At 61.0% G+C, this 922746-nt stretch carries 917 protein-coding genes, 12 tRNA genes, 3 rRNA genes, 1 other RNA gene, 13 pseudogenes and 6 riboswitches (2 of these 952 running past the window's edge); of the genes and pseudogenes, 371 read left to right on the plus strand and 575 right to left on the minus strand.

Annotated features, from left to right (window positions below; all coding sequences use genetic code 11):
- The 6 genes from infB to AC2YB9_RS07765 form a co-directional block, all read left to right on the plus strand.
- On the plus strand, positions 1-222 hold the end of the coding sequence (gene infB / locus AC2YB9_RS07740; RefSeq protein ID WP_487268241.1) for a translation initiation factor IF-2. The gene continues 2544 nt to the left of window position 1, outside the view; the window shows 222 of its 2766 coding nt (coding positions 2545-2766); the start codon falls outside the window, past its left edge; its stop codon occupies positions 220-222.
- A 13-nt stretch (positions 223-235) separates the two neighbouring features.
- Positions 236-682, plus strand: a complete 447-nt coding sequence (gene rbfA, locus AC2YB9_RS07745) for a 30S ribosome-binding factor RbfA (protein WP_487268243.1) — start codon at positions 236-238, stop codon at positions 680-682.
- On the plus strand, positions 679-1578 hold the full coding sequence (gene truB, locus AC2YB9_RS07750; RefSeq protein WP_487268245.1) for a tRNA pseudouridine(55) synthase TruB: 900 nt from the start codon (positions 679-681) through the stop codon (positions 1576-1578). Before rbfA ends, truB begins: the two co-directional genes overlap by 4 nt.
- A 3-nt stretch (positions 1579-1581) precedes the next feature.
- Positions 1582-2829, plus strand: a complete 1248-nt coding sequence (locus AC2YB9_RS07755; protein WP_487268247.1) for a phospholipase D-like domain-containing protein — start codon at positions 1582-1584, stop codon at positions 2827-2829.
- Between the two features lie 55 nt (positions 2830-2884).
- Complete coding sequence (locus tag AC2YB9_RS07760; RefSeq protein ID WP_487268248.1) at positions 2885-3352, plus strand: VOC family protein; 468 nt, start codon at positions 2885-2887, stop codon at positions 3350-3352.
- Positions 3353-3438: 86 nt separating this feature from the next.
- Positions 3439-4383, plus strand: a complete 945-nt coding sequence (locus tag AC2YB9_RS07765) for a bifunctional riboflavin kinase/FAD synthetase (RefSeq protein WP_487268578.1) — start codon at positions 3439-3441, stop codon at positions 4381-4383.
- A 21-nt stretch (positions 4384-4404) separates the two neighbouring features.
- On the opposite strand, the gene AC2YB9_RS07770 is transcribed toward AC2YB9_RS07765, so the two are convergent.
- Positions 4405-5310: an SGNH/GDSL hydrolase family protein gene (locus AC2YB9_RS07770; protein WP_487268250.1), complete on the minus strand. Its 906-nt coding sequence runs from the start codon at positions 5308-5310 to the stop codon at positions 4405-4407.
- Positions 5311-5552: 242 nt separating this feature from the next.
- Between AC2YB9_RS07770 and rpsO the strand changes: the two genes are divergently transcribed.
- Both rpsO and AC2YB9_RS07780 read left to right on the plus strand, forming a co-directional pair.
- Positions 5553-5792, plus strand: coding sequence for a 30S ribosomal protein S15 (rpsO, locus tag AC2YB9_RS07775; RefSeq protein WP_487268579.1), 240 nt, complete (start codon positions 5553-5555; stop codon positions 5790-5792).
- 230 nt (positions 5793-6022) lie between these two features.
- Positions 6023-8263 carry a polyribonucleotide nucleotidyltransferase gene (locus AC2YB9_RS07780; RefSeq protein ID WP_487268252.1) on the plus strand — a complete coding sequence of 747 codons (2241 nt, stop codon included), beginning with the start codon at positions 6023-6025 and terminating at the stop codon, positions 8261-8263.
- Between the two features lie 153 nt (positions 8264-8416).
- Here AC2YB9_RS07780 and AC2YB9_RS07785 read toward each other — a convergent pair whose 3' ends face one another.
- Positions 8417-10258, minus strand: a complete 1842-nt coding sequence (locus AC2YB9_RS07785) for a neutral/alkaline non-lysosomal ceramidase N-terminal domain-containing protein (protein ID WP_487268254.1) — start codon at positions 10256-10258, stop codon at positions 8417-8419.
- Between the two features lie 34 nt (positions 10259-10292).
- Between AC2YB9_RS07785 and kynU the strand changes: the two genes are divergently transcribed.
- From kynU to dapB, 4 genes are all read left to right on the plus strand, one after another.
- Positions 10293-11513 (plus strand): kynureninase, encoded by a 1221-nt coding sequence (gene kynU / locus AC2YB9_RS07790; RefSeq protein ID WP_487268256.1) that lies wholly within the window; start codon positions 10293-10295, stop codon positions 11511-11513.
- A gap of 157 nt (positions 11514-11670) precedes the next feature.
- Positions 11671-12522, plus strand: coding sequence for a dimethylargininase (ddaH, locus tag AC2YB9_RS07795; RefSeq protein WP_487268258.1), 852 nt, complete (start codon positions 11671-11673; stop codon positions 12520-12522).
- A complete protein-coding gene (locus AC2YB9_RS07800) occupies positions 12519-13598 on the plus strand; it encodes an ornithine cyclodeaminase (RefSeq protein WP_487268259.1) in 1080 nt (359 codons plus the stop codon). Before ddaH ends, AC2YB9_RS07800 begins: the two co-directional genes overlap by 4 nt.
- Positions 13599-13632: 34 nt before the next feature.
- On the plus strand, positions 13633-14379 hold the full coding sequence (gene dapB, locus AC2YB9_RS07805) for a 4-hydroxy-tetrahydrodipicolinate reductase (RefSeq protein ID WP_487268261.1): 747 nt from the start codon (positions 13633-13635) through the stop codon (positions 14377-14379).
- 43 nt (positions 14380-14422) lie between these two features.
- On the opposite strand, the gene AC2YB9_RS07810 is transcribed toward dapB, so the two are convergent.
- The 4 genes from AC2YB9_RS07810 to AC2YB9_RS07825 all read right to left on the minus strand — a co-directional run bounded on the left by AC2YB9_RS07810 (position 14423) and on the right by AC2YB9_RS07825 (position 16609).
- Positions 14423-14728 carry an AzlD domain-containing protein gene (locus AC2YB9_RS07810; protein ID WP_487268262.1) on the minus strand — a complete coding sequence of 102 codons (306 nt, stop codon included), beginning with the start codon at positions 14726-14728 and terminating at the stop codon, positions 14423-14425.
- Positions 14725-15393: an AzlC family ABC transporter permease gene (locus AC2YB9_RS07815; RefSeq protein WP_487268264.1), complete on the minus strand. Its 669-nt coding sequence runs from the start codon at positions 15391-15393 to the stop codon at positions 14725-14727. Before AC2YB9_RS07815 ends, AC2YB9_RS07810 begins: the two co-directional genes overlap by 4 nt.
- Before the next feature lie 7 nt (positions 15394-15400).
- Positions 15401-15934: an N-acetyltransferase family protein gene (locus AC2YB9_RS07820; protein WP_487268265.1), complete on the minus strand. Its 534-nt coding sequence runs from the start codon at positions 15932-15934 to the stop codon at positions 15401-15403.
- Positions 15935-16108: 174 nt separating this feature from the next.
- A complete protein-coding gene (locus AC2YB9_RS07825) occupies positions 16109-16609 on the minus strand; it encodes a hypothetical protein (RefSeq protein WP_487268266.1) in 501 nt (166 codons plus the stop codon).
- A 51-nt stretch (positions 16610-16660) separates the two neighbouring features.
- Here AC2YB9_RS07825 and AC2YB9_RS07830 point away from each other — a divergent pair, with 51 nt between their 5' ends.
- The 3 genes from AC2YB9_RS07830 to AC2YB9_RS07840 all read left to right on the plus strand — a co-directional run bounded on the left by AC2YB9_RS07830 (position 16661) and on the right by AC2YB9_RS07840 (position 18638).
- Complete coding sequence (locus AC2YB9_RS07830; RefSeq protein WP_487268267.1) at positions 16661-17455, plus strand: thymidylate synthase; 795 nt, start codon at positions 16661-16663, stop codon at positions 17453-17455.
- A gap of 19 nt (positions 17456-17474) precedes the next feature.
- On the plus strand, positions 17475-17981 hold the full coding sequence (locus tag AC2YB9_RS07835; protein ID WP_487268268.1) for a dihydrofolate reductase: 507 nt from the start codon (positions 17475-17477) through the stop codon (positions 17979-17981).
- A gap of 68 nt (positions 17982-18049) precedes the next feature.
- Positions 18050-18164: riboswitch (SAM riboswitch) on the plus strand.
- A gap of 24 nt (positions 18165-18188) precedes the next feature.
- On the plus strand, positions 18189-18638 hold the full coding sequence (locus AC2YB9_RS07840) for a hypothetical protein (RefSeq protein WP_487268270.1): 450 nt from the start codon (positions 18189-18191) through the stop codon (positions 18636-18638).
- A gap of 26 nt (positions 18639-18664) precedes the next feature.
- On the opposite strand, the gene AC2YB9_RS07845 is transcribed toward AC2YB9_RS07840, so the two are convergent.
- Complete coding sequence (locus tag AC2YB9_RS07845) at positions 18665-19447, minus strand: thioesterase family protein (protein ID WP_487268271.1); 783 nt, start codon at positions 19445-19447, stop codon at positions 18665-18667.
- 50 nt (positions 19448-19497) lie between these two features.
- Here AC2YB9_RS07845 and dapA point away from each other — a divergent pair, with 50 nt between their 5' ends.
- The 11 genes from dapA (at position 19498) to AC2YB9_RS07900 (ending at position 29400) form a co-directional block, all read left to right on the plus strand.
- Positions 19498-20412: a 4-hydroxy-tetrahydrodipicolinate synthase gene (gene dapA / locus AC2YB9_RS07850; RefSeq protein ID WP_487268272.1), complete on the plus strand. Its 915-nt coding sequence runs from the start codon at positions 19498-19500 to the stop codon at positions 20410-20412.
- A gap of 88 nt (positions 20413-20500) precedes the next feature.
- Positions 20501-22180: a ribonuclease J gene (locus tag AC2YB9_RS07855; protein ID WP_487268273.1), complete on the plus strand. Its 1680-nt coding sequence runs from the start codon at positions 20501-20503 to the stop codon at positions 22178-22180.
- 143 nt (positions 22181-22323) lie between these two features.
- Positions 22324-24798 carry an FtsK/SpoIIIE family DNA translocase gene (locus AC2YB9_RS07860; RefSeq protein WP_487268274.1) on the plus strand — a complete coding sequence of 825 codons (2475 nt, stop codon included), beginning with the start codon at positions 22324-22326 and terminating at the stop codon, positions 24796-24798.
- A gap of 5 nt (positions 24799-24803) precedes the next feature.
- The gene (locus AC2YB9_RS07865; protein ID WP_487268275.1) at positions 24804-25241 is read left to right on the plus strand and encodes a hypothetical protein; all 438 of its coding nucleotides are present in this window, start codon (positions 24804-24806) and stop codon (positions 25239-25241) included.
- A 48-nt stretch (positions 25242-25289) separates the two neighbouring features.
- Positions 25290-25898: a CDP-diacylglycerol--glycerol-3-phosphate 3-phosphatidyltransferase gene (gene pgsA, locus AC2YB9_RS07870; protein WP_487268277.1), complete on the plus strand. Its 609-nt coding sequence runs from the start codon at positions 25290-25292 to the stop codon at positions 25896-25898.
- Complete coding sequence (locus AC2YB9_RS07875; protein ID WP_487268278.1) at positions 25895-26371, plus strand: CinA family protein; 477 nt, start codon at positions 25895-25897, stop codon at positions 26369-26371. Before pgsA (AC2YB9_RS07870) ends, AC2YB9_RS07875 begins: the two co-directional genes overlap by 4 nt.
- Before the next feature lie 38 nt (positions 26372-26409).
- The gene (locus tag AC2YB9_RS07880) at positions 26410-26712 is read left to right on the plus strand and encodes a helix-turn-helix domain-containing protein (protein ID WP_487268279.1); all 303 of its coding nucleotides are present in this window, start codon (positions 26410-26412) and stop codon (positions 26710-26712) included.
- Between the two features lie 30 nt (positions 26713-26742).
- Positions 26743-26937: a DUF3046 domain-containing protein gene (locus tag AC2YB9_RS07885; protein ID WP_487268280.1), complete on the plus strand. Its 195-nt coding sequence runs from the start codon at positions 26743-26745 to the stop codon at positions 26935-26937.
- A 277-nt stretch (positions 26938-27214) separates the two neighbouring features.
- Positions 27215-28321, plus strand: coding sequence for a recombinase RecA (gene recA / locus AC2YB9_RS07890; protein ID WP_487268281.1), 1107 nt, complete (start codon positions 27215-27217; stop codon positions 28319-28321).
- Between the two features lie 8 nt (positions 28322-28329).
- Complete coding sequence (locus AC2YB9_RS07895; RefSeq protein ID WP_487268282.1) at positions 28330-28845, plus strand: regulatory protein RecX; 516 nt, start codon at positions 28330-28332, stop codon at positions 28843-28845.
- A 21-nt stretch (positions 28846-28866) separates the two neighbouring features.
- A complete protein-coding gene (locus AC2YB9_RS07900; protein ID WP_487268283.1) occupies positions 28867-29400 on the plus strand; it encodes a GNAT family N-acetyltransferase in 534 nt (177 codons plus the stop codon).
- Here AC2YB9_RS07900 and AC2YB9_RS07905 read toward each other — a convergent pair.
- On the minus strand, positions 29397-30458 hold the full coding sequence (locus AC2YB9_RS07905) for a GNAT family N-acetyltransferase (protein WP_487268284.1): 1062 nt from the start codon (positions 30456-30458) through the stop codon (positions 29397-29399). The two genes, AC2YB9_RS07900 and AC2YB9_RS07905, sit on opposite strands and share 4 nt — an antisense overlap.
- Positions 30459-30684: 226 nt before the next feature.
- Between AC2YB9_RS07905 and AC2YB9_RS07910 the strand changes: the two genes are divergently transcribed.
- Positions 30685-31167, plus strand: a complete 483-nt coding sequence (locus AC2YB9_RS07910; protein WP_487268285.1) for a hypothetical protein — start codon at positions 30685-30687, stop codon at positions 31165-31167.
- 43 nt (positions 31168-31210) lie between these two features.
- Entirely contained in the window at positions 31211-31672 is a 462-nt protein-coding gene (locus AC2YB9_RS07915) for a hotdog fold domain-containing protein (RefSeq protein WP_487268287.1), read from the plus strand.
- Positions 31673-31695: 23 nt separating this feature from the next.
- On the opposite strand, the gene AC2YB9_RS07920 is transcribed toward AC2YB9_RS07915, so the two are convergent.
- The 5 genes from AC2YB9_RS07920 to AC2YB9_RS07940 form a co-directional block, all read right to left on the minus strand.
- On the minus strand, positions 31696-32544 hold the full coding sequence (locus AC2YB9_RS07920) for an amino acid ABC transporter permease (protein WP_487268289.1): 849 nt from the start codon (positions 32542-32544) through the stop codon (positions 31696-31698).
- Entirely contained in the window at positions 32544-33188 is a 645-nt protein-coding gene (locus AC2YB9_RS07925; RefSeq protein ID WP_487268290.1) for an amino acid ABC transporter permease, read from the minus strand. Before AC2YB9_RS07925 ends, AC2YB9_RS07920 begins: the two co-directional genes overlap by 1 nt.
- Positions 33189-33267: 79 nt before the next feature.
- Positions 33268-34146, minus strand: a complete 879-nt coding sequence (locus AC2YB9_RS07930; protein ID WP_487268291.1) for a glutamate ABC transporter substrate-binding protein — start codon at positions 34144-34146, stop codon at positions 33268-33270.
- Positions 34147-34161: 15 nt separating this feature from the next.
- Positions 34162-34890 carry an amino acid ABC transporter ATP-binding protein gene (locus AC2YB9_RS07935; RefSeq protein ID WP_487268580.1) on the minus strand — a complete coding sequence of 243 codons (729 nt, stop codon included), beginning with the start codon at positions 34888-34890 and terminating at the stop codon, positions 34162-34164.
- 55 nt (positions 34891-34945) lie between these two features.
- A complete protein-coding gene (locus AC2YB9_RS07940; RefSeq protein WP_487268292.1) occupies positions 34946-35068 on the minus strand; it encodes a hypothetical protein in 123 nt (40 codons plus the stop codon).
- On the opposite strand from AC2YB9_RS07940, the gene miaB reads away from it, so the two are divergent.
- A complete protein-coding gene (gene miaB, locus AC2YB9_RS07945; RefSeq protein ID WP_487268294.1) occupies positions 35067-36539 on the plus strand; it encodes a tRNA (N6-isopentenyl adenosine(37)-C2)-methylthiotransferase MiaB in 1473 nt (490 codons plus the stop codon). The two genes, AC2YB9_RS07940 and miaB, sit on opposite strands and share 2 nt — an antisense overlap.
- 25 nt (positions 36540-36564) lie before the next feature.
- Here the strand turns inward: miaB and AC2YB9_RS07950 are convergent, their stop codons facing one another.
- Positions 36565-37140: a hypothetical protein gene (locus AC2YB9_RS07950; protein ID WP_487268296.1), complete on the minus strand. Its 576-nt coding sequence runs from the start codon at positions 37138-37140 to the stop codon at positions 36565-36567.
- 88 nt (positions 37141-37228) lie between these two features.
- Between AC2YB9_RS07950 and AC2YB9_RS07955 the strand changes: the two genes are divergently transcribed.
- Entirely contained in the window at positions 37229-37891 is a 663-nt protein-coding gene (locus tag AC2YB9_RS07955; RefSeq protein ID WP_487268297.1) for a class III extradiol dioxygenase subunit B-like domain-containing protein, read from the plus strand.
- A 1-nt stretch (position 37892) separates the two neighbouring features.
- Here the strand turns inward: AC2YB9_RS07955 and AC2YB9_RS07960 are convergent, their stop codons facing one another.
- On the minus strand, positions 37893-38105 hold the full coding sequence (locus tag AC2YB9_RS07960; RefSeq protein WP_487268298.1) for an antitoxin: 213 nt from the start codon (positions 38103-38105) through the stop codon (positions 37893-37895).
- Between the two features lie 75 nt (positions 38106-38180).
- On the opposite strand from AC2YB9_RS07960, the gene miaA reads away from it, so the two are divergent.
- From miaA to hflX, 3 genes are all read left to right on the plus strand, one after another.
- Positions 38181-39101, plus strand: a complete 921-nt coding sequence (gene miaA, locus AC2YB9_RS07965; RefSeq protein ID WP_487268299.1) for a tRNA (adenosine(37)-N6)-dimethylallyltransferase MiaA — start codon at positions 38181-38183, stop codon at positions 39099-39101.
- Positions 39102-39220: 119 nt separating this feature from the next.
- On the plus strand, positions 39221-40051 hold the full coding sequence (gene dapF / locus AC2YB9_RS07970) for a diaminopimelate epimerase (protein ID WP_487268300.1): 831 nt from the start codon (positions 39221-39223) through the stop codon (positions 40049-40051).
- Positions 40048-41418, plus strand: a complete 1371-nt coding sequence (gene hflX / locus AC2YB9_RS07975) for a GTPase HflX (protein ID WP_487268301.1) — start codon at positions 40048-40050, stop codon at positions 41416-41418. Before dapF ends, hflX begins: the two co-directional genes overlap by 4 nt.
- Positions 41419-41469: 51 nt before the next feature.
- Here hflX and AC2YB9_RS07980 read toward each other — a convergent pair whose 3' ends face one another.
- Complete coding sequence (locus AC2YB9_RS07980; RefSeq protein ID WP_487268302.1) at positions 41470-41733, minus strand: DUF2249 domain-containing protein; 264 nt, start codon at positions 41731-41733, stop codon at positions 41470-41472.
- 48 nt (positions 41734-41781) lie between these two features.
- On the opposite strand from AC2YB9_RS07980, the gene AC2YB9_RS07985 reads away from it, so the two are divergent.
- The 3 genes from AC2YB9_RS07985 to galE are packed head-to-tail and all read left to right on the plus strand — an operon-like array spanning position 41782 to position 45411.
- Positions 41782-42438 carry a helix-turn-helix transcriptional regulator gene (locus AC2YB9_RS07985; protein WP_487268303.1) on the plus strand — a complete coding sequence of 219 codons (657 nt, stop codon included), beginning with the start codon at positions 41782-41784 and terminating at the stop codon, positions 42436-42438.
- 57 nt (positions 42439-42495) lie between these two features.
- Positions 42496-44448 carry an ATP-dependent DNA helicase gene (locus tag AC2YB9_RS07990; protein WP_487268304.1) on the plus strand — a complete coding sequence of 651 codons (1953 nt, stop codon included), beginning with the start codon at positions 42496-42498 and terminating at the stop codon, positions 44446-44448.
- Between the two features lie 9 nt (positions 44449-44457).
- Positions 44458-45411: a UDP-glucose 4-epimerase GalE gene (gene galE / locus AC2YB9_RS07995; RefSeq protein ID WP_487268305.1), complete on the plus strand. Its 954-nt coding sequence runs from the start codon at positions 44458-44460 to the stop codon at positions 45409-45411.
- 72 nt (positions 45412-45483) lie between these two features.
- On the opposite strand, the gene lexA is transcribed toward galE, so the two are convergent.
- Entirely contained in the window at positions 45484-46206 is a 723-nt protein-coding gene (gene lexA, locus AC2YB9_RS08000; RefSeq protein WP_487268306.1) for a transcriptional repressor LexA, read from the minus strand.
- Between the two features lie 83 nt (positions 46207-46289).
- Here lexA and AC2YB9_RS08005 point away from each other — a divergent pair, with 83 nt between their 5' ends.
- Positions 46290-47126 (plus strand): SDR family oxidoreductase, encoded by an 837-nt coding sequence (locus AC2YB9_RS08005; RefSeq protein WP_487268307.1) that lies wholly within the window; start codon positions 46290-46292, stop codon positions 47124-47126.
- Positions 47123-47431 carry a hypothetical protein gene (locus AC2YB9_RS08010; protein WP_487268308.1) on the plus strand — a complete coding sequence of 103 codons (309 nt, stop codon included), beginning with the start codon at positions 47123-47125 and terminating at the stop codon, positions 47429-47431. The genes AC2YB9_RS08005 and AC2YB9_RS08010 overlap by 4 nt, the downstream gene beginning before the upstream one ends.
- A 12-nt stretch (positions 47432-47443) precedes the next feature.
- On the opposite strand, the gene pip is transcribed toward AC2YB9_RS08010, so the two are convergent.
- Both pip and AC2YB9_RS08020 read right to left on the minus strand, forming a co-directional pair.
- A complete protein-coding gene (pip, locus tag AC2YB9_RS08015) occupies positions 47444-48400 on the minus strand; it encodes a prolyl aminopeptidase (RefSeq protein WP_487268309.1) in 957 nt (318 codons plus the stop codon).
- 9 nt (positions 48401-48409) lie between these two features.
- Positions 48410-49300 (minus strand): YihY/virulence factor BrkB family protein, encoded by an 891-nt coding sequence (locus AC2YB9_RS08020; protein WP_487268310.1) that lies wholly within the window; start codon positions 49298-49300, stop codon positions 48410-48412.
- A gap of 194 nt (positions 49301-49494) precedes the next feature.
- Between AC2YB9_RS08020 and AC2YB9_RS08025 the strand changes: the two genes are divergently transcribed.
- On the plus strand, positions 49495-49911 hold the full coding sequence (locus AC2YB9_RS08025) for a LysM peptidoglycan-binding domain-containing protein (protein ID WP_487268311.1): 417 nt from the start codon (positions 49495-49497) through the stop codon (positions 49909-49911).
- Between the two features lie 13 nt (positions 49912-49924).
- On the opposite strand, the gene AC2YB9_RS08030 is transcribed toward AC2YB9_RS08025, so the two are convergent.
- From AC2YB9_RS08030 to AC2YB9_RS08040, 3 genes are read right to left on the minus strand one after another with little or no spacing between them, the layout of a single operon-like run.
- On the minus strand, positions 49925-50689 hold the full coding sequence (locus AC2YB9_RS08030) for an amino acid ABC transporter ATP-binding protein (RefSeq protein ID WP_487268312.1): 765 nt from the start codon (positions 50687-50689) through the stop codon (positions 49925-49927).
- Entirely contained in the window at positions 50686-51645 is a 960-nt protein-coding gene (locus AC2YB9_RS08035; RefSeq protein ID WP_487268313.1) for an amino acid ABC transporter permease, read from the minus strand. Before AC2YB9_RS08035 ends, AC2YB9_RS08030 begins: the two co-directional genes overlap by 4 nt.
- 36 nt (positions 51646-51681) lie before the next feature.
- A complete protein-coding gene (locus AC2YB9_RS08040; protein ID WP_487268314.1) occupies positions 51682-52602 on the minus strand; it encodes an ABC transporter substrate-binding protein in 921 nt (306 codons plus the stop codon).
- Between the two features lie 110 nt (positions 52603-52712).
- Here AC2YB9_RS08040 and AC2YB9_RS08045 point away from each other — a divergent pair, with 110 nt between their 5' ends.
- Entirely contained in the window at positions 52713-53399 is a 687-nt protein-coding gene (locus AC2YB9_RS08045; protein ID WP_487268315.1) for a type 1 glutamine amidotransferase, read from the plus strand.
- On the opposite strand, the gene AC2YB9_RS08050 is transcribed toward AC2YB9_RS08045, so the two are convergent.
- The 6 genes from AC2YB9_RS08050 to AC2YB9_RS08075 all read right to left on the minus strand — a co-directional run bounded on the left by AC2YB9_RS08050 (position 53387) and on the right by AC2YB9_RS08075 (position 61826).
- Positions 53387-54637: a PucR family transcriptional regulator gene (locus tag AC2YB9_RS08050; protein WP_487268316.1), complete on the minus strand. Its 1251-nt coding sequence runs from the start codon at positions 54635-54637 to the stop codon at positions 53387-53389. The genes AC2YB9_RS08045 and AC2YB9_RS08050 overlap by 13 nt on opposite strands.
- Positions 54638-54663: 26 nt before the next feature.
- On the minus strand, positions 54664-56085 hold the full coding sequence (locus AC2YB9_RS08055; protein ID WP_487268317.1) for a phytoene desaturase family protein: 1422 nt from the start codon (positions 56083-56085) through the stop codon (positions 54664-54666).
- Positions 56082-57965, minus strand: coding sequence for a DUF3556 domain-containing protein (locus tag AC2YB9_RS08060; protein WP_487268318.1), 1884 nt, complete (start codon positions 57963-57965; stop codon positions 56082-56084). The genes AC2YB9_RS08055 and AC2YB9_RS08060 overlap by 4 nt, the downstream gene beginning before the upstream one ends.
- A gap of 294 nt (positions 57966-58259) precedes the next feature.
- Entirely contained in the window at positions 58260-59666 is a 1407-nt protein-coding gene (locus AC2YB9_RS08065) for an IS1380 family transposase (RefSeq protein WP_487267148.1), read from the minus strand.
- Positions 59667-59756: 90 nt separating this feature from the next.
- Positions 59757-61154, minus strand: a complete 1398-nt coding sequence (locus AC2YB9_RS08070) for a class I adenylate-forming enzyme family protein (RefSeq protein ID WP_487268319.1) — start codon at positions 61152-61154, stop codon at positions 59757-59759.
- A 102-nt stretch (positions 61155-61256) separates the two neighbouring features.
- Positions 61257-61826, minus strand: coding sequence for a hypothetical protein (locus tag AC2YB9_RS08075; RefSeq protein ID WP_487268321.1), 570 nt, complete (start codon positions 61824-61826; stop codon positions 61257-61259).
- A gap of 51 nt (positions 61827-61877) precedes the next feature.
- On the opposite strand from AC2YB9_RS08075, the gene AC2YB9_RS08080 reads away from it, so the two are divergent.
- A complete protein-coding gene (locus AC2YB9_RS08080) occupies positions 61878-62036 on the plus strand; it encodes a hypothetical protein (protein ID WP_487268322.1) in 159 nt (52 codons plus the stop codon).
- 4 nt (positions 62037-62040) lie between these two features.
- On the opposite strand, the gene AC2YB9_RS08085 is transcribed toward AC2YB9_RS08080, so the two are convergent.
- Positions 62041-62640, minus strand: coding sequence for a Dps family protein (locus AC2YB9_RS08085; protein ID WP_487268323.1), 600 nt, complete (start codon positions 62638-62640; stop codon positions 62041-62043).
- A 381-nt stretch (positions 62641-63021) separates the two neighbouring features.
- Here AC2YB9_RS08085 and nrdR point away from each other — a divergent pair, with 381 nt between their 5' ends.
- The 7 genes from nrdR to AC2YB9_RS08120 all read left to right on the plus strand — a co-directional run bounded on the left by nrdR (position 63022) and on the right by AC2YB9_RS08120 (position 70546).
- Complete coding sequence (gene nrdR / locus AC2YB9_RS08090; RefSeq protein WP_487268325.1) at positions 63022-63498, plus strand: transcriptional regulator NrdR; 477 nt, start codon at positions 63022-63024, stop codon at positions 63496-63498.
- A 79-nt stretch (positions 63499-63577) separates the two neighbouring features.
- Positions 63578-66472, plus strand: coding sequence for a vitamin B12-dependent ribonucleotide reductase (locus AC2YB9_RS08095; protein ID WP_487268326.1), 2895 nt, complete (start codon positions 63578-63580; stop codon positions 66470-66472).
- Between the two features lie 158 nt (positions 66473-66630).
- Complete coding sequence (locus tag AC2YB9_RS08100) at positions 66631-67125, plus strand: ATP-binding domain-containing protein (protein ID WP_487268327.1); 495 nt, start codon at positions 66631-66633, stop codon at positions 67123-67125.
- A 61-nt stretch (positions 67126-67186) separates the two neighbouring features.
- Positions 67187-67297: riboswitch (SAM riboswitch) on the plus strand.
- Between the two features lie 32 nt (positions 67298-67329).
- On the plus strand, positions 67330-67722 hold the full coding sequence (locus AC2YB9_RS08105; protein ID WP_487268328.1) for a hypothetical protein: 393 nt from the start codon (positions 67330-67332) through the stop codon (positions 67720-67722).
- Between the two features lie 45 nt (positions 67723-67767).
- Positions 67768-68346, plus strand: coding sequence for a hypothetical protein (locus AC2YB9_RS08110; protein ID WP_487268329.1), 579 nt, complete (start codon positions 67768-67770; stop codon positions 68344-68346).
- Positions 68343-69275 (plus strand): NADP-dependent oxidoreductase, encoded by a 933-nt coding sequence (locus tag AC2YB9_RS08115; RefSeq protein WP_487268330.1) that lies wholly within the window; start codon positions 68343-68345, stop codon positions 69273-69275. Before AC2YB9_RS08110 ends, AC2YB9_RS08115 begins: the two co-directional genes overlap by 4 nt.
- A 101-nt stretch (positions 69276-69376) precedes the next feature.
- A complete protein-coding gene (locus tag AC2YB9_RS08120; protein WP_487268331.1) occupies positions 69377-70546 on the plus strand; it encodes an HNH endonuclease signature motif containing protein in 1170 nt (389 codons plus the stop codon).
- A 102-nt stretch (positions 70547-70648) separates the two neighbouring features.
- Here AC2YB9_RS08120 and scpC read toward each other — a convergent pair whose 3' ends face one another.
- Positions 70649-72154, minus strand: coding sequence for a succinyl-CoA:acetate CoA-transferase ScpC (gene scpC, locus AC2YB9_RS08125; RefSeq protein ID WP_487268332.1), 1506 nt, complete (start codon positions 72152-72154; stop codon positions 70649-70651).
- 204 nt (positions 72155-72358) lie between these two features.
- Between scpC and AC2YB9_RS08130 the strand changes: the two genes are divergently transcribed.
- From AC2YB9_RS08130 to AC2YB9_RS08150, 5 genes are all read left to right on the plus strand, one after another.
- Positions 72359-72646 (plus strand): hypothetical protein, encoded by a 288-nt coding sequence (locus AC2YB9_RS08130; RefSeq protein WP_487268333.1) that lies wholly within the window; start codon positions 72359-72361, stop codon positions 72644-72646.
- Positions 72647-72736: 90 nt separating this feature from the next.
- Positions 72737-73195, plus strand: coding sequence for a carboxymuconolactone decarboxylase family protein (locus AC2YB9_RS08135; RefSeq protein WP_487268334.1), 459 nt, complete (start codon positions 72737-72739; stop codon positions 73193-73195).
- A 50-nt stretch (positions 73196-73245) separates the two neighbouring features.
- A complete protein-coding gene (locus tag AC2YB9_RS08140) occupies positions 73246-73659 on the plus strand; it encodes an NUDIX domain-containing protein (protein WP_487268335.1) in 414 nt (137 codons plus the stop codon).
- Positions 73660-73767: 108 nt separating this feature from the next.
- A complete protein-coding gene (locus AC2YB9_RS08145; protein ID WP_487268336.1) occupies positions 73768-75069 on the plus strand; it encodes a hypothetical protein in 1302 nt (433 codons plus the stop codon).
- 39 nt (positions 75070-75108) lie between these two features.
- A complete protein-coding gene (locus tag AC2YB9_RS08150) occupies positions 75109-75288 on the plus strand; it encodes a hypothetical protein (RefSeq protein WP_487268337.1) in 180 nt (59 codons plus the stop codon).
- A 23-nt stretch (positions 75289-75311) separates the two neighbouring features.
- Here the strand turns inward: AC2YB9_RS08150 and AC2YB9_RS08155 are convergent, their stop codons facing one another.
- Complete coding sequence (locus AC2YB9_RS08155) at positions 75312-75632, minus strand: putative quinol monooxygenase (RefSeq protein ID WP_487268339.1); 321 nt, start codon at positions 75630-75632, stop codon at positions 75312-75314.
- Positions 75633-75731: 99 nt separating this feature from the next.
- Between AC2YB9_RS08155 and AC2YB9_RS08160 the strand changes: the two genes are divergently transcribed.
- On the plus strand, positions 75732-76550 hold the full coding sequence (locus AC2YB9_RS08160; RefSeq protein ID WP_487268340.1) for a dioxygenase family protein: 819 nt from the start codon (positions 75732-75734) through the stop codon (positions 76548-76550).
- Between the two features lie 22 nt (positions 76551-76572).
- On the opposite strand, the gene AC2YB9_RS08165 is transcribed toward AC2YB9_RS08160, so the two are convergent.
- Entirely contained in the window at positions 76573-78387 is a 1815-nt protein-coding gene (locus tag AC2YB9_RS08165; RefSeq protein WP_487268341.1) for a flavin-containing monooxygenase, read from the minus strand.
- A 116-nt stretch (positions 78388-78503) separates the two neighbouring features.
- On the opposite strand from AC2YB9_RS08165, the gene AC2YB9_RS08170 reads away from it, so the two are divergent.
- Positions 78504-79790 (plus strand): GAF domain-containing protein, encoded by a 1287-nt coding sequence (locus tag AC2YB9_RS08170; RefSeq protein ID WP_487268342.1) that lies wholly within the window; start codon positions 78504-78506, stop codon positions 79788-79790.
- Between the two features lies 1 nt (position 79791).
- On the opposite strand, the gene AC2YB9_RS08175 is transcribed toward AC2YB9_RS08170, so the two are convergent.
- Positions 79792-80160 carry a thioredoxin family protein gene (locus tag AC2YB9_RS08175; protein WP_487268343.1) on the minus strand — a complete coding sequence of 123 codons (369 nt, stop codon included), beginning with the start codon at positions 80158-80160 and terminating at the stop codon, positions 79792-79794.
- An 89-nt stretch (positions 80161-80249) separates the two neighbouring features.
- Positions 80250-82844 carry a DEAD/DEAH box helicase gene (locus AC2YB9_RS08180; RefSeq protein WP_487268344.1) on the minus strand — a complete coding sequence of 865 codons (2595 nt, stop codon included), beginning with the start codon at positions 82842-82844 and terminating at the stop codon, positions 80250-80252.
- Positions 82845-83006: 162 nt separating this feature from the next.
- On the opposite strand from AC2YB9_RS08180, the pseudogene AC2YB9_RS08185 reads away from it, so the two are divergent.
- The 3 genes and pseudogenes from AC2YB9_RS08185 to AC2YB9_RS08195 all read left to right on the plus strand — a co-directional run.
- Positions 83007-83723: pseudogene (locus AC2YB9_RS08185) on the plus strand (HNH endonuclease family protein); the annotation flags it as partial.
- Between the two features lie 87 nt (positions 83724-83810).
- Positions 83811-83942 carry an excalibur calcium-binding domain-containing protein gene (locus tag AC2YB9_RS08190; RefSeq protein WP_487268581.1) on the plus strand — a complete coding sequence of 44 codons (132 nt, stop codon included), beginning with the start codon at positions 83811-83813 and terminating at the stop codon, positions 83940-83942.
- A 73-nt stretch (positions 83943-84015) separates the two neighbouring features.
- Positions 84016-84192 (plus strand): hypothetical protein, encoded by a 177-nt coding sequence (locus AC2YB9_RS08195; RefSeq protein WP_487268346.1) that lies wholly within the window; start codon positions 84016-84018, stop codon positions 84190-84192.
- 123 nt (positions 84193-84315) lie between these two features.
- On the opposite strand, the gene cspE is transcribed toward AC2YB9_RS08195, so the two are convergent.
- A complete protein-coding gene (gene cspE / locus AC2YB9_RS08200) occupies positions 84316-84519 on the minus strand; it encodes a transcription antiterminator/RNA stability regulator CspE (protein WP_487268347.1) in 204 nt (67 codons plus the stop codon).
- A gap of 474 nt (positions 84520-84993) precedes the next feature.
- Here cspE and AC2YB9_RS08205 point away from each other — a divergent pair, with 474 nt between their 5' ends.
- Positions 84994-87390 carry an immune inhibitor A domain-containing protein gene (locus AC2YB9_RS08205; protein WP_487268348.1) on the plus strand — a complete coding sequence of 799 codons (2397 nt, stop codon included), beginning with the start codon at positions 84994-84996 and terminating at the stop codon, positions 87388-87390.
- Positions 87391-87464: 74 nt separating this feature from the next.
- On the opposite strand, the gene AC2YB9_RS08210 is transcribed toward AC2YB9_RS08205, so the two are convergent.
- Positions 87465-88748: an MFS transporter gene (locus tag AC2YB9_RS08210; RefSeq protein WP_487268349.1), complete on the minus strand. Its 1284-nt coding sequence runs from the start codon at positions 88746-88748 to the stop codon at positions 87465-87467.
- Positions 88745-89164: a MarR family winged helix-turn-helix transcriptional regulator gene (locus AC2YB9_RS08215; RefSeq protein ID WP_487268351.1), complete on the minus strand. Its 420-nt coding sequence runs from the start codon at positions 89162-89164 to the stop codon at positions 88745-88747. The genes AC2YB9_RS08210 and AC2YB9_RS08215 overlap by 4 nt, the downstream gene beginning before the upstream one ends.
- 121 nt (positions 89165-89285) lie before the next feature.
- Between AC2YB9_RS08215 and AC2YB9_RS08220 the strand changes: the two genes are divergently transcribed.
- Positions 89286-89846, plus strand: coding sequence for a hypothetical protein (locus tag AC2YB9_RS08220; protein ID WP_487268353.1), 561 nt, complete (start codon positions 89286-89288; stop codon positions 89844-89846).
- Positions 89847-89852: 6 nt separating this feature from the next.
- Here the strand turns inward: AC2YB9_RS08220 and AC2YB9_RS08225 are convergent, their stop codons facing one another.
- The 4 genes from AC2YB9_RS08225 to AC2YB9_RS08240 all read right to left on the minus strand — a co-directional run bounded on the left by AC2YB9_RS08225 (position 89853) and on the right by AC2YB9_RS08240 (position 93919).
- Positions 89853-90668, minus strand: a complete 816-nt coding sequence (locus AC2YB9_RS08225; protein ID WP_487268355.1) for an exodeoxyribonuclease III — start codon at positions 90666-90668, stop codon at positions 89853-89855.
- An 88-nt stretch (positions 90669-90756) separates the two neighbouring features.
- Entirely contained in the window at positions 90757-91746 is a 990-nt protein-coding gene (locus AC2YB9_RS08230) for a transposase (protein WP_487268357.1), read from the minus strand.
- A gap of 38 nt (positions 91747-91784) precedes the next feature.
- A complete protein-coding gene (locus tag AC2YB9_RS08235) occupies positions 91785-92189 on the minus strand; it encodes a hypothetical protein (protein WP_487268358.1) in 405 nt (134 codons plus the stop codon).
- Between the two features lie 77 nt (positions 92190-92266).
- Complete coding sequence (locus AC2YB9_RS08240; RefSeq protein WP_487268359.1) at positions 92267-93919, minus strand: FAD-binding dehydrogenase; 1653 nt, start codon at positions 93917-93919, stop codon at positions 92267-92269.
- A gap of 144 nt (positions 93920-94063) precedes the next feature.
- Between AC2YB9_RS08240 and AC2YB9_RS08245 the strand changes: the two genes are divergently transcribed.
- Positions 94064-94540 carry a hypothetical protein gene (locus AC2YB9_RS08245; RefSeq protein WP_487268360.1) on the plus strand — a complete coding sequence of 159 codons (477 nt, stop codon included), beginning with the start codon at positions 94064-94066 and terminating at the stop codon, positions 94538-94540.
- A gap of 80 nt (positions 94541-94620) precedes the next feature.
- Here AC2YB9_RS08245 and AC2YB9_RS08250 read toward each other — a convergent pair whose 3' ends face one another.
- Together AC2YB9_RS08250 and AC2YB9_RS08255 are read right to left on the minus strand one after the other, a co-directional pair.
- Positions 94621-95544, minus strand: a complete 924-nt coding sequence (locus tag AC2YB9_RS08250; RefSeq protein WP_487268362.1) for a hypothetical protein — start codon at positions 95542-95544, stop codon at positions 94621-94623.
- 120 nt (positions 95545-95664) lie between these two features.
- On the minus strand, positions 95665-96912 hold the full coding sequence (locus AC2YB9_RS08255; RefSeq protein WP_487268583.1) for a geranylgeranyl reductase family protein: 1248 nt from the start codon (positions 96910-96912) through the stop codon (positions 95665-95667).
- Positions 96913-96964: 52 nt separating this feature from the next.
- Between AC2YB9_RS08255 and AC2YB9_RS08260 the strand changes: the two genes are divergently transcribed.
- Positions 96965-97726 (plus strand): queuosine precursor transporter, encoded by a 762-nt coding sequence (locus AC2YB9_RS08260; protein WP_487268363.1) that lies wholly within the window; start codon positions 96965-96967, stop codon positions 97724-97726.
- Between the two features lie 183 nt (positions 97727-97909).
- On the opposite strand, the gene tgt is transcribed toward AC2YB9_RS08260, so the two are convergent.
- The 11 genes from tgt to AC2YB9_RS08315 all read right to left on the minus strand — a co-directional run bounded on the left by tgt (position 97910) and on the right by AC2YB9_RS08315 (position 108082).
- Positions 97910-99100, minus strand: coding sequence for a tRNA guanosine(34) transglycosylase Tgt (gene tgt / locus AC2YB9_RS08265; protein ID WP_487268364.1), 1191 nt, complete (start codon positions 99098-99100; stop codon positions 97910-97912).
- Positions 99101-99112: 12 nt separating this feature from the next.
- Complete coding sequence (locus AC2YB9_RS08270) at positions 99113-99784, minus strand: M50 family metallopeptidase (protein ID WP_487268584.1); 672 nt, start codon at positions 99782-99784, stop codon at positions 99113-99115.
- Entirely contained in the window at positions 99781-100200 is a 420-nt protein-coding gene (locus tag AC2YB9_RS08275; RefSeq protein WP_487268365.1) for a hypothetical protein, read from the minus strand. Before AC2YB9_RS08275 ends, AC2YB9_RS08270 begins: the two co-directional genes overlap by 4 nt.
- Positions 100201-100245: 45 nt before the next feature.
- The gene (locus tag AC2YB9_RS08280; RefSeq protein WP_487268366.1) at positions 100246-100902 is read right to left on the minus strand and encodes a hypothetical protein; all 657 of its coding nucleotides are present in this window, start codon (positions 100900-100902) and stop codon (positions 100246-100248) included.
- A gap of 26 nt (positions 100903-100928) precedes the next feature.
- Entirely contained in the window at positions 100929-102077 is a 1149-nt protein-coding gene (locus AC2YB9_RS08285; RefSeq protein WP_487268367.1) for a cystathionine gamma-synthase, read from the minus strand.
- Positions 102074-103447: a cystathionine beta-synthase gene (locus tag AC2YB9_RS08290; RefSeq protein WP_487268369.1), complete on the minus strand. Its 1374-nt coding sequence runs from the start codon at positions 103445-103447 to the stop codon at positions 102074-102076. Before AC2YB9_RS08290 ends, AC2YB9_RS08285 begins: the two co-directional genes overlap by 4 nt.
- A 40-nt stretch (positions 103448-103487) precedes the next feature.
- Positions 103488-103991 (minus strand): hypothetical protein, encoded by a 504-nt coding sequence (locus AC2YB9_RS08295; protein WP_487268370.1) that lies wholly within the window; start codon positions 103989-103991, stop codon positions 103488-103490.
- Between the two features lie 224 nt (positions 103992-104215).
- Positions 104216-104707, minus strand: coding sequence for a DUF6318 family protein (locus AC2YB9_RS08300; protein WP_487268371.1), 492 nt, complete (start codon positions 104705-104707; stop codon positions 104216-104218).
- A 192-nt stretch (positions 104708-104899) separates the two neighbouring features.
- Positions 104900-105367: a TM2 domain-containing protein gene (locus AC2YB9_RS08305; protein WP_487268372.1), complete on the minus strand. Its 468-nt coding sequence runs from the start codon at positions 105365-105367 to the stop codon at positions 104900-104902.
- 9 nt (positions 105368-105376) lie between these two features.
- Entirely contained in the window at positions 105377-107686 is a 2310-nt protein-coding gene (secD, locus tag AC2YB9_RS08310; RefSeq protein ID WP_487268373.1) for a protein translocase subunit SecD, read from the minus strand.
- A gap of 54 nt (positions 107687-107740) precedes the next feature.
- Positions 107741-108082, minus strand: a complete 342-nt coding sequence (locus AC2YB9_RS08315) for a hypothetical protein (protein ID WP_487268375.1) — start codon at positions 108080-108082, stop codon at positions 107741-107743.
- Positions 108083-108119: 37 nt separating this feature from the next.
- Here AC2YB9_RS08315 and AC2YB9_RS08320 point away from each other — a divergent pair, with 37 nt between their 5' ends.
- Complete coding sequence (locus AC2YB9_RS08320; protein ID WP_487268377.1) at positions 108120-109100, plus strand: aldo/keto reductase; 981 nt, start codon at positions 108120-108122, stop codon at positions 109098-109100.
- 190 nt (positions 109101-109290) lie between these two features.
- Here the strand turns inward: AC2YB9_RS08320 and AC2YB9_RS08325 are convergent, their stop codons facing one another.
- The 5 genes from AC2YB9_RS08325 to AC2YB9_RS08345 are packed head-to-tail and all read right to left on the minus strand — an operon-like array spanning position 109291 to position 113778.
- Positions 109291-109881 carry a hypothetical protein gene (locus tag AC2YB9_RS08325; protein ID WP_487268378.1) on the minus strand — a complete coding sequence of 197 codons (591 nt, stop codon included), beginning with the start codon at positions 109879-109881 and terminating at the stop codon, positions 109291-109293.
- The gene (locus AC2YB9_RS08330; RefSeq protein WP_487268379.1) at positions 109878-111032 is read right to left on the minus strand and encodes a serine hydrolase domain-containing protein; all 1155 of its coding nucleotides are present in this window, start codon (positions 111030-111032) and stop codon (positions 109878-109880) included. The genes AC2YB9_RS08325 and AC2YB9_RS08330 overlap by 4 nt, the downstream gene beginning before the upstream one ends.
- Before the next feature lie 35 nt (positions 111033-111067).
- Positions 111068-111907, minus strand: coding sequence for an iron uptake transporter permease EfeU (gene efeU / locus AC2YB9_RS08335; RefSeq protein ID WP_487268380.1), 840 nt, complete (start codon positions 111905-111907; stop codon positions 111068-111070).
- A 30-nt stretch (positions 111908-111937) separates the two neighbouring features.
- The gene (locus tag AC2YB9_RS08340) at positions 111938-113203 is read right to left on the minus strand and encodes a ribonuclease D (RefSeq protein WP_487268381.1); all 1266 of its coding nucleotides are present in this window, start codon (positions 113201-113203) and stop codon (positions 111938-111940) included.
- Positions 113200-113778 (minus strand): DUF3000 domain-containing protein, encoded by a 579-nt coding sequence (locus tag AC2YB9_RS08345; RefSeq protein ID WP_487268383.1) that lies wholly within the window; start codon positions 113776-113778, stop codon positions 113200-113202. Before AC2YB9_RS08345 ends, AC2YB9_RS08340 begins: the two co-directional genes overlap by 4 nt.
- A 71-nt stretch (positions 113779-113849) precedes the next feature.
- Here AC2YB9_RS08345 and hemE point away from each other — a divergent pair, with 71 nt between their 5' ends.
- The 3 genes from hemE to hemQ are packed head-to-tail and all read left to right on the plus strand — an operon-like array spanning position 113850 to position 116950.
- Positions 113850-114887, plus strand: coding sequence for a uroporphyrinogen decarboxylase (gene hemE / locus AC2YB9_RS08350; protein ID WP_487268385.1), 1038 nt, complete (start codon positions 113850-113852; stop codon positions 114885-114887).
- 3 nt (positions 114888-114890) lie between these two features.
- Entirely contained in the window at positions 114891-116246 is a 1356-nt protein-coding gene (gene hemG / locus AC2YB9_RS08355; protein WP_487268387.1) for a protoporphyrinogen oxidase, read from the plus strand.
- A complete protein-coding gene (hemQ, locus tag AC2YB9_RS08360; protein WP_487268388.1) occupies positions 116243-116950 on the plus strand; it encodes a hydrogen peroxide-dependent heme synthase in 708 nt (235 codons plus the stop codon). Before hemG ends, hemQ begins: the two co-directional genes overlap by 4 nt.
- Positions 116951-116989: 39 nt before the next feature.
- Here hemQ and msrB read toward each other — a convergent pair whose 3' ends face one another.
- The 3 genes from msrB to AC2YB9_RS08375 are packed head-to-tail and all read right to left on the minus strand — an operon-like array spanning position 116990 to position 118639.
- Positions 116990-117397, minus strand: coding sequence for a peptide-methionine (R)-S-oxide reductase MsrB (gene msrB / locus AC2YB9_RS08365; protein WP_487268389.1), 408 nt, complete (start codon positions 117395-117397; stop codon positions 116990-116992).
- A 9-nt stretch (positions 117398-117406) separates the two neighbouring features.
- The gene (locus AC2YB9_RS08370) at positions 117407-117898 is read right to left on the minus strand and encodes a hypothetical protein (protein WP_487268390.1); all 492 of its coding nucleotides are present in this window, start codon (positions 117896-117898) and stop codon (positions 117407-117409) included.
- Between the two features lie 42 nt (positions 117899-117940).
- Positions 117941-118639, minus strand: a complete 699-nt coding sequence (locus AC2YB9_RS08375) for a pyrimidine reductase family protein (protein WP_487268391.1) — start codon at positions 118637-118639, stop codon at positions 117941-117943.
- A 45-nt stretch (positions 118640-118684) separates the two neighbouring features.
- On the opposite strand from AC2YB9_RS08375, the gene AC2YB9_RS08380 reads away from it, so the two are divergent.
- Positions 118685-119527, plus strand: coding sequence for a PPK2 family polyphosphate kinase (locus AC2YB9_RS08380; protein ID WP_487268393.1), 843 nt, complete (start codon positions 118685-118687; stop codon positions 119525-119527).
- Between the two features lie 10 nt (positions 119528-119537).
- On the opposite strand, the gene AC2YB9_RS08385 is transcribed toward AC2YB9_RS08380, so the two are convergent.
- From AC2YB9_RS08385 to AC2YB9_RS08395, 3 genes are all read right to left on the minus strand, one after another.
- On the minus strand, positions 119538-120296 hold the full coding sequence (locus AC2YB9_RS08385; RefSeq protein ID WP_487268394.1) for a sirohydrochlorin chelatase: 759 nt from the start codon (positions 120294-120296) through the stop codon (positions 119538-119540).
- Between the two features lie 412 nt (positions 120297-120708).
- Positions 120709-121332, minus strand: coding sequence for a hypothetical protein (locus AC2YB9_RS08390; RefSeq protein WP_487268396.1), 624 nt, complete (start codon positions 121330-121332; stop codon positions 120709-120711).
- On the minus strand, positions 121333-122982 hold the full coding sequence (locus tag AC2YB9_RS08395) for an acyl-CoA dehydrogenase family protein (RefSeq protein WP_487268398.1): 1650 nt from the start codon (positions 122980-122982) through the stop codon (positions 121333-121335).
- 17 nt (positions 122983-122999) lie between these two features.
- Between AC2YB9_RS08395 and AC2YB9_RS08400 the strand changes: the two genes are divergently transcribed.
- From AC2YB9_RS08400 to AC2YB9_RS08420, 5 genes are all read left to right on the plus strand, one after another.
- Entirely contained in the window at positions 123000-123941 is a 942-nt protein-coding gene (locus AC2YB9_RS08400; RefSeq protein WP_487268400.1) for a YihY/virulence factor BrkB family protein, read from the plus strand.
- Positions 123941-124318 carry a hypothetical protein gene (locus tag AC2YB9_RS08405; RefSeq protein ID WP_487268402.1) on the plus strand — a complete coding sequence of 126 codons (378 nt, stop codon included), beginning with the start codon at positions 123941-123943 and terminating at the stop codon, positions 124316-124318. Before AC2YB9_RS08400 ends, AC2YB9_RS08405 begins: the two co-directional genes overlap by 1 nt.
- Positions 124319-124491: 173 nt before the next feature.
- Entirely contained in the window at positions 124492-127011 is a 2520-nt protein-coding gene (locus AC2YB9_RS08410; RefSeq protein WP_487268403.1) for a DEAD/DEAH box helicase, read from the plus strand.
- A gap of 321 nt (positions 127012-127332) precedes the next feature.
- A complete protein-coding gene (locus tag AC2YB9_RS08415) occupies positions 127333-129486 on the plus strand; it encodes a DEAD/DEAH box helicase (protein ID WP_487268405.1) in 2154 nt (717 codons plus the stop codon).
- A 47-nt stretch (positions 129487-129533) separates the two neighbouring features.
- On the plus strand, positions 129534-129851 hold the full coding sequence (locus AC2YB9_RS08420; protein WP_487268406.1) for a hypothetical protein: 318 nt from the start codon (positions 129534-129536) through the stop codon (positions 129849-129851).
- A 111-nt stretch (positions 129852-129962) separates the two neighbouring features.
- Here AC2YB9_RS08420 and AC2YB9_RS08425 read toward each other — a convergent pair whose 3' ends face one another.
- The 4 genes from AC2YB9_RS08425 to AC2YB9_RS08440 all read right to left on the minus strand — a co-directional run bounded on the left by AC2YB9_RS08425 (position 129963) and on the right by AC2YB9_RS08440 (position 130643).
- Positions 129963-130112: a hypothetical protein gene (locus AC2YB9_RS08425; RefSeq protein WP_487268408.1), complete on the minus strand. Its 150-nt coding sequence runs from the start codon at positions 130110-130112 to the stop codon at positions 129963-129965.
- 236 nt (positions 130113-130348) lie between these two features.
- Positions 130349-130423, minus strand: a tRNA-Val gene (locus tag AC2YB9_RS08430).
- A 42-nt stretch (positions 130424-130465) separates the two neighbouring features.
- Positions 130466-130536, minus strand: a tRNA-Cys gene (locus AC2YB9_RS08435).
- A gap of 35 nt (positions 130537-130571) precedes the next feature.
- Positions 130572-130643: transfer RNA gene (locus AC2YB9_RS08440), tRNA-Gly, on the minus strand.
- Between the two features lie 108 nt (positions 130644-130751).
- On the opposite strand from AC2YB9_RS08440, the gene AC2YB9_RS08445 reads away from it, so the two are divergent.
- The 3 genes from AC2YB9_RS08445 to AC2YB9_RS08455 all read left to right on the plus strand — a co-directional run bounded on the left by AC2YB9_RS08445 (position 130752) and on the right by AC2YB9_RS08455 (position 132584).
- Entirely contained in the window at positions 130752-131585 is an 834-nt protein-coding gene (locus AC2YB9_RS08445) for an aminotransferase class IV (protein ID WP_487268409.1), read from the plus strand.
- A 62-nt stretch (positions 131586-131647) separates the two neighbouring features.
- Positions 131648-132394 (plus strand): VIT1/CCC1 transporter family protein, encoded by a 747-nt coding sequence (locus AC2YB9_RS08450; RefSeq protein WP_487268411.1) that lies wholly within the window; start codon positions 131648-131650, stop codon positions 132392-132394.
- Between the two features lie 115 nt (positions 132395-132509).
- Positions 132510-132584: transfer RNA gene (locus AC2YB9_RS08455), tRNA-Val, on the plus strand.
- A 71-nt stretch (positions 132585-132655) separates the two neighbouring features.
- Here the strand turns inward: AC2YB9_RS08455 and AC2YB9_RS08460 are convergent.
- Positions 132656-132898, minus strand: a complete 243-nt coding sequence (locus AC2YB9_RS08460) for a hypothetical protein (protein ID WP_487268413.1) — start codon at positions 132896-132898, stop codon at positions 132656-132658.
- Between the two features lie 179 nt (positions 132899-133077).
- Between AC2YB9_RS08460 and AC2YB9_RS08465 the strand changes: the two genes are divergently transcribed.
- The 7 genes from AC2YB9_RS08465 (at position 133078) to AC2YB9_RS08495 (ending at position 140912) form a co-directional block, all read left to right on the plus strand.
- A complete protein-coding gene (locus AC2YB9_RS08465; RefSeq protein ID WP_487268414.1) occupies positions 133078-135159 on the plus strand; it encodes a phage holin family protein in 2082 nt (693 codons plus the stop codon).
- On the plus strand, positions 135156-135935 hold the full coding sequence (locus AC2YB9_RS08470; RefSeq protein WP_487268415.1) for an MBL fold metallo-hydrolase: 780 nt from the start codon (positions 135156-135158) through the stop codon (positions 135933-135935). Before AC2YB9_RS08465 ends, AC2YB9_RS08470 begins: the two co-directional genes overlap by 4 nt.
- The gene (locus tag AC2YB9_RS08475) at positions 135932-136504 is read left to right on the plus strand and encodes a DedA family protein (RefSeq protein ID WP_487268416.1); all 573 of its coding nucleotides are present in this window, start codon (positions 135932-135934) and stop codon (positions 136502-136504) included. Before AC2YB9_RS08470 ends, AC2YB9_RS08475 begins: the two co-directional genes overlap by 4 nt.
- A 170-nt stretch (positions 136505-136674) precedes the next feature.
- A complete protein-coding gene (locus tag AC2YB9_RS08480) occupies positions 136675-137370 on the plus strand; it encodes a SipW-dependent-type signal peptide-containing protein (RefSeq protein ID WP_487268418.1) in 696 nt (231 codons plus the stop codon).
- Positions 137371-137374: 4 nt separating this feature from the next.
- Complete coding sequence (locus AC2YB9_RS08485) at positions 137375-138001, plus strand: signal peptidase I (RefSeq protein WP_487268420.1); 627 nt, start codon at positions 137375-137377, stop codon at positions 137999-138001.
- Positions 137998-138789: a hypothetical protein gene (locus AC2YB9_RS08490; protein ID WP_487268422.1), complete on the plus strand. Its 792-nt coding sequence runs from the start codon at positions 137998-138000 to the stop codon at positions 138787-138789. The genes AC2YB9_RS08485 and AC2YB9_RS08490 overlap by 4 nt, the downstream gene beginning before the upstream one ends.
- The gene (locus AC2YB9_RS08495) at positions 138786-140912 is read left to right on the plus strand and encodes a choice-of-anchor G family protein (RefSeq protein WP_487268423.1); all 2127 of its coding nucleotides are present in this window, start codon (positions 138786-138788) and stop codon (positions 140910-140912) included. Before AC2YB9_RS08490 ends, AC2YB9_RS08495 begins: the two co-directional genes overlap by 4 nt.
- Before the next feature lies 1 nt (position 140913).
- On the opposite strand, the gene AC2YB9_RS08500 is transcribed toward AC2YB9_RS08495, so the two are convergent.
- Genes AC2YB9_RS08500 through AC2YB9_RS08515 form a run of 4 tightly spaced genes read right to left on the minus strand, consistent with a single transcriptional unit; the run spans position 140914 to position 143893 of the window.
- The gene (locus AC2YB9_RS08500; protein ID WP_487268424.1) at positions 140914-141261 is read right to left on the minus strand and encodes a hypothetical protein; all 348 of its coding nucleotides are present in this window, start codon (positions 141259-141261) and stop codon (positions 140914-140916) included.
- 18 nt (positions 141262-141279) lie between these two features.
- Complete coding sequence (locus tag AC2YB9_RS08505; protein ID WP_487268425.1) at positions 141280-141876, minus strand: acetoacetate decarboxylase family protein; 597 nt, start codon at positions 141874-141876, stop codon at positions 141280-141282.
- Positions 141873-143315: a flavin-containing monooxygenase gene (locus AC2YB9_RS08510; protein WP_487268426.1), complete on the minus strand. Its 1443-nt coding sequence runs from the start codon at positions 143313-143315 to the stop codon at positions 141873-141875. Before AC2YB9_RS08510 ends, AC2YB9_RS08505 begins: the two co-directional genes overlap by 4 nt.
- Positions 143312-143893 carry a TetR/AcrR family transcriptional regulator gene (locus AC2YB9_RS08515; protein ID WP_487268428.1) on the minus strand — a complete coding sequence of 194 codons (582 nt, stop codon included), beginning with the start codon at positions 143891-143893 and terminating at the stop codon, positions 143312-143314. The genes AC2YB9_RS08510 and AC2YB9_RS08515 overlap by 4 nt, the downstream gene beginning before the upstream one ends.
- A gap of 57 nt (positions 143894-143950) precedes the next feature.
- On the opposite strand from AC2YB9_RS08515, the gene AC2YB9_RS08520 reads away from it, so the two are divergent.
- A complete protein-coding gene (locus tag AC2YB9_RS08520; RefSeq protein WP_487268430.1) occupies positions 143951-145660 on the plus strand; it encodes a GMC oxidoreductase in 1710 nt (569 codons plus the stop codon).
- Positions 145661-145686: 26 nt separating this feature from the next.
- Here AC2YB9_RS08520 and AC2YB9_RS08525 read toward each other — a convergent pair whose 3' ends face one another.
- Together AC2YB9_RS08525 and AC2YB9_RS08530 are read right to left on the minus strand one after the other, a co-directional pair.
- Complete coding sequence (locus tag AC2YB9_RS08525; RefSeq protein ID WP_487268432.1) at positions 145687-147786, minus strand: S9 family peptidase; 2100 nt, start codon at positions 147784-147786, stop codon at positions 145687-145689.
- Entirely contained in the window at positions 147783-149090 is a 1308-nt protein-coding gene (locus AC2YB9_RS08530) for a DNA polymerase IV (RefSeq protein ID WP_487268434.1), read from the minus strand. The genes AC2YB9_RS08525 and AC2YB9_RS08530 overlap by 4 nt, the downstream gene beginning before the upstream one ends.
- Before the next feature lie 133 nt (positions 149091-149223).
- Here AC2YB9_RS08530 and AC2YB9_RS08535 point away from each other — a divergent pair, with 133 nt between their 5' ends.
- The 3 genes from AC2YB9_RS08535 (at position 149224) to AC2YB9_RS08545 (ending at position 153417) form a co-directional block, all read left to right on the plus strand.
- Positions 149224-150198 (plus strand): DUF4192 domain-containing protein, encoded by a 975-nt coding sequence (locus AC2YB9_RS08535; RefSeq protein ID WP_487268435.1) that lies wholly within the window; start codon positions 149224-149226, stop codon positions 150196-150198.
- Positions 150199-150252: 54 nt separating this feature from the next.
- On the plus strand, positions 150253-151728 hold the full coding sequence (locus tag AC2YB9_RS08540; RefSeq protein ID WP_487268436.1) for a glutamate-cysteine ligase family protein: 1476 nt from the start codon (positions 150253-150255) through the stop codon (positions 151726-151728).
- Positions 151729-151926: 198 nt separating this feature from the next.
- Positions 151927-153417, plus strand: a complete 1491-nt coding sequence (locus AC2YB9_RS08545; protein WP_487268585.1) for an RNA polymerase sigma factor — start codon at positions 151927-151929, stop codon at positions 153415-153417.
- 116 nt (positions 153418-153533) lie between these two features.
- Here the strand turns inward: AC2YB9_RS08545 and AC2YB9_RS08550 are convergent, their stop codons facing one another.
- Positions 153534-153764, minus strand: coding sequence for a DUF7455 domain-containing protein (locus tag AC2YB9_RS08550; RefSeq protein WP_487268437.1), 231 nt, complete (start codon positions 153762-153764; stop codon positions 153534-153536).
- Positions 153765-153993: 229 nt separating this feature from the next.
- On the opposite strand from AC2YB9_RS08550, the gene AC2YB9_RS08555 reads away from it, so the two are divergent.
- Positions 153994-156072 carry a DNA gyrase/topoisomerase IV subunit B gene (locus tag AC2YB9_RS08555; RefSeq protein ID WP_487268438.1) on the plus strand — a complete coding sequence of 693 codons (2079 nt, stop codon included), beginning with the start codon at positions 153994-153996 and terminating at the stop codon, positions 156070-156072.
- Between the two features lie 6 nt (positions 156073-156078).
- Here the strand turns inward: AC2YB9_RS08555 and AC2YB9_RS08560 are convergent, their stop codons facing one another.
- The 4 genes from AC2YB9_RS08560 to AC2YB9_RS08575 are packed head-to-tail and all read right to left on the minus strand — an operon-like array spanning position 156079 to position 161511.
- Positions 156079-156573, minus strand: a complete 495-nt coding sequence (locus tag AC2YB9_RS08560) for a beta-class carbonic anhydrase (RefSeq protein WP_487268439.1) — start codon at positions 156571-156573, stop codon at positions 156079-156081.
- Positions 156574-156582: 9 nt separating this feature from the next.
- Complete coding sequence (locus AC2YB9_RS08565; protein ID WP_487268440.1) at positions 156583-158349, minus strand: MFS transporter; 1767 nt, start codon at positions 158347-158349, stop codon at positions 156583-156585.
- Entirely contained in the window at positions 158346-159038 is a 693-nt protein-coding gene (locus AC2YB9_RS08570; RefSeq protein ID WP_487268442.1) for an LppX_LprAFG lipoprotein, read from the minus strand. The genes AC2YB9_RS08565 and AC2YB9_RS08570 overlap by 4 nt, the downstream gene beginning before the upstream one ends.
- A 4-nt stretch (positions 159039-159042) precedes the next feature.
- Positions 159043-161511, minus strand: coding sequence for a DNA gyrase/topoisomerase IV subunit A (locus AC2YB9_RS08575; RefSeq protein ID WP_487268444.1), 2469 nt, complete (start codon positions 161509-161511; stop codon positions 159043-159045).
- A 116-nt stretch (positions 161512-161627) separates the two neighbouring features.
- Between AC2YB9_RS08575 and AC2YB9_RS08580 the strand changes: the two genes are divergently transcribed.
- The 4 genes from AC2YB9_RS08580 (at position 161628) to AC2YB9_RS08595 (ending at position 166715) form a co-directional block, all read left to right on the plus strand.
- Positions 161628-164318, plus strand: a complete 2691-nt coding sequence (locus tag AC2YB9_RS08580; RefSeq protein WP_487268445.1) for a bifunctional acetate--CoA ligase family protein/GNAT family N-acetyltransferase — start codon at positions 161628-161630, stop codon at positions 164316-164318.
- Positions 164318-164896 carry a DUF5998 family protein gene (locus tag AC2YB9_RS08585; protein WP_487268447.1) on the plus strand — a complete coding sequence of 193 codons (579 nt, stop codon included), beginning with the start codon at positions 164318-164320 and terminating at the stop codon, positions 164894-164896. Before AC2YB9_RS08580 ends, AC2YB9_RS08585 begins: the two co-directional genes overlap by 1 nt.
- 5 nt (positions 164897-164901) lie before the next feature.
- Positions 164902-165999, plus strand: coding sequence for an alkaline phosphatase family protein (locus AC2YB9_RS08590; RefSeq protein ID WP_487268586.1), 1098 nt, complete (start codon positions 164902-164904; stop codon positions 165997-165999).
- 62 nt (positions 166000-166061) lie between these two features.
- The gene (locus AC2YB9_RS08595; RefSeq protein WP_487268449.1) at positions 166062-166715 is read left to right on the plus strand and encodes a thymidine kinase; all 654 of its coding nucleotides are present in this window, start codon (positions 166062-166064) and stop codon (positions 166713-166715) included.
- 19 nt (positions 166716-166734) lie between these two features.
- On the opposite strand, the gene sepH is transcribed toward AC2YB9_RS08595, so the two are convergent.
- The 3 genes from sepH to AC2YB9_RS08610 form a co-directional block, all read right to left on the minus strand.
- Positions 166735-167739, minus strand: a complete 1005-nt coding sequence (sepH, locus tag AC2YB9_RS08600; RefSeq protein WP_487268451.1) for a septation protein SepH — start codon at positions 167737-167739, stop codon at positions 166735-166737.
- 123 nt (positions 167740-167862) lie between these two features.
- Positions 167863-171264, minus strand: coding sequence for a bifunctional proline dehydrogenase/L-glutamate gamma-semialdehyde dehydrogenase (locus AC2YB9_RS08605; RefSeq protein WP_487268453.1), 3402 nt, complete (start codon positions 171262-171264; stop codon positions 167863-167865).
- 35 nt (positions 171265-171299) lie between these two features.
- Entirely contained in the window at positions 171300-172484 is a 1185-nt protein-coding gene (locus tag AC2YB9_RS08610; RefSeq protein WP_487268454.1) for an MFS transporter, read from the minus strand.
- Positions 172485-172541: 57 nt separating this feature from the next.
- Between AC2YB9_RS08610 and AC2YB9_RS08615 the strand changes: the two genes are divergently transcribed.
- The 3 genes from AC2YB9_RS08615 to AC2YB9_RS08625 all read left to right on the plus strand — a co-directional run bounded on the left by AC2YB9_RS08615 (position 172542) and on the right by AC2YB9_RS08625 (position 174739).
- Entirely contained in the window at positions 172542-173582 is a 1041-nt protein-coding gene (locus AC2YB9_RS08615; RefSeq protein WP_487268456.1) for a ferrochelatase, read from the plus strand.
- Positions 173579-174376 (plus strand): inositol monophosphatase family protein, encoded by a 798-nt coding sequence (locus tag AC2YB9_RS08620; RefSeq protein ID WP_487268457.1) that lies wholly within the window; start codon positions 173579-173581, stop codon positions 174374-174376. The genes AC2YB9_RS08615 and AC2YB9_RS08620 overlap by 4 nt, the downstream gene beginning before the upstream one ends.
- A 63-nt stretch (positions 174377-174439) precedes the next feature.
- The gene (locus AC2YB9_RS08625; RefSeq protein WP_487268458.1) at positions 174440-174739 is read left to right on the plus strand and encodes a DUF4193 domain-containing protein; all 300 of its coding nucleotides are present in this window, start codon (positions 174440-174442) and stop codon (positions 174737-174739) included.
- On the opposite strand, the gene AC2YB9_RS08630 is transcribed toward AC2YB9_RS08625, so the two are convergent.
- Entirely contained in the window at positions 174736-175197 is a 462-nt protein-coding gene (locus tag AC2YB9_RS08630; protein WP_487268459.1) for a DUF4235 domain-containing protein, read from the minus strand. The genes AC2YB9_RS08625 and AC2YB9_RS08630 overlap by 4 nt on opposite strands.
- Positions 175178-175672, minus strand: coding sequence for a DUF3093 domain-containing protein (locus AC2YB9_RS08635; RefSeq protein WP_487268460.1), 495 nt, complete (start codon positions 175670-175672; stop codon positions 175178-175180). The genes AC2YB9_RS08630 and AC2YB9_RS08635 overlap by 20 nt, the downstream gene beginning before the upstream one ends.
- Positions 175673-175725: 53 nt before the next feature.
- Here AC2YB9_RS08635 and dut point away from each other — a divergent pair, with 53 nt between their 5' ends.
- The 4 genes from dut to AC2YB9_RS08655 are packed head-to-tail and all read left to right on the plus strand — an operon-like array spanning position 175726 to position 177926.
- The gene (gene dut, locus AC2YB9_RS08640) at positions 175726-176202 is read left to right on the plus strand and encodes a dUTP diphosphatase (RefSeq protein ID WP_487268461.1); all 477 of its coding nucleotides are present in this window, start codon (positions 175726-175728) and stop codon (positions 176200-176202) included.
- Positions 176202-176900 carry a DUF3710 domain-containing protein gene (locus tag AC2YB9_RS08645; RefSeq protein ID WP_487268462.1) on the plus strand — a complete coding sequence of 233 codons (699 nt, stop codon included), beginning with the start codon at positions 176202-176204 and terminating at the stop codon, positions 176898-176900. The genes dut and AC2YB9_RS08645 overlap by 1 nt, the downstream gene beginning before the upstream one ends.
- A gap of 37 nt (positions 176901-176937) precedes the next feature.
- Positions 176938-177291 (plus strand): OB-fold nucleic acid binding domain-containing protein, encoded by a 354-nt coding sequence (locus AC2YB9_RS08650; protein ID WP_487268464.1) that lies wholly within the window; start codon positions 176938-176940, stop codon positions 177289-177291.
- A complete protein-coding gene (locus tag AC2YB9_RS08655; protein ID WP_487268465.1) occupies positions 177288-177926 on the plus strand; it encodes a DUF3159 domain-containing protein in 639 nt (212 codons plus the stop codon). The genes AC2YB9_RS08650 and AC2YB9_RS08655 overlap by 4 nt, the downstream gene beginning before the upstream one ends.
- Positions 177927-177932: 6 nt before the next feature.
- Here AC2YB9_RS08655 and AC2YB9_RS08660 read toward each other — a convergent pair whose 3' ends face one another.
- Entirely contained in the window at positions 177933-178595 is a 663-nt protein-coding gene (locus AC2YB9_RS08660; protein ID WP_487268466.1) for a potassium channel family protein, read from the minus strand.
- Positions 178596-179258: a potassium channel family protein gene (locus AC2YB9_RS08665; protein WP_487268467.1), complete on the minus strand. Its 663-nt coding sequence runs from the start codon at positions 179256-179258 to the stop codon at positions 178596-178598.
- 68 nt (positions 179259-179326) lie between these two features.
- Here AC2YB9_RS08665 and AC2YB9_RS08670 point away from each other — a divergent pair, with 68 nt between their 5' ends.
- The 11 genes from AC2YB9_RS08670 (at position 179327) to AC2YB9_RS08720 (ending at position 194638) form a co-directional block, all read left to right on the plus strand.
- Positions 179327-181333 (plus strand): APC family permease, encoded by a 2007-nt coding sequence (locus AC2YB9_RS08670; RefSeq protein ID WP_487268468.1) that lies wholly within the window; start codon positions 179327-179329, stop codon positions 181331-181333.
- Entirely contained in the window at positions 181330-182538 is a 1209-nt protein-coding gene (locus tag AC2YB9_RS08675; RefSeq protein WP_487268469.1) for a class I SAM-dependent RNA methyltransferase, read from the plus strand. Before AC2YB9_RS08670 ends, AC2YB9_RS08675 begins: the two co-directional genes overlap by 4 nt.
- Before the next feature lie 21 nt (positions 182539-182559).
- Complete coding sequence (locus AC2YB9_RS08680; RefSeq protein ID WP_487268470.1) at positions 182560-185115, plus strand: SCO7613 C-terminal domain-containing membrane protein; 2556 nt, start codon at positions 182560-182562, stop codon at positions 185113-185115.
- A gap of 7 nt (positions 185116-185122) precedes the next feature.
- Complete coding sequence (locus AC2YB9_RS08685) at positions 185123-185806, plus strand: RDD family protein (RefSeq protein ID WP_487268471.1); 684 nt, start codon at positions 185123-185125, stop codon at positions 185804-185806.
- Between the two features lie 163 nt (positions 185807-185969).
- Entirely contained in the window at positions 185970-188672 is a 2703-nt protein-coding gene (acnA, locus tag AC2YB9_RS08690) for an aconitate hydratase AcnA (protein WP_487268472.1), read from the plus strand.
- Between the two features lie 72 nt (positions 188673-188744).
- The gene (locus AC2YB9_RS08695; protein WP_487268473.1) at positions 188745-189254 is read left to right on the plus strand and encodes a flavin reductase family protein; all 510 of its coding nucleotides are present in this window, start codon (positions 188745-188747) and stop codon (positions 189252-189254) included.
- A gap of 90 nt (positions 189255-189344) precedes the next feature.
- Entirely contained in the window at positions 189345-191225 is a 1881-nt protein-coding gene (dxs, locus tag AC2YB9_RS08700; RefSeq protein ID WP_487268475.1) for a 1-deoxy-D-xylulose-5-phosphate synthase, read from the plus strand.
- Between the two features lie 4 nt (positions 191226-191229).
- On the plus strand, positions 191230-192129 hold the full coding sequence (locus AC2YB9_RS08705; protein WP_487268477.1) for a PAC2 family protein: 900 nt from the start codon (positions 191230-191232) through the stop codon (positions 192127-192129).
- Positions 192130-192198: 69 nt separating this feature from the next.
- Positions 192199-193071, plus strand: coding sequence for an acyl-CoA thioesterase (locus AC2YB9_RS08710; RefSeq protein WP_487268478.1), 873 nt, complete (start codon positions 192199-192201; stop codon positions 193069-193071).
- A 134-nt stretch (positions 193072-193205) separates the two neighbouring features.
- Complete coding sequence (locus AC2YB9_RS08715; protein ID WP_487267555.1) at positions 193206-193610, plus strand: hypothetical protein; 405 nt, start codon at positions 193206-193208, stop codon at positions 193608-193610.
- Positions 193611-193648: 38 nt separating this feature from the next.
- Positions 193649-194638, plus strand: coding sequence for a transposase (locus AC2YB9_RS08720; protein ID WP_487268480.1), 990 nt, complete (start codon positions 193649-193651; stop codon positions 194636-194638).
- A 40-nt stretch (positions 194639-194678) separates the two neighbouring features.
- Here AC2YB9_RS08720 and AC2YB9_RS08725 read toward each other — a convergent pair whose 3' ends face one another.
- Together AC2YB9_RS08725 and AC2YB9_RS08730 are read right to left on the minus strand one after the other, a co-directional pair.
- Complete coding sequence (locus tag AC2YB9_RS08725) at positions 194679-195560, minus strand: MaoC family dehydratase (RefSeq protein ID WP_487268481.1); 882 nt, start codon at positions 195558-195560, stop codon at positions 194679-194681.
- A 1-nt stretch (position 195561) separates the two neighbouring features.
- A complete protein-coding gene (locus AC2YB9_RS08730; RefSeq protein ID WP_487268483.1) occupies positions 195562-196908 on the minus strand; it encodes a 3-oxoacyl-ACP reductase in 1347 nt (448 codons plus the stop codon).
- Between the two features lie 150 nt (positions 196909-197058).
- On the opposite strand from AC2YB9_RS08730, the gene AC2YB9_RS08735 reads away from it, so the two are divergent.
- A complete protein-coding gene (locus tag AC2YB9_RS08735; protein WP_487268484.1) occupies positions 197059-198414 on the plus strand; it encodes an acetyl-CoA C-acetyltransferase in 1356 nt (451 codons plus the stop codon).
- A 70-nt stretch (positions 198415-198484) separates the two neighbouring features.
- On the opposite strand, the gene AC2YB9_RS08740 is transcribed toward AC2YB9_RS08735, so the two are convergent.
- Positions 198485-199144, minus strand: coding sequence for a TetR/AcrR family transcriptional regulator (locus AC2YB9_RS08740; RefSeq protein WP_487268485.1), 660 nt, complete (start codon positions 199142-199144; stop codon positions 198485-198487).
- A gap of 51 nt (positions 199145-199195) precedes the next feature.
- Between AC2YB9_RS08740 and uvrB the strand changes: the two genes are divergently transcribed.
- The 3 genes from uvrB (at position 199196) to AC2YB9_RS08755 (ending at position 203802) form a co-directional block, all read left to right on the plus strand.
- Entirely contained in the window at positions 199196-201280 is a 2085-nt protein-coding gene (uvrB, locus tag AC2YB9_RS08745) for an excinuclease ABC subunit UvrB (protein ID WP_487268486.1), read from the plus strand.
- Between the two features lie 185 nt (positions 201281-201465).
- Positions 201466-202461 (plus strand): TerC family protein, encoded by a 996-nt coding sequence (locus AC2YB9_RS08750; RefSeq protein WP_487268487.1) that lies wholly within the window; start codon positions 201466-201468, stop codon positions 202459-202461.
- A gap of 69 nt (positions 202462-202530) precedes the next feature.
- A complete protein-coding gene (locus AC2YB9_RS08755) occupies positions 202531-203802 on the plus strand; it encodes a cytochrome P450 (protein WP_487268488.1) in 1272 nt (423 codons plus the stop codon).
- Positions 203803-203916: 114 nt separating this feature from the next.
- On the opposite strand, the gene AC2YB9_RS08760 is transcribed toward AC2YB9_RS08755, so the two are convergent.
- Complete coding sequence (locus AC2YB9_RS08760; RefSeq protein WP_487268489.1) at positions 203917-204573, minus strand: MBL fold metallo-hydrolase; 657 nt, start codon at positions 204571-204573, stop codon at positions 203917-203919.
- An 87-nt stretch (positions 204574-204660) separates the two neighbouring features.
- Between AC2YB9_RS08760 and uvrA the strand changes: the two genes are divergently transcribed.
- The 11 genes from uvrA (at position 204661) to AC2YB9_RS08815 (ending at position 216671) form a co-directional block, all read left to right on the plus strand.
- Entirely contained in the window at positions 204661-207525 is a 2865-nt protein-coding gene (gene uvrA / locus AC2YB9_RS08765) for an excinuclease ABC subunit UvrA (RefSeq protein ID WP_487268491.1), read from the plus strand.
- A gap of 83 nt (positions 207526-207608) precedes the next feature.
- Positions 207609-208040, plus strand: coding sequence for a Rieske (2Fe-2S) protein (locus tag AC2YB9_RS08770; protein WP_487268493.1), 432 nt, complete (start codon positions 207609-207611; stop codon positions 208038-208040).
- A 44-nt stretch (positions 208041-208084) separates the two neighbouring features.
- On the plus strand, positions 208085-210031 hold the full coding sequence (uvrC, locus tag AC2YB9_RS08775; RefSeq protein ID WP_487268494.1) for an excinuclease ABC subunit UvrC: 1947 nt from the start codon (positions 208085-208087) through the stop codon (positions 210029-210031).
- Complete coding sequence (gene rapZ / locus AC2YB9_RS08780) at positions 210031-210894, plus strand: RNase adapter RapZ (RefSeq protein WP_487268495.1); 864 nt, start codon at positions 210031-210033, stop codon at positions 210892-210894. Before uvrC ends, rapZ begins: the two co-directional genes overlap by 1 nt.
- The gene (locus AC2YB9_RS08785) at positions 210891-211865 is read left to right on the plus strand and encodes a gluconeogenesis factor YvcK family protein (RefSeq protein WP_487268496.1); all 975 of its coding nucleotides are present in this window, start codon (positions 210891-210893) and stop codon (positions 211863-211865) included. Before rapZ ends, AC2YB9_RS08785 begins: the two co-directional genes overlap by 4 nt.
- Positions 211866-211910: 45 nt before the next feature.
- Positions 211911-212894 (plus strand): DNA-binding protein WhiA, encoded by a 984-nt coding sequence (gene whiA, locus AC2YB9_RS08790; protein WP_487268498.1) that lies wholly within the window; start codon positions 211911-211913, stop codon positions 212892-212894.
- A gap of 119 nt (positions 212895-213013) precedes the next feature.
- Positions 213014-214018, plus strand: a complete 1005-nt coding sequence (gap, locus tag AC2YB9_RS08795; protein WP_487268499.1) for a type I glyceraldehyde-3-phosphate dehydrogenase — start codon at positions 213014-213016, stop codon at positions 214016-214018.
- Positions 214019-214020: 2 nt separating this feature from the next.
- Positions 214021-215265, plus strand: a complete 1245-nt coding sequence (locus tag AC2YB9_RS08800; RefSeq protein WP_487268501.1) for a phosphoglycerate kinase — start codon at positions 214021-214023, stop codon at positions 215263-215265.
- Positions 215262-216068 carry a triose-phosphate isomerase gene (gene tpiA, locus AC2YB9_RS08805; protein ID WP_487268503.1) on the plus strand — a complete coding sequence of 269 codons (807 nt, stop codon included), beginning with the start codon at positions 215262-215264 and terminating at the stop codon, positions 216066-216068. The genes AC2YB9_RS08800 and tpiA overlap by 4 nt, the downstream gene beginning before the upstream one ends.
- 12 nt (positions 216069-216080) lie before the next feature.
- Positions 216081-216317 (plus strand): preprotein translocase subunit SecG, encoded by a 237-nt coding sequence (gene secG / locus AC2YB9_RS08810; RefSeq protein ID WP_487268504.1) that lies wholly within the window; start codon positions 216081-216083, stop codon positions 216315-216317.
- On the plus strand, positions 216318-216671 hold the full coding sequence (locus tag AC2YB9_RS08815) for an RNA polymerase-binding protein RbpA (RefSeq protein WP_487268505.1): 354 nt from the start codon (positions 216318-216320) through the stop codon (positions 216669-216671).
- Between the two features lie 19 nt (positions 216672-216690).
- On the opposite strand, the gene pgl is transcribed toward AC2YB9_RS08815, so the two are convergent.
- From pgl to tkt, 6 genes are read right to left on the minus strand one after another with little or no spacing between them, the layout of a single operon-like run.
- Positions 216691-217392, minus strand: a complete 702-nt coding sequence (gene pgl / locus AC2YB9_RS08820) for a 6-phosphogluconolactonase (RefSeq protein WP_487268506.1) — start codon at positions 217390-217392, stop codon at positions 216691-216693.
- Positions 217389-218297, minus strand: a complete 909-nt coding sequence (locus tag AC2YB9_RS08825; RefSeq protein WP_487268507.1) for a glucose-6-phosphate dehydrogenase assembly protein OpcA — start codon at positions 218295-218297, stop codon at positions 217389-217391. The genes pgl and AC2YB9_RS08825 overlap by 4 nt, the downstream gene beginning before the upstream one ends.
- Positions 218298-219815, minus strand: coding sequence for a glucose-6-phosphate dehydrogenase (gene zwf / locus AC2YB9_RS08830; protein WP_487268509.1), 1518 nt, complete (start codon positions 219813-219815; stop codon positions 218298-218300).
- Entirely contained in the window at positions 219812-221392 is a 1581-nt protein-coding gene (locus AC2YB9_RS08835; protein ID WP_487268510.1) for a glucose-6-phosphate isomerase, read from the minus strand. The genes zwf and AC2YB9_RS08835 overlap by 4 nt, the downstream gene beginning before the upstream one ends.
- 3 nt (positions 221393-221395) lie before the next feature.
- Positions 221396-222484 (minus strand): transaldolase, encoded by a 1089-nt coding sequence (gene tal, locus AC2YB9_RS08840; protein WP_487268511.1) that lies wholly within the window; start codon positions 222482-222484, stop codon positions 221396-221398.
- Between the two features lie 39 nt (positions 222485-222523).
- Positions 222524-224722 (minus strand): transketolase, encoded by a 2199-nt coding sequence (tkt, locus tag AC2YB9_RS08845; RefSeq protein WP_487268512.1) that lies wholly within the window; start codon positions 224720-224722, stop codon positions 222524-222526.
- 94 nt (positions 224723-224816) lie between these two features.
- Here tkt and AC2YB9_RS08850 point away from each other — a divergent pair, with 94 nt between their 5' ends.
- Complete coding sequence (locus AC2YB9_RS08850; RefSeq protein WP_487268513.1) at positions 224817-225764, plus strand: heme o synthase; 948 nt, start codon at positions 224817-224819, stop codon at positions 225762-225764.
- 17 nt (positions 225765-225781) lie between these two features.
- Positions 225782-226231 carry a GNAT family N-acetyltransferase gene (locus AC2YB9_RS08855; protein WP_487268514.1) on the plus strand — a complete coding sequence of 150 codons (450 nt, stop codon included), beginning with the start codon at positions 225782-225784 and terminating at the stop codon, positions 226229-226231.
- Between the two features lie 13 nt (positions 226232-226244).
- Here AC2YB9_RS08855 and AC2YB9_RS08860 read toward each other — a convergent pair whose 3' ends face one another.
- The 4 genes from AC2YB9_RS08860 to AC2YB9_RS08875 form a co-directional block, all read right to left on the minus strand.
- Positions 226245-227606, minus strand: coding sequence for a DUF2254 domain-containing protein (locus AC2YB9_RS08860; protein ID WP_487268516.1), 1362 nt, complete (start codon positions 227604-227606; stop codon positions 226245-226247).
- Positions 227607-227681: 75 nt separating this feature from the next.
- Positions 227682-228587 carry a COX15/CtaA family protein gene (locus AC2YB9_RS08865; protein ID WP_487268518.1) on the minus strand — a complete coding sequence of 302 codons (906 nt, stop codon included), beginning with the start codon at positions 228585-228587 and terminating at the stop codon, positions 227682-227684.
- A 2-nt stretch (positions 228588-228589) separates the two neighbouring features.
- Positions 228590-229363: an ABC transporter permease gene (locus tag AC2YB9_RS08870; RefSeq protein ID WP_487268519.1), complete on the minus strand. Its 774-nt coding sequence runs from the start codon at positions 229361-229363 to the stop codon at positions 228590-228592.
- Positions 229360-230280, minus strand: a complete 921-nt coding sequence (locus tag AC2YB9_RS08875; protein WP_487268521.1) for an ABC transporter ATP-binding protein — start codon at positions 230278-230280, stop codon at positions 229360-229362. Before AC2YB9_RS08875 ends, AC2YB9_RS08870 begins: the two co-directional genes overlap by 4 nt.
- A gap of 96 nt (positions 230281-230376) precedes the next feature.
- On the opposite strand from AC2YB9_RS08875, the gene AC2YB9_RS08880 reads away from it, so the two are divergent.
- Positions 230377-231462: an ATP-dependent DNA ligase gene (locus AC2YB9_RS08880; RefSeq protein ID WP_487268522.1), complete on the plus strand. Its 1086-nt coding sequence runs from the start codon at positions 230377-230379 to the stop codon at positions 231460-231462.
- Here the strand turns inward: AC2YB9_RS08880 and AC2YB9_RS08885 are convergent.
- Positions 231459-232256, minus strand: a complete 798-nt coding sequence (locus AC2YB9_RS08885; RefSeq protein ID WP_487268523.1) for a GTP pyrophosphokinase — start codon at positions 232254-232256, stop codon at positions 231459-231461. The genes AC2YB9_RS08880 and AC2YB9_RS08885 overlap by 4 nt on opposite strands.
- A gap of 50 nt (positions 232257-232306) precedes the next feature.
- Positions 232307-233359 carry a DNA polymerase domain-containing protein gene (locus AC2YB9_RS08890; RefSeq protein ID WP_487268525.1) on the minus strand — a complete coding sequence of 351 codons (1053 nt, stop codon included), beginning with the start codon at positions 233357-233359 and terminating at the stop codon, positions 232307-232309.
- Positions 233360-233478: 119 nt separating this feature from the next.
- On the opposite strand from AC2YB9_RS08890, the gene AC2YB9_RS08895 reads away from it, so the two are divergent.
- The 10 genes from AC2YB9_RS08895 (at position 233479) to AC2YB9_RS08940 (ending at position 242644) form a co-directional block, all read left to right on the plus strand.
- On the plus strand, positions 233479-234168 hold the full coding sequence (locus tag AC2YB9_RS08895; RefSeq protein ID WP_487268587.1) for a helix-turn-helix transcriptional regulator: 690 nt from the start codon (positions 233479-233481) through the stop codon (positions 234166-234168).
- Positions 234165-235604, plus strand: coding sequence for a Fe-S cluster assembly protein SufB (gene sufB, locus AC2YB9_RS08900; protein ID WP_487268526.1), 1440 nt, complete (start codon positions 234165-234167; stop codon positions 235602-235604). Before AC2YB9_RS08895 ends, sufB begins: the two co-directional genes overlap by 4 nt.
- An 80-nt stretch (positions 235605-235684) precedes the next feature.
- Entirely contained in the window at positions 235685-236845 is a 1161-nt protein-coding gene (gene sufD / locus AC2YB9_RS08905; protein WP_487268527.1) for a Fe-S cluster assembly protein SufD, read from the plus strand.
- Entirely contained in the window at positions 236842-237189 is a 348-nt protein-coding gene (locus AC2YB9_RS08910; RefSeq protein ID WP_487268528.1) for a non-heme iron oxygenase ferredoxin subunit, read from the plus strand. The genes sufD and AC2YB9_RS08910 overlap by 4 nt, the downstream gene beginning before the upstream one ends.
- Positions 237190-237194: 5 nt before the next feature.
- A complete protein-coding gene (sufC, locus tag AC2YB9_RS08915) occupies positions 237195-237953 on the plus strand; it encodes a Fe-S cluster assembly ATPase SufC (RefSeq protein WP_487268529.1) in 759 nt (252 codons plus the stop codon).
- A 47-nt stretch (positions 237954-238000) separates the two neighbouring features.
- On the plus strand, positions 238001-239221 hold the full coding sequence (locus AC2YB9_RS08920) for a cysteine desulfurase (RefSeq protein WP_487268588.1): 1221 nt from the start codon (positions 238001-238003) through the stop codon (positions 239219-239221).
- Positions 239222-239231: 10 nt separating this feature from the next.
- Positions 239232-239687, plus strand: a complete 456-nt coding sequence (gene sufU / locus AC2YB9_RS08925) for a Fe-S cluster assembly sulfur transfer protein SufU (protein WP_487268530.1) — start codon at positions 239232-239234, stop codon at positions 239685-239687.
- Complete coding sequence (locus AC2YB9_RS08930; RefSeq protein WP_487268532.1) at positions 239684-240052, plus strand: metal-sulfur cluster assembly factor; 369 nt, start codon at positions 239684-239686, stop codon at positions 240050-240052. The genes sufU and AC2YB9_RS08930 overlap by 4 nt, the downstream gene beginning before the upstream one ends.
- A gap of 158 nt (positions 240053-240210) precedes the next feature.
- Positions 240211-241809 carry an ABC-F family ATP-binding cassette domain-containing protein gene (locus tag AC2YB9_RS08935; protein WP_487268533.1) on the plus strand — a complete coding sequence of 533 codons (1599 nt, stop codon included), beginning with the start codon at positions 240211-240213 and terminating at the stop codon, positions 241807-241809.
- A 52-nt stretch (positions 241810-241861) separates the two neighbouring features.
- Positions 241862-242644 (plus strand): enoyl-CoA hydratase/isomerase family protein, encoded by a 783-nt coding sequence (locus AC2YB9_RS08940; protein ID WP_487268534.1) that lies wholly within the window; start codon positions 241862-241864, stop codon positions 242642-242644.
- A gap of 20 nt (positions 242645-242664) precedes the next feature.
- Here the strand turns inward: AC2YB9_RS08940 and AC2YB9_RS08945 are convergent, their stop codons facing one another.
- The 3 genes from AC2YB9_RS08945 to AC2YB9_RS08955 all read right to left on the minus strand — a co-directional run bounded on the left by AC2YB9_RS08945 (position 242665) and on the right by AC2YB9_RS08955 (position 244002).
- Positions 242665-243426, minus strand: coding sequence for an SURF1 family cytochrome oxidase biogenesis protein (locus AC2YB9_RS08945; protein ID WP_487268536.1), 762 nt, complete (start codon positions 243424-243426; stop codon positions 242665-242667).
- 62 nt (positions 243427-243488) lie between these two features.
- Positions 243489-243692, minus strand: a complete 204-nt coding sequence (locus AC2YB9_RS08950) for an acetone carboxylase (RefSeq protein ID WP_487268537.1) — start codon at positions 243690-243692, stop codon at positions 243489-243491.
- Positions 243685-244002: a DUF3099 domain-containing protein gene (locus tag AC2YB9_RS08955; protein ID WP_487268538.1), complete on the minus strand. Its 318-nt coding sequence runs from the start codon at positions 244000-244002 to the stop codon at positions 243685-243687. Before AC2YB9_RS08955 ends, AC2YB9_RS08950 begins: the two co-directional genes overlap by 8 nt.
- Before the next feature lie 43 nt (positions 244003-244045).
- On the opposite strand from AC2YB9_RS08955, the gene AC2YB9_RS08960 reads away from it, so the two are divergent.
- The gene (locus AC2YB9_RS08960; protein ID WP_487268539.1) at positions 244046-244258 is read left to right on the plus strand and encodes a dodecin; all 213 of its coding nucleotides are present in this window, start codon (positions 244046-244048) and stop codon (positions 244256-244258) included.
- A gap of 391 nt (positions 244259-244649) precedes the next feature.
- Entirely contained in the window at positions 244650-244826 is a 177-nt protein-coding gene (locus AC2YB9_RS08965) for a hypothetical protein (protein WP_487268540.1), read from the plus strand.
- A 10-nt stretch (positions 244827-244836) separates the two neighbouring features.
- Here the strand turns inward: AC2YB9_RS08965 and AC2YB9_RS08970 are convergent, their stop codons facing one another.
- Positions 244837-245730, minus strand: coding sequence for an AfsR/SARP family transcriptional regulator (locus tag AC2YB9_RS08970; protein WP_487268541.1), 894 nt, complete (start codon positions 245728-245730; stop codon positions 244837-244839).
- Positions 245731-245793: 63 nt separating this feature from the next.
- Positions 245794-247017, minus strand: coding sequence for a phosphoserine phosphatase SerB (gene serB, locus AC2YB9_RS08975; RefSeq protein ID WP_487268542.1), 1224 nt, complete (start codon positions 247015-247017; stop codon positions 245794-245796).
- Positions 247018-247097: 80 nt separating this feature from the next.
- Here serB and AC2YB9_RS08980 point away from each other — a divergent pair, with 80 nt between their 5' ends.
- Genes AC2YB9_RS08980 through AC2YB9_RS08990 form a run of 3 tightly spaced genes read left to right on the plus strand, consistent with a single transcriptional unit; the run spans position 247098 to position 249448 of the window.
- On the plus strand, positions 247098-247910 hold the full coding sequence (locus AC2YB9_RS08980) for an ABC transporter ATP-binding protein (protein ID WP_487268543.1): 813 nt from the start codon (positions 247098-247100) through the stop codon (positions 247908-247910).
- A gap of 31 nt (positions 247911-247941) precedes the next feature.
- Positions 247942-248403 (plus strand): NfeD family protein, encoded by a 462-nt coding sequence (locus AC2YB9_RS08985; RefSeq protein WP_487268545.1) that lies wholly within the window; start codon positions 247942-247944, stop codon positions 248401-248403.
- Position 248404: 1 nt separating this feature from the next.
- Positions 248405-249448: an SPFH domain-containing protein gene (locus AC2YB9_RS08990; protein ID WP_487268547.1), complete on the plus strand. Its 1044-nt coding sequence runs from the start codon at positions 248405-248407 to the stop codon at positions 249446-249448.
- Here AC2YB9_RS08990 and AC2YB9_RS08995 read toward each other — a convergent pair.
- Entirely contained in the window at positions 249445-249972 is a 528-nt protein-coding gene (locus AC2YB9_RS08995) for a YbhB/YbcL family Raf kinase inhibitor-like protein (protein ID WP_487268548.1), read from the minus strand. The genes AC2YB9_RS08990 and AC2YB9_RS08995 overlap by 4 nt on opposite strands.
- A gap of 17 nt (positions 249973-249989) precedes the next feature.
- On the opposite strand from AC2YB9_RS08995, the gene AC2YB9_RS09000 reads away from it, so the two are divergent.
- Together AC2YB9_RS09000 and AC2YB9_RS09005 are read left to right on the plus strand one after the other, a co-directional pair.
- Positions 249990-250802, plus strand: a complete 813-nt coding sequence (locus AC2YB9_RS09000; RefSeq protein ID WP_487268549.1) for a TrmH family RNA methyltransferase — start codon at positions 249990-249992, stop codon at positions 250800-250802.
- 19 nt (positions 250803-250821) lie between these two features.
- The gene (locus tag AC2YB9_RS09005; protein ID WP_487268550.1) at positions 250822-251085 is read left to right on the plus strand and encodes a hypothetical protein; all 264 of its coding nucleotides are present in this window, start codon (positions 250822-250824) and stop codon (positions 251083-251085) included.
- Between the two features lie 25 nt (positions 251086-251110).
- On the opposite strand, the gene def is transcribed toward AC2YB9_RS09005, so the two are convergent.
- Complete coding sequence (gene def / locus AC2YB9_RS09010; protein WP_487268551.1) at positions 251111-251725, minus strand: peptide deformylase; 615 nt, start codon at positions 251723-251725, stop codon at positions 251111-251113.
- Between the two features lie 176 nt (positions 251726-251901).
- Between def and AC2YB9_RS09015 the strand changes: the two genes are divergently transcribed.
- The 4 genes from AC2YB9_RS09015 to AC2YB9_RS09030 all read left to right on the plus strand — a co-directional run bounded on the left by AC2YB9_RS09015 (position 251902) and on the right by AC2YB9_RS09030 (position 255352).
- On the plus strand, positions 251902-253215 hold the full coding sequence (locus AC2YB9_RS09015; protein ID WP_487265014.1) for an acyl-CoA dehydrogenase family protein: 1314 nt from the start codon (positions 251902-251904) through the stop codon (positions 253213-253215).
- A gap of 21 nt (positions 253216-253236) precedes the next feature.
- Positions 253237-254469: an acyl-CoA dehydrogenase family protein gene (locus tag AC2YB9_RS09020; RefSeq protein ID WP_487265015.1), complete on the plus strand. Its 1233-nt coding sequence runs from the start codon at positions 253237-253239 to the stop codon at positions 254467-254469.
- Between the two features lie 69 nt (positions 254470-254538).
- A complete protein-coding gene (locus AC2YB9_RS09025; protein ID WP_487265016.1) occupies positions 254539-254988 on the plus strand; it encodes a MarR family winged helix-turn-helix transcriptional regulator in 450 nt (149 codons plus the stop codon).
- Position 254989: 1 nt separating this feature from the next.
- Entirely contained in the window at positions 254990-255352 is a 363-nt protein-coding gene (locus AC2YB9_RS09030; RefSeq protein ID WP_487265017.1) for a DUF952 domain-containing protein, read from the plus strand.
- Positions 255353-255409: 57 nt separating this feature from the next.
- Here AC2YB9_RS09030 and AC2YB9_RS09035 read toward each other — a convergent pair whose 3' ends face one another.
- Positions 255410-255769 carry a zinc-binding dehydrogenase gene (locus AC2YB9_RS09035; RefSeq protein WP_487265018.1) on the minus strand — a complete coding sequence of 120 codons (360 nt, stop codon included), beginning with the start codon at positions 255767-255769 and terminating at the stop codon, positions 255410-255412.
- 338 nt (positions 255770-256107) lie between these two features.
- Here AC2YB9_RS09035 and AC2YB9_RS09040 point away from each other — a divergent pair, with 338 nt between their 5' ends.
- A complete protein-coding gene (locus tag AC2YB9_RS09040; protein WP_487268589.1) occupies positions 256108-256470 on the plus strand; it encodes an FKBP-type peptidyl-prolyl cis-trans isomerase in 363 nt (120 codons plus the stop codon).
- Between the two features lie 131 nt (positions 256471-256601).
- Here AC2YB9_RS09040 and hrpA read toward each other — a convergent pair whose 3' ends face one another.
- Genes hrpA through ypfJ form a run of 3 tightly spaced genes read right to left on the minus strand, consistent with a single transcriptional unit; the run spans position 256602 to position 261844 of the window.
- Positions 256602-260189, minus strand: coding sequence for an ATP-dependent RNA helicase HrpA (hrpA, locus tag AC2YB9_RS09045; protein ID WP_487265019.1), 3588 nt, complete (start codon positions 260187-260189; stop codon positions 256602-256604).
- Entirely contained in the window at positions 260186-260941 is a 756-nt protein-coding gene (locus AC2YB9_RS09050) for a CPBP family intramembrane glutamic endopeptidase (RefSeq protein WP_487265020.1), read from the minus strand. The genes hrpA and AC2YB9_RS09050 overlap by 4 nt, the downstream gene beginning before the upstream one ends.
- 3 nt (positions 260942-260944) lie before the next feature.
- Positions 260945-261844 carry a KPN_02809 family neutral zinc metallopeptidase gene (gene ypfJ, locus AC2YB9_RS09055; RefSeq protein ID WP_487265021.1) on the minus strand — a complete coding sequence of 300 codons (900 nt, stop codon included), beginning with the start codon at positions 261842-261844 and terminating at the stop codon, positions 260945-260947.
- Between the two features lie 56 nt (positions 261845-261900).
- Here ypfJ and AC2YB9_RS09060 point away from each other — a divergent pair, with 56 nt between their 5' ends.
- Positions 261901-263175 (plus strand): DUF445 domain-containing protein, encoded by a 1275-nt coding sequence (locus AC2YB9_RS09060; protein ID WP_487268590.1) that lies wholly within the window; start codon positions 261901-261903, stop codon positions 263173-263175.
- A gap of 602 nt (positions 263176-263777) precedes the next feature.
- Here the strand turns inward: AC2YB9_RS09060 and AC2YB9_RS09065 are convergent.
- The 4 genes from AC2YB9_RS09065 to AC2YB9_RS09080 form a co-directional block, all read right to left on the minus strand.
- Positions 263778-264188 carry a PIN domain-containing protein gene (locus AC2YB9_RS09065; RefSeq protein ID WP_487265022.1) on the minus strand — a complete coding sequence of 137 codons (411 nt, stop codon included), beginning with the start codon at positions 264186-264188 and terminating at the stop codon, positions 263778-263780.
- Positions 264185-264520: a hypothetical protein gene (locus tag AC2YB9_RS09070; RefSeq protein WP_487265023.1), complete on the minus strand. Its 336-nt coding sequence runs from the start codon at positions 264518-264520 to the stop codon at positions 264185-264187. The genes AC2YB9_RS09065 and AC2YB9_RS09070 overlap by 4 nt, the downstream gene beginning before the upstream one ends.
- Positions 264521-264997: 477 nt before the next feature.
- Positions 264998-266146, minus strand: a complete 1149-nt coding sequence (locus tag AC2YB9_RS09075; RefSeq protein WP_487265024.1) for a baeRF3 domain-containing protein — start codon at positions 266144-266146, stop codon at positions 264998-265000.
- 99 nt (positions 266147-266245) lie between these two features.
- The gene (locus tag AC2YB9_RS09080; protein ID WP_487265025.1) at positions 266246-266782 is read right to left on the minus strand and encodes a universal stress protein; all 537 of its coding nucleotides are present in this window, start codon (positions 266780-266782) and stop codon (positions 266246-266248) included.
- A gap of 222 nt (positions 266783-267004) precedes the next feature.
- Between AC2YB9_RS09080 and AC2YB9_RS09085 the strand changes: the two genes are divergently transcribed.
- Positions 267005-267091 (plus strand) — tRNA-Leu (locus AC2YB9_RS09085).
- A 668-nt stretch (positions 267092-267759) separates the two neighbouring features.
- On the opposite strand, the gene pcaDC is transcribed toward AC2YB9_RS09085, so the two are convergent.
- Genes pcaDC through pcaH form a run of 4 tightly spaced genes read right to left on the minus strand, consistent with a single transcriptional unit; the run spans position 267760 to position 271517 of the window.
- Positions 267760-268941 carry a bifunctional 3-oxoadipate enol-lactonase/4-carboxymuconolactone decarboxylase PcaDC gene (pcaDC, locus tag AC2YB9_RS09090; RefSeq protein WP_487265026.1) on the minus strand — a complete coding sequence of 394 codons (1182 nt, stop codon included), beginning with the start codon at positions 268939-268941 and terminating at the stop codon, positions 267760-267762.
- Positions 268938-270191, minus strand: coding sequence for a lyase family protein (locus AC2YB9_RS09095; protein ID WP_487265027.1), 1254 nt, complete (start codon positions 270189-270191; stop codon positions 268938-268940). The genes pcaDC and AC2YB9_RS09095 overlap by 4 nt, the downstream gene beginning before the upstream one ends.
- A gap of 16 nt (positions 270192-270207) precedes the next feature.
- Positions 270208-270768, minus strand: coding sequence for a protocatechuate 3,4-dioxygenase subunit alpha (gene pcaG, locus AC2YB9_RS09100; RefSeq protein ID WP_487265028.1), 561 nt, complete (start codon positions 270766-270768; stop codon positions 270208-270210).
- On the minus strand, positions 270765-271517 hold the full coding sequence (gene pcaH, locus AC2YB9_RS09105) for a protocatechuate 3,4-dioxygenase subunit beta (protein WP_487265029.1): 753 nt from the start codon (positions 271515-271517) through the stop codon (positions 270765-270767). The genes pcaG and pcaH overlap by 4 nt, the downstream gene beginning before the upstream one ends.
- Positions 271518-271581: 64 nt before the next feature.
- On the opposite strand from pcaH, the gene AC2YB9_RS09110 reads away from it, so the two are divergent.
- Positions 271582-272352, plus strand: coding sequence for an IclR family transcriptional regulator (locus AC2YB9_RS09110; RefSeq protein ID WP_487265030.1), 771 nt, complete (start codon positions 271582-271584; stop codon positions 272350-272352).
- On the opposite strand, the gene AC2YB9_RS09115 is transcribed toward AC2YB9_RS09110, so the two are convergent.
- The 10 genes from AC2YB9_RS09115 to AC2YB9_RS09160 all read right to left on the minus strand — a co-directional run bounded on the left by AC2YB9_RS09115 (position 272334) and on the right by AC2YB9_RS09160 (position 282701).
- Positions 272334-273806 (minus strand): aldehyde dehydrogenase family protein, encoded by a 1473-nt coding sequence (locus AC2YB9_RS09115; protein WP_487265031.1) that lies wholly within the window; start codon positions 273804-273806, stop codon positions 272334-272336. The genes AC2YB9_RS09110 and AC2YB9_RS09115 overlap by 19 nt on opposite strands.
- 5 nt (positions 273807-273811) lie before the next feature.
- Positions 273812-274480, minus strand: coding sequence for an HD domain-containing protein (locus AC2YB9_RS09120; protein ID WP_487265032.1), 669 nt, complete (start codon positions 274478-274480; stop codon positions 273812-273814).
- Between the two features lie 7 nt (positions 274481-274487).
- The gene (locus AC2YB9_RS09125) at positions 274488-275750 is read right to left on the minus strand and encodes an NAD(P)/FAD-dependent oxidoreductase (RefSeq protein ID WP_487265033.1); all 1263 of its coding nucleotides are present in this window, start codon (positions 275748-275750) and stop codon (positions 274488-274490) included.
- A 3-nt stretch (positions 275751-275753) separates the two neighbouring features.
- Positions 275754-276074: a 2Fe-2S iron-sulfur cluster-binding protein gene (locus tag AC2YB9_RS09130; protein WP_487265034.1), complete on the minus strand. Its 321-nt coding sequence runs from the start codon at positions 276072-276074 to the stop codon at positions 275754-275756.
- Between the two features lie 20 nt (positions 276075-276094).
- Positions 276095-276859 (minus strand): SDR family NAD(P)-dependent oxidoreductase, encoded by a 765-nt coding sequence (locus AC2YB9_RS09135; RefSeq protein ID WP_487265035.1) that lies wholly within the window; start codon positions 276857-276859, stop codon positions 276095-276097.
- A gap of 4 nt (positions 276860-276863) precedes the next feature.
- Positions 276864-278690, minus strand: coding sequence for a PEP-utilizing enzyme (locus tag AC2YB9_RS09140; RefSeq protein ID WP_487265036.1), 1827 nt, complete (start codon positions 278688-278690; stop codon positions 276864-276866).
- A gap of 56 nt (positions 278691-278746) precedes the next feature.
- The gene (locus AC2YB9_RS09145; RefSeq protein WP_487265037.1) at positions 278747-279829 is read right to left on the minus strand and encodes a PEP/pyruvate-binding domain-containing protein; all 1083 of its coding nucleotides are present in this window, start codon (positions 279827-279829) and stop codon (positions 278747-278749) included.
- Between the two features lie 2 nt (positions 279830-279831).
- Complete coding sequence (locus tag AC2YB9_RS09150) at positions 279832-281079, minus strand: cytochrome P450 (RefSeq protein ID WP_487265038.1); 1248 nt, start codon at positions 281077-281079, stop codon at positions 279832-279834.
- Between the two features lie 113 nt (positions 281080-281192).
- The gene (locus tag AC2YB9_RS09155) at positions 281193-281984 is read right to left on the minus strand and encodes an IclR family transcriptional regulator (protein ID WP_487265039.1); all 792 of its coding nucleotides are present in this window, start codon (positions 281982-281984) and stop codon (positions 281193-281195) included.
- Between the two features lie 42 nt (positions 281985-282026).
- Positions 282027-282701: an HD domain-containing protein gene (locus AC2YB9_RS09160; protein WP_487265040.1), complete on the minus strand. Its 675-nt coding sequence runs from the start codon at positions 282699-282701 to the stop codon at positions 282027-282029.
- 102 nt (positions 282702-282803) lie between these two features.
- Here AC2YB9_RS09160 and AC2YB9_RS09165 point away from each other — a divergent pair, with 102 nt between their 5' ends.
- From AC2YB9_RS09165 to AC2YB9_RS09200, 8 genes and pseudogenes are all read left to right on the plus strand, one after another.
- A complete protein-coding gene (locus AC2YB9_RS09165) occupies positions 282804-283979 on the plus strand; it encodes a 4-hydroxybenzoate 3-monooxygenase (protein ID WP_487265041.1) in 1176 nt (391 codons plus the stop codon).
- 64 nt (positions 283980-284043) lie between these two features.
- Positions 284044-285219, plus strand: a complete 1176-nt coding sequence (locus AC2YB9_RS09170; RefSeq protein ID WP_487265042.1) for a thiolase family protein — start codon at positions 284044-284046, stop codon at positions 285217-285219.
- Positions 285216-285908: a 3-oxoacid CoA-transferase subunit A gene (locus AC2YB9_RS09175; protein ID WP_487265043.1), complete on the plus strand. Its 693-nt coding sequence runs from the start codon at positions 285216-285218 to the stop codon at positions 285906-285908. Before AC2YB9_RS09170 ends, AC2YB9_RS09175 begins: the two co-directional genes overlap by 4 nt.
- Complete coding sequence (locus AC2YB9_RS09180) at positions 285905-286558, plus strand: 3-oxoacid CoA-transferase subunit B (RefSeq protein ID WP_487265044.1); 654 nt, start codon at positions 285905-285907, stop codon at positions 286556-286558. The genes AC2YB9_RS09175 and AC2YB9_RS09180 overlap by 4 nt, the downstream gene beginning before the upstream one ends.
- A gap of 314 nt (positions 286559-286872) precedes the next feature.
- Complete coding sequence (locus AC2YB9_RS09185; protein ID WP_487265045.1) at positions 286873-287475, plus strand: nucleotidyl transferase AbiEii/AbiGii toxin family protein; 603 nt, start codon at positions 286873-286875, stop codon at positions 287473-287475.
- Positions 287476-287754: 279 nt separating this feature from the next.
- Positions 287755-289043: pseudogene (locus tag AC2YB9_RS09190) on the plus strand (IS110 family RNA-guided transposase).
- Positions 289044-289220: 177 nt separating this feature from the next.
- The gene (locus tag AC2YB9_RS09195; RefSeq protein ID WP_487265046.1) at positions 289221-289463 is read left to right on the plus strand and encodes a hypothetical protein; all 243 of its coding nucleotides are present in this window, start codon (positions 289221-289223) and stop codon (positions 289461-289463) included.
- Positions 289464-289518: 55 nt separating this feature from the next.
- The gene (locus tag AC2YB9_RS09200; protein WP_487265047.1) at positions 289519-290424 is read left to right on the plus strand and encodes a PD-(D/E)XK nuclease family protein; all 906 of its coding nucleotides are present in this window, start codon (positions 289519-289521) and stop codon (positions 290422-290424) included.
- Here AC2YB9_RS09200 and AC2YB9_RS09205 read toward each other — a convergent pair.
- From AC2YB9_RS09205 to AC2YB9_RS09215, 3 genes are all read right to left on the minus strand, one after another.
- Positions 290397-290777 (minus strand): hypothetical protein, encoded by a 381-nt coding sequence (locus tag AC2YB9_RS09205; protein ID WP_487265048.1) that lies wholly within the window; start codon positions 290775-290777, stop codon positions 290397-290399. The genes AC2YB9_RS09200 and AC2YB9_RS09205 overlap by 28 nt on opposite strands.
- Positions 290778-290873: 96 nt before the next feature.
- Positions 290874-291455, minus strand: coding sequence for a hypothetical protein (locus tag AC2YB9_RS09210; protein ID WP_487265049.1), 582 nt, complete (start codon positions 291453-291455; stop codon positions 290874-290876).
- An 82-nt stretch (positions 291456-291537) separates the two neighbouring features.
- Complete coding sequence (locus tag AC2YB9_RS09215) at positions 291538-291813, minus strand: hypothetical protein (RefSeq protein ID WP_487265050.1); 276 nt, start codon at positions 291811-291813, stop codon at positions 291538-291540.
- A gap of 161 nt (positions 291814-291974) precedes the next feature.
- Between AC2YB9_RS09215 and AC2YB9_RS09220 the strand changes: the two genes are divergently transcribed.
- Positions 291975-292295: a PD-(D/E)XK nuclease family protein gene (locus AC2YB9_RS09220; RefSeq protein WP_487265051.1), complete on the plus strand. Its 321-nt coding sequence runs from the start codon at positions 291975-291977 to the stop codon at positions 292293-292295.
- 62 nt (positions 292296-292357) lie between these two features.
- Here AC2YB9_RS09220 and AC2YB9_RS09225 read toward each other — a convergent pair whose 3' ends face one another.
- On the minus strand, positions 292358-292489 hold the full coding sequence (locus tag AC2YB9_RS09225; RefSeq protein ID WP_487265052.1) for an N-acetyltransferase: 132 nt from the start codon (positions 292487-292489) through the stop codon (positions 292358-292360).
- Between AC2YB9_RS09225 and AC2YB9_RS09230 the strand changes: the two genes are divergently transcribed.
- Genes AC2YB9_RS09230 through AC2YB9_RS09240 form a run of 3 tightly spaced genes read left to right on the plus strand, consistent with a single transcriptional unit; the run spans position 292424 to position 293763 of the window.
- Positions 292424-292765: a hypothetical protein gene (locus AC2YB9_RS09230; RefSeq protein WP_487268661.1), complete on the plus strand. Its 342-nt coding sequence runs from the start codon at positions 292424-292426 to the stop codon at positions 292763-292765. The two genes, AC2YB9_RS09225 and AC2YB9_RS09230, sit on opposite strands and share 66 nt — an antisense overlap.
- On the plus strand, positions 292762-292926 hold the full coding sequence (locus AC2YB9_RS09235) for a hypothetical protein (RefSeq protein WP_487265053.1): 165 nt from the start codon (positions 292762-292764) through the stop codon (positions 292924-292926). The genes AC2YB9_RS09230 and AC2YB9_RS09235 overlap by 4 nt, the downstream gene beginning before the upstream one ends.
- Before the next feature lie 30 nt (positions 292927-292956).
- A complete protein-coding gene (locus AC2YB9_RS09240; protein WP_487265054.1) occupies positions 292957-293763 on the plus strand; it encodes a competence protein CoiA family protein in 807 nt (268 codons plus the stop codon).
- A 548-nt stretch (positions 293764-294311) separates the two neighbouring features.
- Here AC2YB9_RS09240 and AC2YB9_RS09245 read toward each other — a convergent pair.
- The 4 genes from AC2YB9_RS09245 to AC2YB9_RS09260 all read right to left on the minus strand — a co-directional run bounded on the left by AC2YB9_RS09245 (position 294312) and on the right by AC2YB9_RS09260 (position 299436).
- The gene (locus AC2YB9_RS09245; RefSeq protein WP_487265055.1) at positions 294312-295370 is read right to left on the minus strand and encodes a lysylphosphatidylglycerol synthase transmembrane domain-containing protein; all 1059 of its coding nucleotides are present in this window, start codon (positions 295368-295370) and stop codon (positions 294312-294314) included.
- A complete protein-coding gene (gene mgtA, locus AC2YB9_RS09250) occupies positions 295367-298045 on the minus strand; it encodes a magnesium-translocating P-type ATPase (RefSeq protein WP_487265056.1) in 2679 nt (892 codons plus the stop codon). Before mgtA ends, AC2YB9_RS09245 begins: the two co-directional genes overlap by 4 nt.
- A 36-nt stretch (positions 298046-298081) precedes the next feature.
- The gene (locus AC2YB9_RS09255) at positions 298082-299017 is read right to left on the minus strand and encodes a universal stress protein (protein ID WP_487265057.1); all 936 of its coding nucleotides are present in this window, start codon (positions 299015-299017) and stop codon (positions 298082-298084) included.
- Positions 299018-299133: 116 nt separating this feature from the next.
- A complete protein-coding gene (locus AC2YB9_RS09260) occupies positions 299134-299436 on the minus strand; it encodes a hypothetical protein (RefSeq protein ID WP_487265058.1) in 303 nt (100 codons plus the stop codon).
- Positions 299437-299794: 358 nt separating this feature from the next.
- On the opposite strand from AC2YB9_RS09260, the gene AC2YB9_RS09265 reads away from it, so the two are divergent.
- On the plus strand, positions 299795-300136 hold the full coding sequence (locus AC2YB9_RS09265; protein WP_487265059.1) for a hypothetical protein: 342 nt from the start codon (positions 299795-299797) through the stop codon (positions 300134-300136).
- Between the two features lie 56 nt (positions 300137-300192).
- Here the strand turns inward: AC2YB9_RS09265 and AC2YB9_RS09270 are convergent, their stop codons facing one another.
- Together AC2YB9_RS09270 and AC2YB9_RS09275 are read right to left on the minus strand one after the other, a co-directional pair.
- Positions 300193-301161 (minus strand): alpha/beta hydrolase, encoded by a 969-nt coding sequence (locus tag AC2YB9_RS09270; RefSeq protein WP_487265060.1) that lies wholly within the window; start codon positions 301159-301161, stop codon positions 300193-300195.
- Positions 301162-301166: 5 nt separating this feature from the next.
- Positions 301167-301556 (minus strand): hypothetical protein, encoded by a 390-nt coding sequence (locus AC2YB9_RS09275; RefSeq protein WP_487265061.1) that lies wholly within the window; start codon positions 301554-301556, stop codon positions 301167-301169.
- A 71-nt stretch (positions 301557-301627) separates the two neighbouring features.
- Between AC2YB9_RS09275 and AC2YB9_RS09280 the strand changes: the two genes are divergently transcribed.
- From AC2YB9_RS09280 to AC2YB9_RS09300, 5 genes are all read left to right on the plus strand, one after another.
- Positions 301628-302251 carry a TetR/AcrR family transcriptional regulator gene (locus AC2YB9_RS09280; RefSeq protein ID WP_487265062.1) on the plus strand — a complete coding sequence of 208 codons (624 nt, stop codon included), beginning with the start codon at positions 301628-301630 and terminating at the stop codon, positions 302249-302251.
- A gap of 224 nt (positions 302252-302475) precedes the next feature.
- Positions 302476-304632 carry an MMPL family transporter gene (locus AC2YB9_RS09285; protein ID WP_487265063.1) on the plus strand — a complete coding sequence of 719 codons (2157 nt, stop codon included), beginning with the start codon at positions 302476-302478 and terminating at the stop codon, positions 304630-304632.
- 347 nt (positions 304633-304979) lie between these two features.
- Positions 304980-305450 (plus strand): carboxymuconolactone decarboxylase family protein, encoded by a 471-nt coding sequence (locus AC2YB9_RS09290; RefSeq protein WP_487265064.1) that lies wholly within the window; start codon positions 304980-304982, stop codon positions 305448-305450.
- Positions 305378-306967: a molybdopterin-dependent oxidoreductase gene (locus AC2YB9_RS09295; RefSeq protein ID WP_487265065.1), complete on the plus strand. Its 1590-nt coding sequence runs from the start codon at positions 305378-305380 to the stop codon at positions 306965-306967. The genes AC2YB9_RS09290 and AC2YB9_RS09295 overlap by 73 nt, the downstream gene beginning before the upstream one ends.
- Before the next feature lie 3 nt (positions 306968-306970).
- A complete protein-coding gene (locus tag AC2YB9_RS09300; protein ID WP_487265066.1) occupies positions 306971-307219 on the plus strand; it encodes a hypothetical protein in 249 nt (82 codons plus the stop codon).
- 300 nt (positions 307220-307519) lie between these two features.
- On the opposite strand, the pseudogene AC2YB9_RS09305 reads toward AC2YB9_RS09300, so the two are convergent.
- Both AC2YB9_RS09305 and AC2YB9_RS09310 read right to left on the minus strand, forming a co-directional pair.
- Positions 307520-307897 (minus strand): annotated as a pseudogene (locus AC2YB9_RS09305) (zinc-binding dehydrogenase); the annotation flags it as partial.
- Positions 307864-308555, minus strand: a pseudogene (locus tag AC2YB9_RS09310) (alcohol dehydrogenase catalytic domain-containing protein). The pseudogenes AC2YB9_RS09310 and AC2YB9_RS09305, both read right to left, overlap by 34 nt.
- A gap of 84 nt (positions 308556-308639) precedes the next feature.
- Between AC2YB9_RS09310 and AC2YB9_RS09315 the strand changes: the two are divergent.
- Positions 308640-309077, plus strand: coding sequence for a universal stress protein (locus AC2YB9_RS09315; protein ID WP_487265067.1), 438 nt, complete (start codon positions 308640-308642; stop codon positions 309075-309077).
- Positions 309078-309228: 151 nt separating this feature from the next.
- On the opposite strand, the gene AC2YB9_RS09320 is transcribed toward AC2YB9_RS09315, so the two are convergent.
- The 3 genes from AC2YB9_RS09320 to AC2YB9_RS09330 form a co-directional block, all read right to left on the minus strand.
- On the minus strand, positions 309229-309420 hold the full coding sequence (locus AC2YB9_RS09320) for a hypothetical protein (protein ID WP_487265068.1): 192 nt from the start codon (positions 309418-309420) through the stop codon (positions 309229-309231).
- Between the two features lie 498 nt (positions 309421-309918).
- Complete coding sequence (locus tag AC2YB9_RS09325) at positions 309919-310110, minus strand: hypothetical protein (protein ID WP_487265069.1); 192 nt, start codon at positions 310108-310110, stop codon at positions 309919-309921.
- A complete protein-coding gene (locus tag AC2YB9_RS09330) occupies positions 310107-310505 on the minus strand; it encodes a hypothetical protein (protein ID WP_487265070.1) in 399 nt (132 codons plus the stop codon). Before AC2YB9_RS09330 ends, AC2YB9_RS09325 begins: the two co-directional genes overlap by 4 nt.
- A 131-nt stretch (positions 310506-310636) precedes the next feature.
- On the opposite strand from AC2YB9_RS09330, the gene AC2YB9_RS09335 reads away from it, so the two are divergent.
- Positions 310637-310996, plus strand: coding sequence for a hypothetical protein (locus tag AC2YB9_RS09335; protein ID WP_487265071.1), 360 nt, complete (start codon positions 310637-310639; stop codon positions 310994-310996).
- Positions 310997-311578: 582 nt separating this feature from the next.
- On the opposite strand, the gene AC2YB9_RS09340 is transcribed toward AC2YB9_RS09335, so the two are convergent.
- The 5 genes from AC2YB9_RS09340 to AC2YB9_RS09360 all read right to left on the minus strand — a co-directional run bounded on the left by AC2YB9_RS09340 (position 311579) and on the right by AC2YB9_RS09360 (position 314228).
- The gene (locus AC2YB9_RS09340) at positions 311579-312238 is read right to left on the minus strand and encodes a hypothetical protein (protein WP_487265072.1); all 660 of its coding nucleotides are present in this window, start codon (positions 312236-312238) and stop codon (positions 311579-311581) included.
- A 22-nt stretch (positions 312239-312260) separates the two neighbouring features.
- Complete coding sequence (locus tag AC2YB9_RS09345; protein ID WP_487265073.1) at positions 312261-312509, minus strand: hypothetical protein; 249 nt, start codon at positions 312507-312509, stop codon at positions 312261-312263.
- 127 nt (positions 312510-312636) lie between these two features.
- Positions 312637-313122, minus strand: a complete 486-nt coding sequence (locus AC2YB9_RS09350; RefSeq protein WP_487265074.1) for a universal stress protein — start codon at positions 313120-313122, stop codon at positions 312637-312639.
- A 170-nt stretch (positions 313123-313292) separates the two neighbouring features.
- Positions 313293-313496, minus strand: coding sequence for a hypothetical protein (locus AC2YB9_RS09355; protein WP_487265075.1), 204 nt, complete (start codon positions 313494-313496; stop codon positions 313293-313295).
- Between the two features lie 60 nt (positions 313497-313556).
- Positions 313557-314228 carry a BON domain-containing protein gene (locus AC2YB9_RS09360; protein ID WP_487265076.1) on the minus strand — a complete coding sequence of 224 codons (672 nt, stop codon included), beginning with the start codon at positions 314226-314228 and terminating at the stop codon, positions 313557-313559.
- 329 nt (positions 314229-314557) lie between these two features.
- On the opposite strand from AC2YB9_RS09360, the gene AC2YB9_RS09365 reads away from it, so the two are divergent.
- Positions 314558-314980, plus strand: coding sequence for a hypothetical protein (locus AC2YB9_RS09365; protein ID WP_487265077.1), 423 nt, complete (start codon positions 314558-314560; stop codon positions 314978-314980).
- 324 nt (positions 314981-315304) lie between these two features.
- Here AC2YB9_RS09365 and AC2YB9_RS09370 read toward each other — a convergent pair whose 3' ends face one another.
- From AC2YB9_RS09370 to AC2YB9_RS09380, 3 genes are all read right to left on the minus strand, one after another.
- A complete protein-coding gene (locus tag AC2YB9_RS09370) occupies positions 315305-316855 on the minus strand; it encodes a bifunctional aminoglycoside phosphotransferase/ATP-binding protein (RefSeq protein ID WP_487265078.1) in 1551 nt (516 codons plus the stop codon).
- A 915-nt stretch (positions 316856-317770) separates the two neighbouring features.
- Positions 317771-319579 (minus strand): glutaminase A, encoded by a 1809-nt coding sequence (gene glsA / locus AC2YB9_RS09375; protein ID WP_487265079.1) that lies wholly within the window; start codon positions 319577-319579, stop codon positions 317771-317773.
- Between the two features lie 122 nt (positions 319580-319701).
- Positions 319702-320160 (minus strand): hypothetical protein, encoded by a 459-nt coding sequence (locus tag AC2YB9_RS09380; protein ID WP_487265080.1) that lies wholly within the window; start codon positions 320158-320160, stop codon positions 319702-319704.
- Positions 320161-320361: 201 nt separating this feature from the next.
- Here AC2YB9_RS09380 and AC2YB9_RS09385 point away from each other — a divergent pair, with 201 nt between their 5' ends.
- From AC2YB9_RS09385 to AC2YB9_RS09395, 3 genes are all read left to right on the plus strand, one after another.
- Entirely contained in the window at positions 320362-320589 is a 228-nt protein-coding gene (locus tag AC2YB9_RS09385; RefSeq protein WP_487265081.1) for a hypothetical protein, read from the plus strand.
- A gap of 126 nt (positions 320590-320715) precedes the next feature.
- On the plus strand, positions 320716-321162 hold the full coding sequence (locus AC2YB9_RS09390) for a hypothetical protein (RefSeq protein ID WP_487265082.1): 447 nt from the start codon (positions 320716-320718) through the stop codon (positions 321160-321162).
- Entirely contained in the window at positions 321159-321491 is a 333-nt protein-coding gene (locus AC2YB9_RS09395) for a winged helix-turn-helix domain-containing protein (protein ID WP_487265083.1), read from the plus strand. Before AC2YB9_RS09390 ends, AC2YB9_RS09395 begins: the two co-directional genes overlap by 4 nt.
- Before the next feature lie 195 nt (positions 321492-321686).
- Here the strand turns inward: AC2YB9_RS09395 and AC2YB9_RS09400 are convergent, their stop codons facing one another.
- Positions 321687-321950, minus strand: coding sequence for a DUF1905 domain-containing protein (locus AC2YB9_RS09400; protein ID WP_487265084.1), 264 nt, complete (start codon positions 321948-321950; stop codon positions 321687-321689).
- 399 nt (positions 321951-322349) lie between these two features.
- Between AC2YB9_RS09400 and AC2YB9_RS09405 the strand changes: the two genes are divergently transcribed.
- Entirely contained in the window at positions 322350-325163 is a 2814-nt protein-coding gene (locus AC2YB9_RS09405; protein WP_487265085.1) for a cation-translocating P-type ATPase, read from the plus strand.
- Positions 325164-325234: 71 nt separating this feature from the next.
- Here AC2YB9_RS09405 and AC2YB9_RS09410 read toward each other — a convergent pair whose 3' ends face one another.
- From AC2YB9_RS09410 to AC2YB9_RS09435, 6 genes are all read right to left on the minus strand, one after another.
- Positions 325235-325438 carry a DUF6458 family protein gene (locus AC2YB9_RS09410; protein WP_487265086.1) on the minus strand — a complete coding sequence of 68 codons (204 nt, stop codon included), beginning with the start codon at positions 325436-325438 and terminating at the stop codon, positions 325235-325237.
- Positions 325439-325617: 179 nt separating this feature from the next.
- On the minus strand, positions 325618-327495 hold the full coding sequence (locus tag AC2YB9_RS09415) for a heavy metal translocating P-type ATPase (RefSeq protein WP_487265087.1): 1878 nt from the start codon (positions 327493-327495) through the stop codon (positions 325618-325620).
- Positions 327496-327809: 314 nt separating this feature from the next.
- Positions 327810-327953, minus strand: coding sequence for a GntT/GntP/DsdX family permease (locus AC2YB9_RS09420; protein WP_487265088.1), 144 nt, complete (start codon positions 327951-327953; stop codon positions 327810-327812).
- A gap of 8 nt (positions 327954-327961) precedes the next feature.
- Positions 327962-328180, minus strand: coding sequence for a hypothetical protein (locus tag AC2YB9_RS09425; RefSeq protein ID WP_487265089.1), 219 nt, complete (start codon positions 328178-328180; stop codon positions 327962-327964).
- A gap of 11 nt (positions 328181-328191) precedes the next feature.
- Positions 328192-328704 (minus strand): gluconokinase, encoded by a 513-nt coding sequence (locus AC2YB9_RS09430; protein WP_487265090.1) that lies wholly within the window; start codon positions 328702-328704, stop codon positions 328192-328194.
- A gap of 25 nt (positions 328705-328729) precedes the next feature.
- Complete coding sequence (locus AC2YB9_RS09435; protein WP_487265091.1) at positions 328730-329302, minus strand: 1-acyl-sn-glycerol-3-phosphate acyltransferase; 573 nt, start codon at positions 329300-329302, stop codon at positions 328730-328732.
- Between the two features lie 116 nt (positions 329303-329418).
- On the opposite strand from AC2YB9_RS09435, the gene AC2YB9_RS09440 reads away from it, so the two are divergent.
- Positions 329419-330210 carry an RNase H family protein gene (locus tag AC2YB9_RS09440; protein ID WP_487265092.1) on the plus strand — a complete coding sequence of 264 codons (792 nt, stop codon included), beginning with the start codon at positions 329419-329421 and terminating at the stop codon, positions 330208-330210.
- On the opposite strand, the gene AC2YB9_RS09445 is transcribed toward AC2YB9_RS09440, so the two are convergent.
- Together AC2YB9_RS09445 and AC2YB9_RS09450 are read right to left on the minus strand one after the other, a co-directional pair.
- Entirely contained in the window at positions 330179-331000 is an 822-nt protein-coding gene (locus AC2YB9_RS09445) for a slipin family protein (protein ID WP_487265093.1), read from the minus strand. The two genes, AC2YB9_RS09440 and AC2YB9_RS09445, sit on opposite strands and share 32 nt — an antisense overlap.
- 148 nt (positions 331001-331148) lie before the next feature.
- A complete protein-coding gene (locus AC2YB9_RS09450) occupies positions 331149-331499 on the minus strand; it encodes a carboxymuconolactone decarboxylase family protein (protein WP_487265094.1) in 351 nt (116 codons plus the stop codon).
- Between the two features lie 148 nt (positions 331500-331647).
- On the opposite strand from AC2YB9_RS09450, the gene AC2YB9_RS09455 reads away from it, so the two are divergent.
- A complete protein-coding gene (locus AC2YB9_RS09455) occupies positions 331648-332079 on the plus strand; it encodes a pyridoxamine 5'-phosphate oxidase family protein (RefSeq protein ID WP_487265095.1) in 432 nt (143 codons plus the stop codon).
- Positions 332080-332122: 43 nt separating this feature from the next.
- Positions 332123-332809 (plus strand): response regulator, encoded by a 687-nt coding sequence (locus tag AC2YB9_RS09460; protein WP_487265096.1) that lies wholly within the window; start codon positions 332123-332125, stop codon positions 332807-332809.
- An 18-nt stretch (positions 332810-332827) separates the two neighbouring features.
- On the opposite strand, the gene AC2YB9_RS09465 is transcribed toward AC2YB9_RS09460, so the two are convergent.
- Positions 332828-334525 carry a sensor histidine kinase gene (locus AC2YB9_RS09465; RefSeq protein ID WP_487265097.1) on the minus strand — a complete coding sequence of 566 codons (1698 nt, stop codon included), beginning with the start codon at positions 334523-334525 and terminating at the stop codon, positions 332828-332830.
- A 201-nt stretch (positions 334526-334726) separates the two neighbouring features.
- Between AC2YB9_RS09465 and AC2YB9_RS09470 the strand changes: the two genes are divergently transcribed.
- Positions 334727-335275, plus strand: coding sequence for a hypothetical protein (locus AC2YB9_RS09470; RefSeq protein WP_487265098.1), 549 nt, complete (start codon positions 334727-334729; stop codon positions 335273-335275).
- Positions 335276-335349: 74 nt separating this feature from the next.
- On the opposite strand, the gene AC2YB9_RS09475 is transcribed toward AC2YB9_RS09470, so the two are convergent.
- The 3 genes from AC2YB9_RS09475 to AC2YB9_RS09485 form a co-directional block, all read right to left on the minus strand.
- Positions 335350-335544: a hypothetical protein gene (locus tag AC2YB9_RS09475; RefSeq protein ID WP_487265099.1), complete on the minus strand. Its 195-nt coding sequence runs from the start codon at positions 335542-335544 to the stop codon at positions 335350-335352.
- A 72-nt stretch (positions 335545-335616) separates the two neighbouring features.
- Complete coding sequence (locus AC2YB9_RS09480) at positions 335617-337059, minus strand: VWA domain-containing protein (RefSeq protein ID WP_487265100.1); 1443 nt, start codon at positions 337057-337059, stop codon at positions 335617-335619.
- Entirely contained in the window at positions 337056-337937 is an 882-nt protein-coding gene (locus tag AC2YB9_RS09485) for an AAA family ATPase (protein ID WP_487265101.1), read from the minus strand. The genes AC2YB9_RS09480 and AC2YB9_RS09485 overlap by 4 nt, the downstream gene beginning before the upstream one ends.
- Positions 337938-338005: 68 nt before the next feature.
- On the opposite strand from AC2YB9_RS09485, the gene AC2YB9_RS09490 reads away from it, so the two are divergent.
- Positions 338006-338404 (plus strand): SRPBCC family protein, encoded by a 399-nt coding sequence (locus tag AC2YB9_RS09490; RefSeq protein ID WP_487265102.1) that lies wholly within the window; start codon positions 338006-338008, stop codon positions 338402-338404.
- A gap of 41 nt (positions 338405-338445) precedes the next feature.
- On the plus strand, positions 338446-339741 hold the full coding sequence (locus tag AC2YB9_RS09495) for a M20/M25/M40 family metallo-hydrolase (RefSeq protein WP_487265103.1): 1296 nt from the start codon (positions 338446-338448) through the stop codon (positions 339739-339741).
- A 16-nt stretch (positions 339742-339757) separates the two neighbouring features.
- Here the strand turns inward: AC2YB9_RS09495 and AC2YB9_RS09500 are convergent, their stop codons facing one another.
- Genes AC2YB9_RS09500 through AC2YB9_RS09510 form a run of 3 tightly spaced genes read right to left on the minus strand, consistent with a single transcriptional unit; the run spans position 339758 to position 341893 of the window.
- Positions 339758-340729, minus strand: a complete 972-nt coding sequence (locus AC2YB9_RS09500; protein WP_487265104.1) for a patatin-like phospholipase family protein — start codon at positions 340727-340729, stop codon at positions 339758-339760.
- A gap of 28 nt (positions 340730-340757) precedes the next feature.
- On the minus strand, positions 340758-340940 hold the full coding sequence (locus AC2YB9_RS09505) for a DUF5703 family protein (RefSeq protein WP_487265105.1): 183 nt from the start codon (positions 340938-340940) through the stop codon (positions 340758-340760).
- A complete protein-coding gene (locus AC2YB9_RS09510; RefSeq protein ID WP_487265106.1) occupies positions 340940-341893 on the minus strand; it encodes an aldo/keto reductase in 954 nt (317 codons plus the stop codon). Before AC2YB9_RS09510 ends, AC2YB9_RS09505 begins: the two co-directional genes overlap by 1 nt.
- Before the next feature lie 48 nt (positions 341894-341941).
- Between AC2YB9_RS09510 and AC2YB9_RS09515 the strand changes: the two genes are divergently transcribed.
- Positions 341942-342775, plus strand: coding sequence for an undecaprenyl-diphosphate phosphatase (locus tag AC2YB9_RS09515; RefSeq protein ID WP_487265107.1), 834 nt, complete (start codon positions 341942-341944; stop codon positions 342773-342775).
- Positions 342776-342778: 3 nt separating this feature from the next.
- On the opposite strand, the gene corA is transcribed toward AC2YB9_RS09515, so the two are convergent.
- The gene (corA, locus tag AC2YB9_RS09520; protein WP_487265108.1) at positions 342779-343744 is read right to left on the minus strand and encodes a magnesium/cobalt transporter CorA; all 966 of its coding nucleotides are present in this window, start codon (positions 343742-343744) and stop codon (positions 342779-342781) included.
- A 74-nt stretch (positions 343745-343818) separates the two neighbouring features.
- Between corA and mshC the strand changes: the two genes are divergently transcribed.
- On the plus strand, positions 343819-345045 hold the full coding sequence (gene mshC / locus AC2YB9_RS09525; RefSeq protein ID WP_487265109.1) for a cysteine--1-D-myo-inosityl 2-amino-2-deoxy-alpha-D-glucopyranoside ligase: 1227 nt from the start codon (positions 343819-343821) through the stop codon (positions 345043-345045).
- A gap of 23 nt (positions 345046-345068) precedes the next feature.
- Here mshC and AC2YB9_RS09530 read toward each other — a convergent pair whose 3' ends face one another.
- From AC2YB9_RS09530 to metH, 3 genes are all read right to left on the minus strand, one after another.
- On the minus strand, positions 345069-345797 hold the full coding sequence (locus tag AC2YB9_RS09530) for a DUF2786 domain-containing protein (protein ID WP_487265110.1): 729 nt from the start codon (positions 345795-345797) through the stop codon (positions 345069-345071).
- 33 nt (positions 345798-345830) lie between these two features.
- Positions 345831-346685 carry a PAC2 family protein gene (locus AC2YB9_RS09535; RefSeq protein ID WP_487265111.1) on the minus strand — a complete coding sequence of 285 codons (855 nt, stop codon included), beginning with the start codon at positions 346683-346685 and terminating at the stop codon, positions 345831-345833.
- Positions 346686-346746: 61 nt separating this feature from the next.
- Positions 346747-350499 carry a methionine synthase gene (gene metH, locus AC2YB9_RS09540; RefSeq protein WP_487265112.1) on the minus strand — a complete coding sequence of 1251 codons (3753 nt, stop codon included), beginning with the start codon at positions 350497-350499 and terminating at the stop codon, positions 346747-346749.
- A gap of 195 nt (positions 350500-350694) precedes the next feature.
- Between metH and AC2YB9_RS09545 the strand changes: the two genes are divergently transcribed.
- Complete coding sequence (locus tag AC2YB9_RS09545) at positions 350695-351351, plus strand: HAD family hydrolase (RefSeq protein WP_487265113.1); 657 nt, start codon at positions 350695-350697, stop codon at positions 351349-351351.
- Here the strand turns inward: AC2YB9_RS09545 and AC2YB9_RS09550 are convergent.
- Positions 351348-352166 (minus strand): RecB family exonuclease, encoded by an 819-nt coding sequence (locus AC2YB9_RS09550; RefSeq protein ID WP_487265114.1) that lies wholly within the window; start codon positions 352164-352166, stop codon positions 351348-351350. The two genes, AC2YB9_RS09545 and AC2YB9_RS09550, sit on opposite strands and share 4 nt — an antisense overlap.
- Before the next feature lie 72 nt (positions 352167-352238).
- On the opposite strand from AC2YB9_RS09550, the gene AC2YB9_RS09555 reads away from it, so the two are divergent.
- The 16 genes and pseudogenes from AC2YB9_RS09555 (at position 352239) to AC2YB9_RS09630 (ending at position 370144) form a co-directional block, all read left to right on the plus strand.
- On the plus strand, positions 352239-353192 hold the full coding sequence (locus AC2YB9_RS09555) for a site-2 protease family protein (protein WP_487265115.1): 954 nt from the start codon (positions 352239-352241) through the stop codon (positions 353190-353192).
- A complete protein-coding gene (locus tag AC2YB9_RS09560; protein ID WP_487265116.1) occupies positions 353189-354106 on the plus strand; it encodes a tRNA (adenine-N1)-methyltransferase in 918 nt (305 codons plus the stop codon). Before AC2YB9_RS09555 ends, AC2YB9_RS09560 begins: the two co-directional genes overlap by 4 nt.
- Positions 354107-354192: 86 nt before the next feature.
- Positions 354193-355917, plus strand: a complete 1725-nt coding sequence (gene arc, locus AC2YB9_RS09565) for a proteasome ATPase (RefSeq protein WP_487265117.1) — start codon at positions 354193-354195, stop codon at positions 355915-355917.
- A 46-nt stretch (positions 355918-355963) separates the two neighbouring features.
- Positions 355964-357466: a depupylase/deamidase Dop gene (dop, locus tag AC2YB9_RS09570; RefSeq protein ID WP_487265118.1), complete on the plus strand. Its 1503-nt coding sequence runs from the start codon at positions 355964-355966 to the stop codon at positions 357464-357466.
- Between the two features lie 114 nt (positions 357467-357580).
- On the plus strand, positions 357581-357775 hold the full coding sequence (locus AC2YB9_RS09575; RefSeq protein ID WP_487265119.1) for a ubiquitin-like protein Pup: 195 nt from the start codon (positions 357581-357583) through the stop codon (positions 357773-357775).
- Positions 357775-358593 (plus strand): proteasome subunit beta, encoded by an 819-nt coding sequence (gene prcB / locus AC2YB9_RS09580; protein WP_487265120.1) that lies wholly within the window; start codon positions 357775-357777, stop codon positions 358591-358593. The genes AC2YB9_RS09575 and prcB overlap by 1 nt, the downstream gene beginning before the upstream one ends.
- A 10-nt stretch (positions 358594-358603) precedes the next feature.
- Positions 358604-359299 (plus strand): proteasome subunit alpha, encoded by a 696-nt coding sequence (gene prcA / locus AC2YB9_RS09585; RefSeq protein WP_487265121.1) that lies wholly within the window; start codon positions 358604-358606, stop codon positions 359297-359299.
- 355 nt (positions 359300-359654) lie between these two features.
- Positions 359655-360823 (plus strand): annotated as a pseudogene (locus tag AC2YB9_RS09590) (IS256 family transposase); the annotation flags it as partial.
- Positions 360824-361132: 309 nt separating this feature from the next.
- A complete protein-coding gene (gene pafA, locus AC2YB9_RS09595; protein WP_487265122.1) occupies positions 361133-362494 on the plus strand; it encodes a Pup--protein ligase in 1362 nt (453 codons plus the stop codon).
- 80 nt (positions 362495-362574) lie between these two features.
- Positions 362575-363486, plus strand: a complete 912-nt coding sequence (locus tag AC2YB9_RS09600) for an FKBP-type peptidyl-prolyl cis-trans isomerase (protein ID WP_487265123.1) — start codon at positions 362575-362577, stop codon at positions 363484-363486.
- 12 nt (positions 363487-363498) lie between these two features.
- Positions 363499-364461, plus strand: a complete 963-nt coding sequence (locus AC2YB9_RS09605) for a helix-turn-helix transcriptional regulator (RefSeq protein WP_487265124.1) — start codon at positions 363499-363501, stop codon at positions 364459-364461.
- Complete coding sequence (locus AC2YB9_RS09610; protein WP_487265125.1) at positions 364458-365423, plus strand: helix-turn-helix transcriptional regulator; 966 nt, start codon at positions 364458-364460, stop codon at positions 365421-365423. Before AC2YB9_RS09605 ends, AC2YB9_RS09610 begins: the two co-directional genes overlap by 4 nt.
- 8 nt (positions 365424-365431) lie before the next feature.
- Positions 365432-365644 carry a Sec-independent protein translocase subunit TatA gene (tatA, locus tag AC2YB9_RS09615; RefSeq protein ID WP_487265126.1) on the plus strand — a complete coding sequence of 71 codons (213 nt, stop codon included), beginning with the start codon at positions 365432-365434 and terminating at the stop codon, positions 365642-365644.
- Complete coding sequence (gene tatC, locus AC2YB9_RS09620) at positions 365645-366520, plus strand: twin-arginine translocase subunit TatC (RefSeq protein ID WP_487265127.1); 876 nt, start codon at positions 365645-365647, stop codon at positions 366518-366520.
- A gap of 9 nt (positions 366521-366529) precedes the next feature.
- Positions 366530-367399: a diacylglycerol/lipid kinase family protein gene (locus AC2YB9_RS09625; RefSeq protein WP_487265128.1), complete on the plus strand. Its 870-nt coding sequence runs from the start codon at positions 366530-366532 to the stop codon at positions 367397-367399.
- A gap of 30 nt (positions 367400-367429) precedes the next feature.
- The gene (locus tag AC2YB9_RS09630; RefSeq protein ID WP_487265129.1) at positions 367430-370144 is read left to right on the plus strand and encodes a DEAD/DEAH box helicase; all 2715 of its coding nucleotides are present in this window, start codon (positions 367430-367432) and stop codon (positions 370142-370144) included.
- Here the strand turns inward: AC2YB9_RS09630 and AC2YB9_RS09635 are convergent.
- On the minus strand, positions 370134-371042 hold the full coding sequence (locus tag AC2YB9_RS09635) for a 5'-3' exonuclease (RefSeq protein ID WP_487265130.1): 909 nt from the start codon (positions 371040-371042) through the stop codon (positions 370134-370136). The genes AC2YB9_RS09630 and AC2YB9_RS09635 overlap by 11 nt on opposite strands.
- Positions 371043-371085: 43 nt before the next feature.
- Between AC2YB9_RS09635 and AC2YB9_RS09640 the strand changes: the two genes are divergently transcribed.
- On the plus strand, positions 371086-372174 hold the full coding sequence (locus AC2YB9_RS09640; RefSeq protein ID WP_487265131.1) for a M24 family metallopeptidase: 1089 nt from the start codon (positions 371086-371088) through the stop codon (positions 372172-372174).
- A gap of 428 nt (positions 372175-372602) precedes the next feature.
- Positions 372603-373337, plus strand: a complete 735-nt coding sequence (locus tag AC2YB9_RS09645; RefSeq protein ID WP_487265132.1) for a polyprenol monophosphomannose synthase — start codon at positions 372603-372605, stop codon at positions 373335-373337.
- Between the two features lie 13 nt (positions 373338-373350).
- Here the strand turns inward: AC2YB9_RS09645 and AC2YB9_RS09650 are convergent, their stop codons facing one another.
- From AC2YB9_RS09650 to AC2YB9_RS09660, 3 genes are all read right to left on the minus strand, one after another.
- Positions 373351-373743 (minus strand): RNA polymerase-binding protein RbpA, encoded by a 393-nt coding sequence (locus AC2YB9_RS09650; RefSeq protein WP_487265133.1) that lies wholly within the window; start codon positions 373741-373743, stop codon positions 373351-373353.
- Positions 373744-373822: 79 nt separating this feature from the next.
- The gene (locus AC2YB9_RS09655; protein WP_487265134.1) at positions 373823-375193 is read right to left on the minus strand and encodes an MFS transporter; all 1371 of its coding nucleotides are present in this window, start codon (positions 375191-375193) and stop codon (positions 373823-373825) included.
- Positions 375193-375987: a glycerophosphodiester phosphodiesterase family protein gene (locus tag AC2YB9_RS09660; protein ID WP_487265135.1), complete on the minus strand. Its 795-nt coding sequence runs from the start codon at positions 375985-375987 to the stop codon at positions 375193-375195. Before AC2YB9_RS09660 ends, AC2YB9_RS09655 begins: the two co-directional genes overlap by 1 nt.
- 74 nt (positions 375988-376061) lie before the next feature.
- On the opposite strand from AC2YB9_RS09660, the gene AC2YB9_RS09665 reads away from it, so the two are divergent.
- Complete coding sequence (locus AC2YB9_RS09665) at positions 376062-376574, plus strand: hypothetical protein (protein WP_487265136.1); 513 nt, start codon at positions 376062-376064, stop codon at positions 376572-376574.
- Positions 376575-376589: 15 nt separating this feature from the next.
- Here the strand turns inward: AC2YB9_RS09665 and AC2YB9_RS09670 are convergent, their stop codons facing one another.
- Complete coding sequence (locus AC2YB9_RS09670) at positions 376590-378128, minus strand: UDP-N-acetylglucosamine 1-carboxyvinyltransferase (RefSeq protein ID WP_487265137.1); 1539 nt, start codon at positions 378126-378128, stop codon at positions 376590-376592.
- A 226-nt stretch (positions 378129-378354) separates the two neighbouring features.
- Between AC2YB9_RS09670 and AC2YB9_RS09675 the strand changes: the two genes are divergently transcribed.
- The 6 genes from AC2YB9_RS09675 to AC2YB9_RS09700 all read left to right on the plus strand — a co-directional run bounded on the left by AC2YB9_RS09675 (position 378355) and on the right by AC2YB9_RS09700 (position 383956).
- Positions 378355-379476: an ABC transporter substrate-binding protein gene (locus AC2YB9_RS09675; protein WP_487265138.1), complete on the plus strand. Its 1122-nt coding sequence runs from the start codon at positions 378355-378357 to the stop codon at positions 379474-379476.
- 28 nt (positions 379477-379504) lie between these two features.
- Entirely contained in the window at positions 379505-380359 is an 855-nt protein-coding gene (locus AC2YB9_RS09680; protein WP_487265139.1) for an ABC transporter permease, read from the plus strand.
- Positions 380356-381204: an ABC transporter permease gene (locus tag AC2YB9_RS09685; RefSeq protein ID WP_487265140.1), complete on the plus strand. Its 849-nt coding sequence runs from the start codon at positions 380356-380358 to the stop codon at positions 381202-381204. The genes AC2YB9_RS09680 and AC2YB9_RS09685 overlap by 4 nt, the downstream gene beginning before the upstream one ends.
- A gap of 5 nt (positions 381205-381209) precedes the next feature.
- The gene (locus AC2YB9_RS09690; RefSeq protein WP_487265141.1) at positions 381210-382271 is read left to right on the plus strand and encodes an ABC transporter ATP-binding protein; all 1062 of its coding nucleotides are present in this window, start codon (positions 381210-381212) and stop codon (positions 382269-382271) included.
- Between the two features lie 112 nt (positions 382272-382383).
- Positions 382384-382977: a GrpB family protein gene (locus AC2YB9_RS09695; protein ID WP_487265142.1), complete on the plus strand. Its 594-nt coding sequence runs from the start codon at positions 382384-382386 to the stop codon at positions 382975-382977.
- A gap of 37 nt (positions 382978-383014) precedes the next feature.
- On the plus strand, positions 383015-383956 hold the full coding sequence (locus AC2YB9_RS09700) for a GNAT family N-acetyltransferase (RefSeq protein WP_487265143.1): 942 nt from the start codon (positions 383015-383017) through the stop codon (positions 383954-383956).
- A gap of 130 nt (positions 383957-384086) precedes the next feature.
- Here AC2YB9_RS09700 and AC2YB9_RS09705 read toward each other — a convergent pair whose 3' ends face one another.
- Positions 384087-384356 (minus strand): cupin domain-containing protein, encoded by a 270-nt coding sequence (locus tag AC2YB9_RS09705; RefSeq protein WP_487265144.1) that lies wholly within the window; start codon positions 384354-384356, stop codon positions 384087-384089.
- A gap of 381 nt (positions 384357-384737) precedes the next feature.
- Here AC2YB9_RS09705 and AC2YB9_RS09710 point away from each other — a divergent pair, with 381 nt between their 5' ends.
- From AC2YB9_RS09710 to AC2YB9_RS09720, 3 genes are all read left to right on the plus strand, one after another.
- Positions 384738-385445, plus strand: coding sequence for a Type 1 glutamine amidotransferase-like domain-containing protein (locus AC2YB9_RS09710; protein ID WP_487265145.1), 708 nt, complete (start codon positions 384738-384740; stop codon positions 385443-385445).
- Positions 385446-385627: 182 nt separating this feature from the next.
- Positions 385628-385873, plus strand: coding sequence for a type II toxin-antitoxin system Phd/YefM family antitoxin (locus AC2YB9_RS09715; RefSeq protein ID WP_487265146.1), 246 nt, complete (start codon positions 385628-385630; stop codon positions 385871-385873).
- Entirely contained in the window at positions 385870-386127 is a 258-nt protein-coding gene (locus tag AC2YB9_RS09720) for a Txe/YoeB family addiction module toxin (RefSeq protein WP_487265147.1), read from the plus strand. Before AC2YB9_RS09715 ends, AC2YB9_RS09720 begins: the two co-directional genes overlap by 4 nt.
- Positions 386128-386215: 88 nt before the next feature.
- Here AC2YB9_RS09720 and AC2YB9_RS09725 read toward each other — a convergent pair whose 3' ends face one another.
- The gene (locus AC2YB9_RS09725) at positions 386216-386476 is read right to left on the minus strand and encodes a hypothetical protein (protein WP_487265148.1); all 261 of its coding nucleotides are present in this window, start codon (positions 386474-386476) and stop codon (positions 386216-386218) included.
- A 103-nt stretch (positions 386477-386579) separates the two neighbouring features.
- On the opposite strand from AC2YB9_RS09725, the gene AC2YB9_RS09730 reads away from it, so the two are divergent.
- Together AC2YB9_RS09730 and AC2YB9_RS09735 are read left to right on the plus strand one after the other, a co-directional pair.
- Complete coding sequence (locus AC2YB9_RS09730) at positions 386580-387071, plus strand: hypothetical protein (protein ID WP_487265149.1); 492 nt, start codon at positions 386580-386582, stop codon at positions 387069-387071.
- Between the two features lie 189 nt (positions 387072-387260).
- On the plus strand, positions 387261-387674 hold the full coding sequence (locus AC2YB9_RS09735) for a GNAT family N-acetyltransferase (RefSeq protein WP_487265150.1): 414 nt from the start codon (positions 387261-387263) through the stop codon (positions 387672-387674).
- Positions 387675-387705: 31 nt separating this feature from the next.
- Here AC2YB9_RS09735 and AC2YB9_RS09740 read toward each other — a convergent pair whose 3' ends face one another.
- Entirely contained in the window at positions 387706-388119 is a 414-nt protein-coding gene (locus AC2YB9_RS09740) for a DUF3995 domain-containing protein (protein ID WP_487265151.1), read from the minus strand.
- 94 nt (positions 388120-388213) lie between these two features.
- On the opposite strand from AC2YB9_RS09740, the gene AC2YB9_RS09745 reads away from it, so the two are divergent.
- From AC2YB9_RS09745 to AC2YB9_RS09765, 5 genes are all read left to right on the plus strand, one after another.
- Complete coding sequence (locus tag AC2YB9_RS09745; RefSeq protein ID WP_487265152.1) at positions 388214-388891, plus strand: hypothetical protein; 678 nt, start codon at positions 388214-388216, stop codon at positions 388889-388891.
- Positions 388892-388996: 105 nt separating this feature from the next.
- Positions 388997-389953, plus strand: coding sequence for a LysR family transcriptional regulator (locus AC2YB9_RS09750; RefSeq protein ID WP_487265153.1), 957 nt, complete (start codon positions 388997-388999; stop codon positions 389951-389953).
- Between the two features lie 58 nt (positions 389954-390011).
- Positions 390012-391625 (plus strand): M4 family metallopeptidase, encoded by a 1614-nt coding sequence (locus AC2YB9_RS09755; protein ID WP_487265154.1) that lies wholly within the window; start codon positions 390012-390014, stop codon positions 391623-391625.
- 97 nt (positions 391626-391722) lie between these two features.
- Entirely contained in the window at positions 391723-392724 is a 1002-nt protein-coding gene (locus tag AC2YB9_RS09760; protein ID WP_487265155.1) for a M28 family metallopeptidase, read from the plus strand.
- Between the two features lie 349 nt (positions 392725-393073).
- Positions 393074-394219: an MFS transporter gene (locus tag AC2YB9_RS09765; protein WP_487265156.1), complete on the plus strand. Its 1146-nt coding sequence runs from the start codon at positions 393074-393076 to the stop codon at positions 394217-394219.
- A 158-nt stretch (positions 394220-394377) separates the two neighbouring features.
- On the opposite strand, the gene AC2YB9_RS09770 is transcribed toward AC2YB9_RS09765, so the two are convergent.
- Together AC2YB9_RS09770 and AC2YB9_RS09775 are read right to left on the minus strand one after the other, a co-directional pair.
- Positions 394378-394611 (minus strand): VOC family protein, encoded by a 234-nt coding sequence (locus AC2YB9_RS09770; protein ID WP_487268663.1) that lies wholly within the window; start codon positions 394609-394611, stop codon positions 394378-394380.
- A gap of 69 nt (positions 394612-394680) precedes the next feature.
- Positions 394681-395495: pseudogene (locus AC2YB9_RS09775) on the minus strand (methyltransferase); the annotation flags it as partial.
- A gap of 214 nt (positions 395496-395709) precedes the next feature.
- On the opposite strand from AC2YB9_RS09775, the gene AC2YB9_RS09780 reads away from it, so the two are divergent.
- Entirely contained in the window at positions 395710-397263 is a 1554-nt protein-coding gene (locus tag AC2YB9_RS09780) for a M28 family metallopeptidase (RefSeq protein WP_487265157.1), read from the plus strand.
- Positions 397264-397321: 58 nt separating this feature from the next.
- On the opposite strand, the gene AC2YB9_RS09785 is transcribed toward AC2YB9_RS09780, so the two are convergent.
- Complete coding sequence (locus AC2YB9_RS09785; RefSeq protein WP_487265158.1) at positions 397322-398680, minus strand: DUF222 domain-containing protein; 1359 nt, start codon at positions 398678-398680, stop codon at positions 397322-397324.
- Between the two features lie 127 nt (positions 398681-398807).
- Between AC2YB9_RS09785 and AC2YB9_RS09790 the strand changes: the two genes are divergently transcribed.
- Together AC2YB9_RS09790 and AC2YB9_RS09795 are read left to right on the plus strand one after the other, a co-directional pair.
- Positions 398808-399104: a putative quinol monooxygenase gene (locus AC2YB9_RS09790; RefSeq protein WP_487265159.1), complete on the plus strand. Its 297-nt coding sequence runs from the start codon at positions 398808-398810 to the stop codon at positions 399102-399104.
- A 60-nt stretch (positions 399105-399164) separates the two neighbouring features.
- Positions 399165-399521 carry a DUF1801 domain-containing protein gene (locus AC2YB9_RS09795; RefSeq protein WP_487265160.1) on the plus strand — a complete coding sequence of 119 codons (357 nt, stop codon included), beginning with the start codon at positions 399165-399167 and terminating at the stop codon, positions 399519-399521.
- Between the two features lie 16 nt (positions 399522-399537).
- Here the strand turns inward: AC2YB9_RS09795 and AC2YB9_RS09800 are convergent, their stop codons facing one another.
- From AC2YB9_RS09800 to AC2YB9_RS09815, 4 genes are all read right to left on the minus strand, one after another.
- A complete protein-coding gene (locus AC2YB9_RS09800; protein WP_487265161.1) occupies positions 399538-400158 on the minus strand; it encodes an L-threonylcarbamoyladenylate synthase in 621 nt (206 codons plus the stop codon).
- 9 nt (positions 400159-400167) lie between these two features.
- Positions 400168-400644 (minus strand): SRPBCC family protein, encoded by a 477-nt coding sequence (locus AC2YB9_RS09805; RefSeq protein ID WP_487265162.1) that lies wholly within the window; start codon positions 400642-400644, stop codon positions 400168-400170.
- Between the two features lie 86 nt (positions 400645-400730).
- Positions 400731-401117 carry a hypothetical protein gene (locus tag AC2YB9_RS09810; protein ID WP_487265163.1) on the minus strand — a complete coding sequence of 129 codons (387 nt, stop codon included), beginning with the start codon at positions 401115-401117 and terminating at the stop codon, positions 400731-400733.
- Positions 401110-401475, minus strand: a complete 366-nt coding sequence (locus AC2YB9_RS09815; RefSeq protein WP_487265164.1) for a hypothetical protein — start codon at positions 401473-401475, stop codon at positions 401110-401112. The genes AC2YB9_RS09810 and AC2YB9_RS09815 overlap by 8 nt, the downstream gene beginning before the upstream one ends.
- A gap of 156 nt (positions 401476-401631) precedes the next feature.
- Between AC2YB9_RS09815 and AC2YB9_RS09820 the strand changes: the two genes are divergently transcribed.
- Positions 401632-402402 carry an alpha/beta fold hydrolase gene (locus AC2YB9_RS09820; protein ID WP_487265165.1) on the plus strand — a complete coding sequence of 257 codons (771 nt, stop codon included), beginning with the start codon at positions 401632-401634 and terminating at the stop codon, positions 402400-402402.
- A gap of 18 nt (positions 402403-402420) precedes the next feature.
- On the opposite strand, the gene gcvP is transcribed toward AC2YB9_RS09820, so the two are convergent.
- From gcvP to clsA, 10 genes are all read right to left on the minus strand, one after another.
- The gene (gene gcvP / locus AC2YB9_RS09825) at positions 402421-405276 is read right to left on the minus strand and encodes an aminomethyl-transferring glycine dehydrogenase (RefSeq protein ID WP_487265166.1); all 2856 of its coding nucleotides are present in this window, start codon (positions 405274-405276) and stop codon (positions 402421-402423) included.
- A gap of 52 nt (positions 405277-405328) precedes the next feature.
- Positions 405329-405419: riboswitch (glycine riboswitch) on the minus strand.
- Between the two features lie 66 nt (positions 405420-405485).
- Positions 405486-406073, minus strand: coding sequence for a MerR family transcriptional regulator (locus tag AC2YB9_RS09830; protein WP_487265167.1), 588 nt, complete (start codon positions 406071-406073; stop codon positions 405486-405488).
- Positions 406074-406235: 162 nt separating this feature from the next.
- On the minus strand, positions 406236-406700 hold the full coding sequence (locus tag AC2YB9_RS09835; RefSeq protein ID WP_487265168.1) for a bifunctional nuclease family protein: 465 nt from the start codon (positions 406698-406700) through the stop codon (positions 406236-406238).
- A gap of 6 nt (positions 406701-406706) precedes the next feature.
- Positions 406707-407426, minus strand: coding sequence for a transcriptional regulator FtsR (ftsR, locus tag AC2YB9_RS09840; RefSeq protein WP_487265169.1), 720 nt, complete (start codon positions 407424-407426; stop codon positions 406707-406709).
- Positions 407423-407872: an FHA domain-containing protein gene (locus AC2YB9_RS09845; RefSeq protein ID WP_487265170.1), complete on the minus strand. Its 450-nt coding sequence runs from the start codon at positions 407870-407872 to the stop codon at positions 407423-407425. Before AC2YB9_RS09845 ends, ftsR begins: the two co-directional genes overlap by 4 nt.
- Before the next feature lie 102 nt (positions 407873-407974).
- Positions 407975-408352 (minus strand): glycine cleavage system protein GcvH, encoded by a 378-nt coding sequence (gcvH, locus tag AC2YB9_RS09850; RefSeq protein ID WP_487265171.1) that lies wholly within the window; start codon positions 408350-408352, stop codon positions 407975-407977.
- 16 nt (positions 408353-408368) lie between these two features.
- Positions 408369-409073, minus strand: a complete 705-nt coding sequence (locus AC2YB9_RS09855) for a DUF881 domain-containing protein (protein WP_487265172.1) — start codon at positions 409071-409073, stop codon at positions 408369-408371.
- Positions 409066-409398: a small basic family protein gene (locus tag AC2YB9_RS09860; protein WP_487265173.1), complete on the minus strand. Its 333-nt coding sequence runs from the start codon at positions 409396-409398 to the stop codon at positions 409066-409068. Before AC2YB9_RS09860 ends, AC2YB9_RS09855 begins: the two co-directional genes overlap by 8 nt.
- Complete coding sequence (locus tag AC2YB9_RS09865; RefSeq protein ID WP_487265174.1) at positions 409395-410186, minus strand: DUF881 domain-containing protein; 792 nt, start codon at positions 410184-410186, stop codon at positions 409395-409397. The genes AC2YB9_RS09860 and AC2YB9_RS09865 overlap by 4 nt, the downstream gene beginning before the upstream one ends.
- Positions 410187-410189: 3 nt before the next feature.
- The gene (clsA, locus tag AC2YB9_RS09870) at positions 410190-410774 is read right to left on the minus strand and encodes a cardiolipin synthase ClsA (protein ID WP_487265175.1); all 585 of its coding nucleotides are present in this window, start codon (positions 410772-410774) and stop codon (positions 410190-410192) included.
- A 203-nt stretch (positions 410775-410977) separates the two neighbouring features.
- On the opposite strand from clsA, the gene AC2YB9_RS09875 reads away from it, so the two are divergent.
- On the plus strand, positions 410978-411595 hold the full coding sequence (locus AC2YB9_RS09875; protein ID WP_487265176.1) for a superoxide dismutase: 618 nt from the start codon (positions 410978-410980) through the stop codon (positions 411593-411595).
- A gap of 53 nt (positions 411596-411648) precedes the next feature.
- On the opposite strand, the gene AC2YB9_RS09880 is transcribed toward AC2YB9_RS09875, so the two are convergent.
- Genes AC2YB9_RS09880 through bluB form a run of 9 tightly spaced genes read right to left on the minus strand, consistent with a single transcriptional unit; the run spans position 411649 to position 422005 of the window.
- Positions 411649-413625, minus strand: a complete 1977-nt coding sequence (locus AC2YB9_RS09880) for a bifunctional copper resistance protein CopD/cytochrome c oxidase assembly protein (RefSeq protein WP_487265177.1) — start codon at positions 413623-413625, stop codon at positions 411649-411651.
- Complete coding sequence (locus tag AC2YB9_RS09885; protein ID WP_487265178.1) at positions 413622-414134, minus strand: copper resistance CopC family protein; 513 nt, start codon at positions 414132-414134, stop codon at positions 413622-413624. Before AC2YB9_RS09885 ends, AC2YB9_RS09880 begins: the two co-directional genes overlap by 4 nt.
- Positions 414127-414780, minus strand: coding sequence for a YcnI family copper-binding membrane protein (locus tag AC2YB9_RS09890; protein ID WP_487265179.1), 654 nt, complete (start codon positions 414778-414780; stop codon positions 414127-414129). The genes AC2YB9_RS09885 and AC2YB9_RS09890 overlap by 8 nt, the downstream gene beginning before the upstream one ends.
- A 35-nt stretch (positions 414781-414815) precedes the next feature.
- Positions 414816-415361 carry a hypothetical protein gene (locus tag AC2YB9_RS09895; protein ID WP_487265180.1) on the minus strand — a complete coding sequence of 182 codons (546 nt, stop codon included), beginning with the start codon at positions 415359-415361 and terminating at the stop codon, positions 414816-414818.
- Positions 415362-415383: 22 nt separating this feature from the next.
- The gene (locus AC2YB9_RS09900) at positions 415384-416364 is read right to left on the minus strand and encodes a carbohydrate kinase family protein (RefSeq protein WP_487265181.1); all 981 of its coding nucleotides are present in this window, start codon (positions 416362-416364) and stop codon (positions 415384-415386) included.
- Complete coding sequence (locus AC2YB9_RS09905; RefSeq protein ID WP_487265182.1) at positions 416324-419326, minus strand: AAA family ATPase; 3003 nt, start codon at positions 419324-419326, stop codon at positions 416324-416326. The genes AC2YB9_RS09900 and AC2YB9_RS09905 overlap by 41 nt, the downstream gene beginning before the upstream one ends.
- Entirely contained in the window at positions 419326-420519 is a 1194-nt protein-coding gene (locus AC2YB9_RS09910) for an exonuclease SbcCD subunit D (protein ID WP_487265183.1), read from the minus strand. Before AC2YB9_RS09910 ends, AC2YB9_RS09905 begins: the two co-directional genes overlap by 1 nt.
- Positions 420520-420531: 12 nt before the next feature.
- Complete coding sequence (locus AC2YB9_RS09915; RefSeq protein WP_487265184.1) at positions 420532-421353, minus strand: spermidine synthase; 822 nt, start codon at positions 421351-421353, stop codon at positions 420532-420534.
- 10 nt (positions 421354-421363) lie between these two features.
- Entirely contained in the window at positions 421364-422005 is a 642-nt protein-coding gene (gene bluB / locus AC2YB9_RS09920; RefSeq protein WP_487265185.1) for a 5,6-dimethylbenzimidazole synthase, read from the minus strand.
- Between the two features lie 8 nt (positions 422006-422013).
- Positions 422014-422203, minus strand: a riboswitch (cobalamin riboswitch).
- A 39-nt stretch (positions 422204-422242) separates the two neighbouring features.
- Here bluB and AC2YB9_RS09925 point away from each other — a divergent pair.
- Positions 422243-422611: an RNA-binding S4 domain-containing protein gene (locus AC2YB9_RS09925; RefSeq protein ID WP_487265186.1), complete on the plus strand. Its 369-nt coding sequence runs from the start codon at positions 422243-422245 to the stop codon at positions 422609-422611.
- A gap of 27 nt (positions 422612-422638) precedes the next feature.
- Here AC2YB9_RS09925 and AC2YB9_RS09930 read toward each other — a convergent pair whose 3' ends face one another.
- A complete protein-coding gene (locus tag AC2YB9_RS09930) occupies positions 422639-424756 on the minus strand; it encodes a RecQ family ATP-dependent DNA helicase (RefSeq protein ID WP_487265187.1) in 2118 nt (705 codons plus the stop codon).
- Positions 424757-424803: 47 nt separating this feature from the next.
- On the opposite strand from AC2YB9_RS09930, the gene AC2YB9_RS09935 reads away from it, so the two are divergent.
- Positions 424804-425622, plus strand: coding sequence for an ABC transporter ATP-binding protein (locus AC2YB9_RS09935; RefSeq protein ID WP_487265188.1), 819 nt, complete (start codon positions 424804-424806; stop codon positions 425620-425622).
- A gap of 4 nt (positions 425623-425626) precedes the next feature.
- On the opposite strand, the gene AC2YB9_RS09940 is transcribed toward AC2YB9_RS09935, so the two are convergent.
- On the minus strand, positions 425627-426001 hold the full coding sequence (locus tag AC2YB9_RS09940) for an enoyl-CoA hydratase-related protein (protein ID WP_487265189.1): 375 nt from the start codon (positions 425999-426001) through the stop codon (positions 425627-425629).
- Positions 426002-426295: 294 nt separating this feature from the next.
- Complete coding sequence (locus AC2YB9_RS09945; protein WP_487265190.1) at positions 426296-426748, minus strand: hypothetical protein; 453 nt, start codon at positions 426746-426748, stop codon at positions 426296-426298.
- A gap of 279 nt (positions 426749-427027) precedes the next feature.
- On the opposite strand from AC2YB9_RS09945, the gene AC2YB9_RS09950 reads away from it, so the two are divergent.
- The gene (locus AC2YB9_RS09950; RefSeq protein ID WP_487265191.1) at positions 427028-427258 is read left to right on the plus strand and encodes a hypothetical protein; all 231 of its coding nucleotides are present in this window, start codon (positions 427028-427030) and stop codon (positions 427256-427258) included.
- Between the two features lie 104 nt (positions 427259-427362).
- On the opposite strand, the gene AC2YB9_RS09955 is transcribed toward AC2YB9_RS09950, so the two are convergent.
- From AC2YB9_RS09955 to AC2YB9_RS09975, 5 genes are read right to left on the minus strand one after another with little or no spacing between them, the layout of a single operon-like run.
- Positions 427363-428496 (minus strand): DUF6544 family protein, encoded by a 1134-nt coding sequence (locus AC2YB9_RS09955; protein WP_487265192.1) that lies wholly within the window; start codon positions 428494-428496, stop codon positions 427363-427365.
- On the minus strand, positions 428493-429425 hold the full coding sequence (locus AC2YB9_RS09960) for a carbamate kinase (RefSeq protein ID WP_487265193.1): 933 nt from the start codon (positions 429423-429425) through the stop codon (positions 428493-428495). The genes AC2YB9_RS09955 and AC2YB9_RS09960 overlap by 4 nt, the downstream gene beginning before the upstream one ends.
- On the minus strand, positions 429425-430651 hold the full coding sequence (locus tag AC2YB9_RS09965) for an arginine deiminase (protein WP_487265194.1): 1227 nt from the start codon (positions 430649-430651) through the stop codon (positions 429425-429427). Before AC2YB9_RS09965 ends, AC2YB9_RS09960 begins: the two co-directional genes overlap by 1 nt.
- Positions 430648-431223, minus strand: a complete 576-nt coding sequence (locus tag AC2YB9_RS09970; RefSeq protein ID WP_487265195.1) for a flavodoxin domain-containing protein — start codon at positions 431221-431223, stop codon at positions 430648-430650. The genes AC2YB9_RS09965 and AC2YB9_RS09970 overlap by 4 nt, the downstream gene beginning before the upstream one ends.
- Positions 431220-432074 (minus strand): universal stress protein, encoded by an 855-nt coding sequence (locus tag AC2YB9_RS09975; RefSeq protein ID WP_487265196.1) that lies wholly within the window; start codon positions 432072-432074, stop codon positions 431220-431222. Before AC2YB9_RS09975 ends, AC2YB9_RS09970 begins: the two co-directional genes overlap by 4 nt.
- A gap of 158 nt (positions 432075-432232) precedes the next feature.
- Here AC2YB9_RS09975 and AC2YB9_RS09980 point away from each other — a divergent pair, with 158 nt between their 5' ends.
- Positions 432233-433930, plus strand: coding sequence for a sensor histidine kinase (locus tag AC2YB9_RS09980; RefSeq protein ID WP_487265197.1), 1698 nt, complete (start codon positions 432233-432235; stop codon positions 433928-433930).
- Here AC2YB9_RS09980 and AC2YB9_RS09985 read toward each other — a convergent pair.
- From AC2YB9_RS09985 to AC2YB9_RS10015, 7 genes are all read right to left on the minus strand, one after another.
- The gene (locus AC2YB9_RS09985) at positions 433879-434703 is read right to left on the minus strand and encodes a universal stress protein (RefSeq protein WP_487265198.1); all 825 of its coding nucleotides are present in this window, start codon (positions 434701-434703) and stop codon (positions 433879-433881) included. The two genes, AC2YB9_RS09980 and AC2YB9_RS09985, sit on opposite strands and share 52 nt — an antisense overlap.
- Before the next feature lie 96 nt (positions 434704-434799).
- On the minus strand, positions 434800-435651 hold the full coding sequence (locus AC2YB9_RS09990) for a universal stress protein (RefSeq protein ID WP_487265199.1): 852 nt from the start codon (positions 435649-435651) through the stop codon (positions 434800-434802).
- Between the two features lie 104 nt (positions 435652-435755).
- Positions 435756-436472: a DUF4389 domain-containing protein gene (locus AC2YB9_RS09995; protein WP_487265200.1), complete on the minus strand. Its 717-nt coding sequence runs from the start codon at positions 436470-436472 to the stop codon at positions 435756-435758.
- 13 nt (positions 436473-436485) lie between these two features.
- Entirely contained in the window at positions 436486-438006 is a 1521-nt protein-coding gene (locus AC2YB9_RS10000) for a YfcC family protein (RefSeq protein WP_487265201.1), read from the minus strand.
- A 131-nt stretch (positions 438007-438137) separates the two neighbouring features.
- Positions 438138-438599 (minus strand): pyridoxamine 5'-phosphate oxidase family protein, encoded by a 462-nt coding sequence (locus tag AC2YB9_RS10005; RefSeq protein WP_487265202.1) that lies wholly within the window; start codon positions 438597-438599, stop codon positions 438138-438140.
- Between the two features lie 224 nt (positions 438600-438823).
- Positions 438824-439924, minus strand: coding sequence for an acetate/propionate family kinase (locus tag AC2YB9_RS10010; protein ID WP_487265203.1), 1101 nt, complete (start codon positions 439922-439924; stop codon positions 438824-438826).
- Between the two features lie 3 nt (positions 439925-439927).
- Entirely contained in the window at positions 439928-442306 is a 2379-nt protein-coding gene (locus AC2YB9_RS10015; protein ID WP_487265204.1) for a phosphoketolase family protein, read from the minus strand.
- 281 nt (positions 442307-442587) lie between these two features.
- On the opposite strand from AC2YB9_RS10015, the gene AC2YB9_RS10020 reads away from it, so the two are divergent.
- On the plus strand, positions 442588-444510 hold the full coding sequence (locus AC2YB9_RS10020) for a pyridoxal phosphate-dependent decarboxylase family protein (RefSeq protein WP_487265205.1): 1923 nt from the start codon (positions 442588-442590) through the stop codon (positions 444508-444510).
- A 67-nt stretch (positions 444511-444577) separates the two neighbouring features.
- Here AC2YB9_RS10020 and argF (AC2YB9_RS10025) read toward each other — a convergent pair whose 3' ends face one another.
- From argF (AC2YB9_RS10025) to AC2YB9_RS10110, 18 genes are all read right to left on the minus strand, one after another.
- The gene (gene argF / locus AC2YB9_RS10025) at positions 444578-445624 is read right to left on the minus strand and encodes an ornithine carbamoyltransferase (RefSeq protein WP_487265206.1); all 1047 of its coding nucleotides are present in this window, start codon (positions 445622-445624) and stop codon (positions 444578-444580) included.
- 51 nt (positions 445625-445675) lie between these two features.
- On the minus strand, positions 445676-446524 hold the full coding sequence (locus AC2YB9_RS10030; protein ID WP_487265207.1) for a universal stress protein: 849 nt from the start codon (positions 446522-446524) through the stop codon (positions 445676-445678).
- Positions 446525-446659: 135 nt separating this feature from the next.
- Positions 446660-446869: a hypothetical protein gene (locus tag AC2YB9_RS10035; protein ID WP_487265208.1), complete on the minus strand. Its 210-nt coding sequence runs from the start codon at positions 446867-446869 to the stop codon at positions 446660-446662.
- A gap of 13 nt (positions 446870-446882) precedes the next feature.
- A complete protein-coding gene (locus AC2YB9_RS10040) occupies positions 446883-448007 on the minus strand; it encodes an NAD(P)/FAD-dependent oxidoreductase (protein ID WP_487265209.1) in 1125 nt (374 codons plus the stop codon).
- Positions 448008-448034: 27 nt separating this feature from the next.
- Positions 448035-448820, minus strand: coding sequence for an enoyl-CoA hydratase (locus tag AC2YB9_RS10045; protein WP_487265210.1), 786 nt, complete (start codon positions 448818-448820; stop codon positions 448035-448037).
- Between the two features lie 13 nt (positions 448821-448833).
- Complete coding sequence (gene narI / locus AC2YB9_RS10050) at positions 448834-449580, minus strand: respiratory nitrate reductase subunit gamma (protein ID WP_487265211.1); 747 nt, start codon at positions 449578-449580, stop codon at positions 448834-448836.
- On the minus strand, positions 449577-450233 hold the full coding sequence (gene narJ, locus AC2YB9_RS10055; protein WP_487265212.1) for a nitrate reductase molybdenum cofactor assembly chaperone: 657 nt from the start codon (positions 450231-450233) through the stop codon (positions 449577-449579). Before narJ ends, narI begins: the two co-directional genes overlap by 4 nt.
- Positions 450230-451888 carry a nitrate reductase subunit beta gene (narH, locus tag AC2YB9_RS10060; protein ID WP_487265213.1) on the minus strand — a complete coding sequence of 553 codons (1659 nt, stop codon included), beginning with the start codon at positions 451886-451888 and terminating at the stop codon, positions 450230-450232. Before narH ends, narJ begins: the two co-directional genes overlap by 4 nt.
- Positions 451888-455592: a nitrate reductase subunit alpha gene (locus tag AC2YB9_RS10065; RefSeq protein ID WP_487265214.1), complete on the minus strand. Its 3705-nt coding sequence runs from the start codon at positions 455590-455592 to the stop codon at positions 451888-451890. Before AC2YB9_RS10065 ends, narH begins: the two co-directional genes overlap by 1 nt.
- 135 nt (positions 455593-455727) lie before the next feature.
- Positions 455728-455925: a hypothetical protein gene (locus AC2YB9_RS10070; protein WP_487265215.1), complete on the minus strand. Its 198-nt coding sequence runs from the start codon at positions 455923-455925 to the stop codon at positions 455728-455730.
- The gene (locus tag AC2YB9_RS10075; protein ID WP_487265216.1) at positions 455922-456827 is read right to left on the minus strand and encodes an NADP-dependent oxidoreductase; all 906 of its coding nucleotides are present in this window, start codon (positions 456825-456827) and stop codon (positions 455922-455924) included. Before AC2YB9_RS10075 ends, AC2YB9_RS10070 begins: the two co-directional genes overlap by 4 nt.
- The gene (locus AC2YB9_RS10080) at positions 456773-457075 is read right to left on the minus strand and encodes a cupin domain-containing protein (RefSeq protein WP_487265217.1); all 303 of its coding nucleotides are present in this window, start codon (positions 457073-457075) and stop codon (positions 456773-456775) included. Before AC2YB9_RS10080 ends, AC2YB9_RS10075 begins: the two co-directional genes overlap by 55 nt.
- A 27-nt stretch (positions 457076-457102) precedes the next feature.
- Positions 457103-459031 carry a heavy metal translocating P-type ATPase gene (locus AC2YB9_RS10085; protein ID WP_487265218.1) on the minus strand — a complete coding sequence of 643 codons (1929 nt, stop codon included), beginning with the start codon at positions 459029-459031 and terminating at the stop codon, positions 457103-457105.
- Between the two features lie 29 nt (positions 459032-459060).
- Positions 459061-459294 (minus strand): heavy-metal-associated domain-containing protein, encoded by a 234-nt coding sequence (locus AC2YB9_RS10090; protein ID WP_487265219.1) that lies wholly within the window; start codon positions 459292-459294, stop codon positions 459061-459063.
- A 142-nt stretch (positions 459295-459436) separates the two neighbouring features.
- On the minus strand, positions 459437-459820 hold the full coding sequence (locus AC2YB9_RS10095; RefSeq protein WP_487265220.1) for a universal stress protein: 384 nt from the start codon (positions 459818-459820) through the stop codon (positions 459437-459439).
- Positions 459817-462624 (minus strand): aconitate hydratase AcnA, encoded by a 2808-nt coding sequence (acnA, locus tag AC2YB9_RS10100; RefSeq protein WP_487265221.1) that lies wholly within the window; start codon positions 462622-462624, stop codon positions 459817-459819. Before acnA (AC2YB9_RS10100) ends, AC2YB9_RS10095 begins: the two co-directional genes overlap by 4 nt.
- A 134-nt stretch (positions 462625-462758) precedes the next feature.
- Positions 462759-463469, minus strand: coding sequence for a Crp/Fnr family transcriptional regulator (locus tag AC2YB9_RS10105; protein ID WP_487265222.1), 711 nt, complete (start codon positions 463467-463469; stop codon positions 462759-462761).
- A 120-nt stretch (positions 463470-463589) separates the two neighbouring features.
- A complete protein-coding gene (locus AC2YB9_RS10110; protein ID WP_487265223.1) occupies positions 463590-464636 on the minus strand; it encodes a tellurite resistance/C4-dicarboxylate transporter family protein in 1047 nt (348 codons plus the stop codon).
- A 246-nt stretch (positions 464637-464882) separates the two neighbouring features.
- Here AC2YB9_RS10110 and AC2YB9_RS10115 point away from each other — a divergent pair, with 246 nt between their 5' ends.
- The 3 genes from AC2YB9_RS10115 (at position 464883) to AC2YB9_RS10125 (ending at position 467762) form a co-directional block, all read left to right on the plus strand.
- On the plus strand, positions 464883-465215 hold the full coding sequence (locus tag AC2YB9_RS10115; RefSeq protein WP_487265224.1) for a cupin domain-containing protein: 333 nt from the start codon (positions 464883-464885) through the stop codon (positions 465213-465215).
- A gap of 169 nt (positions 465216-465384) precedes the next feature.
- Positions 465385-465927, plus strand: coding sequence for an N-acetyltransferase family protein (locus tag AC2YB9_RS10120; protein ID WP_487265225.1), 543 nt, complete (start codon positions 465385-465387; stop codon positions 465925-465927).
- Positions 465927-467762 (plus strand): AMP-dependent synthetase/ligase, encoded by a 1836-nt coding sequence (locus tag AC2YB9_RS10125; RefSeq protein ID WP_487265226.1) that lies wholly within the window; start codon positions 465927-465929, stop codon positions 467760-467762. Before AC2YB9_RS10120 ends, AC2YB9_RS10125 begins: the two co-directional genes overlap by 1 nt.
- 59 nt (positions 467763-467821) lie before the next feature.
- Here the strand turns inward: AC2YB9_RS10125 and AC2YB9_RS10130 are convergent.
- A pseudogene (locus AC2YB9_RS10130) lies at positions 467822-468160 on the minus strand (hypothetical protein); the annotation flags it as partial.
- A 391-nt stretch (positions 468161-468551) separates the two neighbouring features.
- Here AC2YB9_RS10130 and AC2YB9_RS10135 point away from each other — a divergent pair.
- The 7 genes and pseudogenes from AC2YB9_RS10135 to AC2YB9_RS10165 all read left to right on the plus strand — a co-directional run bounded on the left by AC2YB9_RS10135 (position 468552) and on the right by AC2YB9_RS10165 (position 472974).
- Positions 468552-469280 carry an IclR family transcriptional regulator gene (locus tag AC2YB9_RS10135; RefSeq protein WP_487265227.1) on the plus strand — a complete coding sequence of 243 codons (729 nt, stop codon included), beginning with the start codon at positions 468552-468554 and terminating at the stop codon, positions 469278-469280.
- 74 nt (positions 469281-469354) lie between these two features.
- Positions 469355-470155: a 2-keto-4-pentenoate hydratase gene (locus tag AC2YB9_RS10140; protein ID WP_487265228.1), complete on the plus strand. Its 801-nt coding sequence runs from the start codon at positions 469355-469357 to the stop codon at positions 470153-470155.
- A gap of 11 nt (positions 470156-470166) precedes the next feature.
- Positions 470167-471114 carry an acetaldehyde dehydrogenase (acetylating) gene (locus AC2YB9_RS10145; protein WP_487265229.1) on the plus strand — a complete coding sequence of 316 codons (948 nt, stop codon included), beginning with the start codon at positions 470167-470169 and terminating at the stop codon, positions 471112-471114.
- Entirely contained in the window at positions 471111-472148 is a 1038-nt protein-coding gene (gene dmpG / locus AC2YB9_RS10150; protein WP_487265230.1) for a 4-hydroxy-2-oxovalerate aldolase, read from the plus strand. The genes AC2YB9_RS10145 and dmpG overlap by 4 nt, the downstream gene beginning before the upstream one ends.
- 124 nt (positions 472149-472272) lie before the next feature.
- Entirely contained in the window at positions 472273-472623 is a 351-nt protein-coding gene (locus AC2YB9_RS10155) for a hypothetical protein (protein ID WP_487265231.1), read from the plus strand.
- Positions 472620-472670: pseudogene (locus tag AC2YB9_RS10160) on the plus strand (hypothetical protein); the annotation flags it as partial. The gene AC2YB9_RS10155 and the pseudogene AC2YB9_RS10160, both read left to right, overlap by 4 nt.
- A 58-nt stretch (positions 472671-472728) precedes the next feature.
- Positions 472729-472974, plus strand: coding sequence for an IclR family transcriptional regulator domain-containing protein (locus tag AC2YB9_RS10165; RefSeq protein ID WP_487268591.1), 246 nt, complete (start codon positions 472729-472731; stop codon positions 472972-472974).
- A 155-nt stretch (positions 472975-473129) separates the two neighbouring features.
- Here AC2YB9_RS10165 and AC2YB9_RS10170 read toward each other — a convergent pair whose 3' ends face one another.
- The 4 genes from AC2YB9_RS10170 to AC2YB9_RS10185 all read right to left on the minus strand — a co-directional run bounded on the left by AC2YB9_RS10170 (position 473130) and on the right by AC2YB9_RS10185 (position 477970).
- Complete coding sequence (locus AC2YB9_RS10170; RefSeq protein WP_487265232.1) at positions 473130-474029, minus strand: dioxygenase family protein; 900 nt, start codon at positions 474027-474029, stop codon at positions 473130-473132.
- The gene (locus tag AC2YB9_RS10175; protein ID WP_487265233.1) at positions 474026-475087 is read right to left on the minus strand and encodes a maleylacetate reductase; all 1062 of its coding nucleotides are present in this window, start codon (positions 475085-475087) and stop codon (positions 474026-474028) included. Before AC2YB9_RS10175 ends, AC2YB9_RS10170 begins: the two co-directional genes overlap by 4 nt.
- Positions 475084-476886 (minus strand): FAD-dependent oxidoreductase, encoded by a 1803-nt coding sequence (locus tag AC2YB9_RS10180; protein ID WP_487265234.1) that lies wholly within the window; start codon positions 476884-476886, stop codon positions 475084-475086. The genes AC2YB9_RS10175 and AC2YB9_RS10180 overlap by 4 nt, the downstream gene beginning before the upstream one ends.
- 121 nt (positions 476887-477007) lie before the next feature.
- On the minus strand, positions 477008-477970 hold the full coding sequence (locus tag AC2YB9_RS10185) for a helix-turn-helix transcriptional regulator (protein ID WP_487268592.1): 963 nt from the start codon (positions 477968-477970) through the stop codon (positions 477008-477010).
- Between the two features lie 558 nt (positions 477971-478528).
- Between AC2YB9_RS10185 and AC2YB9_RS10190 the strand changes: the two genes are divergently transcribed.
- Together AC2YB9_RS10190 and AC2YB9_RS10195 are read left to right on the plus strand one after the other, a co-directional pair.
- Complete coding sequence (locus tag AC2YB9_RS10190) at positions 478529-478801, plus strand: integrase core domain-containing protein (protein ID WP_487268594.1); 273 nt, start codon at positions 478529-478531, stop codon at positions 478799-478801.
- A gap of 438 nt (positions 478802-479239) precedes the next feature.
- Complete coding sequence (locus AC2YB9_RS10195) at positions 479240-480085, plus strand: alpha/beta fold hydrolase (RefSeq protein WP_487265235.1); 846 nt, start codon at positions 479240-479242, stop codon at positions 480083-480085.
- A gap of 30 nt (positions 480086-480115) precedes the next feature.
- Here AC2YB9_RS10195 and AC2YB9_RS10200 read toward each other — a convergent pair whose 3' ends face one another.
- Positions 480116-481765, minus strand: coding sequence for a helix-turn-helix domain-containing protein (locus AC2YB9_RS10200; protein WP_487265236.1), 1650 nt, complete (start codon positions 481763-481765; stop codon positions 480116-480118).
- Positions 481766-482041: 276 nt separating this feature from the next.
- Here AC2YB9_RS10200 and AC2YB9_RS10205 point away from each other — a divergent pair, with 276 nt between their 5' ends.
- Genes AC2YB9_RS10205 through AC2YB9_RS10215 form a run of 3 tightly spaced genes read left to right on the plus strand, consistent with a single transcriptional unit; the run spans position 482042 to position 485380 of the window.
- Positions 482042-483667 (plus strand): class I adenylate-forming enzyme family protein, encoded by a 1626-nt coding sequence (locus AC2YB9_RS10205; RefSeq protein ID WP_487265237.1) that lies wholly within the window; start codon positions 482042-482044, stop codon positions 483665-483667.
- Entirely contained in the window at positions 483657-484874 is a 1218-nt protein-coding gene (locus AC2YB9_RS10210; protein WP_487265238.1) for an FAD-dependent monooxygenase, read from the plus strand. Before AC2YB9_RS10205 ends, AC2YB9_RS10210 begins: the two co-directional genes overlap by 11 nt.
- A gap of 41 nt (positions 484875-484915) precedes the next feature.
- Positions 484916-485380, plus strand: coding sequence for a MaoC family dehydratase (locus tag AC2YB9_RS10215; protein ID WP_487265239.1), 465 nt, complete (start codon positions 484916-484918; stop codon positions 485378-485380).
- 71 nt (positions 485381-485451) lie between these two features.
- On the opposite strand, the gene AC2YB9_RS10220 is transcribed toward AC2YB9_RS10215, so the two are convergent.
- From AC2YB9_RS10220 to AC2YB9_RS10255, 8 genes are all read right to left on the minus strand, one after another.
- Positions 485452-486693 carry an NAD(P)/FAD-dependent oxidoreductase gene (locus tag AC2YB9_RS10220; protein WP_487265240.1) on the minus strand — a complete coding sequence of 414 codons (1242 nt, stop codon included), beginning with the start codon at positions 486691-486693 and terminating at the stop codon, positions 485452-485454.
- Positions 486690-487490 (minus strand): 3-(cis-5,6-dihydroxycyclohexa-1,3-dien-1-yl)propanoate dehydrogenase, encoded by an 801-nt coding sequence (gene hcaB, locus AC2YB9_RS10225; RefSeq protein ID WP_487265241.1) that lies wholly within the window; start codon positions 487488-487490, stop codon positions 486690-486692. The genes AC2YB9_RS10220 and hcaB overlap by 4 nt, the downstream gene beginning before the upstream one ends.
- Complete coding sequence (locus tag AC2YB9_RS10230) at positions 487477-487863, minus strand: non-heme iron oxygenase ferredoxin subunit (protein WP_487268596.1); 387 nt, start codon at positions 487861-487863, stop codon at positions 487477-487479. The genes hcaB and AC2YB9_RS10230 overlap by 14 nt, the downstream gene beginning before the upstream one ends.
- The gene (locus AC2YB9_RS10235; RefSeq protein WP_487265242.1) at positions 487863-488429 is read right to left on the minus strand and encodes an aromatic-ring-hydroxylating dioxygenase subunit beta; all 567 of its coding nucleotides are present in this window, start codon (positions 488427-488429) and stop codon (positions 487863-487865) included. Before AC2YB9_RS10235 ends, AC2YB9_RS10230 begins: the two co-directional genes overlap by 1 nt.
- Positions 488422-489756: an aromatic ring-hydroxylating dioxygenase subunit alpha gene (locus AC2YB9_RS10240; protein ID WP_487265243.1), complete on the minus strand. Its 1335-nt coding sequence runs from the start codon at positions 489754-489756 to the stop codon at positions 488422-488424. Before AC2YB9_RS10240 ends, AC2YB9_RS10235 begins: the two co-directional genes overlap by 8 nt.
- Positions 489753-490646, minus strand: a complete 894-nt coding sequence (locus AC2YB9_RS10245) for a VOC family protein (protein ID WP_487265244.1) — start codon at positions 490644-490646, stop codon at positions 489753-489755. Before AC2YB9_RS10245 ends, AC2YB9_RS10240 begins: the two co-directional genes overlap by 4 nt.
- Positions 490647-490760: 114 nt before the next feature.
- Positions 490761-491387 (minus strand): TetR/AcrR family transcriptional regulator, encoded by a 627-nt coding sequence (locus tag AC2YB9_RS10250; protein WP_487265245.1) that lies wholly within the window; start codon positions 491385-491387, stop codon positions 490761-490763.
- Between the two features lie 11 nt (positions 491388-491398).
- A complete protein-coding gene (locus AC2YB9_RS10255; RefSeq protein WP_487265246.1) occupies positions 491399-492169 on the minus strand; it encodes an IclR family transcriptional regulator in 771 nt (256 codons plus the stop codon).
- Positions 492170-492735: 566 nt separating this feature from the next.
- Here AC2YB9_RS10255 and AC2YB9_RS10260 point away from each other — a divergent pair.
- Together AC2YB9_RS10260 and AC2YB9_RS10265 are read left to right on the plus strand one after the other, a co-directional pair.
- A complete protein-coding gene (locus AC2YB9_RS10260; RefSeq protein ID WP_487265247.1) occupies positions 492736-493038 on the plus strand; it encodes a hypothetical protein in 303 nt (100 codons plus the stop codon).
- The gene (locus AC2YB9_RS10265; RefSeq protein ID WP_487265248.1) at positions 493038-494345 is read left to right on the plus strand and encodes a hypothetical protein; all 1308 of its coding nucleotides are present in this window, start codon (positions 493038-493040) and stop codon (positions 494343-494345) included. The genes AC2YB9_RS10260 and AC2YB9_RS10265 overlap by 1 nt, the downstream gene beginning before the upstream one ends.
- Before the next feature lie 17 nt (positions 494346-494362).
- Here AC2YB9_RS10265 and AC2YB9_RS10270 read toward each other — a convergent pair whose 3' ends face one another.
- The 30 genes from AC2YB9_RS10270 to tyrS all read right to left on the minus strand — a co-directional run bounded on the left by AC2YB9_RS10270 (position 494363) and on the right by tyrS (position 523848).
- Positions 494363-495259 (minus strand): nucleotidyl transferase AbiEii/AbiGii toxin family protein, encoded by an 897-nt coding sequence (locus tag AC2YB9_RS10270; protein ID WP_487265249.1) that lies wholly within the window; start codon positions 495257-495259, stop codon positions 494363-494365.
- Positions 495256-495840: a type IV toxin-antitoxin system AbiEi family antitoxin domain-containing protein gene (locus tag AC2YB9_RS10275; protein WP_487265250.1), complete on the minus strand. Its 585-nt coding sequence runs from the start codon at positions 495838-495840 to the stop codon at positions 495256-495258. The genes AC2YB9_RS10270 and AC2YB9_RS10275 overlap by 4 nt, the downstream gene beginning before the upstream one ends.
- A gap of 86 nt (positions 495841-495926) precedes the next feature.
- Positions 495927-497114, minus strand: a complete 1188-nt coding sequence (locus AC2YB9_RS10280) for a tyrosine-type recombinase/integrase (RefSeq protein ID WP_487265251.1) — start codon at positions 497112-497114, stop codon at positions 495927-495929.
- Between the two features lie 4 nt (positions 497115-497118).
- Entirely contained in the window at positions 497119-497346 is a 228-nt protein-coding gene (locus AC2YB9_RS10285) for a helix-turn-helix transcriptional regulator (protein WP_487265252.1), read from the minus strand.
- Between the two features lie 178 nt (positions 497347-497524).
- Positions 497525-497601: transfer RNA gene (locus tag AC2YB9_RS10290), tRNA-Pro, on the minus strand.
- Between the two features lie 157 nt (positions 497602-497758).
- The gene (gene der, locus AC2YB9_RS10295) at positions 497759-499084 is read right to left on the minus strand and encodes a ribosome biogenesis GTPase Der (RefSeq protein WP_487265253.1); all 1326 of its coding nucleotides are present in this window, start codon (positions 499082-499084) and stop codon (positions 497759-497761) included.
- Complete coding sequence (locus AC2YB9_RS10300) at positions 499077-499796, minus strand: lysophospholipid acyltransferase family protein (RefSeq protein WP_487265254.1); 720 nt, start codon at positions 499794-499796, stop codon at positions 499077-499079. The genes der and AC2YB9_RS10300 overlap by 8 nt, the downstream gene beginning before the upstream one ends.
- Complete coding sequence (gene cmk / locus AC2YB9_RS10305) at positions 499793-500455, minus strand: (d)CMP kinase (RefSeq protein WP_487265255.1); 663 nt, start codon at positions 500453-500455, stop codon at positions 499793-499795. Before cmk ends, AC2YB9_RS10300 begins: the two co-directional genes overlap by 4 nt.
- Positions 500456-500465: 10 nt before the next feature.
- Entirely contained in the window at positions 500466-501542 is a 1077-nt protein-coding gene (locus AC2YB9_RS10310; RefSeq protein ID WP_487265256.1) for a prephenate dehydrogenase, read from the minus strand.
- Positions 501539-502273 carry a pseudouridine synthase gene (locus AC2YB9_RS10315; RefSeq protein WP_487265257.1) on the minus strand — a complete coding sequence of 245 codons (735 nt, stop codon included), beginning with the start codon at positions 502271-502273 and terminating at the stop codon, positions 501539-501541. The genes AC2YB9_RS10310 and AC2YB9_RS10315 overlap by 4 nt, the downstream gene beginning before the upstream one ends.
- Positions 502270-502959: an SMC-Scp complex subunit ScpB gene (gene scpB, locus AC2YB9_RS10320; protein ID WP_487265258.1), complete on the minus strand. Its 690-nt coding sequence runs from the start codon at positions 502957-502959 to the stop codon at positions 502270-502272. Before scpB ends, AC2YB9_RS10315 begins: the two co-directional genes overlap by 4 nt.
- Positions 502952-503827, minus strand: a complete 876-nt coding sequence (locus AC2YB9_RS10325) for a segregation and condensation protein A (protein WP_487265259.1) — start codon at positions 503825-503827, stop codon at positions 502952-502954. The genes scpB and AC2YB9_RS10325 overlap by 8 nt, the downstream gene beginning before the upstream one ends.
- On the minus strand, positions 503824-504150 hold the full coding sequence (locus AC2YB9_RS10330; protein ID WP_487265260.1) for a hypothetical protein: 327 nt from the start codon (positions 504148-504150) through the stop codon (positions 503824-503826). The genes AC2YB9_RS10325 and AC2YB9_RS10330 overlap by 4 nt, the downstream gene beginning before the upstream one ends.
- Positions 504135-504983 (minus strand): ParA family protein, encoded by an 849-nt coding sequence (locus AC2YB9_RS10335; RefSeq protein ID WP_487265261.1) that lies wholly within the window; start codon positions 504981-504983, stop codon positions 504135-504137. The genes AC2YB9_RS10330 and AC2YB9_RS10335 overlap by 16 nt, the downstream gene beginning before the upstream one ends.
- A 49-nt stretch (positions 504984-505032) precedes the next feature.
- Entirely contained in the window at positions 505033-505959 is a 927-nt protein-coding gene (gene xerD / locus AC2YB9_RS10340) for a site-specific tyrosine recombinase XerD (protein ID WP_487265263.1), read from the minus strand.
- Positions 505956-506573, minus strand: coding sequence for an NUDIX domain-containing protein (locus AC2YB9_RS10345; protein ID WP_487265264.1), 618 nt, complete (start codon positions 506571-506573; stop codon positions 505956-505958). Before AC2YB9_RS10345 ends, xerD begins: the two co-directional genes overlap by 4 nt.
- Entirely contained in the window at positions 506570-508246 is a 1677-nt protein-coding gene (gene pyrG / locus AC2YB9_RS10350; RefSeq protein ID WP_487265265.1) for a CTP synthase, read from the minus strand. The genes AC2YB9_RS10345 and pyrG overlap by 4 nt, the downstream gene beginning before the upstream one ends.
- 146 nt (positions 508247-508392) lie before the next feature.
- Positions 508393-509277: a copper transporter gene (locus AC2YB9_RS10355; protein WP_487265266.1), complete on the minus strand. Its 885-nt coding sequence runs from the start codon at positions 509275-509277 to the stop codon at positions 508393-508395.
- Positions 509274-510452, minus strand: coding sequence for a putative cytokinetic ring protein SteA (gene steA, locus AC2YB9_RS10360; protein ID WP_487265267.1), 1179 nt, complete (start codon positions 510450-510452; stop codon positions 509274-509276). The genes AC2YB9_RS10355 and steA overlap by 4 nt, the downstream gene beginning before the upstream one ends.
- Before the next feature lie 58 nt (positions 510453-510510).
- Positions 510511-512211 carry a DNA repair protein RecN gene (gene recN / locus AC2YB9_RS10365; RefSeq protein ID WP_487265268.1) on the minus strand — a complete coding sequence of 567 codons (1701 nt, stop codon included), beginning with the start codon at positions 512209-512211 and terminating at the stop codon, positions 510511-510513.
- Positions 512211-513125 (minus strand): NAD kinase, encoded by a 915-nt coding sequence (locus AC2YB9_RS10370; RefSeq protein WP_487265269.1) that lies wholly within the window; start codon positions 513123-513125, stop codon positions 512211-512213. The genes recN and AC2YB9_RS10370 overlap by 1 nt, the downstream gene beginning before the upstream one ends.
- On the minus strand, positions 513122-513934 hold the full coding sequence (locus tag AC2YB9_RS10375) for a TlyA family RNA methyltransferase (protein WP_487265270.1): 813 nt from the start codon (positions 513932-513934) through the stop codon (positions 513122-513124). Before AC2YB9_RS10375 ends, AC2YB9_RS10370 begins: the two co-directional genes overlap by 4 nt.
- Positions 513931-514101, minus strand: a complete 171-nt coding sequence (locus tag AC2YB9_RS10380) for a hypothetical protein (RefSeq protein ID WP_487265271.1) — start codon at positions 514099-514101, stop codon at positions 513931-513933. The genes AC2YB9_RS10375 and AC2YB9_RS10380 overlap by 4 nt, the downstream gene beginning before the upstream one ends.
- Positions 514098-515099 carry an HAD-IIA family hydrolase gene (locus AC2YB9_RS10385; RefSeq protein ID WP_487265272.1) on the minus strand — a complete coding sequence of 334 codons (1002 nt, stop codon included), beginning with the start codon at positions 515097-515099 and terminating at the stop codon, positions 514098-514100. The genes AC2YB9_RS10380 and AC2YB9_RS10385 overlap by 4 nt, the downstream gene beginning before the upstream one ends.
- 35 nt (positions 515100-515134) lie before the next feature.
- Positions 515135-515467, minus strand: coding sequence for a single-stranded DNA-binding protein (locus AC2YB9_RS10390; protein ID WP_487265273.1), 333 nt, complete (start codon positions 515465-515467; stop codon positions 515135-515137).
- A 90-nt stretch (positions 515468-515557) separates the two neighbouring features.
- A complete protein-coding gene (locus AC2YB9_RS10395; protein ID WP_487265274.1) occupies positions 515558-516592 on the minus strand; it encodes a tetratricopeptide repeat protein in 1035 nt (344 codons plus the stop codon).
- A gap of 94 nt (positions 516593-516686) precedes the next feature.
- Positions 516687-516803 (minus strand): 5S ribosomal RNA (gene rrf, locus AC2YB9_RS10400).
- Positions 516804-516915: 112 nt separating this feature from the next.
- Positions 516916-520017: ribosomal RNA gene (locus AC2YB9_RS10405) — 23S ribosomal RNA — on the minus strand.
- Positions 520018-520380: 363 nt separating this feature from the next.
- Positions 520381-521897: ribosomal RNA gene (locus AC2YB9_RS10410) — 16S ribosomal RNA — on the minus strand.
- Together the 16S, 23S and 5S rRNA genes form the textbook arrangement of a ribosomal RNA operon.
- Positions 521898-522585: 688 nt before the next feature.
- Positions 522586-523848, minus strand: a complete 1263-nt coding sequence (tyrS, locus tag AC2YB9_RS10415; RefSeq protein ID WP_487268598.1) for a tyrosine--tRNA ligase — start codon at positions 523846-523848, stop codon at positions 522586-522588.
- 142 nt (positions 523849-523990) lie between these two features.
- On the opposite strand from tyrS, the gene AC2YB9_RS10420 reads away from it, so the two are divergent.
- From AC2YB9_RS10420 to AC2YB9_RS10430, 3 genes are read left to right on the plus strand one after another with little or no spacing between them, the layout of a single operon-like run.
- Positions 523991-524644 (plus strand): DsbA family oxidoreductase, encoded by a 654-nt coding sequence (locus tag AC2YB9_RS10420; protein WP_487265275.1) that lies wholly within the window; start codon positions 523991-523993, stop codon positions 524642-524644.
- Positions 524641-524763, plus strand: coding sequence for a hypothetical protein (locus AC2YB9_RS10425; RefSeq protein WP_487265276.1), 123 nt, complete (start codon positions 524641-524643; stop codon positions 524761-524763). The genes AC2YB9_RS10420 and AC2YB9_RS10425 overlap by 4 nt, the downstream gene beginning before the upstream one ends.
- A complete protein-coding gene (locus tag AC2YB9_RS10430; RefSeq protein ID WP_487265277.1) occupies positions 524741-525724 on the plus strand; it encodes a DUF2804 domain-containing protein in 984 nt (327 codons plus the stop codon). The genes AC2YB9_RS10425 and AC2YB9_RS10430 overlap by 23 nt, the downstream gene beginning before the upstream one ends.
- Positions 525725-525772: 48 nt before the next feature.
- Here the strand turns inward: AC2YB9_RS10430 and AC2YB9_RS10435 are convergent, their stop codons facing one another.
- The 11 genes and pseudogenes from AC2YB9_RS10435 to argG all read right to left on the minus strand — a co-directional run bounded on the left by AC2YB9_RS10435 (position 525773) and on the right by argG (position 535677).
- Positions 525773-526339 carry a DNA-3-methyladenine glycosylase gene (locus AC2YB9_RS10435; protein WP_487265278.1) on the minus strand — a complete coding sequence of 189 codons (567 nt, stop codon included), beginning with the start codon at positions 526337-526339 and terminating at the stop codon, positions 525773-525775.
- Positions 526340-526414: 75 nt separating this feature from the next.
- The gene (locus AC2YB9_RS10440; protein ID WP_487265279.1) at positions 526415-526591 is read right to left on the minus strand and encodes a hypothetical protein; all 177 of its coding nucleotides are present in this window, start codon (positions 526589-526591) and stop codon (positions 526415-526417) included.
- Positions 526525-526878, minus strand: a pseudogene (locus AC2YB9_RS10445) (SCO family protein); the annotation flags it as partial. The gene AC2YB9_RS10440 and the pseudogene AC2YB9_RS10445, both read right to left, overlap by 67 nt.
- A gap of 25 nt (positions 526879-526903) precedes the next feature.
- A complete protein-coding gene (argH, locus tag AC2YB9_RS10450) occupies positions 526904-528310 on the minus strand; it encodes an argininosuccinate lyase (protein ID WP_487265280.1) in 1407 nt (468 codons plus the stop codon).
- On the minus strand, positions 528307-528822 hold the full coding sequence (locus AC2YB9_RS10455; RefSeq protein ID WP_487265281.1) for an arginine repressor: 516 nt from the start codon (positions 528820-528822) through the stop codon (positions 528307-528309). Before AC2YB9_RS10455 ends, argH begins: the two co-directional genes overlap by 4 nt.
- Positions 528819-529754 carry an ornithine carbamoyltransferase gene (gene argF, locus AC2YB9_RS10460; protein ID WP_487265282.1) on the minus strand — a complete coding sequence of 312 codons (936 nt, stop codon included), beginning with the start codon at positions 529752-529754 and terminating at the stop codon, positions 528819-528821. Before argF (AC2YB9_RS10460) ends, AC2YB9_RS10455 begins: the two co-directional genes overlap by 4 nt.
- Positions 529751-530920, minus strand: coding sequence for an acetylornithine transaminase (locus tag AC2YB9_RS10465; protein WP_487265283.1), 1170 nt, complete (start codon positions 530918-530920; stop codon positions 529751-529753). Before AC2YB9_RS10465 ends, argF (AC2YB9_RS10460) begins: the two co-directional genes overlap by 4 nt.
- An 11-nt stretch (positions 530921-530931) precedes the next feature.
- Positions 530932-531909 carry an acetylglutamate kinase gene (gene argB, locus AC2YB9_RS10470; RefSeq protein ID WP_487265284.1) on the minus strand — a complete coding sequence of 326 codons (978 nt, stop codon included), beginning with the start codon at positions 531907-531909 and terminating at the stop codon, positions 530932-530934.
- Between the two features lie 60 nt (positions 531910-531969).
- Positions 531970-533121 (minus strand): bifunctional glutamate N-acetyltransferase/amino-acid acetyltransferase ArgJ, encoded by a 1152-nt coding sequence (gene argJ, locus AC2YB9_RS10475; RefSeq protein ID WP_487265285.1) that lies wholly within the window; start codon positions 533119-533121, stop codon positions 531970-531972.
- A gap of 37 nt (positions 533122-533158) precedes the next feature.
- Entirely contained in the window at positions 533159-534205 is a 1047-nt protein-coding gene (gene argC, locus AC2YB9_RS10480; RefSeq protein WP_487265286.1) for an N-acetyl-gamma-glutamyl-phosphate reductase, read from the minus strand.
- A gap of 38 nt (positions 534206-534243) precedes the next feature.
- Positions 534244-535677, minus strand: coding sequence for an argininosuccinate synthase (gene argG / locus AC2YB9_RS10485; RefSeq protein WP_487265287.1), 1434 nt, complete (start codon positions 535675-535677; stop codon positions 534244-534246).
- A gap of 94 nt (positions 535678-535771) precedes the next feature.
- On the opposite strand from argG, the gene AC2YB9_RS10490 reads away from it, so the two are divergent.
- Positions 535772-537568, plus strand: a complete 1797-nt coding sequence (locus tag AC2YB9_RS10490) for a DUF2207 domain-containing protein (RefSeq protein ID WP_487265288.1) — start codon at positions 535772-535774, stop codon at positions 537566-537568.
- Positions 537569-537607: 39 nt separating this feature from the next.
- Complete coding sequence (locus AC2YB9_RS10495; RefSeq protein ID WP_487265289.1) at positions 537608-538162, plus strand: LemA family protein; 555 nt, start codon at positions 537608-537610, stop codon at positions 538160-538162.
- Between the two features lie 9 nt (positions 538163-538171).
- Here the strand turns inward: AC2YB9_RS10495 and pheT are convergent, their stop codons facing one another.
- The 51 genes from pheT to AC2YB9_RS10750 form a co-directional block, all read right to left on the minus strand.
- Positions 538172-540682 carry a phenylalanine--tRNA ligase subunit beta gene (pheT, locus tag AC2YB9_RS10500; protein ID WP_487265290.1) on the minus strand — a complete coding sequence of 837 codons (2511 nt, stop codon included), beginning with the start codon at positions 540680-540682 and terminating at the stop codon, positions 538172-538174.
- On the minus strand, positions 540682-541785 hold the full coding sequence (gene pheS, locus AC2YB9_RS10505) for a phenylalanine--tRNA ligase subunit alpha (RefSeq protein ID WP_487265291.1): 1104 nt from the start codon (positions 541783-541785) through the stop codon (positions 540682-540684). Before pheS ends, pheT begins: the two co-directional genes overlap by 1 nt.
- Positions 541786-541864: 79 nt before the next feature.
- On the minus strand, positions 541865-542911 hold the full coding sequence (locus AC2YB9_RS10510) for a sensor histidine kinase (RefSeq protein ID WP_487265292.1): 1047 nt from the start codon (positions 542909-542911) through the stop codon (positions 541865-541867).
- A gap of 9 nt (positions 542912-542920) precedes the next feature.
- On the minus strand, positions 542921-543727 hold the full coding sequence (locus AC2YB9_RS10515; RefSeq protein WP_487265293.1) for a TrmH family RNA methyltransferase: 807 nt from the start codon (positions 543725-543727) through the stop codon (positions 542921-542923).
- Positions 543728-543765: 38 nt separating this feature from the next.
- Complete coding sequence (rplT, locus tag AC2YB9_RS10520; protein ID WP_487265294.1) at positions 543766-544158, minus strand: 50S ribosomal protein L20; 393 nt, start codon at positions 544156-544158, stop codon at positions 543766-543768.
- 40 nt (positions 544159-544198) lie between these two features.
- A complete protein-coding gene (rpmI, locus tag AC2YB9_RS10525) occupies positions 544199-544393 on the minus strand; it encodes a 50S ribosomal protein L35 (protein ID WP_487265295.1) in 195 nt (64 codons plus the stop codon).
- Positions 544393-545046 carry a translation initiation factor IF-3 gene (gene infC, locus AC2YB9_RS10530; RefSeq protein ID WP_487265296.1) on the minus strand — a complete coding sequence of 218 codons (654 nt, stop codon included), beginning with the start codon at positions 545044-545046 and terminating at the stop codon, positions 544393-544395. The genes rpmI and infC overlap by 1 nt, the downstream gene beginning before the upstream one ends.
- Positions 545047-545322: 276 nt before the next feature.
- Positions 545323-545802 carry an SseB family protein gene (locus tag AC2YB9_RS10535; RefSeq protein WP_487265297.1) on the minus strand — a complete coding sequence of 160 codons (480 nt, stop codon included), beginning with the start codon at positions 545800-545802 and terminating at the stop codon, positions 545323-545325.
- Entirely contained in the window at positions 545799-546200 is a 402-nt protein-coding gene (locus tag AC2YB9_RS10540) for a PH domain-containing protein (protein WP_487265298.1), read from the minus strand. Before AC2YB9_RS10540 ends, AC2YB9_RS10535 begins: the two co-directional genes overlap by 4 nt.
- Positions 546200-547045, minus strand: coding sequence for an ATP phosphoribosyltransferase (gene hisG, locus AC2YB9_RS10545; RefSeq protein WP_487265299.1), 846 nt, complete (start codon positions 547043-547045; stop codon positions 546200-546202). Before hisG ends, AC2YB9_RS10540 begins: the two co-directional genes overlap by 1 nt.
- A 74-nt stretch (positions 547046-547119) precedes the next feature.
- On the minus strand, positions 547120-547383 hold the full coding sequence (locus tag AC2YB9_RS10550) for a phosphoribosyl-ATP diphosphatase (protein WP_487265300.1): 264 nt from the start codon (positions 547381-547383) through the stop codon (positions 547120-547122).
- Between the two features lie 19 nt (positions 547384-547402).
- Positions 547403-547726, minus strand: a complete 324-nt coding sequence (locus AC2YB9_RS10555; protein ID WP_487265301.1) for a transcriptional regulator — start codon at positions 547724-547726, stop codon at positions 547403-547405.
- Positions 547719-548285, minus strand: coding sequence for a hypothetical protein (locus AC2YB9_RS10560; RefSeq protein WP_487265302.1), 567 nt, complete (start codon positions 548283-548285; stop codon positions 547719-547721). The genes AC2YB9_RS10555 and AC2YB9_RS10560 overlap by 8 nt, the downstream gene beginning before the upstream one ends.
- Before the next feature lie 120 nt (positions 548286-548405).
- A complete protein-coding gene (gene ribH / locus AC2YB9_RS10565; RefSeq protein WP_487265303.1) occupies positions 548406-548879 on the minus strand; it encodes a 6,7-dimethyl-8-ribityllumazine synthase in 474 nt (157 codons plus the stop codon).
- The gene (locus AC2YB9_RS10570) at positions 548876-550111 is read right to left on the minus strand and encodes a bifunctional 3,4-dihydroxy-2-butanone-4-phosphate synthase/GTP cyclohydrolase II (RefSeq protein WP_487265304.1); all 1236 of its coding nucleotides are present in this window, start codon (positions 550109-550111) and stop codon (positions 548876-548878) included. The genes ribH and AC2YB9_RS10570 overlap by 4 nt, the downstream gene beginning before the upstream one ends.
- Complete coding sequence (locus AC2YB9_RS10575; RefSeq protein ID WP_487265305.1) at positions 550108-550734, minus strand: riboflavin synthase; 627 nt, start codon at positions 550732-550734, stop codon at positions 550108-550110. The genes AC2YB9_RS10570 and AC2YB9_RS10575 overlap by 4 nt, the downstream gene beginning before the upstream one ends.
- A complete protein-coding gene (gene ribD, locus AC2YB9_RS10580; protein ID WP_487265306.1) occupies positions 550734-551771 on the minus strand; it encodes a bifunctional diaminohydroxyphosphoribosylaminopyrimidine deaminase/5-amino-6-(5-phosphoribosylamino)uracil reductase RibD in 1038 nt (345 codons plus the stop codon). The genes AC2YB9_RS10575 and ribD overlap by 1 nt, the downstream gene beginning before the upstream one ends.
- A 76-nt stretch (positions 551772-551847) precedes the next feature.
- Positions 551848-551978, minus strand: a riboswitch (FMN riboswitch).
- A gap of 28 nt (positions 551979-552006) precedes the next feature.
- Positions 552007-552675: a ribulose-phosphate 3-epimerase gene (rpe, locus tag AC2YB9_RS10585; RefSeq protein WP_487265307.1), complete on the minus strand. Its 669-nt coding sequence runs from the start codon at positions 552673-552675 to the stop codon at positions 552007-552009.
- Positions 552676-552803: 128 nt separating this feature from the next.
- Entirely contained in the window at positions 552804-554087 is a 1284-nt protein-coding gene (locus AC2YB9_RS10590) for an RsmB/NOP family class I SAM-dependent RNA methyltransferase (protein WP_487265308.1), read from the minus strand.
- Complete coding sequence (fmt, locus tag AC2YB9_RS10595) at positions 554084-555007, minus strand: methionyl-tRNA formyltransferase (protein ID WP_487265309.1); 924 nt, start codon at positions 555005-555007, stop codon at positions 554084-554086. Before fmt ends, AC2YB9_RS10590 begins: the two co-directional genes overlap by 4 nt.
- Before the next feature lie 43 nt (positions 555008-555050).
- The gene (locus tag AC2YB9_RS10600) at positions 555051-557072 is read right to left on the minus strand and encodes a primosomal protein N' (protein ID WP_487265310.1); all 2022 of its coding nucleotides are present in this window, start codon (positions 557070-557072) and stop codon (positions 555051-555053) included.
- A 133-nt stretch (positions 557073-557205) separates the two neighbouring features.
- Positions 557206-558399: a methionine adenosyltransferase gene (gene metK / locus AC2YB9_RS10605; RefSeq protein WP_487265311.1), complete on the minus strand. Its 1194-nt coding sequence runs from the start codon at positions 558397-558399 to the stop codon at positions 557206-557208.
- A gap of 58 nt (positions 558400-558457) precedes the next feature.
- Positions 558458-559660 carry a bifunctional phosphopantothenoylcysteine decarboxylase/phosphopantothenate--cysteine ligase CoaBC gene (coaBC, locus tag AC2YB9_RS10610; RefSeq protein WP_487265312.1) on the minus strand — a complete coding sequence of 401 codons (1203 nt, stop codon included), beginning with the start codon at positions 559658-559660 and terminating at the stop codon, positions 558458-558460.
- A 40-nt stretch (positions 559661-559700) separates the two neighbouring features.
- Positions 559701-559973 carry a DNA-directed RNA polymerase subunit omega gene (gene rpoZ / locus AC2YB9_RS10615; protein WP_487265313.1) on the minus strand — a complete coding sequence of 91 codons (273 nt, stop codon included), beginning with the start codon at positions 559971-559973 and terminating at the stop codon, positions 559701-559703.
- 16 nt (positions 559974-559989) lie between these two features.
- Positions 559990-560586 carry a guanylate kinase gene (gene gmk / locus AC2YB9_RS10620; protein ID WP_487265314.1) on the minus strand — a complete coding sequence of 199 codons (597 nt, stop codon included), beginning with the start codon at positions 560584-560586 and terminating at the stop codon, positions 559990-559992.
- Complete coding sequence (gene mihF / locus AC2YB9_RS10625; RefSeq protein WP_487265315.1) at positions 560579-560899, minus strand: integration host factor, actinobacterial type; 321 nt, start codon at positions 560897-560899, stop codon at positions 560579-560581. The genes gmk and mihF overlap by 8 nt, the downstream gene beginning before the upstream one ends.
- Positions 560900-560931: 32 nt before the next feature.
- Positions 560932-561360, minus strand: coding sequence for a hypothetical protein (locus tag AC2YB9_RS10630; RefSeq protein WP_487265316.1), 429 nt, complete (start codon positions 561358-561360; stop codon positions 560932-560934).
- Positions 561361-561492: 132 nt separating this feature from the next.
- Complete coding sequence (gene pyrF / locus AC2YB9_RS10635; RefSeq protein ID WP_487265317.1) at positions 561493-562302, minus strand: orotidine-5'-phosphate decarboxylase; 810 nt, start codon at positions 562300-562302, stop codon at positions 561493-561495.
- Positions 562299-565616, minus strand: a complete 3318-nt coding sequence (gene carB / locus AC2YB9_RS10640) for a carbamoyl-phosphate synthase large subunit (protein ID WP_487265318.1) — start codon at positions 565614-565616, stop codon at positions 562299-562301. The genes pyrF and carB overlap by 4 nt, the downstream gene beginning before the upstream one ends.
- 4 nt (positions 565617-565620) lie before the next feature.
- A complete protein-coding gene (gene carA / locus AC2YB9_RS10645; protein ID WP_487265319.1) occupies positions 565621-566754 on the minus strand; it encodes a glutamine-hydrolyzing carbamoyl-phosphate synthase small subunit in 1134 nt (377 codons plus the stop codon).
- On the minus strand, positions 566751-568046 hold the full coding sequence (locus AC2YB9_RS10650) for a dihydroorotase (RefSeq protein ID WP_487265320.1): 1296 nt from the start codon (positions 568044-568046) through the stop codon (positions 566751-566753). The genes carA and AC2YB9_RS10650 overlap by 4 nt, the downstream gene beginning before the upstream one ends.
- Positions 568043-569029 carry an aspartate carbamoyltransferase catalytic subunit gene (locus tag AC2YB9_RS10655; RefSeq protein WP_487265321.1) on the minus strand — a complete coding sequence of 329 codons (987 nt, stop codon included), beginning with the start codon at positions 569027-569029 and terminating at the stop codon, positions 568043-568045. The genes AC2YB9_RS10650 and AC2YB9_RS10655 overlap by 4 nt, the downstream gene beginning before the upstream one ends.
- Positions 569026-569625: a bifunctional pyr operon transcriptional regulator/uracil phosphoribosyltransferase PyrR gene (gene pyrR, locus AC2YB9_RS10660; RefSeq protein ID WP_487265322.1), complete on the minus strand. Its 600-nt coding sequence runs from the start codon at positions 569623-569625 to the stop codon at positions 569026-569028. The genes AC2YB9_RS10655 and pyrR overlap by 4 nt, the downstream gene beginning before the upstream one ends.
- Before the next feature lie 196 nt (positions 569626-569821).
- The gene (locus AC2YB9_RS10665; RefSeq protein ID WP_487265323.1) at positions 569822-570796 is read right to left on the minus strand and encodes a glycine betaine ABC transporter substrate-binding protein; all 975 of its coding nucleotides are present in this window, start codon (positions 570794-570796) and stop codon (positions 569822-569824) included.
- A gap of 38 nt (positions 570797-570834) precedes the next feature.
- Entirely contained in the window at positions 570835-571638 is an 804-nt protein-coding gene (locus AC2YB9_RS10670) for an ABC transporter permease (protein WP_487265324.1), read from the minus strand.
- Positions 571635-572627, minus strand: coding sequence for an ABC transporter ATP-binding protein (locus tag AC2YB9_RS10675; protein ID WP_487265325.1), 993 nt, complete (start codon positions 572625-572627; stop codon positions 571635-571637). The genes AC2YB9_RS10670 and AC2YB9_RS10675 overlap by 4 nt, the downstream gene beginning before the upstream one ends.
- Entirely contained in the window at positions 572620-573276 is a 657-nt protein-coding gene (locus tag AC2YB9_RS10680; protein ID WP_487265326.1) for an ABC transporter permease, read from the minus strand. Before AC2YB9_RS10680 ends, AC2YB9_RS10675 begins: the two co-directional genes overlap by 8 nt.
- A 92-nt stretch (positions 573277-573368) precedes the next feature.
- Complete coding sequence (gene nusB / locus AC2YB9_RS10685) at positions 573369-573779, minus strand: transcription antitermination factor NusB (protein WP_487265327.1); 411 nt, start codon at positions 573777-573779, stop codon at positions 573369-573371.
- Complete coding sequence (gene efp, locus AC2YB9_RS10690; protein ID WP_487268599.1) at positions 573779-574345, minus strand: elongation factor P; 567 nt, start codon at positions 574343-574345, stop codon at positions 573779-573781. The genes nusB and efp overlap by 1 nt, the downstream gene beginning before the upstream one ends.
- Positions 574342-575412 (minus strand): M24 family metallopeptidase, encoded by a 1071-nt coding sequence (locus AC2YB9_RS10695; protein WP_487265328.1) that lies wholly within the window; start codon positions 575410-575412, stop codon positions 574342-574344. Before AC2YB9_RS10695 ends, efp begins: the two co-directional genes overlap by 4 nt.
- A gap of 1 nt (position 575413) precedes the next feature.
- A complete protein-coding gene (gene aroB / locus AC2YB9_RS10700; RefSeq protein WP_487265329.1) occupies positions 575414-576508 on the minus strand; it encodes a 3-dehydroquinate synthase in 1095 nt (364 codons plus the stop codon).
- Entirely contained in the window at positions 576505-577014 is a 510-nt protein-coding gene (locus AC2YB9_RS10705; protein ID WP_487265330.1) for a shikimate kinase, read from the minus strand. The genes aroB and AC2YB9_RS10705 overlap by 4 nt, the downstream gene beginning before the upstream one ends.
- Complete coding sequence (aroC, locus tag AC2YB9_RS10710; protein WP_487265331.1) at positions 577011-578189, minus strand: chorismate synthase; 1179 nt, start codon at positions 578187-578189, stop codon at positions 577011-577013. Before aroC ends, AC2YB9_RS10705 begins: the two co-directional genes overlap by 4 nt.
- Before the next feature lie 43 nt (positions 578190-578232).
- The gene (locus AC2YB9_RS10715) at positions 578233-578913 is read right to left on the minus strand and encodes a prepilin peptidase (RefSeq protein ID WP_487265332.1); all 681 of its coding nucleotides are present in this window, start codon (positions 578911-578913) and stop codon (positions 578233-578235) included.
- Complete coding sequence (locus AC2YB9_RS10720; RefSeq protein ID WP_487265333.1) at positions 578907-579731, minus strand: shikimate dehydrogenase; 825 nt, start codon at positions 579729-579731, stop codon at positions 578907-578909. The genes AC2YB9_RS10715 and AC2YB9_RS10720 overlap by 7 nt, the downstream gene beginning before the upstream one ends.
- Positions 579731-580873, minus strand: coding sequence for an endolytic transglycosylase MltG (gene mltG, locus AC2YB9_RS10725; protein WP_487265335.1), 1143 nt, complete (start codon positions 580871-580873; stop codon positions 579731-579733). Before mltG ends, AC2YB9_RS10720 begins: the two co-directional genes overlap by 1 nt.
- Positions 580874-580879: 6 nt before the next feature.
- Entirely contained in the window at positions 580880-581332 is a 453-nt protein-coding gene (ruvX, locus tag AC2YB9_RS10730) for a Holliday junction resolvase RuvX (RefSeq protein WP_487265336.1), read from the minus strand.
- Positions 581329-583986, minus strand: a complete 2658-nt coding sequence (gene alaS / locus AC2YB9_RS10735) for an alanine--tRNA ligase (RefSeq protein WP_487265337.1) — start codon at positions 583984-583986, stop codon at positions 581329-581331. The genes ruvX and alaS overlap by 4 nt, the downstream gene beginning before the upstream one ends.
- Complete coding sequence (locus tag AC2YB9_RS10740) at positions 583986-584270, minus strand: DUF6167 family protein (protein WP_487265338.1); 285 nt, start codon at positions 584268-584270, stop codon at positions 583986-583988. Before AC2YB9_RS10740 ends, alaS begins: the two co-directional genes overlap by 1 nt.
- Positions 584267-584782: a hypothetical protein gene (locus tag AC2YB9_RS10745; RefSeq protein ID WP_487265339.1), complete on the minus strand. Its 516-nt coding sequence runs from the start codon at positions 584780-584782 to the stop codon at positions 584267-584269. Before AC2YB9_RS10745 ends, AC2YB9_RS10740 begins: the two co-directional genes overlap by 4 nt.
- A 17-nt stretch (positions 584783-584799) precedes the next feature.
- Positions 584800-586167: a replication-associated recombination protein A gene (locus AC2YB9_RS10750; RefSeq protein WP_487265340.1), complete on the minus strand. Its 1368-nt coding sequence runs from the start codon at positions 586165-586167 to the stop codon at positions 584800-584802.
- 138 nt (positions 586168-586305) lie between these two features.
- On the opposite strand from AC2YB9_RS10750, the gene AC2YB9_RS10755 reads away from it, so the two are divergent.
- Entirely contained in the window at positions 586306-586674 is a 369-nt protein-coding gene (locus AC2YB9_RS10755; protein WP_487265341.1) for a GNAT family N-acetyltransferase, read from the plus strand.
- Between the two features lie 114 nt (positions 586675-586788).
- Here AC2YB9_RS10755 and aspS read toward each other — a convergent pair whose 3' ends face one another.
- From aspS to AC2YB9_RS10770, 3 genes are read right to left on the minus strand one after another with little or no spacing between them, the layout of a single operon-like run.
- Positions 586789-588570: an aspartate--tRNA ligase gene (gene aspS / locus AC2YB9_RS10760; protein WP_487265342.1), complete on the minus strand. Its 1782-nt coding sequence runs from the start codon at positions 588568-588570 to the stop codon at positions 586789-586791.
- On the minus strand, positions 588567-589889 hold the full coding sequence (gene hisS / locus AC2YB9_RS10765) for a histidine--tRNA ligase (protein ID WP_487265343.1): 1323 nt from the start codon (positions 589887-589889) through the stop codon (positions 588567-588569). The genes aspS and hisS overlap by 4 nt, the downstream gene beginning before the upstream one ends.
- Positions 589886-590581, minus strand: a complete 696-nt coding sequence (locus AC2YB9_RS10770) for an MBL fold metallo-hydrolase (RefSeq protein ID WP_487265344.1) — start codon at positions 590579-590581, stop codon at positions 589886-589888. The genes hisS and AC2YB9_RS10770 overlap by 4 nt, the downstream gene beginning before the upstream one ends.
- A 63-nt stretch (positions 590582-590644) precedes the next feature.
- On the opposite strand from AC2YB9_RS10770, the gene AC2YB9_RS10775 reads away from it, so the two are divergent.
- Positions 590645-591880, plus strand: a complete 1236-nt coding sequence (locus AC2YB9_RS10775; RefSeq protein ID WP_487265345.1) for a DUF349 domain-containing protein — start codon at positions 590645-590647, stop codon at positions 591878-591880.
- Positions 591881-591950: 70 nt separating this feature from the next.
- Here AC2YB9_RS10775 and AC2YB9_RS10780 read toward each other — a convergent pair whose 3' ends face one another.
- The 18 genes from AC2YB9_RS10780 to AC2YB9_RS10865 form a co-directional block, all read right to left on the minus strand.
- Positions 591951-592127, minus strand: a complete 177-nt coding sequence (locus tag AC2YB9_RS10780) for a hypothetical protein (RefSeq protein WP_487265346.1) — start codon at positions 592125-592127, stop codon at positions 591951-591953.
- Between the two features lie 91 nt (positions 592128-592218).
- Positions 592219-594540, minus strand: coding sequence for a RelA/SpoT family protein (locus tag AC2YB9_RS10785; protein ID WP_487265347.1), 2322 nt, complete (start codon positions 594538-594540; stop codon positions 592219-592221).
- Between the two features lie 160 nt (positions 594541-594700).
- Positions 594701-595237 (minus strand): adenine phosphoribosyltransferase, encoded by a 537-nt coding sequence (locus tag AC2YB9_RS10790; RefSeq protein WP_487265348.1) that lies wholly within the window; start codon positions 595235-595237, stop codon positions 594701-594703.
- A gap of 36 nt (positions 595238-595273) precedes the next feature.
- Positions 595274-595678 (minus strand): hypothetical protein, encoded by a 405-nt coding sequence (locus AC2YB9_RS10795; protein WP_487265349.1) that lies wholly within the window; start codon positions 595676-595678, stop codon positions 595274-595276.
- Between the two features lie 49 nt (positions 595679-595727).
- Complete coding sequence (gene secF, locus AC2YB9_RS10800; protein WP_487265350.1) at positions 595728-596840, minus strand: protein translocase subunit SecF; 1113 nt, start codon at positions 596838-596840, stop codon at positions 595728-595730.
- The gene (secD, locus tag AC2YB9_RS10805; protein WP_487265351.1) at positions 596840-598480 is read right to left on the minus strand and encodes a protein translocase subunit SecD; all 1641 of its coding nucleotides are present in this window, start codon (positions 598478-598480) and stop codon (positions 596840-596842) included. The genes secF and secD (AC2YB9_RS10805) overlap by 1 nt, the downstream gene beginning before the upstream one ends.
- A gap of 4 nt (positions 598481-598484) precedes the next feature.
- Positions 598485-598796 carry a preprotein translocase subunit YajC gene (gene yajC / locus AC2YB9_RS10810; RefSeq protein ID WP_487265352.1) on the minus strand — a complete coding sequence of 104 codons (312 nt, stop codon included), beginning with the start codon at positions 598794-598796 and terminating at the stop codon, positions 598485-598487.
- Positions 598797-598898: 102 nt separating this feature from the next.
- On the minus strand, positions 598899-599978 hold the full coding sequence (ruvB, locus tag AC2YB9_RS10815; RefSeq protein WP_487268600.1) for a Holliday junction branch migration DNA helicase RuvB: 1080 nt from the start codon (positions 599976-599978) through the stop codon (positions 598899-598901).
- A gap of 2 nt (positions 599979-599980) precedes the next feature.
- Positions 599981-600574, minus strand: a complete 594-nt coding sequence (ruvA, locus tag AC2YB9_RS10820) for a Holliday junction branch migration protein RuvA (RefSeq protein ID WP_487265353.1) — start codon at positions 600572-600574, stop codon at positions 599981-599983.
- Positions 600571-601119 (minus strand): crossover junction endodeoxyribonuclease RuvC, encoded by a 549-nt coding sequence (gene ruvC / locus AC2YB9_RS10825; RefSeq protein ID WP_487265354.1) that lies wholly within the window; start codon positions 601117-601119, stop codon positions 600571-600573. The genes ruvA and ruvC overlap by 4 nt, the downstream gene beginning before the upstream one ends.
- 132 nt (positions 601120-601251) lie before the next feature.
- Positions 601252-602025: a YebC/PmpR family DNA-binding transcriptional regulator gene (locus AC2YB9_RS10830; RefSeq protein WP_487265355.1), complete on the minus strand. Its 774-nt coding sequence runs from the start codon at positions 602023-602025 to the stop codon at positions 601252-601254.
- Between the two features lie 57 nt (positions 602026-602082).
- Complete coding sequence (gene pdxT / locus AC2YB9_RS10835) at positions 602083-602682, minus strand: pyridoxal 5'-phosphate synthase glutaminase subunit PdxT (protein WP_487268602.1); 600 nt, start codon at positions 602680-602682, stop codon at positions 602083-602085.
- 31 nt (positions 602683-602713) lie between these two features.
- Positions 602714-603103 (minus strand): hypothetical protein, encoded by a 390-nt coding sequence (locus AC2YB9_RS10840; protein WP_487265356.1) that lies wholly within the window; start codon positions 603101-603103, stop codon positions 602714-602716.
- Positions 603104-603599: 496 nt separating this feature from the next.
- Positions 603600-605069 carry a signal peptidase I gene (locus AC2YB9_RS10845; RefSeq protein ID WP_487265357.1) on the minus strand — a complete coding sequence of 490 codons (1470 nt, stop codon included), beginning with the start codon at positions 605067-605069 and terminating at the stop codon, positions 603600-603602.
- A gap of 8 nt (positions 605070-605077) precedes the next feature.
- Positions 605078-605761 (minus strand): SipW-dependent-type signal peptide-containing protein, encoded by a 684-nt coding sequence (locus AC2YB9_RS10850; protein ID WP_487265358.1) that lies wholly within the window; start codon positions 605759-605761, stop codon positions 605078-605080.
- Positions 605754-606413, minus strand: coding sequence for a hypothetical protein (locus tag AC2YB9_RS10855; protein ID WP_487265359.1), 660 nt, complete (start codon positions 606411-606413; stop codon positions 605754-605756). Before AC2YB9_RS10855 ends, AC2YB9_RS10850 begins: the two co-directional genes overlap by 8 nt.
- Positions 606410-606970, minus strand: a complete 561-nt coding sequence (locus AC2YB9_RS10860; RefSeq protein WP_487265360.1) for a signal peptidase I — start codon at positions 606968-606970, stop codon at positions 606410-606412. The genes AC2YB9_RS10855 and AC2YB9_RS10860 overlap by 4 nt, the downstream gene beginning before the upstream one ends.
- Before the next feature lie 69 nt (positions 606971-607039).
- The gene (locus tag AC2YB9_RS10865; RefSeq protein WP_487265361.1) at positions 607040-607618 is read right to left on the minus strand and encodes an alternate-type signal peptide domain-containing protein; all 579 of its coding nucleotides are present in this window, start codon (positions 607616-607618) and stop codon (positions 607040-607042) included.
- A 418-nt stretch (positions 607619-608036) separates the two neighbouring features.
- On the opposite strand from AC2YB9_RS10865, the gene AC2YB9_RS10870 reads away from it, so the two are divergent.
- A complete protein-coding gene (locus AC2YB9_RS10870) occupies positions 608037-609317 on the plus strand; it encodes an HNH endonuclease (RefSeq protein WP_487265362.1) in 1281 nt (426 codons plus the stop codon).
- 40 nt (positions 609318-609357) lie between these two features.
- Here the strand turns inward: AC2YB9_RS10870 and pdxS are convergent, their stop codons facing one another.
- The 10 genes from pdxS to AC2YB9_RS10920 form a co-directional block, all read right to left on the minus strand.
- Complete coding sequence (pdxS, locus tag AC2YB9_RS10875; RefSeq protein WP_487265363.1) at positions 609358-610254, minus strand: pyridoxal 5'-phosphate synthase lyase subunit PdxS; 897 nt, start codon at positions 610252-610254, stop codon at positions 609358-609360.
- A gap of 80 nt (positions 610255-610334) precedes the next feature.
- A complete protein-coding gene (locus AC2YB9_RS10880) occupies positions 610335-612026 on the minus strand; it encodes an FAD-dependent oxidoreductase (RefSeq protein WP_487265364.1) in 1692 nt (563 codons plus the stop codon).
- A gap of 9 nt (positions 612027-612035) precedes the next feature.
- The gene (locus AC2YB9_RS10885; RefSeq protein WP_487265365.1) at positions 612036-613046 is read right to left on the minus strand and encodes an AurF N-oxygenase family protein; all 1011 of its coding nucleotides are present in this window, start codon (positions 613044-613046) and stop codon (positions 612036-612038) included.
- Between the two features lie 96 nt (positions 613047-613142).
- On the minus strand, positions 613143-613757 hold the full coding sequence (gene pgsA / locus AC2YB9_RS10890) for a phosphatidylinositol phosphate synthase (protein WP_487265366.1): 615 nt from the start codon (positions 613755-613757) through the stop codon (positions 613143-613145).
- 2 nt (positions 613758-613759) lie between these two features.
- On the minus strand, positions 613760-614335 hold the full coding sequence (locus tag AC2YB9_RS10895; RefSeq protein ID WP_487265367.1) for an HIT family protein: 576 nt from the start codon (positions 614333-614335) through the stop codon (positions 613760-613762).
- The gene (gene thrS, locus AC2YB9_RS10900; RefSeq protein WP_487265368.1) at positions 614332-616332 is read right to left on the minus strand and encodes a threonine--tRNA ligase; all 2001 of its coding nucleotides are present in this window, start codon (positions 616330-616332) and stop codon (positions 614332-614334) included. The genes AC2YB9_RS10895 and thrS overlap by 4 nt, the downstream gene beginning before the upstream one ends.
- 57 nt (positions 616333-616389) lie before the next feature.
- A complete protein-coding gene (locus AC2YB9_RS10905; RefSeq protein ID WP_487265369.1) occupies positions 616390-617868 on the minus strand; it encodes an outer membrane protein assembly factor BamB family protein in 1479 nt (492 codons plus the stop codon).
- Between the two features lie 37 nt (positions 617869-617905).
- Positions 617906-618736, minus strand: coding sequence for a flavin monoamine oxidase family protein (locus tag AC2YB9_RS10910; RefSeq protein ID WP_487265370.1), 831 nt, complete (start codon positions 618734-618736; stop codon positions 617906-617908).
- A 19-nt stretch (positions 618737-618755) separates the two neighbouring features.
- On the minus strand, positions 618756-620042 hold the full coding sequence (locus AC2YB9_RS10915) for an IS256 family transposase (RefSeq protein WP_487265371.1): 1287 nt from the start codon (positions 620040-620042) through the stop codon (positions 618756-618758).
- A gap of 131 nt (positions 620043-620173) precedes the next feature.
- Positions 620174-620845 (minus strand): flavin monoamine oxidase family protein, encoded by a 672-nt coding sequence (locus AC2YB9_RS10920; RefSeq protein WP_487265372.1) that lies wholly within the window; start codon positions 620843-620845, stop codon positions 620174-620176.
- A 192-nt stretch (positions 620846-621037) separates the two neighbouring features.
- Here AC2YB9_RS10920 and AC2YB9_RS10925 point away from each other — a divergent pair, with 192 nt between their 5' ends.
- Complete coding sequence (locus tag AC2YB9_RS10925; RefSeq protein ID WP_487265373.1) at positions 621038-621979, plus strand: sigma-70 family RNA polymerase sigma factor; 942 nt, start codon at positions 621038-621040, stop codon at positions 621977-621979.
- On the opposite strand, the gene coaE is transcribed toward AC2YB9_RS10925, so the two are convergent.
- On the minus strand, positions 621968-622564 hold the full coding sequence (gene coaE, locus AC2YB9_RS10930; protein WP_487265374.1) for a dephospho-CoA kinase: 597 nt from the start codon (positions 622562-622564) through the stop codon (positions 621968-621970). The genes AC2YB9_RS10925 and coaE overlap by 12 nt on opposite strands.
- Before the next feature lie 38 nt (positions 622565-622602).
- Positions 622603-623466, minus strand: coding sequence for a VldE C-terminal domain-containing protein (locus AC2YB9_RS10935; protein WP_487265375.1), 864 nt, complete (start codon positions 623464-623466; stop codon positions 622603-622605).
- A gap of 158 nt (positions 623467-623624) precedes the next feature.
- On the opposite strand from AC2YB9_RS10935, the gene AC2YB9_RS10940 reads away from it, so the two are divergent.
- A complete protein-coding gene (locus AC2YB9_RS10940) occupies positions 623625-624929 on the plus strand; it encodes a class I adenylate-forming enzyme family protein (protein ID WP_487265376.1) in 1305 nt (434 codons plus the stop codon).
- On the opposite strand, the gene AC2YB9_RS10945 is transcribed toward AC2YB9_RS10940, so the two are convergent.
- Positions 624926-625891: a GlxA family transcriptional regulator gene (locus AC2YB9_RS10945; RefSeq protein ID WP_487265377.1), complete on the minus strand. Its 966-nt coding sequence runs from the start codon at positions 625889-625891 to the stop codon at positions 624926-624928. The two genes, AC2YB9_RS10940 and AC2YB9_RS10945, sit on opposite strands and share 4 nt — an antisense overlap.
- A 93-nt stretch (positions 625892-625984) precedes the next feature.
- Here AC2YB9_RS10945 and AC2YB9_RS10950 point away from each other — a divergent pair, with 93 nt between their 5' ends.
- Positions 625985-626122: a hypothetical protein gene (locus AC2YB9_RS10950; RefSeq protein WP_487265378.1), complete on the plus strand. Its 138-nt coding sequence runs from the start codon at positions 625985-625987 to the stop codon at positions 626120-626122.
- A gap of 75 nt (positions 626123-626197) precedes the next feature.
- Here the strand turns inward: AC2YB9_RS10950 and rpsA are convergent, their stop codons facing one another.
- On the minus strand, positions 626198-627661 hold the full coding sequence (gene rpsA, locus AC2YB9_RS10955) for a 30S ribosomal protein S1 (RefSeq protein ID WP_487265379.1): 1464 nt from the start codon (positions 627659-627661) through the stop codon (positions 626198-626200).
- 204 nt (positions 627662-627865) lie between these two features.
- Here rpsA and AC2YB9_RS10960 point away from each other — a divergent pair, with 204 nt between their 5' ends.
- Entirely contained in the window at positions 627866-629164 is a 1299-nt protein-coding gene (locus AC2YB9_RS10960; RefSeq protein WP_487265380.1) for an MFS transporter, read from the plus strand.
- Positions 629165-629524: 360 nt separating this feature from the next.
- On the opposite strand, the gene AC2YB9_RS10965 is transcribed toward AC2YB9_RS10960, so the two are convergent.
- The 4 genes from AC2YB9_RS10965 to pgfA form a co-directional block, all read right to left on the minus strand.
- Positions 629525-630031, minus strand: a complete 507-nt coding sequence (locus AC2YB9_RS10965) for a hypothetical protein (RefSeq protein WP_487265381.1) — start codon at positions 630029-630031, stop codon at positions 629525-629527.
- 77 nt (positions 630032-630108) lie between these two features.
- Complete coding sequence (locus AC2YB9_RS10970) at positions 630109-631371, minus strand: M18 family aminopeptidase (RefSeq protein WP_487265382.1); 1263 nt, start codon at positions 631369-631371, stop codon at positions 630109-630111.
- 9 nt (positions 631372-631380) lie between these two features.
- Entirely contained in the window at positions 631381-633378 is a 1998-nt protein-coding gene (locus AC2YB9_RS10975) for a CotH kinase family protein (protein ID WP_487265383.1), read from the minus strand.
- Positions 633379-633493: 115 nt separating this feature from the next.
- Positions 633494-634498 carry a cell envelope lipid trafficking protein PgfA gene (gene pgfA, locus AC2YB9_RS10980; protein WP_487265384.1) on the minus strand — a complete coding sequence of 335 codons (1005 nt, stop codon included), beginning with the start codon at positions 634496-634498 and terminating at the stop codon, positions 633494-633496.
- A gap of 155 nt (positions 634499-634653) precedes the next feature.
- On the opposite strand from pgfA, the gene AC2YB9_RS10985 reads away from it, so the two are divergent.
- The gene (locus AC2YB9_RS10985; RefSeq protein WP_487265385.1) at positions 634654-636495 is read left to right on the plus strand and encodes a hypothetical protein; all 1842 of its coding nucleotides are present in this window, start codon (positions 634654-634656) and stop codon (positions 636493-636495) included.
- On the plus strand, positions 636492-637682 hold the full coding sequence (locus tag AC2YB9_RS10990; RefSeq protein ID WP_487265386.1) for an acyltransferase family protein: 1191 nt from the start codon (positions 636492-636494) through the stop codon (positions 637680-637682). The genes AC2YB9_RS10985 and AC2YB9_RS10990 overlap by 4 nt, the downstream gene beginning before the upstream one ends.
- Here the strand turns inward: AC2YB9_RS10990 and AC2YB9_RS10995 are convergent.
- Positions 637583-641677 carry a DUF3367 domain-containing protein gene (locus tag AC2YB9_RS10995; protein ID WP_487265387.1) on the minus strand — a complete coding sequence of 1365 codons (4095 nt, stop codon included), beginning with the start codon at positions 641675-641677 and terminating at the stop codon, positions 637583-637585. The genes AC2YB9_RS10990 and AC2YB9_RS10995 overlap by 100 nt on opposite strands.
- On the minus strand, positions 641644-642378 hold the full coding sequence (locus AC2YB9_RS11000; RefSeq protein WP_487265388.1) for a class I SAM-dependent methyltransferase: 735 nt from the start codon (positions 642376-642378) through the stop codon (positions 641644-641646). Before AC2YB9_RS11000 ends, AC2YB9_RS10995 begins: the two co-directional genes overlap by 34 nt.
- 166 nt (positions 642379-642544) lie before the next feature.
- Between AC2YB9_RS11000 and AC2YB9_RS11005 the strand changes: the two genes are divergently transcribed.
- Together AC2YB9_RS11005 and AC2YB9_RS11010 are read left to right on the plus strand one after the other, a co-directional pair.
- Positions 642545-643690 carry a glycosyltransferase family 4 protein gene (locus tag AC2YB9_RS11005; protein ID WP_487265389.1) on the plus strand — a complete coding sequence of 382 codons (1146 nt, stop codon included), beginning with the start codon at positions 642545-642547 and terminating at the stop codon, positions 643688-643690.
- A 215-nt stretch (positions 643691-643905) separates the two neighbouring features.
- Positions 643906-644790, plus strand: a complete 885-nt coding sequence (locus tag AC2YB9_RS11010; RefSeq protein ID WP_487265390.1) for a decaprenyl-phosphate phosphoribosyltransferase — start codon at positions 643906-643908, stop codon at positions 644788-644790.
- Positions 644791-644841: 51 nt separating this feature from the next.
- Here AC2YB9_RS11010 and AC2YB9_RS11015 read toward each other — a convergent pair whose 3' ends face one another.
- Complete coding sequence (locus AC2YB9_RS11015) at positions 644842-646491, minus strand: MmpA family trehalose lipid delivery protein (protein WP_487265391.1); 1650 nt, start codon at positions 646489-646491, stop codon at positions 644842-644844.
- A 49-nt stretch (positions 646492-646540) separates the two neighbouring features.
- Here AC2YB9_RS11015 and AC2YB9_RS11020 point away from each other — a divergent pair, with 49 nt between their 5' ends.
- On the plus strand, positions 646541-647752 hold the full coding sequence (locus AC2YB9_RS11020) for an MATE family efflux transporter (RefSeq protein WP_487265392.1): 1212 nt from the start codon (positions 646541-646543) through the stop codon (positions 647750-647752).
- 25 nt (positions 647753-647777) lie between these two features.
- On the opposite strand, the gene polA is transcribed toward AC2YB9_RS11020, so the two are convergent.
- Entirely contained in the window at positions 647778-650441 is a 2664-nt protein-coding gene (gene polA / locus AC2YB9_RS11025) for a DNA polymerase I (RefSeq protein ID WP_487265393.1), read from the minus strand.
- Between the two features lie 92 nt (positions 650442-650533).
- Positions 650534-651160, minus strand: a complete 627-nt coding sequence (locus AC2YB9_RS11030; protein WP_487265394.1) for an N-acetyltransferase family protein — start codon at positions 651158-651160, stop codon at positions 650534-650536.
- Between the two features lie 138 nt (positions 651161-651298).
- Here AC2YB9_RS11030 and AC2YB9_RS11035 point away from each other — a divergent pair, with 138 nt between their 5' ends.
- The 5 genes from AC2YB9_RS11035 (at position 651299) to AC2YB9_RS11055 (ending at position 656117) form a co-directional block, all read left to right on the plus strand.
- A complete protein-coding gene (locus AC2YB9_RS11035) occupies positions 651299-652054 on the plus strand; it encodes a DUF554 domain-containing protein (protein ID WP_487265395.1) in 756 nt (251 codons plus the stop codon).
- Between the two features lie 162 nt (positions 652055-652216).
- On the plus strand, positions 652217-653500 hold the full coding sequence (locus AC2YB9_RS11040) for an ABC transporter permease subunit (protein WP_487265396.1): 1284 nt from the start codon (positions 652217-652219) through the stop codon (positions 653498-653500).
- A gap of 13 nt (positions 653501-653513) precedes the next feature.
- Complete coding sequence (locus AC2YB9_RS11045; protein ID WP_487265397.1) at positions 653514-654485, plus strand: branched-chain amino acid ABC transporter permease; 972 nt, start codon at positions 653514-653516, stop codon at positions 654483-654485.
- Positions 654475-655290, plus strand: a complete 816-nt coding sequence (locus AC2YB9_RS11050) for an ABC transporter ATP-binding protein (protein WP_487265398.1) — start codon at positions 654475-654477, stop codon at positions 655288-655290. The genes AC2YB9_RS11045 and AC2YB9_RS11050 overlap by 11 nt, the downstream gene beginning before the upstream one ends.
- Positions 655287-656117, plus strand: coding sequence for an ABC transporter ATP-binding protein (locus AC2YB9_RS11055; protein WP_487265399.1), 831 nt, complete (start codon positions 655287-655289; stop codon positions 656115-656117). Before AC2YB9_RS11050 ends, AC2YB9_RS11055 begins: the two co-directional genes overlap by 4 nt.
- A gap of 94 nt (positions 656118-656211) precedes the next feature.
- Here AC2YB9_RS11055 and AC2YB9_RS11060 read toward each other — a convergent pair whose 3' ends face one another.
- From AC2YB9_RS11060 to AC2YB9_RS11070, 3 genes are all read right to left on the minus strand, one after another.
- Complete coding sequence (locus AC2YB9_RS11060) at positions 656212-657189, minus strand: hypothetical protein (protein WP_487265400.1); 978 nt, start codon at positions 657187-657189, stop codon at positions 656212-656214.
- A 301-nt stretch (positions 657190-657490) separates the two neighbouring features.
- On the minus strand, positions 657491-658807 hold the full coding sequence (locus AC2YB9_RS11065; protein ID WP_487265401.1) for an ABC transporter substrate-binding protein: 1317 nt from the start codon (positions 658805-658807) through the stop codon (positions 657491-657493).
- A gap of 175 nt (positions 658808-658982) precedes the next feature.
- Positions 658983-659612, minus strand: coding sequence for an ANTAR domain-containing response regulator (locus AC2YB9_RS11070; RefSeq protein ID WP_487265402.1), 630 nt, complete (start codon positions 659610-659612; stop codon positions 658983-658985).
- Positions 659613-659696: 84 nt separating this feature from the next.
- Between AC2YB9_RS11070 and AC2YB9_RS11075 the strand changes: the two genes are divergently transcribed.
- Positions 659697-659779: transfer RNA gene (locus AC2YB9_RS11075), tRNA-Leu, on the plus strand.
- A gap of 145 nt (positions 659780-659924) precedes the next feature.
- On the opposite strand, the gene pyk is transcribed toward AC2YB9_RS11075, so the two are convergent.
- The 7 genes from pyk to trpC form a co-directional block, all read right to left on the minus strand.
- Positions 659925-661391, minus strand: a complete 1467-nt coding sequence (pyk, locus tag AC2YB9_RS11080; protein WP_487265403.1) for a pyruvate kinase — start codon at positions 661389-661391, stop codon at positions 659925-659927.
- A 41-nt stretch (positions 661392-661432) separates the two neighbouring features.
- Positions 661433-662899: a glutamate synthase subunit beta gene (locus tag AC2YB9_RS11085; RefSeq protein ID WP_487265404.1), complete on the minus strand. Its 1467-nt coding sequence runs from the start codon at positions 662897-662899 to the stop codon at positions 661433-661435.
- Entirely contained in the window at positions 662892-667421 is a 4530-nt protein-coding gene (gene gltB, locus AC2YB9_RS11090; RefSeq protein WP_487265405.1) for a glutamate synthase large subunit, read from the minus strand. Before gltB ends, AC2YB9_RS11085 begins: the two co-directional genes overlap by 8 nt.
- Positions 667422-667580: 159 nt before the next feature.
- A complete protein-coding gene (gene lgt, locus AC2YB9_RS11095; protein ID WP_487265406.1) occupies positions 667581-668441 on the minus strand; it encodes a prolipoprotein diacylglyceryl transferase in 861 nt (286 codons plus the stop codon).
- A 17-nt stretch (positions 668442-668458) separates the two neighbouring features.
- A complete protein-coding gene (gene trpA, locus AC2YB9_RS11100; RefSeq protein ID WP_487265407.1) occupies positions 668459-669274 on the minus strand; it encodes a tryptophan synthase subunit alpha in 816 nt (271 codons plus the stop codon).
- Entirely contained in the window at positions 669271-670479 is a 1209-nt protein-coding gene (gene trpB / locus AC2YB9_RS11105) for a tryptophan synthase subunit beta (RefSeq protein ID WP_487265408.1), read from the minus strand. Before trpB ends, trpA begins: the two co-directional genes overlap by 4 nt.
- A gap of 60 nt (positions 670480-670539) precedes the next feature.
- Positions 670540-671346 (minus strand): indole-3-glycerol phosphate synthase TrpC, encoded by an 807-nt coding sequence (gene trpC / locus AC2YB9_RS11110; RefSeq protein ID WP_487265409.1) that lies wholly within the window; start codon positions 671344-671346, stop codon positions 670540-670542.
- Positions 671347-671530: 184 nt separating this feature from the next.
- Here trpC and AC2YB9_RS11115 point away from each other — a divergent pair, with 184 nt between their 5' ends.
- Both AC2YB9_RS11115 and AC2YB9_RS11120 read left to right on the plus strand, forming a co-directional pair.
- Complete coding sequence (locus tag AC2YB9_RS11115; protein WP_487265410.1) at positions 671531-672004, plus strand: DUF4190 domain-containing protein; 474 nt, start codon at positions 671531-671533, stop codon at positions 672002-672004.
- Between the two features lie 81 nt (positions 672005-672085).
- The gene (locus tag AC2YB9_RS11120; RefSeq protein ID WP_487265411.1) at positions 672086-672565 is read left to right on the plus strand and encodes a DUF4190 domain-containing protein; all 480 of its coding nucleotides are present in this window, start codon (positions 672086-672088) and stop codon (positions 672563-672565) included.
- A 6-nt stretch (positions 672566-672571) separates the two neighbouring features.
- Here AC2YB9_RS11120 and AC2YB9_RS11125 read toward each other — a convergent pair whose 3' ends face one another.
- The 13 genes from AC2YB9_RS11125 to hisD form a co-directional block, all read right to left on the minus strand.
- The gene (locus AC2YB9_RS11125) at positions 672572-672955 is read right to left on the minus strand and encodes a DUF2752 domain-containing protein (RefSeq protein ID WP_487265412.1); all 384 of its coding nucleotides are present in this window, start codon (positions 672953-672955) and stop codon (positions 672572-672574) included.
- 35 nt (positions 672956-672990) lie between these two features.
- Complete coding sequence (locus tag AC2YB9_RS11130) at positions 672991-673575, minus strand: RDD family protein (protein ID WP_487265413.1); 585 nt, start codon at positions 673573-673575, stop codon at positions 672991-672993.
- A 47-nt stretch (positions 673576-673622) separates the two neighbouring features.
- Positions 673623-673820 carry an HGxxPAAW family protein gene (locus tag AC2YB9_RS11135; RefSeq protein ID WP_487265414.1) on the minus strand — a complete coding sequence of 66 codons (198 nt, stop codon included), beginning with the start codon at positions 673818-673820 and terminating at the stop codon, positions 673623-673625.
- A gap of 40 nt (positions 673821-673860) precedes the next feature.
- Positions 673861-674439: a Trp biosynthesis-associated membrane protein gene (locus AC2YB9_RS11140; protein WP_487265415.1), complete on the minus strand. Its 579-nt coding sequence runs from the start codon at positions 674437-674439 to the stop codon at positions 673861-673863.
- Positions 674436-674774 carry a phosphoribosyl-AMP cyclohydrolase gene (gene hisI / locus AC2YB9_RS11145; RefSeq protein WP_487265416.1) on the minus strand — a complete coding sequence of 113 codons (339 nt, stop codon included), beginning with the start codon at positions 674772-674774 and terminating at the stop codon, positions 674436-674438. Before hisI ends, AC2YB9_RS11140 begins: the two co-directional genes overlap by 4 nt.
- A gap of 42 nt (positions 674775-674816) precedes the next feature.
- Positions 674817-676637, minus strand: a complete 1821-nt coding sequence (locus tag AC2YB9_RS11150; RefSeq protein WP_487265417.1) for an ABC transporter ATP-binding protein — start codon at positions 676635-676637, stop codon at positions 674817-674819.
- On the minus strand, positions 676634-678457 hold the full coding sequence (locus AC2YB9_RS11155) for an ABC transporter ATP-binding protein (protein ID WP_487265418.1): 1824 nt from the start codon (positions 678455-678457) through the stop codon (positions 676634-676636). Before AC2YB9_RS11155 ends, AC2YB9_RS11150 begins: the two co-directional genes overlap by 4 nt.
- A 4-nt stretch (positions 678458-678461) precedes the next feature.
- A complete protein-coding gene (gene hisF / locus AC2YB9_RS11160; RefSeq protein ID WP_487265419.1) occupies positions 678462-679223 on the minus strand; it encodes an imidazole glycerol phosphate synthase subunit HisF in 762 nt (253 codons plus the stop codon).
- Positions 679224-679307: 84 nt separating this feature from the next.
- Positions 679308-680027 carry a bifunctional 1-(5-phosphoribosyl)-5-((5-phosphoribosylamino)methylideneamino)imidazole-4-carboxamide isomerase/phosphoribosylanthranilate isomerase PriA gene (gene priA, locus AC2YB9_RS11165; RefSeq protein WP_487265420.1) on the minus strand — a complete coding sequence of 240 codons (720 nt, stop codon included), beginning with the start codon at positions 680025-680027 and terminating at the stop codon, positions 679308-679310.
- Between the two features lie 20 nt (positions 680028-680047).
- Positions 680048-680680 (minus strand): imidazole glycerol phosphate synthase subunit HisH, encoded by a 633-nt coding sequence (hisH, locus tag AC2YB9_RS11170; protein WP_487265421.1) that lies wholly within the window; start codon positions 680678-680680, stop codon positions 680048-680050.
- Between the two features lie 2 nt (positions 680681-680682).
- Complete coding sequence (hisB, locus tag AC2YB9_RS11175) at positions 680683-681303, minus strand: imidazoleglycerol-phosphate dehydratase HisB (RefSeq protein WP_487265422.1); 621 nt, start codon at positions 681301-681303, stop codon at positions 680683-680685.
- Entirely contained in the window at positions 681303-682379 is a 1077-nt protein-coding gene (locus AC2YB9_RS11180; protein ID WP_487265423.1) for a histidinol-phosphate transaminase, read from the minus strand. The genes hisB and AC2YB9_RS11180 overlap by 1 nt, the downstream gene beginning before the upstream one ends.
- Positions 682379-683704, minus strand: coding sequence for a histidinol dehydrogenase (hisD, locus tag AC2YB9_RS11185; RefSeq protein WP_487265424.1), 1326 nt, complete (start codon positions 683702-683704; stop codon positions 682379-682381). Before hisD ends, AC2YB9_RS11180 begins: the two co-directional genes overlap by 1 nt.
- Positions 683705-683763: 59 nt before the next feature.
- On the opposite strand from hisD, the gene ybaK reads away from it, so the two are divergent.
- Positions 683764-684252: a Cys-tRNA(Pro) deacylase gene (gene ybaK / locus AC2YB9_RS11190; RefSeq protein WP_487265425.1), complete on the plus strand. Its 489-nt coding sequence runs from the start codon at positions 683764-683766 to the stop codon at positions 684250-684252.
- Here the strand turns inward: ybaK and AC2YB9_RS11195 are convergent.
- The 8 genes from AC2YB9_RS11195 to AC2YB9_RS11230 all read right to left on the minus strand — a co-directional run bounded on the left by AC2YB9_RS11195 (position 684193) and on the right by AC2YB9_RS11230 (position 693347).
- Positions 684193-684714, minus strand: a complete 522-nt coding sequence (locus AC2YB9_RS11195; protein ID WP_487265426.1) for a hypothetical protein — start codon at positions 684712-684714, stop codon at positions 684193-684195. The genes ybaK and AC2YB9_RS11195 overlap by 60 nt on opposite strands.
- Complete coding sequence (dnaE, locus tag AC2YB9_RS11200) at positions 684711-688238, minus strand: DNA polymerase III subunit alpha (protein WP_487265427.1); 3528 nt, start codon at positions 688236-688238, stop codon at positions 684711-684713. Before dnaE ends, AC2YB9_RS11195 begins: the two co-directional genes overlap by 4 nt.
- Before the next feature lie 147 nt (positions 688239-688385).
- Positions 688386-689192, minus strand: a complete 807-nt coding sequence (locus AC2YB9_RS11205; RefSeq protein ID WP_487265428.1) for an ABC transporter permease — start codon at positions 689190-689192, stop codon at positions 688386-688388.
- Positions 689189-690163, minus strand: a complete 975-nt coding sequence (locus AC2YB9_RS11210) for an ATP-binding cassette domain-containing protein (RefSeq protein ID WP_487265429.1) — start codon at positions 690161-690163, stop codon at positions 689189-689191. Before AC2YB9_RS11210 ends, AC2YB9_RS11205 begins: the two co-directional genes overlap by 4 nt.
- Before the next feature lie 73 nt (positions 690164-690236).
- The gene (locus tag AC2YB9_RS11215) at positions 690237-691460 is read right to left on the minus strand and encodes a pyridoxal phosphate-dependent aminotransferase (RefSeq protein ID WP_487265430.1); all 1224 of its coding nucleotides are present in this window, start codon (positions 691458-691460) and stop codon (positions 690237-690239) included.
- Between the two features lie 32 nt (positions 691461-691492).
- On the minus strand, positions 691493-692446 hold the full coding sequence (locus AC2YB9_RS11220) for an RluA family pseudouridine synthase (protein WP_487265431.1): 954 nt from the start codon (positions 692444-692446) through the stop codon (positions 691493-691495).
- A complete protein-coding gene (gene lspA / locus AC2YB9_RS11225) occupies positions 692443-692973 on the minus strand; it encodes a signal peptidase II (RefSeq protein WP_487265432.1) in 531 nt (176 codons plus the stop codon). The genes AC2YB9_RS11220 and lspA overlap by 4 nt, the downstream gene beginning before the upstream one ends.
- Positions 692946-693347: a TraR/DksA family transcriptional regulator gene (locus tag AC2YB9_RS11230; protein ID WP_487265433.1), complete on the minus strand. Its 402-nt coding sequence runs from the start codon at positions 693345-693347 to the stop codon at positions 692946-692948. The genes lspA and AC2YB9_RS11230 overlap by 28 nt, the downstream gene beginning before the upstream one ends.
- Positions 693348-693407: 60 nt before the next feature.
- Here AC2YB9_RS11230 and ileS point away from each other — a divergent pair, with 60 nt between their 5' ends.
- Positions 693408-696554, plus strand: a complete 3147-nt coding sequence (gene ileS, locus AC2YB9_RS11235; protein ID WP_487265435.1) for an isoleucine--tRNA ligase — start codon at positions 693408-693410, stop codon at positions 696552-696554.
- Between the two features lie 79 nt (positions 696555-696633).
- On the opposite strand, the gene AC2YB9_RS11240 is transcribed toward ileS, so the two are convergent.
- From AC2YB9_RS11240 to AC2YB9_RS11340, 21 genes are all read right to left on the minus strand, one after another.
- The gene (locus AC2YB9_RS11240; RefSeq protein WP_487265436.1) at positions 696634-697434 is read right to left on the minus strand and encodes a DivIVA domain-containing protein; all 801 of its coding nucleotides are present in this window, start codon (positions 697432-697434) and stop codon (positions 696634-696636) included.
- A 101-nt stretch (positions 697435-697535) separates the two neighbouring features.
- Positions 697536-697826: a YggT family protein gene (locus AC2YB9_RS11245; RefSeq protein WP_487265437.1), complete on the minus strand. Its 291-nt coding sequence runs from the start codon at positions 697824-697826 to the stop codon at positions 697536-697538.
- Between the two features lie 3 nt (positions 697827-697829).
- A complete protein-coding gene (locus AC2YB9_RS11250; RefSeq protein WP_487265438.1) occupies positions 697830-698312 on the minus strand; it encodes a cell division protein SepF in 483 nt (160 codons plus the stop codon).
- Positions 698313-698373: 61 nt separating this feature from the next.
- Positions 698374-699066, minus strand: a complete 693-nt coding sequence (locus AC2YB9_RS11255; protein ID WP_487265439.1) for a YggS family pyridoxal phosphate-dependent enzyme — start codon at positions 699064-699066, stop codon at positions 698374-698376.
- Positions 699063-699857: a purine nucleoside phosphorylase YfiH/LACC1 family protein gene (locus tag AC2YB9_RS11260; protein ID WP_487265440.1), complete on the minus strand. Its 795-nt coding sequence runs from the start codon at positions 699855-699857 to the stop codon at positions 699063-699065. The genes AC2YB9_RS11255 and AC2YB9_RS11260 overlap by 4 nt, the downstream gene beginning before the upstream one ends.
- On the minus strand, positions 699820-700965 hold the full coding sequence (gene ftsZ / locus AC2YB9_RS11265) for a cell division protein FtsZ (RefSeq protein ID WP_487265441.1): 1146 nt from the start codon (positions 700963-700965) through the stop codon (positions 699820-699822). The genes AC2YB9_RS11260 and ftsZ overlap by 38 nt, the downstream gene beginning before the upstream one ends.
- Before the next feature lie 162 nt (positions 700966-701127).
- The gene (locus AC2YB9_RS11270; protein ID WP_487265442.1) at positions 701128-701853 is read right to left on the minus strand and encodes a cell division protein FtsQ/DivIB; all 726 of its coding nucleotides are present in this window, start codon (positions 701851-701853) and stop codon (positions 701128-701130) included.
- Positions 701846-703249 (minus strand): UDP-N-acetylmuramate--L-alanine ligase, encoded by a 1404-nt coding sequence (gene murC, locus AC2YB9_RS11275; protein WP_487265443.1) that lies wholly within the window; start codon positions 703247-703249, stop codon positions 701846-701848. Before murC ends, AC2YB9_RS11270 begins: the two co-directional genes overlap by 8 nt.
- The gene (gene murG, locus AC2YB9_RS11280; protein WP_487265444.1) at positions 703246-704325 is read right to left on the minus strand and encodes an undecaprenyldiphospho-muramoylpentapeptide beta-N-acetylglucosaminyltransferase; all 1080 of its coding nucleotides are present in this window, start codon (positions 704323-704325) and stop codon (positions 703246-703248) included. The genes murC and murG overlap by 4 nt, the downstream gene beginning before the upstream one ends.
- Before the next feature lie 3 nt (positions 704326-704328).
- Positions 704329-705558, minus strand: coding sequence for a putative lipid II flippase FtsW (gene ftsW, locus AC2YB9_RS11285; RefSeq protein ID WP_487265445.1), 1230 nt, complete (start codon positions 705556-705558; stop codon positions 704329-704331).
- Between the two features lie 15 nt (positions 705559-705573).
- Positions 705574-707016, minus strand: a complete 1443-nt coding sequence (murD, locus tag AC2YB9_RS11290; protein ID WP_487265446.1) for a UDP-N-acetylmuramoyl-L-alanine--D-glutamate ligase — start codon at positions 707014-707016, stop codon at positions 705574-705576.
- Complete coding sequence (gene mraY / locus AC2YB9_RS11295; RefSeq protein ID WP_487265447.1) at positions 707013-708077, minus strand: phospho-N-acetylmuramoyl-pentapeptide-transferase; 1065 nt, start codon at positions 708075-708077, stop codon at positions 707013-707015. The genes murD and mraY overlap by 4 nt, the downstream gene beginning before the upstream one ends.
- Before the next feature lie 64 nt (positions 708078-708141).
- On the minus strand, positions 708142-709509 hold the full coding sequence (locus tag AC2YB9_RS11300) for a UDP-N-acetylmuramoyl-tripeptide--D-alanyl-D-alanine ligase (protein ID WP_487265448.1): 1368 nt from the start codon (positions 709507-709509) through the stop codon (positions 708142-708144).
- Positions 709506-711005 carry a UDP-N-acetylmuramoyl-L-alanyl-D-glutamate--2,6-diaminopimelate ligase gene (locus AC2YB9_RS11305; protein WP_487268603.1) on the minus strand — a complete coding sequence of 500 codons (1500 nt, stop codon included), beginning with the start codon at positions 711003-711005 and terminating at the stop codon, positions 709506-709508. The genes AC2YB9_RS11300 and AC2YB9_RS11305 overlap by 4 nt, the downstream gene beginning before the upstream one ends.
- Before the next feature lie 28 nt (positions 711006-711033).
- Complete coding sequence (locus AC2YB9_RS11310) at positions 711034-712785, minus strand: peptidoglycan D,D-transpeptidase FtsI family protein (RefSeq protein WP_487265449.1); 1752 nt, start codon at positions 712783-712785, stop codon at positions 711034-711036.
- Positions 712782-713198, minus strand: a complete 417-nt coding sequence (ftsL, locus tag AC2YB9_RS11315; protein WP_487265450.1) for a cell division protein FtsL — start codon at positions 713196-713198, stop codon at positions 712782-712784. Before ftsL ends, AC2YB9_RS11310 begins: the two co-directional genes overlap by 4 nt.
- Positions 713195-714142 carry a 16S rRNA (cytosine(1402)-N(4))-methyltransferase RsmH gene (rsmH, locus tag AC2YB9_RS11320; RefSeq protein WP_487265451.1) on the minus strand — a complete coding sequence of 316 codons (948 nt, stop codon included), beginning with the start codon at positions 714140-714142 and terminating at the stop codon, positions 713195-713197. Before rsmH ends, ftsL begins: the two co-directional genes overlap by 4 nt.
- The gene (locus AC2YB9_RS11325; RefSeq protein ID WP_487265452.1) at positions 714139-714264 is read right to left on the minus strand and encodes a hypothetical protein; all 126 of its coding nucleotides are present in this window, start codon (positions 714262-714264) and stop codon (positions 714139-714141) included. The genes rsmH and AC2YB9_RS11325 overlap by 4 nt, the downstream gene beginning before the upstream one ends.
- Positions 714265-714381: 117 nt before the next feature.
- Entirely contained in the window at positions 714382-714831 is a 450-nt protein-coding gene (gene mraZ / locus AC2YB9_RS11330) for a division/cell wall cluster transcriptional repressor MraZ (RefSeq protein WP_487265453.1), read from the minus strand.
- Positions 714832-715067: 236 nt separating this feature from the next.
- Complete coding sequence (locus AC2YB9_RS11335) at positions 715068-715457, minus strand: DUF3040 domain-containing protein (RefSeq protein ID WP_487265454.1); 390 nt, start codon at positions 715455-715457, stop codon at positions 715068-715070.
- Positions 715444-716220 (minus strand): methyltransferase, encoded by a 777-nt coding sequence (locus AC2YB9_RS11340; protein ID WP_487265455.1) that lies wholly within the window; start codon positions 716218-716220, stop codon positions 715444-715446. Before AC2YB9_RS11340 ends, AC2YB9_RS11335 begins: the two co-directional genes overlap by 14 nt.
- A gap of 122 nt (positions 716221-716342) precedes the next feature.
- Here AC2YB9_RS11340 and AC2YB9_RS11345 point away from each other — a divergent pair, with 122 nt between their 5' ends.
- On the plus strand, positions 716343-717602 hold the full coding sequence (locus tag AC2YB9_RS11345) for a phytoene desaturase family protein (RefSeq protein WP_487265456.1): 1260 nt from the start codon (positions 716343-716345) through the stop codon (positions 717600-717602).
- 67 nt (positions 717603-717669) lie between these two features.
- On the opposite strand, the gene metF is transcribed toward AC2YB9_RS11345, so the two are convergent.
- Positions 717670-718563: a methylenetetrahydrofolate reductase [NAD(P)H] gene (gene metF, locus AC2YB9_RS11350; protein ID WP_487265457.1), complete on the minus strand. Its 894-nt coding sequence runs from the start codon at positions 718561-718563 to the stop codon at positions 717670-717672.
- Positions 718564-718586: 23 nt separating this feature from the next.
- Between metF and AC2YB9_RS11355 the strand changes: the two genes are divergently transcribed.
- Positions 718587-719648 (plus strand): polyprenyl synthetase family protein, encoded by a 1062-nt coding sequence (locus tag AC2YB9_RS11355; RefSeq protein WP_487265458.1) that lies wholly within the window; start codon positions 718587-718589, stop codon positions 719646-719648.
- A gap of 9 nt (positions 719649-719657) precedes the next feature.
- Here AC2YB9_RS11355 and AC2YB9_RS11360 read toward each other — a convergent pair whose 3' ends face one another.
- Entirely contained in the window at positions 719658-720005 is a 348-nt protein-coding gene (locus AC2YB9_RS11360) for an Rv2175c family DNA-binding protein (RefSeq protein ID WP_487265459.1), read from the minus strand.
- A gap of 121 nt (positions 720006-720126) precedes the next feature.
- Here AC2YB9_RS11360 and pknB point away from each other — a divergent pair, with 121 nt between their 5' ends.
- From pknB to AC2YB9_RS11375, 3 genes are read left to right on the plus strand one after another with little or no spacing between them, the layout of a single operon-like run.
- Positions 720127-722136 (plus strand): Stk1 family PASTA domain-containing Ser/Thr kinase, encoded by a 2010-nt coding sequence (pknB, locus tag AC2YB9_RS11365; protein ID WP_487268604.1) that lies wholly within the window; start codon positions 720127-720129, stop codon positions 722134-722136.
- A complete protein-coding gene (locus AC2YB9_RS11370) occupies positions 722137-723000 on the plus strand; it encodes a DMT family transporter (protein WP_487265460.1) in 864 nt (287 codons plus the stop codon).
- Between the two features lie 5 nt (positions 723001-723005).
- Entirely contained in the window at positions 723006-723533 is a 528-nt protein-coding gene (locus AC2YB9_RS11375) for a carboxymuconolactone decarboxylase family protein (RefSeq protein WP_487265461.1), read from the plus strand.
- Positions 723534-723641: 108 nt separating this feature from the next.
- Here AC2YB9_RS11375 and AC2YB9_RS11380 read toward each other — a convergent pair whose 3' ends face one another.
- The 3 genes from AC2YB9_RS11380 to AC2YB9_RS11390 all read right to left on the minus strand — a co-directional run bounded on the left by AC2YB9_RS11380 (position 723642) and on the right by AC2YB9_RS11390 (position 726894).
- Positions 723642-724979 carry a class II 3-deoxy-7-phosphoheptulonate synthase gene (locus tag AC2YB9_RS11380; RefSeq protein WP_487265462.1) on the minus strand — a complete coding sequence of 446 codons (1338 nt, stop codon included), beginning with the start codon at positions 724977-724979 and terminating at the stop codon, positions 723642-723644.
- 124 nt (positions 724980-725103) lie between these two features.
- On the minus strand, positions 725104-726129 hold the full coding sequence (locus AC2YB9_RS11385; RefSeq protein ID WP_487265463.1) for a 6-phosphofructokinase: 1026 nt from the start codon (positions 726127-726129) through the stop codon (positions 725104-725106).
- Positions 726130-726141: 12 nt separating this feature from the next.
- On the minus strand, positions 726142-726894 hold the full coding sequence (locus tag AC2YB9_RS11390) for a lysophospholipid acyltransferase family protein (RefSeq protein WP_487265464.1): 753 nt from the start codon (positions 726892-726894) through the stop codon (positions 726142-726144).
- 78 nt (positions 726895-726972) lie between these two features.
- On the opposite strand from AC2YB9_RS11390, the gene AC2YB9_RS11395 reads away from it, so the two are divergent.
- Positions 726973-727746 carry an alpha/beta hydrolase gene (locus AC2YB9_RS11395; protein ID WP_487265465.1) on the plus strand — a complete coding sequence of 258 codons (774 nt, stop codon included), beginning with the start codon at positions 726973-726975 and terminating at the stop codon, positions 727744-727746.
- Positions 727739-728158 (plus strand): hypothetical protein, encoded by a 420-nt coding sequence (locus AC2YB9_RS11400; RefSeq protein ID WP_487265466.1) that lies wholly within the window; start codon positions 727739-727741, stop codon positions 728156-728158. The genes AC2YB9_RS11395 and AC2YB9_RS11400 overlap by 8 nt, the downstream gene beginning before the upstream one ends.
- Here AC2YB9_RS11400 and AC2YB9_RS11405 read toward each other — a convergent pair.
- Genes AC2YB9_RS11405 through AC2YB9_RS11420 form a run of 4 tightly spaced genes read right to left on the minus strand, consistent with a single transcriptional unit; the run spans position 728064 to position 730750 of the window.
- Positions 728064-729101 carry an ROK family glucokinase gene (locus AC2YB9_RS11405; RefSeq protein WP_487265467.1) on the minus strand — a complete coding sequence of 346 codons (1038 nt, stop codon included), beginning with the start codon at positions 729099-729101 and terminating at the stop codon, positions 728064-728066. The genes AC2YB9_RS11400 and AC2YB9_RS11405 overlap by 95 nt on opposite strands.
- Positions 729098-730033: an ROK family glucokinase gene (locus AC2YB9_RS11410; protein WP_487265468.1), complete on the minus strand. Its 936-nt coding sequence runs from the start codon at positions 730031-730033 to the stop codon at positions 729098-729100. Before AC2YB9_RS11410 ends, AC2YB9_RS11405 begins: the two co-directional genes overlap by 4 nt.
- Positions 730030-730311, minus strand: coding sequence for a hypothetical protein (locus tag AC2YB9_RS11415; protein WP_487265469.1), 282 nt, complete (start codon positions 730309-730311; stop codon positions 730030-730032). The genes AC2YB9_RS11410 and AC2YB9_RS11415 overlap by 4 nt, the downstream gene beginning before the upstream one ends.
- A complete protein-coding gene (locus AC2YB9_RS11420; RefSeq protein ID WP_487265470.1) occupies positions 730304-730750 on the minus strand; it encodes an SRPBCC family protein in 447 nt (148 codons plus the stop codon). The genes AC2YB9_RS11415 and AC2YB9_RS11420 overlap by 8 nt, the downstream gene beginning before the upstream one ends.
- A gap of 172 nt (positions 730751-730922) precedes the next feature.
- On the opposite strand from AC2YB9_RS11420, the gene AC2YB9_RS11425 reads away from it, so the two are divergent.
- Positions 730923-732644: an AMP-dependent synthetase/ligase gene (locus AC2YB9_RS11425; RefSeq protein ID WP_487265471.1), complete on the plus strand. Its 1722-nt coding sequence runs from the start codon at positions 730923-730925 to the stop codon at positions 732642-732644.
- On the opposite strand, the gene AC2YB9_RS11430 is transcribed toward AC2YB9_RS11425, so the two are convergent.
- The 3 genes from AC2YB9_RS11430 to AC2YB9_RS11440 all read right to left on the minus strand — a co-directional run bounded on the left by AC2YB9_RS11430 (position 732608) and on the right by AC2YB9_RS11440 (position 735276).
- Positions 732608-733867 (minus strand): peptidase MA family metallohydrolase, encoded by a 1260-nt coding sequence (locus AC2YB9_RS11430; RefSeq protein WP_487265472.1) that lies wholly within the window; start codon positions 733865-733867, stop codon positions 732608-732610. The two genes, AC2YB9_RS11425 and AC2YB9_RS11430, sit on opposite strands and share 37 nt — an antisense overlap.
- Positions 733860-734816: a C40 family peptidase gene (locus AC2YB9_RS11435; protein WP_487265473.1), complete on the minus strand. Its 957-nt coding sequence runs from the start codon at positions 734814-734816 to the stop codon at positions 733860-733862. The genes AC2YB9_RS11430 and AC2YB9_RS11435 overlap by 8 nt, the downstream gene beginning before the upstream one ends.
- A gap of 8 nt (positions 734817-734824) precedes the next feature.
- Positions 734825-734983, minus strand: a riboswitch (cyclic di-AMP (ydaO/yuaA leader).
- Positions 734984-735057: 74 nt separating this feature from the next.
- Entirely contained in the window at positions 735058-735276 is a 219-nt protein-coding gene (locus AC2YB9_RS11440) for a hypothetical protein (protein WP_487265474.1), read from the minus strand.
- A gap of 123 nt (positions 735277-735399) precedes the next feature.
- Here AC2YB9_RS11440 and AC2YB9_RS11445 point away from each other — a divergent pair, with 123 nt between their 5' ends.
- Both AC2YB9_RS11445 and AC2YB9_RS11450 read left to right on the plus strand, forming a co-directional pair.
- Entirely contained in the window at positions 735400-737079 is a 1680-nt protein-coding gene (locus tag AC2YB9_RS11445; protein ID WP_487265475.1) for a DEDD exonuclease domain-containing protein, read from the plus strand.
- Between the two features lie 21 nt (positions 737080-737100).
- The gene (locus AC2YB9_RS11450) at positions 737101-737376 is read left to right on the plus strand and encodes an Lrp/AsnC family transcriptional regulator (RefSeq protein ID WP_487265476.1); all 276 of its coding nucleotides are present in this window, start codon (positions 737101-737103) and stop codon (positions 737374-737376) included.
- Positions 737377-737379: 3 nt separating this feature from the next.
- Here AC2YB9_RS11450 and trpD read toward each other — a convergent pair whose 3' ends face one another.
- Both trpD and AC2YB9_RS11460 read right to left on the minus strand, forming a co-directional pair.
- On the minus strand, positions 737380-738435 hold the full coding sequence (gene trpD / locus AC2YB9_RS11455) for an anthranilate phosphoribosyltransferase (protein ID WP_487265477.1): 1056 nt from the start codon (positions 738433-738435) through the stop codon (positions 737380-737382).
- Positions 738436-738448: 13 nt separating this feature from the next.
- Positions 738449-738853 (minus strand): response regulator, encoded by a 405-nt coding sequence (locus tag AC2YB9_RS11460; protein WP_487265478.1) that lies wholly within the window; start codon positions 738851-738853, stop codon positions 738449-738451.
- A gap of 39 nt (positions 738854-738892) precedes the next feature.
- Between AC2YB9_RS11460 and ctaE the strand changes: the two genes are divergently transcribed.
- The 4 genes from ctaE (at position 738893) to qcrB (ending at position 743164) form a co-directional block, all read left to right on the plus strand.
- Positions 738893-739516, plus strand: coding sequence for an aa3-type cytochrome oxidase subunit III (gene ctaE, locus AC2YB9_RS11465; RefSeq protein ID WP_487268606.1), 624 nt, complete (start codon positions 738893-738895; stop codon positions 739514-739516).
- Between the two features lie 74 nt (positions 739517-739590).
- Positions 739591-740418 (plus strand): cytochrome bc1 complex diheme cytochrome c subunit, encoded by an 828-nt coding sequence (gene qcrC / locus AC2YB9_RS11470; protein WP_487268607.1) that lies wholly within the window; start codon positions 739591-739593, stop codon positions 740416-740418.
- Positions 740415-741461, plus strand: a complete 1047-nt coding sequence (gene qcrA / locus AC2YB9_RS11475; protein ID WP_487265479.1) for a cytochrome bc1 complex Rieske iron-sulfur subunit — start codon at positions 740415-740417, stop codon at positions 741459-741461. The genes qcrC and qcrA overlap by 4 nt, the downstream gene beginning before the upstream one ends.
- Positions 741458-743164: a cytochrome bc1 complex cytochrome b subunit gene (qcrB, locus tag AC2YB9_RS11480; RefSeq protein ID WP_487265480.1), complete on the plus strand. Its 1707-nt coding sequence runs from the start codon at positions 741458-741460 to the stop codon at positions 743162-743164. Before qcrA ends, qcrB begins: the two co-directional genes overlap by 4 nt.
- Positions 743165-743408: 244 nt before the next feature.
- Here the strand turns inward: qcrB and AC2YB9_RS11485 are convergent, their stop codons facing one another.
- The 11 genes from AC2YB9_RS11485 to AC2YB9_RS11535 all read right to left on the minus strand — a co-directional run bounded on the left by AC2YB9_RS11485 (position 743409) and on the right by AC2YB9_RS11535 (position 753791).
- A complete protein-coding gene (locus AC2YB9_RS11485; protein ID WP_487265481.1) occupies positions 743409-744575 on the minus strand; it encodes a L,D-transpeptidase in 1167 nt (388 codons plus the stop codon).
- A gap of 45 nt (positions 744576-744620) precedes the next feature.
- Positions 744621-745016: a cytochrome c oxidase subunit 4 gene (locus tag AC2YB9_RS11490; protein ID WP_487265482.1), complete on the minus strand. Its 396-nt coding sequence runs from the start codon at positions 745014-745016 to the stop codon at positions 744621-744623.
- Positions 745013-746740: an aa3-type cytochrome oxidase subunit I gene (gene ctaD / locus AC2YB9_RS11495; RefSeq protein ID WP_487265483.1), complete on the minus strand. Its 1728-nt coding sequence runs from the start codon at positions 746738-746740 to the stop codon at positions 745013-745015. The genes AC2YB9_RS11490 and ctaD overlap by 4 nt, the downstream gene beginning before the upstream one ends.
- Positions 746740-747564, minus strand: a complete 825-nt coding sequence (gene ctaC / locus AC2YB9_RS11500) for an aa3-type cytochrome oxidase subunit II (protein WP_487268608.1) — start codon at positions 747562-747564, stop codon at positions 746740-746742. Before ctaC ends, ctaD begins: the two co-directional genes overlap by 1 nt.
- Positions 747565-747676: 112 nt before the next feature.
- Positions 747677-748663, minus strand: a complete 987-nt coding sequence (locus AC2YB9_RS11505) for a carbohydrate kinase family protein (protein WP_487265484.1) — start codon at positions 748661-748663, stop codon at positions 747677-747679.
- A gap of 85 nt (positions 748664-748748) precedes the next feature.
- Positions 748749-749114: a HesB/IscA family protein gene (locus AC2YB9_RS11510; RefSeq protein WP_487265485.1), complete on the minus strand. Its 366-nt coding sequence runs from the start codon at positions 749112-749114 to the stop codon at positions 748749-748751.
- A gap of 79 nt (positions 749115-749193) precedes the next feature.
- On the minus strand, positions 749194-750297 hold the full coding sequence (locus tag AC2YB9_RS11515) for a glycerate kinase family protein (protein ID WP_487265486.1): 1104 nt from the start codon (positions 750295-750297) through the stop codon (positions 749194-749196).
- The gene (locus AC2YB9_RS11520; RefSeq protein WP_487265487.1) at positions 750298-751575 is read right to left on the minus strand and encodes an aspartate aminotransferase type Ic; all 1278 of its coding nucleotides are present in this window, start codon (positions 751573-751575) and stop codon (positions 750298-750300) included.
- A gap of 19 nt (positions 751576-751594) precedes the next feature.
- Positions 751595-752161, minus strand: a complete 567-nt coding sequence (pspAB, locus tag AC2YB9_RS11525; protein ID WP_487265488.1) for a PspA-associated protein PspAB — start codon at positions 752159-752161, stop codon at positions 751595-751597.
- A gap of 6 nt (positions 752162-752167) precedes the next feature.
- Positions 752168-753067 carry a zinc metalloprotease HtpX gene (htpX, locus tag AC2YB9_RS11530; RefSeq protein WP_487265489.1) on the minus strand — a complete coding sequence of 300 codons (900 nt, stop codon included), beginning with the start codon at positions 753065-753067 and terminating at the stop codon, positions 752168-752170.
- A complete protein-coding gene (locus AC2YB9_RS11535; RefSeq protein ID WP_487265490.1) occupies positions 753042-753791 on the minus strand; it encodes a PspA/IM30 family protein in 750 nt (249 codons plus the stop codon). The genes htpX and AC2YB9_RS11535 overlap by 26 nt, the downstream gene beginning before the upstream one ends.
- A 30-nt stretch (positions 753792-753821) precedes the next feature.
- On the opposite strand from AC2YB9_RS11535, the gene AC2YB9_RS11540 reads away from it, so the two are divergent.
- Positions 753822-754376 (plus strand): DUF3043 domain-containing protein, encoded by a 555-nt coding sequence (locus AC2YB9_RS11540; RefSeq protein WP_487265491.1) that lies wholly within the window; start codon positions 753822-753824, stop codon positions 754374-754376.
- A 51-nt stretch (positions 754377-754427) separates the two neighbouring features.
- Complete coding sequence (locus AC2YB9_RS11545) at positions 754428-755438, plus strand: aldo/keto reductase family protein (RefSeq protein ID WP_487265492.1); 1011 nt, start codon at positions 754428-754430, stop codon at positions 755436-755438.
- Between the two features lie 84 nt (positions 755439-755522).
- On the opposite strand, the gene AC2YB9_RS11550 is transcribed toward AC2YB9_RS11545, so the two are convergent.
- A complete protein-coding gene (locus AC2YB9_RS11550) occupies positions 755523-755717 on the minus strand; it encodes a hypothetical protein (protein ID WP_487265493.1) in 195 nt (64 codons plus the stop codon).
- A 2-nt stretch (positions 755718-755719) separates the two neighbouring features.
- Positions 755720-756820, minus strand: coding sequence for a glycine cleavage system aminomethyltransferase GcvT (gene gcvT / locus AC2YB9_RS11555; protein WP_487265494.1), 1101 nt, complete (start codon positions 756818-756820; stop codon positions 755720-755722).
- 51 nt (positions 756821-756871) lie between these two features.
- Between gcvT and AC2YB9_RS11560 the strand changes: the two genes are divergently transcribed.
- Complete coding sequence (locus tag AC2YB9_RS11560; protein WP_487265495.1) at positions 756872-758317, plus strand: leucyl aminopeptidase; 1446 nt, start codon at positions 756872-756874, stop codon at positions 758315-758317.
- A 7-nt stretch (positions 758318-758324) separates the two neighbouring features.
- Here the strand turns inward: AC2YB9_RS11560 and AC2YB9_RS11565 are convergent, their stop codons facing one another.
- Entirely contained in the window at positions 758325-758900 is a 576-nt protein-coding gene (locus AC2YB9_RS11565) for a hypothetical protein (RefSeq protein WP_487265496.1), read from the minus strand.
- Between the two features lie 128 nt (positions 758901-759028).
- On the opposite strand from AC2YB9_RS11565, the gene lpdA reads away from it, so the two are divergent.
- The 3 genes from lpdA to AC2YB9_RS11580 are packed head-to-tail and all read left to right on the plus strand — an operon-like array spanning position 759029 to position 763127.
- Positions 759029-760408 carry a dihydrolipoyl dehydrogenase gene (gene lpdA / locus AC2YB9_RS11570; RefSeq protein ID WP_487265497.1) on the plus strand — a complete coding sequence of 460 codons (1380 nt, stop codon included), beginning with the start codon at positions 759029-759031 and terminating at the stop codon, positions 760406-760408.
- A 17-nt stretch (positions 760409-760425) separates the two neighbouring features.
- Positions 760426-762234: a 2-oxoglutarate dehydrogenase, E2 component, dihydrolipoamide succinyltransferase gene (gene sucB / locus AC2YB9_RS11575; RefSeq protein ID WP_487265498.1), complete on the plus strand. Its 1809-nt coding sequence runs from the start codon at positions 760426-760428 to the stop codon at positions 762232-762234.
- 2 nt (positions 762235-762236) lie between these two features.
- On the plus strand, positions 762237-763127 hold the full coding sequence (locus tag AC2YB9_RS11580) for a TIGR01777 family oxidoreductase (protein ID WP_487265499.1): 891 nt from the start codon (positions 762237-762239) through the stop codon (positions 763125-763127).
- Here AC2YB9_RS11580 and AC2YB9_RS11585 read toward each other — a convergent pair.
- Positions 763108-763542, minus strand: coding sequence for a hypothetical protein (locus AC2YB9_RS11585; RefSeq protein ID WP_487265500.1), 435 nt, complete (start codon positions 763540-763542; stop codon positions 763108-763110). The genes AC2YB9_RS11580 and AC2YB9_RS11585 overlap by 20 nt on opposite strands.
- 106 nt (positions 763543-763648) lie before the next feature.
- Between AC2YB9_RS11585 and lipB the strand changes: the two genes are divergently transcribed.
- Complete coding sequence (gene lipB, locus AC2YB9_RS11590) at positions 763649-764395, plus strand: lipoyl(octanoyl) transferase LipB (protein WP_487265501.1); 747 nt, start codon at positions 763649-763651, stop codon at positions 764393-764395.
- Here lipB and AC2YB9_RS11595 read toward each other — a convergent pair.
- The gene (locus AC2YB9_RS11595) at positions 764385-765602 is read right to left on the minus strand and encodes an ABC transporter permease (protein WP_487265502.1); all 1218 of its coding nucleotides are present in this window, start codon (positions 765600-765602) and stop codon (positions 764385-764387) included. The genes lipB and AC2YB9_RS11595 overlap by 11 nt on opposite strands.
- Entirely contained in the window at positions 765599-766477 is an 879-nt protein-coding gene (locus AC2YB9_RS11600; protein ID WP_487265503.1) for an ABC transporter ATP-binding protein, read from the minus strand. The genes AC2YB9_RS11595 and AC2YB9_RS11600 overlap by 4 nt, the downstream gene beginning before the upstream one ends.
- 106 nt (positions 766478-766583) lie before the next feature.
- On the opposite strand from AC2YB9_RS11600, the gene lipA reads away from it, so the two are divergent.
- Together lipA and AC2YB9_RS11610 are read left to right on the plus strand one after the other, a co-directional pair.
- On the plus strand, positions 766584-767537 hold the full coding sequence (gene lipA, locus AC2YB9_RS11605) for a lipoyl synthase (protein ID WP_487265504.1): 954 nt from the start codon (positions 766584-766586) through the stop codon (positions 767535-767537).
- A 10-nt stretch (positions 767538-767547) separates the two neighbouring features.
- The gene (locus tag AC2YB9_RS11610) at positions 767548-768267 is read left to right on the plus strand and encodes a DUF4191 domain-containing protein (protein ID WP_487265505.1); all 720 of its coding nucleotides are present in this window, start codon (positions 767548-767550) and stop codon (positions 768265-768267) included.
- Position 768268: 1 nt separating this feature from the next.
- Here AC2YB9_RS11610 and AC2YB9_RS11615 read toward each other — a convergent pair whose 3' ends face one another.
- The gene (locus tag AC2YB9_RS11615) at positions 768269-768628 is read right to left on the minus strand and encodes an RDD family protein (protein ID WP_487265506.1); all 360 of its coding nucleotides are present in this window, start codon (positions 768626-768628) and stop codon (positions 768269-768271) included.
- 177 nt (positions 768629-768805) lie between these two features.
- Between AC2YB9_RS11615 and glnA the strand changes: the two genes are divergently transcribed.
- The gene (gene glnA, locus AC2YB9_RS11620; RefSeq protein WP_487265507.1) at positions 768806-770224 is read left to right on the plus strand and encodes a type I glutamate--ammonia ligase; all 1419 of its coding nucleotides are present in this window, start codon (positions 768806-768808) and stop codon (positions 770222-770224) included.
- A gap of 76 nt (positions 770225-770300) precedes the next feature.
- On the opposite strand, the gene AC2YB9_RS11625 is transcribed toward glnA, so the two are convergent.
- The 6 genes from AC2YB9_RS11625 to AC2YB9_RS11650 form a co-directional block, all read right to left on the minus strand.
- The gene (locus AC2YB9_RS11625; protein WP_487265508.1) at positions 770301-771578 is read right to left on the minus strand and encodes a tyrosine-type recombinase/integrase; all 1278 of its coding nucleotides are present in this window, start codon (positions 771576-771578) and stop codon (positions 770301-770303) included.
- A complete protein-coding gene (locus tag AC2YB9_RS11630) occupies positions 771539-771751 on the minus strand; it encodes a helix-turn-helix transcriptional regulator (RefSeq protein ID WP_487265509.1) in 213 nt (70 codons plus the stop codon). Before AC2YB9_RS11630 ends, AC2YB9_RS11625 begins: the two co-directional genes overlap by 40 nt.
- On the minus strand, positions 771748-772809 hold the full coding sequence (locus AC2YB9_RS11635) for a hypothetical protein (protein WP_487265510.1): 1062 nt from the start codon (positions 772807-772809) through the stop codon (positions 771748-771750). Before AC2YB9_RS11635 ends, AC2YB9_RS11630 begins: the two co-directional genes overlap by 4 nt.
- Before the next feature lie 57 nt (positions 772810-772866).
- Positions 772867-773226, minus strand: a complete 360-nt coding sequence (locus tag AC2YB9_RS11640; RefSeq protein ID WP_487265511.1) for a hypothetical protein — start codon at positions 773224-773226, stop codon at positions 772867-772869.
- Between the two features lie 35 nt (positions 773227-773261).
- Positions 773262-774398 carry a TIR domain-containing protein gene (locus AC2YB9_RS11645; RefSeq protein ID WP_487265512.1) on the minus strand — a complete coding sequence of 379 codons (1137 nt, stop codon included), beginning with the start codon at positions 774396-774398 and terminating at the stop codon, positions 773262-773264.
- Positions 774399-774581: 183 nt separating this feature from the next.
- Positions 774582-774869, minus strand: coding sequence for a hypothetical protein (locus AC2YB9_RS11650; protein ID WP_487265513.1), 288 nt, complete (start codon positions 774867-774869; stop codon positions 774582-774584).
- A gap of 863 nt (positions 774870-775732) precedes the next feature.
- Between AC2YB9_RS11650 and AC2YB9_RS11655 the strand changes: the two genes are divergently transcribed.
- The 4 genes from AC2YB9_RS11655 to AC2YB9_RS11670 all read left to right on the plus strand — a co-directional run bounded on the left by AC2YB9_RS11655 (position 775733) and on the right by AC2YB9_RS11670 (position 779223).
- On the plus strand, positions 775733-776119 hold the full coding sequence (locus AC2YB9_RS11655) for a TA system antitoxin ParD family protein (protein WP_487265514.1): 387 nt from the start codon (positions 775733-775735) through the stop codon (positions 776117-776119).
- Between the two features lie 33 nt (positions 776120-776152).
- Complete coding sequence (locus AC2YB9_RS11660; protein ID WP_487265515.1) at positions 776153-776740, plus strand: ATPase; 588 nt, start codon at positions 776153-776155, stop codon at positions 776738-776740.
- A gap of 259 nt (positions 776741-776999) precedes the next feature.
- Positions 777000-778457, plus strand: coding sequence for a plasmid pRiA4b ORF-3 family protein (locus tag AC2YB9_RS11665; RefSeq protein WP_487265516.1), 1458 nt, complete (start codon positions 777000-777002; stop codon positions 778455-778457).
- Positions 778458-778599: 142 nt separating this feature from the next.
- A complete protein-coding gene (locus AC2YB9_RS11670) occupies positions 778600-779223 on the plus strand; it encodes a class I SAM-dependent methyltransferase (RefSeq protein ID WP_487265517.1) in 624 nt (207 codons plus the stop codon).
- 346 nt (positions 779224-779569) lie between these two features.
- Here the strand turns inward: AC2YB9_RS11670 and AC2YB9_RS11675 are convergent, their stop codons facing one another.
- Complete coding sequence (locus AC2YB9_RS11675) at positions 779570-780073, minus strand: hypothetical protein (RefSeq protein ID WP_487265518.1); 504 nt, start codon at positions 780071-780073, stop codon at positions 779570-779572.
- The gene (locus AC2YB9_RS11680) at positions 780070-780270 is read right to left on the minus strand and encodes a hypothetical protein (protein WP_487265519.1); all 201 of its coding nucleotides are present in this window, start codon (positions 780268-780270) and stop codon (positions 780070-780072) included. The genes AC2YB9_RS11675 and AC2YB9_RS11680 overlap by 4 nt, the downstream gene beginning before the upstream one ends.
- A gap of 43 nt (positions 780271-780313) precedes the next feature.
- Between AC2YB9_RS11680 and AC2YB9_RS11685 the strand changes: the two genes are divergently transcribed.
- Both AC2YB9_RS11685 and AC2YB9_RS11690 read left to right on the plus strand, forming a co-directional pair.
- A complete protein-coding gene (locus AC2YB9_RS11685; RefSeq protein WP_487265520.1) occupies positions 780314-780868 on the plus strand; it encodes a DUF3322 domain-containing protein in 555 nt (184 codons plus the stop codon).
- Positions 780814-781248, plus strand: a complete 435-nt coding sequence (locus AC2YB9_RS11690; RefSeq protein ID WP_487265521.1) for a Wadjet anti-phage system protein JetD domain-containing protein — start codon at positions 780814-780816, stop codon at positions 781246-781248. Before AC2YB9_RS11685 ends, AC2YB9_RS11690 begins: the two co-directional genes overlap by 55 nt.
- A 75-nt stretch (positions 781249-781323) precedes the next feature.
- Here the strand turns inward: AC2YB9_RS11690 and AC2YB9_RS11695 are convergent, their stop codons facing one another.
- The 3 genes from AC2YB9_RS11695 to AC2YB9_RS11705 are packed head-to-tail and all read right to left on the minus strand — an operon-like array spanning position 781324 to position 783982.
- Positions 781324-782442, minus strand: coding sequence for an aromatic ring-hydroxylating oxygenase subunit alpha (locus AC2YB9_RS11695; protein ID WP_487265522.1), 1119 nt, complete (start codon positions 782440-782442; stop codon positions 781324-781326).
- Entirely contained in the window at positions 782439-783635 is a 1197-nt protein-coding gene (locus AC2YB9_RS11700; protein ID WP_487265523.1) for an NAD(P)/FAD-dependent oxidoreductase, read from the minus strand. The genes AC2YB9_RS11695 and AC2YB9_RS11700 overlap by 4 nt, the downstream gene beginning before the upstream one ends.
- A complete protein-coding gene (locus AC2YB9_RS11705; RefSeq protein ID WP_487265524.1) occupies positions 783632-783982 on the minus strand; it encodes a bifunctional 3-phenylpropionate/cinnamic acid dioxygenase ferredoxin subunit in 351 nt (116 codons plus the stop codon). The genes AC2YB9_RS11700 and AC2YB9_RS11705 overlap by 4 nt, the downstream gene beginning before the upstream one ends.
- Before the next feature lie 52 nt (positions 783983-784034).
- Here AC2YB9_RS11705 and AC2YB9_RS11710 point away from each other — a divergent pair, with 52 nt between their 5' ends.
- Positions 784035-784814, plus strand: coding sequence for an IclR family transcriptional regulator (locus AC2YB9_RS11710; protein WP_487265525.1), 780 nt, complete (start codon positions 784035-784037; stop codon positions 784812-784814).
- 22 nt (positions 784815-784836) lie between these two features.
- On the opposite strand, the gene AC2YB9_RS11715 is transcribed toward AC2YB9_RS11710, so the two are convergent.
- The 5 genes from AC2YB9_RS11715 to AC2YB9_RS11735 all read right to left on the minus strand — a co-directional run bounded on the left by AC2YB9_RS11715 (position 784837) and on the right by AC2YB9_RS11735 (position 790443).
- Entirely contained in the window at positions 784837-785520 is a 684-nt protein-coding gene (locus AC2YB9_RS11715; protein ID WP_487265526.1) for a hypothetical protein, read from the minus strand.
- Positions 785520-787835, minus strand: a complete 2316-nt coding sequence (locus tag AC2YB9_RS11720) for a putative bifunctional diguanylate cyclase/phosphodiesterase (RefSeq protein ID WP_487265527.1) — start codon at positions 787833-787835, stop codon at positions 785520-785522. Before AC2YB9_RS11720 ends, AC2YB9_RS11715 begins: the two co-directional genes overlap by 1 nt.
- Positions 787836-787886: 51 nt before the next feature.
- Positions 787887-789107, minus strand: a complete 1221-nt coding sequence (locus AC2YB9_RS11725) for a pyridoxal phosphate-dependent decarboxylase family protein (protein WP_487265528.1) — start codon at positions 789105-789107, stop codon at positions 787887-787889.
- 230 nt (positions 789108-789337) lie between these two features.
- Entirely contained in the window at positions 789338-789973 is a 636-nt protein-coding gene (locus AC2YB9_RS11730) for a heme-binding beta-barrel domain-containing protein (RefSeq protein WP_487265529.1), read from the minus strand.
- Positions 789970-790443, minus strand: coding sequence for a Fur family transcriptional regulator (locus AC2YB9_RS11735; RefSeq protein ID WP_487265530.1), 474 nt, complete (start codon positions 790441-790443; stop codon positions 789970-789972). Before AC2YB9_RS11735 ends, AC2YB9_RS11730 begins: the two co-directional genes overlap by 4 nt.
- Before the next feature lie 348 nt (positions 790444-790791).
- Between AC2YB9_RS11735 and ppdK the strand changes: the two genes are divergently transcribed.
- The 3 genes from ppdK to AC2YB9_RS11750 all read left to right on the plus strand — a co-directional run bounded on the left by ppdK (position 790792) and on the right by AC2YB9_RS11750 (position 794694).
- On the plus strand, positions 790792-793503 hold the full coding sequence (gene ppdK, locus AC2YB9_RS11740) for a pyruvate, phosphate dikinase (protein ID WP_487265531.1): 2712 nt from the start codon (positions 790792-790794) through the stop codon (positions 793501-793503).
- 111 nt (positions 793504-793614) lie between these two features.
- Positions 793615-794019, plus strand: coding sequence for a hypothetical protein (locus AC2YB9_RS11745; protein ID WP_487265532.1), 405 nt, complete (start codon positions 793615-793617; stop codon positions 794017-794019).
- A 60-nt stretch (positions 794020-794079) separates the two neighbouring features.
- The gene (locus AC2YB9_RS11750; RefSeq protein WP_487265533.1) at positions 794080-794694 is read left to right on the plus strand and encodes a GNAT family N-acetyltransferase; all 615 of its coding nucleotides are present in this window, start codon (positions 794080-794082) and stop codon (positions 794692-794694) included.
- Here the strand turns inward: AC2YB9_RS11750 and AC2YB9_RS11755 are convergent.
- Together AC2YB9_RS11755 and AC2YB9_RS11760 are read right to left on the minus strand one after the other, a co-directional pair.
- Entirely contained in the window at positions 794691-795374 is a 684-nt protein-coding gene (locus AC2YB9_RS11755) for a Rossmann-fold NAD(P)-binding domain-containing protein (protein WP_487265534.1), read from the minus strand. The genes AC2YB9_RS11750 and AC2YB9_RS11755 overlap by 4 nt on opposite strands.
- Positions 795347-795616 carry an NAD-dependent epimerase/dehydratase family protein gene (locus AC2YB9_RS11760; protein WP_487265535.1) on the minus strand — a complete coding sequence of 90 codons (270 nt, stop codon included), beginning with the start codon at positions 795614-795616 and terminating at the stop codon, positions 795347-795349. Before AC2YB9_RS11760 ends, AC2YB9_RS11755 begins: the two co-directional genes overlap by 28 nt.
- Positions 795617-795740: 124 nt before the next feature.
- Here AC2YB9_RS11760 and AC2YB9_RS11765 point away from each other — a divergent pair, with 124 nt between their 5' ends.
- Both AC2YB9_RS11765 and AC2YB9_RS11770 read left to right on the plus strand, forming a co-directional pair.
- Complete coding sequence (locus AC2YB9_RS11765; protein ID WP_487265536.1) at positions 795741-796499, plus strand: TetR/AcrR family transcriptional regulator; 759 nt, start codon at positions 795741-795743, stop codon at positions 796497-796499.
- Between the two features lie 66 nt (positions 796500-796565).
- A complete protein-coding gene (locus AC2YB9_RS11770) occupies positions 796566-796991 on the plus strand; it encodes an SRPBCC family protein (protein WP_487265537.1) in 426 nt (141 codons plus the stop codon).
- Between the two features lie 13 nt (positions 796992-797004).
- Here the strand turns inward: AC2YB9_RS11770 and AC2YB9_RS11775 are convergent, their stop codons facing one another.
- The gene (locus AC2YB9_RS11775) at positions 797005-797646 is read right to left on the minus strand and encodes a TetR family transcriptional regulator (RefSeq protein WP_487265538.1); all 642 of its coding nucleotides are present in this window, start codon (positions 797644-797646) and stop codon (positions 797005-797007) included.
- Positions 797647-797806: 160 nt separating this feature from the next.
- Here AC2YB9_RS11775 and AC2YB9_RS11780 point away from each other — a divergent pair, with 160 nt between their 5' ends.
- The 3 genes from AC2YB9_RS11780 to AC2YB9_RS11790 are packed head-to-tail and all read left to right on the plus strand — an operon-like array spanning position 797807 to position 800403.
- Positions 797807-798895: a ferredoxin reductase gene (locus AC2YB9_RS11780; protein WP_487265539.1), complete on the plus strand. Its 1089-nt coding sequence runs from the start codon at positions 797807-797809 to the stop codon at positions 798893-798895.
- A 27-nt stretch (positions 798896-798922) separates the two neighbouring features.
- On the plus strand, positions 798923-800188 hold the full coding sequence (locus AC2YB9_RS11785) for a fatty acid desaturase family protein (RefSeq protein WP_487265540.1): 1266 nt from the start codon (positions 798923-798925) through the stop codon (positions 800186-800188).
- Positions 800189-800202: 14 nt separating this feature from the next.
- On the plus strand, positions 800203-800403 hold the full coding sequence (locus AC2YB9_RS11790; protein ID WP_487265541.1) for a hypothetical protein: 201 nt from the start codon (positions 800203-800205) through the stop codon (positions 800401-800403).
- Here AC2YB9_RS11790 and AC2YB9_RS11795 read toward each other — a convergent pair whose 3' ends face one another.
- The 3 genes from AC2YB9_RS11795 to AC2YB9_RS11805 are packed head-to-tail and all read right to left on the minus strand — an operon-like array spanning position 800404 to position 805886.
- On the minus strand, positions 800404-801555 hold the full coding sequence (locus tag AC2YB9_RS11795; RefSeq protein ID WP_487265542.1) for a DUF3152 domain-containing protein: 1152 nt from the start codon (positions 801553-801555) through the stop codon (positions 800404-800406). It abuts the gene before it with no gap.
- Between the two features lie 35 nt (positions 801556-801590).
- Entirely contained in the window at positions 801591-804527 is a 2937-nt protein-coding gene (locus AC2YB9_RS11800; protein ID WP_487265543.1) for a bifunctional [glutamine synthetase] adenylyltransferase/[glutamine synthetase]-adenylyl-L-tyrosine phosphorylase, read from the minus strand.
- 21 nt (positions 804528-804548) lie between these two features.
- Positions 804549-805886, minus strand: coding sequence for a glutamine synthetase family protein (locus AC2YB9_RS11805; protein WP_487265544.1), 1338 nt, complete (start codon positions 805884-805886; stop codon positions 804549-804551).
- A 65-nt stretch (positions 805887-805951) separates the two neighbouring features.
- Between AC2YB9_RS11805 and AC2YB9_RS11810 the strand changes: the two genes are divergently transcribed.
- From AC2YB9_RS11810 to panB, 4 genes and pseudogenes are all read left to right on the plus strand, one after another.
- Positions 805952-806893, plus strand: a complete 942-nt coding sequence (locus AC2YB9_RS11810) for a 1-aminocyclopropane-1-carboxylate deaminase/D-cysteine desulfhydrase (protein ID WP_487265545.1) — start codon at positions 805952-805954, stop codon at positions 806891-806893.
- 53 nt (positions 806894-806946) lie between these two features.
- Positions 806947-807105: pseudogene (locus AC2YB9_RS11815) on the plus strand (nitrilase-related carbon-nitrogen hydrolase); the annotation flags it as partial.
- A gap of 100 nt (positions 807106-807205) precedes the next feature.
- Entirely contained in the window at positions 807206-808702 is a 1497-nt protein-coding gene (locus AC2YB9_RS11820; protein WP_487265546.1) for an NAD+ synthase, read from the plus strand.
- A 104-nt stretch (positions 808703-808806) separates the two neighbouring features.
- A complete protein-coding gene (panB, locus tag AC2YB9_RS11825) occupies positions 808807-809658 on the plus strand; it encodes a 3-methyl-2-oxobutanoate hydroxymethyltransferase (RefSeq protein ID WP_487265547.1) in 852 nt (283 codons plus the stop codon).
- 19 nt (positions 809659-809677) lie between these two features.
- Here panB and AC2YB9_RS11830 read toward each other — a convergent pair whose 3' ends face one another.
- Together AC2YB9_RS11830 and AC2YB9_RS11835 are read right to left on the minus strand one after the other, a co-directional pair.
- A complete protein-coding gene (locus AC2YB9_RS11830; RefSeq protein WP_487265548.1) occupies positions 809678-809959 on the minus strand; it encodes a hypothetical protein in 282 nt (93 codons plus the stop codon).
- A complete protein-coding gene (locus tag AC2YB9_RS11835) occupies positions 809956-810171 on the minus strand; it encodes a hypothetical protein (RefSeq protein WP_487265549.1) in 216 nt (71 codons plus the stop codon). Before AC2YB9_RS11835 ends, AC2YB9_RS11830 begins: the two co-directional genes overlap by 4 nt.
- A 41-nt stretch (positions 810172-810212) precedes the next feature.
- Between AC2YB9_RS11835 and map the strand changes: the two genes are divergently transcribed.
- Both map and AC2YB9_RS11845 read left to right on the plus strand, forming a co-directional pair.
- The gene (map, locus tag AC2YB9_RS11840; protein WP_487265550.1) at positions 810213-811082 is read left to right on the plus strand and encodes a type I methionyl aminopeptidase; all 870 of its coding nucleotides are present in this window, start codon (positions 810213-810215) and stop codon (positions 811080-811082) included.
- Positions 811079-811627, plus strand: coding sequence for a hypothetical protein (locus AC2YB9_RS11845; protein ID WP_487265551.1), 549 nt, complete (start codon positions 811079-811081; stop codon positions 811625-811627). Before map ends, AC2YB9_RS11845 begins: the two co-directional genes overlap by 4 nt.
- 12 nt (positions 811628-811639) lie before the next feature.
- Here the strand turns inward: AC2YB9_RS11845 and rnpB are convergent.
- Positions 811640-812070: RNase P RNA component class A (rnpB, locus tag AC2YB9_RS11850), an RNA gene on the minus strand.
- A gap of 39 nt (positions 812071-812109) precedes the next feature.
- Here rnpB and AC2YB9_RS11855 point away from each other — a divergent pair.
- Both AC2YB9_RS11855 and AC2YB9_RS11860 read left to right on the plus strand, forming a co-directional pair.
- On the plus strand, positions 812110-813183 hold the full coding sequence (locus AC2YB9_RS11855) for an SLC13 family permease (protein WP_487265552.1): 1074 nt from the start codon (positions 812110-812112) through the stop codon (positions 813181-813183).
- Positions 813184-813199: 16 nt separating this feature from the next.
- On the plus strand, positions 813200-813964 hold the full coding sequence (locus AC2YB9_RS11860) for a YaaA family protein (protein WP_487265553.1): 765 nt from the start codon (positions 813200-813202) through the stop codon (positions 813962-813964).
- A gap of 7 nt (positions 813965-813971) precedes the next feature.
- Here AC2YB9_RS11860 and AC2YB9_RS11865 read toward each other — a convergent pair whose 3' ends face one another.
- From AC2YB9_RS11865 to AC2YB9_RS11880, 4 genes are read right to left on the minus strand one after another with little or no spacing between them, the layout of a single operon-like run.
- Complete coding sequence (locus AC2YB9_RS11865; RefSeq protein WP_487265554.1) at positions 813972-815099, minus strand: bifunctional RNase H/acid phosphatase; 1128 nt, start codon at positions 815097-815099, stop codon at positions 813972-813974.
- On the minus strand, positions 815057-815836 hold the full coding sequence (locus AC2YB9_RS11870) for a zinc ribbon domain-containing protein (RefSeq protein ID WP_487265555.1): 780 nt from the start codon (positions 815834-815836) through the stop codon (positions 815057-815059). Before AC2YB9_RS11870 ends, AC2YB9_RS11865 begins: the two co-directional genes overlap by 43 nt.
- On the minus strand, positions 815794-816945 hold the full coding sequence (locus AC2YB9_RS11875; RefSeq protein ID WP_487265556.1) for a Nif3-like dinuclear metal center hexameric protein: 1152 nt from the start codon (positions 816943-816945) through the stop codon (positions 815794-815796). The genes AC2YB9_RS11870 and AC2YB9_RS11875 overlap by 43 nt, the downstream gene beginning before the upstream one ends.
- A 10-nt stretch (positions 816946-816955) precedes the next feature.
- Positions 816956-817603 (minus strand): TetR/AcrR family transcriptional regulator, encoded by a 648-nt coding sequence (locus AC2YB9_RS11880; RefSeq protein WP_487265557.1) that lies wholly within the window; start codon positions 817601-817603, stop codon positions 816956-816958.
- Positions 817604-817660: 57 nt separating this feature from the next.
- Here AC2YB9_RS11880 and AC2YB9_RS11885 point away from each other — a divergent pair, with 57 nt between their 5' ends.
- Together AC2YB9_RS11885 and AC2YB9_RS11890 are read left to right on the plus strand one after the other, a co-directional pair.
- Positions 817661-820543, plus strand: coding sequence for an MMPL family transporter (locus tag AC2YB9_RS11885; protein ID WP_487265558.1), 2883 nt, complete (start codon positions 817661-817663; stop codon positions 820541-820543).
- The gene (locus AC2YB9_RS11890; protein ID WP_487265559.1) at positions 820543-822495 is read left to right on the plus strand and encodes a YhgE/Pip family protein; all 1953 of its coding nucleotides are present in this window, start codon (positions 820543-820545) and stop codon (positions 822493-822495) included. Before AC2YB9_RS11885 ends, AC2YB9_RS11890 begins: the two co-directional genes overlap by 1 nt.
- Positions 822496-822514: 19 nt before the next feature.
- Here AC2YB9_RS11890 and AC2YB9_RS11895 read toward each other — a convergent pair whose 3' ends face one another.
- The gene (locus AC2YB9_RS11895; protein WP_487265560.1) at positions 822515-823648 is read right to left on the minus strand and encodes a DUF5005 domain-containing protein; all 1134 of its coding nucleotides are present in this window, start codon (positions 823646-823648) and stop codon (positions 822515-822517) included.
- An 80-nt stretch (positions 823649-823728) separates the two neighbouring features.
- On the opposite strand from AC2YB9_RS11895, the gene AC2YB9_RS11900 reads away from it, so the two are divergent.
- The 4 genes from AC2YB9_RS11900 to AC2YB9_RS11915 all read left to right on the plus strand — a co-directional run bounded on the left by AC2YB9_RS11900 (position 823729) and on the right by AC2YB9_RS11915 (position 829345).
- Positions 823729-824694, plus strand: coding sequence for a hypothetical protein (locus tag AC2YB9_RS11900; RefSeq protein WP_487265561.1), 966 nt, complete (start codon positions 823729-823731; stop codon positions 824692-824694).
- Positions 824695-824706: 12 nt separating this feature from the next.
- Complete coding sequence (locus tag AC2YB9_RS11905) at positions 824707-825324, plus strand: DNA-3-methyladenine glycosylase I (protein WP_487265562.1); 618 nt, start codon at positions 824707-824709, stop codon at positions 825322-825324.
- A complete protein-coding gene (locus tag AC2YB9_RS11910; RefSeq protein ID WP_487265563.1) occupies positions 825321-826334 on the plus strand; it encodes a nitronate monooxygenase in 1014 nt (337 codons plus the stop codon). The genes AC2YB9_RS11905 and AC2YB9_RS11910 overlap by 4 nt, the downstream gene beginning before the upstream one ends.
- Positions 826335-826414: 80 nt before the next feature.
- The gene (locus AC2YB9_RS11915; protein ID WP_487265564.1) at positions 826415-829345 is read left to right on the plus strand and encodes an alpha/beta fold hydrolase; all 2931 of its coding nucleotides are present in this window, start codon (positions 826415-826417) and stop codon (positions 829343-829345) included.
- Positions 829346-829366: 21 nt separating this feature from the next.
- Here AC2YB9_RS11915 and AC2YB9_RS11920 read toward each other — a convergent pair whose 3' ends face one another.
- Positions 829367-829834, minus strand: a complete 468-nt coding sequence (locus AC2YB9_RS11920) for a hemerythrin domain-containing protein (RefSeq protein ID WP_487265565.1) — start codon at positions 829832-829834, stop codon at positions 829367-829369.
- 72 nt (positions 829835-829906) lie between these two features.
- On the opposite strand from AC2YB9_RS11920, the gene AC2YB9_RS11925 reads away from it, so the two are divergent.
- Positions 829907-830524, plus strand: a complete 618-nt coding sequence (locus tag AC2YB9_RS11925; protein WP_487265566.1) for a thermonuclease family protein — start codon at positions 829907-829909, stop codon at positions 830522-830524.
- A 299-nt stretch (positions 830525-830823) separates the two neighbouring features.
- Here AC2YB9_RS11925 and AC2YB9_RS11930 read toward each other — a convergent pair whose 3' ends face one another.
- From AC2YB9_RS11930 to AC2YB9_RS11945, 4 genes are read right to left on the minus strand one after another with little or no spacing between them, the layout of a single operon-like run.
- The gene (locus tag AC2YB9_RS11930) at positions 830824-831690 is read right to left on the minus strand and encodes a MurR/RpiR family transcriptional regulator (protein WP_487265567.1); all 867 of its coding nucleotides are present in this window, start codon (positions 831688-831690) and stop codon (positions 830824-830826) included.
- A gap of 38 nt (positions 831691-831728) precedes the next feature.
- Positions 831729-832532, minus strand: coding sequence for a crotonase/enoyl-CoA hydratase family protein (locus tag AC2YB9_RS11935; RefSeq protein ID WP_487265568.1), 804 nt, complete (start codon positions 832530-832532; stop codon positions 831729-831731).
- 8 nt (positions 832533-832540) lie between these two features.
- A complete protein-coding gene (locus AC2YB9_RS11940) occupies positions 832541-834694 on the minus strand; it encodes an acetate--CoA ligase family protein (protein WP_487265569.1) in 2154 nt (717 codons plus the stop codon).
- A 1-nt stretch (position 834695) separates the two neighbouring features.
- Positions 834696-835469 (minus strand): enoyl-CoA hydratase/isomerase family protein, encoded by a 774-nt coding sequence (locus AC2YB9_RS11945; RefSeq protein WP_487265570.1) that lies wholly within the window; start codon positions 835467-835469, stop codon positions 834696-834698.
- 241 nt (positions 835470-835710) lie between these two features.
- Between AC2YB9_RS11945 and AC2YB9_RS11950 the strand changes: the two genes are divergently transcribed.
- From AC2YB9_RS11950 to AC2YB9_RS11975, 6 genes are all read left to right on the plus strand, one after another.
- On the plus strand, positions 835711-836439 hold the full coding sequence (locus AC2YB9_RS11950) for an amino acid ABC transporter ATP-binding protein (protein ID WP_487268610.1): 729 nt from the start codon (positions 835711-835713) through the stop codon (positions 836437-836439).
- Between the two features lie 14 nt (positions 836440-836453).
- Positions 836454-837338: a glutamate ABC transporter substrate-binding protein gene (locus AC2YB9_RS11955; RefSeq protein WP_487265571.1), complete on the plus strand. Its 885-nt coding sequence runs from the start codon at positions 836454-836456 to the stop codon at positions 837336-837338.
- Between the two features lie 91 nt (positions 837339-837429).
- Positions 837430-838074 (plus strand): amino acid ABC transporter permease, encoded by a 645-nt coding sequence (locus tag AC2YB9_RS11960; RefSeq protein WP_487265572.1) that lies wholly within the window; start codon positions 837430-837432, stop codon positions 838072-838074.
- Entirely contained in the window at positions 838074-838949 is an 876-nt protein-coding gene (locus tag AC2YB9_RS11965; RefSeq protein WP_487265573.1) for an amino acid ABC transporter permease, read from the plus strand. Before AC2YB9_RS11960 ends, AC2YB9_RS11965 begins: the two co-directional genes overlap by 1 nt.
- Positions 838950-839518: 569 nt before the next feature.
- Positions 839519-839755 carry a TraM recognition domain-containing protein gene (locus AC2YB9_RS11970; protein WP_487265574.1) on the plus strand — a complete coding sequence of 79 codons (237 nt, stop codon included), beginning with the start codon at positions 839519-839521 and terminating at the stop codon, positions 839753-839755.
- A gap of 547 nt (positions 839756-840302) precedes the next feature.
- Positions 840303-840911: a hypothetical protein gene (locus AC2YB9_RS11975; RefSeq protein ID WP_487265575.1), complete on the plus strand. Its 609-nt coding sequence runs from the start codon at positions 840303-840305 to the stop codon at positions 840909-840911.
- 221 nt (positions 840912-841132) lie between these two features.
- On the opposite strand, the gene AC2YB9_RS11980 is transcribed toward AC2YB9_RS11975, so the two are convergent.
- The 12 genes and pseudogenes from AC2YB9_RS11980 to AC2YB9_RS12035 all read right to left on the minus strand — a co-directional run bounded on the left by AC2YB9_RS11980 (position 841133) and on the right by AC2YB9_RS12035 (position 850571).
- Positions 841133-841450 (minus strand): transcriptional regulator, encoded by a 318-nt coding sequence (locus AC2YB9_RS11980; protein WP_487265576.1) that lies wholly within the window; start codon positions 841448-841450, stop codon positions 841133-841135.
- The gene (locus AC2YB9_RS11985; RefSeq protein WP_487265577.1) at positions 841447-841854 is read right to left on the minus strand and encodes a hypothetical protein; all 408 of its coding nucleotides are present in this window, start codon (positions 841852-841854) and stop codon (positions 841447-841449) included. Before AC2YB9_RS11985 ends, AC2YB9_RS11980 begins: the two co-directional genes overlap by 4 nt.
- A gap of 556 nt (positions 841855-842410) precedes the next feature.
- A protein-coding gene (locus AC2YB9_RS11990) for an IS3 family transposase (protein ID WP_487265578.1) occupies positions 842411-843597 on the minus strand; the annotation gives its coding sequence in 2 pieces (ribosomal slippage) (positions 842411-843316 and positions 843319-843597; 1185 coding nt in all).
- Between the two features lie 385 nt (positions 843598-843982).
- Positions 843983-844204, minus strand: a complete 222-nt coding sequence (locus AC2YB9_RS11995) for a helix-turn-helix domain-containing protein (protein ID WP_487268611.1) — start codon at positions 844202-844204, stop codon at positions 843983-843985.
- Positions 844178-844414, minus strand: a pseudogene (locus AC2YB9_RS12000) (recombinase family protein); the annotation flags it as partial. The gene AC2YB9_RS11995 and the pseudogene AC2YB9_RS12000, both read right to left, overlap by 27 nt.
- 347 nt (positions 844415-844761) lie before the next feature.
- Positions 844762-845397, minus strand: a complete 636-nt coding sequence (locus tag AC2YB9_RS12005; RefSeq protein WP_487265579.1) for a flavin reductase family protein — start codon at positions 845395-845397, stop codon at positions 844762-844764.
- A 36-nt stretch (positions 845398-845433) separates the two neighbouring features.
- Positions 845434-846024: a hypothetical protein gene (locus tag AC2YB9_RS12010; protein ID WP_487265580.1), complete on the minus strand. Its 591-nt coding sequence runs from the start codon at positions 846022-846024 to the stop codon at positions 845434-845436.
- The gene (gene catC / locus AC2YB9_RS12015; RefSeq protein ID WP_487265581.1) at positions 846024-846305 is read right to left on the minus strand and encodes a muconolactone Delta-isomerase; all 282 of its coding nucleotides are present in this window, start codon (positions 846303-846305) and stop codon (positions 846024-846026) included. The genes AC2YB9_RS12010 and catC overlap by 1 nt, the downstream gene beginning before the upstream one ends.
- Positions 846306-846307: 2 nt before the next feature.
- The gene (locus AC2YB9_RS12020) at positions 846308-847459 is read right to left on the minus strand and encodes a muconate/chloromuconate family cycloisomerase (RefSeq protein WP_487265582.1); all 1152 of its coding nucleotides are present in this window, start codon (positions 847457-847459) and stop codon (positions 846308-846310) included.
- A 70-nt stretch (positions 847460-847529) separates the two neighbouring features.
- On the minus strand, positions 847530-848381 hold the full coding sequence (gene catA, locus AC2YB9_RS12025) for a catechol 1,2-dioxygenase (protein ID WP_487265583.1): 852 nt from the start codon (positions 848379-848381) through the stop codon (positions 847530-847532).
- A 24-nt stretch (positions 848382-848405) separates the two neighbouring features.
- On the minus strand, positions 848406-849917 hold the full coding sequence (locus AC2YB9_RS12030; protein ID WP_487265584.1) for a 4-hydroxyphenylacetate 3-hydroxylase family protein: 1512 nt from the start codon (positions 849915-849917) through the stop codon (positions 848406-848408).
- A gap of 93 nt (positions 849918-850010) precedes the next feature.
- Entirely contained in the window at positions 850011-850571 is a 561-nt protein-coding gene (locus AC2YB9_RS12035; protein WP_487265585.1) for a flavin reductase family protein, read from the minus strand.
- Positions 850572-850713: 142 nt separating this feature from the next.
- On the opposite strand from AC2YB9_RS12035, the gene AC2YB9_RS12040 reads away from it, so the two are divergent.
- The gene (locus tag AC2YB9_RS12040) at positions 850714-851541 is read left to right on the plus strand and encodes an IclR family transcriptional regulator domain-containing protein (protein WP_487265586.1); all 828 of its coding nucleotides are present in this window, start codon (positions 850714-850716) and stop codon (positions 851539-851541) included.
- Between the two features lie 29 nt (positions 851542-851570).
- Here the strand turns inward: AC2YB9_RS12040 and AC2YB9_RS12045 are convergent, their stop codons facing one another.
- Positions 851571-852455 carry a LysR substrate-binding domain-containing protein gene (locus AC2YB9_RS12045; protein WP_487265587.1) on the minus strand — a complete coding sequence of 295 codons (885 nt, stop codon included), beginning with the start codon at positions 852453-852455 and terminating at the stop codon, positions 851571-851573.
- Between the two features lie 228 nt (positions 852456-852683).
- Here AC2YB9_RS12045 and AC2YB9_RS12050 point away from each other — a divergent pair, with 228 nt between their 5' ends.
- From AC2YB9_RS12050 to AC2YB9_RS12090, 9 genes are all read left to right on the plus strand, one after another.
- Positions 852684-853898 carry an acetyl-CoA C-acetyltransferase gene (locus AC2YB9_RS12050; RefSeq protein WP_487265588.1) on the plus strand — a complete coding sequence of 405 codons (1215 nt, stop codon included), beginning with the start codon at positions 852684-852686 and terminating at the stop codon, positions 853896-853898.
- Complete coding sequence (gene pcaD, locus AC2YB9_RS12055; RefSeq protein WP_487265589.1) at positions 853895-854671, plus strand: 3-oxoadipate enol-lactonase; 777 nt, start codon at positions 853895-853897, stop codon at positions 854669-854671. The genes AC2YB9_RS12050 and pcaD overlap by 4 nt, the downstream gene beginning before the upstream one ends.
- The gene (locus AC2YB9_RS12060; protein ID WP_487265590.1) at positions 854668-855438 is read left to right on the plus strand and encodes a CoA transferase subunit A; all 771 of its coding nucleotides are present in this window, start codon (positions 854668-854670) and stop codon (positions 855436-855438) included. Before pcaD ends, AC2YB9_RS12060 begins: the two co-directional genes overlap by 4 nt.
- Before the next feature lies 1 nt (position 855439).
- Positions 855440-856108 carry a CoA transferase subunit B gene (locus tag AC2YB9_RS12065; RefSeq protein ID WP_487265591.1) on the plus strand — a complete coding sequence of 223 codons (669 nt, stop codon included), beginning with the start codon at positions 855440-855442 and terminating at the stop codon, positions 856106-856108.
- Positions 856109-856113: 5 nt separating this feature from the next.
- Positions 856114-856611 (plus strand): nuclear transport factor 2 family protein, encoded by a 498-nt coding sequence (locus AC2YB9_RS12070; protein WP_487265592.1) that lies wholly within the window; start codon positions 856114-856116, stop codon positions 856609-856611.
- Between the two features lie 108 nt (positions 856612-856719).
- Positions 856720-856977 (plus strand): hypothetical protein, encoded by a 258-nt coding sequence (locus tag AC2YB9_RS12075; protein WP_487265593.1) that lies wholly within the window; start codon positions 856720-856722, stop codon positions 856975-856977.
- 348 nt (positions 856978-857325) lie between these two features.
- Positions 857326-857691 carry an ArsR/SmtB family transcription factor gene (locus AC2YB9_RS12080; protein ID WP_487265594.1) on the plus strand — a complete coding sequence of 122 codons (366 nt, stop codon included), beginning with the start codon at positions 857326-857328 and terminating at the stop codon, positions 857689-857691.
- A complete protein-coding gene (locus AC2YB9_RS12085) occupies positions 857684-858412 on the plus strand; it encodes a cation efflux transmembrane domain-containing protein (protein WP_487265595.1) in 729 nt (242 codons plus the stop codon). Before AC2YB9_RS12080 ends, AC2YB9_RS12085 begins: the two co-directional genes overlap by 8 nt.
- Positions 858409-858825 (plus strand): hypothetical protein, encoded by a 417-nt coding sequence (locus tag AC2YB9_RS12090; RefSeq protein ID WP_487265596.1) that lies wholly within the window; start codon positions 858409-858411, stop codon positions 858823-858825. Before AC2YB9_RS12085 ends, AC2YB9_RS12090 begins: the two co-directional genes overlap by 4 nt.
- On the opposite strand, the pseudogene AC2YB9_RS12095 reads toward AC2YB9_RS12090, so the two are convergent.
- From AC2YB9_RS12095 to AC2YB9_RS12110, 4 genes and pseudogenes are all read right to left on the minus strand, one after another.
- Positions 858796-858891: pseudogene (locus AC2YB9_RS12095) on the minus strand (hypothetical protein); the annotation flags it as partial. The gene AC2YB9_RS12090 and the pseudogene AC2YB9_RS12095 sit on opposite strands and share 30 nt — an antisense overlap.
- Positions 858861-859259 carry a hypothetical protein gene (locus AC2YB9_RS12100; protein WP_487265597.1) on the minus strand — a complete coding sequence of 133 codons (399 nt, stop codon included), beginning with the start codon at positions 859257-859259 and terminating at the stop codon, positions 858861-858863. The pseudogene AC2YB9_RS12095 and the gene AC2YB9_RS12100, both read right to left, overlap by 31 nt.
- Positions 859259-860281, minus strand: a complete 1023-nt coding sequence (locus AC2YB9_RS12105) for a dihydroxy-acid dehydratase domain-containing protein (RefSeq protein WP_487265598.1) — start codon at positions 860279-860281, stop codon at positions 859259-859261. Before AC2YB9_RS12105 ends, AC2YB9_RS12100 begins: the two co-directional genes overlap by 1 nt.
- 63 nt (positions 860282-860344) lie before the next feature.
- Complete coding sequence (locus tag AC2YB9_RS12110; protein ID WP_487265599.1) at positions 860345-861334, minus strand: bile acid:sodium symporter family protein; 990 nt, start codon at positions 861332-861334, stop codon at positions 860345-860347.
- 431 nt (positions 861335-861765) lie between these two features.
- Here AC2YB9_RS12110 and AC2YB9_RS12115 point away from each other — a divergent pair, with 431 nt between their 5' ends.
- Entirely contained in the window at positions 861766-862143 is a 378-nt protein-coding gene (locus tag AC2YB9_RS12115) for an MmyB family transcriptional regulator (protein WP_487265600.1), read from the plus strand.
- Between the two features lie 382 nt (positions 862144-862525).
- On the opposite strand, the gene AC2YB9_RS12120 is transcribed toward AC2YB9_RS12115, so the two are convergent.
- The 3 genes from AC2YB9_RS12120 to AC2YB9_RS12130 all read right to left on the minus strand — a co-directional run bounded on the left by AC2YB9_RS12120 (position 862526) and on the right by AC2YB9_RS12130 (position 863667).
- Positions 862526-862599, minus strand: a tRNA-Val gene (locus AC2YB9_RS12120).
- Positions 862600-862810: 211 nt separating this feature from the next.
- Positions 862811-863272 (minus strand): peroxiredoxin, encoded by a 462-nt coding sequence (locus AC2YB9_RS12125; RefSeq protein WP_487265601.1) that lies wholly within the window; start codon positions 863270-863272, stop codon positions 862811-862813.
- Between the two features lie 8 nt (positions 863273-863280).
- Complete coding sequence (locus tag AC2YB9_RS12130; RefSeq protein ID WP_487265602.1) at positions 863281-863667, minus strand: DUF3052 domain-containing protein; 387 nt, start codon at positions 863665-863667, stop codon at positions 863281-863283.
- A gap of 169 nt (positions 863668-863836) precedes the next feature.
- Between AC2YB9_RS12130 and aceE the strand changes: the two genes are divergently transcribed.
- The 3 genes from aceE (at position 863837) to AC2YB9_RS12145 (ending at position 868691) form a co-directional block, all read left to right on the plus strand.
- Complete coding sequence (gene aceE, locus AC2YB9_RS12135) at positions 863837-866596, plus strand: pyruvate dehydrogenase (acetyl-transferring), homodimeric type (RefSeq protein WP_487265603.1); 2760 nt, start codon at positions 863837-863839, stop codon at positions 866594-866596.
- 165 nt (positions 866597-866761) lie between these two features.
- Positions 866762-867754, plus strand: a complete 993-nt coding sequence (locus AC2YB9_RS12140) for a phosphatase PAP2 family protein (protein ID WP_487265604.1) — start codon at positions 866762-866764, stop codon at positions 867752-867754.
- An 82-nt stretch (positions 867755-867836) separates the two neighbouring features.
- Positions 867837-868691, plus strand: coding sequence for an acyl carrier protein (locus AC2YB9_RS12145; RefSeq protein WP_487265605.1), 855 nt, complete (start codon positions 867837-867839; stop codon positions 868689-868691).
- A 96-nt stretch (positions 868692-868787) separates the two neighbouring features.
- Here AC2YB9_RS12145 and AC2YB9_RS12150 read toward each other — a convergent pair whose 3' ends face one another.
- The gene (locus AC2YB9_RS12150; protein WP_487265606.1) at positions 868788-869303 is read right to left on the minus strand and encodes a DUF3145 domain-containing protein; all 516 of its coding nucleotides are present in this window, start codon (positions 869301-869303) and stop codon (positions 868788-868790) included.
- 114 nt (positions 869304-869417) lie between these two features.
- On the opposite strand from AC2YB9_RS12150, the gene AC2YB9_RS12155 reads away from it, so the two are divergent.
- A complete protein-coding gene (locus AC2YB9_RS12155; protein ID WP_487265607.1) occupies positions 869418-869729 on the plus strand; it encodes a GNAT family N-acetyltransferase in 312 nt (103 codons plus the stop codon).
- Between the two features lie 213 nt (positions 869730-869942).
- On the opposite strand, the gene AC2YB9_RS12160 is transcribed toward AC2YB9_RS12155, so the two are convergent.
- A tRNA-Met gene (locus AC2YB9_RS12160) sits at positions 869943-870019 on the minus strand.
- A gap of 27 nt (positions 870020-870046) precedes the next feature.
- Here AC2YB9_RS12160 and AC2YB9_RS12165 point away from each other — a divergent pair.
- Entirely contained in the window at positions 870047-870790 is a 744-nt protein-coding gene (locus AC2YB9_RS12165) for a PIG-L deacetylase family protein (protein ID WP_487265608.1), read from the plus strand.
- A gap of 3 nt (positions 870791-870793) precedes the next feature.
- Here AC2YB9_RS12165 and AC2YB9_RS12170 read toward each other — a convergent pair whose 3' ends face one another.
- The 13 genes from AC2YB9_RS12170 to AC2YB9_RS12230 form a co-directional block, all read right to left on the minus strand.
- On the minus strand, positions 870794-871507 hold the full coding sequence (locus AC2YB9_RS12170) for an MgtC/SapB family protein (RefSeq protein WP_487265609.1): 714 nt from the start codon (positions 871505-871507) through the stop codon (positions 870794-870796).
- Positions 871507-871582, minus strand: a tRNA-Asn gene (locus tag AC2YB9_RS12175). Before AC2YB9_RS12175 ends, AC2YB9_RS12170 begins: the two co-directional genes overlap by 1 nt.
- Before the next feature lie 9 nt (positions 871583-871591).
- Complete coding sequence (locus AC2YB9_RS12180; protein WP_487265610.1) at positions 871592-872212, minus strand: sigma-70 family RNA polymerase sigma factor; 621 nt, start codon at positions 872210-872212, stop codon at positions 871592-871594.
- A 53-nt stretch (positions 872213-872265) separates the two neighbouring features.
- Positions 872266-874134, minus strand: a complete 1869-nt coding sequence (gene dnaG / locus AC2YB9_RS12185; RefSeq protein ID WP_487265611.1) for a DNA primase — start codon at positions 874132-874134, stop codon at positions 872266-872268.
- 9 nt (positions 874135-874143) lie between these two features.
- Positions 874144-875373: a deoxyguanosinetriphosphate triphosphohydrolase gene (locus tag AC2YB9_RS12190; protein ID WP_487265612.1), complete on the minus strand. Its 1230-nt coding sequence runs from the start codon at positions 875371-875373 to the stop codon at positions 874144-874146.
- 206 nt (positions 875374-875579) lie between these two features.
- Positions 875580-876428: a bifunctional DNA-formamidopyrimidine glycosylase/DNA-(apurinic or apyrimidinic site) lyase gene (gene mutM / locus AC2YB9_RS12195; protein ID WP_487265613.1), complete on the minus strand. Its 849-nt coding sequence runs from the start codon at positions 876426-876428 to the stop codon at positions 875580-875582.
- Positions 876429-876430: 2 nt separating this feature from the next.
- Complete coding sequence (rnc, locus tag AC2YB9_RS12200; protein WP_487265614.1) at positions 876431-877120, minus strand: ribonuclease III; 690 nt, start codon at positions 877118-877120, stop codon at positions 876431-876433.
- 17 nt (positions 877121-877137) lie between these two features.
- Positions 877138-877323 carry a 50S ribosomal protein L32 gene (rpmF, locus tag AC2YB9_RS12205; protein WP_487265615.1) on the minus strand — a complete coding sequence of 62 codons (186 nt, stop codon included), beginning with the start codon at positions 877321-877323 and terminating at the stop codon, positions 877138-877140.
- Between the two features lie 2 nt (positions 877324-877325).
- Positions 877326-877871 carry a YceD family protein gene (locus AC2YB9_RS12210; protein ID WP_487265616.1) on the minus strand — a complete coding sequence of 182 codons (546 nt, stop codon included), beginning with the start codon at positions 877869-877871 and terminating at the stop codon, positions 877326-877328.
- A 115-nt stretch (positions 877872-877986) separates the two neighbouring features.
- Positions 877987-878463 (minus strand): pantetheine-phosphate adenylyltransferase, encoded by a 477-nt coding sequence (gene coaD, locus AC2YB9_RS12215; protein WP_487265617.1) that lies wholly within the window; start codon positions 878461-878463, stop codon positions 877987-877989.
- Position 878464: 1 nt separating this feature from the next.
- Positions 878465-879016: a 16S rRNA (guanine(966)-N(2))-methyltransferase RsmD gene (rsmD, locus tag AC2YB9_RS12220; RefSeq protein WP_487265618.1), complete on the minus strand. Its 552-nt coding sequence runs from the start codon at positions 879014-879016 to the stop codon at positions 878465-878467.
- Positions 879013-881211 (minus strand): ATP-dependent DNA helicase RecG, encoded by a 2199-nt coding sequence (recG, locus tag AC2YB9_RS12225; RefSeq protein WP_487265619.1) that lies wholly within the window; start codon positions 881209-881211, stop codon positions 879013-879015. The genes rsmD and recG overlap by 4 nt, the downstream gene beginning before the upstream one ends.
- Before the next feature lie 4 nt (positions 881212-881215).
- On the minus strand, positions 881216-882817 hold the full coding sequence (locus AC2YB9_RS12230; protein WP_487265620.1) for a DAK2 domain-containing protein: 1602 nt from the start codon (positions 882815-882817) through the stop codon (positions 881216-881218).
- Between the two features lie 176 nt (positions 882818-882993).
- Between AC2YB9_RS12230 and rpmB the strand changes: the two genes are divergently transcribed.
- A complete protein-coding gene (gene rpmB, locus AC2YB9_RS12235) occupies positions 882994-883179 on the plus strand; it encodes a 50S ribosomal protein L28 (protein ID WP_290515932.1) in 186 nt (61 codons plus the stop codon).
- Positions 883176-884591: an amidase gene (locus AC2YB9_RS12240; protein ID WP_487265621.1), complete on the plus strand. Its 1416-nt coding sequence runs from the start codon at positions 883176-883178 to the stop codon at positions 884589-884591. Before rpmB ends, AC2YB9_RS12240 begins: the two co-directional genes overlap by 4 nt.
- A gap of 92 nt (positions 884592-884683) precedes the next feature.
- Here AC2YB9_RS12240 and AC2YB9_RS12245 read toward each other — a convergent pair whose 3' ends face one another.
- The gene (locus tag AC2YB9_RS12245) at positions 884684-885628 is read right to left on the minus strand and encodes a thiamine-phosphate kinase (RefSeq protein ID WP_487265622.1); all 945 of its coding nucleotides are present in this window, start codon (positions 885626-885628) and stop codon (positions 884684-884686) included.
- 106 nt (positions 885629-885734) lie between these two features.
- On the opposite strand from AC2YB9_RS12245, the gene AC2YB9_RS12250 reads away from it, so the two are divergent.
- Complete coding sequence (locus AC2YB9_RS12250) at positions 885735-885971, plus strand: Lrp/AsnC family transcriptional regulator (protein ID WP_487265623.1); 237 nt, start codon at positions 885735-885737, stop codon at positions 885969-885971.
- A 30-nt stretch (positions 885972-886001) separates the two neighbouring features.
- Positions 886002-886445: a DUF3515 domain-containing protein gene (locus AC2YB9_RS12255; protein ID WP_487265624.1), complete on the plus strand. Its 444-nt coding sequence runs from the start codon at positions 886002-886004 to the stop codon at positions 886443-886445.
- 12 nt (positions 886446-886457) lie between these two features.
- Here AC2YB9_RS12255 and AC2YB9_RS12260 read toward each other — a convergent pair whose 3' ends face one another.
- Positions 886458-887528 (minus strand): D-alanine--D-alanine ligase family protein, encoded by a 1071-nt coding sequence (locus tag AC2YB9_RS12260; protein WP_487265625.1) that lies wholly within the window; start codon positions 887526-887528, stop codon positions 886458-886460.
- Between the two features lie 36 nt (positions 887529-887564).
- Here AC2YB9_RS12260 and AC2YB9_RS12265 point away from each other — a divergent pair, with 36 nt between their 5' ends.
- The gene (locus tag AC2YB9_RS12265; RefSeq protein ID WP_487265626.1) at positions 887565-888632 is read left to right on the plus strand and encodes a trans-sulfuration enzyme family protein; all 1068 of its coding nucleotides are present in this window, start codon (positions 887565-887567) and stop codon (positions 888630-888632) included.
- A 9-nt stretch (positions 888633-888641) separates the two neighbouring features.
- Here the strand turns inward: AC2YB9_RS12265 and AC2YB9_RS12270 are convergent, their stop codons facing one another.
- Both AC2YB9_RS12270 and AC2YB9_RS12275 read right to left on the minus strand, forming a co-directional pair.
- A complete protein-coding gene (locus AC2YB9_RS12270) occupies positions 888642-889643 on the minus strand; it encodes an NAD(P)H-dependent glycerol-3-phosphate dehydrogenase (protein ID WP_487265627.1) in 1002 nt (333 codons plus the stop codon).
- Entirely contained in the window at positions 889643-890380 is a 738-nt protein-coding gene (locus AC2YB9_RS12275) for a lysophospholipid acyltransferase family protein (protein ID WP_487265628.1), read from the minus strand. The genes AC2YB9_RS12270 and AC2YB9_RS12275 overlap by 1 nt, the downstream gene beginning before the upstream one ends.
- 60 nt (positions 890381-890440) lie before the next feature.
- Between AC2YB9_RS12275 and AC2YB9_RS12280 the strand changes: the two genes are divergently transcribed.
- Positions 890441-890629: a hypothetical protein gene (locus tag AC2YB9_RS12280; protein ID WP_487265629.1), complete on the plus strand. Its 189-nt coding sequence runs from the start codon at positions 890441-890443 to the stop codon at positions 890627-890629.
- 120 nt (positions 890630-890749) lie between these two features.
- Here AC2YB9_RS12280 and leuD read toward each other — a convergent pair whose 3' ends face one another.
- Both leuD and leuC read right to left on the minus strand, forming a co-directional pair.
- Positions 890750-891349, minus strand: a complete 600-nt coding sequence (gene leuD, locus AC2YB9_RS12285; RefSeq protein WP_487265630.1) for a 3-isopropylmalate dehydratase small subunit — start codon at positions 891347-891349, stop codon at positions 890750-890752.
- A 1-nt stretch (position 891350) separates the two neighbouring features.
- Positions 891351-892766 (minus strand): 3-isopropylmalate dehydratase large subunit, encoded by a 1416-nt coding sequence (leuC, locus tag AC2YB9_RS12290; RefSeq protein WP_487265631.1) that lies wholly within the window; start codon positions 892764-892766, stop codon positions 891351-891353.
- A gap of 93 nt (positions 892767-892859) precedes the next feature.
- Between leuC and AC2YB9_RS12295 the strand changes: the two genes are divergently transcribed.
- A complete protein-coding gene (locus AC2YB9_RS12295; protein WP_487265632.1) occupies positions 892860-893579 on the plus strand; it encodes an IclR family transcriptional regulator in 720 nt (239 codons plus the stop codon).
- Between the two features lie 59 nt (positions 893580-893638).
- Here the strand turns inward: AC2YB9_RS12295 and AC2YB9_RS12300 are convergent, their stop codons facing one another.
- The 4 genes from AC2YB9_RS12300 to AC2YB9_RS12315 form a co-directional block, all read right to left on the minus strand.
- Complete coding sequence (locus AC2YB9_RS12300) at positions 893639-894325, minus strand: hypothetical protein (protein WP_487265633.1); 687 nt, start codon at positions 894323-894325, stop codon at positions 893639-893641.
- A 283-nt stretch (positions 894326-894608) separates the two neighbouring features.
- The gene (locus AC2YB9_RS12305) at positions 894609-895049 is read right to left on the minus strand and encodes a hypothetical protein (RefSeq protein WP_487265634.1); all 441 of its coding nucleotides are present in this window, start codon (positions 895047-895049) and stop codon (positions 894609-894611) included.
- A gap of 60 nt (positions 895050-895109) precedes the next feature.
- Positions 895110-895571 carry a methylated-DNA--[protein]-cysteine S-methyltransferase gene (locus AC2YB9_RS12310; RefSeq protein WP_487265635.1) on the minus strand — a complete coding sequence of 154 codons (462 nt, stop codon included), beginning with the start codon at positions 895569-895571 and terminating at the stop codon, positions 895110-895112.
- Complete coding sequence (locus AC2YB9_RS12315; RefSeq protein WP_487265636.1) at positions 895568-897013, minus strand: AlkA N-terminal domain-containing protein; 1446 nt, start codon at positions 897011-897013, stop codon at positions 895568-895570. The genes AC2YB9_RS12310 and AC2YB9_RS12315 overlap by 4 nt, the downstream gene beginning before the upstream one ends.
- 246 nt (positions 897014-897259) lie before the next feature.
- Between AC2YB9_RS12315 and AC2YB9_RS12320 the strand changes: the two genes are divergently transcribed.
- Positions 897260-897415 (plus strand): hypothetical protein, encoded by a 156-nt coding sequence (locus AC2YB9_RS12320; RefSeq protein WP_487265637.1) that lies wholly within the window; start codon positions 897260-897262, stop codon positions 897413-897415.
- A 42-nt stretch (positions 897416-897457) separates the two neighbouring features.
- On the opposite strand, the gene AC2YB9_RS12325 is transcribed toward AC2YB9_RS12320, so the two are convergent.
- Both AC2YB9_RS12325 and AC2YB9_RS12330 read right to left on the minus strand, forming a co-directional pair.
- Complete coding sequence (locus AC2YB9_RS12325) at positions 897458-897616, minus strand: zf-HC2 domain-containing protein (protein ID WP_487265638.1); 159 nt, start codon at positions 897614-897616, stop codon at positions 897458-897460.
- A gap of 71 nt (positions 897617-897687) precedes the next feature.
- On the minus strand, positions 897688-898596 hold the full coding sequence (locus tag AC2YB9_RS12330; RefSeq protein WP_487265639.1) for a B12-binding domain-containing protein: 909 nt from the start codon (positions 898594-898596) through the stop codon (positions 897688-897690).
- 210 nt (positions 898597-898806) lie between these two features.
- On the opposite strand from AC2YB9_RS12330, the gene AC2YB9_RS12335 reads away from it, so the two are divergent.
- The 7 genes from AC2YB9_RS12335 (at position 898807) to AC2YB9_RS12365 (ending at position 903245) form a co-directional block, all read left to right on the plus strand.
- Positions 898807-899262: a sigma factor-like helix-turn-helix DNA-binding protein gene (locus AC2YB9_RS12335; RefSeq protein WP_487265640.1), complete on the plus strand. Its 456-nt coding sequence runs from the start codon at positions 898807-898809 to the stop codon at positions 899260-899262.
- Between the two features lie 171 nt (positions 899263-899433).
- The gene (locus AC2YB9_RS12340; protein WP_487265641.1) at positions 899434-899865 is read left to right on the plus strand and encodes a DUF6153 family protein; all 432 of its coding nucleotides are present in this window, start codon (positions 899434-899436) and stop codon (positions 899863-899865) included.
- A 71-nt stretch (positions 899866-899936) separates the two neighbouring features.
- Positions 899937-900494: a DUF305 domain-containing protein gene (locus AC2YB9_RS12345; RefSeq protein ID WP_487265642.1), complete on the plus strand. Its 558-nt coding sequence runs from the start codon at positions 899937-899939 to the stop codon at positions 900492-900494.
- A gap of 100 nt (positions 900495-900594) precedes the next feature.
- The gene (locus AC2YB9_RS12350; RefSeq protein ID WP_487265643.1) at positions 900595-901491 is read left to right on the plus strand and encodes a YibE/F family protein; all 897 of its coding nucleotides are present in this window, start codon (positions 900595-900597) and stop codon (positions 901489-901491) included.
- Between the two features lie 151 nt (positions 901492-901642).
- A complete protein-coding gene (locus AC2YB9_RS12355) occupies positions 901643-902023 on the plus strand; it encodes an ArsR/SmtB family transcription factor (RefSeq protein WP_487265644.1) in 381 nt (126 codons plus the stop codon).
- Between the two features lies 1 nt (position 902024).
- Positions 902025-903059 carry a cation diffusion facilitator family transporter gene (locus AC2YB9_RS12360; RefSeq protein ID WP_487265645.1) on the plus strand — a complete coding sequence of 345 codons (1035 nt, stop codon included), beginning with the start codon at positions 902025-902027 and terminating at the stop codon, positions 903057-903059.
- Positions 903060-903113: 54 nt separating this feature from the next.
- The gene (locus AC2YB9_RS12365) at positions 903114-903245 is read left to right on the plus strand and encodes a hypothetical protein (RefSeq protein WP_487265646.1); all 132 of its coding nucleotides are present in this window, start codon (positions 903114-903116) and stop codon (positions 903243-903245) included.
- Between the two features lie 30 nt (positions 903246-903275).
- Here AC2YB9_RS12365 and AC2YB9_RS12370 read toward each other — a convergent pair whose 3' ends face one another.
- From AC2YB9_RS12370 to AC2YB9_RS12380, 3 genes are all read right to left on the minus strand, one after another.
- On the minus strand, positions 903276-903641 hold the full coding sequence (locus tag AC2YB9_RS12370; protein WP_487265647.1) for a hypothetical protein: 366 nt from the start codon (positions 903639-903641) through the stop codon (positions 903276-903278).
- A gap of 191 nt (positions 903642-903832) precedes the next feature.
- On the minus strand, positions 903833-904234 hold the full coding sequence (locus tag AC2YB9_RS12375) for a DUF302 domain-containing protein (RefSeq protein WP_487265648.1): 402 nt from the start codon (positions 904232-904234) through the stop codon (positions 903833-903835).
- A gap of 100 nt (positions 904235-904334) precedes the next feature.
- Positions 904335-904550, minus strand: coding sequence for an SHOCT domain-containing protein (locus tag AC2YB9_RS12380; RefSeq protein ID WP_487265649.1), 216 nt, complete (start codon positions 904548-904550; stop codon positions 904335-904337).
- Positions 904551-904747: 197 nt separating this feature from the next.
- Between AC2YB9_RS12380 and AC2YB9_RS12385 the strand changes: the two genes are divergently transcribed.
- The 4 genes and pseudogenes from AC2YB9_RS12385 to AC2YB9_RS12400 form a co-directional block, all read left to right on the plus strand.
- The gene (locus tag AC2YB9_RS12385) at positions 904748-905539 is read left to right on the plus strand and encodes a winged helix-turn-helix domain-containing protein (RefSeq protein WP_487265650.1); all 792 of its coding nucleotides are present in this window, start codon (positions 904748-904750) and stop codon (positions 905537-905539) included.
- Positions 905536-906642, plus strand: coding sequence for a sensor histidine kinase (locus tag AC2YB9_RS12390; protein WP_487265651.1), 1107 nt, complete (start codon positions 905536-905538; stop codon positions 906640-906642). The genes AC2YB9_RS12385 and AC2YB9_RS12390 overlap by 4 nt, the downstream gene beginning before the upstream one ends.
- A gap of 157 nt (positions 906643-906799) precedes the next feature.
- Complete coding sequence (locus tag AC2YB9_RS12395) at positions 906800-908284, plus strand: multicopper oxidase family protein (RefSeq protein ID WP_487265652.1); 1485 nt, start codon at positions 906800-906802, stop codon at positions 908282-908284.
- 478 nt (positions 908285-908762) lie between these two features.
- Positions 908763-908966 (plus strand): annotated as a pseudogene (locus tag AC2YB9_RS12400) (tyrosine-type recombinase/integrase); the annotation flags it as partial.
- 212 nt (positions 908967-909178) lie between these two features.
- Here the strand turns inward: AC2YB9_RS12400 and AC2YB9_RS12405 are convergent.
- The 9 genes from AC2YB9_RS12405 to leuA all read right to left on the minus strand — a co-directional run bounded on the left by AC2YB9_RS12405 (position 909179) and on the right by leuA (position 917880).
- A tRNA-Glu gene (locus AC2YB9_RS12405) sits at positions 909179-909254 on the minus strand.
- A gap of 79 nt (positions 909255-909333) precedes the next feature.
- A tRNA-Gln gene (locus tag AC2YB9_RS12410) sits at positions 909334-909405 on the minus strand.
- A gap of 69 nt (positions 909406-909474) precedes the next feature.
- Complete coding sequence (gene gltX / locus AC2YB9_RS12415; RefSeq protein ID WP_487265653.1) at positions 909475-910974, minus strand: glutamate--tRNA ligase; 1500 nt, start codon at positions 910972-910974, stop codon at positions 909475-909477.
- Entirely contained in the window at positions 910967-911746 is a 780-nt protein-coding gene (locus AC2YB9_RS12420) for a fumarylacetoacetate hydrolase family protein (protein ID WP_487265654.1), read from the minus strand. The genes gltX and AC2YB9_RS12420 overlap by 8 nt, the downstream gene beginning before the upstream one ends.
- Before the next feature lie 28 nt (positions 911747-911774).
- Complete coding sequence (locus AC2YB9_RS12425; protein ID WP_487265655.1) at positions 911775-912530, minus strand: isoprenyl transferase; 756 nt, start codon at positions 912528-912530, stop codon at positions 911775-911777.
- Complete coding sequence (gene recO / locus AC2YB9_RS12430; RefSeq protein ID WP_487265656.1) at positions 912527-913255, minus strand: DNA repair protein RecO; 729 nt, start codon at positions 913253-913255, stop codon at positions 912527-912529. Before recO ends, AC2YB9_RS12425 begins: the two co-directional genes overlap by 4 nt.
- Positions 913256-913415: 160 nt before the next feature.
- Positions 913416-914921 carry an L-piperidine-6-carboxylate dehydrogenase gene (gene amaB, locus AC2YB9_RS12435; RefSeq protein ID WP_487265657.1) on the minus strand — a complete coding sequence of 502 codons (1506 nt, stop codon included), beginning with the start codon at positions 914919-914921 and terminating at the stop codon, positions 913416-913418.
- A gap of 4 nt (positions 914922-914925) precedes the next feature.
- The gene (locus AC2YB9_RS12440; protein WP_487265658.1) at positions 914926-916017 is read right to left on the minus strand and encodes a saccharopine dehydrogenase family protein; all 1092 of its coding nucleotides are present in this window, start codon (positions 916015-916017) and stop codon (positions 914926-914928) included.
- 135 nt (positions 916018-916152) lie between these two features.
- Entirely contained in the window at positions 916153-917880 is a 1728-nt protein-coding gene (leuA, locus tag AC2YB9_RS12445) for a 2-isopropylmalate synthase (protein ID WP_487265659.1), read from the minus strand.
- Between the two features lie 157 nt (positions 917881-918037).
- On the opposite strand from leuA, the gene AC2YB9_RS12450 reads away from it, so the two are divergent.
- Positions 918038-919018, plus strand: a complete 981-nt coding sequence (locus AC2YB9_RS12450) for a glutathione S-transferase family protein (protein WP_487265660.1) — start codon at positions 918038-918040, stop codon at positions 919016-919018.
- On the opposite strand, the gene AC2YB9_RS12455 is transcribed toward AC2YB9_RS12450, so the two are convergent.
- The 3 genes in view from AC2YB9_RS12455 to AC2YB9_RS12465 are tightly spaced (at most 28 nt apart) and all read right to left on the minus strand, a layout consistent with a single transcriptional unit that may run on beyond the window.
- On the minus strand, positions 919015-921237 hold the full coding sequence (locus AC2YB9_RS12455; protein WP_487265661.1) for a transglutaminase TgpA family protein: 2223 nt from the start codon (positions 921235-921237) through the stop codon (positions 919015-919017). The genes AC2YB9_RS12450 and AC2YB9_RS12455 overlap by 4 nt on opposite strands.
- The gene (locus AC2YB9_RS12460; protein ID WP_487265662.1) at positions 921224-922468 is read right to left on the minus strand and encodes a DUF58 domain-containing protein; all 1245 of its coding nucleotides are present in this window, start codon (positions 922466-922468) and stop codon (positions 921224-921226) included. Before AC2YB9_RS12460 ends, AC2YB9_RS12455 begins: the two co-directional genes overlap by 14 nt.
- A 28-nt stretch (positions 922469-922496) precedes the next feature.
- On the minus strand, positions 922497-922746 hold the 3' end of the coding sequence (locus tag AC2YB9_RS12465) for an AAA family ATPase (RefSeq protein WP_487265663.1). The gene runs 725 nt beyond the window's last position; only the last 250 of its 975 coding nucleotides appear in the window; its start codon lies off the right edge, out of view — the gene reads right to left on this strand; it ends in the stop codon at positions 922497-922499.

Raw genomic sequence — 922746 nt, forward strand, 5'->3', positions numbered from 1 at the left:
GTCACCGGCGGCACGATCAAACGCAACTCGAAGGCTCGACTGCTCCGAGACGGCACTGTGGTCAAGGACAATCTCGATCTGGGCAGCCTCAAGCGCGAAAAGGACGACGCCTCCGAGGTCCGCGAGGGCTTCGAATGTGGTCTGACGCTCAAGGGCTACAACGACATCAAGATTGGCGATGTCATCGAGACGTTCGAAATGCGCGAGAAGCCGCGCGTCTGATGGAGCATTTCTGATGGCAGGCAAACGAAACCCGAAAGTCGCAGACCGGATCAAGGTCATCGTGGCGGAGATGCTGGAGCGTCGGATCAAAGATCCGCGGCTCGGCTTTCTCACGGTGACCGACGTCCGGCTCACCGGCGACAGCCAGCATGCTTCGGTGTTTTACACCGTGCTGGGTGACCAGATGGCGATCGACTCCACCGCGGCCGCGCTCAGAAGCGCGACTGGGGTGATTCGGTCCGAAGTCGGTAAGCAACTTGGACTGCGACACACTCCTTCAATCGAGTTCTTCCTCGATGCGGTGCCAGAAACTGCACGGCAGATCGAAGACTTGCTATTGAAGGCTCGTGATCAAGATGCTGCAGTGGCGGCGCAAGCCGTTGGTGCCGAGTACGCCGGCGACGCCGATCCGTACAAGAAAACCGATGACGCCGAGGAACTCGAGGACGAGGCGGAGTGACCGAAACGTCGAATCCTGGCTCGCACTCGGGACTCGTGATCGTCGACAAGCCGTCCGATTGGACATCTCACGATGTCGTCGGGCGGCTCCGTCGTCTCGCCGGCACCCGCAAGGTCGGCCACGCGGGCACCCTCGATCCGATGGCAACCGGCGTCCTCGTTCTCGGCATCAATCGGGCCACCCGTCTTCTCGGTCACCTGATGCTGACCGAGAAGGAATATTTCGCCACCATCCGCCTTGGTGTCACGACCGTGACCGACGACAAGGAAGGCGAGGTCATCGCTGAGACCGCCGCCGACCAACTCAGCGATGCTCAGATCCGGGCCGCGGTCGGCCCGTTCCGCGGTGCCATCGAGCAGGTTCCGTCCGCAGTGTCGGCGATCAAGGTCGATGGCAAACGCTCGTATGCGCGCGTACGAGCGGGCGAGGCCGTGGCGCTCAAGGCCCGGCCAGTCCAAGTTAAACAATTTGACGTGATCGGTATCCGTACCGATGGTTCGGTGCGCGATGTCGACGTACGCGTCGTGTGTTCGAGTGGTACCTACATTCGGGCGCTTGCGCGTGATTTGGGTGCAGCGCTCGGCGTCGGTGGCCATTTGACTGCGTTGCGTCGGTCACGCGTTGGTGGCTTCACCCTCGATGATGCGAAAACGCTGGACGAGTTGGCGGCGGACTTCACCTTCATTGACCTTGAACGCGCAGCACGCTCGACCTTCCCGGTATTCGAGGCCGATCCAACACAGGCGACTGACATCGGTTTCGGCCGGGCATTGACCGGCGTTGATCTTGGTGCCGCTGGCCCGGTGGCGGTATTCGCGCCCGATGGACGCTTTCTCGCGATCTACACCGCAACCGACGGTGGAGCCAAAGCAGTCGCCGTCTTCGCTAGTGTCTGAGCCATGAAGATCACTCGCGGAACGCCGTGGCGGCTGGGGCAGCGGGTCATTGTTGTCTGGACGTGCGCGATCGTGGGGGTTGTCCTCGGATTGATGGTGACGAGCAAGGTCCGCAAGGTGCAGCGTGTCAGGAAAGCCGACGACGGATTCCCCATCACGGCGCCGGTGCCCACCGATATTGGCACGGGCAATCAGGCGACCACATTCACCTACGGTGCCGACCTGTTTGATGACATGCTCGCTGCGATCGAAGGCGCCTCGACACGGATCCTGTTGGAGACCTACATCTGGAAGCACGATTCGGTCGGTAAACAGTTCAAAACGGCCCTGATCCGTGCCGCTGATCGTGGCGTGGCCGTCTATGTGATCTATGACGGATTCGCCAATCTGGTCGTGTCGCCGAAATTCCTTCGTATGCCCAAACCGATCAAATCGTTGCGGTATCCAGTTTTCAACCTCGGCATGCTGGTGCCGAGCATCCGCCGCTTTGGCCGCGATCATCGTAAGATCTTGGTCGTAGATGAGGGTGTTGGATATGTCGGCGGCTACAACATCGGCACGGATTATCGTACAAATTGGCGTGACACCCACATCAAGATCGAAGGTCCGGCAGTTTGGGATCTCGACAATGCGTTCGTGGACTTCTGGAACCAGCGGCACCCCGAGGCCGAACACATCAAAGAGGCCGGATCGCCCTCCTGGGAATCGCATATCCGTGCCCATCGCAATGTGCCGCGGCAGATGATCTTCCCCATCCGGGGCATGTATCTGGAAGCGATTGATCGGGCTCAACATCACATCTTCATCACGGCGGCGTACTTCATACCTGATGGCGATATCCTTGCGGCGCTCAAGGCGGCCTGTAAACGGGGAGTGCTGGTTAAAATCGTCATGCCAAAAATCTCCAATCACGTCGTCGCCGATTGGCTGTCGCGCGGCTTCTATTCGGAACTGTTGAACGCCGGCGTCGAGATATTGCTTTACAAGGATTGGATGGTGCACGCCAAGACCGCGACGATCGACGGCAAATGGTCGACGATCGGCACCGCGAACATCGACCGACTGAGCCTTACCGGCAACTACGAGATCAACCTAGAGATCCTTGATGACGGTGTTGCATCCCACATGGAGACCGTTTTCGACAATGACTGCACGAACACGGAGCGGCTGTCGGTTGAGGCTTGGCATGCGCGCAGTTTCGTGGTGCGAGCATGCGAGCTCATCCTCAGACCACTGCGACCTTTGCTCTGAGGACAAAATCCCGTCCACCGCTGTCCACCATGGATTGAAGCGATAAGGAGACAAAATGAGAATGCACCATGTTCAGGTTGCGTGCGCCTTGGGAGCCGAGGACTCCGCACGACGATTCTATTGCGACGGGCTTGGGCTCATCGAGGTGGAAAAGCCCGAAGATTTGAAGTCAAAAGGCGGTGCGTGGTTCCGAGCGTATGACGATTCGGGACTGGTGACCGCCGAGATCCACGTTGGTGTGGAAGAACAATTTGTTCCCGCGCTCAAAGCGCATCCCGCTCTGCAGGTAGCGAGCGTGACTGAACTCGAGAGTGTCGCGACGCGGCTGAGCAACCTCGGGTTCGACGTTGACTGGAGTCAGCGCTACAACTTCCCAGGCAACGAGCGGTGTCATACGGCCGATGGCCAAGGTAACCGAGTCGAGCTGCTTGCGCCGGTCAACGCAAAGTCAACCCGGGATGATGCGGAGGGAGAAGCTGTCGTAGCCGAACTGGTGAACCGATCCTTCGAGCGCCGCCCATAACGGTAGTGCCAAGCTCCGTCGGTGAATTCAGGTTTAGCCGGACTCCTGCTGGTGGCCGATGACGGCTGTGGCACAGTTTTCCCGTGATGATCTGGCGTGAGGTGGACGGAGCGGCGACTGAGCCGGCCGCTGGACCCACCGTTGTCACGATCGGTAATTTCGACGGTGTTCATCGCGGCCATGCTCACGTCCTTGCTCGGGCGCGTGCCCTTGCTGAACGACTGGGCGAGGATGAGCGTCTGCCGGTAATTGCGGTGACCTTCGATCCACACCCGCTAGAAGTCATTGCCCCGGCCCGAGTGCCCTTGCAACTGAGCACCCTCGAACGTCGGATTGCGCTATTGCACGAAGCCGGGGCCGATCAGGTGTATGTCTTGGCCTTCGACGCTGCCATGGCGGCGTTGCCCCCCGAAGAGTTCATCCAACGGGTTCTCATCGATCAACTCCAGGTGGCGGGCGTCGCGATCGGCGTGAATTTCCGCTACGGCCACAAGGCGGCCGGCGACGTCGAATTGCTACGCAACGTTGGTGCTACTGCAGGATTCGTCGTGGACGGACTGAGTCTTGATGGGGGAGCGGTGGCATTCTCCTCGACGCTAGCCCGTTCTCTGGTCGCGGCCGGCGACGTGGCTGCCGCCGCCGAGGTGCTCGGCCACCCGCACAGCGTCACCGGAATTGTCGTCAAGGGCGATCAACGCGGGCGCGAACTGGGCTTCCCGACCGCCAATCTGCCGGTCGACTCGACTGTGGCGGTGCCGTTGGACGGCGTGTATGCCGGTTGGCTCGTGCGCGCCGACGGCGATCGTCTGCCCGCCTCAATCTCGGTCGGCACCAATCCGACGTTTAACGGGATCGAACGCCGGGTTGAGTCGTATGTTCTCGACCGGACTGATCTCGACCTCTATGGCGAGCAGATCCGGGTCGAATTCATTGAGCGGCTGCGCGGAATGGTCACCTACGAAGGTGTCGAGGCGTTGATCGTGCAGATGAACGACGACGTGGATCGCACGCGCGCGGTTCTTAAGCTCTAGGCGTCTTAACCTCGGGGCTGCTTAACCTCTGGGCACCGAACTCAGCACCGCGTTGTTCGGTGCCTTGGGCGGAGATTTCGCCGTTAATTGCCGGTAGATCTGCTGGGCGACGGCATTCATACCGGCACGAAAGGGGTGAAACGCCGCGGCTTTGAACAAATCAGTGTGCAGCCCGTTAACCCATGCTTGCGCTCCTGAGCACATGTCGTGGCCGCTCGAAATGGCATAGGAATCAATGAAGATTGCGTGCTTGGTGCGCGCCGCGGCCGCTAGCGATGCGTTGATCCTTCGCTGGATCGCATCCGCCTGTTTGATCTTGAACTGCGTGACTGGCAAGGCTGGACACGCGTCATTCTTGGGGAGTGCACGCAGATAGCCGACCACAACGATACGGGCATGCGGTGCCCGTTCGTGGATCGCGTCGATGGCCTTCTCAAGATTGGCCTGAATGGCGTCGGCTTGGCGGAGCTTAATGTTGATATTGCCTTCGCCGAGCAGCGCTTTCAGCACGCTCTGGAATAGTCGGAAATCATTGCCGCCGAGGCCGATCGTGACGAGATCGGTCTTTGCGGTGACAGCATCCAACTGCGGCGGCGTTTCAGTGTCACGGTTTTGGGGAAGCCCCATACGAATGCTCTGCGAGGCGTAAAGATCCGCGGTGTCCGCTCCACTGCAGGTGGCGTCGGTCAACGATCGGACTCGGAGATAAGCAGCTAGATAGCCGGCATAATTGGCTTGCGAACGGCCGCAGAGCGCGGGCTGCGGTTCTGCCGTAGGCGCTATCAACGGCCCCGCGGAGTATGAGTCGCCGAGCGCGACATAGTTGATACTTGGGCGAACTGTGGCCTGAGTTGCAGCAGATGGTGAACATGCCGCAAGCAGCGCTAGCGCGCAGGACAATATGGGGATCAGCAAGGCCTTGGGCACAGTCACCTCGTCAACTGGGGAGCGGAACCTAATCGTTCATAGTAGTCCAAGGCCAGATCCGTGCGCACCGATTGGCTTCGACGTGGCTCACGCTGATAACCTGACCATGCCGTATAACGGCCACGGAATCATAGTGCCCGGGTGAACAGGCCCCGGCGCGCCGTGCAACGAATTACCTGAAGGAGAACCGCGTGTCGAAAAAGACTGCGCAGCCCACGGTCGCGGGAGCGTCCACGCAAGACATTATCGCCCAGTACGCCGTCAACAAAGGCGACACCGGATCCCCGGAAGTCCAGATTGCCTTGCGCACCGCGCGCATTGCGCACCTGACTGAGCACCTCAAGGTGCACAAGCACGACCATCACAGCCGTCGTGGCCTGCTCCTACTTGTTGGCCAGCGTCGTCGTCTGCTGAACTACCTGCAGAAGACCGACATCGAGCGTTACCGTTCGCTGATCGAGCGCCTCGGTCTGCGTCGATAGTCCTAAACAAGCGGTCACTCCCTCGGGGTGGCCGCTTGTTGTACAAATAATTTCATACAGTTCGTACGTTCCATGACGGAGCAGCCGCCGGCCGACCAGCTCGGTCCTCGGTAGTGGCATTCGGGTTTTCGACCCGCGTGCCTCGATCGAAGACCGGCACGAAATACCCGCCGCAGCATGCTCCGTCTCTCCAATGAGATGAGCAGGCCAAGCCTGCGGAAGGGATTCCTATGACGGAACCCACAATTCACAGCGTCGAAACCGTTATCGATAACGGCTCCTTCGGCACTCGCAAGGTTCGTTTTGAGACCGGGCTGCTGGCCCGCCAGGCCGCCGGCGCAGTCGCGGCCTACCTCGACGACGACACGATGCTTCTGTCGGCCACGACGGCCGGCAAGCACCCCAAGGATCATTTCGACTTCTTCCCGCTGACTGTCGATGTCGAAGAGCGCATGTATGCCGCCGGTCGCATCCCCGGATCGTTCTTCCGTCGTGAAGGACGTCCCAGCGAAGACGCGATCCTCACCTGCCGTTTGATCGATCGCCCGTTGCGCCCGACCTTCAAGAAGGGGCTGCGCAATGAGGTCCAGGTTGTCATCACGGTCATGGCACTCAACCCCGATCACGCCTACGACGTGCTGGCAATCAACGCGGCCTCGGCGTCGACGCAGATTTCCGGTCTTCCGTTCTCCGGTCCGGTCGGCGCGACTCGGGTTGCATTGATTGACGGACAGTGGGTCGGCTTCCCGACTCATACCCAGCTCGCCAACTCGGTTTTCGACATGGTCGTTGCCGGCCGCGTCGCTCGCCAAGACGATGGCACCGATGACGTCGCGATCATGATGGTTGAGGCCGAGTCGACTCCACAGACCTGGGACCTCGTCCAGTCTGGCGTTCAGGCGCCAACCGAGGCGATTGTTTCCGAGGGCCTCGAAGCTTCCAAGGTATTCATCAAGCAGCTGTGTGAGGCACAGGCCGAACTGGCCAAGGTTGCCGCCAAGCCGGTTCAAGAGTTTCCGATCTTCCTCGACTACCAAGACGATGTCTATGACGCAGTCAAGGCAGTTGCCAGTGAGCGTCTCGCCGAGTCGCAGACGATCGTTAGCAAGTCCGAGCGCGAAGCGCGGGAGTCCGAGATCAAGGCCGATGTGCTCGATGAGATCGGCGCAAAGTTTGAAGGTCGCGAGAAGGAACTCGGCGCCGCGCTGCGGGGGGTCACCAAGTCGATCGTCCGCGAGCGTGTGCTGCGCGACAAGGTCCGAATCGACGGACGCGGCTTGGCCGACATCCGTGAGCTCAGTGCCGAAGTGGGCGTTATCCCGCGCGTGCATGGTTCGGCGCTGTTCCAGCGTGGCGAGACCCAGATCCTGGGCATCACAACGCTGAATATGCTTGGTCTCGAGCAGAAGCTCGACACGCTGTCACCGGTCAAGACTGTCCGCTACATGCACAATTACAACTTCCCGCCGTTCTCGGTTGGCGAAACCGGTCGCGTGGGCTCGCCCAAGCGGCGCGAAATTGGTCACGGTGCCCTCGCTGGCCGTGCCCTGGTCCCGGTCCTGCCGACACGTGAGGAATTCCCTTACGCGATCCGTCAGGTCTCTGAGGCGCTCGGCTCCAACGGTTCCACCTCGATGGGTTCAGTTTGTGCGTCCACGATCGGTCTGCTCAACGCGGGTGTCCCGCTGCGTGCGCCGGTTGCGGGCATTGCCATGGGCCTCATCTCCGGTGAGATCGACGGCAAGACTGAGTACGTTGCGCTGACCGACATCCTCGGCGCCGAAGATGCTTTCGGCGACATGGACTTCAAGGTTGCCGGCACACCGGACTTCGTGACTGCTCTGCAGCTCGATACCAAGCTCGATGGCATTCCTGCCTCGATCTTGGCCGCCGCGCTTCAGCAGGCCCATGACGCTCGCCTCACGATTCTGGATGTCATGGCGCAGGCCATCTCCGAGCCCGATGAGATGAGCCAGTACGCTCCGCGCATCCTGACCATCAAGATCCCGGTCGACAAGATCGGCGAGGTGATTGGCCCCAAGGGCAAGGTCATCAACCAGATCCAGGACGACACGGGCGCGAAGATCTCGTTGGAAGACGATGGCACGGTCTACGTCGGTGCGGACAACGGCGATGCCGCCGAAGCCGCCCGCACGATGATCAACTCGATCGCCAACCCGACGATGCCCGAGGTCGGCGAGCGTTACCTGGGCACCGTCGTCAAGACGGTCGACTTTGGTGCGTTCGTGTCGCTGTCACCGGGCAAGGACGGCCTGCTGCACATCAGCAAGCTGCGTGAGCTCAATGGTGGCCAGCGGGTCAACAATGTCGAGGACGTTGTGAAGGTTGGCGACAAGATTCAGGTCCAGATCGCCGAACTTGGCGACCGTGGCAAGATCTCGCTCGTCCCCGTCACGGCCGATGATGATGCAGCTGATGATGATGCTTCGGCTGAGGATGCCGACGCCTGATCACCGCCTAAAGCAGCAACCGAACGCCCCCGACCGTCCGCGGTTCGGGGGCGTTCGTCTTTGCCCGTCGCTCACGGCATGACTCACGATGAGGGTTCTGGACGGTGGAACAACACGAATCCCTCATCGTTCGTCCGCAGCGGGGATTGGCCGTCAGGTGATGATGATGGGATCGGTGGTCGCGGTCGTGCGGCCGATATAGGTCAATCGATAGGTTCCTGGCGACCCCGTCTGCCACATTGCGGTGGCAGACCAGCGCCAACGACGATCATGCGCCCACTCGATCGTCGTGTCGAGCGAGCTGTCATCGGCGACGGGTTCCCAACCGGCGAGAGTTTCACGCTCCACCAGCAGATAATTTGGGCGGATCGTGGCATTGGGATGATCGGCGGCAAACGTGACGGTGATGGTGGTGCCCGCGGCCGCGGTGCTTGGTGCTGACAACACTGCGATCGGCTGCCGCCGTTCCAGCCGCGGCGACCCGGTCGGGCTGGCAATTCGTACGCGTTGCCGCTGCGGTGGAGTTCCCGCATCAACGCGACGACCCGAAGCCATCGCGCCGGCCAATGCGATCACGATGTCGTTCAGTGCCGCCAACTCATTGCGGCCGAAGATCGTCGAGCCGCCCTCATACAACTGCTCGTCATATTCCTCGGGTGTGGTGAGGTAATGGGCATAACCATTTGCATATCCTTGGATCAGGACGTGATCTAGGTCGGCGGCGAGCGCGGCGGCCGCCGCACGGCGTAACCGCAAGCCAGCAACGACAGTGACCTCGATCGGCAAACAGATCAGGTAGAGACTGCCAATTCGTACGAGCTGGATCGGATAGGTCTCAGCGATCCAGCGCATGGGACCGGCCGGGATTGCATAATCCTTGGGGGCATGGGCGGTTGCCGCACGCGGGAACACCCTGGCCAGCGCCGAGGTGATCTTCTCGAATACCGGATTGTTTTTGCCCTCGTCGAAAAATGCGGCGCCAGGCCCGTCAGTCAGTTTGCCAGCGGCGAAACTTGCGCCGAGAATCGCGCGTCCGGTTGGCCCGGCGGCGGTGAACCGGTGGGCTAGATTCGCGTACGTCATGCGAACCTGAAGCAGGGGAGTGAGCGTCTCGCCTGCCGCGGTTGACAGGGTCGTCGCCGCGGCCAGCTGGCGGCTACCGATGATGCGCGCGTTCTCGCGTGGATCATCGGTTGGCCCGGTCCCGGGTCGCAGACTGAGATTCGGCGAAATATCACCCGCATTGGTCTGGGCAAATGCCGTGACGAGTTCGGCGTGCGGTGTGCGGGGGACCGCTCCCTGGTTCTCCCACAACAGCGCTGCAACACCCTTGTTGTCCGCGCTGATCAGCCGATTGCGGTTGGTCATCGACGTCGCATGGACGGCGAACCAATTGATCGCGCCGACGAGTTGTCCATCCCGCTCGATGCGGAGCAAGCTGCTCATTGGATCCACCGAATTGATGAACGGTTCCCGATCCGCCGCAGGATTGCGATCGAAGGCGGCCTGAGCACGATTGGCACTCGCATCAGTCAGTTCGGTCCGGTTGAGGATCGCGATGCTGGGAGTCAGGTCGTCATGGGCGAGTGAAATCGCCTCGATGACACCGTCGACGACGCGGTCGAAGGTTCGTGCGTGGAATCCCTTGGTGGTGATGTTGTACAGGATGTGGTGGCCGTGGCCGCCAGGCCCGCAATGCGTATGCGTCGCGGTGAGGACGACATTTCGTGCCGTATAGATGCCATTGAAACGACGCTCCAGCCCGGCCAAGATCGCCTCGACGGTCGACTGGAAGAACATGCCGATGTCGGCAACCACAAACACAATTTGTTCGGAACCGTCGTTGAATACGAAGGCCCTTGCGAACTGCCGGCTCAAAATACCTTTGGTCCACTGATCGGGCATGCCGTAGCCCATCATGCCTGCACCCCAAGGTTCGCCGGTTATGTCGGCAACGCCGCGGCCGATCTTCATTCGCATGTCTCGTTCGGTCACGGGTGAACTCTAGCCGTGAGAAGATCGTTCGATCATGGAGATCAATTTTGCGAGCGCCAAAGCGCTTGACTCAGCAGATCCATTGGCAGCATTCCGGGATCGTTTCGTCATCGACGCCGACTTGGTTGCCTACCTAGACGGCAATTCACTCGGGCGATTGCCGAAGGCGACCTCGGCGCGATTGAAGCAGGTCATCGACGAGGATTGGGGCGGCCGGCTTATTCGCGGTTGGTCCGAAAAATGGCTTGAACTGCCCACGTCAGTCGGCGATCTGATCGGCCGTACGCTGCTTGGTGCGGCTGCTGGCCAGACGATCATCGCCGACTCGACGTCGGTCAATCTTTACAAGATTCTGCATGCTGCCGCTGGCGTACGCCCCGGGCGCAACGAAATTGTCGTCGATGACACTAATTTTCCGACCGACCGTTATCTGGTGGAGAGCGTTGCGGCGGCACGTGGACTCACTGTGCGTTGGATCAGTCCAACGCTCGAGGACAGCGTCACGACCGAACTCTTGGCGAGTGTGCTGGGACCAAACACTGCCGTTGTGGTGCTGAGTCATATCGACTTCCGCTCCGGCATACTGCTGGACCTTGCCGCCGTCACCGCACAAGTCCATGATTCTGGCGCCGTCGTGGTGTGGGACTTGTGCCATTCGGTCGGCGTGATCCCGATTGACCTAGATTCGGCTGGCGTGGACTTTGCCGTCGGGTGCACGTACAAGTATGTCAATGCGGGCCCGGGCGCACCGGCCTTCATGTATGTGGCCGAACGTCTTCTGGCCGAGGTGCAGCAGCCCATCATCGGCTGGTGGAGCGCCGCCGACATGTTCGCCATGTCCGCGGAGTACGAGGCTGCGCCGTCGATCCGCAAGCTGCTGAGCGGCACCGCCAACGTTCTGGGCATCGTTGCGGTGGAGGAGGGCGTCAAACTGATCGCCGAGGCGGGAATCGACGCAGTTCGTGCGAAGTCGCTCGCTTTGACTGACTTTCAGATTGCTTTGGTCGACCACTGGGCACCCGATTCGCAGGAGGTCCTCATCACGCCCCGCGAGCACTCCGTCCGGGGTGGGCATGTCACGGTTCGAACGCCAAAAGCGCGCGAAATCACCGCGCATCTGATCGCCAACGGCATCATTCCGGATTTCCGGAATCCCGACATGATTCGAATGGGATTATCGCCGTTGACGACGTCGTTCAGCGAGTTATGGATGGCACACGAGCTGGCTGTTTCATTTGATTATTCAGCGTCCTGAAGCAAGTATCATAAGACTTCAAGCACATATTGAATGATTCGAAACAAAAGCTGCTATTTACGCAATAAAATGTCATTAGATACGCAAGATTTCGAGATTGATTGCGCGATGGTCCTGTCCTACGATTGAAATACCATCAATCGAGGAGCAGAACGACGTGACCGTGTCCGCAATGTCCCGTGGAGCCGCAGGTGCTGCGTCCACTCAAGGTGCGCAGCTGAAGCGCTTCCTCATGTGTAGGCCGACGTTCTTCGATGTCACCTATGCGATCAACCCGTGGATGGACCCGAACAAGCCGGTCGACACCGCCCTCGCAATCATGCAGTGGGAACAGTTGAAGGCCGCATACGAGGGCCTCGGACACACCGTGGACGTCATCGACCAGAGCGATGGATTGCCAGACATGGTCTACGCGGCAAACGGCGGGATCGTGCTCGACGGGCGAGCATTGGCGGCGCGCTTCACCTTCGCCGAACGACAGCCAGAAGGTGAGCTTTACCGCTCCTGGTTCGCCGACGCCGGCTTTGGCCCCGCCCAGCAGGCAATTGAACAAAACGAGGGCGAAGGAGACTTCCTCGTCGTCGGTGAGCTATTCCTCGCCGGCACTGGCTTCCGTACGTCACCGGCCGCGCATCTTGAGGTGCAGCGTTTCTTTGACCGGCCGGTAGTCTCACTTGAACTGGTCGATCCGCGGTTCTATCACCTCGACACTGCGCTCACCGTGCTTGATGACAGCAATGTCGCTTACTATCCGGGTGCCTTCAGCCACGCCAGCAACATGCTGCTGCGCCGGTTGTTCCCGGCCGCAATCATCGCCACCGACGCAGATGCCGAGGTGTTGGGACTCAACGCAATTTCGGACGGAGTTAACGTGATTTTCACTGACAAAGCAGTTGGACTGCATAAGCAATACCGTGATCGCGGTTACAACCCAATCGGAATCGATCTCTCCGAACTGCTCAAGGGCGGCGGCAGCATCAAATGCTGCACGCTGGAGCTTCGGTCATGACCGCGTTATTCGAGACGCTGGCCGTAACCCTGCAGCAGTCAACGCCCAAAGCTTTGGTTCCGTATGTCGATGTGTCCGCGATGGCGCGCTGGATCGGTGATGAAGGTGCCGAGAACATCATCGCTGGGATGATCGAGGCGGTGGAGAATGATTTCCGCCGTTGGCCCGAGTTCGACAAGACCGCTCGTATCGCCGCACACTCCACCGACGGGGTCATCGAACTGATGCCCACGAGCGACGGCCAAACCTACGCGTTCAAGTACGTCAACGGGCATCCCGCCAATCCGGCACGCAGCTTCCAAACTGTGACCGCATTCGGAGTTTTGGCCGATGTGCACAACGGTTATCCGACCTTTGTGTCCGAAATGACGCTTCTGACCGCGCTGCGTACTGCCTCGACGTCTGCGATGGCTGCGCGTTGGTTGGCGCGTCCGGACTCCACGACGATGGGGATGATCGGAGCCGGAACGCAATCGGAATTCCAGGCGCTCGGCTTCCGCGCCGCGCTCGGCATCAACCGCCTCAGGATCTGGGACGTTGATACCCATGCAGTGGAGAAGTTCGTGCGCAACATGACCCCGCTCGGTTTCGAGATTGTGGTCGCCACAAGCGCGGTCGATGCAGTCGACGGCGTTGACGTCATCACGACCTGCACGGCAGACAAAGTCAATGCTGTCGTCCTGACTGACGACATGGTTCAGGCCGGCGTTCACATCAACGCGATCGGCGGCGACTGCCCGGGGAAGACCGAGCTTGATGAGCAGATTCTCCAGCGCGGCGACGTGTTCGTTGAGTTCACCGAACAAACGCGGATCGAGGGCGAGATTCAAAAGCTCGCGCCCGACTTCCCGGTCACAGAGTTGTGGGAAGTCATCAACGGTCAACGTGCGGGCCGTACGTCGAGCGAACAGATCACCGTGTTCGACTCAGTTGGCTTCGCCATCGAAGACTTTGCTGCGCTGTGCTTCGTGCGGGATGCGGTCAAGGGCACCGGCTACTGCTCCACCCTCGAACTCGTGGCTGAGCCGACCGATCCGAAGGATCTGTTTGCGATGATCGCGCCGACGGTCGCCTGATCGGCTGGCTCGGGTCGACCGATACGATCGCGGCATGACGCGTGTGGCGGTTCTGGGTGCAAATGGTCGTATGGGTGCTGAGTCGGTGGCGGCGCTGATCGCTGCCGATGGCATCGAAGTCGTGGCGGAGATCGATCTGGACGATTCACTTGAGGCGTTGACGGCCGCGGGGGTCGAGGTCGTTGTCGACTTCACCAACCCGTCGGTTGTCATGGACAATCTGCGCTGGTGTGTCGACCACGGCATCAATGCGGTCGTTGGCACCTCCGGCTTTTCTGATGAACGTGTCGAAGAGGTGCGAGGTTGGCTGGGGGAGTCACCGTCGGTTGGCGTGCTCGTCGTACCCAATTTCTCGATCGGCGCCGTGCTGATGATGCGTTTCGCCGCGACTGCGGCACGATTCTTTGAATCGGCCGAGATAATCGAGATGCATCATCCGGACAAAGTCGATGCGCCATCGGGCACTGCGACGCGTACCGCAGAACTGATCGCAGCCGCCCGGGCCGAGGCCGGCAAGGGTGCGGTGCCCGATGCGACCACCTCCGATCCCGATGGGGCGCGCGGTGCTTCCATCGCAGGGATCGCAGTTCACGCGGTGCGTGCACGTGGCTTTGTCGCCTCGCAGGAGGTGCTGTTCGGCGGTGTCGGTGAGACGCTCACGATCCGCCACGATTCGATCCACCGCGAGTCGTTCATGCCCGGGGTTGTCGCAGCGGTTCGTGGAATTGTCGGTACGACGGGTGTCACGGTCGGCCTTGAAGGGATCCTCGGGCTTGACTGATCCACGCGCATCGCTGGACCTACGCGTCAGCTCTGCGGACTAGCTAGATCAGGCGCGCTAGGGCAGCTGCCAGCGCCGCACCAAACACCACGACAAGGAACGGTGCGCGCAAGAGCAACAGCCCGGCAGCCACACCGAGACCCAACAGTCGGGCATCGATCACGAGTCTCGTGTCAGTGGCGAACACCTGAACCGCGATCAAGGCACCAAGCAGGCCGACCGGTATGAGATCGGCTGCACGGAGCGTCACTGAATGATTGAGAACGCGTTCGGGCACCGAGAGGCCAGCAAGCTTGAAAGCGTAGCAACCAACTGCGGCCACGAGGATGCCGATCCAGAGCGGACTCATACTGACCGTCTCGGCCACAGCAGCCCAATGCCGACCGCAATGGCACCGCCCACGATGATCGGCATGCCGGCGGGGCTGAAAGGCACCAACCCCAGGGCTGTGGCGGCTGCGATCAGCGCGATCAAGCGCGCTGTTATGGAATTGAGCCGGGGCCATAGCAGCCCCAGGAACGCCGCTCCGACCGCGGCGTCGAGCCCGTATGCTCGCGGGTCGCCCATGGCCTCGCCGGCGAGCGCACCAAGAAGGGTTGTGAGGTTCCAGAGGAAGAAGATCGACCAACCGGTCCAATGGAACCCGAGCCGGGCCTGGTGTGGGGTCTCACGCGTCACCGCCATCGCGGTCGATTCGTCGATGACGATGTGAGCGGTGAGGAGTTTGGCCGGGCCATGAGCCTGCAAACGCGGGGCCAAACTGAGCCCGTAGAACAGGTTGCGACTGCCCAACAGGATCGCGGTGGCCGCACCGGCCAGCGGAGCACCGCCCGCGGCTATAACGCCGATGAACGCGAATTGTGATGCGCCGGTGAAAACCGCGAGCGAGAGGGCGCAGGTCTGGAGCACGCTCAACCCCGAGGTTGTGGCGATTGCCCCGAACGAGATGCCGTACAGGCCGGTGGCGATGCCAACCCCGAGTGAATCGGCGATGACCGAACGATCGGACTTCATACTGTCCTCAGGCGAGCGTCGTGTGCAGACGAACCTGCTTCATCGTTGTGCCGGCCTCGCTCTCGAGTTCACGGTGCGCGCCATCAGCGGCCCAACCGGTGCCGGTCACGAACTCGCGAAGCACGTCATTTTTCGTGCCGACCCACCACAATCCCTGCGTGAATTTATCGGCAACTAGAGTGTCGACGCATGCTTGTAGCAACCGTGAGCCGTGGCCGGCGCGGCGATGCAGAGGATCGATCACGAACTCGGCAACTTCCGCATCACCGATCTCGTCGGTATCGGGATCTTTCGATGGATGAACCAAGGCGAAGCCGCGCACGGTTGCGCGTTCGAGCGCAACCAAAACCCGCATCCGCGCATCTTGGGGCCGCTCAAGCGAGGCCCCCCACGAGGCGGTGAAGTCGGCAACCTTCAGCCCCAGAAGTACCTCAGTTGGCAGCAAATCGGCATAATCTTGACGCCACGCAGCGATCTGGATCTCCGCGATTGCCGCTGCGTCGGCGGGCCAGGCGAGACGCGCGCTGACATCGGCACTCATACGTTCGGGCGATCGATGACGATGGCCGAGCCGTAATGGCATTGGGTCCTATCACACGACATGGGGACAGCCATGATTGCTCCTTCGATACGTACGCCGCGCCTGATCATGAGCCGGGGGGTTCACCGCAGGTAGCTATCAAAATCCCCGTGGGTCGAGCGCATCTCGATTGTGTCATGCACTCCGAAAGTTCTCGACCAGCCGTGACTCGGCACCATTGCCATCCATGATCGCCGCCGCCATCGAGGTGTTGCGCAATGACGGGTAGGTCTCGAACATCTGCAGTGCGATACCCGGGATCGCACTGATCAGGACCGGCCAACCGCCCCACGTTTCGACGAAACACATCAGGACCGCAAACAGCAACGGTGCCTCACTGATCAGCAACCGGCGCATCGTTTGCGACGTGAACGCATCAAGGGCAAGACGTTGGTTCACGTCAGCCGTACGTTCAGGATCAAGCGGCTGCGCGCCGAGCCATACGCGCTCGGAGAAGAATGCGGCAATCCCGATTGTCGCCAAGAGGATCACGAACACCCAGATTGGTGGACGGGCATCCTGCGTGCCGCCGAACGCCCAGAACACGAACAGCAGAAACGCTATCGTGATGACAATTTGGATGATGGCGAACTTACGGATGTCCTTGGCGATCGTCGCCGGCGACTCAGTGGGCATGGAACAGAGTTTTGCATAGATCGTATCCGCACCCTTGGGTAGACTGGCCTCATGCGTGCGTATCTTGACCTGATCCAGCGAATCCTTGACGAGGGCGCCGACAAGGGGGATCGCACCGGCACCGGCACCAAAAGCGTGTTTGGCCATCAGATGCGGTTCGATTTGCAGGCCGGGTTCCCGTTAGTTACGACGAAAAAAATCCACATCAAATCGGTGGTCGCTGAGCTGTTGTGGTTCATCGCCGGCGATACGAACACTGCATATCTGCGCGACAACGGCGTGTCGATCTGGGACGAATGGTCCGATGCCAATGGGGACCTCGGTCCGATCTACGGCTATCAATGGCGCTCCTGGCCGACGCCCGGTGGCGATCACATCGATCAGCTCGCCAACGTCATCGCGGACATTCGGTCCAATCCTGACTCACGCCGACACATTGTTAGTGCTTGGAATGTTGCCGACCTCGAGGCAATGGCGCTAGCGCCGTGTCACGCCTTCTTCCAGTTCTACGTCGCGGACGGCAAACTGTCCTGCCAGCTCTATCAGCGGTCGGCCGATGTCTTCCTCGGCGTGCCATTCAACATTGCCTCCTACGCTTTGCTGACCCATATGGTCGCGCAGCTCACCGGCCTTGAGGTCGGCGATTTCGTACACACGCTCGGTGATGCGCATCTTTACCTCAACCACCTCGATCAGGCCCGAGAGCAACTCACCCGGGAGCCGCGTGCCCTTCCGGAGCTGTGGATTGATCCGACCGTCACGTCGATCGATGACTTCACCCTCAACTCATTTAAGTTCAGCGGCTACGACCCGCATCCGGGTATCAAAGCGCCGATTGCAGTATGAGGCGAATGAGTTCAACACTGTGACCGCCACCATCGTGGTGGCGATGGGAGCGGACGGCGTCATCGGTGTCGATGGTGATATGCCGTGGCATCTGCCGGCCGACCTCGCCCATTTCAAACGCATAACGCTCGGCCATCCGATGGTCATGGGCCGTCGTACGTATGAGTCGATCGGCCGACCGCTGCCGGGACGCACGACAATTGTGGTGACCGGCCAGAACGACTGGAAAGCCGACGGGGTGGAGGTAGAGCATTCCCTCGAAGCGGCGCTCGACCGGGCCTACGAACTCGACGAAGAGGTTTTCATCGTCGGTGGTGCGCAGATCTATCGCCAGGTACTCGCTCTCGGCTTGGTTGACCGACTTGTCGTCACGCACATCGATGCCGCGCCAGCAGGGGACACCTACTTCCCGGACCTGGATTGGGCCGATTGGGCCGAGTACGAGCGCGATCCACATACCGGCTCCCCGGCGTTCGACATCGTGAGCTACTCCCACCGTTCGCAGGCGCAAGCGCGCGGGGAGTAGTCCGAATATGCCGTCGGACTAAAGTGCAGTCACTTTCTGTCAGCGGTCATTGGTAGCGTCATAGTCACGCTCAAGAGCGACAGCGCGAAGGTCCTGGCCTGCTGTCCGGCAACCCCTCACGTGGTGGGTGCCTCCAGATGAGGAGCGGGCCGCGGAGCAACTGCTGTGCGGCAAGCGGAGGGCTACGTGCCCAGGTAGGAGACCATCATGGTCACGTCAAATTCCGGCAGCGCGTATTGCGCGATCTACACACCCGGACACAGCATTCACCGGATCCAAGCCCGCCTCACGTGGCGGGAGCCGAAACTCCATGAGACGGTCAGGATCCACGGTATCGACGAGTTTGGTTTCATTCTCGAGACTGGTGCTGGGCCGGTCCGTTATTTGAACCACGACACGACCGCGTTGGCCCGCTTCGTCGAGCAGGTCGGTCCGGTGGGCGAGCTTGTCGGATATGGAGTCTTGAGACTCCCAACCACCGCCAACGGCGGCATTCCAATGGTGTGTGTGAAGCGGGATGACGGTGACCCATTGGACAGCTGTGTTCACCGCGACGATGTGCCAGAGCTGGCCGGGGATGCTACGCCCGAGCAGATCGCCACACACCTCATTGCCGTGGCCATCGAACAGGGCGGCACGACCGTTTTTTTGAGTTGACAAGGCGCTGTAATCACCCAACCGACTTAGAGCAGGATGGCGAACTGACGCGACTGGGCGACGAGATTGCCCGCCGAATCCCACAGCTCGCAGTCCTCCTCGTGGAAGCCGTTGACGACATGGCGCGTGACGAGCCGGGTGGCGAGCCAGCCGGGAACGGGAAGGCGATGCAAATGCACGGTCAACTGGACCGTCATCGAGCCGAACTCGCCGAGTTCCATGACCGGGGGTGCATAGGCATCGACGAGAAACGCCAACGCCGGGAAGTCGATTTCGCGCCCACCGGCCAATCGCTGCCAAAGCTCGACAGTCGGATCGCCATTCGGCGTACCGTCGGCCCAACCCGGTCGGGTGGCCAAGCGGTAGTCGACGCGGTCGAAGATTCCGCCGCCGGGAATACTGGCCTCGCGCGGATCACCACATGCGTCCGGCGGGGGGAGTTGCGGGGGAGTGCCGAGCTCGACCGTCCGGCCTTCGCCACGCGGACCGAAACTGGCGACAAGGTGCGCTACCGCAGCATCATTCTGGATCAGCGTGGCCTCGGCGGTCTGCACGCGGCGACCCAAACGAAGCGATTTGGTGTGCAATTCGCCCGGACCGGCCGAGGGAGATTTGAGATAGCTGATCGAGGCGACCAAGGGGTCGTCGGCACCGATCTCGTCGCCGAGGCCACGCAGCATGGCGGCCAGAATGTAGCCGCCATTCGGCTTGCCCAACGGCGTGTTCCAACGCTCGGTCAGGGTCAGATCACGGATTCCGTCGCCGCGCGCTGTGGAAGTCGTGTCGATTGCGTAATAGTCCTCGCTCATACCCCTATCCTGCATGGCTCCGTATCGACCCGAAGCGGTAACCTCGAGGTATGACTTCGCCGCTCGCCACCGCTGCCGCGCCGTTCGGGCGCGTTCTGACCGCGATGGTGACGCCGTTCACCGTCGATGGTGAGCTTGATCTGGCTGGGGCGCAGAAGGTTGCGACCTATTTGGTCGATCAGGGCAATGACGGTTTGATCGTCAGCGGCACCACCGGCGAAGCGCCGACGACCACGGTCGAGGAGGACGGCAAGTTACTTGCGGCCGTCGTCGAAGCGGTCGGTGACCGGGCCTCGATCGTCGCGGGCGTCGGCACTAATGACACGCGGCACTCGATCCAGCTTGCGAGCCAGGCGCGCAAGGCTGGCGCGGACGGTTTGCTGATTGTGACGCCCTATTACAGCAAGCCGCCGCAATCGGGCATCGTCAGCCACATCAATACGGTGACCGAAGCTGGCGAGGATCTGCCCGTCATGGTCTACGACATCCCTAGCCGCACCGGGACCCAGATTGCCGAATCCTCCTACGCAATGCTGGCCAAAAACCCATTGATCCTGTCGATCAAAGACGCCGTGGGCGACCTGACGCGCGGCTCATGGCTCATGCGTGAAACCGGCCTTACGCTCTACTCCGGCGACGACGCGCTCAACTTCCCGTGGCTGGCGCTCGGCGCCAGTGGCGTCGTCAGCGTCGTCGGCCATGCGGCGGCCCGCCAGTATGCCGATATGGTCGCCGCGGTCGACGCTGGTGACCTGTCAACGGCGCGCGCAATTCACAACCAACTACTTCCCGCCGTCAAGGCGATGATGACTGTTACGCAAGGAGCAATCACCTCCAAGGTGGCACTGCAGCTCCTCGGCGTGCTTGAGCAACGCACAATGCGTGCACCACTACCCGAAGCAACCGAGGAAGAGGTCGCGATCGTACGCGACGGACTCATCGCTTCGGGCCTACTCGAAAGCTGAACCCCTTGAGCGAGCGCCAGCGAGCGAATCACGATCCACTATTCATGCCGGTATCTTCGTACCGTGCCTTTCTGACGGAGGTTCCGGCATGAGCCATATGCACCTCGAGCTCGATCCGCCCCCCGCGTTGGCAGAGGGTGCCTTGCGCATCATTCCGCTCGGCGGGCTCGGTGAGATCGGCCGCAACATGACCGTCTTCGAATACGACGGCAAACTTCTGATCGTCGACTGTGGCGTGTTGTTCCCCGAAGAGCATCAGCCAGGCGTCGATCTGATCCTTCCCGACTTCTCCGCAATCCGCGATCGCCTTGACGATGTCGTCGCCATTGTCCTGACGCACGGCCATGAGGACCACATCGGCGGCGTGCCATTCCTGCTGCGTGAACGCGGTGACATTCCCGTCGTCGGCTCCAAACTGACACTGGCCTTCCTCGAACCCAAGCTGCGTGAGCACCGGCTCAAAGAAGTGCCACGGCATGTCGTTGCCGAAGATGATGTGCAAACCTTCGGCCCGTTCGAGTGCGAGTTCGTTGCGGTTAACCACTCAATCCCCGATGCGCTGGCGGTTGCGATCAAGACGCCAGCCGGAGTGGTTCTGCATACCGGCGACTTCAAGATGGATCAATTGCCGCTGGACGGCCGGATCACCGATCTGCGCGCGTTTGCCCGGCTCGGTGTAGCCGGAGTCGATCTGTTCCTGACCGATTCGACCAACGCAGAAGTGCCCGGTTTCACCGTCTCCGAGCGCAACATCACGCCGGCGATTGATGCAGTGTTCGCCACCAGTCAGCGGCGCATCATCGTGTCATCCTTTGCCTCGCATGTTCACCGCATACAACAGGTGCTCGACGCCGCCGCCAAACATGGCCGCAAGGTTGTCTATGTCGGTCGCTCGATGGTCCGCAACATGCAAATTGCTCGCGAATTGGGCTACCTCAACGTGCCCGATGGCGTTGTCGTCGACAAGATCGATGCCGCCCCACCGGAGAAGATGGTGTTGGTGGCAACCGGTTCGCAGGGCGAGCCGATGGCCGCGCTCTCGCGAATTGCCAATGGCAGCCACCAGCAGGTTGGTCTTGAGCCCGGTGACACGGTTTTGTTGGCCTCATCGCTGATTCCGGGCAATGAGAATGCGATCTACCGCGTCATCGACGGGCTGACCAAGCTCGGAGCGACCGTTGTGCACAAGGGCAATGCGCTCGTACACGTCTCAGGCCATGCTTCGGCTGGCGAACTGCTGTATTGCTACAACATCGTCAAGCCCAGCAATGTTATGCCTGTGCACGGTGAGATTCGTCATCTGCATGCCAACGGCAAACTCGCGACCGCGACTGGCGTACCCAATGTGATCTTGTGCGAGGACGGCTTCGTCGTTGATCTGATCGACGGGCACGCAAGAATCGTCGGCGCGGTTGACTGCGGATATGTCTATGTCGATGGCTCGTCGGTTGGTGACCTGACCGAGTCCGAACTCAAGGATCGGCGGATCCTCGGCGACGAAGGCTTTATCTCGATCGTCGTTGTGGTCGACTCGACCAATGGCAAAATTGTGACCGGGCCGGAGATCCATGCCCGGGGCATGGCCGAGCCTGATGAGGCGTTCGATGAGATCACGCCCAAGTTGGTGACCGCGATTGAGCAGGCGCTGGCCGATGGCGCCTATGACGAGCGCGAGGTCCAACAGGTGATGCGTCGCACGGTCGGCAGTTTTGTCGGTCGTAAACTCCGCCGCCGCCCGATGATCATCCCGATAGTGCTAGAGGCCTAAGCGCGACGAAAGCCCTGACAGCGCCCAAGATTTGTTCGATTTGTGCCCATCTTTTTGACGTAAAGGGGAGCAAATCGAACAAATCTTGGTGTTTGGGGGTCTGCCTAACGCCAAACACTCAAGTTGTCCTTTAGACTCGGCATATGGCGACCCGAACGTCTTCCCCGCCGCGCAAGCGGCCGTCCGGAAGCCAGGCCCGCAAGAAGCCGGCCGCACGCAGCTCCTCCAAGGGGCGCAAACCTGCAACACGCAGGCCCGCGCAGCGGCGACCGGCTCCAAAATCGGGACCTGGACCACTGACCACTGCCCTGACGGCAATCCTGCGCGCAGTCCGCGCGATCTGGCTCGGCATTGCCGGCCTCATCGGAGCGATTGCGCGCAGCATCGGCCACAGCGCTAAAGAGCTTGAGCCCGAACAGCGCCGTGACGGTATTGGCCTGACCTTGCTGGGTCTTGGGATCGTCGTTGCCGCGGCCGTCTGGTGGCAGCTTCCCGGTTCGGTGGCCAATGGCGTACGCATGACCGTCGCCGGTTCGGTCGGCATTCTCGCCTGGGCCGCGCCGATCGTACTCGTCGTCATTGCCTGGCGCACGATGCGCCATCCCGATGTTGCCAACCCGGGCGGTCGACATCTTTTCGGTTGGCTTGCCCTCGTCGGCGGCATCCTCGGTCTGGTCTCGATCGCTCACGGCGTTCCGCGCCCAAGTGACATGGACGCAGTTCGCGATGCTGGTGGTTCGGTTGGCTTCCTGTTCTCCTCGATCTTGGTCGACTTACTCAAGAGCTCCTACGTCGCGGCGCCGCTGCTGGTGCTCGTCGCCGCATTCGGTTTATTGATCGTCACCAATACGCCGCTGTATGCGGTGCCGTCACGGCTTGCCGAGCTTCGCGACAAGGCACTTGGGCGCAACAAAACTGAAGCTCCGGTTGATGAGTCGACGAAGCGCCGTCACCCGCAGACCAAGCTCGATATCGATGAGCCCTTCGACAATCCACTCGTTGACGGACCCGACGAAGACCGTCAGGTCCCGGTTAAGCCGCGCAAGCGTAAGAATCAGGATGCTGCGCCGGCTGAGGATTCCGATCCCACCGGCCCGATTGCACCGATCGAGCCGATCCCAGACGGCGTCGAACAGCTCGCGCTGTCAGGCGACGGTGTCTACACGCTGCCCGCAACGACAAACCTGCGTGAGGGCACGCCGCCTAAGAAGCGGTCTGCTGCCTCCGATGAGGTGGTCGACCAGCTTACCGAAGTTTTGGAGCAGTTCCAGATCGATGCACATGTCACGGGCTACACACGTGGCCCGACAGTGACCCGCTACGAGGTCGAACTCGGACCCGCTGTCAAGGTCGAGAAGGTCACGGCCCTTTCGAAGAATATTGCCTACGCGGTTGCCTCCAACGAAGTGCGGATCTTGTCACCGATCCCCGGCAAATCTGCCATCGGCGTCGAAATCCCGAACGTCGACAAAGAAATGGTTTCGCTCGGCGATGTGTTGCGCTCCAATAGGGCTCGCAATGACCATCACCCCATGGTCGTCGGGCTTGGCAAGGACGTCGAGGGCGGCTACGTGGTGGCCAATCTGGCCAAAATGCCGCACCTTCTGGTCGCTGGTGCCACCGGTTCGGGCAAGTCGAGCTTCATCAACTCAATGATCACCTCGATCTTGATGCGGGCAACGCCCGAAGAGGTCCGTATGGTCCTAGTCGATCCGAAACGCGTTGAGTTGACCGCATATGAGGGCGTGCCGCACCTGATCACGCCGATCATCACTAATCCGAAGAAGGCCGCCGAAGCGCTGCAGTGGGTCGTACGCGAGATGGATCTGCGCTATGACGATCTGTCCAATTTTGGCTTCCGGCACATCGATGATTTCAACAAAGCTGTTCGGACCGGCAAAATACAGGTCCCGCCGGGCAGCGAGCGCGTCCTGACGGCGTACCCCTATTTGTTGGTTGTCGTCGACGAGCTCGCCGACCTGATGATGGTTGCACCGCGAGATGTCGAGGATTCGATTGTCAGGATCACTCAACTTGCACGCGCTGCTGGCATCCATTTGGTGCTCGCAACTCAGCGGCCGAGTGTCGATGTCGTCACTGGATTGATCAAGGCCAATGTGCCGAGCCGGTTGGCCTTCGCGACCTCCTCGGTGACCGATAGCCGGGTCATCTTGGACCAGCCGGGCGCAGAAAAATTGGTCGGCCAAGGCGATGGTTTGTTCTTGCCGATGGGCGCGAACAAATCGATGCGTATGCAGGGTGCATGGGTGACCGAAGCCGAGATTCATGAGGTCGTCGAACACTGCAAGATTCAACTGAAACCGGTTTATCGCGACGACGTCACTGCGGTCAAGAAGTCCGAACGTGCGCTCGACGACGACATCGGCGGCGACATGGATCTGGTCCTGCAGGCGATCGAATTGTGTGTCACAACCCAATTCGGTTCAACCTCGATGCTGCAACGCAAACTCCGGGTCGGGTTCGCGAAGGCCGGGCGGCTCATGGACATCCTCGAAAGCCGTGGGATCGTCGGTCCTAGCGAAGGCTCGAAGGCACGCGATGTGCTCGTCAATGCCGATGACCTAGATGATGTTCTCGCGAGCATCCAGGCCGGCTGATCAGCATGGATGAAGTGTTCGAGATCCGACGTCGGGCCTCGCTCTATTACGGGATCGGCTTCGTCGCCGCAGTTCTCATGGTGCTGTTCGGCATTCAGGCTTACACGGCGCAGCAGCCACTCCTGTGGATCATTGTGGCGGTCCTCGCGGTGCTCGCCTACCTACATCTCGTGGCAGCCTCGGACTCGGCGACACCGCTGTTCGTGGCCGATCACCACGGCGTACGGCTGCGGGATGGCAATCAGTGGGTCGGATTTCTGTGGCGCGAACTCGGCGACATCAGGGTTGAGCACCGTGATGGCGTGCGCTTCGATCCGCGGATCAAGGTTTTGACCGACGACGGCGGACAAATTTATACCGCTCCGCTCGGCTTCACGACGACGATCTCACCGGGTGGCGCTGAGACTCAGTTGGCGGCGCTTAGGCCGCCTGCTCCATACTGAGACAGTAGGCCACGCATAGCGGCACCGGAAGCGGATCGAAAGGGTTTCATGACAACGGCAGAACAGCCGAGCAACGTCAATGTCCCCAACGCGCTCACCCTCCTTCGCATTGCCGGGGTGCCGCTGTACGGATGGCTGCTGCTGACCCACGGAGGCGAGTCGGAGTCCTTCCGCGTATGGGCGTGGGTTGCTTTCTTCCTGTTGATGGTGACCGACAAGATCGACGGTGACTTGGCCCGCAAGCACAACCTGGTCACTAACTTTGGCAAACTCGCCGATCCGATCGCTGACAAGGCACTGACGGGTATGGCGTTCGTCGGACTCGCGATCATCTTTGACAATCCACTCTTCTGGACCATTACCGTGCTCGTGCTGCTGCGCGAATGGGGCATCACCGTGATGCGTTTCGTGGTCAAGAAGCATGGCGTCATGCCAGCTGGTCGTGGCGGCAAGCTCAAGACGATGTTGCAGGCGATCGCACTTGGCGGCTACACCTTGCCATTCGAACTCTGGGACAACACGGTTTCGGACGTCATGCTGTGGGTCACCCATGTGACGATGGCTGCGGCCGTCATCATCACCGTTGTAACTGGCGCCGATTATGTTCGTCAAGCAATCACGTTGCGGCGCGACAGCAAGGCTTCGAAGGCCGCATGAGCGCCGTGCAGGATGTCATTTCGGGGCTCCGCTCGGAGACTGCCACAGTTGCGACCGCCGAGTCCCTGACCGGCGGGCTTGTGTGTGCTCGGCTCGTCGCGGTTCCTGGTGCTTCTGACGTCGTCGCCGGCGGCATCGTGGCATACACGGCGGAGGCCAAAATCAATGTGCTTGGCGTCGCGGCCGATTTGATTCGTCGCTATGGGACGGTCGACCCACACATCGCGGCCAGTATGGCCAACGCCGTACGCCGACGGTTCGGCTCGACCTACGGTCTGGCGACGACTGGAGTTGCCGGACCTGGCCCGGGCGAGGACAAGCCGGCGGGCACAGTTTTCGTCGCGATTGCGGGTCCAGAAGGCACCGCGACATATGACTTACATCTCGATGGCGACCGTGAGTCGGTCCGAAACACGACGGTGGACGCGCTCCTGTCATACTTTGTGGATAGGGTTAAGGAAGAATCTCGCTAGTTGCGGGGTTATACAGTCAAGATCGAGCGGAGGTGCCCATGACCGTAATGCGACAGTTTGTCGGCGAGGTTCTGCGCGCCCGCAGGATCTCTGAAGGATTGACTCTTCGAGATGTCTCGGCGCGGGCACGCGTGAGCCTTGGCTACATCTCCGAAGTCGAACGCGGACAGAAGGAGCCCAGTTCCGAGCTCCTGGCCGCTCTCGCTGGCGCCCTCGAGGTGCCGTTGTCCAAGGTTCTGCTCGACGTTAGTTCGCTACTTGAAGTTGAAGAAGCTGCTGAAGCGTATCTGGCGAGTGTCTCGTCGATCGCGCGCAATGACGTTGCCGTCTCCGCCGCCTGAGTCGCGCCAGACTTTGTCAGCGACGATCGGATGAAACACAGCGAGTTCTGGCTCCGTATGGAGCGTTATCTCGGTGCTACGTACGCCCGCAGTTGGGCTAACAGCCAGGTGCTGGGAGGCCTCGGCGGCCGGACGGTTGACGAAGCATTGAGCGCGGGGGAGCAGCCCAAAACGGTATGGCGCGCGGTTCACGTCGAACTCCAACTACCCGCCAACGCTCGCTAAGGCGCGGCCGCGCGCAGCGCGGCGAAGCCCGATCCCCGAGATTTGGCCGATATCGTCCCAAATCTTGGCCGCGGATCGAGATAAATGGGCGGATATCGGCCAAATCTTGAAGCTGTTCGGCGTGTCGCATCGTTCGAACAGGTGTTCGGGCTAGAGTCATCCACAGGTTGACGTACGAAGGATGTTGTCCACAGCGGGGTCGATGAGGCCCACAAATGTCTGAGGGTTCTTCTAACGTCGTAGATAACCTGCCACCTGCTAGCTAAGAAGGATCATTATGGCCGCATCGAAGACCACCCAACCTAAGGCTCAACCGGCTAAGCCCGAAGACCGTGACCGCGCACTTGACAATGCGATGGCCATGATCGACCGGGCGCATGGCAAAGGCGCGGTCATGCGTCTTGGCGACAGAGTCCGTGCGCCTATTGAGGTCATCCCGACCGGTGCCACTGCGCTTGATGTCGCGCTCGGAATAGGCGGACTGCCGCGTGGCCGCGTCGTCGAGATATATGGCCCGGAGTCTTCGGGCAAGACGACTGTCGCGCTGCATGCGGTTGCCAATGCGCAAAAGGCCGGTGGCGTGGCGGCCTTCATCGATGCTGAGCATGCGCTTGACCCCGACTACGCCCGTCACCTCGGTGTTGACACCGATGCGCTCCTGATCTCGCAGCCCGATAGCGGCGAGCAGGCGCTCGAGATCGCCGACATGCTGATCCGCTCCGGCGCGCTTGACATCATCGTCATCGACTCGGTGGCAGCGCTCGTCCCACGCGCCGAAATCGACGGTGAGATGGGCGACAGCCATGTTGGCTTGCAGGCCCGTCTCATGAGCCAGGCATTGCGCAAGATGACCGGTGCGATCAACGGCTCCGGCACCACCGCGATCTTCATCAACCAGCTGCGCGAGAAGATCGGCGTGATGTTCGGTTCGCCGGAGACCACAACCGGTGGCAAGGCACTCAAGTTCTATGCGTCGATCCGGCTGGATGTTCGCCGCATCGAGACGCTCAAGGACGGCACCGACATGGTCGGCAACCGCACCCGCGTCAAGGTCGTCAAAAACAAGCTTGCGCCGCCGTTCAAGCAGGCCGAGTTCGACATCATGTACGGCTTGGGCATCAGCCGAGAGGGCAGCCTGATCGATGTGGGCGTCGATGCCGGACTCGTCCGCAAGGCCGGTGCTTGGTACACCTACGAGGGCGATCAGCTTGGCCAAGGCAAAGAAAACTCGCGCCAGTTCCTCAAAGACAATCCTGACCTGGCCAATGAGTTGGAGAAGCGAATCTTCGAGCAGCTCGGCATCGGCGCTCAGGTGGATGATCCGGCCGATGCACGGGCCGGCGGTGACATCGCCGATGTCATTCCCAGCGACGTCGACTTCTAGGCGCCTCGATGCGTCAATCGGTCGAGGAAATGACGCCGGTCGAGCTCGCGAGTTTCGCCCGCGAGATCGTCATGCGTCGCCTCGCCGAGCGAGCTCACAGCCGGCATGATCTCGCTCAGGCACTCGCCAAGCGGCAGGTGCCTGAGGAGGTCATGGAAGCGACGCTCGATAAGTTCGCTGCTGCGGGCCTGATCAATGACGAGGAGTTCGCTCGTTCATGGGTGCAGGGACGCCAGCGGGGCAAGGGTCTTGCCCGCCGGGCGATCGCGACGGAATTGCGCCGCAAAGGCATTGATGATGAGATCGCGTGTGCGGTCCTCGCCGACCTCGACCCAGACGATGAGCGGGCGGCCGCGCACCGTCTGGTGCAGGCAAAGCTACGGTCGATGTCCGGGCTTGAGCAGCAAACGCAGATCCGACGACTCGTAGGCATGTTGGCGCGCAAGGGCTATCCGCCAGGGCTGTCCTTCGACGTCGTTCGGGACGAGCTCAATGCCGAGGTCCAGCCACTCGATTCCTTGTAGCGTGATGGTTAGGATGCCGCCATGGCGTTCGTGTTCCGGTCGATGGCCTTGGCCGATCTGCCCAATCTGGTTGGTTGGCTGGCGGCCCATCACGCACAACCGTGGTTCGGCGACGAGCCACGTACGCTCGAGGCCGCGACCATGCACTACGCCCCGCAACTTGCTGGCACTAGTCCGACACGGATGTGGATTGCCGAATTGGACCGTCGAGACATCGGCTACCTGCAGGATTACCCGGTCCGCGCCTACGACGACTACGCAGTGCGAGTGCAGGACCTAGAGGCGGTCGCTTTCGACTACCTGATCGGTGAGCCCGATGTGGTGGACCGCGGCGTGGGAACCCAAATGATCATGGCGTTCTGTCGAGATGTCTTGTGTCGTGACTATCCAGCGGCGCCCAGATTCGTTGCGAGCCCCGATGCGCGCAACGGACGCTCGATCCGTGTGCTGGAGAAATGTGGGTTCAGCGCAGGCCTGTGGATCCAGCCGGAGTCGGTGCAGTTCCCCGAGATCGTGTGTACTGCGTCGCGTGAACTGTTCGAGCCGTCGCGTTAAGCGTCGATGGAAAAATGTTTGTGCCAGGACTGAGTCGTGTATTTCGGCTCGAAGCCGAGCGCAAGGTAGAGCCCGTCGGCGCCGGTGGGTGAATCGATGTCGACTTCGAGTTCGACATGGTCACGGTCGCGGCCGGCGGCGTCGGCGATGACCGCATTGAGCAGTGCCTTGGCCGCACCATGGCCGCGTGCGGATTGCAGCACGCCCAGATACTCAACATGGGTCCCGTTGGGCGCGTCGCCCGGTGATTCGGCGACGGTACCGATGAGCGTCCCGGCCGGTAGTCGCTCGGCGAGCGGGGTGTGTTCTGCGTCTGCGACGGCAGTCTCGGCGATCCACCAGTGATCCCACCGGTGGCCCGGATCCGAGCGCAGGCGGTTCAAGAATTCGTCGAAGGTCTCATAGTGTGAATTGAAGTGATCGGCGAACGATGCTTCCAACAATTCGTGGACGATTTGTAGATCGAGCTCATTGGGCTGGCCGTCGGGACCGCGTCGCACCCGTCGAACGACAATCTCGTCGCGCGACTCGGGGAGCGCACCGGGAGCGGCTTCGCTGGCATCGACGGGGCGACTCATCTGCCACCAGGATCGTACGTGGGTCAGGCCTGCGGCTGCTGCCCAACGCTGTTGGCGTACATCGTCGGCGAATGCTCCTGAATCGAGGTGGGTTTGGCTGAGTTCGCGTTCGCGGCCGATGTGGATCGTGGCTTCCTCGACCCAGTGGTAAAGCGTGCTGGCGAGCGGATCGGCGAGCGCGTCGGCGAGGTCAGGATCGACTGTCACAGCGCCGAGGGTGCGGCCCGCGGCACGGTCGTGGACGCTACCCCAGCCGCGCACGACGCCAGCCTCATCGCGTGCCATGATGTGTGCGCAAGCGATCTCATTGTTGCCCGAAACATTGCCCTCGACCGATGCCCTCGAGGCCGAAAATTGACCGATTGCTGCAGCCTCGTGGCGTCTGAGCAGGTCGGTCAGATCAGCAATGTCGCCCGAATCAGGGACCGACACAGTCCAGTCGTCTGGCACGTTCAGATCAATGTTCTTGGGCGGGATCATCTGTCTATCTTTGCCGATCCCGGCTCAGGTGGCTATTTCGGGGGTTACCGGCGGCCGCTCAGATCGGTGACGATCTGTGCCTTAGCCGCGTAGTAGGGCCCGCCGAAATTTGTTACGACGTGTACGGAGGTGCTTTGAGCAGCAGAACAATTAGTACGGTGCGCAGCTCGATACAGTGGGTGCGACACATCAAGCCCGACAGGGGCGAACTAAAGGTGGACTACACGTGCCGTACGACCTCGCTGATCCGCTCCGTTTCATCGCGCTCGGGCTGTTGGTGGTGGGCGGCTCGATCTGGCTGGGTGGTTACGTCACGTTGATCATGGTGGCGCGCACCGCGACCGCGACATTGACGCCGGCAGATCGCATCGCGTTCTTTCGTCGTTTCGGTCGGCGCTTCGGCACCCTATCCACAGCCGCTCTGCTGATCGCTCTGGTCGCTGGCGGCGTCCTCCTAGGCGCGCGCACGTGGGACGGCCTGTCGTGGGCCATGGTGTTCGTCGCTGCGGTGCTGCTGATAGCTGTGGCGACCGGGGTTGCACAGGCGCGACGAATGACCCGGTTGCGGCATTCGGCGATCATGGTGCCCAGTGACCCGGGCATACAGCGGCAGATCGCCACGGGCAGCCGGTATGCGGTCTGGCTCCGGGCAGCGCTGGGCGCGATCAGCTTCCTATTGTTGATCCTCGTCCTGCTCAGCGCGGTTTAGCGTCGGCATTATCGGTAAATCGCGGTTACCTTAGGCTTTGGTTATGGCTTCCACATATGACCTGTACAAAAAGATGACCGCATTGCCGCAGGGTAGACGGTTGTTCTCAATTGCCTATGGGCAGAAGGCGCCGTACTTCTCCTCGATCCATCTGCAGGTCAAGGACATGCGACCGCACCGCGGTGAAGTGCTCATTCCCAAACGGCGCTCGGTGCTCAATCACATCGGCACGATCCACGCGATAGCCGCCTGCAATGGTCTGGAGGCAGCGATGGGACTGCTTGCGGAGGCCACCTGCCCCAAGGACAGCCGCTGGCTGCCCAAGGGCATGGACGTGAAGTATGTCGCTAAGTCCGCCGGGCCGTTGACCTGCACGGCCGAATCGAGCCCTGAGGACTGGGCCGAGGGCGGCGACGTGCCAATCACGGTCAAGGCGGCGTTGCCCGATGGGACCGTCACGGTCGAGGGCACGATCCGCCTTTGGGTCACCAAGAAGAAAGCTTAGAAGCCGCCGGTGTCGGTGGCCTGTTAACTGCCGGTCTTACGGTCGGTCAATGCGCCGACTGCTGTGACGTCAATTTTGTGCTCGCCAGCGAATTTTTTCTGGGCAAGCGTGGCAAGCCAAGTGAGTATCAGATTGAGCGCGATGAAGATCGCCGCGATGACAAGTCCGGTCGGTATGACGTTGCGGAACGTTCCGGAGATGATTTTGCCCTGCGAGACGAGGCCAGGCGCCAAGATTGCGTAGCCGAGACTGGTGTCCTTGAGCGCGACAATGGCTTGACTTATGAGCGCTGGCAGCATGATTTTGATGGCTTGCGGGATCAAAATGATGCGCATCACAGCAGATTTGCGCATGCCGATCGCATACGCGGCTTCGGGCTGACCTTTCGGCACGGCATTGATGCCGGCACGGAAGATCTCGGCGAATACCGCGCCGTTATAGAGGATCAGGCCGGTGACCAACGCCCAGTACGCCTTCATGCCAGGTTCGGGGCCGATGTAGAACCACACACCGATGATCAGCATCAACAGTGGAACGGCGCGGAAAAATTCGACCACGATCCACGACGGCCATTGCAGGAGTCGATGCTCGGACAACTTGCCGGCGCCGAAGATGAGCCCGAATACGAAGGCGCCCACGATGGCAACAACCGCGGCCGACAAGGTTTGCCCAAGCGCTATGACCAGCAGGTTGACGATCCTGGGGGTGACGAATGGCTCCCACAGAGCGTAGGCGAACTGGCCTTTCCGATACAGCAACCAGATGACCGCGGCGAGCATTCCAGTCAGCATGATCATCGAAATGACTGCGTAGACGCGATGTCGGGCAACCGTCTTGGGGCCGGGGGCGTCAAAAAGTACTGAGGCGGCCATCAGGCAATCCTCCAACGGCGCTCGAGGAGCATGGCACCGACCGAAATGACTTCGACAATGACGATGTAGCCGAGTGCAATCCCGAAGAAAATCCACCACAACTGTGACGGGTGGTCATTGAGCAGCCCTTTCATCCGCGCAGTTGCATCGAGAAGTCCGAATATCGAAACCAGCGAGGTGTTTTTGGTCAAGGCGATCAGCACGCTGGCAATCGGCGGCACGACCGCACGGAATGATTGAGGCAGGATGATGCTGCGCATTGATTGGGTGAAGGTGAGACCGATCGAACGGGCCGCCTCGGCCTGGCCTAGCGGGATCGAATTGACGCCTGAACGTAGTGCTTCACAAATGAACGGTGAGGTGTACAACGTCAATGCGAGCACATTCAGGTTGAAATAACTTATGTGCACACCGAGTTTGGGCGATCCGTAGATCACGAGGATCAACAACACCAGAAGCGGATTGTTGCGGAAGATCGAAATGTATAGCGTGCCCGCCCGATTGAGGACTCGGATGGGACCCACTCGCATTGCGGCGAGCAGGGTGCCGAGCAGCAACGACAGCACTCCGGCGACGATGAGCAGTTTGATCGTCAGAACAAATGCTTTGAGAATGATGTCCCAGTTGTCGATCAAGACCTGCATCGGTTGTCACCGTCCTTTCTGTCGAGCCGAGTTGTGAACCGGGGCCGCCCGATGAGGACGGACCCGGTTCACCGGTGGATCAGGCGCAGGGGTTCATCGCCGGCGGAGTCGGAGTCTTGACCCCGGACTTGCCTAGTGTTGCTTTGAACGCCTTGGCCCAATCGCCGTCGTCCTCGGCGCCCTTGATGGTGTCGGTGATGAACTGGCACAGCTCGGGCTTGTCCTTGTTGTAGCCGATGCCGTAGTTCTCGGTGGAGAATGGTTCGCCCACCACTTCAAGTTCATCGGGGTTGAGGGCTGCATAGCCGAGCAGGATTGACCCGTCAGTTGTCATGGAGTCAACCTGGCCATCGAGAACCTGATCGCGACACAACGAATAGGTGTCAAGGCCGACCGGCTTTGCACCCTTCTTCTCGACCTGATCGAGGGAAGTAGATCCGGTCACCGAACAGACTTCCTTGCCCTTGATGTCGTCGACACTCTTGATCTTGCTGCCCTTCTTCACCAGGATCTGTTGGCCCGTGACGTAGTAGGGACCAGCTTGACCGACAACTTTCTGGCGGTCATCAGTGATCGAATAGGAGGCGATGACGAAGTCGACGGTGCCCTTCTGGAGGAAGGGCTCACGGTTGTCGGAGATGGTTTCGACCCAGTCGACGTCTGCTGCCTTGATGCCGAGTTTGGCGGCAATCAGTTTGCCCATCTCGACATCGAGGCCTTCGGGGATCTTCGTTCCGGCCTTCAGGAACCCGAGGCCCGGCTGGTCGAACTTGACGCCGATCTTGACTTTGCCCGACTTGGCGATCGCCTGCATCGCCGTGCCGTCCTTGAAATTGCTTGCTGCATTGGAGTCGGCCTTGTTGTCGACTGGATTCGAGTCGGTCTCGCCGGCGCTTCCACATGCCCCCAATATCAGTGCTGCGGTGGCAGCGATGACGGCAAATTGTATGCGTTTCATGTGTGTCCCCTTCACTCAGTGTTTCAAGATCTTTCCCAAGAAGTCCTTGGCGCGATCTGATTGTGGATTGGTAAAAAATTCTTCCGGTGTGTTCTGCTCGATGATCTGGCCATCGGCCATGAAAAGCACGCGGTTGGCGGCCGTACGGGCAAAACCCATCTCGTGGGTGACGACGATCATTGTCATGCCGCCTTCGGCCAGTTCGATCATCGTGTCGAGGACTTCTTTGATCATTTCGGGGTCGAGCGCCGAGGTCGGCTCGTCGAACAGCATGACTTTGGGGTCCATTGCCAGTGCCCGTGCGATCGCGACACGTTGCTGTTGTCCGCCGGACAGTTGGGCCGGGTATTTTTCCGACTGCGTATCGATACCGACCCGGACGAGAAGTTCATGGGCGCGCGCCTCCGCGGCAGTCTTCTTCGCTTTGCGAACCTTGATCGGCCCCAGCGTGACGTTCTCCAGGATCGTCTTGTGGGCGAACAAATTGAATGACTGGAACACCATGCCGACGTCGGCTCGCAGTCGGGCGAGACCCTTGCCCTCTTCGGGGAGTTTGTCGCCGTCGACCAGGATCGTGCCCTCGTCGATCGTCTCGAGTCGGTTGATAGCCCGACACAATGTGGACTTGCCTGACCCCGATGGGCCGATCACGACGACGACTTCGCCGGGAGCGACGTCGAGGTTGATGTCCTTCAGCACATGGAGTTGGCCGAACCATTTCTGCACGCCTTGCATCGAAACCATCGACGTCGAACCGCTTGTGGTCGGGCTCTCGCTTCGTTCAGGCATAGACAGCAATCTAGTAGTGGCGGTCATCACATGGCAAAGCCGGATGTATGCCGTAGCCGAATTGACACAACTCGACAATCTCGCGCAGGTGTCGCATGCCGGGTTCGACCGCCACGTATCCTTGACTGGTCATGACGAAAACCTATGAAGTGCGCACCTACGGCTGCCAGATGAATGTCCACGACTCCGAGCGGCTGAGTGGATTGCTCGAGACCGCCGGCTACGCCCGCAACGCCAGCGCCGAGCCGGCCGATGTTGTCGTGTTCAATACCTGTGCCGTGCGCGAGAACGCCGACAACAAACTCTATGGCAACCTCAGCCAACTCTTCTCGGTCAAGCGGGATCAGAAGCCGGATATGCAGATCGCCGTCGGTGGCTGCCTTGCGCAGAAGGACCGCGACACGATCACCAAGCGCGCCCCGTATGTCGACGTCGTCTTCGGCACCCACAACATCGGTTCGCTGCCGGTGCTGCTGGAGCGTGCCCGCATACAGCAGGAAGCCCAAGTCGAAATCCTCGAATCGCTCGATGTCTTCCCGTCGACGCTGCCGTCCAAACGTGACTCAGTGTTTGCCGCATGGGTGTCAATCAGCGTCGGCTGCAACAACACCTGCACGTTCTGCATCGTCCCGGCGCTGCGCGGCACCGAGAAAGACCGCCGTCCCGGTGACATCCTGGCCGAAATCAAGGCATTGGTCGCCGATGGCGTCGTTGAGGTCACCTTGTTGGGCCAGAACGTCAATTCGTATGGTGTTGAATTCGGCGACAAGCAGGCATTCGGCAAGTTGCTCCGCGCCTGTGGCGAGATCGAAGGGCTCGAACGGGTGCGTTTCACCAGCCCGCACCCCAAGGATTTCACCGACGACGTCATTGCCGCGATGGCGGAGACTGCCAACGTCATGCCGCAACTGCATATGCCCCTGCAATCGGGTTCGGATGTGATTCTCAAGTCGATGCGGCGCTCTTACCGGCAGGCAAAATATCTCGGCATCATCGATCGAGTGCGGACGGCAATGCCCGAGGCGTCGATCACGACCGACATCATTATCGGCTTTCCCGGTGAAACTGAGGAAGACTTTCAGCAGACGATTGATGTCGTCCGCAAAGCGCGGTTTACGAATGCCTTCACCTTCCAGTATTCCAAGCGGCCAGGCACCCCGGCAGCGTCGATGGAACAGCAGGTCCCCAAGGGGATCGTTCAAGACCGCTATGACCGGCTGGTTGCGGTGCTCAACGAGATTTCCTGGGCTGAGAACAAGTTGCTCATCGGCACGACGGTAGAACTCCTTGTGTCCGACCATGAAGGCCGAAAGGACGGCGCGACCCACCGTATGACCGGCCGTGCACGAGACAATCGGTTGGTGCACTTTCAGGTCGGCGATGCTGAGGTTCGTCCCGGCGATATGGTCGAGGTTGCCATCACTCAGGCCGCGCCGCATCACCTCGTCAGTGACGGAGCGCCGAAATCGGTGCGACGTACGACCGCGGGCGATGCATGGGAGCGGCGCGACGGACGGACCGAAGTGATGAGCGTTGGGCTCGGTATGCCGGCCTTCGGTGTGCCGGAACCGCTGACGCCAGTTGACTCGGTCTGCTCGATCTAACGCGAGCAACCAAGCGAGGGCATACTCAGATAGCTTCGCCCGGATCGCGCGGATAAGGGTCAAATAACGACTTCGGGATACGGCAATCGGGCGACGACGCGTAATTCATTCGGTCGATAATTGAGTGGCCGTGTCCGTCGGTGGGTTGTGTCATGGCGGCCGGCGAGCGCATACGGAGCGAGTCGGCATAGTCCGACCGCGCTCTGATCAAACTTTCCCAGTCGTTGGTCCATGCCAACGTTGGCTTATCTGCGCGCAACAGCGCTGGATCGAGCGCGCGCACTTTTTGAACCAGCTGGTCAATCGCCTGATTTTGGGCATTGATCGCGTCCGCCTGCTCGTCGGGCGAACCCTTGATCGGAAAATGGTTCATGGTGGCTCGCAGGTTGGTGCACCCTGATTTGGCCACCCGAAGAATATCGGGATTCTCGATGGAGCCCTTGCGGTCGATGCTGCCGACGACGATGAGAGCAATCAGACCGACCGCCGTGACGATGAAGCCACCGAGCGACAGACCGAGCGCGAGCCAGAACCACCTGCGGCGTATAGGCGGCTGCGGTGGAGGAGGCGGGGGCCGATAATCCGCATACCCAATAGTCACCTGATGATCATTCCATGCGGTGGTCGTTGGGCGGGAACAACTGTGGCGCTGTCAACGTACGGAATTATTCTGTGGCTACCCTCGAAGCATGATCGTTGCCGCCGCCATCTGCCCCCACCCGCCAATGCTCGTTCCGGAAGTTGCACAGGGCGCTGCCGCCGATCTCGATGAGTTGCGCGCGGCCTGCGATGCGGCGATGGAAGAGTTGTTGAGTAAGGACTTGGAGCACATTGCGGTCATCGGGGCGGGCGCGCCCGATCACTTCTGGGACCGGCACGCGGGCGGCAGCTTCAAGCCTTACGGCGTCGACTTACATGTTGGCGGTGCCAGCGATGAGTTACCGCTGGGTCTGACGGTCGGGGCTTGGCTGTTAGAGCGTCATGGCTGGACCGGGTCGCGGGCGTACGTGACCGGTGGAGTCGAGCCGCGCGGCCGTACCGCCCTATTGGTGATGGCGGACGGAAGTGCCAAGCGGACCAGTGAGGCGCCGGGCTATTTCGATGATCGAGCGGAAGCCTTCGACGCATCCATCGCCGCTGCGCTCGCCGTGGGCGATGCCGGGATGCTCGCCAATATTGACCGCGAGCTCGCCGCCGATCTGTGGTGCGGGGGAGCCGCGCCGCTCAAATTGCTCGGTCGAGCGACCACCGACGAAATGCAGAAGGGCGCCTCAATCACCGCGCAATTGCGCTATGATGAGGCGCCCTTCGGCGTCGGCTACTGGGTAGCCAGTTGGTCGGTCGAACGCTGAATCAGGACTTGTCGCCGAGTTTGTCGGCGGCATCCTTCGCTTTGTCGGCGGCCGCATCGATCTTGTCCTCGTATTTGCCCTTGCTGGCTTTGTTGGCCAGGTCGGCGGCCTTTTCCAGGCCGGCATCGATCTTGTCGCTGTTGCTGGCAGCCAGGTCGGCGGCCTTATTCTTCAATTCGTCGGCATGCCCTTTGAACCGGTCGAGGAGTCCCATTAATTCGTCCTTTTCTCGTTGGTGATGAGCGATACCGCCCCCATATGGCATGACATTACCTGCGAGACTGACGTTATGTCCCTTGTCGACCGCATCGTGGCCATCATCGGCCCAACCGCGGCGGGCAAATCTGATCTGGCCGTTGCGCTCGCACAATCGCTGGGGAACGCCGAGATCGTCAACGCTGATTCGATGCAGATTTATCGCAGAATGGACATCGGCACGGCGAAGCTGACCGTCGACGAACGGGCTGGAATTCCGCACCACCTGCTCGATATTCTCGATATCACGGAGCCCGCAACTGTCGCCGAGTTTCAACTCTGGGCACGTGCTGCGATCGCTGATTGTATGCATCGGGGCGTCACGCCGATCTTGGTCGGCGGCTCCGCGCTCTATCTACGGGCGGTGCTCGATCGGTTCGAATTCCCGGGCACCGATCCGGCTATCCGCGCACGGTGGACGGCCGAGCTCGAGTCGCGTGGCGCAGTTGCATTGCATGAGGAGCTCGCGTCGCGCGATCCCGATGCCGCCGCTCACATCTTGTCGACCAACAGGCGGCGCATCGTACGAGCATTGGAGGTCATCGAATTGACCGGCAAGCCGTACGCCGCGACGCTGCCCGCACTTGAATATGCCTACGCCAACGTCACTGTCATCGGCATCGACGTTCCCCGAGAAATCCTCAACGAACGCATTGCGCAACGTGTCGATCACATGTGGGAGCAGGGGCTTGTCGAGGAGGTTCGGGGGCTTCGCGCGGCGGGTCTTGAATCCGGGCTGACCGCAAGTCGGGCGCTCGGCTATTCGCAAGTCCTCGACTTTCTGCGTGGCGACAGCACCGAGGCCGAGGCGCGGGAACTGACGATCATCGGCACCCGCAAGTTCGCCCGTCGACAGGGTCAATGGTTTCGCAAAGATCCCCGCATCCAGTGGATCACCCACGACTCGGCCGACAAACTCAAAGAAACCCTGCAGATCCTAAGACCCGCGATCTGACCCCGCGATCTGAAGCCTTAGGTGGCTTCCCGCAGAGCGTTTGTCCAGGCAAGGCATCAGATCGCGGACGTAAGGCTTCAAATCCTGGGGCCGGGGGCTGGGGCCGGTAGACTTCGGCTATGGGATTTCCTTGGCTCAAGGGGCACGGTACGGAGAATGACTTCGTGCTGCTCCCGGACCATGACGGATCGATCCACGGCGATCTTGATCCGGCCTTTGTCGCAGCGATCTGCCAGCGGCGGCGCGGCATCGGCGCCGATGGCGTAATGCGCGTGATCCGCACCGCCGACCTCCCGGATCCGGCATTTGCGGGTCAGTCGGCTGAATGGTTTATGGATTACCGCAATGCTGACGGATCGATCAGCGAGATGTGTGGCAACGGCATCCGGGTGTTCGCGCTGCACCTCAAGCAGGAGGGCCTCATCGACGCTGATGGTCCGGTTGCGATTGGCAGCCGCGACGGGGTCAAGACCGTTACGTTCCAGGGCGCCGAGATTAGCGTTGACATGGGCGTTCCAGAGATTTTCGACAGCACTAAGATTCAGGTCGCCGAGCGCTTCTTGGAAGCCAAACACATCGAGACCGGCAATCCGCATGCGGTCGCTTTCATCGAGCGTCTTGCCGACGCCGGGACGCTGCTCGATGAGCCGGGCTATGACCGTGAGGCATACCCCAACGGGGTCAACATCGAGTTTGTCGTACGCGCCGGCGAGCGACATGTTGCGATGCGAGTGCATGAGCGTGGCTCCGGTGAGACGCGATCCTGCGGTACGGGTGCCTGTGCGGTTGGTGTGGCGGCGGCGCTTGCCGATTGCGCTGATCGACCGGTGACCTATCGTGTGGACGTCCCCGGCGGCACCGTTCAGGTGACGTGGGCCGAGGACAACCACATGATTCTGACCGGCCCAGCTGAAATCGTCGCACGCGGCGAGATGGAGTGGCTCATATGACCGACGGCAGCACTGAGGGTCTCGAACTCGAAGAACGCCATTCCCTCCGCCGTGTCGCGGGCCTTTCGACCGAACTTCAGGACATCTCCGAGGTCGAGTACCGCCAACTGCGGCTCGAGCGTGTCGTCCTGGTCGGCGTATGGACTAGCGGCAGCGCCGCGGACGCCGAGAACTCGCTGACTGAGCTCAAACTGCTTGCCGAAACTGCAGGTTCGGAAGTTCTGGATGCACTGATCCAACGCCGCCATAAACCGGACCCGGCCACTTACATTGGCAGCGGCAAGGTTGAAGAGCTCCGCGCTGCGGTCGCGGCGACCAATGCCGACACCGTTATTTGCGATGGTGAACTCGCGCCGAGTCAGTTACGCAACCTTGAGGACCGCATCAAGGTCAAGGTCGTCGACCGAACCGCGCTGATTCTCGACATCTTTGCCCAACACGCTAAATCCAAGGAGGGCAAGGCGCAGGTCGAACTTGCCCAATTGCAATACCAAAATCAGCGGCTACGTGGCTGGGGTGGCAATCTGTCTCGTCAGGCCGGTGGCCAGGCTGCTGGCGGCGAGGGCATCGGCGGCCGCGGCCCTGGTGAGACGAAACTCGAGACCGATCGACGCCGTATCCAGTCCAAGATGGCCAAGTTACGCCGCGAACTGAAGGAAATGAAGGTGACGCGCGCGACCAAGAAGACCCAGCGCCGCCGCCATGAAATCCCTGCCGTCGTAATTGCCGGCTACACCAATGCTGGCAAGTCGAGCATCCTCAATCGGATCACCGATGCTGGCGCTTTGGTTGAGAATGCACTGTTCGCAACGCTCGACCCGACCACGCGTCGTAACGAGACCTCTGATGGACGCATCTACACCTTGTCGGACACCGTTGGCTTCGTACGCCACCTGCCGCATCAGATCATCGAGGCATTCCGATCAACACTCGAAGAAGTTGCTGAGGCGGACTTAATTCTGCATGTGGTCGACGGATCACATCACGATCCCGAGGGCCAGATAACCGCCGTACGCGAAGTGTTCGCGGAGATCAACGCGACCGAAATCCCCGAGATCATCGTGATCAACAAGGCCGATCTGGCTGATCCATCGGTCATCGCACGCTTGCTCGCACGGGAGCCACATGCGGTGGTCGTCAGTGCACATACCGGCGAAGGATTCGACGAACTACTCAACGCAATTGAGGCCGATCTACCGACACCGGCTGCGCGTGTTGATGTCGTGCTCCCGTATGCGCGCGGTGATTTGCTCAACCAGATTCACGCGCACGGTGACATTGAATCGATCGAGCACATCGGCGAGGGCACTCATGTCATCGCGCGCGTGAGCGCAGAACTCGCGGGAGCCCTGGCGGCTTACGCCTGAACTCCCGCGCCTGAACTCCCGCGACTGAACTCCCGCGTGTGGCCGTTGCTGTCAGTCGGTCTTGGTGCGGAGAATCTGTAGGTGCCATTCCTCGGGTCCGCGCTGCAGATAGCTGACCTCGAACGTCTCGGGGGAGCGGCGTTCGAGCTGGCCGAGCAGTGGCTGTGGATCGTGCGGAGCGACCAAGACGATGCCGCTTCCGACGCGGACCGAATCGAGCGCGCCGAACACCGCGCCGTGGCGAATCGCGTGCGGAATGGACCGGGCGTCAAGGACCGGGAGGCCCTGTTCGTCGGACAATAGATTGAGCTCCATGCTGTACTCCTCTGGTAAAGTCATCAAAAGTTTATTACGGTAGGTACCGTGATTAAGAGTAGGTCCCACATTAGCTCATCGGTAGCACTTTCCGGGCCCTGCCGACGAGTGCTGGAATGCCTCATTGAGCAAGATGGCCTGTCCCCGATCGGGCAACTCTCCGAGGGTGTCGGCTCGCACCCCAATACGGTTCGTGAACATCTGGCCGTGCTGCTCGAAGCCGGATTGGTCACCCGCGAACGCGCCACGCCGTCGGGCCGAGGACGGCCACCGTGGCATTACCGCGCCACCGCGCTCGCGCTGACCCATGACACTAGTTATGAAGGGTTAGCGGTCGCCCTTGCCGATCAACTGGCGCGTATGAGCGCGGACCCGCGCAGCGCCGCGATCGAGGCTGGCGAACATTGGAGCAGCGGAATCGTTGATCCGAATCTGCCGCCCTCGGCCGACGGCGATGGTGTCCGCCGCCGAGTGTTGTCGATGCTCGATGAGTTGGGATTTGATCCCGATCCAGTGCCGGTCGCAGGCCGGATGCGCCTACGAGCGTGCCCCATGATCGGTGCTGCCGAACGCGAGCCCGATGTGGTTTGCTCGGTTCATCTGGGGCTTGTTCGTGGCATCGTCAAGAACGCTGGCGGCGATCCCGATTCGACCGAATTGCTGCCGTTCTTCGATCCCGACGCGTGCCACCTCGAACTTGGCTAAGTCGGGGTCTGTGGACAACGGTCGGTATGCCATCACCGATGCCGGTAACCTTCGACAGTGAGTGAAAAGCCCGATGTCCGCGCCGTACTGCATGCAGCAGTCTCGGCTGTCGACGGCGATGATCGGCCCGGACAACTCCAAATGGCCGAAGCGGTGGCCAGCGCGCTTGAACAGAAGCGGCATCTGCTCGTCCAAGCCGGCACCGGCACCGGCAAGTCTTTGGCCTATTTGGTGCCCAGTCTGCTCCATCACAACCGTGTCGTCATCGCCACCGCGACACTGAATCTCCAACATCAGCTCGTCGAGCGTGACCTACCTGCGCTCAAGGACGCCGCGCGCGCCACGATGACCTCGGTGCCGCATTATGCCGTCGTCAAGGGCCGTAGCAACTACGCCTGTCTGCATCGCATCCGCGAAGGCGCTCCCGATGATCAGGGCGCTCTGATCGAGGTGCCTGAGGGCTCGCTGGGTGCCGAGGTGCTTGAGCTCCGCACCTGGGCAGAGGAGCAGGCTGAGGGTGGTCACATCGCGGACCGTGATGCCGCGCCGTCACATACCGATCGAGCTTGGCGCCAGGTGAGTGTCAGCGCACGCGAATGCCTTGGCGCCGCAAAATGCCCATACGGCAATGAGTGCTTCGCCGAACTGGCCCGTGAAGACGCCCAGGATGCTCACGTCATCGTCACGAATCATGCGCTGTTGGCGATCGACGCAATTGACGGCGTACCGATGTTGCCCGAATACGACGCCGTCATCGTCGATGAGGCGCACGAGCTCGCGGCCCGGGTCACGCAGGCCTCGACCGATGAACTCAACTCGGTCACGGTCGAACGCGCTGCCCGGCGGGCCCGCAATTGCGTCGACGGCACCGAGGCAGATGATTTGACCGACGCTGCCGATGCGCTTGCCGATGTGTTGTCCCGGACCGAAGAAGGTCGCCTCGACACCCTCGAACAACCGCTGCAACAGGTGCTCGCACTCGTACGGGATGCCGCCCGTGCCTGTTGGTCAGCATTTCCAAAAGAGACCGACAATGCCGAACCAGATGCGGGCCGCCAACAGGCCCGCGGCATGGTCGACGAAGTTCGCAAGATTGCCGAACGCATGGGCAGCAAGGGCGAGACCGAGGTGCTGTGGGTCAGCGATGGCCGCAATGGTCGTCAACTGCACATCGCGCCAATCGATGTGTCGCTGAGTCTGCGCGACAAGCTATTCGGTGAAAAGACTGTCGTGCTGACCAGCGCCACACTCAAATTGGGTGGCGGCTTCGAATCGATTGCACGCAGCCTCGGCCTGCGGCCTGATGATGATGAAGTGCCGTGGGAAGCAATCGATGTCGGCTCGCCATTTGACTATCCGCGCCAGAGCATCCTGTATGTCGCCAAACACCTGCCACCGCCAGCGCGCGACGGTCTGGCCGCCCCGCAGATCGGCGAAATTTGCTCGCTCATCAAGGCGGCTGGTGGTCGTACGCTTGGCCTATTCTCCTCGCGCCGGGCCGCCGAATACGCCGCCGAAGAGGTCCGCAAAATCCTGCCGGACATCGACATCTGGTGTCAGGGTGATGCGCAGCTACCCGAGCTTGCGCGTCGCTTCGCCGACAACCCGACGACCTGCCTGTTCGGCACGTTGAGCCTATGGCAAGGCGTCGATCTGCCCGGTGCAACCTGCCAGCTCGTCATCATCGATCGGATCCCGTTCCCACGGCCCGACGATCCGCTGATGAGCGCCCGCCAAAGGCTCGTCGAGAAACACGGCGGCAATGGCTTCATGACGGTGGCGGCGAGCCATGCGGCGCTGCTGTTGGCGCAGGGGAGTGGCCGACTGATTCGTCGCTCCACCGACAAAGGCGTTGTCGCAGTTCTGGATCCACGGTTGGTGACAGCCCGCTACGGCAGCTTCTTGGCTGGCTCACTGGCGCCGATGTGGCGCACGACGGACAAGGCCATGGTCATTTCGGCCCTACAACGGCTCGACGCTGCGGCGTCGGATCCGTCGCCCACCAAATAGACTCACGACATGTCCTTCCTTGTCACTGGTGGCGCCGGCTATATCGGCGCGCATGTTGTCCATGCTTTTACTGAGGCCGAACTCGATGCGGTCGTCATCGACGACCTCTCGAGTGGACATCGCGAGTTCGTCGGCGACGGTGTGCCCTTTGTCGAAGGCACAATTCTCGATGCCGACCTCGTCCGGCGGACCATCGTCGAGCATGGGGTGACGGGTGTCGTTCATCTTGCTGGCTACAAGTACGCCGGAGTTTCGGTGACACGACCGCTGCATACCTATGAGCAGAATGTGACTGGCACCGCCACGCTTCTGGCGGCTATGGCGGCCGAAGGCGTCGAGCAGTTGGTGTTCTCTTCGAGCGCTGCGGTCTATGGAACCCCCGATGTTGCGCTGGTCACCGAGGCCACGGCGACGAAGCCGGAATCACCCTATGGCGAGAGCAAGTTGATTGGCGAGTGGCTATTACGCGATCAAGCCCGAGCAACCGAACTTCGCCATACCTCGCTGCGCTACTTCAATGTGGTCGGGTCCGGCGTTGACTGGCTCTACGACACCAGCCCGCACAATCTCTTCCCGCTGGTCGTTAAAGCGCTCGACGAGGGACGCATACCGCAAATCAATGGCGATGACTATGACACGCCCGATGGCACCTGCGTGCGCGACTACATCCACGTTGCCGATCTGGCGCGCTCGCACGTCGCAGCGGCAAAGGCACTCCGGGCGGGAACACCGCTAGATCGGATCTACAACCTCGGTAGCGGTGACGGCGTTTCGGTACGGCAGATCATGACCGCGTTTGCCACCGCGACCGGACGAGACTTCGAGCCCACGATTGCGGCCCGCCGGCCCGGTGATCCGGCCCGCATTGTTGCCTCGGGCGCCACTGCCACGCGTGACCTCGACTGGCAGATGAGTTACACGCTCGCCGACATGGTCGAAAGCGCGCTGGCAGCCAAACGCTGAACCGACTTGGCCCCAGACCTTGCGGACATAGACCCTGCGGCCCCAGACCTTACGGACATAGACCCTGCGGACTTAGACCTTCCGCAGGACGGTTGTGACTTTGCCCAGAATCGTGGCGTGGGTGCCGTCGATGGGGGAGTAGTCGGCATTGTGCGGCAGCAGCCACACCTTGCCGTCTTTGCGCTGGAACGTTTTGACCGTTGCTTCGCCATCGAGCATGGCGGCAACAATCTCGCCATTTTCGGCAACTGGCTGCTGGCGGACTACGACATAATCGCCGCTGCAGATCGCGGCATCAAGCATTGAGTCGCCCTGCACCTCAAGCAGGAACAGCGTGCCGTCGCCAACCAATGATTTTGGCAACGGGAAGATGTCTTCGGTGCGTTGTTCGGCAAGGATTGGACCGCCGGCGGCAATGCGTCCGATGAGCGGAACGTAGGCCGCCGCAGGGTGCGAGTTGTCGATATCGGTTTCATCGAAATCGCTCTCGCTGGCCGAGCCATAAGAGCGACGGGCGGCAATCACACCGGGGAGGAATACTTCAAGGGCACGCGGCCGGTTGGGGTCGCGACGAACGAAGCCGAGTCGTTCAAGCGTACGGAGTTGGTGCGCCACGGAGGAAGAACTGGCCAAACCGACTGCGGCACCGATCTCACGCATGCTGGGCGGATAGCCGCGCTTCTCGATCTCGGTCCGCAAGAATTCGAGGACTTTGCGCTGCCGCGGAGTCAACCCGGTTGCATCGGCAGGGCCATCGGGGAGTTCGGTGATATCGGCATTGGTATCGTCGCTCATGACGTCAGGTTAGTCCCAAGACTGATGTTTAATCAAACATATGTTCGATAGGCGTGTCGCGCCCTGATCTCAAGGTTGGCCCAATGAAAAAGTCGCTGAGCACTTCGAAGAACCCGCGTTCAGCCGTCGTGACCGGCGCTGGGCGCGGCATCGGTCGGGCAATTGCCGCCGAGTTGGTAGGTCGTGGCTACGAGGTCATCGTGACTGATCTCGATGCCGAGCAAGCCGAGCGTACGGCTCGTGAGATTGGTGCGGTTGCAGGCCTCGCCCTGGATGTTACTGACGAGGCGGCCAACACGACGATGGCCGCACGGGCATGCACCTACGCGCCGCTCGGCGCCTGGGTATGCAATGCAGGTGTCGGCTTTGACGGCGCGCTGTCGGAGCTCGAAAGTGATCAGATCCGCACCCTCGTGGACGTCAATTTCCTGTCGGTAATGTGGGGCGTGCGGGCTGCTACCTCGGTGTTCCGCACGCAGGCCAACTCGGGTATCAGAGGCGGCGACATCGGCATTGTCGCGTCGCTGAGCGCCCACGGCCCGGTGCCGGGGCTGAGCGTCTACGCCGCGACGAAGGCAGCCGTCCTCAGCCTCACCACGTCGTTGAGCGCGGAGCTGCGGAAGGACCGGATTCGTCCGCACGCGATTTGCCCCGACGGGGTCGACACCAAGATGGTCGCCGATATGCAGGCGGACGGCGATGCCCGCGCGCTCATCGCCGCCGGCACGTTCTATCAACCTGCGGCGGTGGCACGAGCCCTGGTCGATATGTTCGGCAGCCGGCGCGTCTATCGCACGATGCCGGTCTATCGCGGCGTCATGTCCAGGGTGTCGAGCATGGCACCCGGACCGATGATGCGGGTCGAGCCGGCGATTCGATTCATGGGCAGACGCAAACTCAAGAAAAGTATGTCGCGATGAGCTATCTCGTCGTTGGGAAGCGGGCAGCCGGCCAATGGGATCTTGAGATTCAAGGCGTTGGCCAAACGACCGCGGCCGATCAGGCTGGCATTGAGGCTGCTGCGCGTGCGCTGCTGGCGTCGTCCGGACACGCGGATGCTGCCGACGCCGACCTACAGCTATTGATGCCGGACTTCGAGGTCGACCTTTCCGAGACGTTGATGCCGCGTGGCGACCGGGTTCACTGGGAGATCTTGAGCGCAATCCTCGCCTTGCTCGTCGTCATCGGCGCAATTACCCTTATCGTCGTCGCGGTCCGCAACTAGCAGCCACCGGCGTTAGGACGCGAAGCGATCCGTCGCCTCAATGATCGCCGACCGGGTTCCCGGCTCGGAGAACGCATGCCCGGCATCGGGAATCAGCTGGAAGTCGGCTTGTGGCCAGGCCTTATGCAGATCCCAAGCGGTGCAGGCGGGCGTACACATGTCGTAGCGACCTTGGATGATCACGCCGGGTATGTCGGCCAGCTTGCTCGCGTCCCGGATGAGCTGGCCGTCGGTCATCCAGCCGCCGTTCATGAAGTAATGATTCTCGATCCGTGCGAAGGCGACCGCAAAGTCGTCCGTCGTGAAATGATCGACCAACTCGGTGTCGCGCAGCAGCGTGATCGTTGAGGACTCCCAACGCGACCACGCCTTTGCCGCCGCCCGGCAGACCGCTGGATCGGTGTCGTGCAGCAGTCGTGAGTAGGCCTCAATCAGGTGTCCGCGATCCGCCTCTGCGACGGGTGCGAGGAAGTCCTCCCACAGATCGGGGAAGATCGCCGCCGCGCCGCCTTCATAGAACCAGTCGAGTTCGGTGGTGCGTAGCGTGAAAATGCCACGTAGGACAAGTTCGCTGACCCTGGCTGGATGGGCCTGCGCATAGGCCAACGCCAAGGTCGAGCCCCATGATCCGCCGCAGACCAGCCACATCGAGATACCCAGGTGTGCACGCAGTCGTTCGAGGTCGGCGACGAGATGCCACGTGGTGTTGTTGGCTAGATCGGCGTCGGGGCTGCTGACATGGGGTGTCGACTGGCCGCAACCACGCTGGTCGAAGGTGACGATGCGATATTTTTGCGGATCGAACACGCGGCGCTGGTCGGGGCTCGAGGCGCCGCCGGGCCCACCATGCAGGTAGACCGCGGGCTTGCCCTCTGGGTTTCCCGAGATGTCGTAGCGGAGTTCTTGTCCGTCGCCGACGGCAAGCATTCCAGTTTCGTAGGGCTCGATGGTTGGGTAAAAATCTCGCATACGACGAGGCTATCGCTCGCCTGCCTGTTCAGCCGGTGCAGGCGCGCCTGATTCTGATGCGTCTGGTTCCGGTTCGTCTGCTGCTGGTTCGTCTGGCAGTTCCGCGGCAAGTACCTTTTCCAATTCGGCGCCGAACAGGATCGCGTACGCGCTGACCCACAACCACAACAGCAGTGCAACGACGCCGGCCAGAGCGCCGTAGGTCTTCCCGTAGCTGCCGAAGTTGTCGACATAGAGCGAGAATCCTAACGCGGCGGTGAGGAAGATACCTGTCGCTGCGACGACTCCGGTACGTGTGATGGCCTCTCGCTCTCGGTTGGGCGCGACTCGATAAAGCACGGAGATCGTGCCGAGGACGGCTCCCAGCAGTACCACCCACCGCACCGGTTCGAGCAGCAAACGCAATCCGGGAACAATCTCGATCGCGTCAAAGGCGATGGGGGCGACCGCGACTAGCGTGACAAGTATCATCACGAAAAAGATGCCCGCGAGGGTCAATTTGAGCGCCAGCAATTTGCGTTGAATGAATCCGCGGCTCTCTGAGCAGCCGAAGGCTGTGTTGAGCGCCGCTATCAGATTGCCGACGCCGCCCGACGCACTCCACAGAGCGACGAGAACCGCCAGGATCAGACCGAAGCCCAATGAGCCGCTCGTGGTTGCGGTGATCGACGTCATCTGGCCAGCGATGAGCGAAGCCGCATCAGCGGGGAGCGCATCGGCAAGTTTGGCTGACTGCTCGGTGACGGCAGCGGGACTGGCAATGAGGCCGTAGAGCAGGACTCCGGCGATCAGCGCCGGGAAAAGCGACAGGAAGCCATAAAACGCCACGCCGGCAGCAAGCAGCGGAATTTGATCCTTCGAGGCCTGTCGCCACGCGGTCTTGAGGCGGGGAATCACCATGGATCGACCCTAATGGATGGACAGTTCGCCGCTCGAATCGACAGTATTCGAAAATATGTTCGAACAATGCTGGATTCTGTCAGTGGGTTCGAGTATCTTCGTACATGTGTTCGATCGAACGTATGTTCCCCCAGATCGAATGGTCGGTCGGACACGCCAAACGTTAAGAGTCTCACTTCCCCATGGAGGCAATCATGAGCAGCATCGCGATTAGTTACGCACCGGCCATTCACTCACCCGGCGCGCAGCGTCCGCAGCGTCATTTGCATGCTGTGGGTCATCTGCGCGCGGTGGATCCGAGCGGATCGCGCCCAGTCCGGCTGACGCGTCGTGGCCGGCTCACGATCGTCCTCGCGGCGATCGCGGTGCTGCTGCTGCTCGGCGTGACACTCGGTGGCTCGACTGCCGCCACCAATCAATCCGGCACACCGACCGCGACCCAGACGATTACGGTCAAGGCCGGCCAGACGCTGTGGCAGATTGCGGCGGTCGCCAATCCCACCGGCGACATCCGTGACACGGTCGACGACATCATGAAGCTCAACTCGCTGCCCAGCGCTGCCGGCCTCCAAATGGGCCGCGACCTCGCCGTACCGATCTACACCAAGTAACTGGTTGACGGAGTTAGAGCACCGTGGACAGGAATGACTTGGTGCGCTCCTCTTGGGGGTTGGCCAAGATGTCACGGGGGCTACCGGACTCGACGACCACGCCGCCGTCCATGAACACCAGTTTGTCGCCGACCTCGCGGGCAAAGCCCATCTCATGGGTGACGACAACCATCGTCATGCCGGACTTGGCCAATTCACGCATGACGTCAAGGACCTCGCCGACGAGTTCGGGATCGAGGGCGGAGGTCGGCTCGTCGAACAGCATCAGCTTCGGCTCCATAGCCAGTGCGCGAGCAATCGCCACGCGCTGTTGCTGACCGCCGGAGAGCTGTGAGGGGTAGGAGTCGAGCTTGTCGCCCAGACCGACGCGTTCGAGCAGCTCGCGCCCCTTGGCGGTGGCCTGCTTCTTAGATTTCCCGCCAACCCGCATCGGTGCTTCGATGACATTGCCCAGTGCCGTCATATGGGGGAACAAGTTGAAGTGCTGGAACACCATGCCGATCTCGCGGCGCTTGCCCGCAACTTCGCGATCGCGCAGCTCATAGAGCTTGCCTTTGCTCTCGCGGTAGCCGACGAGTTCACCGTCGACGGCTAGCCGACCCGAATTGATCTTCTCAAGATGGTTGATGCAGTACAAGAATGTCGATTTGCCGGAGCCGGACGGTCCCACGATGCACATGACTTCGCCTGGTTGGACTTCGAGATCGATGCCGTTGAGTACCTTTAGCCGTCCGTAGCGTTTGCAGACGCCCTTTGCGGACACCATGGGGGTGGTCATTGGCTCCTGCTTCCCGGGAAGAACATCGGTGCGGCCTTGGGCGTGTCACTAGGGACGAAATGTTGCTTCAACACGAGCCGGCGGATGCGTTGCAGTGGCGTCGGTGGCAGCTCTCGGGATGAGCCCTTGGAGTAATGGCGCTCAACGTAATACTGGCCACCGGTGAGGATGGAAGTGACAAGTAGATACCAAATGCTGGCCGCGAGCAGCACCGGAATTGTTTGATAGGTGCGGGCGTAGATCTGAGTCGAGGCATACAACAAGTCGGGGTAAGCGATAACGTAAACCAGCGAAGTGTTCTTGAGCATCGAGATGGTCTCGTTGCCCGTTGGCGGGATGATCACTCGCATCGCTTGCGGCAGGATGATCCGTCGCATCGTCAACAGTTTGGACATGCCGAGCGATTGCGCGGCTCGGACTTGTCCCTCATCGACCGACTGGATGCCAGCACGGACGATCTCGGCCATGTAGGCCGCCTCATTGAGCGCGAGACCCAGAACCGCGGCCATGAACACTGTGATCAGGTCCTTGGTCTCCCAGCTGCCGAGCGCAGGCCCACCGAACGGCAATCCGACCGTGATCGTTTTGTAGAGCGCGCCGAGGAAACCCCAGAACAGGATCTGAACCAGCAATGGGGTTCCACGGAAGAACCAGATGTAGACCCAACTCACGATCGACACCACCGGATTGGCCGACAATCGCATCACCGCGAGGATGACGCCACCGACGATGCCGATGGCCATACAAATAATCGTTAACTCGATCGTGTGCGTCAGCCCGATCAAAATCGAGCGTGTCGTCAGGGTCTCGCGGACGACACCCCACTGGTAGTTCGGGTTGGTCGTGAGGGACCGTACGAACATGGCGAGCACGAACAGCACGATGACTGTCGACAACCAGCGACCAGGATGCCGAACCGGGATTGCTTTGATATCGGCGGCATCGCCGGCTGACATCGCCGGTCTCTGGTCTCTGGCTGTCAACGGATTTCCTTAACTTTGTGCTGCGTTGATCTCGGACGTGGTGATTGCGCCGCCGTCGGCGGCCCACTTCTTGAGAATCGTTGCGTAGGTACCGTCATCGATAATCTTCTGGATGGCACCCTGAAGTGCCTTGGTGAAGTCACCATCGTCTTTTGGAACTGCGATGCCGTACGGGGCTGTCTCGTATGGCGAACCAACAACTTCAAACTTGTTGTTGGACTTCTCGGCCATGTAACCGGCAACGCCGGAATCGGCGAGCGATGCGTCGATCTGGCCTGAGGCAAGCGCAAGGTTCACCGCGCTCTGGTCAGGGTAGACCTTCGACGTCAATTTCTTCTCGCCATCGGCGGCGCACTTCTTGGCGCGGGCGGCGATGTCATCAGCTTGGATCGTGCCACTCTCGGCCGCAACTGTCATGCCGCACAGCGAAGAATCCTCGGTGGAGAGCTTCTTCGGGTTTCCGGCGGGGACCAAGAGATCGGTACCGGCCTTGAAGTAGGTGACGAAATCGACGACCTTCTCGCGCTCCTTGGTGTCAGTGAAAGACGACATGCCGAGCTCGTATTTGCCCGAAGCGAGGCCCGGGATGATCGCGTCGAAGCTTGAGGCCTTGAAGACGAACTTGACGCCGAGGACATCGCCGAGCGCCTTGCCGAGGTCGGGGTCGACGCCGATGACGGTCTTGCCGTCGGCGTCGACCGACTCCATCGGCGCATAGGTGGCATCAGTGGCGACAATGACCTTGCCGTCCTTCTTGACCGCGTCGGGGACCATCGCGGCGAGCTTGGCATCGACTTTTGCGCTGGTGGCCGGCTTCGTCGTGTCGGACTTGTTATTGTCACTCGAGCTCCCGCAGGCGCCGGTGAGTAGGAGTGCTGAGGCCGCGACAACGACGCCGACGGTCGACAGTAGAGAACGATTTTTGCGCATGTTTTCCTCCAGTAGAAGTTCAGCGTGAACGTACCACGACGAGCGGGTCGATTTGGGTCAAAGAAATCCAATCGCAACCATGATTCTTGTGGGCCTTCTACGATGCCACTATGCGCACGTATGTGGTCTGCGATGACCGGGCTGGCCGCGAGCCGGGATTCGTCGGGGAGCGGCTCGAAACGCGCGGCGCCGACTTGCACCTGGTCGATCGGATGGCGATGCCGACGTTCGACTCGCTTGCAACGCCCGAACTCGTTGTCCTGCTCGGATCGCACCTGAGCGCGCACGAACCGGCGAATGTCGATGTGGTCGCCGCCGAATCCTGCTTCGCGCTTGCTGCACTCGATGCCGGCATCCCCGTGATCGCAATCTGTTATGGCGCCCAGTTGATGGCTCGTGCGCTCGGTGGCACCTCCTATGCCAATGGCAAGCCAGAGTTGGGTTGGAAGATGGTCGACACCGATGACACGGTCCTGTGCCCGCCCGGGCCGTGGGCCCAGTTGCACAAAGATGTGTTCGAGGCTGCGCCCACCTCGACCGTTCTCGCGACCTCGGCGGCCGGCCAACAATGCTTCATCGACACGAGCCGGGCCGGGCGGGTCATCGCGTGGCAGTTTCACCCTGAGGTTCGGCCCGAGGTGTTGAATGGGTGGATCGATCAGGATGCTGCTTATTACGAGTCGTTCGGATCGGACACCGCCGCACTCAAGGACGAAACGCTTACGCGGGAGGCGCTCAGCCGGCTGGCGGGGCATGCCCTCACCGACAATGCGTTGGACTGGCTTCAGAGCACCTGAGCGCCGATGATGTGGCACACCTGCAGGGCCAGCTCGAGGTCGAGTCGGCCGTCGTCGAGTGGTCGCCCGCGTTCTTGCACAGCCTTCTCGACGCGGTACTTCACCGAGTTGCGGTGCAGGTTGAGCAGTGCCGCCGATTCGGTGTAGCTCCGTCCGGTCGACATGAAAGTATGCAGAGTGTCGCGCAATCGTGCCGCGGCTGGGGTGTTGGCAGCGAGCGGGCCAAGCTGTTCGCGGACCCACGCGCGGGTCGAGTCGAGGTCACGCGACAGGGTGGACACGATCGCGACGCCTGGGTCACCGAAAGAGATGGCGTTGTCCATCTCGGTCTTGCATTGGAGCGCCAGACTGCGCGCGGCTAGTGCTTGCACGTGAGTACGCCGAAAGCCCTCGACGCCGTGCTGGGGAAGTCCGAGGGCGATTCGGCCGGGCGCTTGTGCCGCCAAGGCGCGAACCGTGACCATGTCGACGGGATGCTGATTGGTGCCGCGGGCGAACCAAGCCCAGGCGAGATTGTGTTCCAGGGCGATAAAGATCGGCGTGGTGACAGTCCGGCCGATGCGCGATAATTCTTGGGCGAAATGCTCCAGCGACATGACTGCGTCCTGAGCGAGATTGCCCTCGGGCAGCCACAACACCGCACCGATGTGGAACTGGTCGAGTTGGTAACCGGTCTCGGCAGCGAAGGCCTGCTCATTAACCGTTTGGCCGTCCAGCAGCCGGTTGACCAGCGATGACACCATGTTGCCGCCGGCGGCAATGCGGCGTTTCCATTCGGTGTCATAGGCATCGGCGACATACTGGGTGATCCAGTCGATGTAGGCGCTGGCGACGTTCGTCAACTTGTGCAGGACCTGGACTTTGAGCTCGGCGCTGCAGTCGAGTTGTTGAACCTCGGCGAAATAGTCTTCGATCAGTCTTGCCTGGCCAACGTGATAGGCCCGTCGCAATGAGTGGCTTGGCACCCCGCGCTGGGCGAGCCGTATGGCGTACTCGACGGCGGCGGTTGTGGGCTGGAGATGTTCCAACGAGATGTCATTGATCAGGATGTGGAAGATCGTGCTGATATTGCCCTCGACGCTGGCATACAGCAACTCCACGAGGCCGGGATCCTGATCGAGACCATGAACATCAGCGGCCATCATGGTGCTCATCGCATCGACGATGACGCGCTCGCGGGTCTTGAGGCTACGACCGACCTCGGCCACCATCGCGATAACTTCGTCGCTTTCATCCATATGCGGCTCCTCGGTTCGGCCAACTGCTAGCGCGAAAGGCGACTCAACGCCGAGAGCGCAGCGTTGTGGCCACCCATCCCATGGACGCCGCCGCCGGGCGGGGTCGCCGACGAGCACAGATATACGCCATCGACACCGGTCTGATACGGATTCACCGCGATTCGGGGGCGCATTGCGATCTGCAGCGCGGTGTTGGCGCCGGCGCTGATGTCGCCGCCGACATAGTTGGCGTTGTCGGACTCCATCATTGCGACGTTACGGACATGTGTTGCCCTGATGCGTTCGGTGAATCCCGTGGCGAAACGCTCGATCTGTGCTGTGATCGCAGCCGTCGCATCACCGGAATAACCGTGCGGTACGTGCGCATATGCGTAGATCGGGTTGAGCCCGGAATCGCCGCCGGAACGGCTCGGATCGGCGCGATATTGCTGACCGAGCAGAACGAACGGCTGTTCGGGCATCTGCCCGCGAACGGTCTGCGCTTCGATGTCGACCATCTGCTCGAGCGAGCCGCCCAGATGGATCGTGCCAGCGCGACCAACATCGGCATTGTCCCAGGGGATGTCGCCCTCAATCGCGTAGTCGACCTTGTAGGCGGCCGGTCCATAGGAATAACGCCGATAGGCACGACGGACCCGTCGGGGGAGCCGCTCACCCAAGATCCGAGCGGCGGCATCGGGCGCGGTGTCGAGCATGACGATGTCGGCGCCGCCGAGTTGGTCATATGACGTCACCCGTACGCCGGTCTCGATCTGGCCACCGGCCTGTTCAAGTTTGGCGGTGAGCGCCCGGGTGATCGCCGCAGAGCCGCCTTCAGCGACCGGCCAGCCATACGCATGGGCGGCGGCGCCGAGCATGAGACCGACCGAGGTCGAGAGGGGAGTCGTCAGGGTGCCGAACTTGTGCGCCGCGATGCCGCCGAACAGTCCGCGTGCTTCGTCGGTGTGCCAGCGTTTGGCCGTCCACGTCGCCGGGAGCAGCGAGTGAAAACCGAAATGGGCAAGCTTCAACGGATGCTTGGGCACGTGGATGATCGGACGGAACACATCGCCGGCGAGAGCATCAAAGTTGCGGGCGGTCCGACCGAAGAGACGCGACCAAGCCGGGCCGTCATCACCGAGCCCCGCGGCGGTCCGTTCGACGTCGCGCCACAGGAGTCCGGCTCGCCCACCATCGAGCGGATGCGCCAACTCGATCTCGGGCCACAGCCAGCGCAACCCATACTGCTCAAGGTCGAGAGTCTGAAAATAGGGTGATGCGGCTCCGGTCGGATGGAATGCGGAGCAATCATCGTGCAAGAGGCCAGGAACGGTGAGCTCGGACGTGTGGGTGCCGCCGCCAATTCGGTCGGTGGCTTCCAGCACCCGGACCGAGACACCCTGCTCGGCGAGGGTCAGGGCAGCAGCGAGCCCATTGGGTCCGCTGCCGACCACGACTGCATTCGTCACATACCCACCTTGCCATGTTCCTTGGTGTCGAGGTCTCGGAGTACGGGATTGATGATCTCCTGACTTGCTGGCGGGACGTCGGTGTTGGCGTGCCTGCCAGCCGCAACCGGTGAATGCTCTGGCGGCGTATATCCCGGCGCGGTCCAGGTGATCTTGTAAGGGATCGGGCCGTCGGGCAGCCATGGATAGGCATCGGCAGCATCGGCGACGACATATGTTCCGCGTTCGACCACGCCGAGCGCCGCGTCGATTACGCGGTACTCCTGATAGTTGCGGTGAATGGGTTGGGATTCCACATGGACCGAGATGAACTCGCCGGGCTCGAAGTTGCAGCGCTTCTGCATCGCGGCGATGAGCCGCTCGTCCAACAGATGGCCATCACCGAACTGCCAACCGACCATCGTGGACAGCGTGGACTCTGCTTCGCGCAACCGGTAGTTCTCAAAGGAGTCGAGGTGACGCATCATCAACGATAGGAATGCGGGTCCCTGACTGTGCATGGACCGCCATGCGGTCAGCTTTTCCATAAAGATGGCCGCAACCTCGGGGCTGTAAGCGGCCGACAATTGGTCGACCTGGTTCAAGGCCGGCTTGGTGATGAACTGATTGAGTTTGTCCTCACTGTCGCCGCGGAACGCCCACGAGGCCGATGCCCAGTTGCCCGCGTATTGCCGCATTGAGGGTAGGAACGAGACGAGATCTGGTCGAAGGTTGCCCAGCACCGGGAAGAACAGCAGCCCCACCACGACGGCAGCGAGCAGCCAGCCATTGCCGAAGTCACCCACTCCGTATCCATCGCCAGCGGGGAAGTTCCAGAAGAGATAGCTGACGGCGAACATGAAGAAGACGTTCCATTCCAGCGGAACGGCAAGCGGGAAGGTGGACGTGATCACGGCATGGAACAACAACATGCCGATGATGGCGAGCAGCGTCACCGTCCGGTTGGTGGAGAACAGCAGGATCGGTGGCAGAATCAGCTCAACCGCCGAACCGCCGATATGGGTGATCAGACTCGTCATCCGAGACGGGCGAATGTCGTTGGGGAAGTCGCGATAGAGCGCGCGCTTGAAGCGTTTCGAGGTGATCCACGGGGTGTTGCTCAGCATCGGCGCGACGACCAGGGTGGTGTGCCGGCCGTACTTTGAAATGCCCGCACCCATCCAGATGATGACGATGGCTATCTTGGCGCCGACGATCATGTCGGTCAAGCCGAACAGCGCGAAGAACAACAGGGTGGGAAGGTACTGCTCTGCGCGGGAGGCCAGGAACACGATTTTGTCGCGCAAGCCCATGACGACGATCAGCACCAGATAGGTGAGAATCGGGATGGGGTTCATCAGCCCCGCATCGATCCACGAAGGTAGTCCGCCGACGTCTTTGCCGGGCATACCGAGCATGACCAGGATGTTGACCAACAGAGCGGCATACAACGTGACATCCCAGAGGTTGCGGCTGTCGCCGCTGGTCCCGGGAATTTTCGTCGGCCACGGCGCGATGCGGATGGTGCCTGGTCGGAGCCAGTAGAGGCAGCCGCCAATGAGTGGGCCGAATTTGAAGGCGAGCGGGCCCGACGAGGAGGCCAAACCCAAGATTTCGAACAGGATCGTCCAGACCATCAGCTTCTGATAAAACAGCGGCTCGTTCCACCAGGAGCCGAGGTCGAGCAGTCCGCCGAGGCCGGGGGTGGTCGCCCAGGCGATGAGCGCGCCACCGACGACATAGAAGATCATTTTGAAGATGTAGAGCATGTGGAACTCTTTGGGACTGCCGAAGCCGTACTCGCACCAGTGGATGGCGAGCAGTTTCATGCGGTCCAGAAATGGGACGCTGCCGAACTCGGCTGGGTCGACCGGCGGCATGTCGGCTGTTTTGTAGCCCATTGTTTCTCCTTGGCAGTGAGTCTCAGGCGGGTTGGAGCATGGTGCGTATGGTCGGCTTGTCGATCTTGCCCACCGGGTTTTTCGGCAGGGCCTCGACGATGTGGATGCTGACCGGGACCTTGACTCTTGTGAGGTGGGTCCGGCAGTGGCTCAGCCTGAATCCACCGATGCCCATCGTTTGAGTGGTCGGTTCTGATTTTGGTGACGGGGTCGACGTTTGGGCAGGAGGGGCTGGCGGACCTCGTTGTCCGTGTTGTCCACTGGGTTTTCGTGTCGCGCCGGTTGGCTGGATGGTCAGGCAGCGGCCGGTGTTGGCGGTCCGCAGCCGATGGCATTGTGTAGTTCGTTCCAGGCCGTTTCCCACTGCCAACCTTCGGGCAAATGCAGCACGATCCGTCGGGCCGAGGAAGCGATTCGGGCCGGAACCGTGATGAGTTTGCGTCGGATCGTGGCGGTGGTCGCTTTCGCCAGGCCCGGTCCGGTGAGGGTTGCGGATGCGCGGGTGAGGTTGAATGTGATCACGGCCAGGACCAGCCAGGCGCTGTTCGCGGGAAACGATTTTGACGGCAGATGAGCCAGCGACGAGTGTTTCAGATCGGCGTGGACTTGCTCGATGATCGCGTGCTGGCGGTGGGTCTTGTCCGCGTCCACGGTTCCCAGATCGCTGGTGGTGAAGAAGGCGTGGAACCGCCAACTGTCGAACAGCGTGGACTGGCCGTTCTTGGCCTGGGTGTTGAGGGTGGGGGTTCGGCGGACCACGAGCCGCCCGGCAATATGGCGGGCTTTCTTCTGTGACGCGAAAGCGATGAATTCGATTTCGGCGACCTCAGCCCGCGACACCCATTCGCCGGTGTCTTGGTCGAAGACCGGGTGGGTGTATTCGATTTTCTGCCAGTTGGTCTCACCGATGGCCGTGATCGCGGCCTTGACGGCCGGGTCCAGCCTGGCCGTGACCGACACATCGGCGCCGGTTTTGATCGCTGCACTGATTGTCGGATGGCCATAGAATGCTGAATCGGCGCGCAGCAAAACCTTGCCCGGAGTGTCTGCCCTCTGGAGCTTCTTCAGGGTTGACATGGCTTCGGCGACCAACTGGGATGCACCCCGCGCAGAGTTCGCGGCGCCTTTGCGCATGCGTTGGGCGATGATCACAGGTGCGGCCAGTTTCGTCGACACTGTCACGATTGCTGCGTTGAGCCCGCGGACACCGGAATAGCCGTAACCAGAACCCTGCTTGGTATAGCCGTGGACCTCGACGATGGTGTCGTCGATGTCGACCATCACATAGTCGTCGCCATCGTCGAGACCAGCGATCAGCGGCGTCTTCGTGGCGAGTGCCTTCAGGAAGCGGGAGGCAATCGCGTCGAGTTGGCGGACATGACCGAAGGTGAACGTTCGCAGGAACGACCCCAACGTCGACGGCGCATAGACATGCTTGAACAGGCGCCTCATGCCGCCGTGGCGAAGGACACCCATGTCATCGATCGAGTCAGCCCCGGCGACCATCCCCGCAACCAAAGACATGACCTTCAGACCCGCATTTGCGCCCTTGTCGGTGGGAACACTCAGATGTTTGTCAGCCAGATCACGAAGCCCCGCCGATTCGGCCAACCTGACAACCGGGACCAGACCTGCGGCCGACACGAGATTCGGATCATCGAACGAGGCTGAAACAGCGTGGCGTTTATGAGAGAGTTGCATTTACGAGATGTCCTTCGTGTCGCGGAATTTGGAACCTTAAGCAGCTCCAATTTTCCCGCAACACGAGGGCATTCTCGTGTTACGACGCACTCAACCCCAGATCAACATCGGTGGATTCAGGCTCAGAAGTTCTTCGACGGTGACATTTGAGTTGGGGTAGATCGCGACGTAGGCGACCGGGACCTCGCCCATGACCGGATCAGGTTTGCCGACGACGGCCGCTTCGAGCACACCCTCGACCTCATACAGGGTCGACTCGATCTCCTTGGGATAGAGATTTTCGCCACCGCGGATGATCATGTCCTTGATGCGATCGACCAAGGTCAGATAGCCATCCTCGTCGAGGCGCCCGACATCGCCGGTATGCAGCCAACCGTTGACAATCGTTTTGGCCGTTTCCTCGGGCCGATTGAGATAGCCCACCATGACTGTCGGACCGTTGATCAAGACCTCGCCTTCGGCGCCGACGGGCAAATCATTCCCCTCAGGATCAACGACTTTGATGCCTTGGTCGGGCATTGCGGGACCGACCGTACCCAGCTTGCGTACGCCGTCGATCGGATTGCAGGCCGAACAGCAGGTGCCCTCGGTGAGGCCATAGCCCTCGACCATGACGAAACCGAACCGGCTTTCCGATTTGGTGAGGAGTTCCTGTGACACGGGGGCCGCGCCGCAAATCGCGACGCGCAGCGATGACGTGTCGGGTATGACGTCCTCGGGCAGCGCGGCCAACAGGGCGTAGATCGTCGGAACGCCGGAGAAGTAGGTCGGCCGGATCGCTTCGATCAACTGGAGGAAGGGGAGCGGCGCGAATTTGCCCATGACGGTGACGCGCGCATTCGCGAGCATCGGGGTCAGAACGCTGACCAGAATCGCATTGCAGTGGAACAGCGGCAGGATCAGCAGGCAGTGATCGTCCTCGGTGATGTTGACCCGTTGGATCATCTGCTCGGCCATCGCCAATAAGTTGCCGTGGCAAAGCATGACGCCCTTGGGTTTGCCCGTCGATCCACTTGTGTAGACAAGCAGAGCAAGATCGTCTGGCCAGATGTTCGGTGGCGCCAAGGTCGCGTCGGTTGTGGTCGCGAGGTCGGCGAGATGAAGCGTCGGTCGGCCGGCGTTCGGCGACGCGTCATCAAGGTTGATCACGAGTTTCGCGCCGGAGTCGTTGATCTGGAAGTCGGCCTCGGTCGCGGTGAAGGCAGGATTGATCGGCGTGGCCACGGCACCAAGACGCCACGCCGCGAACATCACGAGCACCAACTCGACCCGGTTGGGCAGCATGATCGCGACGACATCGCCGGCGGAGATGGCGTTGTCGGCCAATTGCGCTGCGACGGCCTCAACCCGATCGGTGAACTCGCCGTAGGTCAACTCGCTGTTGTCGTCACTGAAGCATGGCCGGTCCGTCACGGGGGCGGACTTCGTCCAAGGGAGATAGCCGATCTGCATTGACCAGAGCGCCTTTCGAATGATTGTGTGATCCACAACACTATTCGGGCGCGATTGACAATTCTATGGCTGCTGGCGACGAAGTATGGCGCCGTCACTGTGCACCGTGCACAGGTGCCAGCGATCTGCGCCGCCGGATCAGCTGATCGGGTGGCCGTTGGCGCGTTTGAGGGCGCGCGAGCGTTTGACCGCGACGACTATCACGATGCTGAGCGCCACGATGAGCCCTAGAAACGGAATGATTGCGGCCAGCACGCCCTTGAGGATGCCGGCACCGAAGTTGGGGTTGTCGGCGATTCCGAGTTGAAGGTCGGAGCCCACATTGCACTGCAGCAGGTATTTTCCAGGGGCCACTGATTTCGGAACGACCCCGATGCGGTTCCAGGAGTTGTAGGACACGGTAGCGGTCCCACTGGCGACAATGGTCGACGTGCCGGTGTCCATTCCCTTCAGCAAACAGGCCGAATGGTGCGTGGTGCCAAGGCTGGTATCGCTCTGGGCGAAGACGGCCTGTCGGCTGTCGGCGATGGTGATGACGCTGTTGTTCTCGACCGGCGTGATCTCGTACGTCGCGACATTCTTGATCAGGCTGACGATCAGAATCACGGCTGGAATCAGCGTGATCAGGAAGATGCCAGCGGCAATGGCATACCACTTCCGGCCGGGCGTGATGGTCGTGTCCGCTGGGTTCCCCGATGTGCTTGTCATGAATCCAGTGTGTCGGAGTTGCTCTGCGGATGCGATGACCGACATCGATGGATGCCCGCAGTCAATCCGCTGACATACACATTGAATGCGGCGTCGGCGATGGGCGCGACGGCCAAGAACGCGCTTAGCGCTACGCGGCTTTCGCAAGAGCCCGAACTTCAACCGTTACGCGCGCTGATTGGCGCGCGCACGGCTGGCGTTCTTGGCTGAGGTGCTATTTCTTGGCGGCGCGGCCAGCCTTCTTGGCTGCTGTCTTTTCGGTGGTCGCGTCCCCTGTTGATAGCTGGCCGCCAGTGCTTTCCAGATGTGCCCGGACGAACCAGTGGAACAGTTCAAGTTGATGCAGATGCCCGATCAGCATGTCCTCGGTGACCGGGTCCAGATCGCTGGTCGCCTGCTGCGCTTCACGGTGCGACGTGATCAGCCCCTCATACACTTCATTGAGCGCGCCAAGATGTTCATCGGTCGTTGCTCGCCCGAGGCTGTAGTCGTTCCAAGCTCGGTTCTTCACCACCGCACCGGGGGTGCCGATAGGGGAGGAGCCGAGGGTTGCGATCCGTTCGGCGGTTTCGTCGATCATGGCGCGTACTTCGACCACATGCGGATCGATCATCTCGTGTACGCCGATGAAGTGCGGCCCAACCACATTCCAATGGACGTGCTTGAGCGTTAGCGCGAGGTCATTGAGGGCGTTGAGTCGATCTTGCAGGATCTCGGCGACCTTGCCGCCATCTGCCATCGACATCCCGGGAACGGTGTAAGCCCCACGGGTGACACTGGACTTGCCTCTGCTTGTTCTCGATTTGGTAGCCATACGTTCAAACGTACCCATTACGCTCGATCTCAAACAACGAGTGACGGTTGCCAGCCGTCGCTTGCTTCGCTTTGCTGGCTGGCGCGCTCAATCCATCGACTACGACACGCCGGTTTGAGATCGCTCATACGCGCCCTGACCTGCAATGACGGGCCACGAATAAAAATCTGTCAGTGGCTCATGGAATTGTCTTGCGTGTCCCCCGGCGCACGCGTAAGGTAGCACTACATCTAGTAGTTACATAGATGTAGTTATCCACATCTAGTTGCACAGGATGCCGTGGGTAATACACAGAAAAACTGCATTACCCACATGATTTCCACAACTTTTCCCCATCAGCTTTGATCGGGGCCGGCCGCTTCGGTATGAGAGGAGTACGCGATGCATTGTCCATTCTGCAAGCACACCGACACCCGCGTGCTCGACAGCCGAGTTGCCGATGAGGGCGGGGCGATCCGTCGCCGGCGGGTCTGTTCGGCCTGCGAGAAGCGCTTCACCACGATCGAGCAAATGCAGTTGATGGTCATCAAACGCTCGGGCACAACGGAGCCGTTCATCCGCGACAAGGCGATCTCCGGCGTGCGCAAGGCCTGCAAGGGACGCCCGGTGTCCGATGACGATCTGGCCCGCCTCGGCCAGAAGGTCGAGGACATCTTGCGTGAATCGGGTTGTGCAGAAGTTCCGGCCAATGAGGTCGGACTCGCAATTCTCGAACCGCTGAAACATCTCGATCAGGTGGCTTATCTGCGCTTCGCGAGTGTCTATAAGGCGTTCGAATCGGCCGCTGATTTTGCTGACGAGGTGGCCAGTTTGATGGCCGCCAATCTCGACAACGAAACAACCACCAGCTCCGGCTGAGCGGTGTGCCGGGCGGCATACCGAAACATCACGAACTACACACACATCACCAGCACGACCGCATACAAGGAGCACGAGAATGACCGAAACTCAACCCGAAACAGGGTCGACGCGCAAGGCCACCGGGGCCAAGCGCACCGGCAAGGGCATCAACGTCGAGCGCGTCTACACGACCGAAGGCGTTCATCCCTACGACGAGGTGACCTGGGAGCGTCGCGACGTCGTCCAGACCAACTGGAAGACCGGCGAGAATGTCTTCGAGCAGCGCGATGTTGAGTTTCCTGATTTCTGGAGCGTCAATGCCTCCACCATCGTCACGACCAAATACTTCCGCGGTGCGATCGGCAGCGCGGAGCGCGAGTCGGGGCTGAAGCAGCTCCTCGACCGCGTCGTGCTGACTTACGTCAAGGCCGGCAAAGAGCACGGCTACTTCTCCAGTGACGCTGACGCGGAGATCTTCGAGCACGAGCTGACCTACATGCTCCTGCACCAGGTCTTCAGCTTCAACTCGCCGGTGTGGTTCAACGTCGGCACGTCCAGCCCCCAGCAGGTCAGCGCCTGCTTCATCCTTGCCGTCGATGACTCGATGGACTCGATCCTCAACTGGTACAAAGAAGAGGGCCTGATCTTCAAGGGTGGCTCGGGCGCGGGTCTCAACCTGTCGCGCATCCGTTCCTCCAAGGAGCTGCTCCGCTCCTCCGGCGGCACGGCCAGCGGTCCGGTCTCCTTCATGCGTGGTGCCGATGCCTCGGCCGGCACGATCAAGTCCGGCGGCGCGACCCGTCGTGCGGCCAAGATGGTCGTCCTCGACGTCGATCACCCCGACATCGAAGAGTTCATCCACACCAAGGAACGCGAAGAGGACAAGATCCGTGTCCTCCGCGATGCCGGTTATGACATGGACCTCGGTGGCGTCGACATCACGTCGGTGCAATACCAGAACGCCAACAACTCGATCCGCGTCAATGATGAATTCATGCGTGCGGTCGACGAGGGCACCGAGTTTGGGCTCCGTGCTCGTACCAACGGCGAGATCATTGAGTCCGTCGATGCGCGCAGGCTCTGGAAGGACATCGCGCAGGCCGCTTGGGCGTGCGCCGATCCAGGCATCCAGTACGACGGCACGATCAATGACTGGCACACAACGCCGGAGACTGGCCGCATCACCGCGTCCAACCCGTGCTCGGAATACATGCACCTGGACAACTCCAGCTGCAACCTCGCCAGCCTTAACCTGTTGAAGTTCTTGCAGCCCGATGGCTCGTTCGATGTCAAGAAGTTCGTCAAGGCGACCGAGTTCATCATCACCGCGATGGATATCTCGATCTGTTTCGCCGACTTCCCGACCCAGGCGATCGGCGACACGACGCGCGCTTACCGCCAACTCGGCATCGGTTTTGCCAACCTCGGCGCACTGCTGATGGCTTCGGGATTGGCGTATGACTCCGATGGCGGCCGTGCCCTCGCCGGTGCGATCACCAGCCTGATGACTGGCACCTCATACCGCCGCGGCGCTGAGCTTGCTGGCATCGTCGGTGCCTATGACGGTTTCGCTCAGAACGCGGCTCCGCATGAGCGCATTATGCGCAAGCACCAGGCTGCCAATGACGAACTCCGCACGATGCACGCGATCGACATCGCGGTGCACCGTGAGGCGGCCAAGCAGTGGAAGCTCAACCTCGAGATCGGGCAGAAGAACGGTTGGCGCAATGCGCAGGCCTCGGTGCTCGCACCGACCGGCACGATCGGCTTCATGATGGATTGCGACACGACCGGTATTGAGCCGGACTTCTCGCTGGTCAAATTCAAGAAGCTCGTCGGCGGCGGCTCGATGCAGATCGTCAACCAGACGATCCCGGCCGCGCTCAAGAAGCTCGGCTACACCGGCGAGACGATCGAAGCGATTGTCGAATTCATCGCCGACAAGGGTCACATCGTCGATGCGCCCGGGCTCAAGACCGAGCATTACGAGATCTTCGACACCGCGATGGGGCTTCGCTCGATCAAGCCGATGGGCCACGTCCATATGATGGCGGCCTGCCAGCCGTTCCTGTCCGGCGCGATCTCCAAGACGGTCAACCTGCCAGATGACGCCACGGTCGATGAGATCGAGGATGTCTACTACCAGGGTTGGAAGCTCGGCCTCAAGGCGCTCGCGGTCTACCGCGACAACTGCAAGGTCGGTCAGCCGCTTTCTGATGGCAAAGAAGCCAAGGATTCGGGTTCGACCAAGACGGTCGAGACGATCATTGTCGAGAAGCCGATCCGTCGCCGTCTGCCCAAGTCGCGCAAGGCGATCACGACGTCGTTCTCGGTTGGCGGTGCCGAGGGCTACATGACCTCGGGTGCACACGAGGATGGTTCGCTTGGCGAGATCTTCTTGAAACTCGGCAAGCAGGGCTCGACCCTCGCCGGCATGATGGACGCCTTCTCGATTGCGATCTCGATTTCGCTGCAGTATGGCGTTCCGATTGAGACGTTCGTGTCGAAGTTCACCAACATGAAGTTCGAGCCGGCCGGTCTGACCGATGATCCCGATGTCCGGATGAGCCAGTCGATCATGGACTACACGTTCCGTCGTCTGGCGCTGGACTACTTGGACTTCGATACCCGTTCCGCACTGGGGATCTACTCGGCAGGGGAGCGCCAGCGCTACCTCGACACGGGTAGCCACCAGCCGATCAGCGATGGCTCCACCGCCGCCGAACTCATCTCCGATTCGCCGGTTGAGGAGAACCCCGCCGGTCGAGTGCCTGCGAGGGACGAGCAGGTGTATCGAGACCAAGAGGAGCGTATCGAGACCAAGGGAACCCCCGAAACAATGGGCTCCGCGCACACCAGCGCAGAACTCCTCGAGGCCATCAGCGGTTCGGTGATCGACAGCCCACTGTGCATGACCTGCGGCACCAAGATGCGCCCCGCCGGTTCCTGCTACGTCTGCGAAGGTTGCGGCAGCACCAGCGGCTGCAGCTGATCTAAATTCTAGATTCTTTGCCACAGAATCCAGATATAATGTCGCACTGTTTGCGACATTAACCCAGCAAAGAAGCGGCCCCACAACACGAAGTTGTGGGGCCGCTTCTTTGCCGTCCCGTTCGTCAGTCCGTTTGGAATGAGAACGCTGCTTCATCTGTGAGTGCGGCTCTTCGGAACACCAAGCAGATCTCTGAAACGTTCTCGACCATGACGCCGATTCGTATGCGTTCGAGCTCGATCGACGGACCGATGGTTCGGTTCGTTGCCTGCGGTTCGGATGAGGCCCTCAACTGCGCCGATGATCTGATCGATCCGCTCTTGGATGAAGGCTGGTCACCCGCGGACATCGCCATACTGGCCACCGGTTCACGCCATCCCGAACAAACCGCTCGGCAAGCCGGCGGGCAGGACCGCTATTGGGATTCGTTCTGGGACGACGAGCAGGTCTTCTACGGCCACGTCCTCGGGTTCAAAGGCCTTGAACGCAATGTCGTCGTCCTCGCGATCAACAGCACCACTGACATCTCCCGGGCCAAGGAACGACTGTATGTCGGCCTGTCGCGCGCCCGTGAACTCTTGATCGTCTGCGGTGATCCGGCCGATATCGAGGCAGTAGGCGGACCAGCGGTGCTCAGGAAACTCGGCGGTTAGCACCAGCCCGGGATGTATCAGCCGACATTTTGTCGGCGCTCCCCACTATCGTTGGTCGCACGCTCACGAGTGACGGCTTTCAGTACCTGGCTGGCCGTCCAGCAACCCGTTCCGTATGGGTGCTCCAGGGAAAGAGCGGGCCGTTGGCATCCGCTCGCGGCAACCGGCGGGTCGCACGACGACCCAAGCACTGAGGAGGCCCCCGTGGCCCAAAACAACACCCCCGAGAACCAACGTTTCGTGATTCCGCCCTCTGCTGTGGAATGCCGTTTGGAGAGTGCAGGTCATCGACCACACTGGATGCTGATGAAGGTGCATCAACGGGCCACTCATCAAAAGTGCCGGCTGGTGGGCTGCACGGCGGACGTCGTTTTTCTTGAGTGTGAAGACGACATCCGCTACTTCTTCACCCACGACGTCAATCTTGTCGTGACGGCCTTGGCGTGGAACGACGGACACGGCGTTCTTGCAGGTTCGGTCCTGCGGGTCGACAGCACTCCAACTGGCAGTTCGCGCTATCTGTTCAACCTGTTGCCCTTTAAGAGCGGCCCGCTTGGGCCATGCTCCAGTGAGCGAGACGTTGGGCGTCACTGGTGATCTACGCACGTTCATGGCGACCGGGTGCCGGTTACGGTGGAAGTGATGAGTCAACAGGTCTGGTACGTCGCCTTCGGATCCAATACGGTGCCGGCGATGCTCGGTCGGTATGTGCCGGTCACAAACGTCGAGCACCGGGCTGTGACGATCCCACACGAGCTCTACTTCGCCGGCAAGGCATGGGGCGCGGCGCCCGCGTTTGTCGAGCATGTCAGGAACGATGACATCGCGACGCCAGCGCGGGCATACCTGCTGGACGTTGAGCATCTTCCCGCCCTGATGGGTGGCGAGAATCGACACTTCGCGGACGTATGGAATGTCGACGTTGGGGTAATGGAGTCAGGTGACGTCGTCGACTATCCGGTGCCGCTTGCCGACGATGAAGGAGTCGGCAAGTACAACGCGCTGCTCCGGCTCGACGACATCGACGGAATCCCAGCTGTGACGATCACGACGACGCGCCAATTGACCAGGGGCGGCCCGAGCAATGAATACTTGACCGTCATTCGCGAGGGGCTCTCACCCGACCGCGACGTCGCGTTGCTGGAGCAGCATCTTCAAGCCGCGATTGAACGTTCACATCCCACGACCCGTTCAGATTCGACACCAAGGAGCGAACTATGAAGGCAATCATCTATCGCCAGTACGGCGGACCAGAAGTTCTCGAGCTGGCGGAGGTCGATGAACCCAAGGTCGGCCCGGACTGGGTCAAGATCGCGGTCCTTGCCACCTCGGTCAACCCGGTCGACTGGAAGCTGGCCACCGGCGGCCTAGACGGTGCGCTCAATGTTCTCTTCCCCGTCACCCCGGGCTGGGACGTCGCCGGTGTCGTCGAGCAGGTCGGCCCCGCGGTCACCGAGTTGGAAGTGGGCGACGAAGTATTCGGCTACGTGCGCACCGACACCGTTCACGGTGGCACGTGTGCAGAGAAGGTCGGCGCCCCGATCCGTACCGTCGCACGCAAGCCAGCCAACCTCAGCTTTGACGAGGCAGCCGCGATCCCGCTCGCCGGTCTGACCGCCTATCAATCCCTCGTTCACGCCCTCAAAGTGACAGCTGGCGACACCGTGCTCATTCACGCGGCAGCCGGGGGAGTCGGCGGGTTCGCGATCCAGATCGCCATCGCCCAAGGCGCAAAAGTTATCGGCACCGGCTCACCGAATAGCCACGACTACATCCGGGCGCTCGGCGCCGAGCCGGTCAGTTATGGCGATGGGCTGGTCGACCGGGTCAGGTCGGTCGCGCCCGCTGGAGTCGACGCAATCTTCGACACGATCGGCGGCGACACCTTGGCGCTAAGCAACGACCTCTTGGCCAAGGGGGCGGCGGGCCGCGTCGTTTCCATTGCCGACCCAGCGGTCAAGGATCTCGGCGGCACGTATGTGTTCGTCCGCCCGAACGCTGATGACCTCGACGCACTGGCGGCGCTTGCCGAGTCGGGCGCCCTTACCGTCGAGATCGCCCAGACTTATGCACTGGAAGACACCGCGCGTGCTTGGGAGGACAGCATGAAGGGGCATACGCGCGGCAAGATTGTGATTACCGTGCCGTAGACCTACATCTGCCGTTTGAACTGCGATTGTTCGATGTCCGCATGATTTCGGCGAAATCAATGCCTAAGGTGTCTGTCAGTGGTGGCGTCTAGATTGAATGTATGGACACCAACGCGGCCACCGATGCCGAACTCTTGGCACGGCTCGCCTGGGTTGAAGTCGAGCGTGCCCGGTTGGAGGCTTGCTCCTCCAGTCTGATGGTCCAATACGCCGATCGGTGTCGTGAGCGGGCCGCCAAACATGCGGACCTAAAAGTGCGGGAGATCGAGGCGTCGGTGGCCGCAGACGAGTTGGCACTCGTCGTACGTCAGCCCACACGGCTCGTGCAGAACCGACTCTCTGAGGCGAGATTTGCCATCAGCAAGCTTCCCGGGCTGTGGGCGGCACATCAGCGTGGTGAGGTCGACGGTTTCCGTGTCCACCTCATCTGTGAGCAGGCAGCCAAACTGTCCTTCGGCGAGTCCTTAATTCGGCTCGACGAACGCGTCATCTCGTATGCGGCGTCCCACACCTGCGCGCAATTGCGTGCCTGGCTCCGCCGGTTTGTGGCCAAGACCGAGCCTGAAGGCGCCGAACGTCGTAGGCGTCGAGCTCACGCTGACCGCAGTGTTTGGATCCAGCACGACACCGACGGCATCTCTTGGCTACATGCTCAACTCTCAACTACCGACGCCTGGCGCATCGATAGGCTACTAAGCTCGCATGGCGCCGGATTAGCCACCAACAATTCCAATTTGTCGCTCGAACAAGCGCGCTCGGACGTACTAGCGGAGTTATTGCTGCGCTCTGGTGACACACCTTCAAAGTCGACTAGTTCCGGAGCCGTGATCGGTGTGACGATCCCGTTGGTGAGCCTCGCAGGCCACACCAACGATCCCGGCGTCTCGTTCGACGGACAGTTTGCGCTCCCAGCGTCCCTCATACGTGAGCTCGCCTGCGCGCCCGGCACACTCTTTTATCGTCTGCTGACCGACCCACTGGGCCGCATCCTCGACGTGACCGAGCTCGGGAGGTTCCCGTCGCGCAAGTTACGCATCGCGGTACAAGCCCGGGACGGAACGTGCACTTATCCCACCTGCAGTAGACCGGCCATCGACTGCGATCTCGACCACGAGATCCCGCACCCGCGAGGTCCAACCAGCGGCACCAACCTTAAGCCGCGATGTCGACGACATCATCGACAAAAGGGTCATGGACTTTTACCCGACGGCGAGGCGGTTTCAACCGAACAGCTCATCGCTGGTCTGCTGGTCGAATATCAACCGATCTGAAACTAGCCCATCCCGTTCGAACCCGACTGTTCCAACTGTTGGTTGACGATGCTCGGCGGCTCTGCGTGCACGCGGCAAGATCGTCATCACGGTGCCGTAGACCTACATCTGCCCGGTCTCGACATAATTTTGGTGCCAGCTCAACGCCTCATCGAGCAGGTGCGGTGTGTGCCTCGCATGTGGGCGGGCGGCCCGGGCGCGCGCGATATAGGACGTCAGCCGGTCCCGAAAATCTGGATGTGCACAGTTCGCGATGATGCGGTCGGCACGGTCGGTGGGGGAGAGACCACGCAGATCGGCAAGACCCTGTTCGGTGACGATCACTTGGACATCGTGCTCGGTGTGGTCGACGTGGCTGACCATCGGGACGATCGTCGAGATGGCACCGCCCTTGGCCGTGGATGGTGAGAGGAAGAAATTGAGGAAGGCGTTGCGGGTGAAGTCGCCGCTGCCGCCAATGCCGTTCATGATCGCGCTGCCCATGATGTGGGTGGAGTTCACGTTGCCGTAAATATCGGCCTCAATCATGCCGTTCATGGCGATAACGCCCAGCCGGCGGATCAGCTCGGGGTGATTGGAGATCTCCTCGCTGCGCAACAGGATGCGGCCTTTATAATTGTCGATGTTGGCCATGAATCGTTCGACGCCTGCGTTGGAGAGACCGAATGAGGTCGCTGACGCCGCCCGAAGCGTGCCGCTGTCGAGCAAATTGAGCATGCCGTCCTGAATGACCTCGGTGAAGGCGACCAGATGGTTGAACTCACTGCCGTCCAATCCGGCCAAGACAGCGTTGGCGACGTTGCCGACACCGGACTGCAAGGGCAACAGTTCTGGCGGTATGCGTCCCGCCTTGACCTCGTGGCGCAGGAATTCAAGCAGGTGGTCTGCGATTGCTGTCGATGACGTGTCCGGTAGAGAAAAGTCCGAGTTGCGGTCCGGGTGATTGGTTTCGACGACTGCGACGACCTTGTCGACGTCGACATGCAGATATGGCTGGCCGATACGGTCCATCGCATCAGTTAGCTGGATCGGTTTGCGATTTGGGGGCAGTGCGGCACCGTAGTAGAGATCGTGGAAGCCCTCAAGCTCCCGTGGGTGCCAGGAGTTGACCTCAAGGATGACCCGGTCAGCTTGGTCGAGCCAGGTTTTGTTGTTGCCGACCGAACTCGACGGGACGAGGAGGCCGCCAGGCAGGATCGCGGTGACTTCCACAATTGCTACGTCGAGTGGTCCATAGACGCCGAACCACATGTTCTGCGCAGAATGGCTGAGGTGCGTGTCGATGTAGTCGACATCGCCGGAATTGATCAGCGCACGCAAGGTCGGATCGGAGTTGTAGGGCAACCGGCTCGAGATTCCGTTGACGCTAGCCAGTACGCCGTCGGCATCGGGCGCGGTTGAGGCCCCGGTCCATAGCCCGATCCGGAAATCCTCGCCGCGGTCGTGGGCAGTCGTCATCCGTGCAGCCAAGGCGGTCGGTAGTGCTTTGGGATAGCCCGCGCCAGTGAACCCGCTCATTCCAACAGAGTTGCCCGGCTGTACCTGTTCGGCCGCGGCTTCCGCAGACGTGACACGGGTTTGGAGCACTGGGCAGGTGATCCGGGGCATCGGCACATCCTCGGTCGAAAGTGAAAGGGGATCGCCTGATCCTCCTACATCAAGATGATCCCATGCACAGCTGATGTGCGTAATGACGGCCGGAGAATGTCAGTTCACCGGATAACGTGCTGAATATGAGGTCGCCCAGCGCGGGCTCTGACGGAGGAGCGGACGTCGAGCCAAGAAGTCGTGATTGAGCGTGGGGAAACCCGCGTGTGGATAGAAGAGCTGCAGGGCGGCAACGTGCGGATCAGCGGACAGACGCTCAGGGGTGGCTCTGAGTTTGAATATTTCATCACGATCGAGCCCAAGGACTTCGACACAATTCGACAGGACCTGGGTGGTGCCGCGACCGATGGCGTCATCGACTTGATCAAGATGCACCGAGAGCGCGTCTTCAGCGTTGGCGAGACCATCTGGCTGGCATCGTTCGGTATTGAGTACGCCATCGCGAACGATTTCGATAGTGATTTTTTCAGCGGAACGCCGCCGTGGGGTTAGATCGGTCGCTGGAGATCTTCGTGAAGGCTACGAACCCGAACCCAACATTCGACTCACACCGGCTCTTTGCGCGGGCGTTACCGTGGAAGCATGAACGTCCGACTCCAATTCCACGAGGTTTTACCCGATTCCTACAAGCGACTCATCAGCCTGCATCAGCATGTTGAACGCGAGGCAGATAAACATGGTGTGGATCCCAAATTGTTGGAGTTAGTCAGGATTCGTGCCTCGCAGATCAATGGCTGCGCGTTCTGTGTCGACCTTCATGTCAAGGGCGCGAAGGAGCACGGCGAGACCGAACGCCGTTTGAGTCTGCTGCCGGTGTGGCGCGACAGCGGTCAGTTCACGCCGGCGGAATGCGCGGCGCTCGCACTCACCGAAGCAATCACCCATACGACCAGCACTCAGCGCATCGATGCGTCGATCTATGCAGACGCGGCCTCCCAATTCAACGAGGAACAACTTGGCGTGGTCGTCTGGACGGCCGCGGTCATACAGACGTTTAACGCCCTGAACGTCACGAGCGAGAAGAAGTTGCCGGCAGCGTGAAGCGCTGGCCGCCCAAAATGCTAGGGCAGAGCAACGGGCATAATGCGAGAATGTCTCCAGTCAGGCTCGTCGTCGGCGCGCTAATTGTTGATCGGCTGGCTCACCCTCAACGGGTGCTCGCCGCGCGTCGCATCGGTCCACCAGCACTCGCCGGACGATGGGAATTCCCCGGTGGCAAAGTCGAACCGGGTGAACAGCCTGAAGACGCCCTCGAACGAGAGTTGCGTGAAGAACTCTTGATTGACGTGACGCTCGGAGCGGAACTTGTTGCCTCTGACGGTGCTCGATGGCCGATCTCTGCGGGTTTGGAGATGCGGCTCTGGTACGCCACAATCTCGGCAGGCACCCCGACGGCCGGAGACTCACACGACGAAATCCGATGGTTGGATCGAGACAATTTGGGCTCGGTCGACTGGCTCGACTCTGACGGGACTGTGCTGCCATACGTTTTCACCGCCCGATGACCCTCAACTAACCGGCGGAAATCCACAGTTCGGTGTTGCGGCGTGTTATCCACAGGGTGAGTTTGGATGGGTTCCGCAACGGCAAACACCTACCTAGCCTGTTTCGGTATGGACACAATCACTGAGATGCAATCCGACGGCGGCCTCGCCCTCAGACTTCACTGCGAAGACGAATGGATCTGGCGGGCCGAGACGTCAGCCCTAGCCGAACGAAGCATGCCCGACTTCGCAATTACCGACCAACCGTATGAAGTCGATCCCTACTCCGACATTGAGTTTGACGTCGAGGACATGGTCTACGTTCTTGATCAGATCGTTGTCGCTTGGCAAGAGAAGCCAATCCGCGCTGGACATCCGATCGAGGTGAGCGTCAGCGAGGGCTGGAAGATTCTCGTTGATCCGATAGCGGATGACCCGGTTGTTGATGAGCTGGGCTTTACCGGGATTGCGTTGCGTTGGAAGTCGCCGCCAGCGCCGCCGCCAGAACCGATCGACGTGACCGACGAATGGTCGGTCAAGTTGCAGCTGGGAATCATTGAACTCGAGGCACGAACGCCCGATTCGATCGTGATGCAGGGTCTTGAGCGTGAGGATGTGACGTTCGTTCACGACCAGCGTTTCGGTCCGCTGACAGCATGGGTGGTGGCGAACGCCCGCGCGATGCTCGCACTCGAAGACCTTGACATTTTGATAGCCCGTTTTGAGGCGGCGGCAGCGGGCGAGGACCCGAGGGTCGCTGAAGTCGCACTCGCGATGGTCGCTGATTGGTCATTGCGAGAGCAGCCAGCTAGCGCCATCCGTCGATTGTCCCATCACGTTGCGCGTCGAATCTCAGCCCGAACCGATTGGAAAGACGAGGTCAAGCATCGAGCCGAAGAGATTGGTCGGTCGCGCTCATGGGCCCGAGGCTATCTCAACGATTTGCTAGTGGGATTCGTCCGGAACACGCTTGTCGCCTGTGCGTTGCAGGATGTGATGAACGCCAGTCTCACCAGATCGGCGACCGGCGTGTGGCGCTCGATCCTGTCGCCGTCCGAGGACTTCGCCGGTGACATGTGGCGATGTAGCGATGGCACCACGTCAATCCTGAAGGAGTTCTTTGCCGACCTTGACGAGGATCGTCTGGTCGAGGTGATGAGCGCGATTGAGGACCTGCACGACACCGGGGAATCGTGGCAATGCGTCGAATTGATCGGTAGCACGCTGGTGCGCAAATCGGCACCGCCTCCGTTGGCGGAGATTGTCGGTGACGGGCTGCGCGAACTCTTGCAATACCGCTGTGCGCGATCTCTGATGGATCAAGTGGCCAGGCTCATCGCCGGGTTGGCTGAGCCACCCGAATCGATGGATTCCGTTGATATCGCGCGGCTGCGGGACAAACTGAGCGCGACGATCGGGGTGCGATGGTGATAAGTCCTGCATAGGTCGGCTAAGGGCTAGCATGCAAATATGGGTCAGGTCAGTTGGCGAGTCGATGACGAATTGCTCGACCGGGTGCGCCATTTCGCGAAAGCCAACGGGATGAGCGTCAACAAGTACATTTCCCGGGTTCTCTCCCTGGCCACGTCCGAGGACGAAGATGCTTCGGAAGCAGTCCGGATGCGGCAGCGCCTGCGGGCCGCTGGCTGACGCTTGAGTGGCCACCGCCTCAGTCAGGAAACAGCCATTTCGCCCATCTCATTCCAGCCATTTTGGTCGATTTGCTGACTCACGATTCTTGGGGTTTCGACCAAAGCCTGCGGCATGAGCCCTATCGCGGCGGCAAAATGTGCACTGTTGACGTGAGCTTCGGCAGCATCGTCCTCGAACGCCTCTACCAAGACAAACTCGCTTGGATCATCGACGCTGCGTGACCAGTCGAACCAGAGATTGCCGGGCTCATTGCGAGTGGCTTCGGTGAATGAACGGGTGAGCTCCAACCACTGGTCTGTCCATTCGGGCTTTGTCTTGAACTTAACGACGATAAAAATCATGAAGGCCTCTCACAGCGGATGTGCTTTCAGGATGGCAGAAACGCACAAGCGTCGTTTGCGTGATAATCTAGTTGTAAATTCAACTAGATGGAGCGTGCCATGGCGACTTACACACTCAGCGACATCGACGGCCGCCTCACGCCGAGCCCACGTATGCCGGTGCTGTTCGTCGGACACGGCAATCCTATGAACGCGATCAGTGACAATTCGTTCACGCAGACGTGGACCACAGTCGGCGCGACGTTGCCCGAAGCTCAGGCAATTGTCGTCATCAGCGCGCATTGGCTTACTCCCGGCCGCACCCACATCACCGATGCACCCAAGAACCCGATCATCTATGACTTCGGCGGCTTCCCCGACGAGCTCTACCGAGTGCAGTACGACTCATTCGGCGACGAACAGATCGCACGAGTGCTCGCGAAACAACTGATCGAGTATGAGGCCGAACTCGACAAACAATGGGGCCTCGACCACGGCACCTGGAGCGTGCTCAAGTTCTTGGCACCGAAACCCGAGGTTCCGATTTTGCAGATCAGCATCGACTACTCAATGCCGCTGCCGAAGCTCTTCGAACTCTATGGCCGGCTGCGCGCGCTACGCCGTCGCGGCGTAATCTTCATCGGCAGCGGCAATATCGTCCACGCACTCGGCCGCGCCAAATGGGACGGCGGTGGCGCGTGGGACTGGGCGACTCAGTTCGATGCCGACACGGCGATCGCGATCGGCAACCGTGAGATCAACAAGCTCGTTGATCCCTACAAATCGTGGCCCGAAGCGCGGATCGCCGTGCCGACCGATGATCACTACCGGCCGATGATTGCGGCCATGAGCCTGCTCGAAGACGGCGAAGACACCCAATTCTTCAACCCGTCGATCGACATGGGCTCAATCGGCATGCGGTCGTTCATCACGATCTAAGCAGTGCTACCCGCGGCTCACATCAACTCAGGTGATGAACCTCCTGAAGTCCATAGACTGGCGTGGCCAGACCCTCATATCGGGCCTTGAGTTGCAGGGCAAGATAGAGCGAATAGTGGCGTGATTGGTGGAGATTGCCGCCGTGAAACCACAGCTGCTCCTGCTGGGTGGGTTTCCACATGTTGCGTTGCTCGCCCTCCCACGGACCGGGATCCTTGGCTGTCTCTGAACCCAGTCCCCACACTTTGCCGACCGTGTCAGCGACCTCCTGGGAGATCAGATCGGCGGCCCAGCCATTCATTGAGCCGTAGCCGGTGGCATACACGACTAGATCGGCGGGAAGCTCGGTGCCGTCCTCGAGTATCACCGAGTTGGTGGTGAGTTCGCGGACGTTGCCGTGGGCGAGGTGAACATCGCCGTTGGCCACCAGATCGGCTGAACCAACATCAATGTAGTAGCCGGAGCCACGACGTAAATACTTCATGAACAGGCCGGAGCCATCCTCGCCCCAGTCGTGATCGAAGCCGGCAGCCTCGAGCCGGTCATAGAATTCCTTGTCCCGCTCGCGCATTTGGTCGTACAGCGGGATTTGGAACTCGTGCATGATCTTGTATGGCAGCGAGGCGAACACGAGGTCGGCCTTTTCGGTCGTCATACCCGAGTTGACCGCTTCTTCAGAGTAGAGCGCGCCAAGCCCGATCTCCATCAACGAGTCCGACTTGACGATGTGGGTTGAGGAGCGCTGCACCATCGTCACATCCGCGCCCTTCTCCCAGAGCGCACCGCAAATGTCGAAGGCCGAGTTGTTCGAGCCGATGATCACCGTCTTTTTGCCGGCGTAGGCATCCGGACCTGGGTGCTGCGATGAGTGCTGCTGATCGCCGCCGAAGATGTCCATTCCTTTGAAAACCGGGACGTTGGGCTTACCGGACATGCCCGTCGCCAAGATCAACTGCTTTGGCCGAAGCGTGACTGGAGTGCCGTCCCGTTCGATCTCGACGGTCCATTCACCCGAGCTCTCGTCGAACTTTGCGCTCAGGGCTTCGGTATTGCTCCAATAATTGAGTTCCATGACCTTCGTGTAGGACTCGAGCCAATCGGCCACCTTGTCCTTCGATGCGAATACCGGCCAATTTTCGGGGAATTTGATGTAGGGGAGATGGTCATACCAAACCGGGTCGTGCAGGCACAGGCTTTTGTATCGACTGCGCCACTGATCGCCGGGGCGGCCGTACTTGTCAATGATGATCGTCGGTACGCCGAGCTGACGCATACGCGCACCAAGCGCGATTCCGCCCTGGCCGCCACCGATGATCAGTGCATAGGGTTGGGTCTTGTAGCCGAGCTCGAGTGCTTCGCGCTCGCGCTTCTCACCCCACGACTCGCGGCCGCGACGGGCACCATGTTCCGCGCCGCGTGGCCGCGCAGATCCCCGCGGTTCCTCATAGCCCTTGAGCTCTTGCAATGTGGTCAACAACGTCCACGCGCTGTTGCCCTTGAGTCGCAGATGCCCATGACCGCGGCCGGTTGCGGTCTCAAAATCGATCCAGGCCTCGGTGACTCCATCAGCCTCGGTCGGCGGTTCAGCGGTATGAAAACCAGACGGATCGGCCTGCTCGAGGTGCGAGTCCAGCATCGCGGTGATGCCCTCACGGCCCGCGACGGTCTTGATGTTCCAAGTGAACGAGACAAGATCACGCCAATAGCTGTCTACTGCGAATAGGCCAGCGGCACGAGCTGTATCGCGAACCTTGAGCGCAGACTCGAACTCGCTCAGCCACGCATCAACTCGCTGCTGCGCGTCGACATCGGTCAGTGCGTCGAGTGTCTGAGTCATTAAGGAGTCCCTTCGAGGTGGTGTGACTCCCAGCACACTCCTAGGTTGCGGCCGTTGCAATGGGTTGCAAGGGGGTTGCAACCTCGGTGCAACCTTGCCGGGCGCACCCTCAACGTATGAGCGCAGGCAACCCAGAGCGACTTTCCGGCGGTGACGGCCGGGCCTACACACAGACGATGCAGCGGATCCGCCAAGCAGTCCTGTCCGGCCGCCGGCCCGATGCTGCGCCACGTTCGGTGATCGGAGCATCGTGGCGTCGGGTGAGCGCGCGCGGACTGGACCCAGGTGGCGGTCCAGAGATCGCACCGTTGAACGATGCGGATCTGCATCATGCACGCGAATTGAGTGGATTGCGGCCGTTATTGCCGCAACTGCGTTCCCATCTACTGCCGGCAGCTGAATCGGCCGGTCAATTGATGGTCGTCGCCGACACGACCGGTCGGGTGCTGTGGCGGGACGGGACGCGGCCGATCTTGCGGCATGCGGACGGATTGGGCTTCGTAGCCGGATCCGCGTGGACCGAAGGCAATGTTGGTACGAATGCCATTGGCACCTGCATCGTGGCCGGCATTCCGGTGCACATTCACGGCGCCGAGCATTACGCCGAAACTCACACACCGTGGACATGCGCCGCGGCGCCCTTGCACGATCCGCTGTCGGGCAAGCTGCTCGGGGTCGTCGATCTGAGCGGTCCGGCCAACACCGTCCATGTGGGCACGTTGTCACTCGTTCAGGTCGCTGCGCGGTTGGCCGAGTTGGAGATTCGGTCGGCCTACCAGGAGCGATTGGGCTCCTTGCGCGCGATCGCAGCACCGCTGCTCGCGCGGATGGACGGACAAGCGATCGTCGTTGCTCAAGATGGCGCGGTAGCTGCAGTTACCGGGGTCATCGTCCCCGAGCACCTGCAGCTACCCGACAATTTGATCTCAGGTGCTGCGTGGCTGCCCGCACTCGGCCACGTGGTGGTGGAGCCATTAGGCGGTGGCTGGCTGTTACGAATCGGGCAGACCGATGATCTCAGCGGCGAGCGTACATCTCTCGAACTTAACCTCGCCGATGCCCGGCCAGCCGTGCATGTAGCTGGCCCGAGCGGCTCGTGGTCGTTGACACCGTCGCCCAGACACACCGAACTGTTGCTCGCGTTGCTGCAGCAGCCAGCCGGGTGCACGGCAGCCGATCTGGCCGATGAGCTGTTCGCTGATCGAGCGCGCACGGTCACCGTACGAGCTGAGATGTCGCGACTCCGTAGGACCTTTGGATCATTGTTGGAGACCCAGCCCTACCGGGTAGCAACGGGAGTCAACGCCACTGTTGTGCTGCCCACCAATCGGAGTTCGTTGATGGCATCGTCGAACGCGCCGATCGTGACGCGGCTTCGATCAACTACGCCGCAACTGGCCTAATTCAGTTGTTGGCTTCGGCGTCAGCGATTTGACGCTTGACATCTTCCATGTCGACATCGCGCACAGCCTTGATGATCTCTTCGAGACCGGCGGCAGGAAGTGCACCCGCTTCGGAATAGAGCAGGACGCCGTCGCGGAACGCCATCAGTGTCGGGATCGAGCTAATCTGTGCCTGCGCAGCGAGGCTTTCTTCCTCTTCGGTGCTGACGCTGGCGAAGGTGATGTCGCTGTGCTTCTCGCTCGCGGCCTCATAAACGGGCGCGAACTGTTTGCATGGGCCGCACCAAGAAGCCCACCAGTCGACAAAGGTGATGCCATCAGAGGTGACAGCGGTTTCGAACGTATCTGCGGTCAGAGTGACGGTAGTCATGGTTGCCTTTCATTGGGGTCTTCCATATAACCAATCACATGGCCCCAAGATTCCCTCCGTGTGCGTCGTCACGCGCCGACGGCGAAGGTCTAGCCCTTTGAGCGGCGTAGCTTGACCAGCGTGGCGAGTTCGGAGTCGGTGAGTTCGGTGAGCGCTGCCTCGCCGCCATTGATGACTGCATCGGCCAATTCACGCTTCGAGGCGATGAGTTCGGCGATGTTCTCCTCGATCGTGCCTTCGGACAACAGCCGGTGCACCTGGACCGGGCGGGTCTGGCCGATCCGGTAGGCACGGTCGGTGGCCTGATCCTCAACGGCAGGATTCCACCAGCGGTCGAAGTGGATGACGTGATCGGCGCGGGTCAAGTTGAGCCCGACGCCGGCGGCGCGTAGCGACAAGATGAAGACCGGCGTGCCACCGGCTTGAAACTCGTTGACCATGACCTCTCGCTTGGCCACCGGCGTCTGGCCGTGCAGGAACAGGTGCTTGATGCCTTTGTCGCGCAGATGGCGCTCCAGCAGTCGGCCCATCACGACGTACTGCGTGAAGACCAAGATCGCGCCATCCTCGGCGATGATCTCGCTGACGAGTTCGTCAAAGATCGCCAGCTTGCCTGAACGTCCGACAAGTTTGGCCGCCGGTTGGCGTAGGAACTGCGCCGGGTGATTGCAGATCTGCTTGCACTGCGTCAACAGTTTGACGATCAGGCCACGGCGACGGATGCCCTGCGTGTTCTTGATTTCCTCCAGCGCATCACGGACGACCGTCTCATAGAGGACGACCTGCTCGCGGGTCAGATGGACCTGATGGTCAGTCTCGGTCTTTGGCGGCAGCTCCGGAGCGATGCCCGGATCAGACTTGCGTCGACGCAAGACGAATGGACGTATGAGTTGGGCCAACTCAGCGGCGCGCCGAGAGTCTCGACGCGCTTCGATCGGCCGCGACCACGAGCGGCGGAACTCTTCGTGATTGCCCAGCAGTCCCGATGTTGTCCAGTCCAGAATCGACCAAAGTTCAGACAAATTGTTCTCGACCGGCGTACCCGTCATCGCGATGCATGCCTCGGCAGGAATCGTTCGTAGCGCCTGCGCGGTTCTAGCCCGGGGGTTCTTCACGTTTTGGGCTTCGTCGGCGACCACGAGACCCCAAGAGGGCTCGTGCGCGGCAAGTCGTTCGGCGTCGGCGCGCATCGTTCCGTAGGTCGTCAGGACGAAGCCGTCAGTGGCGCCCTCAAGGGTGCGGCTGGTGCCATGGAAGCGGCGGACCGGCACACCGGGAGCGAAACGGTGGATCTCACGTTCCCAGTTGCCGATGACTGATGCCGGACAGATCACCAGGGTCGGCAGCGGGTTGTCGGCACGAGAATGCCGATGTAGGTGAAGCGCGATCAACATGATGGTCTTGCCCAAGCCCATGTCATCGGCGAGACAACCACCGAGCCCCAAGCTGGTGAGTTGAGCCAGCCAGTGCAGCCCCTGCAACTGATAATCGCGCAGCGTGCCGTCGAGTTCAGGTGGTTGGACTGCCGGCTCGATGTCGGCATCCTGCTGGGCGAGGACACGGCGCAGATTGTCCAGCCAGCCGATAGTGTCGATTTCGGTCTTGACCCCGTCGACGTACATCGTCCCGGTGACCGCGGCACGAAGTGCGTCATCGGCCGAAACCGTACGTGTTTCGCGGTCGCGCAGCCGCTCGATTTCGGCCGGGTCGATGTAGATCCATTGATCGCGCAAGCGGATTAAACCATGTTGAGAGGCCACCAACTGGTCGAGTTCGCTGGCGCTGAGTTCCTCACCGCCGAGGGCAACGCTCCAGTCAAAGGCGAACATCTGTTCGGTGCTGAACGCTACCGGCCGGTCCGAACCGGGCGCCTCCAGCCGACGCAACACTGGCTTCGCGGTGATCTCATTGGAATGGTCACGTGGCCAGTAGATCTCAAGCCGGTTGGCAGCGAGTTTTGCCCGCGTGTGGCTTTCACCGAGTAGCACAACTTCATCGGCGTTGAGTTTGACCGCACCCGCGGCAATCTGCTCGCGCAGTCGAGTCGCGGGTGGCCATACCGGTTCGATCTCATTGAGCATGCGCAGCGTCGCGCGGCGGCCCGAGCCACCCATACGATGATGCTCATCGGCCCACAATTCGACGACGTCGACCGCGCCCCATGCGCTATTGGCCTCCTTAAGGCTCAACGTGGCAGTCGCGTCGAATTGTTCACTCAAACCGAATTCGAGCCGGAGCAGGAACGTGTAGGTGGGCTCGGGGCGGCGGAACGTCTGACGCCGTTCCCAGGCGGGCTTCTGCGGCGTGACGGCAGCCGCCGGTGCGGTAGCGGCAAGTGAGCGTAAGAACGCAAAGACCTGCTCTTGCGCTTCTGCAGGGGGCATCGGCAACCCGGCAGCGGCGCTGTGCAGTTGGCTCACATCGGCCTGATCGGGTGATGTGAGGCGGCCTTGCGTCATCAGACGCAAAGCAATCAGGCACGCATTGGCCCAGCCGCGGGTGCTGGCATGGGCCTCGTGATCACGCGTTGCCTTGCTCAGCAGTGCGAGCGCATCAGCTGCAGTAAGGCGGACCGGATCACGCCCACGCGGTGAAAACACGAATCGAGATTCACGCGGATCCGCGCCAGCCTCGAAACTGACCGGATGGCGCAGGAGAAAACGCAGATCCGTGGTTGTGGCCATCGGACCATCTTCTCTCATCAAGGTCGCTTGGGTGAAATCGGCTCCCGTCGGTTCGATCAATTGACCACGAAAAGCCCCGGAACAGGCGAGACTTGGACGGTGAATCACGTGCCGTCTTCGAACGTACTCCGGCTGTTCGTGACCGCGATCGCCGCGCTCGCGATGATGTCCTGTGAGCCGGCGCCGGTGACTCATCCGAGCGGCCCGGTGAGGCCGAGTCAAACGACGTCAACCGTACCGCCGACACCGCAGGCGACGCCGACCGAGGTGCTGGCAAAGTCACCGAAAAAGCCCGCTCCCGAGGCTAAAGCGGGCTCAGCGGCCGCAATGTTGGCCACCCTCATAGTCAAGGGTCGGGCGCCCCAGACCGGCTACACCCGGCGGCAGTTCGGTCAGAGTTGGCGCGACCTTGATCGCAACGGCTGCGATCAACGCAATGACGTCCTCCGCCGTGATCTCAAAAAATTCACACTCAAGGCCGGAACCCACGGGTGCCTTGTGCTGAGCGGCACGCTTGTTTCGCCCTACACCGGCCAAACGATCAACTTCGTACGCGGTGTGCGGACCTCAGGGGCCGTTCAGATTGACCATTTGGTGGCCCTCAGTGACGCGTGGCAGAAAGGTGCGCAGTCGTGGAGCCGGGACAAACGGCAAGCGTTCGCTAACGACTTCTTGGAATTGCGCGCCGTTGACGGGCATTCGAATGCTTCCAAGGGCGCTGGCGATGCTGCCACCTGGCTGCCGCCGCGTAAATCATTTCGTTGTGGCTATGTTGCCCGCCAGATAGCGATCAAGAAAAAATATGGCCTCTGGGCCACATCGGCCGAGCGCGATGCGATGGCACGGGTCTTATCGGCCTGTCCGAAGCAGGGCTTGCCACGTGCTTATCCCATCAAGCTCGGTGGTGGTCCGGAGCGCACCGTTGCTACGACTGCTCCGCGAAAAGCCCGCAAGCCAGCACCGCTGGTGAGTGGGGGAGCGAGCTACTTCAAAAACTGCACCGCCGTGCGTGCAGCCGGGCGGGCACCGATCCGACGCGGGCAGCCAGGCTATTCGCGCCATCTGGATCGCGATGGCGACGGCATCGGTTGCGAATGAACCAGGCAGCGCCAACCAAAACTACTGCCCGGTAAGGGTTTAATGGCGACGAAGGTGAGGATATCCTCAAGTTATGAATGAGACTGCCTTCGACATCGATCCCCATCATCTCGCCGAGGCCGCACGTCGCTTCCCGGCACATCGGCATACGACGCCGCTAGCTCAACCAAGCGCCGATATGAGCTACCTCGCGACGAAAACGAGTTCGGACTTTTGCCGGCACGCCTGGGACGAAAGCGGCCGGCTCTAACCGCATCGCAGCATTCAGCCCGCAGTACTAAATCCCCGTAGTACTAAATCATTGGGGCATGAGAAAGGGCCGGAGGCAATTGCCTCCGGCCCTTCGCAAGTCTGAGATCAGACCAGTCTGAGATCAGACGGGGCGAATGTTCGCTGCCTGCAGACCCTTTTGGCCCTGCTCGACGTCGTATTCGACCTTCTGGTTCTCATCAAGCGAGCGGAAGCCGCTCGACTGGATTGCGGAGAAGTGAGCGAAAACGTCTTCGCTGCCGTCGTCCGGAGCGATGAAGCCGAAGCCCTTGTCAGCGTTAAACCACTTAACGGTACCTGTTGCCATTGTTTCTGTTTCCTTCGATTATTCGAATCATTCGCCCATGTTTTTCATGAGCGACCGTCACGGTGTTAGTCCATACTGCCGATTGGATCGCACACCCCCAGTGACGGGGATCGAGCTGGTCAAACGATGTTAGGCACTGCAACTTCCCCATAAGAGTAGTGCAGGTGAGCCGAATAGCAAGCATTGGCGGCCAACCTATTTTTTCGGTGCGCCGATTCGTTGGTTTGCATAACACGAATGTCGATGACGCGACGGGAAGCCAACGCGCTCAATAGGGTCAAAGTGGTCCAAATGAACTAGTTTTAACTAGTCCTATATATCTATTTTGGTTGCGATACAAGACTGTTTGTTTGCCCGAAATGTCCATAGATTGGTACCCGGTGTGCTGCGCTGATGTCCTACCGGGCGCGTGGTCGACCGGCCGTGCCAACCGTACGGTCTCGAAAACAATCCTCAGGGGGAATTGTGAGACGTGTGACTACTGGCCTTGTTGGCCTCAGTCTCGTCGCAGCATTTGGATTCGCAGCCGCGGGCCCGAGCACTGCTGCCACATCATCGCCGCCAGTAAACGGCGCTGATCATGTGAATAAGAAGCATGACGAACTACCTAATCCGCTCGAAGACAAGCGTCGTTCACTTCGCGAGGCCGGTCTCACAGCCGTACTCAACGGTGATGCCAAAGCGGTGCAGAAGAACGGCAGCTCTGTTGTCAAGCTTGGCAAGAGCTACACCCCAGCGGTCGCCGCGGCTCAGGCCAACGCCGATCACCGTGGTGCACGTGCTGGGCTTGCACCCAAGGCGAAGAAGGCTAAGAAGAAGGATCAGTATGTCGAACTCTCGCAGGAGCGTTCGGACAAGGTCTTTGTGATCCTTGCCGAGTTCGACAACCAGCGCCATCCGGATTTCCCGGACAAGGACACTGATCCGTCGACGCCTGGGCCAACGACTTTCGAGGGCCCGGTCCGCAACGCGATCCCGCAGCCTGACCGCACCAAGGACAACTCGACAATCTGGCAGTCGAACTTCAACCGGAAGCATTATCAAAACCTGTATTTCGGCACCGGCAAGAATGCCGAATCCCTGTCGACCTACTACAAGGCGCAATCGTCTGGCCGCTATTCGGTTGGTGGCGAGGTCTCCGACTGGGTCAAGGTGCCCTACAACGAGGCACGCTATGGCCGCACCGATGAAGGCACCTGGTTTCTCATCAAGGACGCACTCACATCCTGGGTGGCGCAGCAGAAGGCTGCCGGCCAGACCGATGGGCAGATCAAGAAGTCACTGGCCGAGTATGACCAGTACGACCGCTATGACTACGACGGCGACGGCAATTTCAATGAGCCGGATGGCTATCTAGATCACTTCCAGATTGTGCATGCCGGCGGCGACGAAGCCGACGGCGATCCGCAACAGGGTGAGGACGCGATCTGGTCGCACCGTTGGTATGCGTTCGGTACCGATGCCGGAATCACCGGCCCGGCAACGAATCCGCTTGGCGGCACGCAGGTCGGCAACACCGGCTTGTGGGTCGGCGACTACACAGTTCAGCCCGAGAATGGCGGCCTGAGTGTGTTCGTGCACGAATATGGCCACGATCTGGGTCTGCCTGATGCCTATGACACGAGTGGTGGCGGCGACAACAGCAACGAGTATTGGACGCTGATGGCGCAGAGCCGGCTCAGCGCCAAGAACGAGCCGCTCGGCACCCGACCCGGTGACATCGGGGCATGGGAAAAGTTGCAACTTGGCTGGCTCGACTACGAGACGGTGGTCGCGGGACAGAAGAAGTCCCTCGAACTCGGCCCGCAGGAGTACAACACCAAGAAGGCTCAGGGCGCAGTCGTCGTATTGCCGAAGAAGAAGGTCTCATTCGACAACGGTGCGCCAGCGTCGGGGGAGAAGCAGTTCTACTCCGCGCAGGGCGATGATTTGGCCAACTCGATGTCGACCGAGATCGATCTGACCGGTAAGACGAGCGCGGCGGTTGAGGCGAAGGTCCGTTATCAGATCGAGGAGGGCTACGACAACGCCTATTTCCAGGCCTCCACCGATGCTGGCAAGACTTGGACCAACCTTGACGGCACGGTTGACGGCAAAGCCTTCGAGCGGGACGCATCCGGTTCGCCAACGCTGACCGGTGAGCAGAAAGACTGGGGCGACGCGGTCGTCGATCTGGATGCTTACGCCGGCCAGAAGATCACCTTCCGGGCCTATTACAAGACCGACGGTGGGTTGGCGTTGAAGGGTTTGTTCCTCGATGACGTCAACATCACTGCCGACGGCCAAGCGGTGCTGACCGATGGGGCCGAGGATGGTGGTTCGGCATGGACGTTCGACGGGTTCTCGATCGTCGGTGCAACGTCCACATCGCAGTTCGACAATTATTACGTGGCGGGCAACCGCACGTATAAGGGCTACGACAAGTATCTGAAGACCGGCCCGTACAACTTTGGCTTCGCCAACACGAAGCCTGATTGGGTTGAGCACTACTCATACGGTCATGGATTGCTGATCTCGTATTGGGACACGTCACAGAGCGACAACAATGTGTCAGTTCACCCCGGTGAGGGCCGCAATTTGCCGATTGACGCCCATCCGGTGCCGATCATGAATATGCAGGGCCGCGCGTGGCGGGGCCGGATCCAGGTCTACGACGCACCGTTCTCAGCCAAAAAGGCCGGCTCGATGACGTTGCATATCAATGGTCAGCCGAGCTACATCCGTGGACAGGCCGGTCAGCGAGTGTTCAACGACCTGAAGAAATTCTGGTATGCAGAAGCGCCCGACGCGGGGGTCAAACTTCCTGCCGCTGGCGTCAAGATCCGTGTCGTCAAACAGAAAGGAACCTCGATGAAGATCAAGGTCTCCTGACCGGATCTCCAGACGCCTCCGGCCCGCATACGGTTTCTTCCTCACCGTGGCGGGCCGGAGGTCTGTCCGAAGGGTCAGCGCGCGCTGACGACCTCGTCGATCGCACCACTCGCCCCGCCGAACTCATCGGCCACTTCGCCGGTGACGTCGTCACGGCTTGCCACCGAATGGCCACCCTCATCGAGCCCCTGATCGGCGTTCTTGAGCAACTCGTGCCCGGTCGAGAGCACGAGCGCTGCCGCGAGGACGGTGATTGAAGCAATCGCGAATGGGACGTGCAGATTGAAGCGCTTGACGAGTTGGCCTGCCGCGAATGGCGCGAGGCCGCCGCCGATGAAGCGGACGAATCCGTATGCGGCCGATGCGACCGGACGTTCAACCGGTGAAACCATCATGACTGCCTGGGTCATCAAAGTGTTGCTGATGCCGATGAAGATGCCAGCGGCGATAACGCAGCCGACAAGAACGGCCCGCTTGTCGGGATAGATCGCCATCAGGGCGAGGTCGACGGCGAACAATCCGAAGGCGCCATACAAGGACGTCGCGGTCCCGAAGCTACGCTGCAGCCATGGTGCGCCGATCACGGAGAAGAAAGCGACCAGGATTCCCCACACGAAGAACACCCAACCGAGATTGGTGATGCTCAACCGCATGGGGAACGGCGCGTAGCCGAGCATCGTGAAGAAGCCCCAGTTGTAGAGCAGGGCAGCGATGCTCATCGTGAGTAGGCCCCGGTGGGAGAGTGCCCGGATTGGTGCGGAGAGCGATGTGCGGTGTTCGGGTTTGGATGTGGCCGGCAGCATCAATACGGTTGCGACCAGAGCGATTGCCATAAGTACCGCTACGCCGTAGAACGGTCCACGCCAACTGATGTTGCCTAGGACACTGCCCAGCAATGGGCCAGCGGCGATCCCGACGCCGAGCGCTGCTTCGTACAAGATGATTGCGCCAGCAAAACCGCCGCGTGCGCTGGCCACGATCGCGGCGAGCGAGGTCGCAATGAACAATGCGTTGCCCAGACCCCAACCGGCACGAAATGCCACGATGCGGCTGATTGAGCCAGCCGATCCCGCGAGCGCGGAAAACACGACGATGATGATGAGGCCGATGATCAGCGTCTTTTTGGCGCCCAACCGGCTGGAAACCCAGTTGGTCACCAACATGGCCACAGCCGTGACAACCAGATAACTCGTAAAGAGCAATGTCACCTGGCTCTCGGTTGCGTTGAGTTGGGTCTTGAGTGCTGGCAGGATCGGGTCAACCAAACCAATGCCCATGAATGAGATGACGCATGCGAAGGCAACCGCGTACACCGCCTTGGGTTGGCCGAGAAGGCTCGACTTTGCGGGTGCGCTCATGATTTCTCCGTTAGTGCGTTGAGTGCTGGTAGTGCGGCCGTGATGGCGGCAAGTTGGTGTGGCTCGAGGTTTTGCAGGCGTTCGACGAGGGCCAGATTGTATTGGTCACGGCGCTTGTTCAAGGCGGTCCGTCCGTCGGCTGTGATGGCGATCAGGCTGGCGCGCCCGTCGGACGGATCGCGCTGCCGGATCACGAGGTCTGCGGCTTCGAGTCGCTGGACCAACCCGGTCATGGCTGGCTGGGTCACGGCTTCGTCGGCGGCGAGCGTTGTGATCCGTTGGGGACCCTTGATGTCGAGTGATGCAAGAGTTCCGGCGGCGGTGCGGCTGAGGCGTGAAATGGGTTGAGTGCGCGTCGAGACAACGATGAATTCGCGCAAGACATGCGCGGCTTCTTCAAGTTGGGGTTGCTTCATGCAACTAACTATATCGCCACCTTATGTAATAAAATGACGTGGTTTTGCGCACGGTTGGTTCCCTTGTTGGCTTCTGTCCAATAGCCTCGCAAACACACGATTCCTAAAAGGAGCGAAAATAATGACTGAGTCGCCGCTGAACCCGCCCGCCGAAAAGGCCACCACCGAGAAGCCGGTTGCGAAGAAGGCAACGCCCGCGAAGGCTGCGCCGGCTAAGAAGGCCGCCGCGAAGAAAGCGCTGGCTAAGAAAGCGACGCCCGCCGCTAAGAAGTCGCCGCCGGCAACTAAGAAGCCCGCCGCGAAGAAGCCGACGGCTAAGAAGACCACGACTAAGAAGACCGCGCCAGCCGCTAAGAAGGCCGCCGCTAAGAAGGCGACGCCCGCCGCGAAGCCAACCACGAAGCAGCCAGCGCCTGCGAAGACTTTGTCCGATACGGCGCGATCTGCCCTTTCAGACACCGTCGATGCAGTGGGCTCGGCGCGCAACGCAGCGTTCGAACAGATCGAGAAGGTTGTCGCGGCATTTGATGAGCGGACCGCGCAGCTCGAAAGCGAGCTTAAGGATCTGCGCAAGGAAGCTAAGCAGATCCGTAAGTCCTACACCGAGTTGGCGAAGTCGGTGGCCAAGGATGCCCGGAGCAAGATCGAACGGCGCACCAAGAAGTCGAAGCGGAGCAAGTAGACCCGTTCAGATGTCGTAGTCGACAACTAGGGGCGCGTGATCGGACCAGCGCTCGGCCCAGTTGTCGGCTCGATCAACGACGGCCGAAGTGGCCGTCCCGGCGAATGCAGGAGTCGCCATCTGGTAATCAATGCGCCAACCGGTGTCGGTATCGAACGCTTTCCCGCGCATTGACCACCAGGTGTAGGGGCCGTCGACGTCGCCAGCTAGTTGGCGGTGGACGTCGACCCAACCTAGTTCGCCAAAGAAACGGTCGAAATAGGCGCGTTCCTCGGGCAGGAAGCCAGCCTTCTTGGTGTTGCCCTTCCAGTTCTTGATGTCGCGCTCAGTGTGCCCGACGTTGAGGTCGCCGGTGATCACGCCGTGGTTGCCCGAAGCGGTGATTTCGCCGAGGCGGACGATCATTTGGTCGAGGAAACGGTACTTGTCGTCCTGCTTCGGCGTCCCAACATCGCCAGAGTGGACATACGCCGATACGACCGTGAGGATTGAGCCGTCCCCGAGGGTGAAATCTGCTTCAACCCAGCGGCCGGAATCGTCGAAGTAGTCATCGCCGTTGCCGACATGGGTTGCGGTCGGCTTGGCTTTGCTCAAGATGGCGACGCCAGCACGGCCCTTAGCGGCTGCCACCGTGTGCACAACCTCGAAGCTCGATGCTGCGCAGATATCCTGAACGATCTCATCCGGCGCACGCACTTCCTGGAGGGTCACGATGTCGGCGCCGCGGTCGGCGAGCCATTCACCCAGACCACTGCTTTGGCCACGGCTCTTGTTGTAGGCGGCACGGATTCCATTGACGTTTACGGTGGCAAGTCTCAACACGCCCCCGAGCCTACCGTCTCCAAGATTTGGCCGAGATCATCCCCTTTTTTGGGATTTTTCTTTGAGTTTTGGGGTGAAACGGGCGTTGTCAAGCTGCTTGGAGTCGTTGAGGGTCGTCTTTGGGGAGGTTGATGCCAACGGTGTCGGCGGGGGTCGGCGTGCTGGGACGGGTACGGAATCGTTCGGGGTGCGCGTCGTAGTAGGCCTGATGGGCTCGGTCGCGTTGTTGCCAGCGTTCGCGCCAGCTGCCGTCGTGGACCTCGTTGGGTGAGAACAGTGCGATTCCGGAGTGCTTGTGTTGGCTGTTGTACCAGGGCACGTAGGACGTCATGTGAGCTCTGGCGGCCTGCAGGTCAGGAAAGGTGCCCGGATAGTTCGGCCGGTATTTCATGGTGCGGAACTCTGACTCGGAGAACGGGTTATCGTTCGACACCCTGGGCCGGTTGTGGGTCCGATCGATGCCTAGATCGGCCAGCAGGTCCTTGAGGACGTTTGAGCGCATCGCGGGCCCCGAATCGGCGTGCACGGCCCGCGGCAGCCCGTGCTCGCCGAAGGCGTGCTCGAACATGTCGACCGCCAGATCGTCGACCTCGCGTTCCTCGACCCGCCAGCCGACGATCTTGCGCGAATAGATATCGATGATTGAGTAGCCCTTGAACGCGACACCACGCCACGGGCTGCGCAGATCGGTGATGTCCCAGGACCAGACCTGTCCTGGGCCGGTCGCTTCCAGCACCGGCATCTCCCGCGGCGTCTTGCTGCGATGTTTGGTGGGCACGTCGGGCCGTGCTGACTGATCTTCGATGTCGGCCGCGATCCGCCACCATGACCTTCGGGACGCGAGCATCACCCCGGCGTCCCAAGCGGTCGCGAACGCGTGATCGACTGAGTTCCCGACCGCCCACGCAGTGTTGATCCGTTCGACGATCAGGGCACGGTCAGCCGCACTAATGCGGGACCGATAGGCCCGATCCATCTGCGGCACCGGGTCAGCGGTCAGCTCGCGCGGGTTGGCCCGGTAGTGCCACGTCGACCGCGACACACCAGCCAACTCCAACGCCTGACGTTGCGACCCCACCTGACAGGTCAGATCGGCGACGAGCTTGTTCTCAGCGTTCAGGAATCGGATGGATCGTTCATCTGCGGGGTTTCGTCGGGCTCGTGTCCGCTCATCGCGTGCAAGATCCCGATAGCTTTTCCCAACGCATCATTGGTGCCCTCAAGCTCACGAATCCGCTCGTTGAGCTTCACGATCTGGGCCTCGTGCGCTGCGCGTTCAGCAGCCCGCTGCTTCTCCAACGCCGTCCGCTTGGCCGGTGGAATAGTCATAGGACTACCTTCTCGCGGGATCAGCCGCCGGTCCAGATCGCCCTCGAACACCGCCAATCGCCACTTTCGCAGACAGTCATACGAGACACCCTGCGCCGCCAACCAAACAGACTTTTGACCGAACGGCTGCACGTGATACTCATGCACAAACTCCCGGACCTCATCGGCCGTGAACCCCATCCCTGCCGTCACCACCCAGCTCCTTCACCAATCGCGAAACTGACTCACAACCAGCCTGGCAAAGAGGGAAATCCGCCAAATCTTGGGGATTAGGCGGTGGCTGCCGCAGCGGCGCGGCCGGCGGCTCGGCCGGAGAAGATGCAACCGCCGAGGAAGGTGCCCTCGAGTGAGTTGTAGCCGTGTACGCCGCCGCCGCCGAACCCGGCAACCTCGCCGGCCGCATACAGCCCCGGCAAGGTCTCACCCGATGGCATCAGGACCTGTGACTCGAGGTTGGTTTCGAGCCCCCCGAGCGACTTGCGGGTGAGAATATGCAGACGCACGGCGATCAGGGGACCCTTGTCGGGATCAAGGATCTTGTGCGGTTTGGCGACTCGGATGAGTTTGTCGCCGCGATAGGCGCGGGCCTGACGCATCGCTGCGATCTGGAGGTCTTTGGTGAAATCGTTGTCCATCTCGCGATCACGTGCCTCCACCTGACGGCGGATCGCGACGGGATCGAGCGGGGCCTCGGGCATCAGGACGTTCATACCCTCGACGAGCTTTTCCAAGGTGTCAGCGACGATGAAATCCTCGCCCTTGTCCTTGAACGCTTCGACCGGACCGGTGGCGCCCTTGGCGAGCCGTTGCTTGATGAGTTCCTTGACGCTTTTGCCCGTCAGGTCAGGATTCTGCTCTTGACCGGAGAGCGCGAACTCTTTCTCGATGATCGCCTGAGTGAGGATGAACCAACTGTGGTCGTGACCGGTTTTGCGCAGCAGATTGAGGGTGCCGAGGGTGTCGAAACCTGGCAATCCTGGAATCGGCAGCCGTTGACCATTGCCGTCAAACCACAGCGATGACGGCCCGGGCAGCACCCGGATACCGTGCATCGGCCAGACCGGATCCCAGTTCTTGATGCCCTCGACGTAGTGCCACATGCGATCACCATTGATGCTGCTCGCGCCGGCCGTTTCGGCGATGCCGAGCATACGACCGTCGACGTGGGCCGGAACGCCGCTGATCATCGAGGTCGGCGGAGTGCCGAGTCGCTCTGGCCACGCTTTGCGCACGAGGTCATGGTTGCCGCCGATGCCGCCGGTTGTGACGATGACGGCCTGGGCGGAATATTCAAACTCGCTGGCTTGGTCGCGGTTGGTGGGCGCGCCACGTTGGGCGCTGTCGGGGCTCAGAACGGTGCCGCGTATGCCCGTGACTGCACCGTCGCTCACGATCAATTCATCCACCTGATGGCGGAATGCGAAGGTGACGAGCCCTCGCTCGACCCCACTGCGCACGATTTTCTCAAATGGTTCGACGATGCCGGGCCCGGTGCCCCAGGTGATGTGGAAGCGCGGAACTGAGTTGCCATGGCCCTCGGCGAGACCGCCGCCGCGTTCGGCCCACCCGACGACCGGGAAGACGCTGTGACCGCGTTCTTTCAGATAAGCCTGCTTCTCGCCGGCAGCAAAGTGGACATAGGCCTCGGCCCATTGACGCGGCCACCTGTCCTCGGGCCGGTCGAACTGCGCGCTGCCCATCCAGTCCTGCATGGCCAGGTCGACCGAATCCTTGATACCCATACGGCGCTGTTGGGCAGAATTGACGAAGAATAGTCCGCCGAATGACCAATAGGCTTGGCCACCGATTCCCTGCTCGCCCTCCTGATCGACCAGGAGGACTTTACGACCCGCCTCGACGAGTTCGGCAGTGGCCACGAGGCCTGCAAGTCCGGCACCGACGACGATGACATCTGAATCCATGCCGCGATTATGTCGCACATCGGTCGCACTAGCGAAGTAAGACGCCGAGGCCAAAACACTCCATAATTCTCGAGGACTCCCCGAATCACGCCGATGACGCTACCCTCATAGCTCATTCAAACTCATCGTTGGGAGAAAATTCGAATGGCTGTCGACTTCAAGTCACTCAGCAAAAATGATCAGGGTGCGCTTATTGCTGGCGGGCTCACCATCATCTTCTCGTTCTTTACCGCCTATGTCAGCGTGAGCTTTAAGGGCAACAAGGTGTTGAGCGGCATGGACATCTCATCCGGCATCAGCGCGTGGCACAGTTATGCAACGTTGGGCATCTTGTTGATTGTTGCTGGCACGGTGCTGGTTGCGGTGAAGGCATTCGCTAAGGATCAGCTGCCGGCGACTGTGCCGTGGAACCTTGTTGTTCTCGCGGCTGCCGCTCTTGGCACGCTGCTGTTGATCCTTCGTCCATTCACAATCGGTGGTGGCGGATTTGGCGCCAGCGTCGGACCTGGCTGGTCGGCTTGGATCGTGTTCGTCACGGCCATCGCATTCACCGTCTTTGCATTCCTCTCGTTCAAGGAGTCGGGCGAAAAGATCCCCGAAATCAAGAAGAACACTGCTTAGCAGTCCGCCAGGTCAAAGCCGGTTGCCTCCAGTTATGGAGGCAACCGGCTTTTGTTTGCCTAAGCGGTGGGTCAACCGGGTTATGCGACGATCTGGCCGCCGGTCAGTTTGCGGTAACCGAAGGTGTAAATCAGTGCTGCCACCGGTGCGCCGACGAGGATGCCGATGCAGCAGGCAAGGAAGCCGAGGAACGCGGCGAGTGCGGCGAGCAGGTAGAAGATGATCGCCGGACCGACGTTCTTCGTCACGAGATCAATGCTGGCCTTGATCGCGTCGATGGGCTCGAGGTTCTTGTCGACCAGAAAGTACAGGCCGAACGAGAGCAGGACGCCGACGACCAGCGATGCCGCGAGATTGAGGACGTCACCGAAGAACGGGATGAGTCCGAGGACCGCGGACAGAACCGCCGAGATCGTGCCAACGATAAGTGCATAGACGATCGTCTTCGGCGGATTGTGCGGTGTCAGGGCCTGACTTATCTCGGGCTTCTGGCCGTCGGTGATCGCGAGCGTGGCACTCACGAGTCCCGAACTCAGCAGGTAGGCGACCGTGATGACGGGCAACGTGATGATCAGTGTGCCGAAGAAGTTGGCGCCGGCACTGACGCCCTCGCCGCCCATAAGACCGTCTGAGTTGGAGCCATAAATCGCGGCTACGACGATGAGGGTGACGACGGTGGCCGTTGCCGCTACGGCGATAATGATAACCAGTACGGCGACAATTAATGTGGCGGCGTTCTCGGTGAACTTCTTCCACGCCCACGAGAAGGCGGCTCCCGCATCAGCGCCGCCGGACGGTGGCTGACCGCCATATCCGCCACCGGACGGTGGCTGGCTGCCATATCCACCGGGGGGTGGTGGTGGCTGGCTGCCATATCCACCGTTACCGGGCGGTGGTGGCTGGCCGCCATATCCACCGTTACCGGGGGGTGGTGGCTGGGAACCGTACCCACCGTTGCCGGGGGGTGGTGGCTGGTTCGGCGGGGGAGGCTCAATGGGGCTCATGTGGATCTCCTGGTAGGTGGTTAAACGTCCAAACGTAGCGTCTTTGGCGCGCCAGCGGTGGGAAAGACACGGTCAATTGCGAGCGTTCAGGATGGTTGAAACTCGTGCCAGCGAGACCGATCAGACGCGAAAGGGCGGCCGGTCGTCGAGACGGACGGACATCTTGCCGGCCCATCGCCACACACGGGCGGTCATGTCGGCGTCCTCATCGGTGATCAGATTGCCCATCACCCGAAGCGCAATCGTCATCATCGTGTGCGAACGCATACCGATCGGGCCTGCTTTGGGCAGCAGGCCCGGGACAGTGATGAGGCCAGCCAAGCGCCGCGCGATCGAGAACGCCTCGCCGTAGTGATGGGTGAGGAGCGCAGGCCAAGCCCGATCGACATAACGATGCTGGGTAAGGAGTTCAGCGCCCAACCGACCAGTTTCGAGGCCGTAGTCGATGCCTTCACCGTTGAGCGGGTTGACGCAACCAGCCGCGTCGCCGATCAGAATCCAGTTGGGGCCCGCCACGCCCGACACCGCGCCGCCCATCGGCAGTAGCGCCGACGTGGGCATACGCAATTCGGCGCCGAGGTCCCAATCCTTGCGCTGTTGCGACGCATAAAACTCCATGAGCGGGCGGATCTGCACATTGGCCGGCCGTTTGGAGGTGGCGAGAGTGCCAACGCCGAGGTTGACCTCACCATCGGACAGCGGGAAGATCCAGCCGTAGCCGGACAACAGATCGCCTTTTTCGCCGCGTAACTCCAGATGGGACGAAATCCACGGATCATCGGAGCGCCCGGACTTGACGTAGGACCGGCCGGCCACACCGTAGGCGGTTTCGCGATGCCAGGTTCGACCGAGAACCCTGCCCAGCGGCGAACGTACGCCGTCGGCGACGATCAGCCGATCACAGTGCACGGTATGGCGTTCACGATCGGCGCCCAGCTCGAAGACAACGCCGGTGACCTTGCCATAAACGTTACGGACCGCATCGACCGCGCGGGCGCCCTCCATCGGCCGAGCGCCACTGTCGAGCGCGACCGCACGAATCTTGTCATCGAGTTCGGTGCGGGGGACCGCAGAACCGTAGTCGGGCAGTGAGCCGCCGGGCCACGGAAGAATCAGTTCCTGACCGAACCCCGCTGCCCGCAACCCCTTGTTGGTGCCATGGGCGATGATCCAGTCGGTGAGGCCGAGTCGGTTGAGTTCGGCGATGGCACGAGGCGTGAGCCCATCACCGCAAGTCTTATCGCGTGGGAACACTGCGGCGTCGGCCAGGATGGTGTCCATACCGAGCCGGGCCGACCACGCGGCGGCGGACGCTCCGGCGGGGCCAGCGCCGACAACGAGGACGTCGGTGCGGTCGGGCAGGATCATTTGGCTCACCCGCTGATTCTGTCATCTGTATGGGGCGTGATTGGATTTGCCCATGAGTTCCGAAGCATCAACCTCCAAGCAGCATGGCGAGGGACTGCGTGATGATGGCTCGGCAGCCGATCTGCGTATCCATTACGCGTCACGTGGCTCGAGCTACTTCGACGTCATCCTCGCGTTCTTCTGCGCTGTCTTGATCATCTCCAACATCTCCGCGACCAAGAGCCTCGAGTTCGGTTCGTGGCACTACTCGATCGGTCCGATCCAGGTAAGCCCGATCATTGCCGACGGCGGCGCTTTCCTTTTCCCATTGGCCTACATCCTTGGTGACGTCATCTCGGAGGTTTACGGCTTCAAGGCTGCCCGACGAGCCATTTTTACCGGATTTGGCATCGCAATCCTGGCCGCGCTGACGTTCTTGGTCGTCGATCATGTCCCCGGGGCATCGTTCTATGAGGGACAAGCCGGCTTTCATGCCGTTCTCGGCTTCGTGCCGCAGATCGTGCTGGCCAGCGTGTGCGGATACGTCGTCGGCCAGCTCCTCAACTCGTACGTGCTCGTGCGAATGAAGGCCAAGTCGGCTGAACCCAAGCTGTGGCGTCGCCTCGCTGGGTCGACCGGTGTCGGTGAAATGGCTGACACGGCGATCTTCTGCGCGATTGCCGCCAGCGCCATCGGTATCGATCACTTCAGCCAGTACCTCAACTACTTCATCGTCGGGTATGTCTTCAAATGTGTCGTCGAACTCTTGGTCATGCCCATCACGATGCTCGTCATCAAGTGGCTGAAGAATCGGGAAGAGACCTACTGGGTGTAGGCCGTCGCGCCGGTCGGATGCGATGACGGAGCGGTGCGAACAGCTGTCGTCCGACGGCTCCGGGTTTACCACGGTCACCCGGGAAACTAGGTTTGCCTGGTGTCTCCACGCAGCAAACTCCATCCCGACCCGGCAAACCTGCCGTGGTTGGATGAGGTTTGCGTGGGGACCGTGGTAAACCCGTTAACGGTAGTGGCGGGCGAGGAAGTCTTCCTTAAAACTGGAGAAGGTTCCATCGGTGATGGCTTGCCGCATCTGATCGACAAGGCGGACGATGAAGCGCTCGTTGTGGATCGTGCAGAGCGTTGCGCCGATCATCTCGTGGGTCTTGAACAGATGATGTAGATAGGCCTTCGTGTAGTGGCCGCAGGTGTAGCAATCACATTCGGGATCAATCGGATTGAAATCCCGGCGCGATGCCGCGACGTTGAGGTTGTAGTGGCCCGTCATCGCGTAGACCCGCGACGATCGTGCAACGCGGGAGGGCGCAACGCAGTCGAAAGTGTCCGCGCCGTTCTCCACGGCTGTGAACAAATCGTCGGGCTCACCGATGCCGAGCAGGTGGCGGGGCTTGTCGACCGGAAGCTCCTCATTGACCCAGCGCACGATCGTGCCGAGATTCTCCTTCTCGATTGCGCCGCCGATGCCGAAGCCATCAAATCCGAGCGGCGTAAGATCAGCTGCGGCCTTACGGCGCAGATCCTCATACTGGGCACCCTGAACGACGCCGAACAGCGCTTGGTACGGCTTGCTGCTGCGTTCCTCAGTGAGTCGGCGGTGCTCGATGACGCAACGTTCGGCCCAGGCCTGCGTACGGGCGAGGGCTTCCTCCTGATAGCCACGCGTGTTCATCAACGTGGTGAGTTCGTCGAAGGCGAACATGATGTCCGCGCCGAGCTGATGCTGGATCTGCATCGACACCTCGGGGGTGAAGCGATGCTTGGAGCCATCCAGATGTGATTTGAAGGTCACCCCGTCATCGTCGATATGGGCCAACCGCTCCTTGCCCGGGGCGATGACGTCATCGGCTTCAACACCCTTGGAGGCCATCGACAGAGTCTTTTTGAAGCCAGCGCCAAGACTCAACACCTGGAAACCGCCGGAATCGGTGAACGTTGGGCCAGCCCAGTTCATGAACGCTCCGAGCCCGCCTGCGGTGTCAATGATGTCGGCGCCAGGCTGGAGATAGAGGTGATAGGCATTGGCAAGCAGCGCCTGCGCGCCCAATTCCTTCATTGCCTCGGGGAGCACCGATTTGACCGTCGCACGGGTCCCGACCGGGATGAATGCCGGTGTCTGAATCTCGCCGTGGGGGGTGGTGATGGTGCCGGTACGCCCGAGGGCACCGTCAAGCTGCGTTTCGACCGTGAACACCGGACTATCCAATCATTGAAGGCGCCGTACAAACGTGTCGGCTCCCAGCCACCACGCGCCGACGGCGAGTGCGCCGAGGTCGATGACAATGAACGCCGCGACCCAGATGACGGCAGGCAGATGGGTCAGTCTGGCCAGAATGTCTGCGTCAGTGGTGCGCGTACGCCTGCGTCGGCGGTGGGTCCACAGCTCGAACGCCGTACGCGGCGCTGCGAGCAGCAAGAACCAGGCCGCGAGCAGCGCCGCAGCCTGTTGAGTCTTCTCTGGCGCCCACCATACGATCGCAGCGACACCACCACCGGCGACGGTCACGACGAGCAACCCGAACCAGTTGCGGATGTGGAACAACATCAGCGCAAGCGCGCCGAGCGCGATCCACAACGCCCACAGCGTCCGATCGAGCTGGATCAGCCCGGCGATGCCCAGCCCGAAGATCGCCGGAGCCGGATAGCCGGCCGCCGCCGTCGCGATCATGCCCAATCCGGTAGGACGCCCACTCGAAACGGTGAGCCCCGACGTATCCGAATGCAGTGTGATGCTGTTGAGTCGCCGCCCGGTCAGCATCGCGATGAACGCATGCCCTGATTCGTGGACGAGCGTCACCAGATGACGGGTGTAGCCCCAGAGCGGGCCGTACGCGACGAGAACGAGGGCCAGCAGGCACGTGCCCGCTTCGACAATCAGGCGTTCCCGCCGATCGGGGCCGGGTTATCGGTGAGGGCAACCCTCGTGGAGTCGTTCGCAGCGCTGCCCATCGCGCCGGCCATGCGGTGGAACCGCGCGCCTTCGGCATGCCGGTTCTGGCGATCGAGGGCAAGACCGAGCGCGGTATGTGCCCAGGCACTCGTCGGCTCGAGCTCGATCAGCCGGCGAAATGCCATTTCGGCTGGCACGAGTTGGGCAGCCGCGAAATGGGCGCGGCCGAGCAACTCAATAGCGGTCGGATTGCTGGGTTCGGTGGCGAGGACTTTGGCCAGCACTCGTACCGCATCGCGCGGATAGCGAGCCTCGAACAACTCCTCGGCAAGGCGGAACGCATCGAAAATAGTCAATTCTTCGATTCGCTCGTCACTGAGGTTCGGGGTGAGATAGATCGTCATGTCGGCCTCCTGCCTGTGCTCACCTCAACTGCGGATGAGGCCGTTTCATTCCGCCGAGGGCGGGGCGACCGTGCCGGTTGGCACTGTTGGCTCGGTCGGCGTCACTGGCGGTTCCGTCGCAGTATCGGTGGGCTTCGTCGGGATAGTCGTTGTGCTGTCGGTCGGCTGGGTCGGGGGCGTTGTGGGGTCACTGCCCGGGCTGGGTGTTGCCGGTGCGGGTTTGGAGCCTTGGCCGACGGTGTGGCCGATCGTCGTACCGCTCCCACCACCCAGAGTTTGCTTCGTGATCAACTCATAGCCCGTGATGGCGGCCATCGCGAGCGCGAGCACGATAGCCGTTGTTGCAAGGATCGTCTTCCAACTAAACCCGGCTTTGTCGTCGTCGTCGACGAATTCGGCGCCAACGACTTCGCCGCCGGCGTCCTTGGCTTCGTCGATTGCCTCGGACACCTCGCCGGGTTCGACCTGGCGTTCGATGACGGTGCCGTGTTCGGTCTGGACCAGCAGCGTGCGTCCGTGGTGGAGCGTTTTGTTGTAGAACGCGCTGCTGAGCGTGAAAACGAAACTGCCCAGTGCGGCGCCGATCAACGTACCGGCGACGCCGAGCTGAGAAGCAATCCACGCCGCAGTAACTGCAGCCAGCGCACTCGCGAAGACTTGAAACCACGAGATGTCAGCGAACGGACCGCGGCTTTTAAACATGCGACCACACTATTGGGCCATACCAATCAGCCCAATGCCTGCTTCAGATCGGCAATCAGATCAGCACTGTCTTCGATGCCCACCGACAAGCGTACGAGATCATCGGGGACCTCGAGCGCAGATCCCGCGGTGGACGCATGCGTCATAGCGCCGGGGTGTTCGATCAACGATTCGACCCCGCCAAGGCTTTCGGCCAGCGTGAAGATTTTGGTCCCGGCACACAGATTGATTGCCGCGTCACGACCGCCGGCAAGACGCAGCGACACCATGCCACCGAACCGTCGCATCTGCTTGACTGCCGCGGCATGTCCGGGATGGCTCTCGATCCCGGGATAGAGAACACTCGCCACGGCTTTGTGGCCTTGCAGGTAGTCGACGATGGCCTCGGCGTTGTCGCAATGCTTCTCCATCCGGACCGCAAGCGTCTTGGCGCCACGCAGGATCAAGAATGCATCGAATGGTCCGGGAACGCCGCCAGCGCCGTTCTGCAGGAAGGCAAAATCGGCGTCTAACTGCTCATCATTGGTGATCAACGCACCGCCGACGACATCGGAGTGGCCACCGATGTATTTGGTGGTCGAGTGGAGGACCACATCGGCGCCCATCGCCAGCGGCTGCTGCAGATAGGGCGAAGCGAATGTGTTGTCGACGACAAATTTGGCGTCTGCCTCGTGGGCCACGCCCGCAAGAACTTCCAGATCACCGACGTTGAGCAAAGGATTGGTCGGGGTCTCGATCCAGAGCAGTTTGGTCTCCGGGCGCATTGCTGCGCGTACCGCGTCGACATCGACGATCGCGGCCGGCGTGTAGGTGATTCCCCAGTGGGTGAACACCTTGTCAATCAGACGGAACGTTCCTCCATACGCGTCATCGGGGATGACGATGTGGTCACCCGGCCGCAGCATTGCGCGCAATCCGCAGTCGGTTGCCGCCATACCCGAGCTGAAGGCACGGCCGTAGCTGCCCGCCTCAAGCGCGGCGAGGTTGGCTTCAAGAACGCGTCGGGTGGGATTGCCGGTGCGACTGTATTCGAAACCGTCGCGCATACCGCCGACGCCGTCCTGGGCGTAGGTCGACGTCGCATAAATCGGCACGTTGACCGCACCGGTCTGTGCATCGGGCTCGAAGCCGGCGTGGATTGCTCGGGTCGCGAAACCTTGCTCATCGTGATTCATACGTGTGCTCCCAACAGATCGTGACGGGTGAGGACTCCGACCGGCTTGCCGTCCTCGATGACCATGAGTGCGTCGCTCTCGCTGAGCGAGGCCATTGCGGTGGCCAAGTGCTCGCCCGCGCCGATCAGCGGGAGCGGTTTGCCCATGTGCTTGGAGACTGGGTCGGTGAGTTTCGCGCGGCTCTCGAACACTGCGCTGAGCAGATCACGTTCGGAGACGCTGCCGGCAACTTCGCCGATCATTATTGGCGGTTCGGCACCGACGACCGGCATCTGCGAGACCCCATACTCGCGCAGAATCTCGATGGCGTCGCGGATCGTCTCCGAAGGGTGGGTGTGTACGAGGTTGGGCAGTTCGCCGCTCTTGTTGCGCAGGATGTCCCCGACGGTCAATTCGTGTGGACGGCCATCGAGCGGTTCACGCAGGAAGCCGTAGGAGGACATCCAGTTGTCGTTGAAGATTTTTGAGAGGTAGCCACGGCCGCCGTCGGGCAGGAGGACCACGATGACCGCATCGGGGTCGCGTTTGGCGACCTTAAGTGCAGCGACAACGACCATTCCGCAGGAGCCGCCGACTAAGAGGCCCTCTTCGCGCGCCAAGCGACGCGTCATGTCGAAGGAATCGGCATCAGAGACGGCGATGATCTCGTCCGGGATCGCCGGGTCATAAGCATCTGGCCAGAAGTCCTCGCCGACGCCTTCGACCAGATAAGGCCGGCCGGTGCCGCCGGAGTAGACCGAGCCTTCAGGGTCAACGCCAACGACCTTGACTTTGCCGCCGGACATCTCCTTGAGATAGCGGCCAGCGCCTGAGATCGTGCCGCCGGTACCGATGCCTGCGACGAAGTGCGTGATCTTGCCGTCGGTGTCAGCCCAGATCTCCGGGCCAGTGGTTTCGTAATGGGATTGGGGTCCGGCGGGGTTGGAGTACTGGTCCGGCTTCCAGGCGCCCGGCGTCTCACGAACGAGTCGATCGGAGGTGTTGTAGTAACTGTCGGGATGCTCCGGCGGGACGGCGGTCGGGCATACGACGACACGTGCGCCATAGGCCTTCATCGTGTTGCGCTTGTCCTCGCTGACCTTGTCTGGGCAGACGAAGATGCAGTGGTAGCCACGCTGTTGGGCGACGATCGCCAGGCCCACGCCGGTGTTGCCTGAGGTCGGTTCGACGATGGTTCCGCCCGGCTTCAGGGCTCCGGAGGCTTCGGCGGCATCGATCATCTTGACCGCGATGCGGTCTTTCGAGCTGCCACCGGGATTGAGGTATTCGATTTTAGCGGCGACGAGGCCCGATCCGGGGCTGACGACGCGGTTGAGTCGGACCAACGGGGTGTTGCCGATGAGATCAACGACGTGATTGGCGATACGCATGCCGCCATTGTGTCATCTGCTGACGCCTCGGAGATTTGGGTCAGTTGCTGGTCAGAACAGCGCCGGCTTCCTTGACTTGAAGGCTGTTGGTTGGGCCGCTGGCGCGCAGGGTTTGGGTCAGCGTCTGCCACGCGCCGCCGTCGATCCGGTAGCGCACTTGGTAGGTCACATCCACGCTCGGGTGAAGGCTCCTAGCGGGCTTCTTGTAGCGATATGTCACGGCCGTCGACGGGTATGGTGCGCCGGACGTCTGGGTCGTATGGCTGGTGCCGTCGCCGTGCAGCCAGGTGAAGCTGACCGGGGTCGCGGTCAGGTCGATCGCATAGTCGAGCAGGTTGACTGATTTGCTGAACGGCTGCGATCGCGCGTAGAAGATCGTGTCCAGATTGACCAGCGTCGTCGTGCCGGGCTGGATGTTGATTTTGAGGCTGGGGAGGCCAATTTCGCGGATGGCCTGAAGAATCTGGGCGGGAGTGATCGGCTTCTTGTCGGGTGCAACCGCCCCATTGCCGAAACAGTACGTGCTTCCGTCGGCTTCGGTCATACAGCGGAGTTTTCTATGGACTGTTGGGTCGACTTCGCGGTTATCGACGTCGACAGCGCGCGGGTGGGCGGACGGACGCTGATGGTGAGCTGGCCGATGCTTCTTTGCATGAAGGTAAATATTGGGACTGACATCGCTCGGATCCACGGTCACGTCCGCGAATGCGCTCGGAGCAGCAAAGATTACGCTCGCACATAGGGCTGTCATGACAGCTGTGAATAACTTCATTTGTTATCGCCCTTGTATATCTCGCTCACTACGTATGGTGGCGACAGAGGCAGAACGAAACCGATCTTGTAGGTCGTGCGCTGCCCTTTCTCAACTGTTTCGATGGTCGTCGTCACATCGATTGAGTCGCTAAGGATCTGTAGGTCACGCGACTTGAGTTTCCATAACGTGCCCGCAATACGATCGCCGCGATCGTAAATCGTTTTGAAGCGTTTTGAGTACTTAGTGCATGCTTCGCAGTCTTTCGAGAGCGCCAGCAGCGGTGCGGTGTTCCCGGTCGCGGCGGCGAAATTGAATACGTCCACGTAATGACTCACGAATGACGCTGCGCCTTCGGGCGACGCCTCATTCGACTGGGCAGGCATCACCGGAAGCGTGGCTGTCGGCGTCGCAGAGGCTGACTGCTTGGGCACTTTAGGGACAGGATCCGCAGCCCCGCAACCCGCCAAGAGCAACGCAGCTGCCGCCAATAAGCCAATTAATCGCATGATGATCCCCCGATCGTTTCGGCCAACCTATCGACTCGAGCGGGGATTGTCAGTACCTGAACCCAAATCTGTGGACAACGTACAGATGCCCGAGGGGTGGTGACTGAGCCACCGTGTTTAATCGAAACACAGTGGCTCAGCCACCACCCTCAGGTGAGGTTGGGGATGGAGGTGCGGGTGGGACGTTTGTGGTCAGGTGCCGTCACGCAACGGGCGGCCTTGAGCGTCTGTGCCGCCGTTGATGAGGATCAAGATCCCGTCGATCAAACTCCACAGACTGGCCAACCCGCAGGTGAGGAACGTAGCGACCAGTTGCCACACGCCGATTTTGGTATCGCCCATATAGAACCGACCGACGCCAAAGGGCAGGAAGATCTGCAACAGCCCCGCGATCAGCTTGGACTTGTCCGAGAACGGGATCCCTGTGACCGGGTCATAGCCGTATGGCGCGCCCGGATTGGCTCCGAACGGTCCATATGGATAGCCCTGCTGTGGTGGAGCCCAATTCTGCTGCGGACCGGGCTGGCCATACTGCGGTTGACCTGGTGCTTGCCCATACTGCGGCGGCGGTGGTGCCTGAGGACTCGTAGGCGGACCCGGTGGCTGAGTGGGGTCGCCCGGAGTCGGGTCGTTGGGCATTTCAGGTGGCGGCATGCTCATACATCCACCCTAGAGCGTTCCGTCTTCGCGCCGACCAGCTGGCACTTTGGCATACGGATCGACGACCTTGCGCTTGGGCCGATCAGGATCGTTCGGCCACTTCTCTTCGAGCACAACGGCGATTGCCGAGGCTGTGAAGATCGTCGACAAGATGCCGACCGACAGACCGATCAACAACGCCAGGGCGAAGTCAGTGAGCGAGTCGCCACCCAGCACCGCCAGTGCGGCGAGGATGAACATTGCGCCGAGTCCGGTGTTGATGGTTCTTGGAATCGTCGACAAAATTGCTTCGTTGACGACATCTCGGAGCGGCCGTTTTCGATCCTCGGCCCTATGTTCTCGTACTCGGTCGAACACAACGATCGTGTCGTTCACGGCCAGACCGATAATTGACAGGATCGATGCCAAGAACACCCCGTCGATCGGCTTGCCCCACCACGCGAAGATGCCGATGACCGTCAATACAACTGACGACATGGACAAGACAGCGGCAGCGGCATACGTCCAACGGAAGCGCCAGGCCAGATAAGCCATCTGGGCCGCCAGGGCAATCCCGAAGGCGATCAGTGCCTTATTGCGCAACTCCGTGCCAAGGCTCGGCCCGATCAACTCATCGCGCTCCTTGTCAGCCGAACCCGAGACCGAACTGATTGCGTCCTCGACCTTGACCGCTTCCTCATTGGTGATTTGATCCAAACGGACGGTGATGTTGTTCGACCCGTCCTTACCCGAAGATTCCTGGACCACCGCCGACGGGAAGCCAGCATCGCTGACTGCTTCGCGAGCGGTTTCCACATCGATGGTTTTCGCAGTGGAGTACTCCAACAGCCGTCCGCCAGTGAACTCGACACCAAGGTTGAGGCCGCGCACCAAGAGTCCGCCGATCGACAGCACACCAACCGCTAACGTGATCGTTATCCACAGACCTGCGCGCTTGGTCAAGTCGATGCCGCTCTCGTTGAGCCACTTACGGATCCGGCCGGTGCCGGCGACACCTGACAGTTTCGGGTGATTGCGTTGGAAGGAACGTTTTGCGAGCCATTCGGTGAATACCCGCGCGATGATGAGCGCTGACACCATCGAGGCGATGACACCGATCGAAAGCGTGACACCGAAGCCCTTGACCGGGCCGGAGGCGAGGAAGAACAGAAGAACGGCCGCCAACAATGTGGTGACGTTAGAGTCGAGAATGGCTGTCCACGCCTTGTTGTAGCCGGTGTTGAGTGCGACCGAGAGCCCAGCGCTGGGGTTTGCGGCATACTCCTCCCGCGCTCGCTCGAACACGAGCACGTTGGCGTCGATGGCCAAACCGATTGCGAGCACGAAACCAGCAAGACCAGGCAGCGTCAGCGTTGCGCCAAGCCAGACCAGCAAGCCATAGGCAATGAGCGCGTACGTGCCCAATGCGATCGTCGCCATGAAGCCGACGAGACGATAAATGAAGATGATGAAGAGGCCGGTCAGGATGATGCCGATGATGGCTGCCTCAATCGAGGCGTCGATCGCAGATGCGCCCAACGTTGGGCCGACCGTCCTCTGCTCGATGACCTGAACGGGTACGGGCAGTGCGCCGCCCTTGATGAGGACGGCGAGGTCTTTGGCCGAGGCTTGGGTGAAACTGCCGCTGATCGACGTCGAATTGCCGCCGCCCGCAGCACACAGATCGGGCACTACTCCCGGCGAGGAAATGACTTTCTTATCCAGAACGATTGCAACGCGCTGGCCGGCGTCGGGATTGGCGCAGGCTGAGCTGACCAATTCCTTCCACCCTTTCTGTCCCGTCTTATTGAAATCGACGTTGACGACCCATTCGCCCAGACTCTGCTCAGGCGTGGCGGCTTGCGCGTTCTTGACGTCATTGCCGCCGAGGACCACCGGGCCGAGGTTGAGTGGTTGGCCATCCTCGTCCGGTAGGACGATATCGCCGTCGGTCGAGGCGTCATCGGTCTTCGCATCCGGAGCCGCGACACTTTTTACTTCGTGGAACGAGAGTTGTGCGGTCTTACCGATGACCTTCGCTGCTTCACGCGGGTCCTGCAGACCCGGCAACTCGACGATGATTCGTCGCTCGCCGGAACGTGCGAGCGTTGGCTCGGACACTCCGAGCGCATCAACGCGTCCGCGCAGGATTTCGAGGGCGAGATCAGTCGACTCGGCATTTGCCTTGACCCGGTCGGTGTCTTTCGTTTCGAGGACGATTTGCGTACCGCCCTTGAGGTCAAGGCCGAGCTTGGCGGCCGAGGTGAAGGCGAGAGCGAGTGCGATAGCGATTGCCGCAAAGGCGCAGATCGCGCGCCACATGGGGGCTCGGTTGGACATGAAAAATCTTTCATGAGGACGGTCGATGACCGTATGGAATGGGCTGAGGGCGAATCAGATCGCCGGGGGAGCCCGTTCGGAGTTCGTGGAGATTGTGGCGACATACCATGCGGTCCGTGACTTGGTGCGCTCAATTGCACGTTCGACCGCGGTGACCGTTTCGGCGTCCGGGCCGGTCGAGATGAGTTGAACATGTGCGGGTAACTCGTCGAGCGAGGGTGTTGGGTGGATCGCATGGGCATGTGAACTCGACGCCGAAATATGTGCGCCGATGAGGGTTTGACCTTGCGCCGCGCTGACCTGTGATGCGCTTGCGCCGCCGATGACGAACGCAACCGCGAACAACGCACCGACCACGAGGGTCGATAGGCGCTGCAGCGCGATGGTCGAAGGCATCCGCCGAGTGTAGCGGTCGTGCGGATAGCGTGGAGCCATGACTCAGATGATGATGCGTTCGGTTGGCTCCAGCGATATGCAGGTGTCGACGATCGGCGTGGGTTGCAACGCCTTTGGCACCCGTATCGATGCCGCTCAGTCGCAGGAAGTGATCGACGCTGCGATCGATTCGGGGATCACATTCTTCGACACGGCGGATTCATATGGTGCGGGCGCTTCGGAGGAAATCCTCGGTGCCGCGCTGGGTGTCCGTCGCAAAGATGTCGTCATCGCCACAAAGTTCGGCATGGCGATGGAGGGTAAGAACGGATCAGAAGATGCGCGGGCGTCCAAGGCCTACATGCGTCGCGCGATCGAGTCGAGTCTTACGCGGCTTGGTACCGACTACATCGACCTCTATCAACTGCACACACCCGATCGGGTCACGCCGATCGCGGACACTCTGGGGGCCATGAGTGAGCTCATCGATGAGGGGCTTGTGCGGCACATCGGTTGCTCCAATCTTGCTGCGTGGGAGTTGGTTGAAGCCGAATTCATCGCCGAGAAATGGGGTTTCAATAAGTTCATCTCAGCGCAGAATGAGTATTCGCTCTACAACCGGCTAGCCGAGGCCGAACTCATACCGGCGGCCCAACACCTCGGCGTCGGCGTGTTCCCGTACTTCCCGCTTGCGTATGGGCTGTTGACCGGCAAATACCGTCGCGGGCAGAAAGCGCCAACGGGATCTCGGCTCGCCGGTGAAAGCCAGGAGGCGCGCTATAACCTCGCTGACTGGGATCGGATCGAAGCGATCGAGACGTATGCGAAGGATCGCGGCCTGTCGATGCTCGAGGTCGCAATCGGCGGCCTTGCCGCGCAGCCGGCCGTGACCAGCGTTATCGCTGGGGCCACGAAAGCTGAGCAGGTCAGGGCCAATGTCGCGGCGGTCGCCTGGCAGCCGAGCGAGTCCGATCTCGAAGCACTCGCCGATATCGGTCGGCCGAACCGCTCGTACACAACCTTTGCGCCCCGTAGGTGACTCCTCGGCGTACGTGAGTGACTCGTCGGCGTACGGGGGAGGAAGTTATGCGTCGGGCTGGGAAGCGCCTCACGGCGCGTGGCCGCTCGTAGCGGCTAATTTTGGGACCCGGGGCTACCGCAGCCCGACGTGGGATCCAGCGTAACGGACTGCGGCCAGAATTCCAGCACCTTGTGCCCGCAGCCTCGTGTCAGTGCAGTGCGTCGGCTCGATCGAGTTCGGCAGCGTGATGCAATGCCTTGGCCATGTCGACCAAACGTGCTGCACTGTGCGGATCCTCCGACTCCAGATGCGCCCGACCCACGCCCACAATCGTGGCGAAGGCAGCGGCGCGGTCGAGCATCACATCGAAGTCAGTGGTACGAATTCCGCGTATCACGGTGTCGACAAGCTCGATGACCTCATCGGGTCCGGGCGGGTCGACGACTCCGGCCAAAACTTCCGAAACCGGGGCGAACTGGCGCCCGGCTGCGAACTCCAACGCGGCTTGAACCGGTTGCCGATAAACCCAGGTGCGCAGGGCATACAGGCGCCACAGTGCACCCGCAACGGTGTCGGCCGCCGCCGGTGCCCACAGCTCCGCGATGACGGCAAGGCCCTCTTCATCGGCGAGATGCAGGACCCTTTCAGCCATGCCTTCGTCGTCGGTATCGCGCGGTCCGCGAACCAACAGATTGGCGATCCGATGGCCGGCCGCGACTCGCTCGGCTGGATCAGCGCCGCCGGCCTGTGCGGTGAATAGCTCAGCCCCGGGCAATGATGGCTTATGAAACTCGCTCATGAAACGGCTTCGTAGATCGCGGCGATGTAGGCGTCTGAGCGGGAATCGCCGGACGGGCGGGACAGCCGGGTACCTGGGGCGTACTCAAAGATCATGCGGTTCATCGCGTAGGCGATCGTCATATGGTTGTCGAGATCGTTGAGTACGAACGAGCCGCCGAGTCCGCCCCAAAAACACTTGCGTCCCAGCGGGACCGAAGGAATGGTCGTCGGCTCGGGCAGCGCATAACCGATGCCCCAACGCAGGACCACTTCGAGCACCTTGTCCGGGCCGTAGGACTGCTGTTCGAAGATCCGATCAATTGTCGCGGGCGACAGGAGTGTCACTCCGTCGATCGTTCCGCCGTGCGAGATGAGCGATTGGATTCGGGCCAGCGAGCGGGCGTTGCCGTGGCCGTTTGCAGCGGGCACCTCGGCCGTACGCCAACGTTCGGAGCGGGACTCGGAGACCTTGACGAACGGGCCGGTGAAGGTACGGAGTGGAATCCCATCCGGATCGACCGCCGTGACATCTAGATCGAGTGGCCGCGGGGGAGTGACGTTCGAAACTCGCTCGAAATCAGCTGGATCAAGCCCGATATGGAAGTCTGCGCCAAGCGGGCCGGCGATCTCGGTCTCGAGGAACCGGCCCGGCATCTGACCGGAGACCCGGCGGATGACCTCGCCGACGAGATGACCTTGGTTGAGCAGGTGATAACCACTGGCGGTGCCCGGCTCCCACCACGGCGGCTGCGCAGCAAGCATCGCGGTTGATTTATCCCAATCGAAGATGTCATCGACAGTGACCGGTTGGGCCCAGCCGGAGACGCCCGACGTATGACCGAGCAGATGGCGGACCAAGACTGATTCTTTGCCATTGGCGGCGAACTCAGGCCAGTAACTGCTGACCGGTGCGTCGAGGTCGAGAAGTCCGCGCTCGACGAGGACCAGCGCTGCGAGGTTGATCATCGTTTTGGAGATCGACCACACCGGCGTGATTGTGTCGCGTTGCCACGGCTGGGTCTTTTCGCGGTCGGCCCAGCCATCCCAGACATCGAGAATGACTTCGCCGTCCTTGACCACACAAATCGATGCACCGAGTTCTGTTCCGTCAACGACGTTGCGGTGCAGTAGGTCCAGCACAGTTGCGAACGGGTCACCGGCGATCGTCATACGACGACCCTAATCCTTCGGCCCAACCGATGGTGTCAGGCTGCGGCTACCGGCTGTGCGGGCGCGGCGGAGCTGCTCTTGGTGGGCCGGCCGAGATAGAGATACAACACTGGGATGACATAACCAACCCAGGCGATGACCTGAAACCATGAGGGGTCGGGTTGGAAGTTCAATGTGCCCTTGAGCAGGGTGCCGTACCAACTATCTGGCGGGATTGTCGCCGAGATATCGAAGGCACGGTGGGCGAAGCCCGGCAAGACGCTGGCCTCCTGGAGGTCGAAGATTCCGTAGGCGAGCACCCCGGCGGCCACCACGATCAGCAGGGCGCCCGTGACGGTGAAGAATTTGGACAGATTGACCTTGAGCGCGCCACGGTAGATCAGGTAGCCCAAAATCACCGCGATGATGAAGCCGAGAATTGCCCCGATGAATGGGCTTGCGTTGCCCTCACTGCCGACGATTGTTGACCAGAGGATTGCTGCGGTCTCGAGCCCTTCGCGACCAACGGTCAGGAACGCGATCGTGACCAGAGCGCCCGCGCCCAGATCGAGCGCGCTTTCCATTTGGCCCTCGAGTTCGCGTTTCAGCCCGCGCGCGGTCCGGCGCATCCAAAAAATCATCCAGGTGACGAGGACTGCCGCCATGATCGATAGCGTTCCACCAATCGTCTCCTGCCAAAAGAAGGACAATTGGTCGAAGGCAATCGTGATCCCGCCGAACAGGACAACAACGACGGCAATTGCCGAGCCTACGCCGATCCAGATGAAGCGGATTTCGTCGCGGCGATTGACCTTGACCAGATAGGCGATCAAGATGCTGACGATCAGGCTGGCTTCGAGACCTTCACGAAGGCCGATCAAGAGATTGGCTAACACACTAGGAAGTCTAACTTAGGCGTGGCTTACCTATCCAGTGGATTCGTTCGAAATCGGCTCCGCGTCTAGGGCAACCGCCAGTTCGGTGGCGGTCAGGTCAATCTGCCACCGCCGTGCACCCGCACCCAGAAGCGCTTCGTATACGGTTTCGGGCGTGTGGCTGCTCGGCGGCTCCCAAGCGAGTGCGCGAATCGTTGACGGTGTCACGAGGTTCTCAGCTGGCAAATCATTGGTGTCGGCGATCGTGGTTATTACCGTGCGGCAGGCGGCGAGCCGGGCTGCGGCTTCGGGATGCTTGTCCGGCCAAGAACGCTGCGGTGGCGGCCCGTCGAAGCGTTGTCCGATCGTCGGAAGGTCGGCTTCGGCGAGCTGCAAAGCCTGACCGACCGCGTCGTCCCATGTCGTCAGGAAGCGGCGCGGACCGCGGTTACGCATAACCCGCATCGCTTTGAGTTCGTTGACATCTTTGGGCGGATGCTGCGCAATCTCCAGGATGGACCCATCGGGCAGAATCCGTCCGGGGGTGATGTCGCGTTCGATCGCGATCTCATTGCGGGCCTCCCACAGGGATCGGACGATCCCGAGCGCTCGTCGGCCGCGTGCTTTGTGGATGCCGGAGGTACGCCGCCAGGGTTCGTTGCGCGGCGCCGGACCAGTGAATGACAGCAACGCTTCGAATTCTTGATCGGCCCATTCGCGTTTGCCCGTGGCGTCGAGTTGATCGGCGATGGTGGTGCGCAATTCAACCAGCGCTTCAACGTCAAGCGCGGCATAGAACAACCACGGCTCTGGCAGCGGACGGGTCGACCAGTCCGCTGCCGAGTATTCCTTCGCCAGACTGAAACCGAGCTCACTCTCGACCAGCGTTGCAAGGCCGACCTTGGGAAAGTTCAGAAGTCGGCCCGCAAGCTCGGTGTCGAACAGCGCGGTGGGATGCATGCCCACCTCGGCGAGGCAGGGAAGATCCTGCGAGGCTGCGTGCAGGATCCATTCCGCATCGCCGATCGCGTCATCAAGCATGGTGAGGTCAGGGAACGCAATCGGGTCGATCAGCGCGGTGCCGATCCCCTCACGGCGCACTTGAACCAGATAGGCGCGTTGCGAATAGCGGTAGCCCGACGCGCGTTCCGCATCGAGCGCGACCGGGCCGGATGCGTCAGCAAGGCGCTCACAATAATCCTCGAGCGCGGCCTGAGTGTTGATCACTGTCGGAAGCGGGTCACGCAAGTGCAATGGCGGCGCGGCGGGCACAACCTCTTCGGCGGAGACTTCGGGCCGCTCGGTTTCTTCGCTCACCGTTGACCACGGCGGTTCGGCAACGGTATGACACCGGGCGCGAGTGGCGGCAACCCGGCCATCGTGCACAGCAGGTCGGACCAAGCCGCGACATGTTCGCCCTTGGTGGTCTGGGGTGTCCACGATGCGCGAACCTCGAGCTGGGCATCGCCACCGCTATCGGACATTTCGCCGAAAGCCTCACTACGTACAACGGTCACCGAGCCACTCGCCGCGATGTGCTCGGCACCCAGCTTGTCGAGTGCCTCGGACAGCCAGCTCCAGCCAACAGCCGGAAGCATGGGGTCGGCGGCCATTTCAGGGTCGACGTCGGCGCGAGCAAACGTGACACAACGGAACGTCCCCTGCCAGGCGTCGTTGCCGGCCGGGTCGTGCAGCAGGATGAAGCGGCCGGTGCCAAGGTCCTCCTGATCGACCACAACATCGCCGGTCATCGCATATGAATAGGGGGCGATGCGCTTGGGCGCGGGCATCTCGTCAGCGACGACCTCCGGACGCAAGGGCGCTCGTCGAACCTGCTCCACGGCAGCAATGAAGTCTGCGGGAATGCCGTTTTCTACTGTGCGTGCACTCACAATCCGATCGTAGGCCCAATCGGTCATGGCCTAGGGGTTTGACACTCCGGATCACCTGAGAGACTGGTGCTGTGGCAACTACTTTGAACGACAGCGTCTTCCTTCGGGCCTGCCGAGGCGAATCGGTACCGCATGTGCCTGTGTGGTTCATGCGCCAGGCGGGCCGTTCCCTCCCCGAATATCGCAAACTCCGCGAGGGCATTCCGATGCTCGAATCATGTTTCCGACCGGACCTCGTGGTTGAGATCACGATGCAGCCGGTACGCCGACACGGCGTGGATGCGGCGATCTTCTTCTCCGACATCGTCGTTCCGCTCAAAGCAATCGGCGTCGACTTGGACATCGTGCCGGGTGTCGGGCCGGTCATAGCTGAGCCGATTCGTACGGCCGCGCAATTGGACCAACTTCGCGACATTGAACCAGATGACGTCACGGCGATCGTCGAATCGGTCAAGGGTCTCATCAACGAACTCGGCACAACCCCGCTGATCGGATTTGCTGGCGCGCCGTTCACGCTTGCGTCTTATCTGATCGAGGGCGGGCCGTCGAAAGATCATCGGCTGACCAAGCAGTTCATGTATTCCCAGCCCGACCTGTGGCATTCGCTGTTGAGCCGGCTGTCGGTGATCGCGAGCCAGTTTCTGCGGGTGCAGGTAGATGCGGGAGCCTCCGCGGTCCAGTTGTTCGATTCGTGGGCCGGCAATTTGTCGCTCGCGGATTACGACACTTACGTCAAGCCGCATTCGGCCGAGGTTCTCGACGCCGTGGCAGATCTCAATGTTCCGCGCATCCATTTCGGTGTTGGCACTGGTGAACTGCTGCACTCAATGAGCGATGCTGGTGCCGACGTTGTCGGCGTCGATTGGCGAGTGACACTCGAGACGGCGAATCGGCGGATCGGTGGCGACAAGCCGCTTCAAGGCAATCTCGATTCGACTGCGGTGTTCGCGCCGACCGAGGTCATGACGGCCAAGGCCGCGCAGGTCATCGAATCAGGTCGTGCCGCGCCCGGTCACATCTTCAACCTCGGCCACGGTGTACTGCCAGCGACCGATCCCGATGCGCTGACGCGGCTCGTCGACTTCATCCACGGCTACGAACTTCGCTGAGTCATGCGTATCGCGATCGTTGGCGGCGGAATCGCCGGTCTAGCCGCCGCACTGGCGCTTAACGGCTCGGGCCATGAAGTCGTCCTCTTCGAGGGCTCAGATCGCCTCGGCGGCAAGCTTCGACTCGGCACAATTGCCGGCATCACAGTTGATCTTGGCGCCGAGTCGATTCTGGCGCGCCGTCCCGAAGGTCTCGCGCTGATCGCTGCGGTGGGCTTGAACGATCGAGTCGTACATCCGGCCACGACCTCGGCGGGAATCTGGACTCACGGTGCCGTGCGACCCCTGCCGCCGACCGTCATGGGGATCCCTGCCGATCTGGATGCACTCGAGGCCACCGGGATTCTCTCGATCCGGCCGCAGTCAGTTCGGGTGCAGGAGCCAACGGCAGATATATCGGTGGGGGAGTTCGTCGCCGAACGGGTTGGCACGGAGGTTGTCGACCGACTTGTCGAGCCGCTCCTTGGTGGCGTCTATGCCGGTCACGCCGCCAAACTTTCATTGTGGGCGGCGGCGCCACAGATTGCCGCGCTGGGTGATGACCTGCTAACTGGTGCCACTACGGCGAGAGCTTCAGCAACCGCGACCGGACCCATTTTTGCCGGGCTTGCTGGCGGCATTGGCCAACTCTCACAGATAGTCGCTGACAAGAGTGGTGCCGACATTCGTACGAATGCAACGGTGCGACAGCTGCGTAGGGTCGGCGAGCACTGGGAGCTCGTGGTGGGCCCCACGATCGCTGCGGAGACGATCCAGGCCGATGCCGTGATTGTCGCTGTGCCGGCTCCGAGCGCTGCCCGGCTGTTGGCCGAAGTGGCTCCAACCGCGGCGTTTGCTCTGGCCGGCATCGGCTACGCCTCGATGGCAATCATCACGATCGCGATCGCGCGCGATGCGCTACAGAACCTTCCTGCTGGCTCGGGATTTCTCGTGCCGCCAATCGATGGCAAGGCCGTCAAGGCCGCCACGTTCTCGTCGTCAAAATGGCAGTGGGTTGCCGACGCCGCGGGCGCGGACACCTTCGTATTACGTTGCTCGATCGGCCGTGCTGGCGAGGCCGCGCTATTGCAACACCGCGACGCGGAACTGATCGACATTGCGCTTGCCGACCTAAACGAAGCAATCGGTGTCACGGGCGATCCGATCGACGCGGTTGTCACCCGCTGGGGCGGTTCGTTGCCGCAATACGACGTCGGACATCTCGAGAAGATCGAGACGATCGATGCCGATATCGACTCAGTTTCGCGGTTGGAGGTTTGTGGAGCGGCCTATCGAGGCGTTGGCATACCGGCAGTGATTGGCTCTGCGCAGGGTGCGGTGGCTCGGCTTTTGGATGACCTTGGGACAATGAACGTATGAGCGGTATTCCCAATATCGGCAAGCTTGCCAAAGAGATCAACGACACGATGCGCTACCCGATGTGGTCGGTGTTCAAACTCGACCGGGTCCTAGCTGACGGCGATCGCGCCGCCGAGGCCGCCGAGGTCGAAGCGTTATTCGCCAAGCTCGCCGCCGATGATGTGATTGTTCGCGGCACCTACGATTTGAGTGGGCTTAGCGCCACGGCCGATCTGATGATCTGGTGGCACGCAGAGGATCCCGATGCGCTCCAAGCGGCCTACAACGCCTTCCGTCGTACGGCGCTCGGCGCCCGTATGACACCGGTGTGGTCACAGCTGGCATGTCATCGACCGGCCGAGTTCAACAAGTCCCATGTGCCGGCGTTCATGGCCGAGGAGGACGTGCGGAAATATATTTCCGTCTATCCGTTCGTACGGTCCTATGACTGGTATCTCCTGCCCGACGAAGAACGCCGCGACATGCTGCGCGAACACGGCATGCAGGCGCGCGACTATCCCGATGTCAGGGCCAACACGGTGCCAGCATTCGCACTCGGCGACTTTGAATGGATCTTGGCCTTCGAAGCCGATGAACTCCATCGGATCGTGGACCTGATGCGTGAATTGCGGGCCAGCAAAGCCCGGCTGCACGTACGTACTGAGATCCCGTTCTACACCGGGCGCCTACACAGCGTCGCGGAACTCACTGCGCTCTGGCCCTGAGCTGCGGCCGCGCAGATCGAGCGCCTGAGCGGCGCGGGGTCAGGCTTGGTTGGGCTCGAGCTTCAGGCTGATGCCGTTGATGCAGTAGCGCTGATCCGTTGGCGTCTCGAAACCCTCGCCCTTGAACACATGGCCAAGGTGGGAGTCGCAGTTGGCGCAGCGAACCTCGACGCGTTTGCGCAGTAGCGAGTCATCTTCGAGATAGACGACGCGATCCTCGGCCAGCGGCTCGTAGAATGACGGCCACCCGCACTGCGCGTCGAACTTCGTGGCACTTTGAAAAAGTTCGGCACCGCAGGCTCGACACGCATACACACCGACCGTCGAATCGTTCTCATACGAGCTGCTGAACGGACGCTCGGTGCCGGCCTGGCGAAGCACATGAAACTCGGTGGCACTCAACTCAGAGCGCCATTCATCATCTGTTTTTTCGACCTTGGCAACCATGCGGCCAGATTACCTCTGGGCGTCAAACGGTACGTGCTCAAGCAGGTGCAGGGTCGGGACATCCAGCTTGCGGCGTGCTCGTGAACTCCAGTCAAGCCGCAGGAATTCAGCAACGATATGCGACTCCGTGAGGATAATGGCCTCGGCGGCGGCGCTGGATTTCACCAGTTCGGTGAGGGCCGTGATCGGATCATCCTCGGTCAGATGTTCGACCACATTGGCGGTGCGGGCGCGTAGGAGCGCAGCGCTTGCGTCGAGTTCGCCTTGGCCAGCAGTCTTGATCTCACGCTGCACCTCGGCCAGAACATCGGGTTCGGTGGACGGCATGAACTCGCCGGCGCCGAGCGCACTCATCGACGAGGTCAAGATCGCGGTTGAACTCTCGATCGGCAGGAGAAGGTGATAATTCACCGGCTCGTCGAGCCCTTCGTGCAACGCGATGATCTGATCGGCGTCGAGTGCGTTGAGCTCACGCTCAATAAGCAAGACAACGTCATACATGGGCGTATCCCTTCGTCGTTAACCTTCACAATAGACCGACCGTCAGCGGTGGCGGACCCATCGGGTCAACAGGAGGTCGTCGATCGTGATCGAATGGCCGAGCTTCATGGGATGGGTGATTGCGAGCCCGCTCTGGGCGATGCGAGGGGCAGGTCCAGCTGCCATGATCGGCGCAATCGAGAGGCAGAGTTCATCGATGAGATCCAGTTCGACCAGTTGGCCGTGGAGGCTAGGGCCGCCTTCGCACAAGAGCCGATTCAAGCCCCTCGCAGCAAACTGCTCGAAGACCTGAGCCCAGTCGATCTGGCCCGTTCCGACCGCGATCACGTCGACCGTCTCGCGGAGCACATCAAGTTGAGCCTGTGGCGCATCACCCGTGGTGATCACGAATTGGCCGGGAACCAGAAGCCCCGCAGGGATCTTGAGTGATTTCGACACGACCGCGATTGGTGGAATCGGACTCAGTCCAAGCCGTACGCGCAGTTCGCCGTCGACCTCGTCGGCACGGACCGCTTGATAGCCTTCGGCCCGTGCGGTCCCGGCGCCGACGATGATGACATCGGCCAGCGACCTCAGCAGTGCGAACACTTGGGTATCGGCATCGCCGCCAAGGGACCCGGAACGGCCGTCAGCAGCGAACGCTGCGCCGTCGAGAGTGCTGACGAAATTGGTACGCAACCAGGGCCGGTCGGTCGACGGGTAGGCATATGACTCGGTCAGCGCCGCCAGATCCAGATCCATGCCGCGATCCTAGTGGTGAAGCGCATCATCGGGCATACTGCGGCCATGGCAAAGACGCTTGGTGAACTGCTCAAAGCCCCGGCCGGATCAATCGACCTGACTGCATACGATTCACGATCCACGCCGGGGTTTGACGGTTCGAAGAAAGACGCGTCAGCATCGATGGCCGCGACCGGTGAGACGCTCGATGACCTGCAGGAACGGCTGTATGCGCAGGGGCGAAGCGGGTCCACTAACCGCAAGATTTTAGTCGTTCTGCAAGGGATGGACACTTCCGGTAAAGGTGGCATCGTCGCGCATGTAGCCGGCCTGGTGAACCCGTCCGGCGTCAGCATTACATCGTTCAAGAAACCCACGAAAGAGGAATTGACGCACGATTTTCTCTGGCGAATCGAGAAAGCACTACCCGATATCGGCATGATCGGGATCTTTGACCGGTCGCATTACGAAGACGTGCTTATTGGGCGGGTGCGCAAGCTCGTCGATGCTGCCGAGATCGAGCGCCGCTACGACGCGATCAACGACTTCGAGGAAGCATTCGCTGATGGCGGCGGCACCATCATCAAATGCTTCCTCCAAATCACGCCCGAGGACCAGTTGGAGCGACTGGCCGCACGGCTTGACAATCCGACGAAGTATTGGAAGTACAACCCCGGCGACCTCGATGAAAGGGCGCTGTGGAATGACTACCGTTCCGCGTATGAGATCGCGCTAGAACGTTGCTCGACCGACGCTGCTCCGTGGTACATCGTCCCAAGCGGCAGGAAGTGGTACCGAAACTGGGCCATCGCTCAGCTGCTCGAAGAACACCTGAAGGCCATGAAACTGGAATGGCCCGCAGCAACCTTCGATCTCGCGGTCGAAAAGGAACGACTTAAACACGCCTAACGGCACGTGTCTAGGCAAAGAGCGCGTCGAGCGGGACGAGGTCGAGGGAACCGACCGCATAGCGGGCCAAGATGACCCGGGCGACCTCGTCATCGACACCGAGTGGTTCGGCTACCGCGACCGCACCGGCTTCAAGCGCGAGTTCGCTGACCCGATCGTAGAGCACCCCCGGAGCCAGGAACAGCGAGCCGACCGCGATGTGGCGTCGACCATCGGACCGATGTGCTCGTACTGCCTCACCAGCGGCCGGGGGAGCGGCCAAGGCAAAAGCGGCGATAACCGGGAGATGGTGCCGCGCGCCCCAGGCCCTGGCCGCGCGAGCAACCATGGCGTTCGCAAGCGGATCGGTTGAGCCGGTGCCTGCGAGCACAAGAGCATCGAGTTCGCGTACCCGATTCTTCGACAAAGCCTCGCGGAGCCGTTTGTCCAAGACGCTAAGGAATGTTGCCTCAAGGCCGAGAATGTCGGTTGCCGCGATATGCAAGTCGTCATGGCGAGTAGCCGCTGCAGCGACGATTTCGGGGATGTCGAACTTGCGGGAGACGGTTTCAGTTAGCAGGAGCGGTACGACGACGATCTCCGCGTGGCCGTCGGCGACGAGTCGGTCGACGACGGCATCGAAGTTGTGTGCGGATTGGTCGAGAAATGCCGGCACGATTCGAAGGTCGGGACGCATGCATGCGACCAACTCCGTAAGGGCAGTGATGGTGGCGGTCGATCGTGGATCGCGGCTTCCGTGCGCAAGAGCAATGAGGGCTGGTGCGGTCATGTTGCGTGCCTCCTTTCCTAGGGCGTTGCTGATTTGATGACCCGGTGGCCGCCGGATCAGGGAGTTGAATGTGATGGGTGTCGTTGGTACCCAGACGCCGCGACACGACGGGGAGAGCGCGCCTACGCTCCGATGTCGTCGCGGGCCGGACATGTCATGGGAGGCGCGATCAGGGTCGACACAGCATGTTGCGCGCACGGCCGAAGTCGATGTGGATACGGACCACGAGGTGGGTCGTCTGCGCTGCGAACATAAATATGAGTCTGCAACCGTGCGGCGTCAGGCACAAACGAAATTCTCATATTATGAGACTAGCGTCCAATGAGTGAGACGATTTAGAGTTTAAGTCCGGTTCTTCAGCAAAAAATTGACGCCGAATCACGACGATTCTGCTCACCAATCGGTCAGGTGCTCAAACTGTTGGTGAGATCACGCGGGCGGTGTACGTACCGATCACTGCGGCGATCAGGCCCGTAGCGGCGGCGATGAGGGCAATCTTCCAGCTCAACAAGTTGCCGCTGGCCAGACCGAGTACGACTGCAGGATTGAGCGCCGCCGCGAGTATGACCGGCAGCGCTGCGCCAGTCAGGATCGGCGGGATGGCCGAAAATCCTTCGCTGATTTGTAGATCGATCGCAAACAGCAGCCAGGTCGCGACCACACCAAGAACGAGTAAGACCACGACGAGACCGACGATCGACGGTTCAGCCCAAATGAGTGTCTCGCCGAGTTGGTCGGACAACGCACGTGCACCGAGGCCGGCGAGGACTGCACCGACCACCTGAGCTGCGATCAGCGGCAAGATAATCGCTGCGCTGCTGCGACCGACTAGCGTCAATGCGACGGTTGCTGCTGGGTTAGATAGGGCCAGCCCTGAGTCGCCCTCGGTCGAGTGTTGTGCGGCGAACCAGGTGACGAGGACCGTGACACCGGCCACCGCAATCAACGCGACCACGGCGTCAGGTGCGCGCATCGAAAATGCCACGACAAACGTCGTGAGCGCAGCGAAGATCGCTGCGGCGAGGAGCTTGCGCATTCAGGACTCCAGCTGTGGGGTGGTGCGCTCGACAATAGCGGCCATGTCGACTCCGCGTGGCAACGTGCCGAACGTTCCGCCCCAATCACCACCGAGTCGTGATGCGCAGAAGGCGTCGGCCACGGCGGGGTCGCCGATTTTGAGCAAAGCCGAACCCTGCAGGCACGCTGCCATCGTCGCGGCAATGCGCCGGGCCCGATACTCGACCTCGGACAGATCGCTGAGTTCGGTCAGGACACCGTTGATCGCCGCATCGAGCCGCCGATCCTCACCGCGGACCGAGCCAACTTCGGTGATCCACGCCTCAAGTGATTCCGGCTCGCGAGACAGCGCACGGATCACGTCCAAAGCGTTGACGTTGCCGCTTCCCTCCCAGATCGAGTTGAGCGGGGATTCGCGGAACAGCAGCGGCATACCGCTTTCTTCGATGTAGCCGTTGCCGCCCAAACATTCGAGTGCCTCGGCGACCATGAACGGCGTCCGTTTGCACACCCAGAATTTTTCGAGGGCGAGGCCAATTCGGCGCAATGCCTGCTCGTGGGCATCGTGGGGCTTGTCCAAAGCGGCGGCCAATCGCAGTGCGACCGTCGTGGCGGCTTCGCTCTCAACCGCGAGGTCGGCAAGCACATTGATCATCGCCGGCTGTTCGGCCAGCGTTGCGCCGAATGCCGATCGTTGGGAGGCATGCCACGACGCTTCGGCAATTGCCTTACGCATGATCCCGGCTGAACCAAGAATGCAGTCCATGCGGGTCGCGGACACCATGTCGATAATGGTCCGAATGCCGCGCCCCTCGTCGCCGAGCCGCAGTGCGTAGGTGTCGTTGAACTCCACTTCGCTCGACGCATTCGAACGGTTGCCGAGCTTGTCCTTGAGTCGTACGAGCGTGATTGTGTTCCGGCCGCCATCGGGTAGGACCCGCGGCACCACGAAACAGGTCATGCCCTCCGGCGCCTGCGCGAGCACAAGGAACACATCGTTCATCGGCGCCGAGGTGAACCACTTGTGGCCGGTGAGGCGATACTCGCCGTGGACCGAGGTCGGTACGGCGATCGTCGAATTGGTACGCAGATCCGAACCGCCTTGCTTTTCGGTCATGCCCATCCCAGCGAGCAAACCCTTCTTTGTCTCGGGTGCGCGTAGGCCGAAGTCGTAGGTGGTTGAGGCCAGCCCGTCGGTCCATGCCTTGGCGATCGCATCATCGGCCCGCATCGCCGGGACAACGGCATACGTCATCGTGATCGGGCACATATGGCCTTGTTCGACTTGGCCCCAGGTGAAGAAGCCAGCGGCGCGCTGCAGATGGGCGACTGGATTCGATGAGATCCATGGTTCGGCGGTGAGCCCAAAACCAACACCTTTCTCCATCAGCCAATGCCAAGAGGGGTGGAAGTCGACTTCATCGATCCGATTGCCATACCGGTCGGCCGTATGCAGTGTGGGCTCGTTTTCATTCGCCAGATGCCAGTGCTCGCGTGCCTCGGCTGACCCGGCGAGACTGCCGAGCGGGGTCAGCGTGTCCAGCACCGAATCGGCTTCCGGCCCGGCGTATGCGGTGATCGCAGCGGTCAAAGCACGGTCGGCGGTCAGGACGTTGTAACCGACAAGCGGCGTCGATTGGTTCTCTGGTGAACGCTGCAAGGGATCCATGTCGCTACGGTAGTTCCATGACGGCTGAACCGGTACCTCGACCGGCGATGTCTCGATCGCTGACTCAGATCGTTGCGAAAACCGCCAGCAGTTCATTTCGGTTCCGGGTCACGGGCCTCGCTGCCGAGGCCGCCTTCTTCGCAATCTTGTCGTTGCCACCGCTCGTGTTCGGTCTGGCCGGCACGATCGGCTTCATCGCCCAGCGTTTCCAAGTCGCCGAAATTGCGGATCTGCAGGCTCGGGTTCTGGATCTGGCCTCGAAGGCGCTCACGCCCACCACCGTCGATCAGGTGATTGCGCCGACCCTTGACGATGTCCTACACGGCGGCCGCGTCGACGTCATCTCGGTCGGTTTCGTGCTCGCGCTCTGGTCTGGCTCGCGTGCCTTGAACGTTTTTATCGACACGATCACAATCATGTATGGACTGGGCGGCCGGCGCAGCATCGTCAAGACACGGGCCTTGTCGTTCGGAATGTATGTCATCGCGCTACTGATCGGCATCGTGCTTGTCCCGCTCGTGTTGGCTGGCCCAGATGTCGTTCACGACATTGTGCCCGATCGGGTTGCGATTCTGGCTAAGCTCTACTGGCCGACGGTTCTCGTTGCCTCGGTTGGCTTCCTGACCTCGCTTTACCACTTGGCTGTGCCAGTGCGAAAGCCATGGCTCAACGGATTGCCAGGGGCGACCTTCACCCTCGTCATGTGGATGCTCGGCAGCTATCTCGTGCGCTGGGCATTGGGTTTGTCGGCCGGTGGAACTTCAATCTATGGGCCGTTGGCAGCACCAATTGCCATCCTCCTGTGGCTGTATGTCATCTCGATCTCCATACTGATCGGTGCGGCCCTCAACGCGGCCTTCGATCAGGTGTATCCGGATCGCAGCCTTCGGCGGGGGCTCAAGCGCATCATCGCCGGTAACGAAGCTGGGAACGACCAACCTGGAAGTGAGTCTGTTTAGTGAAGATCTCGAATCGGCTGGTTGCCGTCGTAGCGGCAATTCTCGTGATTGTCGCGGTGTTGTTCTTGGTTCGATCGTGTGGCGCGAAGGACAGCTCAGATGCCGGCGTCAAACCGACGCCGTCCGCAACCGCCACAACACCCAAGGTGCCGTCCACCTCGACGGGCTACATCGCGATCAAAATCAAGGAACGACTTGAAGCCGTTGCGAAGCAGTCGCTTAAGATCAAATGTCCCAAGCGAATTGATCTGGTCAAAGGAACAAAGATGACCTGCAAGGTCTTCGCGGCCGACGAACCCGATACACAATTGGCCGCCGCAGAAGTGACAATGACCGATCGGACCGGCAAATTTACCTGGACTTCCAAACAAGTCTGAGCGGGCCTGCACAGATGGTTGGGGCCTTCGCGCAACTGATCCGGTCGACGGCTAGGCTAGTGCGTGAGCCGCGCAGTGGGAACCCCCCCCGATTACCACTGCGCGGCTCTTCATATGCGCTGAGGAGCAAGACGCCTGCAGGCGCGCGTGGCAGTGGCTGGGAGAATGCAGGCATGCGTCTCATTGATCTGTTGCCCAAAGTCACTAGCAACGACGAAGACGCGGTTTATGACGCAATTAATCAATGGGTTGATAGCAGCGGTCTGTCGTTGTATCCGGCGCAGGATGAAGCGATTCTGGAGTGTGTCGCCGGCTCCAACGTGATCTTGTCGACGCCGACCGGCTCGGGGAAGAGCCTCGTTGCGACCGGCGCGATGGCGGCGGCGCTTGCGCGCGGTGAGTGCAGTTTCTACACGGCGCCGATCAAGGCATTGGTGAGCGAGAAGTTCTTCGCTCTGTGCGAGATCTTTGGCGCAGACAACGTCGGCATGATCACCGGCGACGCGGCCGTTAACGCTGATGCGCCGATCATCGCCGCGACCGCCGAGGTTTTAGCGAACCTGTCGCTCCGTGAAGGTGCGGCGGCCGATGTTGGCCTCGTCGTCATGGACGAGTTCCACTTTTATGCCGATCCGGATCGCGGTTGGGCGTGGCAGGTGCCGCTGATTGAAATGCCGCGCGCACAGTTCCTGTTGATGTCGGCGACGTTAGGGGACACCACGCGACTTGAGCAGGATCTGGCGCGTCGTACGGGCCGAACCACCGTGGTCGTCTCCTCGACGGAGCGTCCGGTGCCGCTGGTCTCCGAATATGTCACGAAGCCGGTGCAGGAGACGCTCGAGGAATTGCTCACGACCCATCAGGGGCCGGTATATGTCGTCCACTTCACGCAGGCATCGGCGCTCGAGCGCGCACAAGCGTTAACTAGCATCAAGGTGGCCACGCGTGAGGAACGCGATGAGATCGCCACCCAACTTGGAGACTTCCGCTTCACGTCAGCCTTCGGTAAGACGCTTTCGCGGCTGATTCGGATGGGCATCGGAGTCCACCATGCTGGCATGCTGCCGCGCTATCGGCGTTTGGTCGAGACACTGACGCAGGCAGGACTGCTCAAAGTTGTTTGCGGCACCGACACCCTTGGCGTCGGCATCAATGTCCCGATTCGCACGGTCCTGTTCAGTGGGTTGTCGAAATATGATGGCACCCGTCAACGCCAGCTCCAGGTACGCGAGTTTCAGCAGATCGCGGGCCGGGCGGGCCGAGCCGGGTATGACACGGTCGGCCACGTTATCGCGCTTGCACCCGAACATGAGATTGAAAATCTCAAGGCGGTCACGAAAGCAGGGGATGATCCGAAGAAGCTCCGCAAAATCGTGCGCAAGAAGCCTCAAGAAGGCTTTGTCTCGTGGAACCAAGGCACCTTCGATCGGTTGAGCACCGGAACGCCAGAAGCGCTCGTTTCTCGTATGCGCGTCACGCACGCCATGGTTCTCGACGTCATCTCCCGTCCGGGCGATGCCATGGTGTCGCTCGAACATCTGTTGCGTGAGTGCGACGAAGACGAAGCGACCCAGGACCTCATGTTGCAGAAGGTGCTGGACATCATCGACGCACTCATCGCTGGCGAAGTGGTCGAACGCATAGAACCGGCTGATGATGAGGGCCGCACGCTTCGTCTTACTGTCGATCTGCAGGCCAATTTTGCGCTCAACCAGCCATTGTCGCCGTTCGCAGTTGCCGCCTTCGACCTGCTGGACCGCGATGAGCCAACCTACGCGCTTGACATGGTTTCGATTGTCGAGGCGACGTTGGATGATCCGCGCCCCATTATCTCGGCACAGCGGCATCGTGCTCGCGGCGAAGCGATCGGTGAGATGAAAATGGACGGGATCGAGTATGACGAACGGATGGAACTGCTCGAGGAAATCACTCATCCGAAACCGCTCCGCGAACTGCTCGACGCCGCCTATGAGCACTACAGCAAAGGCCAGCCGTGGGTGGCTGATTACGAGCTGAAGCCCAAATCGGTCGTCCGTGAGATGTGGGAGCGCGCCATGACGTTCTCCGAGTTGATCGGCGACTACGGCCTGGCCCGCTCCGAAGGCATGGTGCTGCGCTATCTCTCTGATGTTTACAAGACATTGGGCCGCACGGTTCCGGAGAAGGCCCGCAATGAAGAACTCACCGATCTGACCGAATGGCTGGGGGAGCTCGTGCGCCAGACCGATTCGAGCCTGCTCGATGAGTGGGAGCAGTTGATTGCTCCCGACACTGATGCCGGCGGGATCAAGCCGATCGCCGACGGCAATGCCGCGCCACGCCCGGTGACTGGAAATGTGCGGGCGTTTCGCGTCCTCGTCCGTAACGCGATGTTCCGACGGGTCGAATTGGCCGCTTTCGGCCGCTGGAGTGAATTGGGCAAACTCGATGCTGGCGACGGCTGGGATGCGACTGCCTGGTCGACGGCAATTGCGGCCTATCGCGAGGAATACGACGAACTCGGCTCCGGTCCGGCAGCCCGGGGCCCGCAGTTGTTCATGGTCGAGGAACGCGAAGACACGTGGATTGTGCGGCAAACATTCGAGGACCCCGAGGGCGATCGGGACTGGGGCATCAGCGCTGAAGTGGATCTGGAAGCCTCCGACGAGGCAGGCGAAGCGGTCCTACGGGTCACGGATGTCGGTCCGCGCTGAGGTCTGCTGCGACCGGCTCGAATGTCCTTTTCGAACCTCGACACTGGTGGCTGAACCGGCGGTAGGGTAGATTTGTAGTGTTCATGCGGAGCTGGTTGCCACATGGCTTCGTAACTCAATGGTCGGCCAAGCGCCGTTGTTGAGGGCCGCATGACACTCCACGTGGAGTTCCCATACTCCGCGCACGCAGCGTTCAACCGGCTCGGATGGTCGTATGGCCACCGGGACTCGAGCGGTTTGATGTCCCATTGTCAGGCTGCACGGCCGGAGGTTTGCTGTACCGCCACGACGATCATGTTGTGCCCTTCCAAGGAGGATTTCTTGGCCAGACGAGGCCAGCGCCAGACCGGCGCTTCGCGCAACCCCACTCGTGGGCAGCGTCGCACCAATCACAAGGACACCGACGGCATCATGCCGGTGCTAGCCCGCGCCGTACGTGAGGTCGAAGCCGCAGTTCAACGAGGTGCCATAACGGCCTCGACACGGACAAAGTTCCAGGTCATTGCGCTCCTTGCGCGTGAAGAACGCGCGCGGGTCAAGGCCGATCAGAGCAACCCCGAAACGCATCGCGCGGAACAACTCAAGCGGCTTGACGGAGTCGCCGTGATCCTCGCCAAGACGGCAACGCTCGAAACATCGCTATTGCAACTCCTGGCCGATGACGTGGTCGTATCTGATGCGGCGAAAGCACTTAAACGAGATATGCAAAAGACGGCCGGATTTGAAGTCGCGGCCCCAGAGCCTGCCCCTATCAGCTCCGCACAGAACTCGACCCAGACCGAACATCAGGTCGTGCCGCAGGCGATTATTTCGCGCAGACTCGCCAACCCATTCCTGACGCCGGAGTTCACCCAGGCCGAACACCAAGAGCCTCAGCCCAAACGACTAGCCAGTTGGGAACTGCTTGACCCGCTGCTGTCGGCCTTCGAACGAGCATCCGGCGGCGCCTCAGCCTGCATGGATCTGCCCGAGCCCGATGAATCACTCATCACGAGTGGGCCTCAGCTGATGCGGCACCAAGCGGAACTTATTGCCGCCGCTGCCGACGGCCATCGGACCTTTCTGTTGGCCGATGAACCCGGTCTGGGCAAGACCGCTCAGGCATTGCTTGCCGCGCAGGCAGCACAGGCATACCCGTTGCTGGTCGTCGTACCGAATGTCGTCAAGACCAACTGGGCCCGTGAGGCGAGCATGTGGACGCCCAAACACAGCGCCACGGTGATCCAAGGCGATGGGCACAATATCGACGGTTTTGCCGACATCGTCATCGTTAACTATGAGGTGCTTGACCGACATGTTGGCTGGCTCGGAGATCTTGGCTTCCGCGGCATGGTGCTCGACGAGGCGCATTTCATCAAGAACAAGTCATCACAGCGTTCACAGAATGTCTTGCAGTTGTCCGATCGGATTCGCTCGCGTACGTCGCGACCCTTGCTGATGGCGCTTACCGGAACCCCGCTGATCAACGACATTGACGACTTTCGCGCGATCTGGCAGTACCTCGGCTGGATTGATGAGAAGAAGCCGTGCGCCGAACTCATGCGATCGCTTGAGGAGACCGGCCTGACGCCGATCAATCCGCAGTTCTATTCAGCAGCCCGAAACAGCGTCATTGACATGGGTATTGTGCGGCGCCGCAAAGTTGATGTCGCTGCCGACATTCCGGCCCGCCGGATCGCCGACATTACCGTTGAGTTGGACGGCGAGGCTGGCCGTTCGATCCGCGCGGTCGAGCGTGAACTTACCCGCCGACTGGTGGCGCGTTATCAACGTGCCCTCGAGACGCGCACGTCCGGCGTGACCGCCCAGGGTATCGATCACGAACTCGTACGCCGGGTCGCTAAGTGGGAGCGTGAAGATGCTTCCAAGAAGTCCGACGAAAATGTGTTCAGCATGATGCGGCGCATCGGTCAGGCCAAGGCAGAATTGGCTTCCGATTACACCGCGCAACTTGCGCGCAGCGTCGGCAAGGTCGTGTTTTTCGCTAAACACATCGACGTGATGGATATTGCGGAGGAGACGTTTAAGCGGCGTGGGATCGGCTATACGTCGATCCGTGGCGATCAGACGTCAAAGGTCCGCCAGAAGAACATTGATGCGTTCGTGAATGATCCCGATGTTTCGATTGCCGTGTGTTCGCTGACCGCCGCGGGGGTTGGGCTCAATCTGCAGATCGCGTCCAATGTTGTGCTTGCCGAGTTGTCGTGGACAGATGCCGAGCAGACCCAAGCGATCGACCGAGTTCACCGCATTGGTCAGGAAGAGCCAGTCACGGCGTGGCGCATTGTTGCCGCGCAGACGATCGACACCAAGATCGTGGAGCTCATCGACAGCAAGGCTGGCCTCGCCGCTCGGGCGCTTGACGGCTCCGACGAAGAACTATCGTCGTCCACGGACCTGCAAGTCGAGGCGCTCATCGGTCTGTTGACCGACGCATTGGAAGCATCGGTGTCGGAGCCATTGTCTAAAGTTTAGGCGCCAATTTCGGTGGCTATTGGTATCCGACCGACTAGGGTCAGGCCATGACAGATCAGGTAGACGTCATCTGGCGTCGATGCTCATGGGCCACGGTAGGGCTCAGCATTCCTGCGCTTATCGCTGCGATTCTGCTCTTCTACGATTCATTTCAGTCAGATTCGGCGCTTTCTCTTGTGGGGATGGCGATTGGGGTCGTATGCGGATTGCCGATAGCCGTCGCGCTGATCTTGGTAGGGGTGTCCTTTGCCGTGCGGCGACGCTCGCCAAATGCGGCACGGGTCTTGTCGGTGATTGCTATCTCGCTTGTCGGTGTTGTCGCCCTACTGGTCTTTGTCATCTTTGTGCCGGGCATCGTGGCCTAATCGACTCGGTGCGTAATCTGCAGCCCGCATAAGTGTCGTGTCTGGGCGGCTAGTCCGAAACCGATACCGATGACGGCAAATACGCCTAGCCACACCCAGTTGTTCGTCTTTTCAGTTCTTGTTGTCGGATTGGTGGACGAAATATGAGCCGGCCAGGAATACGACGGCGATGATGAAAAGCCAGAACGCGCCTTTGATCAAGGCGCCGGCCACACCGGTGACGATCGCGAGAACGATGAGAAGGATGACCAATGCTGGCATGATGTTCCTTTTGTGAGCGACGTGATGAGCTGCATCTGCATGCTACGGGCGGCAGGGTTCACCACCGAAACAAACAACACCGCCCCGCCACAATCGGGGGAAAGTAGCAGGGGCGGTGGCGAGACAAGCTCGCGTCTCCACCATAGGTGAGACGGACAAACGCATATTTGGGGAATGAATTATGGGAACAATTCTCCCAAAAACGCAGAAAACCCCCGGAATTCCGGGGGTTTCTCTGGTGCGCGATACTGGGTTCGAACCAGTGACCTCTTCCGTGTCAGGGAAGCGCGCTACCGCTGCGCCAATCGCGCCTTGATCCGTGAGGATCGGGCATTCAGTTGTGATTACTTTCGAGGTCGAGACGGGATTTGAACCCGTGTAGACGGATTTGCAGTCCGTTGCCTCGCCTCTCGGCCACTCGACCAGATATTACAGGAACAGGTGATTAACCTGCATCCGAGCGGACAACGAGATTCGAACTCGCGACCCTCACCTTGGCAAGGTGATGCTCTACCACTGAGCTATGTCCGCACACTTGGTTTGCATAATCGGCGATCCGATTATGTGTTCCAAGCCGAAACGAAACTTTAGCCGATCACAGGCCATGTTCCCAATCGGGGGTCGCGCTATGGTGCAGTCATGCGCGCCTGGCTGAATGGACATTTACTTGAATCGCCGGAACAACGGGCAATTTCTGTGCTCGATCACGGCTTGGTTGTTGGTGACGGTGTCTTCGAGACGGTTAAAGTCGAGAACGGTGTGCCATTTGCGCTGACCAGACACCTTGAGCGGCTCGTGCGCTCGGCGACTGGTCTCGGCATCGGCACGCCGGATCTGGCATCAATTCGTGCGGGTGTTGACGCCACACTTATCGATCAAGACCTGCCGTTCGGTCGGATACGGATCACTGTGACATCGGGCTCAGGACCGCTCGGCTCGCCCCGTGGGCAGCAGGGGATGACATCAGTCGTTATCGCCGAGCCGTGCTCCAAACCACCAAGTGTGAGCGCGATTGCGACCGTACCGTGGACGCGGAATGAGCGCGGGGCAGTTGCCGGACTCAAGACCACCTCATACGCCGAGAATGCGCTGATGGTCGAGTATGCACTGGCCCGCGGAGCATCAGAGGCGGTTATGCCGAACACCATCGGGCAGCTGTGTGAAGGTACGGGATCGAACATCTTCTACGCGCTCGACGGCCAACTCATCACGCCGACGCTGCGATCGGGATGCCTTGCTGGCGTCACACGGGCGCTGACACTTCAATGGTGTGCTGGCGAACTCGATGTCGTCGAACGCGATGCGCCGATTGACATTCTGCGTGCGGCTGACGAAGTCATCCTGGTGGGCACGACCCGCGACATACAGGCAATCAGCCGGGTCGACGATCGTGAACTGGCAGCGCCCGGCCCGATCACGCAGGCGGCGCAAGCCATCTGGGCCCGGGAAAGAGGCAAGGAAGTTGATCCCTAAATCGAGATTAGGCTTGCCAGACCTTGCTGGAAAACCTGACGAGATAGTGCTTTTCTGGTCACGTGGCAAACACAGGAGAACCAATTCTTGACCGTCCGTCGGCCGACTCGGGACATGATGACGAACCGCATGACACGGGCATCGCTGCTCGACTGAACTGGTTGCGCGCTGGCGTCCTTGGCGCGAACGACGGCATCGTCTCCGTTGCGGCGCTCGTTGTCGGCGTCGCCGCCGCGACCGATGCCACCCGGCCGATCCTGATCGCTGGCGTCGCCTCGCTTGCGGCCGGCGCGATCTCAATGGCACTCGGCGAGTATGTATCGGTCAGCAGCCAGCGCGATTCGGAGCGGGCGCTGATCGAGAAGGAACGCTGGGAGCTAGAAAATTTCCCTGAGGAAGAGTTTCAGGAACTCGTCGACATGTATGCCGCAAAGGGACTGAAGCGGGAAACTGCCCATCAGGTGGCGACCGAGTTAACCGAGAACGACGCGCTGGCCGCGCACCTCGAAGTTGAACTCCATCTGGGTGAAGATGACATCTCAAGTCCATGGCATGCCGCGATCGCTTCGGCAATCTCGTTCACAATCGGCGCGCTGCTTCCGTTGATTGCGATTCTGGCGCCGCCTGCGGGTTGGCGGATACCGACGACCTTCGTCGCGGTGATCGTGGCATTGGTGGTGACCGGCTACATCAGTGCGACCTTGGGGGCGAGTTCTCGGCAGACCGCCATAACCCGAGTTGTTGTTGGTGGCGTGCTCGCCTTGATCGTCACCTACTCAATCGGCGCACTTCTCGGCGTCTCAGTGTGAGCACCCCGTAACGTCATCCCGAACGTCCCCTATGGAGTACGTCCGGGATGACGTCCCGTGGGTGACCGGCTGTGATTTGCTGTCGGTGATGCGTTAGGGTTTCCACGCACCACACGGGCGATTGGCGCAGTGGTAGCGCGCTTCGTTCACACCGAAGAGGTCACTGGTTCGAACCCAGTATCGCCCACCAACATAAGTGCAGGTCAGAGGCGCATTCGCGAGAATGCCCCACCGGATGCGCGAGGACCGAAGCAATCGCATTCAGTTCTCGTCGTCATTAACTCTTTGAGCGATTGCAGCAATGGCAAACTGATAGATCGCAACCGCGCCCGCAATGAAGCCAAAGATGGGCACACCGGTATTCAGGAGCGCAACTGCGAGAACGCTAAGCAGTACGCCCGCTAAAAAGCGTTCAAAAAATGTGGCAGGCTTCCTGGTTTGTGTGTCGTTATCGTCGCCCTGACGTTTACGGCTTCGCGCTTCTTTCCAGTCAAAACCACGCATGCCATCAATTTAACTACATGGCGACAACATTCGGAGGTGCCGCTGTGATTGTGTCCCGCGGCTATGACGATCGCGGACGGGACAACTAGTCACGTCTGAACCACGGATTCGGCTCGGCAACTCGGGGCTGGATAGAGTCCTGATGTGCAAGCAATCGACTTCGGCTGTAAGGCCGCGACGTGAAGCGCCCCGATGCATTGGGGTCGCGTCTGCGCCTGACCTGGCGATTGATGGCGAGGTGGCGCCCTGACCGAAACTGGCGACGTGGGGTTCTGCGCTCATTCGTTGTTTCGTTTCTGGCTTTGGCGGTCATTCTCTGGTTGCTTCCAGGACAGCAGGTCGCGCGCGGTGCAATGTCGGTCGCAACCCTTGCCGTGGTGGCGTTGCTCGTGGGAGCTTTGCTCCGACCGGTGCTGATCCAACTCACCGCAGTTACAGGCACGATCGGGCTGCTCCTAGCCGGGCTTCTCTCGCAGGCGTTGATCCTCGGCGTGGCCCTTCAACTCGTCTCGACCGTCCGCCCGTTCACACTGGGGGAGGTCGTCGTCGCAGCATGGGGCTCGGCAGTAGTCGCTGCCGGCGTGAACTGGCTCTTTGACGCCAGCAGCGATGAGACTTTTTTCCGACAAGTCCTTGGCCAATCGGTGCGGATCACCCGGCGCCATGGCATCGCTAAGCCGGGGCTTCTCGTCGTGCAATTGGACGGTGTCGGTGAAGCGTTGATGCATCAGGCCATCACTGCTGGCGCTATGCCCACGGTTTCGCGGTGGCTCCGGTCCGGTTCGCACGATCTACGCGGTTGGCATACCGGCGTGCCGGCAACAACGCCCGCTGGACAGGCTGTTCTTCTGCATGGCGACGAAACCAGCATTCCGGCATTTCGTTGGTACGACAAGAAGGCCGAACGAATCGTCCAATCGAGCCAACCGGCAGATCTCGCGGAGACTGAGCGTGGCTTCAGCACCGGTCGCGGCCTCCTAGCCGACGGGGGTGTCAGCGTCTCCAACCTGTTTTCCGGTGATGCTCCGTCAAGAATCTTGACGATGAGCGATGCGCGCTGGCCTTCCTCGGTGCCAGGGGCGGCCTCCTTTGCCGTCGCCCGCTCGGGATTTATCCGTTCAGCCGTTCTCTTCGTTGGACAGATGCTCACTGAGCTGCATCAGGGGCGCCGCCAGCGCCGACGTGGAGTTCTGCCGCGAGTCCACAGAGGGGGCATCTTCGTGCTCTTGCGCGGACTCACGACTGTGGTGCTTCGCGACCTGAATGTGTCCATCGTGTCGGAGCACATGGCTCGAAGTGCGCCGGTGATCTTCGTCGACTTCGTGGATTACGACGAAGTTGCGCACCACGCAGGACCGAGCAGGCCCGAGTCCATGCGGACCCTTGAGAGCCTGGACCGGGTCCTTCAGTTCTTCATGGAACTGGCCGAGAATATTCGCGGTGACTTCGAGATCGCCGTCGTTTCCGACCACGGCCAGACTCAAGGAACAACGTTCCGTCAACTGACCGGTCACACGTTGTCAGCCCTCATCCATCAATTGGCTTCGCGGCCGGCCGCCATGCACGACGACGATCGGCCAACCGAACCGTGGGGGCCGGCGAACGTGCTCCTCACCGGCGCGCTGAGATCAGATCGGCTTGCTTTGCGAGCCTTCCGCAGTGTATTCAATCGCTCTCGACGTGCTGATGGTCCCGACAAGGATGCTGCCAGGCAGCAGGTCCCGGATGATCTCGTGATCACCACCTCGGGGAGCCTGGCGCACGTCTACCTGACTGACGAGCCCAGACGTGTGACGCTGGAGACGGTCCACAAGCGCTTTCCTGACTTGATTGACGGGCTAAGGTCGAACCCCTACATCGGGCTGCTTCTCGTGCGCCGCGACGATGGTTCGTTGGTGGCGTTGGGGCGCGACGGATGGCGGGTGTTGGATGGTCCGGGTGCCGGCACGTATGAGGGAACAGATCCGACCACGCCGTATGGCGCGGAGGCATGCAACGACCTGTGCGGGCTCGATCGGCGTGACCACGTCGGAGATGTGATCGTGATGGGTCGATACATCCCCAACCTTGATGAAGTCGTCGCCTTCGAAGAGTTGGTCGGCTCGCACGGCGGACTCGGCGGTGGTCAGACGGACGCGCTCCTTATCCATCCCGTTGAATGGAACATGCCGCACTCGAGTCGACTCAGCGGACCAGAAGTCCATGCAGCACTCATCGGCCGGCTCGAACAACTCGGTCTGCGAACGGCGAACGACCGATGACCGGAGGACTCTCGGTGACATGGTGGGGGCACTCCTCAGCGACTGTCGAGATGGACAACATCCGGATCGGAACAGATCCTTTGTTCGTCGACCGACTTGGACATTTGCGCCGCCGCGGGCCCACCCCGACGGCGCTGGCCGCGGAGCTTGATCTCGTGTTGGTCTCTCATCTTCACGCGGACCATCTGCATGCTGGTTCGTTGGCACGGGTCCGGCCCGAGGCCCCCATCGTTGCCCCACGTGGGGCACGCGCCTATTTGGGCGCGCTTCGCTCACGTGAACTAATCGAGGTCGAACCCGGCGATTCGATCGAGGTCGCGGGAGTCCATATCGAGGTGCTGCCTGCGCACCATGACGGTCGCCGACACAAGCTCGCCCGCACGAAAGCGCAAGCGGTCGGATTTCGAGTAACCGGCGCAGGGCATACGCTCTGGTATCCAGGCGACTCCGGTCTGACGGACCGCATGCCCTCGGTTGAACCCGTCGACCTCGCAATGGTTCCGATTGGGGGCTGGGGACCGACATTGGGCCCCGAGCACATGAACCCCATCGAAGCCGCCTCAGCAGTGCAGGCAGTCGGCGCACGATGGGCGCTGCCAGTGCACTTTGCCACGTTTTGGCCAGTCGGCCTCCAGTTCATCAGCAAGCGAAACTATCAAGAACTGTTCGTGACCCCGGCTGCCCGCTTTATCGCCGCAATGGACGCATCCGACGCTGAAGTGATCTCCGCAGTCCCCGGCACGAGGACCCCGCTCATTGTCGAGGATGGTCGATGAGCGAGGGCCTAGGTCCAGCCGCTCTGCTCGCGGTCTTCGGCATTGTGGCTTTCGGCTCGGTGATCCCCGTGGTTCCCACGGGGGCAGCAGTGAGTGCTGCAGCAGTTCTTGCCCGCGGGACTCATCCGTGGGAACTAGTTCTGGTGATCGCGGCGGGTGCGATAGGTGCCTATGTCGGTGACCTCATCACGTATGGCGCCCTGCGCACGGCCGGTGAACCGCTTGCTCAGCGCATGGGGTGGCTTCAGCGGGACGACCCGGGTGCGGCGCTCAGCAAGTTGCGCGCACGCATCGAGGCCAATGAATTGCGCACGCTGCTGGTTTCGCGACTTGTGCCCGGTGGCCGTGTCCCGGTGCTCGTCGCAGCAGCGCTCGGTGGTTATCCGTGGATTCGGTTCGTCAGCGCTGCGGCACTTGCGACCCTCCTGTGGGCGTGCACGTACGCGCTTATCGGCGTCATCGGCGACTCGCTCTTTCCCGATCCGCGGGTGGCAGTTGTCGCCGCAGTGCTCGGTGCCGTGCTGATCACTGGTCTGATCCAGTTGATTCAACGCCGATCGCAGCGCTGACATGTCCTGAACAGCAGGCCGTTCATTTGCGGAGGTGGTCTGCCGATCGCAGCTTGTGTAAATTCGCGGAATTGTGTCGCCAACATCCTCCGAACTGGCTATGATATGCCGTGGATGAGGGAGCAGATCGAACCATTCGGACTGTCATTCGCTGAGTTAGAGGGAGCAACATGACCATTTCACAGACCGCTGCGCGTACCCGGCGTCGCCGTAAGATCATGGCAATCACCTCGGCGGGAGTTGCTGTGGGTCTTGCCGCCGTCGTGACGTTGGCAGCCTGGAACGACAGCGAATGGGTGTTCGGTGGCACCGGACCCGGCGGTGGCGACGGAGTCGGCACCAGCAGTTTCAATGTCCAACAGGACGCATGGACCACGACTGTGCCCACCGTGGCCAGTACGTTCACCGACCACGAAACCAACCCCGGCAATCCGTTGACCTTCAATGTCGATCCCAGCGGCATGACGCCAGGTGACACGATCTTGGCGCCCGTCGCGCTGACAACGACCTCAGCTTCGGTGGCCGGTGGGCTGACTTTGCAGGCGCCAGTGGCTGCAGCCGGCAAAACTGCCGTCGATACGAGTGGCCTCCTGTGGAACAACCTGACTTACACGGTCAGGGTGACCGACGATGCCGCGGTTGCTGCCAACTGCCGGACTGACTTCGCCACTGCCGGAACCGCGATTGTCACGAACAAACTGTTTACCGACGCGCTGAGTCCGATCGCCACCCAAAACCTTGCGGCCGCCCGGGGCGACGTGCAGTATTACTGCTTCGCCATCACCCTTCCCGACAACGTCACGACACAGGCCCTTGAGGGTCGCACCGTGTTCCCGGCGTGGCGGTTCGCAGCAGTTTCAAGCTAATCGGATGACCGCTTCAGGCGGTTCGGCCACATTCTGCACCCGCCAGGCCGAAGCAGGTGTTGGGGTCGAACCGCGCCCTGCGCACCGTTGGCGGCTGCCACGGCTCGGCGGTGTGCTCAAAGACATCATTCTGACCGTCACCGCGCTGCTCGGCATCTGTGCAGTTGGGTGGTTGATTTACTCCCAGCAGAGTGGGGCGACCGTTATCGTCCTCAAGACCGGTTCGATGGCGCCAACGATTCCGCAGGGTTCGGGCGCGCTCTCGACGCCGGTCGCCGCTGGGAGACTGGCAGTCGGTGACATCGTCACAGTGCGTCTGGATGGCGCTTCGCCGCTGGTGACGCATCGCATCAAGAAGATCGAGCCGGTGGCAGGCGAATCGAATCTGCGCAGCCTGATCCTCCAGGGCGATGCCAACAAGACCCCCGACATGTATCCCTACGAGGTTGCCAAGGCACTTCGGGTCGAGGTCGCGGTGCCGAATGCGGGTTACATCATGGCCGTGCTCAAGACACCAATCTTTCTCGGTGCTGTCGTTCTGATGGTCGGACTGCTGATTCTATGGACCTTTTGGCCGGCACCGCTCGCCGAGATCGAGGCCGAATTACGCGAGAAAGGGCGCCACCGATGACTCGACAACCACGCGCCTTCGCTCGCACATTGGGCTGGCTGCCCGGTGCTCTCACTTTATTCATCGTCGGTCTTGCGCTCACCCTTTCGCAGGCCTACGTCGCGGTGGCCGCAGAACTTCCCGGTGGGCTACCAGGCGTTCGTACGTCTGCATCAAGTGGTGCTGGTGATTTGTCACTGACTGCCGATCCGGCCGGAGCCCAGTTCATGAATCTGGCACCCGGCGACAGCCGATACTGGCGGCTCGATGCAAGCCTCACGGAGGCGTCATCGGGCACGCTGAGCATGCGTGTGTTCGGCGACGGCGCTGCGGTCAACCACCCACGCTACGGAATCACGATCGCAGTAGAAGGCTGCCCAGACCCATACGCTGGCGGCAGCACAACCCAGCGCCCAAACTGTCCGTCGGCACCATCTACGGTCATCACGGCAACATCATTGGCTTCGCTCTCGTCCTCGCCGACGGCTGCAACGGCCGCCGACAGTTGGACGCTTCCTGACATTGACCGCGGCGTTGACCGCCACTTCCTGGTGACACTCGCGCTCCCCCCGGAGGGTGCGAACGATAAGTCGCTGATGGGGCTCACCGGTGAATTCGGTGTCGGCTTGTATGCCTCGGGCGCAACTACCGAGCCCACGCGGCCAACCACTCCGGTCGAATCTGGGACCACCTCGCCATTGCCGAACACCGGTGGTCCGGTGGTTGCCTTGTTGCTGCTTGGCCTTGGCGCGATCGGTCTCGGCCTGGCGTCTAGGCAGGCTGCTGTTCGACAGGCGGAGCGCCGATGACGTTTAAGAATCGGGCCGGCAGAACACCTGCGGGCGGCGTCATCGATCAACTGATGCGCAACTATTTTCGGCTATGCATTCGCTGGGCCGACCGCGTGGGCAGAATGCCGCATTCGCTGGTCGAGGATTTGTCGCGGCGCTATTTCGATTTCTGCACACGATGGACAAACCGGATCGGTGTGATCCTCTACTCGATCTTCCTCTATCCGCTCCGCTCGGCTGCAGCGCGAATGAAAGCGATCCAACGGCTCAACAGCGGGATCTTGTTGACGAGCGTCATCGCCGTGATCGCGTCGTCGCTCCCGGTCATTGTTATGTCGAATGCGAGTTGGCGTGAGAACGAATGGGATACCGCCGCATTGGGAACGCTTAATTGCGCTGTGGCCGACAATTTCAAGACCCGAGCCGCCGGAAAATTGCTAGGCGGCTCGCTGTTGCCGGTTGATTTGGGCACAGCGGTGAGTCTGAAGGGCATGACCACCACGAATGACGGCATCACGCCGCATCCGAGCCCCGCGAACGCCCAAAATGTCGGCTCTGGTGCATATGTCAATCCGCTTGATGTGAGTGCACTCGGCCTGCAACTGCCGCTGACCAGCACGCCGTTGTCGGACTTCTTGAAGCTCCCACTCAACACCGACGTCGGCTTGATCAACCAGTATGCACAGGCGAAGCGCGACGGACATACGCTTGGTGCAAGTGGTGTGGTCAACAACTCCGGCGTCATCGTGACCAGCAACGCCACGAACGGCAAGCCGCCAACACTTGGCACCCTCAAATTGTCGACCCTCGTCAACTCGCTGACTGGCAAGGCAATTGGCGATGTCGTCAGCGGAGTCACCGATCTAGATCTTGAGATCGGCGCAGTGGCCGGGCGCGCAACGCTCGATGGTTGTGCCGATGCCTGGTCCGGCGATATTGATGCCAACCTCAAGCGGACGTATGCCGTTGCTGGGCTCAAGGCAGATATCGACAGCCCGACGGTCGAGGCCCTGAGTGGGACTGTGACCGGTGCTGTCGGTAATATCGAGACTCTGCTAAGCGGATTGGCCGGCAACGCAGGAGTGCTTACCGGAATCACGGGCGGTGTGGTTGGTCTGCTGAGTGGGACGCTAGGCCTGTTGAGTCTGGGTACCGTGACGATGACCGGGCCAACTGTGACCGCAGATTTCAGCGTGGTCAACAGCCTCGCGACAGCGCAAATCGAGGACAATAATCACACGGTGAGCCTAGATCTCGGCAACGGTAAGGTCTCGATTGACCTCGCGGCGCTGATGGGGCAGGCATACAGCGGTCAGGGTTTCAATGGGACTCAGGCGCACGGGCTCAACGGCTTGGCGCCCAACACCGAACTCGTCCTCAACAGCGTGGTGACCAACGCGCTCGTGACGGCGCTGACGCAGGCCCTCAACAATTGGGCTAGCGATGTCGTTGCGGCGGTGGATTCAGCACTGTCGTTGGCACGGGTGCAGACGACGTTGACGATCCCGCTCAAGGCGGAGATCCTCGGCAACGTCATTCCAGTCGCGACCGTGACGGTGCCGATCGATGCTTCGTTGCAGCAACTCATGGACGGGACAGCCGTACTCGCGCCGACGCTTTCGTTGCTCGGCGGAACCTGCGGTGTCTTGAACCCCGTGGCTTGTGCAATCGAATTATTGGTGAACCCCCTAACTACAGGAATTCTCGGAGCCCTCACCACAGGAGTTGGCCCGCTGCTCGGCAACACGCTGCACGACCTGATCTATGCCACCGGTAGTCCGGTCCAGACCCTCGGCACGACGCTTTCCGCAGCAACCGCGCCGATCGTGACGCTGTTGAGCACGCTTCTGAATGGCTACCTCGGCGTCAATGGGCTGGTTTCACTTAAAGCCAACCTTGAAAACGATCCTGCAGCCGGGCACAGTCCGGACCCGAACCCCTTACTGACCTATCCCGATTGGGAGTCTGGTGCCGACAGAGTCCCCACGGACCGCTATGACGTTGCTGCGCTCGGAATCGGCGTGCTCAACGCGGGGGGCGTCGGTAGCAACGTCAACCTCGAGCTCGGTCGCGGTTCCGTGGGGGTCAACTGCCAAATCGGCTCCGCCAAGGACGTTGCCGGTCGCTGTGCTGGCTACTGATTCAGCCGGTAAGAGCATCCTCGATGAGGAAAACAGTTCGAGCGCTTGCCACTCCAGAAACGACTACGTTTGTTGACGCATTGTTCTCAGGACTAATGATGACGGTCACGTTATAACTACGTTTGCCTACGAAAAAGGCGATCAGCCCGATCGGAAAGAAGAAAATTGTCACGAGCCACGTCAGCGTGCTCCGGCTGACCTTCTCAAGCACGATGACAGTCTCTGTCTGGGACCCGACCTGGAAACCCTCGCGCCCAAGAGCGGAGGCGAATGAGGTGATGATCAGCTGGCGAGCGTTGGCCGGACCGGTCGGCAATTGACCAGTCACGCTGAAGTGTTTGGCTGCCATTTTCGTGTCCTCGCTGGTTTACACGCCGAAAGCGATCCGGAGCGGTTTCAGCCTAACCGTTAGGAGCGGTTTGCGTCCCGCGAGATAACCCAGCGGACCGTTGGCGTCGAAGTGCCATCGCGCGCGTGCCAGCCCGATCCGTCCACGTCCACGCACGCCGGTGGTCAATAACGATCCGGCGCGGTCTTGCGCCACCGTAAATTTCAGCGGCAGCGCAAACGGCAGGGCCCTGCAACGTCCGACCGTGAGCCTGCCGATTGCTGCGGCCACATATGAGCTGGCTGGCCTGATCTCAAATTTGGCCAGCTCCTTTGGGATCGCCCACAACGCGCGACCGCCGTCACGCGACGCTTCGCTGTCGACCCAAATCTTGGTGACCGTGACGCAGACGCGCCAACCCTGGCGAACGAGCATCGTTGCCATGATTTCGTTGTAAGCCAGCGGACTCGGCTCCTCGTACACAAAGAATGCCGTGCCGACGATCGAGCGGCCAAATAACCGCACTGGCTTGGTGCCTGGCGGCGCGGCCTCACCGAAATCCTTGGCAGCTATGAGGAACGTGCCAACGTAAGCGTGCGCGGTCAGATTCCATGGCGCTGGGGGATAGGACATCATGACCACACAAAGGCATCGGTCTCGATGTGCTTCGTGCGCTTGGCGAATGGCAGCGTCGCGCCCGGCCAGTTGGAGGTGATGCGGCCGGAGGCGTGGCGGTACCAGCTGTCGCAGTGCGCCCACGCCGAATGTTCGAGTTGGTGTTGCAGATCGTCGTCGTAGGCCTGCTCCGCTTCAGCGGTGACCTCCACCGACCGGTAGCCGCCGGCCGTCATCCGGTCCAGGACTTTGCGCATGTGGCGGGCCTGCGCCTCAAGCATGTAGATGATCGAGCCGCCGCCCAGGTTGGTGTTAGGCCCGTAACTCAAGAACAAATTGGGAAAATTCGGGGCATACATCCCGATGTAGGCGTGCGCTCCTTCGGACCATTGATCGGCCAGTTTGCGTCCATCGCGTCCGGTGACATCGATCGAGCCGAGGAAGTCTTGGGCATCGAAGCCGGTCGCATAGATGATGACATCGGCCGGATGCTCGACCCCGTCCAAGTCGCGCACGCCGGTCGGCGTGATCGATTCGACCCCTGCGGTGATCACATCGACATTCGGCCTGGCGAGGGCCGGATAGTAGTTATTGGAGAACAGGATGCGCTTGCAGCCGATCGGATAGTCCGGCATGAGTTTCGCGCGCAGGGTGGGATCCTTGATCTGGCGCTTGAGGTGATGCATCGCGATTGACTTGTTGACCTGCCCGACCTTCGATTCGTCATCGAGACCGCGCGCGAACTGCTCCATAATCGCCCAGATGCCATCACGTTCGAGGCGTTGTGTGAATGGTAGATGGCGATACATCGAGCGCTGAACTGACCAGTACGGATTATCGGGTTTGGGCAAGATGTAATTGGCTGATCGCGCAAACAGGCTGAGGTTGGCAACCGACCGCGCCAGATGCGGCACGAACTGGATTGCACTGGCCCCTGCGCCGATTACACAAACGCGTTTGCCGGCTAGGTCCACATTGTGATCCCACTCTGCTGAATGGAAGACGGTGCCTTCGAACGACTCTGCTCCGCTGATCGTTGGTGTACGTGGGCGCGACAACTGGCCGACCGCACTGACCAGCACATCGACCCGCTGCTCCTCGCCGGATTCGAATGTCACCGTCCAGTCGCGGGCGATCTCGTCATAACGGGCTGCGACGACGGTGTGTCCGAGTTGGACTCGTGGTGTGATGCCGTATTTGGCTGCGACGGACTTGATGTAGGCATGTATCTCATCGCGCAGGGCATATCGGCGCGACCAGTTCGGATTGGGTTCGAATGAGAACGAATAGAGCGGTGAGGGGACGTCGCAACCGGCGCCCGGATAGGTGTTGTCCCGCCACACACCGCCAAGATCATCGGCGCGCTCCCACAGCCGTATGTCTGTATGCCCGGCCTTGGTCATCTCGATTGCGACCGAGAGCGCTCCGAAGCCAGAGCCGATGATGCCGATCGAAGTCATGCATTGTCCTTGTCGATGAGATGGATGAGGGTTGAGGTCAGGAGATCGAGCGTTTCATCGTGGGTCAGAGTCTCGCGTTGCAGCCATTCGCGGCAGGCCGACTTAACCATCGGGGCGAACGACCGCAGGCGAACGCGGAGCATGGGGGAGTCTGGAACACCCAGCGCATCGAGCACGAGTCGCGCGGCTTGATCGTCGGCCGCATCGACAATCAGCTGGACATCGGCGTCGCCGGGCAGCGTGGCGGTGCCGCTTGCGTTGACCCAGGCGTGGCCGTATGTCGTCGCTGCGCTCATGATCCAATCCATCGTGCGCCGAGCGCGTTCCTCAACCGAGGCGCCGTCGAGGTCGGTCAGGGGGACCGGCGGCATCACAATTGAATCGCGCATCACCGCAAGGAACAGTTCTCGCTTCTCGCCGAAATAATGCGTCAGAAGACCTCGGGTCACCCCGGCGGCATCGGCGAGTTCCTGGAGCGAGACTTCCTCATAAGAACGGTCTGAATAGAGAGCACGCGCCGTTCCGATGATCTGCTGCCGCCGAGTCGCTGGGGCGAGTCGGCGGCGGGTCGTGGTCATAACCTTAGGGTTCCAGCCTATTGGCGAGACGTCAATAGAGCCGTATGCTGTTGTGCCATGACAACGTTCGACTACGACGTACTGGTGATCGGCTCCGGCTTCGGCGGCAGCGTCTCGGCATTGCGGCTCACCGAAAAGGGCTACCGGGTTGGTGTTCTCGAGGCCGGCCGACGGTTTGCCGACGCGGAATATGCCAAGACCTCGTGGCGCCTACGTCGCTATCTCTGGGCGCCACGATTCGGCTGCTTCGGCATCATGCGCCTGAGCCTGCTCCGAAATGTCCTGATCGCAAGCGGTTCAGGTGTTGGTGGTGGATCGCTGGTTTATGCGAACACGCTTTATGAGCCACTTCCGGCGTTCTACGCTGACCCACAATGGGCCGATATCGCCGATTGGGAGAGCGAACTGGCGCCGTATTACACCCAGGCCAAGAAGATGCTGGGCGCCAACCTGTACCCGGGTATGACCGCCGCCGACAATGAGATGCGCAAGGTGGCAGACCAGCTCGGCGTGGCCGACACCTTCCGGCCAACGCCTGTCGGTGTGTTCTTTGGCCCCGACGGTTCTGCGCCGGGCGAGGCGAATGCCGATCCGTACTTCGGCGGAGCGGGCCCCGAACGCAATACCTGCACCAACTGCGGCGAATGTATGACCGGTTGTCGGCACAACGCCAAGAACACACTGGTGAAGAACTATCTTTATCTTGCCGAGCAGAACGGCACCCAGGTCCACCCGTTGACCACCGCGACGGGTGTGAAGCCGATCGCTGGCGGTTATGCGGTGACGACTCAGCCCACCGGGAGATGGTTGGGCAGGCGACGCAAGGTGTTCACCGCCGAGCACGTGCTCTTCGCAGCCGCTTCCCTTGGCACCCAACGCCTATTGCACCAATGTCGCGACAGCGGTTCACTGCCGGACCTGTCGCCGCGGCTTGGCGAGTTGAGTCGGACAAACTCCGAAGCAGTGCTCGCCGCGCGGTCGAAGCGCAAAGACGCGGACTACTCGCGTGGCGTATCGATCACCTCGTCCTTCCATCCCGATGACGTGACACACGTCGAACCGGTGCGATATGGCAAAGGCAGCAACCTGCTGGCCTTGATGGGCGCGGCGCTGTCTGACGGCGGCAAGGGTTCGCGGCTCCTCGCATCCTTAAAGGTCTACGCAAAACTCGGGCCGCGCAATATCTTGCGGCTGCACAACCCACGCAAATGGTCAGAACAGTCAATCATTGTGCTGGTGATGCAGACGCTCGACAATTCACTGACGACATTCACCAAGCGGGGCCTACTTGGCCGCCGAATGACGACCAAACAGGGTAGTGGTGAACCCAACCAAAGCTGGATCCCACAGGCCAATAAGGTCACCCGACAACTTGCGGCGAACATCGACGGTATTGCCGGCGGGACGACCGGCGATCTGATCGGCATACCGCTTACGGCGCATTTCATCGGTGGCTGTGCAATCGGCACCAGCATCGAGGACGGGGTCGTCGATCCGTATCAACGCATGTATGGCTATCGGGGTCTTCATGTCGTCGACGGCTCGGCGATCTCTGCCAATCTCGGCGTCAACCCATCATTGACAATCACCGCGCAGGCGGAGCGCGCAATGGCGATGTGGCCCAATAAAGGCGAAGCCGACACCCGGCCGGCGTTGGGCGAACCCTATGTCCAGATCGCGCCTCATCAGCCGAACACCCCGGCCGTCCCGGAACATGCGCCAGCCGCGCTGCTATTGCCGATGCCGGTCGTCCGTCGCCCCGACTGAGTCAGCGCATTGCGTCGTCGGCCGCGTCAGCCGCGCGGTGTGGCCCTGTCGATGATCCACGCGAGTTCCCAGGCGCGTTCGTGCCAGGAGGCATAGCGGCCGCTCACACCACCGTGCCCGGCGTTCATCTCCGTCTTGAGCAACAGCTGGGAATCGCCGGTCTTGAGCGCCCGGAGTTTGGCAACCCATTTGGCCGGTTCGACATATAGAACTCGGGTGTCGTTGAGGCTGGTAATCGCGAGGATTGCCGGATAATCCTGCGCAACGAGGTTTTCGTATGGCGTGTAGGACTTCATATAGGCATAGACCTCGGGATCATGGAGCGGATTGCCCCACTCGTCCCATTCGATGACCGTCAACGGTAGCGACGGATCCAGAATCGAGGTCAACGCGTCAACGAAGGGCACATTGGCAACAATCCCGGTGAATGCCTGGGGTGCCAGATTGGCGATGGCACCCATCAACAAGCCGCCAGCACTGCCGCCTTCGGCGACCAGCCGATCGGAACTGGTCCAGCCCTCGGCAACGAGTTGTTCGGCACAGGCGATGAAGTCGGTGAAGGTATTGCGCTTGTTGAGCATCTTGCCGTCGTCATACCAATGCCGACCCATTTCGCCGCCACCACGCACATGCGCGACGGCGTAGACGAAACCGCGATCGAGCAAGGACAACCGGGCGATCCCAAAGCCTGGATCCATGCTGGCCTCATAGGAGCCATACCCGTAGATCAACGCGGGTGCGGAGCCATCGCGCGGCGTACCTTTGCGGCACACGATCGACATCGGTACGCGCGTGCCATCGGGCGCGGTGGCCCATGAGCGGTGTTGTTCGTAGTCGTCGGGGTTGAACTCGCCGAGTACGACCGCCTGTTTGCGGATGATGAGTTCGCCGGTGTCGACGACGTAATCATAGACGGTGCCCGGGGTGACATAAGAGCCGTAACCGACGCGTACCAGTGGCTGATCCCATTCGGCGTTTCCACCGATTCCGCTGCTGAAGAGAGTTTCACCGAAGTCAATCTCGGTGAGCGCTCCGACGCCAGACTCGGCAAAGCGCATGATCCCGACACGTGGCAGTGCATCACGACGGAACGACACCATGAGCTGGCGGGCGAAGACATCGATGTCCTCGATGCGAACGTCGGCACTGCCGGGCAGGATGACCGTACGGCTGCTGGGATCGTCGACCGGAACTGAGATGAGCTCGAAGTTGGGTGCACCATCGTTGTGCAGGATGAGGAAGACATCCTTGCCAGCGATGACAGCGTGTTCGAGGGAATACTCGACCCCGTCGGTGCGGGGGAGCACAACCTGAAAGTCGCCCTCGGGATCGTTGGCATTGAGCACCATCACCTCGGAGGTGATCTTGGACGACACACCAATGACGAGATATTTGTCCGAATGAGTCGAGCCGACGCCGGCAAAGAACCGCTCGTCCGTCTCCTCGTAGATGAGCACGTCGTCTACATCACTGCCAAGCGTATGTCGCCAGATTCGATATGGCCGCCAGGCGTCGTCGACGGTCGAATAGAACAGATGGCTCCCGCTGGCGGACCAGGTTGCACCGTAGCTGGCGCCGCTGATCTCATCGACGCGTAGTTCGCCGGTGCGTAGGTCTTTGATCCGGATCGTGTAGCGCTCGTCGCCGACAACATCGACTGAATAGGCCAACAAGTTGCCATCGATCGTGACGCTAAAAGCCCCGAGCGAGAAGAATTCGTGCCCTTCTGCCTCTGCATTGGAGTCAAGCAGGATTTGCTCGCCGGCGATCTCGATGTGAGCATCCAATGGCGGTGGATTCCAATCGTCGATGTCCTCGATCGGGCAGCGGCAGCGCAATGCATACTGTTTGCCCTCAACTGTGCGGGAGTAGTACCACCAGCTGCCATGGCGCGATGGCACCGACAGGTCGGTCTCCTGGGTGCGGTTTTTGATCTCGTCGAAGATTGTCTGTCGGAGGTCGGCGAGGTCGGCGGTCTGGTCCTCGGCGTAGGCGTTTTCAGCTTCGAGGTAGGCGAGTGTCTCGGGCGAGTCCTTGTCGCGGAGCCACTCATAATTGTCGACGACGTCATCGCCATGGTGGCTGCGGATCGAGGGGATCGTGCGGGCGACGGGGGGCACAGTCATGGCTCGACGGTACCCGCGTGCCCCACACTGAGTTCAGAGTCATCGGCTCGGAACGTATGGATCGGCCCCGGGGGAGTGTTGCGGGTTTCGAAGCGTACGGTCACCCGACCGAGGCCGGACCCCCAGACCCAGCCAGCTCCGTGCTCGGAATGGGTCACATCCATCCCGGGATACCAGTAAATTGGCGCATTTTCGGTTGCTTCGTCATCGTCCGGCTCGGGCTCGGCTTCGGCGTGATCGTCGGCGAACAGGTCGTCTTGAACCCAATCGGCGAGTCCGCTGACTCCGACCCCGAGCAACCGAAGGCCGCCGGAGATATCAACTTGGGCAAGTAATCCGGTTGCGGTCCGGGACAGCACGGAAGGGCTGTCAGTCGGACCTTTTAGCGTGGCCGAGCGAGTGTGGGTCTCGAAGTCGTGGTGGCGAATTTTGAGCGTTACGGTGCGGCCGGACATGCCGGCTTTGCGAAGTCGCTGAGCCACTTTGCGCGACATGGTGTCGATGATAAGAGTGAGTTGGGCGCGATCAGTGATGTCGGTCGCAAATGTGTCCTCGACACTCACTGACTTGGCCTCCCGAGAGGCGTGGACGACACGATCGTCAAGGGCTCGGGCCAATCGCCACAGCGATCTGCCCGAGGAGTTACCGAGTATGCGCATCAGTTCGTCCTCGCTCGGCACACGCAGGTCTTCGACGGTGAGTATGCCGATGCGACGTAGTCGCTCTGCGGTGGCCGGGCCAACCCCGGGGATGGCGGTCGCCTGCATCGGACCGAGTAGTTCGGCTTCCCCGCCCGGCGGAACGACAAATACTCCATCCGGCTTGTTCAGTTCGGAGCCGATCTTGGCCATCAGTTTGGACGATGCGACGCCAATCGAACAGGTGAGCCCGCCGGTCCGCTCGGTTACATCGGCACGGATCTGTTCGACGAATTCGCGGGCGTGGTTGGGGTCGAAGTCGGGATTGTCGGCGAGATCGACGAAGGCCTCATCAAGCGATAGCGGTTCGACCAACTCGGTGATTTCCCGCAGGCGGCCCATGACGATCCGGCTGGCTTCACGATAGGCATCGAAGCGCCCGCCCAGGAAGGCCGCGTGTGGGCACCGGGAGCGAGCTTCAGCGGTCCGCATTGCCGAGCGAACCCCGCGCACCCGCGCTTCGTAGGATGCGGTCGCGACCACGCCGCGAGGCCCGATCCCGCCGACGATGACGGGCTTGCCGCGCAACGACGGCTTATCGCGCTGTTCGACCGAGGCGAAAAACGCATCAAGATCCAGATGCATGATCGATGCCGTGGACCGCATGACTCCATCTTGACGGGTTGGTGCGGGCGACCGACACCCGACTCGTTATCCACAGTCCGAAGGCCCGCTGCTGTTGTCCACAGCAGCGAAAATACTTCCGGTCATCGGGGTGGAACGGGCCGATCGTAATCACATGACATCGTCTCGATTTGTAGCCCATGACCATTCAGACCTGCTCGACCTCCTGCCGTCGCTATTCGGCTTCGATCCCAAGGAGTCGATTATCGCGATCGCGACATACGGGCCACGGCGACGCTTCGGCTTCCGTCTGCGTATGGATGTGCCCCGGTGTGCCGATGCAGGAATGGCCGCTGAACTAGCGACCAGACATCTGCAGAACAACGGGGCCGACGGTGCGATTCTGATCGCGGTGACCAAACAGGCCGACGCCGCCGACGCCTGGATGGAACACATGCACCATCTGTTGGGACGAGTTCCAGTGATCGACGCGGTCCGAACCGATGGTTCAACATTGTGGCCAGTCGGCCCAGATGGTGCTGGCTGGCCCGAGCCTTATGTCGCCAGTTGCAGCCCGGCGGTGGTTGAGGCAGTCCTCGAGGGCATGCAGATTTTGCCCAATCGGGAGGCGCTGGTGGAACGTTTCGCCGCGGTCACCGGTCCGCGGGTCGACGAGATGGAGCAGCTAATAGCTACGGTCCTGGCTCGGATAGTCCAGCAGATGGGCGCGACGCCTGCGGCCGAACTGGGCCCGGTCGGCATGGCATACATCGGGCCGATTCTGACGTCGTATCAACGTGGCGACCGGCTCGAAGACGAGCAAATTGCGATATTGGCTGTGTGGGCCTCGTCGAAGGCCGTGCGAGATCTGCTGTGGGAGACCATCACCCGGAAGACCGCCGTCACATCGCTTGAATTTTGGACCCAGGTCGTTCAGTCGACCGTTGCACCTTATGAGCCCGCGGTGTTGTGTCTTGCAGCGTTCGCTGCGTGGCTGTCCGGAGATGGCACGCAGTCGCTCATCGCCGCACTTCGTGCTAGCGAAATCGATCCGAATTACACGATGGCATCGCTCCTGCTGGATACCGTTCAGTCGGGCATGTCGCCGAAAGTCTGGGAGGACACGGTCCGCAGCGGCGCCGTCGCCTGAAAATGATGCCTCGGATTGGGGCCTGAATGAACCATAATCTCGTACGCTGTCCGCATGGGACAAGACGTCGAGGCCCGGGTGTTCACGCGCGAAGATCGTAAGATCTATCGCGCCAAGGTACGTCGCTGTCTTGACGTGTTCGCACGGATACTTAGCGAGTACGACCTCTCAGTGGAGCATCCACAGGTGGGGATCGAGATCGAATTCAATCTGATCGATGCCGACGGCAATCCCACCCTCAGGAACGGCGAAGCACTCGAAGCGATCGCCGACCCAGCCTTTCAAACCGAGCTGGGCCAGTTCAACGTCGAGATCAACGTTCCGCCCAGCGGACTGGCCGGCGACGGTCTGTCAGTACTGCAGGAGAATGTGCGCGCTGACCTCAACGGGGCACAGACCAAAGCCGGTGACATTGGTGCAAATCTGCTGATGATCGGGATCCTTCCGACGCTCGGTGGCGACCACGTGACGGGGGATTCCATCTCGGCAAATCCGCGCTACGCACTGCTGTCAGAGCAAATTCTCAACGCTCGTGGCGAAGACATCGAGATCTTGATCGAAGGGGTTGATCGACTTGAGACTACCGCCGACACAATCGTTCCGGAGGCGGCCTGCACGAGCACCCAGCTGCACCTTCAGGTGGAGCCCGATGACTTCGCGCAGATTTGGAATGCGTCGCAGGCGATCGCTGGAGTCCAGTTGGCAGTCGGCGCCAACTCGCCATTCCTGCTTGGCAAACAACTGTGGCATGAGACCCGAATCCCGTTGTTCGAGCAGGCGACCGACACCCGCAGCGATGAGTTGAAAGCCCAGGGCGTGCGCCCCCGGGTCTGGTTTGGCGAACGCTGGATCACATCGGTGTTCGATCTGTTCGAGGAAAATGTGCGTTATTTTCCGGCGCTCCTCCCTATCGTTGATGCCGAAGACCCGTTGGTTGAGTTCGAGGCCGGCCGCGTTCCAACCCTCGCCGAGCTCCGTTTGCACAATGGAACGGTCTATCGCTGGAACCGGCCGATCTACGACGTCGCTAAGGGCAAACCACATCTGCGGGTGGAGAACCGTGTCCTCCCGGCGGGGCCGACAGTTATCGACACGATGGCCAACGCCGCGCTCTACTTTGGTCTTGTCAAAGCGCTCAGTCACAGCGACCGGCCCGTGTGGTCGCAGCTGTCGTTCAAAGCCGCCGAGGACAATTTCCATGTGGCCGCGCGCAATGGCATCGAAGCCGAGCTCTACTGGCCGTCGGTTGGCGCAGTTCGGGCCCGAGAACTTGTCCTTCGGCAGCTTTTGCCACTCGCACACATCGGCCTCGAGGCATACGGCGTCGCAACCCCAATCAAAGACGCCCTGCTGGGCGTCATCGAACAACGCTGCATCACCGGTCGCAACGGTTCGACGTGGCTTATCGCTGAGTATGAGCGTCGGCTTCGCACCGAAACGGACCGAACACAGGCGTTGCGATTGACGACGCTTGCATACGAGGAACACATGCACAGCAATGTGCCGGTCCACCAATGGCCCACAAACTGAGAGCTTCCTAAGGAAATCCGTGCCCTGCTCTCCGAAGAGTTGGATACGCATGGCACACTTGAGGAAACTGCGGTTGACCACAGGACCGGTTTGCCGCGCCCTAACTCTGCTTTTGCGAGGTTTTCTGTGTCGGTTGTTTCTGCCGCAGGCTCCCGGTTGCGGGCCGTTATCAATAAGAAATCATCGGGTCCCGACGTTGTGGATCAGGCACAGAAAGTGACCACCGTTGCAGTTGAACCGGTCGTGAAGGAGCCCGTGAAGAAGACAACAGCACGCAAGCCCGAACCGGAGACTGCGAAGTCGACGGCGAGCAAGCCAGCCAATAAAGCTGTGGCTGCCGCCAAAGCCACGCCCAAGAAGGCCGCCAAAGCGGCCGTTTCCGTCCCTACGAAAAAGACAGTGACAAAAAAGACCACCGTGACGAAGACTGCCGAAACTGCCAAGAAGACCGCTACTCCCGCCGTGAAGCCTGCCGCCAAGAAGGCCGCGACACCCGCTAAGAAGGTGACCGTGCCCGCCGCGAAGGCTGCGGCGAAGAAAGCACCTGCCAAGAAGGCCGCGGCGAAGAAGACCAAGAATGTCGTGAACGAGCCGGCAACAAAGGCTGCGACTGCGTTGGTCGATGCGACTGGCAAGAAGGTTCTGCCTGATATTCCCGACGAAGAATTCGAGAAGGACGTCAAGACCGACCCCACGCTGAAAGAAGACGAGAAATCTGGCTTCACACTGTCGGCCGCTGACGAGAGCGATGAGCCGGTCCAGCAGGTCATGGTTGCCGGCGCGACCGCCGACCCGGTCAAGGACTACCTAAAGCAGATCGGCAAAGTTTCGCTGTTGACCGCCGGCCAAGAGGTTGAGCTGGCCAAGCGCATCGAGGCTGGACTTTTTGCTGAAGAGAAGGTTACGAAGGGCGGGCGTATCTCGCCCAAACTCGGCGAAGAACTTGACTGGATCCGCGCCGATGGGCGTCGCGCCAAGAACCACCTGCTTGAAGCGAACCTGCGCTTGGTCGTCTCGCTAGCCAAGCGCTACACCGGCCGCGGCATGTTGTTCCTTGACCTCATCCAAGAAGGCAACCTCGGCCTTATCCGTGCGGTCGAAAAGTTCGACTATACCAAGGGTTTCAAGTTCTCCACCTATGCGACCTGGTGGATCCGTCAGGCCATCACCCGCGCAATGGCCGATCAGGCCCGGACGATCCGCATCCCGGTCCACATGGTCGAGGTCATCAACAAGTTGGCCCGCGTCCAGCGCCAGATGCTTCAGGACTTGGGCCGTGAGCCCACCCCCGAAGAGCTTGCCACTGAGTTGGACATGACGCCCGAAAAGGTCGTCGAAGTTCAGAAGTATGGGCGCGAGCCGATCAGCCTCCACACGCCGCTGGGCGAGGACGGCGATTCCGAGTTTGGCGACCTGATCGAGGACTCCGAAGCGATCGTTCCAGCCGATGCAGTGTCATTCACACTGCTGCAGGAGCAGCTCCACGCCGTGCTCGACACGCTGTCCGAGCGCGAAGCTGGCGTCGTTTCGATGCGTTTCGGTCTGACCGACGGTCAGCCGAAGACGCTCGATGAGATCGGCAAGGTTTATGGCGTCACGCGTGAGCGGATCCGCCAGATCGAGTCCAAGACCATGAGCAAACTGCGGCACCCATCGCGGTCACAGGTCCTGCGCGATTATTTGGACTGAGTGAGTTGGGCCCGTCGCGTCGCGTCGGGCCGAGCCACAACAGAACGGGCTCCCAACCAATTGGTCGGGAGCCCGTTCTGTCGTTTGCCAACCCAGTTGTTTAGCTGGGCCGTTGCTCAGTTCTCGTCGTTGTGTGCCGTGGCCGGAACCTGCGCAAGGCGTCCGGTCTCGTCATGGATTTGGGCCGCGATCTCACGAAGCTTGTCCTCGTGGGCGCGGGCGTGGTGTGCGCAGAACAGGAGTTCTCCGCCATTGCTCAGCTCTGCTCGTACGTAGGCCTGAGCACCACAGCGATCGCAACGATCCGTTGCGGTGAGCGCTGACGTCTTTTCAGCAACTGCCGTCATGTCTGACCTCTCTTCACTCTGGAATCTTCGTTCGATAGTTATAACATCCTCGCATGTGACGCTATTCCCATCAGGCGACGGTCCCAACTAGTTGAATCCGTGCTCCTATGCATACCCTGTCATGCCAAGCCGGGATGGGAGGACACGCATTTCGTGCCCGCGTGTCCCGGCCAGTTTGAGCGGGCTGCCCCGATATTGTGGAACTAGCCACCAACGTGGTGGTGCAGTTATGTTGCGCAAGGAAATCATCATCGAAGCCACGTACGACGCCCGGAACCTGCTCGTCCTCGAAGGGCTGGAAGCAGTCCGCAAGCGACCGGGCATGTATGTCGGCTCGACCGACACTCGTGGGCTCATGCATTGCCTGTGGGAGATCATCGACAATGCGGTGGACGAAGCGCTCGTTGACGTTTGCACCAAAATTCAGGTCATCCTGCACCGTGATGGTTCGGTCGAAGTCCACGACAACGGTCGCGGCATCCCGGTCGACAATGAGAAGAAAACTGGGCTCAGCGGTGTTGAAGTGGTCTTCACGAAACTGCACGCCGGTGGCAAGTTCGGCGGCGGCTCCTATGTTGCGACCGGTGGCCTGCATGGCGTCGGCGCCTCGGTGGTCAATGCCCTCTCGTCCCGCCTCGATGTCGAAGTCGACAAGGGCGGCGTCACCTGGGCGATGTCGTTTCGGCGTGGCGTGCCGGGGGTCTTTGCCGGTCCGAACCCTGACGACGACTTCACCCCAGGCAATCAGTTGCGCAAGATCGGCAAGGTCGCCAAGGCGCGGCGCGGCACACGGGTGCGCTATTGGTCCGATCCGCAAATCTTCATCAAGGGCGCGAAGTTCTCCTACGACGAACTCGCCACCCGCGCGCGCCAGACGTCATTCCTAGTCCCCGGACTGGAGATCGTGATCCGTGACGAGCGCGCCGAGGAAGTCATCGAGGAATCGTTTAAGCATGACGGCGGCATCGCGGAGTTCTGCGATTTCCTCGCGCACGGGGAGGCAGTGACCGATATTCTTCGGCTGCAGGGCCACGAGACCTTCACCGAAACGGTTCCGTTGCTTGACAACAAGGGCCATATGAGCCCACAGGATGTTGACCGTGATCTGGGCGTCGACATCGCGTTGCGGTGGGGCGATGGCTATGAGCATGATGTTCGGTCTTTCGTGAACATCATTGCCACGCCCAAGGGCGGCACCCATATCCAAGGGTTTGAGCGCGGGCTCACCAAGACTTTCAATGACGTGCTGCGTGCGTCTCGCCAACTCAAGACGGCTGACCCCGATGTCATCAAGGACGACATTCTCGAAGGGCTGACAGCAGTGGTCACGGTGCGGCTGGCCGAGCCGCAGTTCGAAGGGCAGACCAAGGAGATTCTCGGCACACCCGCTGTGCAGAAGATCGTTAACACGGTCGTCAGGAATGAACTGACGGCGTTTCTGACGTCCAATAAGACGGCGCACCGGGCAAAGGCCAAGCGCGTCATGGAAAAGGTCGTGGGTGCGTCCCGGACACGGCTGATGGCCCGCCAGCAGCGCGACACGCAGCGCCGCAAGAATGCGCTCGAATCCAGTGCATTGCCGTCCAAGCTGGCCGATTGTCGCAGCAATGACGTTGAACGCAGCGAACTTTTCATCGTCGAGGGAGACTCGGCGCTAGGCACTGCGAAGTCAGCCCGCGATTCGGAATACCAAGCGCTCCTGCCGATCCGAGGCAAGATCCTCAACGTACAGAAGGCTTCGATCGGCGACATGCTCAAGAATGTTGAGTGTTCGTCGATCATCCAAGTCGTCGGTGCTGGCTCGGGACGTACGTTCGACGTCGATAATGCTCGCTACGGACGCATCATCTTCATGGCCGACGCCGACTCCGATGGCGCGCACATTCGTTGTCTGCTGGCGACCTTGTTCTTCGGCTATATGCGGCCGCTCGTGGAGGCCGGCAGGGTTTACACGGCGGTGCCTCCGCTGCACCGGATCGAGTTGACCAACCCCAAGAAGGGGACGGGGAAGTACGTGTACACCTATTCGGATCCAGAATTGCAGCGCAAGCTGGCCGAGTTAGCCAAGAAAGGCATCCGCTGGAAGGACCCGGTTCAGCGCTACAAGGGCCTCGGTGAGATGGATGCCCACCAGCTGGCCGAGACCACAATGGACCCACGTCATCGCACCCTGCGCCGACTCACCGTTGACGACGCGGAGGAAGCCGCCACGGTCTTCGAACTGCTCATGGGCCATGAGGTTGCCCCGCGCAAGGAGTTCATTGTGCAAGGCGCCTACGAGTTAGATGCTGACCAGATCGACGCTTGAACTAGTTCAGGCGACCTGCTTGAGCAGTCCTGAGTCGACGTCATAGATGAAGCCGCCGATTCCGACGGTGCTCGGGATCAGGGGGTGCGATCGCGCTCTGTGGACGTCGGCGATGACGGTGCGTTCTTGATCGGTGATGACGCCGAGCGTCAACCACGTCGAATCGGTCGCGGTGATCTCAGAAATCTTGTCATGTAGTTCTTCATCGGTGGACGATCCCATTGCACAGCGAGTGTGCTCGACGATCATGACTCTGTTGACGTTGAGCGTAGCGACGCTCAGCACCAGCGCAACCAAAACCTGGTCATCGACACGCCCACCCGGGTTGCGGAGAATTTTGGCGTCGCCGGCGTGGATACCGATCATGGCAAGCGGGTCGATGCGGGAATCCATACAGGTCACCATGCAGACACCGGCTTGGGCGATGCCGTCGAATCCGGAGAGGCCAAAGTCAGCGGCATAATTTTCATTGGCAGCGAGAAGGTCGGAAAAATCATTCACATTTCCACATTACTGCTGCGTTGTTGTGCTCGTTCGACCTGGTCGCAAAAGTATGCTGCCGAGTACAGCCGCGAGGAACGCGCAAACTGCCGCGCCCGCGAAGACCGCATGCAATTGTGAAATGCCGGCGCCGAGCAGCGCATCCTGGTAGGCGTCACATGCGGTATTGACACCATTGCAGAGATCCGTGGCCGGCGGAATCGCCGAGGATGCCGCATAAAAGCGATGTAGACCGATCGTCGTGAGGGCCGAGATGCCGATCAACATACCGACCATACGAGCCACAATCAGGAAACCCGATGCAACGCCATGGACGGCATCGTCGGTGACCTCCAACAGGACCGCATTGATCGGCGCGATGGCCAGACCAAAGCCAATTCCTGCCACGATGAGCGATAGCGTCTCGATTGGGTGCTCAAGCGATTTTTCGTTCCATGTGGCCATGTGGACGAAGGCAAGGCCGCTCATCGTCATTGCGACCGTCGTGAGCACCGCCGCATTGGTATATCGGAGCAGCCACCCGCCCAACAATGCGCCGATCGGCAATGCGACGAGGAAACGGACGAGGACGAGCGCAGCGTCCAGTTGGGAGTCCGGGTAGATCGTCAGCCGCGCAAAGAAAGGTATGTCGACCAGCGCTGCGATGAGTGCTGCGCCGATGAAAAAGGAAACGGCCATCGAACCCCATGCGGCTCGATGTGCCAGTGCACGCCGCGGAATCAGTGGCGATCGCGCTGTTTTCTGCCGCCAGGCGAAGGCGATGGCAGCAATTAATGCCATCGGGAGCAGTATGGGTGCGTTAGCGCTGATCGAATTGCTCTCAGGTTCGGCTGAAGCGAACGCGACGATCACCGCGCCCAATCCGATCGCCATCAGCAGAGCGCCGATCAAGTCGGTCGCGCGCGCAATCTCGCCCCAGGCACGCCAGCTGAGCAACGGCTGTCGGGCGAGCGCTTCACGAAGGACAAACAACCCGAAAGCCAGATACAAGAACAGCGCCAGCGGCGTCAGCCAGCGCGAATCACCATGGATCGGAAGGAAAGCTCGTCCGGAGTTGATGCCCGCGGTCAGAAAGTTTGGGGCGGCCATTACCAGCGCGAGTGCCGTGAGCATGAGCACAAGCAGCCCAATGCCGAGCAGGTCGTGCCGCTTCCGCTGTGCCGTCGCGTCGTTGCGCGGCTTGTCGGTTCGGGTGTGAAGCATCGCCGCGGCCAGCACGAGTCCGATCGCACAATTCAGCCAGAAGATGTCGCGCCAGTCGCCAACTGCCAACACCGCGGCACCATAGAGCGGGCCGAGAACGCTACCGAGTTCCTGTACCGCGCCGATGATCCCGAGTGGCAAACCGCGGTGTGAGGGCGGCCAGGTGTCAGCGACCAGTGCGAGCGTCGGCGGGATCAGGCCGCCGCCACCCATACCCTGGATGAAGCGGCCGATCACCATACTGTCGAGGTTGTAGGCGACTGCCGTCACCAATGAACCAAGCGCGAAGATCGCGAGCGAACCGAGCAGGACGGGGACTCGGCCGCGCAGATCAGAGATTCGACCGATCAGCGGGAGTATGCCCACATAACCGAGCAGGAACCCCGACACGATCGGGGCGGCCCGTTGCAATTGATCGATGTCAAGGCCGGTTGAGGCCATCATGTCCGGCAGTGCGAGCACGACGACATAGGTGTCGGCCGCAGCAAAAGCGATCGCGACGGCCGCGAGCGCTAGGAGTGTGTGTGACCCGGCCGCGGCGCCTCGGGTCCCCGCGGGCCCGGTTGGATTCACGGCTTGGTGATTGTCACTGGTGTCGATGAGGTCGTCACGCTGACCGTGTAGGTCAGTGAATCGGCGCCGGGATAGAAGGGTCCGGTGATCGTCGCGTCATGGAGTTCGTTCTTGTCGGTCAGCCGATAGGTCACCGCGAACGGTTTGGCGGCATTGGCCGACGGCACCAGCGACTGAACCACGGCACCGGGGAGCGTGCCCTTAATGCTGGTCAGTACGACTGACCCGGCACGGCTTTTGCCATTATCTGAGAGCTTCGTGCTCTTGATCAGCAAATCGGAAACGCCGCCCGTGGTGGCGACCAGCGCCGCCGGGTCAGGCGCTTTAAGGGAAGCCGGATCGATGGTTAGGAACGCCGGTGCAAAGCTCACCTTGGCATAAACGGTGCCGTCGACGGCAACGACGTCGGCGCCGAGGCTCGCACCCGAAGCGACGACCTTGACTTTGCCCTTGAAAGCGGGGGAGTGATTGCCATCGCCGTCCGCGCTGAGGAGCCCGTTGACGCCACTTGGCAGCTTGGTGGTGCTCAGCTCCAGATGGATTGTTTCGGCCCCATCCAGTGCGGTCTTGGCCTTCGCCAACCGTGGTGCAAGATCGCTGGCCGTGGGTTTGGCATCGGAGCCACCGCAGCCGGCTAGGCCGATCACGACGGTGACAGCGACAATGACGGTGAAGATTCGTATGCGCACGCGATCAGTCTTCCATGAGTTGGGTTCCGAGCAACCCGGATACGGGGCCGGAAACCGCGATAGCGGGCTGTGCCAACGGCGTTCCCGAACCATCACGGCGTTCCGTCGTTTCGGGTAGGTCAACCGCGGAGCCGCTGCTTGCCGAGGCCATCGCCGGCCCGGGGCCAGCCCACGCCAGAATGAGCGCATCCTCGCCCTTGAGTAGGCGGTGGCAGCGTACGCCACCGGTGGCACGCCCCTTGGCGGGATAGATTGCCAACGGGCTGACCTTGGCCGCGCCATTTTCGGTGCCGGGCAACGCATCGATGGATCCGGCGATCGTGACGACTTCGGCCTCGTGCTGGCTGTCGAGCGCACCGAAAAACACCACCGAGCAATCGGTGCTGAGTTTGATCCCGGCAACGCCGCTGCCGGAGCGACCCTGCGGACGTACAACATCGGCACTGAACCGAAGTAGTTGGGCATCAGTCGTGATGAACACAAGTTGCTCGTGACCGGTCGTCAACGGAACAGCACCGACGAGTTCGTCGCCCGCGGTCAGATGGATCAGATCCCAATCATCGCGATTCGCCAGGTAGTCGGGCTTGATGCGCTTGACCGTGCCGGCCTTGGTGCCGACGGCGAGCCCGGGCTGATCGGCCGCGAAAGTCATCAAGGTTAAAACCTTGGCATCGAGCGCGAGGATTTCGCTGACCGGCACGCCCCCTTGCAGATGCGGTGAATGTGCGGTCGGTGGTAGACCGGGCAGATCGAGAACGTTGAGTTTGTGCACGCGGCCGTCGCTCGTCACGACGCCGATCTCACCACGCGCAGTCGTCCGGATTGCCGCGACGATTGTGTCGTGCTTGGCCCGACCAGTAACCTCGCCGAACGGCGAATCGTCGGCGGTCCGTGCCAACAGACCGGTCGCCGACAGCAGAGCCCAGCACGGGTCGTCGGCAACTTCGAGCGGCGTTGCCGACGAGACGACTGTGCCGGCCGATTCGAGCAGGATCGTGCGGCGCGGATTGCCGAACTCCTTCGCCATCGCTGCGAGCTCGTCGCCGACAAGGCCGCGAAGGATGTTTTCGTCGGCCAGGATCGCTCCGAGATCGGCGATTGTCTGGAGCAGCTCGTCGCGATCCTTTTCGAGCTCGATTCGGGAGAATTTCGTCAGGCGTCGCAACTGGAGTTCGAGAATGTGATTGGCCTGGATCTCGGTGAGATCGAAGACCTGCATGAGCCGCTCGCGCGCCTCAGCAGTGTTGTCGCTGCCGCGAATCAACTGGATGACCTCGTCAATGTCCAGGATTGCGATCAGCAAACCTTCCACGAGGTGCAACCGTTCGGTGGCCCTGCGGCGACGGTATTCACTGCGGCGACGCACGACGTCGAAGCGGTGATGCAGATAGACCTCAAGCATTTCCTTGAGCCCAAGGGTCCGGGGTTGTCCCTCGACGAGGGCGACTGCATTGATGCCGAACGACGTCTCCATTGGCGTGTGCTTGAACAGTTGCTCGAGCAATGCTTCGGGGTGAATGCCGTTCTTGACCTCAATGACCAGGTTCAATCCCTTGTGCCGGTCCGTGAGGTTCTTGACATCGGAGATGCCGTGCAGCTTCTTGGCCTGGACCAACTTCTTGATCGCTTCGATGACTTTCTCGGGCCCGACGTTGTAAGGCAACTCGGTCACAACGATGCCCTTGCGGCGGGCCGTCACTGCCTCAATCCGGGTTGTGGCGCGGATCCGGAAACTGCCATTGCCAGTCGCGTAGGCGGACCGGATGCCGTCCAGGCCGATGATCTTGCCGCCGGTCGGCAAATCGGGGCCGGGAATGAAACGCATCAGATCGTCGAGCGAAGCCTCCGGCTTCTTGATCAGGTGGCGCAGGGCCTGAATGACCTCGATCGGGTTGTGCGGCGCGAGGTTGGTGGCCATACCGACCGCGATGCCACTGGCACCATTGATCAACAGATTGGGCAATGCGGCCGGAAGCACGCTTGGTTCGGTCTCGCGACCGTCGTAATTGGGTCGGAAGTCGACGGTGTCCTCGTGGATCGATGCCGTCATCGCTTCGGCAGCGGGATCCATGCGCGCTTCGGTATAGCGCATTGCGGCTGGCGGATCATCGGGTGAACCGAAGTTACCGTGGCCGTCGATGAACGGGAGCCGCTGAGACCATGGCTGATGCAGGCGAACCATCGCGTCGTAGATCGCGCTGTCGCCGTGTGGGTGCAGCCGGCCCATGACCTCGCCGACAACACGGGCGCTCTTGACGTGGCCGCGGTCGTGCCACAGGCTCATGTCGTCCATGGTGTAAAGGATTCGCCGTTGCACCGGCTTGAGCCCGTCGCGGGCATCGGGCAGTGCCCGCGAATAGATCACGGAGTAGGCGTATTCGAGATAACTCGAATTCATTTCTGCGACGATGCTCGTGTCGATAATGTGCTCGTCGAAATCGTCGTCCTGGGTGCTGGTGGTGCGGCGCGCCATACGTCCTCTCCTGATCGATCCCTATTGTCCCGCGATCACGCAGGTCGGGTCGATTGCCACGCCGGGTAAGTATGGATTGATCCCCGCCGTGAACGCCGTCACGATACGCTCAGCATGTGACCACCGATGTACGTGCCGCGGACCATTGGGACGCCGATGTCCTGCTTAAGGATGGGCGAGCGGCCCAGATCAGGCCCATTGTTCCTGCCGATGCTGACGGGCTCGTCGCGTTCTACGCGCGAGTGTCCGACGAATCTAAGTATCTTCGATTCTTCGCGCCTTATCCGGAGCTGTCGGTCAAGGACGTCAAACGGTTTACGACGGTCGACAACAACCGGCGAGTGGCATTTGTCATCACGATGATCGACGACATCATTGCGGTCGGCCGTTATGACGCGGTGACTGACGACGAGGCTGAGGTCGCGTTCCTTGTGGAAGATGCCCATCAGGGTCGCGGCATTGGCCAACTCTTACTCGAACACCTCGCCCAAGCCGGACGTGAGAGCGGCATCGGCGCATTTGTCGCCGATGTGCTGCCCACCAATACCAGAATGCTCCAGATTTTCCGCGAAATGGGCTACGTGGTCGCCAACACGATGGAACACGGCGTCCTACGGTTGGAATTTAGGCTCGATCCCACCGAAACTGCGCTTGGAGTGATGCGTGCGCGGGAGCAACGTGCCGAAGCAGCTTCGATTGAGCGCATCTTCAACGCCAGCAGTGTTGCGGTCGTCGGCGCGAGTCGGCGGCAAGGCAGTATCGGTCAGGCGATGGTTCGCAACTTGGTTCTTGGCGATTTCACCGGCAACATTTATCCGGTCAATTCCCAATCCATGTCGGTATCGGGGATACCGGCATATGCGACCGTCAGCGACATACCCAATCAAGTCGATTTGGCCATCGTTGCGGTGCCGGCAGAATCGGTCAACGATGTCGTTCTCGACTGCGCCAACAAGGGCGTGCACGGCCTCGTGGTCATCTCCGCAGGCTTTGCCGAGGAAGGTCCCCGCGGCCGTCAACGGCAGCGAAAATTGCTTGGTCTCAGCCGTAGTTACGGATTGCGGCTGATCGGCCCGAACTGCCTAGGCATCATCAATACCGGTCTTGACATGCAACTCAACGCGTCGCTGGCGCCGACCATGCCGCACCGCGGGCGGGTTGGCTTCTTCTGCCAATCTGGTGCGCTCGGCACCGCGATCCTCGAGTCCGTCGCCCGACGTGGGCTGGGGCTCTCCACCTTCGTGTCGGCCGGCAACCGTGCCGATGTGTCGGGCAACGACCTGCTTCAGTACTGGCAGGAGGACGATGCGACCGAGGTTGTCTTGCTCTATTTGGAGTCGATCGGTAACCCACGCAAATTCTCGCGGATTGCCCGCCGAGTGTCGCGCACCAAGCCGATCGTGGCGGTGAAATCCGGCCGGTCCACCCAGGGCATTCCGGTCGGCCACGTGATCAAACAAACCGCTGCGCCACAGTCCGCTGTCGATGCGATGTTCCGACAGGCGGGGGTCATTCAGGTCGACACCCTAGATGAGATGTTCGACGTCGCGCAGTTGCTCGCGCATCAGCCGTTGCCGCGGGGCAATCGGATCGCAATTGTCGGCAACTCCGATGCAATGGGGTTGCTCGTTGCTGATGCGGCGGCGGCAGTTGGTCTTAACGTCAGCCCGCCGGTGGCACTTGGCGCTGATGCCGATGAGGCGGCCTTCGAGAAGGCAATCGAACGTGCGCTGATCAGTCCCGACATCGACGCACTTGTTGCGGTCTACATCCCGCCGTTGAATACGTCCGGCGAGGAGGTCGCCAATGTCCTTGCCGCGATCGGCGAACAGTCCGACAAACCGATCGTCTCGACCTTCTTGGGCCGGGAAGGCGTGCCCGAACTCCTGCGTGTCCCTGATCTTGGCGCCGAGGCCGGCCGCGGCTCCGTACCGTCCTATGCCGCACCAGAATCAGCCGTACGCGCATTGGCCCGCGTTGTGCACTATGCGGAGTGGGCTGCCAAAGATCAAGGAGATTTTCGCGTCGCCTTGGATCATCGAACCGGCGATGCGCGCGAGATCATCCGCGAAGTGCTGGCCAAGGCACCGCGCGGCGCGATTCTGTCGACAAAACAGGTTCACGATCTGCTCGCCTGCTATGGCATCGACATCTGGACCTGGGTCAACGTTCACACCCGCGAAGAGGCCATCACAGCTGGCGAGGAACTCGGCTGGGAAGTCGTGCTCAAGGCCGGCTCTGAACACCTACGCGCTCGTCCCGATCTCGCCCACATCTGGCGTGACATCACCGATGCGGAGTCGATGGGGGAGGCGTGGGATGATCTCACGACCTGGGCGGGGATGCGCCGTGAGACGACGTTCTTCGTGCAGCGCGCTGCACCCGAAGGAGTCCCGTTGACGTTCAGGGCTTCGGAGGATCCACTTTTCGGCCCGTTGATATCTTTCGGTCTTGCCGGTGCGCCCAGCGAACTGCTCGGCGACCGGGTTTACGGCATTCCGCCGCTCACCGATGTCGATGCTCAGACGATGATCCGTGACCTCAAATCCGCGCCGATCCTCTATGGTTATCGCGGTTCCGAACCGGTCGACGTCGGTGCGATCGAGGACATCATTTTGCGGCTTGCCGCGCTCAAGGACGACCTTCCCGAAGTTGCCGAACTCGACCTTGAGCCGGTACTCGTACGCACGGAAGGATTTAGCGTGCTCAGCGCCCGGGCCAAGGCCGTACCCACGACTGATCGCCGCGGCGACTGGTATGCCCGACGGCTCAGCCAGCCCGCAACCGCGGGGGATACGCTCGTCTGATGACCGACAGCAGCAAAGAACTCTTCGCCGCGGTATCCCGTAGTGGTTACTATCCCGAAGCCGTCGCCGCCGGTATGCGTGACGCGCTTGCCGATGAACCAGTCCTCGACTTTGTTCTGCATCACGAGCCAACCTTCGATCGCGATGAGATTCGTCGCCACATGACGGTGCTTGCGTTGACTGGATCCCGACTGGTCCTCGTCCACACCGATGAGCATCCGGCCGACGAAATCCTGACCGAGGCTTACACCTCAACCACCAGTGAGGCAGTTCCGGTCAGCTCGATTCGCTCCGTCGTCGTTACCCGTATGGTGCCGTCGAGCCCCAAGGGCGCTGCCAACAAGGCCCCCGAAGAGGTGCTCATGACGATCAGTTGGGGCGCGGTGTCGCGGGTCGACCTCGAACCAGCACGCTGTGCCGATCCGGAGTGTGAAGCCGATCATGGTTACACCGGCAGCATCGCTGGCGATGATTTCACGCTCCGGTTGAGCGCAACGGCCGACGGTGGCGCAGCAGTGCAGCATTTGCTCCGGTTTGCGCGTTCACTGTCAGCACGCACCGCGTTGGAGGTTCGTTGAATACCATGCTGCCAGATTTCGGCCGCCGGTCATTGGAGACTGTTTTCCCAAGTATTGGTGCTGCAATCGGCGTGGACGGCTTTGCCAACACGCTGGACCTCCCGTCGGCACCGCGGTATGTCGTGTTGCTCGTCGATGGCATGGGATTTGATCTGTTGCGCGATCATGCGGCGGCGGCCCCATTCTTATCGAGCCTGGCACTGGGCGAGCCGATGACTGTGGGCGTACCATCGACCACCGCAACCAGCCTCACCTCGCTCGGGACCGGACTGAACGCCGGTCGCCATGGCGTTTTGGGCTACACCAACCGCATTCCCGGTACCAATCAGCGACTCAATTCACTCAAATGGGATCAGCCGGTTGATCCGCTCGAGTGGCAGCCACACGAGACAGTTCTTGAGCGCCTCCAGGTCGAAGGCATTGCGGTCACGGTTGTCAACGACACGATGTTTGCTGAATCTGGCCTCACCTTGTGCAGCCAGCGTGGAGTTCCTTTTCGTGGCATCGAAACGGTCTGGGAACGACTCGACGAAATCGTCGACGCTTCGGAATCGAGTGCTCAGTCCGTCGTGTATGCGTATGAATCGAGGCTTGACCACACCGGTCATGCGCGCGGTTGCGGTTCGCCTGAATGGGAAGCCATGCTCACCACGATCGACACCGACCTGCGTCTGTTGCGGGAAGATCTGCCGCCCGATGCCGTCCTCGTTGTCACGGCCGACCACGGCATGGTGGATGTCCCCAAGGAAGGCCGATTCGATCTCGACCAGCATCCTGAGTTGCGCAAGGATGTCACGCTCGTGGCCGGTGAAGCGCGCTTTCGCCACATTCACACCCGCGATGGCGCTGCCGAGGAGGTCGCTCAGCGTTGGCAGGAGATGCTCGGCGACCGTGCTGTCGTACGTACTCAGGATGGTGTCGAGGACTGGTTCGGCCCGATCGACCCGTTGGTTCGGCCACGTATCGGCGATGTGCTGGTTGCTTCACTCGGCAATTTTGCGGTGTTTTCTTCGGTCGATTTCGCGATCGAACAGAAGATGACCGGTTTCCACGGCTCAGTCACACCGACGGAGATGCGCGTTCCGTTGCTCGTCAGCAGTTGAATGTGTGCACCCTGGCCGTAAGCCATGACAACTCGACCACCGGTAACTGGCAGACTTGACCAGTGGCTGATCTCAACTTCTATTCCGGCACGATGGATTGCGGCAAGTCGACGCTTGCGCTGCAGATGGATCACAATCACAAGACCCGCGGTCGTGTCGGGCGGGTGTTCACCTCACACGACCGCGCTGGGCGTTCAACGCTTTCCAGCAGGCTGGGCCTTTCGGCCGAAGCGGTCGAGGTCCCCATCGATTTCAACTTCTGGCACTACGTTGTCGATCAGTTAACCCATGGTGGACGCATCGATTATCTGGTCTGCGACGAGGCACAGTTTTACACTGTGGATCAGATCGACCAGATTGCTAAAATCGTCGATGAACTCGACATCGATGTGTTCGCGTTTGGGATCCTCACCGATTTTCGCACGCGGCTCTTCGCCGGCTCGGCTCGCCTGATCGAATTGGCCGATCGGGTGCAGACGCTTCAGGTGGAGGCATTATGTTGGTGCGGCGCTCGCGCCACCCACAATGCGCGCACCGAGGATGGTGCCATGGTCACCGAGGGTGACGTGATTGTCGTCGGCGATGTGGACTATAGCGACGACCGACAGCCCGTCATCGGTTATGAGGTGTTGTGCCGACGTCACCATCGACGCCGAATGACTGCCGCCACGGCACGCGCTGCGCAACTGTCACCCGATGTACTGCCCTTTTCTTGAAAGAAAAGTATTAAAGCGATTATTCCGCCTCGGGCTTGCCGCCGAACATGATTTCGTCCCAACTCGGCACTCGACGGCGCTCATGCCGCTTTTTGCTCGGTTGCTGAGCCGGGTGGGAGGCGATCGTGTCAGGAACTGCGACGTTCTGGTCGATCTCGTTAATGTCATAGGTGGTGTATTCGTCGACAAAAGTCGATTCGTCCGTTTCGATACGTTCGCCGGTTTCGGCGGGACTGTTAGCGCGGCTCTCGCCGCTCGTGCCCGGCTCATCGGTGGCCTCTTCGCCCAATGCGAGCTGTCCCATGGCACGGCGATCCCGGGCCGCTTTCAATGATGAGACGCCGTGTGGGTGCTGTTCGGTGTTGGCATGGGTGACGGCGGGCTCATCGTTGAGTGGTGAACGCACGGCATCGGCGATCGCCATATCCGCTGAGTCGGGCAGTGCCACATCGCCGACCAGATCGTGCGCCAGCTGATCGGCTGGCACGACATACCGACCAGGAACGTCAAAGAGGAAATTAGCGGTTTCGTTGGCGCCTTCGGGCAGGATCGCGAGGTTCCAACGGCCGTCCTCGCGCTTCCAGGCATTCCAGACAGCCGTCTCCGGGGCGCCGCCGCGCGCAAGTAACTGGTCGTCGACGAGTGCGCCGAGCAGGACGCCACTGCCACCGGCGTGCTTGCGGCGGAGCACGGTCTTGCGGGCCTGCTCGCACATGTATTCGCGCTCGGCAAGAACCGGAACGGCGTATGGCATGATCCGATCAACCTCGACACCCGCTGCCTCGGCAATCGTTTCAGGACTTTCGCCACGACGGATTCGAGTCTGGATGTCGCGGGGGCTCAGTGAACTGTTCATCTTGCTCTCCAACTGACCGGTGCTCGGCTTGGTTGTCGGTGACAGGGAGTCGACCAGAGACTTGGTCCGATGATCGGCACGTATGCGGAATTCTTCTCCAGTGGCGGAATCGAGCGCGATAAGACCCGCCTTGTCGTCGCTCAGCCTGGCGAGACCGAGTTCGCGCATGGGATCCTCCATCAAATCTACGTCTTCTCAGTGTTGTCGGTCAGCGCGCTGATTCCCACTCGACGCGCCGAAACGCGAAAGGTTCTTCGCTTCTGACGGATTTTGGGTTCAGCAGCTTTGGGTTCAGTGACGACGGGGGAGTACCGCATCGAATGCGGCATCGTGATTGCCAAAGCGGTGCGTCGTGATGCTGATGGTTTGCTCGCGCAGGAACGGTAGCGCCTCAAGCCGGCCTGATGGCGTCACCGGATTGGAATAGATGGCAACGTCAGGATCGCCGTTTATTGCGCCCGCGAGGGCACCCGCGTCGGAACCAACTAGACGAATCCGCTCGGGGTGCAGGCGCTTAACGGCGGCCAGCCAGTCGGCGTGGGACTCAACGCGTACGTCAGAGGCGAGCTCGACTGGCAAGGAGACGTGGCTGCTGACCAGCACAGTGGCGCCGACGCGATCGGCTGCGATCAATACGCGTACGAGTTCGGCGAGCCGACCGTTCTCACCGAAGCGGACGGTGACGGGCATTGCCAGATAGCGGAATACATTGCGTTCCACGCCGAGACCGGAAAGGTCCTTCTCGATGCCGAACTCACGTTGCCAAGCGTTTTGGTCCGAGCCCGCGGCAGCATGTAGCCAGTCGAGCTCGGCGACAGACACGAGTTCGGCCGCAGCGACGAGTAGCGCTTGCGTAGGCTCGCTCAGCGGGCCGGTCTGCGCGACTGGGCGCAATGGCTTGGGCTCCCACGAACCCAAGTGGGTCAGATAGTTGGGGCCGCCAGCCTTGGCCGTTGTCCCAACGGTGGATCGTTTCCAGCCGCCGAACGATTGCCGCTGAACGATGGCGCCGGTGATGCCGCGGTTGACATACAGGTTGCCCGCCTCGACCTGGTCGATCCACTGGTTGACCTCATCGGCATCAAGTGAATGGATGCCAGCGGTCAGCCCGTAGTCGGTTGCGTTCTGGAACGCGATTGCCTCTTCAAGATTCTTTGCCCGCATGATGCCGAGCACCGGACCGAAGAACTCGGTGGAATGAAAGTGGCTGCCCGGCGCGACACCGCTGCGAACCCCCGGCGACCAAAGTCGGCCGGTGTCATCGAGTGGTTCGGGCTTGATCAACCAGTCCTCACCGGGCGCCAGGGTCGTCAATGCATCGGCGAGCTTGCCCTGCGCCGGTTCGATCAACGGCCCCATGAAAACGTTTGGATCCTGTGGATAGCCGACCTGCTGGGAAGACACAGCATCGACGAGTTGCCGTTCGAAACGTTTAGACTCTCCGACCGAGCCGACGAGGATCACCAGACTTGCCGCTGAACATTTCTGCCCGGCATGTCCGAATGCGCTCTTGGCGACATCGGCAGCAGCATGGTCGAAATCGGCGCTCGGCGTGACGATGATCGCATTCTTGCCACTGGTTTCGGCCAACAGCGGGAGATCATTTCGCCAGGAACGGAACAATGCTGCAGTTTCCCAAGCGCCGGTAAGAATGAGTCGATCGACAATCGAATGCGACACGAGCGCTTTGCCGAGCGGACCCTCATCAATCGAGGCGAAGGTAAGCACATCGCGCGGGATCCCGCCTTCCCACAACGCTTCGACCATGACCGCAGCGCAGCGACGCGATTGTGGCGCGGGCTTGATGATGACGGCACTGCCGGCGGCCAGAGCTGCCAGCACCGAGCCTGCCGGAATTGCGACGGGGAAGTTCCATGGGGGTGCCACAACGGTCAGATTTGAGCTCGTGAAGGTTGCGCCATCGACGGCATCGAGACGCCGGGCTGCTTCCGCGTAATAGTTGGCGAAGTCGATTGCTTCGCTAACCTCGACATCGGCTTCGGCGATGGTCTTGCCGGTCTCAGCGGCCATCACTGCGATCAGGTCACCGCGGCGTGCTGCCAGAGAACTTGCGCATTGGTGCAGCAGCCAGGCCCGGATATCGGTGTCACGTTTGCCCCACTCGATGCCAGCATCGCGGGTGTGGCGGATCAGCGATTCAAGGCTGGCTGGCCCGGGTATGGCGTTGTCGTGGACCGTGTGCTCGCCCAGCTGGGTGTAGATCGAACGATCCAACAGCGCCTGACCCCAGGCGCGGTTGGCCGGCAACGACGGATCGGTGTCGGGCGTGTTCGTGAATGGGGCCGAGAACGAAAACACGCCCTCGTGCTGCCGGTTCTGTTTGCGGTTAGGGCCGGGGACGTCATCATCCAGATCCTTGACCGACTCGATGAATCGGTGCTTCTCCCGCTCGAATAATTCGGCACTAGTGCTGAGGTCGAACACCGCAGACATGAAGTTGTCCGAGCTGGCATTTTCTTCGAGTCGGCGTACGAGATAGGAAATTGCCACATCGAACTCATCCGGATGCACAACCGGCGTGTAGAGCAGTAGCTTGCCGATCTCTTGGCGCGCCGCGGACACCGGTCCGGAGGTCATACCCAACAGCATCTCGAAATCGACTGCATCGCGGACTGATCGGTGGCCCGCCAGAAGCCAGGCGTAGGCGATGTCGAAGAGGTTCTGTCCGGCGACGCCGATGCGGATCGCATCGGCGCGTTCGGGGGTGAATGCGTAGTTGAGGATCCGCTTGTAGTTGGTGTCGGTTTGCTGCTTGGTCGCCCAGGTTGCTTGTGGCCAGCCGTGCAACGCGGCGTCGACATGCTCCATCGCCAGATTGGCACCCTTGACGATGCGCGCCTTAATGGGCGCTCCGCCCGCCGTGCGGCGCTCGTGTGCCCACTGTTGTAGGCGGGCCATGGCGCCCAACGCATCGGGCAGATAGGCCTGCAGGACGATGCCTGCCTCAAGCTGCGGGAACCGATCGAGAACCTTGGTAAAGACGGCGATCGTCAGGTCGAGATCGCGGTACTCCTCCATGTCGAGATTGATGAATTTGTCTGGCCCGGCGGCTGCGATCTCATACAACGGCATCAAGTTGTCAGCGACGCGGTTGACGGTGTCGTCGAAGGCCCACATCGACAGCTGGCTGGCGATTGCCGAAACCTTGACCGAAACGTAGTCGACGTCCTCGCGTGCGAGCAGTTCTTCGGTGCCCTTGAGTCGCCGGGCGGCTTCACGCTCACCGAGCACGGCCTCGCCGAGCAAATTGAGATTGAGGCGGTCGCCGTCGGCCCGGAGTTTGCCGATGGCTTTGCCCAGTTTGTCCGGCCGGGCGTCGATGATCAGATGACCGACCATACGGCGGAGCGAGCGACGTGCGACAGCTACGACGAAACGTGGTGCCAGCAGCGAAAACAAGGCTCCCAACTTAACGAGGAAACGCAAGTGCCATGGCAGGAACGTAGGTGTTTTGGCCGCGAGTGAGCGGAGATTGTGCGCTGCGACGTAGGGATCTTCAGGGCGGATGACCCGGTCGACGAAGCCGATCGTGAAGTCCAGACCGCTCGGGTCCTTCAGGAGGTGCGCAAGACGCTTCGCAGCCGGGTTGCGGCGCTGCTTTTCCTGGGCGGCGGGGTCGATCCAGCGGCGTACGAGATCGACGCTTTCATCGGCAAGAGTGAGATCGGTCATGTCGAGGCCTAGGTTAGCCTGAACGGGGCGGTGCGTTAACCCCGGACCGGACGTTGGGGCGGGTTGACCGACCACGCCACGATCGTCGCGCACGCACCGGCGATCAACGGCACCCAGAAGCCTGCCGATGCGCCGGACCGATCGATAAGCCAACCGGCGAACGCGGCACCCGGTGCGACACCGATCGCCATGCCAGTGGACGTCCACGCGATGCCCTCAGTGAGTCGCGACGGCGGCACATACAACTCGATCAGATTCATGGCTGCGATCAAGGTCGGCGAGATCATGAAGCCGCTCAGAAATATACCCAGCGCCAGCCAACCAATCGATTGGAGAAACAGCAACGGGATGAACAGCAGCGTCAGTCCAAGCAGTGAGAACCGCAGTTGACGAACCGGACTCACTGGCAGCGACGTCGCACCGACAAGGATGCCGGCCAGCAAGCTGCCGCCAGCCCACACGGCAAGGATTGGTCCGGCGGCCGAGCGTTGCCCGAGTTCGGTTGAAAACGCCACGACGATGACCTCGGTCGAACCAAACAGGACTCCGAGGCCGCTCGAGGCGAACATGACCGGCCCGAGCAACCCCCAGCCGAGCGGTTCGCGCGAACCCGCCTTTTGTTGGGACCGTGGCGGCTCGCTGCGACGTTGCGCGGCGAGGAGAAACGTGCCGATGAGCGCGGCTGCTGCGGCCGCGACCAGCCCACTGATCTCGTCCACGTTGAGCGCGAGAAAGGTCACCGCAACCGGGCCGACCATGAAGACAATCTCGTCCAAGATCGCTTCGACCGAAAACGCCGAATTCAGTTGCGAACGGTCCGTGATCGTATGCGACCAGCGGGCTCGGACCATAGATCCGGCCTGGGCCGAACCCAGGCCAGCCAGCATCGCGGCAAGGTGAATCGAGAGCGTTGGCCACCGCAATTCGATGGCAACTAGCAAGAGTGCGATACCAACCGCATACACAATCCCGACGCATCGCAGGACGACCGCTTGGCCAAAGCGATCAGCAAGCCGGCCTTGGGTCGGAGCTCCAACCGCAGCTGCGAGCACATAGGCGGCCGAGACCGTGCCGGCCAAGGCATAGGAATCCGTGCGAGCCGAGATCAAGAGCACGATGCCGAACCCGGTCATTGACAACGGGAAGCGGGCTACGAGTCCCGAAGCACTGAACGCGAGCGCTCCGGGAAGCGACAGAACGCGTCGATATGGCTCAAGCACAGGACTCCTTCCCGGGGTAGGCGATGTGCGCAATGTGCTGATGGCAAAATATGGGTTATGAATCCCAGTCCGTACGACGCCGTTCTCCTTGTGTCCTTCGGTGGTCCGGAGAAACCCGACGACGTGGTGCCGTTCTTGCAGAACGTGACTCGTGGAAAGGGTATTCCACTCGACCGGCTCGAAGCGGTCGGTGAACACTATTACTTATTCGGCGGCCGATCGCCGATCAACGACCAGTGCCGAGAACTGCTGGCTGCGGTTCGCACCGACTTCGCCGAGAATGCGGTGGACATTCCCGTCTACTGGGGAAATCGCAACTGGGATCCCTATCTCGCCGACACTCTTGCACAGATGGAAGCCGATGGGATCACCCGAGCACTGTGCTTTGTGACCAGCGCCTACTCGTCCTATTCGGGTTGTCGCCAGTATCGCGAAGATGTCTTTGCTGCGGCCGAGCCGACAACAATCGAGCTCAACCGGACCCGGACCTATTTCAATCACGAAGGTTTCATCGGGCCGTTCGCCGAAGCCACTGCCGACGCACTCGACGGTGCAGCAGCAGGAACCCATGTGGTCTTCGTGACCCACTCGATCCCCGATTCGATGAATGCGGCAAGCGGAGGGCCGGGGTTGCACATGTATGAGCGTCAACACCTCGAGGTGGCCACCCAAGTTGCCGAGCGAACTGGCACGAAGTCTTGGAGTCTTGCCTACTGTTCGCGTTCTGGGCCACCGTCAATGCCGTGGCTCGAGCCCGACATCAATGACCGACTGCGCGAATTGCACGCTGACGGTGTGCGGTCGGTCGTGGTGGTGCCGATTGGATTCACGTCCGATCACATGGAAGTCATTTTTGACCTTGACACCGAGGCCGCCGCGACAGCCAGTGAGTTAGGCATGGACTTCGTCCGGGTGGCAACGCCGGGCACTCATCGGAATTTCGTCGCGATGGTGCGTGATTTGCTCCTAGAGCGTGCCGCGATCGAACGCGGCGAGCAGGTCGAACGATGCGCCGTGGGGAATCTAGGAGCAAATCACGATGTGTGTCCAGCTAACTGCTGCGCCAATCCCCGGGCCCAACGGTCGACGATTTCGTGACTGCTCCCGACGAACTGATGACACTTGCGCAAGAGGTGGGTCGTATGGCGGCCCGCTATGTAGCTGATGCCCGGCCTCGTGGTCGTGTCGAGGTTGCGGCCACAAAGTCGAGCCCCACCGATGTTGTGACCGCAATTGACGAGGAGTGCGAGCGCCGAATCAGGGCAGAAATCCTTGCTGCTCGACCCCAGGACGGGTTTGTCGGTGAAGAAGGTGCCGATGTGATTGGTAGCTCGGGAGTTGACTGGATCGTTGATCCGATCGACGGCACGGTCAACTTTGTTTATGGTCTCCCGTTCTATGCGGTGTCGATCGCGGCATCGATCAATGGGCGGGTTGAGGTCGGCTATGTGATCAACATCGCAAACGGCACCGAATACACGGCGATCCGCGGTGCTGGAGCATTCCAACGCACCGATTCGGAGTCCACACGGCTCGCGGCACCCCGTGGCGGGCAACTCGATCACGCGCTCGTTGCCACCGGCTTCAACTATGTCCGGTCGGTTCGTGCACATCAGGCCGCGGCCGCGGCCGTCATGCTCCCGCAGGTCAGGGACATACGGCGCACGGGCTCGGCAGCGCTCGACCTGTGCGGATTGGCTTCAGGGATGTATGACGCGTATGTCGAACAAGGCTTGAAAGCGTGGGATCTAGCCGCCGGTGGACTCATTGCGACTGAAGCGGGCATCATTCTTGATGGGTTGGACGGCATCCCGAATGAGCGGCTTGTTATGGCCGCGCGGGCCGATATCGCGAAGGAATTTTTCGCCCTCGTGCACGCTTGTGGCTTCTGAGTGTGCTTGAAGCCTCAACATGTGGCACAATCGCGCCGGTCGCATCGCACAGAAGGAGGGTCCATGGCTACCGATTACGACGCACCCCGGAAGACTGAAGAAGAACAGTCCGAAGACAGCATTGAAGCACTCAAGGCTCGTCGGCATGAGAAAAATTCAGGCAAGGTCGATGTAGACGAAACCGAAGCAGCAGAATCGTTCGAACTACCCGGAGCCGATCTCTCGCACGAAGAACTCGCCGTGCGGGTCGTCCCGAAGCAACTCGACGAATTCACCTGCAGCTCATGTTTCCTCGTCCATCACCGAAGCCAACTGGCGTCGGAGAAGAACGGCAAGATGATTTGCCGCGATTGCGATTTTTAGGACCTACGGGACCTTCGCTTCGCCCGCTTACCGGTCGTTTCCTCCACTGGAGGAGCGGCCGGTTTCTGGTTGGCGGCCAGCGCGGCCTCGCGCCGCGCGGTTGCTTCGGGCGTCTTGAGTGGCTTCATGCCCGGCGGTAGACTCCCGGTCGATTTGATCCAGTAGTTCGCGGTGCTGCGCCGCACCAGCACCTTCACGAGTTCAACCCCCGCGCCAGCAACGATCGCCCAGCCGACCGCTTCGGCGTTGGTGACCTCGGGGTGTTTCGCGTTCGTGGGCGGCTGCTTGCCCGTGGCCAAACGCCACGACGCTGCGGTGATCCGTTGGGCGACGAGAGCGGCGGCGATGGTCGACGCGCGATCCATCATCTTCCAGGCCTGTTTGGTGGACTGCTTTGTTTTGATCTTCTTGGCGGCGGGAGCTTTGTTGCCCTTCTTCTTACTGCTCTTCTTCGACACGCTGTTCTTCTCCGATCGGTTGACGCTGATCCTTGTCCGCTGTGGCCAGTGATGCAACTAGTGCATCCGGGCGGCGGGTCGATACGAGCCAGTAAGGAGTCGGGTCGCGGGGGTCGTTGACCTCGACTTTGACGGCGGTCGGAACATACGAACGTATGCGGGAGAACGCGCGGGCATCGGCGCCGGCACCTCGGGTGTGACGGAGCACCTCACGGTCCAGCGCGGTGGCTGCCCCGACCGCGGCTCGTGGCAACCGCGCACCTCCGGCGAGTAAGTCTCCGCCGCGCACTTCGATTTCAAGCGAGCCGGCGATCCAGAGCGGAACGGCCAGTGCGGCTGCGCTGACAATGCCCACGACGGTCCCGACAGTCCAGTTGGAGACCACGAGAAAGATCCAGCCGGTGCTGACTGCGAAGCCGACCACGAGTAGCCACCAACCGGCCGAAGGGCGGAGCGTCTCGGAATAATTCGTCACGGGTCAAGACTGCACTACCCGACAGCGTGGATCCAACGGGTAGGGTCGATCGCGTGGTTGATGTTCAGATTTGCCGGCTGGATCCGACGATTCCGCTGCCCGCATACGCCCATCCAGGGGACGCTGGCGCGGATCTGCATTCGCGCCTCGACGTCAGCATCGAACCGGGGGAGCGGCAGCTCGTGCCAACGGGAATCTCGATCGCGCTGCCGGACGGCTTTGCCGCATTTGTCCATCCACGGTCGGGCCTAGCCGCACGGCACGGGCTTTCGGTGGTCAACACGCCCGGCACTATCGATGCGGGCTATCGCGGTGAGATCAAGGTCTTACTCATCAATCACGACCTGCACGAGCCGATTCGGTTGTCCCGTGGCGACCGCATCGCGCAACTCGTTATCCAACCGGTCGCGCATGCCGAGTTCGCCGAAGTGACAGTGTTGCCCGACTCAGTTCGTGGCGCCGGCGGCTATGGTTCCACGGGCGGCCACCGCAGCTTGAACGACATATCCGAACAAAGGGAGAGTGTTTGATGCGTATACGTCGGAAAACACAGGACGAAGCCGTCAACGAGACAGACGACGACGCGGACGAGGTGACGACTGAGGTCGACCAGACACCAGAGCCGCTGGCGGTCGACGTGCGCGCCAACGGGCCATGGGATGTGAGTGAGAAGTCGCCCGGCGATGACCCCACCTACATCGATCTCGGTGCGCTCGTCATCAAGGGAGAAGTTGGTTTCAATCTCCAACTGCCCACCGACGGCGACAGCGACATCATCGGTTCGGCAGTGCTCATGACCGAGGATTCGGCAATCGAGTTGCGTGCCTTCGCGGCATCGCGATCGGGCGGTCTGTGGGAAGAGATTCGCGCCGATCTGATCGAAGAGGTCGAGAAGCTTGGTGGTGAGTATGAAGCCACCGATGGCGTCTTCGGCGCGGAGATCAGGATTCGCGTTCCCGTGCCCGATCAACCGGATCTATTCCAGCCCAGTCGCATCCTCGGCATTGAGGGTCCGCGCTGGTTCCTACGTGCCACGTTGCTCGGCAACGCCGGCCTCGAACCCGAGGATGAGGGCGTCCTGATCGATGCGCTACGCAACACGATCGTGGTCCGCGGTAGCGAACCGATGATGCCGCGCGAGGCACTGACGTTGACGCTCCCGGCCGGAGCCGAAGTTTTCCAAACCGATGATGACGGCGAAATTATCCGCCCGGATGATGAGGGTTAAGTCGGCGAATAAGTTTGGTCATGCCTAGACTTGAAGCATGAGCGGACTCATCAGCAGGACCATCGGTCGACTGACAACGGTCGACGACGAGGCAGGCGAACTCAAACAGGACGCCGCACGGGCTGGTTGTTCACCAATCGCTACGCAGCCAACGCGCGAGCCGGTGTCGATTCACGGCGTGCTCAGATCAGTCACGCATCGACCTAACAACGGCGTCTCAGCGCTCGAAGCAGAGTTATATGACGGCTCCGCGAGCGTGACGCTTGTCTGGCTCGGCCGGCGCCGCATTGAAGGGATCGAACCGGGCCGACAATTGACCGCATTCGGTCGACTCGGGATCCGCCGCGGGGAACGTGTGATTTATAACCCGCGTTACGAACTCGGCGTATGACCGACAACACCGATAATGTTGAAACGGTAGAGCACCTCGTTCGAGCCCAACTCGCAAAGGCCCTTGGCGGTCGGCGCGGAGTGCTCGAAAGCGCAGTCCCGACAATTGCGTTCACCATGGCGTGGATCATTGGCCACGACCTTAAACCTGCACTCATCATCAGTATTGGTGCGGCAGTGGCGCTTCTGCTCGCTCGCCTACTGCAACGCAGCAATCCACAATTCGTCGTGAATGCGCTGGTCGGCATCGCGATTGCCGCCGTTTTCGCCACCCGCTCCGGTCGGGCCGAGGACGCCTTCCTGCCGGGAATTCTTTATAACGGTGGATATGCGGTCGTCTTGATCTTGTCGATCTTGGTTGGGTGGCCCGTACTCGGCTTCCTCGTTGGCAGCGTCACGGGCGATGCAACCGCGTGGCACGTGGACAAGGCGATGGTGCGACTGTGCAACCGGCTCACCTGGGTCCTCGCGGCACCCTGCATCCTGCGGGTGCTGATCCAGTATCCGCTGTGGAGTGGCGAACACGTCGCACTGCTGGGAACCGCAAAGATTGCGCTCGGCTGGCCACTTCAAGTTGCCAGCTTCGCCGCGATGGCATGGTTGCTCGGCCGTGACAAGACCCCGGTTGAGCGTTGAACTGACTCAGTGCTTCGGCGACAACAAATTCCCAAGCGCATCCTCGGAGGCCGCAGGCGTGACGAACAGAAGTTCATCGCCGGCCTCGAGCGAGCGGTCACCGTCGGGCGTTTGAATCGTGTTGTCGCGCAGAATGGCCACGAGAACAACATCAGGAGGCCACTTGACCTCCTGCACGCTCCTGCCGACGAATGGCGAATCGTCCGGCATCGTCAGTTCGACGAGATTTATTTCGCTCTGACGGAAAGTGAACAACCGCACGAGGTCGCCGACCGTGACCGCTTCCTCGACCAGCGACGCCATCAGCCGTGGCGTTGAGACCGCGACATCAACGCCCCAGGATTCACCGAAGAGCCATTCATTGCTGGGGTGGTTGACCCGGCCGACAGTGCGCGGCACCGAAAACTCTGTTTTAGCTAATAGCGAGATGACCAGATTGGCCTTGTCGTCGCCGGTCGCAGCGATAACAACATCACAGGTTTCGAGTTGCGCTTCCTCCAATGAGGAAAGTTCGCAGGCATCGGCCAACAGCCATTGCGCGTCGGGCACCGATTCGGAACGGATCGACGAGGGCTCTTTGTCGATCAGCAGGATCGAGTGGCCGTTCTCGAGCAACTCCTGAGCAACCGAGCGGCCCACTGCACCAGCGCCGGCGATAGCGACTCTCATCTAGTTCTCCTCCGGCCCGGCCTCGAGGGCCTGATGCACGTCGTGGGCTTCGTCCTCGCGCATGAACACAGCAAGGAAGTCACCCTCTTGGATCACGGTGTCGGCGCGCGCGATCTGGCCACCGCCGAGTCGGGTAAAAAAGCCGATACGGACCTTGGTTTGACGTTCGAGTTCTGCCACGGAACGGCCGATCCACGCAGTAGGCGCGTAGACCGTATCGAGTCGGAGTTCGCCCGAAGGATCGCGCCAGGTCGGCTCTGAACCGGTGGGCAGCAGACGGCGCAGGACCTGATCGGATGCCCAAGGCACCACGGCAACTGTGGGAACGCCGAGACGTTCGTAGACCTCGGCGCGGCCCGGGTCGTAGATGCGGGCGACGATGTTGCCGACTCCGAACTGTTCGCGCGCGACGCGCGCGGAGATGATGTTCGAGTTATCGCCGCTCGACACGGCCGCGAATGCATCCGCATGCTCGATGCCGGCCTTGATGAGGACTTCGCGGTCGAATCCGACACCGACGACCGTGACGCCGGAAAAATTTGGTCCGAGACGCCGAAACGCTTCCGGGTCGGTGTCGATGACGGCGGTCGTGTGGCCGCGCTTTTCGAGGCTTCGCGTAAGCAGCGCGCCGACTCGTCCGCAGCCCATGATCACTATGTGCACGCAGGAGACGCTACACCGCCGACACCGAGATTGTGTCGATGACGTCTGCGGGGTCTAGCATCGTGGCCGTGGGAATAGCCGACATCGCAAAACGTACCGTCGTGGGTCGCAAACTCCGCAGTACCCAATTGGGGGAGACACTTCTTCCCAAGCGACTGGCTCTGCCGATTTTTGCCAGCGACGCATTGTCTTCGGTTGCTTATGCCCCCGATGAGATCTTTCTGACGTTATCGCTCGGCGGTATGTCGGCCTATGCGTTCAACTGGAAGATCGGTGCCTGCGTTGCGTTGGTCATGTTGACCGTCGTTGCCTCCTATCGGCAGAACGTCCATGCCTATCCCAGCGGCGGCGGCGACTACGAGGTCGCGACGGTCAATTTGGGCCGCAAGGCGGGCCTCACCGTCGCGAGTGCGCTGTTGGTCGACTATGTGCTCACCGTGGCCGTGTCGATCTCCTCAGGCGTCCAGAACGCGTCCTCGGCGCTGCCGTGGCTCAATGGCCATGAAGCGACCGCAGCTAGCGTCCTCGTGCTCGCTTTGATGGCGATGAATTTGCGTGGAACTAAGGAATCGGGCAAGGCATTTGCGGTCCCGGTTTATGCGTTCATGTTTGCGATCATCGCGATGGGTATCTGGGGCTATATTCGCGAAGCCTTCGGCACACTGCCGAAGGCCGCAAGTTCCGTGTACGAGATCGCTCCGGCCGAACAGTTCTCCGGTGCCGTCTCGAGCGTCGCGATGGTGTTTCTGTTGGCGCGGGCATTTTCCTCGGGCTGTACGGCGTTGACCGGCGTCGAAGCCATCAGCAATGGGGTACCGGCGTTCCGCAAGCCCAAGAGCCGCAACGCGGCCACGACGCTGCTGATGCTGGGCACCCTGTCGATCGCGATGTTGATGAGCATCGTCGTGCTGGCCGACCTCATGGACCTTCGTTATGTCGAGGATCCGGCACGTCAATTGTTGCTCAACGGCAAGGCGATCGGCGCCGGCTATGAACAGAACACCGTCATCAGCCAACTGGCCGAGGCGATCTACGCCAATTTGCCGATCATGTTCTACTTCACGGTTGCCTGCACCGGCCTGATTCTGGTTCTTGCCGCCAACACGGCATTCAATGGTTTCCCCGTGCTGGGTTCGATTCTTGCTCGGGATGGCTTCCTGCCCAAGCAGTTGGACACCCGTGGTGATCGGCTTGCGTTCAGCAACGGCATCGTCCTACTTGCTGTCGGCGCGATTGTGCTCATCCAGGTTTTCGACGCCGAAGTCACCAAGCTGATCCAGTTGTACATCGTTGGCGTGTTCGTCTCATTCGTTTTAAGCCAATTGGGGATGATCCGACACTGGACCCGGCACCTGGCAACTGAAACTGACCCAGCCGAACGCGGCCGCATGTTCCGGTCACGGATCGTTAACGGTTTCGGCCTGGCCATGACGGTCACGGTCTTGTTCATCGTCCTGATCACCAAGTTCTTGGCAGGTGCCTACATTGCGATCATTGCGATGGCGCTGTTATTCGTCATGATGTTGGCGATCAACCGGCATTACGAGCGGGTTTCGGCCGAACTCGAGATTGATGACACGGATGTGATCTTGCCGTCGCGGGTACATGCGATCGTCCTTGTCGGAAAATTGCACAAGCCCACGATGCGGGCATTGGCGTATGCGCGGGTGTCCCGGCCAAATACCATTGAGGCGCTTTCGGTGAAGTTCGACGCCGCCGACACCGAAGCGCTCATGAAGCGCTGGGACGAGCTTGAAATCAATATCCCGCTCAAGGTCATCGACTCGCCTTATCGCGAACTTGTGCGGCCGGTGGTGCGCTACGTCAAGGAACTCCACAAGGCGAGCCCACGTGACGTCATCACGGTCTACATCCCCGAGTACGTTGTGGGTCGCTGGTGGGAGCAGTTGCTGCATAACCAGACCGCGCTGCGGCTCAAGGGGCGCCTCCTGTTCACACCCGGCGTCATGGTCACGAGCGTTGCGTTCCAGTTGCGGTCGGCCAAACAGGTCAAGGCGCTCAAAGAACGTTCAGCCGCTGGCGACGTGCGGCGTGGTCCGCGGGGGAGCCGATGACTGAGCAGCCTGGCCCGGTCGTCGAGATTGAACGCATTGCCCACGGTGGGCATTGCATTGCGCATCTGGATGGCCAGGTCGTGTTTGTTCGGCATACGTTGCCGGGTGAACGGGTCCGGATCGTCATTACCGAACGCAACAAGCGATTCCTGCGTGCCGACGCGGTCGAGGTCATCAAGGCAGCACCCGGAAGGGTCGACCCGCCGTGCAAGTACGCCGGTGTCTGCGGTGGCTGCGATTTCCAGCACATCGATCCCGCCACTCAGCGAAAACTGCTCGGCGATGTTGTACGCGAACAACTGCGCCACCTGGCCGGTATCGACTGGGACGGTGTCGTGGAAGCGGTGCAGCCCGACGACCTTGGCTGGCGCACGCGTATGACCTACACGATCGACCGCAACGGTCGCCCGGGGCTTCGCAAGCACCGCTCGCACGATGTCGTCCCAATCGACAAGTGCCTTATCGCCAGCGACCGGCTGCCCGCGGTGCTTGATCACACGTGGAAGGCCGACTCGCTCGAGGCGGTGGTCTCGTCGCAGGATGATCAACTCGTCGTGATCGAGGAAAATCGTGGCAAGCTGCCTAAACTCGGCCCGGTCAGCATGGTCACGACGGCCGGGAAAGTCCTGCGCGGCAAAGCCTCGGTGACCGAGCACGTCGGCGAGCATTCGTTCCGGGTCAGCGGCTCCGGGTTCTGGCAGGTCCACCCGCAAGCTGCCTCGGTTCTGGTGGACACCGTTATGTCCGCGCTCGAGGTGCGGCCGGGCGAGCGGGTCGCGGATCTTTATGCTGGCGTCGGTCTGTTCACCGCTTTCCTCGCCGCTGCCGTTGGCACTACCGGCACGGTGTTCAGCGTCGAAGCCGATCCCGGCGGATCGCGCGACGCACGCCGCAACCTGCACGCCCAATCGCAGGTCACTTTAATTCCGGCGCCGGTCGAGTCGGCGCTCGCGGCCGGAACAATGGGGGATGCGCTCGACCTTGTCGTGCTCGACCCGCCGCGCACCGGTGCCAAGGCGGTCGTGGCACCCATCGCAGCGCTTCGCCCACGTGCGATTGCCTATGTCGCCTGTGATCCAGCCGCGCTGGCTCGGGACATCGCGACGTTCACAACGCTCGGATATCAGGTCAACTCGATTCGCGCATTTGACCTGTTCCCCATGACACAGCACGTGGAGTGCGTTGCGGTCCTTGTCAGGGACTGACCTAGCCGACAGGGTGGGGGTATGCAATTTGCCAATCCGCACGTTTGCCCAGATTGCCAGCACCGCATTAGCGGAGAATCGCACTGCCCGACGTGTGGACTCGACTTAACCTCAGTTGCCGTCCGTCAGTTGTGGCAGACCTTGTTACAGGCCGACGATTTGTTGTTGCAGGCGCGCAGCACGTCGACGGCCGCGTCGTCGGCAGCCCAAGCTCCGCCTGAGCCGCAGCGCGCGCAACCGCAGCAGCCGCAACCGCAGCCGGTCAATCAACAGGCCGCGCCCATTCCTTCGGCACCGGAAGCTTCTGCCCAGCCAACGCATTATCCCAGCTATCCGCGTGCCGGTGGCCCGGTTCCGGCGGCTCCGCCGCGCGCAGAGCGCAATTGGTCGGTTGGCACCATCATCTTGGCGTTGGGCGCATTCGGCCTGATTGTGGCGGGTTTCATTTTTGTCACCAAATCCTGGGACAACCTGGGTCTGGTCGGGCGCACATTGATTCTCAGTGCGGTCACAGTCGTCATCGGGATGCTGGCCCTCTGGGTCACCCGGCGCACATTGCGGGCTTCAGCCGAAGCGGTGTGGACGGTTTTTCTCGCCCTACTCACGCTCGACTTCTTTGCGGCTCGATATGAGGGCATGGCTGGGCTCGGTGCAATAAGTCTGCCGTGGGCGTGGGTTATTTGGGGCGTTGTTTTAACTGGTCTGGCCATTCTCATCGTTCTCATTGCCCGACCACGGCTGCATACCGATCTGGTTACCGCGGCGATCGCCGGATCGATCGGCATTGCGCTCGCTGGCATCGGGTCCGCTGCTATCGGTGATGACTGGGACCTTTCGTGGCGATCCTTCGTCGCGCTCATAGTGGCCGGGCTTCTGGCGCTGGCGACACGACCTGCCAACATCCGCGCGCTGACGATCGCGGCGCGAATCCTTGTCGGGTTGTTTTTCCTGTTCGCATACGGCGTTGCACTCGTTGAACTCCTCGACCACTCGGCGCTGAGTCAACTCGTCGACGAGCGTCATGGCTTGCCGATGTTGCTCATGGCCGGAGCGTCGATCGTTGTGGCGGCCGTGGTTCGGCAGGTGCGTATCCCGGCGGTCGCGCTTGCGGTCGTTGCGTTGAGTGCGCTGATCATGACTCCGGCCGCCGATGAGTGGTACCCAGAGGGCGTCTGGGTCGTGTTTGGCGTGCTCGCCGCAATCCTTGCGGTGGCAGCGCTGCGTGGCACATCCGATTGGGTCCGTGGCCTACGGCTCGGGGCCGTGCCGCTGTTCATCGGACTCGTGACCATCGTGATTATGTGGCTTGGTGATGTCGTCGACGTCGCTGGTCGTGCGGTCAACGAGAGCTGGGCAGGGGCCTGGGATGCCCGCCTTGATTCGCAACTGACGGTGCGGACTGATTGGTGGTGGGTGCTGGCGGTGCTTGCTGGCTGGCTCACGGTCGTGTGGGCCGTGCCACGGTGGCCCGAATGGCGCCGAACTTTTCCAGATTCCACTTGGCTTTTCGCACCGGCCGCTGGGATTGCTCTAGCTGAAGCAGTTGTTTTGTGCCGGCTCCCGGTGTGGGTCGCTGTTGCCGTATTACTGACTGCGGCCGGAGTGCTGCTGATAGCCCAACTCAGGTCGGCTGCACCGATGCTCGGAGCGGTCGGGGCAATCCTCGCGTCCGGCGGCGCATTGCTGGCGCTGTCAAATGCCAGTCTGTCGAGTGTCGCGTGGATCATTGCTGCGCTATTGCTGGCCGGGTTCGTCTTCGTGGATGGGCCAATATGGCTACGGATGGGCTATTCCGCAGTCGCTGCAATCTTGACCATCGGCGCCGGCACCGCAGTCGTCGAGATGGTCGACGGCACCCAGTCGGTCAGTGTTTTCGTAGCTCTTGGGATCGGCCTGACGCTGATCGCCGCAGCCAATTTGATCCTGACTACACACATCGCACGAATTCCGCTGGAAATCGTCGGCGCGGTCGGCACTCTCACAGCATTAGTGTGGGCCGGATCGTCGGGTGAACTGTCGGCGCGGTGGACGATCGCCGGCGTGGTTCTCATTGCGCTCGGATCGGCTGTTGTATCGCGTCGTTGGTATGTCGGACCTGGCATCGCGGCGCTGATCGTGGCCTACCTGCTGCTGATCGTCAATCAAGGTTTCACTTTCGTGGAGGCCTACACATTGCCGCTCGGAGTGGCAGCGCTCGCAATTGGACTATTCACGATTCGGAAGCACCCGACCAGTAGCACCTGGATTTATCTCGGCGCCGGACTTGCCTTGTCGATGCTTCCGAGCCTGCCGCAAGCGCTTGCCAACCCGGTCGGGTTGCGTGCGCTCATACTGGGCATCGGCGCGGTTGTGGCATTGGGCGTCGGCGTTCGGTTGGGTTGGCAGGCGCCGTTCGTCGCCGGTGTGTCGGTTGCCGTTCTGTTGGTCCTGTTCAATATCGGCCCGTACGCAAATGCCGCACCCCGTGTCGCGCTCATCGCCGTCGTGAGTGCAATCCTGCTGGGACTGGGCATCACGTGGGAAGATCGTATGCGTGACGGCCGAGCGATCGTTGGATATGTCAAAGCAATGCGTTAGGGACCCCATGACACAACTCGAGTCGATCCGCAGCATGCGACGCGCGGCGTTGCTTCAGGACGCGTTGCTGTTTTGCGGGGCATTCACCTCCGGCGCGGTGGTTTTCACAATCGCGCACGGGCTCGTGGACCTGTTCGGTGATGGCAAGAACTATTGGGAGATTGGACTGTCCGATGGGCTGATTCTGACCGGCCTCATTTTTGGTGAGGTCTTCCTGCTGTGGAATAACGGAATACGCCAAGGGTTGCGCGGCCATTCGATCGGCAAACATCGGGTCGGGCTCCGCGTTGTCGATGTGGCGGATGGCCAACCGACCGGCGCGGCCCGTGGCTTCGTTCGCGGTCTCGTCATGGTCGCGCTTCTCGATCTCTCTGTTGCCGCGATCCCAATCGGGCTCCCGACAGTTTTGCGCAGACTGACGCCCGAAAGTTGGCATTTCGGCGGAGCGGCCTACCTAGCGCTGATCGTGCTTGTTGTTCCCATCGTTCTGCAGTCGCGCCGTGGCCTTGCCGATGTGTTGGCCCGCACGCGGGTTGAGACAGCAACTGGTGAGGGTTCGCAACTGGCGCCGGGCCGCCGCACGATACTTGAGTACCTAGCCGTCGTGGGTGTCCTCGGCGTAGTCGCGGTCGGGGCCAATTATGTCGTCTTTTATTGGCCGTTGTTCTTTCATTTCCCGGACTTCTTCTGAACCACAGAACTGCACGACTCGTCGTTGCGGGAGTGGAAGTTTGTCTCAATTGGATGTATCTTGATGTCAAGAGACATTGAAAGCAGGGTTAGGCAAACCTGAGCGACCGGCGCATGATGGTGCTGGGCAGGATGGACCCGAACGCGAAATCAAGGAGACTCATATGTCCGTCGACAGCTTCGAAGCCAAAGACTCACTCCAGGTCGGTGATAAGTCTTACGAGATTTACCGACTTGATGCGGTGACGGGGGAGGGGCTCGATGTCGATTCGCTGCCATATAGCCTCAAGGTCCTGCTCGAGGGCCTGCTGCGCACCGAGGATGGTGCCGACGTCACTGCCGATGACATTCGAGCGCTAGCCGGCTGGGACGCCGACGCCGAACCGAGCAAAGAAATCCAGTTCACTCCGGCCCGCGTGATCATGCAGGACTTCACCGGTGTTCCATGCGTTGTCGACCTCGCCACGATGCGTGAGGCAATGGCCGATCTCGGTGGAGATCCGGCCAAGATCAACCCGCTCGCACCGACTGAAATGGTTATCGATCACTCCGTCATTGCGGACGTCTTCGGCACGCCGGACGCCTTCGAGCGCAATGTTGAGATCGAGTACGAGCGCAACCGGGAGCGCTACCAGTTCCTCCGCTGGGGCCAAGGCGCCTTCGATGATTTCAAGGTCGTGCCGCCGGGAACCGGCATCGTGCACCAGGTCAACATCGAGCATCTTGCTCGCGTCGTGTTCACCCGAGATCATGAAGGAAAGACGGTCGCCTACCCCGACTCCTGTGTTGGCACCGACTCGCACACGACAATGGTCAACGGCCTTGGCGTCGTGGGCTGGGGCGTCGGCGGCATTGAGGCCGAGGCCGCCATGCTCGGTCAACCGATTTCGATGTTGATCCCGCGCGTCGTCGGCTTCAAGCTGCACGGCGAACTGTCCGAAGGTGCCACCGCAACCGACCTCGTGTTGACGGTCACCGAGATGCTCCGTAACCACGGCGCCGTTGCCAAGTTCGTCGAGTTCTACGGGCCGGGCGTCTCCGCTGTGCCGTTGGCCAACCGAGCAACGCTGGGCAATATGAGCCCCGAGTACGGCTCCACGATCGCCATCTTCCCGCTCGACGACGAGACCACCAAGTACATGCGTCTCACCGGTCGCAGCGAAGAACAGATCGCGCTCACCGAGGCATATGCCAAAGCGCAGGGTCTGTGGCATGACACTGACAAGGAAGCGCGCTACTCGGAATACCTTGAGCTCGATCTCGGCACCGTTGTGCCGTCGATCGCGGGCCCGAAGCGTCCCCAGGACCGGGTATCGCTGACCGAGTCCAAGGAAGGCTTCCGTAGCGCACTTGCCAACTACACCGAGGCCCCGACCGATGGTGGCCGAGCGAGCAATCCGCAGCAGGTTGTGGGTGCCGACGGTACCGAGTACGAAGTCGATCATGGCGTCGTAGCGATTGCCGCGATCACCTCCTGCACCAACACGTCCAACCCCTCGGTCATGATCGGCGCGGCGCTGCTGGCCAAGAAGGCAGTTGAGAAGGGTCTGACCACGAAGCCGTGGGTCAAGACGACGCTTGCACCCGGTTCCAAGGTTGTGTCCGACTACTACGACCGCTCGGGCCTGACGCCATATCTCGACAAACTTGGCTTCAACCTGGTGGGTTATGGCTGCACCACGTGCATCGGTAACTCCGGACCGATCATCCCCGAGGTCAGCAAGGCGGTCAACGATGGCGATCTCGCCGCAGTCTCGGTGCTCTCGGGCAACCGTAACTTCGAAGGTCGCATCAACCCCGACATCAAGATGAACTACCTTGCATCGCCGCCGCTCGTGGTCGTCTACGCGATCGCTGGCTCGATGGACGTCGACCTGTACCGCGACCCTCTGGGCCAGGATCAGGACGGCAATGACGTCTTCATGAAGGACATCTGGCCGACGCCTGCGGAGATTGAAGAGGTTATCGCCTCGTCGATCGACTCGGCGACGTTCAAGAAGGAATACGCCGATGTGTTTGCCGGCGATGAGCGTTGGCAGACTCTCCCGACGCCTGAGGGCAAGATTTTCACTTGGGAAGACTCCTCGACCTACGTTCGCAAGGCGCCTTACTTTGACGGGATGGAGGTCGAGCCGACCGATGTCACCGAGGTGACCGGTGCGCGTGTTCTGTTGAAGCTCGGCGACTCGGTCACGACCGATCACATTTCGCCCGCTGGCGCGATCAAGAAGGATGGTCCGGCTGGCAAGTACCTCGCCGAGCACGGCATTGAGCCACGCAACTTCAACTCCTACGGCTCACGCCGCGGCAACCATGAGGTGATGATCCGCGGAACGTTCGCGAATATCCGCCTGCGTAACCAGATGGCACCGGGAACAGAAGGCGGTTTCACCCGCAATCTGATGGTCGAAGACACGCCAGTGACCACGGTCTTCGAAGCCTCCGAGCAGTACATGGCAGCCGGCGTCCCGCTGGTCGTCTTGGCCGGCAAAGAATACGGTTCGGGTTCGTCGCGTGACTGGGCCGCTAAGGGCACCGTGCTGCTAGGCGTCAAGGTTGTTATCGCGACGTCATTCGAGCGCATCCACCGCTCCAACCTGATCGGTATGGGCGCTCTGCCGCTGCAGTTCCCTGAAGGCGCCGACGCCGAATCGCTCGGACTGACCGGCGAGGAGACCTTCGACTTCACCGGCATCACCGAACTCAACGAGGGCCGCACGCCCAAGACGGTGCACGTGAAAGCGACACCGGCGTCCGGACCGAGCATCGAGTTCGACGCGCTGGTGCGAATCGACACGCCGAGCGAGGCCAACTACTACCGCCACGGCGGGATCCTGCAATACGCATTGCGGAGCCTGCTCGGCTAACCAACCCGCTGACGAAACGTCGGTCCCACGGGGTTAGCTATTGGACACGATCGGGAAGGAGGGACTGCGAGCATGACAATCCATTCGGAGCATCCATTTCTTCCCCCCGACGACGAACGCGATCCGCTGCGTCGTTTGCGCGGACGAGTGCCTGCACCCGTGACGATTTGGGCCGCGGGCGAGGGCAGCGGACGGCGTGGGCTCACGGTCTCCTCGATGCTGATCGCCGACGGCGAGCCCGGCATGGTCGCGGGGCTGATCGACGAGGATTCCGATCTTGCCGATGTGCTCGATTCGGTGTTGACGGTCAATCTGCTGGCACTTACCGATGCCCACCTCGCCGATGTTTTCGGCGGCGTCGCGCCGGCCCCGGGCGGACCCTTCACGCTGGGCAGTTGGCAACAGAGCGAGTGGGGCCCGGTGCTCGACAGCGCAGCCGGTTGGGTCGGCGCCAGAATCACGTCCGGCGAACCGCGCCATCTCGGCTGGGCATTACTCGTTGAAGCGGCCATCGAACACATTGAGTTCGCCGATTCCGATGCAATGGCTCACATTCGCGGCCGCTACCGGGACTGCACATAGTCCGAACGAGCCGTAGTGTGGTGATGCGTCGGACCGTTCGGCGACGACCGGTAGACTGAATCGTTCACCGCATGGATGGAAGGAGACGGCATGGGCGTGCTCGACAGCATCACCTGCCCCGCAGATCTGCGGACCCTCGACAGCGAACAGCTGACCGTCCTGGCCGCCGAGATCCGCGAGCGGCTCGTCAACGCCGTGGCTAGCAATGGCGGCCACCTCGGACCGAATCTCGGCGTCGTTGAACTGACGATGGCAATTCATCGAGTCTTTGAATCGCCCGCTGACCGCGTGCTCTGGGATACCGGCCATCAGTCCTATGTCCATAAGATGCTTACCGGCCGCGCCGATCAGTTCGGCACGCTGCGTACCGAGGGCGGACTTTCCGGCTACCCCAGTCAGGCTGAGTCCGAACACGACTGGGTTGAGAACTCACATGCCTCGACGAGCCTGTCGTATGCCGACGGCATGGCCAAAGCCAATGCGATCCTGGGCAAAGACGATCATGTCGTCGCCGTCATCGGCGATGGCGCGCTCACCGGCGGTATGGCATGGGAAGCGCTCAACAACATCGCGGCCGACAAGACCCGCAAACTCGTCGTGATCGTCAACGACAACGGCCGGTCCTACACCCCAACAGTTGGCGGCTTGGCCAATCATCTGACCGCAATTCGCACAAATCCCCGCTACGAGCCGACGCTCAAAGCAATCAAGGATCGGCTCAATCGCACCGGCTATGTTGGGCCCGCAACCTACGACGCGCTGCACGCCATTAAAAAAGGCATTAAGGACGCGATCGCGCCACAGGGCATGTTCGAAGACCTTGGCATCAAATACCTCGGCCCGGTGGACGGGCATGATCTACCCGCGCTCGAGGGCATGCTGGCCAAGGCCAAACTTTTCGGCGGCCCCGTGTTAGTGCATGTTTTGACCCAAAAGGGTCAGGGCTACGACATCGCGATCAACAATGTGACCGATCAGATGCATCAGGCCAATCCGTTCGACCGGGAAACCGGCGAGGTCAAGATGGTCGCGCCGGCGGGTTGGACTTCGGTGTTTCGCGACGAGATCGTCAAAATCGCCGCTGAACGTCCCGACATCGTCGGCATCACCGCTGCGATGCTCTACCCGGTCGGGCTTGACGCTTTCGCTGATAAGTTCCCCGATCGTGTGTTTGATGTCGGCATCGCTGAGCAGCACGCGGTTACCAGCGCGGCGGGCCTCGCCATGGCGGGGATGCACCCGGTCGTTGCCATCTATGCCACCTTCCTCAATCGGGCTTTCGACCAAGTGCTCCTCGACGTGGCCTTGCACAACTGCGGTGTGACCTTTGTCCTCGACCGGGCTGGTATCACCGGCGACGACGGCCCGAGTCACAACGGTATGTGGGACATGTCGCTGTTGCAGATCGTTCCGAGGCTGCGGCTGGCCGCGCCTCGCGATGGCGCACAGGTACGTGAATTGCTGCGCGAAGCGGTCGATGTTAATGACGCGCCTACTGTTATCCGCTATGCGAAGGGTGCTGTGGCGCCGGATCTTCCCGCGCTCGAACGGATCGGCAGTTTCGACATCGTGAGCCGTGATGAGGACAAGAACGTGCTGCTGGTGGCGATCGGCTCGATGGTGCACATGGGTGCCGAGGCGGCCGACCACATACGCGAACAAGGATATGGAGTCACAGTTGCCGATCCGCGCTGGGTCAAGCCGCTCGACGAGCGTTTGATTGCCTTGGCCGCAGGCTACGATCTGGTCGTCACCGTTGAGGACAACGGCAAGGCAGGGGGCGTCGGCTCGATGTTCACGCAGGCGTTGATCGATGCCCGCATCGACACGCCGATCCGGGTACACGCGGTCGATCAACAATTCTATGAACACGCCAAGCGCGCCGTCATACTCGAACGTCTCGGCCTCACCCCCGAAGCGATCGCGACCGACACGGTGAAGACACTCATCGGGAATATCGGCAAGGGTTAGAGCATTGAAGTTGAAGTGGCCATTCAAACGTGAAGAAGAAGACCGGCAGCTTTCCGAGCGGCCGGTGCTCATCCATGCCCTTGATGGATTTCTCGGTGCCGGCTCCGCGCCGCGTATCGCCGCCGAGGCGCTGAGTTCGGGCCATGGCGAGATCGTTCACAGCTTTGATGTGGACTCATTCTTCGACTATCGGGCGCGCAGACCGTTGATCAAGTTCCGTGTGGACCATTACGAGGACTACGAACCGCCAGCGTTGGACCTCGTGCTTGAGCATGACCTCGACGGTCGACCGTACTTGTTGTTGGCTGGGCCCGAGCCAGATTTTGGTTGGGAATCGTTTATCTCTGACGTCCACGACGTGATCGAGGAACTCGACGTTTCGTTGACGCTGGGCATCGCTGCGGTGCCGATGGGCGTTCCGCACACCCGGCCGTTGATGATCACGTCGCACGGCACCCGCCCGGCACTGGTGGATCGCAAGAATCTCTGGTCCGCTGAGGTCATCGTGCCGTCCTCGGCACAGGCGCTGCTTGAATTCCGGCTGGGCCAGTTGGGTCATGATGCTGCCGGCTACGTCGTACACGTGCCGCATTATCTCGCGCAAATCGACTATCCGAGCGCTGCCGTTGCGCTGCTCGATGCCGTCACTGATCGCACTGGACTGCGCCTCGATATTGAGGAGCTTCGACTGCGCCAGGGCACTGCTTTGGCCGAGATCGAACAGCAGATCCGCGATCAGGATGGCGGCGAACTCCTAAGCGGCCTCGAGCAACAGTACGACGCGTTCACGCGCGGCGCGGCTGAATCATTGCTGGCCAACGATGAAGAACTGCCAAGCGGCGATGAGCTCGCCCGTCAGTTCGAACAGTTTCTAGCGCGCACCCGCAAGACCGACGAAGGCTGAAACTAGCCGGATGTGGGGCTTCGGGTGAGCGGTGCACCTTGCCATTTTTCTGATCACTAAGATAATCCCGTGCCTGCATCCTTGGAAGAAGTCGTTGAACTGCTCAACCTCGAACAACTTGAGGTGGGCCTTTTCCGGGGCGCTCAGCCCGTCTCGTCGGATCTGAAACGGGTCTTCGGCGGGCAGGTTGCGGCGCAGGCTTTGATGGCCGCGCAACTCACCGTTCCCGATGAGCGACATGTGCATTCGTTGCACGTCTATTTCATCCTCGGCGGCGATCCGAGCATTCCCATCGTGTATGACGTTCAGCGCGTCCGTGACGGTGGTTCATTCAACACCCGGCGCGTCGAGGCCCGCCAACACGGCGCGATCATTTTCTACATGACGGCATCCTTCCAGAAGCATGAGAACGGCTTCGATCATCAAGACCGGATGCCAGATGTCCCCGAACCGGAGGACGCGCCACAATTGATCGACCTGTTCGCTGGCCGCGGCGACGCCTTCTCAATGAGTTGGAAGAAGGAATGGGCCTCCTTCGACCTGCGATTCGTCGGCGACAACCGTCCCGAGAACGATCCCCAACGCGATCTGGTGCCGGTATGTCAGCGGCTGTGGTTTCGGGCTAATGGCACGTTGCCTGATTCATCGATCGTGCACAATGCGGCGTTCACCTATATCAGTGATTTCAGCCTGCTGGGAGCGAGTCTCGTACCGCACAACACTTTCATCGGAGCGCCGGAGGTTCAGCCGGCATCGCTCGATCATACGATCTGGTTCCACCGTCCGATCCAGGCCGATCAGTGGCTGCTGTACGACCAGACCTCGCCGTCCGCCTCAGGCGCCAGAGGACTGAGCACGGCCCGAGTGTTCTCCCAAGATGGGACGCTCGTGGCGACAGTCGCGCAGGAGGGCTTGATCCGCCACATCACACCCAAGCCCTAGCCGCTACAACCCAGTCCCCAAGATTTGGCCGAAATCATCCCATTTTCAGCCCGAAGGTTTTCCAAAAACGGGGCTTTGCCCTCTTTGCCAGGCTGGTTGTGAGTCAGTTTCGCGATTGGTGAAGGAGCTGGGTGGTGACGGCAGGGATGGGGTTCACGGCCGATGAGGTCCGGGAGTTTGTGCATGAGTATCACGTGCAGCCGTTCGGTCAAAAGTCTGTTTGGTTGGCGGCGCAGGGTGTCTCGTATGACTGTCTGCGAAAGTGGCGATTGGCGGTGTTCGAGGGCGATCTGGACCGGCGGCTGATCCCGCGAGAAGGTAGTCCTATGACTATTCCACCGGCCAAGCGGACGGCGTTGGAGAAGCAGCGGGCTGCTGAACGCGCAGCGCACGAGGCCCAGATCGTGAAGCTCAACGAGCGGATTCGTGAGCTTGAGGGCACCAATGATGCGTTGGGAAAAGCTATCGGGCTCTTGCACGCGATGAGCGGACACGAGCCCGACGAAACCCCGCAGATGAACGATCCATCCGATTCCTGAACGCTGAGAACGAGCTCGTCGCCGATCTGACCTGTCAGGTGGGGTCGCAACGTCAGGCGTTGGAGTTGGCTGGTGTGTCGCGGTCGACGTGGCACTACCGGGCCAACCCGCGCGAGCTGACCGCTGACCCGGTGCCGCAGATGGATCGGGCCTATCGGTCCCGCATTAGTGCGGCTGACCGTGCCCTGATCGTCGAACGGATCAACACTGCGTGGACGGTCGGGAACTCAGTCGATCACGCGTTCGCGACCGCGTGGGACGCCGGGGTGATGCTCGCGTCCCGAAGGTCATGGTGGCGGATCGCGGCCGACATCGAAGATCAGTCAGCACGGCCCGACGTGCCCACCAAACATCGCAGCAAGACGCCGCGGGAGATGCCGGTGCTGGAAGCGACCGGCCCAGGACAGGTCTGGTCCTGGGACATCACCGATCTGCGCAGCCCGTGGCGTGGTGTCGCGTTCAAGGGCTACTCAATCATCGATATCTATTCGCGCAAGATCGTCGGCTGGCGGGTCGAGGAACGCGAGGTCGACGATCTGGCGGTCGACATGTTCGAGCACGCCTTCGGCGAGCACGGGCTGCCGCGGGCCGTGCACGCCGATTCGGGGCCCGCGATGCGCTCAAACGTCCTCAAGGACCTGCTGGCCGATCTAGGCATCGATCGGACCCACAACCGGCCCAGAGTGTCGAACGATAACCCGTTCTCCGAGTCAGAGTTCCGCACCATGAAATACCGGCCGAACTATCCGGGCACCTTTCCTGACCTGCAGGCCGCCAGAGCTCACATGACGTCCTACGTGCCCTGGTACAACAGCCAACACAAGCACTCCGGAATCGCACTGTTCTCACCCAACGAGGTCCACGACGGCAGCTGGCGCGAACGCTGGCAACAACGCGACCGAGCCCATCAGGCCTACTACGACGCGCACCCCGAACGATTCCGTACCCGTCCCAGCACGCCGACCCCCGCCGACACCGTTGGCATCAACCTCCCCAAAGACGACCCTCAACGACTCCAAGCAGCTTGACAACGCCCGTTGTCCGCCAAATCTCGGGGACCGCTCGGAGTTACAGTGCGTTCGTGATTCGTCCGGTTAGATGGGTGACCGGCTTCTTTGAACCCTTGACGCCAAAAAGAAAACCATCGGCGGTCGGCTCGGATCCGAAGATCGTCGTCGTCGGCAACAGAATTGGCTTCTTGAATTCCACGTGCACCGTGAACGTCTCGGGCAGGCGATTCTGCAGGGCCGCAAGACAATGCGCCTTGGTCCACATACCGTGCGCGATGTTAGTTGGGAAGCCGAAGGCCTTCGCCGTGATCGGATAGAGATGGATTGGATTGCGATCACCAGACACCGCGCCGTACCGCCGACCAAGGTTGCCAGCCAGCCGCCAATGAACGACACCATCCGGTGCCTCGGCCCCAGCCATGGGTGCGGCAGTAGTCTCCGCCGCGCCATTCTTGCCGCGTGAGAACAAGGTCGTGACTTCCTCCCATACGACCTTGCCGTCGATCGTCACTGTGGTCAACAGATCGACCAGTTTGCCCTTCGGGTGCGGCCGCAGGTCGGCGGCGCGTACGGAAACGTCGAACGTCTCATCGACACCAATCGGACGATGCTGGGTGATCGAATTGCGTAGGTGCACCAGACCCATCGGCGCGAACGGAAACGCGGTGTCAGCCATGAGCGCAAGGTGCAGGCCGAATGCTGCCATGTGGGGATAGGTCGCCGGCAGGGTAGTGGCGCGGGAAAAGCCACAGACCTCGTTGTAGGCGTCGAGGTGCGTGCGGTCAGTGACAACGCCGGTGCGTTCAAGGATGAGGTCAGGGATCGCACCTTTCGCGTGTTTAACGCCCGGTAGTCCACCGATCAACGGCAATGCAGGCAGTGCTGCTTTGAGCATCAACGGCAAACCCGACGGTGCCTTCGCGTAGGAACGTGTCGCCATATCAGGCACCAAGCAGGCTCTGGCCGCACACGCGTACGACATTGCCGGTGACGGCAGAAGACCCCGGGTTGGCATACCAAGCAATCGCCTCGGCGACGTCGATCGGCTGACCGCCCTGCGACATGGAGTTCATCCGACGGCCGGCCTCGCGGATGCCGAACGGGATCGTCTTGACCATGTCGGTCTCGATGAAGCCCGGAGCGATCGCGTTGACGGTGATGCCGTCTTTGGCGACGCGCTTGCTGAGATCGTTGATGAAGCCGATGACACCGGCCTTGGCGGTGCCGTAGTTGGTCTGACCGTTGTTGCCCGCAATGCCGGCGATAGAGGAAATACCAATGACGCGCCCGCCCTTGTTGATCAAGCCTTGCGACAGGAGTTCCTCGGTGATCCGTTGCGGTGCGCCGACGCTGATGTCGATGACCAAGTTCCAGTTTTCGGACTTCATGTTCATGAGTCGCTTGTCGCGCGTGATGCCAGCGTTGTGTACGACGATGTCGACGCCCTTGTAGGTGTCTTTGAGGTAGCTGGCGATGGCGGCCGGCGCGTCGGCTGCGGTGATATCGGCGATGATCGAGCCACCGCCCAGCTCGTCCATGAGCTTCTTCAGGTCGTCGGCGAGCGGTGGCACGTCGAGGCCGACGACCGTTGCGCCATCACGGTGCAGCGTGCGAACCATTGCCGCACCAAGACCACGCGAAGCGCCGGTCACCAACGCGACCTTGCCAGCCAGCGGTTTGGCCGGATCGGCAACTTTGTCTGCCTTGACCAAGTCGGTCGAACCAAGGCGTATGACCTGGCCCGAAACATAGGCCGACTTGGCGGAGAGCAGGAAGCCCAGCGTCGAACCGAGCGACGCGGCCGAGCCCTTTCCGACATAGACGAGGTTGACGGCGCCACCGCGGCCGACTTCCTTGCCGAGCGAGCGGGTGAAGCCTTCGAGTGCGCGCTGCGCGATTGATGCACTGGTTGATGTGGTGGCCTCCGGGAGCGTGCCGATGACGACAATGCGTCCGCAGCCCTTGAGGCTGCGCAGCACGGGTGTGAAGAACTTCTGGATGGCGACGAGATCCGCAGCGTTGTCGATCCCGGTCGCATCGAAAACAAGGCCTTTGTACTTGTCGCCCTCGACCTGCTTGGGTGCGGTTCTGATGTCAGCTGCCTTCATCAGCTCGGCGACGTTCTTGCCGAGGGTGCTGCCCTTAGCAGCGCCAAGGAGTACGGTTCCCTTGACGAGGGGCTGCCCGGCTTCCCAGCGTTCAAGGTATGGCGGGTTGGGGAGACCAAGGTTCTGAACCAAGAACTTACCAATGGGATTATGGGCAAGTGACTGATAACGGTCGCTCATGGTGGGTGTGTCCTATCTCTCGCATACCAACGGTATCTGCACTAGGTCTCAAACTGTAACCTTTAGTTACAACCAGAGTCCACACGATTCAATGTGGTCCTCGTAACGTTCTTAACATTATCCTTTCCGCGAAAATCTCAGGAGATTGCAATGGCTGGCAACACAGCAGCGAAGAAGTCGGCAGCGAAGCCCGGTGCCAAGGCGACGGCACCGGCCACGTTCGGCGAAGGTTCAGTCCGCCGCGTTGCCATCATCGGCGGCAACCGCATCCCGTTCGCCCGCTCCAACACTGCTTACATCGACGAGTCTAATCAAGAGATGCTGACCGCTGCCCTCGACGGACTCGTTGAACGCTTCGGCCTTGAGGGCGAACGCGTCGGCGAGTTCGTCGCCGGTGCCGTCCTCAAGCACAGCCGAGATTTCAACCTTGCGCGTGAAGCCGTACTCGGCTCCAAACTTTCGCCAACGACTCCCGCGAATGACGTTCAGCAGGCCTGTGACACAGGCATCCAGGCCGCAATTCAGGTGGCCAACAAGATCGCGCTCGGGCGCATCGACCTCGGCATTGCGGGCGGTTCGGACACGACGTCCGATGCGCCGCTTGGCCTGAATGAAAAGCTTCGGAAGATCCTGCTTGAAGCCAACCGTGCCAAGGACACCAAGGGACGCATTGCGGCGTTGCTGAAGATACGTCCCACGCAGTTGGCGCCCGAACAGCCACAGAACTCCGAGCCCCGTACGGGGCTCTCGATGGGCGACAGCCAAGCAATCACCAACCTAGTTTGGAACATCACCCGCGAGGCCCAGGACGAACTTGCCGTGACGTCGCACAAGAACATGGCGGCCGCGTATGACGAGGGCTGGATGGATGACTTGATGACGCCATATGCTGGCTTGGCGAAGGACAACAACCTTCGGCCGGGTTCGTCGATGGAAAAACTCGCAACGCTCAAGCCCGCATTCGGTAAGAACCAGGAGGGCGCGACGATGACCGCGGCCAACTCGACTCCGCTGACCGATGGCGCTTCAGCGGTGCTCCTGGCATCGGACGAAGAAGCCAAGAAGCGGGGCTGGAAGCCACTCGCATACCTGGTCGACTACGAGACCGCTGCAGTCGACTACGTCAACGGCGGTGAAGGTCTGTTGATGGCGCCCGCTTATGCGGCCGCGCGGATGCTCGCTCGCCAGGGCCTAACCCTGCAGGACTTCGACTTCTACGAAATCCATGAGGCCTTCGCAGGCCAGGTGCTCTCGACGCTCAAGGCTTGGGAAGACCCGACCTTCTGCAAGGAGAAGCTCGGCCTGTCGAAGCCACTGGGCTCGATCGATCGCAGCAAGCTCAACGTCAAGGGTTCGTCGTTGGCTGCTGGCCACCCCTTCGCTGCAACTGGCGCCCGCATTCTTGCCAATCTGGCGAAACTGCTTGATGAGAAAGGTTCGGGCCGTGGCCTGATCTCGATCTGTGCGGCCGGCGGCCAGGGCGTCGTCGCGATCGTCGAACGCTGATCAACGCACGCTGAAACTGCGTGATTCTGCGGGCCTCCAGCGGCCCTGCGGGATCACGCAGTTTTGTGTCCTAAGCGGTGCCAACGCCGCGGGCCATCGCGACAGTGCCCTCGATTATGTATACCTTGACGTCGGCGAAGGCGATCTGGTCCACGAGCGGCAACCCGGGATTGCCCTGACTGACCGATAGCTGGAACCGCGCCAGATTGAGACCGCCGAGCGCTTGGTTGTAGATCACGTTGGCCAGCAGATACGGATCGGCAACCTGAAAATCGCCGGATTTGACACCGGCCTCGAGCGCATCCACGACATGGGTCAGGCACGTCGACATGATGCGGCCGACCCGGAACAAGACCGACTCGCTGATCTCGGCCAGGAGCTCCTCGCCACGACGTCGCAGCAAAGCCTGGGCGCAGTCAACGAACGCCGGATATTTCTCGCCAAATGACAAGAATGCCTCGATGACATTTCGCAGTTGCTCGGGCGGATCTACGCCTACCTGCTCGGCCGCCGTAATCGCCACATCAAGCTCGTCAAGATAGCCGACGAGCGTCATTGCGAAGAGCTCTTCCTTACCGAAGAAGTGCCGATAAATAATGGCTCGGTTGATGCCGACGGCCTTGGCGATATCTTCGATCTGGGCGTCGCGGAGGCCGCGTTCATCGAACAAGGCCCGCGTGGCAGCGACAATTTCGCGCTTGCGGTCGATGCGACGTTGGGATGTGACCATTCGCATAGCCTACGCATGGAATTGTCAGGGCTGAGAAGTAGGCTCGGAACTATGAGACCACTGGATGACCTTCGGCGTCAGGTCGCGCCGTTGCACGTCGTTGCCGACTTCGCCCCCGGTGGCGATCAACCGGCGGCGATCAACGAGCTCGAACGACGCATCAACGCCGGTGAGCAGGATGTTTTGCTCTTGGGCGCGACCGGCACGGGCAAGACTGCGACGATTGCGTGGCTCGCTGAGCGTATACAGCGACCAGTATTGGTGCTTCAGCCCAACAAGACGCTTGCCGCCCAGTTTGCCAACGAGCTCCGCGGCTACTTTCCCGACAATGCGGTCGAATACTTCGTGTCTTATTACGACTATTACCAGCCTGAGGCATACGTCCCGCAGACCGACACCTACATCGAGAAGGATTCCTCGGTCAACCAAGAGGTCGAACGGCTCCGCCACTCAGCGACGTGGTCGCTGCTAACCCGGCGGGATGTTGTTGTCGTGGCAACAGTTTCCTGCATCTATGGCCTCGGCTCAGCGGAGGAATATCTCAACCGGATGCTGCATTTCGAGGTCGGTCGAGACATGCCGCGCAACGAACTGTTGCAGATGCTGGTGCAGGCGCAATACTCCCGCAACGACATCGCCACGACCCGCGGCACGTTCCGGGTCAAGGGCGACACGGTCGAGATTTTCCCGGTTTATCAGGAGATGGCGGTCCGGGTTGAGTTCTTCGGCGACGAGATCGAGCGCTTGATGACCTTGCATCCTGTGACCGGCGAGATATTGAGCGATGAGCCCGAGATCTATGTCGGTGCGGCCACCCATTATGCGGTCGGCAACGAGATCATGGCGCGTGCGATTCCGTCGATCGAGGCCGAGCTTGCCGAGCGGCTCGAGGTCCTTGAGCGCGAAGGCAAGCTGCTCGAGGCACAGCGGTTGCGTATGCGCACGACCTACGACATCGAGATGATGCAGCAGGTCGGCACCTGTTCTGGCATCGAAAACTACTCCCGACACATGGATGGCCGTTCGGCTGGATCGGCGCCCAACTGTCTGCTCGATTATTTTCCCGAAGACTTCCTGCTTGTCATCGACGAGTCACATGTGACGGTTCCGCAGATTGGCGCAATGTATGAGGGCGACATGTCGCGCAAGCGGACGTTGGTCGACCACGGTTTCCGGTTGCCGAGCGCAATGGATAACCGACCGCTGCGGTGGCCAGAGTTTCTCGAGCGGGTCGGACAAACCGTCTATCTGTCCGCGACGCCCAGACCGTATGAGATCGAAAAGACCGGTGGCGAAATCGTCGAACAGATCATTCGACCGACTGGGCTGATCGATCCCGAGGTCATCGTCAAACCGACCAAGGGGCAGATCGACGATCTGATCGCGCAGATCAGGCTTCGGGTGGAGCGCAAGGAGCGAGTGCTCGTCACGACCTTGACGAAGAAGATGTCTGAAGATCTCACCGACTACCTGCTCGAAGCTGGCATCCGCACGCGCTATCTGCACAGCGAGGTCGACACCCTTCGCCGGGTCGAACTGCTGCGCGAGCTGCGGATGGGGGAGTACGACGTCTTGGTCGGCATCAACCTCCTGCGCGAAGGTTTGGACTTGCCCGAAGTCAGCCTCGTGGCGATTCTCGACGCTGATAAGGAAGGTTTCCTTCGATCGGGTCGTTCGCTCATTCAGACGATTGGTCGTGCGGCGCGCAATGTGTCCGGCCAGGTGATCATGTATGCCGATCGAATGACCGCGTCGATGGAGATGGCGATCGATGAGACCAATCGCCGCCGCGAGAAGCAGGTTGCCTACAACACCGCGAATGGCATCGACCCGACGCCGCTACGCAAGAAGATTGGTGACATCACCGAGATGCTCGCGCGCGAAGATTCCGACACCACGACGCTGCTGGCGCAGGCTGGCGGCGGCAAGGGTCGAAAGACACCGATGCCGATTGGCGTTCACACCGCATCGCTAGCTGATCGACCGGCAGGGGAGTTGGCCGAGCTGATCGAGGAGCTCAGTGAGCAGATGCACGCCTCGGCCGCCGCATTGCAATTCGAAGTCGCTGCCCGCCTACGTGACGAAATCAGCGAACTCAAGAAGGAACTTCGTGGGATGTTGGCCGCACAAAGCTGAATCACCGAGGACTGTGGCCTGAGCGACCGACCGCTTTGTACACCTGCCACAATGGTTAGCGGAGGGGAGTATTCCCCAGTTGCGGTGTCGTCATCACGAGAATCCTCATGGATTCTCCGGGGCCGCAGGTCGCGTAAGCGGCGGAAGAGACCTCCGGCAGCTTGACTACCGCCGGAGGCTAATCCATGCAGGTCTCCACCCTCGAATGGACGATCACGATCGGTGTGACGATCGGCGTTTTGTTGTTCGACATCATCATTGTTGCCCGGAAACCGCACGAGCCAACGTTGAAAGAATGCGCTGTCGCGCTCGGCGTGTTTGTCGGCTTGGCCTTGGCCTTCGGCACATGGGTATGGATTTATCACAATCAGCCAGGCCCCAACGGTGACTATGGGCTGCAATTCTTTGCCGGCTGGTTGACCGAGTACAGCTTGTCAGTCGACAACCTGTTCATCTTCATCATCATCATGGGTAGCTTCAAGGTACCGAGGAAATATCAGCAGGAAGCGTTGCTGGTCGGCATTGTGCTGGCGCTCATCTTCCGTGGCATCTTTATCGCGCTCGGGGCGGTCGCGATCGAACAGTTTTCTTGGATCTTCTACATCTTCGGCGCCTTCCTGCTCTACACGGCATACAGCCTGATTAAGAACACCGATCACGACGATGACGGTGAGAATGCGGTCGTACGCGTCGCCCGCCGTTATTTCAACACGAGCGACGAATGGCTCGGACTCAAGATGTTCGTGAAGGACAACGGCAAAACCTTCATGACCCCGATGTTCCTCGTCGTGCTGGCACTGGGAACGACCGATTTGTTGTTCGCGCTCGATTCGATTCCGGCGATTTATGGCCTGACGAAGGAGCCTTACCTCGTCTTCACCGCAAACGTCTTTGCATTGATGGGTCTGCGTCAACTCTATTTTTTGCTCGGCGACATGCTGACCAAGTTGATCTATCTGTCACAGGGTTTGGCAGTGTTACTGGCCTTTATCGGCGTGAAGCTTGTGCTCCACGCGCTTCACGAAAACGAAGTGCCGTTCATCAACGGCGGCAACGGATTGCACGTCCCCGAAATCTCCACGCCACTCAGTCTTGGTGTGATTGTCGGCACTCTCTCGGTCACGGCGATCGTGAGCTTGCTGGTCAGTTCACGGCGGGGCAAGCCCACACAGGACCTCTAAATGACATGCTGCCGGTATGGCATCAACATACCCGGAACAATCCCGTGTACCTTCGTATAAGTGTTCAACGTGAAATCATGGATTCGGTTGCAGATTGGCAAGGTAGTTGTCCGCCGGATACAGAAGAAGGGCATTGACCTTTCAAGTATTTCGATCATCCCCGAATCAACCAAGATCCCTTTGCAGCGCATCGGCACGGACCCCGTCCCCGAACTTGCGCAGATCCGGTCTACCGGTCCCTTACACAAGCTTGACCTGCCATTCGATTTCACGGCATATTTGGTCACGGGATATGACGAGGCACGTACGGTCCTGACTGACACCAAGAGTTACAGCCACGACATCCGGCATCTGTTCACCGGCGACGGCCCGGCCACGGCCGATGACGTTGGCGGATTGGGCTTCACCGATGCGCCGCTGCATACCCGGTTGCGCAAGATCGTGACGCCGGAATTCACGATGCGGCGACTGGCGCGACTTGAACCGGTGATCGAAAAGATCGTTGACGAACAACTCGACATACTCGAACAGGCGGGCAGCGGCGCCGATCTGGCAAAACATCTGGCCTTCCCGATTCCGTTCAGGACAATATGCGCGTTGTTGGGACTTGACTACGAGGACACCGAGGCATTCGGCCAGCTGGGAAGTGCCCGCTTTGATGCGATGAACGGCGCAGCAGCGGCGTTCGGTGCGGTGTCGGCGCAGCGTGAATTCCTGTTCGACGCGGTCGCACGGCAGCGCAAGGAGCCAGGCCCAGGCTTGATCGGTCAGATCATTCGCAATGAAGGCGAATTGATCTCCGACTTCGACCTTGCCGGGTTGGCCGATGGCGTTTTTACCGGCGGTTATGAAACAACTGCGGGCATGATTTCACTCGGCACGATGGTGTTGCTGCGCAATCCCGAATATGTGGCTCGCGTCAAGAGCGGCAATCGGGAAGACCTGGATCGCGTGATCGAAGAGTTGCTGCGTTATCTGTCGATCGTCCAGATGGCTTTCCCGCGCTTTGCGAAGCACGACATGGATCTGTTTGGGCAACCAGTCAAGGCGGGCGATGTGATTCTGTGCTCGTTGATCGGTGCCAACCGCGATCAGAGCGCGGCCGGCGACGACCCAGACAGTTTCGATCCCACTCGCATACCGTCATCTGCGCATCTGGCTTTCGGCCACGGCGCGCATCGGTGCGTCGGTGCCGAACTGGCCCGCATGGAGTTGCGCATCGCCTACCCGAAACTGCTGGCGCGTTTTCCCGATCTTGCGGTCGCCAAGCCGCAGGAAGAACTATCCTTCCGCCAACTCTCATTCGTGTTCGGCGTCGATGAACTCCCGGTAACCTTCTAACCCACTTATGCCGACGAGTCGTTCACGTGCACCGACGAGTCGTTCACTGGCTCGATCATTCAGGCTCACGTATGTGTAGGTGACTCCTCGGCGCACGTAGGTGACTCGTCAGCGTTACCAGCCGCGGGCGCGCCATTCGGGGAGCGATGCGCGTTCCGCTCCTAGCGTCGTGTCACCGCCGTGGCCGGGGTAAATCCATGTGTCGTCGGGGAGTCGGTCGAATACCTTGGTTTCGAGGTCATTCATCAACGTCTCAAAGTCTTTCGGATCTGTTGTCCGTCCAGGACCCCCGGGGAACAGCGAATCACCGGTGAACAGGTGAGCGGAGCCGTCCGGATCGTCATACAGAAGCGCGATCGATCCCGGAGTGTGTCCGACCAAGTGGATCACTTCGAGTTCGCACGATCCGACGAGGATGCGGGCGCCGTCGTTGACCGTCGCATCGACCGGAACCGGCAACTCGTCCGCATCCTCCGTGCCGGCAATGGTTTCAGCGCGGGTAGCGGCAACGACTGCTTCGAGTGCCTGCGTGTGATCAAAATGCTGATGCGTCGTGATGATCTTCGCGATGCCATCGTTGCCGATCAACGTCAGTAACGTCTCAGCGTCATTGGCCGCGTCGATCAACGCTTGCTGACCGGTCAACGTGCAACGCAGCAGATATGCGTTGTTGTTCATCGGCCCGACGGCAACCTTGGTAATACTGAGGTCACCTGCCACCCGCGTCTGCGCGGGGCCACCTACGGTCACATCGCCTGTGTATGTCGTCATGCGCCGATCCTACGGTGCGCGCTCTTGCCCGCCGCGATAGAATGGCGAACACCTGTTCGAACATCATCGAAACGTCGAGGAACCGTAGTGGCTGAGCAACTGATCATCCGGGGCGCCCGCGAGCACAACCTCAAGAATGTCTCTCTTGATCTGCCACGAGACGCCATGATTGTGTTCACCGGTCTTTCCGGTTCGGGCAAGTCGAGTCTGGCGTTCGACACGATTTTCGCTGAGGGTCAACGCCGGTACGTTGAGTCGTTGTCAGCATATGCGCGCCAGTTCCTAGGCCAGATGGACAAGCCCGATGTCGACTTCATCGAGGGCCTGTCCCCGGCAGTGTCGATCGACCAGAAGTCGACATCCAAGAACCCTCGTTCGACCGTCGGCACGATCACGGAGGTCTACGACTACCTTCGCCTGCTGTATGCGCGCGCTGGCCGGCCACATTGCCCGGTCTGCGGCGAGCCGATCGCACGGCAGACGCCGCAACAGATCGTCGACCGGATTATGGCATTGGAGGAGGGCACCAGATTTCAACTGTTGGCGCCAATCATCCGGGGCCGTAAAGGTGAATATCTCGAACTGTTCGCCCAACTCCAAACGCAAGGCTTTAGCCGTTCGATCGTTGACGGCGAGCCCCATAACCTGTCCGACGAGCCACCTAAACTGGCCAAACAGAAGAAGCACACGATCGATGTCGTTGTCGATCGACTGACGGTCAAAGACAGCTCCAAACAGCGTCTGACCGAATCGGTCGAGACCGCGCTCGGCCTCGCCGATGGTCTGGTCATCTTTGATTTTGTCGATCTGCCGGAGAAAGACCCCAATCGTACGCGGCGGTTCTCGGAAAAGTTAGCGTGTCCGAACGACCATCCGCTCGCGGTCGACGAACTCGAGCCGCGCTCATTCTCCTTCAACGCACCATTTGGTGCCTGCGCCGACTGTCACGGGCTGGGCAACCGGCTTGAAGTCGATCCTGAACTGATTGTTCCGGATCCGAAGAAGAGCCTCCGCGAGGGTGCGGTCTCGCCGTGGGCTTCAGCCCAGGTTTCGGAGTATTTTGCCCGGCTGCTGGAAGCACTTGGTGCCGAACTCGGCTTCACAATGGATCAACCCTTCGAATCGCTTGACGTAGAAGGGCAGGATGCGGTCCTGCACGGCCATGCAACCAAGGTTCATGTTCGCTACAAGAACCGTTATGGCCGTGAGCGCTCCTACTACACCGCATTTGAGGGCGCGATTCCTTACCTCGAACGCCGGCACGCCGAGACCGAATCAGACACCAGCCGTGAGCGGTTGGAGGGATTCATGCGCAATGTGCCCTGCCCGACCTGTGGCGGCACGCGGCTCAAGCCGGTTATCCTCGCAGTCCAATTGAACTCGGCAACTCAGGGGCCCAAGAACATCGCTGAGGTGTGCGCCCTCTCGATCCGTGACGCTGATTTGTTCCTGCAAGACCTTGAGATGACCGATCGTGAACTTCAGATCGGCGAGCGGGTCATCAAAGAAATTCATGAGCGGCTCCGGTTCCTGCTCGATGTTGGACTTGACTACCTGACGCTTGATCGCAACTCCGGCTCATTGTCCGGCGGTGAGGCGCAGCGCATTCGGCTCGCCACACAGATCGGTGCGGGCTTGGTGGGTGTTTTGTATGTCCTTGACGAGCCGTCGATCGGACTCCACCAGCGCGACAATCACCGGCTGATCGAGACGCTCTTACGCCTGCGCGACCTCGGCAACACGCTGATCGTCGTCGAACATGATGAGGACACGATTCGGGCAGCCGATTGGGTCGTCGACATCGGTCCGGGGGCCGGCGAACATGGCGGGCGGGTGATTGTTTCTGGCGAGGTCAAGGAACTCCTGGACAATGAGGAATCCCTGACCGGGCAATACTTGTCCGGCCGCAAGCAGATACCACTGCCAACACAACGGCGGCCACGAGTCGAGGGACACGATCTCGTCGTTCGCGGCGCCAAGGAACACAATCTGCAGGACATCGACGTGACGTTCCCGCTTGGCCTGTTCGTCGCGGTGACGGGGGTGTCCGGGTCGGGCAAATCGACCCTCGTCAACGACATCCTGTACACCTCGTTGGCGCGACAGATTTACAAGGCCCGCACGATTCCCGGCCGGCATCGCACGATCGAGGGTGTCGAGGCCGTCGACAAGGTCATCCATGTCGATCAATCCCCGATCGGTCGTACCCCGCGCTCCAATCCAGCGACCTATACCGGCGTCTGGGATCACGTACGCAAACTGTTTGCGCAAACCCCTGATGCCAAGATGCGGGGCTATTTGCAGGGTCGATTCTCCTTCAACGTCAAGGGCGGCCGCTGCGAAGCATGCTCCGGCGACGGGACGATCAAGATCGAGATGAACTTCCTGCCCGATGTATACGTCCCCTGTGAGGTCTGCCACGGCGCCCGCTATAACCGGGAGACGCTCGATGTTCGCTACAAAGGCAAGACGGTGGCTGACATTCTCAACATGCCGATCGAGGAAGCGGTGGACTTCTTCGCCGCGATACCGGCGATCGCGCGCCACCTTCGGACACTCGTCGATGTTGGTTTGGGCTATGTACGGCTGGGACAGCCCGCGCCAACCCTTTCCGGTGGTGAGGCCCAACGGGTCAAACTCTCCTCGGAATTGCAGAAGCGCTCGACGGGCCGGACGGTCTACGTGCTCGACGAGCCGACCACGGGGCTTCATTTCGAGGACATTCGTAAGCTTCTTGGCGTGCTCGAACGACTTGTGGACGCCGGCAATTCGGTCATCGTCATCGAGCACAATCTCGATGTCATCAAGACAGCAGACTGGCTGATCGATATGGGTCCGGAGGGCGGCAGCGGCGGTGGGCTGCTGATTGCGGAGGGCACGCCCGAACAGGTTGCCGCCAACCCCAACAGCCATACCGGCAGTTTCCTGAAGACCGTACTGGCCACGCCTTGATGGGACTGCCGTAAACCACTGTTTGGGCGGGTAGGTAAGAATTATCGTTGAGCCACGAGTTTCATTCGAACCACAGGAGCACCATGATGTTTGACCAATTGTCTCGGCGGACCGTCTTTCAGGGCGTTGCCGCGGTCGGTGCTGGTGCTGCGCTGAGTGCCTGCGGAACTGCCCGCAACAGCGCTGATGCCCCGGTCGATCCCAATTCGACGCCTGCTGTCAAAGCTGGCACTGCGCTTGGCAAGGCAACTGACATCCCAGTTGGCAGCGGCAAGATCTTCCCCGACCAGAAAATCGTTGTCACCCAACCGTCGGCGGGCGAGTTCAAGGCGTTTTCCGCAGTTTGTACGCATCAGGGCTGCATCGTGAGCACGATCTCGACCAAGGAGATCATGTGCGCGTGCCATGGCAGCAAGTTCTCCCTCACCGATGGATCGGTCGTCGGTGGGCCCGCGCCCAAACCACTGCCACCGGTCAAGATTGCGGACGAAAACGGCACCATCACGGCAGTGTGATCAGCTCCCGCCGATCTGTCCGAATCACGACGTAGGCTTGCGACGTGGCTGATCCTGCGACCTATCGACCCGCTGCGGGGGAAATCCCCGAGCAGCCGGGTGTCTATCGCTTTAGCGACGCGCAACGGCGGGTCATCTACGTCGGCAAGGCCAAATCGCTGAGATCCCGGCTCAACTCCTATTTCCAAGATATTGCTGGACTTCATCCGCGTACTCAGCAGATGGTCACGACTGCAACCGCGGTGGACTGGACGGTCGTCAACACCGAGGTCGAGGCGCTCCAGCTGGAGTACACGTGGATCAAAGAATTCGATCCGCGTTTCAACATTCGCTTTCGTGACGACAAGTCCTACCCATGGTTGGCAATCACGGTTAACGAAGAACTGCCCCGGGTCACAGTTATGCGCGGGCCGCGGCGCAAGGGAGTTCGCTATTTTGGCCCCTACACACACGCGTGGGCGATCCGCGAAACCGTTGACCTACTGCTTCGCGTGTTCCCGATGCGGTCATGCTCCAACGGGGTTCTTCGCCGCGCTCAACAGATCGGCCGGCCCTGTCTGCTCGGAGACATCGGCCGCTGCGCTGCGCCCTGTGTAGGCCGTGTCAGTGTGGACGAACATCGCGTGATCGTTGAGGATTTCACCGCATTCATTGCCGGCCAGACGACCACGTACCTGCGGGGACTCGAACGCGACATGGCGGCCGCCGCCCGCAATTTGGAGTATGAGCGCGCGGCCGTTCTACGCGACGATATTGCCGCCCTCACCAAAGTGCTCGAACAAAACTCAATTGTGTTCGGCGATGGCACCGATGCGGATGTGATCGCCTTGACCGAGGATCCGCTGGAAGTGGCCGTCCAGATATTTTCGGTTCGCGGCGGGCGGATCCGTGGTCAGCGCGGTTGGGTGGCCGACAAAGCCGATGATGCTTCCACCCCAGAACTCGTCGAGCGTGCTCTGGTCAAACTGTATGAAGAGGAACCGCCGGAGTCGATTCCACGCGAGGTCCTTGTTCAGGTTGCGCCCTCCAATCGGCCAATCGTGACCGCGTGGCTGGAGGAAAAACGTGGCAGCAAAGTCAGCCTTCGCGTGCCGCAGCGCGGTGACAAACGAGCGCTGATGCAGACGGTTGAGCAGAATGCCAAGCAGGCCCTCGCGCGACACAAAACTAAACGCTCCGGTGATCTCACGACGCGCAGCCTTGCGCTCGAGGAGATTCAAGCGGCGCTTGACCTGCCGGCTGCGCCACTGCGGATTGAGTGCTACGACATCTCAAATTTGCAGGGAACCGAGATTGTCGCTTCGATGGTCGTGTTCGAGGACGGATTGCCACGCAAGTCCGAATACCGGCGCTTCACGGTGCGGCTCGAGGGACAGAATGACGTCGGTTCGATGCACGAAGTCATCACCCGTCGGTTTGAGCAACTCAAACGTGCGCTGGACACCAACGACGCAGCCGGTCCGGGCATCGATCCTGAAACCGGCCGACCGCGCAGATTTGCCTATTCGCCATCGCTCGTCGTCGTCGATGGTGGGCCGCCGCAGGTCGCCGCCGCCAAGCAGGCCATGGATGAGGTCGGCATTACCAATGTCGCGTTGTGTGGTTTGGCCAAACGGCTCGAAGAGGTATGGCTGCCCGGTGATCCCGATCCGGTCATCCTGCCGCGAACCAGCGAAGGCCTCTATCTGTTACAGAGACTCCGCGATGAGGCGCATCGATTCGCGATAACCCATCATCGCGGCCGCCGTACCAAGGCCATGGTGCACAGCCAGCTTGACGATATTCCCGGTCTGGGGCCGAGCCGCAAGCAGGCGTTGATGAAGAAATTCGGCTCAATCAAAAAGATGCGCGCGGCCGATGTTGACGAAATCGCGACGGTTCCCGGTATCGGGCCGGCCACGGCGAAAGCGATCGTTGGTACTCTGGCGCGCAGCACTGGAGACACAACGCCCGCGGTCAATATGATGACCGGGGAGATCTTGGAGGACTGATGACGGCGATCTCTGAGTTTGTTCTCGTCACCGGTATGACCGGCGCCGGGCGTGGCACTGCGGCGAAAGTGCTCGAGAAACTTGGCTACTACGTCATCGACAACATCCCGCCGCAACTTCTTGGCGAGGTAGTCAGTGCGATCGACAAGTCCAAAGACATTGACAAGTTGGCGGTCGTGGTCGATGCGCGATCACGCCAATTCTTCGGCGCGATCGTTGACGAGATCGAAGCTCTTCGATCTCGGGGCATTCACACACGGGTCTTGTTCCTCGAGGCGTCCGACGATGTACTCGTACGCCGGCAGGAAGCTGCCCGACGGCCACATCCACTCAGCCTCGAAGGCCGGCTCATGGACGGTTTCAACCGTGAACGCGATCTGCTTCGGGTCCTCCGGGGCCGCGCAGACATCGTTATCGACACCACCAATCTCAACGTCAGTCTGCTGGGCAAACGAGTTCGTGCAGCCTTCGAAGATGACGACTCGCGCGGACTGCGGGTCTCTGTGGTGTCCTTCGGTTTCAAGTACGGTGTGCCGATCGATGCCGACATGATTGCCGACATGCGGTTCCTGCCAAATCCGTTCTGGGTTGAGGAGTTGCGCCCGCAGAGCGGTCTTGATGCACCCGTACGCGACTATGTGCGCCGACAGCCACGTGCTGCTGAGTTCCTTGATCGTTATGAAGGTCTAATCGCATTGCTCACCGACGGTTTCCTGCACGAGGATAAACGCTTCCTCACGATTGCATTCGGCTGCACGGGCGGTCGGCATCGAAGCGTCGCGATGTCCGAGGCATTCGCCGAACGATTGCGTGCCCACGGCGTTAATACGCTTGTTGTGCATCGCGATCTGGGCCGCGAATGACAAGTCGCGCGTTCCCGCCGGGCCGCGCTGCTATTGAAACCCAGAAGGTCGTCGCGCTCGGTGGTGGTCATGGTCTTGCCGTGAGTTTGTCGGCGCTGCGCCGGTTGTCCGTTGGCTTGACCGGCATTGTCACGGTAGCCGACAACGGTGGCTCGTCGGGGCGTATCCGCAGCGAATTGGGTGGCCTGCCACCTGGTGACCTGCGGATGGCGCTGGCAGCCTTGTGCGGCGATGATGAATGGGGTCGGACTTGGGCTGATGTGCTGCAACACCGCTTTCGCGGCGATGGCGCGTTGAGCGGGCATGCAGTTGGCAATCTTTTAATCGCGGGCATCTGGGACCTTCAGGGCGACCATGTCGCGGGCCTGGATTTGGTCGGTCAACTGCTCGGTGCGCACGGCCGCGTGCTGCCGATGGCCGCAATTCCGCTATCGATTGAAGCTGACGTCCAACTGCCCGGCAGCCCCGATGTGCTTAGTTGCGTGAGTGGCCAGGCCGAAATTGCATCGACGGAGGGTCACGTCGTCAGTGTGCGGCTCAAACCCGATAATCCACCGGCGTGCACCGAGGCGGTGGCTGCCGTGGATGCCGCCGACTGGGTCGTCATCGGGCCCGGTTCATGGTTCACGAGTGTCTTGCCCAATCTGCTTGTGCCGGGGCTACGTGATGCGTTGGTACGGACCTCAGCCAAACGCATACTCGTCCTGAATCTCGGCGAGCAGGCAGGTGAGACCTCCGGGTTCACACCAGCCGACCATCTCGCGGTGTTGACCGCCCATACGCCCGAGCTTCGCTTCGACTACGTGCTCGTAGACTGCGGGATGGTCGACAATGCGGGTATTCTCGCTGCAGCAGCACACTCGGTAGGAGCAAAATTGATCGATCAGGACATTTCGGCGGGGCCCGGCACGTTCACGCACGACCCGCTGCGGCTCGCATCCGCATTTCATTTCGTTATGGGGCTGACATAGAATGACCCGTACTCACAATCGGTCTCGGGGAGTGGATTTCGCGTCATGGCTATGACTGCACACGTCAAAGCAGAGCTTGCCAGCACCACCATCACGAAGGTGTGCTGTCGCAAGGCTGAAGTCTCTTCCATGCTCCGATTCGCGGGCGGTCTGCACATTGTGAGCGGGCGAATCGTCGTGGAGGCAGAGCTCGACACCGGTGCGGCCGCGCGCCGCCTGCGCAAGGACATCGCCGAAATCTACGGCCACAACAGCGAAGTCCTGGTCCAACAGGGCAATGGCATTCGCAAGGGCACCCAATACATCGTGCGGGTCTCAAAAGATGGCGAAGCATTGGCACGCCAGACCGGTCTACTCGACGGTCGCGGTCGGCCAGTACGCGGTTTGCCGCCGCAGGTCGTCTCAGGCGCCTCATGCGACTCGGTTGCGGCGTGGCGTGGCACCTTCCTCGCACACGGATCATTGACCGAACCCGGCCGCTCGTCGGCACTTGAGATCACCTGCCCCGGACCGGAAGCTGCGCTTGCGTTGGTCGGCGCGGCACGCCGACTCGGCATCGCCGCCAAATCGCGCGAAGTCAGAGGGGTCGACCGCGTCGTCATCCGCGACGGTGAAGCAATCGGCGCTTTATTGACGCGGCTCGGCGCCCACGAAACATTGCTGGTCTGGGAAGAACGCCGCATGCGACGTGAGGTCAGAGCGACCGCCAACCGACTCGCCAACTTCGATGATGCCAATCTGCGCCGGTCAGCCCGCGCTGCGGTAGCCGCCGGTGCCCGCGCTCAGCGCGCACTTGAGATCCTCGGCGCTGACGTCCCCGATCATTTGCGGATGGCCGGCAACCTGCGGGTCGAACACCGGCAAGCAAGCCTCGAGGAATTGGGACAACTGCACGATCCCGTGCTGACCAAGGATGCGATTGCCGGCCGGATTAGGCGCCTGTTGGCGATGGCGGACAAGCACGCCCATGACATCGGAATCCCCGACACCGAAGCAAGCCTTAACGGCGAGGTGCTGCCCGAGGCGTGACTGATCGGTCACGGTCGCGACGACTGTAACTGGCTACTCTCCGGTCGCTTCCACGAACCAGCAGCCGACTCGGTAAGGTGAGGGGACAACGTCCACCGATTATCAGGAGTTAAGTCCTCGTGACTGTACGTGTAGGTATCAATGGCTTTGGCCGCATCGGCCGCAACTTCTTCCGTGCCGCGCGTGCCGCCGGTGCCGATTTCGAGATCGTCGCCGTCAATGACTTGACCGACAACAAGACCCTCGCGCACCTGTTGAAATATGACTCGATCTTGGGTCGACTGGATGCCGACGTCTCCTACGACGACAGCTCAATCACGGTCGGTGGCCAACGGATCACCGCGCTCGCCGAGCGCGAACCCGGCAAGTTGCCCTGGGCCGACCTCAACATTGATCTCGTCATTGAATCCACTGGATTCTTCACCGACGCGACGAAGGCCAAGGCCCATATCGACGCAGGTGCCAAAAAGGTCATCATCTCGGCCCCAGGCAGCAATGAGGACGCGACCTTCGTGATGGGTGTCAACCACACCGATTACGACCCGGCAGCGCATCACATTGTTTCGAATGCCTCGTGCACGACCAACTGCCTTGCGCCAATGGCAAAAGCCCTCAACGACGGGCTGGGCATTGAGCGTGGCCTCATGACCACGATTCACGCCTACACGGCCGACCAGAACCTTCAGGACGCGCCGCACAAGGATCTGCGTCGTGCCCGTGCTGCTGCGATCAACATCATCCCGACCTCAACCGGCGCTGCCAAAGCGGTGAGCCTCGTGCTCCCCGAGTTGAAGGGCAAGCTCGACGGTTTTGCGTTGCGCGTTCCGGTGCCAACTGGCTCGGCAACAGATCTCACCTTCACCGCATCGCGGGAGACCACCGTCGAGGAAGTCAACCAGATCGTCAAGACCGCAGCCGAAGGCGAGTTGAAGGGTTTCCTCACATACACCGAGGACCCGATTGTCTCCTCCGACATCGTCACTGATCCCTCGTCCTGCGTCTTCGACTCGGGCCTCACCAAGGTCATTGGCGATCAAGTCAAGGTCGTTGGCTGGTACGACAACGAATGGGGTTACTCCAATCGACTCGTCGACCTGACCACCTACATCGGTTCCTCACTCTGATCGTGAAGAACCTCTCAGATCTGGGCGACCTCCGCGGCAAGCGCGTACTCGTTCGCAGCGATCTCAATGTTCCGCTGGCAGATCCGGTGCAGGCCGGAGATGGCACAACGCATCGCGAAATCGCTGACGATGGCCGCATCCGTGCGAGCGCGCCGACGATCAAGCGACTTTCAGACGCGGGTGCTCGGGTTGTGGTGGTTGCGCATCTGGGTCGCCCGAAGGGTGCACCAGATCCTGCGCTGTCACTTGAACCGATCGCGGTACGGCTTGGCCAGCTCACCGGGACTCAGGTGTTCTTTGCTCGCGACACTGTGGGGGACGATGCCAAAACGGTCGTCGCGGGCTTGGGTGACGGTGACGTCGCAGTGCTTGAGAACGTTCGTTTCAATCCCGGCGAGACGAGCAAAGACGATGCCGAGCGTGGTGCGTTTGCCGACCAGCTTGCCAAACTTGCTGATGTCTTCGTCTCTGACGGATTTGGAGTCGTCCACCGCAAGCAGGCAAGCGTTTTTGATATCGCCCAACGGTTGCCTGCGGCAGTAGGAACTTTGGTCGAGGCCGAAGTGAGCGTACTGAACCGGCTTACGGTGGACCCCGAACGGCCCTACGTTGTCGTGCTCGGCGGTTCGAAGGTCTCGGACAAGCTCGGGGTTATCGACAATCTGCTCGACAAAGCCGACAGCCTGTTGATCGGCGGCGGCATGGTTTTCACCTTCCTCAAGGCGCAGGGCTACGAGGTCGGCAAATCGCTACTCGAAGCCGATCAGCTCGAGGTTGCTCGTCGCTACATCTCGATGGCCGCCGATAAGGGAGTGCAACTGCTGCTTCCGACCGACATCGTCGTGGCTCCCGAGTTTGCTGCTGCGGCGCCGGCAACTGTCGTTGCTGCCAACGCGATCCCGGCCGATCAGCTGGGCCTGGACATCGGTCCAGAATCCGCGGCGGCCTTTGCTGCGGTCATACGCGAAGCGAAGACGGTCTTCTGGAACGGCCCCATGGGGGTCTTTGAGCTGGCACCGTTCGCCGCTGGCACTAAGGCAGTCGCGCAAGCGTTAACTGAAGTTGACGGACTTTCTGTAGTCGGCGGGGGAGACTCGGCGGCCGCCGTGCGACTCCTTGGCTTTGATGATGCGGAATTCGGACACATCTCGACCGGTGGCGGCGCCAGTTTGGAATATCTCGAGGGCAAAGTCCTTCCGGGGCTTGAAGTCTTGGAAGGCGACACAGCGGAGGACCGGACAGTATGAGCACAACGCGCACGCCACTGATGGCAGGCAATTGGAAGTCCAATCTCAATCACCAGGAAGCCGTCGTACTGGTCCAAAAACTGGCTTGGACCTTGCAGGACAAGAAACACGATTACGCCAAGGCAGAAGTCGTCGTAATCCCGCCATTCACTGACCTTCGAAGCGTTCAGACCGTGGTTAATGGCGATAACCTCAAAATCGGTTATGGCGCTCAAGATGTGTCCGAACATGATGGTGGCGCATATACCGGCGAAATCTCGGCCTCGATGTTGGCCAAACTTGGTTGCTCCTACGTTGTAGTGGGGCACTCCGAACGACGTGAGTTCCATGCCGAGAGTGATGCGCTGGTCAACACGAAGGCACACAAATCTTCGGCCGCTGGCATGACCCCGATCGTGTGTGTCGGCGAAGGGCTTGAGGTGCGACGCTCCGGCGAACATGTCGCTCATGTGCTGGCCCAAATCGATGGATCGTTAGCTGGCTTCGCGCCAGACCAAATCGCCGGACTGGTGGTTGCCTACGAACCCATCTGGGCGATTGGCACCGGTGAAGTGGCAACTCCCGAAGACGCTCAAGAAGTCTGCGGGGCGATCCGCAAGCGAGTTGCGGAGACCTCGTCGCCGGAGGCCGCCGGGGCATTGCGTATTCTTTATGGTGGATCGGTCAAGGCTGCGAATATTGCTGCGATCATGGCCCAGCCGGATGTGGATGGTGCCTTGGTCGGTGGGGCGAGTCTTCAAGCAGCAGAATTCGCGGGCATTGCTCGGTTCTATTCAATGCCGGACCTGTCCGGTACCCGTTAACAGAGGTTTGCAGTGATTCTGACGTTCTCGATACTTCTCGCGCTGTCCAGCACGATGATGATTGTCCTTATTTTGATGCACAAGGGCCGCGGTGGTGGTCTGTCCGACATGTTCGGTGGCGGTGTGTCCAGCTCGTTGGGCGGCTCGTCAGTTGCCGAACGCAACCTCGACCGCATCACGGTCGGCATTGCCGTTATCTGGGCCGTGTGCATTTTTGCGCTCGGTCTCCTCCTGAAGGTGAGTAGCTAAGTGGCAGCAGGCGCAATCCGGGGCAGCCGTATCGGTTCGGGCCCCATGGGCGAAGCGGAACGCGGCGAAGCTGCTCCCCGTCAGGTCGTGGAATATTTCTGCGGCAATAAGCACAACACCGTGCTGAGTTTCGCAGTCGAGGCGGAGGCACCCGATTCATGGGACTGCCCGAGTTGCGGTATGCCTGCCAGCCGCGATCAGGACAACCCGCCGGACGCGCAGAAGATCGCGCCCTATAAGACGCATTTGGCTTACGTCAAGGAACGCCGTTCCGACACCGAGGCCAAAGAAATCTTGACCGAAGCACTCACGTCGTTACGTACACGTCGTAAGCGCGGCGAAGTCGTTTTCTGAGCTGACGTGTGCGGAGCCGTCAGAGGGCGGCGGCAGCAGCTTCATCGAGGAACCAAAACGTCTCGTTCAGACCCTGAACGGCGGCTGCCGGGGTGTCTTCGAGCGTTCCATTGCCGAGCGCGCGGGCGACCGCTTCAGCTTTTTCTGATCCTGACACCAAGAGCCAGGTCGACAATGAGTTGTTGAGCCGCGCCAAACTCATCGACAGCCGAAGCGGCGGCGGCTTGGGCGAATCAGCCACATCGACGACCAGCCGATCGACTTCATGCAGTTGAGCGAAGCCGGGGAAGAGCGACGCGATGTGTCCGTCGGGACCGATCCCGAGCAGCACGAGATCGAATGGCGCGGCCGGTAGGACGCCGGCGTAGGCATCGGCGGCTTCATGTGGACTCATGCCCCAGTCAGCTGCTGGCATGCGGTGCAGACGGTCCTCGGGGACCGCTAGGCGGGTCAGGAAGGCATCACGGGCCTGCTGGTCATTGCGATCGGAATGTCCGTCTGGGACAAATCGTTCGTCGCCCCAATAGAAGTCGACTGCGGACCAGTTGGCGGCGTCGGCATCAACCGCCCGGTAGATCGCGTTGGCGATCGTTCCGCCGGTGAGGACGACACTCGGGGAAGTGCCTTCATCGTGGATCTCGTTGACGCGTTCGCTTAAGCGGCTAGCGACGTGCTCGGCCAGCGCGGCGGCATCCACATCGACAGTGACATCGCGATTCATGAATCCAACTCCTTGAGCAGATACGAAATGGTTTCCTCGTAGATCACGTCGACGTCGAGTCGACGCAGGTCCTCAGCGAGGAGCTCGGCCGGCGTTCGTGTGCCCAGCGGAACGTGGTGTTCTGAAGCGCCCGGGACGTTGAAGTTGCAGGTGGTCGCGTTGATCCGTTGCAGCACCACATCGCCGATCGCAGTGTGCAGTGTGACCGAAGAAATCTGATGGCCCTCGTCGTGGCGGGTGCGCAACTTAATCCCGAGCCTGCTTTCGAGCCACGCGGTTAGCAACTCAGCCGCCGGATTGCCGCGGCCGGTAACGATTTCACCGCCGGTGACTTCTGCGGCCGTCTGGTCCAATGCCGCCGCGAGCAATGCCCGCCACGGTGTCAGTCGCGTCCACGACAAATCGGTGTCACCCGGTGAATAGTTTCGAGCGACGGTATGCAGCGCACGGACCGGTGCCTTTGTACTCTCAGCATCGGTGAGTCGACGTTGTGCAAGCCGTCCGATTGCGTCGTCGGATGGATCATCAGGCGCATTACTTGGCCACCACACGACGACGGGCGAGTCGGGCAGAAGCAATGGCAACACAACTGATTCGGCATGCTTGTTGAGTTCGCCGGAAACACGAAGCAGGATCGACTCGCCGGAGGTCTCATGGCCGACGCGGACCTTGGCCGAGAGATTTGCTTTGCCGCGGCCCGAGCCCCGGATGACGCCGATAACCCGAGCAGGATGTTCAAGCGACAACGCCGTAGCGGTCTTCAACGCCTGGGAAACACCTTCTTCATCGGTGATCACGACAAATGTCAGGACCATGTCCATGGCCGGGCTGCCCGCGGCGCGGCGCGCCAACACCATGGTCTTGGCGATCTCTGAGGAGTTCGTGTCGTGGAGTTCGGTCTGCATTTAGGGCCTCCGCCAAGTGCGTCCGTCGCGAGCCAACATGATGTCTGCAGACTCCGGTCCCCACGTCCCGGAGCGGTAGGTGTCGATCTTCGCTGAGTCTTGCCAATAGTTGATGACCGGATCCAGAATCCGCCAGGCGAGTTCGACCTCTTCAAGTTGGGGGAACAGCGGAGGATCGCCGAGCAGGACGTCCAAGATCAACCGCTCGTATGCTTCGGGGCTGGACTCGGAGAACGCGCCGCCATACGCAAAATCCATGTTGACGTCGCGGATCTCCATCGCCGTGCCCGGCACTTTGGCGCCGAAGCGCAGCGTGACACCCTCGTCGGGCTGGATCCGCATTACCAGTGCGTTCTGGCCGAGTTCTTCGACCTCGTTACTGTCGAACGGCTGGTGCGGAGCACGCTTGAAGACAACCGCCACTTCGGTGACCCGTCGACCCAGCCGCTTGCCGGTCCGGAGATAGAACGGGACGCCCGCCCACCGCCTGGTCTCGATGTCGATCCGCATGGCCGCGAATGTTTCAGTGGTCGAATCGGCCGGGATGTCGGCCTCTTCTCGATAGCCGCGCACCTTTTCGCCGCCCGCCCAGCCACTCGCATACTGCGCTCGAGCGGTATGGAGGTCCATTCGCGCGGGCGGCCGGGCGTTTGCGAGAATTTTCTGCTTCTCGATGCGAAGACTGTAGGCGTTGAACGAAACCGGCTCCTCCATCGCGACGAGCGCCATGAGCTGGAGCAGGTGATTCTGGATGACATCGCGCGCAGCACCGATACCGTCGTAGTAGCCTGCTCGCGATCCGATGCCGATGTCCTCGGCCATGGTGATCTGCACATGATCGACATAGTTCGAGTTCCAGATCGGCTCGAACATTCCATTGGCGAAGCGAAACGCCAAAATGTTCTGGACCGTCTCTTTGCCGAGATAATGGTCGATGCGGAACACGCTTTCGCGTGGGAACACCTCCGCGACGATCGCGTTGAGTTCCTGAGCAGACTCGAGGTCGTGGCCGAAGGGCTTCTCAATGACAACTCGCCGCCACGACCCGTCGGCGGACTCGGCCAGATTGTGCTTCTTCAGTTGCGTCGTCACGAGTGGGAACAGCGCCGGCGGGATCGAGAAGTAGAACGCGTGATTGCCGTTGGTGCCGCGCTTATTGTCGACGTCGGCCAGGGTTGCCACCAACTCCTCCCAGGGCCCGTCCTCATCGAAGGAGCCACCGACGAAGCGCAGTCCCGCCACGAGTTGACGCCACGTTGACTCGCGCCATTTGGTCCGTGCACCGGCACCTGCCGCCGCACGGATGTAGTCGGCGAACTCCTTGCCCGTCATATCCATGCGGGCGAAGCCGATAAGCGCGAAGCCAGGTGGCAACAAACCGCGATTAGCGAGGTCGTAGATCGCCGGTATGAGCTTGCGGCGCGAGAGGTCGCCAGTGATCCCAAAGATCACCACGCTGCACGGGCCGGCGATCTGGGGCAGACGTCTGTCCCGAGAATCGCGAAGCGGGTTGATCACGCAAGCGCCTCGCGCAGGTACGGGAGCGAAGCCGCCACATCGTGTAGATGCAGGCGGAGCACTGGCCGGCCATGGCCGCGCAGCACCTGGGCATCGCCGATGACCTGTGCGGTAATGAACTCGCCAAAGGTGAAATCACGACCAGGAATCGCCACATCTTGTTCCGGCTCACCGCTGATCTGGAGGAACACGCCATTGGGCGGACCACCCTTGTGATATTGACCAGTCGAATGCAGGAACCGAGGGCCCCAACCGAAGGTGACCGGCCGGCCCGTACGTTCGGCAAGAATCTCGCGAATCTCGGCGAACTCGGCATATTCGTAGCGATCTAGATATGCCTGCACAGACAAATAGCCATGCGCGAGATCCAGATGAATCAACAGATCGCGCAACGCTGCCGGCAACGTTGTCTCGTTCGTCCCGAAGACATCGATGCCATCGGTCTTGAAGGCCGCCTTCTCGGTCGCCTCGCCACCGTCGAGGAGCTCGCGGGAGGCCTTCTTGGCGCTTTCGACATCGGGTTGGTCGAACGGATTGATACCAATCGAACGGCCCGCGATTGCGATGGCGTCTTCCCAGATGAGAAACAGCGCGCCAAGTGGCCCATCGAGCGCGGCGGAAAATTTCGACAACGCGGTCGGTGCCGTCGTGGTCCCGATGGCAATCAGAATCGAATCCTGGTTATTGGGTTCAAAATTGGTAGCCGTTTCGCTCGGAACGACGACGGGGAGAATTCCTTTGCCGTCCTTGCCGGTGCTTTCGGCCACGAGTTGTTCGATCCAGTCGCCGATTCCATGACCGTTCTTATCGGTGATGACCAGTTTGTCGACACCGATCCGATTGGCCACGCCCAGCATGGTCCCGAGGCGGAGACCCGGATCCTGGGCCGAGTCGAGGTGCTGGTCGTTCGCGGACGCCGCAGCGCCGTCGAGCAGGTCGCCGATGGGCGCGCCCGCAAGTCCGCTCGGAACAAGCCCGAAGGCGGTGAGGGCCGAGTATCGACCGCCGACATTCGGATCGGCACGGAATACGCGGTAACCGGCTTCGGTTGCTTCCTTGTCCAACGGTGAGTCTGGATCGGTGACGATGACGAAATGATCAGCCGGATTTAGACCAGCCGCAGTGAACGCCGCAGCGTAGGTCCGCCGTTGTGAATCAGTTTCGACAGTGCCGCCAGATTTGCTGGACACCACCACAATGGAACGTTCCAATTGGTCGTCCAGGGCGTCGCGGATCATGTCCGGGTGCGATGTGTCGAGCACCGTCAACTCGACTCCATACGCACGACAAATCACCTCGGGCGCAAGTGAAGAGCCACCCATCCCACACAGAACAACGTGATCGAGACCTTTGCCGTTCAACTCGGTACGCAGGCTTTCGATCTCGCCGACGAGCGGTCGAGACGACTCCCAGAGTGACGTCCACGACAGCCGAATCCGGGCCTCATGTTCTGCCTCACGACCCCAAAGAGTTGGATCCTGCGCGGCGAGGCGGGATCCAACGTGGTCATCGATCGACTGCTTCAAGGCGGCCTGATAGTCCGGGTCGGACAGCGTCGAGATCGTCAGGTCAGCCATGTGTCAGGCCTTATCCAACTCGTCTTGAACGGACTGCTGAAGTTCGGCCCATGATGCGTCGAACTTATGAACGCCCTCCGTTTCCAGCAACGCGACAACCTCGTCATAGGAGATGCCTTGCGCTTCGAGCGCGTTGATCAGCGCGCGGGACTGCTCGTACGTCCCAGTCACTGCGTCGCCCGCAACCTCACCGTGATCGGCGAAGGCTTGCATGGTCTTCTCGGGCATCGTGTTGACGGTGTTGGCGACGATCAGTTCGGCGATGTACATGGTGTCCGGGTAAGCAGGGTCCTTGACACCGGTTGAGGCCCACAGCGGACGCTGCGTGTTGGCACCCTTCGCGGCGAGCGCTTTGAAGCGCTCCCCACCGAAGATTTCTTCATATGCCTGATAGGCGAGCCGTGCATTCGCGATGCCAGCCTTGCCACGCAGTTCGCTGTCGTCCGGCAGCCGCTTGTCGACCTCAGAGTCCACACGACTCACAAAGAATGATGCAACCGAATGGATCGTGCTCAGGTCGCGACCTTCGGCCAATGCCTGCTCGAGACCGTACAAATAAGCATCCATGACACCGCGGTAACGATCGAGCGAGAAAATCAGCGTGACGTTGATATTGATGCCCTCAGCAATTGACGCCGCGATGGCGGGCAGACCTTCGTGCGTCGCCGGAATCTTGATGTAGACATTCGGCCGATCGACCTTATTCCACAGCTTTGCTGCCATCAAAATCGTTCCATCGGTGTCCTGAGCAAGCCCTGGTTCAACCTCGATCGAGACCCGACCGTCAACACCGTTGGTGGCGTCGAACACCGGCCGCAAAATATCGCAACCCTGCTGGACATCGGTCGTGGTGAGTTCGAGGATGGCATCGTCGACGCCTACACCGGCGCGCTTGAGCTGGCCGATCTGCTCGGCATACTGCTCGCCGTTGGCCATCGCCCCGGCGAAGATCGTCGGATTCGTGGTTACCCCGACAACATTCGATTCGGCAATAAGTTGGGCTAGGTTGCCCGAGACGATGCGCTCGCGTGACAGATCATCGAGCCAAATGGAGACACCCGCATCCGCGAGTGCCTGGAGTCGTGCGTTCATGCGATCCCCTTTTGGGTGGAGTGATCAATAAGGTGTTGATCAGCGCGATTTTGGAGCATCTGGATTGTTGGCCGGACCGAATGGTCCGGCGGGTCGCACGTGGACGGCTACCGGACCGCCGCCGATCTCAATGGCCGCGGCAATCGAGTCGTGCGCAGCGGCCGCAACGGCTTCGGCGGTGATGCCGAATGCCTCGTAGAGTTTGACGTAGTCGGCTGAGGAGCCGTAGTGCTCGAGACTGATGATTCGACCTGCATCGCCGACCAGGTCGCGCCAGCCGAGGCTAATGCCAGCCTCAACACTGACGCGTGCGCGCACGGCGGGCGGGATGACGTCATTGCGGTAGGCCTCGTCCTGCTGTTCGAACCATTCCCGACACGGCATCGACACGACACGTGCGTTGATGCCATCGGCGCTGAGTGCTTCACGCGCAGTGACGGCCAACTGAACTTCGGAGCCGGTCGCGATGAGCACCACATCGGGCACGCCATCGGTGTCAAGGAGTGTGTAGGCACCCTTCGCGACGTTGTCAGCTGTCGCCCAATATTGGCCAGTGTCAGTCTGTTCGCCACGCGGGAAGACCGGCAGGTTTTGCCGGCTCAGTGCGAGTGCGGCGGGCCGATCGGTGACATCCAACAAGGCCTTCCACGCGGCGATGGTCTCATTGCCGTCGGCCGGACGTATGACGTCAAGGCCAGGGATTGCGCGCAGGGCAGACAGATGCTCAACCGGCTGGTGTGTCGGTCCATCCTCACCAAGACCGATCGAGTCGTGGGTCCATACATACGTCACCGGGAGTTCCTGCAGCGCCGCTAAACGTACTGACGGGCGCATGTAGTCGCTGAAGACGAGGAAGGTGCCGCCGTAGGGACGGGTCGGACCGTGCAACGCCATACCGTTGAGAATCGCACCCATGCCGTGTTCGCGGATGCCAAAGTGGAGGACACGGCCGAACCAATCGCCCTCGAATGCCTTGGTGGAGTGTTCGGGTGGGAAAAACGACAGTTCGCCCTTGGGCGTCGTGTTGTTCGAGCCAGCCAAATCGGCCGAACCGCCCCACAACTCGGGCAGCAACGGCGCCACCGCAGTCAGAAAATCACCCGATGCGGCGCGCGTCGCAATACCCTTGTCACTTGCCTCGTAGGTCGGCAGGTTCGCATCCCAGCCAGCCGGCAACTCGCGTCGGCCCAACCGTTCGATGAGTGCGTCGCCGTCGGTATTGTCGACTGCCCACTTGTCGTAGCGCTGCTGCCACTGGTCCTGAAGCGTGATGCCGCGGCTGCGGGCCGCCTGAGTATGCGTGATCACCGCAGCGGAGACCGCGAAGGATTCAGCTGGGTCGAAGCCGAGAATTGTCTTGGTCGCAGCGATCTCATCGTCGCCGAGGGCCGAGCCATGGGAGGCGCCGGTGTTCTGCTTGGTCGGTGCCGGCCACGCGATGATGGTGCTCAACTTGATAAAGCTGGGCTTATCGGTGACCTCGTCGGCGGCGATGAAAGCGTCGTAGAGCCCTTGAATGTTCTCCTCATAGCCGGTGCGGCCGTCGGTCCAGTCGACCTCTTGCACATGCCAGCCGTAGGCCTCATAGCGTGCAGCGACATCCTCGCTGAATGCGACGCTCGTGTTGTCCTCGATCGAGATTCGGTTGTCGTCATACAAGACCGTGAGATTTCCGAGCTGTTGGTGACCAGCGAGCGAGGAAGCCTCGGCGGAGACACCTTCCTCAATGTCGCCATCAGAGCAGATCACGTAAACGTGGTGATCGAAAATGCTCTGACCGAGTGCTGCCTTCGGGTCAAATAATCCATGCTCCCGGCGTGCGGCCATTGCCATACCGACAGCGTTGCCAACACCCTGACCGAGCGGCCCGGTGGTGACTTCGACGCCCGGCGTGTGAGCGTGTTCGGGATGTCCAGGTGTTCGGCTGCCCCACGTGCGCAGACTCTTCAGGTCTTCAAGCGTGACGTCATAACCAGCGAGATACAGCTGAATATATTGCGTGAGGCTCGAATGACCACAAGAAAGCACAAAACGATCCCGCGCCATCCAGTGCGGATCCGCGGGATTGTGACGCATCAGTTTTTGATAGATCAGGTAGGCCGCCGGAGCAAGGCTCATTGCCGTGCCCGGGTGACCGTTCCCGACCTTTTGGACGGCATCTGCGGCCAACAGTCGTGCCGTGTCAACCGCGGCTTGGTCGAGGTCTGTCCACTCCAGAGTAGTGCTTGCTGTCGTCACAGCTTGAGCTCCTGATCGTCGTGCGAATCCGTCTACGGCCGGGTAAGCCGAGCCATCGGTACGAGCCTACTCGTGTGGACGTAGACTGCTCCATGTGACTGCGTTGGATCCTGATATTTCTGAAACCGTGAATGCGGCGGCGGTGAGTCGTACCTCGGCAGGCCGAAATATGGTGTCTGCCTACGTCGCGTTGATGAAGCCGCGGATCATCGAATTGCTGCTGCTGACAACCGTGCCGGTAATGTTCCTTGCCCAGCAAGGCGTACCACCGCTTGGCCTCGTCGTATGGACGATCGTCGGCGGCACGCTGTCGGCAGGTAGCGCCAACGCGCTCAACTGCGTTGTAGATGCCGACATTGACGTCAAGATGCGACGGACCGCGCGCCGACCGCTACCGCGACACAAGGTGTCGACGCGCAGCGCGTTGGTCTTCGGGCTCGTCCTTGGCGTTGTCTCGACAATCTGGCTCGGTCTCTTGGTCAACTGGCTGTCGGCCGGACTCGCGCTCTCCGCGAATGTCATCTATGTCGTTGGCTACACGATGATCCTCAAGCGCCGCACGTCGCAGAACATCGTTTGGGGTGGCGCCGCCGGGTGCTTCCCGGCGCTCATCGGCTGGTCCGCGATCACCAATGAGGTGGCGTGGCCGCCGGTTGTTCTGTTCTTGGTTGTCTTCTTCTGGACGCCGCCACATTTCTGGGCATTGGCGATGCGCTATCGCGAGGACTACTCGGCCGCAAGCGTGCCGATGCTTCCGTCGGTGGCGACGTCGCAGGCAGTGGCTAAGCAGATTGTCATCTATTCCTGGGTGATGGTGTTCACGTCGTTTGTGCTCATCCCCGTTACTCCGATGGGCCCGTTCTACACGATCGCGGCACTTGTTCTCGGCGGCGCTTTCTTAGTTGAAGCGCACGGCATCCGTACGCGAGCCAAAGGCACCGAAGAACTCTCGATCATCAAACCGATGCGTCTGTTCCACTGGTCCAATGCGTATCTGGCATTGCTCTTCGTCTCGGCCGCGATCGATCCGTTCCTGCGCTGACCCAATCGACTCGGGCCGTGAATATTCGCACGATCGGTCCCGATGATTGGGCTGATTGGCGGTGCGCGCGAATCCGCGCACTAACCGAAAGCCCGCAGGCGTATGCGTCCTCGGTGACGCTGTGGACCGGGTCGCTCGACACGGAAACACGATGGCGTGATCGGCTGGCCGAGCCTGGTGCGTTTTTTATCGCGTACGACGTTTCGGAGCCAATCGGCATGGTCGGTGCCACTCCCCATGCTGACGGTGTCGAGCTCATCTCGATGTGGGTCGCTGCGGAGGCGCGTGAGTGTGGAGTTGGAGCACAACTGATCGACGCGGTGATCAGTTGGGCCGACCGCCGAGCGTTGTCCTTGCGCGTTATCGACGGCAATGTGGCGGCAATTGCCGCCTATCAGTCGACCGGGTTCGTGCTGAGCTCAGTTGCTCCCGATCAGGAAAACTGCCGAATTATGACCCGCCCGTGAAATGCCGCCAGTCTCAATAACTTCTCCTTGGCCCGTCGAGGCCGGCCAAATTCTGTTCGATGTGTAGTGCGAGCGCTTCAAGCGCGGACCGTTCAGTTGCGTCGAACTCTTGAGCATCAGCTGTGGTGCGTACGCGCTCGAGCTGATCGCGCACTAGGGCTCTTTGGTCGGGGTGGGCTCGATAGCTGAGGTCTGACAAGACATGAAAAATCTTCTCCAGAACCTGCGGATCCGCCGCGCCGTATCGGCGCGGTTGTGATATTCCGAGGTCGACGTAGTCGGCTAGGTTTGGGCGTCGCAACACGACGCAAACACGTTTGTCGTCGTCTCGCAGTAGTTTGGCGCCGAGGTCATGTTCGGTGAGTTCGCACAACAATGCTGAGATGTGTCCCAACGCGTGGATCGCTGTCGTTGGATCGTTGATGCCCGGTGAGAGCGCTTTGTTCGCCACATCGGTGAGTTGACGCAGCCCGTAGCCAATGTCTTGGGCTGCAGTTCGTTCGAAGCTTGTATGGATGCACTCGGCAACCCGTTCGGCGATTCGTTCGGCCGAAGACTCGCTGAGCGGTCCGCTCAGCACCGACCACGCAATGCCTAGGGGCGTTCCTTTGACCAGGAAGTTACCTGGGTAGACGTCAAGGTGGATCAGCGCGTCCATGCTCACGGCGACGTCGAGCAGTTCGCTCTGATTGATCCACGTCAGGAAGCCGCCGTCAACTACGAGCAGTTGCACACCGTCTGCGAGTGGCTGTGATTCGTATGGTCGGGCAGCGGCAACGACGGCAGGAACGCGTTTCGTGAGGACTGCCTCCACCGTCCGCGACGCATCACGATGAACGTTGCGCAACATAGTTTCCACCCGAATCTGCGCGGTGAGATGTGCCAGAAACAACACCAACGCCAGCACACTGGCCACGGCAAGTACGAAAGCAAATGTGACCGCGAACTTCGGAATGAACTCGTCTTGTCCGTCCGATCCGGTGTTGTGGACCGCGCGTAGGACGGTCAGCGAGTAGGTAAACGTCGCAAGAAACAGCGCCAACGTGGCCTGGACGAACTGGTCACGAGTGAAGGTTCGCAGCAGCCTGGGGGAGAACTGGCTGCTGGCCAACTGCAGTGTCACCACGGTGAGAGCGAACGTCAGGGCCGTGACGGTGATCAGCGATGACGATATCGAACTCAAGAGCGAACGCGCCGTGTCAGCATCGCCGCCGAAGATCAATCCATTCACTTGGGCGGACAAGTGCGCATCAACGGCTGAATCGAGCTGTGGAAGGGCCAAGCCGAGCAATACGGCGAACACCACCGCGATAGTCGACAGCGGCCACAATTGAGACTTAAAGGTGTCGCGACCAACGAGCAGCAATGTCTTCATACGCCGCATTCTTCCCGTATCAGGGCGCCACGCAAAGCACCTAAATGCCGATGAGCGCACTCATGCGTCCCATGGCTACTGCGCTGATGCCGAATAGTCGGCGGGTTTGCTGCTGCGATCAACCGGCGCAGTCAACAACAAAAGATGAGTGCCGGCGGCGATCAAGATTGCTGCACCGACCAGATGCGCTGCAACGAGTGCAACCGGCAAATTGGTCGCGTACTGCACAAAGCCAATCAGCCCCTGTGCCAGCTCGACCACTAAAAGCACCAGAGCCGACCGGGCCGCCAAGGGTGCAGTGGCGCGCAATGCAAGCCAGCAACCGATCGTGAGTCCGACCAGCAGGAACACTCCGTCGGCGTGGAATTGGCTCAATCGGCCAGGATCCAGTCCATTGCGCCCCGAAATTGCATCGCCCGAGTGCGGTCCGCTGCCGGTGACGATCGTGCCGACATAGATCACTGCCCAAAGCGCGACGTAGGTAGTGCGGACCAACCAGACATGCTCGGCGGCTCGACCTTCCTGCCCGTCTGCGCGCACGCGCAGAATGAGCAGAACCGAGGCCGCGATCAGCGCCATCGACAGGATGAGGTGCAACGCGACAATCCATGGATTGAGCTTGGTCAGCACCGTGATGCCACCGATGACGCCCTGTAGCGGAATGCCGAGACCCATTCCCAAAGCAAGCCGCCGCATTGTCCGACTAGTGCCAGCCCAACGCCATACCGCGATGAAGGTGGCGATCGCGACGGCGGTCAGTACATACGTCAGCATGCGGTTGCCGAACTCGATGACGCCGTGTACGCCGAGGGCGCTGCGCGGCACAAACGAGTCCTCGGTGCATTTGGGCCAGGTCGGGCAACCCAGCCCCGAGGCAGTCAGCCGGACCAAACCACCGGTCAGGACAAGACCGGCATTTGCAATGAGTGAAGCCCATGCCCACCGCAGGACAAAGGTACGATCCGGGCTGCGAAATCCCACAGTCACTCCCATTCGAAGGTTCGGGCGGCAATGCTGCCGGCGATGGCGGCCCAAACGCCAAGGACGACGAACGGCAGTACACCAGGGCCACTGCCGGTGAAAACGTCACGAAAACCCTGACCGAGTGCGCCAGACGGTAGCCATTCGAGTGCTGAACGGGCGGCGGCCGGATAGCGCGACAGCGGAACGAGGACACCGCCGCCGACCAACAACAACACATAGACGAGGTTCGCGACGGCAAGCGTGGCCTCGGCGCGCAGCGTCCCGGCGATCAGCAGGCCCAATGCGGCAAACGCCGCTGTCCCGAACAGCGCCAGTAAAACCGTCCACACCGGTGCCATAACGCCGCCGGCGGGATCCCAGCCGAGCAGGAGCGCAACTAGCATCAAGATCATCAGTTGGATCGCTTCAACGATCAGGATCGCGCCGATCTTGCCCAACATCAGCCCTGAACGGGGGAGCGGTGAGGCACCGAGTCGTTTGATGACGCCGTAGCGGCGTTCGAAACCGGTCGCGATCGCGAGCGAGGTGAATGAGGTCGACAAGATCGCGAGCGCCAGCACCCCTGGCGTGACGATGTCAATCGAGCGCCCCGGCCCGAGGTCGACGATCTTGTCCGAACGGGTTCCAGCCACCAGCAGGAGCAAGGGAATGACAAGAGCGAGCAGCAACTGTTCACCGTTGCGAAGCAGCATCCGTAGCTCGATGCCTGCCTGCGAACGAATCATTCGTGGCAGTGACGCTGCGCCCGGCTTGGGCGAGAAATCAAGGTTCACCGCAGGGCCCGTCCGGTCAGGTCAAGAAAACGATCTTCGAGGCTTTGGCGCTGGACCAACATCGACTCGGTCAATATGCCGTTCACGGCACACCACTGGGTCAAAGCAGCAACCAGCGCCGGATCAATCACACCGGTTAGTACATAGGTTCCCGCGTGAACCTCATCAACCAGAGATCCGTACGGCAATGCAGCGGTGAGGTCAATCAGATCGATGCCCGGCCGTGCCGAGAAGCGCAGCGTGTTGTGCGATGCCGAACCGCTGAGTTCGGCCGGCGTACCCGACGCGATCACTGCCCCCGCGTCGACAATGTGGATGAAATCTGAAAGTGATTCGGCCTCGTCCATGAAATGCGTCGTCAGGACGATGGTCACGCCGCCGGCGCGAAGCTCGGACACAATGTCCCAGGTTGCGCGTCGCGCCTGTGGATCCAATCCGGCGGTTGGTTCATCCAGGAAAACGAGTTCGGGTCGACCGACGATTGCCATCGCCAGCGACAATCGTTGCTGTTGACCACCGGACATACGGCGATAGGGGGTACGACCGGATGACCCGAGCCCCAGGCGTTCGATCAAGGATTCGACGTCAAGCGGGTGGGCGTGCAATGAAGCAATATGCCGCAGCATCTCGTGTGCGCGGACGCCAGACCAGGAGCCACCGTTCTGCAACATGACGCCGACTCGCGGCCGCAGTTCATGGGCATCGGCACGCGGGTCGAGGCCTAGGACGCGCACGCGACCGGCTTGGGGTTTGCGGAAACCTTCGCAGGTTTCGATCGTTGTGGTCTTGCCAGCACCATTGGGCCCGAGGATCGCGGTGACGGTTCCGGCTTCGACAGTCAGGCTGAGCCCATCGACGGCGGTGACTGCGCCATATTTCATGGCGAGGTCGGTGACCTCGACGGCAGGCTGCTTCACCCCCACAGTTTAGGCCGCGTCCTGCACGGAGACCTAGGCGGCTGGCGGTGAGACTGGTTACGCTGTCCGGAGCCGTCTTCCAGTCAAGGGGTGATAATGAAACTTCCGGTACTGCCACCCGTGCGGCCGATGCTGGCGAAATCGGTTAAAGGCGTGCCGGCCGCAGCCTCAATTGCCGGCGGGTTGTCGTATGAGCCCAAATGGGACGGTTTCCGGTGCCTAGTGTTCCGGGACGGCGATGAGATTGTCCTGACAAGTCGATCAGCCAAGGACCTCACTCGCTATTTTCCCGAACTCGTCACGGCGCTTGCGGCCAATGTGCCAGACCGCTGTGTGCTCGATGGCGAGATATTTGTGGCAATCGACGGGCGGCTTGAGTTTGAACGGTTGTCGGAGCGAATCCATCCCGCCGCATCACGGGTGAAGTCGCTATCGGTGACCACGCCGGCGTCGTTTGTCGCCTTCGATCTGCTCGCGCTCGGCGACGAATCATTGGTGGACCAACCGTTCTCAGAGCGCCGATCCCGCCTGGCGGCTGCGCTGGCATCGGTTGCTGCGCCGATCCACTTAACCCGCACCACCACCGATGCGGCCGAGGCCGAAGTCTGGTTCGCCAAGTTCGAGGGCGCCGGACTCGATGGTGTTGTGGCCAAGCCGTTGGCAAAACCGTATGCATTCAACGGCCGTACGATGCTCAAAATCAAACATGCCCGGACTGCCGATGTGGTTGTTGCCGGCTATCGCCTGCACAAGACCTCCACGCCGGAGACACAATTGCTCGGGTCGTTACTGCTCGGCCTGTATGACGACGAGGGCCTTCTGCAGCATGTAGGCGTGGCAGCGTCCTTCACGGCCGCGCGACGCGCCGAACTCATCGATGAGCTCGCTCCTACAGTCGTAAGCCTTGCCGACCATCCATGGGCGTTGTGGCAGGACGCCCAGGCGCAATCGAGCAGCCGCCTGCCCGGCGCCCAGACGCGGTGGAGCGCAGGCAAGAGCCTCGCATTCGTACCGCTCGCACCAACCCGGGTGGCTGAGGTCGGCTACGAACACATGGAAGGCAGCCGCTTTCGGCATACCGCCCAGTTCAAACGCTGGCGCCCCGATCGTGACCCTGAATCCTGCGGTTACGCGCAACTCGAAGAGATCGCCGCATACGAGTTGAACGACATTCTGCTCTAGACCTGAGGGTTGGCGCGGTCGAGCCTGCGGAGCCGGTTGAGTAAATGTTCGTCGGGGACGAGTTCGGATCCGGTTCGGAGTTCGTGTTTCAGCGCTTCTGGAAGTTCGCCAAGGGTTTGCATCTCGCCGCGCAAATGCTCCATCGTCGTATCGAGCGCCGAGGCGGTGTCGGCGGCTTCCCGTAAGCCGTCGAGGAGAGCGGTAGGAACTTCTTCGCGGTATTTGTAGTAGATCTTGTGTTCAAGACTCGCCCAAAAATCCATCGCGATGGTCCGAAACTGAAGCTCGACAGTCACCGGAACAGCCCCATCGGACAGGAACACCGGAACCTCCACATGAGCATGCAGGCTGCGGTAGCCATTCGATTTGGGCGTGGCGATGTAGTCCCGAACAGTCAGTACCGTGATGTCGCTTTGCGCCTTGATCAGGTCGAAAACTTGGTAGACGTCTGAGATGAAGCTGCACGTCACGCGGACCCCAGCGATATCGGTGACGGTCGCTTGGATCGAGTCGAATGTCGGCTGGCAGCCTTTACGTTCCATCTTTTCGATGATGCTGTCGGGCCGTTTTAGCCTCGCCTCGATGTTCTCGATCGGATTGTCGTGGTGCAGGTGGGCGAACTCGTCGCGGAGGATCGAGAACTTTGTGACGACCTCCTCCATGCCGAATTTGTAGCGCATCATGAAACGCGTGAATTCGTGTCGCAACTCCGATGAGCCGTCGACAGCCGCATGTCCGTCGGAGGAAAGTTCCAGCAATCGACCCAAATCTAGGCGAGGGGGTTCGGCATCCACGCCTTCACTCTAAGGGGTGGTGCCACAGCGGCGACTGTTCCGGGAGCGGGTCAAGCGTTCTTCGCTTTACTCGGTTGTACGCGTTTGGGTTCGCCCGGCATTTTTGGATAGTCCGGGGGATAGGGCAGCTCGCCAAGGCCGTCGGCGACATCGCGCTCCCACCATTCGAGCAACGTCCCGATCGAATGGTCGACATCGTCGATGGTGGCGTGCGGATCGCCGATCTCAGTCAGCCGTTTCGGTACGGTCTGGAGATTGAAGTCACGCGGATCTTGGACCGTGGCCAACTCTGCCCAGGACATCGGCGTCGACACAGGGGCTCCTGCGATCGAGCGCAGGCTATAGGCGCTGGCCATCGTCCGGTCGCGGCAATTCTGGTTGTAGTCGATGAAGATGTTCTCGCCGCGCTCTTCCTTCCACCAGTTCATCGTGACGCCGTCGATGCGCCGTTCGAGTTCACGGCCCAGCGCGATGGCGGCGTGGCGTACATCGAGGAACGTCCAGCGCGGTTCGATCCGGACAAACACGTGAACTCCGCGATTGCCGCTCGTTTTGGGATAGCAACGGAGGCCAATCTCTTCCAATAACCTCCGCAATTCGCCGGCAACGCGTACCGAGTCATGAAAATCAGTGCCCGGCTGTGGATCGAGGTCGATACGCAGCTCATCGGGATGATCGGGGCGCTCCCGGCGTACTGGCCAAGGGTGAAACACAATCGTGCCCATGTGTGCGGCCCATACCGCCACCGCAACCTCCGTCGGACACATTTCGTCGGCGACACGGCCGGACGGAAAAGTAATCTGAACTGTTTCGACATACGGCGGAGCACCACGCGGCAGTCGCTTTTGATAGAACGCGTCGCCATTGCTCCCGGTAGTCGACAACGTCATACCTTCCAGCACACCTTTGGGCCACCGTTCGAGCGTGGTGGGCCGATCCCGCAGCGCGCGCATGAGGCTGTCCCCGACGGCCGCGTAATACTCGGCCACCATGAGTTTCGTGATCTCGCCGGTCCGTTCGGTCGCTGCGAAGATGACGCGGCTCGGACTCGACACACGGACTGTGCGGCTACCCACCTCGATCTCAGTTGCCTCAGCTGCCATGCCGTAACTGTAGTGGTCGGCGGCGCTCATTCTGATGTGGAAAGACCGCTAAAGGAGGAGTAAGGCAAACCTTTGTTGAACGTCGAATCGATTAAAGGCACAATAGTGTTGTGAAAAAGATTCGGGACGAGCTCGCGGCACCTGCCGACGATGCTCCGACCCGTGAGCGGGTGGCCAATTCCATCTTGGAAGCCGGGCCGTCGACGGCGGTACAACTCGCGCAGCGGCTGAATCTGACACCAGCGGCAGTACGTCGACACCTCGATCAGTTATTGATCGATGGCGTCCTCGAAGCACGTGATCAGCGGATCAACGGCGCACGCGGCCGCGGGCGTCCGGCTAAGGTTTTCGTCGTCACAGCAGCAGGTCGAGACCACTTCGACCAACACTATGACGTGCTGGCCGCCGGCGCATTGCGTTATTTGCAGAGCACCGGGGGAGAGGAAGCCGTTCAGGCTTTCGCCCGCCACCGGGTCGCCGAGCTCGAAACGCGCATACGTCCGCTGATGGATGCCGCAGATCCCAAAGATCGTCCGAAAGTTTTGGCCGAGGCCCTGACTGCGGACGGATTCGCTGCGTCGACGAAAGTCGGTCCCGGCGGCGAACAAATCTGTCAGCATCACTGCCCGGTTGCCCATGTGGCAGCCGAGTTTCCACAATTGTGTGAAGCCGAAGCTGAAGTCTTCTCACGATTGCTCGGCAGCCACGTACAACGACTGGCCACCATCGCCCACGGCGACGGCGTCTGCACGACGAACATCCCCGACGTTCCACACGTGTCACCATCAGCAGAGAGGGTCAATCGATGACCACCACAGAAAGCGTTCCCAACGCAATCGAAGAAGCCAATCCGCAGTTGAAGGACCTCGGCCGCTATGAGTTCGGCTGGGCCGACTCCGATGCCGCTGGCGCGATTGCCAAACGCGGCATCAATGAAGCCGTCGTACGCGAAATCTCCGCGCACAAGAACGAACCCCAATGGATGCTGGATCTGCGACTCAAGGGCTTAAAGCTCTTCAACCGCAAGCCGATGCCGACATGGGGCGCCGAAATCGCCGATATCGATTTCGACAACATCAAATATTTCGTCAGCTCGACCGAGAAGCAGGCCACGAGTTGGGAGGATCTCCCCGAGGAGATCAAAAACACTTACGACCGGCTGGGGATCCCCGAGGCCGAGAAGCAGGCGCTCGTCTCGGGTGTGGCCGCTCAGTACGAGTCGGAGGTCGTCTATCACAGCATTCGTGAAGACCTTGAGGAGCAAGGTGTCATCTTCCTCGACACCGACACCGCGCTGCGCGAGCAGCCGGAACTGTTCCAAGAATACTTCGCCACCGTTATTCCGGTCGGCGACAACAAGTTCTCCGCGCTCAACTCTGCGGCTTGGTCTGGCGGCTCTTTCATCTATGTGCCGCCGGGCGTCCATGTCGATATCCCGTTGCAGGCCTACTTCCGCATCAACACCGAGAACATGGGCCAGTTCGAGCGCACCTTGATCATCGTTGACGAGGGCGCCTACGTGCACTACGTCGAAGGGTGCACCGCGCCGACCTATAGTTCTGACTCCTTACATTCCGCAGTTGTCGAGATCATCGTGAAGAAGGGCGCTCGCTGCCGCTACACAACGATCCAGAACTGGTCCACCAATGTGATCAATCTGGTCACCCAGCGCGCTGTCGTCGAAGAGGGCGCCACGATGGAGTGGATCGATGGCAATATCGGTTCAAAGATCACGATGAAATATCCGGCGTGCTTCCTCATGGGCGAACATGCCCGCGGCGAAACCCTGTCAATCGGCTTCGCTGGCCCCGGCCAGCATCAGGATGCCGGCGCCAAGATGGTGCACTGCGCGCCCAACACCTCGAGTTCGATCCTTAGCAAGTCGGTCGCTCGAGGCGGTGGCCGCTCGTCATACCGTGGACTGTTGCAGGTGCTCGAGGGCGCCAAAGGCTCACAGAGCACGGTCAAATGTGATGCGCTGCTGGTTGACCAGATCAGCCGCTCGGACACCTATCCGTATGTTGATGTGCGCGAAGACGACGTCAAGCTCGGCCACGAAGCAACCGTCTCCAAACTCAGCGATGACCAGTTGTTCTACTTCATGAGCCGCGGTATCGAAGAAGACGAGGCGATGGCCATGATCGTCCGTGGTTTTGTCGAGCCGATCGCACGCGAACTGCCAATGGAGTATGCGCTCGAATTGAACCGGCTGATCGAACTCCAAATGGAGGGTTCGGTCGGTTGAGCGTCTCTAGCGATCTTTCCGAGAAAACAATCCAAGACTCGTCCAAGACTGAGTCTTCCAAATCACCTGAAGGAGCGTCCGTGCAGAACTTGGCCGAAGGCCTCGAAATGGACAAAGTCAACAGCCATCTTCACCCTGATGGCTCCTTCGATGTTGCCGATCATCCGATCCCCACCGGGCTCGAGGAGATTTGGCGTTTCACTCCGGTCAAGCGACTCCGAGGACTGCACAACAGCACTTATGTGACCGGTGGCCGGTTGTCCGCCTCAGTGGACGCCGATCCGGCCGTGACAGTCGAAGCCGTTGGCCGCGATGACGTCCGCCTGGGTTCGGTTTATATGCCCAACGACCGCATTAGCGCCGAGGCATGGAACAACTTTGATAAGGCGACCGTCGTTTCGGTGCCCGCCAATGTCGAAGTTGATAAGGCCACGATCCTCACTATTAAGGGCGAGGGCACCGAGCGCGTGGCGTTCGGCCACGTATTCATCGAGGTCGGCGACTTCGCCAAGGCGACGATCATTCTCGATCACGTTGGCAGCGCCGTTGTCGCCGCCAATGTCGAGATCAAACTCGGCGACGGCGCCAAACTCACCCTGGTTTCGATTCAGGACTGGGATGACGACGCCGTCCACGTCGCACACCATCACGCAAGCGTCGGCCGCGACGCCGATTTCCGCCATGTCGCGGTGTCGCTTGGCGGCGATCTCGTGCGCATCAACGCTTCGGTCGACTACACCGGCCCCGGTGGCAGCGCTGAGCTGTTCGGCGTCTACTTCGCCGACGCGGGCCAGCACATTGAGCATCGTCTGTTCGTCGATCACAATCAGCCGAAGACCAAGAGCAACGTGCTCTACAAGGGCGCATTGCAGGGCAAGGGCGCTCATACCGTCTGGATCGGCGATGTACTGATCCGCAAGGCAGCCGAGGGAATCGACACGTTCGAAGCCAATGACAACCTCGTGCTGACCGAAGGATGTCGTGCCGATTCAGTTCCAAACCTCGAAATCGAGACCGGTGAGATCGCCGGCGCTGGACACTCGAGCACGACCGGCCGCTTTGATGACCTGCAGCTGTTCTACCTCATGAGCCGCGGCATCGAAGAGAAGGAAGCCCGCAACCTCGTCGTCCACGGCTTCTTCAATGCGATCATTCGCCGTATCGGAGTTAGCCAGGTCGAAGAACGCCTTATGGCTGCCGTCGCAGGTGAGCTTTCCAAGAACATCGAGAAGATCGCGTGAGCGATCCCGAGGCCGCAGTCGAAACGTCCTTCACTCGCGTCGCGGATGCCAGCGAAGTCACTGACGGCAGCGTGCTAGCAATTGATAGTGCGGGCCGCGAAATAGCTCTCATTCGTCACGGTGACGACATTTACGCGGTGCGTGACGAATGCACCCATGCCGCCATCCCGTTGTCCGAGGGCGACGTCGAAGGCTGCGAAATCGAGTGTTGGCTGCACGGCTCGCGCTTCGATGTACGCACTGGAGTTCCGGTCAATCTGCCCGCGACCGTACCCGTACAAACCTTTCCCACGAAGTTGGAGGGCGACGCAATCCTCGTCGACCTCTCCGCATACAGGAGTTAAACACAATGGCCACTCTGGAAATCAAAGATCTTCACGTTTCGGTGAAGACCGAAGACGGCCCGAAGGAAATCCTTCGCGGCGTCAACCTCACCATCAAATCCGGCGAGATACACGCGATCATGGGCCCCAACGGCTCAGGCAAGTCAACGCTCGCCTATTCGATCGCCGGTCATCCCAAGTACACAGTGACCAAAGGTTCGGTGACGCTCGACGGTCTCGACATCTTGTCGATGAAGGTCGATGAGCGTGCGCGTGCGGGACTGTTCCTTGCGATGCAGTACCCAGTTGAAGTGCCCGGCGTGTCGGTCACTAACTTCCTCCGGACCGCCAAGACTGCGATCGACGGCAAGGAGCCCAAGCTTCGTACGTGGCTCAAGGATGTCAATGAGACGCTCGAGCGGGTCACGTTGGGCAAGGAGTTCGCCCAGCGCAGCGTCAACGAAGGCTTCTCCGGCGGCGAAAAGAAGCGTCACGAAGTCGCGCAACTCGAATTGCTGAACCCGAAGTTTGCAATCCTCGACGAGACCGATTCGGGTCTCGACATTGACGCCCTCCGCATCGTTTCGGCTGGCGTCAACCGCTACAGCGAGCAGGGCGATCGTGGCGTGCTTTTGATCACTCACTACACACGGGTTTTGCAGTACATCAAGCCTGATTTCGTCCATGTGTTCGTCGCCGGCCAACTGGTCGAGCAGGGCGGCCGTGAGCTTGCCGATCAGCTCGAGGCTGAAGGCTACGACAAGTACACGAAGGCTGCGGTGTAGTGATCGCTGGCGCTGGGACCCAGACCAAGGCGACGGCCTATGACGTGATGGCAGTCCGGGAGGACTTCCCGGTGCTGTCGCGTCGTATGCCCGACGGCAAGCCACTGGTCTATCTCGATAGCGCCAACACTTCGCAGAAGCCGGCGAGCGTGATCAACGCAATTGACGATCATTACCGGTTGCACAACGCCAATGTGGCACGCGCGATGCACCTGCTCGGCGGCGAGGCCACTGCCGCATTTGAGGATGCGCGTACGAAGGTTGCCACCTTCATCGGTGCGCCCCGACGCGAAGAGATTGTGTTCACCAAGAACGCCTCCGAAGCGATCAATCTGGTTGCGCGCGTGCTTGGCGACTCTGGTCGTGTTGGCGCAGATCGCGACATCGTCATCACTGAGATGGAGCATCACTCCAACATCGTGCCGTGGCAGCAGCTAAGTCAGCGGACCGGCGCCTCGCTGAAGTGGTTCGGTATGACCGACGAAGGCCGGTTGGACCTCGATGCGCTTGACCAGCTCATCACCGAGCGGACCGCCGTTGTTGCCGTGGCCTGGGTATCCAACATGCTTGGGACGATCAATCCGCTCGACGCGATCATTGCCAGGGCCCATTCGGTCGGTGCACTGGTCGTCGTCGATGGCTCACAGTCGATCCCGCAACTTCCCGCCGACGTGTCAACACTCGGCGCCGATTTTGTGGCCTTCACGGGTCACAAAATGGTCGGCCCGACGGGCATCGGCGTGTTGTGGGGACGATACGACCTGCTTGCTGAGTTGCCGCCGTTTCTCGGTGGTGGCGAGATGATCGAAGTTGTCACGATGGAGCAGTCGACGTACGCCGCTCCGCCGGCACGTTTTGAGGCCGGAACACCGCCGATCGCTCAAGCCGTCGGCCTGGGTGCTGCGGTCGACTATCTCACCGCATTGGGCATGCAGAACATTGCCGATCACGAACACGACATCACGGCCTATGCGCTCCAACGCATGCGGGAGGTTGACGGGTTGACCGTCATCGGTCCAAAGGATGCGGTGATGCGTGGCGGCGCGATTAGCTTCACGCTGGAGGGGGTTCACCCCCACGATGTGAGCCAGTTGCTCGACTCACAAGGCGTTGCTGTGCGAGCAGGACATCATTGTGCGAAGCCTGCGCACCAACGCTTCGGTGTTCAATCGACGACCCGTGCATCGTTCTACCTCTACACGACGCACGAGGAAATTGATGCGCTAGTAGATGCGTTGAACTTCACGAAGACATTTTTTAAGGTCTAGGACTGAAATCATGGATCTCAACCTGCTTTATCAGGAGATAATCCTGGATCACTACAAGCATCCGCACGGCACCGGGCTCCGCGAACCGTTCGAATCCGAAGTGCATCACGTCAACCCAACCTGTGGTGACGAGATCACGCTTCGGGTACACCTCGATGGGGACAAAGTTGAGGACATCTCGTATGCGTCGGAGGGCTGTTCGATCAGTCAGGCTTCCGCATCGGTGCTCAATGACCTTGTCGTGGGCAAGTCCGTCGCCGAAGGCATGGCGATTCTTGATGAGTTCAATGCGCTGATGCACGGGCGCGGCCAGATCGTACCGGATGAAGAAGTTCTAGAAGACGGCATCGCGTTTGCCGGCGTTGCTCAGTTTCCGGCCCGGGTAAAATGCGCATTATTGTCATGGATGGCATGGAAAGACGCCGTCCTCCAAATTGCAAGCACGACCACTGAGGAGAAATCATGACCGAACAGGCTCAGCAAACAGATCTGCCCGAAGTCGATCTGGGTGCTCCCAAACCAACCAGCGGCGACGACATCATTGAAGCAATGAAGGACGTCGTCGACCCCGAGCTCGGCATCAACGTCGTCGACCTCGGCCTCGTTTATGGCGTTGACATCGATGAGCACAGCAACACTGTCCTCAACATGACGCTTACGTCGGCGGCCTGCCCGCTCACCGATGTCATCGAGGATCAGACCCGTGCGGCACTCGAAGGCCTCGTCAACGAGTTCCGGATCAACTGGGTTTGGATGCCGCCGTGGGGTCCGGACAAAATCACCGATGACGGCCGCGAAATGCTCCGTGCCCTCGGCTTTAATTTAGGTTAAAAACCGACCTGTGACCAGAGACACCCGTAGATCGGGCCCTGGTCGGTTCGGGAGCGCCCAAAAGACCGGTAGAGTAATTGGGTGAACTTCTTCCAGCGGGAATAGCGCGGCGCGTACATCGCGAACCCATTTCCTCGAAGCCACCTGAAAGAATCCCCATGCTTACCGTCTCCAATGTGGAGTTGCGCTTCGGCGCGCGCGTCCTGATGTCCAACGTCTCCTTCCGCGTCGACAAGGGCGACAAGATCGGCTTGGTTGGCCGCAACGGCGCGGGCAAAACGACGCTTACCCGTATGTTGTCGGGCGAGGGTCAGCCGGCGGGCGGCACGATCACATCTGCCGGCACGGTCGGCTACCTCCCGCAGAATCCGAAGACCGGCGATCTCACGATGACCGCGCGCGACCGGATCCTGTCTGCTCGTGGCCTAGACGATGCGCTGCGTCGTATGCGTCAGTCCGAGAACGACATGGGCTCAAACGACCCGGCCGTAGCCGAGAAAGCCATGAAGATTTACACCCGCGCTGAAGCGATCTTCGGTGCCGGCGGTGGTTATGGCGCAGAATCTGAGGCCGCAACGATCGCGGTGAGCCTCGGCCTGCCAGACCGAGTCCTCGGGCAGGAGCTTGGCACGCTCTCCGGCGGGCAGCGCCGGCGTATTGAGTTGGCGCGAATCTTGTTTTCCGACGCTGACACTTTGCTCCTTGATGAGCCCACTAACCACCTTGATGCCGACTCGGTTCACTGGCTGCGCGGCTTTCTCAGGACGTTCAAGGGCGGCCTCGTGATTATCAGCCACGATGTGAGCCTGCTAGAGGAGACCGTCAACAAGGTCCTCTATCTCGATGGGAATCGGGCCGAGGTGGACATCTACAACATGGGCTGGAAGAACTACATCAGCCAACGCGAAACCGATGAACACCGGCGCAAACGCGAGCGTGCCATCGCAGTCAAAAAGGCCGACAAACTGACCGACCAGGCCAACCGGATGCGCGCCAAGGCCAGCAAGGCCACCGCCGCACAAAGCATGCTCAAACGGGCCGAGAAGATGGTTGCTGGCCTTGATGCCGAACGGGCACACGACAAGGTCGCCCGGATCAAATTCCCCAAGCCCGCAGCCTGTGGCAAGACTCCGCTGATGGCCGAGTCACTCTCCAAATCCTACGGATCCTTGGAGATTTTTACCGATGTTAATCTTGCGATCGACAAGGGCAGCCGAGTCGTCGTTCTCGGCCTCAATGGCGCCGGCAAGACCACGCTGCTTCGCATTCTGAGCGGCACCGATAAGCCCGACACCGGTGACATCGTGCCCGGGCATGGTCTCAAAGTGGGCTATTTCGCGCAGGAACACGAGACTCTCGACACGGACCAAACTGTTTTGCAGAACATGCAGTCAGCCGCGCCAGAACTGACCGACACCGAGGCGCGCAGCGTTCTGGGTTCATTCCTCTTCAGCGGCGACGATACGCAAAAGCCCGCCGGAGTTCTCTCCGGTGGTGAGAAGACCCGACTGGCACTGGCTAGCCTCATCGTCTCAAGCGCCAATGTTCTACTCCTCGACGAACCCACCAACAACCTCGATCCTGCGTCGCGCGAAGAAGTTCTCGGGGCGATTCGCAACTACGAAGGCGCGATCATTTTGGTGTCCCACGACGAGGGCGCAGTGCTCGCGCTAGAGCCCGATCGGGTGCTGCTGCTACCCGATGGGGACGAAGACCTGTGGAACGACTCGTACGCCGATCTCGTCAGCCTCGCGTAGTCAGGCCACGGGCAGACGCCCCTGACCGACGGATCGAGATAGGCTCGCGGCTGTGACTGATCTCGAAGCCGCCGGATTGCTGGTCCAGCGCAATGACGCTGTCCTAACCATCACGCTCAACCGCCCGGAGTCGCGCAATGCGCAGACGCCGGCGATGTGGCGTGGACTCGCCGAGGTCGGGACGAATGTCGATCCAGCGGTACGCGTTGTGATCCTCAAAGGTGCGGGGGAGGCGTTCTCCGCGGGCCTCGACCGACGGATGCTCAGTCCTGAAGGGATTGCCGGCGAGCCCGCATTTGCCGAAACGGCTCAACTGGACGCGGCTGGCTTCGATCAACAGATCGCCAGCTATCAGGCAGGCTTCACGTGGCAGCGCAATCCACAGTTCATTTCGATCGCGGCGGTTCACGGACATGCCATCGGGGCAGGATTTCAATTGGCACTTGCCTGCGATCTGCGGCTCGTGTCGGCGGATGCCAAGTTCAATATGAAGGAAACGGCCCTCGGAATGGTCCCCGATCTCGGCGGTACTAAGCCGTTGATTGATGCGGTCGGCTATCAGCGGGCGCTCGAGATGTGCGCGACGAGCAGAGTAATTGACGGCGCCGAGGCCGAACGTATCGGTCTCGCGCTGGCCTGCGTTCCACGCGCCGATCTGGACGCGGCGGTCGATGAACTTACCAGTGCACTACTCGTGCCGCAGCACGGTGCCGTTGTCGCGCTCAAGGACCTCCTGCAGGGTGGCGCGGAGCGAACGTATGACGATCAGCGTGCGCGCGAGCGTCTGGCTCAACACGGACGCTTCACTGCGCTGTTGGGCGGCGTGACGGGCTAAGTGCACGGGGCTGAAGCGGGCTATTCTGCCGCCGGCATGTCCTTGCGCAATTTCTCCTTACGATCGCGTTCCTCGATCCAGGCGAAATAGAACCAGCCGAAGAGTGCAAGCCCGGAGAAGAACCACCACTGCAGCGCATAGTAGAAGTGGGGGCCCTGACCGAGTGCGGGATGGGGCTCAAGCGCCAGTGCAGTCGTGGGTTCAGGCGACTCGCTGCGCAGGTTCAGATAGCCGTCATAAAGTTTGTAGGGAACATAATCCCGCATTCCGTTGCTGGAGATTGCGCGGATCTGGTCGTTCGCCGGCAAGTTGGCGTTATGTCGGTCGCCGTTGTTGGCTCGCAGCCAACCTTGGATCGTGACCGTTCCCGATGGTGGTGCGGGAATATTGGTCGGAACCTCCGAGTTGTTGCTGGTCGCTATCCAACCGCGATCGACCAGAATCGCCGCGCCCGAAGACGTCACCAACGGCGTCACGACATCTGTGCCAGGTGCACCGTCGCGGGTGCTGAAGCGAACGGTGACCTGATGTTCGATGTCATATGTCCCGGTCGCGGAGATCCGCGTCCATCGCTGATCGTCCAGCTGTTTCTTGCCGATTGTCAGCACGGAGCCGAGCTCAATCGGATCGGCCTTGAAGTGCTTCGTGATGACCTTATTGTCAGCCAGACGGTTCTCAAGCCGGTGCCACTGCCACAACCCAAGTCGGTAGCAGCCGCCTGCCATCACGATCACCACTAGCGCAAACGCGATCCAACGGCGACTGAAAAGAAAACGATACACACCATGACGGTAGTTGGCGGCTCAATATCGGCACTTGCAGGGTTAGGGATATCGAGCGCCGCTCAGAACGCCTCGCTGCTGATCGGCAGCGTCTCCTTCCAGAATCCCCGTGCACTGAGGAATGAGCGGAGTGTGACCTCATGGTCATTACAGGCAAGCCAGATTTTGCGCCGGTCAGGCGTATGCAACTTGGGATTGTTCCACACCACTTCGAACTGTGCCTGGTGTGAACATCCGCGTGCCGAACAGGTCAATTCGTCACTCATGACCGTCCCGTTCAGGGAGCGTGGGTCGCGTGTTCTCGAGGAACGGGCTCGGGCCCGCACCTTTGCGACGTACGCCAGCATTGGCGAGAATCACCGAGGTATAGGGAAGGATCAGTGCGCCAGCGATAAAGATCCACGACAGCCATTGGACGTGACTCCACAGCGCAACAGCGAGGACAAAGCACAGCGTGCGGATGCCCATCGAGAAGGCATAGCGTTTCTGTCGACGGCCGATCTCTTCGCTTTGGGAGCTCGACGCAGTCGTGATGCTGTAGACCTGCTGTTCGCGCCGAATCGGCTTGTCACTCATATGCCAAGGTTACGCTCTCTTGGCAATCGGTCATGATGTGCGTATGAGTAATCGCACCTATCGCATCAGTGAAATTGTTGGCACCTCGACAGAGAGCATCAATGATGCTGTCGAGAACGGAATCGAACGAGCAGGCGACACGCTTCGTCACCTCGACTGGTTCGAGGTCACTGGCATCCGTGGCCAGATCACCGATACCGAGGTATCGCACTATCAAGTCACCATGAAATTGGGTTTCCGTCTCGAAGATGACTAAACCGAGCGCGCCCAGCGCGCTCCACGTTTTAAGGATTCTCACAGCGGCGGCAATAGCCTGATTGATCCTTGTCAGTGATCATTCGGAGTTGTTGCATGTCTTGGACCGTCCCATTCGTCATACGTTCTACTGCCGCTATTGGCGCGAGCTTCCTATTACTCGCTGGCTGCGACGCGGATAGTTCGACTGAGCAGGAGGCGAAGGCGACAGCGTCAGTGAGCGTGGCATCGTCCGCGAGCCCCACGGACGATGCACCCGAGGTGACAAGCGCGCCGCCAGCGGCGCCTAAGTAAGCGGCCAGCTGCGATTGGAAGTCGCCGAAGATTTCCGGGAGCACGTCAAATGTTCCCAAGGCAACCGCCGGAGCGCTCGATGCTGCTCTGATCGGCGCATGGGGCAACACACCCACATCGATACGGGAGCCGGCTTCAAGCCGGTGGGGGCGGGCAAGGACATCGTCCTGCCCGCGCCGGCGAGCGGCTATACGGTCCGTTCCTGGGATGAGAACACCATGGTGTGGGTCAACAACCGCAATAAGAAAGAAGTTTACCTGCTGAAGCGACGCTAACCGGCCTGGATCAGTTCATCCCACGCTGGAGGTCTCCACTGCGCAGTTTCATCTCTGCGCGCACGGTCCGCGCTTCAGCGTGTGCCTCCATCGCGGTTAACGCCTCAATCAGGACCGTGCCGGCTGGTTCGTTGTACGGGTCGATGGCCACGACCTGCCGGCACAGATCGCTCGCAGACCGTGCATCGCCGGCAGCAAGGTCGAGTCGGGCCAGCCGTAACGCTGACTCGCAGAACACCGACGCCACTTCGTGCCGTAATGGCAGTGCCCAATCGGCATACGGTTCATCGGCAAACACGCCGATGCCGAATCGTTCGAGTGCGATCCGATGACGATTCGGATCAGGATCAGCCAACAGCATGAAATAGGTCTCAAGATCGATCGACAGCTGTTCGATCCGCAGCCGTACGGTGTCGTCCTCGACCACCACGAATTGCTGGTGTGGCAAGGAACGGTCGGGATCGAAGGCACGGCGCACGGTACTGATAGCAACAGAAAAACGGTTCGCCAACAGTCGCCGGTCGATACCCGGCCAGAGTTGCTCCATCAACACCTCACGCGGGACCGGTACGCCCCGGGCTGCGATCAATAGTTTTAACAGCATCCGCGCCTTCCGCGACGTCCAGGCCGCGCTGGTGCCGGTATGGGAACGGACCTCAAAGCCGTTAATTATCCGGATCTCGCGGCGAACCGGGTGCAGCGCCGAGGTATTCGCTTCGCGATCGAAGGCACGTTCGCGTAATGAATGCTCGGCCCTGCCCTGAAGCAGCGGGAAGCCTAATGCGGTCGAAGTGGCTAGCGCCTCGCGAAGCAGCGCAAGCGACTCTTCAGCCGCTTGACGCCCGACAAGCTCCTGCGCCGGCCGTATGCCAGCGGACTCGTACACCAGCTCACGGTCGGGCATACTCGCACACCATAACGACTGATGGCACCAATCTGGCTGCCGGGCTCAGAAGATGAGGTGAGCTCAGGCAGGTGCCGAGGGCTGATCGGCAGCGTCGGCGGCCTCAACTTCTTCGCGGGAAATCCCGAGCAGATAAATGATCGCGTCAAGATAAGGCACGTTCAGTGAGGTGTCGGCCTTGGTGCGCACGACGGGTTTGGCGTTAAAGGCGATACCCAGACCGGCCGCAGCCAACATATCGATGTCGTTCGCGCCGTCCCCGATTGCCACCGTGTTCTTGACCGATATGCCGGACTCGGCGGCAAAGCGGCGGAGTGCATCGGCCTTGCCGGCCCGATCAACGACCGTTCCGACAATATTGCCGGTCAGCGCGCCGTCGACTACCTCAAGTTCATTTGCCGCGAAATAGTCAATTTCCAATGCGGCAGCAATCCGCTCAATGATCTGGGTAAATCCGCCGCTGACCAGAGCGAACTTGTAGCCAAGGCGTTTGAGCGTGCGGATCATCGTCCGAGCGCCAGGTGTGTAGACAAGCGTGGAATAGATTTCGTCGAGTTCCGCGACATCGACGCCGCGGAGCAGTCCAACGCGTGATTCGAGCGAACTACCGAACTCAAGCTCACCGCGCATGGCCGCCGCGGTCACTTCGGCGACCTGCTGTTCGCACCCGGCCCGCGCGGCGATCATCTCGATGACCTCACCTTGGATCAATGTCGAGTCGACATCCATCACGATCAAGCGTTGGGCATGGCGCAGAATTCCATGTGGCTGCACCGCCACATCGATCCCCTGAGCAGCAGCCTCGGTAGCCAGATCCACCCGCAACAGATCGGGTTCGGCGCCGGAGATCTCCATCTTGATTGCGGTCACTGGATAGCGTGCCAGCCGGTGAATGCGGTCGATGTTGCCACCGGCAGCCCTGATCTTGCTGGCCATTGCCGCAACGGCGCCCGGCCGTAGCGGAGAGCCCAGGACGGTGACCTGTGTACGGCCGACGCGGCGTGCCCGATTGTCGCCAACGCCGTACTCCAGCGCGACGTCGAGACCAGTTCGTGATCCCACTGCGTGGACGGCGGCCTCGAATGCTTCGGTGTCCTCAGCAACGCTCAGCAACACACCCAAAACGAGGCGGCCACGCAACACGAGTTGCTCGATGTCGATGACCTCGATGTCGAACTCAGCCAGGCTCGCAAACAGTCGGGTACTGACACCACTTTTGTCCGGGCCTGTCAGTGTGATCAGGACGGTCGGGTCTGTGAGTAGCAACGAAGGCAAATGCTCGGTCATCGCCATAGAGGCTATCGTCCGACATATTGCGGCTCGCGATAGGTTTGCTATCGAGTGTTCGAGATCCCACAGGAGGGTGAATGCGTTCGGTCATCGACCTGAAGAACGTCAGCGTCGTCCGGTCCGGAAAACACCTGCTCAATCGCGTCAATTGGAGCGTCGAGCCGGGGGAGCGGTGGGTCGTCCTGGGCCCCAACGGCGCCGGCAAAACGACGCTCCTGCAAATCCTTGGCGCGGCGATGCATCCAAGTGAGGGCAAAGCCCGCATTCTTGGCGAACGACTCGGCCGCGTGGACGTCTTCGATCTACGTACGCGTATCGGGCACACCAGCACGACCGTCGCAGACAGCATTCCCAGCGGTGAAGCGGTACGCGATGTCGTGGTCTCCGCCGCATATGCGGTGAGCGGCCGCTGGCACGAGCAGTACGACGACGAAGACTTTGTCCGCGCCGACCAGATCATGGGCGAGCTCGGCATCGCACACCTGCACGATCGGACCTTCGGCACGCTCAGCGAGGGCGAGCGTAAACGAGTTTTGATTGCACGGGCGCTCATGACCGATCCAGAACTGCTGCTGCTTGACGAGCCCGGCAGCGGACTCGACCTCGGCGCGCGCGAGGATTTGCTGCTCAGTCTCGAAGTGCTGGCCGAATCACCCGCAGCCCCGGCGATCGTGATGGTGTCCCATCACGTCGAGGAGATCCCGCTGGGTTTTACCCATGTGCTGATCCTGCGCGATGGGCATATCGTGGCGCAGGGGCCGATCGCCACGACGCTCACCGGAGCGAATCTCGGCTCCGCATTCAGTATGCGGCTAGATTTGACCGAACAAGATGGACGCTACTCGGCACGACGTGCTGCGTACGGCCACCGCGCCTCCGATGGGGCCTAGGCCAGCATCGGATGACAGGAGACACTGATCGATGAATGAATTTGGCAGCTGGATTGCCGATCACCCGTGGGCCGGCTGGGTCGGCCTCGCGCTTATCTTGGCGGTCGTCGAACTCCTGAGCCTTGATCTGGTACTCCTGATGTTTGCCCTTGGCGCATTTGCTGCCGCCGTTGCGGCTGGCTTTGGCGCGCCGTTGTGGCTATGCCTGCTGGCATTTGTGATCGTGTCGTTGGGGATGCTGTTCTTCGTACGCCCAACCATGGCGAAGAAACTACATGCGGGTCCGGATCTGTCGACCGGCTATGAAGCAATCGCCGGTCGCACCGCGGTCGTCGAGGAGACGGTCAACCATTACCAAGGCAGAGTTGCCATCATGGGCGAAATTTGGACCGCCCGCACTGAAGACCCCGCCGCAAGCTTCGACCCATCCACCGAAGTCACGGTGGTCCGCATCGATGGGGCTTCCCTCATCGTTTCTCGAAAGGCCGAATGACATGACTCCTGTAACCGTCATCTTAATCCTGGTCGCAGTCCTGGCGATCGCTATCTTGCGAATGTCGGTCAAGCGAGTGCAACAGAAAACCGCACCGATCATCGAACGGTTCGGCAAGTACCGCACGACGCTCCCACCCGGACTCAATGGCATCCTGCCATTCATCGACCAGGTCGCCTACACGGTTGATCTGCGCGAACGCGTCGTGTCTTTCCCGCCGCAGGCCGTCATCACTGAGGACAACCTTTCGGTCAACATTGACTCGGTCATCTATTTCCAGGTCATTGATCCGGTTGCCGCGACCTATGAGATTGCCAATTTCCTCGACGCGATCGAACAGCTGACGATGACGACGCTGCGAAACATCATCGGCGGAATGACGCTCGAGCACGCGCTGACCAGCCGTGATCAGATCAATGACGCATTGCGCGGCGAGCTTGACAGTGCCACCGGCAAGTGGGGCATCCGAGTGAGCCGTGTCGAGATCAAGGGCATCGATCCGCCGGCAACCATCACCGATGCGATGGAAAAGCAGATGCGTGCCGACCGTGACAAGCGTGCGGCCATTCTGAACGCCGAGGGCGAGCGCCAGTCCGCGATCCTCATGGCCGAGGGCGGCAAGCAAGCGGCAATCCTCAACGCCGAGGGCGACCGGCAGGCGACGATTCTGCGTGCCCAAGCCGAACGTGAAGCTGCGATTTTGCGCGCACAGGGCGAAGGTCGGGCAATCGAGACCGTGTTCCAGTCAATCCACGACGGCAACCCGGATCAAAAGTTGCTCGCCTATCAGTATCTGCAGATGTTGCCGCGTATCGCCGAAGGCAATGCCAGCACGATGTGGATCATCCCAACTGAGTTGACCAATGCGCTCGAGTCAATGGGTGGCGTGGTCGGCAAAATTCCACTCGACGGCGGCGGCAGCAAGAACCGGGTTGATCTCGACGAATCGGTTACCGGCGACGAGCCAGTTGAGGAAGCGACCGCTCAAGCCGTTTCCGACGCGCTCGAGGCCGCGAAGGACGCGAGCACGACGAAAGACCGCTAGAACTGGTAGGTGCCGTGTATGACGGCCCGGCCCAGCGTTTTGAAGGCCAGATTGAAGCCGACAACCGCTGGGCTGGCTGAAGCATCCACGCCGAGTTCCTCGCGATCGACGGCGTGCACGACAAAGAAATAGCGATGCACTTGATCGCCCTGCGGCGGCGCGCAACCCATGTAGTCCTGGCTGCCGCCGTCGTTGCGTACATGGAACGCCTTGCCGGGCAATTCAACTCCCGCTGAGCCAGCGCCAGCGTCCAGCGACGTCACGTCGGCCGGCAGGTCGACAAGCACCCAGTGCCAGAACCCACAAACCGTCGGCGCGTCAGGGTCGAAGCAGGTGACAATGAAACTCTTGGTGCCCTCGGGAGCGCCCGACCATGACAGCTGCGGCGAGGTGTTCCCGTATTCATTGACTTGGGCGTTCTTGACCGGCTGGCCATCGACGATGTCGGTGCTCGTGACCGAGAATGACGGCACGTCAGGCAGCAGGTCGTAGGGATCGGGGGAGACGGGGCGTTCAAGGCTCATGGTCATAGGCTAGCCCGGTGGCCCAGATCGTAGAAGTGTCCGACGCGCACGATCCCCGACTTCACGATTATGTCGACTTGCGCGATGTCCACCTGCGCAAGTTATTGGAGACTGAACGTGGCATCTTCTTGGCCGAGGGCGAAAAGGTTATTCGACGGGCATTGGACGCGGGCAATGCACCGCGCTCTTTCCTGATGTCCCCGCGCTGGTTCGACTCGCTCAAAGATCAGCTGGATCGCACGGATGTCGAATGTTTCGTTTTGTCCGAGGCGACGCTCGAAACCTTAACCGGATTTCATGTTCACCGCGGTGCTCTGGCCGCGCTCGAACGGCCCGAACTCCCATCACCGGAATCGGTGCTCAGCGGAGCGCGCCGCGTCGTGGTGCTGGAAGACCTCATGGATCACACCAATGTTGGCAGTGCCTTCCGCGCTGCCGCGGCGCTCGGCTTTGATGCCATACTCCTGTCGCCGCGTTGCGCCGATCCGCTCTACCGGCGCGCGATCAAAGTGTCGATGGGCTCAGTGTTCTGGCTACCGTATGCACGGATCGACGACTGGTACGCCGCTCCACAGTTGCTTCGAGACGCGGGCTTCACCACGTTGGCAATGACGCTGTCGGCCGATTCGATCGAGCTGCAGGACATCCCTAGCGACCTTCCGAAGGCCGCGCTGATCGTTGGTTCAGAGGGCCACGGGTTAACGCCGCATTGGACGCTTGGAGCGGACTACCGGGTCAAGATTCCGATGGCGCCAGAGATCGACTCGCTCAACGTTGCGTCCTCGGTCGCCGTCGCCTGCTGGGAACTGCAACGACATCGCTCCAGCTGAGAGCCCCTAGACTGCTCGTATGGTTCCCCTCTGGGCGCAGACTGCGCTGGCTGGCCTGCTGATCGGTATGGCGTATGCATGGTGGGTGCACAAACACTCGAAGAAACGACCGATCCGTCGGCTCAATCAGGCAGCAGTGACAGAGATCTCAGGACTCGTTGAACGGCGCAAGTTCCGCCGTGCGGTCAAGCTATTGCGGGCCGGGACCGGACTTTCGCCAATCGATGCACATGAGCGCATTGCTTCCTGGGACACGGACGCCGAACGCCAGGCCGCTGCCTAGGGCCTGAGCGGCCGAACCTATTGGATCAGTAGTCGCGGTCGGGGCCGACATCCTCGCCGAACTTTGGCGAAACGGGCCAGTCGGCTGGGTAGTCCGGGGCGAGTTGCTTGTGCTGCTTGTAGAGCTTCTTGCGGGCACGTTCGGGGAGCCGGTCGCCAAACACCGTGCCGAACAGATGATCGGTCTCATGCTGGAGGCAGCGCGCCAGCAGACCGGTGCCGTCGAATTCGACCGGTTCGCCAATGTGATCGGTGCCGCTGACGTGAGAACGATCGGGCCGGGCGCAGGCCATGAACGCTCCGGGCAGGGAAAGACAGCCTTCGTCATCTTCCTCCAGCTCGCGATCGCGGCCCTCAGGAAGGCTGAGAACCGGATTGCATACGACCCCGGTGATCCGGTTGCCATCATCGTCGGGGCAGTCGAACACGAACACCTTGACTGCTTCGCCAACCTGGTTGGCCGCGAGCCCGACACCCTGTGCGGCATACATCGTTGCCACCATGTCTTTGACCAGCGTCAGCAAGTCGGCGTCGTATGAAACGACATCAGCCAACTCCTGATGCATGACCGCGGCGCCCCATCGCGTGATGGGTCGCACCGCACCGCCGTCGGGCAGTGGCTTGGACTGTGTCGCAGACACACGAACTCCTAAGTTTTCGATTCGCGAAAGTTTATCGAACGCCTGTGGCAGCATGACGGCAGCAGTGCGTGAGCGAGGCCACAGCCGGTCGTGATTCCCGAAAATGCAACTCGGAGTTACACTTTAAGAACCAGTGGGCGCCAATTCGGCCCCACCCATTTCTTCTAGGAGTCCTTGTGTCCAATCGCAAAGATCCCATGGGCATGGGCTTGCATGTGTTGAATCGCATCGCGAGCATGCCCGCAATTGACCGCCTCGGTTTGCGCAAGTCAACAGAGCGAGCCATCTATCACGGCAGCAAGGCAGGCTTCCGTACCGCGGGAGCTGCAAATCGCAGCTTCAAGCGCGCTACGTCGTCAGGTAAGCCCACGCGGCTTTCGAAAAGCTCCGACTCTGGGGTCTTTGATCTTGCCCCCACCGAGGATCAGCAGATGATCGTCGCGGTCATCAACGACTTTGCGACCGAAGTGCTTCGACCTGGCGCAGAAGCTGCGGAGAAGACGAACGACACTCCCCAAGCGGTTCTGGCGCAGACTAGCGAATTCGGTCTGACGCTGCTCAACATCCCCGAAGCGCTCGGCGGGTTGTCCGAAGATCGCTCCACGGTCACCGGCGTGCTCGTCAACGAGGCACTTGCGGCGGGTGACATGGGACAAGCCGTCGCCTGTCTCGCACCGGCGGCAGTCGCCACCGCTATCTCGCTCTGGGGTTCGGCCTCGCAGCAGGAGACTTATCTACCGTCTTTCGCCAGTGACGACATTCCAGTCGCCGCACTCACGATTGCCGAGCCACGTGCGCTCTTCGATCCGTTCGTGCTTCAGACCGAAGCCGTCAAAACAAGTGATGGTTACACCCTCAACGGGCTCAAATCGGCCGTCGTACGCGGCGCCGAAGCTGAATTGTTCATTGTCGGCGCCAAGCTCGATGGCAAACCGGCGCTGTTCCTGATCGAGTCGAGCACCAAGGGCATCAGCATCGAGGCAGATCCGTCGATGGGTCTGCGCGCCGCAGGACTCAGCCGACTCGTGCTCAACGAGGTCACGGTGCCCGCCGATGCGCTGCTTGGTGACGGTTCAGTCGATGACTACCGCGAATGTGTGCGCCTCGGCCGCCTGGCTTGGGCCTCGCTTGCGCTGGGCACCGCCAAATCAGTGCTCGACTATGTGTCTGAGTACGTCAAGACCCGCACGGCGTTCGGCGAACCGATCGCCAACCGCCAAGCAGTCGCATTTATGGTCGCTAACATCGCGATCGAGCTCGAAGGCATGCGGCTGGTGACCTACAAGGCGGCATCACGCGCCGAGCAGGGCCTCGACTATGCCCGTGAGGTTGCGCTCGCGCGTCGTCTCACCAGCGAGTACGGAATGCAGATCGGTACCGACGGCGTGCAGCTACTCGGTGGCCACGGCTTCGTCAAAGAACATCCGGTCGAACGTTGGTATCGCGATCTGCGCGCCGTCAGCGTCATGGAAGGCACACTCCTCGTTTGAGGGGTGGAGAGGACATAACCCATGATCAATCTCGAAACTCCCCGCAAGTTCCGCGCGTTTATCGGCCAGGCCAATCAGGTCGCCGACAGTTTTCTGCGCACCAATTCGCGCAAGTACGACCTTGCCGAGCACGCCTACCCGAAGGAGCTCGACGCACTTGCCGCGCTGGTCGACGGTATGGGCGACTCGGGCCAAGGCCAGGGCGCTGGCGCGACCGGTGTTCGCCGCGATGGCACCGAGAGCGAAGGCAAGTCCTCGAAGGACAAGAACAAGGTCAAGAACGGCGCTAATATGTCGTCGGTCTTGTCGGTCATCGAGATGTGCTGGGGCGATGTCGGCCTCTTACTCACAATGCCACGCCAAGGGCTCGGCAACTCGGCGATCGCCTCGGTCGCCACCGACGAGCAACTTGAGCGTTACAAGGGCACCTGGGCGTCGATGGCAATCACTGAGCCGTCAACTGGGTCGGACTCCGGCGCGATCCAGACGACGGCAACCAAAGACGGCGAGTATTACGTCCTGAACGGCGAGAAGATCTTCGTCACCTCGGGTGAACGCTCGGACTCGGTTGTTGTCTGGGCGACCTTGGACAAGAAACTTGGCCGGGCTGCGATCAAATCATTCGTGGTCGCCAAGGACACACCGGGAATCCGGGTCGAACGGCTTGAGCACAAGCTTGGTATCCGGGCTTCCGACACGGCCGTGATTGTGCTCGACAACTGCCGCGTTCACGAGTCCAATCTGCTTGGCGACCCAAATGTTGATCCGAAGGAAGGTTTTGCCGGTGCGATGGCGACCTTCGACAACACCCGCCCGATGGTGGCCGGTATGGCCGTCGGTTGTGCCCGCGCCTCGCTGGAGCTCATGAAGGAAATCTTGGATGAGGCCGGCGTGCCGGTCGACTATGACGTGCCGATCAATAGTCAGTCGCACGCCGCCGCAACCTACATCCAGATGGAAGCAGACTGGGAAGCCAGCCTGTTGCTGACGCTGCAGGCGGCATGGTTGGCCGATAACCGCAAGGCCAACTCAATGGAAGCCTCAATGTCGAAGGCCAAAGCGGGCCGCGTCGGCAACGACATTACGCTGCGTTGCGTCGATCTCGCGGGCACGATGGGTTACAGCGAACACTCCTTCCTCGAGAAGTGGGCGCGCGACTCGAAGATTCTTGACATCTTTGAGGGCACCCAGCAGATCCAGCAGCTGATCGTGGCGCGTCGGCTGCTCGGACTTTCCTCCGCTGCGCTCAAATGATCTGATTCGTACTCGATTGAGGGGTGTCGTCCTAACCGGGCGGCGCCCTTTCGTCGTTACGATGGGTATGTGGACGAGTATCTCCCCGATGACGTCGATCATCAGTTGACCCGGTTGATCCGGCGCTCCCGTGTACGCGGATTGCGACTGGCCGCCGAAATCGACCCGGCGCTCGACTACAGCGGATACTTATTGCTGCACGCAATCCATGACGCGGACGAAGGCATCCGCGGCACGGATCTGGCCGAATTATTCAGCGTTCACAAGTCGACCATCAGCCGCGGCACCGCCGCACTGGAGCGACTCGGGTTGGTCGAACGCATCCCCGACCTCAGCGACGGTCGGGCTCAGTTGCTCCGAACTACCACGCAGGCACGTTCGAAGATCACCGCGATCCGCCAACGGACACACAGTTGGCTGTCCGAACGCTTGGCTGATTGGACCGAAGCCGAGCGGCTCGGGTTCGCCGCTAACCTGACGCGCTTCAATGACGCTGCTGAACACACACCGATCGATTGAGATGTTCATCTTTCATATCGCGACCGAATCGGACTGGCGTGCGGCCCAGACGGCCGGGGCTTACACGACGTCCACGGTTGGTCTGACGCTCGAGCAGGAGGGATTCATCCACCTGTCGCGGGACTCGCAGGCCGCAGCGGTGCTGGACCGCTACTACACGGACGTGAATGAAGCACTGACCGTGCTGGTGGTTGACACCGAGCTGCTGACATCGCCATGGCAGTTCGATGAGGTGCCTGGCGCGGTGCTCAGCTTCCCGCACATCTATGGTGCGCTCAACTGCACAGCGGTGGTCGAGACTCGACCACTGACACGAGATGCGGCTGGCAGCTGGCAGTTGCCTACATTGCCAGCATCGATTTGATCGCGGTGCGCTCGTCCATCGCCTGATAGGCGTCAGTGACGCGGTCTAAGGGCAGCGTCAGATCAAATCTCGACCCGCCTGCAGCGTGCCGGCCAGGACCTCGGGGAGCAGTTCATCGAGATAGCTGCGCACCGGGGCAACACCGCCGGCGATGCCTTGATTGCGCCCGAACATTGCCGGGATATTGAGCTCCACACCGTGCGGAACACCGACATAGCCGATCCGCCCACCTGGACGAGCGCACATCACCGCTTGATTCATGCTGTTCTTGGTTCCTACACACTCGAGCACGAAGTCCGCGCCGATCCCGTCGAGCAGTTCGCGTATGGCTTTGGCACCATCCTTGCCGCGTTCGGCGATAATCTCGTCGGCACCAAAATCCCGCGCGACCTGCTGGCGATCCTCATGCCGTGACATCGCCACGACGCGGGCAGCACCGAGGCGTTTGGCAGCAAGGACCCGCTAAGTCCGACTGCCCCATCGCCGACAACCGCGACGGTGCTGCCGGCCGTTACGCCCACCGACATTGTGGCGTGATGGCCGGTTGGGAACACATCGGCGAGCGCCAACAAATGCGGGATCATGGACTGATCAGGTTGTGCTGGTGTGGCAACGAGCGTGCCGTCGGCCTGCGGCACGCGTACGTACTCGCCTTGGCAACCATCGGCGAGGTGGATGTCACGGGGGGCCATGGAGAACGGCTGCACGCATACGGACAGTTCTATCAGGCGCGGCCATATGACAGGATTGAAGACATGACAGAAAAGCCAGAAATCGACTTCCAGGGTGGCGACGCGCCCACCGAACTCCAAATCTCCGACGTCATCGTGGGCGACGGCCCCGAGGCGGTTGCCGGCGGCGTCGTCGACGTGCACTACGTCGGCGTCGAATTTGACAGCGGCGAAGAGTTTGACTCCTCGTGGAATCGCGGCCAATCGGCCAACTTCCCGCTCAATCAACTCATCCGGGCATGGCAAGAAGGCATCCCCGGCATGAAGGTCGGCGGTCGTCGCCAGATCATTGCGCCGCCGCATCTGGCCTACGGTCCAGTTGGTGGCGGACACCGATTGTCGGGCAAGACCTTGATCTTCGTGATCGACCTACTCGGCGTCAGCTGACCCCAACCCAAGCCGCGCAACGACCTCGCGAGTGGCGCAGATTCGGTGTTTTTCTTGGCAAATTTCCCCGAATCTGCGCCACTCGTTCACAAACCTGCGCCACTCGTGGATTTGGGCGGGGGATGATCGGGTCAGAGGGCGTCGACGAGAGCGGTCACGCGCTTGATGCTGACGGGGAATGCTGCCCGCAGATTCTGCGCGAACATGCTCAGTCGTAATTCCTCCAATGCCCACCGGACATGTTGAACGCTCGGATCGAGTCGGGCCAGCGGCGGGAGGGCGGCGGTATGTGTTTGGAACCGCGCCTCAAGGTCCTGCACGGAATACACCTCGGCTGACGTCGGCGTCGACAATCTGCGGCGCGCTGCTTCCAGATAGAGCGGCAACCGCCGCATGGCATCAACACCGGCGTCCCGGATGAAGCCGGGATAAATCAGCCACGACAGCTGCACCCGGACGTCATCGCCAGCCTCGGAGCCATCTACCGTAATCTCGCCTAGTGCTTTGAGGGTCTTAACCGCGGCGTGCACCGTCGCCTCGGTCACGTCATAAGCATCGGGACGGATCTTCTCGCGCAGCGCGGCAAATGCGGTCTCGTCCCACACCGGCCCGCCATGCTGAACGACGAGACTGTCCAGCGCGGTCAGATAGCAATCGTCGATCAACGTTGCGCCGTCGGCATATGGTCCGGTGGCGAGCGTCAATTTTGCGGTCAGATCGAGATGCTTGGCGATATTTGTCACTGGCGACGGGCCGGTGAGCGCCAACAACCGCGCCTGTCCACGAATCATCGCCGCTCGCTGTTCAACGCGGCCATCGAGGACACGCAGCGCCACGCTGGCACCATCCTCAACGAGTGCGGGGTAGCCGGTTGCCTGCCCAACGTCGATCGACGATTGGATCGTGCCGACGTCCCACGCTGTGATGCCGGTGCGTTCACGCTTGGCAGCGACTTTGCGCAGATCCTTGCGCAAATATGGTCGCAACTGGGTTCGGAGCGCGTCGAGATCCTTGCCCGTCGCTAACTCTTTGTCGCCGTCGATGACACGGAACCGGATCCTGAGGTGTTCAGGCAACGATGCCCAATCGAAATCGTCGGTATGCACGACCGTCCCGTTAAGCAGCCGCATCTGGCGAGCCAGTTCCTCGGTGACATCCCCGCTGCCAGGTTCGAGTCGCCCGAGGAGGGTTCGGGCATGTTCGGGTGCGGGTACGAAGTTTCGACGTAGCCGCTTGGGCAGTGACCGGATGAGTTCGGCGATCAGCTCTTCGCGATGACCGGGGACGCTCCAGGCAAAATCGGCTGCCTTGACCGAGCTCAATTCGGCGAGCGGCACATCGACGGTGACACCGTCCTGCGCCGTGCCAGGTTCAAAGGCGTATGTCAGCGGATAGGACGCGGTCTCTGAACGCCATTCGCGCGGGAACTCCGCTTCCACATCCGCGGCCGCGCCGTCGCGCAACAATTTCTCCTGCGTCAGCGTGAGCAGATCCGGATCTTGGCGACGTGCCTGTTTCCACCAGGTGTCAAAATGGCGCGCCGAGACAGCCTCGGCGCCAACCCGCAGGTCATAGAACTCATACAACGTCTCATCGTCGACCCGCAGATCGTGTCGCCGGACGCGGTCCTCCAACTCATCGATCTCCTCGCGGAGCGCACGGTTGTGGGTGAAAAACCGCTGATTGGTCTTCCACTCGCCCTGGACGAGGGCGTGCCGGATGAAGAGTTCGCGCGAGACCACGGGGTCGATCGAGCTGTAGGTGACGAGCCGATCAACCACGACCGGCAGGCCATAGACGGTCACCTTCTCGCGTGCCATCACCGCGCCGCGCTTGATTGACCAATGTGGCTCGCTGTGGGATCGCTTTGAAATGTGGGTCGCGGCCTTTTCGATCCATTCGGGTTGGATCTTGGCATTCGTGCGCGCCCACAGTCGTGAGGTTTCGACGAGTTCGCCGGCCATGAGCCAGCGCGGCGGCTTCTTGGCAAGTCCGGAGCCGGGAAAGACCATGAATCGGGCATTGCGGGCGCCGGCATACTCGCGACCATCGGTATCTTTCAGGCCGATGTGGGACAGCAGCCCTTCGAGCAACGCCTGATGTACGAGGTCCGGTGCAGCGCCGATCGCGCCGGGTCGCAGCTTGAGCTCTTTGGCGGTTTGGCGGAGTTGGGAGTGCACGTCATGCCATTCGCGGATACGGACGTAGTGCAGGAATTCTGCCTTGCACTGTTTGCGGAACTTGCTATGCGACAACGCGGCCCGTTGGTCGCGCAAATATGTCCACAGCGACAGATATGACAGGAAGTCCGAGTCTGGCTGGACGAAGCGTTTGTGCATCAGATCCGCGGCCTGCTGCTGCTCCAACGGGCGTTCGCGCGGATCTTGGATCGACATGCCCGACACGATGACCAGGACATCGGCCAAGCAACCGAGTCGGTCGGCGGCCAACAACATACGGCCGAGTTTGGGGTCAACGGGCAAGGCAGAAAGTTGCCGGCCGATCTTGGACAGCCCCGTACCGCTCAGCGCCCCGAGTTCGCGCAACAGATTGGTGCCGTCGGCGATAGCCCGGCCCTCGGGCGGATCAAGGAACGGGAACCGCCGTATGTCGCCCAGATCCAGCGACGCCATCTGGAGCAGTACCGAAGCAAGATTGGTCCGCAGAATCTCTGGGTCGGTGAATTCAGGTCGACCGTTGAAGTCATCCTCGGCATATAGACGTATGCAGATGCCGTCGGCAACTCGGCCACAACGACCAGCGCGCTGATTGGCGCTGGCCTGCGAGACCGCCTCGATTGGCAGCCGCTGAACCTTGAGCCGCTGGCTATAGCGCGAGATGCGGGCCAGCCCGGGGTCTATGACGTAGCGGATGCCCGGGACGGTTAGTGAGGTTTCGGCGACGTTAGTGGACAGGATGATGCGCCGGCCGCTGTGGCTGCTGAAGATCTTCTGTTGGTCGTGGGCCGACAGGCGACCATAGAGCGGCAATACCTCGGTGCGTGGATAATGCCGGCTCTCAAGGAATTCGGTCGCATCACGGATCTCGCGTTCGCCGGACAGAAACACCAAAATGTCGCCGTCGCGTGGCAACTCACTAACCGCGTCATGGATCGCGGACAGATAATCGCCGTCGTCACGTTCGGCCAGAGGCCGGTAGCGGATCTCGACAGGGAACGTACGACCGCTGACCTCAATGACTGGCGCATCGAACATCGCAGCGAATCGTTCAACGTCGATTGTCGCCGATGTAATGATGACCTTAAGATCGGGACGGCGGGGGAGCAGCGTCTTGAGGTAGCCGAGCAAGAAGTCGATTGCGAGGGAGCGCTCATGCGCCTCGTCGATGATGACGGTGTCGTAGCGGGACAGATTGCGATCGCGGTTGATCTCGGCCAGCAGGAGGCCGTCGGTCATTAATTTGATCGCGGTCGAGCCGCTGGTGCGATCGTCAAACCGGACGGCATAACCAACTTCTTCGCCAAGTGTGACGTCGCATTCGTCGGCGATACGTTGGGCGACAGACCGCGCGGCGATCCTGCGCGGTTGGGTGTGAGCGATCCTGGTTCGACCGAGTTCGACGGCAATTTTGGGCAGCTGGGTCGTCTTGCCCGAGCCAGTCTCGCCAGCAATGACGACGACCTGATGGCCGTCGATCGCCGCAGCAATGTCCCGGCGGCGGGCGCTGATCGGCAGAGCATCGTCAAAAGTCAGTTTCATCGCAGTCCGAGTTTATCGGCGAACATTTGGTAGCCCACAAACTCAACGATATCGATCAACGTGTGCGCGATAACCAGCGGCAAAACGCGCTTCGTTCGGTGGAACCAGTAGCCGTACACGACGCCCATGATGACGTTGCCGAAGGCGAGGCCGAAGCCCTGATACAGGTGGTAGCTGCCGCGCAACAGCGCGCTCGTTGCGATGATGGCGGGAACCCCCCAGCGGAACTCGCGCAGCCGCGTCATGAGGAAGCCAACCACGATGACTTCCTCGACGATCGCGTTGCGCGCGGCGGCCAGGATCAGGATCGGGATGGTCCACCAATATTGCTGCAAGCCGCTGGAAACGACCTCGGCGCTGACCCCGATTGACCGACCCTTGAAGTAGATGAGCAGGCCGGGCAAGCCGATGATCGCGGCCAGACCCATACCCCAGAGAAAATCTCGTCCCGGCTGATCCAGACCAAGGCCGAGCCGCTGGGCCACCGGTGTCGTGGTGTGGTCAAGTGCCAGCAGATAGAGCGCCAGCGCGACTGGTACGAGTGCGAATCCATTGGTCAGCAACTGGTAAGTCAAGTCGAAATACTCGCGCTTGCTCTGCGAGGAATTCAGCGTCGCGGTCGAATTGGTGAGTCCCTTCGATGACGTTAACGCCCCGACGAGTGCCACGAAGGCATAGACCGCGGACTGGCCGAGTGAGAGCCCGAGTACGAGCCAAATCTCGAGCCGAAGCCTGCGTACGCCCTGAGTCATGACTTAGAGCCGACTTGCGCTGAAGGTGTCACACTGCTGCAGTTCGCCACTGCGATAGCCGTTGGTGAACCAGCGCTCGCGCTCGGCACTTGAGCCGTGGGTCCAGCTGTCTTGGTTGACCCCGCCACCCATCGTCGACTGGATGTGGTCATCGCCAACTGACGCAACAGCCGACAGCGCATCTTTGATGTCCTTGTCGGTCAAGGACTTGAGCAATGTGCTTCCTTCAGAATCCTTGGTTGTCGCCGCATGATGGGCCCAGATGCCGGCAAACCAGTCAGCCTGCAGTTCGGTACGGACGCTGTTGCTAGTCGCACCGGTCTGGCCGTCTTGGTATTTGCGCAGAATGCCCAATTGGTCTTGGACGTGGTGGCCGTACTCGTGGGCAATCACATATTCCTGCCCAAGTGCTCCGCCGGAGCTGCCGTAGTCGCTGGAGAGCAGCTGCATGAAGGTCGGATCGATATAGACCCGTTGATCGGACGGGCAATAGAACGGCCCGGTGTTATTGGAGGCCTGACCACATGCTGACTGGGTTGCGCCGCTGTAGATGACGGTTTTGACGTCCTGATATTGCACGTTGGTCTGCTGGGAGAGTGCATCACGCCAGTAGTTCTGCACGCTGTTGACCGTGCCGATGATGCGGCAGGTGTCGTCACGGTTGGCGTCTGCGCCGGTCTTGCATTGGGAGAAGTCGACGCTCGAGGCGTTGGTGCCTTGCGACTGGATCTGGCTGGTGTCGAAGACAGATCCGCTACCGCCAGTGAGATCGCCGCCGAACAACAGACCCAAAATGATGACGATGATGGTGCCCACCCCACCACCAGCAATGACGCCGCCGCGGTTGCTGCCACCACCTGTCACCTGGCTGGTGTCCAGGTGCGCATTGTCGTTGAAACTCATGGGCAGCAGTCTACGCAGGAGCTCGCTTCGAGCTATGCCGCTAATCTTCGCGGGTGATGTCTAATTCTGCCGCCGAATCGTTCGCCGTCCCCGCCGGTATGTCCGAAGGGGATGTCGTTCGCCGCCATGGGCTGAGACGTATGCGTACGTTGGCGGTATCGCTGTTGCTGCTCGCCGCGATCATCTTCGTGCTGACCCGCAATCACGACGGCGGGTGGGCGTATGTGAACTCGGCGGCCGAAGCCGCCATGGTCGGTGCGATCGCAGATTGGTTTGCGGTCACGGCCTTGTTCCGTCATCCGCTGGGTTTGCCGATCCCGCATACCGCGATCATCCCCAATCGTAAGGCTGCACTCGGGGAGAGTCTGCAGGAATTCGTCACGGACAATTTTCTGTCCGAACCCGTCGTACGCGAACGGATCCGAACCGCTGAGGCAGCCAAACGCGCCGGCGAATGGCTGCTCAGCGAGGGGCGTAGTGAACGGGCAATCAAGGAAGGATCCAAGATTCTGTCCGACGCACTCGCACACATTAAGGAGAGCGATGTCGCAGCAGTTATCGACGAGGCACTGATTCCGCGACTTCGCGAAGAGCCACTGAGCGCAACCGTTGGACAGCTCTTGGCCGAGGTGCTCCGCGACAACGCGCACCGTGGATTCATCGATCTGGGTGTGAGCGAGATGTATCGCTGGCTGCTCGAGAACGAAGCGGACTTTGCCCGGATCGTGGGTCAACGGGCACCGCGATGGACACCAAAATGGCTCGATGAAAAGGTCATTGACCGGATACACCTTGAGGCACTCTCGTGGGTCGCTGACATCCGTGACAATCCGGAACATCCAGCCAGGAACGCGCTCGACCGTATGTTGGTCGAGCTCGCCGAGGATCTGCAACATGATCAGCACACCATGGAACGCGCTGAACGACTCAAGGCAAGGCTGTTGGCCCAGCCACGGGTCTCGACAACATCGATCGCTCTATGGGACGCGTTGCGCCGTGCGCTGATCGGTTCGCTGCAGGATCCAGATGGGCTGCTCCGTCGGCGCAGCACGGAAGAACTCCATGCGCTTGGCAGCCGACTCATCGACGACACTGAGTTCTCCGCTCGCGCTGATGGCCTGCTCGCCGATGCAGCTGCATATGTCGTCAACAATTACGGCAATGAACTCGCCACCGTCATCTCGGCGACGGTAGATCGATGGGACGGCAAGGAGACCGCTCAACGAATCGAATTGCATGTGGGCCGAGATCTTCAGTTCATTCGGATCAACGGAACCGTTGTCGGCGGGCTCGCCGGGCTCGCGATTCATACCATTTCGACGTTGCTCTGAGCTGCGGGTGCCGGTTCGTTCCTGAACCCTCACTAGAGACTTTGTCCCCAAGGTGTGGACAACATGTGCACAACTTTTCCATTCCTGTGGGTGACACGCACGGTCCTGTGGATAGCCGGAAGAATGTTCGAAAACAGCCGAAATACTTCGCAAAAGCTCTTGCGTCCGACGTGAGTACGGGATAGAAATGACCTACGCAGTTCCTTCGGGAAATGCGGGAACGAAGAAGGATTCGGACCCACGGCCAGCGACGCAAGTCAAAGGCAGCCAGTCGGTGATGAGACAGGGCGGGAACGAAGAACACTTCGGGATCGAGAGAGAGCATCACGTTCACTCAAATCGAAGCCCCGGGAACTCATACTTCCCGGGGCTTCGTTTATTCCCCGTTTTCTTAGGATTCTGACCTGCGGAAACGCTAATGGATTGTACTGGTGTGAAGTCCGACGTTTACGGGGAATTCAGTTAACCCCAAACTTTCGGACAATTTCACGGATGCGTCGTCTAACGCTCGGCTACTCTCGAAAGCCATCGGGCACCGTCCCGTCGCTGCCTTGAAAGTCCTTGAGCTGCGCCTCATTCAACACGTATCTTCGCCACATTCATCACCGGAACGGCATGTAGTCCACCGAGAGCTCTAGTGCTTCCCACTCTTGATCGCCGCCAACGAGCATCAGATTAAGCCGAATTGCGACGGCGATACATAGACCGTCACCAAGTGAGAGGCTGCCAGAAGTCTTGGTGTTTGCTCGCGAGTCGATTATCAGATCGGCCGCAACCAGCGCATCGTCCGGTTCAATGCTGACGACCTCAAGGCCAGTTCGCAGTAGGAGCCCATGCAATTGATTGGAGCCTTGCGCATATCCCTTCTCGACAGCCTTGTAGAGCACCTCAGTCAGGTTCGGCGCCGGGATGATTCCGAAGGGAAGGACTTTCGCGACGGCGTCGCCGCCTCGGTCGCGAAGGACCCAGGCGAGGACTGCGGATGCATCCAAGATTGCCTTGCGGTCACTCACAGGCCGAGTCGAGCCAGCAGTGCAGCGCCGACGGCATCAGGATCGTCTGACGCCGTCCTCATTCGCTTGTCGAGTGCAGTATCGTCGGCGTCGCGATCCTCTCGGAGCGAGAGAACATCCTGCTGAGGACCCGCAGCCCCAAATCCTGCAGTGATCTCATCTCGAATCTGGCGCAGGTTCGCAGAGCGAGAGCGCAAGACGACAGCCCCGTCGCCGCTGGTGGAGGCGATCAAATCTTCGCCAACCGCGATACCTGCCGCCGCTAGCAATTCCGAGGGCAGAGTGGGGCGACGCTTCGCGTCCATGCGAACCATTCGGGCCATGATGGTCATGTCGCCTCCTTCTCCCACTAAGTGTACAACGGTGGGACGTCGCAAAACTATCCCACTTTCAGGCGATGCTCCCTAAGACGCTCGTCATTAGCGGCGACGGCCCGTTTGGTGCGCTCACCATGGCGATATTGATTCGGTCTAGAACGAGCCGCTGGCAAGTACAACTCCATCTCAGACAGCAGAGGGCCGACCGATATGGACAAATGATTGACACCACCGTCGCGCCGCAAAACGACAGGACTTCGGTTCTAGTTCTGAGACGTACGCCATTTCCCCGTCTTATCCCGCGAATTCAGCACGAAATAGTAGGAACCAGTGCGCATCTGAAAAGTGAGAACTAGCCGAAATTGCCCGGAAAGATGGCCCAGCAGGCAACAACAAGTACAGCGTTGAGAGCCCGAACAACGTCCGCTCTCAACTCATACTTCCCGGGGCTTCACCCATTTTATAGCTCTCAGCAAGCCGCCCTGCGTGCTTTCAGTACCGAAACATTGCTGCTATCCCGGTCTTGCCGGGCATCGTGTTCGCCGGCACTGAATAGACGCGACCATCGTGCATGAGGGACTCAGTCGCAGCACGATCTATCGTTTCCCAGTCGCTGAACTGATTATCGCGGCCAAGTGAGACAACGGGCGGCGTTGACGGCGTTCCCTCGGCCGTCCACAGATCTGCGGTGACGAAGAGCACCTCCACCCGGCCGTCGCGTGCAGCCGTTTCAATTTCGGCGATGGCGTCTGCTGCCCGGCCCGTGCCAATCAGCTGATCAAAACGATTGATTTCGCTGTCGCGCTTGAGCTCGAGCTGCTTATTGATTAGCGGCCAGGCAGCTTCGTGGAGTTGTTTGGCCGACAAACCATCGGGATTGGAACGCACCTCGTCGGACGCGAGATGCGCATACTGGTTGACGCTGCGGTAGAGCGCCAACATCTCATCGAGGCCAACTAGGACCATGGGTAGGTGTTGGTCAGCGAGATAGCTTTGGAGGCCGTTGGCGACCTGCTGCATAAAGGCTTGTACTTGATCCTTTTTGAAGTGATCGTCGGCCGCACCATGACCAAAGAAAACAGCTTGGCCGCCCTTGGGTGATACCGGTCGAGTCATGGTGTTGGATCGGGGATCGTGCGGCTCCATGATTTCACGCAAATCAGTGGGAACGTTGTCGAGTTCGACTTCGCTTAGGCGTTCATGGTCGCCGCGCAGGAGGCGCACCCGCCGTTGACTTACGGTGAGAAGGAGGAACTGAGAATCGTCGGTAAGGGCGGGCAACAGCGGGCTCATCACGAACCGATCACCAATCATCGCGATTGCGGGGACCTCGACCTCTAGCCGATAACAGGCATTCCAGTCAGGACGAATAAAGAATGCCAAACCGCCGCTCATGTTCTGCCAGGCAAGAGTGTCTCGATGCAATTCCCAGGCCGGCGCCAGCAGGTTCGTTATCGCCGCCCGGTCGAGGCCTTGCGATGCCAGTTCGGTTTCAACTCCGGAGAGCAGATTCTTCCAACGAAGCGGATCGGTTTCGACTTGATCGCCGAAGCGGTGAGTGGGAACGAAAAGCGACACATGCGTTCCGTCACGAGCTGGTTCACTCAACTTCTCAAGGTCTGACCGGTTCAACAGTTCCACGCCAACTCCTAAGTTTCGATGATTCCCGATGGGTATGGCCATCGTAGGCAGATCGCCGGAAAACCGGCTGACTTACGTAGCCCTGCTCATTCGTTCCACTCAGTGCCCTCGCTCGGAGGACTCTGCGGTCTCGTCATCGTCCGGATGGGATGAAGGAATGACGACGACCGGACATGGGGCGTGCTGGATGCACTTTTGACTGACCGACCCGAGCAACAACCCGGTGAAACCGCCACGACCGCGAGATCCCACCACAAGTAGGTTGGCGTCGGCGGCGGACTCCAGCAACACCAATGCTGCGCGGCCTTCCCTGACAACCGGCTTCACCTCAACATCTGCCGGCCCACCGACTGCCGCGATTGTCTCGACGAGGGCATCGTGGGCAGCGGTCGCGAGCTCATCGTCGGTAGGGAGGGCAAGACGTTCGCCGTAGCTGTCGGGATAGCGCCACGCAGCCACGGCGTGCAATTCGGCACCACGCAATTGTGCCTCGGTTATAGCGAACCGCAACGCTTCTGAGCCGCCCGGTGAACCATCGACGCCCACGACAATAAGGCCACCAATCTGCGGTTCTGCGGGCTCGGAGGTGTCCTGGCTTGCGGTACCGGACTGGGCAGTTAGCTGAGCGTCACTCATACCGGGACCGTAGCCGTATTCGGGGGCCGCTTCAACCACTTGTCGCCCGCTGTTGGTGCCGCCGGTACTTTCTACAAAACAGTCGCCAGTCTTTTCACCCGACGATCGCCGTCACGCGCACCTTGTACGAACGCTCACCGGCGGGGGAGTGAGGTCGATGCAAGAGTTTGGCGCAGCGTTTGCTAATCTTCTCAGGCTGCACAAACGCTCGCTTGCGAGCAGGTCCGGGTGGCGGAATGGTAGACGCGCTAGCTTGAGGTGCTAGTGCCCGTATAGGGCGTGGGGGTTCAAGTCCCCCCTCGGACACCACAGCGATAGTGGCCCTGAACTGCGGAAACGCAATCGGGGCCACTTTGCATTTGCGACCGGGGAGCACATGCCAGCCGCGACCGGTGCACACTAGAAGCACAACCACATGGCCCTGTTTTCAAACGGCAATACTGGCCCTGTTTTGGAACAGCATCAACAGATGCAGTTGCTCCGGCAAAGTGAAACAGTTTGCCGACAGCAGAAGCCACCTACAGATGAGACTGCTGCACGATTTGGTGAACGACCTGACCTGCCCTATGGATTGGTTACCTCGGGTGCAGTGAATACCGGCATCGTGCCGACCCTACCCGTCGAATTCCGGAGACCAACGACTTGCTGCTAAGCCCACATGTGTTCACCTTGTGATTCTTGAGGTCTGCTCGACCCTTATCAACACGTTGCTTTGACGGGAAACTAGTGGGAATTGGGGTCGGGCTACTGGTATCCGGCTGCGACCTCGTCGAGGATGGGCAGCACGGTATCGTCGAGATCGTGCACCGCGTAGCGCATCACCAGGAGATCGACGAGTTGGTGGGGCGTCTGCGATCTCAGTCCCATGTGGTTCAAGTGGCGGGTTGCCGATCGGTGTACAAGTCATCGGTCACGTCAGCGGCGAGGCCGATGTACTGGCCGAGGCGGCGTTGGGCGAGCTTTTCTAGGATCGGTCGTTAGTCTTCGCCGTCGATCTCGGTGAGGACGCTCTGCGCGATTCGGAAGGCGATGTTGGCGTCGGGGACACCGCAGTAGATCGCGGTCTGTAGCAACAGTTCTTTGATCTCTTCGTTGGTGAGTCCGTTGGTGCGCGCGGCCCGGACATGCATCGCGAGCTCTTCATGATGGCCGCCTGCGACCATAGCGGTCAGAGTTATCAAGGATCGGCTGCGGCGGTCGAGGCCGGGCCGGGTCCAGATGGAGCCCCAGGCGTATTGGGTGATGAGGTCCTGGAAGTCGCGGGTGAAGTCGGTGGTTGCGGCGATTGCGCGATCGACGTGCGCATCGCCGAGGACGGCACGCCGTACTGTCATTCCGGCCTCGCGCACATCGCGCATTGTCGTCGGAGTCGTGCCGAGGTGTTCGCGTAGCAGTTGTGCGACCTTGGCGGGTGCTTCGGCGGGCGCTAGATGGGCCACGCGGTCCAAAACGACGAGCCGGCCATTGACCACGCCGTCGGCGATCGCGGCCAGGTGGGCGACCGTAGTCGTGCTGTCATCGGCCCCGGCGACTGCGAGCACGCGCCTGTTGATTTCGGGTAAGCGCATGCGCACGTCGAAGTCGGCGAGCGCTTCGCAGACCTTGGCGTAACCTTCGCGGTCGGCGTCCTGGAGTGCATGGAGTAGTGCTGTTCCAACTTCGGGTTCCCGCTCGAGGAAACCGGGTGAGAACCAACGCGTCGCCGAACCCTCGATCATCACCGGGGTGCCCGACGCGCGGACTGTGGCCGCCCGGTCGTGCCACGTCTGAGCCTCGCCGATCTTCGCTCCGGTGCACAACAACACCGCGGCTTCGACGCGCTCGGGTGCATCGAGAAGTAGCTGGAGCCCGACTGTGCCACCGACCGAATCACCGGCGTAACAAAATGTTCCGTGTGCTTCACCACGTTCGGCCAGCACCCGGTCGACCAGATTGAGCACGCCCTGGGCCAGCGACGCGATCGTGATGTCCCCGTCGGTGGTTTTGTTTCGCCCGTGCCCCGGCAGATCCCAGGCAATAACGTGGAAGTCGTTGGCCAGTCGAGCCGCGCAGACCGCCCACAGCGTCGTGGCTGAGGTGCCGAGTGACGGTCCTAGAACGAGGAGCGGAAGGTCGTGACGATCGTTCAGTTGGACGGCGGTGATAGTCGGGGTGGTCACGGCTGCTCCTTGATAAAGGTGTGGGCGCGGGCGACCACGGCGTCGATGATGGCGTCGGCCGCGCCGAAATAGGTTGTTGGGTCATCGTCGCCAGGCCGGCCGAACATCGCCGCCATGGCAGTTCGTTCGGCGAGAATGTCAGGCGTTGCGGCAAGGAGCGTCGAGCGCATTCGCGCTGTGTCGATCTCGAGTCCGCGCAGCAATTCGGTCGTTTGTGATCCCGCAACTGCGGTATGCCGGCCGAGCGTGCGAAGCGTTGCCCATTCCACGTGCCAAGCGCCATCTGGACGTTCGTCGACAGCGTCGGCGGCGGCAATATGCAGGGTCGCACCGAGTTGTGGAGCTGCGAGGGCTGCGCGGCGGATCAACACCGACAGGATGGGGTTGTGCTTCTGCGGCATCGTGGATGAACCGCCTCGGCTGATGTTGCTGGATTCGCGCAGCTCATCAATCTCGGGGCGCGAGCGAGACGAAACATCGTGGGCGATCCGGCCCCAGGCATCGTTGCAACCGACGAAGGCGTCGCCGATCCGGGTGATCGGCGCGCGGGCCGTATGCCACGGCGAACCGGCAAACAATTGCAGTCGAGCAGCGGTGTCGATGACGAGTTCATGGGCGCGCGCGGGCGGATCGTTGAGGCCCGCGCCGGACGCCAGTTCGCAGACAGCCGCAAGCGTGCCAGCGGCTCCACCGAGCTGAATCGGCAGGGATCGCAACACTCGAATGAGATCATCGGCCGCATCGAGCACCGACCACAACCATTGGGCTGTTTTCACACCGAAAGTCGTCGGTATCGCATGCTGCGTCAGGGTCCGGGCGACCATGGACGTTACGCGGTGTTTCTCAGCCATCGCCGCCAGCACACCGATCTGATCGACCAGCTCGGTATGCAATGCCGCGCCAACATCACGTAAACATAGGATCATCGCGGTGTCCATAACGTCCTGGCTGGTCAGGCCCCTATGCACCCAGCGCGCCGCGTCCGGATGCGAACCTGCCAACCGTTCGCGCAACAGGGAAACGGTGGGGATTACCGGATTGCCACCCGATTCGGAACCCTTGACGATCACCTCGAGGTCTTCAGAGCCCAGCAGCGAGCCCAGCTCGACCCGCGCTTCGGCCGGTGCGATGCTAGCGGCGCCTAGTGCGTCGAGCCACGCAGATTCCACCGTCACCAAGCTCGAGAGCAGTGCCGGGCCGCTCATGAGGTCGGCGGCACGTTCGTCGCCGGGCCAGAAAAGATCGGTCATACCACCAGTGTCCCGTTCATTGGCCCGGATAGACGAGGAACACGGTCTCGTCCTCACCCTGCAGGTGGATGTCGAAGCGTAAGCCGTCAGCGTCCGGGCGCGCGATCAGCGTGTTGCGGCGACTGCTGTCGAGGCCTGAGAGCAGCGCGTCGACCGAAAGAGCAGCGTCGGCGCCGGGAACGTAGGCGCGGGTGAATAGCCGGTTCAGCAGTCCGCGGGCGAACACGGTGATCGCGAAGAACGCAGCCGTGTCGGGTTCGGCGGCGCCCGGCCGCAACGTCGTGAAGGAGTACTGTCCCATCGGATTAGTGGCTGCGCGGCCCCAGCCGGTGAACGTATAGCCGTCGCGGCGCAGCGAACCGGCCTGCTGGACGACCTCGCCGCTCGGGTCGGTCTGCCAGATCTCGACCAGCGCATCCGGGATCGGCTCACCGTCCCCGTCAAGCACCGTTCCATGCAGACGAATTGCATCCGGGTGGCTTTGTGGCACGAGTTCGTTGTCCCTGTCGTAGGGCAATCCGTAGCCGAAGAACGGGCCGATGGTCTGGCCGCCGGTCGCGGGCAAACGGGTATTCATGCGCTCGTCTCCATCCAAGTGCGCTGACTTCCCGTCAGAACGATGTCCCAGCGATAGCCGGTACTCCACTCGGGAACGGTCAACTCGTGGTCGTAGGTGGCGATCAGACGGTCTCGAGCCGATTGATCGGTGATCGATTGATAGATGGGGTCCAGGGCAAACAGCGGATCGCCCGGGAAATACATTTGGGTGATCATTCGCTGGGTAAAGTCGGTGCCGAACAGCGAGAAATGTATGTGCGCCGGTCGCCAGGCGTTGTGGTGGTTCTTCCATGGGTAAGGACCGGGCTTGATCGTGGTGAACCGGTAATTGCCTGCGTCGTCGGTCAGGCAGCGGCCAGCGCCAGTGAAGTACGGATCGAGCGGCGCGGGATGTTGGTCGCGATGATGGATGTAACGGCCGGCGGCATTGGCCTGCCAGATCTCCACGAGTTGGCCAGTCACGGGCCTCCCCTCACCGTCGAGCACACGCCCGCTGACCACCAAGCGCTCGCCGATCGGCTCGCCACGGTGCTGGATCGTCAAATCTGCTTCCAGCTCGCCCACATCCTGCTGCCCGAATACCGGCGCATATTGTTCAATCGTTTCGGGATCCACGAGATGTGGATCCTTGGTCGGATGTCGCAAGACGCTGCTGCGATAAGGCGGATAGTCCAACCGTGGCTGGGTTTCGGTCCCGCTCGTGGCGCGGCCGGCCGCGTAGGCCCCGGCAATATGGGCGATCTCGCTGCTGATCTCAGTTTGGGTCACGCCCTGACCGTAACCGTGACACCGCAGCCAGCGCGAGAGTAGAATTCCGCTCAGTGAAAGGATAATGATGGCGGGCAACACCTCCGTATCAGGAACGAGTGTCACCTCGCGCGCGCTCGCACTGCTTGGGGCATTCGACACCGAGCATCGTCAGTTGGCCTTGACCGACCTGGCCCGCCGGTCCGGCCTGAACTTAACCACCGCGCACCGACTCGTCGCAGAGTTAGTCCGCTGGCGGGCGCTTCGGCGTACCCCGGACGGCGAATACGTCATCGGGCGGCGGTTGTGGGAGGTTGGCTTGCTCGCTCCGGTGCAGTCCGATCTGCGGCAGATTGCCTCACCATTCCTCCATGATGTGTATGGAGCCACGCTCGCGACAGTGCATCTGGCGATTCGTAAAGGGGAACAGGTGCTGTATGTTGACCGGCTGTCCGGGACCGCATCGGTTCCGGTCGTCAGTCAGGTCGGCTCGCAGTTGCCGCTGCATGCGACCGGAGTCGGTAAAGTTCTGTTGGCGTATGCGCCCGAGGATGTGCAGTTGTCGGTGTTGGGTTCGCTCGAGCGGGTGACCGCCTATACGGTGATCCAGCCAGGGAGATTGCGCGAAGAACTGCATCGGGTTCGTGAGCACGGATTTGCCCAAACGGTCGAGGAAATGAGTCTGGGCGCCTGCTCGGTTGCCGTTCCTATTCGTCGGTCCGGCGGCCCGGTGGTGGCAGCCCTCGGCATCGTCGTACCGAACCTCAAACGCGACCGGCCACGGCTGATCGCGGCGCTTCAGGTCGCCGCCCAAGGGATTGGGCGGAGCCTTGGCGGTCAGCCGACGTCTGGCTGACGGTGGATCGACTTGTAGGTGAGGTAGGCCGACAGGCCCTCCATGCCGTACTCGACGCCTAGTCCCGAATCGTGCCGACCGCCGAACGGCGCGCTGTGATTGGACCCGAAGAAGTTGATCCCGACCGAGCCGGTGTCCATGCGTTGGGCGATGTCGAGGGCGGCCTCGGGATCTGCTGAGAAGACAATGCCGCCGAGCCCGAAGCCGGTGTTGTTGGCGATCTCGAGCGCCTCGTCGATCGTGCGGTAGCGGAGGATGCTCAGCACCGGCCCGAACACTTCCTCACGGGCAATCTGCATCTGCGGCGTCACATCGGCGAATACGGTCGGTTCGATGAAGTAACCGCTCGTGTCCGCCACGGCGCGTCCGCCCGTGGTGGCGCGCGCGCCCTCGTCGATTGCCGTTTCGAGATATTGTCTGACCTTGTCGAACTGGGCACGAGTGGCCACCGGCCCGAAGACTGTGTCCGCATCGAAGGGATCACCCTGCTTGGCCGCAACCACCGTGTTGGTCACCATCTCGACCACCTCGTCATACCGCTCCACGGGGGCCAAGATTCGCGTCGAGATGTAACAGGTCTGTCCAGTGTTGCGCAGACAAGATCGGATGAGGACGCGCGACAACGCGTCAAGGTCGGCATCTGGCAGGACCAGCGCAGAGGATTTTCCGCCGAGCTCAAGCGTTACCGGCCGCAACAGTTCGCCACATGCGGCGGCGATCTTACGACCAACTGGAGTTGAGCCCGTGAAGGCGACCTTGGCGGTGAGTGGATGACGCACGAGGGCATCGCCGACCGCGCCGGGCCCGGTGATCAGATTGATAACTCCGGCGGGCACCCCCGCGGCTTCGGCAGCCGCCACGACGAATCGGATCGACAGCGGGGTCGGCGAGGCCGGCTTAATCACGACGGTGCAACCGGCTAGCAACGCCGGTGCAAGCTTGATTACGACCAGATTGATCGGGAAGTTCCACGGCGCAATTAGCGCGCAGACGCCCACAGGATCGCGCTCCACGAGAGTCTCAGCACCGCCGTGGGGGAATGGCCGGATGTCGCTGCTCTCCAGATTGGGGGCGAGGGAGGCAAAGTAGCGGAAAATGCTGGCGGCATTGCTGGCGGCATTGCTCGTTTCGGCGACCGGCGAACCATTTTCGCGTGTGTTGGTGATCGACAAAGCCCCGGCTTGTTGCTCCAATTCGTCGGCGATCCGAAGCAAATATCCCGCTCGGTCGGTCGGAGTCAGCCGCGGCCAAGGGCCATCGCTGAGGGCGCGATCGGCGGCGCTCATCGCGGCGTCAATGTCGGCCGATGTTGCCTCGGGAACCGATCCCCAGACTTCTCCGGTGGCCGGATCCGTGACGTTCTCGCGGAGCGATCCGGTCGACGGACGCCATGCGCCGTCGATGTAATGGTCATCGACATGGGTCCACGGGAGGTTGGCTGAGTCGCGGTTCATGATTATCATCGCAGCACGTCGGTCTTGAGCAAGGCTCGAGAGCGCCGGAGCGCCGCTGTGGCCATGTCAATTCCGGACTGGGAGAGCAACTCGGGGATGATCTCGGCTTCCAGCCGGCCGCAATAGCTGGCCGGATCGAGGCCGAACCAACCGGAGGCGAGCGCGATCCCTACGTGGTCGAAGCGCCACAGCCGGTCGGCATCACGTACGAGCGCGTCTTCGAGTGATTTGGCTTCCTTGCGGGTGTCATGTCCGTCGATGATGACCACGACGGCCTCGACGAACTCTTCGCCATAGCCCAGCGGCGGCAGCACCTCACGAGCGATCTCGCAGCCCTGTTTTTCATGTTCGAAGCGTATGGCCGACTTGCGCCAGTCGCCGGTGAACCCTTCGCTGATGATGCGGGACTCATCAACTCGGCCCCAGCCGGTGTCGTGCAGCAAAATTGCCACGCGGACGATACGGGAATCCGCCTCGGGATGAGCGTCACAAAGCCGCTCGGCAAAGGCGAGCGAGATGGGAAGGTGTATGTCGTTCGAGCGTGCTCTGGTCTCGGGAAGGACCGATGCCCAGATGGCATCAAGATCATTCCCGCGTGCTGGGGTAAGCGAGATCGGCGACGTGTCGACCGTTCGGGTCGGGGGGATAGGTGTTGCAGGCAACGAAGTGGTCATCGTCATCTCATTTCGGATCTGAAGTTGATGGATCGACCGTGATGGACTTGAGCGGCGTCGAGACATCCGCCGCCGCATCGAACGGGATCTCTGCGCCCCGGGCGAGTGCGGACTTGACCGCCATAAAGTCGAGTGGGGTGTTGACCGCGTCGGCAGCTATCACCTGGTCGTTGCGGTAGTAGAGGACTGAAAATTTGCCCGCAGCGTCGTTGCGGCGTACGAGTGTGTGGTCATAGCCGGTTGACACTCCGGCGATCTGTAATTTGACCGCGCCTTGATTCGACCAGAACCACGGGATGCCCGCATATTCCTCGCGTCGGCCGGTGATTGCGTATGCGGCTACCTTGGCTTGTTCGATCGCGTTGTTGACACTTTCGAACCGCACTCGATCGCCGTGCGGCGCGCCGGGCACCGGATTTGGCAGATTGGCACAGTCACCAACGGCAACGGTGGTCCCATCGGAAGCGATCGCATAGTTGTCGACGCGGATTCCGTTGTCGCAGTCCAGACCGATCGACTCGGCCAGTTCTGTATTGGGAATGACGCCAACGCCAATGAGGACGATATTGGCGGGGATCACTTGCCCGTCGACCTCGACGCCACCGACTCGGTCGCCATCGGCGACAATCCGCGTGACCTGAGCGTTGAGTTCAATGCGGATTCCCTGGCTACGGTGGTGTTCGAGGAGAAACTCCGAGGTCTCTGCGCCGACTGCGCGGCCGACGAGTCGAGGACCAGCCTCGAGCAATGTGACGTTCTTGCCGAGTTTGTGCAGGCTTGCCGCCGCCTCGATGCCGATGAAGCCACCGCCGATGACGATGACCTGTGTGGCGACCGGAACTCTAGCTTTGAGTTCGAGTGCGTCGTCGGCATTGCGCAGATACAACACACCGGGCAAATCGCCGCCTTCGATCGAAAGTCGCCGGGCGCGGGCCCCGACTGTGAGCGCGAGGCGGCCGAAGGGGAATTCGGTGCCTGATTGTGCATGGGCAATTCCCGAACCATCGGACGCTTTGTCGATTCGAACGATGCGCTCGTTCTTGACCACCTCGATGTGGTGCTCCTTCCAGTAGTCCTCGCTGCGGAAGATCAACGATTCCTTCGTGATGGCGCCCTGCAGGAACTCCTTGGACAAGGCCGGTCGCTGGTAGGGCCGATGGTTCTCATCACCGAGCAGACGAATCGGTTCCTGATAGCCGAGCGCACGCAATGACACGGCGAGCTGGACGCCGGCTTGTGAAGAACCGAGGATCAGCAGTCCGTCATTCATCGGTCACACCTGCGACGCGGGTGTCGTCACGTGGAGGTCCATACCCTCGGTGATGCGGATCTGGCAGGACAGTCGGGACGTCTCCTCGCGATCGCAGGCGGCGCCATACAACATCTCGTCCTCCATGTCGTCCATCGGTGACAGTGCACTGAAGTCGTCTGGATCGACATAGACGTGGCAGGTGGCACAGGACAACGACCCGCCACATTCGGCGACGATGCCCAGAACGCCATTGCGTACGGCAGTCTCCATGACGGAGTCTCCGACGTTCCCCTCGACGACTCGGGTGTCACCGGAATTTTCGGTGTAAGTAATTTGCGGCATTGCGAGATCCTGCTTTCTGTTCAGATGAACTGTCGGCCGCCGTCGACCACGATGGTCTGTCCGGTGACGAAGGCGCTGTCGGGCCCGGCAAGGTAGAGCGCGGCACCGACGATGTCCTCAGGTCGGCCAGCGCGGCGAAGAGCGCCACGATCGACGCCGTAGGTTTCGGCATTTTCCATCAGTCCGTAGCTGGCCTCGGTGAGTGTAAAGCCTGGCGCGATGACGTTGACCGTGATGGAGCGTCGTCCTAGTTCCTTGGCCATGGCTCGCGTCAAGGCGATAACGCCGCCTTTCGAGGCGACGTAGTGGAGCCAGTTCTCCGAGCCGCTGTAGATCGTTGCCGACGAGAGATTGATGACGCGTCCGCCCTCGGAAAGGTAAGGACTCGCGGCACGGACGCAGATCCATGGCCCCTTAAGGTTGACCGCCATGACGGCGTCCCACTCATCGGGCGTTATCTCCTCCAGCGGGGTGCGCGTCACCGAGGCATAGATCGCCGCGTTGTTCACGAGCACATCGATCTGGCCGCCGCCAAACTCGGCAACGGCTGCGGTCATGGCTGCTGCCGACTCCAACGATGTGACGTCCACTTGACCATGCCAGGCGATTGCTCCGGTGGCCTCGATCAGCTGTGCGGTTTCGGCCACTCCGGCGGCGTTGATGTCTGCGACGGCGACTCGGTATCCGCGCTGGGCGAACCCCAAGGCGAAGGAACGGCCGAGGCCGCCGGCCGCGCCCGTGACAAGCACGGTGCGGTCGGCAGCTTCGACAGAATCGTTGTGCACGTGGTCAGCCTTCCAAGATCTCGACGCGGCCTGAGGTGCCGTCGACCCGGATGAGCTGGCCGGTCTGGATGGTTGTCGACGCGCTACCGGTGCCGGTGACCGCTGGTAGGCCGTACTCACGACAGACGATCGCTGCGTGGCTCATCATGCCGCCGATGTCGGTAACGGTGGCTTTGATCTTGCCGAAGATGGGGCCCCAGGACGGAGCAGTGATTGTCGCCACGAGAATCTCGTCGGCCTGCACTTCTTCGAGCTGGTCAGCATGGGTGATGACTCGAGCTCGGCCCTCGACCAATCCGGGTGAAGCAGCCATACCCTTGATCACGCCTTCTTCGGCTTCATCATCGTTGCCGAGCCACTGTTGGACCTGTTCGGTCGTGATGCCGTACAGCATCATGGTGAATGGCTCGGTGATCTCGGCGGGCGGAGTGTTGAGGGCCGGCTGCGGACGCTGCGTCGATAACGCGTCGACAATGACGCGGCGACGTTCGATCTCCTGAGGCCAGTAGTGCGGTCCGGTGGCTTCGGCGCCAACGGCCCAGCCGGTGACGAGGTCGAAGATCGCTTCGCGCACTTCGCCGCGGGTCAGATAGAGCATGTCTTCGGCATCGGTCCAGAAGCCGGCGGCCACGAACACGCGTCCGAGCTCGCGGACTTTCCGCCAGAAGACGCCCATCGTCCAGTGTTCGATGTAAAAGTTGTGATTCTCGACGTACGGGTAGGCCGTCACGGCGAGGCCAAGCTTCGCGTCGAACGTGGCGCGGTTGTCGCCCTCGAGCAGTTCGGCATATTCCTCGGTGATGCGGTGGCGTTCGGCGATCAGGGCCTCGACCGGGCGCATGATGTCCTGCCCATCCTCAACGCGGCGGATGTAGTCCTTGATGTAGCTGAGCGGGATATCCTGATGCTCCAGCCAGTATTTGTCGTGACCGTAGAAACCATTTCCGACGGTGAAGTTGAACCAAGGATCTTGCGCTGCCGTGTATTGCTCAGTCCACTGTGTACCGTTCGTCATCGCGCCGACTCGTTCAAGCGTTCCGTCGACATCGTCGGTATCGCTGAACGCGGACTGCAGCCCGAGCTCTACGGCAAGGATGGCCAATTTCTTAAGTTCATCGTCAGGCTTGAACAGCTCCATGTCGACACCTTGGACCATCTGTGCGATGGCCTGGTCAGGGATGCCGGGGAAGATTTCTTTGCAGAATCCGAAGAAGTCGAGATAGGCGATGTAGCCCAAGTTGAGGAACTCGAAGTGGTACTGCCAGTTCTGGTAGCACAGCTGGATCAGCCGATCGTAGTTCTCCATCAGCACTTCGGAGCCATCCATAGCCTTGCCGCTGACGATGTCGTCGAACGGGACGACGTCGGGGAGCGATTTGAAGCTAAGCGCTTCCATCTCGTCGATTGTGCTGCGGACCTTGATATGCCATGCCTCGAGCAGGCTGTCCCAGTTCTGGAAGTAGTGCCCGGCACGGCGTTCGAACTCGGGGACCCGTGCAGGAATCTGGTCCTCGGGCACGCCGACAGGGCTCATATAGAGGTAACCGAGATGGATCTTGAATTCGATGCCATTGGCCGGTGGAATCATTAGGTGACGGGTGTTGTACTGGCCCAAACACTTGACCGCGAACTCTCCGCCGATCGTCTCGAACGGTTTGAAGACAGTCGGCCAATGCTGGCTGTCGCAGAACCAGAACTTCTCATCGTCGGCGCCACTGAGATTCTGGAACACAAGGCTGTACGGGTAGAGCTTCTCCCAGCCTTCCGCTCCGGGCGGGACGGTCAGCGCAGAGGGCCGAGGGAAGGATTTCATCGTCGTCTGGCTAGTCATGGACTGTTTCCTGTCGTCGAGTTTTTGGAACTGCAGTGGTGGGTGCTTGTGGACTGTCAAGCTTGGGTTATGGGTGCCGCGAGCTTGGCGGCGAAGTTTCCGAAGCTGAAAGCGTTTGAACTCTTCGGGGGAGGAAGAACTGCTTCTTTGGACGAGTGAACGGTTTCGGGACGTGACTGCAGCAGCAGGAGGTTGTGGCCGTCGGGGAGATCGTTGTCCACCGCCCATTCAATGTCCTGCGGGCAGCCGTAGTGTTTCTCGGCTCGCTTCGCCATCTGGGCGATCGTGACCAGTTCGACATCGCTCACGCATCGCCGGCTGCGCCGGTCAGGAGACACTTCGCGTTCGACAAGTTCGGCGGCCGCCGCGTCGGGAACCAATTCGGCGTGCTTGGCGCCGATCGTCTCGTTAACGACGCACAGCATGACCTTGTCCATCATGATGTTGTCCGGCGTCACGGTGCCTGAAACAACCATCTCACCAAGTCCATAGGATGCGTCGATCGTGATCTTGGACCGGTCGCCGGTCGCCGGATTCATGGTGATGGCCACGCCTGCTGTCCTCGCATCGACCATCTTTTGTACGGCGACCGCCATCGACAATCCGTCGTCGGGGATACCGTTCTTGAGTCGATAGATGATTGCTCGGCTGGTGTAGAGGGAGGCCCAACACTGACGGATGTGAGCAAGGACAGAAATCGCATCGGTCAACCAGAGATACGTGTCCTGCTGGCCGGCGAAACTCGCATCGGGGAGGTCTTCGGCAGTTGCAGAGGAACGAACGGCCACGGGGACGGGATGGTCGAAGCGGGCCTGCAGCGCTTCGTAGGCATCAAGAGTTTCCGTGTGCAGAGCATCTGGAACCGGGCGGCAGCAGATCTCTTCTCGGATGGTTGCCGAAACCGCGTCGACACAGGCGATGTCGTCGGGATCGAGCGTTGCCAACAGTTCGCTCACGATCGCGGCCAGGCCGGTCTGGACGACGAACGCGTCGTACAAGGCGGTCGTGACGGCGAAACCGGGTGGCACGGGCATACCAGCTGCCGTCATCGAGACGAGCGATGCACATTTTCCACCCAGAAGCCCGTGTTTCGGCTCGATCCCACCGTCGAAGAACTGGATATAGTCGTCGCTCTCCATGATCATTCCCCCCACGTGACAGGCACCGCGGCAGGCGCCCGGAACGAAAGATTGTCGCGGAATGTGATGGTGTCTTCGTCGATGAGACGCAGATCGGGCGCCATGCGGGCAACCTCGTCGACCACGATGCGGGCTTGGATCTTGGCCAGCATATTGCCCAAGCAGTAGTGAATCCCGAAACCGAACGACAAATGCTCCCGGGCATTTGGCCGTGCGATGTCGAAAGACTCAGGTTGGTCGAACTTCGCATCATCGCGGTTCGCCGAGCCCATGACGAGCAAGATATCGGCGCCCTCGGGAATCTCGACGCCGCCGATCGTCGATGTTTCCGTCGCTTTGCGGCGCCACGCGACTATTGAGGGGCTGAACCGCAATACTTCATCCACGGCGCCGGCGATCAAGCTACGGTCGGCAACCAGGTTCTGCCATTGCTCGGGGTGGTCAAGCAGCACGCGGAGGGCATTCGAGATGAGCGTTGTGGTGGTTTCGTGCCCGGCGAATAGCAGGCTGTAACAAACCGAGGCAATCTCATGGTCGGTGATGGGATCACCATCGGCCTGGGCGCGAATGAGATCGCCGACCAGGGAATCGCGGTCGTGCTCATGAGCATCGGCCACAATGCGCAGGCATTCTTGCCAGTACTCGACGAGGTTGTGTGCGTGCGGTATCTGCGCCTCATCATCAAGGTCGCCCCAGGTCATTGCGGCCCGTGAGTCCGACCACCGTTTATAGGTGTCGACCTGGGAGGCATCGGCCCCGATGAGCGTGAGGATCGTAATTGTCGGTATGTCGTATGCGAGGTCGTGTACGAGATCAGCGCGCCTGTCCGCACGGGCAAGGAAGGTTTCAATGAGGTCCACGACGTTCTGCCGGATCGTTGGTTCCAAAGCCTTGTAGCGTCGTGGGGTGAATGCCTTGGCAACGACCTTGCGGATCCGAGTGTGCTCGGGTGGGACCCGTGCCGACAATCCCGAATACGCGGTGAATCCGCCTTCATTCATGATCGCGGTTGCCTGCGGACCACGGGCCCGGACGGGGGCCTGGGCGTTCTCGCTGCTGAACGTTTCCCAATCCTCGAAGACGGCTTTGATGTCGTCGTAACGGGTCACGACCCAGTAGCCAATGCTCGCGTCGAACATCACCGGCGCTTCGGCGCGGAGTTCGGCATACGAGGGGAAAGGATTTTGCTGATTAAACGGCTCAAAGCCGTGGTTGACCGGGCAGCTGGTGAGTGCGGCGGGTGTTGACATGAACACTTCCTCGGTTTGGTGTGCAACCTTGCGGTGTGCCATCAGTGTCAGGCGCTGTGGCCCGAGTCACAACTGAAAACTTCCATTAGCCGGAAGTCGATTGGGCAAGGCGCTCAGCGCTCGTCTGCTGAACGGATTGCGAGTGGGTACCCGGAAGGGAAACGACCAATAGCCGATTCGATGCGTTGGGCCACGCCGCGCAGCGCGGGAAGGTGGCGTGTCATGTGGGTGGCATGGGGCGAAAGCATGACCAGTCCGACAGAGGCTTCGACACGGTCGCGGCCGAGTCGAACCGGGACCGCGATCGAGCACGATCCGGCGCGAACTTCTTCCAATGTGGTGGCATATCCCTTTTCGCGGATGGTTGCCAATTCCTCGAGCAGTCGCTGTGGGTTGACGTGGGTTCGTACGGTCGATGCTTCGAGGCCGCGGGCGGCGTACGTCTCCTGGAACCAGGCCTCCTCGTATGCAAGGAGAACCTTCCCGACGGCCGTGGCATGCAGCGGGAGACGTCCACCGACCCGAGAGGCGCGCGGCACACGCCTCAGGCTGTACACCCGATCGATATACAGGGCCTCGCGACCTTCCCGAACGGCGAGGTGCGCGGTCTCATGAGTAAGCGAATGCAGGTCTTGAATGAAGGGACGGGCTGTCTCACGCAGCCCGCGGCGGGCATTTTGTGCGACCTCCCAGAGCCGCAAACCAACTTGATACCGTCCGTTGTCGTCGCGCTCGAGCGCGCCCCACTTCTCCAGCTCGGCAACAAGGCGATGCGCAGTGGGGAGCGGCAAGTCGGCGGTTTTGGCGATCTGGGTCAGGGTCAGAGCCGAGCCAAACTTCTCGAATGCCGCCAAGATCGCCAGCACTTTGCTACTGACGGTCCGTGACGGTTCAGCTGTGGACATCGGACTACCTCATCTCTCATTCCAACCTGAAGGACAAGGGGATCAGCCGAGAGCGATGCGCTCGTCGACGTGATCGACGCGCGCGATCGCTGCCAGGATTGCCGCCATCGTACGTGCCTCGGCAGTGAAGAGTTGGTCCATAACGCGGCTTTCGATGAGCCGAAGTGCCTGCTCACGGGTCAGACCGAACCAGTCCATGATGGTGTCGATCCCGTGTGGCGTCAGTCGCCACAGTTTGTCGGCGTCCTTGACCAGCGAATCGTTGAGCGACAGTGCTTCGATCCGCGAATCATGCCCGTCGATGATGACGACGATCTCGGCTATCGCGGCCGGGTTGTGACCGAGATCGTCGAGGATCTTGCGAGCGATGCGGGCACCCTCCTTTTCGTGCCGGAGTACGAGGTCGGGCCTGCTGCCACCAGGGGCGATCGCGGCGAGAACATCCTCAGGCGGCAGCTGGGACCAGCCCGTGTCGTGTAACAGGATGGCGGGTAGAACGACGTTGACGTCTGCGTCGGGGTGAAGCTGAACCAAGGCTTCGGCGAGACCATATGCATAGATGGTGTGGACGTCATTGCTGCGAACGTTCAAGTAGGGCACTGCGCGTTTCCAGATGGCGGCATGAACCGGTGACAGGCCACCTGCAGGCGCCCCCGGAATAAGATCAGTGACATCGCGACCTAGGTGATTGGCGAATGGCTCGAGTTTGGCAAGCATGACTTCATCCCATCCTCGACTGTCGTGATTGCCAATCATAGACTTTCGCTCAGTGGAAGGATGCGCTGGCCGAACAGTAGGCTGGGGCCCTTCACTGATCGCATGCGTACCCAAGTCGTCATCATTGGCGCCGGTCCGGCCGGCCTCCTCCTGTCTCATCTGCTGCACCAAGGCGGTGTCGAGTCGATCGTGCTCGAAACCCGTACGCAGGACTATGTTGCAGCGCGGATCCGTGCCGGCATTCTTGAGACCTCCACAGTGGAGCTGCTCGAAGCGGCCGGACTCGGCGATCGTCTTCACCGCGAAGGCCATGAGCATCGTGGCATCTATCTGCAATGGCCCGAGGAGCGTCACCACCTCGACTTCGTTGACCTGACCGGTCGTAGCGTCTGGGTATATGGCCAAACCGAGGTACAGCGCGATCTCCTCGCTGCGCGCGAGGGGACCGGACAGTTGGCCTTCTACGGGATCACCGACACCGCCGTTCACGACGTCGATTCGGATCGACCCTCGGTGACCTTCGTCGACGCCGATGGCATTGAACAACAGGTCGACGGCGATGCGGTTGTCGGGTGTGATGGCTCATTCGGGGTCAGCCGCGCCGCAGTCCCAGCCGGTAAACGACAGCAGCGGGAGCGTACGTACCCCTATTCGTGGTTGGGAGTGCTTGCCGATGTGGCACCGTCGACCGACGAGTTGATCTACGCTTGGCACACCGACGGTTTTGCTCTGCATTCGATGCGCTCACCGTCGATCAGCCGGCTTTATCTTCAGGTGCCAAATCAAACCGACATCGGTGAATGGTCCGACGATCGGATCTGGGATGCGCTGGCGACCCGGCTCGGGCATGGCCAGAACGGTTGGCAACTCAACCCAGGCCCCATCACGCATAAGAGCGTGCTGCCGATGCACAGCTTCGTCCAGACGCCGATGCGCCACGGGCGCCTTTTCCTGGCTGGCGATGCAGCACACATCGTCCCGCCCACTGGAGCAAAGGGGCTCAACCTCGCGGTCGCCGACGTGGGCCTATTGGCACCTGCCCTGATCGACCTGCTTCGCAAGAATAGCCCTGAACTCGCCGATGCTTACTCCGACACAGCGCTCCGTCGTGCCTGGCGGTGCACCCACTTCTCCTGGTGGATGACCTCGATGCTGCACAAATCGGACGACGAGTTTGATACCCAACTTCAACTCTCGCAGCTTCGGTGGGTGGTCAACAGCGAAGCCGGTGCCACCGGTCTGGCAGAGAATTATGCAGGTTTACCGATTGGATCCTGACCGCGAATGATGGCTGGACTCGGTTCCGTTTAAGGCCAGGAAATTAGTGAATCAGGAGTTCTATATGTCTTATGTGTTTGATGCGGTGCGGACGCCGTTCGGTCGTTTTGGTGGCGCGTTGGCTGGAGTTCGGCCCGATGACCTTGGCGCGGTGGTGATTTCGGCACTAGTTGATCGAGGTCTGGACTCGAGCCTCGTTGATGAAGTTGTGTTCGGGAATGCCAATGGTGCTGGTGAGGACAATCGCAATGTTGGGCGTATGTCGGCCCTGTTGGCGGGCCTTCCGACGAGTGTTCCGGCGACCACGGTGAATCGTTTGTGTGGCTCGAGTCTTGATGCGGTGATGGGAGCGTCACGGATGATCGAGACAGGCGATGCCGACGTGGTCATTGCCGGCGGTACGGAATCAATGACGAGGGCGCCGTGGGTGCTGCCAAAACCGTCGCGGGCTTACCCTGCAACTGACACGACAGCGGTTTCGACGACATTGGGGTGGCGGTTGGTCAACCCCTTGATGCCATCTGAGTGGACCGCGTCGTTGGGTGAGTGTAATGAACAGTTGGCCGACGAGTTCGGCATCTCGCGTGAACAGCAAGATGACTTCGCGTTGGCTTCGCATCGCCGCGCAGGTGCGGCCTGGAATGACGGACGCTATGACGATCTCGTTGTGGCGGTCCCGGGAGTGGATCTGTCCCGCGACGAGGGCATCCGGGCGGGCAGCACGCCCGAATCGTTGGCAAAACTCAAGACAGTTTTCCGCACCGGCGGGACGATCACGGCCGGCAACGCATCGCCCTTGAATGACGGCGCCTCGGCGCTGGTGATCGGGTCCGAGCGTGCGGCCGAACAGTTGGGGAGTGACCCGTTAGCCCGGATCGCCGGTCGCGGCGCAATGGCGCTGGATCCGCAACGCTTCGGGTATGCACCAGTGGAGGCAGCGAACCGCGCATTAGCGCGGGCCGGGATCGGCTGGGACCAGATCGGCGCGGTGGAACTGAATGAGGCGTTCGCGGTGCAGTCGTTGGTATGTATCGATGCGTGGGCGATTGATCCAGAGATCGTGAATCAGTGGGGCGGAGCGATTGCGATCGGCCATCCGTTAGGCGCTTCGGGCGGGCGCCTTCTGGGCACTCTCGCGCACGTGCTTCGGGCGACGGGACAGCGGTGGGGCGTGGCCGCGATCTGTATCGGCGTCGGCCAAGGGCTCGCCATTGTCCTTGAGAACGAGGCCGCCGCATGATGCAAGAAATGCCGACCACCGATGCTGCAGTCGCTGACATCACCGACGGTTCAACCGTATTGATCGGCGGCTTCGGGACAGCCGGGATGCCATTCGCGTTGATCGAGGCGCTGCTGCGCCAGGGCGCGCGTGATCTGACGGTGATCAACAACAATGCCGGCAACGGCGACACCGGCCTGGCCGCGCTGCTCGCGGCGGGCCAGGTCCGCAAGATTATTTGCTCGTTTCCGCGGCAGAGCGATTCGTATGTGTTCGACCGGCTCTACCGAGCTGGGAGGCTCGAACTCGAGGTGGTTCCGCAAGGCAATTTGGCCGAACGGATCCGCGCTGGCGGCGCCGGTATCGGGGCATTCTTCACCCCGACAGGCTATGGCACACCGTTGGCCGACGGCAAAGAAACCCGCGAAATCGACGGCCGCAACTACGTACTCGAGTATCCAATCCGCGGCGACGTTGCTCTTATTGGTGCGCATCACGCGGATCGGGCCGGCAACCTGATCTATCACAAGACCGCCCGTAACTTCGGCCCCATCATGGCAACGGCCGCGAACACCACGATCGTCGAAGTGCGCGACATCGTGGATCTGGGTGGTCTCGATCCCGAGGTGGTCGTCACGCCGGGAATCTATGTCAATCGAGTTGTCGTCACGGCTGGACCGTTGGCCATCGCTAAGGAGCCTCAAGCATGAGCAGCACGTCCAATCAGGTTCTGACCCGCGCCGAGATAGCCCACATGGTGGCCCAAGATATTCCATCGGGATCCTATGTGAACCTGGGCATCGGCCAACCGACCAAAGTGGCCGACTATCTCAACCCGGCCGACGCCATCACCCTGCACACCGAAAATGGCATGCTCGGGATGGGTGGCTACGCCACCGGCGACCAGATCGACCCGGACCTGATAAACGCCGGCAAGATCCCGGTCACCGAACAACCCGGAGCGTCCTACTTCCACCACGCCGACTCATTCGCGATGATGCGCGGTGGACACCTCGATGTATGCGTCCTTGGCGCCTTTCAGGTGTCCATCCGTGGCGATCTCGCCAACTGGCACACCGGTGCGGCCGATGCGATCCCCGCAGTCGGGGGCGCGATGGACCTAGCCACCGGCGCCAAGGACGCCTACGTCATGATGAGCCTATTCACCAAAGCTGGCAATCCGAAACTCGTACCGGAATGCACATATCCGCTCACCGGACTCGCCTGCGTCAGCCGCATCTACACCGACCACGGCCTCTTCACCATCAGCCCAAACGGCATCGCGATCGGCCAGACCTACGGCCTGACGATCGACGAACTCCAGAACCGGCTGGACCTCGACCTTCGACAGTCGGCTTGATCGAAATAGGGACCACCAGGTGGCAGCACCTCGGACGTGTGCATCGCCGTCTGTGGTCGCGATTGATGGTTGATAACGAAACCGGTCGTCGACACTCATAAGTTGCTTTTCGCGCCCGAATCGAATAGGAATTCTTCTCCCAGAAGAGCTCTATTCAAGACTGAGACTCACCACCGAATGTGAAGCCCAGGAAGTAACCCAGACGAAGGTGTCGAGCAAACTCTGGGCAGACCCCATGATGGGCGGCCGCTGGCAGAGTTCAAGACCCGTTGACCCATTTGAGGGCCAGTGGTCGGTTTCAGGAAAATTCAAAAGTGTGCGCGGGTGTCGGTCGGGTCGAATCCGACAACTCGGTCACTGCCGCCAAGGAAGCGCTGACGACCGCGACAACTGCGAACGGGTGCCTTGTTTCGGTCATCCATGATTCGCCGACGTCTTGTCGTCTTGTGATTGGTCGGCCCGAGGAACTTCTGGTGGATCTTGTCCTGGATTCGCCTCCAGCTTCGACGCCGATCATCACGGTGCTGGCGGCTCTTGAGTTGGCAGGACGGAAAGTGTTGGCATTGTTCGGTCGTAGCGAAGCCCGCGACTTCGCCGACGTTTATGAGTTGGCCCAACGCCTCGGCCGCGAAGAGTTGATCGTTGAAGCGACCGCTGTATATCCGGGATTCGACACCACCGTCCTCGCCCAGATGATGACCACCCTAGAAAGGTGTAGCGATAGTGAACTGCCGGTCGCCGAAGGTGATGTGTCAGTGCTTCGTGGCTTCTTCTCCCAGTGGGCTGAGGGCCTCGGCTGGCGACGACACCAAAAAGATGTGGCCTCGCCAGCCGTACAGGAGGCTGTTGACCCGCAGATACAATGGCAGGCACATTTGAATGTCGGTGCACCATCAGGGGGCACATCGCACGGTTGAACGGTGATTAACGGGGCCGAACTGAACGAGTTTCCCGCTCAAACTGCTCGAAATGGTCAACGTGAGCGTGAATCCTTCCGGTTCAAGTCCCCCCCCCGTTACTTTCTTTGTATCCCTTGATTGTGTGATTCTTTGAGGGTGTTGGCCTGCCAGGCTCGGCATGATTGTTACCCCCAGTCGTTCATGATCCGGGGGGTGTTGTCACCGGGCCTGGTTGGCAGTGAGTGATCGCTGATAGGGGCTCGACCCGGCATTCTGCCCAGGCCGTTCGTAACGTGGATGCCGAGACTCACCGCCGTGGTTCCGGGCCGACTTAATCGAACGGAGGACACGGTGGCAATCGAAAATTATGATCAGGTCGACGTCTTCATCGGGGTCGATGTTGGCAAGGGCGAGCATCACGCGGTCGCACTAGACCGGGCCGGGAAACAGCTTTATGACAAAGCTTTGCCCAATGATGAGGCGAAGCTGCGTGAGGTCATCGAGAAACTCAAACAGCACGGTCGAGTGCTCTTCGTCGTGGACCAACCCGCCACAATTGGGGCTCTCCCGATCGCCGTCGCCCAGGCCGAAGGCGTGCTGGTCGGTTATCTTCCCGGGTTAGCGATGCGCCGCATCGCGGACCTGCATGCGGGGGAAGCAAAGACCGACGCCCGGGACGCCGCGATTCCCCCTAGCACTGCGTGCAGGGAGGTGCCCCCATCGCCCAAGCAGCACGAACGTTGCCACATGCGTTGCGGTCAATTCAACTCGCTGACGAGCAGGTGGCTGAGCTCTCCATGCTTTGCGGTTTCGACGATGATCTCGTGGGCCAAACCACCGCCACCAGTAACCGGATTCGTGGTCTCCTCACCCAAATCCACCCCGCATTGGAGAGAGTTCTGGGACCTCGTCTCGATCACCCAGCAGTGCTGGATCTCCTGCAAAAATACCCATCACCCGCCGCGATGAAACAAGCCGGCACGACCCGACTTGGCAACCGTCTGAGCAAGCTTGCACCCCGCATGGGCCGTCGCCTCGCCGAAGCGATCACCCATGCCTTGAGCGAGCAGACTGTCGTCGTGGTGGGCACCAATGCTGCATCGATGGTGCTGCCGCGCCTGGCCGAACAGCTGGCCGCACTGCGCCGCCAACGCGCAGAGATCGCCATTGAAGTCGAGCGTCTCGTGGAGGCTCACCCTCTTCAACCCGTCCTGATGAGCATGCCCGGAGTCGGCGTCAGGACCGCAGCCAGACTCCTCACCGAGGTCTCCGGCAAGGACTTCGCCACCGCAGGCCACCTCGCCTCGTATGCCGGGCTCGCACCCGTCACCCGACGCTCCGGCTCCTCAATACGAGGTGAGCATCCCTCGCGCCGCGGCAACAAGATCTTGAAACGGACACTGTTCCTTTCCGCGTTCGCAGCTCTGCGCGACCCAACCTCACGCGCCTACTACGACCGCAAAATCACGCAAGGCAAACGCCACAACCAAGCACTCATCGCCCTCGCCAGACGACGCTGCGACGTCCTCTACGCCATGCTCCGCGACGGCACCCTCTACGAGTCCGAACACCAACTCGCCGCTTGACAAACCACATAGGGGCACCCCCCCCTCGGACACATAAAACTGGTGTGGTTGTGGCCCTGACCTGCGGAAACGCAGTCGGGGCACTTTGCGTTTGAGGCCATGGCGGCACTATGGCGGCACATGCGTTCTTTGGCGGTGCACCGATGACACCTATTTGAGTGTCAGAGGAGCGCAGAGATGGCATGGATTCAAAAACGCCGGCGAGCTGACGGAGGAGTCTCCGTCCGGGTTGAGTGGCGCTTGGGCGGTGGTCGCGGAGCATCGCGACACGAGGAAACCTTCAGCGCTGGCAGCGACGCGCAGAACCAGGCTCGGGCCGAGGGATTCAAGGCGATGGTCGAGGCTGCTGGAAACTACTGGCCCGACGGCTGGGTCAAGGGCGAAGGCTTCGTCCGGCCCACGCCGGGACGGGATCGGTGAGCTGAGGCTGTTGACCAGCACGCCACAGATCGGCCGGTTCCTGCGGAGACTGTAGGTGTGGGGCCCGCTCTACACGACCGCTGACGGCGTGCGGGAGATCAGAAGGTTTCGACTCGGCTCGGCGCGCACGCAGGCCGAGCCCGATGACGTCCTCTGGGCTCATACCGCCGCCCGCGTCGCAGGCACCGCACCGAAAGGCTTCCGGCCCACGCGGGTCAGGGTCGTCGAGATCGGGGCCGCCGACGGCAGCATCCGCGTGCTGTACGACGACACGCCGGCCGCGGCCGTTGCCGATTGCGACCGCCAGGCGAAGAGCGTGTCGGCCGACCTCGGCAACTTCGACGTGCCGATGCCGGGCCATGAGTGCTCCGACTGCAAGGTCGACGGGGTGTGCGGTGCGTTGATCCCCGTCAGGGACGTCCTGGGCCAATCGGGCAAGGGCTATGCGACTCGCTCGATCTCGCCGTCAGGAGTCGATCGTTATCGCCAGTGTCCGGCCCAATGGTTGCTCGGCACCGACATGCACCTGCCGCGTGAGAGGGAGGGCAGCGACTCCCAGACGCGCGGCCTGCTCGTCCATGAGTGGCTCGAGCACGCGCACGCCCGCCGGGTCGGTTGCACCGTCGACGACCTGCCGGAGCCCGGGTCGGGAGTCGACATCGCGGCGGGTCTCATGAGCGTGTCGGAGTATGCGATCGCCCATCCCTACCTCCGGCACCACGTCGAGACCTGCCCTCTGAGCGCCGAAGAGGTCGAGGTCGTCGAGGTCGAGTCGAATGTCTACGGCTTCGACGCGGCGGCCGACGTCGTCGCGGTGACGAAGCCCGACCTGGTGCTGCGCATCGGCGACCGGCTCGTCGTCCGGGAGTTCACGACGGTCTACGCGATGCCTTCGGAGGGGAGGCGTTCGGCAAGTACTTCCAGATCCCGTTCCTACTCTCGATGCTCAGCTCCGGCGTGACGCAGGCCTATGGGCCGCAGGACGCGACCGTCGAGCTCAAGCTGCTGACGCCCGAGGGTGGTGCCGTGTATGCGTAGGACACCGACGATCCAGACTTCGCGGCGGCCGCACGCGACGACGTCCGGGCGGTCACCGACGGCTGGCACATCGACTCGACCTGGAAGACCAATCCCGGTACGCACTGCGCCTCCTGCGCAGTCCGCCGCTGGTGCCCCGACCGCGACGCCCATACCGATGTCGCCAAGCCCGAAGAACCCGAGGCAGAGTCGGCCACCGTGGACGACGACCCGCCGCCCTTCTAGAGACCGCGCGTCATGTCGCTGATCTGCTGAGAACGGGGAGCGCGCGACCACGTTCGTCGCACGCTCCCCGTATCCCTAGCTAGGTCAGCGGTCTACTCGGACTACGCCATCGCACTCGCCGTGACGCCGTCCCTCACGAGTGGACGCTCAGATGTACTTCCAGATGATTCCACCCGCACAACTCACGGCCCCGAAGACACCCAACCTGCGGACCACGAACTTGGCCGCGTTCGCCGGAGTTGCCAGCTTTTGCACCAGTGCCTCAAAGGTCAGGGCACCAGAGCCGCCGAAACCAAGGCACGCGCCGATGATCTCCTTCACTTCGTCGGGGATCGCCCCTCTCGCTGCCGCGGGCGGGGCGCTAGCGGAGCCAACCATTGCATTGATTGACTCAACCGTTGAGCTGCCCGTTGACAACTCCGTGACGGTCTTTCCCGACCCGTCAAGTGCGAGGACTCTTCCATCGTCGAAGTACTTCAGTTGCGTGGCAGACTGCCCCACGGGCTTCTTGCCGACCTCCTTGAGGGCGGAGTTGATTTCAGTGCGCTGTTGATCCGTCAGCGCCTCGGTATCGGGCAGGGCGCCGCTCGAGGCAGCTTGAGCAGGTGGGGCGCCCTCCGCGCCTACCGCCTGCGACGGGATCCCGGAGAGCACGGTCGTCGCTGCAGCAACCGCGACGACGTTGAATCCGAGCTTCTTCATCAGTTGCGGAATCGGAAGTGTAAACATGTAGCCCCCTTGGACTTAGACCTTGGCGGTCAAGTCACGATTTGTTTGGCTCTTCCTTCTTTGGTGAATGAGAAAACGTGCGTCAGTTCTTGCGGATCATCGCCCTCTCTGTCACATAGGTACCTGCAATGCCGATCGTGACCGCGAACCACAGTGGTACGAAGCCACCGAATCCATCGTCGTTCGGGATTCGCGCGCTCAACAGAAGGTAAGCGGCGATCGCAAGAGCGATCCACGTGGAGACGACCCGCCAAGCGGTACCTGGCGGACGCCCTTGCCATTTCGGCACCGCGTCGCCGTTGTCCGGTTCGCCGTCAAGTCCCAGGAAATCAAGGACTTTGTGAGTTGCTGCTCTCATCTTCTCTTCCCCTTGTGTCGGAACGGTGTCATTCATGTGTAACAGACACACAGTCTGTCGACGAGAGGGCCTGTTCCTGCCAGCTTCGCGTCCTGGGTCTACGCGATGCCTTCGGAGGGGAGGCGTTCGGCAAGTACTTCCAGATCCCGTTCCTACTCTCGATGCTCAGCTCCGGCGTGACGCAGGCCTATGGGCCGCAGGACGCGACCGTCGAGCTCAAGCTGCTGACGCCCGAGGGTGGTGCCGTGTATGCGTGGGACACCGACGATCCAGACTTCGCGGCGGCCGCACGCGACGACGTCCGGGCGGTCACCGACGGCTGGCACATCGACTCGACCTGGAAGACCAATCCCGGTACGCACTGCGCCTCCTGCGCAGTCCGCCGCTGGTGCCCCGACCGCGACGCCCATACCGATGTCGCCAAGCCCGAAGAACCCGAGGCAGAGTCGGCCACCGTGGACGACGACCCGCCGCCCTTCTAGAGACCGCGCGTCATGTCGCTGATCTGCTGAGCGGCCGACGACTGCATCGTGCCGTAGGTCGACTAGCCGAGTTTCTCGTAGAAGCCGACCGCCGGAGCACCCTGAAATGTCGCGAGCCACGCGACGTCGTGCCCGTCACACAGGCCTTCGAGCAGCCGCTGACCGAGACCCGTACCGCGGGATGCCGGACTCACCGTAACCTCGACGACCTCGAAGTCGGCCTGGGCGAGCAGCTCTTCACAGCGTTCGAAGCCAAGGCCGACCGGCAGCGCCTCGTAGAAGCGGTTGCCCTGCCAGTCACCCGAGGACGGCCAGCCGTAGCCAACTCTGTCGACGGTGCCGGGGGACAGGGATCCTTCGAAGGCTACGAAGCCCGGATGATCCAGTTGCCAGCCGATGTGGTCGCGATACTCCGCGACAGAGCGCCGGGGCTCGCTCCACGGGGGTGCCGCGAAGCACGTGTTGAGTGAACGCGACTGAGCGCGCCTACCGAGGTGAGATCGTGGCGAAAGACGTGACGACCGGCGAGGTGCTGCTTACGACAGACCGCAACCGCACGTGGTGGGCCGAGCATGGCCGCGACGGGTCGCGTTCGTTCGCCTGCGTTGACTGCCTCGAGACGGGGGACTAGGAGCCGTGGCTCCACTACGCCGGGGGAGACGTGCAGCGTCCACACTTCCGCCATTTCCGGCGGTTGGACGACGGCTCGGAACCAGCAGACGGGGCTGAGACCGTTTGGCACCTTGAGGCCAAGAGGACGCTGTCCGACTGGGCGCGTTCAGTGACCACCGTCTCTGTGCAGGAAGCGGTCGTCGAGGCTGGCATGAACGGTCGTCGAGCCGACGTACTCGTGGCCGAAGAGGGCTGGCAGACCGCGTTAGAGGCGCAGCACTCGGTCCTCGGCACGCTGGACTGGACGGCTCGGCACATCGACTACGAGGCGGCAGGTATCGCAGACGTCTGGTTCTACGCACCGGCGAATGAGCCGTCCCCAGGCGAAGTTCGGATGTCAGCAAGCGACTGCGCGCTGCTGAACCTCGCGGAGCGGCAAGTCGGACTACTTGCTGTCGAGGGTGCGTCGCCGCTCCACGATTGGTGGAAGGATGACGGAGATCTGACGCGCTACGTGAACCACCTCGCCGAACCGGAAGAACGTTGGACTCCGGCGGCCTTCGTCTCGCTGGACGAGTGCTACCTAGACGCGTCGGGTCACCTCGTCGTGCCGTCAACGCGCCTGAGGTTGGGGGACACGTCGGCTCTTGGGACTGAGCGGACTCGTTATCGCGAACGGGATCGGAGGTCGCAGGAGCGACGACGCGCGGCTCTAGTCAAGGCTGCGGAAACTCTGCGGTCTCGCGTCCGCGTGTCGCGTGTCAGTACCCGCTCGACCAAACCCGTCTGCATCGTCTGTGGACTCCCAATCAGCCCCGATGTCTACCCAGAATGGGACCGACACATCCTGTGCTGATCGAATCACAGTGCGTCAGGCTGGTACTGACGCTCGGACAGATATACAAGATCCTGACGGGGTGGCGGCCGCGCATCGAGATGTGCCGCCTATTTGAGGACCAGCGACGATGTTGGCTAGCCCATCCCGTCATGGAGGGGTCGATTTTCACCGACAGCACGGGGTTTTTTAATGGGGGAGATCGCCCGAGTCCCCCCTCGGACACGCAGCAAAAGTGGCCCTGAACTGCGGAAACGTAATCGGGGCCACTTTGCATTTGCGACCAGGGGAGCACATGCCGGTCGCGATGGCTCTCCACGTCAACGCCGTGACACTCAAATCCCGAGATTTACACCACTTGACGGGACGTCACCGTAGAAATGCCGGGCGGGGGCCTTTTGCATGCTCTGAGTGGTCGATGCCGCTTGATGGGACGCCGGTCCCGGCGACAGCGAAGAACGCGAGATTCCGGTCCCGTGTTGCCTGCCGCCGTGACTTGTCGGCGCTGCCTGTCGCTGATAGCCCGCGGTCGTGGTGTTTCTGGCCTGCACGTCAACTCAACCACGGATTCACGCGGCGTCATGCTTATCTGCGCTGCTGCCATCGGTGCGTTCAGAAGTTCGATCGTTGCTCGAGGGAAAATGGCTATTGAGTCGCAGACTCAGGTAGGCGATGCCCGCGATTGGTATCGGTAGCCAGAACTCGAGGGCGCGCCAGGTGAGTACGCCGAGGACCACCGGACCACCGGCGGCGCCGAGTGCGGTCAAAGAAGGAATCAGGATGCCTTCGATGATCCCCAGCCCGCCCGGCGTCAAAGGAAGCAGCCCGACGAGGTTCGCTGCGCCATAGGCCACAACGACCGCTCCCGGATTCACGGTGACGCCGTACGCATGCAGGCAGAACCACAGGCTGGCGGCATCAAAAAGCCAGTTACCCATGGCCCAGATGAACAGCGCACGACGCCGATCGCGATACCGCATCAGATCCAGTCCACGGTAAGCGATGGAACGGGCCGACATGACGGTGTTCGCTGACCAGCGGGCGAGACGACTAGAGCGCACCGTGACCGGCGGGAATCTCGGGAACGACGTCCGAGGTTGTATTCCGATGCGGATGCCGACGTAGGCGGCCGCCAAGAGGGTCAGTCCGCCGATTCCGGCAAGTAGGTAGATCGGGTGGGTCCAAATGCTTGGAGATGCCAAGACGACGCCCGCGGTGAAGGTCGCGATGAGCCCCATCACACTGATCGCGGTTTCAACGGCGGCAGTTGACAAAGCGTCGGCCGCTGGCAACCCACGGCTAGTCATGAGCCGGTATCGAAGGGCCGAGGCGCTCGCGCCACCGCCGGGGAAAAGGTGGCTTGCACCCAAACCGGTCAGGTCGATCTGAAATTGTGTCCTGAAGGACACCCGCCCATCAGTGGGCAGAACCGTCCTGGTGAGAGCCGTATAGCACAACAACGATGCGGTTTCGAGAAGGAAGGCGATTATCACTAGCCAGAGCGAAGCGTCCGCGAAAAGAGTCAGTTCGCTGCGTGCCTTGACCAATTGTGGCACAGCAAGATACTCGATCAGTGCCACCGCGACAATCAATGCACCGACCTTACGGATCCATTCCCAAGGCCTCATCGATCTGGTGGCGCGACGGGTTGACCCATCGAGGTGTCATCGGCTGATGTCGTGATGAAGCGTCGGGCACGCCGTTGCCACGTCCGGTCCGGGCGACCACGGGGGGAACGCGTCGGGTGCTGCGAGGTGCGGTAAAACCAGTGCTTACCGAATTCGATGAGAACCAGATAGCCGCAGACCATACCGATGAGTGCGAGGAAGAATGGTCCCGGAAGAGGTGCGAAGCCCAGCGTCCGTGCAAAGGGGGTCGCCGGAAGTGCGGCGCCGATCGCGACTACGGCGAGAGCGGCAAGTGTGATCTCGAGACTCGGCCGACTACGGAAGAAGGGAACCCGGCGGGTTCGGATCGCGAAAATGACCAGTGCCTGGGTCGCTAGAGACTCGACGAACCATCCGGAACGAAACTCGGAGGTTCCTGCGTGAAAGACCCAGAGCATGACCCCGAAGGTGATGAAGTCGAACAGCGAACTGAGCGGCCCGAAGACCAGCATGAACCGCCGGATGAAAGCCAAGTCCCAGTGCGTGGGTCTTCGCAACTGCTCCTCATCGACGTTATCAGTCGGGATCGCAAGTTGGCTGGTGTCGTATAGCAGATTGTTGAGCAGGATCTGCGAAGGCAGCATGGGCAGAAATGGCAGGAAGACCGATGCGCTTGCAGCGGAGAACATATTGCCAAAGTTGCTCGACGTGCCCATCAACACGTACTTGATCGTGTTGGCGAAGATCCGCCGTCCTTCAGCAACTCCGTCAGCGAGTACCTCGAGATCCTTCTCGAGAAGAATCACATCGGCAGCATCCTTCGCGACATCCGATCCAGAATCGACCGAGATCCCGACATCCGCGGCGTGCAGAGCGAGAGCATCGTTGACGCCATCACCCAAGAACGCCACACCGCCCTGACCGCCAAGTTGGGAACGAACAATACGGGCCTTGTGCGCTGGCGACACTCGCGCAAATACAGTCGTAGCGGCCACTACTGATCGCAGATCTGCGTCAGAAACTGTGTCAAGATCCGGACCGGTCAGAACGTGCTCGCCGCGCAGCCCCAGATCTCGACAGACCTTGCTGGCGACGGCTGCGTTGTCACCGGTCACCACCTTGACAGTTATCCCCAGACTGCCTAAGCGGGCGATGGCAGCGGCCGCGTCCTGCTTGGGCGGGTCGAGAAACACCAAGAAGCCCATAAGCTGTAGGCCAGCCTCATCGGCGGCTGACACGGTCATGGCAGAGGTCGGTCGAGTTGCAACAGTAACGACACGATTGCCGGCGGCGAACTCGGCATCGAGCGCTTTCTGCGCGCCGCTGGGTATATCGCGGCAGCGATCCAGGACCGTCTCCGGAGCGCCTTTGGTGACTAACGTCGATCTGCCTGCGCTGTCTCGCACGATCACCGAGACCATCCGACGGTCGTGATCGAACGGCAAAATGGCGGTTCGTATGTATTCAGCTAACCGGTCACGCAACGGTGCAGCAGCAGGGGAGTTTGCCAGGGCGAGGTCGAGAGCATTCCCCGTGGCGGCCGTCCTAGTCGCGTTCGCTGTTGTGGGCGCCTCCTCTGCGCATAGCATCCCCCAGCAGATGACGTCGCCGATCTGTGCTGATCCGACCGGCACAGCTCGTGCGTACGTGATGCGGCCTTCGGTGAGAGTTCCGGTTTTGTCAGTGAACAAGGTCTCGATGTCGCCCATGTCTTCAATGCACACCAGACGCTTCACCAGAACCTTGCGACGCAGCATCCGGTGTGATCCAGCAGCCAGACTTGTGGAGACGACGGCAGGCAAGAGTTGAGGGGTAATGCCGACAGCGATGGCCAGTGAGAAAAGGAGGGAGTCGAGCAACGGTCGCTGCAGAATCAGATTCGCGACAAAGATGAGCGATGTCAGCGTCCCTGCGATGTAGACCAACATCATCGAGAAACGACGGAGCCCCGTCTGGAAAGTCGTATCGAGCCGGCGAGTGTTCAACCCGGCCGCGATACTGCCGAACTCGGCATGGGTTCCGGTAGCGACTACGACACCGCGTCCGCTGCCGGCATGGACAATCGTCCCCATCAGCGCGCAGCTGGAGAGCTCTGCTAACGGCGTGCCGCTGGGAACTGCCTGAGTGTCCTTGGACACGGGTTGGGACTCCCCGGTCATCAAGGCTTCATCGCATTCAAGCCCGCTGACCTCGAGTAGTCGCACGTCAGCCGGGACAACTTCGCCAAGTTGCAGGTGGACCAGGTCTCCCGGCACGAGGTCGGTCACGTCGACGGAGATCAGTTGCCCATCGCGGATCACCAAGGCTTGATGGGTGATTTGGCCGTGTAGCGCATCAGCGGCCTTCTCTGCCCGATACTCGTTGATGAAACCTAGGCCGACTGACATCGTGACGATGAGACCAATGATCACGGCATCGCTGCGCTCCCCGAACCCATAGGACGCGACCGCAGCTATCAGAAGAAGGCCGAGTAAGGGGGAACGGAGTTGGTGCCAGAGAACCGCGGCGGCATGAGTCTGGTGAGATGCAACAGCATTTCGTCCGACGCGTGCGCGGCGCTGTGAGACCTCCGCGGACGAAAGCCCGCTCTCCGCATTGACACAGAGTCTCGTCAACACGCTCGCTGGCTCCATGTTGGCGGCCACACTCACTGTTTCTGGCCAGTCAGACGTCTGCTGGTCGAGTTTTATCGTCATTTCTCGAGCCGTGCTGTCTCAATCAAGTGGGTCGTGTCAGAACTTCGGTGAGAGTTGGTCCACGAGCAACGCGTCGTCGGCATCGGACTCGCTTTCAGACCGTTGAAGCGGCGTGATTTGCACGGGGCACTCCGCCTCGCCGATCAGTGTCCGCGCAACCGCGCCCAAGTGAAATCCGAGTGGAGCCCCGTGGCCGCGGCGACCCAAGACCAGCAGATCGATAGTTGTGCTGGCCTGCAGGAGAGCCTCAGCTGGATCTTGGTGGCGAACATCAATGTCGACGACAACCTCTGGATGAATCTCACGAAGGCCAGCGATGGCCGTTTCGACCTGAGCGGTTACGTCGCGCTGCCATATTTCGTCGTCCATATTGCCGACAATGGCGTCATATGGACTCCGCAACTTCCACGTATGAAGGATCGTGAGACGCGCCTCGCGCGAGGCCGCAGACTCGAAGCCATTGGCGAGTGCCGCGTATGAGTGCGCAGCGTCGTCCACGCCGACAACGATCCGCCGATGTTGGACATCAGGCGTCCAGTTTGCCGGCACCGACAGCACCGGGCAATGCGCCCGGGTTGCAACTTCTGCACAGATTGAAGCAGATATGAATGGTCGGATTTTGGTGTGACCGTGATGACCGAGAACAATGAGGCGAGCATCCTCACTGGCATCAAGCAGCGTGTGGACACGTGAACCGGTCCGGATTACGGTCTCGATATCGATTGCGCCGTCGGTGACTTCGAGCGCGACACTTCGCGCCGCGCTCACGATTTGCTGGGCAATCTCGTCGAATCTGGCACTACTGGAAGAAGCCAGGCTGGGTGCCATTGGTACAACGTCCGGCAGGCAATGCACCACACGGAGCCCGCATCCCATCTGCTGCGCTGCCGCAGCTGCGACCGTGACTGTCAGAATTGTCTGTTCGCTCTCGTCGACCCCCACCACCACGAGGCCCGTCAGTTCAGAGTTCATGATGCATCCCTTAAAGTCGAAGTCATAGGTCAACGCTGACCCAAACGCCGAGCCGAAAGTAGGGCCGAGCGTCATGTTTTCGGGGGACTTTATGCCCTGACGAGAACTGTGTGCGGCTACCGTCTGGCAACGGTCAGTCCTGCGATCCACCCTGGAGCGCGACCTTGAGGCGGAGGGTTGATCGCTTCGATATCGTGTCCGCTACGCGCGAGCAGCCACCAGATCAATGAATTCGAGTTCCACATCTCACCTGCCTCAAGCTCGTCGCGGCCCCAGGTCGCTCGGGGGACCTGGGGAACGAGGTCGATGACCAGGCGCGCAGACGCAGCATCGTGACTCATCCGGACTGGGCTGGCGACGGCCTCAGCCAGATCGGGGATTACGCCGTCACGCCAGCACCGAACCTCGTAGCGGAACATGCGGCTCCGGCCCATCCACACGGACCCGACCGGCCCCTCACCGAACCGCCCCGCCAAGTTTCGCGTCCGTCGGTGACGAGTACGTGCGCCAGATCGTCGACCTGTCGCCTGGGCAACGCAAGCGTTATCTGGCCCAGATACGGGTACTAGCCGGCATTGACGTCCGCAGGACGCGGATCTTTGACCGGACGATCAACGCGATCGCGGGTCAGGCAGTCCCAAGCAGAGTTGCGGTTCCTCACCGAGGAAGAGCTGCGCACCGCAGTCCGACTCGCTGGCGACCACGGCGACCTCCTCACCTTCACGGTCAAGTGCAGGCCTGCGCTTCAGCGATCTCACCGCGCTGTGGTGCGGCGACGTGGACCTCGTCCACGGAACCGTGCGGGTCAACAAAGCATGGAAGCGTGACGGGGAGGACGGCGAAACCCAAGTACCGGGCTGGCTCAAGAAGCAGTTGCGTTCCAAGCACACCATGCGCCAGCACCACCTCGGCAATACCAAGACACCGCGATCCCGCCGCACGATCAGCATCGCTCCGGCCGTCGTCGAGTTGCTGCGGTCCGTTTCCACGACTCGCGCCACACCCACGTGGCTTGGCTCGTTGCGGGCGGTGCCCCGTTGCCGCACATCCAGGCGCGTCTGGGCACGAATCGATCACCACGACGATCGACACCTATGGGCACCTGCTGCCTGTGCGTGATGAAACACGTCTAAATCCACAGCCTGTTAGTGGCAAGTGGCATGGCTACCGGACCGTTACAGCCGGGGAACGGCGCCCTTCCGTACGTTTGGCGCCACGGGAATAACCCCTGCCTCGAAAAGAAAGCGCAGCAGTTCGGGCGCGCCTTCGTGGATCGCTTCGAGGTCAGCGTGGTGCGCCTCGGGCAGCACGAGCAGTGTGCTCCGGTCTGGAAGTTGAGTATGGAGACGTTGGGCGTCACGGACGGGGACGGTGGGATCGAGGGCGCCGTGGACGAGGAGGATCGGTGCGGTGCATCGACTGATCGTGTGAAGCGGCGCGAACTCGCCGAACCGATACCCGATGATGTGTTCGACGTATCTCAAGGCGAGTCGGACCAGCGGGCTAGGAAGTCTTGTCTGGAGTCGTGCGGCCATGAATTCTCGTGGGGCTGCCATCGACGACAGCGAGACGACCCCAGCGATCGCGGGATCATCGGATGCCACGAAGAGCGCCGCGCCGGCCCCAACGGAGTGGCCGACCAACACGATGCCGTCCGATGCGATCTCAGGCTGGAGCCGCAGCCAGCGCAAAGCTGCACGGAGGTCTTCAGCGAAGGTAGGCATCGAAGCGACGCGAACATCGCCGCTACGTCCATGGCCACGGGCATCGATCAGAAGTACTCGAAGTCCCGCCTCTAGCAATGGCTCCGAAAGTGGCATCATGTCGTCGGCGCTGGCTCCCCAACCGTGGATGACCAATGCGACCGGGCCGGGTGGACCGAGTGCGCTGGCATCGAGGGGGCGGCGCAGCCAGCCGTGCAGGAGCGCGTCCGTGGTGGTGTCGATTTGCACGCTGATTGCATCGGCAGGCAGTTGCTTGGTGTCAAGAATTCTGCGCGGCGGCGAACCGTGGCGACGGGTCAGCCAACCTCGCAATACTTTGGCGCTCAGCCATAGAGCGCCCATGCCACCCGCGGCCCACATGCCGCGCGAGGTCGCCTTGGACCGCTGTGTATCGGCGGTTGCATTGGATGATATTTTCATGGCGATCAATTAGTCTCCATAGCCGCCAGTAGCAGCTTCTCATGGTGATCATGAGCGGCCAGGAATGCGTGTAAGACTCGGGTCAATGCCACCGCTTCGCACGCCGTGGTGGTGGCAGCTAACTCGTAAACGGCGGCCGTCATCGTTCGCGCCTCGGCTCGTATCACTTCGGCCACAAGCCGTCCTTCAGTGCAGTGCTGAGCTTCACGAAGCCATGGTTCGTCGGCCTCCAAATGCGGCAAAAGTTCGGTGCGACAAAATTCCACCAGACCGTCGCGGGCTTCAGGGAATCCCATCGGTTGGTCGCGGGATTCCCATACTCGCTGCCCCGCATTCATCAGAGCGAAACGGACACGGTCATGGTCTGCTGACTGGGTTGCAATGGTGCCTGACATGGCACCACTCTAACAACAGATGCCCATTAGGCAAGATTGCCTAATGGGCAATTACCTGTCATGATTGCCGCGTGAGTCAGACAAACCTAAGAGAAACCAAACGGCAGGCCACCGCGCTCGCGCTAGCGCAGTCCGCGTTCGAGCTGGCTCGCGAGCGAGGTGTTGACGGATTTACGATCGACGAAGTGACTGACCGGGCGGGCTACTCTCGACGGACCTTCGCTAATTACTACGCCGGCAAAGAAGAGGCCATCGTCGCAGTTGCCGTCGAACGGATCCGCCACGCTCTTGACACCACGCCTGACGAGAACCTGCCCTTGGTCGACTGGCTGCAGGCCGTGGCCCGGCAGCAATTGAGTGGCGGCCTGCTGATGATGCTCGGTGAACTTCGTGTGCTCGCCGAGAGCTACCCACCGTTGCGGCCGCATCTGCTGGAAGTCCAACGAGGTATTCGAGAGACCGCGCGGGATGCGATTTTGGCCCGCGTCGACAGACCGGGACGGCGGATCTACGCACATCTTCTTGCCGGCGCGGCCTACGGTGCGCTGACCTGCGTCCTCGACGGGCACATCCCGATCCGCCTGCCCGAAACAACGGCACAGACCACCACCGCCCCCGACGTTGATGAGGGGAGCGAGATGTCAATCGACGACTTCATCGACCTCACCTTCAGCCACCTACGCGAAGGCTTCTGAGCTAGGCCACCGCGGCCCAATCAACCTCCAGAACGCGACAACTATTCGGTCGTCGCGGTGAATCGTTCATCCCGAAAGGGGCTCTGTCGCCCATGTCCACCTTCCTACACAGGCTCGGAAGAATTGCCTATCGTCGCCCTTGGGCCTTCATCCTGACGTGGATAATCGTCCTCGGTAGTGTCCTTGGATTCGCCGTCAGCAGCGACGGGCATATCTCCTCGAGTATGACTATCGATGGAACCCCGAGCCAGCGAGTTCTGGACCAGTTGCGCGAAGAGCTTCCCAATGCCAGCGGTGGTCAGGGCACACTCGTGTTCACTGCCCCCAAAGGAGGCCGACTCGACACGGCCGAAAGTGCGGGTGCCATTGCCAAGGCTGCCATCAGGATTAGTGCGCTACCGGTCGTGGTGGATCAATCTTCTCGAGCAAAGCCCAGCGAACAGACCGAAGCCACGACCCGTACGGAACCTACGAAACCGGGCGCCGAGACCACGACAGCACCAGCGGGATCGTCCCCGCCATACCAGCCGCTCATCATCGACGGTGTTCCCGTCCCGGGTGTCCTTGTGTCGCCGGACGGTAGCGTCGCGATGCTCCAGTTGCAGTTCACCACTCAAGTCGACGCCCTACCTGACGGCACAACCAATCACGTCGTTGACCTCGCCGAGAAGGCTGTCGCCGACACAGGTATGACCGTCCTGCCTACGGACTCGCTCGACACGATGCACCCGCCGATCGGCGGCCACGAGGCGATCGGGCTGGGTATCGCGCTCATCATCCTATTCATCACCCTCGGCTCACTATGGGCCGCCGGTCTGCCGCTCCTGACCGCCTTAATCGGAGTCGGAATCGGTGTTGGCGGGGCCTTTGCGCTCTCCTCGTCGATCACCTTGACGACTGCAACCCCCGCGCTAGCTTTGATGGTTGGACTCGCGGTCGGGATCGACTACGCCCTATTTATCCTAAATCGGCAGCGACATCTGATCCTTACCGATGGCCTTAGTGCGGCAGACGCCACTGCGCGGGCTCTCGCCACGGCAGGCAGTGCCGTGGTGTTCGCCGGATCTACGGTTGTCATTGCGTTGGCCGGTATGACCGTCATCGGGATCGGATTCCTCACCACAATGGCACTCGTAGCAGCCACGACCGTGGCCCTGGCGGTACTGATCGCCCTGACCCTGCTGCCTGCACTGCTCGGACTCATCGGAGAACGGATCTGTTCGGCCAAAGCGCGTGAAAGAGATCAGGCTCCGACTCGCTCGAGCGGGAAGCGCCTTGCAAACCGGTGGGTTGAACTCCTCGTCCGACGCCCGTGGTTTGCGATCGCCGGCGTCGCCGTCATCCTTGGGCTGGCCGCGATACCGGCACCCGCCATGAATCTTGGTATGCCTTCTGGCGCGACCGACCCTCAGGACAGCACCTCGCGACAGAGCTACGACGCGATCAGCCGTGGATTCGGCGAGGGATTCAACGCCCCCCTCGTTGTCGTCGCCCACCCCAAAAACAGTGCCACCCTCGAACCCGCTGCTCTCAATGCGATCGCTGGCGAGCTTGAACGCAACGACAACATTGTTTCGGCGCGGCCGATGGGCACCGCTCCGGACCACACGATGGCCATGTTCAGCGTCATCCCGGCACAAGGCCCCCACGATGAACGCACCGCTCAACTAGTCGAAACGCTCCGAAACCCCAGCAACGCAATCAGCACAAAAACCCAAACGACCTTCGGGGTCACCGGGCTCACTGCGGTCAACATCGACATCACCGACCGCCTCAGCGAAGCGTTACCCAAATACCTCGGGATCATCGTTGGGCTCTCGCTACTCCTGCTGCTACTCGTGTTCCGTTCCATCGTCATACCGCTCAAAGCCACCATTGGCTTCCTACTCAGCATCGCCGCGACCTTTGGTGTGGCAACGGCCGTGTTTCAGTGGGGCTGGTTCATCGGCCTTGTCGGCCTGGACACCGGCGGGCCGCTGCTCAGCTTCCTGCCGATCATGGTGACCGGCATCCTCTACGGGCTCGCCATGGACTACCAGGTGTTCCTCGTCACCTCCATGCGTGAGGCGCACACGCAGGGCATGGCGCCACGACGGGCCATCGTGGCGGGCTTCGAACAAGCCAGCCGTGTCGTTGCCGCCGCTGCCATCATCATGGTCTCCGTGTTCGCTGCGTTCGTTTTCAGCGATGATCCGATGATTAAACAGTTCGGCTTCGCGCTCGCTGTCGGTGTTCTCATTGACGCATTCCTCGTCCGTCTGACGCTGATCCCCGCAGTGATGAGCCTGCTTGGACGCAGCGCATGGTGGCTCCCACGCTGGCTTGACCGGTTCTTGCCCACGATCGACATCGAAGGCCAAGAACACAGCGAAGAGGTGTAGCGATGCCGTCAGCTAGACGGCGGGCATGTTGGCCCTATGACGAACCTTGGGGATGGATACAACCCACGCGGCACGCGTACGGAGCGCTACTCCTTGAACAAGGCCACATGGAGGAAACCGTGGCTGGCGTCCGCATCGAAGCTTCGTGCTTCTATCGGCTGAGTGCTCAGAACAACCCTGAAGTAGATGACTCCCGTATGCTGCTCGGAATAGCGACCGTTCCTGATTAGTTGCGCGCGGTAATGGGCTTATCGGTCGTGGTGGCTCGAACCGTCGCTTGAGTAATTGAGGTGGGGTGCGTGCCGACGATGAATTTGCTCCGTTCGGCTGGTTGGTAGCCTGTTCCGATGGACAACGCGATGCACAACCACCGGGCACAATTGGACAAGACTGATTCGCTCGCGTTTCGGGCCCTCGCCGACTTGTCGGCATCTGTGGAGAAGTCCGCCACGGCCGCCGCCATCCAGCCGGGGCTGATGGAACTGGTTCGATTGCGCGTGTCCCAGATCAACAACTGCGCGTTCTGCGTGCGAACCCATGCCAGGGACGCACTTTCAGCGGGGGAGTCCACCGATCGGATCGCGGTGCTATCTCAATGGCGCGAGACAGCGTACTTTTCTGATCGTGAGCGAGCGGCCCTCGAACTCGCCGAAGCCGTGACGACCGTCAGCCATTCTCCGATCCCGCAGGCTGTCTACGATCGCGTCGCCGAGACGCTCAACGAACAGGAGATCAGCGCGGTTTCATGGATCGCGATCGTGATGAATTCGTTCAACAGGGTGTGGGTTACGAGCAGGCGACAGGTACTCCCGGCGTGAGTAACCCGGATTTTCCGCTGTGGTTGCAGGCCACACATTTGATCAACTTCGTACTCATCGGCATGCTTTTGCGCTCGGGCTGGGAGATGCTTTCGTCGCTGCCGCGCCTCTGGTGGCGGAACGACTGCGCGCCCGGCACCGAATGGCTGCGTTTCACCAGGCGCAAACTGCCCAAGGAAGAGGGCGTATACACCTCGCTCATGGATGAACGGTCACTTTCGCCGCTCATTGGGCTTCCTGGCGGAGAGAACATCGGGCTCGGCCGCCACTGGCACGGCCTGTCGGTGATGTTGTGGGTGCTCAACGGCTTCGTCTACGTGATCCTGCTGTTCGCCACCGGACTGTGGCGGCGCATCATCCCCACCTCGTGGGACGTGTTTCCCGAGGCTTGGGACTCGTTCGTCATCTATGCGGGGTTTGGTGTGCCGTCGATCGAGCACTTTCAGCCATACGATGCGCTCCAGATGCTTGGCTACAGCTTCGTCATCTTCATCCTCGCGCCGTTCATGATGCTCTCTGGTATTGCCATGGCGCCGGCCATTCGAAGCCGATATCCCCGGTACGTGAAGTTCTTTGGCGGACATCAGGGTGCACGTTCGCTGCACTTCATCGCAATGGTGATGATGAGTGGGTTCATTGTCATGCACGTCAGCCTGGTCTTCCTTGTGCACCAGAAGTACAACGTTGTGCACATGGTTTTCGGAGATGTGGACACCGCACGCTACGCGCAGGCACTCGTGATCATGCTCGCGACCATTGTTGCCGTGCTCGTGTTCTGGATCGGCCTGAGTTACTGGACCCTCGCCGACCGGCCGCGCGCCCACCGCTTCTTAGTGCCTACCACCGAGATCGGCCGCAAGGTGTTCCTCAACTGGATGCGACCCCGCAACTCCCAGCAGTCCGCGTACACGGACAAGGATCTCTCCGAGTTCCATTGGACTAATGGGCTGCCGCCGACCGAGGACGAGTCGGCCGAGTGGGTTGCCGCGCGCGAAGACGGTTGGGCGAGCTACACCATCACGCTTGCGGACGACATCAACGGTACGTCGAAGGTACTCACGATGGACGACATCCGGAAGCTGCCTCAGACCTCGTACATCGCCACGCACACTTGCATGCAGGGTTGGTCAGCAACATCCAGGTGGACCGGTGTTCGACTGTCGGACCTGCTCGCTGAGCTCGGCCCCAGGCCAGAGGGCGCCAACTACGTGCTCGTCGATTCGTACGGACTCGCACAGAAGATGATCGACAACCGACCGCGCGAACCGTTCTATGCAGCGTTCGATCTCGAGACCGCGGCTGAAGACGACTCGATTCTTGCCTATGAGCGCAACGGGGAGCCACTTGAACTGTATTTGGGCGCTCCGGCACGTGTGAGAGTCGAGTCCAACCACGGGTACAAGATGGTCAAATGGGTGCGCTCAATCCGCTGGGTTGCCGACTACGCTGGCTACGGCGACGGTCGTGGTGGTACGCGCGAGGACTCCGCCCTGCAAGCCTTCAACGGTAGGATCTGAGCCATGAAAGACAGCCACATCACCTCCACCACACTCCGTGTCTCAGGGGTGAGAACCGATCATGAAGTGATCCGCGCGCTCCAGTCCCTGTACAACGTTTTTGCCGAATTGGGTCTTGGACAGGCGACCTTCGAGGTGACGCACGCCGGGCCGGCCGATCTGTACATCAAGCACCTGGACTCGGTGACGGTCGATGTTGCGGCGATTGATGCGGCGTTGGCACAGGCGGGCGACTTTCACCTCGTCAGCTGAGCGGCATTTTCGACCGGATCGCTCAGGTACAGATTGCGAGAAATTGTGGCTGCTGCAGCGATCAGACGTTCGGTACCTTGGTCAGACTGGAATTCGGTTGCCACTAGGACTATGGACCAAATTCACCAATTGTCGGCAAGCCCGGCCGGGTATCCCTAATGGAGACTTGCTACCCCTGCGCCCGCTGCTTCACCGATGAACAACTCGGGAGGAATAGATCGGTGTGTGGTTCCACAAGTCAGCGTATATTTCCGCACGCGAGGGCAAGCCACATTGACGGGGATTGTCTCATTAAGCGCCCTAATGGATCAGAACTTTAAGCGCATCATTGTCCGCGGCGTGGCCGAAGAGGTCGTACGCCTCGATCATCTGGTCGAACGAGAAGGTGTGGGTGACGAACTTGTCCGCTGGTAATGCGTGTTCGGACACGAGTCTGAGCAGCATCCCGAGGGTATTGGTGTTGACCAGGCCCATAGATATGTCGATGTTCTTGATCCAGAGTTCGTTCAGCCGTAGTTCGACAGGTTTGCCGTGTACCCCGATGTTGGCTACATGGCCTCCCGGTCGCACGACTTCGGTCGCCATCGTGAAGGTCAGCGGGACGCCGACCGCCTCGATGGCGACGTCGACCCCTGCACCGTCTGTCAGGGCGAGCACCTGCTCTTTCCAGTCTTTGTCACCTGAATCGACGGGACCCGAACATACTCGGCTTGGGTGCCATTAATCATGTAGCCGAAGATCCACCCGATCCCAGGCGTGCCCTCAGGGTCGAGGCAATGGCTGAAAAGTCCCTTGCGGCAGTTGGAGCAGTTCCCGCGCGAGCTGACGCACGAGAGATGACCCGGTCCCCTACGGCGAGTTGGGTAACCCCGGTGCCGATCTCAGTGATGACACCGATGCCCTCGTGGCCAAGGATGCGACCGACCTCCACTTCTGCAACGTCGCCTTTAAAGATGTGCAGGTCGGTGTCGCCACCATTTTCACGATCACGTCGGTGGGGCGCTGGATCACCGGATCCGGCACGTCTTCTCAACTTTTCTGTCCTGGGCCTTGGTAGACGAGCGCTTTCAAGGAGAGCCTTCCTCAGGGTCGAGCCAAGACGGCAGACCAGCTGCTGCCAGTTCACGACCGCCGTCGCATCGGTACCAGTGCCAAACGTCCCGGGGTCGGCAATGTGCCCACGTCTACCGGAACGGGCGGCTGCACAATGCGGTGATCGGTTGCCCTGATGCGCATTGGTCTGGCACAGACCGAAAACGTCAAAGTTCAAGTTGCCTACTGAACACGCAGCAGTCCCATATTGGGCAGGTCGAGGTGTTGAGTAAACTCTGGGCACCTCTTTCTACTCGCATCGGGGGATACGATCGGAAGCATCTAGTTGTTGAATGTGCGCGTCGTGCGCAGAAGGTGGTGTGGACCGATGGATGTCGAACCCGTTGTGGTCGGTATTGATGGATTGCCGGACTCCAAGCGAGCACTGCGGTGGGCGGTCGAGTACGGACGGCGGTTCGAGGTGCCGGTACATGCGTTGACCACGTGGGATATTCCGCCGAATTATGGCTTGCCCGTCACTTTCGGCGAAGACGAATACAACACCTTCGAAGGAAACGCGCGCACTCTTCTGGACGAAACCATCAAGGAGGTGGTGGGCGAGGACTCGCAGGTAGTCAAGCGGGTTGAGCGTGGACATCCGGCGATCGCACTGGTCGCAGCATCGGAAACTGCGCAACTGCTGGTGGTGGGTTCGCGTGGCCATGGTGCATTCGTTGGCATGCTGATGGGATCGGTCAGTCAACACTGTGTGCAACATGCGCACTGTCCTGTCGTCGTGATGCGTGAACGCGCCGACGAGAGTTGAGCATGGTTTCGCGATAGAACGATTTCGGTGACCGGTGGCATTTGCCGGAGCTATCGTGATGAAAGAAGCACTGACCGGCGGGACTACAGCCCTGTTGCGAAGGTCGGCCATGGGACAGACTCGTTTGTGACCGCGCAACCTCTCGAGAAGTTCACCCGTGCAGATCCAAGTCAACACCGATAACAATATCGATACCGGCGACCAGGTGACCGTCCTCGTCGAGGACGAGGTCGAGGCTGCTTTTGCGCCGTACGCTCGACGCCTCACGCGGGTTGACGTCCACCTCGGCAATGAGATGCATGATCGAGGTCCGACCGGCGGGGCATGAACCTGTCGTGGTCACCGACCACGCTTTGAGCATCGAGGAGGTTCTCAGAAGCGCGGTCGAAAAGATGCACCGGCTCTTGGAGAGTATGTTCGGCAAGCTCGACGACAGGCATCCTGGCTCACCCTCCGCGACGCGCACCTAGCGGGTGCTCGCTTATCCGATGCTGGCACTCGTCGTACTGCCGTGTTGGCTGGCGCGGGATCGGCTCTAGGCCTATTTGTCGGGGGACGATCTGATGGTGGTGGTGTCCGCTTTTAGCGACGTGCTGGGCAATCGCCTCGACCTCTATGACCAGGTCTTCTGGTTTGCCGGTGGCGGTTTCGGTCCTTGCCGGACCGATGGTCATCAGCACCAAGCCCGAAGATCTATCTTGTCGAGTCCCGCAAGCAGAACGTCTTCCAGGTGTCCTGTAAGCCGAATCGCAGCTTTGGACAGCCCAGCGCGGGAAACCAGATCGGACTGCGCAATTGCGTCAAATACGCCCGCAACGTGATGGGTAACTGGTCGGGTTAGTTACTGCACTTGGGTGTACGGGGTTGCATGAATTTCGTCTGGCCGATTCTTATCCGCAGCGCAGGCAGGAGCACGGACCGCCAGCCAACTGGCCCATGCGGCCGACGCTGCCCGGTGGACCGCAACAACGACCGCTAGCCCGATGACTGCAAGAACAGAGACTGTGATGGCTGCGGCGATCAGCCAAATCATGTTGTGACTAGATCGGGCACTCGGCGACGGAGAAGCGCCATTCCTCGTGCAGAACACGAGGTACGGAAAGACATCACGATGCAGGCCGCATCTCGCACGAAGGCGACAGCATCGTCGACTGAACGATCGTCCATGGCTTCGATTGATGCTGCGATGCTGGCGGCGTCTCGGCTCCAGTAGGTCACGTCGCGGGCCAAGACCGCTTTGGCGAGCGCACGACGCAAAGCAGAGGGGTCATCGATGAGCTGGATGACGACAAGGTTTCCCGCTCTTACTGCGGCCGCCTCAATGGCTCGACGCAACACAACGCCAGTGGGCTCACCCGCCTCGACGATCGCGACCACATCGCCGCCCTCGGTAATCTCCAACACGACTGCTAGTAGGTCTCGCTGCACACTTCCTCCTCGTTGCTGCCCCAATCTTCACCGCTCGCCCGTTCACGCGACAGGTGCGATCGTCCTCACCTTTGCGGGACGAAGGTCCTGCGCCACTAGGTGATCGGTCCACTAGCGTGCACACTCCCTACATGGGCGAGGGAGAGCAAGACCAAGACGTTGAGCAGCGCACCAACGAATTAGACCGTCGCGAATCCGCGCTCAATGCGCGAGTCGCGGCAGCAGAATCGATCTTGAAGGCAGCCGACGCGCGTGACGCTGAAGCCAACGCCCGCGACCTGGTCGCTGACGATCGAGATCGCGTCGCGGACCGGAAGGCTTTCCTCAGCGACGGGCTCGGATACGTCGACGGCCTAACGATTCGACGTGACGCCGCCCAGGACCGTGCGAACGCCAAGCTCGACCGGACCCACTCGGCTGACGACCGCGAGAAGTTGACCGAGGATGAGCCCGGCGTCGAGGCCGAGACGCCCGACAACCCTGGAGGCTGAGCACCACCAGGATATCCTCGCGCTCAGCGCTGGCGCGGATCGCCACCGTGACCTTCAGCGCCTCAGGGCGCTGACATCTCGTGCTGGATTACAGGGTCCATGACTCCAACCCTTCACCGACCATGAACAGGCACTACCGCACGATCAGGTGTCAACTCAACGTGCGGAGACCCAGTCTTTGCCGGCCCAATGTTCACCAGCACCATGCCCGCAGCCCTATCCGGCCGAGTCCCGCAGGAACGGCGCCCGGTGGGATTCCCGCCCGGCGAACCCCCGCGACAAACGTCTCAACCCGTGAAACCAGCAGCGACTGCGTTACCGCGATCGAGGCGCAGGTGCGTCTGATGACGGTCGCAAGTGGGTAGACCCTGTGCGGCATAAACCTGTTCTAGTTCGGTGGCGACTCATCGACGAACGGGTCCGCTAGCTGTCGACCTGAGCGCAAAGCGTAGGCGTCGCTGGGTGAGATCTCGAGCGGCTGAAACTCGTCGAGGAGCGTGGTGGGCCGCCGTGGCGCTTTCGCAGACTATGTGAGCGGCCATGAGAAGTTGGATCTTCTAGCCATCGGCTGTTTTGGTGTGTTCAGAGGATGAACATCACGAGCAGGATGGGGTAGGTGATGAGGAGATTCTTGCCAGTCAAAATATGAACGGTTCCCATGGCCAGCGACAGGGCGATGCCGTAGGTCCCGGTACTGGCGTCCTGCGTGAGGAAGTGGACAGTGCCCCAGGTCATCGCCAGCATGATCCCGCCCCACGGAACCCACTTCGGGCCGAACCGCCGTTCGCCCATGCTCTGCCCGAATCCGATGATCAAGATAATGACGGCCAGTTCGGCGAGATAGTAGGCAACCTGCACCAGCCAGGCCGCTGTCCCGGCGTCGCCGAAGCGTTCCAAAAGCGCCTGGTGCTCTGCAAATGGAGGAAAGACACCTCCCTGAAGCGTCCATTGGCTGGCCAACGCGACAGCAGCGAGTGTGACAACAGCCGACCACCGTGCTGCGCCAATCCGTTGTCTTGTGTCGCCGCGCAGCCGGAAATCAGTTCGCCGAAGCGCCCATGCCATCAAGCCGATCGCACCGCCCACCCAGACGCAGATCGTTAGCAGCCAGTGAACAATCTGCTCAAGAACACTATCCGGGGGCAGATCGAGCACTGGTTCGATAGCAAGAAGGACGAGCTCGAGCCCGGCGAGCGCGAAGGCGTACAGCGCAAGATAGAGATACGTTTGCGGCGGCGTCACTGTTCTTGCCGCGTCGGACCATTTACCTTGAACCAAAGCGGTCGCTTCCCAACCACGAAAGCACCGGCACTGCACGGCTATAGGTTTTAGCCGCAATCGTGAACACCTGATTGAGCGATGCGAGGCAGAAGTCGATCGCCACGAGGTGGAAGTACTCGCTCGTGAGAAGACCCTTGCCACACAGCTCAGTCGGGCCGAGGAGATTCTGTTCGCAGCACGCACGGGCCGACCGGCTGGCTTCCCGTGATGACCTGACGGCACTCGTCGTCATGAGCGTAACGGTGCAATCGAAGGCACGTTGATCTTTCTGGTCCACGTTGGTGTCGTGCTGCTTGACTTCGCCGGGACCGTCGGAATATTTCAGGTCGTAATTGAGGTTTTCGGCAAGATGACACCGTTCACGCGCTTTGGCCTGCCGGAATGTGTAACTCAGCGTCGATTTCGGTCTCGAGGAGTTGATCAGACACTTCCGAGACGATCAGCACGGGAACGGTGGACCCGCTGAGGCATTGATCCATGACCGACCCGCCCATGAATCGAGCGAGCAGGCCGTCGATGCTTGCCCCGAGCACGAGTAGTTCCGCGTGCTTCGACAAGCGGATCAGCGCCAGACCAGGCGGCTGGTTGCTGACTTCTCGCACGATGTCCGAAGCGTCGGCCTCGCCAGCGTCGCCGATCAGGGTTTCCAGCATCTCGGTCGCAGCCTCGAAGGTCGTGACGGCTGCGTCGCTCGGCCGCACTCGCTGCTGGTGCCGTTGAAGTGGAAAGCAGGTTAGTGCCACGACCCGGCCATCACGAAGACGGGCTTCGTGGATCGCGGTCCTTAGGGCAGCCAGAGAAGCAGGGCCACCGTCGATACCAACCACTACAGTGTTTTTACTCATGGCGTTTCCTCTCGTTTTGTGAGTCCCAGTCTCGCTTGCGCTGTGGGTCGGGAAATAGAGCACACCGGCCCGGTGCGGAGGGACCTTGGTCATGTCGTCGCCTGTTTCGATGGCAACGCGCTCGCTGGCGCGGGGCGTTCGTCGCGGACGGGCAACAGCTGTGCCGGCTTCTACCTTTTGTCTTCGAGCGTTCGTTCATGTGCCACATCATTCTCATCGCGACGTGTCCGCTCGCGGGTTTTTCTCCCAGCTACATCGGGTCGCGCCAGCACGGCTGCCGACCCGGCGAAGGCCGCAGCGAGCGCGGCCACGGCGGTAACTTGACGCGTCCGGCGACGGCGCCTGGCGAGTACGCGTTGCGTGTGTTGGGACATCGGGGTGCTCCTCGGTCGGTATGGAACGGTGGCACCGACCAAGCCAGCGCCACCGGGTGGTCAGGAAACGACGATTCGGAGTTGGTTCTTCACCGACGTGACATGGGGCGAGGACCAAGCGGCGTGCCCGGCCTGTTGCTTCTCTGACCACGAGGTGACTGTTCCTTTGAGCGTCACTTCGGCGCCATCGACGGTCGCGGTGATGGAGTTTGCATCCTGAGTCGCCTTGCGGACGATGGCCTGACGCACCAAGGCCTCAGTGTCGTGAGAAGTGGGACGCTCCTTGAGGAGGATGTGGTCTTCGATGCGGGAGACCCCATCGATGTGAGCGATAAGCCGACGGGCCGAGCGCCGCTGGTAATCCCAGTCGACCAGCCCGGTGAGGGTCACAACATGCTGCGTGACTTCAGCGCGAACCTGGCCAGCAGGGATGACTGAACTCCAACGCAGTGAGTGGGACACGGCTTCGGCGATGTCGCTGTCGCTGTGTCCGCGACCAATGAGGTGCACAGTGAGTTCGTTCGCGATCGCGATCACGCCTTGTACGCCGAGAGCGGCCTTGGCTGCTGCATCGCGCTCCGCGAGCGTGCTTACGTTGCCTGACAACGTGACTACGCCGTCGTGGACCGTAACACCGACGTTCTCGGTGTGAACTTGTGGAATCCAGTCGAGCTCTTCGGTGACCATTTCCTGGATGTAATGATCTGTGTGGATTGCCGTATTCGTCGTCATATTGCTGCCCTCGTTCGTGGTGGAGGCAAATGCCTCCTGATCCTGACCCTGACGGACAGGCCGGCTTCTCAACACCGGCGTTGGTCACTATTTCGCGGGACCGAAGTCCCTCCACGGCAAGCGCACCCGGTCGCTGCTCCCGCTAACGGAGCACCGTACTCGTGCCCAGTTCGTTCAGGTACCGCATCGTCGTACTGATTCACCGCCAGGATTCGGACTCATGGGACGGGGGACTGGCAGGGCGGCGAGATCCCGCAAGGGCCCAACGTCCCGCGATGTCGGGAATATGGTCGGTATTGCAGGCGGACACTTGCTGGCACGCTGTACTCATGAGCTTGATCCTCGACCACCAGCAATCCCGTCATGCTGCGATGATCGTCGGTATCGTGCCGGGCCGTCCGCACGCTGGGGCGTTGGCGTACGCGTTGGAACGAGCACTGATTGACCGCGCAAAGATCCGGGTGATCAGCGTCGGTCTGGCGGCTCCAAATCTAAACATTCCGCTCGACACCGTGGTCGAACAAGGCGATCCAGTGGACGCCCTCATGAGAGGCGCGTTCGAGTCAGACGTTCTCGTGATGCAATCTCTTGCTGGCCCCTTGACCGGTGTCGCCGACGTCCTCATGACCAAGTTGCGAGCGAATGCCTCATGCGTGCTGATCGAGGTCGACGGTGACGGCGAAATCGTCAGAGCAAGCGGCCCGACAGGTTGGCGCTACGCCTGTCCGGTCGACCGTCCGCCGCTCAAGTAAAATGAGAGACGAGAGATTGCGAATCGCCCTACTGGTCTGACACGAGCCGAACCGACGGCGAAGCCGGTACTCGTACGTGTTCACAACGGCACAGTTGGTGTGGCCCGCAACCGTCATTCGTTGTGGTGCCAAAGGGTTGCCGACAATTGCTAATCCCGATAGACATGCCTTCCGACACGCAGCCGTCGGCTGGCCGGCCGGACGATGCGTGCATGAACGGACCAGTTGGCAGAGCGGGCTACGACTCAAAGTCAGGCCACGTCACTTACCCAGCCGATCTGACGGCCCGACCCGTGTCTGGCGCACCAACCGCATCGCCATCAATCACCTTTCCGTGCCCGGCTCACCGATACCATCGGCCGCGCGACGCGCGGCCACGGTCTGCGGACGGATCACCCGGACCCCCGAGGAGACGCAAGCTTCGACAGGCCGCGCGGTGTCGACTGTGACGGCGTCCGCCCAAGCCTCGAAGGACTCCCGGACCGTGGCGGCAATCCGCGCGTCGGCGTCCGATGTTGTCGTCCTCCTCCCGGCGATTCGCGCGTCGGCCGTCGACGCGGCCACTTCGCAGCACAACTGGTAGAGGTCGCTCGACGTCGTGTTGGCGAGCCGGGCGGCGGCCTCGCGCCAGCGGGCAGCTGACCAGGTCGCGTCCAGTACCACCGACTCCCCCATGTTCAGCAGCAGCTCGGAGCGGCGCAGCACTTCGGCGTAGGTGCGTTCGGTCCATTCCGGGGTGTAGATCCCCTCTTCGTAGTGCGCGGCCTGCGAGGACTCGGCGTCGACGCCAGCCAGCTCTTTTCGGATCCGGTCACTGGACAGGACGCTGAACCCCAGCTGGTCCGCGATGCCTGCGGCTGTCGACGACTTGCCGCTGCCCGGCGGTCCGCCCACCAACACCAGGCACACCCGACCTTCGTCGAGGTGCCGGTGGGCTAACTCGACCAACTGACGTGCCTCGACACCTCCCGTGCCGCTCTGGGCGTCACGCAGGCAGGTGACCTTGGCACGCATGAACGCGCGGTAGGCGATGTAGTGGTTGACCAGGCTCGCCGGAGCGTTGTCGCCGCCTAACTCCAGGTAGGTGTCGACGAAGAGCTGGCCGAGGGCGGCTGCGCCCAAGTGCTCGAGGTCCATGGCCAAGCAGGCGACATCATCGAGCTGGTCCAGGTAGCGCAGGTGGTCGTCGAACTCGAGGCAGTCCAGGACTCGCGGCCCGTCCGGCAGCAGGAAGATGTCTTCGGCGAGCAGGTCCCCGTGTCCGTCGATCACCACGCCCCGCAGTATCCGGTCGGTGAAGAGCGGGCCGCGCCCTGCGAGGAAGCGCCTCCACAGCCGGTCTACCTCGACCACCTGGTCGTGGTCGATGACGGTACCCTCGAAGGGTCGTGCGCCCACCATGTTGGACTCCCAGCGCTGCGCCAACGCTGCGCGGTCCCCGCTGGCCGAGATCTTCGTGCCGCGCGCACAACGACCGTGGAACGCCGCGATCAGGTGGGCGAGCCCGCGGATCTCCGCGTCCAAGTCGGTGGCCCGACCGATGAGGTTCGACAGTCTCCGGTTCGCCGGCATCCGTTTCATCGCCACCAGGTGGTCGAGTGGACGGTTGTCCACGTCGGTGACGTCGCAGACCCCGAGGTAGACGTCCGGTGCGAGTCTCTGGTTGAGAGCGACCTCATTACGACATACGGCGAGCCGCTTCTCGCGGCTCGAGAAGTCCAAGAACCCCAAGTCGACCGGCTTCTTCAGCTTGTAGGCGCGGTCGCCGAGGAGGAACACCACCGCCGAGTGCGTCTCCCGCATTTCGGCGTACGGCGAGAACGCCGTGTCCACCACGACAGACGGTTCAATGCGTGGCTCAGACGACGTGGACATCGCACCTCCTGCTAGGACCGATTACCTAACCTCAAGCCAACAGCCTCGCCGGCCCGCCGACCATGGACTTAGGTCCCATCAACGAAGGCAGAAGCTTCCCGTCGACCTTGACGACTCCCCGACAACCTGCGTGCGCCTCAGCATAGGGGACACGACAGGGCAACAATCGCGGATTCAGCTACCAATTAGTGACCGCCGCTGACGGCACGTTCGATGCTTGGTACTCCTCACCTGGCACCCACGTGATCACATCGTTGCTCGGCGTCGAGTGCTTCCGGTTAAAGCAGACCAATTTTAAGGTGGTGGCTGGCGCGACGACTACTCTCGACCTGCTCGCGTCACGAGGCCCGCTGTTTATCGGAAAGGTGACCTGGACTGGTGGGACGCCAGCGCGGAGCGTCCCAGCCCAGATCAGCGCGCTGCTTCCCAAAACAGTAGGGCTGGTACCCAAAGCGGGTTGGGTTCCCGTTGACTCGGTCGACGAGTACTTACCGACATTAGAAAGACGCGCGCGATCGTTGCGACCAAAGACAAAACGTATGAGAGCCTCAATGTTGTCATCCGCATCAAGTCGATCACCGACGCGAGCATCGCTCACAAGAAACGCAAAGTGACGATCGCGGTCAAGACCCGTGCTCATAGCGGAAGGTAAGAAGATTTCCAAAGGACGCCACAGCTACCGTCTGACCTACGTGCCCGTCAGCACCGGCAAGTCGAAAGGTCTCGCCACGTCGTCTGACGCGGTTTCGGTCAAGATCAGATGACCACACAATTGAACGACTGAGAGGACCCTCCCGTTCATGGAGGCATGGGTACGGTTAGGTCAACGCACGAAATGTCTTGGAAACGTTCGCGAACCCTACCAACTAGGTCTGGCAGCGTAATCATCTCGACCAGACGACTATCGGCCGCGTCCTAGTCTCGAATTCGTACCGCAACCTCACGAAGGTATTGGTCGACTCGCGTGTAGGCATCACGAGTCAGGGTCCGCCACAGCGACAACGCCAGTTGGGGGGCCTCACGTTCAAGTGTTTCGATGGCTTCGGCGCTGAGTACCATGAGCTCGACCGGGCCCTCTGCCTTCTGCGTCGCCTGCTGGCGGTCCTCGCCGCCCAGGGTTAGCTCGCCGAAAGTCATCCCGGCGCTGAGTGTACTGAGCCGGACCCGGTTGCCATCGGAGTCAGTCGTCAGGGTGTGCACCGTGCCCGACACGATGAAGAACACTCCGGCGAAGCGTTGCCCGACCCGCCGCAGCACGTCCCCGTCGCTGTGGGATCGCGGTTCCATCCGCGCGGCCAGCGCTGCCGCGTCCGCCGGCGGCAGCATGGCCAAGGCAGGGGAGTGGACTACCGGGATCGACCGGGGTGTGGCCAGCGGGCCGCCATAACGGAGCAAGAGTTGTTCCTCGGAATAGGCGACGGCGGCCGCGCGGGTGTCAAAGGTGGGCATTTTGCCGCCACCCACGGCATCGGACACAGTCCCGTCGCGGTCGATGAACACGAGCTGACGACCAGCCGCGGCCAACTGCTCGGCCACCACACCCAGCATCTGCCGTGCCATCTGACTCACCTGGTCGACGCTGCGCACATCAAGCACAACAATCTCGACCGCATCGGCCAAGCTGCTCAACTCGCGCACCACCGATTCCGTCCCGGCGAACAGCAGGTCCCCGGTCAACTCGACAACGACGGCGTGATCGGTGTGCTTAGCAAGGACCGCCGCGGTCTCGTCGGAACGGCGAACCTCCGAGGGGGTACGGGCGATCGGATAACTCGAGCGGACCGCCGATCGGCCGGATCGCGCGGACCGAACAAAATGCATCTCTAGGTCTTCAGAAAGCCGCCGACACGTAGCGACACCACGCACGCTGCTTCCGTGCTCATCCAATGGCGGTGAGTAAACGGCGATCCCACCTTGACCTGGTAGCACCGCCATCGTGCCGCCACCCACGCCGGATTTGGCAGGCATCCCGACTTTGGTGACCCACATGCCAGCATCGTCATACATGCCCGATGTCATCATTACCGACAACACCTGCTGGACCGCGTCAACTTCCAGCACCTGGACGCCGGTGCGTGGATTCATCCCGCCGTTGGCCAGCGTCGCGGCCATCATCGCCACGTCCTGGCAGGTGACCCGCACCGAGCATTGGCGTAGATAGTTCTCCAAAACCGCGGTCGGACGACCCTCGATGATGCCAAAAGAACTCAGCAGATAGGCAAGGGCATGATTCTGGTCGCTGTGGCGCCGTTCCGCTTTGTACATCCGTTCGTCAATGCTCAACTCGCGGCCCACTGCAGCGGAGTACGTGTCCACGATCCGATCCATTGCCGAGTGGCCACCGGAGCCTTTGATGAGCGACACCACGGCAAGCGCACCGGCATTGATCATCGCGTTGGCGGGCCGGCCAGTACCCGGAGCCAGGGAAATCTGGTTAAAAGGATCACCTGAGGGTTCGACATCGACTTTGGCATTCACCGCCGCTGTCCCGAGGTCATCCAGCGCCAAGCCATAACTGAGCGGCTTAGACAGCGACTGCAAGGCGAACTCCTTGCGGGTCGTCCCCACCTCATAGACATTGCCGTCCACTGTGGTCAAGCAAATTCCGAAATCATCTGGGTCGACCTTCCTGCCACGCGGAACGACGGCAAAAGGCCTGCCCTGACGCTGGTCGGCGATCTCGGCGTGCACCCGTTCCAGATAACTGATGATCGGCGACTTCATGGCAGCCAGCCTAAGCCCGGACTGGACTGAACGGATGTTTGAGTCCAGCGGTAGGTCCCCCCGTGGACCGAACTATCCAAAGACGAAGTGGCGCAAGTGACCTGCGCGAATGTCGGCAGCCGTCAGTCCTCGCAGGGACGCCCGCTGTCGAACCCGGCATCATCTTTCTCGCACGTCTTCAAGCCGTAGGGGACGACGGTGGAGTGCTGCTTCTTGTCAGCGGTGTAACGAACCCTGATGCCGGTAACGGTCGCTTCTGATGAGGTCGCTATTGCCAAAATTGCTAACGTCTGTTTGTTCTCGGCTTTGCTGTCCTTCGTCCCGCATACGGCAGTAACTTTATGTGTCGGGAAACCCAGCGTCGCGTCGCTTTTATCGTCGTCCACAGTCAGATTGACGGCTTTCGGATCAAACTTCTCGACTGTAAAGGAATCCACTTTGGGAACGTTGGACCCCAGGAACGTGACCTTGTCCACGCGAGCAACCTCATCTTTGTTCGCACAAAGATGAACTTTCCGCAGGGTCAGGGCCGAACCTTGATGAATCGCATCGATGGTGAACTGGCCACCGTTGGAAGTCACCTGAACCGCGTCGACGTTCTGCCCGCACGAAGCGGTCAGGGCGACTGTGGCCAAAGCCAGGAACGTGGCAGCGCGGAACATACTCAACCTCGATGATTAACGGGAGTGCTGCGTTTAAGGTAGCGGCAAGGCCCGACGCCCGGGTCAGTGAACCTTGCAGCGGTCCCGAACGAACTCTTCTCACCTGGTTAGGAATACACTATGAGCGAAATGGAAACAGACCGCGAATCCTTGGGCGTCTTGTTCAGCGTGTACGCGATTGTCATCAAACTCGCTGTAGCCGTCGTGCTGTTCAAGGCCGCAGGTTTCCTTGGAATCTTTCTCCTCGTCATCCTTCAAGGCGTGTTCTTGGCCGAAGGTCGGGTCAAAGAACGTCGCCGCACTGCCGTCGCCAAAAGCACGTCGCAGATGCCAACGCAAGAAAACTGACACACTCGCAGGAGAAGCGCGGGTTCGACGAGGGAAAGCTAACCGCCTGTCGTCGGATCTTGTAAAAGCTTTGTCCCAAGTGACGATTACTTGACAACATGGAAACTAGTTTCTTAGGCTGTCTGCATGTCAACACCGAGCAACACCCCCGTGAGCCAGTACACCTCCGAGCAGGCCAGAAAACAGCTCGCCGAGGCTGCCGACCGTGTCAGGGTGTCCCGAACAGACGCCCGCGTCGGGGCTGCCTTCACCGGCGGTCTTGCCGTGCTCATCGCGCTGACACTCGCCACCGTGACCCTATTGCGCGACAACCCCGTCGGAGTGGCCGTCACCATGGGTGCCTACGCCGTCGTGCTGGCAATGCTGTTGTGGTGGCACCGCAAAAAATTCCGCATTTCCGACCGTAAGTGGACCCGGCGCTATGCCCTCGGCTTCGGGCTGACGATCGCGCTGTACACGGCGGGGATCTTCTGGGAGAGCGCAGCCTTCCCCGGATGGGCCGTCTTCGCTCCCTACTGCATATTGGTGTCCGTCCCGGGTCTCGTGGCGGCGGTCCGAATGCTGCGAGCATGACCGAACCGACACACTCCCATCCCCGGCACCGGCTCGATGTGTCGATCCACTCACCGGTCAGGTTCAGCATCGTTGCGACGCTCGCAGCCGCTGGTCAAGCCGAATTTGGGTTCGTGCGAGACACGGTCGAGGTGTCCGACTCAGTACTATCCAAGCAAGTCAGCACGCTGGAGTCCGCCGGGTACGTCAAGGTCAAGAAGGGCTACGTCGGCAAACGACCGCGCACCTGGCTCTCGCTGACAGCCGCCGGACGACGTGCCTTCGAGAACCACCTCGCTGCACTGCGCGAGATCGCCGGCCAAGAGTCGGCCACCCCGCCGACACCATGACTTCGCCCCCACGGCCCTAGAAGATAGGCCTGCTACACAGGAAGCAGGCTCCGATCTATGCACCGCCTTGGTGTCACGAGTAGGCATACTCACCACCCGTCGTCGGAAGCGATGGACCTCCTTGATGACCTCGCCGTCAGCCGCCAAGATGACGGGCATAGGCAGAAGAATCGGCGCTGGCTCCAAGCCAAGCCGTCATCGCACGATGACAACCTCGACCTGGTGACCGACGCCCTTACCCAGCTTCTTGCGTAGGGCAGCGCTCACCGAGATGAAGTGCTGGCCTTGACCGGTCGGCATTAGTGCGGAAGTCACTTGGATACCGTCGACGGTCGTATTCGCTTTCACTGACTTGCCCGTCCCAAAGAACTCTTGTGAACCTGGCACCTCGATCACCGACCACGCCGGCATCCAGTCGGGGTGCACAATCGTGGCGGTAAAGGCGAGGGTGTCAGGCATAACGGCATTATAGGTACCGCAGTTGTTCATCCGGCCTGTCCCGGATACCTCGGTTTCGAGGATGGCGCCGCGCTAGTTCCCCCTGCGTGAATGCATCACCGCCTGAACATACAGCGGCGACGAACAGTTGGTTCGGGGTGAAACGCCACCAGGTCAGGTCAAGCAATAGGCGTCGGAGGGCTGACGACGGGACCTTCGGCTCTAACTTCCGACCGGCCGATCGGGCATAGTGGAGGTCGCCACAGATGACCCAAACGTAGGAGCGAACATGAGTCTGCGAGTGGACTCCGAAGTAGGTCAGCTGCGAGAGGTAGTTTTGCGACCATCCCACCAGAATTCCTGTCGGTTCGACACCGTGTCTCGCGTCAAGCACGCCAGTCGGAACGACGGCAAAGCGACGTGACGCTGGCCGACGTTCTTTCTGACCCCACGGGCCTTGACGCTGAGGTAGTTGCCCGCCATCTGGATGTGGACCCAACGATCGGATTTACGGAATCAGAGGCAGCACGACGACTGTTGGCCGACGGCCCGAACGAGCTGCGTACGAAGAGATCAGTGCCGGTGTGGCGCAAGGTTCTGGCCCAATTCCAGGACCCGCTGATTTATCTACTGCTGGTCGCTGTGGTCATCTCGCTGCTGGCGTGGGGCATCGACGGCGGCACAGGTGTACCCGTAGACGCGACGGTTATCGCCGTCATCGTTCTGCTCAACGCGCTTCTCGGTTATACCCAAGAAGCGAAGGCAGAGGACGCGGTAGCAGCGCTCGGCACGATGACCGCAGCATCCTCAACGGTGTTGCGGGGGAGTCAGCTGCACACAGTGCCTTCGACCGAACTCGTTCGCGGCGACATACTTGTGCTGGCCGAGGGCGATGCCGTGGGCGCGGACGCACGACTGCTGGAATCAACCTCGCTTCGTATCCAAGAGGCATCCCTCACCGGCGAGAGCGACGCCGTCACCAAAGATCCGGCATGTCTGGCTCCAGGATTGCCCATAGGCGACCGGACCAACACTGTTTTCAAAGGGACGAGCGTCGTGCAAGGCGTAGGTCGCGCGGTCGTCACTGGCGTTGCGATGGACACCGAGGTTGGTGCCATCGCAGTAATGCTCGAGGCAACACCGGCGAAGCCGACTCCGCTCGAGATCGAGATCGCCAAGATCAGCAAGATGCTCGGCCTGCTCGTGATAGCGATCGCCGTTCTGGTGATGGTGACCATCGTGCTTGTCGATGGGGTCACCGAGCCAGCCGATCTCGTCACGGTTCTACTGCTGGGTGTCTCGCTCGCGGTGGCGGCCGTGCCCGAGGGGTTACCGACGATCCTCTCGCTCGTGCTCGCGATCGGCGTGCAGCGACTGGCCAAACGCAATGCAGTTGTCAAACAGCTCAGCTCAGTGGAAACGTTGGGATCTGCTTCGGTGATTTGCACCGACAAAACGGGCACCTTGACCCGCAACGAGATGGCTATCGTCCGTGTCGTCACGGCGTCAGGCAGCGTCGAGGTCACCGGAGACGGATACCGGCCTGAGGGCGCAGTGCTGGTGAACGGGTCGGAGCCGCTCGAGACCCACAGCCGGGAGGTCGAACTGCTCCTGGCCGCCGGTTCGCTCGCCAACGACGCCCAACTCACCGAACGGAACGGGGCATGGGAGATCGTGGGCGATCCCACCGAAGCCGCCTTCCTGGTTGCGGCGCACAAGCTGGTCGGGACGATAGGCCGGATCGACCGGTTCGAGCGCCGAGCCGAAATCCCATTCACCTCCGAGCGCAAGATGATGACAACCCTTCACCGCGAACGGGACAAAGGGACTCATCTCCTCCTCAGCAAAGGAGCGCCCGACGTCCTGCTCACACATTGCAGTATGCGCCAGGTTGGGGACACCACACTCCCGCTGACCGACGCGACTCGGCAGCAGTGCCTCGACGAGGTGGAGGCCCTGTCGTCCGAAGCGTTGCGGACGCTCGGGGTGGCCTATCGGGTCGCAGACGGACCAACCGCCGGGCCCGACGGCTTAGACGAATCCGCCGAGCACGACATGGTCTACCTCGGCGTTGTCGGGATCATTGACCCACCGCGGCCAGAGGTAGCGGAAGCGATCACCCAAGCACGGCGGGCTGGCATCCGCGTCGTCATGATCACCGGAGACCACCCCACCACAGCCACGCGAATCGCCGCAGATTTGGGCATCATTGAGTCGGGAGGCCACGCCGTGACCGGAACGGAGTTGGACACCCGCACTGACGACGACTTACAGGGGTTGGTCAAAGATGTGTCGGTGTATGCCCGGGTCGCCCCACAGCACAAACTGCGGATCGTAGCCGCTCTGCAAGCAAGCGGACAGATTGTGGCGATGACCGGTGACGGGGTTAATGACGCACCGGCGCTGAAAGCGGCTGACATCGGGGTCGCTATGGGGATCACTGGTACGGAGGTCACCAAAGAAGCCTCCCGGATGATTCTTGGTGACGATGACTTCGCCACCATTGTCGCGGCGGTGCGTCAAGGGCGCGTGATCTTTGACAACATTAAGAAGTTCCTGCGCTACCTATTGTCGTCAAATATCGGCGAGGTTCTCACGGTCTTCCTCGGCGTTGTCGGGGCCGGCGTAATCGGTCTCAAGGCGGGAAACGGTGAGGCACTGGCGTTGCCATTGTTAGCGACCCAGATTCTCTGGATCAACCTTGTCACTGACTCCACCCCGGCGTTGGCGATGGGCGTGGACCCGGAAGTCGACGACGTGATGGCCCGTCGGCCTCGACGTGTCGACGCACCCACAATCGACGGCCGCATGTGGGCGGGCATCATCTCATCCGGCCTCGTAATTGCGCTGGTCACGCTGTTCACGATCGATTTTTTCCTGCCCGGCGGACTCGTTGAGGGCAGCGACACTCTCACCGTCGCCCGGACAGCGGGCTTCACGACCCTCGTCCTTGCCCAACTCTTTAACGCTCTGAACTCGCGATCAGGGACGGTGAGTGCGTTCCGCGGTATGTTCGCCAACTGGTGGCTGTGGGGCGCAATCGGGCTCGGTCTGGTGCTACAGATCGCGGTCGTCGAGCTGCCTGTCCTGCAAGTTGCGTTCGGCACTGCCGCACTCGATTTCGTGCACTGGGCCGCCTGCATCGCCCTGGCCTCGGTCGTGCTCTGGTATGAGGAACTCCGCAAACTCATAATGCGGGCGACCAATTCCGAGCGGGCTTCAGGCGCTCGCTGAACGACGGGAGTAATTCGCAAATGGCCGCTATCCCAAAGGAAAACGGCCAGTTGTGAACTATTTCTTGAATATCAGCGCGGCGGCAGCTCTTCTGGCCGGCGTTCACCACGAGTGCGCTGGCCGTTCATTACCAGACTCAAAACGATCCCGAGTACGCCTGCGGCCATGCAGATGTAACCCACGGTCACTAGGTCAACACCCGAAAGATTGTCTTGGACAGCGAACGAGAGAATTGCGCCCAATGCGATGAGTGCGATTGATCCACCGAAATACATAAATATCCTTTCGTCGAGCAATCTGAATGAGGCTGTACTTCACACCAGAGCATGAAGTCCGTCCCCGAACGAGGTCAAAGAATGCAGTGCAACAATGCCACAAACTGTGAGGCAGCGTCCAGCACAGCCGCAGTTCGGTGCCGGCGCAATCCACCGGCGACCACCAACTCAAGCGGGTCTCAGTTGCGTTCCAGCGCGACCTCTCGGGCCAGGTCTGATGGGATCACCGGCCGCGTGCGGTGGCCATGTGCACGTAAGGCGTTCAGTATCGTTGCAAGGTCGACGACCTCTTGAAGTGCGGCACCGATAATTGCCGGCAGAAAACCAAAGGCTCCGAAAAGCATGAGTCCGACACTCAGTCCGATACCGAGCCAGATACTTTGCACGGCAACCCGCATGGTGTGTTGCCCGATTTCAACCGCGTTGGCAACGCGAGAAAAATCATCGAGGAGAATCACAATATCTGCAGATTCGCTGGCAGCAGTCGAACCCTTAGCGCCCATGGCAATGCCCACATCGGCCACGGCCAGAACCGGAGCGTCGTTGACACCGTCACCGACCATGATGACCGGCCGCTGGCTCAGCCGCCGAATGACATCGACCTTGTCGGCAGGCAACTGGTCGGCTCGTATATCCGTGATGCCGAGTTCGGCGGCGACATACTCGGCTGTGGCCGCAGCATCGCCAGTGAGCATCAGGTGGTGCCGCACGCCGAGTTTGTCGAGCGCTGCCAACGTTGCTGCTACATTCTCCCGCAATCGGTCGCTGAGCAGGATGGTTCCGGCAAACACCCCGTCAACCGCTACGTAGACAGCCATTTGCCCACTTCTCAGTGTCGCCTCCGCCACGTCCCGCGCGTGCTCGGCGACGAAGGCACGTTTACCGACGATCACTTCTCTGCTGTCGATGGTGGCGATGACGCCGTTAGTGGCATGTTCGCGCGCAGCTGTGGCCGGACGTAGCGCCAAACCTCGGTGTTGTGCACTGGTTATCAAGGAGCGCGCCAGCACATGGGAGGAATATTGTTCGGCGGAGGCCACCAACACGAAAAGTTCTTCACCCGTGATTGCGCCGGCGGGGTGGATCGCCTCCACGGTTGGCTCACCATGAGTGACAGTTCCGGTCTTATCGAACGCAAGCGTCTTTGCCCGTGCAAGCTGTTCAAGGGTTCCACCGCTCTTGACGATGACGCCATTGCGAGCGGCGCGACTCATCCCGCCCAGGAAAGCGACTGGCGGAGCGATCAGCAACGGACACGGCGTCGCGACGACGAGCACTTCGGCGAATCGCACCGGATCGCCAGAAATAGCCCACGCCACGCCAGCAATCAGCAGCGACACAATGGTGAAAGGTACGGCGTACCGGTCCGCCACACGCGTCATCGGTGCTCGGCTTGCGGACGCTTCCGCCACCAACGAAACGATCCTTTGGTACTGACTGTCCATGGCCAGTACAGTCGCCCGCATCGTGAAGGCATGGTCACCGTTCACAGCGCCACTGAGGACCGCCTCATCGGTGTGCCGTTCGACGGGCAGGCTCTCTCCGGTCAAGGATGATTCATCGAGGATCGCGTCATCGGAGAGCAGCACCCCATCGACCGGAATGATCTCGGACGGTTTGATCAGCAGCGTGTCGCCGATCACCACATCGTTCACGGGAATCTCGTCCGTGCCACCTTGGCGCAGACGATGCGCAATTTGTGGCGCCCGGGCCAGAAGTGCCGAGAGTTCGCGTTTCGCCCGACCTGCCGCATAGTCCTCAAGTGCTTCCCCGCCCGAGAGCATGAGCACGATAACAAGACTTGCCCAGAATTCCCCGACTACGACCGTCGCGACAATTGCCATGATTGCCAGCACGTCAATGCCCCAGCGGCCGCGAAATAAGCCCCTGACCATGTCTCCGAACTGAATCGACGCGACCACCAGCGCGAATGCACTGATCATCAACCGCGCCCAGCCCTGCTGGTCGCAAAGCGCCATGACCCCACCGACAGCGGCCACCAGGATGGTGAGAGCGACCACCGGATAACGACGCACCTGAGAAGCGAGCCAAATCATGCTCCAGTACTACCGGTTTGGGCCCTTCAATACCAGTTAGGAAAGCCTAGCCAAGGCGGAGCGGCGAACTACAGTCGGCTTCGATAGACTGCGCTGACGCCATGTTCGCCCTCGTCGCCCTGCATTTTCTCGCCGCAGCGATTGCGCCTGCCCTCATCCATTGGTTCGGTCGTCGGGCGTGACCGCCTGGCCATCGACGAGTTGTTCGACAATGTGGACGAGACTGGTTGAACCGGAGTTCCCCACCTTGACCTTCACGGACAGACGGTCCGCAGCAACCGCCGCTATGAGGCGATGGCGCCAAGGATCAGCACTCAGATCAAGGCGACGACCGAGACAATCGTTGCCATCATCGGCCAGGTCTTGATCGTTTGGTCGACGGTTAGCTCGAAGTACTCCTTGACCAGCCAGAAACCCGCATCATTGGCGTGGCTGAAAAAGAGCGACCCGGCACCCACGGCGAGAACTAAAAGTTCCAGTTGCGGCTGGTCCAAGGTGGCGCCGCCGCGACCGCCCCCAAAACAGCGGTACCCAGAATCAGGCCAATGAATGGGTGGAATTTCGCCCACACGATCAGCAGGACCACGGTGGCAATCCCCAGCAGCGCAGCAAGCATCAGCTGCCCGTTTCCGGCTGCGCTCAGCAGCTTATCTGCCATGTGCACGAACATCGCGATGTCGGTCATATCGACGCTCCCTAGGCTTTCAGATTCAGCGCTTTCAGTGCGGCGCGGATGACCTCGTCGGGGGCGGCCGCAGCAGAAACAGTGACGCCTGGTTCGTCGGGTTCAAGCGGCTCCAAGGCGGCGAACTGACTTGGCAGAAGCGAAGCAGGCAGGTAATGGCCGCGGCGGCGCTCGAGCCGCTCGGCGATAGTTTTCTCATCAGCAGACACGTGGCAGAACCGCACGTTCTCGCGCCCTTCGGTCAGCAGATCACGGTAGACACGGCGAAGCGCCGAACAGGTGATAACGGCGCTGTTTTGCTGCTGTTCCTGTTCATCGATCCATGCATTGATCGCGCGCAGCCACGGCCAGCGATCCTCATCATTGAGCGGCTGCCCCGACGCCATCTTGTCGACGTTGGCCTGCGGATGAAAGTCGTCGCCTTCGGCGAACGTCCAACCCATCGCATCAGCCATGCCAACGGCGACGGTTGTCTTCCCCGATCCCGATACGCCCATGACGATGAGAAACTCCGTCGATACCATGTGAACGATGCTAAACCCGTTTTGGTCAGTTGGCGTCGTTGCTCTCGTCGCGCAATCGCGGTTTGGTCGCCTTCTCGGGTCTTATGCCGTGTTTGTCAGCATAAAAGGCACGGACGAAGTCCATGTCTGCACGCACATCGCCAGTCGGATGGAACGTCGGTCCGAAGCCCATCGTCTTGGTCGGCGGATCGAAAAACGCAAGCGAGATAGGCATGCCAGTCTCACGAGCGATGCGATGGAAACCTGACTTCCAATATTCTCGTTTGGATCGGCTGCCCTCTGCGGCAATAATCAGCCGGAACGGCTCCCCGCTGCCAGCCTTCTCGATCTGTGCGCGCACGGTACTCGATGGATCGCTTCGATCGAGCGGGATCCCGCCGAATACGCGAAGCATCAGTCCGACCGGCCCGCGAAAGAGTTCTTTCTTGACGAGTACGGCCGGTTGGACACCGCCGGACCACATCACCAGCAGCATCGTGACAAAGTCCCAGTTCGAGGTATGCGGTGCGCCGACCAAGATTCCTGTCTTCGGCACCTCGCCAACCATCTGGTAGCGCATCACGCGAACGACGCCTCGTGCCAACCGCTGTCGAATCATGTCTCGATTCTACGGATACGGACGACACAGACCGCTCGCGGTGCGTGTCAAGTCGCCCGCGCCCGAGGTGGGCTGGCAAACTTGGTCGTCCGAACGCTCCGTATGACAGGACATAGATGACCTCCGAACTTACCGTCGCCGTCGACGGTTCCTGTCACCTCGACACCCGCCCCGGACACAAGAGCCCGACCGGTTGGGCTTGGTATGCCGAAGATGGCCGGTTCGCATACGCGGGCGTGGCCGATGGCACCAACAATGTCGGCGAGTTGCTGGCAATTCTCAACGTACTTGACGAGTTCCCCACGACTCCGCTGGTCATTCAGGCTGACTCTGCGTATGCGATCGGCTGTGCCTCGACCTGGGCGGAAGGCTGGTCGAGAAAAGGTTGGGTCAACTCAAAAAAAGAACCGGTTGCGAACCTCGAAATTGTTCAAGAGATCTTCACGCTCATGCAGGAACGCAAACGCGGGGGAGTGCCAGTCCGGTTCCAGAAGGTCAAGGCCCATCTGATCGACAAATCCATCTGGCCGCTGAATGTCGTGGTCGACGAACTGGCCGGGCTCGCCTCTGAACGAGCCAAGGACGGGTTGGCCGACATCGTCAGGAACACGAGCAGCGCACCAAAGCTGGTCGATGAGGCACCTGCTCCCACGACCAGCCAATCAACAGCCAGCACGTCGACGGAGCCACATCCGGTGGTACTCGCCGCGGCTATTGCAGTCCGCGACGCCATGGCAACTCACCAATCCGCGGACGCGACCGGCTTTCACACTGAGGTGGCTCGCTCAGTGCTCAACGCCGCCGGGCCGCTCATCGTTGCTGCGGAACGCCAACGTCTGATCGAGTTGGTTCAAAGCATGTCCTCCCGCCAAGAACTCATTGCGGCGTTGGAGCGTCCTCAGTGCTAGCCACGGCCGGCGCGCTCGCAGCAGTCGCTTCCCTAGTCAGAAACGCTGACAGATCACCGATCATGGTCATGATCGGAGCCGGGAACACGACCGTCGTGTTTTTGTCGACGCCAATATCGACGAGGGTTTGCAGATTCCGCAACTGAAGCGCGATCGGATGCGCCATCATCGTGTCCGACGCATCGCCGAGTGCTGCTGCCGCCAATGATTCGCCTTCGGCGTTGATGATTTTGGCGCGCTTTTCGCGCTCAGCCTCGGCCTGACGAGCCATCGCGCGCTTCATCGATTCTGGCAACTGGATGTCTTTGAGTTCCACGAGCGTGACCTCGACGCCCCAATCGACGGTATTCACATCAAGAATCTCCCGGATGTCGAGATTGATGCGGTCGGTCTCCGAAAGAGTCTCATCAAGGGTGTGCTGGCCGACCACTTTCCGCAGGGTCGTCTGAGCAATCTGGTCGATTGCGGAGTAGACATTTTCGATGGCAATCACCGACTTGATCGCATCGACGACACGGAAATAGGCAACCGCAGATACATCAACGCTAACGTTGTCACGCGTGATGATGCCTTGGGACTGAATGGGCATTGTGACGATCCGGAGCGACACTTTGTGCAGAACGTCAACGATTGGAATGATGAAGCGCAGCCCAGGCTCACGCGCTTCCTGCACCCGTCCGAGCCGAAACAGAACGCCCATTTCGTATTGTTTGACGATCCTTACTGAGGCCAATAAGGCCGCCAGCAGCAGGACAACAATGAAGATAACGATCAAACTGCCGGTATTCATGTCGAACATCCTACCCGTTGATCCGGACACGCATTGTTCCCGGAACCACAGAGCGGATCTCATCTTGATCCGCCTGCCTCGTCAACGCTAGCGCGACAATCGACTCCTCACCAACGGCCGGGTTCGAGGGCCCCGCTGGGCACAGATTCTAACCCTCGCTGTGCTGCGCGTGCACCTTGTCAAGCGCCCGTAGCGCCAGCGCTGAATGTGCGTATGCGCCGCCAGCACGCATCTCAGCGGCTACCCACACGGCTTCCATGACTTCTTCATCACTGGCACCCTTGCGGGCCGCCAACTTGGTGTGTCCATCGATGCAATACGGGCATTGTGTCGTGTGAGCAACTGCCACGGCAATCAGTTGCTTGGTCTTCTCGTCGAGTGCACCTTCGGCGAATACTGCTTTGCTCCAGTCGGTGAATGCGTCGTGAATGTCAGGGGCAAGCTCCTTTCGGCGCTTCGACATTTCCGCTGTGGCCTTGGGATACATGTCGTCAGACATCCGTAAACTCCTTTGTAGTGATGACACTTTCACGTTAGCCCCGTTGATAATCACGTACGTTGGGGGCTGAGAGGCAACGGTCTCTTGCACCGCAGCCTCGACCGATCAAGAATGAAGCCATAGATTCACAACCGAACAGAGGCACACCATGACAGCCGACGCCGAAGCCCCAGGCGTGTTTAGGACGTTGACCCCGAAACAATGCCACGAGTTACTGGCGGTGGGAGCCATCGGCCGAGTCGCCTTCAACGGCAGCCAAGGCATCACGCTGCTGCCGCTGAACTATCTGCAACTCGACGGCGCGATCTATTGTCGGGTCAGCGCTGACAGCGTCCTCGGCGAGCTTGCCCATGATGTCGGGGAGATTGCGTTCCAGGTCGATCAGCACGAGGACCTCTATCGCAAGGCTTGGAGCATCACTGCGAACGGCACGGCCGATGAAGTCACGGATCAGGACATGTTGACCAGCCTGCGAACGCACCGCCAACTGCAACCGTGGGCAGTCGGGGAGCGCGAACTCTTCATCCGGCTGACCATCACGCGGATCGCAGGCCGGCGGGTGGTTCGGTACGCCCGTTAACTCCGGCCACAATCAGGACCTTCGGCCCTCAGGTTGAAGCCTCATGCCCGGCATACTCGAAGGTAGACACAGAAGTTACGGAGTGATGATGGCAGACCCGGTGCGCGTATTCCTGCTCGACGACCACGAGGTTGTGAGACGAGGACTTCGCGAACTCCTCGAGAGTGAGGGGGACATTGAGATCATTGGCGAAGCTGGCACGGCCGCTGCAGCATCGGCCCACATCCCCGCGCTCCGTCCAGATGTCGCAATCCTTGACGTGCAACTTCCCGACGGTAGCGGGATCGAAGTTTGCCGGCAGATCCGATCGGTTGACCCCAACATCCGCGCGATTATCCTGACGTCTTTCGACGACGATGAGGCGCTGTTCGCGGCGATTATGGCCGGCGCCTCCGGCTACGTACTCAAGCAGGTTACGGGCCAGGACCTTCTTTCCGCCGTCCGGCAGGTCGCTGCAGGCGCCTCACTGCTCGACCCGCACGTGACCGAACGAGTGTTGCAGCGACTGCGCGATGGCACCGACAACGAACACGAAGAACTCAAATCGCTGACGCCTCAGGAGCGACGGATTCTTGAACTCGTTGCCGATGGCCTAACCAATCGGCAGATCGGTGAGCGACTTTTCCTAGCCGAGAAAACGATCAAGAACTACATGTCGAGCATCTTGGCCAAGCTTGGTCTGGAACGACGTACCCAAGCCGCGGTCTTCATATCTCGACTGCTGGGCTGAGTTTCAGCACCCGGCTGATCAGGCTGGCACGGACCACAGAAGCCGGGTGCCGTGGGGCGCAACCGCGCGAACCTCGAAATTGCCGTGCCGCTGCTCGGCACGTTCGCGTAGATTGCCCAAACCGCTCAGCGAACTGTTCGGGTCGATGCCAACGCCGTCATCAACGATCTCGATGCTGAGTTCCCCTTCAGCGGCTGCTATCGAGACTGACACCGATGACGCATGGGCATGCCGCACAATGTTCGCGAGTCCTTCGGTGACAACAGCTACGGCATCGTCGGTCAGCTCGCGGTTGGACATCAGATCAACCGGACCCAGAAAGCGATGTTTGGGTGCGTTCTCGAGTTGATCGGATACCCGGTCGATCACTTCGCGGATGCGAGATCGTAGGCCGCTCGAGCTGGCCCGCGACTTGTTCTTCAGCGCAAAGATACTTTCGCGAATCTGGGCAATGGTGTCATCGATGTCAGCGATTTGGGTGCTAAGGCGCCGCGCTGGCTCGCCCGGGCCGAGGCCACTCGCGATGGCCTGCAGGCTAAGCCCCGCTGCGAAGAGTCGCTGGATCACATGATCGTGTAGATCGCGTGCGATACGGCTTCGGTCCTCGAGTTGATCCAGATACTGATTATGCGAACGGGCTGCCGCACGCTCGACCGCCAAGGTCATCTGCTTCGCAAAGGTGTTAGCCATCTCGTGGTCGCGCAAAAGGAATGGCAGACCACCGGGCGCGCGGAAAATGATCAGCACGCCGTCCTGACCCGCGTTGACATCGAAGGGCACCACAATGGCTTGGCGCATCTGTGAGCGTTGAAGAAGTCCGTCACGAGGGCAAACACGGATATCGGCGACTACGTGAAGTTCACGCCGTTCGAGCACGTCCTTGATCGCGCCGTCGATGAGCGGAAAGCTTGCCTGATCAAGCGCGTCCGCTCCCAAACCACAAGCCCGATCGACCACCACATTGTCATGGTCGGCAGACGCAAGCCCCACACAGACAAGATCGGCCTGAGCTATTTCATGAGCGCCTTCGACCATCAGATCGATGGCGCCATGTTCATCGCCGGCAAGCATGCGACGGGTTGTCGAGGAAAGAATCGTTGCCAGCCGTTCACGATAGGTCGACTCTTCGAATAGGCGTGCATTTGCGATCGCAACACCCGCCGTAGCAGCAAGTGCACCGGCGAGTTCCTGATCATCAATGGAGAACTCACCACTCTCGTGATCAGTCATGTAGAGATTGCCATAGATCTCATCACGCACCCGAATTGGAACGCCAAGGAAGCTTGTCATCAGCGGATGGTGTTCGGGGAAGCCACTCGATCGAGGATCGGTCGACATCGACTTCAGCATGATGGGTTCCGGGTCTTGGATCAGGGCACCAAGCAGACCTTTGCCATCAGGCAGCGGACCAATTTTTCGCACCGTTTCGGCATCCAAGCCAACATGAATGAAGCGATCGAGATTGCCACTCGGCCCGATGATCCCGATAGCCGCGTACTTGGCACCGACTAGTTCGCGCGCCGCTTCGGCGATGCGCCTGAGGACGCTCGGCAGGTCCAAGTCGCTGACAACCGCATTGTTCGCAGCGACCAGACGTCGCAACCGCACCTGGGTCGACATCACCTCATGGGCGCGACCGATCAGCTGATCGAGCAACACCTCGAACTCAAGTTTGGGTCCGTCGGGGAAGCCAATTGCATTTGTGTCGTCGTTCATACCAACTCCGCACCACAATCTAGGGTTTCTTCAGGTTAGTCCGACTTCGGCCGAACCCAGCATACGTACGAACTCGGTGTCGACATCCGCCGGATTAAAGGGGGGACCACCGGCGACCACGATCAGGCACTTAGTCCCTTACTGCCGGCGCCTACTGAGGCGAGAGTGGGATTACACGAACGAACAAACCGAGAGGCAATCATGACCACCATCCACTCGAGGCACGCCAACTCGGCTGATGCCTCGCACCCCATGACCACCAGCCGGTCTCCGCTGGACTACATGTTAGGCATCACCCGGCTCGGATTGGGCTGGATCTTCCTATGGCCCTTCTTTGACAAACTCTTCGGGCTTGGCCACGAAACCGCCTCAGCTGATGCGTGGATCCACGGCGGAAGTCCGACCAGCGGATTCCTCGGACACGCAACCAGTGGACCGTTTGCCGATTTCTATCATCAGTTCGCCGGACACGCGTGGGCCGATTGGCTCTTCATGCTTGGCCTGCTCGGCATTGGCGTTGCACTCATCCTCGGCGTGGCGATGCGACTAGCCGCAGGTGCTGGCGCGCTGCTTCTTATCCTCATGTGGTCGGCAGTTCTTCCACCAGCCAACAACCCCATCATTGATGATCATCTGATCTATGCTGCTGTACTGGTCGTGTTGGCCCTGGCTGGTGCCGGTCGCACGCTCGGCTTGGGAGATCGCTGGAACAGCCTGCCGTTCGTCCAGCGGACTGCGTTGCTCAAGTAACCGTCAATCAAAACAAAAGACGATGGTCGCCGGTGAAGTCACCGGCGACCATCGCCGTTCATTGGCAGGTATGGCTATCGATGATCCGCGTTCTCGCGCCCAACATCAAGAAATACCAGGGCGAAGGAAATGATCGCGCCGGCGAAGATTCCGATTACCAGTCCGGCGCGGAAGCTGCCAAGAAAGAGGGCGAGAAGGAGGACAAGCCCGAGGCACGTTGCAGCGACGAGGCCAGCCATCGAGCGGGCCAATGTGGTTGTAGTGGGCACGCCTCCACCGTACGCTCTCAGACCGTATAATCAACAATCCGTTGGTTATGTGTTCTGTCACATCTGTGCAGGTCAGACGGGTAAAAGCCGTGTTATGAACCGGGTTAACTGTTCAACATTGCAACATTCATGCATCTGAACAACTTCGGCATAATCGGTGGCCACCGAATCGCCAAGTCCCCAACGCAAGGAGCTCTCCGGATTCAGCCAGAACGTCCGCTTCGCGCGGGTCGTGATCGCGTGTAGGGCAGCAAAATTGGGATCCTGATTGTTGTTACGTGCATCGCCCAAAATGAGAACCGCAGTGCGTGGACCAATCGCGTTTAAGTAGTCTTCGGCGAAATCTCCGAAAGCTTCACCGTAATCACTACTGGTGTGCCACGTGGCGATCCGGGCCTCAGCCGCAATCCGGCTGGACAAGTCGTCACCGGATTCCTTGACCAAGTCGGTCACCTCGGCCATCGCATTGACGAACGCGAACACCCGGATCTTGCTGAACTGATCGCTCAGGGCCTGCACCAGTAACATCGTAAAATTCGAAAAGCCGCTGACTGATCCCGACACATCACATAGCAGCACAAGCTCAGGCCGGCTCGGATGCGGATTGGCGAACACCGGGTGCATCGGTATGCCGCCGGTCGACATCGAGCGACGCAGGGTCCGGCGGATGTCGACACGACCGCGGTTCTTCTTCTTGCGTTTGGCCGCTAAGCGCGTCGCCAACTTACGCGACAACGGCCGCACGGTCCGGCGTAGATCCTCAAGCTGGCTGCGATTGGCGCTGAGAAAGTCGATCTGATCATTGCCGCGGCGTACGGCGTGCTTGACGACGCGGTCTCGGCCGCGAAGCTCAGCGGTGCGTCGCCGCGCCTCGGTCGCCACCATCGACCGGAGGACCTCGATATTACGGCGTATTTCATCGCGTTCCAGACGGTCGGCGAACTGCTCGCCTTGGCCTCCGCCCTGGCCTTGGCTCTGAGCCTGGCCGCCGCCACCTTGCCCAGCACCGTCGCCACCTTGGCGAATCCGAAGCGCCGGAACGAGCAACGTTTGCGGTTGAAGCCGTTCAAGGGTTTGGTAGGCCGACCAGCCGCCATTGGCTTGGCCGCCATCGCCGACTCCACCGAGCATGTCAACCGCGATCCCGGCGACCTGTTCAAGCGCGTGCACGTCATCGTCGGCCAACGCCATCGCCAGCAGGTCGCGCAGATCCTGGCGATCGAAGTCCGCGTCGCTGTCGAGCGCGGACTGCGGGATTCCGGTCCCCGCCGGAAAGAAGATGTCAAAGGTTTGATCGAAGACATCGCGCTGGCCACCGCGCCGCACTAGCGCCGACGCAAGCCCTTCGCGCAGTGGCGAACGATCGACCATTCCCAGCACCTCGATGATCGCGGCCGCATCGACAGTTTCGCTCGTCCCCGCACGAATACCCTTGCTTCTGAGCGCACCGACAAACTCGACCAAGCGCGCGGCAAGGTCGTCGGCATCGGCGGCGGCTGACCGGTCGGCATTCATGGTGCTTGCAGAACCTCGGCAAGATCAAGTTTGCTGCTCGCTTTGGCAATGTCATCTTGATGTTTGAGAATGACGCCCAAGCTCTCGGTGATCACGTCGGCGTCAAGAGTTTTTGCACCCAAAGCCACCAAGGTCCGTGCCCAGTCGATCGTCTCCGATACCGAGGGTGCTTTGCGCAAGGGGAGTGCGCGTAGGGCGTTGATGACGCGGATGACCGAACCGGCAAGGACGGTGTCGAGTTCGGGCACCTTGAGCCGCACGATCTGTTCCTCGAGCTCCGCATCAGGAAATCCGAGGTGCAGAAAAAGGCAACGTCGCCGCAGTGCTTCGGACAATTCACGCGTCGCATTCGAGGTCAGCACCACAAACGGGCGACGGGTTGCGGTGATCGTGCCCAGCTCGGGGACGGTGATCTGGAAGTCACCGAGTATCTCGAGCAACAGGCCTTCGATCTCGACATCGGCCTTGTCGGTCTCGTCGATGAGCAGAACCGTTGGGCCTTGGTTACGAATCGCGGTCAGGAGCGGCCGAGCGAGAAGGAATTCCTCGCTGAAAATGTCGTTGCGTGCCTCGTCCCAAGACTCATCCTTGCCGGCAGTGATCCGCAGCAGTTGTTTGGCGTGATTCCACTCGTAGAGTGCGCGGGCTTCATCGACGCCCTCGTAGCACTGGAGGCGGACGAGCTCGGCGCCACACGCTTCCGCGACCGCACGCGAAAGTTCGGTCTTGCCGACGCCTGCCGGGCCCTCGACGAGAAGCGGTTTGCCGAGCTCACTCGCCAGGTAGACCGTCGTCGCGATGGCGTCAGAGGCCAAATAGCCCACCTCCGCGAGTCGGGTCTTGACGTCCTCGACCGAGGTGAAACTCATCGTACGCATTCGATTCCTTTGGTAGAACGTGCCGCCTCTGACCTGCGTCGGACCAAGTCCGCCTCTAGTATTGTGTCGTGGCTCTAATCAAGATCGTGCGGGATACCCCGAACACGCCGGAAGAAACATGGCGCCGAATCACGGACTGGGCGAGACACGGTGAACACGTACCGTTCACGACGGTCGCATCCACCGCGAATGGCTTTAATGCGCGTACCGGAATCGGTCGAATCGCATTCGATGATCCGATGGACATCGTTGAGTGGAACCCGCCGCTTTTTTGTCGTCTTGAAAAGCGCGGACGCGTGATTTTGGGTTGGGCAGAAATTACCGTGACCGCTTCAGCAACCGGCAGCCAAGTCAGCTGGATCGAAGAGGTCCATCCGCGCGGAGTTCCGCGGATTTTCGATCGATTCACCGCTTGGACTGCGCAATGGTTGTTCGGCCGTGTTCTTGAACGCTTGCTGGTGGATTGATCCCAGCGCCATCGGCGAGCAACCCCACGTAGTATCGGCTCATGGGATACCTACCGGAAGCCGACGTCCTTGAGATTTGTCGCGATCTGATCCGTATCGATACCTCCAACTTCGGGGATTCGTCCGGACCGGGGGAGCGCACGGCCGCGGAGTATGTCGCGGCATCACTTGCCGAGGTCGGCATCGAATCCGAGATCGCCGAGTCCGAATCGGGTCGTGCAAGCCTCGTTGCTCGCTGGGGCAATCAGAACTCGGCGCGGTCAGGTCTGCTAATCCACGGGCATCTCGATGTCGTACCGGCACAGGCTGCGGACTGGCGCGTGGACCCGTTCGCCGGGGAGATCGTCGACGGCTACCTGTTCGGGCGCGGCGCGGTGGATATGAAGGATTTCGACGCGATGTTGCTCTCGGTCGTCCGCCAGCGGCAGCGCGCAGGCGATATCCCGGACCGCCCGATCACCTTGATCTTCACCGCTGATGAAGAAGCCGGCGGGGTCAAGGGTGCACATTGGATCGTCGACAACCACCCCGAGTGGCTCGAAGGGTGCACCGAGGCAATTGGTGAAGTCGGTGGCTTCTCGACCGAAGTCGGCGGCAAACGGCTCTACCTGATCGAGTCGGGCGAGAAAGGCATCGCATGGCTGCGGCTCAACGCCGTCGGCACCGCCGGGCACGGCTCAATGAGGAACACCGACAACGCAGTCACCCATCTTGCCAAGGCGTTGGTGACGTTGGGCGAACATAAATGGCCGGCCCACCCAGGCCCATCGATGCAACTGCTGCTCGACAAAGTACGCGAGTTGACCGGCAGCGAAGCAACCGATCCAGATGAACTGCTCGAACACTTCGGCCCGGCGGCGCGCATGATCGGTGCCGGAATGCGCAATTCGACCAATGCGACGATGCTCGAGGCTGGTTACAAGCACAACGTGATCCCCGGCAGCGCGAGCGCAGCGATTGATGGCCGCTACCTGCCCGGCCACGAAGACACCTTCATCCCCGAAGTCCAGCGCCTCGTCGGTGATCGCGTCAGCGTGGAACCTGGCATCTCTGACAAAGCGCTCGAGTTCGCTTTCGAGGGCGATCTGGTCGACGCGATGACAGTCGCCCTGCATTCGCAGGATCCCGAAGCCCACATCGCACCATTCTTGATGTCCGGCGGCACCGACGGCAAGGCCTGGAGCAGGGCCGGCATCACCTCCTACGGCTTCACCCCGCTGCGGCTACCCGCCGATCTCGACTTCACCGCGCTGTTCCATGGCGTTGACGAACGGGTGCCAGTCGATGCCCTTGAGTTCGGCGCACGGGTGCTCGACGCCTTACTCGATCAGATCTGACTCGACAGAAGTTCGCTCAACCCCGTCGGCACTGCTCAACGTATTGCTGGAAGTTCCAAGTCTTCAGGAAATCGCGAGCGGCGCTCGTGCCATTGTCATAGAGCGTTTTCCTGCGTGCCGCGCCGAGATCGAAGTCGACCGTGCTGACCGCGTCGGTCGGAACGAAGATCGTACGCATGACGGTGCACTCATCAGCGACATACGCCGAATCCTGTGCGCTGAACAATGTGTCGAGGGCGGCGATGCCGATCCCCACCGGCCCGTGAACTGGATGACTCATTGGCGGGGTGCCGGGCTTTCCCGACAGGCGGATGCCAAATGTTGGCCAGCGTGCTTCTGCGGTCGCGGCCCGATCGAATAGGCCGACCGGGAAATCCGACAACAACCCGCCGTCGACCCAGGTCGCGCCGGACACCTTAACCGGTCGGAAGAAGTAGGGGATTGCAGTGGATGCGCGTACGGCGAGCGCGACCGAAAATTCGTCCGGATCTTGGTCATAATCAGCCAGGTCCCAAGGGATTCGTACCAGCCGGCGCCTCGACAAATCGCTTGCCGTCACGACGAGTGACCAGGCGTGCGCTGGCCAGGTGTCACCCGTACGGAGGTCACCGAATTTTTCGACTCCGAGATCCTTCAGCGCTCCAGCCACAAACTGTTCGAGGTATTTTCCCTCATAGAGTCCATCGGTCGTGAGCACTGACAATGCTCCGCCGAGCAGTGGAATCCGGCCGAACCACGGAGCGTCCTTAAACTTGCGGTAGTCAATCGCCGCAGCGATGTCGTCAAGGCGGCTCAATGACTCGCCAGCGTGCTGCAAAGCAGCAACGAAACAGCCTACGAGCGCACCGGAACTCGTCCCCGCGACGCGTGGGAAGGTATATCCGGCCGCGGCCAACTCATGCACGGCGCCAACAAGTCCGATGCCTTTGACGCCGCCGCCCTCGCAAACAAGATCGGCGAGATGTTCAGATTGCGCTGCGGACCGCATACCTCCACGTTAACCCGACGACGCAGACTCAGAGCGTCGCGCGCATCCGAATAATCTTCCGCCGAAGCGTTATGGTGCGTTGTCCGCTGCGGTCCTTGCGCAACCGGGACAATTCCCAGCCTTGGTATTCGGCCGCATCGGTCAACAGCCGACACACGGCTTTGCGCGACTGGGAGCGGTCCAAGGTCAGCCGCCAGAATTCATATTCCATCAGTCCCAGGCCTCCGATACCTCGTTAAGCGCTATGGCGATTTCATTTGGTAGCTCGACTGTCTCGGCCGCAAGCGACACTTCGAGCTGAGCAGCAGTACGCGCACCAACGAGCGTCGAGCACACGCCTGGCCGATCGCGGAGCCACGCCAACGCGACCTGCGCCGGCTCGGCCTGTAAGCCCTCCGACGCGCGTGCCACGGCTTCCACAATTGCCGAACACCGTGGGTTCAGATAGGGCGCGACGAATTGGTCGATGCCCGGGGTCGCGGCGCGGGAATCGCCGGGAACGCCAAGCCGATATTTGCCAGTCAGTACGCCTCGGCCGAGCGACGACCACGCCAGCAGACCCATGTCCATCGCAGCAGCTGCCGGTGCGATCTCGGCCTCGAGGTCGCGATTGAGCAACGAATACTCGACCTGCGTTGACGCCAAGGTCAATGCATCGGCTCGACCCGCCAGCCAGGTTTGTGCCTGCGCGGTCTGCCAGCCGGCGAAGTTACAGATTCCGACATACCGGACCCGACCACTGCGAACGACGGACTCAAGGGTTGTCAGGGTCTCGCGCACCGGGGTCCGCTCGTCCCATCCGCTCAGCTGCCAAAGATCCAGATGATCGGTGCCGAGCCGAGCCAAGGATTCGTCCAGCTGCGCGAGCAGAGAACGTCGCGACGCGTCCGGCCGCATACCACCTGAATCGGCGCGAAGGCCAGCCTTTGAAGCTAGGACCACGCGATCACGGCAATTGTTCTTCGACACCAACTCACCCAGGAGCGACTCCGAGGCGCCAAGGCCGTAGCTCCAAGCAGTGTCGATCAGGGTGCCACCGGCGTCAAGAAAAGTACGAAGTTGATCCTGGGCGTCGTGCTCATCGACGGCGGTGCCCCATTGCATCGTGCCCAGACCAATCCGTGAAACCTCGAGTCCGGTCGCACCCAACCGTCGATTCTGCATATGGCAAGGCTAATAGGGGCTGCCGAAACCTGCCGGTAGGCTCGCACAGTGGATTTAATCAAAGCCGTGATTCTCGGCGTTATTCAAGGCCTAACCGAGTTTCTACCGATTTCCAGCAGCGCGCATCTCGCCATCTTCCCGAAATTCTTCGGCTGGAATGATCCCGGCGCGGCGTTCACTGCCGTCATCCAGATCGGCACCGAACTCGCCGTCATCATCTACTTCTGGAAGGACATCTGGTCGATCGGATCGGGTTGGGTACGCGGCCTGTTCAACAAGTCAGCACGCGACTCCCAACAATGGCGCATGGGTTGGTTCGTCATTATCGGCTCAATCCCGATCGTGATCATGGGACTCTTGCTGCAAAACCTGATTGACAGCAACTTTCGCAATCTTTGGGTCATCGGCACAATGCTCATCGTTTTGGGCATCGTGCTCGGCATCTCCGAACGAGTCGGCCGCAAAACCGCGCCGATCGAAAATCTGACGATGACTCATGCGATCTTGTTCGGTCTCGCCCAGGCCGGAGCCCTGGTGCCCGGTGTGTCTCGTTCTGGCGCCACCATCAGCATGGGGTTGTTCCTCGGCTATGAGCGGGTGGCCGCGACCCGCTACGCCTTCTTGTTGGCCATCCCCGCGGTTGTCGGTGCCGGCCTCTACAAACTCAAGGACATCAGCGGTTCCAATGAATACGGCACCGGCCCGACAATCGTCGCGACGATTGTGTCGTTCGTCGTCGGCTTCGCCGTCATTCACTGGCTGCTCGGCTACGTGAGCCACAAGTCATACGCGCCATTCGTCGCCTGGCGCATTGGACTCGGCGCACTGACGCTGATCCTGGTTGCCAGTGGCGTCATCGTGGCCAGCACAACGGTCGGCTGAGTTTTACAGCCAGCCAGACTTGCGGAATCGCCACACGATGAACACACACAGTGCCAACATCGCGCCAACCGCCAGCGGATATCCGTAGGTCCAATTGAGTTCGGGCATGTGGCGGAAATTCATGCCATAAATTCCGGCGATCATTGTTGGCACGGCAAACAGCGTCGCGCCGGCCGCAAGTTTGCGCATGTCATCGTTCTGCTGGACGCTCAGTTGGGCAAGGTGCGCGTTCAGTGCGTTGCCGAGCAGGTGATCGGTCGCGTCGATTGACTCGGCAACGCGAGTCAGATGATCAGCGATATTGCGAAAATAGGGCAATGATTCAGCCGGCATTGCGCCGCCGACGAAACGATTAACTGGATCACGCAGGGGGAGCACAGCCCGTCGGAACTCCAGCGTTTCGCGCTTGAGTCGGTAGATCCGCGCCGAATCGGCCCGACGTTCGGCTGCGAAGATGGACTCCTCAACTTCTTGGACGTCGATCTCAAGTTCGGCCGCGACCGTCCCGTAGTCGTCCACGATCGAGTCAACCACCGCATACAGTGCCGCGGTGGGGCCATGGCGGAGTTCATGGGATTGCGCTTCGGCGCGCTGACGCACTTTTCGAAAGTCATGGCCGTTGCCGTGCCGAACGGTCAGCAGGTAGTTGGATCCGAGGAACACATTGACCTCGGCGGTGTCAATGTCGTCATTGGCGTAGGTGACTGTCCTGATCGACATAAATAAGTGATCGTCAAAACGTTCGGCTTTAGGCCGCTGATGGGCTCCGACCGCGTCCTCGACCGCGAGTGGATGCAACTTGAGCGGTCCGGCAATCTCAGCCATCTCTTGAGCCGTCGGTTCAAACAGCCCAATCCAAAGGAAATCGTGGCTGCCTTCAAGCGAAGCAAGTGCGGCTTCAAGCGAAGCGACATCATGGGAGGTGTCCTCCCGCAGGCCGTCTCGATACGTTGCACAATCGATAATCACGTCGCCATTGTGCATCGCGGCACGCCGTGTTGCCCGTAGGCGGGCCGGGTGGGACGAGCCGATAGTCTCGTTGCATGCGTAGTTGGCCCACCTGTGAAGTCCCAGCCCTCGATCAATTGGGTTTCGGCACCGGCACCGAGCCGACAGTATTCGACAGTTCCTCCGGTCAGCTTGTGCGACCTACTCTTGACGGCCCAGCGCGGCTGTATGTCTGTGGCATTACGCCCTACGACGCAACTCATATGGGGCATGCCGCGACCTATCTCGCCTTCGATCTCCTGCAGCGCGTATGGCGAGACGGCGGGCACGAGGTCAACTACACACAAAACGTCACCGATGTCGATGACCCCTTGCTTGAGCGTGCCAATGCGACCGGCGTCGATTGGGCTGAGTTGGCCGAAAGCCAAACCCAGTTGTTCCGTGACGACATGACCGCCTTACAAATCTTGCCGCCAGATCACTATGTCGGCGCAGTCGAGGCGATTCCGCTGGTCGTCAAGCTGATCCAACAGTTGCAGGCAACTGGATCAGTTTATCGAGTTGACGACGACCTTTACTTTGCTGTCCACACCGATCCCACCTTTGGCGAGGTATCCGGCTTAGACGCTGCCACCATGGCCGAGGTTTTCGCAGAACGCGGCGGCGATCCGGAGCGGCCGGGCAAGCAGAACCCGCTCGATTGCCTTCTTTGGCAAGCCGAACGTGCTGGCGAGCCGGCGTGGGACACCGAGCTGGGCCGCGGCCGTCCGGGTTGGCATATCGAGTGTTCATCGATGGCATTGCACTATCTGGGCGGCACCCTTGACGTACAAGGTGGCGGCTCCGACTTGGCCTTCCCGCATCACGAGATGTCTGCGGCTGAAGCTCAGGTCGCAACTGGCGAACGCTTCGCGAAGGCTTACGTTCACGCCGGCATGGTCGGGTATGAGGGCGAGAAGATGTCCAAGTCCAAGGGCAATCTGGTTCTCGTTTCCAAGCTCCGTGCCGATGGCAATGATCCGATGGCGATTCGATTGGCTCTGCTCGCACATCACTATCGCAGCGATTGGGAATGGTTCGACGCTGATCTGACCGGTGGCATTGAACGGCTAGAACACTGGCGGACCGCAATTGACCGTCCGGCCGGCTCTTCCGGTGCTGCAGTCGTCGCGGGAATTCGCGCTGCCTTGGCCGACGACCTTGACGCCCCCGCGGCCCTCGCATTGGTCGATCAGTGGGCCGCCGATGATTCCGCTGACGATATGGCCGCTGCGCAGACCGTGCGGGCCGCCGTTAATGCGCTGCTTGGCGTGGCCCTCTGACCGCTTGCTTCGCGGTCTGACCGTCAGTGATTCAACTGACGGCGTCCGCCTGAATCGATGCCGGAATTAGTGCCAAGGTCGGCGCGCTGGCCGGAGGCATAGCCGTGCGCCGCACCGCCGCCGGAAAGCCGCCGCGGGCTCGCCATTTTTAGTCGGGGATAAGCCTCATACATGGCCACTTCGGCCTCGTGACTGCGATCGGCAAGCACAAGTGCCACCGATGGGCTGGAAGCGGCTTGGCGTTGTTCGACGTGACTGATCGATACGCGCTCGGCCTCGGCCAGCCGTTGCTGGATCGCCGCACTGAAGCCGGCCCACCAGGTGCGCCGAAAGGCCGCCACATGCTCTGACGTCGGGATCGGCGTCGCGGCTAGCTCACGTGCGCCTTGCAACAGCAGGCTTGTAGCGAGCATCTCAATGCAATCCAAGTCAGCTTCGAGGCCGAACAAGTGCGCCGTCAGTTTGGTATCACCACCTAGGATCACTGCCTTGCAGCGCATGACTTGCGCGACCCTGCAGACCAGCGAACATTTGTCTCGTGCGTAGGGCGCCACGAATACGATCTTGCGATCACCCATCGAATGCGCGGCATGACGGGTCCCGGCCAACAGCGCCTGGTCGATGCCGTAATCAGTCATTAATTGGGCGGCCTTGGCGGTAAAGGCAGCCGCCTCAGCCGATGTTGCTGCCGGGTCCTCGGCGAGCGTGAGCAGCTTGCGTACTTTGTTGAGCGTGTTGTCCGAACGGGTCATGGCTCAACCCTCGCAGCGGGGTATGACAACGCTTCAGGCTTCGGGATCTGTGGTGCGGCGACGCAAATATCGTTCGAACTCGCGGGCAATCGCATCGCCGGAGGCCTCCGGGAGATCGCTGGTGTCACGTTCGTCCTCGAGCGCCTGAACATACTCGGCAATTTCCTCGTCCTTACCGGTCAGATCATCAGCGCCGCGTTGCCAGGCTTCGGACATCTCAGGCAACAACCCCTGGGGGAGCGGTATGCCCATCGCATCTTCAAGGTGGCCAAGCAAAGCCAATGTTGCCTTGGGGCATGGCGGTTCGGCTAAATAGTGGGGGACTGCGGCCCATAGCGACATCGTTGCGATTCCCTGCGCTGAAGCGATATCAGCGAGGACCGTGTTGATACCGACAGGACCCAAGTAGTGCGACGGTTCCACATCAAATTTTTTGCCGGCGCTCGCATCATCAGTCGAACCGGTAATCGGCACCGGTCGAGTGTGTGGGGTATCGGTAAGCAGAGCGCCCAACGTAATCAGATCAGTGACGCCAACGAGCTCACCAAGTCCGACGATCGTGGAGCAATATTGCATCCACCGATAGTTGGGCTCCAGTCCGCGTACGAGCACCACATCGCGGTCGTATTGCGGCAGTCGGGCGAAATAGACAACCGTGCTCGGCCACTCCAAGACCCGATGGCCTTCCTCGTCAAAGCCGAGCTGCGGACGGTTCATTTGGAAGTCGTAGAAGTCCTCAGGGTCGAACTCGGTGAGGAGCTCCGCATCCCATTCATCGAGCAGGTGATCGACGACGCCTGACGCAGCATCAGCGGCATCATTCCAACCCTCGAAAGCAGCAATCATCCAAGGATCGCGCAGTTCGGGGATCTCCGGTCCGGTGCTCACGACCTCAGCCTAGATCAGGACCGGTGGCGCGGCGCGTCAATCGCGCCGAGACGCGCCGCAATCACGACTCCGGGTTGTAGGTCAGATTGGAAGACAGCCAACGCTCCGCCTCATCCATCGTCCAGCCCTTACGCGCCGCATAGTCCTCGACTTGATCCTTGGCAACCCGACCAACCACGAAATATTGCGACTTCGGGTGCGAGAAGTACCAACCGCTGACTGCAGCACCGGGCCACATTGCCATGCCGTCGGTTAGCTCGATTCCAGTCCGGTTTTGTACGTCGAGCAACTCCCAGATCTTGCGCTTCTCGGTGTGTTCAGGACAGGCCGGATATCCCGGCGCCGGACGGATACCCCGGTACTTCTCCCGGATGAGTTCCTCGTTGTCGAGTGCTTCCTCGGGCACGAAGCCCCAGAATTCCTTACGTACGCGCTGATGCATCCGCTCAGCGAACGCCTCGGCGAGCCGGTCCGCGATCGATTCAAGCAGGATCGCGCTGTAATCGTCGAGTTCCTCTTTGAACTCCATGATCTTCTCGGTTGCACCGAGGCCCGCAGTCACCGCGAACGACCCGACGTAGTCGGCAAGTCCAGTTTCCTTGGGTGCCACGAAATCGCCCAACGAACGGTTGGGGACTCCCTCGCGCCGTTCACCTTGCTGACGCAGATTGTTGAGCGTGGTGAGCACCTCGGTGCGGGACTCATCGGTATAAACCTCGATGTCGTCGCCGACAGCATTGGCCGGAAACAGTCCAAACACGGCATTCGCGCGCAGCCACTTGTTCTCGATCGCCCGGGTCAGCATGTCCTGGCCATCATTAAAGAGTTTGCGTGCTTCAACACCTGTGGTCGGATTGTTCAGGATATCGGGGAACTTACCCTTCATCTCCCACGCATTGAAGAACGGCTGCCAGTCGATGAATTCGCGCAGTTCGTCCAGTGGGTAGTCGATTAATGTCTTGACGTACTCCGTGGCTTCGCTGTCTTCTTCGAACATGCGCGGGCGCGGCGGCTGATAGTCGCTCCAGTCAATCGGCGTGCGGTTCGCACGCGCCTGCTCAAGGGCCAGTACCGGCCGCTTGTCCTGTTTGGCCGCATGCAATTCGCGGAGCGCCTGGTAGTCGGCCGCCACATCGGCGAGTAGTGCAGGCCGTTGGTCGTCCGATAGCAGGGCGGCGACGACCGGGACCGAGCGCGACGCATCCTTCACCCAGATGACCGGACCGTGATATTTCTGCGACACCTTCACCGCAGTATGCGCGCGCGATGTCGTGGCCCCGCCGATAAGCAGCGGCAGTTCCATCTTCTGGCGTTCCATCTCGGCGGCAAAGTTGACCATCTCATCGAGCGACGGCGTGATCAATCCCGACAGGCCGATCGCATCTGCATTCTCGGCAATCGCGGTGTCGATGATCTTCTGTGCTGGCACCATCACGCCGAGATCAATGACGTCGTAGTTGTTGCATTGCAGGACGACACCGACGATGTTCTTGCCGATGTCGTGAACATCGCCCTTGACCGTGGCCATGACGATCTTGCCCTTGCTGCGCTCAACGTCGCCAGGCTGCTTTTCGGCTTCGATGAACGGGATCAGATAGGCCACGGATTTTTTCATCACGCGTGCGGATTTGACCACCTGTGGCAAAAACATCTTGCCCGCGCCGAACAGATCGCCGACAACATTCATGCCCGCCATCAGCGGACCTTCGATGACCTCGATTGGCTTGCCGCCACGGTCGCTGATCAGCTGGCGCAGTTCTTCGGTATCGCTCTCGGCAAAGTCGTCGATGCCCTTGACCAACGCGTGAGTGATCCGTTCGCCCACCGGGAGAGCACGCCATTCGTCGTTCGCGACCTCAATCTTGGTGCCGTCACCGGCGAACCGGGGCGCGATCTCGACCATGCGTTCCGTGCTGTCGTCACGTCGGTTGAGTACGACATCCTCAATATGTTCGCGCAGTTCGGGGTCGATCTCGCTGTAGGGGACAAGCGCACCGGCGTTGACGATGCCCATGTCCATACCGGCCTGTACCGCGTAATAGAGGAAGACCGAGTGGATCGCCTCGCGGACGACATTGTTGCCGCGAAAGGAGAATGACACGTTGGATACGCCGCCGGAGATCTTGACGTCGGGCAGATTCTGTTTGATCCAGCGCGTCGCCTCGATGTAGTCAGTTCCGTAGGTCGCATGCTCCTCGATGCCGGTGGCCAGCGCGAAGCAGTTGGGGTCGAAGATGATGTCTTCGGCCGGGAACCCGATCTCGTCGACCAAGATGTGGTAAGCGCGTTCACAGATCTTCTTCTTGCGCTCAAGGGTGTCAGCCTGACCGACCTCGTCGAAGGCCATCACAACAATCGCGGCACCATATTTGCGGCACAGTCGAGCCTGTTCGCGGAATGGGCCCTCGCCCTCCTTCATGGAGATCGAGTTGACGATCGACTTGCCTTGGACCGTCTTGAGCGCGGTCTGGATGACCTCCCATTTTGAGGAGTCGATCATCATCGGTACTTTGCAGATGTCCGGTTCGGTTGCAATCAGTTTGGTGAATCGATCCATTGCGGCGAGGCCGTCGATCATGCCTTCGTCCATATTCACGTCAAGGACCTGCGCGCCCGATTCGACCTGTTGACGGGCGACTGTCAATGCTGTGCCGTAGTCGCCATCCTTGATCAGATTGCGGAAGCGTGCAGAACCGGTGATGTTGGTACGTTCGCCCACATTGACGAACAGCGACTCATCGGTGATGTTGAGCGGCTCAAGGCCGGACAATCGACAGGCTGGCGCAAGCTGGGGGGCGACACGTGGTGCCTTCCCCTCGGCTGCGGAGGCAATCGCCTTGATGTGTTCGGGCGTCGTGCCGCAACAGCCGCCCATCAGGTTTACGAGGCCACTCGCAGCGAACTCCTCGAGGATCCCAGCAGTCTGATCAGGGCTCTCGTCGTATTCACCGAATGGATTTGGCAGACCAGCGTTGGGGTAACAGGAGATGAAACAATCGGCGATCCGTGCGAACTCCGCAATGTAGGGTCGCATTTCCTTGGCGCCCAGCGCACAATTCAAGCCGACCAGCAGCGGCTGCGCGTGCCGAATTGAATTCCAGAACGCCTCGGTGACTTGCCCGGACAGGGTACGGCCGGACGCATCGGTGATGGTGCCGGAGATGATGACCGGCCAGCGGCGGTCACGGTCCTCGAACAAGGTCTCTAAGGCGAAGATTGAGGCCTTCGCATTGAGCGTGTCGAAAATTGTTTCGATCAGCAAGACATCGGCGCCGCCATCAACGAGTCCATTGGCCTGTTGGGTGTAGGCCGCCACCAACTCGTCAAAACTGGTGTTGCGTTTGCCCGGATCATTGACATCGGGAGAGATCGAGGCGGTTCGGTTGGTCGGCCCCATTGTTCCAACGACGTAACGGGGACGTTCCGGCGTTTCGCGGGTCATCTCATCGCAGGCTTCACGGGCCAGCCGCGCCGACTCGAAGTTGAGTTCGTACGCGATTTCCTGCATGCCGTAATCAGCCAGCGAGATGACCTGAGCGTTGAAGGTATTGGTCTCCACCAGGTCCGCGCCTGCTTGCAGATAGTCACGATGGATATCGCTGATGACGGCTGGCTGCGTCAGGCTAAGGAGGTCATTGTTGCCCTGGACGTCCGATGGCCAATTCTTAAAGCGCTCGCCGCGATATTGCTCTTCAGTAAATTTGTGGCGTTGGATCATGGTCCCCATCGCGCCATCGAGGACAAGAATCCGATCCTCGAGGAGTGCGGTGAGTTCGGCGGTGGCATCAGGGCGAACGAACGATGACTCGGTCAACGGATTTCCTCTACTGTGTTCTCGACGGACCCGGCTAGGCACGTGTCAAGGGATTCAACGAGACTACTGGGGCAGTCGTTACGGGGCGCTTTTGTCTCATCCCTCGGTCCGTCCGTCTCATTATATGATCATTGTCTTTCGTATGAGCACTGCAGCGCGCTGCGACGCTGCCAGACCAGCCGATAGGCTGAGGTGGTGACGTCAAACCATGACCTTCTGCCTGCTGCGGTGCTCTGGGACCTCGACGGAACGCTGGTCGACACCGAACCACTCTGGATGGCTGCCGAGCGTGACCTCGCCGAAACCTACGGCAAGGAATGGACCGACGCCGACGGACTCCAACTCGTCGGCTTCGATCTACTTGATTCCGGCGCGTACATCAGAAGCCACCTTTCGATTGACTTATCACCAGGGGCGATTGTCGAGTTCTTGGTCAAGCACGTTGCTGCCACGCTGCACTCCACAGTGGTCAGCTGGCGGCCTGGCGTCAAACAGCTCATCGAGGCACTGCGGGCCGAGGGAATTCCGCAGGCGATCGTCACGATGTCCTATCAGTCGATTGCGGTGCCCATCGCTGAACAGTTGCCAATCGATGCGTTGATCACTGGTGACATGGTCACCAACGGCAAGCCGCATCCCGAGCCATACCTGTTGGCCGCGTCCAAACTCGGTATCGATGCCGGTCGGTGTCTGGCGATTGAAGACTCCAACACAGGCGCCAATTCTGCCAATGCGGCTGGTTGCCTTGTACTCGCAGTACCGAACATGGTCGCGGTCACCGAAGCACCAAACCGGACCCATCTCACCAGCCTGGCTGGCGTGATGCCTGCGGATCTTCGTCGGTTGTTCTAATTCACCGCGGGTAACACGGGGAATGGCGGCGGAGTGCCACCCCATGCGGGGCACAATTCCTTGAACGAGCACCAGTTGCACAGCGGGCCTTTGCTCGGCGCAAATGTGCCGCTCTCGGTCGCGGCCGAAATGGCTGACCAGAGCACGCGAAGTTTATTTTCGGTCGCAACCAGATCGGGTTCATTCGGCTCGTAACGCAAAAACTGCCCATCACCGAGATACATCAATTGGAGCAGCGTCGGGATCACGCCGCGGGTGCGCCAGATGACGAGCGCATAGAACTTCATTTGGAACAACGCTTTGCCCTCGAAGCGCGGATTGGGTGACTTGCCGGTCTTGTAGTCGACCACGCGGATCCGTCCATCCGGTGCCACATCAAGGCGATCAACGATGCCGCGGAGCGTCAACCCCGAGTCCAACTCGTACGTGACCCACAACTCGCGGGACTCGGGCTCGAGATACTGCGGGTCCTCCATCCGGAAATACTGATCGAGGAACGCGGTCGCACTCTGGAGCCACTCGGCTTGGTCGGTCGCATCATCACCCTCGAACAAGTCGGCAAGCTCTGGCCGATCAATAAGCAATGCCGCCCACTGGGCTGGCACCATCGATACGGCCCGCTCGAGGGTTCGTTCAGCAGCCGGATCATCGAACAGCCGCTCAAGTACCGCATGAACCAACGTCCCGCGCACCATGACAGGGCTCGCTGGCTCGGGAAGTTTGTCGATCGTACGAAAGCGATAGAGCAAGGGACAGGTCATGAAGTCCCCGGCCCGGCTGGGCGAGAGTGAAGCGCGAACCGATGATGAAGCCATACCGGCACACTAACGCCGTCCACCGACAGCGCTGTCGAGGTTAGCCCAGGGCGAGCACGGTAGCGTGGATGTGTGAGCAGACCAGATGATTCCGGACCACCACCGGGAACACTGCGTCTGGCCCGCCTCCGTGACATCGATCTGCTGATCAAACCATCGTTGTTGCTGATGGCGGTCGTCTTGATCGTCCTGTTTGCGCCACGCTTCGACAATGGCGGCCCCAACAACTCCTATGTTCTTGCCGGGCTCTTTGTTCTTGCTCTATATGTGTCGGTACTGATCCATGAGTTGGCCCATGTGTGGGTCGCCCGTCGCTATGCGATGCCGGTCGCGTCGATAACTCTGCATCTATTGGGCGGCGAGACCGCGATTGAGGGCGAAAGCCGCACGCCGGCTCAGGAGTTCTGGACCTCGATCAGCGGCCCGCTTGCGTCGCTCTCGATCGGACTGGTCGCATGGCTGGGCAGTTCCGCGCTCACAGCCGGCAGCGGCCAGGCGATTGTGGCGGCGATCGCTTGGGTCAATTTGCTCGTCGCCGCGTTCAATCTAATCCCGGGGCTGCCGCTCGACGGTGGACGGGTATTTCGCGCGATCATCTGGGCTGCAACCGGCGACGAAGCCACCGGCACCAAAACCGCGGCTTGGATCGGCCGGCTCTTCGCGGCCATCGCGGTTGCATTCCCGCTCTATTGGATGCTGACCCACAACGATGCGGTCAGGTCGGTCGACGTGCTCGTGGGCATCCTGATCGCATGGTTCCTGTGGACCGGCGCCACACAGGCGCTGCGAAATGCAGACCGGAGTGCCCGCCTCAACTCGTTGTATGCGCGCCACATCGGCGAGGCCGGTGTTGATGCGCCCGTGGACGCACCAAGCCTGCCCGCAGATCTGCACGGAATACCCTTGGTCCGGGCGATGGCCGCAACACCCTCCGACGTCTACCGACTGACCGAATCCGACGGCACGACCTTCGGCCGGCTCCTCGCCGACCGGGTAGATGTCGCCTACCGAAATGGCAAGGCATGACCGACAACAACGCACTGTCCGGCGTACGCCGCGGCACCATGGCCGAGGGTGACTGGGTCCGGATCATGGATGCCAAGGGTCGCAAACACAATCTGCAACTCGAAGCGGGCAAACAGTTCTCGACCAAGAAGGGTCAGATCCTCCACGACGATCTGATTGGTCAGCCCGAGGGGATCATTATCGAGTCCTCGCTCGGCGGCGAATATCAAGCCTTTCGCCCCCTGTTGCACGAGTATGTCGTCTCGATGCCGCGTGGAGCAGCGATCATCTATCCCAAGGACGCTGCCCAGATCATCACCATGGCCGATATCTTTCCCGGCGCGCGAGTCGTTGAGGCTGGCGCCGGATCGGGCAGCCTAACCTCCTATCTGCTGCGCGCAATCGGCCCCGACGGCTCGCTTGCCTCATATGAATTGCGCGAGGAGTTCGCCGAAACTGCCCGCAACAATGTCGAGCAGCGCATTGGGGCAAAGCATCCAGCATGGAAACTTACGATCGGTGACGTCCGCGAGGTCATCGAGGAGGCCGACATCGATCGACTCATTCTCGACATGGTCGATCCGTGGACCTGCGTCGACCTTGCCGAAGAACGGCTCATCCCCGGCGGGATCATCTGCGCATACGTCGCGACGACGACCCAGTTGTCATTGTTCGTGGAGACCATCCGTGCCAATGGCGGCTTCACCGAACCTGCCGCTTGGGAAACGATGCTGCGCGAATGGCACTTAGAAGGACTCGCGGTACGGCCCGACCACAAAATGATCGGCCACACCGCATTCCTGGTGACGGCCCGGCGCATGGCACCAGGTGTCAGATCGCTCGCGAAGTCGCGACGGCCAGCACCAGGAGCGTACGGACCGGACTATCGCGGACCACGCCCAGCCGGCCTTGCTGAGTCAGCTGGCGACCAATAACAAAAACGACACGATCCATACGCCAACATGCCTTCACATTTTGATCGATCCGGGTAGGGTCATTTCAAGAGCGCAGGAGGTGCACGATGACCGAACAACAATACGGACGTAGCGGCGATTCCGAGCAGGAGCTCGCCTACTTACGAACCGAGATCGAACACCTGCGTCGCCGCCTAGGCGCCGAGGCCTCAGCGGATACCCGCCTGAACGATCTCGAGGCCCGCCTGACCGCAACGACGACTCAGAACGAGCGCCTTGGTGCAACCCTGCGCGAGGCACGCGATCAGATCATCACGCTCAAGGAAGAAGTCGACCGGCTGGCCCAACCGCCGACCGGATTCGGTACCTTCCTCAAGTCCAATGCGGACGAATCGGTCGACGTTTTCACCGGCGGCCGCAAGTTGCGCGTCAATGTGAGCCCCAATGTTGACCGTGCCGCCCTGCGCAAGGGCCAAGAGGTCATTCTCAATGAAGCAATGAACGTTGTCGAGGCGCTCGAATTCGAAGAAATCGGCGATGTGGTGCTGCTCAAGGAAATCCTTGCCGACGGGCTTCGCGCATTGGTCATCGGCAACACCGACGATGAACGTATTGTTCGGCTGGCCGATTCACTGACCGGACTCAAGCTGCGCTCGGGTGATTCGTTGCTGCTCGATTCACGTTCGGGCTATGCCTACGAACGGGTGCCGAAGAGCGAAGTCGAGGATTTGGTTCTCGAAGAAGTCCCCGATATCGACTACGACAGCATTGGCGGTCTGCGAGCGCAGATCGAATCGATTCGCGATGCCGTCGAGTTGCCTTATCTTCACCCTGAGTTGTTCATCGAGCACCAACTCAAGCCGCCGAAGGGCGTCCTGCTTTACGGACCTCCCGGCTGTGGGAAAACCCTGATCGCCAAGGCAGTTGCTGCCTCGCTGGCCAAGAAAGTCTCCGAACGGACGGGGGAGGAGGGGCGTTCCTACTTCCTCAACATCAAGGGCCCCGAACTGCTCAACAAGTATGTCGGCGAGACTGAACGGCACATCCGCTTGGTGTTCCAGCGGGCGCGAGAGAAGGCCAGCGAAGGCACGCCGGTCATCGTGTTCTTCGACGAGATGGATTCGTTGTTTCGCACTCGCGGATCGGGCGTGTCCTCTGATGTTGAGAACACGATCGTGCCGCAGTTGTTGAGCGAGATCGACGGCGTCGAAGGGCTGGAAAACGTCTTGGTCATCGGAGCCTCAAATCGTGAGGACATGATCGACCCAGCAATTCTGCGTCCGGGCCGCCTTGATGTGAAAATCAAAATTGAGCGCCCCGATGCGGAGTCCGCACGCGACATCTTCACCAAATATCTCACCGCGGAGTTGCCGCTGCATGCCGATGATTTGGCCGAGTGGAACGATGACCGGCAGGCCTGTGTCACTGGCATGATCCAGCGCACCGTTGAACGGATGTACACCGAATCGGAGGACAACCAGTTCCTCGAGGTCACCTATGCCAACGGCGACAAGGAAGTTCTCTACTTCAAGGACTTCAACTCCGGCGCCATGATTCAGAATATCGTCGACCGCGCTAAGAAGATGGCGATCAAAGATCTGCTTGACACCGGCCAGAAGGGGCTTCGTGTGCAGCACATGTTGCAGGCCTGCCTCGATGAGTTCAAGGAGAACGAGGATCTGCCTAATACGACCAATCCTGATGATTGGGCGCGGATCTCGGGCAAGAAGGGCGAACGCATCGTATTCATCCGTACGCTGATCTCTGGCAAGGGCGGCAACGAGCCGGGGCGTTCGATCGACACGGTCGCTAACACCGGGCAATACCTCTGAAGCTGGCGTCCCAGCAGCCCTAACCTGCAGGCCGTAGGCTGGCCGCATGAGCGTACGTCGAGTGATGGGAAGCGAAGTCGAATACGGCATCGCGGTGCAGGGCCAGCCTGCCGCCAACCCAATGGTGGCCTCAACTCATGTCGTCAACTCTTATGCTGCGGCCAATGGCCTCACCCGGCGCGCCCGGTGGGACTTTGAGGAGGAGAGCCCGCTGCGCGATGCGCGCGGTTTCGACATGAGTAGGGGAGCGGCCGACCCGACGCAGTTGACCGATGAGGATCTCGGTCTGGCGAACATCATCCTCACCAACGGCGCACGACTGTATGTCGATCATGCTCACCCAGAATATTCGAGCCCGGAGGTCACTAATCCACTCGACGTCGTGCTGTGGGAGAAGGCTGGCGAGGTCGTAATGCGCCGCGGCGCCGAACTTGCCGCGCAGATCCCCGGCGCTTTGCCGATCGTGCTCTATAAGAACAATATCGACAACAAGGGCGCCTCCTACGGTTCGCACGAAAACTATCTGATGCGTCGCGATGTGCCGTTCGAATCAATCGTCGAACACCTGACGCCATTTCACGTGTCGCGACAGATCTTCACCGGCGCCGGACGGGTCGGCCGACAACAGGACGGCAGCGCACAGGGTTTTCAGATCAGTCAGCGCGCTGACTATTTCGAAGTCGGCGTAGGACTGGAGACAACGCTCAAACGGCCAATCATCAACACCCGTGACGAGCCGCATGCCGATCCCAAAAAATACCGCCGCCTGCATGTGATCATCGGCGACGCGAACTCCTCCGAAACAGCGATCTATCTTAAACACGGAACGACGTCGATTGTCCTGTCGATGATCGAGGCTGGCGTACTCAAACCGGGTTTGACCCTGGCCAATCCGATTGCCGCGCTTAAGGCGATTTCATACGACTCCTCGCTGACCACCGCGGTTCCGCTCGAGGACGGTCGCACGATCACAGCGCTTGAGCTCCAGGGCGCATATCTTGATCAGGCCAAGGAATTCACCGATCGTGAAGGCAGCGATGACCAGACCTTAGATCTGCTCAAGCGTTGGGAAGATGTGCTCGTACGCCTCGCCCGCGACCCGATGGAATGCAAGGCCGAACTGGACTGGGTGGCCAAATTGTCATTACTCGAGTCCTACCGTGACCGCGACGGACTCGATTGGGATCACCCGCGTCTGCACTTGATCGACCTGCAATATCACGACATTCGGCTGCATAAGGGGCTCTATCACCAGCTCGTACGCACCGGTCGGATGATACGACTATTCGACGATGCGCAAATCGAACGCGCCGTCACCGAGGCGCCAGAGGACACCCGCGCATATTTCCGGGGTCAATGCCTTGCCCGATTCTCCGCTGACATCGCAGCGGCATCCTGGGACTCAGTGATCTTTGATCTGCCCGGCTACAACTCTTTGCAACGTATTCCGACGATGGAGCCGCTGCGCGGCACAAAGGAACATGTCGGCGCGTTGTTCGAGAAGAGCGCGACCGCCGAAGAGCTGTTTCGCGGAATTACTCAGCGTTAGTGTCCGCTGCCCGCCCCACCATTTGAACGGTTTGAGGGCTGGAGCTGCAGGATCGGACGCAACATTCTGCTGGAACCTTCGCAACTTTGAGGACCATGGGGATAGGTTGGCATCATGTCTGAGCAACAGCACAAGAGCACCCAGAAGGGTGGCGCGGCCGATGAACAGGTCGATGCCACTGAGACTTCGTCCGAGCGGCGCGAAAAGCTTGATGACGACGTGGATTCGATCCTCGATGAGATCGATGACGTTCTCGAGGAGAACGCCGAGGAGTTCGTCCGCAGCTTCGTCCAAAAGGGCGGCCAGTAATGCTGCCTGAGCCTTATCTGGCAGTTGGTTCATCGTCATTCTCGGAGTTCCTTTCGCATCAGGCTCCCGAGTTGCTACCCGGTGCGGCCGCCCGCCGACAGGGTGATCTCAGCGGTATCGCGCCGCATGGGACCACGATTGTCGCGGCAACGTTCCCCGGCGGCGTCATCATGGCTGGCGATCGGCGCGCAACGATGGGCAACGTCATTGCGCAGCGCGACATCGAAAAGGTCTTCCCAGCCGATGAATTCTCCTGCATCGGTATCGCCGGCAGCGCGGGTCTTGCGATCGAACTCGTACGGCTGTTTCAGGTCGAACTCGAACATTACGAAAAAATCGAAGGCACCACGCTTTCGGCAGACGGCAAGGCCAACCGGCTCGCCGCGCTAATCCGTGGCAACCTCGGCCTCGCGATGCAGGGCCTTGCAGTTGTGCCGCTGTTTGCCGGGTTCGATCTTTCAACCCAGGCCGGCCGGATCTTCTCCTACGACGTCACCGGTGGACGCTATGAGGAACACGCGTTTTACTCGGTCGGTTCCGGCTCGGTGTTCGCCCGTGGCTCGCTCAAGAAGCTCTATCGGACTGATCTGACTGAGACGGAGTGCATCACCGCGATCGTGCAGGCGCTCTATGACGCAGCCGACGATGATTCAGCCACCGGCGGTCCAGATCTGACCCGCCGTATCTTCCCAGTCGTCACCGTCGTCACGGCCGACGGTTTCCGTCGCATCGCCGACGACGCGGTCGGTGCCATTGCCGATCAGGTCATCGGTGGCAGACTCATCCGGCCCGACGGCCCATCCGCTCCGGTCAACTGAAAGGACTGACATGACCCAACCGTTTTATGTCTCGCCCGAACAGTTGATGAAGGACCGCGCCGATTTCGCCCGTAAAGGTATTTCGCGCGGTCGAAGTGTCGCCGTCCTGCAATACGTCAACGGCATCATGCTCGTGGCCGAGAACCCGTCCCGTGCGTTGCACAAGATCAGCGAGATTTATGACCGCATCGGTTTCGCGGCCGTCGGTAGATATAACGAGTTCGAGAATCTTCGGATCGCGGGCGTACGCCTAGCCGACATGCGCGGCTACTCCTATGACCGCCGTGATGTCACCGGCCGCGGTCTCGCCAACGCTTATGCTCAGACGCTTGGGTCGATCTTCTCCACCGGTGGTGAGAAGCCGTACGAAGTTGAACTTTTCGTAGCTGAAGTCGGCGACAGCACCGAACTCGATCAGATTTATCGTCTGACCTATGACGGTTCGGTCGCCGACATTCAAGGCTTCGGTGTCATGGGCGGTGCCAGCGAACAGGTGGAGGCGTATTTGACCGAGCATTATTCGGCCGGACTTGACCAAGCCGGTGCGATTGCACTGGCCGCTGCGGCACTCGGACACGATCCCAAGACCCCCCGGACGATCGAGTCGACGGCGTTGGAAGTCGCCATTCTCGATCGGACTCGTGAGTATCTGCGCAAGTTCCGTCGCCTCGACGACAGCATCGTTGCCGAAGCACTGTCCGGCTGAATTCTCTCTCCCTCCCTCGGCTGTCCTCCGGGCGGGACGAACGATGAGGGATCCGTGTCGCTCCGCTGACCAAACCCCTCATCGTTCGTCTATCCACAGGAATCCCGTCGAGCAAACTTCTCCACAACAGCTGAAATCGTCCGGTTGAGAACGAGCAAGAGGACCGACACTTGATTGATGACAGTCATGCGTACCAGTGACGCGATCAATCGATTTGGTGCCGAGCAATGATCGGAACCTGTGGATGGTTCTCGGCGAGGTGGCGTGAAAGTGGCGTACCTTCCCGAGGATGATCTGTAATTCCAGTCAGTCTGATCATGGCCGGCGTTGACGCGCTGGTCGGGAAGGTACGCCCATGCTCAAGGTAGTGCAGAACACGGAAGAGTCCAACGATAACGAGGCGGTTGGTCGCTGTTGGATGAGATTGTGCGCGATGGTGCACGCCAGATGCTGACGGCCGCGTTGGCCGCTGAGGTCGCCGTCTATGTCGACCAGCTCGCCGACCTGGTTGACGGGGATGGCCGCCGGCTGGTGGTGCGCAATGGCTACCACCACGAACGCCAGGTTGTCACGGCTGCGGGTGCGGTGCCGGTGCGCCAGCTGCGGGTCAACGACAAACGCGTCGACACTACCGGGGCACGTCAGCGGTTCGCGTCGGCGATCCTGCCCGCCTGGGCACGAAAGTCACCACAGGTGGCCGCCGTGTTGCCGTTGTTGTATTTGCACGGCTTGTCGACCAACGATTTCAGCCCGGCGTTGGAACAGTTCCTGGGCACCGCGGCTGGTTTGTCGGCGGCCACGATTAACCGGTTGACGACCGGGTGGCAGGACGAGGCGACAGCGTTCAATCAACGCTCTCTGGCCGGCACCGATTACGTCTATGTGTGGGTCGATGGCATCCATTTCAAGGTCCGTCTCGACCAAGACAAAGTGTGCTTATTGGTTGGGGGTCCCGCCCTGGACGTAGTCCTCGGGGGAATCGGGGTCCGTGCCGATGGGCGCAAAGAGCTCATCGCGTTAGCTGACGGGTTCGGTGAGTCTACCGAGTCGTGGGCCGGTCTGCTCCGCTCGTGCCGACGCCGAGGAATGAGCGCACCGGTGTTGGCGATGGGTGATGGTGCGCTCGGCTTCTGGAAGGCCGTGCGTGATGTGTTCCCCCAAACGAGGGAGCAGCGTTGTTGGTTTCACAAATCAGCGAACGTCCTCTCAGCGTTGCCCAAATCGGCCCATTCAGGTGCCAGGGCCGCGTTGGCCGAGATCTACAACGCCGAAGACAAAGAACACGCCATCACAGCAGTCAAAGCCTTCGCCGCCGACTACGAAGCGAAATATCCCAAAGCGGTCGCGAAGATCACCGACGACCAAGATGTGCTGTTGGAGTTCTTCAACTACCCGGCCGAACACTGGGTGCACCTGCGCACCACGAACCCGATCGAGTCCACATTCGCGACCGTGCGACTGCGCACCCGAGTCAAAGGCCCAAAAGGTCATTACCATCTCGATGCCGCTTGGGATAGATGGCAGATCGCGGTCGAGATACACAGGCTGCCACATCACGGCATACGTCGCTGGGATGCGGACCTGATACGCGCCAATGAGGTCGTGATCACCGGCCCACGGCTGTTGATTTTCACCTCATATGCGGTCCGCCACGAGCAGTCAACAGTCGCCGACCAGCTAATCCGGATGTTTCGGGCAGCTGGCTGGCAAGGCAATATCCGGTCTGATCTTCACGCGGCCTGAACGCATGATGAGTGAGCCGAACCACCCAACAACACAAAACCCTCATCGTTCGTCCCCGCACGGTGACCAATCGCGGACTAGTCTGATGCCATGGACCGTCGGATCTTCGGAATCGAGAACGAGTACGGGGTGACCTGCTCGTTCAAGGGGCAACGACGTCTGTCGCCCGATGAAGTCGCCCGCTATTTATTCCGCCGGGTCGTCTCGTGGGGGCGCAGCAGCAATGTGTTCCTCCGCAATGGTGCGCGCCTCTATCTCGATGTCGGCAGCCATCCGGAGTACGCAACCCCCGAATGCGACGACATCAACGAACTTGTCACCCATGACCGTGCGGGGGAGCGGATCCTCGAAGGGCTCATGATCGACGCCCAGCAGCGCCTCGCCGACGACGGCATCGACGGCGATATCTACCTGTTCAAGAACAACACCGACTCGGCCGGGAACTCATACGGCTGCCATGAAAACTACCTCGTGACCCGAGCTGGCGAATTCAGCCGACTGGCCGATGTCCTCATCCCGTTCTTGGTCACGCGGCAAATCATCTGCGGCGCCGGCAAAGTCCAACAGACACCGCGTGGGACCGTCTTCTCGGTCAGCCAACGGGCCGAACACATCTGGGAAGGCGTCTCCAGCGCAACGACCCGCTCACGGCCGATCATCAACACCCGCGACGAACCGCATGCTGATGCCGAACGGTTCCGCCGGCTGCACGTCATCGTCGGCGACTCCAACATGAGCGAGACAACGACAATGCTAAAGGTCGCCACAACCGATCTTGTGCTTCGTATGATCGAGGCCGGCGTGACGATGCGCGATATGACGCTCGACAATCCGATCCGCGCCATCCGCGAGATCTCGCACGACATGACCGGCAGTCGCAAGGTCCTACTAGCCAATGGCCGGGAACTCTCAGCGCTGGAAATTCAGTCCGAATATTTCGGCAAGGCCGCCGAGTTCGTCGACCGTCACGGCCTTCGCACGCCGATCATCGACCGCGCGATGGATCTATGGGAGCGCACGCTCAAGGCGGTCGAATCCGAGGACCTGTCGCTCGTCGAACGCGAGATCGACTGGGTCATCAAATACAAGCTTCTCGATCGCTACCGCACGACCCATGACATGACCTGGAGCGATCCCCGGATCGCCCAGCTTGACCTCGCCTACCACGACATCCGCCGCGATCGAGGCATCTTCTATTTGTTGGAGAAGAAGGGTGCGGTCAGCCGCATCACCGATGATCTGTCAATTTTCACCGCCAAGTCGGTACCACCGCAAACCACCCGGGCACGGCTTCGCGGCGACTTCATCAAACGCGCGCAGGAGCGCCATCGCGATTTCACCGTCGACTGGGTTCATCTCAAGCTCAACGATCAAGCACAGCGCACCGTGTTGTGCAAGGACCCATTCCGTTCGCAAGACGAACGGGTCGAGAAGTTGATTGACGGTATGTAGCCTCGTGCCCCTTGGGGCTGCCAAGTAAGGTGGCAACGGTTTGCCCACCGTCAAACATTGATTCGATCAAAGGCTTTTTTGTGCGTCGTCTGATTCCCGCGGTATTTGCCGCGTTGCTGTTCCTTTCCGCCTGTGGCTCATCGGGTTCTGGCATGAACTCGATCGATGTCAGCAAAGGCAAGACCCCGACGGTCAAGGTAGACAAGGATTTCAGCGCCTCGAAGACGGAGGTCAAGGTTGTCAAGAAGGGCAACGGCGCCAAGGTCAAGACCGGCGAAATGGTGACGCTCGACTACGAGGCCATCAACGGTCGCACTGGTAAGTCGTTCGACAGCTCATTCAAGACCGGCAAGCCGTTGACGATCACGATTAAAAAGGGCACGACAATCGATGGCTTTGTCAAAGGCGTTGAAGGTCAGACGGTGGGAAGCCGCATCTTGGTGGCGATTCCGCCCAAGGACGGCAGCTTCGAGGCTCGCAAGCAGCTTGACTTGAAGCCAAAAGACACGATGGTTTTCCTTTTCGACATCATCAAATCGACCAAGATTCCGGCCGAGGCCAGCGGCAAGGCCGAGAAGCTGCCCAACACGCTGCCCAAGCTGAGCTATGACAAAAACAATCACCCAGCTAAGTTCACGAAGACCGCGAAAACTCCGGCCAAGGTCAAGAAGATGGCGAAGTACACCGCGATCCAGGGCAACGGCAACGCGGTCAAAAAGGGCCAGAGCGTCACCTTCGAATACCTCGGTCAAATTTACCCGTCGGGCAAGATCTTTGATGAGTCATGGTCACGTCCCGAACCGTTCACGAGCGCAGTCGGTGCCGGCCAGCTGATCAAGTGCTGGGACGACGGGATTGTCGGCGAAAAGATCGGCAGCCGGATCATTCTCGTATGTCCGGCGAACACCGCCTATGGCAAGACCGGCAGCGGGACCGCCGTCAAGCCAGGCGACACGCTCATCTTTGCGGTCGACTTGCTCGCAGCTTTCTGACAGTCTGCGGATATGGCCCCACTCAAGACCGAACGGCTGATGAACGTGTTCATCGCGCTGCTGGTCAGCCGGCAATATCTGTCGAAGGACCGTATCCGCGAGACCGTTGAAGGTTACCGGGGTCAAAGCGATCAAGCCTTCGACCGGATGTTTGAGCGCGACAAGGACGACCTGCGCGAGCTCGGTATCACGGTCGAGATGGGCAGCAACGACAAATTGTTCGAGGACGAGGTCGGCTACCGGATCAAGCGTGATGCGGTCGAACTGCCCGATATTGACCTGACCCGCGAGGAGGCCGCGGTTGTCGGGCTTGCCGCGCAGGTGTGGGAGCACGCTGGTTTAGCGCGAGACTCCTCGGCCGCAGTCGCCAAGTTGAAGGCTGCCGGGATCACCGTGGACACAAGTGTGTTGCGCATGGTCGAGCCGCGGCTGTCGGCCAATGAGCCCTCATTCGACCGTATGTGGGATGCGGTTGCAGTCCGCCGGCCAGTCGCTTTTGACTATCAACGCCCTGGCGCCGAGATTCTCAACCGAACGGTGCAGCCGTGGGGCGTTATCTCGTGGCATGGCCGCTGGTACATGGCCGGGCTCGACCTTGATCGCCGGGACGTACGCATCTTCCGTCTCACGCGAGTCCGCGGTGACGTTACGTGGGCGGGAGCGCCAGACAGTTATGAAATTCCCGAAGGCACCGATATCACCGCACTGGCACAGAAGCTTCACCCCGCGCAGACCATTGGCACTGCCATCGTGCGGCTGCGCAAGGGCCGAGGTCAGACCCTGCGTCGCAATGCCCAAGCGGTTACCGATGTTGATGCCGAGTTCGACCAGGTGACGATCGACTATTCCTCACCATGGGAAGTGGCCGCCGAGATTGCTTCCTATGGCCCCAACGCCGTCGTGATTTCACCGCCAGAGGTACGGACCAAGGTGATCGCTCGACTACGTGCTGCGGCGGACGAGACCGCGTCATGAGCGACTCCAAGAGCCAGGTCGCACGGATGCTCGCGCTCGTACCGTACCTGCAAGGCCATGACGGCATCCCGGTCAAGCAGGTTGCCGAGGAATTCGGTGTCACGGTCAAACAGATCCGTGCCGACCTCAAAGTGCTGATGTTCTGCGGTCCAGGTCAACTGCCCGGTGAGTTGATTGATTTCGATTTCGGCGCGTTGCAGGACGAGGGCGTCGTCTTCATCCGTGACGCCGAGTTTCTTTCGCGTCCGCTCAAACTCAACACCAATGAGGCTGTTTCGCTGATCGTCGCGCTGCACACCTTGCGTGCGTCAGCGAGCGGCGCACAGTTACCGATCATCGACGCGGCCCTGGCCAAGCTCGAAAGTGTCGTCGGCGACACCTCCGTGCCAGTCGATGTGCACGTTGAAGCGGTCGATCGCAATATTCATGAAACGCTCGTCAGTGCGATCGCTGCCGCCAGACAGGTCACCATCACCTATACGACAGCCGCCCGTGACGAAAATGCCGATCGCACGATTGAGCCGCGACGGCTGTTCAATGCGCAGGGCCATATTTTTTGCGAAGCCTATTGTCTCCGCGCCGATGACATCCGGTTCTTCCGGCTCGACCGAATCCTGCGCGCCGATTCCACCGGGAAAGCAATTGAACCGCGTGACGTCAAGCCACGCGATCTCGCCGATGGCCTCTTTCAGATCGGTGCGGCGACGCTGTCTGCGGTCCTGGACCTTCGGCCGGAGGCGCACTGGTTGAGTGAGTATTATCAGGTGGAGAGCCTCGGCGATCCCGTCGATGGCGTATGGCGAGTGCGGCTGTATGGCACCGACTGGTCGTGGATGACAAGATTAGTGCTGCGCAATGCTGGCTCAATCAGAGTCGTGGAGCCGCAGTCACTCGCCGATGACGTAGTTGAGAGTGCTCGCCTTGCACTGGGCGCGTACGATGAAGACAACCAGAAGTCCTAGGAGTTGCCATGTTCCGCCAGATTGGCCCCACCGAGATCCTGCTGATCTTGGCAGTCGTCGTACTCCTGTTCGGCGCCAAAAAACTTCCCGAACTCGCACGTGGTTCAGGCCGCGCGCTGCGTATCTTTAAATCCGAAGTCAAGGCTCTGCATGACGACGATGACGAGCCTGACGTGCTTGAGTCGACGGCCAAGGCAGACGAGAAGCCCGAACAGCTCTAGGTGGCTTCGCGTTTCGGCCGCCGGGCTCAGTTGAGCCCGGGCGGCACCATGCCGCTGGTCGATCACCTTCGTGAATTGCGGCGCCGCATTGTCATCGCAGTGCTTGCGATCGGCATCGGTACGGTCGTTGGCTGGATGCTGTTTATTCCGGTATTCGATCTGCTCAAGGCACCATATGTCGACGGGATCGCGCCGCTATTGACGCGCAAAGGATTCGACGTCAAGCTCAGCTTGGTTGGCGGTGTCGGTGCGTCTTTCAGTTTCCGGCTCAAACTTGCTCTCGTCCTCGGCATTGTGTTCGCCAGCCCGGTCTGGATCGCACAGATCTGGGGCTTCATTCTTCCGGCATTGCACCGTGGCGAACGCCGTTGGGTTTATCTGCTCACTCTCACCGGCGCGCCATTGTTTGCCGGGGGAGTCGTCGTCGGCTATCTGGTGATGCCCAAGGGTGTCCAGGTCCTCATCGGCATGACGCCCGACTCAATTCAACTGTTGTTGACCCTCGGCGACTATCTCAACTTCGTGATCCGCACCGTATTGGTATTTGGCGTCGCCGCCGAGATCCCACTCGTTGTGGTTCTACTCAATCAACTCGGAATCGTCAGCGCAAAACGCTTGCGGTCGGCACGGCCGTGGACAATCATCGGCATCTTCATCTTCGCTGCGGTGGCGACCCCCAGCACCGATCCACTGACTATGTTGTTCCTCGCGGTGCCAATGACAGTGCTTTATCTCGTGTCCGAGATCATCGCCTCACTCACCGACCGCAAACGTAAGCGCAAATCCGATACGGACGAAATTCCCGACGACGAAGTTTCTGAGCTCGACCTCGACACTGACCATGACCCGGATGACGATCGGTCCAGCACGCTTTAGGCTGATCGTATGAAGTTTGCCTTGGTCATCAACCCAGAGTCCGGGAAACATCAGGCGCGAGCAATCGGCCAGGACGCCGCTGATCTCCTGCAGCACGCGGGCCATACGGCCGAACTGCTTGAGGGTGCCACCGCTGCCGATGCCCGAGATCTGTTGAAGCAGGCCATCGATCGCGGCATCCACTCGGTCGTCGTGGTCGGCGGTGATGGCGCTCTGAGCGGCGTACTAGATCACGTTGCCGACTCTGATCTCACGTTCGGGCTGTTGCCCGCCGGCACCGGCAACGACACAGCACGTTCCCTTGGCATACCGATCAACGACGTCGGTGCCGCAGTCGACATTCTGATTGCCGGCAATACTCGCTCGATCGATCTGGCCAAGGCCGGTCAGACTTACGTCGCCACGGTTATCGCCTCGGGTTTCGATTCCAAGGTCAATGAGCGTGCCAACGCGATGACGTGGCCACGCGGCAATACTAAATATCATCTTGCGATGCTCGCCGAACTACGCGTGTTCAAGCCGCTCCCGTACACGATCGTTCTCGATAATGAGGAGATCCAACGCGACGCGATGCTGGTCGCGGTCGGCAATGGGCCGTCGTTCGGCGGCGGCCTGCGGATTACCGAGGGCGCGGTACTCGATGACGGTCTGCTTGATGTGGTCATCATCAACCCGATCAGCAAACTGGCCCTGCTCAAAGTGTTCCCAAAGTTGTACAAAGGAACCCACATCACCCATCCCTGCTACGAGCACCACCGGGTCAAGACAGTTTCCCTCAGCTCGCCGGGCATCGTGGCCTATGGCGATGGGGAACGCATTGGCGCCTTGCCAATGACCATTTCAGTATGTCCGGGCGCGCTGCGGGTGTTTGTTCCATAGCTGTCCTCCATCCCAGCGTAGGGTGAGGCCATGTCGTCCTCGGCGGAGAAGAACTCCCATTTGAACGACAATCGTCGCTCAGCCTATCTCGCTGAATTTCGTCGTCTGTATTCCTTCCCACTTGACCGATTCCAGGTTGAGGCGTGCAGGGCGGTCGAGGAAGGCAACGGCGTACTCGTCGCCGCACCGACCGGATCGGGCAAGACGATCGTGGGGGAGTTCGCGGTACACCTCGCATTGGCGACCGGCCGCAAATGCTTTTATACGACGCCCATCAAGGCATTGTCGAATCAGAAGTTTCATGATCTCGTCGATCGTTACGGCGCCGAGCAAGTCGGCCTTCTGACCGGCGACAACACCATCAATGGCGAGGCGCCCATAGTCGTCATGACAACGGAAGTCCTGCGAAACATGCTGTATGCCGGCTCGCGCACTCTCACCGGTCTTGGATTCGTTGTGATGGACGAGGTGCACTATCTGGCCAATCGTTTCCGTGGCGCGGTGTGGGAGGAGGTCATCATCCACCTGCCCGAATCGGTCTCGATCGTGTCACTGTCGGCGACTGTGTCGAATGCCGAAGAGTTCGGCGCCTGGCTGACCGAGGTGCGCGGCAACAACGTCACGATCGTTGAGGAGCGGCGGCCGGTCCCGCTCTATCAGCACGTCATGGTCGGCAAACGTATGTATCCGCTGTTCGCTGATGACGGCGAGCAGGTCAACGAGGCGCTCGTACGGCTCGCGCGTGATGACTGGCAGTTGTCCCGATCGGCGAAGGGCCGGCCCGGCAAGGGCGGCCGCCGCCCGCGGTCCCGTTATTTCCCGCCGCGACGGGTCGAGATGGTCGACAAACTCGATGCCGAAGGGTTGCTGCCGGCAATCGTGTTCATCTTTAGTCGGGCTGGCTGCGCCGCGGCGGTGCAAGAGTGCCTCGACAGCAACTTGTCGCTGACGACGCCAGCAGAGCGGACCGAGATCCGAGCGTTCGTCGACAGCGAGTGCAGCAGCATCCCGCGCGATGATCTTGAAGTGCTTGGCTACTACGAGTTCCTCGATGGTCTGTCACGCGGCATCGCGGCGCATCACGCGGGCCAACTCCCGACGTTCAAAGAAGTCATCGAGAACCTGTTCAGCCGCGGCCTCTGCAAAGTGGTGTTTGCGACCGAGACATTGGCCTTGGGCATCAACATGCCGGCACGCTCGGTGGTCATCGAGAAGCTGTCGAAATGGAATGGCGAGACCCACGCCGAGATCACACCGGGGGAGTACACCCAATTGACCGGCCGCGCGGGCCGCCGCGGCATCGACATCGAGGGGCACGGTGTTGTCCTCTGGCAACCGGGGCTCAATCCTAAAGAAGTTGCCGGCCTGGCATCGACGCGCACCTATCCACTCAATTCGTCGTTCGAACCGTCCTACAACATGGCGGTCAACCTGGTCAATCAAGTCGGCCGCGAGACCGCACGCGCCTTACTCGAACAATCCTTCGCCCAGTTCCAGGCGGACCGTTCGGTGGTTGGCCTAGCCCGGCAGATCCACAAGGCCGACGAGGCGCTCGAGGGCTATCGCACCGCAGCGCAGTGCGACCGCGGTGACTTCATGGAATATGCGGGCCTACGGCGCAAGCTCAGCGACATCGAGTCACAGGGCGTAAAACGGCGTAAGAACGTCGAGCGGGAAGGGGTCGTGGAGTCATTGACGAAGCTGCGCCCCGGCGATGTCATTCACGTGCCAGCCGGTCGGTTCGCCGGAGTAGCGGTCGTAATCGATCCTGGGACGCGTTCGGACCGGGAGGGTCCCCGTCCGCTGGTCCTGACCGTCAGTAGACACGCCCGTCGTTTGGCCACGGTCGATTTCCCGACGCCGGTCCAAGCGATCACGCGGATGCGGATCCCCAAAACATTCAACGCGCGCAATCCACAAATGCGCCGTGATCTCGCCTCGGCGCTCCGCGCCAAAACGCACAGCGTGGACGGTCCGCGGCCCAAGTCATACCGGCAGGACCCTCCGGCCGAGAACCCAGAAATCAGCCGATTGCGCGAGGAGTTGCGTGCGCACCCCTGCCACAGTTGTCCCGACCGCGAATCGCACGCCCGCTGGGCCGAGCGCTACCTCAAGTTGGACCGTGACAGCCAGAACCAACGCCAGCGGATCGAACGGCGCACCAATACTGTCGCGCGCCAATTCGACCGGGTATGCGAGGTGCTCGACGGGCTTGGCTATCTCGACGGCGATCAGGTGACACCCGACGGCAAACGGCTCCAGCGGCTCTACAGCGAGCTCGACCTGCTGGCCAGCGAATGTATCCGCACCGGTGCCTGGGACGGGCTCGATGCCAACGAATTGGCAAGTGTCCTAAGTGGTCTAACATTTCAGACCCGCAGCTCTGACGATGTGCCACCGCCCCGCTTCCCGCGTGGACGAATCCGTGAAGTGGCCGAGCACATGACGGTCGTGGGCGCTGAACTCGAACAATTAGAGCGCGAGCATCGACTGCAGTACCTACGTAAACCCGACTTCGGATTTGCGCAGTCGGCCTGGGAATGGACCTCGGGAATTTCGCTTGATGACGTCCTGACCTCATCTGGACTCGCCGCTGGCGACTTCGTACGCGCGATCAAGCAATTGATCGACGTGACGGCACAGGTCGCCGACGCCGCCGGTCCAGGATCGCTCCGCAATACTGCCCGCGAAACCCTCGACCTACTCAGGCACGGCGTCGTGGCCTACAGCTCGATCAACGAATAAGAGCCTTTTGCACGCGAGCGACGACCCCGCCCAAACCCCATTGCACCGCGAAAGCGTCGAGCCTTTTGGTGTCAACTGGTGACATGGTGATGTGTTCCGGCACTGCGGCATCGGCTCGGACCCGTACGACGGGCAACGCTGCCGCGATGTAGTCACCGGCGGCAAGCAGGTTTTGACGGACTTTCGGCTTGATTGATGACTTCGGATCGGCGGCCGCTGCGACGATCCCGGGGAGGTCGCCGAATTCAGCGATCAGATTGGCAGCGGTCTTCTCACCGATTCCGGCCACGCCGGGAATCCCGTCGGACGAGTCACCGCGCATAACCGCGAAGTCGACATACTGCGAGCCGGTAATGTGATATTTTGCCTGCAGCCAGGCCTCGTCCACGCGATCGAGCAGTCGAACGCCGCGCGCGGTGTAGAGAACTCGGCGCTCAGCCGCATCGTCGACGAGTTGGAAAAGATCCCGATCACCGGTGACGACATCGACCGGCCCGTCCCACCGCTGCGCAATTGTGCCGATGACGTCATCAGCCTCGCAATCGGGAGCACCGATCACCGGAACGCCGATGATCTGGAGCCCTTCGCCGATGAGCGGCACCTGCGGAGACAGCAATGCGGGGGTGTCCTCAGCACCAGCGGCAGGATCAGCCAGCCGGTGGGTCTTGTAGGACGGCATCAGTTCGACGCGCCAGTCTGGCCGCCAAGCATCATCCCAACAGGCGACGATGACATCCGGCTCATACGTGCTTGCCAGCGTCGCGACAAAGTCGAGCATGCCACGAAGCGCGTTGATCACGGTGCCATCCGGCGCCTTCAACGAGTCGGGCAGACCGAAGAATGCGCGGTAGTAGAGGCTCGCGGTGTCCATCAGGAGAATGCGGGGCTTGGTACTCACAAGCCCATCCTGCCATTCTTCGCGCGCGGGATAAGGTGCGAGTGTGACGACACGATTGCAACACGCTCAGGCAGTGGCCACCCGAACCGGCATCGACACGCTGGTCATAACGCCGGGGGCAGACCTGCGCTATCTGACCGGCTACACCGCGCTGCCGCTCGAGCGTCTCACCTGTCTCGTGCTGCGCGCGAACGCCGACCCAGTCCTGGTCGTGCCGGCGCTGGAAAAACCTGCCGCGGCTGCCGCTGGCATCGACTTCGAGATCGCGGCCTGGGCCGAGACCGATGACCCATTTGCCCTCGTTGCCAGCCTCGCCGGCAATCCCGAAACAATCGGTCTCGACGACCACATGTGGGTGTCACGCGCAATAGCGCTGCGCGACGCACTGCCCGATGCGACGCAGGTGCTGGCTGGGCCGGTTGTCCAGGAATTGCGAATCCGCAAGGATCCGGCCGAGATCTCGGCGCTCCGCACGGCCGGCGAAGCTATCGACCGAGTTCATACCAACGTTCCCACTTGGCTGCGGCCCGGGCGTACCGAACGTGACGTGGGCGCCGACATCGCCCGTGCGATCTTGGCAGAGGGTCACGAAACTGTTGATTTCGTGATCGTCGGCTCTGGGCCCAACGGTGCATCGCCACACCACGAACTCTCCGATCGGGTCATTGAGGTCGGCGATCCAGTCGTCGTCGACATCGGTGGCACGATGCCCTCAGGCTACTGCTCGGATTCCACCCGCAACTATCTCGCCGGGGGAGCGGCGCCTCAGGCCTATCTCGACGCCTACGACGTCCTCCTGGCAGCACAGACTGCCCAACGCGCGCATGCCCGACCAGGTGTGACGGCTGAATCAGTCGACCGAATCGGTCGAGACATTATTGACGCGGCCGGGTATGGCGAACAGTTCATGCATCGGACCGGCCACGGGATCGGCCAGGAGACGCACGAAGAGCCTTACATCGTGGCTGGCAACGAGCTGGTTCTGGAGCCGGGAATGGCGTTTTCGATCGAGCCGGGTATCTACCAGACCGATCGCTTCGGAGCCCGGATCGAGGATATCGTTGTGTGCACCGCTGATGGCATCGAGTGCCTCAACAACACAGCACGCGAACTCATCATCATCGACAGTTGAGCCGCACGGCGTGTCGCAGCAGGACACGCCGGTGCAACCCATTTTCCGCCACTTTTTATGATGCAGATGTCCCGCGCTGACCTGCAATGATGTGCGTTTATGCAGGTCAACCAGCGGTTGACAGTGGCACCAGACCCGGGCAGGCTCGTCGATGTCCACCACCGCCTTGCAGTACACGGACCGGCGCCCACCGAATCCATACGATTGATTTAATCACCAAGATCGAATCGTTGGCTTCAAAGCCTGCGTCTTGTTGCCCAGTCCGAACGGTGGATTACAGCAGTTGTCCCGACACCCAGTAGACAACGATCATCGGCGCACAGCCAGTGCCGCAGATGATCGGTCCGAAGGGTGTTGGGCAACTGGTGTTTTGGCTGCGTCACCCTCTGTGGGAACATTGCGGACGGAGCTGAACGGGGAGGGAACCTATGAGTCGCGCATTGGTCGTGATTCCGACTTACAACGAGTCGGCAAATATCGAGGGCATAGTCGCGCGGGTGCGCTATAGCCAACCGGCTATGGACATTCTGATTGTCGATGACAACTCGCCCGATCTAACCGGCGAGATCGCCGACAAACTTGCCACAGAAGACCCCGTGCATGTGCTGCATCGACCAGGCAAAGAGGGACTTGGCTCGGCGTACCGTGAGGGCTTCGCCTGGGGAATCGAACGCGACTACGATGTTCTGATCGAGATGGATGCTGACGGTTCGCATCAGCCCGAGCAGCTCGTTGATCTGCTGGCTGGCATTGACGGGGGAGCGGACTTGGTGCTCGGCTCACGCTGGGTTCCCGGTGGGCGTGTTGTCAATTGGCCGGCACATCGCAAACTGATCTCACGGATCGGCAATGTCTATGCCCGCATCATGCTGGGTCTGACGCTCAAGGATGCCACCGGCGGCTTCCGTGCGTACCGGCGCGAGACCGTTGAGGCCTTGAACCTGCGCGACGTCGCATCGGCTGGCTATTGCTTCCAGGTCGACATGGTGCGCAGGGCCGTGGCGGCAGGATTCACCGTCATTGAGGTACCGATCACGTTCGTTGAACGCGAGCGTGGCGAGTCCAAAATGAGCCGAGGCATCGTCATTGAAGCGCTCTGGCGCGTTACGGTCTGGGGATTTGCCAGAGCGTCGCAACGCGCCAGAGAATTCTTTCAGCGCTAAAACTATTGGCGGGCTAAGCGCTTTTTTTGACCTTCGGCTTAGCCTTGCGGGTCCGATGTAGATGAACCGGACCGATCTCACCGGACCGAAGCAACTTGAGCCGTTCGGTGAGGATCACTTCAAGTTCATCGACCGAGCGTCGTTCAAGCAGCATGTCCCAATGGGTCCGGACGTGCTTGACGGCCTTCTCCTCCGGAGCCTCGCCATCAACACGACGGCCGACCTGACCAGTCTTGGGATCTTCCCATTCTGCCGGCACCTCGGCCTCGACGGACATCACAACGATAAATTTGTGGCCGTCCTCGCACTCGAACTCGACGTGCTGCCGGGGGGCCATCTCAATGCCTCGCTCGTCCTCAAAACTCTGAGTTCCTAGTCGAGCTCCGCGTAATGCACGGTCTGCCATTGGCTTCCCCTCTCTCGTGCTTTAACTATTCCAACGTAGGGCATGCAGATAAGATTCCCCTGAGCGCCAACTTTTGCGGTCAGACGATCGCCGGGGCGATATTGCCAGCGTCCTCAATTCCGCGTCGCACGTCAAGCCGCGACAGGAACAGTAGACCAAGTGCAAAAAAGACGATCAAAGCGACGATTGCCGGCCGGTACGACCCGCTTATCTGATGCACCACGCCGAACACGACCATGCCGAACCAACTCGTACCGCGCTCGCAGGCCTGATAGAGGCTGAAGTACTCGGCCTCCCGCCCGCGTGGAATGAGTTGTGAATAGAACGACCGCGACAATGCCTGTGAGCCGCCGAGAACGAGACCGATCAGGACTGCCATAAACAAGAATGGCAAGAACTGCTTCTCGGGCAGGAAATAACCGATGACAACGACGACCATCCAAATGCTCAAGGTCAGCATGATTGTCTTGCGGGTGCCGATCCGGGTCGCCAAGCGGCCGAACACGAGTGCCCCAGCGATCCCAACGAATTGAACCGCTAAGAATGCAACGAGAACGGTGCTCTTGTCGAATTTCAGCTGCTTCTCGCCATACACCGATGCTGCGTAGATGACGGTCTGGATGCCATCGTTATAAAACAAATAGGCAAGCAAGAAAATTAGTGTCTGCGGGAAATGTTTGAGATCCTTCAGCGTCGCCCACAGCTGGCCAAAGCTCCGGCGCATGAGCGTGCCTTCGTCGCTGGCGACCAAGTCGCGCGGCGGTCGAGCTTTGATTCCACGTAGTGGAATGAAGGTGAAGGCGCCCCACCAGAGGCCAGCAACGCCCAAACTGATGCGTACTGCCGTCTCGGTGGACATGCCAAGCGAATCGTTGAAACTTAGGAGCAGGAAGTTGGCGGCCAACAGCAGGCCGCCACCAAGGTAGCCAAACGCCCACCCGCGCGAGGAAATTCGATCACGGTCATCGGGTTCGGCGATATCGACCAGGATCGCGTCGTAGATGACGAGCGATGCCCCCAGCGACAAATTGGCGATCAGCAGCAACAGTGCACCCAGTTGCCAGTTGGTGCCGCCGACGAAAACCATCGCAGCCGCCGCGATGCTGCCGACCCAGGCGAATTGCGCCATGAATAGCGGCTTGTTGGCGTGCCGATCGGCAATTGCCCCGACGATTGGCAGCATGATGGCCGACAAGACCGTGATCAGCGGAACAAGGTAAAAAACCAAAGAGCCGGGGGAGACGTTGATCCCGAGTACGTTCAAGTCAACGCGGCAGGTTCGATTGTCATCCGTGGCGAAGCCGCAGGCAGCCTTTTCCGCGACGCTCGTTAAGTATGGGCTGAACAACACCGCAGTCGTTGTTGTGACATAGGCGGAGTTGGCCCAGTCGTAGAAATACCAAGATTTCTGTTCCGAGGTGCTGCTCAGGTCTTTGACGGTGTCGCTCATCAGGATGCCCTCCACTGTCCGCGGACGATCAAAACTTCTTTGAGTATGTCAATACGATCGGACACCAACCCGTCGACACCGAGGTCGAGGAGTTCATTCATCTCATCGGCATCGTCGATCGTCCAGACATGTACTTGAATCCCCAACGCATGCGCATGGTCAACGAAACGGCGGTCGACGACTGTGATCCGCCCTTGACGATGTGGAACTTGGGCACATACCGCACCCCCGCGGCTGCTGAGCGCGCGCAGTAAGCGGATCGGCCCCAACTTCAGCCAGGCGGCCTCACGCGGCGAGAAAGAGCTGGCGGCTGCTGGCATCCGAGACCGGATCCGTTGCAGTCTTGCATGGGAGAACGAGGCCAGACAGACCCGGTCCACAGCGTCGCATTCTTCGATCAGATCGAGCGTCGCATCGACGGCGCTGTCAGCCTTCACATCAATATTGAAGCGTGCGTCGGGCAACTCTTCGAACAACTGACGCATCGTCGGGATTGGCTCCCGGCCGCCAAGGCGTACCGCATCAATCGCCGTCGATGACAGCGCGTTGATCAACGCTGGATTGCCGGTGAGACGCTCGAGATTATCGTCATGAAAGGCATACACCACACCATCGGCAGAGCAGTGAACATCGGTCTCGAGGTAGCGATATCCCAGTTCGATCGCGTGCCGGAATGCAGTGAGCGAGTTCTCGATTCCGATATTTGTCGGCAAGAGCGATCCACCTCGGTGGGCGAGCGCCAGCGGCGTCGCCGCGTCGAAGTAGGGAAAGGACGTGAGGTCGGCAGTGGTCACGTGTACACGCTAAGCCCTTACCGGTTCAGGACGTCGCACGCCGACGGCGTCACCGCTATCGCTAGGCTTCTGGCGTGCTGTACAAAAAGCTGTCGCTCATTGTCGTATTGGCGTTAATCGCCGCGGCCGCGATCTTCGGACTTCGCTCCTGGGTTGCCAGCGACGCGCCCCAGTCCGCGCCAGCTGAGGCGACAACCACTGTGCCCGCGACAAGCGCTCCCGCCACAGTCTCGCCGTCGACACCAACTGCCACTCCGACGCCCTCCCCGAAACCCAAACCAAAACCGAAGCCCAAACCGACGATTCAGCAGAAATCTGCCGTTCAGCCGAATGCGAACACCCGGCCCGCAGTCAGGTACAGCTCGACCCATTACATCGCCAATGGAGTCGCATCCGCGCTGAACGCCAAATCTCGCATCAACATTCGCGTCGTATGCCCACCGAGAATCCCGTTGGTGGCACGGGCCGTAATCACCTGCAACGTCTATGACACCGCCGACAAACGACATGTCCCACTCGCACGAGTGACCGTGCGCCTTGTGGACGGGTCCGGACGCTTCACCTGGAGGTCAGTCAGCCTGCGCTGATCGGCTGAATCGGGGTTAAATATCCCGGAACGTTTCGATCCGCGCACCAAGCGCATTGAGCCGCTCGGCCAGATCTTCATAACCGCGATGAATCACGTAAACGCTGCGAAGTACTGAGGTCCCCTTGGCGGCAAGCATCGCCAGCAGAATCACGACCGCTGGCCGCAGCGCCGGCGGGCAGACAATCTCGGTCCCACTCCAGCGCGTTGGACCTTCGATCAGAACCCGATGCGGGTCAAGCAATTTGACCCGCGCGCCAAGTTTATTGAGTTCAGTGAGATAGATCGCACGGTTTTCATATACCCAGTCGTGCAACAGCGTCGTGCCCTCGGCAGTCGCCGCAATGACGGCAAAGAAGGGCAGATTGTCGATGTTGAGCCCTGGAAATGGCATCGGGTGAATCTTGTCGATCGGAGCGTGCAGTGAAGACTCATGGGTGGTGATATCAACCAGTCGGGTAAAACCATTTTCAGCTGGGTATTCGGCGGTTCGATCATATTCGAACCCCATCTCCTCCAGCAGCGCCAACTCGATCTCCATGAACTCGATCGGTACGCGGCGGACAGTGATGCTCGATTTGGTGACAATCGCCGCAGCGATCAGGCTCATCGCCTCGATCGGATCCTCGCTCGGTGCGTAGTCAACATCGCAGTTGATGCGCTCAACGCCGATGATCCGCAGCGTAGTCGTGCCAATGCCCTCGATCGTCACGCCAAGTTTCTGCAGGAAGAAACACAGATCCTGGACCATATAGTTGGGGCTCGCGTTGCGGATCACGGTCACACCGGGATGGCGGGCGGCGGCCAGCATTGCGTTCTCGGTGACGGTGTCGCCCCGCTCGGTCAGAACGATGGGACGTTCCGGACCGGCACCGATCGTCGCCATCGCGTGATAGCTGCCTTCGGTGGCGGTGACCTTCAGCCCGAATGGGCGCAGCGCGGTCATGTGCGGCTCGACCGTGCGGGTGCCAAGGTCGCAGCCGCCGGCATACGGCAACTCGAAGTCGTCGAATCGATGCATGAGTGGGCCGAGGAACATGATGATACTGCGGGTGCGGCGGGCCGCCTCAGCATCCATTGAGGCCAGGTCGAGCTGTTCCGGAACGATCAACTCGAGATCGTTTTCGGGATTCAACCACCGCGTCTTTACGCCGATCGATTCGAGTACCTCAAGCAGCCGGTTGACTTCTTCGATACGCGCAACCTTGCGGAGCACCGTGCGGCCCTCGTTAAGCAGCGAAGCACATAACAATGCGACCCCGGCGTTCTTGCTCGACTTCACGTCGATCGTTCCGGACAGCGTCGTACCGCCGGCGACACGGAGGTGGCTGGGGCCGGTCGTCGTACCAACACTCACGAGCTCCGAATCAAGCGCCGCACCGATTCTGGCCAGCATGTCGAGGGTCAGATTCTGCTGCCCCTTCTCAATTCGATTAATCGCGCTCTGACTCGTACTGAGTTGGGTGGCCAACTGCGCCTGGGTCAGCCCCGAATGCTGACGCGCATCACGGATCAGCGTGCCGATTCGTTGCAAATAGTCCTCTACCTCATCCATAACGCCACTTTATCTCAAATATGAGATCAAACCAGTCACTCCACTCGGAGCAGCCGCGCTGCGTCGATTTGTATGCCCGAATACGTCAATATCTCAACTGGACCCTATGCTCCGAGCATATGCTCAGGCCCGGGATTCACATAATCGTTCGCGTTTTGTGATGCACCTTGAGCCTCGGAGCGCCTAGTGTGAGCATGTTCGATCGCTTAGATTCCTGGAGGAAGCTGTGAAGAAGATCAACAAGGCCCTTGTGTCGTTCCTATCGGTGGGCGCACTGACCATCTCGGTGGCGGCTTGTTCGCCGCCAGCCAAGAAGGACTCCGGCAGCAGCTCCGACGCGGCGACGGCAACGTCAGCCAAGGACTTCGGCGGAATGGATGGTCTAATCAAGGCCGCCAAGAAGGAAGGTCAGCTGAATGTCATCGCGCTTCCGCCGACCTGGGCCAATTACGGCAACGTCATCAAAGGTTTCACCGCGAAGTACGGCATCAAGGTCAAGTCGGCCCAGCCGGACGCTGCAAGCCAAGACGAAATCAATGCTGCCAACACGTTGAAGGGCACCAAGCGTGCACCTGATGTGTTTGACCTCGGCCAATCGGTAGCGCTCGCCAACACCAAGATGTTCGCGCCCTACAAGGTCACGACATTCGACGACGTACCAGCTGACTTTAAGGACTCCAACGGACTCTGGGTCAATGACTATGGCGGATATATGTCGATCGGCTATGACTCCGCCAAGGTCCCCGCCGTCAAGAACGTCAAGGATTTGCTCGGCAGCGCATACAAAGGCAAGGTCGCACTGAACGGCGATCCGACGCAGGCTGGTGCTGCCTTCAGTGGTGTCGTCATGGCAGCGGCGGCCAATGGCGGCTCGGCCGATGACATCGCGCCCGGTGTCGACTTCTTCGCGAAGTTGAAGAAGGCGGGCAACTTCCTGCCGCTTGATCCGACTCCGGCCACGATCGAGTCGGGCCAGACGCCAGTCGTCATTGACTGGGACTACACCAACGCGGCCGAGACGGCCAAGTTGAAGACCTGGAAGGTCGTCGTGCCGGAAGGCGCTGCGGTTGGCGGTTACTACTATCAGGCGATCAACAAGGATGCGCCCAACCCGGCTGCTGCCCGCCTGTGGCAGGAATATCTTTACTCGGTCGAGGGACAGAACCTCTACCTCGCCGGTGGCGCTCGCCCCGTCCTTGCCGATGCAATGCAGAAGGCCGGAACCATCAATGCCGACGACTACAGCAAGTTGCCGGCTGTGTCAGGTACTCCGCTATTGCTGACCACCGATCAAACGACCACGGCAGCTGATTATCTGTCGAAGAACTGGTCGAAGGCCGTCGGCTGACCGGTATCAACGATATGGGAATGTCTCGATGAATCGAAGGATTCGGCACCTGACCCCGGCATTGGGTCTGGTGCCGTTCCTCGGCTTCCTCACGATCTTCCTGCTCATCCCGACGGTCGCCGTCATCGTTGGCGCGTTCGTCGAAAAGGGCAGCCCGAGCCTGTCCAACATTCGCACGCTCGGCGATGCCGTCGTGATGAAAACGTTGTGGCAGAGCATCCAGTTGTCGGCGGCGACGGCAATCGTGGGTGCCGTACTCGGTGCCCTGCTTGCTTACGCCGTCGTCACGGGTACGCCCAACGGGTTCATGCGACGGACCGTGACGAGTGCCTGCGGCGTCCTCGCACAGTTCGGTGGCGTGACGCTGGCATTCGCGTTCATCGCGACATTGGGATTCTCCGGGGTCGCGACGAAGGCAGTCGACAGTGCCTTCGGACTCGATCTGTATGGCGATGGCTGGCTGTTCACGCTCAAGGGCCTGATCCTCGTCTACGCCTACTTCCAGATCCCGTTGATGGTGATCGTCTTTTTGCCATCGCTCGACGGTATGCGCGTGCAATGGCGCGAAGCCTCACAGAGCCTCGGCGCGTCCACATGGCAGTTCTGGCGGTATGTCGCCGGGCCCTTGCTGCTGCCAGCGTTCCTCGGCTCCATGTTGTTGTTGTTTGCCAATGCCTTCGCGGCCTACGCGACGGCTGCCGCCCTGGTCAGTCAGGGCAGTCCCATCGTCCCGCTGCTCATCCGCAACGCCCTGACCAGTGAAGTGGTGCTCGGTCAAAGTCATTTGGCGTTCGCGCTCGCGCTCGACATGATCCTTGTGGTTGTCGTCGTGATGACCCTCTATGCCTTGCTGGTTCGACGCACGTCGAGGTGGTTGCAGTGAGCACATCCGCCCGCATCCGCGCCAACCGCAGACTGCAACTCTTCCGCGTCGCGGTCTTCATCCTGCTTGGCATATTCTTCGTCGTCCCGTTGTTCTCGATGGCGATCTATAGCGTCCGGATCCCGTCGGGCGGGCGCACGCTCGACTATTGGAAACAACTGGTCGAAAATCCCGATCTGAGTGCGGCAATCCTGACCTCGTTGGAGTTGGCCGCTCTGACGGTCTTCCTGATGCTGGTGCTCCTCGTCCCAACGATGGTCTGGGTGCGCCTGCGCGTCCCGGGGATGTCACGCATCATCGAGTTCCTGTGCTTGTTGCCGTTGACAGTGCCAGCGATCGTGTTGGTCGTCGGGCTCAAGGGCGTCTACTCGTGGGTCACCTACTTCTTCGGCGATTCCAGCCTGACACTCACCTTTGCCTACACCGTCCTGGTGTTGCCCTATGCCTATCGCGCGATCGATGCGGGGCTGGCTTCGATCGACGTGAAGACGCTGTCCGAGGCCGCGCGTAGCCTCGGTGCCAGTTGGTACTCGGTGATCGTCAAGGTTGTCGTGCCCAACATCGGCTCGGCGCTACTCTCGGCCGCGTTCATCTCCGTGGCACTCGTACTCGGTGAGTTCACGATCGCATCGCTGCTTAGTTACAACAACCTGCAAGTCGTGATCAATCTGCTGGGCAAGAGTGACAGCCAAACCTCCGTTGCTGCCTCGCTCGCCGCCCTAGTATTCGCATTCGTCTTACTCGTCCTGCTCTCATTTGTCGGCCGACGGTCGAGACACCACAAGCGCAAAGAGGCGCCCGTCGATATCCTGCCGCTGAACCTACCCATGCGAAATGACGTGTGATCTGAATGATTGTTGCCGCACAAGAACGCACCGGACTCGAAATCCGTCTCGAGGACCTGCATCGCAGCTTCGGCAAGACGACGGCGCTCGATGGTTTGTCGTTGACGATCGCGCCGGGGGAGTTGGTGGCGCTGCTCGGCCCGTCAGGTTGCGGCAAGACAACGGCGCTTCGTATTGTCGCCGGCCTTGATGAACCCGATTCCGGTCGGGTCGTTGTGGGCGGCGCTGACGTCACAGATGTCGCTGCCAACAAGCGGGGGATGGGCATGGTGTTTCAGGCCTACAGTCTGTTCCCACACATGACTGCCCAGCAAAACGTCGAGTTCGGGCTCAAACTTCGCGGCCAGAGCGGCAGCATACGACGTACGCGCGCGATCGACATGTTGGAACTCGTCGGGCTGTCCGATCAGAAAGACAAGTTCGCGAGCCAGATGTCAGGTGGTCAACAGCAGCGTGTTGCGTTAGCGCGAGCATTGGCGATCGAGCCGGCAGTGTTGCTGCTGGATGAGCCATTGTCGGCGCTGGATGCCAAGGTCCGGGCGCAGCTACGTGATGAGATCCGGCGGATCCAACTCGAGGTAGGCACCACCGCAATGTTTGTGACCCATGACCAGGAGGAAGCCCTCGCGGTCGCCGACCGGGTTGGCGTCATGAACAACGGCATCATCGCCCAACTTGATTCGCCCGAGGAGCTGTATGCCCGGCCCATCGATGCATTCGTTGCCTCGTTCGTCGGATTGATGAACCGGCTGCCGTGCACCGTCGCCGGGGGAGCAGCCCAACTTCTCGGTACCACAGTCAAAACCTTGGCAAACTCGGTCGACAGCGGACCCGGGCTTGCGCTCGTGCGGCCCGAACAGGTCTCGGTGCAGCAGATCGATAGTGGCAAAGCCACCATCGCCCACCTGAGCTTCCTCGGTTCGTACTCGCGTGCAACAGTCGCATTGCCCGATGGCAACGAGGTTTTGGCACAACTGCCGGCCTCTGCCGCGCAGGGTCTGATCGTAGGTAGTCGTGTCAACCTTGCGATCAACACGTCAGCAGTATTCGTCGCGCATACCGACTGATCAGTCTCAACAGAAAGCTATTGCGAACGGATTCGTCTCGCATCTAGGTTCTGAAGTGCTCAGCAGAGCGGCGCTGACCGGTGTTTCGGCGGCGCCAGGGGAGGGGAGTAGCGTGACACGTCCAGGCAATGCACGAATCACTGAACATCACGATCCTGACTCGGGTGAAGACCCTTGGGTACACGGTGCGCCACCAGTCGATCGTGTCGAAGTGATCGCCTATGACCCGGCGTGGCCGACGGTGTTCGAGACAATCGCCAAGTTGGTTCGCGGCGCGCTTGGCGACGCTGTTCTGGGCCTCGATCATGTCGGCTCGACCTCGGTGCCATGTCTTGCCGCAAAACCAGTCATCGATCTGGTGCTGACCGTCGCGGACTCGACTAACGAGGCCTCATATGTACCCGCGCTGACGGCAGCAGGCTTCGATCTCACCGTGCGCGAACCGTCATTCCATGAGCACCGATGCTTCCGACTCACTGTGCCACGCGCGAACCTTCACGTGTTCGGTCCGGACTCCCCGGAGACATTTCGTATGTTGATGTTCCGGGATTGGCTGATCAACCGTCCAGAAGATCGTGAACGTTACGAAAAAACCAAACTCGCCGCCGCCGGCCGAATTGAACCCATCGACAAATACAACCTGCGCAAACAGGCGGTGATCCGGGAGATCTATGACCGCGCGTTTCGAGCCGTTGGCTTGCTGTGAGCGATCGGCGCACCGACGCACGTGACAACATGGCGCAGTGCTAATACGTCAAGCATCGTTCGATGATCTGGATGACATAGCGTCCTTCAACTGTGATGCCGCAGTCGTTGGGATGAGTCCGCGGGCAATTCACGAGGAGTTCGACGCCGGCCGGATGCGTCCGGAATGGACGTGGCTGGCGACCAATGACGCGGACCAACTGATCGCCCGGGCAATGTGGTGGGGTCGAGATAATTCAGAACCCATTGCGCTGGATGTGTTGGACGTCGCGGGGCCGATCGAGTCGCGCGCCGCGGTGGGAAGCGCCTTGCTGCGAGCCCGTCATGACGCTTTGGGGCGTCGCGGCAGGCGGGTCCCGATGCCACACACGGTGAACCTTCCGGTGGACTGGCGCTCGCACCAGGCATCGGTTGACGCGGTCAGGTGGCGCCAACTTGCAACCGCCGACGCTGGGCTCACCCAAGTCAACGAGCGGCTCCAGTTCGAGTGGACACCGGATGCCGTGCGTCCGCCACACATTCCGAGGCTCACGTTCCGCGCGGGACCCGATGACGAATTCCTCTCGCTGTTCAGCCAGGTAGCCGCCGGCTCACTTGATGTCATGACCAAGCGCACCTTGGCCACCTCATCAACTGACGATCTGGCCCGCGATGAGCTTGCTTTCTATCTCGTATGCCCCGGCGAGCGTCGTTGGTGGCGCGTTGCGATCGATCCGCGTGGCAAGACCGTCGGATTTATCATCCCGTCAGCGACGCCATGTTCTCGCAACATCGGCTACCTCGGCGTGCTGCCAGCCTGCCGAGGCCACGGTTATGTCAATGACCTGCTCATCCATGCGACGGCTTTTCATCACGCTGCAGGCGCAAAACGCATCACCGCCACCACGGATGCAACAAATACGCCCATGGCCCAGGCATTCACGCGCCATGGCTACCGCAATGTCGAGGTACGTCTCGACCTCGAAGCGCCGTCGAACTGAGCGACAGTTGAGAAAGTCATGTGAGCAGGTGGAAAATTTTGCGCAGGCAGCACTCGGTCGTCGCGGGACATTAAGGCGGTTAATCGACATCCCGCGCAAGCGCGCAGTTACAGCTCGCGTTGTCGCCGGGCTACCTTGGCCGTGCCAAAACCGGACCAGTCAGCGTCGCCCGGTTTGCCCAGACCACCATCACCCGCAGCAGCACGTCACCGGTGTTGCGCAAGTTGTGTTCCGAGCCAACCGGCGCAAGCGCGGCGTCGCCCGGACTGAGATTGAAGACGGCGCTACCGATGTGCATCCGTGCTTGACCCTCAATCACCACATATAACTCTTCGAGCGGTTCGTCCGATGGCGTGTGGGAATGCATTCCTTCGGTGCCAAACTCAGTCGGTATTGGCATGATTTCCCATCTCTGCAAGTGTGTTGTGGCAAGACTAGTGGCGAACCGACTGGCCTCGCCGTACCTGATCAGTGCTGGTCCAAGACATTCTCTCGTAGACGCCAATAGCCCGTTCGTTGTTGTCGATCATCCAGAGTTCAAGCGTCCCCCGGACGGCGGCGCGACCAGCGCTGATCCCACGCTGTGGCCGTCGCGCTGGCCTAAACAAGGGGGTTCGTAACCGTCATGGCCGTGTCCGACCCAAGTGAGCTAAGTGGAAAAGTCACCGACAACGTGACGGCCTTTCTCAACTGCTTCCGGTCACGAGTCCCTGCTAACCCCGAGAGTATTTTCCGAGAAATGAGTGTTTGGCCGAACACCGCCCGCTGCTAGTCTCTGCGTATGTTCGGCACAATTCTCGCGCTCGGTGGCGGGGGCTTCTCAATGTCCGACGATGGCACGTCTGCTATCGACGACTTCTTGCTAGACCTGACCGGCAAGAATCATCCGCGCGTCTGCTTCTTACCGACCGCCAGTGGCGACGTTGATGGCTACAGCCAGCGTTTTGAGGCTGCCTTTGCCAGTCGTGCCGAGACATCAGTGCTATCGCTTTTCTGTCACGACCCATGGGGCTATACCGAGCCGAAGATGCTCCTGGAACAGGACATCATCTACGTTGGTGGGGGCTCGACTGCGAATCTCCTTGCGCTCTGGCGACTGCACGGCTTACCCGCGATTCTCGCTGAGGCTGCGGCGCATGGTGCGATCCTCGCCGGGGTCAGCGCTGGAATGAACTGCTGGTTCGAGGGCTCGTCGACCGACTCATTCGGCCCATTGGCGCCCTTGGCCGACGGGCTCGGGTTTGTCAGCGCGAGTGCGTGCCCGCACTACCTCGGCGAGCCGGGTCGGCGGGAGAAGTACATGGATTGGGTGGCCGACGGGTCGCTCGGTAACGGATACGCGGTCGACGAATATGCCGCCATCCTCTTTCGTGATGGTGAATTCGTGGAAGCGGTGGCCGAAAAATCCGAACGGACGGTAGTTCGCGTCGAGCACAACGGCTCACACCGGGCAGCCGAGATCGAGATCCCCGTCCGCGACCTCCAATGATGCCCCGGTCTCGCACGAGCGGTGCGCCGTTCGAGATCCGATAGCCAGTTGAGCCGAGAAAGCCCTGCTGTTCCTACTCGCCCTACTGATCTGGCGGACCGACGTGTTGATGGGGGACGAGTGGCAGCGCCATCGGCAGACGAGTGGTACCATAAACTTGTACCACTATCAAAGGACGAGCAATGTCAGTCACCGCCAGCGAGGCCCGCAAGAACTTGTTCCCGTTGATCGAACAGGTCAACAATGACCGTTTGGCCGTCCAGATCACGTCGCGCAGAGGCGATGCTGTCCTGTTGTCGCGCGCCGAGTACGACTCACTTGAGGAGACAGCGCATCTTTTGAGAGTGCCAGCCAATGCCAAGCGGCTCATTGAGAGCTTGCAGCAAGCAACGTCTGGCCAACGTGAAGAGCATGAACTCGTCGAATGAGACTCGTCTTCTCGCCTCATGGTTGGAACGACTACACGTACTGGCTCGGAGCCGACCGGACGATGCTCAAGCGCATCAACCGTCTGATTGATGATGCATTGCGAGATCCTGTGGCTGGCATCGGAAAGCCAGAACCTCTGCGGCACATGTTCGCTGGAGCTTGGTCCCGCAGGATCACCGACGAACACCGTCTCGTCTATCTTGTCGACAACGAGGACCTAGTCGTCCTGCAAGTGCGATTCCATTACAAGTAGCCAGTAGATCTGTTTTTACTCGTCTTACGTGCTGTCCGATAATAGATATTATGTCAACTTGTAATGTATCTATTGCAGAATTTGCAGATTAGGACTCCCCTGACAAGCAGCACGCCGCAGCGCCAGCATCCGGTAGCAAGGACAGCATTTGTGCGGCGTGTCGTGGCGGGTGGTCACTGGCCAGCCCTGAGATCAGTGCTCTCAGTGGCATCAGCTGATCGACGACGTTGCTGTCGCCAGACAACAGCAACGTCGGCACCAGGGTATCGAGCTCAGCCTCGCTCAATTCCTGCCCGAGGCTGCACAGGGACTGACCCTGGACCCGAATGCGCTCACGCAACTGCTGCATTGCAGCCAATGGACGCGCGGACGCGTTCGAGGGTCCGTGTGTCGAGCCAGGTCCCGGTGCCGCTTGGACGGGCTGTTCACCAGCCGACTGGCACCATGAAGAAATGACCCGCACAGCGCACGCGCGCCGCCAGAATTCGCACCGAGTGGCGTTAGGCGTGGGCTCCGCCTTGGCGTTGATCTTGGTGCTGGACGGCTGCGGCGCAGGCACCTCTGACTCCGAGGCTGGCGCACGATCCGGTACTTCCGCCAGCGCGTCTGCGAACATCGAACCGGATACGAAGGACGCTAAATATCCAGACGTCCTCGGCGCCGTGCTTGATTCCGACAGCAACGGAGAATGGTCGCTTGATGTGACACTCAGTTCGGAGTACGACAGTCCGAAGCGGTACGCCGATGGTTGGCGGGTGCTGGATGCGGACGGGAACGTGCTCGGGGAACACACGCTGGGCCACGACCATGCCGACGAACAGCCCGTGACTCGCACCCAGCGCGATCTTGAGATCCCCGACGGAGTCGATGTCGTCACTGTCCAAGGCAGGGATATCAAGAATGGGTTCGGCGGCGCGACTCTCGAGGTCGCGGTCCCCCACTAGCGTCCGGCCCGTACGCGATGGCATGGCCAGCGACGAAATTGTGCCTTGATGCAACTCACCACCGACAAAACGCGAGTCGCCGCGCAGCGGTTTTACGAGGGACTCAGATTCGTTGCCTCCCATGAGGGTCTCAAACTCAAGTTTTGAGAAGCAAATGCCGCGAAGAACTCTATCTGGAAGACTTCGGTGATGACACGACCAACACCTGAGCAGATAGCGACCGAACGCTTCTGCCTAGAACCCCTCTCCCCCGCGCATGCGGCTGAGATGGTCGCAGTGCTGTCGGACGCGTCACTCTATGAATTCATTGGCGGAGCGCCACCCACAGGCGATGAATTGGAACGACGCTACGCCACCCAGTGCGTTGGCCAGTCGATCGACGGATCACAGTGGTGGTTCAACTGGATCGTCCGGCGCAGGAGTTCCGGCCTTGCAAGCGGTTTCGTTCAGGCCACGGTTCACCACGGTACGAAGAATCTGGGTGCGGAACTCGCCTGGGTGGTGGCGCCTGAAGCACAAGGAAGCGGCGCTCCGACGAGCACGATCGAGAACGGCAAGACTCGATGGGAACGGCTACCGGCAGTCGGCGATAGCCGTTCCTGAGGTGAGAGTCGCGAAAGCATGGCGTTAACTGTCAGCGACGAAGCGACAGCAACGTCCCGCCAGCAAGGGCGAGACACAACGGTCCATAGTACTTCTTGTCGATATTGTTGAAGCGCGTCGATGGTGTCCATGGGACGATCGATCCGGCCCGTCCGGCGACGCCGATTATGCCCCGGCCGCCCAGAATCGTGGCGAGGCCGACCAACCCGAGACTGCGTGTCGTGGCCCCGATCGGCAACCCGTCGCTGACGACGCCAGCTGCGAAGAATAGTAAGCTGGCAACCGTGAAGCATTCCCGTGGACCTGGGGCCGCACTCGATCCTGCGACGCTGTCGGCGAGCGCGTCACGATCCTTGAACGGGAACGATGAGCCTGCACCCCAGCCGACGTGTAGCCCCGCGATCGCCGCAAGCGTTGTGGCGGTTGTCGTCGATGCAGCCGTCATAATATGAGCCTAACAAAGAGCGTTCTCGCCCTAGGGCTCAAAGTGATTAGTCCGCGCTCAGTTGAGTTGATCTAGGTAGGCTGCTGGTGCACACGTGACACCCACGGCTAGCAGGCATGATAGAAACGAAACCATGTCAAAACGCGCCCTCGCGGGGCTTGCCGCGATCACGTTAGTGTTCGTCACTGCATGCGGCTCGCAGGAAGCCAGCAAATCTGAGCCGAAGTTAGCCGCAGCAACGAAATCCCCGTCCACTGCGGCCGGCTCAAACAGCGATGATGCCAAGCTCGGTGGAATAATTGCGGACAATCCGAAGGATGTCACCTGGCTGTATCCAAAGGACGTCACATCGTCTTGGAAGCGCCTTAAAACCGAGCAAGGATCCGCTCAATGGCAGGTCAACCAAGATTGCGTCTTGACACTTCAGCAACCGGCCGGCCTCGGATCAGATAAGGAACCAACGCAGGAACAGGTTCTAGAAAAATATGCAACAAACCTTGGGTCCGGTATCGGCACTAAGCTGAAGCTCACTGACCGCGACAAGCAATCGTTTCCAGTGAAGACCAACACCGACGCGCAAATGTCCACACGCCTGTCGCACGCACGTATGACAGGCTCGACGCCTGGGATCGAGGGCGAGGTTTACGCCTATCGCAGCGGCGATTTCGCTCTGGTGCTCATGACGGTTTGTGGCAAAGACCGTTTCGCCAAGACCAACTCAGCGGTGTTCGCACCATTCATCAAAACACTTGCCGTTTCAGCTAAGTACTGAATCGTTTAGGAACCCAAGAACGCTGCACATTCGATCACGATCTGGTCGGCGATGCGTCGATCTGTGGCATGGCCGGATGGCATGGGCGGCGTTAGAGTGCAATTCATGGAGATTGATACTAGGCATCTGCGACTGGTAAAGACGATCGCCGACGAAGGCAGCATCACCCGCGCCGCCAGCGTGCTGGGTATGACTCAGCCAGCCTTGACCCGCCAGTTGCGCCGTGTCGAAGACAATCTCGGCGGCAGGTTGTTCTCGCGCTCGCACGCCGGAGTCGAGCAGACCTCGCTCGGGCGGCTGGTGGTCGGCCGGGCGAACGCGGTCCTGTCGGTCATCGATTCGCTCCAGTGCGATGTAGCGGCCACCGTCGATTTGTCGGCTCCCGCGCAAGTTAGGGTCGGCGTCAGGTCGGGCAATGCGCTCGTGGGCTTGATGCGTGCCTTGCGGGCGACGATGCCGAGTACCGACATCGTCACCGACAGTGAATACCGCATCGATGCGCTCATTGATCTCGTGTGCGCGGGTCGCCTCGATTTTGCCGTCATCCACGAGTTCGTGGGCCATGAGTTGGTTCTGGACCCACGCCTTGTCGCGAGCACGGTCGGTAGCGAACCGGCGTTCGTACTCATGTCCCCCGAGCATCGGCTGGCGGACGAGGAAGAGGTGGAACTCGCTGACCTCGCCGACGAACAATGGCTTCTTTCGCCGTTGGATGTCGACTACGAGACCGATTGCATGACCAGAATTTGCCACAGTTCGGGCTTCACCCCGCAGGTGGCTCACTACTTGAGTGACATTCACAGCGTCGAACTCATTCGCATGGGCGAAGCGATCGCGATGTGGTCACCGGCCACCCGCGAACGCAGCGCCGTCCTCAAACCCGTGGTTGGCTCACCCATGTGGATGCGGCGCCTGCTTATCACCTCGCACGACAACCCACTGGCCGAGCACCTCGACAAACTGGCCCGCTTCATCACCGACGGCCTTGCCGAACTTCGCAACGCGCAGCCGGCCTTCAACGCCTGGAAGCAACGCCACCCGGGGCATGACCTAATGGCATGATCACCGTCCTCAAGAATGAGTAGCGTCTCGCGGGAACACCAAACCGAGAGGACGTTTCATGAAGAAACTCATTGCGATCACAGGAGGCGCCGTGCTGGTGGCGGGATTGGGTGTCGTTGCACCCTCCGTCAGCACCGCCTCCGTTAGCACGGCTGCCAGCGGAGATCCCGCGACGGCCGCCGCTCAGTACATCAGTAAGCATCCTGAACTTGTACGTGGCTCCTCCGGCGACGCCTACAAGGCCGTCGACACCATCAACGCGAAGAGCGGACAATCCCATGTCCGCTTCCACCGAACTTATAAGGACCTGCCCGTGCTGGGCGGCGACTTCGTCGTTCATCTCAGCACGGCTGACAAGGTGACCGGCGCATCGGTAGCGCAAGACGACCCCGCCAAGGTGCCGACGACGCCCAAGGTGAAGAAGTCCGCTGCTGCGAAAGATGCACGGCAAGGGTTCGCCGGTGGCGAGATGATCCGCGCCAGCGATCCAACCCTCGTGGTGGACGCTCGTGGTGACAAATCAGCTCTTGCCTACCGCACGGTCATCACCGGTACGCAGGCTGACGGGCAAACGCCAAGCCGGCAAATCGTGGTGACAGATGCCACGAGCGGCACAGTGCGCAGTCAGACCGAGACCATCATGACGCCCATCCAGATGGGACAGAAGACCAACCAGAGCTCGCTCAAATCGTCGGCAAAGACTGCGGCGGCCCAAGGATCCGGAAACGGCATCTTTGTGGGCGAGGTTCCGATCGAGACCACCGAAGCCAGTGGCGGTTTCAGCATGCTCGACGGTGTTCACGGCGACGGCAATACCTGCGACATGGGCAACGCCCAATCCGGCTGCGCCACTTTCAGCGATGCCGACAACGTATGGGGCAACGGCACTCAAGCCGACCCGGCGTCGGCCGGCGTGGATGCACACTTCGGCGCAGCCACCACGTTCGACTACTTCAAAAACGAACACAACCGCAACGGGATCTTCGACAACGGCACTGGCGTCCCCTCGCGTGTGCACTACGGCGACAACTACGTCAACGCCTTCTGGGACGGTCAGCAGATGACGTACGGTGACGGTTCGGGCAACCAGAATCCCCTCGTCGCGCTTGACGTGGCTGCTCACGAAATGTCACACGGCGTCACCGAAAACACCGCGGGTCTCGAATACAGCGGCGATGCGGGCGGTCTCAACGAAGCCACCAGCGACATCTTTGGCACGATGGTCGAGTTCTACGCCAACAATGCCAACGACAAGCCTGACTTTCTGATCGGCGAAGAGATCGACATCAATGGCGACGGCACCCCACTGCGCTACATGGACGATCCGGCCAAGGACGGTCGTTCATACAGTTGCTGGAGCTCAGCGGTTCCGAACTCTGATCCGCACAACTCCTCGGGCGTGGGCAACCACTTCTTCTACCTGTTGGCCAACGGCAGCGGACAAAGTGAATACGGCAATAGCCCAACGTGTGACGACTCCACCGTCGCTGGCATTGGCAACGAAAAGTCAGCGGCGATCTGGTTCGCGGCCCTCACCCAGTACATGACCAGCGGCGAAACGTATGCCGATGCGCGTGCGGACACGGTGAAGGCAGCAACGGATCTGTATGGAGCCGGTAGCCCGGAAGTCCAGGCGACGGAAGCGGCTTGGGCTGCGGTCGCCGTCAGTTGACACCACCGCACAGATGAACCAGGCCGTGGCCTCGCGGATCACACGTCCCGCGAGGCCACGGCTTTTCTGTCACAGCTCATCTCCAGAGAGGTACATCATGAAGATCCGCAGAGCCGCAGCAGCGGCACTCGCAACCGCCACGATCACCGCACTGGGCGGGCCAGCGTTCGCGCAGCCCGCGGGCGGAACCCAGCCCCTGATACCGAAACCGATCGCCGCGACGGCGCCCCTGGCCGAAGCGCCAGATATCGACATCGCGGAGGTCCAGAAGCACCTCTCCGCGCTCGAGGCGATCGCGAACGAGAACGACGGCAACCGCTCGACCGGCTCCAGCGGCTACCGTGCCTCCGTCGACTACGTGACCCAGCAACTCAAGGCCACTGGCTACACCGTCAAGGAGCAGCCGTTCGACACGCGATACGGCGAGTCCTACAATCTGACCGCTGAGCTGCCCGGCACCGATCCTAATCATGTCCTGATGCTCGGCGGCCACCTCGACAGCGTCGACGAAGGTCCTGGCATCAATGACAACGGCACAGGGTCGGCGGCGGAGATCGCGACGGCGCTGGCATTCGCTGAGGCCAACCCCGATCCAAGCATCACGGTCCGCTTCGCGTGGTGGGGTGCCGAGGAGCAGGGACTACTCGGTTCGAGCCACTACGTCGAGAACCTCGATCAGGCCGAGCTCGACAAGGTCGACGCCTACCTCAACTTCGACATGATCGGCTCGCCCAACGGCGGCTATTTCGTGTATGACGGTCAGACCGAGATGGAGGGCCAGTTCGACGAGTTTCTCGCCGGCCGAGGCTTCACGACCGAGAAGACATCAGCGGGGGGACGCAGCGATCATGCGGCGTTCGAGGATGCTGGCATACCGATCGGCGGACTGTTCACCGGCGCGGAGGGGATCAAGTCGTCAGCGCAGGCTAAGGCCTGGGGCGGAACGGCCAATGAGCCCTTTGACCCGTGCTACCACGCGTCGTGCGACGCATCCGAGAACGTCGATACGACACTCCTCGACAATATGACCGACGCGATGTCGTTCGTGTTGTGGTCGCAAACAGCTCCGGCAGCAGCCGCACTCCAACCGGCTGCCTAGCCGGATCCTGTGCGGGTCACTTTTGGGTGGCGTTTGTCTCTGGTGGGTCGGCGCGCATCAGCACGCCGGACCCGCCGTCAAAGGGCTCGCCGAGGTAGCTGGCCGTGCGACCAGATCCATGACATTCGCAGGCGGGTCAACTCCGCGCCGATACCGCCGCGGCGCCAATCCGAGTCCACGCTCAGGTCAGGCAGCCCGGGATCGGACGCGAACGATCTTTCGTCATACGGTGGGGTCACCCCATCATTGTCCCCCGCGCTCGCGCACCCTGATTCTCTGAACCGCCGAGAATGACCGGAGGATGGCCTCCCCCTTCGGTCGTACCGGGGCACGTGCGAAGCTGCGCTGTGTGACTTGGAGCGCAGACCGACGGCTTGCGGTACTGCTGTTCGCGGTGGCCACCGGGACCAATGTCCCCACTCCCCTGCTCTTGGTCTACCGCGAGCGACTCTCGATGACCGATGCGTCTCTGACCGCGATCTTCGGCGTCTACGCCCTCGGTCTGATGCTCGCGCTCGGGATCGCAGGTCGGGCCGCCGACCAGTTCGGACGCCGCCGGATCGTCTTACCGGGAGCGGTCTGCGCGGCTTTCGTCTCGCTGCTGTTCATCTTCGCCGCCGACAGCGAAGCCCTCCTATACCTCGCCAGATTCCTTCAGGGGGCGGCGTCGGGAACGGTCTTCAGTGTTGGCAGCGCCTGGCTGATGGAGACCGCCTCTCGACGCGGGAACCACTCCGGTGCTCGCACGGCCGCGGTAGCTATGACGGCGGGCTTCGCCATCGGACCGGTTTATGCAGGCCTGATCGGCCAGTGGGGACCGTGGTCTCTGGTTCTCCCCTACCTGCTGCACATGGCCACCATGCTGGTGGCACTTCTGGCCTCCTGGTCGGTGGGCGAATCTCTGATCCGGCAATCCACGACGCCCGAGACCCCTCCCGCCGGAGCGCTCCGCCCCGGAGCGTGGCGAAGCGCACTATTCGTCGTCGCGCCGCTCGCGGTCTGCGTGTACGCCTTCCCTGCGAGCACGATCGCTGCGGTCCCGGTACTCGTCGGCTTCCCTGTCGTGCCTGTGGCGCTGACCGGGCTGATGGCCGGGCTCACCCTGGGCGCAGGGGCGCTGGCAGCGCCATTTCAGGGTCGCCTCGGGACCCGTGCCGCGCCGGTCGCTGCCGCCTGCGGGATGGTCGGCTTCGCTGGTACTGCTCTCGCGGCCGCAGTACCTGCGATCCTGCTGCTCGTCATACCGGCCTCCGTCGTGCTCGGAGCCGGCGGCGGTCTCGCGCTCGCCAGCGGGATCTCGCGGCTGCCCGCGCTGGCCAGCAAGGGGCGGTTGGGCACCGTATCTGCCGGCTTCTACGTCGCCGCCTACGTGGGCTTCGGACTCCCATTGTTGATCACCGCGCTTTCCGAGCGGGTCTCGGTCGCTCCGGTACTGGCGGTCTTGGCCGGGCTGTGCGGAGTGCTCGCCATCCAGCAGAAACGGGCCCGGTTATGACATCAGCTGCTGCCCGTAGCTCCGGCCACACTATTCGCAACGCTCGCACTCATTCACAGTTTGCCGCGGGAAAGCAACTGGCGGCGCGCCTCGGTAATTGCTATGGCGCGGGTGGGATGGGTGGCGGGGATTGCCGTGTTGCTAGTCGCGGCCCTTGGTCAAGCGGCATGGGTTCCCCAAGAGCAGATCAAAACAAATGACGGCACAATCCCGAATGCCACATGGTGCACACCATCGGATGGCTCCCCCGGGATCAACGTCAACCGGCTCGACCCGGCGTGTACCACCACACGGCCCTTGTCCGGCTCGACCGAAGAACCCAAGATGTTGCGATAAAACTCGATGGAACGAAGGAGATTTTCCACCCTGAGCGTTACGCCGAGAATCTTCATCACTGCACCTTCGCGGCCGCCACACAGCACAAGCATCCGCAGATTCATTTCCGCAAAGCCAGATCGGTCACCGGACTCGTCGCCGCTGTCCTCGATGATGACGACCCGACCGCGATCACTCGCGGCCGCTCTGCATCGTAAGAGGATTGCTCCGGCATCCATATCGTTCCAGTCGTGCAGCACGCTGTTGAGCACATACACATCACCACCGGTTGGCAATGCATCGAAGAAACCCCTCCCATGAATTCGCAGCGGGCATCCACCCCACTCGCGACAAGTCGCTCCCGGCCGCGCTCGACGGTGTCCGGCAGATCCACCAGCGGGGCGCGAAGTTCGGGGTAGCTCTGGAGAATCGTGGCCAGCAGTGCACAATTGCCTCCACCGACATCCACCACATGTTTGGCAGCGGACCAGTCGTAACCGCCCGCGTCGTCCGCAATGTACTCGGCACCGGCCGCCATAGTTGCGTCGAATGAGGCACTCATCTGCGGATTAGCCGCAAGGTATTGCCAAAGTGGAGCATCAAAGACGGTTTGCCAGGCCGGCTGTCCAGTACGAAGAGTATGCAGCACGCCGGTAAAGGCGAGGTCCATCTGCCCGCCAGATCCATCGAGATCCAACGAAACCTGCATCCCACCTGGATGGTCCGAGCGCAATAGAGTCGACAACTCATTGAGTCCGAATACCCCTGGGCGCGGCGCGGTGAATACGCCATGCGCGACTAAATGATCAAGTAGTCGCTCCAGCGCATAAGGGTCGCAACCCGAGCGCCGAGCCAGGTCTTCGACCGGGACGGGTCCGTCTGTCATAAGGTCGGCGACCCTGACAGTTGCCGCCGCCCGAACTGACATCGGAGTGACGAGATCAATCACCGGCGCCAACATTTCCCAAGCTGATGGGCCCGCTTTTCGTCGGATGGATCTTCAGATTGGCCTGTCATTTTCGCTCCCAACGCTTACGTGGACCTGTCCGCTACTTGACATACCGAAGGGTCCCATGTTGTGTGATGTACGTCTCAACCCGTACTGCTATCGCCGTACGGCGGGATACCGAGTCTGGCGGGAGATCCTCGTCATTCACATCAGGGGGAAAAATAGAATGCGACAAACCACACTACGAAAAGCAATGATTGGTGGGGTTGCGATTATCGTGACCGCCGCAATGGCCGGCCCAGCCGTCGCCGCGAAATCAGGTCCGGACGACGTCAACACCAAGAAACTGCGAAACGCCGTCACGGTCAATGGCATTTTGCAGCACGAACGACAACTTCAGCGCATCGCCAATCAGAATGAAGGCACTCGCGCGTCGGGCACGCCAGGTTATAAGGCCTCGGTAAAGTACGTGTCTAAGGCACTTCGCAAGGCCGGCTACAAGGTCAAGGTCCAGGAGTTCACCTTCGCGTTCTCACGTGATCTGGCACCCGCAGAGTTCACTGAGGTGTCCCCCACGGCCAAGGACTTCGAGACCGGTTCGTATTCGTATTCGGGCAGTGGCGATATCACCGGCCAGATCGTTCCGACCAACGACGTCGTGATTCCAGCAGCGCCTGATCCGAGTAGCACCTCCGGTTGTGAAGCCTCGGATTTCCCCACCGCACCCTCGGCATCAGCAATTGCCTTGATCCAGCGCGGCACCTGTGATTTCGCCACCAAGGCCGACAACGCAGCGGCCGCAGGCTATGGGGCAGCAATCATTTTCAATGAGGGCAACCCTGGCCGTACAGACTTGTCAGTGGGCACGCTGGGTGCCCCGAAATCCATCCCGGTCATCGGCCTCAGTTACGACGATGCGGTTGCGTTGTATGAGGAGAGCCAGAGCGGACCGGTCACCGCTCGCGTGTTCACGTCGACCGAATCCGATCTCAACCGCAAGACCTACAACGTGATCGCCGATTCACCACAGGGCAAGAAGAAGGGTGAAACGGTAGTCGTCGGCGCGCACCTCGATTCGGTTGCCGAAGGAGCTGGCATCAACGACAACGGAAGCGGTACTGCCGCGGTCCTAGAGATCGCTGAACAGATGGCAGCCAAGAAATACAACAAGAAGCTCCAACGTCAAGTGCGGTTCGCGTTTTGGGGTGCTGAAGAGGCAGGGCTGCTGGGCGCCGAGCACTACGTTGACAACCTCAACACCAAACAGCTGAACAAGATCTACGCCAATCTGAATTTCGACATGATCGGCTCGCCCAACTACGTCCGGTTCGTCTATGACGGTGATGGTTCAGATACGCCCGATGCGGGCCCAGCCGGTTCCGCGGAGATCGAGAAGGTATTCACCGATTACTTCACCAGCCGGAAATTGGCGACGGCGCCGACTGCCTTCGATGGTCGCTCTGATTACGGACCGTTCATCGAAGTCGGCATCCCATCCGGCGGACTCTTCAGCGGCGCCGAAGGAGTCAAAACCGATGCCGAGGCTGCTGTGTTCGGCGGTACTGCCGGCGAGCCTTATGACGCCTGCTACCACGCTGCTTGCGACACCATGAGCAATCTGAGCACGAAGGCGCTCAATGAACTCGGTGATGGTGCAGCTCACGCGGTCCTGACCATGGCGATGTCGAAGCGCGGCCTCTACCCTGATGCCAGCCTCGCCAAGATTGCGCCGAAGCGGGTCTCCAGCGATCTGCAGAAGGGACACACGCCGATCAAGTAACGCTGATCAACAGGCCGGCGGCCGGGGGTGCACTGCTCCCCCGGCCGCCGGTTTGATTTCAGGCAGCTTGTTCCCACATTCGCCGGATCGCTTGCTGCTCGAGCTGATCGGCCGGCAGCTCATCTGGAGCATCGTTCAAGCAGAAGTACTGGTCCTCGACAGGATCGTCGGACGGGAACCCGAAGGGGTTGTCCCACGTCGCGCTCGGCAGCGGATCTGCCTGATGGGTGTAGCGGTGCCCGGTTCTGGTCGTCCATTCGAACGCCCCGGGCTCGGTTTGTCGAAGTCGAAGGTTGCCGTCGGTCTTCTGCTGATGCACCCGCCGGTCCAAGACACCCAGATTGCTTCCCGTGGTCGGCCCATGCTTGGCACACCGACGGTGACCGCAATGCGCAATCGTATGGTCGACGTCACAACGCGCGGCTGGCACCGAACTGGTCGGGAAAACGCTTGTCCCATCCCGCATCCGGATGGCGAAACCAAGTTTGGCTGAGGCGAAACGCCCCACTTCGGTGGCATCGAGCAGGTGACCGCGCTCGTCGGTCAGGAGCCGCCAGAAGAGTGTCCCGGGGCGGGCCGCCAGCGAACGGATCATGCCGGCTGGAATTGAATCACTGCGGTCCGCGAACTCACCGGGAAGATCACTCAACCCCACCAACGACTGGATCGGAACGATCACACCGATCGTCGCCGCAAACCCAGCCGTTTCAGCTCCCCCAGCCTCGCAAGAATTGCGTCCGAGCAGTATGTCGGTAAACAAGTCGGCGCGACGCTGACTCATGGTTCGTTCATCAGCCGAGCCGAGCGCCCGTGCCCGGGCATCGAGGGCATTGTCGATCGCTGCCGCGTCGGTGACCGAGATCAACGCAGTCACCTTGGCCATGCCATCAACCTCGGTCCAGCGCCATACGGCCCGGTCCTTGAATGCGCGGCGCTGCCGCTCGCGTGCTGAATCGGCTTCCGTGCGCTCCACGAACCGGTTGAGCCATGACCACAACTGCGCAGGAGTCTTGGACACCGCTGCCGCTACTGCGGCGGTATCCAGATGCGCCCGCGACTCAGCTCGCGCCAATCGATCGCCGGCCGCGTCGATGGCGAATGCCGTCCGGGCAGTGATCTCGCCCCGCAACCATGCGCTCCATACCTCGGGCATACGCGCTCGAATGCTCCGCACCGCGGCCGCCTGGGTCTGGACCGTTGCCACCGGCAGCATGAGTGCGAGCGAAAGCTCGAACATGGCGCCGTGCACCTCACCATCGCCAAAACGGCGTCCGCCACGGGCCTCGCCTTCGGCACGTCGAAGGTCAACGAACTCCAGCAGGTGGACGAACTTGGCCGCCTCTGCGGCATTGATCGCACGCTGACCCGCGTGGACAGCATCGATCAGCTGCGCATCGCGGGACATTTCGGTGTTCATATCTACAATCTAGCGCCGCCCACTGACACTCAATATTGCATCCGCTTCCGCCGATGTAGCCACCGAAAGGCGGAAGATCCACTTCCCGCCTACAGTGGCATTCACCCCACTCGAAAGGTCCAATCACATGAACGAATTGCGTGTAGTCGCCGAAATCGTCGCAAAGCCCGGATCGGAGGAGACCATCCGCAATGCGTTGGCCGAACTCACTGCCGCCACCCAATCCGACGAGGGCTGCATCAGTTACGAATTATTCGAGTCCGCAGCGGTGCCTGGGACTTTCTTCACCGTCGAAAGCTGGGCGGATCAAGAATCACTTGACGCCCATATGCAGAGCCCACATATTACGGCAGCTTTCGCCATCGCCGGAGATCATGTCGCGGCCGCTCCGGCGATCCATCCGCTCATGCCGGTGACCGCCTGACGGCTCGAACCAGCTCTACTGCCCGCTCCCCCACCGCTGAGCGTCGGTAGTCTCATAACCATGGCAAAGATCCGAACGATCGAAGATTACGTCGCGTCCGTGTCCGCCGATCTCATCCCGATCGGTGAGCAACTGACCACACTTCTCGATGGGGCGCTGCCCGACGCCGAGGGTGTCATCTGGCATGGCCATCCGGTGTGGATGATGGGCAGGTCTCCGGTTGCCGCATACAAGGCTTATGCCTCGCATCTCACCTTCATGATGTGGAAGGGGCAATTGTTGACTGACCGCTCTGGCCGTCTGCAGGCCGCTGGATCATCGGCAATGGCCAATCTCAAACTGCACACCGTCGACGACATCGACACCGACCTGTTCATCAATTGGCTGCATCAGGCGGCCAAACTCGAAACCACCTAAACATCCAGCAGGTCGCCTACTCGAACGGTGTGGTGTCCCCGGCGCCGCGGCGCACGATCTCGGCGACGCCGCTCGAGAAGTCGATCACGGTCGACGGTTCGGGCAACACCTCGCCCGATTCGATGACCGCTTCGATCTGATGGTCGAGCGTCTCTTTGATCTCCCACGCCTGGGTCATCGGCTCATCCTCGCCCGGCAGGATCAAGGTGCTTGACAGTAACGGCTCCCCCATTTCGGCCAGTAATGCCATGACGACTTTGTGTTTGGGGATTCGTACGCCGATCGTCTTCTTCTTGGAATGCATCAGCCGACGCGGAACTTCGCGGGTAGCGGGGAGAATGAAGGTGTAGGGGCCAGGCGTCGCTGCCTTGATTGCCCGGAAGATTGTGTTGTCAACGGTAACGAACTGGCCCAGTTGCGCAAAATCGCGACAGATCAGGGTGAAGTGATGCTTATCGTCAAGGTGACGGATCTTACGGATTCGATCGAGGCAGTCCTTGTTGCCCAACTGAGCGCCAAGTGCGAAGCCGGAGTCGGTCGGATAAGCAATCAGCCCGCCGTCGCGCAGAATCGCAGCGGCCTTGGCGATCGCGCGCGGTTGGGGATTGTCGGGATGAACATCGATGAAAGTGGCCATGGGATGAGCCTACGACTTTTGGCCGCCGGGTGAACCCATCTGGGCCACCAACCACTGGCCGAATTGCTTCTCTCCTTTGGCCATCACCAACCGGTGGGCAAATTCGAAGAGTGGCCGAAGTAGCCAAGCTGATGCGCGCATCCAGCGGCGCGAAGTCTCGACGGTCCAATCAATCGCCATGGTGCTGCCGGCGGGGCCTGCCGCAGCGATGCGCATCACGCCTTCGCCTTTCAGATCACCGTCGGCCTTGACCGTCAATGGCTCCGGCCGATCCACCTCGAGGTCATACAGCCGAAATCGGAGCGAATAGCCCAAGCCACTTGAAGCTCGCACATGTAGCGAACCATCGGAATAGCTCTCCGTATGCACTGCCGGCCACCACACCATCGGGTCATCACCAGCGACGAGTTCTTCGAGCGCATCCCACACGGTGTTCGCGTCCACCGTGAATGTCCACACCGATTTCAAGTGGTAGCGATTTTTCACATCGAATCCTTCGTGTCGCTGCCGCGAATGTAGAGGCGGACGAACTTTAATGGAGTTGGCCCTGCGACGTATGAGACCGCAGGGCCTCAGTCTTTGTCGCTGGCCGTCCGATGCAGCCACCATAAGCCGATAAAGGGAAGCACCAGCGGGATATAGACGTAGCCAGCACCAAAGCCGGACCATACGGTCTGATCGGGAAACAGGTCTGAGTCGATAAGCGCCAGCGAGCCGACCACCAAAACCCCGAGCAACTCAGTGCCAATCGTAATCAGGGCGAGCCGTTGCGCATTCCGTGCCAACGCAACTGTCGCTACGACGTAAACGATTCCCGCGAATGCCGACAACAGATAGGCCACCGGCGCCTCGTCATAACGCGTGATGAGTTGGAAGGTCGAGCGCGAAGCCGCCGCGATCGCAAAGACCGCATACACAGCGACGAGCATTCGGCCGAAGCCATGAGAGGTGTCAGACATACCGGCCCTGCCAGATCCCCAGCAACCGGATACACAGCACCCCGACGGTCAGCATCGCGACGACCACGACGCCGGTCCCCCACCGTGATTTCTCGGCGATACCCCAGACCACCGCAGCCGGCGGAATGAGCACGATCGTAACCAGATAGGACACGAACAACACCCGATCGACATCGCGACTGGTTCCCGCAAGCGCGCTCGTGCCGCCGATCAGCAGCACTACCAATGCAATTTCGAGCGCGGCCACCGCGTAGAACAGCGGATTACTGAACTGCCGGTTGAGCACCGTATGGAGACCCGCGAAAACAGCGACCCCAACGGCGGCAATCGCGATGGCATAGGCCACGGTCTCGTTCACAAGATCCCTTCGATTGTCATCGATTTGTGCTGGTCAGGTGCGCTGTCAACGTCGAAATTGTGTCATAACGGAACGCTCTTTCACTCAGCCGCCTACGTGCCCACCGTGGTGGATCCCAATTGGCAACAGTGACAGTGTCAGTGTCATAATCGCGTTATGGCCGATCCGATAGTCCTGATCAGCGCTGCGATGGCAGTCCCATCCGCGTTTTATCGTCCGCTAGTGGCGTCTTTTGAGGACCGCGGTTGGTCCGCCCGGGCAATTCCGGCCCGGGGATTTGAACGTGGCGAACCTATCGCGTCGCGGCGACATGACTGGAGCTACGGCGACGTCATCGCCGATATCGCTGACGCAGTCGGCAAGGCCCGCGCTGACGATCCGAACCGTAAGGTGATTGTGCTCGGCCACAGCCTCGGCTCCCAAGCCGGCGCGGGACACCAGATCCACTGCTCCCCCGCCGATGGCTTCGTCACGATCGGCGCCTCCGTGCCCGATTACCGCTTTTACCCCCATGGCGGGCTTCCTGTCCTCGCGCTCGGCATGTCCGTCCCCGTTGTGACACGCATATTCGGCTATTTGCCGAAGCCGATGTTCGGCGCTCCTGGCGCCCGGACGATGATGCGCGAATGGGCGAGGTTCGTACGCTCAGGAACACCCCCGTTTCCGGTGCCGCATCGGGTCAGCACGCCGAGCCTCGTTATCCAGGTTCAGGGCGATGCGTATGCAATGTCGGCCTCAAATAAACGATTCGCCGACGTCTTCATCGAACCCCATGCCATGACGCGCTGGGTCTATACGAAGGCCGCCGCACCTGTTGGTGGCATCGTCGACCACCTCATGTGGGTCAAATCCCCCGAGGTTGTCGTCGACAAGGTCGTCGACTGGTGGACCGCGGACAAAAATACTGAAGTTCGGCCCACACGTTAACGCTACGAGACGTTTCGCTCAGACCTCCGCGAACGCCTCAATCGGTGGGCAGGAACAGAACAGATTGCGGTCGCCATAGGCTTGATCGACGCGCCCGACCGGCGGCCAATATTTGTCGTCGGTCGTACCGCTGGGGAATGCCCCAACTGCCACCGAATAGGGATGGCTCCAGCCTTCGCTGAGTTCACGCATCGTATGGGGTGCGTTGATCAGCGGATTGTCCTCGGCCTGCAAGGTCCCCGCAACGACCGCGTCGATCTCAGCATGGATCGACAACATCGCCTCACAGAATCGATCCACCTCGGCCAGATCCTCGGACTCAGTTGGCTCAACCATGAGCGTTCCTGGTACCGGGAAGCTCGTCGTTGGCGCATGGAAGCCATAGTCGATCAGCCGCTTAGCGACGTCATCGACGCTGATCCCCGATTCCTTGCTCAACTCCCGGAGATCGAGAATGCATTCGTGGGCAACAAGACCATTATCGCCGGTGTAAAGCACCGGGAACGCTCCTCCCAGACGCTTGGCAATGTAGTTGGCCGACAACACCGCCACGGAGGTCGCGCGGGTAAGCCCGCCAGCGCCCATCATGGCGATGTAAGCAAATGGAATCGGCAAGATTCCGGCTGACCCGTATGGGGCTGCGCTGATCGCACCGATCCCTACCCGTTTGGATTCAACCGGATGCATCGGATGTGAGGGCAGGAACGGCACCAGATGCTCACCGACGGCAACCGGACCGACCCCTGGACCACCACCGCCGTGCGGAATGCAGAAGGTCTTGTGCAGATTGAGGTGCGAAACGTCGCCGCCGAACTGTCCGGGTAAGGCATGACCGAGCAGCGCGTTGGCGTTGGCGCCATCGACGTAGACCTGCCCACCATGGTTGTGAACGATGTCGCAGAGTTCACTGATGCCGTGTTCGTACACGCCGTGTGTTGACGGATAGGTCACCATGATTGCGGCAAGATCGTTCGAATGCTCAGCGCATTGGCGCTTCAGATCCGCAAGGTCAACCTCACCTCGGTCGGTGGCCTTGACGATCACGACACGCATACCGGCCATGACAGCCGATGCGGCATTGGTGCCATGGGCCGAACTTGGAATCAAACAAACATCGCGAGATTCGTCGCCACGGCTCTGGTGATAAGCACGAATCGCCAGCAAGCCGGAGAATTCGCCCTGTGATCCGGCGTTGGGCTGGATCGACACTGCGGCATAGCCAGTAACGGTTGCAAGTCGTGATTCGAGTAACTCGATCATTTCGATCATGCCGCCGGCATCGGCCGCCGAAACGAACGGATGCAGGTCAGCGAACCCGGGAAAACTAATCGGCTCCATCTCCGCAGCCGCATTGAGCTTCATGGTGCAGGAGCCGAGCGGAATCATGCCGCGATCCAACGCATAATCACGGTCGCTGAGTCGGCGAAGGTAACGCATCATCTGCGTTTCGCTGTGATGTTCATGGAACACCGGATGGCTGAGGATCTCGTCGGTTCGTAGCAACGCGGTCGGTATCGACTCGGCGCCTTCCTCCACCGCGTCGATGCCATCGACGCCGAATGCCGTCCAGAGCTTGCGCAGATGCTTGTCGGTCGTCAGTTCATTCGTTGCCGCGCCGACATGGTCGGCGTCGATCAGGCGCAGATGTATGCCCGAGGCGCGAGCGGCCGCGACAACATCGACCGCACGACCCGGAACGGCCGCGACAATCGTGTCAAAGAAGCCATCGGTAGCAGTCTCCACTCCCCCGGCGCGCAACCCGGCCGCAAGGCGAGTTGCATAGCCATTCACCCGACGCGCGATCCGGCGCAGACCCTCCGGCCCGTGATAGACGGCGTACATCGACGCTGCAACGGCAAGCAGAACCTGCGCGGTACAAATGTTTGAGGTTGCCTTCTCGCGGCGAATATGCTGCTCCCGCGTTTGCAGAGCGAGGCGGTAGGCCGGTCGCCCAGCCGTGTCCACCGAGACGCCGACGAGACGGCCGGGGAGGTGCCGCTCAAGGCCCGCACGCACGGACATGAACGCCGCGTGCGGTCCGCCGTAGAACATCGGCACGCCAAATCGTTGGCTGGATCCCACGACAATATCGGCGCCCATCGAGCCGGGCGATTTCACCAACACCAATGCCAACGGATCAGTCACGACGACCGCAAGCCCCCCACCCGCGTGAACCGCTTCGATGATTCCGGTTGGATCACCCAGTTGGCCATCGGCACGTGGATAGGCGATGATCACGCCGGCGCCATCAACAGCGGGCAAGCCAGCGGCCAGATCGGCCTCGACCAGATCGATGCGGAGCGCCTTGGCTCGGGTTCGTATGACTGCCAAGGTCTGCGGTAGGCAGCCGGTGTCAAGAATGATGGGTTTGTCGCCGCCGCGACGATTCGCGCGCCGAATCAACGTCATGGCCTCGGCCGCCGCAGTCGCCTCATCGAGCAGCGACGAATTGGCCGTCGGAAGCCCGGTTAGATCGGCGATCATAGTTTGAAAGTTGAGCATGGCCTCAAGCCGGCCTTGCGAGATCTCCGGCTGATAGGGCGTGTAGGCGGTGTACCAGGACGGGTCCTCCAACACGTTGCGGCGAATAACCGCCGGTGTCGTCGTGGGGTGATAGCCGAGGCCGATCATGGATATCCCCGGATTGTTGCGTCGGGCCAGACCGCGAAGCAAATGGAGAACTTCGGTTTCGCTCAGCGGCGCGGGCAGCGCCAGCTGCGACAAGGTACGGATGCTCTCGGGCACCGCGGCGGCCATCAACTCATCCAAGGTGTCGTAGCCAACAACACGAAGCATTTCGTCCTGCTGGGACGAATTAGGCCCGATGTGACGGGATTCGAAGAGTTCAGACTGTGCGTGCAACGGACACTCCATGGGATCGAGGCTTGAAGCCTCCCCATCTGTCACGTCACCGCTTCAGATTCGCCTCGATCACGTGGTCCGTTGTGCCTGAGAGGTTCCGGGGAGGAATTGCCCCTTCGGCGCTGCCGGAGAGCAGACTCTCCCACATGACTTCGAAAGCACCGCTAACCTACCAGTGTCGGGCCAGTAATCGAAACACGCGGCCGCGTGTCTGCAGCCGGTCAGCTGCTGAGGCGGGTACGGCGCCGAGCCGCCAGTTCATCGTTGTGATCCTCGACCTGTACGGCACGTTCGCTGGGCAGCTGCGCAAGCGAGCCTTCAATCTCACGCCATACGCCCCCGATCGCGATGCCGAAGACACCCTGACCTCCCTGGAGCAGGTCGATCACTTCATCGGCGGAACGGCATTCGTACACGCTGGCGCCATCGCTCATGAGTGTTACTTGAGTCAGGTCGTCGGTGCCACGCTTGCGCAGATGCTCAACCGCAATTCGGATCTGTTGGAGCGAAACACCCGCATCAAGCAACCGCTTGATGATCTTGAGCAGCAGGATGTCTTTGAAAGAGTAAAGGCGTTGGGTGCCCGAGCCGCCGGCTGATCGCACGGTCGGCTCGACCAAGCCAGTGCGGGCCCAGTAGTCGAGTTGGCGGTAGGTGATCCCAGCAGCGCTGCACGCCGTCGGACCGCGGAAGCCAGTGTCCTCAGGCATCGGCGACACGTCATCGTTGAACAACAAGCCCTGATCCCCAGCTTGTTCAGCAGCGACGACGGCAGGTGCCTGATCGATCTCATCCAATGGCTTGTTCATCCACGGACCTTCCAGAAAAAATGCGGTTGGGGGGAAGCCTACCGCTACGGAATCACATCCGCGTACTTTCGGCAGTAGTCTCAAGGTAAAGGTGAGAGTTTGCTGGGTCAACGACCAAGCGTGTTTCCGGGCGTGTCGTAACCCTAAACCTTAGGTTGAGGGTTACTTATCGAAGTCTTCCGGATTCACTTCGTCTAGGAATTCGCGGAACTTCTCGATTTCGTCATCTTCTTCGCGGGCCGCATGAATTCCGGCCTCGTCAAGGACATCCTCGGCGCAGATGATTCGCGTTCCAGTCCGCAATGCGAGCGCAATCGAATCCGATGGACGGGCCTCGACCTCAGCTCCGGAGGCAAACACCAGTTGAGCGTAGAAAACGCTTTCACGCACGTCAACAATGCGGACCTCAACCAGCTCATCACCGAGCGCGTCGATGATCGAGCTCATCAGCTCATGTGTCATCGGGCGTTTGCCTTCAGTCCCCTGCTGGGCAAAAGCAATCGCCGAGGCTTCAACGGCACCAATCCAGATCGGCAGATAACGCGATCCTTCCGACTCGCGCAGGAGAACAAGGGGCTGATTGGTGGGCATTTCTACCCGGACCCCGACCACGTCGACCTCACGCATGATCAATCAGCTGCTCAAGCCGTCTTGTACCAAAATCGTATGCAACCGGATCGCGAGCGCCGCAATAGTGCCGGTGATCTCCGCAGTTTTGGCCTTGTCATGCTGCTTCGCAACCGGCGCGACCAATTGATCAAACAACCCGATTTCCCGATCTGCGGCGGACCGGAATATCTTGAGGTGGCGCGGTTCGAGGCCCAGGCTAGAAAACTCACGCACGACCGCTGCAACCGACAGAGCATGCCCGTCGTAATAGGACTGGTTGGGGCGACGCTTGATCAGGCCATATTGTTCGAGCGCCTCGAGTAGTTCACCGCTGATGTCAGCAGCGTCGAGGAGTTCAGCGCGCGACAACCGGATCTGGCTGCGCCCCTCGGTGAACGTGGCGGGCGTCGGCAATCCGTCGTCACCGAGCGTCGTGCGCGGCACCGAGATCTGGCCGTTGATGACATCTTGGGGTACGACGCCACGATCCATATCCTCGAGCAACTGGCGAATCGTTCGCAACGGTTTAAACGTGTCGCGCTGCTGCCTAAGGATAAAGCGCAGTCGCTCAACATCGCGATACGAAAACTTACGGTAACCCGATGGAGTTCGCTCCGGCGCAATCAATCCCTCGGACTCAAGGTAACGAATTTTGGTGATCGACAACTCCGGGAACTCCGCTCGGAGTTCGTCGATAACTTTGCCAATGCCGAGTCGTGACAACTCGGGCATTGATTCGGTCACGCGGCGCCGCCAGTACGTCCCACGATGTAGATCAGACGATATTTTCCGATCTGTACTTCATCGCCACCGGCCAGTGCGATTTCGCCGTCAATACGATCCCGATTGACATAGGTGCCATTGAGACTGCCGAGGTCCTTCACCGTGTGGCCATTAGCAGCGCGGGTGAACGTCGCATGTCGGCGTGACACGGTGATGTCGTCAAGGAAAATCTCGCTGTCCGGATGCCGCCCCACCGTTACGGCGTCGGTGTCGAGAAGGAACCGCGCCCCTGCGCTGGGGCCGCGTTGGACCAGCAGCAGGGCGCTACCAGCCGGCAGCACGCCCGTAGCGGCAACGTCCTCGGGAGTCATCTCCTGGGTGTCGATATCGAGTGCCGGTATGGCCATCGTTGACGTGACTTCCGTGGACGGATCGACGGTCTCATTCCCATCGTTCGGGGACGACATCGGAATACCTCCTGAAACGGATCCTGAACTGCTGTTTGGGTTCAGCATTCTGTTGCCTCAAACCTAGCATCTTGCAGGTCATCGATGAGATGATTTGGGACGTCAGCCTGCGATAATGGCTGAGTAAGCCTCGGACTCCAGTAGCGCCATGGTCGGGTCTTCGTCGCTGGGACGGACCTTGATCAACCAGCCCTCACCATATGGATCGGAATTGACCACCTCTGGCGCGTTGTCGAGACCGTCGTTGCGGGCAATAACCTCGCCGGCGATCGGCGCAAAGATCTCGCTGACTGATTTCGTCGATTCGAGTTCACCGATGACGGCTCCGGACTCGATCGTCTCGCCGACGGCAGGCAGATCGACGTACACAATGTCGCCAAGGGCATCCTGGGCATAATCGGTGATGCCGATGGTCACAACCTCGTCATCGATACGAATCCACTCATGCTCTTCGCTGTAGTACAGATCTTCAGGGATCACAGATGCTCCTTGTCGTTCACGGTGTGGGTTGAGAGTACTCCGGGTGCTTAATGTCAGCCAGAGCCGTGATGGTGATTTTTTCTTGGGTCGCGACATTGAGCGTGCCGCCACGATTCTGCACCCTATCGGCCATGCCGCCGCGGAACGTCACTGCTTCAGACATGGTCGACGGATCACCGATCGCCTCGATCAAATATGGCGGCTTGATTTCCCGACCGCCGACACGGACGCCATTGTCATCATCGAGAAAATAGGTCTGCGCGACGACTCGTGCTGTCCCATTGATCGCGATGACTTCTGCGCCAGCATCCCGCAATTCCTCGATCGCATCGAGCATTGCGGCAGCATCAATCGCCCGCTCCGGATCGTCAATCGTGATTGAGACACCGGGGCCGGCAGCACCGACTGAACCAGCCAAAATTGCCAGGTCGTCGGCACGCTTGCTCGCTTGTTCGGTGGCTTCATCGGATTTCCGGGAAGAATCAAGCAACTGGTTTCGCGTCAGCGTAAGGTCACTGACCTGCGTATTGATTCGATCGTTGGCCGCGTCCAACGAGCGGAGCAGCTCGACCAAGTCCCCCTTGCGCACGCCGGAATAATCGGCCGGGTCCTTATGTCGAACCTGAAGCGTGACGGCAAATGCGAGCATCGCCAGCAGGAGTGCAACAGCAATCTGCGGGGCGGTTGGCCGCAGCACGGATCGCCACGACCGCTCAGGCATGGAAGATCCGCCGTCGGATCGCGGCCGCATTGCTGAAGATCCTGATTCCCAGGACCACCACAACAGCCGTGGACAATTGCGATCCAACTCCCAACTGATCACCAACGAACACCATGAGCGCGGCGATGAAGACGTTCGAGATGAAGGAGACGACGAACACCCGGTCGTTGAAGCGGCGCTCACCGAGCGCACGAACGGCGCCAACGACCGCATCCAATGCGGCGACGATCGCAATCGGAAGGTAGGGCTGCAGGTCAGCGGGGACAGTCGGCTGAACCGCGAGTCCGGCAATCACGCCAACGATAAGGCCAAGAACTGGGATCATGACTCTCCTCTGATGCGGCGGGCGTGCAAAATCGCCATTCGCTGAGCCGGCGTGGCCGGAACCCTGAGACCAGACTCTTTGTTCACGTCGAACCGTATCCCGGCCTTGGCCACTCGTCGCGCCCAGTATCGCCCTGCACGGTTCTCTGCCAGACGGTCCGCAAGAGTGCTCGAATCGCCCAATGCTGTGATCACGTATGGCGTACCAATCGAATGGTAGTTTACCTTGATCGATGCACCCGCCGATCGAATCGAAGACAAACTACTCAGCCGATTGCCATTGATTGAAATTGCTTCGGCACCGGCATACCAAAGTCCATTGGCCAATCGCTGCAAGTCGAAATCGGTGACCCGGCCATTAGCCCGCGCGCCGCTGCTGTCATCGACCGTCACGACGATGCCAGGGCCGAACGCTTCGGAATCGGACGTGATCAACCGGAGCGCTTCGACCTTCGGGTCGATACGGCTGGACGCCTTCTTGAGCTTCTCGACTTGAGTGCGAAGTTTCTCTGCTTCGACAATGTTTTGCTGCACCGACGCTTTACGGTTCTGGATGCTCGAGATGAGTGTGTTGACCTCGACCTGATTCGCCGGCCGATCATTCCGGTTCTGAATCAGGGCCACCGTCATCAGCAGCGCAAACAGCGCCAGCCCGATGCCGGTCACCAGCGTCGCATTGCCCTTGCTGGAATCGGGGCGCACCTCGTAGTAATCGTCGTCCAGCGCAGTATCGGCAATGCCCTCAAGCAGTCCGGGTCCGGTATACGGCGCTTCGTCGGGGGCGTCCACGGCTCACCCGCGTACCCGTTCGACCCGTGGGGTCGTCTGCAATAGGCGCCGGACCTGAAAGGCGTACAGGGCGCCGCCCCACCAATAGAGGCCAACGCCCCACACCGTGAAGGCCCACCCGAACACATTGGCAAGATCGGCAACCGTGCCTTCGGCATCGCCGAGCAGCAGCAGCGGGAACGCATACAAAAGACTCGCGGTGGCGGCCTTGCCGAGGAAATGAACCGGCAGCGAACTGTAGCCACGGGTGCGCAAGAACGGTATGAGTCCGAACAGGAACACATCGCGAAGCGGCAGGATGATCGCCAGCCAGAGCGGAATGATGTCACGCACCGACAGGCCGACAACCACCGCAAGAATAAACAACCGATCAGCGACCGGATCTAGAATTGCACCGATCTTCGAGGTCTGGTTGAGACTGCGCGCCAACTTGCCGTCGAGATAATCCGTGACGCCCGAAACCAGCAAGACGGCGAGCGCAATCACATCGGCATGTGGCCCAAGAACGAGCCAAAGGAAAAGTGGAATGAGCAGAAGCCTGACGAAACTGAGCGCATTCGGGATCGTTATGACGCGGTCGTTCGACACTTCGATCCTTCCGGTATTTGGGCTGTCATCTGCACTTTGTCTCGAAGGAAAGACTAGGTCATCAGCACTGGCGGCAGACGCTTGAGGCAGAAGACACGCCGGGTGGCCGATCATGGATTAAAACAATAGTGCCAAGATGAGTGTTGAAACAGATAGTTCACCAATTGACGGGCACGCCGTGCCCACTTCCCTTAGGAGGATGCGTGGCTGACTACACACTCCCCGATCTGCCATACGATTATTCGGCACTTGCTCCCCATATCTCGGCAGAGATCATGGAGCTACACCACTCGAAGCACCATGCGGCATATGTCGCAGGTGCCAATCAGGCGCTTGAACAGCTTGCCGGAGCGCGCGATGCGCAAGACTTCAGCAAGGTCAATCTGCTGGAGAAGAACCTTGCGTTCCATCTCGGCGGACACATCAACCACTCCGTGTTCTGGAAAAACCTCTCCCCTGACGGCGGCGACAAGCCCGACGGTGACCTCGGTGCCGCGATCGACGACAACTTTGGTTCGTTCGACGCGTTCAAGGGGCAGTTCAATGCCTCTGCACTTGGTCTGCAGGGCTCCGGCTGGGCGGTGCTCGCTTGGGATTCCCTCGGCAAGCGCCTGCTCGTGACGCAGCTCTACGATCAGCAGAACAATGTGCCGATCAGCCTCACGCCGATTGCACAGTTGGACATGTGGGAACACGCCTTCTACCTCGACTACAAGAATGTCAAGGGCGATTACGTCAAGGCGTGGTGGAACATCGTCAACTGGGCCGACGCTCAGGAACGTTTCGCTGCGGCGACGACGGGTGCTCAGAACATCTTCTGAGACACCTCAGTCTGAACTCAGCGGGTCTTAAAAATCCAGCGCGGCACTCACAGTTAGTGGGTGTCGCGCTGTTTTCCGTGTTCTTTAAGCGACGCTAAATAGTCGTTATAGGCAGCAAGTTCTGCATCGCCATTGCGGCGTTCTGAGCGATCGAAGCGTTTTGCTTCCCGCGCGTCGGACCGAACCCACTGCACGAGGATCGCGCCCATCACGAGTATGAGCGGCACCTCTCCCATTGCCCACGCAATCCCGCCGCCGAGATACTGATCGTGCAGAAGGTCAGTTAGGAACGGGCGGTGCAACTCGTCCCAGTAGGACTTGGCAAAGATCCTGTTACTCGACATGACCGAGATCGAGAAGAACGCGTGAAAGGGCACGGTGATCATAAGCGCGCCAAAACGAACTAATGGATCGAGTTTTCGCGGCGACGGATCAATGCCGACGAGGACGTAATAGTAGAGGGTGCCCACCGCAATGAAGTGAATGACCATTATTGCGTGGCCCAAATGGTTCTGCATCAATGCGCCGAAAATCGGCGAGAAATAGAGGCCATACAGGCTCCCAATGAACAGCGCCGGTCCGACCAACGGATGGGTTATGAAGCGTGAGAACCGTGAGTGCAGGAAATTCGTGAGCAGCTGTCGCGGCGAGACTTCGCCAGGCTGGCGCGGTCCCGGCAACGTACGCAAGGCTAAAGTCACCGGCGCAGCCAGCACGAGGAAAATTGGCGCCACCATCGACAGCATCATGTGCGACACCATATGGGCGCTGAACAGAACATGTGAATAACGTCCCAGACCGCCGAAGGTGGCCCAGCCGACGATAACCATGCCCAACAACCACGAGATCGTGCGGCCGATTGGCCATTTGTCGCCGCGCGAATGCATGACCTGGACGCCCTTCAGGTAAAACGCCGTACCGAGTCCGACGAACGCCAGCCCGACACCGTTGGGCGACCAGCCGAAGAGGTAGCGTGCCAACGTCGGAGAGCCCGGCATGCGACCGCCAATGAGTTCTTCGACAACGCTCTCGTAAAGATCATCCGGCACCGGAGTCGGCGTGCGCGACAACGCGACGGCCAGCCCTATCGCCATCACCATGAGCAGAAGTTCACGCCACGCGAGACTTCTGAAGCCACCACCATTGGCAACAATTCGCCGTCGCTGAGCCAGTCCGAAGAAACCAAGTCCCACCAACGCCGCTACCTTGCCCAGAACGAGGACTCCGTACGACGTGGTGAACAGTGCTGAAAAAGAACCGATACGTACGGAGGCATTGAAGGCACCGGAGATCGCGACAATTGCGAAGCACCAAGCCGCCATCGTTGAATATCGAACGATCGCCGAGTCAAGGCGTTTGCTTCCACGCATCGCGACCCACGCCAGTGCCGCCAGTCCGCCGACCCACAGGGTCACCCCGACTAAGTGGATCAAAATGCTAACGATCGCGACATCGTGAGAGCCCGAACCAGCTGAATGCCCGCTGAGTGAGATCGGAATCAGGCTTGCGAAGGTGAATCCGAGCAGCATCGCGAGAGACCGGATCCCGACTATCCAGCGGGCGCCGAAGTAGATAAGCGCAGCGAGCCCTGCCTGCACGAGAATCGCGCGACCCAATGCGGTCGTCGTGAAGAACTCCGACAGCAGCGAGTACTTCCAAATCTGGGTGATCGGCACCGCGAAGACGTCTGAGACGGAGAGAAAGTACAGCACGACCGATGAGATGCTCCAGACGCCGGCCAGCCGGCGAGCGATACCCACCGCGTCGACGGCTAACCCTTGCGCGTGGTCACCCGCCGAGGGAAGCAGGAACACCGCAGCGGCAAGGAAGCCAATGGTTCCAACTGCAGCAAAATCAGTGACCAATTTGATCGCCGGCAATCCCCAACCGGTGACCATTCCTGGATCCGGAAGGCCAGCGGGAACCTTCTGCGGCGCTCCCCCGCCGCCTTTCAGCGCCACGACCAAGATGACGAGCGCCACTATGTAGGCGAAGACGGCGAAGGCGGTCGAGCGTACTGCGTTATTCACTGTTCTTCCGAATCACGGTGCTTCCGAAGTGGGACAAGCATCAGCCCGAGCGCGACCAGAACTCCGACGGCGCCCCAGATCAGATGTGATTTGTGCCGGTGAACAAATGAGTTATCCTCCGGTTGTTGGACCTGCGTAACAGTACGCCCCGTGGTCACAGTGAATTTCACGGTGGCGGAGATCGCATGCCCGTCGGCAGAGACCACGCGATAGGCCATCAAATAGTCGCCCTTGTTGTCCGACTTCGGGATCGTAGCGGTCACTTTGTTATCGACAGCGGTCACAGACTTGGTCTTCAGCCGCTTGCCGTCTGGCGTTGTGACGACAACGAACGCACGCGAGCCGATATTCTCGTTAAAGGTCAACGAAACCTTATTCGGCGCGACATCGAGACGTGCCCCATCGCTGGGATCGGTACTGACCAGCACGGCATGTGCGGACGCAGGTGCCGATCCCAGCATGAGGACAGCGAACGCAAGCGCGCACGCGGCTGAAATGAACTTAGACATTGCGCCTATTCTTGCGCAGCCCGACAACTAATCCACCGGCGCCAATCAGGATTGCGCCGAGCGCCAGCCAGCGGGCGGTGTCGTCAGTGTTGCCCGACGTTGGCGCCGGTGCCGCAACCGACTTCACAAGAGACAACGCCGGAGCCGGATGATCAGGCTCGGTAGAGCCTTTCTGAATTTCGTCCCAGTTAGCCGCTGTTCCGTCCGAATAGTTCTGCGTCGCCGTGAATCGGAGCGCCTTGACCTTCGGGATCGGGCCGACCGACAGCGCGAATTCATCGAACTCCCCCGGCTTGATACCGCCATCCTTTGCCGTCCAGGTGACCGCCGAGACCGTTTTTGTCAGATTGAATTCACCCACCTTGATCGGTTTGGGGTGGGTTACTTCGGTGACCTTGACGGTCCAGCCGGGCTTCGTCTGGCTGCTGACGAAGGCAAATGGTGTCTTGTCAGGCAATTTGACGGTGACCGACGCCGTCGACGCCGTATCCGATTCGGTGGGAACGCGGAATATCACTTTGCCGAACCCGCCGGCCTCCGCGTCGGGCGAGGAAACCGTGACATGTGCTGATGCCGCTGATGCGGCGCTGATCATTGCGAGCGCGAACATGGCTGCGGAAACACGCAGCCCAAAACGTTTGGACATGAAGAACTTTCTGGATAAAAAGGGGATGAAGTCGATCAGCACATGCCGATCGGTGGTCCCCGCAGCCCAGCTCCCCCCACCAGCAACAGGCAGGTCGGTCGTTGAACACTATCTGCCCGTTGATCGCGCGGCCGCGCTTGAGCGGGCGCACTGCGCCGATAGAGCACGAGTGCCACTGCATGGAAGCCAAGTCGCTCTGCGATAGCCCACACGCTTCGTTCGCCATAGGCCAGCACGGCCGCAGTGAGACCGATCGCCATGGCGTGTCCAACCATCATCGGCGGCGCCATTGGAGCCATACCGACGGTCAACATGCCAGCCAGATGCACCGCAATCTGAGCGAGCAGGAGAAGTCCGAGCAGCTGCACAAACAGGAGCCGACGGCGACTCAGCATCCACAGGAGGGATGCGACGGTCGTAACGAGAAAGACCAACAGCCCAACTGGTGGTGCTTGTCCACCACCGAGTTCATGGCCGAAAGTGGCGAGCACCACGCTTGCGAATGACCCGGCGAATACACGTGCCAGCCGAATCGGCCACACGTTCGCTGAGAGCGCCGCAGCGGCAGGTGATGTGGCCACGATACGAGCGTATCTTAGGTCATTAGGTTCGATGCGTTGGTCTGACGGCCGCCCGCAATTCGGTGCAGGTCGGCGGCTCTGCACCGCCTCGTGCAACGGTCAGCGCTGCAACTTGTGCGGCATGTGTGCCAAGCCGGCGCAGTGTTGGCTCATCCACCGCCGCCAGTGCAGAGCGCGACGCAGGACCGAGCAACTGCGCTTCGGCCGCCGCGTCAAGTAGTCCGGCCATGAACGCATCGCCAGCACCGATCGTGTCGACCACAGTGGTCGGTGGCGATGAGATCTCAACCGCGGCGTTGTCGCTTAGCCCGAGCGCTCCGCTTGCGCCGCGGGTTATGAATACGACCGACGTGCTGCCGGTAAGCCAGCGCTCAGCAATATCGGTCGGAGCTATGTCCGGATAGAGCCAGTCAAGATCTTCATCACTGACCTTCACGATGTCGCTCACGGCGGCGAAGGCCTCCACCCGCTGGGTCGTCGCGGCCCGATCGGCGATCAACTGCGCTCGGATATTGGGGTCGAAGGAGATTGTCGCAGCCCGTACCGATCGCCTGATGCGTTCGAGCACGCGTGATCCTCCCGGTTCGAGCCACGACGCGATCGACCCGGTGTGGATGACCTCGGGAGCGGTGGTGGGCTCAAGCCCAGCTGGTGACCACACGATCTCGAATTGGTAGGTGGCGGCGCCAGCGGCATCGAGTCTGGCGGTAGCCGTTGATGAATTGCCCGCGTGCTCCGATCCTGCTGTGACCGTGACGCCGTTGGCCAGCAAGTGGGCCGTGATCTGTTTGCCATACGGATCGGCAGCGAACGATGTTGCCAACTCAACCTGATGGCCAAGTCGCGCCAGGCCCACGGCCACGTTAGCGGGGCTACCACCGACATGCGAAGACGTTGGACCGTCGCTTCTCACCACGACGTCGATGAGCGATTCGCCGATGACTAAAACCTGCGCGGCACGATTAGCCATCGCCACCGGCCAGCGTGAGCCTGGACGATCCATCCGAGTTGCGTGCGACTGTGATTTGATCGGTGACCCGCTGCTTGAGCTCCTCGACGTGGCTCACGATGCCCACTTTTCGGCCGCCCTCAGATAATTTGCCGAGCTCACCCATGACGGTGTCAAGCGTTTCTGAGTCGAGACTGCCGAATCCTTCGTCGACAAATAAGGTGCCAAGGTCGATACCACCGGCTTCACTCATGACGACATCAGCGAGCCCCAGCGCAAGGCTCAGCGAGGTGTAGAACGTCTCGCCACCAGAGAATGCTTTCGGTTCACGTTGCTGGCCAGTTTGCTGGTCAAAAATCCGCAATGCCAGACCGGTCTTGTTGCCGCCCTTCGATTCCTTCTCATCACTGCGTTCTAGCCGATAACGACCGCCGGACATTGGTACGAGGCGTGAATTGGCGGCCAGCAGGACCTCTTCGAAGCGTCGCATCAGCACGAATGAGCCCAGCGTTAGCATGGCCGAGTTCGCTTTGGTCGATGCCTCGGCAAGATCGGCCATGCGGATAATCGGTGCAATCGCTTCAAGCAGTGTGTTGTTGTCGTTGATGGCACTCTGTAGACCCTCGAGTCGGTGGACCAGATCCGTGTGTCGGGCAAGCGCGGCATGGACGATGTTCTCCGCGTCGGTGCAGGCTGCCGCGGCTTGGCGGGCTGTTTCGGCTGCGGTATCGACAGCCGGCAGCTCATCGCCGGTCAACACGGCGATGAGCGGGTCGGCCAATCCGGCCGTGACGACCGCTAGTTCCTGTTGATGTTTGGCGACGCGGGCCGTGATCTCATCCATTACCGATTGATCCATTGCCGCCGCGCGGGCGGTGGCAACATCGGCGAAACCCGATTCAACGACCGCTTGCCGAGCTTCCTCACGGCGGCGATCGCGTTCGGACAATGCATTGGTGTTGCGTTCAACAGCCAAACTCAGCGCTTCGAGCCGACGCCGCTCGGTTGTGAGAATCCGATCGAGCTCCACGAGGCTTCCTGCCCGGCTCGACAAGGCGGCCACCACCGTTTGGCGATCTTCGCCAAGCCGGTCCACCAAATTCTTGAGTTCGACCGCGAGCGCGGCCCGCTCGAGTTGAGCGGCGGTCAGCGCAGCGGCCAACCGTTGGGTATCGGCATCAAATTCGGCCAGCCGTCGATCAAGGTCGGCGTGTGTGCCCGCGAGTTCGGCAAGCTGTTCAACCCGCGCAGTGGCCGCGACTAGCCGCGCGGCAACTTCCTCGGCGCTGACTTCGCCGAGTTCATCGATGTGGTGTTGTCGAGTCGTTTGGAAGGTGATCAGCCGGTCGTGAGCCGACCGATGTGCCGTTTCGGCCTCGATTCGAGCGCGGTCTGCGGCGGCAATATTGTCGTCGGTGGGCTGATCGGTGTCGTGAACAGCCGGGGTCGGGTGCTGCAGCGATCCACATACCGGACACGGCGAATCTGGTCGCAGATCGAGCGCGAGCTCACCGGCCATCCCAGCCAACTGACATTGCCGCAGATCGTGCACATGTTGCTGGGCTGCGCTCGCTCCACTGAGTAGTGTCGCAACTCCAGCGCGCAGGCCGACGCCTTCGGCATTCATGGCATCGAGCCGGTCGAGGGCCGCTCGGACTGCGGTGGCTTGCGCCAGCGCAGTGTTCGCCAGCGCGAGGTCATCACCGGCTTTGCGTGCAACATCAATCAAACCGATCAGGGCCGACCGTTTCAGTGGTCGATCCACCGTTGCCCCCGTGTGGGTGTTGATTTCACAATTCAACTCGGCCGCTCGCGCGGTCGATGCGGCTATTGCGTCCTCACGGGAGGCAAATGTTACTTCGATCGGCAACAGCGCGGCGATCGTGCTCCTTTCGGTCACGATCGCTTCGATCCTCGCCACCACCGAGGAGAGCGTTTGTTGGTCGGCGTCGGCCCCAAAGTTTGATTGCGCAGCCACCAGATCCGATTCGGCTTTGACGGCCACCGTTTCGGCTCCAGCCTCGGCGTGAAGCGCCGAACGAACCCCGACGGCGCGTTGTGCCAGTTTGAGTCGTGTGGCGTCGACGTCGATTGTGGGGCGGTGACCCGCCAACGCGGTCTGCCGGGCCAATAACGAACGGCGACGCTCCAGGCGTTCGGCCAGTTTCAACTCATTCTGATGTCGATCGGCGCTCTGGGATTGCCACTCGACGGCCGCATCACGACTGGCCCGTTTCGTCTGAAGGCTCTCTTCATAACCAGCTACGAATGCCTGGCAGCGGGCCACAAGGTCGGCCGGATCGTCGAATTCGGCGAAGTTCTCATCATCGATCTCATCGCCGGCGCCCGCGACAAATAATTTGGCTGCCGTGTTGATCAGCTGGCTTGCCGATTCCGCCTCTTTGCGGGCTGTTTTTCGGCCAGAAATTAGTTTCTGGGCAATCTCGTCATACATCTGCGTCCGGAAGATTGATTGCAGGACGCCGCGTCGCTCTTCGCCACTCGCGCGAAGGAACGCTGCGAACTCACCCTGTGGCAAGACCACGGTCTGCACGAACTGTTTCTTGGTCAGCCCCACAATCCGCGGAATCTCACCCCCCACTTCGGCGGCGCTGACGCTTAGAATTGTGCCCCCGTCGAGGTCGTCGACCGCATCGATCTTGATGAGTCGGGCGGTGGCATTCTGCCGGGTGGTGCCAGTGCCAGACTTCTTGGCACGCTGATAGCTCGGGGTGCGGTGGATGCGAAAAATGCCCGCATTGGTCTCAAACGTCAACTCGACGAAGGACGTCGTCGCAGGGTCAACATGGTGCGAACGCAGACGCTCATCACTCGCCTCCGAGCTGGCTGGCGTGCCGTAAAGGGCGAAGACAATCGCGTCGATGATCGTCGACTTGCCCGCTCCAGTCGGCCCGGCGAGCAAAAAGATGCCGCTGCTGCCGAATTCGGAGAAATCAATGCTGAAAGCCCCAGCAAAAGGACCGATGCCTTGAAAGCTGAGCCGGTGCAACTGCATCAGGCGCTCCGCTTCGTCGATCGAACGTCGTCATAGGCCGTCTGGAGAACGTCGATCTCCGCTGGCGACGGCGCCACACCGGTCGCATAGGTCACAAACTCTTTGAGGACATCCATCGGATCGGTCGATGAATCGATCTTCGGTGCAGAGACGTATTGGCCCGGCTCAGCGGGTACATGTTGGATGTCGACCGCACCGGGGTGGCGGGCTTTGACCTTGGCATACATGCCATCGGGATAGGCGGTGTCAGTGATGCGCACGCGAAGAAAGGCATTGTCGAGCTCATCTTTGTCGGGGTCGAGAACCTCCGCCATGGACCCACTGATTGTCCTGATCGGGTGAGGTACGGGCGTGGGGATGAGCGTCACCACAATTTTGTTGTCGTCGATGTCGAGCAGCGTCGATGACTTGATTCGCCCTTCTTCGGAGAAGGAGTAGGCAAGCGGCGAGCCTGAATAGCGCACGATCGGACCGCGGGGACGTGCGGTGATCTTCTGTGGGCTGTGAAGGTGGCCGAGCGCAACATAGTCGACGCCATCGAAAACTCCCGATGGGGCGACGTCGACACCACCAACTTTGATGTCACGCTCGCTCGAACTGGCCTCGCCGCCAGCCACAAAGGCGTGCGCCATGACGATCGCCGTCGGCTTGCCGTCGCGCCCGGCAAGGTCGGCGCGAACTGTGGTCATGGCCGCCGTCAGCACTCCCTCATGGGAGCGGGCTGGCAGCTCGGCCCCATCGGCCACGAGCGATACCCGCGCTGCATCTGGATCAAGATAGGGAATCCCGTAGACACAAACGGCACCGTCGCCGAGGACGACCGGCTCACCGATGTTCGAGGTGTCAGCCAGGATCTTCAGGTTATCGTTCATGAGTTCAGCGGCGAAGCCGAGTCGTATCGATGAGTCGTGGTTGCCCGGCGTCAAAATCACCGTCGTCAGCTGGCTCAGTCGAACCAGCGCCGATGCGAGCAATCGGACTGTCTGCACTGACGGAACAGAGCGATCGTAGACGTCGCCAGCCACGAGCAGCGCATCGATCTCGTGCTCCTCAATGACGCTGGCCAGATGGTCGACGTATGCGCTCTGGTCGTCGTGCAGGTCAACACCGTGGAATGTACGGCCAAGGTGCCAGTCGGAGGTATGCAGGATTCTCACACCGCTCACGGTAATGGGTGCCACCGACAGCGTCATGAGAAGAAGGTGTCAGGAGAAGAAGGCCTTGCCGCCCGGCGGTGCGGGCGACTGCGCCGAGTCCTGATCGGTGAATGGCGTTGCGCGAGCGAAGGCACGGTCGACTTCGGCGCCCGCAATCACCCGATATGGAAATGCCGAACGCGTTGCCTTGCGCGCCAACTCAGCGCTGGGCAGTTCAACATCGGCAGCGCATACGAGGACGTTGCCGAAGCGACGCCCCTTGAACGTGGCCGGTTCGGCACTCAACATCAGCTGAGCGAACTCGCCTCGAAGCCCGGCGAGCACTCTTCGTAGATAGTCGAATGGGGCGCGATCGGCCAGGTTGAGTAGAAACATTCCGCCCGGTTGCAGGACGGCTGCAACCTGCGCGAGCGCTTCGACGGTCGTCAACTCCGCTGGCACGCGGGCACCATCGAAGGCATCGAGAATCACGACAGCCGCATAATCGGCGCGCATCGCAGCGAGCCCGGCTCTGCCGTCGATGCCGCGCACCTTAATGCCTGAGCGTTGGCGCAGCGGCAATTGTTCACGAACGAAGGCGGTCAAAGCCTCATCGGGTTCAAGCACAATCTGCGGCGACTTCGGCCGGGTCGCTGCGACATATCGCGCCAAAGTCATGCCCGCTCCCCCGATATGAATTACGCGAATCGGCTGGCGCTCCGGATCGAATGCCTCAAGCGCATCTGCCATCCGCTGGATGTAGTCGAATTCAAGCCACTCTGGATCGTCCAAATCGACATATGACTGATCGGTTTGTCCCACCTTGAGCAGGTAGCCCGTCCCACGGTCGCAATCGGCCTCGAGCGTGAAATCAGAATCGTCGTTTGGCACGCCGGTCACTCTAGTCGGCGGCAACCGCGCCATATCGCTCGAAGTGGATAGCGGCTTCGAGCGGGCGTTTCTGCCGCCACCCATGTCGCTCGAGATCGGGCTTGTCCTGGAGTTGCGTGATGTTGCCGACACATAACCATGCAAGCGGTCGAATGCCGTCGGGGATGCCGAGGAGATTGGCCAGGAATGGCTCACGGTAGAACGAGACCCAGCCGACCCCGAGGTCCTCGGCAGTTGCCGCCAGCCACAGGTTCTGGATGGCCAGGCAAGTTGAATAGAGTCCGGCATCGGCAATCGCATGCCGTCCCAGGATGTGGCTTCCACCCCGACCTGCGTCATAGGTCACGACGATCCCCAACCCCGATTCCATGATTCCCTCGACCTTGATTTTTGCGAACGTTCGGCGATGCTCGGCATCAAGGCTTTCATCAAAGCTGCGACGTTCGGCCTCGACGTGGTCGCGAAACCGTTGGCGGGTCTCCCGGTCGCGCACCAGGACAAAGTCCCAGGGTTGGCTGTGTCCAACGCTGGGCGCCGCGTGGGCCGCCGCGAGCACACGTCGCAGCGTTCTCTCCTCAAGCGGCGTGCCAGTGAACTCGGCGCGTACGTCCCGGCGTCGAGAAATGATGTCGTAGAGGGCTTCGGTATTCATAGGGCTCCCGCACAGATCGATGCGAGGCCGGTCTCCGGACTTCCCGTCAACATCGGCCGGTCGCCTTCCCAGACCGAGGTCCAGTGGCTGCGTGAACGCGTGACCGGCGACTCGAGATCACCGTAGCGGGCCCTGTGCCGGATTCACACCGGCTTTCCGATTCTCTCCTTGCGGAGCACCTCGCAGGTTGTTGCCAGCAAAGATCCTACTCATGGGGCGACGTCGTAGAGTCCGGGTATGGAGTTGAGTTCGGTGCGGGTCGACGTCTGGACGTGGTCCGTGCGGTTGTACAAGACCCGTTCGGCAGCATCGACCGCGTGCAAGGCCGGACATATCCGGCTGAACGGCAAGAAGGCTAAGCCGTCGCAGGCGGTCAAGATCGGCGACCGGATCGAAGCGCTCACCGGCGACCGCGAGCGGACCCTAGTCGTGACGAAACTCCTGACCAAGCGAGTCGGCGCACCGCTCGCAGTCACCTGCTTCGACGATCACACCCCGGCGCTTCCGCCGAACGAAGAGCGTCCATCAGTTCCGACCCGCGATCGCGGCGCCGGGCGGCCAACGAAGCGCGACCGACGTCTGATCGAACGGCTTCGCGGCCGCTGAGCTCGCTAAGTTCAGGCATTGACCGGTTCAGGCCACTGATGCCAATACAAATGGCAGAACTGCCGATGCACCTTGTTGACGGAGCAGCCGAGCCGCGACCGTGATCGTCCAGCGGCTGTCCACTCGGTCATCGATCAAGAGGATCGGCTCCCCCGCGTGCCTTGCGAGGCTCTCGGCAAGCTCAGGCCCGATGGTGAACTGATCCCACACGTTGGCCAATCGGAAGGCGCTGTTGCCTCCCGACTCACCGACTGGCCCGTCACCGATTGGGCTGAGCGTCCCAATCAATGGCAACTGGCCGCGCTGTGACAGCCACTCCGCAACCGAGGTGATCAGCTTCGGGTGACGCCGCGAGGGCATCTGGACGATCGCGGTCGGACGTTCGCTCCAGCTCCAGCCAGCTAATACGCGTATGCAGGCATCCAACATCACCGCACTGGCCGATATGTCCTCTGCTCCTGCGGCAAAAGTCTCGCGGAGCGCAGCGCCCCAACCCAGATCGGTCAATCGTGCCAAGGCGCGACCTGGCTCGGCACGTTCGTCGGGTCGGATCTTGCCCTTGACTGGGGCACCGAGCCGTTCGGCCCCGGTCGGCCACTGTGCCCGCGGTTCGATCACGAGGCCGACCCGGTCCAGCGCCGCGCCCGCGGTCGACGTCGCCGTCGCCGCAACGTCAGTGGGAAACCAGATGCCAGCACAGCTGTCACACCGGCCGCACGGTGCGGCAGTGGGATCGTCGAGATCGCGCTGGAGTGCTTGCATACGGCAGTTGCTGGTGTTTTCGTAGTCGAGCATCGACTGTTGTTCGGCTAATCGGGCCGTTGCAATACGCGCATAACGATCGGCGTCGTAGACCCAAGGCTCACCGGTGGCGACCCATCCGCCCTGCATCTTGCGCACCGCGCCGTCGACGTCGAGAACCTTCAACAACAACTCAAGTGGCGTGCGTCGAAGGTTGACTCGTGCCTCGAGCGCCGGAGTGGAGATCGGCTGGTCGCCGAGCGCATCGAGCACTCGGGCGGCCTTGTCCTCATCGGGCATCGACGACGTGGCGAAATAGGTCCAGATGTCGCGGTCCTCACGACCGGGCATTAACAGCACATCGGCGTTTTCGGTGGCGCGGCCCGCGCGACCCACCTGCTGGTAATAGGCAACCGGCGACGAGGGGGCACCCAGATGAATGACAAAACCCAAATCTGGCTTGTCGAAGCCCATACCGAGCGCGCTGGTCGCGACGAGCGCCTTAAGCGTATTGGCCTTAAGCATGCCTTCAGACTCTTGCCGCTCGTCCGGATCGGTCCGCCCGGTGTAAGCGCGCACTGCGTGGCCGGCCTCGCGCAGCAGACGTGCCGTGTCCTCGGCCGCAGCTACCGTCAACGAATAGATGATGCCACTGCCGGGCAGCTCGTCCAGATGTGTCAACAACCAGGCCAGGCGTTGCCGCGAGTCATCAAGACGCAGCACACCGAGTCGCAGCGATGTGCGGGCCAGCGAACCACGGATAGTCAGGACATCGCCATCGGCGCTACCGAGTTGTTCGGCGACATCAGTCACAACACGTTCATTCGCGGTCGCTGTCGTGGCCAAAACCGGGACGGCCTTCGGCAGGCCAGCGATCAGCTCGGCTAAGCGACGGTAGTCCGGGCGAAAATCATGGCCCCAGTCCGATATGCAATGGGCTTCATCGACGACCAGCATGCCGATGCGGGCAACCAAATCGGGCAATTGCTCGTCGCGGAAACGTGGATTATTGAGCCGTTCGGGCGACACCAACAAGATATCGACGTCATCGGCGGCGAGCCGGGATCGGACGTCATCCCACTCATGTTGATTGGCTGAATTGATTGCGACTGCGCGCACTCCCGCGCGTTCGGCAGCCGCTACTTGATCACGCATGAGTGCCAATAACGGCGACACCAATAATGTCGGTCCCGCGCCTGCGCGGCGCAACAGCAATGTTGAGATGAAGTAGACCGCAGATTTGCCCCAACCGGTCCGTTGAACGACCAATGCCCGACGGCGGTCGTCGACGAGGGCCGCAATCGCTTCGAACTGGCCGTCATGGAACACCGCATCGTCACGGCCGGTCAAAACCCTCAGTGCAGCGAGGGCGGCGGTGCGGGTGTCTATGTCGTTGCGATCCATGCAGGCAGTCTGTCAGCCAGCACCGACAGGCCTACGATTGATCAATCATGGGTACCTCCTCCGCACAACCGCATACGGTCCTCGACGTGGATTCGGTCGATTTTGTCCGCGCCAATCAACTAATCCTTGATGCTGTGTCACTGCGGGTCGAGGCTGGCCAGCATTGGGCGCTGCTCGGCCCCAATGGTGCGGGCAAAACGACGTTGCTGAATCTTTGCGGCGCGGTCAATCACCCGACTCGTGGGACCGTCACAGTGCTGGGCAACCAACTCGGCCGGGTCGACATGCGCGCGCTTCGCGGCTTGATTGGATTCGTTAATCCCCGCCACCCGCTGCGCTCGGACCTGAGCGTCGAGGAGATCGTGCTGACCGGGGTACTCGGCACCACCGAGACTAGTCCGCGCTGGCGCCCATCGAGCGATGATGTCGCTCGTGCACACGATTTGATGAAGCTGCTGGGAATCGATCAGCCGTTGGCGTCGGGCTGGCTCACGATGTCCCAGGGCGAGCGGGGCAGGTCGCTCATCGCCCGTGCGCTCATGCATGACCCCGACCTCCTGCTGCTCGACGAGCCGAGTTCCGGCCTCGATGTCGCTGCCCGAGAGCAACTGCTGACAACGCTCGACGATATCCGCGTTCAGAACCCTGAATTGGCCACTGTTCTGGTTACACACCATCTCGAGGAACTTCCGTCATCCACGACCCATGCGATGTTGCTGCGCGGCGGGAAAGTCATGGCAGCTGGCACGGTCGATGAGGTCATCACGACCGAACTAATCAGCGAATGTTTTACTCATCCAATTCAGATCGAACGGCGCCGGGGACGCTGGATCGCTACGACGCCGAATTTCAACTTGTACGAGTAGGCGTTCAGCCGCGATCGGCGTGCCACGGCAAATAGTCCGGCTGATCGGTGCTGACCCGGCTGGGGAAGTCGGCGGGGCGTCGCGCTAGGAAAGACAGCACGCCTTCGATGGCATCGACGCTATCGCCGAGCCCACCAATTAGCTTGGAATCGAGCACGAATGCTGACTTGGGTGAATCCAGCGGACTCATCTGGAACAGCGCTTGCCGGATCACGGCGGTTGACACGGCAGCTGTGTTGACGATCAGCTCATGGGCCAATTCGTATGCTTTGGCGAGCACCTTATCCGGCTCATACACTGCGGTCACCAAACCTGAGGCGTGCGCTTCCTCGGCGAGAATCAAGCGTCCACTGACCATCCAGTCGAGTGCTTTCGTCACCGCCGTTCGCGGCAGTGAGTGCCTCGGCGAGTTCATCGGCCATCTGACTCGTGTATCCGTTACGTGCCTCGGGCCGGTTCAGTGTGATCGTTGCGATGCGGTTCTCGACGACATAGGTGATCTGCTCGTAACCCACGGTTCTCCTCTGGCTGCGTTGACCGACTCTGGGGCAACCCTATGCCGACCGCTCCCCCGTTTGACCTTGATGAGGTCCAACGTGGGGCGCAACCGCAGCTGGCCACTTCGCGAAGTCCTGCTGACTATGACCTTCTAGTGGCTGAAATACTCGCGTGGCTAGCTGTCCTCTGGACCCAGGCCCACCGAGAGGTTTACATCGCATTCACTCGTGGCATGCGCTTGAACCTTTTCTTGCGCTGCGAGGAACTCCGGGGCAGACACTGCCGCTAGAACCGGTTTCAATGCCGCCAAGGCTTCTTCGGGATCGATATCGGCACCGCCAGGGGATTTCCCTTCAAAAACGGAGTCGAGATCGGCAAAACTGATACCGCTCTCATCCAGGGTGGCAAGCATCGCTTCGACGGCGTCGCCCATCTGTTTCCACTCGGCGCTGTCAGGTCCGAAATGGTCCTTAGCGGCAACCTCGAGTTGCTTGCAGTATCCACCGCTGGCTGCAGCTGCAACGGCCTTGTCAGGCGCATCGGCCTTCTTACTTGCGCTGTCGTCGCCACATCCGGAAATTGCCGCGAGCATAAGCACCGCAGTGGCCACCATGGCTGAGATCTTCACGTTGTTCCGCTTCGTCGTTGACATGAGTTGCCGACGCTAATGACGTTGATGAATGTTTCATTAAAGTCGCGAAAATGGCGGTGGGCCGGCCACTCCAATTAGGCAACCCAGTCTTAAGAATTCTCACACTGCTCTCGGTAGCGTTCACCCAACATGGCTCTGCCGTGAATGTCGACATTCAACCGAAAGGGCTGGGGGCACAACTCATGGATAAGCATCGGGGCGTGACCGAGGCGATTAAGTCTGGCCGGCATAAGTCGTCTCCTGTATAAAGACCGCGTGGTGCACATTTGGGTTGGCAAGATGCGGCAGGGGTTCAAGATCAGCACCGATGCGAAAACCCCGCTCGGAAGTGGCATCAAGATGTTCACGCCGAAGGAAATCGAAGCGCTACCGGGGAATGAAGGCGCCACCTGCAAGGTCTACACGGGATCGAATTCAGTCTTCAAGCTGCCCAGCGGAGTGAAATTCGGCCCATTACCGATAAACCCGATGGTTCCCGGCCTATAAGCCCGACCCTTCGTTCGGGTTGGCAGACTACAAACCCGATCGCGCAGAACAGCGTCCCAATCCAGGCCCTAGGCGTGGCGAGCGGCACAGCCACAGGCGCCAGATCATCGAGCGCCTCCGTTGTAGGTGATGGCGTCCAGGTGGAACTCGAGATAGGTGAACGACCCTTCGGATCCCACCGAATGCCACACCCCTTCACCCGACGTCAGGATCCGGCGCCCATCGGTATCACGATGCCCTGCGAGTGGGGTTGACCAGCGCCGCGGTGTGAACGTTTTGCCATCGGCGGATGCTGCCGACCGGTCATCGGAGACGAAATCGACCAGGTCGTGCTCAGCGTCGAAAGTCAGGACGGCCGAGATGGTCTGGCCGCCATTGGTGAAGTCGCCACGGACGTGCAGGGCATCGATGGCTGTCCACGTCGCCCGGGCGTCGACGATCGCCCCTGGCGCCATGACGACAAGGTCATTAAACACGGTGACGGTCTCGCCGCGATCCATCTCGGGGCCGGACGCGTCGACAACCGAGAACAACGAGAGCAGCTTGACCCGCATCGTTGCCGAGGCGTCGTGGAACACGTGCAGGACGGTGACGGGAAGCCCTGACTTGGTGGCATCCATGAGGAAGATCCGCTGTGGTCGATGCCCATAGCTGTTGACCTGCTGGCCGGTGAACGGCATCCACGCCGCGTCCGGGCCACTGCGAATGCGGCCGTGGAAGCTGCCGCGAAAGCTGACCACTCGGGGTTGCCCGACGGCACCGGATTGTCGGATGTAGGCCGCCAAGGGGACCGGGAGATCCACGAGATCCGATTCGTGCAGGACAGCAGGATCGGAGTCGACATCAGCGAGGGCTTGAGTGACTTGCTCGCGGTACTGGGCGTGGAAGCTGGTTGGCCCCTGAGCAGCAAAGCCGTAGCCGGCGGCCAAGACCAAGATGACGTTCACGATGGTTCCGGCCCGAGCATCGCTCCACGAGGTTCCAATGGCGACTTGCGAGACCGCTGCAGCAGCGAGAGCCAGTGCCCACCACCAGGTGGGCACTCCGACGGCGAGAAGCACCGCGGTGGTGAGTACGAGGACGGCAGCGAGCAACCACAGCACCCCTGCCACGGTGCTGATTGGTTTGGCGAGTTGGGCAACATCGGCCAATCCGAAACCTTTGGCTGCTCCAAGAAGATGGATGAGCCCATGGCCCGCGAGCACAGCAACGAGCACCCAACGAAGAGTTGTGGTCATCGATAGGTGATCCCGTGGTACTTCATGGATACCCGGGTGCCCGCAGTTCCTGCAATCAAACCATCAAGCTCTTCGAGCGCGCCGATCACCGCGTCACCCTGACCGCTACGTGCGAAGTTGATGGCCGCGGCCACTTTTGGTCCCATCGACCCGGCAGCGAACTTCGAGGCATTCAGGTGATCAGGATGCGCCAAGCCAATCAGGCGCTGGGTATCCAATCCCCAGTCCTCGAAGACGCCGAGCACGTCAGTCGCAATAATCAGGAGGTGTGCACCGAGGTCTCGGGCGAGGACCGCGCTGGCTAGGTCCTTGTCGATGACGGCTTCGATGCCTCTGACCGTGCCCGTTGCCGGGTCGACCAACGTGGGTATCCCGCCGCCGCCGGCACAGATGACGACGCACCCTTCCTGCAGCAGCCATTCGATCGGTGGAAGGTGGAGGATTCGCTGTGGCATCGGCGATGGGACCACACGGCGGTACGAGTTGCCGTCCGAACCGATGTCCCACCCATGCGCAGCGGCCATCGCCTGCGCTGTCGCTTGGTCGTAGATTGGGCCAACGAACTTCGTCGGACGTGTGAACGCCTCGTCGTCGGCATCGACAACCGTCCTCGTCAACACGGTGGCGATGTTGCGGTCATTGCCGAGTTGATTGCCCAGTTCTTGCTCGATGAGGTAGCCGATCATGCCTTCGGTCTGCGCACCAAGGACGTCGAAGGGATAAGAACTGGCGTCGTCGTACGCCGCAGCCTGCAGGGCAAGTAGACCAACCTGAGGTCCATTGCCGTGCGAGACCACGAGGTCGTTGTCGAGCGCGAGTTTGGCGATCGGCCCACACGCGTGGGCGATCGACTCACGCTGATTGGCCACCGTCATGGGTGCGCCGCGTTTGAGAATCGCGTTGCCTCCCACAGCCACGACGATGCGCATCAGAGGGCTGCGTCTCTGACGATTGGGCAGGTCATGCAGCGGGGTCCGCCGCGGCCGCGGCCAAGTTCGGAACCGGCCACCGGGATGACTTCGATGTCGTTGTCGGCGAGCATGTGATTGGTCGCGACGTTGCGCTCATAACCCATCACGACTCCCGGCGCGACGGCTAGGAAGTTGTTGCCGTCATTCCACTGTTCGCGGGCGGCTTCCATGTGCGTCGTGGGTGCTCGGAGAACGCGTACCTTATCGAGCTCGAGCGCTTCGGCGACCGTCACGAACAGGTCTGTGCTTTCCTCGACGGCGTAGTTGCCAGTGGAGTCAGTCGGGGTCAGGTCGAACGTCCGCAGATCGGTGGGCAGGAATGGGAACACACAGAACGCATCCGTATCGACCATCGTCAGTGCCGTGTCCAAATGCATGAAGGCTCTTGATTTGGGCAATTCGACGACGATGATCCGGCTCGCCGTCCCGGTCTCAAAGAGCTTTCGTGTGATGACCTCGACGCCTTGGGGGGTGGTCCGTTCGCCCATACCGATCATGACCGCGCCGTTGCCGATGACAGTGATGTCACCGCCCTCGATCGTCGCCGGCTCATGAGCTAGTGAGTCGTTGCCGTAAAGGAACGGGATTCTCGCTGCCGCGAACATCGGATGGAAGTTATAGATGACGCGGGAGTTGATTGTTTCGCGCTTACGCGCTGTTTTCGCCATCGGATTGATCGACAGGCCCGAATAGATCCAGGCTGAATTGTCGCGCTGGAAGAGGTGGTTCGGCAGCGGCCTCAGGACAAAATCCTCGTCGTCGAGGTAGGACATCAGCAAACTCGATGCCTTGACCAGAGGGGCGATCTCACGCTTGAGAATGCCCCCGATCAGGATGTCGGCAAGCTCCGCTGCTGGCGTCGAGGCCACCAGTGCATCGAGCGGCGCATCCAGGGCCGGACCGAAGCGTGTCGCTGTCGTCAGTCGGTCTTGGAGGAACTCCCGTGCGCCAGGCTGGTCGAGCGATTCGGCGAGCAGTTGGTGAAAATGGTGAACAACCACTCCCCTGCCTTCAAGTTGGCTGACGAAGGCATCATGCTCCTCGCGCGCTTTTTCGGGCCACATCACATCGTCGAAAAGCAACTCAGCCACATTGGCCGGAGTCAGCCTAGACAGCTCGCTGCCGGGTCGATGAACGATGGCTTCTTTGAGAATTCCTACTTCAGAGTCGACGTGAAATGTCATGGGTGAACCGCTTTCGTGATGGTTGAGTTGGTGGCTATGGGGTTGGAGAAGACCAGTTGCCTCGCAATACGCGAAGCCCAGTCATCGATGTCCTTCCAATTGCGGAAATCTCCGCTCTTGATCCGCATCAGCCTGATGGTGACTTTCTCCCAGCGATTGAGTTTTTCGGTATCGAGCGCGCCGGCGAACATCACATGCTCGACGAGCTTGAGTTCGGGATTGGTGTGTTGAAGGATCGGCAGGACCTCACTACTGGGTGCGTCGGTACCGATCGGTCCGCTGCTGAACAGCCACAGGCCCTCTGGCGGGCTCGTGATCGCGACTGAAAGAAGCTGCGTTGCGGGCTTGAGCCAGCGGCCGAGGTAGACGGCACTGCCCAGAACAACGGCGTCATATCCCTCGATCGACGAAATATCATCGCAATCTTCACTATCAATGCGCCACTTGTCAGCGGGGAGATCACGGAGCAAGCGACGTTGGATGCGTTCAGCGATTTCGGCGGTCGAGCCGTGCTTGCTGGCGACGACGATAAGGAGGGTACGACGTCCGGCGGCGCTGGTCATCGGCTTCATGCCTCGAAATCCGAAGGGACGACGGCAACCGGGCACAAGGCCTGTTTAATGACGGCCACGGCAATCGGTCGTGCCAGGGAGAACGGGAAGCCGTGGCGCTGGGGGCGACCAACGACGACCAACGAGGCGAGAGAGGTGTGGCGCAGAATTGACTCATCTACTCTGCCATTCGTGATCAAGATATTGACCTCGACTCCCGGATACGTCTCAGCCCAGCCAGCAAGGATTTCCGCGAGGTTGATGCGCTCCTCGTTCTCGTCGTCTTCGCTTGTTCCTGGAGGCGACACGTGGAGGACGCGGAGGCTGCTCCCAGAGCGCTCGGCGCGCGCGAACGCATACGCTAACGGGCCATGCGAACTGCTCGTTCCCTCCAACGTGACGATGACGCCGCCTACGCGCCCATCGGGACGCGGCCAGTTGGCAGGAACCACGATGACAGGACAGTCGGCGCGGGTCGAGAGCCAACTGCCGACTTCGCCAACTAACAGGTGGTCGAACCAAGAAACGTCGTCGGTGCCAAGTACGAGGGCGCGCGCCGATTTCGCTTCTTCAGCGAGCAGGACGTTTGCGGCGTCATAACCCAGCGAATATTCGACCGGTACATCGAAACCCTCGGCATCCACCTGCAGACGGGCAAGATCAAGAACCCCCTGCGCCGCAGCCTTGTCCTGCTCGATGGCCTGATCGTCTATCCAAAGTCCCGGCACGGCGGAGACGGGAAGGCGGTAGGCGTGAACGATGCGGACTCCACAGCCCTGGCTGTGCGCTTCTTCGAGGGCATAGTGGATCGCGGCGAAGTCATCGTGATTGACTCCGACAACAATCGGACGGTCGGCGGTGCGGATGTTCATAACTCCTCCTGAGTTGCTCACTCCCAACTGTGGAGGAGCCCGGCCTCAAGGAGTACGGGCAAAGGGCCGCATTCGACGGGACTAAGGTCACGACGATGACGTAATCGACCGATAACGGACTAGTGTGAAGGAAAACCAAATATCAGTGCGGAGTTCACATGAACGCAAGCACGAATAAAATTCAGTTCTCTGACGGACCCAAGTTCGAGTTCGAAATTCTGCTCGAACAACTTATCGAGCGCGCTCACGAGGTCATGTCGACCCAATCCAGGTTGCGCCACCTCATCACTGCCAACAATGCCGTCGCCAGCAATTTGGACCTGCCGACGGCGCTCTCCCGGATTGCCCATGTCGCGCGCGAGCTAATCGGGGCAAAATATGCCGCTATCGGCATCATCGGAGCCGACCGGCATCTCGAACAATTCATTCACGTCGGCATGGACGGCGAGACGGTGCAGCGCATTGGGCATCTTCCCGAGGGCAAGGGGCTGCTCGGTGCGTTGATCGATGATCCGCACCCAATTATTCTCAGCCGAATCGCCGATGATCAGCGCTCGGGCGGCTTCCCTGAACACCACCCGCCGCTGGAGGGTTTCCTCGGCGTGCCGATCCGCGTACGTGATGAGGTCTACGGCAACCTCTATATGACCGATCCGGAGAGTGGCGAGTTCTCCAATGATGACAAGGAACTGGCCAGCGCATTGGCAGCGGCCGCTGGCGTCGCGATCGCCAACGCCCGACTATTCGAGGAAGCGACCTATCGCGAACGGCTCTCTGCGGCCTTCGCCGAGACCACGCGGCATACCCTCGCCGATGACGAGAACGGCGCTATCGATCGGATGACGCAATTCGTTCGCGACCTGTCTAACGCCGATCTTGTCTGTGTGGGGCTCACTTCGTCCGAACATCCCCAGCTGGTCGTCGACCGTGCGCTCGGCATAGGCGCAAGCGATTTGATGCGCTCGACCTATCCGATCGATGAAGGCGCGGTTCACGATGTTCTCAAGCTACGCGAACTGCGCGTCGTCGACGACGCCCGCAATTGTCCGCCACACGGAGTGCTCCACGAGTCGAAAATGGGTCAGGCCATTTTGGTCCCGTTCGAGGTCAACTCTGGGCAGAAGGGCGTGCTCATCCTCGCGCGCAAACCCGGTCGAACCCCGTTCCTTGAGCGGGACCAGCAAATGGCAACAGCCTTCGCCGATCAGCTGACCTTGGCCGTGGAGCGTGCCGCTTCGCGTTCCCACCAGTACCGGATGGAACTCCTCGAGGATCGCAGCCGAATCGCCAGAGATCTGCATGACCATGTGATCCAGCGGTTGTTTGCGGCCGGACTCAGCCTCCAGGCGATCGCCAGCAGCCTCGGACCCGGCGATGCAGCACGGCGGGTCATGGAACAAATCACGGCCATCGATGACACGATTGCCCAGATTCGAGAGAGCATCTTCGCGTTGAAGAGCGCGCGCAAAGACCGCTCTAACGGACTCCGTTCACGTATGCGCGAAGTCTTAGACCGCGTCTCCGACCAGTTGAAAAGCGCACCAAAAGTCCGATTCTTGGGCCCAGTTGATCTCATGTCCGACCGCCAAGTGACCGACGATGCGGTAGCCGTCGTGACCGAGGGCCTCGCCAACATCGTGCGTCATGCAGAAGCAAATGAGGTCACGATCACGGTTTCGGCCATCGGCGGGCTGCTGACGATCGAGATGGTTGATGACGGTGTTGGGGTGGGTGACCGGACCCATTTTAGCGGGCTGAATAATCTGCAGGTGCGGGCCGAGCAGCGCGGCGGCAGCTTCGAAATTCACGACGCCAAGCCAACTGGAACCCGACTCATCTGGTCCGTTCCAGTCTGATCCTCGCGGTTCGACTCAGGTGGAATGATTACGACGGGGCAATGCGCGAGGCGCGCGCAAGCCTCGCCTACCGAGCCCAGAACGCTGTGGATTAAACCGTTTGTCCCGTGTCGGCCGACGACAATCAGTTGCGACGGCTCAGACCGCTCGAGAAGCACCTCGACGGGTGTGCCCTCGATCGCGGTCGCAATGACGCGGAATGCCCGAAGCTCATCAGCAAACGGTTTAAGCGCCGCGCGCAAGGGCGCCATGGCCCGGGCGTGCGCAACCGCAGCAGACTCATCCGATGCGGGCAGATAGGCCGTGACCACATCGATCGTCTCGCTCGAATCCGAATGAGCGAGCGCCCAGGTGAGGGCGGACATACTCGCCACCGATCCGTCGAAGCCAACCGTCACTGTGCGGGCGGCTTCCACGACGCAGCCCTCCTCGTCGACTTCAATCAATTCACAATGGGCCGAACGACGAAGATGGGCGATCGCCGCGTCCGAGCAGCGTCCGTCGCCAGCGGACTGCACCACGACGGCGCTCGCGCTGCGGCTTGCTTCTACGAGAACCGCGCCGGCATCTCCTTCAAGCCGGATGACCTCGAGTGGACAACTGTCAGAGTCAGGAACTTCGGCGCCAGTCGGCGTCACTTGTATGACCTGGATGTGTGCTGGCGTCGACAAGACCCGCTGGAGCGCGTATGCGAGGGCGCCAAGGTCACCATCGTTGATCAGGCCAACAATGATTGTCGGCGCGCCATCGGGTGTTCGTTCCTGGCTCGTCATACTGACAAGTTTGAGTCCGCCGAAGCCGCTTGCCCACCGCCGAAATCCCTGCTCGCGGGGGCACAAGGTCCCTCGCAATCTTCACTTCGCGCAGGATCAGACGCCGGTGCTGGGATCGGTGGATGGAACGATGACCACGGGGCAGCCAGCCGACTCGACGAGCCGCGCGGCGAACGAGCGCTGCAGGATCGACGTCCGGCCAGTGTGTGGCCGTCCGGCGATAACAAGTCCGACCGAACGTGTGAGATCGACGCTGGCCGAGAGCGCATCATCACCCTCAATCACTGACGTTTCGAAGTTCACCCGCGGGAACCTGCCACCCAACGTCTCGAGAAGATGGGCGAAGTCATCCCGCGGAAGAGCGCTGGCATTGTCTCCGGGACTAATCGGTTCGACGCGCAGCACGCGCAGTGATGCGTTGCGAACATCAGCGGTGCTGAATGCATAGTCGAGCACGCGATGCGCGGGCGTCCCTGCATCGACACAGACAACTATTTCCTGATTAGCGCGGTCCCGCACCCAGGTGCTGGGAACGACGACCACAGGACATGATGCGTCTTCGATCAGCCGGCGCGTGACGGTACCTTGGAAGAGTCGAATCAGCCACGGCGAGTCGTCCGGCCCGATGATCAGTTCGGACGCATCGTGTGACTCCTGGGTGAGAACATTGATCGTTCGCCCGCGGAACAACTCATAGCGCACCAGGGTGCTCGGTTCGAGCGATCTGACGTAGTCGTGAGCGGCGTTGAGGACGTCCTGACCGCCGGCTTCATAGCCTGCGATGACCCCCGGGTCACCGATAAGAGAGCGCGCGGCCGGCAGCACCTCATAGGCATGGACCACCCGGACCTCACGACGGCTGCGGTTGCCCTCGGCAATCGCGTAGGCCAGAGCACCATGTTGTTTGTCTGCAACGGCGACCACGATGGGTCCAGTCGAGTCGGTCATGCGCTCTCCTTGGTTGTCGCTCAATCCTAGAATGCCCTAAATTGCGGCAAATACGCAGAGCCGGTGGTCATCACCTGACAGGACCTACGTCCCGTCAATACAACTCAGAGCGGAACTGTCTGCGCCGCCAAGGCCGGCTCGTTGGGTACGGTCGGTGAGTCCCCGTCACGCGCTCCGGCGTCGAGCCGGAACGGCGGGTACTCGCTCGTCATGAATGAGCCGTAGGCGACAACGCGGATGACCCAACGATCGAGCCCCATGACCAAGTCGAAGATGGGCCGAGGATACGTTCCGGCGAACAACAGGACCAGCCCGGCCGTGATGACCAGGATGTCGATCAACCCCGGAGGACTCGAGAAGCTCTGGTCGCCGCCCGCCGTGTTCGAGGCGAAGATCCCAGCGCCGACAAACACGCCAACGATCAGGTAGTGCGGTAAGCCAAGCAACCAGGACTTGATGAGGGCCCAACCCTTTGGAAGGTCGCGTGGATAGTCGATGTCGAGATGAGCCGGATAGTCCGAGACGACGGCAAGGGCGAAGGGCGGATATTTGTCGGTTCCGAAGGCCGCAATTGCGTAAAAGTTCACCCGCCACGACCACCTGAGGACGCCTAAATTGAAGTCGAAGATCTTGCGCGGATAAACACCGGTGAAAAGCACCGCGACGAACGCGACGAACGTCAGGATGATGAACGCCAGCCAAAGGAACGCGAGCACGATGTAGTGCGGAATCGCGAGGAATATTTTGACCAGCCACAGCCAACGGCTCAGATCAGGATCGTAGGTCCCCGTAACTCGTACAGGGGGTCGAGGAATGTTCATGATGTCTTCCGTTTCAGATCGCTGCGCCGAGGGCGATGAAGCCTGCGCAGAGGATGACAAGGAGCAGCAGAAGCGGTGCGATGAAACGGAGGTACTGGTCGTAGCGGACCTTCGCGAGCGCCAAGCCACCCATGACGACCGCGGACGTCGGGGTGATCAGGTTAACGATTCCCGAGGCAGACTGGAAGGCGGTGATGACCATGGCCCGTGACACGTCGGCGAAGTCAGCCAGCGGCGCGAGGATCGGCATGGCCAAGGCGGCGTGCCCCGACGTCGACGGCACGAAGAAGGCGAGCGGCAGGTTGATGAGGAACATCAACAGTCCGAACACGCCAGACGAGGTGTTGCTGACGACATTCTCCATCGAGTGAAGGACGGTGTCGGTGATCTCCGAGTTGTTCATGATCACGGTGACGCCACGAGCCAGGACAATAATCAGGCCTACGCCGATAAATTCTCCAGCCCCCCGTACGAGGGTGTCGGTCAGACCTTTTTCCCCCAAGCCGCCGATAAGTCCGACGAGGATCGACATCAAGATGAACAAGGCTGCAAGTTCGGGGAAGTACCAATCAAGCTGCCAAGCGAAGCTGGCGGCATCGGGGCCATTGATGATCTGGGCCCACGGAACGATGGCAAAGATCATGAAGGTGAAGGTGAAGGCGACGACGGCGAGCACCGACTTCTGCCGACCGGTCAACCGCGGGACGATGCCGATGCCACGAATGATGAGCTCGTCATCGCCTTCTTGGACACCGACGAGCGACTTGGACGGATCAGCCTTGACCCTGCTCGCATACCGCAGGACGAACGCAACGGCGATAGGTACAAGGACGACATACATCAGTAGCCGGAAACCAAGGCCGTTGCCAATCGAGATGCCGGCGGCTTCCGAAGCCACACCGGTGGAGAACGGATTGACAGTTGAGGCGAGCACACCGATGCCGGCACCGATCAGGATCGTGGCGGCGGCGACCATACGGTCGTAACCAAGCGCCAACATCAGCGGAATGACAAGGGCGTAGAAGCCCAGGGTCTCCTCCGCCATACCTTCGGTCGTTCCGCCGATCGAGAACAGCAGCATCAGCAGGCCGATGACCACGGCGCCACGTGCTTCGAAACGCTGAGCCACATGCGCGATGCCGTTATCGATCGCGCCGGTCTTCATCGACATTGTGATGAAGATGCCGATCGCCAGCACAAACAGGAAGACGCCGACTGCGCCGAACAACTCCCCGGTCTCATAGGGGCCGATGAAGCCACCGTCGCTCGCTTTGATTCCGTAGAGGCCATTGACCGGTGCCATGAACAGTTGCATGAGGCGGTCACCGAAACTCAGGCCCGCGTCGACGCCGTGGTAGCTGCCGGGAATCGGTCCGCCCGTCTTACCGTCGACCTTGTAGGCACCAGTCGGGACGATGAAGGCTAAGAGCCACACGGCGACGGTCACGCCGAATAGGACCGTAAACGCGCTGGGGAAACGGAATTTGCGCTGTTTCCCGTTCTCGCTGGTCGGCGTTTTTGTCGTCGTTGCCATGGTCTAGCTCCCTGTTTGGATCAGCAGTGTTCGTACGTAATCAGACAACCGTTGGCGGGGCCGCCGAGGTAGGGCCTTTGTGCCCGAGTCTGCGGGACCTTCAGGCCTCGTCCCAACTCGCCGAATGCCAGTTATGGCGTCGACAACGTCGAAGCAGCGGATCTGGGCGTAAAGACATGCCGCCCTTCGATGCTGGCGGGCCTGATTTCGATGACCATTGGACGCACGCCGCCGGCCCATGGCTCGACGCCTGGATTGCCGAGTATCTTGCTGATGTTCGCGCGATCCTCAACCTCTCGCGCGCTGCCGCGCACCGTGACGTTCCGACCGCTCCGAGTCGACGCATCGAAGCCATCCACACCGAAAGCAACGTCCTCATGGCCACGCGCGAGCTGGGCCAGGATTCCGGTGGGTACGGTTCGGAAGTAGACGAGACCGTCCAGCAGAATGAAGTTCACCGGGATGAGCTGCTGGCCAGTTGCATCAACGAACGCGACACGTCCAACTTGGGCTGAGCCCAAGAGTGTCAAGCATTCGGCCTCGGTCAGCTTTTCCACCGCACCCAACGGCCGCTGCGCTGCTTTATCCGTCATGATGCCTCCGGTGTGTCCACCTCAATGGCGCGGGGCCAGAGTGTCAGCCGGATCGCCATGAGCGTGTCCTGACGATCCGGCCGGGTGACAGTCTCAGTGTGGCGTCTGACGGCTGAGCGGATCAGAGACCTTGGTCCCTGATTCCGGAGCGTCTCGGCGACGACCCTGACGGCAACTATGCGTCCAGTTAGAGGACCGGTCCGGTCTCAGCCGACCAACTGTCCTCAGGACCCACTGGTCAGCACTGACCTGACATCGGCCGCGATCTGTTCGTCTTCGCGACACTGTACGACGAGGATCCGAACCGCCGATCCGGGTGTGGAGACGTCGCCGTCGCCGTCGATCGTCTGGTTGTGCTCGGCATCGATCCGCACGCCGAGATAGGCGAGACGATGAGCGGCGAGTCGTCGTATGAACGCCGAGTTCTCCCCGATCCCCCCGCTGAACACAAGGACATCGAGGCCGCCGGTCGCAGCGGTCATGGCGGCAATACCAGCCACCAGGCTGTGCAGGAAGACGTCGATGGCGAACAGCGCGTGTTCGTCGCCTGACTCCGCCGCGGCTTCGATCTCGCGCATGTCGCTCGTGCCGGTAAGCGCCAACAGTCCAGACTCGTGCTCGAGCGCCGTGGCGACCTCATGCGGAGCAAGGTGTTCATGCTCCTCGAGCCACAACACGAGACCTGGATCGACGCTCCCGGATCTGGTCGCCATAACGAGTCCTTCGAGCGGGGTGAAGCCCATCGTGGTGTCGACGCTTCGGCCGTCGAGGATCGCGGCCAGAGAAGCCCCAGCCCCCAGATGACACGTGATGATCCGGAGCTTTTCGATCGGCTGACCGAGGAGTTCCTGCGCCCGCCGTGTCGCATAAGCGTGGGACAGACCGTGGAACCCGTACCGACGGATCGCATACCGCTCACGCCACGCTAACGGCACAGCGTATGTCGCCGCGGCGAGCGGGATTGTTGCGTGGAACGACGTATCGAAACTGGCAATCGCCGGGACATCGGGCAGGAGGGCAGTGACCGCGTCAAGGGCAGCGAGCGACTTCGGTTGGTGGAGCGGTGCGAGGTCCGCGAGCGCTTCGAGGTCGTCACGCACGGACTCGTCGATCAGCACAGGTCCGACGAACTTTGTGCCGCCGTGCACGACTCGGTGCCCGACTGCGTCGGGCTTGCTCCACGTGTGCAGGGTCTGGGCGAGCAGACCGACGTCGAAGCCGTGGCCGCCGGCCGGGAGGTCGAATGAGCGTTCGATCTCGTCGTTGTCGGCCAGAAGTCTCAGTTTGAGGCTCGAGGATCCGGCGTTGATGACCAGAATTCGCATGTGTCAGGACCGTTCCGGCCAGGTCCAGTTGGCGATCGCAGGATCGTCCTCGCCGTGTTCGCGCGTGTATGCACGCGCCGCAAGACGTGCGTCCGACATCCGCTGCCGCAGTCCGGCGGCGGCCGAGCCAAGCGACGGAACCCGGTCGATGACGTCCATCACCAGATGGAACCGGTCGAGGTCATTGAGCATGACCATGTCGAACGGCGTCGTCGTGGTGCCCTCTTCCTTGTAGCCACGGACGTGGATGTTGCGATGCCCGTTGCGTCGATACGTCAGGCGATGAATCAGCGTCGGATAGCCGTGGAATGCGAAGATGATCGGCTTCTCGGTCGTGAACAGGGCGTCAAAGTCGCGGTCGGAGAGTCCGTGCGGATGCTCCGAATCGGGCTCGAGCCGCATCAGATCGACGACATTGATGACGCGGACCTTTAGCTCGGGCAGGTGCGTACGCAGTAGATCGGCTGCCGCAACGGTCTCCAGGGTCGGGATGTCGCCGCAACAGGCAAGCACTACATCAGGTTCGCCGTCGGTGTTGCCCGCCCACGGCCAGATTCCCAAGCCCCTGGTGCAGTGCGCAATGGCCTCGTCGATCGACAAATATGTCAAAGCGGGCTGTTTGCCAGCGATGATGACGTTGACGTAGTCGCGGCTGCGCAGGCAGTGGTCGGCTACGGAGAGGAGTGTGTTGCTGTCCGGCGGCAGGTAAACCCTGACGATTTCGGACTTCTTATTGATCACGTGGTCGATGAAGCCCGGATCCTGGTGCGAGAAGCCATTGTTGTCCTGGCGCCATACATGTGACGACAGGAGGTAGTTGAGTGAGGCGACGGGCGCTCGCCACGGGATCTGCCGCGTCGATTTCAACCATTTGGCGTGCTGGTTGAACATCGAGTCGACGATATGGATGAACGCCTCATAGCAGTTGAACAGACCGTGTCGGCCGGTCAACAGGTAGCCCTCAAGCCAGCCCTGACAAAGATGTTCGGACAGGACCTCCATGACACGCCCGTCGGGAGCGAGATGGTCGTCGCCGGGAACCACCATCGCATCCCAGGCACGATCGGTCTCGCGGAAGACACCGGAGAGGCGGTTCGAGGCCGTCTCATCAGGGCCCATCAGGCGGAACGTCTGCCGATTGCGGGCGATCACCTCGGCAAGGAAGTCGCCGAGCACACGGGTTGCCTCGCTCGTGTGCGCCGCAGGCCGATCGACCTCGACCCCGAAGTCGCGGAAATCGGGCATCACAAGGTCATGCAAGAGCAGTCCGCCGTTCGCGTGCGGGTTGGCACTCATACGTCGTGGCCCAACCGGAGCGAGCGCTTGAAGCTCAGGTATGAGCCGGCCGGCGTCGTCGAACAGCTCCTCAGGCCGGTAGCTCCGCAGCCACTGCTCGAGGAGTTGACGATGGGCCGGGTTAGTGCGCGTCTCCGACAGCGGCACCTGGTGGGCCCGCCAGGTTCCCTCGACCTTGAGTCCGTCGACTTCCTTCGGACCGGTCCAGCCCTTGGGGGTGCGCAGGACAATCAACGGCCAGCGCGGTCGCTCGGACACGTTACCGCCGCGTGCCGCCCGCTGGATCGCGGCAATCCGGTCCATCGAGTAGTCAAGCGCTGCGGCGAGTTGCTGATGCACTTCGGCAGGATCGTCGCCGCCGACGAAAAGAGGTTCGTGACCATATCCACGCAGCAGATCGGCGAGTTCCTCCTCGGGGATGCGGGCCAGCACCGTCGGATTGGCGATCTTGTAGCCGTTGAGGTGCAGTACGGGCAGGACAGCGCCATCAGTGACGGGATTGAGGAATTTGTTGGAGTGCCAACTGGCCGCGAGTGGACCGGTCTCGGCCTCACCGTCGCCGACGACGCACAGCACCACGAGGTCCGGATTATCGAAAGCCGCGCCGTACGCGTGTACCAGGGCATATCCCAGCTCGCCCCCCTCGTGGATCGACCCGGGAGTTTCCGGGGCCACGTGGCTGGGGATGCCTCCTGGGAATGAGAACTGGCGGAACAACGACCGCATCCCGTCCTCGTCCTGACTGATCGAGGGATAGACCTCTGAATAAGTGCCGTCGAGGTAGGCGTTGCCGACCAGGCCGGGACCACCGTGACCTGGCCCCGCGACATACAAGACGTCGAGATCTCGGGCCTTGATGACCCGGTTCATGTGCGCATAAAGGAGGTTCAAACCAGGCGTGGTTCCCCAATGGCCGAGCAGTCGAGGCTTGACGTGCTCGGGCAATAACGGCTCGCGCAGCAAGGGGTTATCCATGAGATAGATCTGGCCGACCGACAGATAATTTGCGGCGCGCCAATAAGCATCGATGAGTTCAAGCTGGCGAAGATCGAGAACTTCGCCGCGCCTAGGAATTGTATCGGTCATGGGGCTCCTCAAGATGGTGATGTCGTGATCACACGCCGGGCCGCGCTATGTCGAGCTCGGGTGGCCGTCGATACAAGTCTGAACTCGTGCCCATGGCTGGCAACAGTGTCGAAGGTCCCTGGCCGCCATGAAAACAGAAATCCTGCGATGGGATTGCTGGGCTCGCAAGTGGGACCCGAACGCGCCCCATCCCGGCCATCCGTCGCGATCAGGGACCTTCGCAGCGGCGCTCAGGACGTTCGGCACTTTGTTGACCATCGCCGTGCGGGCAGGCTGGTGCCATGACGACGCAGTCCCCCGAAACTCCCAAGGTCGGGACCGACCCGATCGACGTACGCCCGCTGTTCCTCGGCCCCAAGGCCGAGAATCGCGAGTTTTTCGAGCGCAAGGTCGCCGAACTCGTCGACGAGCACATCCACTGGCGCAGAGCTTTCCATCCTGCGGATGCGACAATCGTCAGCCCAGCCGACATGAGAAGGCCCGCATATGAGTCCATCACCGACCGGACGGCGGACGTGCTTGAGGATCTGACTTCCCGGCTCAAGAGGAGCTCGACACCGTGGTTCTCGACTCGTTATCTGGGTCACATGAACTCCGACACCCTCATGGTGTCGAACCTCGCGGAGATTGCCACGATGCTCTACAACCCCAATAACGTCGCCTACGAGTCCTCGGTGGCCACATCACAGATGGAGACCGAAGTCGGTCAGGACTTCGCTTGTCTGATGGGCTATGACCCCGACCGCGCTTGGGGCCACATCCCCGCTGACGGCACGATTGCCAACGACGAAGCGCTGTGGCTGGCACGCAATCTCAAGTCGCTTCCGCTCGCAGTGCGCGAGGTGCTGCCAGACCTGGTCGAGGGCAAGAGTGAATGGGAACTGCTCAACCTGTCGACCGAGACGGCGCTTGACCTACTCGACGTCGTCAAAAAGAACCCAGCCCACCTCGCCGCCGTGCTCAGCGCGACGAGCCGAGGTGCCGGGGTGGGCCGGGGTGTCCTAGGCAAGGTCCTCGTCCCGAGTACCCGTCACTATTCGTGGGACAAGGCAACCGATCTGCTCGGCATCGGGGTCGACAATCTGGTGCGCGTCCCGGTCGACAATCGTTACCGCATGGATCTCGTTGCACTCCAGACGATCATCGATGACCTCGTAGCCACCAACACGCCAATTTTGATGCTCGTCGGTGTTGCCGGGACGACTGAGGAAGGCGCCGTCGACGATATCGCCGGCATGAGGGATTTGATCGTCCGCAACCGGGCCAATGGGGTGAACTTCTCCTTCCACGTCGACGCCGCTTATGGCGGCTATGCCAGAACGCTGTTCCTGGACGAGGACTTCACATTCTTGCCCTACGACGAGCTGCAGTCCCGTCTCGCAACCGAGGGTTTCAGCTCAGACCGGGCGTGGCCGTCGACCTCGGTCTGGTCGGCCTACGAGGCGATGTCGGTCGCGGACTCGATCACGGTCGACCCACACAAGATGGGCTATGTTCCCTACGCCGCTGGCGGGGTGGTGTTTAAGGATCGTCGCGTCTTGGCCTTGATTGCCTACGCGGCTGCTTACGTTTTCGAGTCGCCTGAAAATCTCGACACGAGTCTTGGCAGCGTTGTGCTCGAGGGCTCCAAGTCGGGAGCCACCGCCGCAGGGGTTTGGTCGGCGCATCAACTGCTACCGCTCAACCACGCTGGATACGGGCAACTGATCGCCCGCAGTTGGTCCGGATCACAGACCTTCGTCGACGTGCTCACGACCGTCGAGGACATCGCGGTGGCCGGCCATGAGGTCATGTGCGAGCCATTGCTCGCCGACCCCGATTTCAACATCGTCTGTATGGCGTTCAACCTTCGCGGCAACACTGATCTGGATCGAATGAACGCACTCAATAATGAGATCTATCATCGTTTCTCCTACGAGTACGGCCCGCTCTATCAGGACGACTGGATCACGTCGCACACCGAGTTGACCCGCACGGTCTATGGCGATGTCCCAAGCGAGTTCGTCGCTCGACTGGGCATCGTGCCTTCCGAATGGGACCGTGTCGCTCGGGTTCAGGTGCTGCGCAGTTGTGTCATGCACCCGTGGATCACACACGACGCGATCTACCCCGAGCAGTGGCAATCTTTCCTTGCGATCATCAGCGCTCAACTCGACGGCATCCTCACGGCGCCGGGCGCGGACTACACGAACGACGGCGCCTGATCGGCCGAAGGCCGATGGTCAACCAGTCGAAACTGATTGGCCATCGGCCACCCTCCGTGCGGTCAATTCAGCCAGCAAGCGTCGCTACTAGCAAAGCCTTGATCGTGTGGAGTCGGTTCTCGGCCTGGTCGAAGACAATCGAGTGTTCCGATTCGAACACGTCATTGGTGACTTCGAGGCAACTGCGGCCCGTACGCTGATACATCTGCTCACCGACTTCAGTGTTCCGGTCATGGAAAGCTGGCAGGCAATGCATGAACTTCACATCCGGTCGTCCGGTGGCCTCAAGCAACTCTCGGTTGATCTGATAATCGCCGAGCAGCGCGACTCGTTCGTCCCACACCTTCTCCGGCTCACCCATCGAAACCCAGACATCGGTGTAGACAAAGTCGACTCCAGCCACACCGGTCGCGACGTCGTCAGTCTGGAGAATTTTTGCGCCGGTCTCCGCCGCGATCGCCCTTGACGCCGTCAGCACTGAATCCGGCGTCTGGAGCGATGATGGCCCGACCATCCGGATGTCCATGCCAAGCATGGCACCAGCAACCATGAGCGAATTGGCGACGTTGTTGTGAGCGTCGCCGCAATAGGCGAAGGAGATGTCCTTGGCCGGCTTTCCAGCGTGTTCGATCATCGTCAACATGTCGCACAATGATTGTGTCGGGTGCCACTGGTCGCTGAGACCGTTCCAAACCGGTACGCCGCTGGAGCTGGCAAGTTCCTCGACACTCGACTGAGCGAAGCCGCGGTATTCGATGCCGTCGAACATCCGACCCAGCACCCGGCCGGTGTCGTTGACCGACTCCTTGTGACCGAGCTGTGAGCCGGTGGGGTCCAGATAGGTCACGTTGGCGCCCTGATCGTAGGCGGCGACCTCGAAAGCGCACCGCGTACGAGTCGAGTTCTTACCAAACACCAGCGCGATGTTGAGTCCCTTGAGTAGCTGCTGTTCCTGATGGCTACGTTTCTCAGCCTTGAGCGTGGCTGACAACTCGAGAAGGCCTTGCCATTGGCTGATGTTGACGTCAAATTCCTTGGTCACGCTCATCCCAAGCATGCCGAGTTGACGGGATTGGATCAGGGTTTCGTTGTGCATAGGCATTGTTTTGGTCATGGTTTCTCCGATGGTGTCATTGGGGTGGTTTGGCAATGGCTGATGATCGGGCTAGCCGGCATAGTCAGTAGGAATTACTGCGACGGGACACTTGGCTTCTTTGATGACGGCGGCGGCAACTGGCCGCGCAACCGCAAACGGCAGCCGGAATCCTTGTGGCCGGCCAACCACGACGAGATTTGCCACGGTCGTCACGCCAAGGCACGCTTCGTCAACATCGGCGAATACCAAGGACTGGAAAACTTTGACGTCCGGATAGTCGTCGGCCCAGCCGGCCATGACCTCCTCGAGGTTTAGGCGATGCTTCTCCTCATCAGCCTTCGACATCGATGGAGCGACCACATGCATCGCGTGAAGCTCCTGGTGGGACCGCTCGGCGGCGGCAAAGGCATACGTCAATGGTCCGTGCGCATTTGATGTGCAGTCCACTGTGACGACGATGCCGCCGCGACGTGGTGCCTGCGGGAACCAGCCCTCAGGAACAACCACAACCGGGCAGGTCGCGTGCTCCGACAGCCAACAACCGATCTCACTCGCGAGAATACGCTCGTACCAGGTGGCGTTCTCCGGACCGAGCACGAGCGAACGCGCCCGGTGCGACTCCCCCGCGAGCACCTGAGTCGGAAGGCCACGCTCCACGGCATACTCGACCGGTACTTTGATGTCTTGTGCCTCGATGAACGCCCGGGCGGTGGCCAACACTGCGTCGGCATCTTCCGCCGAGGTATCCACGGCGTTACGATCGAATAGATCAGTTCCAGCCAAGCCTAACGAATAGGCGTGGACCACTCGCAGCCCACAACCTTGTGCGTGGGCATCGACGAGCGCATAGCGCAGTGCGGTCGATTGCTCCTCTTCGACGCCTACGACGATGGGGCGCTCCAAGCGCATGCTGTCCATGATCTGCTCCTTCGCTTTCTCTCACTCCCACTCTGTAGAGGTTCGAGGATCGAGACCACGGCCAAAGGGCCGTACCGGTCGGGACGTCAGTCCCATGTGCTGGGTTTAACGTCCTGATCGGTCATTGCCTGTTATTCAGTCGTTCCAGAGCCACAGGCCGGACTTGCGCATGCAGTCCTCGGCTTCGGCGATCAGCCGCAACTCGTCGGCGGTCCAACCCCGCTCCCACGCTCCCGCGGCACAGGTTGAGATCGCCTTGCAGGCGGGGGCGCACGACGCTAGCTGCAAGCCCTCAGTGACCGGCTCATCCCAGACCAGTAGGTACTCCGCCCAGGAGAGCAACACAATAGAGGGAGACTCATCGATAGAGCCTCAGCCAGCGTCCATCGATGTATCGCTTGAGTCGCAATGCACCCGCGCCGTACCACCACCAGCGGCCCCGGACCGCCAGACCGACGCCGTCGCCGAGATCGAGGATCGAAAGTGCTTGACACTGAGGCTCGTACACCGGCAGTGCCTCGTTCCGAAGGCGCGCTAGGAGACTTGCGTGCAGTATCGGACCCTGGCGGACACCGTGTACACCGATGCGAGGCAACGGGCTCGGGACGAAGTTCGCGCAGTCGCCCACCGCATAGATCTCGTCGCGATCTAGGTGCTGGAGGGTTGCCCGCACCGGCACACCGTCCGCATCTCCTAGACCGATCTCGGACAATAACGGGGGCGCTGTTAGTCCGGTGGCTAGCAAAACGACATCGTGAGACAGCTCAGTGCCGTCGGCGCAGACCAGGTCACGCTCGCCGAGGTCGCGCACCACACACCCGGTATGCACGGCCACGCCGCGGGCTCTGAGAAGCCGTCCGATCCGCTTGCGTGCACCGTTGGGCAGGCCGGCACCGATGCTGGATCCCGACTCCACCAACTGGACCTGTCCGACGTCCGATCGCGACGCCAGATGGGCTGCAAGCTCCAAGCCGGAAGCACCACCCCCCACGACCGTGACCCTGGCATGTGGCTGCGCTGCAGCTTTCAGACGGGCATCAAGATCAGCCAAGCCGCTCAACGGCTTCACTCTCAGCACGGCTGGGTGAACGTTCATGCCAGCCGGAGCAGCCACGCTGCCGATGTTGATCGAGAGCAGGTTGTAGGACAGCTGGTCGCCGTCCGAGGTGACAGCGATCTGCGCCGCCGGATCGAGCGTCGTCAGTGTGCCCTCGTGGAACTCAACACCGTAGTTACTGGCCAGGACACCCACGTCAATCCGCCCGGCGCCACTGGCAAGGGCACCGGTGGCTACCGCCGACGCGACACCGCTGTAGTCGAAGAATCGCGGGGCAAGCAAGTGAATCCGATAACCGGCTGCAGCCAACTCCCCGGCGTGCTTCACAACGAACAAATGAGCGTGTCCAGCCCCGACCAAGAGCAGGATCGGCGCTCCAGCGGCTGAGGATCCGCTGCCACTGCGGTCGCGAACGCGGGAATTCATGATCACGCTCAGATCAAGCTTCGTGGGCTATTTGTCTTGCCAGATCGGTTCGCGCTTCTCCAAGAATGCCTGGATACCTTCTTGCGCATCGCAGGTCACGGCATTCTCAGCCATGACCCGACTCATCTGCTCGTAGGCACGCTCCGAAGACAGCGGCAATTGCTCGTAGAATGCGCGCTTGCCAATACCAACGGGGATCGTGCTGGCGACCGCAATGGATTCGGCCAAGGCTTCGGCGGTATCGATCAACTGATCGGCAGAAACTACGTCGTTGACGAGTCCCCAATCCAGAGCCGTTGCGGCATTGATCGGCTTGCCAGTAAGCAGCATGTGCATCGCACGCTTCTGTCCGACGTTGCGGCTCAATGCCACCATCGGTGTTGAGCAAAACAGGCCAATTTTTACGCCCGGGGTGGCAAATGTGGCGGTGTCGACCGTTACCGCCAAATCACAACTGGCGACGAGCTGGCAACCAGCCGCGAAAGCGGGGCCTTGGACCGCCGCGATAACTGGTTTGGATAGACGCTCGATGGTGAGCATAAGTGTGCTGCACACTTCGAAGATGTGATGCTCATCATCCCGCGTGCGGTCGATGAGCTCCGGTAGATAGTGTCCAGCGCTGAACGCTGTGCCTTCGGCAGCCAAGACGATTGCCCGTACCGACTGATCGGCCTCAAGCGTCTTCAGTGCCGCGGTCAGATCGGTCATCGTGGCTACCGACATGGCATTTCGTCGTTCCGGGCTGTCGAGCGTGATGCGGCCGAGGCGCCCTCGTTCTACCCGAACGGTTCCGGCGTTAACAACTTCAGTCATGACTTCGCCATCCTTATCGACGCCGTGGGATCGTGTCGACCTTGTCCCAGCCGCGCCGACGTGAACGCGACCCTTCGTGATCATCTCGGCTGCGATAAAGGATGTAAGGGCGGAAGACATAGCCCAACGGGGCAGTGAATGCGTGAACCAGTCGGGTGAAGGGCCAAACGGCAAATAGCGAAATGGCCAAGATGCCGTGGAGCTTGAAACTCAACGGCGCACCGACCATCAGATCGGGTTGTGGGTTGAAGTAGAAGATGCTGCGGAACCAGACCGAGACACCTTCGCGATAGTTATACTCCCCGATGACGCCTGAACCGGTGTTGATCAAGCCTGTCAGGATCACTGCGGCGAGCATGACGTACATCAACTTGTCCATCTTGGTCGTCACGCCCAGCACAGCCTTGGTGAAGCGACGCCGATAGAGCAGGCCGACAAATCCCACGATGGTGAATACACCGGCCACCGCACCGACGGAGATCGCCATAAAGTGATACATGTGATCCGAAATCCCGACCGCATCGGTCCAGCTCTGGGGAATCCCCAGACCCATCACATGGCCGAAGAAGACCGCCAAGATGCCGAAGTGGAACATCGGGTTGGCCCAACGCAAAATCTTGTCTTCATACATCTGGCTCGATCGCGACGTCCAGCCGAACTTGTCATAGCGATAACGGCCGACGTGGCCCAGAACGAAGATCGACAGACAGATATACGGGAAAATCAGCCACAAAAAAGTGTCGAGTGTGCTTTCCATCATGCGCCTCCGGGCATCGGTGCCAGATCTGGCATTCCATAGGGGCTGAGTCCAACTTGTTCGTCTTCAGGCCCTTCAGCGATCAACCGTTCGACCGCTTCATGGTCTTTGCCCTTCAACGCCGGCAACGTCATGCAGACCGCTTCCAGCGCGCCTCGCCATGGTGAATCAATCTCAACCAGGTGCAGCCGGAGTAGCTCGAGACCCGCGCGGTTGTCCAGAATGATTTTCAGGCCGGCCTGTTGATCGGTCGTTGCGGCAAATTCGAGCACGACGCACAGGTGATCCGGCAACTGACCGTCGGTGAGGATGAGCCCGGCTTTGATGTAGACCTGTTTGATCCGCAGCAGAGCCAGACCACGCTTCCTCGTCTCGCCGTTGGAGAAATAGGTCAGAAACAGGCAGCCGCGGCGACGTGTGTCGAAGGTGTCGACGTAGTCGCTTTGGGATTCCCAGACCGACTGACTCCGAAGGTGGTCAATTGTTGCTTGCAGGCCAGCACCGAGCTTGGCCGGCAGTGAGGCAGCGACCTCGCTCAGAAGTTCGAGCCGTTCGAACAGATCGTCGTCGGGGTAATCCATCAGGATCGAGGCCGATTGCCAGGCGCGGGTCAATTCGTCGGGCGAAAATTTCAGTGCGGGAACGCGCGGTGTCACGGGTGCTCCCCCGCTTCAACCGATGATCCGGATGCGCCGTCCGAGGTCGGGAAGATCCCATCGGGTGTGCCTTGACCATCCCAGTTGAGCAGGTTGATCCGCACTCCCTCGGGACGTCCAGGCCCGTCGGGCGAGCCCACACCAGGATCGGCGCCCATGTCCGGGTCGCCGCCGAAAGATCCGTCCATACCGCCCATCCCGGGGCCGCCGTCGACGTTCAGCGAACACTCGGTGGCAATGTTTTCGAGCTTGTGGGCGTCCTCATAATGTGCCGCAGGAATGACGTAGCGCTCTTCATACTTAGCGATGGCGAGCAGCCGATACATGTCCTTGATCTCTTGCCCGGTCATACCAACTGATTCGGCAATGGATTCGTCTTCGTCCCAGCCCATATTGATGTCACGCATATAGGAACGCATCGCGGCCAATTTGCGCAATACCCGGTCCACCGGCACGGTGTCCCCCGCCGTGAAAAGCCCCGCAAGGTATTCGATCGGGATCCGCAGCTGATCGATCGCATTGAACAGATTGTCCTTGCGCTCGCCGTCCTCGCCGGTTTCACTGACCGCGTCCACGACCGGCGACAACGGCGGGATGTACCAAACCATCGGCATCGTGCGATATTCCGGATGCAGTGGCAGCGCGACTTTGTATTTGTTGATCAGTGCCCAGATCGGTGAGCGCTGGGCGGCCTCGATCCAGTCTTCGGGGATTTCGGCGAGCCGAGCCTGACGGATCACCTCAGGGTCGTTCGGGTCCAGGAAAACGTCGCGTTGTGCTTCGTAGAGACCATGCTCGTCGGGGGTCGAGGCCGCTTCCATGACGCGATCTTGGTCATAGAACATCAAGCCGAGATAACGCAGTCGGCCAACGCAGGTTTCCGAGCAGATCGTGGGCTGGCCAATCTCGATGCGCGGAAAGCAGAAGGTGCATTTTTCAACTTTGCCGGTCTTGTGATTAAAATACATCTTCTTATATGGACACCCGGTCACGCACTGTCGCCAGCCGCGGCAGCGGTCTTGGTCGACCAAGACGATGCCATCCTCTTCGCGCTTGTAGATCGCGCCGGTCGGGCATGAAGCCACACACGACGGGTTGAGGCAATGCTCACAAATCCGCGGCAGGTAAAACATGAACGCCTGCTCGTACTCGAACTTGATCTTGTCACCGATTTGTTTGACTATCGGGTCGTTATGGGTGTTCTCGACTGAGCCAGCCAGGTTGTCGTCCCAGTTCGACGACCACTTGATCTTCGTATCTTCGCCAGTTAGCAAGGATTTCGGCCGAGCCACCGGCATATGCTCCTGAGCCGGCGCGGTCGTCAGATTTTCATAGTCATAGGTCCACGGCTCGTAATAATCATTGATGCCGGGCAGGTTCGGGTTGGAGAAGATGGTGGCGAGGTTCTTCAGCCGACCGCCAGCTTTCAGCTTGAGCTTTCCGCGCTTGTTGAGCGTCCAGCCACCCTTCCATTTCTCCTGATCCTCATAGGTTTTTGGATAGCCTTGCCCAGGCCGGGTCTCCACATTGTTGAACCAGATGTGCTCGGACCCAGACTTGTTGGTCCACACCTGCTTGCAGGTGACCGAGCACGTGTGACAACCGATGCATTTGTCGAGATTCATTACCATCGCCATCTGCGCCATGATCTTCATCAGTACGTCACTTCCTGGTTGCGGCGGCGAATCACAGTAACTTCGTCACGCTGGTTGCCGGTGGGGCCCATGTAGTTGAACGCGAACGTCTGTTGGGCATAGCCACCGATCATGTGCGTGGGTTTGATCATCAATCGGGTCAACGAGTTGTGGTTGCCGCCACGTTGCCCGGTCGTCTCGGAGATCGGCATGTCGATCAGGCGGTCTTGCGCGTGGTACATGAACACCGTCCCTTCAGGCATCCGATGCGAGACGATTGCGCGCGCGTTGACCACCCCGTTGCGATTGGACGCTTCGATCCATTCGTTATCCTTCACACCAATCTTTTCCGCATCCTGCGGACTCATCCAGATGCCGGGCCCGCCACGGAACAGCGAGAGCATGAACAGGTTGTCTTGGTATTCGGAGTGGATCGACCACTTGTTGTGCGGCGTGAGGTAGCGAACTGAAATGCCGTTGCTAGGTGTCGCACCGATTGCGGGCTCGTCGAAGAGCGCGGTCATGTCCAGCGGCGGACGGAACGTTGGCAACCCTTCACCGAGCTCGGTCATCCAATCGTGATCTAGATAAAAGTGTTGCCGGCCGGTCAGTGTGTGCCACGGTTTGAGCCGCTCGACATTGATCGTGAACGGTGAATATCGTCGGCCGCCGCTCTCAGAGCCTGACCATTCGGGTGAGGTGATCACCGGCACGGGACCGTGCTGCGTGTCGGCGAAGGTAATCCGCTTGCCTTCGTGCTCAGAAGCCAGATCATGCATCAGCTGACCGGTGCGCTTTTCGAGCGTCTTGAACCCTTCGGTGGCAAGGTGCCCGTTGGTGGTGCCAGACAGCGCAAGAACCATCTCGCAGGCTTGGATATCGCGCAGGATATCGGGCCGACCGTCGGCCGGACCGCCCCTGACGACACCGTTCTTCGCCTTGAGTTCGGCGATCTCCTGGGTCAAGTCGTAAGTGACGCCCTTGGTGGTCGCACCCAACGTGTCCATGAGTGGACCAATTGCGCGCATCATGTCGCCGACGGCGGTGTAGTCGCGTTCGACTTCGACGATCTTTGGCATCGTCACACCCGGAATCGGCTCACATTCACCGTACTTCCAATCACGAACACGTCCGTGCGGTGACGCCATCGCATCGGGAGTGTCGTGGGTCAGCGGAACGGCGACCACGTCGGTCTGTTTGCCGAGGTGGCGCACTGCAAGTTTGCTGAAGACCTGCGAGATCTGTTGCCACGCATCCCAGTCAGTGCGCGATTCCCAGGGCGGTGCAATCGCCGGATTAAACGAGTTGACGAATGGATGCATGTCAGTCGTGGACAGATCATGCTTTTCATACCACGTGGCGGCAGGCAACACGATGTCTGACAACAACGTCGACGTCGTCATGCGGAAGTCGAGCGTCGTCATCAGATCGAGCTTGCCGATCGGCGCCTCGTCATGCCACTTGACTTCTTTCGGACGGAATCGTTCGGCCGTCTCCGGAGCACTGACGGTGTGATTGGTCCCCAGTAGGTGGTTGTAGAAGTACTCGTTGCCCTTAGCCGACGAACCAAACAGGTTGGAGCGCCACAGCGACAACACGCGCGGGAAGTTCTCCGGTGCGTCCGGGTCTTCGGCAGCAAAGTTCAGCCGTCCGGCCTTCAGCTCCTCGACCACATACTCCTTGGTGGTCTTGCCAGCTTCCTTTGCCTGGGTGGCAATCAGCAAGGGATTACGATCGAAGGTCGGATACGACGGCATCCAGCCCAACCGCGCAGACTGAGCGATTACGTCGGCGGTCGTCTTACCGGCCAACTGGCCCTTACCAGTCTGAGCCGTCAAGGTGTCGGCGCCGAACTGGTCATAACGGAATTGGTCGGTGTGCAGGTACCAGTAAGCCGTCTGCACCATGTTGCGCGGCGGGCGAAGCCAGTCCAGGCCGTTCGCCAACTGGGTATAACCCGTCAGCGGACGAACCTTTTCCTGACCGACATAATGCGCCCAGCCGCCGCCATTGACGCCTTGACAGCCGGTGATGGTCGTCATCGTCAGGAAGGTGCGATAGATGGTGTCCGAATGGAACCAGTGATTCGTTCCGGCACCCATCAGAATCATCGAGCGGCCCTTGGAGTCCTCGGCGTTCTGTGCGAATTCGCGGCCAATGCGTTCGGCCTGCTCCGCAGTGACGCCGGTGATATTTGCCTGCCAGGCCGGGGTGTAGGGCGATTCAGCATCGTCGTAACCGGTGGGCCAAAGACCCGGCAGCCCCGGGCGCCCGACGCCATACTGTGCCAGCATCAGGTCGAACACCGTCGTGACGAGCCGGCCAGCCACCCGGCGTGCCGGCACACCGCGGCGAATGACGCCAACGTTGCCCTGGCCCGCATCAAAGCGAGGCATGTCAACGGGAACGCATTCATCGGCGCCGTCGATCAACGAAAGTTTGGGCTCGATATCGCCCAGATCAAGATTCCATTTGCCCTCGCCGGTTTCGCCATAACGGTGGCCCAGCGTGCCCGGCGGGACGACCAGTTTGTTGGTAGTCGCGTCAATGAGAACGGTTTTGAACTCGGAATTCTCCTGCTCTGGCTCGATCTCGTCACCGAGATCCGAGGCCGTGAGGAACTTACCGGCGGTGAACGTCGTGTCACCGTTTGCGTCGATTGCTTCGTCAAGGGTGACCAAGAACGGCAGGTCAGTGTATTTCTTGACGTAGTCATTGAAGTAGGGCGTCTGGCGGTCGACGTAAAATTCTTTGAGAATCACGTGTCCCATCGCCATAGCGAGTGCGCCGTCGGTGCCTGGCTCGGCGGGCAACCATTCGTCGGCAAACTTGGTGCTGTCGGCGAAGTCGGGCGAAACGACGACGACCTTTTGGCCGCGATAACGCGCCTCAACCATCCAGTGTGCATCCGGAGTACGGGTCACCGGGACGTTGGTGCCCCAGATCATCAGGTAGCTGGCATCCCACCAGTCGCCGGACTCGGGGACATCGGTCTGATCACCGAACATCTGCGGTGAAGCGACTGGCATGTCGGCGTACCAGTCGTAGAAACTCAACATGGATCCGCCGATCAAGTTGACGAATCGGGCGCCAGAAGCGTGCGAAATCATCGACATTGCCGGAATGGGCGAGAACCCTGCGACCCGGTCGGGGCCCCACTTACGAATTGTGTGTACATGAGCGGCGGCGACAATTTCGATCGCCTCGTCCCAATTTGCTCGCACCAACCCGCCCTTGCCTCGTGCTCGCTTATAACGGGCCGAGCGCTCGGGGTCTTCGGTGATGTCTGCCCAGGCGAGCACGGGATCTTTCAGCCGGGACTTGGCTTCTCGGTACATCTCGAGCAGAACGCCACGGATGTAGGGATAGCGCGTGCGGGTCGGCGAATAGGTGTACCAGGAAAACGATGCACCACGGGGGCAACCACGCGGCTCATATTCGGGCTTATCCGGGCCAGTCGTTGGGTAATCGACGGCTTGGGTCTCCCACGTGATAATTCCGTCTTTGACGTAAACGTTCCACGAGCATGAGCCTGTGCAGTTCACTCCGTGAGTCGACCGAACCACCTTGTCGTGGCTATAACGGTCGCGGTAGAACGAGTCACCCGAACGGCCACCCACCTTAAGCAGCGTGCGCCCATCAGGCGAAACTGGCTGATTCTTGGTGAAGAAATGCCGGGTTTTGATCAAGGCATCGGTTAGCGGACTGTTCATCGTGTCGCTCATGCGGATCCTTTTCGTTTGAGTCGGCGACTACCAATGCCGAATCCGCGTGAATTCGGCATCGGCGTTGACCGCATAACCATCACGCGCCCCGAGTGCCCATGAATCGTCACGCTAACAGACGTGAGGCAACTCATGCTACGGCTTGAGGAGGTCACGATCACGATTACGTGTCGGGGTGTACGTTGCTCCCTCAGAGTCTGCTGAGGCTGCCGGCGGGAGCGTCGATCGTCCGCAAAAAAAGTACGGCTGCGCGGCGATGAAAATGATGCTGAAATAGGCCAGCAACTGGCGATTGTTGTGGTTGAGCCAGCCGTTCTCGTTCAGCCGGATCACATCTCGATGACGACTTTGCCACCAGCATTCCCCGCTTCAACCGCGGCGATTGCCTCGCCAGCTCGCGCCAGCGGATAAACGGCAAGGACATGGGGATCGACGAGTTTGTACTTGATGACGTCGGTGATCTTCTCAACCGCCGTTTTGGTTCGCTTGATGGGGTTCCCACCGAGTTCGGTCGCAGTGGCTGGATCGACGGTGGAGATGATCCGATCAGGGTCTCTGACCAGGCCAGCCGCTGCGCGCAGCGGCTCGCCGCCGACGAGATCAAGGAGGAGGTCCACTCCTGCGGGTGTTATCGCCCGGACCCGGTCTGCCATGCCCGGACCGGAGTTGACGAAAGTTGCGCCGGTGGATTCCACGATTTTGCGCTTCGACTCATAGTCGACGCCGATCACGTCGAACTCGTGCACCCGCCCGATTTGAGCTGCCAGCAGCCCGACACCGCCGCCGACGCCGAGGATGAGCAGCTTCTGACCTGCCTCGAGCTCGATCTGGTGGGTGCCGTCGTAGGCGGTCGCAGCGGCCACCGGAATGGTTGCCGCATCGATAAAGGAGATCTCTTCAGGTTTGATGACCGCAACATCTGCGCGCATGAGGGTATGTTCGGCAAAGGCGCCCTGGCCTTCGACAACTGTGCCGAGCACGTCATCTCCAACCGCGAAACCAGCCGCAACCGGCCCGACGGCGCGGACCACGCCGGACGCCTCTTGCCCCATCGGCATCGGGAGTGCACCATCCTCGCCAAACACGCCCGCGCGGACTTTGACGTCGAACGGGTTCACTCCGGCCGCGCGCACCTCGATCAACAGTTCACCCGGCCCTGGGGTCGGCATCGGACGGTCGATCAACTCTTGGTTTTCGGGGCCGCCGTGGGCGTTGAATACATAAACCTTGGACATGGTGTCTCTCCTTCTTGATTGCTGATTGGCGGGTCGACGATTAGGCGACGGGGGGCGTCCTTACCGGCAGCTTCTGCCGCGTCGGCCTCCTCCTTCGTCGCGAATACCGCACCGAGAGCATGCTCTGGCGGCGAGTAGACCGTGTAGAGCACGAGTGGTTCGTCGCCGGTATTGCGGAAATTGTGCTGTGTGCCAGCAGGCACCACGCACTGATCTCCTGCCTCGACCTCGTGCCTGTGGCCAGCCAAACTCCGATGATGGTTCGGGTGGTGGCGTCAGACGGTCTGGTATGCGGCCTCGATCGGCGCGGGGGTTGAGTCGGTCGTCGGCGCCCGGCTGAACCGCCGACGCTGCAGCAGCCGCATCGCGTTGACGATGACGACCAGGACAGAAACCTCGTGGACGAGCATGCCGATCGCCATCGTGACCCCGCCGAGCAACACTCCCAGCAGCAGGAACGAAACCGTGCCAACAGCGATAGCAATGTTCTGACGCATGTTCGCCACGGTGCGGCGCGCCAGCCATACGGCCTCGGGAAGCTTCAGCAGGTCATCGGCCATGAGCGCAATGTCGGCGGTTTCGACGGCAACCGCCGAACCAGCCGCTCCCATCGCCACACCGATGTCGGCAGTGGCAAGCGCGGGCGCATCATTGACGCCGTCACCAACCATCGCCACGGTGTATCCCGCGCGCTGAAACTCCAGTACCGCATTCAGCTTGTCCTCGGGCAGCAGCCCGGCGCGGATTTCGTCGATACCCGTCGCCGTCCCAACAGCTTCGGCAACCAATGCCGTGTCACCAGTGAGCATGACGACCTTCTGGACCCCTACTGCATGCAGATCGGCGACCATCTGGGCGGCGTCGGCACGCAGTTCATCGGCGACTGCGACAACGCCCACGACCTCACCATCGACCGCAACCATCATCGGAGTTTGGCCGGCCGCAGCGAGCCGCTCGGCGGTTTCGACTGCCATCGACCTGTCGGCAATGTTGTATTGCTCAAGCAGCGCAAGGTTTCCGATGAGGATCTGGTGGCCGTCCGCGTCGACAGCGATGCCCTTCCCTGGTACGGGTTCGGTGTGCTCAGGTAGCCCGGTCATCGTGAAGCCCTCGGCGGCTGCGGCGTCCAAGATCGTGCGCGCCAAGGGGTGCTCAGAGCCCGCCTCAGCACGTGCGGCCCACGTCAAGACCTCCGTACGGTCCAGGTGTGGATCGAGCACGACCACATCGGTGAGTTGCGGGCGGCCCTTGGTAAGCGTGCCGGTCTTGTCGACCGCTACGAGGGTGATCTTGGCTGAAGTCTCGAGGAATTCGCCGCCCTTGATCAAGATGCCGTCTTTCGCCGCGCGGCCAATGCCGGCCACAATTGAAACGGGGATCGAGATGACGAGCGCACCCGGGCAGCCAATGACCAGAATGGTCAGGCCCAAGACCACGCTCCCGGTAATCATCCCCGCGACCAAAGCCAAAACCATGATGGCTGGGGTGTACCAGGCCGAGAACCGGTCCATGAACTGTTGAGTTTTGGCCTTGGCGTCCTGTGCTTCTTCGACGCGGTGGATGATCCGGGCCAACGTCGTGTCGGCGCCGACACCGGTTGCCCTGATCTGGAGGAAACCACCGGTGGAGACTGTGCCGGCGAAGACCTTGTCGCCGCTAACTTTTTCGACCGGCATGGATTCGCCGGTGATCGAGGCTTCGTCGAGTCCGCCAGTGCCGGCGATGACTTCGCCATCGACAGGAACCTTGGCACCGTTCTTGACCAGCACGGTTTCACCGATAATGACCTGCGATGCGGGCACCTCCAGCTGTGCGCCATCACGCATGACGACGGCGACGTCCGGAGCAACTGCTACGAGTTCTGCCAACGCCGAACGCGTACGGTTCAGGGTTGCTAGTTCGAGTGCGTGGCCGATCGCGAACAGGAACGTGACAGCCGCGGCTTCCCAGTATTCGCCGATGATGATCGCACCAATAAAGGCCACGGCCACCAAGAGATCAATACCGACAACCCTCGCGATGAGGCTATTAACAGCCTTGATCACGATAGGAGTACCCGCCACCACCGCAGCAGCCACCATAGTCGCGTTCGCTGAAGTATCGGTGTCGAATAGGCGATACAGCACGAACGCCGCGGCCATAAAGGACCCAGAGATTGCCGGGATCGTCCACCGGCCATTCATCAGCTTGTTGAATGCATTCATCTTCGTCAACCTCTCTCAAGCGGCGTGGGTTAGAAGGCTGCTGGCTTGGCGGCGTATCCAGCCTTCGCGACGGCAGCGATGAGTTCATCGACGCTGACGGTTTCGTCGTGGTCGATTTCGATGCGCGCCGAAGCGAAGTGAACCTTCACACTCTTGACGCCGTCGAGACGACCGACTCGCTTTTCGATCTTCGCCACGCAGGAAGGGCAGGAGAAGCCTTCGGCGCGGAGAATCGTGTGGGTGACAGCTTCAGTAACGTTCATCGTCATGGTCCTTGTCTTCGATGTCCACCGCCGTTGTGCGGGGACATCTCAGACGTTACGTAGACACGCGACTACGTACCATGACCTACATCAGGTAACCGCAACCATTTGTCGTTGGCCGCAGTTGGCCCCTACTTTCCGCTCACATAGGCGGCGGCACAATGACCACCGGGCAATGCGCTAGCCGTGCGCACGCATCACCCACAGACCCCATCGCATTGTGAATCAACTGTGTGGTGCCATGCCGGCCGACGACGAGAAGATCCGACGACTCTGAGCAACGCAGCAGAACCTCGACAGGGTCGCCTTCGAATGCCTGCCGATCGATGTTGTCGACGCGTTCAACCAACGCCGCATCGAGCATTGCTTCGGTTCGTGCGCGCGCCTCAGCTGAGACGTCGCCATCGGCAACCACGAAGGCCGCCACAACGTGGATTCGGCTCGGAACGTCCTGGGCATAAGCAGCCGCCCAACGAAGTGCCTCTTGGCCGGCTGCGGATCCATCGAATCCGACGGTGACATTCATCGTGTCTCCGCATTGAGCAGATTGCGCAAAACGTACTGCAAAATCCCTCCGTGGCGGAAGTATTCGGCCTCGGCCGGCGTATCGATACGCGCCGTCGCGGTCAACTCCCGAACTTCATCACCGTCCTGGACGCGAATCGTGACCTTGTCCGGGACTGCGTCGGCGCCCGCAATACCGGCGATCGAATAGGACTCCCGTCCGGTCAGGCCGAGGCTTTCCGCTGACTCCCCCGCCTCGAACTGGAGCGGAAGCACTCCCATGCCGATGAGGTTGGAACGGTGAATACGTTCGAACGACGTCGCAATCACGGCTTTCACGCCGAGCAACAGAGTCCCCTTGGCGGCCCAGTCCCGCGACGAACCGGACCCGTAGTCCGCGCCGGCAAGCACGATCAACGGCACGTTGTCGGCCGCATATGACGTGGCCGCGTCGAAGATCGTCGTCTGCTCGCCATCGGCTGGATAACGGGTGAAACCACCCTCTACTCCGGGGACGAGCTGATTGCGCAGCCGGATGTTGGCGAAGGTGCCGCGGATCATGACCTCGTGGTTGCCCCGTCGGGAGCCATAGGAGTTGAAGTCACCGGGCGCAACGCCCTGTTCGATCAGATAGCGACCTGCGGGCGAGTCCTTCTTGATGGCCCCCGCAGGCGAAATGTGATCGGTGGTCACCGAGTCGCCCAACATCACCAGGACGCGCGCGTCGGCGATATCTTCGAGTGGCTGGGGTTCGCGGGTCATGCCATCGAAAAATGTCGGCGAACGAACGTACGTTGAGCTCTCTTGCCAAGCGAATCTGTCGCCAGAAGGAACATCGAGCCCGTTCCAGTTGTCATCACCGGCGAAGACATTGCTATAACCCTTGGTAAACATCTCGGCCTCGATGAAACCGTCGACGACCTCATTTATCTCTTGAGTAGTCGGCCAGATGTCACGTAAATAGACCGGGTTGCCATCCGGGTCCTCACCAAGCGGATCGCTAGTCAAGTTGACGTGCATCGTGCCTGCCAGAGCGTAAGCAACGACCAGCGGCGGCGACATGAGGAAATTCATCTTCACTTCGCCATGGATTCGACCCTCGAAGTTACGGTTGCCCGAGAGGACCGAGCTCACATTAAGGTCGTTTTCGTTAACCGCATCGCTGACCTGTGGGATGAGCGGACCGGAGTTGCCGATGCAGGTCGTGCACCCGTAGCCCACCAAGTTGAAGCCGAGCTTTTCGAGATACGGCGTGAGACCGGATTTGTTGTAGTAGTCGGTGACGACCCGCGACCCGGGTGCCAACGAGGTCTTCACCCACGGTTTGCTCGTAAGCCCCCGTTCGACGGCTTTCTTGGCCAACAGACCCGCAGCGACCATCACCGAAGGATTCGATGTGTTGGTGCAGGACGTGATCGCAGCGATCACCACCGAACCGTTATCGACCGTGCCTTGGCTTCCATCGTCGAAAGTGACCGGTGTCGGTTGCGAGGGCCACTCGTGTCCCTCGTCGATGGAACAAGCTCCACTCGGAAGGTCGACCTTGTGGTCCGCCGAGATCGCAACCGGATCGCTAGCCGGGAACGACTCCGCAGATGCTTCGTCCAGACCGGTAGGTCCCGACCTCGACGATGCCCCCGGCTGATTCGCCAACAGGCACTCCACCTCCTGTGGTGCCGACTTCAACGCAATGCGGTCCTGCGGACGAGTCGGACCGGCAATCGACGGCTCGATGCTGCCAAGATCCAATTCCACGGTTTGCGAATAGGTTGCCTCGTTGTCCGGGTCGTGCCAAAGTCCCTGTGCCTTTGCATAAGCCTCCACGAGCGCAATCTGCTCCGGAGTGCGACCGGTGAGACGCAAATAACTCAAGGTCACATCGTCAATGGGGAAAATCGCACAGGTGGAGCCGTACTCCGGGCTCATATTGCCCAATGTGGCGCGGTTTGCCAGTGGCACGTTGGCCACTCCCGGCCCATAGAACTCGACGAACTTGCCGACGACCCCGGTCTGGCGCAGCACCTGTGCAACGGTGAGCACCAAATCCGTGGCAGTTGCCCCCTCGGGCAACTCACCGGTCAACTTGAAGCCGAGCACCGGCGGGATCAGCATGCTCATCGGTTGGCCGAGCATCGCGGCTTCGGCCTCGATGCCACCGACGCCCCAGCCGAGAACGCCAAGACCGTTCACCATCGGCGTATGGGAGTCGGTGCCCACGAGCGTGTCGGGATAGGCCATCATCCGTCCTTCACGCTCTCGGGTGAAGACCACACGGGCCAAATATTCTAGGTTGACCTGGTGGCAAATGCCGGTGTCCGGCGGCACCACCAGGAAGTCGTCGAAGGCCTGTTGGGACCAGCGCAGCAACTGATAGCGCTCCTGGTTGCGCTCGAACTCCAAGGCAGCATTGCGTTGGAACGCATCGGATCGTCCGAACACGTCAGCGATCACCGAATGGTCGATGACCAGCTCGACCGGCACCAACGGGTTGATCTTCTGCGGGTTACCGCCAAATGACGTCATCGCATCACGCATGGCCACGAGGTCGACCGCGCACGGGACACCGGTGAAGTCCTGCAACAACACTCGCGCTGGCGTGAACTGAATCTCGCTGCCATGTTCGGCGGCCGGGTCCCAGGCTGCCAGTGCACGCACCTGATCGGCGGTGACGACCACACCGTCCTCGTTGCGCAGCAAGTTCTCCAACAAAATCTTGAGACTGTAAGGCAGCCGCTGCGAGCCGTCCACGCGGTCCAGCCGATACATGTCATAGGTCGTTTCACCTACGGTCAGTTGGTCTCGGGCTCCAAAGCTATTTGTCGGCACATCTACTCCTCTAGGTCAGCGGCAATATGGTCGATGCGAATCAGCTGACGCCCATTCTGTGGCGTCTCATCCATCTGCCCCGTCAGCTCGAGCGTAACCCTCTTTATAGCAACCCCCCTTTCGCCGACGGTGATTCAGTCAGCTCGCAACGTCTCGAGTGCCTCACCGTTGCGGATTGCTATCCACCGGCGGCCCGTTTCAATGATGCCGGCTCTGCGCCACGTGCTGAGCAGTCGACTCACCGATTCGGTGGCCGCTCCAGTCATGGCGGCAAGATCATCACGAGACAACGGAATTTGCACCAGCGTGCCGCCATCCCAAGGCTTGCCGTTCTTTGCGGCAAGCAGCAGAAGCGTGGCCGCAAGCCGCTGTTCGAGCGATGCACCTGACAGGAGATGGACCGCCGTTTGAGATTCAGTCAGCCGATGTGAGACTCCCTTGAGCGTTGCGCGTGCGACCGAGGGGAACTGTTCCATGACCAGTTCAAACGCACCGGCATCAAGGCCGAGCAGGCAAAGCGGGGTCATTGCCCACGCGGTGTCGGGGTACGCGTGTGGTCCAAGCGCCGGTAGCGCGCCGAGAAAATCGCCGCTACCCAATATGTCCAGCAGCGTTTCATGACCGTCTGAGTTGGAGCGTGTGGTCTTGGCGAGCCCGCTCGCTACGACGTAGAACTGGCTGGCGGCCTCGCCGATGTGGTAGATCGCGTCCCCGGTCGAGAAGTCTTGAACATGGCATTGGCCGTCTACGAGGGCCAAGTCTTCAGCCATCAATCCATCGAACAGCGGCACCTGTCCGAGTGCCTGCAATCGCACTTCAGGCGTACAAAGGTGCGGTTCTGTCATCGGCACCACGATCGGTGTTGTACGTCGCGCCGTCATGGGCCGTCAATCGACCGGTCGGACCCGGACTGCACGCTACTCATAAGCCCACCATAGGTCAGCTCGCTGCCTTATTCGAGCCGGTCAGCGGCTGCGCATAAACACAGTTCGGACGACATGGACGGCCATGGCAGCAGCCACAAGGAGCCATGCGCTGAAGGCAACCCAGAGTTCGACCTTTCCGATCGTTGCAACGATCGGGAGCCGATCCGCACGACCAAGATAGATGCCCGCAACGGCATACATACCGAGTGGAAAGATGACGCTCCATAGGGTTGCGTCGTACCTGAGCGGAACATGACGAGTCACATGTCGCCACCACCCGGCGGCTACGAGTACGGGTATCAGCCAGGTCGCGAAGGCCCAGAACACGACCGCGAGCCCGGCAACCAGTCCACGGGTGACATCCACCATCGGAGCATCAGCCATTTCGACGATTCGGGCGCCAGCCAGCACAGTGACGGCCAGAGCGCCCATCGCGACCCAATACGGCGGCGTGAGATCCTCAGGTCCGAACTCATACAGCATCAATCGCAACGACACGATCATCGCGGTGGAGGCATACAAGAAGATGCCCACCGACCACGACGTCACCGCCAGCAGGGCTAATTCGCGCCGTCCAGTCTCGAACACAGGTTCAAGCGTGGCCGCAGCGATGGCAACTGTCTGACTTGCCACCACCCAGATGAACCAGGTGCCATTCGCAGTTGCCACCAGCGGCCGCTCCACTCGGCCAAGCACCGCCGTCCAGGGAACCACGTAGCCGAGCAGCAGCCAGGCAAGGCCCGACAAAACCAACAACACGGCAGTCGGCGTGTAGTTTCCTTCCATGCCGAGGCGAACGCCGAGTACATTCGTACCGGCAACGAATGTGAAGAATCCGAAGGCCCGCGTCGGGTCGCCGAAGTCGTTGTTGACTGCGCTCCTGTGGGCCACGAATCGCCACACGTTCAAGCCCAGCAGAGCCACGAACGCGGCCGCACAGACGATCAATAGCAGCCACGAGATAACCTCGAAGCCCTCAAGCTTCATCCCCACCGAGATGATGCCCGTTGCCATGACCAACGCGAAATAGCCGGGCGTCAGTCCTTCGACTGCCCGGCTAGATCGCTCCATAAGGCCCGTGGTCACGCGAGCAGTCTAACCGTGACCGATTTCCTCGTCGGATCGATCCACCGCGATCAATCGTGATACTGCAGGTGCCAGTCGGACCCTCCGGAACCGAGCAGCCAAACGAGGTGGTCAGACGCCTCCGGCTCTTCACAAGATTTCAACGCGGTCGTATATTTGCGGCTTCAGCCGTACCTCATCAGCAATCGCCATTCCGTCATGAGGCGCACTGGTCGTTCAATTGGGATCAACCAAGGAGACTCTCGAATGGAAAACATATCGTTGACAGCGTTGGCACGGCAGCAACTCCTGTTGGCAGAAAGAGCACCGAGTGGCCGCAGTTCTCATACTGTTTACGGTGGTCACGAGCACACGCTTCGTCAGACCTTGATTGCGCTGGCTGCTGGCCGGAGCCTTGGCGAACATGAGAATCCGGGCGAAGCAACCGTCTATGTCCTGCAAGGGCGGGTACGACTGTCTGCCGGCGACATATCCTGGGACGGCGCGCCCGGCCATCAAATGATCGTTCCCGATGCTCGCCATACGCTCGAGGCGCTCGAAGCCGCTGTCGTGCTGCTGACGACTGCCATGCCCCGTTAGCATTCATCGGTCGTTGGCTGATCAGTACGTCGCTGCAATTAGCGCGAGCCCTACATTTCGTCGACTCAATGCGTACGTCTCGGGGCGCCGGATGACCCGGCAGCTCGGGACCATCGCCTCTACCCGCTGAAGGGAATCGGAACGAGACTGCACTGATGAGGGTGACGTCATGATCGCGGAGGCCGTGCTCGCCGACGGCACAGCCGCGTTGCTCTGGCCGCTGCGAAGCGACGACCGGGAGGCACTCAGCGAGGGCTACGAGCGCCTGTCCACCACGACCCGCTTTCACCGGTTTCTCGCCAGCGTCCCGCACCTCAGCAGCGTCCAGCTCGACCACCTGGTGGACCAAGTCGACGGCATCGACCATGTGGCACTCGCCTTGGTCGTCATTGACGTCGATCATGTCGGCACACCGGTCGGCGTGGCACGGATGATCCGCTACGAGCAGCAGCCCACAGCGGCCGACGTGGCCGTGACAGTTCTCGATGAGTGGCAGGGCCGTGGCGTCGCGACGGCCCTTCTGGAAGAGCTCGTACGACAGCGTCCCATCGGAGTTACCCGTGTCGTGACCACAGTCGCCGCCGACAACGGACCGTCGCTGGCGATGCTGAGACGACTCGGAAAGACCACCGCGGTGCCTGCCGGGATCGACCGTCTCGACGTCGTCGTCGAGCTGACGATTCCAAAACCCACTGAAATGGAGAACCTGTGATGCCCAAAACAATGCCCGCCAAGAACGACCGACTTTCGCGCGCGGCCGCGTCAGTGCCCCGGATGCTGTTCGACCGGATCGCGGCTACGCCGGACACAGAGGCGTACCGGTTCCCGGTCGCCGACGGCTGGGAGTCGGTGACGTGGCACGAGACTGGCGAGATCGTGCGCACGCTCGCGGCGGGTCTGCTCGCCTTGGGCATCCGTCCCGAGGAACGGGTTGCGATCGCGAGCAGCACCCGCATCGAGTGGCTGTATGCCGACCTCGCGATCGCCTGTGCGGGCGCGGCGACCACCACGGTGTACCCCTCGACGGGGGCAGCGGACGTCGGCTTCATCCTCGTCGACAGCGGGTCCCGGATCGCATTCGCCGAGGACGATGTCCAGGTAGAAAAATTGCGCGGTCAACGCGATCGCCTTCCAGATCTCAGTCACGTGATCACCTTCGACGGCACCGCCGACGGTGACTGGGTGCTCAACCTCGACGACTTGCGTGACCTCGGGGTCAAGCACCTCGCTGCGCATCCCGACGCGGTCGACCGGGCTGTCGACGCCGTGGGTTCAGAAGACCTCGCCACCCTGATTTACACCTCCGGCACTACGGGCACACCCAAGGGCGTCGAGCTTCCACACCGTTGCTGGACCTACATCGGCGTCGCCGCCGAAGCACTCGACATCCTGACCGTGGATGACCTCCAGTACTTATGGTTGCCGCTGTCGCACTCGTTCGGCAAGATGCTGCAGGCGGTCCAACTCCAGGTCGGATTTCCGACCGCAATCGACGGCCGGATGGACCGGATCGTGTCAAACCTCGCCGAAATCCGTCCCACGTTCATGGCCGGACCACCCCGAATCTTCGAGAAGGTACACGCCAAGGTGGTCCAGAGCGTCGAGGAAGAGGGCGGCGTCAAGGCTCGGCTGATCGGCTGGGCCTTCGGTGTTGGCACCCGGGTGGCGCAGGCACGCGTGGCGGGTCATCAGGTGGGTCCACTAACCCGCGCTCAGTACGCCGTGGCGGACCGTCTGGTGCTTACCAAGGTTCGAGCTCGGCTCGGCGGACGGATCCGTTTCCTGATCTCCGGGAGCGCGGCGCTCTCACCCGATGTGGCCACGTGGTTCCAGGCCGCTGGGATGGTGGTGCTCGAGGGCTACGGATTGACCGAGACCAGCGCCGGTGCCTGCATCGGGCGCCTGGACGACCCGACCTTCGGCCGGGTGGGACCGCCTGTCATCGGCACGGAAGTGCGAATCGCCGATGACGGCGAGATCTTCCTGCGCGGGCCCAGCGTGATGCGCGGCTACCACCAGCAGCCCGAGCTCACGGCCGAGGTGTTGAGCCCGGACGGCTGGCTGGCCACCGGTGATGTGGGTGACCTCGATGCGCAGGGCCGGCTCCGGATCACGGACCGCAAGAAAGATCTCATCAAGACCTCCGGCGGCAAGTACATCGCGCCCCAGTCCATCGAGATACTCTTCAAGGCGCTCTGCCCATTGGCCAGCCAGATGATCGTGCACGCCGAGGGACGTAACTACGCCACCGCCTTGGTCACGCTGGACCCTGACGCCTTGGCGCAGTGGTCGGCTGCCCGGGACCTGTCCGTGACGGACTATTCCGAGCTGACCGCGCTAACGGTCGTGCGTGACTACGTGCAAGCCTCCGTGGACCAGATGAACAGCCGGCTGAACCGCTGGGAGACGATCAAGGATTTCCGGATCCTCGACCGGGACCTAACGATTGAGGACGGTGAGGTCACCCCGAGCATGAAGGTGCGCCGCAATGCGGTCAACGATAGCTACCGCCACCTGTTTGACTCCATGTATGCCGCTGCGAAGTAGCCGAGGTCGATGCTGTCGACATGAACCCAGCCATCGTCGGGCAGTTCTAGGCACGGAGGGGTGCGCGCGGCGATCTGGCAGCCCTGCTCGCGCTGGACCCGGCAGTCCCCGGCGCGATGCACCAATTCTGGGGCCCACTGACTCGACCGCGTGACCTTCGGATCTCATCGTGTCGATGACACCCATCATTCCCCCGCGCGCTTCGCTACAGCGGGGGCACCCCCAGCCGGTTGCGGGGGTCGAGTTCCCCCACGAAGAAAGACGTCGCTGCCTTCAGGACCCCCGACCCGGTTGGACACTGCGGCAGTGGCGGCCGTCGTCGTCGCATACTCGCCACGATGCTCCAGCACCAACCTCACAGCCCGGGCCTTCAGCACCGGATCAATCATCTTTGGCATGTTCTACATCCTCACAACTCAAAAGGATGCGGCATCAAACCTGAGGCGCTTCACATCGCTGCTAACTCACACGGTCCCGGCCCTGTTTTGTCGATGCGGTCGTGACGAATGCTGTCGTGGGTGTCGAGCGCCGAAAGATTCAACAGGACAAAGGATCCGAAAATACTGGGCACCCCCGACACGGCATGGATCAATAAGCCGGACGAGAACACCGCGACACAAGCAGCCGCCTAACACCCACTAGCGTCGACCACCTTGACAAATTCCGCGGCGGCGGAAACTTGCCGACATGAGAATGCTATAAACATCCCTAATGAAACAGACACAGATGGGCGCAAGTCCGAGCCGTGGAAGTGCTACCGACACACCTCGGACGGTATTAGGCCGCGCGATGTCGGTCCTATACGCATTCGGACCCGATGACGTCACCATCGCCTTAGCCGAACTTGTGCGCCGAACGGGACTGCCAAAGACGACGGTCCATCGTTTGGCTGGCGAAATGGTGGAGTTGGGGCTCCTTGCGGGCGAAGCAGACGGGGCATTTCGGCTGGGGAGAGGACTTTTCGAACTTGGCATGCGCGCGTCAGTTGAGCGCCAGCTCATCGAAGTGGCGATGCCGTTCCTGCAGGATCTCTACAGCCGTAGCCAACAGACAGTTCATCTGGGTGTGCGTGAAGGATCCGAAGTTGTTTATGTGTCGAAGATCGGCGGACATCGTCAGGCTCGAGCCCCGTCACGCGTCGGCGGCAGGATGCCGCTGCATTGCACGGCCATCGGCAAAGTTCTTTTGGCATTTGAGGACGAAGATTTCATCAACGACGTGCTCTCCGGCCCGCTCGAGCGACGCACGTCCTTTACGATCACAGCACCCGGCATTCTTAAACGTCAACTTGATCGTGCGCTCCAAGACCGGATTGCGTACGAAAACCAGGAGTCAAGGATGGGTCTGGTATGTATTGCCGCGCCAATACTGGACCGCGAAGACCGCCCGCAAGCGGCAATCAGCATTACCGGTGCTGGAGTTCGGTTTCAGCCCGAACAACACCGAGCGTCCCTGGCTGCGGCAGCGGCCGGCATCGCGGCGACGTTGGCCCGACGAGAAATGTTCATGAGAGACTGAACAACACCCCCGTCGTTCCATCTATCGGAACGCTTTCATTCCGTGACAATACGTTCCGGCCATAGATTTGCAGTATGACCACCCCAATTCCCCGCGGAGTCCGAGCGGCCGCAGAGCGATTGCACCTTGCTGCTTCAACGCGGATACCGTGCGCGCCCGTTCGAGACCTCATTGGGCCCGATGATGTGAATGCGGCCTATGCGGTTCAACACCGGCTAAGCCATGAACGCCACAAACGAGGAGCCCGGACGGTCGGCCGAAAAATTGGCCTGACATCTCTGGCAGTCCAGAACCAACTGGGCGTCAACCAGCCAGACTTCGGCGTGCTTTTTGACGACATGGGATTCGACGAAAACCATGAACTGCCGATGAGCCGGCTTCTGCAGCCCAAGGCCGAAGCTGAGATTGCCTTTGTACTCGCCGATGATCTCATCATTGGCGATTTGAGCATTGCGCAAATCCGCGACGCCATTGACTACGCCGTCGCGGCATTAGAAATCGTCGACAGTCGAATAGCTGGCTGGGATATCCGTTTCATCGACACCGTCGCTGACAACGCATCGAGCGGCCTATATGTATTGGGCAAAGACCACCGAAGCCTAGATTCATTCGATCCAGCCGAGGTCGAGATGAGCATGATGGTGGATGGCGAAGTCGTCTCCACCGGCAACGGTGCCGCCTGTCTCGGCGACCCGTTGAACGCGGTCGTCTGGCTAGCTCGCACCGCTCGTGATTTTGGCGAGCCGCTTCGCGCGGGGCATGTGATTCTTTCGGGTGCCCTTGGCCCCATGCACCCGGTAGGTTCAGGCGCCCGCGTAAGCGCTGAAATCAGCGAACTCGGCAGCGTGACCACTAGATTTTCACAGAATGCATAACAGGAGTGATTATGAGCAAAACTAAAGTTGCCATCATCGGATCAGGCAACATCGGCACCGATTTGATGATGAAGGTTCTCAACAAGTCCGAACGGCTTGAGCTCAGTGCCATGGTGGGGATTGACGCCGAGTCCGATGGGCTGGCTAGGGCCAAGCGGCTGGATGTCCCCACAACGCACGAAGGCGCAGACGGCCTCATCGCGATGGATGACTTCGACGAGATCGAAATAATCTTCGATGCCACCAGCGCCAAGGCACACGAAGCCAATGTGGCGAGATTGGCTCCCTTCGGCAAGCGTTTCGTTGATTTGACGCCGGCCGCTATTGGGCCGTTTGTTGTGCCGGCAGTCAATCTCGATCAACACCTCGACACGGCGAATGTCAATATGGTCACCTGCGGCGGCCAAGCAACGATTCCCGTGGTCGCGGCGATATCACAAATCGCGCCGGTCGAGTATGCCGAAATCGTGGCCTCGATTTCATCGCGATCCGCTGGCCCAGGAACGAGGGCAAACATCGATGAATTCACGGAAACCACCGCGCACGCAATTGAAGTTGTTGGCGGCGCCACCCACGGCAAAGCGATCATCATCTTGAATCCAGCTGAGCCGTCGATGATAATGCGCGACACGGTGTTCTGTTTGATTAATGCCGGCAGCGATAACGTTACGGAGAAAATCTGTCAGTCGGTGGAGACGATGGTTGCTGCCGTCGCTGCCTATGTTCCTGGATACCGGATAAAGCAACGGGTACAGATTGCACCGATCCCCGAAGACCAACCGGTGCATACGCTCGTCGGCGACGCCGTTGTCACGCACCAGGTTTCTGTATTCCTTGAAGTCGAAGGTGCGGCGGATTATCTACCCGCATATGCTGGAAATTTGGACATTATGACGTCGGCGGCACTACGTACCGCCGAACATTTAGTAGCGATCAAAGCAACGGAGGCAGTCGCATGAGCACAAAGATCTTTCTACAAGACGTCACGCTACGTGATGGCATGCACGCCATCCGGCATCGTGTCAGCACCGAAACTGTCGGAAAGATTGCGGCTGCATTGGACGCCGCAGGAGTCGACGCCATTGAAGTCTCGCACGGCGACGGTTTAGGCGGCACGTCACTCAATTTCGGTCCCGCAAGCAACACCGACTGGGAGTGGCTCGAGGCAGCGGCCGCGAGTATCACGAACGCGCGACTGACCACTCTTCTGCTGCCGGGTGTCGGCACCATCGAGGAGTTAAAGCGTGCCTATGAGTTGGGTGTTCGATCGGTACGAGTTGCCACCCATTGCACCGAAGCGGATGTTTCAGCGCAGCACATCGCAACGGCGCGGGAACTCGGGATGGACGTCGCAGGGTTCTTGATGATGAGCCATCTCAATAACCCTGCTGGGCTAGCCCAGCAGGCCAAGTTGATGGAATCCTACGGCGCACATTGTGTCTATGTCACCGATTCGGGCGGTCGTCTCACCATGAATGGCGTGCGCGAACGTATTCGCGCCTACCGTGATGTGCTTGACGCGGAAACCGAACTGGGCATTCACGCCCATGAAAACCTTTCCCTTTCAGTCGCGAACTCCGTTATCGCCGTCGAAGAAGGAGTCACCCGCGTCGATGCTTCTCTGGCCGGTCAAGGCGCCGGTGCCGGCAACTGTCCGATCGAGCCGTTCGTGGCTGTGGCCAACCTGCAAGGTTGGGAACACAATGCTGACCTTTTCGCGCTGCAGGATGCCGCCGATGATCTGGTCCGACCGCTGCAGGATCGCCCGGTTCGTGTAGATCGCGAAACACTCACTTTGGGTTATGCCGGCGTCTACGGCAGCTTCCTGCGACATGCTGAAGCAGCAGCCGAACGGTACGGCATTGACGCTCGTACGATTCTCATTGAAGTCGGCAAGCGTCAACTCGTTGGCGGTCAAGAGGACATGATCGTCGACGTCGCACTCGATCTGCTTGCTGAACAAGAGGCTGCCGCCGAAAAAGTAGCTTCCTAGGAGAGAGTGCCGGTCACCGGGTCACAAGGTGTCCGAGAACTAGACGGTATTCAGGACCGCTCGGGCTCGCCGGGGGCCGGCGCGGCGGCGCGGCGGCGCGGCGGCGATTGATAGTGCGACTGGAATGGTCCATCGGCGGCGTCTGGCACCGGGTATTGGTGAGATCGAGGCGTGGATCCGCGCGTTGCCGCGGCCGTGGAAAGCCACGTATGAGGCGGGTCCCACGTGGTTTGGTCTGGCCCAGTTGCTGCATTTGGGTGAGATTGTCGAGGTCGCGGTCCCGGACGTCGCGACGGAGGCAGCCCGTGATCTGGTGCGGGCTCGCGAGGACGCCCGTGGGGAGCTGATGAGTGCACATCGCCGGGTCTCCCAGCTGGGCCCCGCCACCACCGGCGAAGAGGGCGACACCGACCTGACTAACGCCGGCAAGGTCCCAGTCACCGAGCTGGCCGGGTCGGCGCACTCCACGAGATGACGCTTAGCGAGGTGGCTGCACGCACCACCCTGAGCCGCGCGACCGCTCGCCGGTTCCTGCACACACTCGTCGTCCTGGGCTTCGCCCGCACGGACAGGCGCCGATTTGCCCTCACCCCGCAGGTGCTCCGCCTATGCCACGTCCATAGGCCGGGTACTGCTAGCGGGGATGAACGACGCCGATCTCGAAACCTATCTGTCGTCAGCCGATCTCCGACCGCTCACACCGCGCACCCGGCAACCCGGCAACCCGTCAAGGGTCTCCGCGCGGAGATCGATCGCGTACGGGATCAGGGGAGGTCGTTCGTCGACTAGGAACTGGAACAAGGGCTACGCTCCCTGGCCACGCTGATCGCCGGACCGGAGGGAACCGTGGTGGCCGCCATCAACCTGTCGGCGTCCACCACCTTCGACGACCCGGCCGATCTCATATCAGCGGGCGTTCCGTCCCTGCGCCGAACGGCCGAGGCAATCGGTGCCGACGTCGCGGCGACAGATCGCGCCTAGTCACAAACACTCTGGCGCCAGCACAATATCGAACCGCACCCGAGCCCACGCGACGTCACCGATGTCCCGCCTGTCCGGTGTGGGCGTGCCGGCCGGCTGTTCGACGAAGTCTTTCACCAAGGAGTCTTTGACGCCGAATACGCTGTCGCTAGCGAGCAACTCGTCCCCACTGACGAAGATGTGCGTCACGAGGGTCCGGCATCCGGGGGCATCGACCATGAAGTGCAGGTGCGAGGCCCGCATCGGTGACCGGTTCGAAGCTGCGAGCATCTCCCCGACAGGTCCGTCGTGCGGGATCGCGTAGGGTGTCGGCGTCACTGCCCAGAACCTGAAGCTACCGCCGTCATCTGAGAAGAGATGCCCACGCCCGGCAACCCGACCGTCGGTGTACTGCACGTCGTAGAAGCCGTCCTCGTCGGCCTCCCAGACCTCGATACGGGCGCCAGCCAGCGGATGTCCGTCGACGCCGGTGACGGTTCCCTCCACCCAACAGGGCTGGCCCGGCGCGTCACCGGCGACGTCGCCGCCGAGCTCCACGAGAGGCGCGTCCTCGACGAAGAACGGGCCGAACACGGTCGCCTCCGTCGCGTCGCCGTGTGCCTCGTTGTTGATCGCGATGGTCTGCATGGACGCACCCAGCGTGTCGGAGAGCAGGATGAACTCCTGACGGCGGTCGTCGGTAATGTGCCCGACGGCCGTGAGGAACTCAATGGCCTTCTGCCACTCATCCTCCGTCAGCCGCACGTCACGCAGGAAGGCGTGCAGGTGCTTGACGACTCCTTGGATGAGGTCCTTGAGGCGTGGGTCGGGCGTGTTGTCGAAGGACGCCAGCACAACGTCGACCAGGTCGTTCTCACGACCACTCTGTTCGTCGGAAACGGTGGTCAAATCATTCGTCATCGGAGAATCTCGCCTTCCCAGGCAGCGTGCAGCAGCGTCGTAATGTTGTCGATGGTCACGGGAGTCGGATTGTCGGCCGGGGAGGCATTGACCACGGCTCGGGCGGCCGCCTCGATGCCGTCTTCGGGCATGCCGTAGTCCCGCAGTGCGCTCGGTGCGTCCAAGCGTTTCCGCAGGGCTTCGAGCCCAGCCACGGCGTCGCTGCTGCCGAATGCCGATGCGATCCGCTCTGCGGCCTCGGGCGCCAAAGGTGCGTTGAACTTCAGCACGTGAGGAAGGACCACGGCATGGGTCTGGGCATGCGGGAGGTCGAACATACCGCCGAGGACGTGACAGATCTTGTGGTGAAGACCTGATCCCGCGGAGGCGAACGAGACGGCCGACACGTAGGCGCCGTACAGGACGCTCTCTCGACCGTCGAGCCCAGCAGGGTCGTCCATGACGGCGGGAAGTCCGAGGTTAAGTGCCCGGATCCCCTCCACCGCCAGCGCGGCGTTGATCGGGTCGGCCCGAGGGGCCCACAGGGAGTCGACGCAGTGCGCCAAGGCGTTGAGGCCCGACGCGATGCTCATCTCGACCGGAAGCGAGGTCATCAGCGTGGCGTCATAGATGACAGTGCGTGGCAACACGCGCGGATCTACGCCCGTGGTCTTCTTCGAGGACTCGGTCAGCCCCCACACGTTAGTCGCCTCGGACCCAGCGTAGGTGGTCGGGACAGCAACGATCGGAATCCCAGTCGTGAGGGCAACAGCTTTCGCGAGGCCCGTCGTAGACCCCCCACCGATGCTTATCAGCAGGTCAACATCGTGGTTGACGGCGATCCCCCGTGCTCGATCCGCGACAGCCATCGGTACGTGCATCACCACTTCGTCATGAAACACCGCTACCGGAAGACCCGCCGTGATCTTCTCCGCCAGTTTCCGCTCTGCTTCGGAGGCGATGATCATGATGCGTTCTGCATCAAGCATCTCTACCTCGGCGGTCAAGCTCGCCCCGGCCCCGCCCGAGGAAAAGCGGACGCGCTGTCCGAGTGTCTCGTGATCGAACCGCAGGGTCATGAGGATGCGCTCCGTCCCAGGACGGATGACAGAGCGGCGCGAAGTGCGTTTTCGGGGTCGTCGACCAGTTCGGTGGAGCGCCAGCAGATGTGCTTGTCAGGGCGCACCAGCAATGCGCCGCTCTCCTCGACCTCCCGGAGCCTAGACCAGTCAAAGTACAGGTCGGTGACTTCCCTGCCCGGCCCGATGACGACCGTGCCGATCGGTACGTCGAGCTCGTGGCTGATCTTCTCGGCAGCTGACTCCCAAGCCGCTCCGCCGACCCCAGTTATGAGGGTGAATCGGTCGTACGGTGCGAGGTCCATCATGGCCTTCTTCTGCTTATGGTCACCGACCCAGGCATGCGGCAGGTGGGAGCCGGGCACTGTCGACACTTGGTAGTACAGGTCGGCGTCGCGGCCCGGGGCCGGAAGTTGGGACCCATCGGACACAATGGCCGTCGACTCATAGAACTGACCCAGCTCGACCCCGTGGGCGTTGAACTCGTAGTTCTTGATCTCCATCGCCTTCACCAGTGCGGCGCGCTTGGCCGCCCCGGCCGGTGTATTCGCCTTGCGCTCTTCGATACGGTCGATCATTTCCTGCTCCGTCTTGGCGTCGGTAATACCGAGCGCGACGAAGAGGTCGACGAACTCACGGCTCGACTTGTTGGCTCTCTTGACGATGCGAACGGCGACCGGTGCGCGTTCGGTCGAGTACGTATCGAGCAGCGACTCGTCCGCATGGCCGTTCAGGACCGCAGCGATCTTCCAGGCCAGGTTGTAGGAGTCCTGGATCGAGGTGTTCGAACCGAGACCGTTACTCGGGGGGTGCCTGTGGATGGCGTCGCCGGCGCAGAACACGCGCCCCTTCTGCAGGTGTGTCGCGTAGACCTCGTTGTTTCCCCACAGCGACGTTCCGGTGATGTCGACGTGCAGGTCCGGCATGCCCAGTAGGTTCCGGACGATTTGCACCGCCGCGGCCTCGTCGACGACCGGTGGCTCTTCGGCGATGTCGAAGCCCCAGACGATAAGCCACTCATTCCATGGTCGGACCATCCGCACCAGGCCTGCGCCGATGCCACCAACGTTCGAGCCTGGCTGGATCACCCAGTAGAGGACCGAAGGTCGGTGTCCGACGTACTCGCCGATGTCGGCCTTGAAGGTGATGTTCATCGAGCCTGCGATGTCCATCGCCCCTTCGACGGGCAGATCGATGTCGGCAGCCACCTTGGACCGAGCCCCGTCTGCTCCGATGAGGTACTTGGCACGGATCGTGTAAGCGTGCCCGGTGAGCCGGTCGACGACCGACACATCGACTCCGTCATCGTCCTGCAGGTGTGAGATGTACTCGGTCGAGAACTGGGCCTGGGTGCCTCGCATCGTGGCGTTCTTGACAAGGATCGGCTCGAGATACGTCTGCGGGATGTCGACGGTCAGACATGGCGAAGCCAGCTGATAGTCGGCCTCACGGTCGGGGCCGGTTCCCCAGGTGCGAATGCGGCCGATCTCCTCGCCAGCGATCGAGGTACAGAAGACGGTGTCGCCGACCAGCCCATTCTCGGTCGCATCTGCCAGTACCTGGTCGTCGATTCCGACGTCTCGGAAGATCTCCATCGCACGCTGGTTGGTGATATGGGCACGGGGGGTATTCGCCGTCCACCGGTACTTCGTGATCATGATGTTCGGTATGCCGAGCGTCGACAGGAACAGTGCTGCTGAGGAGCCCGCCGGCCCGGATCCAACGATGAGGACGTCGGTCTCGACGACGGAGGAATCGGGGAGCTCCGTCGCCTGTTGGCCATCATCGAAAACGGGCATCTACGTCACCTCTCGTCGCGCCCGCCGTAGGTAGCGGACCTGAGGTTTCAGTGTCCTGTGTCACACCGACAGCAAGCACCGAAGAGACCAATCTGGGCGCAAAAGGTGACTGATGGCGGTTTCAGGAAACGCGCGATGCCGAACGTGCTACGGCGGCGTCGCGCCGGACATCTGATGCCCTAGCCTCGAACCTCGAGACGAATGCGCTGGAGAAATGGGCAGCCGAGGCAAACCCACAGTCATGGGCGATCTCGGCGATCGTCATCGAGCTGGCTGCGGGCCGCTCCAGGAGGGCCTTCGCGAGCTCGAGACGGCGCCCGAGGATGTACCGGGGAACGCTGGTGCCGTCATCGGCGAAGACGCGGGAGAGGTGGCGAGCGCTGATGCCGATGGCGTCGGCCACTTGGGGCGCGGACAGCGAGGAGTCCGAGACCTTGCGCTCGATATACGAACGCGCTGCGGCTCGGTGCGCAGCACTGAGGTTCTCACGCGCCCCCTTCGTGAGCACCGAGATCAGTTCAAGGATCGCGCGTTCATCGGGTAGCACTGGGTCGACCGACCGCGTGGCGCGGCTGACATGACGAGCCAACGCTGCAGCGTGCGAATTGCCGCCCGTGGCGAAGTCGAACACCATCGGCTGCTCGACCGCGCGAAGGCCGGTCAAGTCGGCGAAGGCGTCCCGAGGCATCTTGACTACCAGCTCCTCCAGGCCTCTCGAGAACCCACGCATAAATGCGCGGTCGGCGTCACACAAGAGCAATTGGCCCGGGTGGATGGCTCGGACGCCGTCCTCGGAGTAGAAGAACGCATCACCGACGAGACTGAAATACATGACTACGGCGTCGGAAGGCCGACGACGGATCAGGGAGGCGTCCCGCTCCACTACGTGGGATGTGCCGAGAACGCGGGCGAGGGCGAGGTTGCCCAGCTGCAGGTTGATCTCGGTCGCCTCCAACAGAGGCGCGTCGAGCGTGCGGCACCGTAGTCCAATCAGCGCGTCAGCGTTGTGATCCTCCCACAGCTCGACCCGTTCCTGGCATGGCAGCCCGACTGTGGAGAACTCGATCGGCCCCTGCACATCCATGCTCACGCGTCTCCCTCTGTTTGCCAATGAGTGACGTACGTCATGTGAGGAGACTACTACCCAACACTCTGCCGTCCGGCCCCCGTTTTTCGGTCCATCTTCTGTCTGAGTGCTTTAGATCATGAGAGTCCTAATGGAAGTTACAGGTGGCGGCTGGAATATGCAGCGCTGAAGGACCTGCAGAAGAGAAACTTGTGAGCCCGTCTCGGCGGCGGGCTGCAGTGGATTTCCTCAAGCGCCGCCATCGGGTCTCGGAGCCTCGAGCGTGCACGGTGGTGGGTCAGAACCGGTCGACGGACCGGTATGCACCCGCGCCTGGGGATTACGAACCGCGCATGGTCGAGGCGATTCACAAACTCGCCGAAACCCATCCCCGATACAGGTATCGACGGGTGCACGCCCTGTTTAGTCCACGAGGGCTGGAAAGTGAACGTCAAACGGGTCGAGCGGCTCTGGCAGCGTTGTCGAGCATTTGGGAAAGCTGTTCGAGATCCGCAGCAAGCCGGCGATGATTCTCATCGACAACGGGCGTGAATTCATTGCCGAAACTGTCCGGGGCTGGCTCACGATCAGGGTGTTAAGGCGGTCTTCATTGCCAAGCCCAGCCCGCAGCAGGACTGTTACGTCGAACGATTCAACGAGTCGATGCGTGACTTACTCCTCAATGGCGAATCGTTCCGATCCGTTAACCAAACCCGAGTCGCGATCGACGGCTGGCTTGATCAGTACAACCGATTCCAACCCCATCGGGCGTTCGGAATGAAGACACGAGCAGCGTTCGCCGCCTATTGTGAAACCCAGAACGAGGCGAGCAACGAGCGTAGGCGGTGAGAGTGACTACCAACACTCTTGCTGGACCAAAGCCGGACTCAGCAATTCGAGCCCGAAACAGCCAAAACTCTCACACGATCTGGTCCAAACGCTGGGGACCGGACAGAAATGAAAGACTCGCTCGTCAAGGACGTCCACCGCCAGTCGGCAGGGACGCCGACACCAGATAGTCGCGACCTTGGTGATCAGACGCGGTAGCGCGTGCGCTTCGACATCGTGCTCGCACCTGCGGAAGTGTAGATCGCGCTGGAGAATGCCGATGCAACAAGCCGCAGTTGAGCCACTGTGCGATCCCGACAAGATCTGCGGCTCGTTTGGGTGTACTCATCCGTTGCCCCGAACACGTGGCCATTCGACACTGGACTTGCAATGCATATCAGTTCTGCGACCGATCACACCGCCCGACGGCCCGGCGCAGTTGAGCAAGGAGGACCAAGAATGGCCGTAACCGAAGAAAACACGAGCAGGTTTGCAGATCTTCCCAGCGGACGCATGCACTACCACGAGGCAGGAGTTGGCCATCCGCTTATCCTCATCCATGGAAGTGGCCCTGGCGCCTCAGGATGGAGCAACTTCAGCCCGAACATCGCCACGCTGGCCAAGAACTTCCGGGTGCTGGCCGTCGACGTGATCGGCTGGGGCGACTCTGATGCTGTCCGCGATAACGTCTTCAACGGCCCAATCCAACTGATTGAACTCATGGACGCCCTCGACATCGACCGAGCCGCGGTGGTTGGCAATTCGATGGGAGGCGTCATCGCGCTCGCCGCCGCGGCGCGTTATCCCGACCGCATCTCTCATCTGATCACGATGGGACCTGCTGCTTTCTTGGACATTCCCACCCTCTACGGATTCGGCGGCGGTCCGTCCGAAGGAATCAAGATTCTGCTGAAGGCATACGAAGAGCCTTCGCCGGCGACGATGAAGGACCTAGTCTCAATTATGGCGTATGACCCGGCCATGCCCGATGATGAGCTCGCAGTCCAGCGATCAGAAGCTGTCCTGAGCCACCCCGAGCATGCCGCCAACGCACTCGAGGGATTCCGCAGTGGAGCGTTACTCAGTTGCCAAGTGTCCCCCGCCGAGGCGGCCAGCATCACTGCACCGTCATTGCTCATCCACGGCCGCGATGATCGTGTCGTTCACTTCGAGCACACGCTGCGTCTGGTGGCGACAATTCCCGACTCCCGCGCGGTGCTGCTCAACCGCTGTGGCCATTGGGCCCAGCTAGAGCACGCTGACGAGTTCAACCATCTGGTGACCGACTTCGTCTCCCGCCAATAGCCACATGCGGTTCACTCGTCACCGACTTCGTTATTGTCCCTCTCCGGTGGCCTCACCGACGATGGAGCTGAGGCGCAATGCGAGCAGCGTGAAGAACCGAGCCTCTGGATCATCGAGATCGACGTCGAGCAGTCGAGCGATGCGATCGATCCGATAACGAAGGGAGTTCACATGCAGATGCAGCGCGCGTGCAGTCTCCGCAAGCCTGCGGTCACGCTCCAGAAAAGCCCGCAACGTGTGCGCCAAGTCTGAGCCGTCTCGAGCATCGGCCTGTAACAGCGAGCCCAGAGTCTCCTGTACAGCGGCGCGCAATGCTGACATGCCCCCAACATGGGCAAAAAGACGGTACATGCCGAGCTCGCCTGTCGCGATCACCCGCTTCTCGGTCGTGCTGTGCACGGCCACCTGCCGGGCGAACATGGCCTCGCGGACCGCGGCGGGGTAATCCTCAGCACCCCGGCACACCGGTCCAATCCCGGCAGTCAACCGCGGCGCCCGTGACGAGCGCACCATGTTCTCAACCTGATCTCGGAGTGCTCCCTCATCGTCGGGGGTGGGCACGGGCCAGAGCAGGATCACATCACCGTCGTACGTCGTTGCCTGCCCGCCGCTGGTCCTCGACCGCAACTCTCGGTTGAGGCGATCCAGAAGCGCCCGGTCTGCCAGCTGTGAGTGTCCAACACTCACCACGGCACGAGGGGTCGCGAGATCCATCCCAAGCAGAGAGGCCCTTCGCCACAGCCGCTCTAGGTCGTCAGTCTCGCTGGATAGCAGGCTGTCGACAAGTTGATCAGTCAGTCGGATCTCCGTCTCAAACTGAGCGCGCCGCCGGTGGAAATCGAGGCTGATCAGGCTCGATAATAACTTCAGGCTGTCTGTATTAACCTCCGCGTCAGCCACTAGCATTGCCGAGTCTGCCCCACGGATTCGAGCTTCAACCCGAGCCAACGGGTGCACCCGCTCGCTGTTGTCAATCGATGCCTCACCCCCAAACCGGGCGGATAAACCTTCAACGCGTAGCCGCACCCCAAGTTGGTCCGAAGCTGCCTGCAGACTGGCCGGCAGATCCTCGCCATCCAGCATGGCTGTCAACAGTCCAGTCGCTGCTCCAAGCAGCTGTCCGTGTGCTTCGACCTGGCCGCGGGCATCATCTCGTTCGAGCGCAAGTCTTTCGCGTTCGCGGATGTGGGTCCTCAGCTCTCTGGCAATACCGGCGACAGAGGTCAGCAGTTGCAACTCGGCGTCAGTGAACAGCCGCCTGCGTCGGCTAAGCACGTAGAGGACGCCGGACGCCCCTCCGGACGAGGGAATGGGCGCTCCGCCAACCGAGATGATCCCCTCGCGCTGGAAAAGCGCTGCAAATGAAGGCACTGCTCGACTGTCGGCCGCATAGTTCTCAACCGCCGCGGGCGCACCCTCCATCAAGATGTCAGATCCGATTCCCACCCCTGACGGGACAACCGAAAGCTGATGTGCCTCAGGTTGGGCCAGACCCACGAGAGCGGTCATCTCCAACCCGCCGTCGACGAGATCCATCCAGAAGGCAGCATCGGCGGAGAAGAGCGTGCGGGCCGCAGTGACCGTGGCGATCTCAAGTTGCCCGCTGGTTCGAGCCGCAAGCACGTCATGCAGGGTCGCCAATAGCTCGAGACTCGCAATCGGTTCCGACGCCGCAACCACGGCACCACCCTAGCCCGTAGGACTCGCCGGCTGGAGACAGGTGGCGGTCTTCAAACCGCTGATTGTGGTTGGTCGACATTGCGTCAACCCGTCCGGTGATCTTCACGTTCTCGTGAGCCGCATCGCTTCGACCTTGTCGGAGTGCAACAAAAGATTGCATCAGTTTGGGCGCAATCGTCCATGGCTTCACCTGTACCTGGCATCGACAGTGGTTAAGAGCCGAGTGTCGGCGTTTCCGGCCGCAATGGCCGGCGTATCTCCTAGGAGGGCCTAGACGTGAACCCCACTGACCCATCCAACCCCGACGAGCAGCACGCCAGCGCAGTCAACCTCTACGAGGTCTTCCGAGACGGAGCGCAGCAACACCCCGGACGTGAGTTCTTGGTACACCGCTCGGCCCGATACACATGGCTACAGGCGCTCGAAACAGTCGACCGCTGCGCGGCCGGACTCGTGGCATCTGGAGTGCAGCCGGGCGATCGTGTCGCGATTCTCAGCCCCACGCGCCCGGAGGCCGACTTTCTATTCCTCGCCTGCGCCAAGCTCGGCGCCATCTACCTCGGATTGGGCACACGCCTCCAACGCAGCGATCTAGACTTCGTGTGCGCCAATGCGCAGCCGACGATCCTTTTCGCCATGCCCGATCCAGACCTCGGCGATCGCACCTACGACCTCGCTTTGGCAGCGACGATGCACGACCTTTCCGAACCGATCATGCTGAGCTTCAGCGCAGATGGCACCATGGCGCCAGAGTTTGCCGCATTTTTGGCCGACACGGACCCGGACTCCTCGAGCGTTCAGCTCACACCTCCAGCCATTAGCGACTTCGACGAGCACACCCCGCTGACCATCGTCTACACCTCCGGAACGACCGGCAGTCCGAAGGGCGTCGTGTTGTCACATCGTTCGCTGCTGAACTACCGCGCTCTGCTGCGTCGGAACCCAATTGGCCCGCCACGCTTGCTATCAACGATGCCGATCGATCACATCGGGCACCTCGGCAACGAGCTCACTGCTGCGGTGCTCAGCGGGGCCACGATGATTCAGGTACCTCGGTTCGACGCGCGTGAGGTGCTGTACGCCATTGAGTGTGAGCGAGTAACCGTGTGGATGGGAGCTATCCCCACGATGTTGAACCGCATCGTCGCACTCGACGAGTTCGAAATATGTGATCTCTCCAGCCTGGAGTTCGTCTGGTGGGCGGGTCAGCTCCCTGAACGCACCGCGTTAGCAATCGCTGAATGGTCGGATGAGGTCGGCTCCTCTTATGGCATGTCCGAGATGGCCTGTATCACCCTCACTGATCCCGGCGAATCTCCACACGACGTGGTGACAACAGTAGGACGACCTCTGGACGACGTCGAGTTGCGGATCGAGCGCGACGATGATGAGTTGAGCGGAGAGGTTCTACTTCGCCGCGTCGGAATGATGGCGACGTACTGGCAGAACCGCGAGGCGACCGCAGAGGCCATCGACGGTGACGGCTGGTTCCATACGGGCGATCTTGGCTACCTCGACGCCTACGGACGGCTGGTGCTGACTGGGAGGCTTAAACTCCTGATCCGGTCGGGCGGCTACAACCTCTCGCCCTTCGAGATCGAGACCGCTTTGGAGTCGCATCCAGACGTCGGTATAGCGATCGTGGTTGGGATCAAAGATCCGGAGTACGGGGAAGCGGCCCACACCGCTTGGGTACCGATTCACGGCACTAACCCATCAGAAAAAGATCTACGCCGGCACCTACGTGAACGTCTATCCGGATTCAAGATCCCCAAGCACTTCCATCGCTTCGACGAGCTACCCCTGCTCGCCAACGGCAAGGCCGATCGCGTTGGCATCCGAAAGCAGCTAGAAGCCGCCGTCCATACACGTTCTGGAGAGGACTCCATCAATGCACTCTGACAACTCTGCTCTACCTATCGTTATCGTCGGAGCAGGACCGGTCGGGCTCACTGCAGCCCTCGCAGCACGCCATCACGGGCTCCGCGTGGAAGTGATCGAGGCGGACCCTGAAGATCGTGCGAGGCCGGGGAGCCGGGCCACCTATCTGTACCGGGAGACCTTGGACTTATGGGAGTCAGTAGCTCCCGGCGTGACCGAGGCGATGGTTGCCCAGTCAACGAACTGGCACACCTTGCGCACGACATATGCAGGGAAGGAGGTATACCTCAAGCGTTTCCCGACCGCCCCACCTGGCCGGTTTGGTGCAGCCATCTCGCAGCACGACACCGAAGGCATCTTGCTTCAACGGTGTCGTGATGAGGGCGTGAGCTTCCGTTGGAAGAGTCCCGTTTCGGGGGTCCAGACCGACGAGACCGGCGCAACCCTTGACCTGGGCGATGGGAGCTCTTGTCGAGCCGCCTACGTCGTTGCCGCTGACGGAGCGAGATCGGTCGTTCGGCGTTCGCTCGGGATCCAACTCGATGGAGATCGCTCTGAGTCGAGTTTCGTCATCGTTGATGTCGCCGAGGACCCAGCAGCACCCCTGGAGCGGATCCGTACGTTCCATTACCGTCATCCTGCGGTTGGCGGACGCAATGTACTACTCGTCCCCTTCGGCGGCGGTTGGCGTCTCGATCTTGAATGCCATCCCGGCGAGGACGTGACGCCGTGGCAGCAGGAGCCCAAACTCTCCGAATGGATCACTGCAGTCGCGGGCGCCAAATACGCCGAGGCTCGGGTGTGGGTTTCGACCTACCGATTTAACCGTTCAGTGGCCCTGTCTTACACCGATGCTCACGCAAGAGTGATTCTGACCGGCGAGGCAGCACATCTCTTCCCACCCTTCGGAGGGGGGCGAGGTCTGAACTCCGGGGTTCCTGACGCAATCACCGCTGTCGAGGCGATCGTGTCTGCCGGCCAGGCCAGTGACCGCGGAACGGCGGCCGCGACGATCCGTTTGGCCGCGGAAGATCGGCGCCTTGCTGGAATGGCCAATCGGGATGCCGCCGTCTCTGCGCTCGCACGCATGGAGGCGGCCTCGCCACGGCGCCGCCTCCAAGAGCGTGCAGCAGCTCTGCTTGCCCCACGCTCACGCCGCATCGGTGAGTGGCTGGATCGCGGCCCAATGGGACCTTCCGCTCCCGCACGACCAACCTCACGGTTCTGAATTCGTCCACAAAATCCCCACCATCACATCAAAGGAAAATCATGGAACATATCAGTGGCATTCCTGGCCTCAAGGCACGCGTCGGTATGCAAATCGGTACGAGTCCATGGGCCACCATCGATCAGAGCGCCATCAACAAGTTCGCCGATGCCACTCTTGACCACAACTTCATCCACGTGGACCCTGCACAGGCGGCTGAGACGCCATTCGGCGGCACGATCGCGCACGGATACCATTCCCTCAGCCTTATCGGCGGGCTGATTCAGCAGACGTTCCAGCTGGATGACGTTCGAATGGGGCTCAACTATGGCATTGACCGGGCCCGCTTCCCTCAAGCCGTACCCAATGGCTCCCGGCTGCGTCTCCACGTCCACCTCACCGACGTCATGGACTCCAAGAACGACGCGGGAACCGACTGTTATTACAGGTGCGTCATCGAACTCGAAGGTTCGGATAAGCCGGCCTGCGTGGCCGACATCATCTTCCGTTACTACCCGGAATCCTGACGTCCCAACTGAGAAATGAGGGGCTGATCGGACAGAATGATTGTCCGGTCAGCCCCTCATTCTCAGGTTGGCTACTGAGCAACTTCGCGAGCCAGGTTCCTGAGATTCGTTGATCTGCTGGCTAGCACATCCGGAGCGATGATCGGACGCGCCTCGACCAACATCTTTAGCGCTCGGATGTCTTTAGCTTCGTCGAGGCCAGCCGCAGCAACAATCCGATCATCCCGTAACCAGCAGGTCAGAAATCGCTCGGAAGTCGATCCTTCGCGCACGACCACGGTGTCACCAGGATGAGATCTCCCATACATCTGCAACTTCAAGCCATACTGGTCGGACCAGAAATAGGGCACATCGTGGCACTCGGCGGCAGCGCCGACCACACTCGCTCCTACGGCCAAGCCGTGTTGCTTCGCGACCTCCCAGTGCTCAACTCGCTGGGGGTGGTGAAGGTGCCGATTGACCTGCCGTGCGACATCGCCCGCAGCCCATATCCAAGGGACGCTGGTCCGCCCGTATCGATCCACGATGATCCCGTCATCGCAAGCAACGCCAGCGTCGCGGGCCAAGTTGTCCCGCGGCATCACGCCAATTCCTACGATCACCGTCGCCGCTGGTAAGCGCTCGCCCTGATCGAGCTCGACTTCCTCGACTTCCGATCGCCCGAGTAGGCGCTGGACTTGGCGCCCAGTTCGAAACCGCACGCCACGGTCCCGATGGAGGTGGTTGACGAACGAAGCGACGTCCGTGCCGAGAACTCCCTCAAGTGGCAAGGCTTGGCACTCAACAATGGTGACGTCAAGACCACGGGAGCGCGCGACCGCAGCAACTTCGAGTCCGATAAAGCCACCCCCGATCACGACGATGGGACCGCCAGCCTCGAGCCGACTGGACAGTCGTCGAGCATCAGCAAGATCTCGCAGCGGCAGCACGTTCGCGAGGTCCACGCCCTCGACCGCGAGCTGACGCGGCGCGACACCGGTCGCCAGCACAACGGCGTCGGCGCGCACCGACTCATCGCCCGACAGCAGCACCTCGTGCTCCGACCCGGAAACAGCGACAACCGCGGTATCAAGTCGTAACTCGACCCGGTTGCGGGCGTAGAACTCAGCCGGCACGATCAGTGGGATGGCTTCCAGATCGCCCAATTTCTTTGACAGTGGCGGACGCTCGTAAGGGAGGTCAGGAGTCGCCTCGAATAGGGTGATAGCTCCTTCAAAGCCGTGCATCCGCATGCCCTGAACCGCCGACAACCCAGCCACTCCGGCTCCGACCACAACAATGTGCCCATCTGGTCCCGGTGGCACCGTGCTCATTCGACTGCGGAAGATCGTGCCGGGATGCCAAAACTGCTGACGTCAAGGATCGACCCAGTGACAGTCGACGACTCTTGGCGAGCCGCCAGGAGCACGTACGCCCCCGCATAGTCCTCAGCCTCGATATCCAGATGCAGGGCCGTCATCTCTCGCACGATCTCTCGGATCGGGATCGCTTCACTGATCGCCGAGTCACTCTGACCCAATGCCGCCGGCCCCCGTAGATCAGTCGACATGCCACCCGGAGCCACGGCGTTGACCCTCACCTCAGGTGCCAGTTCGTAAGCAAGCTGCTTGACCATGCCGACGCCGGCGTGCTTGCTGGCAACATAGAGCGGTCCTCCCCCAGCGGGGAAGAATGCCGCGTTGGAGAGGGTGAAGATGATCGAGCCCCGGCTCTTCTTCAGCTCTGGCAGGGCGGCCTTCGCACCAATGAGATAGGCCTTAACGTTAACTGCGAAGAGTTCATCAAAACCCGCAGCGAGCTCCTCCGGCGAAGTATCCGCCAAACTGGCGCCAAAGTCCCACAGTCCCGCATTTCCGACGAAGGTGTCTAACTTGCCGAACCGCTCAACGGCAAGACGGCAGGCCGCTTCGTTGTCTGTATAGCTGGTAACGTCCCCCTGCGCGATCGCCACGGCATCGCCCAGATCATGTTTCAGCGCATCGAGCTTCTCCGCTGACTTATCGAAACCGACGACGCGCGCCCCTTCTGCGACGAAGCGGTGCGTCAACGCACGACCGAGTCCAGACCCGGCACCCGTCACAACAATGCTCATGTCCTCAAGCCAGCCCATCGGTGGCCTCCTTCTCATACACGTAATCATTGGGAATCGCGACATACACCGCACCGTCGACCTCTGTCACCGGGTGCACCGCCACCGGTCGACTGGCCGGCGGTGTCATTGCCGCACCTGTCCGCAGGTTGAATTTCGCCATATGAAGGGCGCACTCCACCATGCAGTTCTCGACCCAGCCTTCGGCAAGCGAGAACTTTTCGTGGGTGCAGGTGTCATCAATGCAGAAGAGTTCATCCTGTGTTGCATAAACCGAGATTGGGGGCTCTGTGTCAACCCGAAAACCCTCGTCCTCTTCAAGCTGGTCACGAACTAATGCCCAGATCCAACGCCGCCCCTCCAAGTCAGGTAGGCGCGTCTCTCGCACCACCATCACAACAGGATGCTGATGCTCGGCGCCAGCAGCGTCGTCTGATCCAGCACAATCTTTCGTGCAGCGATCACGAATGGATACTCCGCGTCAGCAACGTCCGCCGGCCGAAGCACGTCGAAGCGCTCACCGACGAACCAGTCCTGATGCCGCTCAAGCCGGCTCCGGTAGACATAGACGTTCGAGATGACCTCCAACGCGCCGTCCTCAAAACGACGTATACGCACGTTCGTGATCAATCGACGAGTCCTAGAAGGAGGTTCTTCGGACCAAGCGACATGCGAGTTGAGGCGCCGCACCCTCCCCCGCAGGTAGAACGCATTGTCATCGAAGTAGGCGGTCTCATCGTCCGCCGAGATCTCCAAGTCCCGATCTCGATACGTGCGCGTCATTCGTGTGGGCGCCCAATACCGGACATCGTCAGCGAACAGTTCAATCCACTCGAGATAGCGGTGCTGATCAAGGAGTTCGGCTTCGGCGTAGAGAAACTGCTCCACCGTGTGCTGCGTGTTCACGTCCACTCGCCGAAATGATGACGATGGGGTTGCTGCGTCCATCTGTTCAGTCATGAGAAGTCACCCCCAACGTCTGATTCCGCACTCGATCAGCCTCTGTGATTTCGGTCCAAGACATTCCTCGCATGAGGTCACTCCAACGTTGGTAGAAGCCGCGAGCGGCCATCTCGCTGTAAACGTCATCCGATAGGCCCTTCCACCCTCGGTTGTCTCGTTCCTCGAAACCCAGACCCATTTGAACGTTGAATGCGGATTTGCGGGCACGCCAACCGCGCAGAACCTGCTGCATCTCGGTCCAGTTCTCGCCGTCATCAGTCTCAAATGCGCCGGCCGGGCTGAAGGTCCGCTGCGTCCCCTGCCGCATGGCAGCCTTTACATCAGGCGGAGCGTCGACCGGAACGTATGTCCACGCCCACACTTCGATTTGGTTGGGCCCACGTGGGTGCCAAACCCGCATCGTCGAGGCGGGCACTAACCATGAGAAGTTCGGGAAAATGGTGTTATGCGACATCGGGACCTTGGTTGCCCGTTCCAGTCCGATACGCCGGTCCACCTGCTCTTCTTGCTCGGCGAGCCATTGGGTCCATACTGGTCCACCAATCGGATCCGGCATGGCCAACTCGGGCAACCAGAAGCTTCCCGAGCCGTGGCCGTTGCCCGCGTACTGCCCACCAGGAGTGCCCTCGGGAGGAACTACACTGAAGAAGTCCGGGTCGTCGACCAACGCCATCATTGCTGACGTGTGCGAAATCGGAGCGTGATACATGTCGCTTGCAAACTGTTCAGCTGGGAACTTCCAGTTGCAGTCAATCACCCACTTCGTGACCCCAGGAACGAACTCAATGCCGTTATCCCACCGGTCGACAGTGGCATCTAGGAAGTAGGCCATATCGCCCAGATACTCTTCAAACTCCGGAATATCTTCTGACCACGTGCCGAACCAAAGACCCTTGTAGTGCGCGATTCTGGGGACTTTCTGCGCTCCCCACTGGCTCTTGTCGATGTTGTTTCGGTACGCCCGGTCCTCCATCGGGACACTGATGAGGTTCCCTTCGAGATCGTAAGCCCAACCGTGATAACTGCAGGTGAACGTCTTACTCGTCCCCTGGTCCGCACGGCAGATGCGCATACCGCGGTGACGGCATTGGTTCAGGAACGCCTTGACAGATTTGTCCCGCTGCCGAACGACGAGGACCGCGTCCTCGCCCATGTAGGTCTGCACGAAGCTGCCCGGTCGGGGTAGCTGGGAATCGTGGGCCAAGAAGAGCCAACTACGCCCGAAAACACGTTCGAGCTCCTGCTCGTAGACGTCGGCGTCGGTGTAAACGGTCGGATCCACAAAGCCACGGGCTGGGTCAACAAGATCTGCGGCCTCATTCATGCTTGGACCTCCGCCGCTATCGCTGGCGGTAACGAGAAGTGGTGTCCCCACAGGCTGGGAGCGTCGTGATGCTCGGGCTTCCAGACCTCATCGTCAATGAGACGGCCATTAAAGCCGTACTCAACGGCAAACCCGGAGGGCGTCTGCACGTAGAAAGAGGTCATCCGGTCATTGGTGTGCTCACCAATAGTCATCACAATCGGCTGGTCACGCTCCTGGACAATATCCAGCGCACGGCCGACTGTTTCGAGAGCATTCACCTCGACCATGAGGTGGTTCAGGCCAACGGGGAGGCCTGGTATCGACGCAAATGCAATTGTGTGATGACGGGGATTGCAGTGCAGGAAGATCCCAGTCTCCGGGCCAAGCGAAATCGTGTCGCTGAACAGGAATCCAAGCACCTCCTGATAGAAGGCCGCGCTTCGCTGAGGGTCCTCGCTGAGCATGAAAACATGCCCGAGGCCAAGGTCGCCACACACGAATTGCACGCCGCGCGGCGAGACGAACGGTGCGCGCTGCGACTCCGGAGAAATATGGAGCTCCACACGGTTGCCATCAATGTCGTTGAATTCCGCGAGCCGGCGCACCCGCCTGCGATTCGCAAGCTCTGAGTTCTCAGTTACCTCAATGCCTTGACCGCGCAATCGGGCAATCAAGTTCTCGAAGGCGCTTATGCTCGCAGCCTCAAAACCCAAGGCCAGCAGCGAATCGGGCCCGGGTGGGCCGTCCTCGACCACGAGACGGAACGCTCGCTCGTCAGTCCTGAACGCGATCGTCGATTCGTCCAGGCCGTCGACCAGTTGCATGCCGAGAACCTCAGTTCCAAATTTTCGCCATTCAGCGATCGGGCCACGTACGACCAAATGGCCGAGTCCTGCAATCGTGTTCATGATTTGCGTACCTCCATAGGGTTCAGGTACACCAAGACTGCGGCCTCTTCCAAGGGCGTCCAAGACTTCGTTCCGGGGTCCAGAACTGCCGGTTCCGGCCTCCGGAACTACTCGCTAAAGATCAGCGACAGCGGCGGGTTCTGCGGCCGCCATCATCGAAGCCCGCACGACGTAATAGAGCTCGGACATCAGCATCCGCAGGTGGTCCACATCCGTGCCCGCCTCAAGCGCAGCGCCTCTGGCGTAGGTCAACGACACTGTGACCAGGCGCCGTACCAATGGCTCTGGCCCCTCGATGCCGAGATCGTGCGCATAGGGTGTGAGAACAGCAGCAAGATGCTCTTCAGCTAGTTCGCGCACCATGGCCATGGCCTTCACGACCCTAGGGTCGCTTCGCCCAAAGCGCAGCACATCGGACTCCACCTGGAAGTAGTTCAGGTTGGCAATGATCGCGTCGGCGGAAGCCTCCCAATATGACCGCATCCGCTCTTCTGGCATTCCAGTCGCCTCGGACGGACGTGGCATGGCCAAGAAGAAGCGCTGGGTACCGCGCTCAATTACTGCGGCGAGCAAGCCTGCCTTGTTGCCAAAGTGGTGATAAAGCGATCCACTCGGCAGCCCCGCTTGCCTGCAAATCATGGAGATCGACGCCCGCTCGTAACCGATGCGAGCTATCAACTTTTCAGCTGTATCAAGGAAAATCTCGCGGGATCTACCCGGCACCACGGCTGACTGCGACACAGTAGGTAGTCTTACACGTCAGCAAGTATGAAGGGAGCGCGCAGCGCCAACGCCTGCCCGATCGCCTTCGTGGCTTCTCTCAGAGGAGCAACGAGTCCCGCGTCCGATGTCCCACCCAGCGGAAACGTGAGCGACACCGCCGCGACCGCGCGCCCGTGAACGAATACCGGAGCGGCCACACAACCAAGGCCGGGCACCGTCTCACCTCGATCACGTGCAATCCCTTCTCGGCGGGCCGCAGCCAAGAGCTGTCCCAGGCGCCCGCTCGCGCCACAGACGAGGTCCGGCGCGAGATGCTCATCGGTGGGCAGTGGGCTTTTGAAGGCAAGCAAAGCTCGGCCAACCCCCGTCACCGAGGCTGGGAGTCGGCCGCCGACCACCGCTGGCGATGCTGGCACCTCACGACTTGAGAGCTTCTCAAGGTACACCACTTCATCTCCCTCCAAGACCGCGAGATGCACAGTCATTCGGGTGAGTCGACGGAGCCGCGCGAGATAAGGAAGCGCCACGTCTCGGAGGTCGACACCCGATGAGCACGCTCCGACCCTGAACATGCGAAGCCCGATGCGGTACTCAGCGCCGACCCGCTCAACGGCCTTCAATTCGACGAGCATGGACAGCACTCGGTGAGTAGTGGATTTTGGTAGACCGCTCCGGCGGACAATCTCACTGAACGTCAGCGCACGTTTACTCGCGCTGAAGGTCTCCAGCACGTCGAAAGCCTTCAACAACACCGACGAGGGGCCGAGTGCTTCCACCACTGGATTCGACGTGGGTGCCATTGTGACTCCCGTCACTAGAATGATCGTTCTAGTAGAGGCTAGCACTTAAATGGTCAGCGTCAACGCTTTAGGTCTGCCACCAACGGTCATTCCACCGTTCTGGCACCGACACGACGAGCTGGTGTGGGAACTGTCAGCGCTGCATTAGCACTGACTCAACTCCTACAATCACGATGGCTCACCCTCGGCGCCGCTGGCGTGGCATCGCGACCTCGCTGACGCCAAGATCCGGCTCCGCGAATGGGTCTCCACATCGGGTACCCGAGTGGATCGTGACCGACCAACACGACACACGATATGGCCCGGTGAGGCACCCGATCTTGTGACCGCGGAGATGGTGATCGTCGACCGCGATGCGGACTTCGTTCAATTCGTGATCGACGACGTGACCGAGCGTCGCCGTATTGAGGATCTGGTCCGTTCACGAGCGTCCTAACCTTCCACGACCTCGCCCAGACCGTCGTTGTCCACCGGTTTCTCCATCGTCGGCGGCGAATACATCCGGTCAACTCACTGTGATTGATGGCGCCCCATTCGCGCCGTGCACGTTCTAGAAGGAGGCAGCCATGCTGCTCGCACACGCAGTTGCTCTATCGCAGGCTCGCTCCTACGTCGCAGCATTGGCCGATCTTGCCCAGTCCTTTGACGCTGCCGTGGACTACGAACAGGTCCTCTTCCAGCTCGATTGGATCCACGGCGACGACACTCCAGCGCTCGACACTGACGGGCTCGCCGGCGGTCGCAGTGTTCTGTTCGCCGTCGCTGCTTCGACCATCGAGGAGCTTGGCGATCTTCACGGCGTCGACGGCCTCCAGATCGAGCTGGTTCTGGCCATGCTGCAGGAAGCCCACGACAAGGACGAGCCGTAATGTACGGCGAGAACAGCGGCCAACTCCGCACCGAACTCGCCACACTTCTGCGCCAACACCGTGTTCAGCAACGCCTTGGCGGGCCCGGCATCCACACCGTCCCCGTGACAACCACGATTCAAGAACGCCAACTGCTCGGCGAGCAAATCACCCGCTATCGCCAGGGCGCACTTCTGTGGTGCCTTCAAGCTGCTCGCAGTGCGAGCCCCCAGATAAAACTCGACGGTACCACCGCAAGGGTCCGAGGTGCCGGCGGCGAGTTGCACCGCCGACTGCAGGTCGCCGTCGCGGCCTCCAGCGCTGGCCTTCCTTCACTCGAGGAACTCACCACACCGCAAGAGTTCCCAATGCTGGAGACCTGGCGGCAAGTAGCAAGAGCTGCCGCTCTCGGCGAGCACGACTTCGGCGCGAGCCTCCGATATTCACACCTCAATGAGAGCCAATGCAGGACGGTGCTCAAAGACTCCGCCGAAATAACACACGGATTGGTTGCTCTCGATCGGCGCTACGCACGCATCCCCGGCTGGGTCAGACTCCGCGACCAAGGATGGCTCGCTCACGCCGCTAAAGCATGCGCGCAATCAGTTGGCCCTGTGACCCAAGATCTCAGTGTCGACCTACAAGGTTGGGAACCGCCACTATCAGCGATCGGCGAGCCAGTACGGCCGGGGCTCGCAGGGATCCTGCAAGGTGAGCACAATCTGCTGGTCCACCTCGCGCAGTTCCCCGATGCCCACAACATGCGGCGGATCCTCGACTCACAACGCATTGTGTCCCATCAAGCCGTCAGCAGCGCCAGCGCCATTTCGCCAGCTCGGGCTGAGAAATGGGAAACACGAACCGAAACCTTCACCGCACTCCTACGCGCGACACGCAACCTACGCGGACCACTCGGTAATGGCGGTCCGGCAGCAGCACAAGGGGCCAACGTTGTCAGCCGCATGCAAAAACTCGCCCCACATGAAATGGCCGACTCCACCGAACTGGACCAGCTCGACAGATTGTTCTCCCTGATCGACGCAAGACTTGCTCAAATCGTCGAGCACGGAATCTCCAGACAGCTCTATTTTCTGAGGGTCAAGTTGCCACGCGTGACTAGTCAATCCGTGGGACTCGTTCAGTCGCAGCGGGTGCGCTATGCCCCAATCAACTCGCCCGTCCAGTCCGGTCTCATCAAGATCGTGCGCACTCGTCTTCGCCTGCCATCCCTCCAGCCGCGATCGTCTGCCGGAGCCCGCCGGAGTCGTCTCGATTTTGAGGCCGCTATCACCCATCGTCCTGAGATGCGAGGTTCGATCGGGTTGTGACCTCTGATCCGATGTGGTTACCGCCAAGCCCCCGTGAGTGGGTCCCATACGGATCGGTCGGGGTTGGCGGTGAGTACTGGATCGGCGAACTCGACGACAACGGTGAGCACTGTGTCGAACTGTTCGGGCAGGTGATCGGAGTTACTGCGGCGTCTCCATTGCGACCACCGGTTCTGCGCTAGAGCGGTGAACCCGTCGAGTACTTCCGACAGCGGCTTCAGCGAGGCGTTCCGATATCGAGCTACCTCCTCAATGGCCTGCCGGAGATCCCGTGCGTCAATCTGGTGACGTCGTGACAGCGTCCAGATGTCGCCGAAGTCCCGCCAGCGCGTGTTTGCAACGCCCCGCTGTACGGCGGTCACGATCTTCTCCGCATGCACCATGTGGATCGGGTAGCCAGGAAATTCGATCGGTGTGCCACCGCGCAGGCGCGGAATGGCCACGGTCGTAGGTTCGGGCCAGATCGGGTCGCCAACGTTGATGTCGATATGGAACGGCAGCTTGGCGCTCGCCAACCGAGCCTGGACGTGAACCCGAACACCGGAATATTCCTCATCGTCACGGATAACCTCAGCGGTGGCAGTGCCGGCCGCGAACTCAATCCCATCGTCCTGGGTTAGCGTCACACGGAGAATGCGACGCACCCGTTCCAGTAACGCGGCGGTGTCGTTGGCAATGCCGATGGCTGCCAGATCGACGTCCTTGGTCGGCCGCCGAGAGCCGTAGGCAGCAAGCAGCACGCCGCCCTTAAGCACGAAGGTTGTCCGGGCGTCGCTGACGGCGAGTCTTGCTAGGAAGCCTTCGAGTACGTAGAGCTGAAGTAACTCCTGAGAGGGCCTGCCAGTTCGTTGTGCCTGCAACTTCAAATCCAGGTAGGCATCACCCGATACTGTGCCCCGCGAGACCCGGCTCATAACAGGATCTCCAAGGTCTGGCGCAACGATGTGAGTGTGCGTGGAAACGACCGTGTCAGCTGGAGCAGGTCCGAGGGCTGTCCGCCACGACGTAGCCATCTTTTGAGTGCCTCGTTGGCAAGGTCGGGACCATCGAGGTGTCGCATGCGGAAGGCGTCGATGATGCTGCGCTCTGCGGAGAAGATGCCGATGGTGCGCTGAGCGCCGATGTCGAGCAGTTCTCGTCCGATCTCGAACGTGTCGGGATCGAAGTGTCGCCACCTGACGGGCGCAGTCATGTCGGGTGTCCATGATCCGCGCGGGATCGCGATGTCGATCTCGCTAGGGATGTCGTCGATGAGATCATGTTTGGCAAGCGCTGAGCGTAGGCAGATCGTTGCGCGCGGTGACTTCGCAGCAATTTCGATCAGGTCCTCGTCCCCGATCCATTCGCTTTTGCGGTAGAGCCCCCGTGATATCGCGGTGATGTGGCCGTCGACGATCAGTTGGCGAAGCTGACGTTCGCTGATGCGTTCGCGTGCCTCGGAGTAGCGGAACGTATCGGGTAGTGCAGCGAGCATCTCGCTATTCGTCGGTGTCATGACCTCACCTCCAATGTGAACAACCCTCAACAGCAATATGCCTAGTGTAGAGGATTGTTTACATGACGGCTGCATGGCGCGGCCACTCACGTCGACCCATTCTTTGGCGCGAGTGATTCAAGGATTTCGGCGGTCACCTGGTTCACTTTCTCATCGGGCTCGATGTAGTGACGTTTGGTGATCTCCGAGGATGTATGTCCGAGCAGTTCAGCTGCCAGATCTGCGCCGCCAGCGCGGTTCAACACAGTGGCAACCGTTCGGCGGAACGAGTGCGGTGTCACCCCATCGATACCGGCGGCAGACAGAATCGCGCGCAAGCGCCGCCGCACGTTATTGGTTGTCAACGGTGTGTGGTTCCGGCTGTAGAACAGCAGATGGTCCCGATCCTCCTGACGGACAGCGACGAGTCGTTGCCGCACCGCCTCAGCGGTGAAGGTCGGCACCGACACGGTGTGCCTCGACTTCGCGGTCTTGGGATGATCCTGCCTGAACGTTGGTTTCCCTTTGGGCGAGATGATCGTGCCGCAGATTCGCACCGTCGCCGGCGTACGCGTCACATCCACATCGCATTTTCGAATCGCCAATACCTCACCGATGCGCGCTGAGGTCCCCAGCATTACTTCGATAATTGCTTCCAACTGCCCGTCTGGTTTGGGGCCCGACAGGCCCTGCGCGCACCGCCAAGTCCTGACCGCATGCCGAATCGCTTCAATCTGATCGACCGTAAGCGCCATCACCTGGGACGGCGGCCTGCGTAAACGAGACGTACCTAGCACCGGGTTCCGACTGATCGCTTCATAGCGCAATGCGAGCCCAAGCGCGAGGTTCAGGACAACCTTGGCGTGCTTGGCCCGGCTGTAGCTGACCTTGGCCTGTGCTTTGAGGAACCGATCAACCTTGCTGATCGATATCTCCCGCAATAGATAATGTTGAAATGTGGGCGCCACCAACGTACGCATATCCCGTTCATAGAGTTCCCGGGTGCTCGACGCGATCTTATTTTCTAAATCAAGATCTGCAAGCCATACCTCAACCAGCTCAGTGAATGTGCTGTTCGCAGTAAGTTCGCCGGAGCCGGTGATGTAGTCACCGCGCGCAGCCAAACGTTCCTTCAGGGCGTATTCCGCAGATTTTCGCGTCCGAGCAGTGGTTTCGATCCGGCGCATTTGACCGTCCGTGTCGCGGACCCGGGTACGCGCACGTACCTGACCCCCAGCCATCGTGGTGAACATGATTTGCCCATATGTCCCGATCGGGATCCGTGGCCGAGCCATCAGTTCACCCCTGCGCGCTGGCACGTCCTGGCGATGTTTCGCGCTGCTGCGCAACCCACGCCTGGACATCGCAGACAGCGAACTTTAGATGACGACCCACCCGCACAGCGCACGGGCCATGGCCGCAGGTGCGCCATTCGTAAATCGTCTTGATCGGCACACCGAGGTAGTCGGCAAGCTCTTCGGTGCTCAGCAGTGGCTCCAACGCCACATGGTTCGACATAGTGTTCATGTCGATCAGGTGTGCGTGGCTGCCCGAGCACCCGGGGCCATTCGGAAATGTTGGGATCCCGAGGCGCTTCCGGACCGTAATTCGGTGCGAAAATCGGCCCAATTTGGAGGGTTTTTGGAGGGTAGATCAAATCTCTAACGCTTTCAGGCTCGGAAATCACTGATTTCCGAGCCTGAATTGGTCGGGCTGACAGGATTTGAACCTGCGACCCCCTGACCCCCAGTCAGGTGCGCTACCAAGCTGCGCTACAGCCCGCAATACGACCAGCCGAAACCTTACCGCAGCGACCGAGGCGACCAACACGCGGCCGCTCCAATATTGGCGCCAGCGGACGGTTTGTTCACTTTTGCCCCATTACAAGCTGGTGCAACGGGCCGAAAGTGAACAAATCTCGGTGGTAGGACGGCGGGGGCTACTTGCGTTTGCGCTTCTCGCGCACGCGCTGCTGGATATGGATTGGCGATCCGATGAAGCCGTAAGTTTCGCGCAGCCGGCGCTCAACAAAGCGCACATAGGACGCCTCGAGCAAGCCCGAGGTGAACAAGATGAAGGTCGGCGGCGACGTCGAAGCCTGCGTGGCAAACATGATCTTGGGCTGCTTGCCACCGCGCACCGGGTGCGGATGCTCCGCGATGAGCCGGCCGAGGAAAGAGTTAAGTTCGCCGGTGGGAACACGCGTCTCCCAGCCTTCGAAGGCTGCATCGAGCGCCCGTACGAGCCGGTCGACGTGCCAACCGGTGCGTGCGGTGATATTGATGCGTGGCGCCCATTGGACTTGGACGAGCTCGCGCTCGATCTCACGCTCGAGATAGTACTGCCGTTCCTCGTCGACCAAATCCCACTTATTGAAGGCGATCACCAGCGCGCGCCCGGTTTCAGCGATCGACGTAATGATGCGCGTGTCCTGGACACTCAGTGGCTCGCTCGCATCGATAATCATGACCGCTACCTCGGCCCGCTCGATCGCTGCGTTCGTACGTAGGCTGGCGTAATACTCGTGTCCGGAAGCTTCCTTGACGCGCTTTCGGATGCCGGCAGTGTCAATGAAGCGCCACGTACGTCCGCCGAGTTCGATCAGTTCGTCGACCGGGTCGACGGTGGTGCCGGCAACATTGTCGACAACAACACGCTCTTCGCCCGCAAGGCGATTGAGCAGGCTCGACTTGCCGACGTTGGGCTTACCGACAATCGCGACCCGGCGCGGTCCACGCGGCTTGTCAAAGTCTTCTTTCGGCGGCTCGGGGAGCGCATCGATGATCGCATCGAGCATGTCGCCACTACCGCGACCATGCAGGGCAGACACCGGATAGGGCTCGCCGAGACCGAGGTTCCACAAGGTGGCCGCTTCACCCTCGGTACGCATGTCATCGACCTTGTTGGCAGCCAGAACAACCGGCTTTTTCGACTTGCGGAGAATCTTGACGACCTGAGCATCGGCATCGGTAATGCCAACGGTGGCATCGACTACAAACAGGACAGCATCGGCCACCGAGATAGCGATCTCGGCTTGTGCCGTGATGAGCTCGGCCAGGCCTCTGGCATCGGGATCCCAACCGCCGGTGTCGACAACGGTGAACTCGCGGCCATTCCACACGGCGTCATAAGACACCCGGTCACGCGTGACGCCAGGAATGTCCTCAACGACTGCTTCGCGGCGGCCAATGATGCGGTTGACGAGGGTGGACTTACCCACATTGGGTCGACCGATCACCGCCAGAACGGGAACGGACTCATTCATGGGTGTCTCCAGCGGGAAGTTTCCCGGGTAATTTCAACTTGGATTTGGTTTGGGCCGCGGCAAGATGTGCGAGCAAATGTTGATGAATCTGCTCGTTGGCCTCAGCGACGCTTTCTTTTTCGCGCGGCCAGTCGCGTTGTTCAAATTGTATCGGCGCACCATAAATGACGTCGATGTGCGCACCCTTTGGCGGTTTGGCCGAGCTGCTCTCCCCCGCACTACGGGTGCCAAAAATCGCAACCGGTACGACCGGCGCGCCGGTGACGAGCGCCAAATAGCCGACGCCACCCTTAAGTTCGGTGAACTCGCCATCGCAGCGCGTGCCTTCGGGATAGATCACAACAGTTTGACCGGCCCGAAGCACCTGGATCGCAAGGCGGAGCGCTCCGACATCGGAACCCTTGCGCTCGACCGGGATCTGACTGATGAATTTCAACAACATTTTGGTCTTGCCCGCATACATTTCGCGTTTGACGAGCGCATGCGCCGGCCGTGGTGTCGTACCGATCAACAGTGGCCCATCCAGCCAACCGATGTGATTGCTGGCTAGGATCACCGGTCCATTGTCGGGAACCAGCCATTCGCCACGCTCAGCAATGTCCCAGCGGCGGCGCATGTAGGGGCCAAAGATGCTGCGTGCGAAACGAAGCCCGTGTTCGGGTAGGCCCTGACCGGCCGGGGTCAGCGGCAACAGCACCGAGTCGTTGGTCATTGAACTTCCTCAACAAGGCCTACGATCGCGGCGATGACCTCGTCAAGACTCAGGTGAGTGCTGTCAATGACAACGGCATCGTCAGCTTGAACCAGCGGTGACGCCGCCCGCGTCGAGTCGATCTGGTCGCGAAGTTTCAACGCCGCCTGAGTTTTGGTCGCATCGGTCGCACCGGTTTCGGCGGCCCGACGTTGCGCGCGGGCCCCCGGATCGGCGACCAGATAGATCTTCACCTGCGCATCGGGCGCTACCGCAGTAGCGATGTCCCGGCCCTCGACCACAATCCCGCGAGCTGCCTTGATCACTGATTGCTGCTGAGCGACCAATAGTTCACGGACGCGCGGAACTGACGCGACGGCACTGACCGCGGAGGTGATTTTGTCGCTGCGGATCGGGCCTGCGACATCAACGCCGTCGACTTCAATGCTGGGGGCAAGCGGATTGGTGCCAGACACGATGTGCACCGATTCAGCCGCCGCTGCAACCGCGACCTGGTCATTGATGTCAACACCGCGTTCGAGCAGCGACCACGTCATGGCGCGATACATCGCGCCGGTGTCGAGAAAAGCCAGCGAGAGCCGGTCCGCGACCCCACGCGCGGTGCTGGACTTGCCCGAACCTGACGGACCGTCGAGTGCAACGACAAGAGCGGTTTTCACGTCTTCTCCCCTACCTGTAAGCCGACCAGCCGCGGTCAGTCAGCGCCTCGACCAGCGACTCGGCATTATGCTCGGCAACCACTACTTCGACGAGGCCGACCGGGCGTCCAAGTTCGTGATCGATGCGGATGTCTTCGATGTTGATACCTGATTCTCCCGTATGCGCCATCAACCTGGACAACTCGCCCGGGCGGTCGGGGGTCTGGACGTACACGATCGCCATCTGGACCATTTTGTCGCCGTGTTTTCCGGGCACTTGTCGGGTGCCCTCGCGGCCACGTCGCAGCACGGATGCGATTGCGTTGACGTCGCTGTCGAGGCCGTCGATCAAAGTGTCAAGATCGGCTCGTACGTTTTGCAGCAGCGCGGTGACACTGGCGGCATTGCCTTGGAGGATTTCGAGCCAAAGGCCGGTGTCGCTGCCAGCGATCCGGGTGACATCGCGCAGTCCGGGTCCCGCAAGCGCCATGTGCGTCTCGGGTGCACCGTTGAGCTGTGCGGCGGTTAGAACCGACAGCAGGTGCGGCAGATGCGACACCAGAGCGACGGCCTCGTCATGCGTATGGGCGTCCAGATCGACCACAACCGCGCCGGTAAGACTGGCCAACGTACGGATCATTTCAACCGCCGCCGGGTCAGCATCAGCGCGCGGCGTCACAGCCCAAGCACGTCCTTCGAACAGCCTGGCCGAAGCGGCCATTGGTCCGGAGCGTTCGCTACCGGCCATTGGATGGCTGCCGACATAACGGGACGAACCTGCGTGGTTGGCAAGCTGTTCGCCAATCCCCTGCTTGACGCTTGCCACATCGGTCACGACGGCCTGTGGCCACTGCTCGAGCGCCTGTGCCACGACATCAGCGACCGACGCTGGCGGAACTGCGACCACAACAAGGCCGGGGTTGTCGACCGGCCCAGACTGGCCAGCACCCCGCGAGACAGCCAACTCAACATTCGTCGTCCGTGCGTCCTCAAGAAAGACCGCCATGCCATGTTCGCGCAATGCCAAGGCCACCGACGTTCCGATGAGTCCGCAACCGATGATCAGGACAGGCTGGGCAATCACGCCATCGATTTGTGCTGCGGTCACGAGTCCACGCTATCGAAAAGCTCGCCGAGCTCATCGCGAGATAGTTCACGCATAACGCCAGCACGAAGCCCGCCAAGGTGAATCGGACCGAACTGGGTACGTGTGAGTTCTTTGACCGGATGGCCGACCGCGGCCAGCATTCGGCGCACTATTCGATTGCGGCCCATGTGGATATCAAGTTCGACAAGAGAGTCGCCACGCGAGCGGTCCTTGACGATAAATCGGTCAACCTGTGCCTGCCCGTCCTCCAAATCGACACCCTGTTTAAGCAGTTCGGCCAGCGAATCCTTCACTGTCCCCTGGACCAACGCAACGTAGGTCTTAGTGATCTCAAAGGACGGGTGCGCGAGACGCTGGGCGAAGTCGCCGTCATTGGTCAGCACGAGCAGCCCCGAGGTGTCGGTATCCAATCGCCCGACGTGGAAAACACGTTCGGTCCGATGCGCGACAATCGCACTCAGATCGGGCCGGCCGTTCTCATCGGCCATCGAACTGACGATGCCCCGAGGCTTGTTGAGCACCAAATAAACATGCTCGGACGGCGGCGGCAGCCGCTTCCCGTCAACGCGGACAACATCACTCAACGGGTCGACTCTGGCGCCCATCTGAGTGATGATTTCGCCGTTGACTTCGACCCTGCCCGCGATCATAAAATCTTCACAGCGGCGTCGGCTCGCGACGCCCGATTGCGCCAGGAACTTCTGCAGCCGGATACGGCCCTCATCACTCATTCGTTCGATTCCTCAGTCGTAGACTCGTCGACGGACACCGCTTCGTCAGCTGTCGCTTCGCCTGCTTCGTCGTCGACCTGGACATGCGTCGAGAGGGTCTCGCCGGGGTCATCGTCAAGATCCTCCAACTCGGGCAGGTATGGCGCCAACTCGGGCAATTCATCCACCGAGGCCAGACCCATCCGTTCGAGAAAATAATTGCTGGTGGCATAGAGAATCGCGCCACTCTCGCGGTCCGTGCCCGCCTCCTCGACCAGCCCGCGGGTCACCAACGTACGCATGACACCGTCAACATTGACACCACGGATCGCCGAGACACGAGAGCGGCTAACCGGCTGTCGGTAGGCCACAACAGCCATCGTCTCGAGCGCCGCCTGCGTCAAACGGGCCTGTTGACCGTCGAGGACAAACCGTTCGACTGCGCGCGAGAACTCTTCGCGCGTGTAGAAACGCCAGCCGCCACCGACGTGGCGAAGCTCGAAACCCCGTCCCTGCTCATCGTATGAGTCCGCGAGTTCGGCTAGGGCATCGCGCACGTCGATCGGCGGGTGCCCAACCGCCTGCGCCAACGTGAGCTCGTCGAGCGCCTGATCGGCGACCATCAAAACCGCCTCGAGCGCGGGTTTGAGATCAAGCATCTCCAACTCGAGCTCGTGCGGGCCACTAGGAAAATTGTTGTCAGTCATCGCTGCTCTCGTCATTCACGTCTTTAGTTGGCGCGGTGTTAGTGGGCGCAGTGTCATCCGGCGCACCGTCGGGATTGTCAAACTCATCGCCAACGTCAATATCGCCATCATCAGTGCCGGTCCAGCGTATGTGCAGGTCGCCTAGCGGCGTGGCCTGCTCGAGCGAGAGGACACCCTCGCGAAACAACTCCAGCACAGCGAGAAAACGGGCCACTTTGGTCACGGTGTCCGGCGCATCGGCGGTGAGTGCCCGAAAAGTCAAGGTGCCGGAGCGACGCAATCGATCAACCAATAGATGCGCCTGCTCGCGCACGCTGACCTGCGGCGCGTGCAGATGGGCAAGCGACAATATCGGTTCGCTCTTGGGCGCGAACACTGCCGCAGCCAATTGGGCCAGATCCTCAGGACCGATTGTGATCAGGACTTCGGGCAGCAATTGAGCGAAACGCGGTTCGAGGCCAACCGAGCGTGGATGGCGACGCTCTTCCCCCGCTAGTTTCTTCTTCAGCACACCGGCGACAAGCTTGAACGCCCGATATTGCATGAGCCGGGCAAACAGCAGATCACGCGCCTCGAGCAGCGCGAGATCTTCCTCATCTTCAACCTCGGCCTGCGGCAACAATCGAGCAGTCTTGAGGTCTAGCAAGGTCGAGGCGACAACAAGGAACTGGGTCGTCTGTTCAAGGTCACCACCCAGTGCCTTGATGTAGGCGATGAATTCATTTGTCACTGTTGACAACGCAATCTCGGTGACATCCATTTTGTGCTTGGAGATCAACTGCAGCAGCAGGTCGAACGGGCCCTCGAAGTTGGCGAGATTGACCGAAAAGCCCGATTCAGTGGGCTCCTCGACATCTGCGCTGCTCACCGTTCCTTCAACCTCTGCGCCAGGTCGGAGTCCATACCGTGGGTGTCCAGATCGGCCAGCGCAAGTCCAAGCGCTGCCCGAACCAGTCGACCGCGGTCAATATTGCGACCAAGTTCACCCCGAAGTTTGAGGCGCGCTTGTTCGACGGCAAGCAATTCTGCCCCGGTGAGGTAGATCGTCATCTTTTCGTCGTGCTTGGCCCGACCGTTGTTGCCTGCCGCTGGCTCAGCTGCCGGCTCGGGCTCCGCTTTGCCTGCGGCTTTCGCGGGGGTGGTCGAACGAAACAGTTCGTCGGCCCCCGGCAGGCTTACGCGCCTGGGCATCGAGCCAACACCTCACGAGCAAGTTGGCGGTAGGCCTCTGCGCCGTTCGACGTTGAGGCGTACTCGGTGATCGGTACACCGGCCACCGTCGCATCGGAGAACTTCACAGTGCGACGGATCACGGTATGGAAGACCGCATCGCCCCAACCCTCGACGAGGGTATGAATGACCTCGCGGCTATGCAACGTTCGACCGTCATACATCGTGCCAAGCAAACCGATGATGCGCAGATCAAAATTGGTTCGTTCACGAACCTTCTCGATCGTTTCCTTGAGCAGCGCGACGCCGCGTAGCGCAAAATATTCGCATTCAAGCGGGATAAGGACCCCATCGGCTGCGGTCAATGCATTGACCGTCAGCAGGCCGAGCGACGGCTGGCAGTCAATCAGGATGACGTCGTAGTCCTCGAGGATCGGATGAAGTGCTCGAGCAAGCGCTTGCTCACGGCCAACCTCGGTTACCAGCCGCATTTCGGCTGCGGATAGATCGATATTGGACGGAATGAGGTCGAGGCCCGGGATCGAGGTCTCCAACATGATGTCTTTGAGCGTGAGCTCCCGGTCCATCAGAACGTGATAGATGCTCTGTTCAAGTTCATGCGCATTGAAGCCGAGGCCGACCGTCAGCGAGCCCTGCGGGTCGAAATCGACGAGCAGCACCTTCCGTCCGGTCTCGACCAATGCTGCCCCGAGATTGATTGTCGTCGTGGTCTTGCCGACGCCGCCCTTTTGATTACACATAGCAATCACCGTGGCGCGGGCGCCAGGCGTACGGGGCTTTGGATCGGGAAAAATTGGCATTGGACGACCGGTTGGTCCCAGTTCCTGGCTCATACAAACGTCCTCTGTTGATCGACCGGCGTTTCGAGCGCCACTCTACCGCTCACCGTCGTGCTCGTGGATGGGCCGTGGCATAAATTTCGCGTAGCTTCTCGACCGTGACCAGAGTATAAATCTGTGTCGTCGTTACGGAGGCATGCCCCAACAAATCTTGGACGACTCGGACGTCCGCACCGCCATCAAGCAGATGCGTCGCAAATGAGTGCCGCAGGGTGTGTGGCGACACGCTGCTCGTGATGCCAGCGCTACTTGCCGCCTTGGTCAGCACCGTCCATGCACTCTGGCGGGACAGCCGCCCACCACGTGCGTTGAGAAATAACGCAGGGCCGCTGCCCTTAACTGACACCAATTCGGTACGAGCGACGTTGATGTAGTCAACCAGCGCCGCTTGCGCATATGAACCCAGCGGCACGATGCGTTGTTTGCTACCTTTGCCGCGCAATAAAACCGCTCCGGTTTCGAAATCGAGGTCGTCGATGTCGAGGCCGACGGCCTCGGAGATTCTCGCTCCGGTGCCGTACAAGACTTCCAGCAATGCTTTATCGCGTTTGGCCAGTGTTGTGCCGGGTTTGCCGGCCGCGTCCAGCAACGCCTCGATGTCGGCTAGCGGCAGGGCCTTGGGCAGTCGCTGCGCGGGCCGGGGCGGTTTGACCGCCGTCGACACGTCCACCTGCACGATGCCTTCACGCAGGAGGAACTTGTGAAAGCCACGAACTGCAACAATTGTGCGCGCGACACTGGCCGAACTCAGCACCGTGTGCTCGTCGTCGCCGGTACGCAATGTTCCCAGAAAGCCGAGAATCTGCGCCTCCGTGACAGCTTCAGGCCTAACGCTGCCAAGATCGTCGAGATACGCACAATAACGACGCAGATCGCGTCGATACGACTTGAGCGAATTGTCGGCGAGGCCGCGTTCGACCGAAAGGTGGCTGAGATAGTCCGCGGCAGCGCGCGACACTTCGCTGCTCATCGCGTGCGGCGTACCTGCTCGGCCAGAATTGCCGCAACCGTCATCGAATCACTGATGCGGCCATCGAGCACGGCATCGACCGCGGCATCGAACGCGATCCACAGCTGAACCATGTCGGCTTCCTCAGCGATCCGTTCGGTACGCTCCGCAACTGGGACGGCACTGAGCGTTTCGGCACGATAGACCTGCCAGCCTTCAGTCGAGTAGCCCGGCGTCGCCTTCAATGTCAGCAGCGACGACCAGTCTTGGGCCACGATGTCGGCTTCTTCGCCGAGTTCACGCTGCGCGGCAGCAAGTGGGCTCTCACCGTCGACATCCAGCGTTCCGGCAGGAATTTCGATCATGCGGTGGCGCACGGGGTGACGGTATTGCTCCACCAGCAGGATTCGATCTGTGTCGTCGAACGCCAGCACTCCCACTGCGTCATTGGGTCGAGCCACGACCCGCGGATGCTGCTCCCCCGCCGGATCGACAATCGTATCGATCGCCAGACTCAAATAGGCGCTATCAAAAATTGGCTGGCTCGCAGCCACCGGCCACGTCAGCGCCTGATCGCACAGCGTGTCGCCATCACCGAGTACGCCCGGCAGACTCGGATGAGCCGCAGCGGTCATGCGTCGACCGACCGATTGGCGTCCACGGGCAGCAACATCTCCTGTTGACGGGCAAGGGCCGCAGCAATCAAACCCACGAACAGCGGATGCGGTTTCGTCGGACGAGACTTCAGCTCCGGATGTGCCTGGGTCGCGACGTAGTACGGATGCACGGTGCGCGGCAACTCGACGAATTCCACCAAGGTGTGGTCCGGCGAGGTCCCGCTGAACACCAATCCGGCGGCCTCGAGCTGTTCACGATAGGCATTGTTGACTTCATAACGGTGACGGTGCCGTTCATCGACCTGCGTCACACCGTAGGTTTCGGCGATAACGCTTCCGGGAGTGAGTTCAGCAGGGTAGGAGCCGAGCCGCATCGTGCCACCTAAATCACCAGCACCATCGACGATGGCAAGCTGCTCAGCCATGGTCGCAATGACCGGGTTGGCCGGATTGGCGCCGAACTCGGTCGAGCTCGCATCGGTGATGCCCGCGACGTTTCTGGCATACTCGATAACCATGCACTGCAGGCCGAGACACAGCCCGAGTGTGGGGATCTTCTGCTCACGGGCATATTTCAAGGCACCGATCTTGCCGTCAATACCGCGAATTCCAAAACCACCCGGAACGCAGATTCCGTCCATGTCGCCGAGCAGTGCTGCCGCGCCCGCTTCGGTCGCACAATCATCGGATGGCACCCAGGTCAGATTAACCTTGGCGTCATTGGCGAAGCCACCCGCACGAAGCGCCTCAGCAACCGAAAGATAGGCGTCGGGCAGGTCAATGTATTTTCCGACCAGCGCGATCTTGACGTGCTCGGCCGGTTGGTGGACGCGGCGCAGGAGCTCGTCCCACTGGGTCCAATCAACATCACGGAACGGCAGATTGAGCCGGCGTACGACGTAAGCGTCCAGCCCTTCAGCGTGAATGACCTTCGGGATGTCGTAGATCGAGGCGGCATCGCTGCAGGCGATGACCGCTTCTTCCTCGACATCACACATAAGTGAAATCTTCGCTTTGATGCTGGAAGGTAGCGGCCGGTCAGCACGGCAGACGATTGCATCAGGCTGGATGCCGATCGAGCGCAACGCGACGACCGAATGCTGGGTCGGTTTGGTTTTGAGTTCACCGGACGGCCCGATGAACGGGATCAGCGAGACGTGCAAGAAGAACACGTTGTCACGGCCAACATCGTGGCGGACCTGACGTGCAGCCTCAAGGAATGGCTGGCTCTCGATGTCACCGACGGTGCCACCGATCTCATGGATTACTACATCGACGTCTTTGCCACCCATCGATAGCATGCGCGATTTGATCTCGTTGGTGATGTGCGGGATGACCTGCACCGTGTCACCAAGATAGTCGCCCCGCCGTTCGCGAGCGATGACAGCCGAATAGACCTGCCCGGTGGTCACATTGGCATTGCCGGATAGATCCTCATCGAGGAAACGTTCATAGTGGCCGATATCAAGATCGGTCTCCGCGCCGTCATCAGTGACAAAAACTTCACCGTGCTGGAACGGGTTCATGGTGCCCGGATCCACGTTCAGATATGGATCAAGCTTCTGCATCGTCACCCGCAGACCGCGGGACTTAAGCAGCCTGCCCAAGCTTGAGGCCGTCAGGCCCTTCCCGAGGGACGAAGCAACGCCACCGGTAACGAATAGATGCTTTGTTGGCGTTGATGCTGCCAAGGTGACTCCCGTGGTAAAGGTGCGATCATGTTATGGCCTTCGATGGTTCAAAAACCATCAGTGCTCCACGGGATTTCAGTCTACCAATGAAATCGCTCGACGCGGACACAACACACCAATGCGACAGTTCGATCAGTTTGAGCTGATCAATTTGGTATGGCGCCATCCGCGCTGCGCGACGTACCGAACGACCCCGCATCTCCGGTCAATTCGCGAGCCGCAGCGAGTACGGCAATGAGCCGGCCGGCTGGTGAATCAATGACGTCGATCGACGACACTTGGCTGGCAACATCGCTTGAACGAAGGATTTGGAGATAACCGCCGTCATCACTGGAGCGGCTCGGTCCGGCAAGGAGTACGCCCTTGGCCTGCGAATCGAAGGCCGACGCAAGTTGTGCGGCGATGTTGCCCGAACCTTGCTCGCCATTGGCCTTACCAGGTCCAGCAACGATGAGCGCCAATGTGGCCCGGCTAGTTGGGCGCTTGTTGAAGGCGATGAGTTTGCCTTCTTTGAACGCGGCGGTGATTGTGGCGGCTGGCGTATCAACTTTGGCAGTGGTCTTGGCAAACAGCCCACGGCCAAGCGCCGAGCCGACACGGACATAACTGTCACCAGTCGTAGCGACCCCGTTGACACCCTTGGCGGCCTGCTGTGCGACGCCTTCGGCAAATTGCCGTCCACTCGAATCGAGCAGTTTGGCTGATAGTTCGACTTCACCCGCCACTGTCGCACCGGCAGCAGTCATGCTCGACTTAAGACCGCGCACTTCGCCGGCACGAGCACCAGGCAACGTGAGAATCAGCACCGACTGTCCCGATAGCTTGTTCTTTGTGACGGCGGGGCCGGTTTTAGTTGCATAGGCGGTATCAAAGCTCGCGAGGTCACCCTGCTGGACCTCGGCAGCGTCCGATGAGCCACCGTCGACAACATTCTTCGCATTGTCTAGCGGGCCCGATCCCAAGGCGATGCCCACAGCAAGCGCCAAGAAAATCGCGGCAATCGACACCAAATGGTAGCGAAAGTTGATCACGTGAAAAGGCCCCACGTCCAGTCGAAGAAGTCCTGTAGATGATGCCCGGTCCAGGTGACCCAAGAATCGCCGACTGGCGTTACGGCAACGGCAACGCCGACGGCAATCAGAGCAAATGCTAGGAGCAGCAGGATCGGCCAGGTCCGCGACCGCTGCTGGGAGAAGTGCGCGACCGCTTTGGCGTCGACAAGCCGAGTGCCGACCCGCAAGCGGGTCAGGAACGTGCTCGACATGTCGGTGGGCCCACGATCGAGGAAATCGACAAGGCTCGTATGCCCGCCCGCGAGGATGATAACCGAAGCCTCGTTCGTATCGGCGAGAACCAACGCAAGGTCTTCATCCGATCCTGCAGCGACAAATGTTTGGGCATCGGCGCCGGTCTTTTCGAGCCGTTCGATCGCCGTAAGTTGCCCCGAGGTGCTGGTGATAACGACTTCTTTACATTCCTTAAGTGCGCGGTCAGACAAGTTGCTCAGCGCTCCGACCACCAGATCGGGCGTATAACCCGCATCAAGTAGCGCATCAGCACCGGACCCCGCACCAATCAGAACTGCATCATGATTCTTGAGGTACCCCTTGATCTCTGCGAGGTCGGCTTCATACTCATATGCCTTGGAGACCACGACCGCTGGGCGGTTACGGAGCGTCGTACGCAATCTCGGCACTCCGGAGCCTTCGAGCAACATTTTGTGCTCGCGGCGCAGGTGTTCGGCCGAGTTGGCAGCCAATGACTCGAGCTGGGTCGACAGCCCACTCTGCGCGCTGCTCAATAGGGCAGTAATTTTCGCATCATCAAGCTCGATGCCCGAAGCGATCTGCTGCTCACCGCGGTAGATGACGCCCGCATCAATACGGAGCTTGTCGCCGCTCTTGAAACCGGACCAGATCTCCGGGCTCACGGCATCGATCAGCAGGATGCCAGCATGACTAAGAATCTGCGGACCGAGGTTCGGATAGCGGCCAGACGTCGACGGCGAAACATTGACCACCGCACGCACGCCGCGCTCTGCGAGCGCTTCGGCGTGAACCCGATCAAGATCGATGTGGTCAATGACCGCGATGTCACCTTTTTTGAGTTTCTTGCTCAGTTGGGCGTTGTCCCGTTCGGCTCGTGCAACACCGATAACACCGGTGGCATCGGCCGGGGGACGCTTGGAACGGCTGAGAATTTTCATCGCCATCCATCGTGTCACGCAATAACGTAAATTTCTGGGACGTCGGATGCTCAGCGCGTCACTTCAGCGCAGGGGATGCGGCCAGTTCGAGCAATTCTCGCGCATGCGCCTGGGCCGAAGCCGAATCTTCTTGACCAGCTAGCATCCGTGCGAGCTCGTCGACTCGTTGATCACCCTCGAGCCGGACGACAGAGCTGCTGGTTACGGAACCGTTGTCGTCTTTCTGGACATGAAAATGATGGTCCGCAAAGGCAGCAACCTGCGGCAAATGGGTCACCGCCAGCACCTGCGCATGCTCGGACAATCGCGCCAGTCGGCGGCCGACCTCGACCGCGGCCTTGCCGCCAATGCCGGCATCCACCTCATCGAAAACCAAGGTCGGGACGGTCGCCCGGTCGACCAGGACCACTTCGAGCGCGAGCATCAGGCGAGAGAGCTCGCCACCGCTGGCGCCCTTGTTGAGCGGACGGGGCGACATTCCATTGTTGGCCGCAAAACGGAACTCGACATCATCGAGTCCGTGCTCACGCAGCGAATCGTCCGTGCGTGGCGTGACCTCGACGGCAAGAAGCGCATGTTGCATCGATAACGCATGGAGTTCGTCGGTGACCAGATTACCGAGTCGGGAGGCGGCCTCGGTGCGCATCTCGGTCAGGCGCTGGGCAAGCTTCAGGACAACCGCGCCAAGCGTCGACCGCTCTGTCTCGAGCGCCTCGATCTGCGTATCGTCGCTCCCAAGGTCGTTGAGTCGAGCTGCGGCCCGGTGCTGCCAGCTGAGTACATTCGCAAGCTCAGGGCCATACTTTCGCAACAATCCAGTAAGTGCTGCTCGTCGTTCCTGAACGGTCGCAAGACGCGCGGGATCGATATCGATTCCGCTGGCATAACCCGCAAGCTCTCCGCCCACATCGTCCAATAGGACCGAGACCTCCCGCACACGCTCGGCCAGTTCATCAAGTTCTGTGTCATGACCCTGTGCATCGCCAAGCGCGAACAACGCCTCGGCAACACGGGATCGGGCACCGTCGCTGTCACCTTCATTGCCGACGAGGGCCGCATGCGCCCGCTCTGCCGCCACGACGAGCGACTCGGCATGAGCGAGCCGGTTCTCCTCGACGACCAGCCGCTCGTGCTCGTCCGGCTCGGGTTCGACCGCGGCAATCTCATCGAGTCCGAAGGTCAGCAGGTCAAGCTCGCGGGCACGTTCTTGGGCTGTCGTGCGCAGCTCGTCGAGGCGGTGCGCAATGGCCCGCAAGCGGACAAACGCCGGGCTGAATTCGTCCATGACCGCGGTCAACTCGGGGCCCGCAAAGCGGTCGAGTGCAGCCCGCTGCTCGCCAGCGCGTAGCAATCGGTGTTGATCAGATTGACCGTGGATTGCGACAAGTTCGTCGCTCACCCTGGCCAGCAGCGACGCTGGCACGCCCGCACCGCCGGCAAATGCGCGGGATCGGCCCTGTGCCGAGAGATGGCGGGCAATCAAGAGTTCGCCTTCTTCAACGACTCCCCCGGCATCGTTGATCAAATCGGGCAATCCTGAACCGGCGGGGATGTCCACGGAGGCTTCGACTCGCGCTTGAGCCGCACCATGGCGCACCAAACCCGAATCCGCGCGCTCGCCGCGCAGCAATCCAAGTGCGGTCACGACCATTGTCTTGCCTGCCCCGGTCTCACCGGTTATGACCGTGAAGCCGGCGGCAAGGTCGAGCTCTGCTTCCTCGATGACACCAAGCGAGGACAGTCGGATGTGACGCCACATCAGGTGCGGCCGTTCATCCTGAGTTCGGCTGCCCCACGCCACCCGGACACCGGCAGGTCGAACTTACGGACCAGACGATCGGTGAACGGCGCATCTTTTAGGCGAGCCAGATGCACCGGCCGGGCACCGCGGCGCACTTCGACACGTGCCCCAGTCGGCAAATCGGAGGCTCGGCGCCCGTCACACCACAGCACGCCTTTGGCACCGTCGCCGATCACCTCGATCGCAAGTGTCGATTCGGGCGAGACGACAAGCGGCCGCGCAAACAACGCATGCGCGCTAATCGGAACCATGAGGAGTGCTTGAACCTCGGGCCAGACGATCGGCCCGCCAGCGCTGAAGTTGTAGGCCGTAGATCCGGTCGGCGTCGCACATACGACGCCATCGCAGCCCCAACGTGAGAGCGGACGATTGTCGATCTCCACGACGAGTTCGAGCATCCGCTCGCGCTCGGCCTTCTCGACCGAGGCCTCATTGAGCGCCCAGTTAGTTGCCACGATCTCGCCCCCAACGGTCACCTCGACATCAAGCGTGAGTCGCTCTTCAACTCTATAGCTGCGATCCACGACACCGCGTACGACCTCGTGGATGTCCTCCGCGTCGGCTTCAGCAAGGAATCCCACATGACCCAGATTGACCCCGAGCAGTGGGGTGCCGGTCGTATGACAGATCTCGGCGGAACGAAGGATCGTGCCGTCACCGCCGAAAACGACCGCGAGTTCGCATCCGTCGGCGGCATGCTCGGACGGCACCGCTTCAACGCCAGCTAGGCCCGCGGCCGAAAGCGCAGGCTCGTCGACCTGCAGAATGCGCACGTCGATCCCGGATTGGACGATGTCTTGAGCGAATGCAGTGGCGACTTTGGCCGCTTCTTCGCGACCAGAGTGGACGATGACAAGAATTGTTCGGTTCATACCGCTACTAACGGTCCAGCCGCGACGACGGCCGCCGCGGCTTGCTCGTCGGGGGCTTGCGCATCGGTGCGGAGCCAACAGAAGTATTCGACATTGCCGGCGGGGCCAGGCAGCGGGCTGGGCGCCAACGCATGGGTGCCCCAGCCGAGTTGGAATGCCGATCGGCAGACGCGAAGGACCGCATCGGCGTGAAGTGCCGGATCGCGGACCACGCCGTGCTTGCCGAGATTGCCTCGACCCACCTCGAACTGCGGTTTGATCATCAGGACGATGTCGCCTTCCGTCGCGCAGGCACGCGTCAGTGCCGGCACGACCACCGTAAGGGATATGAACGACAGATCCGAGACGACGAGGTCGACCTGACCACCAATGTCGTCAGGCTGCACGGTCCGAACATTCGTACGATCAAACACGTGGACTCGCTCATCACTTTGTAGAGCCCAAACGAGCTGGCCATAACCCACATCGACGGCAACGACTTCCTTGGCACCCTCGCGCAGCAGAACGTCAGTGAATCCACCGGTCGAAGCACCTGCATCGAGACAACGACGGCCCTTGATTTCGAGACCCAGTGGCTTGAACACGTCAAACGCACCGAGAAGTTTGTAGGCACCGCGCGACGCGTAGGTCGGGCCGGCCGATTCCTTCACCACAATTGCCTGGTCAGTAGTGACCCCGGTGGCCGCCTTGCTGGCAACCGCCCCGCCGACCTTGACCAATTTCTGTTCGATGAGGCTGCTCGCATGCTCACGCGAGCGGGCCAATCCCCTCCGCACCAGCTCGGCGTCGAGTCTGAGCCGTCTGGTCATGACTGGGCGCCGGGGTCCTCGACACGTCCGGCGTTTGCGAGCGCATCACGCAGGGCCGTGTGCACCTCGTCGAAGGCCGCCGGATGCTGATCGACTGGAAGCTCTTCGAGGCGATCAAGTGCAGCGACGAGCTGATCGATCTCGGCGGAGTTGCTCGGCTCACTCATATGCCTATTATTCCATCCACCCGTGCCGAAGCACCCGTGCGGTCTCGGTATGTCCACGCCAACTCAACCGCGGCACGGATCCGATCGGCCTCATCGCCAGGACGACCGACGCTGATAGCCGACCCGTCGAGGACAACTTCGGCCGAACCGCAGGTCGCGGACGTTGCCGTGACAGCCACCGGCATATGGGCGACGGTCAAGCCACGAAGATCCGCAGCGATGTAGGAGGGTCGCTGCTGGCCGACCGCGTCAGCCATCCCCTGCAGATCGCTCACCCCGGTCAACACGGCAAGGCTATCGAGGCCGACGTTTCCCGCCCCTTGAATGTCAGTGTCCAGCCGGTCGCCTATGACCAGCGGACGGTTGCCGCCCACACGTTGGGCGGTCTCGTCAAACAGCGCTGCCTCGGGTTTGCCTGCCGCTATTGGTTCTTGTCCGGTGGCTTGGGCAATCAGCCCCACCAGTGCTCCGTTGCCCGGTGCGATGCCCCGTGCCGTCGGCACCGACATGTCTAGGTTGCTGGCGAACCACGGAAGGCCGGAGTTGACCGCGTAGGTGCCTTCGGCAAGCCGCCGCCAAGTAATGTCGGGATCGAAGCCCTGCGCGACGGCCGCAGTGTTGTCGTTGAAGGAATCAACACCGCGCAACCCGCGTTCGGCTAACGCATCATAAAGCCCTTTGCCGCCAACAACGAGAACTTCTGAACCCGCAGGCACCGCATCGGCGATCAAATGCGCCACCGCCTGCGCCGATGTGACGACATCCGCACCGTGAACGTCCGGCATTCCAAGTTCATTGAGGTGGGCCGCAATATCATCGGGATTGCGGGAGGCATTGTTGGTGACATAGGACAGCGCCATGCCCGCTGCCCGCGCCTTTCGCAATGCGTCGGCCGCTCCCGGCACCGCATCGGGGCCGCGATAGACGACCCCGTCAAGATCCAGCATCGCCACGTCGTAACACTCACACAACGGACTGGTCGACTCAGCAAGGATCATGTCGCCGAGCCTAACGAAGCCCAAAACAATACCGATCAACCGCTGGTCTCACCCTTACGCAGCTCATTGATCTCGATCGTCACAAAACTCGCCGGCACGCCACCGACTCGGGTGAAACGACGGCGCAATTGCCCCGTCACTAACACCGGTTGGCCCGGCTGCAATGTTTCGACCTTCCGCCGCAGTTTGGCCGTCCATGCGGCACAGTCGAAGGTATCGACTTTCTGTTTGGACCGACGCAGCGCTGCCGCCGGTCGATCCACGATGATCCGAAAGGTGGCGAGCTGATCGCCACTGGGCAGGGTCTTGATTTCCGCCGACTGCGAAACGCGCCCGGCGACGCTCACATGATTGCTTAGGTCTGTCATGACTCCACCTTGACGGGCGTGCGCTAGCTCGACAGACACGAAATCCCCGCCTGTGGACAAACCACCGGCGGGGATTCAATGTGGAAAACATCAGAGCAACTCGGCTAGCCGCTCTTCTGCATCGGTCATCTTGTCGCCATCGACCGCCACCGTCCGGTGGAACCATTCGATCGCTTCGTCCTTCTGACCGCTGCCGAGCAGCGCGTCCGCATAGGCATAGCGCAACCGCGCCACCCACTCAGCGCGCGACTTGCTGTGCAACGGCTCGGTCTCAAGCAGCCGCACTGCCGCATCGGCCTGGCCCATGTCACGTCGTGCGCCGGCAACGACGATCGACAATTCGATCTGCCCAGCCTCGTCCAACTTGCCGCGCAGGTCCGGCGTATCCATCTTGATCGCTTTATCTGGATGCCCAAGCGCACGCTCGCAGTCGGCCATCATCGGACTGTAGAGAACGTCACCGTTCATCCGTTTGGCCGCGCGGAACTCAGCCAGAGCCTCGCGGAATTTTCCGGCCGCATAGGCCGTCTCGCCACACACCTCGCGGATCATCGGGTTGCGAGTTGCTCGCGCGCGTGCCGCCAACGCGTGTAGGTAGGCAGTTTCTGGATCTTCGTGCATCAGCAGACCTGCCATCACCAGGTGGCGGGCGATCCGATCGACCAACTTGTCGGCAAGACCATGCAGCGAACGCATCGCGTACTTGTCAAGATCCTTCGCCGCGACGTCATCGGGGATCGGGGGACCGTCATAGATCTGCTGCTCAGCGGTACGTTCGGCCGGGTCGCTACTTCGGAATCCACCGTCGCGACGTTCACCATCGGTGGCGCGGCCACGATAGGTGTCGTTACGTTCGGGACGCGCCCCGCGTGCGCCGCGGCGGTCATCACCATCACGGCGACCGCCGCCGGTTGGTTTGCCATCCCGCCGGGACGTACCTGCTCTGTCGTCACGTCTCGGCGCGCCGGAACTCGAATCACGACGCAGTCCATCTGAGCGGCCCTGACCCGCGCCCGGCCGCCCCGAGGAACGGCCTTGACCACTACCTGAACCACTTCGTCCACTACCGCCGCGGGAGTTGTCTCCACCGCGACTGCCGCTTTGCGGCCTACGTCCTTCTGCCATGCTCCGAACCTACCTCGTCCTATTTCCCTACAACTGCAATGCCCGGTAAATGCAACATGGCCGCCCTCGAAAGGGCGGCCATGCGCTAAAAATTGTCCGGCGACGTCCTACTCTCCCACACAGTCCCCCGTGCAGTACCATCGGCGCAGAAGGGCTTAACTTCCGGGTTCGGAATGTAGCCGGGTGTTTCCCCTTCGCTATGGTCGCCGAAACTCTATTGAGATTTCAAAAACCTTGGAGAACGGCTGCGCAATGCGCAATCGATCTTCGCGGTTCCCGATCATATCTCGGGAACCTCACAGTGGACGCGGTCAAACTTTGTAAGAAACAAGCCCTCGGCCTATTAGTACCAGTCGGCTCAATGCATTGCTGCACTTACACCTCTGGCCTATCAACCCAGTGGTCTGCTGGGGGCCTTACCCGGTAAACCGGTGGGAAACCTCATCTTGAAACATGCTTCCCGCTTAGATGCTTTCAGCGGTTATCACTTCCGAACGTAGCTAACCAGCAGTGCTCCTGGCGGAACAACTGGCACACCAGAGGTTCGTCCAACCCGGTCCTCTCGTACTAGGGTCAGCTTTTCTCAAGTTTCCTACGCGCGCGGCGGATAGGGACCGAACTGTCTCACGACGTTCTAAACCCAGCTCGCGTGCCGCTTTAATGGGCGAACAGCCCAACCCTTGGGACCTGCTACGGCCCCAGGATGCGACGAGCCGACATCGAGGTGCCAAACCATCCCGTCGATATGGACTCTTGGGGAAGATCAGCCTGTTATCCCCGGGGTACCTTTTATCCGTTGAGCGACGCCGCTTCCACTTGCCAGCGTCGGATCACTAGTCCCGACTTTCGTCCCTGCTCCAGCTGTCGCTGTCACAGTCAAGCTCCCTTGTGCACTTACACTCGAAACCTGATTGCCAACCAGGCTGAGGGAACCTTTGGGCGCCTCCGTTACATTTTAGGAGGCAACCGCCCCAGTTAAACTACCCATCAGGCACTGTCCCTGATCCAGATAATGGACCTAGGTTAGATATCTAGTACAGCCAGAGTGGTATTTCAACGATGACTCCACAAGAACTGGCGTCCCTGCTTCAAAGTCTCCCACCTATCCTACACAAACTGAACCAAACACCAATACCAAACTATAGTAAAGGTCCCGGGGTCTTTCCGTCCTGCCGCGCGTAACGAGCATCTTTACTCGTAGTGCAATTTCGCCGAGTCCATGGTTGAGACAGCGCCCAAGTCGTTACTCCATTCGTGCAGGTCGGAACTTACCCGACAAGGAATTTCGCTACCTTAGGATGGTTATAGTTACCACCGCCGTTTACTGGGGCTTAAGTTCTCCGCTTCGCTATTGCTAGCTAACAGGTCCCCTTAACCTTCCAGCACCGGGCAGGAGTCAGTCCGTATACATCGTCTTACGACTTAGCACGGACCTGTGTTTTTAGTAAACAGTCGCTTGGGCCTGGTCTCTGCGGCCTTCAATGCTTCTCGGAGCAAGTCCGATAACACGTCCGGCCCCCCTTCTCCCGAAGTTACGGGGGCATTTTGCCGAGTTCCTTAACCATGGTTCACTCGATCACCTTAGTATTCTCTACCTGACCACCTGAGTCGGTTTGGGGTACGGGCGGCTCTGAGACTCGCTAGATGCTTTTCTCGACAGCATAGGATCACTCACTTCGACTAAACGTCTCGGCATAAGTTCTCAGGCATGTGAATGACGGATTTGCCTATCATTCGCCCTACGACTTTACCCGCGGACTACCATCGCCGCGGATGAGCTACCTTCCTGCGTCACACCATCGCTTGTCTACTACTAGTTTGGGTCATGCGCTCCGCCGACATCGCTCCGAAGAGTCCCGCCAGCTTTGGGCACTTAGCATCACTAGGTTCGACATGGTCGTTTCAGTGCCGGTACGGGAATATCAACCCGTTGTCCATCGACTACGCCTGTCGGCCTCGCCTTAGGTCCCGACTTACCCAGGGAAGATTAGCTTGACCCTGGAAACCTTGGTCATTCGGTGGAGGAGTTTCTCACTCCTCATTCGCTACTCATGCCTGCATTCTCACTCGTGTGGCGTCCACGGCTGGTTTACACCGCCGCTTCGCTCGCCACACGACGCTCCCCTACCGATCCATACACCTGGACCCTAAGGCCAGGTACACATATGAATCCCATAGCTTCGGTGGATAACTTGAGCCCCGCTAAATTGTCGGCGCGGAATTACTTGACCAGTGAGCTATTACGCACTCTTTCAAGGGTGGCTGCTTCTAAGCCAACCTCCTGGTTGTCTCTGCGACTCCACATCCTTTTCCACTTAGTTATCGCTTTGGGACCTTAGCTGATGGTCTGGGCTGTTTCCCTCTCGACAATGGAGCTTATCCCCCACTGTCTCACTGCTGCGCTCTCACTTACCGGCATTCGGAGTTTGGTTGGGTTCAGTAAGCTGGTAAGCCCCCTAGCCCATCCAGTGCTCTACCTCCGGCAAGAAACACGCAACGCTGCACCTAAATGCATTTCGGGGAGAACCAGCTATCACGGAGTTTGATTGGCCTTTCACCCCTATCCACAGCTCATCCCCCCAGTTTTTAACCTAGGTGGGTTCGGTCCTCCACGCGGTCTTACCCGCGCTTCAACCTGGCCATGGATAGATCACTCCGCTTCGGGTCTAGAACATGCAACTCAATCGCCCTATTCAGACTCGCTTTCGCTACGGATTCCCCTCTCGGGTTAACCTCGCTACATATCGCTAACTCGCAGGCTCATTCTTCAAAAGGCACGCTGTCACAATCCACAAGGGATCGCTCCAACGGCTTGTATGCACATGGTTTCAGGTACTATTTCACTCCCCTCCCGGGGTACTTTTCACCTTTCCCTCACGGTACTTGTCCGCTATCGGTCATCGAGGAGTATTTAGGCTTAACGGGTGGTCCCGCTAGATTCACACCGAATTTCAGGGGTTCGGTGTTACTCGGGGTAACGCAAAAGAGTCAGTGCCTTACGTTTACGGGGGTCTCACCCTCTACGCCTGGACTTTCCAGTCCGATTCAACTTCAACACTGATTTGTAACTCTTCGTTCTTTAGGCAGAAAGAACTATGCGGCCCCACGACCCCGTCTGGACAACGCCTGCCGGCTATCACATCCAAACGGTTTAGCCTGTTCCGGTTTCGCTCGCCACTACTACCGGAATCACTTTTGTTTTCTCTTCCTGTGGGTACTGAGATGTTTCACTTCCCCACGTTCCCTCCAAACGCCCTATGTGTTCAGGCGCAGGTAACTGGACTTAACTCCAGCTGGGTTTCCCCATTCGGACATCCCCGGATCACAGCTTGGTTGTCAACTTCCCGGGGCTTTTCGCAGACTCCAACGTCCTTCATCGGCTCTCGATGCCAAGGCATCCACCATGTGCACTTAGTAGCTTGTTGTTACTACAAAGATGCTCGCGTCCACTGTGAAGTTCTCAAAATACGATCGGTCCCGTAAAAGATTCCCACGCTTGCCCAAATTGCTCCGGGTAGTTCGCGGGGATTTACGGTCCGAGGGTTCAACTCTAACGAGCTGATCCCTCAGGACCCAACAGTGTGCCTGATTCGCTGATGATTTCCAAGAAGAGGTTCCGCACTCGACGCATTCACAAGGAACGCGTTTTGTTGTACTAACTTCTCGTGGCCACCAGCAAGCCAAATAGTCGACGATCCACTAGTGAGCTGAGCTGCATACGAACATTCGTCGTATAAACAGACTCAAATGGACAACCAAGCTTGCGCCGGCTGCCAGTTGCTCCTTAGAAAGGAGGTGATCCAGCCGCACCTTCCGGTACGGCTACCTTGTTACGACTTCGTCCCAATCGCCAGCCCCACCTTCGACAGCTCCCCCCCTTGCGGGTTGGGCCACTGGCTTCGGGTGTTGCCGACTTTCATGACGTGACGGGCGGTGTGTACAAGGCCCGGGAACGTATTCACCGCAGCGTTGCTGATCTGCGATTACTAGCGACTCCGACTTCATGGGGTCGAGTTGCAGACCCCAATCCGAACTGAGACCGGCTTTTTGGGATTCGCTCCACCTTGCGGTATCGCAGCCCTTTGTACCGGCCATTGTAGCATGCTTGAAGCCCTGGACATAAGGGGCATGATGATTTGACGTCATCCCCACCTTCCTCCGAGTTGACCCCGGCAGTCTCCTATGAGTCCCCACCATTACGTGCTGGCAACATAGGACGAGGGTTGCGCTCGTTGCGGGACTTAACCCAACATCTCACGACACGAGCTGACGACAACCATGCACCACCTGTATACCGACTAAAAGGGGCCGTATCTCTACGGCTTTCCGGCATATGTCAAACCCAGGTAAGGTTCTTCGCGTTGCATCGAATTAATCAGCATGCTCCGCCGCTTGTGCGGGCCCCCGTCAATTCCTTTGAGTTTTAGCCTTGCGGCCGTACTCCCCAGGCGGGGCGCTTAATGCGTTAGCTGCGGCACGGAGACCGTGGAAGGTCCCCACACCTAGCGCCCAACGTTTACGGCATGGACTACCAGGGTATCTAATCCTGTTCGCTCCCCATGCTTTCGCTCCTCAGCGTCAGGTAATTCCCAGAGAACCGCCTTCGCCACCGGTGTTCCTCCTGATATCTGCGCATTCCACCGCTACACCAGGAATTCCGTTCTCCCCTGAATACCTCTAGTCTGCCCGTATCGAAAGCACGCTCAGGGTTGAGCCCTGAGTTTTCACTCCCGACGTGACAAACCGCCTACGAGCCCTTTACGCCCAATAATTCCGGACAACGCTCGGACCCTACGTATTACCGCGGCTGCTGGCACGTAGTTGGCCGGTCCTTCTTCTGCGGGTACCGTCACTTTCGCTTCGTCCCCGCTGAAAGAGGTTTACAACCCGAAGGCCGTCATCCCTCACGCGGCGTTGCTGGATCAGGCTTTCGCCCATTGTCCAATATTCCCCACTGCTGCCTCCCGTAGGAGTCTGGGCCGTGTCTCAGTCCCAGTGTGGCCGGTCACCCTCTCAGGCCGGCTACCCGTCATCGCCTTGGTGAGCTATTACCTCACCAACAAGCTGATAGGCCGCGAACTCATCCTTCTCCGCCGGAGCTTTCCACAACAGATCATGCGATCCGTTGTCATATTCGGTATTAGCCATCGTTTCCAATGGTTATTCCGATGAGAAGGGCAGATTGTTCACGTGTTACTCACCCGTTCGCCGCTCGTGTACTCCCGAAGGAGCCTTACCGCTCGACTTGCATGTGTTAAGCACGCCGCCAGCGTTCGTCCTGAGCCAGGATCAAACTCTCCGTTGAAAATTTCAGAAGACACGCCGACCGAGGTCGGTGCACTTCCTCAACGTTGTTTGTAACCTGACAAATTAGTTGCTGACAAATAAATTGTCCGTTATTTCCATCAATAAGGTGCCAGCCTAAGCTGACATCGCTATCGACGGGGTTATTACTGATTATTCTCGTCGACTTTTGGCACACTGTTGAGTTCTCAAGGATCAGACGCACATCTCGGCTCCAACCTTACGGTTTCGGCCTTGAGGCAACTCGTCTAACTTACACTGTCCGCGTCGCCGGCGTCAAGCCGGGGTTCGCTTCCTGTGTTCCTCGTCCTTGCCGGCTTGTTCAGGGCGCACGAAGCCCCCTGGCGTTAGCCGATTTGGTTGAGGTAGCTGCTTGATCCGGACACCCGATCTCTCGATCTTGCGTCCCGCCGTTTCAAGCAGCGGTTCTAACCTACACCGTGTATTTCCGCCGGTCAAACCGGGGTCTTACTCGGTGCCACCCTCGTTATCAGCTACTGTTTCTGGAGCTTTGCTGCCAAGAAACAGGCGTTTCGGTTGGGGTGTTTGCTCAGTTCGAGTGCCCGGCTTTTCGGCCTTGCGCTCCGTCGTGCTGAGCAACAAGAAGAACATTACTGAGCGGCTGCCATCAGGTCAAATCGAGATTGTGTGGCGCCGCTCACACGACACGAAATGACCGAGATTCCGGCCTATTTCAGGATTGAAATGCCCGACACGCTGCGCTTGCCTTTGCGGAGTACCGCCCACCTGCCATGGACTAGCAGATCATCGGTCAAAAGCGTGTCAGGGTCGACTATCCGCGTGTTGTTGACATAGGCGCCGCCGTCGGCGATTGCGCGCCGTGCCGCCGACTTGCTGTCGACCAGTCCGGTCGCAACAAATGCATCCACAACATTGGGCCTAGCGGTCGCCGCAAACTCGATCACGCCGGCTTCACCCAATGCGGCGCTGAGCGTCGACTCAGGTAGCTCAGCGAGTTCGCCCCGTCCGAACAGCGCCCCAGCAGCGAGTTCCGCACCTGTGGTCTCCTGAGCCCCGTGTACGAGGGTTGTGAGTTCGGCAGCTAGTCGCCGCTGCGCAGCACGAGCACCCGGCCGTTCGGCGTGTTCGACCATGAGCGCATCGATCTCCTCGACCGGCACGAAGGTGAACTGTTTGAGGTACTCCCCCACTTTTGCGTCCTCGGCCTGGATCCAGGACTGATAGAACGCGTACGGGCTGGTGCGGTCGGGGTCGAGCCAGACCGTTCCTGCCTCGGTCTTGCCGAACTTGGTCCCGTCAGATTTGGTGATCAACGGGGTTGCGAGGGCGTGCACCCGCTTGCCGTCGGCACGGCGGATAAGTTCGACCCCCGCAGTGATGTTGCCCCACTGATCGCTGCCGCCGGTTTGCAAGACACAGCCATACCGGCGATTGAGTTCGAGGTAGTCCATCGACTGCAGGAGAACATAACTGAATTCGGTGTAGCTGATGCCGCTCTCCAGCCGGCTGCTCACGACATCACGCGCCAGCATGCGGTTGATCGGGAAATGCTTGCCAATGTCGCGCAAGAAATCGATCGTGTTGACCTTCTCGGTCCAGTCCAAATTATTGACGATAGTGGCAGCGTTGGGCCCATCAAAGTCCACGAAGGCAGAGACCTGTCCCCGAATCCGGTCAACCCACTCGCCAACTGTCGCCTTCGTGTTCATGATCCGCTCGCCGGCTTCCTTCGGATCACCGATCAGGCCGGTCGAGCCACCCACTAAGATCAGCGGCTTGTGGCCAGCAAGTTGGAGTCTTCGTGCGGTCAACAGCTGGAGCAGGTTGCCGATGTGCAGGCTTGGAGCGGTCGGATCGAAGCCGACGTAGTACGTAATCGGCCCCGCCACCATCTCGGCGCGGAGCGCCTCCGGATCGGTCGAATGCGCGATCAGTCCGCGCGCGGCGAGGTCATCGAGTACGTGTGTCACTTCAACTCCAGGTCGGTTGATGAATCTGAAATCATTCTCGCGTATGTGCGCATCACAGGGGCCACCGGATTGCTTCGCCGGGACGACCAGCATCACTGCGCCGCCACGGAATAGCCTGACCGCCGCGAGGGTTGGAACCGATATGAGCAATCCCATCAAGGTAGACATCTGGTCCGACATCGCATGTCCTTGGTGCTTTATCGGCAAACGCAGATTCGAGTCTGCCGTGGCCGCCTTCGATGACGACGAACACTCGGTCGAGGTCGAATTTCACAGTTATGAGCTCTCCCCCGACACGCCGGTCGACTTCGAAGGCAGTGGAGTCGACTTTCTGGTCAAACACAAGCACATGCCTGCCGAGCAGGTCACCGAAATGTTGGCGCACGTTGGCACGGTTGCTGCGGAGGTTGGACTGACCTACGACTTTGATGCAATCCAGCACACCAACACGATCAAGGCCCATCAGTTGCTCCATTTCGCCAAAGCACAGGGCAAACAGATCGAGATGAAAGAACGGCTGTTAGCAGCCTTCTTTGAGGAAGGCCGCCATGTCGGACATGTTGCCGACCTCGCGGACCTCGCTGCCGATGTGGGCCTCGATCGCGCCGCAGTCATCATTTCGCTCGAGGCCGACGAATACCTATCGGCCGTCGCTGCCGACAAGGAACAGGCCCTCGCTTACGGCATCAATGGAGTGCCATTCTTCGTCATCGACGGCAAATATGGCATCTCGGGTGCGCAAGAATCGGCAACTTTCCAACAAGCCCTGACCGAAGCTTGGGAAGCGCGCTCATGAAGCCGCAAGCAAAACTGATCACGGTCGGCGACAGCTCAGCCCCGGTATGCGAGGACGGTGTCTGTGCGCTGCCCGATGACAGCGTAGATTCGACCGATGAACGTGCCGGAGATCACTGAACCAGTCGACTTGTGCGCGGCCGACGGCCGGCTGAACCGCGATGCGGTCGGCTTCGCCCGCACTCCCCTGTTGCGGACCAACCTGCGCGGTTGGGGCCGCAACAAACGCTGGGATTACTGGGGCGTCGTGTCACCGCGCTTCGTCATCGGTATGACGATCGCCGGTCTCGACTACGCGCACCTAACCCAGCTCTACATCTTTGATCGAGAAGAACAACGCGAGTACGTTGCCGATTCGACAACGCTCGGTCCGGGCGACATTCTGCTCCCCGACACATTGCCCCCGGTCCTCGTCATGGCGGAAAATCGCAAGGCCACCTTTCGTTTTCTCGACGAGCGTGACTGCACCATCATCAAGGTCGAAGCCAAGGGTCTGAGCGTCGTTCTGCAGGTCGAGCGCGGCGGTGACGGCCTCGGGGTCGTGGTGCCGTGGAGTGATCGCCGGTTCCAGTACACGCTCAAGGAAGTTGCCCTCCCGGCTTCGGGATCGCTGACGATCAATGGTGTGGAGCATTCACTGGGTGGGCCCGAAACTTTCGCCGTCCTCGATCGCGGACGCGGCAAGTGGCCATACTCCGTGCGTTGGAATTGGGCTGCCGGCGCGGGGAACTCGAATGGTCACCGGCTCGGCCTGCAGCTGGGCGGGAAATGGACCGATGGTACCGGCGTGACCGAGAACGGTTTGTTCGTGGACGGCCAACTCAGTTATTGGTGCGATGATCTCGTGTGGTCCTACGACCTGCGCGATGCGGCGGCACCGTGGCACGTGCACGGCGAAAAGGTCGACGCCATGCTGATGCCATTCCACCGCCGACGCGCGGCGAGCAATCTGGGTGTCATTGCCGCGAGGACATTCCAGGCTTTCGGCACGTGGAGTGGCTCGGCGATCGACGATGCTGGCACGACCCACTCGCTCGATGGCCTCACTGGCTGGGCGGAAGAGGCCAAGAACCGCTGGTGATCGGCAGCTAGGGCCGAGCGAGCGGTTGCGGCGGTACAGAGTCGCTGCTCAGGGACGAGGTGCGCGTGGGTTGCGCTTATAAGCCGACACAGTGCGATCTCCCGGGAGCCAGAACCGCCATGGCACATCGGCCGCTTTTGAGACACCAACACGCGGGCCGCTGACGATATCGGCCGCCCGCGAGACCGGCGGGCCTAATTCGACGCCACCAGCGACGGTTAGATCCGTACCCAGATCATCGCCGGTGATGCCGAGTGCACGGGCAAGGTTGCCCGGTCCGCGCGCCAGCTGGCGTTCGATGACATCGCCACGCCGCTCCTGGGCGATGTCGAGCCCATCGACGATCTGCCCGGACCGCATCAGCACCGCTGCGGCGATTTCGGTCGGACCCGTCACGATGTTGGCACACCAGTGGAGGCCCATACTCCGATATACATACAAATGCCACGGCTCACCGAACATGATCTCGGAGCGATTTGTACGTGTATAGGCGTGCGAAGCCGGGTCGGTGATACCGCCATAAGCCTCGACCTCAGTGATACGCAAGGTCACGCCATGACTGATCACTGTTCGTCCGAGCAGCGAGCGGGCTCGCTCCGTGACGTCAGGTTTCACGTAACCATTTAAGCATCGTGTTTGCGCCGGTCACACGACACGGTCACTGGCCCATCGTGGCCGCAGAGCAGCGAATCAGGCGCTCCCGACATTGGTACCGGCGAGCCAACTGATGGCCTCGAGAGCCTGGTTGACCGTCCAATCGGTCGCCGCCGGATGGTTGAGGTTGTTGAGCCCGTCGGCATTCATGAACGTCTTGATCTTGGCCGGCAGCGGGTCACCGGCAACGATATGCGGCGGTCCTTCAAGCAAAAAGCGTTCTCGCTGCTTCGCATCGGCAAAAACACCTCATCGGAATGTTCAACGTCGTAGGTGAGTTTTTTGCCGGTCATCCAGTCGACCGCTGCTAACTTCTCTTCGGCGGTAGTTTTCGAGTAAACGCCGAGCGCTCTTAATACGCTGTGCACGGCGGTGCTATCGCCAGTGAGCAGCGTCCAGTCCTTCGGCGGGTTGGGGAAGAGTCTGCGGTAGGCAGCTAGCCCGGCAGGCGTGTCACGGCCAGGATCAACGGTCAACGGCACTGCGGTGATCCTGCTGTTAAGCGGGGCAAGTTTAGGTCGGCGATCAAGCCCGGCTGGCTAGCCGGGCACGCAGTTCGGCAAGCTGCGCTACAACCTGAACCTGAGCAGTACCGCCGCGGCCATTCCGGGATGCGATCGAGCCATCAACGGTCAGAACATCGCGTACAGCCGGCGTCAAGTGTTCGGAGATTGCGGCAAACTCCGCATCGGTCAACTCATGCAGTTCCTTGCCCGATTCCTCGCAGGACTGGACGCAGGCGCCGGAAAGCTCATGGGCAACCCGAAACGGAACGCCCTGCCGAACCAGCCATTCGGCGATATCGGTCGCAAGTGAGAATCCCTGCGGCGCGAGCTCAGCCATACGGACAGTGTTGAACGTCAGCGTCGCAACCATCCCCGTGAAAGCAGGAAGCAAGACTTCGAGCGTGTCGATTGAATCGAAGACCGGTTCCTTGTCCTCCTGCAGATCGCGATTGTAGGCCAGCGGCAACGCCTTGAGCGTTGCCATCAGTCCGGTCAGATTGCCGATCATCCGACCGGCCTTGCCGCGTGCGAGTTCGGCGATGTCCGGGTTTTTCTTCTGCGGCATGATGCTCGACCCGGTCGAAAAACCGTCGTGGAGTTTGACGAAATCGAACTCCTTCGTGTTCCACAGGATGATCTCCTCAGCGAAGCGGGAGATATCGACACCAATCTGCGCGGTGATGAATGCAAACTCAGCCACAAAATCCCGTGCGGCCGTACCGTCGATCGAATTGGCAACCGAGCCGCTGAAGCCCAGGTCGGACGCAACGTGTTCGGGGTCAAGTCCGAGCGACGATCCGGCGAGCGCGCCCGATCCGTATGGGGACTCGGCGGCAACCCGGGCGTCCCAGTCATCGAGCCGGCTCAGATCGCGCACGAGCGGCCACGCATGAGCGAGCAGATGATGTGACAGGAGCACCGGTTGGGCATGCTGGAGGTGGGTACGGCCCGGCATTGGATCGCCAAGATGCGCCTCGGCCTGATCGGCGAGCGCCGCGACGAGATCGGTCACGAGAACGTAAATCCGGCGCCCGTGGTCGCGCAGGAACATCTTGAACAACGTCGCCACCTGGTCGTTGCGCGACCGACCGGCACGTAGTCGGCCGCCGAGCTCAGCACCGAGGTGTTCGAGCAGCCCGCGTTCGAGGGCGGTGTGTACGTCTTCGTCGTCAGCAGACGCCACAAAAGCACCCGCGGCGACTTCGGCCTCGAGCGCATCAATGCCCGCAAGAAGTCGTTCGAGGTCGTCAGCCGTAAGCAGCCCGGCACCGGCCAGAACTCGGGCGTGGGCGCGCGAGCCGGCGAGGTCATATGGCGCGAGTCGCCAGTCGAAATGAGTCGAGCGCGACAGTTCAACGAGTTCGGGCGAGGGCCCCGAGGCGAACCGGCCACCCCACAATCGGGTCTTCTCGTTCGAATCGGTCACGATGTCTCCTTTGGTGTTGCTGCGGTGAGCTGCATCAGCCGGTCGGCTACACCCTTGCCGCCCTGCGGATCGCGACAGATCAATAGAACCGTGTCGTCGCCAGCGATCGTTCCCAGTATCTCCGCGCTCGCGGTGTGGTCGACCGCGGAAGCAAAATATTGGGCTGCTCCCGGCGGGGTGCGAAGGATGACCAGATTGGCTGATGCCTCGGCAGTCACGAGAAGTTCGCGGGCAAGTCGTGCCAACCGGGTCTGCGCCGCCGCGCTGTCGGCGGCCGGTCGGGGTCGGCGGTCGCCACCTTCGCCTGGGACGGCATAGACGAGTCCATCTTCACCATGACGTACCCGGATCGCGTCGAGTTCGACTAAATCTCGGGAGAGCGTCGATGGCGTTGCCATGACGCCCTGCCGCTCAAGCAATTCGGCCAGCTCGCCCTGTGAACGTACGGCGTTGCGGCCGAGCAACTCGACAATCAGCTGCTGCCGGGCGGTCTTGGTGTCGGGGACGCTCATGCCACGACCTCGTCGGCGCGTCTCAGCAGCCACACCATGAGTGCTTTCTGGGCATGGAGGCGGTTCTCGGCCTCATCCCATACCGCGCTCTGCGGACCGTCGATCACATCGGCAGCGATCTCCAGGCCACGATAGGCCGGCAGGCAATGCAGCACGATCGCATCGGGCGCGGCTTTGGCCAATGCCCCCGTGGTAATCGAATAGGCGCCGAACAGCGCGAGTCGTTCAGCCTTTTCGGACTCCTGCCCCATTGACACCCAGGTGTCGGTAACGACGACATCAGCGCCGGCGAGAGCTGTATCGGGATCAGCGGTGACGAGCACCGAACCACCCGTGCCAACAGCGATGCGTTCGGCGTCAGCCAGAAACTCCGGATTCGGCGAATGCGTCACTGGCGCACCAATGCGTAGGTGCATTCCGGCCATGGCGCCACCCACGAGATACGAATGCGCCATGTTGTTGGCCCCGTCGCCGAGGAAGGCGACCGTGAGCCCGGCGAGCGGGCCCTTGCGTTCGATGATCGTTTGCAGGTCAGCAAGAACTTGACACGGATGGAAGTCATCACTGAGGGCATTGATGACCGGCACACCCGCGTTGGCGGCCATCTCGTCGAGGCCGGACTGAGCAAAGGTGCGCCAGACAATCGCGCTGCTCATGCGGCCGAGGACTTTTGCTGTGTCCGAAACGATCTCGCCACGTCCGGCCTGCGTCGTGACCGTATCGAGTACAACAGCATGACCGCCGAGATCGGCAATGCCGACACTGAAAGACACCCGCGTACGAGTCGAGGCCTTGTCAAAGATCACCGCGACCGATTGTGGGCCGAGGAACGGCTTCTCCCGATAGGGATCGGCTTTGAGCTCGGCCGCAAGCACAAGAATTTCAGCCTGCTCAGCGGATGTGATGTCATCATCGCGAAGGAAATGCCTCATGGAGTACTGTCTGGGGCCGGTAGCTCGTCCAAGAGCGACAACAGGGTCTTGAGCGCGCTGTCAGCGTCATCGCTCGAAAGATTCAACGGTGGCGCCAGCCGGAGACGATTCGGCGTCGGATTGTTGATGATCAGGCCCGCATCAAGTGCTGATTGTTGGAGCGCGGCAGCAAAGTCGCCAGCCAACACAACCCCGATCAAGAGTCCACGGCCAGTGGTTTCGAGTACCCGTGGATGTGCCAACAGCGCCGAGCGGAATTGCTCGCCCACCCGAAGGACGTTGGCCAGCAGATTTTCGTCCTCGATCGTGCGAAGCACGGCAAGTGCGGCCGCGGTGGCCACCGGATTGCCGCCGAATGTCGTCCCGTGATTGCCGGGCTGGAGCAGTTGGCCGGCCTCACCCAGCGCGATGCAAGCACCGATTGGGATACCGCCACCAAGACCCTTGGCGACCGTGACCAGATCGGGCACAATGCCGTCGGCGGTGTGGGCGAACCACGCGCCTGTGCGGCCAATTCCGGTCTGGATCTCATCGAGCCAGAGCAAGGCGCCGTTCTTGCTGGTGATGTCGCGAGCAGCCCTAAGATAACCAGCAGGTGGATCCACCACCCCGGCCTCGCCCTGGATCGGTTCGAGGAGCACCGCTGCGACGGTGTCGTCAACGGCTGCTTCGAGCGCAGCAACGTCGCCGTAGGGAATGAAGGTCACGTCACCGACGAGCGGTTCGAATGGCTCGCGGTAGACCGCCTTCGAGGTCAGCGAAAGTGCGCCCATGGTTCGACCGTGGAAGCAGCCCTCGGCCGCTATGATCTTGGTCCGGCCGGTGCGCCGTGTGGCCTTGAACGCGGCTTCATTGGCCTCGGTGCCCGAGTTGGTGAAGAACACCCGGCCGTCGTGACCGATCAGCTCGATCAGCCGTTCGGCCAGCTCGATCTGCGGCTCGGAGGCGAAGAAGTTGGAGATGTGCCCAAGTGTGCTCAGCTGCGTCGTGACCGCCTCAATGATCGCCGGATGGGCGTGGCCGAGCGCGTTGACCGCGATACCGCCGAGCAGGTCGATGTAATGATTGCCATCGATGTCCCACACGTGCGCGCCCTTGCCCCGGATCAGGATGCGCTGCGGCGGCCCGAAGGTATTCATGAGCGCTCCTTGGTAACGCTCGTTCATGTCCTTACTCCTCATGACTTGCCGCCTTCCTTTGCCGGTTTCTCAACCGTTGTTGCGTAGAGCGCCGAACGGATCTTCGTTGCTGCACCTGGTACGACCTGGGTCCCGACACCCTCATCGGTGAAAATCTCCAACAGCACCGCATGTTCTTGACGTCCGTCCACGACTGTGGCTCGATGTACGCCGCCTTGGACTGCCTTCAGACAAGCCGTCATCTTGGGGATCATGCCGCTGGCAAGCGTGGGGATGAGTTCGGCCAAGGATTCGGGCGAGATCTCGCCGATCACATCGGTGCTGTTGGGCCAGTCTGCATACAGGCCCTCGACATCGGTCAGGACGAGTAGTTTCTCGGCGCCGAGTGCCGAGGCAAGCGCGGCCGCTGCGGTGTCGGCGTTGACGTTGTAGACCTGACCGTCGGTATCGGGTGCCACCGACGAGACAACCGGGATGCGACCGGCTTCGATCAGATCGAGTACGGCCTCGGGGCGCACGCCCACGACCTCACCGACGAGACCGATGTCGGTCGGTTCACCATCGATGATCGGCATGTTCTTCTGCGCCGTGAACAGCCCGCCGTCCTCGCCGGACAAGCCAACCGCGAGATCGCCGTGCTGGTTGAGTAAGCCGACAAGTTCACGTCCGACCTGACCGACCAAAACCATCCGCACGATGTCCATAGCCTCGGGAGTCGTGACCCGCAACCCGCCCTTGAACTCGGACTCGATACCGAGCCGGTCAAGCATCACGCTGATCTGCGGGCCGCCGCCATGGACGACAACGGGCTTGAAGCCCGCGAGGCGCAGGAACACGATGTCTTCCGCGAAAGCCTGCTTGAGCGCCTCGTCGGTCATGGCGTTGCCGCCATATTTCACGACCACGATCTTGCCATGATATTTCTTCATCCACGGCAGTGCGTCCGCGAGAATTGATGCCTTTGCGGTCGCCTTTTTCCACTCGGCCGGGGTCATGCCCGAAATGTCCTCGCTCATGCTGCATTCACTCTCATTTCGCTGGCGCTCATACGACATCCACGCTCATTTCGCTGGCGCTCATGACGAATACGCTGAATTCTCGTGTACGTATGCCTGGGTTAGGTCATTCGTCCAGATCGTCGCCGTCTCGGTCCCGGCCTTGAGATCGATCGTGACGGTCACGGCACGCGGTTCGAGGTCGATCCGGTCGGGAGACTCCGCCGGCCCGCTGTTGCGGCACACCCAGACATCATTGAGCGCGACGTCGAGATTGGCCGGATCAAATGCTGCTTGGGTGGTGCCGACCGAAGCCAGGATGCGTCCCCAGTTTGGGTCCTTGCCGAAGATTGCGCATTTGAACAAATTGCTGCGCGCGACCGAACGGCCGACTTCGAGCGCATCATTCTCGGTCGCAGCCCCGATGACGGCAATCGTTATTTCGTGATCGGCGCCCTCGGCGTCCGCGAGTAGCTGAGCGGCCAGTTTGTGGCACACCGAATGCACGGCGGCGGCAAACTCAGCCGGCTCGGGCTTGACTCCGGAGGCCCCACTGGCGAGCAGGAGCACGGTGTCGTTGGTCGACTGGCAGCCGTCCGAGTCGAGCCGGTCAAATGTTGTGCGGGTCGCTTCGCGCAGCGCCGCGTCGCACGCAGCCGAATCGACATCAGCATCGGTCGTGATGAAGACCAGCATGGTGGCCAAGGCGGGCGCCAACATACCGGCTCCCTTCGCCATCCCACCGACCACATAACCATCGGCGAGCTGGATCGCTTCCTTCGCGACAGTGTCGGTTGTCATGATCGCCTCAGCAGCCTGCAACCCGCCATCGTCGCTGAGTTCGTCGAGCCCTTTGCCTACGCCGGCAAGGAGCGCGTCACGGTTGTTCAACATCCCAATCAGCCCGGTCGAAGCGACTTGAACCTCGAGCGCACCTACCCCGAGCGCATCGGCTACGAACTCAGCAGTCGCATGTGTCGTTTGGAAACCTTCAGCCCCAGTATAGCAATTGGCACCACCAGAATTGATCGCAACGGCACGCGCGCTGCCCGCTTTGGCAGCCTCCTGGCTCCATAACACCGGATTGGCTTTGCATCGGTTGGACGTGAACACGGCACCCAGTGAGCTGAGTGGGCCGTCGTTCACGAGCACCGCAATATCAGACCGACCGCTCGTCTTGAGCCCCGCGGCCACGCCGGCGGCCCGAAACCCTTCGGCTGCTGTCACGCTCATTATTGTGTCCTTACGTGGGCTGGGATAGTTGCTGGGATCACGGTGCAACTCCGACCGTGGAAAGTCCGGATGTTTCAGGCAGGCCGAGCGCTAGGTTCATCGATTGCACGGCAGCACCAGCGGTGCCCTTCACCAGGTTGTCGATGGCACACACCACAACCAGCCGATTGACCGACTGATCGACAGTGAGTTGGAGTTGAGCGCTATTTGCGCCCAGCGTCGCTGCTGTCGTCGGCCATTGGCCTTCGGGCAGCAGATGAATGAATGGTTCATCGCCGTAGACCGCGGTGTAGGCCGCCCGGACAGCAGTCTCGTCGACACCAGGTTTGAGCTTCGCGGTGGTGGTCGCCAAGATGCCACGCGCCATCGGCACCAGCGTCGGGGTGAACGAGATCGTCACCTGATCGGCGCCCGCGGAGCGTAGATTCTGCACGATTTCGGGGATGTGCCGGTGAACCCCGCCGACCGCATAGGCCAAGGCCGAACCGAGGCCTTCTGCCGCCAGCAGATTCGTTCTGTTCGCCTTACCAGCACCGGAGAACCCATTGGCCAGCACCGCGCCGAGATCGGCGGTCTCGACCAGGCCAGCAGCCACCGCTGGCTGAAGCGCCAGCGTTATGGCCGTGACATTGCAGCCGGGAACCGCAATGCGGCGAACACCGCCGAGCACATCGCGCTGTTTGCCGTCCGCCGTGATGAGTTCGGGCATCCCATAAGGCCACGTCCCGGCGTGTTCACCGCCATAGAAACTCGACCAATCGTCAGCACTCACCAGCCGAAAATCCGCCCCACAGTCGATGACAAGAGCCGCATCGCCCAGCGTCTCCGCGACCGCGCCAGAGGCACCATGCGGCAGCGCGAGAAACACAACATCATGGCCAGCAAGCGTGTCATGGTTCGTCGGCTGAATTACCCGATCGGCCAATGGCAGCAGGTGCGGATGGTGCGCACCGAGCCGCGTACCAGCGCTGCTGGCCGCGGTCAGCGCACCGATCTCAATATCGGGATGCGCACACAACAGGCGCAGCAACTCTCCCCCCGCATAACCGCTCGCACCAGCGACCGCCACGGAAATCGTGGTCATACGTCCACCTTCATCCAGTTCGTCATTTGTGGTAATTGTCAGTCCGTGCCAGATTCCATCGCTGCAGCGTCGAGCGCCAACTCCTCGTCAGTCGCGGCAGTGGGATTGGCCTCGATCCGCATGGCTCCGCCCGCGGGCAGCTCACCGAAGAGCGTTCCATTCTCGACGAGCATCTGGCCTTGGTCGAGCGGCTGGGCAGCATACTGCTCGAGCATGGCACGAGAGTCGGCGATGTCGAGGTTGCGCATCGTCAACTGACCGATGCGGTCGGTCGGGCCGAACACTGCGTTCTCGGTGCGTTCCATCGAGAGCTTGTCGGGGTGGTATGAGAACGACGGCCCCTGGGTGTCGAGGATCGAGTAGTCCTCACCCCGCCGCAGACGCACTGTCACGTTGCCGGTGACGACCGAGGCGATCCAGCGCTGCACGGACTCCCGCAGCATCATCGCCTGCGGATCCAGCCAACGCCCTTCGTACATCAGCCGCCCCAGCCGACGACCGTGCTGACTGAAGTTGGCGATTGTGTCCTCATTGTGGATCGCATTGACCAGCCGCTCGTACGCGATATGCAGCAGCGCCATCCCTGGTGCCTCATAGATGCCACGGCTCTTCGCCTCAATGATGCGGTTCTCGATCTGGTCGCACATACCGAGCCCGTGCCGTCCACCGATGGTGTTCGCTGCATGGACGAGAGCAACCGGGTCTCCGCCGAACCTCTCTCCATCGATCGCAACCGGACGACCCGCCTCGAAGGAGATCGTGACGTCCTCCGTCGCGATCTCGACCGACGGATCCCAAAACTTGACGCCCATGATCGGTTCGACGCTCTCGAGGCTGGTGTCGAGGTGCTCGAGCAGCTTGGCCTCGTGCGTCGCGCCCCAGATGTTGGCGTCGGTCGAGTAGGCCTTTTCCTGGCTGTCCCGGTACGGGAGATCCCGCTCGGTTAGCCACTGACTCATCTCGCTCCGGCCGCCGAGCTCGGCGACGAAGGCCGCATCGAGCCAGGGTTTGTAGATAAGCAAGTCGGGGTTTGCAAGCAGCCCGTAACGGTAGAAACGCTCGATGTCGTTGCCCTTGAACGTCGAACCGTCGCCCCAAATGTTGACCCCGTCCTCGCGCATCGTCCGCACGAGGAGTGTGCCGGTGACCGCACGGCCCAGGGGTGTCGTATTGAAGTAGGTCCGGCCCGCCGATCGGATGTGGAACGCTCCGCATGCCAGCGCCGCCAGCCCCTCGTCGACGAGCGGCCGCTTACAGTCGATCGACCGCGCGAGCTCAGCACCGTACTGCATGGCACGACCGGGGATCCCGGCGATGTCAGGCTCGTCGTATTGGCCGATGTCGGCCGTATAGGTGCACGGAATGGCACCCTTGTCACGCATCCAGGCGACCGCGACAGATGTGTCGAGGCCCCCGGAGAAGGCGATGCCGACGCGTTCGCCGACGGGAAGACTAGTTAATACTTTGGACATGATTCATATTCTTGCATAGGTCTGCAAATTCTTGCATAGCGGGGGTTGGACGTGGCGTTTATTGTACCGCTGGCCCGACCACTAGTCTTCCTGCATGAAACGGATCATGGTGTCCGCGTTGGTCGCACTCATCACCCTCGGTGGCCTGTTCTGGCCCCTCGCCGAGCAGTTCGACAGCTCCGACTCTTCGACCTCCCCAGACCCGGTCACGGTCACGAACTACCGCGCCGACTACCGGATCGGCACTGATGGCGCGCTCAAGGCGGTCGAGACGATCACCGCCAACTTCCCGCGTGGCCGGCACGGTATCTTCCGCTTCTGGGATCTGACCGATCGAACCGACAAGCACGTTCGATACGTGCCGCAGAAGATTGCGGTAACACTCGACGGATCCAGCGAGCCGTCGTCGCTCTCGTGGGAGACCGGCAAACGGTATCGGGTCGCCAAGATCGGCGACTCCGATCGGTACGTCTCCCCTGGGTCGCACACCTATCGAATCTCCTATCTGGTCAAGGACGCCCTCTCGCCGACCAATGCGGGTAGCGGCTCGGACGGCTCATCCAGTTGGGCAGGCAAGCAGAGCCGCCACTCGCTGTTCCTCTGGGATGTCGTGCCTAGCGGATGGCAGACGGACATCATGAAGTCCACGACAACCATCAATTTGCCGAAGCCGAGCGGGGACCTCAAATGCGGCTCGTCGGCCCAAGGCCAGTCGTTCCCTTGCACGATCGACGGCCAGGGCACTCGTACCGTCACCGTCACGACCGGCGCGCTGCCTCCGCGGACCCCGGTGAGCGTCCTTGTCGACGTCCCGGTCAAGACCCCACCCCGCCATACGCTTCCGTGGGGCGTTGCCGGCGACGTCGTTTACGGCCGATCCGTGATCATCGCGACCATCCTGTTGGTGCTCTCCCTCGTCGGCCTGATTGTCGGGTATGTCTGGGAGCGTCGCACCAGGGAGGATGAGCCCGGCTTCCCCATCATGTATGAGCCACCCGCCGGTCTCGGACCAGTCCAGACTGCCTATGTCGTGTCTGAGCGGGTTCCGGGCAATGCGCTGACTTCAACCCTGCTCTACCAAGCTGAACAAGGCCTCACAACACTGACCGACAACGGCGACGACCACTGGACAATCATTGGCACCGGCACTCCCGAACAGTGGGCGAAGACCGATCCAGTCACGCGTGCGGTCGGGGAATCGCTCGGCCTGACCGCCATCGGTGGCGCGTTTGCCGCCGACGGATCGGCCGCCGCCGGGTCCACCCTCGAGTCGCTGCCAGGTTCGATCGGCTCATCGGTTCGCACGTGGGCCGAGAAGTCCGAGATCGTCGTTCCCGTCGACTCCGAGAAACGCGGTCGACTGGCCGTCATCGCAGCGATGACCATCGGTGCGGCCGGTTTGATCTTCAATCCATTCCGAGTCTCCTTGATGGGCCTACCCTTCGCGGCTTTCGCGATCGGTGGTGCCGGAATGCTGCTCGCCGGGGTCGGCACTCGTCACACGAGCGGCGGGCGCGATATCTGGTCGCGAGCTGGTGGGTTCGAGCGACTGTTGTCCACCAATTCCAATAAGGAACGGCTTGATTTCAGCGCCCGCAAGGATCTCTACACCGCCTTCATCCCGTTTGCGGTTGCCTTCGATTGTGCCGACCGCTGGGCCAGTAAATACAAGGCGCAAACCGGCCAAGAGCCGACGCGTCCGCTTTGGTACGGTGCAGCGGCTGGATCCGCCACGGGCTTGGGATGGGGCGGCGGGTCGGCCTTCTCCAGCTTTGAGTCATCGTTGTCCTCATCGATCGGCGCGTACCAGGCCACGCAAGCCTCGTCATCCTCTGGAGGCGGCGGTTTCAGCGGCGGTGGTGGTGGCGGTGGCGGCGGTGGGTCCTGGTAACCGTCAATTCAACCCAGTTTTCTACGAGAGGAACCCGACATGTGGATTGTTATCGCGGTAGTGGTCATTGCCGTCATCGGCTTTAGCGTCATCGGCTTCAACCGGCTCCGCAAGGCCGATATCGGCGCACAGGAAGCCCTGGGCGGTATCGACGTTCAGCTAACCCGGCGGGCCGATTTGATTCCGAATCTGGTCAGCACAGTCAAGGGCTACGCCACGCACGAGCGTGCCGTGTTCGATGAAGTCACGGCCGCGCGGGCCGGTGCGGCGCAGGCCGCCAAAGCTGGCACCGTTCAAGAAAAATCGGCGGCCGAAGCACGGCTCGACAAGGCCGTAATCGACGTCCTCGCGGTCGCCGAGGCTTATCCGGACCTCAAAGCATCGACAAATTTCCAGGACCTTCAAACCGAGTTGTCCGATACCGAAAACAAGCTGTCCTTCGCACGCCAGTTCTACAACGATGCGGTTGCCAAACTCAACACGCTGGTCAAGACGATCCCGTGGCTGCTATTCACCGGCGTTGCTGGCGTCGCCGCGCGCGAGTTCTATCAGGCTCCCGCCGGGCAGGAACTACCGCCCACCGTCTCGTTCTAGTGCGGAAACTTAGGCGCGCAGAGTGGCGCCGACGGCCTGATTTGCTGCGTTCACGGCGGCATCTCGGGCGGCCTTGATCTCGTCGTCCTTGAGTGTTCGATCGGGGGCCCGGAGTCGCAGCGCATATGCGAGCGACTTCTTGCTCGCGGGGAGTTGTTCGCCCGAATAGACATCGAACAGCCGCACCGACTCGATCAATTCGCTGGCGCTCGCCAACGCTGCAGCAACCGACCGAGACGTAACCGATTCATCGACCACCAGCGCGACATCCTCCTTCGCGACCGGGAACGTCGAGAACTTCGGTTTCGGACCGATACCCGGCGAAGCAGCAATAAGCGCATCAAGGTCGACTTCGGCGGCAACTGTACGAGTTGGAACACCAACCGATTTGATGACGTGCGGATGCAGTTCACCGGCATGACCGATGACCTGACCGTCGAGCAGAATTGCGGCACAGCGGCCGGGATGCCATGGCGCATAATCAGCGGCTTCGACGTCGATCTCGACCTGAAGGGCAGCCGCCAGACGGCGCACGATCTCAATCGCATCGGCCCACGAAACCTGTCGTCCCGGTCCGTTCCAGCCGGTACGAATACGTTCGCCAGCCATGACGACACCGACGTGGAAAGGCTGTTTCGGCAGCGCTGCATCCAGGGCGGCAATCTCGTCGACGCTCGGCCGGTGCTCGACACCATAGATTGGCGCGCAGACCAGTTCGGCCCGCGGGAGGAACACCCGTCCGGTCTCGACGATCGACACGTCCTGATGCCCGCGCCCAACGTTGAGCACGAGTGCCTTGAGCAGTCCGGGCAGCAACGTTGTTGTCATACCGGGCTGTTCGGCCGACAGCGGATTCTCCAGCATGACCTGGCGGCGACGTGGATCATCCTCGGTCAAGCCCAACCGGTCCCAGTCCGCCGGACCGGCGAACGGGAACGTCTTGACCTCTATGAGCCCGAGCCCGGCCAAGACATGACCGGCACGACGGCGCAGGCGCTGCGGCGCTGCGAGCCCCCGCCCGGCAGGTGCTTGCGGTAACACCGATGGCACCAAGTCGTAGCCGACGACACGAAGCACTTCTTCGACCAAGTCGTAAGGTTCGGTGAGGTCGGAACGCCACGACGGCGGAACAACGGTCAACGCCGAACCATCCGTCGTAACCGTGCAGCCATTTGCCTCGAGCGCCGCGACGGCAGTGGCCTGATCGATGCCCACCCCAGTGATGCGCGCCGGCAGCGCGGCATCGATCGTAATGGTCGGTGGGTTCGGTGGGACTCCAACCACGGTCGTGGCAGAGTCAATTTGACCACCGCCGAACTCGACCAGCAATTCGGCGACTCGACGAACCGCCCGAGCCGCAAGGTGCGGATCGACGCCCCGTTCGAAGCGTTTGGAAGCCTCCGACGGCAACTTATGAATCCGCGCTGAACGAGCGATCGTCGCGGCGTCAAAATTGGCTGACTCGATGACGATGTCGGTCGTATTGTCATCGATCTCAATGTCCTCACCGCCCATAACCCCGGCTAGGCTGATGATCTTGCTCTCATCGGTGATCACCAGATCATCACTCGACAAGGTGCGCATGACGCTGTCCAACGTCTCAAACTGTTCGCCCGCACTCGCGCGCCGGACGATGATCGAGCCATCGAGTTTGGCGCGATCGTAGGCATGGTTGGGCTGTCCGAGTTCGAGCATCACGTAGTTGCTGACGTCAACGGCGAGCCCAATCGAGCGCATACCAGCCAGTTCGATGCGTTGGGCCATCCAGCGCGGAGTGCTTCGCAACGGGTCAAATCCGGTAACCGCCATCATCGCGAACACCGGGCAACCGGTGGGATCGTCGACCCGCACCGGATAGCCACCAGCATCACTAATCGGCGTCAGGTCTGCTGGATCAGTGAAGTCGACGCCATAACCCATCGCGGCATCGCGGGCCACTCCACGCATCGACAACGCATAGGCACGATCCGGATTGACCTCAAGATCGAGCACTTCGTGGCCAAGCCCGAGCAGCTCGATTGCATCGTCGCCAGGAGTGGCCGAGCCAGCTTCGAGCACGATGATGCCGTCAGCATCGCTCGAGATGCCAAGCTCGGAACCAGAGCAAATCATGCCGTCGGACACGTGGCCGTAGGTCTTACGAGCCGAAATTTTGCCATTGGGAATGAACTTCGCGAGTGCGGGAAGCACCGTGCCCGGCAGGGACACGACCACAAGATCGCCTTCGACAAAGTTATGCGCGCCGCAGACGATGCCGCGTCCGGCTGGCACATCACCTTCAGCTGTGTCATTGTGATCCGCGCCGACGTCGACCCGACACCAATTGATCGTCTTACCGTTCTTCTGCGGCTCCTTGACCAGAGTCAGGACTCGACCGACAGTCAGGGGGCCGCTGATGCCCGAGCTGATGATCTCCTCGAGCTTGAGGTCCAGCATCGTCAAGCGATCGGCCAACGTCTCAGTCGTGAGTTCGGCGGGCAGATCAACATATTCGCGCAACCATTCAACTGGAACGCGCATTACAGTTCAACTCCAAACGGCTGGGTGAAGCGGATGTCACCGTCGGTGAGATCGCGCAGGTCGGCGATGTCGTAGCGGCCGGTGATCGTACGGTCGAGCCCGATGCCGAAGGCGAATCCCGAATAGCGTTCCGGGTCCACCCCACAGGCGATGAGGACCCGCGGATTGACGACCCCGCAGCCGCCCCATTCGACCCAACCCTCACCGCGACAGGTGCGGCACGTGGCCACCTCGCCGGATTCGTTGTGACATACATAGCAGAGCAAGTCCATCTCGGCGCTCGGCTCGGTGAACGGAAAATATGACGGCCGGAATCGAGTGGTCATCTCCGGCCCGTAAATCGCACGCGCAAAGTGGTCAAGGGTGCCCTTAAGATGCGCCATCGTCAGGCCCTCATCGATCGCCAGACCCTCCAACTGGTGAAACACCGGAGAGTGGGTCGCATCGAGCTCATCGGTGCGGAACACCCGCCCGGGGACCACGACGTAGATCGGCGGTTCCTGCGAGAGCATCGTACGGGCCTGGACCGGCGACGTATGCGTGCGCAGGACTAGCGCGGCCTTTTCGGGCGTGACCCAGAACGTGTCTTGCATCGTGCGGGCCGGATGGTCTGGGCCGAGATTGAGCGCATCAAAGTTGAGCCATTCAGCTTCGACTTCGGGGCCTTCGGCGACTTCCCAACCCATCGCGATGAAGATGTCGGCGACGGTCTCCTGGATTGTTGTCAGCGGGTGTCGAGCGCCAACCGGCTCGCCGTCCCACGGCAACGTGACATCGACAGCTTCCTCGACCAAGGCCCGTAGTTCGTGCTCGGCCTCGAGGATCGCGGACCGTTCAGCCAGCGCCTTATTGATCGCGCCACGTGCCTGACCGACGCGCATTCCTGCTTCTTTGCGGGCCTGCGGCGGCAATGCGCCGATCTCTCGATTGGCGAGTCCGATCGGCGATCGGTCACCCGCGTGATCGTGGCGCACCTGCAAGAGATCGTCGGGCGATTCGGCCGCAGCAATCGCGACAAGGGCCGCCGTACGCATACGTTCGACCTCGTCGGTATGCAGCGGGGTGACCTCGACCGGATCGTAGTCATTGTTGGGGGCCGACATGTTAGCCCTTTCTCAGCGGTTGTGCAGGCAAGACAGGTGGGTGACGAAGCAAGTCTAGGAGGCGGACACAGCGACCGTTTCAGTCGGTCAGTCCGGCCGGTTCATTGATCGGCAGCCACACGAGTATGTTGGCACCGCCGCCGTCGCTATCAGTGATGTGGACCGTGCCGCCGTGCTCATCCACGATTCCCTTGACGATGTACATGCCGAGTCCGCTGCCCGCGCCCGGGCCTGACCGCCAGAAGCGGCTGAAGACCCTTTCGCGTTCGGCAAGCGGTATGCCCGGCCCATTGTCATGGATCTCGAGCGAGACACCGTGACCGCATCCTGGCGGTTCGGTCCGCTGGACCACGACCGTTTTGAGACCGTTGCCGTGCCGCAACGCATTTTCGATCAGATTGGTGATGACTTGGATAAGCCGATCTGAATCACCCCAGATGAGCGGCACGTCTTCGCGGATTGTCAGATCGAAGGGATGGCCGCTGCCGGCGGAGACATTCGTGAGCACTCGCCGCACCAATTCATCGAGATGCACGGGACCACGACGAAGCGTCAGCCGACCGGCGTCGATCCGCGCGGCATCGAGTAGTTCGGTGATCAGCCGCGTCAGTCGATCAGCGTCTGCGTCGACGGTCTCAAGCATGAATTGGCGTTGTTCGTCGGAGAATTTGTCCCATTTTGTGAGCAGCGTCGAGGAGAATCCTTTAATACCGGTAAGCGGTGAGCGCAGTTCGTGTGCAACGGTCGCAACGAGATCTGATCGCTCGCGGTCACGTCGATTGCGCACACGGGTCGATCGCATCGACACGATCATGCGTTGGACCGGGCCGAGCGGTTCAGCGCGGACCAGTGCCGCGGTCACTAGGTATTCATTACCGCGGGGTGACCACCATGACTGCTCGGAGATACGTGTTCGGGTCATCAGGCCGCCGAACGGGTCCATGCTTTCGAACCACATATTGCCGTTGAGGTCACCAAATGGCATGGCATCACGGATGTGTCGGCCGATGATCAAATTCTCCGGCACTCGGGCCATCCGGATTAACGACTTGTTAGCGCCCTCGACGATCCCGTCAGCGTTGACCACGAGGATCCCGTCGGGGTGAAGCTGTAGGTCGGGGTCCATAGGATGAATTTAGCGTGTTCGGTGTGCGCGGGCCGAGGCGTACAAACACACAGCCGCAGCCGTTGCGAGGTTGAGGCTCTCCGCACGACCGAAAATCGGGATCGACACACTGTGATCGGCCAGTGCCGCCACGTCATCGGGTAGACCCCAGGCTTCATTGCCCAGAAGCCACGCGGTCGGGCCAGCGAGCACATCCTCATCGGAGAATAGGTCGACTGCTCCCCCGCCGTCGGCGGCCAGCACGGTCAGCCCCGCCGCCTTCAACTGATCGGTGACGTCCTCGGTCTGGCCGCCGATGACCAGAGGCAGATGGAACACGCTGCCGACACTCGCGCGGACGGCCTTGGGATTGAACGGGTCGACGCTGTGGCCGGTGAAAATGACCGCGTCAGCACCGGCCGCATCGGCGCAGCGTATGACAGTGCCAGCGTTGCCGGGGTCACGGATGTCGGCGCAGATCACCACCAGACGAAGTGGCGCGGCGACGATGTTGTCCACGGTCGTGTCGACGAAGGCGCACCGCGCCACGATGCCCTGCGGGTGGACCGTGTCGGCGACGACTTCAAGCGCGCGCTCATCGACGTAGTGGACTGGCACATTGGTTGTGAGTAGGTCGCGATGACGTTCGGCCGCCACATCGGTCACGAAGATCTCGCGGACGACATCGTCGATCCGCAGTGCCTCACGGACCGCCTGGGGCCCTTCGGCAAGAAACTCGCGGTGCTGCATACGAAACGAGCGCGTGGCGAGCCTCGACGCATACTTGACCTTGGCAGATCTAGTAGTCAGCCCGTCGGGCTGGTCGGGACTCGCCACGCGAATCGTTGTCTTGTCTTCAGCTCAGTGACTGCGGATCAGACCGCAGCGTTGTCCTTGGGCGCGTTGACGTCCGCGGGCAGATTGGCTTTGCTCACCGCAACGAGCGCCGAGAACGCGGCCGGCTCGGTGATTGCGAGATCGGCGAGCTGCTTGCGATCAACCTCGACACCAGCGGCTTTGAGACCCTGGATGAAACGGTTGTAGGTCATGCCCTCGGCACGAACTGCCGCATTGATGCGCTGGATCCACAGGCGACGGAAATCGCCCTTTTTGGCCTTGCGATCGCGGTACGAGTAGACGAACGAGTGAGTGACCTGCTCCTTGGCCTTACGGTAAAGGCGCGAGCGCTGGCCACGGTAGCCGGCGGCGCGCTCGAGAATTACCCGGCGCTTCTTTTGTGCGTTAACAGACCGCTTGACGCGTGCCATCTGATTCTCCTTCTAAGTCAGGGGTTGGATGCGGCTCGGGTCAGAGACCGAGCATCTTCTTCACGCGGGGAACGTCGGCCTTGGCAACATCAGTAGTGCCAGCGAGCCGGCGGGTACGTGTCGAGGACTTGTACTCCAACAGGTGACGGCGGTTGGTCTGTTCACGGCGAAGCTTCCCTCGGCCGGTGATCTTGACGCGCTTCTTCATGCCCGAGTGGGGCTTGAACTTCGGCATTATGCCTCCATGTCTGGGTCGAGGTTTTCGGAGCGACGCTTAGGTTTCTTGGGCGTCGCGGAGTTGTGTTCGGCTTCACGATGCGCCTTGTCGGCCGCACTGTCAGCTTCACGTTCAGCGGCGAGGACAGTGGCTGCCTTCACCTTTTCGGCCTTGACTTCGGCCTGGGCTTCGGACTTCTTCTTCAACGGGCCGAGGACGAGGGTCATGTTGCGACCATCCTGGCGCGCATTGGATTCGATGAAGCCAAGATCTTCAACATCTGCAGCGAGGCGCTGCAGCAACCGGTATCCCAATTCGGGGCGGTGCTGTTCGCGGCCACGGAACATAATCGTGATCTTGACTTTGTCGCCGGCTTTCAGGAAGCGCACGACGTGACCCTTTTTGGTCTCGTAGTCGTGTGCGTCGATCTTCGGCCGCAACTTCATTTCTTTGATGACAGTATTGGTCTGGTTGCGGCGCGATTCACGTTCCTTCTGCGCGGCTTCGTACTTGTACTTGCCGTAGTCCATCAGCCGGCACACAGGCGGTCGAGCGGTTGCCGCGACCTCGACGAGGTCAAGATCGGCTTCTTCGGCGAGACGCAAAGCGTCTTCGATACGTACGATGCCGACCTGTTCTCCGTTAGGACCAACGAGTCGCACTTCTGGCACACGAATCCGCTCGTTGACACGCAAATCTGTGGTGATGGGTCCTCCAAGGGTTGAAACGTCTGGGCTGGGACCACATGAAAAAAGTGGCCTCCGTATGAAACGGGGCCACCAACGGCGTGACCCGCAACAGCGACTCACGTCTTCACGACCGGCAAACGCACTGCCAATCACTTACCCCACGGTCAAAAACCGAGCAGGTGGGAGGTGGACCTCCACTTCGTAATCAAGAATAGCAGCGTTGCGGGTGATTTCCGAAATCGCCGCGCGCAGGCGGGGTCAGGACGTCAGCCAAGCCGGGCCGGCAGCGGACTGAACCAGCCGGTGCCTTGCAGCCAGATGTGTGAGGTCATCGGTTTCAACAACGGTGAAATGCGGGCTACCTAGGTCCAGCAGGAGCGCTGTGGCATCTTCATCGAGTGCAGCCCGGGCGGCGTCATGGCCGAAGATCGGGACCGGCCGCGAGTCCGGATCCCAGGCCTGCATCGCAGCCACCGAGCTAAACGCCAGCAATGCCTTCCGACCGTCGGCGCCGGTCATGAACACGGCCGCCATATCGGCATCCTTGTCCCCATCGGCCGGAACCTCACCGAGCAGAGCGATCACCGGGACAAACACACGCACAGTGCACAACGCGCCGATGATCTCGGAACTGTCGTCTATGCCCTCGACGGCGTCGATCGCCAACTGCAGTACGGGGTCGATGCGACCGTCATCGCCGGGGAAGGCCGGCGCGGCCAGAACGCGCTCGTGCTTCATTTGATCCGCTTGTGGATCTGCGCGATCGCATTCCGTGCAGACGGCCCGTCGCTGCCCTGGATCGCGAATAAGATGACTCGTTCATCGTCCTTGAGCACGAGCGTCGGCCACGGTGCACCCGAGTTCATGGCAATGCCTTTGATCTGTGTCCACTCGATGTGGTGCCGCTTGTAGCCGTTGAGGATGTCGAGGCCGTCGTCATTAGCATCAACATAGCTGCGCGCGACACCATGCAAACCGATGAAGACAGCGACAAGCATTGCCACGAACGTGGCCCACTCGAACCAGCTGAAGCCGGTGGTGTCCCGCAGTGCAACGCCGATAACAACAGTCAATACCGTGATCACAACGATCGAACCGTAGGCGATAATTCGCGGTCCAACCGGCCGGAAGATCATCAGATCCTGCAAGCAAGAATGTCGGTGACCAGAGTGCCGCGGGCGCCAAGCTCCCACAGATCATCCATGATGCGCTGGGCGGAATCACGCGGCACCATCGAGCGTACGGCGACCCACCCTTTGCGATGCAGCGGCGACACCGTCGGCGATTCGATTCCGGGCGTCACGGCAATTGCCTGCTCGACGAGTTCAGCTCGAATGTCATAATCCATCATGACGTAGTTGCGGGCGACAATGACACTGTCGAGGCGTCGTTTGAACACTTCGAAGCCCTTGGGGTTCGAAGCACCGCGGCGCGTGATCAGGACCGATTCCGAGGCCAGAATCGGGTCACCGAACACTTCAAGATCGGCCTGACGGAGGGTGCTGCCGGTTTCCACGACATCGGCGATCGCATCGGCAACACCGAGCCGGATCGAGGATTCGACCGCTCCGTCGAGGCGTACGACGCTTGCGTCGATCCCCCGCTCGGCCAAATAGCCGCCGAGGATGCCGTCATACGAGGTCGCAATGCGCTTGCCCTGGAGATCTTCGATCGTATTCATCGTGCCGATCGGCGCCGCGAAGCGGAATGTCGATACGCCGAAGCCGAGCGCGATCGACTCATCGGCCTCCGCCCGCGAGTCAAGCAAAAGATCGCGACCGGTGATACCGACATCGAGCGTGCCGGCGCCAACATAAATTGCGATGTCACGGGGACGAAGATAGAAGAACTCAACGCCGTTCTCAGCGTCGAGCATGACCAGATCGCGGGCGTTGCGACGTTGCCGATAGCCAGCCTCGGCGAGCATTTGGGCCGCTGCTTCAGACAATGCACCTTTATTGGGTACCGCTATTTTTAGCATGATTCCTCAGTTCCGTCAGGGAGACTCTTTTGACCTACGGGGCGAAGGCACGGATGACCCTTGCGGGCCACCCGTCACAGATGCGCGTAAACGTCGTCGAGCGTGATCCCTTTGGCCAACATCATGACTTGTACGTGGTAAAGCAACTGGCTGAGTTCTTCGGCGGTACGGGCATTGCCTTCGTACTCGGCAGCCATCCACGCCTCGGCGGCCTCTTCAACGATCTTCTTGCCGATCGTGTGCACGCCAGCGTCAAGCTCGGCGACAGTGCGCGAGCCCTCGGGGCGATTTGCCGCCTTATCGGACAACTCGGCGAACAGCTGATCAAAAGTCTTCATCGAGCACAAGACTATCGGGTCACTCTACGGAGAAATTCTTGAGTCGTTCGAGTTGTGCCCAATGTCGCGCGATGCGCTGGCGACCCTCCATCGTCAGCGACACGCTGGTGTTGGGCTTCTTACGCACAAAGGCCTTTTTGACCGTTATAAGACCGCCGCTATCAAGCTTAGAGAGGTGACTCGACAAATTACCTTTGCTCAACCCGGTCACCCGCTGCAGGAACAGGAAGTCGGCCGATTTCACCGACGTCAGAACCGTCAGAATCGCGAGGCGTCCCGGTTCGTGGATCAACCGGTCAAGGATGAGGTCTCCCTCATCTGATGGCCTGGTGACCTCAGTCATTTTCATCGGCCACCGGGTGAGACCGGGCCAAGGCCAGGTGATCCATCAGGCCACAGACGATCATCGCGGTGCCGATCGGCAACCAAGCCACTGCCGTTCGTTGATCGAGCGAGCCCCACATCGGGATCAGCCCGAGGACCAACAGTGCGCCCCAGATCAGAAAGTGATGTGCTCTCAAACCGATCGAGACGGCATACCAACCGAACATCGAGGCGGCCGTAGCGATCACAAAAATGCTGATCGCCCCGTCGACACCAAGATCGATGATGAGCCCGACGAGTGCTCCCAACCAGAACAGCGCATTGAGTCCGACGTTGTCGAGCATGCGGCTGAAGGTAAGGGTGGCTCGGCCATATTGACGGTCGTAGTAGCGATTGACATACGCGATCGTTATGAACACCCCGAGGATCGCCACAACGAAGAACCAGTCGCGGTCGAAGGGTGCCCAACCAAGACCGCCCAGACCGATAATGACGAAAAACAGGCCGCCGGGCACTTCCACCAATCCGCGGAAGTTGGTGGCCCGTATTGCGGCCGATTCGAGTGTCTTGCGGTCCATAGTTCCCCCTCAAACTAGTTTGCGCTGCAAACCTATCAACCGTCTCGATTGGCGTCAACCAGTTTGTCGTACAAACCTTTTGCATTCGGCTCTGCAACCGCTGGGCGGACGACTACAGGTTCAGGCGCGGAGATCGTTGAGAATCAACCACGTCGACAACGCCGCCTCAGCAGCTTCTCGGCCCTTGTCCTCTTTGCTGCCGGGCAACCCGGAACGGTCGAGTGCCTGCTCATCGTTGTCGGTCGTCAACAGCCCAAAGCCGACTGGTACGCCGGTGTCGAGCGCGACTCGAGTCAGGCCATCGGTCGCAGCGGCCGAGACATACTCAAAGTGCGGGGTTCCGCCGCGGATAATGACACCGAGTGCGATGACCGCGTCGAAGCCAGCATTTGCATGGGCCTGCGCGACGATCGACAACTCGAATGATCCGGGCACGCGTACGAGGGTGATGTCATCGACGTTGGCGTCGACGAGCGCGCGTTGCGCACCGGCGATCAGCCCGTCCATCACTTCGGTGTGCCAACTGGACGCGACAATGACGACCTTCGCACCGCGGGCATCGAGCGTCAGCGCCGGCGCTCCTGCGCCGCTCATGCTGGCACCTCAGACGACCCCGCGCCCAAATGCGGCAGGTCGTGGCCCATGCGCGCAGCTTTCGTCTGCAGGTAGCGCAGGCTATCGGCGGTCGGCGCAATCTCCAGGGGTAACCGTTCGATGACCTTGACCCCGTATTGCTCGAGCGCCTCTGTCTTGTGGGGATTGTTAGTCAGCAGCCGCACCGAGGTGACGCCGAGGTCGCGCAGGATCTGTGCGCCCGCGGCATAGTCACGCTCGTCCTCGCCGAAACCGAGTTCGAGGTTTGCATCGACGGTGTCACGCCCCTGATCCTGCAAACTGTAGGCCTGAAGTTTGTGCAGCAGGCCGATTCCACGGCCTTCATGGCCGCGCAGGTAGATGATGATGCCGGCACCCTCCGACGTGACGGCGGCCATCGACGCGGTGAGTTGCGGTCCGCAATCACAGCGCTGCGAGCCAAGAACATCCCCGGTCAGGCATTCCGAATGCAATCGGGTGAGCGCACTGTCGGCTCCCGGGTCGCCATAGACAAGTGCAATATGTTCGTTGCCGTCGATGCGATCACGGAATCCGTATGCCTTGAACTCGCCGAACTCAGTTGGCAATTTCGTCTCGGCGAGCCGATCCACCTGACTCTCATGCAGGCGGCGATAAATCTGCAGATCCTCGATCGAGACGAGCGCAATCCCATGTTCGTCGGCGAACTCGCGGAGCTCTGGAGCGCGCTTCAGCGTGCCGTCATCGTTGATGACCTCACCGATGACGCCGGTCGGTGACAATCCCGCAAGACGAGCAAAGTCGACCGCGGCTTCGGTGTGCCCGCCGCGCTCAAGGACTCCCCCGGGCTTGGCGCGCAGCGGCAGGATGTGGCCGGGCTGAACCAGCTCGAAAGGTTCGGTCGCCGAATCGGCGAGAACACGACACGTCCGCGCGCGGTCATGTGCCGAGATGCCGGTTGTGATGCCATCACGCGAGTCGATCGAGATCGTGTAAGCCGTCCGCATCTTCTCCCGGTTGTGCGGCGTCATCAGCGGAAGGCTGAGCCGGTCGAGAATTTCACCGGTCGATGGTGCGCAGACCAATCCGCTGGAATAGCGGACCAGAAAAGCCATGAGTTCGGGCGTTGCTCGGCTCGCGGCGAAGATGATGTCGCCCTCGTTTTCACGGTCTTCGTCATCGACGACAACGATCGCTTTGCCAGCACGGATATCCGCAATGGCACGTTCAATACTGTCAAGACGCACGGTCATCCGCGGTCTCCTTCCTGCTTGACCAAGCGTGGTGCGATAAGCCGCTCCACATACTTGGCGAGAATGTCGACCTCGAGGTTGACGCGATCCCCCGACACTTTGGCGCCGAGTGTTGTCGCTTCGAGGGTGGTGGGAATAAGTGAGACCGAGAACCAAGGTTCGGGCGAATCGACAACGTCGACGACGGTAAGCGAGATGCCATCGACCGTGACCGAACCCTTGGCGACCAAATATTTGGCCAGCTCAGGGGCGAGGCCGATGCGTACAACTTCCCAGTGCTCGCTCGGCGTGCGATCAAGAATGTGTCCGGTGCCATCAACGTGACCTTGTACGACATGGCCACCGAGCCGAGCGCCGGCCGGCATCGCGCGTTCAAGGTTGACCTGATCGCCGACCGCCAGATCGCCCAGAATCGTACGATCAAGCGACTCCTTCATGACATCGGCATCGAATGTTGTCTCGGTCTGCCCCATCACGGTCAGGCAGCATCCACTCACCGCGATCGAATCACCATGATGAGCATCCGAAACGGCGAGCGGGCCACGGATCGTGATCCTGATCGAGTCACCAAGTTCAGCGATCGACTCGACCCGGCCCAATTCTTCGATGATTCCGGTGAACATCAGCTGAAGTCCTCTCGTGGTGCACGCAGTGGCGTGCCGATCAGTCGAATGTCGTTGCCGATGCGGTCGATGCTGGTCAGATCGATCGGCCGCAGGTCGGCCAGCGTGGTCGATTCGGTCTTGAGCGCAGCAAGTCCAGCACCCAGAAACGCGGGCGCCACATAACCAATAACGCGATCGATCAGTCCGGCATTCCAGAACGCGCCAGCAAGACGGGGACCGCCCTCGAGCCATACGTGGCGGATCTCGCGTTCGGCGAGTTGTTTCAGCACTGTCTGCGGATCACGGGACTGGATCAGCAGGGTCGGCGCGGCGGTGTCGAAGACGCGGTAGTGGCGCGGTATGACCGACTCGCCGACCACGACGCGCAAGGGCTGCGATTCATAGGGCAGCGGGTTGTCCTCAGCATCACGGACGGTTAGCCGCGGGTCGTCCGCCAGTACCGACCCGGTTCCAACCGCGATCGCATCGACACCGGCGCGGAAGGTCTGGACGTCTCGGCGCGCTTCGGGCCCGGTAATCCATTTGCTGCTGCCGTCGGATGCTGCACTTAGCCCGTCAAGCGTCGCTGCGTACTTCCAGGTCACAAATGGCCGACCGGTGGTGATCGCGTGAGTCCACTCAACGTTGATCGCCGCTGCGGCTTCGGTCAGCACATCGGCTTCGACGTCTATTCCGGCCTGCCGAAGGGTGTCGGCGCCACCGGCGGCCTTCCCATTTGGGTCGCGCTGGGCATAGACGACGCGGGTGACGCCGGCTGCAATCAAGGCTCGTGAACACGGCCCGGTCCGGCCCGTGTGATTGCAGGGTTCAAGGGTCACCACTGCGATGGCTCCCGCGGCGCCCGCGCCAGCTTGGTTGAGCGCATCGATTTCCGCATGGGGGGTGCCAGCACCGCGGTGGACACCAATCGCAATCGTTTGTCCGGACGAATCGAGCAGGACACAACCGACGCGAGGATTCGGGAACGTAGCAACGATCGAACCGGCGGCGTCGATCGCGCGGCGCATCGCGTCGTGTTCGATCGTGGTTGCCATCAGGGTCGGCCTCCGGGTCAGGGCGCGCATGCCCCGGGGCCTCAGCCGTCGCGTCGCAGGGTGGCGGCACTACGGCTGCGTGCACCTCCCATCCGGACTTTCACCGTCGGTGCTGGAGTTTCACCAGCTCAACTGCGACCACCGAAGTGGCTGCAGGTCGCGGACTATAACCGCCGGCTCGGAATTACACCGACCCCGGAGCACGCGAGCGCATTGCTTTGCTCGTGCTTCAATCTTAGCCCAGACAGGAATGTTGCTGGGCCTGTGCCCGCAACTGGCCGATCATGTCATCAGGCACATCGGCGCCAAACACTGCCGATCCGGCCACGAACACGTCCGCTCCAGCGTCGGCGCAGCGGTCGATTGTCTCAAGCGAGACTCCCCCGTCGACCTGCAACCAGATGTCGCCGCCGACCTTGTCGAGCAGTTCGCGCGTACGTCGAATCTTCGGCAGACACAGGTCGAGGAATTTTTGGCCACCGAAGCCGGGCTCGACGGTCATGATCAGCACCATGTCGAGTTCGGGCAGCAGGTCCTCATACGGTTCGATGGGCGTGGCCGGCTTGAGTGCCATACCAGCGCGGGCGTGTTTGGCCCGAATTTCGCGAGCGAGACGTACGGGCGCATGCGCCGCCTCGACGTGGAATGTCACGCTCGTCGCGCCAGCCTCAACGAAGGCCGGGGCCCACCGATCGGGGTCTTCGATCATGAGGTGGGCATCGATCGGCTGCTCGGCCACCTTCGCGAGCGCGGCCATGACATCAGCGCCCAGCGTCAGGTTGGGGACGAAATGATTGTCCATCACGTCAACATGGAGCCAGTCGGCGCTCCCAATGCGTTTGGCCTCGGCCTCGAGGTTGGCGAAGTCGGCCGACAACATACTCGGCGAGATCTGAATTCCCATGCCGCAGAGTCTAATCAGCCGCGCTCACGCACGAGCGGTGGCTCAGCAACCCATCGCGCTGAGGGGCGGTGGATCAGCAACCTCATCACCATCGAGTTAGGTTGCTCAGACACCTCCTACTGAGGCGGTCAGGCAGATTTGGTCAGTATGGTCCAGAACATGGCGTCGGTGCCATCTCGATGCGGCCACAGGTTGACCGGATCAGCGGCGGACACATCCGGTCGCTCAGCCAGGACTGCAGCCACGACACCGCGCGTTTCGGCAAGATGCGGCGAGCAGGTCGCATAACAAACCACTCCGCCAGGGCGTATGAGGTCCAGCGCGCTGCGCAGCAGGTCGCTCTGGAGTGGGACCAGCTGATCAAGATCGGTTGGTTGACGTCGCCAGCGTGCTTCGGGCCGGCGACGCAATGCGCCAAGGCCGGTGCACGGCGCATCGACCAACACGCGATCGAAGCTGGCCATGGGCCACGGACCAGCCCGGCCGTCCTCGATCGTGACCGAGGTGTTGCTCAGTTGACGCAATGATTGTGCAACCAGCTCGGCCCGATGCGGCTGAACCTCATTCGCCACGAGCATCGCGCCACGCTGGGCGGCCAACGCCCCCAGCAGCGCGGCCTTGCCACCGGGGCCCGCACACAGGTCGAGCCAACGCTGGTCGGGTCCGTCAAGCGGCGCTTCCGCTAATGCGATTGCGACGAGTTGAGAGCCTTCATCCTGCACGCCAGCACGGCCTTCGGTGATCGCCGGGATCGCGCCCGGATCACCAGAATCCAAATATCGTGCATACGGCGACCGGCGGCCTGGCTCACCAGGAAGTTCAGTTGGATCGCACAGCCCTGGACGAGCCACCAAGGTAACCTTGGGCGACTCATTCTGGGCGGCCAACAGGTGCTCGGTCTCGGCCCAGTCGCCGTCGAGCGCAGCGTTGAGCGCCTCAATGATCCACACCGGATGCGAGTAGGTGATCGACAGCGCTTCGATCCGCGAGCGGCCACGCGTCACCTTGGCCAGCCACGTCTCAAGATCGCTCTGTGAGATCCGGCGGAGCACCGCGTTGGCGAAGTGGACCGGTTTGTGGCCGATCTCCGAGCGCACGAGATCGACGCTGGAAGATACTGCGGCATGCGCAGGGACCCGCATCGACAAAATCTGGTGGGCACCCAGTCGGAGAACGTCAAGTACGGCCGGATCAACCGTCGCGATGCCCTTGCTGACGGCAACGTTGATGATTGCGTCGTAAGTTCCGCGGCGGCGGAGCGTTCCGTGTGTGAGTTCGGTGGCGAAGGCCGCATCCCGTCCCTCGATCCGCCGCTCCCGCAACAGCGCGGGCAGCAGCAGATTGACGTAGGAATCGCGCTCTTCGACCGCACGCAGTACATCAAATGCGGCAATGCGTACCGGATCCTTCATTCGAACCGCTCAGTTCCGTCGAGTTTGGCCCCACGTGCCCAGTCGGCCGCGATCATCTGCTTTTTGCCGGTCGGTTGAACCAATTGGAGGATCACATCAGTCGTGCCGGTGCCAACGCGCACTTCGTTCTTGCCCGCCAAGATCTGGCCAGGTTCAAGCGTGTTTTCCTCGCAGGTGCCAATCGGGCCAAGTTTGAATCGATCGCCGGCAAGCGTCGTCCAGGCTCCGGGCGCCGGCGTGCAGCCACGGATCTGCCGATCGAGTGCGAAAGAGGGCCGCGTCCAGTCGACATGCCCGTCCTGCGCTGTCAGTTTCGACGCGTATGACGTGCCGTCCTCGGGTTGCGAGAGCGCCGAAATGTCTTCGTCCTCAATGTGGTCGAGGACATCGGTGAGCAGGCCGGCCCCTGCCTCAGCAAGTCGTTGGAGCAGGTCGCCGGCAGTGTCGGTGTCGAGAATCCGCTCGGTGAGATGACCCAGGACCGGTCCCGCGTCCAGTTCCTCGACCAGACTGAACACGCAGGCACCGGTGACCTCATCGCCAGCCATGATCGAACGCTGCACGGGAGCGGCACCGCGCCAGGCGGGCAGGATCGAGAAATGTAGGTTGACCCAACCCCATTCAGGCAGGTCGAGCGCTTCGCGCCGGATCATCGCACCGTAGGCAACAACCGGGCAGCAGGCTGGCTCGAGCTCACGCAGCCGGGCCAGGAACGCGGGGTCAGATGCAGACTCAGGTTTGAGCACTTCGATGCCGAGTTCGGCGGCCCGCTTGGCGACCGGCGAGGCCACCAGGGTGCGCCCGCGCCCAGCTGGCGCATCGGGGCGGGTGACCACAGCCACCACATCGTGTCGGCTCTCGACCAGCGCATTCAATGCCGGCACAGCAACTTCGGGCGTACCCGCAAAGACCAATCTCACGTCCCGAGTCTAGGGCCCCGTGTGACCGACGGTCGCTGGCACCTCACAGGATCAAGGGGTCGATCTGAACTCGTGGGATAGGGGCCTTGGCGGCACTGCATTCGGACTGCAACTCCTTGAGCGCGGCCGCAAGCAGCCGTCCCTGTGCTCGGGGCGTGCGCAGGATCAGCCGTTCACGGGCGGGATCGTCACCGCGGCCGGGCAGTGGGACCGGTCCGAGCACTTCAGCCGGCCACGGTCGCGCTGAGAGCGCTGCAATCAGGCCGGGGTCAGCCTCAAGCGTCCCGATCCGTGCTGCTGGCGGCATATGCGTTTCGATTCGTTCTGCAAGTTCGCGGCGTGCGAAGCCGACCGGGTCGGTACGAACCAGTGCTTGAAGCGGCGCGGCATCGCCGACGACGATTCCGCTACCACCGGGGGCAGCCAGCGCCAGAGCGTTGAACCAGCGCCGGTGGGCTTCCTCGACGACGCGCAACTCAGGTCGTCCGAGCATCAGCCAGGTATCGAGCAGAACGACGACTGAGTAGCCACCCTCGGCCCAGGGTTCAGCCCCGGGTGTGGCTAGAACGATCGATCGTTCGGCCGGCACTGTTGACCTGATCGTCGCGCCACCGGAGGTGATGACCTGGTGATCAGGAAACGCCTGTGCCACTTCCTCGGCCGTGCGCAAGGTGCCAACCACCGGAGCTCGAAGTTGCCGACATTGGCAGTGCGGACACTCCCACTGCTCGACGCGAGTCGAACACCAGCGGCATACCGGCGCGGCATCGGCAGAATGTTGAGCCAGCGGGCCGTGACAGTGCAGGCACTCGGCCCTGGCCCGGCATTGCTGGCACGCCAAGGCAGCCCGATAACCCCGCCGCGGAACCTGAATCAGCACCGGTCCGGTCGAGGCCCGGATCGCCGTAAACACGGCCCGCGGCAACCTCGCCGGCGCACCGCCAGCAACCGAACCGTCGGTAATCTCGATTCGTGGCCAGGCTGCACGTCGGGCTGGCTGCGTCGCGGACAACTCCCGGCACCAACCCGAATCGACGAGTTGCTGAGCCTCTGCTGTGCGGGCATGTCCGGCAATGAGCACACCGGCGTCGACGGCGAGCGCACGCGTCAACAGGACTTCACGAGCGTGTGGGTAGGGCGCCCGCAACTCCGCATGCAGATCATCACCGTCGTCCCAGATCACCGTCATGCCGAGATCATGGACGGGAGCGAAGGCCGCGGCACGCGTGCCAATGACTGCTTTGACGGTGCCCCGCGAGAGTGCCAAGAACGAGCGATAACGCTCGGCTGGCCCTTGAGAAGCGTGCAGGATCACATGCCGAGAATCGCCAAGAACTGCGCGAAACTCATGATCAAGCCGCTCGGCATCGGTCGCATCTGGAACGCACACGATGATGCCACGGCCGCTCGCAAGGGTCGCGGCCGCAACCTGTGCAATCGCTGTCAATGCGCCGGCACCCGGCAATGCCGCCCAGCAGGCCCGCGGTGACTCCCCGGCCGCCACTGCGGCGAGATAGCTTGCGCTGGCCTCGTATGCGCCCCAAACATCATCGTCGACCTCGATCACATCCTGGACAGGTTCAATCTGCACACCTTCGGCATCGCCGAGCGCACCTGGCGGCTTCATTTCGGTCCGGGCGTGCCGGGGCGGGACCGCGAGCCGGAGGACATCGGCGAGGGTGCCCGCATAACGGTCAGCGACCGATCTGGCGGCGGTCAGCACATCGGGACGAAGGACCGGCTCGGCCGACACGACTTTAGCTAGCGGCGCGAGAGTGCCAGTGTGACCGCTGTGTTCGACGCGTTCGATGAGATAGCCCCCGACCAACTTGCCAGCGAAGCGCACCTTGACCCGACAACCCGGCTGCGCGTCGGTGTCGAGGGTGAGCGGAACGGCATAATCGAAAAGCCGGTCAAGGTGCGGCAGCGGCATATCGACCGCCACGCGCGCGATCGGGCACTCGGTGGCCAATGGAACAGATTGGCGGGTCGGTTTGGGCCTGACAGCAACAGTCCGTGGCGGAGCGATCAACTCGAGTTGCTCGGCTCCCCCGGTATCGGTCATAGGGCAGTTCTATCAGCCAGCCCCGACATACCGATCCTGCCATCGCGAGTGGCGCAAAAACGACGCCGAGTGGCGCAGGAATGACAGAAAATCAACCGAAATCCGTCATTCTTGCGCCACTCGGCGGTAGGGGTCAGGACTTGATCGCGGCCTTGAGTGCTTCCGCGCGATCGGTGCGCTCCCAGGTGAATTCCTCGAGTTCGCGGCCGAAGTGACCGTATGCGGCAGTCTTGGCGTAGATCGGGCGCAGCAGGTCAAGGTCACGGACGATCGCGCCGGGACGCAGATCGAACACCTCAAGGACAGCTGCGCGAATCGCGTCGACTGGAACCGATTCGGTGCCGAACGTCTCGACGTAGAAACCGACCGGGTGGGCCTTGCCGATCGCATAAGCGACCTGGACCTCGGCCTTGCGGGCAAGTCCGGCCGCCACGATGTTCTTGGCCACCCAACGCATCGCATAAGCACCCGAGCGGTCAACCTTCGACGGGTCCTTGCCCGAGAATGCGCCACCACCATGGCGCGCGTAGCCGCCGTAGGTGTCGACGATGATCTTGCGCCCGGTCAGCCCGGCATCGCCCATCGGTCCGCCGATGACGAACTTGCCGGTGGGGTTGACGTGCAGGTTGTAGCCGCTGCTGTCGATGTCGTAGTTGGCCAGAACCGCATCAACAACGTGCTTCTTAATATCGGCGGTCAGTTGGCTTTCCAGATCGATGCCCTCTTCATGCTGGCTTGATACGACCACCGTTTCAACGCGTATCGGCATGTCGTCATCGTCATATTCGATCGTGACCTGGGTCTTGCCGTCCGGACGAAGGTAAGCCAAGGTGCCGTTCTTGCGCACTTCAGTCAATTTTTCGGCCAACCGGTGTGCGATCGTGATCGGCAGCGGCATGAGTTCGGCGGTTTCATCGTTGGCATAGCCAAACATGATGCCCTGATCGCCAGCGCCCTGGAGGTCGAGCGGGTCGACCGAACCGTCGGACCGGGTTTCCTCGGCGTTGTTGACGCCCTGGGCGATGTCGGGGCTTTGCGCATCAAGCGTCACCTGGACCGCGCAGGATTCACCATCGAAACCCTTCGTCGAGGAGTCGTAGCCGATCTCCAACACACGATCGCGGGCGATCCGTGCAATATCGACGTATGCCTCGGTCGTGACCTCGCCACCGACAAGGACTAGCCCGGTCGTTACAAACGTCTCGCAGGCGACACGGCTGGCGGGATCTTGAGCCAGCAGAGCATCAAGCACGCTGTCACTTATCTGATCGGCAATTTTGTCCGGATGACCTTCGGTGACCGACTCGGACGTGAAGAAGCGACTCACATTTACTCCTGGGTTGACTATCGACTAACTCTATAACGCGCAACAAGCAAAAAGGTGACTAGTCCAACCAGTGGGAAACTGCGTCCCAGATGGCATGGCCCAAGGCGACCTTGGGTCCGAAGGGCACAGTTTCGACCGACCCATCGGCGCCAAGGATGACCGCTTCGTTGTCCAGTTGCCCGAAAGCACGGCCGGAACTGACATCGTTGACGACAAGCAGATCGCAACCTTTACGAGTCATTTTGTCGCGTGCGTGTTCGATGACCGAGGCCTGCGCATCGCCGGTTTCGGCTGCAAACCCTACGATCACGGGACGTTTTTGCGTACGAGAGGCAACCAATTCGGCCAAAATATCGGGGTTTTCGACGAGTTTAATGTCCGGCGCGATGCCGTCAGCCGACTTCTTGATCTTCGCATCGGCGAACGTGGCCGGCCGGAAATCAGCCGGCGCGGCCGCCATGACAATTACATCGGCTTCGGGCGCCAATTGATGTATCGCCTGACGCAATTCTTCGGTCGTCACAACCGTGACGAGGTCGATGCCCGCCGGCGCCGGGAGCGTCACATTGGCAGCCACAACAGTGACCGTCGCGCCGCGCGCGACCGCGGCCTCGGCGAGCGCGAATCCCTGCCGGCCGGAGGAGCGATTGCCCAAAAATCTGACCGGATCGAGATATTCACGCGTGCCGCCAGCGGAGATGACCACTCGGCGACCGATCAAATCTTGCGGTCTCGGGTTGAGGAGCTCCGTGGCGAGTTCGAAAATCGCCTGCGGATCAGGGAACCGCCCCTTGCCGGTGTCGGCCCCCGTCAGCCGGCCAACCGCAGGTTCGACGACAACATGCCCGCGCACACGCAGGATGGCCACATTGGCCTGGGTCGCAGCGTTCTCCCACATCTCGGTATGCATCGCAGGGACGAAGACGACCGGGCAACGTGCGGTCAGCAAAGTATTGGTTAACAGATCATCGGCAAGGCCATGGGCAGCACGCGCCAATGTATTGGCGGTTGCGGGAGCCACCACGATCAGCTCGGCGGCTTGCCCGATGCGTACGTGGGCCACCTCATGGACGTGTTCGAACACCCCGGTCTGCACCGGCTTGCCCGAGAGCGCTTCCCACGTCGCGGCGCCGACAAATTTCAGCGACGCCGCGGTGGGCACAACGCGAACGCTGTGGCCGGACTCGGTGAAGAGCCGGAGCAACTCGGCGGCCTTGTATGAGGCAATTCCGCCGGTGACGCCAAGAACTATTTCACTCATGACTTGTGCTCACTCACCGCATCCACATGTTCCGGAGGGGTCAGGACTCCTCGGGCTCGATGTCCGTACAGGTCAGCAAGTCTGCGTTGATCTCGCGGAGCGCGATCGAGAGCGGCTTTTCCTGCGGATGGGTTTCGAGCAGCGGACCAACATACTCAAGCAGACCTTCGCCGAGCTGAGAGTAGTAGGCATTGATCTGTCGAGCGCGCTTCGCACTGTAGAGAACGAGCTTGTACTTCGAGTCTGTCTTGGTCAACAGATCATCGAGGGGTGGGTTGGTTATGCCTTCAGCGACAGAACGGGTCCCAGACACGTGGCCTCACAAAAAATTAGGATTTCGCCCGGCTGCTGCCGGACGCAAACAAGTCTACCAATTCTTCGCAAGCCGCGCTGACATCGGTGTTCACGATCGTGACATCGAACTCCGATTCAGCCTCAAGTTCGATATTTGCGGTCCGAAGGCGCCGCTCGCGCTCGACCGAGTTCTCCGTGCCACGGCCAACGAGGCGGCGCTCCAGCTCGGCGAAACTCGGTGGCGCCAGGAAGCACAAGAAGGCCTCCGGCATACGTTCACGAACTTGCCGTGCGCCCTGGAGATCGATCTCCAGAAGCGCATTGCGACCGTCGGCAAGGGCCCGTTCGACCGGCGCTCGTGGTGTGCCGTAGCGGGCGGCCTTGTGAACCACCGCCCATTCCAACAAGCCGTCGGAGGCGATGAGTTCGTCGAACTCGGCGTCCGAAACAAACAGATAATGCACGCCATCGACCTCACCGGGGCGCGGCTTGCGGGTCGTCACCGACACCGAGATCCAGATCTCCGGATGGGTCAGGCGTACGCAGGCCGCAACCGTGCCTTTGCCCACGGCTGTAGGCCCGGCAAGGACGATCAGACGATGCGGAACGACCGGGGAACGGCCGTCAGGCACGGTCTTTGAACTCGCGCAACAACGCCGAAATCTGATTGGCACCAAGGCCGCGCAGACGGCGACTGTCGGCAATGCCGATGCGCTCCATGATTTCCTTGGCGCGGACTTTGCCGACGCCGGGCATCGATTGGAGCAGGTCGATCACACGGAGTTTGGCGATGACTTCATTCACTTTCGACTCCGAGATGACCTCCGCGAGGGTCGCGCCAGAATGTTTCAATCGGTTCTTGACTTCGGCACGCAATCGGCGCGCCTGAGCAGCCTTCGCGAGCGCCGCCTGCCGCTGCTCCGTGGTCAGGATGGGAAGAGCCACAACATCACCTCAACTAGAACGGGATGACAAGATCACTTCAGTGTGATCTTGCACTCCTTTTTGACATTCTTCACTACCGCGGTGCGTTCCTTGGTCGTGCCGTTGAAAGCGAGGTACGCATCGTTGACTTTTTTGAGCTGAGCGGTCGAGAGCTTGGCAACCTTTTTGGTGTCCTTCATCTCTTCGAGCTTTAGCCCCACATCTTTCTGCGCGGCCAGCACGCCACGGGTCTTCGCCGCGAGTGTTGACCAGTTCTTCTTGACGTCGCTCGGCGCCTCTTTGGCGATCGCGTCCATGACACCGGCGTATTTGGTGAAGTCTTTGGTGGTGCGTGACTGACCGAAATTGTTGAGCGCGGTGGTATTGGTTTCGACCGCGTCGCAGTAGGGATTTGAGCCACAACCCGACAGGGTTCCTGCCGCCATCATCGCAACCGCGAAGGCAACTCCAAGTCGTTTCATCCACACTCCTCGAAAGCCTGGAACCTACCTGGTTGCCCGACCGGTCGACATCAAATCCCGATCAGCCTACTGCAGGTCAGGACCATAGTGTGGCGCGACCTCCTGCCCGTGGCCATTGTTGCCAGTGGGGCTTCAGCGCAAGTCGTCGTTGAGCTGCTGTGCAGCCGCGCGGAGGGCCCGCAGATCGGGTCCGGCACGCAGAACCCCACGCGAGGAGGTCGGTATGACGTTGTCCCACACGTCGGCGAACAGGCGCCGCAAATCGTCGACCGTGCCGCCTTGCGCACCGAGGCCTGGCACGAGCAACGGGCCGTTGATCGCGATGTCCTCGGTCGTTGAACCGATCGTCGCGCCTATCACCGCACCGAATGAACCCATTGGCGTTGCGCCCGCATTGAGCGCGGCAAGTTGGGCCAGAACGCTGCCCGCGACGCTCTGCTCGCCCAGCCGCGCATGCTGAACCTCGCGTCCCTCAGGGTTCGAGGTCAGGGCCAGGACAAACAAACCCGCATCATTCTTTTCGGCGACGTCGAAGAACGGCTGCAACGATCCGAAGCCGAGGAAGGGGCTCACCGTCATCGCGTCGACCGCAAGCGGCGCATCATCATCGAGATAGGCCTCGGCATAAGCTGCGGCCGTCGAACCGATATCGCCGCGTTTGGCGTCCAGCACAACGAGTGTGCCGGTATGGCGAAGGTTGCCGATCGTCTCCTCGAGAACCGCGATGCCAGCCGATCCGAACCGTTCAAAGAAGGCCGACTGCGGCTTAACGAAGGCCACCTGGCCGGCGAACGCTTCAACGCAGGTCGCCGCGAAGGAGGCAAGCCCGTCGACGGTGTCGGGAAGTTCCCACTCAGCCAGCAGCGTCGCATGCGGATCAATCCCGACACACGCCGGACCGTACGCCGTCATCGCTGCGCGAGCACGCAACCCGAAACTCATACTTGAGCTCCCGCCAGTCGCTTAGCCCAGTCCTGCAACGAGCAGACCTCAATGCTGCCGGCAATCAAGGCTTCGATGCCTTGCACTGCTGCGGCGAGCCCTTGGATCGTGGTGATGCAGGGAATGCCCTCGGCAACGGCGGCTGTGCGAATCTCATAACCGTCAACACGTGGGCTGCCCCCGGTTGTCGCACCATGCGGGGTGTTGATGATCAGACCGATGTCGTGATTGTGGATCTTCTCGACGATCGTTGAGGCATCCTGTCCGACGACAACGTCCTCGCTGAGTTTACGGATCACCGTCGCGTCGACACCGTTCCTGCGCAACACCGAGGCGGTGCCAGTCGTCGCGAGAATCTCGAAGCCGAGATCGGCGAGCCGTTTGATCGGGAAAATCATGTGGCGCTTGTCCCGGTTGGCGACCGATACGAAGACCTTGCCAGCGGCTGGCAGCCCGCCTTGCGCACCGGCTTGCGCCTTCGCAAATGCAATTCCGAAACTTTGATCGATTCCCATGACCTCACCGGTCGAACGCATCTCTGGGCCGAGCAGCGTGTCGACGTACTTGCCCTCGTAGGTACGGAATCGGTTGAACGGCATGACCGCTTCCTTGACCGCGACCGGCGCGTGATCGGGCGTCACTCCCCCATCACCATGTTCGGGCAGCACGCCCGCCACGCGCAGATCAGCGATCGATTCGCCCAGCATCAATCGCGCGGCGGCCTTGGCCAACTGGGTGCCGGTCGTCTTAGAAACGAACGGCACGGTCCGAGAGGCACGCGGATTGGCCTCAAGGACGTAGAGGGTGTCCGAGGACATTGCGAACTGTATGTTGATCAGCCCACGAACGCCCACCCCATCGGCGATCGCGCGCGTTGACTCACGGATCCGATCGATGTCGTAATTGCCCAGGGTTATTGGCGGCAGGACACAGGAGGAGTCACCAGAATGAACGCCGGCTTCCTCGATGTGTTCCATCACGCCGCCGAGGAACAGTTCGGTGCCATCGTAGAGCGCGTCGACGTCGATCTCAATTGCGTCGTCAAGGAAGCGATCGACGAGCACCGGATGCTTCGGCGAGATCGTCGTCGCCCGGTTGATGTACTCCTTGAGGGTCTCCTCGTCATAGACAATCTCCATGCCGCGACCGCCGAGGACGAACGACGGCCGTACGAGCACCGGATAACCGATCTCGTCGGCGATCTGCTTCGCGCCGGCGAACGTGGTCGCGGTTCCGTGTTTGGGCGACGGGAGGTCGGCAGCGTCAAGGACCTTGCCAAATGCACCGCGGTCCTCCGCCAACTCAATAGCCGACGGTGAGGTGCCAACGATCGGCACGCCATTGGCTTCGAGGCCTTCGGCCAGTCCCAGTGGCGTCTGACCGCCGAGCTGGACGATGACACCGGCAATCGGGCCAGCCTGCTGCTCGGCATGGACGATCTCGAGGACGTCCTCAAGCGTCAGCGGTTCGAAGTACAAACGGTCCGATGTGTCGTAGTCAGTTGAGACGGTCTCGGGATTGCAGTTGACCATGATGGTCTCGTAACCAACCTCGGACAACGCCATCGCTGCGTGCACACAGGAATAGTCGAACTCGATGCCCTGGCCGATGCGATTGGGCCCGCTGCCAAGAATCAGGACGGCCGGTTTGGTGCGCGGCGCAATCTCGGTCTCCTCGTCGTAGGAGGAGTAGTGGTAGGGCGTCTTCGCCGCAAACTCCGCCGCACAGGTGTCGACCGTCTTGTAGACCGGCCGAACGCCGAGCGCGTGACGAACGCCGCGCACAACGTCTTCGTCCATGCCTCGCAGCCCAGCGATCTGGACATCGGAGAGCCCGTGCCGTTTGGCCCGACGAAGAATCGTTGGGCTCAGTTGTTTGGCGGCACGGACGTCGTCGGCCACTTCGTTGATGAGAAACAGTTGGTCAACGAACCACGGATCGATCTTGGTCGCATCGAAGATCTCCTCGGCCGTTGCGCCCGCACGAATCGCGTCCATAACAACTTTGAGTCGGCCGTCATGCGGCTTCTTGATGGCTTCGAGCAAATCGGCTTTGTTGCCGGCCTTGACGGTCCAGTCGAACGACGCATTGGAACTTTCGAGCGAGCGCAACGCCTTATTGAGCGCTTCGGTGAAGTTTCGGCCGATCGCCATCGCCTCACCGACCGCCTTCATATGCGTCGTGAGGATCGGGTCGGCGGCGGGGAACTTCTCAAACGCGAACCGCGGCACCTTGACGACGACATAGTCGAGCGTCGGCTCGAAACTGGCTGGCGTCACCTGCGTGATGTCGTTGGGGATCTCGTCGAGCGTGTAACCGATCGCAACCAGGGCGGCGATCTTGGCGATCGGGAAACCGGTGGCCTTGGACGCCAGGGCACTCGAGCGTGATACGCGCGGATTCATCTCAATGACGACGATGCGACCATTCGCAGGATTGACCGCAAACTGGATGTTGCAGCCGCCGGTGTCGACCCCGACTTCGCGAATGATCTCGATTGAGATGTCGCGCAATCGCTGATATTCAACATCGGTCAGCGTCATGGCTGGTGCAACCGTGATCGAGTCACCGGTATGTACGCCCATCGGATCCAAGTTCTCGATTGAACAAACGATCACGACATTGTCGGCCTTGTCACGCATGACCTCCAGCTCATACTCCTTCCAGCCGATGATCGACTCTTCTAGGAGCACCTCCGTGGTCGGACTCAGCGCCAGACCCATGCCGGCGATCTTGTGGAGATCGCGTTCGTCGTAAGCAATGCCCGAACCGGAACCGCCCATTGTGAAGGACGGACGCACGACTACGGGATAACCAAGGTCTTCGACCGCGGACACACAGTCCGCCATCGTGTGACAGATGATCGAGGCCGCTGACTCTGCGCCCCATTCGGACGGCAACCCTGACACGATTTGTTTGAACGTTTGGCGGTTCTCGCCCTTTTCGATCGCCTCGATCGTGGCGCCGATCAATTCGACGTCATACTTCTCCAGCACGCCACGCTCATCCAGCTGGATCGCGGCGTTGAGCGCGGTCTGGCCACCGAGGGTTGCCAGGAGCGCATCGGGGCGTTCCTTCGCGATGACCTTCTCGACGAACTCAGGCGTGATCGGCTCAATGTAGGTCGCATCAGCGAACTCGGGGTCGGTCATGATCGTCGCCGGATTGGAGTTGATCAGAATGACCCGGAGGCCCTCGGCGCGCAGGACGCGGCAGGCCTGGGTGCCGGAGTAGTCGAACTCGCAGGCTTGGCCGATGACAATTGGGCCACTGCCAATGACTAGGACGGATTGAATATCTTCCCGTTTTGGCATGTTGTTACTTTCCTCCAATTGTTTCGGGCACTGCCGCGCTTTGCATGAGGTCGATAAAGCGGTCGAAGAGGTAGGCGGCGTCGTGCGGACCGGCCGCGGCCTCAGGATGGTATTGGACGCTGAAAGCCGGCGCTTCGAGCAGCGCTAGCCCTTCGACGACTTGGTCATTCAATCCGATGTGAGTCACGCGGCCCGGTCCGTACGGCGTCTCGAATGTGCCCTCGATCGGCGCATCAACCGCGAAGCCGTGATTGTGGCTCGTGATCTCGACCTTGCCGGTGGTTAGATCCTGCACTGGCTGGTTGATCCCGCGGTGCCCATATTTGAGTTTGAACGTGCCGAGGCCGAGCGCGCGGCCAAAGATCTGGTTGCCGAAGCAGATGCCGAAGTAGGGAATCCGTCGATCGAGCACTTCGCGGAGCAGCGCGACGGGGTGATCGGCGGTGCTTGGATCGCCCGGCCCGTTGGAGAAAAACACGCCATCGGGCTTGATTGCCTCGATCGCTTCGATCGTGGTGTCGGCGGGCAGGACGTGCACTTCGATCCCACGTTCAGTCATCCGTTGTGGCGTCATGCCCTTAATGCCCAGATCGATCGCGGCAACAGTGAACTTCTTCGCCCCGACCGCCGGGACGACATATGCCGCCTCGGTCGTCACCTCGCTGACTAGATCCGCACCGGCCATCTGCGGCGATTCTTTGACCTTTGCGAGCAGGGCTCGCTCGTCGAACGATTCGGAACTGATGATGGCCCGCATCGAGCCGCACTCGCGCAGATGGCGTGTCAGCGCCCGAGTGTCAACGCCGCTGATCCCGACGATGTCCTGCGCCACCAGTTGCTCATCGAGCGAGCCGACCGAGCGCCAACTGCTGGGAACTCGTGCAGGGTCTCGTACGACATAGCCCGCGACCCAGATCCGGCTGGATTCAGAATCGTCGTCGTTGACGCCGGTATTGCCGATGTGTGGCGCGGTCATCACGACGATCTGACGGCGGTAGGACGGATCAGTGAGCGTCTCCTGATAGCCGGTCATACCGGTCGAAAAGACCGCCTCACCTACCGTCTCGCCACGTGCGCCATAGGCCTCGCCATGGAAGACACGGCCATCTTCGAGTACCAATACCGCCGGCTGGCTCATGCGTTCACCTTTGCTAATTCAGAGTTGCGGACTGTTGGGGTCCCGCGCAGGAAGGTCGCGACGACGATCCCGGGGAGGGTCAGTCCGGCGTACGGGTTATTGCGTGACAGTGACGCCGTGTCCCGCGGGTCGATAACCCGCGAACGGGAACTGTCATAAAGGACGATGTTGGCCGGCTCGCCAACCGCGATCGGCCGGCCCTGATTGCCGACGCGGCCGATTCCAGCCGGCTTCGTTGACATCCGGTCAGCGACCTGCGCCCACGTGAGCTGCCCCGTATCGACCATCGTCTGCTGTACGACGGAGAGCGCTGTTTCGAGTCCCAGCATGCCGAATGCCGCAGCATTCCACTCGCACTCTTTGTCCTCCATCGGGTGCGGCGCGTGATCGGTCGCAACGACATCGATCGTCCCGTCGGCCAGACCTTCGCGCACCGCCGCAACATCATCGGCCGAGCGCAGCGGCGGATTGACCTTATAGATCGGGTCGTAACTGCGTACAAGGTCATCGGTGAGCAGCAGATGGTGCGGCGTGACCTCAGCAGTCACGTTAATCCCGCGGCTCTTTGCCCAGCGGATGAGCTGAACCGAACCGCGCGTCGATAGGTGACAGACATGCAATCGCGAGCCGACATGCTCAGCAAGCAGCACATCGCGAGCGATGATTGCCTCTTCAGCGACTGCGGGCCAACCGGCCAGGCCAAGCTCGCCCGAAAGCGGCCCCTCATTCATCTGCGCATCCTCAGTCAGGCGTGGCTCCTGCGCATGCTGTGCAATGACACCGTCAAATGCTCGGACATATTCGAGCGCGCGGCGCATCAATAAGGCATCCGATACGCATTTGCCATCATCGGAGAACACCCGGACCGTTGCCGCCGAATCGGCCATCGCGCCAAGCTCAGAGAGGCCTTCGCCGCGTAGTCCAACCGTGACCGCGCCGACTGGCTGCACATCGCAGTAGCCACCTTCGCGACCAAGCCGCCACACTTGTTCAACGACGCCAGCAGTGTCGGCAACCGGATCGGTGTTGGCCATCGCGTGAACACAGGTAAAGCCACCACGTGCAGCGGCCTGCGATCCGGTAAGCACAGTTTCGGCGTCTTCGCGGCCAGGCTCGCGCACATGAGTATGCAGATCGACCAGCCCGGGCAGCGCGATCAGCCCCTCAGCCTCGATCACCTCAGCATCACTATCGAGCTTCGGACCGACCCCGGTGATCAGTCCGCCTTCGATGAGAATGTCGACGACATCCTCCCCGAGTAGCCGGGCATTGCGGATGACGTACGAGCTCATGCGTTGCCTTCTTCGTTGGTGGGCGCGGCTTCCGGCTGCGGATCGGTTTCGGTGTTCCCGCTAAGCAACAGGTAAAGCACCGCCATTCGTACGGCGACGCCGTTGGTGACCTGTTCGACGATGACTGAACGTTCGGAGTCTGCGACATCGGCGGTGATTTCCATGCCGCGGTTCATCGGGCCGGGATGCATCACGATCGCGTGCGGTTGAAGCCGATTCATCCGCGCGACGTCAAGACCATAGCGGCGACTGTATTCACGCGCGCTGGGGAAGAACGATTCATGCATTCGCTCGCGCTGGACCCGCAGCATCATGACCACATCAGAATTCTCGAGTGTGTCGTCGAGGTTGAATGATGTCGCGACGGGCCACTTCTCGATCCCGACCGGCAGGAGTGTTGGCGGGGCGACGAACGTGACGTTGGCGCCGAGCGTGTTGAGCAACAGCGCATTCGAGCGTGCGACGCGGCTGTGCAAGATGTCTCCGACGATCGTGACGTTCTTGCCGGCAAGCCCGTGTGCTCCGTCTACTTCGAGATGTCGACGCATCGTGAAGGCATCCAGCAACGCCTGGGTCGGATGTTCGTGCATACCGTCGCCGGCATTGATCACGGCGCCCGTCGTCCAATGCGCGTGCGCCAGACGGTGCGGGGCGCCAGAGTGATGGTGACGGACGATGACCGCATCCGCACCCATCGCCTGCAGCGTCAGCGCGGTGTCCTTGAGCCCCTCCCCCTTGGACGTACTGGAACCTTTTGCGGTGAAGTTGATGACATCGGCCGACAATCGCTTCGCGGCGGCTTCGAATGAGATACGGGTACGGGTCGAGTCCTCAAAGAAGAGGTTGACGACGGTACGGCCGCGCAGCGTGGGGAGCTTCTTGATCGGGCGTTTGGCAACCGACAGCATTTCTTCGGCCGTGTCGAGAATCCGGACCGCATCATCGTGGCTGAGGTCGCCCGCGCTCAGGAGATTCTTGATCATCGAGCACCGCCCTCGGGTGCCGCGTCCGTCTGCCGGATCACCACGCTGTCGCTGCCGTCAAGCTCCTTGACGCTGACCTTGACGCTCTCCGTGAGTGACGTCGGTAGATTCTTACCAACGAAATCGGCGCGGATCGGGAGTTCACGGTGGCCGCGGTCGATCAAGACCGCAAGTTGGACCGCGCGCGGCCGGCCGAGTTCGGTCAGCGCGTCGAGTGCGGCTCGGATCGTGCGACCGGAAAACAAGACGTCATCGATCAGAACAACAATCTTGTCCTCGACGTCATCGGGGATGTCGGTGTGTTCGAGCGTTCGCGCTGGCTTAGAGCGCAGATCGTCGCGGTACATCGTGATGTCAAGCGCGCCAGCGGTGATCGTCCGGCCTTCGACATCGCTCATACGCGTTGCAATGCGTTTGGCCAGATGAACGCCACGGGTCGGTATGCCGAGCAGGAGCAGATCGGCTGAACCACGATTGCGTTCGAGGATTTCATGGGTGATGCGGATGAGTGCACGGGAAATGTCCTTGTCATCAAGGACGGTGCGGGCCGCGGATCGGGCATCATCAGGCACGTGGGAGCCGCTGGGCGGGACCATCGTGACCTCCTTCTCCGCCTCTCGGGACGGTGGTTAAAGGATGTCTTTCGATTTCGACTTTAGCAGGGACCCGATCTTGTCCATTGCGGACCCGACCTCGTTGCCCATGTCCCACGAACAAAACAAGAAAGGTCTCTCTGCGTTCGGTCGCGGTGATCGCGCGAACGAACGCAGAGAGACCCGTGCCACGGAATGGCTACTTGATGAAGCCTTCCTGCTTGAGGAAGTCCTCGGCAACCTTCTTCGGCGGCAGGCCATCCGAACTGATCTTGGCGTTGAGCTCGGCGACCGTCGCGGTCGTGAGCTTCGCGCTCAACGGCTTGAGCACCTCGAGGATCTGGGGATGCTTCTTATTGGTGTCCGCGCGCAGAACAACTGCACCGTTGTACAGCGGGAAGAACTTCTTGTCGTCCTCCAGCGGCTTTAGACCAAGCGCCACAATACGTCCATCGGTCGTAAACACTTCACCGAAGTCGCACTTGCCCTTGTCGGTCTGGGTGTAGATAACACCGACGCCGAGCTTCTTGGTGAACTTCGACGATCCGGTGATTCCGTACGTCTTGAGAAAGCCCGGGTAGCCGTCAGGACGGCCAGCGAACTCACTCTCAACGCAGACCGTGGAATCAGGATTGGCCTTCAGATACGCGGCCATGTCCGAGTCAGTGTTGAGGTTGTGCTTTTTGGCGAACTCATTGGTCGTGGCAAACGCGTACGTGTTGTTGAACGGCGCCGGGTCACCCCATACCAGCTTGTTCTTGGCCAAGTCTTCCGTCTTGACGGCTTCGAACTGCTTGACCGGGTCCAGGATCGGCTTGTCGTGGCCGAGATAGTTGATCCAACCGGTGCCGTTGTAATCCCAATAGACATCAGTCGTGCCGGACTTGAGCGCGTTGCGCGTAGCCGTGCTGCCCTGAATATTGGTCTTGTCACTGACCTTCGCGCCAGCAGCCTTGAGCATCTGAATGGTGAGCTGGCCGAGCAGTAGTTGCTCATCGAACTCCTTGGAGCCGACCGCCAGGCTTACGCCCTTCAGTGCATTTGGATCGACCGATCCGGCTTCGACACTCCCATCGCCACTGCCTCCGCTGCTGCTGAAGCCGCAGCCGCTCAGAGCCAGCGCGATGGTGGCCGCGCCCGCGACCAGCTTTGTCGTATGTCGGATTGCCTTCATGTTCATACCTTTCGGTTGTAAGTACAGGCCCTTTTGGCCTACCTGATGCCGCGTGGTGTGAATGCTCGCTGAACCAACCCCCCTGCCCAGTCGAGAAGAAGCGCGAGGATAGCGATGAGGAGGCTCGCGAGGACCAGTACCTCATTGCGTCCGAGCTTGATGCTGCCGAATAGCAGGTCGCCGAGTCCGCCAGCACCGACGTAATCGCCGAACGCAACGGTCGCCACGGCCAGCACGACGGCGGTGCGTGCTCCCGCACCAATGATCGGAATTGCCAACGGCAACTCAACGCGGAACAGCACACCCATCGGGGACATGCCCATGCCGCGCGCCGCATCCTTGACACCGTCATCCACCTGCTCCAGGCCAACGATGGTGTTGCGCAGCACGGGCAGGACACTGTATGCAGTGAGAACGCCGACAACGGCCCACAACCCGATGAAGAAAATGCCGATGATCGCCAACAGGCCGATGCTGGGAGCGGACTGCCCGGCGTTCGCCACAGCGAGAACTCCTGGGGACAGCCATTTGAACCGCTGCCGGGTCACGAGGACTCCGAGTGGAACCGCGATGGCCATCACGAACAGTGCTATCAACAAACTGATTTGAACGTGGTCGAGCGTCTGATGCCACACGCGGCTGGGCTCGACTGCCCGCCTCACGATCGAGTCAAGGTCGGCGTTCATTAGGTACAACACATCCGCGCCCAGTGCGACTGCGCAGAACACCGGCACCAGCAGATCGGTCCACCGGAACAGCGGCCGACGCTTCTTTCGGACCTGGGGGCTCCCCTCCATCTCCGGTGCTGCAAGTGTCGCCGTGTCACCGGCCTCGATGCTCATGTGTCGGCCCGCATCTCACCCAAACGCGCCAACAGATCGTCGAGGGTGACCGTGCCGACAGCGACGCCCCTGCGCTCGACAACGAGCATGTCGTGGCCCTCGGCGAGCATCATGTCAAGCACGTCATTGAGCGTCGCTTTGATCGAGATCGTCGAAGCCGTCGAGCCTGCTGCGGCAGCGGGACCGAGATCTAGATCAGACAATCGCTCAAGCGCGAGCCGTTTGAGCGTCGCTCCACGCCCGATGAATCCTTCGACAAATTCGTCCGCAGGATTGGCCAAAATCGCCGCCGGCGTGTCGTATTGGGCGATCGCCGAGCCTTCACGCAGGATCGCGATCCGATCGCCAAGTTTGATGGCCTCATCGAAATCATGCGTGACGAACACGATCGTCTTGCGCAGATCTTCTTGGAGCGACAGAAATTCATCCTGGAGCCGCGAGCGGGTGATCGGATCCACCGCGCCGAACGGCTCATCCATTAACATGATCGGTGGATCGGCAGCCAGTGCGCGGGCCACGCCGACACGCTGCTGTTGACCACCTGAGAGTTGCCGCGGGTAACGGTCACGATAGGTGCCGGGCTCGAGGCCCACCAATTCGAGCATTTCTTCGACGCGTGTGTTGATTTGAGCCTTCGGCTGCTTGAGCATCTTCGGGACCAGTGCGACGTTCTGCGCGATGGTCAAGTGTGGGAAGAGACCAACCTGCTGGATGACGTAGCCGATCGTACGACGCAACTTGACATCGTTGAGCGACAAGACGTCCTTCCCATCGATCGTGATGCTGCCAGACGTCGGCTCGATCAGCCGGTTAATCATCCGCATCGTCGTCGTCTTGCCACAGCCCGATGGGCCGACAAGGACGACGATTTCGCCCGCCGGGATCTCCAGATCAAGTCCGTCCACCGCTGGCTTAGCGGTGTTCGGATATTTCTTGGTCACGTTTTTCAGGACGATAGGTACGCCGCCCATCTCGTTGGATTCAGACACGTAACCCCCTAGGAGTGGTGAATCGGCGGATGAGTAGGAAAGCGAAGTCGAGCAGCAGTGCGAGCGCGACGACTAAAATCGTTCCCGCGAGCGCTTCGTTGAACGTGTTGACCGAACCGAGTGCCGATAGCGCGTGGATGATGATCTCCCCCAGTCCCGGACCGCGTACGTAAGCCGCGATGACGACCAAGCCAACGGTCAACTGGGTAGCGATACGAAGACCGGTGAGAATCACTGGCCATGCGATCGGGAGCTCGATCCGAAGGAGTATCCCCAGCCGACTCATGCCCAGTCCTCGAGCGGCGTCGACCATATCGACATCGACGCTTTGCAGGCCAATCACTGCGTTACGGATGATCGGCAGGAGCGCATACAGGACGAGGATTGGGAACGCAGTCACTATCCCGAGTCCGGTGATCGGGATCATCAGGCCGAACAGTGCGATCGATGGGAGTGTGAACAGCACCGAGGACACGCTGACGGCTCCGGCGGACAACGTGGCAGATCGATAAGTCAGGATCGCGATGCCCACCCCAAGGATGGCTGCACATACGATCACGAGGATGGAAAACAGCAAATGCTGTTGAGTGAGAAAAATTAGTTTGGACTGGTAGGCCTTGAGGTATTCGAAGAAGGGCAGTCCTCCCACAGGCATCTCCGTTCATCTAGTTTTACTTTCACAGCGGCTTAGCTTACGGCATGACAGCGACAAGACGCCACACGCTGTCCGGTGTCAGGAGGTTAGGAAGCCAGCGTTGGCTTGCGCTCAATCAGCTTCGCGAGCACGCCGTTGACGAAAGCGGGGCTCTCTTCGGTCGACAGATCCCGAGCGAGTTCGACTGCTTGGCTTACCGCGACGGCATCGGGGACGCCATCCACATAAAGGATCTCGTAGACGCCAATACGGAGCAGATTGCGGTCGACCCCGGGCATCCGATCGAGCGTCCAACCGACTGATATCTCCGAAAGCAACGCATCGATACGCTCCTGTTCAGCCGCGACGCCCTGGACGAGTTGGACGGTGTAGTCGTTGACCGGCGGGTCATTGGCCAATCGGCGGCCCTCGAGTGTTTGACCGAGCGGAATGCTCTGCAATTCACACTCGAACAGGACGTCTAGCGCGCGTTTGCGGGCTTTAGTACGAGCAGCCATCAGGACGACACGCGACCAAGGTAACTGCCGTCGCGGGTGTCGACCTTGACCTTTTCACCGTTGACGATGAACAGCGGAACCTGGATCTCACGACCGGTCTCGAGCCGCGCTGGCTTGGTGCCGCCGCTGGAGCGGTCGCCCTGCAGACCGGGTTCGGTGTATTCAATCAACAATTCGACCGAAGCCGGAAGTTCGATGTAAAGCGGGGTGCCCTCATGCATGGCGACCATGGCTTCCTGATTGTCGAGCAGGAAATCCTTCGCATCACCGACGACTGCATCGCTGATATTCAGCTGGTCGTACGTCGAGTTGTCCATGAATACGAAGCTCGCGCCGTCGTGATACAGGTACTGCATGTCACGCTTGTCGACATTGGCGGTCTCAATCTTGAGGCCCGCGTTGAACGTCTTGTCCACGGTCTTGCCGCTTTTGATGTTCTTGAGCGTCGTTTTGACCATGGCCCCGCCCTTGCCGGGCTTGTGGTGCTGGAACCAGATCACGGACCACAACTGTCCGTCGAGGTCCAGGACCATACCGTTCTTGATGTCGTTCGTGGTTGCCATCAGGCGAGCTCCATAAGTTCTTTGGTCATCGTGGTCAGCACCTCGGGGGCACCCGACGCCACGACAACTGTGTCTTCGATACGCACTCCCCCACGACCCGGCAGGTAAATCCCCGGTTCCATCGTCATGACGGTGCAGGGGTCTATCTTACCTACGCTCTGAGCAGCAATGAACGGGTCCTCGTGTATCTCGAGTCCTACTCCGTGTCCGAGGCCGGTCGTGAAGGACCCCAACCAGCCGGCATCGTCGAGAACTTTGCGCACCGCAGTCAGCGAGTCACTCACGGGTGTGCCGGCGGTGAGTTGGTCGAGGCCGGCCTGTTGCGCGGCTCGCACGACGTCGTGAATCTCCCGTTGCCAATCTGCTGCCGCGCCAATGACGAATGTTCGCGTGCAGTCTGCGTGATAACCGTCGACCCGTGCACCGAAGTCGATCTTGAGCAGGTCACCGGCCTGGACGACTCGTTCGGCGGGGCTATGGTGCGGGATCGCTGTGTTCTCGCCGGCGGCGAGGATCGTGTCGAAGGCAATGGCTTCAGCCCCCAGATCGAACATCCGTCGTTCGAGATCATGGGCGATCTCCCGCTCGGTCCGCCCACGCAGCGGTCCTTCGATGAGGTCAGCAAGCGCGGCTGTCGAGATCTCACAGGCGCGCCGCAGGGCATCAATTTCGCTGTCATCCTTGATCATGCGAAGCGATTCAACCGCGCGTTCGAGCGATATGGTGCGGACATCGGGGGCAGCGCGGGTCAGCGCTACATGCGCATCGATGCTCAGTACATGGGTTTCAACTGCCCAGTCACCGGCGTGCATACGCTCGGCTGCTACGCCCAACAGGTCGCGCGTGATGCGGCGTTCGAGATCAGGAACTTCAACCGCGGCCTGATCCTGATAGCGGCCGTCGGTGAGAAGCAATCCCACGCCTTCGGCATCGAGCAGCAAGGCAGCGTTGGAGCCGGTAAAACCAGTCAAATATCGCACATTGATCAGGTTGGTGATGAGCGCACCAGCAATATCACGCTGTTGCAAAATTGCGGTGAGCCGGCCACGGCGGTCGGCATACACGCTCATATCAGGAGGCCAAGGTTGCGTATGCAGCGCGCAACAGTTCCTCATCTGGGCCAGCAAAGATCGTCGGGGACGCCACATCATCAAGGACGACAAAGCGCAATTGTGAGCCCCGAGCCTTCTTGTCGAGTCGCATCGCAGCGAGAAGCGGCTCGAAAGCATCGGGGCGATAGGTCGTGGGCAAGCCGACCATCGCGAGCAACCGGCGATGCGCGTCAACCAAATCCGGCGAGATGCGGCCGCTGAGTCGGGCGAGCTCGGCAACGAAAACCATGCCGATCGAAATCGCCTCGCCGTGCCGGAATCGGTAACCCTCGAAGCGTTCAATCGCGTGCCCGAGAGTGTGGCCGTAGTTGAGCGCCTCGCGGCCGATCGAGCCATCCGCTCCTGAACCGGACTCCCGCAAGTCACCAGCCACGGCATGCGCCTTGACCATGATGCCCTTGGCAATCAACTCGGGCAGAATCGCGCTGCGAACGTCAGCCGCTTGTCCCGGTGCAGCATCGATGAGTTCGAGAATGCTCGGATCGGCAATAAAGCCACATTTAATGATCTCGGCGAGCCCGCTGCTCACTTCGCGTTGCGGCAGGGTGGTCAGCGTTTCCAGATCACACAGGACACCGGCGGGTTCGTGGAATGCGCCAACCAGATTCTTACCCGATTCGGTATTGATGCCAGTTTTGCCGCCGACCGCCGCATCGACCATGCCAAGAATTGTCGTCGGCACGGTGACGAATTTGACTCCCCGGAGCCAACTCGCAGCGACGAACCCCGCAAGATCGGTCGTCGACCCACCGCCGAGTCCGACGACTGCATCGGAGCGGGTGAAGCCGGACGCACCGAGAACCTGCCAGCAGAACGCCAGAACATCAACGCGTTTGGCCGCCTCACCCTCGGGCACCTCGATCAGATGAACGTCGAAGCCGTCGACCACGAGCGGATCGCGCAAGCGGTGAGCAGCGCCGGTAAGCACCCCCGGATGGATGATCGCAATCCGGTCGACACCGGCGCCAAGCAGGCCGGCGAGCTCGCCATGAACGCCGGTTCCAATGACAACGTCGTAGGGTGCTGCGGTTTCAATGCGTAGCCGTCTGGTCATACCGGTTCCCTCAGAAAATCAATCACTTTCGCGACCACCGCATCGACCGTAAGTGCATCGGTCTCGATGCCAATTGCCGCGACTTCGGCGTAGAGCGGTCGGCGCTGATCCATCAGCCCTTTGAGTTGCGCGCGAACATTGCCCAACAGCAACGGCCGGTTGGCATTCATGCCGACTCGTTTGACCGCCGCCGCTAGCCCCACGTCAAGGAAGACGACACGGTGCTCGAGCAGCGCCGCGCGGCTCTGCGGGTTGACGACTGCGCCGCCACCGAGGGCCAGCACGCCGGAATGTTCGGCGAGTGCCGCAGCAACTGCGGCAGCTTCGAGCATACGAAAATGCTCCTCGCCCGCGTCGATGAAGAGCTCGGCAATTGTGCTGCCGGTCGAGGCGACGATGTCCTCATCGGTGTCACGAAATGGCAGACCCAATTGTTCGGCAACCGCTGTCGCGACCGTCGTCTTGCCCGCACCGGGCGGGCCGACGAACACGACATAGGGGTTCATCGGTACCTCAAGTTGGCGAGGTAACCCTCGACGTTGCGCCTTGTCTCCTCGACCGAATCGCCACCGAACTTGTCGAGAATCGAATTCGCGATGGTCAACGCCACCATCGCTTCGGCAACGATGCCGGCGGCCGGAACAGCGCAGACGTCTGATCGTTGGTGATGCGCCCGGGTCTCCTCACCGGTCGCTGTGTCGATCGTCCGCAACGCACGCGGAACAGTCGCGATCGGTTTCATCGCGGCGCGCACCCGAAGGATCTCACCGGTTGTCATGCCGCCTTCGGTGCCACCGGAGCGTCCTGACGTGCGTCGAATGCCCGCATCGGTGTTGACGATTTCGTCATGCGCAAGTGAACCGCGGGTGCGTGCGAGCTCGAAGCCGTCACCGACCTCGACCCCCTTAATCGCCTGTATACCCATCAACGCGCCCGCGAGTTGCGAATCGAGCCGTTTGTCCCAATGCGTATGCGCACCAAGTCCGGGCGGCAATCCCTCCACGACGACCTCGACGACGCCGCCGAGCGTGTCGCCGTCCTTGTGTGCGGCGTCGATCTCAGCCACCATCGCCTCAGTTGTGGCCGGATCGAAGCAACGAACCGGATTGGCGTCGAGCGCTTCAACATCGCTGTGGCTGGGAATGATTCCGGCCGGTGCCTGGACGGTGCCGAGCGCGACGACGTGCGACACGATCGTGGCTCCGGTGGTCTGTGCGATGAACTGCGCCGCGATCTCGCCCAGCGCGACGCGTGCGGCAGTCTCCCGAGCGCTGGCGCGTTCGAGCACCGGCCGAGCTTCGTCGAAACCGTACTTTTGCATGCCGGCAAGATCAGCGTGACCGGGCCGAGGGCGGGTCAATGGGGCATTGCGCTTCAGCCCGGCGAGCGTTGCGGGGTCGACCGGATCGGCCGACATCACCTGATCCCACTTGGGCCATTCGCTATTGCCGATGCGCAGCGCGATCGGGCCGCCGAGCGTCAGCCCGTGGCGGATGCCGCCGACAATCTCAAGCTCGTCAGCCTCGAACGTCATACGCGCACCGCGGCCGTAGCCGAGGCGGCGGCGGGCCAGCGCGGAATGGATGTCCTTGCTGGTGACACTCACATTCGCGGGTAGCCCTTCGAGCACGGCAACGAGTGCAGGGCCATGCGACTCTCCGGCAGTCAACCAACGCAGCATGGATCAAGTCTCCCATCCATTGGTTATGGCACTGTGCAGCAGGTCAGCCGAGCAATGTACCGATGCTCGGACCCCAGACCGACCCCACGAACGCCCCAAGGACGAGATAGGGCCCGAAGGCGAAGTCTCGGGCATCGACGATCCGCAGTCGCGATAAAATGATGGCGCCGACTGCGCCGATCAGGAAGCCCGCATAAATGCCGACGAGAAGTTCTTGTCCACCGAGTGCGCCGAGCGGCAGAGCCAGCCCGAACGACAACCGAACATCCCCATAGCCGAGGCCGCGCGGGAACACTAAGTTGGACAGCCAGAAAATTACGAACACGATCGCCGCAAGAATCACTGCACGCCGCAGCATCGACCAATCATCCTCAAGCAACGCGGCCAGCGCGACAAGCAGCAACATCGCGGCGTCCAACGGGAGCACGATCAGTCGCGGCAACAACTTCGTGTTCCAGTCGATATAGGCGAGCAAGACACCGACGGCGGCGAACACAACCCAGGCCGGAACCAGCCAGTCAACATCGATGACGGATGCGACGATCCCGGCAAATGCGGCCGCCGAAACGGCGAGCCAAATGGCCAGGTGCGGTGCCGCGGCAAGGTCTGCGTAGGACGTCTTGTCCGGATCAGGTTCGGGCGGTTCAGGCAGGCGTGCCAAAACCCGTGGGCCGCCGGTCGCCAGCAGCCCGGCCGCGAGTGCGGCCACGACGACGATCAACACTCGGCCGCCCTGCGCGCCTCGAGTTCGGTGCTGGCGGCCTTGCGCAACAGGGCCGGGTCGATCGGCGATCCAGTTATCAGCTCAACTTGAAATGCGGCCTGGTGGGCCAGCAAATCAAGCCCCGAAACAAATGGTCGGCCGGCCTGCTCGGCCGCCTTGCCCAGCGGCGTCGGCCACGGATCGTAGATGACGTCGAAAACGGCGCGCGCGGCATCAACGAGATCGTGAGCGGTTTTGCGGACCGCATCGACCGGCAGCGTCGACACCAGCAGGTCGACGACGTCCAGAAGTGCTTCGTCGATCAGCCGCACGTCAACCTCAGCGCCCGCGGCCGTCGCGATGTCAACGGCGGCAGTCGCGGTCTTGGGATTTCGGACGACGAATTCGATGTGGCGCACGCCGTTGGTCGCCAACCCATAGGCGATCGATGTCGCGGTCGCACCGCCGCCAAGAATTCTGACCGTTCGGGTGTCACGGATTCCGCGTTCGGCGAGTGCTGCCAATGCGCCGGCGCAGTCGGTGTTGCTGGCCACGATACGGCCGTCGCGGAACTCGACGGTATTCGCGACCCCTAGCTTCGCGGCCACGGTCCCGACGTCATCGGCCAAACCCATCACCGCGCGTTTGAGCGGCATTGTCAGGGAGAGCCCCCGCCAGGAGGCGTCGCAGCCAGCGATAAAGGCGGCAAGGTCAGACTCGGCGACGTCAATCGCGGCATAATCCCAGTCGAGGCCAAGCTCGGCATACGCCGCACGGTGCATGACCGGCGACAGCGAATGTCCGATCGGTTTGCCCAGCACTGCGCAACGATTGGGCATCAGCAACTGTCCGATGTTTTGCAGAACTCGTTGAGCTTCTGGATTGCCTGATTGTGTTCAGCAAAGGTGTTGGAGAAGATCGTCTTGCCGGTATTGAGATTGACCGCGACGAAGTAGAGCCACGACCCTTGCGCCGGGTTGAGCGCCGCCTCGATCGTCTTCTCCCCCGGCGATCCGATCGGCCCCGGCGGCAACCCATCATGCTGATAGGTGTTGTAAACGTCCGGGCTGTTGCGCTCAGCGTCGGTCGTGAACACATCACCCTTGCGCTTGCTCACATACGAGACGGTCGAGTCGAGTTGCAGCCGCATGCCCTTGTCGAGCCGGTTGTAGAGGACACGAGCGACCTTGGAATAGTCGGCGTCTTTCTTCGCTTCGTACTCCAACAGGCTTGCGACGGTGAGGATCTGTTCGGAGTTGAAACCAAGCGCTTTGGCGCGGGTATCGATGTCCAGACCTTTGCCAACCGCGACCGTTTTGGCGACCATCTGCTTGAGCAGCGCTTCGGCGGTAGTGCCAGGCTGGACCATGTACGTCGCCGGGAACAAATAACCCTCAGGATTGTTTTTGGCGGCCGCCGGCAGGCCCAGTGTTTTGGCATTGTTGAGGGCGGCCAGGACAGCTTTACGTTTGATTTCGCTGCCCTTGACTATCGCTGCGGCAATCTCTGGGACGCGGGCGCCCTCCGGAACGACGACTCGACCTTCGACCCGGTTGGCCTTGTCCGCCAATGCGGTGAGGGCAGCCTCAGCCGACATGTGCTTACGCAGATTGTAAAAACCAGGCTGGATCGTCTGTGCCCGCTTGTCATTGAGCGAAAGTCGATAGAACGCTTCGGAGCTCTTGACCACGCCGGCCTTGGCCAAGGCATTGGCAATCACCATTCCATTGGCACCAGAGGTGACCTCGATCACCACGGTTCCGGTGCCCTGACCGGCATAGTCCTGCGGACCGCTCAGCGCGTCCTTGACCTTGCTGACACCTTTATAACCCGCGAAAACGAGCAGCAGAACGACGACTAGTGCGAGAATCCGCCGCCCCCACGGTGGCCGTTTTCGCCGTTGTGCGCGACGGCGTCCGGGTTGGCGTCCGGGTTGGCGCGGCGTACCACCGGTGACAAGGTCCAGGCCGTTATCAGTCATCGTCCCTCAGAGCGTCTCGCCTGGCGCCGACCCTCTAGTCCGCTCGGCATCCAGTGCAGTTTGCAAAATCACCGTGGCCGCAGCCTGATCGATCACCTTGCGTCGTTTTTGTCCGGACTTTCCGCGTTCACGCAACATACTGTCAGCAGTCATCGTAGACATTCGCTCGTCGAACAGCCGAATGGGTACCGGCGCAATCAGTTCAGCGAGTTGTTCGGCGTACGCACGCACCTTAATTGCGGCCGGGCCCTCACGGCCCGACAGGCCGATCGGGAGGCCGACAACGCATTCGAGCACATCATATTCGGCTACCAACGCAGCAAGCCGCGCCGGTGAATCTGGTCCGGCTGGCACGGTCTCCACCGGTGTCGCTAAAAAGCCATCGGGGTCGCTGACCGCAACGCCAATGCGCACATCGCCGACGTCGACGGCCAGCCTCCGACCGCGGCGGACGGTCAACGTCCCAACTCTGCTGCCACGGCAGCGAATGCGGCCTCGATTCCACCGAGGTCGGTGCCGCCGCCTTGAGCGACGTCCTGCTTGCCACCACCCTTGCCGCCGATCTTCGGACCGATGACGCCGATGAACGTATTGGCGGAGAGACCCTTGGCCTGCGCCTCGTCATTGAGTGCGACCACGACGGACGGCTTGTCACCGGCCGTCCCAATCACGACGACAACCGCGGGCCGGCCAGCGAGGCGGCCCCGGATGTCAAGCGCCAACGTACGTACGTCACTGCCACCTGCACCATCGGCACGGTGGCCAACGAAGGCGACTCCCCCGAGATCGGTGGCCGCGGTCGCAATGTCCGCGGCCGCGCCCATGAGTTGTTTGGCCTTGCTGCGTTCAATCTCTTTCTCCGCAGTATGCAGCCGCCCGAGTATGTCCTGAACGCGCGCGGGAACATCTTCGCGCTGAGTCTTGAGTAGTTCGGTGAGCTGACCGACCAAGTCACGTTCGCGCGCCAAATATTCGAAACCTTCGATGCCCACCAACGCCTCGATGCGGCGGTTGCCTGACCCAACCGAGCCGTCCGAGGTGATCACCACCGTGCCGATCTGCGAAGACCGGGCAACGTGGGTCCCGCCGCAAAGTTCGCGTGACCACGGGCCGCCAATTTCGACGACGCGGACGGCCTCACCATAGGTTTCGCCGAACAGCGCCAGTGCGCCGAGGTCGCGAGCCTGTGCCAGCGTCATCGTGTTGGCCGAGACCGCTAGATCCTGACGCAGCGCACGGTTGGCAGCAATTTCGACATCATGCACCTGGGTCGGTGACAACGCGCCGTTCCAACCAAAGTCGAGACGCAAATAGCCTGGTCGGTTGTAGGAGCCGGCCTGCAATGCGGTCGGGCCAAGAACTTCCCGCAAGGCTGCATGGACGACGTGCGTGCCCGAGTGCGCCTGGCAGGCACCAAGGCGCCAATGCGGATCAACCTGCGCTTCGAGTGCCGCTGACTCCGTCAGCTCCCCCTCGAGAACGCGGACCTGATGTACGACGAGGCCACGGATCGGTCGCTGTACGTCGAGGACCTCCGCGCGACCACCGTCCCAGACGAGGTGACCCGCATCGGCATTCTGCCCACCGGATTCGGCGTAGAACGGCGTCCGGTCCAGCACGACCTCGGCGATCTGGCCCTCGCCAACGTGCGTCGTGGAATCGGTTTCGATCAGGAGCCGCTGGACCGATGATTCGGTGTTCAGCGACGTGTAGGCCAGCCATTCGGTTGGACCGAAGGCGTCGAGCGCGCTGCGATAGATCGAGGTGTCGGCATGCTGGCCCTTCTTGGACTTCGCATCGGCCTTGGCACGGCTGCGTTGTTCGGCCATGAGCGCACGGAAGCCAGCCTCATCGACCTCAAGCCCTTGTTCGCTCGCCATTTCAAGGGTCAGGTCGATCGGGAAGCCATACGTGTCATGCAATTGGAACGCTGCGTCGCCGGCAAGTATGGTCGCACCGCTCCTCTTGACGTCGCCAGCGGCTAGGTCGAAGATCTGCGTGCCCTTGGCGAGGGTCTGGCGGAACGCCTCTTCCTCCGCGTAGGCGACCTGTTCGATCCGGGCGAAGCCTTTTTCGAGCTGCGGGTAGGACAATTTCATCCGGCTGAGGCTCACCGGCAAGAGCTCAGGAAGCGCCCGGTCCTCAAAGCCCAGCAGCCGCATCGAACGAACCGCGCGGCGCAGCAACCGGCGAAGGACGTAACCGCGTCCCTCATTGCCCGGAGTGACACCATCGCCGATAAGCATCAGACCGCTGCGAACGTGATCGGCCACCACTCGGAACCGGACGTCATCGCCGTGGTTCTTGCCGTAGGTGAGTCCGGTGAGTTCAGCGGCGCGTTCGATGACCGGGAAAATCTCGTCGATCTCGTAGAGGTTGTCTTTGTTCTGCAGCAGATAGGCGACGCGTTCCAGGCCCATGCCCGTGTCGATGTTCTTGTGCGGCAGCGGGCCGGCGATGTCGAAATCTGATTTGCTGCGGACCGCGCTCAACTCTTCCTGCATGAACACGAGGTTCCAGATTTCCAGGAACCGGTCCTCATCTGCGTTCGGGCCGCCGTCGGGGCCGAATTCGGCGCCGCGGTCGATATAAATCTCACTGCATGGCCCACCCGGACCGGGGACGCCCATGTTCCAGTAGTTGTCCTCAAGGCCACGACCCTGGATCCGTTCGTCGGGCAGCCCAGCGATGCTGCGCCAAAGGTCGCGCGCTTCGGTGTCTTCGGGCAGTACGGTCACCCAGACCTTGTCCGGATCAAAGCCCAAACCGCCGTCGTTCTGCGACTTCGTGATGAGATCCCAGGCGTAACCGATGGCACCTTCTTTGAAGTAGTCGCCAAAGGAGAAATTGCCGTTCATCTGGAAGAACGTGCCGTGTCGAGTCGTCTTGCCGACTTCTTCAATGTCGCCGGTGCGGACGCACTTCTGCGAACTGGTGGCGCGCGCGAACGGCGGCGTCTCCTGACCGAGGAAATAGGGTTTGAACGGCACCATTCCGGCATTGACAAACAGCAAATTCGGGTCATCGACGAGCAACGGCGCCGAGGGCACGACGGTGTGTCCGTTGGATTCGAAATAAGCGAGAAAACGGCTGCGAATTTCCGCAGTGTCCATCAGTGCTGTTCCTTTGCTTGAAGTTCAGAAGTCGTCGGTTCGAGGAGGTCGGGCGTGGACGGACCATAGTCGACCGGCAACGCGAGGTCATACGCAATTTGTCGTTCGCGGGCGGTCATACCGTGCTGTAACTCCGAACTGAAGGCACGCCAACCGACCCCGAGGGCGCTCGCCTGATCGACCAATCCGGATGGACTGATGCGGTAGGCGGCCCGTTTGGCCTTGAGCGAGGCATACAGTCCCGCGACTGATCCGGCTGCGAACCAGATGAGGCGTGGTTTCACGGCTTCACCGCCGGATCGCGCAACGGCGGCAATTCGCCGAGCCAAGCTTCGGTCGCCACAACGCGACGGTCGATGGCCCGCTCGGGTACCGGATGTTCGCGTCGGGCGGCTTGCTTCGCGGCCCGTTTGCGTGCCCGTCGCCGACCCTGAAACTCTCGCCGCATCAAAGCCATGATTCGGTCGCGGCTCTCCGGCCGCAGGGCGTGCGCAAGTCCGTGACTGAGCACCGATATGCGCACGAGTGGCCGACCCAACGTGGCCTCAACGATCTGTTGGGTACTCGGGGCAACGATGACTCGCCCTTCAACGATGCGCGCGACCGGAACCGTCGCCACATCGGTCGACGTCGGTTCTGTGGCGGGCTCTTGCCGCACAAGTTCAGTCGAGGATGGCTGTTGGGTGCTACCCGCATCGCGGATCGGGCGTGAAGCACGCACTGCCACCAGCGCAGCAGCGACCGCCACAACGGCAAGGACAGCCGTCGCCGCGAGTAGCAGGAGCTCGATTGACATGCCCCGAGCCTACTGCCTCACCGATCGCGAAGAATCTTGCGGATTCGCGACAGCCGTTCGCGGAACGTTGCCTCGGCCCCGTGTTCCCCTGGTTCGTAGTATTCGGCGCCGTCAACGCTGTCCGGTGCATACTGTTGGCCAACGATCCCGCGCGGATCATTGTGCGCGTAGCGGTAGTCGTGGCCATGGCCGAGTTTCTTGGCACCCACGTAGTGCGCATCGCGCAGTGCAGGCGGTACGGCACCGATTTTGCCGGCACGCACGTCCGCTATCGCCGCATCGATCGCCTGGATCACCGAATTCGATTTGGGCGCAAGCGACAGCGTGATGACGGCCTGCGCGAGGGTGATGCGTGCCTCGGGGAAGCCGATCATCGCCACCGCGTTGGCGGCAGCCACAGCACTCGCCAACGCGGTCGGATCGGCCATGCCGATGTCCTCACTCGCGAGAATCATGAGCCGGCGCGCGATGAAGCGGGGATCTTCGCCAGCCTCGATCATGCGGGCCAGATAGTGCAACGCCGCGTCCACATCCGAACCGCGCATCGACTTGATGAACGCGCTGATGACGTCGTAATGCTGGTCGCCCTGCCGGTCATAGCGAACCGCGGCCTTGTCGACGGCAAGCGCAGCATCCTCGACATCGATCACGGCTTTGCCCTGCAAGGTGGTGGCACCGGCGGCGGCCTCCAGATAGGTCAAAGCTCGGCGGCCATCACCGCCGGCCAGGCGTACGAGGTGATCGCGCGCCTCCGGCGTGAGCGTCACAGCCGCGGCCAGTCCGCGCTCGTCGGCGACCGCGCGGTCGATCAGAATGCCGATGCCTTCATCGTCAAGCGATTCAAGCGTCAGCAGCAAGGAACGCGACAGAAGTGGAGCGATGACGCTGAAGTGCGGGTTCTCGGTGGTGGCCGCGACCAGCGACACCCAACGATTCTCGACTCCGGGCAGCAACGCATCCTGCTGCGCCTTGCTGAAACGATGCACCTCGTCGACGAACAGCACTGTCTCCACCCCGCTCGCGGCGAGCGCTCGGCGGGCGCCGGCAATCACCTCGCGGACTTCTTTGACCCCGGCAGAGACGGCCGAGACCTCGACAAACCGTCGGTTGGTGTGTGCACTGATCAGCGACGCAATCGTGGTCTTGCCGGTGCCGGGCGGCCCCCACAACAACATCGTCAGTGGCTGGTCACCATCAATGACCTGGCGTAGCGGTGACCCCGGTGCCAGCAGATGCGCCTGACCGATGAGTTCATCGAGCGTGCGCGGCCGCATACGTACCGCCAACGGCGCATTGCGGCCGCCGGAACCGGCCAAACTGCCGCCGCCGGGCCTCGGACCCAATTCAGGAGCGCCCGGCAGGTCGAACAATCCGTCGTCACTCATACGTCGACCCTATCCGGTGGCGGTTTCCCACGATAACCCCGAAAACTGTCACTCTTAACAGGTTGCAACGTGTTAGAAGTGACAACAACCGAGGTTATCCCCGGAAACTTCAAGTGGTGGCTGTGATGAGATTGGACGGTGAATATCACTCGACTCATCAGCCTCGACGAGAACGGGAGCGTCGCCGGTCGTATCACCCTCAACGGGATCGTGCGGGGCCCATTCCAGTCGTGCAGCGTTGGCTACTGGGTTGGTGAAGCCCACAACGGCCACGGTCTCGCCGGGGCAGCGCTCAGGAACATCAAACGCATTGCGTTCGAAGAGCTGGGCTTGCACCGCATCCAAGGCGAAACGTTGCTCGACAACATCGCGTCCCAGCACGTGCTCGACCGGAACGGCTTCGAGCGGATCGGTATGGCCCCGAAGTTCCTCAAGATCAGCGGGAAATGGCAGGACAACATACTGTTCCAGGTGTTACGAACCACTGATCCTGAGGACGAAAACTAAGACTCTTCCCAGTGACAGTTTCCGAGGATAACCCCTAAAGCTGTCACTTTTAACAGGTTGCAACCTGTTAGAAGTGACAACAACCGGGGTTATCGTGGGAAACCTTTGACGGGATTATTCGGCCTTTGGAGCCTCCGGCTTAGCGTCCACGCCAGCTTCCTTGCGCTGGGCCGGCGTGATCGGTGCCGGGGCGGCAGTCAGTGGGTCGTAGCCGCCACCGGATTTGGGGAACGCGATGACTTCACGGATCGAATCCACGCCGGCGAGCATGGCGCAAATCCGGTCCATACCAACGGCAATGCCACCATGCGGCGGCGCACCGAAGGTGAAGGCGTCAAGCAGGAAGCCAAACTTCTCCTGCGCCTCATCCTCGGGGATGCCCATGATTTTAAAGACCCGCTTCTGGATGTCGTTGCGGTGGATTCGGATCGATCCACCACCGAGCTCGACACCATTGCAGACAATGTCGTAAGCCCAGGCAAGGGCGTTGGCGGGATCGGTGTCAAAGGTTTCCATGTCCTGCGGCGACGTGAATGCGTGGTGGACGGCGGTCCATGCACCAGCGCCGACGGCCACATCACCTGAGGCGACAGCATCGCTGGACGGCTCGAACAGCGGGGCGTCAACCACCCAAACGAACGCCCACGCCGACTCGTCGATCAAGTCGCCGCGACGACCGATCTCGAGGCGAGCAGCGCCCAGGAGGCCGCGGGTGGCTTTGGTGGTGCCGGCACCGAAGAAGATGCAATCGCCGGGCTTCGCGCCGACATGGTCGGCAAGACCGGCGCGTTCGGAATCAGTGAGGTTTTTGGCAACTGGGCCGCCCAACTCACCGTCTTCCTGGACGAGGACGTATGCCAGGCCCTTCGCGCCGCGCTGCTTGGCCCATTCCTGCCAGGCGTCGAGCTGACGACGCGGCTGCGAAGCACCACCAGGCATGACCACTGCGCCGACATATTCGGACTGGAAGACCCGGAACGGAGTGTCCTTGAAGTACTCGGTGCACTCGACGAGCTCTTGACCCATGCGCAGGTCCGGCTTGTCCGAACCGAAGCGGCGCATGGCCTCGGCGTAAGTCATATGCGGAATCGGGAGCGGGACCTCGTATCCGATAAGCGACCACATGGCTTGGATGATGGTTTCCATGAGCGAAAGGACGTCGGCCTGCTCGACAAAACTCATTTCGATGTCGAGCTGGGTGAATTCAGGCTGCCGATCGGCGCGGAAATCTTCGTCGCGATAGCAACGCGCAATCTGGTAGTAGCGCTCCATGCCGCCGACCATGAGCAACTGCTTAAACAGTTGTGGGCTCTGCGGGAGCGCATACCAACTGCCCGGACGCAGTCGCGCCGGCACCAAGAAGTCGCGTGCACCCTCGGGCGTCGAGCGGGTCAGGGTCGGCGTCTCGATCTCGACGAAGTCCTGCTGCTCGAGCACGCGGCGTGCCGCGGCGTTGACCTTGCTGCGCAAACGGATGGCTTGAGCCGGCCCACTTCGGCGCAGATCCAGATAGCGGTACTTGAGGCGTGCCTCTTCACCGACCGAGCCAGCCCCCGATGACGCCGATTCGTCGATCGGGAACGGCAGCGGCGCGGCAGTAGAAAGGATCTCGACTTCATCGGACAGGATCTCGATCTCGCCGGTCGGGATCGCGGTGTTCTCATTGCCTTCGGGGCGTTTGGACACCTCGCCAACGATCTTGAGGCAGTACTCCGCGCGCAATTGATGGGCGATCTGCTCATCGCGCACGACGACTTGGACAACCCCGGAGGCATCGCGCAAATCGATGAACGCAACTCCGCCGTGATCTCGGCGGCGCGCGACCCAACCTGCGAGGGTGACCTGTTGGCCGGTCTCGCGTGCGCTCAGTTTGCCGGCGTCATGGGTGCGGATCACTGCTGTTGCTCCTTGATTCGGGGTCGAAGATCTTCTGCCGGCGGATTCCAGTTGTCCGGTTGCGCATCATGTTGTTCGCCGCTGCGGATGTCCTTGACCTGATGCGGGTCGTCGCCATTGGCGGGGAACCATACATACGGTATTCCTCGGCGCTCGGCATAACGAATCTGCTTGCCGAATTTTTGTGCCGCCGCCGCGACTTCGGTCGGTATGCCGCGGGCGCGCAATTGTTGAGCCACCGCATTGCTCTGATCGCGCGAATCCTCGTCGACAAGTGCGACGAGGATCGCCGACGGCACGCTGCGGTCCGCGACGAGGCCGTTGTTGATCAGCGGGACAAGGATCCGGGAGACCCCGAGCGAGATGCCGACGCCCGGGTAGGTGTTCTTGCCGTCGCTTGCGAGTTGGTCATAGCGTCCGCCTGAGCAGATCGAACCAAGATGCTCGTAGCCAGCCATTTGGGTTTCAAAGACGGTGCCGGTGTAGTAGTCAAGGCCACGCGCGATGCGCAGATCAGCCACGATCTCGACTCCGTCGATACCTGCCGCGGCTGCGATCACTTCGGCCAACTCGGCCAGGCCAGTGTCGAGCAGTTCATGGCTTACGCCGAGCGCCCGTACTTGTTCAACGAAACGTCCGTCCGGCGTTGAAATCTGCGCGAGCGTGAGGCACTTGTCGGCCTGCTCGACGGTGAGTGACGCATCGGTCATGAGGAGTTCTTTGACCTTGTCGCCGGACAATTTGTCGAGCTTGTCGACGATGCGCATGACAGAGGCGGTGTCGGCGATGCCAAGTCCGAGATAAAAGCCTTCGAGGACCTTGCGGTTGTTGACCTGCATACGGATGGCTGGAACCGGAAGGCCCGACAGCGCTTCGGCCATGACGCGGGCGACCTCAACATCGAAGTGGAACGGAAGTTCGTCCTTCGCGACGATGTCGATATCAGCCTGGGTGAATTCGCGGAAACGGCCTTCCTGGGGTCGTTCACCGCGCCATACCTTCTGGATCTGGTAGCGGCGGAACGGGAAATCGAGTTTGCCAGCGTTCTCTAGGACATAGCGAGCAAAGGGCACCGTCAGGTCGAAATGCAGGCCAAGACCTGAGTCGCTGCCGGCGTCATCGGCCTGGAGACGGCGCAGGACGTAGACCTCTTTGTCGATCTCGCCCTTGCGGGTCAGTTGCTCCATTGGCTCGGCTGCACGTGTCTCGATCGAGGCGAAGCCGTGCAGCTCGAAGACCCTGCGCAGGTGATCGAGGACGAGCAACTCGGCGTTACGACCCGCGGGCAAGAACTCAGGGAAGCCCGATATCTTGCTCATGTCAGCAGCTCTTGGATAAACGGGTTTGCCGCGCGTTCCCGGCCGATCGTCGTCTGCGGTCCGTGTCCGGGGAGCACAACGATGTCGTCGGCGAGCGGCAGTACTTCATTCCTCAAACTGGTGATCATGTCCGGGTGCGATCCGCCGTTGAGGTCGGTACGGCCGATCGAACCTTGGAACAGGAAGTCGCCAGAGAACATGAGCTGCGAGACCGCCTCGGGTCCGTCGTAATCGACCCGATAGGCCACCGATCCAGGCGTATGACCGGGGACGTGATCGACGGTGAACATCATCCCGTCAACCTCGATCACAGTGCCGCCGATCGCGTCGCGCACATCTGCGGGCTCGCTGAAATCGGGGATTTCGGTCATACCGAGCTGTTGGCGCAACAACGCGGACGATTCATTCGAGATGGCCGCCATCGGATCGGCCAGCAAATGTCGATCGTTGGGGTGGATCCAGACCGGAATGTCGTAGGTTGCAGCGATCTCCGCGGCGCACCACATATGGTCGAAATGACCGTGCGTGATCAGCACCGCCTCCGGCTTGAGGTTCTGTTCAGTGACGACTTCGGCGATGCCGGACGCCGAATCCATACCTGGATCGACGATGGCGCAACCGGCACCTGGGCCACGTGCGATGAAATAACAATTGGCTTGCAACGGACCGGCTGGGAAAGAGGCGAGGAACACGAGCCACAGATTACGCGAGGTGCATACGTGACCGCGAATGCGTATGCTCCTAGACTGTCGGTCATGAGCTCTCCTGTTGAGAACCCCTGGGGTCGTGTCGACACCGAAGGCAATGTTTACGTACGCACGAAAGACGGCGAACGAGTCATCGGCCAGTGGGTCGGCGGCGATCCCGCCGAGGCGATGGTTTTGTATGTACGTCGCTACGAGGGCCTCGAGGCTGAGATCGGACTGCTGGAGAAGCGGCTCGAGGCCGGAACTCTCGCCCCAGACGATGCGGTCAAATCTGCGGACAAACTGCGTACGCAGATCAGCGAGGCACAGGCGGTCGGCGATCTTGACGCTCTGATCACTCGGCTGGATGCGCTTGCTCCCTCGATCGAGAAGCATCGTGAGGAGCGCCGCGCCGCCCGTGCGGAGAAGGCCAAGGAAACCGTCGCGGAGAAGTCGCGGATCGCTGGCGTGGCCGAAACCCTCGCCCAAAGCAACGATTGGCGCGCTGGCGCAGATCAGTTGCGCGCCCTGCTTGATGAGTGGAAGGCGCTCCCCCGAATCGACAAGAAGACCGACGATGCACTTTGGCATCGGTTCTCTTCGGCCCGCACGACATACACGCGCCGGCGCAAGGCCCATTTTGCCGAGCAGTCCACCCAGCGCGATGCTGCACAAGGTGCCAAGCGTGAACTGATTGCCGAGGCCGAGGCCCTGTCATCGTCAACCGAATGGGGACCGACTGCTGGCAAATACCGCGACCTGATGACGCGTTGGAAGAAGGCTGGCTCGGCGCCGCGCGGCGTCGACGACAAGCTTTGGAAGCAGTTCCGCGCAGCGCAGGACGTGTTCTTTGAGGCTCGCGACGCGGCAAATGCTCAGCTCGATGCCGAGTATGAGGTCAATGCCGAACAGAAGTTAGCGATCCTCGTTGACGCCGAAGCACTTCTACCGATCAAGGACGTTGACGCGGCCCGCAAGGCGTGGCACGACATTGCCGATCGTTGGGAAGCAGCTGGCAAGGTTCCGCGTGCGAAGGTCAAAGAATTCGAGGGCCGTATCCGCAAGATCGAAACGGCGATCCGCAATGCCGGCGACGCGTTATGGACCAAAACCAATCCCGAGTTGACCGCCCGTGCCGACGATATGATCGGCAAGTTGCAGAAGGCGATCGACGACACCCAGGCCGAGCTCGATCAGGCCCAGTCAGCAGGCAACACCACGTTGGTCAAGCGGCTCCAAGAGAACCTCGAGTCCCGCCAAGCCTTCCTCGAAATGGCGCAAAAGACTCAGGCCGACTTCTCTTAGCGAGCCCAGTTCCTAGCGAGCCCAGTTCCTAACGAGCCCAGTTCCTAGCTAACTCTGTTCAACTCACGGGTCAGTTCGTGGCGCGTCGAAACGTGATCTGGTCCTTGTTGCTCCATTCAAACGCGCGCGCCGCGCGCAGATCAACAGGCGACCAGCCTTCGCGCGCCAGATCGTTCAATAATTTCTCGCGCGCCGATGCTTTGGGCACGCATTCACGTATTGCGTATTCGTAGATCACTTCAGTCAACGGTTCCAACCCCTCGATAGTCCATCATTATTGGCCATTTTCCAGTCTCTTGGAGGCCCAGAACGGGCACCGTACGGCGATTCGCCCAACGCTAATGCGTCAGACGGTAGACGTCGAAGACGCCTTCGACGGTACGTACTGCGCTAAGAACGTGGCCAAGATGTTTCGGGTCAGCCATCTCAAAGGTGTATTGCGATTTGGCGACCCGGTCGCGGCCGGTGGACAGCGACGCCGACAAAATATTGACGTGCTGATCGGAGATAATCCGGGTGATGTCGCTGAGCAGTCTCGGCCGATCGAGCGCTTCGACCTGGATCGCGACAAGGAACAGACTCTTGGCCGTCGCAGCCCATTGAACCTCGACGATGCGTTCGGGCTGTGACTGGAGTGCCAAGAAGTTGCTGCAGTCATCGCGATGCACCGAAACGCCTGCCGTGCGTGTGACGAACCCATGGACCGCGTCACCGGGCACCGGCGTGCAACAGCGGGCGAGTTTGATCATGACGTCGCCGTCGAGTCCCTCGATGACGATGCCTGCTTCACCGGCACCACCGGAGCGACGTCGGCCAGTACGACTGGGCAGTGTGGTGGCCTCGGCCAGGTCCTCGGCGGCACCATCTCGACCACCGGCGAGGGTGATGACCCGCTCGACGATGTTTTGCGGGCTGAAGGTTCCCTCGCCAACACCGGCATACAGCGCCGTGACATCGGCGGCGTGCAGATCGCGCGCCACCACATCGAGCGTCTCGTGCTTGAACAATCGGTGCAGCGGCAAATTTTCCTTGCGCATCTGCTTGGCAATCAGATCCTTGCCGCGCTCGATTGCCTCGTCACGCCGCTCTTTGGTGAACCATTGGCGGATCTTGTTGCGCGCCCGCGGGCTCTTGACGAACTCAAGCCAGTCACGGCTCGGCGCGGCCGTCGGCGCCTTCGAGGTGAAGATCTCGACAACATCGCCGGTTTCAAGCGCGGATTCAAGCGAGACCAGCCGGCCATTGACGCGCGCGCCGATACAAGCATGACCAACTTCGGTATGAACGGCATAGGCGAAGTCAACCGGTGTCGCTTCGGCCGGCAGTTGGATCAGGTCACCACGCGGCGTGTAGGCATACACCCCCGCGGTATGCATCTCAAACCGCAGCGAGTCCAAGAAATCGCCCGGATCTTCGGTCTCAGACTGCCAATCGAGGAGTTCACGCAGCCAAACCATCTCGCTGCCGTTCCTCCCGGTGGCCCCTGTTCGATGCCCGTTGACGTCGGCGAGCGCGTCCTCTTTGTATTTCCAGTGGGCGGCGACACCGTATTCGGCACGTCGATGCATCGCGTAGGTACGGATCTGCAGCTCGACGGGCTTGCCCTGCGGACCGATCACGGTCGTATGCAGGGATTGGTACATGTTGAATTTGGGAACTGAAATGTAGTCCTTGAAACGTCCAGGAATCGGATTCCAACGGGCATGCAGGACGCCGAGCACGCCATAACAATCGGCGACTGAGTCGACCAGTATGCGCACGCCAACCAGATCGTTGATGTCGGCGAAATCACGGCTGTGGACCAGCATCTTCTGATAAATCGAAAAATAGTGCTTGGGCCGACCGGAGACCTTGGCTTTGATCTTCGTGGGCTTGAGATCGGATTCGACGTCAGCGATGACGCGCTCAAGGAATTCCTCGCGCGACGGCGCCCGATCGGCAACAAGACGAACGATCTCGTCATAGACCTTCGGGTGCAGCGTCGCGAACGACAGATCCTCAAGTTCCCACTTGATCGTGTTCATGCCGAGCCGGTGTGCGAGCGGGGCGAAGATGTCGATCGTCTCGCGGGCGATCCGCTCCTGCTTGTCTTGCCGCAGATAGCGCAGCGTACGCATGTTGTGCAGCCGGTCGGCGAGCTTGATCACGAGCACCCGAATGTCACGACTCATCGCGACAACCATTTTGCGAATCGTCTCGGACTGGGCCTGTGCGCCGTATTTAACCTTGTCGAGTTTGGTCACGCCATCGACAAGTTGAACGACCTCGTCACCAAAGTCCCGACGAAGCTCCTCCAACGTGTAGGGCGTGTCCTCGACGGTGTCGTGCAGCAGCGCAGCGCACAACGTCGGCGCGGTCATACCGAGTTCGGCGAGGATTGAGGCAACCGCGAGTGGGTGGGTGATGTAGGCGTCGCCGCTCTTGCGCTTCTGCCCCTCGTGCATGTGCTCGGCAACTTCGTAGGCATGCTGGATCGACGTGACGTCACCCTTGGGGTGCGTGCGTCGGTAGGTTCGCAGCAGCGGGTCGAGGACTGGGTTGACCGAACTGGTCTTGCCGCCGAAGCGAGCCAGACGTGTGCGGACGCGCGCCGAGGTCGACGCCGACTCGGTGTTCTTCGACTCGGCGGCCTTCGCTGCTGCTTCTACCCGGTCTGCCACGCCCACATCCTTCGCTCACGTCCAATACTAGAGCCAGACGCAACCACCGATGACGCTACAGCGAACTGACGATCGATGCGCCCGTCGCAATCACCATCATGAGGACAACGACAATCGCGACAACGCGGATCTGGTGCTGGTTCATAGGTTCTCCTGAGGATCAGTAAGCGCGCAGCGCGGCGGTGGGTGTGCCGCGCAGAGTTGCGCGGCCGTGCAGGTCGAGAAGTTCGATGACGACGAGGTTACCGGCCACAGTCGAACCGGCCGTCTCGACCAATCGAGTTGCTGCTGCCATCGTCCCACCCGTGGCTAAGACATCATCAACGACCAGCACTCGCGAGCCGGTCGGCAGCGCATCGGTATGCATTTCGATCGACGCTTCCCCATATTCGAGGCCGTAGGTGACGGCATGTGATTCGGCGGGAAGTTTGCCGGCCTTACGGACCGGGATGAAGCCCACACCGAGCGCGATCGCGACCGCAGGGGCGAAGATGAAGCCGCGCGCCTCGATGCCGAGCACCGCGTCCATCGGCCCATCGGTCATGGTCCGACCGATTTCGGCCAGCGCCTCGATGACTTCGCGCAGCGCGGTCGGATCGGCGAGGAGCGGCGTGATATCGCGGAAGGTCACGCCGGGCACCGGCCAGTCCTCGATCGGCCGCACCAGCTTGTCGATCGTTTGCGACAGATCCATCATCGTTGATTCACTCCTGAATAACTGCATTGGTCCGGCTCAGCCGGTGATGTCTAGTTTGCACACGTCTTGTGCATGCTTGGCGATCGATCGGGTGGCGTTGGTGAATTCGGTACTACTGAGTTTGGCGATGGCATCGCCGGGCCCTGCCGGCTCATCGTCGCCTGCACTGAGGTTCTTACGAAGCGATCGTACGGCCGTGTCAACGACCTTCCAGTCATCTGCGACCGCATCGGGGGCTTCTTTCGCGAGCGTATGCGTGCGCGCAAGCGCCTTGTCGAGTTGGGCCGAGTCGCCGGCACCCAACGCCAAGTAGTCGCCGTCGGAGGCAGCCAGGTCAGCGCAATAGGTATTGATCGAGCGGCTACCGCAAGCGGCAGCTGCCGAGCACGCCAAGATCGTGCCGCCCAGTGTCAGGACGAACTTGGTACGTATGTGGGTCACCGTTCGAGACCTTCCACGTCGTGGGGCAGCAGTCCAACAAACCTTGACCCTACTTGGTTCGCTTCGATCTCGTCGTGCGTTTGGGCTGGGTACGTTTGGCCGATCCCGATTGAAGCACCGGCCGCGTGCCGACCTCAGTCTTCACGTTGCCTTCTTCGGCTTCGGCCGCGACCTCGCGTTCGACCAACTTGTTGCGCCGGGCCATGACACGCTTCGCCTGCGCAATCGTCGACGGTTCACGCTCCTTGAGCTGTGAAGCCATTGGAGTCGCAATGAAGATCGACGAATAGGTACCAGCGGCCATACCCACGAACAACGCCAACGCGAGGTCCTTCAGCGGTCCGGTGCCCAGCACCGTGACACCGACGAGCAACAGCGCGGCAACCGGCAGCAGCGCCGTAATCGAGGTGTTAATCGATCGGACCAGTGTCTGATTGATCGCGAGGTTCGAGGACTCGGCGTAGGTGTATTGGCTTGATTTGAGGAAGCCGCGTGTGTTTTCTCTGACCTTGTCGAATACGACGACGGTGTCATAGAGCGAATAGCCCAAAATCGTCAGCAGACCAGTAATCGTGGCTGGGGTGATCTCAAAGCCGGTCCAGGCATACACACCGATGGTGATGATGAGGTCGTGTGCGAGCGCCACGATCGCCGCCAGCGACATACGCCATTCGCGGAAATAGGCCCAGATGAAGATGACGACGAGAACGATGAACACAATGAGTCCGGTGAGCGCTTTGCTTGCTACCTCCTGACCCCAAGTCGGGCCGATCAGATTCTGGCTCACTTCAGTGGCACCGGCTTTTGTCAGAGCGGCGTCAATGATCGACGCATCGTCTTGGCTGAGTGGCTTGGTGTCGATGCGCAGTCGGTTGCTGCCCGAGGTGATGACCTGAGGGTCACTCGCATCCGGGATTCCGGCGTTGGCGACCGCTTTGGTCATGATGTCTACCGTATTGCTATCGGTCTTCTGCACCGTTGCGGTGAATTCCACACCGCCCTTGAACTCGATGCCCATGTTGAAACCACGTGCAAAGAATCCAGCGGTGACCAGGACCAAGATCACTGCGGAGATTGAGTACCAGAGTTTGCGGCGACCGACGAAGTCGATCGAGACGTGCCCCTCATAAAGATCATGGCCAAAATTGCCGAGCTTGCCCATCAGGCCCTACTTCCCGGAGTACGTCCGATTTCGGTGACTTTTCGACCCTGGATACCCAGGTGTGAAGCGTCGAAGCCGGAAAGTTTGTGACCCTGTCCGAAGAACTTGGTCTTGGCCAGCAGCGACACGACGGGTTTGGTGAATAAGAACACCACGAAGACGTCGATGACGGTCGTCAGGCCGAGCGCGAACGCGAAGCCGCGGACCACGCCGATTGCGAAGATGTAGAGCACCAGTGCGGCCAAGAACGACACCGCATCGGCGGCGAGGATTGTGCCGCGGGCGCGGACCCAGCCGGTTTCAACCGCAAGGCGCAATGATTTGCCATCACGAACTTCATCGCGTAATCGTTCGAAGAACACGATAAACGAGTCGGCGGTGATACCGATTGCCACGATCAGGCCAGCGATGCCAGGGAGCGTCAAGGTGAAGCCCATCCCCTTGCCCAGGATCAACACCATGGCATACGTGATGGCGCCGGCTATCGCGAGCGATGCCACGACGACAAGGCCGAGGCCTCGGTAGTACAGCAAGCTATAGACCACCACGAGAAATAGGCCGACGAGACCGGCGATCAGGCCCGCCTGGAGTTGGCTGGCGGCCAGCGAGGGGCCCTCGGCACTCACATTGGCGATCGTGAACGTCAACGGCAGCGAGCCGTATTTCAACGAGTTGGCCAGCGCTTTGGAGGTCTTGATCGTGAAGCCGCCGGAAATCTGTGACTTCCCGTCGGTGAAGTGTCCGTTGGTCGTCGGAGCACTCAACGTTTCACCGTCGAGGACGATCGCGAAGCGGCTTGCCTGCTCGTTGCCACCCTGCTCCTGCTTGTAGAGCGCGTCGGTGATGGTGGAGAAATCTTTCTTGCCCTGTCCCTTAAGCGCGAGTGCGACGACCCATTCATTGTTCTGCTGGTTGAGTACGTTGTCGGCGCTCTTGATCTGGGTGCCAGAGATGACGGTCGGGCTCAGCACCTCTGTTTCACCCGTTTTAGGATCGCAGGTGACCATCGCCTTATTGGCGACGTCGTCAACGGTGGTAAGGCCGGCCTTGGTGCAGGCGAAGCCATTGGCCTGATCCTGCAGAGCCAAGATTGCCTGTTGATATTCCTTCGGCAATGACTTGACGCCTTCGGTTTCGGCGGCGATGTTCTGCTCGAGCGTCAGCTTGCTCCAGTCGACAGCGGCGACGGCCTTCTTAATCTCATCGGGCTTCATTTGCGACTTGGTGTTGTTGCCGACGGCCCACAGCAGCCGGAAGCGGAGCTGGGCGGTCTTGCCAACCTGATCGGCAATCCCCTGCTTCTGTTCGCCGGGGATTTCGATGAGCACTTGATTGTCGCTCTGTGTCGTCACTTCGGCTTCGGAGACACCCGTGCCGTTAACCCGCTGGTCGATGATGTTGCGGGCTTCTTTGAGTTTGGATTTCTGGATCTTGCCGGTGGAATCCTTTGCGAGAAGCGTGATGCGCGTGCCGCCCTGAAGGTCAAGTCCCAATTTGGGCTGCCACGCGCTGTCATCACCCTTCTTTGCCGTCAGATCGGTCAGCGCCACGATGCCGTAGAGCGCGATGATCACTGCAATGAAGATGATGAGGGTCCGCTTCGGATGCGGTACCGCCCTGGTGTTTTTGGGACTTGCCACAGACTCAGTTACCTTCTGGTTGTTCCGGAGCGCCGGCTTCGGCGTCATGGGGATTGATCGGGACTTCAACGCGCGCGATTGCGGCTCGAGCCACCGTGATCGTGGTTCCTGGTGCGATTCTCAGCTCTGCCTTGTCATCAATGACCGAGACAACTTCGCCGTAAATGCCGCTGCCAAGCATGACGTTCGAGCCCACGCCGATCGCGCCTTGAGTCTCTTTGAAAGCCTGCTGACGCTTGCGCATGGGGCGCAGGATCAACAGCCAGAAGACGAGTGCGAGAAGTACCAGTGGTAGGTAAGTATCCCAACTGCCCATCGTGAATTCTCCCGAATTGAAGTGTTTCCGTCGCTGCACGACGAAATCGGCCTCTGGGCCATCGGGTAGTTTATCTCCCCGCTCCACATCCGGTGATTTGACTCACCCTTCGGGGTCGGTTTCTCCGATCGGCAATTGGTCAAAGCCAACCGGGGCGACCAGTCCGAGGTGCCGCCATGCTGCGGCCGTTGCGATCCGGCCACGCGGGGTTCGAGCCAGAAATCCCAATCGTACGAGGAATGGCTCGGCGAGCTCTTCGACCGTTTCGCGTTCCTCGCCGACGGCGACCGCGAGCGTCGAGATGCCGACCGGTCCCCCGCCAAAGCTCTTGCACAGCGCGGTCAGCACGCCGCGATCGAGCCGGTCGAGACCGAGGGCGTCGACTTCATACAGACTGAGCGCGGCATGCGCTGCCGCTTCATTGACCGTGCCGTCAGCGCGGACCTCGGCATAGTCGCGGACCCGACGGAGTAGCCGGTTGGCAATACGTGGCGTGCCGCGCGAGCGCGAAGCGATCTCCAGACCACCGGCATCGGTGATCGCGAGTGACAACAATCCGGCCGAACGGTCAACGATCCGATGCAACTCGGCGGGTTCGTAATATTCCAGCTGCGCGGTGAAGCCGAAACGGTCGCGCAACGGGCTGGGCAGCAGGCCGGCTCGGGTCGTCGCGCCGACCACCGTGAACGGCGGGATCTCCAACGGGATGGCGGTCGCGCCCGGCCCTTTGCCGACGACAACATCGACGCGGAAGTCTTCCATCGCGATGTAAAGAAGTTCTTCGGCAGGTCGGGACATGCGGTGGATTTCGTCGATGAAGAGGACGTCACCCTCATTCATGCCCGACAGGATTGCCGCCAGATCGCCAGCGTGTTGGATCGCCGGGCCGCTGGTGATGCGCAGCGGCGCGGCCATCTGGTGGGCGATGATCATCGCGATCGTCGTCTTGCCGAGTCCGGGCGGCCCCGACAAGAGAACGTGATCGGGTGCCCGACCGCGGGCCTGGGCCGCGTCGAGCATGAGTGCCAACTGTTCGCGTACGCGCTCCTGGCCGATCAGTTCCTCAAGGGTGCGGGGGCGCAGCGCTGCTTCGAAAGCCCGTTCCTCGGAAGCGGCGCCCGCAAAAACACCCTCGAAGTCGAGGTCGCTGTCTGTCCCGTCGTTGCTGGGTTCAGTGTCCATATTCATGCTTTCGACAGCGTACGCAGTGCTTCGCGCAACAGGAAGGAGATGTCCGGCTCGCTCCCGTTCAGGAGGTCGGCAGCGACCGCGTCAACCGCGCCGTCGGCGGCCCGAGCATTCCAACCCAGACCAAGCAAGGCGTCATGGACCTGGCCGCGCCAGGCACCGCGACCGGTCTGCGGCGCAGCGGCGGTGACCGGACCGATGCGGTCTTTGAGTTCGAGGACGATGCGCTCGGCGCCCTTCTTGCCGATGCCCGGGACCGAGGTCAGAGTAGACAGATCGCCGTCAGCGATCGCGGCCCGCAACCGATCCGGGGACAGCACGGCAAGCATTGCCTGCGCGACTTTGGGGCCGACGCCGCTGGCCGTCTGGGCAAGCTCGAACATGTCGCGTTCATCATCGTCAGCGAAACCGAAGATCGTCAGTGAGTCCTCGCGTACGACCATTGAGGTGGCCACCTGTGCTTCGTGGCCGATACGCAGCGTCGCGAGAGTGTTGGGCGCGCACTTGACCTGCATACCGACGCCACCAACGTCGATGACGGCGGCACTGAGGGTGATGGCGGCAACTTTGCCGCGTACGAACGCAATCAACGGATCCCTGCCTTGCCGGTGCCGGCGGCACGTGAACCATGGAGCGCGACCGCCTCAGCCAATCGGTTGGTGGCACCGCCACGCCAAATGTGACAAATCGCGATCGCGAGGGCGTCGGCAGCATCTGCGGGTTTGGGTGCCTCGGTGAGTCGTAACAATCGTGTGACCATCATCGTGACCTGTGCTTTGTCGGCCCGGCCGCTTCCGGTGACCGAGGCCTTGACCTCGCTGGGGGTATGCAGAACCAATGGCAGTCCGTGTTTGGCGGCGATGAACATCACCACGCCGCTGGCCTGGGCGGTGCCCATGACGGTGCGCACGTTGTGTTGGCTGAAGACACGCTCAAGCGCCACAACCTCTGGGTGATGGCGCCGGATCCATTCGTCGAGCTCGGTACCGATCGATAGGAGTCGTTTCTCGACCGCGAGCTCAGGCGGTGTGCGGGCAACGCCGACGTCAAGCATCGTCAATGGTCGGCCGACAGTGCCCTCAACGACACCGAAGCCACAACGCGTCAGGCCAGGGTCGACCCCAAGAACCCGCATGGCACCTCCTCGACGACCACGATGACCAGGCTGTCACCGAACACCTGTTCGAGACTCTAGTCGAGTGCACTGTCAGGCAGAAGCAGACTCGCCGGACGAGTCTCGAGCGCACCGCCCAACTAGTCGGTCGGCTCAGTCGTCGTCTTCGGCCAGTTGCGCCAGCACTTCGTCGGAGACATCGACGTTGGCGAAGACATTTTGTACGTCATCGCAGTCTTCCAGGAAGTCGATCAGTCGGAATACCTTGCCGGCTGCTTCAGCGTCGGCCACAACGGTGACCGACGGGACGAATAAAGCGTCGGCCGAGTCATATTCGATGCCGGCGTCCTGCAGCGCGCTGCGTACGGCCACCAAGTCGGTCGGCTCGCAGACCACTTCGAAGGAACCGTCGAGGTCGTTGACTTGGTCGGCACCGGCGTCGAGAACCGCCATGAGGATGTCATCCTCGGTGAACTCCACGCCGTCGTGCTCGGCGGGCACGATAATGACGCCCTTGCGCGCGAACATGTAGGACACCGAGTTGGGATCGGCCATTGTGCCGCCGTTGCGTGTCATCGCGGTGCGTACTTCCATCGCAGCACGGTTGCGATTGTCGGTCAAACATTCGATCAGGAACGCCACACCGGCGGGGCCGTAGCCCTCATACATGATGGTGATGTAGTCAACACCGTCTGCATCGAGGCCACCGCCGCGCTTGACCGCACGGTTGATGTTGTCGATCGGGACCGAGGACTTTTTGGCTTTTTGGACCGCGTCGAACAGGGTCGGGTTGCCGTCGAGGTCGGGTCCGCCCATTTTGGCGGCAACCTCGATGTTCTTGATCAGTTTGGCGAACATTTTGCCGCGTCGCGAGTCGACGATGGCTTTCTTGTGTTTGGTTGTCGCCCATTTGGAGTGACCGGACATGTGGCCCCCTTCTCGGTAACTGCGGATCTACAAATTCGAACTCGGTGTGTCGTGAACCTATGCCGTCAGGACCATATCGACAAAGTAGCGGTGTATGCGGTCATCATCGCTCACCTCGGGGTGAAATGAGGTGGCGAGCAGGTTGCCCTGTTTGACCGCGACGATCCTACCGCCGGACTCCCCCGCATCAACGGTGGCAAGAACCTCGACGTCGTTGCCGATCGATTCGACCCACGGCGCACGGATGAACACGGCATGTATGGGCGAGTCGAAGCCGTCGAAATCGATATTGCCCTCGAATGAATCCACCTGCCGGCCGAAGGCGTTGCGCCGGACTGTGATGTCGATGCCGCCTAGCGTTTCCTGTCCTTTGGCGCCGTCGTTGATCCGATCGGCCAGCATGATCATGCCGGCGCAGGTGCCAAATACCGGCATACCTTCCTGGATGCGTTCTTGCAGCGGTTCGAAGAGTTCGAAGATCCGGGCGAGTTTATACATCGTCGTCGATTCGCCACCGGGCATGATCAACGCATCGCAGCGCTCAAGCTCTTCGGGCCGGCGTACCGAGATCGCTTCGAGGCCGAGTTTGGCAAGCGCACGGAAGTGTTCACGGACATCGCCTTGAAGCGCGAAGACGCCGACCGTAGGTTGTGGAATCACCTATTGAGTGTATGGGCCCCGGGCGTGCTCATGGCACCGAACCCGCTGGCGGCGCGGGGAGGCGGGCGGAGATGTCGTAGGTCCGGTTTTCCAACGAGATGAGTCGGTCTTCGACTTTGCCGATTTCTGCTTTGAGTTCAGATCGAGTTTCGGCAATGTCACCCTTGAGTTCACGACGTGTTAAATCAAGTTTCACGTCCAAATCAGCGATGTCGTCTTTAAGCTCATTCCGGATCGAATTAAGGTCGCCTTTCAGCTCACCTCGGGTCGAATCCAGGTTCGCATCCAGACCGGCAATGTCGGCCTTGAAGTCGGCGCGCAAATCTCGTTTCATAGCGACGAGGTAGACAAACAGGCCAAGCGCAAACGTGGCAAGTGCCGCCAGCGTCGTCCACGTCTGCTGATCCACCGTCGTCATCCTCCCAGTGTGCCCGATACGCTTGACCGTTTCCAGCAATCTATGAGCAGCACCGGCAAAAACACAACCGTCTCGACGGCTCAGTGTGGATAACACTTCTGGGCACGGTCTCAGCAAAGGCGCAGCTCCAGCGGACAGCGGCAGGCTGGAGGGGGGAGAACCAACTCAACAAACCTACCGCCGCCACTCCCTCCCGGGACTGGGAAGAAAAAGCAGATAGACCGCAGCCCACGTGGACTGCAGCTCTTGCTGCTCCCTCTGCACACCCGCCACGAAACTCCCATAACGTGACTGCGGGTGATGGATTAAGTATGCACTAGCGGGGGCTCAAAGAACATCGAGCCTCAACCGAAATCGAAGAGATCGCGAAAGCCTTCGCGACTGTCACATACAAGTCGTGGGTTTCAGGTCATGGGGTTGGCTGGCAAGGATCAACTAGGTCGGGTCGCGCAGAATCGATTGCGGCCGACCGACTCCGTGCGATCGCGAACCACGGTCAGAGGAACGTTACGTCGAAGGTGATTATCCGGGTAAAGACCTGACCGTTGCTGTCGGTGGCCTTTACCGTGATGGTGTAGGCACCAGCTCCCCACAGATCAGTGTATGCCGAGCTCGAGCTTGGGATGGACCAACTTCTTATCCCGCTGCCGGTGGACCAGGTGGCGGGACGCCACGTACCGCACGCACCGGCCTGATAGGTGCTGTTTCCGGGATTCCAGCATCGGGTTCCCAAGATGTTGGTCCGTTTCAGCTCGTACTCGATAGCAGTGATCGTCTTACTGCCCGAAGGCTGGGCGGTGCCGCAAGCGGCCTTGAGCGGGGACGAACCACCGCACGCGTTGTTGACCGCGGTCTGAACCTGTGAACGGCTGCGGTCTGCATCAGTGGGTTGCGTGATGAGAACATCTGGGGGCACCTCCTCGCCTGCACAACGGACTCGACCAAGCAAACTTCGATCCACCGCTTGCACACGCGTAGTCCCGGAGACCCAAGCCGGCGTCAACCGCAGTCGCGATCGGCCTGTCACCGTCACTGTGTCCCCCGAGAGTACGGGGTTTTTGAAGTCAGGGTTAATGAGAATCCCGCCCCTGAAATCGGTATAGACGTTCGCACCAACCGCACCGGTCTGAGAGTCAATCTTTGACCCTGCAATAAGACCTGGAGATGTCCATGCCGTCTCATACCGCTTGTCGAGAATCTTCCAGTTGAACCGCACGCTGCCATAGAAGCCAAGAACCGCAACACCCACATTCGTGCAGTGCGTTGGCTGCCATTCGAAGGCGAGGACGCGATGCGCGCCGATAACCCCTGCTTCGAACGCCGCAGTGTCCGAAAAGTATGCGTCGGTTCCGGTCGCTGTGCCCTGCGCGAATCCGACCGGTGCGAGCAAACCCATCGCGATGAGCAGGGTCAACCCCTTGCCGGTCGTAGCGCGTCTGCTCGGTGGCCGCCTTCGGCTAGGTCGCAAAAACAGCGACAACAAAACTGCTGCCACAACTAGGCCGGCCAGAAACATGCCCACCGGTCCCGAAAGCCAGGCCGCGACATACCCGGCGTAGGGCAGGTCAAACATGACTCTGTCTGCGGTTTTGATCACGTACGGGTCAGCGTCCACGGCTTCGTTGGCGTCGCCCTTGAGCGTCAGATCAACCGCTCCCGAATCGGTCGCGTCGGTTGCTTTTGCCGTGACCCGGTGCGTGACGCGCCGACCATCGCTGTCAACGACCGATACGACATCTCCGACGACGACTTGTGAGGCTGGCACCTCTTTGGCGAAGGCCAGCGCGCCCGCGTTGATTTCCGGTGACATTGATCCGGAGCGAAACACCAGGGGCTGCACGCCAAACGCGAAGGTGGCTACGGTCAGAACGATCGAAAGGAGCCCAAGGATCGCACCAACCCATAGGGTCGCCTGCCCCAGTCCTCGCACCCAGTGCGGGAATGAATTCGGTCGTTGTTCCATCATTTTGGGCTTCACGACGGCTGAACCGCTGCGAGGGTGGCCGTGATGGTGGTGTAGACATCCTGCAACCCATTACCTGCGGTGGAGTCGAACGTCACCAGCATGCAGAGACGCTGGTAGGTGCTCGGCTGCAGGGTCACGGGTGTGTTTGATGGCGTGATCGCGCTCGGAGTGGTGCTGATGGCCACGTTGGTCCACCAGTTTGCGGTTCCGCCCACACAGTTGCCCCGCCGATCACCGTCCGCTCTCGTTCCCGTCGGCGTTCCCTTTGTTGCTCCGGGTTTGGTAGTAACGAGGAGCTTCCCTGCGAAGCTGTTACTAGACGACTGAGCTGTGCCGGTGAACTTCAGCGGTGTCGAGCCGGCATTGTGGATGTAGATCTCCATGGCTACGGATTCACCAGGCAAGACATCGTCGAGCTCGACAACGGGGAAAGTCCAGGTACCGCCCTGCCCCACAGTGTCAAAACCGGGGTTCGAAGCCGAACTCGGGATCGTCGCTGTCGGCGACAGGACGAGGTCCAACGATCCCGAACTGATGGGGCCTACGCTGACCGTCGCCTGATCGGTCCAATATGCAGAGGTGCCCACTGCACCGAATCCAAGCAGGATTCCTAGACTCAACACAGCCCGTGCACGGGCGGAAGTGAGAGTACGCCAAAAATTCTTGCGACGAGGAGCGGCGTGGCTAGACATCTGCGCTCTCCTCTTCGTGTCGACGCCGGACCAATGCAAGCCCGATTCCTATCAACACGGCACTGATTGCGACGAACCAACCGATTGCGGGAGCACCTGTGACGGGTAGGCCTGACGATCCGGTCCCGTCACCTTTTGTGTCATCCTTTTCGTCATCCGTGGGCGCAAGTGCAGCTGCCTGCGACAGGGTCACACGGAAGGCCAGATCTGATGCTCGGTTTTGCGTCGCATTTGGCGAGGAGAAATCGAAGGCAACAGTGACCTTTATCGGTTCAACCGCGCCATCGGGGATGTTGGGACTGGTCAGCAACCGATGCGTACCGCCCTCGGAAACCGTGGTCCAGTTCCCATTGCCGCCTTTTGCAGTGACATGGAGGTCGCCGGAGTCGATCAGGTCGCCCACCCGGGAGCCCAGCACGTCAACTGTCAGATCACCGAGCGTTCCACCCTGATTTCGCACATAGAACGTGGCTGCCTCAGAATCACCAGGCACCCACCGCATTGACTCATCAAAGATTGGGTTGGTGATCGAGTGTGTCCAGTTCACACCGTCGCGGCTGAGACCGAGCTCGTTGGCAGCGAAAGCCGGCGAGATTGAGGCTCCTGCGATTAACAACGTCATACCCAAGAGACGGCCCAGAAAGCGCTTCATGACGCATCCACAGAGCTCCGGTGTCGCGACTTGCGAAACCGATCCCGCAACGAACTAGTGAGCATATAAGCGGCATAGAGAAGGAGGCCTGACACAACGATGATCATGGTGATGTGGCGCTCCCTCCCAGTAATGAACTTGTTGACGTAGCCCAGATAAGGGACGTGGTACCAAAGCTTGCCCTTGATCTGAACGGGCCTGACTGGCTTTGCATCAGCGACGTTGTTGGCATCACCTTGGGTGGTGAATGTTCGCCTGCCTTTGATCGAGGTGGCCACCGCAACAACCCGGTGCGTAACTACCGTCGGCTTGCCGGACTTCAATTGGTAGGTAATGATCGTGCCCACCGAAACATCCTTGAGCGGCACCGGCTTCATGACCACCAGCGTCCCCGGCGGGTACTTCGGCTGCATCGACCCGGTGAGGATCGTATAAGGAGTTGCTCCGCCGATGCGCGGTATGAGAACTGCGGCCGAGACGGCCGCGACAAGAACCAAAATCACAACCCAAGCGATCACCTGGCCAGCCCAACCGAGTATTCCGTGTGTTCGCTTCATCGACTGCCCCCCTGCCGATGGTGTGGGCTGCCTGGAAGCTTTAATGCATCGCCAGGCAGCCCGCGCCAATCAGAGGTTCGGATTGACCTGAGTGAGCGTCACCGCGATATCATCGAATTCGGCCAGCAGATCTTGCATGTCGTTGCCGTTGACAATGGGAGTACCAGTTTCGTCCGTGCCGAAGGGAACGGTGACATTGATTGTCGCGGTGATGGTGGCCCCATCATCGGCGGAGTTGACGGTGCCGTTGTTGGCAATCGTCCGTGCGTTAGCCCCATCGATGGCGAACCCGCCCGTCACGGTGAAATCAGCCGATGTTCCCACCGGCGTCTCGGTGGGGGTGAACGTCGTGGGGACCGCAACCTTTGCCGAGAGGTTGTCACCAGTCGCCTGGAGCACGAACGTGCAGACTTGGCTCACCTTGTCACCAGGCACGAAGAGTGTCACCGGGTCGCCAGCGCTCGCAGAACCGGTGGCGTAGACCCACGTGTCGCCACAATCGCCGCCGGTGAGTTTGAGGTCACCAGCCTCGATCGATCCACCGTCAACCGTGTCTGTAGCGGTCCAGTAGGCCAGCGAACCGAGGCCACCGAGAAGCAGGACTCCCGCTGCTGCCGCAGCTATTGCGCCTTTTGTTGATTTCTTCATGCCATTCTCCCTCAATCAGTGTCCCGATCGAGGTTCGATCAAGGACTTACATATCTATGACGTACGTATAAGGCAATTATGACGTAAGAACTTCATAAGAACTAAAAAAGAGCCAAAGACGGGCCATATGCCGTGAAGTCGGGCCTTAAGTCCCGAAAACGGGCGATCGCTGGGCTCACCAGTCGCGTTCAGCGAGGCGATGCGACTCGGGGATTTCGGCGCCATTGTCGGGTGTCAGTGCCCACGTTTAGGATTGAAACGAGGCTCGTATGTGGTCGCCCGTGTGACCGATTATTTCCTGCAATTGCAGCGAATTATTGTGCAAAATGGGTTGTATTTGTCGGTGGCGGCGCCTACGATAGAAGTAATTGATCGAACAGGTGTTCGATGAAAGATCTTGAGGGCATCGGGGGATGTGATGGTGGACACAAGGCAGCTGGAGGGGTGGCAGCTCAGCGATGAGCAAGTCACCGCCGGTGTCGTTGAGGTGTTCACCAAGATCGCTCGGCTCGAGGCTGAAGCTGCCCGGTTGACGGGCCTGGCGATAGAGCGGGGCCTGCCTCGGCTGGCCGGCAATTCATCGGCGAGTGTGTGGGTCGCGAACCTGACGAAGATCTCGCCTTATACGGCTTCCAAGACGGTGCGTCGTGCCGAACAGATGAGCCCGAACGTTGTGGCGACGCAGGCTGCGTGGGCGGCCGGTGAGATCAACTCCGATCAGGCCGAGATTATTGCGACCGCGGTCAACGATCTTCCTGACTATGCTGATGCTGAACGACCGCTCGCAGAAAAGCATCTTTTGGGATTGGCTGGACAGTTTGGGTTGAAGAACCTCAGCCGGCTCGCGAATCGGATCCTCGAAGTCATCGATCCTGATGGTGTTGATGAGTATTTGGGTGAACAGCTCAGGAAGCAGGAACAGAAGGCGTTGCGGTCGACCCAACTTGAACTTATTAATGGTGGCGATGGGATGACTCGGATCCGCGGGCTCCTGCCCACCGCACAGGCATCGATTTTGAAGGCCTGCTTGGAGGGGATCGCTTCACCACGTCGGGAATCGTTCCAACTGGGTTCACGCGATGAACAAGGCGCCCATTCTGATGCCGCTGTCGGCCGGCTTTCACATCCTGAACGGATGGGGCGTGCTTTCTTGGAGTTGTTGGAGCATTTGCCGTCCGATGCGATGCCCAGCCATGGCGGCCTGGCCGCATCAGTGACGATCAGTATGGACCTTGACCAGTTGCGTGACCAGATCGGCACCGTGTCGCTGTCGACCGGCGAGGAAATGTCGGCCTCCCAGGCCCGCAGGTTCGCCTGCAACGCCCAGTTGATTCCCTTGGTGCTGGATGGCGAGTCGAAGGTTCTTGATTACGGCACCGAAAAGCGGATCTACACCAAACACCAACGCATCGCCCTTGCTAAAAGAGACGGCGGCTGTTGTTGGAAAAATTGCAATCGGCCGCCAGCCTGGTGTGAAGCTCATCATCTGGTGTGGCATTCACACGACGGCGAAACCACCCTCGACAATGGCGCACTCTTTTGCTACTTCCATCACCACCTGCTTCACGACGGCGAATGGGACGCCCGGATGGGAGCCGACGGAATCGTCGAAGTCATCCCGCCCAGACGCGTCGACGCATTCCAGAAACCCCTACGCCACGAAGAACGCATACCCGTCGCCAACCCCTGGGCAGCATAAGCAGGAGGGCTCTGCCCTCTTGGTTTCGTTGAGCGCCGGGTTACCAGCCGCGTTCGGACAGGCGGTGCGGTTCGGGGATTTCGTCGACGTTGATGCCGACCATGGCCTCGCCGAGTCCACGCGAAACCTTCGCAATGACATCGGGATCGTCGAAGAAGGTGGTGGCCTTGACGATGGCCTGGGCACGCTCCTCCGGATTGCCCGACTTGAAGATACCGGAGCCGACGAAAACGCCCTCGGCACCCAACTGCATCATCATCGCCGCATCGGATGGCGTCGCAATGCCACCGGCGACGAACAGCACGACGGGAAGTTTGCCGGCTTCGGCGATTTCCTTGACCAGATCGTACGGCGCCTGAAGTTCCTTGGCCGCGACATACAACTCATCTTCGGACATAGCTGACAGTCGACGGATTTCGCCGTTGATCGAGCGGATGTGGCCGGTCGCGTTCGACACATCGCCCGTGCCCGCTTCGCCCTTGGAGCGAATCATCGCCGCACCCTCGGTGATACGCCGCAGCGCCTCGCCAAGGTTGGTCGCGCCACAAACGAACGGAACAGTGAACTTCCACTTGTCGATGTGGTTCGCATAATCAGCCGGTGTGAGCACTTCGGACTCATCGATGTAATCGACGCCGAGCGACTGCAGCACCTGCGCCTCAACGAAATGGCCGATACGTGCCTTGGCCATAACCGGGATCGAAACTTCCGCGATGATTCCGTCGATCAGGTCGGGGTCGCTCATCCGCGCCACGCCGCCCTGTGAACGGATATCGGCGGGAACACGCTCGAGTGCCATGACGGCAACTGCGCCAGCGTCCTCGGCAATACGTGCCTGCTCGGCATTGACCACGTCCATGATGACGCCGCCCTTGAGCATTTCCGCCATGCCGCGCTTGACGCGGCCCGTGCCGACCGAAGTCTGTTCGTCGCTCACTGCTGTTCCTTAACAATTTGTCGCACCGGATTGATAATTCCGAGTCTACCCGCGACGGCAGCGGCCGAATACGGCGGACATCATCTGGACAGTCGCGCCAAAATCCTTGAGCGCGGCGGCTTCGAGCGCGCTGCGGCCAGCAACTCGGAGCGCGAGATAAGTTTCTCGCGCACGGCCCCGTGGGTACGTCCGCGCGCACGCTCAACCGCACTGATCGAACGCCAACCGCGTAGGTCCACGATCTCGCAGCCTTGACTAGCCAGTAAGGCAGCAAACTCGGCCCGAGACCCGGTCGGCTCAATCAATTCGCCCCCGTTGAAATCACGTAACAGGTTGCTGACCGTTTCGCGTGAGCACGACTTGTTGGTACCGATGAATCCATTGGGACCGCGTTTGATCCAACCCACGACATACGTCCCGGTCGACACCCGCCCCGCCACATTCGGTATGACTCCGCCGACCTGATCGAATTCGACGCCGGGCACCGCAACCCCGCGATAGCCGATCGAGCGGAGCACGAGCGAGGCATCGACCACCTCAACGCGATCGGTCGGCACAGCACGCACGACTCCGGCGTCGTCTACGTGCAGTTCATTGCGTACGACCCGCATGCTCGTGACCGAATCGGTACCGAGGAACTCAAGCGGGGCGGCCAAGAAGCCAAACACGATACGTCGCCGATTGCGTTTCGCACCGCGCCAGGCAATCTCTTCCAGTAACGCGATCTTCTGCTCAAGGCCGACATCCAAGTCATCCGCGTCGCGCGCTGCAGCAGTGATCGGGTCGAGGACGAGATCGGTGCGATCGACTACCAGATCAACCCCACTGCGACCGATCAGACCGGTGAGCTCGGGCAGCGTGTAAGCCGCCTGCGCCACTCCCCTGCGCCCGAGAATCATGACTTCTTCAATGCCGCTATCGCGGAGCGCAGCCAAAGCCCGTGGTGAAATGTCGGTCTCGGCCAGCTCATCTGGATCCGTCGTCAGGATGCGCGCCACATCGAGCGCGACATTGCCATTGCCAATGATGACCACACGTGGTCCGGACAGATCAAAAGTCCGCTCGGCCTGATCGGGATGGCCGTTGTACCAAGCCACGAAGTCGGTTGCGGTGATGCTGCCGGGCAGCTCCTCCCCCGGAATCCCCAGCGCCCGATCCTTGGACGCTCCGGTCGCATAAATCACCGCATGATGATGCTGGCGCAACTCCTCGTGACTGATATCCCGCCCGACCTCGACATTAAGCGAATAGGCGAAGCCGTCCTGATCCTCGATCTTGGCGAACAGGTCGGCAACCTCCTTGGTGTGCACGTGATCGGGTGCGACGCCAGCACGCGCCAGCCCATGCGGCGTCGGCAACCGATCAAAAACCGTCACCTCGACGCCAGGCTGTTTGAGCAGCTCATCGGCGGCATACATCGCCGCCGGCCCGGCGCCCACGATGGCGACCCGAAGCGCCCGCAGGCCAGGCTCGATCTCGACAGTTTTAGGCACGGGTGCCTGAACCGGATAGTTCCGACCGGCAGCATAGAAAAGCTCGTTCATCGCGACGAATGGGAGTTGATCCTCGGGCACCCGATCGCCCGGAACAATTGCAGCGACCGGGCAGGCGCTAACGCAGGCCCCGCAATCAACGCACGACGCCGGATCGATATAGACCATCTCGGCGGTCGCGAAGTCGGGCTCGTCTGGGGTGGGGTGGATGCAGTTGACCGGACACGCATACACGCAGGACGCATCACCGCAGCAAGCCTGCGTGACCACATGGGGCATAGCGGCGACTCAGGCAGCAGTCTTGAACACGACCGGCGGCTCGCTGCGATAGCGCGAAGGCCGGCCGCCGATTTTGCACAGCTTCCAGACCCGACGCGCGACGGGGTTCATAAGCCCGGTCTGCTCAGCCAGCATCCGCACATCACCGAACATGTCACGCAGACGGTTACGCGATTCGGGCGTGCGCCAGTAGAGGTCCTTCATGACCTTGCGCGGGATGTCGAACTCCTTGTGAAACTCTTTTGGCGGCACCATGATGGCGTCGCAGAGCGCGCGCATGACGATCGGGAACACGAGTGAGACGACGAATTGGTCGACGCGGCCCAGCTGCGGCACTGCGCGGCGCAGGTATTGATGCGCAAATGAGATGTGGCGTGCTTCTTCGGCGACGTGAATCTCCATGATGCGGGCCAGGATCGGCGGGATGTCGCCGCCGGCTCGCAGTAGCCCCTTCTGCGTATGGTCAATCGGCTCTTCGCCGGCGAGCACGCCCATGAAGAAGACGACCGGCACGGCTGATGCCGCCCACGGGAGGACACCGGCGACGCGTCGCAGAATCCATGGCATGCCAGGCACGTCAACGTCGATACGGTTGACCGTCTCCTGGAACATTTGCGTGTGGTGACATTCCTCGGTCGCTTCGTGCGTCAGATAGCGATATTCCGGCGATCCGTTGGGCAGCGTGAATACATATTGCATGATGCCGCGGATAAGAATGTTCTCGAACTGCAAGCCAACTTTCAGGATATTGGCTTGGCGCCACTGGCCTATCTCGATCTGCCGGGCCAAAGACTGCGACTGATACCAAGCGTGTGCCCCCAATGGATCCATCGCGGCTGGCAGCACCCAGCGCGCATCATCGGGGCGGACAGTGAAGTCCGGCGAATCCCAGTCGATATCAGCGAAGGCATCGAAGTGCCGCGCTACCGAAGCTTCGGAAAGTGACTTCAGCACGGCTGCATAGTCCTCGGTCGTGATCCCAGTGGGAATCTCCGGCGGGGTTTGGAGTGTCTGCGACATCGTCATATCTCCTCGATCTGCATTGGCTACGACTTCATCGTGGGCCATACCGAAGGTATGTGTCAAGTGTGATGTTACATAAACTCTGTCAGATAGTTATTCGCGCACTGCGACGGCTTGCTTGTGCACCATCGCCATCCGCTGGAAGACCGTGATGATGCCCGCAAGCGCCAGCCCCCACAGCGTGATTTCACGCAGGATCGGGAGATCGAACAGCCCCGACAACCCAGTCATGACCAAGATCGCGACAACTCGATCAGCACGTTCGGCGATGCCTCCCTTGGCCTGCATACCGAGCGATTCGGCACGTGCCCGGATGTAGGAGGTGAGCATGCCCAATCCGAGGCAGGCGAGGCTCAGCGACAGGTACATGGTGTCGTGATGTTTTGGCGTCGCGTAGTAGAGCACGAGGCCAGCGAAGATCGCCGCATCGGCCACACGATCGAGGGTCGAGTCCAAGAAGGCGCCCCATTTAGACGACTGCCCAGACGAGCGCGCCATGTAGCCGTCAATGAGGTCCGAGAACACAAAGGCGGTGATCACCAGGACACCGACAAGGAACTGCCCGCGCGGGAAGAACCACAGCGCACCGACGCTCACACCGAGCGTCCCGGTGATCGTCACCCAGTCAGGCTTGATGCCCATCCGGAGGAACAGGTCACCGACCGGGGCCAATACCTTGGTCCAGAACTGGCGGAAACGTTCAAGCATGATTACTCCTGTGACCAAGCGGCCGCGAGCATTTCGCGGGTCTCGCCCAGCAGTTGGGGGATGGTCTTCGTACGGCCAATCACGGGCAGGAAATTCGCATCCCCACCCCAGCGTGGAACGATATGTTGATGTAGATGGGCCTGTATGCCGGCGCCGGCAACCCGGCCCTGATTGATGCCGAGGTTGAATCCGTGCGGGTTGCTGACCGCGCGCAGAACCCGCATCGATTGCTTGGTCAGATCGGCGATCTCGGCGGTCTCCGCGAGCGTCAAGTCGGTGTAGTCAGCGACGTGGCGATACGGGCAGACGAGCACATGCCCGGCGTTGTATGGATACAGATTAAGCACCACGAAGGCCGACTCGCCGCGATGAACGATCAGCCCGTCGGCATCATTCATCGTCGGGATCTGACAGAACGGGCACTCTGACTCCGCGCCATTCTCGGGCTTGTTTTCGCCCCTGATGTAGGCGATGCGGTGTGGGGTCCACAGCCGGTCGAAGGCATCGGGCTCACCGACGCCGGCCTGCGATGCCGCGCTGGCGCTTTCCGGGCCCGTGCCTTCAGCGTCGTGACTCACACCTGCACCCGCGAAGCGACCGCGTCAACGATGCGCTGGACCGCTTCGTCGACCGGAACTTCATTGTCCTGATCGCCATTGCGATAACGGAACGACACGGCACCGGCTTCGATGTCCTTATCCCCCGCGATCAGCATGAACGGGATCTTTTGCACCTGCGCATTGCGGATTTTCTTCTGCATACGCTCATCGGCCTCGTCGATCTCGAAACGGATGCCCTTGGCCTTGAGTTTGGCCGCGATCTCATACAGATAGTCGGTATGCCGCTCGGCAACCGGGATGCCGATGGCTTGGACGGGGGCGAGCCACGGCGGGAAGGCGCCGGCGTAATGCTCAACCAAAACCCCCATGAATCGCTCGATCGAGCCGAATTTGGCCGAATGGATCATGACCGGCTGCTGACGCGAACCATCGGCGGCAACATATTCCAGCGCGAAGCGATCTGGTGCCGGCTGGTTGAAGTCGTATTGGATTGTGCCGAGCTGCCAGGTGCGACCGATCGCATCCCGCGCCTGCACCGAAACTTTGGGTCCGTAGTAGGCCGCTCCGCCCGGATCGGGGACCAATTCGAGGCCGCTCTCGACACAAACATCCTCGAGCACCTTGGTCGCGATTGCCCAATCCTCGCCCGAGCCGATGAACTTGTCCTTCGAGGCGTCGCGTGTCGATAGCTCAAGATAAAAGTCGTCGAGGCCGAAGTCACGCAACAGGCTCAGCATGAAATTCAACAGGTGCTTGATCTCCGCCGGCGCCTGCTCCGGAGTGACGTATGAGTGCGAGTCATCTTGGGCAAAACCGCGTACGCGGGTGAGTCCGTGCACGACGCCGGACTTCTCATGACGATAGACGTGGCCGAACTCGAACAGCCGCAGCGGCAACTCACGGTAAGAACGCTGCCGCGAGCGATAAATCAGATTGTGCATCGGGCAGTTCATCGCTTTGAGGCGATAATCCATGCCATCGACGTCAAGTGCTGGGAACATTCCCTCGCCGTAATACGGCAGGTGACCGGAGGTGTGGAACAACCCTTCCTTCGCAATGTGCGGAGTGCCGACATAATCGAAGCCTTCTTCGATGTGCCGGCGCCGGACGTAGTCCTCCATCTCCCGCTTGATGACGCCGCCCTTGGGGTGGAACACCGGCAGACCTGAGCCGATCTCATCGGGGAAACTGTATAGATCCAACTCACGGCCGAGCTTGCGGTGATCGCGACGCTCGGCCTCCTCGATACGGTGCAAATGGTCATCCAAGGCTTCTTTGGTTTCCCAAGCCGTTCCGTAGATTCGTTGCAATTGCTTGTTGTGCTCGTTGCCGCGCCAATAGGCCGCTGCGCTGCGCATGAGTTTGAATGCCGGAATACGTTTGGTGGTCGGCAGGTGCGGGCCCCGACACAGATCGGTCCACGCCAGCGACCCATCGCGCTTGAGATTGTCGTACATGGTCAGGCCGCCGTCGCCGACCTCAACGCTGGCGCCCTCGGCAGCACTCTCCATGTCGCCGTTGGCTGACTTGGACTTGAGACCGATCAGTTCGAGTTTGTAGGGCTCATGGGCCAGCTCTTCACGGGCCGCATCGTCGGAGATGTCCCGACGATCGAACTTCTGCCCTTCTTTGATGAGCTTGCGCATCCGTGACTCGATCTTCTCCAGATCCTCCGGCACGAACGGCACCTCGACGTCGAAGTCGTAGTAGAAACCGTCAGTGATCGGTGGGCCGATGCCGAGCTTGGCCTGTGGGAAAAGTTCCTGCACGGCCTGGGCCATCACGTGCGCGGTCGAGTGGCGCAGGATGTTGCGGCCATCGCTCGAGTCCATCTCGATGGCTTCGACAACATCGCCGTCGGCGAGCTCGTAAGCGAGGTCCTTGAGCTCGTCACCAAGCCGGGCTGCAATGACACTGGGATTGTCGGCGAACAACTGCCAGGCCTTCGTTCCCGTCTCCACCTGCACTTCGCTGCGGTTGTCGGCGCGGACGGCGGTGATGCTGAGCTGGGACACAAAATTCCTTGCAATCTGGACAGGCCCTACGAATGGCCGGTGCTGGCTCCCCCGATCCTATCGTCCGCCGAGCTGATAGCCGACGAGGCCTTGTGGGGTCGAGAGAACGTATGACGAGTCGGAGACCTTCAGGCCGGATTCCTCGATAGCCGCAGCGGTGAAGCCGCCGGTCGCGGGCGCGGCATCGGCCGGACACGGGCTCACAAGTCCCGTTCCGCGATGGGTGGCATCTTTCCTACCGCTGTAATCGGTCGCCACGACATACTTGAAATCTTTGGCATTGCTCTGGCACGCGAAGGTGGGTCCCGTAGCTTTAACCGCCTTGCCCGTCGCGGTGTCGATCAAGGCAGGTCCCGCAGCGAGCGTCGCGACGATCTTCGCGCCACCGCGAATCAGGACCCGCGGTTTCCGTGCTTGGTAGTCAGCGGCGGCCGCATCGGGCAGATCATGCGACCACGTGGCCTTGCCCGTCTCAGGGTCATACCCCTCGACGGACATCGTGACTCCCTTGGGCACGACATCGGGGTCGGTGAAGGTCAGAGTGCCGGTGACCGGGCATCGCACGGGATGATCGATGACACCGACCGTCGATTCGTCATCGAGATCGGTCGGCTGGAAGCAAGGATCGGAGGATTTTTGCGTCCACAACAGGTGTCCAGTGGCGCCGTCGAACGAGACGAGGTCCTGCTTCGCCAAGTCGTAGACGAAGTCCTGTCCCTTGACGAGGTTCTTGCGAGTGGCGCCGACCAATCCGGTGTAGCGATCGGGTTCGGCCTCGTAGAGAAACGCCCATCCGCCGCTGGTCGTCCGGTCCGGCCCGAAGCGATCGACGACAGATGCGGTCCAGAGTGTCTTGCCGCCGCGTCGGACTCCCATTTTCTGCCGGTCGTCAAAGGTCGAAAACAGCCCTTGTGTGCCGATTTGGTAGGCGTTGTCTGGAGGACCCTCGGCCGTGCCACTCAGCTTGCCGGTATCGACGTCGAAGCGGATGTTGGAGTATTTGGCGGCACCCTCCCGTGCGGCATTGACACACGCGTCGGTGCCATCCTCACACGGGCTCACAGTGTCGGCCGCCTCAATCACGGGAGACGTCGCGACGACTTTGCCGCTTGCCGGGTCGACCGCGACGATTGGTGTACGGAGGCCGGCTTGACTGCTGGCGTCGGGCTTCTTCTTGGGTCGGTAAAACACCACGCGCTGCTGGCCCGATGCATTCTTTGTCAGTTGCGGGATGAGAGCGATGCCGCCGACAACTTCGTTGGGACTGACCGGATAGGACCACGCGATAGAGCCATTCGTGCTGTCGACCCCGACGATCTTGAGTCGTTTGCCGGTGTCTTTGGCGATCACGACGGCCGTATTCCCAGCAACGACGGGTTGTCCGATGGGATCCAGATCCACGGTCCATGCCGCCTTCACCACGGTCGTATCACGCTGGAGCGGATCCACAGACTTCTTCTTGTCGCCATTGCCACCGCCACCGCAGCCCGAAAGGGCAACGGTCAGGACGATGAGGCCCCCGATAATTTTCCTCATAGTCTTCGACGGTATCGGATGACGCCGTTCGCAGTCGTCAGAGCGTCCCGATGACCTCGGCCGCTGCACGCTCGCCGGCCCGAACAGCGCCGTCCATGAAGCCGGACCAATAGGTGGACGTCTCCGTCCCAGCCCAGTGGACAAGTCCGTGCGGCTCGCGAATCGTCGAGCCGAAGGCGGTGATAGCACCCGGTTGCGCAGCGGCGATCGGTCCGCCCATCGTCCACGGTTCGTGGGTCCAGTCGTGTTCAACATAATCGATCGGTTTCAGAGCCTCCGGACCAACGACTTTGGCAAAGCCTTCGAGGATCGCTTTGCGACGCTTTTCCACCGGAAGCACGCCGTACTGCCGCCAGGTGGCGCCACCGACGAAGGCAAGCAACACGCCGACTTTCGAATCGGCCGGGCTGTTGTCGAAGCAGACACGCACCGCACCGCTGTCAAGAACGCCTGAACCGGACAGTCCTTTCGCGCGCCAGAATGGCTTGTCATAGACGGCATCGCACTTCATCAACGTGCCCATCGGGAGGTGTTGCATCAGCTGGAGCCGCTTCGGCGGAAGGAACGGCTCCCAGTCGATGCCAAGCACGAGCGGCGGAGGGACGGCCACGATGACTCGTTTGGCCCGTACGGTGCCGCGATCAGTGGTCACATCTGCATACATGGCTGTCTGTTTGATCTTCCGAACCGGCGCATTAAGCACAATCCGCTTGCCCAACGCCTTGGCCAATCGGAGTGGGATCTGACCCGAGCCATTGACGAAACGTGAGTCTTGGGCAGCATTCGCGGTGCCCGAGGACCGTTCAAACGTGCCCGGATTATTCTCGTTGCCAGCGGTCGCCAGAAACCAAAGAAGAGTAATAGTCAATACCTGTGGATGATGTTTCTCAGGCCACTTGCTTTCCACCGCCTTCCTGGTCGTCAGGTCGTTCGACCAGGACCCCGTTCTTGAAGACCGCACCGGCTCTGACGAGGGCGACGAGGTGGGGTGCGTTCACCGCCCGCCACCGGGTTTGTGCGGACTCGATGAGCTTGAACGCCATCGCGATTCCCGCTGCTCGGGAGCCGGGTCCTTTGGTCACTCGCTGACGTAGTCGGACGGTCGCGAAGGTCGACTCGATCGGGTTGGTGGTTCGGAGGTGGACCCAGTGTTCGGCGGGGTAGTCGTAGAACGCGAGGAGCACGTCGAGGTCGCCGGTGATCTTCGCTGCGGCCTTGGGCCACTTGGTGCCGTAGGTGGATGCGAACGCCTCGGCGGCCTTCTCGGCGTGCTCTTTGTCTTCGGCGTTCCAGATCTCGGCGAGCGCGGCTTTCGCGTCGGGTTGGGCCGATTTCGGGAGCGCGTTGAGGACGTTGGCGATCTTGTGGAACCAGCACCGCTGCTCGCGGGTCGCGGGGAACACCTGGCGCAGTGCGCCCCAGAACCCGAGCGCCCCGTCGCCAGCCGCGAGGACCGGAGCAGCCATCCCGCGGCGCTTGCACGAGCGGAGCAGGTCGGCCCACGACTCGGTGGACTCGCGGTGCCCGTCATCGAGGGCAATGAGCTCCTTGGTGCCATCAGCGCGGACCCCGATCATCACCAGCAGACACACTTTGTCCTGCTCGAGGCGGACCTTGAGGTGGATCCCGTCAACCCACACATAGACGAAGTCCGTCTCGGCCAGGGACCGCTGGTTGAACGCCGCAGCCTCGTTCTGCCAGTCCTTGGTCAACCTCGTGATCGTGGCCGGTGAGAGGCCATGGCTGGTGCCGAGGAACTGCGTCAACGCCGGCGCGAAGTCGTTGGTCGACATGCCGTGTAGATACAGCAGCGGCAACACCTCCGCCACTCGTGGGGACTTCCTGGCCCACGCCGGCAGGATCGCCGAAGCGAACCGGTGACGCTGCCCGGTGGCTTCGTCGATGCGCTTGTCGTTGACCCGCGGCGCCCTGACCGTGACCGGGCCCGCCGCGGTCACCACGTCCCGTTCGTCGCGGAACCCGTTGCGGACCACCAACCGCAGCCCAGACTCGTCGACCTCGCCGACGTGGACCTCGATGTAGGCAGCGACCTCGGCCGCCAACGCGACCGCGAGCATCTGCCGCGCCGCGTCACGGACCAGCTCGTCGAGCACCGACGCACCGCCGACACCGACCTCGTTGGACTCCTGCTTCTCCTGGACTACCTTGAGCATGGGCGTACCTTCCCGAACCAGCGCACCAACGCCGGTCCTGATCCGAACCTGATGTCTTGCAGATCATCCTCGGGAAGGTGCGCTCGCTCACGTCACCCGGCCGAGGGCCATCCACAGGTTCTGATCATTACTCACCAAAGAAAGAACAGAAGCGACATGCCTTTGGGATCTTGGCCAAAGCTGGGCTCGAAATAGGACAGCAACAGATTGCGCACCGAGGGCGACAGCGTGTTCTGTTTGACCCACGTTTCGACGGTCATGCCGTCCCAGGTTCCGGCTTGTTTTGCTGTCCACGGCGCGTCAACGGGAACGTGCTTGGACATTTCGTCAATGCGCAGTTGCAGCAACGCTGCGTCCGCCAGTGAAAGCGGATCGGGCGGAACCGTGCCCGTGTATGTCATCGCTCCGGTGAGCTTTGACACGTAGACGTTCTTGCCTTCGACATATTCCTTGAAGGTGTCAACACGGAGCTCCTTGGCCAGAGCAAGGATGCGGTCCTGGGTTGGTCCGACGAACGCGCCGCCTGCCTCGATGATCGATCCGCCCTTGACCGTTGTGTTCAGAACCCGCCCGCCGACTCGATCGCGTGCTTCGAGCACGAGGACTGACTTGCCTTTGGCGGCGATATTCCGCGCCGCGACCAGACCCGAGATTCCGGCCCCCACCACGACAACATCGACGTTTTTGGGCAAGGTGGCTGCCCCTGCTGCCGGCGCGATGGCCAATCCGTTGACGGCAATCGCGGCGCCTCCTGCCGCGGCAGTGCCCAGAAGTCCTCGTCGGCTGATTCGTCGGTCATTCACAGACCAATAAACGAGCAGCAAAGCAAAATGACACGGAATCGCCATCGTTAATTCAGATTGTGCCCGAGCGAATGGCGCAGGCCCGGTGACCACGGTTGATAAGAAATTACTGAGAGTGGAATCTCCACCAAGGCTTGAGCGTTGTGCATAGTACAAGATCAACCCAAAGAGCAACCAGGAAATGGGTGACACATGGCAACCAGGATCAAGGTCACAGAGGGCAAGGACAGCGTCGGCATGTACCTCGCCGAGATCGCCCGCACGCCACTGCTTGATGCGGAGCGTGAGGTCGAGTTGAGCACGTCGATCGAGGTAGGACTCTTCGCCCGGCATCTCCTCGACGAAGGTCGCATCGGTCGTCGCAAGGGTGGCGCCCCCAAGAGCGCGAACGAAGAAGAGTTGACGTGGCTCGCCGAAGAAGGCGAACGCGCCCTTCAAGAGTTCATTCAAGCCAACCTTCGCCTTGTCGTCTCTATCGCCCGCAAGTACGGCCGGGCGCAAATGCCCATGCTCGACCTGATTCAGGAAGGCAACACCGGCCTGATCCGCGCGGTCGAAAAATTCGATTACGTCAAAGGCTTCAAATTCTCGACGTACGCAACGTGGTGGGTTCGCCAGTCGATCACCCGTGGCATCGCCCAACAGGCCCGTGTCGTACGCCTTCCCGTGCATGTCGTCGAGGAACTCAACCAGGTCACCGGCGCACGTCGCAACCTTGAGCGTGTCCTCGGCTACGACCCCGATCCGCAAGAAGTCGCCATTGAGCTCGGTATGAATGTCGAGCGCGTCATCGACCTACTCGCGTGGGGCCGTGACCACGTCAGCCTTGACACCCCGATTGACGACGATGGCGACACCTCGCTCGGCGATCTAATCGCGAAGGACACGCAGCCGGGCCCCGACTTCGACTTCCTGGACGTCGAAGCACGAAGCCGGCTCGGTGGCCTGATCGATCATCTCGGTGAGCGCGAGGCCGACATCATCCGTGCCCGCTACGGGCTGCTTGATGGTCGCCAACACAAGCTTGCCGATATCGGCAAGCGGCACGGCATCTCGGCCGAGCGGGTTCGCCAGCTCGAACGCGAAGCGCTCAACAAACTACGGCAGATCGCAGATCCGGATCTAGCCGCCTAAGCCGACGAGACTCTCCCACAGACCCCCGACGTTGTGGGACAGCTCGTCAAGTGAACCGGTGTTGTCGATTATAAAATCGGCAACACCGGTTCTACTTTCTCTGCTGGTTTGATTGCCGATCCGCGTCCGTGCTTCGGCCGCGCTCATCCCCCGGTTAGCGATAAGTCGCTCAATCTGAACGTCTTGCGGAACATCGACGACAACAACCGCGTCCATCGACGGGTGATGGCCCATCTCGATCAGCAGAGCATTGTCGTGGACCACGATCGCGTCCGGAGCGACGGCGGCTTCGCGTTCGATCGCCAACGCACGGATCGCCGGGTGCGTGATCGATTCAAGCGTGCGCAATGATTCGGGGTCGTTGAACACAATTGCGCCAAGGCCCGGGCGGTTCAAGGTGCCATCGGCAGTGATCAGGTCAGCCCCGAAGCGCTGGGCGATCGCGGCCAACGCCGGACGGCCTGGCTCGACCACCTCGCGGGCCAGCAGGTCGTAGTCGATGACCACGGCACCGTATTGAGCCAGGAGTTCGCTAACAGCACTTTTGCCCGATCCGATTCCACCGGTGAGACCCACTCGCAACATGGGATGCACCCTATCGAGCCTGCGTCAGCAAAGGCCGATCAGCCTACGGACGTGGTGCCCCGATTGCCGTCGGTGGTCACGTGGACATGGTTCATGTGATTGGCCGTCGCCGAGCCGCGGTTCGACATGGGGCGCCAGCCGTCACCGGCACGTTGTACGGTCCAGATGCGCTGCTGCCAGATGACCTGGCTGACACCGAGCTCACGCGAATGCGCTTGGGCGTAGGCGGCGATGGCGTCACCGGTGCCCCGGTCGGTCGTCATGATGTCGACGGCACGGCCTGAGGCGTGCTCGCCGCCACCGCCGCGACCGAGGTAACGACTGATCTGCGGGAACTTCGCGCATACGGCACGGTGCACACGAATCGTGTCCGGTTGCAGGCCGGACTCCATGGCCGAACCCGAAGCGCATGGTGCGCCGCCGGTCGGCTCATCATCGCTGAGCCACTGGGTTTTAACCCAACCAGCGGCATCTTCAAAGGCGATTTCTGAGAAGCCATCCTTCGTCTTGCCCGTCACGCCCACTTTCGAGCCAGCTTTGACCTCGCCGCGAACCTTGGCGTCTTCCACCGGCTTGGTACGGACATCGAGCGCAACGACGACAAATTTCTTCGCTGTGACCTTCGGTGCCTCCACCTTCGGCGCCTTTTTCTTCGGCGCCGCTGCCGTCGGAACGGTCACGAGCGGCAGCCGTGGTTGGCTTCGGCTGACCCGGTTGGCAAAATCGTTCAAATTCGCGCTGGCGTTTGTTGACGCTGTGGCTGGCGCGGACGAGGAGCCACCAAATGCCACGACCATGGATCCGGCAACCAATGCCAGGACCGCGAACGCGGGCACTGATACGCGCAGAACGCGCCGAACGGGGCTTCGTTCAAGGGTGTGCTTATGGCGGGCTGAGGCCACGCTTAATCACCTACGGGATTGACGACAGGGGGTAGTTGTCCGGAGACAACTCCCAACTCAAGCACAGTTGGCGCTCATTTTCAGTCTCAAAACGAAGATATGCGCAAAATCAGGCGTAGAACGTGACATACCTCTCACGCCTTGAGACAGTCTCTCTTATGACCCCGATTGTCTTGACCGCCGCGCGCAGTGCGGTTGAGCAGGCTCATGTTGCTGGCTCGTTTGCTCATCTCGGTCTTGTGCCCGGTGATCGCGTCGCGCTCTCACTGGTTGGCTCGAGCAGTTATCTCAGCGTCGTTCTCGGCGCGCTACGAAGCGGGATCATTCCGGTCCCCTTGGATCCACGACTCACCCCGTACGAACGCGGCCGCATCATCGACGACCTTGAGCCAAGCCTCCTCATCGAAGACCAGGCACGTCTCGAAGCGTTGTTTGATGGACCTGAAGCGCCGCTGGCGACCTATCCTTTGGCCCGTCCGATGCATCTGACTTCGGGCACCACAGGGCGTCCCAAGGGCGTCTGGTCCGGTCTCCTCTCCCCCAACGACGCCAAAGCGCTGGTGCAGGAGGAACAAAGTCTCTGGGCCTTCCGCGCCGACGACGTCAACCTCGTGGTGTCCCCGATCTATCATTCGGCGCCGCTGCGCTTTGCGATGGGGACGTTGCTGGCTGGCGGCTCAGTCGCGGTGATGGACCACTTCGATGCAGCTGACTTTGTCGACGCCGTGGCTGCAGTGCACCCGACAACGATGTTTTGCGTGCCGGCGCACCTACAACGGTTGTTCGCGTACCTCGACCAGAGTGGCCGCGAGTTGACGACCGATTCGTTCCGGCTGGTGGCCCATGCCGGCGCGCCTTGCCCTGAGCCAATTCGGCTTCGCGCGCACCATCTGTTCGGTACCGATGTCGTCTGGGAGTTCTACGGCTCAACCGAGGGACAATTCACCGCCTGCTCGGCCCCTGACTGGCAGCGCCATCGCGGCTCGCTGGGCCGGTCTCGACCAGGCCGCAGCATGACAGCCGACGATGAGGGCCTCCTGTGGTGCGAGGTTCCCGATCATGCCCGGTTCACCTATTGGCGTGATCCCGATAAGACTGCGAAAGCATGGCGCGGCAATTCGTTCACAGTTGGCGATCTCGGCCGGATCGAGGATGGCTACGTCTATCTCAACTCGCGCCGTGAAGACTTGATCATTTCCGGCGGGGTCAATGTCTATCCCGCCGAGGTCGAGGCCGCTCTCGAGACCGTCGAGGGGCTGATCGATCTGGCGGTGTTTGCCCGCGCGGACGACACCTGGGGGCAACGGGTCTGCGCCGCATACGTCGGTGACGTTGATCCAGCCGTTCTCGAAGCACTCGCGAACGAACGGCTGGCGCCGCCCAAACGGCCCAAAGAATACGTTCGTATGGATGCGCTGCCGCGCACAGCGACCGGCAAGATCCGTCGCACCGAATTGGGTTAGACCGCCTGCTGATCCACCTGGCAGCAGGAGAATGTCTTGCGATAGGCCTGTGGCGACGTGCCCCGGGTCGCCGCGAAGTGGTGCCGAAAGGCAGCGGCATTGCCGAAACCGACGCGGCCGGCGATCTGTTCGACCGGCAGAGTCGAGTTCTCAAGGAGTTCCTCGGCCAGTGCGAGTCGCTGCGTCGTGAGCCATTGCAACGGGGTCGTGCCCGTCTCGTCGCGGAAGCGACGCGCGAATGTCCGCGGCGACATGTGTGCTTCGGCGGCCAGCCGTTCGACCGAGAGTTGCTCGTCGAGACGTTGACTCGCCCACTGCAACAGCGGCGCAAGCGTGTCGGCCTCGGTCTGGCCGAGCGGCGTGCGGATGTATTGCTGCTGTCCGCCATCGCGATGCGGTGGGACGACGATGCGGCGGGCCGCTGCGGCGGCAGTCCGAGCGCCGAAGAGCCGGCGCATAAGGTGGAGGCTGGCATCGATGCCGCCGGCCGAGCCCGCGCCGGTCAAAATATTGCCGTCATCGACATACAACACATCGGCGTTGACCTTGGCGAGTGGATAGGTGGCCTGGAGTTGCTTCGCATAGCGCCAATGCGTCGTACATTCACGGCCGTCCAGCAAACCGGCCTCACCGAGGATAAAGGCGGCTGAGCAGGACGCCACGATCTGCACACCTCGTCCACTCAATTCGCGAAGTTTCTCGGCGACCTCTGGCGACGGCGACGTCCACGGCGAACGCGCCGTGACCGCCACGATGTCGGCATCATCGGCTGCGTTAAGCCCATGGTCAACGAAAATGTCGACGGCCTGGCCCTTGACCCGGCCGGGCCGAGGCGTGCAGACGACAAAATCGAACACCAGATTGTCATCCTCGGGGTGATAGCTCTCATTCCACACCTCGGCCAGAACGCCGAACCCGAATGCTTCGACACCGTCTTGCACAATCACCGCGATCTTGGTCATGAAACCACCGTCGCACGAATGTGGCAGAAACTCAATGTACTATGTCTTTCCTGCCTATGGTGGCAGTAAATCATAGTCAATAGAGTTACTGCCATGATCATTCTAATCCTCGCGATCCTAGCGATCACCTCACTCATCGCCCTTGCCGCGACAATCAGCCACGACGGTTACGGACACCGCCCAGCACCGCGCAGTCATCCGGATTCATTTCCCCCCAATTCGCATGTGTAGCGCAGCCTCCAAGTCCCCGACAATAAGATGACCCCCGGCCCAAAGGGCCGGGGGTCATGTCGTGCGGCTGCGAGATTATTCGCCGCCGGTCAACTTCTCACGCAGTGCCTGAAGCGCTTCGTCGGAGGCAAGCGAGCCCTCGACTGGAGCATCTTCAGTGCTTTCGTCCGTGCTGCCGGAGGAGTAGTTGGTGCTCTCACTCGCTTCGGCGTTTGCCTTGTCGGCTTCCACGATCTGCTTCTTGTGGGCTTCCCAACGCTCAAGCGCTTCGGCGTACTGCTTCTCCCACGTGGCGCGGGCGGCGTCGAAGCCTTCCTGCCATTCGCCGGTCTCGGGATCGAAACCGTCGGGGTAGACGTAGTTGCCTTCGGCGTCGTACGAGGACGTCATGCCGTAGAGCGTCGGATCGAAATCGTCACCCACGGCCGCCTCGGTGATGTTGGCCTGCTTGAGCGAGAGCGAGATGCGGCGACGTTCCAGATCGATATCGATGATCTTGACCATGACGCTGTCGCCGATCTGGACGACCTGCTCGGGGATCTCCACGTGGCGCTCGGCCAACTCGGAGATGTGTACGAGGCCCTCGATGCCCTCTTCAACACGAACGAACGCGCCGAAGGGAACAAGCTTGGTGACCTTGCCCGGGACGATCTGCCCGATCTGGTGCGTACGAGCGAAGTGCTGCCAAGGATCTTCCTGCGTCGCCTTGAGCGACAGCGACACGCGCTCGCGCTCCATGTCGACGTCGAGAACCTCGACGGTGACTTCGTCGCCAACCTGAACGACTTCGTTCGGGTGGTCGATGTGCTTCCAGGACAACTCGGACACGTGGACGAGTCCGTCGACGCCGCCGAGATCCACGAACGCACCGAAGTTGACGATCGAGGAGATGACGCCCTTGCGGACCTGACCCTTCTGCAACTCGGTGAGGAAGTTCTGGCGAACTGCCGACTGAGTCTGCTCGAGCCAGGCACGGCGCGACAGGACCACATTGTTGCGGTTCTTGTCGAGCTCAATGATTTTGGCTTCGATCTTCTGACCGATGTACGGGTCGAGATCGCGCACGCGACGCATTTCGACCAGCGATGCGGGCAGGAAGCCGCGCAGACCGATGTCCATGATCAGGCCGCCCTTGACGACCTCGATGACAGTTCCCTCGACAACGCCGTCTTCGGCCTTGATCTTTTCGATGTCGCCCCAGGCGCGTTCGTACTGAGCACGCTTCTTGGACAGGATGAGTCGGCCTTCTTTGTCTTCCTTCTGGAGGACAAGTGCTTCGACGACATCGCCGACGGCGACAACGTCGCTCGGGTCGACATCATGCTTGATGGACAGCTCACGGGAAGGGATAACGCCCTCGGTCTTATAACCGATGTCGAGCAGGACTTCGTCCCGGTCGACCTTGACGATGGTGCCTTCGACGATGTCGCCGTCATTAAAGTATTTAATGGTCTTGTCGATAGCGGCGAGGAAGTCTGCTTCACTGCCGATGTCGTTGACCGCAACCTGCGGTATCGCAGATGGGGTTGCGATTGTCATATAGGGATTGCCTCAAATGGATGGATGGAATCGTACGGACACGCCGGTAGCCATTGGATCGTGAATGCCGAGAAAATTAGTCCGACACGGCCACGAGCACAAGCCTGCTCGGTCTGAGGTCGTGCAGGCCACAACGCGCGCTCCAGACTACGCGAAGGCCGCAGAACGCCTGAATTCGGGTCCCTCTGAATTAGGATCAACTCCATGAGTTCGCCGGTGTATAAAAAATTGTTCAAGACCGACGCCGCGATGACCGAAGAACTCCCCGAGCCGGCTCGTACCAACCTTCCCGGCAATGCGCTTCGTCTGGTGGCCGCCAACTCATTGCAGAACACCGGCGATCAGATCGTCAATGCCTCCACCGTGCTGCCTTGGTTGCTGACCTCGATTGGCGCGCCCGCCTGGACGATCGGGCTGCTGTTGCCGATCCGCGAGTCGGGATCGATGCTGCCGCAAGCGGCCATGCTGCCGTGGGTTCACAGCGTTGCGCAGCGCAAGTGGATCTGGGTCGCCGGCGGCGCGGTCCAGGCCGTGGCGGTCGCGCTGATGGCCTTCACTGCGGCGGTCGCAACAGAGGTGACCGCAGGCGTCACGATTTTGATCGAACTGGCGGTGTTCTCCCTCGGGCGGGCGATGTCCTCGATCTCGTCCAAGGATGTGCTCGGCCGAACCATCCCGAAGGGGCAGCGCGGTCAGATCAACGGGATCTCGGCACTGGTGTCCGGGATCGCCGCGGTCACCGTCGGTCTGGGCATTCGGCTGCTTGGTGGAACCGACACCAACGCCGGCGTACTGGCCGGCCTGCTGGCAGCGTCGGCGTTCGTATGGATCCTGGCGCTCATCGTGTTCACCCTCATACGAGAGCCTGCTGGCGACACCTCGGTCAAGGATGACGCGGACAACTGGATCGAACGGTCGTGGCAGTTGCTGCGTGCTGACCGGGCGTTCAGGCGGTTCGTTATGGTCCGGGCATTACTGCTCGTCTCAGCCCTTAGCCCACCGTTCATCGTGATCATGGCGTCCAGGAATGGCGCCGGCGGCCTGAATGATCTAGGCCCTTTTCTCATCGCCTCGGGCCTCGCCGGGATCTTGGGCGGCCGCATCTCCGGGCGGCTTGCGGACCGGTCAAGCCGCAAAGTCATGATCTGGAGCTCAGGCATCTCTTCGGTGGTCGTCCTTGCCTTGGTCGCTGGCGCCCGGGTCGACGAGCTGGCTAGCTCAAGCTGGTTGTTTCCGGTGACCTATTTTGTCCTCGCACTGACCCATCTGAGCGTTCGGGTGGCGCGTAAGACCTACGTCGTCGACATGGCCGAGGGCGATACGCGTACCGACTATGTGGCGGTCAGCAACACCGCGATGGGGGTCATCCTTCTCGCTACCGGCGCGATCAGCAGTGCCTTGGCCACCCTCGGCCTCGATGCCGCCCTCATCTTCCTCGCCGCACTCGGGCTGCTGGGAGTCGTCGTGGCCCGCACGTTGCCCGAGGTGAGTCGCCGCGGCTGACCAGGGCGTACTCAACAACTACGCTATGCGGGAGCCGGCATCAATTTATAGTGCAGGCGGACCGCGGTCGCGGGCCACAGACGCAGTGTGTGATCTGTGCGCAGGACCCCCTCAGCATCGACATAGAGATGGAACGTTTCGTGGATGGGCGCTCGCGCGGCGTGGGTCCGTCCCTGACTCTGGACGACAACGTAGGCGCCGTCTTGGCCAAAAGACCCCGCCGGGGAACTCAGCTCCAGTGCTCCGCCAGGCAGTACCTTGGGCCGTAGAAAAACCTGGACGTTACCTGCTTCGAGTGGGAAGGCGACATGGATACTGGGCTGATCGGTCCCGGGCAGCGTTCTGGTCGAGTAACACCCGCTATAGACGAACTCCCCCCGTCGACCGCAACGTGCGGATCCAGCCTGCCGCCCGTTGGATGCCGTCGCCGTCAACGATCGTTGCCACTCTGCTGTCCATGCCGAGCGCGACGTCCAGCGGGTGGGTTGGCACGGCGAGTTGCTGCACACGACGGCCGAAATATCGGGAGATGAGTTCGCCGCCGGGCTGGAAGAGTGGATTCCATTGGGTCCATACCTCCATCCGCCATTGGGAGGTGTGCTCGTAGAAGTCACGGATCTCCGGTCGCAGATCAGCAGCGCTGAAATCGGGCCCGTCCAGCTGCGCCATGTCCGGCAGCAGACCGGCGCCTTCCACCTGTTCGTGCACGGCGCCGCCGTATGCGGATGCGGCGGCTTGCAACCATGCATCCCCAATCTTCTGGTCGTCGTGCATAGGGGCAGACAGCCAGCACTCGTCCCCGGTGAGCTCGACCGGGTGGCCCTTGATGCGCCAGAACGTGCGGGTGCCTCGGTCCAGAAAAGGCATCACCGAAAGCATGTGAGCAGCGTGCCAGAACTGTTGAACGCCGACATCAACTCGACTCTTGGGTCAAGTCTCGCGAGCTAGTCCTTCGGTGCGAGGAACGCCTCCAGCGCATCGGCATACATCATGATGTCGCGCGCGCCCATGAGTTCACGAGCCGAATGCATCGCCAGTTGCGGGGCGCCGACGTCAACTGTCGTGATGCCCGTGCGCGATGCGGCAATCGGGCCGATCGTTGAGCCACAGGGCAGGTCGGCCCGGTGGACGTATCGCTGCAGCGGAACGCCGGCCTGATCGCATGCGAGCGCGAATGCCCGTGCGCCGACCGCATCGCTTGCATAGCGAAGATTCTGGTTGATTTTCAGCACTGGTCCGCCGTTGATTTCAATGCGGTGGAGCGGTTCGTGGCGGTCAATGTAGTTCGGGTGCGTGGCATGGGCCATGTCACCGGAGGCGTGGATCGATGCGGCAATGGCCCGATGGAATTCGTCACGGCTACCACCGGCGGCCAACACAATTCGTTCAAGCACGGTCGCCAATAAATCGGAGAAGGCGCCCCGCTCTGACATGCTGCCAACTTCCTCGTGGTCGAACAGCACCAACACCGTACGGGTGCCAGCTGCCGGCGTGGCCGCGAGGAAGGCACGACTGCCAGCGAAACAGGTGCCTTGGTTGTCGAGCCGCGGGGCGGACACGAATTCCGAGCCAGCGCCGACTATTGCGCTCGGCGCGGTGTCATGGGTCATCAGCTCAAAGCCAAGGACGTCATCGCACACCACGCCAGCGAAGTCGGCGATCCATTCAAGGAAGGCATAACCGCTCCCCTGACCCCAGATCGCATTGACTTGGCGTTGCGGGTCAAGCGTCACGCCCTTGCGTTCTTCGGACAGATGAATAGCCAGTTGTGGCACCTGCAAGACCGGCTCGGCCACATGCACCAGACGATCGGTGCCATCGCGCAGTGACAATCGGCCGGAGATGCCCAGATCACGGTCGAGCCAGGAGTTCAGCCAAGCGCCGCCATATGGTTCGAGTGCGACAACGTCCAAGCCCAGCAAGTCGACGTCGTGATTTTGCTTGACGCGCAAATTGGGGCTGTCGGTATGCCCACCAATAATGCGGAAGCCGTCACTGGCCGCCGTCGCCGATTCGGTGTTGAACGCAATCAGCGAACCACCCCGGATCAGGAAGTATTTTCCCGGCGCGGCTGGCCATGCATCGGTTTCCTCAATGCGGCCGTAGCCGGCGTCCTCCAGATCGGCGGCCACCGTCGCGCATACATGGAACGGAGACGGCGATTGGTCGACGAAACGGCAAAGGTCTGCTGCAGATGCACGAGCCATGGACTCAACCTACCCCGCGAGTTCGCTGCTCATCCAATCGATCCGCTGCTGCAACCAGTCAGTGAGGTGGCTGACCTCACTGTCCCAGGTCCCCCAGAACACATGGTCTTCGTCGAGGAATGTGGCGTCGATCTGCCAGATGGTGAAGTTAACCGAGGCGGCATCAGCGACGGTGGCCGCGCTGGCCGTCACGAACGCGGGAATCGTCGCCAACGACGGCGCGACTTCCGCCCAGCGCGCACGCACCTTGGCCTCAAAGGCGGGATCCTCGAAAAGCCGATTGAGCCAGTGACCCTGGGGGCCTTTGATCTGTGATGGACCGGATCCCGGATGGCCAGCATCGAACCAGTTCGTTCGGATGAACCACCCCTGCGGGCTGCTGGTTTCCCATTCCTGGCGGTTGCCCGCACTCAGGTCGAAGTCCCACAGCGGACCGAAGGTCAACTTCCCGCCGGCGTCCTTATACATCCAGCAACTGTTATTCATCGATGCGTCGATGTTCTTCATCAGTTCATTGGCCAAATACCAGTCAACGGCCGAGTCCACATCAAGATACTTGGCGTATCCGTTGAGCGGATCGGCGAAGTCGTCGGAGTAGAGCACGTCCTCGAAACGCTGAACGTAGTCGGTGATGTAGTCGCTTTGGGTCGTGGGAAGATCGTCGGGATCTTTGATGTTGATGTGAAGCCCCTGCGTGGTGAAAAAACTCGGGTCGTCATCAGGCCAAGCGTCAGCTTCCAGGAGATACCCACCCGCCTCCGGGGGTTGATCGGCCTCGAGGCTGGTGATGTTGACCCGGGTTTTGGCCACCTTGATACCTTCACCGAACTGGTAGAGCCCCTGGAACGATCCATTGACAACGACCTCGACGAACTCCATGCGCGGCGTCCACGGCATGCGCAGACGACGCCCGATCTCGAAGGCGACCGCATTGCGCAGCATCGACCGGTCGTAAAAATTCGCCAGCATTACCCAGTCCTTCGAGGCTGGCATGCCGAGTACTTCGGCCTTTGCATCGAGTTTGACCTTGAAAGATCGTTTGTTCAGCCACGCGGTGCTGTTTCCCCGGACCCGAATGCGCATGCGACCGTCGAACGCTTTGGTGCTTGAGCCACGCGGATCGACCGTCAAGGTTGCCGCGACGTAGGTGTCCTTTGTCGTAATGGGCGTCGCGGCATCCGTCGTGATCGAAATCTTCGGAAGCACCGCAAGGTCAGGTTGCGGGTCAGGATCTGGTTGGGGATCCGGATCAGGCTGCGGGTCGGGATCCGGTTTGGGCGCGGGCGGTGCCGCCGCCATCGTTGTCTTGACGCTCACACCCGACGCGCCCTTGTAGGCCGAGGCCGACGCCCGAATGGCTTGGGGCTGCTCGACATCGGCGCGCACCGCATTGGCGAACACCACCCGGCCAGCCGAACTCTGCTTCTTCGCTGCCGCCAGGTCCCGCCAGACGCCCTCCGCGTCGAGAACTTGCAACCTTACGAGTCGCCCCGAGCGCGCTGGCGTGAACGTTGCTGTCGCGGCGGCGCGATGCGTGGACCGGTCAGCGACGCCCAAGGTGAGCGACCCTGACTGGGCAACCGTGTAGACGGTGCGCTGCGAGGTGTATCGCGACTTATACGTCGTCTTCTTTTTCTTCTTTTTCTTCTTCGCCGTCACCGTCGTCTTCGGCGCGTAGACACGATACTTCGTCGATGAGGCCGTCATCTTCGTGGAGAAGGTACCGGCGCCGGACGACTTCGTCTTGCTGCGGGCCACGGTCTTCCAGTTCTTTCCCGACCTCCGTTGGAGGGTGACGGGCCGTGCGACCTTCGACGACAATCTGAAGGTGAACAAGAAGTTTTCGCCCGAAATGGGACGGCTTGGAGAAGCTGACAACGTGTTGCTTGCCGCATAAGCCGCAGAACGATCGGTGACGCTCGGAACCGCGACCAGCACTGCGCAACCGAGGATCGCCGCGAGCAGCATCGCAAGAACCCGGCGCGGTTGGAGTTGTATGCGCTCCATAACATCTCCGAAGATATGGCTGGGCCGATTGGATACCCGACCCAGCGGTCGAGGGTGCAGCTAGAACAGAACTGCCGCGCACCCGAAGATACGCGGCAGTTCTTGCTTAGTTGAACTAGTTCTCGAGATCTGCGTGTGCACGCTTGCCCGAGCCGCCAGTGCTATTGGAACGGAGTGCAACTCCGCCTAGCACCAACAGAACGAGGCCAGCGATTCCGCCGCCGATCGGAAAGCCGGTCTGGACCAGTTTAAGCAAAGTGGCCTTTGACTTGTATTCGTTGACGGTGTCGGTGGTATTCCTGTCAGTGAGTTTCAGTGTTGCCTTCGTCGTGGTCAGCACACGCTCACCGTTGAGTTCCAGGTAGTTGTCCTGCGCACCTTCACCAATCAAGATTGCTCCGGTGACCGGATCGACACTGTATTTGGTCACGGCCGAGTAGATCTGATCAGCCGTGACTGTTGCCTTGTCCGACCCAACCAAAGAGCCGGGAACGTCAATCGTGCCGGTTTTAACCGGAGCGATTGTCTGCACGTACTTATAGACCTTCATTCCCTTGACCATGCCTTGGCCGACGTATTTGGTGGGAATAGCCTTCCGCACCGTGCCGTCCCACATGCCGTAGGTCTTCTTCTGTGCGTCGAATGGGAACTTGAAGTAGAGACCCTTGAAGTCGGCCGGAGCGATGGTTTCGCCACCACTCACCGACTTGGTGTCCTTCCAAGCGACGGTCTCACCGGTGTTAGCGTCGAAGGCGACGCGGTCGGTCGTCCCGCTCAGCGGGGTCTCCCCACTGCCGCAGTCGAAATCTGCCTTGTCGGTGCAGTCATAGACGTCCCATACGTCAATGTCACGACCCAGCGCCTTACTTGCCTTCTTGCTCGCGGCAACATCGCCGGAAATGACTTTCGTATTTTTCAACGGTCCGGTCACGACCTTGAGGCCAGCCGCGACATCGAGATACTGAGCATCGGCACCCGGAAGGGTTACGGCGGTACTCGACGTTTGCGTATTCATCGGCGCGACCGCCAACCGGTCGTACATATAGAACTTCGACAGTGCAGCAAGCACGATCAAAAACGCACCGAGAAACAGCGCGACCAATCCCAGTTTTCTAACCACAGTGGGCTCCCTCCACATAATGTCTCGGTCACGGTACCAGTGTTCGGGGTCAGATTCGGCAACTAAGACGTGGGAAAAACTTCGAGGCTTCGGCTGCCGCTGCCGCGTTTGGGAACAGGGCCAAGACGACCCAAGTCTGTGACATGATTTGGCTCGTGAGTTCACTCGTCGTGCAGGCTGTCAAAAACCTGAGCACGGCCGCGGCGGACCGCAGATCTCGAGCCTCGCTCATCACGACGATCGCGCTTGCGCTGATTGCGATCCAGGTCGCATTCCGCGCCTGGGCGATCTACGGTGGCTGGTTCATCAGCGACGACCTGCTATTTCTCTCCGACGTCGCACAGGGCAAAAGCGAACACCTGTCGTGGTACTTCCATCGACATAATGTGCACTTCATGCCGGTCGGATTCCTCCTTGTCGCCATCGTCGGCAAGGCAGGCTCGTTCAACTGGGCAGCCGCCGCGACTGAACTCGTCGCACTGCAGGCCATCGCTAGCCTCAGCTGCTGGTGGATGCTGCGGACTCTGTTCGGCAACCGTCCCAGGATCCTCATCCCGCTCGCATTTTACCTGTTCGCCGCAATTTCAATGCCGGCTGTGATGTGGTGGGCGTCGGCGATCAATTTCCTGCCGGTCCAGATTGCAGCGTTCGGCGCCGTGACGTTTCATGTCCTCTACCTGCGCATAGGAAGCAAACGGTATGCCATCCTCGCGGCGCTGGCGTTCGGGTTCGGTTTGCTCTCATATGTCAAGGCGATTCTGATTCCGCTCGTCCTGGGCATGGTCGCCTTGAGCTACTTCGCCAACGGTTCTGCCATACGGCGGATCAGAACGGTGCTACGACGTTATTGGTTCGCCTGGACCTTGTACGCAGCCTTGGGTGTCGTCTACCTCACGCTATATGCCACCCATGGTGAGAAGGCCGCGCCGACGACGGTTAAGCCCGACTACTTGTCCGTCGCCAACGACAGCATCGTGTCGGGGCTGGCGACCGGCATCTTGGGCGGACCATGGCGCTGGCTGTGGCTGGGCGAGGGTATGGGTCCGCGGCTCCTGTCCGGGCCCCCGCAGATCGCCTCGACTTTGTCGATCGTCGTGATCATCGGACTCTTGGTTTATGCGGCGAGCCAATCCCATGGTGCGCTCAAACCTTTGTATTTCGTGGTGCCGTTCGTCATCGCGTCGTTCCTGACCATCGCAAGCGGGCGCTCCGCGTTATTCGGGGTCGGAGCATCGCTCGACATCCGCTATTGGACCGATCTGTTGCCGTTCCTAACGCTTGCAATCGGGCTGATGATCATGCCAATGCGTGGTGCGACGGATCCACTACGCCCGCGCGAAACCCCACTGATTGCGATCACGATTCCGGCTTGGGCGTGGATCCTCGCCGGCGCACTGTTCGTCAGCGGGGCGCTCTATTCTTCGGTCAAGTACGTCGAACCATGGCACCGCGACTTCGCCACTCGATCGTTCATCACGACGGCCAAGCAACAGCTCGAACAGCGCCCGACCCCGGTCGTTCTCGCCGATCAGAACTCGCCCGAAACCGTCATGCCGGGACTGTTGCTGCCCTACAACCAGATCGCCGTGCTGATGGCGCCGCTCGCAAACAAGTTCAGGACGCCGTCCATCGCCACGGATATGGAAGTGTTCAACGCTTTCGGCGTCCTCGAACCAGGGCGTGTCGACGGCGGTATGGATCTGCCTCCGACGGCTCTCGGCGATTGTGTGTCCGGGCCGATACCGAGGGTGATCGACCTCGGCGCAAAGACCTACGACTATCCGTTCTGGCTCGCCGTGACCTATCGAGCCGACCGAGCTGGCAGCGTCGACGTTGTCGCAGGCTACAAGAGCAGTCATAGCCCGGTCGAGCGCGGAAGACACACGCTGTTTATCCGGACCGAAGGCGTCTATGATTCTGTCACGATCGCTCCCGCCGACGGAGTGACACTCTGTCTGGACAGCCTACGCATCGGCCCGACGATTGTGCCCCAATGACTCAGCTCACGCTACGACGTTCCTATCCACAACTCGACACAATGCGTGCCGTGGGATCCATCGCCGTCGTCGGCACCCACACGTCTTTCTGGGCCGGTGCCTACGGGGCTGGCCTGATTGGCGTCGCGACGCAGCGACTCGAGGTCGGGGTAGCAATCTTCTTCGTGCTTTCCGGATTCCTCCTCGGTCGACCGTTCCTACAGACCATGATGACCGGTGATCGCCACGACAGCACTTCGCGCTACTTCTGGAAGCGAGCGCTGCGCATCCTGCCGGTCTATCTCGTCTGCGTGGTCGCCGCGCTGCTGCTGATCAGCGAGAACGACGGTCTCGGACCGATCCGCTGGCTTCAAAATTTCGCCCTCGTCGACCTCTATTTCGCTGAAAGTTTGCCGCAGGGCCTCACGCAGATGTGGAGTCTGGCGACCGAGGTGGCGTTCTATCTAGTACTGCCGCTGTTGATGGCTTTCCTGTTCACCATTGTGTGCCGCCGCAGTTGGCGTCCCCGGCGACTCGTCGCTTGCCTGGCCGCGTTCTATGTCGCCAACGTCATCTGGGTTGCCGAAGTGACCAGCGGCGCGGCAAAGTTCGACAGTTGGACGAGCCGCTCACTGCTGAGTTACATCGGGTGGTTCTCGCTCGGCCTTCTGCTTGCGATCATCACACTCGACGAGGCCCAACCACGTCTCCGGATCACCCGGCGCATCGTAACGATGGCTCGCGACCGCGCGACGTGTTGGATTGCGGCTTTCGTCCTATTCGTCCTGAGCGCGACGCCGATCGCGGGCTCACCGTTCCTCGTGGTGATCCAGCCATCCGAGGCGGTCGTTCGCAACATCCTGTACGGCCTCATCGCGTTTCTGGTCATCATCCCGTGCGTGCTGGGGCCGGACGACACGATCACGGCTCGCGTCTTGTCCCATCCATGGCTCCGACACATCGGCCACATCTCGTACAGCCTGTTCTGCTGCCATGTCATCGTGCTCGATCTCGCCGCCCCACGACTCGGCTTCGAATTGTTCCAGAGCAATCCATACGTGCTCTTCGTCGTCGTCCTTGTGATCAGTCTGGTTGTTTCCGAGCTGCTCTATCGCTTGGTGGAGTTGCCGTTCCTACGGCTCAAGACCTGGCGGTCCGACAAGACGGTGAAGGCCAGGGTTCCGAGCGTCAGCGCAACGCAGATCTGAGGAATCTGAAACGTGCCGGCCCAGTCTGATGCCGTTCCCCACGGGCGGACGACATAGAAGAGGGCGGCAACTGTCAGCGGCACTGCGGGCAACCACGTGGGATCGAGACCCCGATGGACAAGTAGCCACGCTGCGGCGGCACCGACGGTCAGCGCGACGAGGAACGGTAGTCCACCGACAAGCCCGAAACCGGCGACGACGCCGACGACCGGAATGACTCCCGCAAATCGACGGGTCCTGCGCGTTTTACCCACCACGACGAGATCGTCGCGGCGCCAGAGCACCAGGACCAACAGCAACACCGCACCGGCAGCGCCGGCGACGAGCCCGACGCGGTAGAGCCGGTTGGGTTGATAGGTCAGAGTGATCGTTGACGCGCTGTGCGCAGGGACCTTCCAGGCCTGCTGCCAGCCGTTGACCTGCAACGACGTCAGGACCTTGCCGTCCAACCGTGCGACCCAGCCCTTGTTGAAGTTCTCGCTCGTAGTGACGATCGACGGGTCGCGGTCAGCTGGGAGAGCGATCGTACGTTTGGAGTCCGAAGAGTCCTTGCGGTCCAGGACCGTCGCCGCGATCCGTGTCACTTCCGATGATTGGGACAACTCGGTGCTTGTCGCTCGGAACATCGGCGAGGCTTTGACCTGTAGCAAATGGTCACCGGCGCCGAGGCTCAGTGGATCCGGCGAACATAGGGTCGCTTGGGCGGACCGAGCGTCCGCCAGATCCGCGGTCGATGTCGCGATCGAGGTCTTGTATGCGATGCCATCGATGGTTAGGGACGGACCGACGCCGCACGGCAAGGTGATCATCTTGTCGGAAGTATCGACCGTGTTGTTGCGGACCGGCCCGAACCACAGCTCGCTAATACCGACCGGGAGCCGCTCCCCCAGGCCGGAGGGGTCGAAGGTCAGCGAATGTGTCACCGCGGTCAGGTGGACATCGACCCGGTCGCTCGTAACTTCGGGGAACGACGCGACACCGTCGACGAGCGTTGCCGTGCGCTGAACGCCCTTACCGAATTCGAGGACCACTTTCTTCGGCTGGCTCGCCGGCATCGAACCGGCGGTATTGAGGTGGATCGACGACAGTTTCCGGGGCTTCGACCAGACGACTGACACGAACGGATCGGTGTCGCCCGGCCGGGCAATCCAGCCGGTCTTGAGGTCCTGATCCATGATCCGGCTGACGCTCGTACGAGGATCGTCGTTGATCGTCGACGACGATGTGATCTGAGCCTTGTCGTCTTGTTGGAGGTAGGCATCCAGCGCGGCGCCGCCCACCGGCTGCACGGTCATCACAACGCGATAGTCAGCCGCCGAAGGTAGCGACAGACGCCGGTCGATCCCGAAACTGTCCTCACCGTGCTCCTCGAGATCGGCTCGGCAGCGGTCGATGCCCTCGATCTGGAGACAGCCGGGCCGATCGACGCCATCATCGCCGAGAACGATGTGGTTTGGGGCGGGCCAGGCGGCCGGAACGGTCGGGAGCACGAGCGGGCGGGAGACATACAGGTTCGAGCTGGTGACCTCGGCGATCGACAGCCTCCCGCCGGTGGTAGAGCCCGCGATTTTGAGGTCCTTGACGGTTCCGACCGGCACGGAGACCGGCACACGGCCGTCGGTCACGATCTGTCGCGGGCCTCGTTCGGTCTGCACGGTTAGTCGCTGCTGGACTCCAGGCGCTCGGTTAGGGGTGATCGTGACGACGCCAAGGTCTTGGGGTCCGTCGAGACGAAGTTTGAGCCACGGATTTTTGTCGGTGGTTGTCCATGAGGTGCGCGGATCACCGTCGAACACGGACCACGGCTGTTCGGAGGGCCGGGTCCCTCCCACCGTCGAGGCATTGGCACGCGAGCCCGAAGCCTGAAGCGACCGTGCGCCTTCAAGCTTTGGCACGGCCAGCCACGACGTGCCCGCAGCACCCCCGGCGTAGTCGTGGACCCTGCGAGTGCTCGAGTAGGGGTCGCCGACGGCCAGCGAATTGGACCGGTTGGCGTCAACCGAGCCGAAGGCAACTTCCTGACGCCGGTTGCCGTCGGTCAACACGAGCGACGACGGCACGCCCGCAGCAGGTTGATCCGGCGCCATGACGACCGAACTGCCAGGGGTGACGCCCAGATCGTCAAGGAGCGCTAGGCTCTCGGAATTTCCGACGACGGTGGACGGTGTCGTCTGGGCCGTCGTAAATGCGCCACCTTGCACCTTAAACACCTCAATCGCCGGGTGGCGCGATTGCCAACCGCCGTTCGCGAAGGACCTTGCAGTGCCAGCGTCAAAGACCGGGTCGCCGCCGAGCTCCGGGCCGAACGACGCGACACTTGTCAACCCGTCCGACTCGTCGAGGGTGCGATAGGTCTGCTCCACATTAGTGCCGGTGACAGTCGTGTCTAGGTCGTTGCGGACCACGAGATACTCGACGCCCGCCCGTCGAAGGGTCGCGGCCAGACCGGCCGTGGACCGGCCCTGGTTGAGTTCGGCCGTGACCGAGTCGAGGAAGCGAATCGTTCCCGGATTCGCGAGCGGGATGCTGTTGCGGACTGCCCATGGGCTGGTCGACAACGGCTGGAGCGGCTCATCTCCTGTGCTTCCCCACAGGTACTCGGGGAAGGCTGACGCGGGTGCCAACAGCGAGGTCGACGTGGCATGCTCGGAGAGCCAGTCGCTGGCCTGTGCCCAGTAGTCAGGGACCGCGGTAAAAGAGCCCGTGTTGGCCAGCTGACCGCTCCATGCTGGTGCCGTGGCCCCGGTCACTGCGACAACGGTGAGGAAACCGACGCCGATCGCCCGTACCGCGTAATCACCGCTCTTCTCGACGACTTGGCGACCCGTCAGCGCCGATACCGCATGGGCCAAACCGATCACGAGTGGAATCCGCAGGACAACATCGAACTTGTGTGTGTTGCGCAGGGGCGCCAGCACGCCATCGAGCGCTTCCTGGATCGATCCGGCACCGAATCCTTGGATCGATCCGGTGTGACCTGCAGTCACGAGCACTAGTCCGAGCAGTAGGCCGGCGAACAGGAACCGGCGGTGCGGGGTTGACTTCATCGCGAGACCTACGAGGCCCAGGACGACCACAACCGCACCGTTAATGATCAGCACTTGCTGGCTGATTAGCTGGTTACCTGCCTGCGAAGCCGGGGAAATGTAGGGCACCCAGTCGGTCGTACCTCGCAAGGCATCGAACGCCGAAGCAGCGACCGTCGTGATCGATGAGCTCTCGATGTAGTCGAGGAACGCCGGACTGTAGGAACCCAACAGGAACAGCGGGATGATCCACCAGAGTGTGCCGAGCACGACGAGTGGTGGCCACCAAAGCATGATTCGGCGGCGCCGCGGACCAGGCTCGGCGAACAGGAGCCACAGGGCTCCGAGCGGCAGCACCGCGAGTGTCGCGGCGGCGTTGACGCCGCCGATGCACATCACCGCTAGTGCGCTGAGCGCGGCGCCCTTGAACGGATTCCCTCGGCGGGTCGCGATGATCAGCGGAATTAAAACCCACGGCGCGACGGCAGTCGGCCACACTTCAATCGAGCTCGGCCCAATGACCGTCAATATCCGCGGCGATAGGGCGAAGGCGAAGCCCGCGAGGAGCCGTGCGCCGTCCGACTTCACGCCAAGCTCGCTGGCCAACTTCACCATGCCACCGAAAGCGACACACAGCAGCAGCGCCCACCAGAGCCGCTGGATGACCCACGGATCGAGGTGGATCAGGTGACCGAGCCAGAAGAATGGCCCCATCGGAAAGAAGTAGCCGTACGCCTGGTTCTGCACCTGCCCAAACGAGCTGTGCGGATCCCACAGGGTCATAGCCCGATGCAGGAAACCGCCCGGGTTGAGAACGAGATCGAGCTTGGTATCAGCGACGATGCGGCCGGGGCTCTGGATGAACGCGATCGTGGTCAAGGCGAGGCAACAGGTCAGCAGCCGAAATCGCCACTGAAACTTGGTGGGCACCTCGGTCATCTTTTCCTCAGGACGATTGCGAGGTTCCACGTCACCAACTCCCGCAGGATCGGAATGCGAAGAATCCACCAGGACCATCTCGGCAGATAACGTGGCATGAGGACAACGATGTCAGCCCCACCCTGCTGGCGAGCCCAGCTCAGCCCGGCTGATGCGGTCACCGCGAAGAGCGACTCACCAAAAACATTCTTGGGTCGGTGTCCATGTTTCCGTTCATACCGTCGAGCAGCGCGATGTCCACCAAGGAAATGCCACGGGGCCGTTTCATGGCCTCCCCATGGTCCCCACCAGAGTGTGTACGACAGGAACACCAGTCCACCGGGTTTCGTCACGCGGACCATTTCGTCGGCCATACGCCAAGGCCGGTTTACGTGTTCGAGAACGTTCGAAGAGTAGGTCACGTCAAAGCTGTCGTCCCGAAACGGCAGGTCCATTCCGCTGCCGAGGACCGTTCCGGGCTCCGGATCACCCAGACCCGAAAGTTCTCCAAGGTCAGCATCGAGCGAGTTGTAGGTCGCGCCGGCGCCGCGAAACGCATCTGCGAAATATCCCGGACCACCGCCCACATCAAGAACGCGCTGACCAGAGAGATCATGGAACTGCTCGATCTGCGCCACCGAATCACGAGCCAACGTGCCATAAAAGTGATCCGGATCGGTCTGTTCGACGCCGAATGCGCGAAATAGCCGCCACGAGCGCCGAAGAGTAGGACGGGCAATTGAAGCGGGCACGCGCAGAACCTTACCTGACCGATGGACCATAAAGACTGATAGAATCGGCTATCCGTTGAGGGAACGGAACTCAGAGGGAAGACTCGCATTTATGCTGGTTCTGGGGGAGCAGCCAGGTTGATGGCCCGGCACAAGAAATCGTCGGCGATATCCGTCGGTTGGGAGTATGACCATGCACATCCTGTTTTGTAATTGGCGGGATATGAAGAACCCTGAAGGCGGGGGCTCCGAACGCTACGTTGAATCGATGGCTCATGGTCTCGCCGAGCGTGGACACCAGGTCACCATCTTCTGCGCCGCGCACGCGCAGGCACCCCGGGACGAAGTCATCGACGGTGTCCGTTTCATTCGGCGCGGATCAAAATTGGACGTCTACGCACATGCGTTCTTCGGCATCCTTTTTCGCCGCTTCGGCAAGATCGACCTTGTGGTTGATGTTCAGAACGGGTTGCCGTTCTTCACCCGCCTCGCGACCCGTAAGCCTGTCGTGGTCCTAGTCCACCATGTGCACCGTGAACAATGGCCGGTGGTGTATCCCGGTTTGATGGGCAAGGTGGGCTGGTGGATTGAACGCTGGCTGGCACCTCGCTTGTATCGCAACAGCCCTTACATCGCAGTCTCCGCTGCGACGCGCATGGAACTGATCGAGCTGGGTGTCGACGGATCCAGAATCTCGATCGTTCATAACGGCAACGACCCCGCACCTGTTGTCCGCTCGATACGATCGAAAACACCACGTATATGTGTAGTGGGCAGGCTAGTGCCGCACAAGCAGGTCGAGCATGCCATTGATGCATTGGCCGACCTGGCGCCCGAGATACCCAATTTGATGCTCGACGTTGTCGGCACCGGATGGTGGGAAGAAGAACTTCGCACTTACGCGCGGGATCGTGGCGTCGCCGATCGCGTGATCTTCCACGGCTTCGTCGATGAATCGACAAAGCACGAGATCTACGCGCAGTCGTGGCTGATGGCGCTGCCTTCCCTCAAGGAAGGTTGGGGCATCGTGGTCGGCGAAGCCGGGACACATTCGACACCTACAGTTGCCTATCGGTCCGCCGGCGGGACGACAGAGTCGATCGATGACAAGGATTCGGGCATTCTTGTAGATTCGCCCGAGACGTTTACGGCGGCAATTCGGGAACTACTCTTAAACCCCGATCGGCGAGAATTCCTCGGCCGTGGCGCACTGGCGAAGTCACACAAATTCACGTGGGCAAACTCCCAACAGGAATTCGCCCACGTTTTAGATCAAGCGGTCGCGCAGAAGAACGACTTAGTTATTGCTGCCGTAACTCACATTGGTCGATGAAACCGGAGAATTTCCGGCACTTTGTTGAGACTGAACGACTCCCAATGCGGTTGCACCGGCAAGTCCAAGTCCAACAAAAAAGGCGATAGCTCCACCTGCAATAGTTCCCATAATCTATGTCCTCCCTCAAGGCAATGTCAGCATATCAGCCTAAAAGGGTCATATTCAAAATCGACGCGTTTGGTGAGCTAGAACACCGTTAGGCTGATCGCACCATGAAAGACCTTCCCCCCACCCGTCGCTGGACTCCACTGCTCACGGCTACCCGTCCGCGGCAATGGACTAAAAACCTCCTGGTGATTGCTGCTCCCTTGGCGGCAGGCGTTCTGGACGAGCCTCAAGTGCTTCTGAACACGGTCGGGGCGTTTGTGGCGTTCACGCTTGTTGCCGCCGCCGTCTACCTGAATAACGACACGTTCGATTTCGCTGCCGATCGTCTGCACCCGCGCAAACAACTCCGCCCAATTGCGTCGGGCGCGGTCTCAATCCCGGTCGCCCGCACAGCAGCGGGCATTCTGGTTGCTGGCGGTCTGATCCTCGGCAGCTGCGTCAACCGCGATCTCGGAATTGTGCTCGCGGTCTATGTGCTGCTTCAACTGGCATACGCGCTGTGGCTAAAGCATCAAGCTGTGGTCGACATTACGATTGTGGCTGCCGGTTTTTTATTGCGCGCTATCGCCGGTGGCGTTGCAGCCGAGGTACCGCTCTCACAATGGTTTTTGTTGGTGGCCGCATTCGGATCACTCTTCATGGTCGCAGGGAAACGTTATTCCGAACTTCGCACCTTGGGCACCGAAGCCGGGACACGGCGCAACCTAACCGAATATTCAGAGTCTTACCTCCGATTTGTCTGGAGTCTGGCGGCCGCGGTAACTGTAACGGCGTACAGCCTTTGGGCCTTCGAGATCGCTGGGGACACTGCGATTAATTGGCAAGCCATTTCCATCGCGCCGTTCGTCATGGGCTTGCTGCGTTACGCAGTCGACATTGATCGGGGACTTGCCGGTGAACCCGAGGATGCTGTCCTGCACGACCGAGTCCTGCAGATCATTGCGCTCATCTGGATTTTGGTCTTTTCCATTGGGGTTTACCAGACATAACAAATCGAGCTCATTAGTGGATGGGGCAGAGCCAGTCCGATGTTTCGGAAGCTACCGCTTTAACCGACGCAGAACCAAACCCGTCGCGCCGAACCCAAGCGCCAATAGAGCGGCGGTCCATGCGGCGATCATGATGAGTCGATCGGTGCTATCGATTGCTGTCACCGCCGGCTGGTCGATGGCATACACCTCAATGCCTGTACCCGTATACAAGCGTTTCATCCCCGTCAAAGTGTCGGCTGGGATCTTTCCGGCGTCGGTCTCGACGACAACGATGCCAATCCCCTCGCGGGCCAACAGGTTGGCCGGATGTGGGCTATCCAAGACCTTGCCAATTCGCGCGGCGCGCGGGTCCTCCCCTGCAATCGGCTTGTTCGACACCAATAGAACGTCGTTGGTCACGGTGGTTCGGCCGAAGAAACGTCCCCCCGGATCTAGGACTGGAGTGCTGCGGTTCCATTCGGGCCGGCGGTATGCCGAGAACGGCAAAATCAACACGTCGCCGGGTAGATCGCTTGACACGATTGTCTGCCGAGCTGCCGTCCAGCTGGCTGGATAACTAGCTGGTTGGAGCTGGCCGCCGACTCCCCAAGCGAGGTCTGGGAGCGCGATGACGGGCAGCAGGATGACGCCTACCGCTGCGAACTGTCTGAGTTGCCGGCCGCGGATCCGTTTCCCGAGCCCATGAAGGCCATGGCCGAAGGCAATTGCTTCCAACGGCACGAGTAGGAGCAGATAACGCGTGCCATCACGCAGAATGCCTGCAGCCGGTACGTGGCGCACGAAGTCCGCCATAATCCCGGGTGCGAGCCAGCCACTGAGTGCAAGCGCGAGGCCAATCGCGCCTGCGCCACCAAGGCCGACAAGCAGTCGGCGATCTCGTTGCCACAATTCAAGGAGCCCGATGATTATGATCGTCCAGATCACAACCGCGAACACGGCTGTTGTCACGAAGGTGCGCGAATCGGGAACCACGTCGGTGTTCCAAATGCCGCCTAGACTCAACGCTGCTCCGAGCTTGCCGAGTTGCCCCTCGGGCTGAAGGTCGAACAGCGCCACTGCGGCACTGTCGGATCGGGCAATCGCCGAATGCAGTAGACCCGCGACTAGCCACGGCGCGTTGACGGCAGCCGCAATAACGGCGAGGCGCGCTGTCTGGCCGGGCTTCTTCACGGCAAACCCGATCAGAATGCCCATCAGTCCGGTGGCCGGACTCAACGCGGTGGCCAACAGTGCGAGTGGGACACCCGGATGCCGCACTCCCGCGTCGCTTCGAATTGTCAGGATCAACCACGGGATCGCGGCGTATGCCAACAGAAGCGGCCACTGTCCCAGCGCCAGTCGTTCGGCGACAAAAGGGTTCCAGGCAAACAAGGTTGCGGCGGCAAGTTGTGCGGCAAGCGGCTGCGTTTTCATCAAACGCCCCATGCCCAGTGCCGATCCGAACACGACAGCGAGCAGCACCGTTTTCTGAACCAGCATCGCCGGGACTATCGCACCGAGCAAAGCAACGAAGGCGTCCGAGGGTACGGCCCTAGGCAACGCGGTACCAAGTCCCCAAAGGTCTGGCCGAGTCAACGAAAGGTGGGGAACCCAGACCATGTCATAGGACAGCACGTAACCCGGACGCAGCAACGGCGCGCATACGAGCAGCGCAAGCACTATCGACCACGTCGGCAGAACAAAGCGACGCACTTGCATGTGGTTGCCCCTTCGCAAGACGTGAACCGGTCACGGCTATTGTGCCGTGGTGACGTCCAACAGCGGGTCAGCCCCGGCCCGTATCCCCGGAGGGGCAACAGTCGCCGCCGGAATGATGGTCATGAACGTGGCCATCTACGGCTTCAACATCGTTGCCGCTCGCGCTTTGCTGCCGCGAGAATTCGGCGCATTGACGGCGCTATTCGGCATCATTCTCGTCGGCAACGTGGCCTCACTCGGATTGCAAGCTACGACTGCTCGCAGAATTGCGGTCGCGCCAGACCGGGCGGGCGACATCATTAGCAACACGATTCGCGTCACCGTCGCTACCGCCGGGTTGGTCGCCGCATTGGTGGCTGCGTCAACATTTGTTCTGACACCGATGCTAAAGCTCGGCACCTACTGGCCGGTCATTTTGTGCGGTGCGACGCTCTTCCCGTTGACCGTCATGGGGGCACAGGCCGGAATCGCCCAAGGCACCTCACGGTGGAAGTCGCTCACGTCGATCTATATTGCAAATGGGGTTGGCCGACTCGTGGTTGGGGCCGCGGCAATTGCAATCCACCCGGGCGTTGACTCCGCCATGATCGGTATCGCGCTGGGCGCTTGGCTGCCGGTTCTGGCCGGAACGCGATTGTTCGCACTCCGGAAATCCGCATCCCAACTAACCAGTCGTCGCAGTCTGGTCCGCGAGGCCGCCCTCGGCACACACGCACTATTGGCCTATTTCGTGCTCAGCAATGCCGACTCGATCATTGCGCGCAACCTGTTCGATGCACATGAGAGCGGCCTGTATGCCTCTGGTCTGATCGTGGCCAAGGGTGCGCTGTTCCTGCCGCAATTTGTCAGCGTCGTGTTCTTCCCTGCTCTTGCTCGGGCCGAATCACTGTTCGCCCGCCGTAAGGCCACCATTTTGGTTGCCGCCTTCGGCGCGCTGACCGTCATACTCACCGCTGCGCTCCCCCGGTTGGCGCTGGTGTTCGTTGGCGGTGACAAATACGCGGCCATCACGTCACGACTATGGCTGTTTGCGCTCGCCGGCTCGATCCTGGCAATCGTTCACCTGCTCACATTTGACGCGCTGGCACGACGCGCGCACGGAATCGTCGTCATGCTGTGGATCGCCGTCATCGCGGTGATTGGCTGCGCCTACGGGTTCGGGGTCGGAATCACCGGTCTGATCCTCACAATGGCCTCGGTCGCCGCCGTACTCGCCACGATCGTCTGGTTCGTACCGACAACATCGGAACAATCTGGCTGATCGGTCGCTCCGCTCAACGGAGCGGTTAGTGACCGGCGGCCTGCCAGGAGGTGCCGATGCCGACCGAGACGTCGAGCGGAACGGAAAGATCCGCAGCCGCGGCCATCTCGCGTCGTACGAGTACCTCCACCGTTTCAAGTTCACCGGCGGCGACTTCCAGGAGGAGTTCGTCGTGGACCTGAAGCAGCATGCGTGAGGTCAGACCTTCGGACCGGAGCGCGCGATCGACGCCGAGCATCGCGACCTTGATGATGTCGGCCGCCGAACCCTGGATCGGTGCGTTGAGTGCCATTCGTTCGGCCATGTCGCGGCGTTGCCGGTTGTCGCTATTGAGATCGGGCAGATAACGCCGGCGGCCCATGATCGTCGCGGTATAGCCGGTTTTGCGCGCTTCTTCAACGACGCCATGGAGATAGTCGCGCACTCCCCCGAAGATCGCAAAATAATCATCCATCAACACTTGTGCCTCGCCCGGGCTGATGCCCAGTTGTTGACCAAGACCGTAGGAGGACAAGCCGTAGGCAAGGCCGTAATTCATTGCCTTGATCCGGCTACGCAACTCACCATGAACCTCATCGGGCTCGACGCCGAAAACCTTGCTCGCGATCCGCGTATGAAAATCCGTGCCCGAGCCGAAGGCCTGAATCAGGTCGGCATCCTCAGACAGGTGCGCCATGATGCGCATCTCGATCTGGCTGTAGTCCGCGGTCAGGAGCGTTTCATAACCCGAGCCCACCACGAAGGCGCCACGGATCCGACGCCCTGACTCGGTGCGGATCGGAATATTCTGCAGATTGGGATTATTGGAACTCAGCCGGCCAGTGGCTGCGATCGTCTGGGCGTATGTCGTGTGGATGCGGCCATCGGACGCGATCGTCTTGCGCAACCCCTCGATCGTCTGCCGCAGCCGGATGACATCGCGATGGTCGAGCAGATGCGCCAAGAAAGCGTTCTCGGTCTGGGCGAACAACCACTGCAACGCATCGGCGTCGGTCGTGTAGCCGGTCTTGGTCTTCTTGGTCTTGGGCATGTTGAGCTCATCGAACAGCACGACCTGCAACTGCTTGGGTGAACCGAGATTGATCTCCTTGCCAATCACCTTGAACGCCTCGGCCGCGGCATTCTGCACTCGGGCCGAAAACTCGGATTCAAGCTCAGCCAAGAAGTCATCGTCAACTGCGATCCCGACTCGTTCCATCTCGAACAGAACGTCCAGCAGCGGCAATTCGAGCTCAGTCAGCAGGCTCGTGCCGTCCTGCTCGGCGAGTTCGGCGCCCAGCACGCTGCTGAGGTCGAGCACGGCACGCGCTCGGAGCATCTGCGGTTCGGAGTCCTCGGCCACGCCGTCCAGCGCGAGTTGCCCCTGTGCGCTGTCGTCCTCGTCGCGAAGCTCCCGCTTGAGATAACGCATCGTGAGATCAGCCAGATCATAGGCGCGCTGATCGGGCCGGAGCAGGTAGGCCAGCAAAGCCGTGTCACTGCTGAGCCCATGCAGTTGCCAGCCCTGCGCAGCTATCGCATGCAGCGGACCCTTGGCGTCATGCAGCGTCTTCGACCGATCGGGATCGGCGAGCCAGCCAGCCAGCGCAGCATCATCATCGGGCGACAGCGATTCGATCTTGATGTAGGCGGCCGCGCCCGACTCGACCGCCAAGGCGATTGTGTCGAGCCGGCCAGTGCCGCCGCCCCAATCACCTGAGACCTGCACGCCAGTGGTGACATCACGGACGGTGTGGGTATCGAGCCAGTTGCGTACACCACCGGAACTGATGGTGGTGCCGTCGATACTGAAGCCGCTGTCGGTGCTGATGCTTTCCTCGCCGAACACGCCAAACAGACGCTCCCGCAACGCTTGGAACTCGAGGCTGTCAAAAACCTGGTGCACCGCTTCGCGGTCGAGCTCGGGCATTGCCAGATCGGCTGGGCCGGTCGGCAACTCCAAGTCACGAATCAGAGCATTAATGTGCCGGTTGCGCACAACATTGTCTAGGTGATCGCGCATCGACTGGCCGGCTTTGCCGGGGATTTCATCAACCCGGTTGATGATCTCCTCAAGCGAGCCGAATTGGCCTAACCATTTGGCCGCGGTCTTCGGTCCGACCCCTGGGACGCCGGGCAGATTGTCACTCGCCTCGCCCACCATCGCCGCAATGTCGGGATACATTTCCGGCATGACGCCGTATTTCTCCTGCACAGCCTGCGGTGTCATACGCGCAAGATCAGACATGCCCTTGCGCGGATAAAGGACAGTCACATTGTCGTTGACAAGCTGGAAGGCATCACGATCACCCGAACAGATCAACACCTGCATGCCCGCGGCATCGGCTTGCGTCGACAACGTGGCAAGGATGTCGTCGGCCTCGAAGCCGTCTTTCTCAAACGTCGTGATGTGCATCGCGCCAAGGACCTCTTTGATCAGCGGAATCTGACCCTTGAATTCCTCGGGCGACTTGGCGCGCGTTCCCTTGTATTCAGGGTATTCGTCGGTACGAAACGAGTGCCGGGAAACGTCGAAAGCTACCGCGACGTGGGTGGGCTGTTCATCACGCAGGACGTTGATGAGCATCGAGGTGAAACCAAAGACCGCATTGGTCGGCTGCCCTGTCGTCGTGGCGAAATTTTCCACCGGCAGCGCGAAAAATGCGCGATAGGCAACCGAATGTCCGTCAATAAGAAGAAGTCGATCCACGCCCACGACTCTAGTCGCAACTGCCGACGAGAAATCCACCCCCGGAGCGCCCGGCACCGCATAGGGCCGGACCGGGCCTATTCGGTCAGGGCCTATTCGGTCAGGTCTTGGAGGTCCGAACGGTACGAATCGAGTTGCCGGCGACGCAATGTGCGGCGTACTGCGATCAATTTGCCGGTGTCACGCGATTTGGTGGCCTTGGTGGAGAACTTGGCCTGCAATTTGCTGGCCTGAATTGCTCGTACGGTCGACACCTGACTGAAGCCGAGTTTGGTCAGGAACCTGTTCGGCTCTCGCGAATGAGCCGGCGAAATGGCAGCAACCACTTCGCAGTTCGCTTCGTCACCATATTTGGCTGCTGCCGATAGCAAGGTCGACGCGACAGATCGGCGCCGACAATTCGGCATGACCTGCAGATCCGTGACCACCAACACGCGGGTGAGATTGATCGGTGTCGTGGTGATTAGCCCACACATCGCCGCGCCCACGACCTCGCCTTCCATCAATGCAAGGTAGATGCGGCGTTCAGGATTGGCGATATTGAGCTCGAGGGCCGCGGCGGCCTCGGCAACACCGGGCTCTTGCCACAATGCGCTCGCGGCGAGCGTGTCTACGCCCTGATCGCGCGACGTCGTGGCACATTCACGCCAGAGTACGATCAGCGCAGCCGCATCCTCGCGGTCCGCCATACGAATCGTGATCGACGATCGAGACGACATGGCTCATCCATTCCTGAAAACTCTGTGCTGACTGTTCAGCGGGAAATATGCGGGAGTCCCCAGATCCACAACATCGGCTGAGGTGCCAGACTACGCCGAGGAGTCGAAGCGTCGCCAACCAGTCGGGAGTCCAGTTCCATGTTCATCGGAATCGGCACCGTCACGAATATCGCGACAGTGCTCATCGGCTCAGCTTTTGGTCTCCTGATCGGGCACAAACTTAGTCTTCGTACCCGTGCTCTGGTCACCGATGCACTCGGCCTCGTGACGTTGCTCATCGCCGCTCAGGCCGCCATGGAGATCGCCAAGCCGGCTGTCGCCGCTGCCGTCGGCAACAGCGCGCCAGTGCTGCTCGTGCTCGGTTCCTTGGCTTTGGGCGGCATCCTCGGATCGTGGCTACGGATCGAAGATCGGCTCGAATCATTCGGCGGTTGGTTGCAGGGCCGACTTGCCCGCGGGAGCCATGGCGCGGCTACCGAGCACAAGGATCGCTTCATCGAGGGCTTCGTCACCAGTTCACTCGTATTCTGCATCGGCCCGCTGACGATCCTGGGATCGATCAATGAAGGCATCGGCAACGGCCCCGACCAACTGTTGCTCAAGTCTGCGCTCGACGGATTCGCGTCCCTAGCCTTCGCCGCTTCACTCGGCATCGGCGTCATGGCATCGGCACTGTCAGTCGGCATAGTCCAGGGCGGGCTGACTCTGGTCGGAGTCGTCCTCGGCTCGTTCCTGCCGGAAGCGCACCTGATGGTCCTCACCGCAACGGGCGGGTTGATCCTCATTGGCGTCGCACTACGACTGCTCAACGTGAAGAACATGGCGGTTGGCGATTTGCTACCCGCACTGGTCTTGGCGCCCTTAGCGACGCAACTTGTTGTCGTTCTGCGCTGACCACTTATCTTCGATAGTGTGCCGTTTTGGAAACGTTGCCGAACTGCAACATATGAAAATCCGTTATCGACCCCGATGTGACGCATCTGACACCGTGAGGTCGCTATGATCCTCGGCAGACAACATTCAGTCAGACATACCTATAGGTGACAGGAGTTGAATGTGCGACTGCGACACGCAGCAATTTTCGCACTTCTCATCGGAGCGTTATTTGTTCTGATCGGCGCAAGCCCCGCCACTGCAGATGACGCAACCCCCGTCACTGTGATCAGCGGAAAACTCGTCGACGCATCGAACGACCGGGCCCCAGTGCCCGGGGTGACCATCAATGTCACGACCGGCGACGGTCAGACCTTGTCAGTCGTCACTGATGCCGAAGGAAGTTACAACCTCGAAGTCCCCGCGGTGGGGAAGACAACTATTGCGTTGGACACCGGAACCTTCCCCAAGGGCGTCAAAATGGACGAAGGTGCCCGGACCGAGCTGACCTTGGAATTGGACGCTGGCCGGGGCCAATTCACCCCGATTTTCGATATCGGCAATAACGGGGTCCAAGCCACTACCTGGATCGACCGAGTACCCCAGATCGTCTACAACGGCCTGTATTTCGGCATCATTTTGTCGCTCGGTTCGCTGGGTCTGTCGATGATCTACGGAACGACCGGACTCTCCAACTTCGCGCACGGCGAACTCGTCACCTTCGGTGCGATCGTGGCCTACACGTTTAACGTGACGCTGGGCATCAACATTTGGATCGCGGCGGTGATCGCCATGGTCCTGTCGGCGGGCTTCGGATTCGTCCAAGACACGCTCTTCTGGCGAAAGTTGCGGCATCGCGGGACAGGCGTCATCGCCCTGATGATTGTGTCGATTGGCCTGCAGTTCCTGCTGCGCAACGTCTTCCAGTTCTTCACCGGTGGTCGCACGCTCAACTACGGCGAATACACGACGCCCCGAGGGATCGACCTCGGCCCAGTCACCTATTCGATTCGCGATCTGGTTTTGATGGCAGTCGCAATCGCAATGCTTACCACCGTCATCGTCGGACTGCAGCGCACCCGAGTCGGCCGCGCCACCCGCGCAATCGCCGATAATCCGGACCTGTCCGCATCGACCGGCATCAACGTCGACCGGGTCATCACCGTGGTCTGGACCATCGGCACTCTGCTGGCCGGCACCTGCGGCATCCTGCTTGGCTTCAGCCAATCGGTGAAGTTTGACCTCGGCGCCCAGATCCTGTTGGTCATGTTTGCCGCGATCACCGTTGGCGGCCTCGGCTCGATTCCAGGGGCGATCATTGGCAGCCTGCTGGTCGGCCTACTGATTGAGATGTCAACGCTCGTCATACCGTCCGAACTCAAGATCGCTTCGGCGCTGTTCCTGCTGATCTTGGTCCTGCTGGTCAGACCTCAAGGCCTCTTCGGCCGAAAACAACGAATCGGATAGGCGGGAGGACATCATGGACGTCATCACAAGTGCTTTACAGGCCGGTATTTCGGTTTCGGCAGTCTACTTCTGCCTCGCCGCAATCGGTCTTAATATTCAGTTTGGGTACGCGGGGTTGCTCAACTTCGGCCAAGCGGCATTCCTGGCTGTCGGCGCCTACACCTTCGGCGTTGCAGTTGCATCGTTCAATGTGCCGTTCTTCGCAGCGGTCGCGATGGGGCTCGTCGGATCAGGGCTGCTTGCGCTCGTCCTCGGCGTTCCGACGCTGCGGTTGCGGGCTGACTATCTGGCCATTGCGACAATCGCTGCCAGCGAGGTCGTACGCCTGTATGTCGGCGCGGCCCACAAGGACCAATTCCACGGTCGCGACGGCGTCTCCGGATTCACCGCGGCGTTCCGTTCGGCCAATCCGTACACCAGCTCATTCCTCGGCTTCCGACCCGGCGATCTATGGGTTATGACGGTCGGTTGGATCATGGTCATCCTCGTCAGTGCGTTTGTCTGGCTGTTGATGCGTTCCCCATGGGGCCGTGTCATGAAGGCAATCCGTGAGGATGAGGACGCAGTACGAAGCCTCGGCAAGAACGTCTACTCCTACAAGATGCAGGCGCTTGTCCTCGGCGGCGTCGTCGCATCTCTCGGTGGCTTCGTGCTTGCCTGGGGGCAAAACTCGATCCAACCGGACAACTTCAACCTCGACCTGACCTTCATCGTCTACACAATGTTGATCCTCGGTGGTGCGGCCCGGGTATTCGGTCCGATCTTCGGCGCGGTCGTCTTCTGGTCGCTGCTGTCGCTCATTGGCGGAATTCTTACGAAGCTGACCAACGGCGACGATCCGATCATGCCAACCTGGCTGATGACGGACAATCAAATCGGTTCGGTCCGGTTCATGATCGTCGGTATCGTACTGATGGCACTCATGATCTACCGCCCACAAGGGGTCTTCGGAGACCGAAAGGAGATTGCGCTCGATGCCCGCTGACAACGATGCAATCCTGGTGGCCGATAACGTCACCCGCACATTTGGCGGTCTGACCGCCGTCGACGTCGACCATGTTGAGGTCCCCCGGGGCAAGATCACCGCCCTGATTGGTCCCAACGGCGCCGGCAAGACGACGTTCTTCAACCTGTTGACCGGATTCGACGAGCCCGACTCGGGCGATTGGACCTTCAACGGCAAGAAGATCGCCAAGACTCCCGCCCACAAGGTCGCGCAACTCGGCATGGTGCGTACCTTCCAGCTGACCAAGGTGCTCTCGAAGCTCACGGTGCTGGAGAATATGCGCTTGGGCGCCACCCACCAGAAGGGCGAGCATTTCCTGACCGCACCATTCAAACGGCTGTGGAAGGGACAGGAGGACGAAATCACCGAGCGCGCTCGTGACCTCCTCAAGCGGTTCAAGCTCGACACCAAAGAAAATGATTTCGCCGGCTCACTGTCAGGTGGTCAGCGCAAACTGCTCGAAATGGCGCGGGCGCTCATGGTCAATCCCGAACTCGTCATGCTTGATGAGCCGATGGCCGGCGTTAACCCGGCGCTGAAACAATCACTTCTCGGTCACGTCAAGTCACTGCGCGAAGAGGGCATGACCGTGCTTTTCGTCGAGCATGACATGGACATGGTGCGCGATATCTCCGATCATGTGATCGTTATGGCCCAAGGCAAGATCATTGCGCAGGGCACTGCCGACGATGTCATGGGCGACTCCCGAGTCATCGATGCCTATCTGGGCGAACACCATGACATGGACATCACCGACGAACGCGCTGATCTGGAGAATTCATGACAGTCGAAGAAATCCCCGGTCCCGACGACGGGCGGACGGTCGCACACGTCGAGGGACTCCCCGAGGTCGAAGAAGGACGCGCGGAGCACCTGCGCTGTGCTGAGGGTGCGATCCTGCGAGCCGATAACCTTATCGCCGGTTATCTGCCGGGGGTCGACATCCTCAACGGAACCGACCTCTACTGCCAGGAGGGCGAACTCGTTGGCATCATCGGTCCCAACGGTGCTGGCAAGTCGACCCTGCTCAAGGCGCTCTTCGGGCTGGTCACCATCAGCACCGGATCGGTGCAGCTGCGCAATGAGGAGATCACCAATCAGCGTGCCGATGCGTTGGTCTCGAAAGGCATCGGATTCGTTCCGCAGACCGAGAACGTGTTCCCGAGTCTCACGATCGAAGAGAATCTGCAGATGGGCTGCTATCAGGCCCCGAAGCTGTTCGACGAGCGGTTCACGTTCGTCGGCAACCTCTTCCCTGCGCTGATGGATCGCAAGCACCAACGGGCCGGTTCGTTGTCCGGTGGTGAGCGTCAGATGGTCGCGATGGGCCGTGCGCTCATGATGAACCCGTCGGTACTCCTACTCGATGAGCCGTCCGCCGGCTTGTCACCGCAACTCCAGGACGAGGTATTCGTACAAACGCGTGCGATCAACCGTACCGGCGTCAGCGTCATCATGGTCGAGCAGAACGCCCGGCGCTGCCTGCAGATCTGTGATCGGGGCTATGTCCTCGATCAGGGCCGCAACGCATACACCGCGCCCGGTCGTGACCTCATGAACGACCCCAAGGTCATCCAGCTCTATCTGGGCACCCTGGCCAAGAAGCGCTAACCAGTTCGCCCAAGTCTGTCCTCGGTTCGTCGAGTGGCACGTACCTGGGCTCATTTCGCTGATTTGAGCCCAGGTACGTGCCACTCGATGGGGTTTAGGCCGAGGTGAATCGGCGCAGCCGGCGAAAGAGCGCGGCTGTGCCCGCGCCCGACAGGGCCGACTTGTCGAACTCTTCGCGCCAGAGCTTCAACCGGGCCCGATTGTGCGTCAGCCCCTTGGCGACTTCGGCATCATGGATGATCATCTCGGGTTGTCGGCAAATCTCGCTTGCGGTATATCCGTAACGCTCCCACCTGATCCGCGCAACGTCCTTTTCCCGTCGAAGGTCATCTTGATGTTGGACACGCTCCCGGTGTCCGGCGCCGTCATATTCAGCGAGCCGGTTGGTCCCCACAATCCGCAGATCACCCCGCGCAATGAACCGTCCGTGATCGTCGTTGAGCAAGTACTGGGAGACGACCGGTATGCCGGATAGTTCGTGTAACAAACGCAGGATCGTCTCCCACGGTGATTCGCTGTTCGGATCGGCCGCGAGAATTGCTCGACGCAACATCCGAACACCGCGCCGGCGAGGTATGACCGCACGCTCGAGCTCTGGCATGGTCGTGGCGCCGGAATGAAGCGCACTGTCGATGAGCACGGTCAGGTCGAGAAAGCACAGGTCTTCGGCACATTCGATGATGGTCCGACATGGTGCGGTCAAGCGAAGCCCGTCAACTTCATCTCGGTCGGTTGATTTGAGCTGACATCTGCGCTGGTAGACGCCCTGCCGCACCAAATGGTTCGAGTCAGCGGGGTTGCTCACGATGAGCGGGATGTCGCTCACGGCATACGGAAGCCACCAACCACGCAGGGCCGCGGCGGTCAGATGGGTGAAAACCCCATCTGCAGTCAGGACGTGCTGATAAGCGGAGCACGAGCTGTGCAGGTCAGTCGCGTAGCCCGGCGGCAGGTACAGCTGGCGGCACGGCCTAGTCCAGCCGGGTCCATTAAGTTGGTCCGGGGTGAGGCCGAATTGGGCCTCGGTGCCGAAAACGATGGGATGATCTGGTGGGTCGACTGGTCGATGCATCCTCCCACCGTGACCGAGCACAGCGCCCGCCACGACCCCCAATTCGCAACTTGTGGACAACCCCGACCGTCCACAGCCCCATTGGACTCATCTCGCCGAGTTTCCCTTACCGAACTTCGTCGAGTGGCATGTACCTGGGCTCATCTCGCTGATTTGAGCCCAGGTACGTGCCACTCGGCGGGGGGCTGGGCCAGGTGCGTGCCACTCGGCGGGGTGCTGGCCCAGGTGCGTGGGCATGAAGAAGGGGCCCGGCCCACCGAAGTGGTCCGGACCCCTTGCTTGATTTGCTAGATGTCAGCCTTTATTTGTGCGGGCCAATGCCTACCTTGACCATTTCAGGAATGATCTTCTTGGTCTCATCGAACGAGACAACAACAACTGCGTCGGGCTTGGAGTCCTTGACAGCCGCAACCTCGGCCGTGAAGTTGGCCGCATCCGGTGCGTAGAACTTCTTGACCGCAACCTTGCCGCCAGCTTCGGTGAAGAACTTCTCAATGTTGTTAGCCAGCGCTTCACCATAGGATTCCTGGCGAGCGAGGATAGCGATGTTTTTGCCGCCATCTTTCGCCACGAGGTCCGCCATGACTCGGCCCTGAAGGATGTCAGAGGGCGCTGTACGGAAGAACAGGCCCTGATCCTTGTAGGTGTCGAATGCTGTCGACGTGTTCGCCGGGGAGATCTGCATAACGCCAGCGTTGACGATCTTATCGATCACCGAAAGCGAAACGCTCGACGATGCAGCACCCAGAACGACGTCTGCCTTTGCTTTGAGCAACTTGTCAGTTTCACCCGGAGCAATGTTGGGAGTTCCGTCACCGGAATCAGCCTTCACATGCTTAACGGGATTGCCGAGTACGCCGCCATCAGCATTCATTTCCTTGACAGCAAGGTCAACGCCAGCGATCTCCGGAGGGCCGAGGAACGCAAGGTCACCCGTCTGCGGAAGCAGCGAGCCAATGATGAGGTTTCCGTCGCCCTTGGGCGGAGTGCCCTCGATTTCCTGACCGGCAACAGGATCGCCGCCGGAGGTCACTTCACCGGTCACGTAATCGACCGGCTTGTAGTTGTTGTCCTTGCCGTACTTGAAAATACCAATCGTGGCCGCCGACGGGCTGCCGGTGCCGTTGAAGTTGATCGGTCCGCTGACACCGTCATAGTCGATGTCGGTGCCGGCCTTGATCAGCTTGAGGCAATCAGCAAATGTCGTGCACTTGGTGCCGTCTGCCGAAGCGTTCTGCATTTCCTTGGCGATTGCCTTGGAGTTATCGCTCTTGGCGATCTCGGCAGCGAGCGCAGACACAATGACCGCGTCATATGATTCAGGGCCGTAGGTGTAGTTCTTGAGTGACGGGTCAACCTCAAGCATGCGCTTCTTGAAGTCGTCGCCGAGCTTGGCGCCTGGATAGGTAGCCTTGACGCCTTCAAGCGTGCCCGGATCGAAGCTCTTGCTGTAGTCGGCAGTGTTGCCGTCGACGAAGTAGACCGGCATGTTCAGCGCTGAACTATCGCTGGCTGCCTTCTTGTCGCCGGAACCGGAACCGCCACCGCATGCGGCGAGCACAAGCGCACTCGCAGCGGCAACAGCGGCTACAGTTGCCAGTTTGGAAGGGCGTTTCATATATCCTCCGCATTTATTTGGTCCGAAGATCGTGAACGGTATGTTCGGCGATCGGTTCGGGCTCTGTGACTGCGATCACGAAGCCTTGTGACTGAAACCTAGTCGCCCGAGGTGTCATCGCGGTGGAGTTTCGACGGGTAATCGTGTTTGTATCCGTTTTGTAACCATGATCGGCTCATTCGGAGCGTTTTTGACCAATTTCGGGCCCGTTCGCAATGACGCTTTCAGCAACATGCCGCATCGAGAGACGCAAATCCATCGCTGTTTTCTGAATCCACCGGAATGCATCGGGCTCGCTGATCGCCAAAGCTTCTTGAAGTATGGATTTGGCCCGCTCGACAAGTTTGCGAATCGCCAATTGCTCGTTAAGGTCCGAAACCTCGGCCGCGAGTTGCTGGATCTCTTCGAAGCGGCTGCGCGCCATTTCGATCGCCGGGACCAGATCAGACTTCGAGAATGGTTTGACCAGGTAGGCCATCGCGCCAGCATCACGAGCTCGTTCGACAAGCTCACGCTGGCTGAACGCCGTCAGCATAACCACCGGCGCGATGCGCGCCGCCGCGATCTGGCCAGCTGCAGCAATGCCGTCGAGCTTTGGCATTTTGACGTCCATGACGACGAGATCGGGCCGATGCTCAAGGGCCAGGGCCACGGCCTGTTCGCCGTTCGCAGCCTGCGCCACGACCTCATACCCCTCTTCGGCCAACATTTCGGCCAGATCGAGGCGGATTAGCGCTTCGTCCTCCGCGATGAGTACACGTAGTGCCGACGTGCCAGGGCCCGATGCGTCGTTCAAGACATTCACGTGAGAAGGTTATCCGGCAGCAAATTTCCGGCTTGGTTTGGCCGACTGGAAAGTGGCTCACCAGCCGCTTCGTGCGGCAACCTGGCCGGGTTGGCGGAATGGTAGACGCGATGGTCTCAAACACCATTGTCCGAAAGGGCGTGTGGGTTCGACTCCCACACCCGGCACCGAAACGCATGCATGTCTCAAGCTGACGCTTGGGACATTTTGCGTTCGGTGCCGACGCAAGTGTTGGCGGTGCCGGCTTGCCGGCTGGTGAGATACAAGTTCGCGGGACCACAAGCGGCACGCAACCTGCTACTCACCCCCAACTCAGACCTTGCGGGGCTCAGGAACAAGATCACCGTAGGCAGGCGCCTTGCGGTTGATTGCGTCGCCCATGTTGTGGATCCGCAGCGCGTTTGTCGAACCGGGGATTCCCGGCGGGCTCCCAGCGACGATGACGACCTGTTGTCCTTCAGAGCAGCGACCGATCTCTAATAGCGCCTTGTCAACCTGCTTGACCATGTCATCAGTGTGCTTGACATACGGCACCTCGAACGTCTCGATCCCCCAGCTGAGCGCGAGTTGCGAACGGACGAGCGGATCGGGGGTAAAAGCGATCACTGGAACCCGTGAGCGGTAGCGGGTCATTCGTCGCGCCGAGTCGCCGGTCGTCGTGAAGGCAACCAGATATCGCGCGTCGACGGCTTCGGCTACATCGGCCGCAGCCCGGCAGATGACGCCTCGTTTGGTGTGGGGGCGCCAGGTGAATGCCGCCATCAGCGGCAATCCATGTTCCTCGGTCGACTGGATGATCCGCGCCATCGTCTGGACCGTGACGATCGGATATTCACCGACGCTCGTCTCGCCGGACAACATCACGGCGTCGGCGCCATCGAGGACAGCATTGGCAACGTCAGATGCTTCGGCTCGTGTCGGCCGCGGCGAACTGATCATCGACTCAAGCATCTGTGTTGCCACGATGACCGGCTTGGCGTTGCGACGGGCCTTCTGGACGATCAACTTCTGCACGATCGGGACGTCCTCGAGCGGCAGTTCCACGCCGAGATCGCCACGGGCCACCATGAAAGCATCGAAGGCGTCCATGATCTCATCGAGATTATCGACCGCCTGTGGCTTCTCAATCTTGGCGATGATTGGGCGCCGGATATCTTCTTCGTCCATGATCTTGCGGACGTCATCGGCATCCTTGCCCGACCGCACGAACGACAGCGCGATGAAGTCGACGCCCTGCCTCAGCGCCCAACGCAAATCGGAAATGTCCTTCTCGCTCATCGCCGGAACGTTGACCTCAACACCGGGAAGATTGATGCCCTTGTGATTGCTGGCGGCGCCACCAATTTCGACCGTTGTTGTGACGTCGGTCGCGCTGACGGCGGTGGCACGCAACCGGATCCGGCCATCATCAATCAAAATCTCGTCACCGAGACTCACATCGCCGGGCAATCCTTTGTAAGTGGTCGAACTTCGCTCCACAGTGCCCAAAACGTCGTCGATCGTGATCGTGAACGTCGCGCCCTTAACCAACCACACCGGGCCGTCGGCGAACGTGCCAAGCCGGATCTTGGGGCCTTGCAGGTCCGCAATTATTGCGATCGCTTTGCCGACCGAATCGGTCGCTTTGCGCACGTGGGCATAGACCTGTTCGTGGTCGGCGATCGTGCCGTGGCTCATATTGAGTCGCGCCACATCCATACCCGCCTCAGCGAGCGCCAAAATCCGTTCGTACGTGTCAGTTGCCGGGCCGAGGGTACAGACAATCTTCGCTCTTCGCACGCCTCTACCCTAGCCCCTCGCTGCTTCCGCGCCGAACCCCATCACACCATCATCGAACGGGTTGTTGGCTCGATCGGAGCCGGCAAATTTCGCTCTCCTGACAACCACGCATCGACGCCCGACGCGGCCGAACGTCCCTCGGCAATCGCCCATACGATCAGCGACTGACCGCGGCCAGCATCACCGGCAACGAACACGCCATCGACACTCGTCATAAAGTTCTTGTCACGGGCAACATTGCCGCGCGCATCAAGGCCAACACCGAGTTGTTCGATAAGTCCCTCCTGCTGCGGACCGGTGAATCCCATCGCGAACAGCACGAGTTGCGCGGGGATCTCGTGATCAGTTCCAGGCACCTCGATGAACTTGCCGCCGGTGAACTCAACCTCGACGAGATGAAGGGCACGGACAGTTCCCAAAGCGTCCCCGAGGAACTCCTTGGTCGAGACCGAGTAGACCCGCTCACCGGCCTCCTCATGTGCCGAAGAGACGCGGAAGGTCATCGGATAGGTCGGCCAAGGCTGCGATTCTGGCCGGTCGGTCCCCGGATGCGGCAAGATCTCCAGCTGGGTGATCGTACGGGCGCCCTGACGCGTTGCGGTCCCCAAGCAGTCCGATCCGGTATCGCCGCCGCCGATGATCACCACGTCCTTGCCGGTGGCAACGATCTGATTTTCGACCGTCTCCCCCAGCGCGACACGATTGGCTTGGGGCAGGAACTCCATCGCCTGGTGTACGCCGTCGAACTCGCGTCCCGGCACCGGAAGCTCTCGACGAATCGTCGAGCCGATGGCCAGGATGACGGCGTCATAGCGATCCCGCAATTGCGAGCCGGTCAGCGTGTCGCCGACCTGCACCCCGGTACGGAACACCGTGCCCTCACGCTCCATCTGATCGATGCGGCGATCCACATGGATCTTTTCCATCTTGAACTCCGGGATGCCATAACGCAGCAACCCGCCAGCTTTATCGTCGCGTTCGTAGACCGCGACGGTATGGCCAGCGCGAGTCAACTGCTGGGCCGCGGCGAGGCCGGCTGGGCCGGACCCCACGACGGCGACGGTCTTGCCGGTCAACCATTCCGGCGGTTCGGGGCGTACGTTGTTGCGCTCCCAAGCTTTTTCGATGATCGATACTTCGACATTTTTGATCGTGACGGCATCACGGTTGACCGCAACGACGCACGCGGTTTCACACGGTGCCGGGCACAACCGCCCGGTGAACTCGGGGAAGTTGTTGGTCGCGTGCAACCGGTCCATCGCGTTGTCCCAATCGTCGCGATAGACGAGATCGTTCCACTCGGGGATGAGGTTGCCCAACGGGCAGCCACTGTGGCAGAACGGCACGCCACAATCCATACAACGGCTGGCCTGATCGGTGATGATCGGCAATAGTGCCTTACCGATCCCGCCGGGATAAACCTCGTTCCAGTCGTGGATGCGCTCCTCGACCGGGCGGTGGGGTGCTTCCTCGCGCGGGTGTTTGATGAAACCTCTGGGATCAGCCACGTGCAGCCACCTCCATCATTGACGCTGTCGTATCTTCTTCGGACATTCCGGCCGTCTCAGCCGCCGCCTGTGCTTCGAGCACGAGCCGGTAGTTGCGCGGCATGACCTGGGTGAATCTGCCAACCGCAGCAGGCCAATCGCCCAGCAACTGTTCCGCGATGGCTGAACCGGTCTCCTCGACGTGTCGTTGGACTAGAACCCGCAACCGTTCGGCCGCTTCCTCCCCCACCGGGGTCAATTCGACCATCGCGGTGTTGACCCGCAACTCATCGAGATTGAGCAGATAGGCAACACCGCCACTCATGCCGGCGGCGATATTGCGGCCGGTGCTGCCAAGGATCACGGCGACGCCACCCGTCATGTATTCCAGCGCGTGGTCACCGACCCCTTCGACGACGGCCGAAGCGCCCGAATTGCGCACGCAGAAGCGTTCGCCGACCCGACCGCGGATGAAAATCTCACCGCTAGTAGCGCCATAGCCGATGACGTTGCCAGCAATAATCTGCGCTTCAGCGGTGAACTGGGCGTCGCGCGGCGGACGCACGATGATCCTGCCGCCGGAGAGCCCCTTGGCAACGTAGTCATTGCCCTCTCCTTCTAGTCGCAAGGTGATCCCCTTGGGCAGGAAGGCGCCGAAGGACTGGCCGGCCGCCCCCGTGAAGGTGAGGTCAATCGTGTTCTCGGGCAGGCCCGCACCGCGATAACGCTTAGTGACTTCGTGACCGAGCATCGTGCCGACCGTGCGGTTGACGTTACGGATCGGTAGTTGTGCCCGAACCTGCTCACCACGCTCGAGCGCATCGGCGCTCAAGGCGATCAGCTGATTGTCGAGGGCCCGATCCAGCCCGTGATCCTGCGTCGTCGTATTAAGCAACGAAGCGCCCTCAGGTAACTCGGGTCGGAACAGGATCGGCGACAAGTCAAGACCATCAGCCTTCCAATGGTTGACCGCCTTGCGCACGTCGAGTGCTTCGACGTGACCGACCGCCTCAGCGATCGTACGAAAGCCGAGCCGGGCCAGATGTTCGCGGACTTCCTCGGCGATGAACTGGAAGAAGTTGACGACGAACTCGGGCTTGCCGGAGAACGTCGCGCGGAGTGCTTTGTTCTGCGTCGCGATGCCGACCGGGCAGGTGTCGAGGTGGCAGACCCGCATCATCACACAGCCACTGACAACCAATGGCGCGGTGGCAAAACCGAATTCCTCGGCGCCCAGCAGGGCCGCAACAATCACGTCCCGACCGGTCTTCAGCTGGCCATCGGCTTGAACCACGATCCGGTTACGCAGTCCGTTGAGCAATAGCGTCTGCTGGGTCTCGGCGAGGCCGAGCTCCCACGGACCGCCGGCATGCTTGAGCGACGTCAATGGCGCCGCGCCTGTACCGCCGTCGTGCCCGGAGATCAGTACAACATCCGCGTGCGCCTTCGAGACCCCGGCGGCAACCGTGCCGACCCCGACTTCCGCCACCAATTTAACGTGCACACGGGCACTCGGATTGGCGTTTTTGAGATCGTGGATAAGTTGCTTGAGATCCTCGATCGAGTAGATGTCATGGTGCGGCGGCGGCGAAATGAGACCGACTCCGGGCGTCGAATGACGGGTCTTGCCGATCCACGGATAAACCTTCGGGCCGGGCAGCTGGCCGCCCTCGCCGGGTTTCGCACCCTGCGCCATCTTGATTTGGATGTCATCGGCATTTGTCAGATATTCACTCGTCACACCGAATCGTCCCGAGGCGACCTGCTTGATCGCGGAGCGACGTTCTGGGTCATACAGGCGATCGGCATCCTCGCCGCCCTCGCCGGTGTTGGATTTTGCCCCCAACCGATTCATCGCGATCGCGAGCGTTTCGTGCGCTTCCTGGCTGATCGAGCCGTATGACATCGCACCGGTTGAGAACCGTTTGACGATCTCACTGACCGGCTCGACTTCGCTGATGTTGATCGGCATACGGCCGTTCTGCACGAACTCGAACATTCCGCGCAACGTCATCAACCGTTCGGCCTGATCGTCGATGCGTTGGGTGTATTGCTTGAAGATGTCGTAGCGACCGGTACGCGTCGAGTGCTGCAGCCGGAACACTGTCTCGGGGTCGAAAAGATGCTCTGCGCCGTCACGACGCCATTGATATTCGCCACCGCTGCTGAGTTGCCGGTGCGGGGCCGAAATGCCGCTGGTTGGATAGGCCAGATCGTGCCGGCTGCGCACTTCCTGCGCGATCGTGTCCAGCGTGATGCCATCGATTTGTGATGCCGTGCCGGTGAAATATTTGTCTACGACCGCATGCGACAGACCGATCGCCTCGAAGATCTGCGCACCAGTGTAGGAAGCGACCGTCGACACTCCCATCTTGCTCATCACTTTGAGCACGCCTTTGCCGAGCGAATAGACCAGGTTCCGGACCGCTTGCTCAGGTTTGACGCCGGTGATCTGAACCTGATCGCGGGCGAGGTCCTCTGCCGTTTCCATGGCCAGATAGGGGTTGACCGCAGTCGCACCGTAGCCGATCAGGAGTGCTGCGTGGTGCACCTCGCGGACATCTCCGGCCTCGACGATGAGACCGGCCTGAGTGCGTTCCTTTTCGCGGACGAGATGGTGGTGAACCGCGCTGGTCAGCAACAGCGACGGGATCGGTGCAAGTTCGACATTGGAGTGCCGGTCAGATAGCACGATGATGCGTGCGCCGTCAGCAATTGCCATCGACACCTCTGCGCAGATCTCAGTCAACTTGGCTTCGAGCGCCGCTCCCCCGCCATTGACCTCATACAGACCACGTATGACGTAGATCGCGAAGCCGGGCAGGTCGCCGTCCCGGTTCATGTGCCGGATCTTGGCGAGCTCATCATTCGTGATGACCGGGAACGGCAACTGCAGCATGCGGCAGGAAGCCGCGGTCGGATCGAGCAAATTGCGCTCAGGCCCGATCGTGCCGGCAAGCGAGGTGACAAGCTCCTCGCGGATCGCGTCCAGCGGTGGGTTGGTTACCTGAGCGAACAATTGCGTGAAGTAGTCGAACAGTAGACGTGGGCGCTCCGCAATCGCGGCAATTGGTGTGTCGGTGCCCATTGACCCGATCGGCTCAAGGCCATTGGTCGCCATGGGCGCGATCAGGATGCGCAGTTCTTCCTCGGTGTAGCCAAAAACCTGTTGGCGCCGAGACACCGAGGCGTGCGTGTGGACGATGTGCTCCAGGTCGGGTAGGTCCTCGAATCGGATCAGCCCCGAGTAGAGCCATTCATCGTATGGCTGTGCCGACGCAAGATCATTTTTGATCTCTTCGTCCTCGATGATGCGATGCTCGTCGAGGTCGATGAGGAACATTTTGCCCGGCTCCAGGCGGCCCTTCCGGGTGATTGTCGACTGGTCGATATCAAGGACACCGGCCTCCGAAGCGAGCACGACGAGACCATCCTCGGTGATCAAATAGCGGCCCGGGCGCAGACCGTTGCGATCAAGCACCGCGCCGAGTTGTGTGCCGTCGGTGAAGACGACACAGGCGGGGCCGTCCCACGGCTCCATGATCGAGGAATGAAACTCATAGAACGCACGCTGTTTGGCGTCCATGTCGTGATTGTTCTCCCATGCCTCCGGGATCATCATCATGATCGACTGCGGAAGTGACCGGCCGCCGAGATGCAGTAATTCGAGCACTTCATCGAAGGATGCAGAGTCGCTGCCCGCGGGATCGACGATCGGGAAGAGCCGTTTGAGTTCGCCGGGAATGACGTTGCTGTCGAGCAGCGCCTCGCGCGCCCGCATCCAGTTACGGTTGCCGCGCGCGGTGTTGATCTCACCGTTGTGGGCGATGAAACGGAATGGATGCGCCAGCGGCCAGCTCGGGAACGTGTTGGTTGAGAACCGGCTGTGGACGATCGCCATGGCCGACAGCATTCGTTCATCGACCAAATCAGGAAAGAAAATCTCGAGTTGGTCGGTGGTCAACATTCCCTTGTAGCAAAGTGTGCGCGCCGACAGTGTTGGGAAATAGACGGCTGCCTCATGCTCAGCACGCTTACGCAGGCAGAAAGCAAGTCGATCGAGCGCGATGCCCATGACCCGGCCACGCGCACCTTCAACGAATAACTGGCTAAACGACGGCATCGTGGACCGCGCAGTGGCGCCCAGCCGCGACGAATCAATTGGAACCTCACGCCAGCCGAGCACGCGGAGATTCTCTTCCTCAGCGAGCTGTTCGATCTGGGCTCGTGCAGCGGCTGCCTCGGCGGCGTCCTGCGGCAGGAAGGCAGTGCCGACGGCATACGCACCAGCAAGCGGCAAGTCGAAACCGACCACCGCGCGCAGGAAGCCATCGGGAATCTGCAGCAAGATGCCAGCGCCGTCGCCCGAATCAGGTTCGGCGCCAACCGCGCCTCGGTGATCGAGATTGCGCAGTGCGGTGAGGCCTTTCGCGACGATGTCGTGGCTGGGCTCGCCGCTCAGAGTGGCAACGAAAGCAACGCCACAAGCATCATGCTCATTGCGCGGATCGTATAGACCTTGTGCTGGGGGAAATGTGGTCACTAGGGCCCCTTGTTCACGTCGTCAAATGGTGATGGATTCAACCGGGGACGACATTGGCCCTAGTCAGCGTCACCAGTTTACACACGATCAGGCCAGTGGAGCCAGCATGCGTTTTGAGTTCCTCATCACCCGTGGCGCGAGAACTGCCCGATCATCGACCTATTCGGCGTTGGTGACGTCGGTGTCCTTCAAATTAGCGTCGGTGGCGTCTGCGTTTTCGGGCGCAGGATCCTTGGGCCGCTTCGCGATGAAGTAGGCCGTCGCGAGGATAAACAGGATGATCGAGGTCCAGTCGTTGAGCCGCAAGCCAAGAATGTGGTGCGCGAAGTCGATGCGCAGATGTTCAATCCAGAACCGGCCGACGGTGTAGACCATGACATACAGCGCAAACACGCGTCCGCCGGTCAGTCGGAAACGGTGGCCCAGCCAAATGATCAGCAGCGCACCGAGCAGGTTCCAGATCGATTCGTACAGGAATGTCGGCTGGAAGGTCGCATATTGCTCAAAGCCTTCCGGCCGGTGGATCGGGGCGATCTCAAGGCCCCATGGCTTTGTCGTCGGCTTGCCGAACAATTCTTGGTTGAAATAGTTTCCCCAGCGACCGATGGCTTGGGCGATCAAAATGCCCGGTGCGAGTGCATCGGCAACGTCGGCGAACTTCACGTCGGCACGCCGACAACCGATCAGAGCACCGACTGCGCCGAGCGCAATGGCACCCCAAATGCCGAGGCCACCCTCCCAAATCTTGAATGCATCAAGTGGGTTTTTGCCAGCGGTGAAATAGAGCTCCGGGTCGGTCGCGACGTGGTAGATCCGGGCGCCGACAATGCCAAATGGGATCGCCCACATCGAGATATCGCCGATGACACCGGGTTTGCCGCCCTTCGCAACGAAGCGGCGTTCGCCGATCCAGAGCGCAACAAGAGCGCCGATGATGATGCCGAACGCATACGCGCGCAATGGCACCGGCCCGAGATACCAGACTCCGTGGTCCGGGCTGGGGATAAATGTTGCGAGCATTCAGCGATCCTTACGTATCAGCGTTGTCGTTCGACACCGGCGCGGAGTTCCGCGGCAAGCCTACGCAGAGCATCCAGCCCTGCCGCTTCGTCCGGCGCATCCAGTAAACAGCGTACGAGCGCCGACCCAACGATGACGGCATCGGCGAATTCGGCCACATCGTGTGCCTGCTGGGCATTGCTGACGCCCAACCCCACACCGATCGGCTTGTCAGTGACGGTACGCAAACGGGCTACGAGCTCGGGCGCAAGGCTGCTGGTCTTCTCGCGCAGGCCGGTCACACCCATGATCGCAGTCGCATAGATGAAGCCACTGGCAGCCTCGGCGGTCATCGCGACGCGTGCATCGGTTGAAGACGGCGCGACCAAGAAGATCTGATCAAGCCCGTGCGCGGCCGCGGCCGTCGTCCATTCACCGGCTTCCTCAGGAACGAGGTCTGGCGTAATAAGTCCGGAACCGCCGGCTTCAACAAGGGCCGTTGCGAAGGCATCGACACCGAAGCGTTCAACCAGATTCCAATAGGTCATGATCACGGTCGGTGCACCGGCGTCCACGGCTGCGCGTACGACCTTGAACGCATCGGCCGTACGAGTGCCGCCGGCAAGCGCTTGTTCGGCGGCCGCTTGAATCGTCGGGCCGTCCATCACCGGATCGGTATAGGGCATACCAACCTCAACGATGTCGACGCCGCCCTCGACCAGCGCCTGGACTGCCTTAATCGAACCTTCGACAGTGGGGAATCCCGCTGGCAGATAGCCGACGAGTGCAGCGCGGTTCTCTGCACGGATCTCGGCGAGTCGGACGCTGAGCGCAGTCTCGCTGACAGCATTCATGCTTTATCGCCTTTCAACAGACCAAAATATTCGGCGGCGGTATGCACGTCTTTGTCGCCACGACCGGACAGGTTGACCAAAATTGTGGCGTCCGGGCCCAGCTCTTTTGCGATCTTCAGTGCTCCGGCGAGGGCATGCGCCGACTCGATTGCGGGGATGATGCCTTCGGTCTTGCAGAGCAGGTCGAAGGCCGCCATCGCTTCGGCGTCGGTTGCCGGTTGATAGGTTGCGCGACCAGTCTTGGCGAGATAGGCATGTTCAGGTCCAACCCCTGGATAATCCAGGCCTGCGGAGATCGAATGCGATTCAATCGTCTGGCCGTCCTCGTCTTGCAAGAGATAGGAACGTGCGCCATGCAGTACACCGACCTCGCCGGCGGTGATTGTGGCCGCATGCCGGCCGGTCTCGAAGCCGTCACCGCCGGCTTCGATGCCATAGAGCTTGACGTCAGCGTCGGGAATGAATGCGGTGAAGAGCCCGATCGCATTTGAGCCGCCGCCGACACAGGCAACCGCGGCATCGGGCAGCTTGCCGGTGAGTGCGAGGCATTGGGCGCGTGCTTCATCCCCGATGCCGCGGGTCAGATCGCGCACCATTGATGGGAACGGATGCGGTCCGGCGGCGGTGCCAAAGAGGTACGAGGTCGTGTCAACGCTCGAGACCCAATCGCGCAACGCCTCATTGATGGCGTCCTTGAGTGTGCGGCTACCGGTCTTGACCGATACAACGGTGGCGCCGAGCATTTCCATCCGGGCAACGTTGAGCGCTTGGCGTTGGGTGTCCAACTCGCCCATGTAGACGACACATTCAAGATCCAGGTAGGCACATGCCGTGGCCGCGGCGACTCCGTGCTGGCCGGCGCCGGTCTCCGCGATCGCACGCGGCTTGCCGATGCGTTTGGCCAGCAGAGCCTGCCCAAGAACATTGCGAATCTTATGTGCACCGGTGTGATTGAGGTCTTCGCGCTTGAGCAGGATGCGAGCGCCGGCCACTTCGGAGAAGCGCGTGGCGTCATACAACAGGCTCGGGATGCCGGCGTATTCGCGCAGCATCCGATCAAGTTCAGTCATGAACACCGGATCGGCCTTCGCCGACTCCCATGCTGTGGCCAGTTCGTCGAGTGGCGCTATGAGCGCCTCGGGCATAAATCGTCCGCCGAACGGGCCAAAGTGGCCGGACTCGTCCGGTTGTGTGTAGCTGGTCATACTAAACTCCTGAGGAAACAAGCCTTAAAAAATACTCGAACGTGAGTGAAGACCCATTTCTTACCATCGATGCTGGAGCGCAGGATGCGCACCGGCGGCAACGAGATCAGCGACGGTAGAACGCGGGTTGTTGTCCTTGACCAGCGTCTCGCCGACGAGGACGACATGGGCGCCCGACTTTGCATATTCAATGACGTCATGTGGCCCGCGGACACCGGACTCGGCAACCCGTACCAAATTGTTGGGGATCAGCGGGGCGATGCGCCCGAAGGTCGAGCGATCAATTTCGAGCGTCTTGAGGTTACGGGCGTTGACCCCAATGAGTTGGGCGCCAGCATCAACCGCACGCGACAACTCTTCCTCATTGTGGACCTCGACCAGCGGTGTCAAGCCGATCGACATCGCGCGTTCGATGAGGCTTTCAAGTGCCGATTGTTCAAGCGCGACCACCATGAGCAGCGCCATATCGGCACCGGCAGCGCGGGCCTCCCAGAGCTGATAGGAGGTGGTGATGAAGTCTTTGCGGAGCACCGGAACATCCACCGTTGCTCGTACGGCGCGCAGATCGTCAAGCGTCCCGCCGAAGCGTCGCTGCTCGGTCAGAACGCTGATCGCGGCGGCGCCACCGGCCGCATAATCGGCAGCAAGCGTCGCCGGATCCTTGATCGTGGCGAGCGCGCCTTTGCTGGGGCTCGAGCGTTTGACCTCGGCGATCACCGAGACGCCATCGGCGCGAAATATCGGCATCGGGTCAAGGGCAGGGTCCTGCTTGGCAGCCTGTGCCTTCAGGTCATCGATCGTCGTCGTTGCCTGACGGGCCGCGAGGTCTTCAGCCACGCCCGCGAGGATCTCATCGAGTACAGACACGAGACCTCCCCTTACAACGAAAATACATTTCAACAACGATATCCCGCGTCACATTTGTTCGGCCCGTGGCCCCGTCGGTGTGAGCGAGATCGCCCAAACTGGTTGACCGACATTCCTCCCCTGTTTTCGCGAACTGAGGACCTTCTGCAATAAGGTGTGGACTTCATCCTTGGAAAGGAACCCCGTGAGTCATCCCCCGCCCTATCCGGACGGTTCCGACCCGAATGACGACCTGCCAGGCTATGGGACGATGCCGGCGGGGAATCAGCCGAATCCGCCAAATCCAGGCATGCCCAGCGGGCCGAACCCCTTCCCGCCGAACCCCTTCCCGCCGGGCGGATTCCCGCCGCCAGGCGGCTACCCGCATGTCCCCACCCCGCAAGCTGCCAATCAGTCGGCGTTGTGGTCGATGATCTTGGGCATCGTCAGCATCCCGCTGATGTGCATGTGCGGACTCGGCGCCGTCGCCGGCATCGCCGCGATTGTTCTCGGTATCATCGCCAAAGGGCAAATTACCCAATCGGGGGCAATACAACCCAGCGCCGCACAAGCTGGCGCTGGACAGGCGCTTGCTGGCATTATCTGCGGCAGCATCGCCACCGCGTTCTCGCTGCTATATCTTGTCCTTTTTGGCATTGGCATGTTCGGTGGCTTTTGACATCGACGCCCAACCATCCGTCGCACCCTTCGAGCTGAGTGCGGCTTCCTTCTAAAATCATCAACAGAAAGTGAACCCTGCATGAGCAACCTGCCACCACCCCCGCCCCCGCCGGGCAACGAACCCACTCCCGAGGGCTATCCGGCGAGCCCAACGCCGCCGCATGGTCAGCCCCCCAACGCATACCCGGGCTTCCCGCCGCCTCCGCAGAACAACTACCCCAACTACGGCCAGCCACCGGTCGGGAGCTTTCCGGCTCCTGGCCAGCCCAGTGGAATGCCCAAGGGCAATCAGAAGGCCCTGTGGTCAATGATTCTGGGCATTCTCGGTTTTGTCTGCTGCTTCGGAATACTTGCTGGCATCCCGGCCATCATTTTGGGCTACCAGGCCAAAAACGAGGTCCAAGCCTCCGGCGGGCTGCAGACCGGTGAAGGTCAGGCCAAGGCCGGTATCATTATGGGTTGGATCGGCGTCGGGCTGACCATCCTGATCATCGTCGCGATCGTCGTTATCGGCCTCGCCGGCGGTTACGAAAGCAGTTCGCTCGACGGCAACTACTGAGCCGATTTAGGGCGCAAGCCATGAACCCCACGGGGTGTTGCGGAAGATCCCGAACGCAAAGATCAGGATCATCACCGCAACCCCTGTGCGGGCTCCAAGCGTGATCAATTGAACCCGTTCACCCCGCCAGCAGCGGGGAATCCACCAAATGAACGCCACCGCCAACACCGCGACAAGCGCGACGACAAGCACATTGCTCGACACGGCCGCGCCGATGTCGAACTTAGTTAAATCGTTGACCGCCCTCAACCCGCCGCAGCCCGGGCATGGATAGCCGGTCAGCAGCAGGAATGGGCAAAAGCCGTATGAGCCCGAGGAATGTGGGTCATAAAAGTGCAACAGGACCGCAGCGGACAACCCGGCCGCGCCAACGGCAATCGGAGCTCGCATAGACGCTCGGCGATCAAGCGTTCGGTCCATGACTGTCATGAATCGATGACGACCGTCCCGACAACCTTGTCGTGCCACGTCTGCTTGCGATCATCCCAGAGCGGCCACAGGTAGTCCAAGAAGCAAAGATTGCCGAGCAGATAGGCCATGATCCAACGCAGAAATGCTGTGCCGGTGCCCATGAATTGTCCGTTGTCCAGCCGGACCACCCGGATGTTGAGGGCCTTCTTGCCAATCGTCTGGCCGGTGCGGCCCTGCCGGAACACGGTGTTCCAGATTCCGAACGCGAAAGCTAGCAGGAAACCAACCACCATGATGATGATCCCGACTGCCAACGCGCCTGAATTGGTCACTTCGGTCGTCGTATAGCCATTCAGATCGGTGCTCGTCGACAATGATGTCACGAGCAGCGCCACGCCGATCCCAAACGGTATAACCATTATTGCGAACGTCAATAATCCGTCGACCACATAGGCACCGACCCGTTTGATCCAGCTCGCATACTGGCCGGCCGGCTGGATTGGCGGCGCCCCATACGGAGCTGCAGCCGGCGGCATCGGCGCTGCCGAATCACCTGGATAGCTCGGATACGGCGGTGGTGTTGCGTCGTACTCGGACATAACGTGGTCCCCGATCAGTTGGTGCGGTCGGTCAGTGTGCGAAAGATTCAGTGCTGAGCGCGGTCGATGCCCATGCCCGCGGCGGCCATAACCCAGCCGATCACACCGCCGAGCAGGAAGATGACGACGCCAATTGTGAATAGAGTCCAATTGGGCGTCGGGATCGTGGCGACGCCGGCCAAGGTGATGCCAGCAAGGCATACGAGGACGGCGGTCCAAGCAGCCGGTGAAGATCCGTGCGACATGGTGTGAGTTCTCCTTGTTCAACTGGGCGTGGGCATAAGACTACTGGGTGGGGTCGCGACCCTCATCCAATGCCTTCCAGATGTCAGATTCCGATTCATCATCGGTGGCCACCGTATGCGCGGTCGGCGCTTCGTATTTGCGTCCCATCGTGGGCCAGTCCGCACCGAAACGGGCAATTATCGTCCCGATCAGAGCAGCGGCGGCGAAGGCCAGTAGCGCAATCCACCGCCATGCACCATGGCTCACGTCCTGCGGCGTGTTGCTGCCAATGAAGGCCGGTGAATCGTGCACGGCCGAGGCCACGGCGGTATCGATCGCGCCGCTGGCACGCAGAATCGTAATGATCGCGATGATCGAAACCACGATGACGAGGATTCCAACCACACGGCGCACCCGAACCGATGCGGCAAGGACGGCGAGCGCGGCTGCCACGACCACGAGTGCAAGTGCTGGGACGAGCGGGACGGCGTCTGCCCCGGAGACCTTGAGCGGCGCGGGCGGAAGCCCCTTGGCCTGGATCGTTGCTGCCGCCCAGGTTCGTGAGGCGGCGAGAAACGCCAGCCCTCCGATTGCGAGCGTGCCAAGGACACTCGGCGCATACAGTCGGCGCGCGTTCACGCGAGTCGGTCCATATCAAAGCAGGTGTTGGCACCGGTATGGCAGGCCGCACCGGTCTGATCGACTACAACCAGCAGCGTGTCACCGTCACAATCGAGTCGCACTTCACGGACCGCCTGGGTGTGCCCCGAGGTTTCGCCCTTGACCCAGTATTCCTGCCGGGTGCGACTCCAATAGGTGCCCTTGCCGGTGGTTAATGTGCGCTGCAGTGCCTCATCATCCATCCACGCCAACATCAAGACATCCTTGTTGACAGCGTCCTGGACGACTGCTGGGACAAGCCCGTTGGGGTCGCGCTTCAGACGGGCTGCAATGGCCGGATCGAGTTCACTCACGTCGTCATTCTCTCAGGTAGGCGCCAACTCGCCCGCATCGTGTCAGCGGGTCAGGTCGATCGAAAGATTGGACTGGGCGATCCAACTGGCGTGCAAGCGCGCATAGACCCCTTCAACGGTAAGGAGCTCGGCATGGGTGCCGTCTTGGACGAGTCGGCCAGCATCGAAAACGAGGATCCGATCAGCGGTTTCGGCGGTCGACAACCGATGCGCGATCGTGACGCTCGTACGGCCGGACAATAGCTTGTCGAGCGCGCGCGTGGCGCGGAGTTCGGTCTGTGGATCGACGGCGCTGGTAGCCTCGTCGAGGACCAGAAAATCGGGGTTGGCGAGCGCCGAGCGGATCAGCGCAACGAGTTGACGTTCACCAGCGGACAGCGATTCGCCACGTTGTCCCACCGCGGTCGCAAGACCGTTTTGGAGCGTTTCGAACCAGCCGTTGAGTCCGAGATCCTCGATCGCTCGGAGCAACTGCGCATCGGTGGCGTCTTTCTTGCCGTAGCGGAGATTGTCGGCAAGCGATGAATCAAAGAGGAAGCCCTCCTGCGGAACCATGACGACATGGTGGCGAAGCGTGGCAAAGCCAATCGTGCTGATGTCGGTGCTACCCAGACGCACGGTCCCTTGGGTCGGATCCATAAGCCGTGTGAGCAATTTCGCAAACGTTGTCTTGCCCGATCCGGTCTCCCCGACGATCGCGATGCGTTGACGCGGCTCGATCGTGACATCGACGTTCTTGAGCACGTCGGGTCCACCCGGATAGGCGAAGACCACATGTTCGAACGTCGCACCAAGCGGACCCGGTTCGAGCAACGCTCCCCCAGCGCCTGGATCGACAACATCGGCGGGCGTGTCCAGCAATTCGATGACGCGGCGCCACGACGCGATCGCATTCTGCGCGTCGGTGATCACCTGGGTAGCGGTTTGGACCGGGCCGACGAACAGCCCAACCAAGAACGCGAAGGCGATGACGGTGCCCATCGACAATCCGCCGGCGACACCAAGGATGACGCCGATCGAGATGACCGCGGCATTCGCAAAGCCACCGGCCACGCCGGCCGAAGCGAAGGTCACGGCAACCAATTTCTGGGCTTGAACATTGGCCCGGAGGTTGCGGTCAATCCCCTTGTCGACGCGCCGCTGCGTGCGGGGTTCGATCGCATAGGCCTTAACCACCGAGGCACCGACGACAGGTTCGGCGATGACCGCAAGCAGTTCGCCCACAGTTCGCCGCACGATGTCATAGGCGCGGCTCAAGCGCTCGGCGAAGTACTTAAGGCTGACCGCCAGTGGCAGGAAACACAGCAGGACGACGATCGTCAACTGCCACGAGTAGTAGGCCATAATTGCGGCCGCGACAATCATCTGACCGATGCTGATGATGATCATGATGCCGGTGAATTGTAAGAACAGGGACACCTGATCGATGTCGGAGGTCACACGGGACACCAAGACACCGCGGCGTTCGGCATTCTGCGTGAGCATTGATAGATCATGCACGTGCCGGAACGCATCAACGCGGACTTCGGCGAGGCCGCGCTCGCTCGCGGTGAACAGTCGAACCCGCATCGCATACGCACAGACCGCCGTCAGAGCAATCAGAATGCCGGCGACCACCAGGTACGCGGTGACTTTGCCGGTGTCAATCGTTGTGCCTTCGCCGAGACCGGAATCAATAGTGACCTTGACGACGATGGGCACGACCGAACTGCCAACGGTGCTGAGGACCGCAAGCAGCATCGTCAGACCGAGCCCCTGCTTGATCGCCGGGGACATCGACAACCCTCGCCGGACGACGGCAAGGCCGGAGATCCGCTCAGTTTCCACGGTACTCATTGAGGCAGTGCCCATTGCGGTGCTCATTCGTGGGCCTCCCGTGCTTGGTCGTAGGCGTCCACGAGATTGCGATAGTCCTCGGACCGCTCGATCAACTCGGTATGGGTGCCGCGGTCCGCGATAGCACCATCGGCAAGGAACAACACCTCATCGGCCAGCGCGATGGTCGCCTTGCGGTAGGCGACGACCAGCACAGTCGGGCCGGTGCCGTCAGCAGTCTGCTCCGCCAGCGCACGCAGGATTCGTTGCTCAACATCTGGATCGAGAGCGCTCGTCGCATCGTCCATGACGAGCAGTCGCGGATGGCGTACGAGCGCTCGTGCCAATGCCAGGCGTTGCCGTTGGCCACCCGACAGGCTCGTGCCGCGCTCCCCCAATTCGGTACTCAGACCGTCGCGCAAGGCACTCACAAAACCGTCGGCCTGAACCGTTCGCAGCGCATCCCATACGCCGGCGTCGGTGATATCTGCGCTCAGCGTGACGTTTTCGCGCACCGAGTCATCGAACAGGAAGGTAGCCTGCGGGACAACTGCGACGGTGTTCGCGAGCGAGTCGTGGGTGAGGCCGCGCAGGTCCTCACCGCCAAGGCTGATGCTGCCGGTGATCGGATCCATCAGTCGCGTCAGCAGCGACGTGAGCGTGCTCTTGCCGCTGCCGGTCGCCCCGACCACTGCGACGACTTTGCCAGGCTCGAGGTCGAAGTCGATATGGCGCAGGACGTCGGCTGAGTCATCGTCATAGCGGAACGACAGGTCCCGAACCGACACCGCGACCGCGCCGTGGCCGGGAACTGCACCGGTGCCGTATTCCATCGATCCTTGAGCCTCAAGGACATTGCGAACTCGGTTCCAGCCAACGACACTGCGCGGCAATTCGCCAAGGACCCAGCCGATGGCGCGTACAGGAAAAGCGACCACCGTGAACAGGTAGGCGACGCTGACGACATCACCGGGATTGGCTGCACCGCTGGTCACGCGGCTCATGCCGATCAGGATGACAAGCAAAATGCCGATGTTGGGCAGGGCCTCCAGCAGCGGATCGAAGATGCTACGGATCCGGCCGATGGCGATATTGGCGTCGCGCAGTTCATCGCTGGCGACCTTGAAACGCGCCGTCTCGTCGGCTTCGCGACCAAGTGACTTGATCACCATCGCGCCGTCAAAAGACTCGTGTGCGACGGCACTGACCTTGCCGCGCAGTGCCTGCGCATGCGCGACCCGTGGGCTGAGCCATCGCTGGTAGCCGATGTTGATAATAAACAGCGCGGGGAAAACCACGAGTCCGACGAGGGTCAACACGACATCGGCAGCGAGCATCACGGCGACCGCGGCAACGAGCATCGCGATGACTCCGATCGCCATCGGGAGCGGCATGAACACTGCCCAGACCGCTTCGACATCGGCATTGGCGTTGGAGAGCAACTGGCCGGTGGGATGGCGGTGGTGCCAGGCCATCGGGAGCTGTAAATATTTACGGGTGACCCTGCGCCGGTAGTCCGCAATGAGGCGGTAAAACACGATGCCGCCGATGAGTCGGCGGCCGATAATGCCGAGCGCCCGCAGAATCGCGACGCTCATGAACAGCAGAACCGCAGCAACAAGTGCGCCCTTGGTCACTTCGCCACGGGCGAACGACGGCGTGATCACATGGTTGGTAGCCCACCCAAGGACCTTCGCATCGGCGACCGTCATGGCGCCGAAGATCACGCTGCCGATCACCGACAGCGTGAAGAGTTTCTTTTGTTCGCGGATCCCGCGGCCGAGCAGCGCCATGCCACCGGCGGTCGAGGGTCGCGCGTCCCCCAGATTGTCCGCGGCTGATTCGGGTGCGGTGGTGCTATCTGACACAGTTCTATCTGACACAGTGCCCTGCTGCTCGCAACGTCATCTTCACCTGTTCAATCGTCATGACGCCGAAGTGGAAAACACTCGCGGCGAGTACGGCATTGGCACCGGCCTCGATCGCTTGCGGGAAATGTTCGAGCTTCCCGGCGCCACCGCTGGCAATCAGCGGTACCTGTGTAACGCTGCGGACGGCCCGAATCATTTCCAGATCGAAACCATTTTTTGTGCCGTCGGCATCCATCGAGTTGAGCAAGATTTCACCGGCGCCGAGTTCGCCGACGGTGCGGGCCCATTCGACTGCGTCGAGTCCGGCCGATCGACGGCCGCCGTGTGTCGTGACCTCATACCCGCTGGGCTGGTCAGGACTGCGTCGCGCGTCGACACTGAGTACGAGCACCTGATTGCCGAACCGGCGGGAAATCTCACCGATGACTTCGGGTCGGGCGATGGCACCGGTGTTGATGCCAACCTTGTCTGCGCCGGCGCGCAGGAGCGTATTGACGTCCTCGGCGGTACGGACACCGCCGCCGACAGTCAGCGGAATGAAGACCTGTTCGGCGGTACGACTGACCACATCGAACGTCGTGTCGCGGGAGTCACTCGACGCGGTGATGTCGAGGAAGGTGAGCTCGTCGGCACCTTCGGCGTCATAGACCTTCGCCATCTCGACCGGATCACCCGCGTCGCGCAGGTCGACGAAGTTGACGCCTTTGACGACACGTCCATTGTCGACGTCGAGGCAGGGGATCACGCGGACGGCAAGACTCACTCAATGAGCCTATCGGGACGCGCCGCAGGACGCACGATGAGGGATTTGAACCGCCCAGCGACACCAAACCCTCATCGTTCGTCTCTAACGGACCGCGTCCAACGCTTCGGGCATCGTGAATGCTCCGGCATACAGGGCCTTGCCGACAATTGCGCCTTCAACGCCGATCGAGGTCAACGCGGCAATCGCACGCAGATCGTCGAGGCTCGACACTCCGCCGGAGGCAACCACCGGCTTTTTGGTCTGCTCACAGACTTGGCGAAGCAGATCGAGGTTCGGGCCCTGAAGGGTGCCATCTTTCGTGACATCGGTGACGACATAGCGGGCGCAGCCGTCGCGCTCCAGCCTTTCAAGGACCTCGAACAGATCGCCACCCTCTTTGGTCCAACCGCGCGCAGCGAGCGTCGTGCCGCGCACGTCGAGGCCAACGGCGATCCGATCGCCGAACTGACCAACCACCTTTGCGCACCATTCGGGATTCTCGAGCGCGGCGGTGCCAAGGTTCACGCGGCGGCAGCCGGTGGCCAATGCGGCCTCGAGCGAAGCGTCGTCGCGGATTCCCCCCGACAGTTCGACCCGAACGTCGAGCCGGCCGACCACCTCGGCAAGCAGTTCGCGGTTGGAGCCCTTCCCAAACGCGGCGTCGAGATCCACCAGATGGATCCACTCAGCCCCGTCGTTCTGGAAGAGGAGGGCGGCGTCGAGCGGCGAACCGTAAGCGGTTTCGCTACCGAGCTCGCCCTGGACGAGGCGCACAGCCTGTCCGTCGGCAACGTCAACGGCGGGAAGGAGTTCGAGGGTCACGCGGATGATGCTATCTGTCGTTAGAGCGTTGCCAACCAGTTGGTCAGCAGTTGCGCTCCCGCGTCGCCGGACTTCTCCGGATGGAACTGCGTCGCCCACAAGGGACCGTTTTCGACCGCTGACACAAATCGGTCGCCGGCATACTCGGTCCAGATGACTGCGGGATCGGGGAAGGCGCGGGCGACCTGGTGCGTCCAAGTCCTGACGCCGTAGGAGTGCACGAAGTAGAACCGTTCGTCCTCAATGCCAGCCAACATCTGTGTGGCCGAATCGGATTCGACGGTATTCCAGCCCATGTGCGGCAGGATCGGTGCCTGCAGCTTCTCCACGACGCCGTGCCATTGCCCACAGCCTTCGGTGTCCGTGCCGTGTTCGATGCCCTTGCCGAACAGGATCTGCATACCCACGCAGATGCCAAGGACCGGCCGCGAACCGGTCAGACGGGCGTCAATGATGCGATCGCCGCCAATCGCCTTCAGCCCGCGCATGCATTCAGCAAATGCACCAACTCCGGGTACGACGAGGCCGTCGGCCGAGCCAGCCACCGTGGCATCGGAGGTCAGAATCGCTTCGGCCCCGCTGCGTTCGACCGCGCGCACGACGGAGCGCAGATTGCCCGAACCATAATCGAGAACCGCGACGACCTTGGCCACCGTTAGAGTGCGCCCTTGGTGCTAGGAATGCCACTCTCGCGTGGATCCAACGCGATCGCTTCACGTAATGCCCGCGCGACCGCCTTGAACTGTGCTTCCGCGATGTGGTGCGGATCGCGGCCAGCCAACAGCGTGACGTGCATTGTGATGCCAGCGTGGTGGGCGATTGATTCAAAGACGTGAGCGGTCAACGAGCCAACATACTGCCCGCCGATGATCGCGGTGATCTGTCGTTCGGGCTCACCAGAGTGGACGAAGTACGGTCGACCTGAGACGTCAACAACGGCGGTGGCGATCGCCTCATCGAGCGGGATCGTGGCATTGCCGTAGCGACGAATACCCGACTTATCGCCCAACGCTGTGCGCAGCGCTTCGCCAATGCAAATCGCCACGTCTTCGACCGTGTGGTGCGCATCGATGTGCAGATCACCGGTCGCCTGCACGTTTATGTCCATCAGCGAGTGTCGCGCGAGCGCGGTCAGCATGTGATCGTAGAAGCCGACACCGGTGGAGATCGAGTGCTGACCCGTGCCATCCAGGCTGAGCTCGACCTCGACATGGGATTCGGACGTCTTGCGCTCAATGCGCGCGGTCCGACCGGTGACCTGCTGTTTGTCGGCCATCAGCCGAGCACCTCCAGTAGTGCCTTGTAGAAAAGTTTCATTTCAGCCGGGGTACCGACCGACACACGTAACCAACCGTCGGGTCCAGTCTCGCGGATGAGTACGCCGCGGTCGACAAGACCCTGCCAAATCAAATGTCGATCGGCAAATTGTCCAAACAACACGAAGTTGGCATCGGACGGCGCGGCCTCGATCCCGTGGTGCTCGAACCATTCCACAAGCGCATCGCGGCCGGCGCGCAATTGATCAACTTGATCCAGCAATTCATCGCGGTGCCGCAGTGCGGCCAGCGCAACCGCCTGCGATACCGCAGACAGATGATAGGGCAGTCGTACGATACGCAGCGCGTCGATGATCGAGCGATCCGCCGCCACATAGCCGAGCCGCCCACCGGCCAGCGCAAACGCTTTGCTCATCGTACGGGTCACCAGCAGCCGCCGATTGTCGGCGAGAAGTTCGAGCGCGCTCGGCGTGCCCGCGCGCCGAAACTCGGCATAGGCCTCGTCGACCACGACTATTCCCGGGGCCGCTTCGATCACGGCGTGGATTGTCTCGACCGGCAGCGCCGTCCCAGTTGGGTTGTTTGGCGAGGTCAGAATCACGACATCGGGCTGCACCGCATTGATCAGCGCAACAGCACGGTCGACATCGACGGTGAAATCTTCCTCGCGCTGGCCGGCAACCCAATCGGTATGCGTGTCACGGGCATACTCGGGGTACATCGAGTAGGTCGGCGCAAATGACATCGCCGATCGGCCGGGACCGCCAAAAGCTTGCAAGATGTGCAACATCACTTCATTGGAGCCGTTGGCAGCCCAGATCTGGTCGCCATCGAGGCCGTGCCCAAGATAATCTGCCAGCGCTGCGCGGAGCTCGACCGCTTCCCGGTCGGGATAGCGGTTGAGCCCGGTTGCGACCACCCGCACGGACTCAGCGATATCAGCAGCGACGACAGCACTCGGCGCATATGGGTTTTCGTTGACGTTGAGACAGATGACGTCGGCCATTTGAGGCGCGCCGTAGGGCTCGAAGGCGCGCAGATCAGTGCGGATCGGCACCCAGTCTGGAATCGGCATCAGGCACCGCCGCCGGACAAACGCTTGAGCCGGACCGACACCGCGGCACCATGCGAGGGCAAATCCTCAGCGGCGGCAAGCGTGACGACGTGATGACCAACCGTCCTAAGCGCGCCCTCGGAATAGTTGACGACGTGCATGTTCTTGCAAAAGGCACGCACCGACAATCCCGAAGAATGGCAGGCGCACCCTGCGGTCGGAAGCACGTGGTTCGACCCCGCGCAGTAGTCACCGAGCGAGACCGGCGTGTGCGGACCGACGAAGATCGCTCCGGCGTTGACAATCCGCTCGGACAACTCTTCGGCGTCTTCGGTCTGGATCTCGAGGTGCTCGGCGGCATAGGCATTGGCAACATCGACCGCCTGATCGAGGTCGCGTACAAGAACAGTCGCGGACTGCCGACCGGTCAACGCGGTGCTGATGCGTTCGTGGTGACGGGCCGCCGGGACTTGGCGTTCGAGCTCGGCATCGACGGCATCCGCAAGCTGTTCGCTGTCGGTGATGAGCACGCTGGCGGCGATCGGGTCATGCTCGGCCTGGCTGATCAGATCGGCTGCGACGAACTCGGCGTCGGCACTGGCATCGGCGATGATCGCAATCTCGGTCGGACCGGCCTCGGCGTCGATGCTGACGGTGCCCTGCAAATAGCGTTTGGCGGCAGCAACATAGATGTTTCCCGGCCCGGTGATCAAATTGACGGGACGGCACGGGCCCGCACCATAGGCAAACATCGCGAGCGCCTGCGCTCCCCCGGCGGCATAAACTTCGTCGATCCCAAGCAATGCACACGCGGCAAGGATCGTCGGGTGCGGCAATCCGTCGAACTCGACTTGTGGCGGGCTCGCCAGCGCGATCGAGCGTACGCCGGCAACTTGGGCCGGCACAGCGTTCATGATGACCGTACTGACAAGTGGCGCAAGGCCGCCCGGCACATAGAGCCCGACTCGCTGCATCGGGACGATCCGCCGCTCAACCCGTGCACCGGGCGCGACCTCGGTGGTCAACGTGTCTTCGAGTTCGACCGTGCAGGTGGCACGCAATCGGGTAATCGATTCCTCAAGTCCAGCACGAACCGCAGGGTCAAGTTGCGTCAAGGCATCGGCGAGGGCGTCGGCTGGAACAGCCAATGACGCCGGGCGAATCCGGTCGAACTTCTCACCGGCATCAAGCACCGCGTCAGCACCGCGAGTACGTACGTCTTCGCAGATCGGACCGATGATCTCCACCGCATGGGCCACATCGAACTCGGCCCGCGGCACGGCGTCCGCATAGTCATCAATAGAGCTGTCGGCAGGGGAACGTCGGAGGTCGAGGCGTCGCATCACCCGGCCCATTCTACGGAGTACCCGCCCCGGCCCGGCCCGCACATGAGTTTAATGGACCTGTGGCCAAACCTGCAGCATCGGACAGCACCCCCGCTACGGCTTTTCTGCACCGTGCGGAGGTCTCCTTTACAGCGCATTCGTATCGTCACAACCCCCGCGCGAAGTCATATGGACTGGCGGCGGCCGAAGCGCTCGACCTCGAACCGAACCTGGTGTTCAAAACGCTTATGGCCGAGGCCGATGGTGAACTCGTCGTAGCAATCATTCCAGTGACAATGACGCTCGATCTCAAGGCACTGGCCGAAGCAGTGGGCGCGAAACGAACGCACATGGCCGATCCGCAGACCGCGCAACGTGCGACCGGTTATGTGCTCGGCGGCATCTCGCCGATCGGCCAGAAGAAAAAGCATCGGACGGTGCTTGACGCGTCGGCCGAGTTAGCGGACGAGGTTTTCGTCTCCGGCGGCCGCCGCGGGCTGAACGTGCGGCTAGCTCCCGGCGACCTCATCGCGGTGACGGGTGCGATCGTCGCCCCGATAGCCCGCTGAATAGACCGCGACGAACAAACCGATCAAGGCAAAAATCGGCCAGATGACAAATGGCCCGAACGAATCTACGGCCAGTTTCTGCGGAATCGACCCGCCAACAGCAACACCCTTGACCGTGGCCGGATCCGGCGGACCAAAATGCACCCCAATCTGCCAGGTGATGAGCGCGGCAGCGAGTGCGACGAGCGGGAACACCGGGACGCAACGCCAGCCCCGATCGCGTTGGCTGATGCCCGCAAATAACCCCCAGCCGAACGAAACAACGATACCAATCAGAATGAACGTCACGATTACGCTGAATCGACCCTTTGCGGCTTCCTCGTCCAAGATGATGCCCTGCGCGGTCACCTGCCATTGCGCCGGCTGCGCAAACACAATCCACGCGATGCCGCCTAGGATGCCGAGCAGTAGATCGACACCGATCCATTTGAGCAGCGAGTTCATACCGGCCGTTGGACTCATGCAAGACACCGTGGTCCGAGGAGTTCTTTGAGGTCAGCCATCAATGACGAAGAAGGAGTCACCCGCAAAGCATTGTCCAACCGCATCACCTTGGTCGAGGCGGGTCCAACCAAGCGCAAGTGAACCTCCGCAACCCCCGGGTGCACGCTCAGCACTTGCTTGAACTTTTCGATCGTGTCGTGGGTACAGCGGGCGACCGGGATGGTCACCGTGACGGGCGCTTCAGCGCCACCCAGATTGAGCGCTGGCAGCGTCACTTCCGAACCAGTCAGGTCGATGCCTTCGTCGTTGCGACGGATCCGTGCCTTGACCACCACGACGGTGTCGGGATACAGCGCTGTCGAAGACAGTTGATAGGCCGCGGGGAAGATCATGATCTCGGCCGCGCCTTCCAGGTCCTCGAGTGTGATCGAAGCCCAGGCATCGCCCTTCTTGCTCATGCGGCGTTGAACGCCCGTGATCAGACCGCAGAGACGTACGGTGCTGCCATCGGGCCGATCGGTGTCGGCGAGGACTTCACCAATCGTGCAATCACTGCTGGCGCGTAGGACATGCTCGAGGCCGAACAGCGGATGATCGGAAACATACAAGCCGAGCATGTCGCGCTCGAAAGCGAGCAGTTGAGTCTTTTCCCATTCGGGGATGTCAGGGATTTTGATGGTGATTCCCGCGTGTTCGTCCTCGGTGCCACCGAATAGCGAATCTTGATGCTCCGAGCCCTTCTTGAGCACGGAGTATTGCTCGACCGCGTCGTCAGCGATCGTCGTGAGCGAGCGCCGATGGTGCCCCAGAGAATCGAAGGCGCCGGCCTTGATCAAGGAGTCGACAACCCGCTTGCTGCACACGTGCGGCGGCACCTTGTCAAGGAAATCGGTGAAGTTCTCAAACCCACCTTTTTCTTCGCGGGCGCGGATGATCTCGCCAACGACATGCTCGCCAACATTGCGGATCGCGCCCATGCCGAAGCGGATGTCCTTGCCGACCGAAGCGAAGTTGGAGACCGACTCGTTGACGTCGGGGGGCAGCACCGTGATGCCCATGTGGCGACATTCATTGAGGTAGATCGCCGATTTGTCTTTGTCACCGCGGGTACTGGTAAGCAGCGCAGCCATGTATTCGGCCGGATAGTTGGCCTTCAGATAGGCGGTCCAGTAGGAGATAACTCCGTAGGCGGCGGAGTGCGCCTTGTTGAACGCGTAGCCCGAGAACGGCAGCAGGATCTCCCACAGCGTGTCGACTGCCTTTTGCGAATAGCCGCGCTCGAGCATCCCGTCTTTGTAACCCGCATACTGCTCATCAAGCTCAGACTTCTTCTTCTTGCCCATTGCACGACGCAACAGATCGGCCTGGCCAAGCGAGAACCCAGCAACCTTCTGCGCGATCGCCATGACCTGCTCCTGATAGATAATCAGGCCATAGCTGGTGGACAAGATCTCCGCTAGTGGCTCTTCGAGCTCCGGATGGATCGGCGTGATCTCCTGCCGACCGATCTTGCGCAACGCATAGTTGGTATGCGAATTGGCACCCATCGGGCCGGGTCGATAGAGCGCGATGAGTGCCGAGATGTCCTCAAAACTATCGGGTTTCATCAACCGGAGTAGCGCGCGCATCGGCCCGCCGTCGAGTTGGAACACGCCAAGCGTGTCGCCCTGAGACAGCAGCTTGTAGGCGGCCGGATCGTCGAAGGTCAGATCCTCGAGCACCAGATCGACGCCAAGGTTGGCCTTGATGTTGACGAGCGCGTCATCGAGGATCGTCAGGTTACGCAGTCCGAGGAAGTCCATCTTGACCAGCCCGAGCGCTTCGCACATCGGGTAGTCGAACTGGGTGATGATCGCGCCGTCTTGCTCGCGCTTCATGATCGGCACAATGTCGATCAGCGGATCGCTGGACATGATCACACCGGCGGCGTGGACGCCGGTTTGGCGAATTTGGCCCTCAAGACCTTTGGCGGTTTCGAAGATCTTGCGGACTTCGGCGTCGCTGTCGTGCAGAGCACGAAATTCGGCCCCGTCGCCATAGCGTTGGTGATCAGAGTTAAACAAATCAGTCAACGGGACGCCTTTGCCCATGACATCGGGCGGCAATGCCTTGGTGATTTTGTCGCCCATCGCGAACGGATAGTCGAGCACACGTGTGGCGTCCTTGATCGCGGCCTTGGACTTCAACCGGCCAAAAGTGGCGATCATGGCGACGCGTTCGCTGCCGTACTTGTCGCTGACGTATTGGATCACTTCGCCGCGACGGCGCTCATCAAAGTCGATGTCGAAGTCGGGCATTGAGGGGCGCTCAGGGTTAAGGAAACGCTCAAAGATCAACCCGTGCGTCAGCGGGCAGAGGTCGGTTATGCGCAAGGCGTATGCGGCGATCGACCCGGCGCCCGATCCACGTCCAGGCCCGACCCGAATGCCATTGGCCCTGGACCAGTTGATGAAGTCCGCAACAACGAGGTAATAGCCGCAGTAGCCCTTGTTCCGTACGACGTCGAGTTCCATCTCCGTACGGGCCCGAACCGCGTCGGTGATCCCGTCGGGATAACGCTCTTCAATGCCCTCCCAGACCTGTTTGACGAACCAGGACTCTTCGGTGAAACCCTCCGGGACATCGAACCGGGCCATGTAGCCACCGGTCGACGGCACGAACTCGACCTCACACCGCTCGGCAATCAGCAACGTGTTGTCGCAGGCCGCCTTGAGATCGTTCTTGTCCTCCCACAAGGAGCGCATCTCGGCGGCGGACTTGATGTAAAAATCGTTTGCATCGAATTTGAACCGGTTGGGGTCAGCCAGGGAACTACCCGATTGGACACACAGCAAAGCCGCGTGTGCTTCGGCATCTTCGGGCGCGGTGTAGTGCGAGTCATTCGTGGCGATCGGCGGAAGGTTGAGGTCCTTCATGAGCCGGAGCAGACCCGCGCGCACCTGGGTCTCGATACCGAGCCCATGATCCATCAGTTCGAGGAAGAAATTTTCTTTGCCGAAGATGTCTTGGAACTCGGCTGCCGAGGCACGGGCCTTCTCGTAATTGCCGATGCGCAACCAGGTCTGGATCTCGCCCGACGGGCAACCTGTCGTTCCGATAATCCCCTTGCCGTAGCGCTGCAACAGATCGCGATCAGCACGCGGTTTGCGGTACTGGCCTTCAAGGCTCGCATAGGAGCCGATCCGGAACAGATTGTGCATGCCCTCGGTCGTCTCCGATAACAAGGTCATGTGTGTATAGGCACCACGGCCGGCGACATCGGCATCTGGAGTGCCGTTGTTCCACAGAACCGCCTTCTTCTGCGATCGCGGAATGTTGGGGGTGAGGTAGGCCTCCAAACCGATAATCGGTTTGACCCCGGCGGCCTTCGCCTTGGAATAGAAGTCGTAGGCCCCGTGGAGGTTGCCGTGATCGGTCATCGCAATCGCCGGCATACCCAATTCGGCGGTGCGTTCGAACAGCGGTCCAAGCAGTGATGCACCGTCCAGCGGCGAGTATTCGGTATGCACATGCAAGTGCACAAATGATGAATCACTCGACATATGGGCAGCGTCCTCCTTAGGAAAAAATGCGGGGAAGACCTCCAGCCTAATGGAGGTCCCGGCTAGTTTGGAGCAGGCGCGACTCGCGCCCTACCTTTCCGTCATTGTCGCCCTTTGAGGACCCCAACGCGGCAAGGTATTCGGCTCTCAGCGGCGGCTCGTCAACTGGTACTGACGAACCGAGAGCGGCACGAACACAGCCACAATCAACAGCACCCAGCCGAGTGTGTAGAGCACTGGATGTTGCATTGACCAGACATCAGGCACCGGCATCGAAGCACTGGTGTTGCCGAAAAGCTCCCGTGAAGCCTGCGTGACCGCCGACACCGGATTCCATTCCACAAAAGTGCGTAGCCCACTGGGGAACGACTCGAGCGGCACAAAGGCATTGGACACAAAGGTCAGCGGCATGATGACGATGAACGACGCGTTGTTGATGACTTCCACGCCCGGTACGAGCAGACCGACATAGGCCATGACCCAACTGATCGCATAGGCAAACAGCAGAAGCAACAAGAATGCCGCCGCTGCCTTGAGCGCGCCCTCACGGATGCGCCAGCCGACGAGAAGACCGGTTAGCGCCATGATCGCCAGCGACAGGATGTTATAAACGATGTCCGAACTGGTCCGACCAACCAACACCGCCGAGCGCGACATTGGCAATGAGCGGAATCTGTCGATGATGCCTTTTTGCATATCTTCGGCCAGCCCTGCGCCAGTGAAAGTCGCCCCGAACACAACGGTCTGCGCGAAGATGCCACCGATGAGAAATTCGCGATAATTGACGCCGCCACCCGGATCGATCGCACCGCCAAAGACGTAGGCGAACAACAGGACAAACATGATGGGTGACAGGAGCACAAAAATCAAAATCTCCGGGACCCGTTTGATTTTGATTAGATTGCGTTTTGCAACAACCCAGCCGTCGACTCCGGCGCGCATTGCGTTGTTCATGGTGCTTCCTCGCTGACTTCGTCGACGACTGTTTCGGTGGCACGACCCGTCAGGCTCAAAAACACGTCGTCCAGAGTTGGCCGACGAAGACCGATGTCCAGAACCGCGATGTTTTGGGCTTCCAGTTGGTCGAGAACCATGCGTAATTGCGGCGCTCCACCGGCAACTGCGGCGGTCAAGGACCGACCGTTGTCCTCGACTTGCACGGTGCCGATCGCGATTGCGGCCAAGATCTTGCTAGTTGCCTGCCGCGCCGATGCGTCGGCGAGGACCAGGTCTATCCGCTCACCACCGGTCTGCGCCTTGAGCTCATCAGCAGTGCCGTGGGCGATGGCGCGGCCATGGTCGATGACGACAATGTCGTCGGCAAGCAGATCAGCTTCTTCCAAATATTGGGTCGTGAGGAGAACAGTAGAACCAGCAGCAACCAGATCACGGATGACCGTCCACATTTGCTGACGGCTTCGAACATCCAGACCGGTCGTCGGCTCATCGAGAATAAGGACCGGCGGCTCGGCAACCAGCGCGCCCGCCAGATCCAGCCGTCGTCGCATACCGCCGGAATAGGTCTTAGCTGGACGATCGCCGGCATCAGCTAAATCAAATCGCTCAAGTAATTCACGCGCACGCCGCGCCGATTTGGCGCGGCCGAGCCCATAAAGCCTGCCGACCATCTCAAGATTTTCATAACCCGTCAGATATTCGTCGACTGCCGCATACTGGCCCGAAAGTCCGATCCGGCGGCGAACCCCATCGGGATCAGTTGCAACGTCGATACCGGCGATTTCTGCCGTGCCACCGTCTGCTTCCAACAAGGTCGCAAGAATGCGCACGGCAGTGGTTTTGCCGGCGCCATTCGGCCCCAGCAGCGCCAATACCTTGCCCTCGGGAACGTCGAGGTCCAGCCCCGACAAAGCTTCAACGCCTTTGTATTTTTTGATCAGACCGGTCGCCCGGATCATGCCACTCATGCGTGTCCCTCGTTCGCCGTTTGTCGTCACGGAGAATCCTGCCTCATCGTGCCGACACTTTCGCGTCGAGCCGTTAGGCCTGGCTGTAGGAGCTCAAGAAATTGCCGAACCGCTGAATTGCCTCGGTTAGATCGCGAGCCCATGGCAGCGTCACAATGCGTACGTGGTCCGGCTGGGGCCAGTTGAAGCCGGTGCCTTGGGTTAACAGAATTTTCTCTTGGAGCAGCAGATCGAGGACGAGTTGCTCATCATCCTTGATCGGATAGACCTCAGGGTCGAGCCGCGGGAACACATACAACGCACCCTTGGGCTCGACCACCGTGACACCCGGGATCTTGCGCAACTCGGCAACTGCGGTGTCGCGCTGCTCAAGCAGCCGTCCATCGGGCAGGATCAACTCGTTGATGCTCTGATAGCCGCCGAGTGCCACTTGGATTGCATTCTGCGCTGGCACGTTCGGGCACAACCGCATTGAGCACAGCAAGGTGATGCCCTCAAGGTAGTCACGCGCGCGTTCGAGCGGGCCCGTTGCCACGAGCCAGCCAGCACGATAGCCACACACCCGGTAAGCCTTCGAGAGGCCGTTGAAAGTCAGGCAGAGCACGTCCGGGGCGACCGAGGCCATCGGTATGTGCACCGCATCGCCGTAAAGGATCTTGTCGTAGATCTCATCGGCCAGCAGGACGAGATCATGCTCACGCGCGACCGCGGCGATCTGCTCGAGCGTTTCGCGCGAATAGACCGCGCCGGTTGGATTGTTGGGGTTGATCACGACGATCGCCTTGGTGCGATCGGTGACCTTTGATCGGAGGTCTTCAAGGTCTGGATTCCAGCCGTTGTCCTCATCGCAGCGATAGTGCACCGGATGACCGCCGGCCAGATTGGCGACGGCGGTCCACAGCGGATAATCCGGCGTCGGAATCAGCACTTCGTCACCGTTGTTGAGCAGCGCCTGCAGCGAGATCTGGATCAGTTCGGAGGCACCATTGCCCAACCAGACGTCATCAACGGTGATCGTCGGAAAGCCCTCACGCAGCTGATAGTCGTGAACCACAGCACGGCGGGCGGACTGGATGCCGCGCGAATCGGAATAGCCCTGAGCGGTTGGCAAGCCGGCAATGACGTCCTGCAGGATCTCGGCGGGAGCGTCAAAGCCAAACGGCGCGGGATTGCCGATATTGAGTTTGAGAATCCGATGTCCCTCGGCCTCCAAGGCGGCGGCTCGAGCACTGACGGGGCCGCGGATGTCATACAGGACATCCTTCAACTTGTCGGACTGCTCGAAAAAGGAACTCATGGGTTCAGTTTGTCATGGCCCAAGCGGCGCGCTCAGTCCAGATTGCGGATGAGGTCCAGTGCCGATTGCAGGTCATCGGGATAACCGGACTCAAATTCAATGTAATTGCCGGTGTGTGGATGAATGAAACCCAATTTATGCGCGTGTAGCCACTGCCGTTCAAGCCCAACTTTGGCCGCCAAGGTCGGGTCCGCTCCGTATTGCAGATCGCCGACACAAGGATGTTTCAACGCACTCATGTGCACACGAATCTGATGGGTGCGGCCGGTTTCGAGTTTGATCGTCAGCAGGCTCGCATAGCGATGTGCCTCAAGCGTGTCGTAGTGCGTGATGCTGGCGCGGCCATCGGCACGAACGGTGAACTTGAAATCGTGTTTGGGATGACGCGCAATTGGCGCATCGACGGTCCCGGTGGACGGATCCGGGTGACCCTGTACGAGCGCATGGTAGGTCTTGTCGACCGTCCGATCGCGGAATGCCTGCTTCATGACGGTGTAAGCGTGCTCGGATTTTGCGACCGCCATCAACCCGCTGGTGCCGACGTCGAGTCGGTGCACGATGCCACGGCGCTCAGGTGCGCCCGAAGTCGAGATACGGAAGCCGGCGGCGGCCAGGTGCCCGAGCACGGTGGGACCGGTCCAACCAACGCTGGGATGTGCCGCGACGCCGACCGGCTTGTCTACCACGACGATGTCATCGTCGTCGTGGATGATGTGCAGATTGTCGACCGCTACCGGGACGATCGTCGCGACTCGTGGGGCCGGAATCGAGGCCTCAATGATTGACCCGGGTAACACCCGATCGGACTTGGCTGGCGGTGCACCGTCGACCAGAACGTGGCCGGACGCCACAAGTTCGCTGGCCCGCGTACGGGACAAGCCCAACAGCCGTGCCAATGCGCTGTCAACGCGTTCACCGGCAAGACCTTCAGGAATGCGTACGACTTTGCGTTCCAATGCGACCGACGCGGTCTCCTCGACGCTCATCGGCTGCCATCGATTCCGACGCCGCGCCACGTGCGCCAAACGATCGTGAGAGCGGCCAAGGTCAGGGCAATGTCAGCGACGTTGAATACCGGCCAATGACTGATGTGCAGGAAATCAACGACATGGCCACGGAACGGCGCAGGCTCGCGGAAGATCCGATCGGTGACATTGCCGAGCGCGCCGCCGAGCAACAGGCCGAGGCCCACCGCCCAACCACGATCGCGCAGCTTCGACGCCGCCCGCAGCACAAACACACACACGACGATCGCCACCACGCTGAGCACCGCGGTCATACCCGTTCCCATGCTGAACGCCGCGCCGCCGTTGCGGGTGAACGTCAGTTCGAAAACCTTGGGGATCACTGTGAGCGGGTCATGGCCGTCGAGTTTGGCAACGGCAAGCGCTTTGGTGGCTTGGTCGAGCAGCCATACAGAAATGGCCACCAACAAGAACAGTCGAATGTAGGTCGCCGTGGGTGGATGTGTATGGCCGCCGGTATTCAGCGACGCTCCTCGCGCTTTTTGCATGTCATGCATAGTGTCGCACGCGGAAACGCCATCAGTCGCATCTTGCCGATCGCTTCGTTGCACACCTCGCACGTTCCGTAAGTGCCCGACTCGAGCCGACCGAGCGCCTTTTCGGTCTGCAGCAGGAGTTCACGCTGATTGGCTTGCAAGGACAGCTCCGAATCCCGCTCGACACTCGACGAGCCCACATCGGCCTCATCATTACCAGCGGCGTTGACCCCCTCACGGAGCAAATCTTGAAGATCGCGGGCCGACGCGTCGAGTTCTTCGCCCAGTCGGATCCGGTCTGCGGTGAGTTCGGCAGTGACGGTCTTGCGTTCATCGGCGGTCCACGGGTCCTCGTCGGGGCGGACGGCCAACTTGATCTTTGACATGCGGGGAGAGTAGACCGACCGGGGGCTAGACTCAACTCCAATCGCCGTAGAATCAAAGTTGTGTCTGAACGCGATGAAAAAGTGCCCGGCTACCGGCCCGTCCCCACCCACGTCGACCTGCCCCAGCTCGAGCGCAACATCATGGCGCTCTGGTCCCGCGACGACACCTTCGCGGCGAGTCTGAAGACCCCCGAGGGGGCACCGCGCTGGACCTTCTATGAGGGCCCACCGACTGCCAATGGCATACCCGGAACCCATCACGTCGAGGCCCGTGTCTTCAAGGACGTATTCCCCCGTTTCAAGACCATGCAGGGCTATCACGTGGACCGTAAGGCTGGCTGGGACTGCCACGGATTGCCCGTTGAGATCGCGGTTGAAAAAGAGCTCGGCTTCAACGGCAAGCCCGACATCGAGGCCTACGGAATCGCCGAGTTCAATGCCAAATGCCGCGAGGCAGTGTTGCGCAATGTCGACCTGTTTGAGGAAATGACCGACCGCATGGGCTATTGGGTCGACATGTCCGACCCCTATCGCACGATGGAGCCTGCTTACGTCGAAAGCGTGTGGTGGGCGTTGGCACAGATCTTCAACAAGGGACTACTCACCGAGGATTTCCGCGTCGCACCCTATTGCCCACGCTGCGGCACGACCCTCTCCGACCACGAGCTCGCTCAGGGTTATGAAGACATCACCGATCCATCGGTCTTCGTACGTTTTCCACTCACGTCTGGTCCCTGGGCTGGCACCGCAATGCTGGTGTGGACCACAACGCCATGGACGCTGGTATCCAACACCGCCGTCGCCGTTAACCCCGATGTCGATTATGTCGTCGCCACAAAGGACGGCGAATCGCTCATCGTCGCGGCACCGCTCGTCGAGAAGGCGCTCGGTGAGGACTGGAAGGTCGGCGAGACGGTACGCGGCCGCGACATGGAGCGCTGGACCTATCAGCGGCCCTTCGATCTGGTTCCCTTCCCAAGCGAGGCGCATTACGTCGTTCTCGCCGACTACGTCACGACCGAAGATGGCACCGGTCTGGTCCACCAGTCCCCCGCCTTCGGCGCCGACGATATGGCGGTCTGCAAGGCGTATGGGCTGCCAATCGTCAATCCGATCACCACTGATGGACACTTCGAGGCCGAGGTGCCGCTCGTCGGTGGCGAGTTCTTCAAGACGGCCGACAAAAAGCTTGTCGCCGATCTGTCCGCGCGCGGCCTGTTGTTCCGCGAGTTGGCCTACGAGCACTCCTATCCGCACTGCTGGCGCTGTCACACGCCGCTGATGTATTACGCGCAGCCCGCCTGGTACATCCGCACGACCGCGATCAAAGATCGGCTGATCGAGGAGAACAACGACACCAATTGGTTCCCCGAAACGATCAAGCACGGTCGCTATGGCGACTGGCTCGACAACAACATCGACTGGGCCTTGTCGCGCAACCGATTCTGGGGCACGCCGCTGCCGATCTGGCGCAATGATCAAGACCCAACGAAGCTCATGTGCATCGAGTCACGTGCGGAGTTGTCGGAGCTGACCGGTCGCGATCTGAGCGCGCTCGACCCACACCGGCCGTTCATCGACGACATCACCTTTGAAATTGACGGCACACCCGGCACCTACCGTCGTGTCCCTGAGGTCATCGACGCGTGGTTCGATTCGGGCTCGATGCCATTCGCGCAGTGGGGCTACCCGCACGTCGAGGGCTCGAAGGAGAAGTTCGAGCGGGCCTATCCGGCGCAATATATCTGCGAGGCGATTGACCAGACGCGTGGCTGGTTCTATTCACTGATGGCGGTCGGAACCCTCGTGTTCGACCAGAGTTCGTATGAGAATGTCGTCTGCCTCGGCCACATCATGGCCGAGGACGGCAAAAAGATGTCCAAGCATTTGGGCAACATCTTGTTGCCGATGCCGCTCATGGATGAGCACGGCGCCGATGCGTTGCGCTGGTTCATGGCCTGCTCCGGCTCGCCGTGGTCACCGCGCCGGATCGGCCACTCTGCGCTGTCAGAGATCGTGCGCAAGGTCCTGCTGACTTACTGGAACACCGTTGCCTTCCACGTTCTGTATGCCAACACCGAGGGCTGGACTCCGGCCAGCGAGACCCCCGCAATCGCGGACCGGCCGCTGCTCGATCGATGGCTGATCTCGCAGGTGCACGAACTCAATCGGGATGTCACCGAGTCGATGGAACGTTTCGACACACATCAGGTCGGCGTTCGGATCGCACGCTTCATCGACGAATTGTCCAACTGGTACGTCCGTCGTTCGCGGCGCCGCTTCTGGAAGGGCGATCCGGCTGCGTTCGCGACGCTGCACGAGACGATCGATATCCTGACCCGGCTCATGGCCCCGTTGACACCGTTTATCGCCGAGCAGGTCTGGCAGGACGTCATCCGATCCGTTGACGCCGATGCTGCGCCATCGGTCCACCTGGCTGACTGGCCGGTGCCCGATGAGTCGCTGATTGTCGATGGCTTGGGCGCTCAGGTCGATATGGCCCGCCGCATCACCGAGCTGGGCCGCGCTGCACGCGCAGAGTCCAAGGTTCGTACGCGCCAACCCCTGCGGCGCGCATTGATCGGCTCCCACGCTTGGCAACAGTTGGGTGAAGAACTACGCGCCCAGGTTTGTGAAGAGCTCAACATTGGTGCGCTCGAATCGCTCGGCAACGCAGGTTCCGATCTCGTCGATTTCAGCGCCAAGGCTAATTTCCGCAATCTCGGCAAACGCTTTGGCAAAGACACTCCTCGGGTCGCTGGCGCAATCGCCGATGCCGATGCGGCCGCACTTGCGGAAGCGCTATCGTCCGACGGCGCGGCATCGGTTGTGCTAGACGGGCAGTCAATTGACGTCGACCGCGACGACGTCATCATCTCTGAACGGCCGCGCGAAGGCTGGTCGGTTGTTAACGAGCAAGGCGAGACCGTGGCGCTGGACCTGGAGCTCGACGATCAGCTTCGTCGCGCGGGGCTCGCTCGCGAGGCTGTCCGGCTCATTCAGGAAGCCCGTAAGTCCTCCGGTCTGGAGGTCAGCGATCGCATCACACTGGAGTGGACTGCAACTGGCGAGCTGGCCGAGGCACTCCGCACCCACACTGATGAGATTGCCGAAGAGGTACTTGCCGCCAGCATGAGCGAAACTGCTGGCGCCTCGAACGTCGTCGACACCGATCTGGGGCTGTCGTTCGATCTGCGCAAGGCCTGATTCACGCGCGTAGCCAATCCAATACACAGAACGGCCCCGGTTCCTCAGATGAGGAGCCGGGGCCGTTCTCGAATTGACCTCAGAGGTTGTTGTCGTCGTCGCCAAGCAACGAACGAATACGCTTGGGCGAGGCATCGGCGGGAGCATCAACGGGATCAGATCCGGTCTTCTCCTGCGCGGCCAAGCCGTCGAGCTGGCTCTGGAAGTAGTTCTTCAGGCGGGCACGGTATTCGCGCTCGTAGGCCCGCAGGTGCTCGACATCGCGCTGGAGTTCGAAGCGCTCGCGCTCGATAGTGGCCATGGCCTGTTGGCGACGCTCCTTGGTCTCCTCGTCGAGCTTCTGCGCACGAATGCGAGCATCGGTTTCCAGTCGATCGGCTTTGCCACGCGATTCGTTGTTGAGTCGCTCGGCCTTCGTACGTGCCTCACCGACGATTCGATCGGCTTCATCCTTGGCCGATTCCATCAACTGATCGGCGTTGTTCGACGCAATCTCGAGCAGCCGCGCAGCGGCAGACGAGGCCTCGCCCATCGTCGCGCGGGGCCGCTCAACCACTGGGGCCGGCTCAGGCGCGGCAACCGCGACTGGTTCGGGTTCAGGAGCAGGCTCGGGGACTTCTGGGGCAATGTCAACCGGTGCCTGCTGAGCGGGCACCGATCCGGTCGTGGCCGGAGCCGTGACGGCCGGCATCAGACCAGTCTGTTCACCGGACGAAGCGGCAGTGACTTTGGCGCGAAGTTCTTGATTCTCGACCGTAAGCCGCTCAAGTTCAGCCTCAACCTCATCAAGGAACTGATCGACTTCGCCCATGTCATAGCCCTCGCGGAGTCGGACAGGAGTAAAACGCTTGTTGCGTACGTCCTCGGGCGTCAACGGCATGAGTTCACCTCAAATTTGTTTCACATGAATAGGACAATTCGGGTTCCACCGTACTCTGTAGCCGGTCACTTCTGCCACACGGTCTAGGTCCGGTCGGATCTTCAGAAGAATATCGCGCGATTCACCGCTTGAAGCACGTAGATGCCCACCAGGAGGATAAGCGGCGAGAAGTCAATCATTGCCCCACCCAGACGTGCCGGCGGTATGACACCTCGGATCGCGCGCAAGGGTGGATCAGTCAACGAATAGAGCGCCTCACAGAGCACTGCAACGGCCCCTTTTGGCCGCCATTGACGGGCAAACATCTGCACCCAATCAAGCACAAACCTTGCCAACAGGATCAGAATGCACGCGAACAGGACGAAGTCAATGACCTTGCCAACAGCTACCACGACTCAGGTCTGGTCGTAAAAGCCGCCGGCAGCGATCCGCTGTCTGTCCTCGTCCGAGACGAGCACATTTTCTGGCGACAACAGGAACACCTTGGCCGTGACCCGATTAATCGAGCCGTGCATGCCGAAGATTAGTCCCGCAGCGAAGTCGACCAAGCGTTTGGCATCGGTGTCATCGATCTCCGAAAGATTCATGATGACCGGCACTCCCGAACGGAAGTGCTCACCGATTGTGCGCGCGTCGTTGTAATTGCGCGGCGTTACCGTTTCGATCCTGGCCAGATCGCTTCGTGCCGCAGCAGCAGGGCTGCGACGATCGGTAATGCTCGTGACGGGAGCCGGCGTGCTACGGGCCGCGGCCGCTCGTGGAGCTTCGGCCCTCGGTGTCGGGGCTGCGGGCTCGGTGTAGTCATCGAACTCGTCATCGAAGTCGGACTGCTCGACGAGGCCGAGGTATTCACCAACTTTGCGCATTGCGCCAGCCATGAGGTCTCCGTACGTTCGATATGTGTAATGGTGCGTAGTCACAAGAACTACATGTTCGAGATTACCTGAGTGGAGGCCGCTCGCCGAGCACCGAACGCCCAATTCGCAGGTGTGTCGCGCCGGCCTTTATCGCAGCCTCAAGATCGCCACTCATCCCAGCCGAGATAGTTGTTGCTTCGGGATGATTACCCCGCACCTGCTCAGCGATTCGTGCCAGTTGGGCGAAAGCCACCGCCGGATCGGCGCCGAGCGGCGCGACCGCCATGACTCCCCCGAGGTTCAGGTTGTCGGCACTCGCGATCCCATCTGCAATCGCATCAACGGTGTGCGGGTCAGCACCCGACCGTCCCTCGTCATCGCTGAGTGCGACTTGAACGAGGCACTCGAGCGTGCGGCCAGCAGCGGCCGCGCCGTTGTCAAGCGCGCGTACGAGTTTGATTCGATCGACGCTGTGGACGACATCGGCGTAGCGCGCAACCGCGGCCGCTTTGTTGGTTTGCAGCCCGCCAACGAAGTGCCAATGCAGGTCGGACGCCTGCACAGCGTCGAACTTGTCGCCAGCCTCTGGGTGCCGGTTTTCGCCGACATCGCGTATGCCGAGCCCCGCCAACAGGTCGACGTCGCTCGCCGGATAGGTCTTCGTAATCACAATGAGCCGCACCTCTGAGCGCGGTCGATCCGCTTCGGTGCAGGCTGCGGCGATGCGCGTCTCAACGTCGTGAAGGTTCGCTTCGAGTTCGTCGCGGCGGGTCATGATTCGTCCGGATGGAGCAGAATGATCGCACCTTGGCGGCCCGAGCGTGCGCCCTGACGACGGTAGGAGAAGAACTGTTCGTCCTCGATCGTGCACGCACCGGCCCCTAGATCGCTGACGCCGACATCCTCGGCGGCTAGCTGGGCCAGGATGCCAGCGCCGACGTCAAGTCCGGCGCTGCCCTTCGACGTCCGCGATCGAGCCGCGGGAATCTGCGCGCTGATCTCATCGACCATCTCCTGCGGAAGTTCGTAGCAAGCGCCACAAGCACGTGGTCCCAGCCAGGCTTGAATCCGCGTCGCGCCCCGCGCGCGCATGGCTCGTACGGTGGCCGGCGCGATCTCGTTAACAAGTCCCGCGCGACCGGCGTGCACGACCGCGATCAAGCGTGCCCTTGGATCGGCCAGCACGATCGGCGTGCAATCGGCTACGCGTGCGACCAGCCCGACGCCGGTGCGATCAGTGATCATCGCATCGGCAATCGGAACGTCCTCGTTCGCGTCAATGAATGCGATGGTCGAGCCGTGCACCTGACTCATCGTGCGAGTCACCGGAACGTCGATTGCTTCGGCTAGCGTCGCAAGGTTGCGGCGTATGAGTTGAGGGTCGTCGGCGCCTTCTTCGGCCGGTGTCGAGCCGCCAAGGTTCAGCGATTCATACGGTCCGGCGCTGTGCCCGCCAACACGGGTGGTGAAGGCGAACTCGACCGGACCGAGCGATCCGCGGGAGAAGAACAACGGACTGGGCCCTTCCTCAGCGAAGGAAATCGGGTATGTCGAGATCGTCGCCATAATCGACCGGCATCGGCTCGACCGGAGCCGTCGCTGGCGGGCCGTCCAGATGCCGGTTGGGTGCAAGGTAGGACGGCGAAGACTCGGGCACCGGCTCGGCGACCGGCTTGTCGACATCAAGATCGCGCAACAGCGCTGGCTTCGCGACATCGCGATTCTTCGGTTCACCACCGTCGAAGCCAGCGGCAATGACGGTGACTCGAACCTCATCGCCGAGGGCGTCATCAATAACCGCACCGAAGATGATCTTAGCCTCGGGATGGACCGCGTCGGCGACCAAGCCGGCCGCCTCATTGATCTCGAATAGGCCGAGATCGGAGCCACCGGCGATCGACAGCAGCACGCCGCGTGCACCTTCGATCGAAGCCTCGAGCAACGGGCTGGAGACAGCCATTTCGGCAGCGACCGCAGCGCGATGTTCGCCACGCGCCGAGCCGATGCCCATAAGTGCCGAGCCAGCATCGGACATGACCGACTTGACGTCGGCAAAGTCGAGGTTGATGAGCCCTGGTGTGGTGATGAGTTCGGTGATTCCCGAAACGCCTTGCAATAGGACTTGATCGGCTTGGCGGAACGAGTCCAACAGGCTGACGTTCTTGTCGCTGATCGACAGCAGCCGGTCATTCGGAATAACAATGAGCGTGTCGACTTCTTCGCGCAGCGCCTCAATGCCGGCGTCGGCCTGGCCCGAGCGGCTGCGTCCCTCGAAACTGAAGGGTCGGGTGACAACACCGATCGTCAGCGCACCCAACGAGCGCGCAATGCGCGCCACGACCGGCGCGCCGCCGGTGCCAGTTCCGCCGCCCTCACCGGCGGTGACGAAGACCATGTCAGCACCTTTGAGTGTGGCTTCGATCTCCTCTGCATGGTCCTCGGCGGCCTTCGTGCCAATCTCCGGATTAGCACCGGCGCCAAGTCCACGGGTCGATTCGCGGCCGACGTCCAGTTTGACGTCAGCATCGCTCATGAGGAGCGCTTGGGCGTCCGTATTGATGGCGATGAATTCGACACCTTTGAGGCCGACCTCAATCATGCGATTGACGGCGTTGACGCCGCCTCCGCCGATACCGACAACCTTGATCACGGCGAGGTAATTCTGTACAGCCATCGCGTGCGAACCTTTCCTAGAATTGCGCTTCGGGATCAGCCCCTGGAAACCCTAACCCTCAACTCGAGGGTTATAGTTATGTCAACCTGAACACTATAAAAGTTACGTGGCGCGGACCGAAGTTGGTCGCCGACACGCCGCATGCTCGGTCAGTTTCGTGAGCTACTTGCGAGTTGTTGGCTGTTCGGGCGCCGAGACGTCATAGGTTCTCGCCTTGATCTTGAGCAGCGGCTTCAAAACGGTGATTTTTGCGGTCGAATCTGCCGCGCTCCCCCAGCGAACCGTCCGGCCTTTGGTCAACGCCAACTCAACGGAATCTTTCGTACCAGCCGTGACATGATCGATCGACGATTCGAGGGCGGTGTCCTTGGCATGAATCCTGCCGATCACCTTGGTTGCCTCGACCATTGCGTCTTGCCGGCGCTTCGGCGTATTGGCGGTGATTCGAATTTCGATGAGCTCCTTGGGCGGCTTCGCATACGAACGAAAATCCACACCGAAGCGATCAACACCCCGGATCGTCGTGCCGTCACGAATCCATGCGATCGCATGACGCTCGCGAATGTTCACCGTGATTGTGTTCGGCCAATGCCTGCGTGCGTCAACCGATTCGACCCTTGCCAACAGCGACACATGTGACTCGATCTGCGTCGTATTCACCCGAACCAGTGGCTGACCCTTTGGAACCGCAGCGGCAAATTCGACGGCGTGCGGCTTAAGCGTCTCGGTGCCGTTGATCTCTACATTACGCACGCCGAATGTCGCCGAGAACCAGAACAACCAGATCAGCGTCCCGGCGCCCAGTAACGCGAGGATCACGATCAACCAGAACCTGATGCGGTGCCAATGGCTGGCCCGACGGCGTTGCGTGAAGCGCTGCTCAGTCATCGGCACCGAGCCGCGTGAGCACTTTGGGGCCAACGGTCGTGATGTCACCGGCACCGAGGGTCAACAAGACATCGCCAGGTCGCAATCGCGCGAGCAGGACTTCGTCCAGTCGCTCAATCGGACCACCGACGACAGCGGGCGTTCCGACCACCGCATCGACAATAAGTTGCGCAGTAACTGCTGGATCGGGATCCTCGCGGGCCACATAAATGTCGGCCACCACGACATCATCAGCGGCGGACAGTTCGAGTCCCATCCGGCCGCCATAGAGCCGCGTACGGCTCACCAGATGTGGCTGGAATGCCACCACCAGCCGGCTCGGCCCGGCGATTGCGCGTGCCGCCGCCAAATCGCCCCTGATTTCAGTCGGGTGATGCGCATAGGAATCATAAACTTTAATGCCGCCGGCCGCACCGAGGAATTCCATGCGGCGACGTGCACCCTGATGAGCGGCGAGCCCGCGCGCCAGAGCGTCGAAGGAATACCCCAGCTCGAGGCCAGCGCCGAGCGCGAGCATCGCATCCTGGGCGTAATGCCGCCCCGTCACCTGAAGTTCGACGCGGCCGAGCTCAACGCCATCGCGGCGCACAGCAAATCCAGTATGCGTGCCGTCAATCACCAGCTCATGGGCGTGGAGTGAGGCTGACTCAGCAAATCCGGCAGTCATCACGCGCAAACCACGAGCGCGGGCGGGCTCGGCCAATGCCGCCGCAACGGGATCATCGGAACAGATGATCACAAACTCGCCGATATGCGTGATGAACTCAGCAAATGCCGCATCGTAGGCCGCAACCGTGCCGTAATTGTCCAGATGATCGGCATCGACATTCGTGACGATCGCGCCGGTCGGGGTGTAGACCAAGAAAGCCCCGTCGCTCTCATCGGCTTCGGCGACGAAGACATCACCGCTTCCGATCCGGGCATTCGTGCCAAGACTCTCGACTTCGGCCCCAATCGCAAACGATGGATCCGCGCCGGCGGCCATCAGTGCCGAGGTCAGCATCGCGGTCGTCGTGGTCTTGCCGTGGGTGCCGGCGACCGCGACCGTGCGATGGCCAAGGAACACCGACTGAAGTCCGGCCGAGCGCGGCCACAGCCGAGCGCCCGACGCTGCAGCGGCGAGAATCTCAGGGTTATCCGCCCGTACGGCAGTTGAGGCGATGACCGTGTCGGCGCCATCGACATGAGCGGCGTCCTGGCCAACGAAACAGGTGATCCCCTCAGCCCGGAGTGCGGTCAGTACGGCCGAATCCTTGGCATCACTGCCGCTCACAGAGATGCCCTGCGCATGCATGAGTCGCGCGATCGCAGATAAGCCCGCGCCCCCGATGCCGATGAAGAACACCTTGCCCAACTGATCGGCGGGCGGGATGTCGTTGGGTACGGGGAGTTTCATCCTCGCGCCGCCGCGAGGACCATCTCGGCGAGCTTGCGATCAGCATCACGGGCCACAATTCCCGAGGCCGCCGCAGACATCGCGGCAAGCCGATCAGGGCGCGTGATCAACGGTATGACGACCTGATCGATCCAGGCCGGCGTGAACGCATCATCGTCGATCAGTAGTGCACCGCCGGCTTGGACCACCGAATTGGCATTGAGCGCCTGCTCACCGTTGCCGATCGGCAACGGAACAAAAGCTGCCGGCAGGCCTACTGCGGCCACCTCGGTCACTGTGTTGGCACCCGAGCGACACACGATCAAATCGGCGGCCGCATAGGCCAGATCCATCCGGTTAATGAACTGGCGCACTACATACGGCGGATCCCCCGGGCGCGGCTGCAGGTCGACTTCATCGGGCCGGCCAGCCGCGTGGAGGACCTGAATACCGGCGGCAGCAAGATCGACAGCAGCAGCCGACACCGCGTGATTGATGCGTCGGGCCCCCTGCGATCCGCCGGTGACCAGCAATGTCGGACGATCCGCATCGAGCCCGAAGAAAGCACGCGCCTCGGCCCGTTTAGCGACTCGGTCAAGCGACGAGATCGCCCGGCGAATCGGCAATCCGGTGTAGACAGCATGCCGCAGCGGAGTGTCCGGGAAACTGGTGGCGACATGTGTGGTGAAACGCGCACCGAGCCGGTTGGCGATGCCGGGCAGTGCGTTGCCCTCATGGACGACCAGCGGTGTCTTGCGGCGACGAGCGACCAGATAGGCGGGCACAGAAACGTAGCCACCAAAACCCACGACTACATCGGGCTTAACCCGGTCGAAGACCGCTGCGGTTGCCCGCTTGGCAGCGCGCAACCGACCAGGGAGGCGCAGCATTTCCACACCGGGTTTGCGCGGCAGCGGCACTGGTGGCACCAATTCGAGTGCGTATCCCGCTTCGGGAATCAGTGTGACCTCAAGCCCGCGAGCAGTCCCAAGGCAGGTGATGCTGATGTCGGGCTCAAGCTCCACCAGCGCCGCAGCGGTGGCCAGTAGCGGTGAGGTATGACCGGCAGTTCCGCCGCCGGCAAGGAGTACACGCACGAGCTATCTCCTCTGGAGGGTGGGCAGGCGACTCCGCAGTGACCCGCGCCGTTTGCGACTGGCCGCAAGCGCGCGTCGCGCCCCCGGCTCGGTCTTGGCGAAATTGACCAACAGCCCCAACGCGATCAGTGTCGTCAGCAGACTGGAACCGCCGTAGGACAACAGCGGCAACGGGATGCCGATGACGGGAAGCAGCCCGAGCACCATGCCGATGTTGACAACTGCCTGCGTCATGAGCCAGATCGTGATGCCGGCGGCCGCATAGCGGACGAATTGGTCCTTCGTACGAGTGGCAATGCGTACACCTGTGTAAGCGAGCAACATGAACAGAATGACGACGACGAATGTGCCGAACAGCCCGAGCTCCTCACCGATCACGGCCAAGATGAAGTCGGTGTGCGCTTCGGGAAGGGTCCCCCATTTTTGCCGGCTTGCACCAAGCCCAACGCCCCAGAAGCCGCCGGTGGCAAACGCCATCATGCTGTGCACCGATTGATAGCCTGCCGCATCAGCACTCGACAGCGGGTCAAGGAAGCTGAGCAGCCGCACAACGCGGTGCGGCGCCGTGGCTACGAAGAACACCAGCAACGCGCCGATCGTGAGTGCAACGCCGCCCATGTATTTGCCTGGCAGCCCCACGACCCACAGCATGCCGACGATGGCGGCGAACAGGACCAGAGCCGTGCCGAGATCCCCTTGACCCACAACGAGCAGCGTAACGAGGCCTGCGACGGGGATCAGCGGCACCAACAGGTGTCGCGGATTTCGAAGTAGTTTCTCCTTGCGCGCATAGAGGTCCGCAGCCCACAGGACGATTGCGAGCTTGGCAAACTCGGACGGCTGAATCTGAAAGCCACCGAACAACGGCAACCAGTTGCGGTTGCCGTTGACGGTGAGGCCGAGCGGAGTGTAAGTCGCCAAGATCAGCACGGTCGTGCCGACCAGGACCGGGTAGACGAGTTTGCGCAAAGTCGTGAGGCTGATATTGGCAGCGATCGCGGCACCGATGAGGCCCACAACGGCGAAAATCAACTGCCGTTTGAAGATGTAAAACGAATCACCGAATGCCTGAAGTGCGAGCACCGAGCTGGCGCTGAGAACCATGATCAGGCCAAGCCCGAGCAGGATCGCGCCAACGCCGAGGATCAGTTGATAGGAGGCGAGCGGGCGTTCGAGGATTTTGCGGGCCGCGGTCAACATCGTGCGGACTGGCTGTCCGCCGCTGTCGCTCATGCTGCCTCCTGTGATTCAGCCTTTGCGTCGATTAACCGCCTCGGTAAAGGCATCGCCGCGTGCTGCGTAGTTTTTGAACTGATCCATCGACGCACATCCCGGAGCCAGCAACACCGTGTCTCCTCGCTGAGCCAACTGTGCTGCCGCCGCCACAACGCGGTCCATAAGGTCATCATCGCCGTTTTCGACCTCGACGACGCGCACATCAGCCGCGTGTCGCTGCAATGCGTCCGCGATCACCGCCCGATCCTGGCCAATCAGGACGACACCACGCAATTTCGTGCGCGCCGATTGGACCAGATCATCGAAGCTGGCACCCTTCGCCAAACCGCCAGCAATCCATACAACCGAGTCGAAGCTTCGGATCGAGGCCCGGGCAGCATGGGGGTTGGTTGCCTTGGAGTCGTTGACATAGTCGACTCCGTCGATCACGGCCACCTCCGCAATGCGGTGCGCATCGGGGCGAAAGCTGCGCAGGCCCGCCCGAACCGCCCGAGCGGAGACCCCGTGGGCCCGGGCGAGAGTTGCCGCAGCAAGCGCATTTGCGATGTTGTGCGGCGCCTGCGAATGAAGGTCTTTGATCGAACAAAGCTCAGCTGCATTGGCGGCGCGGCCTTCAATGAACGCGCGGTCGGCGATCACGTCATCGACGAGGCCGATCATGCTGGGGCCCGGAATCCCCAGTGTAAAACCAATCGCTCGACATCCCTCTACAACATCGGCGTCGAGAACAAGTTGTTCAGTTGCGTGATCCTCGACGTTGTAGACGCAGGCAAGCTGGGCATGCTCATAGATCTTGCCTTTGGCCGCTGTGTAGGCATCGAATGAGCCGTGCCAATCAAGATGATCGGGGGCAATGTTCAACACTGCACTCGCCTGCGCGGAGACCGAAGAACTCCAATGCAGTTGGAAACTCGACAATTCGACGGCGAGCACATCGAAGCCATCGGGATTCATGACCGCCTCAAGGATCGGTATGCCGACATTGCCAACCGCAATCGAGCGAAGCCCCTCGGCACGCAGGATCGCGTCGAGCATCTGAACTGTTGTCGTCTTGCCATTGGTTCCGGTGACAGCAAGCCACGGGATCGGGTTGTCGCCGCGCAAACGCCAGGCGAGTTCGACCTCACCCCATACCGGAACGTCGCGGCCTGCGGCCTCGACAAGCAACGGCGACGTCGGTCGCCAGCCCGGCGAAGTCACGACCACATCGGCATCGGCGGGTAATTCAGCGGTTGCGCCCGCGCCTAATCGCACGTCCGCGCCGAGGATCTCCATCAACGTCGCTTTGTCCCGCAAGCCAGCGTTGTCACCCGTGTCGAGGACCGTCACCCGCGCGCCAAGATGCTGGAGCGAATCGGCAGCAGCGAACCCGCTCACGCCAAAGCCGGTGACAACGGCGTGGATTCCCTCCCAGGATGAGTCCCGACCCAATGAGCCGAGGTCGGGACCGGTCATACGCCCGTGACCCACTCCCAATAGAAGATGCCAAGCGCAGAGGCGACGCACAGTCCGCTAATGATCCAGAAGCGGACCACGATCGTGATCTCCTCCCAGCCCAATAATTCGAAATGGTGTTGTAACGGTGCCATTCGGAACACGCGTTTGCCGCCGGAGATCTTGAAATAGCCGACCTGAATGATGACCGACATGGTGATTGCAACAAATAATCCGCCGAGTACAACCAGAAGCAACTCGGTGCGCGTCATCAACGCGAAGCCAGCCATTGCGCCACCGAGTGACAGCGATCCGGTGTCGCCCATGAAGATCTTCGCTGGCGACGCATTCCACCACAGGAAGCCGAAACAAGCACCGGTCAGCGCCGACGCGACAACAGCAAGGTCCAGGGGATCACGAACCTCGTAACACTTCGGGCCAGGGCTGGTGAAGCAGTTCTGATTGCTCTGCCAGATGTTGATCAGAACAAATGCGCCAAACACCATTGCCGAGGCGCCAGTGGCCAAGCCATCAAGGCCATCGGTCAGATTGACCCCGTTGCTGGTGCCGGCGATCATCAGGAGGACCCAGACGACGATGACGGCGGTCGGCAACGTCCAGCCGGGGATGTCTCGAGTGAAAGAGATCCCGCGCGTTATCGGGGTGCGGCCGGTTTCGTCGTCCCACATCAGAGCAAGGATCGCGAAGGTCAGCGCGACGACGACCTGGCCGATAAGTTTGGCTTTGCTGCGTAGACCCAGATTGCGTTGCTTCGAGATTTTGATGTAGTCATCGAGGAAACCAATCCCAGCCAAACCAACAAATAAACCAAGGATCAGGATCGCCGAGGCTGAGGGCCAATAGCCGGTCGCGGCTTTGGCGATGAGGTAGCCGAAGACAACCGAGAACATGATGACGAGACCGCCCATGGTCGGCGTGCCGCGTTTGGTGTGGTGCGACGTCGGCCCGTCATCGCGGATCAACTGGCCATAATTTTTGGCGATTAGGACCTTGATGGCAAACCGCGTGCCGATCAGGGTGCCGAAAAGGGAGAAAGCGCCGGCAATGAGGATCGCCTTCATGGACTCGTTGTCCCCTTCCTCATGATGGCGGTGAACCGAATGCGGTTCTGCCCGAAGTATGCCGTCATAGCAGCGCCAACGCCTCGGCGACGCGCTCAAGTCGTGCGCCCCTCGATGCTTTCACAAGCACGACATCCTGAGCGCCAATTCGAGCCGTGAGAAACTTCACGGCCGCAGCAACATCGGCCACCTGGATCGCAAGACCCCCTGCACCGTCGGCAATTTTGGCAGCTCCCGGACCCACCACGACCACGTGATCGACACCCAGATCGGCAGCCAATCTACCGATTTGTTGATGCGAATCGGGACTCGCTGAGCCGAGTTCAAGCATTTCGCCGAGCACTGCGTAAGTTTGTCCGTTTCCACCCATCGCAACTAACGTTCGCAGCGCGGCCGACATCGACTCCGGGTTTGCGTTGTAGGCGTCGTTGATGATCGTCACGCCATCGGCCCGAACCATTTTGGCCATTCGCATCGGCGAAACTGTGGTTGCGGTACTCAAGGCCGCGGCAATCGCCTCGAGCCGAAGCCCCGCCGCAATACCAACCGCGGCGGCCGCAGCCGCATTGACAGCATGGTGGGCGCCTAGCTGCGGGATATGGACCGGCACTTCGACGTGTTCAGCCCGCGCTTCAGGATGGTAGGACAGGGTAAAGTGTGGCTCGCCACCGACATCGAGGCTGAGATCGAAGAATTCGAGCTCGCCTTCCGCTCCGAACGCCAGAACCCGCGCATTCGTCCGAGCCGCCATTCTCATGACGCGCGGGTCATCCGCGTTGAGCACGGCAGTGCCGTCCGTGCCGATCGCTTCAATGAGCTCACCTTTGGCGATCGCAATATTCTCGACCGAGCCGAACTCGCCGATATGTGCGGTGCCGACGTTGAGGACAACACCGATGTCGGGTCGTGCAATCGCGCAGAGCGTACGAATGTGTCCGATACCGCGTGCCCCCATCTCTAGGACAAGGAATCGAGTGTCGGCGTTGACGCTGAGCACCGTCAATGGCACACCCAGTTCATTGTTGAGTGATCCGACGGTTGCAACCGTGGGCGCCGCATCTGACAAGACGTGCGCAATGAGGTCCTTCGCGCTGGTTTTGCCCTGCGACCCGGTGATGGCAATGACGGTCATGTCGTCACGACGTCGCAACATCTCATGTGCAATCAGGCCAAGCGCTGCAGTGGAATCGCCGACCACAACGCACGGCGCATCAACCCGGTGGCTGCACAGGACTGCGGCTGCACCGCCAGCAATTGCCGCCGCTACAAAGTCGTGCCCGTCAACGTGCTCGCCGTCAATCGCCACGAACAGATCACCCGACTGGGCACTGCGCGAGTCGATCACCGCAACCCCGGGCACTCTTGCCGATGGATCGCCGTACGACACACCACCGGTGATCGCGGCGATCTCCGCCAGCGTCAACTCAATCATGCCTCGCCGCCGTCGGCGCCGATCAGATCGATTAGCACCGCACGATCGTCAAAAGGATGAATCACGCCGTCGATCTCTTGGCCACGCTCATGTCCTTTGCCAGCGATCACGACCGTGTCGCCGGTGCGGGCGATCGAGACTGCTTTGGCGATGGCGGCGCGCCGGCCAGCAATTTCGATAATGTTCGCGGCGCCGCCGGCAGCGCCTTCAAGCACCGCAGCACGAATTGCGGCCGGGTTTTCGGTCCGCGGATTGTCGTCGGTCAGGATGAAGATATCGGCCTCGGCTGCGGCGGCCGCGCCCATGAGTGGCCGTTTGCCGTGGTCACGGTCGCCGCCAGCCCCAAGCACCATGATCAAGCTCCCAGCCGTGACCGGGCGCAACGCTTTCAGCACGGCCGTCACGGCATCGGGTTTGTGCGCATAGTCGATCACCGCGGTGAATGGCTGGCCGACGTCGACCCGTTCCATCCGCCCGGGGACACCGGCACTTGTGGCGATTCCAGCTGCTAGGTCTGCTGGCTCGAAGCCGGCTTTAGCCAATGCCGCGATCACGGCCAGAGCATTCGAGACGTTGAACACGCCAGCCAGCGGCACCGAGAGCTCAAATTGTTCGCCATGGGGGCCCAGTACTTCGAGGTCTGTGCCGAGTCGGTGCGGTCGAATGTTGATCGCCCGCCAATCGGCGGCTCGGCCCTCAGTTGAGAACGTCGTCACCGCCAGCGTTGTCTGCTCGACCAACCGACGGCCGTGAGCATCATCGACGTTGATAACCCCGTGCTGTGCGTGCTCGGGTGTGAATAACGACGCCTTCGCCTGAAAGTAGTCCTCAAGATCTTTGTGAAAATCAAGGTGGTCTCGACCCAAATTAAGGAATACCGCAACATCGAAGACGAAGCCATCAACCCTGCCCTGCACCATCGCATGGCTGGAGACTTCCATCGCGCACACGTCGATACGCTCTTCTCGCATCACGGCGAACAAGGCCTGTAGTTGCGGTGCTTCGGGCGTCGTCAACGCCGACTCCGCTGGAACGCCATTGATAATGGTGCCGATTGTGCCGATCAGCGCGGTACGAGCACCGGCCAACGCGGCAGCAGCGAGATACGTGGTCGTGGTCTTGCCCTGGGTGCCGGTGATGCCGATTGTCGTGAACGAGCTGCTCGGATCGGCGTAGATAAAATTGCTGAGTTCAGCGAGCACCGCTCGTGGCGACTCGGCGACCAGCACCGGCACACCACTGACCCGCTGCGCCCCGGCTCGATCAGTAAGCACCGCGACCGCGCCGGCCGCGATTGCTCGATCGGCATAATCCGCGCCATGGGCCCGTGCGCCAGGCAGCGCAGCATAGAGATCACCCGGCTCGATACTGGCGGTGTTGAGCGCAATACCGGTTATGACGGGCAACTCCGCATTGTCAGCGGGCACGGCCAAACCCAGATGGGCAGCGATGTCACCGAGCCCGATGCTCGGCGTCGTGCGCGGCCGTACTCGCATCAATTCGGACACCCCTTGAGCCTACTCATCACCAGTTCTGGGCAACCTTGGGACTCGGTGAACCGGTTGGTTCGACGCCGAAGCGCTCGAGCGCCATCGACATGATGTCGTGGAAGACCGGGCCGGCCGTCGAGCCACCACCGGCGTTCGCGAACGGCCTATCAAGCACGATGTAGGTCAAGAACCGCGGGTTGTCCGCGGGTGCAAAGCCCATGAACGACACCGTATTCTGCCCCCGCACGTAACGACCAGTGAGTGGATTGACGCGCCAGGCGGTACCGGTCTTGCCGGCGACACGGTAGCCCTTGATCGCGGCAGCTGGAGCGGTTCCGTCAGGCGCCGTAACCGCTTCCATCATGCGGGTCACCGCGGCGGCGGCTTTGGGTGAAATGACACGGTGCCCGGTATCAGCGGGAGCATCGACTTGCTTGCCGTTCTTGTTGCCGACACTCGTGACCACTGTGGGTTTGACCATCATGCCGCCGTTGGCAATCGCGCCGACCGCACGCGCCATCTGCAGTGCATTGACTGAGATGCCCTGACCGAACGCAATCGTCGCATGATTGGCCTTCGTCCATGATGACGCAGCGGCGAGGATGCCGGCTGACTCACCGGGCAGCTTGATTCCGGTCTTCTGCCCGAAGCCGAAGCGAACCAGATAATCATGCATCACCTGATCGCTCATCTGCCGTGAGGCGACAATCGTGCCGAGGTTGGAAGACTTGGCGATGACGCCCGCGGCGGTGAGGTGGAGTGTGCCGTGCTGCCAGTAATCGCCGATTGGAAAACCATCCACCTGGATCTTGGAGGGAACGACAATTTTGGAGTCCGGACCGATCTTGCCTTGGTCTGCGAGCGCCGAAAACGTTACCGCCTTCTGTACCGAGCCCGGTTCAAACACGGTCTGTAGGAAGCGCGAGACTGTGTTGGCAGCGGTCATGCCAGTCCTGGTATCGGGGTTGAAGGTCGGCGCCTGTGAGACCGCAATCAGCTGCCCCGTCCGCACATCCATCGTGACAGCGAGCCCCCAGTCAGCGCTCGAAGCTTTGACCGCGTCAACGAGACGTTGGTCGGAGTACCACTGGAGGTCTCGGTCGATCGTGGTCGTGACGTTCCGCCCCGGCTGCATCGGGGTGACTGTGCTGTCGGCCATGGGTATGCGCTGGCTGGTGCCGGGCACAACTTCATATGTGCTCGAACCATCTTTGCCGGTCAGAACCTTGTTGTATTCCTGTTCAAGGCCGGCGACACCTTTGCCCGCACCGTTGAGGTAGCCGAGGACATTAGCCGCGAGACTGCCACCCGGATAGGTGCGGATCGCTTCTTTCTGGCTGAATACGCCGGTGAAGTTGGCTTTGGCAATCTGCGCGAGTGCCTTGTTGGCAGTCCATTGCGGCACCTGACGCGCCACCACAACATAACGCGATTTCGGGGTACGCAATTTCGCAACCGCGTCGAAGTAGTCGATCTCATCGCCCAACATTTCGACGAGTATGCGCGCTATTGCGGTCGCATTCGCTGCGGTCATACTCGGGTCGGCAGTAAGCGTCGTCCCATCGGTTGTGCTGGCTAGCGCCACCCCATTGCGGTCGAGAATTTTCCCGCGCGGCGCCGGCACGGTGACTTTGGCTGTCCCTGCGTTGACGGCCATCGCGGCATAGGCCTGCGAGTCAATGCCTTGGATCTGGAACAACCGAATACCGAAGACCGAGAAGACCAGAAAAACGAAGACGAGACAGACCCGTAGCCGGTTGCGGGTGAGTCGCTGACGCTTAGTCATCGGTCGACCCGCTTCACATTTGTATCTGGAAGAGCTGGATCGGCCTTACCGATAACAGAGCCGTCATTGAGTCGAAGGAACACTGGATTGGCGTTCGGAACCATGCCATAACCGATTGCTGCGGCGGCAAGACCGGCAGGACTCTTGATCGCATCAAGATCATGGGTCAATGCTTCCTGTTTGGCTTGCAACTCGGTCGCTTGTCGGTCCAATTTGTCAAGCGTGAAGGCCTGACTTTGGAGGACCGTGCTGATGAAGATCAGTCCAACGAGCCCCAACGAAATGATCAAGATGACGACAACCACAAATGGCGTGCGACTGGTCGTTGCGCTGGCTGGCGCCACTAGCCTGAGGCGTTTGGGGGCAACTGGTTGTTGAACCCGTCGGGTGCGCGGATTGGCCAGGGCGCTCATGCGGCGATCCTTTCGATCGCTCGCAACCGGACCGACCGGGCCCGCGGGTTCGCAGCAATTTCGCCGTCGCTGGCCTGCTCGGCACCCCTCGTCACGAGAGTGAACTGCGGCATCATGTTCGCCGGTACAACTGGCAGGCCGCGCGGCGCGGTGTTCGTAGTGACTTTGGTGAAGGCCCGCTTGGTCAATCGGTCCTCGAGCGAGTGATAGGCCAGTACGACGACCCGTCCACCGATTTCGAGGGTATCCAGCGAAGCTGGCAACGCGCGCTCGACGGCACCGAGTTCATCGTTGACCTCAATTCGCAAGGCCTGAAATGTTCGTTTGGCCGGATTGCCACCCGTGCGACGAGCCGCGGCCGGGATCGAGTTGCGGATCAGATCCACCAGTCGGGCACTCGTCGTGAACGGTTCATTGGCCCGTTCAGCGATGACATTTTCGGCAATCCGCTTGGCAAACTTCTCCTCACCGTAGATCCGCAGGAGCCGAGTCAGAGCACGCACGTCATAGGTGTTGAGCACTGTCGCGGCAGTGAGTTCGTCCTCGGGGTTCATCCGCATGTCCAGCGGCGCATCGTGGGCGTAGGCGAACCCGCGATCGGCGACATCGAGCTGCATCGAGGACACGCCCAGGTCAAACAGCACTCCCCCAACAGCCTTGAATCCCGCATCCCGCACGACGTCGCCGATGCGGTCGTACACCGCTGGAGCATAGGTGACGCGGTCACCGAAGCGCGCCAGTCGCATACGTGCCTTGTCGAGCGCAATCGGATCACGGTCGATGCCGATGAGGTGCGTCTCGGGAAATGTCGTCAGAAAGGCCTCGGCGTGTCCGCCGAGGCCAAGGGTTGCATCCACAACGACCGATCCGGGCTTGCTGAGCGACGGGGTGAGCAGTTCGAGGACTCGTCGCAGGAGCACCGGGATATGCGTCGGCTCAGTCATAACGCCCACTGGATCAGGAGTGCAAAGATCGCGGTGGCGACGATTGAGGCAGCAAAAGAAAAACCCATGAGAACCAATGAATCGGCGACATCGTTGCGTACCCGCCTGACGTTTTCGTGCATCGGTTCCTCCTGTTCTCATCTGGCCCGGTCCGGTCGTGATGCCAGATCTCCGACCGGGTGGTTCTGACACCGGGGAAGTGATGTCAGTGCCAAACGGTCGGATATCTCGCACAGCGACTAGAAGATTCCGGGCATCACTTCTTCGGACATATCGGCGAATGGTCCTGCTTGTGCGGTAGCGAAGTCGTCCCAACGCTGTGCGTCCCAGATCTCGATGCGATCCATCGCACCGACGACGACACATTCCTTGTCGAGACTCGCCCAGCTGCGCAATACCTGCGGGATTGAGATGCGGCCTTGCTTGTCTGGCGTCTCGTCCGAGGCGCCGGAGAACAACATGCGCAGGAAGTTGCGCGCCTCCTTGTTGCTAAACGGCGTGTCACGAACCCGGTCGGTGAACGCATTGAAGCTTTCGGGCGTCCAGCCGAAGATGCAGTTGTCCGGACCACGGGTGAGCACAACGCCACGGTCGAGGCGGGTTCGGAATTTGGCTGGCAGGAACAGCCGACCTTTGTCGTCAAGACGCGGGGTGAACGTACCGAAGAAGTTGGTCGCTTCTGGACTCACTTCGATTCACCTCCGCCGTTCCCCATGCGCCTACCCTCGCGCTCCATTTTGCGCCACTCTACCCCACTAATCACCACAGTCAACGCAAAACCTAGTGTTTTTGAGGAAAAATATGGACGCATCTTGGCGCCGATATGCACTCGAAGAAGCCTGCTTTTGCAACAAAAAAACCGCCCCCGAAGGGGCGGTTCACGAAATGTGGAGGAGGGTGGAGGGGTTTTTCCCTCCCGGCTGGCTTATCGCCAGTCGTCACCCTCTTGGCGGCGGTTCCAGCGCTCTTCCATGCGGTCGACAAACGAACCGGAGGGCTTCGGTGGAGCATTGTGGGGCTTGCTCTGCTCCTCGACTGCGCCACCGATGCCGTGCCGATAGGCATTGGCGAAAATGTAGGCCGAAGCCAGCATCACGATGAACCCGACGACCCCAATGGCGACCAATGGGATCATTGCACCTGCCAACAGCAAGCCGATGCCACCGACAAACCCAAAGCCAGCCAGAACGGCAAGTTTTCGATTGCGCGCGAACATCTTCGAGCCACGAAGAGTGGAGGCAAAATCTGGATCTTCAGCGGCAAGGGATTGCTCAAGCTGATGGAGCAGCCGAGCCTCTTCTTCAGAGAGCGGCACTTCTTCCTCCTCGATCGGCGGGGTCTACCGACCATTCTAGGCGTGCGATCGATTGTAGACCAGCGGAGAGGGCAGCGAACTCCGGCGACTTCTTCACGCGGCACTCCAATGCATATAACCGGTCGCGTGCACCGGGCTCGGAATCGACCAAAGTGCTGGGCACAAGATCGGCGAACACTCGCAGTGCGCTGGTGTCGACGACGGTCAGATGATGCTCAGCCAGCAGATCGTGGATTTCGACGAGAGTGAAACGGCGTGGCCCGTCGACCCGCAGATCCCAGGTCGCCGCAGATGCTTCGAACAGCGCCTCTGCCTTGACGAAGTCGCCGGCAAGCGCACGGGCAAACACTGCGGCATGACGACTTGCGACAACCGTGCTCACGTGCCCGCCGGGCCGCAGGACTTGCGCAACCACATCCAGCGCCTGACTGGGATCGTCGACATACTCAAGGACACCGTGACAAATGACAAGATCGAAGCGCTCCGGCCCAACGTGCTCAAGCAAGTCGGTCGTATCACCAAGAATCCCGATGACGCCTTCGGCAACACCTTCGTCGAGTGAGCGGCGATCCAGTGCGGCCAATGCGTCCGGGCTGGGATCGACGACCGTGAGCCGATGGCCTTCACGGGCCAGTCGCACCGCGTCACCCCCGGTGCCGCCACCCAAGTCGAGGATCTCAAGCGATGCATTTGCGCCGCCGGCGAGAGTCACCGCATCCAACACGGATTGCCGCATCACCTCGGTGCGTACGGGACCCATCATGCGCATAACTCTGCCACATGGCCACAGCTGTGCAGTCAACGGTTTGGAACCGCTTCGGACTCATACGTTCACTGCGACACCGGGTTTGCCGCTCAGGCTCGGCCACCCCGTAGTCTTCGGCCATGGTAAACGTGGTTGTCGTCGGTGCCGGATTTGCTGGCCTGTCCGCGGCGGCCCGTATCGCGAAGCTCCGCCATCGGGTCACACTCATCGAGCAGAAGGCCGTGCTCGGCGGCGAATTGCGCGGGACCGAGCGGGATGGTGTTACGTGGCAGGCGCACCGGGAGACCGTCACCCTGCCGGGCGTATTCCGCGATCTGTTTCGCAAATCGGGACGGCAGCTCGAACGCAGCATTGAATTCGAACAGATCGCCGGCCGACGTCACATCTTCAAGGACAAACTCGTCTTGGACCTGCCGATGGGAAACCGCGGCGATCAGCACAACGCATTGATGGCCGCCTTCGATAGCGACAAGTGGTCACCGTGGGTCGACAGTTTCGCTCCCGTCTGGGACAGCCTTCGCCGCGTCGCATTGGACCGCACCTTCGACGGCCGCAAAGACTTCACCAAAGCACAATGGAAATCCCTGCGGGCGCGTCGGAGTCTTGCCGGCGTTGCAAAACGAGATTTGGATGAGTACTACCTGCGCAAGCTTGTCCTCGACCCGGCCAGGCTCGACGGTGACGAACGGATCCTCACACCCGGATTCGTCGCAGTCAGCCACTACGTCGAAAGGAATTTCGGGCTTTGGCGCTTTCCGGGCGGACGGCCAGCTCTTGCCGACGCGCTCACGAAACGGCTCGAAGAACGCACAGTAGATGTTGTGACCGGGACCACCGCGCTCGACATCGCCTTTTCCGAAGGGCAGGCCAGCGGTGTCATGACTTCAAGCGGCGATATTCGCGCCGACATCGTTATCTGGTGTGCGCCGAACGCTCCCTCATCCCTACCCGCGCCAACCGGCCTGCGACGCATGCCGCTGTCGCGGACATTTCTCGCCCTCGACGAGTCCGGGCTCGACCTCAGTGATGAGATTCTGGTCCACTCAAACCCGCCGATCCGCTTGTGGCGGAGCGCCCCAGGGCAGTGGACCGTCGAGCATGGCTCGGGCGAGGATCCGATCATGGCAATCGCGCGACTCGGATTGGATCTACGCGCGGCGATCACGGCGCGCTGGACTCGGTCCCCCGTCGACTTGGTCCGCCAATGCCATTGGGGTTGGCAGTGGCAGACCTGGACGTCAGCGCTGACCGTACCCGGTGTTGCTCCGAGCAACGGTGTCCATTTCGCCGGCGCCCACGCCCACGCAGGCGGCTCCCTCGAGCTGATCGGTATGGCGACCGCCGCCATCGCCGAATCAATCGGCCCCCAGGCCCGTTAACCCCGAGATTTGTGCACTTTCGGCCCGTTCCACTCAAACGGAACGGGCCACATCGCACACATCGTGCTTATAGGTCGTGATTTTCCTTGAGCTTGTTGAAAATCTCCCGTGTCGCCTTCGAGCGGTTGAGCGTAATGAAATGCAGCCCCGGCGCTCCCGCGACGAGCAGATCGTGGCATAACTGGGTTGCCAGTTCGATGCCTTTGGCCCGCACCGCATCGTTGTCCGATTTAATCGGTTCGATCTGTTCCAGAACTTCCGGCGGAAGCGCTGCGCCGGACAACTCGGCCATCCGCGACACCTGCGCGAAGTTGAGGATCGGCATGATGCCCGGAATGATCGGTAGGTCTGAGCCAAGCGCACGAACACGGTCAACGAGTGACACATAATCCGATGCTCGGAAGAACAACTGCGTGATCGCATACGATGCGCCGGCTTCTGCCTTCGCCACGAGCACGCGCGCGCAAGCGTCGAGGTCATCGGCATCGGGATGCCCCTCGGGGAACGCTGCGACGCCGATACAGAAGTCACCAAGCTGATGGGCAAGCTCGACGAGTTCAACCGCGTGATCCATCCCGTCCGGGTGACTCTCCCAGTCCGCGCGTGGTCCCCCCTTCGGATCGCCACGCAACACCAAAACATCCGCGACGCCAGCGGCCGCATATTGTTTGAGGACAGACTCCACCTCGCCCTTGCTCTGGCCCACGAGAGTCAAATGTCCGACCGGTCGGATCGATGTCGATTCGGCGATCCGCGCCGTGATGCGAACCGTACGATCCTGGCTGGTGCCGCCCGCGCCATACGTCACCGAAACGAAGGTCGGTTGAAGGGGTTCGAGTTCAGCAATTGTCTGCCAGAGGAGCTCTTCGCCGGCATCGTCCTTGGGCGGAAAGAACTCGAATGAGAACGCCGGGGTGGGTGCCCGAAGCACGTCGAGCAGAGACCAATCGGCTGGGTTCATATACCAACGGTATCGTCGAATGTGTGACTACACCGCATGGTGCATCCGCATTTCGGACACATATCGATACGCAACTGTCCGCATTCGTCGAAGCACAACGTCCTCACCTCGCCGAATTGGGGCCCGAACTCGCTCCATTCATCGACGCTGCCACCGACTTCGTTGCCGGCGGCAAACGTTTGCGCCCGGAGTTCTGCCACGCTGGCTGGTGCGCGGCCGGTGGCGATCCCACCGATCCGGGCATTTTCGCCGCCGCCGCTGCTTTTGAGTGGCTGCAGGGCAGCGCGCTCGTCCACGATGACCTGATGGACGAGTCCGACACTCGTCGCGGCAATCCCAGCATTCACCGGCACTTCGAGCGCCGCCACCTCGACTCGGGTGGAATCGGCAATGCCGCACAGTTCGGCCGTTCGGTGGCGGTCTTGCTCGGCGATCTCATGCTGTCGTGGGCAGATGAGTCACTCCGCGCTGCTGCGGTTCAGTCCCCCATCGTCGCAGCGAATCTCGCAAGCGGGTTCGCATTCTTCGACCGCTGCAAGACCGAAGTCGTCGCGGGCCAATATCTCGACGTCGCGGGCCAGACCCATACTGAATTCTCCGCCGCTGAAGCAATGCGAGTAGTACGGTTCAAATCTGCCAAATACACCGTTGAGCGCCCGCTCCACGTCGGGGCGGCGCTCGCCGGCGCCGACGCCGACCTCATCACCGCATTGAGCGATTTTGGGCTGCCGTTAGGCGAAGCATTCCAGCTGCGCGACGACATGCTGGGGGTCTTCGGCGACCCTGACATCACCGGTAAGCCGGCCGGAGACGACCTCCGCGAAGGCAAACGGACGGTCCTGATCGCTCGCACCGCCGAACGCACCGATGCGACCGGCCTTCGGCTGCTCGAACAGGGGCTCGGCAACGATCAGCACATTGCTGAACTCCGCGAACTGATCACATCAACCGGAGCCGCAGATGCCGTGGAACAGCAGATTGCGGATCTGGAGAATCAGGCCGAGTCGGCACTCACCTACTTTGACGCCGATGTGCAAGGCCAGCTGCGGACGCTGTTGGTCAAAGCAACTCGTCGTACGTATTGAGCGTCGCGATCAGAACGCGAGTGCCTGGGCCCGGCGCCGAATCTCCCGACCACGATTTTCACGCAGGGCGTCAATGGGGCGGCCCGGCAGGGACTCCTCCGGTGTGAACAGCCAGATTGCCGCTTCGAGATCATCGAATCCGACGTCAGACAGCAACGTCAACGTATTGCCCAATTTTTTGACGATTTTGCCATCGGCAATGCAGTCGGCCGGTATCTGCTGGTCGTTGCCATGGGTGACACCGATCAGTTCGCGCTCACGAATCCACTGCCGCACTTTGTTCGGCGACACCTGAAGTTGGTCGGCCGCTTCACGCACCGATAGCCAGGTTGAGACGAGTTCCTTGAGTTCTTCCACCGAATAAGCGTGACACGCACCGAGGGGGAGCCACTACTGCGGGGCATCGTTCTCTAGACTTACGATCGGGGATTGGCCCAATTCGGGCCCTGTCGACTGAGGGAGGGCACACGTGGCAGCGATGGGCGATGAAGCCCTCATCGGGCGTGTCCTCGACGATCGCTATGTCATTGGCGAACGGATTGCCCGTGGCGGTATGGCCAGCGTATTTATGGCCACTGACACTCGGCTTGATCGTGTTGTGGCCGTCAAAGTCATGCACAGCGGCATGGGCGATGACCGTCAGTTCACCGAGCGCTTCGTCCGCGAAGCCCGGTCCGCCGCCAAACTCAATCACAGCAATGTCGTGGCAGTCTTCGACCAAGGCTCCGACGGCGAAGTCACCTACCTCGTTATGGAGTACGTCCCCGGCAACACCCTGCGCGATGTCATGCGCGAGGAATGCCCGATGCCGCCACGGCGCGCGCTGACGCTGCTCGAACAGATCTTGATTGCACTGTCTGCGGCGCATTCGGCTCGCATCATTCACCGTGACGTCAAACCCGAGAATGTGCTCATCACGCCGACCGGCGAGATCAAAGTCGCCGACTTCGGCCTAGCTCGTGCCGTCAGCGCAGCCACCACGGCAACCGGTGGGACCCTCATCGGCACGGTCTCCTATCTCGCTCCCGAAATCGTCCTTAACGCCGGCGCAGATGCCCGCTCAGATGTCTATGCCTGCGGCGCGCTCCTGTACGAGATGCTCACCGGCCTCAAACCACACGCTGGCGAGACCCCGATCCAGGTGGCTTACAAACATGTCCACGAGGACATCCATCCACCCTCCGAATCGATCGAAGGCATCCCGCCCTATCTAGACGCGCTGGTCGCCCGCACGACGGCCCGCGACCGGGACCAGCGCTCGGCCGATGCGCACGTCATGCTCCAGCAGGTGCGTCAAGTCCTGCGTGCCATCGATGCGGGTTTGGCCGACGATCCAGACCTGACCGACGACCTGCTTCCCCGGCCCAGGTCCGCTACGACGAACGCCAGCACATCGGCGAACGAAAACACCGATCCGATCCCATCAATCAATGTGCTCCCGACCTCGGGCTTGGCCGAGGAACCGACCCAGTCGTTTGGCGGGCTCACCGCCGGCGCACCAGAGGCAACGCTGCATTGGCGCGCACAGTCCACCCCGGCCGCAGCCCGGCCGGGTATGCACCCGCAGATGACATCCGAGCAGTATCAACAGGTCAAGACCGATCATGCGCCAGCCAAACGTGGCAAGGTTCTTCTGATCGCCGCGATCGTGCTCGCAGTTCTTGTTGCTCTGCTGGGTTGGTATTTCGGTATCGGCCGTTATGTCAGCACCCCACCGCTTACCGGGATGGCCGAAAGCGTTGCCAAGGCGGAGGCGCAAAGCCAAGGCTTCAAATTCGAGGTCAAGGAGAACAAATTCTCCGAGACGGCGCCACTGGGAACGGTCATGTCAACGTCCCCTGCGCCGGGCGCCAAAATTTTGCCCAAAAGCACGATCAAAGCGGTCATCTCTAAGGGCAAAGAACGTTATGGAGTGCCCAAGCTAAAGGGCAGGACGATTGACGAGGCAACGACGATCCTCGACGATGCGCATCTGACATTAGGCACGCGCAGCGAGAAATTCGACGAAAAGATCAACGCCGGCAACATTGTCGGCACGAAACTCAACACCGACACCCAGGTCAAACGCAACACCGCCATCGACGTCTATGTCAGCAAGGGTCGCAAACCGATCGATGTCAAGAACTATCAGGGCGAGAAGAAAGACGATGCGGTCGCGGCGCTCGAAGGTGCCGGCTTCAGGGTCGAGGTCAACACCAAGTTCAGCAATGATGTCAAAAAGGGCATCGTCATCAGTCAGGATCCCAACGGCGGCACCAAATTCAAGAACGACACGATCGCGTTGACGGTCTCGAACGGACCCGCTCTGATTGCCGTGCCTGATGTCGTGGACAAGCGCGCCAATGAGGCCGAAAAAATCCTGACCGAAGCCGGTTTTAAGGTGAAGTGGTCCCCCACAAAATTTGGCAACGCCAAAGTACAGTCCCAAAATCCCAACGGCAAAGCTGCCAAGGGCTCCACGATCACGCTGAGCCAACTCGGCTTCTAGGTGAAGTCACGACTGGCCGCCCTAGCATTACTCGCGGTGACTGCACTCTGGGGTTCAACCTTCATTCTGATCAAGGATCTGAATGAACGCCTCCCGGTCCCAGACTTCCTCGGCGTCCGGTTCACGATTGCAGCGCTGACATTATTTCTGATCGCACCACGCGCCATCGGCCGCATGGATCCCCGGCTCCGCCGCCAAAGTGCATACGCTGGGCTGATCTATACGGCCGCGCAGCTGCTCCAGACATTTGGTCTCAGCCATACTGCGGCTAGCGTCTCAGGATTCGTGACCGGCATGTACGTGGTCTTGACGCCGCTCCTCGCCGCCGCGCTCCTGCGTCAACGGATTCCCCCAGTCGTCTGGATCGCGGTCGCGCTCTCGACCGCGGGTCTGGCGATTCTGTCGCTGCACGGCTTCCACATCGGCTTCGGCGAGAGCATCACGTTCGCGAGCGCCATCTTGTATGCGTTGCACATCGTTGCTCTATCCCGGTGGGCAACAACTGGCGACGCGATCGGTATGGCAACAATCCAGACCGCGATGATCGGTGGCGTATGCCTGCTGATCGCAGCGCCCGGCGGAATCGAGCTCGCGCAGAATCCGCGCGATTGGTTGGCCGTCTTATATATGGCTATCGGTGCCGGCGCAGTCGCGATGCTCGCCCAAACCTGGGCTCAGGCACACATCAGCGCAGCGCGCGCGGCCTTGCTGATGACGATGGAGCCGGTTTTTGCGGCCGGCTTCGCAGTCGCGTTCGGCGGCGAATCTCTTGGTCCGCGGGTCCTCGTGGGTGGATTGTTCATCCTGACCGCGATGATCATTGCGGAGAGCTCAGAAACCCGCGCCGGGGCCTCGCTAGAGTGATGACTATGTCGACTCCCCGCATCAAACCCGGCACGCTCAAGGACCTGGGCATTGTCAACAAATCGTTCAGCGTCCTGGCCGGCAAAGTTGTCGGCGGCAAAGAGCTCAATATCTTCACGACGCTGGGCCGGCAGCGCGGGCTGTTTCGGGCTTGGCTCTGGTACAGCTCGAAGATGATGCCAGGTGGCAAACTGCCCCGGCGTCAGACCGAGCTCGTCATCCTGCGCATCGCCACCAACCGTGAATGCGACTACGAGTACGCGCACCATGCCCGGATCGGCCGGAGGGTGGGCGTGACCAAAGACGAACTGGCCAACATACGCGATGCCTCGTGGTCCGGCTGGCCGGCTCGTGAACGCGCGATCTTCGCTGCGGTCGATGAACTGGGGTCCAGCCGGGACATCACCGATGCAACGTGGACTGAGTTGGCCAGGCATCTGAACGAGCCTGAGTTGATCGAGCTACTGCTGCTCAGCGGCCAGTACGAATCCTTGGCCACAACATTGATGACCCTGCGCGTACAACCCGACTAGCCGCGCCGAGCATGGCGCCCCCGCGCCGCCCCGAGATTTGGCCGATGTATGCCCATTTCCCGCGACTCTCGGAGAATATTTGGGAGATTTTCGGCCAAATCTTGGAGACTAGGACGTCTTGGCGAGCATCTCCGCGACTAGAAACGCCAATTCGAGCGACTGCGCGCGGTTGAGGCGTGGATCGCACAGTGTCTCGTAGCGGTGCGAGAGATCGGCCGCCGAGAGCGCGCTGCCGCCACCGACACATTCAGTCACGTCATCGCCGGTCAACTCGACATGTATGCCGCCGGGCCACGTGCCCAGCGTGCGATGCACCTCGAAGAAGCCCCGGACCTCATCGATGACATCGTCGAACTCACGTGACTTGTAACCATTCGCAGTTTCGAAGGTGTTGCCGTGCATCGGATCGCAAATCCACGCGACCTCGATGCCAGCAGCGGTGACTTTCTCCACCAGGTTCGGCAGCAGATCGCGGATTTTGTCCGCGCCAAAGCGAGTGATGAACGTGACCTTGCCCGGGATTCGATCGGGATTGAGCTTCTCATAGAGCGCAATCGCTTCATCAGGAGTCGTCGTCGGGCCGAGCTTGACGCCGATTGGGTTGGCGATCCTGCTCAGTAACTCAACGTGGGCGCCACCCAGTTGACGGGTGCGCTCGCCGATCCAGACGAAATGGCCCGAGACGTCATACGGCTGCTCGGTCCGCTGGTCGATCCGGGTCATCGCATGTTCGTACTCAAGGATGAGCGCCTCGTGCGAGGAGTGGAAGTCGACCGTACGAAACTCGTCGGGATCAACGCCACATGCCTCCATGAACGCGAGCGCGCGATCGATCTCGGCGCCGACGCGTTCGTAGCGTTCGCCGACCGGGCTGGTGCGGACGAAGTTGGTGTTCCATGAATGCATCTGGCGTAGGTCCGCATAGCCGCCGGTGACAAAGGCACGGGTGAGGTTGAGCGTGGCCGCTGACGCGTTGTAAACGTCGACGAGCCGCTGCGGATCGTGGGCTCGAGACTCGGCTTCGAAGGCAAAGCCGTTGACCGCGTCACCACGGTAGGCCGGCAATGTCACGTCACCGCGAGTTTCGGTGTCCTTGGAGCGCGGCTTGGCGTACTGACCGGCGATACGCCCGATCTTGACCACGGGAACCCTCGCTGCGTAGGTCAGCACGACTGCCATCGAGAGCAGAACCCGGAGCTTGTTGCGGACGTTATCGGCGGTTACACCGTCAAATGTCTCGGCGCAGTCACCGCCCTGCAGCACAAAGGCCTCGCCGCGCGCGACCGCGGCGAGTTTGTCCCGGAGATGATCACATTCACCGGCAAAAACGAGCGGCGGCATCTTGCGAAGTTGGGCAATAGCCGCATCGCGTGCAGCCGTGTCAAGGTACGTCGGCTGCTGGGCCGCGCCGATCGCATGGAGTTCTTCGAGGGTGGGGATGCTCACGGGTTCAAGGATACGGCGCGCGCCTCGTCCCTCGGCACCCGGCGCCTCGTGCCTCGCCGCCGCCGGGCCGCGCCCAAGCGCCCAGTCTCGCTCCGCTCGACCGATGGTTGCGGCTAACGTCAACTCAGCCAAACAGGACTTCAGCCTCTTCGTAGAGTTCGGGGGTCACGACCTTGAGCTTCGCGGTGCCCTCGGCCAGCGGGACACGCTTGATCTCGGTGCCGCGCAGCGCCATCATCATGCCGAAGTCCCCGTCGTGGACCGCCTGGATCGCGTGCAGACCGAACCGCGTCGCGAGCCAACGGTCGAATGCCGATGGCGTCCCACCGCGCTGGATGTGACCAAGCACGACCGCTCGCGCTTCCTTGCCGGTACGAGTCTCAATTTCACGGGCCAACCGCTCGCCGATCCCACCGAGCCGCACATGACCGAACGAGTCCTTCGCACTGTCAACCAGCGTCATTCCGCCGGCTGCGGGAACAGCGCCCTCGGACACCACGATGATCGGCGCGTAATGCGTCGCGAACCGGCTTTCTACCTGCGCGCAGACCTTGTCGATGTCGAATGGCCGCTCAGGGATCAAGATGATGTTGGCGCCACCGGCAAGGCCGCTGTGCAGCGCAATCCAGCCAGCATGCCGACCCATCACCTCAACGACCAGCACCCGTTGATGCGATTCGGCCGTCGTATGCAGCCGGTCGATCGCCTCCACTGCTATGTTGACCGCAGTGTCGAAGCCGAAGGTGAAATCGGTGCCTGACAAATCATTGTCGATCGTCTTGGGCACGCCCACCACGTTGACGCCGAGCTCAGCGAGTTTCGTGGCGACGCCCAGCGTGTCCTCGCCGCCGATCGCGATCAGCGCGTCACAATCGTTCGCGGCAAGATTCCTCTTAATTTGCTCGACCGCGCCCTCGATGGCAAAGGGATTGGTGCGTGATGAGCCGAGAATCGTGCCGCCGCGGGGCAGGATCCCGCGCACCGCATCCACATCGAGCGGGCGGGTCAAATTTTCCAGCGGACCGCGCCAGCCGTCGCGAAAACCAACGAATTCAGCGTCGAATTCCTTGACCCCTTTTCGCACGATGCCACGAATCACCGCATTGAGTCCGGGGCAGTCTCCGCCACCGGTGAGCACGCCAACGCGCATATTCTCTCCTCGTTATTCGGGTTTGATTTCTTCCCAGACCTCATCGGCGGCCGCTTGATCGGCGGCCTTGGCAGCCGCACGTTCAATCTCACGGTCACGCTTCTTGGCATCCTGGGCGTACAGGTCGACATACTCCTGATCGGAAAGCCGCATGATCTCGTACATGATTTCATCGGTGATGGCGCGCAAAATGTAGCGATCGTCTTGCATGCCCTCATAGCGGCTGAAATCAAGTGGTTTGCCGAACCGGACGCCGGGGCGGGCCATCTTGCCAAAGACTTTGCCCGGTGGCGCAACGACATTGGTGTTGATGACCGCCAACGGGATCACCGGCACCTTGGCCTCAAGGGCCAGGCGCGCAACACCGGTACGGCCGCGATACAGCCTGCCGTCATGCGAACGCGTGCCCTCGGGATAGATGCCGCAAACCTCACCATCGTCGAGGCACCGAAGCTGAGTTTTGATCGCGCCAGCCGCGGCCGAACCGCTCGAACGGTCGATCGGCACCTGACCGGAGCCAGCAAAGAATGTTTTCTGCAGCCAGCCCTTGATTCCGGTGCCCTCGAAATATTCGGATTTGGCAACGAAAGTGACGCGTCGCGGGATGACCAGTGGCATAAACAACCAGTCGCTGTAGGACAGGTGATTGCTAGCTAGAATCACCGCGCCGGTCTTGGGGACGTTCTCGGTACCCTCGGCCCAAGGGCGGAAGATCAACTTCAATAGCGGACCCAACGCCAAGAACTTCAAGAACCAATAGAACACGCCGCCTCCTTGAGTACGGCAAGACTCTACTCTGTAGACAGCGCACATTTCGCCACACCGAGAAGAGAAGACGTAGGTATGCCAACGAACTCCCCCCAGCCCGTTGCCGGAACCGAGCCCTTGGCCGTCGATGGTGGTCCGATCGGTGTTCTGTTGATCCATGGATTCACCGGCTCGCCTGCCTCGATGCGGCCGTGGGGACAGGATCTCGCCGAGCGCGGCTACACCGTACGGGTGCCTCGCCTTCCCGGACATGGCACGACATGGCAAGACATGAACACGACGGGCTGGCAGGACTGGTACCGCGAGGTCGATGCAGCGCTCACTGAGTTGCGCACGCACTGCGACACAGTCGTTGTCGCCGGCTTGTCGATGGGCGGCTGCCTGTCGCTACGACTCGCTGAACAACGACCTACGGATGTCGACGTAGTGGTTCTGGTCAATCCCGCGGTAGCACTCAAGAACGCCGCGTTGCCGCTTCTTCCCGTACTCAAGCGCCTCCTGCCCTCGCTGCCCGGTATCGGCAACGACATCAAGAAGGCCGGCGCTGATGAGATCGGCTATGACAAGACACCGCTTCGCGCGCTAGCTTCCCAGATCACGATGTGGAAGGACGTACGGACCAATCTGGCAAAGGTCGACCAGCCGCTGTTGTTCTTCCGCTCCGATGAGGATCACGTCGTCGATATCGGCTCAAAAGATATAATCCTGGCGGGCGTGTCGTCGACGGCCAAGGAGTTCGTGGCCCTGCATGACAGTTATCACGTTGCGACGATCGACAACGATGCCCAACTGATCTTCGATATGACCGCCGACTTCATTGGCCGCCAATTTGGGCTGGCCAGTGACTGACAGCCATCCGCCGATGGGCGGTGACGACGAGTTCGACCGGATCGTGGAAGGCCTCGATCTGGACTTCTCGCTTGCCGATCAGGACGCGATCATTCCCGATCCCAATCCTGACCCGTATCCGACGTCAGCTCGACCGGCCCCAGTCGATGCGGACGATGACGAGGTCGCCTACCGAACTCCCGCGCCACGAGCGCCACGAGCGCCGAACCCTGCGCGCACAACCGCGTGGTCAATCATTCTGGGTGGCCCGTTGCTGCTGGTCTTCGCGACGGTCGGCGGCGTCGTGTTGTCGCGCCCGATCGTTTTTTCGGTATCGATTATTTTCGTGGCCGCGGTGATCTATTTGATTTCACGGCTGCCCGAACACGGGCCCGCGCACCCGGATTGGCCGGACGACGGCGCCGTGCTCTGAGCCGCGACATGTCGGCGGCTCCAATCAGGCCGGCATCCGGCCCCAAATGCGCCTTCACGATGCGTGCCTCCGCACGATAGCCACGACCGGTCAGTGCGCGACCAAAGGCGACCCGGGCCGGATCGATTAGCATCGCGCCGGCCTCGCTGGCGCCACCCCCAATGACAAAAATGCCCGGATCCAGCGCAGCGGCGAGATTTGCAATACCAACCCCGAGCCACTCCCCCACATCACCGATCCAGGCCTCGGCCTCGGCGTTGCCCGCTTGGGCCAACGTGGTCACGTGGCTGCCTTCGATCATCGCCACCGTGCCGCCTGCCCGGGCCAACAATGCTTCGCCGAGCGGAGTGCGGTCCTGCGCTGCGGCACGACCTCGTCGGGTCAACACCCGGCCACTCGCATACTGCTCCCAGCAGCCTGAGTTGCCGCATTCGCAGGCGATGCCATCGGGCACAACCTGCATGTGGCCGAACTCGCCGGCGATACCGAAACTGCCGCGATAAACCCGACCATCAAGCACGAAGGCGCCACCGATACCGGTACCCAGCGTGATCAGGACGAGATCGGGCTCATTCTGTGCAGCGCCAAAGCGCCATTCGGCCCAACCGGCAGCGTTGGCATCATTGTCGACAAGCACCGGCAGCCCGGTCCGCCGCGACACTGCGTCGCGCAGTGGCTCGTGCCGCCAGGCGAGGTGCGGCGAAAAAAGAACGGTCGATTGAGTCGCATCGACAAAGCCGGCCGCGCCGATCCCAATTGAATGTATGTGGTGGTTCCGCCGCAGTGCTTCGGTGATTGCGGAGATCGCATCGAGCACGTCGCCGGGACTCGTTGTAGGCGTCTGCTGCCACATACGCTCGATGACTATGCCGTCCTGATCGACGACACCGGCGGCGATCTTGGTACCGCCGATATCGATGCCGATGGCAAGCTTCTCGATCACCGGCTTGCGGCCGTAGAGGCCGCGGGAGCACTGCGTGCCAGATCGGCGGCACCGATAAGTCCGGCCTTGTTGCCGAGCGCAGCCATGCGCAGCTCGGCGTGTGGTCGGTGGTCGCCTGCCGAGAGAAAATGGTCGAAGGCCGTCTGGGCCGGCTTGAGCAGCAGATCGCCGGCTTCAGCCACACCGCCGCCAATTGCCACGACCGACGGATCGAGTACGGAGCACAGCGTCGCGATGCCCTCGCCAAGCCAGTGTCCGACCTCCGCAAAGACCTCCACCGCCCCCGGATGACCGTCCTGGGCGAGCTTGGTTATCTGCGGTCCAGTGATGTCGTCGGCGATCAACCCGCCGAGACGCTCATGCGACAGCCGTACGAGAGCTCGTCCGCTTGCATACTGTTCCCAGCAGCCGCGCTGTCCACAACCACACTCGATACCATCGCGCACAACGCGCAGGTGGCCGATCTCGCCCGCTGCACCGAAGCCACCCCGGAACAACTGTCCGCTGTGCACGATGCCGCCGCCGATCCCGGTGCCGACCGTGACCAATAACAGATCGTCGGTGTCCTCGCCAGCGCCGAAACAGAACTCACCCCACGCAGCCGCATTGGCATCATTCTCGATGACGACCGGGAGCGAAACTTGCTCGTGGATTTGTTGGGCCAACGGTTCGTCGACCCAGTCGATATTGGGTGAGAACAGCACGGTCGACCGGCCCGCGTCGATGAAACCGGCCGCGCCGACGCCAACGCCAACGATGTCGTCATGCTCACCTTTGAGCCGCTCGACGAGCTCGGCCACCATCGAGGCGATCTCCGAGGCCTCGGTCGCAGGTGTTTCATGCCGGGCCGACTCAACGATCTCGCCGGTCTCGGAGACGAGCCCTGCGGCAATTTTCGTCCCGCCGATGTCGACACCAATCGAAAGACTCATGGGGTTTCCTGCTGATGCGGTGCGAGTTGTTCGAGCAGGTCGCGAAGTGAGCGGGTCAATGTCGCTGCCGCGTGCGTCACACGTTCGACTGCCTCTGGGTTGTCACGTATGTAGTTGGCCATCTGACACAACGGGCACCAACCGTTATTGCAAACGTGATCGGTCGATTCGCTGTTGCTCGAATCGCTGTTGCCCGAACCAGCAGAGGCGGTCAGCGCGAAGACAAGTTTCATAGCTTCGTCGGCAACGGTGCCGATCGGGTCGGGATCGTCAGACACTCTTGCCATCCTCGATTCGTTCCTTGAGGCCCTTAAGTGCTGTGTCGATGATGATTTTCTCGGCCTTGCGCTTGAGCATGCCGAGCAACGGGATCGACACCGACACCGACAAATTGTAAGTCACCCGGGTGCTGCCGTCGGCAATCCGATCGAGTGAATAGGAACCATCCATTGCGGTCAGGATCTTTCCGGGCGAAGCCAACGACCAAGACACCGAGCGATCCGCCCGCCAGTCATACTTGAGGATATATTCATCGCGAATCGGTGCCGCGTTGAGGACAAAATGCACCTGGTGAGCGCGTCCGTCGGCGTTCTGGTCGAGCACTTCGGTCTTCTCAACACCAGTCGCCCAGACCGGATAGGACTCGAAATCGGCAATGACCGCCATGATCGCCGGTGGTTCGGCGTCGATCACAATGTCGCTGCTGGTGCGGGCCATTACGTCTCCTCAACGAACCCACGACGGGCGGGCTCAATCCAGTCACTGATTTTACCGTGTGATCCGCTCACGACTCCGGCTGGGCGCGCCACACCACATTCATTTGCGATCCCTAACTTCGGCACCAGATCCCCCCTTATCAAGGATTCGTCCTGACTGTAGCCTGCCGTAGGTGACCACTCTGGGGAATCTCACTGACGATATCCGCGATCGCCTCGCCGATCATCACGACGATGTGGCGTTTGCCCGCAATCACAGGGGCGACTGGATCGACGTCACTCTCGGCGAGTTCAACGCCCAGATGACGGGTATCGCCAAGGGCCTTATCGCCGCTGGTGTGCAGGGTGGCGACCGAGTCGCTCTGCTGTCCAAAACCCGCTACGAATGGACGCTGCTCGACTACGCCATCTTGTCAATCGGTGCGACCACGGTGCCGATTTATGAGACCTCCTCCGCTGGTCAGATTAGCTGGATTCTGGCCGACTCAGGCGCGACCGCAACAATTGTCGAATCAGCCGACCACCTAAAAAGACTTCACGCTGTGCGCGACAACGCACCCGACCTCCGCCACGTATGGAGCATCGAGGCTGGGGCCGTCGAGGAGATCTCGACCCTCGGTGTCGACGTTTCCGATGACGACCTTGAGTCACGCCGTGCTGGCATCACTAGCGACACCGTCGCGACAATCGTCTACACCTCAGGGACGACGGGCAAGCCCAAAGGTTGCGTTCTCACGCACGGCAATTTTCGTTATGAGCTCGGCGAAGCACTCGACGCATTGCCCGAATTGTTCTGCCCCGACGACACCTCCACGCTGCTCTTCCTACCGCTCGCCCACGTGTTTGCCCGCATCATCCAGTTCGGCGCTGTCCGGTCGGGCACGAAGCTCGGCCATACCGCCGAGGTGAAGGACCTCGTCGCACATCTCGGCGAGTTCCACCCGACCTTCATCCTTGCGGTGCCCCGCGTGTTCGAGAAAGTCTTCAACTCCGCCAGCCAAAAAGCCTGGGCCGACGGCAAAGGCAAGATCTTCGATCGTGCCGCTGCCACCGCGATTGCCTACAGCACGGCGCAGGAAGCCGGCAAGGTCGGTATCGCACTGCGCACCAAACACGCAGTTTTCGACAAACTCGTCTACGTCAAGCTCCGCATACTGCTCGGCGGCGAAGCGAAGTATGCGATTTCCGGCGGTGCGCCGCTCGGCGATCGTCTGGCCCACTTCTATCGCGGCATCGGCGTACCTGTTCTTGAAGGCTACGGGCTCACCGAAACAGCAGCGGCGCTGTGCGTTAACACGCCGACCAAGTCGCGCATCGGGACGGTCGGACAAATGCTCGGCACGACCGAGGTCCGGGTCGCGGCCGATGGCGAACTCGAATTCCGCGGTGGCCAAGTCTTCACCCACTACTGGAACAACCCCGAGGCGACTGCTCAGGTGCTCGCTGAGGACGGCTGGTTCTCCTCAGGCGATATCGGTGAGGTCGATGCCGACGGCTATGTCCGGATCACCGGTCGCAAGAAGGAAATTATCGTGACCGCAGGCGGTAAGAACGTTGCGCCTGCCGTACTCGAGGACCGCGTACGCGCGCACCCATTCATCAGCCAATGCCTCGTGGTCGGCGATGGCAAACCATTCATCGCCGCACTCGTCACGATCGATCGCGAATCGTATGACGGCGACCTCAACTCTCCCGACCTGCGTAGTGAGGTCCAAAAGGCCATCGATGATGCCAACTCGCTGGTTTCAAAGGCGGAATCAATCCGCAAGTTCCAGATCCTGCCCGAGGACTGGACCGAGGAAAATGGCTATCTGACGCCGTCATTCAAGGTCAAACGCAATGTCATCGTCCGTGACCTTCACGACGTGATCGAGGCGCTCTTCACCGCAAGATAGGCCCGCCATTTGCGGGTGAGTTGGCTCGTGTTGAGACCGAATGCTTTCTTCGCCGCATTGTTGACGGACCGACCACCTAGGACCGTATCGTAGAACGTCAACACCTTGGCGTCGCCATACTCGGCGCCAAGCATACGGAAAATCAGCCACGCCGACTCGTAGATGGCGCCCAAACCATGTTGCTGTGAGCCGAAATCGGCCGCAGATGGTAGCTGTCGCGGCGCACCATCGGCCTTCACGACGCGCAATATTTGGCCGGCACTGACCGCGAGCGAAGCGGTGTCCGCGTGCAACGCCACATAGTCGGCAAAACCTTCAGCAACCCATGTTTCGATCGCGCTGCCGGCCGCCTTTGTCATCGCGTGAGTTGCCTCGTGTGACATGACGATCTGTGCAGCACGTGCGTCCATCGTCGCGTACACGGCCGGGTTAACGACAATGACCGGCGTTGTTTTGGTCCTCGAGTTGCCATCGATCGTGGTCGTCACCGCCGCAATCTGTTTGATTGAGGCGATCGGCTGGTCTAGGAGCGCGGCGGACTGTTCCTCCGAGTGCGGCGAGATAACCACCAAACGGCCGGTCGCACCCTTGACAACATCGCGCACTGCGGCACGCGCACGGTCCGTCTGAGCCGCTATCTGGTCGCTCGCGCCGCCGTCGATGGAAATGATCGTGGTGCCTCGGTGGTTCGCGACGCTGACCTCGCCGAGCAGCCATAATGGCATCGCCCCGTCATTTCGGACGGCGCTCCGGACCGCAAAGCGGCCACGAGCAATTGGATCGAGTACGAACGTGACGTTGACCGCTCGGCTTCGGACTGGCGCCATACCCGAGGCCGCGCCAGGCTTCCAACTGACCTCGACCGTGGCCTCAGTCGCCCGATCCGTGCGGACACCGGCAAGCCCGCCGGAGATGAACCGCAGCCGGACGTCGGTGCCACCAAGTGCCTGCAGACCGGCATATGTCTTGGCCGACCAAGCCTGCGCGGCAGGTGAATTGCCTGCCGCCGCGCTGAACTGCGCCTGCGTACGTGCCGTCTGAAGTGCTCGAAACTGTGCGGCGATAACGTCCGGCGCATTGTTCGAGATGCTCTGTGGCTGGACCGCTGGCGCGGACTGCCACGGGCGCTGCCACACCAGAAAGGTTGTGGCCATGATCGCCAAAACAACACCGGCAATCAGATTTGGTGAGAAGCGTCTGCCCCCGACCGGTGGATCAGCCAAACCGTCCGGCCTTGGAGAAGCCACCGAGCCCGGTCACTTCGACCCGCTTGCCTGGCCGCGGGGCATGGATCACTTTGCCGTTGCCGATGTAGATGCCGACATGCGACATGCTCGAGTAGAACACGAGGTCGCCAGGCTGCAAACTGCCCATTGACACGTGCCGTGACGCCGCATATTGCGGTCCGACAACGCGTGGAATCGAAACTCCAGCGGCCGCCATCGCATGCTGGGTAAGACCCGAGCAGTCCCAGGCGCTGGGGCCGTTGCCGCCCCACTTGTAAGGCTCGCCTAGTTGGGCGGCAGCAAAATCTCCGGCTTTCTTGGCCCGGCCGGTGGCATTGATCTCGAAATTGAGGTCGACATCGCTGGAGTTGAAACTAGCCTGCTGGGCGGCGGTGAGTCGGGCAAGATCGGCCTTGGCGGCATCGTACTTCTTGCGGATCTCAGCCTGCTTCGCCTTGGTGTTCTGCTGATCCTGTTTCAGATCGGCCATCCGGTCCTTGAGCTGCGCCCGGCGGTTCTTCAACTCTTTGCTCGTCGAGCCGAACTTCTCGAGCGCATCGGCGCGCGAGGTGTTGAGCGCTTGTACGGCGCCAAGACCGTCGAGGAACGCTTCGGGATTCTTGCTGCCCAGAAGGTTGACCGTCGCACCGAGTGGTGCGTCCATTTGTTGAGCGACAATTGCGGCGCTAAGTTCATCTTTTTGCTCATCGTACGACTGCTGGTCGCGGGCGATGTCCGCGTTTAGATCGCCAATCTCGGATTTCGCGGCCTTGACCTCGACCCCGAGTTGATTGACCTGCTCAGATACCGATTCGACCTGATGGAATGCGTTTTCAACATCCTTCACCGTCACATCGGGTGTCGCCTGAGCGGTCGAAAACGACATCATGGCAAAAGACAGAAATGTTGCCGCGGCAACAATTGCACCGGCACGTTTATGGCGCACACATTCTCCTACTACGTCTTCAACGCCTACCGGGTTAGCTGACGGGTTCGGGCCAAAGGCTGCCCTACAACGCGTACGAGTACGCGCCGATTCACCCCAATTGCTTGGGTCCCCGGCATGCTGCGCATATCTTCCCCACATGTGCAGCATTTAGGCGGTGTGTAAGCACCGAATCAGGAAGATTCGACTATCACGAACACACAAGAAGATACTTTAGGCGCTGCAGGGGCTCAGTTCAACCTCATCCGGCCCGCACGTCGGGCTCCGTGACGGCCGTCACAAGCCGGAGTGGTGGCACGAGGCCGGACTCCGACAGCGCATCGAAGGCCCGCATTTCGGCGGCATCGATCTCGATGCCGGCCGGCGGAGCGCCGAGCAGGACCGTCACCACACAGTCACCACAGGCGCTAGGACTCTTCACCAAGCAACGGTCACAATCGACCACGACTGAATCGCTCATCTTTGCTCCTTTGTTTATACCGTGGACACTCATACCGAGGACGCTAACCGTCACCCCTGACAGAATGCCGACGAGAGTGACTCGGCGGCGTATGTGTCGGTGCAGACGATTACCGTTCAGGTTGTGGAAGCGGTGCAAGCATCATTCGATGAGTTGGGGCGACCGCTGCTCGACGTCACCTTTTGCGTCGTCGATCTTGAGACGACCGGTGGTTCGGCGGCCAAGGGCTCCAAGATCACCGAGTTCGGCGCGGTCAAGGTGCGTGGCGGCGAGGTCCTTGGCGAGTTCCAGACGCTGGTCAACCCGGACGAGGTCATCCCGGCGTTCATCTCGGTATTGACTGGGATCACCGATCGTATGGTCATCGACGCACCGCACATCGCCGAAGTATTGCCAAGTTTCCTTGAGTTCGCCCGCGGCAGCGTGTTGGTGGCACACAATGCGCCCTTTGACGTCGGCTTCCTCAAGTATGCGGCCCGCGACCTCGAACTCCCCTGGCCCAAATTCGAAGTGCTCGACACCGTCGTCCTCGCCCGGCGGACACTGCTGCGCGACGAGGTCGCCAATTTCAAACTTGCCACTCTCGCAGCGGCTTTCCATGCCACAACGTCACCCACTCACCGCGCGCTCGACGACGCTCGGGCGACCGTCGACGTCCTGCACACGCTGTTCGAACGGCTCGGACCACTCGGCGTCTCAACGCTCGAGGAAGTCGCCACCTACACGTCACGAGTCAGTCCCGCACAACGCAAAAAGCGCTGGCTTGCCGATCACTTGCCCAATGCCCCGGGCGTCTATCTGTTCCGCGATGCGCGCGATGCCGTCCTGTATGTCGGCACGTCTCGCAATATCCGGGTCCGAGCCCGCAACTACTTCACCAAGAGCGAAACTCGTTCCCGGATGTCCGAAATGGTGCAGCTCGCCGAACGCATCGAAGGAATCGTCTGCGCGACCGCGCTCGAGGCGCAGGTGCGCGAGCTCCGGCTGATCGGGCATCATCGGCCGCCCTACAACCGGCGTTCACGTAATCAAGACAAACGCGTCTGGCTCAAGCTGACCCGTGAGGCTTGGCCGAGGCTGTCGATCGTACGCACGATCCTCGACGACGACGCCGACTACATCGGACCGTTCCGCGGCCGAGCCGCGGCCGAAGGCACCCTCGCTGCGCTACACGACACGTTCCGCATTCGACAATGCACCCAACGGTTGTCGTTACGCTCCAAGAAATCACCATGTGTCCTGGCCGAGATGGGGCACTGCCTATCCCCCTGTGACGGCTCGGCGGAGCCCGAGATCTATGCCGGCGAGGTCGCTGCCATGCGCGCGACGATGACCGGCGATCCAACCACGCTGGTTGCCAACATTGCTGCCAAAATGGCCGATCTGGCGGCCCAGCAGCGCTATGAGGATGCAGCCGTCTGGCGTGACCGTGTCACTGCCTTCCTACATGCGGCAACGCGTAGCCAACGACTGCGCGAACTCACCGAAACCGAGCAACTCGTGGCCGCAGTAAGCCATGTGGATGGCTGGGAGATCCATGTCATGCGTTACGGACGGCTGGCCGCCGCCGGAGTCATGCCGCACGGCGCCATCAGCGAGGTATGGATCGACGCTCTGATCGCATCAGCCGAATCGGTCGCGGGCGGCTTTGGGCCCGTCCCGGCCGCGACTGTCGAGGAGACCGAATGCCTGTTGCGCTGGCTCGACCAGGTCGGCATCCGAATCGTGCGTGGCTCGTGGCATTGCGCAGCGATCGGATCCGCGCGGCATTTGCCCAATTACGCGACCGTCGCGTTAGGCTGATCCGATGATTGGATCGAAAAAATGATTACCGCAATTGTCTTCATCCAGGCCGATGTTGCGCATCTCAATGAGATTGCCGAAACAATTGCCGGCATCACTGGCGTCAGCGAGGTCTACTCGGTGACCGGCGAACTCGATCTGCTCGCGATGGTGCGGGTCAGAACCCACGAAGACATTGCCGCTGTCGTTGCCGATCAGGTCAACAAGGTCGAGGGCGTTCTCTCCACCCAGACCCAGATCGCATTCCAGACGTTCAGCCAGCACGATCTCGAAGAGGCGTTCTCGATCGGCTCCTGACCGTTAGAGCTCCGCAGTCGCCTTCTGGGTGGCTGCCGCCCACGTGTCCAGCACCTTGCGCGCCGCACCCGAATCGATCGATTCGGCCGCGCGCGCGATTGCGGACTTCATCCGATCATCGAGATCGCCAGAAATGCCTTCATGCGCGACGAGCCCGGCTGCGGCATTGAGGAGCACCGCATCGCGTACGGCCGACTGCTCGCCATCAATGATGCGGCCGAAGACGCCAGCGTTGAACGCAACGTCGCCGCCCTTGAGCGCGTCGGCACCAGAACGGCTAAGCCCAAGCGACTGAGGATCGACCGTCGTCTGCGACACCGTGCCTGTGGAGCCGTCAGAAACCCAGACCGTTGAGGTCGTCGTCGTGGTGATCTCGTCGAGACCATCATCGCCGCGGAATACCAGCGCATCGGCGCCGCGGGCGGCGAAGACGCCGGCCATGATCGGCGCAGCACGCTTGTCGGCCACACCGACTGCCATCGCCGCCGGACGGGCGGGGTTGGTTAACGGGCCCAGCAGGTTGAACACCGTCGGAATGCCGAGTTCACGGCGCGGCACCGAGGCGAAGCGGAACGACGAGTGGAACACCGGGGCGAAACAGAAGGTGATGCCCGAATCATGCAAGACGTCAACAATGCGGGTCGCTGGCACATCAAGACGTACGCCGAGTGCTTCGAGCACATCAGCCGAACCGCTCGCACTGGACGCGGCGCGGTTGCCGTGCTTGACGACTGGCGCACCCGCACCGGCGATAACGACCGCGGACATCGTCGAAATGTTGACCGTTTTGGCCCGATCACCGCCGGTACCGACAATGTCGACGATGCGACCCTCAACCTTGAGTGGCGTCGCGTGGCTGTACATCGAGTCAACGAGCCCCTGGACCTCGGCAACGGTCTCGCCCTTGGCGTGCAATGCGACGGCAAAGCCGGCGATCTGCGCGGACGTGGCGTTGCCGGACAGGATTTCCTCCATGGCCCACGCGGTAGAGCCGGCGTCGAGGTCCACGCCCGCTACGAGTGAGGACAGGACATCGGGCCACGTGCTGTATGACGTCATCCGAGCGATCCCGTCAGCCGGCAAGTTGCTCGCTGCGGACCAGGTCGATAACGGCCTCGGCAAGACGCAGCGGTTCGATCGGATGCGGCACGGCGGCATCGGCACGCGACCATGTGGCGAGCCACGCATCCTGAACTCGGCCGGTCAACAGGAGCACCGGAGGCGCCTCGAATATTTCATCCTTCATTTGTCTGGCGATGCCCATTCCACCGACCGGAACCGCCTCGCCGTCAAGAATTACCAAATCGATTCCACCAGCGTCGAGCAACTGGAACACGACCGGCTCGGTCGCAACTTCGCTGTAAACAAAGGGCGGAAGCGACGGATGTGGCCGTTTACCAAGCGCCGAAACGACTTGGTCGCGGACGCTACTATCGTCGCTGTAGACAAGGACACGCAGGGTCTTGTGATCATTCACAGTCTGATCGTACATAATGATCCTGTGGCGACTACATCAGTGATTCCTGCATCCCGACTTCATGGCCAAGAGGGACGTCCTTCGATGGTCACCGTCGGGACGATTGTTTGGCTCTCAAGTGAGCTCATGTTCTTCGCAGCTTTGTTCGCGGCGTACTTCACGATCCGCAACATTTCTCCGGAGTTGTGGGCCAACTCAAGCGACAAGCTCAACGTCCCTTTCGCGACCGCCAACACGACGATCCTCGTGTTGTCATCGGTCACCTGCCAGTTCGGCGTGTTTGCGGCCGAGCGTGGCCGCGCCGGCCGTACCGGCACCTTGCTGCAGTTCAAGCAATGGGGCATGCGTGAGTGGTTCGTACTGACCTACTTCATGGGCTCGGTCTTCATCGCCGGCCAGGCCACCGAGTATGCCGAGCTCGTGCACGAGGGCATCACGATCCCCGCGTCGTCATACGGCAGCTTGTTCTATCTCGCGACCGGCTTCCACGGCATCCACGTCCTCGGCGGACTCATCGCCTTCCTGCTGGTCATTGGCCGTACGTTCGCGGCCCGCAGATTCACCCACGAGCAGGCAGTGTCGGCAATTGTTGTGTCCTACTATTGGCACTTCGTGGACATTGTTTGGATCGCGCTTTTTGCCACGGTGTACCTGCTCAAATAAGCAAGGTGTACCTGAATAACTTCACCAGTTCGTTCGCTGTAATCTGAGTCGCAAAATCAGGAATGAGGTTTTCCGTGCGGAACTTGTCGACAAAACGCCGACACCCTCTCGCTGGGATCGTGGTGCTTCTTATGGGGCTCCTCGTCGCGGGTGGGTTGTATTCGACGTTTGCTCCCCGAGCAGCGACTGCAGATGAGGCCAAAACCTCACTCGATGTCGAGGCTGGGCGTCAACTCTTCCTGATCGGCTGTGCCAGCTGTCACGGCATGAACGCCGAAGGAATTGTCACCAAGAGGGGCGAGAATTACGGCCCCTCCCTCGTCGGCGTCGGTGCTGCGTCGGTCGACTTCCAAGTCGGAACCGGTCGTATGCCGATGGCTCTCACAGGTCCGCAGGCTGCCAAAAAGGAACCGGTCTACAACGCCAAGGAGACCAGACAGCTCGCTGCCTACGTCGCCTCGCTCGCGCCTGGCCCGGCGATCCCGGGCAGCAAGGACACTGACTACAAGGGTGCAACCGGCGCGGACATTACCCGCGGTGGCGAGTTCTTCCGCACCAACTGCACCGCCTGCCACAACTCGGTTGGCGCCGGCGGCGCGCTCCCCGGCGGCCGCTACGCACCGTCAATCAAGGGTGTCAGCGCCAAGCACATGTACGAGGCCATGTTGATCGGTCCCCAGCAGATGCCCGTCTTCTCCGATGACGTGATCACGCCCCAGGACAAGCGCGCTGTGATCGCCTACGTCAAAGCCGTTCAGAGCGAGCCCAGCTACGGCGGTATCGGTGGCGGCGGCCTTGGCCCTGTCGTTGACGGCGTTTTTGTCTGGATAGTTGGCATCGGCGGGCTGGTTGGCTTTGCCATCTGGATCGGCGCACATGGAGCGAGAGTGAAGAAGGAATGAGCGACGAGTTGGATCGCCTGCCGCAGGAACCGATAGCTGATCTGGGCATTCCGGAGCATCAGTATCGGCCGACCGATGTCTACCCCGAGCAGGAACGTCGCGCCGAACGTCAGGTCGCGGGCATGTTTGTCGTGGCTGCCGTGCTTGCACTCGTGTTCTGCGTGTTTTACTTCACGATCGACAAGACCGAAACGTTCCTGAATTTCTCCGCGCTCAACTTTGCGCTGGGACTCAGCCTTGGTTTCTCGCTGCTTTTGATTGGCGTCGGCGCGATCCAATGGGCCAAGAAGCTCATGGGCGATCACGAAATCTTCGAACTCCGCCATCCGGCGGTGTCCTCGCAAGAGGATCGGGCGCAAGTCATGGCTGAGCTCAACAGCGGCATCGAGGAGTCCGGCTTCGGCCGACGCCCGCTGATCCGCAACAGCTTGCTCGGCGCGATGGGCATGCTCGGACTCCCGGCGATCGTTTTGATGCGCGACCTCGGCCCGCTCCCCTACGGCCATACCTACACCGTGTGGAAGAAGGGTATGCGCGTCGTCAACGACGTGTCCGGCACGCCGATCAAGCCCGCGGACCTGGAAGTCGGCCAACTGGTCAACGGTGAGCCGGCGATCTTGTTCGAGACCGACACCGATGGTGAGCCGATTATCCACGGCGTCGAGGCCATGCAGGCTAAGGCCAAAGCAGCCGTAATTGTCGTCCGTATGCGGCCGCAAGACATCACCCCGTCCAAGGGCCGCGAGAACTGGGGCGTTGACGGCATCCTCTGCTTCTCGAAAATCTGCACCCACGTCGGTTGCCCGATCAGCCTCTGGGAGCAGCAAACCCACCACCTGCTCTGCCCGTGCCACCAGTCGACTTTCGATCTGGGTGACAACGGCAAAGTCATTTTCGGACCCGCGCACCGTCCGCTCCCGCAGTTGCCGCTCGCGGTCGACAAGGACGGCTACTTAATCGCGGTCAGCGACTTCCCTGAAATCGTTGGACCTAGTTATCCCCGACTGGCACACGACCAGAAGGAACTGGACAAGAAATCATGAGCAGCGATACCTACACCCCGATCGAAAACACCGACGTCGGTAAGAAGGCGTCGGGCCCGGTCCAGTGGATCGACGAACGCGTCGGCATTGCGGGCCTGGCCAAAAAGAATCTCCGCAAGGTGTTCCCGGACCACTGGTCCTTCATGCTCGGCGAGATCGCACTGTGGAGCTTCGTCGTTTTGTTGCTCACCGGCGTGTTCCTGACCTTCTGGTTCCAGCCGAGCATGGCTGAAACCACCTACACCGGCCCTTACGCTCCGATGCGCGGCCTGGAAATGTCACAGGCATACGCCTCGACCCTCCACATCTCGTTCGACATTCGTGGCGGTCTGCTTATCCGGCAGATCCACCACTGGGCGGCGGCACTGTTCGTTGCGGCGATGATGATGCACATGCTGCGCGTGTTCTTCACTGGCGCATTCCGAAAGCCGCGCGAGGTCAACTGGCTCATCGGTGTCGGCCTGTTCTCGATGGGTCTGATCGAAGGCTTTGCGGGCTATTCGCTTCCCGACGATCTGCTTTCGGGCACCGGCCTCCGCTTCGTTGATGGCCTGCTTCGCTCGATCCCCGTGGTCGGCTCTTACCTCGAGTTCTTCATCTTCGGTGGCGAGTTCCCCGGTGACATCATCATCCCCCGTCTCTACATGGCGCATATTCTGTTGCTTCCGGCACTGCTGCTCGGACTCGTCGGCGCGCACATGCTGCTGCTCGTCTACCACAAGCACACCCAGTGGGCTGGCCCCGGACGCACTGAACAGAACGTTGTCGGCTATCCGATGCTTCCGGTCTACGCGGCCAAGGCCGGCGGCTTCTTCTTCATCGTCTTCGGCTTCACCGCGATCATGGGTGCGCTGATTCAGATCAACCCGGTCTGGGCTTATGGTCCGTACAACCCCTCAGAGGTCACCGCCGGATCCCAGCCCGACTGGTACATGGGCTTTTCTGAAGGTGCCGTGCGGCTTATGCCCAACTGGGAGAGCACATTCCTCGGTCTGACGTGGAGTTGGAATGTTCTGATCCCCGCAGTCGGCGCCATGACGATGCTCTTCGTTGTGCTCGGCGCTTGGCCGTTTATCGAGGCCTGGATCACCGGTGACAAGCGCGAGCATCACCTGCTCGATCGCCCGCGCAACGCTCCGGTCCGCACTGCGCTCGGTGTGGCAGGCATGACCGCCTACAGCGTGCTGTGGGCTGGCGGCGGCAACGACATCATCGCGACGAAATTCCATCTCGACATCTTCGCAATCACCTGGTTCCTCCGAATCGGTCTCTTTGTCCTGCCGGTTATTGCGTTCATCGTGACCAAGCGGCTCTGTATCGGCCTACAACATGCCGACAAGGAACGCGTCTTGCACGGCTACGAAACCGGCGTGCTTGAACGTACGCCGGAAGGCGGCTACTCGGAACGACACGCTCCGCTGCCATTGGCCAACGAGTACGTCCTCACGACACAGGATCGCGTACCAGTGCTGGCTGCAGCAGCTCCCAAGACCGACAAGAACGGCGTACGTGCGCCAGGCAGCCGTAAGGACCGTCTGCGAGGCAGGGCTCGGGCCTTCTTCTACGACGGTTCGGTCGAGAAGCCGACAGTCGAGGAAGTCGACCACGCTCGTGACCACCTGGGCGAGCACGACGGCCATCCGGTCGTTCTGGGCGAAGACTTCCAGGGCGTCTCTGAAACCGGTGTGCCCAAGCAACACTGATCACGGAACGCTGAGCGATAACCTCAAAGGAGGGCAGTCCCGATTCGGGATTGCCCTCCTTTTACGTATCAAGCCGCTCCTCACCCGTCCATAGTTTCCCAGGATATCGTGGGAAACTGTCGCTCCTCACAGGTTGCAACATGTGCAAAGCGACAGTTCCGTGTCATAGGTATGGGAGTGGCACCTCGTCCAGGCCGTACTGCCCTCAGCGCCGGTATAGCGCCGTGAGATCAGAGCGCAGGGATCAGAGGGCAGAGCGCTTGGTAAAGGACGCCCAGGACATGTTCCAGTCCGTGTAGCCGTTGCCAGGCTCCATCGAGCGCGAACTATTAACGAACTTGATCACATCGCCGCGTTTGGAACGGCTGAATAGCCACGCTGCATTGGCGGTGCTCATACCGGTGCAGCCATGGCTGACGTTGGCAACACCCTGCGAACCGACTGACCACGGCGCGGCGTGGATGAACTCGCCGGAGTTGGTCAGGCGCATCGCCCAGCGGACGTCGCTAATGTTGTAATAATTCGGGTCCTTCGCATCCACTCCGGTTGACGCCGCATCCATATCGACCGTGGAAAACTTCTCCATGACGACTTTGGTGCCTTCGCGGGACTGATGCGAGGCATCGCCTGTCGTCACCGGCATAACCTTGGCAACCTTGCCGTTGATCTTCACCGTGACCTTGTGGGTCGCGACATCGACCGTGCTGACGACCGAGCGCCCGATTTTGAAGGCCACATCCTGGCTCTGCTGGCCATAGACACCGTCGCCCGCATCGAGCCCGTTAACATCGACGTGCACCCGGACCTTCGTGCCGGCAGACCAGAACTCTTTTGGCCGGAAATGCACTTCGTAATCGCTCACCCAACTCCAGGAGCCGGTGACGACGGGCGTCGATTCGACCCGCATCTTGCGCTCAAACGCCGCGCGATTGCGGACTGGAAGATCAAACTTCACGATGATCGGCATGCCGACACCGACGGTTTCGCCCTGAAGCGGTGCCACCGATGGGTAGGTCTGCTGCTTGAGTGTCAGTGTCTCGGTGGTGAACACCGTGGTGGACGTAGCCCGCTTGCCGTCAGCGTTCGTGCCGTTGATGGTGAAATGGTAGGTCTTGCCGGGCTCAAGTAGATCGGATGCAATCCAGTCTGAGCCACTCACCATGCCGTTGATGACATTCTTGTGTGGGTTGTTACCAAAGTACAGGGATGCACCGGTGACCTCGCCGTTAGCGGCCTTGGCGGTCACGACGGTGTCGACGTGGATGCCTTTGGCCTTATCGGCAATATTGCTGGTCAGCTGGACCGGCGCGGCATTTTCTTTGGGTGGTGCGACAACATTGGACACCGAGGAGCACCCGGCGACACCCATCGACGCCCCCAGGCACAGCGCCACCAATAACCGTGTCTTCACCACGCCAGTTTACGCGGTGACGACGATCATGCGAAATCGACAGGCTCAGTGCGCGTGGATGCCCCGGTAGTACTCAAAGACCCATCCCATAACACAGATCGCACCAATGCCAAGGCCGATGATGAACAGCCACCAGCCAACGGCAACGCCGACAACAACCATGCCGAGTGCCATGGCGCCGAACAGCGGCCACCAGCTGTACGGCGGAAAGAAGCCTTGTTCACCCGCGCCGTCGGCGATTTCGCCGTCATTGCGGTCCTCGGGACGCTCGGGGATCTGCTTGGACACAACGGCCAAGTAAAAGCCCGTTAGCGCGCAGAGTAGGGCCGTCATCGTCAGCGCCACGGTGCCGGTGGGATCTTCGCTCGCGAGCCAATAGATGGGCGCAAGCACCGCGAAGAACACGCCGACAGCGATCATGACCCATGTTTCGGACTTCATTCTTTCGCACCGTCCTTGGAGATGTGCTTCATCGTGCTGGTCAACTCTCTGATTTCATCGTGCTCAGAGTTGTCTAGCAGTTGGAGTTCAGAGATTTCCGGATGGTGCAGATCGAAAGCAGGACTTTCGGAGCGGATCCGCGGTAACGATTCGAAGTTGTGCCGCGGCGGCGGCGATGACGTCGCCCATTCGAGTGACCGGCCCCAGCCCCATGGGTCGTCTAGTCCGACCAGTGGCCCACGGCGCGACTTCCAGACGTTGTAAATGAAGGGCAGCGTCGACGCACCCAGCAAGAAGGCACCGATCGAAGAAATCTCGTTGAGTGTCGTGAATCCGTCGCTGGGTGAGTAGTCGGCGTAGCGACGCGGGAAGCCCTCGACGCCGAGCCAGTGCTGGACGAGGAACGTCATATGGAAACCGACGAACAATAGCCAGAAGTGAATCTTGCCGAGCCGCTCGTTGAGCATACGGCCGGTGAATTTCGGCCACCAGAAATAGTATCCGGCGAACATCGCGAACACGACGGTGCCGAACACCACATAGTGGAAGTGCGCCACGACAAAATACGTGTCCGTTACTTGGAAGTCAAGTGTGGGCGACGCGAGCACCACACCGGTCAGGCCGCCGAACAGGAAGGTGACCAAAAAGCCAAGCGAGAACAGCATCGGGGTGTCGAAGGACAGCGAGCCGCCCCACAGCGTGCCAATCCAGTTGAAGAACTTCACTCCCGTGGGCACGGCGATTAAGAATGTCATGAAGGAGAAGAATGCGAGATCAACCGAACCGGTGGCGAACATGTGGTGCGCCCAGACCGCGACCGAAAGTGCAGCGATCGACAACGTCGCACCGACAAGTCCGACGTAGCCGAAGACCGGCTTGCGGGAGAATACCGGGAGGACTTCGGTGACGATGCCGAAGAACGGCAGAGCGATGATGTAGACCTCTGGGTGTCCGAAGAACCAGAACAAATGCTGCCAGAGAATCGGCCCGCCATTGGCAGGGTCGAACACATGGGCACCGAGTCTTCGATCAGCTTCCAGCGCCAGCAAAGCGGCACCGAAGATCGGGAACACGATCAACGAGAGCAGAGCGGTAACCAACGTATTCCAAGTGAAGATCGGCATCCGGAACATCGTCATGCCTGGTGCGCGCATCGTGAAGACTGTGGTGATGAAGTTGACCGCACCCAAAATTGTGCCAAGCCCTGACATCCACAGGCCCATGACCCACAGGTCACCGCCAATTCCTGGTGAGTTGACTGTGTCGCTCAGTGGCGCATAGGCGAACCAACCAAAGCTCGCCGCTCCACCAGGAACCAAAAAGCCTGAAACGACGATAGTGCTGCCGAACAGGTAGAGCCAATAACTGAACATGTTGAGCCGCGGGAATGCCACATCCGGCGCACCGATCTGCAGCGGCATGATGGCGTTTGCGAAGCCAAAGAACAGCGGCGTCGCGAACATCAACAGCATAATCGTGCCGTGCATCGTGAACAGCTGGTTGTAGGTGTCGTCATCGACGAACTGCATACCCGGACGGGCGAGCTCGGCACGGATCATCAGCGCGAGGATGCCGCCGATAATGAAGAAGACGAATGTGGTCACGAAGTAGAGATTGCCAATGACCTTGTGGTCCGTGGTCGTAATGACCTTGACGATCCGCTGGCCGATGGTCTTTTCTACCGGTACCGATTGCGCATCAAAATTTGCTGTCGCATCAACCATCAGTTCTCAGCTCCACTCTTGGGCTCGGCAAGGCCAGCAATCCTGTCAGCTTCGGCTGCACCCACCGGCTCGCCGACATTGCCTTGGGTCTTGAGGTCGACTATGTGCTTGTCGAACTCTGCACGGGAAACCACGTGCACCTTGAAAATCATGCGCGAGTGATAAAGGCCGCATAACTCGGCACAACGGCCAGTGAAAGTGCCCTCACGGGTCGGCGTCATATCGAAAGAATTGACCTTGCCGGGAATGACGTCAAGTTTAAAGTAGAACTCAGGGATCCAGAACGAATGAATCACATCGGGCGACTTAAGATCAAAACGTACGGATTCGCCCACCGTCAGATAAAGGTTCGCCGGGTGTTCAGGCGTGCCAGACTCGAAGACTGAATCGCCATCCACAGCGCCTTCTTTGACGTAGTCAAAGGACCATTGCCACTTGCTGCCGACGACCGTGACCGTGTGGTCCGGGTTGTCAACTTTGGCACGCATTTCATTCTGCGATGTCACCGTATGGAAGAAGAAGATCGCCACGATGATGACCGGGCCGATCGTGTAGAGCGCCTCGATCGGCAGGTTGTAGCGCACCTGATCAGGGACTTCGTCGTCACTGCGACGGCGATAGCGGAAAATCGACCAGACGATCAGGCCGAACACCAACAAGAACACCACGAGCACAGAAATCCAGGCACCAAGCCATAGATTCCACATTGCTTGTGAACGATCGCTCGCAGCGATTGGCAAGGCCAATCGTTTCAAATCATGATCGTCGACTGGGGAGCAGCCGCTTAATACGACGGTGGCGATGACGACCATCGCCAATTTCATCCGACCCACGAGGCGCCTTTCTGGCTTAAGACAGGCAATTGATGACATCAGCACCATACTCCAGCCGGTGACCGGAGTAATGCTGAGGTCAGGCTGTGTTGGCTAAGCATTCTCATCCGATCGTGAGCGCGGCAGTGACGTCACTGGCAGCGGCTTGGCCGTACGCGGTGCTGAAGCGTTTGAGGAAGGATTCGCGCTCAAGAACATACTCCTGAGTTCCCTTGGTTTCCACGACGCTCGCGGCGATCGTGCAGCCGACCTGCGCAGCACGTTCGAGCGGCAAATCAGCAGCGACAGCGGCCAAGAAGCCGGCACGGAAACTGTCACCGACGCCGGTCGGATCGATCGCCAGGATGCCATCGATAGCCGCAACGAAAATTTCTGCGCCGTCGGCGGTATAAACGCTGACACCAGCAGCCCCACGCGTCATCACCCGGGTGTCAACGTGCGACTGAACGTCAGCGGTCGACCAACCAGTCTTCTTTTCGATCAGCGCGGCTTCGTAATCGTTGCTGAACAGGTACGTGGCGCCGTCGATCAGTTGGCGGATCATCTCGCCGTCGGCCCAGGCGAGTTGTTGCGAAGGATCAGCCGCAAATGGAAGCCCGAGTTCACGGCAGGTGTTGGTATGTCGGAGCATCCCCTCGGGGTCATCAGGACCGATTAGGACGAGGTCAAGTCCGCCGAGCTCCTGATTGAGCGCAGCTAGGTCGATATGGCGCGCGTCGCCCATCGCGCCGGCATAGAACGTCACGATCTGGGCGTGTGAATCATCGGTCGTGATCGTGCAACGGGCAGTGTGCAGAGTCTGCGACACATACAGGTGATCGCAGTCGACGCCCGAATCGCTCAGCCATGTCCGATAGCCGAGATCCTCGAAGTCATTCCCCACCGATGCGACAAGCACCGGGCGGTGGCCGAGTGCGGCCAATCCGAACGCGATGTTGGCTCCGCATCCGCCGCGGCGGATGTCAAGATCATCGACGAGGAACGACAGCGCAAGCTTGTCGAGCTGGTCGGGGACCAGCGAATCGGCGAATTTTCCCTGAAAGGTCATGAGATGGTCGGTCGCAACCGAACCGGCAACTGCAATATGCACGAGGAACACAATAGGCGATCCCCTCCGCGATGTCGTATCGCGAAGGGGATCTGACTCCCAAAAGTTTGGGTTTGCCTAGTGGAACCTAGTGGAATGAGTCTCCGCAGGCGCAAGAACTGCTCGCTGCGGGGTTGTCGATCGTGAAACCTTGCTTCTCGATCGTGTCGACGAAGTCGATCGTGGCGCCGCCAAGATAGGGCAGGCTCATCCGGTCGACAACAACTTTGACGCCGTCAAAGTCTTTGATTTCGTCGCCGTCAAGCGAGCGTTCGTCGAAAAAGAGTTGGTAGCGCAGGCCCGAGCAGCCACCGGGCTGAACGGCAATGCGCAGTGCGAGATCGTCGCGACCTTCTTGTGCGAGCAGGCTGGAAACCTTCGCTGCAGCGCCGGGGGTGATCGATACACCGTCGATGGCGGTCTGTGCGGCCTGCGTTGTGCTGTCGGCTGTCATGTGTGCTTCTCCCTGTTCGTGGGCTCGTCACTGGGCTACAACACCCCTCATGACGAATTGATTCCATGGTACGCATCATTTATCCCGACCACGAACGCGCAACGCGTGCGGCGAGTGTGGCAAGGCTGGATTGCGGATTGTTAAGTGACTGCTCCTCCCCCACCAAATCAGTCATCGAATAGGCCGATTCCACGCCCATGGCGCGCATTTCTCGGGCTCCGACGTCAACTCGGCCGGCCAAGACGATGCAGGGGCGGGCCGCAGCGCCCGCCGCCGCTGCGACACCAAATACGACTTTGCCGGCGCGGGAGGAGAAGTCATATGAGCCTTCTCCGGAGATGACCAGATCATTCTGAGTCGCGCTCTCACCGAGGCCAAGTGCGCCAGCAACGAGATCGATCCCGGAGATTCGTTCAGCACCCAATAACAGCAGCGCAAAGCCGAGCCCACCGGCCGCGCCAGCGCCCTTGACATCGGCGGACGCCCGCTCCGATGGCGTGGAGCCTGCTGTAACCTCCACGAAGCGGTCGAGCAGCCCGTCGACGCGGATAATGTCCGCATCGGAGAGCCCCTTTTGCGGCCCGAATGTTTTGGTGGCACCGAACATGCCCAACAGCGGCAAATCCACGTCGGTTGCGACCAACAGGCTGATGCCGTCAAGCGCGGCGCGCGGCGCACTCAGATCGACCTTGCTCACGCCGGCCAAACCCTCGGGCCCTTGGTCCAGCGGAACGTCAGCAGTGGCGCCGAGCGCGGCCAACATACCGGCTCCGCCATCGTTGGTCGCACTACCGCCCAGACCAATCACGATTGAGCGTGCGCCCGCGGCGATCGCTGCCATAAGAGCCTGGCCAACGCCAAACGTACTGGCCGCCAGTGGGCGACGTTCGGCGACCAATTCCAGCCCACAAGCCTGGGCGCTCTCAATGTGAACTGTGTCGCCGATCTTGAACATCGACAACGGCACGTCGACGCCGAGCGGCCCGCGTACGGTTGCGGCGAGTAAGTCACCGTCAAGCGACTGGGCCAATACATCGACAAAACCCGGCCCGCCATCGGCCATCGGCGCCAACGTCAATACATCGTCGGGCGCGGTCTGGGCCCAGCCTTCGGCGATCGCGCGGGCAGCTTCGAAAGCCGTAAGTGTGCCGGCAAATTTGTCCGGCGCGATCAGGACCCGCATTCAGTTCACAGCAAGCGCGTGCTCAGCCGCGGCGAGCAGGACGCAGGTCGCCAAGCCGTCGATCGCGACCGACAGGTCATCGGGTGATGGGAATGACGGCGCAATCCGAATGTTGCGGTCGTTGGGGTCGTCGCCGTGCGGGAACGAGGCGCCCGCCGGAGTCATCGCGATGCCTGCCTCCCGGCACAACTGGACGACCCGATCGGCGGTGCCATCGGCCACGTCGAGGCTTACGAAATAGCCGCCCTTGGGGTTGGTCCATTTTGCGACGTCGTAGGAGCCGAGCCGCGCCGCGAGGATCGAGGTGACGGTCTCAAATTTGGGTGCGAGAATCGCGCGGTGCTTGTCCATCAGGGCGTGCACGCCGTCGGCACTCTTCAGATAGCGCGCATGCCGCAGGTGGTTTATTTTGTCCGGGCCGATCGTGCGTTTGGCCAGATGCCGCAGGTACCACTTGATGTTCTCGACCGATCCGCCCAAGAAACAGACGCCACTGCCAGCGAAAGTGATCTTCGAAGTTGAGGCAAAGATGAATGGCCGATTGGGGTGGCCCGATGCGGTTGCCAGGCCAAGGATGTCGGCGGTCTTGGTCTGCTCCTCGGTCAGGTGGTGAACCGCATACGCGTTGTCCCACATAATCGCGAAATCCGGCGCAGCGGTCTCCATTGCTGCGAGTTCGGCGGCGATCGCTTCGCTGACGACAGCGCCCGATGGGTTGCCGTATGTCGGTACGAGCCAAATTCCCTTGACCTGCGGATCGGCGACGAGCGCGCGAACAGCGTTCATGTCAGGACCATCGTCGTTGAGCGGCACGGTGATCATCTCGATGCCGAATTGTTCGGTGAGCGCAAAATGGCGATCGTAGCCGGGCACCGGGCAGATAAATTTGACGACGTCTTCTTTGCCCCACGGTTTGAGCGAATCAGGTGTGCCGTGGAGGATCGCGTGGACCAGAATATCGTGCATCATCGCGAGGCTGGCATTCTCACCGGCGACGATTTGATCGGTCGGAACCTGCATGATTTCGGCGAAGATCTCGCGGAGTTCATGGAGTCCGCTGAGCCCGCCGTAGTTACGGGTGTCGACGCCAGCAGCGTCTTTAAAATTATCGGCACCAGGCAACGTGAGAAGTTCATTGGACAGATCCAACTGCTCCGGTGACGGCTTGCCGCGGGTCAGATCGAGTTTGAGCCCGGAATTTTGCAACGTCCGGTACGCATCGGTCTGTTCATCGAACAGCGACTGAATTTGGTCGGTGGTCAGGGAGTCAAAAGTCACCCCACCAATCTAACCCGTATCAAAGTCCGGGTGCGCCCCAGATGGCGAGCCAACGATTGAGTTGCGGCTCAATCGGAATATCGTCGGCGATGATGCCTTTGAGTCGGAGTTCGAGCGCATTGTCACGGCGCTCCGTACCGTCGGGGGCGAAGGGATAGAACGTGCCTTGTTTGTAGAGGTAGACCAACGCAAATGCCCTGTGGTCGGCGGTCAGAAAGTTGATCGTTGAACACAGCAGCGCAGTGCCGAAACCCGCATCGTTGAGCGATGAGTTGACCGCGTGCAGATCGGTCACGAGCCCCGAAACGTCGTCCGTGGCGTGGGCCAGCGACTGCCAACGAAATCCAAACTGGTCATCGCTACGGTTGACCGTCGCACCGTCCTCGGCTTTGAGCAACGCTTCGGCGTCGGCCTCCACCTTCGTGAAGGCCGCACCCTCCGCCGGTCGATAACAAACCGCGCCGAGGCCCGCGAAGGTAAAGCCCTGGGTCTGCAAAGACAGCGCTGCCTGCGGGACCGCGAACAAAACATCCAAGTTGGCGACGGCAGGTTTGCTGCGGCCGAGTATCGCGTCGAAAATTCCCATGTGTGCTCAGACCTGTTCGGAGAGATCGGCCGATACTTCGGCGAGTTGCTCAAGCCGCTTTTCCAGCGATGGGTGGGTGGAGAACAGCGCACCCATCGACTCATGGTTGATTGCGGGCGCGATGAAGAACGCGTTGAGTCCGGCCGCATCACGCAGATCCCTGTTGGGTATGCGCGCCATGTCACCGGAGATCTTGACCAGCGCAGAGGACAACTTGGACGGCCGGCCAGTTAGATAGGCACCGCTGCGATCCGCACTCAACTCGCGGTATCGCGACAGCGTTCGGGTAAGAATGAAGCTCACTGCATAGACGGCCATGCTGACGAGAAACACAACGATAAACGCCGGGCCCCCATTGTTGTTGCGGTTTCGGCTGCTGCCGCCACCGAAATACATTCCCCAGCGCGTGATGAAGCCGGCCAGCAGGCCAAGCGAGGACGCGACGGTCATGACCGAAACGTCGCGGTTGGCGACATGCGATAACTCGTGCGCAAGAACGCCTTCAAGCTCGTCGGCGTCGAGGCGCTGCAGGATGCCGGTTGTCACGCAGATCGAGGAATGCTTGGGCGAACGGCCGGTTGCGAAGGCATTGGGCATGTCGGTGACGGCGACAGCGACTCGTGGTTTCGGCATGTCCGCCAGAGCGCAGAGTCGGTCGATCATGCCGTGTAGTTCCGGTGCTTGTTCGGGGCTGACTTGCTTCGCTCCGATTGATTTAAGTGCGAGGCTGTCGGAGAAGTACCATTGACCCCACGCAAAGCCCGCAGTGATGACGATGCCGAAAATCGCGCCTGAGTAGTTGATCAGGAGAACACCGAAGGCGACATACAGGGCGCCGAGGCCAAGACCGACACCGCCCATTCGCAGGGTCAGACCACGATCACTTCTGAACCGAGTCTTGGCCATCGTTGCCTCCCCCGGCCGATTTGATCGCTTCGAGTTCTCGGTCGACGCTGCTCGAATCAAAATCGGTCGTGGCACTCAGTTGGTCGAATTGCCGGTCGAAGGCCGCACTGGAGTGGACGTTGCTGCCCGGTCCGGTGATGACACCCTCAGCAACAAGTTCATCCACCGCATCAGCGTGCGCCTCAAGTTCGCGGGTTCGTTGTTCGGCCGATTCGATCGCTTGGCCGACTTCTCCCATACGCGAGGAAATGCCCGTCGTCGCGCTGTTGATCTCAGCACGCGCCGCAGCCGCAGTCTGGCGCGCGGTCAGCGTGTCCTTGCGCAGCCGGAACTCCTCGACTTTGGTCTGGATCTCCCGTGCCGAATCCTCCAGTTTGCCCGCTTCAGTCTTGAGCCCATCATGTTGCTGCTCAAGGCCCTCAATTGTCTTGTCGAGCGTCACCTTGCGGGTCAGCGCGTCACGCGCATCATCGTCGTTGCCGTTGGCCACCGCCGTGCGCGCGACAGCATCGAACTGCTGGGACTGCTGACGAAGTTGGGCGATCTGCAGTTCGACGCGTTTGCGGCTCGTCACGACGTCCGCAACCCCACGACGTACTCGCTGCAGCAGCTCGGTCTGCTTGCGATAACTCGAATCCAAAGTCCCGCGCAATGCCTCGATATCGTCGACATCACGATGCTTACGGGAGCGGAAGATCCGCAGGATGCGCTTCCAGATGCTCATGCTGGTAAGCCTACGGGTAGGGTTGCGAGGGTGGTAGACAAGCCGAACTCGCCGACTGGAAAAGGTCGCGCAACCCCCACTCGCAAAGAAGCCGAAGCGGCCCGCAAGAAGCAGATGAAGAACGCTGGGACCCGCAAGGAACAGTCTAAGAAGCAACGGGTGGCGCGCGATGCCGCCCGGGCACGGGCTCGCGAGGCGATGCGCACCGGCACCGATGATCGTCACCTGCCGCCGCGTGAAGCCGGGCCAGTACGACGGTTCTGTCGCGACTATGTCGACAGCCGTTTCAACTTGGCTGAGGTTCTCCTGCCGGCCCTTGTTGTCATTTTGTTCTTCAGCATATTCGCGGGTCAGGCTTGGGCCGGGCTCCTGACAGTCGTGCTGTGGGTCGCGGTCATTCTAGGCACCACCGTTGATGAAGTGTTCATGGTGCGCGGGCTCAAAAAGGAGTTGCGTGCTCGCTTCGAACCCGATGCCACCCGTGGCGCGGTCGCCTATTCGGTCCTGCGCACCAGCCAACTGCGGCGGTTTCGGATGCCGAAGGTTCAGGTCAAGCGCGGCGAGAAGCTCAAAGACCGTTACTGAATCTTTTCGTTCCACTCTTGATTGGTTGACTTCGCGTCATAGTGTGAAGCCATGGAATATCGTCATCTTGGCAGCAGTGGTCTAAAAATCTCCGAGATTGCCTACGGCAACTGGGTCACCCATGGTTCGCAGGTCGAGGAGGATGCGGCGCATGCCTGTGTGAAGCAGGCACTCGATGAAGGCATTACCTCCTTCGACACATCCGACGCCTACGCCAACACAAAGGCCGAAGCAATCCTTGGTCGCGCACTTAAGGGCCAGCCCCGCCAGGACCTGGAGATCTTCACGAAGGTCTATTGGCCGACCAACAACAAGGGCCACAACGACTCGGGCCTCTCCCGCAAGCACATCCTCGAGTCGATCGACGCATCGCTCAAACGCCTCCAGACCGACTACGTGGATCTTTATCAAGCACACCGTTTTGATATTGAGACGCCGCTCGAGGAGACGATGGAAGCGTTCGCTGACGTCGTGCACTCGGGTCGTGCCCACTACATCGGCGTCTCGGAATGGACCGCCGATCAGATTCGCCGTGCCCACGCGCTCGCCCGCGATCTCCACATTCCGTTGGTCTCGAGCCAGCCGCAATATTCAATGCTGTGGCGGGTCATCGAAGGCGAAGTCGTCCCGACAAGTGCAGAGCTCGGCATCGGCCAGATCGTATGGTCGCCGGTCGCCCAAGGCGTCCTGACTGGCAAATACGCGGCTGGTCAGGCGCCCCCGGCCGGATCACGCGCCACCGATACCGCTGGCGGGGCCGATTTTGTCCGCGGGTTCATGACCGATACGACGCTCGAACGGGTCGCAAAACTTCGACCGATCGCGGATGGAGTCGGGCTCTCGATGGCTCAGTTGGCGGTTGCGTGGGTGTTGCAGAACACGAATGTGTCGGCCGCCATTATCGGCGCATCACGGCCCGAGCAGGTCACCGAGAACGCCAAGGCTTCCGGCGTCAAGCTCGAAGCCGATGTCATGGCCGCCATCGACAATGCCCTCGGCGACATCGTTGTGGCCGATCCCGCCCTGACCAGCGAGCAGACGATGAAAAGCCGTCCCAGCTGATCAAGATTTGGCCGAAATCATCCCGTTTCTGCGCCATAATTCTTGAATTTCGGCACTAAAACCGCCAAATCTTGGGGACAGTAGCTATTCGGCGTGCAGGCTCATCGGGCCATAGATCTCGGCCTCGCCATCGAATAACCGCACTTGATCGATGCCCTCACCGAGCAGATCACCGAATGCTTCGCCAACCCACGATTCGGCATCGCCGCGGCTCTCGAACTCTTCAGAGCGGCCAGTGACCGTGTTGTCGCTCTTTTCGTATGTCCAGATCCATGCCATGGCTAAGCCTCTCGTGTCGACGGTTGAACGAAGGGTGGTTTGGTCACGGTGAACGATTCCTGACGGCCACGGACATCAACTGTCACGGTCGTGCCATCGGCAACACCCGGGTTGAGCAGCGCCAGCGCGATCCCCTGTCGCAGCGTTGGCGAGAACGTTCCCGAGGTTATTTCGCCAAGCTCGGAACCGGCGGCGTCCACAACAGCCATACCCGGTCGGGGGATTCCCCGACCCTGCGCGGCCAGTCCGCGAACCGTGCGCACGGTCTTCTCAGCGCGCTGTTGTTCGAGCGCGGACTTTCCCCAGAACATCGGTTTCTTCCAACCGACAGCCCACCCGGCGCGCGCCATGACTGGACTGATTTCCAACGACAGTTCATGGCCATGCAATGAATAGCCCATCTCGGTACGAAGCGTGTCGCGCGCGCCGAGACCGCAGGCACGTATGCCGAACTGCTCACCCGCCGCCATGACCGCATCCCACACCGCAATGGCGCCATCTGTCGGGACGACGAGTTCATAGCCACGCTCACCGGTGTAGCCGGTACGACACACCGTTAACTTCTGGCCGGCAACCTCACCGTCAACAAATGACATGTAGTCGTGATCGGTCGGCAGCCCCAACGCATCGAACACGTCATCGCTGAATGGCCCCTGCACAGCAAGCACGGCGAAGTCGCGGTGCTGGTTGATCACCTCGACGCCTTCGGGCGCCTGTGCGACGAGCCGTGCGACGACCTCGGTCGTGTTGTTGGCGTTTGGGATGAGGAATACCTCAAACGGCGAACGCAGGTAGGCAATCAGGTCATCAACTGTGCCGCCATTCTCATCACAGCAGAGGGTGTATTGCGCCTTGCCGCTGTCGATTTTGTCCAAATCATTGGTAAAACATTGATTGACGAAATCGGCCGCTCCGGTGCCCCGTACAAGCGCTTTGCCCAGATGGCTGACATCGAAAAGGCCAACCGCTTCGCGTACTGCCTTGTGTTCGGCGAGAACTCCGCCGCCGGCGTACTCGAGCGGCATTTCCCAGCCACCAAATTCTGCGAATTTTGCGCCCAACTCAACATGTCGATCGTGGAGTGGCGAATGCAACAAGTTCATGAGGACCAACGTATACCGAGAGCGATTTCGGACGTGGCTAGAGTGGTGATCATGCCTGCACTGACACTCAGTTCCACCAATCCATTGACTACCCGGGCCGATGCGCTCATCCTCGGTATCCGAAATGACGATGATGCCGGCGAATTCGCTGACCACCTCAAGGTTCTCGGCTTCACCGGTGATGACGGCCAGGTCGTGACGTTCCCTTCGGGCGGTACGTCGAAGGCTGGCCTCGTGGTGGCAGTCGGTTTGCCCGCTGCGCCAACCGGTGAGGATCTACGCCGCGCCGCCGCCCGGGGTCTCAAGGCCGCCAAGGGCACCGCGACGGTCGTGGTCGACCTGCATCCTGCGGGCATCGATGACATCGCTGCGGTCGCGGAAGGGCTCGAGCTCGGCGCTTACGCATTCGACCGTTACAAGACCAAGAAGAAGGGCGCGAAGGCCCCCAAGGTCGTCAAGAGCGCGGTCATCATCACCGCATTCGCACGCAAGACCACGTCGACCAAGGCCGTCGAACGCGCCGTGACGGTCGCAGCCGCGGTCAATCAGGCCCGCGATTGGGTCAACACCGCGCCCGGCGATCTCCGTCCGCCGGAGTTCGCCCGCCAAATCGACGCGCACGCGCCCACCGGCGTCAAGGTCGAGATTTGGGATGAGAAGCGACTCGAGAAGGAACACTGCGGCGGCATCCTCGGCGTCGGGCGTGGCTCGAGCGTCCCGCCACGTCTGGTCAAAATGACCTACTCCCCCAGCGGTGCCAGCAAACATCTCGCCTTGGTCGGCAAGGGCATCACCTTCGATTCGGGCGGACTCTCGATCAAACCTGGTGCCTCGATGCAGACGATGAAACTCGACATGGCTGGCGCGGCGTCGATCGTCGCCGCCATGTCGGCAATCGCCGAACTTGAACTACCGATCCGCGTCACCGCATTCGCCTGCATCGCCGAAAACATGCCCAGTGGTGATGCGACTCGCCCCGGCGATGTTCTGACGATCCGCGATGGCCAGACTGTTGAGGTCCACAACACCGACGCCGAAGGCCGACTGGTGCTTGCCGACGGATTATCGCTCGCAGTTGAGGAGAAGCCCGATCTGATCGTCGACGTCGCAACCTTGACCGGCGCCTGCATGGTCGCACTCGGCCTGCGTACGTCGGGCATTCTGACCAACAATGACGAGCTGGCCGAACAGGTCTTCGCTGCGTCGCGTACGGCAGGTGAGTCCATGTGGCCGTTGCCGATCACCGAGGAGATGAAGGCCACGGTCCGGTCATCAAGTCTTGCCGATCTGCGTCAGCACAATCCCAAACCATATGGTGGAACGCTGTTCGCAGCGGCTTTCCTGCGCGAATTCGTCGGCGACTACCCGTGGGTACACCTGGACATCGCTGGACCGTCCTTCAACGACGGCACTGCCTATGACTACACGCCGGTCGGCGGAACGGGTTCAAGCGTCCGTACGCTTATCCAGCTCGCGACGGAGATTGCCGAGGACTGAGCCGGTCTCAGGCTTCGAGGCCGAGCGCGCGGGCAGCTTCTTCGGCCTTGTCCCACTGTGACCGATCGCCGCCGGTACGGTCCGGGTGGGCGGCCGCGCGGGCGCGTTTCCACAGCCGTTCGAGGTCATCATTCGACGGATTGTCGGGCAACGGGTCAGCGTGCGCGATCGACTCAAGCGTCATGATCGCGGCAAGTTCCTTAGGCGACTGCACCGATTGGGGCTTGGCAGTGGCTGTGGTCGAGCTGGACGATTTTGCTTGTGCCTGTCGGACGTTGAAGTCGCGCATACGTTGCGGATAGCCGACCCGGTTGGCGTCGTAGCACGGAATTTCGAGCTTTTTTGCCAAGGCAAGAGCGTCCTGCGGCGAGGCAACCCGGCGACGGGTCCATTCGCCATCGGAAGCCACGAGGACAACCGTCGTCTGGGTGACCGAAGTCTTGGGCTCGATAAAAGCCTCAACCCCTTTGCGCGATGCGGTGAAGTCAATCAACTGCTGCATGTCGGCACGCGTGGCATCCCGATCGGACACCTTCGCGCCACCTTCGGTGCGGGTATTTTTCTTCTTCTTGAACTTCGCCATGAAACCAAGTGTGCCCGACGCCCCACAGCCGGCCGCAAGACCGTCCCCTGTGCAAGTCCCCCCGAATGTTTGTGACTTGACTCAAGTGACAAGATGAACTGCGAAGGCATTTGACACGGGAGGCCAAGGTGGCGGACGGCGCCAGCAACAACTTTGACATCGTGATTCTGGGTGGCGGCAGTGGCGGATATGCCTGCGCCTTGAGAGCGGTCCAATTGGGTCAGAGTGTGGCCCTGATCGAAAAGGGAAAGCTGGGCGGCACCTGCCTCCACAACGGCTGCATCCCCACCAAGGCGCTGTTGCACGCGGCTGAAGTCGCGGATGCAGCGCGCGAGTCGAGCAATTTCGGCGTCAAGGCGACGTTCGACGGCATCGACATGGCCGGCGTCAATGCTTACAAAGACGGCATCGTCGCCCGTATGTACAAGGGTCTGCAGGGTCTTATCAAGGCCGGCGGCATCACGGTCGTTGAAGGCGAAGGCAAACTCGTCGCCACAGACGCCGTCGAGGTCAACGGCGAGCGCTACACCGGCAAAAATATTGTATTGGCGACCGGCTCGTATGCCCGCACTCTTCCTGGCCTCGAGATTGGCGGCCGCGTCGTCACCAGTGACGAGGCGCTCGGCATGAGCGAAGTCCCCCAGAACGTTGTCATCATCGGCGGCAGTGTCATCGGCGTGGAGTTCGCTTCGGTATGGAAGTCGTTCGGCGCCGATGTCACGATCATCGAAGGTCTGCCGACTCTCATCCCGCTTGAAGATCCATCGCTCGCCAAACAGCTCGAGCGCGCATTCAGAAAACGCAAGATCAACTTCAAGACCGGCATCAAATTTAGCGGCGTTGAACAGAGCGATGCGGGCGTCAAAGTGACACTCGAAGACGGTTCGACGCTCGACACCGATCTGGTGCTCGTTGCAGTCGGCCGCGGACCCAACTCAGCCAACCTCGGCTATGAGGAGCAGGGCATCGCGACTGAACGTGGCTGGGTGCTCGCCAATGAGCGACTCGCCACCAACGTTCCCAATGTCTATGCGGTCGGCGATCTGGTTCCTGGTCTCCAACTGGCGCACCGCGGTTTCGCCCATGGAATTTTCGTCGCCGAGGAGATCGCCGGCCTCAAACCGATGCCGGTTATCGACTCCGGTATCCCGCGTGTCACCTACTGCGAGCCCGAGGTTGCTTCGGTCGGTCTGACCGAACCGCAGGCGCGCGAGAAATACGGCGATGTTGACACCTACGAGTACAACCTCGGTGGCAACGGCAAGAGCCAGATCCTCCAGACCGCCGGAATCGTCAAACTCGTACGTGAGAAGGACGGCCCGATCGTCGGCGTTCACATGATCGGTTCCCGCTATGGCGAGCAGGTCGGCGAGGCCTCGCTCATGGTCAACTGGGAGGCGTTCCCCGAGGATGTCGCTCAGTTCATCCACGCGCACCCGACGCAGAACGAAGCGCTTGGCGAAGCGGCTTTGGCGCTCGCTGGCAAACCACTCCACTCCCACGCCTGAGAAACCCAGAGGTCACCATGGCAACGTCAGTCACTCTTCCCGCCCTCGGTGAAAGCGTCACCGAAGGCACCGTTACCCGCTGGCTCAAGAACGTGGGCGATGCAGTCGCGGTCGATGAGCCACTACTCGAAGTCTCGACCGACAAGGTCGACACCGAAATCCCCTCACCGGTCGCCGGCACCCTGCTGGAGATCAAGGCACAGGAAGACGAAACCGTCGAAATCGGTGCGGAACTCGCAGTGATCGGCGAAGCGGGCGAAGGCGAGGCGACGGAGGATGCTGCTCCGGCAGCTGACGAGCCTGCCGAAGAAGCTCCCGCAGCCGAAGCCCCCGATCCGGTGGCCGAGCCCGAGGCCGAAGTGAGCGAAGCGGACGAGGTGCCCACCGAGGCCTCGCCGGCTCAGGAGCCTGCGCCCGCGGCAGAAACAGCACCTGCGGCCTCCGGCACTGCCGTGACGCTGCCTGAACTAGGCGAAAGCGTCACCGAGGGCACCGTTACCCGCTGGCTCAAGAATATTGGCGATGACGTTGCCGTCGATGAACCGCTGCTCGAAATTTCGACCGACAAGGTCGACACCGAGATCCCCTCACCGGTCGCCGGCACCCTGCTGGAGATCAAGGTCGCCGAGGACGAGACCGTCGAGATCGGCGCTGAACTCGCAATCGTCGGCGCTGCTGGCGCGGCTCCAGCCGCCGATCCGGCTCCAGAACCAGAGCCGGCTGCAGCTCCAGAACCAGAGCCCGAACCCGAACCAGCCACTGCACCAGAACCAGAGCCAGCTGCGGCTCCCGAACCGGAGCCAGAACCGGAAGCTCCGGTGGCAGCCCCCACCCCGGCCCCCACCCCGGCCCCGCCGGTCGCGGCCACTCCCCCAGCAACACCTCCCCCAGCAACATCTGCGCCAGCTGGCAGCGAAAGCTATGTGACTCCAATCGTTCGCAAGTTGGCTCGCCAACACGGTGTCGATCTGGGCGCGGTCGTCGGCACCGGTGTCGGCGGTCGCATCCGTAAGCAGGATGTACTCGATGCCGCGCCGAAGGCCGCCGAAGCAGCGCCTACCGCGGACGCGTCGGCAGCCGCAGCGCCTACCGAGGTTTCGCCGTTGCGTGGCAAGACCGAGAAGTTGACCCGTTTGCGTCGCACGATCGCAACCCGTATGCACGAATCGCTACAGGTGTCGGCCCAGCTCACGACGGTTCTTGAGGCCGATGTCACGGAGATTGCCCGACTGCGTGCGAAGCACAAGGATGCGTTCTTCGAGCGTGAAGGCGTCAAACTCTCTTATCTGCCGTTCTTCGCAAAAGCGGCGATCGAGGCGCTCAAGACATTCCCGCAGGTCAACGCATCGCTCGACATGGAAGCGGGCACCGTCACCTATCCCGACGGTGAGCATCTCGGCATCGCCGTCGACACCGAACGCGGTCTCCTGGTTCCGGTCATCAAGGACGCCGGAGACCTTTCAATTGCCGGCATCGCACGCAAGATTGCCGATGTCGCCGAGCGGACGCGCACCAATAAGATCCTGCCCGATGAGCTGTCCGGCGGCACGTTCACGCTAACCAACACCGGCAGCCGTGGTGCCCTGTTCGACACACCGATCATCAACCAACCGCAGTCGGCCATCTTGGGCACTGGCGCCGTCGTCAAGCGTGCGGTTGTCATCGACGATCAGCACATCGGCGAGAGCATCGCGGTCCGTCAGATGGTCTACCTTGCGCTGACGTACGATCACCGCATCGTGGACGGCGCCAACGCTGCACGGTTCCTGTCCACCATCAAGGAACGTCTTGAAGAAGCTTCGTTCGAGAACGAGCTTGGTAGCTAAATATGCATGTTGTTATCGGTGGGGCTTCGGGTTTTCTCGGGGCCCCGCTGGCCTCTCGTTTGCGCGACGACGGACACCGCGTCACGGCTCTGATCCGCTCTGGGGAGGCCAATTCAGGGGCGTCCATATGGGATCCGGCGGCTGGCAACGTCGACCAGTCACTGATCAATTCGGCCGACGCCGTGATCAACCTGTCCGGTGCGCCGGTCGCACATTGGCCCTGGACCAAGACCTACCAACGTACGCTGCTTGAGTCACGAGTCTCGGCAACCAAGACGCTGGCCGGTGCCATCGCCGCCGCACCAAAGCCGCCGATCCTGATTTCTGCCTCAGGTATGTCTGCCTACGGCAATGATCGGGGCGCCGAGAAGCTTACCGAACAGAGTTCGTCGGGCAACGGTGTGCTGCCCAACATCGTCCGGCACTGGGAAGCCGCCGCCCAGCCAGCGATCGACGCGGGAGCGCGCGTCTGCTTCGTGCGCACATCGCTCGTGCTCGACCGTCGCGGGGGAACGCTCAAGGCCTTGTTGCCAATCTTCCGGCTCGGCATGGGCGGAAAACTCGCGGGCGGCAAACAGTATTTCTCGGTGATCTCACAGAATGACTGGCTGCGAGCGGCTATGTTTTTGCTCGCCCACAAAAGTGCTGCGGGTCCGTTCAATTTCGCCAACCCGAATCCAGTGACAAATGCGGAGTTCACCCGTGAACTTGGTCAGGCGTTGCGCCGGCCGACGTTCATGGCGGTGCCTGGCCTTCCCATGCGGATGGCATTAGGCAACCTGTCCGCGGAACTGCTGGGATCGTTGCGCATCATTCCTGAGCACTTGCTCACGGCCGGCTTTGAGTTCGAGCAGCCCGATCTCGCCACGACGCTCAAGGCCGCACTGAGCTGATTCGCCATCCTTCGGGCGTCAATGTCAGCTGGACAGTGTGTCGGGTCAGCCGATCGCGTGGCAAAGCACGCTTGCTGCCGTCGGGCATGACGATCTGAGTCGAACTCAGGCGGTCGACAACTAGCAGGCGTACATGGGAGGGGTCCTCCTCCAGAACGCTGAGGCGTTTGATTTGCATGTGCATCGACTCGATTTCGATCCCCCGGTCGCGATAGTTCGCGAGCAGTCGAAACTCATCCTCGAGGAGTTCGGAGTCGGACGGATAGACGATGCTCAACAACTCGGGCGCATCGAGCTCGAATGCGGTGGCCCGAATTGTGTCGAATCCTTCCAACGCACGCTGCCACCCCGCGGCCGAGCCTGGCGCCGGGGTTTGTGCGGCGAAAATCGCGATCAGGGTCAGCAGCCAGTCCATCGTCCTACTCTGCCGGCATACGGCCGAATTGGTCAGCACGTTGTCCACAGCCAGACGCAGCAGATCCCGGCGCGTCGGGCAATCATCGGAGGCATACGCTGAGCGGGTGAGCGTTGCATCTGAACCGAACAATCAGACCATGCAGTTCTATGAAGACTGGTATGACAACCGTGCGCTCGATTATGTCGAAGCGTGGGAGCTCCAGCGCGAGATCCATGGCCAGCGCGCCGATGACCTCATCCCCGACACGACGTTGTTGCTCGAGCATCCGCCGGTCTACACGGCGGGCAAACGCACCCAACCATTCGAGCGCCCGGCCGATGGCACCCCGGTCGTCGACGTCGACCGCGGCGGCAAGATCACGTTCCACGGCCCCGGCCAACTAGTCGGCTATCCGATCACCAAACTTCCCTCGCATGTCCTCGTCGTCGACTATGTGCGCCGAGTCGAAGAAGCCATCATCCGCGCGATCGCTGAACTCGGCGTGGCCAGCGGCCGGGTCGCTGGCCGATCCGGTGTCTGGCTTGATGCCGATGCGACCCACCCCGAGCGGAAGCTCGCCGCGATCGGTATTCGAGTCGCACGCGGGGTCACAATGCATGGCTTCATGATCAACTGCAATGTCGATCTGAGTTGGTTCGACACCTTCATTCCATGCGGGATCTCCGACGCAGGAACGACATCGCTGAGCACCGAGCTGGGTCGCGATGTCACCGTGCACGAGGCCGCTGAACTGGTCAAACCGCACCTTGTCGAGCTGTTGGCTTGGAACACTTACACGCCGTCACCGAACCTTCAAGGCGCCATGGTCGCAAACGAACCGTCCGTGCCTATTCTCGGTCTCAGTCGCTAATTCGCAGCGCGTCGGCGAACTTGATTCGCTGATCGGTGCGCAGCAACGTTCGTTCATACACCTTCGCCCCCGCCCGCACGAGGAACACGGTGGTCACCACATTGGCGATTACTGCCACAGCGATCTGCCAGGCCGGGACAGAACCTTCGGCGATACGCACTGGCATCAACATCGCTGAGGAGATCGGGACCATGGAGAAGACCGTTTTGACCCCTTCACCTGCGAGCACAGCCAACAGATAGGGCACAAACAGCAGGACTTGTCCCGGCATCGTCGTCGATTGAAGATCCTGTTGCCGCGAAGCCATCGAGCCCGCTACTGCCCACAGACTGGCGAGCGCCACGAAGCCGATGACAAAGAACAGGACGTACCAAATCATCGCCGGTCCGATCTGCCCCAGAAGTTCCTGCTCTCCCGTCACGGCCAATGTCAGCGCACCGGCAACAACGAACAGGACAACCTGCGCGAGCGCAAGAATCGTATTCCCAATGACCTTTCCCCACAACAAAGCACGAATCGGAATAGCAGCGGCCAGGATCTCGACGACGCGGCTCTCCTTCTCCTGCGTGATGCTTTGCGCAATTATCATGCCGAAAGTAACGGCGGTGAGGTAGAACAGCAGCACGAAATAGAACGCGACGACAGCACGCTCGCCGGTCAAGTCGGCATCGGGGTTGAGCAGTCGCTGCTTCACCTCGGTGTTCTTCTGAAGCGCGCTCAGATCAACATTTTGTTCGCCCGCATTGGATGCCAGTACGGTTCTGCCTGCGGCGGCCGACAGCGCGGAGGAGAGTTGCGGTTCGACACTGTCATTACCGATGATTTCGAAGTTGCCAGCGGTTCGGATCAGTGCCGCATCGACGTCGTTGGCACGCACGGCCCGTTCGGCGGCACCGACTGTCGCATACGTCTTGCTGACTGCCCGGGACCCTCCCTGCAGGGAGCCAACGTTTTTCGAAGCCGTTTGCACGACTGCGGCGGCCGAGGAGTCCGTTACGCCCACATCGTAGGTGGTTGGCTTGCCACCGAGGATCGAGAAAAACACAATTGAGCCGATTATCGCCGCGACCATGACCGCGATGCTGATCTTGAATGATTTTTCCCGCAGTCGGGTGCTGATTTCACGCTCCGCAACGATCTTCCACACATCCGCTGGTGCGCCGTCCCGCTCTCGGCGGTCAACTGCGGTCCGGTTGGGTTTGGTCATTGGATCGCCTCCCGAAAGATCTCTGACAGGGGTTGTTGAAGCTTGGCAAACTCGCGCACCGGCTCACGCGCCATGATCTCGGTCAACAGCATCGGGGCCGTCGTGCCATCGAGATCAACCACCGCAGATGGTCCCTCGACGGTCCGCACAACGATGCCGCGCACGGCACGCAACCAGGCGGCATCGCCCTGGTCAAGGACGATGCGATAACGCTCGGGGCCATGACCGCGCAAGTCATCAACTGAACCCGCAGCGGCAACTCGCCCGCTGGACAGAATCACGAGGTCGTCACAAAGCCGCTCGACGAGGTCAAGCTGGTGACTCGAGAACAGGACGGGTATCCCGTTCGCCTGATCAGCAAGTAACTCGACCACGGAATCAACCGCGAGCGGGTCAAGCCCGCTGAACGGCTCATCAAGGACGAGTGCCTCGGGCCGATGCATCAGGGCGGCGGCGATCTGGACCCGCTGCTGATTGCCCAGCGAGAGTTTGTCGAGCAGGTCTCCGGCGCGCTCTTCGAGACCAAAATGTTCCAATAGTTCGTGCGCACGATCGGCTGCGTCGGCCCGAGGTGCTCCATGCAATCGACCAAAGTAGACCAGCTGATCCACGAGATTCATCCGCGGATAAAGGCCGCGCTCTTCGGGCATGTAGCCGAACCGCCTGCGCTGCCCGGTCGTGACTGGAGCACCGTTCCAGAGCACCTCACCGGCGGACGGGCTGAGAACGCCGACCAGCATCCGCATCGTCGTGGTCTTCCCGGCACCGTTGGCGCCGACAAATCCGGTCATACGGCCAGGGGTAACGGTGAAATCGACGTTGTCCACGACGGTGGTATCGCCGTAGACCCGACTGAGGCTTCGTGTTTCCAGCATGCATTCCACCCTAAGCGCCACCGCCGGTCCGGTGGAGACCCTCCCTCAGTTGTGGGCGGGTCCACCGTCGAACCCGCGGGGTTTAAGCGGGCCGTAGACTGACGGCGTGACTATCGCTCCTGAAGGCCGCAAGCTACTCCGTATCGAAGTCCGCAACGCCGAGACCCCGATCGAACGCAAACCCGAGTGGATCAAGACCCGCGCCAAAATGGGTCCTGAATACACCGAATTGATGAATCTGGTCAAGGGTGAGGGCCTGCACACGGTCTGTCAGGAAGCTGGCTGCCCCAATATCTTCGAATGTTGGGAAGACCGCGAGGCGACGTTCCTCATCGGTGGCGAGCAATGCACACGTCGCTGTGATTTCTGCCAGATCGCCACCGGCAAGCCGGAGGCGCTCGACCTTGATGAGCCTCGCCGGGTCGCCGAGAGCGTGCAGAAGATGAAGCTCAAATATTCGACGATCACCGGCGTCGCGCGCGATGATCTCCCTGACGGTGGCGCTTGGCTCTATGCGGAGACAGTCCGCCAGATCCACGAGCTCAATCCCGGCACTGGCGTTGAGAATCTGATCCCCGACTTCAACGGAGTTCCTGAGCTCCTAGAGCAGGTCTTCGACTCACGCCCCGAGGTGCTGGCCCACAATGTCGAGACAGTCCCCCGTATCTTCAAGAGAATCCGCCCGGGATTCCGCTACGACCGGTCCCTTGGCGTCCTGACCAGTGCCCGTGACTACGGTCTAATCACCAAGTCCAATCTGATCCTCGGTATGGGTGAAACGCGCGAAGAGATCTCCCAGGCGTTGCGCGACCTGTATGACTCGGGCTGCGATCTGATCACGATCACGCAGTACCTTCGACCGTCCAAACTGCATCACCCAGTCGATCGCTGGGTCAAGCCTGAAGAGTTCGTCGAGATGGCACAGGAGGCTGAAGAGATCGGCTTCGCCGGTGTCATGTCGGGGCCACTCGTACGCTCGTCTTATCGCGCCGGCCGGCTCTACCAACAGGCCATGGCGGCACGTGAAGCCGCGCAATCTGCACCTACCGCGGCACAGTAGACTAGCCCTTATGTCAGCACCAGCCAACGAACCTCCCAAGGGCCGAATCCGCCAGATTCGTCAGGCCTACAAGATCACCAAGCGCTCGGACCGCAATCTCGGTCCCATTTTATTGCTCTGGTTCCTTGCCGCTGGCGGTGCCATGGCAACGCTCGGCTACTTCGTCTTTGGTTCGGGCAAAGCAACGACATTCTCGATCATCATGGCGGTCGTCTTCGGCCTCTTGACCGGTCTGCTCGCAGTGTTAATTGTTTTCGGCCGACGTGCCGAGAAGGCTGCATATGCGCAGGTTGAAGGACAAATCGGTGCTGCTGCCGGAGTTCTGCAGATGCTCAAGAAGGGTTGGGACATCAAACCCGCCGTGGGCGTCACAAAGAGCCAGGAAGTCGTCCACCGGGCAGTTGGCCGTTCTGGTGTCGTACTCGTCGCTGAAGGCAACCCCGGCCGCGCGCGTGCGCTGCTTGCGACCGAGGTCAAGAAGCATGCACGCGTCGTGGGCGAAGTCCCCATCACCTCGATCCTTGTGGGCGACGATAAAAGCAAGGGCGAAGTCAAACTGACCAAGCTCGCCAAGCATGTGCGCAAACTGCCCAAGAAGATCAAACCCCGCGAAATGACGGCCGTGATCATGAAGTTACGTGCGCTTGACGCTGCTCGCCCACCACTGCCGATGCCGCGTGGCCCAGTGCCAACCAGCATGAAGGGCTCGCGCAAGGCAATGCGCGGCTGATTCAGGCTCTGACTACCATCGAACCGACTGCGACGTCCTGCAGGCCGCGCTGATGTTCGCTCTGGATCAGGGGCGGGAACACCAGGCAAACGAGTGCTGTGCGAATGAGCGCACGAACCGGACCGATCGGTCCGCCGTCCTCACCGATGATCTTGATGCCGAAAACTCGCTTGCCGATCGAATAGCTCAGCAATCCGGTGATCAGGCCGACCTCGACGAAAAATACACCGACCGGGATGAACGGGTTGGTGTTGCTCGATCCGACGATCGGCGCTCCGGTGATTGCAGCCGTGCTGAGCAGTGCGATGAACCAGTCCACGAAGAGCGCCCCGATACGGCGGGGCCAGCCAGCAATAGTCACCCTGTGAGCCTACCGAGCCGAGAATTCGCGCACCGATCTGAGGCTTCTGTAACATTATCGAAACAATCCGGTCACTGGCGAGAAATCGCCTCCCTCTAAAGTCATACCAACGGTGCAGCGTCGCACCCGCCGCCGTATCAATCGAATAAGGGTCGCGAAAGCGGCCAAGGAGGCCCCATGTTCGGCAATGCCGACGAGTTGTTCAAGTACATCAAGGACGAAGGTGTCGAGGAGATCGACGTTCGTTTCACCGATCTACCTGGCATCCAGCAACACTTCAGCATCCCGGTTTCGTCCTTTGGACCCGAGGTCTTCGAAGACGGCCTGATGTTCGACGGATCTTCGGTCCGTGGCTTCCAGTCAATCCACGAATCGGACATGGCGCTGCTCCCCGACGTCACGACCGCGTACATCGATCCGTTCCGTAAGCACAAGACGCTCGCGATCGAGTTCTTCGTACACGATCCGTTGACCGGCGAGTCATACTCGCGCGATCCGCGCAATATCGCCCGCAAGGCGCAGGCATATCTGCAGAGCACCGGCATCGGCGATACCGCCTTCTTCGCGCCTGAGGCCGAGTTCTACGTCTTCGACAACGTGCGTTTCGAGACCAGTGCCAACTCGAGTTTTTATCACATCGATTCGGCTGCCGGCGCCTGGAACACCGGCAGCGAAGTCGACAACCGCGGCTACAAGGTGCGTTACAAGGGCGGCTACTTCCCAGTCGCGCCGACTGACCATTTTGCCGATCTGCGTGGCGACATGGTGGAGAACCTTCAGAATGCGGGACTGCTCGTCGAGCGTGCCCACGCTGAGGTCGGCACCGGTGGCCAGGCTGAGATCAACTACCGCTTTGATGAACTGCTCAAGTCCGCCGATGACGTGATGAAGTTCAAATACATCATCCGCAACACCGCCTGGGAGGCCGGCAAAACCGCGACCTTCATGCCGAAGCCGATCTTCGGTGATAACGGTTCAGGTATGCACGTCCACCAGTCGATCTGGAAGGACGGCAAGCCGCTGTTCTATGACGAGGCCGGCTACGGCGGGCTTTCAGATATGGCGCGCTGGTACATCGGTGGCATTTTGAAGCATGCGCCGTCGTTGCTCGCGTTCACCAATCCGACGGTCAACTCCTACCACCGACTGGTGCCGGGCTTCGAGGCGCCGATCGCGCTCGTCTACAGCTCACGCAACCGCTCGGCCTGCGTACGGATCCCGATCACCGGATCGAACCCCAAGGCCAAGCGCATTGAGTTCCGCTGCCCCGACCCGTCGGCCAATCCTTACCTGGCCTTCTCGGCGCTATTGCTGGCCGGTATCGACGGCATCAAGAACAAGATTGAGCCGCCTGCCCCGGTCGACAAGAACATCTATGAACTGCCGCCGGACGAGTACGACGCGATCGACTCCGTGCCGACCTCGCTCGACGCGGTGCTGGATGCGCTCGAAGCTGATCAGGAATACCTGTTGCAGGGCGACGTGTTCACCTCCGATCTGATCGAGACGTGGATCGAATACAAGCGCACCCAGGAGATCCTTCCCGTGCAGCAGCGTCCGCACCCGCACGAGTTCGAGCTGTATTACGACATCTGATAGGTACGGTTCGCTGAACTGCTGCGATGTAAGAATATCCCGTCGCAGCGGGGAAAATATCGTTCGATAGTTTCCATCAGTTTCCACCGCTTGGCGTGCTCTCGTGCGCCGAGTGTGCGCCAGCAATGGGCGCGGCTTCGGAGGGGCTCCGCCCCACTCCGAATGCCGCGTCCATTGCGTTGCGCGCCTTCTCACCAGACGAGGGCATGACATGTGTGTAGACCCTGAGGGTAAACCCTGGATCGGCATGACCCAGATACTCAGAGACTGCTTTGATGCTCACACCATGCTCAAGCCACATCGAAGCGCAAGAGTGTCGCAATGCGTGCATCCCGTTCTCACGCTCACGGGGAATGCCTGCAGTGACGAGTGCGGGACGCCACACACTGGGATTGAAGTAGTTCTTATTCAGCGGCTTACGCTCACGGCTGACGAACAGGAGGCCGGCATGCGACGGAGCCATGATGCGTTCCCCCGCCATCGGGGTCCAGTTGCTCATATGTGCTTTTAGCGCGATTGCGACCCATTCAGGCAAGGGCACGGTCCGTGTTCGTTCGTACTTCGGCAGTGCAGGAGTCGGGATGCCTTCTTCCAACCGAATCTGCTGGCGAACGTGAAGTTCCCCCGCGGGAAAGTCGATGTCCTGGATGCGAACGCCGAAAGCCTCCCCTTGTCTTAGACCGCAGCCGGCAGCGACGACGGGCACCGCACGAAATCTTGCCGGATGAGCTGCAACAACAGACAAAACCTGATCAACCGACCAAGGTCGAAAGCGTTTCGGGCGCAGCTTAGGAAGTTTCACAACCGACGAGCGGCACGGATTCTGAAGGATGAACCCGTCAACGACAGCCGACGACAACACCGTACTGAAACAGTTGACGATCAAGCGAACGTAACTCGGAGCCAACGACTTTTGCAAGCAGACGATCCATTCCTGAACCATCGCCGGCCGTATCCCCGCGAGCGGTACCGTTCCCCACTCGGCGAGGATGTGAACCCGGAGCCTCACCTCCACCGCTACCCGCGACGTCGATGAGAACGTCTGCCGAGCAAGCCACGACGTCGCGTAGTCTCCGAACGGAGTCCTTCCAGCCCGAAGATCGACGTATGCGCCCTTCAGGAGCTGCGACGAAACTTCCACCAGAAAACGTTCGGCGTCAACCTTCCGCTCAAATGAGCGATTCCGTGACTCCCCTGCCGGATCCCGATAACGAACCTGCCAACGCATCCCAACGCCAAAGCGAGCAGAACGGACTTTACGACCCGAGCCATGCTGGGCAACATGCCAGCGATCAGAGATAGAGGCCATGCCTGCTACGCCCTCTCCGGTATGACGACTCGAGTCTGCAGCCATTCCAGGACGTCGCGCGGGTCATACCGGCAGCCACGGCCAATATGGAAGAATCTCGGCCCCGTGCGTTTGTGATTGAGTTTATAAAGCGTCGCCACCGGAATGGACAGGAACGTGGCCGTCTCCTCTAGTGTCCAAAGTCGTTCGGGAAGGCTTCCCTTAAGCGAGCGGCTCATGTCTCCAGCCCCAAAAGAATCCGCCTCGAAGCAAGCCGACTGCTGAATGTCACGCAGGTTCGTTCTTCATGGAGGGCGATCAAACGACCCACCCGAAAAAGCGTTTCATCCAATGTCTTCGTGCCTAGCAGAGCTCCTGCAGATACCAGGTAGCCCTGAAGCGCCGGCAGAAGTCGACGAAGCGATCCAGCCCGCTCCCCGGCGTGAACACGCTCAATACCAAGCGCATCACCCCGCAGCGAAGCAGACTGAACGCTGCGCCACTCCGCCGACACCGGCCAACGCGAACGGGTCGAATCCCCTGTCTCCTGACGGAACGTGAGCCATTCATCTGTCAGATATGCCCAGATCCGCGGCAACTCGGCCAACACTTCATCAGGGCTGCTCAGCCCGACCTGCCGAATAAGCTCACGGCCGATCTGGAATTCAACTCTCAGGACCCGCTCGTCGGGTTGGTAGGCCTCACCCCACTTAGCCGCCCACCAATCAGTACCCTCCAGTCGACTTTCAATCGTCTTGTCATAGATCCGTGCCATGACAGGCTTCCCTGCACCAAAGCGAAGACCCGTTAGGCCGTCGCTCTCCTCATAAGTGATCCTTTGCGTCCCGCGGCAAACAAACCGGCCGCGATCCTCCGCATCGAGGTTCCAGCCGTGCGAATCCATAAACAGGTCAACACGGCTCGCCTTCCACGTCACGGTACCAACTACGAGCTCGAGCACAGATACGAACCATCGAAGCGCCTCGACCACGCCCACCGCGTGAATAAAGGACGCTCGTGGTTGAACGAAAACCGGCGGCAGCGATCGACTCGACGTAAAAGCGATCATTCCGTGCGGATGATCCAGCCGGTAGGCATATCGGTTAACTCCTCCCCCAGCGACACGAAACTCAACATCCCCCAACGCGAGGAGCGCCGGCTCGTGAGTCTCTCGGGCCAGCGACCGCGCCGAATCGAGGTCCTCCAAGAGCACAGACGGCAGAACGCAAGATCCAGTCAGGTAGAAGGCATCCACGCCGGAGGCCAGCTCCACGATTGAACCGCTGCCTAGTGTCATGTTTGCGACTATAGCCGGACTTGGGCAATCTAGTCCAATATTTGCGACTAGTATTCGCTATCTTTCTGTGGCAACGCCAAAATATTCCTCAAGATTGAGGTGAATCCCTGGGAATTCATACTCATCCGGGTGTGAACCGAAGGCCTTGCGGAACACAGCAACCTTCCGAAAGATCGACGATCTGCTCATACCAAGCTTTTGCAGTCCTTCAAAACCGCCGTACATGTGCCAAAAGACCCAAAACCCGACCAAGTCCGAGACCGAGCCGGCTGAAAAGCTCCTAATCGATTTGCCAAAGACGGTCTCCACCGCGGGAGCAAAAACTTTATTGCTGGCGTGCAAGTATTTTTCCCAAGCTTCTTTGGCACGCCCATGTCCCTCAACTGACGGCATGGGATCCGATCGAAAATCACTCATAGTCTCAGACTAGCGACTAAGAAACAGTCTGTATTTCACCCTTCAGTGAAATGCTGCCAACTGTTGAAGGTGTTCACGGCAGTTTGAACCGAGCGAACGCCCCGAATTGCTGGTTTCAGTGAATTCCGAACCGCGACGCTCAGCGCCGAAGCAAACTTCATCTCACCGACAAGCGTCTCCATTTGGGCGCCAACCCCCTCGAGCTCAGAGCTCTCGCCAAAACCCGTGATCAAATTCGCGAGAAATGCTTGTGCATTTTCGTTTTTGATGTCTTTCAGCTCGCTGACTAGCCGCCGTAGGCGCGCGTCCGTTGCTGTAATGCGCTCTTCCAGCGCCTTGCCATCGATCTCGAGCTGCTTAGCTGGTCCTTTGAATGCTTCCGCCACCTTGAACATTCGGGCATTTACTTGCTTGGGTGTCATCTTTTCGAAATCGACACCTTCGAGAACAGATGACGCTACCTCTCCAAGTAGGACAACTCCGCCATTTGCCCGCTCCGTCAACGCCGTGATTGCCTCAAACTCCGGGGTTATAGTCGTAACGTCGAGTATGTCATCCTCGGACAGATCCTCGTCGCGCTCGTCATTCACGCGGGGCTTCGGACCGGCAACACTTGCAGCTTCCCGTGCATCTTCAGCAGACAGCGCATCTTCCGCAGCCTTCAAACCCTTGATCAAGTCGGCCACAATCATGTCAATTGTTTGGAGCCACGCGGGAGAATCGAAGCCAGCGCGATATGCAGGCTCGATGTTCTTATAGTTCAGGCTCTCGATCAACTGAACTTCAGGTCGTTCATCATCCTTAGTTATGTTCTCAGCGCCCATCAGGATGATCGGCAGCAGTAGTTCAGTTACCCCAAGGTTCTTCGCGGCTTCGTGAAACGCGAACAGCTCATCTCGACATGCCTGACTGGTGAAATATCGCATCGTCACAATTGGAATGAACACTGTCGCAGTCTGAACGCTGCTCCGAATCTTTTCGCGCCAGTCTTCTCCCCACCCAATTGAGTCACGGTCGAGGAAGAGATCTAACACACGGCCTGTGCGCGCTTCGTAGGTGTTAGCGATGTCGACGTGTAACCGGTCGACCACATTGTGAAAAACAGAGTTGTCGTCCCGACGATAACTTATAAAACCAGCTGAAATTTGTTCGGGCAACGTCGTCTCAGTCATGTGGCAACCGTACTCAGAAAGACGGGGATGCAGTTTGTGGGTGCTGTGTTACAGACACGCACCCGCGTCCCGTTCGCGCGGTGCGGGCCGCGAATCGCCCCTCCAACCGCCGCTCCGCGTCGGTCGGAGCCTCTGCGATCCACCCCCGAGACCCACCCCGCCCCGCGCTGTCTATTCGATTGCTTACGCGAGGTGAGCCGCTGCGAACGTCATGAATTGTTCAACTTCGCCCGAACGCAGCTCAATGGCCGGCTCAAGAAGCTTGAGAACAGTGCCCTTCTCCGCGACCAACTCACGAGCAAACGAGACAACCTCATCTCGATGAGCGCGGCAGAAGCCAGCTACTGAAATATCCGTACAGGCCTCATAGGGATCTGAACCACTAGGCGAATACGTCACGCCGATACCCCAGAAACGGCCGACTCGCTGACCACAAATCAGGCAGGCGAAGACAGTTTCCGGGCCATTCATGATGCCTCCCAAAAAGCTCTCGTGCGCCCTACGTGCGCCGGGAGTGTCTGAACAAAGGCATCTTTGCAGGTCACGGGCTGAATCATCGTTAGTCAACTCTCTATTACGACATCTGATCCGGGGGTTTTCACCCGCTGTCAGTAGTTGCCGAAAACGGTGGCTGACCTGCCGAAACGTCTCTCAACACCTTCCAGCGTCAGCCGCCGTTTTTCGTTGTTGGGCGTACCCAGTGCACCCCAAGAACCGAATCACGGACAAGTCGGAACGGCCAGACTCCACTGGATCATCACCGTGGGGTTGACACGGGCACGGCCCCTTTGGGCGAGGGCGAGTGGATCGGTGATGGTTCGCGACGATCCGGCCACTGTCTGCACCAAGTCTCGTGGCGGTTGAGGGTGAGATTTGATTCTGAACCCTCTGGGAGCCGTCGCGAGGCTTCCGGAGCCTACTGAAAAGTACCGGAAAGTACAGATTCCCTCGTAATAACTGAGGAGGGAACGTCACTGACGCTGCCGAGCATACCCGAACGACCCCACCTGTTGCCGACTGATTGTGGAGGGATTTCGGAGGTTTGGAGCCCTCGATCGCGACACGGCGATCGAGGAAAAGCTGAATGCAATCGCACTGGGGCACAGGCGTGAATATGATCATTGCGGACTGGCGCAAAAGGGGACCCTGCGTCATTTCGCCGCGTTCGGGCGCCCAGGATGTCACGGACAGCGCAGATCGATACGTCGTGTCGGCCGCTTGTCGGCACCAGCGCGCTGTTTGCATCTCAGAATGAAACCGGGTCCACAACGGCAGGACCGGCCCATGTGTTGCCAAGTGCTACACTTGGTAGCACACTGCTACGGAGGTTCCCTATGACTGGGGTTCAGGACAAGGTCACGCGCTTCTCTGCCGATTTGGTGAGCGCGGCGGCGGTCGAGGGCGCACGGCAGTCTCGTTCGGCCCGCCAGCAACTGGATCATTGGGTCCGCGTGGGCCGCGCCGTCTCGAGTGTCTCCAGCGCGCAACGGACCCGCGTGGAGTCCGCGCTCGCCGGCATCCTCCCCATGCGGGAGCTCTCGGCGCACGAAAACACGGTCGTGAACGCCGAGATCGCCGCGGCTATCGAAGAGAATGTCGTATCGACTCACCTGGGTGACGAACTCGCGGCGGAAGGGGTCACGACTGTTGCACTCGATGAGCAGGGTCGGCTGGTCGAATATCGCCCCGACGGCTCGTCCTCTGTCATCAGCGTGGCTTAGCCGCCGGATGCGAATCAGTTCTCACGAGTACACGTGCGCCTAGACCTCGTAGTCGGATCAAATGGCGCTGGCAAGACAACCTTCGTGCGAAAAATTCTGTCGGCTTCCCTCCCCCCGGGTACTGCGTTCGTCAACGCTGATCAGATCGCGGCCAAGCGCTGGCCCGATGATCCTGAGGGCAAGTCCTACGAGGCCGCGCGCGTAGCGGCGCAGACCAGGACAGCGCTCATCGCGGCGCAGCAACCGTTCATTGCCGAGACGGTGTTCTCTCACCCGTCCAAGCTCGATCTGATCAACGAGGCACACGAAGCTGGATATTTCGTCGCGCTTCACGTGGTCCTTGTGCCCGAGGAGTTGACCGTCCGACGCGTTGAGTACCGAGTCGCATCCGGTGGGCATGCAGTCCCCGAGGAGAAGGTACGACAGAGGTACCACCGGCTGTGGACGCTCGTCGCTCGCTCGGTTGATACTTGCGATACCGCAACGGTCTACGACAACTCTGCCCACACGGGTCCTCGAATCGTTCTTCAGACAAATCAAGGTGTGATCGTCGGTGCCACACAGTGGCCCGCCTGGACCCCAAATGAGTTGACCGACAACATAGGAAGAAGCACACGGTAGCGGCGTCACCGCGCCGCTGCGACCAGCTCACAGTCCCGGCACAGCAGGCAACACCTCGCGCTCCACACCGATCCACCAGGTCGCGGCTACCTGCCCAGAATGGGTGCGCCAATTGCTCAGAGCGGCGGACCGGGCTCGGCAATCCGAGAGCGCTGCGAGCAATCCTGGGTGATCTCGGACGTTGAGTTGGCCGGTGAGGTCGCGTTGGCCGATGTGACCGGATCGTCTCGGTTCGCCAGAGGCTGGTTGACTTAGTGCCGTGAACCAACCACGCGATGTCGAAGACCTAGTCAAGCAGTTGCTGGCTGGAGCGACGCCCGGTGAGAGCCGGGCGCTCCTCGATGGCCTGCTCAGCGGCCGCGTCTCCAGCATCTTCGAGAAGCTGGACACCGAGCAGGCCCCCGCTCTGCTTCCGGCGCCGGCCGACATTCGGGGGTTCCGGGTTCGTCTCGATCTACATGGCGCGAAGCCGCCCATCTGGCGACGGCTCGACCTGCCTGGCAACCTGATGCTTCCGCAGGTGCATGACGTGATCCAGGCCGCGATGGGCTGGACTGACAGTCATCTCCATCGCTTCCGCACAGCCAGCGACGTCCGAGCACCGTATTTCGTCACGCGCTTCGACATCGAGGAGGGCGAGGACGGTTTGCTGGAGGACGAGGTTCGCCTCGACCAAATCCTGACCGCCGAGGGCGACGGCCTCTGGTATGAGTACGACTTCGGTGACGGTTGGGACCACGTGCTCAAGGTCGAAAAGGTGCTGGAAGATCCGCCGACGACGGTGCGCTGCCTCGCAGGTCGGATGGCCTGCCCGCCGGAGGACTGTGGCGCGATCGGCGGCTATGACGAGTTGGCGGCATGGGTGCGCAGCGGGTACGACGAGACGCTGCTCCCCGAAGTCTTCGATGACGCTTCCCACGGCCGCGAATGGCTGCCGCTGGACTGGCACCCGGACCACTTCGACGTGGACGAGGCGAACGATGCCCTGTCGGTGGCTCTGGCCGAGCCTGTCGCAGTCACCGGCGAACTCGCCGATCTATTCAGACAGTTCGAGCAGCGCGGCAACCGTCGCTTGCGGGACGTACTCAGCACCCCGATCTCGCACGGGCCGACTGATATCTGTGAGGACGAGGCTGCCCGACTGACCCAGACCTACCGGATTCTCCTGGCGGCCATCGGCGACGGGGTGGCGCTGACTTCTGCGGGCTACCTGCCACCCAAGCTGGTTGAGCGGTTCGCCGAGGACGCAGGGATCAGCGGGTGGTGGATCGGCAAGGCCAACAGGGAGGACCTGACACCACCTGTGGCCGCTGCCCGCGACACAGCGCGAGCGCTCGGACTCGTTGCGGTCCGCAAGGGCCGGATCACCCCGACGGCTGCGGGGGTGCGCACCCGCCAGGATCCACAAGCACTGCTGCAGCACATCATCGGGCGGCTCCCCTTGGGCACCAAGGACTTCGATCGCCAAGCCGGCTGGCTGGCGCTCGCAGTTGCCGGTAGCGGCGCACCTGCCGAGGACTGGCGAGAGACCATCAGTGAACTGCTCGGCGATCTCGGTTGGCGAACCAATCGAGACTCCTATTCGCCGCCGTCTGCCCGTAGCCCCACCTTGGCTGTGTTGGAGAACTTGGCTGGGGCAACGCACACCGGGTGGCGTGTGACTGGCACGGACCTGGCGGTAGCGGCGAGCAGCCGCCTGGCGATCCGCCGTCGCTGAGAGCACCGTCCGCGGCCCGGTAGCTCACACCAGCAGGCATGTCGCGTCATAGTGCCGCAAGTGACTGCGGTCAGGCGCCGTCGGGGTTTGCCCCGTCCAGTAGGCCGCCGCGGCTGGCAGCGCCGGGGCTAGGCTCGAGCGCATGAACGAACACAAGCGATTCGACGACGAGGCAGCGGCGTGGGACGACAAACCCGGCCACGAGGAACGGCAGTTGGCGGTGGCCCAGGCCATCAAGGCGGCCGTGAACCTCAACCCTCGGATGAGTGCTGTTGACGTCGGCGGTGGCACCGGCAGGCTGAGCATCTTGCTCGCCGACTCGGTCGGCTCCGTAGTAGTGATCGACCTCTCCTCCGGAATGGTGCAGGTCGCACGGCAGCGGATCGAGGCGGCCGGGCTCAGTGACCGACTGCGCGCTGTCCAGGTAGACCTGACGGTAGACCGGTTCGATGGGGCCTACGACGTGGTGTGGAGCTCGATGGCGTTGCACCACGTGCAGAACCTGGATGGGCTGTTGCAGTCCGTTTCCGGGCTGCTGGTCGACGGCGGTCGGTTGGCCATCGCGGACCTTGACGAGGATCCCGACGGCGCTTTCCACGCCGACAAAGTCGACTTTGACGGACATCACGGATTCAACAGGCAGCGCCTTACCGAACAGCTAGTTAGCGCTGGCTTCGCCAACGTGAGTTTCGTCGACGCCACAACCATCCTCAAGGGCGACCGCGAGTTCGGCGTGTTTCTGTGCACGGCGACCAAAGGAACATAAGCCCAGCGGAGATCACAAAGCGGGACAAGAATTTCCGTGCGTGGGTAGCCCCCGATCCGGCACGCAGCGCGGACCAAACGAGTCTCTCCATCAGAGGTCACGGCTGATGGCGAATGCGAGTGTCTCGGCTGGTCGAATGTAGTGGGTAAGAAGCGTGCTGGAGTCTCGGCGCGTTCAGAGCGAACGGTTAGCACCTCAGGATTGGCGGGCAATGACGCAAAGCCGTACCCGCGACGAGTCCGGGGACCCACCGGGAGAAGCAGCTTCCCGGAACGAGGGCACCGGTGCACGGCGACCCGTAGCCGGCAGTGGGAACGCTCGCTGATGTGAGCGATCCCGCCTAGCATCAGAGCGGTTTGAGTTGGGTGATCTTCCACTTCCCGTTGCTCTGCTTGGCGGTGATCGATAGCTGGGCGGCCGAGACGCTGGCTTCTTTGTCGCTGGCGCGCTGACTCGACTGGTCAAGGAACACCAAAAGCTTGGCACTGTCAACATGGAGTTGCTTTACGCCAGCAGCCGTGACTTGCGCGGTCAGGACAAGCTTTTGTCCAGGTGCACGCTTTTGAAGCGACGCGAAGAGCGTGTCGTACTCCTTGCGCGCATCACCGGACAGCACCTTTTCAGCGGCTGCCTCGGTGGCCTTCGGATCGTTGTAGTCATAGGTGAGCACCTGGGTCAATGCGACCGATACCTCGGTCTTGACCTTCTTGCTCGCGGTCTTGTCAACCACCGCATGGTTCTGCGCGGCCGAATCGGTGCGGGCGTCGATCGTCATCCACCAGCCGAGCATTCCCACGATCAACATGACCGCGACACCGACGGTAAGGCCATATTTGCGCACGATCGTCATGACAGGTTCACCGCCACTTGCTGCAGGTTCTGGAGTTTCCACACGCCACGGACCTTGACGAGGTCGGCGGTGAATCGATTTCGTTTGAGTGTCGGTTTGGCATCGGGGTGAGCCACATCCTTGACGGTGATTTCGACTGCCGCGATGACGGTGGCCGAGGTCCAACCCCACCGGCAGCTACTCGCGGCTGCAGACATTGACGATCGAGGAGTTCCACGCCCAACGAGACAGCAGCAACCCGTGAGCAATGAGCATGTTCTGAAAGCCGCGCACAACTGGACCACGCCGGCCGACATCCGCGCCAAGGTCCGTCGTCGTTGGACCGACGGATCGCTCCTGCAGGCCCACGCCGCCGACAGGCCGTTCGAGCCGATCTCGGTGCCATTGCGTGGGCCGAAAGCCGCACAGATCGGCGATGATCTCGCGAATGTGCGAGCCTGGATTGCGGACCTCGAAAGCGGCGCGTCCGTACGGGGTCGCCAGCGCTACAAGATCGTGTACAAGCAGATCGGCGGGCGCCTCGTCGGCCGCAATCAACTCCCGTCGCACGCAATCATCTCAGCCTGGGATCAAGCCTGGGCGCTGCTCGGTGTCGACGCCGAGGTCGCCGCCTTCGATCACGTTCTGCGGCTGACCACGTCGGCACCACCAGTGCGCGACTGGGTTTTGTCCAAGCCGGTGCGGGCCGTCGCCCCGGCCATCTGTCCGAAGGTAGCTTCAGACTCGATGAGCTTTCCGCTGTGCGGACGGCCACCCGAACTGCGATCATCATCGAAAATGAGATCACCTACCTGAGCATGCCGGTACCAACCGGAGGCGTGGTGATCTTCGGCGCCGGCTTCGCGGTCGACCATCCCGGCGCACTCCCTTGGCTGCAGGAGGCCGAAGTCCACTATTGGGGCGACCTCGATACCCACGGATTCGCCATCCTTGATCGACTACACTCCCAGCTGCCGAAGACCACGAGTTTCCTGATGGACCATGAAACCCTCATCGCACATCGCGATCGTTGGGGTAGCGAGCCATCGCCAACATCGGCCACGCTCAATAGACTCACTGCTGCAGAGAATCAGGTATACGTCGATCTACTGAACGGGCGGCATGCCGAGCGGCTCCGACTCGAGCAGGAACGCATCGACTGGGCATGGGCCGAGAATCATTTCGATTGGGAATAATTTACGTCCGCGGTCGCGCCGCCGGAGCGACCGATGAAAGCTCCCAGCGTCAGCCGCCTTAACCTCAAGGCTTGTTCAGGCGAGTTTGTCCTGTACCCAGTCGTGAAAAGCACTGATGTGGTGCTCACTCGGGACCAGCACGCCGCCATCGGCATATATCCGGGACGACATCGCCGGCTGGCAACGCTCACAGGCGTCGAAATCCTGCCGATTGACACGGTCGAATAATTCGACCGACTTGCTGACATCGCGCCCCGATTCGACAACACCGGGCAGGTAGAGCCAATCGCATTCGACGAGCGTGCGGTCGGCAGCCAGTGGGTAAAGCCGGTGGAACACGACATGATCAGGCACCAAATTGATGAACACCTGCGGCTTGGCCGTCAGCGCAAAGTATTTGCGGTCTTGGCCATCATCGATACCGGGCAAGCGCTCAAAACCTTCGCTACCGTCGACGGTGAACCCGTTGATCTCCGGCCCGAACGCGGCACCGTGGTTCACGAAGAACTGCGCGGCCAGTCCATCGGCAAACTCAGGAAGCACCTCGGTGAGCTCAGGGTGGATGGTCGCGCAGTGGTAGCACTCCATGAAGTTTTCGATGATGAGTTTCCAGTTGGCTTTGACCTCGTAGTTGATACGTCGGGCAATGGCCAGCGATGCAATGTCGTAGCGGTCGATATTGCCGAGTTCCCCGAGGCGATCGATCACATCGCGTTCGACCGTTTCTTCAAAGCTAACCGGTTCGTCGGCCAAGCAGACCCAGACATTTCCGAGCCATTCCCGGACCTGGACCTTCTTAAGTCCGTACTCCTCCCGATCGATGTCGGGCATCTTGGTTAGGTTGGGGGCGGCAATGAGCTTCCCATCTAGGTCATACGTCCACGCGTGATAGGGGCATTGAAAGGACCGGCTGACCGCGCCCACATCGTCCAAGCAAAGTCTGGCACCGCGGTGGCGGCACACGTTGAAGAAGCCACGGACCTCACCACGACGCGATCGCGAGACGATGATCGATTCCGACCCCACTTGCACGGTTCGAAATGATCCGGGGGTCGGGATGTCACTGCCACGCGCGACGCAGAACCACATGGCCTCGAAGATCCGCTCACATTCCTTCGCGAAGACCTCCGGATCGGTGTAGGCACTCCCGGGCAACGTCCTGATCAGGCTGCCAACGTCCTGCGTGGTGGTCATACGAGCACGTCCTGCCTGGTCACGAAGTTAGTCCGCAGTGCCCGACGCCAGCGGTTGAAGAGTTTCGGCTGGTTCATTCCCAGCACCGCCACGGGCTCATCGCCGCGCCAGTAGACCGCGAGTAGGTCCTCACCCATGGCACTTCCGGCCTCGAAGGACACGCGTTCGTCGCCGTGTCTGCGGCCGGCGTATTGGATGCGTACGCCATATTGTTCCGACCAGAAGTAAGGCGCGCGATGCGTCACACCCTCTGGCCGCTCGCCTGATCCCGCCAAGAGCGCATCGACCATGGCAAGTGGGCGATCTCTGGCTTCGGTCCAGTGTTCAATGCGGCGGTGCTGCCCGTACTCCGGATCGAACCACGCCGCGCAGTCGCCGACGCCGAAGACGTGCGGTGAGTCCGTACGCCCGTCCGCGTCGCAGAGCAGTCCCCGGTCGATCGAGAGCCCCGAGCCCTCAAGCCATTCGACATTGGGAATGCCGCCGATGCCCACCACAACGACATCAGCATCGAGCAGTCGACCGTCAGCGAGTTCGACCCCACTGACTCGCCCTTCGCCCCGAATCGCGAGTACTGGCGTCCCAACGATCAGCTCGACGCCGTGGGTTGCATGCAGACCTGCGATGGCGGCTCCGACTTCCCCGCCGAGTGGTCCTTCGAACGGCACATCGGCGGCCTCAACGACCGTGACACTCAGGCCCCGTGTGTGCGCGGTCGAAGCGATCTCTGCACCAATGAATCCGCCGCCGATCACCACGAGACGCGCGCCGTCGATAAGTTCGTCACGGAGTGCACGGGCGTCGGCCAAGGTTCGTACGGTGTGCACGCCGGCGAGATCGGGCCGCAACGCTCGTGCGCGCGATCCGGTAGCCACGACAACTGCGTCACCGCGGACAATTCCGCCGTCATCGAGCGTCGCAACTCCCGCTGCCGGATCCAGCGCGACCGCGCGGTGTCCCAACGACCAAGTCACGTGAAGTTCTTCTTCGTCAGGCTCCAGCGCGAGGTCGGCCTCATTCACCGTCCCCAGCAGAAAGTCCTTCGACAGCGGTGGACGATCGTAGGGACGCTCAAGCTCATCACCGACGAGATGGATCAGCCCATCGAACCCACGCTGGCGAAGTGCCCGCGCGGTTGAGTAGCCCGCGAGACTCGCGCCGACGATAAGGACAGATCCTGGCACCCGAGTCATGATGCCACCGCCGAGATGCCTGGCGGAAGATTGGGTGCATCGGTCGACAGCGTCACATAGACATCGGTATCGGACAGCGTCACCTCATGGACGCGAATGGGCAATTTCGCTGGTGGCGCATCGACCAGTCCGGTACGAAGGTTGAATTTCGAGGCATGCAACGGGCACTCGATCTCACATCCCTCCAGCCAGCCGTCGGCCAAGGATGCGTCCTGATGAGTGCAGGTATCGTCAACGGCGAAAAATTCGTCGTCCTCGGTACGGAAGATCGCAATCGGGGGGCTAATGCTGTCGACCCGCATCCCCTCGCCGGCCGTGATCTCATTTTGTGCACAGATGCGGATCATTTTAGTTTCGCCCCTTCGACGTGACGTTATGACTTGAGATTATCACCACATTGTGAGTATTGTGTTCCACAATATGGAACTTTTCCAGAAGCCGTCGATGCAACCCGCCAGCGGCACCCAAGCGCTCGACCGGGCGGCGCAGCTGGTGTCGATCATCGTTCACGCACCGGAGTCCGTCAGTTATCGCCACCTAGTGGAGCTGACCGACCTGCCACGCTCGACTGCTTCGCGATTGCTCAACGCACTCATTCGCCAAGACCTGATCAATCGAGATGATTCAGGGAATTACGTTGCCGGCGCGCTGTTCGAGCATTATGCGACTCACTTCGATCAGGTTGAGGCGCTGTCCGCAGCGGCCGAACCCATGTTGGAGCGGATCAGCGTGACAACTGGCGAAACGGTCAATCTCGCGGTGCTCCGGTCCAATACGGTGATGTATGTGAGCCAGGTCGATACACCGAGCGTCATCGGTGCCATGAACTGGAACGACGTCGAGGTGCCGTCGCACTGCTCAGCTCCCGGCAAGGTTTTTTATGCCTTCGATGCCTTGGCCCTGCCGACCGAGCCGCTCGAACGACGAACACAACACACCATCATCGAACCAGCTGCACTTGCACGAGAATTCGAACGGATTCGGACGATCGGCTATGCCATCACCCTCGGCGAGTACGAAGAAGGACTCGTCGGTGTTGCAGCACCGGTTTTCGGCTCAGGGTCAGAACCCACCGCGTGCATCGGTGTTTCGGGGCCGGAATTTCGTATTGGCGACGAACTCGACAAGATCGGTCAACGTCTGATCGACGAGTGTGCGCAGCTGTCCCGGGTTATCTGACCCGCGTTGTTCGCACCCCGCCCTAAACCACGCTTCGGCGATGCCATTTCCAGTCGGTCGGCATGGCGATGCCGTCTAAGCCGATCCCTTGGAAGATCAGTCGGTAGGCATCCGGACTCTCTTGACGCTGTCGCTCGAACAACTGGTACAGGTTGGTCCACAGCGGGGTGCTATTGGTCGAGCCCAGATATTCACCGGTCTTAGTCCCTGGCAAAGCCTGGGTTTGCATCCCCAGAGCGGTCAACAACCGACGTGCATGGGAGTCCATGTTCATCACGATGAAGTCGATGTCATTAGCGAAAGCGGCGGAGACGATGCCGTGATACAGCGCACTCGCACAGAGCCCCCCACGTCCCGCGTTCTTGCGGACCGCGATGGTGGCAATGTCCCAGGTCCGCGCCGGGTCGACACCAGCCGCCCGCGCCGATCGCAGACCGTCGACATGCCACGGTGGGCGGCTCGTGTCGTTGAGCGTCTTCAGCCCCGCCGGTCCAGGAGCGATGAACCTGACTGTGGCCACGGCTTCGCCATCGTCTTCGAGGATCGTGAAAAAGCCGGTCGAGGCCCGATAGGGGCCGTACTCGACCTCGAACTCCTCGGGCGTATTGCCATAGGTCTCCATGAAGACGTCCGCCTCACATCCCAATGCGGCGGCGAGCTCCTCCCCTACCGGATCGAACACGAACCGCAGCGGAGCAGCAGCCATTATGATTCCTCTCTGTTTAGTTCAAACTTTCGGCCTGCCGATCGCAAGGACTCGTCCGATTGGTGGGTGTAGTTCCAGTCGAGCACCCACTGATTGATCTGCGACGACGGCATCGGCCGGGCGAGATGGTAGCCCTGCAAGATGTCGATCCCCATAACCACCAGCGAATTGAGGTCCGCGGCATTTTCGACCCCTTCAGCGACAATTCGCATGTCAAGGGCATGGGCGAGCTGGATGGTTGACGCGACAATCATTCGGATACGTTCGTCCGTGGCCACGTTGCCGATCAACGACCGATCGATCTTAAGTTCCTGGACCGGGAGATTGCGCAGATAGGTGAGCGATGAGAAGCCGGTGCCGTAGTCATCGATGGAGACCTGCACGCCATTGCTTCGCAGTTCGTGCAGGATCTCGCGCGTGCGTTGTGGGTCGGCGAGGAAAGAATCCTCCGTCACCTCGAGGACCACACAGTCCGCAGCAAGCTTCGCATCGACGATCGAAGCGTAGAGCCGCGCGAGGAAGCTCGGCCCCAGCAGCTCTTGCGGGGCACAATTGATTGCCACGCGCAGATCGATCCCCGACTGCTGACGCAGTCGGAGATCTTGGATAGCCCGCGCGGCGACAAGCTCTGAGAGCTGGCCCATCAGACCCGCCCGTCGGGCGGCGGGAAGGAATGAGACGGGGCTGATCAGCCCCTGGGTGGGGTGACGCCAACGCACCAGCGCCTCCAGCCCCGACACCTGCATTGTGGCCGCATCAATCTGCGGCTGATACCAAACTTCGATCTGATCATCAGTGATTCCCTTGCGCAACTCCTCAGCCAACTGCAGTCGCGACCGTGAGAACTCATCCAGCTCAGCGTCATAAAGCGCCGCGCCAAAACCTGAATTTTTAGCCTGGTACATCGCCACGTCCGCACGCCGCATGACCTCGCTGCCGCTGTGTTCACCCGCAAGCACAACGGTGACACCGATTGATCCCGAGGGGCAGATCTCGATCCCTTCAACAAGGATGGGTTTGGCGAGTTCGTTGAGCACTCCGTGTGCCATTTCCAACAGCTCGATCTCGTCGGTGGTGTCCAAGATGATCGCGAATTCGTCACCACCCAGACGAGCCACCCGGACGTGCAGGTCAACTGCCTCTTTCAACCGGACCGCCACCAATGTCAGGACGGTGTCCCCCGCGCGGTGTCCCAGCGAGTCATTGATCTCCTTAAAACCATCAAGATCGAGCAACATCAGCGCCAGCGGTTTGCGATCGGTCAGACGCTCGCCCAACCAAGCACGAACGGCGCGCCGGTTAGGCAATCTCGTGAGGTCATCGGTATGGGACATTTCGAACGCCTCATTCGCTCGATTGGCATCCCTGAGTGCCAGCGCCATACGCGCGGCAACTGCGGTCATGGTGAGTACCGCTGGTGGCAGCGTGTAGTAGGCGAGCGTCTCGTCCGGGCGAATGGTCAGCACCGCTAGAGCGACGATTCCGGCGCCAACCAGGAGTGTCGTGCCAGCCGCTTTGGGCATTGCTCGGATGACGGATTGTTGGGGCCGACACGCGGCCGCCACCAGGAGGGCGAACCCTCCACCCCACAGTGCAATGCTGAGATTGCCAAAATCATAGGTACGCGCCGATGCCTGCAGCGCGAATCCTGAATCGGCACAGGCCATCATGATGAATGCTGTGCCCAACATGACCGACTTGGGTCGGTCATTGCGCATCAACAGGAGTGATTGCCCAAGCACCACCAGAGCCAAAATCACGTCGGCGAGTGGATAGACCAATGCCAGCAGGAGAGAGATCCCGTCCTGGCCGGACACTAGTCGAACCGGTGTGACGAGTAACAAAGACGCGAGGCAGGCGGTCCCGCCACAAATGATGGCGATATCCAGCCAGCCACGAGCAGGACGTGACTGGCGACGGTCCAGATCCCGCAGCAAATAGCCAGCCATGCCTAGGTAGGAGACGAGAAAAAGCCATTCACCATTGGCGGGGAAATCAGCTTCGCCAGCCATTCGCGCAGCATTGACCCAAACCGACCCCAAGGCCCACGCAGCGATCGCAGCCAGCAGCAGCAGCAAGGTCGCGCGGCGGCCAGGGTAAAGACTGACCGCGAGCACGACGCGCAACAAGATTAAGGGGAAGAAGATTGACAGCGAAGCCAGCAGGATCGCCGGCCCCTTCTGGTGAGACATCGATTCTGCGATCTGGTTGATCACCAGACCAAGGATCAGCACCGCCCAGCCCAGTCGCGCGACTGCGGCTTCGGCCCAGACAACCCAGGTGCGTTTCACTGTGAGGTTTCGATTTCTGCGCATGGCTCCTTGCCGCTCCTCGGGTCAATGGCCTGCTGACGGCAAACTATCGGCTCATTTCGTGGACACATCAGATTCCAAACTGTTCAGGATGAGATCAACATCTTCGGTGGAGGTCAGAGGATTGACGAAGCAAAGCCGAAAGACGATGCCACCGACAAAAGTGGTGGGCGTCACCAGAGCCATTCCACCGGCGCGGGCCTGAACCGACCACCGCGCGTAATCCTCCGGGGTCCAGCCCAATCGTCGAAATAACACCACCGAGAGATGGGGCTCCGTTGCCAGTTCAAGATAACGACTCGCCTCGATCCGCTTCGCCGCATAACCGGCCACGGCAAGGCAGCATTCGACCGCATCCACATAGGCATCGGTGCCGTTGGCAACGAGCGAGGCCCATAACGGCAGTCCGCGCGCTCTACGGGTCAGATGGACCGCATAGTCCGCCGGGTTGTCGACCTCAATGCCATTGATAACGTCCAGATACTCCGCGCGCTGGCGGTGGGCTCGCCGGGCAATACGTGGATCTAGGTAAAGCACAGCGGCACAGTCGAACGGCGTAAAAAGCCATTTGTGTGGATCGATCGTGACCGAATCTGCGCGCTGGATGCCTTCGAAGTCAGCGCGCTGACCCGGCGATAGAAGAGCAGCCCCACCATAAGCAGCATCAACATGTAACCAGATTCCCCGCTCAGCACAGCAGCCGGCAATCTCATCAAGCGCGTCTATCGCGCCGGTATTCGTCGTCCCCGCGCTGGCGACGACTGCAACAACATCCCGGGCATCGAGGGAATCTAGAACCGACATCAGATCGACACCGCACAGCGGACGATCGGACGAGCCCGCCGATACCATCGCACAGCCCATAATCGCTGCGGCGGCCCGGACCGAGGCATGGACTGAGCCGCTGGCAATTATGATCTGCGGGACTCCCCCGCCGGGAGCCACCCGTCCGTGCCGCGCAGCAACCAGTGCGCTGAGGTTGGCCAGTGACCCACCACTCACGAAAACGCCGTGCGCTTCTGCGGGGTAACCCACGAGGTCGCACAACCAACGAATCGCGACACGCTCGGCCACCACGACGTCACCGGCTTCAAGTTCGCTGCCCCCGTAGACAGCCGCTGCTGATAGGGCGGCGTCAGCGATAATTGCCGCTGGCGTTGGTGAACCACCAACGAAAGCTAGGTAGCGAGGATGGTCAGTCGGGAAGGTCGTAGGCAGGATCACGTCATGCAATGCCGCCCAGGTCGCCTGGATGCCGATACCTGTCTCGGTCACCTCGGGCAACTCCCCGACACGGGCAGGACGGATCCCGACGGGTGCATCCCGGCGGTTAGCTATCCAGTCGGCGAGGTCACTGAGGACCTCCCTGTCCTCTCGCACAAAGTTGTGCACTTCGACCTATCGATTGAAGAAATGAGGGGCGCTCGGTAACTCCCGGTACCGCGAACGCCGCATCCCATTGGTGGTCTTCAGGCGCCCATAGACAGGCTAAACCCTCGAGGGGTTCAGCCGATTTCGACGCTCGGATGGTAGCGCTTGACCCGATGCAACGTGTTCTCGTCGGTGTGGTGCATCTCGGTCCCGGTGGCCGTAAGCCGGAGCAGCAGGTCCGCGATGTAGCTGAGCGTTCCGTCATCATTGAGCGTGAAGGTGCTGGTGAAGTCCTTGATCTCCGCACGGCCCATCAGATAACGATTCTGCAAAATACCGTACGACGGATCGCCGGGCTTGGCATCGAAGTGGAGCACTCGATCGCACGGTTGAGCATCGCTTCCCGCCAGAATCGCGATTCCACGACCAAAAACGACATTGCGCATTACCTGACCGTTGTCTTTGTCCCACAGCAGGAAGCCGATCTCGTCGTGGAACGGGTCCATAGCTTCTTCGCCGTGGCGCCACGCCGTCATGGAGTAGTTCAATCCCCAGAGCGTTTGCTGGCCATTCTCCTGGACCGGAATCGGCTTGAAGCTGGCCTTCTCAAAATACGGCGTGCGCCCAGTCACATCGTCTTGATTGTGGTATGAGAGGTCCACACCGACATTGCCCTCCCAATCGCCGATCAACGGGGTCAGCGGGCCTAACTTCTGCGGCGCTGGCGCATCGTACTGATCGATAATTGAGTCGCTTGCAGCTGTGCTCATCTGTTGTTCTCTTCTACTCGATGGGGTGTTGATGCGATGGTTTGTTGGGGGCCGTTATGCCTGCTGGGATTCTCGACAGCTGGCGCACATACCCCAACGTCACTTCTGCTTCGTCGATCAAATAGCCTGCGGCCTCGCTGGCAGGGTGCTTTGTCAGTCGCGCACGGGACGTCAACGATCTCGCCGCAGGCACGACAGACGAGGTGGTGGTAGTGGTTGTCGCCCAGCGCAAGCTCAAAACGTGCGGGCGAGCCGGCAGGCTCAATGCGCCGCAACACGCCAACATGGGTCAGGGCATGGACCACGTCATAGACCGCTTGAGTCGACAGCGATCCGGTCCGCGCTCTCGCGCCGGTCGCGATCGACTCGACATCAGCATGGGGATGGACAGACACCTCGGCCAGTATTGCGAGCCGAGGCCGGGTAACTCGCAGACCAGCAGCGCGTAACCGCTCGTCGGCATGTTTCATTCCTGCACCCTCTGAATTCTTGAATTGATCAATTTTACTTTCCCGCAAAATCTTCTAAAATGCAACATTTTGGATTTTATCTACTCGTCGCGGGGCCAATCTGTCGCACTCCGTCATCGGGAAGAATCGCATCGAGATTGTCGAATTTTCGTCGTTACAGGCTTTACCCCTCATGGTGATCTTGGTAGCTGACGAGTCATACTGGGCAGGTCAATCGTGGTCCGACTAAATGCCAAAATTTACGACGACTGAAATAGATGTCCGGCGCCATTCACATCAAGACCGCTAATAACTGGTGGGCCTAGATGACCGAACTCACATTAGTTGTCCTTCGGCAGAGAGATTCCCATGACCAAGTATGTGTATGAATTTTCCGAAGGCAGCAAGGATCAGAAGGCTCTGTTGGGTGGCAAGGGCGCCAACCTGGCCGAAATGACTCGTCTGGGTTTGCCGGTCCCGCCGGGCTTCACGATCAGCACTGACGCATGTCGAGAGTTCCTGAGTCGCGAGACCGAGCCAGCCGAATTAGGTGTGCAGGTGACGACGGCGCTGCGGAAGTTGGAACGTAGCGTCGGGCGCACATTAGGCGCCGCCAACGATCCGCTGCTGGTCAGTGTGCGCTCCGGGGCTCAGTTCTCGATGCCCGGAATGATGGACACCGTGCTCAACATCGGGCTCAACGATGCGAGCGTCAAAGGCTTAGCCAAGGAAAGTGGCGATGAACGATTCGCTTGGGACTCCTACCGGCGGCTCTTACAAATGTTTGGAAAAACTGTTCTCGAGGTCCCCGACACAATCTTCTCCGAGGCGTTGGCCAGAGCGGGCAAGGCATCCGGCGACGATCTGGGTATGGGTCTGGACGTCGAGGAACTCCAGTCGTTGGTCGATACTTTCAAGATCGCGATCCGCGAGCATTCCGGTATCGAATTTCCTCAGCATCCGCGTGAGCAATTGGACATGGCCATCCGTGCGGTGTTCCGCTCCTGGAATACCGACCGCGCCCGCCTATATCGTCGACGGGAACGTATTCCGCAAGAGTTGGGCACCGCAGTCAACATCTGCACGATGGTCTTCGGGAATCTGGGCGAGACCAGCGGCACCGGCGTCGCATTCACTCGTGATCCAGCTTCGGGTCGGATCGGCGCCTACGGTGACTATCTGTCCAACGCCCAGGGTGAAGATGTGGTGGCGGGGATCCGCAATACCTTGAGTTTGGACGACTTGGCGCAACTCGACGCGGCATCGCACCGACAGTTGATCGAGGCGATGAGTAGCCTCGAAACTCATTATCGTGACCTGTGCGATATCGAGTTCACGATTGAACGTGGCACGTTGTGGATGCTGCAAACTAGGGTGGGCAAACGAACCGCGGGCGCGGCATTCAGAATTGCCGCACAACTGGTCGACGAGCAGTTGATAACGCTGGACGAGGCGCTGCAACGGGTGTCGGGGCAGCAATTGGCCCAGCTAATGTTCCCGCAGTTCGATGCACGGGCCGATCGCGAATTGTTGACTAAGGGAATGGCCGCGTCGCCGGGGGCTGCAGTCGGCAAAGTGGTATTCGCCTCGTCAACCGCTAGAGAATGGGCCGAGCGTGGAGATCGTGTCGTGCTGGTACGTCGGGAGACGAACCCCGACGATCTGGAGGGCATGATCGCGGCGCAGGGCATACTCACCGCGCGCGGCGGCAAAACCAGCCACGCGGCTGTGGTTGCTCGCGGTATGGGCAAGACGTGCATTTGCGGCGCTGAAATGCTGGACATCGATGCATCGGCCAAAACCCTACGTATCGGCAATACAACACTGAGTGAAGGTGATCTGATCAGCCTGGATGGGTCGACCGGCGAGGTTTTTGTCGGTGAACTACCGGTGGTGCCATCGCCGGTGGAGACATACACCACGCATGGGCTGGAAGTAGCTTTAGCTGGGGCCAACGCGGAAACAGCCGACCTGATACGTGCGGTGGATCGTTTGCTCAGCCACGCCGACTCGTGCCGACGGCTTGAGGTTCGTGCCAACGCCGACAATGCCGAGGACGCCGCCGTTGCTCGCAGTCTCGGCGCCGAAGGCGTCGGGTTGTGCCGCACCGAGCACATGTTCCTTGGCGATCGACGGTCATTGATTGAGCGAGTCATCCTGGCCGATGACCCTGCTGAAAGACAGGCGTCCCTGTCTGCTCTCCTGCCCTTGCAGCGACAGGACTTCAGCGAGCTGCTCGAGTCGATGGATGGCCTTCCCGTGACGATCCGCCTTCTTGATCCACCGCTCCACGAGTTCTTGCCCGATCGAACTGAGCTTGCCGTCAAGGTTGCCGTTGCCGCCGAGCGCGGCGAGGCCGGTGCGGCCGCAGACGCCGACACCAAAATGTTGGCCGCGGTGGAGCGGTTACATGAGTCAAACCCGATGCTTGGCCTGCGCGGAGTTCGGCTAGGACTGATGGTGCCCGGTCTTTTCGCGCTGCAGGTACGCGCGATCGTCGAAGCGGCCTGTGACCAGAAAAAGGCGGGCAAGACTCCCCTGGTGGAGATCATGGTGCCGCTAGTCGGCTCAGTCACAGAACTACACCTCGTACGCGATGAGGCCTCTGCCATCATCGCGGCAGTGACGGCCGAGCACGAGGTCACACTTGATGTCCCCATCGGCACCATGATCGAATTGCCACGCGCAGCATTGACCGCCCATCGCATCGCTGATGCTGCCGACTTCTTTTCCTTCGGGACTAACGACCTCACCCAGACGACGTGGGGCTTCTCTCGCGACGATGTAGAAGCAGAAATCTTTGCCGCGTATCTGGACAAGGGCATCTTCACCATTTCGCCATTCGAGACCATCGACGCCGATGGCGTCGGTCGTTTGGTCGCGATCGCCGCCCGCGAGGGGCGCCAGACTCGTCCCGAACTTAAGCTGGGCGTCTGCGGGGAGCACGGCGGAGATCCCGAATCAATCCATTTCTTCGACAGCGTTGGACTGGATTATGTCTCCTGTTCACCGTTCCGCGTACCCGTCGCACGGCTCGAGGCAGGACGGGCGACCGTATCCGATCGCGCTAGGCACGGCTAGAGCGTTAGGCGCAACTGGGTGGCCGAGTGCCTCAGCTGTCGGTTTCGACGGCCTCGCCATTGCCGGCCTTCGGTGATTGGCACCAACCGCGCTTCATGCCAGTGTGGAGCCATGAAGTGGCTTACCCGCATCGCTTTGGCGCTTGCCGCCAACGGAATTCTGTTCCTGCTCGCGGCCATCGTGTTCGACAAATTCACCTTGTCCTTCACCGGGTGGATCATCGGCACCGTACTCGTCAGCTTGTTCACGGTTCTGTTGCGCGGCGCGATGTCCGCACTCGCACGCAAGTATGCGTCGGGCGCGACGTTCGTCGGCGGCCTCGCATTAGTCTGGGTGGCGCTGCTGCTGACCGATCTACTGACTGAGCGGGCCAGCTTCAACCTCGAAGGTTTTAGCACCTGGATCTATACCATTCTGATCGTCTGGATCGGCACGATCATCTACGATCAGGTCGACGACCGGCTGCTTGATGCGGTCACCGGCCACAGTGCGAACGGTGGCAAGCACACCACCTGATCCCCCACCGCCCCGCGTGTGCTGACGCCGTGTGACCATGAGCGAGTGAAGGACCTTGCAATGCGTTGGGTCGCCGGCTGGTCGGCAGCCACAGGTCACCCATGGACCGAGTTCAACGGCGTCGTGCGCATTGCGACGATGCTCGATTCACGACGCTTCGAATACCTAGCGACCGAGCCCACCCCCGCCGAATTAGCGGTCATCACAGCCCGCATCGCTGGCGACAACCGCGATGTCGTCACCGTCTTCACGCGACAACCCGAGACCTACCTCAAGCCACATGATGGGCTTGTCATCGACCGCGACGACGAGGCATTGATGACCTGCAGCCTGTCCAACGACGAATGCGGGTTGCCGGCCGGATTCGAGTCGACATGGGAACTCGATGGCGCTCGGGCCATCCTCCACGTCAGCGAACGCGACCATCTGGCCGCGGCCGGAAACGCGGCGACCGTCGGTACCGATGCGATCTTCGATCGGATCGAGACGATGCCGCGCTATCGCCGCCGTGGGCTGGGTTCGATCATCATGAACTCCCTGAGCGCTTGGGCTATCGAGGACGGCGCGACAACTGGAATACTCGCGGCCTCGGCTGATGGCCAGCAGCTGTATGCGAGCCTGGGGTGGAAAACCGAATGCAGCATGCTGGTGTTCCGCGGTGCGGCTGGCGATTAGGCCGCTGGTTGGGCAGTTCTGCGACAAACCTCGTCCCACGGGGTCGGCGTGATACCGAAATGCTCCCGTGCCTCCCGGTCATCGAGAACATAGGGGCGGTTCCACTGGTAGGACAAAGCGCTGATCTCACGCATCATGGGTGACACGAGCCCAAGGGTTCGTAGCACCGGCCCTGGGATGACACTGACCGCAACCGGCGGCCTGCCCATCGCGGCGAGCACGTCGGTGATCGCCTCGCGTTGCGTTCGCGCGGGATTGCTCGGCACATGCCACACCCGGCCCAAAGCAGTGTCGTCGGCGGCCGCAGCGATCAGGGTACGTGCAACATCGAGCACGTCGGTGAACGTATGCGGCTGGTCCGCCGAACCGAGGACCCAGGCGCGTTTACCTTTCGAAATGGTGGGCAGTTGCCGGCTGATATGGCCGTTGGCACCAATGCCGCTGCCGACGTAATCCGAACCCCGAACCTCCGTGGCGCGAAGGCGTCCAGCGATGTGCGCGGCACGGGCGTTCGCCCACATTTGTGCCCGCAGTCGTCCTTTCGTGTCGGTGGCGGCATCGGGCAGGCCCTGACTTATCGGACCATCCACCGGGCCATATGGATACAGGTTGCCGGTGCTGGCCAGCACCGCGCCAGATCGTTCGGCAGCGGTCAGAACGATGCCGCAAGTGGCGGCCATACCCGCGCCCACGATGTGTAGCCACCGGGGTTGGCACAGTTGTAGAGCACGGCGGCCCCGGTTGCGGCATCGCTCAACTTTTCAGGATCCGAAGCATCCGCCGCGATGTGTTGAACCCCATCGATTCCGGTGGACGTACCCGATCTCGTCAGCACAACAACATCGGATCCGCGGTCGGCCAGCAGTTTCGCAACATGACGGCCAACCAGGCCGGCACCGACAATAAGGTGTCGATCATTCATGATTTCTCCTAGAACCGAAGTGAGAGCACCGCTCTCTTGTTCAGAGTTGCAGATATTTCCAAAAACTTCAAGAGCATTGCTCTCATTTGTTGCAGATGCTCTCACTTTGCGCCAAGGTAGGGATGTGACAACCCCTGCGGCAACCGACAAGGCACCCACCGCGCGGCAGCGCGCGCGTATTCAGATCACCGCCGAGATTCTGGCTGCAGCACGACTTCGGCTCACGAAACAAGGTCCCGGCGAACTCTCGCTCCGCGCGGTCGCGCGCGACGTCGGCATGGTGTCGTCGGCGATCTATCGTTATTTCGCCAGCCGAGACGAACTCCTGACCGCACTCCTGATCGTGGCCTATAACGAACTCGGCGAGACCGTCGAGAACGCCGACGACTCGGTCGTCGTCCGCGATAATTATGTCGAGCGCTGGACGGCTGCGTGTCGCGCGATCCGCAGCTGGGCGATCGATCACCCCGGTGACTACGCGCTGCTCTATGGTTCCCCCGTCCCGGGCTATTCCGCGCCGCAGGTCACCATCGATGCAGCAGCACGCGGGACCCTCGTTCTTGTCCGCGTCGTGCTTGACGCACAGACTGCTGACCCCTCGATCATTCCGCGCGCCGGCAATGCTGACGCCACGCTCAAAACCGCAATGCGGGACGCGCTCGACTTTTTCCGCCACCTCGAGGTGCCCGCTGCAACCGCCACGCCAGAGGTCGCATTCCGTCTAGTTGCCGCCTGGGCCGCGCTGTTTGGCTCAATCTCCTTCGAACTATTCGGACATCTTGCCGGCTCGGTTAGCGATAACGAGTGCTTCTTCGATCAGGTCGTCGACCGTCTCGCAGCCGACCTCGGGCTGCGCGACAACGTGACCAGTGCCTCACCATAGAATGCCCAACTGACCACCCAGCAATGAAATAATCGAAAGACCACCTGACGCACTCGAAGGATCTTCATGCCCCGCATAACCCGCAGAACCTTTGTCGCAGCTCCGGCCGAATTAGTGTGGGCCTTTGTCGAAGATTTTGCCGAATGGCACCCGAAATTGCGGCACTATCCCGATGGGCCCGAGGCGCCAGCCGATCTCGTCGTGACCGTCCTGTCACGCGATGACGAGACGATGACGCTCTGCTACTCAATGCCCGAGCCGCCGTTCCCGATCACCGGGCACAAAGCGACCATTCAGGTCGAGCGGACACAGCCGCTGAGTTCACACGTGACCTGGTCGGCCGACTTCGACGCTGATCCGGAGATTCTTTTCGACCTGGAGGATCAGCTCGGCGACGACGTTTTTGTTCTAGCGCTCGACCGCCTTGCAACCAGTGCGCAAGAGACGCACGGCGCCGCACAGGTCGCAGCCAACGTCTACAGCGCCCACTGACATTCGCTGGTGGTCACGACCTCCAGTCGCGAAACCCCAGCACGATCAGTCGCATCTGACGCCGCGCGCCGTCCTTGATCGACTCCTCCAGATCAAGTCGCCCTTCGGGCATTTCGAGCACTTCCTCGGCATTTGAAACCATATTGCGCACGAACAGCCGAGACACCATCTGAACGTCGGCACTCGACCACGTCTCGATGTTAGGCAACCGGGCGAGCACGATGGCAAGTTCGCTGACGAACAGATCGAGTTCGTGAACGATTGCCCGCTGAATGAGGCCCCGCCCGCCGAACCGCTCGCGAGCGATGAACCCGAAGTGCTCCTTGTTCTCCTTGACCACGCGTACGAGAATGTCGGCCGATGCGTCGATGATGTTGGTGAATACTTCCGGATCGCGCTGCGCATCGCGGATCATCGTGCGCAATGTCGTGAACGCCTGAGTGACTAGGCTGAGTCCGAGCTCCTCCATCGAGCCAAAATGCCGATAGAACGCGGTCGGCACGACGCCGGCCTCGCGCGCCACCTGACGCAGGCTGAGCTGCCCAAATCCCTGCTCCGCGCTCAGGCGAAGCGCAGCGGACATGATCGCTTCACGCGTGCGCTCTTTCTGCGCCTGCCGCGAATTGTCACGCACCGGTTCGATTGTCACGCTCATACCTTAGTCAATTCCTTTCGGTGTACACGTGTTGACCTAGTGTCAGGCATCACCGCGACACCCCTTGTGCTTGGCTGGCACATCCTGCATCATTCTCAGTGTACAGTTGTTCACCAGTACACTGAAGTCATAAATAGTACTCAAGGAAAGGGTGTGTCCCATGGCGGTTCTCCGCAAGCTCCTCGCCTCGAAGGCAGTAGCGACCATGGCAACTCCCCATACGGTCGACCACTATCTCGACCAGATCCATCCCATGCTTGCGGTCCAAAATGTTCGCGGCCGCGTCGTCGAGATCATCGCCGAGACTGACAATGCCCGCACCGTCGTCCTCAAGCCCAATGGGGCCTGGACCGGCTTCAAGCCCGGCCAGCACGTCCAGTTCGGCGTAGAAGTCGAGGGCAAACGCCGTGTTCGCGTGTTCTCAGTGTCAAGTTCGGCATATCGCAATGACGGACACTTCAGCGTTTCGGTCAAGGCGCATCCCGATGGCTACGTCTCACAATTCCTGCGCTCGGGCCTCAAGCCCAAGACGCTCGTCTACCTCTCCCCTGCCGAAGGCGATTTCATCTTGCCCGAGGTTGTCCCCGACAACCTCTTGCTCATGAGCGGCGGCAGCGGCATCACGCCGGTCATGTCGATGCTACGGACGCTGGTCGACGGCGGCCACCGTGGCAAGGTGACCTTCTTGCACTACGCGCGGTCGCGCGACGATGAGATGTTCAGCGACGAATTGGACGCGATCAACCGCACGCCCAACATCAAGGTCGTTCGGGTTTACACCCGCCGACCCGAGGCCAGCGCTCACCTGTCTGGCCGCTACTCGATTGAACACCTCAAAAATCTTGGCATCGATCTCGGCTCGACTCTGGCCTTTGTATGTGGTCCCGCTGGCCTGATCCAAACCGTTCGCGATAGCTACACCGAGATCGGTGCCGCCGATCAACTGCGGATTGAATATTACAAGGTCCCGAAGGTCAATCTCGATGCCGCCGACGCAACTGGCACCCTGTCCTTCGACGAGAGCTCGTTCGAAGTCGCCAACAACGGCAAGACGATCCTGGAGCAGGCCGAAGAAGCCGGGCTCAAGCCGGCCTACGGCTGCCGCATGGGTGTATGCAACACCTGCGCTGTCAAGAAGAAGCACGGCGCCGTCAAACATGTCATCTCCGGCGAGATCCAAGCCAACACCGACGAAGTCATCAAGATCTGCGTAAGCACGCCGGTCGGCGATGCCTGCGTCGCCCTTTAACTCACTCGACCAACGAAGGAGAACCCCATGAGTCATCCCCGCCCGCGTATCGCGCCCGGTACCGCCCACAATCACAACGAAGCACCCAAGCCGCTCATCGGCCAGGACACCACCAAACGTGCCACCATCGGCCTCGACGTCATGACCTATGAGCAGCTCGAAGAGTTCGGCAATGAGATCGACGCGATTCGGCAGCGTGTTCTCGATGATCTCGGCCAGGTCGACGCCGACTACATTCGCCGCGTCATCAAAACTCAGCGTGGTCTCGAAGTCGCCGGTCGCGCGCTCATGTACCTGCCGTTCATCCCGCCGGCGTGGATCGCTGGCGTCGCCTCGCTCTCGTTATCGAAGATCATCGAGAATATGGAAATCGGCCACAACGTCATGCACGGCCAGTACGACTGGATGAATGACCCCCAGATCAGCGGCCACAATTATGAGTGGGACAACGTGGCGCCAAGCCAGGACTGGAAACGTACGCACAACTTCGAGCACCACACGTACACGAACATTCACGGCTTGGACAGGGACATCGGTTATGGTCTCGTCCGGATCGACTCCGATCAGCCGTATGCGTGGAAGTACCTCGGCAACCCGGCCTATGCGATCGCGCTGATGCTCATCTTCGAATTCGGCGTCATGGCCCATGGCAGCCCGTGGGATGACCTGCTGCGCGGCAAGAAGACCGACGACGAAGGCCGTGAGCAGTGGCATCGTGCGGGCAAGAAAGTCGGCAAACAGATGCTCAAGGACTACGTCGTTTTCCCTGCGCTGACCGGACCGTTCTTCTTGTCGACTATCGCCGGCAACGGCATCGCCAACGTCGTGCGCAACATCTGGACCTTCAACATTATTTTCTGCGGCCACTTCCCGGCTGAGGTCGAGACATTCCACAAGGCCGATGCCGAGAACGAGACGCGCGGCCAGTGGTATCTGCGCCAGTTGCTGGGTTCGGCCAATATCTCCGGCAGCAAGTTGTTCCACGTCATGAGCGGCAACCTGTCGTACCAGATCGAGCATCATTTGTTCCCCGACATTCCGGCCCGTCGCTATCCCGAGGTCGCCGTCGAAGTTCGCGACCTGTGCGACAAATATGGACTGCAATACAACAGTGGCCGTTTCTCCAAGCAGCTTTTCAGTGTTGCCAAGCAAATTGTCCAGCTCGGTCTGCCGCCAAAAGACAAGACCAAATGGGCCCGGCGCTATCAGCGCAAGTGGGCTGCCAAGGCGGCGGCCGCACAGACATCGCATAATGGGTCTGAGGACGTCGAGTCCACCAAGGTCGCTGCTTAGAAAGGTCCGCCCGGATGGCACTGAGTCGCCACGAAATCAAGAAGGATGCCATGCAGCAGTCCGCCGAAGCAGCCTTAACAACGACCCGCGCGGTCGCGGGCATCGTGTTCGATGCGATTGCCAAGATCACTGCCGAGGTTGGCTCGTTCGCGACCGAGATCTTCGAGATCCGCGAGGCAACCAAGACCGCCGCAGACGACAACCAGGACGATTAATCAGGGCTTTTTGATGTGAAAGCGGGAGGACGAAAGTTCTCCTGTTTTCGGCCATGGATTGATTTTGCAACCGTGGAGTCCCTTGGACTGTTGCATCATCACTGGCGCCAGGCGGCCTTTGCCACCACAACTGCTGTGATTGTGGCCTAGCCAGTGGCCAACCTCATGATTGATGACCATGTGGCGGTAGTTCCGCAACGATCCCTTGGCCGATCGCCAAGTCGGGGTGGCATGGAGCCACCGCGTTTGGTTGATGATGACATAGCGACCAACTCGGCAGCTGTAGACGCTACTGCAGCCGGATGAATAACTCGGAACTTTCGAAGCCTGGCTCAGGACAAGGGAGAATGACCCGCCTTTCTTTACCTCTTTGAACGCCACGCCCATGCCCCGCCACCCGCGCGGATCGTTGAGCGTCGACTTCGCTTCAGCACGGAATGCTGAAAGGCTGGCGGTGATCTTCCCTTTTGTGACGATCCGATAGGTAACCGTCTTCTTACGGGGCCTGAGGTGACGGATTGCGCCAGTTTTATTTGAGTAAGTCTTTGCGCTGGTATGACCAGGCTTCGAAGCCGTCACGCGCACGGAAATCTTCTTCCCAACATCAGCTGGTGCAAGCACATGAGACCGTTTCACCGCGCCGGAGATCGCGACGCCATTTCGGTACCACCGATACGAGAAAGTCGTTCGGGGCACTGACCAGGTACCGGTCGTCGTCTTGAGCGTCTTGCGGAATTTCCGCGTTCCAGAGATCACCGGACGCTTCGTATTGGCGATCGGCGCCTTCGACACCGCGGCAGTACGGATCGACTCCGCGACTCCGACCGGACCGCCGGCCTGCGAAGCAACTTCCCGCACCGACAGGCGCTTGCCGATGTCGCGAAGCCCGATCGTGTAGTTCGCGCCCTTCGCATCCGGAATGGGAGTCCCTTCACGGAGCCACTGCCGACTGACGGTCACTCCATCGGGGCCCCAGCTCCCCGCTGTTGCAATCAAGACCGAACCATACTGTGACGTTCCGGAGATCGTCGGCAACACAGTGTTGATCGGCGCGGAGCCATCGTCGGCACTGGCCGACTGATAAGACGTCAGGCCCAGCATCACGATAAATGCGGTCGCTATCACGCTCAATCGCTGAATCCATATGCCCACGCTAAGACGCTACACCGGATACGCGGCGGCGATGATCAATTCCAAAAGATCCGCTCAACAACTTGCCTGGCCTGACGAGTTGTACGCAGATAGTCGTCGACCATCCTGCTCCCCTCGTCGACGTCATAACCCATGAGGTGCGCGACGCCAGCGCGATCTTCGGCCTGTTCGACCATCGATTCGGCTGGTTTGCTCCGATACAGAACTACCGCGTTGCGAATCCTACTTACCAGCCGCCACGCGGCCTCCAGCAATTCGCTGTCCTCGGCCTCGAGCAACCCCGCGTCACGAGCCGCATGCAGCGCGTCGAGCGTCTTGGTTGTACGTAGGCCCTCGACGGCATGAGCATGCTGCATCTGCAGAAGTTGTACGGTCCATTCGACATCTGCGAGGCCGCCACGGCCGAGTTTAAGATGGGTGGCCGGATTGGCGCCGCGCGGCAGCCGTTCGGAGTCGACCCGTGCTTTGATGCGCCGAATCTCACGCGCGTCGACATCGGAAATGCCTTCGCTTGGCCAGCGCAGCGGATCGATCAGCGCGGTGAACTTCGCGCACAATTCTTCATCACCCACGATGGCCTCCGCGCGCAACAGCGCTTGCGCCTCCCAGACCGCCGACCAGCGCTCGTAATAGCCGGCATATGACTTGATACTGCGCACGAGCGGGCCTGAGTTGCCCTCGGGGCGCAGATCCGCATCCACCTCAAGCGATGGGTCGACACCCGAGGCAGCCAGCATCCTGCGGAGCTCGCGGGCCACGGCGAGCGCAGCTTCGCCAGCAGCCTGCTCATCGGGCGCACCGCCATCGGGGCCGGGCAGCGGATCATGCACGAACATCACATCGGCATCGGAGCCGTAGCCGATCTCATGGCTGCCGAGGCGGCCCATGAGGACAATCGCCATCCGCGTCGGCATCGGCCCCTTGTCGGCCTCGAATGCGCTGATCGCCGCGATCAGCGCCGCCGACAGAGCGCCAGTTGCGACATCGGTCAATGCCTCGCCGACCTCGCCAACATCGAGATGTCCGAGAATGTCGGCCATACCAATCCGTGACAGCTCACGGCGACGGATTCGTCGGACCGCTCGGATCGCATCGGCAGCAACGGTGTGCCGCTTCGCGGCATTGTTCATCTCGCTGATCAGGCCGTCGCGGCTGCGCGGTACGAGTTCGTCGGCATCACCCAGCATCGCCACCGCTTCGGGGGCACGCAAAATTAAGTCGGACACATATTTGCTGGAGGAGAGAATGTAGGCGAGCTGTTCAGCGCCTTCGCCCTCATCGCGGAGCTTGCGCAGATACCAGTGCGTGTCACCGAGACTCTCGGAGATCTTGCGGAACGCCAGCAATCCGCCGTCCGAATTGGGCGATTCAGCGAACCACGACAGCATCGCCGGTAACAGCGAACGCTGGATCGACGCACGCCGCGAGACGCCGGCGGTCAGTGCCTTGATGTGCGCGAGCGCACCGACCGGATCGATGTAACCGAGCGCCAAGAGTCGCTGTTCGGCCGCCTCTGGAGTGAGTCGCAGCCCTTCAGTCGGCAGCGCTGCCACCGCTTCCAGCAGCGGGCGATAGAACAACTTCTCGTGCAGGCGGCGAACCTCACGACGATGCACCTGCCAGTCGCGGACAAGACTGTCCCCCGGTGCCCGCTGGTAGCCCATGCTGCGACCGATCCGACGCAGATCTTCCTCGTCATCGGGGACGACGTGCGATCGGCGCAGCCGATACAGCTGGATTCGATGTTCAAGGGTGCGTAGGAACTCATACGCCCGTTCCATCGCGGCGCCGTCGCGGCGGCCGACATAGCCGCCCGAAATGAGCGCACGGAGCGCGGGCAGCGTTGAGGGGCTGCGCAACGCGACATCAACGCGGCCGTGGACGAGTTGCAGAAGCTGGACCGCGAATTCGACATCACGCAGGCCGCCTGGACCGAGTTTGAGCTGGCGGTGCAGCTCGGCGCTCGGCAAATTGTCGATCACGCGCCGTCGCATCGCCCGTGTGTCGGCGACGAAATTGTCGCGCGCACTGGCATTCCAGATCATCGGCGATAACGCGTCGACATATGCTTTTCCGAGTTCGGCGTCGCCCGCCGCGAAGCGCGCTTTGAGCAGCGCCTGGAACTCCCAGGTCGTCGCCCACCGCTCGTAGTAGTTGATGTGGCTGGACAACGTACGCACGAGCGGGCCGGACTTGCCCTCGGGACGCAGCCCAGTGTCCACTTCCCAGATAGTGCCTTCGGCGGTGAGCTCCCCGCAGATTCGGATCGTCGCGGCAGCCAAATGAGTTGCTGCGCGCACCGCATCCTGATCGTCTGCGCCGGCGACCGGCTCATAAACGAAGATGACGTCAACATCGCTGATGTAGTTGAGCTCGCGGCCGCCGGTCTTGCCCATGGCCATGATCGCCAGCCGGCACAGGTGCGCGTCCTCCGTTTCGGCGTGGGCGAGCGCCAGTGCGGCACCGAGTGTCGCCACAGCGAGATCGGCCAGTTCGGCCGAGGATTCCTCGAACGAGGTGTAATCGTTGAGGTCGCGTGCGGCAATGTGCAAGAGTCCGCGGCGATAGTGGATCCGCAACTCGTCGGGGGTCTTTGCGTGTCCGACTTCGCGACGCTGTTCATCAAGCGGCAGCGCCGTCGTCGACAGCTGATCGGCACCAAGATCGGTGAGATATTCGGGGTGGCGGGCAAGGAATTCACCAAGCGCCTCACTCGTGCCGAGCACGATCAGCAAACGTTGGCGCAACTGCACATCGGCATCGAGCAGCGCGAACAATCGATCCGCGCCGTATGACTCCGCGATCGACTCGATCGAGGACAACGCCGTGTCAGGGCTGGCCACCGTACCGATTTGGTTGACCAATTCGGCAGGAATCCCTGGCAACCGCGCCAATTGCTGCGATGCCGTCTCGACGAACCGGAACCCCTTACGCGCCAACGTTTGAGGAATCGGTCGACTGTCAGGGGCCACGAGGCGACACTACCGCTTGGCTCAGAGGACCGGCATGAGCCGATCGATCTCGAACTGCGTCACCTGCGTGCGGTAGTCGCTCCACTCGGCACGCTTGTTGCGTAGGAAGAAGTCGAAGACATGCTCGCCGAGTGTCTCGGCAACCAGATCGCTGGACTCCATCGTTCGGATCGCCTCATCGAGATTGCGCGGCAGCGGCGCGATGCCAAGTGCTTTGCGTTCGTTCTCGCTGAGTGACCAGACATCGTCTTCGGCCTCGGGCGGAAGTTCATAACTGCCCTCGATCCCTTTAAGCCCGGCAGCCAGCACGAGCGAGAAGGCCAAATAGGGGTTGCAGGCCGAGTCAATCGCGCGGTTCTCGATCCGGGCGGACTGGCCCTTGTGTGGTTTGTACATCGGGACCCGGATGAGCGCGGAGCGGTTGTTGTGGCCCCAGCACACATAATTGGGCGCTTCCCCGCCGCCGGCGAGCCGCTTGTAGGAGTTAACCCACTGATTTGTGACCGCGGTGATCTCTGGCGTGTGGTGCAGGACCCCAGCGATGAATGCCCGACCGGTTCTCGACAGTTGATATTCGGCGCCAGCCTCGTAGAACGCATTCTCATCGCCCTCAAAGAGCGATACGTGGGTATGCATCCCCGAGCCGGGGTGTTCGGTGAACGGTTTGGGCATGAATGAGGCCCACTTGCCCTGGCTCAGCGCCACCTCGCGGACGATCGTGCGGAACGTCATGATGTTGTCCGCAGTCGACAACGCGTCGGCATAGCGAAGATCGATCTCCTGCTGGCCGGGCCCGCCCTCGTGATGGCTGAACTCGACCGAAATGCCCATGCTTTCGAGCATCGTGATGACCTCACGCCGGAAGTCTTGGCTGTCGCCCTGCGCAGTGTGGTCAAAGTAGCCGCTGTCGTCGACCGGGACGGGTCGGCCGCCCTTCTCCGGCTTCCCCTTGAACAAAAAGAACTCGATCTCTGGATGGGTGTAGAACGTGAAGCCAGCGTCAGCACCCTTCTTGAGCGTCCGTTTGAGTACGTGCCGCGGGTCCGCATAGGAGGGACTGCCGTCGGGCATCAGGATGTCGCAGAACATGCGCGCGGTTGCGGGCGTCTCGCCACGCCACGGGAGGATCTGGAACGTCGCCGGATCGGGCTTGGCCAACATGTCCGACTCGTGCACCCGGGCGAAGCCCTCGATCGCCGAGCCATCAAAACCGATGCCCTCGGCGAAGGCGCCTTCAAGTTCCGCCGGCGCAATCGCCACCGATTTTAAGGAGCCGAGTACGTCGGTGAACCACAGGCGGACGAAGCGGACGTCACGCTCTTCGAGTGCGCGTAGCACGAAGTCTTCTTGCTTACCCATGGCACCAGTGTGCCCAACGTGTGTTTCACCCGTGTTTCGGACCCGCAAGTGCTAACTTCACGAACATGGTCGTCTTGCTTCCCACCCCACTTCAGGAATGCCCCCAGCTCGCCGAGGCGTGCGGTCTGCGACGGCTGTGGGTCAAGCGCGATGATTTGATCGGTCCGGGCATGGGCGGCAACAAGGTGCGCAAACTTCAGCACCTGATCGCCGATGCCGAGGAGCAGGGCTGCGACACGCTCGTGACAGTCGGCGCAGCGCAGTCCAATCACGCCCGGCTCACCGCGATCCTCGGACGAATTCACGGCCTTGAGGTACATCTCGTACTCATGGGGCAGCCGGGCCCGATCGAAGGCAATCTGGTGCTCGATGAGCTCGTCGGCGCACAGATCACGTGGTATCCCGGTGACGACTGGGGCGGTCTCGAGGCGATGGCACGAGCCCTCGTCGATTCGCTTCGTGGCGGCGGCAAGACGCCCTATTTCATCCCGCTCGGCGGCTCGAGCCCGGTCGGCGCACGCGGCTACCTCACGGCATACGAGGAGATTATTAAGCAGCTGCCCGCAGGCACGGGTGACGCGACGATCGTCCACGCCTCCTCGACCGGAGGTACACAGGCCGGCTTGATCGCCGGTCACGCAATCCATGGCGGACCGGTTGTGCTCGGCGTCGATGTGATCAAAGGCGGCACAGATCTAAAGATCGCGGCCACCGAACTCGCCACTGGTCTCATCACCGGACGCAGCACCAATATCCCGGTGGTCAACATCATCGACGGGACCGGGCCGGCGTATGGCGTCGTGACGCCCGAGGTTGCGGCAGCAGTGTCGACCGCGCTCGTGACTGAAGGGCTCGTACTCGATCCGGTCTACACCGGCAAAGCGATGGCTGCCCTCCTGACGCGGCCGCCTGAGTTGATGACCGATGCGGCGATCTTCATCCATACCGGCGGGCAGCCCGCAGTGTGGACCGCGAAGTACACGGCGGCCTTGCTCGGGCGTGACTGAGCGCCGCGATGCAGCCCTGTTCGGCTGACATACACGCCGGATAGTCTCATCACATGCCGCAACTCCGACTCGCACTTGCGCAGATCAACCCCACGGTGGGTGACATCTCCGGCAATGCCACCAGGGTCCTCAACTACGCGCGTGACGCAAATAATCAGGGCGCGCATGTGGTCGCCTTCCCCGAAATGATGTTGACCGGCTATCCCGTCGAAGACCTCGCACTGCGGGCAAGCTTTGTCGATGCCTCACGCGCCGCAATCCAGACGTTGGCGCTCGAGCTCAACAATGAGGGACTCGGCGAGATGGGTGGCTATGTTTGCCTCCCTCGTTCGGGTGCCGGGCGCCGTCCCCCGGTTGGGGGTTCCCAAGGGGTCGCCGACAAATGCTGGCGCGGTCATCCATCGCGGCAAAATCGTTACCCGTTATTTCAAGCATCACCTGCCCAATTACGGCGTGTTCGACGAGTTCCGCTGGTTCGTGCCCGGCAACTCGATGCAGATTCTCCAGATCCATGGCATCGACATCGGCTTGGTAATCTGCGAGGACATTTGGCAGGACGGGCCCAGCGCCGCTGTCGACGCCGCTGAGTCGGCATTGCTGCTGGTCATCAACGGTTCGCCGTATGCCAGCAATAAGGATGATGCCCGCTACGACCTATGCGCCCGTCGCGCCCGTGAGGGTGAATGCGCGCTGGCCTACGTCAACATGACCGGGGGCCAGGACGACCTCGTGTTCGAGGGCGATTCGATCATCGTCGACAAGGACGGCGCGATCCTCGCACGCGCCGGGCAGTTCACCGAAGAGTTACTGATCACCGATCTGGAGCTGCCCGCGGCCACTGCGCCGATGCCCGATCCTGACATCCTGATCGGTGGGTTCCGGATCGAACGTCACGTCATCTCGGCCGAGCCGCTGCCGGCATACGCACCACTGTCGAATCCGCCGATCACCGAACGCCTCGACAATCTCGGCGAGACCTATGCGGCCATTGTGATGGGGTTGCGCGACTATGTGCTCAAGAACGGCTTCAAGTCCGTCTTGTTGGGCGTTTCGGGCGGCATCGACTCGACGTTGGTCGCCGCGATCGCCTGCGACGCGATCGGCGCCGACAAGGTCTATGGCGTTTCCAATCCCAGCGACTGGTCGAGCGAACATTCCAAGACCGATGCCGCCGAGTTGTCCGAACGCACCGGGCTCCACTTCGAGACCATCGCGATCGCCCCGATGGTCGATGTGTTCACCAACACGCTCGAAATCGATGGTCTCGCGGTCGAAAATCTGCAGGCTCGCATACGTGCTGTGATTTGGATGGCGCTGTCCAATCAGCACGGCCATCTTGTTCTGGCCTGCGGCAACAAGTCTGAGCTGGCGGTCGGCTATTCAACGATCTATGGCGATGCGGTCGGCGGCTACGCACCACTTAAGGACGTACCGAAGACACTTGTGTGGGAGTTATCCACCTGGCGCAATGCGTCTGCGGTCGCCATCGGCGAGACCCCGCCGATCCCCCCGGCCACGATCACGAAACCGCCGAGCGCCGAACTCCGGCCGGGCCAACTCGACAGCGATTCGCTTCCGCCCTACGAGATCCTCGATGCGATTGTCGAACGGTATGTGAACCAGAATCATGGCTCGAAAGAAATTGTCGCGGCTGGGTTCGACCCGGCGATCGTGGAGCGGGTTATCGCCCTGATCGATCGCGCCGAATACAAGCGGCGACAGTATCCGCCGGGTCCGAAAGTTTCAGGTCGCAACTTCGGTCGCGATTGGCGCGTACCGATCACCAACCGCTGGCGCGAGTCGCTCTGACCGTCCCACGTGCGACAGATCACAGGGCGACGGCCCGCATTCTGTGCAACGCTTGAGCAGTCCGTGGACTCCATCATGGGAGCTGCGAGAAGCGGAGGAACATCATGAGCGAAGAGACTGCACCCTACGGCAGCGGACCTGCGCCGGCCACCCCGATCAAGCGTATTCGAACCCATCATCTCCAGTCGCTGAAAGACCAAGGGCAGAAGTGGACGATGCTCACCGCGTACGACCAGTACGCGGCTGCGACGTTCGATGAGGCGGGCGTCGAGGTTCTACTTGTCGGTGATTCCGCCTCGAATAATGTGTTCGCTAATGAGACGTCACTACCGGTGACGGTCGATGAACTTATCCCGCTCGTGCGGGCAGTGTCCCGTTCGGCGACACGTGCGCTCGTGTTGGCTGACCTGCCGTTTGGCTCATATCAGGCGTCGCCGGAACAGGCATTTCATACCGCGGTGCGCTTCATGAAGGAAGCCGGCGCGCATGCCGTCAAGCTTGAGGGCGGCCTCGCCGTCGTCCCGCAGGTCAAACTTCTCACCGATTCTGGCATCCCGGTTTGCGCCCATATCGGCTTCACTCCACAGTCCGAACACAACCTCGGCGGCTACCGCGTCCAAGGCCGTGGTGATGGTGCCGCGCAGATGATTGAGGAAGCCAAGGCATTGGAGGCTGCCGGAGCATTCGCGGTAGTCATGGAGATGGTGCCGGCACCAGTTGCTGCCGAGGTCACGAAAGCGCTGCGCATACCCACCGTCGGTATCGGCGCCGGTATCGATTGCGATGCCCAGGTGTTGGTATGGCAGGACATGATGGGCCTGCGCACCGGCAAAGCGCCCCGTTTCGTCAAGCGCTATGCCGACCTGCACGCGATTATGCTGGAAGCAGCACAGTCCTACGTGGCAGAGGTCAAGGGCGGCGCGTTCCCTGAGCCCCAGCACTCGTTCGAAAGCTAAGCCTCCCCGAACACGCTAGTCAGACGTGCCAGTTCCACCATTCGACGCCGGACAGCACGAGCACAAACCACACCAGGACTCCTACCGGCGGAATCCAAATACACCACGCTGGGCGAGAGCGCGCCCATGCGGCCATCAGCATCGACTGCGGCAGCAACAGCAGCAGGGCTAGAAGGACGCCCCACCACGGGGCATACAGAACAGTCGAGATCGAGATCCAGAGGACCACGAAGAGTCCCGCAACGCCGATCCATGGCCCGGACCGTTCCAACCGAAGCCGGCGCTGGTGGTTAAGACTCATTCAGCCGGTTGTTCGGGCGCGGCATCGCTGGCGGGCTCAGTGTCATTCCAGCCGGGATCTTCATCCCAGGTCTTGGTCCGCTCCTCCGCAATCCTCAGGGCATGTGATGCCTCGTCTGCCGAATCGTAGGGGCCCAACCGGTCGGCCGCCTTGCAACCATCCTTGCTCTCGACGGCTCGATGGGTCAGACAGTAGTAGTACTTGTCACTCATGGTCTCCATAGTGCCTCACGGCGACCGCATAGACTGCCTTCGTGAGTGAATTGATCGCTGGAGTCCTATCCCCCGAACGCCCCGTGCCCCATTCGATCGACCGTCCGGAGTACGTCGGCCAGACCGCACCCTTGCCGTACAAAGGGTCGCTCGTACGTGATGCTGAAATGATCGCCAAGATCCGGATCGCCAGCCGAATCGCGGCGCGCGCGCTGGATGCGGTCGAGGCGGCGATCGCGCCCGGCGTCACGACCGACGAGCTCGACCGGGTCGGCCATGAGTTCATCGTCGCCAATGGCGCCTACCCGTCGACCCTGGGTTATCGCGGGTATCCCAAGTCCTTGTGCAGCAGCGTCAACGAGGTGATCTGCCATGGGATCCCCGACGATCGACCACTCGAAGACGGCGACATCGTCAACATCGACATCACTGCATACATCGGCGATGTTCATGGCGACACCAACAAGACCTATCTGGTCGGCAACGTCGACGAGCAATCGCGGCTGTTGGTCGAGCGCACCCACGAGGCGACGATGCGCGCGATTCGCGCGGTCAAACCGGGCCGTCAGATCAATGTGATCGGGCGGGTAATCGAGTCCTACGCCAAACGCTTCGGCTACGGCGTCGTGCGCGATTTCACCGGTCATGGCGTCGGGCCCGCGTTCCATGACGGTTTGATCATCCCGCACTATGACGATCCGAGTTTTGACACCGTCATCAAGCCCGGTATGACGTTCACGATCGAGCCGATGTTGACGCTCGGCACCGCCGACTGGGACATGTGGGAGGACGGTTGGACCGTCACGACGAAGGACAAGAGCCGCACCGCTCAGTTTGAGCACACGCTCCTGGTGACCGATGACGGCGCCGAGATACTGACCGTTTCCGGCTCGATGAAAGACAGCCAATGAAACTTCCCAAAGCCACTCGAGACCGCGTTATTTTGGCGTTCACCGCGTTCGCAGCGTGCGTTGCGCTCGTTGCGACGTTCATGATCATTTCCGGCGGCGCCGACAAGCCGGCAACCCAAACAGCTGAGCCCGGCTTCGGGCGAGACTACGACCCTTTCCCAGACCTCGGGACAGCGGCAAGCGACGGGCCTGCCGAAGGTCTGGGAGGGGCCAACGGCTTCTTGGGAGCTGGCGACAGCAACTCCATAACCCTCGGCAGCGGCAGCACGTCGGACGTCCACGACGTTAGACTCGTTGCCGAGTCCGACGGTCCACTCTATGTATTCGGCTACGTAACGCCGAAGGGAAAGTATCGCGTTACTCCCACCGGAAAGTCGGACTGGTCCAAACGCCTCCAGATTCGGGGCCAACGCCCACTCGCTCAAGTCGCGTTCCAAGTGTTGGGAGCAGCGACTTACATCACCTGCACGATTTACGTGGACGGCCATCGCGTGTCGTCCTATACCGGACGTGGCCAGTCTCAGGTGGGCGTCTGCACCGGCTGAATAGCGGCGGGGCGAATGAGTCGGCCTATAAGCCGGATTTTGTCGGGCCGCTGAATTTAATCTTTGGCCCGGGCAGCCATCTATCTAGGCGACACATTGCTGTGCCGCTCGTGCAACCTACCCGCTGACATTGGACGAGCAGCCCGTCAGCGCAGAAGCCGAAGCCTCCATCTTGGTCTTGCTCCCAGTGGGGTTTACCTAGCCGTCCCAGTCACCTGGAACGCTGGTGGGCTCTTACCCCACCGTTTCACCCTCACCCGCACTTTCACCCTCTCCACGAGCGAGCAAGCTCGCTGCTGATCGGGCGAAAGCCGCTGGCGGTCTAATTTCTGTGGCACTGTCCCGCACGTCACCGTGGGTGGCTGTTGGCCACCACCGTTGCTCTACGGAGTCCGGACTTTCCTCGGTGGACCGAAATCCAACGCGGCTGCCCGGCCGACTCATTCGCTTGGCGTCACTCTACCGGTATGTACGCTCAACCAGTGACACACGACGCCCGGTCGCTCGCCGAGATCATCGGATTTCTGATCGCCATCATGGTCTTTGCGCGCGCCTGCGCCGCCGAAGGGTTGTTCGTTGCGCTCGGCGGACAGCTCGATCGATTCTCGGGTGGCTCACGGGTGCGGGCGTTGATGTTCTGCATAATTTTTGCAGCCGGTGTCACGGCCGTCCTCAGCCTGGACACGACCGTCGTTCTGCTCACTCCAGTTCTGCTTGCCGCATCAACTGCACCCCCGCAACGCTCTTTTGCCTTCGTCTCGGTTCGCCTCGCCAACTCTGCATCAACGCTGCTGCCGATCTCGAATCTGACCAACCTGCTGGCCTTCGCCGCGACCGGTCTGACTTTCGTTGGCTTCGCACGCGCCATGTTTCCGGTCTGGATCGCGGCGATCGGGCTCGAGTATGTGGCGCTGCGATGGTGGTTCCGCGACGAGTTGGCTGCATCGTATGAACCACAGCCCCGCACCGCTCCGGCGATACCGCTGTTCCCATTCGCGGTAGTGATCGTCGTGTTATTTGGTCTCACCAGCGGCGCGACCCCCGTCATACCGGCTGCGGCCGGCGCGATCCTGATCGGCAGCTATGCATTGCTGCGCGGCAGCACAACATGGTCCGAATTATTGGAAGCGGCTAACCTTCCGCTTGCCGCGTTCGTGTTCGTCTGGGCACTTGTCGTCTCGTATTTGAGTTCGACAGTCGTGGGCGATTGGGTCGGCGATCTGTTGCCGACGACAGCGGGGCTCGGCGCACTTCTTTCGATCGCGCTGATCGCAATGGTTGTTGCCAATGTCGTCAATAACATTCCGGCGACGTTACTGTTGTTGCCCGCAGCGACGCTGGCCGGGCCCGCCGGCGTACTGGCGCTGCTCATCGGTGTCAACGTCGGCGCCAACTTGACCGTGATCGGTTCATTGGCCAATTTGTTGTGGCGTCAGTCGGCTGGGCGGGAGTTGTCATCACTCCGCCAATTCCATGCGCTGGGGTTAGCAACAACCCCGATCATCGTCACGCTGTGCACGGTCATTCTATGGGGCTGGACATCACTGCTCTGGTGAAAGATAGGCTCAGGGCGTGCTGATCTTGCTGCCGCCGTCCGAAGGTAAGACGATCCCCGTGGCGGGCGAGCCGCTCGACTTGAACACACTGGATCTTAGTGCCCTCAATCCGACTCGCGAGCGCATTCTCACGAGCCTGATCGCCGTCAGCGCTGGCAACGAGAAGCGTGCGATGGCGCGGTTGGGGCTCGGCAAGACGCTCGCCGATGCGCTGCCTCGCAATGCCAATCTGCGCGCTGGGCCGGCGGCGCGCGCGGATGAGGTTTATTCCGGCGTTTTGTATACGGCCCTTGATTTCGCCTCGCTCGATGACATTGCACGCAAACGGGCCGACTCAACTATCGCGGTCGCTAGTGCTCTGTTCGGGTTAGTGCGTCCCTCGGACCGCATTCCGGCATATCGTTTGTCTGGCGATGTGACGCTGCCGCAGCTCGGCCCGGTCGCCGGAATTTGGCGCAAAAAGCTCGGCCCCGTTCTGGCCGATCTCGTCGGCACGGGCTTACTGATTGATCTGCGTTCGGGTATGTACGTCAACCTCTTCAAGCCCACCGGAGCGTTGGCCGCACAGACCGCGACGATGCGTGTACTCCACGAACATCACGGCACTCGCAAGGTCGTCAGTCATTTCAACAAAGCCACGAAGGGCCGAATCGTCCGAGCGCTGTTGGAAGCCGGCGCGAACCCGACGACAGCCGACGAGCTCGAAAGCACGCTCGTGGACATCGGCTGGACCGTCGAGCGACAGGGCAACCGGCTCGACGTCATCGTCGCCGAAATCTGATCCCGGGCTAGTGCGGGACCACGGAGAAGTTGCGCAACGACGGCCGTCCGTCGGGCCAAAAGGTGACGGTCGTGATTGACGCAGGCGCCAGTTCCATCTTGTAGATCGAGCGCATCGGTGCATCCAGCGCGAGCCGGACCATCAGCTTGATCGGCGTGACGTGGCTGACGGCAACGACCGTCTTGCCAGCGTATGCGCTCAGGAGCCGATCACGCGCCTCAACGACCCGGTCCGAGACCGCGTCGAACGTCTCGCCACCGGGCGGAGCTATCGCGGTCGAGCCAAGCCAGGCATCCATCTCGGCGGGCCACTTTGCCATGATCTCGGCGAAGCTGTAGCCCTCCCACTCACCGAAATTGGTCTCCACAATCCCGGCTTCGAGACTGACTTGCAGTCCAAGCTCACCGGCAACGATGCCGGCCGTCTCTTGCGTACGCCGTAACGGCGAGGCGACGACCGCATCGACGCTGCCGAACTGTTTAAGCCAGGTGGCCGCGCGGCCGGCCTGCTCTTCGCCGAGCTCAGTGAGTCCCGGATCGCTGCCGCCACTACCGCAGAACACTTTGCGCACCGTGTTGGGAGTGACACCATGACGCAGCAGGACGATCGTGGTGGGCTCACCGGACTGCTGACTCCCCCAACCGACCGCTGGGCTCGTCTCCTTGATCTCAGCAGCAGTGTCAGGAACGTCAGGAGCGTTATCGAGTGCGACGTTGAGGATCGCGTCCGCTGCAGCGTTCTGGTCACGCGGAACCCACGTCCATATGACATCAGCGGGTGCAAGCTCCTGCGCGCGTGCCGCCAACGCCCGCATCGATGGATGTTTGACCTTCCACCGACCCGCCATCTGCTCAACGACGAGTTTGGAATCCAGCCGAACCTCGAGTTCGGCCTCCGGGGTGTGTTCCCGATAGAGCTCAAGTCCCGCGATCAGTCCTCGATATTCGGCCACATTATTGGTCTCGTGCCCAATGAACTCAGCGCGTTCGGCAATGGCCACACCCGTGTCGGCATTGCGAAGGATCGTGCCGTAGGCCGCCGGGCCAGGGTTGCCGCGTGAGCCGCCATCAGCCTCGATGATGACCCGCACGCTCAGATCCCTGATTCGAGCGTTCGCACCAAGATCCGACTGCATTCGGGGCAGCGTAGAACCTCATTGCTCGGTTTTGCCGCAAGCTCGCGCAGGTCGGAGCCGTTCAGCTCCAGTCGGCAACCCTCACAACGGCGGGCTCGAAGCGGAGCCGCACCACTGCCATATTGGGCGCGCAACTTGTTGTACAGCGCGGTCAGATCCTCGGGAACCTTGGCCGCGATCTCCTTGCGCTCGGCCTCGGCCGTCCGCGCTTCCGCGTCGAGCTCTGCAACTGAGGCATCTCGCGATGCCTCCGCTGTCGCGATCGATTCATTGATCCGATCGAGCTTCTCAGTGGCCTCCGACAGCGTCGCCTGAGCCAATTCGAGTGCTTCCATGACCTCGAGCTCTTCGTCCTCGAGGGTGGCGATGCGCCGATTGAGCGCGGTTGTCTCCTGCTGCATCTTCTCTAGATCACGGGGATTGGCAATCTGACCGGAGTTCATCCGATTTTCGTTGTTAAGGCGACGAGCCTTGACTTGTTCAACCTCGAGATCGGCCTTGCGCTGATCGGTGCTGAGGTCCGAAACGGTCGTATCAGCCTCGATGCGTTGACCGTTGAGCTCATGCACCTGGGCGCCGAGCTCGGCGAGCGTGGCCAGCTCAGGGAGCGTCTTTTTACGATGGGTGAGTTGCGCCAGGATGGAGTCCTGCGCCTGCAAATCGAGCAACGAGAGTTGCGCGAAGGGATCGGCTTTCAGCGGTCGCTCCTTTGTTGGGATGTTGCCACGAACGTCCACGGATCGGTGACGATCGTCGAGACGTTGATCTCCACCGTATCCCCCAATTGAGCACCGAGCTCCCGCGCCGCAACCGGAAGCCACGTCCATTCGGCCGCCCAGTGCGGCACGTCGATGATGGCAGGCGCTCCTGCCGCCTCCAGGTGCTCACTGACCGGGTGATGTCGAAGGTCCGATGTGACGTAGACATCGGCCCCAATCGCGGCTGCCCGCTCGAGCAGGAAGTCCCCCGAGCCGCCACATAATGCGACCGTCTCGACAATCCGATCAGGGTCGCCAGCGATCCGGTTTGCGCTGTGATGCGCAGGTAGCGAATTTATGACGACAGTAGAGAACTCCCCCAGCGTCATCGGTTCGGCGAGGGTGCCAACTCGGCCGCTCCCGCGATCAGTCTCGTCCGGAGCGATGAGCTCGAACACGTCAATGACCGGGACTTCATACGGATGTGCACGACGGATCGCAGTCCGAACCACAGCGCGCAACGATGTGGGCGCGACGACTTCGATGCGGATCTCCTCAACAAATTCCCTCGTGCCCACGACACCAATGACCGGTTCGGCGCCCTCAAGCGGGCGGAACGATCCGGTCCCGATCGAGGTGAAGCCGGTGAGGTCATAATCCCCGAGTGCACCGGCTCCGGCGGCGTGCATCGCGGCCATGACAGCAGCGGCCTGCTCTTGCGGAACGTAGGTGACCCACCGGTCGAGCGCCGGCTCCGGGTCGGGTTCAAGCGGACGTATGTCGTGCAGGCCGAGCGCGAGCGCCATCGACTCGGAAACGCCGAATACGGGTGAATCGGCATTCGTATGACAGGTGTGGAGGCCGATCCCGTTGCGGATCATGGTGTGAACGACTCGCCCCTTGGGCGTCGTCGCGGCGACGCTCGTAACGCCTTTGAGGTACAGCGGATGGTGCGTCACGAGGAGTTGAGCGCCGCGTGCGACTGCTTCATCGACGACCGATTGCACCGGGTCGACCGCCAACAGGATCGACCCGATCTCGGCATCAGGATCGCCCACCACGGTGCCGACCGCATCCCAGTCATCAGCATGGCGCGGGTCGTACAGCGCATCGAGAACAGCGACGACTTCGCGCAATGTCTTGGCCATGAAATAGACCCTAGTCGTCGGCGACGGGGATGTCTTCAGTGACCGAAAGGAGCAGGTCAGGCAGGCTGCTGCGCAGCAGGTCAGAGTCGATCGGGCGGCCGTCGATCAATGCCTCGCGCAGCGCGAGGTCATATGTTCCAATCAGGATCGTGGCCGCTTGGCCCGGGTCGATCGTGAACCGTCGCCCCATGGCATTGAGGACATGGACCATGAAGTCGGCGAACTCGCTTTTCGTTCGACTCCATGCGGAATTGAACTCCCGACCGACCTGTTTGTGTCGGATGCCATGGATCCCAAACTCGGCATTGACGAGATACCAATCACGATCACCTGGCTGAAGGTCGAGAAAACGATCCATGATCAGGGTGGTCGCGGCCCGGAGATCACGGCCTTCCAACCCGGAGACGTCTACGGCCGCATGCAGCGTCTCAAACATTGCCGCCTTCTCGCGCTCGAAAATCGCGAGGACGAGTTCATCTTTGCTGGCGAAATTAGAGTAGAACGCGCCCCGAGTGAAGCCCGCTCGCTCACAAATGTGTTCGACCGAGGCACCTTGAATGCCATCACCAGCCAGCACTTCACGGGCCGCATCGAGCAACCGCTCACGCGTTGCGGCTCGCCGCCTCGTGCCGGTGTTGGCCGAAGTGTCGCGTGTCATATCGATCACCATACTGGATACATTGACGTATTGGATACACAATTGTATCGTCAATTTGTGTCAATCTCTTTGTATGCGCTGGGGCGCTGGGCTTATCGCCATCATCGTCGCGTCACCGCATTCTGGATCGCCTTGATCGTCGTACTCGGTCTTGCGGTGCTCGGCTTCTCAACGGGTACTAAAAACAGCTTCGAAATCCCCGGCACTGAGTCACAGACGGCGATCAATTCCCTGCACCGCACCTTCCCCGAGCTCAGCGGCGCCTCGGCCTATCTCGTCGTGTTGCCACCCAAGGGGCAAACGATCGATAGTCCGATAGCCAAGCGATTGATCGCCGACACGATCACTGCCATGAAGACGGTCGGCGGCGTCAGCGAGGTCATCTCGCCGTATGACGACTCGACTCACATCGCACTGGCAAAAGACCGCCGCGCCGCGCAGATTCAGATCCAGTTCAATCGTAAGCTCACCGCTGTCACGCCGGCTGAGACGGCAGCGTTGGTCAAGACCGGCGATGTGCTGAAGGCCGCTGGATTCACCGCGTCATTCGGCGGCGATATTTTCACCAGCACCGGGCCACAACTCTCGATCACCGAGGTCATCGGCGTCATCATCGCCCTCATCGTGCTCTACCTGATGTTCCGTTCGTTTCGGGCCGCCGTCCTACCAATTGTGACCGCGGTCGTCGGGGTGGTTGTCACGACCGCGCTGACCTTCATCGCGACCGGCTTCGTCACGATTTCCAGCACCGCGCCCTTGCTCGCATTAATGATCGGCCTGGCCGTCGGCATCGACTATGCGCTATTCATCGTTTCGCGACACCGCGAATTGTTGTCTGAAGGAGTCGAACCAGAGGAGGCCGCAGCCCGTGCGGTCGCCACTGCCGGATCAGCAGTAGTCTTCGCCGGTGTCACCGTCGTGATCGCGCTCATCGGACTTGCGATCGCCCAAATACCCTTTCTCACAGTCATGGGGCTCGTCGCCGGGCTCTCGGTCATCGTGGCGGTCGCGGTCGCGCTAACCCTGCTGCCGGCACTGCTAGGGTTTGCCGGCATCCATATGGCTCGTCGTGCCAACGCACGGGCCCCCGGCGGATTCTCCCGTCGCTGGGTCGCGGCCATCATCCGGTTCCCGATCCTCGCGATCACCATCGTCATGGTCGGCTTGATCATCATCGCGCTGCCGGCGAAAGATCTGCGCTTGGCGCTGCCCGACAACGGCAGCTCACCACCGGGGACGACGCAACGCACGGCCTTCGACTTGGTCGATCAACATTTTGGACCGGGTTTCAACGGCCCGTTGCTGATCACGATGGACGTCATTCAGACGACCGACCCGGTTGGCGCTGTCGATGCCATCGCCGACGATCTACGCGCGATGAATGGCGTTACCGCGATCGGTCTTGCCACCCCCAACCCGACCGGCGACACCGGGATCGTCCAGGTGATTCCCACGACCGGTCCGAATGACCAGGCCACCAGTGATCTGGTGAAGTCCATCCGCGATCGCGCGTCCACGTGGGAGCAGAAATATGACGTTGAGGTCGGCGTCACCGGGCTGACCGCCGGCGGAATCGATATTTCCGAACGATTAAGCGGGGCCCTGCTGCCATATGGGCTGGTCGTTGTTGGACTTTCGGTGCTGCTCCTGATGATCGTGTTCCGCTCAATCGTCATACCGCTCAAGGCCACAATCGGCTTCTTGCTGTCGACCGGCGCGTCCTTCGGAGCCGTCGTTGCGGTGTTCCAGTGGGGCTGGCTAGGCCCGCTCGTCAATCTGGACCACACGGGACCGTTGATCAGCTTCCTGCCAATCATCTTGATGGGCGTGCTGTTCGGTCTGTCGATGGACTATGAGGTTTTCCTGATGTCGCGCATGAAGGAGGAATACATCAAGACCGGCGATCCGCATCGCGCCATCATCGATGGCTTCGTCGGTAGTTCACGGGTCGTCACCGCGGCCGCGATCATCATGCTTGCGGTATTCGCTGCGTTCGTACCCCAGGGCGATCCGAACATCAAACCAATCGCATTCGCGCTGGCCGTCGGAGTGTTCGCCGATGCGTTCCTCATTCGTATGTTGTTCGCTCCCGCCGTCCTACAACTGTTCGGACGCAAATCCTGGGTTCTGCCGGCTCGGCTGGAGGCAATCCTGCCCCATGCCGACATCGAGGGTGAGGCCATCCAACGCCAACTAGCCCTTGCGTCCTGGCCGACGCCCACGTCGGTTGCGGCGATCACGACCGCTGGGCTCACCTCACGCGGCGAGGACGGCGTCGTCTTCAACGATGTCAACATCGACCTCCCACAGGCCGACTGGCTTTTTGTCCATGGACCCACCGGCTCTGGCAAGACCGCGCTGCTGCTGACATTGGCCGGTCGCATGCACTTCAACGATGGCCTCGCTCGCGTCAACGGCCGACTGCTCCCGCAGGAGGCGGTCATCGTCCGCCGTACCGTCTCACTCGGCGAATTCGCGGGAATCAACGACCTCGAAGACAACCTGAGCGTCGACCAACACATCGCCGAGCGCATTTCGATCCGATCGCTTAGCGTCTGGGTACGCGCCAAATCGATCACTCCGGTCCGCAATGCGCTCAATGCAGCGCTGGATTCGGCACATCACACGGCCGGAATCGCGTTCCATCCCGTAGCCGGCAATGATCTGATCACCAATTTGTCCCGATTGGAACGCAAACTACTCGGCGTCAGCCTGGCGCTTGTTGATTCGCCCGCGATCATCATGGTCGAGGACGTCGACGACCTGCGCTCGCCCGAAGCGATCGACGTGTTCTGGGCCGCACTGGCCGAACTGATCGCAGACCGTCCCATCAGTGTTGTCGCCAGCGCACAATCAGCGGCCGCCGCGCCACCGCACTCAAGCCACGTCCATCTCCTCGAACTCGATACGACCCGCACGATCGAAGAATTGATGTTCTGATGTTCCCCTCCCCTCCCCTGCCTTGGTTCGAATTGGCCCGTTTCCGTCGCAGCCGCCTCACCCGCGCTGCGATCATCGCGATCATGCTGGTCCCGCTGTTCTACGGTGCGTTGTATGTATGGGCCAACCTCAACCCGACCGGCAATCTCGACCGCATACCGGCAGCGATCGTCAATCAAGACAAGCTGATCCAGATCACCGACCGCGATGGCAAAAAGCAACCCATCGCGGTGGGCCGCCAACTGAGCGCCAACCTGATCGGCAGCGACAGCAAGTCCAACTACAACTGGGTCTTAACCGATGCCAATGACGCGCGCAAAGGGCTCGCCAACGGCGACTATCGCGCAGTCCTGACGATCCCTGAGAATCTGTCTGCAGCGGCCACGTCAACCGGTGGCGACGATCCGATGAAGGCGATCCAGGGCAATCTACGGCTGGAGACGAATGACGCGATCAACTACATCAACGGCAACATCGCCAAGGTAATCCTCACCACCGCCAAATCCACCCTCAATGCTCAGGTCACCGAGACCTATCTCGACAACATCTATCTGAGTTTTTCCGACCTCAAACTCGCCCTCAACGATGCGGCTGACGGTGCCGGCAAGTTGGCCGACGGCGCGGATCAACTGACCGACGGGACGCAAAAGCTGGCCGCAGGTGCCACCAAGCTCGACGCTGGTGCATCAGCGCTGTCCTCCGGTCTAGGCACCCTGTCGGACAAGACCAGAACGCTGCCCCGTGACACGAAGCGGTTGGCCGATGGTGCGAAGCAGGTGGCAAACGGCACCGCGGAGGTCAACTCGCTTGTTCAGTCTCTGACCGGAGTCATCACCGGTGCCACCGACACCGCCAATGCGAATGCCGAAACGATCCGGACGCAATTGCAGACCGCAAGTGATCAGTGTGTGCCCGCCGATACGCCACAACTATGTCCGTTGCTCACGGACGCACTCGCTAATTTTGAAAAACTCAAAGCGGACCTCAATGTGCCAGCCAAGACGGCCAAGAAGTTTGCCGGGCAGACACAGAAACTCAGCAACGGCGCGGCTCAGGTGGCCGCCGGCAATGCCCGCCTTGCCGCAAGCACTCCGGCGCTGGTTGGCGGCATCAATCAGGCTGCTGGCGGTGCCAAACAGCTTGCAACCGGAACCAAGTCGCTGAGCGACGGCGCAGCGAAGGCCGCGGAAGGCTCCAGTGCGCTCGCTGCTGGCGCACACAAACTCGAGTCCGGCCTGCTCGACGGTGGCGAAAAAGTACCCAACTACAACTCCGCCGAACGCAGCCATCTCGCAAAGACCGCTTCGACACCACTGACCGGTGACGCGGCGCATGCGCACGCGGTCGCCAACTACGGCGAAGCGCTGGCCCCCTACTTCATAGCCCTCGCACTGTGGATCGGTGCGATGTCGATCTACCTCCTGCTGCGACCGGTCTCCAAACGCGCCATCGCATCGACTGCATCGAGCACGCGCATCGCACTCGCCGGACTGTTACCAGGTCTGCTGATCGCTGCGGTCCAGGTGTTGCTCCTGGTCAGCGTGTTGGAATTCCTCGTCGGAATCGAACCGGCATCCCGGTTGCAATTACTCGGCGTTTCGTTGATGGCCGGCTTTGCTTTTGTCGCGATCAACCAAATGCTGATCGCCGTGTTCGGTGGCGCTGGCCGATTCGTGGCAATCGTTCTCATCTGTTTGCAGTTGACCGCAGCCGGGGGCACTTATCCGATCGAAACCGCGCCATCATTCTTCGGCTTCCTCCACAATCTGATGCCTTTGACGTACGCCGTGGACGGTATTCGGAAGACCACCGCAGGCTCGACGGTCGGCCTCACCGCCGATGTGTTGGCGCTGGCGCTATTCGCCGTACTCGCCCTCGCGATCACGGTTATTTCGACTCAACGCGGCCGCGTCGTCACGATGAAACGGCTACACCCGACCCTGGCGATCTGATCTTGACCCGCCGCCTGAATCAGGGCAGATCAACACGCAGGAAGTATGGTCGATAGAGAAACGGGTCGCGGCTGATCTTTCCAACATCGGCATTGTTCTGGCTGAAGGACACCACGATCGACCCCTCCTTCGGCAACAGATCCGGGTGCGCCAACGGCATATACCGAAGCATTCCGGTGGCGGTGTTCGAAGGGATCGCTGCCAACGAGGGGCTGACCGTAAACGGGCCGGTTGGTCCCGGTGCCGTCCAAATCACCAGATCACGGCCCAGGAATTCATCCTGTTTGCTGACCGCATACCAGCGGTCACCACGCCGAAAGACGCTGAACGTCTGTGAGACACCACCGACGGCGGGAATCAGCTTTCGTGCCTTCGCTGGATCCTTCCCCCATCGGGTTCCGTCCCAATAACGCCAGGCCGCTGGCTTGAGGATATCGACCGGCCGCAGCCGCGCGACTGCCACGGAGAAGCCGAAAACTCCTGGTTGCTCCGGATTTGCGGTCCCGTAGAGGTAGACCCATTTTCCGTCGACCACCGACGCTGCGCCCCACGCTGGCTGAGTCCGGCTCGGATTATCGCGGCCGATGTCGCGCATCCCGATCAGCTGCGGTGCATCGCCCACGGTCACGATGAAAACGGCGACCGCCGGACCAAGATTGGTGAATTCATCGGACCTGCCCAGATCGGCCCCGCCACGGACTCGCTCGACCGAGACGCCGACCAGGTCGTAACCAGGGCGCTCGACCTTAGCGATGGACATCGGCCAATAGCCAACGCCATCGGCCCGATCCGGGATCAGCGCACCATGATCGGCAGGCAGGACGACCTGCGCGCAAGTGTCGGTAAAAACCAGCATCGAATTGCGGACAAATCGCTGACCGGGGAAATCGCGGGCCCGAAGGGTGTCACCGAAGACCCACAGCCGGCGGCCGTCTTGAAGGGTTACGTCGGCACCGACGTCAGCGCCCTGGAATTCCGGTCCACCGCGAACGCTGCTGACCAACGTATTTAGCCCGGCAACGTCGTGGATTGGTTCGATCGGCAGACACTTCGTCTCGGTTGCCCTGGACGGAATGTTTGGCTCGCGCACCTGGCCGGGGGTCGGTGCCAATGCGATAACTCCAAACAGGAGCAGTGCCGCCGGAAGGATCATTGCGAGAACTCGAATCCGCCAGCCGATCATCCGCTCACCTCCAGCCCCACTCGTCAATTTGTTGTTCTATCCTGACAGCCATGACAATGACGCCACACCGCCGTGCCCTACTGGTAGTCATCGTCGTGATTTTCGTCCAAGCCGCGATATTCCTGCTGGTGTGGCAGGGCGCTCGAACGCCGCAACTCCATCGCGTACCGGTCGCTGTCGCCGCGCCTTTCATCGTCGCCGACGGCTTCGTCAGTGACATCAATTCGATGGCCGGCCGTCCGTTTGACGCCCGAGTCGTCGCAACCGCGGCCGACGGCCGAAGCGACGTCAGGGCCGGTCGCGTGGTTGCTGTTGTGTCGGTCGATCTGGCTGGGACAGTCGACACCGTGTATGTCGGCGGCGGCAACGGACATACCCTCATCGCCGCCGTCACCGACCGCTTGAGTGCAATCGGGAAGAGCAAGGGCCGCACGATCAGCGTGCAAGATCTGGTGCCGGCGAAGTACCCCGACGGCCAACGCCCGCTCCGCCTGCTGGCACTCCTCGCGAATGTCGTCGGCTTCATATATGCGGCTGAAATTGCCGTAAGAAAAGGCGTTCGAGCATCGACATTGGCCAGCGGCGTCAAGCGGCTCATGCGGTTGGGCGCATTGTCGGTTGGGAGTGGTCTTGTTGGAATGCTCCTGGTCGGGGCAACGTCCGGCGCACCCACACTGACCGTATGGGCGATCAGCGCGTTGACCGTATTCGCCGCTGGCTCCGCCACGATGGCGCTGCAGAATTTCTTCGGGCTCGCCGGCATCGGCGCAGCCGCAATGGTCTTCTTACTGCTGGCGATTCCGGTCTACCTGGCGACCAGCCCGCTACTCCTTCCCCAGCCTTGGGCGACCCTCACGGGCTGGCTCCCGCATGGAGCATCGCTGTCGGCGCTTGTCGCGGTGGTCTATTTCGGCGGCTCAACCGCGCTCAAACCGGTGCTGATTTTGGCCGCCTGGATCATCCTGTCGATCGGTACGCTCGCGCTGTCCCGATACGAGCGCACCAGCGCTGGCTGAAATACTGTTGCCATGGCCGATCCTGAACTCTCCACGTCCGGCGTGGTTGTCTGCGAAGACGGGCTTTCCCGTCCCGCGTGGGCCGCCAGCGAGGGCATGATGCGTGACTATTACGACATCGAGTGGGGCATGCCGGTTCGCGATGAGCATGGCTTGTTCGAGCGGTTGAGCCTTGAAGCGTTCCAGTCAGGTCTGTCGTGGGCGATCATTCTGCGCAAACGCCCCGCGTTCCGTGCGGCGTTCGCTGGCTTCAACCCGGACTCCGTTGCGCGGTTCACCGAGACCGATATCGAACGGCTCCTGCTCGATGCGGGCATCGTCCGCAACCGGCAGAAGATCGTCGCGACGATCGGCAACGCCAAGGCCACGATCGCGCTCCGCGACGACGGCGGATTGGTTGATTTCATCTGGTCGTTCAAGCCCGAGCGCACCCCCCAACCCCGAACCTATGCCGAGGTACCCACCAAGTCGGAGGAATCGTTGGCGCTGTCGAAAGCACTGCGCAAGAAAGGGTTCTCGTTCGTCGGCCCCACCACCATGTATGCACTCATGGAAGCCGTAGGCATCGTCGACACCCACTTGGTCGACAGCCACCGTCGTGGCAGCTCAGAGGTATGGAGTCAGATGTGACGCTCGACCTGTTCGGCGATCGTCGGCTCATCGTCGCGCCCATGGCGGGCGGCCCATCGACACCGGCGCTGGTCAAGGCCGCCGCGGCAGCAGGTGCGTTCGGTTTTCTAGCGGCCGGCTACAAGAGTGTCGAGGCAGTTGCCGACGAAATCCATACGGTGCGGGCAACGACTGACCGCTTCGGCGTCAATTTGTTCGTACCGGACACCACATCGGTCGATCGCAACGCGATCAAGCATTATCGGGAGCGCCTGCAACCCTGGGCAGCCCATTATGGCGTTGAGGTTCCAGCGATCCGGTGGACCGACGACGACAATTGGACGGCCAAACTCGATCTGCTCGCCGCCGACCCTGTCGAGTGGGTGAGTTTCACCTTCGGCGTTCCTGACAGCCAGATCATCGAACGGCTCCGCGCGGCCGGTAGCCGCGTGATCATCACGACCACCGACGCCGATGAGGCCGAACTTGCCTACGATTCGGGCGCAGATGCCGTTGTCGCGCAGAGCGGCGCCGCTGGCGGTCACAGCAGCACGACCAGCCCGGAGCTTTATCTCGGCACGACCTCAACACTCGAACTCATCGCCGCGATCCGCGAGCGGATCCCGTTGCCAGTGATCGCGGCCGGCGGCATTTCCGGCCCAGCTGACCTTCATGCTGCCCTCGGTGCCCGGGCGGTAGCCGTGCAAGCGGGCACGATGTTCCTCAAGGCCGATGGGGCCGGCACCAAGGCAACCCACCGCGATGCACTCGGCGATCCGCGCTTCGCCGAGACTGTCATCACCCGGTCGTTCACCGGCCGGCCGGCGCGGGCACTGCGCAACCGTTTCACCGATACGTTCAGTTCTTCGGCACCGCTCGGCTATCCGGCAGTGCATCATCTGACCGCCCCGATCCGTACTGCTGCTAACCAGCAGGGCGACCCACACGGCCTGAACCTATGGGCTGGCCGGGGCTTCGGCTATGCCCGCGACGGTTCGACCGAAGAAATCATCGATCGGCTAACCGCCTGAACAGGAGCAAATCCGCCCCAATTCGGACCGGTGGGCCTAGGGTGAACTCAAGCGTTCAGTCGAACAACTTGGAGATCCGCATGCCAAAAAAGACGACATCTACGCACGCGCACGACTCAGGCCGCTCCTTCGGAGTGCCCCAACGGATCGTGGCGACGGCGAAGAATGTCGCTGAAGTCGTGCGTTATGGCGGGCTCGATACCGGTGAGGAACCCTCGCCATATGCGGTCACCTCGGAACAACTGACGTTCCGTTTGCGCCATTATTTCGCCGATGACATTCTCGATTCGACCGCGCCGATCGTATTGGTTCCGCCACTCATGCTTGCTGCCGATGTCTGGGATGTCTCACCCAGTTCGTCAGCCACACAGAGTTTGCATCGCGAAGGGCTCGATGTCTGGGTTGTCGATTTTGGCGACCCCAAGTATGAGGCTGGCGGTTCCGAACGGACCCTGACCGATCATGTCCTCGCGGTGAGCACTGCAATCGATCAGGTTATCGAGGCCACCGGCCGAGACATCGTTCTCGCCGGCTATTCACAGGGCGGCATGTTCTGTTATCAGGCGGCGGCATTTCGACGCGGCAAAGGCATCGACTCGATTGTGACCTTCGGCTCCCCGGTAGATGCACGTGCGCCGTTGCCGTTCCCGATCTCCCCTGACGTCGCGGCCCGTGCGACTGAAGGACTGATTGCAAGTGGCCTGCTTCGGCACATCAATCTGCCCGGTTGGGCATCGCGTACCGGCTTCAAACTATTGAGCCCGGCGAAAACCCTTCAGAGCCAGACAAAGTTCCTGCTCGCATTGCATGATCGCGAGTCGCTGCTCCCGCGCGAACGCCAACGCCGATTCCTCGAGCGCGACGGCTTCACGGCGTGGTCGGGACCGGCGATCGCGGAACTCCTCGAACTCTTTGTCGCGCACAACCGTATGCTTGCGGGCGGGTTTTCGATCGCGGACCAGATGGTCTCCTTGGCCGACATCAATGTGCCGATCCTGACGTTTGTGGGATCGTCCGACACGCTCGGGCATCCTGAGTCGGTGCGGGCGATTAGCCGGGCGGCGCCGCGTGCCGAGGTCTACGAGATGACGCTGCACGCTGGCCACTTCGGCCTCGTTGTCGGATCAACCGCGAATAACAAGACGTGGCCGGCAGTCGCGGAGTGGGTGAAATGGCGCACGGCTGGCGGCAATTTTCCTACTGACGTACTGCCTGCCGCAGAGGTTGACGACAAGTCGCGCATTCATCCGAGCGTCGGCGCTGCTGCTGCGATTCAAGCCGCCGAACTCGGCGTGGGCGCGACGCTACTTGCTGTCGACAGTGCAAAACGCGCGGCTGCCATCGCGCGCGGTCTGCTCTCTTCGGCGCCCGCGCAACTGCCACGGCTGGCCCGAATTGAGCTCCTCGATCAGTCGACGCCAATCTCGTTGGGGCTGCTGCTTGATGAGATGGCAGCCAGATCACCCGACAACACGGCGTTTCTGTTCGAGGACCGCGCGCATCGTCAGGGCGAGGTCAGGCACCGGGTCGACAGCGTCGTCAAGGGCCTGATCAGCGTCGGCATCCGGCAGGGCGACCGCGTGGGTGTGCTGATGCGTACGCGACCAAGCGCCTTTGTTCTCATCGCCGCGCTGAGCCGACTGGGCGCGACCGCGGTCATGCTCCGACCAGACGGGGACCTTAAGCGCGAGGCCGCGCTCGGTGCGATTACCTGGGTAGTCTCCGATCCGGACAACGTCAACCGAGTAGGGAAGCTGTCAGGGGTTACCTGGTGCGTGCTTGGCGGCGGTCCGGACCCACGTGAAATGCCGGCCGGTGTACTCGACATGGAACGCATCGATCCCGATGACGTACCGCTGCCGGCGTGGTATCGCCCCAACCCACATCGAGCCGGAGACATCGCCTTCATCCTGTTCACCGGGCGTGGCGACGGGCTCAAGGCCATCACGATCACCAACCGGCGCTGGGCAATGTCGGCGCTCGGCACAGCAACGGCTGCGGGGCTCAAACCCGGCGACACGGTCTACTGCACGACGCCGATCTTCCATTCCTCCGCAATCTTGATGAGCATTGGCGGAGCGATCGCGGGCAATGCCCGTTTCGCCTTGGCACGCGACAACAAACCAGAGACGTTCTGGGATGAAGTGCGACGCTACGGCGTCACCCACGTGAGCTATACATGGACGTCGCTACGCGCGGTTGCGCTCGGACCGATCAACGCTGCGGAGGCATCCGCACCGATCCGCACGTTCATGGGCTCAGGCATGCCTCGCAATCTGTGGCGCCGCGTCGAGGACCGCTTCCCGAACGCCCGTGTGCTCGAGTTCTATGCCTCCGCCGAAGGTGATGCGATCCTCGCCAATGTCAAGGGCAAGCCGGTCGGGTCGATGGGATGGCCGGTTCCCGGCACCCCGCGCGTACGGATTGCGGCCTACGACCCTGCGGCAGGCTCGATGCGAACCGGCGATGATGGACTTGGCTACGAGGCCGCACGCGGCGAGGTGGGGCTGCTCCTGTCGAAGGTCAATCCGGCCGATGCGATGGCTGGCATACCGATGCGCAGCGTGTTCGAACCCGGTGATGCGTGGCGCTCGACCGGCGACCTGTTCACTAAGGACGAGCAGAGCAACTTCTGGCACTATGCAGCGGTCGCGTCGCTCATCACAACCCCGCGGGGCATCGTGGCACCGTCAGCGATCAGCCGCGAGGTCGCAGCGATCCCTGCGGTCGATCAAGCCATCACCTATGCGGTTGGGAAGAATCGCGAGATCGTCACGGCCGTCACGCTGCAGGCCGGTGCACTTCCATCCAGCATCGAGCTCTACCAGGTGCTCGATCACTTGCCCGAATCGCACCATCCGGCTTACATCGTGGTGGTCAAGTCCTTGCCGACGACCACTTGGCATCGGTTGATCTCGACCGGCCTGGAGAAGTCCGGCATACCGAAGCCGAGCAAACAGCGCCGAGTGTGGCGTCTCGATACTGACACCGCAACGTATGAGGAACTCTGAGGTTTCAGCACCGCACCTGAATCAGCCCAGTGCTTGCGCGCAGGCCCATCCCTCGGGGGTCGCGCCCTCGGCAATGAAATCCTTGAGTCCATCGCTGGCCTCGGCGTTGAGGATGCCGTCGGCCTGCGAATAGAGGATCTGCTCCTCCTTGAAGTTGTGCGCCTCAAGTTCGGCCATCAGCTCGGTGCAACGTTGCCGCATCGATTCGTCGGCAATGTTGTTGCGCAGTTCGAGTTCGAGGCTGTCCATCGTGCGCCACATCTGGCCGTGGTCACGCAGCATCACGAAGATCGGGCCCATCATGCCGGCCGCCTTCAGCGGCGGAAACAGGAAAGTTTCTTCGAGATAGATGTGCCGGCGTAGGCCGGCCATCGCGCGCCGCAAGGAAGAAATCTGGTCTTCCCGATCGTCGCCGCCGGCAGCGAAAATCGCTATGTCTTCGTCGATCTCGCGATGCTCGCGCTTGAGCGCCTCGTCCAGTGTCTCCATAAACCGAATATTAGTACGGTCGTTTCCGGATAAAATGACTGGCCGCGCATTTCGCTGCGATAATCTCAACTCGTGCTTGCGCCCTTTCCCATCCAGACACTGCCTGCCAAACGCAGGCGAAAGGATGTGTCGATCGGGCTAATCCTGGTTCTGATGGTTCTTGGAACGTTCTCCCTGCTTGCCGGCTGCGACGACCGAGCAGAGCCGGTCAACGACCGTGACCAAGGATCGACACAGGTAGAGCCTCGGCACGCTCCAGAACCTCAGGGCTCCCTCATAAAGGCCGAATTGGCGCGACTGGTGAGCGTGACCGACGGCGACACACTTGCGGTAACGATGCCGAACGGTAATCGAGCAAACATTCGCATCATTGGCATTGACACGCCCGAAACATACCCACGGCTTGAGTGTGGTGGGCGAGCAGCGACGGCTTACTTGAAAACGTTGGTTGCTCGCGGCGATCTGCTGCAGCTCTACACCGACAAAACGCAGGACACCGTGGACCGTTATGGCCGTGCGTTGCGCTTTGTCTACACCAAGACAAATCTCGATGTGGGGCTGAAGCAAGTCTCAACCGGCCATGCCCGGGTCTACATATACGCCCGGAATCCTTTCGCACTCGTCGACGATTATCGGGCCGCAGAGCGTGCCGCACAGAAGAGAACCGCTGGCATCTGGGGCGCCTGCTAGCTGCGCTCCGTGCAGGGGGCTCTCCCGCCCAAGGGGGTTTTCGTGTCTTACCGAGGTGGGCTTGAATCTCACGCGCTTTCCCACAGTGTATGACCATCTCTGTGTGATTTTCGGGTGACGGTTATTAACCCTCCCCTCATCCGTTAACGATGCGCTCTGAGTAGCAGCGGCCCACGCTCAGCCGGGCGTCTGGTGATCCAGTCCTCCCTGACAAAGAGTGTCGGTCGGCCGAGAGCAGATCCAGTGGGAAACGGCTGTAAGCGTTTGTGGTCGCTAGGTGAACTGGCAGTTGAGAGTGTTTATCGGGTCGAGTAGACCTGAAACTTGGAAAACAGTTCCTCATCATTGAGCAATTGGTCACGGCTCTGGGTCCCATTGCGTACAGCCACTCCCGTGGCAAGAGCCTGTACGAGAGAGATGAATGAGGCTATCGATCGCAGGATCGTGACGCCCTCACAATCGACCAGGAAGGTAGTATCGGCGATCTGTGCGAGCGGTGAAGCAGCGGTGTCTGTCAGGGCGATTGTCCGAAGGCCACGTTTTTGAGCCTCTTCGAAGGCCTGTACTGTCTCGGCGGTATAGCGGTGAATTGAGATGGCGACGAACGCATCGCCCTTGCGCAGATCTCGCAGCTCATCTACCAATGCCCCGGCGACGGGCGCGATTTGGTGGATGTCGGACCGCACGAGGCGCAGCAGATAGGCCATCAGTTGTGAAACTGGCATGCACTTTCGTAATCCCATGACGTGGACATTGTCGGCGTCCGCTAATAGTTCTACAGTTTCGGCCCATTGTTCAGGGCGGATTCGTGTAAACGTGCGTTGAATATTCTGCTGGTCGGCCTCAGCGACTGAGCGAAGCAGGTCTGTCTCGGACTGCTCTTGCGCCAGCCCGAAGCGGGCAACAAGCTGTGCTTCGCGCGCAAGGTGATCGCGGCAGAGTGCAACTAGCGCCGGGTAACCTTGAAGGTCGAAAAGGGCGGCGAAACGTACGACCGAGGACTGGTGGACCCCTGCATGCTTCGCCGTTTTCGAAATGCTGCGAAATGCCGTCCCATCGGGGTCGGTTAACAACAACGTTGCAATCCGCTGCTGGCCGGCAGCAAGTGTGCTCATTCGCTCTTGTAATGCGACGGTGAGTTCTTCGTACGTTCTAGGTGCGGTCATCGGGGCCTTTCTCGTGAGGTTGTTTGGACGCCCTGAGTCTATTCTCCGGTGAAGTTAGGAGTGCGCTTTTCGAGCATAGCGATGACCGCCTCTGAGTGATCCCGCGTTTGGTGTGCAATCGGCTGCATGGCTGCAGCGAGTTCGAGTGAACTCTCCAACGTCTGCTGCTGTCCTTCACGCAAAAGTTTCTTGGTCATCCGCAGCACCTGTGGTGGGTTGGCCGCAACCCGATTCGCGAGTTCGCGAGCCGAATCCATGAGCTGTTCGGGTTCTACGACCTTAGAAACCAAACCCCATTCAAGGGCAGTCCAGGCATCGATCGTTTCGCCCGTGAATGCCATTTCATTAGCTCGTGCGTGTCCGATCACCCGTGGTAGCAACCATGCGCCGCCATCGCCGGGGATGATGCCGACTTTGACGAAGCTTTCTGCGAACTTCGCCTTGGTGGAGGCAATCCTCATGTCGCACATGGCCGCGAGGTCGCACCCGGCGCCGATGGCCGCACCATTTACTGCAGCGATCATCGGCACTTCGCAGTGATAGAGCGCTCGGGTTATTCGCTGGATGCCGTGGCGATATCCCTGTCGCAACTCGGCGGGCGTTCCGCCGAACATTCCGATGTGGTCACGCATGTGTTTGACGTTGCCGCCTGAGGAGAACGCGGTGCCGGCACCAGTGATGATCACCGCCCGTACTGATGGCTCGGAATTGACATCATTGACTGCCTTTTCGAGCGCTTCAATGACATCAAGTTCGGAGATTGGGTTACGGGCTTCGGGACGGTTTAGCGTCCACGTGACAACATTGTCATAACGAGACACTAGGACAGGCACGGCGTTCATATCGGTACTCATTTCGACTCAGTGAGGACGACGCGTACGTCGACAGGGACAATTCCGGAGGCGTTGGCTATGACCGGGTTCAGATCGAGTTCGGCGATGCGGGCGTCTGCGGCGATCAAGTCTCCGACTTGCACGAGCAGTGCTGCAAGTTTCGACCGGTCGACGATTGGCAGGCCTCGGTATCCATCTAACATCGTGGCGACGATCGTCTCGCTGATCATGGTTGTGGCTTCGGCGTGGGTGAAAGGCGCCGCGCGAAAAGTCACGTCGCCGCGGATCTCGACCATGGTGCCACCTGAGCCGAATGCGACTAGCGGTCCGAAGATTGGGTCGCGCGTGGCACCGATCAACAACTCCACGCCTTGTTGCGCCATCGGTGTGACGATCATGCCGTCGATGGAGGCGTTCGGGATAGTTGCACGGATGGAATCGGCGATACCTTTCCATGCTGCTTGGGCGTCGTCGGGTTCGATATTGAGGCGGACTCCGCCGGCATCAGACTTGTGTAACACCTCGGGCGAGACCACTTTGACAGCGCATGGCACGTCGAACTTTGTGGCGGCGGCGAGCGCCTCGTCAGCCGATGTAGCCAAAATCCACTCACCTGTATGCAGCCCAGCGCTTTCGACAAGCCGGCGCGCAGCCGGTTCATCTAGGGCTGTGGTGGTCAGCGTCTTCGCTGCTGAATCATCGTCGTCCAACTGCAACGATTTACGGTCACCGGCGGAGGCGAGCCACTTGCCCCGGTTGGACAAGGCAATGATGGCCCGGACCGCGTGGTCGATCGACGCAAGCACTTGGATGCCACCTGACCTGAGAAGATTGTGGTTTTGGACATCGTTAGAGGCATAGCAACTCTGCACAAGTACGGGGATGCCAGATCTGGCTCGTAGGTCAAGAATTCGCTCCGCTGTCAGGTCCTCCGACGCTTCGAGTCGCTCGTCGAAACGGAGATGATAGCCGCCGTACAGCCCGACGACGAGCACCATTCCCACCCCTTCGTCAGCCATGAGTGCTTCGACGCAATCAGCGAACAGTGTGGGGTCGGCATCGGTAGCGCCGGCTACATCGACTGGGTTGAGTACTTCAGCTGCCGGCCCAAGCACAGTACGCAACCGTAGGCGGGTGACTTCAGAAAGTGTTGCGAGTTCGACACCAGCAGCTGAGAGCGCGTCGGTGGCGAGCGTGGCGTGGCCACCGCCGTCGCTCAGTATTGCAACGCGCTGGTCGGAGGGGATGGATTGGGTGGTGGCCAGAACCCCGGCCACTACAGCAAGTTCGTCCGAGCGATCAACCAGTTCAACGCCCACTTGGGCCAAAACTGCAGTTGCCACCACATCGGATCCGGCGATCGATCCGGTATGGGACAGCGCGGTCCGCTGTCCGATCGCGGATCGGCCGCCTCGCAGCATGACGATCGGCCGTCTACTGGCCGCTTCGGCTGCAGCCACGAGGAAGTCGCGGCCGTTCTGAATGCCTTCGGCATAAATCGCGATCGCACCCGTCAGAGGGTCGTCGGCCAAAACGGCTATGCATTCGCCGTAGCGGACGTCGGCTTGGTTGCCCAGTCCGATGTAGTACTGAAATCCCGGCCCTTTCGCGGCCGCATTGTCGGCAACGAGGGACAACCACATGTTTCCACTCTGGGTCACGACGCTGATAGGCCCCTTTTCGACTCCGCTGAGTCCGACCAAATTAGCGCCGAGTTCGACGTTCAACATGCCGGAAGTGTTTGGGCCAATAACTCGCACCCCGGTTTCGGCTATGGCAGCCTTCAACTCGGCGTGCAGGTCAGCCCCCGTGGCACCGGCCTCGAGAAATCCATTGGCAAGGACCACCGCTCCGCCGACGTTTTTGTGGGCTAAGTTGCGAAGCACATCGGGAACGGTTTTGCCGGGGAGTGCAATCAACGCAGCGTCGATTCCGTCGGGCAGGTCGTCGATGCTTTTCACCACCGTCAATCCGAGAAGCTCGCCGCCGCGCGGGTTAACCGGATAGATCGGTCCGGCAAAGGATGATTCTTTGAGCGCCCTTACTGCTTGGTAGCCGCGTTTAGATGAGTCTGATGAGGCGCCAATGATCGCGATAGATTCAGGAGCGAGAAGACGCACCAACCGATCATGCGCGTCGCCGTTACCGTGGTTGGAGGAATAAGTGAGCATATTATTCTCCTCTGAAGACAGGTGCCCGGCGCGCAGCAAAAGCCGCTACGCCTTCGGCCCAGTCCTGGGTATTCATGACATCCAGCAACTCGACCGCTTCACTAGACAGCGCCTCTTCGGGAGACTCATTACGACGAAGTTCCGACTTCAGCTTCGCCATGGAGATGGGCGCCTTGGTTGTCAGTTGTTGTGCCCAACGTGTTGCCTCATCGAGGACTAGGTCGCTGTCAACGAAGGCGTTCGCCAGGCCCCATTCGAATGCTTGTTTGCCCGAAAACTTTTCGCCAAGGATCAGAATCTCGGTAGCCTTGCGCAAACCGATCAATCTCGGTAGACGGTGGGTTACGCCGCCACCGACAAAGGTGCCGATCGAAATTTCCGGGAAGCCCATCTGCGCGTCGGATCCCATGATCAGAAAGTCGGCACTGACGGCCATTTCGGCCCCGGCGCCCAAAGCGTAACCGCGCACTGCGGCAATGACCGGCTTGCCCACAGTCTGGATCTGTTCACACACGCGCTGGCCGAGATCAACGTACTCGGCACGATCTGCTGGTGTGCGTTCGCCGGCAGAATGCGCCTTGAGATCAGCACCGACGCAGAAAGCGCGGCCAGCACCAGTCAGGACGATGGCCCGCACTGCGGGGTCCGCGTCCGCCGACTGTAAAGCGGAAATCAACCGGCGGTACATGTCTTCACTCACGGCATTAAGCCGGTCGGGCCTGTTCATCGTCAACGTCATAAAACCGTCGTCGAGGCTTGTCAATACCGTCTCCATTGCGCCCTCTCCATATATGCAAGTTTTGTTGCATTACATTTAACCAATGCAACTTGATTTGTGTCAAGAGCCTTTGACTATCATGCAACATTGATTGCATGTGACGTTGACAACGCAATATAACTACCGTAAGAATGTTTGGCACGGCCGACGGTCGTTCGCCATCCAGTCCGACCGCTCAACCGGAAAGTGAGGTTTTGAATTGATGCACACCGATGCAGATCAGCCCGAGTCGACGCCGATGGTTTCGATGCAGGGCGTGCAGAAATGGTTCGGTCAGCTTCACGTGCTGAAGGACATCAACCTAGCGGTTTCCCCCGGCGAAGTCGTTGTGGTCATCGGCCCCTCGGGTTCGGGTAAGTCCACTCTGTGCCGGGCAATCAACCGCCTAGAAACGATCGACAAAGGCACCATTTTGATCGACGGAAGAAAGCTCCCCGAGGAAGGCAAGGGCCTTGCCGCGCTTCGAGCCGACGTCGGCATGGTGTTCCAATCGTTCAATCTTTTCGCGCACAAGACCATTTTGGAAAACGTAACGCTAGGCCCGATGAAGGTACGAAAAAAGAAAAAGGCCGACGCCACTGAACGCGCACACCAACTCTTGGAGCGGGTCGGTATCGCCTCCCAGGCCGACAAGCGGCCTGCCCAACTCTCAGGCGGACAGCAACAGCGTGTGGCCATTGCGCGAGCACTCGCCATGGACCCGAAGGTGATGCTCTTCGACGAGCCCACCTCGGCGTTGGATCCCGAGATGATCAAAGAGGTGCTTGACGCCATGATCGAGCTCGCCCAGGGCGGTATGACGATGATCGTCGTCACCCACGAAATGGGGTTCGCCCGCACTGCAGCTCATCGAGTCATCTTCATGTCCGACGGCGCCATCATCGAGGAGAGCACCCCCGAGGAATTTTTCACCAACCCCCAAACCGATCGCGCCAAGGACTTCTTGGGCAAGATCTTGAGACACTGAGGAAGGCAACCACCATGAAACTTAAATATGCCCGGATCGCCGTCATCGGCGCAGCCGCGGCCCTGATCCTCGGAGCGTGCGGAAACGCGGGCGAGGCGGACAAGAACCCGGTCGACAACAAAGTCGAGAAGAATGCTGCGTCGCATTTCGACGCTGGAACGCGGATGAAAGAGATTGCCAATTCGGGCAAAATCAAAATCGGTGTCAAATTTGATCAACCAGGCCTCGGCTTCAAAAAGGCCGGCATCAAGATACCAACGGGTCTCGACGTCGAAATGGCCAAGATCATCGCCGCAAAGCTCGGCATCAAACCCGAGGACGTCGACTGGGTCGAAACGATTTCGGACAACCGCGAACCGTTCCTGGAAAAAGGCACCGTTGATCTCGTTCTCGCCTCATACTCAATCACCGATGCACGCCGCAAAATCGTGGGCCAGGCCGGCCCCTACTACGTCACTGGCCAGCAACTCCTGGTGAAGAAGGACAGCAACATTGAGGGTGTCGCCGACATCAAAGGCAAGAATGTTTGCTCTGTTACTGGATCAATGTCGCTCCAACAAGTTGAAGCTAAGGGCGCCAAGGCGAGGGGCTTCGACGCTTATGCTCAATGCCGCGACCAAGTACTCGACGGTGCCGTTGACGCGATGACGACCGATGGCTCAATCCTCTTGGGATACGTCGCAGAGAATCCTGATGAATTGAAAGTAGTTGGCGAGCCGTTCTCGGTAGAACGTTATGGCATTGGCTACAACAAAAAATATCCCGAACTATGCCAATTCATTAACGACACCATCAAAGAAGCCGAAGACGATGGCGGCTGGAAGAAGGCGTTTAAGGCGACGCTCGGCAAGTCAGGCGTTGCCACACCCGAACCGCCCAAGATGGACGCCTGCCCGTAACCATCGGATATGGGGCGGCCGTTCAGGCCGCCCCATATCGGGCCCTTCCATTGAACCGGTCGCCGTTGAACTGACCCTGTAGAGGTGATGTATGCAAGTTTTGATTGACAATATCGACAAGATACTGACCGCATTCTGGGTCACGTTGCGACTCTTCGTCGCCGCCGGAGTCCTGTCACTCATCTTCGGCACGTTACTAGCAGCTCTTAGAGTCGGTCCGATCGCGATCTTGAACAAGGTCGGTTCCCTCTACATCGCGATCTTCCGCAACACTCCACTATTAGTGTTGTTGCTCTTCGTCGTCTTCGGGTTGCCGAAGATCGACGTACAGCTGGGCTATTTCAACATGAACGTCCTCGCATTGACGCTCTACACGTCGGCATTCGTTTGCGAGTCTGTTCGCTCGGGGGTCAACTCAATTCCCATCGGTCAGGCCGAAGCCGCCCGCTCGATCGGTCTGGGCTCCAATCAAGCCATGACGCAAGTCATCATGCCGCAAGCCTTCCGCGCAGTCGTCCCACCACTCGCAAGTGTCCTCATCGCTCTGACAAAAAACACTTCACTGTGCGCGGTCTTCGGTATGGCCGAGGCCACAGCCCTGATGAAATCACTGCTCAACGATCACCCCGCCGACCTGTGGTGGATCTTCCTCGGTATTGCCGCCGGATACATGATCATCGTCGAAACGGTCTCATTCATTGCCGCCGCATTCGAACGTCACTGGAGGGTTAACTGATGGCCGCTTCGATACTCTTCGATGCACCCGGGCCGAAAGGCCGTGCACGACACCGCCTATACAGCATTATCTCCGGACTTGTTCTCGCTACCATCGCAGCCTTAATGGTGTGGCGATTCTGGAGCAAGGGCCAATTCGCCAATATCTATTGGGAACCGTTCGTCACACCACGAATCGTCAATGTACTCATCACTGGTCTCGCCCAAACGCTGTTGGCAGCAGTTTTCGCCATCTCCGGTGCCCTCATCCTCGGCCTTCTTTTAGGTCCGGGCAAGTTGTCCAACCATCGTATTCTGCGTTGGCCATCCTGGCTCATCGTCGAATTCTTCCGCGCCGTCCCACTGCTGATGCTCATCATCGCCACCTGGTTCTACATCGGCCCCGAACAAGGCAACAATGCCTTCGCTGCACTGGTGATCGGCCTCATTCTCTACAACGGTGCTGTGCTAGCCGAAATCTTCCGGGCCGGGATCCAAGCCGTGCCGCGCGGTCAGCCGGAGGCCGCCTACGCCATTGGTATGGGCGGAACCCAGGTAATGCGCATCATTTTGCTCCCGCAAGCGATCAAGATCATGCTGCCAGCGATTATCAGCCAAGCCGTCGTCGCACTCAAGGACACCAGCCTTGGCTACGTCATCCTTGCACCAGGTCTCACCTATTCCGGCAAGCTCATCTTCGGCGAATTCCGCAACACGTTACAGACCGTCTTCGTCATCGCGAGCCTCTACATCATCATGAACCTCGCACTGACTCTCTTAGCCCAATTCGCCCAAAAGCACTTTGCCGGCGAAAGACGTATCCAGGTCGACGCCACCGGCGCCTTCACCGATAGGTCAACTGGCAACAGCCAAAGTGGCATGGGTACGGCACCCTGAATCGGGACTATCTCCTTAACGGTACTGCCGACGCTTTCATCTAGTAGGTTTCTGCGGCCGATCCGCGGCCGACGCAAGCGGGGGGGGTACCGCCCTGCACGCAGCGCTCGGGGGATGGCAAAGGCGTTGACGGCGGACCCCGCGCGCATCGTCCATCGAGTCCGGCCACGATCAGTCAGGAAGGTACGCGACTTTCACACGATCTCGCTGAAAACCATCCACGGGTTCTGATCATTGCTCGACGGTAAAACCGCATTCTGCCAAACAATATGTGATCTGGGCAGGTGGCAAACCCTGTCCATTTGCGGTACACCCACCACGCAGACCTGTCCAAGAACAGCCGACCACCGCAAATGGGCGCTGTCTGGAGTTGGTGACCACTTCTTCGACGGCTCAGCGCAGCAAACGCGAACTCCGGGCCCAGCCATGGCGGCGGCGAGGACCCCCTCGGGCTTTCGCCTGGACCGCCGACCAGGTGAACATGAGCGAGCCTGGCTGCCACGGTCTGCGAGGCCGCCGAAGACCTCGCCAGGATCGAACCCGGCGGACGTCTGCCCACACCGTTGCTGGTGGTCCTGGACGAGGCCGGGAACGTCTGCCGCTGGGCCGAACTCCCAAACCTGTACCCCCGCTACGGGTCGCGAGGCATCCTCATCTCGACCTACCTGCAGTCACCCGCGCAGGAAGCGTTCTGGCCTGAACCTTGCCGTAGATGGACGACCCACACGCCAAACCAGTCAGGGCACCAAAACCGTGAGCGGCTCGACCGGCTGGGAAGACGGACCCACCACCGGCGAACCAGCTGAAGAGGCGCCGTCGTTGCACTACGGCAGCCTCCCGGAATTCGTCCGCGACTTCTTCGCACCGATGCTCGCCCGCGACGTCACCAACACCCCGAGTAGGTCGAATAGAAATAGGCTCCATTTGCGGCGCTCTGGCGACGCTAGATGTCGGCCCCAGATCAACCCCTGTGTCAAACCCTGTTCCGGAATGTACCTCCGGACGGCTCCAGCGGGACCGATGATCATCGCGGCATAATCTGAACTGCGATGTGGCCAGTTGTGGTTCCTGCAGCGTGAACGCAGCTACTCGTGTCATCGGCGGAGTCGTGTTGGGGATCGCACCGTCGCCAACATGAAGACCGGGTAGTGCTGCGGCGACGAATCCCGGGGTTCAGCGACAAGGGTGTTTCGACCCGCTCGGCACGCAAAGGGCGACCTGTCTCAGATCATGATTGTTGTGTTGCAATGGCGTGAACCGGTGTGTTCCGCTTCCTGCGGAAGCGTGGCGCGGGGGGTGCCGACTTCTGAGTTCCCCTCGGCTGCGACATGCGCACCATTCTAGGGAGTATGTATGCATCTCAATAAGCGCCGCGGAATCGCTGCAGTTGCAATCTGCATGAGTGGCTGTCTGATTGGTGGGATTGTTCCCGCATCTGCGTCGGCGACTTCGTTCGTGGAGCGGCCTGGGGCCGTCTCAACCGCAACGGCACAGGCCGGTAGTGAAGCCACTGTGTCGGAGCTTGCCACCTATCTGCGCAGCGTCAATGCAGACAAGCTAGTTGATTCTGAAGGCCAGTTCGATTACGCGTCAACTCGTGCCGACCTCGGCAAGGAGTTCGCGGACTCATTTCGCGACGCCTGGCAGGCAAATGTGAACGGGGATGCAGTGAACGCTCCCGGTCTGGCATCCCCTCCAACTAATGCGCCCTTGTCGCGCACTGCCGCTTCCGGCGACAGCTACGCCACCTGCCTGCTAAAAGGCGTCGGACTCGGTGGCCTGGGGGGCGCCTCGACAGCGATTGTCAATAAGCTTAAGGACAAGGCGTGGAAAGATGCCGCGAAGCTCATCACCAAGGAGGCAGTGAAGCGGGGCGTCAAGATCGGGGTCAAGGGAGGGGTCGCGGGCCTCGCGGCCGCACTCGGAGCATTTGCCGTCTGGTGTGCGGGGCCATGGGCGTGAAGCAACAGCCTTTTGAGGGCCTGGCTCAGTTGAGGGCGTAGACGCGTCGTTGGTCAGGGCTGGGGTTGGGGTCTCCTGATTACGAGGGTTCTCGCGCCATTCATCTGGGAGACGTCGGCTTCAGCAACCTCACCAACTACAGCTTCGATTATGACAACCCGATTTGATCATGTGACGGTGTCCGGTATTCAAATTGGTCGCTACCAGCCTTGCAATGAGATTTAGGGCCAGATCGGGATGCCATCGCTGATACGTTTGAGGTTGCCTAGGTATTCCTCGAACGTAGTCCGCCCTCGTTCGGATAGCCGTACTTGGGTGATTGTTTGTCGATTGCGTCGTGCTTTGCGAACCTCGATCAACTGTTCGCGTTCTAAGATGGCCAATTGACGCGACATCTCTGGCGTGGACATCTCGAACGCTTTGCGAAGCGCGGCGAAGTCCGCCGATTGGACTTGGCGTAACGACGCGAGGATCGCCAGCCTAGCCGGGTTGTGCATAGCCGTCGGCAGAGCCAAGCGGGGATCGCGAGCTGTAGTCAACGACGCCACCTGAGCGCAAGAAAGCCGCCCAGCGCGAGTGCCGCAATCGAGGAGGCGATCCACGCACTCGCGACAACGTTGTCGTCGGCAGGCCAGATTAAACGATGCATCGGCACCGTCGTCGCGATGACCGTTGCCAACTGTGCAACATGGTCAATCGGCCGCCACACCGACTCACCCGGCGACCGGCGGGTGACCCAGACCAGAACAAGCACTAGTAGCGATCCTGCCGCGAGTATGCCAACGCCTCGTGGCGGCTCGGAGATGATCACACCGGCGCTGCCGACCAGCATTAGCATCAAGCTGAGCACGCCCGCCGCGACCGTGAATGCGGAGGGTCGTCGAGAAACCGCAGGCGCAGTTTCGACGACCTTCAAAGAATCTTTTGCCTCTTGTGGTTCCATGGCTACTCCTCCATCGGAAACTGTAACGAGATAGACTCTACGTACCTAGTTACATAAAGTGCAACTACCACATTGAAATCGGCCTTGCGCGAAGAAGCACCGTCTCCGTCTCTCAGCGCAGGAGGCTTCGGCTTTCTTCACCTCTGTGTTTACCTCAATTCCGTCGATCAGAAGGCCGTCCTTAAAGGCGGAGGTGCTGCCATAGCTACTGCGATCTGCCTCGTGCCGGCAGTAGGACAAGTTGGCTGCGTCGGCGCGGTTGGTGCCACGGCCGCCGCATTCGTCTACCTTGAAACGTATGGCGGCTGCAGCAAGAAGAATATAAAGATCCGGATCCCTGCCATCGCCTGCAAGCCTTCCTGCACCTAGCCATCAACTGGTCGATCGCTCCTTGATGACAGAACCGACGAAGGGAAGATTGTCATGAGATCGTCAAATGTGCGGCGGGGTGCTACCGCCGGCTTCGTTACGGCTGTGATTGCAGCTGTAACAGCCTACGCAGGATCGGACGTTTGGGACTGCCCCCGATTTGGTTGACACCTCGGGTTGGTGGTTTTCAGGCCGCGTTAGCGGCCATGTAAATGGTCTCAAACTCGACTGGTGTGAGTTTGCCCAGGCCCCGTTGGCGGCGCTTGCGGTGGTACTTGGTCTCGATCCAGGTCACGATCGCGAGGCGGAGTTGCTCGCGGGTGTCCCACCGTCTGGTGTTGAGGACGTTCTTCTGCAGCAATGAGAAGAACGACTCCATGGCGGCGTTGTCTCCGCACGCTCCGACCCGCCCCATCGACCCCAAGAGGCCGTTGATCCTGAGGGTGCGGACGAACTTCTTGGAGCGAAATTGGCTGCCTCTGTCACTGTGCACAATTGTTCCCTCAGGCGAGCGGAGACTGATCGCGTTGCGCAACGCTGAGACCGCGAGCGATGCCTTCATCCGCGAGTCGATCGAGTAACCCACGATCCGACCTGAATAGCAGTCCTTGATCGCACACAGATAAAGCTTTCCCTCAGCAGTGGGATGCTCGGTGATGTCGGTGAGCCACTTGGTGTTCGGCGCGTCCGCGGTGAAGTCACGTCCAGGCTTCCCGTTCTCATCTTTGGTGGCCAACAGGTCGTCATGGACCGGTGAGCCGGGTTTGCGGTTCAGGCCACGCTTCTTGGAGTGGATCGAGAAGATCCCCTGCAAGGAGCACAACCGCCACACACGGTTCTCCGACGCGGCGAACCCCAGGTCGGCGAGCTCGTCAGCGATGAACCGATAGCCATCACCTGGGTCCTCGGCATGCAGATCAAGGGCCGCGTTGATCAGGTGCGCATCGTCCCAGTCTCGTTGACTGACCGGTGCCTTGAGCCACTTGTAATACCCCTTGGTGCTCAAACCCAAGACCCTGCACGCCACCGTGACCGACACCCTGATTCGGGCGCCGGCCGCGGCCATTTCACGGACGAGCGGGAAGACTATTTTCCCGGCAGGTTCGCCTGCGACAAATACGCTGCCGCACGCCGCAGGACCTCGTTCTCCTGCTCCAACAGCCGGTTACGTTTCTTCAACTCACGCACCTCGACCGACTGCTTTTCAGTGACACCAGGACGGTTGCCGTCCTCAACATCGGCCTTCTTCAACCAGTTCGACAAACACGACTCCGAAATACCGAAGTCCTTCGCGATCTGGGACAGCGGGGCTTCACCTTTGCGAGCAACCGCAACAACATCATCACGAAACTCGACGGGATAGGGCTTAGGCATAACAGACATCCTTCCAGCGAAGACCGAAATCCTCACAGGTCAGGTGTCAACCAAAGTCTGGGCAGTCCCCTCCCGTCATTTGCCATCACGGTGCGCGACTTCGTCCAGACCGCAAGGGCCAGCGTCCCCATTTCCGTACGCGCGAACGTTTGAGCGGTTGCTCGTTGCGCGTGCTCTCGGAAAATGATTCGGTAGCGGAGGGCGCGTTGAGTCAAATCTCAACTCCGCGATCTCTATTTAGGACCCCGTCAGCAACACCAAAACCCGAACCGGGCATCTGCCATCAGGGGTGTTCACCGCGGCAGCCCAGTTGATATACCTCAGAGTGACGGACAGCTCAACAAGGACGCTGCGTCCTCTGAACCCGCTACTGTGGATTGCACCGCTATGTGGCGGCGTTTTGCGATCGTTCCATCTCGCTCAACAGCGCACGCGACCGCCGGTAGAACGTCGCTCGGGACATTCCGAGATCGCAGGCGACCTGTGCGGCTGGCTCGCCGCCGTCGACCAGACGAACAGGGCTACGGATCTGGCTGTCGGTAACGCGGCGGGGGCGCCCACCGAGGTCTTTCCCGGCGTCGCGGCGTTTGTTAATCGAGTCGGTGATCCGCTCGCGCTTGATGTCATGCTCCATCTGCGCCAGAGCGGCCATGATCGTGAACAACATCGACCCCATCGGTGTTGATATGCCGACGTCGCCGCCGCCGAGGTCCAACACCCGCAGGCCCGCGCCGCGGTCACGGAGCTCTTGAGCGAAATCGAGCATGTTCTGCGTCGACCGTCCGAGCCGATCAAGAGTTGCGATGACGAGCGTGTCCCCAGCCTCCGGAGCGCCGAGGGCCGGAACTACGTCCGTTCACGATGCAGATTCGGACGGTCGTTGAGACGCCTCTTATTCCTAGGGTTACGAGACTGTCCGACCCGACGGCGGATCCATCATTTGACCCGAGAGGATGCCGCATCAAACTTGGGACGGCTCACACTGAGGTACGCCACCGCCTGTGGTCAGATTGCCAGCATCAGCGCGGCGGGATCATTGTTCTGTTCGAGTCATTGTCGGCTAGGTAGTTGATCAGGGAATCTGGAGGATCTGTGAGATCAGGCAATGCCCAGCCCACAGGCCGCGGCCCATTCTGTGCCCTTGTATTTGTCTACGAAGAAAGTTCAGAAAGAGTCAGCATCGCCTGGAAGTAGGCCGATCTTGAACCCATTGGCTTTTCTTGAGTCCGGTGCGGCAATGGCCTCATCCGAGTTGGTGACATTGGAGTCGACACCGTACGTTCGTGCGTGGCCGAGCAGAATGTGCTGGCCGAAGACTTCGAACCCGAAGTCCTCCTGATCAAGGAGCAGCTTGCCTTTGCCGTCCAGGAACTGCCGAATCCCTTCGCCATCCTTGCCGTTCATCGTCGCGGTCAGGCTCTTGTGGCCTGGTATCGCGACGAGTGCCAGGTCGGACCCGCGCGCGATCCTGAGGGCCGAAAGCGAACCGCTCGTCGGTTCAATCGATCGGTGCTTCAGACAGCCGCACGTGGGCGACACGTGGTCACTGGGCTCCATCGCCACACCCAGCATTGCACCCCCGTCCACTCCGGGTGCGACTGCCGCGCTGGACGCGTTGATCTGGCCGAGCATCGGGAGGGTCGCAAGGCTAACTACGAATTCGCCGGTGGCCAGTACGTTGCGAAGTGTGTCCTTGATACCTGCCGAAGTGAACTGGATAGTCGGCGGTCGGGCGCACGCGACGGTGAAGAACGAGTGCGCGGCCAGGTTGTCGATGCCATCGCTGGACACCGTCGACACCGGGCACGAATACGCTGCGGGAGGTTCCCAACGGGATCACCCCGCGGCCGCCATGATCCTTGGATCGCGCCGACCGAGTAACCGTTCGGCGCTTGCCATGTCGCCGTAGTCAAGGCACCTGCGCACCTCCGTAGAGGAGCACGCCGTGTCGCCCTCACGCACCAGGCCGACCGCGTGCACACTGAAACCCTGGGTCTCGCCGGCACGACGGAGAAAGGTCACGTCGCCTTCGCCCCCGCGCCCACAGCGGAAGTTTTCGCCGACGACCAGGTCACGGACCCCGAGGTGCCACACGAGACCGTCGGCCACGAAGTCCTGTGCCGGCACAGCGGCCAGCTCCGCATCGAAAGGAAGTACAACGACCGCGTCGACGCCGAGAGCGAGCGCGAGCTCGACCCGATCCTCGATGCTCAGGAGCTGGCGAGGCGCCCGCTTGGGTGCGAGCACGGTCAAGGGGTGCGGCGAGAACGTCACCAGAACTGTGGGCAGACCCCGACCCCGGCCCCGTTCGAGCGCGGCGTCGACCAGCGCCACGTGGCCGCGGTGGAAGCCATCGAACACTCCCATGGTGACCACGGACTCGCGCAGTGGAATCTGTGGCCACCCGTGGAGGACCTGCCCGGACATCACCCGTCCAGCTTCGAGGGGTGTGTGGCCAACGGCGTGACCTGGATGGTCATATAGGGGAACAGCGGAAGGCTTGACAACAGACTGTGCAGCTCGTCATTCGACGCAGTTTCGAAGACGCTGATGTTGGCGTACTCCCCGACGATCCGCCACAGTTGCAGCCAAGCACCCGAGCCTTGGAGCTCAAGAGCGCGCTCCTTCTCGCGTGCCAGCAGGTCCGCACGCACCCCTGGGTCGAGGTCATGCGGGATCGCGACGTCCATCCGTACGTGAAATAACATAACTAATCTCCTCTGGTCAGATGGGTACGTCGGAGCGCAGCCACCGCGTCTAGGTCAAGGTCGACGCCGAGCCCGGGTCCGTCGGGCAGGTGCAGAGCACCATCGGCGTAACGCAACGGCGTGCGTAAGATCTCTTCAGCAAACAGCAGCGGACCGAAGAGTTCACTGCCCCACGTGACTCCCGGTGCCGCGCAGGCTAGGTGCAGCGACGCAGCCGTGCCGATGCCGGTCTCGATAGACGTGCCTCCGTGGCACGGGATGTCCGCCGCGTTCGCGATCGCGACGATATCGCGGGACCGACGCAGGCCGCCGACCTTCGTGGTCTTCATCGACCACACGTCGGCGGCGCGCAGCCGCACCAGCCGGAGCGCGTCGACCGGCGTGCGTAGACTCTCATCGGCCATCACTGGGATTGGCAACAACGCATTGATCTCAGCCAGTGCCTCAATCTGCTCGCCGGGCACCGGTTGCTCGATCAGTTCGACCCCCGCCGCGACCAGCCATGGCAGATAGGTGCGTGAAGTGTTCAGGTTCCACCTGGCATTGAGGTCGACCCGCACCCCCGCAGACCCGGCCAGTTTCTCTGCTATTGCGCAGACCCGCCGGGTGTCCTCCTCGGGCTCAAGTGCGCCCATCTTCAGTTTGAAGGAGCGGTGCTCCCCGGCGTGGAGTTTTGCCAGGGCTTCCTCCACGACGACTTCCTCAGACTCGGCACCCAGCGCCCACGTCACGTCGATACTGGTCCGGGCTAGTCCGCCGAGAAGCGTGTGGACCGGGACGCCGAGGCTTCGCGCCCAGGCGTCATGCAAGGCGACCTCGACGGCTGCCTTGGCGTAGAGGTTGGCGTTCACACGGTCTGAGACATCACGCCAGATCCCTTCTATGTCGTCCACTCGACGGCCGACGATCAGCGGTGCAACGTACGTATCGATGGTGACTTTCATGGACTCCACCGACTCCCCGCCCCACCACGGACCACCGGGCACGACACCTTCGCCGACGCCGACGACACCGGCGCGGGTGTGCACGAAGGCGAGCAGCACGGGCTGCGCATCCATGGTGACGCGGGCGAACTTATGCGGCCTCCGCAGCGGCACGTCGATGATGACGGTCTCGATCCGCTCGATGGCCATGTCGTCGTGAGTGACGGGCACGGTGCTGCCTTTCGTTGAGGTCGCGTGCGGAACCACAAAGTGCTGGTTCCGCACGCGGGGTGCACGGCTCTCAGGCAGTCTCGAGCTCGAAGTCGTACGTCGAGCGGTGGGTGCCGGTGCCGTCGTCCTGCGGGTCGATGATGAGCTCCGGCTTGGTGGCCTCGGCAACGTCGGAGTCTAGCCACTCGCCACCGGCGAAGTAGAGCTGTGTGGTGATGGTCCTGTGCCCTTCGGCACGGGCCATGACGTGGAGGTGCGCCGGGCGCCACGGGTGCCAGCTGGCGGACTCGATCAACTTGCCGGTCGGCCCGTCCGTCGGGATCTGGTACGGCGCCGGTTGGACCGTCGAGATCGCGAACCGGCCCTCGTTGTCCGTGGTGACGACGCCGCGAAGGTTGCCATCGGGGACGTGGGGCGCAAAGCCGGAGTAATATCCGGCTGCGTCGGCATGCCAGATGTCGATCGTGGCGCCGCCCAACGGCGTACCATCGAGATCGCGGACCTGACCCTCGAGCACCAGGGGGGTGCCCTGTTCGTCGTCGCGACGTGGCAGTGAACAGGTCGCGCTCAACTCAATCTGGCCGGGAAGGTAATAGGGGCCCTCGATGGTTCCCTTGGTGCCCTGCTGCGCTTCGGACACAACGTCCTCGACAACGTGCTCCACGAAGACATCCATAAAGAGCGGCCACTCGCCCGTCTCGCCGACTTCCATCAGCCAGCCCTTAGCGGCCTGGTATTCGGGGTACGTGACGTTGTACTCGCGGATAACGTCGTGGACGCCCTGGAGCACGGCCGTGACGACGGAACTGATGCGTTCGGGAGCGGTCTCGGCCACGGCACGCCGTTCGGCGCTAGCCCTGAAGTTCTCGCTCGCGCTGGCGCCGGAACCGGCAGCAGTGGGTGAGGTTTGCGTGGTTGTCATGATGATCTCCTTCTCGTTCTTGAATCAGCGGTTGAGGATGCGGTTGACATCGGTCGGATTAATGAGGTCGGGGACAGTCCAGCCATCGAGGTCGTACTCGGCCATCATCGACTCGGCGAAACCCTTCATCGCGTCGGTCTCGCCCTGCGCCTCGGCGGCGAAAAGTATCTCGGCCTTCACGTTCTCGTGGTTACCGGAGTAGTTGCGCTCGTAGAGCTCGTGACGGCCACCGAACTCCGTCCCGACGGCATCCCAGAGGGCCTTCATAACCTTGACTCGGTCGACGGCGTCGTACCCGTTGGAACCGCGGACATATTTGTCGAGGTAGGGCCGAATCTCTGGGGTTTTAAAGTCGACCGCGTTGGAGTTGAGGTAGATCAGGCCGGATGCAACGTCCTGCATGATGATCTCCTTGACCCGGGGATAGGCCTCGATCATCAGCTGGCGGTAGACCAGGCCGTAGTCCAGCTTGGGCAGGACGGTTCCGTTGGGTCCCTGGTCGGGGTTGAGGGCCATGGCGTCGGCCAGGGCGCGGAACGCATTGCGGTAGCCGATCACCTCACCGACGCGGGTCTGGACTCCGCGGAAGTCCTTGCTGCCGGTGCACTCCAGGGCTTTGAGCAGAAGACCGGCGATGAAGTCGAGCTTTACCGAGAGCCTGATGCAGCCGTGGAAGGTGAATCGGGGGATGAAGCCGGACTGCGGGAAGAAGTTGTTGATCTTCTCGGGATCGCCGTAGGCGAAGACGTTCTCCCATGGCACCAGCACCTTGTCGAAGACGAAGATCGTGTCGTTCTCGTCCATGCGGCTCGAGAGCGGGTAGTCGAACGGGCTGCCCATCACGTCGGCCGCCATGGTGTAGGACGGGCGACAGATCAACTTCAGTCCGGGGGAGTCCATCGGCACGGTGCAGACGATCGCATACTCCTTCTTCTTGATCGGGAGTCCGTAGTGCGCGATGAAGTTGTAGTTGGTGATGGCCGAGCCGGTGGCGACCACCTTGGCACCGGAGACGATGAGACCGGCGTCGGTCTCCTTCTCGACCCGCATGAAGACCTCGCCGGCCTCGTCGGGCGGCAGGTTGCGGTCGACCGGCGGGTTGATGATCGCGTGGTTCCAGTAGAGGACCTTCTCTTGCGACTCCTTGTACCAGCGCTTCGCGTTCTCTTCGAAGGGCTGGTAGAACTCGGAGTTCCCGCCGAGGGTGCCGAGGAAGCTGGCCTTGTAGTCGGGGCTTCTGCCCATCCAGCCCCATGACTGGCGGGCCCAGTTCTCGATCGCGATCCGGTCCTGCTGCAGGTCTGCGGAGCTGTGCGGCGCACGGAAGAACGGATGCGTAAAGCCGCCGTTGCCGGTGTCGGTCGGCACGGTGATCGCGCCCTTGGTCGCCTCGTCGTGGAGTGAGTCGTAGAGGCGGGCGGTCATCCGGACGGGGTTGCGGAAGGCGGGGTGCTCGGTGACGTCCTTCACCCGTTCGCCGTAGATCCAGATCTCCCGGTCGTCGCGGAGCGACTCGATGTACTCGTCGCCGGTCATAGGACGGACATCGTTGAGTCCTTCCTCGACGGTGCTGAGCTTGCGGTCCTGAATGGTGGTCATGATGTTTCCCTTCGTTGCGAGAGGTAGGGCTCAGACGCGGATGGCGTCGCAGAGCGGGGTGAAATGTGCGGTGGCGTCAAACCAGCCGTGGTCGGGGTTGTCGATGGACCCGTCCCAGGCCACGCGGGTCTCGAGCGGGCTGAGGTGGCGGAACTGGCCGCCGTGGAAAAGCAGCGGGTCCCGACCGGGGATCTCGACCTCCTCGACCTCGCCAATGAAGATGAGGTGGTCTCCGCCGTCGTAGGTGCGCCAGGCCCGACACGAGATCGTCGCGGCGGTTCCCTCCAGCACCGGGGCCGTAACGCCGACGCCCCAGGCCGGCGTCTCCTCCGCCGGGCGGCCGGCGAAGTGCCACGCCACGTCGAGCTGGTCGGCCGCGAGCACGTTGATCGCGAACGGTCGCCCGTCCAGGAATTGGCAGGCCTTGGAGTCGCGGCCGAGGGTGACCTGGGCGAGCGGCGGGTCGAGCGAGACCGCGGTGAACGCGTTGACGGTAGCGCCGTGCGGTTCGCCGTCCTCGTTGGTGCAGGTCACCACGGTGACTCCCGTGGCGAACTCACCGAATGCGTCCCGGATCTCCCGTGTCTCCATGTCGCCCACCTCCTAGTGTACGCTGTGCGTACTTGTTGTACGTTGTGCGTTCACCTCGACAGTGGTCCATGTCACACGCCATTGTCAACAGGTAGAGCTACCCCACCGATACCCAATTGCGCCCCAATGGGAGGTCGTAAGTATGAGTGAGTCCGCTGAGATGGCCAACGACCGCGACTTCGTCCAGAGCATTGAACGGGGCTTTGCCGTGCTCCTCGCTTTCGATGCCGAGCTGCCGAACCCGACCCCGGCCGAGCTCGCTGCTCGCACCGGTTTCTCGCGACCGGCGGTGCGACGGATCCTGCTAACCCTGCAACGACTGGGCTACGTCATCGGCGCCGGACCACGCTGGTCCCTGACGCCCCGGGTGCTCACCATCGGGCAGCACTATGCGGCGACCCACGGCATCGTTGAGATCGCCCAGCCGCACCTGCTGCAGCTCGCCGAGGCCACCCAGGAGTCCGCCTCTCTGGCCCAGCTCGACGGGATCGAGGTCATCTATGTTGCTCGGGTTCAAGTCCGGCGGATCCTCAGTGTCGCCGTCGACGTGGGCAGCCGCGTCCCAGCGCATGCGACCTCGATGGGCCACGTACTCACCGCCTGGTCGTCACCGGACGTCATCGAGGCGGTAATCGACGCGGGTCTCCCCCCGCGGGCCGAGCGCACGATCACCGACTCGCTGCGGTTCCGCGACGCGCTCCACAACGTACGCCGTGCGGGCTACGCCGTCGCCGAGTCCGAACTCGAAGACGGGCTTCTATCGACCTCAGTCCCGGTTCGCAACCACCAAGGCGAGGTGCTCGCCGCCTTGGCCTACTCCAGCACGTTGGGGCGCACCACGATGGACCGAATGATCAACGAGGTAGTACCACTCATGCTGGCGGCGGCCGACGCGATCCAACGCGACTTAGCCATGCTTCAGACCAACAGTTTGCCGCACTCCCCGCCCCATCGGGATGGGTTTTACTGAGACGGCTCTGGGTCGGTCCGACCGGCGCGTTACTCGCTGATCAGGGCAGCCAGAATCCCCAGCGCGCGCACCAGCAACGGCGTGTCGTCACCCGCACGGATCGCCGCTGACAACTCGACGTGGCCGCTCCCGACGAGCGGCCGGTACGTCGCGCCCGCCACACCGAGCGCGGCAACTGGCTCCGGCACCACGGCAACGCCCAGGCCCGCCGCCACGAACGTGACTAAGGTGGACGTCTCCCCCACCTCCTGCCGGACGCGTGGCTCAAACCCTGCCTCGCGACACAGGGCGAGGACCAGCCCACTCATCACCGATCGACCGTGCCCGGGGTGCACGATGAAGTCCTCGTTGCGGAGGTCGGCCACGCGCAGCCGCTTGCGACCGGCCAGCCGGTGACCGTCCGGGAGCGCTACGATCAGCGGCTCGCGGCGCAGCGAGGTCAATTCCAGTCCAGGATGGTCGGCGAGTGGGCGCAGAAGTGCAAGGTCGATCTCGCCTGCGCGTAGCGCCGCCACCTGGTCCGGCACGAGCATCTCGCCGCGGAAACTGAAGTCCACGGCTGGCAACTCTTCACGCAATGTGCGGGCCAGGCTCGGCAATAGGCTATACGTCGCCGACCCCACGCAACCCACGACGAGTCGCCCCTCGAGCCCAGCGCCGATCCGCTGCGCCTCACCGCTGGCGGCGTCGACTGCCGAAAGGACCTCCCGGGCTCGTTGCAGGAAGACCGCCCCCGCGTCCGTGAGGTCGACCCGGCGAGTGGTGCGGCGCAGCAACTCGACTCCGAGCTCCGCCTCGAGTTGCCGCACCTGGTGCGACAACGGCGGCTGAGCCATGTGCAGCCGGGCCGCGGCCCGACCGAAATGCCGCAACTCGGCGACCGCGACGAAGTACCGCAGGTGGCGAAGTTCCATCCAGCCATACTTGCACGGTTTTAATCATCGGATAGTTGTTACTCCTGCGAATCAATTGTCAAGGCCACTTAAGGCCGACAAGGCAGACAGTCAGCCCACGCCCTTGCACTCGGACCCCGAGAGGGGTCCTCGTTGTCCGTGAGCCGTCGAATTATTCAGAGTTTTTAACTCTTAATCAACGCGATATAGATATTTCCCCATATCGTTAATCGGGCCTAGCGTGGCGTCATGACCAACGTCGTGATCTGCGAACCGATCCGGACCCCCGTGGGCCGGTTCGGGGGCGCACTCTCCTCCCTGTCCGCAAGCGATCTGGCCGCGCAGGCCCTCGCCGAACTAGTGCGCCGCACGGGTCTTCGCGAGGGCGACGTCGACGACGTCGTGCTCGGGCAGTGTTATCCGAGCGGTGAGGCACCCGCGATTGGTCGCACCACTGCCCTCGACGCGGGTCTCGGCACAGGAGTGCCCGGCATCCAGGTCGACCGCCGTTGCGGGTCGGGCCTGCAGGCAGTGCTGTACGCCGCCGGCATGATCGCGACCGGCTCGGCAAGTGTGGTTGTGGCCGGTGGAGTCGAGTCGATGTCGCAGGTGGAGCACTACGCGACGGGGCTCCGCAGCGGCGTGCGTGGCGGAAGTATCGAACTCATGGACCGTCTGGTTCGGGCCCGCGAGACTGCTGGAGGTCGGCATCATCTCGTACCAGGCGGAATGGTGGAGACCGCGGAGAACCTGCGCCGGGAGTACGCCATCTCGCGGGAGGAACAGGACGAGCTTTCGTTCCGAAGCCAGCAGCGTGCAGTAGCCGCCCAAGACGAGGGCCGGTTCGCGGCCGAGCTGGTGCCGGTCAGTGTGTCTGACCGCCGGGGTAAGACCGGCATCATTGTGGATCGCGATGAGCACCCTCGGGCTGGGCTGACGATGGGCGATCTCGCTGCGCTGTCACCGATAAGACTGAAGGATGACCCCAAGTCAACTGTCACCGCCGGAAACGCCAGCGGCCAGAACGACGGAGCCGCGATGTGCATCGTCACCACGCGCGATGAGGCTGAGCGGCGCGGGCTGCGACCTCTGCTGGCGCTGCGGTCCTGGGCAGTTGCCGGCGTCGGTCCCGAGGTCATGGGCATAGGGCCGGTGCCGGCGACCGCGGCCGCATTGGAACGAGCGGGCCTAATGCTCAACGATATCGACGTCATCGAGCTCAACGAGGCTTTCGCTGCCCAGGTGCTGGCCTGTCTGCACGAGTGGAAGCTCGACGCTACCGATGACCGTCTGAATCCCAACGGGTCGGGCATCTCACTGGGCCACCCGGTTGGCGCGACCGGCGCCCGAATCTTGGCCACGATGGCGCACGAGATGCATCGGCGCGAGGGTCGCTTCGGGCTAGAGACGATGTGCATCGGCGGCGGCCAAGGACTCGCCGCGGTCTTCGAGGCCATCCGATGAGCGCTGTGTCCGTGCACCGGGTCGTCACCGGCCCAAACGATGCGCCGGTCGTCGTGCTCTCCAACTCTCTCGGCGCCACGATGTCTATGTGGGACGCCAACCTCGCTGACCTTGAGCAGCATTTCCGGGTGGTGCGCTATGACGCCCGCGGGCACGGCGGTTCGCCGGTCCCCGCCGGTCCGTACGATATCGACGATCTCGTGGACGACGTGGTGGCGCTGCTCGATAGTCTCGGCGTCGCGCGCGCTCATTTTGTGGGGCTCTCCCTCGGCGGCATGACTGGCATGCGGCTCGCTTCCCGTGAGCCGGATCGCGTCAGTCGGCTGGTCGTCCTGTGCAGCAGCGTCCACCTCGGGCCGTCCTCGGCGTGGCACGAACGCGCCGCCACGGTCCGCGCTCACGGTACCTCCGCAGTCGCTCAGGCAGTGGTCGCCCGATGGTTCACGCCTGGTCTGCTGGAGGCCGATCCAGGCCTCAAAGCATCGAGCGAGGCCATGGTTGCCAGCACCCCCGCCGAGGGATACGCCGCCTGCTGTGAGGCCATCGCAACAATGGACCTCCGCGACGACCTGGCGTCGATCATCGCACCCACCCTCGCCATTGCTGGTATGGACGACCCCGCGACACCACCGCCACACCTGGCTAAGATCGCGGACACGGTCCGCCACGGCCGACTCGTCGTCGTACCCGATGCGGCGCACCTTGCCAATGCCCAACAGCCCGGGAAGGTCACGGCGTCGATTATCGAGCATCTCAGCGCGGGGACAGCATGACGATCGACAAAGTGGTACCCAGCGCGGCCGACGCTGTTGCCGATATCCCCCGCGGCGCCAGCCTCGCCGTCGGCGGCTTCGGACTCGTCGGCATCCCCTGGTTCCTCATCGAGGCATTGCTTGAACAGGGCGCGGACAATCTCACTGTCGTCTCCAATAATTGCGGCGTCGACGGCGCCGGGCTTGGTCTGCTTCTCGAACAGCACCGCATCAGCCGAGTCATTGCGTCGTACGTCGGGGAGAACAAGGAGTTCGCCCGGCAGTACCTCAGCGGGGAGCTAACCGTCGAACTGACCCCGCAGGGCACGCTGGCCGAACGGCTGCGCACCGGCGGGGCCGGTATCGGCGCGTTCTTCACGCCAACGGGGGTTGGCACGGTGGTGGCCGAAGGCGGCCTGCCGTGGCGTTACCACCCTGACGGTTCGATAGCACTGGCCTCGCCCGCCAAGGAGGTCCGGAACTTCAACGGCATCGAGATGGTGCTCGAGGAGTCGATCGTCACCGACGTGGCGCTGGTCCGTGCGTCCGTAGCCGACCGCGCCGGCAATTGTGTCTTTCATGCCTCAACGCGCAACTTCAACCCTCCGGCGGCAATGGCTGGCCAGCTGACACTGGTCGAAGCCGAACGAGTTGTGGAGGTCGGCGAGCTCCGGCCCGAGGACATCCACCTACCAGGAATCTTCGTGCAACGTGTCGTTGAACTGACGTCTGAGCAGGCGGCACAGAAAGACATCGAGAAGCGGACAATCCGCGAGAGGATGAACTGACATGGCTTGGACCCGTCCACAAATGGCGGCGCGTGCGGCGCTCGAATTCAAGGATGGCGACTATGTGAATCTCGGCATCGGGCTCCCCACTCAGATTCCCAACCACCTGCCATCCGGCTCTGCGGTCACCCTGCATGCGGAGAACGGCATCCTCGGAGTCGGCCCATTCCCCTACGACGACGAGGTAGACCCCGACCTCATCAACGCCGGCAAGCAGACCGTGACCGTGGTGCCGGGAGCGTCCTACTTCGACTCGGCCACCAGTTTCGCGATGATCCGAGGCGGCCACATCGATGTCGCCGTGTTGGGTGGCATGCAGGTCTCGGCTGCCGGCGATCTCGCCAACTGGATGGTCCCCGGCGCCATAGTCAAGGGCATGGGCGGCGCCATGGACCTGGTCAGCGGCGCCAAACGTATCGTCGTACTCATGGACCACCTGACCAAAACAGGTGCACCGAAGCTGGTCAAGGAGTGCTCGCTGCCGCTCACCGGGCGTCGTGTGGTCGACCGAGTGATCACTAACCTGGCGGTACTCGACGTCGCCGGCGACCAATTCGCGCTCGTTGAGCTGGCGCCAGGAGTGACCTGGGACGAGTTGGTAGCCGCGACGGACGCGCCCATCGACACCGCAACCCCAACGGCTACGGCTACGGCTACGGCTACGGGCTGACCGTCATGGACCTCGAGGCTCGCGTCCTCCGGCTAGAGGACGCGCACGAAATCGGGCAGCTCCGCGCGAGATACTGCCAGGCCCTCGACGACGGCCGCTGGGACGAACTGGTCGAACTGTTCACCCCCGAGGGTGCATTCATCGGCCTCTCCACCGTCCGCGGTCGGGCGGAGCTGCGGACTTTCTTTGCCGAACTGCGAGAAGGACCCCTCCAAGCGTGGTGGCATTTCAGCAGCAACGAGACGATCGACTTGGACGGCGATACCGCTACCGGCCAGACCTGGCTCGACCAGCCGTGTGTCGTGGACGGCGATGCCCACATCGCCGCGGGTCGGTACACCGACCGGATGCGACGCTGTGATGACGGACGCTGGCGGTTCGAGGAGCGGCAGGTCTCGTTCTTTTTCTGGTCGCCGACCCGGGCCGGGTGGTCGCCGGGTCGTTTCGACTGGGAACCTGCTCGCGTGGCCGCCGATCGGCGGACTCTTGAACGCTACGCGTAAACGTCCCTGAGTGCCGTTGGAGACTGCTGCAAGATTGGGTGACGCCACCAATTCTGGAAACTAAACCGTGGGTCAAATCAAAGCGATCACAGGGGTCTAAGAGTTTTTATGTCGTTCGTCGACTACTTCGACGACCTTGTCGACAGCCAGCACTTGCTGGGACCTACGGTGGGGCGCAACATCGCGCTTCCCGGGCTCTGCGGATTCCTGACATACGCCCTCGGCGAGCCATTGATGCGCGGATTCGTCGCAGGCGCGAACTACGAGAACTCTCCTCTGACTCGCTGGGCCTTCGCGGCCAGCGCCGTGGCAAGAACCAACGCGCTCGGCGCCCGACACCTCGACGCGACCCAGTTCATCGGGTAAGCCCAGGATCGGTAGATGCCACAAGTAGATACGTTCTTCGTCCAGAGCCTCCGTCTGTTGCGGGCGTACTCAGGGAAGCCGGCCAGACACCGACCCTGCAGCAAGTGTCTAGTAGCCACGAGCGACGCGTTGGGGCTTTGCTCCAAACAATCAGCACAGGTGTCTCGCAACTAATCTGCCTCGAAACCCATGAGATGCAAGGCAGCCTGAAGCCAATGTGCGGTGCTCCATCTGTTCCAGCGGGCCCCTGGCAAATCCCGGCGGCAATGGTCTCGGGTCGGAAAGCCGTGAAGCCGACGACTGACTCGACCTGTTGCGGCCTACGCATATTCCATTTATCATCGTGATATGACGATGATAGTTGGCAATCACGATCAAGAATCTGTGGCATCTCTCACAGCGGCCGCGTGTCTGTTCCATGGCTTCAGCGACCGCGCGCGCTTGGTGATTCTCCAGCACCTACTGCTCGGCGAGCATCGCGTGGTCGAGCTGACCGAACACCTTGGGCTGGCTCAGTCCACCGTCTCCAAGCACCTCGCTTGCCTCAAGGATTGCGGCTTGGTTTTGTCCCGTCCTGAAGGTCGCGCATCAGTGTTCAGCGTCACCCACGCTGAGGCGACGACCACTTTGCTCGCGGCCGCCGAGGAGCTCCTCGACCTCACCGGGTTCGCGGTCACCTTGTGCCCCAACCACGGCGTGAGCGCTCATGACTGACCTCGACGCTGCAACCATGACGCGTCTCGGCCGCCGGGCGAAGGTGCTCGCCGGCTTCTCGGTCACCTACAACGTGATCGAGGCAGTCATCGCCATCAGCGCCGGAATCGTCGCAGGATCCGTTGCCCTCGTCGGTTTCGGTCTCGACTCGGTCGTCGAGGTGTCGAGCGGGCTGATCATCCTATGGCAGTTCTCGCATCGCATTCCTGAGTCCCGTGAACGACAGGCGCTGCGCCTTTTGGCGTTCTCGTTCTTCGCGCTCGCCGCCTACGTGGGGTTCGAATCGGCACGCGCGCTGATCATTGGTGCGGATCCTGACGCTTCAACGGTCGGCATCGTCCTCGCAGCCGTATCGCTGGTTGTCATGCCCTTCATTTCGTTCGCGCAGCGCCGCACGGGCAGGGCGCTTGGGTCGAACGCTGTCTATGCCGATGGCACCCAGACCCTGCTGTGCACCTATCTGTCGGCCGCCCTTCTGGCGGGCCTGCTGCTCAACGCCACGTTGGGTTGGTCATGGGCCGACCCGATCGCCGGCCTCATCATCGCGGGCGTCGCTGCTCGAGAAGGTCTCGAAGCCTGGAAGGGTGAGGGATGTTGCTCGCCCATCAGCATGGGATCGGACCTGAACGAGGGTTGCGGCTGCACCGACTGCCAGGACGCGTGCTGCGCAACAGACTTCGGGCCGCAGTCCCGCGAAATTGACCTCGGGTGGAGGACATGATGGCTGCCCTCGCTCTGGTCTTGTTTGGGGTGTATTTCGCCATCGCCTTTGGTTGGCGCACCTGGCTTCAGTATCACTCCACTGGCGACACCGGCTTCAGGGGCATCAGCGGCCGGGCCGGCACGGTTGAGTGGACCGGAGGGGTGCTGTTCGTTCTTGCATTCGCCGCCGCCGTGGCCGCACCGATCGCTGATATTGCTGGCCTGCCCACGATCGGCGTCCTGGTTCAGAGCCCGATACAGATCGCCGGGGTGGTCCTGGCCGTGGTCGGCATCGGGACAACCTTCGCTGCCCAGGTCGCCATGGGCTCGAGCTGGCGAGTCGGTGTCGACGTTCTGCACCAGCGCGATGGGGCCTCCGACGGCAGCTTCAGGGGCAACGTGGCCGATGCAGAGTCCGGTGGTGCCGCCTGAGAAGCGCCCGTCGGTCAGCAGAAGGACCTCTTGACCTAGGCCAGCGCCCTTGATCGCGGCCGTGATGGCGAGAGCATCTCGCGCATTCCGGGTCCGCCGGCGGGTCCTTCATTGCGGATCACGACGACGTCGCCGGCTGCGATCTGTTTCTTCATCGCGGCCTTGAGCGCATCCTGCTCTCCGGCGAAGACCTTTGCCTTGCCCGAGAAAGCAGTCGTGTCGATGCCGGCAGTCTTGGCGACCGCTCCTTCGGGGGCAAGGGAGCCGTGCAGGACAGCGATGCCGCCGTCTGGTCGAAACGGAGTCGACATCGAGTACAGGATTTCGCCGTCCGGACGCGGCGGGTCAAGGTCATCGAGGTTCTCCGACAGCGTTCGACCAGTGACAGTCAGTGTGTCGCCGTGCAGCAGTCCGGCTGAAAAGAGCTCACGCATCACGACGGCACGCCGCCGATGTGGTCCAGGTCGGCCATAACGTGTCGGCCGAAGGGCTTCATGTCGGCCAGGAGAGGAACGCGCCGGCTGATCGTGTCGAAGTCGTTGAGTTCAAGTGGGACTTTCGCCTCGTGGGCGATAGCGAGAAGGTGCAGCACCACATTGGTGGAGCCTCCCAACGCCATCAGGACGGTGATCGCGTTCTCGAATGCTTCACGAGTGAGGATCAGACGCGCGGTGATGCCGCGCTCGAGCAGGTCAACGACTGCTTGGCCGGCCTCGCGAGCGATGCTCATCCTCCGCCGGTTCGTGGCCGGCGGAGAAGCGCTCCCCGGCAGCGACATGCCAAGCGCCTCGGCAACACTGGCCATGGTGTTGGCGGTGTACATGCCTGCGCATCCACCCTCGCCGGGACAGTACGAGCGTTCGATCATGTCGACGTCGGCGCGCGACATCTGGTCGTACATGCAGGACCCAATCGCTTCGAATGCTTCAACGATGGTCACCTGTTTGTCTGAACCGTCCGAGAGCCTGGCCACGCCAGGCAAGCTGGTCCCTGCATAGACAAAGACGCTGGCCAGATCAAGACGGGCAGCCGTCATCAACATGCCCGGCAGCGACTTGTCACAACCGGCAAGCAGCACGGATGCGTCGAACCGCTGTGCCTGCATGACGCTATCGGCGATGACCTCACGGGAGACCAGCGAGTAGCGCATGCCGCGGTGGCCCATCGAAATGCCATCACTGACTGAGATCGTGCCGAACTGCAGGGGATACCCGCCGCGGGAGTGGACACCTTCCTTGGCGGCCCTGGCAAGCCGGTCGAGGTTCAGGTTGCATGGGGTGACCTCGTTCCATGTGGAGGCGATGCCGACCTGCGGTTTGAGCAAGTCGGCATCGCCGAGCCCGGCGCCGCGGAGCATGCCCCGTGCGGCGGCCTGCCCCAATCCCTCGGTCGCCTCGCGGCTCCGCGGCCGCAGGTCGATCAACGATGCTCCGGTCACGTTTTCAAGGTTTGGCATTCGAGCCTTCTTCACTGATGGTGTAGGGGTTTCATCGGTCGATCGGATGGAATTGCCGTGCTTTTAGCCAGCTGAATTTCGCGCCGGAGCGGTACCGCGCCCTGCAACCTCCTCGCCGACGGATCGACGTGACCAGTAGCTTGCGAGCAGAGATCCGGAAACGTTGTGCCAAACCGAAAAGATTGCGGCTGGCAGCGCGGCAGCTGGGGTGAAGTGGACAGAGGCCAAGGCAGCAGCCAACCCGGAGTTCTGCATCCCCACCTCGATGCTTACGGCGCGTCGGCTGGCGGCGTCGAGGCCGCAGGCCTTGCCGATTCCGTAGCCCACGGCGAGTCCAAGTCCGTTGTGGAGCACGACAGCCAGGACAATGACGCCTCCGATCGACAGCAAGGTCGGAGCGCTGGCCGCCACCACGGCCACGACCACAGCAGTGATGCCTACAACTGAAACCAGCGGGAGGGCATCGAGAATGCTTTCGATGAAAGTTGGGAACAACAGCCGGAGGACCACTCCGAGGATCACCGGGACGAGCACGATCTTCAGGATCGAGACGAACAAGCCACTCGCGTCAACCGGCAGCACCTCACCTGCGAGCCAGAGAACCAAGAGCGGAGTGAGGAGCGGAGTGAGGAGCGGAGCTAACAGAGTGGAGACCGAGGTCATGGCGACCGACAACGCAGTATCGCCCTTGGCCAGGTAAACCATTACGTTGGAAGCAGTGCCACCAGGGGCAGATCCGACCAAAACCATGCCAGCAGTCAGCGCAGCGGACAAACCAAGTGCAGTTGCGATGCCGAGACCGAGCAACGGCATCACAACAAATTGTGCCGCCACGCCAAGCAGTAGTGCCCACGGTCGTCGCGCGACGACAGCAAAGTCTGAGAGCTGGAGTGTCATCCCCATCCCGAGCATGATGATCGACAGCAGCCAAGGAATGGCTGGGGTGGCACCGCTGAAGGTGTCAGGCGTCAACAAGGCGATCCCTCCTGCAATGAGGACAATCAGGGCGAACCACTTGCCGACGAATTCGCTGATGGGTTTGACATTGGTCATGGGTGTCTCCTCGGGTCTCTGTGTGATCACCCTCACAGATTTCACGTGGAAGAGACAGGCCACTGTTTATGCTGGTATCAACGCCACTAGGAAGGGCGGGGTGCGATGCGAGGGCGGTCGGGTGCTCGAGACGAACTGGGCTCTTTCCTGTCCACACGCCGTCGCCAGATAGAGCCGAGCCAGGTCGGACTTCCAGTCGTTGCCCGGCGCCGGGTCAGCGGCCTGCGGCGAGAGGAAGTCTCGTTGCTGTCTGGGGTGAGTGTCACGTGGTACACGTGGCTGGAACAGGGGGCGTGGAGTCAACCCATCCCGGCAGGTTCTGACCGCGCTGGCCCGCACCTTGCAGCTCACGCCGGCCGAGCAACGATATCTCCTCACGCTCGGGGGGTACAGATGGGCGGTCAAAGCATGTCCTGCCTCACCACGGTCAGGTGTTCTTGAACGCGCTGGGCCCATCGCCGGCGTACGCCATCACCGATCGGTGGGACATCGTCGGATGGAATCTTGCCTACGAGTTGCTATACCCCGGCGTCGCGAGCGTTACCGAGGAGGACCGCAATCTACTGTGGCTAATTTTCACTGATCCGTCCGTCCGGGACCTGCTGGACGACTGGGACGTCGACAGCAAGCGGTTCCTCGCGCAGTTCAGAGCCGAGGCTGCCCCGCGAGTCGGGACGCCAGACTTCACGCGCCTCATCGACCGACTGAAGTCGGAAAGCGCGCAGTTCGGAAACCAGTGGGAAAGTCACGACGTCGATGGATTCGTCTCGACATCGCTACCGCCAACTACCCAACTGAAGGCGACGTGACGTACCTCTATATGCCCGGCCTCGCGTTCACGGCTTAAGCGGGCGGTTCTCCGGCACCTGCCCCGGGGTTGCCAGTCGCGTCGCCGCGGACACGCTCTCCAACGAGCGTCCCATCGTCGATGGCAACAAGTTCCACGTCCGCGGAGCGGGGCTTCGACACGCGATCAAGATTGTCGCGCGTCAGCGTGGGCTGCCGCTCGACTAGGCCAATCCTCAGCGGTGGTCGTTGTCCGGAGAGCACCGTCAGCCGACCGTCGTTGCGACCTCGAACTCCGAGGATAGCTTCTCAATATCTCTGTCGCATTTTCGTGTGATTTTCGTGTGAATGCGGACGGGAGAACGGTGCTCCACCTTTCCGAACCACGGAATTTCAGCACATTTGTGGGCGAAGAGGGACTCGAACCCCCGACCTTCCGGGTGTAAACCGGATGCTCTAACCAACTGAGCTATTCGCCCGCTTTGAAGCGCCTATACGATATCGCACCATCCCGCCAATCCGCGATCTGAAGCCTTTGCGACCTAAAACCGGGGCTGACAGGTGGCAAAGGCTTCAAATCGCGGGGTACGGACACATAGGCGCTGCGACCGCCGGGGTCTCGGGTCCTCAACGGTCGCAGCATGTTCTATCAAACACTATTGCTTGAAAATAATCATCCCGAGGGGTCAATCAGACGAGTGCGGACAACGCCTGCTTGTATTCGTCGAGATCACGCGCCTCGGGCAGACCGTTCTCGACCTTCCAGCGAACGATCCCCTCGACGTCGATGATGTAGGTCCCGCGACTCGCGGCACCAACCTTCTCGACGAAAACTCCGTAGGCCGATGCAACTGCGCCATGCGGCCAGAAGTCACTCAGCAGCGAAAATGTGAGGCCGTCCTGATCGGCGAACGCCCGAAGCGAAAACATCGGATCGCACGAGACCGCAAGCACCTCCGTGTCGTCACCGCCGAGATCGGGGAGGTTGTCCCGGATCTCACACAATTCGCCCGTACAAATGCCACTGAATGCGAAGGGGTAGAACATCAGCACGACCGACTTTTTGCCGCGAAATGATGACAACGTGACATCTTCGCCATGCTGATTCTTGAGGGTAAAGTCAGGCGCTTCCTGACCGATTTCAATCGTCACAGATTTTCCTAACGTTTGGGGGTGGACAGGCGAGTCGCGGCCCAATCGGCCGAAGCGGAGAACGTCGACGTGGTCGAAAGCCCAGCAACCGGCGCAGCCTCAGAGATGTCTGCATTCTCAACGTATCCGGGTCGGCCGACCTTGGGCGTCAGCAACCAAATGCCGCCGCCTTCGACGATGTCCTGCAGGCAGTCAACTAGGCCGTCGACGAGATCGCCGTCGCCCTCGCGCCACCACAGGACTACGCCATCGACAACATCACCGATGTCCCCGTCGACAAGCGCATTGCCCGTCCGCGTCTCAATATCGGAACGAAGCGCCTCATCGACATCCTCGTCCCAGCCAAGTTCCTGGATAACCGTGTCGGGTTTGAAACCCAACTTATCCGCGGTCAACGATGCCTCCTTGGGGCGTCAAAACACATGGGACGAACCTACCCAATTTGAGCAAGATTCGCATGCGAAAAGTCTACTCGTGAGTAGCCCTCTCTTGGTGTTGCCGGTATCACACTAGCGAATCAGTGGTGGCACTATGGGAGGTGTCCACAAGACTTCAGGAGATATCATGCCGCAACCCGGCTCTGAGCGCCCAGCAGTAATTCATGAGGGCCTACCGACGCAACTCCCCGACATCGATCCGGATGAGACCGAGGAATGGGTTGCATCGCTCGATGCGATGATCGACGAAAAAGGTCGATCGCGCGCCCGCTACGTCATGTTGCGCCTTCTGGAGCGCGCACGTGAGCAAAGCGTCGGCGTTCCCGGACTGCGCAGCACTGATTTCATCAACACGATCCCGCCCGAGCGCGAACCATGGTTCCCCGGCAACGAGGAAATCGAACGGCGTATCCGCTCGATCATCCGCTGGAACGCAGCCGTCATGGTGTCCCGTGCCAACCGTCCAGGCCTCGGCGTCGGCGGCCACATCGCGACCTACCAGTCGGCGGCGAGCCTGTATGAAGTTGGCTTCAACCACTTCTTCCGCGGCAAGAACCATCCTGGCGGTGGCGACCAGATCTTCTTCCAGGGCCACGCCTCCCCCGGCATCTACGCGCGCTCCTTCCTGGAGGGCCGTCTGAGCGAGCAACAGCTCGACCGGTTCCGTCAGGAATATTCCCACGGGCCAGGCAAGGGCCTACCGTCATACCCACACCCACGTCGTATGCCCGACTACTGGGAGTTTCCCACTGTCTCGATGGGTCTGGGTGCGCTTGCATCGATCTATCAGGCGCGCTTCAACAAATATCTGCAGCACCGTGGCATTAAGGACACCAGTCAGCAGCACGTCTGGGCATTCCTGGGTGACGGCGAGATGGGCGAGCCCGAATCGCTCGGCGCGATCGGCCTTGCCGCTCGTGAAGAGCTCGACAATTTGACGTTCGTGATCAACTGCAATCTGCAGCAGCTCGACGGGCCGGTACGCGGCAACGGCAAAATCATCCAAGAGCTCGAATCCTATTTCCGTGGGGCCGGTTGGAATGTCATCAAGGTCGTATGGGGCGGCAAGTGGGATCCCCTGCTGGCCCGGGACACCGACGGCGTGCTCGTCAATCAGATGAACCGCACTCCCGACGGCGCGTTCCAGACCCTCTCGGTCGAATCCGGTGCCTACAACCGTGAGCATTTCTTCGGCCCTGATCCCCGCCTGCGTGCAATGGTCGAAAACCTGAGCGATACCGATATCGAGCGGCTACCGCGCGGTGGCCACGACTACCGCAAGGTTTATGCGGCCTTCGATGCAGCCGCCAAACACACCGGCCAGCCGACCGTGATCCTCGCGCATACGATCAAGGGATGGTCAATCGATTCATTCGCCGGTCGCAATTCGACCCATCAGATGAAGCATTTGACCAACGAAGATCTCAAGCGCTTCCGTGATCGCCTACAGATCCCGATCAGCGACGCCGATCTTGAAAATGGTGACTCCGCGCCGTTCTACCATCCGGGCGAGGACAGTGAAGAGATCCAATACATGATGGCGCGGCGGGCGGCGCTCGGTGGCTCGATACCGCATCGCGTCGTCAAGCCGGTCGCCATCACGCTGCCACCGGACAAGGTCTATGACGATCTCAAGAAGGGCTCGGGCAAGCAGGCGATCGCCACCACGATGGCTTTCGTCCGGTTGCTGCGCGATCTGATGCGCGATCCAGAGATCGGCAAACGGCTGGTCCCGATCGCACCGGATGAATACCGCACTTTTGGTATGGACTCGATGTTCCCGACCGCCAAGATCTACAGTCCGGTCGGGCAAACGTACGAGCCAGTCGACCGGAAACTCCTTCTCGCCTACCGCGAGTCCGAACAGGGCCAACTGCTGCACGAAGGCATCAGCGAGGCTGGCGGAATGGCTTCGGCCATCGCGGCTGGCAGCGCGTACGCGACGCACGGCGAACCCATGATTCCGGTCTTCATGTTCTATTCGATGTTCGGCTTCCAGCGAACCGGTGACTCGATCTGGTCGATGGCTGATCAATTGGCACGTGGCTTCCTCATTGGTGCCACCGCTGGCCGCACGACACTGACCGGTGAGGGCCTTCAACACGCCGACGGCCATTCGCCGCTCCTCGCGCAGACCAATCCCGCGATCGTCCACTATGACCCGGCATTCGGCTTCGAGATCAGCTACATCATGCAATCAGGGCTTGAGCGTATGTACGGGCACTCTGAGGATCATCCTGAGGGCGAGAATGTCATCTTCTACTTGACGGTCTACAACGAGCCGATCGTCCAGCCGAAGGAGCCCGATAACGTCGATGTCGAAGGCATTTTGAAGGGCGCCTACCGCTACCGGGCGGCCGATCAGGGCGAAGGTGCGGGTGCACGCATCATGGCCTCCGGAGTAGCCGTTCCCTGGGCGCTCAAGGCGCAGGAGATTTTGGCGTCGGACTACAACGTGTTCGCCGACGTCTGGTCAGTCACATCGTGGAACGAGTTGGCACGCGATGCGGTTGATGCCGAGCGGTGGAATCTGAACCACCCGGGTGAATACAGCCGCATGCCGTACATCACGCAGAAATTGATGGATTCGAAAGTCGTCACGGTGGCCGTAAGCGACTTCATGCGCGCCGTGCCCGATCAGATCGCGCGCTGGATCCCAGGACCGTGGCAGTCACTCGGTACCGATGGTTTCGGTTTCTCCGACACCCGTGCGGCGGCCCGCCGTGAGTTCCAGATCGATGCTGAGTCGATCGTCGTCACGGTGCTTCAGAGCTTGGCTCAACGGTCGTTGGTCAAGCCTGAGGTCGTCCGCGAAGCATTCGAACGCTTCCGCATCGATGACCCGACCGCGGTCGCCGGAATCCCTCAAGAGGGTGCCGGAGCCTGAGTCGATCGCGCCACGTGTCGGGGCGTCATTCCGACACGTGGCGCCCATCACGGTCCAGCGCCTAACAGTTTTTGGGGTCGACAGAATACGATGAACCTCATGCGACGTTGGCCTTACACCTTTGCGGTGGCTCTTTCTGTGGCGGTCGCCGTCCTGACTGTAGTGATGTCACAGCGTCTGGATCTGCCAATTCGCGATCCCGACGGCTTCCTCGGACCATCCTACGTCCGGCTCCCGCTCATCGTCCTATTGTTTTTTGCCGCCGGCATCATTCCGACGGCACTGTGGCGAGGCCGGATCGTCGCATTCCCCCAGGCCGTCGTCAAAATCGTTCGTGAGGAATGGTCAGTCAAACGGGTGGTCTACATTCTCGTTGGTCTTGGCTCGTTTTATACCTGCTACGTCGGCTACCGCAATATCAAGAGTTATCTTCCGGTCGTACGCAAGGACGTCCGGTTCGACTATCAGATGCTCGAACTCGATCACTGGGTGATGTTCGGACACAATCCAGCGCAGATTCTCCAAAACCTGCTCGGCACCGGCTTCACGGCGCACGTGCTTTCGTATGTTTACGTCTCTTACCTGATGCTGATCCCGCTGACGCTCGGCGCGTTCCTCGTCTGGGGCCGCGACCTGTCCCTTGGCGCTTGGTATGCCACAACGCTCAGCCTCAACTGGGTCATGGGTGCGGCCAGTTACTACATCCTCCCGACCCTAGGCCCTGCGTTCGCGCAACCGCAGTCATTCCTCGAACTCCCTGCAACGGGTGCGTCCACGCTCCAAAACAGCTTGTCCAATTCCGGCTGGATGTTTAAAGAAGACCCCGGTAGCAACCACATCTTTGGCATCGCGGGCTTCGCGTCGTTGCACGTGTCCGTGGTTCTGGCCGCCTGCCTGTTCTTCTCCCGTGCAGGGCTCAACGCGATCATCCGATGGTCCGCCTGGATCTACTTCGTGCTGGTCGTCATCGCCACGATCTACTTCGGTTGGCACTATCTTGCCGACGATGTTGCCGGCGCATTCATCGGCTGGTCTGCGGTCGTGATCGGTCAATGGGCATCGGGAAACCGCGGCCGCACTCGACCGCGGCGAGGCGAGGACCTCTCGCTCCAACCGGAACTGGAAACGTCCACATCAGAGCCCGAACCCGCTGCGTGAATCCAGCCATCATTCGTCGATCCACAACCTTGTGGGGTCATAGGGTAGCCGGGCCCGTTGACCGACATATTAGGCTCTGACTGTGCCCTCCTCTGCTGCCGTACTCGACCGCCTGACTCGGATCACCGTTCAGGTAGTCGGTTGCGCGCCCGAAGCAGTCGTACCGTCAGCCCGGTTGGCCAAGGACCTAGGCGTCGACTCGCTCTCGCTGGTGGAGATCAGCGAACAGTTGGGGCACTCGTTCGACACGTACCTCGCCGACGACACCATCAACCAGCTGGTCACCGTCCAAGACGCGATCACCGCGATCGTCGACCATGACCCGAAGGTCACCGCCCCCGCGCGCCCCGCCACGGCTGAATCAATCGCCGGTCTGGCGGCCGCTGGCCCGGTCGCCCGATCAGCTCCACGCGGCCCGTCAAACCTCTCTGATGAGCAGCTGGCAGAGCGTAAGACGCTCGCTAAGAAGTTCGCGTGGGGCTTTGCCCTTGTCGGCATCGCCGTGGGCCTAATCTTCGGACTGAGCGCAGTCCTCGTTGTGGACGCAACCGGCATTAAGGATGTGTCGTTGCCCGAGACCGCGACGCCAACCGCAACGAAAGCAACCACGCCTACGCCCACGCCAACCGAGACCGCGCCACCCTCGGCCGAGGTCACGCCGAAACCCACGCTGAAGGCGGCGAACACGTCAATCGCTCCCGGCGAGCGACTGCGACTCACCGGCGAATTTCCCGGGTCCGACAAGGGCGCGACGATTCAGGTCCAGGTCAAGGATGCTGACAGCAGCTGGGACAATTTCCCGGTGACGACCCGGACTGACTCCTCCGGCAAATTCAGCACCGTCATCTTCACCACCCGCACCGGCGAGCGTGAGTTCCGCATGCTCAACAAAAGCACCAATGAGTCCACCCCGTCGGTCAAAATCACAATTGGCTAGTTGATCCGCGACTCAGTCGCCCGCTGAACTCGCCGAGTGGCATGCACGTGGGCTCATTCGGACGTTTTGGGCCCATGTACGTGCCACTCGCGGGTCTCAGATCACCTGATGTAGCCAACGGACGGGGGCGCCCTCGCCAGCGTGGCGGAATGGCTCCAACTCGTCATCCCACTTGGTGCCGAGCAGCCCTTCGAGCGCAAGCTCCATCGTGATCTCACCCCGGGCTGCTTTGACCATGAATGCCTTCACCCGATCCTCAGGGATCAGGACATCACCATGTAGGCCGGTCAGCGCGTGGAAGATTCCCAGCGTCGGAGTGTAAGAGAAGCGAGCACCTTCGGTCGAAACAGTCGGCTCTTCAGTGACCTCGAAGCGAAGGCGTTCCCAGCCGCGCATGGCAGATGCAATCTTGGCGGCGGTACCCGCAGGTGCCTGCCAGGAAACCTCGCAGCGATAACTACCCTGTTCCGCTGGCTGGGCAACCCAATCGGCATCGATCGGCATGCCAAGCACACCGTTGGCCGCCCAATCGATGTGCGGGAGTAAAGCAGAGGGTGCAGAATGCACAAATAGAACGCCCCGTGTGGGTACGCTCTGCAAGGTCGAACTCATTGGTGCCTCCCTAGTGTCGCCTTCCCCAGCGGACTGCGGGTTGCACCAATGCCATTGTGCCCCATTGATCACATAAGCCACAAGTGCACGTCGACACGGTGATAAGAATGAGCCATGACGACAACCGAGGTCTCCCACAATTCTGACCAGCATCGATTCGAGATTCGAGTCGACGGAGTGCTCGCCGGCTTCCTCGATTATTCGCTGGCGGACGCGGTCTATTCGCTCAATCACACCCAGGTTCTTCCCGAGTTCGGCGGCCGCGGACTCGGATCGAAACTCGTCATCGGCGCGCTCAAAGACATCCGTGAACGCGACGGACAGTTGCTGCCGTACTGCTCGTTCATCCCGAGAATATTGACTGACAACCCCGAGTTCATCAATCTGGTTCCCGTCGATCAGAAGGCCGCCTTCGGCTTAGTGTGAGAACGTTTTGAGAAGATTGCTGATTCTCAAGACATGCTGATCCGAGGCGACTAGAATTTTGCTCAGGCCGGTCCAGGCGGTCCCCCCGAACGTTCTGGACTGGCCGCTTACGTTCCAATCCGCAGTCCAAGGCTCAAATCCCATATCTAGCCGGTGGATGGAATCCGACCTCGACGGTGTCGCCCCGATCCCAGCGTCACGGCACGCCATTCTTGGTAGGGAGGGCGGGGCTCGAACCCGCGACCCAGGGATTATGAGTCCCTTGCTCTAACCAGCTGAGCTACCTCCCCGCAGCAAATCGGATCTAGCCTAGCCGTATGGATACCTCACACGAACTCACCCCGGTGCCCGAGGACTGGGATACTCTCTTGGCCGTCGTCGCTCATCCCGATGATCTCGAATTTGGCGCCGCCGCTGCGATCGCGCGCTGGACCGCCCAGGGCAAGAACGTCATCTACGGCATGGTCACCAGTGGCGAAGCCGGCATCGACGGCATGAATCCTGAGCAGTGCCGCGAAGTACGCGTCGCCGAACAAATCGAATCTGCGCGAATTGTCGGCGTCGACACCGTGGAATTTCTGGGTCTGGCCGACGGGATTCTTGAGTATGGCGTCCCGCTCCGCCATGCGATCACCGGACTGATCCGGAAACATCGCCCACAAATCGTGATCACCAACAACTTTCGTGACACGTGGGGCGGCCAGTCGCTCAATCAGGCGGATCACATTGCGACCGGACGGGCGACGCTCGACGCCGCACGCGATGCCGGTAATCGCTGGGTGTTCTCCGATCAACTCGATGATGGGCTGGAGCCCTGGGGCGGTGTCAAAGCCGTCTGGGCGGCTGGTTCACCCGACTCGGCGCACGCGGTGGACACGACCGCGACCTTCGGTAAGGGCGTTGAGTCGCTCAAGGCCCACGACGCCTACATCACGGGGCTGGGCTGGGAACATTTCGATCCCGAGGAGTTCCTCGAAAGTTCGGCCCGGCCGACCGGCGCACGCCTCGGCGTCACGTTCGCGACGGCATTCGAGGTGTTCAGCATGGGTTGGGGTGACTGATCGCTATTCGATCGACGCGTTCGCGTCGTTCGCGCGTACACCGGTGACCCCGGTGATTCCCTCGATCTGCGCGGCCATCTTCGCCACCGAACCATAACCGCTCAGGACGATACTGGCACGACGCTCTTCATCAGTCGGTGATTTAACCGTGACCTGTGCGACCGTAAATCCCGAGGACGTCAAGAGTTCGAGAACACGGCCGAACGCCCCGCGGCCGATGCCGTAGGTGACTTCGATGCTGCTCGCGGCCGTTGATGACTGTGGAAGGCGTCGTTCGACGAAGCGCACTCCGTAGACGACCAGTAAATGCAACACGGTTGCGACGAGCGCCAACAGCCAGAGCCCAGCACCGGCGGCCGCCCCGACCGCAGCAGCCATCCATACCGTCGCCGCTGTGGTGAGGCCGCGTACGGCATCGCCTTTGACGAAAATCAGCCCGCCACCGATAAAGCCAATGCCGGTCACGATATTGGCCGCCATACGGGATGGGTCCAGTTGTATGTGGTCGGCGCCGAGCACATCGGCGAAGCCATATTTGGAGATGACCACGAACAGCGCAGCACCGATGCCGACAAGAGTATGGGTACGTAGACCAGCTGACTTGGCGCGCAATTCGCGTTCCAGGCCGATCATGGCCGAGAGCACGAAGGCAATTCCCAGACTCGCGAACTGGATCCAGGAACCGTCATCGATCGCGGCAGCTGTGCTGGTGATCATGGCTCCCCCGCCTGGACTCGAACCAGGAACCCTCCGGTTAACAGCCGAATGCTCTGCCAATTGAGCTACAGGGGACCGGCCTCACTATGCTGATTGTGAAGCTCGGTCACCAACCTTAGCAAGCCGTTCACGTAGATGCGAAAGTGCCTTGGCCTCCAGCGTCCGGACCTGACTCGCGGTCAATCCGAGCTGGCACGCGACCTCCCGGCGGGACCGCGCGGCCGCAACCTTGGGACCAATCCCGAACCGCAGCCTGAGTATGTCGACGAGGTCGTCATCAACATCTATCAATAGGTCCTCGACCTCTACCGAAGAGTTCCATTCGGCGACCTGATCGACTTCATCGGAGACAATTTCAGGCGGCGGTTGTGCCCGCGAGATGGCGTCGCCGATCCACCACCAGGCATATGTCGACAGGCGCACACCCCGGGTGGGATCGAAACGATCGATCGCTTCGATCAAACCGACCGTTCCAGCTTGGACCGCGTCGAGCAATCGTTGTCCATACAGGCCAAGTTTTCGTGCGCGCATGAATACGTACGGAAGGCTGGATGTGATCAATTGTTCGCGGGCCCACCGGTCGCCGGATCGGGCCCGCACGGCAAGCGCGTGCTCGGCGGTCTTGTCGAGTCGGGGGATTGCGGCGATGCGGCGCAGATACGGATCCATCTGGCCAGCGTCGCCGATATTGCCACCGGCTGACACAACTCAATAACAACCTGTGGACAGATCCAGCAATGCGTCCGGTTGGGGAAAACTCAGCCGATCGCGCGCTCGCGGAGCGAACGGCGCTGCTGCTCGAGCGCAACAAGTTCGCCGAACATTCGGTTGTAGTCGTCGGCATGCTCAATCGGATTGGTCCGTTGGAGTTTCGACTTGACCTCGACGATTCGCCGGGCTGTCGTGACCTCCTGCAGCCGCGCTAGCAGGGAATTAACCACCGCATGGGTCGTGGCTTGCGTCGAGCGCAGCGGCTCAACCGCGCACTGGCTGAGTATGCGTTTGAGCTGCTCATCCTCCAAGCTGTCCGAAACTCGCGAAACCCAGCCAACATCGGCCGTATCAGGGAAGGACAAGACGCTGATGTGACGCCAAAGTTCTTGAGTGAATGGGTGAGTGAAGTCGTTTTCGTGCAGGTCGCCAGCGAAGTCACGGGCAAACTGTGGGAACTGCACAATTGCTTTGAGCGCTTCGCGTTCGTCCGCGAACTGCGGCGCACCGAGGCTGACAACTTCTTGCGCGGGCTCCTGCGGTTGATCGGCAACAACGGCCCGGCTGGATGATTTCACCGGCCGGCCTTTGCTTCGCTTGAGTTCGGCTCGAACCTGATCAACATCTGCGCCGACCCGCGTCGCGATCTCACGAATGAATTCCTCGACCTTCGACTTGTCACGGATCGACGTGGCAAGTCCGACCGATTCACGAATCGCGTCGATGCGCTGATCACCTCGGTCGAGGTCGAACTTCTTCAGCGTGTTGTCGAGGACGAATCGGTACAGCGGTATGCGGGAGGCCACGAGTTCACGGACCGCGGCATCGCCGTCGGCTAGGCGCAAATCACACGGGTCCATGCCGCGCGGCTCGACCGCAACGTAGGTCTGCGCAACGAACTGCTGATCGCCCGAGAACGCCTTCATCGCGGCCCGTTGGCCGGCCTCGTCACCATCGAAGGTGAAGATGACCTCACCATGGAAGGCATCGTGATCGAGCAGGACACGACGCAGGATCCGGCCGTGATCCTCGCCAAAAGCGGTGCCGCAGGTGGCGACCGCTGTCTTGACCCCGGCCTCGTGGCAGGCCATGACGTCGGTGTAACCCTCGACAACAACTGCCTGGCTCGTCGAGGAGATGTCGCGGCGAGCGAGGTCTAAGCCATAAAGAACGTTGCTTTTCTTGTAGATCGGGGTCTCGGACGTGTTGAGGTATTTGGCCTCGACCCGGTCGTCATCGAACATCCTCCGCGCGCCGAAACCGATCACCTCACCGGTCATCTCGCGGATCGGCCACATCAACCGGCCACGAAAGCGGTCATACAGTCCACGCGACCCGCTCGAGGCGAGCCCACCGACGGTCAACTCCTCATCGGTAAAGCCGCGCCCACGCAGGTGGCCAACGAGCGCCTCTCCCCCGCGCGGCGCGAATCCCATGCCGAATGTCTCGGCCGCCGCCTGATCGAAGCCTCGGTCTGCGACGAATTGCCGACCGGCCTGCGCATCGGCTGCATTGGCCAAGTGGCTGGCATAGAACTCAGCGGCAAACTTGTGCGCCTCGATGAGACGTCCGCGTTGACGAGGATCGCGACGCGGCCCCCGATCGGTGCCTTCTTCGTAACGCAGTTGGATGCCATATTTGGTCGCGAGTCGTTCGACCGCTTCGACGAAACCGAGCCCCTCGATCTCCATCAGAAACTTGAAAACATCACCACCGGCGCCACAACCGAAACAGTGATAGGAACCCTGCGCAGGGCGTACGTTGAACGACGGCGACTTCTCGTCGTGGAACGGGCAAAGCCCCTTGCGCGCGCCGGCGCCAGCGTTGCGGAGGGTCACGTATTGTTCGATGACTTCATCGATTCGGGCACGCTCGCGGACGATCTGGATGTCTTCGTCCTTGATCAGCCCGGCCATAAACGCAGTCTACGAGAGCAGGCGGACAGCCCACGCATGGGCGGACACGTCGGTGAGGCTCGACACTTGATCGATGACAACGCGGAGTCGGGCTGCGTCAGTCCCAGCCACGGCAAAATCGGCTGCGAACTCTGCCTCCAGATGCTGGTCGCCGGTCGCGCTCAGGGCGACAACAAGCGAGCCGACGATCTCCCGTTGGAGGCGTAACTGCGCGGCGCGGTCATCCGATCGCATCACATAGTGCGCCGCGATCGACTTGAGCACGGTGATCTCATCGAGCGTCGGGGCCGGAATCTCAAGATCGGCACCGAAACGTACGAGCGGGCCGTCGCCCCAGCATTGCTCGGTGGCGTGCTGCGCTTCAAACGCGAACCGGCCAATCAGGGCGCTCGTCAATCGTTTGAGTCCAGCACGGGAGCGACGACTGCCATCGAACCCAGCGACGGGCCATTCCAGCATGGCGTTGAGTCGGTCAAAGGCCGCGGCCAACTGATCGTCAGAGGCGTCATGGTCGTACCAATCACGGGCGACCGACCAGATCGTGTCGAAGTCGAGGCGCTCTGGAGCCAAGGCGAACCAGCCGCCGACGACGCCGTCCTCAACGTCATGCACCGAATAGGCGATGTCATCGGCCAGATCCATGACCTGCGCCTCGATCGGGCGGCGGCGTTCGGGTGCGCCGGCTCGCAGCCAGTCGAATACGGGGACATCGTCGAGGTAGGCCCCAAACTTGGGTGCTTTGACCCCCGCATTGGCACGCGTCCACGGGTATTTCACGCACGCGGCGAGCGTTGCTCTGGTCAGATTGAGCCCGACGCTGTGGCCGTCGGCATCGAATGTCTTGGCCTCGAGCCGAGTGAGGATGCGCAGCGTTTGGGCGTTGCCCTCGAACCCGCCGCATTTTACGGCCGCTTCCGCGAGCGCCGCCTCACCGTTGTGACCAAATGGCGGATGCCCCAAGTCGTGCGCCAGTGCCGCCGAATCGACGATGTCGGGATCGCAGCCGAGCGCTTTGCCCAACTCCCGGGCGACTTGGGCGACCTCGAGTGAGTGGGTAAGTCGATTGCGTACGAAGTCGTCACTTGCCGCACCCATAACCTGAGTTTTGGCCGACAGCCGCCGCAACGCCGCAGAGTGGACCACTCTGGCACGGTCACGCTCAAACGGCGTGCGACCGGCGCGCTTGTTGGACTCGTGCACGATCCGTTCGCGTGCCTCGGAGCCATAAGGACTGTCCATCGCTCGAAGGTTATCGCAAGCCAATCATGAGGCGAGCGCAGCGATGCCAGCCCGCCATAGGGCAAGCGAAGCGAAGCCAGCGGCCATCGAACGAGCAAAGCGAGACTGGCCGCAACCATGGGGCGAGCGAAGCGAAGCCAGCCGGCCAGGCGGCGCGCTCTAGCGCGCCACCTGGAATGAGCACGGCGAAGGAGTGCGGCCGGCTCTTACCAGCGACCATTGCGGGGGCGTCGCTGACAGGTCGGGCACCAGTATGAGGAACGGTTCATGAACGGGCTCCGACGGATCGTCGTGCCGCAGCGGTCACACGGCTCATCTTCTCGCCCGTATGCGTTGAGCGACCGCTCAAAATAGCCGCCCTGCCCATTGACATTGACGTACATCGCATCGAAGGATGTCCCGCCCTGGCCGAGCGATTCGGTCATGACGTCGACGACATTGACAAGCAGTCGGGCGATCTCGGGCGCGCGGAGGTTGCCGCTGTCGCGGGCGTAATGCAGCTTTGAGCGCCAGAGCGACTCATCGGCATAAATATTGCCGACGCCCGAGATCAGCCGTTGATCCAGCAACGCCCGTTTGATGCCGGTGGAGCGCTTGGTGAGCCGGACCCGAAACTCCTCAGCGTCGAATAACGGATCGAGCGGATCACGTGCAATATGAGCCACTTCGGCGGGCAGATCCGCGCCACCGGGGCTGAACGACATGCCGCCGAAGATCCGCGGGTCAACGAACCGCATTTGCATGCCGTCGCTGAGGTCGAGCACGACTTTGACGTGCTTTTCTAGCGGAGCGTCGGGGTGTTCGACGAGTACCTGGCCGCTCATACCCAGATGGCAAATGACCGCATCGTCGTCGAGTTGTAGCCACAAATATTTTCCCCGGCGAGCAACGCCGGTGACGGCTCGACCGGCGAGTGCGTCGACGAAATCAGCGGGGCCGGCGACATGGCGGCGCAACGAACGGGCGTCGAACACGGTCGCGGCGCGGATTATTCGACCAACCACATGGCTGTCGATCCCACGGCGTACGACTTCAACCTCGGGAAGTTCGGGCACGGTCAGGCGCCGTCGATATCGGCCTTGATGACGCTCCAGGCGATCTCCGCGACTTGCTGTTCGGCGTCCTTCTTGGAACGGCCCGAACCACCGTCGAAGGTCAGTTCGCCGACGACGACCGATGCGGTGAACGTACGTTCGTGATCGGGGCCGGCACCGTCAAGAACGTAATGCGGAACCCCGAGGTCATTGTTGGCGGCAATCTCCTGCAGGGAGGTCTTCCAATCGAGGCCAGCACCAAGTTCGGCCGCGGCGGCAATGAACGGGTCGAAGACGCGGTGGATGACCTCCGCGGAACGCTCAATCCCGAACTGGACATAGATCGCACCGAGCAACGCCTCGACAGTGTCGGACAGGATCGAGGACTTGTCCCGGCCACCGGTCGTGTTCTCGCCGTGCCCCAGGCGCAAATATTCACCGAGGCCGAGCGTGCGGGCGACAACCGCAAGCGCCTTGGCACTAACGACCGCAGCGCGCATCTTGGCCAATTGGCCCTCGGCAAGATCGGGATGCTTCGTGAAAAGGGCGTCGGTAACGACAAGGCCCAACACCGAATCGCCGAGGAACTCAAGGCGCTCGTTATTGGGCACATTGCCGTTTTCGTACGCGTATGACCGATGGGTCAACGCATGCTGAAGAAGCTCGGCATCAAGCTCGGGAACTCCCAAAACCTGCCGAAGCGAATCCACCATTGTCAGATCCGCGACCGTCAGATGACCTGACGGCGTTCGCCGCGTGCGCCGTACTGCCCACATTCGGGGCAGGCACGGTGCGAGACAACCTTGGAATCACAAGCCGGGTTAGCGCAGTCGACAAGGCGTACGGCAGTGGCTTTCCACTGCGAACGGCGGTGACGAGTGTTGCTGCGCGACATCTTCCGCTTCGGGACTGCCACGATTACTCCTTATTCGAGTCGGATGATTGATCCGACGCTGGTTGATCTGTCAGGTGGCTCAGTGCCGCCCACCGGGGGTCGGTCGCCTCACCATGTGTGTGGTCTGGATCGTCCGCGAGGCGCACTCCGCATTCGGAACACAATCCCGGACATTCCGGATCACACAACGGGTTGAGCGGAAGTGCAAGCACCACCGCATCCCGCAGCACGGGCTCAAGGTCGAGCAGGTCGTCCTTGAGTTGGAACTCATCTTCGGTTGCGCCTTCGTAGAGCCACAATTCCTGGATATCGATGACATCGCTGTCGTCGATCGGTCCCAGGCATCGTACGCACTCCCCAGCTAATCGTACCGAAGCGGTGCCTGTTGCCAGCACACCTTCCATGACTGCTTCGAGCCGAAGCTCGATGTCGATGTCACTTCCCTCGGCGACCTTGAAGATGTCGATACCGAGATCCGCTGGCGCCTCGACAGTGCGGACAACCGTGCTTTCGGTGCCCGGCCGACGACCCAATTCACGGGTGTCGAAAACAAAGGGTCCTGACAACAAGAGTCCACATCCAACGAAGCGCTCAACAAATCAATGGCCTGCAAGCAGGCCGTGAACAATCTTAGCGTGCGCAGGCACCCCGCGGCCAATCGACCATGCGGTCCGGCGCGTGAGGTCAGATCGCGAGGCGGTCCTTGAGCCTGATGAGTACCGACGCTGGGACAAGGGCGGCGACATCGCCGCCGTTCCTGGCGACCTCCTTGATCAGGCTGGAGGACAGAAAACTGGTCCCCGGGCTGGTCGGCATGAACAGCGTGTCGACGTCGGTCAAATGGTGGTTCATCTGGGCCATCTGGAGTTCGTAATCAAAATCTGAGGCGCCGCGAAGCCCCTTGAGGATCGCGGTGATGTTGTGTTCGGAACAAAAATCCACGAGAAGTCCGCCAAAGGTAGCGACCTTGACATTGTCGAACTGCGCCGTCTCCTCGGTCAGCATCTCCAACCGTTCGGCCATCGAGAACAGACCACTTTTCGACTCGTTGACCAGCACCGCAACGGTCACGCTGTCGAACAGTTTGGCGGCACGACCAAAGATGTCGAGATGGCCATTGGTCACCGGATCGAACGAACCCGGGCACACGACGTTGCTCATGTCAGTGACCGTACCAAAGGATCGTTTCGCCGTACTTCTTGTCCCGAATCGCTTCAAACGGTTGCGGCCAGACGAAACGATCGCGTTTGGCTCGTTCCACGACGATGACCCCGTCGGCACTCAGCCAAGATGTGCTGCTCATCGCGACGAGCAATGCCGCAAGGTCGTCCTGCGGGTAGGCATAGGGCGGGTCGACGAAGATCACGTCGTATGGGACGACCGGCAACGTCTGCACGAAACGCTCGGCCGGTTGGGTCCTGACGTGGGCGACGTGACAATCAAGTTCGGCCACATTGGCGCGTATGACGTCCGCCGCGCGCCGATCCTGTTCGACTAGGTCGATGTGCACCGCACCCCGGGAGGCCGCCTCGAGACCGATCGCACCGGATCCGGCAAACAGGTCGAGGACGCGCAGATCGATCAGGCCACCAAACTTGGACTCCAGCGAAGAAAACAGCGCCTCGCGGGTCCGATCCGTCGTCGGCCGCGTGCCGTCGCCGGGCAGGGTACGCAGGCTGCGCCCGCCATACGTGCCGGCGATAATCCGCGTCATGTGCGCTCCAAGAAGTCGGCCTGGTCGGTCGCTTCCAGCGTACGGACTGCAGCGGCGAGGACCGGATGGGCGGTGAGTTCGGGGTCAGCAGCAACGACCGCATCGGCATCGGCGCGCGCCGCCACGATGACGCTTTCGTGTTTGACCACCGACAACAGTCGAAGGCTGCTGCGTACGCCCGATTGAGCGGCGCCGAGCACATCGCCCTCGCGCCGGAACTCCACATCACGTTTGGACAGCTCGAAGCCGTCCGTCGTTGAAGCAACCGCGTCCAGTCGCGCACGCGATGGCGCACCGTCCTCGGCGCCGGTGACCAGAAGGCAAAGGCCGGGCTCAGCGCCGCGTCCGACCCGGCCACGCAACTGATGGAGCTGAGACATGCCGAACCGGTCCGCGTCGAGGACAATCATGACCGTGGCGTTGGGAACATCGACACCGACTTCGACGACCGTCGTCGCGACCAGCACATCCAGCTCGTGCGCGCCAAACGCCATCATCGTGGCGTCCTTGTCGTCCGTTCCCATCCGGCCGTGCAGCATCCCGACACGAAGATCGTGAAAGGGGCCGCCGGTCAGATCTTCGAACACCTCGAGCAGCGAATGCGTCCCTTTGTCGCCCGCATCGGCTGCTTCCTCACCGCCCTTGTCGCCTTTGTCGCTGTGACCGTCGCCGATGCGGGACACCACGACATAGGCCTGCCGGCCCTTGGCGACCTCCTCACGAATGCGTTGCCAGGCCCGATCGAGCCAGGCCGGCTGCTCGGCAACGGGAACAACATTGGTCTGGATCGGTTGTCGGCCCGCCGGCAGTTCGCGCAACGTCGATACCTCAAGATCACCGAAGGCAGTCATTGCAACGGTGCGTGGGATCGGGGTCGCGGTCATGACGAGGATGTGGGGTTTGACTGCGGCCTTGTCGGCGAGCGCGGCGCGTTGCTCGACGCCGAAGCGATGTTGCTCGTCGACGACCACAAGACCTAAATCGGCAAATTGCACATGCTCTTGGATAAGCGCATGCGTGCCAATGACGATGCCTGCCTCGCCAGATGCCGCATCAAGCAACGACGCCTTGCGCGCTTTGGCGCTCATCGAGCCGGTCAGTAGCCGCACACGGGTGGCACCGTCGGCGTAGCCCGCGCCGGAGAGATCCAGCATGCCGCCCTTGGCGAGATCGCCAAGCAGCATCGTGATCGCGCGATGATGCTGAACGGCCAGAACCTCGGTCGGCGCCAGCATGGCCGCCTGACCGCCAGCATCAATGATTTGCAACATTGCCAACAGCGCCACGACGGTCTTGCCAGACCCGACCTCACCCTGCAGGAGACGATGCATCGGATGGCTGTCAGCGACGTCGCGGGAGATCTCGTCGACCACCGACAATTGCCCCGCAGTGAGCGTGAACGGCAACCGTTGTTCGAAGCGGCTACGCAGACTGTCACCACCGACAAGCGGTCGTGGCGTTGCTGGCTCCCCCGCCACGGCGGCCCGGCGTAGCGCGAACACCGTTTGGATGACGAGTGCCTCCTCGAAACGGAATCGGGCCTGAGCGCGCTGCCAGTCGGTCTTGTTACGTGGCCGGTGGATGCCCTCAAAGGCGCCCTTCGCATCGAAGAAACGGTGTTCGGCGAGCAACTCGGCTGGAATTGGATCAGGGATCTGGTCGAGGGCATCCAGACACAACCCCACACAGACCTCGATCCGCCACGACGGCAATGCCGACGTTGCCCGATACAGCGGTATGAGGCCGCGCCCGATCCGATTGTCCTCGGTCGGATCGTCCGAAGTGTTGATCGCCTCGAAATCGGGGTGGGTCAGCTGGAGCTCGCCACGAAACTCGCTCACCTGACCGGCAAACAAGCCCAACGTGTCCGGCAACATCGTTTTGAGCCGCCAGGCCTGTTGGAAAAAGGTCAATTTCAGCAGCCCTGTGCCGTCAGAGACGACGACCTCGGTACGGGTGCGCCGTCCGCCCGAGCCGAAGCTGTAGTTCTTAACGCTCTTGATCCTGGCCATGATCGTGACGTGCTGCCCGACAACCAATTTGGACAGATCCGTCAGTGCACCCAACTCCGCGTAGCGGCGCGGGTAGTGGTGCAGCAAATCGCCCACAGTCCGCAGTTCGAACGATTTGGCTAACGCTTTGGCGGTCTTGTCGCCCAAAACGTTGCCGAGCTTGGTATCGAGGGTGGCGGTCATCGACTCACTCTGCCGCGACGAACAACGGGTAGTTCTCCTGACCACCGGAATAGATCATCGTGTCGATGTCCGGACGGGTCTGCTGGAGGTGTGCTTCGACCGCGGTAGCGAGGTCGGCCTCAGCGCCGTGACCGACGACCAACGTGACGAGTTCCGTGCCAGGTGAGACGATCCGGTCGACAACTTCGATCGCGACCTCGATCGGCGAGCTGCCAACATACGCAAAATCGCCGGCGACAACCCCGAGGATGTCCCCGGCCGCGCACGGTCCGACCATCGTCATGCCGGGTTCAGCGGCAACCGTGATGGCGCCATGGCCCGTGTGCGCCGCCGCACTCGTCATCGCCACGACGTCTTCATCGAAGGATCGGCCGGCATCGTGTACGGCGAGCGCTGCCAACCCTTCGACCTGCGCATGCGTGGGGATGACCGCAATTCGGAGTCCGTCAATACGGGCTTCTTTCGCTGCCGCCTCGAACAACCCAACGTAACGGGGGTTGTTGGGCAATACGACGATCTCTTCGGCCCGAGTGTCTCGAAGGGCAGCCTTCATAGCGGCGATGGTGAGCTGCTGGGAGCGGTCGAAACTCAGTGTCGTTGCACCGGCCTCACCGCATAGATCGGTCAGCCCCGCACCGGTTGTCGCAGCGATCACGACGCGACCCTGTCGACTGGAACGAGCGTACGCAGAATTGGCGGCGATCTGATCGGCGAAATGCGTCACCGCGATGCGATAGGGCCGGCCGGCTGCAATTCCGGCCTCGATCGCTTTGCCGACCTCGTCGACATGGATGTGGATGTTCCACAATCCTTCACCGCCGACCACTACTAGAGAGTCACCAAGACCGGCCAGCGTACGGCGCAGTTCCGGGATGGTCGCATCGGTCGCGTCGAGGAGATACATGACCTCGTAGGCGGGGCCGCCGGCGACGAGATCATCGGACGGGATCGGCACCGGGATGGACTTGGGTGCGATGGCGCGGTCGAAACGACCGGTCAAGGCCTGTTCCGTCGCATCCAGAACGACAACGAGAGCGCGGCCGCCTGCATCAACGACACCCGCGCGGGCGAGCTTTTCCATCTGTTCGGGCGTATGTGCCAGCGCGACACGGGCCGCCTGCGCGGCGCGCGTGAACGTCTGGCGGGCATCTGCTCCGTCTGCGGCAGCGGCGGCAGCACCGTCGGAGGCAGCACGCGACACCGAAAGGATTGTCCCCTCGACCGGAACGCCAACCGCGTCGTAGGCCGCCTGGGTTGCGCTCGCAAATGCGCGCGCAACATCGTCTGCGCCCATCGTGACCGCACCAGCAAGCTCGGCAAAGCACGCGCGGACAAGCTGCGACAGGATGACTCCGGAATTGCCCTTGGCCCCCATCAACAGGCCGTTCGCGTAGGTCCGAATCATGTCGGCGAGGTCCGCATCATCATCGAGTTCACCGAGCGCGTCGCCACCCGCAACAAAGGTCAAATAAGCATTGGTGCCGGTGTCGCTATCGGGGACGGGAAACACGTTGAGCGCATCGATCTCGGCGCGCGCCAACGCCAGCGAATCAACGAGCAGACGGGTCCATTCCACGAATGCCGTCGGATTGAGCGCCAAGGTCATGGGGCGAGAGTATCGGTAGGTACTGACCGACCCCAATAGGTCGATCCAGTAGATCGCTATCCGATTGGCTTCAGTGTCGCCCCATCGGATACTCTTGCTTGGTTGTCCGTTCGGACGACGCCATGTCCTTGACGGACATACTGACTTATCTACTCAACCTTCCGGGAGTGATCGCTGTGGCAGCGGTATGCGATGTATGCGGCAAGGGACCCGGCTTCGGCCACAACGTGTCCCACTCGCACCGACGCACGAAGCGTCGTTTTGACCCCAACATCCAGCGCGTTCGCGCGGTAATCAAGGGCACTCCCCAACGTGTCAACGTATGCACATCTTGCCTCAAGGCAGGCAAGGTCAGCCGTTGATCTCCGAACGCGTTCACGCGTTCAACCCCGACGATGCGTTGGGTGATCTCGATGCAGTTGGCGTCGCTGAACTCATTCGGTCCGGCGACGTCAGCGCACGAGACATGACCGAGGCCGCAATCGCGCGCGCCAACGCGGTCAATCCGCAACTCAATGGCATTCAACTCGCCGCTTTCGATCGTGCGCGCCGCGCCGCAGACGCCCCTTCAACGGGCGAGTTCGCAGGAGTGCCGACCTTCGTCAAGGACAACACCGACGTTGCCGGGTTGCCAACCAATCAGGGCTCGTTGGCCATCAATGCCCAACCGGCCATGGCCGACGCTCCGTTCGCAAGTCAGTTCCTCGCCCAGGGCTTCACCGTCCTTGGCAAGTCGACGCTGCCGGAGTTCGGCTTCAACGCATCGACTGAATATCAGGGCCTTCCGCCAACCCGTAATCCTTGGAATCTGGCCTATTCCAGCGGCGCGTCATCGGGCGGATCAGCTGCGATGGTTGCCGCCGGCGTGGTTCCCATCGCGCATGCCAATGACGGCGGCGGCTCGATTCGCATACCGGCGGCGGCCTGCGGTCTGGTCGGGCTGAAGCCAACCAGAGACCGGGTCATCCCGGCCGCCGAAGCTGCATCGTTGCCGATCGACATCATTTCCAATGGCGTTGTGACCCGTTCGGTCCGCGACACCGCGCATTTCATTGCTGCCGCTGAGCGATTCCATGCCAATCCCCGGCTGCCACGCATCGGCCTCGTCGAAGGCCCGTCTTCGCGCCGGCTGAAGATCGGCATGATCGTCGATTCGATCACGTCGACGCCGACCGATGAGGACACCCGCAGCGCCGTGCGCGACACCGCCATGCTGCTGGACAAACTCGGCCATACCGTTATCGAGGTGCCGGTGCCGGTCGACGGATCGTTCGCCGACGACTTCACGCTCTATTGGGGTCTGCTGGCCTTCGCTTCTCGGCTGCAGGGCAAGAAAATCTATGGTCCGGGCTTCGACAAGTCCAAGACCGATGCGCTCACCAATGGCCTCGCGGCAATGTTCAAGCGCAAAATGTACAAATTTCCCGGTGCAATCCGCCGGCTCAAGAAGACCCAGCAGCTTTATGCGACCGCGTTCGAGGGATACGACCTCTGCCTGTCGCCGACCCTCGGCTACACGACACCGCTGCTCGGCCATCTCTCCCCCGATGTGCCATTCGACCAGCTGCTCGAGCGGCTCGTAGCATATGCCGCGTTCACCCCGCTCAACAACGCCACCGGCACCCCGGCAATCTCACTCCCGCTCAGCACGACGTCGGCTAATATGCCGCTGGGCGTCCATTTCTCGGCCGCACACGGCGACGAACGTACGCTGCTCGAACTGGCCTACGAACTTGAAGCCGCGAAACCCTTCGCGCGCATCCAAGCCAACTGAACCCAAGCCAACTGAACCCGTCGAGTGGCAGGTAGATGGCCCCATCCGGGCAGTTTGAGCCCGGGTTCGTGCCACTCGGCGAACTGGTTTTCTCAGCGGAAGTGTTGGTGGCCTTGGCTGCCTTCGTATGGTTGGCCGTCGACGGTCACTCCGCTGCCTGACGCAACGGTGCCGATTTGAACCCACTCAGCCGGCAACTCGGTCTGCGCGCTGAATGTTGCGACCAGCGCGTAGTCATCGCCTCCGGTCAGAACGAACCGCAGCGGATCAACGCCCAATGCCTCGCCAACCGTGGCGACCGGCGCGGCGATCTCAAACCGGCTTGAGTCAAAATCGATCGCGACCCCGCTGGCTGCCGCGATATGTGCAGCATCGGCCAGGAGCCCGTCGCTGATATCGGTCATGGCGGTCGCGCCAAGTCCCGCGGCCTGCGGTCCGGCCGCATACGGCGGATGCGGAACCCGATGTGCGTCGACGGCGAGTTTGGGCGAGCGGAAGCCTCGGCTGAGCGTCGCGAAGCCCGCGCCAGCCCAACCAAGTTGGCCGGCATACGCGACGATGTCGCCAGGCGCTGCGCCCGAGCGACGGACCGGCCGCGACGCCTCCCCCATGACGGTGACCGCGATGACGATCTTGTCCGAAGCCGTAATATCGCCGCCGACAAGTGTCGCGCCGACATGTTTGCACTCGGTCACAAACCCCTCGACCATGTCGGTGACCCATTGCACCGGCAAGTCCGGCGGCGCAGCGAAGCCAACGGTGAGCGCATTCGCGACACCGCCCATCGCATTGATGTCAGAGAGATTGCAGGCCGCGGCTTTGCGGCCGATATCATTCGCGGCGGACCAATCGCGCCGGAAGTGTCGCCCCTCGATCAGCAGATCGCTCGACACGAGATAGGAACCGTCGCGCGTCTCGACCTGGGCGGCGTCGTCGCCGGGCCCGATCAGTATGTGGCTGCCAGTGCCGACGCGTTTGACGATTTCTTCGATGAGGCCGAATTCGCCGAGCTCTGCAACCGTCATCTGGGGGTCCATGGCTCCATTGTGGCGCAGCCAGGCCACCCCGCGGATACGCGGTCTGGCCGTCGGGAGGATCCTGTAACGTGACAGAGTCGAGTGGTTCCAAGATTGGGAGACGTCAATGATCGTGCAGGCATACATCCTGATTCAGACAGAGGTCGGCAAAGCCGCCGATGTGGCGAAGGCGATCGCCGAAATCAAAGGCGTGACGCTCGCCGAGGACGTCACCGGACCATACGATGTCATCGTTCGTGCTGAAGGTGCCAACGTCGACGAGCTCGGCCAGATGGTCGTCTCCAAGGTTCAGGCGGTCCCGGGAATCACCCGTACGTTGACCTGCCCCGTCGTTCGCTTCTGATCGCCGTCTGACGTGAAACCAAACTTTGGCATGCAGTTTGCTGTCCTCGTCGTCGCGGCCCTGATAATGGTGAGCGGCTGTTCGTACGGTGTCTCCGTTGATCCCTATCCGACGACTCCGCACACCCAAAAAAACTGCGATGCGCTGTATGCCGATATTCCCGGGACAGTCGCCGGGCAGAAGTCCCGCGAGGTCAAGGACACCGATGCAGCCGCGTGGGGCGATCCGGAGATCATCCTGCGTTGCGCCGTCGAGAAGCCCACACGCCTCGACCGGGTGTCACGGTGTGACAACGTCGACGACGTCGATTGGTTCACCGAATCAACCGCCGACGGCCAACTGTTCACCACGATCGGCCGGCAGTTCTACATCAGTGTCGAAGTGCCCAAGGACTACGCTCCGGCCGCCGATGCTCTCGTCGACTTGGCTGCGTCGGTCAAGAAACACGACCCCAGCGTTAAACCCTGCGTCTGAGCGCGGTTCTGGTCAGCGCAGGCCGGTCTGTCGATGCAACGCGAGTTGGATGAGCCGGTCGATCAGTTCGGCGTACGGGATGCCGGAGGCCTCCCACAACAGCGGATACATCGAGTACGGCGTGAAGCCAGGCATCGTGTTGATTTCATTGATGATCAGCCCGTCATCGGTATCGAAGAAGTCGACACGCGCCAGGCCCTCGCAACCGAGCGCTTCGAACGCTTGCACCGCGTATTTTTGAATCCGTTCACTTAGCGTCACGGGGATCTGGGCTGGGACCGTGTTGACGCCGGTTCCGTCGAGATACTTCGACTCGAAGTCGTAGAACTCGTGCTCGGCCGCGCCCGCAACTGATACCTCGCCGACAACGCTCGCGATCGCCGTACCATCTGGCTGCTGCATGACGCCGCATTCGAGTTCGCGTTTGCCGCGAGCGAATGCCTCGACGATCACCTTCGGGTCGAACTTGCTGGCCAGCCGGATCGCCAGATCAAGCTCTTCAGGCCGTTCGACCATCGTGACACCAGAACTGGAGCCGGCTCGTGCCGGTTTGACGAACACCGGCAGGCGAAGCGCATGGATCCGCGCCTCGGTGCGCTCGTGGTCGTTGTCCCATTGCCCCGGCAGGACCGTCACGTGGGGGATTTGCGGGAGTCCGGCAGCAGCGAACACGGTCTTGGTGAATGGCTTGTCCATGCCGACTGCGCTGGCGAGCACGCCGGCCCCGACATACCGGACATCTGCCATTTCGAACAGGCCTTGGACTGTCCCGTCCTCGCCCCACGGCCCGTGTAGTAACGGAAAGACGACATCGTAAGTGCGCAGGCTCTCCCACTCGATCGGCGGCAATGCGGAGCGCACCGAAGGTAGCCGACCGGGCTCGAGATCGGGCCAGTCCGCTGTTTCGGCGACCCAGGCCCCGGCTGCGGTGATGCCGATCGGCTGAACCTCATAGCGTTCACGGTCGATCACGGCAAGGACCTCACGTGCAGTCAGGCAGGAGACGCCGTGCTCGCTGGATCGTCCGCCGAAGACGACGGCAATCCGGGGACGGTTGGACACAGGAGACGTGGGGAGGCTCATCGCAGAACAGACTAACGGTCGGAGCACAATGGATTCATGCCTAGTCACGATTTTGCTGATTCCACTGTCGCCGTCAGCGCCGGACGTCCCCCGCGCATCCCCGGCGGACCGCTCAACGCACCCATTACGCTGGCCAGCGCGCTCATCCCCGGAGCCGATTCCGAATACGGCCGGCACGGCAACCCTGCCTGGGAATCGTTCGAGGCGGTGCTCGGCCAACTCGAAGGCGGTCGAGCGCTCGCATTCTCCTCGGGTACGTCTGCGACCACCGCAGTGTTCGGGCTCGTCCCGATGGGCGGGATTGTTGTCGCACCAGCACATTGTTACAACGGCAGCATGACGCAGCTGACAACACGTGCGGACAGCGGCCAGATCGGGCTGCGTGTCGTCGACATCTCCGACACCGCGGCAGTCATTGCTGCAGCACAGGGCGCTTCGCTGATCTGGATCGAGTCGCCGACCAACCCAGCGCTTGAGATCGCCGACATCGCGGCTATCACCGCGGCCGCTCATGACGCTGGCGCACTCGTCGCCGTGGACAATACATTTGCCACTCCGTTGCGCCAAAAACCACTCGCTATGGGCGCGGACTTTGTCGTGCACTCGGCGTCCAAGTTGCTCGCCGGCCATAGCGACGTCATTCTCGGCGCAGTCGTGACCGACGATGACGAAGCCTGGAAAGCGCTTGAGTCACGGCGGCGCGTCGAAGGCGCCATCCCTGGTGCACTCGAGTGCTACCTGACCACCCGCGGCATCCGCACCCTGCACGTTCGGCTGGACCGGGCCGAAGCCAATGCGATCAAGATTCATCAGCGGTTGCAGGCCTCTGATCTGGTCACGTCTTCGCGCTATCCCGGCTTCAGCAACATCATCGGCTTCGAGATCGTTGCCGGGCCCGAAGCAGCGCAGAAGATGACCGAACACAGCCGATTGATCACCTATGCGACAAGCCTCGGTGGAGTTGAAACGACGTGGGAGCGGCGCCGCCGGTTTGCTGGCGAGCCCACGACAATTCCCGAAGGTCTCGTACGACTTTCAGTCGGTATCGAAGATGTCGAGGACCTGTGGAACGACATCATCGGTTCGATCGAAGCCGTCTCCTGACCATTGGTCTCAGCGCAGTTCAGGTTTGGCCTCTCGGGAGATCAACGCCCTAACCAGTTCCGACGGAGTCATCTCGCCAGCGATCAGGGCTGTGACGTGTTCAACAATCGGCATATCAACCTGATGGATCCGCGCCAATTCGGCAACTGATTGGCATGACTTCACGCCCTCGGCGACCTGTCGGGTCTGCGCAGTAACTTCAGCGACGCTCATGCCTTGCCCGAGCTTCTCACCGAACGACCGGTTCCGCGACAGCGGCGATGAACAGGTGGCGACGAGGTCGCCCATGCCAGCCAAACCGGAGAACGTCACTGGATCGGCCCCCATCGCAAGTCCCAATCGAGACGTCTCGGCGAGGCCACGCGTAATGACCGATGCCTTCGTGTTGTCACCGAAGCCGAGCCCGACGCATACGCCGACGGCGAGGCCGATGATGTTTTTGGTGGTGCCGCCAAGTTCAGTGCCGATGACGTCAGTGTTCGTGTATGGCCGGAATGCCGGGCTGTGCATGAGTTTCTGGAGCTGCCGGGCCACATCGGCATCGGCGCACGACACAACGCTCGCTGCCGGTTCGCGCCGAGCAATCTCGCGCGCCAGGTTCGGGCCGCTGACGACCGCGATCCGTTCGGGTCCGGCGCCGGTCAGTTCCGCGATGACCTCACTCATACGCTTGCAGGTGCCGACCTCAACACCCTTCATCAAACTGACCAAGATCGCATCGGCGGGCAGGTGTTCGCCCCAGGCGGTGAGGTTCGCACGCAGGTTCTGCGATGGCACAGCGAGCACGACGATCGTTCGGCCTGCCAATGCTTCAGCGGGGTCAGTGGTCGCGGAGATCGCCGCGGGGATCTCAACGTCGGGAAGGTACTCGCTATTCTCCCGATCGTTGTTGATCGCGTCGCACACCTCGGCCCGACGACCCCAGATCGTCACCTCATTGCCTGCATCGGCCAGCACGAGCGCAAACGCTGTACCCCATGAGCCGGCACCCATCACGGCGATCTTGGCCATCACGATTCCTGTTCGTTGTAGTTGGTCTTCGATTTTTTCAGCGTGTGCACATCGATACGCGGCGTTGACGGCAATTCGCCGCGAACTTCGGCCATCATCTCAGTCAGCCGGTCCATGAGGCGTTCGGTGGTCGCATGGAGCAGTTGCTCGGTCAATGGCTGGCCCACGAATTCAGACAAGTCGAGTGCTTCACCAACCCGGATGTGAATCGTTTTGCGGGGAAACAATCGGAGTTGTTTGCGATAGGGCCACATGATGTCCTGCGGGCCCCACTGCATGATCGGTATGAGTGGCCGTCCCGTAGCCAGCGCGACGCGTACGGCCCCCGTCCGGCCGCTCATCGGCCATCCTGCGGGGTCCCGGGTCATCGTTCCCTCCGGGTAGATCGTGACGACGCTGCCGGCCGTGACGGCCGCGCATGCCGCACGCAGGGACTGCGCGGCGCCTTCGGTCCCCCGATGGACCGGAATCTGTTCAAGGGTCCGCAAGATTGAGCCGATGATCTTGACGTCCATCAGCGTGTCCTTGACCAGGAGCCGCGGCGGCACATTGTTGTCGACCAGAAAATGCGACAGCAGGAGCGGGTCGAGGTAGGAGATGTGGTTCGGCGCCAGCACGAAACCGCCGTCGGGCAGGTTTTCTGCGCCCTGCCAATCACGTTTGGTGAGCGCCAGCAGGATCGGCCGGAGGAAAAAGACGATGATTTTCAGCGCTCGTGTTTGCGGCCGCCGATGCATGTGCTGAGCCTATATCCCCGCGCGCCGCCAATTCGAGCAACGCCGACTAGTGTTCACCGTATGCAGGCCACAGTCGAGACCTATCAAGCCGCCTCCGGCGCTGGCACGATGCTCACTGACACCGGTCAACGGCTCGAATTCACCCAATCAGCGGTAGACAACGGGAAACTCCGTCATGTGCGCCCCGGCCAACGCGTCCATGTCGACCACGATGCCGACGGAATCGTCACCGCCATCCGCATCTTCTAACCCCTCGCCCCTGCCAGTCCCCAAGATTTGGCCGCGATCATCCCGTTTCCGAGTGAAAAGTCGCTCGAAACGGCACTTTACCCGCCAAATCTTGGGGACAGGGGCGCTCGCCGCGAGGCGTTAGAGTGTTGCGGGTTTGAAGCTCGGGCGGGTCTTCTCGAACGCCGAGATGTCGGCCTCATGACTCAAGGTAATCGCGACATCATCGAACCCGTTGAGCAGACGCCACCGGGTGTAGTCATCGATGTCGAACGAGTCCTGGATCCGGTCGGGCCCGTCGCCAGCGGTGATCGTACGTGTTTCGAGATTGACGGTGATCTGAGTCGATGGTTCGGCATCGAGCAGGTCCCACAACGCTTGGACGACTTTGTCATCGGTCTGTGCCGCGAGTAGGCCGGCTTTGCCGGAGTTGCTGCGGAAGATGTCACCGAAGCGGGGCGAAATGACGACTTTGAAGCCATAATTCTGCAATGCCCAGACGGCGTGCTCGCGCGATGATCCGGTGCCAAAATCAGGTCCAGCAACCAGCACGGTCGCGTTCTTATAGGCGTCCTGATTGAGAACGAACGCGGGATCGCTGCGCCACGCCGAAAACAGGCCTTCTTCGAAGCCGTCACGGGTGACCTTCTTGAGCCAGACCGCAGGGATGATCTGGTCGGTGTCGACGTTGCTGCGCCGCAGCGGAGCGCCGTTGCCGGTATGCGAGGTGAACTTATCCATGTCAGGCTCCTTCTGCGGAGATCAGGTCAGCGGGGCTGGCGAGGTGGCCGAGGATGCCGGTAGCTACGGCAACATCGGGCGACACGAGATGGGTGCGACCACCCTTGCCTTGACGACCTTCGAAGTTACGGTTAGACGTCGACGCGGCGCGCTCCCCCGGTGTCAACTGATCGGGATTCATGCCCAGGCACATCGAGCAACCCGCGCCACGCCATTCGGCACCGGCGTCCTTGAAGATCACGTCGAGGCCCTCTTCCTGGGCCTGCAGACGTACACGCACCGACCCCGGCACAACCAGCATGCGCGTGTTGTCGGCAATCTTATGGCCCTTGATGAGCCCGGCCGCGACACGCAGGTCTTCGATCCGTCCATTCGTGCACGAACCAATGAAGACCGTGTCCACTTTGATGCTTCTCATCGGCGTGCCGGCTTCGAGATCCATGTAAGCCAGCGCCTTCTCGGCGGCAATCCGCTGGTTCTCATCCTCGATCTCGGCCGGATCGGGAACATTGCCCGACAGTGCGACGCCCTGGCCCGGGTTGGTTCCCCAGGTCACGAACGGCGCGATGGTTGAGGCATCGATTGTGATCTCCTTGTCGAAGACCGCGTCGGCATCGGTAACGAGACCGTTCCAGTGCTCGACTGCTGCGTCCCAGTCGGCACCTTGCGGCGCGCTCGGTCGGCCCTTGAGGTAGTCATACGTCGTTTCGTCCGGCGCAATGAGCCCGGCTTTGGCGCCCCATTCGATCGACATATTGCAGATCGTCATACGAGCTTCCATCGACAGTTGGCGGATCGCTTCGCCGCGATATTCCACGATGTAGCCCTGGCCACCGCCGGTCGTTTGCTGGGTGATGAGCGCCAGAATCAGATCTTTCGCGGTGCTGCCCTCAGGAAGGTCGCCGACCACGTTGACGGCCATCATTTTCGGCTTGGACTGCGACAACGACTGCGTGGCGAGGACATGTTCGACCTCGCTGGTGCCGATGCCGAACGCGATCGAACCAAACGCGCCGTGCGTCGAAGTATGCGAGTCGCCGCAGACAATCGTCATACCTGGTTGGGTCAGACCCAACTGTGGAGCGATGACGTGCACGATGCCTTGGTCGATATCGCCCATCGGGTGCAGACGAACGCCGAACTCTTCACAGTTACGACGCAGCGTCTCGACCTGCGTACGCGACACGAGGTCAGCAATCGGCTTGTCGAGATCGGTCGTGGGAATGTTGTGATCTTCAGTGGCGAGGGTGAGATCGGGCCGGCGCACCGGACGGCCGGCGATCCGGAGACCGTCGAATGCCTGTGGGCTCGTGACCTCGTGGATCAGGTGGAGGTCGATGAAGAGCAGATCCGGCTCTCCGTCGGCACGTCGGACGACGTGTTCTTCCCAGATCTTCTCCGCAAGGGTCTTACCCATTGCACTCTCCTCATTCATCGCTGCGCTGTGTTCTTGGCAACGTCGGCACCCAAAACACTTGCGTCTCACATTTCGATACGGCAGTATCAAGACATGGACAACTCTAGCGGAGTCGGTGTTCTTGACAAAGCCGCACTCGTCTTGGCGGCACTCGAGCCGGGACCGGCAACTCTTGCGGCGCTCGTGGCGAGTACCGGCCTGGCTCGACCAACCGCGCATCGGCTTGCCGTCGCTCTTGAATATCATCGGCTCGTCGCCCGCGATATGCAAGGACGTTTCATCCTCGGACCCCGCCTCGGTGAGCTCGCGGCGGCCGCTGGCGAAGACCGCCTCTTGGCTGCGGCCGGCCCCGTCCTGGCCCGCCTACGGGACATCACCGGCGAATCCGCACAGCTCTATCGCCGCCAAGGTGATTTCCGCGTATGCGTCGCCGCCGCAGACCGCCCGACCGGCCTACGCGACTCGATTCCGGTCGGCAGCCAACTCACGATGCATGCTGGCTCGGCCGCTCAAATTCTTACCGCCTGGGAAGATCCCGATCGCATGAACAAAGGATTACTCAAGGCAGTGTTTTCGGCCGCCGAACTTTCCGCTGTACGCCGACGCGGTTGGGCTCAGTCGATCGGTGAACGTGAAATGGGAGTCGGGTCGGTCTCCGCGCCAGTACGCGCGCCATCCGGCAAGGTCGTCGCGGCCGTTTCGGTCTCCGGCCCGCTCGAGCGACTCACCCGTCAACCCGGCCGTATGCATGCCCCGGCCGTCGCTGCCGCCGCCGACCGGCTCTCCAAATCCCTTCGCCGTCCCGGCGCCTAACCCCTTACCCGCCGTAACGTCATCCCGAACGGACTCTATGGAGTTCATTGAGGATGACGTTACGGACTTGTGTCGCGTCGCCAGCCACCTTTGCCTAGGGCGGCCTCAAGTTGGGCAAAGAATTCTTCTTCAGCGACGCGCAAGCCAAGCAGCGGCAGCCGCAGCACGGTGTCGCCGTCGAGGCTTACGCTGTTCTGTCGCAATGCATCAGTGACAACATTCTGCGCGTGAAGATGGTGAATACCGTCGATTTCAAGGACCACCGCATAAGCGCGCCAATAGGCGTCGAGAAAATAGGTCGTCCCCCGGCCCTTACGGAGCATTTGCCGGTCAGGCTCTGGCAGGCCGCGTCGACGGCACAGAATCGCAACATCGATCTCACCGAGTGATTCGGCACCACCCATAAGGTCCATCAGGACCGATTCGACAAATCTGCGTCGGCGATCACGACGCACCTCGAGCAGCGCAACTGCGATCTTCTCGGCCGTCGTCAATCGCTGTTGCACTAGCATCGACAAGATCAGCGCCGCCTGGCGATCACTCACCGCCCACAGGGCAGCGTGCACCGCGGCAACTTCGATTCGTACCCGCGGGATTCCATCGGACTCAATGTCATCGCGTCGCCATCGCCGTGTCTGACGAATATTGACGAACCTGGACCGGAACACCTTGGCGCCGCGCGGGACCGAGACCCGCTGTCGCTCTTCCTTGAATCCGGTAAGTCCGCCGGCAATCAGACTCGACACTCCATCAAGCGCACCACGGGACCCAGCTTCGAAAACTGCCGCCCATTGAACCGCGCACAACGGTAATGGCCCGGTGTGAACGGCGACGGTCTGCCGATGATGGCGCTTCCAACGACGGGCATCGACCTGCGCCCGCGTTCTCCATCGCGGCACACCCATCGCCAGGAGTTGCCGCCTGGAGACGACGCCGCCCTGCTGACGAGCTACCCGCTCAGCTCGCCGAAGCGGGACGTCATCCCGAACGGACCCTATGGAGTTCATTGGGGATGACGTCCGGTCCGGGTTAGGCGGCGAGATCGTCGGGGGTCAGCGCTCGTAGATCGAAATCATTGGCCAAATGGACCGGCCAGGTCGTGAGCATCGACCGATCGGCGGCTGCCCGGATGGCTTTGGCCCACAACGCATCCACCTCGGTCGTAGGTGCGCTGCCGGGACGGCTCCACAGAAACGCGACCGAATGTCGCTGCGCGTCCGCGTCCAACAATTCGAGAATTCGATCCATGAGGTGTCCGAGCATGACTGGATCGGGCTCACTCGGACAGTCGTCGACTTGAACCAGCCCAGGCAGGAGGCGACCATCGGCGGCCAGCATGATGAACCAAATGCGCCGGCAGCCGAAGCCGAGTGGCCCCATGAGCGATCGCCAAAACTGGCACAGATCTTCTTGAGTTTGGATGGGTGGCATGTCTTCGAGGCGCCGCAGTGGCGGGGTGTCGTAGGTCATGCACTCCACGATTGGCCCAGATGCCTCCCCCGTACAGCACGGTATCCACAGGCGGCCAGCTCAGAACAGTGCGGGCGATTCCAGATCGAGCAGGGTGATCTTCTTGTCGAGGCCACCGGCATAGCCGGTCATCGAGCCATCGGCCCCGATGATCCGATGGCAGGGCACAACGATCGGGATCGGGTTACGACCGTTGGCAGCACCGACGGCGCGCGGACCACGTCGGTCAAGGCCGAGCCGATGTGAGATATCGCCATAACTCGCCGTCGCGCCGAACGGCACTTTGATGAGTTCGTCCCAGACGCGATGCTGAAACTCCGTCCCCTGCGCCGCCAACGGCAACTCAAATTCGGTCCGCTCCCCCGCGAAATATTCGGTCAATTGCTGCTCGGTCAGGTCGAGTACCGCGCTGTCGACACGCCTGCCCTTGACCACAGCATCAAAAATAATCTCGACGAGTTTGTCGCCATCGGCGCGCAGCCGCAGCCCGCCAACCGGCGAATCCATCCAGCGTGTGGTCATGGTTGTCTCCTTAGAATCTCGGTGCTGCCACGCCACAGATGCATCGCTGCGTATGAGCGCCATGGCCGCCAGGCCTCGGCGTCGTCGACGCTCAGGTCGAGAGCGCCAAGCACGCGGCGGATGATGAGGTCGGTCTCGAGCAGAATGTCGGGATCGCCGAGCGCCCGCATCACGATGTAGTCGGCAGTCCATGGGCCGATGCCTGGCATCGCCAGCAGATCTGCGCGGGATGCCCGGCGGTCGGCGCCGGGCGCCAAGTCGATCTTGCCATCAGCGACTGCTTGCGCGACGCCGATCACGGCGCGCCCTCGTGCCTTCGGCATGGGCAAATCTTCCGGCGCCAAGTCAGCCATCGCGCCGGCTTTGGCGAAAGCATGGGTCAGTCCGTGTTCGCGGGCAAGTTCGAAGTCAACCGGCGCGCCGTATGTCTGCGCGAACCGCCCCAAGATCGTACGTGCCCGCGCGACCGAAATCTGTTGGCCAACGATTGCCCTTATCGCGACTTCGAAGCCGTCAGTCTGGCCGGGCAACCGCAATCCCGGCGCGGCCTTGATGAGCGGGCCAAGCAATGGGTCTGCCGACAGCACGTGGTCGATCGCCAATGGATCGGCATCGAGATCAAGCAGACTGCGACAACGATCAACCGCCACCGCGGTATCACGGAGATCCTCAAGTTCGAGTTGGCAGTCGACGTGGTCAGCGTGAAGAGTGAGTTCAACGACGCCGTCACCATGCGGCAAGGTCACGATGCGCGCATACACATTGCCGTCAACGGTCTCTGCCCCGTCGATCGCGCGTGCACCCAGAAACGACAACAGACCCGCGGCGTGGAACGGCTGGCGTACCGCGAGGCGGAGCGACAATCGACCGGCTGTCCCGACGCTTCGTGTGCCACGCATCTGCGTCGGAGTGCGGTCGTAGACGTGGCGTATCGAGTCATTGAACTGGCGAATCGAAGAGAAACCCGAAGCGAACGCGATGTCGGCCATCGGCATTGCCGTCGTCTCGATCAGGATTCGGGCCGTCTGGGCACGACCGCTACGGGCGATCGCGAGCGGACCGGCGCCGAGCTCGTCGGTAAGCATACGAGTGACATGCCGTTTGCTGTAGCCCAGGCGCGCTGCCAAGCCTTCGACGCCAGCCCGCTCCACGACGCCATCACCGATCATTTTCATGGCGCGACCCACCACATCGGCTCGGACGTTCCAGTCGGGCGATCCGGGCGTCGTATCCGGCCGGCAGCGGCGGCAGGCACGGAAGCCAGCCTCATGGGCAGCAGCCGCGGTGGCATAGAACGTGGCATTCTGCCGTTTCGGTGTGACGGCGGGGCACGATGGGCGGCAATAGATCCCGGTCGTCTTTACGGCGGTAAAAAACACCCCATCGAAGCGCGCATCGCGGGACAGGACGGCCCGATAGCACTGCTCGTGATCGATGGTCATGGCTCCAGTATGACCGACAGCGACGGCTCGTTCTAGCGGAAATCAGCCATAACAATTCTAGATCGCGGGACAGGCGGCACGCTCAACCCCTTTGCTTTTCGCGACAATCAACCTCAGGGGACGCCATGGCAAAGAAAAAAGGGGGTCCGGGGGCAAAGCGATTCCGCTACGCAGCAGACCGAGCCCACGTGGACGCCCACCCCGCAGGTAACGAGCAGCGCCACCCGCTTCCAGCTGATTGTGGACGTGTCTGCGGTCAACTTGAAGTCGAAGGACAACAAGATCTATTCCGGCACCATCGCCGACGCCCACGCGGCTGGCAATGACCGAATGACCAAGCAGATTGCGTCGGAGACCAAGCAGTGCGGGTTTGACACTCCGAAGCCCACGCCAACCGAGTAGCCCCGCCGAGGTTCAATCCGAGCGACCGCCGAGCCAATTGAGCTAGAGGTCGCCCAGCCGTATTGCCGCGTCGCGAAACTTCACCAGTCCGTCTTGGCAGTCATCGCAGTTTTCGAGATGAGCCTGGAAACGGGCGTGCTCGTCTGGATCAAGGGCTCCCAAGGCGAAGGCGCCAATCAAGGAATGTACGTCGACGGTCATTAATCGCCCTTCTCGGCCTCACCGCTCAAGCGGTCTACTATCTATTCGAAGCAGCCGCCCGTTGGGATGGGTCAGTCCGGGTTCGGAGCACCGGCCGACAATGACGTGATGATCATGTCAGCAGCGATCGTCAGATTCTCGCCCAAGTATATTCCCGGAACGTCCTGCCGGCTGTCCGGGAACGCGAAGGCGTTGCCGGCGTAGAAGACCGGCCAGCCCGCCTGCGACACCGATCGAAGCTCGTCGATCGCGGATCGGCGATGGGTCGGGAGGTGCGAGACGAGGACGACCGCCGCAGCATCCGCTTTCCGCACAGCGGCCAGAAGCTTCTTTTCTGACGTCCCGGCGGCCATCACCCGACTGCTGCGCTGCTGTTGGGCGAGAAGTGCCGCGAGCGCCTCCAACCCAACGGTGTGAAGGTCTTGCGGTCCGCAGGCCAGAAGCACCGGGTTCACGGAAGGTACCGGCGTCGAGAGCGCCGCGACGCCCCCCAGCCACCGCCGCACCGTGCGGGTGACGAACTGTTCCTGCGCCACATCACATCGGCCGGTTTCCCACCAAGACCCGACCTCGCGCATCGTCGGCATCAGCACGTGGTCGATGGCGGCGGCGAGTCCCAGCTCGCAGCGGCTCAGTTCGAGGGCCTTCCGAACGGCCTCGGAATCCCGCTGTTCGGACGCGAGCAGAATCTGGTCGATGCGAGCGCGGGCAGGATTGTTCAGACCGAGCATCACGCAGACAGAGCGAGCCGCATCAGCCGCGCCCCTGCCGCGAGCTATCTCGTCGCGCATCAACCGCAGGTGCGTCACTGCTTCTACCGAATAGCGCCGATGACCACCCGCACTTCGGAAGGTGACCGGGAACCCATACCGCCGCTCCCACGAACGCAGCGTCGGCCCCGGAATCCCCAACAGATCGCTGACCTGCTGAATTCGCAGCCCACCGCCCAGGTGATCCGCATCGTACTCGCGTAATGTCACGCTCGTCCTGCCTGTGGCACGCAAGATGCGGCCCTGCGCGACTATCCCACACCACGGGACAAAAGTGCATAGACTTTGTCGTTCCGCTGGCGCCTGATCGGACCCATCCTACTAATGGGGGCAACAGACAGGTTGGGGAACATGGACACAATTCTAGATACGTATGAGGTGTCGCCTCAAACGTCGCCCTCGCAGCCCACCATTGCGATCGTGAGTCGGTCTCGGCGCCGCCGGAACCGGGCCCGGCGACAGTCTTCCGTCGTCTTCGATGGGTACGCAGATGACCTGTTTCGGCTGGCCAGCGTACTCAGCGACAACTCCGAACTTGCCCAACATCTCGTTATCCAAGCAATCGTCGCGGATCGCTTTACCGGCCCCAGTCCGCAACATTCTCGGGAGCTGAGCGCTTCGCTAGTCAGAGCTTGGATCAGCCGTGACCGCCTTGCTTGGATTGCCGATGGCGAGGCCAGGCCCGGCTCCTCCCCGAGATCGGAAATGCTCGGTGACCTCCACACACTTGACGACGACCACCGTGCGGTCCTGGCACTATGCAAGTTTGGGGCGCACACCTACCGGGAGGCTGCGGATGTCCTTCACCTGTCTGCTGACCGTGCGGCGAAACTCCTGTGCGAAGCGATGCGCGACCTTCATGATCGGCAGACCTGACGGCGAGCAGTCGAGGTTTCTGGTCTGGTTTTCAGGCCGAGCGCACGGCCAGTAAGGCAGCGCAGCGTGGCGGCGATCGGGATCTTCCCAGGCGGTAATGATCTGAGCGGCGCTCCTGATGTTCGCTTCGCGGGAAAGGCGTTTCGTAGTGCCGCTAGGATCGTTCCTGTGATGGCGAGGCGCCCGGTTGGGCAACGCAGGCGTATGCGTGTGCTGTTGCTCGCTGTTGTTGGCGGCATCATGTTCGGCATCGTGGGTATGCATGGTTTGGCCGTTTTCCACTCACACGGGACCGCGGTCGCGTCGACCGCGACCGTGAGCCCTGATCTCGACATGAAGGCGGGGGTAATGCCTCCTGCCGTGATCGACGGCACGGGCCAGCAAGGCCATGAAACTCCGGGCCACGGCGACGATTGCGGACTAGTCGCGTGTTGTCTGGCTGTGCTGTTCGGCGGCGCCCTGCTCTTGTGGGTCGCGCTGACTCTGAGGCGGCAGCGAGTTGTCGCCTGGATCAAGCGGACCTCCACCGACCTCCACACGCATGTCACATCAGTGACCAGAGCCCGACCAGATCTGATCAGCCTGTCCATCCTGAGGTGCTGAGTAGGACTGCTTCGACGTTCGTATCGTTCGTCGGCTCCAGCCCATTCGCTCAATCCATCAGGAGAAAACCCATGAAGAAAACGCTCTTAGTCGCGCTCATTTTCGGCGCATCGCTCGTGCTGACCGCATGCGGCAGCAACAATAATTCCGCAACAACTTCAACGTTCAACGGCAACGACGTCACGTTCTCTCAAGACATGATCCCGCACCACCGGCAAGCAGTCGAGATGGCCAAGCTCGCCGACAGCCGCGCTGCCAGCTCCGATGTCAAGGCGCTCGCCAAAGCCATCGAAGGCGCCCAAGACCCCGAAATCGCCACGATGGAAGGCTGGCTCAAGGGCTGGAAAAAGAAGGTGCCCGACACATCCATGTCGGGCATGGATCACGGTTCGGATGCAATGCCTGGAATGATGTCCGGCTCGGACATGGCATCGCTTGCGGGCTCGTCGGGAACGGCTTTCGACACGATGTTCCTGACCATGATGACGGCCCACCATCAGGGTGCGATCACGATGGCCGACACCGAGATCGCCAAGGGCAAAAACGCCAACGCTATCGCTTTGGCCGAAGCGATCAAAGCCGCCCAGACCGGTGAAATCGCCACGATGAGCGATCTGCTCAAACAGTAAGCCGAACTGGTGGGGTGTGGCGCAGCGCCGCACCCCACCAGCACGCCGCCTTGGCGCGTCGAACTCCCGACTTCATTCTTCAGTCAGGACACGACCTCTCATGACACACACCCATTCGCACGGACCGGTCGATCCCGGACCGCCCAGACCCGGCTTTGCGAAAATACTCGCCGCAGTCGTCGCCGGCATCATGCTTGCCACGCTGCTCGCACTGATGTTTTTTGTCGTCGTGGTGGCAGTTGCCCGGTGGAAAGGGCTGTTCGCCATCCTCGGCATCGGTGTCACACTCCTTGCTCTGACACAGTTCATGCTCCCTGCATTCCTTGCCGGGGAAAGCCCCTTGCCCGTTGCCGTGGTGGGCTCCACCGCGATCATGCTCGCGGTGCTCTACCTCGCGCACGGCGTATCGATCCGCACCACCTCAGCAGTATTCGGGACTCTGTGCGGCCTCGCGCTGACAGCCGGGTTCGGCATCCTCGCCTCGGGCTGGACCAATCTGACCGGCATCGGAACCGAGGACGACCAGACGCTCATTGCGGTTGCTCCACACCTGCAAATTTCCGGCGTTGTCGCGGCAACGATGGTCGTCGCCGGACTCGGTGTCCTCAACGACGTCACCGTCACCCAAGCCAGCGCAGTCTGGAAACTGCGCGCCGCCAAGCCCGCCGCACAGGCCCGCGAACTCTTCACCTCGGCGATGAGGATAGGACGCGATCACATTGCCTCGAGCGTCTATACGCTCGTGTTCGCCTATGCAGGAACGGCGATGACGATCCTGCTGCTCATCTCGGCCTACCAGCGCGGACTGGCCGAAATGGCCACCACCGAACAAATCAGTCAGGAGATCGTGCGCACACTCGTCGGAGCTATCGGACTAGTTCTCGCAGTCCCAATCACCACAGCCTTCGCCGTGGCCATGGCACCAAAGGCAACCTCGCCCGCGGCGCGATCCTGGGCGCCACACCACCAGATCGCGGCTCTCACCGGGCCCAGCTAGAACCGTCCTGGACACGGGAAACCCTGCCCATATCCACGTCCGCTGTGTGAGATCTCCGGGGGCGCCGGGTCTGATGGAACCGATGCTCGCCGGACAGACTGATCTTGGTTCCAGCGAGGGCCTCGTTGGGGTTGCGTACTACTATATGCGTATGGATGCAGATAGTAGTACGCGGTTGCCGTCCGAAGACGACGTAGACCTCGCGGTCGAGGTGTTTCGGATGCTGTCAGACGGCACCCGACTGACGTTGCTGTGGGTGCTGCTGCACGGAGAAAAGTCGGTCAGTGAACTCGCCGTGAGCGTCGGCAAGGCACCAGCCTCGGTGTCCCAGCATCTGGCGAAACTTCGCTTGGCTCGTTTGGTCCAGACCCGGCGCGATGGAAACGCTATTTATTACCGGCTCGACAGCGATCATGCCCGCCAACTCGTACTCGACGGAATTCACCACGCGCAACATCAAGGCGAAGGCACCCCCGCGCACCACCGGAACAGTGCAAACGTGCACCAGCTCGAACCACATCGCGGACACTGAGATGTCACACCCCAACCACGACCACAGCCATACCCACCCCCATGCTGGCCATCCTGGTGATGCGGGGCACGATCATCCGCATACTCATGATGGTTTCCGCGGAATCTTCCTCTCGATTTTCAAACCTCACAGTCATGACGCAGCCGACTCGATCGACACCGCTCTGGAGGAGAGCAACGAGGGCATACGTGCCCTAAAGATCAGTCTGGTCATTCTTGGCCTGACTGCGTTCGCCCAACTGGCCGTCGTGCTTCTGACTGGATCAGTGGCGCTGTTCGCGGACACGGTCCACAATTTCTCGGACGCGCTGACCGCTGTCCCGCTGTGGATCGCCTTCATCCTGATTCGCCGGCCCCCCACGCGCCGTTACACCTACGGGCTCGGCCGCTCCGAAGATCTCGCCGGCTTGTTCATCGTCCTCATGATCGCCTTGTCCGCGGTCGGCGCAGGTTATGAGTCGATCCGACGGCTGGTCGACCCACAACCGATCACCCACGTCTGGGTAGTCCTAGCCGCAGGAATCATCGGATTCGCCGGCAACGAGTTGGTTGCGGTCTACCGGATCAGAGTCGGGCGCAAGATCGGTTCGGCCGCCTTGGTTGCCGATGGCCTGCACGCTCGTGCAGACGGTTTCACCTCACTGGCAGTAGCCGCCGGCGCGATCGGAGTGTTGGCAGGATTCCCACTCGCCGACCCGATCATCGGCCTCCTGATCACAATGGCCATCCTGGTCGTCCTACGCGGTGCCGTCATCGAAGTGTTCAGAAGACTTCTCGACGGCGTCGACCCATCCCTTGTCGATCTGGCCGAGCAAACGCTACTGGACACCGTGGGTGTCGAGGGAGTGTTCTCGATCCAGCTCCGCTGGATCGGGCACCGACTCCACGCCCAATCGGTCGTAACCGCATCACCGAGCCTCACTCTCGAGCAATCACACATTCTCGCCCATACCGCCGAGGACGCCCTGCGACACCATGTTCCCAAGCTCAGCGAAGCCGAAGTGAACTTACGCCCACGCCACCCGGTTAAAGTCTGACAGACGCTGCAGGACCGCTTGGCGCCAAAGCTTTTGTGCGCGCAGACTCAGGCATTGCCGATCACGCTGACCGAGAAGAAAGGCAATGCGAATGCTGCGATGACCGGGGAGACCAACAACGCGGTGGAGGGCGCTGGTGACTTTCGACCCGATCGCCATCAGGAGACGCTCCGCACACATAAATAACGATGCACCAATGTTTGGAGTTCGGAAGAGTTATTTGTTCGCGAGCGACCCAAGTCGCACGACGATCTGTTGATCGGGCTCCAGGCGGAGATCGTTCGGGTCGCCCTTCACCTGCACGCCGTTGCTGGTGACGACCACCGCGTCGCCCGTGGCCGCCTTGGCACCGCCGATCTGGGTACGACGCAGGTCGACGCCCCACTGGGTGAACAGCTGGCCCAGCGTGAACTTCTCGCCAACGGTGTCGGCTTCTATGTGGATGGTTCCGTCGGCCTCATGGGTGTGTACTGCAGACATGGCACCGCTGGCTGGATCGACGCCGATATTGGACGGAACGGGCACATCCTCTCCGTCGACGATCACTCTCAGCTGAGGGTGATAGTGCTCGGCCATTCCCATCGGGCCCAAGCGGAGGCCGGCGAGTGCGACCCGTTCGGCCACGTTGGTCGGAGCCGGCCATGGGGGGCCGGCGGCCGTAACCACCGCATCGGGCCCCGACGCTGGTTGGCCGGTTGCGTTCTGGCCGTTCCCGCATCCCGCCAGCACCCCACCTAACAACAGGAGGACCACCACGGTCGCAATACGCCGGTTCACTGCGTGCTATCGAGCGTCGCGAAGGCTGCGACCAAACGCTCCTTGGCGTCGCTTGCGATCGTGTTCAGTGCCGAATTGTCGGCGAGCCCCATCATCGCGTCGGGGTCGAACGCTTCCACGAGCGTGGTCTCTTGATCCAGTGCGCGAACGACCACGTTGCAGGGAAGCAGCGCTGCGATTGATGGCTCGGCCTGGATGGCTGCGTATGCCAACGGCGGCCTACAAGCGCCGAGGATGATCTGTGGCTCGACGTCGACGTCAAGCTTCTCCTTCAGGGTCGCCTTGAGGTCGATCTCGGTCAACACTCCAAAACCCTGGTCGCCCAAGGCTTCGCGAACCGCCGCGACAGCATTGTCGTAGGGCTGGTTGATCATGGTCGTGATGGTGTAGCTGCTCATCAGGTCTCCCTTGTCTGTTTCACTCGTGTTCTGTCGTCTGCTCGGTTTGAGATAATCAGGCCACCGTCATCTTCAGTCAGCCGTCGTCGCGTCGGTGGCGTTAGCGCGCGCTCCCACGGAGGACCGCCTTGCGTGCTTCGTACTCTTCGACCTCGACCTCGCCGCGCGCGAACCGCTCATCGAGGATCTCACCCGCGTTTCGGTCTCGTGTGCCACCGTCTCGCGTGCCGCCGAGACTGCGACTCCCGCCGTTGCGGAAGATCATGACGCCCGCAAGGATAACCAGGCCCCAGAAGATCGTCATCACCGTGATCATGGCGACCCAGCCTCCTGTGCCCATCCCGTTTCCATACCAATCCATCATCGTGAACAACTCCTCAATTTGTCGTGTACCTCCACCATGACTCACGCGCCCGACTCGTCTAGTAGCGATTGTGTGAAGGTTCGCTGAAGAAACCCCGCCAGAGCCACTTTTTACGTCTTCGCGGGGTCCGGGCTGGCACCATAGAGGCCATGTCGTCTGTGAGTTCCAGTCAACCACTGGGGGCCGAGTACCCGCCGGGAGTCGAGGCTGCCGGAACGACTGCCGCTCCGGACAAGCCACGGTCCGGAATGCGAGCCCTCATCGTGGAAGACGAGGAAGCGTTGGCCGGGCTGCTCGTCAGCTATTTTGAACGCGACGGGTTCGATGCGTCCTCGACCGGTGACGGACTGCGGGCAGTTGAGCTCGCACGCGAAGTCGATCCCGATGTCGTTGTCTTGGACCTCGGTCTGCCGGGCCTGGATGGCGTCGAGGTCTGCCGGCAGCTGCGTACCTTCTCCGATGCCTATCTGGTTATGGTGACCGCCCGCAGCGATGAGGTGGACACTCTTATCGGGCTTTCGGTGGGGGCTGATGACTACCTCACCAAACCGTTCAGCCCGCGCGAGCTGATGGCGCGTGTGCAGGCGATGCTGCGACGCCCTCGCCCGCTTGCTCACGATGGGGACGCGACTGCGCGGACTGACTCTTTCGGGGCGCTCGCCATTGATCGTGCTGGTCGTGACGTCTGGCTCGGCGGTGACCCAGTGGCGCTGACCCGTACCGAGTTCGATCTGTTGGCCGCCTTGTCGGAGCGGCCGAAGATTGTTTTCACCCGGCGCCAGCTCATCGACCACGTGTGGGGAACGGCTTGGGTGGGCGATGAGCATCTGGTCGATGTCCACATCGGGCACCTGCGTCGAAAGCTGAACGACGACGCAACCGACAGCCGTTACGTGCGCACCGTGCGCGGGGTCGGCTACCGGATGGGCAGTGGCGAATGAGTGGTCGCGAACGCCGCCGGACCGGTTTTGGGGTTCGGCTGCTCGGCGCCCAAGCGTTGGTGTTGCTCGCCGGCGCGGTGACGACCTGGATCGTCGCCGCGATCGTTGGCCCCCGTATTTTCCGTGACCATCTGCACCGGGCGGGCGTCGCCCACACCGCCTCTGAAACGCGCCACGTGGAAACTGCGTTCACTTCCTCTCTGGCTTTCGCGATCTCGATCGCGTTAATCGTCGCGACCGTCACCGCCCTGGCAGTGACGTGGTACTTCTCGCGCCGGGTGCAGCGTTCCATCGCGCAGGTGTCCACCGCCGCGGCCCATGTGGCCGCCGGGCAGTACGACGTACGCGTCAACGACCCCGGGCTCGGCCGAGAGTTCGCGGTCCTAGCGGCCACCAGCAACACGCTCGCGGAGCGGCTGGAGAGCACCGAGATCACCCGGCGCCGGATGCTCGCCGACCTCGCCCACGAGATGCGCACCCCGCTGGCCACCGTCGACGCCCACCTGGAAGCGATCGAGGACGGCATCCGAACCCTCGACGCCGACACCCTCGGTGTGATTCGGTTGAGCACTCAGCGGCTGAGGCGGCTCGCCGAAGACATCTCGGCCGTCTCTCGTGCCGAGGAAGGAACCCTGGACATCGCGCGAAAGCCGATCATCGCGGCCGAACTCGCGGCCGCCGCAGCCCAGACAGCCAGCGACCACGCTGCCGCCGCCGGCATCAGCCTAGAGACTGATCTGAAGACCGACGCCCAGGTGCTGGTCGATCCGGACCGCATCGGCCAAGTGCTCACAAACCTGATCGACAATGCACTACGCCACACCCCAACTGGCGGCACCGTCAAAATCACCTGTTCGGTGCGTGGCCCCTGGGTCGAGTACGTGGTGACCGACACCGGCGACGGCATCGCACCCGAACACCTGAACCATGTCTTCGACCGCTTCTACCGCGCAGACACCGCACGAACTCGCGCCGACGGGGGCTCGGGGATCGGACTCAGCATCGCCAAAGCACTCGTCCAGGCCCACGGCGGCCACATCACCGCCACCAGCCCTGGACCAGGACGTGGCGCCGAGTTCACGGTCCGGCTGCACGCGATCTGAGCCTCAACCGCCAGGAACTAGCGATACACGGCTGATGGCTGGCGATCTTCGTCAAACCTTCATCGAACCCGCGCCAGAACTCCGATTAGGCGCGGCAGACTCAAGTCTGGCTGCCCCCGGCAGTTGTTTCGCTTGCACCCCACTTGGATGAGGAATCATGTCTGAACCTTCGCGCCGCAGCCTGTTGCTCGGCGGATTGGCCGTTGCCGCCACGAGCGCACTCGCCTCCTGTTCAACGCGATCTGGTACCGGTGCGACGCGCACCTTCGGGCCTGCGACTCGCCTGTCACCGACTCCGGGGCAGCGCGTGGTCGAGCGCACCCTGATCGCGAAGCCAACGACCCTGGATCTCGGCGGCACCACTGTCGACACGTGGGCGTTCGGCAATACGGCACCCGGTCCGCTGATCCGCGCGACCGCGGGTGACATGCTCAGAATCCGTGTGGATAACCAGCTCCCGGCCGACACCACCGTGCACTGGCACGGCATCGCGTTGCGCAACGAGGCCGACGGCGTCCCAGGATTGACCCAGAAGCCGATCGCGGCCGGCGGCTCATTCCTTTATGAGTTCACCGCACCTGATCCGGGCACCTACTTCTACCATCCACACGTCGGCGTACAACTCGACCGAGGCCTCTACGCGCCCCTGATCATCGACGACCCCGGCGAGCCCGGCGACTACGACCTAGAGTGGATCGTCGTCCTCGATGACTGGGTCGACGGCACCGGGCGCACCCCCGATGACGTCCTGGCCAAACTCCGCGCCGCCAAGGGCGGCAACTCCGGTCACATGGGAGGGATGGGCGGCATGGACATGGGCGGGGGCGGTATGGGCGGCGGCATGGGCGATCCGCCGTTCGGGGATGCCGGCGACGTGGCCTACCCGCACTATCTGATCAACGGCCGGGTCCCGACAGCCCCCAACGTCCTTCGCGGCAAGCCTGGCCAACGTGTCCGGCTACGCATCATCAACGCCGGCTCCGACACCCTCTTCACGGTCGCTGCTGGCGGGCACCGGCTCACCATCACCCACACCGACGGCTTCGCGGTCCAACCGCGTGAGACCGACGCCTTCTACATCGGTATGGGCGAACGCTACGACGCCATCATGACCCTCAAGGACGGTGTCTTCCCGCTCGTCGCCGCACCGTATGGGAAGAAAGGGCAGGCCATGGCCCTCATCCGTACCGGGACCGGCAACAGCCCAAGCCCAACCGTCCACCCGGCCGAACTCGACGGCGCGATTCTCGAGGCTAGCGACCTACAACCGGCCGTGGCAACCAGACTTCCCGCCAGGGACCCCGACGCCACCAAGAGGGTGCACCTGAGCGGCCAGATGGCGCCCTACCGATGGGCCATCAATGGCGCTCCGTACGGCAAAAACGACCCCATCCTGATCAACAAGGGCGACCGGGTGCGCTTACAAATGATGAACATGACCCAGATGACCCACCCCATGCACGTCCACGGCCACACCTTCGCCTTGACCAACGGGCTACGCAAAGACACCGTCCTTGTCAAGCCGATGTCATCGCTATCGGTGGAACTGCAGGCCGACAACCCAGGCTCGTGGATGACGCACTGCCACAACATCTACCACGGCGAGACCGGAATGATGATCGCCTTGAACTACCGGACATGACCCTATCCGGGGGCGTTGGCCAAGATCTGCAGCTGCTCTGGCGGTTGTCAAGGATGAGCCAGAGCGGCCCGGCCGCCAGCCCATTACGATGGTGGCCGCCGAACCTATGGCGAAGACCGCCAGGTTCGTCAGTGCATAACCGGCTAAAAACAGCAGACAGGTTGGCGCGTGGCAATGCTCTAAATAGTTGACTGTTGCGTGTCCTTGACGGCCATTCGACAGACTCCGAAAGTCCTTGGATTCCAGCCTGAACTGGTGCACTCGTTGTGGCTGACACGCGCGAACAAGTCGCCGACCTCAACCAGGCGATCCGAGACGACGGGACTGTCCGACTCGCCAGCTGTGAGATGCCCACCGCGTCGGCGATCTGTTGCTGGCTCATCCCCGTGGCCGCCATCGACGGGCACGAGCGTCGAAGCCTTAAAAGTCGCCTATTGCGCCGAAGTCCCACCAGCGACGCGAGGTATCAATCGCCGGCATTCGCAATGGCGCTCCCCTACTAGTCTCGACGTTCCGCGGCGCGTTCACAGCCGCAGCTGCCGTCATCGGCGTTTCCGACCTGCACCCGCACGAGCTACGCCACACCGCCGCCTCCCTCGCCATCGCGTCGGGGGCAGATGTCAAGGTGGTCCAGAAGATGCTCGGCCACGCGTCAGCGACCATGACGCTGGACACCTACGGGCATCTGTTCGAGGATCGTCTCGACGAGGTGTCGGCTGCCATGGACATGGCTCAGTCAGCGGAGCGCGACAGGCTCAAAAAGACCCGTCGAACAGCCGTCGCAGCCGCAGTGCCTGATTCTGCTGTTGCCAATCTGTTGCCAACCGCCCCTGAGCCCCCAAACAGCGAAGTGCCCCTGACCAGCATCTCTGCAGGTCAGGGGCACTATTTGCTTGGTAGCCCCGACGGGATTCGAACCCGCGCTACCGCCTTGAGAGGGCGGCGTGCTAGGCCGCTACACAACGGGGCCAAGCGTTTGCTTCGACGTGAGTCCAAGCGGGAAAACCCTACCAACTGCTGGCACGAAACCGGCAATCGGTGGAGTCTCGCTGGGATACTAGGACTCGAACCTAGAATGGCGGTACCAGAAACCGCTGTGTTGCCAATTACACCATATCCCAATGGTTCTGACCGGAGTCTGAACCGAGGGCCGAGTTTACCGGACGGACGCGGCCGACTTCAAACCGGGATCAGTCCAGCACAGCAGCCAGCCGGGCCAGCGACGTTTCCCGGCCGAGCAGCTCCAGCGACTCGAACAACGGCGGCGAAATACGGCTTCCCGTGACCGCTACCCGCACCGGCCCGAATGCGAGCCGCGGCTTGAGCCCGAGCCCCTCGATGAGTGCCGTGCGCAGGGCTGATTCGATCGAATCGGTGTCCCACTCAGTCACCGTGGATAGCGCATCGCGCGCGGCACGTGCTGCCGATATGCCGCCCGCGTCGAGATTCTTCGCGCGATCCTTCTCATCGATCGAGAAGTCCGGCTCGGCGATGAACAAGAAGCGAAGCATGTCGACCGCTTCGGGCAGCAATGTCATACGCTCATGGACCAGTGGCGTGGCCTCGGTGAGTCGAGCCACCTCAGCATCGGTCGGCGGGTCTGCGATGAGCCCCGCCTTCTGGAAGAACGGTATGAGCCGGGCCTCAAGCTCAGCAACCGGCAATTCGCGGACGTGTGAACCGTTGATCGCTTCGCACTTCTTGAGATCGAAGCGAGCGGGATTGGGGTTGACGCGACCAATCTCGAATACCTCAACCATTTCGGCGATGCTGAACACGTCATGATCATCGGCGATCGACCAACCAAGCAGCGCGAGGTAGTTGAGCAGGCCCTCAGGCAGGAAGCCCTGATCGCGATAGCCGAGTAAATTGGACTCGGGATCGCGCTTAGACAGTTTCTTGTTGCCTGCGCCGGTGACATACGGCAAATGTGCGAACTCAGGCGTGAAGCCGCCGCCGACACCAATCTCGGCGAACGCTTCATACAACGCGATCTGCCGCGGCGTCGAACTCAACAGATCCTCGCCGCGCAGCACATGGGTGATGCCCATCATGGCGTCGTCGACGGGATTTGTGAGCGTGTAGAGCGGGTGGCCGTTGGCCCGAACAAGCACATAGTCCTGGACATTCTCGGCACCAAAGGTAATCTCGCCGCGCACCAAATCGGTGAACGTCACATCACGATCAGGCATCCGAAAGCGCAGCACCGACGTGCGGCCCTCGGCTTCAAACGCGGCACGCTCGTCGTCAGTCAGCGCGCGGCACTGCCCGTCATATCCACTCGACTTGCCAGCAGCGCGGGCCGCGTCACGACGTTTCTCGAGCTCGGCAGATGTGCAATAGCACGGGTATGCCTTGCCGGCCGATTTGAGCTGTGCGGCGACATCGGCGTAGATGTCCATCCGTTCAGATTGGCGGTAGGGGCCATTCGGCCCGCCGACCTCGGGGCCCTCATCCCAGTCGAGCCCAAGCCAGTGCATAACGTCGACCAGGAGTTCATAGGACTCCTCGCTGTCACGCGAGGCATCGGTGTCCTCGATGCGGAACACGAATTTGCCCTTGTGGTGACGCGCGAACGCCCAACTGAACAGCGCAGTCCGCGCCATACCGACGTGCGGATTGCCGGTCGGCGAGGGGGCGAATCGCGCCACCACCGGCCGAGTAGGGGCGGACGATTGGGCTTCAGTCATTGCTTACCACCGGATTGGTCAGGGTGCCGATGCCCTCGATGGTCACACTCACGCGATCGCCGACTTGCATCGGGCCGACCCCCGCAGGCGTACCAGTGAGGATCACGTCACCGGGAAGAAGTGTCATGAACGAGGAGACGAATTCGACGATTTTAGGGACCGAGAACATCATGTCGGAGGTTCGGCCGTCCTGCTTGATGTCCCCGCCCAGTTCGGTGCGTACCGACAGATTGGCGGGGTCGAGATTGGTCTCGATCCACGGGCCGAGCGGGCAGAACGTGTCGAAGCCTTTGGCGCGGGTGAACTGCACGTCCTTCTTCTGCAGGTCGCGCGCTGTTACGTCGTTGCCGATGGTGTAGCCGAAGATGACTTTCGCGACATCATCGGCGGGAACGTCCTTACAGATACGCCCGATCACGACCGCAAGTTCACCCTCGAAATGGACGTTCTCTGATTGCGCCGGGTAGAAAATTGGCTCACCGGGACCGATGACACTCGTGTTGGGTTTCAGGAAGATCAACGGCTCGTCGGGCACGACGCCACCCATCTCTGCGGCGTGGTCGGCGTAGTTTTTTCCGACACACACGACCTTGCTCCGCGGAATGACCGGCGCAAGCAGACGTACGTCAGCCAGCGCGATCTTCTCCCCCGTCAGCTCGAAGCCCGCATACAGCGGATCGCCCTTGAGGACGGCAATTGTGGAGACGCCGTCCTTGTCTCCGATGACACCGAAGCGGGGGTCATCATCACCCGCAAATCTCGCTACACGCACAGTCTCCACCTTAGCGGTGACAGAAGATTCAGGCCGAGCCGTATCGACGGCTGCGGGCAGCGTACTCCTCGATCGCTGCCCACAACGCCCGCCGATCGACATCGGGCCAGGCAATGTCGGAGAACACAAGCTCTGCATAGGCCGATTGCCACAGTAGAAAGTTGCTCGTGCGCTGCTCCCCCGACGTCCGCCAGAACAGGTCGACATCAGCCATATCCGGCTCATCGAGATATTTTGCGACGGTACGTTCATCGATCCGCGCTGGGTTGAGTCGGCCGGCGGCCGCATCGCGGGCCATCGCCGCGGCGGCGTCGGCGATCTCGGCCCGGCCGCCATAGTTGACGCACATCGTGAGCGTCAGAACGTCGTTGTCCTTGGTGAGCTCTTCGGCGACTTCAAGCTCCTTGATCACGCTGCGCCAAAGGCGCGGACGGCGACCGGCCCAGCGCACGCGTACGCCGAGCTCATGCATCTGATCGCGACGACGGCGTATGACATCGCGATTGAAGCCCATCAGGAAGCGGACTTCATCGGGCGAGCGTTTCCAATTTTCGGTCGAGAAGGCGTAGGCCGAAACCGCTTTGACGCCAATCTCGATCGCACCCTCGACAACGTCGAACAGTGCGGCCTCGCCCATCTCATGGCCCGCGGTGCGTGGCAATCCGCGAGATTTTGCCCACCGGCCATTGCCGTCCATGACGATTGCGACGTGGCCGGGGACCTGATCGATCGGGATATTGGGAGGTAGTGCTCCACTCGGATGCGGTGTGGGTTTGCGAATCATCGGTCCACGTGCCCAATCGAGCGCAAGCCCCGCTCTAAATGCCAGGACAAGTAGGAACCGACCATGCTGCTGGCTTCACGGCGAGAACGATCATCGGCCTGATTGGCGATAACCCAATCACCGCTCAACAATGCGGCGAGCAGGCTAACGGTAAACGGTGACGGATTAGCCGATCCGGCTTGCCTGCAGGTATCGCACAGGATGCCGCCGGACGGAGCATGGAAGTTGCGGTGTGGACCTTCGATCCCGCATTGCGCACACTCGGAGAATGTCGGCGCGTAGCCGGCGATCGACAATGCCCGCAGCTGATAGCTGTCGAGGATCAACCCCGGATTGAGTTGTCCGCCAGCGAGGGCTCGCAACGCGCTGACCAGCAAAAGATACTGCTGAACAGCTGGCTCGCCGTCTTCGGACACGAGCCGCTCGGCGGTCTCAAGCATCGCGGTGCCCGCAGTGTAGGCCGGATAGTTGCTGCCCAAGTCTTTGGCAAAGGGCGACAACGTCACGACTTGCGTGATGGTGTCGAGGCTGCGACCTTCAGCAAATTGGACGTCGACGTTCATGAACGGCTCAAGCCGGCCGCCGAAGCGCGAGCTCGTTTTGCGTATGCCTCTGGCGACCGCGCGCACGAGACCGCGTTCGCGCGCCAACAGCGTGATGATGCGATCGGCCTCGCCCAGTTTGTGGACGCGCAGGACGACCGCCTGATCACGATAGAGAGTCACCCCTCCATTGTGCCGTGGCGTCGTGACAATCGCCTCGGTGACACGGTCAGTATCCCGCTGCGTCCGACGTTTTGGCCCCAAAACAGTCGATTTCGGGGCCAAAACGTCTCCCCCAAGGACTTCGTCCAGGGCGGCGCCCCAACTCAGCGCGTTGGTGAAATTAGACGAATTCGACGCCCTGAGCCAGCGGCAACTCGGTCGAGTAGTTAACCGTGTTGGTGGCGCGGCGCATGTAGGCCTTCCACGCGTCCGAGCCAGACTCACGGCCGCCGCCGGTCTCTTTCTCACCACCGAACGCACCGCCGATCTCGGCGCCGGATGGCCCGATGTTGACGTTCGCGATGCCACAATCCGAGCCGGTCGCGGCCATAAATTGTTCGGCCTCACGGACGTTGAGGGTGAAGATCGACGAGGACAACCCCTGGGCCACCTCATTATGCAAAGCCAGCGCATCGTCGAAATCCGAGTAGCCCAACACATACAGCAGCGGCGCGAAGGTCTCGGATTTGACGATCTCGGTCTGTTTCGGCATATCAATAATGGCCGGTCGTACGTAGAAGCCATCGCCATCGACCGTCGCACGCTCCCCGCCGGTGACGACGGTGCCACCATCGATCTTCGCCGCGTCGATCGCCGCGGTGAAGCCGTTGTAGGCGGCCTCGTCGATCAGTGGTCCGACCAGCGTCGAATGCTCTAGCGGGGATCCGATCGGCAACGTCTCGTATGCGGTCCGCAGCCGGTCGACCAGATCGGCCCGGATCGATTCGTGAACGATGATTCGACGCAACGACGTACAACGCTGGCCAGCAGTGCCGACTGCCGAGAAGACGATGCCGCGGACTGCGAGGTCAAGGTCAGCCGAAGGTGCAACGATGGCAGCGTTATTGCCGCCCAATTCGAGCAGCGAACGGCCGAGGCGGGCTGCGACGCGGGGCGCGACGTGTTTGCCCATCCGGGTGGAACCGGTGGCCGAGATGAGCGCGATGCGCGGATCGTCGACAAGGATTTCACCGACCGTGCGGTCACCGATCAAGACCGCGGAGATGCCCTCCGGCGCACCGACCCGACGGGCGGCTTCGGCGACCAGCGCTTGGCACGCAATGCCCGTCAACAGAGTCTTCTCGGACGGCTTCCAGACGACCGCATCTCCACAGACGAGTGCGAGCGCGGTGTTCCATGACCACACTGCGACCGGGAAATTGAACGCTGAAATCACGCCGACAACGCCGAGCGGGTGCCATTGCTCCATCATGCGGTGGCCAGGCCGTTCGGTGGCGATTGTGAGCCCGAACAGTTGACGTGAAAGGCCGACTGCCAGGTCGCAAATGTCGATCATTTCCTGGACTTCGCCGAGTCCTTCGGACACAATCTTGCCGGCCTCGATCGAGACCAACGCACCGAGATCATCCTTGTGTTCGCGCAGTAACTCGCCGAGTTCGCGAACGAGATTGCCCCGAACCGGGCCGGGCACCGATTGCCAGGTCTCGAATGCGCTGCGAGCTTGCGCAATCGTGGCCTCGACTTCGGCCGGCGTATGCGAGTGGAGTCGTCCAAGTTCGCTGCCGTCAATCGGCGAGCGGGCGATCATGTCGCCGTCGGCGGTGAACGGATCGCCAGCGCCGAGTGCGGTCAGGATCTCCTGGGTGCGAGTCGCAATGTCAGTCACGTTGTCAGACCTTTCCGAGTGCTTCGAACCGTGCTCCGGCCTGCGTCGAGAACAGGTCGGCAAGCTTGATGTCTTCTTGCTTAATGAAACCGGCCTGTGGCAACCGGCCGTCGGCGACCAGTTCAACGACCGACACAATCGACGCGGCTGTCGTCCAAGAGATTGCACGCCAGCTGCGGCCGTTGATATCGATCGGCTTGTAGCCACGGACATAGTTTTCGCGGAACGGCATACCGTTCTTGATGCCTTCGACCGCCGCATGGAGGTAGACGATGTCGTCGTTGACCGGCGGCTTGGCCGCGACCAGCAACTCACCGGCAAGCTCGGGACGATCACGCAGGCCGAGTTCACTGAACAGAAAATGCATCTGCTCGAAATGGCCTGGATAACGCATGGTCTTGTAGTCAAGGCGCTGCACGCGGCCCGCATAGGTCTCGCACATCGTGCCCAGGCCACCCGATGTCAACGCTGCTTCCAACTCGATGCCGCCAATCACGACGCGCTCGGTGTCAGTCATCGCCGGAACCATCTGCCGGCGGCCCGATCGCAACACGTCACAGTCATTGAGATATTCATTGACGACGCCGTCGGCCGACCAGTTGAACGCATAGCCCAATAGCCCGGTCGGGTTCTGCGGCAATGCGCCCACCTTCAACTCAATTGAACGAATTTGGTCGAACCCTTCGGCCAACGACGCGCCGATGATGCCGATCAGGCCCGGTGCCAGCCCACACTGTGGCGCGAAGACCTTAGCCGCCGAGCCGCTCTGCTCCGCCGCCAACTCGATAACACGATTTGTGGTCGGCACATCTTCGGTGAGGTCGAAGTAATGAACTCCCGATGCGCCCGCTGCCTCCGCCACCTCGATGTTGAGGAAGTACGGCAAACACGACACGACCGCGTCAACACCACGAAGTGCCTCGCGTAGCCCGGCTGCATCTTTCACATCAAGCGGTTTGGTTTCAAAGCCAAAGCCCTCACGCGGAGCGGCGTCATAGCCGACGACCTTGAAACCCGAATCGGTCAACAATGTTGCGACGAGTTCGCCGACCTTGCCCAAGCCAAAAACAGCGACCTGATTAATGCTGCGTGCCATGATTCCTCCTACGCGGCCACGATGGATCACATCGCGGCGAGACCTGCGCCGAAGGGTGATCGGCGTCACTTCTAGCGTATCGCGGCACCGACCAGTTTGGTGTACCGGGCGGTACAGTCGCTCATGAAGATTCGGCTACGGGATGGTGATGGCCACTGCCCGGTTGGCTGCCGACACCACAGCGCGAAGCGACGCGGTCACGATGCTCGCGTGAATGCCGACGCCCCAGACGATCTCGTCGCCGATTTCGCACTCGACATAGGCGGCGGCCATAGCGTCGCCACCCTCGGACAACGCATGCTCGCTGTAATCAAGGACGCGAATGTGGGCGCCAGCGCTGCGCATCCCGTCGACGAATGCCGCCACCGGTCCGTTGCCCTCGCCCTTGAACGACTGAACCTCGCCGCGGACCTTGAGTTGGACAACCTGCTCATCGAGTCCCTCAGGATTGGTCGTCGAGGTGAAACTCTCCAATTCGTACGGGGTTGTCTTGTCGAGATATTCCGCCACGAATGACGACCAGATGGCCTCGGCCTCGATCTCGCCAGCTTCACCCTCAGTCAAACCTTGGATGACGCGGCTGAACTCAATCTGCAAGCGACGCGGCAAGTCCAACTGGTGATCAGACCTGAGGATGTATGCGACGCCGCCTTTGCCCGATTGGCTGTTGACGCGGATCACGGCTTCGTATGAACGGCCGACGTCGAAGGGGTCGATCGGCAGGTAGGGCGCTTCCCAGTCGACTTCCCGCACTGTTTTGCCCTGTTCAGCGGCGATGCGTTCGAGGTCTTCGAGCCCCTTCTTGATCGCGTCCTGATGCGAGCCGGAGAACGCCGTATAGACGAGATCACCGGCATAGGGGTGCCGCGGATGGACCGGCAGGCCAGTGCAGTATTCGACCGTACGACGGACCTCATCAATGTCAGAGAAGTTGATCTGCGGATCGATCCCCTGGCTGAACAGGTTCATGCCCAGCGTGACGAGATCAACGTTGCCGGTGCGTTCGCCGTGGCCGAACAGGCAGCCCTCAACGCGGTCCGCGCCAGCCATCATGGCCAGCTCGGTGGCCGCGACCGCCGTGCCACGGTCATTGTGTGGGTGCAGCGAAATCGCGGTGAATTGGCGCCGTGTCAGCTGCCGGCCGAACCATTCGATCTGATCGGCATAAATGTTGGGGGTGGCAACTTCGATGGTCGCCGGCAGATTGAGGACGATCTCTCGGCCGTCTTCGGGCTGCCAGACGTCCGAGACTGCTTCGCATACGTCGACCGCGAATGGCATCTCCGAACTCGTGAAGATCTCCGGCGAGTATTCATAACCGATCACGGTCTTGCTCAGCTCGGCCTCGGCATACTTCATCACCATTTCGGTGCCGCGAGTCGCGATCGCGCGTACCTCGTTCTTGTCACCATGGAACACCACGCGGCGGAACAGCGGCGCGATCGCGTTGTAAAGGTGGATCGTGGCGTGCGGTATGCCGATGAGCGACTGGACGCTCCGCTCGATCAGGTCTTCGCGGGCCGGGGTCAGGACCGAAATCGTGACGTCCTCAGGAACAAGTTCGTTCTCGATCAAGTGGCGCACGAAGGAAAAATCGGTTTCGCTGGCCGACGGAAAGCCGACCTCGATCTCCTTGTAGCCCATCTTGACCAGCAGCTCAAACATCTTCATCTTGCGGGCTGGGGTCATCGGATCAATCAGGGCTTGATTGCCATCGCGCAGATCCGTGCTCAGCCAGCGTGGCGCCTGCGTCGTGACATTGCTCGGCCACGTGCGATCAGGCAGATCAATTGGCGGGAAGGCGCGGTAACGCTGGAATGGCATTCCGCTGGGTTGCTGGGTGTTGGTGCCTGGCATCTTCATGCTGTCCTCGCTTGCGGTTCGTTCAAAAAAGTTTGTCTGGGTGAAAAATTTTCAGCCGGTCATGACAAACTCCGCGTCGAGGGGTCCGGCTAAAGGACCTCGGCGCGGCAAGGAAGGAGGAGGCTCGCAAATCGCATAACAACTCTAGAGTAGCAGCATGACCGAACCAAGCAGCACGGGTTCTAGCACCGAACCAAGCGCCGAATTTCGTCGCGACACGGCCTACATCGAGGACCGCATCACGCGCGACGCGACGAAAGGCTGGCCAGTTGAGGCCGGCCGTTATCGACTCGTCGTCGCGCATGCCTGTCCGTGGGCCAATCGAGCGACGATCGTACGCCGTCTGCTGGGCCTTGAGGACGCCATCTCGATCGGCATCTGTGGACCGACCCACGACGTACGCAGTTGGACATTTGACCTCGACCCGGGCGGAGTCGATCCGGTCTTGGGCATCGAGCGGATCCAGCAGGCATACTTGACGCGTTTCCCCGATTATCCGCGTGGCATCACGGTGCCCGCGATCGTGGACGTGCCAAGCGGTGGCGTGGTGACCAACGACTTCGCTCAGATGACGCTCGACCTCTCCACCGAATGGGTCGAGTTCCACCGCGCTGGGGCACCGGACCTCTATCCCGAAGGCCTACGGGCAGATATGACGCCGGTCATGGAACGCATCTACACCGAAATCAACAACGGCGTCTACCGGTGCGGATTCGCAGACTCCCAAGCGGCCTACAACGAAGCCTATGACCGGCTCTGGACCGCGCTGGATTGGCTCGAGAAGCGGCTCGCAACACAACGCTTCTTGATGGGCGACACGATCACCGAGGCCGATGTCCGACTGTTCACCACGCTCGCACGGTTCGACGCGGTCTATCACGGGCATTTCAAGTGCAACCGCAACAAACTGACCGAGATGCCGGTTCTGTGGGCGTATGCGCGCGATCTCTTCCAGACCCCAGGTTTTGGCGACACGATCGACTTCGATCAGATCAAAACGCACTATTACGTCGTCCACACCGGCATCAACCCCACTGGCATTGTGCCGAAGGGGCCCGATGAGTCGGCATGGCTGACCCCGCACGGACGCGAATCGCTCAGCGCTCGCCCGTTCGGCGACGGCACTCCCCCGCGCTAAGCGGCAATCGGCCGTACGGTGATTGCGCGTCGTCCGGCCAGCGACGCCGGCAGGAACCTCGCCTTGATCCGCCCGGCACTGCTGGCGCCTAGGTTGAGTGATGCCAGCACCGCATGCACGTCAGCAATGCAGGTCCCAGAGCCGCCGGTCCGGGCATAACGCTCCCGCTCGACGGCGGTCAGAAGTCTCGTCAACGCCGCAGTGTCGACCTCAGGGCGCTGCGCGAGTTCTGCGGCGAAAACGTGCGGACTTTCGGCTGCGGTCACGTAGATCCCGTAGTCCCGCGCTGTGCATTCGAGCTCGACCCACAACCGCTCCGCCGACTGGCCGGAGTTACGCAATCTACGCCGCCGCTGCCAGCGGCGGATCAGCAGCGGACTCAACATGATCACCAGCAGGCCGCCGAGCGCTACCAAAAGTTGCCCGTAGGCCGCTGTTCCGGAGGCGGTTGGCGTCGGCGCGGCGGAGAAACCGGCGTCGTCCGGCCGATTGCGTGCGGACATTGTCGCCAACTGGGCCACGCGGTCAGGCGACACCAGTGCGCCAGGCGCAACGGCGGGATTGAATTCGGGCGAACCCACCCCCGGTGTTGGATCGAATGAGAGCCAGCCAACCCCGGCGAAGAACAACTCAGGCCAGGCATGTAGATCACGACTCGTTACTTCATAGACGACGTCCCCGGATTTCGTATGACCAAACGGATCGCCTGGCGCATACCCAACCGCGATACGAGTCGGGATGCCGAGCGTACGGGCCATGACCGCCATCGCCGAGGCGAAGTGCACGCAATAGCCGCTCTTGGCTTTGAGGAACTTCGCAATCACCGTGACCCCGGAGCCGTCATAGCCAGCCGACACCGGCGCGGTCTCCGAATAGGTGAAGTCGCCGTTGCGGAAGAATTCTTGCAGCGCGAGCGCCCGGTCATAGGCGGTGGTCGCCCCAACGGTGACCGCTCGCGCCGTACGAGCGATAACCGGATCAGTGCCCCTGGGCAGGTGAATATACGGCTCCAAATCCGCACTGATCACGGTGTCGGATGCTTCTAGTTGATCCCGCGTGGGCTCAATCCTCAGGCTCGACGCTCGATAGGTCTGATCCTTCGACGAAGACGTCTGGGATGAGAGTGTGCGGCCCTGAGAGTTCCACTGCCATTTGCCCGTAGCACCCTGAGTTCGCACCGCCGGGTACGGAACCGGCAGCATCGGGCTGCGCAGTCCGGTGATGGTGATGTCGGTATTGACCAGCGTTCGCTTCACCTCGGGCAAAAGCGTCACGAGGCCATCGGTGCCGGCAAACTTCGCGCCGGTGCTGGGCCGCCACACCTTGCCGTTGAAATCCAGCAGATTCGCGACCTTGAGGTAAGGCGCCTGTTGCGCGCTGGTCGTGTAGGTGAGGGCCTGCACCGGATTGCCGCGACGCAGATTTTGTCCGAGTTCGACCATCGGATTGATGCCTCGGTCGAAGGCACCCGGTGGCCCGTCGCCCCATGACATCGGAAGGTTTGGAACGTGCGGTAGAACCGGTGGCAGGCCGATGCTCAGTGCCAGTGCGGCGACGGCAACAACTACCGTCGACGCCATCCCACCCGCTGTTTCGTACGATTTCGCGCCCTGCCGGTGGCGGGTATCAATTCGCAGCAACATCAGCCAGAGCGTCGCGATGCCGATGAACACCCATAAATTGGGTTTGTCCCCAGTGATCGCAGACGGAAATACATAGACGCCGAGCAGTAACGCACCGGCTGGCACCGCGCGGCGCAGCCCGAGCAGTACGAAGTCGAGCAGCAGTGCCAATAACCCGAAGCCAGCGACCACCAGGAACACCACGGCCTGCGAGTCGGTGACCGGCGGTTGCTCGAACCACGTGATCCGCAACCCAGTGGACAGAAGCCGCCAGAGCGCACCGATGCTCGAGGACGTTGGCAGCAGCACGTACGTGCTACCCGGCGCGAACAGCCAGATGAGGCCAAGCAACCAGGCAATCGCGCCGCCGACCCAGGGGAACGCTATGCCCAGACTGCGCAGAACAGCGCAACTGATGAGCACCACGGTGGCAATCAGGAGCGCCTCCGGCAACCACCGCAGCGATTGCACTACCGCGTTATAGGACACCAACAGAAGCGGGATCGCAAGCAGCAGGATCGCGGACGTATACCAATCCGCAGGGCTGGCCTGCCTGCGCAACCGCGCCCGGATGCTCGGGGTTTCAGGGCGCAACATGGAAGTCCCTGACGTCAAAATCAAGCCACAACTCGGCGACGTCATCGCGAGGCCGATAGGTCCGACATTTCCAGCCAGCCGCGCTGAGCGTCTCAAGCGCCGTGCGCGGGGATCCGGCAGCGACGAACGCGAGCCCGGTGGTGGTGTTGAGCCGCGACCAGACCAACGCCCTGTCGTCATCGACCCGGCCAAGTATTGCGACCACCGGACGTTCATTCGGCCCGATTCGTGCAATGTCTTCCGCAGTCACCCGTCGCGGTTCAACAATCGCTAGATCGGACAGGACGTTCTCGATCGCGTCCAGCCCATCAGCGATCGACCGCTCAATGGGTCCACCTGGCGCCATGACATTGACGACATAGCCGCGCTTGGCCAGATGCGTTGCCACCGACGCAGCGGCCGTGATCGACCATTCGAAGGCCGGCGAGAACGACCACACACCGCGATGATCACGGATGACATCATGGGCACCGGCATCGAGGTCGAGCAATACTGTCGCCTCCGGCTTGTCGTATTGCTCCTCCTGACGGACCATGAGCATGCCGCGATGCGCGGTCGCCTTCCAATGCATACGCCGCAGCGAATCACCGGACAGATAGTTGCGCGCGATGACGTCATCATCACCGATCCCTGCGTTGCGGGACGCAGGCCGTGAAGCGCCGGAAGTGTTGGCGGTACCGAACGAGATGTCGGCAAGGTCTACTTGCCGCGGCAGCACGGTGAGTTGCTGGGTTTCGCCGAACGCACGATTACGGGATACTAGGCCGAATGGATCGGGTACGCGAACGATAAGCGGGCCGATGTCGAACCGGCCACGGCGTTGGCCCCAGAGCGGATAGCTGAAGCGGGTGTGTGCCAGTGCGGTATGCGCGCCACCGAGTGGTGCGAGCAAGCCGCCAGCTTCGCCCGAAATTCCAGCCGCCAGGGTGTCCTGCCACGTTGCTGCGAGACTCGGCAGTGCCGACAAATTGGTGAAGGTGACGGTCGCAGTCGCCTCGGCACCGGGCCGAACCAGTTGGGGGCTGAAAGCGCGGGTGATGCTCACCTGCGAATGACCAGCGAGCACGAATATCGCGCCGAACAGAAGCAGCCCCAGCAGCAGGCAGGCGACGTAGGTCAGTGCGGCGACGTCTAGAATCCGTGCGGCCAAGAACCCCACCAGCGCCGCGAGTGCGAAGCCCCGACCGCGACCGGTCAGGCGCAGTGAACGTATGCCGCCCACGGCCCGCATCGTCCACCTGTCCCGGCTGTCCACGCCGCTATCGCCTGCGGGTTAGGTCCGGCTTGAGGCTGCCGGTGGGTACGACTGTCTCGGCCACGATGCGCTGCACGATGTCGGCGACCCGCGGCGCGTGTTGGGCGGGGATCAACCGGTGGCAGAGCACCGGTCCGGCCAGCGCGTCGATATCGTCCGGCAACACGAAGTCACGGCCCTGGACAGCCGCCGAGGCCTTCGCCGCGCGAATCAATTGGAGCGTCGCGCGCGGACTCGCGCCGAGCCGCAATTCG

The organism is Aeromicrobium changchenzhani (assembly GCF_057586615.1).

Coding starts and splice junctions, on each gene's coding strand:
- AC2YB9_RS09680 (WP_487265139.1), top strand. CDS start 379,505: ATGAATCGAAGGATTCGGCACCTGACCCCGGCATTGGGTCTGGTGCCG.
- AC2YB9_RS09760 (WP_487265155.1), top strand. CDS start 391,723: ATGAAGATCCGCAGAGCCGCAGCAGCGGCACTCGCAACCGCCACGATC.
- AC2YB9_RS12360 (WP_487265645.1), top strand. CDS start 902,025: ATGTCACACCCCAACCACGACCACAGCCATACCCACCCCCATGCTGGC.
- ribD (WP_487265306.1), bottom strand. CDS start 551,771: ATGGCAACCACGATCGAACACGACGCGATGCGCCGCGCGATCGACGCC.
- AC2YB9_RS11420 (WP_487265470.1), bottom strand. CDS start 730,750: ATGGCCCGCACCAGCAGCGACATTGTGATCGACGCCGAACCACCGGCG.
- AC2YB9_RS08530 (WP_487268434.1), bottom strand. CDS start 149,090: ATGCGGTCCACGGCATCGATCATGCATCTGGATCTTGATGCGTTTTTC.
- AC2YB9_RS09285 (WP_487265063.1), top strand. CDS start 302,476: ATGACTATCGATGGAACCCCGAGCCAGCGAGTTCTGGACCAGTTGCGC.
- AC2YB9_RS10600 (WP_487265310.1), bottom strand. CDS start 557,072: ATGACCGATACCGGGGGAGCCGAGCAACTCGAGTTGATCGCTCCGCCA.
- AC2YB9_RS09350 (WP_487265074.1), bottom strand. CDS start 313,122: ATGAGTAAAAACACTGTAGTGGTTGGTATCGACGGTGGCCCTGCTTCT.
- AC2YB9_RS10220 (WP_487265240.1), bottom strand. CDS start 486,693: ATGAGCACGGTGCCACCGGGACCAGATGGGCACATTGTTGTGGTCGGA.
- AC2YB9_RS10975 (WP_487265383.1), bottom strand. CDS start 633,378: ATGGAGCGCATACAACTCCAACCGCGCCGGGTTCTTGCGATGCTGCTC.
- AC2YB9_RS09785 (WP_487265158.1), bottom strand. CDS start 398,680: ATGAACACCGAAATGTCCCGCGATGCGCAGCTGATCGATGCTGTCCAC.
- AC2YB9_RS10965 (WP_487265381.1), bottom strand. CDS start 630,031: ATGCCTTTTCTGGACCGAGGCACCCGCACGTTCTGGCGCATCAAGGGC.
- AC2YB9_RS10330 (WP_487265260.1), bottom strand. CDS start 504,150: ATGCCCAGGCGCGTAAGCCTGCCGGGGGCCGACGAACTGTTTCGTTCG.
- AC2YB9_RS11215 (WP_487265430.1), bottom strand. CDS start 691,460: ATGAGTTCCTTTTTCGAGCAGTCCGACAAGTTGAAGGATGTCCTGTAT.
- pyrR (WP_487265322.1), bottom strand. CDS start 569,625: ATGGTCCCGCCCAGCGGCTCCCACGTGCCTGATGATGCCCGATCCGCG.
- AC2YB9_RS10115 (WP_487265224.1), top strand. CDS start 464,883: ATGGAAAACATATCGTTGACAGCGTTGGCACGGCAGCAACTCCTGTTG.
- AC2YB9_RS09295 (WP_487265065.1), top strand. CDS start 305,378: ATGGATCGCGATCGTGATGAATTCGTTCAACAGGGTGTGGGTTACGAG.
- glnA (WP_487265507.1), top strand. CDS start 768,806: ATGTTCGGCAATGCCGACGAGTTGTTCAAGTACATCAAGGACGAAGGT.
- AC2YB9_RS11270 (WP_487265442.1), bottom strand. CDS start 701,853: ATGACTGAGCAGCGCTTCACGCAACGCCGTCGGGCCAGCCATTGGCAC.
- AC2YB9_RS11785 (WP_487265540.1), top strand. CDS start 798,923: ATGAGTCATCCCCGCCCGCGTATCGCGCCCGGTACCGCCCACAATCAC.
- AC2YB9_RS10185 (WP_487268592.1), bottom strand. CDS start 477,970: ATGGATGTGCAGGGGCCGATCGAGTTCTCCACAGTCGGGCTGCCATGC.
- AC2YB9_RS12035 (WP_487265585.1), bottom strand. CDS start 850,571: ATGGAGACACGGGAGATCCGGGACGCATTCGGTGAGTTCGCCACGGGA.
- AC2YB9_RS10175 (WP_487265233.1), bottom strand. CDS start 475,087: ATGACCCTGCGGTTCGATCACGAGACACTCGGACAGCGCGTCCGCTTT.
- AC2YB9_RS09460 (WP_487265096.1), top strand. CDS start 332,123: ATGCCCGGCATACTCGAAGGTAGACACAGAAGTTACGGAGTGATGATG.
- AC2YB9_RS09770 (WP_487268663.1), bottom strand. CDS start 394,611: ATGAAGATTCTCGGCGTAACGCTCAGGGTGGAAAATCTCCTTCGTTCC.
- AC2YB9_RS11180 (WP_487265423.1), bottom strand. CDS start 682,379: ATGCCGATTCCAGACTGGGTGCCGATCCGCACTGATCTGCGCGCCTTC.
- AC2YB9_RS10260 (WP_487265247.1), top strand. CDS start 492,736: ATGCTGCTCGCACACGCAGTTGCTCTATCGCAGGCTCGCTCCTACGTC.
- AC2YB9_RS11735 (WP_487265530.1), bottom strand. CDS start 790,443: ATGAAACATGCCGACGAGCGGTTACGCGCTGCTGGTCTGCGAGTTACC.
- ftsW (WP_487265445.1), bottom strand. CDS start 705,558: ATGAGCGACAGCGGCGGACAGCCAGTCCGCACGATGTTGACCGCGGCC.
- pip (WP_487268309.1), bottom strand. CDS start 48,400: ATGCGAGATTTTTACCCAACCATCGAGCCCTACGAAACTGGAATGCTT.
- AC2YB9_RS08525 (WP_487268432.1), bottom strand. CDS start 147,786: ATGACTGTGCCCCCCGTCGCCCGCACGATCCCCTCGATCCGCAGCCAC.
- AC2YB9_RS09670 (WP_487265137.1), bottom strand. CDS start 378,128: ATGGATGAGGTAGAGGACTATTTGCAACGAATCGGCACGCTGATCCGT.
- prcA (WP_487265121.1), top strand. CDS start 358,604: ATGACCCAACCGTTTTATGTCTCGCCCGAACAGTTGATGAAGGACCGC.
- AC2YB9_RS08050 (WP_487268316.1), bottom strand. CDS start 54,637: ATGGATGAAAGCGACGAAGTTATCGCGATGGTGGCCGAGGTCGGTCGT.
- AC2YB9_RS10280 (WP_487265251.1), bottom strand. CDS start 497,114: ATGGCTCGGCCACGGATCCCGATCGGGACATATGGGCAAATCATGTTC.
- AC2YB9_RS08445 (WP_487268409.1), top strand. CDS start 130,752: ATGCGCGCCTGGCTGAATGGACATTTACTTGAATCGCCGGAACAACGG.
- murC (WP_487265443.1), bottom strand. CDS start 703,249: ATGAAACTCCCCGTACCCAACGACATCCCGCCCGCCGATCAGTTGGGC.
- AC2YB9_RS10490 (WP_487265288.1), top strand. CDS start 535,772: ATGAAACGGATCATGGTGTCCGCGTTGGTCGCACTCATCACCCTCGGT.
- AC2YB9_RS08110 (WP_487268329.1), top strand. CDS start 67,768: ATGAGTCAACAGGTCTGGTACGTCGCCTTCGGATCCAATACGGTGCCG.
- dapF (WP_487268300.1), top strand. CDS start 39,221: ATGGGATTTCCTTGGCTCAAGGGGCACGGTACGGAGAATGACTTCGTG.
- AC2YB9_RS10870 (WP_487265362.1), top strand. CDS start 608,037: ATGGTGGACACAAGGCAGCTGGAGGGGTGGCAGCTCAGCGATGAGCAA.
- AC2YB9_RS08470 (WP_487268415.1), top strand. CDS start 135,156: ATGACCGGAGGACTCTCGGTGACATGGTGGGGGCACTCCTCAGCGACT.
- AC2YB9_RS09900 (WP_487265181.1), bottom strand. CDS start 416,364: ATGGATCGTCCAGGCTCACGCTGGCCGGTGGCGATGGCTAATCGTGCC.
- ruvC (WP_487265354.1), bottom strand. CDS start 601,119: ATGCGGGTTCTTGGGGTCGACCCTGGCCTGACGCGTTGTGGCTTCGGT.
- AC2YB9_RS10840 (WP_487265356.1), bottom strand. CDS start 603,103: ATGACGACGGTGGATCAGCAGACGTGGACGACGCTGGCGGCACTTGCC.
- scpC (WP_487268332.1), bottom strand. CDS start 72,154: ATGCCCCGGATCACCTGCCCAGTGCTCCAAACCCGTGTCACGTCTGCG.
- AC2YB9_RS09035 (WP_487265018.1), bottom strand. CDS start 255,769: ATGTCACGGCATGAGGATCGCCAGCAGGTCGCGCGGGATTTTGGTGCC.
- AC2YB9_RS10195 (WP_487265235.1), top strand. CDS start 479,240: ATGGCCGTAACCGAAGAAAACACGAGCAGGTTTGCAGATCTTCCCAGC.
- AC2YB9_RS08590 (WP_487268586.1), top strand. CDS start 164,902: ATGCTGCCAGATTTCGGCCGCCGGTCATTGGAGACTGTTTTCCCAAGT.
- pspAB (WP_487265488.1), bottom strand. CDS start 752,161: ATGGGAATTTTCGACGCGATACTCGGCCGCAGCAAACCTGCCGTCGCC.
- AC2YB9_RS09510 (WP_487265106.1), bottom strand. CDS start 341,893: ATGCAGAATCGACGGTTGGGTGCGACCGGACTCGAGGTTTCACGGATT.
- gltX (WP_487265653.1), bottom strand. CDS start 910,974: ATGACTGAAGCCCAATCGTCCGCCCCTACTCGGCCGGTGGTGGCGCGA.
- AC2YB9_RS09245 (WP_487265055.1), bottom strand. CDS start 295,370: ATGAGGCCTTGGGAATGGATCCGTAAGGTCGGTGCATTGATTGTCGCG.
- AC2YB9_RS11625 (WP_487265508.1), bottom strand. CDS start 771,578: ATGGCTGCAGACTCGAGTCGTCATACCGGAGAGGGCGTAGCAGGCATG.
- hrpA (WP_487265019.1), bottom strand. CDS start 260,189: ATGAAACTGACTTTTGACGATGCTCTGCCGATCAGCGCCCGCCGCCGG.
- AC2YB9_RS08400 (WP_487268400.1), top strand. CDS start 123,000: ATGACGGCTGAACCGGTACCTCGACCGGCGATGTCTCGATCGCTGACT.
- coaD (WP_487265617.1), bottom strand. CDS start 878,463: ATGAGCAACGTCGTGTGCCCGGGTTCGTTCGATCCGGTGACCAATGGC.
- AC2YB9_RS08510 (WP_487268426.1), bottom strand. CDS start 143,315: ATGACTTCGATCGGCATCATCGGCTCTGGCTTCGGAGCGCTCTCGGTC.
- AC2YB9_RS12305 (WP_487265634.1), bottom strand. CDS start 895,049: ATGACCTACGACACCCCGCCACTGCGGCGCCTCGAAGACATGCCACCC.
- AC2YB9_RS10300 (WP_487265254.1), bottom strand. CDS start 499,796: ATGACCAACGACTCGGTGCTGTTGCCGCTGACCCCGGCCGGTCAGGGC.
- AC2YB9_RS11865 (WP_487265554.1), bottom strand. CDS start 815,099: ATGCAGTCGGATCTTGGTGCGAACGCTCGAATCAGGGATCTGAGCGTG.
- AC2YB9_RS11650 (WP_487265513.1), bottom strand. CDS start 774,869: ATGAATGGCCCGGAAACTGTCTTCGCCTGCCTGATTTGTGGTCAGCGA.
- AC2YB9_RS10775 (WP_487265345.1), top strand. CDS start 590,645: ATGAGCTCTCCTGTTGAGAACCCCTGGGGTCGTGTCGACACCGAAGGC.
- AC2YB9_RS10135 (WP_487265227.1), top strand. CDS start 468,552: ATGTCGGTCCTATACGCATTCGGACCCGATGACGTCACCATCGCCTTA.
- AC2YB9_RS11195 (WP_487265426.1), bottom strand. CDS start 684,714: ATGAGTCCAACGGCCGGTATGAACTCGCTGCTCAAATGGATCGGTGTC.
- mraY (WP_487265447.1), bottom strand. CDS start 708,077: ATGAAGGCGATCCTCATTGCCGGCGCTTTCTCCCTTTTCGGCACCCTG.
- AC2YB9_RS07865 (WP_487268275.1), top strand. CDS start 24,804: ATGGATGAAGTGTTCGAGATCCGACGTCGGGCCTCGCTCTATTACGGG.
- aceE (WP_487265603.1), top strand. CDS start 863,837: ATGCCGCAACCCGGCTCTGAGCGCCCAGCAGTAATTCATGAGGGCCTA.
- AC2YB9_RS09440 (WP_487265092.1), top strand. CDS start 329,419: ATGACCTCCGAACTTACCGTCGCCGTCGACGGTTCCTGTCACCTCGAC.
- AC2YB9_RS09910 (WP_487265183.1), bottom strand. CDS start 420,519: ATGACGCTGTCGGTGGCACCCATTACCGTGAGCGGTGTGAGAATCCTG.
- AC2YB9_RS09060 (WP_487268590.1), top strand. CDS start 261,901: ATGTCTAATTCTGCCGCCGAATCGTTCGCCGTCCCCGCCGGTATGTCC.
- AC2YB9_RS10925 (WP_487265373.1), top strand. CDS start 621,038: ATGGCAACCAGGATCAAGGTCACAGAGGGCAAGGACAGCGTCGGCATG.
- AC2YB9_RS09610 (WP_487265125.1), top strand. CDS start 364,458: ATGAGCGACTCCAAGAGCCAGGTCGCACGGATGCTCGCGCTCGTACCG.
- mgtA (WP_487265056.1), bottom strand. CDS start 298,045: ATGACGATAAAACTCGACCAGCAGACGTCTGACTGGCCAGAAACAGTG.
- AC2YB9_RS08385 (WP_487268394.1), bottom strand. CDS start 120,296: ATGACCGCACCAGCCCTCATTGCTCTTGCGCACGGAAGCCGCGATCCA.
- AC2YB9_RS09355 (WP_487265075.1), bottom strand. CDS start 313,496: ATGTCCCAACACACGCAACGCGTACTCGCCAGGCGCCGTCGCCGGACG.
- aroB (WP_487265329.1), bottom strand. CDS start 576,508: ATGACCAGACGGCTACGCATTGAAACCGCAGCACCCTACGACGTTGTC.
- AC2YB9_RS12090 (WP_487265596.1), top strand. CDS start 858,409: ATGATGGCTGCCCTCGCTCTGGTCTTGTTTGGGGTGTATTTCGCCATC.
- AC2YB9_RS10210 (WP_487265238.1), top strand. CDS start 483,657: ATGCACTCTGACAACTCTGCTCTACCTATCGTTATCGTCGGAGCAGGA.
- AC2YB9_RS08540 (WP_487268436.1), top strand. CDS start 150,253: ATGGGACAAGACGTCGAGGCCCGGGTGTTCACGCGCGAAGATCGTAAG.
- AC2YB9_RS09335 (WP_487265071.1), top strand. CDS start 310,637: ATGGGCGAGGGAGAGCAAGACCAAGACGTTGAGCAGCGCACCAACGAA.
- dnaE (WP_487265427.1), bottom strand. CDS start 688,238: ATGTCGAGTGATTCATCATTTGTGCACTTGCATGTGCATACCGAATAC.
- scpB (WP_487265258.1), bottom strand. CDS start 502,959: ATGACTGACAACAATTTTCCTAGTGGCCCGCACGAGCTCGAGTTGGAG.
- pgsA (WP_487268277.1), top strand. CDS start 25,290: ATGACAACGGCAGAACAGCCGAGCAACGTCAATGTCCCCAACGCGCTC.
- AC2YB9_RS10015 (WP_487265204.1), bottom strand. CDS start 442,306: ATGACCGATACAATTCCTAGGCGCGGCGAAGTTCTCGATCTTCGCCAG.
- AC2YB9_RS08615 (WP_487268456.1), top strand. CDS start 172,542: ATGAATCCCAGTCCGTACGACGCCGTTCTCCTTGTGTCCTTCGGTGGT.
- AC2YB9_RS10970 (WP_487265382.1), bottom strand. CDS start 631,371: ATGGCTCGTGCATCTGCAGCAGACCTTTGCCGTTTCGTCGACCAATCG.
- AC2YB9_RS08255 (WP_487268583.1), bottom strand. CDS start 96,912: ATGATCCTGCCCGACCGCACCGACGTCCTCGTTGTCGGCGCTGGCCCC.
- AC2YB9_RS08280 (WP_487268366.1), bottom strand. CDS start 100,902: ATGTTTAAAAGCCGCGGTCCGTTCGCTGACATCTCGTGGTTTCAAGTC.
- AC2YB9_RS08005 (WP_487268307.1), top strand. CDS start 46,290: ATGAAAAAGTCGCTGAGCACTTCGAAGAACCCGCGTTCAGCCGTCGTG.
- pgsA (WP_487265366.1), bottom strand. CDS start 613,757: ATGCTTGAACGTTTCCGCCAGTTCTGGACCAAGGTATTGGCCCCGGTC.
- AC2YB9_RS08605 (WP_487268453.1), bottom strand. CDS start 171,264: ATGACCGATCTCACTCTTGCCGATGAAAGCGTCGATCTCGTACGCCGC.
- AC2YB9_RS10745 (WP_487265339.1), bottom strand. CDS start 584,782: ATGTCAATCGAGCTCCTGCTACTCGCGGCGACGGCTGTCCTTGCCGTT.
- AC2YB9_RS08675 (WP_487268469.1), top strand. CDS start 181,330: ATGACTGAGCAGCCTGGCCCGGTCGTCGAGATTGAACGCATTGCCCAC.
- AC2YB9_RS11305 (WP_487268603.1), bottom strand. CDS start 711,005: ATGCGAGTACGGCCGCGCACGACGCCGAGCATCGGGCTCGGTGACATC.
- AC2YB9_RS11490 (WP_487265482.1), bottom strand. CDS start 745,016: ATGAAGTCCGAAACATGGGTCATGATCGCTGTCGGCGTGTTCTTCGCG.
- AC2YB9_RS11755 (WP_487265534.1), bottom strand. CDS start 795,374: ATGGCCGCCACTTGCGGCATCGTTCTGACCGCTGCCGAACGATCTGGC.
- AC2YB9_RS10655 (WP_487265321.1), bottom strand. CDS start 569,029: ATGATCAAGAATCTCCTGAGCGCGGGCGACCTCAGCCACGATGATGCG.
- AC2YB9_RS10180 (WP_487265234.1), bottom strand. CDS start 476,886: ATGCCCGTTTTCGATGATGGCCAACAGGCGACGGAGCTCCCCGATTCC.
- AC2YB9_RS08245 (WP_487268360.1), top strand. CDS start 94,064: ATGGCTGTCGACTTCAAGTCACTCAGCAAAAATGATCAGGGTGCGCTT.
- aroC (WP_487265331.1), bottom strand. CDS start 578,189: ATGCTGCGTTGGTTGACTGCCGGAGAGTCGCATGGCCCTGCACTCGTT.
- AC2YB9_RS08505 (WP_487268425.1), bottom strand. CDS start 141,876: ATGATGTCCTATCCCCCAGCGCCATGGAATCTGACCGCGCACGCTTAC.
- AC2YB9_RS08490 (WP_487268422.1), top strand. CDS start 137,998: ATGACTCGACAACCACGCGCCTTCGCTCGCACATTGGGCTGGCTGCCC.
- ctaC (WP_487268608.1), bottom strand. CDS start 747,564: ATGAAATTGGCGATGGTCGTCATCGCCACCGTCGTATTAAGCGGCTGC.
- AC2YB9_RS12050 (WP_487265588.1), top strand. CDS start 852,684: ATGACCAACGTCGTGATCTGCGAACCGATCCGGACCCCCGTGGGCCGG.
- sucB (WP_487265498.1), top strand. CDS start 760,426: ATGGCAACGTCAGTCACTCTTCCCGCCCTCGGTGAAAGCGTCACCGAA.
- AC2YB9_RS09730 (WP_487265149.1), top strand. CDS start 386,580: ATGACCCGCACAGCGCACGCGCGCCGCCAGAATTCGCACCGAGTGGCG.
- AC2YB9_RS12275 (WP_487265628.1), bottom strand. CDS start 890,380: ATGCATCGGCGGCCGCAAACACGAGCGCTGAAAATCATCGTCTTTTTC.
- AC2YB9_RS11775 (WP_487265538.1), bottom strand. CDS start 797,646: ATGAGCGTGACAATCGAACCGGTGCGTGACAATTCGCGGCAGGCGCAG.
- AC2YB9_RS11905 (WP_487265562.1), top strand. CDS start 824,707: ATGGCCGATCCTGAACTCTCCACGTCCGGCGTGGTTGTCTGCGAAGAC.
- AC2YB9_RS11635 (WP_487265510.1), bottom strand. CDS start 772,809: ATGACACTAGGCAGCGGTTCAATCGTGGAGCTGGCCTCCGGCGTGGAT.
- AC2YB9_RS11255 (WP_487265439.1), bottom strand. CDS start 699,066: ATGACCCGCCGCGACGAACTCGAAGCGAACCTTCACGACGTTGAGACG.
- AC2YB9_RS08030 (WP_487268312.1), bottom strand. CDS start 50,689: ATGACCACCCCCATGGTGTCCGCAAAGGGCGTCTGCAAACGCTACGGA.
- AC2YB9_RS11950 (WP_487268610.1), top strand. CDS start 835,711: ATGGTTTCGATGCAGGGCGTGCAGAAATGGTTCGGTCAGCTTCACGTG.
- AC2YB9_RS10335 (WP_487265261.1), bottom strand. CDS start 504,983: ATGAGCCAGGAACTGGGACCAACCGGTCGTCCAATGCCAATTTTTCCC.
- AC2YB9_RS08555 (WP_487268438.1), top strand. CDS start 153,994: ATGTTGCGCAAGGAAATCATCATCGAAGCCACGTACGACGCCCGGAAC.
- AC2YB9_RS12450 (WP_487265660.1), top strand. CDS start 918,038: ATGACCGAACCAAGCAGCACGGGTTCTAGCACCGAACCAAGCGCCGAA.
- qcrB (WP_487265480.1), top strand. CDS start 741,458: ATGAGCAGCGATACCTACACCCCGATCGAAAACACCGACGTCGGTAAG.
- AC2YB9_RS08295 (WP_487268370.1), bottom strand. CDS start 103,991: ATGACCGAAGCCGACGGAAGCACGTACTGTTTCGGCAATGGGGCGGTT.
- pcaG (WP_487265028.1), bottom strand. CDS start 270,768: ATGAATACCCGTTTGCCCGCGACCGGCGGCCAGACCATCGGCCCGTTC.
- AC2YB9_RS08860 (WP_487268516.1), bottom strand. CDS start 227,606: ATGAAGACATTGCTGCTCGTTGGTCGCGACACCTTTAAGTCTCAATTG.
- AC2YB9_RS09575 (WP_487265119.1), top strand. CDS start 357,581: ATGTCTGAGCAACAGCACAAGAGCACCCAGAAGGGTGGCGCGGCCGAT.
- AC2YB9_RS12030 (WP_487265584.1), bottom strand. CDS start 849,917: ATGACCGGCGACGAGTACATCGAGTCGCTCCGCGACGACCGGGAGATC.
- catC (WP_487265581.1), bottom strand. CDS start 846,305: ATGTTATTTCACGTACGGATGGACGTCGCGATCCCGCATGACCTCGAC.
- bluB (WP_487265185.1), bottom strand. CDS start 422,005: ATGAATACCGAAGCCCTCTACGACATCATTTCTCGACGCCGGGACGTA.
- AC2YB9_RS09740 (WP_487265151.1), bottom strand. CDS start 388,119: ATGACGGCTGCATCGACGACAACCGCCACAACGCTTGCGGCGATCGCG.
- AC2YB9_RS08170 (WP_487268342.1), top strand. CDS start 78,504: ATGAGCGCAGGCAACCCAGAGCGACTTTCCGGCGGTGACGGCCGGGCC.
- miaB (WP_487268294.1), top strand. CDS start 35,067: ATGACGAAAACCTATGAAGTGCGCACCTACGGCTGCCAGATGAATGTC.
- AC2YB9_RS07925 (WP_487268290.1), bottom strand. CDS start 33,188: ATGCAGGTCTTGATCGACAACTGGGACATCATTCTCAAAGCATTTGTT.
- AC2YB9_RS09930 (WP_487265187.1), bottom strand. CDS start 424,756: ATGGATCGCAACGACATAGACACCCGCACCGCCGCCCTCGCTGCACTG.
- AC2YB9_RS11630 (WP_487265509.1), bottom strand. CDS start 771,751: ATGAGCCGCTCGCTTAAGGGAAGCCTTCCCGAACGACTTTGGACACTA.
- rpsA (WP_487265379.1), bottom strand. CDS start 627,661: ATGACAATCGCAACCCCATCTGCGATACCGCAGGTTGCGGTCAACGAC.
- AC2YB9_RS10395 (WP_487265274.1), bottom strand. CDS start 516,592: ATGGCAGAAGGACGTAGGCCGCAAAGCGGCAGTCGCGGTGGAGACAAC.
- AC2YB9_RS09400 (WP_487265084.1), bottom strand. CDS start 321,950: ATGCCTGACACCCTCGCCTTTACCGCCACGATTGTGCACCCCGACTGG.
- AC2YB9_RS10285 (WP_487265252.1), bottom strand. CDS start 497,346: ATGAACACTATGTCGAACCATGTGGCGTTGGAGCCACTGCTGAGCACC.
- AC2YB9_RS08020 (WP_487268310.1), bottom strand. CDS start 49,300: ATGGTGATTCCCCGCCTCAAGACCGCGTGGCGACAGGCCTCGAAGGAT.
- AC2YB9_RS08520 (WP_487268430.1), top strand. CDS start 143,951: ATGACAACGTTCGACTACGACGTACTGGTGATCGGCTCCGGCTTCGGC.
- AC2YB9_RS07915 (WP_487268287.1), top strand. CDS start 31,211: ATGGCTTCCACATATGACCTGTACAAAAAGATGACCGCATTGCCGCAG.
- AC2YB9_RS09755 (WP_487265154.1), top strand. CDS start 390,012: ATGAAGAAACTCATTGCGATCACAGGAGGCGCCGTGCTGGTGGCGGGA.
- AC2YB9_RS08935 (WP_487268533.1), top strand. CDS start 240,211: ATGCTTACCGTCTCCAATGTGGAGTTGCGCTTCGGCGCGCGCGTCCTG.
- AC2YB9_RS08325 (WP_487268378.1), bottom strand. CDS start 109,881: ATGAGCGAGTTTCATAAGCCATCATTGCCCGGGGCTGAGCTATTCACC.
- AC2YB9_RS10075 (WP_487265216.1), bottom strand. CDS start 456,827: ATGTCCAAGGTTTATGTATTCAACGCCCACGGCGGCCCCGAAAACCAA.
- AC2YB9_RS08980 (WP_487268543.1), top strand. CDS start 247,098: ATGCGTTCGGTCATCGACCTGAAGAACGTCAGCGTCGTCCGGTCCGGA.
- AC2YB9_RS10720 (WP_487265333.1), bottom strand. CDS start 579,731: ATGCCCAATCGTTGCGCAGTGCTGGGCAAACCGATCGGACATTCGCTG.
- AC2YB9_RS08655 (WP_487268465.1), top strand. CDS start 177,288: ATGACCGACAACACCGATAATGTTGAAACGGTAGAGCACCTCGTTCGA.
- AC2YB9_RS08315 (WP_487268375.1), bottom strand. CDS start 108,082: ATGCCTTCGACCATCGCGCTGCAGCGCCTATCGACCCTCGTGGTCGGT.
- nusB (WP_487265327.1), bottom strand. CDS start 573,779: ATGGCTGCTCGTACTAAAGCCCGCAAACGCGCGCTAGACGTCCTGTTC.
- AC2YB9_RS10575 (WP_487265305.1), bottom strand. CDS start 550,734: ATGTTCACCGGAATCATCGAAGAATTGGGCCGGGTCGAGTCGATCGCT.
- AC2YB9_RS11915 (WP_487265564.1), top strand. CDS start 826,415: ATGCCAAAAAAGACGACATCTACGCACGCGCACGACTCAGGCCGCTCC.
- AC2YB9_RS07825 (WP_487268266.1), bottom strand. CDS start 16,609: ATGCCCACTGAGTCGCCGGCGACGATCGCCAAGGACATCCGTAAGTTC.
- coaBC (WP_487265312.1), bottom strand. CDS start 559,660: ATGAGTGAAATAGTTCTTGGCGTCACCGGCGGAATTGCCTCATACAAG.
- AC2YB9_RS11580 (WP_487265499.1), top strand. CDS start 762,237: ATGCATGTTGTTATCGGTGGGGCTTCGGGTTTTCTCGGGGCCCCGCTG.
- AC2YB9_RS10040 (WP_487265209.1), bottom strand. CDS start 448,007: ATGAATTCCCGCGTTCGCGACCGCAGTGGCAGCGGATCCTCAGCCGCT.
- AC2YB9_RS11535 (WP_487265490.1), bottom strand. CDS start 753,791: ATGAGCATCTGGAAGCGCATCCTGCGGATCTTCCGCTCCCGTAAGCAT.
- AC2YB9_RS09160 (WP_487265040.1), bottom strand. CDS start 282,701: ATGCTTGCCAAACTCGAGCCATTCGCCAATCACCTAGGTCGCGATGTC.
- AC2YB9_RS09860 (WP_487265173.1), bottom strand. CDS start 409,398: ATGATCCCAGTTCTTGGCCTTATCGTTGGCGTGATTGCCGGACTCGCG.
- AC2YB9_RS10045 (WP_487265210.1), bottom strand. CDS start 448,820: ATGACTGAAGTTGTTAACGCCGGAACCGTTCGGGTAGAACGAGGGCGC.
- AC2YB9_RS10000 (WP_487265201.1), bottom strand. CDS start 438,006: ATGGCAACGACGACAAAAACGCCGACCAGCGAGAACGGGAAACAGCGC.
- uvrB (WP_487268486.1), top strand. CDS start 199,196: ATGAGACCACTGGATGACCTTCGGCGTCAGGTCGCGCCGTTGCACGTC.
- AC2YB9_RS07900 (WP_487268283.1), top strand. CDS start 28,867: ATGGCGTTCGTGTTCCGGTCGATGGCCTTGGCCGATCTGCCCAATCTG.
- AC2YB9_RS10455 (WP_487265281.1), bottom strand. CDS start 528,822: ATGAGCGTCCCCGACACCAAGACCGCCCGGCAGCAGCTGATTGTCGAG.
- AC2YB9_RS11715 (WP_487265526.1), bottom strand. CDS start 785,520: ATGGCTGCTGCTCCGCTGCGGTTCGTGTTCGATCCGGTAGGGGAGGAG.
- AC2YB9_RS07830 (WP_487268267.1), top strand. CDS start 16,661: ATGCGTGCGTATCTTGACCTGATCCAGCGAATCCTTGACGAGGGCGCC.
- AC2YB9_RS11055 (WP_487265399.1), top strand. CDS start 655,287: ATGACAGTCGAAGAAATCCCCGGTCCCGACGACGGGCGGACGGTCGCA.
- AC2YB9_RS11730 (WP_487265529.1), bottom strand. CDS start 789,973: ATGAGCACAGCTGCAAGCGACTCAATTATCGATCAGTACGATGCGCCA.
- AC2YB9_RS09080 (WP_487265025.1), bottom strand. CDS start 266,782: ATGAGTGACGCTCAGCTAACTGCCCAGTCCGGTACCGCAAGCCAGGAC.
- AC2YB9_RS09300 (WP_487265066.1), top strand. CDS start 306,971: ATGAAAGACAGCCACATCACCTCCACCACACTCCGTGTCTCAGGGGTG.
- AC2YB9_RS08155 (WP_487268339.1), bottom strand. CDS start 75,632: ATGATTTTTATCGTCGTTAAGTTCAAGACAAAGCCCGAATGGACAGAC.
- AC2YB9_RS12230 (WP_487265620.1), bottom strand. CDS start 882,817: ATGACCTTGGCGCTCAATCCGACGGCATTCGTGGAATGGACCCGTCTG.
- AC2YB9_RS09470 (WP_487265098.1), top strand. CDS start 334,727: ATGACCACCATCCACTCGAGGCACGCCAACTCGGCTGATGCCTCGCAC.
- AC2YB9_RS09630 (WP_487265129.1), top strand. CDS start 367,430: ATGTCGTCCTCGGCGGAGAAGAACTCCCATTTGAACGACAATCGTCGC.
- AC2YB9_RS08215 (WP_487268351.1), bottom strand. CDS start 89,164: ATGAAGCAACCCCAACTTGAAGAAGCCGCGCATGTCTTGCGCGAATTC.
- der (WP_487265253.1), bottom strand. CDS start 499,084: ATGAATGAGTCCGTTCCCGTTCTGGCGGTGATCGGTCGACCCAATGTG.
- AC2YB9_RS12325 (WP_487265638.1), bottom strand. CDS start 897,616: ATGACCGTCGACGTACATTCCTTGATTGGCGCCTTCGCCTTGGGAGCC.
- AC2YB9_RS11945 (WP_487265570.1), bottom strand. CDS start 835,469: ATGGAGACGGTATTGACAAGCCTCGACGACGGTTTTATGACGTTGACG.
- AC2YB9_RS12140 (WP_487265604.1), top strand. CDS start 866,762: ATGTCACAGCGTCTGGATCTGCCAATTCGCGATCCCGACGGCTTCCTC.
- AC2YB9_RS08680 (WP_487268470.1), top strand. CDS start 182,560: ATGCAATTTGCCAATCCGCACGTTTGCCCAGATTGCCAGCACCGCATT.
- AC2YB9_RS12085 (WP_487265595.1), top strand. CDS start 857,684: ATGACTGACCTCGACGCTGCAACCATGACGCGTCTCGGCCGCCGGGCG.
- AC2YB9_RS09370 (WP_487265078.1), bottom strand. CDS start 316,855: ATGTCCACGTCGTCTGAGCCACGCATTGAACCGTCTGTCGTGGTGGAC.
- AC2YB9_RS10940 (WP_487265376.1), top strand. CDS start 623,625: ATGACCCCGATTGTCTTGACCGCCGCGCGCAGTGCGGTTGAGCAGGCT.
- AC2YB9_RS11120 (WP_487265411.1), top strand. CDS start 672,086: ATGAGCAACCTGCCACCACCCCCGCCCCCGCCGGGCAACGAACCCACT.
- dapA (WP_487268272.1), top strand. CDS start 19,498: ATGACTTCGCCGCTCGCCACCGCTGCCGCGCCGTTCGGGCGCGTTCTG.
- AC2YB9_RS11695 (WP_487265522.1), bottom strand. CDS start 782,442: ATGACCACCACGCAGGACGTTGGCAGCCTGATCAGGACGTTGCCCGGG.
- prcB (WP_487265120.1), top strand. CDS start 357,775: ATGCTGCCTGAGCCTTATCTGGCAGTTGGTTCATCGTCATTCTCGGAG.
- AC2YB9_RS09430 (WP_487265090.1), bottom strand. CDS start 328,704: ATGGTATCGACGGAGTTTCTCATCGTCATGGGCGTATCGGGATCGGGG.
- AC2YB9_RS10265 (WP_487265248.1), top strand. CDS start 493,038: ATGTACGGCGAGAACAGCGGCCAACTCCGCACCGAACTCGCCACACTT.
- arc (WP_487265117.1), top strand. CDS start 354,193: ATGACCGAACAACAATACGGACGTAGCGGCGATTCCGAGCAGGAGCTC.
- AC2YB9_RS09140 (WP_487265036.1), bottom strand. CDS start 278,690: ATGACTAGCCAGACGACGATGAAATCCTTCCCTCGGCCCTCTGCGCTG.
- AC2YB9_RS11260 (WP_487265440.1), bottom strand. CDS start 699,857: ATGGCGACGATCTCGACATACCCGATTTCCTTCGCTGAGGAAGGGCCC.
- AC2YB9_RS08750 (WP_487268487.1), top strand. CDS start 201,466: ATGCAGGTCTCCACCCTCGAATGGACGATCACGATCGGTGTGACGATC.
- AC2YB9_RS08585 (WP_487268447.1), top strand. CDS start 164,318: ATGACCGACAGCAGCAAAGAACTCTTCGCCGCGGTATCCCGTAGTGGT.
- sufC (WP_487268529.1), top strand. CDS start 237,195: ATGGCCACTCTGGAAATCAAAGATCTTCACGTTTCGGTGAAGACCGAA.
- AC2YB9_RS09145 (WP_487265037.1), bottom strand. CDS start 279,829: ATGGAGAGCGACGACTATATCCAGTTCTTCGACGGTGGGATCGAGCCG.
- rbfA (WP_487268243.1), top strand. CDS start 236: ATGGCAGGCAAACGAAACCCGAAAGTCGCAGACCGGATCAAGGTCATC.
- htpX (WP_487265489.1), bottom strand. CDS start 753,067: ATGGCCAAGACTCGGTTCAGAAGTGATCGTGGTCTGACCCTGCGAATG.
- AC2YB9_RS11655 (WP_487265514.1), top strand. CDS start 775,733: ATGACTGGGGTTCAGGACAAGGTCACGCGCTTCTCTGCCGATTTGGTG.
- AC2YB9_RS09855 (WP_487265172.1), bottom strand. CDS start 409,073: ATGCCTGAGCGGTCGTGGCGATCCGTGCTGCGGCCAACCGCCCCGCAG.
- AC2YB9_RS10065 (WP_487265214.1), bottom strand. CDS start 455,592: ATGAGCGACACGATGAACAGTCCGCTAACCGATGCCTTGATCAAAACC.
- AC2YB9_RS09530 (WP_487265110.1), bottom strand. CDS start 345,797: ATGACCCGTTCGGACAACACGCTCAACAAAGTACGCAAGCTGCTCACG.
- AC2YB9_RS08880 (WP_487268522.1), top strand. CDS start 230,377: ATGAAACTTCCGGTACTGCCACCCGTGCGGCCGATGCTGGCGAAATCG.
- AC2YB9_RS12045 (WP_487265587.1), bottom strand. CDS start 852,455: ATGGAACTTCGCCACCTGCGGTACTTCGTCGCGGTCGCCGAGTTGCGG.
- AC2YB9_RS10590 (WP_487265308.1), bottom strand. CDS start 554,087: ATGAAGGATCCGGTACGCATTGCCGCATTTGATGTACTGCGTGCGGTC.
- AC2YB9_RS07815 (WP_487268264.1), bottom strand. CDS start 15,393: ATGAAGTCCGATCGTTCGGTCATCGCCGATTCACTCGGGGTTGGCATC.
- AC2YB9_RS10665 (WP_487265323.1), bottom strand. CDS start 570,796: ATGAAGGCAATCCGACATACGACAAAGCTGGTCGCGGGCGCGGCCACC.
- AC2YB9_RS08550 (WP_487268437.1), bottom strand. CDS start 153,764: ATGACGGCAGTTGCTGAAAAGACGTCAGCGCTCACCGCAACGGATCGT.
- AC2YB9_RS10650 (WP_487265320.1), bottom strand. CDS start 568,046: ATGAGCTCGTACGTCATCCGCAATGCCCGGCTACTCGGGGAGGATGTC.
- AC2YB9_RS12380 (WP_487265649.1), bottom strand. CDS start 904,550: ATGATCACGGTGATGACGATCTTCTGGGGCCTGGTTATCCTTGCGGGC.
- AC2YB9_RS12070 (WP_487265592.1), top strand. CDS start 856,114: ATGGACCTCGAGGCTCGCGTCCTCCGGCTAGAGGACGCGCACGAAATC.
- AC2YB9_RS08825 (WP_487268507.1), bottom strand. CDS start 218,297: ATGCAGACCGAACTCCACGACACGAACTCCTCAGAGATCGCCAAGACC.
- AC2YB9_RS11035 (WP_487265395.1), top strand. CDS start 651,299: ATGTTCATCGGAATCGGCACCGTCACGAATATCGCGACAGTGCTCATC.
- AC2YB9_RS10215 (WP_487265239.1), top strand. CDS start 484,916: ATGGAACATATCAGTGGCATTCCTGGCCTCAAGGCACGCGTCGGTATG.
- AC2YB9_RS08080 (WP_487268322.1), top strand. CDS start 61,878: ATGCCCGCAGTCAATCCGCTGACATACACATTGAATGCGGCGTCGGCG.
- argF (WP_487265206.1), bottom strand. CDS start 445,624: ATGACCAAAACAATGCCTATGCACAACGAAACCCTGATCCAATCCCGT.
- AC2YB9_RS10235 (WP_487265242.1), bottom strand. CDS start 488,429: ATGACTGAACAGATGGACGCAGCAACCCCATCGTCATCATTTCGGCGA.
- AC2YB9_RS12265 (WP_487265626.1), top strand. CDS start 887,565: ATGCCTAGTCACGATTTTGCTGATTCCACTGTCGCCGTCAGCGCCGGA.
- AC2YB9_RS10845 (WP_487265357.1), bottom strand. CDS start 605,069: ATGATGGAACAACGACCGAATTCATTCCCGCACTGGGTGCGAGGACTG.
- AC2YB9_RS11060 (WP_487265400.1), bottom strand. CDS start 657,189: ATGCATCGACCAGTCGACCCACCAGATCATCCCATCGTTTTCGGCACC.
- AC2YB9_RS11745 (WP_487265532.1), top strand. CDS start 793,615: ATGAAGTGGCTTACCCGCATCGCTTTGGCGCTTGCCGCCAACGGAATT.
- panB (WP_487265547.1), top strand. CDS start 808,807: ATGAGCGAAGAGACTGCACCCTACGGCAGCGGACCTGCGCCGGCCACC.
- AC2YB9_RS08495 (WP_487268423.1), top strand. CDS start 138,786: ATGACGTTTAAGAATCGGGCCGGCAGAACACCTGCGGGCGGCGTCATC.
- ypfJ (WP_487265021.1), bottom strand. CDS start 261,844: ATGAGTTTCAACGACAATGCGCACCTGGACACCAGCCAGGTGACAGGT.
- AC2YB9_RS09605 (WP_487265124.1), top strand. CDS start 363,499: ATGGCCCCACTCAAGACCGAACGGCTGATGAACGTGTTCATCGCGCTG.
- sufB (WP_487268526.1), top strand. CDS start 234,165: ATGACCACCACAGAAAGCGTTCCCAACGCAATCGAAGAAGCCAATCCG.
- AC2YB9_RS08785 (WP_487268496.1), top strand. CDS start 210,891: ATGACAAGTCGCGCGTTCCCGCCGGGCCGCGCTGCTATTGAAACCCAG.
- AC2YB9_RS08730 (WP_487268483.1), bottom strand. CDS start 196,908: ATGAGCGACCGTTATCAGTCACTTGCCCATAATCCCATTGGTAAGTTC.
- AC2YB9_RS10540 (WP_487265298.1), bottom strand. CDS start 546,200: ATGATCTTCCGGCCGGTTGGACCGCGAATTATCGCCTACGGTTCGATC.
- AC2YB9_RS11240 (WP_487265436.1), bottom strand. CDS start 697,434: ATGCCGTTGACGCCCGAGGACGTACGCAACAAGCGTTTTACTCCTGTC.
- AC2YB9_RS10245 (WP_487265244.1), bottom strand. CDS start 490,646: ATGAACACGATTGCAGGACTCGGCCATTTGGTCGTACGTGGCCCGATC.
- AC2YB9_RS08305 (WP_487268372.1), bottom strand. CDS start 105,367: ATGAGCATGCCGCCACCTGAAATGCCCAACGACCCGACTCCGGGCGAC.
- AC2YB9_RS10790 (WP_487265348.1), bottom strand. CDS start 595,237: ATGATGGATCTGTCGCAAACGATCGACAAGCTGGTGCGGCCGATCGAG.
- AC2YB9_RS10855 (WP_487265359.1), bottom strand. CDS start 606,413: ATGAAGCGCTTTCTGGGCCGTCTCTTGGGTATGACGTTGTTAATCGCA.
- AC2YB9_RS10560 (WP_487265302.1), bottom strand. CDS start 548,285: ATGGACCGCAAGACACTCGAATCGGCCGCAATACGGGCCACCAACTTC.
- AC2YB9_RS11935 (WP_487265568.1), bottom strand. CDS start 832,532: ATGAACGCCGTGCCTGTCCTAGTGTCTCGTTATGACAATGTTGTCACG.
- AC2YB9_RS08480 (WP_487268418.1), top strand. CDS start 136,675: ATGACCATTTCACAGACCGCTGCGCGTACCCGGCGTCGCCGTAAGATC.
- AC2YB9_RS07960 (WP_487268298.1), bottom strand. CDS start 38,105: ATGGGACTCCTCGACCGGTTCAAAGGGCATGCCGACGAATTGAAGAAT.
- argC (WP_487265286.1), bottom strand. CDS start 534,205: ATGACCACGATTTCCGTGGCGGTCGCTGGTGCGAGCGGTTATGCGGGG.
- AC2YB9_RS09980 (WP_487265197.1), top strand. CDS start 432,233: ATGAACGCAAGCACGAATAAAATTCAGTTCTCTGACGGACCCAAGTTC.
- carB (WP_487265318.1), bottom strand. CDS start 565,616: ATGCCAAAACGGGAAGATATTCAATCCGTCCTAGTCATTGGCAGTGGC.
- AC2YB9_RS08195 (WP_487268346.1), top strand. CDS start 84,016: ATGAATGAGACTGCCTTCGACATCGATCCCCATCATCTCGCCGAGGCC.
- AC2YB9_RS09290 (WP_487265064.1), top strand. CDS start 304,980: ATGGACAACGCGATGCACAACCACCGGGCACAATTGGACAAGACTGAT.
- AC2YB9_RS12355 (WP_487265644.1), top strand. CDS start 901,643: ATGGATGCAGATAGTAGTACGCGGTTGCCGTCCGAAGACGACGTAGAC.
- AC2YB9_RS09410 (WP_487265086.1), bottom strand. CDS start 325,438: ATGTATTTCGGTGGATCAATCGCACTCATCGCATTGGGCGCAATTCTC.
- whiA (WP_487268498.1), top strand. CDS start 211,911: ATGGCTATGACTGCACACGTCAAAGCAGAGCTTGCCAGCACCACCATC.
- AC2YB9_RS09155 (WP_487265039.1), bottom strand. CDS start 281,984: ATGTCCACAGCTGAACCGTCACGGACCGTCAGTAGCAAAGTGCTGGCG.
- AC2YB9_RS10275 (WP_487265250.1), bottom strand. CDS start 495,840: ATGACACCGACGAATAGCGAGATGCTCGCTGCACTACCCGATACGTTC.
- msrB (WP_487268389.1), bottom strand. CDS start 117,397: ATGGTTGCCAAGGTCGAAAAAACAGATGATGAATGGCGCTCTGAGTTG.
- AC2YB9_RS10255 (WP_487265246.1), bottom strand. CDS start 492,169: ATGGCACCCACGTCGAATCCAGTGGTGGAAGCACTCGGCCCCTCGTCG.
- AC2YB9_RS12340 (WP_487265641.1), top strand. CDS start 899,434: ATGGCGAGGCGCCCGGTTGGGCAACGCAGGCGTATGCGTGTGCTGTTG.
- trpD (WP_487265477.1), bottom strand. CDS start 738,435: ATGACGTCATACAGCACGTGGCCCGATGTCCTGTCCTCACTCGTAGCG.
- AC2YB9_RS11510 (WP_487265485.1), bottom strand. CDS start 749,114: ATGACAGCCGACAGCACAACGCAGGCCGCACAGACCGCCATCGACGGT.
- AC2YB9_RS07820 (WP_487268265.1), bottom strand. CDS start 15,934: ATGAGTGCCGATGTCAGCGCGCGTCTCGCCTGGCCCGCCGACGCAGCG.
- AC2YB9_RS11875 (WP_487265556.1), bottom strand. CDS start 816,945: ATGGCCAAGACATTGCGCGAAGTCGTCGCTGTTCTCGATGCGCTGTAC.
- AC2YB9_RS09120 (WP_487265032.1), bottom strand. CDS start 274,480: ATGACCACTTCGTTGCCTGCAACACCTATCCCCCCGACCCGAACGGTC.
- AC2YB9_RS10510 (WP_487265292.1), bottom strand. CDS start 542,911: ATGGACCCCGACCTACAGCTTCACCCCGACGGGATCCTCGTGGTCAAC.
- AC2YB9_RS10140 (WP_487265228.1), top strand. CDS start 469,355: ATGACCACCCCAATTCCCCGCGGAGTCCGAGCGGCCGCAGAGCGATTG.
- AC2YB9_RS07755 (WP_487268247.1), top strand. CDS start 1,582: ATGAAGATCACTCGCGGAACGCCGTGGCGGCTGGGGCAGCGGGTCATT.
- AC2YB9_RS08010 (WP_487268308.1), top strand. CDS start 47,123: ATGAGCTATCTCGTCGTTGGGAAGCGGGCAGCCGGCCAATGGGATCTT.
- AC2YB9_RS12065 (WP_487265591.1), top strand. CDS start 855,440: ATGGCTTGGACCCGTCCACAAATGGCGGCGCGTGCGGCGCTCGAATTC.
- AC2YB9_RS07895 (WP_487268282.1), top strand. CDS start 28,330: ATGCGTCAATCGGTCGAGGAAATGACGCCGGTCGAGCTCGCGAGTTTC.
- AC2YB9_RS07760 (WP_487268248.1), top strand. CDS start 2,885: ATGAGAATGCACCATGTTCAGGTTGCGTGCGCCTTGGGAGCCGAGGAC.
- AC2YB9_RS09650 (WP_487265133.1), bottom strand. CDS start 373,743: ATGGCAGACCGTGCATTACGCGGAGCTCGACTAGGAACTCAGAGTTTT.
- AC2YB9_RS12310 (WP_487265635.1), bottom strand. CDS start 895,571: ATGACCACACGCTGGATGGATTCGCCGGTTGGCGGGCTGCGGCTGCGC.
- AC2YB9_RS10145 (WP_487265229.1), top strand. CDS start 470,167: ATGAGCAAAACTAAAGTTGCCATCATCGGATCAGGCAACATCGGCACC.
- AC2YB9_RS08575 (WP_487268444.1), bottom strand. CDS start 161,511: ATGGCGCGCCGCACCACCAGCACCCAGGACGACGATTTCGACGAGCAC.
- AC2YB9_RS08625 (WP_487268458.1), top strand. CDS start 174,440: ATGGCTACCGATTACGACGCACCCCGGAAGACTGAAGAAGAACAGTCC.
- AC2YB9_RS10125 (WP_487265226.1), top strand. CDS start 465,927: ATGCCCAAAACAATGCCCGCCAAGAACGACCGACTTTCGCGCGCGGCC.
- AC2YB9_RS08390 (WP_487268396.1), bottom strand. CDS start 121,332: ATGCGCAAGCTCCTCGCCGCAGCGATCTTCGCTGCGCTCACGACGTTT.
- AC2YB9_RS07955 (WP_487268297.1), top strand. CDS start 37,229: ATGATCGTTGCCGCCGCCATCTGCCCCCACCCGCCAATGCTCGTTCCG.
- AC2YB9_RS10695 (WP_487265328.1), bottom strand. CDS start 575,412: ATGAGCGTGTATGCCGACCGCCGTGGCCGGCTCACCGCAATTTTGCAA.
- AC2YB9_RS09275 (WP_487265061.1), bottom strand. CDS start 301,556: ATGTCAGGCACCATTGCAACCCAGTCAGCAGACCATGACCGTGTCCGT.
- AC2YB9_RS08645 (WP_487268462.1), top strand. CDS start 176,202: ATGCGTATACGTCGGAAAACACAGGACGAAGCCGTCAACGAGACAGAC.
- AC2YB9_RS10270 (WP_487265249.1), bottom strand. CDS start 495,259: ATGAGCCGGGTCTCGCGGGGCACAGTATCGGGTGATGCCTACCTGGAT.
- AC2YB9_RS11675 (WP_487265518.1), bottom strand. CDS start 780,073: ATGACGATCGTGCGCAAATATGGCCTTACCGTCGGTGTCGCGGTCATG.
- AC2YB9_RS09360 (WP_487265076.1), bottom strand. CDS start 314,228: ATGACGACGAATACGGCAATCCACACAGATCATTACATCCAGGAAATG.
- AC2YB9_RS11705 (WP_487265524.1), bottom strand. CDS start 783,982: ATGATCCGCATCTGTGCACAAAATGAGATCACGGCCGGCGAGGGGATG.
- AC2YB9_RS12105 (WP_487265598.1), bottom strand. CDS start 860,281: ATGCCAAACCTTGAAAACGTGACCGGAGCATCGTTGATCGACCTGCGG.
- AC2YB9_RS09505 (WP_487265105.1), bottom strand. CDS start 340,940: ATGGAATATGAATTCTGGCGGCTGACCTTGGACCGCTCCCAGTCGCGC.
- qcrA (WP_487265479.1), top strand. CDS start 740,415: ATGAGCGACGAGTTGGATCGCCTGCCGCAGGAACCGATAGCTGATCTG.
- AC2YB9_RS09550 (WP_487265114.1), bottom strand. CDS start 352,166: ATGGCTTCATCATCGGTTCGCGCTTCACTCTCGCCCAGCCGGGCCGGG.
- gcvP (WP_487265166.1), bottom strand. CDS start 405,276: ATGGAGTGTCCGTTGCACGCACAGTCTGAACTCTTCGAATCCCGTCAC.
- narI (WP_487265211.1), bottom strand. CDS start 449,580: ATGATGGAAAGCACACTCGACACTTTTTTGTGGCTGATTTTCCCGTAT.
- cspE (WP_487268347.1), bottom strand. CDS start 84,519: ATGGCAACAGGTACCGTTAAGTGGTTTAACGCTGACAAGGGCTTCGGC.
- catA (WP_487265583.1), bottom strand. CDS start 848,381: ATGACAACCACGCAAACCTCACCCACTGCTGCCGGTTCCGGCGCCAGC.
- rplT (WP_487265294.1), bottom strand. CDS start 544,158: ATGGCACGCGTCAAGCGGTCTGTTAACGCACAAAAGAAGCGCCGGGTA.
- AC2YB9_RS08990 (WP_487268547.1), top strand. CDS start 248,405: ATGACTCCTGTAACCGTCATCTTAATCCTGGTCGCAGTCCTGGCGATC.
- AC2YB9_RS11005 (WP_487265389.1), top strand. CDS start 642,545: ATGACCATGCACATCCTGTTTTGTAATTGGCGGGATATGAAGAACCCT.
- AC2YB9_RS09935 (WP_487265188.1), top strand. CDS start 424,804: ATGGGTACCTCCTCCGCACAACCGCATACGGTCCTCGACGTGGATTCG.
- argB (WP_487265284.1), bottom strand. CDS start 531,909: ATGAGCGAGGACATTTCGGGCATGACCCCGGCCGAGTGGAAAAAGGCG.
- xerD (WP_487265263.1), bottom strand. CDS start 505,959: ATGAGCAGCGAAGTGTCGCGCGCTGCCGCGGACTATCTCAGCCACCTT.
- AC2YB9_RS07940 (WP_487268292.1), bottom strand. CDS start 35,068: ATGACCAGTCAAGGATACGTGGCGGTCGAACCCGGCATGCGACACCTG.
- AC2YB9_RS12155 (WP_487265607.1), top strand. CDS start 869,418: ATGACGACAACCGAGGTCTCCCACAATTCTGACCAGCATCGATTCGAG.
- AC2YB9_RS09220 (WP_487265051.1), top strand. CDS start 291,975: ATGCTCAGCTCCGGCGTGACGCAGGCCTATGGGCCGCAGGACGCGACC.
- AC2YB9_RS09455 (WP_487265095.1), top strand. CDS start 331,648: ATGACAGCCGACGCCGAAGCCCCAGGCGTGTTTAGGACGTTGACCCCG.
- AC2YB9_RS09845 (WP_487265170.1), bottom strand. CDS start 407,872: ATGTCGTCCCCGAACGATGGGAATGAGACCGTCGATCCGTCCACGGAA.
- AC2YB9_RS09965 (WP_487265194.1), bottom strand. CDS start 430,651: ATGACATTTCACGTCGACTCTGAAGTAGGAATTCTCAAAGAAGCCATC.
- AC2YB9_RS09255 (WP_487265057.1), bottom strand. CDS start 299,017: ATGAACTCTGAACTGACGGGCCTCGTGGTGGTGGGGGTCGACGAGAGC.
- AC2YB9_RS08950 (WP_487268537.1), bottom strand. CDS start 243,692: ATGAGTGACGAATTGACCTGTTCGGCACGCGGATGTTCACACCAGGCA.
- AC2YB9_RS11250 (WP_487265438.1), bottom strand. CDS start 698,312: ATGGCTGGCGCAATGCGCAAAGTTGGTGAATACCTCGGCCTCGTCGAG.
- AC2YB9_RS10630 (WP_487265316.1), bottom strand. CDS start 561,360: ATGAAACGACTTGGAGTTGCCTTCGCGGTTGCGATGATGGCGGCAGGA.
- AC2YB9_RS08960 (WP_487268539.1), top strand. CDS start 244,046: ATGAGTAATCGCACCTATCGCATCAGTGAAATTGTTGGCACCTCGACA.
- leuC (WP_487265631.1), bottom strand. CDS start 892,766: ATGGGTAAGACCCTTGCGGAGAAGATCTGGGAAGAACACGTCGTCCGA.
- AC2YB9_RS12150 (WP_487265606.1), bottom strand. CDS start 869,303: ATGAGTTCGACCTTGCAGAGCGTACCCACACGGGGCGTTCTATTTGTG.
- AC2YB9_RS11205 (WP_487265428.1), bottom strand. CDS start 689,192: ATGAACAACGCAATGCGCGCCGGAGTCGACGGCTGGGTTGTTGCAAAA.
- AC2YB9_RS10830 (WP_487265355.1), bottom strand. CDS start 602,025: ATGTCCGGTCACTCCAAATGGGCGACAACCAAACACAAGAAAGCCATC.
- AC2YB9_RS11450 (WP_487265476.1), top strand. CDS start 737,101: ATGATTACCGCAATTGTCTTCATCCAGGCCGATGTTGCGCATCTCAAT.
- AC2YB9_RS11385 (WP_487265463.1), bottom strand. CDS start 726,129: ATGCGCGTTGGCGTGCTCACCGGTGGCGGAGACTGCCCCGGACTCAAT.
- alaS (WP_487265337.1), bottom strand. CDS start 583,986: ATGGACACTGCGGAAATTCGCAGCCGTTTTCTCGCTTATTTCGAATCC.
- steA (WP_487265267.1), bottom strand. CDS start 510,452: ATGAAAATTCTCAGCCGTTCCAAGCGTCCCCCGGCCGATGCCACCGGT.
- AC2YB9_RS09450 (WP_487265094.1), bottom strand. CDS start 331,499: ATGTCTGACGACATGTATCCCAAGGCCACAGCGGAAATGTCGAAGCGC.
- AC2YB9_RS09495 (WP_487265103.1), top strand. CDS start 338,446: ATGGGATACCTACCGGAAGCCGACGTCCTTGAGATTTGTCGCGATCTG.
- AC2YB9_RS12385 (WP_487265650.1), top strand. CDS start 904,748: ATGTCGTCTGTGAGTTCCAGTCAACCACTGGGGGCCGAGTACCCGCCG.
- AC2YB9_RS09070 (WP_487265023.1), bottom strand. CDS start 264,520: ATGACCATCATGGCCCGAATGGTTCGCATGGACGCGAAGCGTCGCCCC.
- AC2YB9_RS12170 (WP_487265609.1), bottom strand. CDS start 871,507: ATGATCACCAGCACAGCTGCCGCGATCGATGACGGTTCCTGGATCCAG.
- trpA (WP_487265407.1), bottom strand. CDS start 669,274: ATGAATGCTGTCAGCGAGACTGCGCTCAGCGTCCGACTCGCCGAGATC.
- AC2YB9_RS11770 (WP_487265537.1), top strand. CDS start 796,566: ATGCCCCGCATAACCCGCAGAACCTTTGTCGCAGCTCCGGCCGAATTA.
- dnaG (WP_487265611.1), bottom strand. CDS start 874,134: ATGGCCGGGCTGATCAAGGACGAAGACATCCAGATCGTCCGCGAGCGT.
- AC2YB9_RS08300 (WP_487268371.1), bottom strand. CDS start 104,707: ATGCGATTAATTGGCTTATTGGCGGCAGCTGCGTTGCTCTTGGCGGGT.
- pheS (WP_487265291.1), bottom strand. CDS start 541,785: ATGTCGGCCCCCAACAATGACTACGATCCGGTCGAGGTCACCCCGCTG.
- AC2YB9_RS08890 (WP_487268525.1), bottom strand. CDS start 233,359: ATGGCAGCTGAGGCAACTGAGATCGAGGTGGGTAGCCGCACAGTCCGT.
- AC2YB9_RS09715 (WP_487265146.1), top strand. CDS start 385,628: ATGTCAGTCACCGCCAGCGAGGCCCGCAAGAACTTGTTCCCGTTGATC.
- mshC (WP_487265109.1), top strand. CDS start 343,819: ATGCGTAGTTGGCCCACCTGTGAAGTCCCAGCCCTCGATCAATTGGGT.
- AC2YB9_RS09315 (WP_487265067.1), top strand. CDS start 308,640: ATGGATGTCGAACCCGTTGTGGTCGGTATTGATGGATTGCCGGACTCC.
- ctaD (WP_487265483.1), bottom strand. CDS start 746,740: ATGGTTGATGCGACAGCAAATTTTGATGCGCAATCGGTACCGGTAGAA.
- AC2YB9_RS09465 (WP_487265097.1), bottom strand. CDS start 334,525: ATGAACGACGACACAAATGCAATTGGCTTCCCCGACGGACCCAAACTT.
- AC2YB9_RS08955 (WP_487268538.1), bottom strand. CDS start 244,002: ATGAGTGACAAGCCGATTCGGCGCGAACAGCAGGTCTACAGCATCACG.
- AC2YB9_RS07845 (WP_487268271.1), bottom strand. CDS start 19,447: ATGAGCGAGGACTATTACGCAATCGACACGACTTCCACAGCGCGCGGC.
- AC2YB9_RS09890 (WP_487265179.1), bottom strand. CDS start 414,780: ATGTCCAAACGTTTTGGGCTGCGTGTTTCCGCAGCCATGTTCGCGCTC.
- AC2YB9_RS12390 (WP_487265651.1), top strand. CDS start 905,536: ATGAGTGGTCGCGAACGCCGCCGGACCGGTTTTGGGGTTCGGCTGCTC.
- hisS (WP_487265343.1), bottom strand. CDS start 589,889: ATGAGCAAGATATCGGGCTTCCCTGAGTTCTTGCCCGCGGGTCGTAAC.
- AC2YB9_RS07905 (WP_487268284.1), bottom strand. CDS start 30,458: ATGATCCCGCCCAAGAACATTGATCTGAACGTGCCAGACGACTGGACT.
- AC2YB9_RS09385 (WP_487265081.1), top strand. CDS start 320,362: ATGAGCGAAATGGAAACAGACCGCGAATCCTTGGGCGTCTTGTTCAGC.
- trpB (WP_487265408.1), bottom strand. CDS start 670,479: ATGACCAGCTACACACAACCGGACGAGTCCGGCCACTTTGGCCCGTTC.
- AC2YB9_RS07875 (WP_487268278.1), top strand. CDS start 25,895: ATGAGCGCCGTGCAGGATGTCATTTCGGGGCTCCGCTCGGAGACTGCC.
- AC2YB9_RS11300 (WP_487265448.1), bottom strand. CDS start 709,509: ATGATTGAGTTGACGCTGGCGGAGATCGCCGCGATCACCGGTGGTGTG.
- AC2YB9_RS11440 (WP_487265474.1), bottom strand. CDS start 735,276: ATGAGCGATTCAGTCGTGGTCGATTGTGACCGTTGCTTGGTGAAGAGT.
- glsA (WP_487265079.1), bottom strand. CDS start 319,579: ATGAAGTCGCCGATCATCAGTTATCTGGAACGGGTGCACGCCGAGATC.
- AC2YB9_RS08835 (WP_487268510.1), bottom strand. CDS start 221,392: ATGGCTGACCTGACGATCTCGACGCTGTCCGACCCGGACTATCAGGCC.
- carA (WP_487265319.1), bottom strand. CDS start 566,754: ATGAGCCAGCCGGCGGTATTGGTACTCGAAGATGGCCGTGTCTTCCAT.
- tpiA (WP_487268503.1), top strand. CDS start 215,262: ATGAGCACAACGCGCACGCCACTGATGGCAGGCAATTGGAAGTCCAAT.
- AC2YB9_RS09130 (WP_487265034.1), bottom strand. CDS start 276,074: ATGCCGCAAATTACTTACACCGAAAATTCCGGTGACACCCGAGTCGTC.
- ppdK (WP_487265531.1), top strand. CDS start 790,792: ATGACCAAGTATGTGTATGAATTTTCCGAAGGCAGCAAGGATCAGAAG.
- AC2YB9_RS10240 (WP_487265243.1), bottom strand. CDS start 489,756: ATGAATGAGGCCGCAGATCTTGTTGACCCAGCCCGTGGCTTTGTGGAT.
- AC2YB9_RS11550 (WP_487265493.1), bottom strand. CDS start 755,717: ATGGCATGGATCTGGACATACGAAAAGAGCGACAACACGGTCACTGGC.
- hemQ (WP_487268388.1), top strand. CDS start 116,243: ATGAGCGGTATTCCCAATATCGGCAAGCTTGCCAAAGAGATCAACGAC.
- pcaD (WP_487265589.1), top strand. CDS start 853,895: ATGAGCGCTGTGTCCGTGCACCGGGTCGTCACCGGCCCAAACGATGCG.
- AC2YB9_RS07935 (WP_487268580.1), bottom strand. CDS start 34,890: ATGGTTTCGATGCAAGGCGTGCAGAAATGGTTCGGCCAACTCCATGTG.
- AC2YB9_RS12460 (WP_487265662.1), bottom strand. CDS start 922,468: ATGCGGGCCGTGGGCGGCATACGTTCACTGCGCCTGACCGGTCGCGGT.
- AC2YB9_RS09925 (WP_487265186.1), top strand. CDS start 422,243: ATGGAGTTGAGTTCGGTGCGGGTCGACGTCTGGACGTGGTCCGTGCGG.
- pheT (WP_487265290.1), bottom strand. CDS start 540,682: ATGCGCGTTCCAGTTGAATGGTTGCGCGAATATGTTGATCTGCCCGCC.
- AC2YB9_RS11610 (WP_487265505.1), top strand. CDS start 767,548: ATGTCAGCACCAGCCAACGAACCTCCCAAGGGCCGAATCCGCCAGATT.
- AC2YB9_RS10085 (WP_487265218.1), bottom strand. CDS start 459,031: ATGAATGCATTCAACAAGCTGATGAATGGCCGGTGGACGATCCCGGCA.
- AC2YB9_RS07930 (WP_487268291.1), bottom strand. CDS start 34,146: ATGAAACGCATACAATTTGCCGTCATCGCTGCCACCGCAGCACTGATA.
- AC2YB9_RS09020 (WP_487265015.1), top strand. CDS start 253,237: ATGATCAATCTCGAAACTCCCCGCAAGTTCCGCGCGTTTATCGGCCAG.
- AC2YB9_RS09500 (WP_487265104.1), bottom strand. CDS start 340,729: ATGCGGTCCGCAGCGCAATCTGAACATCTCGCCGATCTTGTTTGCGAG.
- AC2YB9_RS07860 (WP_487268274.1), top strand. CDS start 22,324: ATGGCGACCCGAACGTCTTCCCCGCCGCGCAAGCGGCCGTCCGGAAGC.
- AC2YB9_RS10105 (WP_487265222.1), bottom strand. CDS start 463,469: ATGACAGAACCGCACCTTTGTACGCCTGAAGTGCGATTGCAGGCACTC.
- rpmI (WP_487265295.1), bottom strand. CDS start 544,393: ATGCCGAAGTTCAAGCCCCACTCGGGCATGAAGAAGCGCGTCAAGATC.
- AC2YB9_RS12440 (WP_487265658.1), bottom strand. CDS start 916,017: ATGGCACGCAGCATTAATCAGGTCGCTGTTTTTGGCTTGGGCAAGGTC.
- ruvB (WP_487268600.1), bottom strand. CDS start 599,978: ATGGACACTGAACCCAGCAACGACGGGACAGACAGCGACCTCGACTTC.
- AC2YB9_RS10315 (WP_487265257.1), bottom strand. CDS start 502,273: ATGAGTGATGAGGGCCGTATCCGGCTGCAGAAGTTCCTGGCGCAATCG.
- AC2YB9_RS12280 (WP_487265629.1), top strand. CDS start 890,441: ATGCAGGCCACAGTCGAGACCTATCAAGCCGCCTCCGGCGCTGGCACG.
- AC2YB9_RS08965 (WP_487268540.1), top strand. CDS start 244,650: ATGGGGCAACACACCCACATCGATACGGGAGCCGGCTTCAAGCCGGTG.
- dxs (WP_487268475.1), top strand. CDS start 189,345: ATGGGCGTGCTCGACAGCATCACCTGCCCCGCAGATCTGCGGACCCTC.
- AC2YB9_RS12075 (WP_487265593.1), top strand. CDS start 856,720: ATGTCGTTCGTCGACTACTTCGACGACCTTGTCGACAGCCAGCACTTG.
- AC2YB9_RS10915 (WP_487265371.1), bottom strand. CDS start 620,042: ATGCTCAAGGTAGTCCAGGAGAAGCAGGAGTCCAACGAGGTCGGTGTC.
- AC2YB9_RS10370 (WP_487265269.1), bottom strand. CDS start 513,125: ATGAACCGAACAATTCTTGTCATCGTCCACTCTGGTCGCGAAGAAGCG.
- AC2YB9_RS12370 (WP_487265647.1), bottom strand. CDS start 903,641: ATGGGAATGGCCGAGCACTATCACCCTCAGCTGAGAGTGATCGTCGAC.
- AC2YB9_RS11645 (WP_487265512.1), bottom strand. CDS start 774,398: ATGACTGAGACGACGTTGCCCGAACAAATTTCAGCTGGTTTTATAAGT.
- pknB (WP_487268604.1), top strand. CDS start 720,127: ATGGGCGATGAAGCCCTCATCGGGCGTGTCCTCGACGATCGCTATGTC.
- AC2YB9_RS09750 (WP_487265153.1), top strand. CDS start 388,997: ATGGAGATTGATACTAGGCATCTGCGACTGGTAAAGACGATCGCCGAC.
- AC2YB9_RS08740 (WP_487268485.1), bottom strand. CDS start 199,144: ATGGTCACATCCCAACGTCGCATCGACCGCAAGCGCGAAATTGTCGCT.
- AC2YB9_RS08160 (WP_487268340.1), top strand. CDS start 75,732: ATGGCGACTTACACACTCAGCGACATCGACGGCCGCCTCACGCCGAGC.
- AC2YB9_RS11780 (WP_487265539.1), top strand. CDS start 797,807: ATGGCGGTTCTCCGCAAGCTCCTCGCCTCGAAGGCAGTAGCGACCATG.
- AC2YB9_RS08210 (WP_487268349.1), bottom strand. CDS start 88,748: ATGAGCGCACCCGCAAAGTCGAGCCTTCTCGGCCAACCCAAGGCGGTG.
- AC2YB9_RS10670 (WP_487265324.1), bottom strand. CDS start 571,638: ATGAGCATCGAGGCCGGTGACACGGCGACACTTGCAGCACCGGAGATG.
- AC2YB9_RS10750 (WP_487265340.1), bottom strand. CDS start 586,167: ATGAGTGACGACGGATTGTTCGACCTGCCGGGCGCTCCTGAATTGGGT.
- AC2YB9_RS12190 (WP_487265612.1), bottom strand. CDS start 875,373: ATGGACAGTCCTTATGGCTCCGAGGCACGCGAACGGATCGTGCACGAG.
- AC2YB9_RS10570 (WP_487265304.1), bottom strand. CDS start 550,111: ATGACCGTGCGTCTTGACAGTATTGAACGTGCCATTGCGGATATCCGT.
- AC2YB9_RS11600 (WP_487265503.1), bottom strand. CDS start 766,477: ATGCTGGAAACACGAAGCCTCAGTCGGGTCTACGGCGATACCACCGTC.
- AC2YB9_RS12375 (WP_487265648.1), bottom strand. CDS start 904,234: ATGAGCAGCTACACCATCACGACCATGATCAACCAGCCCTACGACAAT.
- AC2YB9_RS09655 (WP_487265134.1), bottom strand. CDS start 375,193: ATGAGCGACACCGTCAAAGACCTGAGCAGCACCTCGGAACAGAAATCT.
- secD (WP_487268373.1), bottom strand. CDS start 107,686: ATGTCCAACCGAGCCCCCATGTGGCGCGCGATCTGCGCCTTTGCGGCA.
- narH (WP_487265213.1), bottom strand. CDS start 451,888: ATGAAGATCATGGCGCAGATGGCGATGGTAATGAATCTCGACAAATGC.
- AC2YB9_RS09790 (WP_487265159.1), top strand. CDS start 398,808: ATGAACGAATTGCGTGTAGTCGCCGAAATCGTCGCAAAGCCCGGATCG.
- AC2YB9_RS11720 (WP_487265527.1), bottom strand. CDS start 787,835: ATGCGCAGAAATCGAAACCTCACAGTGAAACGCACCTGGGTTGTCTGG.
- AC2YB9_RS11010 (WP_487265390.1), top strand. CDS start 643,906: ATGAAAGACCTTCCCCCCACCCGTCGCTGGACTCCACTGCTCACGGCT.
- AC2YB9_RS08920 (WP_487268588.1), top strand. CDS start 238,001: ATGGCAGTCCGGGAGGACTTCCCGGTGCTGTCGCGTCGTATGCCCGAC.
- AC2YB9_RS11395 (WP_487265465.1), top strand. CDS start 726,973: ATGCCAACGAACTCCCCCCAGCCCGTTGCCGGAACCGAGCCCTTGGCC.
- AC2YB9_RS12010 (WP_487265580.1), bottom strand. CDS start 846,024: ATGTCCGGGCAGGTCCTCCACGGGTGGCCACAGATTCCACTGCGCGAG.
- leuD (WP_487265630.1), bottom strand. CDS start 891,349: ATGGATAAGTTCACCTCGCATACCGGCAACGGCGCTCCGCTGCGGCGC.
- AC2YB9_RS12040 (WP_487265586.1), top strand. CDS start 850,714: ATGAGTGAGTCCGCTGAGATGGCCAACGACCGCGACTTCGTCCAGAGC.
- AC2YB9_RS08285 (WP_487268367.1), bottom strand. CDS start 102,077: ATGAATCACGATGAGCAAGGTTTCGCGACCCGAGCAATCCACGCCGGC.
- AC2YB9_RS08735 (WP_487268484.1), top strand. CDS start 197,059: ATGGCTGGCAACACAGCAGCGAAGAAGTCGGCAGCGAAGCCCGGTGCC.
- AC2YB9_RS11760 (WP_487265535.1), bottom strand. CDS start 795,616: ATGAATGATCGACACCTTATTGTCGGTGCCGGCCTGGTTGGCCGTCAT.
- AC2YB9_RS09990 (WP_487265199.1), bottom strand. CDS start 435,651: ATGACCGACTCGACTGGACCCATCGTGGTCGCCGTTGCAGACAAACAA.
- AC2YB9_RS10860 (WP_487265360.1), bottom strand. CDS start 606,970: ATGAAGCGAACACACGGAATACTCGGTTGGGCTGGCCAGGTGATCGCT.
- AC2YB9_RS08045 (WP_487268315.1), top strand. CDS start 52,713: ATGCGCACGTATGTGGTCTGCGATGACCGGGCTGGCCGCGAGCCGGGA.
- AC2YB9_RS11960 (WP_487265572.1), top strand. CDS start 837,430: ATGCAAGTTTTGATTGACAATATCGACAAGATACTGACCGCATTCTGG.
- AC2YB9_RS09345 (WP_487265073.1), bottom strand. CDS start 312,509: ATGACGACGAGTGCCGTCAGGTCATCACGGGAAGCCAGCCGGTCGGCC.
- AC2YB9_RS10170 (WP_487265232.1), bottom strand. CDS start 474,029: ATGACGAATGATTTGACCACCGTTTCCGACGAACAGAGTGGTCGTGAG.
- AC2YB9_RS10375 (WP_487265270.1), bottom strand. CDS start 513,934: ATGACCAGACGGCTCAGACTCGACGCCGAGCTGGTGCGGAGGGGATTG.
- AC2YB9_RS10705 (WP_487265330.1), bottom strand. CDS start 577,014: ATGAACCCCTATGTCGTGTTCGTCGGCCCGCCCGGTGCGGGCAAGACG.
- AC2YB9_RS09810 (WP_487265163.1), bottom strand. CDS start 401,117: ATGTCTGACACCTCTCATGGCTTCGGCCGAATGCTCGTCGCTGTGTAT.
- AC2YB9_RS11545 (WP_487265492.1), top strand. CDS start 754,428: ATGGAATATCGTCATCTTGGCAGCAGTGGTCTAAAAATCTCCGAGATT.
- AC2YB9_RS11640 (WP_487265511.1), bottom strand. CDS start 773,226: ATGAGTGATTTTCGATCGGATCCCATGCCGTCAGTTGAGGGACATGGG.
- AC2YB9_RS12350 (WP_487265643.1), top strand. CDS start 900,595: ATGACACACACCCATTCGCACGGACCGGTCGATCCCGGACCGCCCAGA.
- AC2YB9_RS12260 (WP_487265625.1), bottom strand. CDS start 887,528: ATGAGCCTCCCCACGTCTCCTGTGTCCAACCGTCCCCGGATTGCCGTC.
- AC2YB9_RS10555 (WP_487265301.1), bottom strand. CDS start 547,726: ATGACTGAGGTCACCAGGCCATCAGATGAGGGAGACCTCATCCTTGAC.
- AC2YB9_RS08475 (WP_487268416.1), top strand. CDS start 135,932: ATGAGCGAGGGCCTAGGTCCAGCCGCTCTGCTCGCGGTCTTCGGCATT.
- AC2YB9_RS08485 (WP_487268420.1), top strand. CDS start 137,375: ATGACCGCTTCAGGCGGTTCGGCCACATTCTGCACCCGCCAGGCCGAA.
- rpe (WP_487265307.1), bottom strand. CDS start 552,675: ATGGGAATTCAGATCTCGCCGAGTATGTTGTCGGCCGACTTCGCCAAC.
- AC2YB9_RS11805 (WP_487265544.1), bottom strand. CDS start 805,886: ATGGGTAAGCAAGAAGACTTCGTGCTACGCGCACTCGAAGAGCGTGAC.
- AC2YB9_RS08380 (WP_487268393.1), top strand. CDS start 118,685: ATGGCAAAGACGCTTGGTGAACTGCTCAAAGCCCCGGCCGGATCAATC.
- AC2YB9_RS10535 (WP_487265297.1), bottom strand. CDS start 545,802: ATGAAGCACGAGCGCGTTCTGGCCGCGCCGGCCTTCCCCGGCGATGAC.
- AC2YB9_RS09390 (WP_487265082.1), top strand. CDS start 320,716: ATGTCAACACCGAGCAACACCCCCGTGAGCCAGTACACCTCCGAGCAG.
- acnA (WP_487268472.1), top strand. CDS start 185,970: ATGTCCGTCGACAGCTTCGAAGCCAAAGACTCACTCCAGGTCGGTGAT.
- AC2YB9_RS12060 (WP_487265590.1), top strand. CDS start 854,668: ATGACGATCGACAAAGTGGTACCCAGCGCGGCCGACGCTGTTGCCGAT.
- AC2YB9_RS09560 (WP_487265116.1), top strand. CDS start 353,189: ATGACCGACAACAACGCACTGTCCGGCGTACGCCGCGGCACCATGGCC.
- AC2YB9_RS12455 (WP_487265661.1), bottom strand. CDS start 921,237: ATGTTGCGCCCTGAAACCCCGAGCATCCGGGCGCGGTTGCGCAGGCAG.
- AC2YB9_RS11975 (WP_487265575.1), top strand. CDS start 840,303: ATGCATCTCAATAAGCGCCGCGGAATCGCTGCAGTTGCAATCTGCATG.
- AC2YB9_RS09115 (WP_487265031.1), bottom strand. CDS start 273,806: ATGAACCGCGACTCAGCCAACCTCCCGTGGACCCATGTCGATGACCAT.
- AC2YB9_RS07780 (WP_487268252.1), top strand. CDS start 6,023: ATGACGGAACCCACAATTCACAGCGTCGAAACCGTTATCGATAACGGC.
- AC2YB9_RS09365 (WP_487265077.1), top strand. CDS start 314,558: ATGAGCTTGATCCTCGACCACCAGCAATCCCGTCATGCTGCGATGATC.
- AC2YB9_RS11230 (WP_487265433.1), bottom strand. CDS start 693,347: ATGTCAAAGATCAAGTTGGCCGTCCGCCCCGACGAGGACCCGTGGACC.
- AC2YB9_RS11065 (WP_487265401.1), bottom strand. CDS start 658,807: ATGAAACGCCCTTCCAAACTGGCAACTGTAGCCGCTGTTGCCGCTGCG.
- AC2YB9_RS11410 (WP_487265468.1), bottom strand. CDS start 730,033: ATGAGTCTTTCGATTGGTGTCGACATCGGCGGGACGAAAATTGCCGCA.
- AC2YB9_RS09170 (WP_487265042.1), top strand. CDS start 284,044: ATGTCTTATGTGTTTGATGCGGTGCGGACGCCGTTCGGTCGTTTTGGT.
- tatA (WP_487265126.1), top strand. CDS start 365,432: ATGTTCCGCCAGATTGGCCCCACCGAGATCCTGCTGATCTTGGCAGTC.
- AC2YB9_RS09885 (WP_487265178.1), bottom strand. CDS start 414,134: ATGTCTAAGTTCATTTCAGCCGCGTGCGCGCTTGCGTTCGCTGTCCTC.
- AC2YB9_RS11985 (WP_487265577.1), bottom strand. CDS start 841,854: ATGGAACCACAAGAGGCAAAAGATTCTTTGAAGGTCGTCGAAACTGCG.
- AC2YB9_RS09210 (WP_487265049.1), bottom strand. CDS start 291,455: ATGTTTACACTTCCGATTCCGCAACTGATGAAGAAGCTCGGATTCAAC.
- AC2YB9_RS09480 (WP_487265100.1), bottom strand. CDS start 337,059: ATGAATGCCGACCGGTCAGCCGCCGCCGATGCCGACGACCTTGCCGCG.
- AC2YB9_RS11920 (WP_487265565.1), bottom strand. CDS start 829,834: ATGGAGACACTGGACGAGGCGCTCAAGCGCGAGCATCGCGAGATCGAC.
- recA (WP_487268281.1), top strand. CDS start 27,215: ATGGCCGCATCGAAGACCACCCAACCTAAGGCTCAACCGGCTAAGCCC.
- rapZ (WP_487268495.1), top strand. CDS start 210,031: ATGACGGCGATCTCTGAGTTTGTTCTCGTCACCGGTATGACCGGCGCC.
- AC2YB9_RS07765 (WP_487268578.1), top strand. CDS start 3,439: ATGATCTGGCGTGAGGTGGACGGAGCGGCGACTGAGCCGGCCGCTGGA.
- AC2YB9_RS11325 (WP_487265452.1), bottom strand. CDS start 714,264: ATGCACGAAAACGTCAGGCGGGTACGCAACGATGTCGCCGATTCATTG.
- AC2YB9_RS11150 (WP_487265417.1), bottom strand. CDS start 676,637: ATGAGCACCGCAATGGGCACTGCCTCAATGAGTACCGTGGAAACTGAG.
- AC2YB9_RS09180 (WP_487265044.1), top strand. CDS start 285,905: ATGAGCAGCACGTCCAATCAGGTTCTGACCCGCGCCGAGATAGCCCAC.
- leuA (WP_487265659.1), bottom strand. CDS start 917,880: ATGAAGATGCCAGGCACCAACACCCAGCAACCCAGCGGAATGCCATTC.
- secF (WP_487265350.1), bottom strand. CDS start 596,840: ATGGGCAAGCTCGGCAATTTTGGCCATGATCTTTATGAGGGGCACGTC.
- AC2YB9_RS10425 (WP_487265276.1), top strand. CDS start 524,641: ATGAAGCCGCAAGCAAAACTGATCACGGTCGGCGACAGCTCAGCCCCG.
- AC2YB9_RS09645 (WP_487265132.1), top strand. CDS start 372,603: ATGAGTCGCGCATTGGTCGTGATTCCGACTTACAACGAGTCGGCAAAT.
- argF (WP_487265282.1), bottom strand. CDS start 529,754: ATGAGGCATTTCCTTCGCGATGATGACATCACATCCGCTGAGCAGGCT.
- AC2YB9_RS08075 (WP_487268321.1), bottom strand. CDS start 61,826: ATGACAAGCACATCGGGGAACCCAGCGGACACGACCATCACGCCCGGC.
- AC2YB9_RS10945 (WP_487265377.1), bottom strand. CDS start 625,891: ATGACCAAGATCGCGGTGATTGTGCAAGACGGTGTCGAAGCATTCGGG.
- AC2YB9_RS10495 (WP_487265289.1), top strand. CDS start 537,608: ATGTGGATTGTTATCGCGGTAGTGGTCATTGCCGTCATCGGCTTTAGC.
- AC2YB9_RS08995 (WP_487268548.1), bottom strand. CDS start 249,972: ATGAGCCTTGAACGCCCCGTCTCCCCCGATCCCTACGACCTGCTGCCT.
- AC2YB9_RS10430 (WP_487265277.1), top strand. CDS start 524,741: ATGAACGTGCCGGAGATCACTGAACCAGTCGACTTGTGCGCGGCCGAC.
- AC2YB9_RS10385 (WP_487265272.1), bottom strand. CDS start 515,099: ATGATCCTTGCTGAGTCGACCAGTCCGTTGTGTGAGTGTTACGACGTG.
- AC2YB9_RS08460 (WP_487268413.1), bottom strand. CDS start 132,898: ATGCGTGGTTTTGACTGGAAAGAAGCGCGAAGCCGTAAACGTCAGGGC.
- AC2YB9_RS09150 (WP_487265038.1), bottom strand. CDS start 281,079: ATGTCAACACCCGCCGCACTCACCAGCTGCCCGGTCAACCACGGCTTT.
- AC2YB9_RS08425 (WP_487268408.1), bottom strand. CDS start 130,112: ATGCCAGCATTGGTCATCCTTCTCATCGTTCTCGCGATCGTCACCGGT.
- AC2YB9_RS10905 (WP_487265369.1), bottom strand. CDS start 617,868: ATGAGGAAAATTATCGGGGGCCTCATCGTCCTGACCGTTGCCCTTTCG.
- AC2YB9_RS11820 (WP_487265546.1), top strand. CDS start 807,206: ATGTTTGCCTCCCTCGTTCGGGTGCCGGGCGCCGTCCCCCGGTTGGGG.
- AC2YB9_RS08370 (WP_487268390.1), bottom strand. CDS start 117,898: ATGTATGACGTTGTCTTGCTTATTGAGCGTGAGCTCAACGCACTCGAC.
- AC2YB9_RS10550 (WP_487265300.1), bottom strand. CDS start 547,383: ATGAAGACTTTTGATCAGCTGTTCGCCGAGTTGTCCGATAAGGCGGCA.
- AC2YB9_RS10380 (WP_487265271.1), bottom strand. CDS start 514,101: ATGAGTGAGCCGAGCAACTCCGCCGAGATCGATCAGCTCGTCGCTGCA.
- AC2YB9_RS08115 (WP_487268330.1), top strand. CDS start 68,343: ATGAAGGCAATCATCTATCGCCAGTACGGCGGACCAGAAGTTCTCGAG.
- AC2YB9_RS11045 (WP_487265397.1), top strand. CDS start 653,514: ATGGACGTCATCACAAGTGCTTTACAGGCCGGTATTTCGGTTTCGGCA.
- ftsL (WP_487265450.1), bottom strand. CDS start 713,198: ATGAGCGCCCTGGCCAATCCGCGCACCCGACGGGTTCAACAACCAGTT.
- AC2YB9_RS12250 (WP_487265623.1), top strand. CDS start 885,735: ATGATCGTGCAGGCATACATCCTGATTCAGACAGAGGTCGGCAAAGCC.
- AC2YB9_RS09040 (WP_487268589.1), top strand. CDS start 256,108: ATGACAGAAAAGCCAGAAATCGACTTCCAGGGTGGCGACGCGCCCACC.
- AC2YB9_RS11130 (WP_487265413.1), bottom strand. CDS start 673,575: ATGTCCGAGTACGACGCAACACCACCGCCGTATCCGAGCTATCCAGGT.
- AC2YB9_RS11680 (WP_487265519.1), bottom strand. CDS start 780,270: ATGTCTGCAGCCGCGAGTAGCTGCCGGTGGGGTTGGACCTCGGCCACC.
- AC2YB9_RS11940 (WP_487265569.1), bottom strand. CDS start 834,694: ATGCTCACTTATTCCTCCAACCACGGTAACGGCGACGCGCATGATCGG.
- AC2YB9_RS09705 (WP_487265144.1), bottom strand. CDS start 384,356: ATGCCAATACCGACTGAGTTTGGCACCGAAGGAATGCATTCCCACACG.
- AC2YB9_RS10005 (WP_487265202.1), bottom strand. CDS start 438,599: ATGACGGATAAAGCAGCGCAGCGGCCGTTGGGTGCGGTGGAAAAGCTG.
- AC2YB9_RS10865 (WP_487265361.1), bottom strand. CDS start 607,618: ATGAAGAAATCAACAAAAGGCGCAATAGCTGCGGCAGCAGCGGGAGTC.
- pyrF (WP_487265317.1), bottom strand. CDS start 562,302: ATGAGTTTCGGGTTGCGTGCTCGCGCAGCGATGACGGCGTACGGTCCG.
- AC2YB9_RS09985 (WP_487265198.1), bottom strand. CDS start 434,703: ATGACGAGCCAGGAACGAACACCCGATGGCGCGCCGACAATCATTGTT.
- AC2YB9_RS09830 (WP_487265167.1), bottom strand. CDS start 406,073: ATGAACAAGCCATTGGATGAGATCGATCAGGCACCTGCCGTCGTCGCT.
- AC2YB9_RS12270 (WP_487265627.1), bottom strand. CDS start 889,643: ATGGCCAAGATCGCCGTGATGGGTGCCGGCTCATGGGGTACAGCGTTT.
- AC2YB9_RS08135 (WP_487268334.1), top strand. CDS start 72,737: ATGAACGTCCGACTCCAATTCCACGAGGTTTTACCCGATTCCTACAAG.
- AC2YB9_RS08375 (WP_487268391.1), bottom strand. CDS start 118,639: ATGGATCTGGATCTGGCGGCGCTGACCGAGTCATATGCCTACCCGTCG.
- AC2YB9_RS10155 (WP_487265231.1), top strand. CDS start 472,273: ATGGTCCATCGGCGGCGTCTGGCACCGGGTATTGGTGAGATCGAGGCG.
- AC2YB9_RS11955 (WP_487265571.1), top strand. CDS start 836,454: ATGAAACTTAAATATGCCCGGATCGCCGTCATCGGCGCAGCCGCGGCC.
- ftsZ (WP_487265441.1), bottom strand. CDS start 700,965: ATGGCTGTACAGAATTACCTCGCCGTGATCAAGGTTGTCGGTATCGGC.
- AC2YB9_RS11700 (WP_487265523.1), bottom strand. CDS start 783,635: ATGACTCGGGTGCCAGGATCTGTCCTTATCGTCGGCGCGAGTCTCGCG.
- AC2YB9_RS09215 (WP_487265050.1), bottom strand. CDS start 291,813: ATGAGAGCAGCAACTCACAAAGTCCTTGATTTCCTGGGACTTGACGGC.
- AC2YB9_RS08770 (WP_487268493.1), top strand. CDS start 207,609: ATGATGTTTGACCAATTGTCTCGGCGGACCGTCTTTCAGGGCGTTGCC.
- murD (WP_487265446.1), bottom strand. CDS start 707,016: ATGACCGGTCCCGACCTCGGCTCATTGGGTCGGGACTCATCCTGGGAG.
- AC2YB9_RS11310 (WP_487265449.1), bottom strand. CDS start 712,785: ATGACTAAGCGTCAGCGACTCACCCGCAACCGGCTACGGGTCTGTCTC.
- AC2YB9_RS09195 (WP_487265046.1), top strand. CDS start 289,221: ATGGCATGGATTCAAAAACGCCGGCGAGCTGACGGAGGAGTCTCCGTC.
- ribH (WP_487265303.1), bottom strand. CDS start 548,879: ATGAGCGGCGCAGGAGCGCCGGCGCTGACGCTCGATGCCCGCGGTGCG.
- AC2YB9_RS10880 (WP_487265364.1), bottom strand. CDS start 612,026: ATGCCCCATGTGGTCACGCAGGCTTGCTGCGGTGATGCGTCCTGCGTG.
- AC2YB9_RS07810 (WP_487268262.1), bottom strand. CDS start 14,728: ATGAGTCCGCTCTGGATCGGCATCCTCGTGGCCGCAGTTGGTTGCTAC.
- AC2YB9_RS09325 (WP_487265069.1), bottom strand. CDS start 310,110: ATGATTTGGCTGATCGCCGCAGCCATCACAGTCTCTGTTCTTGCAGTC.
- kynU (WP_487268256.1), top strand. CDS start 10,293: ATGGAGATCAATTTTGCGAGCGCCAAAGCGCTTGACTCAGCAGATCCA.
- AC2YB9_RS11340 (WP_487265455.1), bottom strand. CDS start 716,220: ATGATGGGTCCCGTACGCACCGAGGTGATGCGGCAATCCGTGTTGGAT.
- AC2YB9_RS09725 (WP_487265148.1), bottom strand. CDS start 386,476: ATGCAGCAGTTGCGTGAGCGCATTCGGGTCCAGGGTCAGTCCCTGTGC.
- serB (WP_487268542.1), bottom strand. CDS start 247,017: ATGACCGAGCATTTGCCTTCGTTGCTACTCACAGACCCGACCGTCCTG.
- AC2YB9_RS09125 (WP_487265033.1), bottom strand. CDS start 275,750: ATGAATGACGGACTGCTGATCCTCGGTTCTTCACAAGCCGGCGTCCAG.
- hflX (WP_487268301.1), top strand. CDS start 40,048: ATGACCGACGGCAGCACTGAGGGTCTCGAACTCGAAGAACGCCATTCC.
- AC2YB9_RS10010 (WP_487265203.1), bottom strand. CDS start 439,924: ATGCGAATTCTGGTCATCAACGCCGGATCCTCGAGCCTCAAACTGAGA.
- AC2YB9_RS11050 (WP_487265398.1), top strand. CDS start 654,475: ATGCCCGCTGACAACGATGCAATCCTGGTGGCCGATAACGTCACCCGC.
- AC2YB9_RS11845 (WP_487265551.1), top strand. CDS start 811,079: ATGAAACTTCCCAAAGCCACTCGAGACCGCGTTATTTTGGCGTTCACC.
- AC2YB9_RS11790 (WP_487265541.1), top strand. CDS start 800,203: ATGGCACTGAGTCGCCACGAAATCAAGAAGGATGCCATGCAGCAGTCC.
- rnc (WP_487265614.1), bottom strand. CDS start 877,120: ATGGTGGATTCGCTTCGGCAGGTTTTGGGAGTTCCCGAGCTTGATGCC.
- argG (WP_487265287.1), bottom strand. CDS start 535,677: ATGTCCAAAGTATTAACTAGTCTTCCCGTCGGCGAACGCGTCGGCATC.
- AC2YB9_RS08330 (WP_487268379.1), bottom strand. CDS start 111,032: ATGACGATCGCCGGTGACCCGTTCGCAACTGTGCTGGACCTACTGCAC.
- AC2YB9_RS10990 (WP_487265386.1), top strand. CDS start 636,492: ATGACTCAGCTCACGCTACGACGTTCCTATCCACAACTCGACACAATG.
- AC2YB9_RS07855 (WP_487268273.1), top strand. CDS start 20,501: ATGAGCCATATGCACCTCGAGCTCGATCCGCCCCCCGCGTTGGCAGAG.
- AC2YB9_RS09995 (WP_487265200.1), bottom strand. CDS start 436,472: ATGAACATTCCTCGACCCCCTGTACGAGTTACGGGGACCTACGATCCT.
- hcaB (WP_487265241.1), bottom strand. CDS start 487,490: ATGGGCTGGCTTGAGGACATGAGCATTGTTGTGACGGGTGCCGGGTCT.
- AC2YB9_RS09260 (WP_487265058.1), bottom strand. CDS start 299,436: ATGTTCCGCTACGAGGTTCGGTGCTGGCGTGACGGCGTAATCCCCGAT.
- AC2YB9_RS09095 (WP_487265027.1), bottom strand. CDS start 270,191: ATGACCGATCTTTTCTGGCCCGGCGACGAACGTGCCGCCGACCTCATG.
- lexA (WP_487268306.1), bottom strand. CDS start 46,206: ATGAGCGACGATACCAATGCCGATATCACCGAACTCCCCGATGGCCCT.
- AC2YB9_RS11930 (WP_487265567.1), bottom strand. CDS start 831,690: ATGACCGCACCTAGAACGTACGAAGAACTCACCGTCGCATTACAAGAG.
- AC2YB9_RS11835 (WP_487265549.1), bottom strand. CDS start 810,171: ATGAGTGACAAGTACTACTACTGTCTGACCCATCGAGCCGTCGAGAGC.
- AC2YB9_RS10345 (WP_487265264.1), bottom strand. CDS start 506,573: ATGACCGCTGCGGCTCATCCGAGTCTGCCGGGCGTACTCGGTGATGGC.
- dapB (WP_487268261.1), top strand. CDS start 13,633: ATGACGCGTGTGGCGGTTCTGGGTGCAAATGGTCGTATGGGTGCTGAG.
- AC2YB9_RS10960 (WP_487265380.1), top strand. CDS start 627,866: ATGAGTTCGCCGGTGTATAAAAAATTGTTCAAGACCGACGCCGCGATG.
- AC2YB9_RS08165 (WP_487268341.1), bottom strand. CDS start 78,387: ATGACTCAGACACTCGACGCACTGACCGATGTCGACGCGCAGCAGCGA.
- AC2YB9_RS11830 (WP_487265548.1), bottom strand. CDS start 809,959: ATGAGTCTTAACCACCAGCGCCGGCTTCGGTTGGAACGGTCCGGGCCA.
- AC2YB9_RS09110 (WP_487265030.1), top strand. CDS start 271,582: ATGATGGCGGGCAACACCTCCGTATCAGGAACGAGTGTCACCTCGCGC.
- AC2YB9_RS11810 (WP_487265545.1), top strand. CDS start 805,952: ATGGTCGTCTTGCTTCCCACCCCACTTCAGGAATGCCCCCAGCTCGCC.
- AC2YB9_RS11585 (WP_487265500.1), bottom strand. CDS start 763,542: ATGGACTGGCTGCTGACCCTGATCGCGATTTTCGCCGCACAAACCCCG.
- AC2YB9_RS10230 (WP_487268596.1), bottom strand. CDS start 487,863: ATGGTGGTGCGAGAGACGCGCCTACCTGACTTGGAGGGGCGGCGTTGG.
- AC2YB9_RS08410 (WP_487268403.1), top strand. CDS start 124,492: ATGCGTCTCATTGATCTGTTGCCCAAAGTCACTAGCAACGACGAAGAC.
- AC2YB9_RS08650 (WP_487268464.1), top strand. CDS start 176,938: ATGAGCGGACTCATCAGCAGGACCATCGGTCGACTGACAACGGTCGAC.
- AC2YB9_RS09030 (WP_487265017.1), top strand. CDS start 254,990: ATGTTCATCTTTCATATCGCGACCGAATCGGACTGGCGTGCGGCCCAG.
- AC2YB9_RS11515 (WP_487265486.1), bottom strand. CDS start 750,297: ATGCGGGTCCTGATCGCGCCGGACAAATTTGCCGGCACACTTACGGCT.
- AC2YB9_RS08120 (WP_487268331.1), top strand. CDS start 69,377: ATGGACACCAACGCGGCCACCGATGCCGAACTCTTGGCACGGCTCGCC.
- AC2YB9_RS10020 (WP_487265205.1), top strand. CDS start 442,588: ATGACGACGCAGTCCCCCGAAACTCCCAAGGTCGGGACCGACCCGATC.
- AC2YB9_RS10090 (WP_487265219.1), bottom strand. CDS start 459,294: ATGAACGTTACTGAAGCTGTCACCCACACGATTCTCCGCGCCGAAGGC.
- hemG (WP_487268387.1), top strand. CDS start 114,891: ATGCGTATCGCGATCGTTGGCGGCGGAATCGCCGGTCTAGCCGCCGCA.
- AC2YB9_RS08040 (WP_487268314.1), bottom strand. CDS start 52,602: ATGCGCAAAAATCGTTCTCTACTGTCGACCGTCGGCGTCGTTGTCGCG.
- rsmD (WP_487265618.1), bottom strand. CDS start 879,016: ATGACGCGGATTATCGCCGGCACGTATGGCGGGCGCAGCCTGCGTACC.
- AC2YB9_RS10465 (WP_487265283.1), bottom strand. CDS start 530,920: ATGAACGAGCGTTACCAAGGAGCGCTCATGAATACCTTCGGGCCGCCG.
- rsmH (WP_487265451.1), bottom strand. CDS start 714,142: ATGACTGAGCCGACGCATATCCCGGTGCTCCTGCGACGAGTCCTCGAA.
- AC2YB9_RS08085 (WP_487268323.1), bottom strand. CDS start 62,640: ATGGCTACCAAATCGAGAACAAGCAGAGGCAAGTCCAGTGTCACCCGT.
- AC2YB9_RS08515 (WP_487268428.1), bottom strand. CDS start 143,893: ATGACCACGACCCGCCGCCGACTCGCCCCAGCGACTCGGCGGCAGCAG.
- hisB (WP_487265422.1), bottom strand. CDS start 681,303: ATGGCCGACAAACAGCAGGTCACCGGTCGGACCGCGCGCATTGAGCGC.
- AC2YB9_RS11210 (WP_487265429.1), bottom strand. CDS start 690,163: ATGAGTGGCATGATCCGGGCGACCGGTCTGATCAAAAAATACAAAGGC.
- AC2YB9_RS11345 (WP_487265456.1), top strand. CDS start 716,343: ATGGTAAACGTGGTTGTCGTCGGTGCCGGATTTGCTGGCCTGTCCGCG.
- AC2YB9_RS08025 (WP_487268311.1), top strand. CDS start 49,495: ATGAGCAGCATCGCGATTAGTTACGCACCGGCCATTCACTCACCCGGC.
- AC2YB9_RS08145 (WP_487268336.1), top strand. CDS start 73,768: ATGGACACAATCACTGAGATGCAATCCGACGGCGGCCTCGCCCTCAGA.
- AC2YB9_RS08695 (WP_487268473.1), top strand. CDS start 188,745: ATGACAATCCATTCGGAGCATCCATTTCTTCCCCCCGACGACGAACGC.
- AC2YB9_RS08420 (WP_487268406.1), top strand. CDS start 129,534: ATGACAGATCAGGTAGACGTCATCTGGCGTCGATGCTCATGGGCCACG.
- AC2YB9_RS09905 (WP_487265182.1), bottom strand. CDS start 419,326: ATGCAGTTGCACCGGCTCAGCTTTCAAGGCATCGGTCCTTTTGCTGGG.
- AC2YB9_RS09270 (WP_487265060.1), bottom strand. CDS start 301,161: ATGAAAATATCATCCAATGCAACCGCCGATACACAGCGGTCCAAGGCG.
- AC2YB9_RS08760 (WP_487268489.1), bottom strand. CDS start 204,573: ATGACGACATACACAGGCGATGTGACCGTAGGTGGCCCCGCGCAGACG.
- AC2YB9_RS07840 (WP_487268270.1), top strand. CDS start 18,189: ATGGTCACGTCAAATTCCGGCAGCGCGTATTGCGCGATCTACACACCC.
- AC2YB9_RS11900 (WP_487265561.1), top strand. CDS start 823,729: ATGACAATGACGCCACACCGCCGTGCCCTACTGGTAGTCATCGTCGTG.
- AC2YB9_RS08260 (WP_487268363.1), top strand. CDS start 96,965: ATGAGTTCCGAAGCATCAACCTCCAAGCAGCATGGCGAGGGACTGCGT.
- AC2YB9_RS08150 (WP_487268337.1), top strand. CDS start 75,109: ATGGGTCAGGTCAGTTGGCGAGTCGATGACGAATTGCTCGACCGGGTG.
- AC2YB9_RS09835 (WP_487265168.1), bottom strand. CDS start 406,700: ATGCGTGAGGTCGACGTGGTCGGGGTCCGGGTAGAAATGCCCACCAAT.
- AC2YB9_RS08685 (WP_487268471.1), top strand. CDS start 185,123: ATGACACAACTCGAGTCGATCCGCAGCATGCGACGCGCGGCGTTGCTT.
- AC2YB9_RS09485 (WP_487265101.1), bottom strand. CDS start 337,937: ATGCGTACGATGAGTTTCACCTCGGTCGAGGACGTCAAGACCCGACTC.
- dop (WP_487265118.1), top strand. CDS start 355,964: ATGAGCGTACGTCGAGTGATGGGAAGCGAAGTCGAATACGGCATCGCG.
- AC2YB9_RS08035 (WP_487268313.1), bottom strand. CDS start 51,645: ATGTCAGCCGGCGATGCCGCCGATATCAAAGCAATCCCGGTTCGGCAT.
- AC2YB9_RS08500 (WP_487268424.1), bottom strand. CDS start 141,261: ATGGCAGCCAAACACTTCAGCGTGACTGGTCAATTGCCGACCGGTCCG.
- AC2YB9_RS08250 (WP_487268362.1), bottom strand. CDS start 95,544: ATGAGCCCCATTGAGCCTCCCCCGCCGAACCAGCCACCACCCCCCGGC.
- recG (WP_487265619.1), bottom strand. CDS start 881,211: ATGACCGCCACCCTCGATACCAAGCTCGGCAACGTTTTGGGCGACAAG.
- AC2YB9_RS12425 (WP_487265655.1), bottom strand. CDS start 912,530: ATGATTCGCAAACCCACACCGCATCCGAGTGGAGCACTACCTCCCAAT.
- AC2YB9_RS08395 (WP_487268398.1), bottom strand. CDS start 122,982: ATGGATCCCTTGCAGCGTTCACCAGAGAACCAATCGACGCCGCTTGTC.
- AC2YB9_RS07885 (WP_487268280.1), top strand. CDS start 26,743: ATGAAACACAGCGAGTTCTGGCTCCGTATGGAGCGTTATCTCGGTGCT.
- AC2YB9_RS09395 (WP_487265083.1), top strand. CDS start 321,159: ATGACCGAACCGACACACTCCCATCCCCGGCACCGGCTCGATGTGTCG.
- AC2YB9_RS11965 (WP_487265573.1), top strand. CDS start 838,074: ATGGCCGCTTCGATACTCTTCGATGCACCCGGGCCGAAAGGCCGTGCA.
- AC2YB9_RS09050 (WP_487265020.1), bottom strand. CDS start 260,941: ATGACTCAGGGCGTACGCAGGCTTCGGCTCGAGATTTGGCTCGTACTC.
- AC2YB9_RS08535 (WP_487268435.1), top strand. CDS start 149,224: ATGACATCGTCTCGATTTGTAGCCCATGACCATTCAGACCTGCTCGAC.
- AC2YB9_RS11595 (WP_487265502.1), bottom strand. CDS start 765,602: ATGACCAAACCCAACCGGACCGCAGTTGACCGCCGAGAGCGGGACGGC.
- AC2YB9_RS09820 (WP_487265165.1), top strand. CDS start 401,632: ATGGCCGATCCGATAGTCCTGATCAGCGCTGCGATGGCAGTCCCATCC.
- AC2YB9_RS08660 (WP_487268466.1), bottom strand. CDS start 178,595: ATGAGAGTCGCTATCGCCGGCGCTGGTGCAGTGGGCCGCTCGGTTGCT.
- AC2YB9_RS08140 (WP_487268335.1), top strand. CDS start 73,246: ATGTCTCCAGTCAGGCTCGTCGTCGGCGCGCTAATTGTTGATCGGCTG.
- AC2YB9_RS08095 (WP_487268326.1), top strand. CDS start 63,578: ATGACCGAAACTCAACCCGAAACAGGGTCGACGCGCAAGGCCACCGGG.
- AC2YB9_RS09005 (WP_487268550.1), top strand. CDS start 250,822: ATGGTTCCCCTCTGGGCGCAGACTGCGCTGGCTGGCCTGCTGATCGGT.
- AC2YB9_RS09780 (WP_487265157.1), top strand. CDS start 395,710: ATGCGACAAACCACACTACGAAAAGCAATGATTGGTGGGGTTGCGATT.
- AC2YB9_RS10420 (WP_487265275.1), top strand. CDS start 523,991: ATGAGCAATCCCATCAAGGTAGACATCTGGTCCGACATCGCATGTCCT.
- AC2YB9_RS11750 (WP_487265533.1), top strand. CDS start 794,080: ATGCGTTGGGTCGCCGGCTGGTCGGCAGCCACAGGTCACCCATGGACC.
- AC2YB9_RS08320 (WP_487268377.1), top strand. CDS start 108,120: ATGACTCAGATGATGATGCGTTCGGTTGGCTCCAGCGATATGCAGGTG.
- lspA (WP_487265432.1), bottom strand. CDS start 692,973: ATGCAAAAAGCGCGAGGAGCGTCGCTGAATACCGGCGGCCATACACAT.
- AC2YB9_RS11560 (WP_487265495.1), top strand. CDS start 756,872: ATGCCTGCACTGACACTCAGTTCCACCAATCCATTGACTACCCGGGCC.
- argJ (WP_487265285.1), bottom strand. CDS start 533,121: ATGAGCGTGACAGCAGCCGAAGGGTTTCGGGCCGCCGGCGTGGCCGCG.
- AC2YB9_RS08725 (WP_487268481.1), bottom strand. CDS start 195,560: ATGGCGACACGTTCCTACGCGAAGGCACCGTCGGGTTTGCCGTTGATG.
- AC2YB9_RS09445 (WP_487265093.1), bottom strand. CDS start 331,000: ATGAATACCGGCAGTTTGATCGTTATCTTCATTGTTGTCCTGCTGCTG.
- AC2YB9_RS09735 (WP_487265150.1), top strand. CDS start 387,261: ATGACACGACCAACACCTGAGCAGATAGCGACCGAACGCTTCTGCCTA.
- miaA (WP_487268299.1), top strand. CDS start 38,181: ATGTCCCTTGTCGACCGCATCGTGGCCATCATCGGCCCAACCGCGGCG.
- AC2YB9_RS12345 (WP_487265642.1), top strand. CDS start 899,937: ATGAAGAAAACGCTCTTAGTCGCGCTCATTTTCGGCGCATCGCTCGTG.
- AC2YB9_RS12245 (WP_487265622.1), bottom strand. CDS start 885,628: ATGGACCCCCAGATGACGGTTGCAGAGCTCGGCGAATTCGGCCTCATC.
- AC2YB9_RS08275 (WP_487268365.1), bottom strand. CDS start 100,200: ATGACGATCTATCTCACCCCGAACCTCAGTGACGAGCGAATCGAAGAA.
- AC2YB9_RS09720 (WP_487265147.1), top strand. CDS start 385,870: ATGAGACTCGTCTTCTCGCCTCATGGTTGGAACGACTACACGTACTGG.
- metF (WP_487265457.1), bottom strand. CDS start 718,563: ATGAACCCAGCCGATTGGTCTCTGCTCGACGTGCTTCGGGCACCCACC.
- AC2YB9_RS12100 (WP_487265597.1), bottom strand. CDS start 859,259: ATGCGTGAGCTCTTTTCAGCCGGACTGCTGCACGGCGACACACTGACT.
- yajC (WP_487265352.1), bottom strand. CDS start 598,796: ATGGGCAGTTGGGATACTTACCTACCACTGGTACTTCTCGCACTCGTC.
- coaE (WP_487265374.1), bottom strand. CDS start 622,564: ATGTTGCGAGTGGGTCTCACCGGTGGAATCGGATCGGGCAAAAGTGCT.
- AC2YB9_RS12395 (WP_487265652.1), top strand. CDS start 906,800: ATGTCTGAACCTTCGCGCCGCAGCCTGTTGCTCGGCGGATTGGCCGTT.
- AC2YB9_RS09795 (WP_487265160.1), top strand. CDS start 399,165: ATGGCAAAGATCCGAACGATCGAAGATTACGTCGCGTCCGTGTCCGCC.
- gcvT (WP_487265494.1), bottom strand. CDS start 756,820: ATGAACTTGTTGCATTCGCCACTCCACGATCGACATGTTGAGTTGGGC.
- AC2YB9_RS08985 (WP_487268545.1), top strand. CDS start 247,942: ATGAATGAATTTGGCAGCTGGATTGCCGATCACCCGTGGGCCGGCTGG.
- AC2YB9_RS10095 (WP_487265220.1), bottom strand. CDS start 459,820: ATGAATGTCACCGTCGGATTCGATGGATCCGCAGCCGGCCAAGAGGCA.
- AC2YB9_RS09415 (WP_487265087.1), bottom strand. CDS start 327,495: ATGATTTGGCTCGCTTCTCAGGTGCGTCGTTATCCGGTGGTCGCTCTC.
- AC2YB9_RS10390 (WP_487265273.1), bottom strand. CDS start 515,467: ATGACAGACCTAAGCAATCATGTGAGCGTCGCCGGGCGCGTTTCGCAG.
- AC2YB9_RS09435 (WP_487265091.1), bottom strand. CDS start 329,302: ATGATTCGACAGCGGTTGGCACGAGGCGTCGTTCGCGTGATGCGCTAC.
- AC2YB9_RS12165 (WP_487265608.1), top strand. CDS start 870,047: ATGGATACCTCACACGAACTCACCCCGGTGCCCGAGGACTGGGATACT.
- AC2YB9_RS11890 (WP_487265559.1), top strand. CDS start 820,543: ATGTTCCCCTCCCCTCCCCTGCCTTGGTTCGAATTGGCCCGTTTCCGT.
- AC2YB9_RS11015 (WP_487265391.1), bottom strand. CDS start 646,491: ATGCAAGTGCGTCGCTTTGTTCTGCCGACGTGGTCGATAGTGCTTGCG.
- AC2YB9_RS09975 (WP_487265196.1), bottom strand. CDS start 432,074: ATGAACATCCGCACCGCCGACCGTCCGATTGTTGTCGGAGTCAATCAC.
- AC2YB9_RS09425 (WP_487265089.1), bottom strand. CDS start 328,180: ATGACCGACATCGCGATGTTCGTGCACATGGCAGATAAGCTGCTGAGC.
- AC2YB9_RS12295 (WP_487265632.1), top strand. CDS start 892,860: ATGGACAACTCTAGCGGAGTCGGTGTTCTTGACAAAGCCGCACTCGTC.
- dmpG (WP_487265230.1), top strand. CDS start 471,111: ATGAGCACAAAGATCTTTCTACAAGACGTCACGCTACGTGATGGCATG.
- pgl (WP_487268506.1), bottom strand. CDS start 217,392: ATGAATCGCGATGTCACTGTCGATGTGGATGCCGCCGCGCTGGCCGAG.
- hisG (WP_487265299.1), bottom strand. CDS start 547,045: ATGCTAAAAATAGCGGTACCCAATAAAGGTGCATTGTCTGAAGCAGCG.
- AC2YB9_RS07980 (WP_487268302.1), bottom strand. CDS start 41,733: ATGGAGCTCAATCTATTGTCCGACGAACAGGGCCTCCCGGTCCTTGAC.
- recN (WP_487265268.1), bottom strand. CDS start 512,211: ATGTGGCGTCACATCCGACTGTCCTCGCTTGGTGTCATCGAGGAAGCA.
- AC2YB9_RS10850 (WP_487265358.1), bottom strand. CDS start 605,761: ATGTCTAGCCACGCCGCTCCTCGTCGCAAGAATTTTTGGCGTACTCTC.
- AC2YB9_RS09165 (WP_487265041.1), top strand. CDS start 282,804: ATGCGTACCCAAGTCGTCATCATTGGCGCCGGTCCGGCCGGCCTCCTC.
- lgt (WP_487265406.1), bottom strand. CDS start 668,441: ATGCTCGCAACATTTATCCCCAGCCCGGACCACGGAGTCTGGTATCTC.
- mltG (WP_487265335.1), bottom strand. CDS start 580,873: ATGACTGATAACGGCCTGGACCTTGTCACCGGTGGTACGCCGCGCCAA.
- AC2YB9_RS09970 (WP_487265195.1), bottom strand. CDS start 431,223: ATGAAGCCGATGACCAGCGCCGCCGGACGTCGTACCCTCCTTATCGTC.
- AC2YB9_RS08930 (WP_487268532.1), top strand. CDS start 239,684: ATGACCGAACAGGCTCAGCAAACAGATCTGCCCGAAGTCGATCTGGGT.
- AC2YB9_RS09800 (WP_487265161.1), bottom strand. CDS start 400,158: ATGGCCACTTTCATCGATGTTCATCCCGACAATCCCCAACCGCGCGCG.
- AC2YB9_RS07800 (WP_487268259.1), top strand. CDS start 12,519: ATGACCGCGTTATTCGAGACGCTGGCCGTAACCCTGCAGCAGTCAACG.
- AC2YB9_RS08065 (WP_487267148.1), bottom strand. CDS start 59,666: ATGCAACTCTCTCATAAACGCCACGCTGTTTCAGCCTCGTTCGATGAT.
- pafA (WP_487265122.1), top strand. CDS start 361,133: ATGGACCGTCGGATCTTCGGAATCGAGAACGAGTACGGGGTGACCTGC.
- AC2YB9_RS12080 (WP_487265594.1), top strand. CDS start 857,326: ATGACGATGATAGTTGGCAATCACGATCAAGAATCTGTGGCATCTCTC.
- AC2YB9_RS10030 (WP_487265207.1), bottom strand. CDS start 446,524: ATGGACAGCATGCGCTTGGAGCGCCCCATCGTCGTAGGCGTCGAAGAG.
- AC2YB9_RS12255 (WP_487265624.1), top strand. CDS start 886,002: ATGCAGTTTGCTGTCCTCGTCGTCGCGGCCCTGATAATGGTGAGCGGC.
- AC2YB9_RS08290 (WP_487268369.1), bottom strand. CDS start 103,447: ATGCGTATCGCCAATCACGTCGTTGATCTCATCGGCAACACCCCGTTG.
- AC2YB9_RS08970 (WP_487268541.1), bottom strand. CDS start 245,730: ATGCCCGACCGTGAGCTGGTGTACGAGTCCGCTGGCATACGGCCGGCG.
- AC2YB9_RS11565 (WP_487265496.1), bottom strand. CDS start 758,900: ATGGCGAAGTTCAAGAAGAAGAAAAATACCCGCACCGAAGGTGGCGCG.
- AC2YB9_RS09960 (WP_487265193.1), bottom strand. CDS start 429,425: ATGCGCATCGTCGTGGCTGTGGGAGGCAACGCGATTCTCAAACGCGGC.
- AC2YB9_RS09710 (WP_487265145.1), top strand. CDS start 384,738: ATGTTCGGCACAATTCTCGCGCTCGGTGGCGGGGGCTTCTCAATGTCC.
- AC2YB9_RS11895 (WP_487265560.1), bottom strand. CDS start 823,648: ATGATCCTTCCGGCGGCACTGCTCCTGTTTGGAGTTATCGCATTGGCA.
- AC2YB9_RS09955 (WP_487265192.1), bottom strand. CDS start 428,496: ATGACCACAACTCTTCGTTGGGTGCTCGTTGCTGTGCTCGCGGGCCAT.
- AC2YB9_RS11670 (WP_487265517.1), top strand. CDS start 778,600: ATGAACGAACACAAGCGATTCGACGACGAGGCAGCGGCGTGGGACGAC.
- sepH (WP_487268451.1), bottom strand. CDS start 167,739: ATGCGCGAACTCGGTCTCGCCAGGCTGAGCGACGACAAGGCGGGTCTT.
- AC2YB9_RS11135 (WP_487265414.1), bottom strand. CDS start 673,820: ATGTCGCACGGATCTTCACCGGCTGCTTGGACCGCCGTCCTCGTATGC.
- AC2YB9_RS10950 (WP_487265378.1), top strand. CDS start 625,985: ATGATCATTCTAATCCTCGCGATCCTAGCGATCACCTCACTCATCGCC.
- AC2YB9_RS09625 (WP_487265128.1), top strand. CDS start 366,530: ATGAAGTTTGCCTTGGTCATCAACCCAGAGTCCGGGAAACATCAGGCG.
- AC2YB9_RS12315 (WP_487265636.1), bottom strand. CDS start 897,013: ATGACCATCGATCACGAGCAGTGCTATCGGGCCGTCCTGTCCCGCGAT.
- AC2YB9_RS07880 (WP_487268279.1), top strand. CDS start 26,410: ATGACCGTAATGCGACAGTTTGTCGGCGAGGTTCTGCGCGCCCGCAGG.
- galE (WP_487268305.1), top strand. CDS start 44,458: ATGTCCTTCCTTGTCACTGGTGGCGCCGGCTATATCGGCGCGCATGTT.
- tal (WP_487268511.1), bottom strand. CDS start 222,484: ATGAACGCACGACTCCAGGCACTCGCGGATGCGGGTGTCTCCATTTGG.
- AC2YB9_RS07920 (WP_487268289.1), bottom strand. CDS start 32,544: ATGGCCGCCTCAGTACTTTTTGACGCCCCCGGCCCCAAGACGGTTGCC.
- AC2YB9_RS11125 (WP_487265412.1), bottom strand. CDS start 672,955: ATGCGAGCTCCGATTGCCGTTGGCGCGGCCGGGTTGTCCGCTGCGGTC.
- AC2YB9_RS08180 (WP_487268344.1), bottom strand. CDS start 82,844: ATGGCCACAACCACGGATCTGCGTTTTCTCCTGCGCCATCCGGTCAGT.
- AC2YB9_RS09690 (WP_487265141.1), top strand. CDS start 381,210: ATGATTGTTGCCGCACAAGAACGCACCGGACTCGAAATCCGTCTCGAG.
- AC2YB9_RS08240 (WP_487268359.1), bottom strand. CDS start 93,919: ATGGATTCAGATGTCATCGTCGTCGGTGCCGGACTTGCAGGCCTCGTG.
- AC2YB9_RS10885 (WP_487265365.1), bottom strand. CDS start 613,046: ATGTCGCAGACACTCCAAACCCCGCCGGAGATTCCCACTGGGATCACG.
- AC2YB9_RS11030 (WP_487265394.1), bottom strand. CDS start 651,160: ATGTCGTCTCGATCGTCGATCACGATTCGTATGGCGGACCGCGAGGAT.
- AC2YB9_RS08060 (WP_487268318.1), bottom strand. CDS start 57,965: ATGGGCTACAAAACAGCCGACATGCCGCCGGTCGACCCAGCCGAGTTC.
- AC2YB9_RS09175 (WP_487265043.1), top strand. CDS start 285,216: ATGATGCAAGAAATGCCGACCACCGATGCTGCAGTCGCTGACATCACC.
- AC2YB9_RS11220 (WP_487265431.1), bottom strand. CDS start 692,446: ATGAGCGTCGAGGAGACCGCGTCGGTCGCATTGGAACGCAAAGTCGTA.
- sufU (WP_487268530.1), top strand. CDS start 239,232: ATGGATCTCAACCTGCTTTATCAGGAGATAATCCTGGATCACTACAAG.
- AC2YB9_RS11375 (WP_487265461.1), top strand. CDS start 723,006: ATGTCGACTCCCCGCATCAAACCCGGCACGCTCAAGGACCTGGGCATT.
- nrdR (WP_487268325.1), top strand. CDS start 63,022: ATGCATTGTCCATTCTGCAAGCACACCGACACCCGCGTGCTCGACAGC.
- AC2YB9_RS12110 (WP_487265599.1), bottom strand. CDS start 861,334: ATGACCAATGTCAAACCCATCAGCGAATTCGTCGGCAAGTGGTTCGCC.
- AC2YB9_RS08175 (WP_487268343.1), bottom strand. CDS start 80,160: ATGACTACCGTCACTCTGACCGCAGATACGTTCGAAACCGCTGTCACC.
- AC2YB9_RS11880 (WP_487265557.1), bottom strand. CDS start 817,603: ATGACACGCGACACTTCGGCCAACACCGGCACGAGGCGGCGAGCCGCA.
- AC2YB9_RS08220 (WP_487268353.1), top strand. CDS start 89,286: ATGACTGAGTCGCCGCTGAACCCGCCCGCCGAAAAGGCCACCACCGAG.
- AC2YB9_RS10120 (WP_487265225.1), top strand. CDS start 465,385: ATGATCGCGGAGGCCGTGCTCGCCGACGGCACAGCCGCGTTGCTCTGG.